The organism is Mycobacterium sp. SMC-8, assembly GCF_025263565.1.
In the GTDB taxonomy this organism is placed as follows: Bacteria; Actinomycetota; Actinomycetes; order Mycobacteriales; family Mycobacteriaceae; genus Mycobacterium.
This window is the reverse complement of sequence record NZ_CP079865.1, coordinates 1,139,555-2,054,879: the sequence shown is the minus strand read 5'-3', so window position 1 is coordinate 2,054,879 and position 915,325 is coordinate 1,139,555. Positions and strand designations below refer to the sequence as shown.

The following is a 915,325-nucleotide window of genomic DNA, read 5'->3' as shown; positions in this document are numbered from 1 at the left end:
CTGGGAGGAGCCGGGCGGTACCGCGGTCATCGAATCGCTCGCCCTCGGCACGCCGGTGGTCGGATTCCGCCGTGGATGTCTGCCCGAACTGATCCAGCCGGGTACCGGTCTACTCGCCGACTTCGGTGACGAAGCCACACTCGGCCGGCTCGTCAGTGCTGTTGACGCGATCGATCCCGCCCGCTGCCGGGAAGCGGCCGAACGTCGCTACGCCCCCGCGGTCATGGTCAGGGCATATCTCGCGTTGTATGAGCGCTGCATCGACGGCTACCGTGCCGCGGCGCGGCGCAGTTCGGCGGAGAGATGGTGTTGCAGTGGCTGTCCCACCGCCGACATCCGCACGGTGTAGGTGAGGGTGTCGCCACGGACCTGTAGCGAGCGGCCCACGGCCGACACCTCCTTCGCCGATGAGTAACGGCCGACCGCGCTGGAGACCAGATCGATGCGCAACGTGTCGCCGTCGGCGCTCAGCTCTCCCTCTTGGATCTCGGTGATGCCCGTCGGATGCGCGAGGACCCATTCGATCCGGCCAGGCGCGGGCGTGCGCAAATAACCGGTCTCGGCATGGAGCGGCCGACCGTCGTCGGCAGCGCGTGTGCGTTGCACATACGACAGGAACGGCTTGCCGATGTGTCCGAACGTGACCTCTTCGAGGTAGTCGAACGACTGGATCGTCGGGTAATCGCCCGTCCCCGTGCCCTTCCAGCTGCCTAGCATCGGCGCCAGCACGGCCACGTCGGGATGCAGTTCCGCAATGGCCATCAGCCCAGGATAGGAGGGCGACCGGTCCGATGCCGGGGACTTTGCGACGCCGTGGCCGACTCGATTCCCGGCGATATCGGCGGGTTGTCCCGACCAAAGCGCACCAATTTGTTCTACGGTTCGAAGGTGCCAAGCATGGATCGTCGCCGCGCAATGTTGACACTGGGGTTCGGGATGGCCGCTGCCGCCCTGCCGCTTCCCAAGGCCGGCGCCCAGCCGGCGATCGGCGACGCGCCGCCTCCGGGACCGGGCGGGGCGGGGCTCCCACAAGCGGCCGTGCCCGCCCTGCTGTGGGCCGACGAGTTCAACGGACCGGCCGGCGCACCGCCGGATCCCGCGTCCTGGTTCATCGTGCCGGTCCGCGAGACCATCCGGAACCCGCACGAGTGGGACAAGCCGTTCAACATGGGCCGTTACGTCACCGACCAGGAGCATGTCTTCCAGGACGGGAACGGCAATCTGGTCATCCGCGCCACCCGCGGTGAGGGCGCCAACATCCAGGAGAAGTACGCCAGCGCCAAGATCGTCGGCAATTGGCGCGGCGGGGTCGGGACGACGTGGGAAGCCCGCATGAAACTCAACTGCCTGACCGACGGGGCCTGGCCGGCGTTCTGGCTGATCAACGACAACCCGGTGCGCGGCGGTGAGATCGACATCGTGGAGTGGTACGGCAACCGCGACTGGCCTTCGGGCAGCACCGTGCACGCCCGACTGGACGGCACGATGTTCCAGACCCACAAGCATTCGATCGACGGCGACTGGCACACCTGGCGAATGACCTGGCTCCCCACCGGCATGTACTTCTGGAAGGACTGGGAGCCGGGCATGGAGCCGTTCTTCACCGTGCCGTCGAACTCGCTGCCGGACTGGCCGTTCAACGATCCCGGGTTCACGATGGCGCCCGTCTTCAACATCGCCGTGGGCGGCTCCGGCGGCCGCGAGCCCGCCGGGGGCAACTACCCCGCGGAAATGCTCGTCGATTGGATCCGAGTCTTCTGACGGCTTGCAAAAAAAATGACCTCTCGCTGACGTTGCCGACAATTCGCGCCAATCGTCGTCGAACGGCGGTTATCGTCCGCCCGTGACCTCGACCCGGTGGGCGCTCTGGCTGGGGACCCTGGCTGCCGGTGCGGGACTCGCCTTGGGCGCAGGACAGGGCGTCGCCTCGGCCGACACCGAGACGTCGACAGACAACGATTCGTCCGCCCCGTCAAAGCTCTCATCGGCAGAGCGCGCCGACGATCCGCAAGCCGCCGACAGCCCCGCCGATCCGTCCGATCCTGCAGAGGTTCCCTCGTCGGCGGAACGCCCGGTCACCTCCGCGACTGACGCCGACGAAGACCTCGATGAGGACGTCGGGGGCGAATCGGCCCTGTCGGAGGACCCGCCGGCGCGATCGCGGTCGACCTCCTCGACGAACGTCGACACCGAGGTCGAGAACGCGCAGTCCGAGGATGCCGACGGCGCCGAGCCCGCCGCTCACGTCACCGATGTCGGCGACGAACCAGCCGAAACGACCGGGCCCGAAACCACCGAGGCCGAAACGAATGAGCCCGCGCCCATCACCGCGGCTGCCGCCAACCCGGTGGTGACCGGCGTCAAAACCGGACGTGCGGCTCTGACGATTCCGGTGGGGCGCAACGGATACAGGACGCGTGCGGACTGGTATCTGCCGACCCAGAGCGACGGTTCGGTCGCGGCGACCGGCGTCGTCTGGCTCCAGCACGGCTTCCTCGGCAACAAGGCGGCGGTGTCCAAGCTGGCAAAGACGCTGTCACAGCAGACCAACAGCATTGTGGTCGCGCCGAATTTGTCGTCGTTCCCCCTCGCGTGCGCGGCCTCCTGCATCAACGGTGCGCCGATGCAGGAGGCCGTCGCGACGATGTTCCTCGGCGCTCGGACGTCGCTGACCTCCAGCGCCCACGCAGCCGGTTATCTGGGCGTCCTCCCGGAGGCGTTCGTGATGTCCGGCCAGTCGGCGGGCGGCGGCTTCGCCACGGCGGTCGGCGGCTACTACGCCGAGGACCCGCTCGGCAACGGCAGCCTCCGCGGGGTCATGATGTTCGACGGTTTCTCCTTCAGCGGTCGCCTGCCCTCGGCGCTGGCCAAGCTCGACGACCCGTTCGTGCCCGTCTACCAGATCGCCGCGCCGCCGCAGCCCTGGAATTCGTTCGGAGCGTCCACCAAAGAGCTGGTCGCCGCCCGGCCGGGTCAATTCGTCGGGGTGACCCTGGCCGGGGGCTCACACGCCGACTCGCTGATCGGCGGCAATGCGCTGTTCGACCTCCTCGCCCAGCTGGTGAGCGGGTTCTCCCCGCCGGGCAACACGCAGGCGGTCTACACGCTGGCCACCGGATGGATCAACGACCTGTATCAGGGTCTGGGCCCGACCGACGGCACCGGCATCTACGGCGCCCCCGACCAGTACATCGTGATGGGCGACGCCGCCGCGATCGTGCTCGCTCCCCCGCCGGTGGTCGATCTCGACCGTTACCTGGGCACCTGGTTCGAGGTGGGCAGCGTCAAACAGTTCTTCTCCATCGGCCTGGTCAACACCAAAGCCGTGTACAGCCTCAACCCCGACGGGTCGGTCAGGGTCGAGAACTCCGGCAACTACTTCGTCGACAACGGGCCGAAGTCCTCGATCGTCGGCTCCGCGTTGCCGGTCGACGCCACCAACAACAAGCTCAACGTGCGGTTCTTCGGCCCCGCTTCGGCGCGGCCCCCGGGCAACTACTGGATCGTCGATCTGGATCCCGACTACCGGTGGGCCGTCGTCAGCGATCCCACCGGCCTGAGCGGATTCCTGCTCAGCCGCACCGCTGTCGTGTCGGAGGACTTCTACCGGGAATTGCTGGACCGGGCATCGGTCTACGGCGTCAAGGGACGGATCACACCGACGCGGCAGCCCGCGCAGGGTCGGCGGGCACGCGCGCGCTCCAGAATGTGAACGACCAGATACGTTCGCTTTCAACAAGTTTGCTAGCTTTTCGGCCCGAAACCGTCATTGAGATCGACAGCCGGGACTACGCTCTGCACAGCGGCCCCATCGGGGAGGTGCCACATGGCTCATCCGTCCATCGATCCGACGTTCTACCGGACCGCCGCCGAGGCGGCGGCCGCTCCCGACGAAAAGCTGGCCTACGTGGTCGCTTTCGATCGCGCCGCCCGAAAACCCGACGCCATGACCGTCGTCGACGTCGATCCGGCGTCGGCCACCTACGGGCAGGTGGTCGGCTGGACCGACGTTGCCGGTCTCGGCGACGAACTGCATCACTTCGGCTGGAATGCCTGCAGCAGTGCCCTCAAGCACGAAGGCCACGACATGCACGGCCTGGCCCGCCGGCATCTCCTGGTTCCCGGGCTGCGCTCGTCCAACGTCTACGTATTCGACACCCAGCCGAATCCGCGGACCCCGGCGCTGGTCAAAACGATCGACGCGGCAAACCTGTCCGCACAGGCCGGATACTCGCGTCCGCACACACTGCACTGCGGTCCCGACGGCGTCTTCCTGACCTGCCTGGGTGGGCCGCAAGGCGACGACGACGGACCAGGTGGGATCGCGCTGCTCGACCACACGACGTTCGACGTGCTGCGCGCCTGGGAGACCGATCGCGGGCCGCAGCACTTCCACTACGACGCCTGGTGGCACCTGAACCAGAACGTGCTGATCTCCAGCGAATGGGGCAGCCCGTCCATGATCGAGAACGGCATCGTGCCGGAACTGTTGCTGGGCAACAAGTATGGCCATGCCCTTCATTTCTGGGACCTCGCCACAGGCCGGCATCTGCAGCGTGTCGAGCTGGGCCCGCAGCACCAGATGGTGCTGGAGGTGCGCCCGTCCCACGACCCGGACGCCACGTGGGGCTTCGTCGGCGTCGTGATCTCCACCGAGGACCTGTCTGGGTCGGTGTGGCGCTGGTTCCGCGACGGCGACGAATGGAAGGTCGAGAAGGTCATCACCGTCGCGGCCGAGCCCGCCGACCCGGATCTCCTGCCTCCCGCGCTCAAGCCGTTCGGCGCGGTGCCGCCGCTGATCTCCGACATCGATCTGTCGGTGGACGACCGGTTCCTCTACGTGTCCTGTTGGGGCACAGGTGAACTCAAGCAGTTCGAGGTCTCCGATCCCGCGAGCCCGCGACAGACCGGATCGGTGCGGCTCGGCGGGATCGTGGGCCGCACACCGCATCCCGCGATGCCCGACCTGCCGTTGGCCGGCGGTCCGCAGATGGTCGAGGTCAGCCGCGACGGAAGCCGGGTGTACTTCACCAACTCGCTCTACGGGGCGTGGGACGACCAGTTCTACCCCGACGGTGTCGGCGCCTGGATGGCCAAGCTCGACGTTCCCACCGACGGTGGGATGAGCGTCGACCAGAACTTTTTTCCGCACGGCGACGAGTTCCGCGGCTTACGCGTCCACCAGATCCGGCTGCAGGGCGGCGACGCGTCGTCGGACTCCTACTGCTTCAGCTGACCGCGTCGGACGTACACCCGTCTGATCAGCCACGCGGCGGCCGCGGCGGTGAGCAGGAGCAGCCACGGCCACGATCCCTGCCGGTGCACCCAGCCCGCGATGGCGCCCTGCACCCGTCCCGCCGCGGCGATCACCGGATCCGCGGGGTCGCCGCCCGCGAACAACCGGATCTCGTAGTAGCCGTAGTACGCGACGTAGAGCCCCACCAGGATCAGCACAACCCCACCGATTCGGTTGACGTACGGCAGGATCCGCCTGAGAGGGTCCGCCAGCGCGGAGCCCGCGACGGCCGCGCCGACGGCCAGGGTGCCGACCACCAACGCGAATCCCCCGGCATAGGCCAGATAGATCCACGCCCGTCCGCCGGCGGTGCCGAAACCGGCGCCGGTGACGGCGAGAAAGGGTCCCACCGTGCACGACAGCGACGCCAGCGCATAACCCACCCCGTACCCGAACATCGAGCCCAGGCGCGCCGTGGGAGCCGAGAGGCCGGCGGTGAACCGGTCCGGCATCAGCACGGTCAGCGCGCGCCCGGACAGCAGCCAGCCGCCGAGCGCCACGAGCACGACACCGACGACCACCGTGACGTAGGGAATGTGCTGCTGCACCGCGGAGGCCAGCGCAACGGTCAGCAACCCGAACACGGCGAACACCACGAGGAAACCGAGCGTCATCGCCACCGTCGCGGCAACCGCACGTCCCACCGCCGTCGAAACCCGGGTGCCGCTCCCGCGCACCACCAACGCGAGATAGGCGGGCAGCATCGCGAACCCACACGGGTTCAGCGCGGCCACCATGCCCGCCGCGAACGCCAGGCCGACCAGATCCTGCTGCACGCGGTTACGCGCCCAGCGCGGACACCCGCTCCTGCAGCTCCTGTTGCGGCATGGCCGACGTCGGGTTATTCACAAACGTCGACGAGCCGTCGGCGCGGTAGAACACGTACGCAGGCTGCCACGGCACGTTGTAGCGCGCCCAGATCGAACCGTCGGCATCGTTGAGATTCGGGAAGTTCAGGTTGTACTTCGACACGAAACCCTGCATGGCCGCGACATCGGAACGGGCGGCGACGCCCACGAACCTCACTCCCGGATTGGCGGCGGCGACCCTGCTGACCGACGGCGCCTCGGCGTTGCAGAACGGGCACCACGGCGTCCAGAACCACAGCACCGCGGGCTTGCCCTGCAGTGACGCGCCGTCGAACGGCGCGCCGCCCAGCGTGGTCCCGGTGAAGTCGAGCCGATCGTCAGCGACCGCCGTCGGTGGGCTCACCGTCGCGAGCATGAGAACCGCGGCGACGACGCCGGCCGCGAAACGGAGAAATCGATGGATCATGAGCGGCTCCTCTGTCGCCAAACTACGCCTGTGCGACACCTCTGCACTCAGGAATGCTTCTCGATGTACGCGTCGGCGTCCTTGTCCGTGGCGTCGACGCCTTTGATCTCCTCATGCCTGGCATAGAACTGCAACCACTTCATCCCGAGCTCGTGACGCAGCTCCAGCGTTGCGCTCTTGATGAAGTCCGGCATCGCCTCGCGTTCCTCTTCATCGAGGTGCGACCCGTTCTCGGCGCGCGCCTTGTGCACAGCCTCGAACCACGGCTCGCTTCCGGGCTGGTGCTGCCGCGACTGCCGCACCGCATCCCTGATCGCGTTGTGGTCGGTGATGGCGTCCTCGGCTTCGTCCTTGGGGTCTCCCTCGGGATTACCGGGATCGTCACGACCGCCGTGTTTGAGTAGCGCCGGGTAGAAGACTTTCTCCTCCGCATCGGCGTGGGCGTCGAGCCGCCGGCCAAGCACCTCCCAGATCGCGGCGAGTTCGTCGGTGGTCGTCGCGTCGTCGAGCCGGAAGAACTGACGGCGCAACCAGTCGTGATCGGCGTAGATGAGCTCGATGATGTCGGCCATGACCCGTCGATACCCGCCACAGAGGTTGCCTACTCCACCGGGTGCGGGGGTAATCCCGAAAGCGCGCAATGGGTGCAGTTCTCGACCGCGATCCGCTCGGCATGGCCGGCCGGCGCGCGCCGGATTCCGACGCCGGCCATCACCGCAGCGATCACCATCATCACGGCCGAGATCAGCACCGCGATGCGGAAGCCGGCCGCGAAGGCGTCGGGCGCGGCGTAGTCCCCGCCGCTGATCCCGGCCAACCCGGGCAGCACGGCCACCGCCAGCAGCCCACCGGCCCGGGCCACCGCGTTGTTCACGCCGGAGGCGGATCCGGCCATGCTCTCCGGGGCCGAATCCAGCACCGTCGCAGTCAAAGGCGCGACGACGAGCACCATGCCCGCACCGAAGACGATGGCCGCGGGTGCGACGTCGAACACCCACGACGCGTCGGCATCGATCCGCATCATCAACAACAAGCCGACTGCGGCAATCAACGGGCCGACCGTCATCGGCAGCCGCGGACCGATCCGGCTGGACAGCGCTCCCGCACGCGACGAGAAGACGAGCATCACCGCGGTGAACGGCAGCAGCACGGTACCTGCGGCGACCGGACTGAAGCCGGCCACGATCTGCAGTTGCAGCACCAGCAACAGGAACACCGCGCCGAGCGCACCGTAGATCAGCAGCGTCATCGCATTGGTCACCCGGAAATTTCTGTCGGCGAACAGCTTCGGTGACACCAGGGGATGGTCGGATCGGCGCTCGACGATGACAAACGCGATCAGGGCGAGCACCCCGACGCCGATGCTCGCCACCGACCCGAAGCTCACATCGCCGCCTCCCAGCGCGGTGAGCCCGTGGGTCAACGCCCCCAGACCGGCGACGGCCAGCGCGGCACCGGCGAGATCGAGATCCCTCGGAGCCTCCGGGTTCCGGCTTTCGGGCACCCGCGCAACCGTCACCGCCACCACGATCACAGCCAGCGGCAGGTTGATGAGAAACACTGCGCGCCAGCTCCACTCGACCAGGAAGCCACCCAGGAACGGGCCGATGGCTCCGGCGATCCCGCCGAGACCCGACCACGCGCCGATGGCCGCGGCCCGGTCCCCGGGGTGGAACGACGCGGAGATCAGGGCCAGGCTGCCGGGCGTGAGCAGGGCACCGCCGACGCCCTGTAGGGCTCTCGCCGCGATCAGCACCTCGGTGCTCGGAGCCAGGCCGCAGGCCAGCGAGGCCAGCGCGAACCAGACCACGCCGATCAGGAAGACCCGTCGCCGCCCGAACCGGTCACCGAGTGACCCGCCGAGCAGGATCAGCGAAGCCAGTGTGAGCGTGTAGGCGTTGACGATCCACTGCAGGCTGCGGAATCCCGCTCCGAGGTCGCTGCCGATGTGCGGCAGCGCAATGTTGACCACCGTGCCGTCGACCATCACCAGGCCGGATCCGAGCACCGTGGCCAGCAGCACCCACCGGCCCGCCGCCGTGCCCATCCTCAGCCCCGTCGCATCCGCACACATGCCCCAAAGACTGCCCTGTCACCTCTGCCGACACACCTTGTCCGGCGCGAAAGATGGCGTCATGACCGGACGCGCATCGCGCGCGGCCGGCGAATGCGGCAGGAGACCAGCCATGTACGTCATGACCAGTGCCGGCCTGGGGCAGCCTCAGGGTGCGCCGACCGACTGTTCGGCGGTCTCGCTCGACCGCTTCGAGAAGCAACCGGCCGATCTCAGGCGGGTGGTGTCCGCGTCGGTGACCAGGCCTGCCGAATGGTTCGACGGTCTGGACCGTGACATCCGCTTCGCACTGACCGCGATCTTCAATCGGATGTGCCGATACGGAGTGTGGCCTCAGGTCCGGCGGATCGTCAAGGTCACCGCCGGCGAGGCGCCGTTCCTGGTCGCCGATCGCGCACTTCGGGTTCCCGGGGTCACACCGGCGGTGTACTTCACCGCACAGTCCGGCGACGCACTGATCCAATCCCTCATGGCGACCGGCCGGTTCTGCATGGCCCAAGGTGTGGGCGCGAGCCTGCACAAAGGACAGACCACGCTGCGGGAGATCTCGAAATCCGACAGCCTGCACATCTCGGTCGGATCACCGCGATCGCGAGACGAGTTCGACGCTCACATCGACCTGTACTCGCCGACCCCCGAGCACACCGGCAGCAGCTTCTGCTCGAATCGTCCTTCGACCGCCGCAGTCGCTCACATCGGCCGCGAGGTGTTTCCCGAAGGCTTCCGCAAGGTGACGGGAATTCCTGGGGTACAGGTCTTTCCGGAGCCATCGGCAGCGCCCCCGAGTCCGCCGTCGCCACGGCAGGAGCCGGTCACGCCCAACATCGTGCAGATCGAATGGCAGGGTGCCCGACGCGCGCCCGGGCAGCGCACACCCCGACCGGCGGGCCCGGTGCTGCCGGTCGACGTGGTGACCCGCATCGAACGCGCAGTCAAGGAGCAGGTCAGTCCGCAAGCCCTGCTTCCCTCACATGTGCGGGTACGTCTGACCAGAACACGGCGAGCCCTGGAGACCGCGGGACCCACCGAGGAGACCGCGGCGCGGTACGCCCGCGACGCCGCGGAGCAGGAAGCGCAAACCTATCCCGACGCCCAGGCGCTGGCGTTGAGCCTCGCCGAGCAGCTCGAACACGCGCACCAAGCCAAGGCGACGTCGGTGACAGTGCCTCTGCCTCAGTACGGACGAGGAGATTTGAGCAGCCGAAAGGCGATCGCCGGTGAGATCCGGCGGATCGCGCTCACCGTGCGCAAGTTCCTGCCCAGCCGCGCCCAAGGCGTACGCAGCATTGTGATCCTCTTCGGCACCGGCAAGGCAGGCACCCGGGTGGAAGTCCAGCTGCCGTAATCGTTTTCGCCGAGGGAGCAGATGTACCTGCACACCGTATCCGAGATCGGCCAGGCTGTTCGCACGCCGCTCAGCGCGATCGACACTGCGATCCGGCACGCCAGACGGCAGATGAAAGCCGAGAGCGTCCGCCACCGAGCGAAGTCGCGGCAAGGACATACGGTGGCTTCGGTCCTCCGGGACTTCGGCAGGTTCTCACTGTGGGCGCGCGAAGCCGAATTCTTGGAGAACTTGAAGACGGTGTACGAGAACCAGTCGGGAGTTCCGTTGAACTACACCAGGTTCCCGGTCACAAAGAAGGACCCGCAGGGCCGTTCCGGACGCAGCACCCCGTGGCGCTTCACACCGCAGCGGCAGCAGTTCGACCGATCGGAGGCCGCGGGCAGCTTCTGCCTCGGTTCCGCGCGGAGCATGGCACTCCGGTCGATATTCGGAATCGCCAAGCCGACCTATCGCCAGGTTCTCGCCGCGTTGAACAAGGACATCCTTGCGGCAAAGTCGAAGGGCGACACACCGACCGAGGCGCGACTGCTGATTAGCCGCATCGTGAGCCATTCGGCCGATCCGGGCTCGCTGGCGCAATACAACCAGGACCTCGCAGACCGATACGGCGTCACCAACGTCAAAGTCGTCACGGTGGACAGAGCGCGGGCGCTCGACGCGCTCAGGGCGGGCTCACCGGTCTTGGCTGATCTCGTCGGAGGTCGGCACTGGGTGATGGTCAGGCGTTCGCCGCGCGGCGAGCTCTGGGCCAACGATCCGCTGTTTGACCCACCGATCCAGAAGATAACGATGTCCAAGTTGGGCAACCGGTTCGAGATCGTCGTCGACGCGACGACCCTGCGACCGATCACGCCGGGAAGCGCCGCCGCCTACCAGAGGTGAACCGCGCGTCAGCAGACCGCCGCGGGGCAAGGCGTGGCCCGGCAGTTGCAGACGTCGAACGGATCCGGTGTGATCCCCGCCAGCCGCAACGCGAATGCCTCGTAGCACGCGTTCCGGATCCTGCCCTCGCCGACGTCCCGGAGATGCCCGTAGAGCAGATGCAACATCTCATGGATGATGATCCCGGCCCGGATATCTCGGGTGGCCGCCCAGAACATCGGGCACAGCACCACGGTGTTGCGTCCGACGTTCGCATGCACCCAGGCGTTGTCGCACGGTGTGCAGCACGTCAGATCGTTGTCTGCGCATCCGGCCACCGCCGGCCGGCATTCGAAGGTGATGCGACGTCCACCGTCGAGCTCCCTGGCCACCGCCCGCAATCGTTTGGCGACGCTGACTCCCGACGCCTCGTTGCCGGCCCATGGGACCGGCCGCGACGGGTCGTGTCCGAAGAAGCTGCGGAAGATCCTTGCGGTGCGTACGGCATCCGCGCCCCGCGCAGCAGGCGCCACGCTGATCGAGGCATCGACCTTGTCGGCTGCGTTGTTGGCCAGCCTGATCGCGCGAACGATCGCTTGCCGCAGCGCGGTGAGACACTGTTCGGCCGTCGGCAGCGGACATGGAGCACACGCCGGAAAGTCGAAGATCGGGGCGCCCAGCAGCTCATCCTCTGCGCTCACCCCCGCCATTCCGGCCGCGACACGTCCGGCTTTGCGCCGGTGCACCAGCTTCTGCATGCCGGCCGGCACCGGTTGATCGCTCAGATACATGGCCGCCTCCTTAATCAGTGCAGTGATTGGCTCACAGCAACCGCGGTGCGCCACCGAAACGGGTGTCGTACCAATGCCGTCCGATGATCCGACCGCCGACCTCGGACAGGATGTCGGTGCCGGTGGCGCCGACATTGCGGACAACGAACTCGATGGTTACCGATTCGGCGAGCCGGATGTCCACCGGCACAGCCGAAGAACCCCACGGATTGATGATGTGATCGAAAGTCAGATAGGGGTCCAGCGGATACGCCCCGGAACGAATCTGCCATTGGTAACCCGGTGTGCGGATCCTGGTCGGATCGGCAGCGTACCGGTCGGTGAATTGCATGAAGTAGCGCAGTATTCCGCAGTATTGGGGCCGCAGCGAGTACCGCGCCAGCACAATCTCCTGCCCCGGTTCGGGGGCGGGTAGCACAGCGCTGTTGTCGAACGGCGCCGTGTCAAGCGGGTTGTCGCAGACCTCGCACTGGCCTGCACCCGGACATCCGCAATCCTGGTGCACCGGCATCGGTCATGTCCCGGCGCCGAGGATCTTGTAGCCGTGCAGCGCGATGAACAGCTGTGCACCCTGGTACAGCGGCCCCTCCGAAATCTCGTCGACCACCACCCGAATGGTGGACCGGGGCTGAAACAGCATCGGCTTGGCCATCGGCCGGAACGGGCGCCGACCATCCGGGCTGCCGAGCCCGGCGGTGTTGTGGATAGCCCGGTTCTGCAGTTCGCGGCCGGTACCGCTGTCGATGATGCTGTAGGTGAAGTCGATCCCGAACACCTTTGCCGCAAGCGCCCGTATCCCAACCCGCGGATCGGTGAAGAGTCCGGCCAACAGCTGGTTGACATCCGGCTGACTGAAAATCACCGACCCGGGCGGCTCGGCGGGCACGAAGCTGTACCCGATCGACGTCGCGATGAGCACGCCGTCGACGGAGACGTTGATGACGTCCTCGACCCGCGCGCCCCGTCGCCCGGCCAGAGTGAAGACCGCCACGTGGTCATAGGGGATCTCTTTGAGCCGCACGGGCGCTCCCCACCCGTTGGTCCGCAGCTCCTGCCGCGGACCGAGCAGCCGTGCCGCTCCCAGCTGTTCGTCCTGCATGTCAGCCGCCTCCTACCAGAGCGGGCGCCACATGTCGGGCGCGTTCACGGGCCGCACGAACTGCGGGGTCTGCGGTGGCTCGGCGGGGACATACGCGTCGATCCCCCGCAGGCCGGAGCACGAGCACACACCCCCGCGGGGCTCCCGCACGTAGCCTTCGGTACCGCGCAGTTCATCGTCGTCGCCGTCGAGTTCGTCGCTGCCGTCCAGTTCGTCGCTGCCGTACAGCTCGTCGTCACCGACACCCGGCATCTGGTACAGGCCCCCGTCGGGTGCCTGATACAGCGCAGCGAAGCCCGTCAGATCCTCGCCGGTGTCGTCGGGCACCGGAACCTGGGGGTCCTGCTGCGTGACGGGTGGAGGCGCCACCGGCGCCCGTCGGACGACCGGCGCCGGCCGCACTGCCGGCGCCAGGAACCGCCGCAATCTGGGCACGACGCGGGAAGCCACCATCGGCAGCACCGTCTTGGCGATGCCGGGCAGCAACGACCAGAAGCCGACCGGATCACCGAGTCCGTCGTAACCCTGCACCCACTGATACAACCTGCCGTCGTCGCCCAGCCGTACCTCACCCGGTACCGCGTCCGCGCCGTTCTGCAGATCGTCGTCGAATCCCTGCACCTGGAACAGTGACCCGTCCGGAGCCTGGTAGAGCGCACCGTAGTCTGCGACGTCGTCCAAACCCTGAACGGTCATCAGTTCCTCATCACCGAATCCGTCAAGACCGTTGTCAACCATTGCCATCCCTGTCTTCCGTCACTGCACATCGCGGGTCAGGTAGCCGTCGAGGACCACCCAAATATGCCGAGGGCCGATCTCGTCGAGCAGCAACGAAGTGACACCGCGCGGGAAGAGCATCTCGACACGGAAGTTCTGCTGCGGGTCGATGAATACCGGCTCGGCGAATCGGAACGTCGAAAGCGGGTCGGGCTCACCGTGACTGAGCGGCATCTCACCGCTGGCACCGAGCACGCCCGCGCCGGACGGGAACATGTACGTCGGAGCGGTGATGGCCTCCTTCTCACCGACCAGCAGTGAGACCACCGAGCCGTAGATCAGCTCAGGGATGAACAGATCACGGGTGTCGTAGCGGTCCGGGTTCGGACCGCTGATGACTACACGCATGGCTCTGGCTTCGAAGGTATTGAGGCTCGGAAGCACCCCGGACGCCTGCAGATTGGTCTCCAGCCTGGTCTTGTTCTGGACGTCGACGAAGAACCGGATGACGCTCGGATCTCGCATCACATCCGCGAGCGTCTCGCCCTCGTTGATGAAAATGGCATCGTAAAGGGGGCTGTGCAGCTTCTCCTTGACGCCTGTCACACGTGCCATGGTCTGAATCTCCTTTTCTCTGTACGGCTTTCAGTGCCGCCGTACCGTCGGCCGGTAGTATCGGGGTGCCGGCGCGGGCACCGGCCGCGGCCGCACCCAGCCCGGCCGCCACAATGAAGGAAGCGGGTAATAACGCGCGCGGGGGTAGTAGGGCGTGGCGGAGGTGTAAGCGGAGGGATAAAAGGCCGACGCGGCCGGTGCCTGGTACCCGGGCTGGTCGGAGCCGCGTATCACGGCGTCGAGCCGGCCCGCACTGCGCGGCCGGTTGCCCGGCGGCAGCCCTTGCCGCCAGAGTCGCAGCAGCAGCCGTCGCACCCAAAGATCGCGGGACAGCATCCCCCGCGCCCGCAGTGCGTCCCAAACCTCCTTCACCCGCGGATCGCGCGGCTGCAGACCCATGGTCCGCACCGCCTCCACCAGATCCGCGGCCCCATACGACTGGCCGAGGCCGTCGTCGAAGTCATGCAGGCTCATGCCCGGTCTCCTTTGCAGCGAGATGACTTTCTTCACGATCGCCCGGGGCTTCCAGCCCATAGGGTGTGACACCGTGGCATCCACGGCGATCCAGCGCCCCCGGAACCGGACTTCCGGGTAGACGTGGGTGAAGAGATTGGGGCGCCGAGGGTTCGGGCCGATGACGACGATCCGTACCGGATGCCCGATGGATTGGAGCATGGCGCCGAGCAGGATGGTCATGTCGTCGCAGTCGCCGGCGCGCAGCTCGAGCATTCTGCGCGCCGAGTGCAGCAGCTCCACGCGGTGCGGGTCGCGGGTGTAGCGGATGTTGCTCTGCACCCATTCGAACAGCGCCTTGATCTCGCCGAGATAGTCCCTGGCGCGGATCCGTTGAGCTCTGAGGATGTCGACCACCCTCCGGCGTACCGTGAAGTCCTTGGCGCCGTCGAGGATGAACGAGCGGATCCGCTCGACCGTCCAATCCGTTCCGCGTGATCCCGACGGGATTCGGGTCGTTGTAATCCGCAGTGGCGCTTCGGTTTCGGCCAGCGCAGTACCGTTGGCGCACGCGACGCTCATGTCAACTCCACACACTCGCGCGCAGCGCTTCGGCGCTCAAGGGCTGCGCCCGGCACTGCCCGCCGCAGAACTTCGGAAAGATGCGGATCGTCTCCTCGTCGGCCGAACACGCCACCACGGTGACCGCCGGACATGCCGCGGCGACCCGCTCGGCACGGGTGAGATCGCGTGTCCCGGCTTCGATCACCACGGCGTTCGGGGTCCGGGTGACCAGGACGGTCATCACACATTCGAGTGCGCATTCATCGATGACCAGCTCCGGCGACGACAGGATCGCGCGGATCCCCCGCCGTGCCACCTCGCCGAAACCTGCCAGCAGAATCTGGAGCACATGTGGCCTCCTACCTTCCGGAGACCGACGCTAGTCAGACGTTGCCCCCTTCACGAGAGGCCGACGGGCAACCTTCGGGGCAACCGGTGCGGCTTATAGCGCACCCTGCCGGGCCATCACCGCGACCGCCTCGGCCCGGGTGCGGCAGTGAAGCTTGGCGAGGGTGTCGTGCACGATGTTCTTGACCGTGCGTTCCGAATAACACAGCTCGCCCGCGATCTCCCTGGTCGTGCTGCCCTGAGCGAGCAGTCGCAGCACGCTGAGCTCTCGGCAGGCGAGCACACCACGATCGCCCAGTGAACCTGCGCCGTTCCCGTGCCCCAGCAGGGGCGACAGCACCGACGGCGGTATCGAGCCCAACCCATGGGCGACAGCCCGGCACGCGGCCACCAGGCTGGCCGGGGTGATCTCCGCACGGAGCAACAGCCCCGCGAATCCGGCCTTGACGGCCCCCTCCATCAACACCACCGAGCCGGTCTCTGCCACCCCCACACACCTCGTCCCGGCGGCGACGAAATCGGGTGCCGCCGACACCGCCGGGCCGTCCAGTTCCAGCAGCAGGATCTCGGCGGCGGTCAGATCCGGCGAGGGAGTCAGATGCGCGCTCTCCCCCACGACCTCGAAACCGGACGTGGTCAGGCACTCCGCGAGCCCCCGCCGAAAGATCGCGTTGGAGTCATCCACCCAGAGGGCGACCCTCCGATCCATCCGTCCATTGAACCAACATCGACGGCTCACCGGACTGGGTTGTGGTGCGTACCTTCGGGCCATCGCCGCAGACCGGTTGCCCGTTGGTGTTGCCCTTTCGGTACGTCAGATCATGCCCTGGCGGATCGCCTCTGCGACCACCTGGGCTCGGCTGCGCGCGTCCAGGTGGCGTTCGGCATCGCGAATGGCGTACTTGACGGTCCGCTCGGAGCACCCGACGGTGTCGGAGATCTCTCTGGTTCCGTAGCCCGCGGCCAACAGTCGCAGCACGTGCAGCGATCGTTCGGGCAGGCCGCCCGGCGCGGGGCTCGGCCCGCCGGCGGCGACACCGACTTGGAGTCCGCTCGCTGCAGCCTGCACGGCTGCACCGAGCTGACTCTCGGTGAGTCGACCCCGGGGCAGCACGGCCACCACGTTCGCGCCCGCCGTGGCACCTCGGCGGGGCGCGTCGCTGCACACCAATGTGGGCTTGGCCGAACAAATTCCGGTAGCGGTCCGATCGGAGGCGATCACCACGTCAACGGCCTCGGGCACCGGTCCGGCCGCCCCTTCGAACACGATGCTGATGACGTCGCTGCCCTCCAAACAGGCTTGAACTCCACGGCGGAAGATGTGGTTCTCGTCGACCACCGCCACGCGAATCGCCCGGCGGCCATCGACGGCGGATCGATCGTTTCTCGCCTCCACGGGCCCCCCTGGTGACGTCACCGACCGGGTCTCCGAATCAACGGACTACATTGTGCCCCGCCGGGGACGCTGTTGTCGCGGGTACCGGGAAACCCGAATGCCACCGCCGCGGCGGCGGGCTGCGCGCCCGGGCAAACCACAAGATCACGTGGGCCCCCACGCACCCGCAGTCGGCGAGTGGGCCGGTCACATTGGCAGCTAAAACACATTGCAAGAGCTATCTTTTGGCCCTTCAACTAGCTACTTCGAGCCTCGCCGGTTCGCCAGTACACCGCCGCCCCCCGGCGCACACTCGAGCCCGTCTGATTCAGCTTCAAACGAGGAGTTACCCATGAAGTACGCCATGACCTGGACGTCGCGGCTCGGCGGCTCGGGCAAGGAGAATGAGGAAGCGCTCCGTCGCGCGCTGGAACTGTTCTCCAAATGGCAGCCGCCGGCAGGCACCACATTCCACCAATTCGTCGGCCGCATCGACGGAGAAGGCGGCTTCGCCATCGTGGAGACCGACAACGCCACCGAACTGCTCACGGAAACAATGAAGTTCGCGCCGTTCAACACCTTCAACATCCATCCCGTCGTCGACATGAACGACTGGGCGCAGGCCGCCCAGGGGGGCATCGACTTCCGGAGTTCGATCGACTGAACACGGTTCGGCTGTCACCATGACCAGATGAGCACACGAACCACCTGCGCGATCGTGGGGGGTGGCCCGGCCGGCATGGTGCTGGGGCTGTTGCTGGCCCGGGCCGGTGTCGAGGTGACGGTGCTGGAGAAGCACGAGGACTTCCTGCGCGACTTCCGCGGCGACACCGTGCATCCCACCACGCTGCGGTTGATCGACGAGTTGGGGCTGTGGCCGAAGTTCTCCGCGCTGCCCCACAGCAGATTGCAGCGGGCGACCGTGGACGTGGCGCCCGGCCGGCGCGTCACCATGGTCGATTTCGGCCGGCTTCGCCGGCTGCCCCATCCGTACGTCGCGATGGTGCCGCAGTGGGATCTGCTCAATCTGCTCGCCGAGGCCGGTGAGGCCGAGCCGACGTTCACCCTGCGGATGCGCACCGAGGCCGTGGGGCTCATCCGCGACGTGGACAGGGTCGTAGGCGTCCGCTACCGGGACGACGACGGCTTCGGTGAGCTGCACGCCGACCTGACGATCGCCTGCGACGGCCGCAACTCCGTGCTGCGGCAGCAGACCGGACTGCGGGTCCGGGAGTTCCCGGTCAGTTTCGACGCATGGTGGTTCCGGCTGCCCCGCCCCGACGACGACACGATGTACACGCTGTTTCCCCGGCTGGCCCTCGGCAAGGCGATGATCGTCATCCCGCGCGAGGAGTACCTGCAGATCGCGCTGCTGATCCCGAAAGGCACCGACGCCGCGCAGCGGGCCCGCGGCCTGGATGCGTTCCGCGCGGACGTGCGGGCGCTGCTGCCCGAGGCAGCTGCCGTGGTGGACACGATCACCGATCTCGACCAGGTCAAGCATCTCGACGTCAAGATGAACCGGTTGAGCCGCTGGCACTGCGATGGGCTGCTGTTCCTGGGCGACGCCGCCCACGCGATGTCGCCGGCGGGTGGGGTCGGCATCAACGTGGCCATCCAGGACGGGGTGGCCGCCGCCCGGTTGCTCGCCGAGCCGTTGCGCGCCGGCACGGTGACCGCGCGGCAGCTGGCCGGGGTGCGACGCCGACGGGTGATCGCGACCGCACTGACCCAGGCCCTGCAGCGCCTGATCGACCGGCGACTGCTCGGCCCGATCCTGCGCGGCAACCTCGCCGGCCCGCCGCCGGGGCTGGTGCGCGCGGTAGAACGCATGCCCTGGCTGACGGTCATCCCGGCCTACCTCGTCGGGGTCGGGCTCCGCCCCGAGCGTGCACCCGAATTCGCGAGGCGGCCGCCCGCGTAGGGTCACCCCCCGTGACCGACACCGCCGCGCCGCGCAACCCGTTCGACCTCACCGGCCATGTGGCCGTGGTGACCGGCGGCGGCTCCGGCCTCGGGCTCGGCATGGCCGCGGGTCTGGCGCGCGCCGGGGCCACGGTCGCGATCCTCGGCCGTTCCACGCAGCGTCTGGAGGCCGCGGCGGCCTCGTTGCGCGGTCACGGCAATCCGGTGCTGCCGGTGGTCTGCGACGTCACCGACGAGCAGGCCGTCACCGACGCGATGGCGCGCATCCGCAGCGAGTTCGGTTATCTCGATTCATGTTTCGCCAACGCCGGAGTTCGCGGCACGTTCACCCCGGTGCTGGACACCTCACTGGAGGAGTTCCGTGAGGTGACGCGGGTGGACCTCGACGGCGTGTTCGTGACACTTCGCGAGGCGGCACGGCAGATGATCGCGGCCGGCCGCGGCGGCAGCCTGGTCGGGGTGTCAAGCCTGGGCGCGCTGCAGGGTATGCCCCGCCAGCCCGCCTACGCCGCGTCCAAGGCGGGGGTGACCTCGCTGATGGACAGCCTCGCGGTCGAGCTCGCGCGGCACGGCATCCGCGCCAACACCATCGCGCCGGGATGGTTCGTCACCGAGATGACCGCCGAGGGCATGACCGACGAACGGTTCCGTGCGCGGGTGTTGCCGCGTGTGCCGGTGCGACGGTGGGGCGCTGCCGAGGACGTCGCCGGTGTCGCGGTCTATCTGGCCAGCCCGGCCAGCGCGTACCACACCGGCGACGTGCTGCGTCTTGACGGCGGTTATCTGAAGTTCTAGCTGTCGGTGCCCACGTTTGAATTGAAGGTTCGCCGGACATCAAAGGAACCGTGAGCATGCTGCCGAGCACGATCCCGACACCCGCGGTGCAGATCACCGATGCCGGGGTGGACGCCGCGCTGAGCGCCGCGGTGCGGATCATCAACCCGCTGCTGGACGTGCTGTGGGGCACCGATCCGCTCGACCTGAAGCGCCGGGACGACGGCATCGGCCAACTGCTCAACGCGGTCGACCTTCCCGGCACCCGGTCCTGGGACGACATGGACGCCCACGACCGGATCAACTGGTGGGTCTGGCGGGTCGGTGCGCTGAACACCGTGGCGGTCGCGTTCCCCGGGGCGTTGGGAATCCTGGCCCGCCGGCTGCCGATCCAGGATCTGCTCGGATTCGTCAGCCAGGCCACCGTGCTGTGCGCGGTGGCGCGGGAACTTGGCGTGACCGATCACCGCACCCAGGTGCGCATGCTGGCGTCGGTGCTGTGCGACCGCGACCTCTCGGTGATCGTCTACGAGCCGAGCACAGACCGTCGCCTGGCCCGGATCCCGCAGAATCCGGCGGGCATCGTCACAGCGGTGTGGAACCTCGTCGGTCTCTTCGACGCGATCGGCGATGAGGTCGCCAAACGCCCGCACCCCCGTGCGCCGTTCCGGCTGCTCAACTTGCTGCCCGGGATCGGAGCGCTGGCTGCTTACTTCGGCGAGTGCGGAGCGCTGGCACGGGCGGCGAAGATGGGGCAGCGCTGGATCGAACGGCAGTCAAAGTCCTAGCGACTGCTGCGCTTGCAGCAGGGTGCCCGCCGACGCCTGAAGCCCGGCCAGTTCCGAATCCGACAGCGGCACCTCCAGCACCTCGCCTGCGCCGTGCGCGGTGACCACCGTGGGCAGCGAGAGCGCCACGCCGGAGATGCCGTGCGCGCCCTGCTGCACGGTGGACACGGGCAGCACCCGGTGCTGGTCGCCGAGTATCGCCTCGATGATCCGAGCCGACGACAGCCCGATCGCCAGGTTGGTCGCTCCCTTGCCTGCGATGATCTCGTAGGCCGCGTTGACCACCTCCGCCGAGATGCGGCGCCGGCTGTCCTCGTCGAACACCGGTACACCGTCGCGGCGGAACCGCGCGGCAGGCACACCGCCTACCGACACACTCGACCACAAGGAGATCTCCGAGTCTCCGTGCTCGCCGACGATGAAGCCGTGCACGTTTCCGACGGCCAGGTCGGCATGTTCGGCGATCAGATACCGGAATCTGCTGGAGTCCAACACCGTTCCGGATCCGAAGATGTGGCCGGGGGCGGCGTCGACGGCGCGGGTGGCGGCGAAGGTGACCACGTCGACAGGGTTGGTGACGAACACGACGACAGCGTCGGGCGAGTGCTCGAGAAGTTGCGGCGTGAGTGTCTGGGCCATCACGACGTTTGCCGCGGCGAGATCCAGCCTGCTCTGGCCCGGCTTCTGTTTGGCGCCCGCGGTCACCACGACGACCGCCGAACCCGACGTCGCCGCGATGTCGTCGGAGCCGGTGATCCGGCAGTGCGGAACGAACTGGCTGCCGTGGTTGAGGTCGAGCACCTCGGCGCGCACTTTGGCGGCGTTGACGTCGTACAGCGCCAGCGCTCCGGCTGAACCGCGGATCAGGCAGGCATAGGCGATCGCGGTGCCCACGCTGCCCATGCCGACTATCGAGACCTTGGTGTTCCGTTCGACGGGCATGGTCACATTCTGGTTCAGACGAAAGCTGGTTCAAACGAAAAGAATCGGCCCGATCGGCTGTCCCCTCCGCAGCCGATCGAACCGACGCTGCAAACATATGCGTGGGGTACCCCCCTGAGGAATCGGGGAAATCCCTATTTCTTCCCGCAGGAAGAACTAAGAACGCGGCGAAACCGCAGCTCAGGAGCCGTCAGGGACCGGGATCGGGATGGGGACCGGCACGAACGGCACCTCCACGTAGGTCGTCGTCATCGGGTTGGTCGTCGGCGGCACCGTCGTCGGCGGCACCGTCGTCGGGCGGGTCGTGGTCGGCTGAGTAGTCGTCGGCTGCGTCGTGGTGGTGGTCGGCTGAGTCGTCGTGGTCGGCGTCGTTGTCGTGGTGGTCGTGGTCGTGGTTGTGGTCGGCGACGTGGTCGTGGTCGTCGGCGCCACCGTCGGCGCAGTGGTCACCACCGGCGGAACGACCGTCTCCGGCGGGGGCGGCTGCTGTCGGGAGAGGGTGACCGTCTCGGGCGGGGCGGGAGGGGGCTCGGCCGAGGGCACCAGTGCGCTGCTCAGCGGCACGTTGCCGGGTGTCGGGGTGGTGGGTTCCGAGGTGTCCACGCTCGTGAGCGCGATCGCCGCCCCGCCGACGGCCAGCAGGGCCAGCGCGGCGACCACGCCGGTGACCGACAGCGGCAGCCGCGGACCGGCCGCGGCGTGGCTGTCCCCGTCGCCCGGCGGGATGACCTCGGTCTCGTAGGCGCCGGACAGCGCATACGGATTGGGCCGCTGTTCGGGGATCTCGCCGGTGAACGGGACGACGTCGTCGTCGGTCGAGTCGTCCTGCGACCACGCCAAGGCATACGTGCTGTCCTGCTCGGGGGTGGCCACGGTGGCTGTCTGGGCGCTGCGTCCGTACGCGGCGATCAGCGCGGCGCCGGCGGCCGCGTCGAGCGCGGGACGCGGCGTCGCCACCACCGGGACCCGAAACCGCTGCGAAACCTGTTCTGCGACAAATGGGATCGCCGATCCGCCGCCGACGAGCGCAACCGTCGAGACGCTGTTCCAGCCGATGCCGGCGCGCATCAGAACCTGCTCGAGCGCGGCGAACAGCCCGTCGACGGGACGCGCGATGAGTTCTTCGAGTTCGGCGCGGGTCAGACGGACCTCGCCCTGATAGCCCGGCAGGGCAACGCTCAGCTCGGTGGCGGTCTGCGCCGACAGGCGTTCCTTGGCGGCGCGGCACTGCTCACGCAGCGCGCTCAGCGACCCGACCGCCGCCGTCTGCTCGGGATCCACCCCGCCCCCGACGCCGCCGAGTACGTGACTCAGCACCGCCTGGTCGATCTGGTCCCCGGCGAGCTCGGCGAACCGTTCGGTCCCTCCGATGATCGTGAACGCCGACGCGGCGTCGGCGAGGGTGATGCCGGTGCCGCCGCCTCCGAGGTCGAGCAGCACCACCACTCCGCGACGGTCCAAGCCCGGGTAAGCGTTCAGCGCGGTCAGCGCCGCCTCGGCGTCCGGGATCAGACGCGGGACGGCGCCACCTGGGGTCAGCACGGCGCTGGCCCGCAGCGTGTCGGCCAGCGCGGCGCTCGCCTCGGCACCCCAGTAGGACGGCACGGAGATCGCGACGTCCGACGGCGGCTGCGGCGCGGCAAGCGCGGCCATGGCTTCGAGTGCTTCGACCACCAGTTGTGCGGCCGGGTAGGAGGCGCCGTCGGGGGCGACCAGCGGAACAGTGTCCCCGACGCGTTCGACGAACCCGGACAGCACCACCCCGCCGGGGCGGTTGCCGGACACACCGACCTCGGGGGCGGCGTGGCCGTACAGGGTGAGCACTGAACGCCGGATCACCGGCTGCCGGCCGACTGTCGCCGCCGCGAGGTTGGTGGTTCCGATGGACAGCCCCAACGCATCGCTCATGATTCAGGCCACCCTAAACGATTTGCCCACCGCAACCACCGAGGCACCGCCGCGTGTGCTGCAATGACGCTCATGAGTGACATCGATGACATCAAGCAGGTCAAGTACCGCTACCTCCGTGCCCTGGACACCAAGCATTGGGACGAGTTCGCCGACACGCTCACCGAGGATGTCATCGGCCGTTACGGCGAATCGATCGGTGAGGAGCACCACTTCACCAACCGCGACGACCTGGTGAATTTCATGCGCAACTCGCTGGGCCCGGAGATCCTCACCGAGCACCGGGTCAACCACCCGGAGATCACCGTCGACGGTGACCAGGCCAGCGCGATCTGGTACCTGCAGGACCGGGTGATCGCACCCGACTTCAACTTCATGCTGATCGGCGCCGGCTTCTATCACGACCGCTACCGCCGCACGCCGGCCGGCTGGCGGATCTGCGAGACCGGTTACGACCGCACCTATGACGCGTCGATGAGCCTGGAGGCGCTGAATTTCAAGGTCAAGGCCGGGCGCGCGCTCAACATCTGATCGTCCGACGGGTCACTGCGTGATCGCGATCATCGCGCCGGGCCGCAGCCAGCGCATGATCTTGACCAGGGTGCCGTCGTCGATGGCCACGCAGCCCGCGGTGGGTCCCCCATCGGTGCTGTGCACGAAGAACGCGCCGCCCTTGCCGGGGATGCGTTCCTTGTTCACTCCCATGACCACCGCGTGGGCGTACTGCGGGATGTCGAGGTTCTCGGTGCCGGCGCTCAGCGAGGTGTCGAACGGGCAGTTCGCCTTGTCGCACACCTGCATGGTGTTGTAGGTGGGGCTCTTCATGTCGCCGTCCCACCAGTGGTTGGGCCCGACCTGGACGTAGCGCAGACCGCCGCCGGGGTTCGGTTGGGTGCCGAAGGCGAAGTCGAGCGTGTAGATGCCTTTCGGCGTCATCATCGAACCGTCGAAGTGGTTGGGCGACATGCCTTTTGCGCCGATCTTGGCGGGGATGCCGACACCGCCGGCCACCGGCTGCCAGCCGGCCGCGGTGCGCTCCCACACGTCGAGTTTGGCGTCCGAGCCGCCGGTGCCGGTGACGGCGAGCACCTGGGTCGCCGGGCCGACCGAGTTTGCGAACCACGGCGCGAATTCGGCCGAAACGCGCGGCGCGGCAGGTGCAGCTAGCAGCGCGACGACGCCCAGCGCAACCGTCAGGCAGCGCAGCATGTTTCGGAGTCGGTCAGGGTGCGACGCTGTCGGCATGCACCAACTGTGCCATCCATGACCGCCAGCGCGGCGCTTCTGCGCCTGCAATGTCGGTCGCGGTGTCGCCGTACAGGTACACGGTGACCGAGAGTCTCACCCGGTCGCCGGACAGGCAGCCGCCCACCACTGCGACCCCGGGGGCGGGGGAATCCAGCCGGACCATCACGTTGCGGAACTCCGCGGTGTGATGCACACATTCGACTGTGCCGGCAAGCTGGGGAACGCCCGGCGGGGTGGCATACCGGTGACCGACGTCGAGTCCCGCGATACCCACCGCGGATGCCAGATCCGACCACGCCCGGACCATGTCTCCCGGATGCTCGACGGCAGCGAAGACGTTGGCGGCGCGCTGCCCGGCGAAGTCACGCAGATACACGCGCAGCACGTCGAAGAAGCCGGGCCAGCCAGTCTCGAAGGTCTCCATCTCGTCGTCCCAGTCGTCGCGGCCGGTGAACAGACTGTGCACCATGCGCACCACGCAGCGGTCGCCGGAGTGACTGGTGATGACCACTTCGGTCGCCAGCGGCGGTGCGTCGCCGCTCCAGTCACGCTCCTCGTACCCGAGTCGGCTGGGAGGCTGCCACTCGGTGACCACCGCAGAGCTGGTGACTCCGCCACCGAAGTCGAATTCGATTGCACCGCCGACACGTTCGTCGACCGACGTGGGAGTGAACCATGCACTCATCCCGGGACCGGTGGCGATCGCGTGCCACACCTGCTCGGGCGTGCCGGGTACAAGAAACTCCATCTCGACCCAGCGGTGTCCGTCGCCGTCCTTCTTCAATGCCATGTGACTACGTCCTTTTCTGCTCGGTGGCCGGCATCGGATAGGCGGTGAGCACCACGCGATGCGCTCGCCCGCCGGGGTCGGTTTCGTCGTGATAGCGCGCGGCCAGTGCGGTCACTGCGCGCGCCAGCTCCTCGGTGAACGCGGCTCGGTCCGCGGCCGACCGGAACGTCACAGCGGTGTCGATCGTCAACGTCGCAAGCCGCTTCTGGTTGTCGCGGGCCGCCCGGCACAGGTCGCCGACCTCGCGGACGGCGCGGGCCGCGACCGCGATGAGATAGCTCGCCGACACCCGGTCACGCGCCCTGCCCGGATCGGCCGCGACAGGACCGAGCGCGGCCGGCGAGACGACGTAGGACGCGGCCGTGGCGACCAGTAGCCGCTCGGTCAGTCCGCCCCAGCGGCGCTCGCCGGCCGCAGCGACCAAGCCGTGTCGTTCCAGCGCACGCAGGTGGTAGTTGACCTTCTGTCGGGCGACACCGACCTTCGCAGCAAGAGCCGCGGCCGAGGCCGGCTCGGACAGTTCCGCCAGCAATCTGCTGCGCATCGGGTCCAGCGCTGACGCCGCCGCGGACGGGTCGGCGATCACCTCAACGTCCAGCACGTCGCCATCGTCACCTTGACAAAGTTATTTGTCAATGGCGGGTGCCACGTAGGTTGGGCGTCATGGAGCTTTTGTCTGTGCGACGTCGCGGCCGTGGGATTCGTCAGATCGGGGCCGGCCTCGGCACACTGGACCGCGAAGTCTTCGAGGCCGTGGCGGAGTCGCCGAGCCCGTTGCTCGACGCGGTGATGCCAACGCTGACCAAGGCCGCCGACCACTCCAAGCTGTGGTTCGCCATCGCCGCCGGGCTGGCGGCGTTCGGCACACCGGCGGCGCGGCGCGGGGCCGCCCGCGGGGTGCTGAGCCTGGGGGTGACGAGCCTGGTCACCAATCAGGGCGCCAAGCGGATCTGGAAGCGGGAGCGGCCGAACTGGATCATCATTCCGCTCGCGCGGCGGACACGCAGATATCCGACCTCGAATTCGTTGCCGTCCGGGCATTCGGCCAGCGCCGCCGCGTTCGCCGTCGGGGTCGGCTTGGAGAGCCCGCCGCTGGGGCTGGGGCTGGCGCTGCTGGCCGGGATGGTCGGGATGTCACGGGTTGCGACCGGCGCGCACTATCCCGGCGACGTGCTGGCCGGCCTGGGCCTCGGCGCGGGTATCGCGGTTCTCGGCGCGCGCGTCGTCCCGCCGGTCGTGGAGACCCGACTGCCCACCGCCGACCCGCTGCGGGTCGAGCAGCCCGCCCGGCCGGACGGTAAGGGAGTCACCCTGGTCATCAACCCGGCGTCGGGCAGCGGGACGGGTGCGCGGGTGCTCGACGAGGTGCGCGAGGCGCTGCCGCAGGCCGAGATCGTGGAACTCGAAGAGGACGACGACGTGGTGGAGGTGCTGAAGTCGGCCGCACAGCGCGCCGAGGTGCTCGGCGTCGGAGGCGGTGACGGGACGGTCGCCACGGCGGCGGCGGTCGCGGCGGGCGCGGGCCTGCCGCTGGCGGTGTTCCCCGCGGGCACGTTCAATCACTTCGCCAAGGACATCGGCTGCGACACGGCGGCGAAGACCATCCAGACCATCCAGCAGGGCTCGGTGTCGTGCGTGGACCTGGTGTGCCTGAACGAGAAGCAGATGGTGGTCAACACCGCCAGCATCGGCGCCTATCCGCAGTTCGTGGCCACCCGGGAGAAGCTGGAGCACAAGATCGGCAAGCCGTTGGCCGGCATCTACGCCATGTTCCACACCCTGCGCCGTGGTCAGCCGGTGCGGATCGCCTACGACAACAAAACCCTGCAGACGTCGTTGTTCTTCCTGGGCAACTCGACCTACCTGCCGTCGGGCTTCGCGCCGTCGCGACGCACCCGGATGGACGACGGCCTGCTGGACGTCCGGATCCTGGAGACCGGCAAGCGGCTCAGCAGGCTGCGCATCCTGACCGCGGTGATCTTGGGCCGGCTGGAGCGCAGTCCGCTCTACCACGAGATGCGGGTGCCGAAGTTCTCATTCCGCTCGGTGGACGGCCCGACGGTGCTGGCCCTCGACGGGGAGGTCGGCACCGAGGTGACCGAGGCCACCTTCAGCGCGCAGTATCGAGCTCTGCCGGTCTTTCGGCCGCTGCCGTGAACGGCGGCACCAGCAGCAGGCACGCAACGAAGTAGGCGTACCCGAGAGCCCATCCGGCGATCACGTCCGAGGGGTGGTGCACGTTGAGCACCACCCGCCCGGCACCGACGGTCAGCACCACGAGGACGCCGAGGGCGACCAGCCAGCCGCGCCACACCGGACGGACCACCGGCAGCACCACGGTCAACAGCGCCGCGACCGACGCCATGACTCCGAGGGCGTGGCCGGACGGGAACGACGACGACAGCGCGGACACCATCGCGGTGTCCGGTCGCGGCCGGGCGGCGATGTATTTGGTGAGCTCGGTGAGCACGCCGCTGAGTTCGACGGTGAGCAGCAGGAAGACCGCGAGCCGGAGGTGGCGGCGGATCAGCGCGATCACGATGACGATCAGTACCACCAGGCGGAACGCCCCGGGGCCGAGGACGGTACAGAAGACATCCCAGGCGGTCACCCACCCGGGGCGGGTCTCACCGAACCGGAACGCGGGGTCGAGCGCGTCGGCGTCGATGCCCGCCAGCCACGGCCAGCCCTGGACGAATCCCACCCACATCAGCAGATACACCGCGATGGCGGCGGCGGCACTGGCGAGCAGCCATCCGGTGCGCAACTTCACCTGACAAGCTGTACCACCGGCGTGCTGAGCTACCGTTCGGACATGGCCGTATTTCTGCGGAAGCTGTTCCGAATCGGCAAGCTTCCCAGCGCGTTGCGCGCGGAGGTCGAGGCCGAGGGCGTGCTGTTCCTGTCCGAGTACGTGGCTGTGACGCGCCGGTTCCGGGGCGCCGTGCCCGGGCTGCGCTCCAGCGGCAGCATCGCCAGCTATGTCGGTTCACTCGTGGTGACCGAGGAACGGGTGCTGGCCACGCTGTCGTCGCTGCCCAAGCTGGCGGGCCGGACCATCGACGTGCGTTGGGACGCCCCGCAATCCGGCGCGGTGACCGCCGAACTGTCAGAAACGGGGCTGATGCTGGACGTGGATGTCGCCGCCGTGGACCCGCGCTGCTCCGGGGAGCTGTCGCTGCACTACAAGGAGCGCATTCCTCCCGACGTACTGGCGCGACTGCCCCGGAGGACGCTCGCCTATGACGTGCCGCCGGAATTCGTGTTCCGTGCCGTCGGGGTGCCGTACCACCCGTAGGCAGCCGTCAGGCCACCGCCATCACCCGGTAGCCGTCCCACACACTCGGGTATCTCGGCCGCCACGGTGTCACCGCGCGCAGCCGCGCATTGCTCACTCGCAGTGACCTGGTCATCGAGGTCGCGCGATCCCCCGCCAGCAGTGCCGTCCGGCCCGGCGGGTGCAGCCAGGGTTTGACGCCTACGGCAGCTGCCATCGCCGCGCTGTTCTGTTTCGCGGTGACGGGGCAGTCGTCGGCGACGTTGTAGGTGCCGGGCGCTGCCTCCAGGGCGGCGACGACCGCCGCGGCCGCGTCGGCCAGGTGTATTGAGGACATGTAGCTGTCGGGCCGTCCCGCCTGAAACGCGATGCGGCGGCGGGCCAGCGCCATGATCGTCTCGCTGTGGGCCGCACCTGGTCCGTAGAAGAACCCGAATCTGAGGATGATGGACGCACCGCCGTTCTGGCCGAACCTGCGACTGCTCGCCTCGGCGCCGTGGTTTCCCACCGCGATCGGGTAGTGGTCGACCGGCCAGGTCTCGTCGATCCACCTGGTGCCACCGTCGCGGTAGATCATCGACACCGACTCTTGCACCACGCGCTCGACGCCCGCCGCGATCGCCGCGTCGACGAGTGTCGCCGACCCCTGGATCCGGATCCGGTGGCACTCCTTCCATGCCGACTTCAGCATGAAGCGCTCGGTCGACGGCAACGACGACGCCAGGTTCACCACTGCGGCGTGCCCGCGGAACGCCGCAGTCAGCGCGTCGCGGTCGAACAGCGACACCTGCACCGCCGTGGCGCCCTGCCGTTGCAGCGCCTGCGCTTTCGCTTCACTGCGCGCCATGGCCGTCACCTCGTGACCGGCGGCGACCAACGCGGGCACCGCATACCCACCGATTGCTCCGGTGCCGCCGGTGACGAAGACCCGCATGCTCGTCACGCTAGCCCGCGGTTCAGCACGGCGGGCCCCCGTTCCGGGGTTCCAGCAGCGCCTCGTTCTCGCGGCGCTGCTCGGCGAGCCGCTGGGCTCGTGCCTGGACGCGGGTCTGGGTGCGCCGCGGCATGCCCAGACCGGAGAGCCGACCAGGGGTCGGCACCCGATCGGACGCGGCGACATCGACGGGAGCTGTCGGCCGGCACAGCGCCGGGAACAGCACCCTGCTTCCCGGCCGGGTGGTCACCACCTGGCCGCCCGGCGACGTCCACACGACGGTGCCGTCCGGGGACTGGACATCGCGCCAGCCCCAAAAAGTCTTGAGCAAGTGGTGTTTTCGGCACAGCGCTTTCAGGTTCGACGCCTGTGTCGGGCCCACCGGATAGGGAATCGTATGGTCCAGATCGCAACGATCGGCAGGCACGTCGCAGCCCGGGAACCGGCACGTTATGTCGCGGCAGCGAACGAAGTCGGCCAGCTTCGCCGACGGGACGTACCGCGACTCCGGTGGTGACTGTCCCGGATGGATCAGCCGCCGGATCGTCGCCGTCTTGGCCACCACGGCCGCCAGCAGCGGCGCCGGCAGCACCGCTCCCCCGAGGGTCATCCCCGGATTGGTCTTCGCCGGGCCCCACCCCTCGGGAGAAGCAAGCAAATCCCGGCCCGTTCGTTGCTCGGGCTCGGGCACGTGCTCGCCGTGGGCGCTGAACGGGGTGTCGTCGCTCAGGCTCTCTTCTTCGGCGATCACAAGTACCACCACCGCGCTCGGGGCACGCCCCGCGGCTGGGCAGTCATCGGTGCCGCACAGACACGTCAAGCGGTCCGCCTTGGCCGACATCGCCCCTATCGCCGCCGCTCGTCGCTGATCCCTATTTCTGGGGTCTCGGTTGCAGACGCTGCCGGCCAACTCGTCGAGCCGACGATCAAGAGCCTCTCCGTCATGCTCATGTAGGACCGCCTCGACGTAACACACTCCGGAACCGTTCTCGGCCGGTGTCACATCGACATGGCACGACCTCGACGAGCCCTCCGCCCGCACCACAGCGGCAGGGTCGAATCGGTCGACCCAGTAGTCGATTTCGCTCTCCTGCTTGGCCTTCGACAGCGATCCCCACGCGGTGATTTGAGCAGCGATCTCCACATCGACCTTCGCCCTGGCGTCCGGGTCGGCGATCAGCCGGGTGCGTCTCACCGCAGCTCTGGCGAGCCGGTACGAGATCGCGCCGGAAGCAAACACTTCGGCCACCTGCGGCATCCGTTGCCGCAGCGACCATGCGTCGAGAAGCTCGTTGGAGGCCACGCCGGGCGAAACGTTCTGCGCCGCGGCCACCTCGGCCGACACCGCATCCCAGTTGTCCAGGCACCACTGCTCGCGCTCGGCGCTGTCCTTGTCGGCGAGCTTCGACTCCAGCACGTCCGCCATCGCGGACAGCCGGCGCGCCACCGCCGCGTTCTCCGCGCGCGCCCACGCGCCGATCGCCGCGGCACCACGCGACCGCAGCGCTTCGGCCGCCAGTTCTTCGAACATGCTTTCGATAGTAGTGGGCCTCAGGCCCACCCAGACGGCCAACTTATCCGGCTGTGGATAGATTCGGGTTTGGGGATAACGCGCCGTCGCGACGGAAAGGGCATCCGTGACCACACCGCACCGAGACAACGTCCTGCTCGTGCACTGGCACGACCTCGGCCGCCATCTCGGCGCCTACGGCCACGCCGACGTCCATAGCCCCCGGCTTGACCGACTGGCCGAAGAGGGCGTCCTTTTCACCGCCGCCCACGCAACCGCCCCGCTGTGCAGCCCGTCCCGAGGGTCGCTGTTCACCGGCCGCTACCCCCAATCCAACGGACTGGTCGGGCTCGCGCATCACGGCTGGGAGTACCGCGCGGGAGTCCGCACCCTGCCGCACATCCTCGGTGAGAATGGTTGGTACACCGCTCTTTTCGGAATGCAGCACGAGACGTCGTTCCCGGACCGGCTCGGCTTCGAGGAGTTCGATGTGTCCAACTCGTACTGCGAGTACGTCGTCGAGCAGGCCACCCGCTGGCTCACCGACCCGCCGGACAAGCCGTTCCTGCTCACCGCCGGGTTCTTCGAGACGCACCGGCCCTACCCCCACGACCGCTACCAGCCGGCCGACCCGCACGCGGTCTCCCTGCCCGAATACCTCCCCGACACCGCCGACGTCCGCCAGGATCTCGCGGACTTCTACGGATCGATTTCCGTCGCCGACGCCGCCGTCGGCCAGCTGCTGGACACGCTGGAAGCCACCGGCCTGGACCGCAGCACCTGGGTGGTCTTCGTCACCGACCACGGGCCGGCGCTGCCCCGTGCCAAGTCCACGCTCTACGACGCGGGCACCGGCGTCGCACTGATCGTCCGGCCGCCCCGGAACGCCGACGTCACACCTCGGGTCTACGAGGAACTGTTCAGCGGTGTCGACCTGGTCCCGACCCTGCTCGAGCTGCTCGGCCTCGACGTTCCGCCGGACGTCGAAGGACTCTCGCACGCAATGCAATTGACGGCTCCCGACGAGCAGCCGGTCAGGACTGCGGTCTACACGATGAAGACCTACCACGACTCGTTCGACCCGATCCGGGCCGTCCGCACCAAGGAGTACAGCTACATCGAGAACTACGCGCCGCGACCGCTTCTCGACCTGCCGTGGGACATCGCCGACAGCGCGCCGGGGCGTGAAGTCGGGCCGCGGGTACGAACCCCGCGTCCTGAACGTGAGCTCTACGACCTGACCAACGATCCCACCGAGCAACACAATTTGCTGGGCGCAGAGGTCAGCGATACCGCCGACGCCGTGAGCACCGAGTTGGCACTTCTGCTCGACGCCTGGCGACAGCAGGTCAAGGACGTCATTCCGTCGGACTTCGTGGGCACCCGTATCGCCGACCGCTACACCCAGACGTATGCGCGAGTTCAGGGGATCCAAATCCCAAGCCGCTCAGCGAATGCCGCTGAGCGCGGCATCGACCACGCTCGCAGCTCCACGCAAGAGTTCGACTCACGCTGATCGCAAATACCAGGGCTGCCGCGCTCCCGGTTTCCGGTTAAGCTCTCGCGCATGTCAGCCAGTTCGACGGCGTATCTCGTGCTCGCGTCTCAGCGCAGCGGCAGCACGTTGCTGGTCGAATCCCTGCGCGCCACCGGCGTCGCCGGCGAGCCCGGCGAGTTCTTCCAGTACCTCCCGACCACGAGTCAGTCACCCCAGCCGCGGCAGTGGTTCGAAGGCGTCGAGGACGAGTCGATCCTGCGTCTGCTGGATCCCACCGACGAAGGCAAGCCCGACCTGGCGCCACCGGAGATCTGGCGGGACTACATCCGCACCGTCGGGCGTACGCCGAACGGGGTGTGGGGCGGCAAGCTGATGTGGAACCAGACCCCGCTGCTGCTCCAGCGGGCCGCGGGTCTGCCGGACCGCTCCGGCACCGGACTGCTGTCGGCGATCCGTGACGTCGTCGGTAGCGACCCAGTGCTGATTCACGTTCACCGCCCCGACGTTGTGTCCCAAGCGATTTCGTTCTGGCGCGCGGTGCAGACGCGGGTCTGGCGCGGACGGCCCGACCCCAACCGCGACGCGCGCGCCGAATACCACGCCGGCGCCATCGCGCACGTCGTCAGGATGCTGCGCGAGCAGGAGGCAGGGTGGCGTAACTGGTTCGCCGAGGAGAACGTCGAGCCGATGGAGGTGCCGTATCCGGTGCTGTGGCGCAACCTGACCCAGGTCGTCGCCGAGGTGCTGGAGAAGCTCGGCCAGGACCCGCGTCTGGCCCCGCCGCCCGCACTGGAACGGCAGGCCGATCAACGCTCTGACGAATGGGTCGACCGGTACCGCGCCGACGCGGAGAGGGAAGGGCTGCCGATCTGACCGGTCACTTCACCTGGGCGACGACGAATATCCGGCGGAACGGAAAGAACGTGATTCCGTCGGCGCGTTTCGGGTAGTGCGCGTCGAGTACCGGACTCAACTCGGCGCGGTACCGCTGCCAGGCGCCCTCGGTCAGCCGTTCCCGTACCTGGGTCAGCGCGGTACCGGTGATCCAGTCCAACACCGGTGTTTCACCGCGCAATTCGTGTACATAGGTGGTCTCCCAGGCATCCACGGCACAACCGGCGTCGGTGAGCAGACCGGCGTACTCGGCCGGGGTTCCCACCACGTCCGCGTCCCGCCACGGCATGTCGGCCAACGCCTCGGCGAACAGGTCGCGACGGGCCACCTCCCGGATCGCGGCGTGCGACGGGGCCTCGAAGTTGCCCGGCACCTGGAACGCGATCCACGACCCGGGTTCCAGCTGCCCGGCCCAGCGCACCAGCAGATCGCGGTGTCCGGGCACCCACTGCAGCGCGGCGTTGGCGATCACCACGTCGGTGCCGGGTTCGGGCGCCCAGTCCGCGATATCACCCAGACGCGCGTCTACCCCACGTTCGCACGCCGCGGCCACCATCTCCGCAGAAGTGTCCCAGCCCGCCACCTGCGCGTCCGGCCAGCGCATGGGCAGCACCCCGGTCAGATTGCCCGGGCCGCAGCCCAGGTCCACCACCCGGCGCGGGGCGTCGGCCCCGACCCGGGCCAGCAGATCGAAGAACGGCCGCCCGCGGTGGTCGGCGAAACTCAGGTAGACGTCGGGGTCCCACATACCCGCCGATTCTGCTCCCCCACGGCGGTGTCATCATCGACTCGATGGATGAACCCGAATCGGTCCGGCGGATATGGCAGGCTCTCGGCCTCCCCGGCATCGTGGATGTGCACACGCACTTCATGCCGAAGAACGTGATGGACAAGGTCTGGCAGTACTTCGACGACGCGGGTCCGCTGATCGGCAGGCCGTGGCCGATCACCTACCGCAGCGACGAGAACGACCGGTTACGCACCCTGCGCTCGTTCGGCGTGCTGGCCTTCACGTCGCTGGTCTATCCGCACAAACCCGAGATGGCGGCGTGGCTGAACCAGTGGGCGGCCGGCTTCGCCGCGGACACCCCGGACTGCCTGCACACCGCGACGTTCTTCCCCGAACCGGGCGCCGCCCGGTACGTCACCGCCGCGCTCGACTCCGGCGCCCGCGTGTTCAAGGCGCATGTCCAGGTCGGCGGCTACGACCCGGCGGACCCTCTGCTCGACGCCGTCTGGGGCGTGATCGAGGACGCCGGCGTCCCGGTGGTCATCCACTGCGGATCGGGCCCGGCCCCCGGCCAGCACACCGGGCCCGCTCCGATTCGGGCCGTCCTCGACAGGCATCCCCGGCTGCGGCTGATCATCGCCCACATGGGTGGCCCGGAATATCGCGAGTTCCTGGATCTCTGCAACGAATTCGAGCAGCTGCACCTGGACACGACGATGGCGTTCACCGGCTTCATGGAGGAGAAGATGCCGTTCCCGGACGCCGAGTACGGCCGGCTCCGCGACATGGGGCACCGCATTCTGTTCGGCAGCGACTTCCCCAACATCCCGTACGGCTACGCACATGCACTGTCCGCACTCACCGAGTTGCCCGGGGTGGACGATTCCTGGCTGCGTAACGTGTTCCACGACAACGGGGTTCGGTTGTTCGGCCCAACTGGGCCCGACACCGGGGCTACCATCGGGCCGCAACCGGTGAGAAAGGCGGCGCCGTGACCGAATCGCAGGCTCCCGTGGAGGCGCCGCTCATCCCGGTTCCCGACGTCCCCGGCGCCGACGCCACCGCCCGCGGTCTGCCGCGCCGGGTCGACCTGACGTGGCAGCAACGCCTGATCGTGGATTCGTCCGCGATCGCCGACCTGGCGCTGCGCACGTCGATCGCGTCGCTGCTCAGCGCCACGATGGTGCCGTCGGTGGCCGGCGCCCTGCGCAGATCGGACACAAGGGCCGAGCGTGAGCATCTGCGCTTCTACGCCGAGCTCGCCGCCGCCCAGGATCCGCAGACCTCGTTCCCGGCGCCGCAGTCGCCGCCCCGGGTGTCGTCGCGGCCCGCCAATCCGGTCGCGGAATGGGTCGCGCGCGGCAACGTCCGCAACATCCGCTTCCAGAGCAGCTTCCAGGCCGTCAACCCCGCACTGCGCGACCAGTGCGCGGGATTCGTCCGCAACAACGTCGTCCACGCTCAGCACTGGCGCCACGACGACGGCCCGCGCCCGACGCTGTGTCTGATCCACGGATTCATGGGATCGGCATACCTGTTCAACGGGTTGTTCTTCTCGCTGCCCTGGTTCTACCGCAGCGGTTACGACGTGATGCTGTACACGCTGCCGTTCCACGGCCGGCGCGCCGAGAAGTACTCACCGTTCAGCGGGCACGGCTACTTCGCGCACGGCATGGCGGGCTTCGCCGAGGCGATGGCGCAGGCGGTGCACGACTTCCGTTCGGTGATCGACTATCTCGAGTTCACCGGCGTGGACCGGATCGCGCTGACCGGGATGTCGCTGGGCGGATACACCTCGGCGCTGATCGCCAGCGTCGACGACCGCGTCCAGGCCGTCATCCCGAACGTCCCGGTCGTCACCCCGGACCGCACCGTGGACGAGTGGTTCCCCGCGAACAAGGTGGTGGCGCTGCGGGACTGGATCGCCCGCACCGACACCGAGCTCGTCGACGCGGCCACCATGTACTCGTCGCCGCTGAACTACCGGCCGCTGGTCCCGAAGGACCGGCGGCTGATCATCGCCGGCCTCGGCGACCGGCTGGCGCCACCCGAGCAGGCCGAGATGCTGTGGCGGCACTGGGATCAGTGCGCCTTCCACTGGTTCCCGGGCAACCACGTGCTCCATGTCAGCCAACCCGACTACCTGCGCCGGATGACCCGCTTCCTCGGCGGGTTCATGTTCGACTGAGCACCGGCGGCACCGGGCGGGTGGGACCGGGCAACCGCTGATCCGAAGCCGGTGCCAGCGCCGCCAACGCCGCGGCGTGCCGGCCATGTTGCGGGCTCAGCCCCGGCAGCGGCGCCCGGGCTCCCGGTCGTTGAGCGGTGCGCACGGCACAGGCCGCCGCGAACTCGGGTCGCGTTCTGTCCCCGGTGAATTCCACAGCGGTCCAGAGCTCGACCGCGTCGAGGTCCCGGACCGCCGAGAGCATGTCGTCGAGTGGTTCGTCGGAGACGAGCGCGTATGCGGCGAGGTAGCCCCGGCCGTCCTCGACACTGCGCCACCGCTCCTTGGCTTCATCCTGGAGCGGGACCGCCGCGGTATCGTCGACCGACACCTCCCACCCGGTCTCACGCAGGTGGTCGGCGAGCCGACGAGCCGCCAATTCTGCGGTGTCGCGCAACGGGATAGCAGCCGACCGGGCCGACAGCGCCGCGATGTTACCGGCCGCGCCGAGGGTGAGTCCGACCCAGGTGATCCGGGTTCCGTCCGCCTCCCGGCTTGTCACGCGGACCTTGTCGAACCTGATGCCGTAGCGGTCCAGGTAGCCGGCCACCAATGTCAATGCAGGCTCGGCGGTGTCCGATGGTTCAAGCCGTAGCACGACGGTGACGTACTCGTCGGACCTGGAGTCGTCGCGGATCCGTCCGCCCCGCAGCAGGATCGCCAACCGCCGGCCGACGATGGTCGTCACATACCGGCCGCGCCAGCGGGCGAACAAGACGATGACCGCAACCACGGCCACACCGAGCAGCCATCGGTGTGGAACGGTCTGCCACGGGTAGGCCATCACGGCCGGTACGACGAGCAACGCGGCCAGGGTGAGCCGGACGGTCATGACGACGTTTCCTTCCTTCTCGCGCTTGATACCGCTACGGCGAGCACCACGAGCGCCAGCACCCCGGCCCCGGTGAACGCGACCGCGCGCGGGACGGGATCATGCGGCGGCGGTGGCGGCGGTGCGGCGATCGGCTTGACCGCCGCGGGGTCGATGTCGTTGGTGTCGGGCACATTCCAGGTCAGCGCTGCCACGGGGTCGACCCGGCCGGCGCCGACGAGGTTCGACGGGGATCGGGCCGCCGACTGCGCCGTACCGGTCAGACGCTCGATCACCTGCCGTGCCGGCAGCTCCGGAAACCTGCTGCGCACCAACGCCGCGACGCCGGCCACGTATGCCGTCGCATAGCCGGTACCGCGAACGGGGTCGATCCGGTCCTGTTCTGCGGGCAGGCCGTTGGCCAGGCCGCCGGTGTCGTCGTTGCTCACGGACGTGATGTTCTCCCCCGGTGCGGCGATGCCGACCCAGGGCCCGGCCATCGTGAACGACGACGGCCGCCCGTCGGATCCGAGCGAACCGACCGACAGCACATACTCGTGCCACCACGCCGGTATCGACACGGCCGAAACCCCGGACCAGTTGCGCGGATCCGCCGGCAGCGCCGGATCGGAGGGCGGATTGGATTCGCATGCGGGACCGTTGTCGCCGGCGGCAGCGACGATCACCACATCCTTGTCGACTGCGGCGTACCGCAGTGCCGCGCCCAGCCCGTCCTGATCGAAGTTCTTGCCGACCGGCACACAGGTCACCGCGGAGATGCTGATCACCCGGGCGCCCTGGTCTGCGGCGCGCACAATCGCAGCCGCCATCGCCTGAGTGTCGAGTGCCGCGCGGGTGAGGGCCGGGTCCTCACCGCCATCACGGGGCGCGTACCGCGGCGATGCCACGCGGATCGACAGGATGCGTGCGTCCGGTGCGACACCCGAGAAGCCATCTGCGCCAGGCTGTCCGGCGATCAGTCCAGCGACGAGCGTGCCGTGCCCGTCGCAGTCGGTCAGGCCGTCCCCGGAGGCGACATAGTCACCGCCGGCCTCGACGTCGGGCAGCCGGGGTCCGGGCCTGACCCCGGTGTCGAGCACCGCGACGGTCTGCCCCTCGCCCCTGCTGTGGGTCCAGGCCTGGGACAGATTCAGCGCGGACGCATTCACGTCAGAGGCAAAGGGCTCGGTCCCCGGGATAGCGGTGCTCGTCACACACGGATTGCGTTGCGCCAGTGCCCCGATCGGGCCCGCGCTGCCGTTGGGGGTGGGGGTGGCGGGGTCGACCTGAGGCGGCGGAATGGCACCGGCCGGCGCTGCACCGACCGCCAGCATCGTGACCGTCACCGCCAGCGCGGCACTCGCACGCCGCATCAGAATCCGTTCAGCGCCCAGGCGAAAAGCCCGACGAGATAGGCCATCACCGGGATCACCGACGCGTCCACGGCGGCGGCGGCGAAGCCGAGCAGTCGGCGCATCGGCAGGGAGTAGGTCTCCGGTTCGGCGATACGCGGGTTCAACGCCGCCACCACCCACGCCGCGACGACGACGGCGAACGCGCCCGCAGCCCACCACGCCGCATCGTATCGGCCGGCCGCCGCGAAGACGGCGGACAGCACGGCCGAGATCAGGAACGGCTGAGCGAGCAGCCACGCCTTGCAGGAGGACGAATCCCACACGCGGGCACGCAGCACCGCACCGAGCGCGGTCGCGCCGACCAGGAACCATGCCCACGGCGACGTGCTGCCTTGGCCGGCGACGCCGGGCCACACGACGAACACCGAACCGGCCACACCGAGCAGCACACCGGCGGCGATGAACCCGGTCTGGTGCGCGTCGCTCGCACGGATGCGGCGCGGCAGGTCCTCGAGCACCCGGCGCGACGGCGCCGACGGTGCGGGGTCGCCCGGTGCGGGGATCACCGGCACGGGCAGCCGGGCGCAGATGGCCGACAACTGCGCCGCCTGCACCGTGACGATCAGCGCGACCACGATCAGGATGCAGCCGATGTGGACCGGCGTCAGGGTCCAGATCGCAGCCGCCGCGGAGACCAGCAGCACGCCGAGCGCGGACGCCGCCGCGGCGGTGAACAACGCGATGGCCCGCTCACCGACCGTGATGCTGATGATCGACCACGCCGCCACCCCGGCTGCGCCGAGCACGATATTCGAGGCGCCGAATTCGCCGGGCACTGCCAGTGTGAAGGCCGCGGCCACCGAGGGCAGCGCCGCAGCGGCAAGCGCGGCGGCCAACCGCGGCGAGTTGGCCCGGGCCACCAGCGCGCCCAGCACGGCGCCGACTGCGACCGCGCTGACCGCGAACAGGCCGATCATCGAATCGGTGAACACCCGGTGGGCGACGGCGAGGGCGGTGGCCGCCAGGGTCAGGGCGATCACCGCCGCGGTGGCGCCGCGCCGGATGTGCCCTTGTCCCCAGGGCTTCTCACGGGACGCCGAGAAGATCATCGCCGCGTCGGCGATGTCCTCGACGATGCGAGGCGCCGGCGGACCTGCTGGAATCGGCTGCAGCGCAAGCAGATCGCCGTCGACGACACCGACCGTGTTCAAGGTCGCGTCCAGGCTGAAGGGCGCACCGCCGATCGGTGCGAGGCTGAGTCGGCCTGCCGTGCCGTCGTCGTCGCTCGGCGTCACGATGCGCTGCACCGCCGGAACGATCTCGCGCAGCGGGAGATCTGCGGGCAGCGCGATCTCGGTGATGCGTCCGCCGCGGTCCGCGGCGTCCTCGTCGCCCACCGCGGCGGTGAGGACCGCGACGCGGACGATCGGCATCACGGCGCCGGCCGGGCCGAGGGTGTTGGTGTCTAGCGGTGGCATATCTCTTCTCTCTGGCTTCTGCTGTCGAAGTCTCTGGTGACGGACTGGTCGGGGAACCAGGGTCCGTCCGGGAGCGCAGCGGTCAGCCGCTCCACGGCGGCGGCCACGGCCACCGGCTCCCCGGGTGTGAACGTCGAGATCCACTCCCCGTCACGGGCTTTGGTCGGACTGACCAGCACTCGGCCCACCGCGGTGTCGACAACGCTGACACCGACGTCGGTGCTGACGCGGTGCCCGTCGCGATGCTGACCGGCCACGATCTCGACGTAGGTCCGGGCCTGTTCGAACGCGGCCACCACAACAGGGCGCGCGGACGGGGGGACACCGAGGTAGTCGAGCAGGTCCCGCGCCGTGGCACCCCTGCGGATCTGGTCGTCGGCCTTGGCCCCGACCCGGGCGGGCAGCGAGAACTCTGTGAACCGCGCGGGCGCGCGCCCCGACAGGCCGACGGTCAGCACCGGAACCAATGCCTGTGGATGGTCGATCTGCATCTCGGTCAGGGTGATCAGCCCGCCGCTGCGCAGCGCCACGACCGTGCGCATGGCGTCGCGGGCGATGATGCCGCGCAGCATCGCGCCGCGCTCCCCGACGAATCGGAGCTCCAACCACTGCGTGGGCCGGCACACCACCCGGATCCACCGCGCCACCGCGGGATCGATCACCCGGTCGGCAGTCATGACGCTCAGCCGGGCCAGCCGCTCGAACTGTTCCCGCTCGAACTGTGCCCGCTGTGAGTGGTCGCTGTAGGGCGGCGTGATCGCCAGCACCCACGGGAACGTTCCCGCCCCGAGGATGTCTGCGAGAAACCAGGCCGCGTCGGCGTTCAGCTCGACGGCATTAGCGTGCACGGCTACCGGTCAGCCCCACTTGGCGCCTTCGGCCTGATCGCGTGCGGCCATCGACGTTGTGTTCATCTCGTGGGTACTGGCCATCGCGCGGTAGGCCCGGACCAATTCCTCCAGGGCGCCGTTCCACTGCGCCTGCCAGGCCTGGTAGGTCATACCGGTATCGCCCTGCCAGGCGCTCTGCAGCGCGGTCTGCTCGCTGGCGATGTCAGCACCGACCGCGTGCAAGGCGCCGGCGTAGCTGTTCATCTCGCCGGCGTGCGCGAGCATCGCCGGGTAGTTGTACATGATCTGTGACATCGAGGTCTCTTTCCGCTGAGGTGTCGGTCGGCCGGGTCAGATGGCGGTGTAATTGCTTGCGGCGGCGGCATCTTCGGCCACGTAGGAGGCCGCTGCATCACCGATGTTGGCCTGCGCGAGGTCCAGAAGGGCGTTGATCTTGGCCGAGGCCTCCACGAAACGGGCGTGCGCGGCCTGAAACGCCGCCGACGACTCGCCCATGTGAAAGGCCTGGGCAGACTGCGCCGCCTGTTCGGCCTGGGCAATCGTGCTGCGCATCAGCGCGGCCTTGGCACCGAACGCCGCCTCGGAGGCGACCAGTTGCGGGATGTGAGCGTCCAGCATGCTCATTGAGAGTCCTTTCCATTGGATCCATCGTGGTGGTTGCGGTGCTCGTCGGGTTCGGTGTTCGGGTCCCACGTGCCCGGGAGCATCGGCGCTTTCGGGCCGCCGCCGAACGCGTCGCCGGCCAGCGTGGTCAGGCCGCCGGCCTGTTCACCGTCCTTTGACACGGTGCCGGCGAAACCCATCGGCCCTGCGCCGCGCTCGGTCGCCGCGATGCGGGGTTCCTGTCGTGCCGGCGGCTCGTCGTCGGGCTCAGGCTCATAGTCGGCGAACGCGTCGGCATAAGCGCGGCCGGTGATCTCGTCCTTCTGTCTGCGCCGGCGCTTGCGACGCTCGGCCGCCGAGGCGGCGATGCCCGAGGCCGCCGCCGGGATACCCGACGACGGGGCTTTGGCACTGCTGGAATCGCGCACTGTCGGCGAGAACCCCGAACCTGGGTCGCGGCCGGCCACCGCGTAGGGCACAAACGGCGCGGCCGCGGCGGCGGGAGCGCCCGGTGCCGGTGCCGTCCCCGTCGCCACCGTGCCCGCCGTCGCCGCAACGCCGCTCGGTGCCGGCGGAGCCGAGATGGCGACCGCGGGATTCGGCTGGTCGGCGCGGCTGGGAGCCGGCGCAGACGATGCGGCGGGTTCCTCGGCGGGTACTTCCGCGGCGGGCGCCGGAAGCCTTTCCAAGAGGTAGGCACCCACGCCGAGCACGATCGCCAGCGTGGTCGCCACCAGCGGCAGAAGAATCAGCGACGGGTACAGGATCGACGCGCCGACCCATGAGACCGCCTGGTAGGCCACGGCAGCCAGAAACGGGCCCCAGGTGATCAGAGCCTGCGCCGGGTTGGTGAGGAAGTCGGTGATGAGCCTGATCGTGTTGCCCAGGGGGTCGCTCAGGAAGTCGAAGATCGGCTCGAAAAGGAACCTCAGCACTTCGCCGTAGGCGCGGATGAGGTCAGCGATGATGTTGGACAGGTCGAGCGCCGACCCGGCCTCGGCGGCCTGCAGCTGGGCCCCCATCTGCGTCATGTCCGCCATCGCCCTGCCCGCCTCCCCGACGCCGGGTGCCAGCACGAACGGCGCGGGTGTGGCGGTCGGCGCGGCGGCCAGCGCCGCACTCGACACCGCCTGGTAGGTCGCCATGGTGGTGGCCGCCTGGATCCACATCCGGACGTAGTCGGCCTCGTTCAGTGCGATCGGAATGGTGTTGATGCCAAGGAAGTTGGTGGCCACCAGCACGGCGTGAGTGGTGTGGTTGAGTGCCAGCTCGGGCAGGGTGGGCATGGTGGCCAACGCGGTCGAGTACGCGGCCGCCGCGGTCTCGTGCTGCACCGCCGAGGCCGCGCCGGCCGCGCTCTGCTGGGCCAGCCATGCCAGGTACGGCGTGTGCGCGGCGACGTACTGTTCCGAGCTCGGGCCCTCCCACGCCCCGGCCTGTACGCCGGCCAGAATCATGCTGAGTTCCGCTGCAGCCGAGGCATATTCGGTGCTCAATGACTGCCACGCCGCCGCCGCGGCGAGCATCGACCCCGGCCCCGGTCCGCTGCTGAGCAGCGCCGAGTGCACTTCGGGCGGCAGTGCCATCCAGACCGGCGAAGTCATGCTCAGCCTCGGGCGATCAGGTAGGACGATGCGGCCATCGCGTCACCGCCGGCGTAGCTGGCGGCCGACTCGCCGACGCCGATGCCGGACCGCCCGAGTTCATCGACGCCCTGGGCCGCCACGGTCTGGTGTTCGGCGGCGTTGGCGCTGAACCCGGTGGCGGTCTGCAGGGACACCGCGTCGGCTGCCGGCGGCAACACCGCGGTGACCAGCGGCGCGGCGGCGGCGTGCGCCGCGGCCATCCGGGCGGTCAGTGCCTCCACCGCCGCGGCGGCCGCCGTCAGGCCTTCGGGGACTACGCGCAGGGTCATCAGCTGTATTCCTTTCCGCTGTGGCCGGATCGGGCGGCCGTGTCCTCGGCGAGGGGGTTGACGAGCTGGATGAACGTCGGGCTGTCTGCATCATCGAGCAGCATCGCCCGCCCGGCCGGGAGCCGGGCGAACCGGTGGCCACGGATCTTGCCGCTGTCCTGGGGGTTGCCGGACAGCAGCAGCGTGGTGGCCTGCAGATCGTTGAGGCGCCGCAGTAACGGCGCGGTCATCACCGCGTGCGCCGAGCCGGCCGCGCGAGCGGTGACGATCACCCGCAGGCCCAGGTCGGCGGCCTGGGCCAGCAGTCCGATCAGCGGCGTCCAGGGACGGTGCCCGGCGAACGGGCCGCTGACGGCGGGACCGTCCGGGATCTGGTCGACGTCGTCGATGATCAGGTAGTGCAGGTGGCTGCCCGCACCGTTATCCGCCGCCCGGAAGTCCCAGCGACTCAGCTCCTGCGGGTTCAGACCTGCTGGTGGACGCCGCTTTTCGAGTAGCGCCGACAGTCCGAGCATGGCAGGGGTGATCCGGTCGATGTTGGGCGTGTACTCGTTGTCCGGGAAGAGCGGTTCGTCGACCAGCTGCAGCCGCCGGTCGATCACGGTGAACGCGACCTGGTCGGGGTGGGAGTTCTCCCGGATCGTGCGGATCAGGTGCCGCAGAAGGGTGGTCTTGCCGGTCTTGGCGTCGCCGAACACCATCATCAGCGGGTTGTCGCCGAAGTCGACGGTGACTGCGGCCAGGTCCTCTTCGCGCTGGCCGACCACCACCCGCTCGGCTGCCGGGTACAGCGTCGGGAACGCGGCCGGCGAGAGGTCGGTGGGCAGCAGCCGTACCGGCGGCGCGCTCTGGTCCGGGTAGCGGGCGTTGAGCGCGGGAATGGACTCCAGCGCCGGGGCGGCGAACAGGAAGTGCTCGGCAGCCATGGTGAGGCCACGCCCGGGCTGATCGGCGGGCACGCTCTCGGCGGGCCGGCGCAACGCTGCGTCCTTGGCCGCCACACGCACGTTGCTGTCGCGCGCGTCGTGCAGCCGCAGCTCCAGCCGCAGCCCGAGGCCGTCGCGCATCGCCAGCGGCACCTCGAGCCAGTTCGGAGTGGTGAGCACGACGTGGATGCCGTAGGACAGACCGGTGTTGACGAGCTCGGTCACCTTCGCCAGCAACGGGTTCCGTGCGTTGAACGTGTCGGTGTTGTCGCGGCTGAACGCGTACAGGTTGTCGATCAGCAGGAAGACCTCACCGTACCCGTCGCGATATCCGCCGTTGCCCGTGGTCGCGCCGTGTCGCTGACGGAGCCGCAGCAGCTGCTCGAGCTCGCCGAACGTGCGGCGGATCCGCTCGGGCTCCAGCGGGGAGGCCACGCTTCCGACGTGGGCCAGGTTCTCCAGCGCGCGCAGCTGGCCGCCTCCGTAGTCCAGGCAGTAGAAGGACACCTCGCCAGGGGCGTGCAGCGCCGCGGCCGACAGCACGAAAGTCTGCAGCGCGCTGGACTTCCCGGACTTCGGGCCGCCGTGGATCACCATGTTGGCCGCCGCCGACGTGGCGTCGAAGACGAGCGGGTCGCGGCGCATCTCGAACGGGCGGTCGATCTCGCCGAGCGGCCAGCGCCACTGCCGCGCACCGACACCGGAGCGCTCCAGCACGTCGCGCAGCGCGATCGGCTCGTCCAGCGGGGGCAGCCACAGCTGGGGTGCGCGGGGCCCGTACTGCGCGAGCTGTTCGCCGATCGTGGTGATCAGCTTCCGCGGGGGCAGCACCTCGACGTCTGCGCCGTCTTCGACGATGACCGTGTCGGGTTCGGGATCGACCCATCCCGCGCTGAAAAGCTGGGGTTTGGGGATCGCGTGCACCACGATGGACCTGTCGACCCGCGGCGGTTCATAGATGCCGTCGACGTAGGTGCTGCGGAACTTGATCGGCAGTGCGCCCGGTGCAGGCACCAGGAAGCCCTCGCCTTTGTGTTCGCGGCCGGACTCGATGTGATACGCGTCCTCGACACCGATGATCTGCCGGGACACGCTCGGGCTGGCCACCTTCAGACCGATGCGGTACGAGGTGTTCTTGTCGATGTCCTTGATCCGCCCCACGTCGAGCGTCTGCGACGCGAACAGCAGATGAATGCGGAACGAGCGGCCCTTGCGGGCCACGTAATCGAACAACTCGGCGTACTCGGGGTGTTCGGCCAGCATGAGGGTGAACTCGTCGGCGACCACGAACAGCGTGGGCAGCGGCGGCAGGTCATGGCCTTCTGCGATCGCGTTCTCGTACTCGGTGACCGAGTTGAACGCGCTGCCCTGGATCCGGCGGCCGCTCTCCTTGAGCAGCTGTTCGCGCCGGGCCACCTCACCGCGCAGCGTGTCGGCGAATCGATCTGCCAGCGAGCGCTTTTCGGCCATATTGGAGATGACGGCCACGACCTGCGGGAAGTTACGGAAGATGTCCGCACCGGCCTCACCCTTGAAGTCGGCGTAGATCACGATCAGCCGGTCAGCCGGGTGAGTCGTCAACAACGACAGCAGGATCGCCATCAGGGTCTGTGACTTGCCCGACCCGGTCATGCCGATCATCAGGCCGTGCGGGCCCATCCCGCCTTCGGCCTCGTCCTTGAGGTCGAAGATCAGCGGTTCTCCCGTCGCGGTCACCCCGATGGGTACCCGCAGTTCGTCGTCCCGGTTGCGGGGCGCCCACAGTGCCGCGACGTCGAGCGCCGACGCATCCGGAATGCCGAGCAGCGTCGTGAACGCCGCGCCCCCGGTGCTCGCGGACCGGCCGTGGTGCGGGTTGGAGTCCCAGCGGGCCAGCCGTCGCGCGACGTGCCGGGCGTCCTCGGCTGCCATCCGGTCAGCGGTGTCGACGTAGGGCGCCCAGCTTCCGTTCTGCCAGCGCGAGATCCGTCCTGCGGCGACGCGCAGGACGGGCCGCTCCGGATCGGAATACTGGTCGCGGTCGGGGTCCCGGTCGGTGCGGTGGATCACCGTCACGCCGGCCAGCCCCCGACCGATGAACTGGTCGGGGTCGGCGTCGGGGTCGTCGAGCACGACGAGCAGGTGTTTGGCGTCGGCCGGGCCGTCCCCGGTGAACGGTCCCCGTTCGGCCAACGCCGGGGCCAGCAGCGCGCGCAGCGCGGCGGCGTCGGTGGCCAGATAGCGGGCCGGGCCGACACCGTCGACCTGTCCCGGGATATCGGTGTGCGGCAACCACTTCAGCCATGACCACGAGTCGGACTCCAGCCGCGCACCCGCGAAGGCGACGCCGAGCACCGACGGGTCGTGCCAGGTCACGGCCTGGGTGAGCCAGGCCCGCACCGCGCCGACGACCGCGGCGTCGTCCCCGGTCACGGTGATCCGTGCGACCCTGGTCAGGTCGAGGCCCGTGGGCGCGTCGTGGACGGTGCGCTGGGTGTCGCGAAGGCTTCGTAACGTGCTGTGCGACACCGGTTCCAGGTCGATCTCATCGGCTGTGTCCTTGACCCGCAGCGTGGTGGCCAGCGGCTGGTCGTGCAGTCCGGCGCGCAGCACCAGGAAGTCGGGGTCGTGCGGATCGCGTTCCCACTGCCGGCGGGTTCCCGGGACAGCCACCAGTGCAGCCGGTTCCGGATGCGACCACTCCAGCGCCGCGCGCTGTCCGTCGGCATGCGCGCGTACGTTGTCCCGCACCACCGACAAGTAGCGCAGGTAGTCGGCGCGTTCGGCGTCGACCTCCTCGGTGCGCATCTTGTTGTCGGTCCCCCGGTACAGCGCGGTCGCGGCGAGCAGCAGCACGAACGGGAAGAACAGCATGGTCGGCGATATCATCCGCAGCCCCGTGGCCACGAGCGCGACGATCATGCCGACGATCAGGATCACGATCAGGTACGGCAGCGCCCGCCGCAGCAGCGACGGCGGGACCACCCGCGGCAGCTCCGGGGGCGGCTCGATGGTGATGGTACCTTTCGGGACCGCCGGCGCCGGCACCCGCTTGCGGTGCTCGAAGATCAGCCTGCTCATGGTTTCTCCAACGCAGAGGTGGTCTCCAACCGGGCCGGTGCCGGGCTGGGGGCCAGCGAATCGTGGGCCAGCAGCGCGTCGGTGCGCGACAGCGTCGGGCCGGCGGCGAACTGGGACAGCACCGACGACGGGATGGGCAGCGGCGCGCTGGTCAGCCCTAGCGCGGCCACGGTGTCGATTTCCCCTTCCGCGGCGCCGCCGCCCGTCTCGATGCCGTAACGCACCCCGGTGTCGCTGATCCAGAACAGCGCGCCGCCGCTGTCGACGAAGTAGCCGGTGCCGGGCGCAAGCGCGACCCGGTCGGCGGGACCGCCGGGGGTTCCGGAGCTGACCAATTCCACGGTGCGCACCCCGTCGGCGACCGGCAGCACCGCTCCGGACAGCAGAGTCAGGGAACTCTCCTGTGCGCCTTCCGGTTTGGACCACGCCGCACAGATCACCGGGTCAGCGGTCGCGTCGACGAGCGTGATCCGCTGCGTGGGATAGGCCCCGGTGTCGATGCCGGTGGCCTCCGGGATCCTGGCCACGACGTCTGCGTCGAGCCGCGGCGGCTGTGCGAGACCGTAGGAGTTCGCATTGCGCAGGATCGCGGCCACCACCGGCGAAACCGGCTGCAGACCGTCGGCGAGAACCACATGGTGGCGGATCGCGTTGTCGGTGTCGTAGGACACGACGACCGCGCCGACCGGAAGCGGTTCGGGCAGCGGGGCGGCCGACGGCAGACCGGCTCCCGGGATCGCCGGGACGGTCAGCTGCGGCGCCTCCGGGATCGCGTTGAACAGCCCCGTTGCGATCGGTTGCGGCGCAGCGACATCCACGCCGATGCCGAGGCCGCCGGTGACGGCGCGGTCGGCGAGGTCGATCGGGCTGCGCCTGCCGTCCCACAACAGCCAGGTGCGGCCGCCGTTCTCGACGAGCGCCGCGTGCCCGGCAGGCAACGCGGCGGCACGCTCGCCGCCCTCGGCGGGGCGGCCGGCGATCACGGTGACACCGGTGACCGTGCCGGCGACCGCGTCGCAGACCGTCCAGTACGCGTCGCGGGTGGTGTTGGCAACCATGCGCTCCGGCGCCCCCGGGATGCCGATCATGTTCCCGCGCGGGAAGCGGTCGAGCGCGCTGCTCTTGACCATGGCCGGGTTGTCGGGACGACCGGTGATCAGGCGGGCCGAGGTCAGGTTCAGCACCGGGTGCAGCTGCTCGCCGAGCCGGACGTACAGCGCCGCGGTGTCGCGGTCGGCCAGCACCGCGTCGGTGCCCGCCGCCCCCGACGGACGGATCAGAGAGAACAGGAAGCAGCCGATCAGTCCGGTGACCAGGATCAGCGCGCCCACGAGCACGGAGCGGGACTGGGTGCGCAGCGGGTCGACCAGCATCCTGGTGTCGTGCAGTGCTACCCCGGATGCGATGCGGCGCATGACGAAACGCCAGCCGGTGACCTGGTGACGGGTCACGAAGCCGCGCCGGTAGGCGACGCGGTCGGGATTCTCGTTGTCGGGGGTGCGGGAGGCGAACGAGCGGCGCTCCTCCTCGGGCGCACTCACCGCTGCTCCGAAAGCTCTTGCGGCATGGACAGACCGAGCCCGCGCAGCAGCGGGCCGGCCGAGTTTGACATATCGGTGGCGGTGATCGTCATCAGCTCGTCGTCGGTGAAGTCGTCGTGGTCGGAATGATCGAGCCGGTACTCGCGCTCCTCCTCGGAACGCTCGACGAGGTTACGCACGAAGCGGCCGTTGCCGGCGATGTCGAGGCTGCGTCGGTTCACCCCGTTGGCGTCCGGCGTGGTGGCCTGTGCCAGGTACTCGAACAGACGCTCCATGTCCCTGCGGGCCGCGTCCTCGAAGCGCGAATCACGCTTCTCGGCCATGCGTGTGGCGATTTCGACGAGCTCCTTTCCTGAATAGGACGGGAAGTCGATGCTTCGGGTGAATCGTGACCGCAGACCCTCGTTGGTGTCGAGAAACGTGTCAAGGTCCTTGCGGTAGCCGGCGACGATGACGACCAGCCGGTCGCGGTCGTTCTCCATCCGGGCCAGCAGCGTGTCGATGGCCACCAGACCGAAGTCGTTCTTGGCTCCGGTGGAGACCAGCGCATAGGCCTCGTCGAGGAACAGCACGCCGTCCAGTGCGCTGTCGATGATCGCGTTGGTCTTGGCCTCGGTTTCACCGATGTGCTGACCGATGAGGTCGGCGCGGTGCACCTCGCGCACGGTCTCCTTCTTCAGCAGGCCCAGACCGCAGTAGATCTTGGCGACCACGCGGGCGATCGTGGTCTTACCGGTTCCGGGCGGGCCCGCGAACACCAGGTGGTTGGTGCGCTGGGCGACGGCCAGGCCGCGCTCCTGGCGGCGGATCGCCATGGCGACCGAGCTTTTCAGGCGGGCCACCTGATACTTGACCTCGTCGAGACCGATGAACTCGGCGAGCTCGGCCTCGGCCTCGACGAGCAGGTGAGCCTTGCGGTCCTTCGCGCCCGGGTCGACGAAGTCCGCCTCGCCGGGTTCGGTGTCCGGGTCCCACGGGTTGCTGCGCGCCTCGATGCGCGCCGCCGTCGTGGTCGGGATCCCGAAACTGTTGTCGGACAACGCCTCTTCGATCTGTGCGTTCTCCGGATTGGCGGCGTAGAGCTCCTGCAGCAGCTCGTGGGCGTCCTCGTCCTCACCCTGGGCGCGCAGCGCCAGCGCCTTGACCAGCGGTCCGTCCACGGCCGCGACGGCCACGGGCCCTTCGGGCCGCTCCAGGTGGGACAGCGCGGGGGCGAACATGCCCAGCCGGGCCAGCGCGGTGCCGAGCGCGACGCGGACGGCGTGTGCGGGCGTCTCGTCGAGGGACTGATCGGCCACCAGCGGGGTCAGCATGCGCACCACATCGGACCAGCGCGCGGTCCGGTAGTGCAGCACTGCGCGCACCCACCGCGCCTCCAGCCAGCCCGGCCGGCGTTCCAGCAGGCCGGCGATCAGCTCGTCGGCCTCTTCGTAGCGGGTCGCGTCGCACAGCCGCACCGCGTAGGCCAGCGCGAAGTCGTCGCGGGTGCATGCGAGGAACCGGAGGTACAGGCCGGTGTCGTAGTGGAAACCGAGCGCGCCGGGAGCCAGCTGGGTCTCCCGCTGCAACACCCCGAAGGTCGCCGAAGTTTGCCACACCGCCTCGACGACATGCGGTGCGTCGTCGCCGGCGGCGGCCAGCCCGACCCACGCGTCGCACTGGTCGTGCGCGATGCGCGTCAGCGCCGCGAAACCGCTCCGGGCAGCGGCCGGATCGGCCGGTCGCCGACGGTCGTGCACGGACAACCCCAGCGCGCGGCAGCAGGTCGCGAACCGGCTGACGATCTCTTGATCGACGCGCAGGCTGCCGGCCGGAACCGCGATCGTGTCACTTCCGAATTCCATGAACTGTGTTCGCGGTGCCGGACCCTGGTGCTGTCAGGATCGCGCTCCCCCGCATCTCCTTGCGACGACTTCGGTATGGCTAAGCTAACTTTTGCTGAAGTTAGCATTGCATGGCCTAAGTGTCGAGATGCACGGGGCGGCCCGGTTGAGTGAACCGGGTCACCGGTCAGACGAGCGGCCGCCCGGTGCGCATGCGCCAGTCCAGGTCTTTAAGCAGGACGTTGAACGGGAACTGCCGCACGACGCGGGGCGAGACGCGGTTGACCGCCGCCAGCGCGGCCATCAGCCGTTCGAACCTGCGCTGCCGCTGCGGGTCCCACGGCAGCCCCATCTCGTCGCGGAACCGCTGCGGCAGGAAGCCCGTCGTGATCAGCAGCGCCACCTTCTCCGCTTGCCGTTGGAGCGGGCCGGGCAACGCCAGGCCGGGCAGCCGGGACGCCGCGATCGGATACAGAAACTCCCGCACGGTGTCGTCGATGTGCACCTCGTCGAGCGACTGCTGCCAGTAGCGGTCGAACGCGGCCCGGTCTGCGGGCCACATGTCCTGCGGAACCTGCAGCATCGTCGCCAGCGCGCGGCCCTGCAGGTAGAGCCGGTCGGCCGTCTCGTCGTCCATCTCCCCTTCGAACAGCCGGTACACGTCGACCACGCCCTTGTAGAGGCAGGCGCCGACCCACAACTGCAGGTTCTTGTCGAAGGCGTGGTACTTCACCGGACTCTCGTCGGTGGAGAACACCTGCGCGTGCGCGCGGTTGACCGCGCGCCGGAACGCCGCCTGCTGTTCGGGGGTGCCGCTGGTCGACACCGCGAGGTAGGTGAACGTGGTGCGGGCCCGCTTGATCGGATGCCGGTCGATCCGGCCGCTCTCCACCCGGCTCTCCGCCACGCCGTAGCCGACGCCCGGACGGGCGAGCTGCATGATCACGTTCGCCGGCCCCGCCAGCAGCCCCAGCCCGAGCATGCCGTCGTCGGCACCGGCCTTCCTGCGGACGCCACGGCGCCGGGGCGACCGCGACGCGGTATCGCTCACCGGACGTTCGACAAGCGGTACCGGCGCACTGATCGTCTCGTCCAGCGTCACAGCGAACACTCCTCTCGGCGGTGGCGGCGCAAATCTGCGAACGCCTGTTTCCTGATATTGGTACCCCGGCACGGGAGGTGTCAATATGGGTGCCATGGCCCAGGTCCGTCCGTACCGCGGGGTGCAGGCCGCGCAGCGGGTCGCCGAGCGCCGCCGTCGATTCCTGGAGGCCGGGCTGGATCTTCTCGGTGGGCGGGACGCGCCCCCGGACCTCACGGTGCGGGCGATCTGCGCGCAGGCCGGCCTGGCGGCGCGCTACTTCTACGAGAGCTTCACCGACAAGGACGTCTTCGTCGGCGCTGTCTTCGACTGGGTGATCGCACAGATCGCCACCACCACCCAGGCCGTGGTCGCGGCCGCGCCGGCGCGCGAGCAGAGCCGCCAGGGCATGGCCAACATCGTGCGCACCATCTCCGACGACGCCCGGGTCGGCCGCTTGCTGTTCAGTGTGCGGCTGGACAACCCGGTGGTGGTGCGCAAGCGGGCGGAGTCCGGCGCGTTGTTCGCGCTGCTGTCAGGTCGGCACGCGGGCACCGCGCTGCAGCTGGAACAGAATGAGCGGATCAGGGCGGCGGGGCATTTCGTCGTCGGCGGCGTGGTCCAGACATTGAGCGCCTGGCTGGCCGGCGACCTCGACTTCACCCCGGCCGAGCTGGCCGACCAGCTCGGCGCGCTGATCGACCAGCTCGGCAATCCGGCGCTCTACCGCGACTGACCGGCGACCGGCACCCGCCGGTCGGCGGCGGTCTTGGGCACCGTGGTGGTGTCGGACTCGCCGAATTCCTTGGTCCAGCAGGCGAACTCGAGTGTGATTCCGTCCGGGTCCAGGAAATAGAAGGACCGCACGTACACCCCGGGGTGCACGGTCGCCGACACCTGGACCGCGCTCTCGTCATGGTTGAGAACCGGGCCGACCCGCACCCCCTTGTCCTTGAGTCGCTGCCGGTACTCGTCGAACTTCTCGGCGGGAACGTGGAAGGCCAAGTGGTTCATGGTGCTCACAGCGCTCACGATGTCGCCGATACCCGGGATGGCCTCGGGAGAGGAGATGCCCGGCACCCGGTCGGGCGCGTCGGCGAACCAGAAGAACGCGACGCAGTCGCCGTTGCCGGCGTCGAAGAAGAAATGCTGCCCCATACCGCCGGGCAGGTCGAGCGACTTCACCAGGGGCATACCGAGCACACCGCTGTAGAAGTCGACGGTCTTCTGCATGTCAGAGCAGACCAGGGCCACATGGTTGATGCCGCCGAGCTCGAACTCGGAGTTGGAGTTGCTGGGCTTGATCACGATCCCGCCTTCCTTCGACCCCTGTGACCTGCCGGAATGCGATTTCGGCGCGCGGAATCGAAACTGAATCTAACATCAGATTCAGTTTCAGAGCAATGACCGCAAGGAGCCGTGCACGAGTGAGTGTCAGTCCCCGTGAGGAGCTTCCGACGGTTCGCGGGCGTCAGACGCAGGCCGCGATCGACGCCGCGGCGCGGTCGGTGATCGCCCGCAAGGGCATCCTGGCCACCACCATCGCCGACATCGCCGGCGAGGCGGGGAAGTCGACCGCGTCGTTCTACAACTATTACGACTCCAAGGAGGCGATGGTCCGCGAATGGGCGGTGCGCTTCCGTGACGAGGCCCGCACCCGGTCACTGGCCGCCGCGCAGCCGGGTCTGAGCAACTGGGAGCGGTCCTACCAGGCCGCCGCCGCCCACTGGAGCACCTACCGCAACCGGCTGGCCGAGATCATCGCGGTCAGCCAGATGGCGATGATCAGCGACGATTTCGCCGAGTACTGGACCGAGATCTGCGAACTGCCGATCGCGCTGATCACCTCGCTGGTCCGACGCGCCCAGCGCGACGGCTTCTGCGAAGACAACGACGCCCGCCTGGTCGCGGTGGCGCTGGTGTCGATGCTCAACCAGTTCTGCTACACCCAACTCTCGGGTGTGAATCCCGACGGCCCCGGCGCCGTCGACGACCAGTCCTGCATCAAGACCCTCGCCGACATCTTCTACCGGACCATCTACTACCCGGAGGCCCGCCCGTCATGAGCCGCACAGCCACCCAGACACCCGGCGTCACAAGGGAATTCGTCGGCCTGGACTCGCCCACCGCCCGACGTGCCGGCTCCGGCGGACATCCGTGCCAGGGCCTGTACCACCGCGGTATGGGCCGTAAGCCCAAAGTGGCGATGATCGCCACGCATTACCAGATCGACTTCGCCGAGCACTATCTCGCCGACTACATGGCCACCCGCGGGATCGGCTTTCTGGGCTGGAACACCCGCTTCCGCGGCTTCGAATCCAGCTTCCTGCTCGACCACGCGCTCGTCGACATCGGGGTGGGAGTGCGCTGGCTGCGCGAGGCGCAGGGCATCGAAACCGTGATACTGCTCGGCAACTCGGGAGGCGGATCGCTGATGGCCGCCTATCAGGCCAACGCCGTCGACCAGCACGTCACCCCGCTGGAAGGGATGCGGCCCGCCGCCGGACTCGACGACCTGCCCCCGGCCGACGGTTACGTCGCCAGCGCGGCCCATCCCGGCCGCCCCGACGTGCTCACCGCATGGATGGATGCCTCCGTCGTCGACGAGAACGACGCAGTGGCAACCGATCCCGACCTGGACCTGTTCAACGAACGCAACGGACCGCCGTTCAGCGAGGAGTTCGTCACCCGGTACCGGGACGCCCAGGTCGCCCGTAACGAAGCCATCACCGATTGGGCCGAGGCCGAACTGACCCGCGTCCGTGCAGCCGGTTTCTCCGACCGGCCGTTCACCGTCATGCGCACCTGGGCCGACCCGCGCATGGTCGACCCCACACTGGAACCCACGAAGCGGCCCGCCAACATGTGCTATGCCGGTGTGCCTGCCAAGGCCAACCGGTCCACCCACGGCATCGCCGCGGCCTGCACCCTGCGCAACTGGCTAAGCATGTGGAGCCTGCGCCACGCGCAGACCCGGGCCGAACCGCACCTGGCCCGGATCACCGCTCCGGCGTTGGTGATCAACGCCGAACAGGACACCGGCGTCTATCCGTCCGACGCCCAGCGCATCCACCACGCGCTCGGCGGCGCCGACAAGACGATGTGCTCGATCGACACCGATCACTACTTCACGACCCCGGGCGCGCGGTCGGAGAAGGCCGATACCATCGCCAAGTGGATCGCACGCCGCTGGTGAGAGTGCTCGCCCACTTCGTTCCCGGAGATAAGGTCGCGCGATTTCTTGCCCCGCACACTGATTGGCTCGATGTCCGGTTCTGCGCCGAGGACGACGACGCCACCTTCTACCGGGAGCTGCCCGAGGCCGATGTGCTCTGGCACGTGCTGCGGCCGCTGTCGGGCGATGACCTGACCGGGGCGCCGCGGCTGCGGCTGGTGCACAAGCTCGGCGCAGGAGTCAACACCATCGACGTGGACACCGCCACCGCGCGTGGCGTGGCGGTGGCGAACATGCCCGGCGCGAACGCGCCGTCGGTCGCCGAGGGCACCCTGCTGCTGATGCTGGCCGCGCTGCGCAGACTGCCCGAACTCGACCGCGCCACCCGCGACGGCCGCGGCTGGCCGTCGGATCCGACGCTCGGCGAGACGGTGCGCGACATCGGCGGCTGCACCGTCGGGCTCGTCGGGTACGGCAACATCGCCAGACAGGTCGAGCAGATCCTGGTGGCGATGGGCGCCGAAGTCCTCCACACCAGCACCCGCGACGACGGCAGCCCCGGCTGGTGCGCGCTGCCGGACCTGTTGGCCCACAGCGACATCGTGTCGTTGCATCTGCCGCTCACCCCCGACACTGCCGGCCTGCTTTGCCGCGACGCACTGGCCCGGATGAAGAATGACGCGGTGCTGGTCAACACCTCCCGCGGGCCGATCGTCGACGAGGGGGCGCTGGTCGACGCGCTGCGTGCCGGGAAGCTGGCCGCCGCCGGTCTGGACGTGTTCAGCGTGGAGCCGCTGCCGGCCGACAACCCGCTGCTGAGCCTGCCCAATGTGGTGCTGACCCCGCATGTGACCTGGTACACCGTGGACACCATGCGCCGCTACCTGGACTTCGCCGTCGACAACTGCCAACGATTGCGTGACGGCCGCGACCTCGCCAACGTGGTGAACCAGGTGCCCAGGTAATCTCGACCCAACCAACCGGTTGGGACCAGTCACGACGACGTGAAGAGGTGCAGCAGCAATGCCCATCGCGATCCTTGAAGAGCACAACGACCTGGCCGATTCGGTGCGCGCCTTCGTCGCACGGGTGGCCCCGTCCGAGGTGTTGCACGAAGCCCTCGAGAACCCCGTCCCCAATCCGCCGCCCTATTGGAAGTCCGCCGCCGAGCAGGGTCTGCACGGCGTGCACCTGGCCGAATCGGTCGGCGGGCAGGGCTTCGGGATCCTCGAATTGGCCATCGTCGCCGCGGAATTCGGCTACGGCGCCGTACCGGGACCGTTCGTCCCGTCGGTGATCGCCAGCGCGCTGATCGCCGCGAACGACCCGGACGCCGCGGTGCTGGGCGGCCTCGCCTCCGGGGAGGTGATCGCCGCCTACGCGATCGACTCGGGCCTGACCGCGACGCGGCACGGTGACGGGCTGGTGATCCGCGGCGAGGTGCGCGCGGTGCCCGCCGCGGCGCAGGCGTCATTGCTGGTGCTGCCCGTCGCGATCGAATCCGGCGAGGAGTGGGTGGTGCTCGACGCCGCCACGCTGGAGATCGAGCCGGTGCGCAGCGTCGACCCGCTGCGGCCGGTGGCCCACGTGCGGGCCAACGCCGTGGAGGTCGGCGACGACAGGGTGCTGGCCAACCTGAGCCGCGGGCACGCCCGTGCGCTGATCACGACGCTGCTGTCGGCCGAGGCGATCGGTGTCGCGCGCTGGGCCACCGACACCGCCTCGGGGTATGCGAAGATCCGCGAGCAGTTCGGCCGCCCGATCGGACAGTTCCAGGCCATCAAGCACAAGTGTGCGAACATGATCGCCGAGACAGAGCGGGCCACCGCCGCAGTCTGGGACGCCGCCCGCGCGATCGACGAGATGCACGAAAACCCGGACAGTGCTTATGAATTCGCTGCCGCAGTGGCCGCGACGTTGGCTCCGGTCGCCGCGCAGCACTGCGCCCAGGACTGCATCCAGGTGCACGGCGGCATCGGCTTCACCTGGGAGCACGACACCAACGTGTACTACCGGCGCGCGCTGGTGCTGGCCGCGGCGTTCGGCCGCGCGTCGGACTACCCGCAGCGGGTCGTCGACCTGGCAACCACCAGCGGGATGCGGCCGCTGAACATCGACCTCGACCCCGAGACCGAGAAGCTGCGTGACGAGATCCGTTCCGAAGTGGCTGCGCTGAAGGAGATTCCGCGCGAGGAGCGCAACGCCGCGATCGCCGAGGGCGGCTGGGTGCAGCCGCACCTGCCGGTGCCGTGGGGGCGCGCGGCCACCCCGATCGAGCAGATCATCATCGCCCAGGAGTTCTCGACGGGCCGGGTCAAGCGACCGCAGATGGGGATCGCGGCGTGGATCATCCCGTCGATCGTCGCGTTCGGCACCGACGAGCAGCAGCAGCGGTTCCTGCCGCCGACGTTCCGCGGCGAGATGATCTGGTGCCAGTTGTTCTCCGAGCCCGGCGCCGGATCCGACCTGGCCAGCCTGACCACCAAGGCCACCAAGGTCGACGGCGGCTGGCGCATCACCGGGCAGAAGATCTGGACCACCGGCGCGCAGTACTCCCAGTGGGGCGCGCTGCTGGCCCGGACGGATCCCAACGCGCCGAAGCACAACGGCATCACCTACTTCCTGCTCGACATGAACAGCGAGGGCGTGGAGGTCAAGCCGCTGCGCGAGCTCACCGGCAACGCGATGTTCAACACGGTGTTCATCGACGACGTGTTCGTCCCCGACGAGATGGTGCTCGGCGAGGTGAACCGCGGCTGGGAGGTCAGCCGCAACACGCTGACCAACGAGCGGGTGTCGATCGGCAGCAGCGAGCCGCCGTTCCTGCCCAGCCTGGACAAGTTCGTCGAATTCGTCGGCGAGGGCCAGTTCGACCAGATCGCGCAGAACCACGCCGGTGTGCTGATCGCCGAGGGCCATGCCGCCAAGATCCTGAACATGCGGTCGACACTGCTGACGCTGGCAGGCGGCGATCCGATGCCGGCCGCGGCGATCTCGAAGCTGCTGTCGATGAAAACCGGTCAGGGCTACGCCGAGTTCGCGGTGTCCTCGTTCGGCACCGACGCCGTCATCGGTGATCCCGAGCAGCTCACCGGCCGCTGGGCCGAGTACCTGCTGGCCAGCCGGGCGACCACGATCTACGGCGGCACCTCCGAGGTGCAGCTCAACATCATCGCCGAGCGCCTGCTGGGACTGCCCAGGGATCCGTAGCCCAGTTCGCGTTTCGGGTGAACTTCCGCCGGGCAATCCCATCGCGCGCAGTCCGCGCAAGCAGAATCCTTAAGGGATCACAGCGGAAGAGAGACGCTCATGGCACTCGACGACGATGACATGACCACCACGCCGGGAGGCGGCGGAGAAGGCACCGCCGACGGCGGCAGCAACCCCGAGGGCCACGACGGCGGCGCCGACGGCACCGCCGGCGGTGAGGGTCCCGCCGACGGCGGCAGCAACCCCGAAGGGCACGACGGCGGCGCCGACGGCACCGCCTGAGAACCGGCCGTGCTCAGCCGTTGCATCGGCATCGACGCCGAGGTGTTCGCCGCCGAGTACTGGGGGCGCAAGCCGCTGCTGAGCCCGGCTCACGCGCTGCCCCGCGACTTCTGCGACCTGCTCTGCCCGGACACCGTGGACGAGCTCATCGCAGAGCGCGGGGTACGCGCGCCGTTCATCCGGCTCGCCAAAGAGGGACAGGTCCTGGACAAGGACTCCTACCTCGGCCCCGCCGGCTTCGGCGCGGAGATCGCCGATCAGGTCGACGCGGCGAAGGTGCTGTCCCACCTGGGGTCGGGCGCGACGGTCGTGCTGCAGGGCCTGCACCGGTTGTGGCCGCCGCTGATCGATTTCGTCGCTCAGGCCGTGGCCGACATCGGGCATCCCGTCCAGGCCAATGCCTACATCACCCCGCCCGACAACCGCGGCTTCGACTTCCACTACGACGTGCACGACGTGTTCGTCCTGCAGGTGTCAGGCCGCAAGCGCTGGATCGTCCACGAACCGGTGCACCGTCACCCGCTGCCGACCCAGCCGTGGACCGACCATCGGGACCGGATCGCCGAACGTGTCACCGGCGATCCGGTACTGGACATCGTGCTCTGCCAAGGAGACTCGTTGTACCTGCCGCGCGGCTGGGTGCACGCCGCGCAGGCGATGGACACCGCGTCGATCCACCTCACGATCGGGGTGTCGGCGACGACGGCTCTGGACGTCGCACGTGCCGTCGTCGACGAACTGGGCCGCTTCGACGAGTTCCGGGCCTCGCTGCCGATGGGCATCGACCCGGCCGACCCGAACGAGATGAGCGCGACCGCGGCCAAGGTGATCGCAGAGGTGGTCGGCCGGCTCCGAGACAACGGCGCCATGCTGAGCACCGCGGCGGCCGAGCGGTTGATCGCCCGGCACGACACCCGCACCCGGCCCGAGGCCGTCCGCCCGCTCGCGATGCTGCGGGCCGCCGACCAGGCCGACACGGTCTGGGTGCGTTGGCGCCGCGGCCTGCTGGCGACGATTCACCGCGGCGTCGACGGCCGCGTGTCCATGCGGCTGGCGGACAAGACCATCGCGTTTCCCGCGCAGTGCGCGTCCGCGCTGGAGGAGATCCTCGCCGGCGGGGTCACCCACGCCGGTGACCTTCCCGGCCTGGACGCCGCGGACGGCGCCGTCCTGCTCCGGCGCCTGCTCCGCGAAGGTGTCGTGGTTCCGGCGTGATGTCCGCACAGCGACTGGCGTGCAGCGACGAATCGCTCGCGCGCGACGAACCCATGTACGGGACGGCCTCGGCGGGGTCGGTCTGGCTGCTGCTGGAACTGGAAGGAGGCTGGGGTCCGTCGGCCTTCCTGCAGTCACCGGCGGTCATCGACGCCGGCCTGGGGCGGGCCATCGTGCGCCGCGCCGAAGCCGCGGGCATGCGCATCGCGGCGATCCGGCGGCACGGCCGACGCCGGCAGGCTCCGAGGTGGCGGTGGTTCGTGGCCCGATCCGATGTCGGCCGTGAGGCGCTGTTCCACGGCGAGGTCGACGGCCCGGCCGATTATCTCGATCTGGATCTCGAGGGCGCCGACGGCACCGAGACCCAAGGCCCGCTGGTGGCGGTGTGCGCGCACGGCAGGCACGACCAGTGCTGTGCGGTCCGCGGCCGGGCCGCGGCCGCCACGATCGCCGCCGCCTATCCCGAGAACACCTGGGAGTGCTCACATCTGGGCGGCGACCGGTTCGCCGCGACGATGCTCATCCTGCCGGAGGGGCTGTGCTACGGCCGGGTCGACAGCACCGACGGCGCCGAGCTGGTCCGCCTGTATCTCGACGGCAGGCTCGACGACCGGTTCCTGCGGGGTCGGACCTCGCTGCCCGCCGCCGTGCAAGCCGCACAGCATTTCGCCCGGGAAGCCCTCGGCGAGGACCGCATCGACGCCCTGCATCCACTGAGCGTGGAGAGCACCGACGACACGATCCGGGTGGTGCTGGCCGCGGAGACCGGCACGGTCGAGGTGCTGCTGGACGTGGTGATGTCCGAGCCGCTGTTCTCCCAGTGCCGCGCGACCACCGCTGGCCCGGTCCGCACGTTCCGGCTGCGCAAGATCAGCACCTGACCCTTATCGGCTGAGGCGATCGGACGCGCGGCGCACGCATAGCCCCGCAGAACCGGGGAACACCACCGTCATGACCAGTGATCGTGATTTCGCCGAGAAGCGGTTCAACCACCCCGGGGAATACCGGGCCGCGGTGACCTACACGTTCGTGGTCGTCGTGTTGGCGGCGATCGCGTTCGCCGTCTACGCCTTCGGCGACCGCAGTTCCGTTTTCAGTGCCTCCCTGGTGCCGATATTCCTGTTCGCGGGCGGTGTCGGGGCGCTGCTACGCACCTACCGGCAGTGGAAGAGCGGCGTCGGCTGGACCGCGTGGCAGGGCGCCGGCTGGTTCCTGCTGCTGCTGATGCTGGTGACGCTGGCCGTCCCGGGCTCCGCGGCGTTCACCGAGTAGACGGTCGCGGATCAGGGCAGGATCGCGTCGACATAGCCACCGTCGACACGCAGTGCCCCACCCGTGGTCGCCGACGCCAGCGGGGATGCCAGATAGGTGACCATGTTGGCGATCTCCTCCGGCTCGATCAGCCGCTGGATCAATGACTGCGGCCGGTGTGCCCGCATGAACTCCCGCTGCGCCTGCTCCCACGGCAGCGATTTGTCCACCAGCTGGTAGACGAAATCCTCCACCCCGGCGGTGTGGGTGGGGCCGGCGACGACGGAGTTGACAGTCACGCCGGTGCCGGCGGCTTCCTTGGCGTAACCGCGCGACAGCGCCAGCAGCGCGGTCTTGGACACCCCGTAGTGGATCATTTCGAGCGGCGTCACGATGGCCGAATCGCTGGCGATCTGCAGCACGCGGCCCCAGCCGCGGTCGACCATGCCGGGCAGGTAGTGCCGGATGAGCCGTGCCGCGGCGAGCACGTTGACCTCGAAAAAGCTGCGCCACTGCTCGTCGGTGATCTCGCGGGCCGGGACCGCGCCGAAGATGCCGAGGTTGTTGACCAGGATGTCGACGTCCGGCAGTTCGGCGAGGAGATCCCGGGCGCCTGCCTCGGTGGCCACGTCGGCGGCGATCCCGGCGGCGTCACCGCCGATCTCGGCGACGGCCGCGTCGACCCGGTCGCGGCTGCGTCCGTTCACCACGACGCGGGCGCCGGCGGCCGCCAGCCCGTGCGCGATGGCCAAGCCGATGCCCTGCGTCGAGCCGGTGACGAGTGCGGTCTTACCGGTCAAGTCGATGTTCATGCTGAACTACGACGACCGCACGGCGCCGTGTATTCCGCGAGCGTACGGCGGCCCCGGACACGCCCGGCCGGTGTCAGTCGATCTCCATCTCGCGCAGCTCGCGCTTGAGGATCTTGCCGGTGGGATTGCGCGGCAGCTCGTCGAGGAACACCACCTCGCGCGGCACCTTGTAGCGGGCCAGGTTGTCGCGCACGTAGGCCTTGATCGCGTCCTCGTCGATCGTCGCGCCGTCGGCCTTGACCACGAAGCAGCGCAGCCGGTGGCCCCACTCCTTGTCCTCGACCCCGATCGCTGTGGCCTCCACCACCTCGGGATGACCGCTGACGAGGTCCTCGATTTCGGCCGGGAACACGTTCTCGCCGCCGGAGACGATCATCTCGTCGTCGCGGCCGCTGACGTAGAGCAGATCGTGCTCGTCGAAATAGCCCACATCGCCGGACGACAGCAGCCCGTCGATGATCTGCTTGCCACCGCCGCCGGTGTAGCCCTGGAACGGGAAGAAGTTTCCGACGAAGATCCGGCCCACCTCGCCGCGCGGCACGTCGTTGCCATTGTCGTCGAGGATCCGGACCTTCATGCCCTTGACCACCGGACCGACGGTCGCCGGGTTGATCGAAAGGTGTTGCGGCCCTGCGATCGTCGCGAACGCGACCTCGGTGGAGCCGTACAGGTTGTACACGACCGGGCCGAGTTCCTTGAGCGCCCTGGTGGCCAGTTCGGCGCCTAGTTGCGAGCCGGAGACGAACACGATCCGCAGCGACGACAGGTCCGGTTTCGGGGAGGTCTTGTCGAGCTCGTCGAGCATCCGCGACAGCATCACCGGCACCACGACGATCGCGGTGGCCCGGTGCTTCTCGATGTCGGCCAGCACGGTGGTCGGCTTGAAGCGGCGGCGCAGCACCAGCGTGGTGCCGAGCATCATCGCGATGGTCGCGTGCAGGAAGCCCAGCGCGTGGAACATCGGGGCCGGCAGCGACGTCACCTCCTGCGACTTGAACGGCACCGCCGACAGCACGCCGCCGATCGGGGCCAGCGACGGCGGGGCACTGCGGTTGGCGCCCTTGGGCGTTCCGGTGGTGCCGCTGGTCAGGATGATGATCGACGAGTGCTTGCCGGCCTTCGGCGGCGGGTTGGCGCTGGTGCGCGCGATCAGCTCTTCGAGGGTCTCGTCGGTGCTGCCCGAGGGCTCCTGCTTATCGGGGTTCACCCCGAGCGAGCGCAGCTTGCCCAGTTCGGGATCGGCGGCGGCGACGGCGGCGGTGTACTCGTCGTCGTAGATGACGAGCTTGGCGCCCTCGCGTTCCGACACCTCTTTGATCTGGGGTCCGGAGAATTCGCTGTTGAGCAGGATGATGCGGGCGCCCACCTTGCCGGCGGCGTACACAGAGACGAGAAACCCCCGGTGGTTGCGCGCCAGGATGGCCACCCCGTCGCCGGCCTTGACCCCTTTGGCGAGCAGGCCGTTGGCCACGGCGTTGGCGCTGTCGTCGAGTTCTTTGAACGTCATCTCGCCAAAATCGTCGATGACGGCGGTGCGGGTCGGGTAGCGCCGCGCGTTGAGCGCCGGGATCATGCCGAACTCGCCCCAGCGCCGCATGTCCGCGACGAACGCGGCGATGTCCTGCGGCGGTTCGAACTTCAGCGCACCAGCCTCGAACATCTTGCGCGCGTAGTGCAGCTCGGCCGATCCCCGTTCGAGATACTTGCCAACGGTCTGCTGGACCTTGGCGGCGGCCTGCAACGGGAGATCGCTGAGCTTGGACATGCGTCAACCTTATGTGACGACGGTCGCACCGCGGTTTGGAACCTACGATGAAGAAATGGCCGCCCGCGAGTCGTTCGAGATCGCCGGGCAACAGGTGCCGATCACCAACCCCGACAAGGTGGTCTTCCCCGATCTCGGGCTGACCAAAGGCGACCTGATACACTACTACGCCGCGGTGGCCGACGGGGCACTGCGCGGGGTGCGGGACCGCCCGATGATCCTGAAACGTTTCGTCAAGGGCATCACGCAGGAGGCTGTCTTCCAGAAGCGCGCGCCCGAGAAGCGGCCGGACTTCGTCGACGTCGCCGAGCTGAAGTACGCGTCGGGCACGTCGGCCAAGGAGGCGGTGCTGCGCAGCCCAGCCGGCTTGATCTGGGCGGTGAACCTCGGCTGCGTCGACCTGAATCCGCATCCGGTGCGCGCCGACGACCTCGAACACCCCGACGAGTTGCGCGTCGATCTCGACCCGATGCCCGGCGTGGGCTGGCGGCAGATCCTCGACGTCGCGTTGGTCGCGCGGGAGGTGCTGGAGGACCACGGGCTGGTGGCGTGGCCGAAGACGTCGGGTTCGCGCGGCTTCCACATCTATGCGCGCATCCACCGCCGCTGGCCGTTCAAGCTCGTCCGGCTCGCCGCCGAGGCGGTGGCCCGCGAGGTCGAACGGCGGGCCCCGGAGTCGGCGACCGCGCGGTGGTGGAAGGAGGAACGCCACGGCGTCTTCGTCGACTTCAACCAGAACGCCAAGGACCGCACCGTCGCGTCGGCGTACTCGGTGCGGGCCACCCCGGACGCGCGGGTGTCCACGCCGCTGTTCTGGGACGAGGTGGCCGGTTGCCGGCCCGAGGAGTTCACCGTGCACACGGTGCCGCGACGGTTCGCCGATCTCGGCGATCCGTGGGAGGGGATGGACGACACCGCCGGAGGGCTGGACGCGCTGCTCGAGCTCGCCGACCGGCTCGGGCCTGCCGAGAAGGCGCCGAAGGGCGCCAGGCAGTCCGACGACGGGCGCCGGGTCTCGGCGATGCCGCTGATCGAGATCGCCCGGACCAAGACCCGCGACGAGGCGATGGCGGCTTTGCAGCAGTGGCGCGAGAAGTACCCCGCGGCGGCGGAGAAGTTGCACCCTGCCGATGTGCTCGTCGACGGGATGCGCGGGCCCAGTTCGATCTGGTACCGGATCCGGATCAACCTGCAGCACGTCGAAGAGGATGTGCGGCCCCCGCAGGAGGAGCTGCTGGCCGACTACAACCCGTGGGCCCACTACACCGGTGCGCAACAACAGCTGCGGCGGTAAGTTACCGACGAGTTTGCTGCGCGCCGCCGCCGCAGTTCTTACCGAAGTATTAGTAGATACACCCAGCGGCCTTAGATTGCCTCACTAACTTGATCTGTGTAGCGCCGCACCGGCGCGCTGTGTCACCACTGGATCGAGGGAGGCTGCGATGTACGGCAATCCGACGTTTCACTGCGATGGCGCAGGTATTCGAGCCCATTGCCGCCAGTTGGCCACCGTCGTGACGATCTCCGGTCATCTCGACGAGGCCAATGTCGAGCGGGCCAGCGAATACACCGACCGATTCATTCTCGCCGAGAAACCCTTCGTTCTCGACCTCAGTGGCGTGGATTCGTTTACCCGCGAGGCCGTTTCGCTGCTCTACGCGGTCGACGACGTGTGCACCGCCGCCGGCGTGGACTGGATGATGATCGCCAGCCGCGCGGTCGAGCAGACGCTGCGCGAGGCGGGCATCGAGTTCCCCGAGGCGGGTTCGGTCCCCGAGGCGCTGAACCACTTCGCCGACGCGGCCGTCGCACGCCGTCAACTGCTTCCCCTCCTGACCAAGACTGCGTAAGGATCACTGTGTTACTTGATGTTCGGTGGCTCCGCTACCTGCTCCAGCGTCGTCACAGGTCCCACGTCGAGCACCTGGCCCTGACAAGCGCCTGACGCGCACCCGGATCTCCGGGCCCCCGACCGACGAGTTGGTCGTCGGTGGCCGCACACCCTGATTTAGTGTGCACCTATGGGCACTGATGCCGACCGGGTCGCCGAGATCGCCCACCAGGTGGTCGCCGACCACGATCCCAAGACCGTTCCCGTCCAGCGGTTCCTCGGCGCGTGTTTCGACGCCGGGCTGTCCTGGGTGCATTTCCCCCAAGGTTTCGGCGGGCTCGGGCTGTCCCGGGGTCTGCAGGCCGTCGCCGACCGCATCCTGCAGGGGGCCGGCGGCCCGGTGCCGCTGGGCCTCAACCCGATGGGCTACGGCATGGCGGCCCCCACGGTGCGCGAGCACGCCCAGACCGACGATGTGCGTCGTCGGCTGCTGCGGCCGCTGGCCACCACCGAGGAGATCTGGTGCCAGTTGTTCTCCGAGCCCGGCGCAGGTTCGGATCTGGCGGGGCTGGCCACCTCGGCGGTGCGCGACGGTGACACCTGGGTGGTCAACGGTCAGAAGGTGTGGACCAGCCTCGCCCACCGTGCGAAATGGGGTCTGCTGTTGGCCCGCACCGATCCCGAGGTGCCCAAGCACAAGGGGTTGACGTACTTCGTCATCGACATGCACGGCGTTGGTGTCCAGACCCGGCCGCTGCGGCAGCTGACCGGGCACGCCGAGTTCAACGAGGTCTACATGACCGATGCCCGGATCCCCGACACCTACCGCCTCGGCGCAGTCGGCGACGGGTGGCGCGTGGCGATGACGACGTTGATGAACGAGCGCAGCGCCCTCGGCGGCAGCGGCAGCCGGCGCGGTGCCGGCACCATCTCCGACGCGGTCGCGCTGTGGGCGTCCCGACCCGACCTACACACCCCGGTGCTGCGGGACCGGCTGACGAGTTTGTGGTTGCGCGCCGAGGCGCAGCGGTTGACGGCCGAGCGGTCCCGCGCGGCGGCGACCATCGGCGGCCCCGGACCGGAGGCCTCGATCGGCAAGCTCGTCGGGGCGGAGCTCAACCAGCACATCTACGAGTTCTGCATGGATCTGCTGGGCCCCGAGGGAATCCTGTACGACGGCTACGCCATGCACGACGGGGATCCCGAGGACTACCGCGGCCCGATCCAGCAGCGGTTCCTGCGCAGCCGGGCCAACACCATCGAGGGCGGCACGTCCGAGGTGATGCGCAACATTCTGGCCGAGCGGGTGCTCGGCCTGCCGGGAGACCTCCGTGCGGATGCGGGGATGCCGTGGAAGGAGATCCCGCGTGGCTGAGGCTGAGTTCGGGTTCAGCGAGGAGCAGGCACAGCTGCGCGCGGCGGTGCGCAAGTTCTGCGCCGACCACATCGACGAGAGCGCCGTCCGCGCCGCGATGATGGCCGATCCGCCCTACGACGCGAAGGTGTGGGCCCGGTTGGGTGCGGAGCTCGGCGTGCTCGGGCTGTCTGCCCCGGAGTCCGTGGGCGGAGTGGGCGGCACCCTGATCGACCAGGCGGTGGCGGTCGAAGAGCTCGGCGCCGCGCTGGCCTGCGGCCCCTTGTTCGGCACTGTCTACCTGGCCATTCCCGCGCTGGTCGCCGCCTCGGAGCCCGGGGAGCTGCTCGGCGACCTGATCGAGGGCACCCGCACCGCGGCGTTCGCCGTCCCCGACGACACCGCCGCGTTCGACCCCGCAACCGTAACCGTCCATGCGGTCGACACCGGTGCGGGCTGGACCCTCACCGGCACCGTCGAGCGGGTGGTCGACGCCGGCACCGCCGACCTGCTGCTGGTGGCCGCGATCGGGCCGGACGGACCTGGCCTCTACGCCGTCGACGCCGATGACATTGGTGTGCAACGCATTCCGCTGACCACCCTCGACCTGACACGGCGCCAGGCGACGGTCGGGCTGTTCGACGCCCCGGCCCGGCTGGTCGCGGGTCCGGCCGAGGCGGTGCGGGTGATCAACCATGCGCTGACCGTGGGTGCGGCGCTGCTGGCGGTCGAACAGGTCGGCGCCGCACAGCATCTGCTGAATCTGACCGTCGACTACGCGAAGAACCGGTTGCAGTTCGGCAGGCCGATCGGGTCGTTCCAGGCGGTCAAGCACCGTCTCGCCGACGACCTGGTCGCGATCGAGCATGCCCGCTCCACGGCGTACCACGCGGTGTGGTCGCTGGCGCACGAGGCCGAGGTTCCCGACGATCCGGCGCTGGCGGTCAGCATCGCGCAGGCGACCTGCACGGCGGCGCTGGTTCAAGTTGCGACCGACACCATCCAGGTACACGGTGGTATCGGTTTCACCTGGGAGCACCAGGCGCACCTGTACTACAAGCGGGCCTACACCGACGCCGCCCTGCTGGGCAGCGCCGAGCAACACCGGGCCAGGATCGCCGAGCTGGTGCTCGACGCCGCGCCCGACAAGTCCGCGCCGCGCGTCGCCACCGGCATGCCGAGTTGAGAGGAAGCGAAGTGACACAGAGGATTTCGCGCTATCTGGGGGCGGCGGCGGCCGCCGCCGCGGTGGCGGCGCCATTCGCGGCGTCCGCTTCCTCAGCCCCGGCGACCTCGACCGCGCAGTGCCCGCCCGGACAGACGGGCGTGATCTACGGCTGTGCGCCGTTCTGTGTGGAGGGCAAGTTCCTCGACACCCAGACGGGGCTCTGCATGCCGATCGCGGCGCCGCCTCCTGCCCCCGCGCCGCGGTTCTAGGATCCGCCCGTGAACGCAGTGGACCGATTCTTCGAGATCACGGCCCGCCAGTCCAACGTGGCCACCGAGATCCGCGGTGGTCTCGTCACGTTCATCGCGATGGCCTACATCATCGTGCTGAACCCGATCATCCTGTCGGGATCGGCGGACGTCGACGGCAACCGGCTGGACTTCGCGCAGGTGTCGGCGACGACGTCGCTGGCCGCCGGCGTGATGACGATCCTGTTCGGGCTGATCGCGCGGCTGCCGTTCGCGCTGGCCGCCGGGCTGGGCATCAACTCGTTCCTTGCCACCACCGTGGTCGGGTCATTGACGTGGGCCGAGGCGATGGGCCTGGTCGTGATCAACGGCCTGATCATCGTGCTGCTGGCGGTGACCGGGCTGCGGCGTCTGGTGTTCGACGCGGTGCCGATGCAGCTCAAGCTCGCGATCACCGCGGGCATCGGGTTGTTCATCCTGTTCATCGGGGTGGTCGACGCCGGGTTCATCTCCTCAACGGGCGCGCCGTCGCCGCCGGTGGGGCTGGGCAGCGGCGGTGAGGGCTCGATCAGCACGATCCCGACGTTGATCTTCGTGTTCACGCTGCTGCTGACCGGGGTCCTGGTGGCCAGGAAGGTGCGCGGCGGCATCCTGATCGGGCTGGTGGCCGGCACCGTGATCGCGGTCGTGGTGGAGGCGATCTGGCATCTCGGGTCGGCGGTCGACAAGCCCGGCGGCTGGAGCCTGTCGGTGCCCACGCTGTCGGGATCGCCGTTCTCGCTTCCGGATCTGTCGCTGGTCGGCGAGTTCAGCCTGAACAGCTTCAGCCGCATCGGCATCCTCGCGGCCGTGATGCTGGTGTTCACCCTTGTCTTCGCGAACTTCTTCGACGCGATGGGCACGATGACCGGTCTGTCGCGCGAGGCCGGACTGTCCGACGACAAGGGCACGTTCCCGCGCCTGCGCGCCGCCCTGGTGGTCGAGGGCGCCGGGGCGGTCGTCGGCGGTGCGACGTCGTCGTCGTCGAACACGGTGTTCATCGAATCCGGCGCCGGCATCGAAGAGGGCGCCCGCACCGGCCTGGCCAACGTGGTCACCGGTGTGCTGTTCCTGGCGTCGATGTTCATCTCGCCGCTGGCCTCGATCGTGCCGACCGAGGTGGCCGCGGCCGCCCTGGTGGTGGTCGGGGCGATGATGGTGTCGCATCTGCGCCACATCGATCTGTCCGAGTTCTCGGTGGCGCTGCCCGTCGTGCTGACCGTCGCGGTGATGCCCTTCAGTTACTCGATCGCCAACGGCATCGGCGTCGGCTTCATCAGCTGGGTGGTGATGCGCGCCGCCGCAGGCAAGGCCCGTGAGGTCAGCCCGCTGCTGTGGGTGGTGGCAGCCGGTTTCGCGGTGTACTTCGCCCGTACACCGCTGGAATCGCTGATCGGCTAGCGGCTGCCTTCGCCGAAATCGCATTCCACGCGGCACTTTCGCGCTAGCGCCCGCGTGGAATGCGATTTCGCCGGCGTTGGGGTCAGCGGGACTCGGCGCGCTCTGCGGCCACGCCCAGCACCACCGCGCGGATCTGCCGTGCGATGTCGTCCCGGCTCAGGCTTTCGGATGAATCGTTGGCGAAGGCGAACACCAGCCCGCCCAGGTAGGTGAGCACCACCGAGGCCTGCTCGTCGAGCAGGGCGCGGTCCAGTGCGGCGCCCTCGTCGTTCTGCATCGCGATGACCAGCCGCTCCACCAGCCCGCGATAGCTCTCGGAGACCTGCTGGAATCCGGCGGCGAGGTCGGCGTCGCCCCGCGCCAACATGGTCAGCTCCAACCGGGCGCGCGTGCGCGACATCTGCGGCTCGCTGCGGATGCGCAGCACCTGCTCGGCGAGCAGCGTCAACACCACCTCGCCGGCACTGTTGGGGGCGTCCTTGAAGGACTCGGTGAACGCCTCGGCGTCGTAGCGGACCAGTTGTTCGGCGACACCGTGCAGCAGTGCCGCGCGGGTGCGGTAGTAGAACGATGTCGTCCCGTCGGCCACCCCGGCGCGGCGGTCGACCTTCAGGTGGCTCAGCCCGCGTGGGCCTTCTTCGGCCAGCAAAGCGATCGCAGCGTCACACAACAGATGACGCCGCTCAGCGGCATTGTGCTTACGACGGGTGTCAACTCCGGTGATCTTACGGGCAATCGCGCCTCACCCCGGAACACTGCCGCCGCAATCGCGATCCCGGCGAACCCGCGGCGGCCGTGGTGCACGCCGCCGCTGCGATCCCCAGCACCGCCACCAGCGCCGCGACCGCGAGCCAACCGTGGGCGGACCAGGCCGCTCCGCCCCACCATCCGAACAGGCTCGACCCGACGTAGTAGCCGATCGTGTACAGCGCGGTGGCCTGCGCGCGGCCCGTCGCTGCCCGGGCCGCGACCAGGCTGGACGCGACCGCGTGCCCGACGAAGAACCCGGCGGTCAGCAGCGCGACCCCGGCCACGACCAGCGGCAACGGGCTCGCCACGGTGACAGCCGCCCCGGCCGCAACCATCACCGCGGCGACGCCGAGCACCGTGGACCGGCCGTACCGGGCGCCGAGTCGGCCGGTGGCCCGCGACCCGGCGGTGCCGCCGAGGTAGGTCAGGAAGATCAGCGAGATGGCCGCCGGTTCCAGCCCGTAGGGGGCGTCGGCCAGCCGGAACGGCAGGTAGTTGAACACCGTCATCACCGCGCCGGACAGCAGCATCCCGACGAGCACGACCGGCCAGATGGTGCGGTCGCGCAGGTGGGTGCCCAGCACCTGGATGGAGCCGGTGTCGCGACGGCGCCCCGCGGTGGCAGGTATCGCCCTGATCATCGCGAGCATCAGCACCGCGACCCCTACACCGAGCACGAGAAGTCCTGAGCGCCAACCCCATTGGCCGGCGGCAGGGACGGCGAACAGCCGACCCGTCAATCCCCCGATCGACGTCGCGGCGACGTAGCTGCCCGCGAACGTCGCGGCCCGGCCGCCGCAGACGATGTCGTGCGAGAGGGTCATCGCGAGTGCCGGGATGCCGCCGAGAGCCAGTCCGTGGACGAAGCGGCCGACGAGCAATGTCTCGAACGTGGGCAGGAACGGTACGACGACCGCGCACGGCGCGGCCGCGGCGGCGGCGGTGCGCATCGCCGCGCGCAGGTCCCACCGATCGGCCAGCCACGCCCACGGCAGCACCGACATCGCAAGCCCCAATGTCGTCACCGAGATCAGCAGTGCCGCCTGCGACGGGGCCGCCGCCACGTCCGCGGCGATCTGGGGAAGCAGGCCCTGGGGCGCGTACATCGCCGCGAAAGCGGCCACCCCCGCACACCACAGCGTCACGGCGAGCCGGCGCTCGGCGGACACGGCGGGCGATGCGGGCCAGGGAAGCACCCGACCATTGCACTCCGCATCATTTATCGTGTGAAGGTCTGATTTCATGTTGCAGTTATAGGGACGCCATATCAATGATCGAAGTGCGCGAGGCCCGGTATTTCATCGCGGTGGCCGAGGAGCTGAACTTCGGCAGGGCCGCGGAGCGCCTGCAGATGTCCCAGCCGCCGCTGTCGGCGGCGGTGAAGGCCCTCGAGAAGCGACTCGGGGTGCTGTTGCTGAACCGGACCACGCGCCACGTCGTGCTGACCCCGGCGGGAACGGTCTTCCTGGACCGGTGCCGCCGGATCGTGGCCGCCGCGCAGGACGCCGGATCCGCCGCCCGTCTGGCCGCCGAGGGGCAGCTGGGCGAACTCCGGATCGGCGCTGTGACAACCTCTTTCACTCGCGTTCTGCCGACCGCGCTGGCGACCCATGCCCGGTCCCACCCGAACGTCAAGGTGCGGGTCCGCGAGGTCGACACCCACCTGGGCTCAGAGCTGCTGCAGCGCAGGGAGATCGACATCGCGGTCGTCCGGCATGGCCCGGCGCGGCCGTGGCTGCACCACATCACGTTGACCAGAGAACCGTTCGCGCTCGCGGCGCCGGCCGACTGGACACTGCCGCCCGGGCTGCGGGCAGACCTCGCCAAGGCAGCCGAACTGCCCTGGGTGTGGATCCCCCGGTCGGTGACGCCGGACTACCACGACCAGGTCGCGGCGTGCTGTCGTGGCGCCGGGTTCTCCCCCACCGCAGAACACTTCGCCCAGTCGATCAGCAGTCAGCTGGCCATGGTGGCTGCTGGTCTGGGGGTGGCCCTGGTCCCGGAGAGCTCGGCCCAGACCCAGCCGGGCATCACCGTGGTGCGGGTTCGCTCGCCGTTGCGGATCGCGATGAGCGCGCTGTACCGGACCGACGCCGATCTGCTGGTCGACCAGTTCGTCGACGCGCTGACCGCCGCCGCCCGCTGACGTCCCTCATGCGCCGAAATCGCATTCCATGCGCCGTTTTTCGCGTTTCGGCCGCGTGGAATGCGATTTCGGCAGGATCAGAAGTGTGCCGAGTTCGCGGACCTCAAAGTGTCGGCGGCGACCCTCAACCCTTCTATCGGGCCGAACGCGACGTCCTCGTGTTCGATGTTGACCCACATGTCCGGATCGACGGCCTCCAGCGCACGCAGGAACCGCGACCAGAAGTCGACGTCGTGACCGCGGCCTACTGCGACAAAATCCCAGGCCGAGTCCTCCGGCCACTTGTTCACCACGTGCCTGCCACCGAGACCGGTCGGATTCTGCTCCAGCGGGATTCGGGTAAACCGCTCATCGAGCACGCCGTAGATCCGGCAGTTGTCGTTGATCCGGGTGTCCTTGGCCGCAGCGTGGAACACCAGCGGGCCCAGCCACTCGATCGCGGCGACAGGGTCGATACCCTGCCAGAACAGATGCGACGGGTCCATCTCGGCGCCGATGTGCCTGGCGCCGGTGTGCTCGACCAGCCGCTTCAGGGTGGCCGGGTTGAACACCAGGTTCTGTGGGTGCATCTCGATCGCGACCTTGACTCCGTGCTCGCGGGCCAACGCGTCGATCTCGGTCCAGAACGGCAGCGCGACCTCGTCCCACTGGTAGTCCAGCGAGTCCAGATAACCTGAGTCCCAGGTCTTCACGTTCCACGCCGGCCATCGACCGCCGGGATGTGCCTGCGGCAGTCCGGACATCGTGACCACCCGGTCAACACCGAGCAGCCCGGCGACGCGGATCGCGTTGCGCAGGTCGTCGGCGTCCTCCGGCCCCACCTCTGGGTCCGGGTGCAGTGGGTTGCCGTTGCAGTTCAGCCCGGCGATCGACACACCCGTGCCGTCGAACGCCGACAGATACCCGCGCGGCGTGACCTCACCGGACAACAGTTGCGCGACGGGCAGATGCGGTGTCGGCAGGAACCCGCCGGCGTTGATCTCCGCACCGGTCAGCCCGAGTGATGCGATGATCTCCAGCGCTTCGGCTAGCGGACGGTCATGCAGGATCGCGGTATACACACCTAGTTTCATGAGTTTCCCTTGCGCCGAAATCGCATTCCATGCGCCGTTTTTCGCGTTTCGGCCGCGTGGAATGCGATTTCGGCGGGTCGTTGGTCAGCGGTACTTGTCGACGTAGTCGGTCATGGTCGCCAGCTGGTAGCGGGACACGTCGCGGGCCTGCTCGTCTTCACCGAACACGCTGGAGACCATCACGGTGTCGTCGCGGTGGTAGAAGCCGAGTTTGCCTAAGCCGCCGAAGAACTCATCCCAGTCGACGTCGCCGTCACCGATCTTGAGGTGCTGGTGCACCCGCACCGGATTGCCCGGCGGATTGGTGATGTAGCGCAGTCCGTGCGACCGGTGATGGTCCATCGAGTCCGCGACGTGCACCAGGCGCAGCTTGTCCCCCGCCGCGGCCATGATCTCGGCCATGTTGCCCCCCATGTGGAAAGCGTGGCAGGCGACGAAAACGAACCCGATGTTCGGGGAGTTCACCCCGCGGATGATGCGCAGCGCCTCCAGTCCGTCCTCGACGAAGTCATCGGGGTGCGGGTCGATCCGCACGTCGATGCCTTCGCGCTCGAAGATCGGGAGCAGCTCCTCCATCGACCGGAAGAACGCCCGCTCGGACTCCTCGGCCTTCTCCGGGCGGCCGGAGAACTCGGTGTTGATCACGTTGACGCCGAGGTCGACGGTGATCTGTACGACCCGTTTCCAGTTGCGCACCGCGGCTTCGCGGGCGTCCTCGTCCGGGCCGGACCAGCGCAGCACCGGCAGCACCGACGCGATGCCCACCCCGGCATCCGCGCACGCCTTGCGGATGCTCGCCACCAGGTCGTCGTCGGCGCGCGGGTGGTTGTAGAACGGGATGAAGTCCCGGTGCGGCGTCAGCTGCAGATACTCGTAGCCCAGGTCCGCGACGAGCTTGGGGAACTCCAACAGCGAGTAGTCGTGGTGGAAGGGCGTCGGATCGAGTGCGATCTTCATGCGTCAGGCTCCCGGAATCGAGGCGCGGTCGGCCATGCTGACCGCGACGGGTTGTCCGGACTGCAGGGCCTGCACGCCCGCTTCGCACACCGCCGTGGCGGCGTAGCCGTCCCAGGCCGTCGGCCCATCGGTAAAGTCACCGGTTTCGCCCCCTCTGTGAACCGCGTCGACCCACCGTTGGATCTCGGTGTCATAGGCGCGGCCGAACCGCTCCTTGAAGCTGGGCGTGATGGTGCCGCCCCAGGTGCCCGGCGCACTCTTGAGCACCAACCCGACGTCCAGACCGATCGTCGCGCTGCCCTTTTCGGCGACGACCTCGGTGCGCACCTCGTAGGCCACGCCCGTGGTGACGAAGAGTTCGACGTCCACGTGCCTGCCGCTCGCGGTCCGCATGATCGCGATCTGAGGATCGAACAAGCCCTGCCGCGCCAACGAATTCGGGGTCGGTTTAATGATCTGGATCGAGGTGATCTCCTCGTCGAACAGGAAGCGCGTCACGTCGACCTCGTGGACCAGTGAATCGCGAACCGTCATCGCCGAGTCGAAGTGGTCCGGCACCGCCGGGTTGCGGTGCACGCAGTGCATCACCAGGGGCTCGCCGAGCTCGCCACCGTCGATCAGCGCCTTGAGCTGCGCGTACTCGTCGTCGAAGCGGCGCATGAAGCCGACCTGGATCAGCCGCACCCCCAGCTCGGCCTCCCGCCGGACCACCTCGAGCGAGGTCTCGACGTCGGTGGTCAGCGGCTTCTCGCACAGCACCGGCTTGCGGTGCTCCAGGCAGGCCAGCAGCTGCTTTTCGTGCGTCGGGCCCGGCGTCGCCAACAGCACGGCGTCGACGTCCGGATCCGCGATCGCGTCCAGCGGGTCGGCGATCGCCCGGCAGCCGGGAATGCTCGCGGCCAGCTGCTCGGCCTTCTCGGTGACGTAGTCGTTGACGACGGCGACGCGGGCGCCGGAGATACGGGAGGCCAGGCGCGCGACGTGATCTGCGCCCATCAGGCCCACACCTAGTACTGCTATGCGGATTTCGGACATGCTCGTGACCCTTACTTGAATGTGACGGACGGGATGCCGCACGACCCGAGGTAGTTGCGGGTGCGCTTGGCGATGGGCAGCGGGGCGTCGGCGAGGCAGGGATACATGTCCTGCTCGACGATCGCGAACACGTCGATGCCGAGTTTCTCGACCTCGGCGAGAAGCGGTGGCATGTCCGGGATCCCCAGCGGCGGTTCGGTCATCGCGCCGAGCTTGACCGCCTCGCCGAACGGCAGGTCCTCGGCTTCAACCTTGGCGCGGACCTGCGGATCGACCTGCTTGAGGTGCAGATATCCGATGCGTTCGGGGGCCCGGCGGATGATCGCGATGTTGTCGCCGCCGCAGTAGGAGATGTGGCCGGTGTCCAGGCACAAGTTCACATACCGGCTGTCGGTGCCATCGAGGAAGCGGTACACGTTGTCCTCGGTGTCGACGTGGGAGTCGGCGTGCGGATGATACTGCGCACGCACCCCGTAGGTTTCGAACATCGCCTTGCCGAGGTCGTTCATGCCGCCGGTCTTCTTGGCCCACTGCTCGGCGGTGAGGTGGCGGTCTTCGAGAACCTCGCCGGTGGCCGGGTCGCGCCACATCTCCGGGATCACGACCACGTGCTTGCCGCCGACCGCGGCGGTCAGCTTGGCGACGTCCTCGATCTGCTTCCAGACCGCATCCCATGAGTCATCCTGGTGCAGGTGCTCGAACACCGTCCCGGCCGAGAGCTTGAGCCCCCGGGCGGCCAGCTCGTCGGCCAGCTTGGCCGGGTCGGTGGGCAGGTACCCGTAGGGGCCCAGCTCGATCCACTCATAGCCCGACTCGGCGACCTCGTCGAGGAAACGGGTGTAGGGCGTCTGCTGCGGATCGTCGGGAAACCACACCCCCCACGAATCCGGCGCGGAGCCAACACGAATGCTGCTCATACAGGTGTCCTTTCGATGGTCGACGACGGGGCGCCCTGGCTTTCCAGACGTTCCTCGAGTTCTTCGAGGGTGGTGCCCTTGGTCTCGGGCACCAGGCGGTGCACGAAGATCCAGGACCCGATGTTCACCAGGACGAAGAGGGCGAAGGTTCCGGTGGACCCGAGTGCGTTGTTCAGTAGCGGGAACAGGAACGAGATGACCGCGTTGGTGCACCACAGCACGAAAACCGCTATGCCCATGGCGAAGCCGCGCACCGACAGCGGGAAGATCTCCGAGAGCAGCAGCCACACACAGGTTCCGATGAACATCTGCACGAAGCCGACGAACAGCACCATGCAGGCGAGGATCACGTAGCTGCGAGTGGTGTTCTCCGGCAACAGGAACACAGCGGCGAGCGCCGCCTGCGATGCGGCCACCCCGGCGAATCCGATGAGCAGCATGGTGCGCCGGCCGATGTAGCCGAGCAGGATGATGCCGATGATCGTGGTGATCACCGAGGTGACGCCGACGGCGATGGTCGCGACCAGCGCGGCGCTGACCCCGAGACCGCTCTGCTCGAGGATGGTCGGTGCGTAGTAGTTCACGGTGTTGATTCCGGTGGCCTGCTGCACGATCGCCAGTCCGCACCCGATCAGCACGACGCGGCGGATCCACGGCACGTCCCGGATCACGGAGAACGGCGTGCTGGTGCTCTTGAGCATGTGGCTGGTGTGGTCCACCACGATCGCGTACTCGGTCTCGGCCTCGACCGGATTGCGACTGAGCTGCAACACCTTCCGGGCTTCGGGGAGTCGGCCTTTGAGCGCGTACCAGCGCGGGGAATCCGGCAGCACCAGCATCCCGATCAGCAGCGCGACCGCCGGGACGGCGGCCACCGCGAGCATGGTCCGCCATACGTGCGGATCGCGGACGAGGTGGTCGAGCAACGCGTTGGTGGCGAAGGCCAGCATCTGTCCGGTGACGATCATCAGTTCGTTGATCGTGACCATGCGGCCACGCCGCTCGGCCGGCGCCATCTCGGCCAGGTACAGCGGGCACGTCACGGCGGCAGCGCCGACTCCGAGGCCCAGCACGATCCGCGCGGCGACCATGATCTGGACGTTGGGCGCCAGCGCGCAGCCGATCGCGCCGACCAGGAACAGACCCGCGCAGACCAGCAGCGAGCGCTTGCGCCCGATCCGGTCGGCGACCCGTCCGCCGAACAGCGCTCCGAATGCCGCGCCGGGGAACAGCAGCGAGCTGACCACGGTGGCCTCACCGAAGGGCGACAACGCCAGGTCGTCCTTCATGTAGAGCAGGGCGCCGGAGATGACGCCGGTGTCGTAGCCGAACAACAGACCGCCGAGGGTGGCGATGACGGTGAGCTTCGTCAGGAAGCGACCCGACTGATCGCGTGGGGTTGAAACAGCCACCGGGAACCTCGCTTCGGGAACTAACGCGCGTTAGTAACGCGCGTGAGGTCTACTATGAACCGGGCGGTCCGAATGTGTCAACCGTCACTCGTCGAAAGGACCCCGCTCGTGCCCACACCGCGCCGACGCCCCCCCGGCGCCGCGCCACGCCGGCCTACGATGGCCGACGTCGCCGAACGCGCCGGGGTGTCGCGCACGCTCGTGTCCTTCATCTTGGACGGCAAGCCCGGCGCCAGCGACGAGACGCGGCAGCGGGTGCTCGCGATCGCCGACGAGATCGGCTACCGGCCCGACTCCGCGGCCCGCCTGCTCGCTCAGGGCCGCAGCCGCACCCTGGGCGTGATGAGCGACATCCGGCAGCTGTTCGAGGCCGAGCTGATCACCCACATCTATCCGGCCGCCGAGCGACTCGGCTACGAGGTGCTGCTGTCGGCGAACCTGCCCGGCCGCACCGAGGCCACTGTCGTCGACTCCCTGCTCAGCCACCGATGCGGGGCTTTGATCCTGCTCGGCCCGAGGTCCGACGAGGACTTCTACGCCCGGCTGGCCGCGCGGGCGCCGGTGGTGGTCGCATGCCGGCGCCTGACCGGCGTGGACGGCGAACTGCCGCTGGCCACCGTGCGCACCGATGACGCCAAGGGCATCCGGCAGGCGATCGATTATCTGGTTGGGCTGGGCCACCGCCGTATCCACCACGTCGACGGCGGCAAGGATCCCGGGTCGGCCGACCGGCTGCGCGCATACCGGGGCGCGATGAGCGCGCACGGACTGGCCGACGAGATCGTGGTGATCCCCGGTGCCCACAATGAGGAGGCCGGCGCCGCCGCGGCACACACCATGCTGGCGGCGCCGAGGCTGCCCACCGCGGTGCTGGCCGGCAACGACCGCTGTGCCCTCGGCGTTCTCGACGTCTTCACCCGCGCAGGCGTGGATGTCCCCGGTCAGGTGTCGCTGATGGGATACGACGACAGCCGGCTGTCGGAGAACCCGCGAATCGACCTGACCACCATTCACCAGGATGCGGGCGAGATCGCTCGGCGCTCGGTGGAGCTGGCGATTCAGCTGCTCGTCGAAGGGTCGTCGCGCGCAACCGATGTGGTGCTGGAACCGACGCTGATCGTGCGCGGAACGACCGCGCCGCCGTCGCCGGATCGTCACGGACGGCCCAGCTCGCACTCAGGTGCCGCTGCCACAATCGAGGGATGAGCACCGGCGAGCGGCCCAGTCTGCGGGAGCGCAAGAAGACGCGCACCCGCGAGACGGTGCGCCGGGAGGCGTTCCGGTTGTTCGAGCGGCACGGCTACGCCCGAACCACCGTCGAACAGATCGCCGAGGCCGCCGACGTCTCCCCGCGGACGTTCTTCCGCTACTTCCCGACCAAGGAATCGGTGCTGTTCTCCGACGATCTGTTCGCGCCGATCCTGGACGCGTTCCTGGCCGCGCCGGCGGGGCTGTCGCCGGTGGCCGCATACCGGCATGCCGCCGCCGAGGTGTTCGCCACGATGGCGGGCCCGGAATTCGACTATGTGATCGCCCGGCAGCGGTTGCTGTACTCGCTCCCCGAGGCCAAGGGGGCACTGTGGAACGAGCACGTCAAGGCGATCCGGCGGCTCACGGTCGCGATCTCCCAGCGGCTCAACCGGCCCGAGGACGACGACCAGATGCGCGTCACCGCCGGAGCGATCATCGGTGTGTTCATGGCCGCATCCGACGACTCACCGATGTCCGGCGAGGCGTTCCTGAACGCGCTCGACGTCCTGGACAAGGGCCTGCCGGCGTAGCCGGACCCACGGCGAGGCACTTACCGTCGGCATTACAGTAAGATCACTCACGACGTGCCGGGTGTGCGATCGGAAGGTGACGATGTCAGATTCAACCGGGCAGTTCCGCGATGCTCCGATCTTCGATGCCGACCAGCACATGTACGAGACGCCGGACGCGCTGACCAGATATCTGCCGGATCGGTATGCGCGTGCGGTGCAGTACGCGCAGTTCGGCCGGCATACGCGGATCGTGATCAACAACCGGGTGTCCGACTTCATCCCCAATCCGACCTTCGAGCGTGTCGCCGCCCCCGGCGCCCACGAGAAGTTCTTCGCCGGCGAGAACACCGAGGGTCTGACGCTGCGGGAGATGCAGGGCCCGGCGATCGAGGCGCCCGCGGCCACCCGCAATCCCGCCGACCGCGTCGCAGAACTGGACCGCCAGGGCGTGCGCGAGGCGCTGAACTATCCGACGCTGGCCAGCCTGATCGAACACGCCACCGCCGACGATCCCGAGCTCACGCTGGCCGTCATCCATGCGCTGAACCAGTGGATGGCCGAGCACTGGGGTTTCGACTACCAGGGCCGGGTGTTCTCGACTCCGATCATCAACCTCTCCGAGGTCGACGGTGCCCAGCGCGAACTGGAATACATCCTGGCCCACGGCGCCAAGGTGGCGCTGATCAAGCCGGGGCCGGTCAACGGCCTGCGCGGCTGGCGCTCCCCCGCGCTGCCCGAGTTCGACCCGTTCTGGCGCGACGTCGAGGCCGCCGGACTGCCGATCGTGCTGCACGCCGGCTACCCGCCGCTGGACGACTACGTCGGCCGGTGGGAACCCCCGCACACCCAGAACTTCATGGCGATGAGCGCGTTCCGCTGGATGGTGCTCGGCCACCGCGAGATCGCCGACATGATCACCAGCCTGATCTGCCACGGCACCCTGACCCGGTTCCCGAAACTGCGCATCGCCAGCGTCGAGAACGGCAGCTCGTGGATCTTCCCGCTGTTCAACGACTTCGAGGAACTCGCCAAGAAGATGCCGCAGAACTTCCCCGAGCATCCGCTGGACGTGTTCCGGCGCAACATCTGGGTCAGCCCGTTCTGGGAGGGCTGTGTGTCCGACGTCGTCAACACCGTCGGCTGGGACAAGGTGATGTTCGGCTCGGACTACCCCCATCCCGAAGGTCTGGCCGAACCGAAGGGCTTCTGGAAGTACGCCGAGGGGATGGACGTGCGCCGCACTTACGACTTCATGGGAGACAACGCGCGCCGCTTCATGGGACTGCCGATCGCCAACCCCGATCCCGAGGCGGTCAAGCCTCCGGCGCTGACCACCGCCTGAGAGGTCGGCGGCGCCCGTATCTAGACTCCGGGGCGATGAATGATCGTGCGGTGCAGTTCGTCGGCGCCGGGCCGGGCGCCGCGGATCTGCTGACCGTGCGTGCGGCCCGGTTGCTCGCCGACGCCGAGCTGGTGCTGTACCCAGGCACCTACCTGGATGCCGCGGTGCTCGCCCACTGCTCGCCCGACGCCGACCTGGTTGACACCGAGAATCTGGACCTGGACATGATCGTGGCCCGGCTCGCCGACGGCCACCACGCCGGCCTTCGGGTGGTGCGGCTGGTCTCGGGCGATCCGTCGGTGTATTCGGCGGTCTCCGAGCAGACGCGCAGGCTCGACGCGGCCGGGGTGCCTTGGGAGGTGACGCCGGGGGTGCCCGCCTACGCGGCGGCCGCGGCGCGCGTCGGGCGTGAGCTCACCGTCCCGCTGGTCGCCCAGTCGGTGGTGCTCACCCGCACCCGGCAGCGTTCGACGGCGATGCCGGATACCGAGTCGCTCAAGGCTTTTGCCGCCACCCGCGCGACGCTGGTGTTGCACCTGGCCATCACCCGGATCCGGGAGTTGATGGCCGAGATCGAACCGGAGTACGGCGCGGATTGTCCGGTGGTGGTGGTGTACCGGGCCTCGCAGCCCCAGGAATTGGTGCTGCGCGGCACGATTGCCGACATCGCCGACGCGGTGCAGAAGGCCGGACTGCGGCAGGCCGCGGTGATCCTGGTCGGCCGCGCGCTGGCGGGCCGACCCGACCCGGACGCCGGGGAGAGCTACCTGTACGACCCGGCGCGGGACCGGTCGGGACGCAGTTCGTGAGCGACGACTGCGCGGCGGCGCTGTACGACGTCATCAACCGCCGCCGCGACACCCGCCGCGAGTTCACCGGTCAGTCGGTCGCCGAGGATGTGCTGCAGCGGGTGTTGCTCGCCGCCCACGCGGCGCCGTCGGTCGGCATGTCCCAGCCATGGGATTTCGTCCTGGTGCGGTCACCGCAGACCCTGAAGACCTTCCGGGACCACGTGGCCGCCGAACGCGAGACGTTCGCGGGCGAGCTGTCCGGCGAACGCGCCGAAACCTTCGGGCGCATCAAGATCGAGGGCATCTGCGAATCCGGCCTCGGCATCGTCGTCGGCTATGACCCCACGAGGGCCGGCCCGCAGGTGCTGGGCCGGCACGCCATTCCCGACGCCGGCCTCTTCTCGGTGGTCTGCGCGATCCAAAACCTCTGGCTGGCAGCGACTGTCGAGGGACTCGGGGTCGGCTGGGTGTCGTTCTACCGCGAAGAGTTCCTCCGCGCCCTTGTCGGGATGCCCGAGCAGGTGCGGCCGGTCGCCTGGTTGTGCGTCGGACCGGTCGCCGACCTGCCCGACGTCCCCGATCTGGAACGCTTCGGCTGGCGGGCCCGCTCCTCCCTGGAGACCGTGCTGCACGAGGAGCGCTATCGGGCCCGTTGAATGGGCGAATCGCGCCCGTCAGATCTTGAGCACCCGGCCGGCGATCACCAGATGCACTTCGTCACAGACCGCCGCGACCCGCTGATTGGCGGTGCCGAGCAGATCGCGGAACAGCACGCCGGACCGGTGCGACGGCACCACCCCGAGCCCCACTTCGTTGGTCACCACGACCACCGCCCCGCGGCGTGCGGTCAGCGCGGCGCACAGCGCAGTGAGGCGAGCCTCGACCGCGTCGTACGCCTCCCGGGAGCCTTTGTCCCACAAATTGTTCCGGTCCAGCACGGCCGTCAGCCAGGTGCCCAGACAGTCGACGAGGACCGCGCCGTCGACGTCGCGGACCGCGGCGGCGACATCGGTGGTCTCGACGGTCTGCCAGTGCACGGGCCTGCGCGCGCGGTGGCCGGCGACACGCGCGTCCCAGTCGGGATCGCTGCCGTCGGCGGGACGCCCGGGAGCCAGGTAGGTGACCTGCCGCGCGTCGCTCAGAAGTGCTTCGGCGTGGCGGGATTTCCCGGAGCGGACGCCACCGGTGACCAGGATCCTCATCTCGACGCTCCGGGGAGTTTCCGGACCCAGGCCAACGCCTCGGCGACGTCGTGGACGGTGGGCACCCCGGCGGCACGGGCTGGGCGCCGCACGACGACGACAGGCACGTCGAGCTGCGCAGCGGCCTCGATCTTCGGCCAGGTGTGTTGTCCCCCTGAGTCTTTGGTGATGAGTACGTCGGCGCGGTGTTCGCGCATCAAGTGCAGTTCGCCGGGCAGTTCGTACGGGCCGCGGCTGGTCAGCAGACGCCAGGTCGGCGGCAGGGCCACGTCGGGGGCCTGCACCACCCGGGCCAGCACGGCGCGGTCGCGCAGGTCGGGGATGAACCGTGCGATCTCCTGGCGTCCGACGGTCAGGAAGGGCCTGCCGCCGAGCTGCGCCGCGGTGGCGGCGGCCTCCTCGTGGGTGTCCACCCAGTGCCAGGAGTCCCGGCTGCGGTCCGCCCAGCCGGGACGCTCCAGGCGCAGCAGCGGTGTGTCCCCCGCCGCGGCGGCGGCGTTGGCGGAGATGTTCCTGGCGAAGGGATGGGTGGCGTCGACGACGGCGTCGTAGCCGGACAGGGCGGCGCGCAGCCCGTCGACGCCGCCGAAGCCGCCGATGCGGACCTCGCCGACCGGCAGGCGGGGGTCGTTGACCCGACCGGCCAGCGAGGTGGTGACCTCGACGCTCTCCGCAGTCAGCAGTTCGGCCAACGCCCGCGCCTCGGAGGTGCCGCCCAGCAGCAGGACTCGCATCACGGCGCTCCGGGGGGCAGGAACGGAAGCCCTTGCGGCGGAGCATGTTCGGCGAGGTGCAGCAGCGCGTCGACGTCGAGGTGTTCCTCCACGAGGTTGCCGAGGAGGTCGATTCGGTCTTCGCGGGCCTTCGGGAACGAGGCGCCGGATGCCGGCACGCCGAGGGTTTCGGTCAGGAAGCGCGCGCGCAGCGCGTCGCCCTCGAACGCGCCGTGCCACATCGTGCCGAACACCGGGCCGCACCGGACACCGCCGGGGAACTCGTCGCCGCCGGGTCCCGGGGTGATCCGTCCGTGGTGGATCTCGTAGCCCGACGCGGAGGCACCCTCCCACTGCCCCTCGGGAAGCCGAAGTGCCTTGTCGGCAACGAAATCCGTCTCGACGTCCAGCAGTCCCAGCCCGTCGGCCTCGGCGGTGCCACCCTCGACGCCGTGCAGGTCGCGGATCACGCGGCCCAGCATCTGAAAGCCGCCGCAGATGCCGAGCACCGGTCTGCCCGCGGCGGCGTGGGCCAGCACCGCTTGGTCCAGTCCGCGTGACCGCAGCCAGGCCAGATCGGCGATGGTCGAGCGCGTCCCGGGCAGCACCACCAGGTCGGCGTCGGCCAGAGCGCTTGGGTGCGAGGCGAATACGACGTCGAGGTCGGGTTCCAGACCGAACGCGTCGACGTCGGTGAAGTTGCTGATCCGCGGCAGCCGCACCACCGCGACGCGGCGGGCGCCGGGCCGGGCGGACCGGCGGCCCTGCAGTTCCAGGGCGTCCTCGGAGTCGAGCCAGAGGTCGGGGTGCCACGGCAGGGTGCCGTAGACCCGCCGGCCCGTGAGGCGCTCAAGGTCACGCAGTCCGGGCGCCAACAGGGCCGGGTCGCCGCGGAACTTGTTCACCACGAAGCCCGCGATCAGCGCCTGGTCGTCCGGTGAGAGCAGTGCGACCGTGCCGAAGAACGCCGCGAACACCCCGCCGCGGTCGATGTCGCCGACCACCACGGTCGGCAGTCCCGCGTGGCGGGCCAGCCCGAGGTTGACGTAATCGCCTGCGCGCAGGTTGATCTCGGTGGGAGAACCGGCTCCTTCGGCGACGACGATATCGTAGCGCGCGGCCAGGTCGTCGTAGGCGGCGTGCGCGGCGGCGGCCAGCGCGCGCCGGCCCTCCAACCAGTCCGACGAGGACACGTGCCCCCACGGTCGGCCCATCAGCACCACATGGCTGCGGCGGTCGCTGCCCGGTTTGAGCAGCACCGGATTCATCGCGGCTTCCGGTGTGGCGCGCGCGGCCAGCGCCTGCACCCACTGTGCCCGCCCGATCTCGACTCCGCCGCCGTCCCCCACGCAGACCATCGAGTTGTTGGACATGTTCTGCGCCTTGTACGGGGCCACCTTGAGCCCGCGGCGCGCCAGGGCCCGGCACAGCCCCGTGGTCACCGCGGTCTTGCCGGCATCGCTGGTGGTGCCTGCGATCAGCAGGCCCGTCATCGATCTCTCCGGATCAGGAAGACGTCCATCACCCAGCCGTCGTGGGCGTCGGCCGCGGCGCGGGCATCGGCGACGGCGGGCAGCACGTCGCGCAGCCGCCCGGTGAGCAGTCGCTCTCCCGGGGCGCCGAGGTTGGCGCCCCACCAGATGGTCCAGTCGGCGAGGCCGGTGAAATCCAGCCGCTCGGGCGGCGGGTTGAGCATCGCGACGATGTTGTCCATGCCCGCCGCGACCGCTTCCTGCAGCCGGCGGCCGGTCGTGACGTGCACGGGTTTGCCGACCTCGTGCAGCACGATGCGGTGCCGCGCGGCCAGCAGCTGCGGCGCGCTGATCCCGGGCAGCACGTCGAAGTCCAGTGCGACGTGTGGCTCCAGGTGGGCACGCACCTTCTCCACTACCCGGATCGTCGAGTCGTACAGCGAGGGGTCCCCCCACACCAGGAACGCGGCGGTGCCCCCGCGCTCCTTCAGGACGCCGGCGTACTGGGCCGCGCGGGCGTCGTGCCAGTCGGTGACGGCGGACTCATACCCACCGGTGGTCAGGCGCTCGGAGCGGTCACGGGGCGGGTCGGGCAGTGCGACGAGCTCGGCGCCGCCGTGCGCGCGCACGATCTCGCGGCGCAGCGCGAGCAGCCGGTCGTCGTCGGCCTTCTCGGCGGCCAGCACGTAGTCGACCGTGCGCAGAGCCTCGGCGACCTCCGGCGTGACGTGCTGCGGGCCCATGCCGACGCCGAGAATCCGGACCTTGACCGCGGCGACCATGTCAGCGATTGTCCCTGTCCGCGCTCACCGGTCGCGAAGCAGCCCCGACGCGGCCGAGTCGACGGCCGCGGTGACCTGCCTGACGATGTCGCTGTCGAGCTTCCAGCACTGCCAGTACAGGGGCACGTCGAGATGCTGGTCGGCGATCGGCACGAACGACGCGTCCAGCAGCTGGATGGGGTACATGCCCCACCCCAGCCCGGCGTGCACGGCCGCGCCAAACCCGGCGGCCGTCGGGACATAGTGGACCGGACGCGCCACTGACCTGCGAAACACCTTGCGCACCAGGTGATCCTGGAGAGCATCCGCGCGATTCCAGGCCAGCGACGGCGCCCGTTCCGCCGCCTCGCGGGTGAATCCGTCGGGAAAGTGGCGCTGCACGTAGGCCTCGGTGGCCACCGGCACGTACCGCATCACCCCGAGCGGTTGCACCCGGCAGCCGGCCACCGGTGCGCGTTCGGTGGTGACGGCACCCATCACCACACCCTCACGCAGCAGCTGCGCCGAATGGTCCTGGTCTTCGATGCGGATGTCGAACAGCACGTGAGGCAACCGGGCGAACACCTCGGTGAACCACGTCGCCATCGAATCGGCGTTGACGGCCATCGCGATTCGGGGCAGCTCGGCGCTGCCGCCGCGCATCTCGGCGAGCGCCTCGGCCTGCAGCAGCGCCGTCTGCGCCGCCAGCCGCAGCAGCGGGATGCCCGCCGGTGTCGCCACACAGGGTTTTTCCCGCAGCACCAGCACCTGGCCGACCCGCTGCTCAAGCGCCTTGATGCGTTGGCTGATCGCCGACGGCGTGACGTGCAGGCGTTCGGCCGCGGCGTCGAAGCTGCCGAATTCGACGACCGCCGACAACGCCGCCAGTTGCCCGGTGTCGAGCTGGTCCACCACATCAGCGATGCTAATCAATACGCTGGCTTCATCACCGAAGCTGATGCGAACGGGGCACCGTGCGCTCGACACTCTGTTCGCCGCCGACCGCGACCTCTATGAAAGCAAACGGCTACGCAGAGCGTGATGGACATACACATCAGCAGATCTGTATGGGATTCGGCGCACAATCATGCATTCGACTGCCCTCTCCGCCTCATGGTCATACATTGCTCTTGATCCGTAAATCCATTCGGCCCGGAAGCGAGGCGGGAGATGGTCGTCAGCCCCACGGTGACAAACGTGTTCGACGCAGGCCTGCCCACACTGACCTACGAGGTGTTCTCGACCCCCGCCGAGGTGTGGCCGGACCTGCATGACGCCCAGCGGGGAGCCCCGATCGCCATCGGACCGATGGGGCCCGAGGTGCTGTCCTACGAGATGGCCCGCGCTGTGCTGCGCGACATCCGCTTCACGATTCCGCCGGGCATCAACCTCGCGGCCCAGGGCATCACGTCCGGCCCCCTGTTCGACAAGGTGATGTCCACCCTGCTGTGCCTGGAAGGCAGCGAGCACCAGCGACTGCGCAAGCTGGTGTCCACGGCGTTCACCCCCCGGGCCACCGACCGTCTGCACGACACCATCGTCGCGGTGGTCGACGAACTCGTCGACAACGTCGCCGACGCCCGCCGCTGCGACGTCGTCGCCGACATCGCCCGCCCGTACCCGATCCCGATCATCTGCGCGCTTCTCGGCGCGCCCCGCGAGGACTGGCGATTGTTCTCGGACTGGACCGAAGACGTCTTCCGCGCCTTCAGCTTCAGCACCGACATCGCCGCGGTCCAGGACGATGTCATGCGGGCGTGGGGGGAGTTGGACGACTACGTCGACCGGATGGTCGACCACCGCCGCAGGCACCTCACCGACGATCTGCTCTCCGACCTGATCCGGGCCGAGGACGACGGCGACCGGCTGAGCACGTCCGAGCTGCAGATGCTGGCCGCCAGCCTGCTGATGGCGGGCACCGACACCACCAGAAGCCAGCTGGCGGCGTCCGTGCAGGCGCTCAGCGAGCGACCCGACCAGTGGGCGCTGCTGGCCGACCGTCCCGAGCTCGCGATGCGCGCGGTCGAGGAGACGATGCGACACTCCCCCGTGGTGTGCGGCGCACCGCGGATCGTGCTCGACGACGTCGAGTTCGGCGAATACCTCTTCCCGGCAGGCACTTTCGTATTCGTGAACACGTTCGCGGCCAACCGTGATCCGGCCGTCTACACCGACGCCGCCCGGCTGGACCTCGAGCGCGAGCAGGCTCCGGCCATCCTGACGTTCGGTGGCGGCGTGCACTACTGCCTGGGCGCCAACCTGGCCCGACGGGAGCTGGCCGAGGCTCTCTGGATCCTCGCGGCCCGCCTGTCGAATCCACGCCGAAGCGGCTCTGCCCCATGGAAACCGATGCTCGGCATGACGGGGCCAACCGTCCTCGAGCTGGAGTTCGATGCGTAGCCGCGGATGGTCCGGCCAGTGGCCGGCCTCCGACGAGGAGGCGATCAGCCGGATCCTCGACGCCGCCGACGACATCGTCGCCGAGCACGGAGCGACAATGCGCCTCACCGATGTGGCCCGCGCGTTGGGGGTGACCCGCCAGACGGTGTACCGCTACTTCCCCGGGCCGGAGGCCATCGTGGTCGCCTGTGCGATGCGAGCGGCCGACGGCTTCATCGACCAGCTCGCCGCGCACGTGCGCGGTCTCACCGACCCGGTGGCGGCCATGGTCGAGAGCGTGTCCTACTCGGTGGAGCGGCTGGCCGGTGATCGCCAGTTCGAGAACCTGCTGACCTCACGGCACCGGGGCGACGTGACAACTTCGCTGACGTCAGAGACCGCGATGACGTTCGCAAGATCCATCCTGCAGCGGTTCGACATCGATTGGGATCAGCACGGTTTCGACGAGGCAGCGCTCGACGAGCTCGCGGAGCTGAGCCTGCGCACGATGCACTCGATTCTCGTCGACCCCGGGCAGCCACCACGCGATGGCGTGGCATTGCGGCGCTTCGTCGCCCGCTGGCTGGGACCGGCGATCCTGTACCCGCGCCTGGCGCGGGCAGTGGACGTCATCTCGCCGAGGCGTTGATCACCACGTCGGAGGGGCTGTGCCCGGCGACCCTGCCCGCGACGAAGTCGGCCGCCTGCTGTGCGAGCCCGGCCTGCACGTACTGGCTGTGGGCGGGCCGGTCATCGCCGCCGGAGCACACCGGATCCGCGCCGTTGCAGAGGTCGATCGCCTTCCCGCCGTACAGCGGGCTCACCGCGGTCAGCGGACGGCCGACCTTGGTCGACGGGTTGCCGAACACGGCCACGGCGGCCACATGGTCGGCAACCGCCGGCGGCAGCGGCCGGCCGAATCCGAAGGTGGCGTTGGGATCTGCGGTGATGAGATCGACCGCAGCGGCGCCTTGCGAGTAGCCGCCGATCACGATGCTGGTGGCGGGGCACGTGGCGACAGTCGCCTGGATTCGCGCGCTGGCGTCGTCCGCGCCCACCGGGGCGGACTGCAGGAAGTCGTAGGACGCAGGGTAATTCACCGCGTACGCGGACACGGTGCGGCCGCCCAGCTCGTTCTGCAGGTCGTCGACGAAGGCCTGTCCCACCCGGCCGAGGCCGGCGGGTTCGGCCGTACCGCGGGCGAACACCACCTGCACGTCTGGACACGGTTCCGCGGCTTGAGCGCTGGCCGCGCCGGGCCCGATGAGCCCGGCGGCGAGCACACCACCAACCCCGGCCATCACGAGAGCGCGGCGAACGGACGTATCGGAGGCGACAGGGGCGGTGGAACGGCGGTCGGACATGACGGGTCTCCTCGGTCGGGGCCGCCCCGTACGGCGACACAGAGTGAAATGTCCGGACTACTCCAGAAATTCCACCCGACAGCAGAGACTTCAGTTAATGGCGGCTAGCACCCACCAGCGCCACCTGTTGGCTGGTGGCCGGGTTCGCCGCCGTCTGGTAGCCGCGCAGCGGCTCGTACACGAAGAGGTAGCGACCGCCGAAGTCGAAGATGGCGGTCAGGATTGTGTCGAGCAGCGGCGGCCACACCGGACGGGCCGGCACACCGAGGGGCAGCACGACCGCGGTGGCGGTGCCAGACGGTGTCACCACCGGAATGTGCTGCCCGGGCGCACCGTAGATCCCGTCGCTGGTGGTGCCGGCGAACAGGTCATTGACCCAGCCGGCCGTGATGTCGGCCGCGGCGTCGATGTTTCTGGGCAGGGAGAACCCACCGACGAGGTACTCGCCGAACTGCACGATCGGGTTGCCGCCCTCCATGTAGTCGATGTGCAAGCCGCCCTTGAGCCCGACACCGCCGAAGCGATCCGGCCGGGCCAGCTGCAACTTGTCGGCCATATCGCCGCCGCGGCTCCAGAAGTACCGATCCGAGGAGATCAGGTAGATCGGCCGGTCGTGCGCGCCACGCAGCTTGGCCAGCGCGTCACCGACCAGCCGTGAACCGGCAGGCTCCACACCGTCGAGCATCACGACACCGGCCAGGTCCTCGATCGCGCCGTTGTCGACCATGAAGCCGGCAGCGCTGGTGACCAGCGTGCCACCCGCGGAGTGGCCGACCAACACGAACTTGTCAGGTAGCGTGATCGTGTGACCGGCTGCGGCACTGGCGCTTTCGACCAATACGGCGCGGTCGCCGACGAACAGTTCGGCAACCGCTCGGTGCATGGTGGACCCGCCCACCCATGCGGCGTCGGGGGCGAAGAAGTTCGACGTCAGCGACGGCGCCACCACGATGGCATTGGTCCGTTCGGCCAGCCGCGCGGCGGTGTAGCTGTACATCGGTCCGCTGGCCAGGAAGCCGTGCTGGAAGTACACCAGCCGGGTGGACTCGTCGACAGTCTCGGGAAAGTACCAGTCGGCTTGCACGGACCGGCCGCTGCCGATCGGCAGGTTCAGCGTCGACGTCCGTACCGTCACGCTGCTGTTCGCGGGCAGTGCCGGCGGACCGTCGATCAGATGGATGAAGCCGACCAGCACGTTGAGCACGACCGAACCCACGACATTGAGCAGAGACGGCGCCCGGGTGGGGGTCGGTTCCGCGGTGGCGCCCACCGGAACTGACTCGGTCTCGGCCGGTGGTCGCTGCGGGCTGTTCGTGTCGGCTCGGGGCTCTTCGTCAATTATGACGGTGGCCGGGGTGATCTCGGCTTCGGACTCGACGATGACGGCGGGTTCGGGCTCGTCGGCAACCACGTCCTCGTCGGCCACCACATCGTCGACGACCACGGGATCTTCGGCCACGTCGTCGGCGTCGATCATGCCGTCGCCGTGGCGCTTTCGGTCCGGCTCCTCGGCTTCGAGATCTACCTCGGGCGGTGGGGCGCCGGCGTCAGTGCCTTGCTCGGATGCCGACTCCGCGTCCTCATACTCGGCGTCAGGGGCGCTGGTTGCCGCGGGGGCGTGATCGGTCGTGGTGTCCGACTCGGTCGTGGACGTGGTTTGCGTCTCGCCCGGCGCGGCGAAGGCGGTCGGCACACCCAGTACCACCATGCCCGACATCGTCGCCGCGACGAAGCCGGTGCCGATCAGCACCGTCCACCGACTGCCCATGTGTCGCCCCCATGAATAAATAGACGTCAAGACCGGATTGTCTATTTATAGGCTCTGGGCATCGCTGAGCACAAGGGTTGGCATACTGGGACCCCGATGGCAGATCCCGATGCGCCCGACACCACGCCGCGGCGACGCCCGCGCGGACGGCCCGTCGGCGGCGGGAACACCTCGGAGCAGGCGAGGGTCGTCCTCATGGACGCCGCGGAACGGTCGATTCTGCAGCGCGGCTTTCAGGCCTCGACGATGGAGCTCATCGCCAGGGAAGCCGGATACTCCCGTGCGGCGATGTACCGGCAATTCCCCAGCAGGCAGCATCTGCTCGAAGCGCTGGTGGCGCGCAAGACCCACCGGCATCAAACCGAGATCGTCGGCCGACTGCCCGAAAACGCCAATCTGGCAGAGCTTCTCGTGGAGGGACTGGTGATCGTCGCCACCGAGCTGGTCCACGACCCGCTGTTGCAGACGCTGTCCGAGCAGACCGACGAGGGCACCGTCGCGCACCTCGTCGCCAGCGCCGCACGACTCCCGGAGCTCGTGGAGCAGCTGTTCGAGGCGATGAACGACGGCGAGACCGGGCCGGTGTTCCGGCCGGGTCTGCGTCCCGGCGACGCCGGGCAGTTCCTCGTCACCACCTCGCTGAGCATGCTGCTCGGCGTCATCCCCGGCATCGACGACCCGGAGACCGCCCGCCGCTACGTGCAGACGTTCGTGCTCCCGGCGATCCTCGCCGACCCGCCGGCGCCGCGGGAGGTGTTCGGACGTTAGACGCCGGCGCGGCTGACGTACGGCCGGCTCTCGGACCGTCTCAGTTCGGTGGCAGCAGCATGGTCTGCCACGTCTGCCCGCCGGGTGTGCTCTGGCCGAGGTCGGCCTGGCGGTACTGCTTGCCGTCCGGGCCGACGTAGCTGCCGGTCGCAGGGTCGTACTCGGCGGCGGGCAGCGACGGTGGTTGCGGCGTCGCCGCTGCCGGGGCAGGCGCAGGAGCGGCCGCGGGGCCGAGGTCGGGAACCGGTTGTCCGGACAGCGTCGCGTTCGGGTCGCCCTTCCAGTTGAAGCCATCGTTGAGGGGAACGAACTGTTCATCGCTCTCGCACAGTCTGACGGTGGGAGCCCGCTTTCCGGGCACGCTCGCGCAAGGGGCGTTGCGTGCACCTCGAACGTTGAACGTTGAGTCCTGCGGAGTGCGGCAGTACAGATCCCCGGGCGGACGTTCCGGGAAGTCGACCTCAGTCGGAACGCGGCGCTGTTGTGCCGGCAGGAACCCGGTCGTGCACGGCGGTGGCAGGTTGATGTTGAGGTTGAAGCTGATGTACTGGCCGGGATGTTTGGTGTTCAGATTGGCCAGAATGCCTGCCTGGCTCACGGCGATGGCCTGCGGCAGCAGCACCAGCAGTTGTTCGATGCTGTCCAGGTAGGTCACGGCCACCTGTCCGATGCTGACCAGGTTGGCCATCAGGATCGGCAGAGTGGGTTGCAGTCGATCGAGTACTGCGCGCGCCTCTTCGGCTGCGGGCCCGCCGTTGTCGATGAATCCCGCCACCGACTCGTCGCGTTCCTTCAGCGAATCGGTGACGTTCGAGATGTGTGCAGCCCACTTCTGGATCTCCGCCGCGGTGCGGGTCTGGGAGTCCAGTACCGGCTGCGCGCGATCGATCAGCGCCAGGAATGGGTCCAGGTTCTCGCGGGCCGCGATGGACAGGTCGGTGGAACCGCGGACGATGCGGGACAATTCCGGCCCGAGTCCCCCGACCGCGGTGAAGCTCTCGTCGATCAGCGTCTTGAGGTTGTCCGCCGGGATCGACTGCAGGCCGGTGTTGGCGGCCGACAGCAGTGCGTTGACGTCGGGCGGCACCGAGGTGTTGGCCAATGTGATGACGTCGCCGTCGCGCAGCGGCCGCGACGAGCCGTTTCGGGGCAGTAGCGCGACGTACTGTTCGCCGATGGCGGACTGGCTGTGCACCTGCGCCTCGAGATCGGAGGGGATGTCGATTCCGGACTTCAGCGACAGCACAGCCTCGACGCCGCCGTCGGTCAGCCGCACCTCCTGCACCCGCCCCACCTCGGTGCCCCGGTAGGTGACGTTGCCCCTGTTGTACAGGCCGCCGGTCTGTTCGAGCTGCATGGTCACCGTGTAGCGCCCGACACCGAAGAGTTGGGCGGGCAACTTCATGTACTGGAAGACCATGATGGCGATTGCGAGCAACGCGATCACCGTGAAAACGCCCAGTTGGATCTTTATCCGTCGATGTAGGTGCATTACGGCCCCTGATCCCATCGGTAGGGCACGACAAGCGGATTGCCTCGTGTGTAGGGGCTGGGGAACTGCCCGATGGTCCTGCCCCACTGCATCTCGAGCTCGGTCAGATCGCCCTCCCACCGGGTGCCGGTGAACAGACCGGCGTCGATGCGGCTGAGGGTCAGGTCGACGATCGCGGTCAGGTTCGCGTAGTCGCCGCGCTGCCAGTTCTCGATCGTCTCGTTGGGGAACGGGAACGTCGCGATCAGGCTGAGCGACCGGGTGAGGCTGGGGCCGGCATCGGCCAGGCTCTTCAGCACCGGACCGATCTGCTGGAGCTGGGCAACCAGGTTGTCCTTGGTCTGGTTGACCGTGTCGACGGTCAACGCGCTGAACTTCGCGAACTGGTCGGCCGCGTTGACCAGGTCTTCTTTCTGCCGATTCAGCTCGACCAGCGCATCCGGGATCGTCTCCAACGCCCGGTCCAGGACGGGACGCCGGGCCGCGAACTTGGCGGCGAGCTGGTTGAGGCTGTCGGTGGCCGCGATGATGTCGGGAGTCTGGTCGTCGAGGTCGGCGGTGAACGTGTCCAACTCACCGATCAGGCTTCGCAGGTCTTGTTCGCGGCCGCGGAACGCGGTGCTGAACGCCTCGGTGATGTCCTGCACGTGCCCCAGGCCACCACCGTTGAGCACTGAGGACACCGCGGCCAGGGTCTCCTCGGTGGTCGGGTAGGAACCGCTGTGCGACAACGGAATCAGTGATCCGGCGGCAAGTCGCCCCTGTGAAGGCTCGTCGGTCGGCGGTGCGAGTTCCAGGTGCAGTGACCCCAGCAGGCTGGTCTGGCCCAGCTTCACGGTCGCGTTGGCCGGCAGGTCGACGTCGCCGTCGAGGGTCACGGTGAGCAGCGCGTGCCAACCCTGCCGTTCGATGCGGGTCACGGTGCCGACGGACACGTCCCCGACCCGGACCCGCGAGTTCGGCTCGAGGTTGCTCACATCCGGCATCTGCACCTGGATGAGGAACGATCCCTCCCCGCGGCCTTGGGTGCCGGGCATCGGCAGCGAGTTCAAACCCCGCCACTGCGCGCATCCGGTAGCCAGCAGCACAGCGGCGAGGATCAGTGCTGCTGCGAGGCAGCGACGCGCCGTCGTCATGAGCCACCGCCGTGGGGAACCATCAGACCGGTCAGCCCTTGGGCGGGATCGGTCGGCACCGGCGCGGAGCCGGCTTCGGCCGGCAGCGGCCCCGGCGCGGCGGCGACGGGCTCCGGTGCGGGCGGAACGTAGTCGGGACGCATCCACGGCTCGCTGTAGGTGATCTCGTTGGGCCGTGCCTGCGGGCCGACGAAGAAGTTGAATCCCAGTGGTGGGAAGTTGAACTGGCGGTTCTTGACGATCGGCGCCATGTACTGCGCGCACAGCTTCGCGGACTGCTCGCCGTTCAACCGGGAGGCGGCCTGCACCGCGCCGCAGAGGAATTCGATGGGGTTGGAGAAGTTGTTGACGGCCAGTGCCGCGGTCAGAGACCCCTTGTCGGGCTCGTAGATGTTGACGTAGTTGCCGATCGTGGTGGGCGCGATGTGCAGGGTCTGTTTGATGTCGTCGAGACTGGCCACCAACGTGTTCGAGATGGACGTCAGTTTGTCCGAGGTGGTGCCGATGACGTCGCGGTTCTCCTGCGCGAAGCTCTTCACGTCGATAGCGGCGGCGTTGAGCGCCTCGACGGCGATACCGACCTTGTCGGGGTTGTCGGCCAGCAGGGTACTGACCTCGGCGAGGTTGCCGTTGAGCGCCTCCAGCGCCCACGCACTGTCGTGCAGCGCGCTCACCACAGTGGACAGGTTGGTGAACGTGGCGAAGATGTCGTCGCTGTGATCACCGAGTGTGGAAAGGGTTTGGGAGAGCTTGATGACCGTGTCACGGATGGCCCCGCCCTGCCCGCGCATGTTGTCCGCGCCGGTGTTGACGAAGGCCCCCAGAGTGCTGACGCCGCCCGGTTCGGTGGGTTTGAGAAGTTCGGTCAGCCGCTGCAATTGGTCGCGGAAGTCGTCCCACTCGATCGGGACGACGGTGCGACTCTGGTCGATGACCGCGCCGTCGACCATGACGGCGCCGCCGGTGTAGGCCGGGGTGAGTTGTATCGCGCGCCCGGTCACCAGTTGCGGGGACAGGATGGCGGCCTTGGCGTCGGCGGGGATCTGCACGGCGCGGTCGTAGCTGAACGTCACCTTGGCGCGTTCGGGTTGCGGTTCGATCTGCAGCACCCTGCCCACCGGAACGCCGAGCACCCGGACGTCGTCGCCGGGGAACAGGCCGTTGCTGTTCTCGAAGTAGGCGACGACGACGTTCTGTGAGATGCGGTCGTTGGCCCGGAGCACGACGACGAGACCGCCGAGCAGGATCGCGGCAAGCAGCACCGAGACCAGAGATCTACTGCGCCACAGCCGGTTCACGGTTGCCCCCCGGTCGCGACGGGCGGCGCCTCACCCGGTGCCGGTACGAACACCGCGGACAGGTCGGGGGCCGGTGTGGACGCGGCGCCGGTCGGATCGAGGGCCGGCGGCCCCGGCGGCGGACCGCCCGGCGGGGGCGCCGGCAGCGGTTCACGGTAGGGGTAGCGCGGGTCGCCGGGCGTACCGGTGATGGCGTCGGGCACGGTCAGCGCCGGCGGCCCGCCCTGCCCGGTACGCGGGAAGGGCACCGGCAGCGCCGGTGTGCCCGGCTGGCCGACCTGCGGATCGGTGAGTTCGCTCGGCGCAAGCACATTCGGGTCCAGGCCGAGGTCGGAGAATGCGGCGTCGATGAACGGCTGGACGAACTGCCCCGGCAGCAGGTTGGCCACGTAGGCCTTGAAGAACGGACCCGAGGACAGCGATTCGCCGAGCGACATCGCAAAGGAGTTGAGCAGCTTCACCGCCTTCTGCAGTTGGTCCTTGCGGTTGTCGACGATGGTGAGCACGCCGTTGAGCTTCTCCAGCGCGGGTTTGAGTTCCTGCCGGTTCTCGGCGATGAACCCGCGCAGTTGCTCTGACACCGATGAGATGTTGGACCAGATCGCATCCAGCGCATCGCTCTGCGTGAGCAATTGGGCCAGCAGCGCATTGGTGTCGTGCACCAACCGGACCACCTGGTCGGTGCGCTCGGCCAGCACGGCGGTGACCTTGGCGGCGTTGTCCAGCAGGGACCGCATCTGGTCGTCGTGCTGGTTGATGGTCTGGGCGAACCGGGCGACACCCTCGACGGCGGTCTTCAGATGGGGTGGGGTGTCGGCGAAGGTCTGCGCCAGCGTCGACAGCGAGTCCGAGAGTTGATTGGTGTCGATGCCGCTGACGGTCCTGGCGAGATCGCCCAGAGCGTCCGGTAGCTGGTAGGGCGAGGATGTGCGCTCCATCGGGATCGGCCCGTCCAGGTGCCCGGTACCTCTTGGCATCACGTTGAGCACCTTGGTGCCCAGCAGGCTCTTGGTCCTGATGGCGGCCTCGGTCTGCGCTCCTAGGTTGATGTTCCCCGCGATCTTGAACGTGACGAGGACGCGGGGGCCGTCCAGGCTGATGCCCGACACCTTGCCCACCGGGTATCCGGACACCTCGACTCCGGCGCCGGTGAACAGACCGCCCGCGTCGGCGAAATAGGCCGAGTACTGCTTGCCCTGGTTCAGGAAGGGCAGCTTCTGATACTGCAGTGCCGCGGTGACGATCACCGCGATCACGGCGACGCCGATCGCGCCGATGACCGCCAGGTTGCGTTCGCTGAAGGATTTCATCGGGGTGTGCACCGTCCACTGTCCTGGCCCGCGATCTTGACGTAAACGGGCTGTCCTCCTTTACCGTTGAGCTTCAGCCCGATCTCGCAGAAGTAGAAACTGAAGAAGTCGCCGTACATGCCCTGTCGGGCGATGGCCCGGTATTTGTCGGGCAGCGTGTTGAGCAGGTTGTCGAGATACTCGTGATCGGCGACGGCGATCGCGGCGGCCCGGTCGGTCTCGTGCACCACCTTTTGCAGCGGCGGGCGGGCCGCTGTCAACAGCTCGGCCAGCGACGCGGTGGCGGCATTGGTGTGGGCAACCGCATCGGAGATGTCGGTCCGGCGTTCGGCGAGCCCGTGCACGAGCTCCGAGAGCGAGGTGACCGCGGTGTCGAAGCGATCGCTCTGTTCGCCGATCGAGCCGAGAACCGCGTTGAGGTTGACGACGACCTCGCCGATCAGTTGGTCGCGGTCGGCCAGTGTGTTGGTCACCGCGGCCGCCTGGTCGAGGAACGAGCCGATCGTCGGGCCCTGCCCCTGCAGCGCGCCCATCAGCTGGGCGCTGAGTTCGTTGACCTGTTCGGGGTCCAAGGCCCGGAACAGCGGCCGGAAACCACCGATGAGTGCGTCGAGATCCAACGCCGGCTCGGTGCGCGTCAGCGGGATGGTGTTCCCGGGTGACAACGGTTCGATGCCGCCGGCGCCTTCCTCGAGTGCCAGGTACCGGCCGCCGATGAGGTTGTCGTAACGGATGGCGGCCCGGGAGCCGTCGGTGAGCACGACGCTGTCGTCGGTGTCGAAGGAGACCGTGACGACGGCGTCGGAACCCACCGTGATGCTCTGCACCTTGCCGACCTCAACACCGGCGATGCGCACCAGATCGCCGTCCTTGAGGCCCGACACGTTGGTGAACTCGGCGTTGAAGGTCTTTCCCGCCCCGAACCTGAACTGGGCGAAAACGCTGAGCAGGACGAAGGTTCCGAGCGCGCAGACCGCCAGGAAAACGCCGAGCCGCCACGCCGCGGCCGCGAAGTTGCCTCTCATGGTGCCGGCGCGCCTTCCTGGGTCGGTGGTGGCGGGGCGGGCGGCAGGCCCGGCCACAGCGGGGTTCCCCCCGGTCCGTACAGCGCTGCGCCGTACGGCGCGGCGCCGGGATACGGGACGGGTCCGATCGCCGGCCCCGGGATGCACTGCCTGATGCTGGGTTGCTCGGGAACCGCGCGGGTCACCGGCAGGTAGTTGGCCCAGCAGGGGTGACCGATACCGGGGTTGGGCCGGATGTCCAAGCCGGTCCCCCAGCCGGTGTTGGTCACGAGCTGGCGCACCGGGAAGTTCTTGGTGGCGTCGGGCAGCGAGCCGCATCCCGGCGCACCGCCCGGGCCGCCCTTGGCCGCGACCTTCGGAAGGTTCTCCGGGAACCGGTAGGGGTCATTGCCGCCCAGCAGCGCGACGTCGAGCAGGATCGACTTGCCGTTGGCGCCACCCCAGATGTCCCGGCCGCCGTTGTCCAGGAACCAGGTGGCCCCCTGCAACCAACAGGTGTAGATCGGGTCGTACTTGTGCAGCAGCGCCGTGGTCGGAGCCAGCGTGTTCACCGCGTCGACCAGGCTGTCCTTGCTCGTGGTCAGCAGGTTGGTGCCCGACTCGGCGAACCCCGTCACGTTCAGCAGCAGGGTGTCCAGCTGCGCGCTGTGCGCCACCACCGTGCTGCTGGTGGTGCTGGCGCCGTCGAGGATCGTGACGATGTTCTCGGCGACCGCGTTGTAGGTGTCGTTGAAACCCTTGAAGGAGCGCCAGTCGTCGCGGATGATGTCGCTGCGCGCGTTGAGCGCGGTCAGCACCTCGTTGAGCCCGGTGGTGGCTTCGCCCATCCGCGGTCCCTGGCCGCGCACCGCATCGGCGATCGCGGAGAGCACGGCGTTGAGCTTCGCCGGGTCGACCATGTCCAACAGGTCGACGATGTTCTCGAAGACCGTGTTCACCTCGGTGCTGACGTTCTTCGACACCAGCACCGCGCCGGCAGCCAGGCGCTCTGCGCTGGGATGTTCGGGCGGGACGAGCTCGACGAACTTGCCGCCGAAGGCCGTCGTGGCCAGGATCTGGGCCTGCACATTGGCCGGGATGAACTGAACCTGGTCGGGATACAGATCCAGCAACAGGCGGGCTTGACCGTCGGCTCCGGCGATGTCGCGCACCCGCCCGACCTCGACACCGCGCATCTTGACCTTGGCACCGGTCTCCATGACCAGGCCCGAACGGTCCGACGCAAGGGTGACCGGAACGAACGTGCTGAACGTCCCGCGGAAGATCCCCGAGGTCACGACAAAGAAGACAGCGATCGCCACCAGCAGGAGGACGGTCCACCAGGCGCTGTGGAGGCGGTGTTCACCGGGCCTTGACTCCATCCCTAACCCGCCAGGTCGAAGTTGCCGGATTGGCCATAGATCGCCAGCGAGATCATCACGATCTCGACGGCGGCCACGACCATGGAGGTGCGCACCGCCCGGCCGACGGCTTCGCCGACTCCAGCCGGACCGCCGGAGGCGGTGTAGCCGTAGTAGGTGTGTACGAGCATCACCACGACGGTGATGGCGACGCACTGGAAGAACGACCAGATGAGGTCGGTCGGGTTGAGGAAGGTGTTGAAGTAGTGGTCGTAGACACCCGATCCCTGCCCGTAGATGAGGGTGGTGCCGGTCCGCGCCGCAAGGAAAGCCATCATGACGGCGATGCAATACAACGGGATCACCACGATGACCCCCGAGATGACCCGTGTCGCGGCCAGGTAGGTGATGCTGCGGATCCCGATGACCTCGAGCGCGTCGATCTCTTCGTTGATCCGCATCGCGCCCAGTTGCGCGGTGGCACCCGCGCCGATCGTCGCCGACAGCGCCACCGACGTCGTTCCCGGGACGATGAGCCTGACGTTGAAGAACGCCGACGCGAACCCGGTCAGGGCTTCGACACCTACCGACGCCAACTGGTTGTAGCCCTGCACGGCGACCAGCGCACCGGTGGTCATCGTGAGAAAGCCGACGATCGCGACGGTTCCGCCGACCACCGCGAGCGCGCCAGAGCCCAACCCCATCTGGGCGATCAGCCGCCACACCTCTTTGCGGTAGTTGATGACGGCGTCGGGGATCGCCCCGAGTGTCGTGGCGAAGAACCTCGCCTGCGAACCCAGCCGGTTCCAGCCGTGGACGGCGTTGTCCACCCGGCGCTGCAGTCGCGCGAACGGCTTGCTTGGCAGAGCTACGGTCATTACTTCACCTCACTGCACCGTGAACTGGATGCCGACTGCGGTGACGATGACGTTAATGGCGAACAGCACCATGAAGGTGAAGACCACCGTCTCATTGACGGCGTTGCCGACGCCGGCCGGCCCACCGCCCACCGAGATGCCCTTGTAGCAGGCGATCAGTCCGGCGGCCATGCCGAAAAGTGTTGCTTTGACTAGGGATACGACCACGTCGCTGACTCCGGTGAGCAGGGTCAGGCCGGCGATGAAAGCGCCGGCGGACACGTTCTGGATGAACACGCAGAACACGAATGCCCCGGCCAGTCCGACGATGATCACCGTCGCCGACAACGCCAACGCCACCGTGGTGGCGGCCAGCACTCGCGGCACGACCAGCGTTTGTATCGGGTTGATGCCCATCACCCGAAGCGCGTCGAGTTCTTCACGAATGGTCCGTGCTCCCAGGTCGGCGCACATCGCGGTGGCACCGGCACCGGAAACCACCAGCACCGTCACGATCGGGCCGATCTGGTTGACGGTTCCGATCGCGGCGCCCGTCCCCGAGAAGTCCGCCGCCCCGAATTCCTTGAGCAGGATGTTGAACGTGAAGACCAACAGGACCGAGTACGGCATGGTCAGCATCAGCGCCGGAAGCATCGACACACGCGCCACGAACCACGACTGCAGAACATATTCGCGAAATGCGAACGGCGGCTTGACCATCGCCACCAGGGTGTCCAGGGTCATCGCGAAGAAGCCGCCGACACCGCGCAGTGGCTTGGTCGCGGAGATTGCCAGCGTCACGACGCACCCAGACTACGAATCGACCGCCGAAGGCGACGAACCCACGCCGGTGCCGGGTTCACCTCGGCTTCCGCACACCGGTGGTCACCTTCGACGCGGGTCATAACGGGAGACGCTATCGACGGACTCCGCATCGTGACTGCTCCACCAAGGGGGATAAACGTGCCCCTTCAGGGTCACGCGAAGCCGACCGGGGGTGACGTCACGCCTATTTGCTGAGGACACCCGAACAGGTGCTGACCAGTCCGAATTCTCCAGCGCCCGAGCAGAACCGACGGGCATCCGGGCGGCGGCCGCACGGTGCTGTCGGCGCGCGGCCGGCGCCCTGTCCACCGCCGGTCCGGATCCGTCGGCGGCGGGTCAGAAGATGTACCGCGCAATCATCTCGGCCAGGGCGGCGGGCTTGTCCGAACCGCTCACCTCGACGGTGTGACGGACCGTCAGATGCACCGTTGCCTCGTTGATTCTGGCGACATCCTGCAGGTCCGATCGCACCCGCAGCTGGGAGTCCACCCGGACCGGCGCGACGAACCGCACCCTGTTGAATCCGTAGTTGATGCCCATCTTCGCGTTCTCGACGACGAAACACTGCTTGCTCAGCGCCGGTATCAGGGAGAGGGTCAACAGGCCGTGCGCGATGGTGGCGCCGAAAGCGCTTTCGGCCTTCGCTCGCGCTGTATCGACGTGGATCCACTGCCGGTCTTCGGTCGCCTCGGCGAACGCATCGATACGCGCCTGGTCCACCGTCAGCCACTCGCTGACCCCGAGTTCGGTGCCGGCGGCGGCGACGGCGTCGTCGATCGATGTGATGACCTTCATGGCCGGACCTTTCCAGGGGTTCAGACGGTTCGGGAGGCCTTCGCTGCTGTCGAGGCGGACTGGCTGCGTTCCCGTGCGCGCACCCAGTCCTCGTCGCTCATCGCGGTAAGAGCGGCGAAGGTGTTCGGCCCCGCAAGCCGTTGGCCGCCATCCATGGCGATGGTCTCCCCGGTCAGGTAGTCGCACGCGTCGGAGAAGGCGAAGATGGTCAGGTTGGCCAACTCGTCGATCGTCCCGGTGCGCCCCAGCGGGATCTGGTCTGCCTGGGTGGCGCCGGCCGAACTCTCATCGGTGGGATTGAGCATCTCCCAGGCGTACTCGGTTGGGATCGGCCCGGGCGCAAGTGCATTGAGCCGGATTCCGTACCGGCCCCATTCCACCGCCAGTGACATCGTCATCGCGTGCACCGCCGCCTTGGCCATCGCTGAGGGAACCACGAACGCCGATCCGCTCCACACCCAGGTGGTCAGATTCGACAGCACCGATCCGCGCAGTCCCTCAGCGATCCAGCGCTTTCCGACCGCGAGAGTGGTGTTGAACGACCCGGTCATCACCGTCGACGTGACGGCCTCGAAGGCGCGCGGGCTCAGCGTGGCCGTCGGCGCGATGAAGTTGGCCGCCGCGTTGTTCAGCACACCGGTCAATGCGCCGTGCCGGTCCCAGATCTCGGCGACCGCCGCCGAAACGGCCTCGAAGTCGCGAACATTGACCGGCTGGTAGTGCGCCGATCCGGGGGCGTCCCCCGTGATCTCCGCGGCGGCTTCGGCAAGGACGTTCTCACGCCGGCCCCAGATGTGCACCTGCGCCCCGTGGGCGACCAACCGGGTCGCCACACCGCGCCCGAGTCCGGTGCCGCCACCGGTGATCAGGATCCGCTTGCCGGCCAGGGCATCGGGGGCGAAGATGCTGCGCGAACTCGTCGGCGTCATAATCCGAGGCTCTTGCCGATGATCTCGCGCTGTATCTCGTTGGCGCCCCCGTAGATCGGTGGGGCCAGGGCCTTACGCACCTGAAGTTCCATGCCGTACTCCACGGTATAGCCGTTGCCGCCCATCAGCTGAACGCCTTCCAGGGCAGCGAGTTTCGCGACTTCGGTGCACTTCATCTTGGCGATCGAGCCCTCCCGGGCGAGTTGGTCTTCCATCCCGGCGTCGATCTGCGCGGCCACCTGGTAGACGAACGCCCGGCAGCAGTCGATCTCGGCCACCAGGTCGGCCAGCCGGTGCCGCACCGCCTGGAAGCTGCCGATCGACCGGCCGAACTGTTCGCGTTGTCGCACATAGTCGATCGTGTCCTCCAGCGACCGTCGGGCTGCCCCTATCGACATCGCCGCGATGATCAGCCGCTCGACGTTCAGGCCGCGCATCAGCCGATGCCATGCGTCGCCGATGCCGCCGACGACGTTGCCGGCCGGAATGGCCACGTCGGTGAAGAAGACCTCGTTGACGGTGTGCCCGTCCATCGTCTGGATGGGTTTGATCTCCAGCCCCGGGGTGTCGGTGGCGAGATACAGCAGGGTCAGGCCCTTGTGTTTGGGGCCGTCGGCGGAGGTCCGGGTCAGTACCAGCAGATGGTCGGCGAGATGGGCCGCGGTGATCCAGGCCTTCTGGCCGTTGACGATGAACCGGTCACCGTCGAGCACCGCGCGGGTGCGCACCGAGCCGAGATCGGATCCGGCGCCCGGCTCGGACAGCGCGATCGCCTCGAACCGTCCGCTGCAGAGGTTGCCCAGCACCTCTTTCCTCTGCTGCCCGGTGCCGTGTCGCAGATAGGTTTGCGCCGCGGTCAACCCGGTGCCGTAGGCGTGGATCGGCGCGAGCCCGCGAGCGGTCTCCTCCAGGAAGATGCACTCGTCGACCATGCCGGCCCCGCCGCCGCCGTACTCGGCCGGCAAAGAGACGCCGAGCCAGCCGAGTTCGGCCATATTCAGCAGGAGACTTGGGCTGTTGGAGAGCTTTCCACCATCGGTGAGTTCCGCACGCTGCTCCGGTGTGGCGCAGTTCTCGACGCAGAACTGCTCGATGGCGCGGGCGAAATCCTGTTGCTCGGCCGTGAACAGCGGCACGTCAGTTGCCCCGGTACGGCGCGAAATCGGGGGCCCGCTTCTCGTTGAAGGCGGCGATGCCCTCTTGAGCCTCGGCGGTCTCACCGAACAGCTTGAGATTCGAATACGCCATCTGGCCCAGAGAGGCGAACTGCTCGGTGTCTATGTTGAACGACTGCTTGAGCACCTTCAGTGATGTCGGTGAGAGCTGCAGGATCTCGTCTGCCCACGCCCGCACCTCGGCCTTGAGCTGATCCGCCGGCACCACCTTGTTCACCAGTCCCCACTCGTAGGCCTGCTGCGCCGAGTACCGCCGGCACAGGAACCAGATCTCCCGGGCACGCTTCTCGCCGACCACCCGGGCGAGGAATCCGGTGCCGAAGCCGGCGTCGAAGGAGCCGACCCGCGGCCCGTTCTGGCCGAAGACGGCAGTCTCGGAGGCGATGGTCAAGTCGCACAGCACGTGAAGGACATGGCCACCGCCGATGGCGAAACCGTTCACCGCCGCGATCACCGGCTTGGGCACGTCCCGGATCACCCGGTGCAGCGAGTCCACCTCGAACAGGCCGCTGTCGGAGGGACCATAGTCACCCGTCTCGGCGCGCTGTTTCTGGTCGCCGCCGGTGCAGAAGGCCTTCTCGCCGGCCCCGGTCAGGCAGATCGCTCCCACCTCGGCGCTCCCCCAGGCCAGCTTGAAGGCCTTGATCAGTTCGTCGACGGTGCGCGCCCGGAAGGAGTTGTAGCGATCCGGGCGGTTGATGGTGATCCAGGCCAGGCCGTTGTCGACCTCGTAGGAGATGTCGGTGAAGTCAGTCATCAAGTCGCCCTTCGATGCGCAATTTTGGTCATACCATAATACCAAAGTTGTGGGTCATCAAGTCTCGCGGAACTCCCCGGGCAACGACTCCGCGGTGTTCTCCCTGTTACGCAGTTCGACGCGGCGGATCTTGCCCGAGATGGTCTTGGGCAGTTCGAAGAACTCGATGCGCCGGATGCGTTGATAGGGGGCGAGGTTCTGCCGCGCGTGGGCGAAGATCGCGTCCGCGGTGGCGCGATCCGGTGCCCACCCGGCCGCCAGGCTGACATACGCCTTGGGCACCGCAAGGCGGATCTCGTCGGGTGCGGGCACCACCGCCGCCTCGGCGACGGCCGGGTGCTCGATGAGCACGCTCTCCAATTCGAACGGGGAGATCTTGTAGTCGGAGGCCTTGAACACGTCGTCGGTGCGGCCGATGTAGGTGATGTACCCCTCGGCGTCCCGGCTCGCCACATCGCCGGTGTGGTAGTAACCGCCGGCCATCACGGCGTCGTTGCGCTCCGGGTCGCCGAGGTAACCGGTCATCAGGTTCACCGGATTGTCGGCGAGTCGCAGGCAGATCTCCCCTTCCTCGGCCACCTGCCCGGTGATCGGATCGACGATCTCCACCGGGATGCCGGGCAACGGCCGGCCCATCGAGCCCGGCTTGACGACCGCACCAGGGGTGTTGCCGATGAGCGCGGTGCACTCGGTCTGCCCGAATCCGTCCCGGATGGTCAATCCCCAGCTGTTACGCACCTGGGTGATCACCTCGGGGTTGAGCGGTTCGCCGGCGCCCATCGCTTCCCGCAATGCTTGCGGTCTCTCACCCAGATGGGCCTGAATCAGCATGCGCCACACCGTCGGTGGCGCACACAGCGAGGTCACCGCGACATGCTGCAACATCTCCAGGAACCGCGCCGCGTCGAAGCGGGCGTAGTTGTAGGCGACGACGGTGGACTCGCCGATCCACGGCGCGAAGAACGAACTCCACGCGTGCTTGGCCCAGCCGGGCGAGCTGATGTTGAGGTGGACATCACCCGGGCGCAGCCCGATGAAGTACATCGTCGACAGGTGCCCGATGGGATAGGACCGGTGAGTGTGCTCGACGAGTTTGGGGTGGCTGGTGGTGCCCGAGGTGAAGTACACCAGCATCGGGTCATCTGGTGCGGTCGTGGTGGTGAACGGCGCCGGTGACTCGACGGTGTCGGACTCGCGGTACGACCGCCACGGTGCGGGCGCGTCCCCGACCGCGATCCGGCCGTAATCACCCGCAATGTCGTCGAACTTCGCGGTTTCCTCGGCATTGGTGATGACGTGAGCGACCGCACCGCGGGAAAGGCGGTCGTCGAGGTCCTTGGGACCCAGCGCGGTGGTGGCCGGCAGGATCACCGCGCCGAGTTTCATCACGGCCAGCATCGATTCCCACAACTCGACCTGATTGCCGAGCATGAGCATCACCCGGTCACCGGCGCGAACACCGCCGTCGGCCAGCCGGCGGGCGACCCGGTCGGACCGGCGTGCCATCTCGTCGAAGGAATACGACTCGTCAGATCCGTCATCGCCGACGATTCGCAGTGCGGTGCATGGGTTTCCGCGAGCAATGTGGTCGAACCAGTCGATTGCCCAGTTGAACCGGTCGCCCACATCGGGGAAGCGGAATCCCGCGGCGGCGACCTCGTAGTCCTCGCGGTGGGCGATCAGATGGTCACGTGCGGCACGGAACGCCGTTGTTGCCGCGTTAGGTTCAATCACTGATACCTCCTGGAAGTTACTATCTCGTGAGTCAGGGAGTCGGGCGCAGAAGGAGGCCATGGATGGCACGCCGTGAACCGGCGGCGCGCTCGTCGCGGGCCGAAGTCGTTGCCGCCGACCTCGAACACGAGATCATGTCCGAGCGCCTGCCGGTCGGTGCCCACCTCGGCAGGCGGGCGGAGTTGATGGACCGGTTCGGGATCAGCCCGACGGTGATGAACGAGACGCTGCGGATCCTGCGCGACCGCGACCTGGTGTCCGTGCGGCCCGGCCCCGGCGGCGGGATCACCGTCGCCAACACGCCGCCGCAGGTGCGCACCGGCGCGCTGGATCTGTGGTTCCAGCCGTCCAACCCGCATCCCCTCGATCTGTTCGAGGCGCGTCTCTATCTCGAATTCGGGCTCACCAAGGCCGCGTTCGAGCGGGCCACCGATGCCGACATCGCCGAGATGCGCACCGCGATGGTGCGGATGCGCGCGAGCACGGATGCCCCGGAGTTCTTCGACGCGGTGCTGAATTTCCACGCGGTCGTCACCGCCGCCGCGCACATCCCCGTACTGGAGGGGATGCATCAACTCATCATCACCAGCATCAGGGCGGTGCTCAGTCGGGTGATGTTCGTGCAGGACCACGAGCCGCTGGTGGCCGGCAGCCTGGTCGTGCACGATGACATCGTCGCCGCGATCGCCGTTCATGATCAGGCGGCCTTCGTCGAGGCGATCAATCGTCACGACCGCGACCTCATCCGCGCCGACGACCCCGAGCGCACCCCGCACACACCGCAGCACCCATAGCACCGCACGCCGGATCAGGCATTGCGGATCCACATCTGAACTACCCCCTCGCTTGCGCTGGCTGTGATCCACAACATTCTGCATCAACATCTTGAATTGTGTATGCATATTCTTCTACGCTAGAGGAAATCCACTCCACCGGCCTCGGAGATCGCCATCGCCTCTCACTCGTCCCGCGGACTGATCGACGTGCACACCCACGCCGTGGATCCAGATCTGCCCGACCTGAGCCGCCGTCACTGCCGTGACCGCTGGCCGAGTGTGGAGCGCACCGACGAGAACGCTGCCTGGCTGAACTACGGCGCGCAGCGCTACCGCAGGATCGACCACCGCTGTTGGGCTCCGGCGGCGAGGCTGGCCGATATGGACCGTGATGGTGTTGCACTACAGGTGATTTCACCGATTCCGGTGACCTTCTGCTACGACGCCGACCCCACCGGCGGCGCGGAGTTGGCCGCAGCGCAGAACGACTTCTTCGCGCGCATCGTCAGTGGGCACCCCGACCGGTTCGCTGCACTCGGAGCAGTGGCATTGCAGGATCCCGACCTTGCCGTCGACGAGCTTCGACGGTGCATGACCCGTCCCGGCTTCCTCGGAGTGGAGATCGCCACCCAGGTCCGCGGGTGCGAACTCTCCGACGAGCGCCTCGACCGGTTCTTTGGCGTCGCACATGAGCTGGGCGCACTCGTGATGATCCATCCGCGCGACGAGGATCTACCGGCCCGCACCACCGGGCTGGGCATGGGTTTCGGCGCCGGTATGCCCGTCGAAACGGCGCTTGCTGCGGCTTCGCTTCTCACCAGCGGCGCACTGGTCCGCCGCCCCGGCGTCCGACTATGCCTCGCGCACGGCGCCGGCGCGCTTCCGTCGATCATCGGCCGCCTCGACAAGGGAGCCCGGATCGGCGGGATGGCGGCCGACTCCCCGGAGCTTCCCAGTCGACTGGCGCAGTCTCTGTGGTGCGACTCGCTGACCTACAACCGCAGCGCTCTGCTGGCTGCGGTGGACCTGTTCGGCGCCGACCACCTGGTGTTCGGCTCCGACTACCCCTTCCCCGCCGCACCAGAGCCGCTCGACGACGTCGTCGCCGACCTGCCCCCCGACCTCAGAGACCGAATCACCCGAAAAAACCTGGAGGAGAACTATGGCGCAATTCCTGGGACTGGGCATGACGCACTATCCCCTGTTGGCCGGCACTGACGACCACATGGCCAGCCTGCTGCGCTGGACCCTCAAGGACCCCGACATCCCGGCGACTGCGAAGGACCCGGCAAGTTGGCCCGCGTCGATGCGCGAGGAATGGGGCTCCGACGAGGGGCGGGCTTCGGCCGCGCATCACCGGAAACTGTTGGTGGAGAACCTCGCCCGCTGCCGGGAGGCACTCGATGACTTCGACCCGGACGTGGTCGTGGTCTGGGGTGACGACCAGTACGAGAACTTCCGCGAGGAGGTGATCCCCCCGTTCTGCGTGCTGGCCTACGGCGACCTCGAGGTCGAGCCGTTCGAACTGATGAACAAGCGCGGCAGCCCGAACGCGTGGGGTCTGCCCGACGACACCACCATCACGCTGCACGGCGACGCCGCGGTCTCCCGGCGCCTTGCCGACCAGCTGCTCGTGCGCGGATTCGACATCGCCTACTCCTACCAGAAGCGCAAGGACTCCCCGTTCCCGCACGCGATTCTCAACACCCAACTGTTCCTCGACTATCCCGACGCGGGCGCGAAGTTCCCCTACCCGCTGGTCCCGATCACGGTCAACTGCTACGGCCAGCACGCGATCGCCCGCCGGGGCGGCCTGGCCCGCTTCGCCGAAATCTCCGAGGAACGACTCGATCCGGTGGGACCGTCACCGACGCGTTGCTTCGCCCTCGGTCGGGCGGTGGCGCAATCCTTCGCCGAGACCGACCTTCGCGTCGCGCTGGTGGCCTCATCGAGTTGGTCGCATGCGTTTCTGACCGACAAGACATGGCACCTCACCCCGGACACCGAGGCGGACCTGCGTCTGTACGAACTGTTCAAGAAGGGTGACTACGAGAAGTGGTCGTCGGTCTCGACCGCCGAAATCGTCGGATCCGGCCAGCACGAGATGCTCAACTGGTTCTGCATGACCGGCGCCGTCGACGAACTCGGTCTCAAGCTGGACTGGTCTGAGTTTGTCGCCACCGACGTCTTCAACTCCAACAAGTGCTTTGCGGTGTTCAGCGAAGGCGGCCGGCGATGACCACTGCCGCGCTGGAAACGAAAACGATCGACGCCGGCGGAATCCGGACCGCCTACCTCGAGGCGGGATCGGGCGAGCCGGTGCTCATGCTGCACGGATCCGGACCCGGCGTATCGGGAACGGCGAACTGGAAGCTCAATATCGGACCGTTGTCGCAGCGCTTCCGGGTGCTGGCACCCGACATCGTAGGGTTCGGCGCCACCCATCGGCCCGATGACATCGTGTATTCGCTTCGCACCTGGACCGATCACGTATGGGCCTTCCTCGACAGCCACGGCATCAGCAGCGCCGCGATCGTGGGCAACTCCCTGGGGGGCCGCATCGCTCTGCAGATGGCGACCGACCACCCCCAGCGGATCAGCCGCATGGTGCTGATGGGCTCCCCCGGCGTGGGAATGACCCCGACGGAAGGCCTTGCGGCGCTGCGCGGTTATGCCCCGTCCCACGACGCGATGCGCAGTCTGCTGAAGAACTACTTCGCCGTCAACCCCGACCTGATCACCGAGGAACTGGTGAAGATCCGGTACGAGGCCAGCGTCGCCGACGGCGCCTTCGAGGCCTATCGGGCGATGTTCTTCGACCCCAGGCACAAGGGATCCGAGCTGGGAATCACCGCCGAGGAGGTACGCACCATCAGCACCCCCACGCTGCTGATCCACGGGAGGGAAGACAAAGTCGTGCCACTGGCCGTCTCGGTGAGCATGCTCGACCTTCTTCCCAACGCGGATCTCCACGTATTCAGCCGATGCGGACACTGGACCCAGATCGAGCGCGCAGACGAGTTCTCCGCGCTGGTCGCCGACTATCTGGAGCGCTCATGAGCACAATCGAGGACTGGACCACCGAGGTGATCGCGGCACCCGCCCGCCAACCCCTGGTGGTCGACGATCAGGCCGGTCAGACCTTCCGGGTGCACCGGTCGGCCATGACCTCACCGGAGGTGCACCGCGCCGAGATCGAACGGGTCTACGGCCACTCCTGGCTGTACGTCGGGCATGAGTCCGAAATCCCCGAACCGGGCGATTTCGTGCGCCGTAAGGTGGCGGGGCGGCCGATCTTCATGGTCCGCGGGGCGAAAAGCGGCAACGTCAACGTCTTCCACAACTCCTGCACGCATCGCGGCGCCCTGGTCTGCCGGCAGGATTCCGGCAACGCCAAGGTCTTCCAGTGCTTCTACCACGCGTGGTCCTTCGACAGCGAGGGCACGCTCAAGGGCGTTCCGGACAGGGAGGCCTACTCGAACGGTCTGAACTTCGATGAGTTGGGACTTGCCCGGGTGGCCCGGGTGGAGTCCTACCGCGGGTTCGTCTTCGCCAGTTACGACCCCGACATCATCGACCTCGAGACCTATCTGGCCGGCGCGAAGGAGTACATCGACCTCGTCGTCGACGGCTGCGGCGGCTCCGTCGAGATCATCAAGGGCACCAACGAATACAGCTTCGACGCCAACTTCAAGCTTCTTGTCGAGAACAGCGCCGACGGCTACCACGCCCAATCCACCCACGACACCTATTTCAAATACCTGGTCTCGCTGGGCACCGACCTGCAGGGCGGGGTAATCGGAGAGGCCAAGAGACTGGGCAACGGGCATGCCGTCATCGAGTACACCGCCCCGTGGGGCCGCCCGGTCGCGAAATGGGAGCCGCTCTTCGGCGAACAGGCCAAGGTCGAAATCGACCGCATCCGAGCCGAACTCATCGACCGCTACGGCGAGGAGCGCGCGCGCACGATGTGCGAGGTGAACCGCAACCTCATCATCTACCCGAACCTGATCATCAACGACATCATGGCCGTCACGGTTCGCACGATGTTCTCGCCCGCACCCAACCGGGTCGATGTGACGGCGTGGGAACTCGCGCCGACCGAAGAGCCATCGAGTCTGCGGGATCGACGGCTCGACAGCTTCCTGACCTTCCTCGGTCCCGGCGGCTTCGCGACACCGGACGACATCGAGGCACTCGAGTCCTGCCAACAGGGTTTCGAAGGCGGCGGCGTGGAGTGGAACGACATCTCCCGCGGAATGGGTCGCGGGCCGATGGCCAACGACGAGGAACAGATGAGAGAGTTCTGGCGACGCTGGCAGCAGCAGATGGGTGACGCGGCGGACCTCGGCGGTGCCCGATGACCGCAATCGCCAAGGAGGTGACCCGCTCGGACGTCGAGGCATTCCTCTACCGCGAGGCCGCCCTGCTCGATGACTGGAACCTCGACGGCTGGCTGGAACTGTACGAGCCCGACGCGAAATACGAGTTGCCGTGCAACGACAAACTCGACGCCGACCCGGAGCGCGACCTGCTGCTCATCGACGACGATCACCGCCGGCTGCAGGCCCGGGTGGAGCGGCTCAACAACCGCCGCGCCCATCGCGAGTACCCCCACTCGCGGACCAACCATCAGGTGTTCAACGTCCGGTTCGAACCGGACGGGGACAGGATCGCGGTGACGGCGTCCTTCACCGTGTGGCGGTTCCGGGGCGGGAAAACGAGCACCTATGTGGGGAAATACCGCTACCGCTTGCGGCCTGCCGGCGAAAGTTTCCGTATCTGCTTCAAACGCGTCGAACTCGACATGACCGACCTGCGGGATGTCGCCGACGTGGCCATCATCCTGTGAGTGGTGCGGCTGAAGATACTGTGAGCGGCCCGCTCGAGGGCCGCACCGCGATCGTCACCGGTGCCGCATCGGGGATCGGGCTGGGCACCGCCGCACGCTTGATCTCCGATGGGGCCAGGGTTTTCGCCGCAACCCGCTCGGAGGAGGAACTCCGGCGGGTGACGGCGGACATCCCGGTCACCGGGACTTTCGTCGGGGAACTGCAGAAACCCGGCGTCGCGGACGATCTCGTCGACACCGCGCTGGCGACGCTCGGCCACATCGACATCCTGGTCAACAACGCCGGGGGCGGGGTGATCAAGCCGACCCTGGAACACACCGAGGAGAGCCTGCAGGCCACCATCGACAACAACCTGTGGACCACCATCCGCTGCACCCGGGCAGTCCTGCCGCACATGGTTTCTCGTCAACACGGCCGGCTGATCAACATCGGCGCCGACTCGGTGCGCACCGGCCTGATGGACCACGCCATGTACAACGCTGCCAAAGGGGGTGTGCACGCGATGATGACGGGTCTGGCGCGGGAGTTCGCCACCGCCGGTATCACCGCCAACACCGTCGCGCCGTGTTACGTTCTGACGCCGGAGCTTTCCGCGCTCTTCGCCTCCGGCGAGACACCCACGCGCCTGCTCGACGTCGTCAAACAGGGCACTGAGATCGTCCCCCTGGGCCGGCCCGGCGACCCGGCCGAGGTCGCAGCGACCGTGGCCTTCCTGGCCGGCGAGGACAGCCGCTTCCTCACCGGCCAGACCATCTACGTCAACGGCGGCGCCAGCATGGGCTGACGCCCGCTTACACCGAAGGACTCATGAACGCGAACCAGGACCAACTCCGTGCCGCCGCCGACCGACTGATCGCCGCCGCCGCCGCCCCCAAACAGTGCGAACCCGTGCGGGACATTCTCGGCGACAACGACATTCCGGCCGCCTACGCCGTGCAGAACCTAATCACCGACGAATCGCTGGAGCGGGGCCGAGTCGTGGTCGGCCACAAGATCGGCCTGACCTCGCCGGCCGTGCAGCGACAACTCGGGGTCGCCCAGCCCGACTCCGGCGTGCTCTTCGCCGACATGCGGGTCGAGAACGGCACCACCGTGCCGGCCGGCCGGTTGCTGCAGCCCAAAGTCGAGGCCGAGATCGCGTTCATCCTCTCGGGGGACCTCGTCGACGACCTGTCCGACGACGCGGTGCGGGCCGCCGCCGGGGTGGCGGTCCCGGCCATCGAGATCGTCGACTCCCGCATCCGGGACTGGTCGATCAGCATCGTCGACACCGTCGCCGACAACGGCTCCTCGGCGCTGTTCGTGCTCGGAGAGCAGAGGATCCCGGCGGCAGACATCGACTTCGTCTCCCGCACCATGCAACTGACCGAGGACGCCGCCACCGTCTCCCAGGGCCGCGGCGCGGATTGCCTCGGCAGCCCGCTGATCGCGTTGGCGTGGCTGGCCCGCACCGCCAGCGACAACGGTTCCCCGCTGCGCGCTGGGCACATCGTGCTGTCCGGGGCGCTGGGACCGATGGTGCCGGCGCGGACGGGCAGCACCTATCGGGCGGAGATCGACGGCATCGGATCGGTGGCAGTCAGCTTCGGGTGAGACGGCGCAGCGTCGCTCGGCTCCGGACGCCGGGTCCGGGTGTGGAGCGGTCCTCCCGAATGGGTGTTCGGCGTTAATTCCCCCGGCGATTGCGCAGGTCGAGCGCGACGTCGGTGATCATGTCCTCCTGGCCGCCGACCAGACCCCGGCGACCCACCTCGACCAGAATGTCGCGGGTGTCCAAACCGTAAGTGGAAGCCGCATTTTCGGCGTGCCGCAAAAAGCTCGAGTACACGCCTGCGTAACCCAACGTCAGCGTCTCCCGGTCGACCTGCACCGGTCGGTCCTGCAGCGGGCGCACCAGGTCGTCGGCAGCATCCTGCAGCCCGAACAGATCACAGGAATGCTTCCACCCCAGCAGATCTGCCACCGCCACGAACGGTTCGATCGGGCAGTTTCCCGCGCCCGCGCCGTGGCCGGCCAGCGACGCGTCGACGCGGATGACGCCCTCCTCGACGGCGACCACCGAGTTCGCCACCGACAGCGACAGGTTCTGGTGTGCATGGATTCCGATCTGGGTGTCCGGTTCCAGCACCTCCCGGTAGGCCCGAACCCGATCGCGGACGGCGTCCATGGTCAACCGGCCGCCGGAGTCCGTGACATAGACGCAATCGGCACCGTAGGACTCCATCAACTTCGCCTGCCTGGCCAACTCCGGCGCCGGCGCCATGTGGGACATCATCAGGAATCCGGACACGTCCATGCCCAGTTCCTTCGCCTTCGCGATGTGCTGGGCGGAGACGTCGGCCTCGGTGCAGTGCGTGGCCACCCGCACCGACGTCACGCCCAACTCATGGGCGCGCTTGAGTTCGTGAATGGTGCCGATTCCGGGCAGCAGCAAGGTGGTCAGCTTCGCCCGGTGAATCACCGCCGCGGCGGCCGCAAGCCATTCCCAGTCGGTGTTGCTGCCCGGGCCATAGGTCAGCGAGTGTCCTGCCAGGCCGTCGCCGTGGGACACCTCGATCGCGTCCACACCCGCCCGATCCAGTGCCGCGGCGACCGCCGCGACATTCTCCGGAGTGATCCGGTGCCGGATCGCGTGCATCCCGTCACGCAGCGTGACGTCCTGAATATAAAGGGCCAGACCGTCATTCGCAGTCGCCCGGGTCGTAGTCATCTCGCTACGCCTCCACCTTCTGAGCCGCGATCGCGCGGGCTACCCGCAGCGCCGCGGACGTCATGATGTCCAGGTTTCCCGCGTAGGCCGGCAGGTAGTGCGCGGCGCCCTCGACCTCGAGGAACACCGACACTTTCCACAGCGGCCCCAAGGCATCGGTAAGGGTCGCCATCGATTCCTCGACCTTGGTGAACTGCACCGCCTGCTTGAGCCGGTATCCCGGCACATAGGTGGCGACCGTGGCCACCATCGCCTCGATCGAATCCACGATTTCGTCCTTGCGGTCCTCGCCGACCAACGCCAGCACCGTGTCGCGCATGATCAACGGGGGCTCAGCACGATTCAAGATGATGATCGCCTTGCCGTGCACGGCACCGCCGACCTGCTCTATCGCCTTCGAGGTGGTCTCGGTGAACTCGTCGATATTGGCCCGGGTTCCCGGACCGGCCGACTTTGACGCGATCGAGGCGACGATCTCGGCCCAATACACCGGTGTCACTTGTGAAATGGCTGCGACGATCGGGATGGTTGCCTGCCCGCCGCAGGTCACCATGTTGAGGTTCGGAGCGTCGAGGTGTTCCTCGAGGTTGACCGGCGGCACGACGTACGGGCCGAGGGCGGCCGGCGTCAGGTCGATCAGCCGTTTACCGAATGGGCGCAACACCGAATCGTTGTACTCGTGCGCCTTGGCCGAGGTTGCGTCGAAGATGATGTCGATCTCGTCGAACCGCGGATGCTCGACCAGTCCCTGCACGCCGGTGGAGACGGCGTCGATGCCGAGCCGCTGCGCCCGGGCCAGGCCATCGGATTCGGGATCGATACCCACCAGGGCGACGGTCTCCAGTTCCTCACCGGCGAGCCGCTTGATCTTGATCAGCAGATCGGTGCCGATGTTTCCGGAACCGATGATGGCGACTTTTGTGCTCATCCTTGAAGTTTCCCCGGGCGACGGCACACACTCAATACATGAGTCCCGAAGAACGGAACACTTCGCGAGCCGATTCCTCGACATCGGTGGTGCGACGGATCTCGGCGCTGCTGGCCGCCTTCGAGCCCCATGAGACCGGCCTCGGAGTGAACGAACTGGCGCGCCGGACCGCCATTCCGAAAGCCACCGTGTCACGGCTCGTCAAAGATCTCGAGGGGGTCGGCTTCGTGGAGCGCAACGGAAGGAAAGTGGTTCTCGGGCTCCGACTGTTCGAGTTGGGTGAGCGGGCATCCCGGCGACGGTCGGTGCGGGAGGTGGCATTGCCTTTCATGGCAGATCTGCGGGAGGCCACGAGGCAGACGATCCATCTGGCGATTCTCGACGGCACCGATGTCGTCTACGTGGAGATCCTGCGTGGACGTGACGCCCCGCGATTCCCCTCGGCGGTGGGCCGCCGCCTTCCGGCGCATGCGACCGGCGTCGGCAAGGCGCTCCTAGTGTCATGCGTCATTAATTAGTTTACAGTGTGGGATGATGGTGTATGCCGTCATCTGCGCTGGTGATCAGTTCTGAGGATCGCGTGACGTTGGAGTCGTGGACGCGGTCGACGACGGCATCTGCCGGTCATGTCGAGCGGGCCCGGATCGTGCTGGCGGTGGCTGATGGTGCCGGCACCTCTGGCGCAGCCCGGCAGGTGGGAGTCTCGCGACCGACGGTGATCAAATGGCGGGATCGATTCGCCGCGTACGGGATTGATGGACTTGCCGACGAGCCTCGCAGCGGTCGACCCAAGACTGTCGACGACGCGGCGATCCTGGCAGCCACCCTGGAGCCGCCGCCGGAGGTTCTGGCGGTCACCCACTGGTCGAGTCGACTGCTCGGTAAACACCTCGGCGTGGGGGACGCCACGGTCGCCCGGGCCTGGCGCCGTTACGGGGTCAAACCCTGGCGCCGGGAGACCTTCAAGTTCTCCACCGACCCGGAGCTGGAGGCCAAGGTCCGCGACGTAATCGGCCTCTACTTGAACCCGCCGACCAACGCGATCGTGTTGTGCGTAGATGAAAAGTCCCAGATTCAAGCCCTCAACCGGACCCAGCCGATCCTGCCGCTGCGTCCCGGGTTGCCCGAAAAAGCGACCCATGACTACCAGCGCAACGGCACCGCCACCTTGTTTGCCGCACTCGAGATCGCCACCGGCAAGGTGACCGACCGCTGCTATGAGCGGCACGGCAAAGCGGAGTTCCTCGACTTCCTCAAAGCGGTCGCCCGCGCTTACCCCCGACGGAAACTGCACGTGGTGTGCGACAACTACCACACCCACAAGCATGCCGACATCAACGCCTGGCTGGACAAGAACCCCCGCGTGACACTGCATTTCACGCCGACCTCAGGATCCTGGCTGAACATGGTCGAGGTGTTCTTCTCGATCATCACCCGCCAAGCCATCCGCCGTGGCTCGTTCAACAGCGTCAAAGAACTGATGGCCGCCATCGCCGCGTTCATCCAAGGCTGGAATCAGCGCTGCCACCCATTCGTGTGGACCAAATCCGCAGACGACATCCTGCCCCATACCCGTAAACCAAATTCAGACGCGAGACACTAGCCGGGTCGTCGAGCGATGTGATCGACGCTGTGATCGCGTTAGGGCTAAGGCGAATCGGCCCCAGAACGATCACATCGTCCGCGGCGCTGCGGCGCCAGTTGGCGTGGATCAAATCCAGTGGCATGGCCTACGAGCACGAGGAATCCGCTGTCGGGGTCGCCTGCGTTGCCAGCGCCATCCACCTCGATGACGGACCGCCGATCGCCGCGGTGTCGGCATCGGGATGGATCGGCAAGGTCGACATCCGGCGCATGGGCCCAGCCGTTCGCACCACCGCCCTGAGCATCGCGCGGGTGCTTGCCGCCGCCGAACCGATGTGATGCACACCGTGGTGGCAGATAGGTCCCCCATAAGGGGCCTCCGGTTCAGATCTCGTTCCGAAACCGCTGGGGAAAGAACGTTTCGACTTACTCTGCTGCAATGACGTTGACTCCCTTCACCGTGAACATTCCCGACGCCGCAATCTCGGATCTGCGCGAACGCCTGGCGCGGACACGATGGCCTGAGGCGGAGACCGTCGACGACTGGTCACAGGGCATACCGCTGAACTACGCCAAAGAGGTCTGCGGTTACTGGGCGAGCGATTATGACTGGCGCCGTTTCCAATCCAAGATCAACGCCTTCGAACAGGGCATCACCACCATCGACGGTCTCGACATCCACTACATCCACGCGCCGAGCCCGGAACCGAACGCCAAGCCGCTGATCATCATCCATGGCTGGCCTGGGTCAGTGGTCGAGCACCTGGACATCATTGAGCCGCTGTGTAATCCAGTCGCGCACGGCGGCAGCGCCGAGGACGCCTACCACGTAGTGGTGCCCTCGCTGCCGGGCTTTGGATTCAGCGGCAAGCCCACCTCAGCCGGCTGGTCGGTCGCCCGCATCGCATCGGCCTGGGCGGAACTGATGAAGGGGCTGGGATACGAGCGCTTCTACGTCCAGGGCGGCGACTGGGGTGCAGGCATTGCTGCGACAATGGGTTACGCGCAGACCGAGTCGGTGGCCGGCGTCCACGTCAACCTGGCGCTGTGCAGCCCGGAGGAGCTGATGAAGCTCGGCGAGCCGACCGCCGAGGAAATGGGCCAGCTCGGCAAGTTCCAGAACTACCTCGACTGGGAAAGCGGCTACTCCCAGCAGCAGAGCACCCGGCCACAGACACTGGGCTACGGCCTGACCGACTCCCCCGCCGGGCAGTGCGCCTGGATCCTGGAGAAATTCAAGGCCTGGACCGATTGCGACGGCCATCCGGAGAACGTCATCTCCCGCGACACCATGCTCGACAACATCTCGCTGTACTGGTTCACCGCGACAGCGGCCTCCTCGGCCCGGCTTTACTGGGAGAGCTTCAAAGGCCTGCTCACCGATTTCACCCCGGTCACGGTGCCGGCTGCCTACAGCTGCTTTCCGGAGGACCTGTTCACCATGACCGAGCGGTGGGCCAGAACCCGATTCGCGGATCTGCGGTATTACAGCCAGCCCGACCGCGGCGGTCACTTTCCCTCACTGGAGCGGCCGGAGACGTTCATCACCGAGGTGCGCAACGGCTTGCGTGCGCTGCGCTAGCGCCCCGGGCTCGGTGGACCGGCCGCATAAAACTGGCCGATGAGCTCGGACCGGTTGACGGCTCCCGCCTTGCGCAACATGTGCTGAACATGCGACTTGACCGTGCTTTCGGCGATGGCGAGCTGCTCTGCGATCTGCTTGTTGTCGAGCCCGGCCGAAATCAGCGTCATGACCTCGCCCTCCCTGGCAGTGAACTCGCTCTCCACGCTCACCAGCGGTGGCGAGTTACGTCTGTCCGTCTCGTCAGCGGACGGACCGGCCTGTTCTCGACCGACCAACTGCATCAGGTCGACGCTGGTATCCGATTCCGTCACCGCGTGCTGCAGGGCCGAGAGTGCCTGTCGGACCTGCGCGGACCGAGCATCGAGGCGCCGCCGAATTCTCACCAGTTCGAGGTGGCCGCCGAGGCAATTGGCATATCGGCCCAGCCGAACGCTCAAATCTGGATTGCGGCAAAGTGACGACGCAGACTCGGCGGCGTAGATCAGGCCGACGATCCTGTCCTCAGCCACGACGGGTGCGATCGCGAACGAACTACGGCCCATGAGTTGTGAGACCGCGACCGGCTGCGGACCATCACCCGGACCGCGCACTCGGGCCGCCTGACGACGCTCCGCCACGCCCCGTTCGATCGAGAGCCGGCTGAGCGGCTCCTCGGCTGTGACCCGGGGTCGCGTTTTCCGGGACCCGGCCCGGAAGCTGCTGACCGGCACCCAATTCTCCGCATGGATCCACGCGAACAACACTCGCTCGCTGCCGCATCCACGGGACGCCCCTTCGCAGATCTGCTCAGCGTTGTCCTGGTCGGTACGCAATGACGGCAGCCGCAGCAAGCTAGCCGCGAGATCCTCCCGGGCCCGCTCGGCTTCTCGCTGACGGCATTGGCGCCACTCGTGGTCGAGATCGGCGACCTCCACAGCCATAGATACCAGCGTGCGCGCAGTCGCCGTGTCGTCGACTCGACGCTGGGTTTCCTCGACGATCTGCGGAATGAGACGCCGGAACAATTCGTCAATCCGGCTCGGATCAGCCCTCAATTCGGACATCGACACCGGCGGGATGCCGATCGACCGTGACGCCTTGCGGGTGAACCTCGCGAGATCTGCCGCGACTTCCGGTCCGGAGCGATGTCGGCTGGGCGCTCGGTAAATCACGTCGCACCAACCTCCTTGGGAACTGACTGCAGGTACGTGGCGACCGCACCGGCGCGACTGGTGGCATGGAGTTTGCGCATGATGTTCTTGACGTGGCTCTTGACGGTTTCCACAGACAACACCAACTCCTCGGCGATGGCATGGTTCGTCGCGCCGCTTGCCATCAGTCTCACGACCTGGCGCTCGCGTTCGGTGAGAGTCCGGCCGTGCTTGCCCGGCTCCGGGTCGTCATGTGGCGGAACCACCACGTCGCCGAGAGCGTCCAACGGGGTCCCCGCAGGAGACGTGACGGCGGGTCCGTCGAGCGCGTCGATGATCGCCCTTAACCCGGCAGTCCACCGGGCCCGTTGTTGCGCCACCAGCTCATTCAGGACTGCGTGCTCGAACATCACCGCGAACCCGGCGGCGAACAGCGCGATGCTATCTCGATCGCTCTGGGAGACTTCCCCGCGTTGGCCGATTCGGTCGGCATGGAAGAAACCGATCACTCGCCTCTTGGCCACAATCGGGGCCGCGACATATGACGTCGTCTTCGTCACTTGTACCAGTGGCTTATACGCGTGCGGGCTGGTCTCGGACACGAGCACCGGCAACCGATGCCGCACCATCTGGGTTTCCGGCAGCAGGTGAGCGAGCGGTATCTCGTTGTCATTCTTTGCGAATCGCGCGAATTCGGCGGCATCCGGATCGGCATGATCACTGGGGCGCATGGTGTCCGGCATCCATCTCGAACCTCGGGCCGACGAAATCATCACCCTGGTGAAGCCGCAGGCTTCGCGCAGTTCCGCAGGCGCCCGGCGTGACATCTCCGCACTGGAGCCCAGGCCGCGAAGCCGCTTGAGCGCGCTTGTCACTGCGGAGTCCGCGCGTTCTCGCTCAGCGGAGTCATGGATGTATAGCCGTCGCCGTTCGCTGACGATGTCGGCCACCACCGCCAGCAGCGCGGGACCGTCCGGAGATTCAGCCAGTGCGGCTTTGACCTCAGAGAGCAGATCGTCGAGCCGGTGGCGCGCCACCGGGTCGGTGAATGCGTGAGCCAGCAGCGCCTGACGGCGCGCGTCTCCCGACCTGCTGATGATCTCCTCAGCCCGAGAGATGATCTCGCTCGTTCTTTCCACCTCATACCTCCGCAAGCCGAGTCCCGCATCTGGGATTCAAACACACGAATCATTGTTTTGAGCGATGAACATCACCCATTGGGCTGACGTAGATGGCGGGCCGGCTTCTCACACTGGTATCCGCCGCAGCCTGCCCGCTGCGGCCAAACGCTTCGGCCGAGGAGTTCCATGACGGGGTTGAACTTCGCGATCAGCGAAGAGCAAGCGGCGTTGGTCGACGTCGCCTCTCGCTTCGCTGAGCGACAGCTCGCCCCTTACTACAAGCAGCGCGAACGAGAGGGCCGGTACGACCGCGACACCCTGCGCGCAATGGGCGCTCTGGGCCTCTTCGGAGTGGAATTACCTGAGGAGTTCGGCGGACTCGGAGTTGACTGCACCACGACGGGTCTCGTCCTCGAGGCGATCTGCCGGTCGGACTACAACATCGGTCAGCTCCTGGTGACGATGTCCTTGAGTGGAGCCGTGCTCGCCGCGCACGGCGACCCAGAAGTCGTCGGTCCGTGGTTACGCATGATGACGGCGGGCGAGGCGATACCGGCGATCGCACTGACCGAACCGGGCAGCGGGTCGGACGCGGCCAGCCTGACAGTGCGCGCCATCCGGGACGGCGACACCTACATCCTTGACGGCGAGAAGAACTCAGTCACCTTCGCCACCCAGGCCCAGTTCGCGATCGTCTGGGCCCGCACCGGCACTCCGGCCAGCGGTGCGCGGGGTATCAGCGCCTTCCTCGTACCCATGGATGTCCCGGGTATCAGCGCGACCGAGTTCGACGACCTCGGCGGCCGCTGCGCCGGCCGCGGAGCGGTCTTCTTCGACAACGTCGTCGTTCCGGCCGATCACTTGATCGGCGGTCAGAACAAGGGCTTTGTCCAAGTGATGCAGGGTTTCGACTACAGCCGCGCTTTGATCGGGCTGCAGTGCCTCGCCGTTGCCCGGCAGTCCCTGGATGAGACCTGGAAGTCCACCAGCGAGCGCACGAGCTTCGGCCGACCGCTCATCGCCAACCAGGGCGTGTCATTCCCCCTGGCCGAGGCGGAGACCCAACTCGAAGCATGCCGACTGCTCTGCCTGAAAACGCTGTGGCTCAAAGACAATGGACTACAGCACACCGCCGAAGCGGCAATGTGCAAGTGGTGGGGGCCCAAACTCGCGTTCGAGATCGTACAAACCTGCCTGCTCCTGCACGGACATGGCGGCTGGAGCGAGGAGATGCCCTTCGCTCAGCGGCTACGCGACGTCCTCGGGCTGCAGATCGGGGACGGCACCGCACAGATCATGAAACTGGTCATAGCCCGGCAAAAAGCCGGCCGAGATGCGGTCGCGACATGACTCAGGAAGAAGGACGCCCCATGCCGAAAGTGATCTACGAGAAGCGTGGGCAGATCGCCTACGTCACGCTGAATCGGCCAGAGGTCCACAACGCGATCGACACCGAGACCGACGAGTTGCTCTTCGAAGCATGGACGCGGTTCCGCGACGACCCCGAGGTCCGCGTGGCGATCCTCACCGGCTCGGGCGACACCACTTTCTGTGCAGGCGCGGATCTCAAGACCCATGTCGATTCGTGGCTCAACGCCGGGCCCGACCTCGGACGCAGCGTGCTGGAGAAAGGGTTCGCGGGCCGGATCACACGTGGTCTACACCGCACCCCCAAACCGATCATCGCCGGGTTGAACGGCTGGGTGATCGGCGGCGGCATCGAACTGGCACTGGCCTGCGACATCCGAGTCGCTTCCGAGCGGGCCAACTTCGGGTTCTTCCATATTCGCCGAGGCATGCACTTCGCCGACGGCGGCATCGTCCGACTGGTCAACACGGTCGGCGTCGGCATCGCCATGGAGCTGGAACTGATGGGTGAACCTATCGACGCGCAGCGCGCCAAGGAGATACATCTGGTCAATCGCGTTGTGCCACACGATCAGGTCATGGCGACCGCAGAGGAGATCGCGGCCAAGATCCTGCGGAATCCGAGGGCCGCGGTGGAATCGGCAAAGCAGACGATTCTCGAGGTCATTGGACGGCCGCTGGACGATCAGCTGCGACTCGAATGTCTGTACGGCTACGCGACGATGGGCGACCCGGAGATCGTCGAGCGCAAGGAGGAGTTCATCCAGCGCCGCGACCAGGACCGCGCCACGACGAACTCCGACACCTGAAAAGAGACGAAACGTGCCTTACGATTCCATTTACCGGCAGGACCTGTTCGCCGGCCGGACAGTCATCGTCACCGGCGGCGGCAGCGGCATCGGGCGCTGTACCGCGCACGAGTTGGCCTCTCTCGGAGCGCATGTCGCGATAGTCGGACGCAGTACCGGCAAGCTCGAGCGGGTCCGCGGCGAGATCGAATCCGATGGGGGCTCGATATCAATCCATATCGCCGATATCCGTGACGAGGACTCGGTCATCGCCACGGTCGAGCAGGTGCTGGTCGACCGGGGGCGCATCGACGGCCTGGTCAACAACGCCGGAGGCCAGTATCGCGCTCCGATGAAGTCCATCTCGACGAAGGGCTTCGAGGCGGTCGTCCGCAGCAATCTGACCGGTGGATTCATCGTGATGCGCGAGGTCTACAACCGGTGGATGGTCGACCACGGCGGCTCAATCGTGAACATGATCGCCGACATCTGGCACGGCTGGCCACACTTCTCCCATTCCGCCGCCGCCCGCGGCGGAATGCTGACACTCAGCGAGTGCGCCGCAACGGAATGGGCGGAGTCGGGTGTTCGGGTCAACACCGTCGCCCCCGGCTCGATTGCCTCGCAAGGTCTGGACACCTACGAAGCCAAGGACACCGCGTTCATCCAGAACGATCTGACCCCCGGTATCCCCCTGCAGCGGTTCGGAACCGAGGCCGAGGTGTCGGCCGCGATCGTATTCCTGCTGTCCCGGGCGGCAAGCTACATCACCGGATCGTGCATCCGGATCGACGGCGGCGCCCCCAACGCCCGACGGGGATGGTGGGATCTGCAGCCCGCCACGAACAACGAGGCGTTCGATGGGTTCCACCGATCGTCGCTGCCCGAGATCCTCAACGAGGTGCGATGAGTACCGGCGTCGCAGTACTCGGCGGTACGGCGGGCGTCGGGCTGGAGACGGCGGCCCAGTTCGCCGAGCAGGGCGCTCGGGTCGTGATCCTCGGCCGCAACGACGCGAGGGGGCAATCGGCCCGAGAACACGTTCTGGCCCGCGCGGCCAACTGTGACGTGAGCTTTGTCCGCGTCGACGCGGCAGACCCGCACGACGCAATGCGCGCTGAGGCGGAATGTCGAGCGCTGCTCGGATCAATTGACGTACTGATGAATACCACCGGTCCCCGTGACCACCCGCGACTGTTGCACACCATCCCGATCGAGACTGTCCAGCAGCGCATCACCGAGATCATCCTGCCGCCACTGCACATGATGCAGGCGGTCTTACCCGCCATGCGGGACAATCGCAGCGGCTCGATCATCAACGTGGCCTCGGACGCCGCCAAGGTCGCCACGCCCGGGGAAACACTGATCGGTGCGGCGATGGCGGCGATCGTGATGTTCTCCAAAGCCGCTGCCCTGGAGGTCAAGCGCGAAGGCGTGCGCATCAATGTCCTCACCCCGTCGCTGATCTCCGACACCCCGGGCGCGGCGCTGATCGGCTCGGATCCCTTCAGCGCAAAGCTGTTCGAGAAGGCTGCCGCCATGGCACATCTGGGCGTCGCCACTCCGGACGACCTCGCGTCGATGGCGCTGTATCTCGCGAGTCCTGCTGCCGCCCGAATCACCGGGCAGGCGATCAGCATCAACGGCGGAATATCCGTGGGCTGAGGAGACTTCACATGTGGCTGTACGCAGAGATCAAGACGCTCGGTGATATCCCGCGGCACTATGCGCGGACTGAGCCCGGTCGGCTCGCATTGCGTGACGATACCGGCCGGATGTCGTTCGCCCAGTTGAACTCCCGCTCGAACCAGATCGCGAATGCACTTGCCGGTCTCGGCGTTGTGGCCGCAGACCGCGTCGCATTTCTGGCCAAGAACACCGCCAGATACTTCGAGGTCCTGTTCGCAGCCAACAAGCTGGGTGCGGCCCTACTCCCGGTGAATTGGCGGCTGGCCGCTCCAGAGATCGAAGAGATCTTGGCCGATGCGAAGCCTCGGGTGCTCATCGCGGATCGCGAGTATCTGGATCTCGCCAAAGACCTCGCCACCTCAAGCGGCGGAGATCTACGGGTCATCGGATTCGACTCGGCCCGAACGGGAACCGACGAGTTGGACACCCTGACCCGCGCGGCTCCGACGGAGGACCCAGCCGTCGACGTCAACCCCTGGCACACGGCCATCCTGATGTACACCTCGGGCACGACCGGCCGGCCCAAGGGTGCGCAGTTGTCCCACCAGGGCTACCTCTATCTGCGGCTCTGCGAGCATCTCGAGCCGTCCTTCGGCTATACCTCCGATGACCTCATGCTGACCGTCATGCCGCTGTTTCACGCCATGGGTGTCGGACTTGCCCTGCAGGCGCTCTACAACGGAGTTCCGGTGGCGGTCCACTCCATGCCGACACCCGCACGGCTCATCGAAATCATCGCGAGCGAGCGACCCACGGTGGTGCCGTTGGTCCCCACCGTGATCCAGATGCTGCTCGACGACCCGGCCGCCGCCCGTGCGGACTATTCATCAGTACGGCTGATCATCTACGCAGGCGCGGCTATCGGGCTGAGCCTGCTCAAACGTGCTCTGGCCGAAATCGACTGTGATTTCGCGAATTTCTACGGCGCCACCGAGACGAGCGCCGGCGTAACGGTCCTGTCGGCCGCTGACCACCGACTCGAAGATGAGACCGTACTGCAGTCTTGCGGCCGCCCGCTGCCGTTAGTCGAGATCAAGATCGCCGGCACCGACGGTGGTGAGTTGCCGCCCGGCGAAGTAGGCGAGTTTCTGATCCGTTCACCGTCGCTGATAACCGGGTACTTCAACCGGCCTCAAACGACAGCGTCCGCCTTCCGCGACGGTTGGTACTACTCCGGCGACTGCGGATACCGCACCACCGATGGATTGCTGTTTCTCGTCGACCGGATCAAGGACATGATCGTGACCGGGGGATCCAACGTCTACTCCACCGAGGTCGAACAGGTCGTGCTGCGCCTCGACGGCGTCATGATGTGCGCGGTCGTCGGCCTACCGGATGAGAAATGGGGCGAACGGGTGGTCGCGGTCGTCGTCGCCGAGCCGAGTTCGGGACTGTCCGAAAACCGGGTCATCGAGCACTGCCGTCCACTCATTGCCGGCTACAAGGTGCCCAAACAAGTCCACTTCACCGACTCGCTGCCCTTAACCGCCAGCAACAAGGTGCTCAAACGCGCACTGCGGGAGAGCCTGCTGGGCGATTCCCTATGACCGCGCACCCGAAGAGCCACACAACTAAAGGAGAACACCGATGACATCCACTCAGAGACAAACAGATTTTGCTGTCCCCGACTGGGTGGCCAAACAGATCATCCTGGCGGAGGGCCACCGCGACGAGGTGGCCCTGTACGAGGCCTACCGATGGCTGCGGGAGAACAACCCGCTGGGTATCGGCTACGTCGACGGTTTCGATCCCATCTACCTGGTCAGCAAGCACGCCGACATCATGGAGATCGAGCGTCAGCCGCAGATCTTCACCAACGGCGGCGGGGACAATCCGGGTTCGGAGAACCCGATCCTGACCAACATCGCCGGAGACGAGTTCACCAAGTCGCTGACGGGCGGGAGTCTGCGGATCCTGGAAACGCTGCCCTATCTCGATCCGCCGGAGCACACTCAGGTCCGCAATATCGCCGCGGACTGGTTCCGGCCCAGAAACCTGGAGCAGTGGGAGACGCGCATCAGGGCACTGGCCAGGGAAGCCGTTGACCGGTTGCTGCAGACCGATGGCGAACTCGACTTCGTCCAGGGCTTCACTAAGTTCTATCCCCTTCACGTCATCATGAGCCTGTTCGGCCTCCCAGAGGCCGACGAACCTCGGATGATGTCGCTGAGCCAGGATCTTTTCGGTACCGCCGACCCCGACGCAATCCGCGAGGACATCGAGCCGCTCTCGCCGGCCGCAGCCGCGCAGCAGTGGGCCGCGGCGGTCCAAGACTTCTACGGGTATTTCGATGGCCTGCTTCAGGACCGGCGGGCCAATCCACGCGACGATCTGGCGACCATCATCGCCACAGCGCGAACCGAGGCCGGGGAGCTCTACCCGCCAGAGACCGCGTACGGGTACTTCGTGGCCGTCGCTACCGCCGGCCATGACACCACGTCGGCGACACTAGCCACCGGAATTCAGGCGCTAGCCGAGAATCCTGCACTGCTGCAACGCATCCGCAGCGATCTTTCGCTGATCCCGGATTGGGTCAACGAGACGCTGCGGTGGTCCTCGCCGGTCAAACACTTCATGCGCACGGCCTTGGAGCCGTATCAGCTGCGCGGCCGCTCGATCAACGTCGGCGATCGGTTGATGCTGCTCTACCAGTCGGCCAACCGCGACGCCGACGTATTCGATGATCCCGATGTGTTCAACATCGACCGCCACCCGAACAAGCACATCGCCTTCGGGTACGGTCCGCATCTGTGCATCGGTATGGCGCTGGCGAAGCAGGAACTTCGGATCATGGCTGAAGAGTTGCTGCCCAAGGTCGAATCCATCGAGTTGACCGGCCCGGCCAAGGTGGTACAGACCACGTTCGTCGGCGGACTGAAGAACCTGCCCGTCAAGATCACGTTCGCCGAGTGAGCTGGCGACCGCCACCAACGAGGAGTCTCTGAAAATGCATCACATTACGAAAGTTGAATACTTCTTCGCACGCTGGAGCATCAGCTACGGCGAGCTTTGTGCCGCTTTCACCGACACCTTGACCGCGGATGCGCCTTGGCTGGCTGCTCCCGGCATCCCCGAGACACATGGCGCTGCAGAGGCCATCGCACTGCTTGATCAATTCCGGGTCGGCTACAACCTGGAGACAGTGCAAGTCCGAATGGTGCGAATCGGACAGACCGGGGAAGTCGTCTGGACAGAGCGGACCGATGACCTGATCGATCGCGATGGAACCGTCATCGTATCCATTCCGGTGGCCGGGGTGCTGACGCTCAATGACAGCGGCAAGATCACAAGCTACCGCGACTATTGGGATATGCAGGAGTTGCAGTCCAAGGCAAATACGTAGCAAAGGACTCAGGATTGCCGCCGCGAGCCGCGGCGGAACACGGAATCGTCGGAAAGGACAGGATCGCATTGGGCTACAAAGCATTTCAGCTCCATGTGGACGACGGGTTGGCCGTCGTCACCCTGAGTCGACCACAGCGCGGCAATAGTTTCGATCTAACCTTCTGTCACGAGTTCGGCCTGCTGGCAGTCGAACTCAGTTCGCGAAGCGACATCCGGGCGGTTCTGTTGCGTGCGACAGGTTCCCACTTCAGCGTCGGGGGTGATCTGGAGCAGTTCACAACTGATATCGACTCCGCGCCGGCCACCGTGCTGAAGAGCACAATCGGACTGCATACGGCTATGGCGAGGCTGATGCGCATGGACGCTCCGCTGATTGCGTGTGTTCATGCCACAGCCGCCGGAGGGGCGGTGTCGATTATCGCCAATTGCGATCTCGTTTTCAGCGCGGAGTCGGCGTCCTTTGCGGCCGCCTACTCCCACATAGGATTCACCTGCGACCTCGGGGCAAGTTTCGGCCTCGCGTCACGAATGGGCATCGCCCGCGCTCGCCGGTATCTGTTGCTGGGCGAGGTCCTCGACGCAGCGACGGCGCATGAAGTCGGCCTTGTCGACTACGTCCTGTCCGATGACGCCGCCGACGAGGCGGCACGTAAGGCCGCCGAGCGGCTCAGCGCGGGTCCGACCCGTGCATACGGCGAGGTCCGTCGGCTGTTGGCGCGTTCGCTAGGTACGCCGTTCGAGGCGCAACTTGAAGATGAGGCACAGGCTCTGGCGCGCGTCGCAGCCTCGCGAGACGCCCGAGATGGATTGTCCGCCTTCACAGAGAAGCGCAAGCCGGTGTTTCGTGGCGAGTGACTGGGTCGCCGAGTGAGCTGGCATTGGACCGACGAAACCCTGCGAGCGTTGGGAAGCTTCCTCGCGGACAGGGGTCTACTTTCGGGCCAACTCACGACGAGGCGAATCGGTGACGGTCACTCGAACCTGACGTATCTGGTCTCCGACGGGAACCGTCAGGTCATCGTGCGCCGCCCGCCCCCGCCGCCGAGCCCTCCCGGTGCACACGATGTGCTTCGCGAGGCCCGGTTCCTCACCGCACTGCAGGAGACGACCGTTCCGGCGCCGCGGGTCTTGGCGACGGCGCAGGCCGGCGAGATCCTCGATGTCCCGCTGTATGTGATGAGCTACATCGCAGGCCCGGTCGTGACCTCGTCGACCCCGGCACCGCTAGACGCCCCAACCGCACGGGCGGAGATCGGCGCGAGTCTCATCGACACGATGGTGGCGTTGCACGCCGTCGACTGGCGATCGACCGGCCTTGCCGATGCCGGCCGCCCCGCAGGTTTCAATGCCCGGCATCTGCGGACCATCAATCGACTCGTCGCCGACGACAACGGCGATCCACCGCCGCGGTTTGCGCCGGTTTTCTCCTGGCTGACGGCGAACACTCCAGGAGAATCGGGAGATTCGATCATCCACTGCGATTTCCGCCTCGGCAATGTGGTGCTTGCCCCCGAAGGGCCTGGACGGGTCGCTGCCGTCCTGGACTGGGAATTGGCCACCATCGGCGACCCGCTGCTCGACCTCGGCTACTTCCTCGCTACCGTTCCGGAAGCCGGCCGTCCGGTTAACCCGACAGCGGAACTCGGCCTCGCGATGTGTGAGCAGGGCTACCCGACCCGGTCACAGCTGGCGGATCGCTACGCCAGCGCTACAGGTCGCGACCTGTCGGGCTTGCGCTGGTACACCACGCTCGCCTTGTGGAAACTCGCTGTCCTGTACGACTATTCGGGGCGCCGCGCGGCAAGTGGGCACGGTGACCCGTACTACGACGACCCCCGGCTGGTGCCTGCATTCCTGCAAGAGGCCGAGGAAGCGATAGAGGAGCGTCCATGACGGAACCGGCAGTTTTCCATGATGAGCTGGTCCAGCCTGGTGTCCAGGGTCTACCGGATCGGTTCTTCGACCGATTCGTGTTCAACATGCACCCGCGCGACCAGGGACATCCGTCGGTTATCTTCGGCTTCGGCAGTTACCCACCGCGCGACACCGCTGACGGCTTTGTCATCGTGAGTACCGAAGATCAGCAACGCAATCTCCGCTTCTCAACCGAACTCAGCGCCACCGACGGAGGCGGAGCCGGACCGTTCCGCTTCCGCGTCGTCGAACCCAATAAGGTCTGGGAGCTGAAACTGGCGGCGAATCCTTCGCAAGTCGAATTCGACCTGATCTGGCTTGCCCGCACGCCGGCGTGGATCGGTGAGATCGCGGTAACCAACGCTGAAGGCGCCCCCTCGTCCTTCGACCATCTTTTCCAGTCCGGTTACTACGAAGGCACTTTGACCATCGACGGGAAGTCCCGATCGGTCGACCGCTGGTTCGGTCAGCGCGACCGGTCCCGGGGTGTCCGCACCATGTCCGGCGGGCAGGGAGCGCACCTGTGGTGCCAGGCGCAGTTCCCCGAGTACTCCGTCGGCTTCCTGCTCGTCGAAACCCGTGACCACCGCCGCGTGCTGCTCGAAGGCGCGGTGATGCACGAGGACGGCGCGCTCGACGTGATCGTGGACGTGACACATGACTTGGACTTCGACGATTCACTGGATCTGCAGTCCGGCACCCTCGACGTGCGGACCGCCGGCGGACGGCGCTACCCGATGGAGATCGACGCTTCGGCCAAAGGCGGTTACATGGCCGGCGGCGGGTACGGCGGTCACCACGGAAAGCCGGCCGGTATCGACCACCTCGAATTCGACGTCTACCCGCTCGACGGATCTGTGAACGCCCGCACACTGGACTCGTCGCTCACCGACCGCCTGGCGGAGTTCCGGATGGGAGAAGTCACCGGTCGCGGGATCCTCGAGTTCGCGCTCAGCCGCAGCCGCTCGTATGAGTACCGCCCGACGCTCAAATGACTCCGCCCCGTCGTGTGGCGGCCGAAAACCCCTCCTAAGGGGGACGCAGCCGCGCCCGCGGCGGCGCTACGTTTCGCGGATGACCTCCGACCTCGCGGGGTATCCCGCCCGATATTTCGCCGCGTGGACCCAACGCGACCTCGACACCGCACTCGACGTGATCGCCGAGACCGTCGACTGGCGGGATCCGTCGCTGCCGGAACCGATCACCGACCGTGGGGGCGCGGCCGGGTTCTTCACCGCGGCCTGGAGCGGCTTTCCCGACATGGCTTTCCACCCGGTCGGCGAGCCGCTTGTCGACACGGCCAACAACCGGGTCACCCAGGAGTGGCGGATGACCGGCACACACACCGGCGAAGGTTTTCCGCCGGGTGTGCCGCCCACCGGCAAACCGTTCGACGTCACTGGGATGGATGTTTGGGAGGTCGACAACACCGGCCGCGCAGTGTCCGTACACGCCTACTGGAACGTCACGACGCTGCTCACCCAACTCGGATTGGCCTGAGTCGTTGCACGCAGTCGTCCTCCACGAGTTCGGCGACCCGGCGGTCCTGCAACCGGGCCCCTACCCCGACCCTGTCGACAAACCCGGCTGGGTGACCGTCGAACTCAAGGCCGCCGCCCTGAACTGGCATGACGTGCTGGTCCGTCAGGGCCGCTACCACTCCCCTCTGCCTCACGTCATCGGCGCCGACGGGGCCGGCGTGCGCCGCGACACCGGCGACGAGGTGGTGATCGTGCCGTCCCTGCACTGGGGCGCGCGCAAGGAGGCTCCCGGCCCGGACTGGGAGATCCTCGGCGATCGCAGTCCCGGCACTTACGCGCAGTTGGTCAGCGTCCCGGCCGAATGCCTGGCGCCGAAACCCGGGGGATTCACCTGGGCCCAAGCCGCCGCCCTGCCACTGGTCGGGCTGACCACCTACCGGGCGCTGTTCACCCGGGGCCGGCTGCGGTCCGGCGAATCCATGCTGGTGGTCGGCGCTGGCGGCGGAATCGCCACCATGGCAGTGCAATTGGCCTCGCACGCGGGAGCTGTCATCGCCGTCACATCGTCGTCGACCGACAAGATCGCCGCCGCCGTCGCCCATGGCGCTTTGGGCGGTGTCCTGCACACCGACACCGACTGGCCCGGGCAGGCCCGCGCGCTGTCCCCCTCCGGGCAGGGATTCGACCTCGTGCTGGACCCGGTCGGGCGGTGGGCGGAGTCGATCCGCGCCCTGCGGCCCGGTGGACGCCTGGTGGTGCTGGGCGCCAACGCCGCCGAAACCGCCGCCATGGACGTCCGGGGGTTCTTCTTCGGCCAGTACGACCTGCTCGGCACCACCATGGGCAACATTCGCGACTTCGCCGGACTGCTGGACCTGCTCGCCGAGAATCGGGTGCCGCCACCGGTGATCGACCGCACCTTCGGACTCGACGACGCCGCCCGAGCCCACGAACACCTCGAGACCACCCGCGGATTCGGCAAAACCGTATTGGAGCACGCATGACCCAGACCCTCGTCGCCTACGACCCTCGCCCGGTGAGCCAGGAACCGGGGGCTCCGCTGGCCGCCTACCTGATCCTCGATGACCCGCAGCGGCGAAACGCGTTGTCCGACAACCTGCTCGACCAACTGATGGACGGCCTCAACCGCGCAGCGGCCGATCCCGACGTGCGGGTCATCGTGCTGACCTCCTCGCACGACAAGGTGTTCTCCTCCGGGGGCAACCTGGACGCGTTCGCCGACACCCGGCCGACCATCACCAAGTACGGCGGTCTCAACAAGTTCCCGGACCTGTTCCGCACCCTGATGTCGATCGGCAAGCCGGTGGTGTGCGCGGCCAATGGCGACGTGCTCGCCGGGGCACTCGGGATCGCCCTGGCCTGCGATCTGGTGATCGCCAAACAGTCGATACGCCTGGGCTGCCCGGAGATCAACATCGGCGCCTTCCCGTTCATGATCTCCGCGCTCATCTTCCGGTCGACCGGCCGGCTGGCCGCCAACGAGCTGATGATGACCGGCCGCCTGCTGTCGGCATCGGAGGCTCTGGATGCCGGACTGCTCAATCGGGTGGTGCCGGACGAGGACTTCGACGAGGCGGTGCGCGAGTGGGTCGCCGCCGTCGCCTCGAAGTCACCGCTGCTACTGGGCCTGGGCAAGAAGGCCCTGGCGGCAACCCGTGATCTGCCGCTCGATGCGGCGCTGGACTACCTGCAGGCGCAACTCGCGTTGGCGTTCACCACCGAAGACCTCGCCGAGGGCGTGCGGGCCTTCAAGGAGAAACGGCCCCCCGTCTGGCGGAATGCCTGAAAGCGATGCTTGCCATTTTGGTCTGACCATAATAATGTTTTTGTGACATCAGCGGAGGGATGAGCATCCATGAAGCCGGGGAAATACACCGACCGCTACACCCCCGAAGAGGTCCGCGCCTACCGCGAGGCCGGCCTGTGGCGCGACGAGACCATGTTCGATCTGCTGGCGCGGCAGGCCCGGCAGCGGCCGGACAAGGTGTTCGCCACCGACGGACAGCGCGCTCTGACCTATCGGCAGATGCACGACTCGGTCCTGCAACTCGCTGCCGGCTTCCACGCCCGAGGCTGGCGGGCCGGCGACACCGTCGCAGTGCAACTGCCGAACTGGGTGGAGTTCATCGAAGTGGTGGCCGCGCTGTCTCGGCTCGGCGTCATCACGGTGCCGATCATGCCGATCTACCGCCGCGACGAGGTCGGCTACGTCATCGGGCACGCCGAAGTTCGCGCAGCCGTCATCCCGGAGACCTTCAAGGGATTCGACTACCTGCACATGTACTGGGATGTCCAACGTGATCACCCGGACCTGGAGATCGTCACGGTGCGGGGCGAGAACCGCCACAGCGTGACGACGCTGGACTCGCTCCGCGCCGAGGCCGTTCCCGAGGTCACCGATCTGCCGGTGCAGCCGAGCGCCGACGACCCGTTCCTGATCGTCTACACCTCCGGCACCACCTCAAGGCCGAAGGGTTGCGTCCACACCTTCAACACCTACTGCTCCGGCGCCCGCAGCCTCACGACGGCATTCGGCTACACCGAATCGGATGTGCAGTTCGGACCCTCTCCGATCACCCACACCACCGGCCTGGTGACCAGCGTGCTGGTGCCACTGCTCAACGGCGCCGCAACCCATCTGATGGCCGAATGGGAACCCGAGCAGGGCCTGGCCGAGATCGCCCGGTTCGGCTGCACCCAGGCCGTCAGCGCCACCACCTTCCTGCAGATGCTGCTCGCCGTGTTCGATGCGAAACGCCACGACGCCTTGAGCATGCGGGTCTGGGTGTGCGCCGGCGCACCGATCCCGCGGGCGGTTGTCGAACACGCCACCGAGACCCTGCCTCAGATGAAGGTCCTGAGCCTCTACGGCCGCAGCGAGAATCTCGCCACCACCACGTGCACGGTCACCGACGATCCGATCCGGGCGCTGACCTCCGACGGTGCGGCCCTCGACGGTGCCGTCGTCGCCGTCGTCGGCGAGGACGGCCGAGAGGTGCCCCGCGGCACCGAGGGTGATATCGCCTATCGCGGGCCCTCGCACATGATCGGCTACCTGGGCGATCCCGAGGAGACCACCGCGCTGTTCACCTCCGACGGACTGTCCCGCTCCGGCGATCTGGGCGTCATGGACCATGGCGGATACGTCCGGGTGACCGGACGGCTCAAGGACATCATCATCCGCGGCGGCATGAACATCAGCGCCCGCGAGATCGAGGACCATCTCGCCGCGCACCCCGGATTGACCGATGCCGCAGTCATCGGCGTTCCCGACGACCGCCTCGGAGAGCGGGTCGGCTGCTTCATGGTGCCCCGGAAAGGACACCCGGCCCCCACCATCGAGGAGTTGCGCGACTACCTCACCGGCCATGGCGTCGCCATTCAGAAAACCCCCGAATGGGTGATCGGCGTTGACAACCTGCCGATGACGGCGACCGGCAAGGTGCAGAAGCACGTGCTGCGCCGGCGGGCCGCCGAACTGGCCGAGGGCGGGGAGTAGATGGAACTCAAGGACAGCCCGGCCGAAGCCGAGTTCCGCCAACGGATCCGGGCCTGGCTGGCCGAGACGTTACCCAAACTGGGCGGACCAGAACCGCATCGCCTCGAGGACAAGCGTGACTATTGGGGTCGCTGGCAGCGGATGCTCTTCGAGGCCGGCTACGCGGGTCTGTCCTGGCCGGCCGAATTCGGCGGCGGCGGAGCGGACGCCAAGATCAAGGCGGTCCTCACCGAGGAGATGGACCGGGCCGGAGCACCGGAGCGGCTCAACATCATCGGAGAGGACTTCGGCGGCCCGACCATCATCGCCTTCGGCACGCCGGCGCAGCAGGAGCGCTATCTGCGCCCGATCCTCACCGGTGAGCACATCTGGTGCCAGTTGTTCTCCGAACCGGAGTCCGGGTCGGACCTGGCCTCCCTGCGAACCTCTGCCACCAAAGTCGATCGCGGCTGGAAGATCAACGGCCAGAAGATCTGGACCAGCCGGGCCCAGTTGGCCGCGCACGCCATCCTGCTGGCGCGCACCGGAGGCGGGCCGCGCCATCGCGGCATCACCTACTTCCTGCTGGACATGTCCGCGCCCGGAGTTCGAGTCCGCCCGCTCGAGCACATGCTCGGCGAAGCGGAGTTCAACGAGGTGTTCCTCGACGACGTCTTCATCCCGGATGGCGACGTCGTCGGCGCGGTCGATGACGGCTGGAGGGTCGCCATGGGAACCCTGGCCTTCGAACGGGTCGCCATCGCGACCGGACGGGTCAACACCACCGGGGCGGTCAACGATCTGATCCGCGAGATCGCCGCACGCACCGACGACGACGGACGTCCCCTCGGCGCCGATCCGCTGATCCGGCAACACATCGCCGACCTCTACGGTCGGGCGGTGACCCACCACGCGATCAGCCAGCGCGTGATCAGCGGGGCAGCCAGCGGTGAGCCACCCGGTCCGGTGACGTCCATCGGCAAGCTGTTCTTCTGTCCCCTGGTGGAGGACATCGCCGACTTCGGCCTGTCACTGGCGGATCTGGACGGCCAGTTCTCCCTGCCGCAGAAGGACTCCCCCGCCGCCGACCCGGCCGCCGAACGCTGGCTGCGACTGGCCAACCAGGGCCGGGGCACCGCCATCGCCGGGGGGTCCACCTTCATCCAGCGCAATATCGTCGCCGAGCGGATCCTCGGCATGCCAAGGGAATGAAGGGGACTGCCCAATGAGCGAATACCGCTGGACACCCACACCGGAGTACATCGAGAACGCGAACGTCACCCGGCTGGCCCGCCGGCACGGCCTGCGCGACATCGACGAGTTGCGGCGGCATTCGGTGGCCGACCCGGCCTGGTTCTGGAACGCCGTGCTCGACGATCTGGGCATCCGGTTCGCCACCCCACACACCGCCGTTTTGGACCTCAGCCGGGGCATCGAGCATCCGGACTGGTTCTGCGGCGCCGAACTCAACATCGTCGACGTCTGCCTCCGACGGTGGCGTGACAGCGGCCCGGATCGCATCGCGGTGCGCCACGAGGCCGAAGACGGATCCACCCGCACACTGACATTCGGCGAACTGGCCGAGCAGGTCGCCGCCACCACGGCCGGTCTGAGACGACTGGGCATCGGCCGGGGTGATGCCGTCGGCCTGTACCTACCGATGATTCCCGAAGCCGTCGTCGCGGTCTACGCCGTCGCCGCCCTCGGCGCGGTCCTGGTTCCGCTGTTCTCCGGCTTCGCCGCCGCCGCGATCACCTCCCGGCTCACCGACGCCGACGTCAAGACGGTGGTGGTGGCCGACGGCACGGTCCGGCGCGGCCGGACCGTGGCCATGCTGCCGCAACTGGAGGCCGCGCTCGCCGATTGCCCCGGGGTCGAGCACCTCATCGTCATCGACAATGTCGGCGCCCCAACCGATCTACGCTCCGGTGTCAACGTCACGTCATGGTCGGAGCTGACCGCCACGCCCGCGGACCTGGTGACCGAACGGGTGCCCGCCATGCACCCGCTGATGCTGGGCTACACCTCCGGTACCACCGGCCGACCCAAGGGCGCGGTGCACACCCACGCCGGTTTCCTGGTCAAGACCGCCGGCGAGGTCGCCTACTCCTTCGACGTGACCAGCGACGGGGTGTTCTGCTGGATCACCGACATGGGTTGGATCATGGGTCCGCTGTCGATCATCGGAACCCACGCCAACGGCGCCTCCCTGGTTCTCTACGAAGGCTCACCCGATGTTCCGGACAACTACCGCTTGTGGGATCTCGTTGAACGCCATCGCATCTCGATGCTGGGAGTCTCCCCCACCTTGATCCGCACCCTTAAGGGAACCGACCTCGCACAGATCCGCCGTCGCGACCTGTCCTGCATCCACGTGCTGGGTTCAACCGGCGAACCCTGGGATCCGGACTCCTACGGATGGCTTGCCCGCGACGTCTTCGGCAGCCGCGTTCCAGTGATCAACTTCTCCGGCGGCACCGAGGTCGGGGGCTCATTCCTGGCCCCCTACCCGGTCGAACCGATCGCGAGTTGCTCACTGGGCGGGCCCTCCCTCGGAATGGACGTCGACGTCGTCGACGACGACGGCAACTCCGTACGCGGACAGGTCGGCGAACTGGTGTGCCGGCAGCCGTGGCCGTCGATGACCCGCGGGGTGTGGAAGGACGAGCAGCGTTACCTGGACGCCTACTGGTCCCGGTACCCCGGCCTGTGGCACCACGGCGACTTCGCGATGGTCGACGCAGACGGACAGTGGTTCGTCCTCGGCCGCTCCGACGACGTCATGAACGTCGCCGGCAAACGACTGGCTCCCGCCGAGGTGGAGGCCGCCCTGTCGACCCATCCGGCGGTCAGCGAGGCCGCAGCGGTCGGGGTGCCGGATCCGGTGAAAGGTGAAGCGGTGTGGGCATTCTGGGTCGCCCGACCCGGCGCATCCGTCGACGATGTCGCGATCGGCCGGGAACTCACGGCCATCGTCGGGAAGGAACTCGGCAAGCCATTCGCGCCATCGAAGGTGTGGCGGGTCGATGCGCTACCCAAGACCAGATCGGCGAAGATCCTGCGCCGCACCATCCGCGCGGCCGCACTCGGCACCGACCCCGGTGACCTGTCCGGCGCGGAGAACCCCGAGGCGATCGACCGCATCCGCGAGGCGGTCAGCGCTCAGTCGTCGACGGTGATGGAGTCGCGGTGATCGACCTTCAGAGCCGCCGACGCATAGGTGTGCACGTGCCTGCGCATTCGGCGTCCGGCCGCCTCGGCGTCGCGGTCGCGGATCGCCCGGGTGATCGACTTGTGCGCTCGCGCGGTCACCTCACGCACCGAATCGTCGATGAACGACGCGTTCGCGGTTCCGGCGTAGATCGCCTGCGACAATGCCGTCATGAAGCCGATCAGCAACTCGTTGTGGCCGGCGATGGCGACACCGACGTGCCAGTCGAGGTTGGCCTGCAGAAATCGGGCCAGATCGGCATCCGGGTCGGCGATGGCTTCGTTGGCGCGATCCAAAGCCTCCAGGTCCTGCTCGGTGCGCTTGACAGCCGCCAGTTCGGCGCTGAACGGCTCCAGTGCCTCACGGGTCTCCATCAGATCGGCCAGTTTGATCTGCCGGCCCCGGATCAACATGCTCACCGTATTCGCCATCGACGCGGTGCTCGGGCGCTGAACGAAGGCGCCGCCCGCGCGACCGGCCTTAACCCGCACCAGGTTCTGCACCTCCAGGATGCGAAGGGCCTCGCGTACCGTCGCCCGGCTCATCTGGGTCTGCTTGACCAGCTCCCGCTCGGCAGGAAGAGCGGCGCCCTCCTCGAGTTCACCGCTGAGGATGCGTTCGCGCAGCTCCCGGGCCAGGACATCGGGTGCCTTGGGAACATCAACCGGGCCGAACGTGATCGCCGGCCGGGCCGCGGCTTTACCGTCCATCACGCCTCCTCCACCATCCCATTGGTCTGACCTTAGCACCGAATGGCCCCGACAACCCTGCGGAGAAACGTCATGCATTGGGAGCTTTCCGACGAACAGAACCTCTACGCGGATTCTCTGCGGGACTGGCTCGGCACCCGGTCCGACTCCGAGCAACTCCGGTCCTGGCTCGAGGCCGGGGACGAACGCAGCTTCGACGACGCCTTGGCGGAGGAGGGCTGGGCCGGGGTCGGATTCGACGAGGCCCGTGGCGGCCAGGGCGGCGGACTGCTCGAACTTGCGCTCACTGCAAGGGAATTGGGCAGGGCCGCAGCGCCCTCGGCCAGGTGGCTGGCCCGCGCGGTGGCCGACACCGTGCTCGACGGCGACCTCGCGCGCGCGGCACTGAGTGACGGTGAACTCAGCGTCGCCGCGATACGCGCCGATCGCCTTCCCCCGACCGGATCACCGGTTCAGGTGCGCGACGGCGCGGTCAGCGGTGAGGTGCCCGGCGTGCTCGCCGCCGGAAGCGCCACACGGTTTGTCGTGGCGGCCGGCCACCCTGCCTCCGACGGCCACGCTCTATTCGTCGTCGACCGCGAGGCGCCCGGCGTGCAGGTCCGACCCCGGGAACTGCTGGACCGGTCACGCAGCGCCGCCGACGTCATCTTCGACAATGCGCCGGCCCTGCCACTCGACGTCAGCGACACCGACTCCGGATGGCAGCGACTCGCCGATCGCGCCGCCATTCTGGTGGCAGCCGACGCACTCGGGGCGGCCGAACGCATGCTGGAGATGACGGTCGAATACTCCAAGCAACGCAAACAGTTCAACAAGCCGATCGCCGCGTTCCAGGCCATCAAGCACGCGGCGGCCCAAATGCTGGTGACCGTCGAATCCTCCTACTCCATCACCCTTCTGGCTGCCGCCTCGTCAGAGGAGGGCACCGCCGATGCCGCACTGCACGCGGCGGCCGCGAAGGCTCAGGTGGCCCGGCACTGTGCCGAATTGGCCGACACGGCGCTGACCGTCCACGGGGCCATCGGATACACCTGGGAGTACGACCTGCAGTTCTTCTACAAGCGAGCCAAGTTGGACCGCGTTCTCTTCGGCAGCCCCGAGGCGTGGAACGAGCGGATTGCGTCGTTACTTCCGCTGATCCCGGCCGCGTCGTGACCACCGATGAGCGACCCTTCCATTTTGGTCAGGCCATTAGTATTATTGTCACAATTATCCGTTCCCTAGGAGGCTCGTCGTGGATTTCGAACGCAGTGACGACCAGCAGACCATCCGCTCCGCGGTGGCCGAGCTCGCCGGAAAGTTCGACGACCACTACTGGATGACCAAGGACCGCGACCACGAGTTCCCGCAGGAGTTCTACGACGCGTTCGCCGAGGGCGGCTGGCTGGGCATCACCACCCCGGAGGAGTACGGCGGCTCCGGATATGGCATCACCGAGGCGTCCATGCTGTTGGAGGAGGTTGCCGCCTCCGGCGCCGGCATGAACGGAGCCAGCTCCATCCACATGTCGATCTTCGGCATGCATCCGGTGATCCTGCACGGCTCCGAAGAGTTGAAGGCCCGGACGTTACCGCGCATCGTCAACGGCGATCTGCATGTTTGCTTCGGTGTCACCGAGCCCGGCGCGGGGCTGGACACCACCCGCATCACCACCTTCGCCAAGCGCGACGGTGACCGCTACATCGTCAACGGCCGCAAGGTATGGATCTCCAAGGCGATGGAGTCCGAGAAGATCCTGCTCCTCACCCGCACCACGAAATTCGAGGATTCGCCCAGCAAGACCGACGGCCTGACGCTGTTTCTCACCGACCTGGACCGCACCAAGGTCGACATCCGCCCGATCCCCAAGATGGGGCGAAACGCCGTCAGCTCCAACGAGTTGTTCATCGACGGCTTGGAGATCCCGGTCTCCGACCGCGTCGGCGAGGAGGGCCAGGGTTTTAAGTACATCCTCGACGGCCTGAACCCGGAGCGCTGTCTGATCGCCGCCGAGGCGCTGGGGATCGGCCGCGCCGCGCTGCGCACCGCGGTCCGCTACGGCAACGAGCGCGAGGTGTTCGGCCGGCCGATCGGCATGAACCAGGGCATCCAGTTCCCGCTGGCCGACTCGTTGGCGAAGTTGGACGCCGCCGAACTGATGCTGCGCAAGGCGACCTGGCTCTACGACAAGGGCCTGCCCTGCGGGCGGGAGGCCAACACCGCGAAATACCTCTGCGCCGAAGCGGGTTTCGACGCCGCCGACCGTGCCCTGCAGACCCACGGCGGGATGGGGTACTCCGAGGAGTATCACGTCGCCCGCTACTTCCGCGAGGCGCGCCTGACCCGGATCGCCCCAATCAGCCAGGAGATGGTCTTGAACTTTCTCGGCTCGCACGTTCTCGGCCTGCCGAGGAGCTACTGATGACCCAATCCCCAACGGCGCCAACGGCGCACAGCCTCGCCGACGTCTTCCGCCTGGACGGCCGCTCCGCTCTGGTCACCGGTGCCGGCGGTGGAGTGGGCGCGGCGGTGGCCCAAGCCTTCGCCGCGGCCGGGGCCGCGGTCCTGGTCACCGACGTCGAAGCCGACGCCGCCTCCGCGGTCGCTGACTCGATCGGCGCGGCGGACGGCCGGGCCGAGTCGTTCGGGTTCGACGTCCGGGACGCTTCCGCGGCGGCCGAGGCGGTGAACCGGGCAGCAGCACTGGCCGGGGGCACCCTGCACATCCTGGTCAACAACGCCGGAGCCATCGCTCCGGCCATGCTGGCCGACCAGACCGAGGAGACCTTCCGCCGCATCGTCGACATCCACCTCGTCGGCAGCTTCCTGTGCAGCCACGCCGCTCAGGGCCTGCTGCCCGAGGACGGCCGCGGCCGCATCATCAACGTCACCTCCGCCGCCGGGCTGACCGGCACCATCGGCCAGGTCAACTACGGCGCGGCGAAGGCGGGCATCATCGGGCTGACCAAGTCGCTGGCCAAAGAGCTGGCCCGAAAGTCGGTGACCGTCAACGCGGTCGCGCCGCTGGCCGCCACCGCCATGACGGAGAACATCCGGTCCAACGAGAAGCTCGCCGCCAAGACCCTGGCCCGAATTCCGCTGGGCCGCTGGGCGACTCCGGAGGAGATCGCACCGAGTTTCGTCTTCCTGGCCTCCGACGCGGCGTCCTATATCACCGGACAGGTACTCCCGGTCGACGGCGGGACGGTGATCTGATGGCCCGCGACATCTCGGGCCCGTTCACCGGGGCCGGCCGTCCGGTGTTCATCGCCGAGGCGGTGCGCACCCCGGTGGGCAAGTCCCACCCGGAACGGGGCTGGTTCCGCGACGTCCACCCGAACGCGATGCTCGCCGCCTGCTACACCGAGCTCATCGCACGCACCGGAATCGACCCCGGCGCGGTGGAGGATCTGATCATCGGCTGCACCGCCCCCTTCGGCGAGCAGTCCCGCAACATCGCACGCAACGCCTGGCTACAGGCCGGTTATCCACCCGAGGTGCCGGGCACCGTGCTGGACCGGCGCTGCGGATCGGCGCAGACCGCCGCCGAGGTCGGCGCGGCCCTGGTGGCCTCCGGCACCCACGACATGGTCATCGCCGGCGGCGTGGAGCATATGGGTCACGTGCCCATCGACTCCCCCGCCAAGATCAGCGAACTCTACGGCGATCCCTGGCCGCCGGAGTTGCGCGAACTCTACGACTTCGTGCACCAGGGCGAGAGCGCGGAGTTGATCGCCGACCGCTGGGACATCTCGCGGGCGGAGATGGACGAGTTCGCATCGCGGTCGCACCAGGCGGCGGCCCGGGCCATCGCCGAGGGGCGGTTCGCCGCCGAGATGGTGCCGATGACGCTCGACGGCGAAGTGCGCAGCAGCGACCAGTGCGTACGTCCCGACACCACGGCCGAGACGTTGGCGGCCCTCAAGCCGGTGTTCCGCAAGGATGTCGGCCGGGTGACCGCAGGCAGTTCTTCACCGATCTCCGACGGTGCGGCGGCGATCGTGCTGTGCTCCGCCGAAGCCGCCGAGCAGCACGGACTTCGGGTGCGGGCCCGCATCGTCGACCAGACCACCGTCGGCGTCGATCCGATCATCATGCTGACCGGACCCATCCCGGCCACCCGGAAACTGTTGGAACGCAACGGACTCACCGTCGATGACATCGACCTGTTCGAGGTCAACGAGGCGTTCTCCTCGGTGGTGCTGGCCTGGCAGCGCGAACTCAAGGCCGACCCGGACCGCGTCAACGTCAACGGCGGCGCGATCGCCCTGGGCCACGCCGTCGGCGCCACCGGCGCGCGACTGATCGCCACCCTGGTGTCCGAACTGGACCGCCGCGAGGCCGACCTGGGCCTGGTGACCATGTGCTGCGGCGGCGGACTGGGCACCGGCACCCTGATCCAACGAGTGCCGTCTTGATCTACTTCACCGAGTTCCTGGCGCCCGGCGACGGGGTGTGGTGGGGCCAGGCAGCCGCCGAGCCTCGCCCCCTGGTGGATGCTCTGCTCGCTCAGAGCGCGCAGATCGGACCGATCCGGGCCTTCACCGGGCTGTCCTGGAACCTCCGACTCGCCGACGATCTGCCTGCCGAGGTCTTCCTGCAGTCCTACGGCGGCCTCGGCGAGTTGCGGCACCTCAGTCGCAGCGGGCGCCTCGCGATCATCCCCTGCCACTACTCGGCGCTGCCACGGCTGTTCGCCGAGCACCGACTACCCGGCGATGTGGGCCTGGTGCAGGTGTCCCCGCCCGACGCCGACGGCCGCTGCTCGCTGGGCATCGGAGCCGAGTACGTCGCCGACGCCATCACCCACACCCCGGTGCTGATCGCCGAGATCAACACTGCGATGCCGGCCACGACCGGCACCGAGACGATTCCGCTGGACCGGTTCGCCGCAACCATCACCACCGACCGCCCGCTGCCCGAAGATCCCTCCCGCGCACCGGATCCGGTGGACCACCGGATCGCCGGTCACATCGCCACGCTGGTCGACGACGGCGACACCGTGCAACTGGGAGTCGGATCCACGGGCGCCGCCGTCCTCGAGGCGCTGGCCGGACATCAGGACCTGGGTTTCCACACCGGCATGGTCACCGACGGGCTCATGCGTCTGGTGGACAAGGGAGTGGCCACGGGCCGGCGCAAAGAGATCGACCCCGGCGTCGTGGTCGCCGGCACCGCGTTGGGTTCCGCGGAGCTCTACCGCCGCGTTCCCGAGCTCCCCACCAGGTTCATGCCGATCAGCTACACCCATGCCCCGGGGGTTCTGTCCCGGCTGGCGTCGCTGGTGTCGATCAACTTCGCCGTCGAGGTCGACCTCTACGGGCAAGTCGGGGCGGAGGTCAGCGGCGGCGTCTACGTCGGCGCGGTCGGCGGCCAGTCCGACTTCACCCGGGCCGCCGCACTCACCGGAAGACGGTCGATCATCGCGCTGCGCTCGACCTTCCGCGACCGTTCCACCATCAAGGCTCACCTCGATGGCGGCGTGGTCACCACCGCCCGCGCCGACGTCGACGTCGTGGTCACCGAGCACGGCATCGCCCACCTGCGCGGGTGCACCATCGAGGAGCGTGCGCGCCGCCTCGTCAGCGTCGCCGCCCCCGAATTCCGAGACGAACTGGACAAGGAGATCAGCCAGCTATGAGCCCCCAACTTCCGGCCAGCGCCCGCATCCGGGAAGTCGGCCCGCGCGACGGCTTCCAGAACGAACCCGAGGTAATCAGCACCGCCGACAAGATCAGGCTGATCAACCGGCTCGGGCAGACCGGCCTGGACCGCATCGAGGTGGCCAGCTTCGTTCGCCCCGACGTGATCCCGCAGTTGTCCGACGCCGTCGAAGTCCTCAACGGCATCGACGTGCCCGAGTATGTGTCGCTGACCGTGCTGGTGCCCAACAGCCGCGGCCTGGACAACGCGCTGAAGGTCCGTGAGCGCTTCCACGAGGTCGCGCTGTTCGTCAGCGCCTCGGAGACCCACAACAAGCGCAACGTCAACCGCCACATCGACGAGTCGATGGCCGACAACGACATCCTGGTCAAGCGCATCGACGCCGAGGACCTCAAGCCCACGGCTGTCATCGCCACCGCGTTCGGCTGCCCGTTCGAGGGCAGGGTTCCGATGGAGCGCACCCTGGAACTGGCCGAGCAGTTCGCCGCAGCCGGGTGCCGAGAGATCGGTTTCGGCGACACCACCGGAATGGCCCATCCCGCCTACGTTTTCGACATCTTCTCCGCGGCCATCGAGCGGTTGCCCGGTGTCGAGATCACCGCGCATTTCCACAACACCCGTGGCCAGGGCCTGGCCAACGCCTACGCGGCGTTGCAGGCCGGATGCACCAGTTTCGAATCCAGCTTCGGCGAACTGGGCGGATGCCCGGTCCCGGCCGGTTCCACCGGCAACATCGCCACCGAGGACCTGATCAACATGTTCCACGAGATGGGCGTGCAGACCGGGGTCAACCTGCCCGCCGTCATCGACGCCGCCCGCGCCGCCCAGACGGTGCTGGGACGAAAGCTGACCAGCCACTGCATCGTCGCCGGACCGGTGGACTGGCACCCCGGCCCCGGCGCCTCCGGCTGTCACTGACCCCCAACCCACACCGAAAGGCAGTTCATGTCCAATCGAGTCGCATTCGTCACCGGCGGAGCCCAGGGCATCGGCGGAGGAATCTCTGAAGCCCTTGGCGCCCAAGGCTTCCGGGTGGCAGTCGCCGACCTCAATCTCGACGCTGCCAAGCAGACCGCCCAGCGCATCATCGACACCGGCGGCGAGGCGATCGCGGTGGCCGTCGACGTCACCGACATCGAGTCGGTCCGCGATGCCGTCACGATGACGGTTGAACAACTCGGCGACATCGAGGTGGTGGTCAACAACGCCGGCTGGGACGACTTCATGCCGTTTCTGAAAACCACCGAGGATTTCTGGGACAAGATCCTCGACATCAACTTCAAAGGCGCGCTGCGGGTTTGCCACACCGTGGTGCCCGCGATGGTGGAGCGGGGCTTCGGGCGCGTGATCAACATCGGCTCGGACGCCGGGCGCGTCGGCTCGTCGCTGGAGGCGGTCTACTCCGGCGCCAAGGGCGGCATCATCGCGTTCACCAAGACGCTGGCCCGTGAGGTCGCCACCAAGGGCGTCACCGTCAACACCGTCTGCCCCGGCCCCACCGACACGCCGGCGCTGCGCAAGTTCGCCGACAACTCCGGCGAGGACGCCGACAAGGTGATCGGCGGGATGGCCCGGTCGGTGCCGATGAAACGGCTCGGCAGCCCTGCCGACGTCGCCGTCGCCGTAGCGTTCTTCGCCTCCGACGCCGCCGAGTACATCACCGGCCAGACCCTTTCGGTCAGCGGCGGATTGACGATGGCGTGAGCGACGGCATGAGTAGCGAGAACACGGCCGTCACGTGGTCGCAGGACGGGCCGATTCTGCACATCGTGCTCAACCGGCCGCCGGCCAACGCGCTCGGACCGGTGATCACCGAGGGGCTGCACGCAGCGCTGGATTTCGCCGACGCATCGGCTCCGAAGGTGCTACTGGTGTCCTCCGGTCTGCCGGGGTTTTTCGCCGCCGGCGCTGATATCAAGCACATGACCAACATCGACGCCGCGTCGTTCAAGGCCTACGGCGACACGCTGCGGTCCGGGTTGGCCCGGCTGGCCGCACACCCCGCGCTATCCGTCGCGGCCATCGACGGACTCGCGCTCGGGGGTGGCCTCGAACTCGCCATGGCCTGCACCATGCGGGTTGCCGGAGCACAGTCCAAGCTCGGACTGCCCGAGGTGAAGCTCGGACTGATCCCCGGCGCCGGCGGCACCCAGCGGCTGCCCAGGCTGGTGGGCCGCGGCGCGGCACTGGACATCATGCTGACCGGGCGGCAACTGACTGCAGATGAGGCGCTGCGAATCGGACTGATCGACCGGATCGCCGAGGCGGGCGACGCCGTGGCCGCAGCCCGGCAACTGGCCGACGAACTGTGCGGCGCTTCGGCGCCCGCGCAGCGGGCCGTCACCCGCACCGTGGACGCGGCCTTCGATATGTCGATCGACGATGGGCTGCGCTACGAGGTCGATCAGATTCAGGCACTGTTCGAGGACGGTGAGGCCGCCGAAGGGCTGCGGGCGTTCGTCGAGAAGCGCCGACCGAACTTCACCTGACTTTCGAGGCCAGACCCGTCGAGCACGAGGAGACAACATGGATTGCGGCGACTACGACACCCTCATCACCTCTGAGCCGGCCCCGGGCGTGTGTCTGATCACCCTGAACCGCCCGGACCGGCTCAACGCCATGACGGTGACGATGTTCGACGAGCTGGAACGCGTCGCGCGGTGCGCCACCGACGATGCGGACGTGCGGGTGGTGATCCTCACCGGCGCTGGGGCGGGATTCTGCGCCGGATACGACCTTGATGACGCCGAGAAGCTTCCGGATCTGTCCCCGATGGGCATGTTCGATCAGCAGAGCCGCGCCGCCCGTGCGCTCGCCGCGATCCGGGCGATCCCGGTGCCGGTGATCGCCGCGGTCAACGGTGCGGCGGCCGGCGGAGGCTTCTCACTGAGCCTGATGGCCGACATCCGCCTCGGCTCTCCCAGGGCGAAGTTCAACGGCGCATTCGTCAAGATCGGCCTGTCCGCCGGGGATCTGGGCGTGTCGTGGTTGCTGCCACGGCTGATCGGCCCCGCCCGCGCCGCCGAGATGTGTTTCAGCGGGCGGATCGTCGAAGCCGAGGAGGCCGAACGGCTGGGGTTGCTCAACGCTGTCACCGGTCCCGACGACCTGATGGACCGCGCCCTGGCGATGGCCGCCCAGATCTGCGCCAACTCCCCCGGCGGAATCAAGCTGTCCAAGCTGGCGTTGCAGTCCAATCTGGAGATCGGTTCGTTCGCGGCGGCCCTGGAACTGGAGAGCCGCGGGCAGGCGCTGCTGACCCGGTGTTCCGACATGCCCGAGGCGCTGACCGCCTTCCGGGAGAAGCGCGCACCCAACTTCACGGGGCGATGATGGCCGACTGGAACCGGGTCTCTACCCGGCCGATGGACGACATCCTGGCCGAGCTCGGCCGGGCCAACACCCTGACGATCGCCGAACCGCGCCCCGGTATCGCGGTGATGTCGGTCAACCGCCCCGAGCGCGGCAATTCCCAAACCGTGGAGATGTTCGGCGAGATCGCCTGGTACGCCCAGGTTCTGCGCAACGCGCCGCTGCAGGCACTGATCATCACCGGGGCGGGCGGCGCGACGTTCTGCACCGGATTCGACCTCCGGGAAGTCGAAGTCATCGCAACGATGACCATCCCCGAGTTCAACGAACTCGTCGACACCGCCTCGGCGGGTACCTCGGGTCTGCGGTCGCTGCCCTACCCGGTGATCGCCGCGATCAGCGGACCGGTGGCCGGCGGCGGGCTGTCGCTGGCGCTGTCGGCCGACATCCGCCTGGTGACACCCGCGGCGAACTTCAACGCCGGTTTCGTCAAGGTGGGCCTGTCCATCGGCGAGCTCGGCGCCTCCTGGCACCTGTCCCGGGTGATCGGACCGGCCCGGGCCGCCGAGATCTCGTTCACCGGACGTATGGTCAAAGCCGACGAGGCGGTGCGGATCGGACTGGTCAACAGGATCGTCCCGGTCGAGGGCGAGGAGATCGTCACGGCTGCGCTCGAGCTGGCCGAGATCATCGCCATCAACGGCGCCGAAGGCATCCGCGCGACGAAGAACACGTTGATCCGCAGCGCGGAGATCGACTCGTTCCTCGCCGCGCTGGAACTGGAGAACCGCAGCACCGCGGTCTGCAACACCACACTCTGAGAACGGAGACAGCCGTGACGACCGGGAACGAGCTCCCCCCGCCCAAAGCCCTCACCGAGTGTGGTGCCCTGATCGTCGGCGGGACGGCCGGCATCGGCCTCGCCACCGCCCGGGCGCTGGCCGCTGCCGGGGTCCCCCGGATCGTCATCGTCGGCCGCACCGTCGCGCGTGGCGAAGCCGCCGCCGCCTCGCTGCGCGAACTCGGCACCGAGGCGCATTTCCTGGCTGGCAGCCCGCTTGATCCGGCAGAGGCGGTTCACATCGCCGCCGAGGCCGAGCGGCTGCTGGGCGCCATCGACATCATGATGTGCAGCACCGCCGCCGATGGCATCGCACCGGAGCTTTTCAAAGACACCCCGGCCGGCGAGATCAGCCGGATCCTCACCGAGATGGCCACCCCGGCCATGCATATGGCCAGCGCGGTCCTGCCCGGGATGCGCAGCCGCAGAGGCGGGGTCATCGTCAACGTGGCCTCCGACGCCGCCAAGACCCCCACCCCCGGAGAGGCGATGATCGGCGCGGCGAAAGCCGCGATCGTGATGTTCACCCGCACCATCGCGATCGAGGAGAAGCGGCACGGCATCCGGGCGAACGCCTTGACACCTTCGCTGGTGCACGGCACCGCGTCCACCCAGCGCATCACCACAGGCGAGGGTTTCAGCGCCAAACTGTTCGCCAGTGCCGCCAAGCAGGCCGCCCTCGGCGTACCCGATGCCGACGACGTGGCCGCGCTGGCGGTGTTCGTCTGTAGCCCCGAGGCCGGGAAACTGACCGGCCAGGCGATCAGCGTCAACGGCGGAATCTCGGCGGCCTGAAAGGGCCGCGGCTCCCCGAAAGGAAGGTCAGCATGATTTTCGACGACGTCGTCGAGATCCTCGACAAATCGGTGGGCGGGCCCGATGAGGACGTCGCCTCCCACGGCGCGTTCTGGCGGGGCGTGACCCGAGACCGGTTCGTCGCCATGAAAGTCGGCGGGCGCAAACTGGTGACCCTCGGCGACGGCGCCAACTCCAACCTGGTGCTGTCGCTGCGCGGCGAGAAGCCGTTCGGTTCCGATCTCGTGCCCGCCCCGGAGGGCGCGACGGTGATGCGGATGCCCGCCTACCTTCCTCCAGTGCCCGAGGAGGAGATCGCCGCGATCGCTGCCTGGATCGACGAAGGCTGCCCCGAAGGTTGATCCCGGGAATGCCCCGAAAGCGGGAGCAATGACTCCACCAAGTGGTGACGCGGGCCGGGAGCCCTCCGCAGAGACTTGAATCACTTGCACCAACCGTCGGAAAGAGGACCGCAGTGACCACCGCCCAAGACACCAAGGAAGCCGTCCTGCCGAATGAGATCGCTCGCCGGATCGTGCTTCCGGAGGGCCATGCCGACCTCAAGGCCCTGCATGAGGCCTACAGCTGGATGCGCGCCAACATGCCGGTCGGGCTGGCCGAGGTCGAGGGATACGACGACCTGTGGCTGGTCAGCAAGTACGAGGACATTCAGGAGGTCGAAGGCCAACCGGAGATCTTCACCGCCGGTGGCGGGGACGAGCCCGGGAGCCACAACCCGATCCTGGCCAACCAGGCCGGCGACGCGTTCACCAAGCAGTTTCTGGGCGGCTCCCTGCGCCTGATGGACGCCCTGCCCTACCTGGATCCGCCGGAACACACCATCGTCAAGAACATCGCCTTCGACTACTTCAAGCCCACCAATCTCAAGAAGCTCGAGGGCAAGATCCGCGGCTTGGCCGACGAGTCGATCGACAAGCTCAAGAGGCTTTCCGACGGCGGCGAGCAGATCGACCTGGTCGACGACTGGGCTCTGGGCTTTCCGCTGCACGTGGTGATGACCCTGTTCGGAGTTCCCCCCGAGGACGAGCCACGGATGATGGCGCTCACCCAGGAGTTCTTCGGCACCGCCGATCCTGAGCACCAGCGCGACGACGTCGAACCGCTGTCGCCTGAGGCGATGGCGCAGCAGTTCGCGGCCACCGTGCAGGATTTCTACAAGTACTTCGACGTCCTGATCGAGGACCGCCGCAACAACCCGCGTGACGACATCTCCACTCTCATCGCTCAGGCGAAGGGGCCGGACGGCCAGTACTGGCCGACCCCCTACGCCTACGGATGGTTCATGTCGATCTGCACCGCCGGCCACGACACCACCTCGGCCACCCTGGCCGGCACTCTGCAACAGTTGGCGCTGAACCCCTCCGAACTGGCCAAGGTCAAGGCCGACCCGAGCCGGGTACCGGACCTGATCGCCGAGGGCCTGCGCTATGTCGCCCCGGTCAAACACTTCATGCGGCGCGCACTGCAGGATTACGACCTGGGCGGCAGGCACATCAAGAAGGGCGACCGCATCATGCCGCTCTTCCAGTCGGCCTGCCGCGACGAGGACCTGTTCACCAACCCCGACAAGTTCGACATCAGCCGCAAACCGAACAATCACCTGGCCTTCGGGTTCGGCGCGCACACCTGCGTGGGACAGCACCTGGCCAAGCTGGAGTTGCGGGTGATGTTCGAGCAATTGCTGCCGCGACTGGAGGCGATCGAGGTCCTCGGCCCGGGAAGCGTGACGCACACCAACTTCGTGGGCGGCCTCAAGCACCTGCCCGCGAAGGTGACCGTCTCCTAGCCGATGCCCACCGCCGGCGTCCACGAGTTCACCGCGGATCTGACCGTCCGGCGCCGCGACACCCCCGCCGAGGGTGTTGTGGTGCTGGACCTCGGCTACCCCGACGACCGCACCGGCTGCCCGGAATTGCCACGGTGGCAGCCGGGCGCCCACATCGACCTGATCCTCAGCGACGACCTGGTGCGGCAGTACTCGCTGTGCGGCGATCCCCGTGACCCGACGGTGTGGCGGATCGGCGTGCTGCTCGACCCGGCGAGCCGCGGAGGATCCCAGTTCGTGCACGAGCACTTGCACGAAGGCGCCACCGTCACCGTCCGGGGGCCGCGCAACCAGTTTCCGCTGGTGAGCTCAGCCAAGTACCGCTTCATCGCCGGGGGCATCGGTATCACCCCCATCCTGACGATGCTCGAGGCCGCGGAGTTGTCCGGTGCGGAGTCGACCCTGATCTACGGCGGGCGAAACCGGAAATCGATGGCGTTCGCCGACGATCTCCTCGGCCGCCATCCCGACAAGGTCACCGTGTGGCCGCAGGACGAACGTGGACTGCTCGACCTCGATTCGCTGCTCGGCGAACCCGCCGACGACACCCTGATCTACTGCTGCGGTCCCGAGGCGCTGCTCACCGCCGTCGAGGAACGGTGTTCCATCTGGCCCTCCGGAAGCCTGCACGTCGAGAGGTTTGCGGCCAAGGCACCCACCGCCGAACAGCTCGCGACCGCGCTCGAGCATTTCGAAGTGGTGTGTCAGCGTTCCGGAGTCACCATTGAGGTGGGCCCGGACGACTCCGTTCTTGAATTGGTCGAAGCCGCCGGAGTCCCCATCACCACCAGCTGCTACGAGGGCATCTGCGGAAGCTGCCGGGCGCGGGTGCTCGACGGTGCACCGGATCACCGGGATTCGGTCCTCAAAGCCGCGGAGAAGGAGGCCGGCGACATGATCCTCTGCGTGTCCCGATCCTGCACGCCGAGGCTGGTGCTGGACCTGTGAGCGCCGACCGCCCCGACAACTACCCGAGGAATTGCTGGTTCGTCGCCGCCACGAGCTCCGAGGTGGTGACGGCCCCGCTCGGGCGACGCCTGCTCGGCGAGGACGTCGTCCTGTGGCGGAGCGCCGGCGGCCGGCTGATCGCCTTCGAGAACCGCTGCGCCCACCGCGCATTCCCGTTGTCGCACAGCGTGATCGACGGGGAGCACCTAATCTGCGGATACCACGGCTGCACCTACGATTCGGACGGCGCCTGCACACACATCCCCTCCCAGGAACGGGTGCCCAGCGGCATGCGGGTGCGGACGTTCCCAATTCTGGAGGATCCGCCGTTCGTCTGGATCTGGATGGGATCGCCGGGAGCGGCCGCGCTCAGTTCCCCGCCGCACGTGCCGTGGATCCGCGAGCCGGGCTGGACCAGCTTCTACAGCGCCTGGGACGTGGCGGCGAACTACCTGATGGTGCACGAGCACTACCTGGACTTCAGCTACGCGACGATCCTGCACGGCGCCGACATCCCGGAGGCGATCCGCAGTATGCCGGCCTTCAGCGAGGTCGAGGTCTCCGAGACCACGGTGTCCTACACCAGAGTGCTGCCGCCGGCCCGGCCGACCGACTGGGAGGCCGACGCCGGCGGCCTCGACCGCACGGTGGAGTACCGGCGGCAGGAAATGGGCACCTTCGCGTCACCGGCGTTGCATCTTCATCAGTGGGATCTGGAAACCCCGGCCGCCGAAGTGCTGACCACCACGCGGCTGCACGCCCTCACCCCGGAGAGCGAGACCTCCACCCACGTGTTCATGGCGGGCTCACGCAATTACGCCCCGGGCTCGGCGGTCGTCACCGAGGTGCTGCGATCGTTCCTCGACGGCGTCGCCGGGCGGGACGTGGCGGTACTGGAGGCGGTCTCGGCGCATTCGGGTTATCAGCGCTGGCAGACCGGGGTGGAGTTCCAGGCCGACGTCGCGGCCCTGCACGCCCGCCGGATCGTCGGGGTGATGCTGTCCAACGAGGCGGGACCGGCCCGCATACGCGGTCGGCGCGCCGGCAGAGACTGATCCACCTCCATCGGGCGCAGCAGACCACTCCGACGGAGATTCACCGATGTAACAAACAGCAAGTTATGGTCTGACCATAATAACAATTGAATTTTCGGATGATTTGCGGCACGCTGTGAGTGACAGCGATCACAACGTAAACCCCCGGAGGTTCGGATGCCGACGATTGACTACCGCCAGCTCTACATCGGAGGTCAATGGGAGGACCCCGCCAAGAGTGAGACCATCGAGGTCTTCTCCCCCAGCACCGAGCAGCAGATCGGTTCGGTGCCCCGCGGCAGCGAAACCGATGTCGACGCCGCGGTGGCCTCCGCCCGGCGTGCGTTCGACGACCCCGACGGCTGGTCGACCTGGAGCCCGTCGCGGCGCGGCGAGGTTCTCGAGCGCTTCGCCGCCGAACTGGAGGCCCGCGGCGAGGAGACCGCCCGACGAGTGTCGATGCAGAACGGCATGCCGATTTGGTTGGCCCAGCAGTTCGAGGCCGGGTTCCCTCCGCTGCTGCTGCGCTACTACAGCGGCATCATGACAGCCACACCCGCCGAGGACGCCCGGCCCGGGATGCTCGGCGGGACCGCGCTGGTGTCCCGACAGCCGGTCGGGGTCGTCGCCGCCATCACCCCGTGGAATGTGCCGCAAGGCATCTCGTTCCTGAAGATCGCGCCCGCGCTGGCCGCCGGCTGCACCATGGTGCTCAAGCCGGCTGAGGAGACGGTTCTCGACGCTTTCCTGATGGCCGAGGCAGCCCTGGCCGCAGGGCTGCCCGCAGGCGTCCTCAACGTGATACCCGGCGGCCGCGACCTCGGTGCCTATCTGGTGGCCCACCCCAGCATCGACAAGGTCTCCTTCACCGGATCCACCGCCGCCGGCCGCGCGATCGGCGAGACCTGCGGCCGGCTGCTGCGCCCGGTCACCCTGGAATTGGGTGGTAAGTCCGCGGCGATCGTCCTCGACGACGCGGACCTGGGCGCCAATATCGAGTCCTTCTTCGGCGTCACGCTGCTCAACAACGGGCAGATTTGTTGGCTGAACACCCGGGTGCTGGCGCCGCGCAGCCGCTACGCCGAGATCGTCGATACCGTCACTGCCCTGGCAGGCAGCCTGACCATCGGTGACCCGCTGGATCCGGAGACCAAGATCGGCCCGCTGGTGTCCAGCCGCCAGCGCGACCGGGTGGAGGGCTACATCGCCAAGGGCAAGCAGGAGGGCCGCCTGACCACCGGCGGCGGTCGCCCGAAGGGCCTCGATCGGGGCTGGTACGTCGAGCCGACCGTTTTCGCCGACATGACCAACACCTCGCAGGTGTCCTGCGAGGAGATCTTCGGCCCGGTGCTGTCGGTCATCCCCTACGAGAACGAATCCGAAGCGATCGCCATCGCCAATGACAGCAACTACGGACTCGGCGGCACCGTGTGGTCCTCCGACGTCGAGCGGGCCACCGCCGTCGCGCACAAGGTGCGGTCCGGCACGGTCGGGGTGAACCACTACACCAACGACCCGGTCGCCCCGTTCGGCGGCATCAAGGACAGCGGCATCGGCCGCGAACTGGGCCCGGAGGGATTGGACGCCTTCCAGGTCTACAAGACGATCTACCTGCCACCGGCCTGATCGGAGGAGCGAGATGTCAGCACCCACGCGCCACGCGGACAACGCCTACGTCGAGTGTGTCCGGGAAATCGTCAGCGCGGCAGCTCACCTGCTCTGCGACGACGATCTGCTGCCCGCACTGGGCGACGACGACCTCGAGGGCAGTGACTGGGCCCTCGAGGCTGTGCGCCAAGCTCTTGCCCGGCGCCTGGAACTCGGCTCCGACGAACCGCCGGCATACCGCGCTGCCGCCCTCGTGCTCGATTCGTTGGCGGCCCAGGCCGGCGTCAAGGACGCGCTTCTGGAGCGGCGCGCCGACGTCGCCACCGGAGCCCGCGAGGCGCTTACGGCGCTGCGCAACGCCCCCTCCACCAGCGCCCTGACCGAACGGGCCCCGATCGAAGCGCGGCGGATCGGCTTCCGCCGCGCGTTGTTCTCCAGAATCGAGCAGGGCACCTGGCTGGCCCGGTCCGGCTTCGCCGTCGACGACCCGGAGTTCGGCGCGGCGCTGGTCGAGATCGGCCAGGCCCATCCGCGGCGCCTGAACGGACCGCTACTGGAGAGCGAGATGGTCCGGCGCTGCGCCCCGATCGTCATCGACGACCCGCAGTCCAATCCGCGGGTACACACCGAGTTCATCCGATACACCGGCACCCGCAGCTACGTCGCCGCGCCGGTCCTCGCCTGGGGTGAGCCCGTGGCGATGATCCACGCGGATCGTGATGTCGACAGCACGGTCGACGAATTCGACCGCTGCGCACTGGGCACCTACGCCGAAGGCCTCGGGCTGGCGATCGAACGCGCCCAGCTGATGGAGCGACTGCAGGCGGTGCGCCGTGCCACCAGCGACTACCTCGCCGGCGTCAACGCGATCGCCGAGGACTTCACCGCCGACCTGCTCGACACCGCCGACCGGGGTTCGGACAATGTTGCGCCGGGCCGGACCCATGCCGGGCCGCTGTCCGACACGCGCGCCGAACGACTCACCCATCGCGAGTGGGATGTGCTGCGAAACCTGGCTTCCGGCAAGACAAACGCCCAGATCGCGGCCGGCCTGTTTGTCACCGAGGGCACAGTGAAGTCACACGTCAAGCACATCCTGCGCAAGCTGGGCGCCACCAACCGAACCGAGGCGGTGGCCCGGTACCACCGGCTGATCTCGACGACCGGCGCGAACGCCGGCTGATCAGAACCGGATCACACCCCGGATATTGCGGCCTCCCAGCATGTCCGCGTAGCCCTCGTTGATCTCCTCGAGGGTGTACTCCCGGGTGATCAACTCGTCGAGCTTGAGCTCACCGAGGTTGTACATCTCCAGGTAACGCGGGATGTCGTGGCGCGGGTTGGACGACCCGAAAAGCGAACCGTGAATCGACTTTTCGTAGAGCGTCAACTCGAACAACGAGCCGCCCATGGCCACGTCGGTGGGATGACCGATGGCGGTGACGATCACCTTGCCGCGTCGGCCGACAAGGCTCAGCGCCTCCGCCACGTAGGCCGACTCCGCGTGGTCGGTGGTGATGACGCACGCATCGGCCATCACGCCGCGGGTCAGGTCGGTGACCAGGGCCAACGCCTCGCCGACATCGGATACCGCGTGGGTGGCGCCGAAGATCCTCGCCTGTTCGCGCTTGTACTCCACCGGGTCGATGGCCACGATGTGGCGTGCACCGGCGCTCCTGGCGCCCTGCAGGGCATTGGCGCCGATGCCGCCGATACCCATCACCACGACGGCGTCACCGGGACGCACGCCGGCAGTGTTGACCACGCTGCCGAACCCGGTCGGCACACAGCAGCCGATCACCGCGGCGCGGTCCAGCTTGGTGCCGTCGTCGACCTTGACCACCGAGGCCATAGGCACCACGGTGTACTCGGAAAACGTTCCGAGCAGGCACATCTGACCCAGGCCCCGGCCCTTGGCGTGGAAGCGGTAGGTGCCGTCGAGTTGCGGACCCTGGATGATCTGGGCACCCAGGTCGCACAGGTTCGTCATGCCGCGGGCACAGTGCGAGCACTTGCCACACGCCGGAAGGAAACTGAGCACCACCGAGTCGCCGACGGCCACATCGGTGACTCCGGGCCCGACCTCGGCGACGACGCCCGCACCCTCATGCCCGCCCACATAGGGCAGCCCCACCGGGATGTCGCCGGTGACCAGGTGGTAGTCCGAGTGGCACAACCCGCTCGCGGTCAGCTTGATCATCACCTCCCCGACCTTGGGCGGGTCGAGGTCGACCTCGTCGACTTCCCACTTGCCTCCGAGTTCCCACAGGACCGCAGCCTTCGTCCGCACGGGCGCACCTTTCGCTCAAAGAAATCTCGCCCCTCAATCGTGACTTCCGACGCCGTGGCGGCGCATCTTCCAGAAGGGTGAAATCGTCGATCGCCGGCATACCTCCTCAGAAGTAGCGCGGGAACCGACTCCAGTCCGGATCGCGCTTCTCCAGAAAGGCATCCCGGCCTTCGACGGCCTCGTCGGTCATGTAGGCCATCCGGGTGGCCTCGCTGGCGAAGATCTGCTGGCCGACCAGTCCGTCGTCGAGCAGATTGAACGCGAACTTCAGCATGCGCTGGGCCTGTGGCGATTTACCGTTGATCTTCGCGGCCCACTCCAGTCCGACTGTTTCCAGATCGGCGTGGTCGACCACGCGGTTGACCGCGCCCATTTCGTGCATCTGCTCGGCCGTGTAGGGCTCACCGAGGAAGAAGATCTCTCGGGCGAACTTCTGGCCCACCTGTTTGGCCAGGTAGGCGCTGCCGTATCCGCCGTCGAAGCTGCCGACGTCAGCGTCGGTCTGCTTGAACCGGGCATGCTCGCGGCTGGCCAGCGTCAGGTCGCAGGTGACGTGCAGGCTGTGCCCTCCCCCGGCCGCCCAACCGTTGACCAGGCAGATCACCACCTTTGGCATGAACCGGATGAGCCGCTGCACCTCCATGATGTGCAGTCGGCCGGCACGAGCGGCATCGATGGTGTCAGCGCTCTCTCCGGATGCGTACTGGTAACCGCTGCGGCCCCGGATGCGCTGATCTCCGCCTGAACAGAACGCCCAGCCACCGTCCTTGAGTGAGGGACCGTTGCCGGTCAGCAACACCACCCCGATGTCGGAGGACATCCGTGCGTGATCGAGCGCGCGGTACAACTCGTCGACCGAATGGGGACGAAATGCGTTGCGCACCTCGGGCCGGTTGAAGGCCACCCGCACCGTCGGTTGGCCGGCGCCGCCGAGCACGTGCCGGTGATAGGTGACGTCGGTGAGTTCCTCGAAGCCGGTAACAGGTTGCCACAGACTGGGATCGAACGGGTTCGCGGTCATGGGTGGCAATTAAACCTCCCTTCGGGGCACCGATTTAACCTCCCTTCGGGGCAGCGATGTCAGCCGGAAGGGTGTCGCGACGGCGCGAGGACGCGGTTAACGTCGACAGCGACGGCCAGTGCCCGACCCGGAGGAACAACCAATGTCCCAGGCCTGGAGATCCATCGAGATCTTTCTGCCCGACACCATGTCGATGGCAGATGTGAAGACGACCGTGCGCGGCGAAATTCTCTGCACCGCAACTGATTCCGGGGAATTTGTACGGCGCATTCGACTCGGCGACAGCACCGATCACACCGACGGCTGGCGGAAGTGGACCGCGTCCTACCTTACGGGGCCACCCGGGGTCTACCTCGGCTAGCCGTCGCACCCGACCCGATCCCCCTTTGGATGCGAAAGACCTCCCTTTTGGAGGCTGTCGACGAGCGGCGGCCGGTGCTGTAGTGGCATCAGGACGCGCGATGTCCTTGACTTCGAGAAGGAGGCGGCCATGGCAGCCGCGGGACGGATCATCTTCAACCGCTCGACGTGTGCGGGGATCGGGCTCTGCGAAATGCACGCACCCGACTTCTTCGAGATCGCCGACGGCGGCGACGGGCAGATGACGCTGCTACGGGGCACCGTCGAACCGGCCCGACGGGCCGAGGTCGAAGAAGCGGCCGCGAGTTGCCCGACCCAGTCGATCCAGGTCATCGACGCCTGACACCGGCCCTCGCCACAGGCGGGTGGAGAACAGTTACCCCTCTTGGGAGATGCGGGACGCGCCGGGGCCCGGATAACGTCGCACCCGTGACAGCCCTGAACCGGGCACCGGAGTCGGTCGACCCCGGCTACGTCGGCGCGGTGCCGCCGGCGAGACGGCCGGCCGCCACCTCCGACGCCCTGGCCCGGCTGCGCGGTGTGAACACCAACGGTGAACTGGCCGAGCGTATTCCGGTCGAGTTGTGCCGTGCCGGGTTCGGCAGGGTGCTGTTCTCCCTGGTCCGGCACAACATGTGGCTGGTCCGCTCCGCACATACCACCGGCGACACGGCACTGACGGCGGCGCTGCTCAAGGTGGGACGCGCCCACCCCCGCCGGATCTGTCAGCCGCTGCCGGAAAGCTCGATGCTGCGAGCCAAGGCGCCTATCCTGGTCAACCGTCCGCAGTCAGACCCACGCGTGAACGCACCGCTGGTCGCCGTCATCAAACCCGAGGTCTACATCGCGGCGCCGGTCTACCTGTGGCAGTCACCCGTCGCCCTGTTGCACGCCGACGCTCCCACCGAATCCGGGGACGTCGGACCCTCGGACCGTGACGTGCTCGGGGTGTTCGCCGAGGGCCTAGGAGCGATCATGGAGCGCAACCTCGCGCTGGAACGCCTGCACGCGATGCAAAGCGGCGCGTCCGATTACCACCGGGTGGTCGACGCGCTCACCGGATTCCTCGACGGTGACCTCGGCGCCGATGTCCCGCCGCCTCGACCACCGGAGCCCGCCGACGTCCACGCCCTCGGCGGACCCGACACCGAACAGCTGACCCGCAGGGAGCGTCAGGTCCTAAACCTGCTGGCCGAGGGTAAAACCAACGCGCAGATCGCCGGACGGTTGTTCATCTCCGAGGGAACCGTCAAGTCACACCTGCGCCACATCATGGGCAAACTGGGCGCTGGCAACCGAACCGATGCCGTGGCCCGGTACCGGCGGCTCTTCACCTCGCTTACCTAGCGCCGGCAACGGTGGGCCTCCCACTTCCGGAACACAAAGTTGACCCCATCAGCCGATGTGTCAGCGGTCACACAATCCATACCCTCGTTTGGACCGGTCATCAGCGACGCATGCCCGGCCCGAGAAGTGAGGAACATCCGATGAGCGTTTCGACCGAAAGCATCGACACCCGTTTGAACTCCCTGGAGTTCTGGGCCAAGCCGCGGGCCTACCGCCACGAAGCGTTCCGGTGGCTTCGCAACAACAGGCCGATCAGCTGGAACGACGCGCCCGAGTCCCTGGACCCGAACCTGCAGAACGCCAAGGGTTTCTGGTCGCTGGTCAAACACCGCCACCTGCGGGAGGTGTCCCGCAACGTCGAGGTCTTCAGTTCAGCCGAGGGTGTGTTCATCGACGACTTTCCCCAGCTCGAGGACATGCTGTCGTTCATCGTGACGGATCCGCCGCGACACACCGAGATGCGCAACATCGTCACGGTGGCGTTCACCCCCCGCAACATCCGGAAGATGTCGGACAAAATCGGCGGCATCGTCAGGAGCATCGTGGACGACGTGGCCCCGCTCGGGGAAGGGGATCTGTGCGAACTGATCACCAAAGAGGTGCCGGGGCGGGTCTTCTGCAGCATGCTGGGGATCACCGACAGCGACCAGATCCAGTACACGATGGACGCCGCGGAGCAGTTCGCCTGCTGGAACGACCCCGAGTACGCGCACATCGGGTCGCCGCTGATGGTGTTCGCCGATGCGTCGCAGAAGCTCGCCAACCTGGCGCACGAGCTGGTGCCGGAACGGATCAAGAATCCCGGCGAGGATCTGTTGACCTGGGTCGCCGAGGCTCAGTACGAGGGCAACAAACTCTCCCAGAACGAGGTCGGCGTGTTCTTCGCCCTGCTGGCGGCCGGTGCCAACGACACCACTCGGCACGCGATGGCACACACCCTGAACCTGTTCCAGGAGAACCCCGCTCAGCTCGAGCTCCTGATGGGCGACTTCGACAACCGGGTCGACGACGCGGTCAACGAGTCGCTGCGGATGGAGCCGCCGCTGATGCACTTCCGCCGCACCGCGACCCAGGACTACCAACTCGACGACGTCACCATCAAGGAAGGCGACAAGGTCGTCATGTGGTACTACGCGAGCAACCGCGACGAGGACGTCTTCGAGAACTCCGAGCAGATGGACATCACCCGCGACGAGAAGCACAACCCGCACCAGTCCTTCGGTGCCGGCGGACCGCACTACTGCCTCGGCCACATCCTCGGCCGCGAGGTTCTCAAGGCGCAGATGCGCGAGATCTACCACCGCATGCCGAACCTGGAAGTCGGCGAACCCGATCTGCTGCTGTCGAACTTCATGAACGGCGTCAAGCGGCTTCCCGCCACCTGGACACCGGATAAGAAGAAGTCCTGACAAAGCCCGTCAGGTCGCCGAGACCACCTGCGCCGGCCGGCCGGCATCTCGGTTGAGCTCTTTGAGCATGAATCCCGTTGTCACCACGAGGTATAGGCCCCACACCGCGACGGGCATGTAGAAGGCCAGCAGGCCGTGGTAGGCAAAGGGGCCACTCTTGAAGAAGGCAGGACCGGCGGCGGTGAAGATGGACACCGCCCCGAACAGGGTCAGCCAGGTGAACCAGCGTGGGATCATCGGGGCCGGCCGGTCGTCCATCAGTTCCACCACTGCGCTGGCGGCCATCTCGACCGCCAGATAGATCCACCCGAGCAGAAATGCGAACCACGCCCAGTCGTACCAGGACTGCACCACGTCCGCACCGAACTCGGGCCGGTAGGCGGCCACGATCCACGCGCAGCAGTTCAGGAACACGATCAGCGAGATGAACACTCCGCACACCGCGGTGGTGAAGGACCACACCGGGTGCCGGCCCTCGATCCTGGACAGCATCATGCCGAACGCGATGGATCCCGGGGTGAGAATCCCGGCCGCGATGTAGAACAGGGTGCAGCCGACGATCACCCCCCAGCGGTGGCTCTCGGTGAACCAGATTCTGGTGGCCTCCATGCCCAAGTCCGCCCGTGCCGGCGCCCAGAAGTGCGCGATGCCCAACCAGCCGACGGCGGTGAGGGCCACGAAGATCCAGTTGCACCACAGCGCGATTCTCAGCGAGCCGGATTTCTCGATTGCGGCCACGGGAACACCTCTCTGTGACACGGGAACACCTTTCTGTCAGGATGTTTCAGACGACGGACGGGTTGACGACCGGGGTAAGGAACCACAGGCCGAGGATCGCCAGGACGATCACGACGATCCAGCTCTCGAAGACGATCCGCACCCGGACCGGGGCGTGGCGCAACTCCATGAAGTCCAGCATCACCAGGCGCACCTTGATCGCGACGACGAGGAACGTCCCGGCCACCGCGACGCTCGGGGCGAGGAGGTCCTTGGACAGGCCCCACGTGGTGAGTACGGTCAGCACCACCAGGACAAGCCACACCCGGCTGGCCCGCTCGCGCAGGACGGTCATGAGCCGGCCCGCATCAGGTAGAGCAGAGGGAACAGGACGATCCACAGATAGTCGACCAGGTGCCAGAAGGTCGCCACGGATTCGGGCACCGCGCGGTTGACGCTGCGGTAGGTTCCGCGTCGGGCCCGCACCCAGACGACGGTCAACAATGCGGTACCCAACGCGACGTGCAGCAGGTGGATTCCGGTCAGGGTGAAGTACCACATGTAGAAGGTGTTGGTCGCCGGCGTGATGCCGTGCCCGAACTTCTCGGCGTACTCGATCGACTTGGAAATCATGAACAGCAGGCCGGTGAGCGCTCCGAAGAGCAGATATCGCGAGACCCGGCCCATCGCGTCGCGTTTCAGCGCCTGGATCGCCAACGCGACCATCCACGAGCTGGTGAGCAGGATCAGGGTGTCTATACCGCCGAGAGTGCTGTCGAGCGTCTGCCGGGAGGCCTCGAACACCGCAACGTGTTGGCGGCGGTCCAGCATGAAGCTGACGAACAGCACCGCGAAGATCACCGAGTCGGCGCCGATCACCGCCCATATACCGTCGACCCCGGGCAACCGCCCGATCGCGAGGGGCCGGGACGCGGGCGCGGTCATCGGTCGCGTGGAATCGTCGACGTACTCCTCCGCCGCTTCGGCCACGGGTCTCAGCATCACGCTGTCCGGGCCGTCGGGACAGACCCCATGGGGGTGAACCCGTGTCTCGAAGGGGGAAGATCAGACCCGGCCGCGCCCGTCGATAAGGCCGAGGTCGTCACACCCCGAGAGTGCGAAGTGATCGGGCATTAACATTTGACAACACGAATTGCATGTTCATAGTCCGTGCATAATGAACCTTTAGGCACATCGGAGGGAAGAATCATCGTCGCTGAAGCGCCCGGGGAGGCGCGTACCAACGCACGCACCCGCGACCCGGAACGCAAGAGCCGGATCATGGCCGCGGCTGCAGATCTCGTCGCCCGCAAGGGTTTTCACGCTGTCTCGATCGCCGAGATCGGCGCCGCCGCCGGCATCACCGGATCCGGGGTCTACCGCCACTTCGACAGCAAGTCTGCCGTGCTGGTCGCGTTGTTCGACCGGGTGATCGACGAACTGCTGCGCGACGAGCAGGAAATCCTGAACGCCACCGACGACCTCGGCCAGGCTCTGGATCTTCTGATCGCCGGTCAGGTGGAGTTCGTCGTGGCCGACCGCGAGTTGGCGCAAGTCTACTACAACGAGATCAACAACCTGCCCGAGGAGGACAGTCGTCGTCTGCGTCGCAAGCAGCGGCTGTACCTGGAGGAGTGGGTGCATCTGGTGAACGAATTACGAGTGGACCTGACCGACGCCGAGGCGCGCACCGTGGTACACGCCGTCATCGGCGCGATCCAGTCCCCGCTGTTCCACAACACCGGCTTACCCGAGGACCGGCTTCGCGTGCTGCTCACCGATGCTGCACGCGCCGTGCTCGGTCTCGACCGTTAACTCGTAGGTACGGCGACGACGTTCTGCACACGACGATCGGCCGGGGCGGGGAGCGGCTGTGGCAGGAATCTGCTCAGTCCGTAGACGACGAACGTACACAGACCGATCGTGAAGAGGGTGGCCGCCCAGATGACCGCCGAGGTTGCGAGCCCGCGGTCGAGGTGCATCGCGATGATCACCGGGGCGCCGAGGCCGAAGTTCGCGGCGTAGAAGGTCATCGGGAAGACGACGAACAGACTCAGCAGTCCCCACGCCGTCGACACCTGGCGCCAGACCAGCACCGCCACCACCGTGAACAGCACGACCTGAGTGCCTTCCAGGACACCGATGACGAGCGGATAGTTCCAGATCCGTAGCACGTACGGCCCGTAATAGGTGTACACGTTGGTGCCCGTCCCGATCACCTCGAACACACACGAGGCCAACACCTCTGCCCCCCAGATGACGAACAGGCCGCGCCGCCCGAGCCGTCCTTCGTAGATCCGCCGCCCCGCGTACAGACATGCGGTGGCATAGAGGATTACGTAGCCGCTGTGCGTCCACACAGGCTGAACGACCCCGAAGGCGGAGAAGTGCATGTAACCTGCCCCGGGTTCGCCGTTTTGAGCGTCGTAGAACCAGAGGTCGAACGCCACGTCGTACAGCGGTTCCGCGTACGCCGCCACTGCGGCGGCCAGGATGGCGATCAGGTAGAACGGTGTGCGCTGCTTGACGCCCATCCGGACGGCGATGACGACCATTGCGACGACAATGGCCCAGCTGACCCAGGTGAAGATGTTCTGCCACAGCAGATCCAGTTCGTGTGCCATGACTTCGATGGGCATGCGTCCCATAAGTCCTCCTCGGCTGTGGGTTTCTGCTGCGCTCAGTGGCACGCTAGTGAAGATCGTGGCCTGCACCACATGCTCATCGGGGGTATCTCACTCCCCCCGGAGGGGTGAAGCGGAGCACCGGTCCGTTCGCGCTGCCACACTTGTCTCCATGCATGTGGACGGAAACTTCGGCGGATCGATCGACGGCACCGGCGGCGCCGACCTGACGGTGCTCGCCGACCAGATCGCCACCGCCGAACGGATTGGTTACGACGGCATCTGGTCGACCGAGGTGAGCCGGGATCCGTTCCTGCCACTGATGCTGGCCGCCGACAGATCGGCGTCGCTGCAACTGGGCACCGCCGTGGCCGTCGCGTTCGCCCGTAGCCCGATGACCATGGCCACGGTGGCCAACGACCTCAACACGTTCAGCCGCGGCCGACTCGTGCTCGGGCTCGGATCCCAGATCCAGCCGCACATTACCCGCCGGTTCAGCATGCCGTGGTCAGCGCCGGCCGACAGGATGCGTGAGTACATTGCTGCGCTGCAGGCGATCTGGCACAGCTGGCAGACCGGTGACAAGCTCGATTTCCGCGGTGACCACTACCAGCACACGCTGATGACGCCGATGTTCAGCCCGGAGCCCAACCCGTTCGGGCCGCCGCGGGTGATGGTGGCCGCGGTGGGCCCGAAGATGACCTCGGTGGCCGCCGAGGTGTCGGACGGACTGCTGGTGCACGGGTTTACCACCGCGCGATATCTGCGCGAGGTGACAATGCCGAATGTCGAGAAAGGCCTGGCCGCCACCGGACGCACCCGCGGCGAGTTCACCACGTCGTATCCGGGACTGATCGCCACCGGTGCCGACGAGCGCAACTTCAACGAAGCCCTGGCCCGGGTGCGCCACCAGATCGCCTTCTACGGAGCCACCCCGGCCTACCGCGCGGTGCTCGATCTGCACGGCTGGAGTGAGCTGCACACCGAGCTGCACCGGCTGTCCAAGGCCGGAGATTGGGACGCCATGACCGGCCTGATCGACGACGAGGTGCTGGGCACCTTGGCGGTCGTCGGTGAGCCGAAAGACGTTGGCCGCGACATCATCCGCCGCTTCGATGGGCTGATCGACCGATTCACGCTCTACACACCGTATCCCCTCGACGAAGCGACGCGCGCGGAGATCGTCGAGGGGATACGGTGTGAGCCGAGAGGAGCCTAGGCGGTGGGCAGGTCGAGGAAGTCCCGCATGTCCCAGTAGTCCCGCCAGTAGGCCAGCTCGACGGCGTTGTCGTCGGGCTTGTCGGCAAGACGCATGATGCCGGCTATCGGCAATGAGATGAACCGTCGCCCGGTCGAGTCGATGAGGTGGTCGACACGCTCGGTATAGATCACCTTGTTCGACATGCCGATGTGCAGCAGCTCCACGTCGATGGTCGTCAGGTCGTAGTTGGCACGGAACCCTTCGAGCAGACCGACTGCCTCTTGTGCACCGTGCGTGACCGGGATCGGCGGCGGCCCGGCCACCCACTCCCCCTCATCCCCGAGCAATTCGCGAAACGACCGGCACAGCTCGTCGAAACTGAGTGCCCACCGCTGAAAGAACCCGCAAACTGTGTCCTCGGGACTGTGAGCGGCACCCAGGGACTCGGCCGCGCTCAGCTGGACGCTCCGTTCTGAGCGGCGGCGGACTCCAGCAGGAACTGACCGATGTAGGTGCGGGTCTGATCGGCGTTGAGCGGCTGGAACATCGAGGCTGCCGAGTCCCGGTAGAGCCGCTCGAAGATACCGCCCCTGCGGAACGACTGACCGCCCACCATGCTCATCGCGTGCCGCGACATGTGCATCACATTGTCGGCGACGAACGTCTTGGCCAGACCGAGGTAGGGAAACCTCAGTTCGGGCGCCCACAACTTGTCCTTGCCGTCGATCAGGTCCTGGCAGGTCTGGTAGAGCACCCGCCGGCTGCACTCGACACGGGAGGCCATGTCGCCGATGCCGTCGATGATGTGCCCGACGCTTTTGACCTCGGTGTCGGCGGCCACGATCGCACCGAACGTCGCGCCCAGGTGTTTCTTGGACAGCGTCTTGATCGACTCCTCCAGGATGCGCTGCTGCATACCCAGGTAGATGCTGGCGAACAACAGCGAAGCCCACTCGAGCACGCCGAAAGCACCTGCACGCCAGGGTGAGACGAAGCCGTCCTCCGGGACGAAGTAGCCGTCGAAGACGATCGTCTGTGTACCGGTGGCATGCATACCCAGGGCGTCCCAGGTCTTCTCGATGCGGATACCGTCACCGATGCCGTTCTCGTCGACCTTGAAGTCCCCGATGAACAGCTTCTCGGCGGCCACCCGGCCGTCGAAGGTGTCCGGCAGGTTGCCGTCGGCATCGGTTTCGGTGGCGTTGGTGGTGATGATGTCGGCGGCCTCGCACAGCGTGCCCCAGGTCTTCTTGCCGTACAGCTTCCATCCGCCGTCCTTCTGCGGGACGGCCTGCATGTCGGCCAGCCCGGAGAAGCCCGCCCGCTGCTCGGAGAACGGGCCGAACATCAATTCACCGTCGGCGACTCGGCCCAGCCAGTACTTGTTCTGTTCCTCGCTCATCAGGTTCCCGGCGATGCCGACCATGATGTAGTGCATGTTGTAGGCCAGCGTGATCGCCGAGTCCCCCTTGGACAGCTCCGAGACGACCTTCGAGACCTGCAGGATGTTGCCGCCGGGACCCCCGAAAGCCTTCGGGACCGGCAGTGCCCCCAGACCCGACTTCTTGAAGACCTCGATCGACGGGTAGGCGAAGGTGTTCTCCTGGTCGTACTTGGGCCCGATCTCGCGGAAGAACTGCGAGACTTCCTGCGCCTTGGCGAAGTACGGTGCGAAGTCCTCGTCGGTCAAATCCTGTTCCAGCATTGTCACTCCCTTGATGGTGCTGCGGTTCGTCCCGATGCTGCCGGTCACGAGTGCCCACCACACCCCTCACAGGGGGTAACTCGCTCGGCCATCGGAGGAGATCAGTACTGGTCAACCCGCGCGGCGGCACGGTGTCCCGCCCCTTCTCCCCCTATGGGGCAGTCCGTTTCCTCCCCGGGGTAGTCGAGGGCGCAACTGTCGCTCCATAGCGTCGGAAGCGCCCGGCACGACCAGCGAGGAGAAACGTCTATGAGCCACACATTCGCCGTCAAATGGCTGAAGGCCTTCCGGGAGAGCCCCGAAGCCGTCGTCGCGCTGTACGCCGACGACTTCCTGTTCGAGGACCCGATCCTCGGGCAGTCGATCACCTCCAAGGAGGAACTGCTGCGGGTCTTCGCCCCCTACGCAAATGCCGACACCGAAAACGGTATCGGCATCAACAACTTCCGCATCGACGAGGTCGTCGGTGATGAGAAGGCTGCGATCTACCGCTGGACCTGGCAGGCACCGTCCGCCACGGCCTTCGTCGGGGTGCCGACCAACGGCAAGGTACCGGGCACGCGGGGCATCACCTTCCACATCTACGACACCGACGGCCGCATCAAACGCGAAGAAAGCTTCTGGGATGTGAGCACCGCGGTCCGGGACCTGGGGTTGCCCGTCGATCCCTCCGCGGTCGCCAAGGCACCGGCGCTGGTCTGAAAGGGACACCGACATGACACTCGACACCACGATGGCCGCCCAGCACGCCGCCCGTTGGGCAGATGCGCTCGGTAACGACACCGATGCCGCGGTCGCACTGTACGCCGACGACCTGGTCTACGACGACCACATGGACTCCGACCACGTGATCGACACCGCGATCACGAAGGACGAGCTGCAGCCGCGGCTCGCACCGTTCGCCAACAAGAACCCGGACAATGGCGTCGGGGTCCACACCTTCACGGCCAACGAGGCATTCCAATTGGCCGGCGTGAACGGGAATCCCGCCGTGGTCATCCTCTGGGACTGGACCGGTGAAGGACTGGCCACCTTCCGCGGTGTGCCGACCGACGGAAAGACGCTGACCACCAGGGGGATCACCTGGCATCAATTGGACGCCGACGGCAAGATCGCACGCGAGACCACCTACTGGAACGACACACCGGTGCTGCAGGAACTCGGACTTCCGATCATCACCCCGGAGTACTGGGTCGAAGGATTCGACCCAGCCGCCCTGGCACAGTAGGGAGTTCGTTTCATCGTGGAGCATTCCGACACCGGCATGTGGGGCGTATTGCCCGAGGTCCTCGATCGGGCCTGCACCTACTACAGCGATCGCGTTGCGATCGTCGACGGCGACCGCAGCCTCACCTATCGAGAGCTGTGGTTGTGGCGCAATCGCATTGCCAACGCGTTGATCGCCGCCGGTGTGCAGAAGGGGGACCGGGTCGGGTTGTTGATGCCCAACTGCCTGGAGTTCATCCCCATCCAGCAGGCCGTCTGGGCGGCCGGCGCGGTGTTGGTGCAGATGCCAACCCGCGCCGCCGCCGACGGCTTCCGCTCCAACCTGGCACAGACCGACGCCACGACCCTGCTCTATCACGCCAAGTTCGAAGAGTCAGTGGCCTCCATCCGCGACGAGTTGCCCAAGCTGCAGACGGTCATCCGCGTCGGTGAGCCCGTTGCCACGCTGACCGAGGCCGCCGACTTCGCCGCGGTGGTGTCCGCGGCGGCGGACACCCGGCCCGACGTCGCCATCGACGAGCACGACGAAGCCTACGTGCTGTTCACCTCCGGCAGCACCGGCGAGCCCAAAGGTGTTGTCAATTCCCACTACACGTGGAGTTACTACGCGATATCGGCGGGCCTGGAGATCGGCGACATCCGGTTCGGCGAGGTCTTCGCCCACGGCGCACCGCTGACCCACTTCACCCAGATCTTCGTCATCCCGACGTTCATCCGGGGCGGGACCAACGTCATGCTTCCCGGGCTCGACGTCGAGACGTTGTTGACCAACATTGAGCGCCACCGCGTCACCGCCACCGCCGTGGTCCCCACCATCATCTATCTCCTGCTCGACCACGCCGGCCGCGATCGCTTCGACATCACCAGCCTGAGCACGATGATCTACGCCGGCGCACCGATGGCCCCCGAGCGGCTGCGACAGGCGCTGGACACCTTCGGCCCGATCTTCATCCAGACCTACGCCGGCACCGAGCAGGGTTACGTCTCGTGCCTGCGCAAGCACGAACACCTCGCCGCCGAGGGGGAATCGCACGAGGACTGGGTCGCCCGGCTGGCTTCGGCCGGACGTCCGATGTTCGCGGTCCAGGTCAGCATCCGCGACGACCGGGACAACGTGTTGCCGACCGGGGAGGCCGGCGAGATCTGCACCCGCCAATTGGGCCAGATGCTCGGCTACCTCGACGCGCAGCGCAACGCCGAGACGGTCCGCGACGGCTGGGTGCACACCGGCGACGTCGGGCGCCTCGACGACCGCGGTTATCTGTACCTGGTCGACCGCAAGAAGGACATGGTCGTCAGCGGCGGCTTCAACGTGTTCCCCCGCCAGGTCGAAGACGTGCTGTGCACCCACCCCACCGTCGCCCAGGCCGCGGTGATCGGGGTGCCGGACCCCAAATGGGGAGAGGCGGTGCTGGCGATGGTGGTAACCCGCCCGGGTGAGATCACCGGCACCGAGCTCCAGCTCGAACTGGTCAACCATGTCAAGCAGGCGCTGGGCAGCATCCCGGCACCCAAGAAGATCCTGTTCACCGACGAGCTGCCGCTGAACCCCGCAGGCAAGGTCGACAAGAAGGCCATCCGCAAACCCTATTGGCAGAGCAACTCCCGACAGATCGGGTAGCTAGGAGACAGGCAATGAGCAACCACTATTCGCTCTACATCGACGGCAAGTGGATCGACACCGACGACAACTACGAAATCCGCAGCCCCGCGACGGAAGAACTCGTCGCCACGGTGGCCAAGGGCGATGTCTCACATGTCGACGCGGCCGTGGCTGCCGCCAGGGGCGCGTTCGACGAGGGCACCTGGCGGCGCACACCGCCGGCCGAGCGGGCGGCGCTGATCAACACCGTGGCCGAACGCCTCGCGGCGCGCACCGAGGAACTCGCGGCACTGCAGTCCCGGGAGAACGGCGCCACGATCCGCATCACCGGCGCCCTGCATGTCGGTCTGTCGGCCGCGCAACTGCAATACGTCGCCGCTATCGCACGGGACTACGAGTGGGAGACTCAAGGACCCGCCATCGAACCGGTACCGGCCGCCGGGATCGTGGTGCGCGAACCGATCGGCGTCGTCGCGGCGATCGTGCCGTGGAACATCCCGCTGCTGACCACGGTGTGGAAGATCGGGCCCGCGCTGGCCGCCGGTAACTCGGTGGTGCTCAAACCCGACGAGCACGCGCCCCTGCTGCCGTTGGAGCTGGCCCGCGAGTTCGACGCAGCCGGCCTACCGCCCGGCGTCCTCAACGTCGTCACCGGGGACGGCGAGCCCGTCGGTGCCCACCTGTCCGGGCACCCGGGTGTGCGCAAGGTGGCCTTCACGGGCTCGACCGCAGTCGGCAAGAGCATCCTGCGCCAGTCCGCGGACTCCATCCGGCGGGTCACCCTCGAGCTCGGCGGCAAGGGCGCCAACATCATTCTCGACGACGCCGACATCGAGATGGCCGTGGACGGCGCACTGTTCGCCTGCATGGCCAACAACGGCGAAGCGTGCGAAGCGGGCACCCGCCTGCTGATCCCGAACAGCCGACGCGACGAGATCCTCGACAAGCTGATCGCCCGTGCCTCCACCCTGCGGCTGGGAGACCCCCTACAGCCGACAACCCATGTCGGACCGATCATTTCGGCACATCAGCGCGACCGGATACTCGAATATTTCGAGATCGCCAAGGCAGAGGGCGCCACCGTGGCCCTGGGCGGCGGTGTGCCCGACGGGCCCGGCTTCGACAAGGGCAACTGGGTCGAGCCGACCATCTTCGTCGATGTCACCAACAACATGCGCATCGCCCGGGAAGAGGTGTTCGGTCCGGTGCTGGTGGTGCTGACCTACGACTCCACGGACGAGGCGATCAAGATCGCCAACGACACCAACTACGGCCTGTCGGCGGGTGTGTGGGGAAGCGAAGAGAACGCTCTGCAGGTGGCACGCCGACTGGACTCCGGCATGGTGTGGGTGAACAACTGGCATGTGATCCACCCGGCCTACCCGTTCGGCGGGTACAAGGAAAGCGGCCTGGGCCGTGAGGGCGGACCCCACGCGATCGACGAATACGTCGAGGAGAAGTTCATCTCGATCGACCGGTCCGGCGGTATCGAGAACAAGGCGTTCGCGATCGTCATCGATCCCGCCGTCTGAAAGTTGGGGTGAAGAAATGACATTGCCGACGAGCGTGCAGGAAGACCACGACATCACGGTGCACAAGCCGCCGCGGGTCGGCATCACCCATGGCGATCAGGTCTGCATGGATTCGACGGCACCGTCGGTCCGCATCCGGGGCAGGGATCTTCGTGAGGTGGCTCAACGCGCCCGCAGCACCCGTGAACAGCAGCCGGGCGTCGACGTCCTCGTCGACATCGACGTGATGATCGCCCCCACCGCACCCGCCGCCCGCGAACTGATGGCGGCCGCGGATCCGGACCGGCCGGCCGGCACCCTACGCTACGTCGGGACGCCGACCGGCCTGGCCGGCCTGATCAACGACCTGCACGCCCTCGGCATCGCCGACGGGGCCGTCCTGCAACCCCTGCTGGCATCTGTCGCCGGACTCATCGAGGAGAGCACCTTGCCCGCCTTGAACACGATGAACGCCAATGTGTTCGGTTCACCCGAATCGCAGTCGGCATGACCGTCTCGGCCGCTTCCTATCGCGCCGCACTGCGCCGCCACGCCGCCGGGGTGGCAATTATCACGCTGACCTCCGATACGGGTCCGGTGGGATTCACCGCGACCTCGTTGGCGTCGGTGTCCCTGGATCCACCGTTGGTGTGCTTCAACATCACCCACACCTCGTCGAGCATCGCGGCGCTGCGCAAGGCCTCATCGGTGGTGGTGCACATCCTCGGCGAACATCAACTCGACCTGGCGCGCAGGTTTTCCCGCAGCGCAGAACACCGGTTCAGCGAGCCGGAGTCCTGGTCGCTGCTCGACACCGGCGAACCGGTGCTCAGCGGTACGCCGACCTGGTTGCGGGCCAGTGTGAACCAGTTGATACCGGTCGGGGACTCGACGCTGGTGATCGCGCAGGTCGACCACATCCACTGCGACGACCGTGACGGCACCCCCCCGGCACCGCTGGTGTACCACGACGGCACGTTCCTGGCGACCAGTCCGCTGCCCGCGGTCGGTTCATGAGGCTCGTCAGCCGCCGTTGAGCGCCCACGCGATGGCCTGGGCGCGGTTGACCGCACCGTATTTGCGGAGGATGTGCTTGACGTGCGATTTCACTGTGCCTTCGGTGATGACGAGCCGGTCGGCGATCTCCTGATTGCTGGCCCCGGTCACCATCAGGTCGAACACGTCGGCTTCGCGCTCGGTGAGGGTGACGGGCGGTCTGCCGGTCTGCCCGTCGGTGTCGCCACAGCGGTCAACCTCAGCCCCGCGCGGGGTATCCAGGCCGGACTCGCACAGTTCGTCTATCCGGTCCACCGCACCGAAGAACAGCTCGCGCACACTTTCCCGCTGCGCCCGCAGACGTTCCAGCAGAACCGCCCGTTCGTAGAGGTGGCTGAATCCGTCCGCGAAGGCCCACGCCACTTCCCGGTCCGCCTCATCGACCCTGCGCGCCAGCGGATGGTGATCGGTGTGCAGGAATCCGACGACATCTCGACCGTGCAGCACAGGGGCGACCAGATAGGACCGCGACCGGCCGGCCTGCACGATCAACGGGCGGTACACCGGCGCGGTGTCGGTGTCGTGCACCAGTGAGGGCCGGCGTCGCGACATCATCTCGGCTTCGGGGGCGTCCCGCACCAGCGGCACGGTCTGGTTGATCCAGTCGCTGAACCAGGAGCCACCGGCGACGGCCGACCGGTCGTGGAGCATCAGCGGCTTCCAACCGTGACTCTCGACCTTCGACAACACCGCCCGGTGAAAACCGCACCGCAACACCAACTCCTGGCAGGCGTTGTCGAGCAGTGCCGCAGAACTCGGGACTCCGCGCAGCCTGCTCAGACCGGCCGCACAGTCGGCGAGGCGCTGGCCGCGCATGGCGGTGTCGTGCAGATACCAATCCATCGCCAGCCGTTGCAGATCGAGGACGAGGCCGCAAAGCCGTTGTGCGCATTCGACTTCGTTGCCGGAAAGGCGACGCAACGAGTCGATACACAGGTGCGTGAGGGCGGAGATCGCCTCGGCCGACCGTTCGGGCACGTCCCACTCGACTGCGGGCAGCGTCACCGCGCCGCGCAACTCCCGCGCAACCAGCTCACGCAGGCCGCGCAGTTGGTCGACCAATTCGATCTCGCGCGTCCACCACTCGCCGCTGGGACGAGCCCCCGCTGCGGTGCGCGCACTGTCGCTGATCATCGAGACACTCATCGTCGCCGCCTCTCGCGGTCTCGGGATTCTCGCAGGTAGCACGCGATCGCCGCGGCACGATTCCCGGCGCCCAACTTGTGCAGGATGTGCTTCACGTGGGACTTGACAGTGCTTTCCGCGACCGTCAGCCGATCGGCGAGCTGCGCGTTGGTGGCTCCGCTGGCCAGCAGGGCGAGGACTTCTCGTTCCCGCGCAGTCAGCCGGGCCAGCCGCGACCCCTCGCGGCCCGCACCCCGGCTCTCGCAAATCCCGGCGGCAGGCGCAGGCGCGTAGACCCGGTCGGGTGTCTGGGCCCCGACCTCGGACCCGAGGCCGAATGCCGCAGTGGGGTCCACCTCGTCGAGGCTGCGCACCGCGGCTTCGCACACCTGGGTCACCGCACGCCGCTGTCGCTCGCTGCGCTCGGCGAGCACCGCGCGCTCGTAGACCAGGCCGACGCCGTCGGCGAACATCCGCAGAAGGTCACGATCCAGGTCGGTCAACACCCGCCCCGGCGCCGCAGACGAGGCGTGGATGAGACCGATGACGGCCCCCTCGGCCACGATGGGGGCAACCACGTATTGCGTTGTGCCGGTGCGTTCGACGAGCGGTCGATGAACACGCGGCTCGTGGCCGGCATCGAGCACCAACGCGGGCAGTCGACGGCGCACTACTTCCGCCTCGACAAGCGGAGAGGCCAACGGGATATCCGATGTGTCCACACCGCAGCCTGATTCGTCCACATCGACCGTGACGCGGCCGTCGGCGCCCATCTGGTAGCGCACCACAGGCTGCCATGTCGATCCGGCGACTCGCGAAACGATGACCCACTCGAAAACCGCTGTGCGGCAAATCTCCAGGCCGGCTTGCTGGAGGACGTCCGGCACCGCGGTGTTCTCCCGCAGCAGGGCCAGAGCATCCAACATGCCGCCCAGATCCCGACCGGCCCGCGCGGCCGTCACCGTCATCATCCGGTGTGAGACCGCGCTCGCATCGGCCAGGCGGTCCGCCATCTCGGCGAAACCGACGTTCCCTGGTACCACGCTGATTTCTATGACTCACTCCTCCCGGGACGCGTCGATGCGGTTACCGGTTTACTAACTGACACCATCATTGGTGACGTGGGTCACTTTGTCAATCGGTATGGGCCGAGATCCTTGAGCAGGACTTTCAGGCCAATCGCCCGGGTTGCGCGGTGGTTGCGACATTGACCCGTCCACCGCCGTTAGTTATTTTGAATTCACTACGTCCGCAAGAGTCGAGGTGCATGTGCCCATTCCCTCCCGGAACCTGCCTTGGGCAGGACGCCTCAGGCTGCCGGCGATCGCCGCGCCGATGACCAGCGTCTCCACCCCCGAGCTGGTCATCGCGGCCTGCCGCAGCGGGGTGATCGGGTCCTTCCCCACGCACAACGCCGCGACCACTCGGGAACTCGACGACTGGTTGTCCCGGGCGCAGTCCGAACTCGCCGCCGACGCGGCCCCGGTCGCGCCCAACCTCGTGGTACACCGCAGCAACCCCAGACGGGACGACGACCTCGCCGTTCTCATAGACCACGCAGTGGAGTTGGTCATCACCAGCGTGGGCAGCCCCGCCCCGGTCATCGAACCCCTGCACGACGCGGGAGCCAGGGTCTTCGCCGATGTCGCGAGCCTCGAACACGCCTGGCGGGCGCTGGATGCCGGCGCCGACGGGCTGGTGCTGCTGACCGCCGGTGCGGGAGGCCAGACCGGATCGGCCAACCCTTTCGCGTTCGTCCGCGCGATCCGGGAGAATTTCGACGGACCGGTCGTGCTGGCAGGCGGGATCAGCGATGGTCGCGCAATACTCGCCGCCCAGATCCTCGGCGCCGACTTCGCCTATCTGGGTACGAGATTCATCGCCACGCGCGAGAGTGCAGCCGGCGACGACTACCGCGACGCGCTGGTGGCAGCGACACTCGACGACGTCCGACTCTCCGATCGGGTCGGCGGGATACCGGCCAGTCTGCTGTCCTGCTGGCTCGACGCCCAGTCGGCCTCCGGGTCCGACGAGGTGGGGTCCGGTTTCACCCAGGAACAGCTGCTGACGAACCGGGACGCCTGGAGTGCCGGCCACAGCGTGTCGGGGGTGCACAGCGTCGTCGACGTCGCGGCCCTGGTCGAGGAACTGTTGGCCGGTTACACCACCGCCCGCCGTGAGCTGAAGATAATGATCGATGGATAGCTATCGATCGAGACGGGTCTGTGAAGTACTCCGCTCGTACCCATCATCTCACCAGTTAGAGGTGTCTTTCGGAGCGCCCTTGGTGCGGGCGTCACGGTCATTTAGCGTATCTGCATTCACTTTTGTTCTGACACCATTGCGAGTTCACCGAAAAGGTCGCCCATGACAGTCCTGACATCGGACGTGGATCCCGCCTCCGACGCCTTCCAGCTCAACCGCGAGGTTCAAAGTGCCGCCGTAGCGGAGCTCGACGAACAACTGCGGCTGGTCGCCGACGGCGGCGGCGAGCGGTATGTGAAGCGGCATCACGACCGCGGCCGGCTGCTGGCCCGCGAACGCATCGAACTGCTCGTCGACCGGGATGCGCCGTTCATGGAGCTGTCCGCGCTCGCCGCCTGGGGCACGGAGTTCAACGTCGGTGCGGCCATCGTCACCGGTGTGGGTGTCGTCTCGGGCGTCGAATGCATGATCATCGCCCATGACCCCACCGTCCGGGGCGGCACGATGAACCCCTACACGTTGCGGAAGAACCTGCGCGCACTCGAGATCGCCCGCGTCAACCGATTGCCGGTGGTCTATCTGGTCGAGTCCGGGGGCGCGGACCTGCCCACCCAATCGGAACTGTTCGTCCACGCGGGCAAGATCTTTCACGACCTGACCGAACTCTCCTCGATGGGAATCCCGACCATCTCCCTGGTGTTCGGCAACTCCACGGCCGGTGGTGCCTACGTTCCCGGGATGTGCGACTACGCGGTGCTCGTCGACAAGCAGGCCAAGGTCTTCCTCGGCGGGCCCCCACTGGTGAAGATGGCCACCGGCGAGGAATCCGATGACGAATCCCTCGGTGGCGCCGACATGCACACCAGGGTGTCCGGACTCGGCGACTACTTCGCGGTCGACGAGACCGATGCGATCCGTATCGGCAGGGACATCGTCGCTCACCTCAACTGGGACAAACTCGGCCCGGGACCGACCCAACCGGCTGACGAACCCCTCTACGACGCCGAGGAACTGCTGGGTATCGCCTCCGGAGACTCCCGGGTTCCGTTCGACCCTCGGGAGGTGATCGCGCGGATCGCCGACGGATCGCGATTCTCGGAGTACAAACCGCGATGGGGCACCAGCCTGGCCACTGGCTGGGCGTCGATCCACGGTTTCCCGGTCGGGATCCTGGCCAACACCCGCGGCGTGCTGTTCAGCGAAGAATCCAAGAAGGCAACGGAATTCATTCTGCTAGCCAACCAGACGGACACCCCTCTGATCTTCCTGCAGAATGTCACGGGATTCATGGTGGGCGCTGAGTATGAACAGGGCGGCATCATCAAGGACGGCGCGAAGATGATCAACGCCGTCACCAACAGCACGGTCCCGCACATCACCATCAACATGGGCGGGTCGTTCGGCGCAGGCAACTACGGGATGTCCGGTCGCGCCTACGACCCGAGATTCATGTTCAGCTGGGTCAACGCCAAGCTCGCGGTGATGGGCGCCGCCCAACTCGCCGGTGTGCTGTCGATCGTCGGCAAGGCCGCCGCCGCGGCGGCCGGGCGCGAATTCGACCACGAGGCCGATGCCAAGCGCACCGCCGAGATCGAGGCGCAGATCGAGAAGGAATCGCACTCCTTCTTCGTGTCCGCCCGTATCTACGACGACGGTGTGATCGATCCTCGTGACACCCGGTCGGTACTCGGGATGGCCTTGTCGGCAGCCCATTCCAATGTCGTCGAAGGCCGCCGCGGCTTCGGCGTGTTCAGGATGTGAGACGCAGAAAATGACAACTACCACCATCACCAAACTGCTCATCGCCAACCGCGGCGAAATCGCCGCCCGCATCATTCGTACGGCCAGGGCGATGGACGTCGCCACCGTCGCGCTGTACTCGGATGCCGACCGCGACGCCCCCTACGTCTCAGAGGCCGACGAGTCGGTCCATCTGCCCGGCACCGCACCCGCGGACACCTACCTGCGGGTCGATCTAGTGCTAGCCGCCGCGGCCCGCACCGGCGCAGATGCGGTGCACCCCGGCTACGGATTCCTCTCCGAGAACGCCGATTTCGCTCGAGCTTGCGCGCAGGCCGGCGTGATCTTCGTCGGCCCCAGCCCCGAGGCGATCGTCGCGATGGGATCCAAGATCGCGGCCAAGGACATGATGCGCGCGGCCGGCGTGCCGGTGCTGCCCGGCACCACGGTGGAGTCCGAGGAGGACCAGGATCCGGAGCGGTTGCGCACCGCGGCCGCCGACATCGGCTTCCCGATCCTGGTCAAGGCCGCGTTCGGCGGCGGCGGGCGCGGCATGCGCATCGTGCGCGGCGAAGACGAGCTCGTCGAGGCGGTGGCCAGCGCGCGCCGCGAGGCGGCATCGGCGTTCGGGGACGGAACCGTGTTCCTCGAGAAATTCGTCGAATCTCCCCGACACATCGAGGTTCAGATCTTCGGCGACAGCCACGGCACCGTCGTCCACCTCGGTGAACGCGAGTGCTCGATCCAACGCCGGTACCAGAAAATCATCGAAGAGGCGCCGTCGACCGCGGTCGATGAGGGATTGCGCGACGAACTGGGCCGCGCCGCGGTGGCGGCAGGCAAGGCCCTGTCCTACGAAGGCGCGGGCACGGTCGAATTCGTGATGGCACCCGACGGCTCCTTCTACTTCCTGGAGGTCAACACCCGACTGCAGGTCGAACATCCGGTCACCGAACTGGTGACCGGGATCGATCTGGTGCGGGCCCAACTGCTGGTCGCCGCAGGCCACCCGATCCCCTCCGAGATGCTGCACGCCACGCCTCGCGGACACGCTGTGGAAGTCCGCCTCTACGCCGAAGACGTCGCCGCAGGATTCATCCCGGTGTCGGGAACACTCACCACGCTGGAATTCCCGACGTTCGACGGGATCCGCATCGATGCGGGCTTCACCTCCGGATCCAAGGTGAGCACGTTCTACGACCCGATGCTTGCCAAGGTGATCGGCTTCGGCGCCACGCGCGCCGACGCATGCGCCCGGGTTGCGCGGGCACTGACCGAGACTCGCGTCCACGGCGTTACGACCAACCGCGACCTACTCGTCGGGATCCTGCGCGAGCAGGAGTTTCTGGCCGGCGCAATCGACACCGGCTATCTCGAACGTCACGATCCCGTGGAGTTGACGGGTGCATCGTCCAGCGTCTCGACGCTGCGCACCCACGCCCTGGCGGCAGCGTTGGCGGCGCAGGCAGGACGCCGAGCTGACACCCGGATCCTGCCCGGACTGCCCTCGGGCTGGAGAACTCTGCACAGTCAGGACCAGGTCGTGGCCTTCACCGCGGGCGACCACACCGTGGAGGTCAGGTACCGGTTCGGGCGGGCGACCGTGTCGGTACGCATCGGCGACTGGGAACCGGAGGTCCAGATCGTCGCGTCGTCCGCTTCGTGCCTGGACGCCGTCATCGACGGTGTCCGTCGTCAGTACCACCTGACTGTCTCGGGGACAACGCATTACGTCGACAGTGGGCTGGGATCGTCGGCCCTGACCGAAGTGGACCGGTTCCCCGATCCGAGTGCGAACCAGGAACCTGGATCGCTGCTGGCCCCGATGCCCGGTTCGGTGGTCCGGGTCGAGGTCGACGAAGGCGCCGAAGTGGCGTCGGGCACAACGATCGTGGTGCTGGAAGCGATGAAAATGGAGCACTCTGTTCGTACGCCCGCCGGCGGTGTCGTCGCATCACTGTCCGTCGCGGTCGGTACACAGGTCGAGTCGGGTCAGGTGCTCGCCGTCGTCGCCGAGGCGCAGTCGTGAGCGTCACCCATACCGTCTCCGCCGACAAGGCGTTCTGCGCCGAAGACAAATTGACGACGCGGAAGCCACCGGTATGGAAGGGCATCTGAGCTGTGGACCACGACGCCTACAGACAACTTCTGGCTGACCTCAGCGCCGAGTCCGACTACCTCACCGGGCACCTTCGCGCGCTGAGTTTCCAGCAGTGGGGCCTTGCCACCCCCGCTGCCGGATGGGGAATCCAGGACCAGGTGACACACCTGGCCTACTTCGACGATGCCACGGTGATGGCCCTGCAACAGCCGGACGAATTCCGCCCGTTCGCCGATGCCCTGATGGCCGACGGCATGGATTTTCCCGACCGCATCGCGGCCAATCACCGAATCCTCGCTCCGGAGAGCATGCTCGACTGGTATGCCGATTCGCGGGCGAAACTGCTCGATATGCTCTCCAAGCACGAACCCCGGGACCGGATGCCGTGGTTCGGCCCCGACATGAGCGCCGCCTCGGCGGCGACCGCCCGGCTGATGGAAACCTGGGCACACGGCCAGGACATCTACGACGCTCTAGGCATCGAACATCCGCCGAGCCCGGGGTTGAGGAGCATCGCCCATCTCGGCGTGGCGACATTCGCCTTCTCACACCGGATTCACGGCGTCGAGGTTCCCTCTCATGCGGTGCACGTGGCACTCGACGCGCCCGACGGTGGCCTGTGGACCTGGGGCCCCGGTGACAGCGCCGACAAAGTGCGCGGTTCCGCAGAGGATTTCGTCCTCGTGGTGACGCAACGCCGACATTGGACTGAAACCGACCTGGTGGCCGAGGGCTGCGCCGCGAAGGGATGGCTCGAACTCGCACAGGCCTACGCGGGTGCGCCCAGCCGCCGTCTACCAGAGGTCACACCGTGAGCACACGCCCCGTCCGAATCGGAAACGCATCAGGGTTCTACGGTGACCGCCTCACCGCCATGCGCAGCCTGATCGACGGCGGTGACATCGATGTGATCACCGGTGATTATCTTGCCGAGCTGACCATGCTGATCCTGTGGAAGGCGCGGCAGAAGGATCCTGAAACCGGCTATGCCCGAACTTTTCTGACGCAATTCGCCGATGTCGTCACCGACTGCGCCGACCGCGGCATCAAGATCGTCGTCAACGCCGGTGGACTGAACCCGGCTGGGATGGCCGGGCAGGTCCGCAGGATCGCGGCCGCGGCCGGTGTGGACATGAAAGTCGCCCACGTCGAGGGCGACGATCTGATGCCGAACCTGCGCTTCCTGCAGGACAGCGGAATCGCTTTCGAGCATCTTGACACCGGCATCGCGCTGGCGGATTCGGATCGCTCGCCGATATCCGCGAACGCCTACCTCGGTGGCTGGGGTATCGCCGCAGCCCTGCGTGGCGGTGCCGACGTCGTGATCACCGGTCGGGTGACCGACGCCGCGCTAGTCGTCGGAGTCGGGGCCTGGTGGCACAACTGGCAGCCCACCGACTACGACGCGCTCGCCGGCGCGGTCGCCGCCGGCCACATCATCGAGTGCGGCCCGCAAGCCACCGGCGGCAACTACTCGCAACTGGACGAGATCACCGATCGCCGGTACCCGGGCTCCCCCATCGCCGAACTCGCCTCGGACGGCGGATCCGCCATCACCAAGCACCCCGGCACCGGCGGCCTCGTCTCCGTCGGCACGGTGACCGCCCAACTTCTGTACGAGGTCGCCTCACCGGCCTACGCCAACCCCGACGTCGTCGCGCACTTCGACACCATGGCGGTCACGCAGGACGGCCCCGACCGTGTCCTGGTCACGGGCACCGTCGGCAGCCCCCCTCCGCCGACGCTGAAGGTGGCGATGAACGCCATCGGCGGCTACCGCAACACCATGACAATGGTGCTCACCGGACTCAACATCGAAGACAAGGCCGCCTGGGCAGCCGACGAGCTGTTCGAAATATTGGGCGGCAAAGATACTTTCGATGACGTCGACGTGCAGCTGCTGCGATACGACCGACCGGACCCCACCTCCCTGCCGGAGGCGACGGCGCATCTGCGGATCACCGTCAAGGACCGCGAGCTGGCCAAGGTCGACCGCGCGTTCTCCAACGCGGTGGTGGAACTGGCGGTCGCGGGCTACCCCGGATTCCACACGACCACTCCCCCGGGATCGGCCAGCGAATTCGGGGTGTACTGGCCGACTCTGGTACCTGCGACGACGGTGGAACACACGGTCATGCATGCCGACGGCACCCGCGAAGTGATCCCGCACCCGGTGCGTACCGAGCCGGCAGGGCCGGAGCTGACGGTCGACACCATTTGCGCGCCAGTTGATTTCGGCCGGACCCTTCGGCGTCCGCTGGGGAACGTGGTGGCGGCGCGTTCCGGCGACAAGGGCGGAAACGCCAACGTCGGCGTCTGGACCGACACCCCCGAGCGGTGGGACTGGCTGCACGCGCATCTGAGCGTCGAACGCCTGCGGGAGCTGATCCCCGAGGCTGGAGGGCTTCCGATACGGCGTTACGCATTCCCGAACCTCAAGGCGCTCAACTTCGTCATCGTCGGATACCTGGGTGAGGGCGTCTCGTCATGCACGAGAACCGATCCGCAGGCGAAAGGTCTCGGCGAATATCTGCGCGCACTGCACACCGACATCCCCGAAAGGTTCGTCAAGTAATGGACTTCCTGGAATCACCGGAACACCGCGACCTCCGACAGGCCGTCGGCGCCGTCACCGACAAGTACGGACCCGGGTACTTCGCGGAGTGCGCTACGGCCGGAGAACCCACCACCGATCTGTGGCAGGACCTCGCCGCACACGGCTTCATCGGGATCAGTCTGCCTGAGGAGTTCGGCGGCGGCGGTGCAGGGATGGCTGAACTTGCCATCGTCTGCGAAGAAACCGCCGCACACGGATGCCCACTGCTGCTGCTGCTGGTGTCCTCGGCGATCTCCGGTGAACTGATCGCCAGATACGGCAGCGCGGAGCAAAGGCAGGAATGGTTGCCCCGCATGGCATCCGGGGAGACGAAGGTGGTCTTCGCGATCACCGAACCTGACGCCGGATCCAACACCCACAAGATCAGCACCACGGCCCAGCGAGACGGTGACGACTACGTCCTCACCGGCACCAAGTACTACATCTCCGGTGTCGACGAAGCCGGCGCGCTGATCGTGGTTGCCCGGACGGCCCCGGAGAAACTGTCGCTGTTTCTGGTGCCCACCGATGCGCCCGGGTTGGTCGCGCACCGACTGCCGGTCGGTATCAGTCTGCCCGAAAAGCAGTTCACGCTGCATTTCGACAATGTCCGACTGCCGGCGACAAGTCTTGTCGGCACCGAACACGAGGGCTTCCGTCAGGTCTTCGACGGGCTCAACCCGGAGCGGATCACGGGCGCTGCGGTGTGCCTCGGCGTCGGGCGACACGCCATCGCGAAGGCAGCCGACTATGCCCGCGTCCGCTCGGTGTGGGGACCCGCGATCGGTTCCTACCAGGCAATCTCGCACCCGTTGGCGCAGGCGCGAATCGAAGTGGACCTGGCGGCGATGATGACCGCGAAGGCGGCGTGGCTCTACGACAACGGCCATCCCGCCGGCGAGGCGTCGAACATGGCCAAGTACGCCGCGGCCGAAGCGGCGGTCGCGGCCGCCGACCAGGCGATTCAAACCCACGGCGGCAACGGGCTGTCTGCGGAGTACGGTCTGCTCCCCCAGTGGGGCCTGGCGCGATTGTTGCGGATCGCTCCGGTCAGCCGGGAGATGATCCTGAACTACGTGGCACAACACACCCTCGCACTCCCCCGGTCCTACTGAAACTCGAGGTCACCGATGCTCATCCACAGCACCGACAAGCGCGTCCGGACAGTGACCTTCGACCGCGCAGAGGCGATGAACGCCTTCAACGAGGCGCTCTACCACGCCACTGCCGACGCACTGCTCGACGCCGCGAGCGACGATGACGTCGCCGTCGTGGTTCTCACCGGACAGGGACGCGCCTTCTGCGCGGGCACCGATCTGCAGGAGATGCTGGACCGGGATCCTTCAATCCCGTTCACCGAGGGGGCCCATGGCTTCCGCCGGCTGATCGACAGCCTTATCGACTTCCCGAAACCGTTGGTGTGTGCCGTCAATGGAATCGCCGTCGGATTGGGCACCACCCTTCTCGGCTACGCCGACCTGGTCTTCATGTCGACGAGTGCCCGGCTCAAATGCCCGTTCACCAGTCTCGGCATCGCACCCGAGGCGGCGTCGACGTATCTGCTGCCTGAGCTGATCGGTCGACAGAATGCCGCGTGGATTCTGATGTCCTCGGAGTGGATATCGGCCGAGGAGGCGCTGGCGATGGGGCTGGCGTGGAAGGTCTGCGAGCCGGCGGAGTTGATGCCTACCGCCTTTGACTATGCCGAACGCCTCGCCGCGCAGCCTCTCGAGAGCCTCGTCGCCGTCAAGCAGGCGATGGGCGCTGCACACGCCGCGGACATCAGGGCTGCGCTCGCGCTGGAGAACGCGCTCCTCGACAGGCTCGTCGGCGGTCCGGCGAACACCCAGGCGCTCAACGGCTTCGCCGCCGCTCGAGCATCCCGGGAGCGATGAGTTGCCCGGCGTCGCCTGGACGCTACTCGGCGGTGCCATCCTCGCGGAGGTGATCGCTACCAGCATGTTGAAGTCCACCGAGGGCTTCACCCGGTTGTGGCCGACGCTGGCATGCCTGCTCCTCTACGGTGCCGCCTTCATGTTGCTCGCCCAGTCGATCTCGCATGGCATGCAGGTCGGTATCGCGTATGCGCTTTGGTCCGCGATAGGCACCACGGTCATCGTCGCGGTGGGTGTCACCTTCCTCGGAGAGCCGATCTCGACGCTGAAAGTGATCGGCGTTGCGCTCGTGGTCTCAGGAGTCGTGACACTGCAGCTCGACGGACATCAGGCCTGACTAGTCTTCGCACCCTCGGCGCCGGCGCGCTGCACGTAGTTCTCTGCGGCCCGCGCGATGAAGTCCTCGGTGGGTTTCGGCTGCCAGCCCAGCTCGCGGGTGGCCTTCGCGTGGCTGGCCGGTGAGGTGTGCGCCAGCAGGAAGGCGCTCTGCCTGCTCATCGGAACCTGAACGGGCAGTATCGATCCCACTGCATCGGCGAGGCGGGCGAAGCCGTACACCACGGCCATGGGGACACCGAAGCGGGGCCGGCGGGCGCCCACCGCGTCCGCCGCGGTGGTGAGCAGCTCGCGGTGCGTCATGAACCGTTCGGAAGCGATGTAGCGCTCACCGACGCGTCCCCGAAGCGAAGCCCGCAGCATCGCATCGGCCGCATCGTCGATGCCCACCACCTCGGCACCGACACCCTTGACATAGAACGGCAACTTGCCGAGCGCTGCAAGCTGGACGAACATGCCCTGGCGCGGCTGAAAGTCCGGTGGCCCGTACGGGTTCGAGACGTTGACCACGACGGCAGGCAGCCCACGTTCCGTAGCGTAGGACAGCACCAGCTGCTCGGCGGCACGCCTGGACTCGATGTAGCCGCCTGCGCGGTCGGCCCAGTTGAACGGTGTGTCCTCGTCGACGGTCTCCCCGTTCTCCCCGACGGCGATGGTGCCGATCGTGCTCAGGAACACGAACCTTTCCAGGTTCGCGGCCGCTGCGACGTCGAGCACCTTGCGAAGGCCTTCGACGTTGGTCGCGAACAGTGGTGCGGGATCCTTGAGCTCCGCCCTGGTGTCGACGATGCAGTAGTACACGACGTCACGGTCCGCCATCGCGGCTGCGGCTGTCGCGGGGTCGAACGGATCCCCGACAGCCCGCTCGACGTCGATCCTGTCGACTCCCTTGGTGGAGCTGGACTTTCGCAGCAGCACGCGGACGTCGGCGCCACCGGCGGCGAGTTGGCGGGCCACACAGGCCCCCACGTTGCCGCTGGCACCCATCACCAGGGCCCGCTGGCCTGCCACGTTCACGTCGTCGTCGCTCGTCACAACGACACGATAACCGAGGACGATACGGTAAGAGCGACGGTCAGCGGTTACTCGACGTGCTGGCGAAGCTCGGAGGCAGCGTCCGACTCGGTGTCGTACACCCGCACGATCGCCTCGTCGCCCTTCTTGAGGTAGGTGGACTCACCCAGCGGCGTGTACCGGGTCGCCCCGATACCGATCAACACGTGCTCGGGATGACCGCTGGCGACCATCAGCGCGCCGACGTCCTCGAGCGGGGTGTCCGGCGAGCCCTTCTGGTTGGCCAGCCGCTCCACGATCCAGTCGAGCAGCACTTCTCCGTAATAGGAGTAACCGATGAGCGGGCTGTCGACGCCGTAGTCGTGTTCCTCACCGTCGCTGTTGAGATGGCAGACCAGACGCAGGGTCGCCGTGGGACCGTCCGGGGTGAGGTCGCTGATGTCGAAGAACTCGGCGGCGACCCCCTTGGACGCGGGCCCCCAGTTCTTCTTGTGGCTGATCTTCTTCGCCCCGGGCCTGCGGATCGAGCAGTCGTTGAACGCCCCCAGCGCGAAGGGTTGCAGCGTGACGATGGTGTCGCCCTCCCACACCGCCCGGCATGCCAGTCCCACTTCGGGCTCGATCTGCAGGTTGAGCGGGCCGGAGAACTCGGGGCTTTCGGCCGGCAGCACGATCGCGTCGTGGGACAGTGGGAACTCGCCGAGGAAGGTGTCCGATCCGGGCGCGTACCAGGGGAAGATGCCCTTCGGCGCGGCACCCTCAGTCGTCACGTTGACGAAATCGGCGGCCTCGCCGGCCTGTTCCAGATGCCCGGCGAAGTTGCCGGCGACTCCGAAACCGAACCAGGTGCGCATCTCGTCCAGGGAGATTTCGATCACGCCCAGCAGCGTACGCGCAGGCCGTAGTCAGCTCGCGAGCGTGGTTTCGGGGTGCACGCCGTACCTGCCCCGGTAATACACCGCAAACGCTTCGACCACACCGAACCCCCAGCGCGCCGCGATGTCGGCCACGGTGGCAGTCGCGGGGTTGTTGGCGATCAGATCGCGGTGGGCGTGGTCCAACCGCACCTTGCGCAGGTATTCCTTCGGGGTGCAGCTCAAGTGGCGCCGAAACATCGCGGCGACCGACTGCGGAGTCACGCGGGCGGCCGCGGCGATGTCGCCCAGTGAGATGTCTTTGTCGGCGTTGTCGTCGATGAACGCCAGCGCGCGTTCCAGCAGCCGCGGACTGCTGTCCTGGACGCGGGGTGGGGCGGCCGCGGTGTTGGGGAACGCGGCGAGCACACATCCCGCGAGGTAGCGGAGCAGTGGACCGGTCACCAGGGGTTGCGAAGCCGCATGGGCATTGGACGCGACGTCGCGCCGCAGGTGTGACATCACGTCGGCGAGGTGGCGGTTCGCCTCCTCCGAGACCGGTGCCAGCGACGTCAGGTCGACAGGCTCGCCGGCTGCGTCCAACCCGCCGGAGGCCACCTGCGCCAACAGGTTCCGGTCCAGCACGATCGTGTCGTAACGGGCGTGGTCGATATCGCCGTGGATCCGTTCGCCGCGACGCCCGCCGAACGCCAGAACCGTACCGGCGCCATGCCGTTCCGGCGACCGACCAGGCAGGTGGCCGCCCAGCATCCCTCCGCGCACCCGGCACAGGAGTACATCCTCGGACGGGTCCATGTCGGCGATCACGCGAAAGTTGAACTCGGCGTCGTCGATAGTCAGCGGACCCACGCTGGACCGAAAAATCCGGGTCCGCCCGCCCGGGACGTCCCGGTCGGGCAACAGTCGCATCGCCGAATAGGCCGCGCTCAAGGCAGCCTCCACCTCGCCGATGTCATCGGCCTCGACGATCACCGCCTCACTCACGGGCGCCCCCCAACTGCGAATAGGCCGTCCGACAGTCAGCAGCATCTTCGCACCGGGGTACCCCACTTCAGGGACTTTCAGCAAAGATCACGGAGGACGGATGTCTGGCCGGTGTGCTGCGCGGGTACTGGTGAACCCAGACAGAGGGAGTGAACATGACCGGTGACAGCACATCTGAAAAGAAGGCCGAGGAGCCGGCCGGCGGCAGGCCCGGTCCCGAAGACCACGGCCGCGAGGGCGGCATGGCAACCCGGGAGATCGCGCCCGAGCTGACCGAACCCGACGGGGACGGCGACTAGTCAGCGGCGGCGCCGCAGCCAGACGACCAGACCGATGCCGGCCACCACCGCGAGCAGTGCGCCGACCGGGACGGCGGGCCGACTCAACGCGTTCTGCTTGGCGTCGGCGACCGCCTGTTGGGCGCGTGCTTTGACGTCCAGCTTGTCCGAGAGCGCACCGACCGTTGCGCCGAGTTCACCGCGCGTCTGTTCGATGTCAGCCTGAAGCTCGGCGATGCCGGCGTCGGGCCCGGGCTCGGGCCGCGCGTCAGGTCCTGCTGCCATGGCGTGCCTCCTTGATCTCATCGATGTCGGACTTGACGCTGTCCACGGATTGCGCGGCCGGCGGTGGAACCTGTTCGGCGTGCTTCTTCCCGACCAGCGCCGCGATGCCGGCACCGGCGAACAACACGACTGCGACGATCACCGCCGACAACCACACCGGCAGCGCCAGTGCCAGTGCCGCCACCGCGCCGGCGATCAGCGTCGCCAGGCCGAGTACGGACAGCAGTGCGGCAGCGCCGACCATTCCCGCACCCAGCCCGGCATGCTTGGCCGACTCCTGCATCTCCTTCTGCGCCAACCGCATCTCGTCGCGGACAAGCCGTGACGTCTGCTCGGAGAGTTGACTCACCAACTCCCCCATCGATGGCTCCGTCTTCGAATGCGTCACCGCATCTCACCTCCTGAGCGCCGGCGGGACTTGTCCGTCGGATGCCCACTGCGGAGCTCCGCAAACGCGTCAGTGGGTAGCCGTCCCCCCACGGTCACGACATTCGCCTCTTCTTCCTCGCGCGGTCACCCCTGCAACACCGCATCGGGCGGTGTCACGGCGACCACCCGGTAGCTGACGCCGGCGGGCCACCCGAGATGACCCTGCAGGTACAGCTGGATCCACGTCGGCTCACCGGACGGATCGGCGGCGAAGGTGGCGGCCGCGCGGGTGACGGCACTGACCTCTCCGGACCCACACAGCGCGACGGAAACGCTCAGCCCGGCGCCGGCGAGCGCAGCGCCCGAATACGGCAGGCTGTCGGGCAGGTAGAACGACGCCTCCACGTTCGGCGTCCTGATCCCTTTCGGCGCGTTCGCGGCCCGGCGCAGCAGCATGCCTGCCGCCTCCGGTTTGCCGTCGAACCACACCACCCCGGCGTAGTCGGTGCGGCGCGCCTCGCCACCCCCGGGAAGACGCACCAGGGTGTCGACACGGGGCTGCGGTTCGACCTCGATCAGCGTCATGGCTGCACTCTAGATTCTCGAACTGGCTTCCCACTGAACGTATTCGCCAATCCGGTCCATGGCGGAGTCGGACCTTCCTCGCGGGGCGCTTCATCGGTTTGGGTGGGAGGTGTCGATCTTCGGTGGGCTCACGCGTGCCGTTTCGGTGAGCGGGGTTGCGCTGTTGCGGGTGCGGATCCAGCTTGCGGTAATGGCGATGGTGAGCAGGGCGACGACGACGGCCAAGGAAATGCCCGTGGGGATTTTGTAGATCTCCAGCAGCAGCATCTTGATGCCGACCCAGACCAGGACCAGAGCGAGACCCAATTTGAGATAGATGAAGCGGTGCATCAGGTCGGCGAGAAGGAAGTACATGGCTCGCAGGCCGAGGATGGCAAAGGCGTTGGAGGTGAACACCAGAAACGGTTGCTGGGTGACGGCAAAGATGGCGGGGATGGAGTCCACGGCGAAGACGATGTCGGTGACCTCGACCAGAACGAGTACCGCCAGCAGTGGAGTGGCCACCCAGCGTCCGGCTTGCCGAATGAGGAATTTCTGGCCGTGGTAGGTGTCGGTGACCGGGATGAGGCGGCGAAACAGCCGCAGCACCATGCTGCGCTCGGGATTGATAGTTTCGTTGCGGTGCAGCGCCATTCGGATTCCGGTGGCTACCAGGAATGCGCCGAAGATGTACAGGATCCAGGCGAAGCTGGCGATCAGGACTGAGCCGGCGGCGATGAACACTGCTCGGAATACCAGCGCGCCGAGTACTCCGTAGAACAGCACCCGGTGCTGGTATTCCCGTGGCACCGCGAAGTAGCTGAAGATGATCGCGAAGACGAACACGTTATCGACCGCGAGCGATTTCTCGATGACGTAGCCGGCGTAGTACTGGGCGGCGAACTCCGCCCCCCACATCCACCACACGATGGCCCCGAAGGCCAGCCCGAGGGTAACCCATACCGCTGACCAGGCGGCAGCCTCACGCACAGTCACGACGTGCGCGTCACGGTGGGCGAACAGGTCGATGGCGAGCATGGCCAAGATGACGCCAAGGACCGCAGCCCACGCCCACAACGGAACAACCATGTGCTTTTCCTCCGGTTCGAACGGGTGAACCGGAGGTCTCCCCAACCATCGCACGCTGGTATTGCGAGCGGTGGTGCTCAGACCGGGCAGCCGCAGGGGGCTGCCGTAATGACGATCCGAGCGAGGCGGGTACTCCCCTCCACGGACCAAGAATGACGAACTTCAGTTCGTCTGTCAAGCCGGATGCAGCACACCGTAGGTTTTCGATCCCGGTTCGAGTGCGTTCTGGCGTCACCGAGTTTCCATGCCTTAACGTCGTCGGCATGCGATCCGCTGAACCCTCCGCCGTGAACTCGGCGCTCGACGCCCCGCACGGCACTGCGGGCAGCGGAGCGGCGGCCGGGGGATCGTGGACCTTCCTGAGCAACCACGCCCATGTACTGCTCTGCCTCGCCGACGACCCACACCAAACTCTGCCCAAGATCGCCGCACGTGTCGGAATCACAAGCCGCGCAGTGCAACTGATCGTGTCCGACCTGATCCTCGGCGGCTACCTCACGCGCACGAAAGTCGGCCGCCGCAATCACTACCAAATTAACCCCGACGGGCACCTACGCCACCCGCTGGAGGCTCACCATCGCGTCGCCGACCTCATTTCGGCGCTCGGCCCGACTGCGCGGTCGTAATCGCTTGTCGACCTCACCATGACAACTCCTTGACACGCGAACTGGAGTTCGTCATTCTGGGGTCGAGGGGAGTACCTCATTTCAGCCTGACGTTCGTCAACACGTTCCGGCCATCCGGACCCGGCGCAGGCAGCCCGCTTGATCAGAGTCGCTGACGGGCCGAGGAAGACCTCGTTCTAGAGCGCATCACACCCGCTTAGCCTGGATACACCGATTAGGTAGCGGCGCGGAGTGGGTTGTAACGCCGAAATGCCCTGTCGTGGTGAAAGAATGAGATTTCTCTAAGATCACATTCGGCCACAACGAAGGGCATCTCGTAGATGCAACTATCTCACACCCGGCCCGTAGCCTCAGCAGTCTTCGATGACCCGAATCTGGTGTCGTGCGCCGGGCTGGTCCCGATGGCCGCCTTGGCCGGCCAGTGCGGCCTGGCCGCACTGGCGGATGAGCATCTCAGCGTCCCGACCGACAAGGGCTCCAACAGTGGCGCGAAAGTCGCCTGCCTGGTCGCAGGCATGGTGGCCGGAGCCGACAGCATCGATGACATGGCCTTATTGCGGCACGGGGCGATGGGCACCGTGTTCGACCGCCCGTATGCACCCTCGACCTTGGGGTCGTTCCTGCGCGCATTCACCTTCGGGCATGTCCGCCAACTCGACGCGGTGGCCTCCCGGTTCCTGGCGGGCCTGCATGCCCGCACCCCGCTGCTGGCCGGGATCGACGGCCCGATCCTGGTCGATCTGGACGACACCATCATCGAAGTCCACGGCTATGCCAAACAAGGATCCGGATACGGCTACACCCGGGTCCGCGGGCTCAACGCGTTGATCGCCACGCTCACCACTACCGCCGGTGCGCCGGTGATCACCGGTGCCCGTCTGCGCAAAGGATCGTGCGGCTCACCACGGGGAGCCAAGCGGATCATCGCCGACACCCTGGCCACCGTGAACCGTCTGCGCAGCCCCGAAGCCACCGGCAAGCCGCTGCTGCGAGCCGATTCAGCCTTCTACGGCCATCCCACCGTCGCTGCAGCACTGCGCGGCGGCGCTGAGGTATCGATCACGGTGCGGATGGACACCAAAGTCAAAACCGCGATCGCCCAGATCCCCGACGACGCGTGGACACCGATCGAGTACACCGACGCCATATACGACGAACCCACCAAGCGATGGATCTCCCGCGCCGAGGTCGCCGAGATCGGATTCACCGCGTTCAGTTCCAAGAAAGCCAGCCAGCAGGTGCCCGGCCGGTTGGTGGTGCGCCGCATCCCCGACCTCAACACCACCGGCAGTGACGGGCAGCAGACCTTGTTCGACACCTGGCGCTTCCACGCGTTCTTCACCACCACTGATCTGGACACCGTCACCGCCGACAAGACCCACCGCGGCCACGCCATCATCGAACAGGTTCATGCCGACCTGAAGAACTCCGCCCTGGCTCACCTGCCCTCAGGGAAATTCACCGCCAACGCCGCCTGGCTGGTCATGGCCACCATGGCGTTCAACCTCACCCGCGCCGCCGCGACCCTTACCAGGGGACCGTTGGCCAAAGCCCGCACCGCTACCATCCGCCGAACGCTGATCAGCGTCCCAGCCCGTATCGCGTCCTCAGCCCGCCGGCTGACCCTGCACCTACCACGAGACTGGCCCTGGGAACATGCCTGGAACACCCTGTTCGGCAGCCTGTCTCACCAAAATCGGCCCATCATCGCCTAACCAGGTCCTCTCAACCCATCCCGCGACGCGAAAGACCAACAGGAACAACCCGACAGCGAGGCCGGGCGATCCCTGGTACGCACACCACTGCACACACCAGAATCAAGCCGCACAATCGAACTCATCACCACGCAATCAGCTGATCGGTGGATCGAGGCTTAGGCGGTGTTGAGGCCTTTCCAGACGGGACCTGCCGTGACCATGACCCCATCCGCCCCCCACCGCATCGGCGATACATCAGCTGTCGCAACCGCATTCGGCATCACCGACACCGACCACCTCGTCCCGGTCACTACAGACATGGTGACCGTGCTGCAGTCGATGCGGTCCGATCCGAGCATCTCCATCTTGGCCAGCACCCAGCCCGGCCCCCGCCCGGGGGGCAAGGACATCGCCACGCTGCGATCCCTCGCGAGTCAGGCGCGTCAACGGCTAGCGGTCGAAGGCTGCACGGACGCCGTTGCGCTGCTTGATGCGCTGTCGGCGATGATCACCGAAGCGCTCGGCCAACCCGCTGACCGAGCAATAGCGCTGTTCGTCAACCGCGCTTACAGCTGCTGGGCCACTCTGCCGGTTCCCGTGATTGACCGCTGCGTCATCGATCCCACCTTCGCCACCCGCGACCTGGTGCGCGCCCTCCACCACACCCCACGCCACACCGTGCTCCTGCTGTCCACCGACCAAGCCCGCCTCCTGCACGGACATGGCGCCACCCTCACCCCCTCCCCCGCCGGCGCCTTCCCCATCCACCGACGCGTCACCGGCAAGAACCGGGGCAGCACCGCCGAACGGCCCGACGACTTCTTGCGCCGCGTCGACCGCGCACTGGGCGCCGCGCTGAAGCTCAACCCCACACCGCTCGTGCTGGCCGCCGCCGAACCGACCGCCTCCACCTTTCACAACCTGTCCCGCAACACCGCCCGCCTGGCCGGCACCGTGAAAGGCAACCACCTCACCACCCCCACCGAAGGCCTGGTGGACCTCATCCGCCCGGTGCTGCGTGACTACCTGACATCACGGGGCCAAGAAGCTCTCGGCCACGTGGAGCGTCGCGCCCGCACCGGACGAGTACTGCGCGACATCGACAGTGCCTGGCTGGCCGCCCGCTGGGAACGCCCCGAGATGCTCGCCGTCGAAGAGCAGTACTACTACCCCGCCCGCCTCGACGACACCGGGGACACGCTCATCCCCGCAACCGATGTCGATCACCCCGACGTCATCGACGACGCCGTCGACGAACTCATCGAAACAGTACTCAGCCGCGGCGGCTGGATCGCCCTGGTTGCACCGGGCGAGCTACCGGACAACACCCACTTAGCCCTAACGCTACGCAGTCGCTGATCTGCCCGCTGCGCCGCAGCGGCTGCATCTATCGATCGAGTCCGCCTGCCGGCGCCGAGGCGGACAGGGTTCCCCAGAAGTCCTTGCCGGAACCCGATTCCTGCTCACGCGTGATTCCAGAGCCCACGCTGCTTATCAGCAGCCACTTCTGCACTGCGAAAGGACCATTGCGACCATCCTGTTTGGTCTCAGCTGACCCGCGCCACACCCAGCTCTACTCGGGACGGGTGGGGCCGTACCACTGACAGAACAGCAGTGCGACCTCCACGTCGAGGCGGTCGTCGATGATGGGCCTGCCACGCCGCTCTATGGCACGGGCCACTCTGTACTTGACGGAGTTGGCGTGCATGTTGAGTTCTTCACCGGCGGCTTTGAAACTCGAGCCCGTGCGAAGAAACACACGCAAGGTGCTGCGGAGGCGCTCATCGTTCTCGGTTGGGCTCGCCAGTGGGCCTAGTACCCGGGCGGCCCATTCGGCTGCTGCGTCCATGTCGCCAGCCAACAGTCCGACCATCGCGACGCCGGGATCCGCTGCAGCGACCAGTTGAGAACCGTTGGAGTCCAGGGCAACTGCAACACTGCGGGCGTTGCGCGCCTGCTGGTGGGAACGGCGAAAGCCGTCGAGGCCGGGATGAGGATCACCGACAGCGAGTCGGGGACTGTCCGGACGTGTCGCCACGAACGCACGAAGATCGTCGATCACCGTGTCGACGACGACGCGGGGAAGTGGGATCCACGCCCAGCCTGTCAGGCGGTCGACGGGGATGAACAATGTCTCCCCGGAGGTTCCGACGGAGCGGGCGAAGTCCTGAACGAACCTCTCCATCGCGACGAGTTCGTCACCGCCGGCGATTTCCGTGCGCCAGAGGATAACGGCCACATGAGTACCGTTGAGGGGGTATGCAATTGCCGAGCTCATCGCGTCGGCGTCGACATCACCTCCGGCGAGGATCTCCCTGACGCGTAACGCGCGCAGGTTGTTTCGGTTCGAAAGCCAGCGGTCGTACTCATCTTGATAGGTTTCGACCACCTGCTGGGAGATCCAGTCGATGTAGGTGAAGGTGACGTCGGCGATCTGGCTGTCGACGTCGAGACTCATCTGCAGGTCCAGGTTCAGCTCGCGGATCTGTTCACGTGCCGCGGCGAGCACCGCCTTGTGTCCAAGTCGATAGGCGCGCACCAGCGCGTTCACGGAGACTCCGCGCTGGGCAAGACGTCTCGCGTGTTCAAGGGCAGCGGTCGGCGGCTTGAAGTGTTCGATCGGAATGTCATGACGGATCGCGGAGAAGACCGTCTCGATGTTGGCCTCGACGGTGTCGCGCAGCAGGTCCGCGAGTTCACCGTCCCCGCTCAACTCGCCGACATCGTCAAGAAGCATCCGCTGCACGTTGCGAGTCAGGTCGGCAAGTGTGCCGCTGAGATGGTCGACGACGGTCGCGGCGGCGCGAGCAGTTGCGGCGTCGTAGCCGCGCGACGCTGCCATGTCTCGCACTCTAGTCCTCCTTGTGCGAGCGGCGGAAGCTGACGACTCCGGTGCGGGGGTTACCAACTGCGCCGTATGGAGAGTCCTGCCGAGCTTGGGCAGAGGTAAGTAGTTGCGCAATCGAGGTAGCAACGTTGTTGTGGCCGAGAGGGATTCAGCCCATCCCGGTAGGCGGCCGACGGCGATGCTGCAGGTCGAGGTCCACCAGCCTGGTCTCCTCGCGCCGAGTCGCCGGCATGCTCGGGCTCTAGGCTCTACACCGATTCATCAACCGACGCGAGCCGATCTGTGCGGATCTCAACGATCGGCAGCCGCAATGCCCCCGGCGCCCCCTGGGGGACCACCGGTCTGATCGGCGGGATCGGCGGTCAGGGGGACGTTGAACAGGTGCGATCAAGTCAGCGGCGCACGACCTCTTCCATGACGAAGTCGGCTTTCGCCGCGCCGCAGTCCGGGCAGGTCCAGTCCTCGGGGACGTCCTCCCACCGGGTGCCCGAGGCGATGCCCTCCTGCGGCCAGCCTTTCTCTTCGTCGTACTCGAGCCCGCACTGGATGCAGCGGTAGAGCTTGTAGTCGTTCATTGCGACACTCCCACTGGTTCGAAGTCGACCTTGTCCCGCACCGCGCAGTCGGGGCACGTCCAGTCGTCGGGGATCTTCTCCCAAGCCGTTCCTGCCGGAAAGCCCTCCCGGGCACACCCTTTGGACTCGTCATAGACGTAACCGCAACCGGGGCAACCGTAGGACGCCATCAGGCCGCCGCCCCGTAACGTGCCAGGATCTTGGCGCGCCGACGTGGATTCAGATTCGCCTTGGTGATATCGCCGTGGTAGTGCTCCAACACCCGGTGATCCATGAACTTGCGCCAGAGCGGCGGAAAGTAGGTCAGGGCGATCAACGCACCGTAGCCGGCGGGAAGGGTGGGAGTCCCGTCCATGCTGCGCAGAATCTGATACCGCCGTGTCGGGTTCGCGTGATGATCGCTGTGTCGCTGCAGGTGGTAGAGGAACAGGTTGGTCGCCAGGTGATCGGAGTTCCAACTGTGGTGCGGCGCGCAACGCTCATAGCGCCCGTCGGGCAGCTTTTGGCGGAGTAGTCCGTAGTGCTCCAGGTAGTTGACCGATTCCAACAGCGACGGACCGTAGAGCGCCTGGAACACGATCAGCGGAATCAACGCCGGGCCGAAGATTGCGAGCATCACCGCCCAGAACACCACCGACATCAGCAGAGCGTTTATGACGTCGTTGCCCAGCCAGGTCGTAGGGTTCCACGGGCTCTTGCCCGTGCGGCGGATACGCGCGGCCTCCAGGGCGACTGCGGACTTGGCGCTGCCGATCACGGTGCGCGGCAGGAAAGCCCAGAAGGATTCCCCGAAACGGGCCGATGCCGGATCCTCAGGGGTGGCGACTCGCACGTGGTGGCCGCGGTTGTGCTCGATGTAGAAGTGCCCGTAACACACCTGGGCAAGAGCAATTTTCGACAGCCACCGTTCCAACGAGTCTCTCTTGTGGCCCAGCTCGTGGGCGGTGTTGATCGCCACCCCACCGATGATTCCCACCGAAAACGCCAGTCCGATCTTGCCCAGCCAACCCAGCGACCCTGAGTAACCCAACCAGCTCAGATCCTTCGCGGTGAACAGATAGGCGCTTAAGATGACGCTGGCGTATTGGAACGGAATGTAAGCGTAGACGCAGTACCGGTAGTACTTGTCGAGTTCCAGCTGCTCCATCATCGACTCCGGCGGGTTCTGACCATCGACGCCCAGGCGCATGTCGGCCGCCGGCAGCACCACGTACAGCAGGAACGGCCCGATGAAGAAGAACGCCTGCGACGCGACGTGCCACCCGAGTTGGTTCAAGGCCCATACCACCGGGAGGATCAGGAACAGCATGGTCGGGATGACCAGGCCGAGCATCCACAAGTGGCGTTTCCTGTCTCGCCACCCGACCGCTGCATCGCCCGCTGACGGGTTTTCACCTGAATTCAGCTGAGTCGTCATCGACCACCTCCGGTAAGAGACATCACATTGCGTCAAGGGTGGCCGATCCCACCCCATCGAACAACGTCCCCAGACGCCGGAGTCTCGAGCGCCTTTTGTCTTCCGAGGACAAAGAGAGAGAGCAACGCGGCGAGGATGATGCACCGTGGTGGCCACTTTCGACGCCGCAGCGACGTGTCGAACCAGCCGACGCCAAGAAATCAGCGCGATTCGCGCAGGTTCGATATGCAGTGGTCGAATATGCAGCGATACCAGGATGGATCTATGCCTCGACTTCCTTTGCAGCCCAGGTCATCCGGCTCGAAACGCGTACTGATAGTCAGAATTGTTGCCTACCGCGATGCCGAGTTCGACATCGTTCGACATTCCAATGCCAATCGTCGTATGAACCACGCACCCAGCGGCGGCGGCGGCACCGCTGAGCAGACGGCCCCCACAGCGCTCGTTCATAAGCACCACTAATCCATATGAAGAATCTTTAGCTGTACTGCTTCGACCGGGATCCCTAACGTGAGCCGGGTGAACCCCGCCTACGTCGTCGTCCTCAGCGGCTTCGCCACCACCATGGCGCTCATCGCCGCGATCGGCGCGCAGAACGCGTTCGTGCTGCGCCAGGGCATCCGCGGCGAACACGTGCTGCCCGTCGTCGCGGTCTGCACAGTGTCGGACCTGGTGCTGATCACCGCGGGCATCGCCGGCTTCGGCGCGCTGATCGCCGCCCATCCCGACATCGTGACCGTCACCAAGTTCGGCGGGGCCGCATTCCTGGTCGGCTACGGCCTACTCGCGGCCCGTCGCGCGCTCAAACCCGGTGTGCTCACCCCCGCCGACGCCGCACCGGCTCGCCTGAGCGCGGTGCTGGCCACCTGCCTGGCGATGACGTTCCTCAATCCCCACGTGTATCTCGACACCGTGATCCTGCTGGGCGCGCTGGCCAACGAGCATCAGGACAGCAAGTGGCTGTTCGGCGTCGGCGCGGTCGCCGCGAGCGCGCTCTGGTTCACCGGTCTGGGGTTCGGCGCCAAACGGCTGCGCCACCTGTTCGCGTCGCCGAAGACCTGGCGCCTGCTCGACGGCGTGATCGCGGCGACGATGCTCGCCCTCGGCATCTCGCTGGTCGTGAGCTGAGCCGCAGCCGAAAAGTATCGCCATGTAACGCGAGGCGTTAGCCTCGTCGATGTGACTGTTGTGCAGGTAGTCAAGATCGCGGCCTTGAACGCGCTCCTCGGCGGCGCCGCTCTGGCTGCCGCGACCCACGTCGGCGCCCAGCCGGCCCCCGTGGATCCGGCGCTGCCGCCGGCCCCACCCCTGGTCGCCGCACCCGCCCCCGGCGCTCCAATGCCGGGTGTCCCGGCGCCGGGCATGCACTCGGTCACCGTGACACCGCTGGCCGAGGGCAGCATCCCGCCGCCCGCACCGCCGCCGGTGGGTGCGCCCGCGATCCCGCCGGTGCCGAACGCGAACTTCGGCAACACCGGCCAGTTCGACTTCCTGCGCGAACTGTGGAACATGCGCAACTCGGCGGAGTTCTTCCAGTCGGTCGGCCCCGGCTCGCTGGATCCGGCGACGTGGCAGCCGCCCACCCCGTACGGCACTCCGCCGCCGCCCCCGGCGGTCGCTCCCGGTTCACCCCCGCCGCCGGCGTCGGCGCCGCCACCGGTGTGGCCGCCCGTCCCGGTCCCGGCACAGGTTCCGTAGCACTCGTCACTTCCGTTCTCGTGCCCACCTTGGTGCCCCGGCGCCGGTTCCTGACGATGAGCGCCGGCGCGGCGGCGTTGCTGACCGCCTGCGGCTCCGAGAAGCCCGGTGCGATCGCGAGCGACGGCTCGGTGACGGTGCGCCACGCGTTCGGCGAGACGAAGATCCCGAAAACGCCCACCCGGGTGGTCAGCGCCGGCCTGACCGACGCCGACGACCTACTGGCCCTCGGCGTCGTCCCGATCGCGGTGACCGACTGGTTCGGCGCCGAGCCGTTCGGTGTGTGGCCGTGGGCGCAGCCGCGACTCGGCGGGGCGCAGCCGGTGGTGCTGTCGCTGGCCGACGGAATCCAGGTCGAGCAGATCGCGGGTCTTGCCCCCGACCTGATCGTCGCGACTGATGCCGGCCTCGATCAGGACACCTACACGCGGCTCTCGGAGATCGCGCCGACGATCGCACAGTCGGGTTCCGCGGCGTTCTTCGAGCCGTGGCGCGATCAGGCCGGGGCGATCGGCCAGGCGGTGTTCCGTCATGACGACATGCAGAAGCTGATCGCGGACGTCGACGCGAGGTTCGGCGGCGTCAAGGACAGTCATCCGCAGTTCGCCGGGAAGAAGGCCGTGCTGTTGGCGGGCACGCTGTTCCGCGACAGCGTGCAGGTCAGCGGCCCGTCCTGGCGGCACGAGTTCCTGACCCAGATGGGGTTGACAGTCCTCGAGACCGACGACGCCCTGATCCCGCGCGACGGGATCGCCGAGGTGCTGGGAGCCGCCGACGTGCTGGTCTGGACCACCGAGAGCGACCAAGAGCAGGCCGCGCTGCTGGCCGACCCGGCCATCGCCGGGATTCCGGCGCAGCGCCACGTGTTCACCGGCAAGGAGCTCGCGGGCGCCATCGCCTACGCCTCGACGCTGTCGTATCCGGTGGTCGCCGACCGGCTGCCGTCGATGCTCGCCGCCGCCGTCGGCTGATCTAATGGGCCGGTGACAGACTCCGCCGTCGACCAGGACCAGCACGCCTCATTCGCCCGCGTCGGGTCGGCCTACTATCCGGTCCTCGTCGCGATCTTCACCGCGCTGGTGATCATCTCCAACGTCACCGCGACCAAGGGCGTCGAGTTCGGGCCGATCATCACCGACGGCGGGTTCATCGTGTTCCCACTGACGTACGTGATCGGCGACGTGCTGTCCGAGGTGTACGGGTTCAAGGCCGCCCGGCGCGCCATCTACACCGGCTTCGCGATGAACGCCCTTGCCGCCCTCGCTTTCTGGGCCACCATCTACCTTCCCGCAGCCGACTTCTACCCGAACCAGGAGCACTTCGAGAACGTCGTGCACGCGTACACGGGCCTGATCGTCGCCGGGCTCGCCGGCTTCCTCGTCGGGCAGACCCTCAACGCGTGGTCGCTGGTGCTGATCAAGGAGCGCACCAAGGAGAAGTACCTGTGGGCCCGGCTGATCGGGTCGACGTTCGTCGGGCAGCTGGGCGACACCGTGGTGTTCTGCGCGATCGCCGCAAGCGTCATCGGCATCACGTCGTTCGGCGACTTCCTGACCTACACCGCCCAGGGCTGGCTGTACAAGACCCTGGTCGAGGTCGCGATCCTGCCGGTCACCTACCGCGTGATCGCGTTCATCAAGCACCGCGAGCCGAGCTACCAGCCGCTGACCGTCTGACTCCTTCCCGCCGAAATTGCATTCCGCCAGCGATAGTTCGAGTGGCGACCTGCTGGAATGCAATTTCGGCAGGACGGGATTTTGAGCCTTCGGTAAGGGGGTTCTGGCAAGGCTCACAGAGCTTGGCCGAGGGGCAGATTTCGAAGCTACCCGACGGTAACGTAGCGCTATGAGCGTGACTGCGGATGCAATACACACAGTGCGCACCGGGGGCGTACAGAAGATTCTTGACTACGGCGATCGGGCGCTGCTCCTCGAATTCGACGGCAGCACAGAGGTTCTCGCATGGACCGACGCCATTCGGGCAGCTGATCTGCCGGGCGTGGAAGACGTCGTGCCCGCCGCGCGGACCGCGCTGGTGAAACTGGCGGGCAGCCGCTACCGGGCCCCGACGCGGCAGCGGCTGGCAGCGGTCCGGCCGACCGCGCAGGCCCTGGCCGAATCGACGGCTCCCGACACCCCCGACGCCGTCATCGACGTCGTGTACGACGGCGAGGATCTCGACGAGGTCGCCCGGCTCACCGGGTTGAGCCGCGACGAGGTCATCGCTGCGCACACCGGGCGGTTGTGGCGGGTGGGATTCTGCGGGTTCGCGCCGGGCTTCGCGTACCTGGTCGGTGGGGACGAACGGCTCGCGGTGCCCCGCCGGGCCGAACCGCGCACCAGGGTGCCGGTCGGCTCGGTCGGGCTGGCCGGCGAGTTCAGCGGCATCTACCCGCGCGAGTCCCCCGGCGGCTGGCAGTTGATCGGCCGTACCTCGGCGGTGCTGTGGGACGCCGACCGGGAGAACCCGGCGCTGCTGACGCCGGGAATGTGGGTCCGGTTTCAGACCGCGGACGTGAGGAGCAAAACAAGCACCGCGGACGCGAGGAGCAAAACAGATGAGGCGGACGCGAGGAGCAAAACAGGTGAAGCGGACGTGAGGGAGGCGGCGTCATGAGCACCGTGACGTTGGAGATCCTGCAACCCGGGCCGCTCGCCCTCGTCGAGGACCTCGGCCGTCCCGGCTTGTCCCACCTCGGCGTGACCCGTTCCGGTGCAGCCGACCGGCGCGCACACACGCTGGCCAACCGTCTGGTCGCCAATCCCGACGACCGGGCGACGGTTGAGGTCACGATGGGCGGGTTCACCGCACGTGTGCACGGCGGCAACGGTGAAGGAGTCGCTATCGCCGTGACCGGTGCCGACGCTGACCCGGCCGTCGACGGAGTTCCCTTCGGCAGCAACAGCATTCACTACGCCCACGACGGCGAGGTGATCTCGCTCGGCTCACCCCGTTCGGGGTTGCGCTCGTATCTGGCGGTCCGCGGCGGCATCGACGTCGAGCCCGTCCTCGGGTCCCGCAGCTACGACGTGATGGCGGCGGTGGGCCCGCTGCCGCTGAAGCGTGGTGACGTGCTGACCGTCGGCGCGCACACCGACGACTTCCCCGAACTCGACCAGGCGCCGGTCGCGGCGATCGCCGACGACGTCCTCGAGCTGCGGGTGGTGCCGGGTCCGCGCGACGACTGGTTCGTCGACCCCGATGTGCTCGTCCGCACCAACTGGCAGGTCACCAACCGCAGCGACCGCGTCGGCATGCGACTGGTCGGCATGCCGCTGGACTACCGGTGGCCGGATCGGCAGCTGCCCAGCGAGGGCGCCACCCGCGGCGCCATCCAGATCCCGCCCAACGGCTTCCCGGTCATCCTCGGTCCCGACCATCCCGTCACCGGCGGCTACCCGGTGATCGGCGTGGTCGTCGACGAGGACATCGACAAGGTAGCGCAGGCACGGGGCGGGCAGACCGTGCGCTTGCACTGGTCGCGGCCCCGCCGCCCGTTTGAGGACGACGGCCGAGCCGTCCATTAGGCGACGCCGGCCGAGCCGTCGCTGGTAGAACCACAGGTGTGCGCGCACGCCTGGTCCATACCTCCGATCTCGACGACGAGACCCGCGAGGACGCCCGCCGGATGGTCATCGATGCGTTCGACGGCGACTTCGCCGACGAGGACTGGGAGCACGCGCTCGGCGGTATGCATGCGCTGATCTCGCAACGCGGCGAGGTGATCGGGCACGCGGCCGTCGTGCAGCGCCGCCTCTACGTCGGCGACCGGGCACTGCGGTGCGGCTACGTCGAAGGCCTGGCCGTCCGGGAGGACCGTCGCGGAAGGGGCCTGGGCCACGCGCTGATGGACGGTGTGGAGCAAGTGGTGCGCGGTGCCTACCACCTGGGCGCGCTGAGCACGACCGCGCTCGGCAAGCCTTTGTACACGGTGCGCGGCTGGCTGCCGTGGCGCGGCCCGACCTCGGTGCTGGCCCCGGACGGCCCGGCCCGCACACCCGGGGACGACGGCGCGTTGTACGTGCTGCCGGGGGACCTGCCACCGTCGATGGTGCTGGATCCCGACGCTCCGATCGCGTGCGACTGGCGCAACGGCGACCTCTGGTGACCTCACAGGGGCACCCGGTCCGCGGTGAACGGAATTTCACGCTCTGAGCGGGGGCGACACGGCTGCGCAACGGCCGGTTAATCACACCGAAACACGGCCTGAATAGACAGGTGGCATGAGTGAGCCGGACTGGGCGCCGCTCACCGGATTCCGGGTTGCGGTGACCTCCGCGCGGCGCGCCGACGAATTGAGCGCGCTGCTGCGGCGCCGTGGTGCGACTGTGACGAGCGCCGCCGCGATCGAGATGGTGCCGCTGCCCGACGACGACGAATTGCGTCAGCACACCCGCGCGCTGATCGAAACCCCGCCCGACATCGTCATCGCGACCACCGGCATCGGCTTCCGCGGCTGGGTCGCCGCCGCTGATGGCTGGGGTATGGCCACCGAGCTCACCACCGCGTTGAGCAACGCCCGCATCGTGTCGCGCGGACCGAAGGCGACGGGAGCCCTACGCGCGGCGGGACTGCCCGAGGAGTGGTCGCCGGAATCGGAATCCTCCCGCGAACTGCTGCACTACCTGCTTGAGGGCGGCATCGCCGGCGCACGCATCGCGGTGCAGCTGCACGGGGCGACCGCCGAATGGGACCCCTTCCCCGAGTTCCTCGACGAGTTGCGCGCCGCGGGTGCCGAAGTGGTGCCTATCCGCGTGTACCGCTGGCACCCGGCACCGCGCAACGGTGAGTTCGACCAGTTGGTGGCCGGCATCGCGGAGCAGAAGTTCGACGCGGTCAGTTTCACCTCGGCACCCGCGGTGGCGTCGGTGTTGCTGCGCGCCACCGAGATGGGCCTGGAGGCCGAGGTGCTCTCGGCGCTGCGCACCGGCGTGCACGCGATGTGCGTCGGCCCCGTCACCGCCCGTCCGCTGGTGCGGCTAGGGGTGCCGACCTCGGCGCCGGAGCGAATGCGGTTGGGCGCGTTGGCACGTCACATCACCGACGAACTGCCGCTGCTGCAGGCACGTACCGTGCGGGTGGCCGGGCACCTGTTAGAGATCCGCGGCACCTGCGTGCTGGTCGACGGCGCGGTCAAGGCGCTCTCGCCGGCGGCGATGGCGACGATCCGGGCGCTGGCACTGCGACCGGGCGCGGTGGTCTCGCGAGTCGACCTGCTGCGCGCGCTGCCGGGCAGCAGCACCGACACCCACGCCGTCGAGACGGCCGTGCTGCGCCTGCGAACGGCGCTGGGAGACAAGAAGATGGTGTCGACGGTGGTCAAGCGCGGCTACCGATTGCCGGTCGACGAGGTGGTCGCGTCATGAACCTGGTCCTGGTCGCGCACGGCACCCGCAAGCAGAGCGGGGTCGCGTTGATCGCCGACCTTGCCGCGCAGGTGTCGGCGACACTGGAGCGCCCGGTGCGCGTGGCGTTCGTCGACGTGCTGGGCCCCACGCCGGCCGAGGTGCTCGGCACCTTCCGGCGCGAGCCGACCGTGCTGGTGCCCGCGTTTCTCGCCAGCGGCTATCACGTCCGCGTCGACATCCCGGCTCACATCGCGACAAGTGGTCACGGCGATGTCGTCGTCACCCGGGCGCTCGGGCCCGATCCCGCACTGATCCGGGTGCTGGTCGACCGTCTTGTCGAGTCGGGTTGGCGAACCGATGATTCGGTGATCCTGGCCGCGGCGGGCACATCCGACCGGCGGGCGATGCGCGATCTGCACACCACCGCCACGTGGCTGTCGGCCACGCTCGGCACGCGGGTGGAACTGGCCTTCGCTGCCACCGGGGAACCTCGGATCGCCGACGCGGTGACCGCACTGCGGCGGCCCGGCGGACGGGTGGCGGTCGCCTCATACCTGTTGTCCGACGGGTTGTTTCAGGACCGGCTCCGCGCGAGCGGGGCCGATGTGGTGACCGATCCGCTGGGCACCCATCCCGGCATCACTCGGTTGATCGCCAACCGTTTCCGGCGGGCAGGGTTCGACTCCGAGTGCGCGCCTGCCTTAACGCAATTTCGGCGATGAGTGTCAGGGGTGCGGAGTCGACGACGGCGGCAGCGCCGCCACCAGCGGGGTGTCGGCCCCGACCCGGCCCAGCTTCGACGCACCGCCCGGATCGCCGAGCGGCGCGTCGCGGCCGGGAAGCGTCGAGGTGAAGAATGCGGCGTTGTCCTCCAGGAACGCCAGCTCCTCGTCGGGCAGGTCGGTCTCGTAGTAGATCGCATCGACCCGGCACGCGATGCGGCACGCCCCGCAGTCCACGCACTCGTTCGGGTTGATGTACATCGCGCGATCGCCCTCGTAGCGGCAGTCGGCCGGGCACTCCTGCACGCACGACTTGTCGACGATGTCCACACACGCGCTACCGATCACGTAGGTCATGCCGTCGAGGTTAGAAAACCGGAGCGGGCAGGACAGGGGCCGAAAGTCCCTACTTCATCACGACGAGATTGCGATCTGCGCGGCCAAAAGCGCGAAAAGGCCGCGTGGAATGCGATTTCGCGGGATACAGGCACGCCGGGATCAGGAGCCGATCTGGACGTCCCCGTCGGGGGTGATCCTCGTCTCGTACACCGGCAGACAGTGGTCGGGGTCATCGAGGCAGCTGCCGTCGTCGAACGCGAACGCCTGCTTCTTGATCGGCGACTGCACCACCGCCCGGCCCGCCCGGTCGCCCACGATGCCGCGCGACATCACCGCCGCGCCGCAGAACGGGTCGATGTTGCCGATGGCGTGCAGGGTCCCGTCGTCCAGGCGGAACAGCGCGGCTTGAGCGCCGCCGGGCAGCAGCACACCGACGCCGCGGTTCGGGATCAGGAAGTCGTACCGGCAGGCCGTGGTCCAGACCTGAACATCGTTGAGCAGAGTCATCTTCGGGCTACCTTCCCACCTTCGGCATACCAATGTGTGTTGTGCTCGGCGCCGGAACCATGCGGCCGGCGTTCTCTATGAACGCGACCGTGGGGTCAGGCACGTCGGGGGCGTTGACGAACGACACGAACCGCGCCAGCTTGTCGGGATCCTCCAGCACGCCTTTCCATTCGCACGCGTAACCCGAGACGTGGCGGGCGATCGCATCCTCGAACTCGGCGGCCAGACCCAGCGAGTCGTCGCAGATCACCTCTCGCAGATGCTCCAGACCTTTCTCCTCGACCCAGGGTGCGGTGCGTTGCAGACGATCCGCGGTGCGGATGTAGAACATCAGGAAACGGTCGATGTAGCGGATCAGCGTCTCGTCGTCGAGGTCGCCGGCCAGCAGTTCGGCATGCCGCGGTGTCATTCCGCCGTTGCCGCCGACATACAGGTTCCAGCCGGTCTCGGTGGCGATGACGCCGACGTCCTTGCCGCGGGCCTCCGCGCATTCGCGCGCGCACCCGGACACGCCCATCTTGATCTTGTGCGGGGCGCGCAGCCCGCGGTAGCGCAGTTCCAGGTTGATCGCCATCTGCACCGAATCCTGTTGGCCGTAGCGGCACCAGTCGCTGCCGACGCAGCTCTTCACGGTGCGTAACGATTTGCCATAGGCGTGACCGGATTCCATGCCCCCGTCGACGAGCCGGCGCCAGATCTCGGGCAGCTGGTCGACGCGCGCGCCGAACATGTCGATGCGCTGGCCGCCGGTGATCTTGGTGTACAACCCGAAATCCCTTGCGATCTCCCCGATCAGGATCAGGTGTTCGGGGGTGATGTCACCGCCGGGCACCCGCGGCACCACTGAATAGCTGCCGTTGCGCTGGATGTTGGCCAGGAAATGGTCGTTCGAGTCCTGCAGGGAGGCCTGTTCGCCGTCGAGGATGTGGTCCGAACTGGTCGAGGCCAGGATCGACGCGACCGTGGGTTTGCAGATGTCGCAGCCCCTGCCGGTGCCGAACCTCTCGATCAGCCCCGAGAAGGTGCGGATCTCGGTGGCGCTGATGAGCTCGAACATCTCGGCACGCGATTGAGAGAAGTGCTCGCACAACGACTTCGACTGCTCGACGCCCTCGGCCTCGAGGAGCTGCTTGAGCAGCGGTACGCACGACCCGCACGAGGTGCCGGCCAGTGTGCACTTCTTCAGCGCGGGCACGTCGCAGCAGCCGGACGCGATCGCCTCCGTGAGGTCGCCCTTGGTGACGTTGTTGCACGAACAGATCTGGGCGCCGTCGGGCAGGGCTCCGACGCCGAGCCCGCCGCCGTCGGTCCCCGACGGGGCGATCAGCGCCAGCGGCGCGCCGGGCAGGGGTTCGCCCACCATCGGCCGCAGCAGCCCGTAGGAGGAGGCGTCACCGACCAGGATGCCGCCGAGCAGGGTTTTCGCGTCGTCGGAGAGCACGAGTTTGGCGTAGGTCTGGTTCACCGCGTCGTTGACCACCACGTCGAGGCAGTCCGGCGTGGTGCCCATCGCATCGCCGAAGCTGGCGACGTCGACACCGAGCAGTTTGAGCTTGGTCGACATGTCGGCCTCGGGGAACTCCGCCCCGCCGCCCAGCAGCCGGTCGGCGACCACTTCGGCACTGGTGTACCCGGGCCCGACCAACCCGTAGCAGCGGCCCTCGATCGCGGCCACCTCGCCGATCGCGTAGATCGCGGGATCGCTGGTGGCACAGGTCACGTCGGTCAGCACGCCGCCGCGGTCGGCGATCGCCAGGCCGGCCTCGCGCGCGAGCTCGTCCCGCGGCCGGACCCCGGCGGCGAACACCACGACGCGGGCGTCGATGGCCGTCCCGTCGCTGAGCATCACCCGCACGGAATCGTCCTCTTCACTGCGCCGCAGCGGCCGGTTGCGCTGCGCGGGCCTGATGGACTCGGTGCCCACGTCGGTGTGCACGGTGATGCCGAGGTCGGCGATCATCCGGCCCAGCAGCGCCCCGCCGGCCTCGTCGAGCTGCTGGGACATCAGCCGCGACGAGCGCTCCACCACGTGTGCCTGTAACCCGAAGCCGCGCAACGCATTCGCTGCCTCCAGCCCCAACAGGCCACCGCCGATCACGACTCCGACCGGCGCGCCGTTGCTTTCGCGGGTGCGCACGGCGTCGGCGTAGATGGCGTCGAGGTCGTCGAGGGTCCGGTAGACGTGGCAGGACGGCAGATCGCGTCCGGGGATCGGCGGCACGAACGCGTAGGAACCGGTGGCCAGCACCAGCGCGTCGTAGTGGACTCGGGTGCCGTCAGCGGTGGTGACGGTCCTTTCCGTGCGGTCGATTCCTGTCACCCGGTGACCCAGCCGGACGTCGACGAGGTCGTCGCCGGAGTAGTCGTTGCCCGGCAGCGCCAGCCGGGCACGCTCCCAGTGCTCTGTGTAGCCGGTCAGCCCGACCCGGTCGTAGGCCGCGTCGAGTTCCTCGGCCAGCACGGTCACCCGCCACGCGTTCGCGGTGTCGCGCGACCGCAGCGCCTCGACGAACCGGTGGCCGACCATGCCGTGACCGACGACCACGACGTGCGAAGTAGAGCTCATGACGGCCACGGTAGGGAGCCGATATTGCCACCGTGTCGCCTCGTGTGAAGCGTCCGTCACGGGGTGCTCACGTCGGCGCCGCGAACCTTGTGAGCCGGTTCGCCGGGGCCCACAAGGACCCCGCCGGTACTGTGCTGTCTCCATGACCACCCCGCTGGCCGTCGACACCGCTCTGACCGTGCTCGCCGCCGGGCTGATCTTCCTGTGGGCACTGGTGCTGGGCATCTGGAAGTACCGGCAGATGGCCACCAGCCCCGACCACCTGGCCCACCCGTACGTCGACATCGCCCACCGCGCGGCGCTGCTGTACGCGTTCGCGACGATGCTGCTGGCGGTGTTCGTCGAACTCAGCGCTTGGCCGACGTGGGTCAACCTGGCCTCGGCGGCGGTGGTGGTCGCGTTCTTCGTGCTCGCGATAGCCACCTACGTGATGCACGGGATGCGGCGCGACACCACCAACCAATTCGAACGCGTCGACACCACCGTGCGGGTGGCGATGGCCGCGCTGATCGTCGGCGAGATCGGCGGCACGGCCGTGCTGGTCGCGGGCTTCGTTGCCGCCCAGTTCTTTTAAGAACTTCAGATGCCGCCCGATCAGACCCAGCGGGCCAGGATCTCCTTGGACCGCTCGGCCAGCGCCGCCTGCCAGAACGGACCGAAGCTGATCCGCGCCACCCCCAGCGGCCCGTAGGACGCCGGGTCGGACCGATCCGGGCTCGCAATCGCGTTCACCGGCAGCGGCAGCTCCGAAGTCAACCGCCTCATCACCTCCGGCGGATGCACCCCGACCGGGTACAGCACGTCGGCCCCCGCGGCGGCGGCCTCCGTGAGCCGCGCGATCGCGCGGTCCACCCGGTCGGACTCGTCGCCGTCCTGGCGCAGGAACAGGTCGGTGCGGGCATTCACCACGACACGCACCCCGGCGGCGTCCGCGGCCGCCCGCAGCGCCCCGACCAGTTCGGCGTGCTCTCGCGACGACCGCAACCGCCCGCCGTCGCTGTGCACGGTGTCCTCGATGTTCAGCCCCACCGCTCCGACCGACAGCAGCCCGTCGATCAGCCGGGCCGGCTCCTCGGCGTAGCCGGACTCGATGTCGACCGACACCGGGACGTCGACCGCGGCGGTGATCTGCGCGACCCGGGTCAGCAGGTCGTCGAACGTCATGCCCTCGTTGTCGGCCTTGCCGACCGAATCGGCGACCGGATGGCTGCCCACGGTCAGCGCCGCGAAGCCGGCGCCGGTGGCCAGCCGCGCCGACCAGGCGTCCCACACCGTCGGCAGCACCACCGGGTTGCCCGGCTGATGCAGCGCGAGCAACGCATCCGCCCGGGTCTTCAACTCGTCAACGGTCACGACTTCTCCTCATTAGTGATCTGTCTCACGCTTTGCATCGGTGATTTAGCTAGCATCGGTTGCGTACTGTGATCCATGACACCCTTCAGCCCAAGGAGGTCGCTTGTCCACCACCAGCACCACCACCGAACTCGCCCAGCTCCACGATCTGATCGGGAGCCTCCGGCGTTGCGTCACGTCGCTGGCTTCGCGATACGGGGACAGCCCAGCCACCCGTCGCATTGTCAATGACGCCGAGCGCATTCTCAACGACATCGACCGGTTGGACATCGACGCCGAGGAACTGGAACTCGCCCGCGGGGTCAGCCGGCACCATCACGTCGCCGAGCGGATCCCGATCCCGGACACGCAGTACGACACCGATTTCTGGCGTGGTGTCGACGACGAGGGCCTCGGCGGAACCCACTGAGCCTCGCGTGCCGCCTTCGGGCGGCACGCGCGTCGGGACACAACTTCATCGAAAGGTAACCGTGAGCGCACCCACCGCCGACCGCAGAGCGACCGGCGTCTTCTCGCCTGGCCGTGCCCAGATTCCGCAGCGCACGCTTCGGACCGACCGGTGGTGGATGTCGCCGCTGATCGTGAACCTGGGCTTCGCCGCGTTCATCATCTACGCGACGGTGCGGGCGTTCATGCAGAGGTGGTACTACGTCGAGGAGTACGGATACCTCACGCCGTTCTACTCGCCGTGTGTGTCGACCGGCTGCATCCCGGAGGCCAGCCACTTCGGCCAGTTCCTGCCCGACTGGCCGATCCTGCCGTACGCGGCGCTGTCCCTGCCGTTCCTGCTGCTGTTCCGGCTCACGTGTTACTACTACCGCGGCGCCTACTACCGGTCGGTGTGGCAGTCGCCGACGGCGTGCGCGGTGGCCGAGCCGCATGCCAAGTACACCGGCGAAACGCGCATGCCCCTGATCATCCAGAACACCCACCGCTACTTCTTCTACATCGCCGCGATCATCTCGGTGATCAACACCTACGACGCGATCATCGCGTTCCACAAGCCCGGCGGCGGTTTCGGTTTCGGTCTGGGCAACCTCGTGCTGCTGATCAACGTGATTCTGCTCTGGACCTACACGTTGTCGTGCCACTCCTGCCGGCACATCGCGGGCGGCCGTCTCAAGCACTTCTCCAAACATCCGGTGCGGTACTGGATGTGGACGCAGATCAGCAGGCTCAACGTCCGGCACAAGACGTACGCGTGGATCACGCTGGGCACGCTGATGTTCACGGACTTCTACGTCATGGCCGTCTCCGCGGGATGGTTCCCCGACCCCAGATTCATCGGCTGACAACTTAATTCGGAAACACAGTGAGGATTGTGAATGGGTGACCTGGAACGGCACGAGTACGACGTCGTCGTGATCGGGGCCGGCGGCGCCGGGCTGCGCGCGGTGATCGAGGCAAGGGAGCGGGGTCTACGCGTCGCCGTGGTGACCAAGTCGCTGTTCGGCAAGGCCCACACCGTGATGGCCGAAGGTGGCTGCGCGGCCGCCATGCGTAACGTCAACACCAAGGACAGCTGGCAGGTGCACTTCGGTGACACGATGCGCGGCGGCAAGTTCCTCAACAACTGGCGCATGGCCGAACTGCACGCTCAGGAAGCACCCGACCGGGTCTGGGAGCTGGAAACCTACGGTGCGCTGTTCGACCGCACCAAGGACGGCCGGATCAGCCAGCGCAACTTCGGCGGGCACACCTACCCGCGGCTGGCCCACGTCGGTGACCGCACAGGCCTGGAGATCATCCGCACGCTGCAGCAGAAGATCGTGTCGCTGCAGCAGGAGGACAAGCGCGAGCTGGGCGACTATGACGCCAGGATCCGGGTGTTCCACGAAGCCTCGATCACGGAGATCATCAAAGACGGCGACCGCGTGGCCGGCGCGTTCGGTTACTACCGCGAGACCGGCAAGTTCGTGCTGTTCGAGGCTCCGGCGATCGTGCTGGCCACCGGTGGCATCGGCAAGTCGTACAAGGTGTCGTCGAACTCCTGGGAATACACCGGCGACGGGCACGCACTGGCGCTGCGCGCCGGCTCGGGGCTGATCAACATGGAGTTCATCCAGTTCCATCCCACCGGCATGGTCTGGCCACTGTCGGTGAAGGGCATCCTCGTCACCGAAGGTGTGCGCGGCGACGGCGGGGTTCTGAAGAACTCCGAGGGCAAGCGCTTCATGTTCGACTACATCCCGGACGTGTTCAAGGGTCAGTACGCCGAGACCGAAGAAGAAGCCGACCAGTGGCTCAAGGACAACGACTCCGCGCGGCGCACCCCTGATCTGCTGCCGCGCGACGAGGTGGCCCGTGCGATCAACGAAGAGGTGAAGGCGGGCCGCGGAACCCCGCACGGCGGTGTGTACCTCGACATCGCGTCGCGCATGCCCGCCGAGGAGATCAAGCGTCGGCTGCCGTCGATGTACCACCAGTTCATCGAGCTGGCCGAGGTCGACATCACCAAGGACGAGATGGAAGTCGGCCCGACCTGTCACTACGTGATGGGCGGTATCGAGGTCGACCCGGACAGCGCCGGCGCCGCCACGCCGGGGCTGTTCGCCGCGGGCGAGTGCTCCGGCGGCATGCACGGCTCCAACCGACTCGGCGGCAACTCGTTGTCGGACCTGCTGGTGTTCGGCCGCCGTGCCGGACTCGGGGCCGCCGACTACGTCCGGGCGCTGGACAACCGGCCGACGGTCTCGGATGCGGCGCTGGAGCGGGCCGAGAAGCTCGCGCTGTCGCCGTTCGAACCCAAGGACAACGCCGAGAACCCCTACACGCTGCACGCCGAACTCCAGGAGTCGATGAACGACCTGGCCGGCATCATCCGCAAGCAGAACGAACTCGAAGAGGCGCTGGTAAGGATCGCCGAGTTGAAGAAGCGCTACCAGAACGTGGTCGTCGAGGGTGGCCGCATCTTCAACCCGGGCTGGCATCTGGCCATCGACATGCGCAACATGCTGCTGGTCAGTGAGTGCGTGGCCAAGGCGGCGCTGCAGCGCACCGAGAGCCGAGGTGGGCACACCCGCGACGACTTCCCGCAGATGGACCCGAACTGGCGTAGAAAGCTGCTGGTCTGCAAGACCGTCGGCGGCGGGGACGAGCCTGGTGACCCGGTGATCCCGGACATCTCGGTCGAGGTCGAGCTGCAGCCGCCGATGCGGCCGGATCTGCTCGCCACGTTCGAGCTTTCGGAGCTGGAAAAGTACTTCACCCCCGAAGAATTGGCCGAGTACCCGCAACGGAAGGGCTGATCATGGCTGCCTACAACGCACAGCTTCGGGTCTGGCGCGGCGACGACACCGGTGGCGGGCTGCAGGACTACACCGTCGAGGTCAACGAGGGCGAAGTGGTGCTCGACATCATCCACCGGCTGCAGGCCACCCAGACCCCGGATCTTGCGGTGCGGTGGAACTGCAAGGCCGGCAAGTGCGGATCGTGTTCGGCGGAGATCAACGGCCGTCCGCGGTTGATGTGCATGACCCGGATGTCAACGTTCGGTGAAAACGAGGTTGTCACCGTCACGCCGCTGCGCACCTTCCCGGTGATGCGCGACCTGGTCACCGACGTGTCGTTCAACTACGAGAAGGCCAGGGAGATCCCCGCTTTCGCTCCACCGAAAGATCTGCAGCCGGGTGAGTACCGGATGGCCCAGGAGGACGTGAACCGCTCGCAGGAGTTCCGCAAGTGCATCGAGTGCTTCCTGTGCCAGAACGTGTGCCACGTGATCCGTGATCACGAGGAGAACAAGCAGGCGTACGCGGGTCCGCGATATCTGATGCGGCAGGCTGAGCTGGACATGCATCCGCTCGACACCCACGACGGCCGCGCCCAGGAAGCCCAGGACGAGAACGGGCTGGGACTCTGCAACATCACCAAGTGCTGCACCGAGGTGTGCCCCGAACACATCAAGATCACCGACAATGCGCTGATCCCGATGAAGGAACGCGTCGCCGACCGCAAGTACGACCCGCTGGTGTGGCTGGGCGACAAGCTGTTCCGGCGGCCATGAGCGATTGCGCGAAGAGCAGAAGACCGCGATGAGCGCTTGCGCGAAGAGCAGAAGACCGCGATGAGCGCTTGCGCGAAGAGCAGAAGACCGCGATGAGCGCTTGCGCGAAGAGCAGAAGACCGCGATGAACACGCTCGACGGCGCATCGGACGCCGTCGTCCGTTCTTTGCGGACCGAAAACAGTTGCGTCGTCGCGGGATCTGTGGCGACCCACACCAGTGCTGTCGTGGCCGGCTCCGTCGCGACCGCGGGGAGCGCCGGGGTGGCGGGGTCGATCGCGACCGCGGGCAGCGCGGCCGTCGCCAACAGCATCCTGGTGGTGCTGTCGATCGCGTGCTCGAAATGCCTGGCGTGCCTGGCCTGTGTCGCCTGCGTCCGTTGCAAGGTGTGCGTGGGCTGCGTCGACTGCGAGGACTGCATCGGCTGCGTGGGCTGCGTGAACTGCTCCGGCCTGCGCAACGCGGTGGGGCTGCGGGACGTGCACGCCGCCTGATCCGTGGTGCATCTCCAGGTTCCGGGGGTACCCTTCGGCTAAGCAGCCAATCATCGACGAAAGGCAGCTCCGATGTCGCTTCGCGAGCCTTGCAGCATCAACGAAATTCGCACCGCGATCCGCGAAATCAGCATCCGCGCCGAACTGGCCCGCAAGGAGGGCCGATCCGCCGATGCCGCCGAACTCGACCAGCGCGTCCGGCACTACCGGGACGAACTCGCCGCCCGTCCCTGACCCGCGGGCGCCGACCGCCGGGCTGCGTCCCGTCAGGCGTCCAGCCGGCGGAACGTGCTGCGGTGGAACACGATCGGCGGCACCTCGGGATTCACCGTGATGTCGCTGACCTGCAGCACCACGATGGTGTGATCCCCGGCCGGCACCAGTTGTTCGATCCTGCTCTCCAGCCACACGCTGGTGCCGTGGATGAACACCGCGCCTCGCTCGGTCGACGCCGTCTCCAGCCCGGCGAACCGATCACCGGTCTTGGCGGCCAGCGTGCGCGCGGCCGTGTCGTGGGCCTCGCCGAGCACGCTGATCCCTAAGTAAGGCAGATCCTTGAGCTTGGGCCAGGTCGTCGACGAGTTCTGCACACAGAACGACACCAGCGGCGGGTCGAGTGAGACCGGCACGAAGGTGCTCGCCGCCAGACCCACGCGCACACCGTCCACCTCGGCCGCGACGGCGATGACTCCGGACGGGAAATGCCCGAACGCGTCGCGCAGCGCGGTCGGGTCGAGCTTGTCGTCCGGATGGGTTTCTGAGCTCATCGTCCCCCATCCTCCCACGCGCCGGTGCGTCGCGGCCACGTCGGGGTGACGGCAAAACGGCCGGTCACAGCGTGACGAGCAGGCAAGCGTTGCAATCGGTCTGAACGTAAGTCGGGTTCGGGTGTCGGCGCGGTAACGTCGCCCCTCATGTGGTTCCCGCTCCTGCTGATGGCCGTCGCGGTGAGCCTGGAGCCGTTCCGGATCGGGATGACGGTGCTGATGATCAACCGGCCGCGGCCGGCCCTGCAGCTGCTCGCGCTCCTCGGTGGCGGTTTCGCCATGGGCACCGCGGTGGGGGTGGTCGTGCTGTTCGTGCTGCGCCCGGCGCTGGACTCGGCGCATTTCACGCTGCCGAGGGTGCAGATCGTGGTCGGAGCGATCCTGCTGCTCAACGCCGCACTGGTGGCCGTCGGGGTGCTTGGCGGGGGCCGCGGCGACGGCAGCTCCGGGGAACGTTTCGCGCCGCTGGCGATCCGGGCCCGCCGGCTGCTGGAGGGCCGCTCCCTGTGGACGGCGGGCGTCGCGGGACTGGGCCTGGCGCTGCCCTCGGTGGACTATCTGGCCGCGCTGGCGCTGATCGTCGCCTCGGGAGCCGCGGCCGGGGTGCAGTTCGGCGCGCTGATGGCGTTCAACGTGGTGGCGCTCGCGCTGGTGGAGATCCCACTGCTGTGCCATCTGATCGCCCCGGACCGTACCCGCGCGGCGCTGTCGGCGCTGTACGGGTGGCTGCGGGCGCAGGGCCGCCGCGGAGTGTCCGTGCTGCTGGCCGCGGTCGGCGCGGTACTGCTCGCGGTCGGGCTCACCGCTCTCTAGCGGTTACGGCGGGTTGTTGAGCACGTACTGCAGCCCGGACAGCAACTGCGACACCGGGTCCGCGCCGCCGCCGAACGCGGCCTGGGTGGCCGGAGCGGTGACCTCGGCCGGATCGTAGCCGTTGACCGGATCGACCGTGACGGGTGCGGTCAGCGGGTCGTCGTGCCGTGAATAGCCGGAATCCACGTACGGCTTGAGCACCCGGTCGAGCTCGATCAGCGTGTCCTTAGGGACGCCGAGGTACTTGAACGGCAGCACGAGCGGAAGATGCTCCTCGGGGATCAAGTACGTCGTGGTCTTCGCGCCCCGGGAGTTGACGGTGGTCCTGATGTTCTGTGGCGGCACCATGCTCGGCTTTGTGAACGCGACCGCGGTGTGCCCGGTGGCCAGGCCGACGATCGCGTTGGCTACCGAGATCCAGTTGTCGGGCCGGTCCGGCCAGTCGGCGATGCTGTCGTACGCGGACACAAACTGGTAGGTGTCGTACTGACTTTCCACCGGTGGCGGGATCCGGTAGTCGAGCGAGGGGACGACGCTGCCGACCGGGAAGTTCTGGGTCAGGAAGCTCTCGCCGAACGCGTGCCGCGCCACCGGGTCGCCGTACATCGCGAAGCTCAACTGGTCCGGGGGCGGAGCGGCCGGGTCGTAGGCGAGCCGGGCCTGCACGTCGTTGAGGACCATCGCGCCCTCGGACAGTCCGATCGCGGTGCCACGCCCGCCCTGCCGGATCGCGGCGATGGTGTCGGGCGAGCCCACGTCGACCGACTCACCGACGCTGGGGCCGTCGAGCCCGAGTCCGGGCGCAACGCGGTCCCCGAATGCACCGATGCCCGGGAACAGCCGTTCCAGCGTGTGGCCCTGCACCTGACCGGCGGGATAGTCGACGATCTGCCGGTCGAGACCCGGGAACCACTCCGCGCCCGTGCGCATGATGTATTCGTCGTACGGGATACCGAGCACGTGTGCGCCGCCCAGCGCGTAGGCCCGGCCCGGCGTGCCGATCGGCGGGGCGGTACCCGCGACGGGCGGTGTGGGTGGCGGGTTCTCGTCGGCGGATGCGATACCGAACCCGAGACATCCTACGGCGCCCAGGGTGGTCAGCGCGGTGCCGAACGCGAGTAGTCGCTTCATGTGTCGGTCACACACCCCCGCCCGTTCGACTGCCCTGCCCCGAGACCTTACTCCGCAAACTCATGCCCCTCAGGCGTCCAGCCGGACGAACTGGTCCTGGCGGTACTGCTCGGCGCATGCGGCGCGGCGGATCTTGCCGCTCGTGGTGGTGGGGATCGACCCGGACGGCACCAGCACGAGATCGGCGACGCTGAGGCCGTGGGCGTTGGAGATCGCGGCGGTGACCTCACTCTTGACCTCACCGAGCCGGCGGGTGGCGTGCTCGTCGCGGTCGGCGGGCTGCTTGAGTTCGATCACGGTGACCAGCTCCTCTGTGCTGCGCACCGGCACCGAGATCGCGGCGACCCGGCCGCGGGTGATCGCCTGCACCGTGGCCTCGATGTCCTCCGGATAGTGGTTGCGGCCGCGGATGATCAGCAGATCCTTGATCCGGCCCACGATGAACAGTCCTCCGTCGTGGAGGAAGCCCAGATCGCCGGTGCGCAGCCAGGGCGCGTCGGCGGTACCCGGCGACGGGTCGACGATCGCGGCGCCGAAGACGTCCTGTCCGGCGGGCGGTTCGCGCCAGTAGCCCTCGGCGACGTTGTCGCCGTGCACCCAGATCTCACCGATGACGTCCGGCGGGCATTCGCGGCGGGTCGCGGGGTCGACGATGCGCAGCGACGGGGACGCCGGCACCTGGTATTCGACCAGAGCGGTGACCTTTCCGGCGGACGGGCCGCGCCGGGGCGCGCACGGCAGCACCCGGCCCGCACCCAGTTCGGCGGCGTCGAAGTACGACGCGGGCGCGGCCTCGTTCCAGGTGCTCGTCGCGACGAACACCGTCGCCTCGGCCAGACCGTAGGCCGGGCGCATCATGTGGTCACGGAAATTGAAGTGCGCGAACCGATCCACGAAGCGGTGCAGTGTCGCCGGCTCGACGCGTTCGGCGCCGCTGATGATGCCCACCACCCCGCCCAGGTCCAGTCCGGCCAGATCGTCGTCGCTGGTCTTGCGGGCCGCCAGGTCGAACGCGAAGTTCGGGGCGGAGGACCACGCGTGCGGGTTCTCGGCCAGCGCGCGCACCCAGCGGGCCGGCCGCTCCAGAAATGCGACCGGGCTGGTCAGCTCGGCGCGGCGGCCGCACAGGATCGGTGCGCACACACCCAGCACCAGGCCCATGTCGTGGTAGAAGGGCAGCCACGACACGAGCGTGGCGTCCGGCGGCAGCGGGGCCCGCGCGAAGAAACTGCGCATCAGCTGCTCGAAGTTCACCGTCAGGTTGCGGTGCGAGATCATCACGCCGGTCGGCCGACGGGTGGAGCCAGAGCTGTACTGCAGGTAGGCGATGCTCGGAATATCCTGCGGTGCAACGGTTTCGACGGTTTCGAGGGCGTTGGCGCCGACGGCGGCCAGAGCCGGGGCGTCGACCTCGACGACGGTCGGCGCCGCCTGCCGCGGTGACCGGGTGAGGTGGTCGGCCACGTCATCGGCGACCGCCGCGGTGGTCAGCACGACCGCCGGTTCGGTGTCGGCGAGGATCGGCCCCAGCCGGTCGTCGGTGGATCCGCGGTGCGGCAGCGGCAGCGGGACCGCGACCAGCCCGGCCTGCATGGCGCCGAGGAACCCCAGGATGTAGTCCAGCCCCTGTGGGGCCAGGATCACGGCGCGGTCACCGACCGCGCCGTGGCGGCGGATCGCCGCGGCCACGTTCATGGTGCGCCGGGCCAGCTGCGACCACGTCAGGCTCTCGGGCACCCCGCCCGGATCGTCGAGATAGTCGGTGAAGGTGAAGGCGATGTCGTCGGGGCGCATGCTGGCGCGTCCGTGCAGCATCGACAGGATGGTCGACGAGGTCACATCGGGTCCGCGGCCGGCACGAGTCGTAGTTTCACACACCTCACCCATGCGCACCGACCCGGTCGTTTCGGGGCTCGGTCACCCGCGACGGCCACCAGTTCGCACGCCCGACCAGGGCGGCGATGGCCGGCACCGTGATGGTGCGGACCACGAAGGTGTCCAGCAGGATCCCGACCCCGATCACGAAACCGCCCTGGACGACGATGCCGATGCTGGCGAACAGCAGCCCGGCCATGGACGCGGCGAAGATCAGCCCCGCCGCGGTGATCACCCCGCCGGTGGAACTCAGGGTGCGGATCACGCCGTAGCGCACGCTGTGCGGGGACTCGTCGCGCAGCCGCGACACGAACAGCATGTTGTAGTCGGCTCCCACCGCGACGAGCACCACGAACGCCAACGGCGGCACGCTCCAGTGCAATTGCTGTCCGAGCAGCATCTGGAACACCAGCACCCCGATGCCGATCGCCGCGAAGTACGACACCACCACCGAACCGACCAGATACAGCGGGGCGATGACCGACCTCAGCAGCACGGCCAACGTCAACAGCACCACGATCAGGGTGACGATGATGATGAACCGGATGTCGCGTTCGTAGTAGTCGCGGGTGTCGCGCAACGCGGCGGGGAAGCCGCCCATCGAGATCGTCGCGTCGGCCAGGGTGGTGTTCGGCTGTGCGCCCCGGGCGATGTCGCTGATGGCGTTGACCTGATCCATCGCATCGGGGCTGAACGGGTTGAGCTCGGTCTGCACCAGGTACCGCACCGAGTGGCCGTCCGGGGAGATGAAAGCCTCGGCGGCCTTCTGGAACTCCACCGCGCCCAGCACCTCGGCCGGGATGTTGAACCCGGCCATCGACGAGGCCGCCGCGTCGTTGCGCATCGTCAGCAGGAACGTCGACGCCTGGTCCAGGCCGGCGGCCATCACCTTCACCTGCTCGACGAGTTCGTCGACACCGCCGGCCACCTGCCGGCTCCCGCTGGCCAGCCGGTCGGCGCCCTGCCGGACATCGCGCAGACCGGTCTGCGCGCCGCTCGGCGAGTCCAGGCCCAGCTCGTCGACGGCTTTGACGATGTTGGTCATCGCGGAGTTCAGCGTCGCGACCGTCGCGTTCAGCGACTGCCGGTCGTCCAGCCCCTCCAGATCTCCGGCCAGGGTGTTGATCCGCTCGAGCCGGCCGTCCTCGCGCGCGTCCATCAGCCGCTGGAACTGCATGCGGGTGTTGACGCACGACGGGTTCGCGTCGCAGACCGCGTTGCCGTTCAGCGCCATCAGGACCGGGCCGATCCAGCCGAACATGTCCCGCACCGCGGCGACGTTGATGCCCATCGACAGCCCGAGCTCGTTGACGCTCTGAACCAGCTTGGCCGCGGTCTCGACGTCGCGGACCAGCCGCTCGCCGCCGTACTCGACGCGCACCTTGGTGACCGCGTCGAGCAGCGTCTGCAGGCTCGGTGCGATCCTGTCGACCTGGGCGCGTACGTCCCCGAGGGTGTCGGCCAGCGTGGTGGCGCCGTCGGCCAGCGTGTTGAGGTCGTCGGTGCGCTCGCCGATCTGGGCCGAGCCCGCGGCCAACCGGTCCCCGACGATGCCGGCCTGGAAGGTGGCCCGGAACTCGGCCGGGACCTCGCCGAGCGGCCGGGTGACACCGCTGACCAGCCCGATGTCCGGCAGTTGCGCGATACGCGAGGCCATCTGCTCCAGATCCGCCAGTGCCTGCGGGCTGCGAAGGTCGCGCGGCGACTGCACCAGGATGTACTGCGGGATGGACTGGCTGATCGGGAAGTGCCGCTCCAGCGCGGCGTAGCCGATCGAGCTCGGCGCCGACGCCGAGACCGCTTTGCGGTCGTCGTAGTTGAACTGCGCGAAGATCGCACAGCCCGCCAGCAGCAGGAGCACCAGGACGCTGGCGACCAGATGCGGCACCGGCCGGCGCACGATCCGGATACCGGACCGCCGCCACCACTGCGTGGTGAGTTCCCGGCGCGGCTTGACCCAGCCGCGCGGCCCCGCCAGCACGAGGATCGCGGGCAGCAGCGTCATCCCGGCCAGATACGCGACGCCGACGCCGATCGCCGCCGCCACCCCGATCGTCTTGAACACGCCCATCTGGGCGAAGTTCATGACCAGGAAGGTGATGCCCACGGTCGCCGCGGAGGCGGTGATGACCTTGCCGATGGAGACCATCGCCGACTTCACCGCGTCGTCGAAATCGGCGCCCGACCGCAGGAAGTCGTGATAGCGGCTGATCATGAACACCGCGTAGTCGGTGCCCGCCCCGGCCATGATCGCGCTCAGGAACACGATGGACTGGTTGGACACCCCCGAGCCGGTCAACTCCGAGTAACCGGCCACCACGCCCTGGGCGATCAACAGCGACGACCCGATGGTCACCAGCGGCAGCAGCATGGTGACCGCGCTGCGGTACACCAGCAGCAGCACACCCAGCACCAGCACCGCGATCGCGATCTCGATGGGCAGTCGGTCCTGTTCACCGGCGACGGTGAGGTCGGCGACCGTGGCCGCGGGACCGGTCAGATGCACCTCCAGGGGCCCGTCGCCGAGGTGGTGTTCGACGACGTCGGCGACCCGGTTGAAGGAGTCGAACGCCCGCGGGGTGCCGAGCTCCCCTTCCAGACTGACCGGCAGCACCCAGGTGGTCTTGTCCTCACTGGTCAGGAACTGACGCAGCTGGGGGGTGCTGATGAAGTCCTGCACCGACACCACGTCGGTGACGTCGTCGCGCAGTGCGTCGACCACCTCGCGGTAGGTGACCTCGTCGGCAGGCTCCAGGCCGCCCTCGTTGATGAACGCGACGACGAGCAGGTTGTCCGAGCCCGGCTCCTGGAACGCCTCGGCCATCTTGCGGGCCGTGACGCTCGAGGGCGCGTCGGCGGGCAGGATCACCAGCGGGTGCCGCTCGGCCATCTCGCCCAGCGACGGGAACGACATCGGCAGCGCAAGGGCCAGCGCGACCCAGACCCCGATCACCGCCCAGGGCCACCGCACCACCACATCGGCTAGCCGCCGCATATCGCCCTCACTCCCGCTGTCACGCTAAGCGACGCGCCCCCAGTGCCCGGTGTCGGCGACGAGCGCGCACACGGACTTCATCGCCAGCAGGTAACGGGTGACAGATTTCCTGGCGACCGGATTGTCAGGATGCATGATCGCCATGGCCGTGCCTTCGCCGTAGCGGAAGATGTACACAGTCAGCTGATAAGAGAATCGGCCGTCCGGATAGATGCCGATATTGTTCGCCAGGCCCATCTCACCGGCGGCAAGAATGGCGTTGAGCGGGGCAGCGCCGCCGTGCAGGAAATTCGACACCGGAAAATTGGGCTCCGGCCATTTCAGCCACTGCGCCAACTCCAGTACCCGGTAATACGGCACCTTGGCCATGTTCAGATTCGAGTCGAATGCGGTCTGCGCCGACCACGCGGCTTCGGCGAACGACGCCGCGCCGATCGGAATGGTGATCGGGATCAGCCCGGTGAACCAGCCCTGAGTCATGAAATTGTCCGACGCCGAACGCGAATCCCGGGGTGTCAGGCCGTAATACGTCAACGCGCCGGTCAGCTCGTGCTCCACCTGGGCCAGGCCTGCGAACAGGCCGCCGACGAACCGCGCTCCTGCGGCGGTGCAGGCGGCTTCGAAGCATTCGGTCTGCGCCGCGTCCAGCAGCATCTCCGACGTCATGTCGCTGCGGACCGAATCCAGCGGATTGCCCAACGGAAGCGGGAATTCGGGGAATCCGCCATTATTGTTCTCGGCGAATTCGATCCAGGCCTGCACCTCGGGCGAATCCAGGGTCAATTCCGAGGTGTGTGCGCGCTCCCTGACGCAGAAATCGTCGAAACTGCCGGCATCGGGAAGTGTCAGCGCCTGACCGCCGCCGCTGAGCGCCGAATACATGCCGTTCGCCTCCAGCATGGTGGTGCCGATCAGCGTGGCGTCCCCGTGGACGTGGTCCATGGCGGCGAAGAATGTGAAATGCCCGTCGTTCTGAATCACCCCGAACGTGAAACAGCCCCATTCCAGTGGGCTCGGAATGGCCACCACGTGGTCGCGGATCTGATCGACAGTCATGGTGCCGTGATCGACGGGCACGAACTCGATGTCGGCCGGGTCTTCAAGCGCATGCCGGACGAAGCCCCCGTCCTCACCGGGCGCGAACCAGCTACGGAAAGTGTCGTGGCGGCGCAGGTAGTCGTTCACCGCATGGTCCATCGCCGCGATGTCGCACTGGCCGGGCACCTCGCAGCTGGCGATGATCTGGCGGGAGAACGTCAGCCCGGCGGTGGTGCGCTCAGAGTAATTGCGCAGATGCTGGCCCTGCATGTAGCTGACCGGCACGGTGCTGCGCGGCGCCTGCCGTGCCTTGTCCAGCGCCGCGGCCGTCGGATGCCAGGACGTGACAGCCCCTGAGCTGAGCGACCATTCGTCAAGTGCGCCAACCGTGATCTTGCCGATGCGCAAGACTTGACCCTCCCGATACTTCCCGCCCGACCGCCTCAAGATCAAGGAATCGGCCCGTTGCCGGATCAACATACTCCGGCCCGGCCCGTGGTTGCCGGCCTAGGGCATATCCCCTGCCGGCAACCGCACACTGTGCGGGGGTCCGTGCCATAGTGTCCGACGGGGGAAGTGGGTCTTCACGCGCGACAGGTGTCCGCAGGGTCGCATTTCACCGTCGATGCAAGGAGGTCAGCGGCATGGATTCCGGTGGACAACGGAACGACCCGGCCCCACGGTTCGCGATCATCGGCTACGCCGCGCGGTTTCCCGGCGCCGCGGACGCCGACGAGTACTGGGACGTGCTGCGCGAGGGTCGCGACGCGATCTCGGAGGTGCCGGGCGACCGCTGGGACGTCGACGAGTTCTTCGACCCGGACCCCGCTACCCCCGGCAAGGTGGTGACCCGCCGCGCGGGCTTCGTCGACGACGCCACCGGCTTCGACGCGCCGTTCTTCGGCATGTCGACCCGCGAGGTCCGTCTGATGGACCCGCAGCACCGCATGCTGCTGGAGACCGCCTGGCGTGCCGTCGAGCACGCGGGCATCGCGCCGACCTCGCTGGCCGACAGCGACACCGGCGTGTTCGTCGGGCTGGCCACCCACGACTACCTGGGGATGGCCTCCGACGAGCTGACCTATCCCGAGATCGAGGCCTACATGGCCATCGGGACCTCCAACGCGGCCGCTGCGGGCCGGATCAGCTACCGGCTGGGGCTGCAGGGACCCGCCGTCGCCGTCGACACGGCGTGCAGCTCGTCGTTGGTGGCGATTCACCAGGCCTGCCAGGCGCTGCGCCTCGGCGAATGCGACCTCGCGCTGGCCGGCGGCGCGAACGTGCTGCTCACCCCGGCCACCATGATCACGTTCTCCAGCGCGCACATGCTCGCCCCCGACGGCCGGTGCAAGACCTTCGACGCGTCCGCCGACGGCTACGTGCGCGGCGAGGGCTGCGGCGTCATCGTGATCAAGCGCCTCGAGGACGCCTTGGCCGACGGTGACCGGATCCGCGCGGTGATCCGCGGCAGCGCGGTGAACCAGGACGGCGCGTCGGGCGGCCTGACCGTGCCCAATGGTGTTGCGCAGCAGCGGGTTATCGCCGACGCGCTTCGACGCGCCGGCGTCGAGCCCGGCGAGGTGGGCTACCTGGAGGCGCACGGCACCGGCACCTCGCTGGGCGACCCGATCGAGGTCCAGGCCGCGGGTGCGGTGCTCGGGAGCGGACGCGAACCGGGACGTCCGCTGCTGATCGGTTCGGCGAAGACCAACATCGGGCACCTGGAGGCCGCGGCGGGCATCGCCGGCGTGCTGAAGGTCGTGCTGGCGCTGGAACACGCGACGCTGCCCAAACACCTGAACTTCCAGACCCCGTCGCCGCACATCCCGTGGGACCGGCTCGCCGTGGAGGTGGTCACCGAGACCATGCCGTGGGAGACCGACGGCAGGCCCCGCATCGCCGGGGTCAGTTCGTTCGGTTTCGCCGGCACCAATGCCCACGTCATCCTCGAAGAGGCGCCGGATCAGACCACCGGACCCGCGCCGGTACCCGAACCGGAGCGGTTCGGGGTGCTGCCGCTGTCGGCGCGCACTCCCGCCGCGTTGGTGGCGCTGGCCGGGCGGTACCGCAGCTGGCTGCAGGACCATCCGGAGGCCACCCTGGCCGACGTGTGTTTCACCGCCGGCGCGGCGCGGGCGCACCTGGAGCACCGGGCCGCCGTGGTGGCCGACTCGCGGGACTCCGCGGTGGATCTGCTCGGCGCGCTGGCCGACGACCGCCCGGCCCCCGGCCTGGTGCGGGGTGAGTCCTACGAGGCGCCGAAGACGGCGTGGCTGTTCACCGGTCAGGGCAGCCAGTATCCGGGCATGGCCCGCGAGCTGTTCGACACCGAGCCGGTGTTCGCCGACACCGTGCGTCAGTGCGCGGATGCCGTCGCCGATGTGCTCGAAAAGCCGCTTCTGGAGGTGATTTTCGCGGCCGACAGCCCGGAGGCCGAAGAGGCGCTGCAGCAGACGAGTTACGCCCAGCCGGCGCTGTTCGCGGTGGAGATGGGTCTGGCCCGGCTCTGGCAGTCCTGGGGTCTGGAACCGGACGTAGTGCTCGGGCACAGCGTCGGCCAGTACTCGGCCGCCTGCGTCGCCGGGGTGTTCAGCCTCACCGACGGTGCCCTGCTGATGGCCGAACGCGGACGGCTCTTCGGTAGCCTGCCCGCCGGCGGCCGCATGGTCGCGGTGTTCACCGCGGCCGACCGTGTCGAGGCCGTGACCGACGAGTTCCCCAGCCTCTCGGTCGCCGCCTACAACGGCGCCAACACCGTATTGTCCGGTCCTGCCACGGATCTGGAGCAGGCGGTGGCACGCCTGGCCGCCGACGGCGTGCGGTGCGACTGGCTGGACACCAGCCACGCATTCCACTCGGCACTGCTCGACCCGATCCTCGACGAATTCGAGTCCTACGCGCAGCAGTTCACTTTCGCTGCGCCGCAGCGCATTCTGATCGACAACCGCACCGGCGCGGCGCTGGGCCGCAGCATCCGACTCGACGGCGCCTACTGGCGCAGGCACGCCCGGCAGCCGGTGCAGTTCGCCGCGAGCGTGCGCACGCTGGCAGAGCTGAACTGCAAGACGCTTGTGGAGATCGGACCGCGCCCGGTGCTGACCGCCGCGGCGCTCGGCGCCTGGCCCGACCCGGCCACCAGCCCGCGCGTGATCGCGTCGTTGCGGCGCAACACCGCAGACCACCGCCAGATCACCGAAGCGCTCGCCGACGCCTACGTGATGGGCCACCTGCCCGACTTCGGGGCAATGCGCCGCCCGCACGCGCGCAAACTCGACCTGCCGACCTACCCGTTCGAGCATCGCCAGTACTGGTTCTCCGAGAACCGGGACCGTCCCGAGGCGGCGCGGTTCTCCGCCGCGCGCACCGAGACCGTCCGCCTGCTCGAGGACGGCCACATCGACGAACTCGCGACACTGCTGGGCAGCCCGGCCCCCGACGACCACACCGTCGATGTACTGAACAGGCTTGCCGCACAACATAATCAGCAACGCGCCGGGCAATCCGTGGCCGACGACCGCTACCACATCCGCTGGGACATCGCCGCGGTCGCGTCCTCCCGGGACACCGCCACGTGGATCCTGGTCGGCGAGGAGAACGAGACAGTCCGGCCGCTGCTCGACGCGCTGTCTGCGCGTGGTCACCAGCACAGCTTCGTCGCGCCGCCGATGTCCGACGCGGAGGAGACCAAACTCGTCGACGCATTCCGCGCGGCCGCAACCGAGGATTCGCCGCTGCGGATCCTGCACGTCGCGGCGCTGGACGCCGACACCGCACCGTCGATGCGCTCGCTGCTGCGGATGCAGCACCGCATCCTCGGCGGCACCCGCCGCCTGTTCCGCGCCGCGGCCGCCGCCGAACTACGCACCCCCATCTGGCTGGTGACCCGCGGCGGCCAACGTGTCCTCGACGCCGACTCGGTCGCACCCGATCAGACCGCGCTGTGGGGCTTCGGCCGCGCCGCGGCGCTGGAGCTGCCGCAGTTGTGGGGCGGGCTGGCGGATCTGGGCGAAGGCTCTGCCGAGGAATGGCACCGTCTGCTCGACCAGGTGTCGGCCGTGCCCGACTCCGCGCTCAGGGAAGACCAGGTGGCGCTGCGCGGCCAGGCGCTCTACGTGCCCCGGCTCGTCCGCCGGACCACAGCGCCGGGCGGGCAGCCGCTGCACCTGCGCGGCGACGCCACCTACCTGGTGACCGGCGGCCTGGGTTCGATCGGTCTCGAGATCGCCGGATACCTTGCCACGCATGGCGCCCGGCATCTGGTGCTGACCAGCCGCCGCGCCCCCGGTGAGGAGGCGCAGCGCCGCATCGACGCGCTGAGCGAACAGCACGCCTGTGAGGTGCGCGTGTTCACCGCCGACGTCGCCGACGCGCACGACGTCGCCCGGCTGCTGGGCACGATCGCCGCCGAACTGCCGCCGCTGGCCGGCATCGTGCACGCGGCAGGGGAGGTCGGCACCACTGCGCTGAGCACCCTGGACGACGCCGAGGTGGACCGCGTGTTCGCCGGGAAGGTCTGGGGGGCCTGGCACCTGAGCGAAGCCGCGGCCGATCTGCGGCTGGACTTCTTCCTCAGCACCTCCTCGATCGCGTCGGTGTGGGGCGGCTTCGGCCAGACCGCCTACGGCGCGGCCAACGCGTTCCTCGACGGGCTGGCATGGCGCCTGCGCGAACAGGGCATCACCGGGGCCAGCGTCAACTTCGGCCCGTGGTCGGCGGGCATGGCCGATGCGCAGTCCCGGGCGCGGCTGGACCAGCGCGGCATCCGGACGCTGTCCCCCGCCGACGCACTGGCGGGCCTGGCCGATGTCGCCACGTCGGCCGACAGCGTGCAGGGAGTCGTGGCGCGCATCGACTGGGCCCGGTTTCTGCCGCTCTACCAGCAGACCGGGCGTCGGGCGTTCCTCGCCGAGCTCGAGCGCGAGGTGCCCGACTCGGTACCGGTACTGACCCCTTCCGGAACCACACCGCTGGTCGAGCGACTCACCAATGCGCCTGTGCAGCAACGCCGCAAGCTGCTCACCGACTATCTGCGCGACGCGGTCGCCGAGATCACCCGTGTCGATGCCGCCGAGATCCGGGAGGACGCCGGGTTTTTCGACCTGGGCATGGACTCGTTGATGGCGGTCGAACTGCGGCGCCGCATCGAGCAGGGCGTGGGCAAGGACATCCCCGCCACGCTGGCGATGGACCATCCCCGGCTCTCGGACGTGGCCGATTACCTGCTCGGTGAGGTTCTCGGGCTCGCCGAGCAGACCAAGGCGGCGCCGCTGCCGGTCACCGCGGTGCCGCGCACCGACGACCCCATCGCGATCGTCGCGGTGTCGTGCAGATTCCCGGGTGCGCCCGACCCGGAGGCGTTCTGGGAGGTGCTGGCCGGCGGGGTCGACGCGATCCGGGAGGTTCCCGAGGACCGGTTCGACATCGACGAGTACTACGACCCCGACCCGGACGCGGCCGGAAAAACCTACACCCGCTTCGGCGGATTCCTGGACGGCATCGACGGATTCGATCCCGAGTTCTTCGGCATCTCCCCGCGCGAGGCGGTCTGGATCGAACCCCAGCAGCGGCTGATGCTCGAAACCGTCTGGGAGGGCCTGGAGCGAGCCGGGTACGCCCCGGCCGCGTTGCGCGGCAGCAGAACCGGCGTATTCGTCGGTGTCGCCGCCAACGAGTACGCGCACCTGTTGTCCGCGGAATCGATCGACAAGATCGAACCCCACTTCATCACCGGCAACGCGCTCAACGCGATCTCGGGCCGCGTCGCGTTCGCGCTGGGTCTGGAAGGCCCCGCGGTGGCCGTCGACACCGCGTGCAGTTCGGCGCTGGTCGCCGTGCACCAGGCCTGCCAGGCGCTGAAGTCCGGTGACTGCGACATGGCACTGGCCGGCGGCGTGAACGTGCTGCTGAGCCCGGTCACGGTGGTCGCCGCGTCCCGCGCACGGATGCTCTCGCCGGTCGGCCGGTGCAAGACCTTCGACGCGTCGGCCGACGGCTATGTGCGCAGCGAAGGTTGCGGCATCCTGGTCCTCAAGCGGCTCAGCGACGCCGAGCGTGACGGCGACCGGATCTGCGCGGTCATCCCGGCCAGCGCGGTCAACCAGGACGGCGCGTCCAGCGGTCTGACCGTGCCCAACGGCGGTGCGCAGCAACGGCTCATCGCTGCCACGCTGGCTCGGGCCGGGCTGAGCGGCGGTGACGTCGACTATCTGGAGGCGCACGGCACCGGCACCCCGCTGGGAGATCCCATCGAGGTCGCAGCAGCAGCCGCCGCCTACGGCGCCGCCCGCGACGCGGACCGGCCACTGCTGATGGGATCGGTCAAGAGCAACATCGGGCACACCGAATCCGCGTCCGGCGCAGCGGGTCTGATCAAGGTCGTGTTGTCCCTCCAGCACCAGGTGCTGCCGAAGAGCCTGCACTTCGACAACCCGTCACCGCACATCCCTTGGGACACACTGCCGGTGCGTGTCGTCGCCGAGCCGACACCCTGGGAGACCGACGGACGGCCCCGCCGCGCCGGGGTCAGCTCCTTCGGGTTCACCGGCACCAACGCGCACGTCCTCGTCGAGGAGGCGCCCGCCCGGCCCGCACCCGTCATCGACGACGAGCAGCCGGGCACCACCGAGCAGGCACCGGTTCACGTGCTGCCACTGTCGGCGCGGTCTCCGGAGGCTCTGGTGAGCCTGGCGCAGCGCTACCAGTCCTGGCTCTGCGCCCATCCGGAGGCCGACCTGGCCGACGTGTGCCTGACCGCCGGAACGGGCCGTTCCCACTTCGAGCAGCGCGCCGCGCTGGTGGTGGATTCGGTCGACGCGGCCCGGCAGGGACTGGCCGAGCTGGCCGAGAACCGGCTGCGCCCGGGCGTCGTCCGCGGCGAGCACACCCATCGGCCGGTGACGGCGTGGCTGTTCACCGGCCAGGGTAGCCAGTACCCCGGCATGGCGCGCGAATTGTTCGACACCGAGCCGGTTTTCGCCGAGACGGTGACGGCGTGCGCGGAGGCCGTCGCAGACATCCTGCCGCTGCCGCTGACCGAGGTCGTGTTCGCCACCGACCGGGAGACCGGCGGAAAGGCCGGAGAACGGTTGCGGCACACGTCGTTCGCGCAGCCGGCGCTGTTCGCCGTGGAGATGGGCCTGGCCCGGCTGTGGCAGTCGTGGGGAATCGAACCCGACGTGGTACTGGGACACAGTGTCGGCCAGTACGCCGCCGCGTCCGTGGCCGGCGTGTTCAGCCTCACCGACGGTGCCCGGCTGATGGCCGAACGCGGCCGGATGTTCGGCAGCCTCCCCACCGGCGGCCGGATGGTGGCGGTGTTCACCGACGCGACCCGCGTCGAACAGGCCGCCGGTGGATTCGCGCGGGTGTCGGTGGCCGCCTACAACGGACCCAACACCGTGCTCTCCGGCCCGGGTGAGGAGCTGGAACAGATCGTCTCCCGGTTCAGCGAGGACGGGATCCGCTGCACCTGGCTGGAGACCAGCCACGCCTTCCACTCCGAGCTGCTGGATCCTGTGCTCGACGAATTCGAGGCCTACGCCTCGCGATTGGAATACGCCACGCCGACCATGCCGCTGGTGTGCAACCGCACCGGGACGGTGCTGACGGCCCAGACCCCGCTCGACGCGCAGTACTGGCGCAAGCATTCCCGCCAGCCCGTGCAGTTCGCGGAGAGCGTGCGCACGGTGGCGGCACTGGGCGCCACCGTGCTGATGGAGATCGGACCGCAACCGGTGCTCACCGGCGCCGCGGTGCAGGTATGGCCGGAGCACCTGGCCGCGCTGCGGGCGATCGTGTCCCTGCGTAAGGGCATCGATGATCGGCGGCAGATCTCCGACGCGCTCGCCGCGGCCTACGTCGGCGGTCACCGGCCCGATTTCGCTGTGCTGCACCGCCGCCCGTCCCGCCGGCCGGTACTGCCCACCTACCCCTTCCAGCGCCGCCGGTTCTGGCCGAGGACGAGCGGGCTCGCCGTCGACGGCGGGACCGGTGCCGCGGCATCGGGGATCCTGGGCGGCGCCAAGGATCTGGCCTCGGGTGACACCGTCTACACCAGCAGGCTGTCCGTCAGATCGCAGCCATGGCTGTCCGACCACGTCATCTACGGCACCGTCGTGGTTCCCGGCGCGACGTACGCGGCGATGGCGTTGGCCGCCGTCGGCACCCCGGCACGCGCCAGGGACGTCTTCTTCTACGAGCCGATCATCCTGCCGGAGAAGACTTCCCGTGAGGTGCAGCTGACCCTGCGCCCGCTGACCGATGCCGGGTCGTGGACGTTCCAGGTGCACAGCCGGCCCTACGGCGTCCGCGACGCCGAGTGGTCGTTGAACGCCGAGGGCACCGTCGCGGCCGGCATGGGCGACGACGAACCGGTCGGGCAGGACTCCGACCCGGTCGACGAGGCCATCGAGCGCCTGGAACGCATGCGCCCCCAGGAGCTGTTCGAAACGTTCGCCGACCTGGAGCTGGCCTGGGGACCGACCTGGTCGGGCTCGCTGAAGTCGCTGTGGCTCGGCGACGGTGAGGCGATCGGCGACATCCTCGTCGGTGAGGAACTCGCCGAACAGTTGGCCACCGAACCGATGCACCCGGTGCTGATGGACCTGTGCACCGGCGTCGCGTTCCCGGCGTTCCCGGCGCTGCTGGCCGCCGAGCAGGGTGTCAGCGACCTGTTCCTGCCGTTGAGGTACGGGCAGGTGATGCTGCGCGACAAGATGCCGCGCCGGTTCTACTGCCGCGCCCGGTGGCACGCCGCGGCGCTGGACAACGAAACCCAGGTGTTCGACCTCGATTTCGTCGACCGGGACGGTCGCATCCTCGGCGGTATCCGCGAGTTCACCGTCAAGCGCGCCCCGCGGGAGGCGCTGCTGCGCGGCCTCGGCGGTGACGCCACCCGGCTGCTCTACACCCTGGGCTGGCACGAGGTGCCCGCGCCGGCCGATGCCGGCGCACCGGCCGGCACCTGGCTGATCGCCGGATTCGACGAGCTGGCCTCCGCCGTTCCCGGCTGTATCGCGTGGCACCGCGACACCGATACCGAACCGCTGGGCGAGGTGCTGAGCCAGGCACACGCGAAGGGTGTGCCGTTCTCCGGTGTCGTGTGGCGCAGCAGCGCGGCGAGCGCCGGTGAGTCCAGTGCCGACGTTCAGGCGCGGATCGAGGCCGAGATCGGTCACCTGCTCAGCGCGGTGCACACGCTGCAACGCGGCGCACAGGACGGCGGTGTGAAGCTGCCCGGCGGGCTGTGGGTCGTCACCGAGCGGGCCGTGGCCTGCGAATCCGGTGAGCCGGTCGACCCCGTGCAGGCCGCACTATGGGGCTTCGGACGCACCACGGCCAACGAGGAACCCGGCCTGCGGTGGCGGCTGGTCGACTGCGACGGTTCACCGGAAGCGGTGCGTGCGCTGGCCGGCCTGCTGGCAGCACCGGTCGACGAGCCGGAACTCGCAGTGCGCCAAGGGAAGTTGCTGGCGTCCCGGCTGTTGCCGTGGTCGCGCAGCGGCCACCTCACGGTGCCGCGCTCCGCGGACTTCGTGCTGGCTCCGACCGAGCGCGGCGCGATCGACAACCTGCGGCTCACCGAGACCGAAGTTCCGCCGCCTGCCGAAGGTTACGTGCAGGTGCGCGTCGAGGCCGCGGGGTTGAACTTCCGCGACGTGCTCAACGTGCTGGGGCTGTACCCGGGCGACCCGGGACCGATCGGCGGCGACTTCGCCGGTACGGTGACCCAACTCGGCAGCGGCGTCACCGGACTCGACGTGGGCCAGCGGGTCTACGGGTTCATGCAGGGCGCGTTCTCCAGCCGCTTCAACGTCCCGGCGCAACTGCTGGCGCCGATCCCCGACGGGGTCGGCGCGGTGGAGGCGGCCACCATCCCCGCCGCAGCGTTGACCACCCGGCTGGCGTTCGACTGGGCGCAGCTGAAACCGGGTGACCGGGTGCTCATCCACGCCGCCAGCGGCGGGGTCGGCCTGGCCGCCATCCAGATGGCCCAGCAGCACGGCGCGACCGTGTTCGCCACCGCCAGCACCTACAAGCGGGCGACGCTGCACAGGATGGGTGTGCAGTACGTCTACGATTCGCGCAGCACCGATTTCGCCGACCAGATCCTGGACGACACCGACGGCGCCGGCGTGGATGTGGTGCTCAACAGCCTGACCAACGAAGGGTTCATCGAGGCCACGGTGCGGGCCACCGCGCGCAACGGTCGCTTCGCCGAGATCGCCAAACGCGACATCTGGACACCCGAGCAGATGGCTGCCGCCCGGCCCGACATCTCCTACGAGATCGTCGCGCTCGACGTCACCACGCTGGCCGACCCGGAACGCATCCGCACGCTGCTGACCGAGGTGTCCGACGGCCTGGAGCGGGGCGAGTGGCGGCCGCTGCCCGCCGAGGTCTACCCGTTGACCGAGGCCCGGGCCGCGTTCCGCCGTATGCAGCAGGCCCGCCACATCGGCAAGATCGTGTGCCAGATTCCCGCGCCTCTGCAGCCGCGGGCCGACCGCAGCTACCTGATCACCGGCGGTCTCGGCGCGATCGGACTGCACACCGCGGCGCATCTGGCCCACCTGGGAGCGGGCGACCTCGTGCTCACGTCCCGGCGTGCACCCGACACCGACGCACAGCAGGTGATCGACGAGATCGTCGACCGCCACAAGTGCCGCGTGCACGTGTTCACCGCCGACGTCGGGGACGAACACGCGGTGGCGACGCTGCTGGAGAGGATCCGCGCCGAACTGCCGCCGTTGGCGGGCGTGGCGCATCTGGCCGGTGTGCTCGATGATGCGCTGCTCGCTGCGCAGGATCTGGACCGCTTCCGGAAGACGCTGGCGCCGAAAGCTTTCGGCGCTGATCACCTGGACCGCCTGACGCGGGAGGACGACCTGGACTTCTTCATCGTGTCGTCGTCGGTGTCCAGCGTGTTCGGGTCCCCCGGCCAGGCCAACTACGCGACGGCCAACGCGTTCCTCGACGGCCTCGTCGCGCGGCGGCGCGCGCACGGCCTGCCGGCCACCGGCGTGAACTTCGGCCCCTGGGCGCAGGGGGGCATGGCGTCCTCCGACGCGGCGACGGCGAACATCACCGCTCAGGGTTTGATCCCGTTGGAGCCGTCGGCGGCGCTGAGCGCGCTGGCCGAAGTCGTCGCCAACGGAACCGGTCAGGCCGCCGTGCTCAAGGCCAACTGGCAGCGCGCGGCGAAGGTGCTCGGCAGTTCCCGGCCCCCGATCCTCGACCTGGTACTGCCCCGCCCGGAGGGCGAGGTGACCGGGGACAGCGAGTTGCTGCGGCAGCTGCAGGAGATCCCGGTGCCGCAGCGCGCCGGTTTCGTGACCGAGTTCCTGCAGCGCGAGGTGCAGAACTTCCTGCGGTTGGCGCAGCCACCCGCGGCGTCCAGCCGGTTCCTGGACCTCGGCACGGACTCGTTGATGGCCATCGAGCTGCGCAACCGGTTGCACAGTCAGTTCGGCGGCGCGTTCACGATCAACGCGACCGCGGTGTTCGACTACCCGACCATCGGCGGGTTGGCCGAGTATCTGGTGGGCCAGCTGCCGGACGCGCAGACGGAGCCGGGGCCGGCACCGGAGCAGGACTGAGACACCGCATCGCCACGGTGCGCACCTGGCCTGGTCGGGTTCGCACTGTGCCCTGAATTGCGCTGTCTGGCAGTTGAATTGACCGAAGGAGCGGGCATGACGAAATCAGTGTTCATCACCGGAGCGGCGACCGGGATCGGGCGTGCGACAGCGCTGCTTCTGGCCCAGCGCGGGTACCTCGTCGGCGGCTACGACATCGACGGCGACGGCGTAGGGCTACTCGCCGCGGACATCGCCGCCGTCGGCGGCAGGTCGGTGGTCGGGCACCTCGACGTCACCGACGCCGACGAGGTGGCGCAGCGGCTGGCCGAGTTCGTCGACGCCGCGGGAGGCCGGCTCGACGTGCTGATCAACAACGCGGGCCTGCTCAACGCCGGTCGTTTCGAGGAGATCCCGCTGCCGGTGCACCACCGTGAGATCGAGGTGAACGTCAAGGGTGTGGTCAACGGACTGCACGCCGCGTTCCCGTATCTGAAGAGCACCCGCGACGCGGTCGTGGTGAACCTGGCGTCGGCGTCGGCGATCTACGGCCAGGCCGAGCTGGCCAACTACAGCGCCACGAAGTTCTTCGTCCGCGCCATCACCGAGGCGCTCAACCTCGAATGGGGACGCCAGGGGATCCGCGTGATCGACATGTGGCCGCTGTACGTGAACACCGCGATGACCAAGGACGTCACGACCGGCACCACCCAGTCGCTCGGCATCCGGCTGACCGCGCAGGACATCGCGACCGACATCGTCGCCGCCGTCGAGGCCACCTGGCCTCGCCGGCTCGTCGCGCAGGTGCACTTCCCAGTGGGTGTACAGGCCAAGGCCCTGGCGCTGGGGGCGCGGTTCTCCCCGGCCTGGCTCACCCGGCTGGTGAACAAGGGACTGGCGGGAGGCTAACTCCAGCGGGTGGCTTCCACGTCCGGCGGCAGCGGCGGGTGCAGTGGCACGTCCAGACCGTCGTAGACGCCGGGCTTCTGGCCGGACAGCCAGCTGATCGCCCCGAGCAGCCGGTTGGCCGCGGTGGCGTTGCCGCCGTCGGCGCGGGTGCCGCCGGGCACATCGGCGCGCGTCACGATGGTCAGTTGCGGGTCTCCGTCGACGATGACGCGATGATCACCCACTCCCTGATCGGGTTGCGGCCAGTACGGCGCGCACGCCGGATCGATGCGGGTGATGTGCTCGACGACGACACGCTGTCTGCCGCCGGCCCAGCCGATCACGCGGAGAAAGAACGCCCCCTGGGTGCCCTTCTCGAAGTGACCCATGACGTTGTGGACGGGCTCTTCCAGCGGTAGCCGCTCGACCTCCTCGGTGATCTCGTCGATCTCCAGGCCCAGCCCGCGTCCGATCAGCCGGATGTTGCCGCCCCACACCATCGTCGGGATGCCCGGCAGCAGCATCATCGGGGTCTCGTCCATCGACCCGCCGAAACCGCAGGACACCCGCACCGCGTAGGGCTGGTCGTAGGTCGAGTAGTCGAAGATCTCCTGGCAGGTGATGGTGTTGATCCCGGTGCACAGCCCGGCCGCGGTGACCGCGAGCGCGTCGTTGGCCCAGCCCGGGTCGACGCCGCTGACCAGCAGGGCGGCGCCGCCGTCGGCCGCGGCCGCGGTGAGCCGCTCCAGCCACTCCGGCGGTGCGGAGCGGGGGTCGTAGAGCGAATACAGCGACGGGGTGACGACGTGGGCGCCGGCACGCAGACACCGTTCGATGTCGGCGAGGGCCTCCTCGGGCCGGATGTCGCCGGAGGCCATGTAGGCAACCGCGTCGGAGCCGTCGAGCACCGCGTCCACGTCGGTGGTCGCCGCGATGCCCGTCGGCGCGCCGAGCCCGGCGAGAGTCGCCGCGTCCGTCCCGGCCTTCGCTTCGGCCGAGGTGATCACCCCGGCCAGCCGCAGGCCCGGAAACCGGGTCAGCGACCGGATGGCGGTGGTCCCCATATTGCCCGTTCCCCATACCGCAACCGCCGTTGTCGCGCCCATCGTGACACCCTATCCGGGCTAAACGTGAGGATCATCACAGACCGCTGAAACGCCTGTTCACGACGGGTTTCGCGGCGAAATTCCCAGCCCGGCCAACCGCCTGGTTGGTGAACAGGCCGAAATAGCCCACACTCGTCTTGCGTTGAAGTTACCGGGCGGTATAGTCGAGCACAGTTACTGGTGGGTAACTTTGCCGACAAGTACCCAACCGCAGGTGGCGTTCTCAACGAGGAGGAACCCGTGAGCCATTACAAGAGCAATGTTCGTGACCAGGTATTCAACCTGTTCGAGGTCCTCGGCGTCGACAAGGCGCTGGGCCAGGGCAGCTACTCCGAGCTGGATGTCGACACCGCGGTAGAGATGCTGGGCGAGATGGCCCGTCTCGCCGAAGGTCCGATCGCCGCGTCCTTCGAGGACGGCGACCGCAACCCGCCGGTGTTCGACCCGAAGACGCACACCGTGACCCTTCCGGAGTCGTTCAAGAAGTCCGTCCGCGCGCTCGTCGAGGGCGGCTGGGACAAGATCAGCGTCAGCGAGGAGCTCGGCGGCATGCCGATGCCCCGCGCGTTGTCCTGGGCCTTGCAGGAGCACATCCTCGGCGCCAATCCCGCGGTGTACATGTACGCGATGGGCGCCGGATTCGCCGACATCTTCTACCACCTCGGCACCGAGGAGCAGAAGAAGTGGGCCAAGCTCGCCGCCGACCGCGGCTGGGGCTCCACCATGGTGCTCACCGAGCCGGACGCCGGCTCCGACGTCGGCGCCGGACGCACCAAGGCCGTCCAGCAGCCCGACGGCACCTGGCACATCGACGGCGTGAAGCGCTTCATCACTTCGGCCGACTCCGATGACCTGTTCGAGAACATCATGCATCTGGTGCTGGCCCGCCCCGAGGGCGCAGGCCCGGGCACCAAGGGTCTGTCGCTGTTCTTCGTGCCGAAGTTCCACTTCGATCCCGAGACCGGCGAGCCCGGCGAACGCAACGGCGTGTTCGTCACCAACGTCGAGCACAAGATGGGCCTGAAGGTCTCCGCGACGTGCGAGCTCTCCCTCGGTCAGCACGGCGTCCCGGCCGTGGGCTGGCTGGTCGGTGAGGTCCACGAGGGCATCGCGCAGATGTTCGACGTGATCGAGCAGGCCCGAATGATGGTGGGCACCAAGGCGATCGCGACGCTGTCGACCGGTTACCTGAATGCGCTGGCGTACGCCAAGGAGCGCGTCCAGGGCGCCGACCTCACCCAGATGACCGACAAGACCGCTCCGCGCGTGACCATCACGCATCACCCGGACGTCCGTCGCTCGCTGATGACCCAGAAGGCTTACGCCGAGGGCCTGCGCGCGCTGTACCTGTTCACCGCGACCCACCAGGACGCGGAGGTCGCCAAGACGCTGCACGGCATCGAGCCGGACGTGGCGGTCAAGGTCAACGACCTGCTGCTGCCGATCGTCAAGGGCGTGGGCTCCGAGCAGGCGTACGCCAAGCTCACCGAGAGCCTGCAGACCCTGGGTGGTTCGGGCTTCCTGCAGGACTACCCGATCGAGCAGTACATCCGTGACGCCAAGATCGACTCGCTGTACGAGGGCACCACGGCCATCCAGGCGCAGGACTTCTTCTTCCGCAAGATCGTCCGCGACAAGGGTGTGGCCTTGGGCCACGTGGCCGGCCAGATCGAGCAGTTCGTCAAGGCCGAGACCGGCAACGGCCGGCTGAAGGCCGAGCGCGCGCTGCTGGCCACCGCGCTGGAGGACGTCCAGGGCATGGCCGCGTCGCTGACCGGCTACCTGATGGCCTCGCAGGAGGATCCCAAGAGCATCTACAAGGTGGGCCTGGGCTCTGTGCGCTTCCTGATGAGCGTCGGCGATCTGGTGATCGGCTGGCTGCTGCAGCAGCAGGCCGCGGTGGCCATCGAGAAGCTCGACGGTGGGGCGACCGGCGACGACCGCGCGTTCTACGAGGGCAAGGTCGCGGTGGCGTCGTTCTTCGCGAAGAACTTCCTGCCGTTGCTCACCAGCACCCGGTCCGTCATCGAGAACCTCGACAACGAGATCATGGAACTGGACGAGGCCGCCTTCTAGACCCTTCCGCAGCCTCGGACCCAGGACGCCCCCGGATTCTTGCCGGGGGCGTCTTGCGCTGGCGGGGGTCTGGCCTCGGGGCGTCTGCGCTCTCGGGGGCATGTCCCACGCGCATCACACATCCACGAATTTCAGCGAAAGTTCGAGAAGACCCCTGCAAAAGGTGGACTTCTGAGGCGGGTGTGCCTCGGGGCAGCTGAACCGCGGTATGCGCAGCTATTTCTTCACGCGTCGGCTTCTGGAGATGTCCACCAGTCCGGCGGCCAGGAAACCGACGGCGACGACAGCCAGCGCGTATCGGGACCAGCCGAGCCGGCCGGCGGCGAGCACCGCGAAGAAGGCCGCCCCCGCGACCATCGCCGCACCCCGGTACAGCCGCGTCCGGTGGCGACGCTTCGCCGGATTGGCTTCACGCGGGACGACGGCTGCGTACACAAGTAGCCCGAGAAACGCCAGGAAGGTGAGGAGTTGCAGCAGGCTCAGGGCTGTCATGGCCTACTTTGTACCCTGCCCCGGACACAAGGGCGGGTTCGGGAGGACACTTGGGTGCGTCTCTACATATCTCGCGCGGCCGGCTCACATCCCTTTGCCGGCTCTTTGGATTTAGTCACTCCCGAACCCGTCGTGCGAACGATGCTACGCCGCGCGGGGGCGGTGCAAAAGGGGTAGTCCCGGGCTTTTCCCGAGAATTTTCACCCCGCCGAATCCACCTCGCGCAGTAGGGCTCTCGTGCGGGTGCGACCCTCGACGGAGCTGTCGAACGCCGCGCCGACGAACTCGTCGACGCCGGCGTCGCGGAGCTCGGCGATGCGGTCGCGCACCGTCGCCTCGTCACCGATGATCGCAGCGTCCTCCGGACCCGCGTAACCCTCGCGGTCGAGCATCGCGCGGTACGACGGCAGCGTCCCGTACACGGCGAACTGTTCGGCGGCCTGCTTGCGCACCCCGTCGACGTCGTCGGTGACGGCCACCGGAAGCGACGCCACCACGCGCACCGCGTCAGCCGGCCGGCCCGCGTCGGCGGCGGCCTGCCGCAACGTCGGGCTGACGTGCTCGCGCAGCGTCTTCGGGCCGGTCATCCATGTGCACGTGCCCGAGGTGCGTCGGCCGGCCAGGCGCAGCATCTGCGGTCCGAGCGCGGCGATGTAGACGTCGGGGCGCGGCGCCCCGGGGATGACGAGCGCCCCGCGCGTCGTGACGGTCTCTCCGGCGGCGTCCGCGGGTTCTCCGGCCAGCAGCGGCAACAGTCCGTCGAGGTACTCATTGAGCCTGCGGACCGGCTTGTCCCACGGAATGCCCCACATGCCCTCGGTGACGGCGGCGTGCGTCATGCCGAGGCCCAGGATGAAACGGCCGCCCGACGCCAGGCTGACCGTCAGCGCGCGCTGCGCCAGCTGCATCGGATGTTGGTTCTGGATCGGTACCACGCCGCTGGCGGCCTCGATCGTGTCGACCTCGTGCAGCGCGACCGCCAGGATGGTCAAGAGATCTGGTTCGTACGGGAGCTGGCTCATCCAGACTCGGGCGAAACCCTCGTCGCGCAATTGGGCGAGGTAGGCGATCGTCGCATCGATCGGAGTACCGCCGAGGCCGCTGATCTGTCCGAACATGCTGATCTGCATGGTTGAAATCTACGCTGAAAAGTTGAGAGCCCCGTGTTGCCGTCGGGTCGGGGGGTCAGACGGCAACACGGAGCTATCCCCTGTATCGGCGCCTCCATCGCAGGCGTTACAGCGATCCGAAAAAGTTTCCGGTCAGGCCTCCAGGATGGCCGTCACACCCTGTCCACCAGCGGCGCAGACCGAGATCAGACCGCGCACGGGCTTGCCGCTTTCGGCCTTCTTCTCCGCCAGCTGCTTGGCCAGCTGGGCGACGATCCGCCCGCCGGTCGCGGCGAAGGGGTGACCGGCGGCCAGCGACGAACCGTTGACATTCAGCTTGGACCGGTCGATCGCCCCGAGGGCGCCGTCCAGACCGAGGCGCTCTTTGCAGTACTCGTCGGACTCCCACGCCGCCAGGGTCGCCAGCACCACCGAGGCGAACGCCTCGTGGATCTCGTAGAAATCGAAGTCCTGCAGCGTCAGGCCGTTGCGGGCCAACAGCCGAGGCACCGCGTACGTGGGCGCCATCAGCAGGCCGTCGCGACCGTTGACGTAGTCGACCGCCGCGGTCTCGGCATCGACGAAATACGCCAGCACCGGGATCGAGTGCTGCGCGGCCCACTCCTCGGACGCCAGCAGCGCCACCGACGCGCCGTCGGTGAGCGGGGTGGAGTTGCCCGCGGTCATCGTCGCGTCGCCGTTGCGCACGCCGAAGACCGGCTTGAGCTTGGCCAGCTTCTCAGTCGACGAATCGGGTCGCAGGTTGTTGTCGCGGTAGAGCCCGAGGAACGGGCTGACCAGATCGTCGAAGAAACCGCGGTCGTAGGCGGCGGCCATGTTGCGGTGGCTGGCGACGGCCAACTCGTCCTGGTCGACCCGTTTGACGCCCATCTCCTTGGCGGTGACCGCGGCGTGCTCGCCCATCGACATGCCGGTGCGCGGCTCGCTGTTGACCGGGATCTCGACGCCCAGCGACGCGGGCAGCTTGCCGACGAGCTTGAGGCGGTCGACGTTCGATGTGGCGCGGCGCAGTCCGAGCAGCACCTTGCGCAGGTCGTCACCGAACGCGATCGGCGCATCCGAGGCGGTGTCCACCCCGCCTGCCGCGGCGACCTCGTAGCGGCCCCGGGCGATGCCGTCAGCCGCGGCGATCGCGGCCTGCAGACCCGTCCCACAGGCCTGCTGCAGGTCGAACGCGGGCGTGTACGACGACAGCGAACTGCCGAGCACGCACTCGCGCATCAGGTTGAAGTCGCGGCTGTGCTTGAGCACCGCGCCGCCGATCACCGCGTCGAGCCTCTCGCCCTTAAGATTGAAGCGCTCGGCCAGGCCGTCGAGCACCGCGGTGAACATGTCCTGGTTGGACGCTTTCGCGTAGGCGCCGTCGGACCGCGCGAACGGGATCCGGTTTCCGCCGAGCACGGCCACCCGGCGAGCGGCCCTGGTCCCGGCGATTTCTGATGTCCCAGCGTTGTCTGAGTTCTCAGCCACATTGCCTCCCTGCTGATGGGGTGTCGAGGGTCATACTACCCACTGTTCTTACTCTGGAGTAAGTTCGTGAGGATATGACAGTGCTGGGTAACCCCTTCACCGTCGACAACTGATGTACCCGGATCTCCAGAAAGGCAGCGCCGTGGCTTCCGATCTTCTCTCCCAGGTCGTCAACTCCGGGCCTGGCTCGTTCCTGGCCAAGCAACTCGGTGTGCCGCAGCCCGAGCCGCTGCGCCGTTACAAGCAGGGCGAGCCGCCGCTGGCCGGTTCCCTGCTGATCGGCGGCGAGGGCCGCGTGGTCGAACCGCTGCGCGCCGCGCTGGCCGACGACTACGACGTCGTCGCCAACAATCTCGGCGGGCGCTGGGCCGACTCGTTCGGGGGCCTGGTCTACGACGCCACCGGCATCACCGATCCCGAGGGTCTCAAAGGGCTGTACGAGTTCTTCACCCCGCTACTGCGCAACCTCGGGCATTCCGGTCGCGTGGTCGTCATCGGCACGACACCCGAGGAGACCGGCAGCGTGCACGAGCGCACCGCGCAGCGCGCCCTGGAGGGCTTCACCCGGTCACTGGCCAAGGAGCTGCGCGACGGATCGACCGCGTCACTGGTGTACCTGTCGGCCGACGCCAAACCGGCCGCCACGGGCCTGGAGTCCACGCTGCGCTTCATCCTGTCCGGCAAGTCGGCCTACGTCGACGGTCAGGTGTTCCGGGTCGGGGCGGCCGACGCGACCCCGCCCGCCGACTGGGACCGGCCGCTCGACGGCAAGGTCGCCGTTGTCACGGGTGCGGCGCGCGGGATCGGCGCGACCATCGCCGAGGTGTTCGCCCGAGACGGCGCGAAGGTGATCGCCGTCGATGTCGAGGGCGCCGCCGAGGCGCTGGCCGAGACCGCCACCAAGGTGGGTGGGACCGCGCTGACGCTGGACGTCACCGCCGCCGACGCGGTCGACCGCATCGCCGAGCACGTCCGCGAACACCACGGGGGCAGGCTCGACATCCTGGTCAACAACGCCGGCATCACTCGAGACAAGCTGCTGGCCAACATGGACGAATCCCGCTGGGACTCGGTGATGGCGGTGAATCTCCTTGCGCCGCTACGCCTGGCCGAGGGGCTGGTGGAGAGCGGCCTGATCGGCGACGGCGGCCGGATCGTCGGGTTGTCCTCGATGGCGGGCATCGCCGGTAACCGTGGGCAGACGAACTACGCCGCCACCAAGGCCGGCATGATCGGGTTGACCGACGCGCTGGCTCCGCAGTTCGCCGACAGGAACATCACGATCAACGCCGTGGCGCCGGGGTTCATCGAGACGAAGATGACCGACGCGATTCCGTTCGCCACCCGTGAGGTCGGCCGTCGGCTCAACTCGCTGTTCCAGGGCGGTCAGCCCGTCGACGTCGCCGAGGCGATCGCGTACTTCGCCAGCCCGGGTTCGAATGCCGTGACCGGCAACACGATCCGGGTGTGCGGTCAAGCCATGCTGGGCGCGTAGAGATGGGTGACCAGCAGCCCTCGGGCTTGAGGAACCTGGCGTTGGCCGCGGTCGGCGCGCTGCCGTTCGTGCGCCGCGGCGACACGCTGCCCACCCGTACGCTGACCGTCGAGGACCTCACCATCGACCCGGTCAACGTCGCCGAGTACGCCGACGTCACCGGGCTCCGGTTCGACAACGTCGTCCCGCTCACCTACCCGTTCGCTCTGACGTTCCCGACCGTGATGGCCTTGATCACCGGGTTCGACTTCCCGTTCGCCGCAATGGGTTCGGTGCATCTGGAGAACCACATCACCCAGTACCGCCCGATCGCCGTGACCGACACGGTGTCGGCGACGGTGCACGCGGAGAACATGCGTGAGCACCGCCGCGGACTGCTGGTCGACATCGTGACCGACGTCAAGGTCGGCAATGACGTTGCGTGGCATCAGATCACCACCTTCCTGCATCAGCAGCGCACCAGCCTGTCGGACGAGCCGAAGCCGCCGCCGCAGAAGCAGCCGAAGCTGCCGCCGCCGAACGCGGTGCTGCGCATCACCCCCGGGCAGATCCGGCACTACGCGTCGGTCGGCGGCGACCACAACCCGATCCACACCAACGCGATCGCGGCCAAGATGTTCGGTTTCCCGACCGTGATAGCACACGGGATGTTCAGCGCCGCAGCCGTTCTGGCCAACATCGAGGGCCAGCTGCCGGACGCGGTGAAGTACTCGGTGCGGTTCGCCAAGCCGGTGGTACTGCCCGCCAGGGCCGGGTTGTACGTCGAACGCAACCCCGACGGCTGGGACCTGACGCTGCGGCACCTGACCAAGGGTCACCCCCACCTGACGGGGACCGTCGCTAGCTTGAGATGACAGCGGTGGCGTCGACGTCGACGGTCGACGGCGCCCCTTTGAGTCCGCTCCAGAACAGGTTGATCATCAGCTCGGCGGCTTCGTCGACGTCGGCGTCGCCGGTGCTGACCCGCGACGCGATGGCCTCGCCCGCACCGACCAGGGCAACCGCCATCAACTCGAAGTCGGTGTCGGGCTCGGGGAACTTGGTGCCCGAACGCAGCAGCCGCCCGACCAGCTCGATGATGCGTTCGCGGCCCTCCCGCACGGTGTGCGAGAACGCCTGGGAGCTGGTGGCCTGGGTGTAGAGCACCATCCACGACGCCCGGTTGGCATCGATGTACTTCAGGAAAGCCAGCACCGCGGTGCGCAGCAGTTCCTTCGGCGGCGCGCTGAAGTCGATGTCGCTGTTCACCTCATCGACGAACCGGCCGAGCTCACGGTTCAGACAGGCGCCGAACAGCTCTTCCTTGGACCCGTAGTACAGATAGAGCATCGGCTTGCTGATCTGCGCCTCGGCGGCGATCGCGTCCATCGACGTCTCGTGATAGCCGTTCACGGAGAAGATCTCCACCGCGGCGTCGAGCATCTGCTGCTCCCGGACGGCACGCGGCAACCGCTTGGTACCACCTGCCATTGCGCGTGCCTTCCTGACCGATCAGCGACGAACGTCCTACCACAGGGTAAGCACTGGACGACCGATCAGCCGCCGCAGCGTGGCGAGAGACCCTTCATCGCGATGATCCGCATCACAGCCTCGTCGATGCGCGGCATGGTCAGTTCGCCGGCGGCGACCGCCTGCTCCAATCTGTCCAGCACCGCGGGCACCTCGCCGGTGCTCAGCCAGAGCGCAACGTCGGCACCCGCCTGCAGACTGCGCAGCACCGCGTCCCCGACGCCCAGCCGGGCGGTGATGGCCTGCATGCCGGACAGGTCGTCGGTGAACACCGGGCCGCCGAACGGCGGGCCGCCATAGTCGCCCGACCGCAGCAGCGCGTAGGCGGGCGGGCTCAGGCTGGCCGGTTCGCTGCCGGTCAGGCCCGGCACCTCCATGTGGCCGACCATCACGCCGACCGGGGCCTGGGTGGTCAGCGTCTGGTACGGCAGCAGGTCGTGAGCCTGCAGATCGGCCAGCGGCGGGGTGACGACGCTGCCTGCGTGGGTGTCCCCGTTCCCGTTGCCGTGCCCCGGGAAGTGCTTGAGCACCGGAAGCAGACCGGCGTCACGCAGCCCGCGGGCGTAGGCGCCCGCGTAGTCGGTGACCTGGGCCGGGTCCGCACCGAAAGCACGGTCGCCGATCACGCCGCCGTCGGCTGCGTCGGTGACGTCGACGACGGGCGCGAAATCGACCGTGATGCCGAGGCCGCGCATCTTGCGTCCGCGCTCCAGGGCGATCTGGTAGACCTGCTCCGGACTGTTGGTGGCCGCCAGCTGCCGGGGCGACGGCTGTGCGCCGATCAGGCCGGACAACCGCGAGACCCGGCCACCTTCCTCATCGACGCTGACTGCCAGCGGCAACGGCGTGGCGGCGTCGGCGATGCCGGCCAGGGAGCCGTCGGTCAGCATCGACAGGTCGCTCCAGCTGCCGACGAAGATGCCGCCCACGCGATGGGTGTCGACGACCGAGCGGGCGTCCGCGGCGCCGGTCACCCCGACCATGAGCCGCTGGGCGAGCTTGTCCCGGGTGGACATCGCCGCGACGACGGCCGCGGGGTCACCGCACGCCGGTGCGGCCGGGGGCGGGGCGGCCGGCGGCGCCGGTGCGGGGCCGGCCGCCATCGACGGGGTCGCGTGGATCACCGGCGGGCCGGCCGACTCCGGTTCGGCGGGCGATGTGCAGCCGACCAGCAGCGCCGACGCCGCGAACACCCCGGCGAGAGCATGCGGGACGGTTTTCGGGACGATCCGTGACGCAGGCATACGGACCGACAGTAACGGCAGAACGTGTCTCGATCTATTCCCCCGGGCCGTGGCGGGGTCCCAAGTCCCGCGGCTCGGAGGCGCAAGAGCCCGATGAAGACGCCCTGTGGTGAGGCTGCGACCAAATATTCTGTGGGCGGTGACGAGCGAGGACAAGGAGCGGCGATGACGGGCCCCGTACCCCGGGACAAGAAGACCGTGATGGTCATCGCCTTTGACGGCTCGCCCACTGCACGCCGCGCGGTGCACTACGCCAGCCGGTTCCTGACCGCCGACCGGGCCGTGGTGCTGACGGTGTGGCTGCCGCTGGACCGGGGCTCGGCCCCGGTCGGTTACCACTACGACCTCGACGGGCCGCCCGATCCGCGCAACGACGACGAGATCGACATCGCGCTCGCCGAGGCGCAGCGCATCAACGACGAGGGCCTCGAACTCGCGCTGGCCGCCGGTCTGCCCGCCGAGCCGATGCGGCGGGCGGCCACCTTCACCGTGTGGCAATCCATCATCGAGGCCGCCGACGAGCTCGACGCCGACCTGATCGTCACGGGCACCCGGGCGACCACGGGTTTCCGGTCGCTGATCCAGTCCAGCGTGGCCGACCATGTGCTGCGCCGGGGACACCGTCCGGTGCTGATCGTGCCGCCGGAGCCGTGACCCGCGCTTGATCGCGCCGCTCCGCGGGCGCCCGGGCCGCGGCGGCCTCCGTGCTAGGTTTGCCGCATGGATCGGTTTCTCGTACCCGCTGCAGCCAGCATCGTCGTCGGCCTGCTGCTCGGGGCGGCAGCCGTGTTCGGTGTGACGTTGATGGTGCAGCAGGACACAAAGCCTCCGCTGCAAGCGGGCGATCCGGCGTCATCGGTGCTCAACAGGGTCGAGTACGGCGACCGCACCTAAATCCCGGGTCGCTACGCTCCTGCCCTCCGTCCCTGACCTGACCCGGCCGCTGTCGCGGCGCTGGTTGTGGGTGGCCGCCGCGGCGGCACTGGTCCTGACATTCGCCCAGTCGCCCGGCCAGATCTCACCCGACACCAAACTCGACCTCACCGCGAACCCGCTGCGCTTCCTGTCGCGGGCGTTCAATCTGTGGAACAGCGAGCTGCCGTTCGGCCAGGCACAGAACCAGGCGTACGGCTACCTGTTCCCGCACGGAACGTTCTTTCTCGCCGGTGACCTCCTCGGCGTCCCGGGCTGGGTGACGCAACGGCTGTGGTGGGCGCTGCTGCTGGTGGCCGGGTTCTGGGGGCTGCTGCGGGTCGCCGAGGCGCTGGGCATCGGCACCACGACGTCCCGGGTGCTCGGCGCGCTCGCGTTCGCGCTGTCGCCGCGGGTGCTGACCACCATCGGCGCCATCTCGTCGGAGACGCTGCCGATGATGCTGGCGCCGTGGGTGCTGCTGCCGGTCATCCTGGCTCTCCAGGGCGGGTCCCGGGTGCGGGTGCTGGCCGCTCGCTCTGCCGTCGCGGTGGCGTTGATGGGTGCGGTGAACGCGGTCGCGACGCTCACCGCGTGTCTGTGCGCGGTGGTGTGGCTGCTGTGCCACCGGCCCGACCGGACGTGGCGACGGTTCGTGGCGTGGTGGCTGCCGTGTGTGGCGCTGGCCGTGACGTGGTGGGTGGTGGCGTTGCTGCACCTGGGCCGTATCAGCCCGCCGTTCCTGGACTTCATCGAGTCCTCCGGGGTGACGACGCGGTGGATGTCGCTGACGGAGATGCTGCGCGGCACCGGGGCGTGGACGCCGTACGTCGCACCGACCGCCACCGCGGGCGCCCCGCTGGTCACCGGGTCGGTGGCCGTGCTCGCGACCACGCTGGTGGCCGCCGGCGGGCTGGCCGGTCTGGCGCTGACGACCATGCCGGCCCGCGGTCGCCTGGTGACGATGCTGCTGGTCGGCGTCGCACTTCTGGCGGCCGGCTACTCGGGCGGCCTGGGGTCCCCCGTCGCGCAGTACGTGCAGGCCTTCCTCGACGCCGAGGGCACCCCGCTGCGCAATCTGCACAAGCTCGAGCCTCTGCTGCGGTTGCCGCTCGCGCTCGGGCTGGCCCACCTGCTCGGGCGCATTCCACTGCCGGGCAGTGCGCCGCGGCCGGTGTGGCGCAACGCGTTCGCCCACCCGGAACACGACAAACGGATCGCAGTCGGCATCGTGCTGTTGTCGGCGCTGACCGCCGCCACCGCGCTGGCCTGGACCGGGCGGCTCACCCCTCCCGGGGCGTTCGACGAGATCCCACCGTACTGGCACGAGACCGCGGCGTGGCTGGACGACAACAACTCCGCGGGCCGGGTGCTGGTGGCCCCGGGCGCTCCGTTCGCGACGCAGATCTGGGGCAACAGCCACGACGAACCGTTGCAGGTGCTCGGCGACAGCGCGTGGGGGGTGCGCGATTCGATCCCGCTCACCCCGCCGGAGACGATCCGCGCGCTGGACTCGGTGCAGCGCCTGTTCGCCGCGGGACGGCCGTCCGACGGTCTGGCCGACACGCTGTCCCGGCAGGGCGTCTCCCATGTGGTGGTGCGCAACGACCTGGATCCGGATTCGTCGCGGTCGGCGCGGCCCATCCTGGTGCACCGCGCGATCGACAGCTCCCCCGGCCTGACCAAGGTCGCCGAGTTCGGGCCGCCGATCGGCCCCGGCAGCCTGGAAGGATTCGTCACCGACAGCGGCTTGCGGCCGCGCTATCCGGCCGTGGAGATCTACCGCGTCGACCGCCCGGTGTCACTGACACCGTATGTGGTCGAGGCTGATTTGATGCCGCGCGTGGACGGCGGCCCGGAGTCGCTGCTGCGGCTCGACGAACGTCGCAGGCTCGTCGGGCGGGACCCGCTCGGCCCCGCACTGCTGACCCAGGACGCCACACGGGCCAGGCTGCCCTCGCCGCTGGTGACCGTGACCGACACCCCGACGGCGCGGGAGACCGACTACGGCCGCGTGGACGACCACTCGTCGGCGATCCGCGCACCCGCAGACGCGCGCAACACGTACAACCGGGTGCCCGACTATCCGGCCACCGGAGCCGAACTCGTCTACGGCCGGTGGGGCGGCGGCAGGCTCTCGGTGTCCAGTGCCGCATCGGACTCCACGGCGCTGCCCGACGTGTCGCCGTCCTCCAATCCCGCATCGGCGATCGACGCAGACCCGTCCACGAGTTGGGTGTCCAATTCCCTGCAGACCGCGCTGGGCCAATGGCTCCAGGTCGACTTCGACCATCCCGTCACCAACGCCACGCTGACCGTCACCCCGAGCGCGACGGCGGTCGGCGCGCAGGTGCGGCGAATCGAGGTGTCGACCGTCAACGGCACCAGCACCGTCCGCTTCGAGGAGGCCGGCGAGCCGCTGACCGTGGCGCTGCCCTACGGCGAGTCCCCGTGGGTACGGATCACCGCCACCGGCACCGACGATGGCTCGCCCGGGGTGCAGTTCGGCATCACCGACATCAGCATCACCCAGTACGACGCCAACGGGTTCGCGCACCCGGTGAGTCTCCGGCACACCGTCGACGTGCCCGCTCCACGATCGGATTCTGTTGTGGCGCAGTGGGATCTGGGATCAGAGCTGTTGGGTCGCGCCGGCTGCGCGCAGAGTCCCACCGGAACTCGGTGCGCCGCGGCGATGGCGCTGGCGGCCGAGGAACCGGTGAACCTGAGCCGCACGCTGACCGTGCCGGAGGCGACACAGGTGACCCCGACGGTGTGGGTGCGTGGCCGCCAGGGACCCCATCTGGCCGAGTTGATCGCGCAGCCGGACACCACCCGCGCCCACGGCGACTCCGACCCGATCGACGTGCTCGGCTCGGCGTACGCGGCCACCGACGGGGACACCGGCACGTCGTGGACGGCACCGCAGCGCACCGTGCAGCCGCACACCCCACCATCGCTGCAGCTCAAACTGCCTGCCGCCACCGAGGTTTCGGCGCTGCGGGTCACCCCTGGCTCGTCGCCGCTGCCTGCCCGGCCGCGGTTGATCGCCGTCGATCTCGGGGACGGTCCGCAGGTGCGCCGCATGACGGCCGGAACCGAGACCTTCCGGCTGCACCCGCGGGTGACCGACTCGATCACGGTGTGGCTCATGGACTGGGACGACGTGATCGACCGCACCTCACTGGGTTTCGACCAGCTCAAGCCTCCCGGCCTGGCGGAGGTGGTCGCACTCGACGGACGCGGCACACCCGTCGGAGCCGCCGACGCGGCGGCCAACCGGGCACGCACGGTGAGCGTGCCGTGCGGACGCGGTCCGGTCATCGGCGTCGCCGGGGAGTTCATCCAGACGTCGGTGACCGCCACCGTCGGCGCGCTGCTCGACGGCGACCCGATCCCGGCCCGCCCCTGCCGCGACGAGCCGATCCCGTTACCGGCGGGCGAGCAGGAGTTGGTGATCAGCCCCGGTACGGGACTGATCGTCGACGGTGTGCAGCTGGACGGTCCGCGTTCTGCCGACATCGGTTCGGCGACAACGACGCCCGTCACCGTCGAGGAGTGGACCAGCGTCGATCGCGAGGTGACTGTGCCGGCGTCGCAGACCGCGCGTGTCCTCGTCGTACCCGAGAGCGCCAACCCCGGCTGGACCGCGCGCACCGCCGACGGCGCCGCGCTGACGTCGGTCACCGTCAACGGATGGCAGCAGGGCTGGGTGCTTCCGGCGGGGGCGGCCGGCGCCGTGACGCTGGACTTCGCCTCCAACGCCACCTACCGCGCCGGACTGATCGGCGGCCTGGCGTTGCTGCCGGTGTTGTTCGTGCTGGCGTTCGCCCCCGTGCGCCGCCCCGGCGTCCCAGGGCCGCCCTCCAGACCGTGGCAGCCTCCCGCGCTCGCGGTCGCCGCCGGCGCCGCGCTGGTGGCCGCGGTGATCTCGGGAGTCGGCGGTCTGCTGGTCGCAGGCGCCGCGGTCGGCGTCCGCTACCTGCTGCGGCGGCGGGAACGACTGCGGGACGCGCTGACCGTCGGCACCGCCGCGTTCGGTCTGATCCTGGCCGGCGCCGTGCTCAGCCAGAACCCGTGGCGCTCGGTGGACGGTTACGTGGGCCACTCCGCGGGAGTGCAGTTCCTCGCGCTGCTGTCGATGGTCGCGGTCGCGGTTTCGCTGGTGTCGTTCCCCGATTCCCGGCGCACCGGTCAAGATGGGGGCCATGACAGCGCCACCGGTACCCCCGATCGGCACCCAGGTGTCGGCACTGGCCGCCCAGGCCCCTGATGCGGCGGGCGCAGTCCTGATTTCCCGCCGAAACCGCATTCCACGCGGAGAAATCGGCCGGGCGACCGCGTGGAATGCGATTTCGGCGGCTGAGGGGTCGGGCGTCAGCGGGCTTCGGCGGGTTCGACCTCGTCGCTGACCGACGAATCCAGCGGGGTCGGATGATGGCGTCGCTCCCAGCGCCGCAACGCATTGCGGCACCCAGACTCCACCAATCCGTAGCTGACCGCAGCGATCGCGAAACCGAACAGCAGGGTCAGGATCAGCACCACGGTGAAGTGACCGCTGAACGGGAACGCGCCGATGATCGGGAACACCATCGCCAGCGCGGCCAGGTGCCACACGAAAAGCCCGTAGGACCACCGGCCCAGCGTCACCATCACCGGGCTGCCCAGCAGCCGGTGCGGGGTATCCACCCGGTCGAGCACCAGCGGGGCCAGCAGCGCGCCGGCGACCACCGCGCCCATCGCCGTCTTCAACGTCACCTGCCCGACCGACCCGGGGTGCAGGCCCTCGCGCCCGGCCAGCGGGGACGCCGCGATCAGGAACGCCGTCAACGCCAGCACCGCCATCAGCACGCGCCGGCGGGCCAGCCGATGGGCCCAGCCCACCGGGCTGACCGTCAGCTCCGCGAGCACCATGCCCGCGGCGAACCACGAGAAGAACGCCGGCGGCCAATTCCACAGGTTGTGCCCGGAGTCGGGGTCGAACGGGATGCGCACCCAGAACAGGCTCGCCACGGCGACCGCGATGATCACCGGGATCCGCGCGCTCACCGGCAGCCGGCGGGCCAGCAGCGCCAGCAGCGGCAACACCAAATAGAAGCTCATCTCCACCGACAGGCTCCACATCTGGGTGAGGCCCGCGGTCAGGGTCAGCGGCACATAGATCTGGGTCAGCGTGAGATTGGCCAACCACACCGTGAAGTCGGCGTTGACGTCGGGCAGCAGCGTCATGATCACCACCACCGCGACCAGATAGCCCGGCATGATCCGCACGATGCGCGACCTCAGGTAGTGCCCGGTCGACGGACGCTCCCGCAGCCCGCGCGCCGCGGCCGCGTGGCCGCGCCACAGCAGGAACCCCGACAGCGCGAAGAACACCGCGACGGCCAGATCGAAGCGGCCCAGCACCCGTCCCACCACGCCGCCGCCCTGGCCGGTCTGGAACGCCACGTGCGTGACGACGACGCCGATCGCCGCGCACGCGCGCAGGCCTTCGACGGCGGGCAGGAATCCGCGCGTCCCGCCGACGGCGCTCGAATCGCCCACGGCTTTGGCGTCGTTCACGCCGAACAGTGTGCCCGCAACACCGTCCCTGCGTGAATCCCGCCGGATAAACGGGTAGTCAGGCGCTGCCGGTGAACCCTCGTAGTAAGCGACGACCATCATCTGTGCTGTTAGGGTCGAACCGGACTTTTGGGCGTCTGGCTGGGCGCCGCCACCGCCACGCCCGTGGCGGCGCGCGAAGGGAGACACGGTATTGAACCGCGCAGTTGCGCTGAGGATCGCCGCGTGCGGAATCATGGGCCTCGGAGCTGCCCTGCTCATCGCTGCGCTGCTCTTGTCCACCTACACCCAGGACAAGATCGCCAAGATTCCGCTCGACATCGACACCACCCTCGTCAGCGACGGCACCGGCACCGCGTTCGACCCGGCGTCACTGCTCGGTGAGCGGTTCGTGATCAACGAGGACGTCCCGATGGTGCTGCAGCAGCAGATCAGCGTGGAGTCCCCGTCGAACGCCGACGTGGTGACGCTGCAGGTCGGCTCGTCGCTGCGGCGCACCGACCGGCAGCAGGACAACGGGCTGCTGCTGGCGATGGTCGACACCGTGACGGTCAACCGCTCCACCGCGATGGCGGTGTCGAGCGAGACCAATCCCGGCGGTTCGGTGCAGCGGCCGCGCTCCATCGACGACGAGGTCCCGCCGACGAGCATCGCGCTGCCGCACGAGGGGCTGGCCTACCGCTTCCCGTTCGACACCGAGAAGAAGACCTACCCGGTGTTCGATCCGATCGCGCAGAAGGCGTATGACGCCAACTACTCCGGCGAAGAGGATGTCAACGGCCTGACCGCCTACAAGTTCACCCAGAACGTCGGCTTCGACGCCGACGGCAAGCTGGTCGAGCCGGTCAAGTACCCGTCGCTGTACGACGACGACGCCGACAGCCAGGTGACGGCGCGAGCCGCGCTGTGGGGCCTCGAGGGCGACCCCGAGGAGATGATCACGATGACGCGGTATTACGCCGCGCAGCGCACGTTCTGGGTCGATCCGGTGTCGGGCACGATCGTCAAGGAGTCCGACCGCGGCTACCACTATTACGCCCGCGAGGCGCTCAAGCCCGAGGTCACGTTCGTCGACTACACCGTGACGTCCACCGAGGAGACGGTCGAGTCCCAGGTGGCCTCCGCGCAGGACGAGCGGGACCGGGTGTCGCTGTGGGGCCGCATCCTGCCGATCACGTTCACCGCGCTGGGCCTGGTCGCGCTGGTCGGCGGGGCGCTGCTCGGCTCGTTCAGCCTGCGCACGGAGTCGCAGTTGATCGATCCCGGTCTGGACGACACCGGCAACCGGTTCTTCGGTAAGCGCGGCGACGACGGCGAACCGGTGCCCGGCGCCGAGGCGAAGACCGAGAAGCTGCCCGCGCAGCGGCCGACGGACCTGCCGCCGGACCGACCGGTCTGATCGCGCCGGTCTCCGCGCCGACCTGGCGCTCGCTCGTCGCGCCGGGTTATGCGCTGGCATTGACCCTCGCGGTGACCGGGCCGCTCCTCGCGCCGGGTTACCTGCTGCTGCGTGATGCGGTGTCCACACCACGGTCCTATCTGACCGATGCCGCGCTGGGGCTGACCCAGGCCGCGCCGAGGGCGCTGCCGCAGGATTTCGCGGTCGCGCTGGGCTCGGCCGTGGTGGACGGCGGGGTGGTGGTCAAGGCCGTGCTCATCCTCGGCCTGTGGCTGGCCGGCTGGGGCGCCGCCCGGCTGGTGACCACGGTGCTGCCCGACGCCGGGACCGCCGGCCAATGCGTGGCCGTCACCATCGCGATCTGGAATCCCTACGTGGCCGAGCGGCTGCTGCAGGGGCACTGGAGCCTGCTGGTGGGCTACGGGTGCCTGCCGTGGGTCGCGGCGACGGTGCTGGCGCTGCGGCAATCGCCGAAATCGCATTCCACGCGCGGAAATGCGGGACATGACCGCGTGGAATGCGATTTCGGCAGGATCGGGGCGCTGCTGTTCTGGGTGGCGCTGGCAGGATTGACGCCGACGGCGTTGATGCTGGCCGCGACGATCGCGCTCGCGTGTGCGACGGCCCCCGGTTCAGGCCGGCCGCGGTGGTGGTGCGCAGCCGTGAGCCTGGCGGCGGCGGTGACGGCCGCACTGCCGTGGTTGGTCGCGTCGGCGGTGGCCGGCGGCTGGGCCGGTGCGGTGGACCAGCGGCCCGGGATCGAGGCGTTCGCCGCGCGTGCCGAGCCGGGGCTGGCCACTCTGGGCAGCCTGGCCGGCCTGGGCGGCATTTGGAATGCCGAGGCGGTACCGGCTTCGCGGACAACGCTTTTCGCAATCGTGTCGACGGGTGTGCTGTTGGCGATCGTGGCGGTGGGGCTGCCGGTGCTGCTTCGCCGCCGTGTCGCGCTGCCGTTGCTGGTGGTCGCGGTGACGGCAGTGGTCGCGCCGGCGCTGCTCGCCACCGGGCCCGGTATGGCGGTGCTGGAGGGCGTGGTCGGCGCGGTCCCGGGGCTCGGGGTGCTGCGCGACGGGCAGAAGTGGGTCGCGCTGGCCATGCCGGCCTACGCACTGGCCGGGGCGGCTGCCGTCGTCGCGCTGCGTCCCCGGCTACCCGCGGCGGCCGCCGCCGCGCTGTGCTGCGCCGCGGTGGTGGCGACGTTGCCGGACCTGGTCTGGGGTGTCGGCGGCCGCGTCGGCGCGGTGACGTATCCGCCCGGCTGGCCGGCGGCCGCCGAGCTGATCAACGCCGACCCGGCGCCGGTCGCCGTGCTGCCCGTCGACAGCATGCGGCGGTTCCCGTGGGCCGGGGACGCACCGGTGCTCGACCCGCTGCCGCGCTGGGTCCGTGCCGAGGTGCTCAGCACCGGTGACCTGACCATCGCGGGACAGACCGTTCCCGGGGAGGGCAGCCGGGCCCGCGAGGTGCAGCGGCTGCTGATCTCCGGCTCCGGCGCCGGCGAGCTCGCCGCGGCCGGGGTGGGCTGGGTGGTGGTCGAGGGCGCCGCGGTGGACCTGGAATTGCCGGTGGCCTACCGGGACGACGCGCTGACGGTGTACGCGATCGGCGGCGACAGCCCGGCCGCGCCCCATCGGGCGCTGCTGCTGGCCGCGCACTCGGTGTGGCTCGGTCAGCTCGTCGTCGGGCTCATCGCGATGCTGCTCGCGCGGCTGCGGTCACGTCACGCACACGGCCGGCAGCAGCAGCTGGACCGGCCAGAGCGCGGCGACCAGTAGATAGGCCAGCAGCCCACCGCCGGCAGGCATCAGCGTGTTCAACGATGTCTCAAGGAGGCGGACCTCCTCCACGCGGAAGAACGCCCACACCAGACCGACGGTGACATAAGGGATCGCCAGCCACAGCCCGAGTTCGATCACGTCGGCCAGACAGAACCGTCTACTGAGCACGCTGCGCGTGGCGGTGCGGATCGACATGCGGCGCTCCTCTCAGACCAGCCGCCGGTGGGCGCGGACGCGCCTGCGGACGTCGGCGAGCAGGATGTGACTGCCGCCCTGGCGAAGGAAGCCGGGCAGGAAGCGGTTGACGAACGCGACGAACAGGAACAGCTGCTCGAACCACCACTGCCGCCCGCCACCCCACGAAACGCCGAGCGCGTCGCGGAAAACCGGGGCCAGGAAGCCGGCGGTGAGGAACTTCAACAGCGGCCGGAAAGGCAGTCCCAGAACGGGATTGATCATCGTCACATTGATCAGCTCGGTGAGGTAGGACCTCACCACATCGTCCATCTGGACCTGCTCGCAGGCCGAGTCCCAGTACTGGTCGAACTCCGCACGGGTGGGCGGCCACTGGTCGGCGCCGACCTGCAGCGTGGTGCCGAGCGTCCAGGCCGAGCGGTAGAACTGCTCGGCCTGATCGGGCGTCATCCGGCCGCGCAGCAGCTGGTAGGTGTCTTCCAGCCCCACGAACAGGCACGCGGCCACCCACATCTGCAGATCGCGGTCGAAGGCGTTGTAGCGCACCGGACTTGACGGTCCCGACTGCACGTGCCGGTGTGCGCCGTCGACGGCTGCCCGGAAGGCGGCCCGGTCATCGTCGGATCCGAAGATCGCGACGGCCAGATACTGGAAGGTGGTGCGGGCCCGCTTCCACGGGTGCTTGAGCAGGTTGCCCGAGTCGACCTTGCTCTCCACGACGCCGTAACCCACTCCAGGACGCGACATCTGCATGATCACGTTGGCCGCGCCGGCGGCGAACGACCAGAAGTCCATCGCGTCGCCGACTCGCACCGGTTCGTCGCTCCAGCGTGCGGTGCGCCGCTTGATCTGAATCCTGTTGCCCCTCATGGGATACACACGCCCGTGACGAGCAGGATGGGCCAGAACAGCAGCGAGCCGGCGACCGCGAAGACCTTGAGCCCACCGTCCGCTGCCGCGATGTGGTCGGGCCGCAGCACCGTGACCAGGACCCCGAGAATCCCGTACGGCGCGCCGACCAGCAGCGCGGTCCCGATCCACTCGGCGACGGTCATCTCGTAGCCCAGGATCCGGCGCACCACACTGAGCATGGCGCTATGTTAATGGCCATTCGCGCTGCTGTCCGCGATAAGAGCGGAATTCGCGCGCCGTGATCAGATGACGCCGCTGGCCGGCACGCCGGCACGCACCGCGTCGAGCACGGCGCGCATGGCGTCGGCGCTCTGGCGCCAGGAGAAGTCGCCGCTGCGCACCTGGGCCTTGGCGCCCAACTGCTCGCGCAGCACCCCGTCGGTGAGCAACCGCTCCAGACCGTCGACCAGTTGATCGCAGTCGTCGACCAGCATCCCGGTGACCCCGTCGACGATCGAGTCGGTCAGCCCGCCCGAGGACCGGTAACCGATGGTCGGCACACCGTGCTGCGCAGCCTCGACCACCGACAGGCCCCAACCCTCTTTCCGGGAAGGCAGCACATGTACCCAACTCTGTTGCAGCACAGCGTGTTTGGTGGCGTCATCGACGTGGCCGTGGAAGGTGACCGCATCGGAGATCCCCAGCTGCCCGGCATGGCCGACCAGCCGCTGCGCCCACCAGCCGTCACCCAGCACGTCCAGGTGAACATCGGGGACGCGGGTGCGCAAGCGCGCCACCGCATCGAGGGCGTCCTCGATCTGCTTGTGCGGTACCAGCCGCGAGAGCACCACGACGCGCGGAGTCTCCGAACGGGGAATGGCCAGCGTGCGTTCGGGCGCCGCGTCGACACCGTTGCGCACCACCGCGATCCGGTCCGGGTGCACGCCCAGCGCGGCCAGGTCGCGGGCCGACGGCAGCGACACCGTGACGTACTGGTTACGGCGGTGCAGCCGCGGGGACAGCCGCGATTCGACGAACCACCCGATGCGGCTCATCACCGGCCCGGCGACGGGCCACTGCTCGCGGTGGCAATGGTGCACCAGAACCACCGTCCGGCGGCCGTACACCAGCCGGGACAGGAACGGCAGCCCGTTCTGGGTGTCCACCACGATGTCGGGCCGGATGCGGCGCATCGGCCCCAGCCCGATCTTCGCGGCGGCCATCGCCAGCCCCGCCCACACGTACACGCTGTAGGGCCCGCCCCTGCGCTGGATCTGCACGCCGTCGACCACTTCACACCGCGGCGCGCCGCGGTAGCGGGCGGTGCGCAGCGTGACCCGGGTGCCCGACGCGGCGAGCTGGGAACCGATGCGCTGCAGGTAGGCCTCGCTGCCGCCGCCCTGCGGGTGGCCGGTGTCACGCCAGCAGAGCAGCAGCACGGAACGGACCTGCGCACGCGAGGAGCACACGGGATCGGGCAGGTCAGACATCCCCGCCAGCCTAGCCCGGTGATCAGTAGGGTGACCGGGTGCCCGCCACCGACCGCTTCGCCGAACGTGCGACGCTGTCCCGCTCGGCGCGGCTGCTCGCGGCGTTCCGGTTCGAGCAGAGTGAGCCGGACCGCTTCTACGGCGCACTGGCCGCGGACACCGTCGCGATGGTCGGCGACCTGTGGCAGTCGGCCAAAGGCACGGCGCCCACCGGACTGACGCTGCTCGACGTCGGCGGCGGGCCGGGCTATTTCGCGTCGGCGTTCACCGAGGCCGGCGTCCGCTACATCGGCGTCGAACCCGACCCCCGGGAGATGCACGCCGCCGCACCCCGCACCCACGGTCGGGCCGGCACGTTCGTCCGGGCCTCCGGGACCGCGCTGCCGTTCGCCGACGCCAGCGTCGACGTGTGCTTGTCATCGAACGTCGCCGAGCACGTCGCCGAGCCGTGGCGGCTCGGCGAGGAGATGCTGCGGGTGACGCGGCCCGGCGGGCTCGCCGTGCTGTCCTACACCGTCTGGTTCGGGCCGTTCGGCGGGCATGAGATGGGCCTGACGCATTATCTCGGTGGTCGCCGGGCAGCTGACCGGTACGCCCGCAGACACGGCCACCGACCCAAGAATGACTACGGCTCGTCGTTGTTCGCCGTGCACGCCGCCGACGGGCTGCGCTGGGCGCGCGGCACCGGCGCGCTGGTCGCCGCATTTCCGCGCTACCACCCGCGATGGGCCTGGGGACTGACGAAGGTGCCGGGCGTGCGGGAATTCCTGGTGAGCAATCTGGTGCTGGTGTTGCAGCCGTTTTGAGGCTGTCTTGCAACAGGTTCTCGTTTGACCGATCCGTCGGTAGTGTGACGCCTATGACACAGAGCACTGCGTTTCGGACCGAATGGGACAAGCTGTTCATCGGCGGTAAGTGGGTCGAGCCGGCCACCTCGGACGTCATCGAGGTGCGTTCCCCCGCCACCGGCGAGGTCGTCGGCAAGGTGCCGCTGGCCTCGGCGGCCGACGTCGACGCCGCCTGCGCGGCCGCCCGCGAGGCGTTCGACAACGGTCCGTGGCCGCAGATGACGCCACAGCAGCGCGCCGAGGTGCTGGGCCGCGCCGTCAAGATCATGGAGGAGCGCGCCGACGAGCTGAAGTTCCTGCTCGCCGCCGAGACCGGCCAGCCGCCGACGATCGTCGACATGATGCAGTACGGCGCGGCGATGTCGTCGTTCCAGTTCTACGCCGGGGCCGCTGACACGTTCACCTGGCAGGACATCCGCGACGGCGTCTACGGCCAGACCCTGGTGGTGCGTGAGGCCGTCGGTGTCGTGGGTGCCGTGACTGCGTGGAACGTGCCGTTCTTCCTGGCCGCCAACAAGCTCGGCCCGGCGCTGCTGGCCGGCTGCACGGTGGTGCTCAAGCCGGCCGCCGAGACACCGCTGTCGGTGTTCGCGATGGCGGAGATGTTCGTCGAGGCGGGCCTGCCCGAAGGCGTGCTGTCGATCGTGCCCGGCGGCCCGGAGACCGGTCAGGCGCTGACCGCCAACCCGAATCTGGACAAGTACACGTTCACCGGGTCGTCCGGTGTCGGCAAGGAGATCGCCAAGATCGCGGCCGACAAACTCAAGCCCTGCACGCTGGAGCTGGGTGGCAAGTCCGCGGCGATCATCCTCGACGACGCCGACCTGGATTCCACGCTGCCGATGCTGGTGTTCTCCGGCCTGATGAACTCGGGCCAGGCCTGCGTCGGGCAGACCCGCATCCTGGCGCCGCGCTCGCGCTACGACGAGGTCGTCGAGAAATTGTCGGCGGCCGTCGCCGCGATGGCGCCCGGCCTGCCCGACGATCCGGCCGCGATGATCGGCCCGCTGATCAGCGAGAAGCAGCGCGACCGCGTGGAGGGCTACATCAAGAAGGGCATCGAGGAGGGCGCCCGCGTGGTCACCGGCGGCGGACGTCCCGAGGGCCTGGACAACGGCTGGTATGTGCAGCCGACGGTGTTCGCCGACGTGGACAACTCGATGACCATCGCGCAGGAGGAGATCTTCGGCCCGGTGCTCGCGGTGATCCCCTACGAGGACGAGGACGACGCGGTGCGCATCGCCAACGACTCGGTCTACGGCCTGGCCGGGTCGGTGTACACCACCGACAACGACCGGGCGCTGCGGATCGCCCGGCGGATCCGCACGGGCACCTATGCGGTGAACATGTACGCGTTCGACCCGTGTGCGCCGTTCGGCGGCTTCAAGAACTCGGGCATCGGCCGCGAGAACGGCTGGGAGGGCATCGAGGCCTACTGCGAGCCCAAGAGCATCCTGCTGCCGTTCGGTTACACGCCGCCGACGTCCTAGCGCGAGAAGACACAAAGTCGCACGCTCACCGCGGTGGGCGTGCGACTTTGTGTCTGCTGGGCGTCATCCGGCCGGGAGTGTCAGCCGCACCCAGACCCTTGCTCAGTCTCGATCGGGAACGAATGGTGCTCGTGGGCGATCAGCCACCGGCCGTCCACCTTGCGCAGGCCCATCGTGACGCGCAACCGCTCACCGGGTTTGGCCTCGAGCTGCTCGGGCCGGCCGCAGCGCAGCAGCGCGTACGCGAACCCGACGTCGTGACCGGCGACGACGTCGAGGTCGACGAGCTCGAACACCGCTCCGCCAGCGAGGAATTCGAAGAACGGTGGCCAGGAGTCACGGTAGGCGTCGATCCCGTGGATCCCGTGGCACGGCGGGGCACGTCGAACATCACGATGTCGTCGGTGTGCGCGGCGAGCACTCCGTCATGGTCACGAGCCTGGATCGCCGCGACCCACCGCTCGATGGTGTCCTGAATCTGGCCCTGGTTATCGGTCATGCCGGTTCCGACCTCCGCCAAACCCGGAACTCATCGCCGAGCAGACACAAAGTCGCACGGAGAAGGCCCCAGGAGTGCGATTTTGCGTCTGCTCGCGGTCAGGCGCGGCGCCAGCGGGCGCACACGAAGTCCGCGTTGACCGCCGAGGACACCAGCTTCCATTCCGAACGCAGCGGCAGCACCGGCGATCCGGCGCCCAACGTGCACGGCGCGTAGGACACGATCACCTCGTCGACCAGACCCGCGGCGACGAACTGGGCGGCGACGTCCCCGCCGCCGACCACCCACACGTCCCTGCCGTCTGCCGCCGACACCAAGGTCGGGTGCAGCTCGGTGACGTCGCCGGCGAAGGTGTGCACGTCATGGCCGTCGGCGATCAGGCCCGGCCGGTGGGTCAGCACCCAGGACGGCTGCGGGTACATCCATTCGCCCGGGTGGTTGTGCAGGATCCACTCGTAGGTGTCGGCACCCATCACCAACGCCCCCACCGACGCCAGGAACGGGTCGATGGCGAAGGGGCCGTCGGCGTCGATGTCGCGGGACGTGAGCCAGTCCAGGCTCTTGTGCTCGTCGACGATGTACCCGTCCAGGCTCGAGGCGGTGTAGTAGACGGTGCTCACTGATCTCCCCTCATCCAATCCAGCGGGTCGCCGCACCGGCTCGTCGCGCCGAGGCGCGCCAGCATCGTGCGGGCGAGTTCGCGGCGGTGCGCCGAGTACGTCAGCACATGCGCGACGATGCCGTAGAGCTGGAAGGACTCCGGCGGGTCGCAGAGCGCGTCGATCACGGTGTCCCCCAGCCGTCCGGCCGCGGTGTACTCCGCCACCATCGCCCGCCAGCGCGCTGCGAGGCCGTCGTGGTGCGCGGCCAGCTCGACGGCGGTGACGGACTCGGGTCGGGTGGCGCTGCGTGACGGGAAGTCGTCACCGGCGATGGTGGCCAGCCAGACCTCCTTGGTCCACACGATCGCGCCGAGCACCGCGCCCACACTCGGTTCGGGGCCGTCCCAGTGGAGCACCGTCTGCCCGTGCGCGATCTCGGCCACCCACTCATCGGCGGTCAGCTGCGCGGCCCGTTCGATGAGATGCGCGGTGTCGGCGAGGTCGTGCTCGACCATCAACGCCGCGATGTCGGGCGCGTGCGCAGCGCCTGGTTCGCCGGGATCGCTGTCCAGCCACAGTGACTGCGGCGGATGGAAGTGCAGGCCGTTGGGCGCCGGGAGCCGGAAGTGGATCTCGCCGGCCTGTGACGGCGGCCGGCCGTACGTGCGGCGGAATGCCCGGGAGAACACCTCGGCCGACGACCAGCCCTCGTCCGCGGCCACGGCGGACACCGGCTCGCCGCGTTGCAGCCGCCAGGCGGCGCGCTCCAGCATCACCCTGCGCCGCAGTGCCGCCGGCGATTCCCCGGTCAACCGTCGGACCTCACGGGAGAAGTGGAATTCCGAGCTGTAGCTACTGCGGGCCATGTCGCCGACATCGCCGTTGGACGAGTCGGTGACGGCGTCGAGGAGTTCGCGGAGCCGGTCGCGGCGACGCAGAGCCGCGTGCCCAGGCGAAGAATCGTCGGTCACGGTCTCCGAGTATCGTCGGCCGCCGCGACCGGGAACATGACTTTTCCTGCTGCCCTACTGCCTACTTCGGGCACGGCCCACCGGGCGCTGACAACACCCGCCCCGAAAATCACTGTGGCGGAATCCCCCGACCGGGTTCCGCCACAGTGATTCGAACCTACAGTGGGCGGTCCGGATCCGTCGGGCGTTTCGGACTACCAGCCAGCTGCAATTCCTCGCCGGCGGGGACTGCGCGGCGGTGCCGCGGTGTTGAGGTCGACATGACGAACACAGAACACCTCACCGCACTGGTCACCGGAGCCAACCGGGGCCTCGGCCGTCGCTTCGCCGAGCAGCTCGTGGCGCGCGGCGCCAAGGTCTACGCAGCCGCCCGGCGACCCGAGACGATCGACCTGCCCGGGGTGGTGCCGATCCCGCTCGACATCACCGATCCGGAATCGGTGCACCGTGCCGCCGAACTGGCCCCGGACGTCACCGTCGTGATCAACAACGCCGGTGTGTCGACCCGCGCCGGTTTGCTCGACGGCCCTCTGGACGACATCCGGCTGGAGATGGAGACGCACTACTTCGGCACCCTGGCCGTGATCCGGGAGTTCGCGCCGGTCATCGAACGCAACGGGGGCGGCTCGATCCTGAACGTGCTCTCGGTGCTGTCGTGGCTGCACCCGCCGACCAGCGGGGCGTACTCCGCGGCGAAGGCCGCCGGGTGGGCGATGACCGACGCGGTACGCCAGGAGCTCGCGCCGCGCGGAGTCCACGTCGCCGCGTTGCACGTGGGCTACATGGACACCGACATGGTCAGCGACATCCCTGCCGAGCAGAAGACGGACCCCGCCGTGGTCGCCGAGCTCGCGCTCGACGGCCTGTTCGCCGGAGCGCCCGAGATCCTGGCCGATGACCTGAGCCGCGCGGTGAGGGCCCAGCTGTCGGCGGCACCCGCCTGATCAAGATCAAGGTTGCGATCGGGCGACCGAGCTTGACGGCCCCGTACCGGTACTGGTTTCTTCGGTCAGTGACGCTGCTCATAGGCACGCTTCGACGGCCATGAGCAGTGGGTACACTGGCAAAACTAGAACACGTTCCAGTATTGAGGGGGCCGCCGTGGGTGCGACCGACGACCAGACCGACATCGAGACGTCCGAGATCACCAAGTGGGATCCCGTGCTCACCGAGCGGGTGATGGGCCTCCTCAAGCCGTTCCTCAAGGGCTGGCACCGTGCCGAGGTGCGCGGGCTGGAGGACTTCCCGAACGGTGGCGCGCTGGTGGTATCCAACCACTCCGGCGGGTTGTTCCCGATGGACGTGCCGGTCTTCGCCAGCGGTTTCTACGACAAGTTCGGCTTCGACCGGCCGGTCTACACGCTCAGCCACGACATGCTGATGGTCGGCCCCACCGGCGCCTTCTTCAAGAAGACCGGTTTCATCCCGGCCAATCACCGCAACGCCGACGAGGCGCTGCGCTCGGGCGGTGTCGTGGTGGTGTTCCCCGGCGGTGACTACGACGTCTACCGTCCGACACTGGCCGCAAACAAGATCGACTTCGGGGGGCGCACCGGGTACGTCAAGGCGGCGTTGAACGCCGGTGTCCCGATCGTGCCGACGGTGGGCATCGGCGGCCAGGAGAGTCAGCTGTTCCTGACCCGCGGCACGGAGGTGGCCAAAGCACTGGGTCCGGTGGCGCGGGCGTTCCGCGCCAAGATCGTGCCGGTGTCGTTCGGTTTCCCGTTCGGCCTGTCGGTGGTGCTGCCATTGAATGTGCCTCTGCCGTCGAAGATCACGATGAAGGCGCTGCCGCCGATCGACATCGTCGCCGAGTTCGGCGAGGATCCCGACATCGACGAGGTCGACGCTCATGTGCGGCGGGTGATGCAGCGAGCCCTCGACGAACTGGCCGGAGAGCGCCGGCTCCCGGTGCTGGGCTGAGCTAGGTGCCCATGGGAATCACCGACTCCGTCACCAACGCCCTCGGCCTGGTCTCGACGATGGTGCGCGCCGGCGTTATCGCACCGATGCGGCCCGACAAGTACCTGCGCATCACCGGCGCGATGCAGCGCGAGAACATGGCGATCACGTCCGGGTTCGCCGCGGCCGCCCAGCGCTGCCCGGACCGGGAAGGACTGGTCGACGAACTCGGCATCCTGACGTGGCGCCAGATCGACCGGCGCGCCGACGCTCTCGCCGCCGCACTGCAGGCGCAGCCCGGCGGCCAGCCCGAGGTGATCGCGCTGATGGCGCGCAACCACCGCGGTTTCGTCGACGCGCTGATCGCGGCCAACCGAATCGGCGCCGACGTCCTGCTGCTCAACACCTCGTTCGCCGGGCCCGCGCTGGCCGAGGTGATGGATCGCGAGGGCGAGGGCCGCTCCGTCGCGGTCATCTACGACGAGGAGTTCACCGAGACGGTCGACCGCGCGCTGGCCGGACGACCCGACACCACCCGCATCGTCGCGTGGACCGAAGGGCCGACCGACCGGCACACGGTCGAGGCGTTGATCGACGCGCACACCGGACAGGAGCCGGTGCGCTCGCTGGCCAAGAGCCGGGTCATCCTATTGACCTCGGGCACCACCGGAACGCCCAAGGGCGCCAAACACTCCGGCGGCGACCCGAGCGTGCTCAAGGCCATCCTCGACCGCACCCCGTGGCGCGCCGAGCAGCCCGTGGTGATCGTCGCGCCGATGTTCCACGCGTGGGGCTTCTCGCAGCTGGCCTTCGCCGCGTCCATGGCGTGCACGATCATCACCCGCCGCAAGTTCGACCCGGAGGCGACCCTCGAGCTCGTCGACAAGCACCGCGCCACCGGGCTGTGCGTGGTGCCGGTGATGTTCGACCGCATCATGGAGCTGCCCGAGGAGGTGCTCGGCAAGTACAGCGGCCGCTCACTGCGATTCGCGGCGGCATCGGGTTCGCGGATGCGCCCCGACGTGGTCATCAAGTTCATGGACCGGTTCGGCGACGTCATCTACAACAACTACAACGCCACCGAGGCCGGCATGATCGCCACCGCGACACCGCGCGACCTGCGGGCCGCGCCCGACACCGCGGGCCGGCCGGCCGAAGGCACCCAGATCCGGATCCTGGACGCGGATTTCCACGAGGTCCCCACCGGCGAGGTGGGCGGGATCTACGTGCGGAACTCGACGCAGTTCGACGGCTACACCAAGGGGTCGACCGGGAAAGGCAAGGACTTCCACGAGGGGTTCATGTCGTCGGGCGACCTCGGCTACCTCGACGAGGACGGCCGCCTGTTCGTGGTGGGCCGCGACGACGAGATGATCGTCTCCGGCGGTGAGAACGTCTACCCGATCGAGGTCGAGAAGACGCTGGCCGCCCATCCCGACGTGGCCGAGGCGACGGTGCTCGGCGTCGACGACGAGAAGTTCGGCCAGCGCCTGGAGGCGTTCGTGGTTTTGCAGCCCGGCGCCGCGGCTACCCCCGACACACTCAAGCAACACGTCCGCGACCACCTCGCGAACTACAAAGTGCCCAGGGAGATCACGATTCTCGATGAGCTGCCGCGAAGCATCACCGGCAAGATCTCCCGCAAGGACCTGCAGGAACGCGTCAAGAATGCCTGATAATGCCTAAGCGCCGGCCGCTGCTGCGCGCCGTCGCCGAGCTGCTCAACGCCGCCAACGGGGTCCGCCCGCTGGCGCGCGACGGCTATCCGACCATCCCGGTATTCGCATTCGGCTGGCCCACCTCGGAGATGTCGCCGGTGTACCTGGCCGGTTCGATGCTCGACGCGCTCCGGCGCGGCATCCGCGGCGATTTCCGTGGTCCGCGTGGCCGGATCGCGTTGGGGCTGACCGCGGTCGCCTGGGCTCTGCTGTATCTGATCCACCGCCGCAACGTCGGCTCGCAGCCGTACTTCGAGGATCCGCTGCGCGAGGCGCTCGGCGAGAACTACCAGCGGATCGCCGAGAAGGCCCGCCCGGCCAGGCGTCGCTACGTCGGCGTCTTCCCCAACGACGTGATCCGCCGTCGGTACGTCGAGAGCGTCGTGCAGTACGGGCCGCTGCGAGTCAACAAGGCGGACATCTGGCGCCGGGCCGATCTGCCCCGTGACGGGAAAGCCCCTGTGTTACTTCAGGTTCCGGGCGGAGCGTGGGCGATCGGGATGCGCCGGCCGCAGGCCTACCCGCTGTTGAGCCACCTGGCTGATCACGGCTGGATCTGCGTGTCGATCGACTACCGGGTCAGCCCCCGCCACACCTGGCCCGATCACATCGTCGACGTCAAACGCGCGCTGGCCTGGATCAAGGAGCACATCGCCGAATACGGCGGAGACCCGGACTTCGTCGCGATCACCGGCGGGTCGGCGGGCGGGCACCTGTCGTCGCTGGCGGCGCTGACCGCCGACGATCCGCAGTACCAGCCCGGTTTCGAGGACGCCGACACCTCGGTGGCGGCGGCGGTTCCGATCTACGGCCGCTACGACTGGGTGTCCGCGCGCGGCAGCGGCCGCAGGGAGTTCATCGCGTTCCTGCAGCGGTTCGTCGTCAAGAGGCCGATCGCGCGGCACCGGCAGGAGTACGTCGACGCGTCGCCGATGTACCGGCTGCGCCCCGATGCGCCACCGTTCTTCATCCTGCACGGCCAGGACGACTCGATCATTCCGGTGCCGGAGGGCCGTGAGTTCGCCGACGCGCTGCGCGACGTGTCGAACTCCCCGGTGGTCTACGCCGAGATCCCGCACGCCCAACATGCTTTCGACTTCTACTACGGTTCGCCGCGGGCGCACTACACGGCGCAGGCCGTCGAGGAGTTCCTGTCCTGGGTGATGGCCACCCGTCAGGTTGCCGACAAGGCCAGTTAGCCCGCGGCAGCCGCCTGAGTTCCGCCGAAATCGCATTCCACGCGGCCCGCGAGCGAATTTGGGCGCGTGGAATGCGATTTCGGCGTCAGTGGGCGACGTCGTTGGGCATCGCCGACTCGACGACCGTGAGCTCGGCGGAAAGCCCCGCCGCGCGGCGAATCTCGGTGAACTCCTCGAGCATGGCCGCGGTCAGCTCGTGTGGATCCTCGAGCGTGGTCCCGTCGGAGAGCACCGAGATGTTGATCTGGTCGACGTAACTCCACACCGTGATGTTGAGTCCACTGCCGGCGGTCAGCGGCCCGACCGAGTAGATCTCGGTGACAAGCGCACCGCCGACGCGGGCGCGCTCCCGCGGGCCGGGCACATTCGAGATCGGCAGGTTCATCACCTTGTTCTGGCCGTCCTTGTTCGACAGCCAGCGGAACATCGCCTCGGCCGGGGCGGGCGGGAAGTACGCCGACCACCGGCTGACCAGTTCGGGCCCGATCAGGTTGTTACTCTCCTTGCCTGCGGCCGCGGCGACGTGCGCGGCCTTGACCCGGCTCAGCGGGTCCTCGAGGTCGACGGGCAGGCTGACCAGCACACCGGTGAAGTAGTTGCCCGAGATCCGGTCGCGGGAGAAGTCGAAGCTCACCGGCACCGACGCCAGCAGCGGGTGGTCGGCGCGACCGTCGTAGCGCAGCAACAACTTTCGCAGCGCGCCGGCCGACATCGCCAGCACCATGTCATTGATCGTGACCCCGAGCTGCTTGCCGGTGTGTTTGACGTCGTCGAGTGACAGCGTCGCGGTGGCGAAGCGTCTGGTCGCATCGATCATGTGGTTCATGAACGACGGCGGCGGAGTGAACGGCCGGGTCAGCTCCGGGGACAGCTTGTGTTCGCTGCGCTGCACACGCCGCACCCCCGCAGCCGTGTACCGCACCACGCCGGGCAGTTTGGCGATCTGGCGCATGTGGTCGGCGAACGCCGTGCGCACCAGCTCCCCCCGGGTCGGGACCGGATCGGTGGCGTAGGAATCGCGGTCGGCCTGCGGGCTGTCCTGCAGATCCATGCCGCGGGCCAGCAGGTTCGCCGACGCGACACCGTCGGCCAGCGCGTGGTGGATCTTGCCGAGCACCGCGATGCGGCCGCCGGCCAGGCCCTCGATCAGATACATCTCCCACAGCGGGCGGCTGCGGTCCAGCGGGGTGCTCGCGATGCGGCCGACCGCCTCGTCAAGCTCGCGACGGCCGCCCGGCGCGTCGGCCCGGCAGGACCGGACGTGGTACTCGAGGTCGACCTCGGCGTTCTCCCGCCACATCGGATGGTGGAACTTGAACGGGATGTCGATCAGCTCGTACCGGAACGGGTCGAGCTTGTAGAGCCGGCTGTGGATGACCTTGCGCAGCTCCTCGACACCGAAGTGCGCCCCGCCGAGATCGTCGAGCTCGATCACGGCGAGCTTCAACGTGTGCATGTGGACGTTGGGGGTTTCGCTGTACAGCAGCACAGCGTCCCAGCCACGAAGCCTCTTCACCGCGCCACCTTCCGCACCGGAGGTGACTATATAACCTCTTTGGCCCCGATGAGGCTCCGGTTTCGGTGAATGTGGTTGAGGAACAAGCCGATTGCGGTCGCCGCGGCTCCGGTGCGGGCACCGTCGGTCATGTCGAAACCGTGGCCCGCGCCGGGAAGCTCGACATAGCCGACCACCGAACGGGAGACGCCGCGCAGACGTTCGACGAAACTCTGGGCCTGGGCCACCGGGATCACGCTGTCACCGGTGCCGTGGACGACCAGGAACGGCGGCGCCTCCGGATGGACCCGCGCCACCGGCGAGGCCTTGCGGTACACGTCGGGATGCTTGTCGAACTTGCGCTTGACCACGACCCGTTCCAGGAAGTCCATGAAGCGGACCCGCTCGACCGTCGACTTGTCCTCCCAGTCGTAGCGGCCGTATACGCCGACCACCGCGTCGACCGACGTGTCCGAACCCTCGGGCAGCTCGCCCTGCATCTCGGGGTCGTTGGCGGTCAACCCGGCCAGCGCGGCGAGGTGGCCGCCGGCCGAGGTCCCGGAGATCGCAACGAAGTTACGGTCGCCGCCGAACCGGTCGACATTGGCCCTGGCCCATGCGATCGCGGTCTTGACGTCGCTGATGTGGGCGGGCCACGGATGGTGCGGCGCCACCCGGTAGTCGATGGACAGACACACCCAGCCCTGCTGGGCTAGATGGGACATCAACGCGTAGCCCTGCAGCATCCTGCTGCCGTGAACCCAGGCCCCGCCCGGCACGAAGATCAGCACCGGCGCCGGCTCCGCCGGCAGGTCGTCCCGGCGCCACACGTCGAGCAACTGCCCCGGCCGCGGACCGTAGCGCACCGAGCTCCGGTGCACGTGCCGGCGGTGCTCACGCATTTTCCAGACCGGCGGGGTGCGCTCGGCGGCGGGCCACTCGATCTCCAGATCCTTGGGACCCACCACATCGCGCAGCGCGGCCTCGGTGACCGCGTTGGTGCAGTCCCGTTCCTGCTTCTTCTTCTCGGCGTCGTTCGGCGTCACCAGCGACTTCGCCAGCGCGCCGACGAAATCGGGGGCGTGTCGGGTGCCCCAGATCCCCGCGGCGGTCAGTGCGCCAAGTGGCTCAAGGTGTTTCCCGATGACCGGCAGCGACGCCGAGGCCACGCTCATCGCCAGCAGGTAGTCGGAGGGGCCGGCGTTGCGCAACCATTGCAGGCGGGTAGTCAGAGTGGGTCCGGGATACCGGGTGTCCGGCCGTTCCGTCATTGCGCGAGCGTACCCCCGCGCGCGAGAACCAAACGACAATCTGAGCGAAGTTGTCTACTCATGTTTCGCCTGTAGTCAATTTGTGACCTAGGTCACAGATACGGGCCCGGTGCGGTAGGCGATAACGTCGGTTGCCGACCGACAACTTCAGCAGTGAGGCTCACCGTGAGTAAGAGCGTGACCGCGTCCAAACTCGCCATCACCGAGGACCACCAGGATCTCGCCGCGGCCGCGGCCGGCCAGCTCACGCGTCTGCAGACCCTGGCCAAGGCCAGGGCCACTCTCGACGGCGGCGACCCCAGTCCGGCCGACATCTGGTCGGCGGCAGTCGAACTCGGCTGGACCGGGCTCGCGCTCCCCGAGGAGTTCGGCGGCGCGGGCTTCGGTTTGCCGGAACTCTCCGTCGTCGCGGAGTGCCTGGGCAGGCAACTGGCGCCCGGCCCGTTCCTGTCCAGCGCCGCCGCGGCCGTGGTCATCGACCGGTGCGCGCCCGATTCCGTTCGGGCCGCACTGCTGCCCGGCCTGGCCGGCGGCGAGACCGTCGCGGCGCTCGGCGTGTCGGACGGCGTCGCCGTCGGCGCCGACCTGACAGTCACCGGAAAGGCCACCGCGGTGCTCGGCGCCCCCGACGCGTCCGTGCTGGTGCTGGTCGCGGGTCCGGACGTGGTGATCATCGACGCCGGCCCCGATGCCACCGGTGTCACGATCACCCCACTCGACTGCCTGGACACCACCCGTCGCATCGGCGACGTGACGCTGAACGACGTCGCCGTGCCCGAGGAACGGGTGCTGCGCGACGCCGCCCGCAATGCCCGGACGGTGTTCCGCATCCTCACCGCGGCCGAGGCCGTCGGTGTCAGCTGGGCGGCACTGGACATGGCCGTCGAGTACGCGAAAGTGCGCGAGCAGTTCGGCCGTACGATCGGCACCTTCCAGGCCGTCAAGCACCACGCCGCCAACATGCTGGTGGCCGCCGAGGTCGCCACGGCCGCCACCTGGGATGCCGCCCGGGCCGAGGACCTCGACAGTTCCTGGTTCGCCGGCGCAGTGGCCGCCACGCTGGCCAACCGCGCGCAGGTATTCAACGCGCAGAACAACATTCAGCTACACGGAGGTATCGGGTTCACCTGGGAACACGATGCGCACCTGTATCTGCGGCGGGCGCGCACCCTGGCGGCGCTGGCGGCCGACGGCACCGACCCGGTGCTCGACGTCGTCGACGCCCAGCGCGGCGGCCAGGCCCACGGCGCGTCGTTCACGCTGCCGCCCGAGTCCGAGCAGTACCGCAGCCAGGCCCGCGAGGCCGCGGCGAAAACCCGGGCCCTGCCCGTCGACCGCCAGCGCGACCACCTCGTCGACTCCGGATATCTTGTCCCGCACTGGCCGCGGCCGTGGGGCCGCGGCGCGAACGTGCTGGAGCAGCTGGTGATCGAGGAGGAGTTCGCCGACGTCGACCGTCCCGACATGGGGATCACCGGGTGGGTGGCACTGACGATCGCTCAGGCCGGCACCGAGGAGCAACGCGAGCGCTGGGTGGAACCGGTGCTGCGGGGCCAGGTGATGTGGTGCCAGCTCTTCTCCGAGCCGGGCGCGGGGTCGGACGCCGCGGCGGTGCGCACCTCGGCCAAGAAGGTCGACGGCGGCTGGCGGGTGACCGGGCAGAAGGTGTGGACCAGCCTGGCGCACATGTGTCAGTGGGGCCTGGCCACGGTCCGCACCGACCCTGATGCTCCGAAGCACGCCGGGGTCACCATGATGGCGATCGACATGACGGCCGCGGGCGTCACGGTGAACCCATTGCGCGGGCTCACCGGTGATTCGCACTTCAACGAGGTGTTCTTCGACGACGTCTTCGTGCCCGACGCCGATGTGGTCGGCGACGTCAACAAGGGCTGGCTGGTCGCGCGCGCGACGCTGGGCAACGAGCGGGTCTCGATCGGCGGTGGCTCCGGCGCCCCGACCGGCACCACCCCCGACCATCTGATCAAGCTGCTCGACAGCGCACCGGAGACGGCGGCGGGCTACGTGCGCCGCGCCGGCGAGGTGATCGCCGAGCTGCACACGCTCCGGTTGCTCAATCTGCGGCGGGCCACCCGGGCGATCGCCGGCGCCGAGCCCGGACCGGAAGGCAACGTCACCAAACTGCTGGTCGCCGAGTCGGGTCAGCGGCTCACCGAGCTCGCGTTCGAGTTGGCCGGCACCGCGGCGGTCACCGAGCAGATCCCGCAGCTGACCCGCAGCTACATGGGCAACCGGGCCATGACCATCGCCGGGGGAACCTCGGAGATCACCCGGAACACGGTTGCCGAGCGGATCCTCGGACTGCCGCGAGACCCGCTACTTCGCTGACGGAAGCCGTCACCGCACACGCATACTTGTCGGATGCCCCGCATAAATTTCCACCCCGAACTGCGCCGCAGTGCCCGCATCCTGCCCAGACAGATGATCACGCCGGTCACGCTGCCGTTCATGCGGGCGGCGTCCCGGCTGATGTGGCGCAGCGGCGACGCCCCCGACGATATCGAGGTGCTGACGCTGTCCTCCGGGGTCGGGGTGCGGCTGTTCCGTCCCCGCGGCGTGGCGCCCGGCCCGGGACCGGCGCTGCTGTGGATCCACGGCGGCGGCTACGTCATTGGCGACGCCGCCCAGGACGACGTGCTGTGCCGGCGTTTCGCGCGGGAACTCGGCGCGACGGTCGCGTCGGTGAACTACCGGTTGGCACCCGAACATCCGTACCCGACTCCGCTGGAGGATTGCTACACCGCGCTGGGCTGGTTGTCGCGGCTGCCGTCGGTGGATCCGGCACGCGTCGCGATCGGCGGAGCCAGCGCCGGCGGCGGGCTGGCGGCCGCGCTGGCACTGCTGGCCCGCGACCGCGGTGAGATCCCGGTCGCCGCACAGGTTCTGGTATATCCGATGATCGACGACCGCACGGTGGACCGCCACGGGCTCGACCACCCGGGACACCGGCTGTGGAACCAGTCGAGCAACCGCTTCGGCTGGCGGGCCTACCTCAAGGACGCCGATCCGACCGAGGCGGTCCCGGCCCGCCGCGAGGATCTCGCCGGGCTCCCGCCGGCATGGATCGGCGTCGGCACCCTCGACCTGTTCCACGACGAGGACCTGGCCTACGCCGAGCGACTGCGGGAGGCCGGCGTGCCGTGCGAGGTGATGGTCGTCGACGGCGCCTTCCACGGGTTCGACGGAATCGCGCCGAAAGCGTCTGTGTCACAGTCGTTCTTCAACAGCCAGTGCGCGCTGCTACGGACGGCGTTCGCGCCCGCGGCGGCCTGACACTCACCGGCGCTCATAGACGAGCCTGCCGCCGATGACCGTGGCGGCCACGGCAGCGGCGTCCAGGTCAACGGGCGCGGCCGGCGGCGGGGTGGACAGGATGCACAGATCGGCGGCCGCGCCGGGCTCGATCCGCCTCGGGACGGCCGGCCGGTCCGGCGCGCCCAGGAACATCGTCAACGCCGTTGCCGCCGAGACACGTTCACCGTCGCCCAGTACCCGGCCGGACGGCGTGGTGCGGTGCACGGCAGCGCGCATCACCGCCCACGGATCGAGGTCGCCGAACGGCGCGTCGGTGGACAGCGCCACCGTCACCCCGGCGCGGGTCAGCGAGGCGACGCGCCACAGCTCGTGGTGTTCGGCCGCGTCGACGTCGGTGAGGTACTGGTCGCCGCGTTCGGCGACGAAGTTCGGCTGGGTCACCACGGTGACCCCTGCGGCGGCAAGCTGGGCCAGCGTCCCGTCGGGCACCACCGCGGCGTGCTCGATACGATCGAGCGGATGAATGCCGTTGAGGCGCAACGCCTCCAGCGTCACGACCAGCTGGGCGGCGGTGACGCAGTGCACCGCGACCGGCGCGTCGGCGGCGCGCCGGTCGGCGATCCATCCGCTCACCTCATCGAGGTCGAGCGCGTCATCGTGCAGGATGCGCTTGCCCGGGGACAGCCACCGGACGCGCTGGGACATCTGCTTGGGCAGCTGGTCCGGATCGGCGAGATCCGGTGTGGCGTCGGTGACCCCGGTGACGCCGAGCCGGCACAGTCGCGCGCTCAGGCCGGCGAGGTCGGGTTCCTGACGCAGCTCGGCTGCCCAGCCGGCGTCGGCGCTGGGCAGCCGGCCGTCGGCATGGTCCGTCAGCCCGACGCGGTGCAGCGCGGCACTGTTCAGGATCCACTGCGCGCCGCTGCGGTGCTGGACCCGCACCGGAACCGACGGCGCGACGTCGTCGAGCACGTGCCGGTCCAGCGGTCCGGCGGCGGCGTCGTGGTAGCCGACCGCACGGATCCAGCCGTGCGCATCCACCGGCGCGGTGGCCAGCACCCGGGCCAACTCGGCCCTGGTGTGCACCACCTCGGGACCAACCCGGACCGAGTGCAGCGCGGCCGCGGCCGCGCGCAGGTGGATGTGGTGGTCGTGCAGGCCCGGCAGCACGGCGCCGCCGGCGGCGTCGTACTCCGGTTCGCCGGGCCGGCGCGTCAGCCCTGCGCCGACCTCGAGGATGCGCTCGCCGACGCGTAGGTCGGTCGCGGTGCCGTCGAGCAGCCTCGCCCGCCGGATCAGCACGATCCGGCCAGCCGTTCGGCGACCAGACGCTCGACGGCCTCGTTGTCCGCGCCCGGCGCTGGGCCGCGACTCGGGTTCGGCGGCGCTGTCGTGCAGTCGATTTCGCGGTCGCGGGGCAGTTCGGCGTAGGTCGCGGCGACCGCGGCCATCGACATCTCCACCAGCTCCCCGCCGCCTCTGGCCTGCGATTCGAGCACCGCACGGGCTGCGTGCAGCCCGGTCAACGGGTCGGCGATCGCGTCCCCGCAGAACCGCGGCGCCTGCGCGGTACCGCCGACGAGACCGCCCGAGACCGCCGCGTCGTCGCCGAACGCGACCCAGTCGGCGCGGCCGTCCGCCGTTCCGTGACCGGTGATCCGTATCCAGGTGCGGCCGGCACGTACGGGCACGCTGTCCGGACTCAGGCCACGCCGGCGCAGTGCCGCGGGCCGGGAGGACTCGATCACCACGTCGGCCGCGGCCAGCAGCCGGCGTAGCGGCCCGGGGTGCGCGAAATCAGCGTGGTAAGAGAGCTTTCCGGCGTTCATCCAATCGAAGACATCGCGGGGTCCCTGCCGTGTCCCGTCCGGGCGGGCGGCGCTCTCCACCTTCACGACGGTGGCGCCCGCGCGCGCGAGCAACCGGCCGCACAGCGGGCCGGCCCACATCGAGGACAGGTCGGCGACGAGCAGCCCCGCCGCCGAGGCCGGCTGTGACCGCGGCCCCAAGGCTCGCAAAACCTTTGCGGCAGGCGCAGTTTCACCGAGTACGCCGACGGGCAGGCCGAGCAGCCGCGCCCGCTCGGCGAAGCCGGTCACCCCGAGGTCGCGCACGCAGCGTTCGACCGCCCGCCAGGGGTCGGTCATGACGTCGTCAGTCTGGGTCAACGCGGGGACCGCGGCGACGTCGTCGCCGCGGGACAGGGTCAGCGCGCACCAGCCGTCGCGGGCGGCCATCAGCCGGGTGGCCCCGCCTGCGGAGATCCGGTCGCCGCAGCGCAGGCCCAGCAGTGCGGCCCGGCCGCCGAGCAGTTCCGCTGCGTCGACGGTGATTCCGGTACACGCGCCCACGTCGCGGGCGACCGAGCTTGCCCGGTCGAGCACGGCGGCAGGGATGCGCACGGGTGTCACCACACCATTGTGATCAGAAGTGCAGCACGCTGAACCGCCAGTCCAGCACCTGGCGGTCCTCGTCGGGTCCGGCCGCGTAGACCACCGACCGCAACCGCAGCACCCCGCCCCGCCCGCCCGGCAGCGGCTCAGCCGCCTCGATCGTGAGATCGCTGTACAGCGTGTCGTTCTCATGCACCGGCCCGGTGTGGTCGCAGGATTCCCAGCCCAGCACGGTCACCACGTTGGGCAGCAACCGGGCGGCCTGGGCCAGGGCCAGGCCGATGGTGTGCCCGCCGTACACCAGGCGCCGGCCGGCGACCCGTGAATCATGATGGGTGGCTGCGATGTTCAAGGACAGCCTGGCCAGTTCGGGGGCACTGCTGACCACGTCGGCGGTGCTGCGCAGGACGGCGCCGGCGAGCGCGGGGTCGAAGTGCGGGCCCGGCACTCGCGCCCGGAACATCTCGGCGTCCCAGTCGGCGGTCGGGTCGGTCACGGGCCCTTCGCCGGCACCGATGGCGGACAGATCGTCGGCGTGCCCGGTCTGCACGGTGTCGCCGCTCAGCGGCAGCATGGCGCACCGGTAGAAGTCCAGCACCAGTCGCCCGACCCCGTCGATTGTCGTCATGCGCAGTGCGGCAAGGCCGGTGGGCGCTCGCCCCGGTTTCGCCGTGTTCTGCCGAAGACCCACCACCTCGGTGCGGGTGAACAGGGTGTCGCCGATGACCGGGTAGCGGTAGAACGTCAGGCCACGGTAGAAGAGGTTGGCCTTGACCCGCTGGGTCGCCAACGTGGACTGGCCGATCGCGACGTCGCACACCAGGGCGGGGTGAGCCAGCGGCGCCGTCGCGCCCGTGACCGAGTGGGACAGCTCGGCGTCGAGGGGCAACCGGAGCCGGTCGCCGAGGATCGCCTGATGGGTGGCGGCCACGCCGGCGGTCAACGTCATGGAGGGGGCCGTGTCGAAGACCTGCCCTCTCTCCAACTGGTCGAAGAACGGACCGCCCGCGATTTGGCCGTACAAAGTCACAGCGGGTCATGCTGGCAGGACCCAGAACAGCGTGTCAACATGACGGACGTAAATGGCCGTACATTTACGGCAGCTTCACGACACGGAAAGGCTGTGGATGGTCGAGGGATTGAGCAGCGAAGAGGCCATGCTGGTGCAGACGGTCCGTACGTTCGTCGACCGGGAGGTGAAGCCGGCCGTCCGCGACGTCGAGCACGCCAACACCTACCCGGCGGCGTGGATCGAGCAGATGAAGCAGATCGGCATCTTCGGCCTGGCGGTCCCGGAATCCCACGGCGGTGCGCCGGTGTCGACCCGGTGCTATGTGCTGGTCACCCAGGAGCTGGCCCGCGGCTGGATGAGCCTGGCCGGCGCCATGGGCGGGCACACCGTGGTGGCCAAGTTGCTGACGCTGTTCGGCACCGACGAGCAGAAGCAACGCTATCTGCCCGCGATGGCCGGCGGGGAGCTGCGGGCAACGATGGCGCTGACCGAGCCAGGTGGTGGTTCGGACCTGCAGGCGATGTCGACGGTCGCCCGGGCCGACGGTGACGACCTGGTGGTCGACGGCGCCAAGACGTGGATCTCCAACGCGCGCCGTTCCGGCCTGGTCGCGCTGCTGTGCAAGACCGACCCCGACGCCACCCCCCGGCATGCCGGCATCTCGGTGGTGCTGGTGGACAACCCCACCACGGGGTTGACGGTGTCGCGTGATCTGCCCAAGCTCGGATACAAGGGGGTGGAGTCGTGCGAGCTGTCGTTCGACGGATGCCGGGTGCCGCGGTCGGCGATCCTCGGCGGGGTGGCCGGCAAGGGCTTCGCGCAGATGATGAAAGGCCTGGAGACCGGCCGGATCCAGGTTGCATCCCGCGCTCTCGGGGTGGCCTCGGCCGCGCTGGCCGATGCCCTGGCCTATGCGCAGGACCGGGAGAGCTTCGGGCAGCCGATCTGGAAGCACCAGGCCGTCGGCCACTACCTGGCCGACATGGCGACCAAGCTGAGCGCGGCCCGGCAGCTGACGCTCTACGCCGCCGACCGCTACGACAGCGGCGAGCGCGCCGACATGGAGGCGGGAATGGCCAAGCTGTTCGCCTCCGAGGTCGCGATGGAGATCGCGCTCAACGCGGTGCGGATCCACGGGGGGTACGGCTACTCCACCGAGTACGACGTGGAGCGCTATTTCCGTGACGCCCCACTGATGATCGTCGGTGAGGGCACCAACGAGATCCAGCGCAACGTCATCGCCGGACAGTTGGTGGCCCGGGGCGGAATCTGATGCCGCCGGCCTATCAGGTTCTGCGCGAACGGCTTCGGGAGGAGATCGTCGCGGGCCGGTATCCCGACGGCACCCGGCTGCCGACGGAGTCCGAACTCGTCGCCCGCCACGGCCTGTCCCGGCAGACGGTCCGTCGCGCGTTCCAGGATCTCGTCGCCGAGGGCGCGGTGTACCGGGTGCCCGGGCGCGGCAGCTACGCCCGCGACCAGGGCCGGCGCTACCTGCGGCAGCTCGGCTCGATCGAGGATCTGATGAGCCTGTCGGTCGACACCACGATGGAGGTGGTCGACGGGCTGCATCGCCGGGTCGACATCGACGCCGCCAGCAGGCTGCGACAGGACGGGGACTTCGTTCACACGGTGCGGTTCCGTCGGGTGCACGACGGTGTGCCTTTCGGTCACACCACGGTTCACCTCCCGCCGGGTGTCGCCGCGCCCGTGCTGAAATCACCCCACCTGGCCACCGGCGCGGTCAGCACGCACACCGTCATCGGTCTGCTCGGACCGCACCTGGAGAGCCCCATCGCCGAAGCGGCGCAATCGATCACGGTCGCGCCGGCCGGCGATAGGACCGCCGCCGCGGTCGGCTGCGCACCCGGGCATCCGATGCTGCGGGTGGACCGGCTCTACACCGACCACCGGGGCCGCCCGGTGGAGCTGGCGGTCAGCCAGTTTCTGCCCGAGCAGTACACCTACCGGGTCACGTTGCGCCGCTCCGGTTAGCGGATCGGGCGCGGCTCACGCGTGCCGGTTTCACACGACGGAGTCGACCAGGCCCCACCGCAGTGCGGTGGCGGCGTCGACGGTGTGGCCCGACAGCACCAGATACGCTGTGCGCCAACGCCCTATCCTCCGGGTGATGCTGACCGTGCCGCCGGCACCGGGAATCAGACCGAGGGCCAGCTCGGGCAGACCGAGCACCGCGTCGGCGTCGCAGCTCACGGTGCCGCAGAACCCGGCCATCTCCAGGCCGCTGCCCTGCACCTGACCGTGGATCTCGGCACGGCAAGCGCGGCCCAGACGTGCGGTGATCTCGTCGAGCACCAGCGCCGGGCTGTGCCGGGTGCGGGCCACGTGGGCGGAGGCCGGATCGGTGAACGACCCGAACTCGGCGAGATCGCCGCCGCTGCAGAACGACGGGCCGTTGCCGGCCAGCACCACCTCGTCGACGGACGGATCGAGCCGGGCCACCTCGAGCGCGTCCAACAGCGCGGCCCTGGCGTCGGTGGAGAACGCGTTGTGTCGCTGCGGGCGGTTGAACCGGATGGTGAGAAGGTTGCCGTCCCGTTGCGCGACAACCGGATCCGGCGTCCTTGGCACCTGCGCGGGTCCACGCTCGGCAAGCCAGCGCGCGAACTCCGGACCCGACTGCAACGTCGAATACGCCAGTGACTCGGTGACCACCCCGGTGAAGGTGGCACCGGCGGCGTCGAACGCGCGCAGCACGTCGTCGCAGACGGCGGCCGCCACCGGCCAGCGGCCGCACCGCTGCTCCAGCTCGGCGAGTGCGTCACGCACCGACGCGACGGTGACGGCCCGGCGGTCGTCGACGTCGTCTTCGGTCAGCGTGAAGGTGGCTTCGTCGGACGGAGTTCCGACGGCGACGCGGATACCGCCCGCCAGTTCGACCGGGTCGTTCACGAGTACTTCTTGATCAGCTCCTGCTTGTACAGCTTGCCCGTGTCGGTGCGGGGCAGCTGCGGCTCGAACGACAGCGACCGCGGACACTTGTAGTGCGCCAGGCGGTCACGCAGCCAGTCAAGGAGCTCGCGCCCGAATTCTTCGGTGGCATCGCTGGGGTCGACGGTCTGCACGACGGCCTTGACCCGCTGGCCCATCTCGTCGTCGGGGATGCCGAACACCGCGGCGTCCATCACCTTCGGGTGGGTGACGAGCAGGTTCTCGGCTTCTTGTGGATAGATGTTCACCCCACCGGAGATGATCATGTGGTGCCGGCGGTCGGTGAGGTACAGGTAGCCGTCCTCGTCGAGATATCCGACGTCGCCGACCGTCTTCCAGCCCTGAGGGTGACGTGAGGACGCGGTCTTGTCGGGATCGTTGAGGTACTCGAAGTCGTAGCCGCCCTCGAAGTAGATCTCACCGGCCTGACCGGGCGGGAGTTCCTGGCCGTCCTCGCCGACGATGTGGATGACGCCCGTCAGCGGCTTGCCCACCGAACCTGGGTGCGTCAGCCACTCCTCGGCGCTGATCAGCGTCGACCCGTGCGCTTCCGAGGAGGCGTAGTACTCGTCGATGATGGGGCCCCACCAGTCGATCATCTGCTTTTTGATGTCCACCGGACACGGGGCGGCGGCGTGCATGACGCGCTCCAGGCTGGACACGTCGTACGACGTGCGTACGTCCTCGGGCAGCTTCAGCATCCGGGTGAACATCACCGGCACGAATTGTCCGTGCGTCACCGTGTGTTTGGCGATCGCGTCCAGCGCACCCTCGGCGTCGAACTTCTCCATCACCACGGTGGTGATGCCGCCGGCCTGGGTCTGCATCGACCACACCGACGGCGCGGTGTGGTACAGCGGGGCCGGGCTCAGATACACCGCGTCCGGGTGCATCCAGAACGACACCAGCGCGGCCATCAATCCGGGCGACTCCGACGGCGGCACATGCGGCAGTTCGCGTTTGATGCCCTTGGGTCGGCCGGTGGTTCCCGACGAGTACTGCAGCAGGTCGCCCTCGATCTCGTCAGCGATCGGGGTGTCCGGCTTGTCGGCCACACACTCGGGATAGGACTGCCAGCCATCGAGGGATCCGGAGGCGCTTGTCGCCGACGATTCGGCTCCGGAAGCGATCAGCCGCACCGGCGGAAGGCCGTTCGGCAGTTCGGCCTCCAGGCCGGCGAGCGTGTCGGTGAGCTTGGCCGAACCGACGATGGCCTTGGCGCCGCTGTTATCAACGATGTAGGCGACCTCGGCAGCGGTGAGGTGGGTGTTGATCGGCACGTAGTACAGACCGGCGCGGCGTGCCGCCCACATCACGGCGTGGATGTGCTCGTTGTTCTCCATCAGGATCGCGACGGCGTCGCCCTCGACCAGTCCGGCGTCCCGGAACAGGTGGGCCAACCGGTTGGCCCGCGCCTCGAGTTCGCCGAACGTGACCACAGTTCCGCTGGGGTACATGATGACGGCGGGCTTGTCGGGGCTGGCAACGGCGGTGTCGCGGATCTGCATGCGCTGACTTTACTTCGCCACAGTTGACAGGTGTCAAGAGCGGCTTGTCGGATCCGCACCAGCCCGCTCAGCGACGAGCGTGCGCGAAATCGGCCCGCGGGCGGCGTGTCCGGGCGCAGACACGCACGCTCGCGGGGGAAGGATCAGCGCTCTTCGGCCAGGCGGGTCTTCAGCGCGTCGAACTCGTCCTTGATGCCGGTCGGCAGCTTCTCGCCGACGAACTCGAACCACTCCTCGATCAGCGGCACCTCGGCCTGCCACTCCTCGACCTTGACCGCCAGCGCCTCGTCGACGTCGGCCGGGTCCACGTCCAGACCCTCCAGATCGAGGTCGGCCGCGGTGGGCACGATGCCGATCGGGGTGCTCTTGCCGTCGGCCTTGTGCTCGATGCGCTCGACGGCCCACTTCAGCACCCGGCTGTTCTCCCCGAAACCGGGCCACAGGAAGCGGCCGTCGTCACCGCGGCGGAACCAGTTGACGAAGAACACCTTCGGCAGCTGCGACGCGTCGGCCTGCTTGCCGATGTTGATCCAGTGCTGGAAGTAGTCGCCGACGTTGTAACCCAGGAACGGCAGCATCGCCATCGGGTCACGCCGTACGGTGCCGACCTTGCCCTCGGCGGCCGCGGTCTGCTCGGAACCCAGCGTGGCACCGATGAAGACCCCGTGCTGCCAGTCGCGGGCCTCGGTGATCAGCGGGACGGTGGTCTTGCGGCGGCCGCCGAACAGGATCGCCGAGATCGGCACCCCCTGCGGGTCGTCCCACTCCGGCGCGAGCGTGGGACACTGGGAGATCGGGGTGCAGTAGCGCGAGTTCGGATGCGCTGCTTTGGTTTCCGTCTCCCGCAGCACCCAGTCGTTGCCCTTCCAGTCGATCAGGTGGTCGGGCTCGCCCTCCAGGCCCTCCCACCACACGTCGCCGTCGTCGGTCTTGGCGACGTTGGTGAAGACGGTGTTGCCGGCGGCGATCGTCTTCATCGCGTTCGGGTTGGAGTCCCAGTTGGTGCCCGGGGCGACGCCGAAGAAGCCGAACTCGGGGTTGGTGGCGTAGAGCCGGCCGTCCTTGCCGAACCGCATCCAGGCGATGTCGTCCCCGACGGTCTCCGCGCGCCAGCCTTCGATGGTGGGCTGCAGCATCGCGAGGTTGGTCTTACCGCACGCCGACGGGAACGCCGCGGCGATGTAGTACGCCTTGTTCTCCGGGCTGATCAGTTTCAGGATCAGCATGTGCTCGGCGAGCCAGCCCTCGTCGTGCGCCATGGCCGACGCGATGCGCAGCGAGTAGCACTTCTTGCCCAGCAACGCGTTGCCGCCGTACCCGGAGCCGAAGCTCCAAATCTCCCGGGTCTCCGGGAAGTGGGTGATGTACTTGGTGTCGTTGCACGGCCACGGCACGTCCGCCTGGCCATCTTGCAGCGGCGCACCGACCGAGTGCAGCGCCTTGACGAAGAAGCCGTCGTCACCGATCTTCTCCAGCGCCGCCGCACCCATCCGGGTCATCGTGCGCATCGACACCACGACGTACTCGGAGTCGGTGATCTCCACACCCAGCTTGGGGTCGTCGGCGTCGAGCGGGCCCATGCAGAACGGCACCACCCACAGCGTGCGCCCGCGCATGCAGCCGCGGTACAGATCGGTCATGATGCCGCGCATCTCGGCCGGGTCCATCCAGTTGTTGGTGGGGCCGGCGTCGATCTCGCGCTCGGAGCAGATGAAGGTGCGGGACTCGACGCGCGCCACGTCGGACGGGTCGGACAGCGCCAGGTAGGAGTTCGGCTGCTTGGCCGGGTTCAGCTTCTGGAAGGTGCCCGCCTCGACCAGCTGCTCACAGAGCCGGTCGTACTCCTCCTGCGAGCCGTCGGCCCATGCGACGCGGTCGGGCTGGGTCAGCTCGGCGACCTCGCGAACCCAGGTGAGCAGACCCTCGTGCTTGGTCGGTGCGTTGTCGAGTCCCGGAATGGTCGCTGCGGTCATGCTGTGTCGTCTCCCCTGCATCTCGACGAAGGCCTGCCAGAACGCAGGCGCCGGAATCAGAACCCAAGGCTCAGATTCCCTGGTCACTGTCTACTGAGGTTAACGCGGGTGACATACCTGCGGTGAATCAGGACGATGTCCATTCACTCACAGGAACGATTCAGATGGTTCCCACCGGGCGATCTACCGAGCGGTAACAAGTCATGGTGCCCGATTCGGCGCTGCCGCGCACGGGACAACTCCCGCAGCGCGGCCTCGACCTGCGCGATCCGCGCGCCTGCCACGGCGTCCTCCGCGTCCCCGGAGGCCGCGCCCGCAGCGGCGAGCGCGGTCTCGACCGCCAGCATCCGGGTCGCCACCCGTTCCTCGCTGACAACGCGCAGCGCAGCCACCACCTCCAGCGCCCAGCGCTCCAGCACGGACCGGTCGTGCAGCAGCGCCCGGGTCCGGATCACCCACGCGGTCGTGACCAGGCCGAGCATGGTGCCGGCGAGCAGCCCGACGGTGGCCAGCTCCGGGGCGAGCCCCGACAGCAGCCGGGGCACCACCATCGCGACCCCCAGCCCGAACCCCGCGCCCAGCACCGTCATCAGCCGGATCTCCAGCCGCCGGGCGCGCAGCGGCGGATCCGGCAGCCACGGCTCGTCCGGCGCCGCCGCGGGACCGGCGGCCTCGGCATGGGCGTGCGCGGTGAGGTCCGCGTCGACGGCGGCGAGGACCTCGGCCGCGCGCCTGCGGGCGCGGTCGGCGAACCCGTCGACGTCCCCCCTGCCCGCCGCGGCCGCGTCGTCGAGCAGTTCCGTGCGCAGCGCCGCGCACCGCTTCCGCGCGGTGTGGGTCACGGTGAGGCGGGCCTGCGCGAGGTCGGTGCGCAGCAGGGTCGCCCGCCGCGCCGCGCCGGCCCGGCGCTCCCGCATCAGCCGGTCCCGCTCGTCGCGCAGCGTCTGCTCGCGGGCCGCCCATGCGCGCAGCTGGTTCCGCCCGGCCCGGCCGGGGTCCGCCAGCTGCTCCCCGAGCACCCTGACCAGTTCGTCGATCACCGGATCACCCAGCCGCGGCGCCGCCGCCACGCCGATCCACGGGATCGGGCCCAACCGCGGCGTGTGCGCGGCCAGCCGCGCCCGGTCGGCGGCCAGCACGGCGGTCCAGTCGCGGTGGTCGTCGATCTTGGACACCACCGCGACCACCGCGTCAGTGGCCGCGGTGGCGAGATCGGCCAGCGCGCAGTCGGATTCGGTGATCGGAGCCACCGCCGAAACGACGAACAGCACCATCGCGAGTGGGCCGGTGTGCCCGGCGTCGCCCGGCTCGACGAACCGGCAGTTCGGCATCCTGCTGCGCAGCTCCCCGACCAGGCTGGTCACCCCCGCCCGCGGCGGGCCGGTCACCAGCACCACGTCCGGTGCGGTCACCGCGACCGGCTCAGCAACCGCAGTGAGCCGCGCGCGATGGCTGCCGCGCAACGTCCGTGGTGCCCGGTGACCGGGCCGCCCGCGTAGCGGTGCCAGTACACGGCGCGCCGTTCGTGGGCGTCGGGGCTGTCGCCGCGGTCGACCCGCAGCCCGGTCGCCTCCATCGCGTCGACGGCGGCGGCCATCACCGCGATCACCGCGTCGTCGCCGGCGAGGAAGCCGGCCAGTCCGTCGTCGCGGGTTTCCGCGGCCACCCGGTGCAGATCGTCGACGGCCGCGCACACCCGCCGGTACGTCACCTCGGCGGTCATCGCGTCCACCGCCGCGACCACGCGGCCGACCTGGCTGAGATCGCGCAACGCGCGGTTGACGGTCGCCGCGTCGGCCCCCTCGGCGCAGGAGAGCACGGCGTGTGCGAGCCCGAACCGGTCCAGCCGGGCGAGCAGCCGGCGCCGAACCTCGGCCGGCACCGGGTGCTCGGCGTCGACGAACGCGTCGGTGGAAGTCATGTCGGCCGGGGTCGCGGCCAGTGTCCGCAGCGCCGCGACATCCCGCCCGTCGAGCTCGGGGCGGGCCAGCAGCGCGATCATCGGCACCACCGCCACCCCGGCCGTCCCGCTGATCCGGGCCGCGCACGCCGTCGCCGCGGCCAGCGGCCCGCCGACGACCCGGCCGGCCAGGTCCGCCTTGTTCAGCACGATCACCGTCGGCACCGGCGCCGTGAGCAGCGCCCGGTCCTCGGGTTTGAGCACCTCGGCGACCACGATCACCTGCGCGTCGGCGGCATCTACGGCGGTCACCACCGGCACGCCGGACGCGGCCAGCGCGCGGGCGACGGACCCGCAGCCCACCCCGCTCCGGCCCCGGACGGCTACCCTGACCGGGTCCCGCAAGCGCTCCGGCACGGCGCGCAGCCGCGGGTCGTGCGTGTGTGCGGCGAACTCCGCCACGACGTCGGCGAACATGTGCCTGCCCCCGTGTCCCGGACCGGTGGACGGCCCGCTCCGAACTCCCATCGTGGCACCGGTCGCGGGCCGGTCAGGACACGAATTCACAAGGCAACTGTTGGGTATCAATCTGTCACACGATGCAGGGAGCGCAGGCGCGATGAGCGACTATGGACGGATGCACACGCCGGAGTCCGACCTCGCCGCACCCGAGGCGCCGGACCCCGAGGACCATCCGCACTTCCACCGCCGGGTCACCAGCTTCCGGGCCCGCCGCTCGACGATCTCGGACAACCAGCAGGCCATCTGGGACCGGCTCTGGCCGCAGCTCGGGTGTCAGGCCCGCGACGGCGACGCCCCGGCGGGCCGGCTCGACCTTGAAGCGTGGTTCGGCCGCACCGCGCCGCTGGTGCTGGAGATCGGCTGCGGCACCGGCACCTCGACACTGGCCATGGCCCAGGCCGAACCCGACGTCGACGTCATCGCCGTCGAGGTCTACCGGCGGGGGCTGGCCCAGCTGCTCGCCGCGATCGACCGGACCTCGGGAACCGACCATCCCGTCACCAACATCCGGCTGATCCGCGGCGACGGGGTCGACGTGCTGACCCACATGGTCGGCCCGGGCTCGCTGACCGGTGTGCGGGTGTTCTTCCCCGATCCATGGCCCAAGGCCCGGCACCACAAGCGCCGGCTGCTGCAGGCCGACGTCGTGGCACTGATCGCCGACCGGTTGCGGCCGGCCGGGATCCTGCATGTCGCCACCGACCACATGGGTTACGCCGAGCACATCGCCGAGGTCGGCGATGCCGAACCGCTCTTGCGCCGCGTCGAGGCAGGCACCGGCGCCGACACCGCAGGACTGCCCGTCTCCGTGGCCCGGCCCGTCACCAAGTACGAGCGCAAGGCGCTGGCCGGTCCCACCGTTGCCGAACTCCTCTGGGAGAGAACACCATGAGCCTGACCGACAACATGCCGGCCCCGCCGGACGCGCCGGACAACCCCGAGCCCGTGACCCCAGCCGCGCTGGGCGCCGACACCGCACCCGAAGCCCGGGTGCTGCTGGTGTGGGACGCCCCCAACTTGGACATGGGACTCGGCGCGATCCTCGGCGGCCGCCCGACCGCCGCGCACCGGCCGCGATTCGACGCGCTGGGCCGCTGGCTGCTCGGCCGCACCGCCGACCTGTCGGCCGCGCAGGCCGGGTCCGGACGACCGGTGGCGCTGGAACCCGAGGCCACCGTGTTCACCAACATCGCCCCCGGAAGCGCCGACGTCGTCCGGCCCTGGGTGGAGGCGCTGCGCAACGTCGGTTTCGCGGTGTTCGCCAAACCGAAGATCGACGAGGACAGCGACGTCGACAGCGACATGCTGGCCCACATCGCGCTGCGGCGCAGCGAAGGACTGGCCGGGCTGATCGTGGCCTCGGCCGACGGCCAGGCGTTCAAACTGCCGCTGGAGGACATCGCCAGAAGCGGTGTCGAGGTCCAGGTGCTCGGATTTCGCGAACATGCCAGTTGGGCGTTAGCGTCGGATACCTTGGAGTTCGTCGATCTGGAAGACATCCCCGGTGTCTTCCGGGAGCCGTTGCCGCGGATCGGACTTGACTCGCTACCCGAGCAGGGCGCCTGGCTGCAGCCTTTCCGGCCGCTGTCGTCGCTGCTGAACTCGCGCGTCTAGATAACTGAAAGCCCCGGGTCCGACGTGTGGGGGCGAAGATGACAGGGACTTTCGAAGACCGATAGGAGCATCACGTGTTCGCCTGGTGGGGTCGAACGGTGTACCAGTACCGATACATAGTGATCGGTGTCATGGTCGCACTGTGCCTGGGCGGCGGCGTCTACGGCATCAGCCTGGGACAGCACGTCACACAGAGCGGTTTCTATGACGAGGGCAGCCAGTCGGTGCACGCGTCGCTGGTCTCCGACGAGGCCTACGGGCGCGACCGGACCAGCCATGTGGTGGCGATCCTCACTCCGCCGGACGGAAAGAAGGTCACCGACCCACAGTGGATCGAAAAGGTCACCGGCGAGCTGAACGACGTGGTGGCCGAGCACCCGGATCAGATCGTCAGCTGGGTGGGCTGGTTGCGGGCCCCCGACAGCACGGCCGAGACCGTGCAGCAGATGAAGACCGAGGACGGCTCCAAGACCTTCATCAGCATTCCGCTCAAGGGCGACGACGACGACGAGATCCTGAAGAACTACCAGGTCGTCGAACCGGACCTGCAGAAGGTCAACGACGGCAACATCGCGCTCGCCGGCCTGCAGCCGCTGGCCAGTGAACTCACCGGCACCATCGGCGAGGACCAGAAGCGCGCCGAGGTCGCGGCGATCCCGCTGGTCGCGGTGGTGCTGTTCTTCGTGTTCGGCGGCGTGATCGCCGCGGCCCTTCCCGCGATCATCGGCGGTCTGACCATCGCCGGCGCACTGGGCATCATGCGGCTGTTCGCAGAGTTCATGCCGGTGCACTTCTTCGCCCAGCCCGTCGTCACGCTGATGGGCCTCGGCATCGCGATCGACTACGGCCTGTTCATGGTGAGCCGGTTCCGTGAGGAGATCGCCGAGGGCTACGACACCGAGGCCGCCGTGCGCCGCACGGTGATGACTTCGGGCCGCACCGTGATGTTCTCCGCGGTGATCCTGGTCGCGTCGTCGGTGCCGCTGCTGCTGTTCCCGCAGGGCTTCCTGAAGTCGATCACCTACGCGATCATCGCGTCGGTCATGCTCGCGGCGATCCTGTCGGTCACCGTGCTGCCCGCCGCGTTCGCGATCCTGGGCCGCAATGTCGACGCGCTCGGGGTGCGCACGCTGCTGCGGGTACCGTTCTTCCGCAACTGGAAGCCGATGCGGGTCTACTTGGAGTGGCTGGCCGAGAAGACCCAGAAGACCAAGACCCGCGCCGAGGTCGAGAAGGGTTTCTGGGGCCGGCTGGTCAACGTCGTGATGAAGCGGCCGATCGCGTTCGCCGCGCCCATCCTGATCGTGATGATCCTGCTCGTCATCCCGCTGGGACAGCTGGCCCTCGGCGGCATCAGCGAGAAATACCTGCCGCCCGACAACGGGGTGCGTCAGGCGCAGGAGGACTTCGACCGCAGCTTCCCGGGCTTCCGCACCGAGCCGCTGACTCTGGTGATCGAGCGTCAGGACGGTGAAGCGGTCACCGACCAGCAGCTCGCCGAGATCCGCGCCAAGGCGATGACGATCAGCGGGTTCACCGACCCGGACAACGATCCGTCGAAGATGTGGCAGGAGCGGTCCGTCCAGGAGGGCGGTTCGGAGGATCCGTCCATCCGGGTGATCCAGAACGGTCTGGTGAATCGCAACGACGCCTCCCAGAAGATCGACGAGCTCCGGTCCATCCAGCCGCCGCGCGGCATCGACATCTCCGTCGGCGGCACCCCCGCGCTGGAACAGGACAGCATCCACAGCCTGTTCGACCGGCTGCCGCTGATGGGCCTGGTGCTGATCGTCACCACCACGATCCTGATGTTCCTGGCGTTCGGGTCGATCGTGCTACCGATCAAGGCCGCGCTGATGAGCGCGCTGACGCTCGGGTCAACGATGGGCATCCTGACCTGGATGTTCGTCGACGGCCACGGGTCGGGCCTGATGAACTACACGCCGCAGCCGCTGATGGCGCCGATGATCGGCCTGATCATCGCCGTGATCTGGGGTCTGTCCACCGACTACGAGGTGTTCCTGGTGTCGCGCATGGTCGAGGCCCGCGAGCGCGGAATGTCGACCGCCGAGGCGATCCGCATCGGCACCGCCACCACCGGCCGCCTGATCACCGGCGCCGCGCTGGTGCTGGCCGTCGTCGCGGGCGCTTTCGTGTTCTCCGACCTGGTGATGATGAAGTATCTGGCGTTCGGTCTGTTGATCGCGCTGCTCCTGGACGCGACGATCATCCGGATGTTCCTGGTGCCCGCGATCATGAAGCTGCTCGGCGACGACTGCTGGTGGGCGCCGCGCTGGATGAAGCGGGTCCAGGAGAAGCTGGGTCTCGGCGAGACCGAGCTCCCCGACGAGCGCAAGCGTCCGCTGATCCGGGAGACGGCGCCGGCCGAGGCGCTGGTCGGCGCCGGTGGCCCGCCGTTGCCGGCGCGGCCGCTGCCGCCGCACGATCCGACCCATCCCGCGCCCGGTGGACGCCCGCCCGGACCGACGACGCGGATCCCGGCCCCGCCGCGGACCGCCGACCCGTCGGCAGTGGGCACCGCACGCATCCCCGGGGCGCCGCCCCGCCCGCCCGTGCCGCCGCAGCCCGAACAGGAAGCCCCGACCACCCGGTTCGGCATCGCCAAGAACGCGGTGCGCAACGCGGTCAGCAACGCCACCGCGGCCGCCCAGCGCGCCACCGAGAAGTCCGCTCCCCCGCCGGCGCAGCCGCGGGAGGAGCGGGAGATCGAGTCGTGGCTCGGTGATCTGCGGGGCACCGGCGCGTCCGGCGCCGGCCCGGCCGCACCTGCGCCGCTGCGGCCGTCCGCCGAGCCGACCCACGCCATGCCCGACACCAGCGAGCCGACCACGGCGATTCCGTCCGGCAAGGTTGCGCAGGAGGACGACGGCGACGACGCCAGCACGCGGGCCATCCCCGCCGCGCGGCAGACCGATGCCGACGCCGCCACCGAGAAGTTGAACACGCGGCCGGACCAGGATCCGAAGCGTCGCGGCAGCAACGGGCTCAGCGCGCAGGACCTCCTGCGCCGCGAAGGCCGGCTCTGACGGTTCCCGGGATCACTCCCGGGGCACCTCGGTCTCGATGTCGTCGGGTTCGGCCCGCACCACGGGCCCCTCGTCGGCTTCCATCGCCGCCTGCTCGGCGGCGGGGTCGTCGGCAACCAGCACCCGCATCGCGCTGTTGATGAACGCGAGCGCCGGCACGGCCAGCAACGCCCCGACGATCCCGGCGAGCACGCCGCCACCGGCGATCACCAGCACGATGGCCAGCGGGTGGATCGACACCGCGCGCCCCATCACCAGCGGCTGCAGCACGTGCCCTTCCAGTTGCTGCACCGCGATGATCAGACCCAGCGTGATCAGGCCGTAGATCCAGCCCTTCGCGATGAGCGCGACGATCACCGCCAAAAAGCCGGTCACCACCGCGCCGACCAGCGGGATGAACGCGCCGAGGAACACCAGGGACGCCAGCGGCAGCGCCAACGGGATCCCCATGATCGCCAGCCCGATGCCGATACCGGTGGCGTCGACGAGCGCCACCAGGAACGTCGCGCGCACATACCCGATCAGCGAATGGAACCCGGCGCGGCCGGCGTCGCGGACCCGGTCACGCACGTGCGACGGGAACACCCGGGTGATGAACGCGAAGATGGTGCGTCCGCCGTGCAGCAGGAAGATCAGGGTGAACAGCATCAGCAGCGCACCGGTGATGATCTCGGTCAGGGTGCCGGCGGTCGACAGCGCACCGCTGGTCAACTTCTCCTGGTTGCTGCGCAACGCTTCGATCGCCTCGTCGCGGGCCTGGTTGATCTGCGCCGGGCTGACGGCGAGCGGGCCGTCGGTCAACCACCGGACCAGCCCCTCGATGCTGGTCGACACCTGGGTGACCAGATCCGGCGCGCCTTCGATGAACTGGTTGACCACGAACGTGAGCAGGCCGCCGAACAGCGCGAAGCCCGTCAGCAGCACCAGCGCCACCGCCCCGCCGCGGGGGGCGCCGCGACGGTCCAGGAAGTCCACGACCGGCATCAGCAGCGCGGCCAGGATGGTGGCCAGCGCGACGGGCACCACCAGGATCTCCAGCCGCAGCATCATCCACAGCAACGCGACGATCGCGCCGAGGATCACCAGCAGTCGCCACGACCAGGCCGCCGCCTTCCTGACCAGTGGGCTGACCGACTCGTCGGCCACGGTGTCGAAGGACGGGCCACCTGACATTCCGGTAGCGTAACGGCCTCGCCTGGACGCGCCCGGGATCTGCTGTTGCAGGGTGTATGCGGCTTACTCTGTACCGCGTGTCTCACGACGCGCCCCCGAGCGACACCCAGACCGGCCCGGCCGGGCCGGGTCGCAGTCGCGGCAGGTACTGGTGGCTGCGCTGGGCGCTGATCGCGCTCGCCGTCATCGTGCTGACCGTGGAACTCGCGCTCGTGCGGGACCAGTTGGCCAAGGCGTGGGCCAGTCTGCGGTCGGCCGACTGGCTGTGGGTGCTGGCCGCCGCGGTCGCGGCGATGGCATCGATGCACAGCTTCGCCCAGATCCAGCGCACGCTGCTGCGTTCGGCCGGCGTGCGGGTGCATCAGTGGCGCTCGGAGGCGGCGTTCTACGCCGGCAACGCGCTGTCCACCACACTGCCCGGCGGCCCGGTGCTCTCGGCGACGTTCATCTACCGGCAGCAGCGGCTGTGGGGCGCCTCGCCGCTGGTGGCGTCGTGGCAGCTGGTGATGTCCGGGGTGTTGCAGGTCATCGGGCTCGCCCTGCTGGGTCTGGGCGGTGCGTTCCTGCTCGGCGCGAGCAAGAACCCGCTGTCACTGATCTTCTCCCTCGGCGGGTTCCTCGCGCTGATCCTGCTGGCGCAGGCCGTCGCCAGCCGGCCGGAGCTGCTCGACGGCATCGGCGTGCGGGTGCTGACGTGGGCCAACTCGGTGCGCGGCAAGCCCCTGGACACGGGACTGGCGAAGTGGCGCGAGATCCTGACCCAGCTGGAAGCAGTGCACCTGAGCCGGCGGGACCTGGGCAAGGCGTTCAGCTGGTCCCTGTTCAACTGGATCGCCGACGTCGCATGCCTGCTGTTCGCCTGCTACGCCACCGGCGGGCACCCGTCGCTGGCCGGTGTCACCGTCGCATACGCGGCCGCCCGCGCCGTCGGATCGATCCCGCTGATGCCCGGTGGTCTGCTGGTGGTCGAGGCGGTGCTGGTGCCCGGCCTGGTCTCGAGCGGGATGTCGCTGGCGTCGGCGATCTCGGCGATGCTGGTCTACCGGCTGATCAGCTGGATCTTCATTTCGGTCATCGGCTGGGTGGTGTTCTTCTTCATGTTCCGCACCGAGAGCGCCCTGGACCCCGACATCAACGGCGACGTCCCCGGCGATCCCGCGCCGCCGGCCCAATTCAGCCCGGACCCGGAGGCGTTCCACCCGCCCGACGAGAAATCCGGTGCGCCACCCGAGGATCCGGGTCGCTAGCCTTCATCTCGTGACGACCGACTCCCCGTCTTCCGCGACCGCGCTGAAGGCGCTGGCCGCCGACCTCGTGTGCGTCGTGGTGTTCTGCACGATCGGGCGGCGCAGCCACGCCGAGGGCCTGACCGTCACCGGGATCGCCGAGACGGCCTGGCCGTTCCTGACCGGCACCGTCGCCGGTTGGCTGGTGAGCCGGGCCTGGCGACAGCCGACGTCGCCGGCGCCGACCGGGCTGATCGTGTGGGTCGCCACGATCGTGGTCGGGATGCTGTTGCGCAAGGCCACCGGGCAGGGCACCGCGGTCAGTTTCATCGTCGTCGCGTCGTTGACCACCGCGGTGCTGCTGCTGGGCTGGCGAGCCGGGGCACGGGTACTGGCGCGTCGTCCGTCAGCCTGAAAACTCCTGCGGTGCAAGATCGTTGGAGATCGTCAGGGTTGCGCGCAGACCCCCGAGCGGGCTGTCGGACAGCGTGATCGTCCCGCCGTGCAGCGCCGCCTGCTGCGCGACCAGCGCCAGACCCAGCCCAGAACCCCCGGATGCGGCGGTGCTGCCCCGGGAGAACCGGCCCAGCACCGCCTCGTGTTCCTCGGCGGGCAGGCCGCGGCCGTTGTCGTCGACGACGATGGTGACCACACCGCCGTCGCGGTGCGCGGCGAGCACGATGCGGCCGGCCTGCCCGTGGGTCACGGCGTTGCGCACCAGGTTGTCCACCGCCAGCCGCAGGCCGCCCGGCCAGCCCAGCACGGTGCCGAGGTCGTCGGCGGCGTCGATCTCGATCTGCACGTCCCGGCGGACCCGCATGTTCTCGCGGCCCACCCGGTCGAGCATGTCGGTTACGTCGATGACCTCGCGGTCCTCGTCCTGCGCGAGCTGCCCCGACGCCAGCTGACCGAGCGCGGTGATGATGGCCTCGACCCGGCGCTGAGCGCGCGACAGGTCGGCGACCACCTCCTCGCGTTCCTCCTCGGGCAGGTTGTGGATGCGCAGGGTGTCGAGGTCGGCCCGCATCGCGGTCAGCGGGGTGCGCAGCTCGTGGGCGGCGTTGGCGGCGAAGTCCTGGGCGGCCTGCAGCGAATTCGTGGTGGCCCGCTGCGCGGCGGCGAGCCGGTCCAGCATCGCGCTCATCGCCTCGGACAGGTCCTCAGCCTCCCGCACCCCGTGTACCGCCGGGATCTGCGCGGTGCCGTGGTCGAGCCGTTTGGTGTGTTCGGTCAGTTTGCGCAACGGCCTGATCGCCGCGCCGGCCAGCAACCAGCCCAGCACCCCGGCGAGCAGCACGGTGACCACCCCGACCCCGATGTAGAACGGGATCCTGGCCCGGCTCAGCAGGATGCTGTCGGCGCGGATACCAATCGACATCAGCACCCCGCCCTCCTGCTCGGACGGGATGGTGCGCACACGGTATTCGACGCCGTTGACCATGACGGTGTCGGTCCCCGGCGGCAGCGGCGGCAGCTGGAAGCCGCGCTGGTAGACGACCTGGCCCGACGAGCGCGCCCGGCCGGTCTGCAGCACCCCGCGCCGGGGATCGGACAGCTGGTCCGGGTAGACGCTGGCGTCGACGATCGCATCCAACCGGCGGTCCAGCTGTGCCTCGTCGTTGCCGGCCAGCACCAGCGAGGTCAGAATCGTGAACGCCGCGACCACCGCTGCCGCGGCGGCGGCCGCGGCGATCGCCACCCTGGTGCGCAGGGACGCCGATCGCAGGAATCGTGGAAGGCGGGGCACGGCGGGCAGGGTCAGCTCACCCGCATGTCAGGGCTCTTCACGAAGCACGTAGCCGATGCCGCGCACGGTATGGATCACCCGGGGTAGACCGTCGCGCTCGAGCTTGCGGCGCAGATACGACACGAACACGTCGGCGACGTTGGTGTCGACGTCGAAGTCGTAACCCCAGACCAGCTCCAGCAACCGCTGCCGGCTCAGCACCACGCCGGCGTTCTCCGCGAGCGCGGCCAACAGGTCGAACTCCCGCTTGGTCAGTTCGACCCGTTCCCCGGCGACGAACACCAGTCGCCGCGCGGTGTCGATGGTCAGCGAGCCCACCGTCATCGAGTCGGAGGTCGGCGCGGAATGGTGCGCGCGCCGCAGCAGTGCGTGCAGCCGTGCCACCAGCTCCCCGAGGTCGAACGGTTTGGTCAGGTAGTCGTCGGCGCCCGCCTCCAGCCCGGCGATGCGGTCGTTGACGGTGTCGCGGGCCGACAGCACACAGATCGGGATGTCGTTGCCCAGCGCACGCAGCGCAGTCACCACCGCGACCCCGTCGAGCTCGGGCATCTGCACGTCGAGCACGAGCGCGTCGTGCGACTCGCTGGACAGCAGCCGCAGCGCCTCCTTGCCCGTCGCGGCGACCCTGACGTCGAACCCGGAGTGCCGCAGACCACGCGCCACCGAAGTTCTGACGTCGGGGTCGTCGTCGACCATCAACACCGTCCGACCCGCGCCGTCCTGGGCGGACAGCTCCCCCCCATGAGCAGGCGGAGTGTCCACCCTGTCCTGCACCGCGTTACGGGAAGTTCGGGCCGTCGGGGTCGTCAGGGGTGAACCCGCAACGATGCTTGATGTCGGTCAGCGGCTGGCGGACACCGCGCAGCTCGGCTTCGACCTGCGGATGCATGGCCAGGTAGTCGGCGACCTCGGTGCGGATCTGCTCGTGCGGCTTGCCGTGCAGGCCGGTCAGGAACGCGTTCACGTCGGGGTGGGTGAACAGGTAGGCCGACGTGGCCGCGGAGACACCGGAGGCAACCCCGGAGAAGTCGGCTGCCGTGCAGTTCGGCGGTGGCGGAGCGGGCTGAGCAGAGGCCGAGGGCAGGGCACCGAACAGCATCCCGCCGGAAACCGCGCCTGCGCCGAGCACACCCAGGACCGTGCGACGCACAGCTGGGGCCGAGAACACCATGGAGGCTCCTTCGTCAGAGGTGGACCGGGCCGTTTCGGTCGCCGGTCGAGACCATCCTAGAAAGCTAAGCAGAGCCGCCGCGCACTTTCTTGCCGAGCGATTAACCGTTGATGAGAACTTCTACAAGAAAGGGCCGGTCAGCCGGTCGCGGTGACCGCGGCGTTCTGGGCGGCGGGCAACGCCGGGCTCTGCTGCGCGGCCTGCATCAACCCGAACACCTGCGGCAGGGTCACCGGCAGCCGGCATTTGCCCGACAGCGCGACCAACGGTTGCTGGAGCCGCTGCAGATCGGAGGCGACCTGCGGGTTGGCGTCGAAGTACGCCTTCAGCGCGGCGATCGACTGCGGCCCCTCCTGCTGCTGGGAGATCGCGGTGATCGCCCCGTTGGCTTTCGGGTTGGCCTCCAGGTAGTTGCCGGTATAGGTCGCGACCTCGGCCACGGTCCTGGCAACCTCGCTGGCCGCGCACGGATCGGGCGCGGCGACCGCGATCGGGCCGGTCAGCATCGCGATGCCGGCCCCTCCGGCGATCACGGCGGCGAATTTCACGGGTAGATGCATGACGAACTCCTAACAGTTCGCTAACACGCGTGACGTGCTTCGCAAACGTGCTGCGATGATGAGCAGAGGGTCCCCGACGCCTGTGTAGCTCCGCCGCCATACTGCCATCGCCCCCTCGGGCCTTACCAATACAGCGACCGAACCCGCAGGCATCGTCCCTGGATGAGGCATTTCTGCCAGCTGTTTCAGCCCGGCGAACTGACAGAAACCTGCTGTACCCTCTCGCTATCGGCAGCCGGGGAGAAAGTGGGGAGTTCCGATCCAGCAGTTCATGATGCGCCTGAGCAGCAACCTGCGCAGGTTCCGCTGGGCGGTGTTCGCGGTGTGGCTCCTGCTCCTGGTGCCCTCGGTGTATCTGGCGATGAACCAGTCCAGCCACCTCACCGGCGGCGGCTTCGAGGTCGAAGGTTCGCAGTCGCTCTACGTACAGCGCCAGCTTGAGGCGCAGTTCCCCGATCAGGGCGCCTCCCCGCTCGCCCTGGTCGCCGCACCGCGCCCCGACGCGTCGTTCCAGGACATGGCCGACGCGGTCACCCACCTCGAGCGCCTCGCCTCCGAGGTGCCCAGCGTCAAGGTCGTCCCGACGCCGCAACAGCCGCCGCCGCAGCCCGACCGCCCGTACGTGATCACGCTGCAGCTGGACTTCGAGAACACCGGTGCGGTCGACGTCGCCAAGCAGCTGCGGGAGAAGATCGGCGTCGACGGCGAAGAGCCCGGTGAGATGGAGAACGGCAAGGTCCGGCTCTACGTCATCGGCCAGGGCGCGCTCGGCGCCGCGGCGACGCTGGCCACCAAACACGACATCGCCCAGGCCGAGAAGTGGAACTTCCCGATCGTCCTGATCATCCTGCTGGCGGTGTTCGGCTCGCTGGCCGCCGCGGCGATGCCCTTGCTGCTGGGAATCTGCACCGTCGTGGTGACCATGGGCCTGGTCTTCCTGCTGTCGATGTACACCACGATGTCGGTGTTCGTGACGTCGACGGTGTCGATGTTCGGCATCGCGGTGGCGATCGACTACTCGCTGTTCATCCTGATGCGGTTCCGAGAGGAGCTGCGCGCCGGCCGCGAACCCGAGGACGCCGTCGACGCGGCGATGGCCACGTCCGGTCTGGCCGTGGTGCTGTCGGGCCTGACGGTCATCGCGTCGGTCACCGGCATCTATCTGATCAACACCCCGGTGCTGCAGTCGATGGCCACCGGTGCGATCCTGGCCGTGGCCGTGGCCGTGCTGACCTCCACGACGCTGACGCCCGCGGTGCTGGCCACGTTCGGCCGCCGGGCCGCGAAGCGGTCGTCGTACCTGCACTGGGGCCGCGGGGTGGAGGCCACCCAGTCGAAGTTCTGGACCCGCTGGACCGGCTGGGTCATGCGCAGGCCGTGGCTCTCGGCGGCGGCCGCCGCCGCGCTGCTGCTGGCATTCGCCGCGCCGGCGTTCTCGATGGTGCTCGGCAACAGCATGCAGCGGCAGTTCGACCCGACCCACGAGATCCGCGGTGGGGTCAACGCCGCGGCCGAGGCGCTCGGCCCAGGCGCGCTCGGCCCGGTCAGGGTGCTGGTCACCGTCCCCGAAGGACAGACGGCCCAGTCCGAGGTGCCGTTGCTGGAGTCGCTCCGCGACAAGATGGGCCAGGCCCCCAACACCGTGTCGGTGTCGCCGCCGGTGTTCGGCACCGACGGGCGCAGCGCGCTGCTGTCGGCGGTGCTGTCGGTCGATCCCGAGGATATGGGTTCCCGCGACACCATCGACTGGATGCGCGACCAGTTGCCGCCGGTGGCCGGTGACGCCGCCCGCGTCGACGTGGGCGGGCCCACCGCGCTGATCAAGGACTTCGACGACCGGGTGTCAGCAACCCAGCCGCTGGTGTTCCTGTTCGTCGCACTGATCGCGTTCGTGATGCTGCTGGTCTCCATCCGGTCGGTGTTCCTCGCGTTCAAGGGCGTGCTGATGACCGTGCTCTCGGTCGCCGCCGCCTACGGCTCGCTGGTGGTGGTGTTCCAGTGGGGCTGGCTGTCCGACCTCGGTTTCAAGCAGATCTCGTCACTGGACAGCACGATCCCGCCGCTGGTGCTCGCGCTGACGTTCGGGTTGTCGATGGACTACGAGATCTTTCTGCTCACCCGGATCCGGGAACGGTTCCTGCAGACCGGCAACACCCGCGACGCCGTGGCCTACGGCGTGTCCACAAGCGCTCGCACCATCACCAGCGCCGCGTTGATCATGATCGCGGTGTTCATCGGGTTCGCGTTCGCCGGCATGCCGCTGGTCGCCCAGCTCGGTGTCGCGTGCGCGGTGGCCATCGCGGTGGACGCCACCGTGGTGCGGCTGGTGCTGGTGCCCGCCCTGATGGCGATGTTCGACGAGTGGAACTGGTGGCTGCCACGCTGGCTGGACCGCATCCTGCCGTCGGTGGACTTCGAGAAGCCGCTCCCCAAGGCCGACATCGGCGACCTGGTGATCATCCCCGACGACATCTCCGCGCTGGCACCGTCCGGTTCGGATCTGCGCACCGTGGTCAAGTCCGCGGCGAAACTGAAAACCCTTGTCCCACAAGCGATCACCGTTGCCGACCCGCTCGCGTTCAGCGGCTGCCAGCCGTGCGGCAAGGCCACCAGCAGCCGCGTCGGGCGCGACGAGAGGATCACCGCGGCAGTCAGCAACCGGGCGCACGGCAAGACCGTCGCGGTCAAACTGCCCAAGCACCCGGTGACGATGTGGCGCGGCAGACTCGACGTCGCCCTGGACGCGCTGGCCGTCGAACGTGACGCACGGGACGCCGAGGGCAACGGGCAACCCCCGCTGGCCCGCATCAGCCCGATGGAGACCACCAACGTGCTGCTGCCCACCGGCGACCGGCTGCAGATCCCGACCGGCGCCGAGACGCTGCGGCTGAAGAGCTTCCTGATCCTGCAGCGCAACAGCGCCCGTGACTACGACGACCTGGCCGAGCTGGTGGATTCGATGGACGCCAACACCGCGGCAGAAGTGCTCGCCGGCATGGACCGGTACTACTGTGGTCAACCGGCCAGGCCGTACTGGGTGGCCACCCAGTTGGTGCGGCGCCTGGCCGAGCCCGCTCCGGCCGACGGGCCGGACCTTGCCGCGGCCGGCGCCGACGGGGAGTCCGAGTGGGCGCGGGTCAGGCAGCGCTGCCTCGCGGTGGCAGTGGCCATGTTGGAGGAGACGAGGTGATGGTGGCCCCTGAGATGCCCGAGGTACGCGGCACAGACCGCCGCGCCCACCCGCCCGCCGACGACCGTCCGGTCGAGTTCTGGCCGACCGCTGCGATCCGGGCCGCGCTGGAGAACGACGACCTCGCCGTGTGGCAGCGCATCGTGGTCGCGATCAAGCGGGATCCGTTCGGCAGGACCGCCCGACAGGTCGAAGAGGTGCTCGAGACCGCCAGGCCCTACGGGGTGTCGCGCGCGATGTCGGAGGTGCTGCACCGCACTCGCGAGCACCTGGAGGCCAATGAGTGCGCGGAAGTGGCGCGCCACGTGCACCTGCTGCTAGAGCGCTCGGGTCTGGGCGAGCAGGAGTTCGCGTCACGGATCGGCGTGCCCGCCGACGACTTCGCCGCCTATCTGCGGGGCACCACCAGCCCGCCGGCATCGCTGATGATCAGGATGGGCCGACTCTCGGAGCGCTTCGCCAAGATGCGATCCCAGCGCACCACCGACTGACCCACGGCCCTGGGCGGCGGAGCCTCAGCGGGAGTGGATCGGCGCGACGTCCTCGACGAGCCAGCGCCCGTCGCTCTTGGACAGCGTGACCCGCAGCGCCAGCACCGCCGTGGCCGGCCGCTGGCCCGGGCTGCTCTGCGTGCCGCGCAGGATCACCGCGACGCTCGCGGCGTCGGGCCCGATGGCCTCGACGCCGGCCGACACCGTGCTCGCCTGCGCCGACACGTTCCGTCCGCCCAGATCCTTTGCGACGGCGGCGAATTCGTTGCGAAATCGCTCCGCGCTGGCGGCCGACATCATGCCGGTGGCGCGGTCGATCGACGAGGTGGGGTTCTGCGGCGTGAACGTCGCTGACGCCTCGGCGACGCTGCTGGCGATGCCGGTCACCTCGGCGCTGTCGTCACGCAACGTCTGGTCGGGCCGGGTCCACTGGGTGTATCCGATCACCGCCGCGGCGACGAGCGCCGCCGTCGTCGTCGCGACCACCGCCAGCCGCAGCCCGGGACCGTCGTCGTCGGTGCCGAAGGTCACCTTGTCGCGGCGGGCCAGTACCGCGTTGACGATCACCCCTTCGACCACCAGCACGCACAGCACCGAGCACACCGCGACCCACCACAGCGGCCAGCCCAGCGCCACGCCGATGTACACCAGCGCGGCCACCGCCGCCGCCGGCGCCAGCACATCGAACGCCAGCACACGCAGCCGGTTCCTCATCGGATCGGCTCCAGCCGGGAGATCGCGAGCCTGCCGTCGACGTCGGTCACGTCCAGTCGCAGGGTCCAGCGCACCGTCTGCGGCTTCTCGGTGCCGGCGTTCTCCGACAGCGAGGTCGCGACCACCATCACGGTGTCGGTGCGCGACGAGAACCCCTCAAGGCCCTGCTCGGGGTCGGGCGCGGCGCCGGGTTCGTCACCGGGTTCGGCATGGTGGATGGTCTCGATGGCGACCGAGTCGATCTGCCCGGTGGTGCGCGACTGCAGCGTCTGCACCAGCTTGCGGTACGGCTCGACGGCGGTCTCGAACTCGGCGTTGAGCTGGCCGACGGTGCCCTCGTGCAGCGTGGTCATGTCGGCGTCGACGGAGTCCTTGTTCATGTTGATCAGCACGCCGGTCCAGTCGACGGCGGTCTGCAGCACCTCACCGCGGTACCTCAGTTCAGCGGTGTCGGCGCGGTGCCCGTTCCAGATCATCACCGCCAGCACCACCGCGGCGACCCCCACTACCGCGAGCACCGCCGACCCGACGCCGTAGCGGCTGATGATCCCGTCAGTGCGCGGTTCCGGCTCGTCATCGGGCATGCGCGTGAGGGTACCGGCACGTTCTGGCAGGCTTGTGGGGTGACGGTAGAAGCTACATCGCCCAAGTCGACAACCAAGTCCGGACTCGACCTGCGCTACGTCGACGCCGACGCCCGTCCGCAGGACGATCTGTTCGGCCACGTGAACGGCCGCTGGCTGGCCGAGTACCAGATCCCGGCGGACCGGGCCACCGACGGCGCCTTCCGCACGCTCTACGACCGCGCCGAGGAACAGATCCGCGACCTGATCAACGAGGTGGCCGGTGGGGACGCCCCGCACGGCACCGACGCGTCCCGCAGCTCGGGCTCAACCGACGCGTCCCGCATCTCAGGTTCGGACGACGCGTCCCGCATCTCAGGTTCGAACGACGCGTCCCGCATCGGGGACCTCTTCGCCAGCTTCATGGACGAGGACACGGTGCGGGCACGCGGACTGACCCCGCTGCTCGACGAGCTCGCCGCCATCGATTCCGCCGACAGCCCCGACGCGCTGGCGCGCGTGATGGGCGCGCTGCAGCGCACCGGCGTCGGCGGGGGCACCGGCCTGTACGTCGACACCGACTCCAAGAACTCCGAGCGCTATCTGCTGCACCTGACCCAGTCCGGGATCGGGCTGCCCGACGAGTCGTACTTCCGCGACGAGCAGCACGCCGAGATCCTGTCCGCCTACCCGGGGCACATCGCCGCGATGTTCGGCCTGGTCTACGGCGGCGGCGCCGAGGATCACGCCGACACCGCAGAGCGGATCGTCGCGCTGGAGACCAAGATCGCGGCCGGGCACTGGGACGTGGTCAAGCGCCGCGACGCCGACCTGACCTACAACCTGCGCACGTTCGCCGAGGTAGTCGAGCAAGCGCCCGGCTTCGACTGGCCGGGTTGGCTGTCGGGACTCGGCGCTCGCGACGACCAGGCCGCCGAAGTGGTGGTGCGCCAGCCCGATTTCCTGACCGCGTTCGCCGGGCTGTGGGCCGGCGAGAGCCTGGAGGACTGGAAGAACTGGCTGCGCTGGCGGGTGATCCACGCCCGGGCGTTCCTGCTCACCGACGAACTGATCGCCGAGGACTTCTCGTTCTACGGGCGCAGACTGTCGGGCACCGAGGAGATCCGCGAACGCTGGAAGCGCGGCGTATCGGTGGTGGAGAGCCTGATGGGTGAGGCATTGGGCCGGCTGTACGTGGATCGGCACTTCCCGCCGCAGGCCAAGGCGCGGATGGACGAGCTGGTGGCCAATCTGCGCGAGGCCTACCGGGTCAGCATCAACTCGCTGGACTGGATGACTCCGCAGACGCGGGAGAAGGCACTGGTCAAGCTCGACAAGTTCACCCCGAAGATCGGCTACCCAAAGAAGTGGCGGGACTACTCCGCGCTGGAGATCGCCCGCGACGACCTGTACGGCAACTACCGGCGCGGCTACGCGCTGGAGTACGACCGTGATCTGGCCAAGCTGGGCGGCCCGGTGGACCGCGACGAGTGGTTCATGACGCCGCAGACGGTCAACGCGTACTACAACCCCGGCATGAACGAGATCGTGTTCCCGGCCGCGATCCTGCAGCCGCCGTTCTTCGACGCCGACGCCGACGACGCCGCCAACTACGGCGGCATCGGCGCGGTGATCGGTCATGAAATCGGACACGGCTTCGACGATCAGGGCGCCAAGTACGACGGCGACGGGAACCTGGTGGACTGGTGGACCGACGAGGACCGCGCCGAATTCGGCAAGCGCACCACGGCATTGATCGAACAGTACGAGGAGTTCGTGCCCCGCGACCTGGACCCGTCGCATCATGTGAACGGCGCGTTCACCGTCGGCGAGAACATCGGCGACCTCGGCGGCCTCTCAATAGCACTGCTCGCGTATCGACTCTCACTGCAGGGCAAGCCCGCACCGGTGATCGACGGGCTGACCGGCGAGCAGCGGGTGTTCTTCGGTTGGGCCCAGGTGTGGCGCACGAAATCCCGTGAAGCCGAGGCGATCCGGCGATTGGCGGTGGACCCGCACTCGCCGCCGGAGTTCCGCTGCAACGGCGTGATCCGCAACATGGACGCGTTCTACGACGCGTTCGGGGTCGGACCCGACGACGAGCTGTACCTGGAACCCGAACGGCGGGTGCACATCTGGAACTGAGCGGGGACCTCCGCTAGTTCACAGCTAGTCCAGGAAGCGGGCCCGCACCTCGGGCGCCGGGATCGGGCAGGTGTCATGCGTTCCGAAGATCCGGTACCGGACCCGGGCGAAGCCGTCGTAGAGCCGGTCGCGCAGCGGGGCCGGGATGACCTCGGCGGCCCGCAGGGCCCGCCACGGCCCGCCGAGGTAGTCGGTGACGCGCAGCGCCGCGGCGGACTTGACCGCGACCTGCTCGTCGGGTCCGCCCGGGTCGTCGACGAAGACCACCGAGTCGACGTCGGCGAGGAACGGGTGGCGGGCGATGACGCCGCGGGCGAAGTCGCTGTCGAGCGCGGCGAACCGCAGCGACCCGTGCCGATCCACACGCAGAATGGCCTGCACCGCGCCGTTGCAGAACCCGCAGACGCCGTCGTAGAGCAGCACCGGCGGGTCCTGCCGGGTCGGGGCGCCGGGGGCGGGTGAGCGGTCGTGAGTCTCGGACATCGGAAACCTCCTTGCCCGACGGGTTCCCGATGCGCCGGCCGGCAACCGGTCCCGCCCCGCGGGATATGTCACACCGCGACCCGGCTGACCCGCTGCGGCCACAGCACCACCCGAAGGTGTTCGTCGGCCAGCATCGCCTCGAGATGGGCGGCCCGCACCGGGTCGTCGAGGTCCCAGTACCGCGCGGCCAGCCGCCTGGCCAGGTCAGCGGCCCCGTCGGGTGCCACCGTGACCGGGCCGGTGAGCGACACCCACCGTTCGCGTTCGCCGACCGGCGCGGCGACCACGAGGGAGGCTCGCGGGTCGGCGCGCAGTTGCCGCACCTTGGCGGCGCCCGCGGCGGTGAACAGCTCGATCGTGTCGTCGGCGGTGAGCTCGAACCACACCGGCCGCGGCTGCGGGGGCACCGGGCCCGCGGCCACGGTCAGGAACCCGTGCAGCGGCCGCCGTAGGAAGTTCCGGTCCTCGCGGGTCAGGGCGGTCTCGACCGCGGTCATCGGTGCCACGCTCCGGCCGCCGCGGCCCGAACAACGTAGTCCTCGAACGTACGGGGCGGCCGGCCCAGCACCTGCGTGACGCCGTCCGCGGGTTCGGCAAGTAATCCGCGCTCCATCATCACGAACATCTCCGCGATGTGCTGCGCGTCGGCGCGGGCCCACCCGTCGTCGACGAGCTGCGCGGTGTACTCGACGGCCGATATCTGCTTGTAGGTCACGGGCATCCCGGACGCGCGGGCGATCAGGTCGGCCGCCTCCGCGAAGGTCAGGGCGCGTGGCCCCGACATCTCGTACACCCGCCCGGCATGCCTGCCCGGCTGGGTGAGCACCGCGGCGGCCACGTCGGCGACGTCCTCGACGTCGATGAACGGCTCGGGCACCTCGCCCGCCGGAAGCGCCAGGGTCCCGCCGAGCAGCGGCGCGTGGAACACGTCCTCGTCGAAGTCCTGGTCGAAGTTGTTGGGCCGCAGGATGGTCCACTCCAGCGCCGAGCCGCGCACGGCGTCTTCGGCGGACCGCATGTCCAGCCCGAACGGGGAGTCGCCCCAGGTGTCGGCGCCCCGGCCGGACAACAGGACCGCGCGCCGCACCCCCGCCGACTCCGCCCGGGCGATGAACTCATGGACCGGGCCCGGCACCGTCGGGGCGACCACGTAGACGGTGCCGACGCCGTCGAGCACGGCGTCCCAGCCGTCGGGGTCGGTCCAGTCGAACGGGGTGGGGCTGGACCGCGATGCGGTCCGCACCGGGACGCCGGCCAGTCGCAGCCGGGCGGTGACGCGCCTGCCGGTCTTGCCGGTGGCGCCGAGGACGAGTGTGGTGTCGTGTGCCATGCCCCCAGTCAACGGCCCTCGACTGGACGAATCCATGGGTGATCCGCCGATTTCCCTGTGCGATCGTCTAGCCTGGCGGGATGGACGTCTTCGACGACCTCTGCCGCGGGGTGCGCGCACAGGGTTCGCTGTTCGGCGCGTCCACGCTGTCCGCGCCGTGGTCGCTACATTTCGTCGACGGAGCACCATTGACCCTGTGCACGGTGCTCGACGGCGCGGGCTGGGTCGTGCCGGAACACGGCGACGCCGAGCCGGTGCGCGCCCGCGACACCGTCGTGGTGAAGGGCCCCGCGACGTTCAGGTTCGTCGACACACCCGGCACCGCCGCGGAGCCGCTCGCATGCGGAGAGTTCTGCGCGACCCCGGAACTCGGCGGCACCCGACACCGGCTGGGCTGGAACGACGTCGCGCACAACGAGGCGGGGGCAACCACGCTGATCGTCGGCGCCTACCCGGTGCAGGGCGAGATCAACCGACCCCTGCTGGACGCGCTGCCGACCGTGCTGCGGGTCCCCGGCGGGGGCACCGGTGACGCGGTGCTCGACCACCTGGCCGCCGAAGTCGCGCTCGACATCCCCGGCCAGCAGGTGGTGCTCGACCGGCTGCTGGACTGGATGCTGGTGTGCACGCTGCGCGAGTGGTTCGACCGGCCCGGCGGCGAACCGCCGGCCTGGTGGAGCGCCCAGCGTGACCCGGTGGTGGGTGACGCGCTGCGGCTGCTGCACGCCGAGCCCGCCGCGCCGTGGACGGTCTCGCAGCTGGCCGAGCGCACCGGGGTATCGCGGTCGACGCTGGCCAAGCGGTTCACCGAGCTGGTCGGCGAACCGCCGCTGACCTACCTCACCGCCTGGCGGATGACACTGGCCGTGGATGTGATGCGGGAGCGCAGGGCGGCGACCCTGGCCGAGGTCGCCCGCACCGTCGGCTACTCGGACCCGTTCGCGTTCAGCGCGGCGTTCAAACGAGTCCGTGGCGTCAACCCCAGCGAGTTCCGGCGCACCGTGGCCTGACGGGGCCGTCCGGGACCGCCTACGCTCTAGAGACCCGGGCCACCGCGTCGCCGGCCGAAGGTGAGACGGATGTCAGACCAGTTGCAGAGCCCGCCTGACGGGGGGCCCGACGACCGGCTTCTCGTGCCGGGGACGACGTGCTGGCAGACGGCGCGGGCAGGCCGCTTCACCCCGATCGTCGACGGAGCCGACTACCTGGTCGCGGTGAAGGCGGCGATGCTGCGCGCCGAGCGCCGCATCATGCTCATCGGCTGGGATCTCGATTCCCGGACGGCCTTCGAGCCCACCGGGCCCACGCTGTCCGGGCCGGACCATCTGGGTCTGTTCCTGCACTGGCTGCTGTGCAGCCGCCGTCACCTGCAGGTGTATCTGCTGAAGTCGAACCTGCGGCTGCTGCCTGCGTTCGACGGGTTCTGGTTCGGGGTGGCGCCGGTGGCGCTGCTCAATCAGATCACCTCCAGCCGCCTGCATCTCGCGGTCGACGGGGCGCGTCCCACCGGCGCGGTGCACCACCAGAAGATCGTGGTGGTCGACGACGCGGTGGCGTTCTGCGGTGGCATCGACCTGACCGTCGGCCGCTGGGACACCCGGGCGCATCTTCCCGACGATCCGGGCAGACGCACGGCGGGACAGCCCTACGGACCGCGCCACGAGGTCGCCGCCGCGGTGGACGGCCCGGCCGCCCGGGTGCTCGCCGAGCAGGCCCGTGACCGCTGGCGCGCCGCGACCGGACGGGCGCTGCCGCCGGTCTCGCCGCGGGAGCCGGTGTGGCCGCACGGGCTGCGGCCCGCGCTGCGCGACGTGGAGGTGGGCGTGGCCCGCACCCTTCCCACCCTGCCCGGCCGCCCCGAGGTGCGGGAGGTGGAGGCGCTGGACTTCGCCGGGATCGCCGCCGCGAAGACCGTGATCTATCTGGAGAACCAATACCTCGCGGCGCGCGGGCTGGCCGAGGCGCTGGCCGCGCGGTTACGCGAGCCCGACGGCCCTGAGGTGGTGATCGTGCTGCCCCGCAGTTCGGAGAGCCGCCTTGAGAAGCAGTCGATGGACAGTGCGCGGGAGCGGCTGCTGCGCATGCTGTGGGACGCCGACGAACACGGCCGGCTCGGCGTGTACTGGCCGGCCGTCAAGGGCGGGCAGTCGGTGTACGTGCACTCGAAGGTGATGGTGGTCGACGACCGGCTGCTGCGTATCGGCTCGTCGAACCTCAACAACCGCTCGCTGGGTTTCGACAGCGAGTGCGACGTCGCGCTGGAGGCCCCGCCGACGGGCAGCGACAAGGTACGGCGCCACATCGTGGACACTCGCGACGCCCTGGTGGCCGAGCATCTGGGCGTGCAGCCGGCCGAGTTCCGGCGGGAGGCGTTGCGGCGCGGTTCGTTCCTCGCCGCAATCGACGCGTTGCGCGGTTCGGGCCGTTCGCTGCGCAAGTTCACCGAGTTCATGGTGTCGGCGGATGCGGGCCCGCTCGCCGAGAACGAGCTGATGGACCCCGACCACGTGCCACCCTCGATCACCCGCAGCGCGATCGAGGTGGCCACCGGGATGATCACCTGGCCGCTGACCAGGGTCGCGCCGCGGCTCTGGTCGATGGTCAGTGCCGTTGCCTCACAAAAGGTTTGAGCGCCAACAGATATCCGGCGAGCAAGGTCAACGGCGCCACCAGCGGCAGCCAAGGCGCCTGCACCGGCAGCAGGACCGCGACGGCGGCCGCGCCGGCGAACCCGACCGCGAAGTACATCGTCGGCGCCGTCGGCACGGTGTGGCGTAGGACGAGGTACGCCGCGGCCGCCAGCCCGGCCAGCACCGTGAACATCGGCGCCGGATCGGCCATCACGACGGTCAGCACCGCGCCCAGCACCGCGACCGTGGCCGCGGGCCGCGCCCATGCCGAAACCAGCACCGCCGTCAGCGAAAACCCGACCGCCAACACTGCGTAACTGTCGGCCCGGTACCCGGCCGCAGCCACCATGAGCACGCCGAAAGCCATGAGTGTCAATCGATGTGCCGCACCCGCGATCATCGGCGTGCCCGTCGTGCCGGCACCAGCGCCATCGCCTGGTCCAGCGTCACCGCATCCGGCCAGCCGACGATGTCGACGCCGACGGTGGCCATGTCGCGGTACATGAACGAACGTTGCATGCTCCACATGCGGTGCACCAGCGGGTCGTGGTCGCCTTCGATCGGACTGCCCTCGAGCACGTCGACGGCGACCACGGGATGACCGCGCTTACGCAGATCGATGAGGGCCAACGCGAATTCGGTGTCGAGCAGCGTGGAGAACGCGATGACGATGGCGCCGGTCGGGACGGCCGGGCGCGGCGCGAGGGTGCCGGTGGCGGTCTGGAAGGTGTCTGTCGCGCCGACCACCGTGTCCAGGATCCGATAGAACTGCCGCTGCCCGATGTCGGCGCCGAGCCACCGGGTGCTGCGGCTGCCCAGGGTGACCAGACCGGCCCTGTCGCCGTACCGCAGCGCGCTCTGCACCACCTGTGCGGCACCCCGGGCGGTCCGCTCGGTGGCGGTGGTGGCCGGACCGGGCGGCTGCGGATACGTGTCGACCAGCACCACCACGTCGGCGGCGCGGTCGGTCAGCCGCTCGGTGACGTGCAGCGCGCCCCGGCGGGCGCTGACCGGCCAGTTGACCGTGCGCAACTGGTCGCAGGGGACGTAGGGGCGGATGTCGGCGAACTCGACGCCGGGGCCGACATGCCGGGTCAGGTGCGTGCCGAGCCGGTCGAGCAGGTCGGTCCGCGGAATCTGGGTGGATTGTGGTGGCGCGATGGGGAACACGCAGACCTCGGCGGCGTCGGCCGCGCCGACCCCCTCGATCAGGCCGCCGCGCCCGCTCACGGTCACGGTGGCGCGAATCGGGTACCGGCCCCACCGCGTCGCCCGCACCGTCAGGTCCGCGCCGTCGGTCTCGTCGATCGTCATACCGGTCGGCACGGAACACGTCAGCGCTACCGGGCCGCCGTCGTCGGAGCCGGCCGACACCTGAACGCGGGCCGGCTCGTCCTCGAAGCACCTGTGGAAAGCCGGCTCGGCGGACACCGTCACCGCCGGCACGCCGCGCTGGCGACCCACCGAGCACAGCACGCCGAGTAGCGGCGCGGCGAAGGCGGCGAGCTCCCATCGTCCCGCCAGCAGCGCCGCGACGATCGCCACCGCCGCGCAGGTCGCCACCGAGCGGGTCAGAGCCGAGGCGCGCCAGTGTAATTCGACGGTCGTCACGTCGCGTCCCGCGCACGCGGCACGGGTGTGCGGCGCAGCAGATCCTCGACCACGTCGGCACCCTGCACCCGCCGCACCCACATCTCGGGCCGCAGGCTGATGCGGTGCGCCAGCGTCGGCACGGCCAGCGCCTTGACGTCCTCCGGGACGACGAAGTCACGGCCGAGCAACAGTGCGCGCGCCCGTGCGAGCTGCACCAGGTCCAGTTCGGCGCGTGGGCTGGCCCCGACGGCGACCTGAGGGTGCTGGCGGCTGGCGGTCGCCAGCGACACGATGTAGTGCAGCACGTCGTCGTGGACGCTGACCTGCTCCACCGACTCCTGCATCGCCAGCAGGTCGTGCGCGTCGACGACCTGCTGCACCGTCGCGGCCGCCGATCCGCGGTCGAGGCGGCGGCGCAGCATCGTGGTCTCCTCCGCCTCGCTCAGATACTTCAACTCGAGACGGATCGCGAACCGGTCCAGTTGCGCCTCCGGCAGCGGGTAGGTGCCCTCGTATTCGATCGGGTTGTCGGTGGCCAGCACCAGGAACGGTTGCGGCAGCGGATGTGTCACGCCGTCGATGCTGACCTGCTGTTCGGCCATCGCCTCCAGCAGCGCGGCCTGGGTCTTGGGCGGGGTACGGTTGATCTCGTCGCCGAGAAGCAGGTTCGTGAAGATCGGGCCGCGGCGGAATTCGAAACGGCCCGTTTGCATGTCGTAGATCGTCGAGCCGAGCAGGTCGGCGGGCAGCAGATCGGGCGTGAACTGCACGCGGGTGAACTCGAGGCCGAGTGCGGCGGCAAAGGACTTGGCGATCAATGTCTTTCCCAGCCCGGGCAGATCCTCCACCAGTACGTGCCCGCGGGCCAGCACGGTGATCAGGATCAGGTTCAGCGCGTGGCGCTTGCCCACGACGGCACGGCCGATCTCGTCGAGGACGGCCTCACAGCGCGCCGTGGTCACCGCGGGGGTGCTCACAGCCGCTCCAGCCGCTGCAGGATCTCGTCGAGCGTGCGCCGGCCCGGGCCGGGCTCGGCGTTACCGGTCCGGGAGATGTTCTCCGGGTCCACCCACGGCCACAGCTCGTCACCGAACAGCATGCGGCCGGTGGCGTGAAATGCCCTCGGGTCTTTGGCTTTCCGGTGTCCGGCTGCGAGCTCGAACTGCCGGGCGAGCATCGGCCGCAGCCGTCGATCCCAGTCGGCCCGGGTGGACTCCGACCACGAGATCAGCGTTTCGGTGCGGGACAACCAGCGACGCATCGCCGCTGCCGCCTCGTCGGCCGTGGTCTCGGCCCGGTCGTCGGGCCCGCCATCCAGGTGCGACCGGACCCCGATCAGCACGCACGCCAGCGCCGCGCCGGTGACCACCAGGACGAGCTCCCGCTCCAGCTGCGTCACGGCGAAGACCTGCACGACGACGATCAGAAACACACCGACGACAACGACTTTCGTCATGTCGCCGCCTGCAGTTGGCGCTGCACCTGCCGCAGCGCGTGCACCGCGTCGACGCGGTGGCTCTCATTCATCAGGTGCGGGCTGAACCGCGCCTCCTCGAACAGCTCGACCAGTTCGGTGGCGCTGCCGGCGTCCACGGCGCGGCTGCGGATCGCGCGGGCCAGCACCTCGGTCGGGGTGTCGGAATCCCGCGGGGTCGTGCCGGGTGATTTCTCCAGTTCGCGTTCCATCGCGAGGTAGCACGCGATGATCGCTTGCCGGGGGTCCCTGCTGAGATCGCCCATCTCGGCCAGACCGAGTTCGGCCGCCCGGGCGAGGTCGGGTGCCGGGGCGGCCGGTCCGGGTGCCGCGGGCTCGGTGGGCACCGCGGGTGCCGGGGCGTGCCTGCGGCCGGTGAGCGCCGCGACGATCGCGAGCGCGAACAGCGCGACCGTCGTGCCCAGCAGCGCGGCGAACACCGCACCGTCGTAGGGACCGGCCGGCGGCTCGGCGTCGGGGGTCGTCTCGGCACTGGAGGTGGCGTCGGCCCGTGTGTCGGGCACCGTCTGCTCGTCGAGCACCACGGCCGGCACCCACCGCATCAACAGCAGCACCAGCAGCGTCCACGCCGTAAGCGCCGCACCGATGATCAGCAGCGTCCGCCAGCGGATCGGGACACCCCGCTCCCGCGCCGTCCGGGGCGGCTCCCCCGGCGGCGGGGCCGCGGCGCGCTGCGACGCCTGCGCGAAAACCGCGATCGTGATCACGGCGACGGACACGACCAGCATCGCGATGACCGCGATCAGGCTCCCCGGACCTGCCTCGGCGGGTTGATCGGGAGGCGGGTCACCACCGGCGTCCGGCAGATACCCACGCAGCGCCGTGATGGCCAGCAGGGTCAGCACGATCACCGTGATCGTGCGTGCCGCCTTGTCGTGCGCCGCCGGCTCGGTCTTCTCGGGCATGGCCACCCCTGGCTCCAGCACCGACGGCCGGGCCGCCGCCGGCCTGAGTTCATCGTGGCACGATGCGTCCGCGGCGCGGGGCTATCCGATCAGAACATCTGCCAGTCCGACGCACCGTCGGGCTGGGTGTACATGGCGCCGTCGGTGTTCTTGATGACCACGGCGTCGCCACTGCCGAAGTTGTCGAAGAACCACTGGGCGTTGGCCGGGCTGAGGTTGATGCAGCCGTGGCTGACGTTGCTCTCACCCTGGTCGCCGACGGACCACGGCGCGCTGTGCACGAAGATCCCGCTGTTGTCGATGCGCACCGCGTCCTGGACCTTGAGCTTGTAGCCCTCGCCGGACGGATCATCGACGGGCACTCCGTAGGTCGAGGAGTCCATCACGATGTCGGCGAACTTCTCCAGCACGTAGTAGGTGCCGTTCTTGGTGTCATAACCGGGCTTGCCCATCGAGACGGGGAACGTCTTCTCCAGGACACCGTTGCGATGGACCTCCATCTGCTTGGTGTCGTTGTCAATGGTCGCGACGAGTTGCTCGGGGACGCTGAACGACGACTTGGTGCCGGCGGCGTCGATGGTGACGACGGTGCCGGCCGGCCAGAAGTCCTGCGGGCGCCAGCGCAGCTGAGTGTCGCTGACCCAGTAGAACCTGCCGGGAACCGGCGGGTTGGACGAGATGTGGACCGCGTCCTGCGCCATCTGCCGGTTGGCGATCGGGCGCGCGAAGTTGATGTAGATCGGCTTCGCCGCGCCGACGATGGAACCGTTGGTCGGGTTGAAGGACGGCGGGATGAACGGGGGCTGGCCGACGAACGGGTTGGGGTTCTGCCCGGCCGGGGTGCCCTCCGGGATGGGCAGCGGGTCGCCGGGGATCACGGCGAGCGGGTTCCTCGTCGTCGGGCCTGTCGTCGTCTGGCCTGTCGTCGCCTGGCCTGCCGCGGGAGCACCGGCCGGAGCGGGCGGGGCCAGCGGATTCTCGAAGACGAACGGGTTCGCCGGTGGTGGAGGCGGCGGGGCCGGCGCAGGTGCGGGCGCGGGTTGTGCCAACGCCGACGGAGCGCCGAGTGTCAGCCCTGCGATCACGCCTGCTGCCATGAACAGGGCGAAGACCCGGCTCCTGTTTCGCTGCCGCATGCAATTACCTCCAGTCCAGCGACTGACCCCAGTGTGGCACAGCACCAAGATCGATCCCGCTGGCGAACGTGTTCGCCGGACCCCGGCACCCTCGGCACGGAGGGTCATGACCTGCCCTGATGATCGCCTCGGCACCTCCGCGCGTTACGACGTGAAAGCAAGACGGCCGGCAGCTGTGGCCGGCGCCGAACCCGCGCTCTCATCCCGAACTCGGCAATCGCATCTCGGCCCACAGACGCCCCTTCCGTCACACCTATCCGCTTTTCTCAGCAGAAGTACGAGAGACCCGCTGCTAAGCGCGGATACCTGTGACTGCTGGGACCCCGAGCACCCAGGCGGACACTGGAGCACATGATCGTCGCGTTCAGCATCAGTCCCATCGGCGCAGACGGCACAGGCAGCGTCGGTGACGCGGTCGCCGAAGCCGTCCGCGTCGTCCGGGCATCAGGTCTGCCCAACGAAACCAATGCCATGTTCACCAACATCGAGGGCGAGTGGGACGAGGTGATGGCCGTCGTCAAGCAGGCCGTCGATGCGGTGGCCGCGGTCTCCCCGCGGGTCAGCCTGGTGCTCAAGGCCGACATCCGGCCCGGCTACACCGGCCAGCTCACGGCCAAGGTGCAGCGCATCGAGAACGCGCTGGACTGACGCCCGCCGTCCCCGCCACCCCGTCACACCTGGTGCCGAAATTGCATTCCACGCGCCCGATCGCGCCCGCGGGCCGCGTGGAATGCGGTTTCGGCGGGGGGTCAGGACCGGACCAGTCGGGCGATCGCCGCAGACGCCTCGGCGAGCTTGGCGTCGGCTTCCGCGCCACCCGCGGCGACGGCGTGGCTGACGCAATGGCCTAGGTGTTCGTCGAGCAGCCCGAGCGCCACCGACTGCAGCGCGCTGTTGACCGCGCTGATCTGGGTGAGGACGTCGATGCAGTACTTGTCCTCGTCGATCATCTTGGCGATGCCGCGCACCTGGCCCTCGATGCGGCGCAGCCGCTTGGCGTAGTTCTCCTTCTGCGCCGAATAGCCGTGGGCGCCGTCATCCGGTGCGGTCGCCTCGCCCTCGGCCGCGATGTTGGTTTCCGTCACGGCATGCCCTCCAGAATCTGCGTCATCTTCTCGATCTGCCCCCGCTGCCCGGCGGCGATCGTCTCGGCGATGCTGATGGCGTCGACATTGGCGCCGTCGGCGATCTCGGCGTCCGCGATCTCGATCGCGCCGCGGTGCTGGCTGATCATCGACTGCAGCCACAGTCTGTCGAACTCGGGGCCGCTCAGCGAGCCGAGACGCGCGACGGTCGCCTCGTCGATCGTCCCCGGGGTGGCCTGCCCGGCGTCGGGCGCTTCGGACCCCTCCGGCCCGGTGCGGATGTCGGGGTTCTCGTTCCACTGCACCAGGAACACGTTGAGGATGTTCATCTCCGGCTGGGCAACCGCGATGATCTGCTCGGCCAGCGCCACCAGGTCCGGGTTGCCGGACTTCTCCACCGCCGTCCTGGACAAGTCGATGGCCTGGGCGTGGTGCGGCACCATGGCGTTCGCGAACGCGATGTCGGCCTCGTTGTAGCCCGACGGCTCCCCGGTGATCAGCGGCGCCTCGGATCCGTCCGATGCGTCGGAGCCGTCCGCCGGCGCCTCGCCTGCGCCACTGCAGCTGGCAAGCAGCAGCACCGCGGCCAGCACGGCGGTCAGTCGCGCGATCAACGTCGTCATGCGCCCCAGCGTACTAGTACCCCACGGGGGTATCGGCGGTGGTTTGGAGGGGACAAACGCCGGGCGCATAATCTCCGCATGCCCTCAGAGCCCACCGATCCCGGTATCGACATCAAGCCCCGCAGCCGCGACGTCACCGACGGCCTGGAGAAGGCGGCCGCCCGCGGCATGCTCCGCGCGGTCGGGATGGGCGACGACGACTGGGTCAAACCGCAGATCGGGGTCGGGTCGTCGTGGAACGAGATCACCCCGTGCAACATGTCGCTGCAGCGACTGGCGCAGGCAGTCAAGGGCGGCGTGCACGAGGCCGGCGGGTTCCCGCTGGAGTTCGGCACGATCTCGGTGTCCGACGGCATCTCGATGGGCCACGAGGGCATGCACTTCTCGCTGGTCTCCCGTGAGGTGATCGCCGACAGCGTGGAGACCGTCGTGCAGGCCGAGCGCCTCGACGGCACGGTGTTGCTGGCCGGCTGCGACAAGTCGATCCCCGGCATGCTGATGGCCGCCGCGCGCCTGGACCTCGCGTCGGTGTTCTTCTACAACGGCTCGATCATGCCGGGCACCGCCAAGCTCACCGACGGCACCGAGAAGGAAGTCACGATCATCGACGCCTTCGAGGCGGTCGGGGCCTGCGCGCGCGGGCTGATGTCCCGCGAGGACGTCGACATCATCGAGCGCGCGATCTGTCCCGGTGAGGGCGCGTGCGGCGGCATGTACACCGCCAACACCATGGCCTCGGCCGCCGAGGCGCTCGGAATGTCGTTGCCGGGCAGCGCATCCCCGGTGGCGATCGACAAGCGGCGCGACGAGTTCGCACGCCGCTCCGGCGAGGCCGTCGTCGGGATGCTGCGCCGCGGCATCACCGCCCGCGACATCCTGACCAAGGAGGCCTTCGAGAACGCGATCGCGGTGGTGATGGCGTTCGGCGGTTCCACCAACGCGGTGCTGCACCTGCTCGCGATCGCCTACGAGGCCAACGTCAAGCTGGCGCTGGAGGATTTCACCCGCATCGGGCAGAAGGTGCCGCACCTGGCCGACGTGAAACCGTTCGGCCGTCACGTGATGAAGCACGTCGACGAGATCGGCGGTGTGCCGGTGGTGATGAAAGCCCTGCTGGATGCCGGTCTGCTGCACGGGGACTGCCTGACCGTGACCGGGCAGACCATGGCCGAGAACCTGGCCCACATCGCGCCGCCGGACCCGGACGGCAAGGTGCTGCGGGCGATGAACAACCCGATCCATCCGACCGGTGGCATCACGATCCTGCACGGTTCGCTGGCGCCCGAAGGCGCGGTGGTCAAGTCCGCCGGCTTCGACTCCGACGTGTTCGAAGGCACGGCAAGGGTTTTCGAGCGTGAACGGGCCGCTCTGGACGCGCTCGAGGACGGCACGATCACCCACGGCGACGTCGTCGTGATCCGCTACGAGGGCCCCAAGGGCGGACCCGGCATGCGCGAGATGCTGGCGATCACGGGTGCGATCAAGGGCGCCGGTCTCGGCAAGGACGTGCTGCTGATGACCGACGGTCGGTTCTCCGGCGGCACCACCGGCCTGTGTGTCGGCCACATCGCGCCCGAGGCGGTCGACGGCGGCCCGATCGCGTTCGTGCGCGACGGCGATCGGATCCGTCTCGACGTCGCCAACGGCACCCTCGACATCCTGGTCGACGAGGCGGAGTTCGAGTCGCGCAAGGCAGGTTTCGAACCCCTGCCGCCGCGCTACACCACCGGCGTGCTCGCCAAGTACACCAAGCTCGTCGGATCGGCGGCAGTCGGGGCGGTGTGCACCTAAGCACCGATTCGACTGTGCGCGCGCACTGAACGTGCAAGCATCTCTGCCCAGAAGACGCTTTTCCTCCGGGCGGAGACGGCATGATTCGAGCGATTGCCGCGCTGGCGGCACTACTGGTCGGTTCGAGCGTGGGGCCGTGGGTCCCGTCGGCGGCCGCCGCCGACGGCGACCGGACCGTCCGGTTCCAGGACGGGCAGATCCGGTGCCTGCTCAGTGCCGATTTCGAGGGCCGCGGGTTTCCTGCGGCGGTCTGCGGCAGGACCGACGGCAAGCCGTTCATGGTGGCGCCGGCCAAGCAGAACCTCTCGGTGGTGCAGGGCGGCGGCGAACTCTACTTCATCCAGGGCGCCATCCCCGGGCCCGAATCCGGCGATGTGGTGCTGGGCACCGGGCAGACCTATAGCGCGAACGGATGGACGATCACCACCGAGGAACTCCGTGCCCTGATCTACTACGACATCGGCCGCCACGGGGTGCGGATCAATCCGGTGGAAGTGGCCCCGATCTGGCTGTGAGCCGCCTGCCAGGGGAACAGCAGTGCTGCCCGCCGCCGATGCGCAGCCGCGGCTCCTAGAATGTCGCCGTAGGCCGCAGGACCGGACATCGGGCGGAGGTGCGAGCGATGGCGACGGCGTTCCCGGACACCGCGACGCTGGAAAGCGTGCTCGACCTCGCCGCGTACGCCCCGTCGGTAGGCAACACGCAGCCGTGGCGGTGGCACGTCGACCACCGCGGCGTCCAGCTCTCCGCCGACTGGAGCCGCCGACTGGGCGACACCGACTCCGACCGGCGCGACGTGGTCATCAGCTGCGGCGCCGTGCTGCATCACTGCGCGATCGCGTTCGCCGCCATCGGGTGGTCGAGCCGGATCCTGCGCATGCCCGCCGACGGGATGCTCGCGGCGGTCGAACTCGACCAGCGGCCCGCAGGCGCCGGCACCCGAGAGCTGGCCGACACCATCGCCCGCCGGCGCTCCGACCGGCGGCCGTACCGGGGTCCCCTTCCCGCCGGCACCGTGGAGCTGCTCATGCTCCGCGCGGAACGCTTCGGCGTTGCGCTGGCCGTCGTGCCGACCATCCGGTGGGGCAGGGCCGGTGACGACGAGTTCACACTGCACTACGGCGACGACCCGCCCGGCCACCCCGGCGATGACGCGGTGATGCTCGTGCTGGCGACCGACACCGACACCGACAGCGACCGGCTCCGCGCCGGCGAGGCACTCAGTGACCTGACGCTGTCGGCGACCGCCCTCGGGCTGGCCACCTGCCCGCTCACCGATCCGCTGCGCGACACCCGCAACCGTCTGGCGCTGGCATGCGAGGTGTTCGACGGCGAGGCCTGTCCGCAGGTCCTGATCCGGCTGGGGGTGCGTGCGGCCGGCGACCCGCTACCGCCGACGGAGCGGCGCTCCGTCACCGAGACCACGACTTTCAACCTCAACTGAGGCCGTCACCCGCCAGGACTGTCAGCCTCAACCAGGCCCGGTGATCGGCCTGCGGCCCAGCAGCAGCACCGGGCCCAGCGCCACCGCGGCGACGGCCCCGATGACAGCCAGCGTGGGGTAGCTGGTCTGTGCGACCACCAGACCCGAGAACAATCCGCCGGCAGCGCCTGCGAGGGCGATGAACAGGTCCACGGTGCCTTGCGTTTTCGCGCGGGTGGCGACGGGGGTGGCGTTGGTGATGGTGGTGGTGCCTGCGACCAGCCCGAGGCTCCAGCCCAGGCCGAGCAGGGCCAGCGCGACGGCCAGCGCGGCCACCGAATGCGGTGGGGCGAGCGCGGCGAGGACACCGGCGGCGATCAGCGTCAGCGCGGCCAGGCCTGCGGTCGCGGTGGGGCCGAAGCGGTCGACCAGGTAGCCCGAGACCGGCGCGGGCAGATACATGGCGGCGACGTGAATCGAGATGACCAGGCCGGCCGCGGCGAGGTCGTGCTGGTGATGCTGCATGTAGACCGGAGTCATGGTCATGACGGCGACCATCACCAGCTGGGTGATCATCATGACCGCCGCACCGGCGAGCACTGCGCGCCGGCAAGACGAGGCGGCCGTCACATCCGAATCACGTTGCACAGCAGTCGGTTCGGCTTCGCGAACCCGCGCGGCCAGCTGCAGGGGGTCAGGCCGTAGCAGGCTCCAGATCACGATGCCGGCCGTTCCGTAGGCCACCGCGGCCAGCAGGAACGGACCCGCGAGCCGGGGCACCGCCAGCATCTCGGCGAGGTCGCCGAGAACGCCGACGAGGTTCGGGCCGATGACCGCTCCGAGGGTCGTGGCCACGAGCACGGTGCTGATCGCGCGGGCGCGGTGGTCGATGCGGGCCAGGTCGGCGCCGGCGTAGCGGGCCTGGAGGTTGGTCGCGGTGCCCGCCCCGTAGACGAACAGGGTGACCAACAGCAACGGCACGTTGTCGATGACCGCGGCCGCCACGATGCCGACGCTGCCCAGGGCTCCGGTGAGGTACCCCGCCGCCAGTCCGGTGCGGCGGCCGAGGCGCTGAGACAGTTGCCCTACCACGGCCGCCGCGGCGGCCGAACCGATGGTGAACAACGCGCTGGGCAGGCCCGCCAGCCCGGTGGAGCCGAGCATGTCCTGGGCCAGCAACGCGCCGACGGTGACGCCGGCGGCCAGACCCGCGCCGCTGAAGATCTGAGCGGCGACCAGGACGCGCAGGGTGCGCTTCTGGATCGCCTCGAGTTCGGCACTGCTCGGCGCGGCAGCATCTGGCGGGGTCACAGTGTCGATCTTCCCGGCGGTCCCTGTTCGCTGATCCGGGGGCGGCCACAGACCCGACAGTGCGATGAGGCCCGCCGCGGCGACGACGCCGGCGTTGAGGTTCAGCGCGTCACGAGCTCTTGACCTTCTGCACCCGCTTGCGCAGACCCTCGGTGGCGGTGTCCATCAAGCCCTTGGCGCCCTTCTTGATCAGGAATCCGGGCAGCGGCACCGTCGGGTCCACGGTCAGCTCGAACCGCACCCGGGTCTTGTCGCCCTCCGCGGTCAGTGTGTAGCGGGCGTCTTGTGCGCGTTGCTGTTTCGAGCTGACCAGGGTCCAACTGACCCCGTCGTCGTGGACGGTGTAGTCGAGCACCTGCTCATCGCTGACCCCGACGATCTTGACGACCTGCCGGGACCGGGTGGGCCGGCCCTGGTCGTCACGGTCGAGCACCTCGACCTCCTGGTGCGCCGACGACCACTCGGTCAGGGACTCCAAATCGAACAGGACCTCCATGATGTCCTGCGGCGATGCGTCGATCACGGTTTCACGGGATTCGGTGACGGCCATGCCCCATAGTTGCCGCGGTCAGCTCGTTCGAAACCGCACCGCCAGATTCTCGATGCGGCGCAGCGCGATCGCGAGCACCGGCAGGTACGCGGGCGCCCACAGCGGCGAGCTCATCCACACCCGGCTGCCGTCGCCGCGGGGCTCCACCCCATGCCGGGTCGCGGGCACCCCAGCCACCCGCCAGCCCCAGGTGCGGCCCTGGTCCAGTTCGGAGATCACGAACGGCAGCGGCACGCCGACCGGGGTCCACACCCGGCCCGTCGCACCCAGTTCGAAGGCCGAACCGTCGAGTCCGGCGCCGGCCACCGTCGGCCCCCACCGCGGCCACGCGTCCAGATCGGTCAGTACGTGCCACGCGGCATCCGCCGACGCCTCGATGTCCCTGCTCACCGTCCACATGCGCGGGGCATACCCGAACGCGTCGCTAACCCAACCTGGCGTGCAGGGCGGGCAGGAACGCGGCCAGGTGATTCATCTCCTGCGCGCAGTGCACCAACAGATCCCGCGGGTCGGGCAGCCGGCGTTCCGCGACGGGCCGAACCACGGTGTTGGCCAACAGGTTTCCATGGCGCACCCCGGTATACGGGCCGCCGAGCCAAAACCGGGACCGCATTTCGGCGCCGGTGGGTGTCGCGCGGACATGGTGGATCAACCAGCCGATGTCGACCGGCGTCTCGGACGAGCCCAGGCGCGCGCACACCGCGACCGAATCACCGAGCCGGGATTCGTCGATCCCGAGCGTGCGCGGCGCGACGAATCGGATCGCGGCCCTGGTGTAGGCGGATCCGAGGTACTCCTCGACCAGGCAGGTGCGGCCGGCGTAGTGGCCGTCGCCGCCGCCGTCGGCCCACCGCGCCGCCACGTGTGCGCGGGGATGCCACAACTTGTAGCGGCGGCTGTCGCTGCCATGCCAGCCGAACCACCAGGCCCACATCCCGGGGGCCACCCCGGGCATGTCGGTGAGCACCGACACCTCAGACGCTCCGTTGGCCAGCCGGCCGTACCCCGTTTCGGTCGGGTGGTATCCGTCGTCGAGAAGTGTTGCTGCGCTGTTGAATCCGAGCAGCAGTGGAGCGGCCTGTGGCCCGTGGTGCAATGCATCGACGACGTGGACGGGCAACGGCGCCATCTGCGGATCGAAGAACGCGCCGTAGTCGGTGGCGCCGTCGTCTGCCCGGTACCCCAGATAGGCCCGCCCCATCGGAGGACCCCCTAGTCCACGACCGCGAGGGCGAAACCGTCCCAGCCTTTGGCGCCCACGGTCTGTATCGCCGCGGTGTCCAGCCGGGGGTGGGCGCCCATCATGTCGAACATCGCGCGAATCGCGTTGGCCTGCCCGTCGTCGGGTGCCGGGTCGAGCACGCGGCCGTTGCGGGCGATGTTGTCGACGACGACCACGGTGCCCGGCCGGCCGAGCGCAACGGCCCACTCGACGTAGGAGACGTTGTTCTCCTTGTCGGCGTCGATGAACACGAGGTCGTAGGTGTCGCCGCGCTGCTGCAGCCTCGGCAGGGAGTCCAGCGCGGCGCCGACGACGATCTCGACCCGATCGCTCACCCCGGCGCGCTCGAGGTTGCGCCGGGCGATCTCGGCGTGCGCGGGTTCGTATTCGAGGGTGACGACGGTGCCGTCGGGGCCGACCGCGCGGGCCAGCGAGATCGTGCTGTAGCCGGCCAGGGTGCCGATCTCGAGCACCCGGCGCGCCCCGGCGATCTTCACCAGCAACGCCAGCAGTTTCGCGTGCTGTGCGGAGACCTCGATCGCGGGCATGCCGGCGGCGTCGCCGGCCTTTCTGGCGGCGCGCATCCCGTCGTCCTCGCTGTGCAGCACGCGGGTGAACAGGTCGTCCAGAGATCCCCAGTCGGGCGTGGTCACGGGATCGACGCTACTTCACGCCTTCCTTGGCGTACACGACGCGCAACACGTACGCGGCCTCCGGGCCCATCACCGCGGCGGCCAGCTCGCAGAACGTCGCGACGAACGCAGGCCCGTGCGGCGGGACGGTGTCGCACAGGTGGTGGGCGATCTCGTGCAGCACCACCAGCTCCCGCAGCGCCCAGGTGCTGCGGCCCTCGGGCACCGCGATCGTCGCGGCGTCCCCCGCGCGCTCGTAGTGCGCGGCCGTGACGCCCCGCCTCGGCCGCACCGCCAGCGGCGTGACCGCCGGCCACCGGTCCCGGACCGCAGGATGGGCCAGCACACCGTCGACGTAGGTTTGCACCGCCTCGGCCGAAGCGAACCGGGCCTCCGGCGGCAGGGTCAGCTGCGCGCCGAAGAAGTCGAGCACCGGATTTCCCCGCTGCGCGGCGCGGTCGAACATGGTGCGCACGAATTCCTCGGCGGCGTACACCTTTGCGCGCTGCGCGTCCCGCGTCATCTCTCCAGCGCTGACCGCGCTCCCGCCAGCTCGGTCTCACCGCCCAGCCGGGCCCGGCGACCGGCGCGGTCACCGGCGCGCCGCGCCGCCGACGAGTAGCCCGCAGTGGCGCTGGTGGCGCGCCAGGTGCCGCGCGCCCTCGACGTCTGGCGGTAGTAGTCCTTGAGCTCAAGGTCCTTGTTGCGCAGCGCGATCGCGGTGCCCGGGACACTGTCCGGCCCGCTGGTGGCGGCGCGCTGCGCTTCCTCGCGCGCCTCGGCTAGCCGCTGCCCCACCCGGGCGCCGAACGCCAGCTGGAAGTTCAGCCGCGCCGTGATGGTGGGGGTCGGCCTGTGCGCGCCGGAGGCGATGTAGTCCTTGGACGCGCGCACCATCTGCATGACCAGGCTGGTGTAGAGGGCGTGGGTGGTATCGATGTCCTCGGCGAACCCGTAGGCGTACACGAACGTCGAGTTCGACGCGACGTCACATTTGACGTCGTTGGCGGCGGCGATGACCACGAACAGCTGCACGTAGGTGCGCAGCCCGCGAGCGCCGGGCTCACCGATGGTGATGGTGCGCTGCACCGGGGTCTGGGTTCGGCTGCGCCGGTCGGTGTGGCTGCGCGCGACCGCGAGGTCGATCGAGGTGGCGGTGGCCAGCCGCTGCGCGGCGGCCATGAACGCGTCGGCCTCGTGCGGGTTGTCGGTGCCCTCGGCCTGGCGCAGTAGTGCCGCGATGCGGGCCAGCATCTTCTCGTCTGTGCTCATGCCGGCGACGGTAGGGATTCGGTACGACGTTTCACTGCCCTGCAGTATCCCTTATCCCCAGACCGGCGTTTCTCCACAGGCAGCGGGCTCACTTGCCGGCGAAAGCGTCCAGCGCGGCCACCAGCTGCCCGGACAGCGGTTCCTGGTTGGCGTAGTTGGCGATGTTGTCGGTCGGGTCCTCGCGCAGCACATGGTTGACACCCTTGAGTTCGACCAGCGTCAGGTCGGTGTGCTGCAGCGCCGCTACCAACGGACCGATGGTGTCGCAGCGCGACTGGTTGTCCGAGTCCGAGCAGGTGAGCAGCACGGGGGTGCCGGCAGGCACCGCGGCGGCGAGCTTCACCGGGTCGATCTTGTCCGCCTCGGCCACCGCGGCGACGTTGCCCGGGTTCACGATCGCGGTGAGCCCGTCGGGCAGATCCGCCGGGACGGTGCCCTTGGCGCGGATCTCCTCGACCGCGGCCTGCCAGGCCGCCAGCGTCTCCGGGGAGCCGTCGGCCTTCACGCGGTCGGTGATGATGTCGAGATAGCGCCCGGGAAGCGGCTGGAACAGCCCCAGCGAATGGACCTTCGGCGTGCCGGGATCGGTGTCCCCGGCCAGCGCCAGCGCGTGGATCGTGCCCTCCCCCAGCGCGTACACCGACGCCCGTGTTGGATCGGTGGCCGGCTGCCCGGCCAAGAACGCGAAAGCCGCCTCGGCGCCCGCGGTGTACACGGCGCTGACGACGTCGGCCGGCCGGTCCTTGTACGGACCCAGCCCGGTGCGCCCGGTACCCACCTTGTCGTACCGCAGGCTGGCCACGCCGCGCTCGGACAGCAGCTCGGCCAACTGGCGCATGTTGCCGATCGGACCCGCCACCTGGTTGTCGCCGTTGCGGTCGGTGCCGCCGCTCTCGGAGATCAGCAGCGCCGCGGGCACGGGGTCCCCTCCGGTGCGGTGCCGGTAGGTGCCGTGCAGCGTCAACCCGTCAGCGTCGAACGTCACCTCCTCGTCCGTCCACACCGCCGGGTCCGTCGAGGAGTCCGACGAGCAGCCCGAAACCAGAAGCAGAACCGAAAGCGCCACCGCAGCAAGGATTCTCACAGCTTCGACTCGATCCAGGCGGTGACGTCGTCGAGCACCACGTCTTTCTCGGGCTCGTTGAACACCTCGTGGTAGAGGCCCGGATACTCCTTGAGGTGCACGTCGGCCGACCCGATGCAGTCGATGAGTTTGCGGCTGCCCTGCACCGGGATCAGCCGGTCCTTGTCGCCGTGCACGACCAGCAGCGGGGCGGTGATCGCGCCGGCCCGCGCCGGCATGGTCTCACCGACACCGATCAGCGCACGGCCCACGCCGGCGGGCAGCTTGCCGTGGTGGACCAGCGGGTCGTTCTCGTAGGCGGCGACGACCTGCGGGTCACGCGACACCGCGTCGGCCGGCAGGTTGTCGACGGGCAGGCCGGGTGCGATGCGGCCCAGCACCTTGGCCAGCAGCACCATCACCGGCGACACCGAGGCGTGCGCGTCGACGGCCGGTCCGGACAGCACCATCGCGTGGTAGTCGTCGGGATGCTCGACGCCGTAGGTGAACACGATGCCGCCGCCCATGCTGTGCCCGAGCACCACCCGTTTCAGGCTCGGCTGCTCATCGGCGGCGATCCGGACCAGGGTGTGGAAGTCCCCGGTGTACTCGGTGATGTCGCGCAGGTAGACCCGCTTGCCGCCGGAGCGGCCGTGGCCGCGGTGGTCCAGCGCGTAGGTGACCAGTCCCGCCTCGCCGAACCGGGCGACGACGTGGTCGTATCGGCGGGCGTGTTCGGCGTACCCGTGGGCCAGCACGACCACGCCGCGCGGCGGCTCCTGCGGGGTCCACACGTCGTACACGATCCGAACGCCGCCGACGCCGTCGAAACTGCGCTCGGTGTGGGTCACAACCATGGCAGCGAGACTAGCGTTCCACGAGGCGCCCAACAGGACCTGGACTTGTCGGTGACGCTGCGTAAGCTGCTGAACGTGACGGCCACGGCTCTCGACGGCAACCTCGACGACTTCGCCGACAAGGGTGCCTCGGACGCCTTTCTCGCCGATGCGCAGCGGTACCGGCGGGAACTTCTGGCGCACTGCTACCGGATGACCGGTTCACTGCACGACGCCGAGGATCTGGTCCAGGAAACCTATCTGCGGGCGTGGAAGTCGTACAAGGGTTTCCAGGGCAAATCGTCGGTGCGGACCTGGCTGTACCGGATCGCCACCAACACCTGCCTGACGGCGCTCGACGGCAACAAACGCAGGCCGCTGCCCAGCGGGCTGGGCCAGCCGGCCTCGGATCCGACGGGTGAGCTCACCGAGCGCCACGAGATCAGCTGGCTGGAACCGCTGCCCGACGCTTCGCGCGAAGACCCGTCCGACCCGTCGGTGATCGCCGAGTCCCGAGAGGCGGTGCGGCTGGCGTTCGTCGCGGCGCTGCAGCATCTGCCCCCGCGCCAGCGTGCGGTGCTGGTGCTGCGTGAGGTGCTGCAGTGGAAGGCCGCCGAGGTCGGCGAGGCGGTCGGCACGTCCACCGCGGCGGTCAACAGCCTGCTGCAGCGGGCTCGCGCGCAGCTCGACGAGATACAGCCCGCCCGTGACGATCGGCCGGTGCCGCTGCAATCCCCGGAGGCCGCCGAGACGCTGACCCAGTACATCGCCGCGTTCGAAAGCTACGACATGGACCGGCTCGTCGGACTGCTCACCGCCGACGCGGTGTGGGAGATGCCCCCGTTCGACGGCTGGTATCAGGGCCCGGCCGACATCATCACGCTGGCGAAGGTGCACTGCCCGGCCGAGAAGGCCGGCGACATGCGGTTCCTGCAGACCACCGCCAACGGTCAGCCGGTGGCCGCGCTCTACATGCGCAACCCGGAAACCAGTGTGCATGAGGCCTTTCAACTGCATGTGCTCGACATGTGCGAGTCCGGCATCGCGCACGTGGTGGCCTTCATGGACACCGAGCTGTTCGCGAAGTGCGGGCTGCCGGCCACACTTTGACACCCCGCCCCACTGACCGGCGGGCCGGACGGCTAACCGGCGGACGGGGCGGCCCGTAGCCGGCCGAGGATGGTCTGCAGCGCCGCGCCGAACTCTCGCTGCTGGGTCTCGGTGAGCCCGTCGAACACCACCGAGCGGACCAGGTCGACGTGTCCGGGCGCGGCGGTCTGCAACGCAGAAAGCCCCGCGTCGGTCAGGGTGACTGTCGCTCCGCGGCGGTCGTCGCCGTCGCCCTCCCGCTCCACCAGCCCGCGCCCCCGCATGCGGCGCAGCTGGTGGGACAGCCGGCTCTGCTCCCAGCCGATGAGTCTGCCGAGTTCGTGGATGCGCATCGGCCCGCGCTCGGACAGGGCTACCAGCACGTCGTAGTCCGCCAGCGACAGCTCGCAGTCCTGCTGCAGCTGGCGGTGCATCGCCGTATGCAGCCGGCTGGCCGTCGCCAGGTAATCCCGCCAGATCAGCTGCTGCTCGTCGCTGAGCCACTCCATGGACCCACCCTAGCCCCGGAATACATGACACATCATCAATGTTGTCGGTCGCAGGACAGCCACCTAGGCTGACAAGAACTCTCCGAGGAGTGATCCAGACATGAGCAGCAGCCCGAGCATCGTGGACGTCCGGCGTGCCGACGACCGCGCGAAAACCACGATCGAGTGGCTGGACTCCAAACACTCGTTCTCCTTCGGCAGCCACTACGAACCCGGCAACACCCACCACGGTCTGCTGCTGGTCAACAACGACGACATCGTCAAGCCCGGCACCGGCTTTGACACCCATCCGCACCGCGACATGGAGATCGTGACCTGGGTTCTGCGCGGTTCGCTGGTGCACCAGGACTCCACCGGACACTCCGGGGTCATCTATCCCGGTCTGGCACAGCGGATGTCGGCGGGACGCGGAATCCTGCACTCCGAGAAGAACGATTCCTGGACCCTGACCGGAGCGCAGACCCACAGCGAACCGGTGCATTTCGTGCAGATGTGGGTGGTACCGGACGAATCCGGAATCGACCCCGGCTACCAGCAGCTCGAGATCGACGACGAGCTGTTGCGCGGCAACTTGGTGACGATCGCGTCAGGGATGCCCGCACACCGCGATGCCGCCGCCATCACGATCCGTAACCGGTACGCGGCGTTGCACGGCGCGCGACTGGAGGCGGGTCAGAGCGTCCTGTTGCCCGAGGCGCCGTACCTGCACCTGTTCGTGCCCCGGGGGGCGGTCACGCTGGAAGGGGTCGGACCACTGACAGAAGGCGACGCGGTGCGGTTCACCGCATCCGGCGGTCAACGGATTACCGCGACCGGGCCCGCGGAGATCCTGGTCTGGGAGATGCATGCGGGACTCGGTGCGGCATAAACGAATCGGCATCCTGCTGGCAGGCACCGCCCTGCTCACCGGATGCACGTCCGAGCCGGGTCCGTCGGCCACCTCCGCTCGGTCGCCGACACCGTCGGCGGTGACGACGACGGGCGGCACCCCCGAGTCGAGGCTGAGCCCGGTGAACGTCGAGGTCGATCGGCGGCTGGCCGATGCACCGTTCGACCGGCCCCGCCAGGCGCTGGTGCCGCAGGGCTGGACGCTGTCGGTGTGGGCGCGGACCTCGCGGCCGCGGTTAGCGGCGTGGACCCCGGACGGCGAGCTGCTGGTCTCGGTGCCCAGCGCGGGCCGGGTGCTGCGGTTCGCGTCGCGCGACGGTGAGGCAGCCGAGGAGTCGGTGCTGCTCGACGGGCTCGACGAACCGCACGGCCTGGCGTTCGACAAGTCGACGCTGTATGTGGCCGAGAGCGATCAGGTGGTCGCGTACCGGTACGCCGACGGCACGGCCAACGATCCGCGCACGGTGGCGGCCGGGCTGCCCGACGATCGAAGCCCGGACCTGCGGGGCGCGTACTCTCATGTGCTCAAGAGCGTGGCCGTCGGCCCCGACGGCGCCGTCTACTTCTCGATCGGCTCGACGGGCAACATCTCGGCGCAGGACCGCACCGCGGACCCGCCGAGAGCCACGATCATGCGGGTACCACCCGGCGGCGGTCCCGCCGAGCCGTTCGCCACCGGGGTGCGCAACGGCACCGGGCTGGCGGTGGCGCCCGACGGCGCGGTGTGGACGGCCAACAACGGCCGCGACAACGTCGCCTACCCCGAGCCGGGACCGTCCTACGGACAGGTGATTCCGGAGTACGTCGGCGACCATCCGCCCGAGCAGATCGCCAACTTGACGCCCGGACGCGAATTGGGCTGGCCGTACTGCAATCCCGACGGCGGGCCTGCCGATCTGACCTTCATCCGGGATGTGCAGACCAATCCCGATGGCGCACAGATGGATTGCGCGTTGCTGCCGCCCGTGGAGCAGAGCATGGGCGCACATTCGGCGCCGCTGGGCCTGAGCTTCGTCGACGGCGAGCTGCCCGCGCCGTACAGTCGCGGCGCGCTGATCGGGGTGCACGGTTCGTGGAACCGGCAGCCGCCCCGTGCTCCCGAGGTGTCGTTCTACCCCTGGCAGGGCGGCGATCTCGGCGATCAGCAGACACTCGTCGGCGGATTCCAGGACGACGACGGGACCCGCTGGGGCCGGCCGGTGGCCGCGGTCGCCGGTCCCGATGGCGCCGTCTACATCACCGACGACGCCGCCGACGCGATCTACCGGCTGGCTCCGTCCTGAACCGGGGGCCGCGCTATCCCGGCGTCGTCGCAAGCCGGTTGAGCACCGAGGCCATCCGCTTCTCGGTGCCGCCGACCCGCTTCTCGAGCGCAAGTTTCACCAGCGGCGTGAGAATCCTTGCCGAGCCGTGCATTTCGAGATCGCCCTCGAAGGTGACCACCGACCCCGAACCTCGCGCGTCGACGGTGATCGTGTCGATGGTCCGCGACGACTGGTTCTCTCCGACGAATACCACCCTGCTGGGCGTGAGTTCTTCGAGCTTGTAGGTCAGTTCGGCGGTGACCCCCAGGATTTTCGACACGTTGTGCCAGAATGCGCCCTCGACGACGGGTCCGGTGTCGATGCGCTCGCAGCGGCGGGTACCGGGATCCCACTGTTCGGCGTGTTCGAAGTCCTTGAGGTAGTCGACGACGACCTGCGGTGGCGGACTGACGGTGAAGGTACGAGTCACGGTAGACATGTCATCCGGGTACCCGGTCGTCCGGTGCGTCATCCGCCAACATAACCACGGCGAGGCCCTCAGCAAAGACCGCGGCGACCAGCTCGGAACCTTCCTGTGATGCAGTCGTGACGAAAGTTGACACTGTTTCTGGTGGGATTACTCTCAGTGAGCCGTGTCCGCTGTGCCGAAAGGAGTCGCCGGTGCCGATGCCCACCGCAAACATGCGGCGCCTTCTCGCCGCGGCGCGGTATGCGCTCGCGGTGCTGATGTGCTCGGTGGTGATGTGCGTGGTGGTGGCGGCCACGACGACGGCGCCCCTTGCGAGGGCGGCCGACGCGCGGGAACTGCTGGCCGGCGCGATCGCCAACACCCGCGGTTCGTATCTGGTGTACAACTTCGGCGGCGGGTTCCCGGCGCCGATGCTCAACGCGGCGGGGAACTGGTACGAGCTGAACAACGGCGGCCGGCTGATGGTCATCAAGGGCGCTTCACAGCGGCTGGCGCCGCGCCTGCTCGCCGACTCGCACACCGGTTATCAGGCCCGCTGCGAACGTGATCCGCGGGCACGGACCGGCGAGGGGCTGTGGCAGGCCTCGGAAATCTACACCCCGATCGAGGCGTGGCACGCCCTCGGCCAGCCGACCATCGCGATCAACGCGAACTTCTTCGACGTGCGCGGTCAGCAGGGCGGCTCCTGGAAGAGCACCGGCTGCAGTTCGCCACTGGGCGCCTACGTCGACAACACGCGAGGCCTGGGCCGGACCAACGCCGCGGTGACCGGCACGCTGGCCTACGGGGGCAAGCAGGGCCTCTCCGGCGGTAACGAGCACTGGATGGCGCTGTCGACGATGATCCTGCCGGTCAAGGGCGCGCCGTTCGTCGTCCCGCCCCGCCACGACGATGACTTCGACGCCGCGACACCGGTGGTGAGCAGGCTGATCGACCAGGGCACCCGGTTCGTCGCCGTGGCCGGCATCGGGCTGCTGGCCCCCGGCGAGACCGGTCAGCTCAACGACCCGGGGCCGAGCGCGGCCCGCACCGCGATCGCCTACGTCAAGGACCGCGACGAGATGTACGTGTTCCAGGGCGGAAGCTACACCCCCGACCAGATCCAGGACCTGTTCCGCGGGTTGGGCAGCGACACCGCGGTGCTGCTCGACGGAGGCGGATCGTCGGCGATCGTGCTGCGCCGCGACACCGGTGGCATGTGGGCCGGTGCCGGCGCACCCCGTGGTTCGTGCGACACCATGGCGGTGCTGTGCGATTCGCGCGAGCGGGCTCAGCCGGCCTGGCTGGCGTTCAACTGATGCTGCGCGCAGCGGTCCGGGTCTGGGCCAGATAGCCGGATCCGAACAGCACCACATGGGCCAGCAGCGGGTAGAGCTGATGCAGCCCGACCCGGTCGCGCCAGCCGGCCCGCAGGGGCCGGTGCTGCTGGTACGCGTCGAGCACGTCGTCGAAGTACGGGCATCCGAACAGCGCCAGCATCGCCAGATCGGTCTCGCGATGTCCACCGTGCGCGGCCGGATCGATCAGCACCACCCCGTCGGCGCTCCACAGCACGTTGCCGCTCCAGAGATCCCCGTGCAGCCGCGCTGGCGGCTCTCCGTCGTCGAATTCACCTGCGCGGCAACGCTGTACGACGTCACCGACGGCTGCCGCGGTGTTCGGGTCCAGCTCGGCGCGCGCGGCCATCGGCGCCAGCCGGCGCTCGGCGTAGAACACACCCCAGGCGCCGTCGCGCCCGTACTCCATCGGCAGCGGGTGCTGCAGCGGGCCGAAGAAACCCGGTCCGCTCCATTCCGGCGGCGGGGCGCCGAACGCGTCGGCTCCGGCCTCGTGGGTGCGCGCCAGCCGGCTGCCGAACTCGCGGGCCGCGGCCCGGCTGGGCGCCGTCGTGGTCACCCGTTCCAGGGTCAGGGAATCCTCTGCGACGGCGAGCACACGGGCACACGGCACTCCGCCGTCGGCGTCGGCGAGCCACCCCAGCCCCGCGGCCTCGCACGCGAAAAAGCCCTGCGGCGCAGCTGGATTCCGTTTGACGAACCGCCGGTTCACGCTTCACCGCCGCGGCCGAACCAGAAGATCGCGGCGCTGACGGCGACGATCGCAGCGGCCAGCCCGATGATCGGGGCGACGGTGAACCGGGTCAGCGTTGCGCCGACCACCGCCCCGGCGCACATCGTCGCGACCACGCCGTAGCGCAGCTTCTCCCCCTCGCCGGTGCCGCCGGCCAGCCGGCTGTCGAAGCCGAGTCCGACGATGGTCGACGTCAGCACCGTCGTCGACAGTTCCTGGATGCCGAACTGGCGCGCGGTCGCGTTCTGGCATCCGAAGGTCACTGCGAGCCCGGCGATCAGGATGAGTTTGGTGTCGTCCCGGTAGTCCAGCACCCCGGCGCCGGCCAGGATCGCCAGCAGCGCGAGCAGCACCACCTCGAGGCCGAGCGCGGTGGTCAGCCACATCCGCACGTCGGCGTCCAGATGCCGCGACAGCCGTCCCCCGATGATGGTGCCCAGCACGAACCCGACGAACGCGACGATCGCCGCGGTCAGGTCGACGCCGGAATGCGGAACAAACCAAAACCCGAGGAAGATCACGTTGCCGGTCATGTTCGCGACGAACACGTGCCCGAGCACGAGCACGCTGACCGCGTCGATCAGACCGGTGGTGAAGGTGAGCAGCAGCAGGGCGGTGACCGTCTGACGTCGCGAGACCGGCGATTTCAGGGCCACGGCGGACGTTACAGCTGCGGCGTCAGATCGAACGACGTGATGGTCGACATCCGGGTGATGCGCCAGTCGCCGCCGTCGCGCTGCATGGTCAGCCGGTAGGAGAGGTAGCGCAGCGACGGGATGTTCTTGGTCACCGGGCTGGTGGCCACCGAGTTCGTGTAGACCAGTGCGGTGGCCTCGGTCGGAATCGACTGCGGGGAAATCGATTCCACGGCCGCGCCCATCACCTCGGTGGTGTTGGTGACCTGGGCCTGTTTGTTCGGTTCGACGATCGCGTCGATGTAGCGGCGGTACTCCGCGGCGAAATCACCGGACAGGAACACCGAGGCCCGGTCGGCGAGGGTGGCCATGTCGTCAGGGCTGTAGGTCCACAGCGTGGTGATCGCATCGGTCGCCGTGCGCGCGATGGTCAGCTTGGTCTCATACAGCGCCTGCTCGGACAGGTACGGCTGCACCGTGGCCGCGGCGAAGCCGGTGGCGCCGACGAATACGACCGAGGCGGCTGCCGCCGCGATCAGCGCGCGGCGGCCGGCCGGCCGGTGCGGTACCAGCACCACGTCACCGGGCTGAGTGTCCGGCGAGGCTTCGGGCTGGGGCTCGGCGTCGGGCGCCGGCTCGACCTCGGACGGCGCGTCAGTGGCGTCGGTGTCGGGCTCGGGCGCTGATTCGGCTTGCGCCGGTTGCGGTTTCACTGTTCTGCGCGCCTTGCCGACGGGCGTCCTCGGCGCCTCTGCGGCAGGCGATTCCACAGCAGCCGCCTCGGTGGCAGGCGATTCCTGTCCGGCGGACGGCCGGGCCTTCGGCTTGCGGCCGAAGAAGCGTCGCCGTGACGGCTGCGCGAGGTCCCCGGTGGTCAGATCACCTGAACCAGGTTGCTGATCTTCCACTGCTGTCCCTCCTTGATCGTCGTTGCGACCCAACGGCTTCCGCTTTCGACCGTCGACTTCCCGTCCGGGCTCTTCGAGGTGACCTTGGTCGCGATCAGCACGTCGGCGCTTCCGTCGTCGTTCCAGCGCTGCACTCCCGCGGCCAGCACCTCACCGGTGCTCGGCTCCGACCGGGCCACCTGCACCAGGATCTCGTTGAGCCGGTCTGCGAAGTTCTTGGCGAACTCGCCGGTGGCCTGGGCGGCGACGCGATCGGCGTAGTCGTTGGCGTTGAACGGGTCCAGGCTGGTGTACATCACCATGAACTCGCTGGTGTAACCCAGCGCCGAGGCCTCGTTGACCGCCTCCCGGCGGTCGTCGAGCTGGCGGACGAGCATGAGCGTGGCGGCGGCGATGGCCGCGACCACGACCAGCGCGGCAAGTACCGACACCAGCGGAAGCCCCCACCGGACAGGCGCTTTGGGTTCGAGGCGGAAATAGTCGTCGGCGACGGTGCGCTCGGCGGCTCCGCCGTCGTGATCGTCGGCGTCGGCGGCGATCCTGCGTACCGGGCTCACTGGCCCGGCACATTCATCAGCGGCTTCTTCAGCACGGTCAGGTTCGCCACCTTCCACTGTCCGTCGCTCGACTTCTCGAAGTCGACCCGGACCGTCGCGGTGATGAACTTCATGTCCTCGGGATTGTTGCCGCGCTGGCCCTGCATCGCCAACAGCATCGACACCCGCCCCGCGGTGACAGGGGGATCGGTCAGCACCGCACTGCTGACGGCCCAGTACTCGTTGCTGGTCGCGCCGCCGCCCTGCACCGCCTGCTGCTGGGCGATCAGCTGCGGCCGGTACCCGTCGGTGGTCAGCGCCTGCGCCCTGGCGAAGTCATCGATCATGGTGTCCGCGCCGTAGCTCAGCATCTGCTCGACAATGCGCGGTCCCTGCGCGGCGACCTGCTCCCGGGCGGTGTCCAGCGCCTGTTCCTGGCGGTACAGCACCGCATAACCCAGACCGGCCACCGAGACCGACACCGCGGCCGACGCGACCAGGACCGTGGCCACCAGCCGGCGCATGTCGCGGTGCGGCCGCTCGACGCGAAGAACCTGGGTTCGCGCCAGCAGATCGGCGAAGGTGCGCCGCCGCCGGTCCCACAGCGGCCACAACCAACCGATGCACAGCGCGGCGGTGTCCAGCAGATGCGCGACCTCGCGCGCGGCCAGCCGCGAAACCCCTACGGCGCCGCCGTCGGGGCCGCGCACCGCGATACCGAACAGCGCCCGCCCCAGCGTCCATCCTCTGAGCGCCGGCCACACCACCCGGTTGACCACCACCAACACGAACGCCAGCGCGGCGACGGCGGTGAACACCCACCGGGCCCAGCCGTCGGACGGCGCGGTCAACGCCAGCAGCGCGCCCGTGGCCATCACGCCGAGCGCGGGCAGCGTGTCGACCGCCAGCGCACCCGCCCGGGCCGGCCACGAGGCCAGCGGCACCTGCGCGGTCGGTTCCTGCGCGGGGACGGTCGGGGTCGTGTTCAGCACCGCCGTCACGAGTTGACCTGGTCCAGCCTGGAGATCCGGTAGCGCCCCTCGTCGAACGCCATCGTCGCGCGCAGCCGGTACCCGACCCGCTGGTCGGCGGCTTCGGAGTTGGAGATCCTGACGCGCACCGCGACCAGCACGTTGACCGTGCCGTCGTCGTTGCGCCGCTCGACGGCGGCCCGCAGGTCGTCGACCGCGACCGTCGCGTTGGCCGCCTGATACGCCTCGGCGATCACGCTGCCGAACAACCCGGCCTGCACCCCGAACTCACCGGTGGAGCACTCCAGGATCCTGGACTGCGCGGCCGTCATCGCGGCGGTGTCCGGCGCCTGGGTGGCCGCGACACACTCCTTGGCGGCCTGCAGCGCGGCCTCGTCGGAGCGTGCGATCTCGGCAGCGCGTTCATTGGCACGCAGCGCCAGCACACCTGCGGCGATGCCGCCGCCGGCGAGCAGCAGCAGCACCACGCAGATCGTCGCAGCCCAACCGTTGCCCAGCCGCGACGGCCTGCGGAGCTCGGCCGAGGACTGCTCCTGGGGTGACGCGTCGACAACGGTGCCGGTTCCGGGGTCGGGGATCAGCCGGCTGGTGCCAGCATCTCCTTCCATCCGTCGTCTCCTGGGTTGCTCGAATTGCTCACGTTGTACCTGACACCGTCAGGCCCCACCACCTCGCCACTGCTCGGGCTGTACCCAGCGGTGGTGCCGGGCGGCCCCTGCGCAGGAGTGTAGGTGCACGGGTTGGGTTGTTGACCGCTGCACCTGACCGTACCCGAGCCCGGCCGGCTGACCGGATCGCTGCTCGGCGCGGCCGACTGCGGTGGGGGCAGTTGATCGGCAGGCAGCGGGTTCATCCCGTTGTTCACCGACGGCGCCGGGATCACCTGCCCCGGGGCCACCCGCTGGTCGCACCGCGCACCGGGGGCCGGGCACGGCAGGATCTGGTTCGGGTCGCCGTACCAGGGGTTGGTGCCCAGCGGCACGTAGGGCTCGTCGCTGCGGCACTCCTTCGGCGTCGCCGCCCGCTTGCCCGGCACGTCGGCGCACGGGTAGTTGCGGGCGCCGCGCACCACGTTGCCCTGGAAGTCCTTCGGGATCTTGCAGTAGGTGCCGGACGGCAGCGGCGCCGTGCTGGTGTCGGCCGGCGAGCGCCATTCCGAGGCCGGCAGGAAGCCGGTCAGACACGGCGGCGGCTGGTTGATCGACAGACCGAAGTGGAGCAGACCGCCGTCCTCGAAGATCGATCCCATCTGCAGCAGGGACCCGCCCTGCGGGTAGATCACCAGCGTCTGCTCGATGCCCTTGTTGTACCGCTTGAGCATGTCGTTGACCACGGCCAGATTCGCCAGCGTCTGGGGCAGCGAATCCCGCACGTCGCTGAACACCGTGGTCACCTGATCCAGGGTGGGCGCGGCCTGCTGCAGGCCGCTGCGCAGCGCGGGATCCTGCTCGGCGGCCTGGGCGGCGATGACGTTGAGGTTGCGCGACCACTGCTCGATCGCGTCTCCGGAGGTCACCTGGCTCTCCAGGATCGGGGCGGCGTTGTTGATGATGTCGTTGACCTGGGGCAGGTTGTCGCGGAACCCCTCGGCGACGTTCGTCGTCGAGTCGACGAGCCGCTGCAGCGCGGGACCCAGCCCGCCGACCGCGGTCGCCGTCTCGGTGAGCAGCGCGTCGATCTTCTCCTTCGGCAGCACCGCCAAGCCCTTGTTGGCGGCGTCCAGCGCCGGACCCACCTCGGCCGGGACCGAGCTCTCGGTGATGGTCTGGCCTGGGCTGAGGTACTGGTCGGTGCCACTCTCGGAGACCAGGTCCAGGTACTGCTCACCGATCGCCGACACCGAGTGCACGTTGGCGCTTACATCGGCGGGAATCTTGTACTCGTTGCCGATGCTCATCGTCACCCGCGCGCCGGTCTCGGTCGGCTCGACCTCGGTGACCTTGCCGATCTGGGTGCCGCGGTAGGTGACGTTGCCGGTCGGGTACAGGCCGCCGGAGCGCTCCAGCTGCGCGTACAGCTTGTACTCGCCGAGCCCGGCGAGGCTGGGCAGGCGCAGGTAGTAGATCCCGAGCACGCCCAGCGCGACCACGGTGAGGATCGTGAAGATGATCAGCTGGATCTTGACGAAGCGGGTCAGCATCGCTCACTCACTCCTCTCGATGAGAGGCCCGTTCGGCGCCGAGTTCGGGTTCGGTGTGAAGCGCACATCCGGGATCATCGTGTTCGGGTCACGACCCCACGCCTGCTCCAGCGCGCGCAGCATGCCCGAGACGCCGGTGCCGGAGAAGAACCCGTTGTCGATCGCCGACAACGTCAGATCGACCATCAGCGACACGTTGATGTAGTCGCCGCGGATCGCCTTGGGCACGTTCTCGATGCTGTAGGGCGCGGTGAGGAACACCTTCAGCGCGCCGAGCAGGTACGGCCCGGACTTGCCCAGCTCGCGCAGCGGCCGCTGCAGGTTGGCCAGATTGGTCCTGATGTCGTCGTTGGCCGGCTCGAGCGTGTCTACGGCGGCGTTGCTGATGCGGCCGAGCGATTCGACGGCGTCGGCGAACAGATCCCGGGTCTCCGCGAAATGCTGGATCAGCGGCGGGAACTCGGTCAGCACCGCGTCGAGGGTCTCGTTGCGCTGGGCGACGATCGACAGCAGCCGGTTCGTCGAGTCGATGGCCCGCGTGATGTCCGCGCGCTGCTGGTTCAGCTCGGCGGTGAACGTGTCGAGCTGGCCGAGGAAGGTCCTGATCTCATCGGCTCGGCCGTTGAGTACGTTGTAGACCTCGGTCTGGATCGTCTCCAGGTTCGCCACCCCACCGCCGGTCAGGATCGACGCGATGCTGGCCAGCACCCGCTCGGTGGTCGGGAACGCCGACGCGTTCTGCAGCGGGATCGTGTCGCCGGTCTCGAGCTTGCGCGGCGACGGGTCCGGCGGCAGGTCCAGCTGAACGTGCTGGGAACCGAGCAGGCTGGTCTGTCCGATCTTGGCCAGCGTGTTCTTCGGCAGCGCGATGTTCGGCTCCAGATCCAAGGTCAGGGTGGCGACCCAGTTCCGCAGCTCGATGGAACGCACCCGGCCGACGTAGACGTCGGCCACCCGCACCCGGCTGTTCACGTTCAGCGCGAGCGTGTCCGGCATCTGGACGTAGATGGTGGTGCGCTCCGAACCGGTGCCGGGTCCGCCCGGCAACGGCACATTCGAGATGCCCTTCCACGACCCGCACGACGTGAGCACGAGCGCGGCCGCCGACAGCGCGACGGAGCGGCGCACCAGTGTGGTCCACTTCTTCATCGCGATCAGCCTCCTGCCTCGGCCGGCAACAGCGGACCGGACGGCGCTGCGGGCGCGGGCGCCGCCGGCGCGGCCGGGGCGCTCACCGGAGCCGGATTGCCCGGGACGACACCGGGTGCGGGCGCCGGCGGCGGGCCGGGCTGCGGGTACCACGGCGGCGGCAGCGGGTTGTTTTGGTCGAACGCGTTCGGCGGGCCGGGCAGGTTGCCGCCGCGGGTGGTGCCGAACGCCGGCGGAGCCGGCGGCGGCACGATGTCCGGGCCGCCCATCAGCTCGGCGAGCGACTCCGGGGTCAGCATGTTCTTGGTGAACGGCTGCACCTCGACGCCCTGCATGCCGGGAGCGACGATCCAGCCGGGCTCGTGGTTGCCGTGCGAGAACAAGGTGTCGCGCGAGAAGATGCCCGGCACGGTGGTGTCCTTGTATCCCGGCGGCGGGCGCAGTCGCTCCTCGGAGTAGGCGATCTGCTTGGGCAGCGTCATCGCCGTCTGCAGCTGATTCGCGCCGAACGGCAGGTAGTTGAACTTGATCGAGTCGAGGATCGGCCCGAGGTACTGCGCGCACAGCTCCGCCGAATCCTGGTAGCCCAGCCTGCTGCCCGCCTGGATCGCGCTGCACAGGAACTGCATCGGGTTGGCGAAGTTCGAGATCACCGGCAAGGTCACGATGCCGCCGGCGTTCGGCGATGAGATGTTCATCAGGTTCGCGGCCACGTTCGGGTACGCGTGCAGCGCGGTCTCCAAGCCGTCACGCGGCTCGGGCTGCAGGATCGCGTTGGTCACATCGGCCAGGTTCTGCACGTCGTGCGCCAGCACCTCACCGTTCTCGTTGACGAAATTCCTTGTGGTGGTGAGCAATTCGTTCAGATCCTGCAGCGCGTTGGCCACCTCGCGGTCGGTGTCGGTGAACGCGCTGGTGAACTGCGCGAGGTCGTTGTTCAGCGCGACGAACTGCTGATCGCTGCGATGCAGCGCGTTGACGAACATCGCCAGGCTCTTGATCACGCTGAAGAAGTCCCCGCGGCCCTCGTTGAGCGCGAACAGCGCCTCCGACAGGTTGTTCAGGGTCTTGTTCAGCTGTTCACCCTTGCCGGCGAAGCCGTCGGCCGCCGACTCGATGATGTCGCCGAACGGGCCCTTCGGCTGTTGGGGGGTCGGGCCCAGATCAGTCAGCAACCTGCTGATCGAGTCGCGCAGATCGTCGTACTCGACCGGCACCTGGGTGCGGTCGAGGTCGAGCACGGCGCCGTCTTCGAGCACCGGGCCGCCGGTGTAGGGCGGGGACAGCTGGATCGTGCGCGACGCCACCAGGCTCGGGTTCAGGATCGACGCGGTCGCATCCTGGGGCACCTTGTACTTGTTCTCATAGTGGAAGGTGACCTTCATCTTGTCGCCGGCGGGCTCGATCTTGTCGATCGTCCCGACCTGCACGCCCATGATCTGGACCTTGTCACCGGGATAGATCGCCAGCGTCTGGGTGAAGTAGGCGACCGCGGTCTTGGTGGTCGCCTTCTTGTACAGGTTCCAGCCCAGGAGCGCCGCGATGATCACGAGCACGATCACGATCGCGCCGATGATGAACGTGCGGGCCGCTCCGGGTCCCTTGAGGTTTCGGACGTTGAAGACTGTCGACATCGTTTCTCGACCCCCTACCCTTGCGATCCCGGTGGGAGGAACGGCGGATTACCTGGCAGCACTGGCTGGCCCGCGGGGGCGGGAGCCGGGCCGGGCCCGGGTGGTGGCGGCGGTCCGGTCAGGGCCGGCGGCAACGGCGCGATGCCGGGGGTGAAGTCCGGCGGTGACGGCTGCGGTTCCAGCGGCACGGTGCGTGCCCCCGGCGGCGCGGGCGGCAGCGGAGGCCGCACCCCCGGGACGTCAGGGGACAGCTGGCCGGGGATCGCCGCGGCCGGAACACCCGGAGACGGTTGCGGCCCATGGATGTTCGGTTCCGACGTGGCGACGTTGGGCGGCGGGTACCCGCCGGGCACCGGACCGTACGGACCCTGGGTCAGACCCGCGCACGGCAGCGGGTTGCCGGGTGTCGGCAGGCCGTCGGCGGGCGGGGTGTACGAGCACGGGGATCCCGGCGGCACCGCGGGCCCCGGGTTCTCCGGGGTTCCCTCGATCGGCGTCGGGGCGGGCGGCGGTGCGCCGTTCTCGAAACCGACACCGTTGGGGTCGGGGAACCGGAATGCGGGCAGGCCGGCGTTGCGCCAGAACTCCTGCGGGTCGATCCCGCGCTTCTTGAACGCGGCGTCCACGAACGGCTGCAGGATCCAGTACGGCGCCAGGTTGACCAGCATGACCTTGAAGTACGGGCCCGAGGCGAGCGCCTCACCCAGCGACACCATGAACTTCGACAGCGACGACAGCGTGTCGGCGAGGTCGAGCTTGCGCTCGGCCAGCACGTCGGTGATCACCCGCAGCTGCTCGAGCACACGGTTGAGGTTCGGGTTGTCGTCGATGAAGCCCTTCACCTGGGCCGAGAACGTGTCGACGTTTTCGAGCAGCCGGCTCACCGCGTAGTTGCGCTCGTTGATCGCGGCGAGCAGTGTCTGCCCGTTGACGAACAGCTGGTTGATTTGTTCGCTGCGGTTGCCGAGAACCCCGGCCACCTTGTTGGCGTTGGCCAGCAGCTGCTTGATCTGGTCGTCGCGCTTTCCGATCGTGTCGGAGAACCGGGCCACCCCGTCGAGCGCCGCGCTCAGGTGCGGATAGGTCTGGTCGATGGTCTCGGATAGCACGTTCAGCGAATCGCGGACCGTCTCGGTGTCCCAGCCGGCGGTGTTGTTGCTGACGTCGAAGAACGCGTCGTAGATCTGGTACGGCGTGGTGGTCTGCCCGACCGGCAGTACATCGTTGGCGCGCAACGGGTCTGAACCACGCGGCTCGATCTCGAGGTTGCGCCGGCCCAGGATCGTGTCGGTGCGGATCGCCGCCCGGCTCTCGGTGCCGATCTCGGTCCCGCCCAGGTTGTAGCCGATTCGCACCCGGTCGCCGTCGATCTCCAGTGAGCGCACCGTGCCGACGTCCACACCGGCGATCCTGACCTTGTCTCCGGTGTTGATGCCGCCGGTGTCGGTGAACTCGGCGTAGTAGGTCGGCGTGGCGAACAGCATCGGTACGCTCGCGAAACTCTGACCGACGCCGATGACGATGACCAGGATGATGATGCCCATCAACCCGCCGCGGATGCGGTTGGAACCCTCCAGGACTCTCATTTCGGCGTGCACCTACCCGAGGGCTGGCTCCAGACCTTCACGGTGCGGACCGGCCCGCCCGGCTGTAATCCGTTGAGCTTCAAGGAGACATCGCAGGCGTAGAAGTTGAAGAAGTCACCGTACACACCGCCCGACCGGCCGATGATGGCCAGCGCGTCGGGGACCTGCACCAGCAGGTTGTTGAGTTCGTCGCGCCGTTCGACCAGGGGCTGGTTCAGGATCTCCAGCTTGCTGACCGTGCTCTGCAGCAGGGGCCGGTTGTCGGCGAGCAGGTCGCTGATCGTGCCGGCGGCGTCGCTGATGTCGGCCACCGAGCCGGCGATCGGATCCGCACGATTCTTCAGTCCGGTGATGAGCACCTCGAAGTTCTTCACCGTGTCGTCGAACTCCTGCTGGTGGCGCACCGTGGTGTCCAGCACCGTGTTGAGGTTGTTGATCACCTCGCCGATGGCCTGGTCCCGGTCGGCCAGCGCCGCGGTCAGCGACGCCGTCTGGTCGAGGATGTCGTTGATGGTGCCGCCCTGCCCTTGGAAGACCGTGATGATCGACTGCGCGATGGTGTTGACCTTCTCCGGCTCCAGGGACTGGAACACCGGGCGGAAGCCGCCGATCAGCGCGTCCAGGTCGAGCGCCGGCTGGGTCCGCTCGATCGGGATCGTCCCGCCCGCAGCCATTCTGGTGTTGCTCTCACCGCGCGAAAGCTCCAGATAGCGGTCGCCGATCAGGTTCAGGTACCGGATCGAGGCCCTGGTCTCGTCGAACAGTTCCAGCGACCGGTCCACGCTGAAGTCGACCTTGACCTTGGAGCCGTTCTCGATCAGCTCGACACCCTTGACCTTGCCGACTTCGACGCCCGAGGCTCGGACGAACTGCCCGGGCCGCAGACCGCTGGCGCTGGAGAAGACCGCCGAGTAGCCGGTGGTGCGGTCGAAGCGCATCTGACCGAAGACCACGATGATGATCGCGGTGAACATGAGCAGCACCAGCGAGAAGGCGCCGAGTTTGATCGCTGTACCGGTGATTTTCATGGGTTGATCGTGTGCTCCCCGACTTGGCGTCCCCAGACGTACTCGGTGAGCAGCGGTTGGCCGAGTTCCATGTGGTTGTAGGGGGCGATCGACGCGCCGGTGTCGAGCACCAGGAACGGCGCCGGCCACAGGTCCCGCGTGATGGGCTGCCAGCAGCCCGGCCGTCCGCCCGGGCCGCCCTTGGCGTTGACGCGCGGCAGGTTGTCCGGATAGACGTACGCGTTGCCCGCGCCCAGGCCCAGCACCTCGGAGTGGGTCTTCAGCGAGTAGCCGTTGCCGCCCAGCGCGGCGCTGATCTTCGGCTCGACGTCGTGGTAGTTGCGGAACATGCAGAAGAACGACGGGCTGTACTTGTCCAGCAGTGCCGAGGTGGGCACCAGATCCGCGGCGCCGCGCACCAGGAACGGCGCACTGCGCTCGAAGACGTCGCCGCCGGTGTTGCCGAATCCGACGGCGGCCATCAGGGCCTGATCGACGTCACCGCGCTGTGCGTTGAGGGTGCGGGCGGTGGTCACCGCGTTCTGCAGGCCGTCGAACAGGTCCGGTGCGGCATCGGCGTAGACCTCGCCGAGGTCGGCGAGCAGCTGGTTGTCGCGGCGGATCTGCGGCATCTGCGGATTGATGTCGGCGAGGATCTCGTTGCCGTCGACGATCGACTGGCCGAACCGGTCGCCGAGCCCGTCGAGAGCCTGCGCGGTCGCGGTCAGCGTCTGGTTCAGCTTGATCGGATCGACCTGGCCGGCCACCTCGACGACGGTCTCGAACAGGGTGTTGAACTCGGTCGTCACCGACGTGACGTCGATGACGTCGGAGGCCGAGATCCGTTCCGACTGCGGGTTGGGTGGCGTCGTGAACGACACGTACTTGTTGCCGAACACCGTGGTGGCGCTGATGTTCGCCTCGACGTTGCGCGGGATCAGGTCGAGGTACTTCGGGTCGACCTCAAGGAGGATCTTGGCGCGGGGCTCCCCGTCGACGGTCGTGGCGTCGACGTTGCCGACCCGGCCGATCTGGACGCCGTTGTAGGTGACCTTCGCGCCCGGGTCCATCGACAGGCCGGAGCGGGCGGAGATCATCGTCAGCTGCGTGCGGGGCAGGAACTCGCCGCGGAACTGCAGGTACACCAGCACCACCGCGATGACGGCGAGCAGTGCCAGTATCGCGCCGGCGAGCTTGTACGGCGGCTGACGTCGGGTGTTCACGGGTGCAGTCATCGCGCTACACCGTCAGGTTGAAGTTCGGGTCGACGCCGTAGAGCGCCAACGAGGCCAGCAGCACCACGACCACGATCGCGACCAGCGACGCGCGCATCGACCGCCCCACGGCCTCGCCGACGCCGACCGGGCCGCCGCTGGCGTAGAAGCCGTAGTAACAGTGGTTGAGCATCACGATCACCGAGATGATGACGGCCTGGATGAACGACCAGAACACGTCGTCGGGGCGCAGGAACGTGCGGAAGTAGTGCTCGTAGGTACCGACGGACTGTCCGTAGAACACCGTCGTGGTCACCTGGGCCGACAGGAACGACATGATGATCGCCATCGCGTAGAGCGGGATGATGACGACGAAGCCGGCCATGATGCGCGTCGACACCAGGTACGAGATCGACTTGATGCCCATCACCTCGAGCGCGTCGATCTCCTCGCTGATGCGCATGGCGCCGAGTTCCGCGGTGGCGCCGGCGCCGACCGTCGCGGCCAGCGCCTGCCCGGCCACCACCGGCGCGGCGATGCGCACGTTGATCAGCGCGGCGAAGAATCCGGTGAACGCCTCCACCCCGATGTTGCCCAGCGACGCGAAGCCCTGGATCGCGACCAGCGACGAGCCCGACAACGTCACGAAGCCGACGATCGCGACGGTGCCACCGATCACCGCCATCGCGCCGGTGCCCATGCCGATCTCGGCGATCAGCCGCAACATCTCGCGGCGGTAGTAGCGCAGCGCATGCCCGATGGAGCCGATCGCGGTGATGACGAACACCGCGACGTGGCCCATCGAATCGAGGCCGCGGGCCGGGGCGCCGGCCAGTTTCTCGGCTGTGGCGACCCCGCGGGGGAAGCGGGAGCGCAGGACTGCGGCGGTGTTCGTCACGTCAGCTCCCCGTTCCGAATCGGACACCGATGGTGGTCAGCACGACGTTGACCGCGAAGAGCGCGATCACGCACAGCACCAGGGTCTCGTTGACCGCGGTGCCCACGCCCTTGGCGCCGCCGGCGACGGTCAGCCCGCGGTAGCAGCCCACCAGGCCGGCGATCAGGCCGAACGTGGCGGCTTTGATGATCGAGATGAGCACCTCGGGCAGGCCGGTGATCAGGGTCAGCGTCGAGACGTAGGCGCCGGCGGAGACGTTCTGCAGGTAGACGCCGAAGATGAAGCCGCCGACCAGGCCGACGGTGATCACCGCGCCGTTGAGCAGGATCGCGACGAACGTCGACGCGATCACGCGGGGCACCACGAGCCGGTGGATCGGGTCGATGCCGAGCACCTCGAGCGCGTCGATCTCCTCGCGGATCGTGCGGGCGCCCAGGTCGGCGCAGATCGCGGTCGAGCCGGCACCGGCCACCACGAGCACGGTCACCAGCGGTCCCAGCTGCGTGACCGCGCCGATGGCCGCGCCGGCGCCGGACACGTCGGCCGCGCCGAACTCGGCGAGCAGGATGTTCAGTGTGAAGATCAGCAGCACGGTCAGCGGGATCGACACCGCCAGCGTGGGCAGGAACGCCACCCGCATCAGGAACCAGCTCTGCAGGATGAACTCCCGCCACTGGAACGGCGGCCGCAGCGAGGCCTTTCCGACGAGCACGCACATGCGCACGAAGCCGCCGACGGCCTCCAACCCCGGTCTGACCTGATCGCGTACGTAACCGGTCAGGTTCGAACTGGTCGTCACCGAGCGGCTCCCGCGACGCACTGACAGCTGGCGTAGCGCACCGGCAGCATCTGTCGAACGCTCCCTTCCAGCCCCGTCCCCGATCTTGTGAGCGCAGTCTCCCTACCGGTCGGTAGTAAGACAGGTCTCAGGACTGTACCCGATGGCGTGGGCACCGCGTACCGCATCCGGGGGATTGACCCCCCATCCGTAAGCAAATGGTTCTCCCCGCCGCTAATCCCGCTGCGCCGCAGCTGAAATCGTTGGCGGAGTAGAACTTTCGCCGGCGTCAACAGATTCGCCCGCGCCGAAGCGTGCTCTCAGCTCCGTCTTGAGCACCTTACCGGCAGGGTTGCGCGGAAGCGCATCGATGATCTCTAGGGCCTTCGGGTGCTTGTAGCGCGCCAGCCGCTCGTTGAGGAACCCTTCCAGATCGGCCAGCGTCAGGCTCGTCTGCGTGGTTGTTCCCAGCGAACTCCGCAGCACCGCCACAGCAACGGGAACCTCACCCCACTTCTCGTGCGAGCGACCGATCACGGCGACCTCGACGATGTCGGGGTGCGCGGCCAGCACGTTCTCGACTTCCGCGCAGTAGATGTTCTCGCCGCCGGAGATGATCATGTCCTTTTTACGGTCGACGACCCAGATGTAACCCTCTTCGTCCTGACGGACCAGGTCACCGGAGTGGAACCAGCCTCCGGCGAACGCCTCGGCGGTGGCCTTGGGGTTGTTCCAGTAGCCCGCCATCAGCGTCGGCGCCCGGTAGACGATCTCGCCGACCTGCCCGACGGGCACGTCGTTCATGTTCTCGTCGACGATCCGCGCGGACACCGTCGGGATCACCCGGCCGACCGACCCGAGTTTGCGCAGCGCGTCGTCGCCCAGCAGCATGCAGGTCACCGGCGACATCTCGGTCTGGCCGAAGGCGGCGAGGATCTGCGCGCCCGGGAAGGTCTGGGCCATTTCCCGCAGCAGGGTGTCCGAGGCCGGCGCGGCGCCCCAGGACAGGAACCGGAGCTTGAGGTCGCGCGGCCTGGCTTTCTGCGCGGCGCACACCGCCTGCCACTGCGCAGGCACCAGGAAGATGCCGGTGACCTTCTCGGCCTCCAGCACGTCGAGCAGTTCGTTCGGGTCGAACGCGCCGACCGGGTAGAGCACGGTCGGCCTGCCGAGCAGCAGCCCGGAGACGATGCTGCCGACCCCCGCGATGTGGAAGAACGGCACCCCGATGAAGCCGATGTCGTGGTTGATGTCGGCGCCGTTGGTGAACAGCAGCGTCATCACCTGCCCGGTCAGGTTGGTGTGCGTGAGCACCGCACCCTTGGGCCGTCCGGTGGTGCCGGAGGTGTACATGATCAGCGCGGGCGCGTCGTTCGGAATGTCCACCACCGGGCACGGCGCGGTCTCGGCCAGCACGTCGTCGTAGTCGAGGATGTCGTCGCCGGTGCCGCCTCCCGCGCTGATCACCGTGGCCAGTGTCGGATCGAGGTCACGGACCGCGGTCGCGACACCGGCGAGCACGGCTTCGGTGACGACGGCCTTGGCTTTGCAGTCGGAGACCAGGAACGCGATCTCGGCCGGCGTCATCCGGAAGTTCACCGGCACGGCGATGGCGCCGAGCTTGTTGGTGGCCAGGACCGCCTCGATGAACTCGGTCCGGTTCAGCATCAGGATCAGCACCCGGTCGCCGAAACCGACGCCGCGCTGATGCAGTGCGCCGGCGAGGTTGCTGACCCGGCGGTCCAGCTCAGCCCACGTGGTGGTGTGGCCCAGAAACCGCAACGCCGGCTGATCGGACTGCATCAGCGCATGCCGGGCGAGCTGATTGGTCCAGTTCTGCCGGCGTGCCAGGTAGGGCTGCTCGGTCTCGGGGCCGGGCTGTCGGATCGGTTCGGTCAACGTCCTCTGCTCCATCGACGACTTGCGGAAGATTGATATTTGATCAAACATGTTGTTGCCCCGGTCACACTAGGACCTCGGCGGCGACAGGACAACCTGTCCCGACAGCTGACCCCACGGGCCGGAAAGGCGACGACGCGATGAACGCTCCTGCCAGGACGCCCGGGGCGGGTGCGGTGCGGCGCGAGCAGCTCTCCGAACAGGTCGCCGCCCGGTTGCGCGCCGAGATCATGACCGGTGCGCTGCGTCCGGACACGTTCATCCGTCTCGACGAGACCGCGGCCCGCCTCGGGGTGAGCATCACCCCGGTGCGGGAGGCGCTGCGCACGCTGCGCGGCGAGGGCATGGTCGAGCTGGAGCCGCACCGGGGTCACCGGGTGGTGCCGCTGTCGCGCCGCGACATCGAGGACATCTTCTGGCTGCAGTCGACGATCGCGCAGGAACTCGCCGCGACCACCGCGCGCAGGATCACCGACGATCAGATCGACGAACTGGCCCGGCTGAACGACCGACTGGCCGCGGCGGTCGAATCGCGGGACGCCGACCGGGTGGCGGCGGCGGAGTTCGCGTTCCACCGCGCGTTCAACCGCGCCGGCGGCCGGATCAAGCTGGCGTGGTTTCTGCTGCACGCCGCCCGTTATCTGCCGCCGCAGCTGTTCGCCTCCGACGAGACGTGGGGGCCGGCGGCCGTCGCCAACCATGCGGAGCTCATCGAGGCCCTGCGCCGGCGGGATGTCCACACCGTCGTCGCCCTGACCCGCGGACAGTTCACCGACGGACTCGACCGGCTGATCGCATGGCTGGAACAGGTCGGCCTCTGGAGCTGACGCCGCGCGTTGTTCGGCGCGTCGGCTCCACACCTGTTCCCTACGCTGTGCCCCCTGGACCTCCCGAGCTCGTGGCCTCGTACGCCCCATCAGTCACACCTTTCCGCGAAACTCAGCACAAGTGCGAGTGGACCTCTGAGAAAAGGAAACCTGGGACAGGTGTGGCCGCGGGTGGCGCGGTCCAGGTCGGGCCAGGCAGGCTAGGACGCCGCGAGTTGTTCGGCGCGCGCCTTCAGGTTGCCGGCCAGGTAGTCGAGCGCGTCTGCGATCACCTTCTTGACCATCGCGGCGGGGACGGCCATCTTCACCTCGACGTCGAGGTCGACGGTCAGCAGCGAGGTCGGCCCCATGGCCACCACCGAGAACCGCTGTTCCTGCTTGGAGAAGTGGTCGCCCTGCTGCAGCATCGTGTAGATCTGATTCTCGCCCGGGTAGTACACCGCGGTGATGAACGTGCCGGACTGGCCCTGCACCACCACGTCGAGGCGGAGCTGGCTCGGCCGCCCGTCGTTATAGCGGGCGAGCACCCAGCAGCCCTTGATCTCCTCGTTCCACTCCGGGTACTTCTCGAAGTCCGCGACGATCGCCATGATCGTCTCGGCCGCGGCCGCGACCTCGACTGTCTTACTCACCAACGGCATCGGCAGAGCATAGCGAGTTGGGCCGGCCCCTCAGCTCCGCCTTGAGGTCCCACGCGTTGCGCACCGCGTTGCCGCCGAGGTCGTTGTTGAAGTACACATACACGTCCCGGCCCTGGGCGTCCCACTCGGTGATCCGCTCGGCCCACCAGCGAAGGTCGGCAGGGCTGTAGGAACCGCCGTACATGTCGTTGGGATCCGGGCCGTGCAGGCGCACGTAGACGAACCTCGCGGTGGCCTTCAGGATGCATGGCAGCCCGGCCCCGCTCATCACCACATAGGCCGCGTCGTGCTTCTCGAGCAGTTCGTACACCGCCGGGTCGTCCCACGAGGGGTGCCGGAACTCCACGGCCACCGGGATCTGGCCGGGCATCGCGGCAAGGAAGTGCTCCAGCCGGGCGTCGTCACGCTCCAGCGCGGGATGCAACTGCACCAGCAGCGGCCCGGCGCGGTCACCGAGAGCTCGCCAGCCGCGCTCCAGCCGTTCGATCCACACCTCCGGTGACCGCAGCCGGCGCGCGTGGGTCAGTCCCCGCGCGGCCTTGACCGCCATCACGAAGCTCGGCGGCAGCTGATCGCGCCACCGCGTGAACTGCGCGTCTTGTGGCCAGCGGTAGAAGCTGCCGTTGAGTTCCACGGTGTCGAAGTGTGCGACGTACCGCTGAAGCCACCGCGTGGTCGGCAGCCCGGATTCGTAGAGCACGTTGCGCCAGTGGTTGTAGGCCCAGCCTGACGTGCCGATGCGGACGGTCACCAGCCCCGGGTACCCGCGATGGCGCAGTTGCTAGCTCGGTTCCTCGCCGAGCCGCACCCGCGCCGCGTCGATGTCGACACCCAGCGGCGACGCCTGGCGGACCGTCTCGTCGCGGATCAGCCCACGCAGCAGCGCGGTGCTGAACTCCACCGCGATCTCCTGCGCGGTCCGGCGGCCGTGCGGGCGCAGCCAGCGGTAGGAACCCAGCGTCATCCCGATATAGCCCAGGGCCAGGACATGGGAGTCGCAGTCGTAGAACTCGCCGCTGGCGATACCGCGGTCGATCACGTCCCGGACGTGCTCGTAGACCTGCGCCTCCTTCTCCCGGATGTACTCCACCTGTTCCTCGGTGAACCACTCGCTGATGTAGGGGCCCTCTTGGAAGTAGACGGCGGCGCGCTCGACGTCGCTGGCGATACCGACCAGCAGCCGGCGGGTGAAGTGATAAATCGTCTCGCGGGCCGACGCACTCGGGTCGTCGTGCAGCGCATCCACCGTGAAGTCGGCGGCGCCCTTATAGATGTCGTACAGGATCAGCGACTTGCTGGCGTAGTAGTGGTAGACCGTCGCCTTGTTCAGACCGACGGCGTCGGCGACGTCATCCATCCGGGTGCCGTGGTAGCCACGGGCCGCGAACAGCTTGGTGGCCACGGCCAGCAGTTCCTCGCGGCGGGACATCCCGTTGCTCGTGACGGATTCAGACATGGCGACTCACTATAGGCAGGCCGGACCGCCGCAGCGGTCTACTAACTGGTTGGTTCAGTTTAGGCCGAGGCTGTGTTCACACGGCCGCCCCGGGTCTAGACTCGAAACGCCGGGCCGCAGTGGCGTGGCCGAAGTGGCCGAAGTGATGGAGGTGGCGCGGTGGACCCGAATCCGGATTACGACGCGAGCGACGAGCTCGAATACGGCATCAACTGGTTCGCGTGGATCCTGCGCGGGGTGTATCCGCCACCGGCCTATCCCCCAGTCTGATCCACCTTCCGCGCCGACCGGCGCTCGTTGCGCCACGACCGCCCGAACTCCACGAGGTCGTGCGCCCGCTTGTTCACGACCTCCATCTCGGCCTTGCCGCGCTGCGTGGCCACCGATAATTTGCCGCGCAACTCGTCGCGCCAGTCGCGCGGCGGGGTCGGCTCGCAGTCCGGCGGCCACTGGATCAACGGCTCTTCGCCGCTGACCGCCAACGGCGCGCCCGGCCGGCTGTCCTCGCGGTAGCACTCTCCGCACTTGCGGCAGCGCACCTCGTAGCGCACGACGTTGCGATCCGACTCGATGAAGACGTAATCCGCCACCGCGACGCATCGCGGACATCTGGCGAGTCCGCGTTCGACCACCCTGCTCACATCGACATCGTGCGTGGCCCAACACAACCGACGCACCTCTAATTCGATGTCGATGCGCGATCGGTGCCGTTTCGAGATATGCCACTCGGGATACGCGGTTAAGCCGCGGCCGCCTTGACCGCCCGGCCCACCTCCGCGCGCAGTTCACCGTATTCGGGGGAGCGCCGCAGTTCGTCGGCGTCGACCCCGGTCCGCGGCAGGTCCACCGGAATGTCCAGAGCCACCCGGCCCGGCCTGCGCGTCAGCACGACGATCCGGGAACCGAGGAACGCCGCCTCGTCGGCGCTGTGGGTGACGAACACCGTCGTCCGCCCCGACTCGGCGCTGACCTGACGCACGTCCTCTTGCAACCGTTCCCGCGTCAGCGCGTCCAGCGCGGCGAACGGTTCGTCGAGCAGGAACAGAGGCGTCTCCGCGGCGAGAGCCCGCGCGATCGCGACGCGCTGCTGCTGCCCGCCGCTGATCTCCCAGATCCTCCGACCCGCGGTGCCGCCGAGGCCGACGCGCTCGAGAAGCTCCTCACGGCGCTCGGTCCGCTTGTCCCGCGGCACTTTTGCGTACTTGAGCGCCAGGTCGACGTTGCCGCCGACGGTGCGCCACGGGAACAGCCGGGGCTGCTGGAACACCACGCCCGCCGTCACTCCCGGCGTAGGCTGCGCACCGGCCACCCGCACCGACCCTTGACTGGGCGGCTCGAAGCCGGCCAGCAGTCGCAGCAGCGTGCTCTTCCCACAGCCGGAGGCGCCGACGAGCACCAGGAACGATCCCGGGTCGACGGTCAGGTCAACCGGCCCGAGCGCGGTGACCCCGTCCCGTCCGCTGCCGTAGCGATGCCAGACCGACGTGATCTGAATCGCGCCGTCACTGGTTGAGGACATCCGGCAGGCCCTTGGTGTAGATGGCTTCCTGGAACGTCTTCAGCGGTGCGGCGGCCGGGATCTGCTTCTGCTCGGCCAGGAACTGCGACGCGCTCTGGAGGTTGACCGCAATGTTGCCCGGGTTCCCTTCGGCCCCAAGCCATTCCGCGGAGGCGAGCTCGTCGGGGGTCAGGAACACGCCCTGCTTGATCTGGCCGGCGGTTTCCTCGGGGGTCAGGCCGATTTCCGCGGAGACCGCCTTTGCCGCGGCGTCGGGGTCGTTCTTGATCAGATCGAGCGCGCGGGCCTCCTGCCGGCGCCAGATGTCGACGACGTCGGGATGCGCCTGCGCGAACACCTTGGACACCACACCGAGGTCGAGCGTCGGCTTTCCGGCCTTGGCGAGCTGCCGGCTGGTGATCAGGTCGTTGCCGGTCGTGCGCAGCTCGTCCAGGGTCGGCAGCCACGTGTACGCGGCGTCGATGTCGCCGCGCTCCCACGCGGCGAGGATGGCCTGCGGTTGCAGGTCGATCAATTGAACATCGTTGGCGGACAGCCCGTTCTGGTCGAGTGCGGCCAACAGGCTGTAGTGCGCGGTGGACGCGAACGGGGTCCCGACGCGCTTGCCCCTCAGCTGGGCGATCGTGTCAATGCCGGAACCGTTGCGCGCCACCAGAGCTTCGTTGTCACCGGCCACGTCGAGGACGAACGCCACCTGGTACGGGATGTTCAGCGGTGCGGAAAGCCCCCGGGCCACCGGGCTGGACCCCAGCGCACCGAAGTCCAGTTCGTCGGCGATGAACGCGGTGTTGACGTCGGCGCCGGAGTCGAACTTCGTCCACTTGATGTTGTAGTCCGGCAACGCCTCTTCGAGCCACCTGCTGTTCTTGACGATCAGGTCGCCGCTCGGGAACGTCTGGTAGCCGATCCGGATGGTGGGGTTGTCGGGGTCACTCGCGTCCTGCCCCTGACCGCTCACCGAGCAGCCCGCAAGCACCAGCACAGCCGAGACAAGCACCACCACAGCAGCTTTGAGTTTCATTTTCTATTAGACCTTTCCTCTCCAGGGAACAGCGCGCCCCTCGACGGCGCGCAGCACACCGTCGATCACCAGACCGGAGAACCCGATGGCGAAGATCCCGACCAGCACCACGGGGGTGTTGTTGTAATTGCTTGCGTCTTTGACCAATCCGCCGACTCCGGGGATGCCGTTGAACAGTTCGGCGGCCACCACCGACGAGTAGGCCATGCCGACGGCGAGCCGGATCCCGGTGAACGTCTCGGGCAGCGCTGACGGGACCACGACGTCGCGGATGACCTGGCGCCGGGATGCCCCCAAAGCCCTTGCGGCTTCCTGTAATCCGACGGGGGCCGCAACGACGGCGGCCGTGGTCGCGACGGCGGCGGGCGGCAGCGCGGCGAGCGCGAGCAGCGTGATCTTCGGCGCCTCGTCGATGCCGAGCCAGATGACGAGCAGGAAGAAGTAGGCCAGCGGCGGCAGCGCCCGCAGGAAGGTCAACCACGGCTCCAGCACGCTGCGGACCCAGCTGACGGAGCCCATGACCAGACCCAGCAGCACACCGAGCACGACGCCGATGACGACGCCGGCGAGCACGCGGCGCAACGTCATGTACAGGTGCTCCCACAGCAGGTAGCCGGCGTAGCCGCGGACTCCGTCATGCGTCGTCGACACGTCGATGAACGCCTTCCACACCGTCGCCGGGTACGGCACGAAGGTCTGGCTCCAGATCTCGCTGGCCGCGGCGAGTTGCCACAGCACACCGAACACCGCGACGGACAGCAGCGGCAGCACCGCGCGGGTGAGGCGACCGCGCCGGCGGCTCCCGCCCGGGCGGGCGTCGGTACCCGGGGCCGGGGCGACGGCGTCCTCGGGTGCTAGATCGACGAAAACGGACACCGGCAGACATTGACGGATGCGTCACGATCGGGGAATGGCTGCGCTCACGACGAGTGAAATTCTGGCGCCCCCGCCGACGGGGGTGCAGGCCGCGGTGCGGGCTCTCCTACACTGACAGCTTTATCCGTCCAACGAAGGACGGTGCCGGAGTGCGCACCAGCGTTCCGTCCACACACCCGGACAAAGCTTAGATCGGATCGATATCGATGATCATCGGGATACCGAGAGAGTCACTGCTCGGAGAGACGCGTGTCGCCGCGACCCCGCAGACGGTGGGGCAACTCATCAAGCTCGGCTACGAGGTGGTCGTGGAGTCCGGCGCGGGTGCTGCGGCGAGCTTCTCCGATGACGCGTACGCCGAGGCCGGGGCGGGAATCGTCGAGTCGACGTATCAGGTGCTGTCGTCTGACGTCGTGCTGAAGGTCAACGCGCCGACCCCGGCCGAGATCGCCGGGCTGCGCGACGGCGCGACGCTGATCAGCCTGATCTCCCCGGCGCTGAAGCCCGAGCTGCTCGAACAGCTGGCCACCCGGCCGGTCACCGTGCTGGCCATGGACGCGGTGCCGCGCATCTCGCGGGCCCAGTCGCTGGACGTGCTGTCCTCGATGGCCAACATCGCCGGGTACCGCGCCGTGGTCGAGGCCGCCCACCGGTTCGGCCGGTTCTTCACCGGTCAGGTGACCGCGGCGGGCAAGGTGCCGCCGGCCAAGGTGCTCGTCGTCGGCGCCGGCGTGGCAGGTCTGGCCGCGATCGGGGCCGCGGGCAGCCTCGGCGCGATCGTGCGGGCCACCGACCCGCGTCCGGAGGTGGCCGACCAGGTCGCCTCGCTGGGCGGGGAGTACCTGGCCGTGGACCCGGCGGCGGCCGAGGTGTCGGCCACCGGCTACGCCAAGGAGATGGGCGAGGACTACAAGGCCCGCGAGGCGGCGCTGTACGCCGAGCAGTCCAAGGACGTCGACATCATCATCACCACCGCGCTGATCCCGGGTAGGCCGGCGCCGCGCATCATCACCGCCGAGATGGTCGCGTCGATGAAGCCTGGCAGCGTGATCGTCGACATGGCTGCGGCCAACGGCGGCAATGTGGAGGGCACCGTCAAGGATCAGGCGATCGTGACCGACAACGGCGTGACCATCATCGGCTACACCGACCTCGCCGGGCGGCTGCCGGCCCAGGCGTCCCAGCTCTACGGCACCAACCTGGTGAACCTGCTCAAGCTGCTGACCCCGAACAAGGACGGCCGGCTCGACCTGGACTTCGACGACGTGGTCCAGCGTTCGGTGACGGTGGTGCGCGACGGCGCCATCACCTGGCCGCCGCCCCCGGTGCAGGTCTCGGCCGCGCCCGCGGCCGCCATCCCCGCCGCCCCGGTTGAACAGAAACCGGCCAAGAAGCCGATGACGGCCGGACGCCGGCTGGGGCTGACGTTCGCCGTCGCGGCGGCGGTGTTCGCGCTCATCGCACTGTCCCCGGCGGCGCTGCAGGTGCACCTGACGGTGTTCGCGCTGGCGATCGTGATCGGCTACTACGTGATCGGCAACGTCCACCACGCCCTGCACACCCCGCTGATGTCGGTGACCAACGCGATCTCCGGGATCATCGTCGTCGGCGCGCTGTTGCAGATCGGGCACGACCTGGACTCCGGTGGCGCGCTGATCACCGGGTTGGCCTTCGTCGCGATCCTGCTGGCCAGCATCAACATCTTCGGCGGCTTCGCGGTGACACGCCGCATGCTGGCGATGTTCTCGAGGAGCTAGAACCATGTTCACCCTGGAAACCGCCGCCACCGCCGCGTACGTCGTCGCGGCCCTGCTGTTCATCCTGGCCCTGGCCGGGCTGTCCAAGCACGAGACCGCCCGGGCGGGAATCACTTTCGGCATCGTCGGGATGACCGTGGCGCTGATCGCGACCATCGCCCTGGCGATCGCCCGCCATATCGAGCCGCTCGGCCTGGGCCTGCTGGTCGTCGCGATGGCCATCGGCGCCGCGATCGGGCTGTGGCGGGCCAAGCTCGTGGAAATGACCGGCATGCCCGAATTGATCGCCCTGCTGCACAGTTTCGTCGGTCTGGCCGCCGTGGTGGTCGGCTGGAACGGTTATCTGCACGTGGAGGCCGACCCGGGCGGCGCCGAAGCCGCGCAACTGGCAGGCGAAGGCATGCTGGGCATCCACTCCGGTGAGGTCGTCATCGGTGTGTTCATCGGCGCGGTGACGTTCACCGGATCCATCGTGGCCAACCTGAAGCTGTCCGCGCGGATGAAATCCGCGCCGATGATGCTGCCCGGCAAGAACCTGCTCAACGTCGGCGCGCTGGTGGTGTTCTTCGCGCTCACCGTGTGGTTCGTCATCGACCCGCAGCTGTGGCTGCTGATCGTGGTGACCGTGCTGGCGCTGCTGCTGGGCTGGCATCTGGTGGCCTCGATCGGCGGCGGCGACATGCCGGTCGTGGTGTCGATGCTCAACAGCTACTCGGGGTGGGCCGCGGCCGCGGCCGGCTTCCTGCTCGGCAACGACCTGCTGATCGTCACCGGTGCGCTGGTCGGCTCCTCGGGTGCCTACCTGTCCTACATCATGTGCAAGGCGATGAACCGCTCGTTCATCTCGGTGATCGCAGGCGGTTTCGGCATCGAGGCAGGGCCGGCCGAGGACAAGGATTACGGAGAGCACCGCGAGATCACCGCCGAGGGTGCGGCCGAACTGCTCGCCTCGGCCGACTCGGTGATCATCACCCCCGGCTACGGCATGGCCGTCGCCCAAGCCCAGTACGGTGTCGCCGAGCTGACCCGCAAACTGCGCGATCGCGGCGTCAACGTCCGGTTCGGCATCCATCCCGTCGCCGGCCGGCTGCCCGGTCACATGAACGTGCTGCTGGCCGAGGCCAAGGTGCCCTACGACATCGTGCTGGAGATGGACGAGATCAACGACGACTTCGACGGCACCTCCGTGGTGCTCGTCATCGGCGCCAACGACACCGTCAACCCGGCCGCCTCGGAGGACCCGGGCAGCCCCATCGCCGGCATGCCGGTGCTGACGGTCTGGAACGCCGACAACGTCATCGTGTTCAAGCGGTCGATGGCGTCGGGCTACGCCGGCGTGCAGAACCCGCTGTTCTTCCGCGAGAACACCCAGATGCTGTTCGGCGATGCCAAGGACCGCGTCGACGCCATCAACGCGGCGTTGTCGGTCACCGAACGGGTCTAGCGCTCCGGCGGCGAGGTCGCCGTCACCTCGGTGCCCGTCCCGGGATTCGAGGTGACGCGCATCGCCCCGCCCATCGCGTCGAACCGGGCCAGCAGCGAGCCCAGCCCGATATGGCCCTGCGCCAACGACTTCCCGACTGTGTCGGGGTCGAACCCGCGGCCGTCGTCGGCGACGGTGAGCACGACGCGGTCGCCGCGCCGGCACAGGCCGACGCGCACCGTGGTGGCGCCGGCGTGCTTGCCGACGTTGGTCAGGAGTTCGCGGGCAGCCCGGTACATCAGGGCCTGTGACTGCGGTGTGCCGACCTCCTCGAGCACGGCGAGTACCTCGATGTCGTGACGGGACTGGAACTGCCGCAACAGCTCTCGCACACCCGCGGTCAGTCCCAGCTGCGCCAGCACCTGCGGGTGCAGTTCGGTCACCGTCGACCGCAGGCCGGTCGCGGTCTGCTGCAGGGCTTCGTACACGGTGTCCAGCGCCGGGTCGGGATGGCGTTCCCTGGCCTCGTCAAGCTCCAACCGTGCCGCGAGCAGTGTCTGCAGCGGTCCGTCGTGCAGGTGCTCGGCCACCTCGCGGCTGTGCCGCTCGTCCGACTCCATCGCCTCCGAGACCAGCTGGACACGCATCTGCTGCAACGCTTTCAGCCGCACCGCCCGCCGGGCCAGCACGAAGCTCAGCGCCGTCGTCGCCACCGCCATCCACACCATGAACCCGAAATGGGTGTAGACCATGTTCGGCAACCCGACGGTGTCGTCGCGCTTGGAGTAGAAGATCCACACCGTCAGATAGCCGAGCGCGGTGATCGCGCCGATGACCGCGCTCAGGGCCGGCCGGTCCTGGAACGCGACCGAGATGGGCAGCAGAAAGAACACCGGCAGCAGCGCGGCCGTCGCGCCGCCCGAGACCAGGCACAGCGCGATGATGACGAGCAGATCCACCGCGGTGGACGCCCAATCGGCCCAGCGGGGCACCGGTCCCCGCGACACGGCGACCAGCCAGGCGACCGCGACGGCCGCGTAGCCGCCGAGGATCACCGCGTACAGCTGCGGGAGCCAGTGGTCCACCTCCCAGATCCACACCAGCACCCCGATCAGCGCGATCAGCGGCAGCCGCAGCACCGCCGACACACGCACCGGCTCGCTGGTCAGGTAGTCCCGCCAGGAGCTCCACAGGCCGGTCATGGTCAGTCCAGCAGCTTGCGCCGCATGGCCTCGGCGACAGCCGCCGCCCGATCGCTGACGCCGAGCTTCTCGTAGAGACGCTGCACATGCGTCTTGACCGTCGACGGGGCCAGGAAGAGCTCCTTGGCCATGGCCGGGATGCTGCTGCCCGCGGCGATCAGCGCCAGCACCTCACGTTCCCGCGGGCTCAGCACCGGCCCGTCGGGCTCCGCGCGCCGGCGGATCTCCCCGGCGAGCCCGGCCGTGAGCGCGGGAGCGACGACGTCGCGGCCCTCGGCGCAGTCCAGCACCGCATTGACCAGTTCGCTGCGCGTGGACTCCTTGGGCAGGAACCCGGCGGCCCCGTCCTGCAGAGCCCGGTAGACGATGGCCGACTCGTCGTGCGCCGAGAGCAGCAGCACACGCGTGACCAGCCGGTCACGCACCACGGCCGCGGCCACCTCGGCGCCGTCCATGCCGGGCATCCGGTAGTCCAGCAGCGCGACCTCGGGCCGGTGCTCGCGGATCGCGGCCAGCGCGGTGGTCCCGTCGTCGGCCTCGGCGACCACGTCGATCGACCCGCTCGACTGCAGCGCCCGCACCACCCCGTCGCGGAACATCGGGTGGTCGTCACCGACCACCACGCGCACCCTCTGCCCGGTCATCGCCCCACCATGCGCACAGCTTCGCACAGCAAAGGTCCGCCGATGCGGCGTTCCTCGTCGGTGTGATCCCGTTGCGCGATACGCTCGGCGATGTCGACGAGCTTGGTGTTCGATTACCGGGACATCCTGCGCAGCACGTCGAAGGCCCTCTTCCGGATAGGCGGGCTACGTAACCAGGCTTTCCGCGACCATTCCGCTATGCTGGCCCAAGCCGGGGGGCGAAGCCACCGCCCCGTAGTACACCGCGAGTTGCGGGGTAGCAGCATGCAGACAGCGACTTCACACCAGGCTCTTCACTTCGAAGGTCACACGCTCGAGGCCACCGAAGACTTTCTGGTACGTGCGTACACGAAGATGTCCATCACTGCCGGAGAGGGTGAGCGGGCCGCGGCCCGCATCGACCGGCGCTGGCTCGGACCGGTCAACTACGACGAGCTTCGGCTCGACTTCCACATGTCCTACGACGCCGCCCCGCTGGGCAAGATCTGCCTGTGCCGGGTGCACGAAGGCTGTATCGAGGAAGACTTCATCGGGGAACCGCAGGACGTCTTCGCGCCGGGTGACGTCACGCTGCTCTCCCCGCCTGAGCTCCCGTATTCGGGCCGGGTCTGCGAAGCGACCTACGACCTGACGATGTTCGACACCACGCTGCTGGACCGGGTCGCCGCGCCGGAGCGCGGCCGGGCCGCCGCCCCCCTGCGCCTCCTCGACCACCGCCCGGTCTCGGCGCAGGCGGAGCAACAGCTCAACGCCGCCATCGAGTTCGTGCGCACCGTAGTGCATTCCGACGGTCCGGAACCGACGCGCCTCGTGGCGTCGACCACCGCGTCCATGCTCGCGGCCACAGTGCTCGCGGCGTTCCCGACTAACGCCGCCACCGAGCCCACGTCAGCTGACCGCAACGAAGCCAAACCGCCGCTGGTGCGGCGGGCGGCGTCGTACATCGAGAGCAACGCCGACAGCGACATCGCGCTGGCCGACATCGCCGAGAGCATCCACGTGACGCCGCGGGCGTTGCAGTACATGTTTCGCCGGCACCTGGACATGACCCCGATGGAGTATGTGCGGAGGGTGCGCATGGATCACGCGCACCGCGAGCTCGTCAAAGCCGACCCGGGTGACACCACGGTCCAGATCGTCGCGGCGCGTTGGGGATTCGCGCACACCGGGCGCTTCGCATCGATGTACCGGGAAGCCTACGGGCGCAACCCGTCCGACACGCTGCGCGCGTGACGGCTAGCCGGCGGTCAGGCCGCGGGTGGCCGGACCCTCCAGCAGCGCGCCGTCGGGGGCGAACCGCGATCCGTGCAGCGGGCACTCCCAGGCGCAGTCCGAGTCGTTCCATCGCACGATGCCGCCCAGGTGCGGGCAGACGGGCAAGACCGTGCGCTGCACGCCGTCGACCACGCTGATCGCCCGTCGGCGCCACGGCGGCCCGGTGACCACCCCCTCGCCTTCGGCCGGCCTCATGTCATGGCCGCCCAGCGGGTGGACCCAGCCGTTGGCCAGGTGCAATCCGACCTTGAGGTTCAGTTGCACCGCCGTCGAGATGCCGCGCAGCTCGTGGGCCCGCCAGCTCGCGAATGCCTGTGCCCAGTCCATCCGGCCGCCGAGGATCCGCGCCGACAGCGCGAGTGCCGCCGCGACCCCGTTGGTCATCCCCCATTTGTCGAAACCCGTTGCCACCAGCACACTGTCGTGTCCGGGCAGGATCGGCCCGACGAAGGGGATCTCGTCGTCGGGGTGATAGTCCTGCGCCGACCAGTAGTGCGTCTGCACCGCACCGGGGTAATGCAGCGCGGCCCAGTGCGCCAGCTCCTCGACCGCCTTCTTCGGGCTGTCGGCGCGACCCACCGTGTGTCCGGCGCCGCCGACGATCAGCTTGTCGCCGGACGGCCGCGGCGCGTACCGCACCGAGCGGGTCGGACTGTCCACCGCGATGTACATCGCCGTGGTGATGTCACCCGGCACGTCGAACGCCAGGCAGTAGGAGCGCTCCGGCTCGACGCGCGCGAAGAACATGCCGCGGTCCAGAATCGGTATTCCGGTCGCGAGCACACAGTGCCCGGCGGCGACGACGAACTGCTGATCGCGCGAGTCCTGTTCGATCTCGCTGAGCCGCAATCGAACTCGCACCGGACCGGTACCGGCGACGGAGGTGACACGCACGCCCTGCAGCAGGGTGCCGCCGTGTCTCTCCAGTTCGGTGACCAAGCTGCCCAGGTAAGGAATCGGGTCGATCTGCGCCTGCTCGCGAACCCGCACCCCGCCGCGGAACGGAAACGGCACGTCGGCCTCGTCGACCCACTGCGCGTCGACACCGGCCTCCCGGCACGCGGCGAGAATGTCACGGGCGGTACCGATCCCAGATTCGGCCTGCGCGTAGGCGTGATCGTCCTGGCGCTGGTAGGCCAGCCCGTGGTCGTCGTGGTAGCGGACCAGCCAGTCCCGGCCCTCGGCGTTGCCGGTGACGTAGGCGTTCAGCACATCGGCGCCGTGCTTGGACCCGATCCTGGCCAGTTTGCTGCCCTGCAGCACGCTGACCTTGCCGGTGGTGTTGCCCGTCGCGCACGCCCCGACGCGGCGCGCCTCGACCACCACCACCTTCTTGCCGGCCCTCGCGAGCAGCACGGCGGTGGTCAGGCCGGTGATCCCGGCGCCGACGACCACTACGTCGGCGGCGCGCACCCGCGCCACTTCATCCGGGCTGGAAGGGCTTTCGATCCGGTCTTCGGTCCACAGCGAGGACATGGCGCGCGGTTTACCCGGTCCGCCCCTGCTCAAACGCCGCGTGTTTGTCCGTCACCATCGCCGCAGGCACGCGTTTCATCGGCCCGGGAGCGGGCAGACAGGACGCATGGCTCTCTCAGACCTGACCACACTGCCGCTCAAAGCGGGGGCGGCGCTGCGTGACAAGCGCGTGTTCCATCCCACCGGGGTGCTCTGCGGCGGCACCGTGACCCGTCTGGCGCCCGCCGGCGAAGGCCTGCCGCTGGTCTCCGGTGACGTGATCGGGCGCGTCTCCAAGGGTGCCGGGACGCCCGGGGCGCTGCCGGACTTCGCGGGCCTGGCCTGGCGGATGCTCGCCGATGCGGACGGCCCGTGGGACGTGCTCACGGTGTCGTCGGCGGCCCGGGTCGCGCTGCGGCCCGTCGCGTCGTGGCCTGCGGCGCCGTACTCGACGCTGATGCCGCTCGGCTACCGCGGCGGCGTGTTCTGGTTGCGCGCTCAGCTGCGCACGCCGCCCGACGGCGACGGCCTGTCTCTGTCCGCGATCAGCGACCGTGTCCGCACCGGCACCATCGAGTTCGACGTCGAACAGGCGCATGGCACAGGACCTTTCGCCAATCTGGCGAGGCTGACGTTCGACCGCGAGCTGCGGGCCGGCGATCCGGGATGCGATCAGCCCTTCGATCCGACGGTCCGCAGCGGCACCGAGATCAGCCTGCTGCCGCGCTGGCTCACCTCGCTGCGCCGCGCCGCGTACCGCAACAGCCGACAGGGGCGCGGGGCCGAATGACGGCGGTTCTGGCGTCGTCCTGATCAGGCGGTGGACCTCGCGATTTACCCGTGTCATATCGTGGCCGTCATGGACTTCGCGATGTCAGCCAAGGCGCAGGATTACCACGACCGGTTGACCGGCTTCATGACCGAACTCGTGTTCCCGGCCGAGGAGTCCTACCACCGCTACCGCGCCGAGGCCGGCCCCGACGACCACACCGTCCCGCCGGTGGTCGAGGACCTCAAGAAGGAAGCCAAGCAGCGCGGGCTGTGGAACCTGTTCCTGCCCTCGGAGTCCGGGCTGTCGAACCTGGAGTACGCGCCGCTGGCCGAGTTGACCGGCTGGAGCATGGAAATCGCGCCCGAGGCCACCAACTGCGCCGCCCCCGACACCGGGAACATGGAGACCCTGCACCTGTTCGCCACCGAGGAGCAGCGCAAGCAGTGGCTCGAGCCGTTGCTGGCCGGTGAGATCCGCAGCGCGTTCGCGATGACCGAACCGGCGGTGGCCTCCAGCGACGCGCGCAACATCGAGACGACCATGCTCCGCGACGGCGACGACTACGTCATCAACGGCCGCAAGTGGTGGATCACCGGCGCCGCGGATCCGCGCTGCAAGATCCTGATCGTGATGGGCCGCACCAACCCCGACGGGCCCAGCCACCGTCAGCAGTCGATGATCCTGGTCCCGGCCGACACCCCGGGGGTGGACATCCAGCGCTCGCTACCGGTGTTCGGCTGGCAGGACCAGCACGGGCACTGCGAGATCGTGTTCGACAACGTGCGGGTGCCGGCGTCGAACCTGCTCGACGAGGAAGGCTCCGGGTTCGCGATCGCGCAGGCCCGTCTCGGGCCGGGCCGTATCCACCACTGCATGCGCGCCATCGGCGCAGCCGAGCGGGCACTCGCGCTGATGGTCGACCGCGTGCAGAAGCGGGTCGCGTTCGGCAAGCCGCTGGCCGAACAGGGTGTGGTGCGTGAGGCGATCGCGAAGTCGCGCAACGAGATCGAGCAGACCCGGCTGCTGTGCCACAAAGCGGCCTGGACCATCGACCAGCACGGCAACAAGAGCAAGGACGCCCAGCTGCTGGTCGCGCAGATCAAGGCCGTCGCACCGCAGATGGCCTGCGACGTGATCGACCGCGCCATCCAGGTGCACGGCGGCGCCGGGGTGTGCGACGACTTCCCGCTGGCCCGGCTGTACAGCTGGCACCGCGCAATGCGGCTGTTCGACGGGCCCGACGAGGTGCACATGCGCACGATCGCGCGCGCCGAGCTCGGCAAGGAGAAGTCCCCTCTGGCGCGGGCGGTGACGCAGTAGTGCCCTTCTCCGGCGGTGAGCTCTCGGGCGCCTGGAACTTCCGGGACGTCTCGGAGCAGACCGGTATCGCACCGGGGCGCTTCTTCCGCGCCAGTGAGCTCTCCAAGCTCGACGACACCGGCCGTGAAGCGCTCGCGGGCTTCGGTGTCACCGACGTCGCGGATCTGCGGACGTCGCGGGAGCTGGAGCGGCACGGCCCGGGCCTGGTGCCCGCGGGCGTGGAGATCCATCACCTGCCGTTCGTCGAGACCATGGCCGCCGACGGGGAGTCCCCGCACGAGCACGCGTTCCAGCGGATGATGACCGACAAGCCTGACGACGAGCCCGTCGCCGAGGCCGCGGCCCGGTACATGACCGAGGAGTACGGGCGGATCGCGGCGGCGCCGCTGGCGCGCCGCGCGGTGCACCGCGTGGTGACGCTGCTCGGCTCCGACCGCGCCGTGCTCGCGCACTGCTTCGCCGGCAAGGACCGCACCGGTTTCACCATCGCGGTGGTGCTGGAGGCCGCCGGTGTCGACCGCGACGCGATCATGGCCGACTACCTGCGCAGCAATGTCGCGGTGCCGCAGTTGCGGGAGAGCATCCTCGAATCGGTGCGGGCGCGGGCGGCCGAGGCCCCCGAGATCATGCAGTTGGCCGAGGCCCGCCTGACCGACGCGGTGCTCGGCGTGCGCGAGCAGTACCTCGACACCGCCCGGCGCACGATCGATGCCGAATTCGGCTCGCTGGCACGCTATCTGGAAGCCGCCGGATTGACCGACGACGACGTCCGCCGGCTCCGCACTGCCCTGCACGGCTGAGCCCGACCCCCGACTTCCGCCGAAATCGCATTCCACGCGGTCTTCAAGGCGGTTTGGGCCGCGTGGAATGCGATTTCGGCGGTGAGCTACCCGGTCAGCAGGACCCCGACGACCCACGCCACCGTAGCCAGGAGCGCGCCGGTGAGCTCGACCCCGACCGACAGCGCCACGCCCTTGACCGCGTGCCAGGTCGACGCCCACGCCCGCGTCACGTCGCGCCGGATTCCCATCTCCGCGGCGAAAACCCCGAGCACGAAACCGATCAGCAGACCGATCACCGGAATCACGAAAAACCCGACGACGCCGGCGATGCCCCCGACGACGAGCACCGAGGTGCGCACGTCGGCGCGCCGCATGCGCTTGACGGGCCAGGTGTACTTGATCACCTGGGACGCGACGAACAGCGCGGCCGCGACACCGAACACCGCCCAGGAGACCGTGCTGTTCACCACGAACGCCCACACCGCGATCGCGCCGATCACCAGGATCCCGCCGGGCAGAATCGGCACCACGATGCCGACCAGGCCGACGGCGATCGCCAGCGCGACGAGGACGAGGCCGCCGGTGCTCATGCCGGCGAGCCTACGTGGTCACGGTTTGCGGCCCCGGACCCATTGCACGGTGCCGATGGTTTTGGTGCGCACACCGACCACACCGAGGCCTTCGAGGGTGTCGCCGAGCTCGTCGTCGCCGAAGACGTGCGCGCCCGCGTTGGGCAGGTAGCGCAGCAGGTTCGCCGCCGGGCCGGCCGTGGGCACCATGACGGCCATCCGCCGCCCGGGCCGCAGCACCCGGACCATCTCGGTCAGCGCCACCGCGGGGTCGGGGATCAGCTGCAGCATCGCGATCGACACCACCGCGTCGAACGACTCGTCCCGGAACGGCAGATGTTGCGCGTCGGCGCGCAGGAAGCCGACGTTCGGCCCGGCCTCGGCGGCCACCGCCCGCGCCAGCATCGGTTCGGAAATGTCCACGCCGAGGGCCAGACCGCCGGGGCCGACGGCGCGGCCCAGCGCGGCGGTGACATTGCCCGGGCCGCTGCCGACGTCGAGCGCGGTGCCCCCGACGGGGATGTTCAGCCACTCGGTCGGTTCGTGCCAGGCCGTCATCAGCCGCCGCATGACCGTCTGGGCGTTGTCGTAGAACAGCGACCCCAGCTGCGACGCCCACAGCGCCTGGATCGCGCCGCGGTTCTTCTCCTGCCCGTCGCCGAGCAGGTCCAGATACCCTCTGCTCACATCGGGATGCTCCGGCGGATCGATCAACAGCCGCTCGGCCATGCGCAACGCGGATTCAGTCATGTCACCACGGTACGCCCGCCGCTCATGCGCCCAGCTTCTCCGCCAGGTCCAGGAAATCGTCTGCTGTGACGTCGAATTCGCAGGCGGCCGGGCGATCCGGCGTACGGTCGGGACCCCGTTCGAGCGGCCGGTGCACATACGCCGTCGCCAGCCCTGCATCACGCGCGGCGCGTAGATCGGACGGGTGCGCGGCGACGAGCATCAGTTCGCCGGGCCCCACATCGAGGATCTCGGCGCAGCCCAGGTAGGCCTGCCGGTCGGGCTTGTAGTGCCGGAAGATCTCGGCCGACAGCACGCAGTCCCACGGCAGCCCGGCGTGTCTGGCCATGTTCGTCAGCAGCGACACGTTGCCGTTCGACAGCGTGGTGATGACGAAGCGCCGCTTCAGCCGCATCAGGCCCGCCACGGAGTCCGGCCACGGATCCAGCCGGTGCCAGGCCCGGTTGAGCTCGTCGATCTCGTTGTCGCTCACCGTGATCCCGGCACCGGCGAGCAACTCGACGAGGCGGCCGCGGTGCAGGTCGTCCAGGCGGGTCCACGGCAACTCGCCAGTGCGCACCCGGTCCATCGCCGGCGCGTAGCCGGCCCGCCAGTCGTCGGCGAACCGCTGCCAGTCCGCCGACACACCGTTGCGGCACCCGAACTCGGCGAGTTCGGAGATGACGCTGGAGCGCCAGTCCACAACGGTGCCGAACACGTCGAAGGCCAGCGCGCGAATACTCACGGCTCCAGGACGAGCTTCCCGTTGACCGCCCCGTCGGCGAAGGCCTGTAGCGCCGCCACCCCGTCCGAGAGCGGAAACCGCACCGGCTCAGGCGGTTTGAGGCCGTTGTCGACCAACCCCGCCAATGCGGCACCGACCTCGGCCTGCGCTCCGGGGGTGCGGTTGACGAATTCGCCCCACCCGACGCCGACCACACTGACATTGCGCAGTAGCAACCGGTTGACCTTGACCGTCGGGATGCCGCCGGCGGCGAAGCCGATCACCAGCAGCCGGCCCTCGGTGGCCAGCGCGCGCACGGCATCGTCGAACGCGTGCCCGCCGATCGGGTCCACCACCAGGTCGACGCCCCGGCCACCAGTCTCGGCCTTGACCGCCTCGAGCCACCCGTCGGTCAGCGGCAGCACCACGTCGGCGCCCAGGGACTCCACAAACCCGGCCGCCGACGGGCGGTGCACCATCGCGATCACCCTTGCGCCCAACGCTTTCGCGATCTGCACCGACGCCGTCCCGATCCCGCCACCGGAACCGAGCACCAGCACGGTCTCACCGGCCTGCAGCCCGCCGCGCCGGTGCAGCGCGAAATACATCGTGTAGTAGTTGCCCAGCAGGCACACCGCCGACCCGTCGTCGAGCGCTGCGTTGGTCGGCACCACGCTGCCCACCGGCACCGCGACCTGCTCGGCCCACGCGCCCAGCAGGCTGAACGCCGAGACCCGCTGCCCGGCAACCAAACCCGAATCCTCCGGGGCCGACCGCACCGTGCCCGCGACCTCGAGGCCCGGCACGAACGGCGCCGGAACCTTCATCTGGTACTCACCGCGCAGCATCAGCAGGTCGGGGAAGCAGACGCCGGCGGCACCGACGTCGAGGACGACGGCATCGCCGCCGCGCACCTCCTCGACGTCGGTGTACGCCAGCCCCGCCGGACCTGTCAGCTCCTGTGCGACAAGCGCTTTCACTACTGTCAGCCGAGGCTGAAGGTTGCTCGCTCGGCTGCCGACAGATCGGTGATCTCGCCCCACTTGGCGGCGACATCGTCGACCGACGGCACCTCGGTGAACGTCACGCCGCTGTTCTGGAACAGCGCCACCCGCTGCACCTTGCCGCCGCCGACGATGAACACCGAGGCGGTGTCCGGCACCTCTTCGGTGCACAGGTAGGACACGATCGGCGCCACATATTCGGGGGTCAGCTTCTCGAACACTTCAGGCGGCAGGATGTCCTGCGTCATCCGCGTCGCGGCGATCGGCGCGATCGCGTTGGCCTTGATGTTGTACTTCGCGCCCTCCTGGGCCAGCGTGTTGATCAGGCCGACCAGACCGAGCTTGGCGGCACCGTAGTTGGCCTGCCCGAAGTTGCCGAACAGCCCGCTGGTCGACGTCGCGACCACGACGCGGCCGAAGCCGTTCTCGCGGAAGTGCGGCCACGCGGCGCGGATCACGTTGTATCCGCCGTACAGATGCACTTTGAGCACGGCGTCCCAGTTGCCGAACTCCATCTTGTGGAAGGTGCCGTCGCGCAGGATGCCCGCGTTGGAGACCACACCGTCGACCTTGCCGAATTCGTCGACGGCGGTCTTGATGATGTTGGCCGCCCCCTCGGGCTCGGCGACGGAGTCGTAGTTCGCCACCGCGCGGCCACCGGCGTCCTTGATCTCCTTGACCACCTCGTCGGCCATGGCCGACCCGGATCCGGTACCGTCGCGCGCGCCGCCGAGGTCGTTGACGACCACGCTGGCGCCCTCGCGAGCGAGCGTCAGTGCGTACTCGCGGCCGAGGCCACCTCCGGCACCCGTGACGACGATGACACGATCCTGCACTCCTGGCACTGATGTTCCTCTCTTAGGGGTTCGACCGGCTTAGAACAGCTTGCGCGCCAGCTTCCACGCCTTCTCTGTATACGGGGGGTAGATCATGGCGCCGAGGTCGGGTCGGGTCGGCTTGGTCAGCACCGACTTGCGGTGGCTGAACTCCTCGAAGCCGAACTTGCCGTGGTAGGCGCCCAGACCGGACGGTCCGACGCCGCCGAACGGCAGCTTGTGGGTGGCGAAGTGGAAGATCAGATGGTTCACCACCATGCCGCCGGCCGGCACCTCCTTGATCACCCGCTCGCGCACCGCCTTGGCCTTGGTGAACAGGTATGCGGCCAAGGGCTTCGGCCTGGAGTTGACGAAAGAGATTGCCTCGTCAAGGTTCTGCACGGTCACCACGGGCAGGATCGGGCCGAAGATCTCGTCGGTCATCAGCGGCTCGGCCGGATCGGGGTCGACCACGACGGTGGGTGCGATCTTCAGGGCTGCCGCGTCGGAGCCGCCGCCGACGGCGACCCTGCCCTTGGTGGCGGCCAGCGCGCTGGAAAGCCGGTTGAAGTGGCGCTCGTTGACGATCTTCTTGCCGTCGGCGTTGCCCGCCTCGAACGTGTCGATGGCCGCGCGGATGCCGTCGACGAGCTTGTCGCGGATCGGGGCCTCGGCCAGCACGTAGTCCGGTGCGATGCAGATCTGGCCCGAGTTGATCAGCTTGGTCCAGGCGATGCGCTTGGCGGCGACCTCGATGTCGGCGTCGGCGGCCACGATCACCGGGCTCTTGCCGCCGAGCTCGAGGGTGACCGGGGTGAGGTGGGCGGCGGCGGCCTCGTACACGCGGCGGCCCACCTCGGTGCCTCCGGTGAAGATCAGGTGGTCGAAGCCCTGCGCGATCAGCTCCTGGCTGACCGCGCCGTCCCCCTCCACGACGGCGATCGCGTCGTTGTCCATGTAGCGCGGCACCAGTTCGGCCATCAGCGCCGACGACGCCGGTGCGACTTCAGACGGCTTGAGCACCGCAGTGTTTCCGGCGGCGATGGCCCCGACGGCGGGGCCGAGGGTGAGTGCGAACGGGAAGTTCCATGCCCCGATGATCAGCACGGTGCCGTAGGGCTCGTACTCGACCCAGCCGCGGCCGGGCAGCTGGGACATCTCCAGCAAGCGGTAACGCCGTTTCATCCACTTGCCGACGTTCTTGGCCGCGTAGGCGGCTTCACCGGCGGTGCTGGCGATGTCGGCGAGCCACGCCTCGAACGGCGCGCGGCCCAAATCCTTCTCCAGTGCTTCGGCGATCGCGCCCTCGTTCTCGGTCATCAGCCGTTCGAGCGCGTGCAGCTGCTCCTTGCGCCACTGCACGCTGCGGGTGCGGCCGGTGGCGAACGTGGCCCGCAGCTTGCTGACGACGGCGGGGATGTCGGTACTGGTCACGGCGGCGGCGGCCTGCGCGGGTACGACGGATTCGGTGGTCATGACGGGTCCCTTCCTGACCTGGGGGAGTACCCGCATCGTAACCAACCACCCGGTTGGTGAACAGGTGTCAGGTTCGCACCGCGGTGGTGAACGTCGAGAAGGACTGCTCGTCGCTGTCGGCGATCTCGACCAGACGGTCCAGCCGCCGCATCTCGTCCTGCGAGGGCACCTCCCGGGCCGTCCAACCGTGCGCGGTCAGCCATTCGGCGACATTCGCACGGTCGGGATCCTCATAGGTGAGCTCGGTGATGTCCATGGGCTCGACGTCGATCTGGGCGGTGATGGCCGCGAAACGGTTCCGCATCCGTTCCCGGCGCTCCTGGGCGTGAACGCCCATGGATTCCGCGGCGACCCGGCTTCCCGGCGCGCTCATGTCGGTGATCTGCGCGAACAGCCGGTCCTGCGCGTCGGCCGGCAGGTACATCAGCAGACCTTCGGCGAGCCACGCGGTGGGCCGGCCCGGATCGAAGCCGGCGTCGGTGAGCGCGGCCGGCCAGTCCTGCCGCAGATCGATCGGCACCTCACGGCGGTCGGCGGTGGGCTGCACGCCGTGCGCGGCCAGGGTCGAGGTCTTGTACTGGAGGACCAGCGGCTGGTCGATCTCGTAGACCACGGTGCCGGCCGGCCACGGAAGCCGGAACGCGCGCGAATCCAGGCCGGAGGCGAGGATGACGATCTGGCGGATGCCGGCGTCGACCGCGGCGGTGAAGAACGCGTCGAAGAAGTGCGTCCGCACCGCCTGATAGTTCTTCATGTGCTCGAACAGCGTCCCGATCTCGGGATCGGACTCGGTGACCCTGCCGACGAAGTCGTCGTCGGCGATGTACTGCCAGGACCCGGCGCCGGCTCCGGCCACCAGGATCTCGGCGTACGGATCGGTGATGAGGGCGTCCCGGCGTTCGGTCTCGGCCGCTCGCGCGGCGGCAACCATGACGGCGGTGGCCCCGACGCTGGACGCGATGTCCCAGGTGTCGTTGTCGGTGCGGAGTGAACTCATGACAGCGCTCTTTCGCTCGGACGAGGCATTACATTGCAAGCCTAACTAAGCGACTCGCGTCAAACCGGCGCCCGCACCACATTCACAGGGAACATTCAGAAGGGAAGGTTATTCGCTGAGATTCCACAACTTGTTGGCCAGCAGCAGCTCCAGCTTGTGCACCACGGCGCCCAGTTCGCTGCGGTCGCCGACGAACCCGGCATAGAAGCCCATCCCCCACACCACCGCGACCAGCATCTCGACCAGGTGGTTGACGTCGGTGTCGGTGCTCAGCTCGCCGCGCGCCACCGCGTCGTTGACCGCCCACGACACGAAGTCACGGGAGTTCTTCAGCGAATCGTGTTCGTCATTGCTGAGTTCGGGGTGACGCTGCGATTCCAGCACCGAGGTCACGAGGAAAGCCGCCGCCGATCGGTCCTCGGCGTCGGCCTGGGTGGCCACCGACACGAACGCCGACAGCCGCCCGATCAGCGTGGTCTGTTCGTGCGCCCGGGCGATGCCTGCGCTGACGATCGAGGCGTTGGTCTGCTCGACCACCTCACCCCATAAAACCCGTTTGCTGGCGAAGTAGTGATTAATGGCTGGACGCGTGAGATCCGCACGGATCGCTATGGCTTGGAACGTCGCGGCGTCGTAGCCGAGTTCGCTGAACACCTCGCGGGCGGCATGCAGGATGCGCTCCCGAGTTTCAGCGGCCTTCGCTGCGGGAGGACGTCCTGGACCTCGACTAGCCGTATACGGCACGGTCAAATTGTGCCACACGTCACCTGGGCCCCGGTGACACGTCCTCGACCCGTTACCCGAGGGTGACCTGACAGCAAACTCCGACGCCAGAACCGCGGCCCACGGCGGGCTCGCGCACCGGCACGGGACTGTTCCCCATGCCGGGATGCGAACTAATGTTCTCCCTCATGGGGGCTGTGGCGTCGCGGGAGTCGTTCTTCGAGGCGGGGCTCGACGTGCTGTCCGACCTCGGGTACGGAGGTCTGAAGCTCGCGGCGGTGTGTGACCGGCTCGGTGTCACCACGGGCTCGTTCTATCACTACTTCTCAAACTGGCCCGCGTTCACACAGCAACTCGTTGCGCACTGGCATGAGGGCATGACGCTGGAGATCGTCGAGGCCGTCCGGCCCGAGACCGACCCGCGCCGCCGCATCGACCGGCTGATGGAAGCCGGCCTGACGCTGCCGCACGGCGCCGAAGCCGCCATCCGGGTGTGGAGTGCGGTGGCTCCGCAGGTGCGCGCGGTGCAGGAGGCCGTCGACCGGCAGCGCTTCGACGTGATGTACGACGCCGCGATGGAGATCCTGCACCAGCCGCGACAGGCGGAGTTGTTCGCCGCCTGGGCGGTGTATGTGCTGGTCGGGTACGAGCAAGCCACGCTGCCCCCGGATGTCACCGGGCTGGGCTGGATCGTCGGCCAGCTGAGCGAGGCGCTGGACTCCGGCCAGTTCTCCTCGGTGCCCGAACGTGAGTGAGACCGCCGCCGGCTCCGAGGTCGACGAGGTGCCGGTCGAGCACGTCGTCGCGATGCTGCGGGAGCGTCTCTACGGCGCGATCTCCTGCCTGGCGACGCTGGTCGTGCTGACGCGCTACACCGAGGACGACACCAGCGGGTGGGCCCGGATGCTCGACGTCGGGATCACGATGGGCGGGCTGTGGGCGGCCAGCCTGCTTGCCGACTGGGTCGCGCACATGAGCGTGCACGGGCAAAACCCGCGGGGCGTGCAGTTGTGGCGGATGCTGCAGGCGTCCGGACAGATCCTGCAGGCCGCGCTGCTTCCGCTGCTCGCCCTGGGTACCGCGGCGATCAACCTGTTGGACACCGACACCGCGATGTGGATCGCCAAGTGGATCCTGGTCGGCGAGCTGGGATTGATTGCGCTGCTGGGCGTCCGGCGGGCCCGGCTGCGCCTGTGGCAGCAGATCCTGACGGTGCTGGCGCTCACCGGCATCGGCCTGCTGGTGATCGGCATCAAGGTTCTCGCGCACTGATGGCCGCGGCGCTGCGTGACCGCGTCGCGCGGCGAATCGCCCAGCGCGATCCCGAAAACGACGCGCTGCGCCGGGCGCTGCGGGCGGCGGTGGTGGTGCCGGTGGCCGCCGGCCTGAGTTTCGTCGTCGCCGGCGACAACGCGCAGACCCCGCTGTTCACCATCTTCGGTTCCATCGCGCTGCTGGTGTTCTCCGATTTCCCGGGCAACCGGCAGAACCGGGCCGTGGCCTACGCCGGGCTGGGCTTCAACGGGTTCGTGCTGATCACTCTCGGCACGCTGGTCGCACCGCATCCGTGGCTATCGGTGGCCGCGATGTTCGCGGTCGGGGTGGCGGTCACGTTCTCCGGGGTGCTGAGCGAGACCATCGCGGCGGGGCAGCGGGCCACGCTGCTGACGTTCGTGCTGCCCGCGTGCACACCGCCGGGCCCGATCGGTGACCGTTTGCTCGGGTGGGCCATCGCGCTGGCGGTGTGCGTGCCGGCGGCGCTGTTCCTGTTCCCCCCGCGGCATCACGGTCAACTGCGGCGCCGGGCCGCGCGCGTGTGCAGCACCCTGGCCGACCGCATCGACGGTTCCGCGTCGGCCGACGACGTCGCGCGGGCGATGGACGCTCTGCGCCGGACCTTCCTCGGCGCCGACTTCCGGCCGGTCGGCCTGACGGCGGGCAGCCGCGCCCTGGTCCGCGTCGTCGACGACCTCGAGTGGGTGGCCGACCGCGTCGGGCAGAGCACCGGGGTCACGCTGCGCGACCGGGACGCGGTGGTCCACGTGCTGCGGTGCGCCGCCGCGGTGTTGCGGATCGCCCGACCGGCCGACCGGGACCGGGCCCGCGCCGACTTGGACGCCGCACTGACCACGCTGCGCACCGTGGCGCGCGGCCGCTGGCGGGAGGACCTGGACGCGATCCTGAGCGCGCCCGACGACGAGCAGGCCATCGAGATGGGCCGGAAACTGTTGCGCCGGCGCACCATCGCGGCCACGATCGGCGCCACCGGACGCATCATCGCCGCGGCGGCCGCCGCCGACGCCCGCCCGGTGTGGGCCCGCGCGCTGGGACGGCGGCTCCCACCCACCGGCGCCTCGGACCGGCTGCTTTCCGAGACCGTGGCCGCCGCGCAGATCACGTCGGGCTTCCTGGAGAACCGGTCGGTGGTGGTGCGCAACAGCCTGCGCACCGGGCTCGGCCTGGCCCTGGCGGTGGCGGTCACCCACGTGTTCCCCGTCGAGCACGGTTTCTGGGTGGTGCTGGGCGCGCTGTCGGTGCTGCGCAGCAGCGCGCTGACCACCGGCACGCGGGTGTGGCGCGCGGTGTTCGGCACCGGCATCGGCTTCCTGCTGGGCGCTGCGCTGATCAGCCTGGTCGGCGTCGAGCCGGTGGTGTTGTGGATGCTGTTGCCGCTGGTCGTGTTCGGGTCGGCGTACGTGCCCGAGATCGCGTCGTTCACCGCGGCGCAGGCTGCGTTCACGATGATGGTGCTGATCTCGTTCAACCTGATCGTGCCGACCGGGTGGCAGGTCGGGCTGATCCGGGTCGAGGACGTCGTCGTGGGAGCCCTTGTCGGCGTGGCGGTGTCACTGCTGATGTGGCCGCGGGGCGCCACCGCGTCGGTGACCAGGGCCATCGACTCCGCCCGCGCGGTGTTCGCCGGCTATCTGCGGGCGACGGTCCTGCGGATCACCCGCGGCGCGTTCGAGGAACGCACCGACGAGGTCGCGACGCTGGGCCACAACGCCCTCGACGCATCGAGGGTCATCGACGACGCTGTGCGACACTACCTTTCGGAAAGCAGCGGGGAGACCGACTTCCGGGCGCCGATCGTGCGGTCCTTCAACCGGGCGATCCGGCTGCGCGGGGCCGCCGACCTGGTCGCCGACATCCCGACTCCCCCGCCGCTGGGCGCGTATCCGAAGGTGCGGGCGGTGCTGGAGGAGCACACCGAGGCGATCTGCGCGCGGGTCGCCGGACGTGACGCGGACCGGCCGCAGGCGCCGATCAGCGACGACTTCGTGCGGGCCCTGCGCGCGGAAGCCCGCGATGACGACCTCGGGGTGTCCGCGGCGCTGCCGCTGTTGACCGCGGCCGCCGCGTTGGGCGAGCTGGAACTCCTCTACCCCCAGCAGGCCCACGCCCAGTGAGGTCAGTCCAGCGGACGGTGCGGCATCAACGCGTCCGGCGGGATCACGCCGAACTTGCCGGCCTGGAAGTCCTCGACCGCCTGGATCAGCTCGGACTTGGAGTTCATCACGAACGGCCCGTACTGGAACACCGGCTCGCCGATCGGCTTGCCGCCCAACAACAGGACCTCCATCGCGGGACGGTGCGAGTCCTGCGCGCCGTCGGCGGCCACGGTGATGCGGTCGCCTGGCCCGAGCACCGCGAGCTGACCCTGCTGGATCGGATGCGCGACGGGCCCGACCGAGCCGCGCCCGGACAGCACGTACACCAGTGCGTTGAAGTCCCGGTTCCACGGCAGGCTCAGCCGCGCGCCGGGCTCGATCGTGGTGTGCGCCAAGGTGATCGGCGTGTGCGTCGCACCGGGGCCGCCCCGGCCGTCGATCTCACCGGCGATGACGCGCACCAGCGCCCCACCGTCGTCGGACGACAGCAGCGCCACCTGGTTGCCCTCGATGGCCTGGTACCGCGGATCGGCAAACTTGTCCTTCTTCGGCAGGTTCACCCACAGCTGGATGCCGTGGAACAGGCCGCCGCTCTCGACGAGTTCGGCCGGCGGAGTCTCGATGTGCAGGATGCCCGAGCCGGCCGTCATCCACTGGGTGGCGCCGTCGGTGATCAAGCCGCCGCCACCGTGGCTGTCCTGGTGGGCGAAGCGGCCGTCGATCATGTAGGTGACGGTCTCGAACCCGCGGTGCGGATGCCAGTCGGTGCCGCGCGGTTCGCCCGGCTCGTAGTCGACCTCGCCCATCTGGTCCATGTGGACGAACGGGTCGAGGTCGCGGGGGCTGACGCCGGCGAACGCGCGGACGACGGGAAAGCCCTCGCCCTCGTAGCCGCGGGGGCCGGTGGTGACCGTGCGGACGGGGCGCTCGGTGTCGGCCGGTCCGGCGCCCGCGATGCGGGGAAGGGTGAGCGTGTCGGCGGTGATGGCAGGCATGCCCGAATCAACCGGACCAGAGTCCGATTCATTCCCGGGCGGACCGAGCCGACCCGGGCGCACACTGGGACCCGTGACCACTCCGCAGGTCGGTGAGCGCAAGCTGGTGAACTTCGCGTCGCTGGTCGATGAGAAGGCGCTCGCGCAGGCTGAGTAGACCGCGGCGTTGCCGTTCGTCCACCCGCACGTGGCGCTGATGCCCGACGCCCACTTCGGCAAGGGTTCAGCGGTGGGCACCGTGATCCCGACCATCGACGCGGTGATCCCGGCCGCGGTCGGCGTGGACATCGGCTGCGGCATGATCGCCGCGCGCACGGTCTACACGGCCGCCGATTTCAAGAACCGCGACCTGCGGCTGCTGCGCCGATCCCTTGAGGCGGCGATCCCGCTGTCCCCGGGCAACTACAACGCCACGACCAACCGGTACCCGTTCACCGAGCAGCGGATCGAGGAGCTGCGTTCGCGGGCCGGCGTCGAGGGGGTGAACCTGTCACACTCCCCGAAGTGGCCCCAGCAGCTCGGTTCGCTGGGCGGCGGCAACCACTTCATCGAGCTCTGCCTCGACGAGCAGTCGCGGGTCTGGATGTTCCTGCACTCGGGGTCGCGCGGCGTCGGCAACAAAATCGCACAGCACCACATCAAGCAGGCTCAGCATCTGTGCAGGCACGTCGACCTACCCCACGTCGATCTGGCGTATCTGACCCACGGCACCCCGCAGTTCGACGACTATCTGCGTGACTTGCACTGGGCGCAGCGGTTCGCGCTGGACAACCGCGCCGAGATGATGGACCGGTTCCGGCAGGCGCTGGCGCGCTGGATGGGGCTGGCCGTCGAGGACGCCGCCGAGATCGAGGTCGAACGCGTCAACACGCACCACAACTACACGCAGCTGGAGAACCACGGCGGCCGGGAGGTGTGGCTGACCCGTAAGGGCGCGATCGATGCCCACGAGGGTGTCCGCGGGATCATCCCCGGCAGCATGGGCACCCGCTCCTACCTCGTGCGCGGCAAGGGCAACCGCGCCGGCCTCTGCTCGGCGCCGCACGGCGCGGGCCGGCGCTTCTCGCGCGGCGAAGCGCGCCGACGGTTCACCGCCGCCGACCTGGCCGCCCGGATGACGGGTATCGAATACCGCCACGGCGAACAGTGGGTGGACGAGATCCCGGACGCGTACAAGGACATCGACCAGGTGATGCACGACGCCGCCGAACTGGTCGAGGTCGAGCACACACTTCGCCAGGTGCTGAATGTGAAGGGCACCTGAGCGCGGGTATCCCCGTCCCCACGGAAGGAGATACCGGTGACCGAACCGAACGAAGACGCGACCTGGCAGGTCGTCGTCGGCACACAGCACGACCCGGGCAATCCCGCGAACGGAGCCGAGGAGAGCGTTCTCGTCCAAGGGGCCGAGGACGAAGCCCGGCGGGTGTACGCGGACGCGACCGCGCAGGCGGCCGACCGCGGCTATTCCTCTGTGAAGCTGCGCCGCGGCGGCACCGATGTCGAAGCGTGGCCGCAGGCCACCGGGTGGACGGTCTAACTCAGCACGGCCAGCGCGGCGGCGCGGGCCTCGGCCGCAGTGGCGGTGCCGAGCACCGCGTCGGCCGCGTCGCGGCACTGCTGCAGGGTGACCTGCGCGAGTTTGGCTCCGACGCCCTGCACCGCGGCGGCCGCGGCGGACAGCGACGTGACGCCGAAGCCGGTGAGCACACACGCCAGCAGCGGATCGGCGGCCGCCTCACCGCACACCCCGACCGGCTTGCCTGCGGTGTCGCCCGCCTTGACCGTCATCGCGACCAGCGCGAGCACCGCGGGCTGCCACGGGTCGGTGAGCGTCGCCAGATCGGCCGACATCCGGTCGGCGGCCATCGTGTACTGGGCAAGGTCGTTGGTGCCGATGGACAGGAAGTCGACGTGCTCAAGGATCCTCTCGGCCAGCAGCGCCGCGGCGGGCACCTCGATCATCACCCCGGGGGTCAGCCCGTGTGAACGAGCTTTGGCCGCAAAGTCTTTGGCCTCCTCGGCGGTCGCGATCATCGGGGCCATGACCCACGGCGGGTTGCCGGTGCGCTGCCCGGCGGCGGCGATCGCCTCGAGCTGGCGGTCGAGCAGCCCGGGGTTGTTGGCGGCGATGCGGATGCCGCGCACGCCGAGTGCGGGGTTGGCCTCGTCGGGATGGCCGGCGAACTTGAGCGGCTTGTCCGAACCGGCGTCGAGGGTGCGGATCACCACCTTGTTGCCAGCGAACGCCTCGAGCACCTCAGCGTAGATGCTCGCCTGCTCGTCGACGGTGGGTTCGGTGTCGGTGTTCAGGAAGCACAGTTCGGTGCGGAACAGGCCGATGCCCTCGGCGGGGGTCTGGCGCGCGGACCGCGCGGCGGCGCCGTCCTGGACGTTGGCCAGCACCGCGACGGCGTGCCCGTCGGCGGTGGCGCCGGGGCCGGACCAGTCGGCCGCCGCGTCGGCGGCGCGTTTGGCCTCGGCGACCGCCTCGCGGGCCGACGCCTCATCCGGTGAGACGGTGACGGTACCGGTGGTGCCGTCGACGAGCACCATCGTTCCGGCGGGGACGTCGTCGAGTCCGGCCACGGCGACGACGCACGGGATGCCGAGCTGGCGCGCGATGATCGCGGTGTGGCTGGTCGGTCCGCCGAGGGTGGTGGCCAGTGCGACGACGAGCGCTGGGTCGAGCCCGGCGGTGTCGGCCGGCGCCAGGTCCTCGGCGCACAGGATCGACGGCTCATCCGGTAGCGGGACGCCGGGCTCGGGCAACCCCTGAAGTTGGGCGATCACGCGGTCGCGGATGTCACGCAGGTCGGTGACGCGCTCGGCCATCAACCCGCCGAGTTTGGTGAACATGTCGACGAACTGGTCGATGGCGCCGTCGACCGCGCGCACCGCGGGCGCGCCCGCTGTGATGCGCTTCTCTGCCGCGCCCAGCCAGCCCCGGTCCTGGGCCAGTGTCGCGGTGGCGGCGAGCACCTCCGACGCCGCACCGGTGGCGTGGGCGGCCCGCTCACGCAGCCGGCCGGCCACGGTGGCCGCGGCGGCGGTGAAGCGTTCGACCTCCGCGGGCCGCTGATCCTCGGGCAACGCGGCGGCGTCGCCGGCACCAGCCGGGATGTCGGGCAGGGTGCCGGGGCGGATCACCGGCGCGTATTGGACACCGGCGACGACGGGCACCCCGTGCAGGACGGTGCCGGCCTGTGAGCTGAGTGAGGGCGACGCGGTCATGTGAACCAGATTACAGAAATCTGTTGACAAGTCAACACGTTCAGGAGTAAAACCAAACATAACAACATTCGGTTGGTTGGATTCCCACACTTACGGAGGCTGATGTACCCCGAGGAACGGCAGCAGGCGATCGCCTCGTTGGTGATGTCGAAGGGGCGGGCGTCGGTGACCGAACTGGCGCACGCCTACGACGTCACCACCGAGACCGTCCGCCGCGACCTCGCCGTCCTCGACAAGGCGGGCATCGTGCGGCGTGTGCACGGCGGCGCGGTGCCCGTCCGCGCGCTGCATCTGGTCGAGCCCGGCGTCGGGGAACGCGACGTCACCCGCGCCGAGCACAAGGACGCCATCGCCGCGGCCGCCGCGGAGTTCTTCCCGCTCAGCGGCGCCAGCGTGCTGCTCGACGCCGGTACCACCACGATGCGGATCGCCGCCCAGATCCCCACCGACCGCGAGCTCGTGGTGGTCACCAACTCGGTGCCGATCGCGGCCCGGCTGGCCACTGTGCCGTCGGTGTCGCTGCAGCTGCTCGGTGGCCGGGTGCGCGGGGTCACCCAGGCCGCCGTCGGTGAGCAGGCGCTGCGCGTGCTGGACACCCTGCGGGCGGACATCGCGTTCATCGGTACCAACGCCCTGAGCGTGCGGCACGGCCTGTCCACCCCCGACAGCGACGAGGCCGCCGTCAAGCGGGCCATGGTGCGGGCCGCGAATTACGTCGTGGTGGCCGCGGATTCGTCGAAGGTCGGGCGTGAGGACCTCGTCAGCTTCGCCCCGATCTCCAGTGTGGACACCCTCATCACCGACCCCGAGATCTCCGCCGCCGACACCGCCGAACTGGGCGAGCACGGCGTCGAGGTCATCTGCGCAGGAGGCCGCCCGTGATCGTCACCGTCACCGCCAACCCCAGCATCGACCGCACGGTCACACTGCCGTCACCACTGACCCGCGGCGCGGTGCACCGCGTCACCTCGGTGACCAATCAGGCCGGCGGCAAGGGGGTCAATGTCGCCAAGGTGCTGACGATGGCCGGCGTGGACGCCGTCGCGGTGCTGCCGGCCGCCGCCAACGATCCGCTGCTGAACGCGCTGCAGGACGCCGCGGTGCCGTACCGCATCGTCACCGCCGCCGAACCCGCGCGCACCAACCTGACTGTCACCGAACCCGACGGCACCACCACCAAGATCAACGAGCCCGGAGCCGCACTCGACGATGCGGCGCTGCAATCGCTCACCGACGCGGTGCTCGACGCTGCGGTCGGCGCCGACTGGGTGGTGATGTCGGGATCGCTGCCGCCGGGCGTCCCGGCGTCCTGGTACGGCGACGTCGTCGCGCTGCTGTCGGCGCGGGAGTGCCGGGTGGCCGTCGACACCTCCGACGCGCCGCTGGCCGCGCTGGTCGACGCACTCGCCCGAGGCGCCCCCGACCTGATCAAGCCGAACGCCGAGGAACTCGCCGGCGTGCTCGGGCTGTCGTCGCAGGTTTTGGAAGACGCGGTGGCCCATGGCGATCCGGAGCCGGTGGTGTCCGCCGCCCGGCAGCTGATCGACCGAGGTATCGGCGCGGTGCTGGCCACCCTCGGCGCGGCCGGGGCCGTGCTGGTCGATCGCAACGGGGCGTGGATGGCCACCCCGCCGCCCATCGTGCCGCGCAGCACCGTCGGTGCCGGCGATTCGTCGCTGGCCGGATACGTGCGCGCCGAGGTCGGTGGCGCGGTGCCACCCCAGCGGCTGCAGATGGCCGTCGCGTACGGCAGCGCCGCGGCCGCACTGCCCGGCACCACACTGCCCTCCCCCGCCCAGATCGACCTGAATGCCGTTCAGGTGTCACCGATCTCGCCCATTCCCGCCACCCAGTAGCGACAAGAGGACGAAGGTAATGCCATGACCACCTCCACCACCCCGATCATCACGCGTGACCTTGTGCTGCTCGACGTCTCGGTCGACGGGGACAAGCAGGCTGTCATCGCCCGACTGGTCGCCGCGCTCGCGTCCGCCGGGCGCACCGACGACGCCGACGGACTGGTCGGCGCGGCGATGACGCGCGAGGGCCAGTCGGCCACCGGCCTGCCCGGCGGCATCGCGATCCCGCACTGCCGGTCGCCGTACGTCGACACCCCGACCATCGGGTTCGCCCGGCTGCAGCCCGGCGTGGACTTCGGCGCGCCGGACGGACCCGCCGACCTGGTGTTCCTGATCGCCGCACCGGAGTCAGGCGGGCAGGAGCACATGAAGCTGCTGTCGAGTCTGGCACGGGCATTGGTGCGCAAGGACTTCGTGGCCTCGCTGCGAGAGGCGACCTCGGCCGACGAGGTGGTCGGGCTCGTCGACGGGGTGGTCAACCCGGCGCCCGCCCCGGCTGCGACGCCCGCAGCGGCATCTTCTCCGGCTTCTCCGACGCCCGCCGCCCCAGCGACTCCGGTCGAGACGCCGGCCGCCAAGACCGTCGTCGCGATCACCGCGTGCCCGACCGGCATCGCGCACACCTACATGGCCGCCGACGCGCTGGCCGCCGCGGCCAAGGAGGCCGGGGTGAACCTGGTGGTCGAGACCCAGGGCTCGTCGGGCAGCACTCCGCTTCCATCGGACACCATCGCCAAGGCGGACGCGGTCATCTTCGCCACCGACGTCGGGGTCAAGGACCGGGGCCGCTTCGCCGGCAAGCCGGTGGTGGCCTCCGGGGTGAAGCGCGCGATCAACGAGCCGGCCAAGATGATCGCCGAAGCGGTTGCCGCAGCCGACAATCCGAATGCCGCGCGGGTTGAGGGGTCCGGCGCGGCGACGGCGGCGGCGCCGTCCGGAAACGTCGGCTGGGGCACCCGCACCCGGCAGATCCTGCTGACCGGCGTGAGCTACATGATCCCGTTCGTCGCCGCCGGCGGTCTGCTGATCGCGCTGGGCTTCCTGTTCGCCGGGTACGAGATCGCCGACACCGGCAACGACATCGCGCTGAACAATTCGCTGACCAACCTGCCGCCGGGCGGGTTCCTGGAGTACCTGGGCGCGATCCTGTTCACCTTGGGCGGGCTGGCGTTCAGCTTCCTGGTGCCGGCGCTGGCCGGCTACATCGCGTTCGCGATCGCCGACCGGCCCGGTATCGCCCCCGGCTTCACCGCCGGCGCGCTGGCGGTGTTCATCGGCGGCGGCTTCATCGGCGGCATCGTCGGTGGTGTGCTGGCCGGCTTCGCGGCACTGTGGATCAGCAATCGCAAGGTGCCGCAATGGTTCCGGGGCCTGATGCCGGTCGTGATCGTGCCGCTGGGTGCGTCGCTGTTCGTCGGGCTGATCATGTTCTTCCTGGTGGGCCGCCCGCTGGCGCTGATCAACACCGGCTTGACCAATTGGCTGTCCGGGCTGTCCGGCACGTCGGCGGTGTTCCTGGGCATCATCCTGGGCCTGATGATGTGTTTCGACCTGGGCGGTCCGGTGAACAAGGCCGCGTATGCGTTCGCTACCGCCGGGCTGGCCGCCCAGACCACCGCGTCGTTCGAGATCATGGCCGCGGTGATGGCCGCCGGCATGGTGCCGCCGCTGGCGATGGCGCTGGCCACCACGATCCGGCCACAGCTGTTCAGTGAGCCGGAGCGGGAGAACGGCCGGGCCGCTTGGCTTCTCGGTGCGTCGTTCATCTCCGAGGGCGCCATCCCGTTCGCCGCGGCCGACCCGCTGCGGGTGATCCCGTCGATGATGTTCGGCGGCGCCATCACCGGCGCGCTGTGCATGGCGTTCGGTGCCACCTCGCGGGCCCCGCACGGCGGCATCTTCGTGCTGTTCGCCATCGACAACAAGCTCGGGTTCCTCATCGCGCTGGTGGCGGGCACCGTCGCCGCCGCGCTGGCCGTGATCGCGGCCAAGCAGTTCATCAAGGCCGGTGACAAGGCCGAACCCGAACTCGTCACCGCCTGACCGGTTTCCACCCCACACCCATAAAGGAGAATCCATGCCCACCAAGACCGTCATCGTCGGATCGGCCATCGGCCTGCACGCCCGGCCCGCCGCGATCATCGCCGAGGCCGTGGTCGAGGCCGGGGTGCCCGTCACGCTGTCGATGGACGGCGGTGAGCCTGTGGACGCCGGCTCGGCGCTGATGATCATGACGCTCGGCGCCAGCAACGGCGCCGAGGTCACTGTGTCGTCCGACGACGAGGCCGCGCTGAACAAGGTCGCCGAGCTGGTCCAGCAAGACCTCGACGCGTAGCGCCCAATCCCGCCGAAATCGCATTCCACGCGGCTGAAGCGGTCCAACGACCTCAACAGACGCGATCTCGGCGCCAAGAAAGCGGAATGACCCCCGTCCCGGCGCCCTTAGCATTGCCGATGTGCATTCAACACGTAGCCCGAGGCCAGTTTCTCGGGTTGCGCGACGATGGGCGGCGAGTTTGCTGCCAGATCGCCGGCACAGCGTGTGCCGGTCAGGTGAGGCGGGGGGTGACATCGCGTGCGGCGTATTGGTGCGCTGATCGCCGCGCTGTCGCTGGTACTGCTGACAGCCCCGCCCGCAGGTGCGATCGAGCCGCCGATCATCGATCCGGCGGCGATTCCTCCCGACGAAACCGGCCCTGACCAGCCGATGGAGCAGCGCCGCATCTGTGCGGCGCCGACCGTGTTCCCCAATTCGAATTTCGCCGACCGGCCCTGGGCCAACGATTACCTGCGGCTGCCCGAGGCGCAGAAGTTCGCAACCGGGGCGGGGATAACTGTGGCCGTCATCGACACGGGCGTGAACGGTTCGCCGCGGGTGCCGGCCGAACCCGGTGGTGACTTCGTCGATCAGAGCGGCAACGGCATGTCGGACTGCGACGCGCACGGCACGCTGACGGCGGCGGTGATCGCCGGCCGGCCGGCACCGACCGACGCGTTCATCGGCGTCGCCCCTGACGCGCGCATCCTGTCGCTGCGGCAGACCTCGGACAGTTTCTCCCCGGTGGGCGCCCGCAACGACCCCAACGATCCCAACGCGACCCAGACCGCCGGCTCACTGCGCAGCCTGGCGCGGGCGATCGTGCATGCGGCCAACATGGGCGCCCACGTCATCAACATCAGCGAGGCCGCCTGCTACAAGATCACCCGCCCCATCAACGAAGCCATCGTCGGGGCGGCGATCAACTACGCCGTCAACGTCAAGGGGTCGGTGATCGTGGTCGCCGCGGGCAACACCGGCAACGACTGCACCCAGAACCCGCCCCCCGACGCCGCGGTACCGGCCGATCCGCGCGGCTGGCGGGAAGTGCAGACCATCGTGTCGCCGGCCTGGTACTCGCCGCTGGTGCTCACCGTCGGCAGCATCGCCCCGAACGGTCAGCCCAGCGGGTTCTCGATGCAGGGACCTTGGGTGGGGGCCGCGGCGCCCGGCGAGAACCTCATCGCACTCGGGTACGACGGCAACCCCGTCAACGCGTTACAGGGCGAGGACGGACCCATCCCGATCAGCGGCACCTCCTTCTCGGCCGCCTACGTGTCCGGGTTGGCGGCGCTGATCAGGCAGCGCTTTCCGGAGTTGACGCCCGCCCAGGTCATCAACCGGATCACCGCCACCGCCCGACATCCGGGTGGCGGGGTCAACAACGTCGTCGGCGCCGGGGTGATCGATCCGGTGGCTGCACTGACCTGGGAGGTGCCGCCCGGACCGGCCGAGGTCCCCTACAACATCAAGGAGATTCCGCCGCCGGTGTACGTGCCGCCGCCGGATCGCAGCCCGATCACCGGGGTTGTGGTGGTCGGCGTCGGGGTGGCGGCGCTGGTCGGTATCGGAGCGTTGGCGCGGCGCGCGTTGAGGCGCCGATGAACAAGATCCTGTCCCTGTTCGGCCTGCGGTTCAGCGCTGGACATGCGCTGTGGGCGGCGGTGCTGATCCCGGCGTGCCTGCTGATTTTCGCCCAGCTGGACCTGATGTGGCTCGGCATCACGCTGTCGGTGCTGATCGGTCTGGCCGCGGTGGTGACGATCCGCGGCCGCCGCCCCGGCGGCTGGGTGGCTGCGCTGTTCGCGTGGCGGCGACGGCACAAGCAGGCGCCGCCGCAACCCTCCGAGCCCGCCGTGGGCGCGACCGTGATCCCCGGCGACCACGTCGCGCTGCGCTGGCAGGGCGACTACATGGTGTCGGTGATCGAGCTGATCCCCCGGCCGTTCACCCCGACGGTGATCGTCAACGGTGCGGCCGCCACCGACGACGTCGTCGACACCAAGCTGGTCGAAGAGCTGCTCGGCGCATACTGCCCGGACCTGGAGGCCGACATCGTTTCCGCGGGATACCGCGTCGGCAAGACCGCCCCGGCCGCGCTGGTCGCGCTCTACGAGCAGGTCGTCGGCCCCTACCCCGCTCCGGCGAGCCGCCGCACCTGGATCGTGCTGCGCGCCGATCCGGACAAGACGCGCAAATCGGCGTTGCGGCGAAACGACGGGGTGGCCGGCCTGGCGCAGTATCTGGTGTCGTCCACCACCCGGATCGCCGACCATCTGGCCGGCACGGGTGTCGACGCCCGGCCCGCGCGCAGTTTCGACGACTTCGACCGCGCCACCGAGATCAGCTACGAACGCGAGACGTGGTCGATGGTGAAGGGCCGCAGCACCTTCACCGCCGCCTATCACGCCCCGGGCGGCCCGGACGTGTGGTGGTCGGCGCGGGCCGATCACACCCTGACCCGAGTGCGGATCGCGCCGGGTTCGGCGCCGACCACGACCGTGTTGTTGACGACGCTGGCGAATCCGACCACCCCGCGCGGCTTTTCGTGTCTGTACGGCGGCCAGCGGGCAGCGCTACTGGGTGAGAACCCGGTGACCGACCGGCATTACGAGTTGCCGATCGGGTCCGCCGGGGTGCTCGTGGGAGAGACAGCGGACCGTTATCCGGTGTACATGCCTTTCGACGACGTGGACGTCAGCGTGAACCTGGGTAACGCCCGGTTGTTCACCCAGTTCGTGGTGAGGTCGGCGGCGGCCGGCGCGGTCGTCACCCTGCAGCCGCAGTTCCAAGAGTTCGCCGCGATCGTCGACGCCAGGATCGGGCAGGTCGCGAAAGTCGTGTGGCCGACCGCGACGACGTATCTTCGGCCGCATCCCGGAGTCGGCCGAGTCATGCTGCGGGACAACTTCATCGCCACTCCACGCCACAAGCAGCTGCCGATCCGGCTGATCAATCCGCGCGAGGAGAGCCGCTACCAGATGGTTCTGGAGCCATGACCGGGCATTCGCGGCATCGGGAGGACGCGTAATGGCCGACGAACTGAAGGTCGATCCCGACGATCTCGACAGCAAGGCCACCATGATCGACGGAATCCCGTGGGGTGAGGATCCCACAGCGGTCACGGTCGTCGAACCGGACAAACTCACCCCGACAACGGCATCGGTACGGAACCTGATCAAAAACGCCGAGGCGCTCAACGCCGAGCAGCAGTGGGGCAAGACCGAAAGCCGAAGACTCGCTGAGACGTTGCGATTGGTGGGCCAGGCATACCGGGCCGTCGACGCCGCGTCAGCGGGCAACATCGACAGCACGATTCCGGGCGGCACGTCGTCACCGCCGGGTGCGCCGGTGCCGATCGGAGCCAACGCAACACCCGCGCCACCGCCACCCCCGCCGATGGCCGGCTTCGACAACGTCGCCACCGATGGCGACATCCTGGACCCCATCGAGACCGACAACAAGCTGCTGGAGGGCGACCAGGCCGCCGCGCTGCGGGCCGCAGCCGGCCAGTGGAGCGCCAACGCCGCCCGGCTGGCCGAAGCCTCACTCCCGTTCGAGATCAGGATCCAGAACTGGGAAGGTGTCGCCGCCGAAGCTGCGTATGTGAAGTTCAAGTCGTTCGGAGGCTGGCTGCAAGCCCTGGCGGGCAAGTGGACTCAGCTGGCGGCCGAGGCCGAGAAGCTGGCGCTCGCCCACGACCAGGCCAAGGCTGCCAATGCGCCGATCAGGGCTCAGTACGAGGCGTTGCAGACCCAGCTGATGACCACACCGATGGATGGAGGCGCCCGACGCGCTGTTCAGCTGCAGATGGAGCAGCTGTACCAGGAGTCCGAGGCGATCCGCGAAACCTACGCCAGGGCCGGCCAACCCACGCCGGTGCAGCCGCCGCAACCGCGTCCCGACGCGGTGGCACCCACGGCACCGGTGACGCGCAACGGCGATCCCCGGCAACGGGGTGTCCCGGCGCAGACCGAGCCCGAGGAGCGGCGCGGCACCGGTGGCGGTGGCGGACAGTCGTCGTCGGGCGCCGGTGGGCAGCAGCCGGGAGGTCAACCGCAGACGCCGCAGGGGGCGCCGGTGTCACCGATGTCGGCAGCCGAGCAGGCAGCACCGCAGGCCGGACAGGGCTCGCCGCAAGGGGGTTCGCAAGGTGGATCGCCCGGCGGGTCACCGGGTGGCGGGTCGCCGGGTGGCTCTCCGGGCGGCGGGTCGCCGGGCGGCTCTCCGGGAGGCGGGTCGCCGGGTGTCGGGAAGGGCGAACCGAAATTGCCGATCGATCCGAGTTTGCGGCCCGCGGCGGCCGGAGGCGGTGGCTCAGGGGGCGGAGGCGCAGGCGGCGGTGGTGGCGGAATCCCCGCCATGCCGATGCAACCCGCGGTCGGCGCGGAGACGGTGGCACCGACGCCGGTCTTGCCGGCGGCTGCAGGCCCGGGGGCGACCGGCGGCTCCGGCGGTGCGGCTGCCGGAGCAATGGGTGGCGGCGGCATGGCTCCGATGATGGGCGGTGCACACGGCAGCGGAAGCGGTGAGAAGAAACGCAATCCGCAGCTGTCGCCCGACGAGCCGCTCTATGTCGAGGACCGGCCCCACACCGAGCAGGTCATCGGTGTTCGGCCGCGGCGACGCGGCGCCGGCGAGGACAAGAAGGGGGACACGCAGTGACCGACGACATGCACCCGGAAGTGGCTGCGGTGCTACGGCAAGCACGGCGACTGCAATCGTTGATGGACGAGCAGCTCGACAAGATGGCGACCTCATCGTTCACCGCGACTGACGAACACGACACCGTCGAGGTGACGCTCAACGGGCATCAGTGGCTCAAGGACGTCTACATCCAAGACGGCCTGCTGCGTCTGGGCGCCGAAGAAGTCGAGCATCGGGTGAACGAGGCTCTGCACAGGGCGAGTGAACAAGCATCGGCGTCGATCGACGCCGACCGTGAGCGGATCGACGCAGTGGTCGCCGAGATCACGGCGGAGATTCCGGAAATGGAATAGCCGTGTCCGTGACCATCTCTGTTGTGCGGTCTTCGGAGCCGGACCGGTTGACCGGTGCGGCTCAAGCGATGCGGCAGTCGATAGCCGACGTCGACGCCATGATTCAAGGCCAGCACGGACTGTTGCAGGCCTTGAGTGAAAGTTGGTCTGGCGACGCCGGGTTGGCGGCGCTTGATCGCGGCCGGTCGATTGTGGCTGCCCATCAAGCCCTGCGGGACCGCTTGGACACGACGCAGCAGGTCATGTCGCGCGGCGGCAGTGTGCTCTCCGAACTTCGCGAACAAGTCCTGACCGCGGTTGTCCAGGTTGCCAAGTTCGGCGGTGTGCTCAGTGATGACGGGCGTGTCACATCTTTGGGTATCGGCCGGTTTATGTCGCTGGACGTGGCCACCGCCTACTCGGCGGTCCTGAGGAATCTGCTGGCGACGTTCACGGCTGCCGACACGGCCACCGCCGCGGCGCTCTGCGGCGAACGCACCGGCATGCACATGCGGGTGGAAGACTTCCCCGGGACCTGGCAAACGCCCACTGTTCTCGACGTCATTCGGCGCGACAATGAGAGCGCCGCATTCATGGAGATTTTCGGGCGGAAGCCGACGTCGGCGGTCGATTGGCAGACCGCGGCCGCCCTCGACCCGCACAGCTACGCGACCAGGTACAGCGGAAAGCCGCCGAGCATTGTGGTGGGAAGGATTGAACCTGTTCCCGGCCAAGGGTTTATCAAGGCCGGCCTTTTCATACCCCGCGATCAGGTATTCAACATCCCCCGTAACGATCTGGGTGACAACCGCGGGTTCGATCCAGATTTCGCGCCGGGGGACACGCGTGTGAGTCTGTATGTCGATTACGAGAACGGGTTGGTCATCGCGCGGCAGAACCCGTCCGTGGACGTTGACGGCGACGTGGCGGTGTTGCTACCTGAGGTGAAGGTTCAGCAGACCCCGGGAGGCGCTGTCAGGATCCAGTACGAGGCCAAGAACGCGTTTGCCCCGCCGCGAGCGGAGGTGTCTGGGCACGTGGTGCGTGGGGATGTCGTCATCACCCCGGGAGCTGGCGGCCGGCCTGCCGCCGTCGACGGCATCATCGGGGACTACCCGTCGCTGGAGATTTACCAGAGCATGCCCGACGGCTCGTCTCACACTCTCGCGCAGGACGCCGCGGACAGCGGCAACGCTTTCGGGCCGCTGACGGAGCTGCCGTTCTTCCATCGAATCGGCGAGGGCTCAGCAGCTTTCGCGCCATACGCTTCACCGGTGCCAGGAGCGTTCCGAGATTTCATCGACATCGTCCCGGGCGTTCGCGAATGGGTCGATCCGAACATGCCGACAGACCTGGGACCGACCGACCAGGTCCCGAACGTCGTCGTGGTGCGTTAGGGGCGATCGATGACTGCACACTTCGGCGCTCCGGTGCCGCAACACACACAGACCTACTTCTGGGTGGCAGCCACCCTCGGCGTTCCGCTCCTTTTGGCAGCAGCATTGCTGCGCACGCTGGTCGTTGTGATGGTGCTGGGCCACTTTGAATTTTCGGACTCGGGTGCCCAGGCAATCGCGGTCGGCACCACCCTCGCCGCTCTGGGGATTTGCTTCGTTGTTCTGCGGCTTACGGTGTCGCCCTGGATGCGCGGGACATCGGTCGCGGTAGCTGTCGCCGGCTTCTTCGTCTTTGCCGCTGCGGTGATGATGCTATGAAAGGCAGTCCTGGACTGAGCCAATTCTTCGGCCCCGCAAGCTTAGCCTCAATCCGTGGATCGGCCTTCCTGATGGTGGCCGGGGGTAATTTCGGTGGCTGGGTTTGGTGCGGGCAGGTGGGATCCGCTGGTCTGCCCAGCTTTTCCTGTGCGCTCCGGTAGGGGCCTGTTCGGCCGGGTGGTCAGGGTGTTGCCGGTTGTGGTGGGCTGTAGCCGATGGTGTTGCGCCACAGGGTGAGCCAGTGCTGTGCCCAGGGCCAGTGGCTGGGTAGATGCAGAACGGGGCGGCGTTGGGGTCGGACCAGTCTGGCGGGAATGGTGATGATCTTGCGGCGCAGGGTGGCTCCCCGGGCCACTGCGTGGGCGCCGCCGGCGAGCACGCCAGCGGCACGCAGCAGGTTGTGGGCGATCGCAGCGCACAGGATCCACGCCGAGTTCGCGCCGAATCGTCCCGAGGGCATGTGCGCCAGGGGTCCGTCGATCAGATCGGCGAACACGGTCTCGATGATCGCGTGGCGGCGGTGGGTGATGTCGGCCGCGGCGGTGGGTTCGTCGGTGTCGGTGAAGAACGGGTGATACCGCCACACCGGAAACAGCGCATCGGGGAAGCGGGCGTCTTTGACCCGTCGCACGATCAACCGTGCGGTGATCGGGCTGTCGGTGGAGGTAAAGGCGGTGTGGGTGATCTCGGCGACTTCGGCATCGGAGATCCATGCTCCGGTGTCGGGATCACGAATCGCGCCGGGATATTGCACGGGAATCCAGGCGTGCTCGTCGATGGATGCGATGGCCGCCGTGACAGCGCGAGTTTTGGTCAGCACCAACGAGAACTGAGCACCGGCGCGGCGGCAGGCGGCGGTCACGGTGCTGTTGCCGTAGGCCGAGTCGCCGCGTACCAGGATCGGGCCGGTGACCCCGGCGGCGCGGGCGGTGGCGATGGCTTGGGCGACCATCCGGGCTGCGCCCTTGCCGGAGTTGGTTTTGCCGGCTCGCAGCCGGGCGCCGGCGATCACCGGCGCGCCGGTGGGGGTGCTGATTGTGGTGATCAACGGTGACAGGCCTTTGCGCAGGATCTGTTTGCCCGCGATTTTGGTGTGTCCGTAGGAGGCGCCCTGTTTGGCGTGTCCGTAGACCGGACGTAGCAGTGAGTCGATGTCGATGAACGCTCGGTCGTCGGCGCCGGGAAGCAGATCGGCCCGTGTGCAGAGCCCGGCCAGGTGCTCGCGCAGCACGGACTCCAGTTGCCGGGCGTGTCCGAAGGTGAACTCCCGCAGCAGGGTTCCGATAGTCGAGGGCGCGTACACCCCATTGAACAGGGTTCTCATGCCGCCTGATCGCACGACGTCGAGGTCGTCGATGCTGTCGGCGCCGGCGCACATCCCGGCAATCACGGTGCTTAGTTTCGGTGCAGGGTTGGCCGACCCGGATTTGATCCTCGGTTCGACGATGAGCACCTTGTCGGTTAATAGCTGCGGCAAGGCCGTCTGGGCGGCCAATGCCATGACCGGGACCAATCCGGCGCAGGACACGAGATGCTCGTCGTCGAAGACGGCTGCCGAGGCAGTGAACCTATGGGACACTTTCACCGGAAGTGCCTTTCTGAAGTTGTGCCGATAAGTGCGTAAGGAACACTCATCATCGCAGCTCAGAGGGCACTTTCCTCATATCAACACTCGCCTACCAGGCAATTCATCGGTGGATTCAGGCTTAGCCTCAATCCGTGGATCGGCCTTCCTGATGGTGGCCGGGGGTAATTTCGGTGGCTGGGTTTGGTGCGGGCAGGTGGGATCCGCTGGTCTGCCCAGCTTTTCCTGTGCGCTCCGGTAGGGGCCTGTTCGGCCGGGTGGTCAGGGTGTTGCCGGTTGTGGTGGGCTGTAGCCGATGGTGTTGCGCCACAGGGTGAGCCAGTGCTGTGCCCAGGGCCAGTGGCTGGGTAGATGCAGAACGGGGCGGCGTTGGGGTCGGACCAGTCTGGCGGGAATGGTGATGATCTTGCGGCGCAGGGTGGCTCCCCGGGCCACTGCGTGGGCGCCGCCGGCGAGCACGCCAGCGGCACGCAGCAGGTTGTGGGCGATCGCAGCGCACAGGATCCACGCCGAGTTCGCGCCGAATCGTCCCGAGGGCATGTGCGCCAGGGGTCCGTCGATCAGATCGGCGAACACGGTCTCGATGATCGCGTGGCGGCGGTGGGTGATGTCGGCCGCGGCGGTGGGTTCGTCGGTGTCGGTGAAGAACGGGTGATACCGCCACACCGGAAACAGCGCATCGGGGAAGCGGGCGTCTTTGACCCGTCGCACGATCAACCGTGCGGTGATCGGGCTGTCGGTGGAGGTAAAGGCGGTGTGGGTGATCTCGGCGACTTCGGCATCGGAGATCCATGCTCCGGTGTCGGGATCACGAATCGCGCCGGGATATTGCACGGGAATCCAGGCGTGCTCGTCGATGGATGCGATGGCCGCCGTGACAGCGCGAGTTTTGGTCAGCACCAACGAGAACTGAGCACCGGCGCGGCGGCAGGCGGCGGTCACGGTGCTGTTGCCGTAGGCCGAGTCGCCGCGTACCAGGATCGGGCCGGTGACCCCGGCGGCGCGGGCGGTGGCGATGGCTTGGGCGACCATCCGGGCTGCGCCCTTGCCGGAGTTGGTTTTGCCGGCTCGCAGCCGGGCGCCGGCGATCACCGGCGCGCCGGTGGGGGTGCTGATTGTGGTGATCAACGGTGACAGGCCTTTGCGCAGGATCTGTTTGCCCGCGATTTTGGTGTGTCCGTAGGAGGCGCCCTGTTTGGCGTGTCCGTAGACCGGACGTAGCAGTGAGTCGATGTCGATGAACGCTCGGTCGTCGGCGCCGGGAAGCAGATCGGCCCGTGTGCAGAGCCCGGCCAGGTGCTCGCGCAGCACGGACTCCAGTTGCCGGGCGTGTCCGAAGGTGAACTCCCGCAGCAGGGTTCCGATAGTCGAGGGCGCGTACACCCCATTGAACAGGGTTCTCATGCCGCCTGATCGCACGACGTCGAGGTCGTCGATGCTGTCGGCGCCGGCGCACATCCCGGCAATCACGGTGCTTAGTTTCGGTGCAGGGTTGGCCGACCCGGATTTGATCCTCGGTTCGACGATGAGCACCTTGTCGGTTAATAGCTGCGGCAAGGCCGTCTGGGCGGCCAATGCCATGACCGGGACCAATCCGGCGCAGGACACGAGATGCTCGTCGTCGAAGACGGCCGCCGAGGCAGTGAACCTATGGGACACTTTCACCGGAAGTGCCTTTCTGAAGTTGTGCCGATAAGTGCGTAAGGAACACTCATCATCGCAGCTCAGAGGGCACTTTCCTCATATCAACACTCGCCTACCAGGCAATTCATCGGTGGATTCAGGCTTAGTCGGGGTCATCTTAGGGACCCTGTGCCTGGTGTTGCTCCTGTTTGGGGTGTTCGGGCTTGCCGCAGGTTTTGTCGGTCTACTGGTCGTGGGGCTTCCGCTCACGCTGGCCCTGAAGGTGACGGCGCAGTTCTGCACGGGACTCGTGTTGTCACTGGCGACGATTCCGCTCACGATCGTGCCCTTCTGGGTCGCAGGCACTCTGGGAGGGGTAAGCAATTGATGTTTGTTCGACTGTGGATGCACAGCACTGGCCTCGTGAAACCCGCCGATTGCGAGTCATGCTCACCGGAGGTTGGGCCGGGTAATGCTGCGAGAGCCTTCCTGAAACATCACCGGCATAGGTCCTTCAAGGAGGATCCGATTCGCGGGCTCGGCGCCGTCCGGTGCGTCAGCGGGTCATGGAGTTCGCCTCGGAGCGCGTTCCCGGCGCACTGTGCCCCGAGCCAGAATCAGCGTCCAGTAGCTGACCGTGTGTCTCGTACTCTGATTAGGACGACGGCTGATGATTCCACGGCGGGTCTTCTTCGACCCGGAAGGGGTTGGAGATGATCGGGCACGAACGGGGGGCGGCCACGTGAGCACACCGCCGCCCGGACAATGGCCACCGCCCCCGCCGCCGTCCCATCCCATGCCGGGCGATCCGCCAGCCGGGCCTTGGGGGACGCAGCCTCAGGGCCAGCAGCTGACTGGTGCTCGAGCATCGGGCAATACCGGCAAGTGGGTGCTGGGCGGACTGGCTGCGCTTGTGATCGTCGTGCTCACTGTGGTGTCAGTAGTCCTCATCCTCAATAAGGACTCGGGTGCTCCTCACCCGCCGAGCGCATCTGCCCCGCCAAACCCGACAGCCAATACTCCGAAGATTGCCAGTGCCGGTGACAGGAGCCCGGCCGGGATCATTCTTGAGGATCCTACGTGTGAGCCTTGGAGGCCCATATCGGCGGCGTTCGCGCAAGCCCAGCAGAATGGCTGGCACGTCCGCGATCCAGCGGTACCAGCGACGCAATGGACTGCCGAAGTCCGGAATCAATACGACGCTGTTGGTGCCGCGCTCCACGACACTGCAAGCCGCACAGCGAAGCTGGCGCAACAGACACCTCATAGAGTTATGCGGGAGCTTTACGAGCAGTTCATAGCGTATAGCCGCGAATACGCCGACCGTATTGCCACTTACACGCCCGCTGCCGATCACTTCGTACGCGTGTCGATAGCAATTTCGGAATCTCTCGATGCCATTTGCAATGCCATCACCTACGGTTCAGCGGGCGCACGTTCACCCCTCGTAGCGAGAGCAGCACCGCCACCTGGTGGCGTTAACGCGCCGGATACCGATGCCCCCGGCATTTTTCTTTCAATGACAAATCCCATGTGTTCGCAATGGCTCGATGGCGCGAGAGTTTTCACGGATCAGACCGCCGAGTGGCGTACGATTGATCCGAACATTCCGGCTACAGAATTGCAACCTGCAGAGCGCGCGATTAATGCAGCAGTATTTCCAATCATGCAGGCATTCGCAGATGAAACCCAACGCGTAGGACGGAAAAGCGACAATGCGGTCTGGGCAGACTTTGCGACTCTGAGTGCGCAGTACAGGCGGGCATACTCAAGCGCACTCCTAACATACGCACCTGCGGATGACTACCTTCAGGTAGTTGCTGGCTCCCTGGCGGGCGCTATAAGCGAAGCGTGCCGAGCCGTTGGAGCATAAGAATGGGAATTGCGAAATCTCCAGGTGAGTTTATTGAAGAGATGACCGAGCCGGCCGGTTGGCCCGACATTGACGAAGATCTGCTGCGTGGACGGGCAGTAACCTACTCACAAAAGGCTTCCGAACTTATAGGAGTTATGGAGTCCTGGAAGGGCAAGCATTCAGAGGTTTTCGCCGGCGGAATGTGGAAAGGAAGTGCCGCAGAGAGAGGTAGTACGGCAGTCGAAACACGCATCAACCAGATGAACGACCTGTACTCACATATAGAGAAGTCCATTGCCTGGTACACCTTAGTCGCCCAGGTCATCCTCCAGACCAAAGAGACGATAAACCAGAACCTTGAAGACGCCCAAGCGTATTTTGCAGCCATTCGAGAACTGCCAGATCTTGACGCTGGAGAGAAGGATGCCCTCATAAAGGCATGGGTCGTCTCACAGAACGCGCTGAACACATCGCTCGTTGTTGGCGCAACCACTCAAGTCACGGCCTTTGAGCAGTATCAACCGCCACCGCCGCCGGAACGTCTCGCTACATTGCCCACCCAGCAGCCGACGCCGATGCCTTCATATCTACCGTCCAAGTCCAGCCGCGACGTGCAGTTTTTCCAGGCGCGGACGGCGCCGACCGGTACGTCGCCCCTGCTAAATCCTGCGAGGGTCACAGAGGATCCCCTGCTTGCGCGCCCACTGCCGCCGAACGCGCCCGTGGAAGCGAACAGTTCAACCCCCGGCACCCCGAGCGGACTCGGCAGCCCCGGCTCCCCTTCGAGTCCTTCGTCCCCTTCCAGTCCGCTCGGCAGCACCAGCCCATCCACGAGCAGCCCATCCGCAGGCAGCTCAAGTTCGCCATCCGCCTCGTCTGCGGCCAACTCGTCCTCTGCTTCCGGCTCGCCGACAACGAGCACCGCATCCCCCGCTGGTGCGGCCGCCGGTCAGCCGACCACCGCGGCGCCGGCCGAGGCAGCCAAAGCCTCTCGCGCCAACCCGATGCAGCCGCTGAGCAACCAGGCCCCGCCACCGCTCGCCTCGTCCGCGCCGGCATCGTCCCCCGCTCCGGCTCCGCAGCCCAGCAGCCAACCCGCTGCAGCACCACCGCCCGCTGCATCAAGCGGTGCGAGCATGGGCGGCGGCGGAGGCGGTGTGTCCGGCGGAGGCTCGGCCGGGGCTGCACCCGTCGGCCCGCCCGCGACGGGTGGTCCCCCCGCCGCGCCGCCGGTTCCGCTCGCACCACCGACAACGCCACCTCCTCCCGGACCGCCCCCGCCGACCGCGACACCTGGCGGCGCCTCGACCGCGTCCCTCGGGCCCGGCGTCGCGCCCATGTCGACGTCCAACGCTGGCGGCACCGCCGCCGCACCCGTTCCAGTGTCGGCAGCCCGTGCCGAACGCGACGCGATCCTGTCCGCCTCAACGGCCGGCGCCGCACGCCGCAAGAACAACGGCAGCGATCCCCTGCAGCAAGCCCGTCATATCGGCGCGGCACTCAACGTCGGCGTCATGGACTACGGCTTCTACTGGGTCACTGGTGTCACCACCGACGGCACGATCATCGTCGCGAACAGCTACGGCCTGGCTTACATCCCCGACGGTGTCAACCTGCCCGAGCAAGTGCGGATGGCCACCGCCGACGAATCGATCCCCGCCACCGAACGCGCCAGGTGGGCCACCTATCCGATTCTCGCCGTTCAGGGTTGGGCACATCACCACAACCATCAGCTACGGGCGGTGGTCGCCACCGAAGAACAGTTCTCGAATTTCGACCCGGGCGTCGCCAAGATCGTCCTGACCCAGGACGACATTCCCGAGACGGGCCAAATGCAGGGACGCAGCCGTCTCGAAGTCATCGCCCCCGACGCCGCCCAACGATTGGGCGCGGTCAGCGATTTCGGGCTCAATGATCTGCTTCCTCCTGCCTCCGCCGACATCGAGGCTCCCGCCGACGACACTGCGCGGCTGTGGTTTGAAGTGGCCAAACCGTTGATGAGCACCAATCCGCAACGTAGCGTTCCGCACCTCAAGGCGTTCGTCGCCTACGCCGTCCACGCCCAGGAGATCGCGCTGTACAACGCCCACATCTCCGCCGAACCCGCTGACCAGCGACGAGCGATCGCCGACTGGGTGTACTGGCAGCACCTTCAGGTACTGATGAGCGACGCCGTCGGCGTGGACGCCACGGTGTAGGTACCGTCGGTGGAGATGACTCAGCTGAGACGTCTCCACCTGCCCCGCATGGTCGGCGCCCTGCTCGCGGTCATCGTGCTCGTCACCGCCGTGCTGTGGATCTCCCGTGGGGAATCCGACCTGAGTTTGGACACCTTGGCTGATTCTCACATTCTGTAGTCGCTTGACCTGCAGCGTTGCTCTGGCTGGTGGGTGTTTTGGGGTACTAATCGGGGTAGGTTCGTGCGGTGGCGTACGTGCGGAAGGTGCGCACTGCCTCGGGCGCGGTGGCGGTGCAGGTGGCCCGCAAGGACGCGGGCAAGGTGGTGATCCTGGCCCATTTGGGTTCCGCGCATACCGACGCTGAGCTGGGCATTCTGCTCGAGCAGGCCAAGGCGATGGTCGTCGGCGGCCAGGTAGCGCTGGATTTCGAGGTGGCCGCTCGAGCCCAATCGATGGCCGATGTCGCTGACTTTCGTGCACAGGCACTGATCCCTGAGCGGTCCGGGCCTGCGGCTGCGGCTCCCGTGGCGCCACCTGGACGCACAGTCGGGACCGCCTCGCGGCTGCTCTATGACCTGCTCGGCCACGTCTACGACTGGTTGGGCTTCGATGCCGTCGGCGACGCGGTGTTCCGGGATCTGGTGATCGCCCGGATCGTCGAGCCGACCAGCAAGCTCGACGCCTCCCGCGTGCTCGCTGATCTTGGTGCCCAGCTGGTGTCCTACAAGACCATCGACCGTCATGTCCGCAACATCCATGCCCGCGGGCACCGCGACGTGATCGCCGAGAACTGCTTCGCCTACGCCACTGACTGCGGCGGGCTGTCGCTGATCTTGTATGACGTCACCACGTTGTATTTCGAAGCCGAATCCGAGGATGCGCTGCGTAAAGTCGGCTACTCCAAGGAACGTCGGGTTGATCCTCAGATCGTCGTCGGCCTGCTGGTGGACCGCACCGGATTCCCGTTGGAGATCGGCTGTTTCGAAGGCAACACCGCTGAGACCACCACGATCGTGCCGATCATCACCAGCTTCCTGGCCCGTCACAACCTGGCCGGCGCACCGATGGTGGTGGCCGCTGATGCCGGGATGCTGTCGCAGAGCAACCTCGCCGCCCTCGATGAGCAGGAGTTGTCGTTCATCGTGGGTTCCCGCATGACGAAGGCGCCCGGAGATCTGGAATCGCACTTCCATTGGAATGGTGACGTTTTCACCGACGGCCAGATCATCGACACGGTGACGCCGCGCCACGGCAACACCCGCGTCAACGACACCAAGTTGCGTGTTGAACCCATCTGGAACCCCGACAGCGATACCGGTGCGTGGCGGGCGATCTGGTCGTACTCCGCCAAAAGAGCTCGCCGCGATCAGAAGACCCTCGCGGCTCAAGAAGCCCGGGCCCGGGCGATCGTCGCCGGTGAGAAGAAGTCCAAGACAGCACGATTCGTCAAAACCAGCGGTGATGACCGCGCCGTCGATGAGGCCAGTCTGGCCCGGGCCCAATCGTTGGTCGGGCTCAAGGGCTATGTGACCAACGTGCCGGTCACCGTGATGTCGGCTGCGGAGGTCATCGCCAAGTACCACGACCTCTGGCACGTGGAGAAGTCTTTTCGGATGTCGAAGACCGATCTCGATGCCCGGCCCATGTTCAACCGCATGCGTGATGCCATCGAGGCGCACCTGACCATCGTGTTCGCCGCCCTGGCCGTCTCTCATGCCATCCAATCGCGCACCGGACTGTCGATCGCCAAGGTCATCAAGCAACTGCGGCCACTGCGTTCAGCGACCATCACTATCAACGGGGCCACCCAGACCTTCCCGCCGGCGATTCCCGACACCGAGCGCAAGATCCTCACCGATCTTGGCTTCACACCTGGGTACTAAGCAAAATGTCCAAACTCAGGACCGTTGATGAGCACCAATCCGCAACGTAGCGTTCCGCACCTCAAGGCGTTCGTCGCCTACGCCGTCCACGCCCAGGAGATCGCGCTGTACAACGCCCACATCTCCGCCGAACCCGCTGACCAGCGACGAGCGATCGCCGACTGGGTGTACTGGCAGCACCTTCAGGTACTGATGAGCGACGCCGTCGGCGTGGACGCCACGGTGTAGGTACCGTCGGTGGAGATGACTCAGCTGAGACGTCTCCACCTGCCCCGCATGGTCGGCGCCCTGCTCGCGGTCATCGTGCTCGTCACCGCCGTGCTGTGGATCTCCCGTGGGGAATCCGACCAGGCCGCGCAGTCTGCCGCGCCGGCGCCGCCCCCCAGCCCCACCGTCAAACCGGAGCAGATCGCCAGCGCCGAGGACCAGGATCCGGTCAGCATCATCACCGAAGACCCCACCTGCCCGGACTGGGAACCGATCATCGCAGCGCTCGGCACCGAGCTCGGTAACGGCTGGCACCGTCGTGACCCGGCCATCCCCCGATCCGAGTGGACTGAGGATCAGCGCCGACAGTACGAGGCGGTGGCGGAGGCGATGCGCGGAGCCGCAGACAAGACGGTCCCGCTGGCCAAGCAGACCCCGCACCGGGTCATGCGGGAGCTGTACGGACAGGCCATCGCGTACTGGCGGGCCTACGCCGGCAGCGTCGGCAACTACCGTCCCGCGGCAGACCAGCTCGCGCGTGCGGCAGCCGGCGCCGTCGGAGCTATCCGGTCAATCTGCGCGGCAATTGATTTCGGCGCCGCAGCGGACCGCGGACCTCTGGTCCTGCCTGGACCTCCCCCGGTTCCCGAGGAGCGATTGCCCGACCCCGGCCGACCGCCGCGGTTCATCGTCGAGCCCTCCGCCTTCTGCGACGAATGGATCTCGATGACGATCGAATACACCGACCAGACCCGCGAATGGCGCGACCGGCACGACCGGAATGTGCCTGCCTCGCAACGCCCTACGGAGCTTCGTCAGCTCGATGACAGAACCGCGGGCATCATGTCGCAGAACGCCGACCGGACTCAGCTTCTCGGCCTGCTGAGCGGCAACCTGACCGCCGCGGACTTCGCCGCGCTGTCGTCCCACTACCGACGTGCCTTCGCCTTGGCGCTCCCGAGCTACGGGCTGCCGGACAGCCACCTCGACGACGCGGCCAACCAGCTGCAAGCGCTCACCGACCACGCCTGCCGCGCCGTCCGGAGGTAGTCACCTCGGCGCGGGAATGCCGACGCCCTCGATCGCCTCGCCGGACGCCTCGTCGGTCGCGTCGTACCGGTCGGCAGCGCTTTTCAGATCGGTGCCGTAGGTGCGCGCGTTGCCGGCGATGGTCTCCATCTCAGCGGCGATGGTGCTTTGCGCGGCGTAACACGCCGCGGCGGTCTGCAATTCGGGCACTCCGGCCGCCGCGTCTGCGAGCGGTGCGTCGGCCCGCATTCCCGCCATCCGGTCGCCGGCGGCGCTGAAGTCGCCGCCGACCCGGCGCAGCACGCTGGTGTCGACTTCCAGGGGTGCGGTCACAGATTGATCCTTTCGTCGGGGTCAGGGGCGCGATGACGACCCTCGCGCTGTTCGCCGGAAGCATCAGCCTTCTCCTTGGCCTCCGGTGCACGTTCGGCATCGGGTGCTCCCGCGGCGGCACCGTCTGAACCCGTGTCCGGAACGCCGGGAACCTCGGGGGCACGACTATCGCCGGCAGACGAGCCGGTCTGACCTCCTGCACCGCCCTGACCGAACTGCCCCACCATCTGCTGCACCTGCTGGCCGGCCTGCTGCGCGCCCTGCATGATTCCCTGCGGCACCGCGGCCACCGCACCCATGACCTGCATCGGCATCTGCGCCACCTGACCGGCCATCTGCATCGGCGCGCTCATCACCTGACCCGCGGACCCGGCGCCGCCGGACCCCGCCGCCATTCCCCCTCCGCCGGAACCCATTCCGAGCGTTTCCGGAGCATTCTCCATGAGCTTGGTGATCTTGGCACCGTTGCGTGCGTCGGTGGCCGCATAGGCCTGCGCGGCGTTCTGCACGTTCTCCGCGGTGGTCGTCGCCTGCGCCTGGATCAACGGCAGCTGCGTGGCGATGGGCACTTCCACCGCCGGGATCTGCCCGATGATCGCCACCGACAACGGATCCGTGCCCACCGGCATGAAAGGTGGTGGCGCCTCCGGTAGTTGACCTGCCGCGTTCAACAGTGCACCACCGGCGGCGCTCAGCTCCTCGGGGTTCACCGAGAGCGGTGGTGGGGTGCCTCCGGTCGCCATATCGGCCTCCTAGAACCGCAGGTTCCGCAGGACGTCGTACACCCCGGCGATCCACAGCAGCATGGGGATCACGGCGGCGATCGTCGCCCCGTCCAACAATTCGAGAATCCGCTTGGTCACCGGCGAGATCCTCCGAACACCCTCGCTCGCACCGATGAGGATGACGGCGACCACCGCCAGCGCCGTGTACACCGCGAGCAGCAGCCAGGCCCGTTCCGGGTACCACAGGCACAGCCGCACCGTGACTCCGGTCGGGATCGCCACCGCCGCCGCCATCAGAGCCCACGCGCACCACCGCTCGGCGTACAGCCGGGAACGGAAGCCGCACAACATCGTCACCAGGACGGCGACGATCACGCTGTGCACGAAGAAGTGCCCTTGGACGACCACGGCGATCGAGCCCGCGGCGAGAATCAGTGCTCCCGCGCTCAGGAAGCCGATCAGCAGGCGTTTGGCCAGTCGGCTGCGCTCGGTCAACCGCGCCGCCGAACTCGGCACCGACGCGATGATCGCCTGCCACGTCTCGGATTCCTCGGACGCATCCGTCGTGGTCACCGGGTCCAGCAGCTCGTCGTTGGTCACCGTCTCACCCGGCGCCGGGATCGGCGGCAACGCGATCCGCGCCACGGCCACCGTCAGTTTCGCGGCGTTGGTGACCACGATCAGCCCGAAAGCGATCGCCCCGGCCGGAACCCAGCTGTTCCATCCGTAGCCGTACGCCACGGCGGCGATCGTCAGCGCCAGCGAGACGACCGCCAGAAACGCCGCGACTTCGGCCCGGCCGCGCGGACCGCCTCGGGTGGCCAGGACCATCAGCAGCACCAGCGCCCCGGCGCCCGCGACTTGCGGCGCGCCCAGGGACTCCACCCCGTCCGGCAACGGAACCGCCAACACGACGGCACCGGCGAGTGCCACCATCGACGACACCAGCAGGCTCTCGGCCATGTTCAAGTTGTCGAACCGCTTCTGGGCGAGCATGCTGCCGCCCGTCAGACCCAGGCCGAGCACGCCAAGGGCCACCGCCCACCACCAGTGGCGGCCGGTTGACTGCCACGACAGAACCCCCACCGTCGTGACCATCAGCGCCGCCAGCGGCAGCATCAGCCCGACGAAGCGGTACAGCGCGCCGCGGTCGAACTCCGGGGTCTCGTCGAGCACGGCGATGGCGTCGATGACGTCCTCGACCAACGGGCGGTACCGTTCGGTCCGGCTCACCGAGACGACGGTCAACAACGATCCATCGACCACGCCTGCGTCATCGAGGGAGTCGGTCAGCTTGATCGGTGGCGCGCCGGGACGGGCGAACGACCAGACTCCTTGGGCCTTGAAGTCGAAGCCCGCCAACACGTCTGCGGGTGTGTCGGCGAGGATGTCGGCCAGTACCGACACCGTCTCGTCGACGTAGGTCTCGATCGGCGCGGCCGACGGCAGCACCAGATCGGTCATCCGACGGCCGGTCAGGATCGTGACGCGGGTGGTCGACGGGCGCCCCGGCGTGGTGCCCGACGACGTCGGAGGGGCAACCGTTGCGGTCAACGCCGCTCAAGCCTGTCGAAGTCGTCGGACAGCGCCGCGGCCAACTCGACGATCCGGCGGGTGAATGTCTTGCCGAGCAGCCCCAATTGAATCTCGGTGCCCGCGGCGATGTGCTTGTCCCACGGCAGCACGATGACCCGTCCGGCAGGCACATGCCGCTCGAACTGTTGCACCAGGTCCTCGACGTCGATGTTCGGCTTGCCCGGGGTCACATGGTTGATCACGACACAGGACCTTCCGAGCAGGTCCTGATATCCGTTCTGCCGCAACCAGTCCATCGTGATCGCCGCCTGACGCGCTCCGTCGATGGATGCGCTGGCGACGATCACCAGTCCGGACACCGTCGAGAGCACCCCGCGGGCGCCCGGCTGGAACAGCCCCGCGCCGCAGTCGGCGAGCACCAAGTTGTAGTAACGGGAGACGATCTCGGTGGCGGCACGCCAGTCCTCGTCGTTGAACTCGCGCCGGGCGGCGCTGTACTCCTCCGAGGACAGCACCTCCAGGTTCGCGGCGTTCATGCTGGTGTAGGCCCGAATATCGTTGTAGCGCTTCAGTTCCTTGTCCGACAGCAGGTCCGCGATCGTCGCGGCCGACTGCCGGCCGGCGCGGTCGGCGAGATTGCCGCCGTCCGGATCGGCGTCGATGGCGAGGATCCGGTCTCCGCGGATGCTGGCGAGCGCAGACCCCAACGCGACGGTGACGGCCGTCTTACCGACACCGCCCTTGAGCCCGAAGACCCCGATGTGGTACGAGTCGCGGGCGTTGCGGCGGATCCGCGTGTGCAGGTCCAGTTCGTAGACCTCGTCGGGGGAGAGCCCCAGGTTGATCCTGGTCATCACGTAGAGCCAGTGCCGCCAGCCGCGTTGGGACGGCATCTTGACCGCCGAGCGCACCCCGACGTGGGAGAGCGCGTCGATGGCGCGGTGATTGCCCATCGTGGCCGCCGAGGTGGGTGCCGCCGGCGGTCGGTGATCGACGCTGTCGCCGTAGAACTGCGACGGCGGCGGCGCCGGTGCCGGCCGTGGCGCCGGGGCGGTCATCGGGCGCTGCTGCTCGTGGCGTGCCCCCGGCTGGGGCGTGGATTGTGGAGCACGCATCATCCCGTTGTTGGGCACCCGATGCTGCGGAGCCGCCTGCGGTGGCGGTTGCAGATCGTTGACCGGGCTCATCACCTCGGTGTGCCAGGACGGAGGTGCCTGCGCCGTCTGGGTGCGCGCAGATGCCGCCGGCATGGGCGGCGGGGTCGCGTCCCCGCTGGGTGGGTTCCCCGGCGGCACCGCGGTGTCCCGCCCTGCCGGCGTGGGGTCCCGGTCGGGATCCTCGTCGGCGGTTCGGACGGCATCCGGGGAGTGGAAGAGCCGGTCATAGTCGGCCGACATGTGCACCTCTCAAGGGGTTTCGGTGTGAAGCGAGCTGTGCACGCGGTGGGCGATCGCGGTCCCGGGACCGGTCGCCCACCGGCGTGGTGCAGCTGTTAGGTGAACATTCCCATCACGTTCTGCTCGGTGCCGCCCATGTCGACACCGGAGTCGCGAACCGCGTGCGCCAGGCTCTGCAGCGCCAGGTTCAGTTCCTCGGAGTTCTGGTTCCAGCGCTGCTGGACGGCCTCGTAGGACATCGCGCCGTCCCCGCGCCACGTGCCCTGGAGCCGGTTCAGTGCGCCCTGGCCCTCGGCGAGCAGGCCGTTGACCTTGCCCACGGCCGCGCTGATCTCACCGGAATCGGCTTCGATGCCGGCGAAGTTGTAGTTGATCGAGCCTCCGCTAGTCACAATGGTTCTCCTTAAGGTCTGAGGGTGTGGGCTACAGGACGTTGCTCATCGAGGCCGCGACGCGCGAGGAGTTGTCGGCGTCGGTGGCTTCGTACTTGATGCCGCTGATCTGGATGTTCTGCGAGATGTCCGTGAGCAGACGGATCTGCTGATCGGAGGCCTCCTGGTAACGCAGCAGCGCGGCCTGCGCCGCCCTGCCCGCATCCGGGGTATCCAGGTTGACTGCCAGAGCCGCGGCGGTGGACTCGACCTGGGCGCGCACCGCAGTGAGCTCGCCCGCGATCCGGTCGAATGTCCCCGCCTCTGTGGCTAACGACGCAACATCTGCCTCAAGTGCCATGTGATGACCTTCTCTCTGTTACCGGCGTTTCGGTTTCCCTGTGCTCTCGCCGCATCGGCGAGCCCTCCCGACCCAGGCGGCCGGCAAGTCTGTGGTGGACGACTACCAGTCGTCGTCTTCGTCTTCGCTGAGGTCGTGCTCCAGCGGTGCGGGCGCGTTCAATCCGGGCTTGCTGCCACCGCTCCTGCCGCGCTGGCCCAGCATCCCCATCGGTCCGCCGGCGCCCATCCCGCCTCCGGCGCCGACAGGAGCCAGGCCGGCGCCGACGCCCGCACCGGCTCCCGCTCCGACCGACACGGCGTTCATCGTCGGCTGCAGTCCTGAACCGACAAGGTTCGACATCAGTGGGGTCCGCGCAGCAGTACCGCCCGCACCGGGTAACGACGCGGCGCGCACCAGACCCGCACCGGCGGCAGCACCGTTCCCACCGATCGCTGGGTGGTTGGAAAACGGTGTGGCGCCCAGCATTCCGATCTGTGCCCCCTTGTCGCCACCGAATCCGCCCATCTGACCGAACAGCGAGGACATCTGCTGAAGCGGCTGCGTCAGCTGCTGGAACGGCTGCGTGACCCCCTGCATCATCTGCTGCGGGACCTGGCCCAGCGTCGAGCCCAACTGGGAGGCCATCTGCATGCCCATCTGCATTCCCTGCTGGGGGGCCTGCTGCAGCAGCTGGCCCTGCTCGGCTTGGGAGCGGCCCGAATTCGCGGCCTGATGCAGTGTCCCTTCGACCTTTCCGGCTTTCTGGTTGAGCTCGTCCAGCTTGCCGATGCTGCTCACCTTGGTAAACGTCGCATTGCGGGCGACGGCGGTCGCCATCCCGGGGGCGGCGCCGGCCAGTCCGGTGGCCAGCGCCGACTCGGCTCCGCCCGGCAGCACGATCGGCTTCGGCGGCGCCACCGGTTCGAAGGTCGAGTTCAGCATGGTCTCGGTCTCATAGGCGGTCATCACCGCGGCCGCCTGGTTCCACATCCGTACGTAGTCAGCCTCATTGACCGCGATCGGGACGGTGTTGACGCCGAGGAAGTTGGTGGCGTTGAGCACCGCGTTGGTGATGTGGTTCTGCTCGATCTCGGGCAACTGCGGGGTGCCGGTGGCCGCTGTGGTCCACGCCGACGCCTGCGCCGACGCCTGGGCGGCCCGTTTGTGCGCCTGCAGCGAGAGCATTCGCAGCCACAACACCATCGGCATCGCCGCGGCAACCGCGCGCTCGCTGCCCATTCCCTGCCACATCTGGGCCAGCGAGGCGAGGCTGGCCGTCAGCTCATCGGCCTGCGTCTCCAGCGAGATCGCGAACGCCTCCCAGCCCGCCGCCGCCTGCAGCATCGGCACCGCACCGGCACCGGCCTGCAGCCGCGACGTATTGATCTCGGGAGGGAACGCTACCCAGATCGGTGGGATGGGAATGCCGATGGCGGCCATGACTCAGGTTGCTCCGCTCAGATCAGCGTCGCGCCGTTCGCAGCGTCGACGGCCTGATACACCCCGGCGATCTCGATGACGGCGGCGCCCGCGCGCGCGATCTCCTCCTGCGCGAGTGCGTTGATGCCGAGGGTCTGCACGCCTTCGGCAGCGAAGTTCAACGCCGCCGCGGCCGAGACCTCATCAGCCCCTGCCGGGGCGAGCGCACTGACCTCGGCGGTGGCCGCGGTGCCCGTCGCAAGACCCCGCGCGCCGTTCGCGGTGACCTGCCCGCCGACGCCGACAGCACCCGGGTTATGACTCAATGGCTGCATTTGCTGTTACCTCGCTGGTCTAAACACATGGATGTCTTTAGTTGTGGAGTATCGGCACCGATACCCAGCGGGGATGTTTTTTGACCCCCCCGGCAAAAATTGCCTTTCGGCTACTCTCCCATTTGCTGGAAAAGCACTTCCCAATATTAACCGCCGTCAGAGAGTGCTCTGAACACTTATTCTTCGGGCGGATCCACATACGCCGCCTGGATCACTTCCTTCACATCCGGTGTCACATAAAACGCCTGGCCAGGGGGCCTTTTCTTGACCACGATCTCGCGGGACGGAAAGTCCTGCTTCTCTCCGGACAGGAACATCGTCGGGGTGCCCGCCCCGTACGCGGTCCCGACGAACTTGTCCATCGTGGCCCGGCTCGCCTGGCTCATCTGGCACGTGACGACCAGGTGCAGACCGATGTCGGCGGCGGCCGGCAGCAACGGCGCCAGCGGGGCCATCGGCGACAGCATGCCGCCGGCGGCGGTGATCATGTGCCAGTCGTCGACCAACAGCACGACGTCGGGTCCGGTCCACCACGACCGCTGCCGCAGCTGCGACGGGGTGAGGTCGGTCGGCGGTAGCCGCTTCACCAGGTTCGACACCAGCGCCCTGATCGACTCCTCCAGCACGCTGTGGTTGCGGTTGATCCCGCCGGCCGGCAGCAGATGGGTCTCAGGCACCGCCTCCAGCAGACCGGACCGATAGTCGGCCACCATGAACCGGACCTGCTGCGGAGTGTTGCGGGCACAGATCGCCCGCGCGATCGCGTGCGCGACGGTGGTCTTGCCGGACTTGGCCGCACCGAAGATCAGGTGGTGCGGGGTGGTGTGCATATGGTTGTGCGCCACCGTGAGGTCCGATTCGCGCACGCCGACCGGGATCGTCCAGCGCGTCCGGTAATCCGCGTCCGGACCGGGCGGGTTCGGATCCAGCTCGTTGAGGTAGATGCGGCTGGGCAGCACCCGCACGCGCGGGGCTTCCTCGGTGTGACGCGCCGCGATCTCCTTGACGGCCGCGGACATTGCGGGCACCAGTCCCTCGGCGCTGTGCACGCCGTCCAGCCGGGGCACCCCGATCATCAGGTGGTGCTTCTCGGTCGACACGGCCCGTCCTGGGCGGTTGATCGGGATCTCGCGGGTGATCCGGTCGATCTGGGTCTCGTTGACGTCGCCCAGCCGGAATTCGATCTTGGTGCCGAGGTAGTCGCGCACCCGGGCACGCAGTTCCGTCCAGCGCGGAGTGGAGATCATCGTGTGCACGCCGTAGGCCAGTCCCTGCCCGGCGATGTCCTGCACGGTGGCTTCCAGTTCGGCGAACTCGGCTGCGAACGCCGGCCAGCCGTCGATGACCAGGAACACATCCCCGAAAGGGTCCGCCGACGCCGGGTGATCGGGGTTGTCCCGCATCTGCCGGTAGTCGGCCATGGAGCCGACCCGGTACTCCTTGAACGTCTGCTCACGTTGCCGCAGCACGGCTTTCACCTCGGCGACCACACGGTTGACCCGGTCCGGCTCGGCCCGGGTCGCCACGCCACCGACATGTGGCAGGTCCTCGATGTACATCAGCCCGCCGCCGCCCATGTCGACGCAGTAGAACTGAATCTGGCGCGGGGTGTGCGACGCCGATGCCGACAGGATGAACGTCTGCAACAGCGTCGACTTACCCGTCTGAGGCGCCCCGCCGATCGCGATGTTGCCTGCGGCGGTGGTGACGTCGATACCCCACACCTCCTGCCGGTGCCGGCGGGGCTCGTCCATGATGCCGAGCCCGATCCGCAACGGCCGCCGCTCGTAGTCGCGCGCGATCAGCTCGTTGACCGGTGTGGGATCGGCCAACGGCGGCAACCACATCCGGTAGGCATGATTCTCACCGGTGGTCAGCTGCTCAAGGACAACTTCGCGCAGCACCTTCTGCCCGGACTCGACCGTCATCAGCTCACCCTCGCATCCATGATCGGCGCCGTGGTGAAGCGGTGGATACGGATGTTTCTGTCGGCATGCGCTTTCGGAGCCTCGTCGTCTCCCGCGCTGACCACGGTGGGCACATACGGATTGCCGGTGTAGACGCTCTGGAACTTCACCGGATCCTCCATGCCGATCCGCAGGAAGCCGACACCGCTCTCCTTGTTGGTGATGTACTGCGCTTCGGGTGTGCCGATCACCGCTTTGGACTCCGCGGAGCTTGTGGTGCGCAACGCGATTCGGTAGGTGAGGTTGGGCTCGAGCTTGTCGATGCGGGTGCCACCGGTGTTCAGCGATTGCGTCGCCAGCAGCAGGTGCACGCGCAGCGACCGGCCGACGCGGCAGATCCGGTCGAACAACCCGATGAAGTCCGGATGGTTCTGCAGCAGTTCGGCGAACTCGTCGACCACCACGAAAAGCGTGGGCAGCGGCGGAAGATCGGCTCCCCGCTCGCGGTGCTTCTCGTATTCGGCGACGCCGGACAGCGCACCCGCCGCGCCGACCTGCATGCCCGCCTGCCGCAGGATGGACTGCCTGCGGTCGAGTTCACCGGTGAGCACCTCACCCATGCGGCTGACCAGCTCGGCTTCCTCCTCCATGTTGGTGACCACCGCCGCGGTGTGCGGCAGTTTCTCCATGCCGAGGAAGGTCGATCCGCCCTTGAAATCGGTGAGCAGCAGGTTGATCTGGTCGGGGTGATGGGTGGCCGCCAGCGACAGGATCAACGTGCGCAGGAACTCCGACTTGCCGGAACCGGTGGTGCCGATGAGCATTCCGTGCGGACCCGCGCCGAACTCCGCACCCTCCTTGATGTCCAGGTACATCACGTCGCCGGTCTTGAGTTCGTGGCCGAACGGGATCCGGAGCCGGTCCCGGTCGGTGTCGGTGAACATCCGCCAGCGCGCCGGGGTGACCTCCTCGACCGATTGCGCCCCGACGATCTCGTGCCATTCGGTCGCGACCTTCTTCTGCACCCGGGTGCCCTTGTCGATGATCGTCCCGGTGATCGACCACCCTGCCAGCTTGCGGGCCACCCGCTCGGCCTGCCGCGGGGCGATCCCGTCAACCTGACTGGTTACCTGCCGGAACGACGCACCGGGCAGTTTGTCGTCGGCGGTGCCGTCCTCGTTAACCCGGATCCGGTAGGCGGAGCGATGGTTACCGAGCGTGATGACAGTGACGCCGGAGCGCCCGTCCATCGGGAAACCGGCTCTGCCGCCGGTCAAGTCGATGACCACGACGTACGGTCCGCTCGGGGTCGCGTCGGCGGTGTGCGGGCCGCGCGCGGCCAGGTCGCTCAGCGCGTCCGGTCGGGTGAACACCATGCGGGTGGCGCCCGCGGCGTCGGTGTCGGACTGATGCTGCAGGTGGGGCAGCCACTTCAGCCACGCCCAGGCCGGATCCTCGGGGTTGTCGGTGAGCACCCGCATCTGCAACATGTCCGGCGGATGGAACACCGCCAGGTGGCAGATCATCGCGCGGAGCAGCGCCGCCGAGCCCTCGGGGTCACCGCCGATGGCTATCGTCGGAAATGTCTTCAGCTGCACCAGTTTCGGGCAATCGTGAATCAGCCCATGCGTGCGCAGGAACTTGGTCACCCACATGTGGCTGACCGGCTCCAGATGGGGCTGCGGAGCGCCGGCGGGTCCGGCGAGCTCGGCGCCGACCGCGGGCTTGAGCAGCCGGTCGACGGCGGGTTCGGAGCCCAGCCCTATCCTCGTCGCCGCGTAGAAGTCGTGGTTGGACGGTCGTGACCACTGCCGGTGCGTACCGACGATCGACAACAGATCCTCGGGATGCGGCCCGTGATAGTTGAAGAACGTGACCTGAGCCGACGCCGAGGACGTCACCCGGGTGCGCAATCCGGCCAGATAGCGCAGGTACTCCTTGCGGTCGGCGTTGATCTCGGGCACCTTCTTGCCGCCGCTGCCGCCACCGGCCATCATACCCACCGCGCCCATCACCACCATCAGCGGCATCATCAGCATGTACGGCGAGAAGGCGCGCAGCCCACCGAAGATCAGGATCGCGATCATCCCGAGCATGCAGCCGCCCATCACCCAGGGCAGCGCCTTCTGCATGCCCGACGGCGGGATGTCGACGCCGAGATCTTCGGGCGGGGTGACATTGATCTCCCCGGGCGTCAGACGCGGTCCCCGCTTGATGATCGGGGTGAACTTGCGTGTGGTCATCCTCCGCCTCCAGTGCTTGCGCCCGCCACCGCGGCGTCGCCCCCGGCGCGTCGCGGATTCGGGTTCGGCGGCAACGTGTCGTGCTCCACCAGCGCCGCCTGCTGCGAGAGCACCGGGCCGTCGACCAGCAGACTCACCACCTGCCATGGAGCGGTGCGCGGCGAGGACAGTCCCAGTTTCGCCGCGGTCTGCTCGTCGGGCAGGCCGTAGCGCACCCCTTGCGGATCGATGTAGTAGAGGTTCTCGCCGTAGCGCGGATCCGGCGACTGGAGCCGGATGTACTGCCCGCCGTCGATGTAGACCGTTGCGTCGCCGGTGATCTGGTCGATACCGGAGCGCAGCATCTGCGGGGAGAGCGGAAGCCGACGGCCGGCGATGACCGTCATCTTGGGCGTCTGGTCCCCGGCGACCCGCTGCCAGGCCCAGCACAGCGTCGGAACCTCTTGGCGCGGCAGCATTTCCATCGGCGCGTCGGGCAGCGGGGAGGAATAGACCTGCTCCGGAACGCGGGCAACCGCGCTGGACTCCAGCGTTGGCGGCTCGATCAGCCCATAGGAGTTGGTGGCGCGCAGAGCAGCCGCGGTCGTGTTGTTGACCTTCGCGACACCGTTGGGCAACACCAGGTAGTGCTGTTCGTCGGAGTCGGTCACGGTCACGAATACGGAACCGACCACCAGCACCGGGGGCAGACCCACCGAGTTCGGGGTGCCGCCGGCCGGGATGTCGGGCAACCGCCACGGGCCGGCGTTGGGCAGCGCGTTGAACAAGCCTTCCGAGATCGGGGTGGACCGCGCGGTCACCGGGATGCCCACCGCGGAGGTCACCGCCCGGTCGGCCATGTCGACCAGGTGCCGGCCGCTCGCGGTGACCAGCCAGTCCTGATCTTTGAAGGAGACCAGCATGCCCTGCTCCGGACGCATCGCGGCGACGGACGCGTCCAGCGCCAGCGGGGTGATCAGCACCGAGGACTCCACCGCAGGCGCTACGCTGTCCGGTTTGATAACGGTGTCGCACAACGTCCACTGCGAATCCGGCGACGACGTGACCGGGGTGGCGTACGGCGCACCCGGGATGCCGACGGATTGTCCCTTGGGCATCTTGTCGAGTTCTTCGGACTTGACCGCAACCGGAGTCCGACCCTCGCCGAGGATGAGACGCGCCGAGGTCAGGTTGTAGACGGGGCGGAGCTGGCTGCTGTCGGGCAGCACGATGAAGAGCTGGTTGGTGGTGCGGTCTACGAGAAGCGTGTCACCGCCGCGCTTTCCGAGCGGTTTGAAGTATGCGAGCAGCACCGCGCCGACGCAGATCAGCACCGCGAGGACGATTCCGGCCGTCACCGCGCGGCTGTAGAACTGCAACGGATCGTCGAACATGCGCGTATCACGTCGCACGATCGCGTGCTCGACGCGGCGCAGCAGGAACCGCCAGCCGCTGACCTGCACCTTGGTGGTGAGCCGGAATCCCGCCATGACCTACTCGCTGATGTTCATTCGTCCGTGCACCGATGCGATCGCCGCCACCATGTCCTCGCCGTTGATCTCGCTGAGCTGTTCGACATCGAGGGCGTCGAAGTCCAGCGACCGGGCCAGCCGCATGTCCCGGGTCTGTTCGCCGGCCTCCACCAACTGGCGGGCGTACCGCCCGTTGCCCGCCACGTCTAGTGCCGGCTTGCCGCTGGACGTGCTGCGGCTCAGCAGCGTCGCGGCTTCCAGCACGTGCTTGGCCGCCTCGTCGCTCAGGCTCGAATCATTGCCGGCGGCGATCACTCTGGCGATGTCGACGATCTCGTCGGGAGAGTACGAATCGAACTCGATCCGGGTGGAAAAGCGGGACCGCAGGCCCTCGTTGACCTCCAACAGCCGGTCGATGTCGTTGCCGTAGCCGGCGATGATCACCACCAGCCGGTCACGGTCGTTCTCCATCCGGGCCAACAGCGTGTCGAGCGCCTCCGTGCCGAACGGGTCGGTACGGCCGTCGCGTTCCTGCACCAGCGTGTAGGCCTCGTCGATGAAGAGCACCCCGCCCATCGCGCGGTCGATGGTGCGGGCGGTCTTCACCGCGGACTGGCCTTCGTACTCGGCGACGAAATCCTTCCGGGAGGTCTCTACCAGCTTGGGTTCGGCGATCACGCCGAGGCCGGCGAGGATGTTGGCCACCACGCGGGCGATCGTCGTCTTGCCGGTTCCGGGTGGTCCGGTGAAGATCATGTGCTTGGACGCCTGGGCCACCTTCATTCCGCGGGCGGCACGCACTTTCGCCATCTGCGTGGCCGCCCGGTATCGCTCGATCTGCTCCTTGACCCGGGTCAGGCCGATCTGGCGGTCGAGTTCGGCCTGCGCGTCGGCCAGCAGCTTCTCCCGCCCGGAGTTGTCGGCCACCACGCTGGACGGGTCCCACGGGTCCCGCCGCGAGGCGATCTGCTCGGCCGTGGTGGTGGGCAGCCGGTATGCCGGATCCCGCAGCGCCGCAGCCACTTCAGCGGACGGATGGGAGGCCTGCAGCCACTCGAGCAGGCGCACGGCGGCTTCCTCGTTGCCGAGCGCTCGATAGGCCATCGCGGAGTACCACGCGATCGCCTTGTTGCACGCCTGCCCGGCCGGGGCCGAATTGGCCTCCACCAGACGGCGTTCGGCTTCGGTGAACAGGCCGAGGTTGGCCGCGGCCACACCGTGGGCCACCAGCGCGGCTCCGGCGAGGAACTTGTCAGGCCATGCGGTGCCCGCGCTGCGCACCTCGTCGATCACGTCGGTCCAGCGCTGCGCAGCACCATAGATGACCGCCTTGACCCACGCGATCAGATGCTCGCCGCCGGCGGCGGGCGCATCGTCGAGGGCTTCCATCGCATCGGCGTAGTTGCCCAGCGTCGCCTCACTGACCGCGAAGCCCAGCGTGATCGCCAACGGGGAATTGACCGGATAGGTGATGTCGCCGTATATGCCGCCGATCGGAACGCGGGCACCGAGACTGTTCATCGACAGCTCGGCGGTGCCCGCGAGTTGACCGAAGTTGTTGCGGGAGTACCACGCCCGGAACATCGTCACGCGGTCGGTGTCACCGCATCGGATGCGGCCTACCCACGCGTCGCATGCCGCCTCATCAGCGGTGGTGATCTCGGTGAACAACTCCAGTGACCGCGCCTGGGAGGTGGGCAGCAACCCCACCGCGGTCCCGAAGATGCCGGCCAGGTGTTCGGTCATTCGTCACCTGCGTAACGGGTCGTGAACAGTTCGGCGCGGGCCGCCTGTGCCTGTTCGGGAGTGGGCAGATCGAGGTCGCGGGTGAGGAAGTCGCGGGTGGCCACATTGTCGTGGCCCTGCTGCCTCATCCCATCCAACATGAACGTGTACTGGGCGGACCTGGCGTCCTGGGTGGCCAGGCCGGCGATGACGACGATCTCGTCGGCGAGTACCGCTTCGGGGAGCTCCGCGGCCTTCGGCGACAGATCGACCTGGTGCACGCGACCGTCCATGTACGTCGTCACCGTCACGGTGCCCGGCGGATTGGTGACGGTGAAGGTCGGCATCGGGTCGGCGTCAACGGAGGGGTCGAGACCGAACGCGGACAGATCGTCGCCGGGCTCGTCATCGTCTGCCGCGTAGTCACCGAGAATCACACTGAGGTCGGTCTCGCCCTGCGACCGGGCGAGGCTGAAGTCCAGCGCCGCCAGATCGTCGTGCTCCCCGTCGTCGGGGTTCGCGGGCGGAGGGTTGGCCACCGTGTCTGTCGCCTTTCTCAATCCGAGTACGCGTTGTCGAGCGCGTTCTTGTGGTCGAACCACGCCTGGGACGGAAGGAACTGCATCAGGCCGTCGAGGGCTCGCTGCAGGTTCTCCTGGGAGCCGGGGAGGAAGCTTCCGTACAGCTCGCGGCCGACCTGCCGGGGGATGGAGACGATCCGGCCGTGGCCGGAGTCCAGCACGCCGGCGCCCACCCCGGCCTCGGAGTAGGTCCCGCCGGGGTGACGTTCGGTGGCGGTGATCTCCACCCAGCTGTCGGGGTCGGCCGTCGCCTCGGCGTAGATCTTCGCCGACAGCGGCGGTTGCCCGTACCTGCCGATCTGCTCGGCGGTGCGGGCTTCCACGAGCTTGGCCGCGATGCCCGTCAGTGGTTCGACCTGGGCAGGCTCGGCCTCACCGATCACGACGGTCACCATCGCGGCCAGACCGATCTGCGGTGCCACCCGCTGCAGCACGAGCATCTCGTCGTCGCGGGCGGCCACCACGTGGCGCTCGCCTTTCCGGCAGACCACGAAACGGACCATTTTGCCGCCGAGATCCCGGCGCCACCACCGGCAGTCCAGCGTGCGATCGGGACGGCTCAACGCGTCGACCATCGCGGCGACCTCCGGATGTGGATCGCCGTAGGCGGTCAGGATGCCCTGAGCGGTCAGGTCTCGGGTCACCTGATCCCACACGATCTTGCGCTGATCCTCGTAGGGGATGTTGGGCCGGATTCCCAGCGACAGCGGGAAGTCGACCAAGTGCAGCAGGTCGGCGATGACGAGCATCCCGTCGATCGTCACCTCGACACCCACCACATCGTCGTAGTGGGTGGGTTCGCCGTCTCCGAAGAACGGGCTCGCCATCACCGGGGCAGACCGCGCCGGCGGACGGCGGATGCGTGGCCGACGGCGTTGCCGAATTTGCCCGCCGCGTGTTGACCGCCGAACTTAGCCATGGTCTGGTCCCCTTCCCATCGGCAGCGTACCAGCGGTGCAGGACCCCCACGGACACTTTTTTGCTCGCCGCGGATGGACTCAGAGTTCACCCTGAACGGCCCTACAGCAATGGCTACCGATAGCGGGAACTGCACCATTGCCACTCCCGCTAACGTTCGTGGCCAGGGACACGAGGCCGTTCGGATGCACTTGCCGGAGGTCGGCACCGCCCCACGTACAGCCGCACCAGCCGGCGTCAGCCCCTCCCCATCGCAACGTCTATGAGTTTGCTGAAAGTTGCGCACGGTTAGTCTGGTGCGGCGATGCCATAAACACCGAAGAGGAGGCGTGTGGTGACCGACCGCGATGATCTTCGGCGGGACCACCCGACCGATCCCGGCGACCCCGCCGAACAGACCCGGATGATGCCGCCGCCGGCCCCGGCCCGGGCGGCGGATGCGCACCGCCAGCCCACCCCGCCTCGGCCCGCACCGCAGCGTCGAGCCGACGGTCGTCCGCCGCAGCGCCCGCAGGGCTGGGTACCGCAGCCGCCTCCGCTGTCGTATCCCCCACCCGCCGAAGAGCCCTGGACCGCGCCCCAGCCGACGACGTTCGCCGACTGGATCCGCCCCGACGAGCTGGTCCCCGCCCGTAAGACCGCCCCGGGGGGCGGGTGGCGCCGGGCTGTCTACAAGGCCAGTTTCGGACTGATCAACCTCGGCCCGTCACCGGAGGACAAACGCATCGCCGCACTCGAGGCCGTCATCCGGGGCCCGCTGCGCGGCAATTTCAAGATCGGCGTGATGGGCAAGGGCGGCGTCGGCAAGACCACCGTGTCCGCGGCCATCGGATCGGTCCTGGCCGAGCTGCGCCAGGACGTGCGCGTCGTCGCCGTCGACGCGGACACCGCGTTCGGAAAGCTGGGCAGTCGGGTCGACCCGAAGGCGCAGGGATCGTTCTGGGAGCTCGCCGGCGACCAGCACCTCGACACCTTCGCCGATGTCCGGAACCGGCTGGGCTGCAATGCCGCCGGGCTTTTCGTGCTCGCCGGTGAGGGCACCCCGGCGCGCCGTCGGGTGCTCGATCCGGCGATCTACCGTGAAGCGGTCGCCCGCCTCGACCGTCACTTCACCATCTCGGTCATCGACTGCAGTTCCACGATGGATTCGCCGGTGACCCAGGAGGCGCTGCGCGACCTCGACGCGCTGGTCGTGGTGTCCTCGCCGTGGGTCGACGGCGCGGCCGCGGCCGGTCAGACCCTCGACTGGCTGGCCGCGCGCGGCATGACCACCCTGCTGCAGCGCACCGTGGTGCTGCTCAACGATTCCGACGGCCACGCCGACAAGCGCACCAGAAAGCTTCTGACGCAACAGTTCTCTTCACATGGCCAGCACGTCATCGAGGTACCGTTCGACGGGCAGCTGCGGCCCGGCGGGGTGATCGACGGGACGAGTGAGATGTCGGCTCCGACCCGGAAGAAGTTCGTCGAGGTGGCCGCCGCGCTGGCGGGGTTCTTTCCCGCGCAGGTCACGCGATCTGGCTGACGAGCGCCTCGATCGCGGCGATGTCGGCGGGCGAGAGAGCTTCGTCGGCCTCGGCCTGCTGGATCGTCTGCTCGGAAACGCCTGCCGCCTGCGCGGTTTCGGCGACCGTGAGGTTGGCCCCGCGCCGAGCCGCGTAGAGCCGCTGTCCGAGCGTGGCCAGCGGTGCACGGGCGGCCCGCAGCATCAGGTCGTCGTACAGGCCGCGCACCGTGCTGAGCGCCTTGATCAACGCCGGTGTCACGCGGCCGATGCGCGCGGCCCGGGCGGCCACCGCTTCGAGCTGCCGGAGATCGGCCAGGATCGCGCTGACCCGGGGCACGAACGTGCTGTCGTCCTCGGGCGGCAGTGACGCCACCGTCGCAGCGAACGCGTTGACGGCGGTGATCACCGCCTGGGCGATCAGCGACACCTCGTCACTGCCGGCCGGGGACCCCGGCGCCGCAGTACCCGGTGCGGCACCGGGCCGCACCGGCTCACCCCGCCGGATCGCGGCGATGGCGCCGGGTGGCCACTGCAGGATCTCCTCGAGCCGCGCCCGGGTCCGCTCCCGTGGCCAGCTGCGTCCCTTCTCGAACGCGATCAGCGCGCCGGCGTTGATGACGCCGTCGGCGGCGAGACTGCGCTGGCTGATGTTCAGTTCGCGCCGGCGGGCCGCGGCCGCCGCGCCGGCCCGGACCATGCCGGGGTCCAACGCACCGGTCGACTCCTCGACCGGCTCGGCGTTCGTCATCACCCGGGTCCCTCAGCTGTGTGATCGGCGCACTCTCGTGGTGCGCGTCGTAGTGAGCAATGTAGTGGCGTACCGGGGCGCCGAACGCGCCGGGGCATGTCCAAACTACATCACTTCTTCGGTCTATACCGCATCAATGCAACAGATTCCTGCCCCTTCTTGCGACGCTCGCTGAGCGGCATTCCTGCTGGAAAATACGGCTAAGTTGACAGAAGGCACCGTGCTCGCGACAGGTAACCGCTGCAGTAACTGTTGCACTGCTACGGTTTGGTCGGTTACGTTGTCCTCCATCGCGGTGACCCCGCCGCAGCGCACAGAGGAGCACAACGATGAACGCAAAGTCGTGGGACGACACGCCGGTCGGCGAGTGCACCAGGGACCCCGAGCGCTGGACCACCACCGCGGACGACGAGGCGAAGGCGATTTGCCGTTCCTGCCCGCGGCGCTGGCTGTGCGCCCGGGAGGCCTGCGAGTCGCCGCGCGCTGAAGGCCTGTGGGCGGGCATCTACGTCCCGGAGGGCGGCCGTGGCCGGACCTTCGCGTTGCGACAGCTCAAGTCGCTGGCCGAGCAGAACGGCTACCCCGTCGGAGAGCGCCGGGTCTATTACGCCGAAAGTGCGTGACGAGCGGCTCGTCCGCCGCCGGGCTCGGGGGGTCGGCGGCGGACGCGGCCCGGAATACATCCGGACGCCCGCCGGTTACATCATCCGACGGTGCCGGGCATGCCCCGGGCCCCATACACAATCGTCGCTTCGAGCGACCACTCGCCGAGAGGCGCAGGCGGCACCGTCACCGCCCACCTGGTTTCTCTTCACCAGGTGTCGATGAACCGGCTCCCCACAGGAGCCGGTTTTTTCGTGCCCATCTCCGCTGCGGCGAAGGTGGCGGCGATCACCGCGCGGGTCTCGGCCGGGTCGTGAGGAACGCCTGGCTAACCTTCCGGAAGCTCGTCGAGCACGCGAGGCCTGTTCAATGCTGTGAGCATCTGCCACATCTGCTTCTCGTAACCTGTTGTCCGCTTGGCCAACTCGTGCTGAGCGCGTGAAACGGACGTGGGGTTGGACCCGCCCAATGCCGCGCCCTCGATGAGCAGTTTGCGCGCATCTGTGAGCCGACCTTGGAGGGCACGCAGCCTCGCCATTTGAATCGACCAATTGCGGTCGTCGGGCCAATTGTTCGGAACCAGGTCCATGGCGAGGCGTAGGGCGTTGTGCGAGAGGCATACGGAGAACAGACTGATGGCCTGTTTGTGACCCCACCTGCGGACCATCGACGCCAGATCTGCTTCTCTGTCCGTATCCGGGAACGCGCCGACGTTGATGATGACTTCGCTCGGCAGAGCATCGATCATGCGCCCCATGTCGTGGCCGTCGATCGCCCGCAGTGCGCCCCGGGGCTCAAAATTGACTGCACGAAGAAGACTCTCCCAACCACGGCTGATGCCGTCGGCCCGCCTTTGCGGGTCGCTTTCGAGCGACGAACGGAGAATACAGATCGATGCCTGCGCCACCGAGGCATCACCGGCGCACCATGCGCTATCTCCGAGTAGACGCACGAGCAGGGGCTCGAACTTGTCCCCGTCGAGCGCTTGTAAGGCCTCCCTGATCGTCTGCGGGCTGAGATGTCCCCCGACCGCGTCCGTTCTCAACAACAGTTGAGCGGCCAGACTCGAGTCCCTGACGCGCGCGGTTTTCCAGGCTGACCGGACGAACGTCCACATGGGCTCGACCATATGCGGTACCCGCTCAGGCAGGTAGTTTCGGGCGAGTTTGAAGAGTGCTGCCCACAGGGTACCCGCCTGCCCTCCTGCTGCCCTGCCCGAATTCAACAGTGTCAGAACCACATCGGTGACTTCATCAACCCGGTCGGCCGCACGTGTCTCCCACAGGCGCATGTACTCGCCGCGCAGGCTGTCCACCATGTTCTGGTCGGCGTTCGGCGGATCCCACTTCGATTGCATCGTGACGCGGTGCCGGCGCTGCCCGATGCACCTTTCGCACAGAGCCAACAGCGACTTTCCATCGGCCGGGGACAGCCTGTCTTGATCAATCAACAGGTCCCGCAGCCAGATTCGTGGTCCAGGCTGAGGGTCCCGTATCAGGCGCGTCGCGATGATCTGAGCGCTGTTCTTAATCTACAGGATCTCTTCTGCGTCGGGGTGCCGACGTATGAAGTTGAGCGCGGTGTGAAATGTCGGTACCCCGAGGACGCCGCCCGACCGGCCCTGACACAGTTCGAGAACGTCCGCCCACTGCTCTATCGGGATCATTTTCGCGGCTGTCGCCACAGCGTCGTCAGACATCTCGCGCTCTGACTCGCCGGTGACGAACGCGATTACTGCACCGAAATCGGGATTGGTCTGGAGGATGTGATCCTGAACCGCGTCGCGCAGCTGGGCGAAGGCGGCATCGCTACCCGGCGGAATCGCCGATGCCCAAGCCAAAAGCGCCCCTCGGTCGATTTCGTCGTGAATGCAGTTCACGATCGTTGTGAAGCCGCGTTCCACCGCCTCTCGCGCCACTTGGGGTTCAGCGATTCGAATCACCTGGCGGGTGAACACGCGTTCCGGGGCTTTGGTCGCGTTGACCACGCCGAGGACTGCGTCGATGTTTCGGCCGATCTCCCAATCGAAGCTGGCCTTGTCGACGACGTGGTGTTTCTTCCACTCGCTCATCGCGAGATTCATCACTGCCTGGTCCTCGATCCACACCGCCGACGCCTCGCCGGCGGAATCGAAGATCGGGCGGGACTGAAGCCAGGGCTCGAGTTCTTCGATGACGGGAGTGTTGACGGCTCTTCGCAGGACAGAAACCGGTACCAGGACATCGTGCGTCCCACACCATGTCAACAAGGACACTGCGAGCTCGATATCGTGGCCCTCGAAGCGCAGGTCAACGAGTTGGAGAGCTAAGTCCAGTGGGGGCGGCTCGCCTTTCAAGATGCGATACGCCGACCGGAAATTGCACCGATTGAGTTGGTTCTGGCGGTCCTTCGGTAACCGAGGCGCTTGCAGCACATCCGCCAGTTGCCCGAGCTGCTCAGCGTCCGGCCGGTCAGCCAGGGTCACCGGCTCGTACTGGCGGCCTCCGATACCCAGGAACGTTGTCGCGCCACGGCGTCTCGAAAAGGAGCCCAGCGCCAGGATGCCCGATCCCCGGCAGTTGTAGACCGGTCTCACTGCCCCCTGCAGATCAGCGTCATCGATTATCAGGACGCTTTTCCGATCGGTGGGCAGCACCCGACGCAGATCGGTCTGCGCGAACCGCATGTAGTCGTCGGCGACAAAGATGTCCTCAAACCCTTTGTCCGCGAGCTCGAATGCGACGGCCATCATCAGTGTGCTGCGACCCGTCCCGTGCTTTCCGTACAGCGCGACCGTTTGAGGAGCATGCGGGTCGTCGTTCAGGAAGCGCTCGGCAGACTCGGCGATCAGTGTCGACTCCGGTCGAGGGAGCGCGAGCCCTGACGCGAGCAGGCGAGTGGCGTGCGCACCCGCGCTGTTCAGGTGGAAGGCCAAGGCTTTCTCGCGCCAGCTCGACCAGTGCCAGATCCCCGCGTCGCGCGTTGATCCATCGACAACGTTCAGGCTCTGGTTGATATCGCGCCCGGCGCGGGCACCCTCGATCTTCTGGCTGTAGGCCGGGTGGATCATTGGCTCTGTTCGACGTCGCGATCAGTCACCACACCAGCGATACGCTGATCCGTCGGGGTCGAGCTGCGCTGTCGGACACTTCCCCCGGCTCGGACACCCCGGATGCTTTGGGCCGCCGACGCCGACGTGTCTTCATCCGTCTGCCGCCCTCGGCGCCGCCGGCCCACCGCCCAGATGGCGGGCAGAGCCAGTAGGCAGGCACCGACACCGGCAACCTTCGATGCGGTGTCCAAATCGAGGACAGACCACACGACCAGAATGACGACTACGGCAACCGACGCTGCTGCCCGGATCAGAGTCCCCACGTGCGGCATTAGCTCTCCCCCTTCAGCTATAGACAACTCAGGGTACGAGACGCTCAGATCGCTTGCACTGCAGATTCGGCAGAATGCGCCGATTTCGGGTCGGCGGCGGACGCGGCCCGGAATACAACCAGCCGCCCGCCGGTTACATCATGCGACGGTGCCGGGCATGCCCCGGGCCCCATCCACAATCGTCGCTTCGAGCGACCACTCGCCGAGAGGCGCAGGCGGCACCGTCACCGCCCACCTGGTTTCTCTTCACCAGGTGTCGATGAACCGGCTCCCCACAGGAGCCGGTTTTTTTGTGCCCATCTCCGCTGCGGCGAAGGTGGCCGCGATCACCGCGCGGGTTTCGGCCGGGTCGATCACATCGTCGATCTCGAACAGCATCGCGGCATTCAGCGCTTTGGCGTTCTCCTGTGCCGCCGCGGTGGCCGCTCGAACGCGTTCCTCGCGCTCCTGCTCATCGTCGATGGCGTCGAGTTCCTTGCGCATCCCCAGCCGGACCGCGCCCTCTAAGCCCATCGGACCCAGGTGCGCGCCCGGCCACGCCACCGTCAGCACCGGCTCGTGCAGGCTGCCCCCGGCCATCGCCTGCGCGCCCAGCCCGTACCCGCGCCGCAGGATCACCGCGACCATCGGCACGCGAAGTGCGGCGCCCGCCACCAGCATCCGCGACGCGCGGCGCACCAGCGACTCCGCCTCGGCGGCCGGGCCCACCATGTAGCCCGGACAGTCGATCAGCGACACCACCGGCAGCCCGAACCCGTCGCACAACTGCAGGAACCGGGCGGCCTTGTCCGACGCGGCCGCGGTGATGGCGCCGGCGGTGAAGCGGGTGTCGTTGGCGATCACCCCGACCGGCCTGCCCTCGATGCGCGCCAGCGCGGTCACCATCTCGCGGGCGAACTTCGGCCGCAGGAACGTCAAGGAGTCCTCGTCGGCGAGGGTCTCGATGACGGGGGCGACGTCGTAGGCGCGGCGGGCACGTTCGGGCACCGCGGTGCGCAGCACCGTCTGGTCCGGAGCGGTCCACGGGTCGACCGGGCCCGAGAAGTATCCGAGCAGCTTCTTGGTCACCGCGACGGCGGCGGCTTCGTCGTCGACGACCACGTCGACGTTGCCGTTGGGTTCCTGCGTCGTCATCGGCCCGACCTCGTCGGGTGGCACGTTGCCGAGGCCGCCGCCGGCGATCATCGCCGGCCCACCCATGCCGAGCGACGCGTCGCGGGTGGCGACGATCAGATCGGAAGCGCCTGCGATGACGGCGTTTCCGGCGAAACAGCGGCCGTTGACGATCGCGATGCGCGGCACGACGCCGGAGAGTTTGGCCCACAGCGCGAACGCGCGGGTGTCGAGTGCGGAGACCACGGGGTAGTCGGTGTCGCCGGGGCGGCCGCCACCACCTTCGGCGAAGAACACCGTCGGCAGCTGCATGCGCTCGATCAGCTCGAACAGCCGGTCCTTCTTGCGATGGCCCAGCGCGCCCTGGGTGCCGGCGAGCACGGTGTAGTCGTAGGACAGCACTGCGCAGGGACGCCCGTCGACGCGGGCGGTGCCGGCCACCAGTCCGTCGGCGGGGGTGCGGGCGACCAGCTCTTCGACGTCGCGGCGCATCCGCTGCGGCGCGATGGCAAACCGGCCGTACTCGACGAACGTGCCGGGGTCGACGAGATCGTCGACGTTCTCGCGGGCGGTGCGGCCACCGCGGGCGTGCCTGCGTTCCACGGCGTCCGGACGCGCGGCGTCCTCGGTGAGCGCACGGCGGCGCCGCAGTTCGGCCAGGTCGCCGCGGATCGGTTCCGGGTCAGGCATCGAGTTCGGGTTGCGCATCGAGTTCGGCGATGGCTGTGGCGATCTCGGCGAGCAGGGCGTCGACCTGCTCCTCGTTGAAACCCCGCTTGCCGAACGGCGGCTTGTTGAAGCGCACGTTGCGCACGTCCTCGGCGGTCAGATGCCCGCGCCCGTCCAGGCGGCGCGCGCACAACGCCAGGAAATCGGCGACCGCCTTCTCGTTGTAGCCGCGCTTGCCCCACGGCGGCTTCTCGAAGGTGATGCTGCGCAGATAGTCGGCCGTGACGGCGCCGTCGCTCATGGCGTCAGAGTAGTGCCCGAGTTATCCACAGGGCGGGCGGTCGGCCCCTGGGGAATGTCGGGCCGCGGGCATAGCGTGCGGTCATGACGAACTGGATCAACACGGTCAGCCGCGACCACGTCGAGCGCGGTGTTCGCGGCCGTTTCACTCAGGCCAACCACGGCAAGCCGCACATGCTGCGCAAGATGTCCCGGGGCGACTGGATTGTCTTTTACTCCCCCAAGACCGCGTATCCCGACGGGGAACCGCTGCAGGCGTTCACCGCGATCGGTCAGGTCGCCGACGACGAGCCCTATCAGGCAGAGATAACGCCGGACTTTCAACCGTGGCGTCGCAACGTGGACTTCCTCGACTGTGTCGAGACGCCGATCCGGCCGCTGCTCGGCGATCTCGACTTCATCGAGGACAAATCCCGGTGGGGCTACAAGTTCCGCTTCGGCGTCTTCCGGATCGACGACCACGACCTCGAGGTGATCCATTCGGCGATGGTCCGCCCGAACGCAGAGGAGACTACTGTGAACCGATGAGCAACACCGATCTGGCGCCTCCTGAAATCAATTGCGCGGCCGCGGGATTCGCGGGTGTCCTGCACCCGCGCGAGGTCCCGCTGGGCGGTCCGCGGGCCATCCGGGTCCGGCGCACGCTTCCGCAACGGGAACGGTCGCTGATCGGCGCGTGGTGCTTCGCCGATCACTACGGCCCGCACAACGTGCGCGCAGGCACGGGTATGGACGTACCTCCGCACCCGCACACCGGGCTGCAGACGGTGAGCTGGCTGTTCAGCGGCGAGGTCGAACACCGTGACAGCGCCGGCGTGCACGCGATGGTGCGGCCGGGCGAGCTGAATTTGATGACCGCAGGCGCGGGCATCTGCCACTCCGAGGTCTCCACGGCGTCGACGACCGTCCTGCACGGCGCGCAGCTGTGGGTCGCGCTGCCCGAGTCCGACCGCGACACCGGCCGCGACTTCGCGCACTACGCGCCCGCTCCTGGGCACACCGGCGGCGTGACCACCAGGGTGTTCCTCGGCGAACTCGACGGCCACCGCTCGCCCGTGCACACCTTCACCCCGCTGCTCGGGGCGCAGTTGGACCTAGAGCCGGGCGTCGACGTAACCCTCGACATCGACCGGGATTTCGAACACGGCGTGCTCGTCGACCAGGGCGACGTCCAGGCCTGCGGCTCCCGCCTCGCCGTCGCCGACCTCGCGTTCCAGGGCGCCGGCCACCACCGGCTGCACCTGCACAACCGCGGGGACACCCCGGCCCGGGTGTTGCTGCTCGGCGGCACCCCGTTCACCGAAGAACTGATCATGTGGTGGAACTTCGTCGGTCGCAGCCACGACGACATCGTCAGATACCGCGAACAGTGGCAGAACCACGACGACCGCTTCGGCGCCGTCGAGGGTTACCGCGGCACCACGACCAGACTGCCCGCGCCACCACTGCCGAACGCCACCCTGCGTCCCCGCCCCCATCCCGGGGTATAGAGGAGGCCATGACCACCGACAAGAACGGCGCCCCCACCGAGGTCACCGACGACTCGGACCGCTTCACCATCTCCGTCGACGGCACGAAAGCCGGCTTCACCGAGTACATCGACCACGACGGACAGCGCATCTTCCCGCACACCGAGATCGACGACGCGTTCAGCGGGCGCGGCCTGGCGACGATTCTGGTGCAGCAGGCGCTGGAGGCCACCCGTGCCGCGGGGCTGCGGATCGTGCCGGTGTGTTCGATGGTCGCCGGCTTCATCGACAAGCACCCCGAGTTCAACGACCTCGTCGATCCCGTCACCGCCGACGTCAAGCGGATCCTGTCCCGGCGCTGACCGCGACACCACCGGTGGGCTGCGCTGACCCGACCCGGGCGCGGCCGCTATCGTCGCCGCGGTGAGCAGCCGGGCTTTCTTCGTCGCCGACGGTGGCGCGTTCCGTCCCACCGACTGGGCCCGCGGCCCCTGGGGCCAGACCATCAGCGGCAACTACGTCGGTGGGCTGCTCGGCCACGTCATCGAGCGGGACGCCGGAGATCCCGAGCTGCAACCGGCCCGCCTCACCGTCGACCTGTTCCGGCCGGCCGCGCTCGCCGAACCCGTGCGTGTGCAGACCACCGTGGTCCGGGAGGGCCGGCGCCTCAAACTGGTCGACGCCGTCATGACGCAGTCGGGCGCCGTCGTCGCCCGGGCCAACGCCCTGTTCCTGCGCCGCGGCGAGCAGCCGCCGGGCGAGCGGTTCAGCACCCGAGTGACGATGCCGCCCATCCCGTCCCACGCCGACTCCGTTCCCGACGACATCGTCACGGTGGTGTGGACTTACGGCAAGGACGGTGACACCCCGAGCCTGGGGCTCGGCGCGTGGGCGCACGAGGGCCCGAAGTACATCTGGACCCGGGAACTGGGCCCGATCGTCGGCGGCACCGAGCTGACACCGTTCACGCGGGCGGCGCTCGCCGGTGACATGGCGAGCTCACTGACCCACTTCGGCGCCGACGGGCTGCCGTTCATCAACGCCGACTACACGCTGACGCTGAGCCGGCTGCCGGAAGGGCCCTACCTCGGACTGGCTGCGCTGACCCACGACAGCCACGCCGGTGTCGCGACCGGCACCGCGGTGGTGGTCGACGAGGTCGGACCGATCGGCACGGCGACCGCCACCGCGCTGGCCAACCCCGGGTTCAACCCGCCGCGCGCGTTCAGCTGAGGTGGCGCCCGCTCAGCTGAGGTACTGTGCGGTGCTGCCCGACACCGGCATGCCCTGCATGCCGAGCTTGCGGTGATCCCAGCTGCGCATCCGGGACGGCACGGCGCGTACGCAGATCCGGTTGTTCATCATCTGGTCGACGAACGGGCGCATCTCGTCGGTGTAGGGGCCGGTGTAGCGCTCCCAGACGCTGATGCCCACGCGCAGTGAGGTTTCCGGGTCGTCGTAGATCTCGGCCCGACCGTCGATCGACACGCCGCGCAGCGTGTCGTAGGACAGGCCGTCCTCGATCATCACGGTGATCGTCGGATCCCGGCGCAGGTTCACGGCCTTCTGCGACTTGGCCTTGGTCTCGAACCAGATCTCTCCGTCGAGGACGGCGTACCACATGGCGACCAGGTGCGGCCTGCCGTACGGCAGCACGGTAGCCATGGTCGCCGTGCGGCTGCGTTCGATGAACTCGGTGATCTCGTCGTCGGTCATCACGATCTTTGCGCGTTCGTTCTTGCCCACGCGTCGATACTGGCAGGTCGGCTTTCGGGGCGTCCGTCCGCATGATCTATTCGCCCGGAGCGTTTCGAACGCACGTGGCGCTCCTAGTGTTCTAGTGGGCGCTTTTGTGCTGCTCAGCGGCGATTTTGGTTGGTGTGTAAGAGGTTCGGCGAGTCGGCTGTGAAACGGGCGACGCGCACGCGGTCGGGCCTTTAGGTTTTCGGGGTTACCACACCAACCGCAACCTTTAGGACGACTCGCGTGCGCGTCAGTACTGCATTTAACCGTCTCTTGGCCATTCCCGGAGCCACCGTCACCGAAGTCAGCATCGGCGACCGAGATGTCGAAGTGGTGCTGCGGCCCACCGCACGCCTGCTGAGCTGCCCGTGCGGCAAACGCCTCCGGTCGGTCTACGACCGGCGCCGCCGACGCTGGCGCCACCTCGATCTGGCCCATCGTCGGCTATGGCTGGTCTACGAGATCCGCCGCCTGGACTGCCCCGAGTGCGGCGTGATCACCGAGGAGCTGCCGTGGGCGCGGCCCGGTGCCCGCCACACCCGCGACTTCGAAGACACGGTGCTGTGGCTGGCCCAACGCACCGACCGCACATCGGTGGCCACGCTGATGCGCTGCGCCTGGGAAACCGTCACCGCCATCATCAACCGCGGCGTCGCCGAACTCCTCGATCAACGCCGACTCGACACCCTCTACCGCATCGGTGTCGACGAAGTCTGCTACCGCCACCCGCACCGCTACCTGACCATCATCGGCGATCACGACACCGGCACCGTCATCGACATCCAGCCCGGACGAAGCAAGGAATCACTAGCCAATTTCTATACCAGCCAACCAGATTCAATTCTCGATCGCATCGAGGCAGTAAGCATGGACTTCTCCAGCGTTTACACCAGCACCACCGCCGAGCATCTGCCAGACGCTGTCATCTGCTACGACGGCTTCCACCTGATGCAGTGGGTCAACCGAGCTCTCGATCGCGTCTATGCCGGCGCGGCCACCGGCCCCGGCCGCGCCATGATGAGCACCGCGGACTGGAAAGCCGGCCGTTGGGCGCTGCGCACTGGTGAGGACAAACTCAGCGAGTCCAAACGCGACCTGGTCAACCACATCGCCAAGACCAACCGCCATATCGGACGGGCCTGGGCACTGAAAGAACAGGTCCGAGATCTCTACCGCTACGACCATCCACCCGGTCAAGCCCGGCGACTTCTTAAAGCCTGGATCACCGCGGCCAAACGATCCCGCATTCCTGTCTTCATCTCGCTCGGCAAACGCTTTCAGGCCTACTTCGAGCCGATCCTCGCCGCCATCGAACTCGGCATATCCAACGCCCTACTCGAAGGAATCAACGCCACGACCAGGCTGATCAACGCCCGCGGATACGGCCACCACTCCGCCCAAACACTGGCCTCAATGATCTACCTCTGCCGCGGCGGACTCCACCCCCAGCTACCCACGAGAACCTGAGGAGCCGCACGCACGTGCGATTGGCATCCCGTAGCGCATGAGCGAGAACACGACACAGGCACCTCGGGAGAACGCCGAAAAGGACACCTCGCAGTGGGTCACCGGAGATGAGCCGATGACAGGTGCGCAGCGCAGCTACCTGCACACGCTGGCCCAGGAGGCCGGCGTCGAGGTTCCCGAGGACGCGACGAAGGCACAGGCCTCCGAGCTGATCGACGACCTCCAACAGCGCACCGGCCGCGGCGAACAGGGTTGAGCCCCCCGAGTTATTGGAGAAGGCGGACGGAGCGGTCAGCGCACCAGGGTGGCGCCACCGTCGAGACGGATCTGCTGGCCGGTCATGAAGCGTGACTCGTCGGCCAGCAGGAAGAGCGCCGCGCACGCGGTCTCCCACACACTGCCCCGACCCATCTTCAGCTTCACGACCTCGAGGTAAGTCGCCTCAACCTCCTCGGCTTCCAGACCGAACAGCGTCTGCGAATCATGGTTGCCGAGAATGGAATCGATGGGCCCGAGCATCAGGGTGTTGGCGCGCACACCCGCAGCGGCGAACTGCACCGCCGTCAGCTCGGTGATGTAGTTCAGGCCGCACTTGCCCAGTGCGTACGGCATGATGCCGATGTTGAGGCCCACCTCGTTCTTTAAGCTGGCGATCGACGAGAAGTTCACGATGCTGCCCGTGGTGTCGCCGTCGTTCTTCTCCATGCACTGCGCGGCGTACAGGTTGCAGTAGTAGCAGCCCAGCACGTTGACGTTGATGCCGTGGTTGAAGTCCTCGGTCGTCATCGAGTTCGCTTCGCGCTCGAACGGCGGGTTGATCGCCACGCTGTACACCATGCCGTCCACTCGGCCGCTGGTCTGCATCGTCACGTCGAAGATCTTCTGGCAGTCCTCTTTGAGGGAGACATCGGCCTGCACGGCGTAGGCGCGTCCACCCTCGGCGACGATCATGTCCACCGTCTCCTGCGCGGCGGCCCGATTACGATCGGCGGCCACCACCTCGGCGCCGTGCCGGGCCGCCAGAATGGCTGTGGCGCGGCCGTTGCCCGTTCCGGGTCCGGGCATCTGACCACCGCCCACGATGACCACCACCTTGCCGGTGAGATCAAGAGGTTTGTGCTCTCTGCGATCGAAATCGATTGCCATGCAGTTGTTCCTCCGATGTGGGCGGGTTCTCGGTGGGCGGTGATCGCGCGTTTGAGACAGCCCTCAACGGCCTCCATGGCGGCCGCCCGCAGGTCCGCCGTCGTTCGGCGTCCTGGACGATCACAAGGTTGCTTGCTGACCAATCGTACAGGAACAGCTGACCAAACGTATGGGTCAGACCAGCCGGCTGGTCAGCTACGATCGCGCTGTGAGCGGCGTGACAGCCAGGGGCGGAGTGCCCGGTTCTGCCTCCGAGACCAGTAAGCAGACCCGCGTGCGGTTGATCGAGGTCGCCATCGAACTGTTCAAGCAGCACAGCGTCGCAGGTACATCGCTGCAGATGATCTCCGAGGAACTGGGCTTGACGAAATCGGCGATCTATCACCACTTCCGGACCCGAGACGAGTTGTTGAACGCGATCCTCGAACCGGTGCTGACCGACGTGTCGGCGCTCGTCGAGGCGGCGGAGGCGCAACGCACCCCCCGTGCGCGTGCCGACCGGATGCTCGTCGGATACGCCACCTTGACCGCCGCGAACCGCGACCTGGTGTCGGTGCTCAGTGGTGACGCGCTGGTCTACGAATTGCTGCGCTCGCGAGCGGACTGGAGGTCGATCGTGACCCGGCAGATGCGGCTGCTCGCCGACGTCGAACCCGGCGTCAGCGGTCAGATCAACGCGACGATCGTGATGTCGGGATTCGCCGGGGCCGCCCGCAATGACTTCGACGACCTCGACGAGGACGCGTTCCGCGAGCATCTGATCGCCGCCGGCCGCCGGACTCTGGGTCTGCGCGCACCGCGGGGATCGGCGCCTCGGTGACCCTCTTCGGACCGGCCGGGATCAGGTGTTCCAGGCCGCCGGCAGCACGGCGCTGCTGCCGGCCGTCACGCTGCCGAGGTTGATGCTTTTTCGGGTCCGGGGTCGGGCCGCGCTGCGCTGACCGCCTGCGCCGGACCGGCGTCCTGCGCCAGCTCCGATTCCAGCTCCGGTTCGGAGTCTGCTTCTGCCTCGGGCTCTGAGTGTGACCTCGAGTCGAGCTGGTCCGGCTCTGTTTCCGTCGGCTCCGGCACGGAATTCGCCAGCTCCGGCACATTCGTCGCGGTGTCCTCGGCCACGGCCGGTCCGCCGGTCTCCGAGGTATTCGCCTTGGCGAGGAGGTCGTCCGACGGCTCGGACTTCTCACCTCCGATCTCCGACTGTGGTCCGGCCCCGCTGTCATCCGAAGGTTCTACGGCAACAGCGTGTTCAGCCCCAACCTGCGCCGTGACCGCCTCCGACTGCTCGATATGGTCGGCCGCGTCCTGGCCGATCCGGATCGCGAGCGCGATCGGCCCGGGCGCGAGGTACCCCTCGACCGTCAGCGGTGTGACGAGCCCCGGCAGATTGTCGAAGTTGCCGAACGGAGAGCCGTACCCGCCGTTGAGCACACCGTCGAGGATCCGAGCCGGAATGTTCAGCACCGCGTTGAGCAGACCGACCGGATCCAGGGCCACCGCGGCGTCGACAACCTCGTCGATCGCCACGCCGAGGGCCGCGAATCCGCCGAGGACGGGACTGAACACGATCTGGAACAACGCCCCCGGTGCGTTGGGATTGTCCATCAGGCCGTCGAAGTACTCCCAGGCACCGGCGGCGGTCACGACCGGCTGGAAGACCATTCTGCCGACGGCGGACAATGCCGCCGCCCCGTCGCCGGCGCCGATCGCGTCCCACGCCTCGACGAGCGCGTGCGCCTGCTTCTCGATGGTCAGCCGCGTCAGCGGCAGCGGGTCGGCGAAGTACGCCTCGACAAGCGCGGCGGTGTTCTCGGCCGCACGCAGCAGCACCTGCGGATAGAACTGCAGTGGGCTGGGTATCGCCGCGAGCCGCACGGCCGGGTTGATCGGCGGCGTCGCCGCGGAAGCGGGTTCGACGGGGGTGACGGCGATGACGCCTGCTCCCACCAGCGCGACCGCCGCGGTGAGAGGCGTTTTCCTGCCTGTGAACACGGGCGTCCCGCCTCTCCGAAGTCGATTGCGGCGTCATTCTAGCGGTAGGTCGTCGGCATTGCCGCGAACTTCATGATCACACCGCTCACCTTCCGCACGCCGCGAATTCACGTTTCTGCACAGAATTTATCTGCCATGCAGGGCAGCGGTTCGGCTCGGCCCAGCTTTCCGCGCAAAGCATCGCCTTGCCGTGAAGTGCTCGATTCTGCCGCACCCGCCCGCCTGTACCCCCCGCCCGCTCAATAGGGCGGCTCCTGATGTGTCGCACACCGTCGGCCGGGTACCCGTGCGGACGAAGAAACCGACCGTCCTGGACCCCCGCTATGACGACGTCGTCAACCGGCCGGCTCGGTCCGCTGGTCGACGAGACGAACACGATGGAGGTGCTGCACCGTTATGCACAGCGAATCCATTGCGCGACAACAACTCCCAGAAAGGAAGGTCAACGATGCCGAAAACCACGAAATCCGGCAAGGCCAAGCAAAGGGAGCTGCCGAGCACTCTGCAGCGCTCCGAGGAGAAGGCCCAGCGCACGTTCGCCAAGGCGCACGACGCTGCCGCCGAGGAATACGGCGAGGGTGAACGGGCGCACCGCGTCGCCTACAGCGCCCTCAAGCACAGCTACGAGAAGGTGGGCGACCACTGGGAGAAGAAGGATCAGCGCGGGCCGTCGGACGAGCGGGCCGAGAGCGGCGGGCCGCAGGCCAAGGGCGACACCGCTGAGGGCGTCAACGCGAACGCGACCAAGAAGCACCTCGTCGACCTGGCACGTCGCCTCGACATCCCCGGCCGGTCGACGATGACCAAGGACGAACTCGTCGACGAGATCAAGAAGGCCAACCGGCGGGAGAGCCGGCGCAGCCGCTAGGCCTTGCCGTTGCGCTCGCGGTGCTTGCAGCCCGGCCAGCAGCACGGCCGGCGCATGCCCTCCTCCAGTTCCTCCTGAGTGCGGCGGATCCGCCGCTCGCGGGTCTTCTGCTGTTTGGCGTCCTCGACCCAGCAGATGAACTCGTTGCGCGCCAGCGGGGTGATGTCCTGCCACGCCGCCAGCGCCGTCGCGTTCCCTGTCAGCGCGGTGCGCAGATCATCGGGAAGTTCGTGCACCACGCCGCCCGGAATCACCTGAGTGCCCATCCGCCCACATTAACTCCGCAGGCGCCGGCCCTCGATGTGGAACGATCGTTGCGACCGGAACAGGAGGGCCATGTCGGTTTCAGTGTCGACGGTGCGGGACTCGGATCCCGACCGGCTGGTCGACGCCGCCGACGCCCTGGGTCGCCGGCGCAGTGAACTCGAGACGATCCTCACCGGCGAACGGGAGATGCTGGTCCATCTGCAGGAGCACTGGACCGGGCAGGCCGCCACCGGCGCGGCTGCGCAGGGGGTCAGGGACCTCGCCAAGCAGGACCGGATCGCCCGGCGGCTGCTCAACCTCGAGTCCGCGCTGCGCAACGGCGGCGTGCAGATGGCCGCGTTGCGGGATGCTCTGCTGGACCTGGTGTCAACGCTGGACCGGTTCGGGTTCGCCGTCGCCGACGACGGGACGGTCACCCCGCAGCAGTGGCTTGTCGGGCGCTTTCTGGACAGCCTGGCCGACAAGTTCACCGCGTTTCTGAAGAAGATGCTGCAGCTGTTCACCGACCTGGACGAGAACACCGCGTCGGCGATCGATCAGGCCGCCGGAGTCGACATCCCGACTCCGTCCGTGGCCGTGGGCGGGCAGAACATCGCGATCCCGTCGGCGGACACCGATCCTGCCGGCGTGACGGCGTGGTGGAACGCGCTGACCGACGATCAGCGCCGTGGGCTGATCGACCGGCATCCACCGATCCTGGGCAATCTCAACGGGATTCCTGCCGAAGTGCGCGACCAGGTCAACGTCGCGGTGATGGACGACGACCTCGACCGGGTGGAGAACGTGGCGTCCCGCAACCACGTCCCGGCCGATGAGGTGGTGGGCAATCCGGGCCGCTATGGGCTGACCGACGGCGACGTCACGCGTTACCAGAATGCGAAGCGGACCCAGGAAGGACTGCTGCATCAGCTCGGCGCGCCCGACGGAGAGTCCCGCCGCTACAGCGAGATCGGCGCACAGGAGCGGCACGACAGGAACTGGCGGCCGACCATGCTGTGGGCTTACGACCCACAGGCCTTCGACGGCAAGGGCCGCGCGGCGGTCTCGATCGGCAATCCGGACAAGGCGTCGAACACCGCGGTCATCGTGCCCGGCACCAGCGCCAGCGTCCGCGATGGCTGGCTGTCCGACGGGCACAACGACGCGATAAATCTCTACGGCCAATCACTCAAGGCCGATCCCGGTGACCCCACCGCGGTGATCTCCTGGATGGGCTACGACACCCCGGAGAGCTTCACCGACCCCAACATCGCCAACGCGGGCCTCGCACGCGCCGGGGGCGCCACCCTGGCGTGGGATGTCAACGGGCTCAGCGTGACCCACGAGGCTGGCGTTCGCGAGCATGTGACGGTGATCGGGCACTCCTACGGTTCCACCACCGTCGCCGACGCGTTCGCCAACAGCGGGATGCGCGCCGACGACGCGATCCTGCTCGGCAGTCCCGGCACCGACGTGGCGCGCAGTGCCGCGGACTTCAACCTCGACGGCGGGCAGGTCTACATCGGGGACGCGTCCACCGACCCGGTCGGCTGGCTGGGCCAGATGGGCAACACGCTGCCGGGCGAACTCAACGATTCGTTGGGCAACATGGTCGGCCCGACGGCCGGTCTGGGCGCCGACCCGGCCTTCGAGGACTTCGGTGCGACGCGGTTCCGGGCCGAGGTTCCCGGTGCCGACATGATCGACCCGTCCGACCATTCGTATTACTACGCCGTCGGTAGCGAGTCGCTGCGCAGCATGACCGAGATCGTCACCGGCAATCCGGACCGTCTCGGCGAACTCGGCCTGCTGGCGCAGCCGCGCACCGAGCTGACGGTGTCGACACCGCAGCAGCTCGACGTCCCGATCCTCGGTGAGGTTCCGTCGCCGCACATGAACGTCGAGACGCCGGTGACATATGACCCCGAGTGGAACCGGGCGGGAGGATCGGTGACCAATGACCACGGGTACTAGTCGTCGTATCGCGGGGCTGGCCGTCATACTCGCCGCCGCGACGTCAGCTGTAGGAGGATGCTCACCGATGTCCCCGTCCGAGCCGAACACACCGCAGGCCGGGGGGCCCACCGCCCCACCGCCGTCCGACGCCGAATCCCGCGCCCAGGTCGTTGATGCGGCCAAAGATGTTGTGCGGACGGCGAACCTGCGTGTCACGTACGCGAGCTTCCAGTGGGAGTGGTGTAACGATCAGGGCGACCCGCCGTTCCACGGCCGCGTCGACGTGGCGTTCGAGACGCCGCCCGGCCAGAGTGTCAGCCGGCAGATCGCCGACACCCTGGCCGGCCAACCCGGCTGGGCGCCGGGGCCGCCGCCGGGCTTCCAGCCCGCCGGCGACGCGGTCCACAAAGGCGGCGTGATGGTCCTCGTCGGCCCCGGGAACTACCCCGACCGCGGCACGGTCGAGATCTACGGGGAATGCCGGAACTTCAACGACCACCGCGACGACAACCAGCTCGCCGACATCACCGATGAGGTGCGCGGTGGCTGAGTTCGCACAACCCTAGACAGCGCTGAAGTACAGACCCAGCAGCACACCGAAAAGGACGACCAGCCATCCGTTCGTCGTCACCTTCAGCCACCGCGGTGCCCGCCGTACTTCCATGAAATGCCAGATCACCAGCTGGGTTTTGACCGCCGCGATCAGCAGCACCACGACGGTCACCGACGCGTTGAGGTGTTCTCCCCCACCGCCGTCGCGGGCGGTCAGCCACGACGCCACGGTCACCGCCGTCAGCAGCGCCCACACCAGGGTCAGCGGATGGCGCAGATATCCGGTCAGCAGGATCACCTCATCAGGTAGAGCAGCGCGAACAGGACGAGCCACAGCAGGTCGACCATGTGCCAGTACGTTGTGCCGGTCTCCACCAGCGACATTCGATGCGCCGGGCCGCGCAGATCACGGATCACGAAGCCCAGGATCACCAGGCCGAGCAGCACATGGCACAGGTGCATCCCCGTCATCACGTAGTAGAACATGAAGAACAGGTTCGTTCCCGGGGTCAGACCGGCGGTGATCTCGGGGATATACTCGAACGCCTTGAGCACCGGGAAGAGCGCACCGCCGGCCAGCGCCAGCCAGAACAACCGGTAGGCGTCGGTGGTCTTCCCGGCCCGGGCCGCAGCAGTGCCCAGCGCGACGAACAGCGAGCTGGTCAGCAGCACGACGGTGTTGACGGCGCCGATGGTGAGGTTCAGCTTCGCCTGGCTGTGCAGGAACAGATCCTGGTCCTGGCCGCGGTAGTACATGTAGACGACGAAATAGACGCCGAAGATCAGCAGGTCGCCGATGACGAAGAACCACACGCTGGATTCGCCGGGAACGTGACCGCGCCGCTGGGTCTTTCGCGAGCCGACGCCGGCCACCGCGGTGGGCTCGGTGGATACCCCGGTCATGCGCTGGCCTTGGCCGGAGGTTGCGCGGCGGCCGATTCCGTCGTCAGCCAGGCGTTCTCCAGCTCCTCGTCGGGCTGATTCTTGATCGCCCGGAAGATGCACACGTACACGATCATCTGCCACGACACATAGAGCGCCATCGCGAACCAGAACGTCATCACCCCGTTCCACGCGAACGGACCCGACTTGGCGATCCAGACCGGTGCCGCGATCAACTCGGTGACGTACTGCCACACGGTGTAGTAACCCAGCCACTTCGGCAGGATGTTGTTCTGGTCGAGGATGATCGCCAGTCCGAAGGCCATCCACATCACGCAGAAACAGCCCAGCGAACCGATGAACGCCAGGTACCCGAAGTCGAACAGCATCGCCAGGATCGCCGGGTCGTAGCCGGGGCGGAACGCGCCGAGCCCGAAGCAGAACATCGGGAACAGCATGCCGACGATGGTTCCGGTGATCGCCCCCATCATCAGCGTGAAGCGCAGCACCGGGCTGACCGACATCCGCTTGATCTGGATCAGGTAGCACGCATTGGACACCGGCCCCAGCCCGAACGTCAGCGTCAGGATCACGCACGCGACAAGCAGGTTGGGCGACTGCATGAACTCGCCGATCTCGGTTTGCGAACTGCTCGGCGATCGCGGCGGCATCATCCAACTCATCGGCACGAAGACCAACCCGAACAGGCTGAAGAAGATCGGGACCGACCAGAACGCGATCCACTGGTCTAGCTTCCTGGTCTGGGTCATACCAGGGCCTCCCGCTCGTCGCCCTGGCGGTTGACCACGCCCACGAGGACGATGAACATCACCACGATGTAGCACGCGAAGACGCTGAGCCGCAGCGTGAATGACACCGCGCCGTTCCACGCGAGCGGACCTGTGGTGTGCAGGACGGAGAACGCGCTGGGAATCAACAGGGCGGCTGTCGCGATGTTGAAGTGCGCCACCCACCGGGGGAAGATCGGGTCCGGCCGCGCGTCGAGGTAGATGCTGGCGGCCAGGCAGAGGTTCTGCACGACGATCGTGCCGACCGGGGCGATGAAGAAGAACCACGCCATGTCGTTGAGCAGGCTGATCAGCTGGGGGTCGCGCTCGGGCCGGAACGCCGCCATGCCCCAGCAGTAGTCGGCGAGGATGAACGCCGTGAGTCCGACGCCGACGCACAGGATGTAGGCGTAGGTGAAGACGCTGCTCGAGGTGGCGGTCCGGGATATCTGCACCGCGATCACCGCGAAAAGGGGAACCAGCGAGCACGCGATGAGATTGCACAGAATCGCGACGCCCAGAATGCCGGTGGTGTTCTCGGCGAAGAAGGCCGCCACCTGCTCGGGGGTCATCGTCGGCGACAGCGGCGGGGAGAACACCGGGAAAAGGAAGAACGCGACGACGAACAGCGCTGCCGCCGGCGGCACCGTCCACAGGAGAATGCGCTGGCCTCTGGTGTTCATCGCCCTCGTCGTGTTCGCCGTCGCTGTCGTCATCGCTCGCTCCGCCTGATTCGATCTGCTGCCGCTCCGGTCGTCACAGGTCTAGCATAATTCACTGACAAATGACAATGAACCTGGGTCGGCCCGGGTGGCCCGCCGCACGGTGATCGGGTCGAATCTGGCAGCCTAAGTCGGCTTATCGTGTGATCGTGAGCCGCCTGCACGGCCCGGTCAGGCCGACTGACGATCTCAGGATTTCGGTGACACTGGTCAGCAAAGGCGCCGTGCTGCACAATGGTGCGCGTGCCAGAGAGTGCGACGCGACGCGAAGCCCAGCGGCGAAACACCCGTGCGCGGCTGCTCGACGCCGCGATTGTGGAGTTCCAGCGTTCCGGCACCAGCGCCGCCGACATCAACGCCATCGTGAAGGCGGCGGGGGTCGCGCGCAGCACCTTCTACTTCCACTTCCCCACCAAGGAACACGTACTGCTCGAACTCATCCGACGAGACGAGATGCGCCTGGCCAACGAGCTGAGCCGGTTCCTCGACACCCGCCGCGACCTGCCCGCGGTGTTGACACGGATCGTCGAGCTGGTGCTGGAACTCGAGACCCGTTGGGGATCAGCGCTGTTTCACGACGTCATCAGTCTGTACTTCTCGCCCACCCGGCCCGAACGGGAACAGTGGACCAACCATCCGATCTTCGTGCTGCTCGCCGCCGAGATCGAGCGCCTGCGCGTCCGCGGCGAACTCTACGACGACGTGGACTCCTACCACAGCGCGGCGTTCTTCCTCCTCGGCGTGTACGCGCTGCTCACCACCGTCGGCGAGGCCCGGTCCGAACGCGACGTGGCGCTGCGCAAGTTCGTCACCAGCACCCTGCGCAGCCTGCTCAGCGCGGAATGTCGGGAGGCGTGATCGACCGTGGTGAAAGCCTCAGCGTCCGAACGTGTTCGGCGACCTCCTGCAGCGAGGCCACCCAGACGTCGTCGTGGTCGAGCACGTACCGCATCAGCTCACCGAGTTCGGCGGCCCGCGACGCCCGGCCGGTCAGGAACGGATGGTTGGTGAGCACCCAGCAGCCACCCGCCTTGCGCAGCGCGTCGAACTCCAGCTGCCACAGCTCCCGCGCCTTGCGTGGGCTCTCGATCAGCCCGCTGCCGGAGATGTCGGGCAGGAAGCAGTACTGCTCCCAGTCGTCGAGCGCCCACTGGATCGGGATCTCGACCAGCGACTCCTGCGTGTCCGGAGTGATCGCCAACTCGTAGGGATGGTCGGCGTCCATCAGGCTCGAGTCGTACAGGAAGTCACGCTCGGCCAGCAGCGCGGGGGTGCGCCAGGACAGATCCCACATCGGGGCCCGGTACCCCACCGGCCGTACGCCGGCGACATCGGCCAGCGCGGCGAGTCCGCGGTCCAGCGCGTCGATCTCCTCCTCGAGGGTCAGCGCGGTGGGCTGCTCGTGCAGATACCCGTGGTGGGCGATCTCGTGCCCCGCCGCGACGATGCTGCGGACCGCCTCGGGGTAGCGGTCGGCGGTGTGTCCGGGCACGAAGAACGTCGACCGGATCTGGTGTTGCTCAAGCAGATCCAGGATGCGCGGGATTCCGACCAGCGGACCGTAGGCCTGGTGGCTCATCACACTCATCCGGGCCCCGACGCTCTCGTTGCCCCACAGGATCGCCGATTCGGCGTCCACGTCGAACGTGAACGCGGCCGCGGCGGTCTTGCCTTCGGGCCAGCTGAAGCGCTCCATCAGCCAACCATCAGGGTGATCAGCTCATAGGCAAGGTTCGCGGCGGCCACGGCCGTCACCTCGGCGTGGTCAAAGGGCGGCGCCACCTCGACCACGTCGGCGCCGACGATGTTCACCGCGCGCATCGCCCGCAGCACCGCGACCAGCTCACGGCTGGTCATGCCGCCGATCTCGGGGGTTCCGGTGCCGGGCGCGAACGCCGGATCCAGCACGTCGATGTCGATCGACACGTACACCGGGTGGTCCCCCACGCGCTCGAGCACGCGCTCGATGACGCCGTCGACCCCGATGCGGTCGATGTCGCGGCAGTGCACCACCGTGAACCCGAGTTCGGCGTCGTCGAGCAGATCGGCGGCGTCGTAGAGCGAGCCGCGGATGCCGACGTGCGCGGAGTGGCCCTTGACGATCAGGCCCTGCTCGGACGCGCGCCGGAACGGGGTGCCGTGGGTGCAGGGAGCCCCGAAGTAGGTGTCCCACGTGTCGAGGTGAGCGTCGAAGTGCACCAACGCGACCGGACCGTGCAACTCGTTGACGGCCTGCAGCGCGGGCAGCGCGATGGTGTGGTCGCCGCCGAGCAGCACGAACCGCTGCTCCGGCCGGGTGACCAGGCCGAGGATGCCGTCCTTGACCTGCTCGACCGCGGCGGTGATGGCGAAGGGGTTCGCGGCGATGTCGCCGGCGTCGACGACTTGAGCCGCCGCGAACGGAGACACGTCCAGCGCCGGGTGGTACGGCTTGAGCAGCCGGGAGGCCTGCCGGATCGCGGCCGGGCCGAAGCGCGCTCCGGGCCGGTAGGTGACGCCGCTGTCGAACGGCACACCGATCACCGCGACGTCATGGTCGGCGACCTCGTGCCGCTGCGGGAGCCGGGCGAACGTGCCGAACCCGGCATAGCGCGGCACCTGCTGGGCATCGATCTGGCCCAGCACTCCGGACTCCGTCCGCGTCCGCGGATCTTGTTGCACTGTGCTCTCCTCTTGCCTTTACGCTCTGGTGCGGGTGGAGCCGCCGTTACACGAGATCACCTGTCCCACCACGGCTTCCATGCTGAAATCGGCCAGCAGCTCGACGGCCGCGGCGATCTCGTCGGGCTCGCCGATGCGGCCCAACGGAATCGCGTCGGCATAGGTGTGCCGGATTTCGGCGACGGGCACTCCGGCGGCATCGGCGTCGACCTGCAGCTGCGGGGTGTCGATGACTCCGGGCGCCACCGCGTTGACGATGATCCGCTCGCGGGCCAGCTCGCGGCCCAGCGTCTTGACCAGCGAGATCAACCCCGCCTTGGATGCGGCATAGGCGGTCGCCGCCGGCCAGCCCGTCACTCCCCACTCACTGGTGATCACGATGATGCGGCCCGCCCCGGCGTCCCGCATGTAGGGCAGCACGCTCTGCACCAGGAAGAAGGTGCCACCGAGGTTGGTGTCCACCACCTTCCACCAGTCGTCGGCGTCGTGCTCGAGCAGCGGCGCCATGGTCATGTACGCGTGGTTGGCCACCAGCACGTCGAGCCGGCCCGCGGTGGCGGCCACGTGCGCGGCGATGGTCTGGCACTGCTGGGGATCCGAGACGTCGCCGGCGGCGGTCAGCCCGCCGATCTCGGCCGCCAACGCGGTCAGCGCGTCGCTGTCTTCGCGGTCGTTGACGGCCACGACCGCACCGGCTTTCGCGAGTCGCCGCGCGTGTACGGCGCCCATGCCCTGGGCCGCCCCGGTCACCAGCGCGACCCGACCGTGCAGATCGGTACTCATATCACTGCTCCCGAGTTCACGTTGACGACGTCTCCGGTGCTGAACGTCGCGTCGCAGACCAGGTATTCGACACAGCGGGCCACCTCGGCCGGCGTGGTGAGCCGCCGCAGCGGCAGCGTCTGCAGGTATTCCGGTGCGCGCCAGGGTGAGTCGGCGGCCAGCAGCGGGGTGTCGGTGGGGCCTGGTGCGACCGCGTTGATCCGCACCCCGGCGCCGGCGACTTCGGCGGCCAGGCTGCGCACCAGGCCGAGAATCGCGCCCTTGGCGGCCGCGTAGTGGACGTCCTCGTCACCGCCACCCACGGCGAGCTCACTGGCCACCGCGACCAGCGACCCGCGCGCCGCGCGCAGGTCCGGCAGCGTGGCCCGGGCGACGTTGACCAGCCCGCCCAGGTGCACGCGCAGCATCCGTCGCCACGCGTCCACGCTGATCTCCGACACCGGCGCCATCTCGTAGTAGCCCGCCGAAGTCACCACCGCGCTCACCGGACCCAGCCGCTCCCTGAGCTCGGCCACCGCCTGCGCGACCGCCGCGGCGTCGGAAACGTCGGTCGCGACGGCATTTTCGGTTGTCCCCGGGTTGAGGTCCAGGCACCCGACGGTGTAGCCGCGCGCGGTCAGCGCCTCCACCACCGCGGCGCCGATCCCGCTGGCGCCGCCGGTGACCAGCGCGACCGGTTGCTCACTCATTCGCCAGTACCGGTTCGTCCTCGTCCTCGTCACGCGGCGCGGTGATCCTCGACTTCACCGTGGCGTACAGCACCGCACCGATGATCCCGAGCACCACGATGCCGATCCACACCGACCAGTCCAGGTAGCGCTGCTCGAACGCGACACGGGGCCAGGCGATGTTGACGAACTGCAGCACCGCCCACACCACGGCCACCACCGCCACGGGCAGCGTCCATGCGCGCAGTGAGAACGCCCCAGGCGTCCAGCCCTTGCGCAGCAGCACCACCAGGAAGCCGATCAGCGGGAACAGGAACGCGAGGTAGAAGCCGCCGGCGGTGAAGTTCACCATCAGCGAGTAGATGTCGCCGGCGACGATGCTCAGCAGGAACAGACCGGCGCCGATCGCAGTCGTCACCAGGATCGCCACCACCGGGATGCGGGCCTTGCCCCGCAGCTGCACCAGCGTGCCGGCTGCCGGCAGCGCACCGTCGCGGGCGTAGGCCCAGATGACCCGCGACGCCGAGGTCTGCAGCGCCAGGAAGCTGGCCAGGAACCCGATCACGAACATCACCTGGACCGGCTTGGCGATGCCGGCGCCCAGCGCGTCGGTCAGCGTCTCGTACACCGGGTCACTGACCGCGCCCTCGGCCACCGCATCCAGGTCGGGGATGGCCAGAATGATCGCCAGGCTCGAGTAGCCCACCACCAGCGCGATGAAGGCCAGCGAGAACAGCACGGCCTTGGGCAGGTCCCGCTTCGGGTTGTGCACCTCTTCGGCGATGGAACCGGCGCTCTCGAAGCCGACGAACGACCAGCCGATGAACGCGACCGCGAGCAGGAACGGCCCCCCGAGGTAGGACCACAGATCCACATCGGTGCCGCCGCCTTCGAACAGCACCGACAGCGAGTTGTGCCGGTGGAACAGCAGCAGCCAGGTGCCCAGCACCACCGAGCCGATGACCTCGGCGATGATGCTGCCGATCATGAAGATCTTCAGCGCCTGACGCCCGACCAGGTTGACCGCGGTGCCCGCGAGCAGGATCAGCAGCGCGATCCAGGCCAGCGTCCCGCCCGAGGGTTCCTCGATGCCGACGATGTGGGCGGTGAATCCGGCCGCGCCCAGCGCGACGGTGGCCATCGCGATCACCAGCGTCCACATGTAGACCCAGCCGGCGAACCAGCCGTACGTGCTGCCCAGCAGGCGGCGCGACCACTGGTAGATGGAGCCCTCCAGCGGCCACCGCGACACCAGGGTCGCGAACACCAGGGCCACCAGGAACTGGCCGGCGAACACCAGCGCGAAGCCCCACCAGAAGCTCGGGCCGGCCGCCGACAGCGCAAGGCCGAAGATCCCGTACAGGGCGACGATCGGAGAGATGAAGGCGAACGCGAACGCGAACGCCGATCCGAGGGAGAACTCGCGGCGCAACTGTGGCTGCTGCTCAGCCGGGCTGACCAATGACATGGCAGAACTATCACGCCGGACGTGCGACGACGCCAGCCATCGGGCCGAAGACGCAGAGATCGCACCGTGGCGGTGCCGTGGCGTTGAACGATCGCACAACGGCAGCGCTCGTTCGTGTGACGGCCGCGTTACGCTCGCGGGGTGTCGGAGGTGCATGCAGAGTCGGCGGCCCCGACGCTGCGGGACCTGCTGGAGAGCGGCGGGTTCGGCGTGTCGGTGCCTGCGGGTGCGCCCCAGAATCTGGACCATCCCATCAGCTGGGTGCACACCACCGAGATGCGCGACCCGTCCCGCTACCTGCGCGGCGGTGAACTGGTGTGCACGGTCGGGATCAGTCTGCAGACCGAACACGACTGCACGGTGTTCGTCGACGCGCTGAGCCGGGCCGGGGCAGCAGGCGTGTGCTTCGGGGTGGGCGACGGTCATGACGTCGTGCCGGCCGCCCTGCTCGCGCAGTGCCGGCGACGCGGGTTGCCGGTGCTGGTCGCCCCGCCGAGTGTGCCGTTCAGTCAGGTCAGCCGCTTCGTGGCGGAGTTCTGGCTGGGTTCGGAGATCGCCGTTGCCCGCGCGACCAATGCGCTGGCGCCCGAACTGCTGTCCTCGCTGCGCCGGCACGACTCGCCGCGTCAGCTGCTCGACAGCGCGGGTCAGGTGCTCGGGTGCTACTTCCTGTTGGAGCCCGACGAACCTGGCGTGGAGGCCGGCGGACGCGGCGGGGCGGACGACGACGACGCGGTGACGGTTCCGGTGCCCGGGCTGGGCACGCTGACGTGGGTCGGGCGTGGCGACCGGCCGGAACCGGCGCTGCTCGATCTGATCGCGCGGTTCGTGCGCGCCGCCCAGGGCGAACGCGACATCGAGGCCGCGTTGGCCCGGGAGCGGGTCGGGCAGCTGCTGTCTCTGGTCGAGCGGCGGATGCTTCTGCCGGACGCGCTGAGCCAGCTGCTGGAGTGGCCGGGTTTCTCGGCCGGTGAGATCGCGTGCTCGGCGTGGCCGGCAGGTGCCGGAGCACTGGTGTCGATGGCCTTCCCGGACGCGTTGATCGGTGACGCGCCTGATCTGTGCCTGATGTTGTCGGTCGGGCCGGTGCGGATGACCGACGACCTCGCGTTACCGACGGGGCATTCGGCTCCGGTGCCGCTGACCGACATCGGGTCGGCGATCGCGCAGGCCCGCATCGCGTTGACGTTGGCAGAGCAGCGCGGCGGACGGGTCGGACCGGATCAGCTGAGCACGCTGGAGAGCCTGCTGGAGCAGTTGCCGCTGGCGCAGCTGGCACCGTTCAAGCAGTTGCTGATCGACCCACTCGCGGAGCTGGACAATCAGCGGGGCACTCAGCACGTGCGCACGCTGCGAGTATTTCTGTCCTGCAACGGATCTCTGAGTGACACCGCCAAGGAGCTTTTTCTGCACACCAACACGGTGCGGCACCGGCTGTCTCGGATCCAGGAGATCACGGGTCGAGACCCGTTGCAGCACAATGACTTGACCGCATTCGTGATCGGCCTGTGGGCTTCCGAGCGCGGCGAGTGAAAGCTAGTTCCGCATCGGCGGTGGTGGTTCGTACGGGTGGTACCACTTCCACTGGGCGCGTTCTCCGGACGACCCGGGGTAGGGCGCGACCTTTGGTGGCGGTGTAGTCGGGGGGCGCGCCAGTGATCCGGGTCTGAGTTCTCGCCCGGCGTGGTCGGAGACGACGAGTTGTTGGGCGGGTCCGGTGATGATGATGATGCCGCGGTGATGGGCCCGGTGATGATAGGGACAGACCAGCACGAGGTTGTCGAGTTCGGTCTCGCCGCCGTCTTCCCAGTGCACGATGTGATGAGCATGCAGCCCTTGGGTGGCGCCGCAGCCCGGGACCACGCAGGTGCGGTCGCGATACTCGAGCGCGCGACGCAGGCGCCGGTTGACGGTGCGGGTGGAACGTCCGGCACCGATGGGCCGGCCCTGGCGTTCGAACCAGACTTCACACGTGGCATCGCAGCTCAGGTAGCGTCGTTCCTCGTCGGTCAGTAATGGGCCCAGATGCAGTGCGGCGACTTTCGTCTCAGCGTTGACGTGGACGATGACGGTGGTGTGCTGGCCGTGCGGTCGGCGGAAGGTTTCGGCGTCCCAGCCGGCGTCGACCCACGCCATGAATGCATCCCCTCGGCTGGGCAGCGGCGGCCGCGTCAACCCGTTGCCGGTGTCGCCGCCGGTACCGGGGCCACGGTCGATGCCGTGGTCACGTTTCCACTGAGCGATCAGCCCGTCCTTGTGCGATTGCAGGGCCGCCTCGAATTTCGCGGACTGGTGGTGGGTCAGTTTGATGCGCCAGTAGGTGTAGTCGGCGTCGCTGGTGGTGGTGATCTCTGGCCGCGGTGCAGGCGGCGGCGGTGCCGGTTCGTCATCGTCGTCGAAAGGATCGGTGACCGGTTCGGGCTCAGGTCGTGGTTCCTGTTTGAGCGCCGTGCGCAGTTGGCGGACCGAAGCGCTCTTCGCCAGCAGGGCGTAGTGCGCATCGGAACCCTCGCCGGCACGCTCGGCGATCGCCCCGACCTGATCGAGCGAGAGCCGCCCCTCGCGAAGGTCAGTGACACAACGCGGGAACTCTTCGAGCCGGTCGGCGATCGCGATGATGGTGTCCGCGTTGCGCGGCGAACACCCTGTCTTCCAAGCCATCAATGCCGCCACCGATTGAGCCCCGGTGATCCCGAGGAGCCCGTCGCGGTTGATCTGGGCGGCGATCTCCACGATCCGCCCGTCGATCGCATTGCGCTGGCCGGCCAACTGGGACAGTTCGTCGAAGAGCACCTCCAACCGATCCGACTGTGTCAGCACAGTGGGAGTGTCAGCTACGGCCGAGGGCATGCCCCTATTCAAGCAGCAGGGTCTGACAACTCACGCCCGCCAAAGCGCCTTGAGGCCCGTCAGGTAGGGAAATCGGCGCTACGAGAGAGTGTTTCGTTCGCCCGGATGTCGGCCAGTTTTTCCTCCAGCGTATCGATCACGGCGTCGTATCCGCTGTTGCCCAGGACGAGCCGACGGGGCGGTGAGTCCTGGGCCATCGCTGCGATTACTGCACGGGCACCACGGCGCGGATCGCCGGGTTGCACACCGTCCATCCCGACGAAGACGGCGCGGACCTCTTCGAGCATGTTGTGGTAGTCCGGGATCGGCTCGTCGACGGGTTCGTCGGCGAATCCCGTGTAGGCGTTGGTGCGAAACGCTCCCGGTTCGACGGTCAATACGGAGATGCCGAATGGAGCGACCTCGTCGTGCAGCGCGTCGGTGATCGCTTCGATGGCGAACTTGGTCGCGCTGTAGTAGCCGAACCCCGTGGCGGGGACCAGCCCGGCCACCGAGGAGACATTGACGATCCACCCGTTGCCGCGGGCACGCATCCCCGGCAGCACTGCGCGGGTCACGGACAGCACGGCGAAGAAGTTCAGCTCGAACATCGACCGCATCGCGGATTCGTCCATCCCCTCGATCGATCCGAACCAACCGCGTCCGGCGTTGTTCACCAGCACATCGATGCCGCCGAAGCGATCCTCGGCGGCACGCACCGCACGCTGGACCTGCGTTGCATCGGTGAGTTCCAGTGGCACGACGAGAACGCGGTCGCCGTACTGTTCGGCCCACGTCGCCAGCTCCTGCGGACGCCGGGAGGTAAGTACCACGCGGTCGCCGGTCTCGAGCGCTGCCTCGGCGAACGCCATTCCGAAGTTACCGGGGGTGCCGCCGGTGATGAACCAACGTCGCGTCATGGCTCGATCACCACCCGGCTGATGACAATGCCGTCGAGGGTGAAGCGGTAGTGCAGGTCGGCGACCCCGCCCGGGAAGTTGCCCGTGAGGTGCTGCCCGACCTCGACAGTCGTACCGGTCTGCCGTTCAAGCACTGTCGCGCTGGTGATCTCGGTGGTGTAGGTGTACTCGGCGGCCGCGGTGGCCACCCAGGTCCCGATCTCGTCATGCCCCCTGTAGTCGTGGCCTTCGTCGGTCACCACGGCATCGGTGGTGAGTGTGGCCAGCACTTGATCCACCTCACGGGTATCGAGCGCAGTCATGAACGTTTTGACAGTATCCGGGAGTGCTTCCCATTCTGTTGTGGTCATAGCCCCACGATGGAGCTTCCCGCAAGGGGAAGGTCAACCCGATGTTGCGAGCTTGGCCGCGACGTTGACCTTGACCCAGGGGGAGGCTTCAGGATGGCCTCGTTCGACGTAGGCGAGGGCGACGCGGAGGAGGACGCCATGGGCGCACAGGTCTCGATCGGTGACTTCGCGGTGATGACCAGTCTGAGCAGAAAGGCGTTACGTCACTACCACGACATCGGCATTCTGGACCCGCACACATCGACCCCTACACCGGCTACCGGTTCTACGACACCAGCCAGGTCGATCACGCGCACATCATCCGCCGGTTCCGGTCATTGGGCATGTCCATCCCCGACATCAAGGCGCTGCTGAGCACCGACGACGCAAAGGCCCGCACCGACATCATCACCACCCATCTCGAGCACATGGAGGCACAACTGCAGCAGACCCGTGACGCCGTTGGCGCGCTTCGCGAGTTGCTCTCCCCTGTGCGGACGCCCACCGACGTCACGTTGCGTCGCGAACCGAGGCTTGCCGTGTGGTCGGTCGGCGCGATCATCGACACCTCAGAGATCAACGACTGGTTCGGCGCGTCGCTGACCACACTGCACCAGGCCGTGGCGATGGCCACAGGCACACAAACCGCTGTGGTGCCCGGCGGCGTCTACGACCGGGCGCTGTTTCTCGAACAGCGCGGTAGCGCAACCATGTTCGTCGAAGCACCCCCGTCTGCCGATCCCCCGGAGGGCGTCCGCGCCGAGGTCCTACCCAGAGCCGAATTCGCGGTGCTCACCCACCCGGGCGGTCACGACGGCATCGACCGCAGCTACGCAGCCCTGGGCATCTACGTCAACGAGCATCTGATCAGCAGCCAGGGACCCATCCGCGAGCACTACCTCGGCGGCACGCACGAAGATCCGGCGAGGTTCACCGCCACCGAGATCTGCTGGCCGGTCTTCAGCACCACCGCGGGGGCGGCGCAATAACCGACACTCACCGGCGGTTCACGCCGGCGACATCCAGACGGTGCATCCGCAGTTCCTCTGACCGCATATGCCCGATCAGTCGTGACTCGCCTCGTAGCGCAGCAGGACCGTGCCGCCCGGGAAGGTGCGGTTCTCCAACAGGCGCAACGGGATCCACGACGGCAAGGTCGGGAAGAACGGGGTACCGCCGCCCACCGCGGTGGGTGCGACCACGAGCCGGTACTCGTCGACCAGTCCGGCCTGCACGATCGGTGCGGCCAGCGTCGCGCCGGCCACCTCCAGGTTGCCGTCGGTTTCGGCCTTCAGCCTCGTCACCACCTCGACTGGGTCGCCGCGTTCCAGGCGGGAGTTCCAGTCGACGGACTCCAGGGTGCGCGAGAAGACGACTTTGGGCATGTCACGCCAGACGCGGGCGTAGTCAACGATGAGTGGGGTGGCATCCGGGGCTTCGTCGGCGGTCGGCCAGTACGCGGACATCAGTTCGTAGAGCCGCCGGCCATAGAACGACAGGGCGGTCTCCCGCTCGAAATCGTTCCAATACTGGTGCAGTTCTTCGCTCGGATCGCTCCAGTCGATGTTGCCCTGTAGGTCGGCGATGTACCCGTCCACCGACACGTTGAAGCCATAGATGAGTTTGCCCATGCAGCTCAGACTGCACCGCAGGGACGAACTCATCGCGACGCCACACGAGACCCAGTTCAAACCCGAATACGTCGCCCTTCGAGTGCTGGCACTGACCCGGACCGGTGCGACGCAGTCACGCGGCGACGCCCTCAGCGGCTGATCAGCGTGAACGCCATTGCGGACCCGGGGCCGCCCCCGAGCCTGGGCCACTTGGTGACCTTGCTCCTCAACGGCGCTGTTGCCAAGGACGATTCATCGGGTCTGCTGTGCGCCGAGGTTCGGCGAGCTGCTTCACAGAGGGGGCCTCCGCCACGCAGGAGGTCGGCAGCCTAAGACGATGCGCCTGACCGCTCACCACCGGTTTTGATCACTGCACCTGGGGGTGCCGGACCTCATGCGCGGGGATGACTCACTTTGGGAGGCGTCATTTGGGCCCCGGGGGAGCACATGTCACCAAGGAACTGCCCCCAAACGACAGAGGTCGCGGGAGTGCCAGGTGTGCGAGGCGGACGAGGAGCGCCTCGGCACCGCTCCTCAAGGGGTCGACCAGACCCGCGCCGACCGCCTGGCGGCCATCGACCGTGCTGCTGGCCTCAGGCCGTTCGCTGCGCGCGCCGGGCTCAGCAAGCATGCCGCCGGCCGGGGCTGCGGTGATCGTCGTGGAGTTCACCGTTATCGGTGACCTCTTCCAAGCCGGCAAGCGCGGCTAGTTCACCCCTGACCTCGACCGCTATCTCAGCGGACAGCTGCACCTGTTTTCGGAGAGGACGCCGAGGCGTTCGTGACGGCCTACGCCATCGAGGACGCCGGGACCCAGCGCGACCTACTCAGCGACCAGATCACTGTGCAGGGGCTGCCGGACTGGGGTGGCCGCCGCTGGGCGCACCATGACGGTCAAGGCCATCGACGACATCCGCATCCACGACTAGGGCGCCATGGTGGCCAGGTCGTGCATCGGGCGCGTGACGAGCGCTTCGATCAGGTAGACCAGCACCGCACCGACGGCGGGCAGGACATCGGTGTGGCCGGTGGACAACGCACACCGCGAGCCAGGACGGGGCGATGACGGCTACCGTGGTCAGCAGGTGCTTGAGCGCGGTCAGCAGAAGAGAAGACATGCCTCCCCCTCACAAGGGGTTGAAAGCGACGAGACGACCGTGGTCGTCCCCACTGCGACCCATTGGCCTCGGCATACTTTCCGGCGACTCGGAGCCCGGTTCACAGTGTTGGTACGCATCGCCGCTGGTCAGAGGCGTGGTCAGTACCCCGTTGCATTGTGTGCCTAGTAGGCACACAATGGATGGCATGGCTATGAAGACGGAGCGGTTCGCGGTGCGCCTGACTGCTGAGCAGGACGCGCTGATTCGTCGTGCCGCCGAAGTGGAGGGGACCGATCTGACCAACTTCACGGTGACCGCGACGCTGGCTCATGCCCGTGACGTGCTTGCCGATCGGCGGCTGTTCATGCTCGACGCCCCGGCCTGGTCGGAGTTCGTGTCGGTGCTGGACCGGCCGGTGTCGCACAAGCCGCGGCTGGAGAAGTTGTTCGCGGAGCCCTCGATCTTCGACGAGTGAGCGGCTACAGCGCGCCACGGCCGATCAGCGAACACGATGTGGTCGCCGACTTCGACAGCGGCGAGCCTGCCCTGGACAAGTACCTGCGGGGACGCGCCCTGGCCAACCACGTCGAAGGTGCCTCCCGGTGCTTTGTAACGTGCCGGGACGGCCGCGTCGTCGGGTTCTACGCGCTGGCCTCAGCGGCGGTGGAGCGCGCCGCCGCACCCGGGCGGGTGCGGCGCAACATGCCCGATCCGGTACCGGTGATCCTGTTGTCACGGCTGGCGATCGACCGCAAGGACCAGGGCCAGGGCCTGGGTGCTGCGCTGCTGCGGGACGCGATCACCCGCGCGGTGGCAGCTGCGGAGATCATCGGTGTGCGTGCGCTGGTGGTGCACGCGCTGCACGAGCAGGCACGGGCGTTCTACGCGCACTTCGATTTCGAGCCCTCGCCGACCGACCCGCTGCACCTGCTGCTGTTGATCAAAGACGCCCGCGCCCTGCTCGACCCGCCGCAGAAGTGACCCGCTGATGCCCGACGACACGGAGAACGCACAGGGAGACCGGCGGTGGCGATCAGCAGAGACGCTCCAGGAGCTTTTTGATCACATGGACGAGTTCCGGCGGTCACCGCAAGGCCAGCAGCTCCAGGCCGCCCGGCAGGCCGCCGAGGCCGACCTGCAGACGTGGTTGGCCGATCAGCCGGGCGTCGTCGTGGGCCGCCACGGCGGGCAGGTGCCCGAGCAGTGGGAGGGCCAGGTCGACGGGCACAGCTTCTACTTCCGCGAGCGGGGCGGTGATTGGGACATCGAACTGGACCTGCACGAGCAGCAGCCCGGCATCACCAAGGGAGACCTCATCGCCACCGGCACGATCGCGGCCCACGGATATGGGCGGAGCCCTCGGGAGCGGGCGGCGTTCATCGTCACCACCATCCGCAACCATCTGCGGCACACGCGGGCCGCCGAGGCCGCCGCCAGGCCGGATTTCGCCTTCCGGGTCGAGTGGTCGCCGGCGGACAACGAGTTCATGGGCCTGGTCGCAGAGTTCCCCTCGCTGTCCTGGTTGGCCCCCACCGAGGACGAGGCGCTGCGCGGCATCATCAAGGTCGTCGAGCAGATCGCGGCCGATGACCCCGAGACCGGCGGTTGGGGACGCCGATGACCGAGGAGAACGGCGTCGACACGGAATTGCTGGGACAGTCGGCGTTCCACAAGCTCACGCATGGTTTCGCGGTCCGCGACCGGCTGCGCGATGTGCTGGCCGAGCAGCAGGCGATCGAGCGGCATTACCTCCGGCGCGACAACAGCAGTGAGTACAGCTCGCGCACGGCCTGGGCGGAGTGGGTGCTGGACTCAGATCTCGACTACACCGAGGCAGCGCTGCTCCTGGGGGATTTCATTCACAACCTGCGCGCTGCGCTGGATCACGCCGTGTGGGCGATCACCCCGGCGCACATTCAGGAGAAGAGACCGACCGAGGTGGCGTTCGGGCTGCGCTCGACCGAGCAGAGCTACGCCAAGTGGGCGCAGGCCCGCCGTGACTGGTACGGGCCGGAGGTGTTCGAGGTGTTCAAGAGCAGTCAGCCGTTCAACGCCGTGGGTACCGGCACGCTGCATCCGCTGCACATACTGCAGTTCCTGTCGAACACCGACAAGCACCAGCTGCTCAACATCGTGGCCAACACCCAGGTCGACCTGGGCGGTGTCATTGTTGATCCGGAGCCTCCCGGCGGCGTGGTCTCCACGGTGAACCAAGGTGTCGTCGGCAAGGGATCGGTCCTGGCCCGGGTCGAGTTCGCCAGACCCACCCAGCCAGGGAAAACAGAAGTGACGCTGAAGCCGGTCTTTGCGTTCGAACAGGTCTTTCGTTATACAGACCAAGACGGCGCACAGCAGTGGCTGGTCGTCGGCGACGCATTGAACGAGATCGGCCCAGATGTCATCGAGGCCGTCACCTACCTGCTCTCGGCGCACAAAAAAGACCGCGAAAACCGCTGACTCGATTCAAATTGCACCGAATCTAGTCGCACTTCAAGTGGTCACCCCGCGTGTCGGGTGGGTCCTCGCGGCAGCGATCTGCTCCCGCTCTTCCAACCCTGACAGGAAGACGCCCGTGCGCCGTCCCTAAATGTTCTGTGCCAAAACCGTTAGAGCGCGAGTCCGGTATCCGAAGCTGAGACCTAGGGCACCCAGGCTTGCTAGACCGCTAGCCATACCGTGTAGGAACAAGTCCATGGCGAACGCGGCGCACGACACCGTCCAGAGTGTTCTCGCAGAGGCTGAGAACCGCCTTTGGACGAGCTTCACCACCTCGCAATCGTTCAAGCACAGCGTGCTGAAGGGCAGTGACCGTGAGAGCGCGGTAGCGGATTTTCTTCGGCAGAGACTGCCCAGCCGTTTCGCCGTAACGACAGGAGAAGTAATCGACCAAGGAGGTCGCCGGAGTCCCCAACTAGATGTAGTGATCTACGACGGATCTGCGGCAGCGCCGATTCTGCCCGCCGACAGGGAGGGCGGAGCGGAAATCATTGGTGCCGAAGCGCTTTTAGCGACTGTTGAAGTCAAGTCGAAACTCACCAGAGCTGACATTCGACAAGCAGTTAAATCCGTAAAGACGCTATATTCGATGCGTCCGTTCGGAAATGGCTGGGGCATCGAGACTCACCGCGAAGTACCTTTCAAAACCGACGGCGACTTCCCTAGGTTCTTCTCGTCGGTTCTTGCGTTCGAGACGGATATCGCCTCTGCAAACTGGCCATCGGTCGAGGCTGGGAGGGTCTTGGCAGAATGCCGAGATACCGGGATTCCCTATGAATGGCTTAACCGAGTGTGCGTTCTTGACAAAGGCATCGTGCACCCTGCTGCAGGCCAAGTAATACTGCACGATTCCGAACGTCAATCATTGGGGATGTGGTACTTCAGCCTGCTTAACTTCTTGTCACGTGAATCAGCGCGGCGAAGGCCATTTCCATGGTCGGCCTACGAGCCCTTGAGCGGGCGCAGACGAGTTTCGATAGATGTCGAAGAGATGAATCACGACGGCCGTGTTGAGGCCGCTCCACCGATAACCTACTCAACGTCGCAGAGAAGAAGGTATCGACAAGGCAATTCGGCCAGGTGACATCGCTTCCTAGGCCGAAGCCTCGGGTGCAGGACCTGTCAACGGCAGACCGAGTCTTCATCGGTCGTGCCCTGCGCTGTGGCATCGCCTGAGGCTCGCACTAGCTACGGCCGGAGGGCACAAGCGGTTCAACGGCTTCAAACAGCTTTAGCAATTGCTGAGCAAATTCGCCTTGATGGTGAGGCAGGAACAGCGCCATTCCTCGTACTTCGGCGATCGCTTCCCGTGCCCGCGATACCTCGGCCGTCGTGGGCCCAGTCCGCTCGGCCACGGCCTCCTCGATGTTGGTGCGCAAATATGCATCGAGGCGGGCGCGCATTTGCTCGGCTTGGCGCTCGTAGTGCTCAAGTCGGCTCGCCAGCCGGCGGTAGTCCCGCTCAGCGGCGCGACGACAGTCCTCACTGTGGAAGTCCTTGCGTCGTCCTGGCCCTGCAGTCCGAAGGAACTGCTCGTCGCATCGCGGGTTGGCGCAGGTGGCCTGGAGACACTCTCGCTCGTCGTCCTCTCGACGCTTCGCAATGCCTACGACGTCACCGGACAACCTCAAGCCTCCTTCTGTGGTGTTAATTCGCGCGTTTTCGAACCCCATTCTCGCATGAAAGCGCGCACCCGAGTTGGGTCATTTGGCTTAGTGCCTTGAATTCTCGGCGTTCAGTGCGTTGAGGATTGCGTTGACCTCGGTGTTTAGGGCTGGCGGGTAGGTGGCGATGACGCCGTTGAGGTCGATGGTGGCTGATCGCAGGGGTTTGAGGGTGCGTAGGAATCGGCGCAGTGACAGGCCGGTGCGGGTCTGGACTTCGCGGCTGACGGCCAGGGCGGTGAACACGATGGTCAGGTGGGCTTCGATGGCGTCGCGGGTGCGGGCGAACATGGGCCGGGCAGCGAGGTCGGATTTGGACATCCGGAAGGACGCCTCGACGTGCCAGAGGTCGTGGTAGCTGGCGATCACTTCGGTCGCGGGCATCAGTGCGGCGTCGATGTTGGTGACGTAGCCCTTGAGCCCGACCAAGCGGCGGGCGCGCTGCAACGACGCCTCGTCAAATTCTTGGGAACCGTTGCAGTTCTTGATGAACCGCGGTACCCGCGCGGCTTTCTCGCCGGCGACGACCGCGCGGGCCTTGTTCTCCTGCAGGTTGAGCGTCTTGGTGTCGCGCACCGCGCGTTTGGTCGAGTACGCCCACACCGCCCGCCAGGACTTGGTGTGGGTCGCCGGATCCCAGACGGGCTCGGCTTTGCGCTTGGGGTCGCTGGTCTTGGTCGCGGTGCCGCGTCGATCGCGTGGGGTGATGGTGTCGATGATCTGGCCATCGGTGAAGAAGTCGCCGTGCCAATGGAAGTGCGAGGCCAGATCGTTGGGCGCTTTGGTAACCCTCGATCCGACGATGAACCGCAACCCTGCCTCATCAAGTTCGCGCAGATTGCCGCTGGCCAGCATGCCCGCATCAGCGACGACGACAATGTCGGTGATCTCGTGGCGGGCTTGGAATGCCTTCACGATCGGCACGATCGTCAGAGTTTCGGCCTTGTTTCCTTCGAAACAGCCGATTTCCAAGGGGAATCCGCACCGATCGACCAGCAGCCCGACCACGATCTGCGGGTCCACTCGGCGTTCCTTGGAGTACCCCACGCGGCGTAGGTCGTCTTCCTTGTCGGCCTCGAAATACAGGGTCGTGACGTCGTAAAGCACCAGGCTGACATCACCGGCGGTGCGGGCGTGGGCGAAACACGCTGCGGCGATCTGGTCGCGGTAACCACCACCGCGGGCACGGCGCAGGGTGCGCTTGCGGGTCGACAGTGACGCTGAGGTACGTCCCAGCTCGGCGAGGACCCGATCGGCGTCGAGCAGGCTGGTCGGCTCGACCACCCGGGCGATGACCAGGTCACGGAAGACCTCATCGCCGACCGCGTCGTCGAACCCCAGGCTGGCATACACCTGCGCCAGGGCGTCATACAGCAGCCCGCTGCAGCTCTTGAGCACCCGCGGCCGCACCACCAACTCCCGTACTGCGGATTCTCCAGCATCCTCGGTGAACAGCATGCCAGCTGGCGGTGGAACCATATGGGCCCGAACGGCTTTCAGCGTGATCCCCAGATCCAACTCGCCTTGGGTGTCATCGGCCAACAGCCGGCGGGCCTCCTCGAGCAGCAGACCCAGCTCGGCGTCATCACGCGCAGAGCCCACATGGCGCACGATCCGGCGGCGGCCATCGACGGATTCGGCGATCTGGACCGCGGTCGCGCCCGAGGCCGTGCGCACCCGCCGAATCCACACCATCCAGGCAGCCTACTGACCCAAATTAGTGCCTAGCAGGGGCACTAAGCGGAGACATCACCCCAGCTCAAGACACCGCCACCCTACAAAACTGACCAAAGTGACCCAACTCAGGCCGAAGGAACTGCTCGTCGCATCGCGGGTTGGCGCAGGTGGCCTGGAGACACTCTCGCTCGTCGTCCTCTCGACGCTTCGCAATGCCTACGACGTCACCGGACAACCTCAAGCCTCCTTCTGTGGTGTTAATTCGCGCGTTTTCGAACCCCATTCTCGCATGAAAGCGCGCAGCTCAACTGCTTAGACATGCTGGCCAGCACCGACGGAGTTGCGGCAACACGCCGGCCCAAACCGCAATAAATTAGCGCGAATCTTCTCAGCGTCATCATGATCGTGTGCGCGAAGACAGGCGCATTCTCCGAACCGAGAGGCGACGACATGTCAGGCAAGCGCGGACGTAGTGCCATTACGGGGCGTTTCGTGAAGCAGTCGACAGTGAAGAAGCATCCGAAGACCACGACCAACGAAAGCACCGGCAAACGCCGGAAGAAAAAGTAGTGGTCAATCCCGCGCTGGCCTCGCTTCAGCTGTCGGTGGTGGGGACCAGACTCAACTGCGCGACGCACCGCGCATCACAAGATCGGAGGGGCCAAGTGGCTCACCTTAAGCAGCAATTCAGGGACGCCTTGAGCTCCATCGAGCCCGGCGACGACAAGGCCAACGCGCCCGAGGCGCACAACCTGGTACGCGATGCGCTCGAAGCCGATCCCACGCTCTCCGGATATGGCGTCAGCCCGGTGCTGATCGGGTCCTACAAGCGAAACGTGTCAATCAGGCGGATCAAGGATGTGGACGTGTTTGTCCGGCTTCCCGAGGTGTCCGCGGAGGTGTCCTCCCACGACATCCTCGACCGCTTCTTCAAGGTGCTACATACAGAGTTCGGCGCCGACTCCGACGGGCACCGCCGGACCAAGCGCCAGGACCGCAGTCTGCAGGTCTCCTTCCCGGAATACGACCTCTACGTCGACGCAGTACCTGCCCGCCCCGACGGGGATGGCCAGACGTGGGAGATCCCGCAGAAGGGGGACGGGGACCAGTGGGTCCGCACCAACCCCGAAGCGCTGACCACACTGTCGAGCGCGATGAACGCCACCCACGACGGCTTCTACGTACCGACCATCAAGTTGCTGCGCCAAACGCGACGCGCCCTACTCGGCGTCGGGACGAAGCCTGGCGGATTCTTCATCGAAGTCGCGGCGTACCAGGCATTCAACTCAGGACTCGTCGGCGGCAATGACCAAGCGGAGTACTACGTCTCAGCGCTGCAGCAGATCAGCACGATCATCAACAACTTCGCCACCTACGGCATCGAGGTGAGCGACCCCACACTGCTTGGCCACACCATCTCGATCCGCGCGACCGACGACGAGATCGAAGCCGCCCGAACCCGCTTCGCAGATGCCGCGACCGCCGCACACGATGCGCTCGACAACGAGGACGAAGGCGCCGCGGCGCTGACGTTTCAAGAGCTGCTCGGCGAGAACGGCGACGGCGACACCGTGTTCAAGATGCCGCCCGGTTTCAACGACGACGGCACGAAGCGCGCCTCGCTTATCTCCCCCGGCGCCCGGGTAGTGCCAGCGGGGCCGAGAACATTCGGGTGAGCCTCGCCAGATACGACGACTACGTCGCTTACACCCGACAACACTTCGAGGAAGGGCTCATACGGCGCGGCTTCCTCGAAACACAAGCAGGATGGCGAGGCGCCATCGCGCACGACAACGGCGCCACCGACGTTCTCATCACGCTGCCGGACCGATTCCCATTTCACCCGCCCTCAGTGATGCCTGTCGATCATGATGCAGTGCCCTGGTCCTGGCATCGCGAGGTGAGCGGAGCGCTGTGTCTGGTGGCCGAGGACGACCACGCTGGACTGTGGTGGACCGAAGTGACCGCGTTCCTGGACCAAGTCCATGAATGGTTCGACCAAGCCCACGCCGGCTGGCACGAAGACCGCCCCGACCTCGACCTCGACAGGTACTTCCACCAGTCCGACGACACCCGCCTCTACCTCTACAACGACCTCGCGCCATACAGCGACGGATTCATTCGCTTCCGCCCGGCGAGGAACAACACCATGCACATCGGGCGAGGGACAGCACCGTCGAAGCCTGCACAAGGCAGTAAGCACCGTTTCGGCTACGTCGCGAACATCGGAGACGTCGAAGTGCCGCCGAGAACATGGGCGGACATCGCTGAGCGGATCGACCCGAACATCAACCTAGACAGACGAATTCGGCGCCGCGAAGTCACCGTGGTGATGCTGACGTATCGACGCGGCCCCCACCAGGGCATCATCGCGCTGGAGGTGTGGCCCGCAACAGACGGCGGCATCGCCGCCAGGCGCCTGCGTTCCGCGGCCGACACCGACGCTGCCCGCTCCGCAAGGGCCGGCCTGCTAGCCCCCGAACTCCGCCGACATCATGTCGCGGTCGTCGGCGTAGGCGCCTTGGGGTCGTTTGTCGCAGACATGATGGCCCGTTCGGGCGTGCGCCACCTCACCCTCGTTGACCACGACATCGTCGAGCCGGGAAACCTCGTCCGTCACCTCGTCGGCCCCGACACAGTGGGACTGCCGAAGGTCGAAGCGGTCAGACGCCACATCGCCGCCCGCGGCCAACTGCAAGGCGGTGACATCGCGGTTATCAATAACGCACTGGCCTCTGGCGACTCCGCCGTAAAGCTTGTGCAAGGCCACAGTCTCGTAATCAACGCCACCGCGGATTTCGCCACCACAGCGCTGCTACACCTCACCGCAGAGGCATTCAACACGCATATCCTCTCGGCGGCACTGCAGAACGACGGCGCGACATACCGCATCGATGTGCTGCCTGCTCTCGGCGGCGCCGACCCGTTACCACCCTCAGATACCGGCGACGCCAGCGCGCATCAACCTCTATTCGAATCTGGATGCGGCAGCCCCATCTCGCCGACACCACCTCATGCGGTAATCGAAGCTGCCGCAGCGACAGTCCGGCACGCCGTCGGCTTGCTCGTCGACAGGCCGCTGCACCCGTCAGGAGAAGTCCATCACTACACACTCGACGAGAGGACGCAGCAGTGAGGCGCACCCCGGCGCGAATTCACCTCCAGAACGCGGCGCACACATTGATCACCTCCGAAACCGCTAAGCACCTGCCACTCGAGACCGGAGGCGTGCTGCTCGGCTATCGCGAGGACGCCGACATCATCGTCACCCATGCCCTGGTCGTGGATGGGAAACTCCCGTCCGTGAACCGCTATGTGCGCGACGACGTGAAGGCCAACGAGCTACTGGGTGCCTTTCGCGAAGGTCGCGCCGACGACGATCCGATCGGATACATCGGCGAATGGCATAGCCACCCAGCCTCCAGCGGGCCCAGTCCGACCGACGTCCACGCAATTCGCGCCACCGCTAAGTCCAGCGACGCCGCCATTGCTCTGCTTGTTCACATCCCGTCAAGCTCCCAGGCGTTTTCCGGCATCGTCGCCGCGCGCGGCCGGCTCGGACGTGTCTCGACCCATGCGGCCACAGTGTTGTTGCCACAGAGCAGATTTCCGCCTCTTGGCCCGCTACCAAACGGTGCGGTCCGCGGTGACGGACCAGTGTTTGTTTCTTACCGGCAGTCCGACGGAACTGCAGCCGCTGAATCGCTTGAGGGCCTACTCAGGGCGGCGGGGTTGGTCGTGTGGCGCGACCGCAGCGACCTACGCGCGGGCACCACAACCGATCGGCTAGAGCAGGCCCTCACCCAGGGCCTGTCGGCAGCGGTGCTTGTCGTGACTCCAGACATCGTGCATAGCGAGATCGTCCGCGAACGCGAACTACCGCGCCTGCTGCAACTCGACGCAGATCCAGGGTTCAGTCTGTGCATTGCCAATCACGTTGCCCGACAGCCCGACAAGTCGCGGTGCGACTTTCAGGCCCCCGACCGGCTACTGCAAACGGCGCCCGCCCGCACCCTGGCCGACAAGAAGCAAACCAACATGCTCGACCCCGCTGGCGAGGTCGAGATCGCGCGCGACCTCCTGATGCACCGCGTCGAACAACGGACATCCATGCTCCGCCAACAACAACGGCCTTTCACGATTCGCGTGCAAAGCAGGCCAACACCGTCCGCTATCGATGCCGGCGAGGACGATTTGCACATCCGCCTCAGCGCCACCACCAGCGGGCGCCTTCCCTCTCCACGCGGGCTCCGGCTCCTTCAGACCACACTGCCGCTAATCAGCGACGCGGTATACGCCACTGGCGCCAGAACCGTACGAATCGCCGGCGGCGCACACCTATCGGTAGCCCTAGCCCTGGGCGCCGCACTGCCTGAGACGAGATTGGGGGTCCTTGAGGTCCTCGACGTCCAGGACCAGGTGTGGACCTCCTTGGCCGGCGACAGACTCTCCAACAACGACGTCCACATCGAACCCGTCGACCCGGAGAGGTCATCCACGGCTGGGCGTGAGCGAATCGCGGTGTTTGTCAGTCTGACTCCCGAGGCCGACCGCACCGCTTTCGCGCGGCTCATCCGCGAGTCAACCGACGGGTTCACCGCCGCCGCCATCGTGGCGACCGAGCCGAACAGCAGAATCGACGCTCGCGAAGGCGGCCGTCTGAGTGCATCCGTCGCGCGCGCTATCAAGGGGCTCGCGGCGAGCAGCGGACGCGCCGAAGTGCACCTGGCCTTCCACGGCCCGTACACCATGGCTGCGCTCACTGGTCGCTACCTCAACACGTTGCGCACCGTCATCTACGAATGGGACAGCGAGGGCGCCGCCGGGCCGACCTACACACCGGTCATCGTTTTGGAACCCGGCACCGCCGGGGGACCGATCAGCGACGTCCTCGTCTAAAGCGCTCCGCGCTGCGGTCCGGAATGCGGCCGATGCGGCGGTCCGCCGAGAGCACTGGTCTGCGAGTTCAAGTGAGGGTTCCAGGCAAGGTTTTCTCGATTGTGGCCGTCAGCCGGTCGTGGGGAGTGTGATCGGCGCCGTAAAAGTCGATGACGTATGACAGCGCGTTGTAGAACGTCGCGACTGCGGTGGTGAGCAGTCGTTGAAGGTGTGTGCTGTTCACGCGCAAGGTGAACTCGACGTGGTCACCGCGGTTGACCGGATCCCGGAACTGGCGGGCAAGATCCAGGGAGGGATGCGTGCCACTTGACAACAGACCGTAAACGCCGCGCGCCTGGCTCCCGCTCAAGGAACTGCCCGCCGACCGAGCCAGCAACCCGAACATCCACTCGACACCCGCCTCTGGTCCTAGAAAACGCTGACCTGCCAACGTACGACCGGGTGCGCTCTCGCTCAGATCCTCTGCGGTGGCTTCCGGGAAGGTAGCAATCGCCCGTCTACGAACCTCTGTCCATCGCCACTTCGCCGCGAGGTAATTTTCATCCTGTTTGGAACCTAACCGGCTGGCCGCCGCCTTGGTGGCTTCAGCGCTAGCGAAAGTCTCCAGGTAGGCCCGGGCGAGGATGTCGACATAGCGAATCGGCGAATCACCCAGAACCCACAACACACGAGAACTGTGCTCGACGACAGAACGCGCGACCGGCAGTGGCGGGAGATCAACTCCTCGGCCCGATAGAGTGCCGCTAGGCCGCCCAGATGGGCAGCGGCAATCTCGAGGTACGTGACAACCACCTCGGAGACTAAGTCGAAGCCAGCCGACATGTCGGCGCTGGAGACTGCCGGATCACGTTGCGACAGAATGATTTTCGCTCTCGCAGCTGGCGATCCCTCGCGCGGCTGCCAGAGTGATTCATCAGCTGTTGCTAAGAAGGAGCTTCGGCACTGCTCGGCCACGTCGGCCAGTTCGTTGAGTCGAGCGGCGGCGGCACTGTTCGGTTTCTGTCCTCTGCCCATTAGGTGGGCTCCTATCTACGACGGATTCGTCGGCGGTCGTGGTCTGCCAATCGGCACGCGGGTACGTCGTATGTCGGCGCCAGTCATCATGCTGCCAGTCTCATCCAAATGTGGATCGGCTGTACTCGCGCGGACGCGGAGGAGCATGACGTCCGCTGGGCCCCGGCTCCGGCGGTTACCCATGCCTACTCTGGTAACGCGCAGACCCCTCTGGCCCTAACGGGTCGTGGATCCCTGCCGTCGCGGCTGACAACCGGCTACAAGACGGGGCTCGACGGATCGCAGTCCCTCTTAACCGAGCTGTTGGCATCGCGCCTGGATGGGTCTAGGGCGCGGGGAGTGCGCAGTACAGTCAACGGTGTCGTTGCGGTTCGCTGTGTGTAACCGAGGAGGGCAGAGGCTTTGTTCGAACAGCACTCGCGGTGGCTTGAGGAACTGCGCGAGTACATCAGTCGGAAGGAGCCGGTCACCTGCCGTGCCGGCTACATGCCGCTGACCGCAATCACGCTGGAGATCACGGCCGCGGGTGCTGACCCCCGCCCACACGACGGCGTATACATTGACAGCTGGACCTCGATGGCCACCGACTTGGCCGACAGCCTGCAGTGGATCGGCCCCGAACTTCTCGCCTTGGTCGACACAGCGGCGCGAAGCGTTCATCAAGTCATCACCAACGGTCTCCTGGTGCCGCGGGCGGGCGCAGCCCGGCCGCGAATTGACGACACCCAACGACCCGCCGTCGCCAGGCAGGCCGCCGCGCTTGCGGCGTTGCTGGATCGCGACGACGCGCTCGTGGCCGCGTGGCGCGACTTGGTGGCCGGCTGCCAGGACACCAACCATGTTCTGTACCCCAGCGAGCGAATCGCGTACCTACGCGACACCGTGGTGGGCCTCAGCGAATACCGTCGACAGGATCGCGCCTATTTCAGCCCCCTCCCGACTGCCGTTCAGGTGCTCATGGGCTACGCCAGCAGCGTGCAGCAGGCTCAAGCAATGGTCGGCGATCCCGTCGACCCCCGCCTCGACGACCCCCAGGCTCGGGCCAACCTCACCGACAGTGAATTGGCTAACCTTGCCGAGCGCTGCATCCTCAAGCGTCCGCCGACAGGTCAGTACGTGGTCTGGTTTCGCCTCAGCCCGGGGTATTTCCTGGGCAGCGATCCGTACGTGACGCATGGAGGTATCACCTTTTACGAAGCTCAGAGCCTCGCCACCTTGTTGATCCAGCAAGACCGGGCGCACGAGGTGCTGGAGGGCGTCGTCCCCGACGAATTGCTCACCGAGGAAATCCGCGACCTTCAACTGTCGGACAAGGTCGACGACACCACCGGATTCGAATACCTTCCGGCACTAGTCTATGCCCGCGTCGAGGTTCGCGACGTCGAACACCACCGTGCAGTGGCGGCGGCGAGGACGCACCTTGACGCGGTGCTGGCGGTGGTGGGCCATACGGATGGCATGTGGGAGGTCCTCGGTGGCCATCTCTTCTTCGACGGCTCTCCGTGGGCGCCGTCGATCCCTCGATGGGGATTGAAGTCCCCGCTACCCGAGCCTGACTTCTACCAGAATGACCATTTCGTCCAGGATTTGGCTAATTTCACCGCCAACGGGCATCTCATCACCGCCGACATCGCTGACGCGGTGCAGCCCGCGTTGCGTCTGTCAGCGGCACTCAAGAACACGCCGCGCACCGACGCAGAAGGCACGGTGATGGCGGCGGTCCGGGCCATCGAGCACTGCAACACCTGGATCGCACCGACCGGCGGCCTGCGGTGGTACACCTTCATCGATCAGTATTTGACCGACGGATACACCCTCACAGTGTTCGCCCGGCGAGTGGTATTCGACGTCTTCGCAGCGGTGCAGCAGTACCGCCCCGACCGCACCCCGGGTGCGTCAACTCCACCGGAACTCGCTGTGATCGAGGCTGACATCCTTGTTGACGGGGGATGGGGCACCCGCATCGACAGCCCCAGGACCATTGCCCACGTCGCAACCCTCCGAGGGATCTATGCCGATCACTGGCTGGCGCGCCGCCTCGCCGAGAGCGACGACATCCTGACCTCGCCCGCGACGATCAGCACCGCGTTTGACGAGGAGCGTCGCCGCGTCGATGCAAGAGTCAAGCGTCTCACCCGATCCCGCAACGCCGCGATTCATGGTGGCACCCTCTCGGAAGAGGCATGCGCAACCATCACCGACTTGGCCGCGGTCTTGGCGCAAGACGCGCTGAACACCTCGATCTGGGCCCGCGTCACCGGACGACCACCCGAGGCTTACGCCACCAGTCGCGCCGACGAGCACCGACAGCGGATCGCCAACCTCAAGAGCGGCGGAAACTTGACCAACCTGTTCACCCTCACTCCGTGAACCTCTGGCCTGGCCCTAGGTGATGCGGTGTCGAATTTCGTGGCTCCCAGCAGCGCCGCGGTAGGACAGAAAATGGACGACATTCCAGTCGACCCTTACGAAGCCGTGATCCGCAGTCGCGATAAGCAGGTTGGACTGCGGTTGCCGCTGGCTGTCGGTCAGCGGATTGACGCACTACTTGCGCGGGCCACGGAGGCCGGTGAGAGGACCAATCGCAAGGAACTGATTGCCGCACTTCTCGCGACTGCCGAACTGTCGGGTGAGGAGCTCGGCCGCATGTTGCGGCAGTACCGCACCTCGAAGGTCGGCGATGTGTTGTTGGATCGCGATGACTCTGGGGCCGGCGTAATCCAACTCGTGTCTCACAAGCCAGGCCCTCGCAAGGCGCGTTGAGGCACATCGGCACCGACGGCCGTCGGGAATACGGAGCCACTGGGGGACTTAAGCGAGCACATCCCCTTCGACCGTCGATCTCCCGGCAACCGGGCAAAGTAGTCAAAAACACAAAGGTCACGAACCATTTCTGGTTCGTGACCTTTGTGCCTGCAGCTCGTAGAACCGCTCGTGGTGGGCAGTTCAGTTACGCTGGTCAGCGCGGGTTTGTGTGCCCGCTTCCACTGCGTTTTGAGGGTTTGTCCACAGGCTTTCCGATGCGCAGCGGCCGTTCTGCGTATGGCGTCGTTATGGCTGGTAAGCCCCTAGGGGCCCGGCGTGATCGGCTGCTTGTCGGATGCTGAAGAACGCGGGCCTACGTCGCGTTGCCGGTTCTGCCCGAAGTTGCCTCATCGCGGCCGAAATCTCCACAACCTTGTTCGCCTCGAACACACCAATAGGCGGGCTGACCGAAGGAGCCAGCCCGCCTAGCTGCGAGAAGGGTTTGTCAGCTGCGTCGGGGCATCGGCGTGGGTTGGTGTCCGAGATCGGCGGCAAGTTGGCGCAGCCGGATGTCGATGGCTTCGGTGCGCCGCATCTTGGGGTCGTAGTTCTGTTGGGCGCGGATGTTGACGGTTGCGGCGGCCAACGCGATGGCGATCTTGATCATCGGCGTTCTGCGCGGCCCCGTGGTCAGTGAGTCCAGGCCGGCGACGTGGCGAGACTTGAGCTGGCTGAATCGTTGTTCGGTGAGTGCTCGGGCGGCTTCGAAGTACAGGGTGTGCTCCCAGGAGCCGGGGACGAGGTCCCACTGGGCCATCTTGAGCTGACCATCGGTGAGGTAGACGGTGATACTGGAGTTACTGCAGCACGCCATGGCGTCGGCAGGCCAGTCTGGTTCGGCCATCGGCAGTCCGGTGACCTCGGTGTGCATCGATTCGGGTTTGTGCGGGCACATGACGGTCCCGAGTGCTGCCGGGCAGACTTGCCGGATCTTGACCCGCTTCGGTGGTGTGGCGCCAAGTGCTGGCCGACCGAATCGGCAGTCAGTCATTACCGGCCTTGAGTGCAGCCCCATCAGGAAGGGATAGATGGCTTGCAGGCGGCGATCGTGGGTTCCGAAATTGTCTTGTGCAAGGAGTTCTTCGGTGCTGGGAGTGCGGTGGCCGGTGATCCGTTTGGTCACTGCGGGACAGTAGAACGCGCCGGCGTACTGCAGGGGTCCGGGTTCGAGTCCGTCGGGTGCGCCCGGCGGTGAGGCGCTCGGGTATTCGACGGTCCAGTGCTTCGGGTAGCGCACCACCGGTGAGAAGCCGTGTTCGAGCATGAGCTCGGCGAACCCGTTCTTGGGGTTGTAACCCATATCGGCGGCGAGCAGCGGTCGCCGGGATCGGCCGCTCCTACTTCCGCGGCGCCCATCGATACCGTTGCGGCGAGCGTGGGTCAACGCGGTCGCTAGGCCCTCGACGCTGCCGCTGGTCGGGGCGTGGACGTCCATGCCGACGAACAGGGCGGGCTGGGCGTGCAAGGCGTCGCGGCGCGCGACCCGGGACACGAAGGTGGCTCCGATGCCGAATCCGCTGGATTTGATCTCGCCTGGGATGCCGGGTTGTTTGATTTGGCCGCGCTTGTCGCGGGCCCAGTACCGCGCTACCGAGGATGCTCCGCGGTAACGCTCTGGACGGGTGCCCAACATGCCGTCGGGTGCCGCGGTGTTGATGATCGTTTCGTCGACAACGACGTCGCCGTGACAGTCGGGTGGGGCAACGGTCCTGATCGACCCGTAGAGCAGATCGTTGATCACTGCGGTCAGTCGTTGATTGGCCGCGGCGCTGCGGGCATGGTCCTCGGGGCTGCGGGCGTGGAGGCGGGCGGTGTATTCGGCGTTGGTCATCCGCCGGGCGGGCAGATCTGAGTCAGGGTCCAGGGGTTGCATGCGCAAGCTCCAGAACCGGTGGAAGCGTTTGTACTCGGTGTCTGCCATGGTTCTGATTGCGGTGCAGTCTTGTCCTGCCATGCCGACCGCGGCGAGCTGATTGGCGCTGAATTCGCCGAGGGTGTCCATGGTGCCCCGCAGACTGTACGGGCGCCCGATGATGAATCGCACAAGCAGCGCGACGAGCACCCCGGTCACGGTGTAGGTAATCCCTACGGGCTTGCGGCCGCCCGGCTGTGCGGTGTGGCGGTAGTAGTCTTCGATGCTCTGTGCTGCACCAGATTTCACGATCACCTCCAGCGCGGTGGCGAATACATCGTCGGCGATCGTGCACAACTGCTGTCGGTTGCGGATCATCGCCGCGCCTCGTCGAGGATGGTGATGGCGTGGCGCAGTTTGTACTGTGTCACCAGGCTGCGTTCATCGACGAGGATTCGCAGTTCGCATAGGTCGGCGAGTTGTTGCAGCAGTACTGCCGGTATGCGTTCGGCCAGATCCAGCACCCACCGATTGCGCAACGCGATCGGGTCGATGCTGGGGTGGCCGTGGTTGCGCAGTTGCTCACCGATTCGGTTGACGATGTTGCGTTCCGCGGCCACGGCGTGGGGGGCCAAGATGAGGCGGTCGCCGAGGCCTGCCGCAAGTCCCACGAGCCGGGCACCAATCTCGCGGTCCCAGACCGGCACCTGGCGCACACCTCCGCCAAGATTCGGCAACGCCACAACCGCGACTGCACGACCGTCGACGGTGGTGGTCGTGATCGCGGTGCCGCGCAGGCTCCGGAAGTCCGCCGGCCGGGCGCCTGCACCGTAGCTGAGGTCTAGCAGTGCTTGCGTCCGTTGCGATAGGCGTGCCGGCAGCCGAGGGATCAGCGTCCGCAGGCGCGCGATCTCGGCATGGCTAGCCACCGGATGCCGATGCCGCGCCGACGCGTTCATGCCGATCCTGGGCGGGAACTGTTGTGGATGTAGACGGCGGCCCGTCCGGTACAGGATGTAGCGGCGTTGGTCAGCGGATCGCTTGCTGGCGGTGGCCGTGGCGGCCAGGTGTTCGTCGACGTTGGCCCTGGTAAACGCCCGTACCGGGTCGACCACATCGCCGAACGCCGCCCACACCAAGAATCGCGCGACGTGTCCGACATCTTTGCGGTCTTGTTCGGCGCTGGTGAACGGCACCTGGCACCGCAGGGTCGCGGCCGCCGTGATCGCTGCGCGCGCCACCTCCGGGTCGTCGGCACCGACGGTCTGGCGCAGCAGTGTGGCCAGCCGGTCATGCTCCGACGGTGGCAGCGCGGGAAGCTGCCTCACCGCGGATTGAGCGACGAGCATCGCTGTTTGCGCCGCTGACTCCGCGGCGGGACCGTGAGCAGCCGCCTGAGGGCTGACCGGTGGGCTGGCCGCGATGGTCATCTTCTTGAACCGCGCCATCAGCGGGCCGTCCTCGCCCCGATTGACCAACGGTCGCAAGCTGGTCGGCCTGCACGGTTTCGGTAGGGCGTCTTCGCGCCTAGCAACCTCGGCCCCAGGATTCGGTCGAGGCAATCCGGCGTGGACGGTTGACAGGTTTGTTCGTGCACGGTGGAATACACCTATCCCTCCTTGAGGGGTCTAGAGCCGAGAGACTCTTGATGAACGCCGAAGCTGGGTTGCCCCCCAGCTTTTGGCATTTCTGGGCTCGGCACAGCCGAGAAAGGTGAATGTTCGCGTTTCGGCGCGAGACCGTTCTAAGAGCTACCTATTCGGGCGTCCTTCCCTTGATTGTGGTCGTCGTGCAGCGGTCCATTGAAGCGGCGCTTCTACGCCCCGTCTGCCGGTGCCGGCGAGTCCGCGGCAGAGCACTGCGCGAAACAGGTATCTGTTTGGTCAGGCAGTGCTCCGGCGAGAAGACGCTCCCCCGTCTGGGACAGCGTCAGACCTTGGGCATCGGCGTAGTCATAGATTCGGGCGGCCAGCTCGGGGGTTAAGCTGAACTCCACGCGCACGCGCTCGCGGCGTTTCATTACCGGTCGAGCCATGGAAACCACCTCTGCTGTGGAGGTCCGGATCACTCCGGAGGAGGCCGAAGATCTCGTGGCGCGAATATAGCCGAACATTGGCTACACCCGTTTCCGGCAATATCGATCGGCACTGTAATCCGTTGCTTCTCAATAGCTTTGGGTTCTATATCGGCATCCAAATTTCGAGTGCCGACATAGGTAAAAGCGTTGTGCGCAAAGATCTTTCATGCGCGTTTTTGTGGATTGACTGCTTGTGCGCGCTGCACGGCATCTGTGCCTTCGACAGAAAGAATCGTCCTTCGGCGTGTCGTCTACGCGTAGGCTGTGGTCGCGACGATTTAAAAGACGCACTCGGATGCCTACGCCATGGAAAAACAAGACTGCCGTCGCCTCACCGATTTGCAGGACGAAGCACTATGGCGAGCAACACGTCACACCGTGCTATCGCCACGCGCCGTCCATGATCGCCGGATCATCGACATCGGCCGCAGCCGTAGCCGCCCTATCGAGATGCTCAACGGCCAGCCCACGAGTGTGTCCATCCACGTCTGAACGTTGACGCAGGTCATCGTCTGACTTCTCGGAGGCCCGCTCGGCCGATTGGTCTGTCATCTGGACGCCTTCCCATCTACGACATTGCTGTGTCGCGTAGGCCGCTACTCATGGACGTCAACATCAAGAGCTTGCACAGAGGGCGGCGTGGAGAAACGATGCTATGGGATACGCCTCGCCCCCGGCGGCACGCGAAAGGGTGGGCTCGCCATGGAAAGGCAACCAGCAATGGAGTTCCAAGACCGCGGGAGTGCCTACCTCGATCGAGTTCTAGCCGATCCCGAGCGCGCGGAACGCGTCACCCAGATCCGCCAGCAGATGCTTGCTGACGATTGCGCTTATCGAGCTGATCAGCGAGCAACGCAGGACTAGTGGTGTCAGGTGGCCTCGGCCCACTCTGGGTGGTGCTTGTAATCTCAATGTCCGACCTCTTCCATGCTTGGGCGCGGCTGGGTTGTATCCGCCACTTGTTTGCCGTGTGTCAGGCCCCCGTCGGGTGCCCCACGCGGTCGGAAGTTCAGCTCACGAGTTGTCGGACCACGGCCCTACAGTGGGCCGCGAGGTGACGCGGAAGACATCCCACAGATGCCAACACGCCACACGCAACGCAGGACGGCGCAACAGACTTTCGACTAGGCTAGCCCTGTGGAGCAGCGCAGCTTGACAGAGCGTCGAAATTGTGCATAGTTCATTTATAGAACATGTGTGCGAGGATGGAGGCACTGAATGAGCTCGACCGCGACTGAGATGCGCGCCGACGGCTTCATCGCGACGCTGCTCGCCGGTCTGGCACTCCGCGACGTGGAAGCTCTGAGCATCCGCGGAACGGAGTTCGACAGTGCAGCAAAACGAGTGTTCGATCTTCTTCGCTACAAGCATGCGCCTGCTCATTCGATCGATCTACGATTCCGTGTATACCTCGACAAAATCTACGGGGACTCACCCGTCGTCAGAGAGGCGCTGAGTCAAGCAGCCCAGAGCGACTTGATCGCCCTTGACGACCCTGAATACCAAAATCTGCGGATCAAACTTAACTGTAAAGAAGCAGGACTCTTGGCCGCACAGCTTCCAGGTGGGGCTGCATTGGCAGAAGCTCTCGCAGACGACTTCCTGTCCGACTATGCGTGGGTGGTTCGCAAGCACGTCCGTAGCAGTCAGTAGAGCACGTCTGCCAGAACATTAACCGCTAGGCCGGTAGCCTCGCGCTATGTCGTCACAGATTGCCGATGTGCTGGCCGACTATAAGGCCAACATAGAGGCCTTGGCTGAACAGCTTCTTGCCACATACGTGGAGCGTTTGGCGTCTGCGAAACCTGCACCAAATGCGAAAGAATTTAATGACCCCGTCTGGGGAACGCTGTATGTGAACGCTTTTGAGGTACTGGTCTTAGATAGTCCGTTACTACAGCGGTTACGGCGCATTCGGCAGCTAGGAGTCGCGCATCTGGTCTATCCGGGAGCGGTGCATACTCGATTTGAACATGGCCTCGGGGTGTCTCATCAAGTCAGCCAACTGGCGGAGTCGCTCGAACGTCATTCGGTCAACGCCCCCGGCCAACGGGAACACAATCGCCTAGACGATTGGCATATTGCAATCCTTCGTCTGGCGGCCATATGTCATGACACTGGCCACGGCGTGATGTCCCATGTGTCCGAGAACGCTCTAGACAACGACGCAACATGCGCTGATATACGCTTAGCATTCACGGACTACCTTGAAGATCAGAAAGTTCGCAATCTTGGCGAAATCGCGTCCTACTTTTTGCTGGGCTCGCCGGCATTCGGAAGAATGCTGACAACAGCGGCTGAGTTAGTCCCGGATGGCCTCCCCGTCATACGCCAGGGCCAATCGCAAGTGGACAAGATTAAGGAGTACCAAACCAAACTACCGCGTCTGATTGTCGGTCAAGCGATTGACGACGAGTACCCTCTGATACACGAGCTCATAAGTGGGCCCTTCGACGCTGACAAACTCGACTACATGTCGCGCGACGCCATGATGTGTGGATTGCCCGTTGTGACGGATATACCAAGGCTGATTCAAAAGGTTCGTTCTCGACGCTTAGGCCAGTCCGAGTTGCCTGCGCCTATAGGTGCAACGGTGAGACAAAATCACAGCTACGTGATGACAGGAATTGCTCGATCAGGAGCACGCACTCTAGATGAGCTGTCGTTAGCTCGGACGCTGATGTTCGATAAAGTTTATCGGCACCAAAAGGTACGGGCCGCCGAGGCAATGGTTGCTGGCATCTTCGACCAACTGTTACAAGTCGCCGGCTCGCCGGCTGCCATGCTTCCCTTCCGCGTCTGCGACGAAGAATTGTTGGGTTTGACGGTTCGCTCAGCTCAGGACCTCTTGGATCTGGACGAGGATCAGATCCAGGACAACACGATCGCTAGGCACATACGGACTGCGGTCGATCTTGCGGAGCGCCTGCGCCGCCGCGAGTTGCTTTCGCGGTGCTTCGCCTTCAGCGAACGGATGCCGCTGGATCCCCACAGGGCAGATGCCGGCCGACCAGCTGCGACCCAGAAGTTGAAAGCGACGATTGAGGACCCACGCCGCCGACTTGACCTCATCCGACTGATTGTCACTGAAGCCGCCGAGATAGCAAGCCTTATAGGAGAACCCCCACCCAACAGCGTCGTCCCCGAGGGCGACGTCATTCCATACGTTTGGATGAGTGCACCTCGGACCACGGACGGTACTGGAAAGGTCGGGCAGATAGGCCATGCGTGGTTGATCGGATCCTCTGAAGAAGAGCTGCGCCAAGCTCGTGACGAGTACGCCGAGACCGACCTGTGGTCTAACTCGTATGTTGCAACACGGGATCTAGGTCTTATCTTCTGCCCGCGAGAAATTCGCCGTTCGATGTACCTCGCAGCCGAAAGCGTTGTACGCCGGGAGTTCGGGCTACGCGTACCTCGAACGATGCTCGCGTTCGCCAAGCAAGATGCAGCAGCGCTGGAGGTGAGCAGGCGCACTCTGGCTAGTAATGGATGGTACGACGGAAAGCCTCACGACCTGCGTCCGACGCCAAATGTGTTAACGCTAGCAAACGCTGCAGCGAGACTAAGGGCACTAATAGTCGAAAATCTTGGCGGTTACCAGGGGCCGCTAACTACCGATGCTAGCGGGGAGGCGCGTACAGAATCCCTCCTTACACCCGACCGGGTAGCGAATTGGATAAAGCAGTTCCCTACAGATGAGCTTGCCGAGAGCGCGCTCTGCATGTTGGAGGGAGTCCGGCACATCAATCGGTCGTACCTCAATAGTGCCCTCGAAGAGTACCTTCAACAGGACAGCGAACGCGGCCCATCGATCTTGGTCCCTTTCGGGCAGCCAAAAGACTCGTCCAGCGTCCTAACATACATGGTGCGGGATCTGGGCAGCAGATTTGACTTCGAACTCAAACCTATCACTGACGCGGTTTTCATGGATCAGCCCATCATTATGATCGATGACTATGTCGGACGCGGTAGTGCAGGTATAGAAATACTTGAGAACTGGCTAGGAGCGGCGAGCACGCAGGACCTTAATCAAAGTAGGGTCGAGCCACTGCCGTCCCGAGTACGCCCTGAACTGCTCAAAGCTGATATTACGATCCTTTTTGCAAATGGGAAACAAGAGGGCGCCGACAGCCTGAGCAATCGAGCCGCAGCACTGGGCTTTGAAAACTTGAAAACTCACATCTACAACACAGATATTCCGTCTCTTCACTCACCGGCTATTATCCCGGATGAGGGAAAGCGCTCTAGGTTAATCGACTTCTGCCGTATCCAAGGCGCTAAAGCCATCATGGAGTCCGGAAAGTCGGAGGCCGTAAGTGAAGAGCGTGCGCTCGGATATGGCAACGACGCGCTACTTCTTGTTGGATCATTTAACACCCCGACGGCGACACTGACGTGCATTTGGAAAGGCAGTAGCGTCTGGACACCGCTACTACCGCGGCTTACAAAAAACTAAGGAGCGAAGGTGGAGATAATCAAAATAAGAAGACTACAAACTTCCACTAGAAATGGGTTCGTTGCATAGCTTGGCCGAGACTGAAAGGGGCACGGCCTTGGTCCGCGTTGCCGTGGCGTGACTGATTCCGGTGTTCTTCGTGGCGAGCGGGCTTGTTCTACCGTGCCTTGCGCCGTGCCGTCAAAAATAGATGCGCTGCATCGCGTCGAGCGTTAGCACGAGCGCCAAGATACGGCGCGACGCCGGCTAGCACCCCTAGCGTCGCCCCAAACATCGCGGGCAACCCGCCTGAGAAGGAACCGACCACGAGGCCACCCACCCCAAGACCTCCGGGCGCCGCCATCTGCCACCAGCGGTCCGATATAGACGACTTCTCCAGGCGGTGCGAGTGTCGCTTGCCAGGGTGATGGGACCACCTGACCTGAGTTGGGTCACTTTGGTCAGTTTTGTAGGGTGGCGGTGTCTTGAGCTGCGGTGATGTCTCCGCTTAGTGCCCCTGCTAGGCACTAATTTGGGTCAGTAGGCTGCCTGGATGGTGTGGATTCGGCGGGTGCGCACGGCCTCGGGCGCGACCGCGGTCCAGATCGCCGAATCCGTCGATGGCCGCCGCCGGATCGTGCGCCATGTGGGCTCTGCGCGTGATGACGCCGAGCTGGGTCTGCTGCTCGAGGAGGCCCGCCGGCTGTTGGCCGATGACACCCAAGGCGAGTTGGATCTGGGGATCACGCCGAAAGCCGTTCGGGCCCATATGGTTCCACCGCCAGCTGGCATGCTGTTCACCGAGGATGCTGGAGAATCCGCAGTACGGGAGTTGGTGGTGCGGCCGCGGGTGCTCAAGAGCTGCAGCGGGCTGCTGTATGACGCCCTGGCGCAGGTGTATGCCAGCCTGGGGTTCGACGACGCGGTCGGCGATGAGGTCTTCCGTGACCTGGTCATCGCCCGGGTGGTCGAGCCGACCAGCCTGCTCGACGCCGATCGGGTCCTCGCCGAGCTGGGACGTACCTCAGCGTCACTGTCGACCCGCAAGCGCACCCTGCGCCGTGCCCGCGGTGGTGGTTACCGCGACCAGATCGCCGCAGCGTGTTTCGCCCACGCCCGCACCGCCGGTGATGTCAGCCTGGTGCTTTACGACGTCACGACCCTGTATTTCGAGGCCGACAAGGAAGACGACCTACGCCGCGTGGGGTACTCCAAGGAACGCCGAGTGGACCCGCAGATCGTGGTCGGGCTGCTGGTCGATCGGTGCGGATTCCTTGGAAATCGGCTGTTTCGAAGGAAACAAGGCCGAAACTCTGACGATCGTGCCGATCGTGAAGGCATTCCAAGCCCGCCACGAGATCACCGACATTGTCGTCGTCGCTGATGCGGGCATGCTGGCCAGCGGCAATCTGCGCGAACTTGATGAGGCAGGGTTGCGGTTCATCGTCGGATCGAGGGTTACCAAAGCGCCCAACGATCTGGCCTCGCACTTCCATTGGCACGGCGACTTCTTCACCGATGGCCAGATCATCGACACCATCACCCCACGCGATCGACGCGGCACCGCGACCAAGACCAGCGACCCCAAGCGCAAAGCCGAGCCCGTCTGGGATCCGGCGACCCACACCAAGTCCTGGCGGGCGGTGTGGGCGTACTCGACCAAACGCGCGGTGCGCGACACCAAGACGCTCAACCTGCAGGAGAACAAGGCCCGCGCGGTCGTCGCCGGCGAGAAAGCCGCGCGGGTACCGCGGTTCATCAAGAACTGCAACGGTTCCCAAGAATTTGACGAGGCGTCGTTGCAGCGCGCCCGCCGCTTGGTCGGGCTCAAGGGCTACGTCACCAACATCGACGCCGCACTGATGCCCGCGACCGAAGTGGTCGCCAGCTACCACGACCTCTGGCACGTCGAGGCGTCCTTCCGGATGTCCAAATCCGACCTCGCTGCCCGGCCCATGTTCGCCCGCACCCGCGACGCCATCGAAGCCCACCTGACCATCGTGTTCACCGCCCTGGCCGTCAGCCGCGAAGTCCAGACCCGCACCGGCCTGTCACTGCGCCGATTCCTACGCACCCTCAAACCCTGCGATCAGCCACCATCGACCTCAACGGCGTCATCGCCACCTACCCGCCAGCCCTAAACACCGAGGTCAACGCAATCCTCAACGCACTGAACGCCGAGAATTCAAGGCACTAAGCCAAATGACCCAACTCGGGCCAGGCGGTGCGAGTGTCGCTTGCCAGGGTGATGGGACCACCTGATTGCCAGGGGGATGGGACCACCGTGGCGCGTTATCGAGGATGCTCGTCGGGTCCCTCTGGGTCAAGCTGACCGGGTCGGGTGCGTTGGCGGTAGGACGGTCCTTCGATGACCAGGGTGTGGGCCGCAGCGGTGAGTCGGTCGATGGCTGATTGGGCGAGCAGGGTGTCGGCGGTCATGGTCAGCCATTCGGCGGGTTCCCGGTTTGATGTCACGATGGTGGTCTTGGTTTGGTGGCGTTCGACGACGATTTCGTAGAAGTCGCTGGTTTCGGTGGCGTCGAGGGGTCGCAGCGCGAAGTCGTCGATGATGAGGACGTCGACGGCCGCCAGTCGGCGGATCTCGGCGTCGACGGTGTGGTCGAGTCGGGCGGCGCGTAGCCGGGTGAACAGTTTGTCGGATCGGGCGAACAGGACGGTGTGGCGGCGACGAATGGCCAAGTGCCCCAGTGCTGTTGCCAGATGTGTTTTGCCTACGCCCACGGGCCCGAGGATGATTGCGGACTGTCCGGCGTCGAGGAATCGTAGCGAGGTCAGGTCGCCGAGCAGGGTACGGTCGTAGCGCAGGTCCTGTTGTGCGGTCCAGGAGTCGAAGCGCATCGTCGGGTCGAGTCCGGCTTTGGCCGCCCGCAGGGCGGCTGATCGGGATTCGCGTCGGGATACTTCGTCGGCAAGAAGTGTTTCGAGGAATCCGATGTGGCTGAGTTTGTGCTGGCGGGCCAGTGCGGCCCGTTCGGGCAGGGTGTCGGCCAGGGCGCCGAGCTTGAGCGCTTTGAGCAGTCGGAGCAGGTCGGCGCCGACCGGGTCTGCGGCCACGCGGTTGGTAGTGGTCATATCAGCAGGTCTCCTCGGAGTCGGCATTGGCGATGACGGTCAATGATGTTGAGGTGGTGCCGAATTCGGATGGATCGCGCGAGAACCGGGTAGCGGTTTGGCCGACGGCCAGCGGCAGTGCCGGGATCGTGTTCTCGGTGGCGCGCTCGAGCATCGAGGCGATCTTGTTGACCGAGACGACGTCGAGATCCAGTGCCACCGAACATGCCTGCTCGACACGCTGCGCGCCGTAACGGCGCACCAGGCCCTGGAGTCGGTAGACGGTGCGCATCCGCGTCCACGGCAGCGGATCGTCGAGGATGCGTTCGGCGTAGATCCCGACGTTCGGGCCATAGGCGGCGCAGGTGGCGATCAGCGTCGTTAAGTCCCGCAGCGCGTAACCGACTTTGTGTTCGGGTAGATCAGCGCGGTCGGTACTGCGGCCTCCCGCAGGCTGACGAGGATGGACTTTGACCAGCACACCGCGGTGATAGAACTTCACCAGCTCACCGTCAGCACGCACGTCGAGGGTGTGCCCGATCCACTGCTCAGGAAGCGAGTAGAGGGCTTTGGCGACCTCGGCGTGGAAGTCGCGGTGCACCTTGACCGCTTTGAACACCGGCACGTCGTAGGCCCCCGGCACCGCCAGCAGCAGCGGTTGCTCCTCGGTGGTGAACACCTCCACCGGCCGTGCGCAGGTGGTGCCGTGGATGCGGGTCCCGGCAGTACGAAGACACCACACGGTGACAGCCTGCTGCGCCTGCTCAATACTGGCGAATGTTTCACCGTCCCAGAAGTTTCGGCGCACGTACTGCACCGCACGCTCCACTCGCGGTTTGTCCTTTGGGGAGCGCACCCGAGCCGGGTCGGTGAGGAACCCGACATGACCGGCGTAGTCGAGCCACCCCTGGGTGAATCGGGGATTGACCGCATCAGCGGCGGCGATCACCGGCTTGAGGTTGTCCGGGATCAGCACCGCGAACACCCCTCCGAAGAACTCCCACGCCGCCTGACATCCGGCGATCACCGCCACCAGGGTCTGCGAGTAGGTCAGCCACACGAACATGTGCCGGGAGTAGACGGCGGTGAAGATCAGCGCGTGCACCTTGCGGCGCCGCCCACCATCGGCGTCGGTGAGCATCCCGAGGTAGCCGAAATCGATCTGGCATTCCACCCCGGGATCCCCGTCGGCGACCCGCACCGTGGTGTCCTTGCGGCCGAAACCGCAACGCTCACCGGCGAATCGGTTCAACGTGCGATACGGCACCACGCACCCCTGACGGGCCAGCAGGGTCTCGATCTTGGTGATCGTCAACGGACGCTGCTCACCCTCGCCGGCCACCCACGCGGTGATCTGGTCCTCGAACCCCAGCAGCTGTTCCCACGCTGCGCCGTGGCCATCCGGGCGTACCGGGCGCACCGCGTCGGCGACAGCCCCGATCAACCCGTCATCGACGGCCTCAACGCCGTCGCTGCGGTGCAGACCAGCCGCTTGCGCAGCCTCGACGTAGCGGCGCACAGTTTTGCGGTCCACGCCGCAATGCGCGGCGATCGTGCGGTAGCCCGGTGCCGGTAGCCCGGCGACCCCAGCCACACCCGCAGCACTTCCCTGATCTCGTTCACACTGACCTCCCGAAAAGCCATGCCCGCCGCCTCCGTGACTTCGACCGTCACGGCGATCAAACGAACAGATGAAGGGACCACCGACGCGACGCGCCGGTGGTCCCATAACTGGCAATCCAGGTGGTCCCATCACCCTGGCAAAATCAGCTCACACTGGTCCCATCCTCCTGGCAGACGACACGAGGTTGCGTCTAGCTGATGAGCCAACGCCGTCAATACGTCAGCTTGTTCGCCAGGAGTCCGTGCTGTATGTCGGCGTCGCCTGAAAACTAACCCCGTGTCGGCGGGTGAATTTTGACCCCTTCGTCTGAGTCTCGGCTTACGAGCCGAGAGGAGAAGGGAGTGTTGTCAGTGGAGGATTGGGCTGAGATCCGCCGGTTGCATAAGACCGAGGGGTTGCCGATCAAGTTGATTGCCAGGACGTTGGGGATCTCGCGCAACACGGTGCGGGCGGCGGTGGCCTCCGACGGGCCGCCGAAGTACGTGCGCAGGCCGGCGGGGTCAGCGGTGGATGCGTTCGAGGACGCGATCCGGGCGCAGCTAGCAGCGGTGCCGACGATGCCGGCCACGGTGATCGCCGAGCGGGTCGGCTGGACGCGGGGCATCACGGTGTTCAAGGAACGGGTCCGGGAGCTGCGCCCGGCGTATCTGCCCCCGGACCCTGCCGGGCGCACGTCCTATGACGCCGGGGATATCGCGCAGTGCGACCTGTGGTTCCCACCCACGACGCTTCCGGTCGGCTATGGGCAGACCCGGACCGCGTTGCAGTTGCCGGTGCTGACGATGGTGCTGGGGTACTCGCGGTGGCTCTCGGCGATCCTGATCCCGTCGCGGCGGGCCGAGGACCTGTTCGCCGGCTGGTGGAACCTGATCGCCGCGCTGGGTGCGGTGCCCCGCACCCTGGTCTGGGACGGCGAGGGCGCGGTCGGGCGGTGGCGAGCCGGAAGGACCGAACTAACCCGGGACTGCCAGGCATTCCGCGGGGTCCTGGGCACCAAGGTCATCGTGCTCAAGGGCGGAGAGCCCGAGCACAAGGGCATCGTCGAGCGCAGCCACGACTACTTGGAGAGGTCGTTTCTGCCGGGTCGCAGTTTCACCGGGCCCGGGGACTTCAACTATCAGCTGCAGAAGTGGCTGAATGTGGTCAACACCCGTCGGCGTCGCGTGTTGGGGTGTGCGCCGACCGATCGGATCGGAGCAGACCTGGCGGCCATGCTCACGTTGCCGCCGGTGGCTCCGGAGGTGGGCTGGCGCAACTCGACCCGGTTGGCCCGCGATCACTACATCCGGCTGGACTCCAACGACTACTCGGTGCACCCCGCGGTGATCGGGCGGCGCATCGAGGTGATCGCCGACCTGGACCGGGTGGTCGTGTTCTGTGACGGCAAGACCGTCGCCGAGCACGAACGGGTGTGGGCGTGGCATCAGACGATCACCGACCCCGAGCACCGTGAGGCAGCGAACCAGTTGCAGCACAACAGGGTCAGTGCCTTGCGCCCAAACCGGGAACACGATGACCCGTTGTGTGTCGAGCAGCGGTCGCTGACTGACTACGACACCGCCCTGGGTATCGACCTCGGTGACGGCGGGTTCGCCTCATGACCGCCAAGACCACCCGGGCCGCGACATCGACCAACCGGGATCTGACCGCCGAGATCGCCTACCTGACCCGCGCCTTGAAGGCACCCACGATGCGCGAAGCGGTGTCACGGCTGGCCGAGCGGGCCCGAACCGAATCGTGGACCCATGAGGAATTCCTGGTGGCCTGTCTGCAGCGCGAAGTCTCCGCCCGGGAGTCCCATGGCGGGGAGGGCCGCATCCGGGCCGCGCGATTTCCGTCACGAAAGTCTCTCGAGGAGTTCGACTTCGACCATGCCCGTGGCCTCAAACGGGACCTGATCGCCCATCTGGGCACCCTGGACTTCGTCGCCGCCAAGGACAACGTCGTGTTCCTCGGCCCACCGGGCACCGGCAAGACCCATCTGGCGATCGGGATCGCGATCCGGGCCTGCCAGGCCGGCCACCGAACCTTATTCGCCACCGCCTCGGAATGGGTGGCCCGCCTGGTGACGGCGCTCACTGAAATTCCCCACTGACGCTCATCGAAATTCCCCACCCGTGTGGCTCCGCCGAGAAGGGCGGGCCTCCTTCGATGCTGCTGGTGTCTAACGCCTGCAGCACTGTCCGAAGGAGGCCCGCTTTCTCATGCTCACATGGGAGGACGATGTGGAAGTACATGCCCTACGCAAGCGTGGTTGGTCGATCTCGGCGATCGCCCGCCACACCGGTTTCGACCGTAAGACGGTCCGCAAGTATCTGGCCGGTGGCGGCACCCCCGGGGTGCGAGCCCGCCCCGACCCGGATCCGTTTGATCCGTTCATCGACTATGTGGTCGCGCGGCTGACCGAGGACCCGCACCTGTGGGCGCGCACCCTATTCGACGAGCTCGAGGACCTGGGGTTTCCGCTGTCGTATCAGAGCTTGACCCGCAACATCCGCGCCCGGGATCTACGTCCAGTCTGTGAAGCCTGCCGCACGGCCACCGATCGCCCGAACGCGGTGATCCCGCACGCCCCGGGTGATGAAACCCAATGGGACTGGCTGGAATTGCCCAATCCGCCGGCATCGTGGGGCTGGGGCAAGACCGCACATCTGTTGGTCGGGTCGCTGGCGCATTCCGGTAAGTGGCGCGGCTTCCTGGCGGCGAGCGAGGATCAGCCGCACCTGGTCGCCGGGCTGGACCGCGTGGCCCGTGATCTCGGTGGCTTGACCGGGTGTGGCGGTTCGACCGGATGGCCACGGTCTGTGATCCCGGCAGCGGCCGGGTGACCGCCTCGTTCGCTGGGGTGGCCAAGCACTACGGGGTCTCGGTGGCGATCTGCCCGGCCCGGCGCGGCAACCGCAAGGGCGTGGTGGAGAAGGTCAACCACACTGCGGCGCAGCGCTGGTGGCGCACCCTGGCCGACGAAGCCACCGTCGAGATGGCTCAAGCCAGCCTGGACCGCTTCGCGCGGGTCCGTGGTGACACCCGGCTGCGGGCCACTGCCGACGGGCGGTCCTCGGTCGCCGTAATCGCCAAGGCCGAGCCCCTGCACCCGGTGCCGGCGCAGGCGTATCCGGTGATCGTCTCCGAGGCTCGCACGGCCTCGCGCCAAGCGCTGGTGTCCTACCGCGGCAACCGCTACTCGGTGCCACCAGAGCTCGCCGCCGCCCAGGTGGTGGTGTCGCATCCGGTCGGGGGTGAGTTCTGCGACATCGCCACCACCGGCGGGATCGTGATCGCGCGGCACCGGATGGCCGCTGACGGGCTCGGGGTGATGGTCCGCGACAGCGGTCATGTCATCGCCCTGGACGCCGCGGCCATGGCGACCGCGGCCACCGGGCGTCCACACCGCCGCAAGGAACGCATCCCACCCGGCCTGGCCGCCAAAGCCGCTGCCGCACAACTACTTCGGCTCGCATCTGACGATCCCGAGATATCCGAGACAACAACGCCGTCAACCGATTCCACCGTCATCGACCTGTCTGCCTACGAGCGGGCCGCCCAACGAAGGACCATCCAATGACCCCCACCCCACGCACCAAGAAGACCACCACGACCACCGATGAGACGCCGTCGGCATCGGCCAGCAGATACCAACAACTGCGCTCCCATCTGGCCGCGCTCAAACTGCACGCCTGCGCCGAAGCCCTGCCCGCGGTACTCGACGAAGCCAGCTCCGAGGGACTGTCGCTGACCGTGGCACTCGAACGGCTGCTCGCCGTCGAAGTCGAGGCCAGCACCGCCCGCCGACTGGCCGGCCGGCTGCGGTTCGCCTGCATCCCCACCCCGGCCACCCTGGCCGACTTCGATGTCGACGCCGCCGCGGGCATCGACCGCAAGCTCATCGACGAACTGGGCACCTGCCGCTATCTGGAATCAGCGACCAACATCCTGCTCATCGGCCCACCGGGCACCGGAAAGACGCACCTGTCGGTCGGATTGACCCGTCCCGGCGTTTCCGGAGACTTCCGATCTTGGGAGGATCTGGGTTATGGGACGTGTCAGCAAGTACCCCGAGGAGCTTCGTGAGCGTGCGGTGCGCATGGTCGCCGAAGTCCGCCCGCAGTACCCGTCGCAGTGGGCGGCGATCACCGCGGTCGCGGGCATGTTGGGAATCGGCACCCCGGAGACGTTGCGGACCTGGATACGGCGTTCGGAGGTCGATACCGGCCAGCGGCCGGGGGTGACGACTCAGATCGCCGAGGAGAACAAGGCGCTGCGCAGGGAGATCGCCGAGCTGCGTCGGGCCAATGAGATCTTGAAGGCAGCGGCGATTTTCTTCGGGGCCGAGCTCGACCGGCCCGGGAGACGGTGATTCGGTTCATCGCCGAACACAAGGACCAGCAGGTGGCCGGCCCCGACGGCGGGGCCGGACTGCGCTGGGGTGTCGAGCCCATGTGCGCCGTGCTCTCCGAGCACGGCATGCCGATCAGCCCGTCGACGTTCTACGAGTGGATCGCCAAGACACCGACACGGCGCCAGGTCCGCGACGCCGAGTTGGTCGAGATCATCACCGCGGCAAGGGAAGACCGCAAGACCGGGAAGTTCGTGCAGACGTTGGGATCGCGCAAACTCTGGATCTGGTTGCGTGGTCGAGATCACGATGCGGCGCGCTGCACCGTGGAGCGGGTGATGCGTGAAAACGGTTGGGAGGGTGCGCGTTACGGATCTAAGCACCGTACGACCGTCGCCGACGACACCCACGTCCGATACCCCGACCTCGTCGACCGCCGGTTCTACGCGGCTGCACCGAATCGGTTGTGGGTAGCCGACTTCACCTACGTCTCGACCTGGATGGGGTTCGTCTACGTCGCGTTCGTCATCGACGCCTACAGCCGTCGGATCCTCGGGTGGCGGGCCGCCCGGACGATGACCACCGACCTGGTCCTCGACGCCGTCGAGCACGCCTTCTTCACCCGCGCACAGGACGGAACCACCAGCCTGCACGGGCTGATCGCCCACAGCGACGCGGGCAGCCAGGGCGGATTCAACTGGTCGTCGCAACACCTTGATCACGGAGGTGTGGTGTGGCCAAGCGTAAGGACGCGGAATCGGTTGGTAGGCGACGGCAGTGGGCGGCTGACCGTGCGTTGCGGCCTGCGATGCGCTCACCAGGGCGCCCGGACCCGTCGCGGTCGGTGCAGCGTCAGTTTTGGCGGCTGATCGCCCAGGGTGTCTCCACCGACGACGCAGCCGCAGAGGTCGGCGTGTCGACACCGGTGGCGACCAGGTGGTTCCACCACGCTGGCGGCATGACGCCGATCAGTCTGGATGAGCCCACGGGCCGGTATCTGTCGTTCGCCGAGCGGGAGGAGATCGCACTGCTACGCGCCCAGGGCGCCGGGGTGCGTGAGATCGCCCGCGAGATCAAGCGTGACCCCTCGACAGTTTCGCGGGAACTGCGGCGCAACGCAGCCACCCGCAGCGGCACGCAGGTGTACCGCGCAGGGGTGGCGCAGTGGAAGGCCCAGCAAGCAGCAAAGCGCCCGAAACCCGCGAAACTGGCAGTCAACCCGCAGCTGCGTGAGTACGTGCAGCAGCGGCTCGATGGCAGTGTCCGCGGACCCGACGGCACCGCCGTCGCAGGTCCGCAGACCAAGGCCTGGAACGGCCGCAACAAGCCGCACCGACAAGACCGACGGTGGTCGACAGCATGGAGCCCGGAACAGATTGCCCACCGCTTACCGCTGGATTTCCCCGATGATGAGTCCATGCGCATCAGCCATGAGGCGATCTATCAGTCCTTGTTCATCGAGGGGCGTGGGGCGCTCAAACGGGAATTGGTCGCGTGCCTGCGGACCGGTCGTGCGCTGCGGGTCCCGCGGGCCAGGACACAGAACAAACCGCAGGGACATGTCACCGCGGACGTCGTGATCAGCAAACGCCCTGCCGAAGCCGCCGATCGCGCAGTTCCTGGGCATTGGGAGGGTGATTTGATCATCGGTGCGGGCCGGTCGGCGATTGCCACCGTGGTGGAACGCAAGAGCCGCTCGGTGATGCTGGTTCACCTTCCCCGCCTCGAGGGGTGGGGTCTGGCGCCGCCGGTGAAGAACGGGCCGGCGCTCAGCGGCTACGGCGCCGAGGCGATGAACGCTGCCCTGATCGCCTCACTGGCACAGCTACCCAAGCAGCTGCGTCAGACGTTGACATGGGACCGCGGCAAAGAGTTGGCCGCGCACGCCCAGTTCACCTTCGACACCGGAACGAAGGTGTTTTTCGCCGACCCGCACTCGCCATGGCAGCGGCCTACTAACGAGAACACCAATGGCGTTCTGCGTCAGTACTTTCCGAAAGGCACCGACTTATCTCGATGGTCGGCTCAAGACCTCGAAGCGGTCGCACTGACGCTCAACAACCGACCCCGAAAGGTCCTCGGCTGGAAGACTCCCGCCGAAGTCTTTGCCCAACAGCTACACTCACTCCAACAACCCGGTGTTGCAACGACCGATTGAACCCGCCCAGTACACCTCGGTGGCCTTCACCCAGCGGCTCATCGACGAAGGCGTCGATCCCTCGGTCGGCTCGGTCGGCGACGCGCTGGACAACGCCTTGGCCGAGACCACCGTCGGGTCCTTCAAGAACGAGGTCATCCGGCGCCAAGGCCCCTGGCGTGACGTCAACCAGGTCGAGTTGGCGACCGCCGAGTGGGTGATGTGGTTCAACACCGAACGCCCGCACGAGTACCTCGACGACTTCACCCCCGAGGCCGTCGAGAAGCTCCACTACGATCACAGACGCATCCCACCGAAGGCGGGATGAATCAACGAATGCAGTCTCCGGACTCGCCGGGACGGGTCAGATTGGCACGCGCTGCAGCACATGCTGGCTACCGGACCTACTTCACCACCGCCGCCGACCTGGCCGCTCGGTGCCACCGCGCCGCCATCGAAGGCCGATGGGCCACCACCATGCGGTTCTACGCCGGCCCCACCCTGCTGGTCATCGACGAGCTCGGGTATCTGCCACTACCGGCGGAGGCCGCCTCAGCACTGTTTCAGGTTGTCTCCCAACGATATTTGAAGACCAGCATCGTCATCACCACCAACCGAGGCGTCGGCGCCTGGGGCGACATCCTCGGCGACACCACCGTGGCCGCCGCCATGCTCGACCGCCTGCTCCACCGCTCAGTGGTCATCAACCTCGACGGCCAGTCCTACCGACTCCGAGACCACCACGACGCCGCCGAAACCATCCGCCGAACCACCACCGGCACCCGCCAACCACTACACTGACCGCTGCTCACAGGTGGGGAATTTCAACGAGCACACCTGGGGACTTTCGATGAGCGCCGTCACTGGCGGAGGCTCATCACGCCGGGCGGCTGCAACAAGAACTCGTCCGGCTCGGGCGCTACCCGCTGCTCGTTATCGATGAGGTCGGCTACATCCCGTTCGAACCCGAAGCGGCCAACCTGTTCTTCCAGCTGGTCTCCAGCCGCTACGAACGTGCCTCCCTGATCGTCACCTCCAACAAACCCTTCGGCCGCTGGGGCGAAGTCTTCGGCGACGACGTCGTTGCTGCAGCCATGATCGACCGCCTGGTCCACCACGCCGAAGTCATCGCCCTCAAGGGCGACTCCTACCGCATCAAAGACCGCGACCTCGGGAGAGTCCCGGGATCGACAACCGAAGAATGAACACCAAGGGGGTCAATTTTCAACCGACGAAAAGGGGTCAATTTTCGGCCGCCGTTGACACTGTAACTAGCGAGGCTCTTAAGAGTCGCCGCAGGTCGTCAACGGCTTGCTCGTTCTGAATTATTTTGACGAGGTCGGGGGCGGAAAGATTCGGGAGGTGGGGGATGTCGGCCCACATTGCGGCCTGAGCAGCTGTGTTGCCGCTACTGCGCCCTCGACGGTCGAGGAGCCGTGCTTCGAACATCGACGCTGACACGTAGTCGGAGCCGTAGACGTCTGCCGTGACGAGTCGCTTGGCCGTTCGCTGCACGTAGAAGCTGATTGCGGAGTCTGACACCTGCTTGATCCACGGGTTGTAATCGTGTGCTGGGTCATAGGATTGGAGCATGCGGGATGTGAATCGCCCGTCGCCCGCGCTCAGGGAGTCAGGGTCGATATGGCTGTAGAGCCAAAACTTGTCGGCGTACATCGACAGATCGTCTTTAGCTCGCACAAATAGGGCTTCTCGTGCAGTCGGGCCTTCGAGAATGAGCTGGTCCCTAACCCAGGAGACGAGCGCGGCATCTTCTAAGTCGTGGTTGGTGAGCTTGATAGATGCCGCACCGCTCAGAGCAATCGCTGGTCCGATAGGCACCGGGATCACCAGTCCTGCACTGAGGAGTTTGCTCAGTTTCAGCTCGTTTTCTGCTGCCCTCCTTAGGGATCTGTTTTGTGGACCTCCCAAAAGCACCTCGAAGACGCGATCTGGCATCACCACGTGGTCTGCCAAGAGCAGGGTGCGGCCGAGGAACTTCGCTGGATCGAGCTCTTGATTCCAGAGCATCGACGGTTTCGGAGCTTTCTGAGCGAGAGCGCTTACCGTCCGGATTGATTGCGCTGCCAGAAGGAGAATCCCATGCTTGACCTCGTCGCTCAGCTCCGAATCATCGGTACTGAGTGATGTCAGTCTGCTTAGGACTTCGATTCGAAGTCGCCCGAGATCGGGGGGAGACAACACTTGACCAGCAGATGCGGCAACCTCAATGAGGTGCGAGTCCCAATTTGTGTATTTGACAGCTCTGGCAGCCAGCTCAGTCTCGACGATCCTGAAGGGGGCTCCGCCCTCCGGGACAGTGATCGCATCGCCGGCCATATTCACGGTCGGGCTCAAGAAAACGCTGCCCTCCAAGTCGGGCGGCAGCGGTGCGCCCGGCTGCGAGCCGGGGCGGTGATTGCCATGACAGCGCTTGTATTTCACACCCGATCCACACCAGCACATCTCATTGCGACCCAGCGGCGCCAGCGGATCCACGATTGTCACCCTTTCTTATTGGTCATTTGACCCACCGTCTGCCTCAACCTCAACGTCAGGCGCAAAATTCTGGGGGTTGTTCCATAACCTGCGCATCGACTCCAGCTCGTAGTCGTCCAACGGTCTTTCGCCGAAGTGCGCGAATAGGGTTGTATCCCAAGGTCGTACCTTGTCATGGCGTGGAGTCAGCATCACTGCGACCGTTGTCGCATCGCTTCGTCGGTCGGGTTCTAGGTGCGTGATCCATTCGTGGTGGCGCAGCATGCCCCATAGTTTGAACGCGTACCTATGCCGGTCGGTGAAGTGATTGCAGACTGCGTATGCCAGATGAAGGTTGTTGACCGTCCCTCTGTGTGACGACCACGGCGGGGGTGATCGTCATTGAAGTTGTCGAAATCCCGGGTCGGGGACGGCGGTCGTCTGCATCATCAGCGTGCCCACGAACGGACCCCGCGCTGGTCTGCTCGCGCAGAGTCCATTTCGGCTCCGGCGCGATGCCGAATCCCGAGATCGTCACAATCGGTGACGGCGGACGCGTCGATTCTGCGGTCGCCCAACACGAACTGACCCCTATCCCGGTTCCCGGGTGATAGGTAAGGCTGGTGGATCATGGACTGGCTCTGCGGTGATCGTCGCGCGCACCGGCGAACTGGCCGAGAAACTGCTCGCCGCCGGCGAACTCCGCTGCCCGCGGTGCCGCGACGGCCAGCTGACTTCTTGGGGCTACGGCAGGCGGCGCTCCGTGCGCGATCACGACGGGACCACGATCACGGTGCGCCCCCGCCGCACGCGATGCCGGTCCTGCTCGTCAACGCATATCGTGATGCCCGCCGCTCTGCAGCCACGCCATGCCGACACCACCGCAGTGATTGGAACAGCATTGCTGCACAAAGCAAATGGACTCGGACACCGGCGTATCGCGGCGACCATGGGGCGGCCGGTGTCCACCGTGCGCCGCTGGCTTCGCCGACTACCGCCAGAGCACCTGGACCGTCTCGCACGCGACGGGACCGAGCAGCTGCTCGCCCTGGACCCCGACACGTTCACCGCGCTGCGCTACCGAGGGAACATGTTGCACCACGCGCTGTCGCTGTTGTCGGCAGCGGCCTACTGGGACCGCCGCCGCTACGCCCTCGGTGAGCCGCCGTGGACCCTGATCGGGATGTACACCCGCGGCCGCCTTCTGGCGCCACCCGGCTGACCCTCCGACGTCCCCGCGCTGCCGCCGGGGGCGTCATCACCATGCCTGCCGACAGTCGTCACCATGACGACCACCGCGTCGCCGCGACGATTACCCCGTCACAATGCAGACCGACCCCCGAAATCACGTCTGCATCCACAGTGACGCCATCGTCTGCATCCTGAGCGACGGCCAACAAAGGTCGGTCTCGCCGAGTAGATAGCGTCGAAAATCCCAACGGGTGGTGCCGATGTCGACCCGGGGTGCTTTGCTCATGTTGGTCAACAGCAGTCGGCCAACAACGGCGCGCTCGGCTACGTAAAGCTTGTCCTGAGTTGGGTCACTTTGGTCAGTTTTGTAGGGTGGCGGTGTCTTGAGCTGGGGTGATGTCTCCGCTTAGCCTGGATACACCGATTAGGTGGCGGCCTGGAGTGGGTTGAAACAGCGAAATGCCCTGTCGTGGTGGGAGAATGAGATTTGTTCAGGATCCAATTCAGCCACTACGAAGGGCATCTCGTAGATGCAACTATCTCACACTCGGCCCGTCGCGGCGGCCCGCTTCGATGATCCGAACCTGGTGTCGTGCGCCGGACTGGTCCCGATCACCGCGTTGGCGCAAGAATGCGGTCTGGCCGCGTTGGCTGATGAGCACCTCACGGTGCCCACGGACAAGGGCTCCAACGCGGGGGCGAAGGTGAGCGCGCTGGTCGCGGGGATGGTCGCTGGCGCGGACAGCATCGACGATATGCGCCTGCTGCGCCACGGCGCGATGCGCACGGTGTTCGACCGTCCGTATGCACCCTCGACGCTGGGCTCGTTCCTGCGGGAATTCAGCTTCGGCCACGTCCGCCAACTCGACGCCATCGCGGCGCGGGTGCTGGCGAGCCTGCACGAACGCACCCCGGTGCTGGCCGGCATCGACGGCCCCGTGCTGGTCGATCTCGACGACACCATCATCGAAGTCCACGGCTACAGCAAGCAAGGATCCGGTTACGGCTACTCCGGAGTCCGGGGTCTCAACGCCCTGCTGGCCACGGTCACCACCGGTCAGTGTGCTCCGGTGATCGCCGCCCAACGCCTGCGCAAAGGCTCGTGTGGCTCCCCACGCGGAGCTGCCCGCATGATCAGCGACACCCTGTCCACTGTGACACGGCTGCGCTCACCCGAGGCCACCAGCAAGCCGCTGGTCCGCGCCGATTCGGCGTTCTACGGTCACCGCAGCGTGGGCGCGGCGCTGCGCGGTGGCGCCGAGGTGTCGATCACCGTGCCCCTGGACTCGAAAGTCAAGGCTGCGATCGCGGCCATCAACGATGATGCGTGGACCTCGATCGAGTACACCGACGCCGTCTACGACGAAAACACCGGCCAATGGATCTCCCGGGCCGAGGTCGCCGAGATCGGATTCACCGCGTTCAGCTCCAAGAAAACCCACCAGCAGGTCCCGGGCCGCTTGGTGGTACGCCGCATCCCCGACCTGAACCCCACCAGCGATGGACAGGCCACCCTGTTCGACACCTGGCGGTTTCACGCCTTCTTTACGACCACCGATCTGGACACCGTCACCGCCGACAAGACTCACCGCGGCCACGCGATCATCGAACAGGTCCACGCCGACCTGAAAGCCTCCGCGCTGGCCCATCTACCGTCAGGCCGGTTCTCGGCCAATAGTGCATGGTTGGTGCTGGCGGTCATCGCGTTCAACCTCACCCGCGCCGCGGCCACCCTCACCGGCCCCACGCTGGCCAAGGCCCGCACCGCCACCATCCGCCGCACGCTGATCACCGTGCCCGCACGCATCGCCTCCTCGGCACGACGGCTGACGTTGCACCTGCCGCGCAACTGGCCCTGGGAACACGCATGGAACTTGCTGTTCGGCAACCTCTTCGGCCGATATCAGCCGCTCACGGCCTAATCAGACCACTCCCTACCGGCCTTCGACGCGAAACACCAACAGGAACAACCCGATACCGAGATCGGGCGATCAGCCACGCCCACTGGGACCTATACATCAGCTCAAAGCCTCACAACCAGATTCAACCCCACACCAACCGCCGATCGGTGTATCCAGGCTTAGTGCCCGTGCTAGGCACTAATTTGGGTCAGTAGGCTGCCTGGATGGTGTGGATTCGGCGGGTGCGCACGGCCTCGGGCGCGACCGCGGTCCAGATCGCCGAATCCGTCGATGGCCGCCGCCGGATCGTGCGCCATGTGGGCTCTGCGCGTGATGACGCCGAGCTGGGTCTGCTGCTCGAGGAGGCCCGCCGGCTGTTGGCCGATGACACCCAAGGCGAGTTGGATCTGGGGATCACGCCGAAAGCCGTTCGAGCCCATATGGTTCCACCGCCAGCTGGCATGCTGTTCACCGAGGATGCTGGAGAATCCGCAGTACGGGAGTTGGTGGTGCGGCCGCGGGTGCTCAAGAGCTGCAGCGGGCTGCTGTATGACGCCCTGGCGCAGGTGTATGCCAGCCTGGGGTTCGACGACGCGGTCGGCGATGAGGTCTTCCGTGACCTGGTCATCGCCCGGGTGGTCGAGCCGACCAGCCTGCTCGACGCCGATCGGGTCCTCGCCGAGCTGGGACGTACCTCAGCGTCACTGTCGACCCGCAAGCGCACCCTGCGCCGTGCCCGCGGTGGTGGTTACCGCGACCAGATCGCCGCAGCGTGTTTCGCCCACGCCCGCACCGCCGGTGATGTCAGCCTGGTGCTTTACGACGTCACGACCCTGTATTTCGAGGCCGACAAGGAAGACGACCTACGCCGCGTGGGGTACTCCAAGGAACGCCGAGTGGACCCGCAGATCGTGGTCGGGCTGCTGGTCGATCGGTGCGAATTCCCCTTGGAAATCGGCTGTTTCGAAGGAAACAAGGCCGAAACTCTGACGATCGTGCCGATCGTGAAGGCATTCCAAGCCCGCCACGAGATCACCGACATTGTCGTCGTCGCTGATGCGGGCATGCTGGCCAGCGGCAATCTGCGCGAACTTGATGAGGCAGGGTTGCGGTTCATCGTCGGATCGAGGGTTACCAAAGCGCCCAACGATCTGGCCTCGCACTTCCATTGGCACGGCGACTTCTTCACCGATGGCCAGATCATCGACACCATCACCCCACGCGATCGACGCGGCACCGCGACCAAGACCAGCGACCCCAAGCGCAAAGCCGAGCCCGTCTGGGATCCGGCGACCCACACCAAGTCCTGGCGGGCGGTGTGGGCGTACTCGACCAAACGCGCGGTGCGCGACACCAAGACGCTCAACCTGCAGGAGAACAAGGCCCGCGCGGTCGTCGCCGGCGAGAAAGCCGCGCGGGTACCGCGGTTCATCAAGAACTGCAACGGTTCCCAAGAATTTGACGAGGCGTCGTTGCAGCGCGCCCGCCGCTTGGTCGGGCTCAAGGGCTACGTCACCAACATCGACGCCGCACTGATGCCCGCGACCGAAGTGGTCGCCAGCTACCACGACCTCTGGCACGTCGAGGCGTCCTTCCGGATGTCCAAATCCGACCTCGCTGCCCGGCCCATGTTCGCCCGCACCCGCGACGCCATCGAAGCCCACCTGACCATCGTGTTCACCGCCCTGGCCGTCAGCCGCGAAGTCCAGACCCGCACCGGCCTGTCACTGCGCCGATTCCTACGCACCCTCAAACCCCTGCGATCAGCCACCATCGACCTCAACGGCGTCATCGCCACCTACCCGCCAGCCCTAAACACCGAGGTCAACGCAATCCTCAACGCACTGAACGCCGAGAATTCAAGGCACTAAGCCAAATGACCCAACTCGGGCCAGAGCACCTGGACCGTCTCGCACGCGACGGGACCGAGCAGCTGCTCGCCCTGGACCCCGACACGTTCACCGCGCTGCGCTACCGAGGGAACATGTTGCACCACGCGCTGTCGCTGTTGTCGGCAGCGGCCTACTGGGACCGCCGCCGCTACGCCCTCGGTGAGCCGCCGTGGACCCTGATCGGGATGTACACCCGCGGCCGCCTTCTGGCGCCACCCGGCTGACCCTCCGACGTCCCCGCGCTGCCGCCGGGGGCGTCATCACCATGCCTGCCGACAGTCGTCACCATGACGACCACCGCGTCGCCGCGACGATTACCCCGTCACAATGCAGACCGACCCCCGAAATCACGTCTGCATCCACAGTGACGCCATCGTCTGCATCCTGAGCGACGGCCAACAAAGGTCGGTCTCGCCGAGTAGATAGCGTCGAAAATCCCAACGGGTGGTGCCGATGTCGACCCGGGGTGCTTTGCTCATGTTGGTCAACAGCAGTCGGCCAACAACGGCGCGCTCGGCTACGTAAAGCTTGTCGAGCAGGTGCAGTACAAACAAGCGGTCTGCCTCGTCGCCGACCCGTCGGCTTTCCGCAACGTCTTCGAGGATCTGGCGATACATTCGCACCCCGTATTCGTCTGCTGCGCTTGCCGGTTCAAGTGGCAGTGTCGGTCGTGAGGTGCGAAGCTCCGGGTCGTTGAGGCAGGCCGGGATGCCAGATCGTTCGAAGTCCGGTGGCGTCCGTTCGTCGGCAAGTGCTAGCTCGTAGTAATGAGTGGCGTGCTTGCCAGGCGCTACAACATGCCCGGCGATGCGATGCAGGTAGTCCACGACGGCGGTCGTCGAACGCAGTTGATCGAACAGAAACTCCCATTCTCTCCTCAGGATGACGACGTAGGGGATCGGCACCGTTTCTGAATAGGCGGACACGTTGTCTGGGGGTGTGTCATGGTCGATGATCACCACGCCGACCCACTGAATCGCATTACCGTCGACGGTGATTGACCGACCGCGTGCGTTTGTATGCGCAATGGGTCCGCGCTGAACTGTCCTGACGGATCCGCTTGCCTGCCGCGCTCCTTCCTTGGCCTTCTTGGCGATCCATTTGCGCTCACGATCGTCAGTTGTGGCCGCGTTGGTCCTCGCCTTCACTTGAATGGCTAGTCCGCGAGCACCGCTGATGACGGTTCCGTCGCCGACTTCTCTTGTAGCACTGCCACGTTGAACTGTTTCAGGCCTGAAGACGAAATCCGGAAGGCCCCATTGGGCCGCTGAGTCACGACTCGCATCCTCGGCCGCTACACCACGATTTGCGGCCGGATCGAGATCGCCGGCCATCGGGACTATTCGTCCATAGACGTCGTCGGGTCGCTGAACCAGCATGATGAGGTCGTCCCCTGAACGATAGGTTGCGAGACCAATGTCGGATCGAGCAAGGCCTGCCTCGACATCAGGGTTATCGCTTGTGTCTACTCGCGCCCACAGGGGATCGTCTTCGGCTGGGATAAGCCGAAAGTGGCCATCATTGAGCGGTGCCCGGAGCCCCACTGAACGCTCGAAGGCCACGATGAGCTCATGAATCGCTCGTAGGAGTTCGCGGCATTGGACACTCATGTTGTCGTCGGGGCTGTCGGGCCAGGGCTCGGTATTGAGGATGGCATCAATGGCGATATTGGGGGTGCACTGCGGCGAGGTACCCGGAGGCACACGGAACGTGGCGACCAGATGCGAATCGACGAGCACCCCATCGGGGTAGGTTTGCAACTGAGTGACTATCGCCGGTGGATCTATTTCCAAGGCGGGGAGCGCGGACTGGACCCAAAACGCCGCTAGGGGACGGGCTTCCGGTTGTGCGGGCGTCGCGAGGCCGTACAGGCGCGTCACGACTACGCCGAATCGTTGATGAGCTGGTTTGATGGCATCAGCCCAGTAGTAGGGCTGGAACTGTTCGATCAATTGGATCTGATCAGGTCGCAGCCCCGACAATGCTCCCGACTCAACGAACGCAAGAAATTCAGATTCTGTACCGAAAAGCGGGAGGTGCTCGATCTGGGGTGGGCCCAACGGGCCTGAGACAATCTGCTCGGTGGCGCGCAGTGCTTCGCGTGCGCTCGTCATCAGCGCATCGACGAACGCGCGGGTATGCAGCTCCAAGTCGCGGAGTCGGTGACCCTCGTATTCATCAATTAGGACGTCGACACGTCCATTTCCGGCGCCATCGACGTGAACGTTGGCTCTGAACAGATCCGTCGCGACCAGATCGTTCCACGTGCTCGCCATGCGTTCTGCTGCACGTGTCGCGTCGTCGAATGCTGACCATGCTGACTCGAATTGGGTACTGCGGGCCTCTGGCGCTGTGTCTTCGACATCCACATACGTCTCCTACCGCATGCCCCCGACAAACACGCACTGGTCTGCGTAACCCGTGGGCAGGCTGCTCGCGAAAAGATCTTGTTTGTTGGCGAACCGAAGTGTTGCGGCGGGGCTAGACATCCCAGGACCGTAGGTTGTCAAGCGGCTTGGGTATCTGGGGTGGGCTGGCGGTGTGCCCAGGCTTTGTGTTCGTCGTAGGCGGTGTGGTGGCGCAGGCAGCCGTGCAGGATGCCGACGAGGCGGTTACCGAGGGCGCGTAAGGCTTGGTGGTGGGTATCGCCGGCGGCGCGGTGCTGGTCATAGAACGTGCGGGCACCGGGACTGTTGGTCAGGGCGCAGAAGGCCCATTGGTCGATCGCGTCGTAGAGGCGGCGGTTGCGGACGTGGCGGGCCAGCACGGCGCGTTTCTTGCCCGACGCGACGGTTAGTGGTGAGGTTCCGGCGTAGTTTTTGCGAGACTTGCCGGTGGTGTAGCGGTTCGGGTCGTCCCCGAACTCACCGAGCACCCGGGCGCCGAGGATGACACCGAGTCCTGGCAGGGAGAGGTAGATGTCGGCGTCCGGGTGTGTCTCAAAATGTGTCGCCAGTTCGGTCTCGAGGGCGGCGATCTGATGGTTGATCTCGGCGATGATGGCGACCGCTGCGCGGGTGCTCGCCCCGAACGCGGCGGTGACCGCGGGCGGGGCGGCGAGGTGCTCGGTGCGCAGGGCGGTTTGAATCTCCAGCGCTCTGGCGTCGAGGTTGCGTTGTCGGCCCGCGGCTTTGAGTGCCGATCGGATCTTGGAGACGCTCAAGCGGGCGGCGTCGGCCGGGGTGAATGCGCGACCCAGGATGGCCAGGGCATCGCGGTCAGACAGCGAGTCGAAGGCCTCCAACGCGCCCGGGTAGTACTCCCGCAGCGCCGAGCGCAGTGCGTTGGTGTTGCGGTTGCGCGCCCAGATCAGGTTCTGATGGGTCCGGGCCAGCACCTTGATCGCCTCCACGTCGGGGGTGTCCCCGGCGATCGGACGGTGGTTGTGGCGGTCGGTGCGCACCAGATCGGCCAACACCTTGGCGTCGGCGGCATCGGACTTCGCGCCCGATACCTGGTGGCGGTCGCGGTAGCGGGCCACCGCGAGCGGGTTGACGGCGAACACCTGGTAACCGGCTCCGGCCAGCGCTTCGACCCACAAGCCGCGGTCGGTTTCGATGCCGATCACCACCTGGTCAGGTTCGTCGGCGTGGGTGGCCACCAGTTCGTGGAACCCACCGATCCCGGCAAGTCCCTCCGGGAGCCGACGCGATGCCAGCGTGATCCCGTCGGCGTCCATCAAATGTATGTCGTGGTGGTCCTCGGCCCAATCGTCTCCAACGAAGATCGTCAACTCGCCTCCCTGCTCGATATCGGGTGAAACCTGTTCGAGCCGAAGGACACCCGGCGGCAACCTAATGGATCAGTGCTCGAAGCACGACACCCCATCAGCGCTATAGGTGACCTCACCGACCGGCCGGGGCACGATCTAGCCCTAGAAGTCGAAAAGCGCCTCAGGGCGTGCACAGTGCTCACCGGCCAGCGGCTCGGTGACCAGCGTCCCCTCAACAGATCGCTATCGGGTGAAGACTCGCTGGTCGACTCCCATTAGCCTCGATCTTTCACGTGGCGGGTAGTTGAGGTCTTTTCGTGGCGTGGGTGGGCGGTTCTGACGTGGGCGGCCTGGGGTTCCGGCGTTGCGTCTCGCCGGTGCTCCTGGGTCCTTTGCTCGTCGGAATGGTTTCTGTGTTTTAGGTGGGTTGCAGTGCGGTCCAGCCGAATTCGATGAGGTCGCTCCACGGCCAGCCTCTTGGCAGCCGTAGGTAGCGGCGACGCCCTGAGGTGATGATGCGTCCGGCGACGGCAAGCAGGCGCAGGCGTAGTCGTTTGGGTTCCCAGCCTCTGGCCGGGTGGCCGGTGAAGGCCAGGACTTGGGTCCAGACCAGCAGGTCAGCGGCCAGCAGGGTGATCTCCAGCCAGATCTGATTCTGGGCGAACCCGTGAAACGGCAGGTTGGTCAGTCCGGTGTCTTTGAGGTTGCGGATGCGGTCTTCCGCGCGGGCGCGTTGACGGTGCCGGACTTCGAGATCGCAGATCGACCAACCGCGGGTGTTGGTCGCAAAGCACGTGATCCGCCACCCGTTGTCATCGGTCAGGCGCAACTGCGCGCCGGGATGGGGACGTTCTCGGCGGGCGATGACCCGCATCCCTGCCGGCCAGCCTTTCAGCGTGTCGGGCAGGTAGCGGGTCAACTCAGCGACCTGGGCGCCCTCGCGTGGTGTGCCGTCGCCGTCGAGGGCAGCCCGCCACGCCCGCCGCGGGACCCGGCGCAGCGCTTCGACGATCGGGGGCATGCCGTAGAACCCGACTGAGTACTGCAGTCCCAGGTCGGTGATGTGGTGCAGGAAGTCCTTGACCCCGCCACCGGTGTCGGTGCGCACCAGCACCCGGGCCCGTTCGGGTTCGGGCAGTTGGGCCAACGCGGCATCCAGGACACTGATGTGGTCAGCAGCGCTGTTGGAGCCGGCTGAGCCGGGTCGCAGCAACCCGACCAGGGCTTCACCGGATCCGTGGCTGCCGTGGTCGACGAAGGCGAGCATGGGATGAAACCCGTATCCGTACTTGAAGGTTGGGGTGGCGCCCTGTTTGTCGCTGTGGGCGGTCACCAGGGTGGCGTCCAGATCGACGATGACCTGGCTGCCTGAGGTACCGGCCAGCGGTTGCTGGCGCCGCCATATGTGCGCGCGGGCTGCTGCCCGGGCCGCGCGGATCGCCGCAACGGCGGCATCGACGTCGCCGGCCAGCGTGGCGATCAGACGTGACACGGTGGCATCGGAGGCCACCGCCCCGAACAGCTCGGGCTGAGCACGCACCACCGCGATATCGGCGGCACAGTCACCGCCGAGTGCCACCGCGATCGCGACATCGGTGAGCACCTTGGCCGGGTCGTGCAGGGTTCGTGGTGCCCGCCACCGCTTCAAGACCTCTGACATGGCCTTTTCCAGTCCCGAGACGTGCAGCGTCCGAGCCAACAGCAGCCCGCCGGCCGACGAGACCAACGACTCGCGACCTGAATCCACCAGCAGAGAACGAACCGCGCTACGCTTCACCTACGGAGTGCCTTCCCGCTTTGTGAACATGGACCCTAGACAAGTCACATTTTCTCAAACAGGACAGGCACTTCCGTGCATTACAGGTCGTGTCAACAGCCTATTTCACGAAACGTCGAGGTTAGGCAGTGTGTACTTCGAAGGGCCGCGCCAGAAATAGCCTACAAGTAGAGAAACCGTCTCAATTGTTGGTGGGTGTCGAATATGAGGCCGTAGGAGCGCTCGGACCCGATCTGCGTGGACTTCGCTCGCATATATGCGAAGAGTTGCGCCTCAACATCGTCGATTTCCATTCCATTCGGACAGATCGATAGGAAGAAGGCTGGACGCTCCCACGTGCTCTCGAATGAGAAGGCCCCGTGGTGTTCGTCGCTGTCATCCTCGGTCCGACGGCCAAGTTCAACGATCATGTCGAGCAGCTGTTGTTGCGCCTCGCCCGCCAACGAGAGAAGGTCGGCCCCGCAGCGCAGCCACCCTGGTTGGCGTAAGGCGGCGATCGCGTCAACGAGCTCCAGCATCGCTGGGACGGCGTTGAATGACGGCTTCTCGGGTAATTCGGTCCCCTCGTGTTCGTGCCGATCCATCCATGCGTTGAGCTCGACGCAATGGTCGTCGACCATGTTGACGGCGTCTTCCTCATCAGCGTCGACCCAGAGATCTCCTTGGAGGAAGGTCATGTAAAGGTCAAGTTCGTCAAGTGCCCAGAAGTGAGTGGTGACCGGACTGTCCGTTCGAACCCTGAGGTAGTGCAAGAACTCTGCAGGTCGATCGCAAACGGCGGCGATGGTAGTGAGGTCGTGCAGCGAGGTGATCCATGGGGGTTTGTCCTCGCCCACAATTCCGGCCTGCTGCAGTCGACCGATCGCGGTACCCAGTGGGCCGACATCGTCTAGAAGCGCCGCCACGCAACGGACCTCCCGGATTTGCGACAAGTCCAGCCAGCTCTTGTCGGCGAGCCAGATGCCCCGGTTGATTTCGATGAGACGTTCGATCCGTTTAGCCTGTTCACAAGCGTCGCCGATGGTTGCGGCGAGATCGCGCGAAAGTCGTGTGACGTCTCCTCGTCGCGACTGCTCGGCCATCGACTTGCCTTTCGTCTCCACGACGATCGCAACGTCGTCGATGATGAAGAGGCCATCGCCTTCAACTTGCTTGCCGACCGCGGCGGGGTTCGCACACCCGGACCCAAGCTGGCCGATTTCCTCGTTTTTTTCGGGTGCAAAGTACTTGAATGCAGTGTGCGACGGGGCGGTCTCAAGAATCGACGCGAGCCCGTCGAGCGCGATCTGCTCGCTCATTGCGACGCGAATTTTCTGGTCGTACGCGGTGAAATCCTTACCGTTCGAAGTGAGCGCCTTCTCGAAGATCCTCCGCAACGAGTCGTTTCCCACCTCATTTGACGTCGATACAAAGTGGCCGGCACCGTCGGAAACGAGCGGCGTGCCCAAGAACGGATTCGTCCCGACCAGCATGTCGTAGATACGGTCCGTCGCAGATATCGCTGAGTCGAAGAACTGAGAGAACGAAGTCAAGACAGCAAGCGCCGTCTCATCGTCGACACCTGCCAAGGGCGCAACGTCGTTCGCGGAAATCGTGGCCCGATCTCCCGGCAGAAACATCAGAGCAACCATTTGCGACACCACTTCCTCCGCTTCGGCTGCTGGTATCTGGCCTGGCGGAACGCCCTGGTTGCGCAACATGATCTCCGCGGTTCCATTCCGGAGCTCAGTCATCCGCTGCGATGACACCTCCCTGATGCCTTCACGAACTGCGACGACCTGCGGGTAGGTGTATCCCAAGTGTTTTTGCATGAGGCTAGCCGCCCGCTCGTTGTCGAAGAGCCGAGCTTCGTGCGCATCCCGAACGCTGCTGTACTGCAAGTTGCGGATGCCCATGACCGCGCCTTGATACTCGGCGGCGAGCATCGAGAGAGGGTCACCGTTCAAGGCCGCCTCGGCGAGTTGGCGCGCCTGCGCAAGCCGCATCAAGCGCAAGGCGCGCTGATGTAACTCGTTCACAGCCACGTGGGGTCTGGTTTCGTCGCGCGGAAGTGCGCTCGGTTTCCGAGATCCCCGAGAAAGCAACACGGCGGCCACGATCTCGATGACAAGCGCGCTGCCACCGGGCGCAGCTTGGGAGCCACACCGAGTTCACGTAGTCGCATCAGCTCAATGACGTCGAACGCGTCGGCGTCTCGTACCAGAGCCGCCATCGCATCGACCTCAAGCTGGATCTGTTCGCGCAAAATGGTCCGCACCGCGGCAACTGACTTACAACCGGCGAAAAGGCTTATATCGCTGACCATATCGGCGAGATCGCCTTTTTCGAATCTGGCAGGACCGCCGTCTTGTCTGAGACCAAGTGGATCAAGCTGCCTTCGACGAGGAGCGCCTTTGGGCCCCCTCTTCTTGCATCGCTTCCGCACCTGACTCCAATCCCCGTAACCCGCCGACCGGACGTTTGAGTAGACGACCAGGTGGGCGCACATCGTGCGGGCGTCAAGGTACTCGTCGTGTCCGACAACGAGGCCTTCGCCGAACACGCCGCCGGCATGGACCCCCCGCGCCGGCACGACCGACGGCCGAGGACAGCAGCAATTGGGAAATGGTTGAAGGCTCAATCCCCAGACGCCATTTCCAACAAGTCAAAGTCCGAACTGTCGAACTGGCGGTTCACAAGCTTCCCGGGGACTTGCGCCTCTAACTCCCGCATCTGTGGATCAGGCGCACTCCTTCGAGGCTGCCCACACAAAAACAAAGGTCACGACCCATTTCTGGATCGTGACCTTTATGCCTGCAGTTCGTAGAACCGCTCGTGGTGGGCGAAGGGGGACTTGAACCCCCACGTCCCGAAGGACACTGGCACCTGAAGCCAGCGCGTCTGCCATTCCGCCACTCGCCCGAATGACCGAGGGAGCCTATCACGCAGGCGTCCCGGCCTCCCAACCGTACTGGGCCACCCCCGTGAACTCCAAAACGGGCCGTAGCGAAACTGTGACCTGCGCCGATGCGATTCTCACAGTTCTGTTGGTCACGCATCGCCCCAGATGGCGCTTACCATGCATGCAGGCATCGCCACCAGCCGACACGCTGGCGGCGTCACTGCGCGGGTAATACCAGCGCATCACGGCAAGGGAGGCGAGCGGGGAGATGGGGTTGGTCGGCCGCTTCGAGCGCAAGCTCGAGGACAAGGTCGGTGATGCCTTTGCCCGGGTCTTCGGCGGATCGATCGTTCCGCAGGAAGTGGAGTCGCTGCTGCGCCGGGAGGCCGACGCCGGCGCCCGCGAACTGCATGGTGGACGCATTTTGGCCCCGAACGATTACGTCATTACCCTCAGTGTGCCTGACTACCGAGAGGTGAGTGCCGATCCGGACATCACCGCGACCACGTTCGCCAAGCACTTGGAGGGATACATCCATGAGCAGGGATGGCAAACGTATGGTGATGTGGTCGTCAGATTCGAGCAGTCACCCAACCTGCACACCGGACAGTTTCGCGCGCGTGCCGCGGTCAATCCAGACGCGACCACAGTCGAACCCGCTCCACCCCCACGAGACGTCACGTCCCAGGCAGAACCAGGAGTACCACCGATGACCGACAACCCGACTTACCGCGGCGGCCAAGGACCGGGTCGGCCCGCGGACGACTACTACAACCGTCCCGAAGACGACCGCTACAACCGTCCGGACGAGCAGCGCGGCGGCTACCCCCAGAGCGACCAGGGCCCCGGCCACCCGGATCAGGGCGGCTACCCCGCCCAGGATCAGGGCTACCCGGCCCCGGATCAGGGCTACCCGCCCCGCGGCGGTTACCCCGAGCACGGTGGCTACCCGGATCAAGGGGGCTACCCGGAGCAGGGCGGCTACCCTCCGCAGTCCTATGAGCAGCGTCCGCCGGCCGGTTACGGCCCGCCTCCGGGCTACCCGGATCAGGGCTACCGGCAGGCACCTCCCGGATACGGCCCGCCCCCCGGCGGCCAGCCCGGCTACGGACCGCCGCCGTCGGGCGACTACAACTACGGCCGTCGCCCCGATGACGGCGGGTACGGCCCGCAGAGCCGGCCGTCCTACCCCGATCAGGGTGGCTACCCCGATCAGGGCGGTTACGGCGGCGGTCAGCAGTCCTATGGCGGCCAGGATTACGGGCAGCCCGATTACGGTCGCTACGGCGAGGCCCCGGCCGGTTACGCCGACCAGGGCTACGGTGAGTCCGCCGGCTACGGCGACCAGGGTTACGGGCAGGCCGGCGGCTACGGCGGATACGGCGCCCAGAGCGACTACCCGGCCGCCGGTGCGACCGTCACGCTGCAGCTCGACGACGGCAGCGGGCGTACCTACCAGCTGCGTGAAGGCGCCAATGTGATCGGCCGTGGCCAGGATGCCCAGTTCCGGTTGCCCGACACGGGTGTGTCGCGTCGTCACCTGGAGATCCGCTGGGACGGTCAGGTCGCGCTATTGTCGGACCTCAACTCCACCAACGGCACGACGGTGAACAACGCACCGGTCCAGGAGTGGCAGCTGGCCGACGGCGACGTCATCCGGCTCGGCCACTCCGAGATCATCGTCCGCGTCCACTGAGGTCAAGCCGCTCGGGGGACGCGGTCGCGTGGTGCTCACGCCGATCGACGCCCACGTATGGTGGCGGTGCCGATAGGGCGGAGACGGAGAGGACGTCAGATGCAGGGCCTGGTACTGCAGCTGACCCGTGTCGGCTTCCTTCTACTGCTCTGGCTGTTCATCTGGTCGGTGCTGCGCATCCTGCGCACCGACATCTACGCCCCGACCGGTGCGGTGATGGTACGGCGCGGGCTTCCGTTGCGGGGTTCGCTGCTTCCCAACCGCACCCGCAGGCATGTGCCCCGGCAGCTGGTGGTGACCGAGGGAGCGCTGGCCGGCACCCGCATTCCGCTGGGCACGCAGCCGGTGCTGATCGGTCGCGCCGATGACTCGACGCTTGTGCTCACCGACGACTACGCCTCGACCCGCCACGCCAGGCTCTCGCCACGCGGTCCGGAATGGTATGTAGAGGACCTAGGATCAACAAACGGTACATACCTCGACAGGGCGAAGGTGACGACAGCGGTACGAGTTCCGATGGGCACACCGGTGCGAATCGGCAAGACGGTGATCGAGCTGCGCCCGTGACGCTCGTCCTTCGATACGCGGCCCGCAGCGACCGGGGGTTGGTGCGCGCCAACAACGAAGACTCGGTCTACGCCGGTGCGCGCCTGCTCGCGCTGGCCGACGGCATGGGCGGCCACGCCGCCGGCGAGGTGGCCTCCCAACTGGTGATCGCCGCGCTCGCTCACCTTGACGACGACGAACCCGGCGGCGATCTGCTCAGCAAGCTCGATGCCGCGGTGCGCGAAGGCAACTCGGCGATCGCCGCGCACGTCGAGGCCGATCCCGAACTCGAGGGCATGGGCACCACGCTCACCGCAATCCTGTTCGCGGGCAACCGGCTTGGTCTTGTGCACATCGGCGACTCGCGGGGATACCTGCTGCGCGACGGTGAGCTGACCCAGATCACCAAGGACGACACCTTCGTCCAGACCCTGGTGGACGAGGGCCGGATCACCGCCGAGGAGGCGCACAGCCACCCGCAGCGGTCCCTGATCATGCGGGCGCTGACGGGCCACGAGGTCGAGCCGACGCTGATCATGCGCGAGGCGCGCGCCGGCGACCGGTACCTGCTGTGCTCGGACGGCCTGTCGGATCCGGTCAGCCACGACACCATCGCCGAGGCTCTGCAGATCGAGGACGTCGCCGAAAGTGCGGATCGCCTCATCGAATTGGCGCTGCGCGGCGGCGGACCCGACAACGTGACCGTGGTGGTCGCCGACGTCGTCGACTATGACTACGGCCAGACCCAGCCCATCCTGGCGGGCGCGGTGTCCGGCGACGACGACCAGAGCGCGCCTCCGAACACCGCCGCGGGCCGCGCGTCGGCGTTCAATCCAAAACGCAATGAAGCCAAACGCGTTGTGCCGCAGCCGGAAGAACCGCCGCCGCGTCCCCGCTCCAGGCGCCGCATGTTCATCGCCGCGGCGGTGCTGATTCTCGTGGTCCTGGCCGGCCTCGCCGTCGCACGCGAGATCGTGCGCAACAACTACTACGTCAGCGAGAACGCGGGCACCGTCTCCATCATGCGGGGTGTTCAGGGCTCCTTTCTCGGCTACTCCCTCCAGGAGCCCTACCTCCTGGGATGCCTGAACGCCCGCAACGAACTCTCCCTCATCAGCGCCGACCAATCCCGCGACAACCTGGACTGCCGACTGCTCGGCGTCGACGACATGCGGCCCTCCGAACGCGCGCAGGTGATCGCCGGACTGCCGTCGGGATCGCTCGACGAAGCCATCCGCCAGATCGAGGAGCTGTCCCGCAGTTCCGTGTTGCCGGTGTGCGCTCCCCCGGCGCCGACCACCCGGCCGCCGGCCCCGTCGCCGCGACCCGCCCCGACCTCGGGACCGTCGCCGACCTCCGGCGCGCCGCAGACCACCAGCCCCGCACCCCGCACCAGCCCAGCACCCGAAACACCGCGCACGGTCACCGGTTCCGCTCCCGCGCCGCCGTCGCCGTCTCCCGCGCCGCCGTCGCCGTCACCCTCGGCCCCGTTGCCGACGGTGACCGCACTGCCGCCGCCACCGCCTGAACCGGGAACGAACTGCCGGGAAATCTCATGACGACCCAGCCGCAGCCCGCCGTCGCGGTGACGCCTGCGCTGCCGAACCGCCGCAACGCCGAGCTGTTCCTGCTCGCGTTCGCCGCGCTGATCACCACGATCGCGCTGCTGCTCGTCGAGGCGAACCAGGAGCAGGGGCTGCGCTGGGACCTGGCCCAGTACACGGTGGCCTATCTGGCGCTGTTCACCGGCGCTCACCTGGCCGTGCGCCGCTTCGCCCCGTACGCCGACCCGCTGCTGCTTCCGGTGGTCGCACTGCTGAACGGCTTGGGGCTGGTCATGATTCACCGGCTCGACCTCGCCGAGGGCGAAACCACCGCCCAGGGGCTGGGCGGCACCGCCAACCAGCAGATGCTGTGGACGCTGGCCGGGGTGCTCGGCTTCTCCGCTGTCGTGATCTTCCTGCGCGATCACCGCATGCTGTCCCGGTACGGCTACGTGTGCGGGCTGACCGGCCTTGTGCTGCTGGCCATTCCGGCGGTGCTCCCCCGCTCGATGTCCGAACAGAATGGCGCCAAGATCTGGATTCAGTTCGAGGGCTTCTCGATTCAGCCCGCCGAGTTCTCCAAGATCCTGCTGCTGATCTTCTTCGCCTCAGTGCTGGTGTCCAAGCGCGACCTGTTCACCAGTGCCGGAAAGCATGTCCTGGGCATGGATCTGCCTCGGCCCCGCGACCTGGCCCCGCTGCTGGCGGCGTGGATCGCCTCGATCGGCGTGATGATCTTCGAGAAGGACCTCGGGACCTCGCTGCTGCTGTACGCGTCGTTCCTGGTGATGGTCTACATCGCGACCGAGCGGTTCAGCTGGGTGGTGCTCGGGTTGGCGCTGTTCGCCGCCGGAAGTGTGGTCGCCTACTACGCTTTCGACCACGTCCGGGTACGGGTGCAGACCTGGCGCGACCCGTTCGCCGACCCCGACGGCGCCGGCTACCAGATGGTGCAGTCGCTGTTCAGCTTCGCCACCGGCGGCATCTTCGGCACCGGGCTGGGTAACGGCCAGCCGGGGACGGTACCGGCCGCGTCCACCGACTTCATCATCGCCGCGATCGGCGAAGAGCTTGGGCTGGTCGGCCTTTCAGCTGTGCTGATGCTCTACACCATCGTGATCGTCCGCGGGCTGCGCACCGCCATCGCGGTGCGTGACAGCTTCGGCAAGCTGCTCGCCGCCGGCCTGGCCGCCACCCTCGCGATCCAGCTGTTCATCGTCGTCGGCGGCGTCACCAAGCTGATCCCGCTGACCGGCCTGACCACACCGTGGATGTCCTACGGCGGCTCGTCGCTGGTGGCCAACTATCTGCTGCTGGCCATCCTGGTCTGCATCTCGCACACCGCCCGGCGCCCGATCGGCGCCAGGCCGCTGCCGCCGGGCAACATCGCGGCAGCCAGCACCGAGGTGATCCAGAAAGTATGAACACCTCGCTGCGCCGCATCTCCGTCATGATCATGGGTCTGGTCGTGCTGCTGCTCGCCAACGCCACCCTGACCCAGGTGTTCACCGCCGACGGTCTGCGCGCCGATCCGCGCAACCAGCGGGTGTTGCTCGACGAGTACTCCCGCCAGCGCGGCCAGATCACCGCGGGCGGGCAGCTGCTCGCCTACTCGGTGTCGACCGAAGGCCGGTTCCGGTTCCTGCGCGTCTACCCCAACCCGATGACCTACGCCCCTGTCACCGGTTTCTACTCGCTGAGCTACTCCAGCACCGGGCTGGAACGTGCCGAGGACAGCGTGCTCAACGGTTCCGACGAGCGGCTGTTCGGGCGGCGTCTGGCCGACTTCTTCACCGGCCGCGACCCCCGCGGCGGCAATGTGTCCACCACCATCAACCCGCAGGTGCAGCAGGCCGCCTGGGACGCGATGGAGAAGGGCTGCGACGGACCGTGCACCGGCTCGGTGGTGGCGTTGGAGCCGTCGACCGGCAAGATCCTGGCACTGGTCTCGGCGCCGTCGTATGACCCGAACCTGCTGGCCACCCACGACGTCGCCGAACAGGCCGAGACGTGGCAGCAGCTGCGTGACGACCCGCAGTCACCGCTGCTCAACCGTGCGATCGCCGAGACCTACCCGCCTGGGTCGACGTTCAAGGTGATCACCACCGCCGCAGCACTGCAGGCCGGCGCCACCCCGGACACGCAGCTGACCGCGGCCCCGCAGATCCCGCTGCCGGACAGCACGGCGACGCTGGAGAATTTCGGCGGCACGCCCTGCGGCGCGGGCCCGACCACCTCACTGCGGAACGCGTTCGCCAACTCCTGCAACACCGCGTTCGTCCAGCTCGGCATCGACACCGGCGCCGACCAGTTGCGCAGCACCGCCGGCGCGTTCGGCGTCGGCGAGGATGCGCCGGCGATCCCGCTGCAGGTGGCCGAATCCACCGTCGGCCCCATCGACGACGACGCGGCGCTCGGGATGTCCAGCATCGGGCAGCGCGACGTCGCACTGACGCCGTTGCAGAACGCGATGATCGCCGCGACCGTCGCGAACAAAGGGGTGACGATGCGTCCCTACCTGGTGGAAAGCCTGCGGGGTCCGGACCTGGCGAACATCGCCACCACCGCCCCCACCCAAGAGCGGCGGGCGGTCACCGAGCAGGTCGCGGATACACTTACGGACTTGATGGTCGCCGCCGAGCAGGTGACTCAGCAGAAGGGAGCCATCGCCGGCGTGCAGATCGCATCCAAGACCGGCACCGCGGAGCACGGCACGGATCCGCGCAATACGCCGCCGCATGCCTGGTACATCGCTTTCGCGCCCGCTCAGGCACCCAAAGTCGCGGTCGCGGTGCTTGTCGAGAACGGCGGCAACCGCCTGTCCGCGACGGGCGGCGCACTCGCCGCCCCGATCGGCCGGGCGACGATCGCCGCGGCGCTGAGGGAGGCCTCATGAGCCACCTCGCCGGAGGCGCGCCAATGAGCCACCTCGCCGGAGGCGGGCCAATGAGTCACCTCGCCGGAGGCGAGAAATGAGCCCCCGCGTCGGCGTCACGCTATCCGGCCGGTACCGGCTGCAGCGGCTCATCGCCACCGGCGGCATGGGTCAGGTCTGGGAGGGCGTGGACTCACGTCTGGGCCGCCGTGTCGCGATCAAGGTTCTCAAGGCGGAGTACTCGACGGACGCCGAGTTCGTCGAACGGTTCCGCGCCGAGGCGCGCACCGTCGCGATGCTCAACCATCCCGGCATCGCCGGGGTGTACGACTACGGCGAAACCGATATCGACGGCGAGGGCCGCACCGCCTACCTGGTCATGGAACTGGTCAACGGGGAGCCGTTGAACTCGGTGATCAAGCGCACCGGCCGGCTGTCACTGCGTCACGCACTGGACATGCTGGAGCAGACCGGGCGAGCGCTGCAGGTCGCCCACTCCGCCGGTCTGGTGCACCGCGACGTCAAGCCGGGCAACATCCTGATCACGCCTACCGGGCAGGTCAAGCTCACCGACTTCGGCATCGCGAAGGCCGTCGACGCGGCGCCGGTCACCCAGACCGGCATGGTCATGGGCACCGCCCAGTACATCGCGCCCGAGCAGGCCCTCGGCCACGACGCCACCGCGGCCAGTGACGTGTACTCGCTGGGAGTCGTTGGCTACGAAGCGGTTTCGGGTAAGCGGCCGTTCACCGGTGACGGTGCGCTGACCGTCGCGATGAAGCACATCAAGGAGACCCCTCCCCCGCTGCCGGCCGATCTGCCGCCCAACGTGCGCGAGCTCATCGAGATCACACTGGTCAAGAACCCCGGCATGCGCTACAAGTCGGGCGGTCCGTTCGCCGACGCCGTCGCGGCCGTGCGCGCGGGTCGACGGCCTCCCCGGCCCAACGCCGCACCGTCGATCGGGCGCGCCGCGCCCACCGCGGTGCCACCGGCGATCGCGCCGCGCCCCGTCGCCGACACCACCGGCCGTGCCCCGGCCCCGACGTCGCGCGCCCGCACCACCGGCAGCCACCACCGCTCGGCTCCGCCGGCCCGCAGCACCTTCTCGTCCGGGCAGCGGGCGCTGCTGTGGGCGGCGGGTGTGCTCGGCACGCTGGCGATCGTCATCGCGATCCTGATCGTCCTCAACGCCCAGGACCGCAAGGACCGGCCACCGCCGACGACCATCACCGAGACCCCGTCCAGCCAGACCGAGACGCCGCCGGAGACGCCGGGCGCCGCGCCTGCCACGCTGGGCGATCATGAACCGGATCGATTGTGGGTATCCCGGGCTGTTGACAGCCCGCCCCATCAGGTGACCCTGCACGTTCCAGAACAGAAGTTGCGATGACGACCCCCAAGCACCTGTCCGACCGCTATGAAGTCGGCGAGATCCTGGGCTTCGGCGGTATGTCCGAGGTCCACCTCGCCCGTGACCTGCGCCTACACCGTGACGTCGCCATCAAGGTGTTGCGCGCCGACCTGGCCCGCGATCCCAGCTTCTATCTGCGGTTCCGGCGCGAGGCGCAGAACGCCGCCGCGCTGAACCACCCCGCCATCGTCGCGGTCTACGACACCGGTGAGGCCGAAACCCCGACCGGGCCGCTGCCCTACATCGTGATGGAGTACGTCGACGGTGTGACGCTGCGCGACATCGTGCACAGCGACGGACCGATGCCGCCTCAGCGGGCCATCGAGGTGATCGCCGACGCCTGCCAGGCGCTGAACTTCAGCCACCAGCACGGCATCATCCACCGCGACGTCAAACCCGCGAACATCATGATCAGCAAGGCCGGCGCGGTGAAGGTCATGGACTTCGGCATCGCCCGGGCGCTGGCCGACGCCGGCAACCCGGTCACCCAGACCGCGGCGGTGATCGGCACCGCGCAGTACCTGTCGCCCGAACAGGCCCGCGGCGTCAAGGTCGACGCCCGCTCGGATGTGTACTCACTGGGCTGCGTGTTGTACGAGGTCCTCACCGGCGAACCGCCGTTCGTCGGGGATTCGCCGGTCGCGGTGGCCTATCAGCACGTCCGGGAGGATCCGGTGCCGCCGTCGCAGCGGCACAGCGGCATCTCCCCCGAACTGGACGCGGTGGTGCTCAAGGCGCTGGCCAAGAATCCCGACAACCGGTATCAGACGGCCGCGGAGATGCGCTCCGATCTGGTGCGGGTGCACAGCGGGGAGACGCCGGACGCACCGAAGGTGTTCACCGACGCCGAGCGGACGTCGCTGCTCGCCGCGGGCCCGGCCCGTCACCGCGCCGAACCGGCCGACCCCGGGCCTGACCTCCCGGCGCAGTACGACGACGGCGCACGCCGCGGTTCCCTGGGCCGCTGGCTGATCGCGGTGGCGGTGCTCGCCCTGCTGACGGTCCTGGTGACCATCGGCATCAACACCTTCGGCGGTGAGACCCGTGCCGTCCAGGTCCCGGACGTCAGCGGTCAGGCCTCCGCCGACGCGATCGCGACGCTGCAGAACCGTGGTTTCTCGATCCGGACCCAGCAGAAACCTGATTCGGAGGTACCGCCGGACCATGTGATCAACACCGAGCCCGACGCGAACACCGAGGTGGACGCCGGCGAGGAGATCACGCTGAACGTGTCGACCGGTCCGGAACAGCGCGAGGTGCCCGACGTGTCCGGCCTCAGCTACACCGAGGCGGTGCGCCGGCTCACCGATGCCGGGTTCGAACGGTTCCGGCAGACGACGTCGGCGTCGCTGCCCGAGCAGAAGGACCGGGTGCTGTCCACGGTGCCGCCGGCCAATCAGACCTCGGCGATCACCAACGAGATCACCATCGTGGTGGGCAAGGGCCCGGCCACGGCGCTGATCCCCGAGTGCGTCGGCCAGACCGTCCAGACCTGTCAGCAGGTGCTGTCGGCCTCCGGGTTCACCAAGGCGGTCCCGGTCGAGGTGGACAGCACGGTCTCGGCGGGTCAGGTGGTCGGGCTCGAGCCGGCCGCCGGTCAGACCGTCCCGCAGGATTCGGTGATCCAGATCCAGGTCTCGCGCGGCAACCAGTTCGTGATGCCGGACCTCACCGGCCAGTTCTGGGCCGACGCCGAACCGCGGCTGCGCGCACTGGGCTGGACCGGGGTGCTCGACAAGGGCGCCGACGTGCCCAACAGCGGTCAGCGCACCAACGCGGTGGTATCCCAGAGCCCGTCCCCAGGCACCGCGGTGAACTTCGGCGGCCGGATTACGCTGAACTTCGCGTCGTAGCGGCCGCGACGGCGTCGGCGACCTCGTCCTCGAGGGCGCGCACGAGCGACTCCGCCGGGGCTTGTCCGCAGTAGCCCAGCCAGTTGGCCAGCATGCGGTGGCCGCCCTGGGTCAGGATCGACTCCGGGTGGAACTGCACCCCGTGGATGGGCAGCTGCCGGTGGCGGACGCCCATGATGACGCCGCCGTCATCGACCCCGCCGCTCCGCTGGACCCCGACGGTGCTGGCGGTGACCTCCAGCTCGGCCGGCATGGTCTCGGGCAGGATAGTCAGCGAGTGGTAGCGCGTCGCGGTGAACGGGTTCGGCAGCCCCCACAGCACACCCTGATCCGTGTGGTGCACCGTGCTGGTCTTACCGTGCAGCAGTTCGGGCGCCCGGTCGACGGTGCCGCCGAATGCCACCCCGATCGCCTGATGTCCAAGGCACACGCCCAGCAACGGGGTGTCGGTGGCAGCGCACGCATGCACCAGAGCGATCGAGGCACCGGCCCGCTCCGGCGTACCCGGTCCCGGGCTGAGCAGCACCCCGTCGAATTCGCCGGCGGCCCGACGGATGTCGGCGTCGGAGCTGAGGCGGTCGTCGTCGTTACGCCACACCTGCGCGTCCACCCCGAGTTGGCCCAGGTACTGGACGAGGTTGAACACGAAGCTGTCGTAGTTGTCGACCACCAAGACCTGCATTGGCACAGGTTACCGACCGTGCCGTCGCCACCGCTCAGGCAGCGCCGGCGGCACTCTCTCGGCCGCCGTCGCCCGTGTCACTGTCGCCGTTCTCGGACGTGTCGTCGGCCGTGTCGGTAGGAGGCTCGGGCTCGGCCTCGGCTTTGAGGCCGGGTTCGGGGTCAGCGGACTCAAGCTCGGCCTCGATGTCGTCGACTGGGCCGCCGGCGGACTCGACGTCGTCGTCGACGAGCACGGTGACGGGCTCGATGTCGGCCTCGACCAGCACCTCGTCGACGTTGAGTTCCTCCGGCACGGGGTCCGCCGAATCCTCCAGTGCCGACGAGTCTCCGTCGGACTGTTCGGAACGGCCGCGGGCTGATTCGGGCTCCTCAGCATCATCGGATCCGCTGCGGACACCGGGACCGCCCAGGCTGGGCGGCGGGGTTCCGGTACCCCAGTCCGCGCCCTCGCCCTGTTCGATGAACGCCGGGCGCTCGTAATCGCGCTCGATCAGCGGGCGCAGGAAACCGTCGAGCTGGTCTATCGTGTCGTCGTCGACGAACCAGTCCAGCCACCTCAACATCGGCAGCACGTCCGCCTTGATCAGCATGTACGTGGTGTTGCCGTCGCGGTAGACGAGGTTGTCGGGATCGTTGATGTCCACGTCGTCGAAGTAGGACAGATGCCGGGCGAAAGTCGCGTTGACCGATGACAACCAGCCCCACCGCGTGGGCCGGTCGGCAACGCTGTCGTATTGCATCGCCACCTCGAGGTGCGCGTAGGGCTGCACGTTGGGAAGGCCGGTCCAGAACAGATTCCGGTCGTCGCCACCGAACCTGTTCTCCGGATTACCGAACGTGACGATCGTGACGCGAGCCGGGTCGGGCGCCGTGAACGGGTTCTCGGCCCACTCGCGCAGCCGGTGGTAGGTCGACGCCGCGCCGAGCGAGTACGCCATCACGATGATGTCGCCCTGCGTGGCGGCAACCGCGTTCTGAAGTTGGATGGAGCCCAGCGCGACGTCGAACGGGGTGCGGTTGTTGTTGATCGACGTGCAGGTGTTCCGCTCGCAGAACGCGCCGTTGAACGCGGTCTGGGTGGTGCCCTTCGGCTGTCCGGTGCCTTCGACCCCGAGCACTGTGGCCGCGGATCCGGTCGGAGTCCAGGACAGGCACACCGCTGCCGGCGCCGCCAAACCTGCGATCAGTTTGCCTCGTGCGATGCGATTTCTCGGCGCGCTGTGCTTCCCCATGATCCCCCGATCCGGCGCGTGCAATTAGCTACTGCGCCCGCGCCGGTGACGGATGTGGTGTCTTCAGGCGGGCGCAGCTGCGGTGTCAGTGATTGCTGCGCCTGAGAATAAGCCTTCTTATCCCAGATCACAGCTTGTCGTTGATCAGGAAAGATATAGCACGGATTTGCGGAGTGCGCCTAAATTTACGTATCTGGAATTTATAGCTGGTCAGTATCCGAGCGGGCCGAGTGGTTGCGCATATCGCAGGCGAACCGACTCCTGGTGGCCGACCAGTTCAACATCGCGGACTTCCTCGGTGTATCCGAGGCCGAACCGGACCGCATAGCGCTTGTAGAGGGTGACCAGCGGTGACTCCGCAAGCGCGGTCTGCATCGCGGTGGCGTCCCCGATCGCCGAGATGACGTACGGCGGACTGTAGGTGCGCCCGTTGAGCAGCAGGGTGTTGCCCACGCACCGTGGGGCCGAGGTCCCGATGATGCGCTGATCCTGAACCTGGATGCCTTCGGCTCCGGCGCTCCACAGTGCGTTGAGCACGCCGAGAATGTCCTGCTGGTGCACCACCAGGTCGTCCGGCGACGCATCCCGCGGGAAACGCCCCTGAGCGTCGCGCTGCGCGTCGTTGAGCGTGACCACCAGTCCCGGACCACGCAGCGGCGTCAGCGCCGACAGGGGGGCCAGCGCATCGGCACGCTCGACCATCGCCGCCAGCGCCGCATCGGCGCTCGGGGAGCCGCCGTGGTGGTTGTCGATCTGTGATGCGAGCGCATCCCGGTCGGCGGTGCGCCGGTCCACCGACTGCTGGGCTTCCCGAACCAGATCCACGAGGCGGGGGGCGTCGCTGCGGCGGATCTCGTCGCCGCCGGAGACCCCGTGGGTCACGCCGAGCAGCAGTCCGGCGGCCGCACAGACGGCGGGGACGCCGTAGCGCCACACTGATCGCTTCCTCCCGGAAGCGTGGCGGTGGTCCATCGGTGTCGTCTCTTTCCGAGGTGGCCTGCGAGCCTGCGTTAGGCTTTCCCTGCACATCGTCGCACTGACCGGTCGTTCGTGGCACCGGTGACAGCCGCGGCGCCGATCGTCCGAAGGTACGCATGCCCAAGTCCAAGGTCCGTAAGAAGAACGACTTCACCATCAACCCGGTGAGCCGGACTCCGGTCAAGGTCAAGGCGGGGCCGTCCAGCACGTGGTTCGTGGTGCTGTTCGTGAGCCTGATGCTGATCGGGCTGGTGTGGTTGATCGTGTTCCAGCTGGCGGGCTCGGGTCCCGATGTGCCGAGCTTTCTGCAATGGATGTCCGACCTGAACGTCTGGAACTACGCCATTGCGTTTGCCTTCATGATCACCGGGCTTTTGCTCACGATGCGCTGGCGGTGACCGTTCGGCGCGTCTGGATTGAATCCATTGTGGACGCCCGCCGTTCTTCCGCACGCCCTCCGCGCGTCACCGGATCACACGGATGTTATTCATCCCCATTGGGGATAGCACTTGTGGATAACCGCGTTCAGCGCGGTAGGAGGCTGTAAGAAGCGCATGCAGCAAACACAGTGGGGCCCTTCGCCGGGAGGCATCGCGGCGGCCGGTCTGTTGGGGATCCTCATGGCAATCGCCGCTGTGACCCTGGTCACAGACCCGCCGGGCCGGCTTCTGATCGGCGTTGCCGCCGCCGGGTTGGTGGTGTTTGCAATCATGTCGTGGCGCGCCCGCCCAAAACTGGCAATCACCGATCGGGGCCTGATCTACCGCGGCTGGTTCGGCTCGCGGGAACTGACCAAGGATGATCTCACCCGCGTCCGCATCACCGAGTTCCGGCGTATCGGCCGCAAGATGCGGCTGCTCGAGCTGGACACCACCGACGGACGGCTGCTCGTGCTGAGTCGGTGGGATCTCGGCACCGACCCGCTGCACGTACTCGACGCGCTGACCGCCGCCGGGTATGCGCCCGGCGCCGGTTCAGGCGACGTCTAGGAGATCGTCACCGACTCAATCACGACCGGGTCCGTGGGGCGGTCGCTGCGGTCGGTGGCCGTGGTGGCGATCGCGTCGACGACCTTGCGCGACTCCGGATCGACGACCTCGCCGAAGATGGTGTGGCGCCGGTTCAGGTGCGGGGTCTCCGTCACCGTGATGAAGAACTGCGAACCGTTGGTGCCCGGCCCGGCGTTGGCCATCGCCAGCAGATAGGGCTTGTCGAACTGCAGTTCCGGGTGGAACTCGTCGGCGAACTGGTATCCCGGCCCGCCGCGGCCCGTCCCGGTCGGGTCGCCGCCCTGGATCATGAAACCGTCGATGACGCGGTGGAACACCGCGCCGTCGTAGAACGGTCCCGACGAGCCGCCGGACGCGTTCTCCGTGCTGTACTCCTTGGTGCCCTGGGAGAGTCCGACGAAATTGGACACGGTCTTCGGAGCGTGGTTTCCGAACAGGGCGATCTTGATATCGCCGCGGTTGGTGTGCAGGGTCGCGGTCGCGGTCTGAATGGGACTCGTCACGAGAACTCAGTGTGCCACGTCCGGTCCGACGGCCAACCGGCCACCGTCCCGTAGGCGGGGATGGCAGTCTGGAAGGCGACATCCGACAGCCTGAAAGAGGTAGGCCATGAGCTCTGCGACCCGCGTGCGTCTGACCCCGAGCCAGCGGCTCAGCCGTGGTCTGAAGTACTCGACCGTCGGCCCGGTCGACGTCACCAGGGGAGCCGTGGGCCTCGGAGTCGACACGGTGCGGAACTCGGCCGCCTGGGCCGGCGCCCGGTACCGCCGCAGCAAGGTGGCACACCAGCTGAAGGCCGAATTGGCCGCCGTGCAGGAGACTTTGGCGGCCGAGGTGGCCGCGGCCCAGGAAGTCGTCGCCGGGTTGCCGCAGGCGCTGCAGAAGGCCCGCAAGTCCCGTCGCCGCAAGCGCCCGCTGCTGCTGGCCGGTGTCGCGGTCGTGGTGCTGGCCGGGGGAGCGGTGGCGTTCTCGATCGTGCGGCGCTCCACCCAACCCGAACCCTCGGCGCTGCCGCCCAGCGTCGAGGTCACCCCCAAGCCGTAGCCGCCGCTCATGGCCGCCGTGTCGGTGTTCGATCTGTTCTCTGTCGGCATCGGGCCGTCGAGTTCACACACCGTGGGCCCGATGCGGGCGGCCCGGCGCTTCGCCGACGGGCTGGCCGCATCCGGGCTCCTGGACACCGTCGCAAGGGTGCGCGTTGAGCTGTACGGCTCCCTGGGAGCCACCGGCGCGGGGCACGGAACCCCGGGAGCGGTGGTGCTCGGCCTGGAGGGCGCCGACCCCGAGACGGTGGACCCCGGCCAGGCGCGCGAGCGGGTCCGGCAGATCACCGATGCGCAACGACTGCGCATCGCAGGCACGCGCGAGATCGCGTTCGACATCGCCGCCGACATCGTCATGTCGTTGCAGCCCATGCAGTTTCACAGCAACGGCATGATCTTCACCGCCCACGACCGCGGCGGCTCGGTGCTTGCGCGGCGGGTGTACTACTCCGTCGGTGGGGGATTCGTGGTCGACGAGGAGCAGGCCGCCCGGGCGTCCTCCGACGACGACGTCGCGCTGCCGTACCCGTTCCACACCGGCGCCGAGCTCGTCGCGCTGGCCGACGAAAACCGCTGCAGTATCGCCGATCTGGTGGCTGCCAACGAACAGGCGCTCGGAAACGGGACCCGCTTGCGAGAGGGCCTGCTGCGCATCTGGGCGACGATGCGCGAGTGCGTCGGCAACGGGTTGGCCGCGGACGGGACGCTGCCGGGAAGGCTGCACGTGCGCCGCCGCGCGAAGGCGCTGGCGCAGGCGCTGGAGAACAATCCCGCCGATCCTCTGTACGCGATGGACTGGGTCACGGTGTATGCGCTGGCGGTCAACGAGGAGAACGCCGCGGGAGGTCGTGTCGTGACGGCGCCGACCAACGGCGCGGCCGGCATCATTCCGGCTGTCCTGCACTATTACTGGCGATTCGTCGCGGGAGCCGACGAGGACGGGGTGGTCGAGTTCCTGCTCACCGCGGCGGCGATCGGGCAACTCTTCAAGGCCAACGCCTCGATCTCGGGTGCCGAGGTGGGCTGTCAGGGTGAAGTCGGCTCGGCCTGCTCGATGGCGGCAGGCGGTCTGGCCGCGGTGCTGGGCGGCACGCCGGCGCAGGTCGAGAACGCCGCCGAGATCGGCATCGAGCACAACCTGGGACTGACGTGCGACCCGGTCGGGGGACTGGTGCAGATTCCGTGCATCGAGCGCAACGCGGTCGCATCGGTCAAGGCGATCACCGCGGCCCGGATGGCAATGTTCGGCGACGGCAGCCACCATGTCAGCCTCGACACCGCGATCAAGACCATGCGCGACACCGGGGCGGACATGGCCGACAAGTACAAGGAGACCTCACGCGGGGGACTGGCTCTCAACGTCGTGGAGTGTTGAGCCGGTCGTGAGGTGTTGATTTGATTGTGGAGCCTAGGAGATTCGAACTCCTGACATCTGCCTTGCAAAGGCAGCGCTCTACCAACTGAGCTAAGGCCCCTCGTCGATTAAGGTACGTCGGCCTGCGCGGCAGGCAGGGTGTGCCATACCTCGGCACCGTGCTGGGTCCGCCACACAAGCACCGCGGCCACCGCCGCGATGGCCGCGCCGAGCAGAAGCACCAGCCTCATCGACATGTACCTTTCCGTGGGGCTAGGAGGACTCGAACCTCCGACCTCTTCGTTATCAGCGAAGCGCTCTAACCGCCTGAGCTATAGCCCCGTTCAACCGCACGGGCCGAGCGACGAGATTACCGCACCGACAACCCGACTCCCAAACCGCGGTGTGGTGACCTCAGTCGCGGTCGGCGAGCGTGACCTCCACGCCGCCCACCAGATCTGTCGTCAGGTTGTAGATGAACGCCCCGATGGTCGCCGCGGCGGTCATCAGCACGATGTTGACCAGCCCGATCAGCGCGGCCCCGCCGAAGATGGTGCCGCTGGACACCAGCTCCCCTCCGGAACTGCCGCTGGCGCTGGTGAGCAGGTCACCGACGTTGCTGTTGAGCTTGCTCCAGACGCCCATGCCGCCGAGCACCAGGTACAGGAACGCCACGGCGATCATCCAGACGAAGAACAGCACCACCGACAGCAGAAGCGACACCTTCAGCGTGCTCCACGGATCGACACGCCGGATCTGCATGCTCGCCCGCACCGGACCCCGGTGTTGCTGCCGGGTGCCGACCTGTACCGCGCGGTTGCCGGGCGCCGGCGCGCTCTTCACCGGCGGCTTGGGCTGCTGCTCCGTCGGACGCTCCGCCGGCCTGCGCTGCTGGCGGGGGAGTCCACCCGACAGATCCGGGATCTCGCTGGCATACGCGGCACCCTGATCGGGCCGCACACCCGGCTCTGGCCGATTCGGCTCGGGACGGTTGACCTCGGGGCGGGCGGCTTGCTCCGGGCGGCTCACGTCGGGACGAGGGGCCTGCTCGGGACGAATCACTTCGGTGCGGTCGTTGCGCGCCTGAGCCTCGGTGTCCTGGCCACCCGTCGGGGCCGCTCCGCCGGCGATGAAGCGGTTGAGCCGGGCATCCAGGCCTGCCTGCGTGCCGGCCCGGGGCGCGTCGGGATGCGCCCCCTCAGGAGCCTGTTGCCGGGCCCGGCCCGCCGCGCCCCGCTGCCACGGAGGCGGATCGCCGGCGTCGGCCGTCTGCGGCGCCCGGGAGCCGCCGTCCTGACCGGGACCCGCGGCCGACCCGTTGGCCGCGTCACCCGGACGCGGGTAGCCCGGCTCCTTCGGTGAGCTCACCTACGACTCCTCACTTGTCGGCGCCTCCGGGTCGGTGTTGACCTCGTCGGTGCTGTCGCCGGCTTCGGCGTTGCGTGCGATCGCGATCAGTGTGTCGCCCTCACCCAGGTTCATCAAGCGAACGCCCTTGGTCTGGCGCCCGGCCTTACGAACCTGACGCGCGGCGGTCCGGATCACGCCACCTCCGGAGGTGATGGCGTACAGCTCGGTGTCCTCGTCGACGATCAGCGCACCGACCAGCGTGCCACGCCGCTTGTCGAACTGGATGGTCAGCACGCCCTTGCCGCCACGGCCCTGGACCGGATACTCGTCGATCGCGGTGCGCTTGGCATAACCGCCGGAAGTGGCCACTAACAGGTAGGTGTCCGGACGCACCACGTTCAGCGAGAGCAGCGCGTCATCGCCGTTGAACCGCATGCCCTGTACGCCCGAGGTCGCGCGGCCCATCGGTCGCAACGCCTCGTCCGTCGCCGAGAAGCGGATCGACTGCCCGTTCGCCGAGACCAGCAGCAGGTCGTCCTCCGCGGAGCACAGCACCGCGCCGACCAGTTCGTCACCGTCGCGCAGGTTCACCGCGACGATGCCGCCGGAGCGGTTGGAGTCGAAGTCCACCAGCCGCGACTTCTTGACCAGACCGTTGCGGGTGGCCAGCACCAGGTACGGCGCGTCCTCGTAGCTCTTGAGCTGGATCACCTGCGCGATCCGCTCGTTGGGCTGGAAGGCCAGCAGGTTGGCGACGTGCTGACCGCGTGCGGTCCGCGAGGCCTCGGGCAGTTCGTAGGCCTTGGCCCGGTACACCCGGCCCTGCGTGGTGAAGAACAGGATCCAGTCATGCGTCGAGCAGACGAAGAAGTGGTTGACGATGTCGTCCTGCTTGAGCCCCGCACCCTGCACTCCCTTACCGCCGCGCTTTTGGCTGCGGTACAGGTCGGTCTTCGTGCGCTTGGCGTAACCGGTCTCAGTGATCGTGACGACCACGTCTTCCCGCGCGATCAGATCCTCGTCGGCGACATCGCCGTCGGCCGGGACGATCCGGGTGCGGCGGTCGTCGCCGTGCTTGTCGACGATCTCCTTGAGCTCGTCGTGCACGATCGCGCGCTGCCGCTCCGGCTTGGCCAGGATGTCCTCAAGGTCGGCGATCTCGGCCTCGATCTTGGCCAGATCGTCGACGATGCGCTGACGTTCCAGGGCGGCCAGGCGCCGCAGCTGCATGTCCAGGATGGCCTGGGCCTGGATCTCGTCGATGTCGAGCAACTCGATCAGGCCGTTGCGGGCGATCTCGACGGTCTCGGAGGCGCGGATCAACGCGATCACCTCGTCAAGTGCGTCGAGCGCCTTGACCAGACCGCGCAGGATGTGGGCCCGTTCGTTGGCCTTACGCAGCCGGTAGCGGGTGCGCCGGACGATGACATCCAACTGGTGGTTGACGTAGTGGCGGATCAGCTGGTCGAGGCGCAGCGTGCGCGGCACCCCGTCGACGATCGCCAGCATGTTGGCGCCGAAGCTGGTTTGCAGCTGGGTGTGCTTGTAGAGGTTGTTCAGCACCACCTTGGCCACGGCATCGCGCTTGATCTCCACGACGATGCGCAGACCCACGCGATCACTGGACTGGTCCTCGATATTGGAGATACCGGCCAGCTTCCCGTCGCGCACCTGCTCGGCGATCGAGGTGATGAAGTTGTCGTGGTTGACCTGGTACGGCAACTCGGTGATCACCAACGACGTGCGGCCGCGCGAATCCTCTTCGATCTCGACGACGCCGCGCATCCGGATCGACCCGCGACCCGTCTTGTAGGTGTCCTCGATGCCCTGGGATCCGACGATCAAGCCGTAGGTGGGGAAGTCGGGCCCCTTGACCCGCGCCATCACCGCCTCGCAGGTGGCTTCCTCGTCGGCCTCGTGGTTCTCCAGGCACCAGTAGACGGCCTCGGCGAGTTCCCGCAGGTTGTGCGGCGGCATGTTGGTGGCCATGCCGACGGCGATTCCGCCCGAGCCGTTGGCCAGCAGGTTCGGGAACCGGCTCGGCAGAACCGTCGGCTCTTGCACCCGACCGTCGTAGTTCGGGATGAAATCGACTGTCTCCTCGTCGATTTCGCGCAGCATGTCCATCGCCAGCGGAGTGAGCCGCGCTTCGGTGTTGTGACTGACAAAGCCATTCGTGATGAAGGAATGGTCGTCGGTGTCCACCCGCAGGCTGTACACCGGTTGTACGCCGGCGTCCGTTACCGACGCCACCTTCGCGTAGTAGAAGCGACCATCGGTGAGCTCCGCGGCGATCGCACGGACATCGCTGTCGGCGATATGACTGAGGATCTCTTCACCGTCTCGACGCCACCGCGAGAGGCGATCGATGTTGTGCTTGCGCAGCCACTCCTTGTCGGTCCAGCGACCCCCGGCGCTCGTACGGATGAACGCCGCCAGGCCTGGAACGTGATCGCCGTCCATACCCGCTGCACGACCAGGAAGGTCGGCAAGCAAGCGCTGTAACTTGCGCTGCTTGGCTCCGCCGAAGCCAATTCTTGAGCAGAAGTCCTCGGCATGAGCTCGGTTGGTGATGACGACCTTGTGCTCACCCGTTGCGTGGAGGTATCGGCGTGAGATGACACCGAACTCCAGCAACATCTGCTGGACGTCTTTGGCCAACTGCCCGCTACGCGTCGAGTACGAAATCTGGATCGTGTTGCGCGGCAACGCCGAGCAGGAACCATCGCCTTCGAAGAGGGCCTGTAGAAATGCCCTCTTCACTGCGGCCGCGGAATTCCACAACCAGGCGGGCACCTTCTTGGCCGCGCAACGTTGGGCCTTCAGTCCAGACAAGCGGCTGTTATCAAGTGCCGCCATGTTCTGTACGTCGAGTTCCAGGAGGTTCGATCCCGAAGCGATCTGCCGCTCATACACGTACCGCGGGCCCCCGACAACGGTGTCGTAAGCCGCGACGACCATGTTGAAGTAATCGCGATCGAGGTTGTTGAAACCCGCACGGGACTCGCTCACGAAGCCTTCGCTGATGAAAGCGCCCAACAGCAGCGCCTCCATGACATCGTGCCATTCACCAGGGCCGAACTCGACCGGCGGGGTCCGTTGCAGCACCACGCAATCGTCCGGGCGGATCTCTTCGATCAACTTCCACAGCAGCGTGGGAACACCGCCCACATCGACCAGACACAGCAACGGGTGATTCGCCGTGCCCGTGACCTCGAACCCCTCTGCGGTTCGAACCGTGAATGTCTCGTGATCGCCAGAGTGGAACAGCGCGTTGGCCGTCACGGGGTTCCCGTGCCTGTCGAGAACCTTCAGATCGATCTCGTTGTCCGAGTTCGACCGAGCTCCCGCGACGACATCGCCGATGCGCACCGACTGCCCGAACGGTAGCCGGACCATCGCATCGCCCGTGACGCAGTAGCGCATCGCGGCTGGCGGGTCATTGCCCGGCGAGCCGAAGTTGCCCTGCCCGTCGACCAGCGGGTAGCGCAGCGACCAGGGTTGGGCCATCCGGACCAGGGTGTCGTAGATCGACGAGTCGCCGTGAGGGTGGTAATTGCCCATCGTCTCGGCCACGGAGCGCGCGGATTTCGCGTGCCCGCGGTCGGGCCGGAAACCGGAGTCGAACATCGCGTACAGCACGCGGCGGTGCACCGGCTTGAGGCCGTCCCGCACCTCGGGCAGCGCACGGCCGACGATCACGCTCATCGCGTAGTCGATGTAGCTGCGCTGCATCTCGTGCTGGATGTCGACCGGCTCGATGCGGTCGCCTGCTTCGCCGCCCGGAGGCAACGTGGTGTCTGTCATGAAATTGTCCTAGGTACCTGGGTGTGCGTCATCAAACATCAAGGCATCAAACATCAAGGAAACGAACGTCTTTGGCGTTCCGGGTGATAAAGCTGCGCCGTGCTTCGACGTCCTCGCCCATCAGGATCGAGAACAGTTCGTCGGCCGCGGCCGCATCGTCGAGCGTGACCTGCCGGAGCACACGCACCGACGGATCCATCGTGGTCTCCCACAGCTCCTTGGCGTCCATCTCGCCCAGACCCTTGTAGCGCTGGATGCCGTCCTCTGCGTTGATCTTCTTGCCCGCGGCGCGGCCGGCTTCGAGCAGACCGTCGCGTTCCCGGTCGGAGTAGGCGAACTCCGGCTCGCTGCGCTGCCACTTCAGCTTGTACAGCGGCGGCTGGGCCAGGAAGATATGGCCGTTCTCCACAAGCGGTTTCATGAACCGGAACAACAGCGTCAGCAGCAGCGTGGAGATGTGCTGGCCGTCGACGTCGGCGTCGGCCATCAGCACGATCTTGTGATAGCGCAGCTTGGAGAGGTCGAACTCGTCGTGGATACCGGTGCCCAGCGCGGTGATGATCGCCTGGACCTCGGTGTTTTTCAGCACACGATCGATACGGGCTTTCTCGACGTTGATGATCTTGCCGCGCAGCGGCAGGATCGCCTGAAACATCGAGTCACGGCCGCTCTTGGCCGAGCCGCCGGCCGAATCACCCTCCACCACATACAGTTCCGACTTGCTCGGATCGGTGGACCGGCAGTCGGCCAGCTTGCCGGGCAGGCCACCGATGTCGGTGGCACTCTTGCGCCGGACCAGATCACGAGCCTTGCGGGCTGCGGCTCGGGCCTGCGCGGACGAAACCGCCTTGTTGACAACGGTCTTCGCTTCAGCGGGGTTTGCCTCAAACCAGTGGCTGATCTGTTCGTTGCAGATCTTCTGGACGAACGACTTGACCTCGGTGTTGCCGAGCTTGGTCTTGGTCTGACCCTCGAACTGCGGCTGGGACACCTTGACCGAGATGACCGCGGCGAGCCCTTCGCGGATGTCCTCACCGGTGAGGTTCGGATCCTTGTCCTTGAGCAGCTTCTTGTCCTTGGCGTACTTGTTGACCACCGAGGTCAGTGCCGCGCGGAAACCCTCCTCGTGGGTGCCGCCCTCGTGGGTGTTGATGGTGTTCGCGAAGGTGTGCACCGATTCGGAGTAGCCGGCGTTCCACTGCATCGCGATCTCGACCTCGTGGCCCTCGCCCTTGCCCTCGAAATCGATCACGCTGGGCTGGATCGGCGTCTTGGTGCGGTTGATGTGCTTGACGAAGTCCACCAGACCGCCGGGGTAGTGGAAGACCCGGTGCTTGACCTTGTGTGGTGCGGCGGCCTCGGCGGCCTTCTCCTCGGCGGACTTGGGTGCCTCGGCGTGGTCGCTGACGACGTCGTCGACAACCTCTTCGGGCGCGACCCGCTCGTCGGTCAGCTCGATGGTCAGCCCCTTGTTCAGGAACGCCATCTCCTGCAGCCGGCGCGCGATGGTCTCGAAGTCGTAGTTGGTGGTCTCGAAGATGTCCGGATCGGCCCAGAACCGGATCGTGGTGCCGGTCTCCTTGGTCTTCTCACCCTGCTTGAGAGTGCCGGGAACCGAGCGGTCATAGGTCTGGAACCACTCGTAGCCGTCCTTGCGGATGTCGGCCTCGAGCCGGGTCGACAACGCGTTGACCACCGACACACCGACGCCGTGCAGACCACCGGACACCTGGTAGGCGCCCTCTTCGAACTTGCCGCCGGCGTGCAGCACCGTCATCACGACGTCCACGGTCGGAATACCTGTGGCGTGCATGGCGACCGGGATGCCGCGGCCGTCGTCAGTGACCTGGACGCCGCCGTCCTCGAGGATCCTGACGTCGACCTTGGTCGCGAAGCCCGCCATCGCCTCGTCGACCGCGTTGTCGACCACCTCCCAGATAAGGTGGTGCAGACCGCGCTCACCGGTCGAACCGATGTACATGCCCGGACGCTTACGCACCGCTTCTAGGCCCTCGAGGACCTTGATGGAATCGGCGCCGTACTCAGCCGGAGCGTTCTTCTTCTGGGCAGCCACGTTGGACGCGTCTCCTTGGTCTTTAGCGGTCTTCAGCGGGATTGCCGACTAAGGGGTCGACGGTCCCTCGCGGATCACCGTGACAGTCTACCTTTACGCACCGTCAGGACCGATTCTGTAGCGGCGTTTCCACATAGCTAAACGCGACGTGCGCGGAATTTCTCGGGCGAAGATAGGTCTTGACGGCGTGGAAAGCGCCCGGCCGTGTTCTGGCGGCTCTGAGGCTACCCCCGAACCCGCTCAGCCGTAGGTGTCGCGCGGACCGCGGCCGGGCACGCTGTACGGGCCCTTCCGCCAGGACGGGCCGACCGGACCGACGATCTTCAGGGACGTGACCACCCCGTCACCGACCGCGGCGGCGATTTTGGCCAGAATCTGTGCCTGCACCATCCTGAGCTGGGTCGCCCACGCGGTGGATTCCGCCGAGACCGTCAACACACCGTCGTGCAGGGCCGTCGGGGCGGCATGCGCGGCGATCTGTTCCCCAACCACCGCACACCACCGCCCGAAGACCGCACCCTCGGCGACCCGGGCCGACCAGCCGCGGCTGCGGGCCACTTCGCCGGTGAGCGCGCCGAACAGCTGCGGGTCCCGGCTGTCGGGTCCGGGTCCGGACCATCGCCGGCGGCCGCTGCCCGCGACGCGGCGTGCGGCGGGGGAGTGCCGGCCCCGCCCGACGTTCTTGCCCTGCTGACGGGCGGCCCCGCGGGCCTCCTCCAGCGTGCGGCGCACCAGATCCATCCCTTTGAGCCCCTCGAGATGGGCCGGCGGACCCGGCGTCTCGTCGTCGGCGCTCATGTCTGCACCACCGACACCCGACCGCCGTCGCTGTCCTGCATCGTGATCTCGACGCGGCCGGCGTCCCACGCGGCCGGGATGTCCTCGTGGACGGCCGCGGTGACGAGCACCTGCTCGGCCGAGGCGACGACCTGGGCCAGCGCCTGGCGCCGCGCGCTGTCGAGTTCGGCGAACACGTCATCGAGCAGCAACACCGGATCACCTCCCTCTGCGCGCAGCAGTTCGTACGCCGCCAACCGTAACGCCAGCGCCATCGACCAGGACTCGCCGTGGCTGGCGAAACCCTTGGCAACCTGATCCCCCAGGCGCAGCTCCAGATCATCGCGGTGTGGACCGACGAGACAGACCCCGCGTTCGAGCTCGGCATCGCGGCGGCGGCTCAGCGCGTCCAGCAACGCCGCCTCGAACACCTCCACATCACTGTTGCCTGCCGCGGCCTCAGCCTCGACCACCTCGACCCCACTGCGGTACCGGATCGCCGCGGGCCGCGACGCCGGGGCCAGCAACTGGTAGGCCTTCTCCACCTCGGCGGCCAGTTCGTTCACCAATTGCACTCGGGCCGTGATCAATTGGGCACCGTGATGAGCCAGGTGGCCGTCCCACACGTCGAGTGTCTCGAGTGCGCCGCGGTCTGCGCGCAACCGTGCGCCGGACGCGGTCTTGAGCAGCGCGGTGCGTTGACGGACCACCTTGTCGTAATCGGCCCGCACCCCCGCGACCCGGGGACGCCGCGTGGTGGCCAACTCGTCGAGGTAGCGCCGGCGCTCACTGGGATCGCCGCGCACCAACGCAAGGTCCTCCGGTGCGAACAGCACCGCGCGCAGAACCCCGAGGATCTCGCGGGCTGACCGAACGGGGGAGCGGTTCAACCTGGCCTTGTTCGCCCGGCCGGAGGTGATGTCGAGGTCGACGGCCAGTTCCCGGCCTTCATTGACAACGATCGTGGAGACGACGGCGCGGTCGGCTCCGGCCCGGATCAACGGTGCGTCGGAAGCCACCCTGTGTGACCCGAGAGTGGACGAATACCAGAGCGCCTCAACAAGATTCGTCTTACCGAAACCGTTGGGTCCGACGAAGACCGTTCGCCCGGGAGTCAGCTCGAGCTCCACCCGGGCCCACGACCGGAAGTCGGTCAGCGCCAGGTGACGTACGTACACCGGTACACCTCGGTCAACCTGACTCACTGACGCGTTGGACGGCGTGGCCGCCGAACTGATTCCGCAGTGCCGCAACAGCTTTCATCGTCGGAGACTCGTCCTGGCGGGACAGGAAGCGGGCGAACAGGGACGCCGCGATGCCCGGGACGGGCACCCGCAACCGGATGGCCTCCTCGACAGTCCACCGGCCCTCACCGGAATCCTCGGTGTAACCGCTGATCCCGGCGAGGCCGGGATCCTCTTTGAGCGCCTTGGCCAACAGCTGCTGTAGCCAGGACCGCACCACCGTGCCGTTCGTCCAGGCTTGGTACACCGCCTGAGGGTCCTTCACGAGGTCCTCGGCGGCCAGCAGTTCGTAACCTTCGGCGTAGGCGGTCATCAGCGCGTACTCGATGCCGTTGTGCACCATCTTGGCGAAATGGCCGGCGCCGACGGGGCCGGCGTGGACGAAACCGTCCTCCCGCGGTCCGGGCGGGCGCAGCGTCTCGAAGATCGGCATCGCCCGCTCGACGTCGGCATCGCTGCCGCCGACCATCAGCCCGTAGCCTTCGGTCAATCCCCAGATGCCACCGGAGACTCCCGCGTCGATGAACGCAATTCCATTCTGCGCCAACAATTCCGCGTGCGGTGCGTCCTCGGTGTACCGAGAGTTTCCGCCGTCGATCACCAGATCGCCCTCGCCGAGAACTCCGGCGAGGGCGGTGATGGTGCTGTCGGTCACCGTGCCTGACGGCACCATCACCCAGACCACCCGCGGCGATTCCAGTCGATCGGCGAGTTCCTCCAGGGAGGCCACATCGGACACTGCGGGTCTCGGATCGTAACCGACCACGTCGTGGCCGCCGTCGCGTAGACGGGCACGCATGTTGAAGCCCATCTTGCCGAGACCGATCAGACCCAGCTGCATGACACCGCCTTTGTCGTGAGGGTGTGCCGGATCAGCCGGGAAGGCGGACCGGCATCAACAGGTACACGTAGTCGGTCTGCGCCGCCGGGAACGGACCGCTGCCGGCGGCCGCGTCGTCCTCACCCGCCGGCCGCAGCACCGCGGGACGGCTCGGGGTGGTGAATCCGAACGTGACCCGGTCGGCGTGCAGAGAGCTGAGCCCATCGGTCAGATAGGTCGGGTTGAACGCGATGGTCAGCGGATCACCGGAGAACTGCACCGCAAGATCCTCTTCGGCGCGGCCGACGTCATCGGCGCCGGCTGACAGACGCAGCACGTCGTCGGCGAATTCCATGCGAACCTGGGCGCCCCGGTCGGCCACCAGAGCCACACGCTTGATCGCCTCGGTGAGCTCGGCGACACCGATGGTGGCCACGGCAGTGTGCTCGGTGGGGAGCAACTGACGGAACTTCGGGAACTCGGCATCGAGCAGGCGGGTGGTGCTGCGCTTGCCCTTGCTGCGAATACCGAGCAGACCTTCCTTGCCTACGCTCGGACCCGAGCCCAGGGACAGGTGCACCTCCGCACCGTCGGTGCCGGCCTTGGCCGCCTCGGCCAGTGTCTTCGCCGGCACCAGGACCGCAGCCTCGATCCCCGCTGCGCTGGTGGACCAGGTCAGCTCGCGCACCGCCAGGCGGAAGCGGTCGGTGGCAGCCAGCACCACCTTTTCACCCGAGATCTCCACGCGGATGCCGGTGAGCATGGGCAGGGTGTCGTCACGGCCCGCCGCCACGGCGACCTGGCCGATGGCCTCGGCGAACAGGTCCGACGACACCACGCCGGTCTCGTCGGGCAGCGTCGGCAGGGTCGGGTAATCCTCGACTGCCATCGTGGGCAGCGAGAACCGGGCGCTACCGCAGGTCAGCGACACCCGGGTGCCCTCGACGCTGACGTCGACCGGCTTGGCCGGCAGGGCCCGGACGATGTCGGACAGCAGCCGACCGGACACAAGAACGCTTCCCGGAGAAGCGATTTCGGCCGGAATCTGCACCTCGGCGGAAACCTCGTAGTCAAATCCGGAGACCGTGAGACCCTCGTCGGAGCCGGTGAGCAGCACGCCCGCCAGCACAGGCACCGTCGGTCGGGAGGGCAGGTTACGCGCGACCCACGCAACTGCGTCGGCGAAGTCCTCGCGAGTCAGCCGGAATTTCAGATCCGTCAGACCAGCCGTTGTCGCCACGTTCATAGCGTCCCTTCGATGCACACCCCGACAAAGCTATAACCAGCGGTTTCGGCGCAGGCGCACGACATGCCTGCCGGGCACGCGGCGACGACCGGAACGGCTGTCGATGAACCACCGTAGAGCTTTCAGCTCCAACTTGAAAGCTAAACGATCGGGCTGACACGCAGGCCCGGGAGGGCGTGCCGGGCCGGTGGATCACAACTTCCCCAGAGGCCTTCTTTTAAAAGAAATCTAGGGATATATACGAGTATCAGTAATAGGTGCTGTGCACATTGGGGATAACGTCGGTTCGGCGCAGGCCAGCGGCGTGGTGACGGTGTGAGCAGCCTGGGGAGTTCTGCCGAACCGTCCGGGACGGTCTGGGGATGGGGCCGATGCTGGGGAGAATCCCGGGCAGTTGTCAGGGGTTGACCTCAAGTTGTGCACAGCCCGGTGCACAGCCGGCGTTGTGATTGTTGGGGCCGCGGGGACAGAAGATTTTCGGCTGGGCCGGCCCCGGCCGTGCGACACGCGGGACGCGACACGCAGGAATGAGCGTTGGGAACGCCGCGCGAGATCTCGCCGTCGGCCGCGGAACACACCGCCCCAGACCACGAAGTAGACGGCGAGAGAAGAGCGCAGAGAACCCGTCAGCGCTTCGCGCGTTGCCGGATGCGGGTGGTGAGTTCTTTGACGTGGTCGAAGACCTCGCGACGTTCGGCCATCTCGGCGCGAATCTTCTTCTCCGCGTACATCACCGTGGTGTGGTCGCGGCCGAACGCCTGGCCGATCTTGGGCAGCGAGAGGTCGGTGAGCTCGCGGCACAGGTACATCGCGATCTGCCGGGACTGAGCCAGCGCGCGGGTCTTGCCGGGACCGCGCAGTTCCTCGACGCTGGTTTCGAAGTACTCGGCGGTGGCGGCCATGATCGCGGCGGTGCTGATCTGCATCGTGGTGGGATCGGAGATCAGGTCCCGCAGCACGATCTCGGCCAACGATTTGTCGATCGGTGTCTTGTTCAGCGAGGCGAACGCGGTGACGCGGATCAGCGCACCCTCCAGTTCGCGGATGTTGCGCTCGATCCGGCTGGCGATGAGTTCCAGCACGTCGCCGGGCACGTCGAGCCGATCCATCTGAGCTTTCTTGCGCAAGATCGCAATTCGCGTCTCAAGCTCGGGTGGTTGCACGTCGGTGATCAGGCCCCACTCGAACCGGGTGCGGAGTCTGTCCTCCAGCGTGGCCAGCTGTTTGGGCGGCCGATCGGACGAGATCACGATCTGCTTGTTGGCGTTGTGCAGCGTGTTGAAGGTGTGGAAGAACTCCTCCTGGATGCCGTCCTTGCCTTCGATGAACTGGATGTCGTCGACCAGCAGCACGTCAATGTCGCGGTAGGTGCGCTTGAACGATGCGCGGCGGTCATCGCGGAGGGAGTTGATGAAGTCGTTGGTGAATTCCTCGGTGGAGACGTACTTGACCCGCATGCCGGGGAACAGCCGCTGCGCGTAGTTACCCGCGGCGTGCAGCAGGTGGGTCTTGCCCAGTCCGGACTCACCCCAGATGAACAGCGGGTTGTAGGCACGGGCCGGCGCCTCGGCGATCGCCAGGGTGGCCGCGTGCGCGAAACGGTTGGATGCGCCGATGACGAAGGTGTCGAACGTGTAGCGACGGTTCAGGTTCACCGAGGTGCTGTCGTCCTCGGCGGCCCGGTTGGCGCGGTTGGAGAAGTACGTCGGCCAACTTTCCTCGGCGCTGGCCCGGGCCGCGAGATCGTCGTCGACGACGTCCTCGTCGGGGTCGGGCGCAGAGACCGGAGCCGTGGTTGCGGCGAACCCGTCGTCGTCAATGTCGTCGGGGACCGGGTCGGCGATGCGGACACCGAGTTCCACCCGCTGTCCGAGCTGGCGGCTCAACGCCGCGACGATCGGCTCGCGCAGGTGACGTTCGATCTCGTTCTGGACGAACGGTGTCGGTACCGACAACAACGCGAAGCCCTCGGTGATCACCAGCGGTTTGACCAACTTCAGCCAGGCCCGCTGCTGCGGGGTCAGCGACCCGTTCCCGACGCCGTCGGCGCCGTTGAGTTCGGTGACGACGTTGTCCCAGATCGAGACGAAGGGGGGGTCGGGGTCAGTGCTCACCGACGCTCACCCCTTTTGTGGTCCCTGCGGGGACGTGCCATAGGACGACGACAAACTGTCCACAAAGTTATCCACAGGTTGTGGAAAGAGGAAGCTCGTCGCCGTCTTGTTGTCTCGCGGCCAGGACACCTGGGTGCCGGAGCTCATCACGGTGCGGTCAGTGGGCTCGCGACGGAGGGTTGGCGTCCTCGCTTGGTTGTCTTGCGCCGATCCGGCGTGGAATCGGCACTGCCAGAAGCTAACAGTTTTCTCTCCGGGTGCCAACAGTTCTGCAACATTGCGGGACGCGCAATCATGGTCCGGCCCAATAGTTCCTGACCAACGTGACGGCTGTGGTTGATGTGATGAAACCGACGGGGCCACAACCGTGCCGGCAATGCCACATGACGGTGATCTAGCAGGTTTGACCCAGCGATTTCTCGTCAGTACCCTCGAACAGTCGCCCGCACGTGGCGATACGGCTGCGACCGGCCCCGGCCGGGGACCGCGCCGGCTAGCTTTGCGAGACCGATCGAGCTTACCAACGGCCGACTGCGTCACGCCCGTCATGCACAGGCATGTCGGGCAGGCGTGGAGGGCCAGAACAAGGAGTGACTGCCGTGGCCAAGGGCAAGCGGACCTTCCAGCCGAACAACCGTCGCCGCGCCAAGGTGCACGGATTCCGGTTGCGGATGCGCACCCGCGCGGGTCGTGCGATCGTCACGGCCCGGCGCGCTAAGGGCCGTCGTTCACTGACTGCGTGACCCGGCCAGGTCTGTCGCGGTGCTTCCGGCCCAGAACCGGATGACGCGGTCGACCGAGTTCGGTGCCACAGTGAGTCGCGGGACGCGGGCGGCCCAGCCCGATCTTGTGGTGTACACGCTGCGTTCTGACCAGACAGGTGACCCCGGACCGAGGGTCGGCCTGATCGTTTCCAAAGCAGTCGGCAACGCCGTCCAGCGTCACCGGGTGTCGCGCCGGCTCCGCCACGCCGCCCGGGCGGTCCTCGATGATCTGGATCCGTCCGATCGGGTCGTGATCCGCGCACTCCCGCGAAGCCGGGATGCGCACTCGCCCCGGCTGGAGCAGGAACTGCGGACCGCTTTACAGCGGATCAAGGACCGGAACGGAACGAGACCGTGAACGCGCGCTCACGAGCCGTCCGCGGCGCGGTCTACCTCATCCAGCTCTACCGCCACACCATCTCTCCGTTGCGGCTGCCCACATGCCGGTTCACGCCCACCTGCAGTCAGTATGCGGTCGACGCGCTGACCGAATACGGCTTCTTCCGCGGTAGCTGGCTGGCCCTGATCCGTCTCCTCAAATGCGGGCCATGGCATAACGGAGGATGGGACCCGATACCCGAGCGCGAAAGTCACAGTGACGCAACGGGTGAACACAGCTGTGACGTAGCCGATCACCGGCCCGATCCGGTACAGCAAGGGAAGAGTCAAACGAGTGTCGTTTAATTGGTTCAGCCTCGACATCATCTACTACCCGGTGTCGGCGATCATGTGGGTTTGGTACAAGGCGTTCGCGTTCCTGATCGGGCTCATTCCCGGCGTCGACGGACCGTCCAACTTCTTCGCGTGGGCGCTGTCGGTGATGTTCCTGGTGTTCACCCTGCGCGCGATCCTGTACAAGCCGTTCGTTCGGCAGATCAGGACCACCCGGCAGATGCAGGAACTGCAGCCCCAGATCAAGGCGCTGCAGAAGAAGTACGGCAAGGACCGCCAGCGGATGGCGCTGGAGATGCAGAAGCTCCAGAAGGAGCACGGGTTCAATCCGATTCTCGGTTGCCTCCCGATGCTCGCGCAGATCCCGGTGTTCCTCGGCCTCTACCACGTGCTGATGTCCTTCAACCGGACCCAGACCGGGATCGGACGGCTCGGGCTGTCGGTGGAGGAGAACCGCAGCCTGCCGAACTACGTCTTCAGCGCCACCGACGTCGGCCACTTCCTGGACGCCAACCTGTTCGGGGCTCCGCTGGGCGCGACGATGATCCAGCAGCACGGGTTGGATGCGTTCACCGAATTCAACCGACTGGCGGTAATCCTGGTCGGTGTGCCGATCATGATCTTGGCCGGTATCGCGACCTACCTGAACAGTCGGGCCTCAGTTGCGCGGCAGAGTCCCGAAGCGGCGGCCAACCCGCAGACCGCGATGATGAACAAGTTGGCGCTCTACGTCTTCCCGCTGGGCGTCGTCGTCGGCGGCCCGTTCCTCCCGCTTGCGATCATCCTGTACTGGTTGTCCAACAACATCTGGACCTTCGGTCAGCAGCACTACGTGTTCGGGAAGATCGAGAAGGAAGAGGAGCAGAAGAAGCTCGAAGCCCTCGAACGGCGAGCCCAGAACGCCCCGGCCCCGGGTGCCAAGCCGAGCCGCAAGAAGAAGACGGCGACCGACACTGCGGATTCCGAGGAAGCCGGCGACGCGCCGACAGCCGGCGAGCCGTCGGCGACCGAGCAGAGCACAGCGCCTTCCGCAGCGCCGAACGGGGCCGGTAACCGGACCCCGAAACCCGGCGCGCGGCCCAAGAAGCGGAAACGTTGACGCGCGGGCGACCGCGACCGAAAGAGAGGTGTGGCAATGACTGACACAGAGAACGACGCAACCAGCACGACGACCGAGACCGTGTCGGAGGTGACGGAGGAGCGCGTCGACAACGACGTGGCCGACTCGGTCGACGACCTGGAAGAGCGGTTGGTGGCCGAGGGCGAGATCGCCGGCGACTATCTGGAAGAGTTGCTCGACCTGTTGGACTTCGACGGCGACATCGACCTGGATGTCGAGGGCGACCGGGCGGTGGTCAGCATTGACGGCGGCACGGACCTGAACAAGTTGGTCGGGCGCAAGGGCGAGGTGCTCGACGCGCTGCAAGAGCTGACCCGGCTGGCCGTGCACCAGAAGACCGGCGAGCGGAGCCGGCTGATGCTCGACATCGCACAGTGGCGCCGGCGCCGCCGTGACGAACTCGCCGCGCTGGGGGAGAAGGTGGCCCACCGCGTGCTGGAAACCGGGGAGCGAGAAGAGCTCGCCCCGATGACCCCGTTCGAGCGCAAGATCGTCCATGACGCGGTCGCCGGAGTGCAGGGTGTGCACAGCGAGAGCGAGGGCGTGGAGCCGTCGCGCCGGGTTGTCGTTCTGGTCGACTGACCCAGCGCAGAGTTACACCATGTAGTTCGCCGTAGCCCAGGGGAGTCGGTCGTGGTCACGCCGCGCACAGTCGGAGGATGTTTCACGTGAAACATGCGGAGGTGCCACCGCCGCCCCACGCCGCTGCGGAACTGTTCGGAGCGGCGCTCCCCGGTGCGAGGCGCTATGCCGAGATCCTGGCCGGTGCCGGCGTGGAACGCGGTCTGCTCGGTCCCCGCGAGGTGGACCGGCTATGGGACCGGCATCTCCTGAACTGTGCCGTGATCGGCGAGCTGCTGCATCCGGGCGAGCGGATCGCCGACATCGGTAGTGGCGCGGGCCTACCCGGGATACCGTTGGCTCTGGTTCGGCCGGACGTCCATGTGGTGCTCATCGAGCCCCTCCTGCGACGCAGCGAGTTTCTCCGCGAGGCGATCGAGGAGCTGGGTATCGACTGCACGGTGGTGCGCGGCCGCGCCGAGGACCGAGCGGTACGCGAGGAGGTGGGGGCGACGGACGTCGTGGTTTCTCGAGCCGTCGCCTCGCTCGACAAGCTGACCAAGTGGAGTTCGCCGCTACTGCGGGCCGGCGGACGGATGCTGGCCATCAAAGGGGAGCGCGCCGATGCGGAAGTCGAGGAGCATCGGCGCGCGATGGCAGCACTTGGAATGTCGAAGGTGAAAGTGGAGAGATGTGGCGCGCACTACGTGCAGCCGCCCGCGACGGTGGTCGTGGGGGTTCAAGAGACGGCGAGGAATCATCAGCACCCGCGCCCCGGAAGAAGGCCGAAGTGATGTCAGCACCCCGTGATGCCCAAGCGCCCAAGACCATCCCGCCTGCCGATGTTTCACGTGAAACATGGACCGCACAGGACGCCGACACCCCGATCGGCGCCGAAGCGGCCCGGGCGGTCCGGCTCATGCAGGCGGCGGTCGGGGGACAGCTGCCGAAGCCCGAGCGGCAGCGGGTGTTCACCGTCGCCAACCAGAAGGGCGGTGTCGGCAAGACGACGACCGCGGTCAACATCGCCGCGGCGCTGGCGCTGCAGGGATTGAAGACACTGGTGATCGATCTCGATCCGCAGGGCAATGCGAGCACCGCGCTCGGTATCGAACACCGCCCGGGCACGCCCTCGTCCTACGAGGTGCTCATCGGTGACATCTCGGTGGAGACGGCATTGCAGCGCAGTCCGCACAGCGAGCGCCTGTTCTGCATCCCGGCAACCATCGATCTGGCCGGCGCCGAGATCGAACTGGTCAGCATGGTCGCCCGCGAGGGCCGACTGCGCACCGCGCTCGGCGAGCTGAAGCACTACGACTTCGACTACGTGTTCATCGACTGCCCGCCGTCGCTCGGGCTGTTGACGATCAACGCTCTGGTCGCCGCACCAGAGGTGTTGATCCCGATCCAATGCGAGTACTACGCACTGGAGGGTGTGGGTCAGTTGCTGCGCAACATCGAGATGGTGAAGGCGCACCTGAACCCCGAACTCAATGTCACCACCGTGGTCCTCACGATGTACGACGGGCGCACCAAGCTCGCCGACCAGGTGGCATCGGATGTTCGTGCCCACTTCGGTGAGAAGGTGTTACGAACGGTGATCCCCCGCAGTGTGAAGGTGTCGGAGGCCCCGGGCTACGGGATGACGATCATCGACTACGACCCCGGCTCGCGCGGGGCGATGAGCTATCTCGATGCCAGCCGCGAGCTGGCAGTCCGCGGTGGCGACGACGGAAGAGGGGACCGATGAACAATCCGGCACGCAAGCGCAGTGGTCTGGGGCGCGGACTGGCGTCCCTGATCCCCACCGGCCCGGCCGAGAACGGCGAGCCGGCCACACTTGGGCCGAAGATGGGCGCCGCCGCTGCCGACGTCGTGCTCGGCGGTGCACCACAGGCCGCGCCCCCCGCGCAGGACGCGAATCCGGTGGGTGCGGTGTACCGCGAGATCCCCCCGTCGCAGATCGATCCGAACCCCCGCCAGCCGCGGCAGGTGTTCGACGAGGAAGCGCTGGCAGAGCTGGTGCACTCGATCCGCGAATTCGGATTGATGCAGCCGATCGTGGTGCGGGCGGTGCCCGCGGAGGACGGACAGGCCGCGCCGCGCTATCAACTGGTCATGGGGGAGCGCCGGTGGCGTGCCGCCCAACTGGCCGAGGTCGCGACGATCCCGGCCATCGTGCGCGAGACGGCGGACGACAGCATGCTGCGTGACGCGCTGTTGGAGAACATCCACCGGGTACAGCTCAATCCCCTCGAAGAGGCGGCGGCGTACCAGCAGCTGCTCGAGGAATTCGGTGTCACCCACGATGAACTCGCATCGCGGATCGGCCGGTCACGTCCGCTGATCACCAACATGATCCGACTGTTGCGCCTACCGATTCCGGTACAGCGCCGGGTCGCCGCCGGGGTACTGTCGGCCGGTCATGCCCGCGCCCTGCTGTCCCTCGAGGCGGGTCCGGAGGCTCAGGAGGAGCTCGCCGCGCGCATCGTGGCGGAGGGGCTGTCGGTGCGTGCCACCGAAGAGGCGGTCACCCTGGCCAACCGCAACGGGGAGACCCCACCGGCCGCGCCGCGGCGTAAGCCGATCCAGATGCCGGGGCTGCAGGATGTCGCCGAGCAGCTGTCGACGGCGTTCGACACCCGCGTCACCGTCAGCCTGGGCAAGCGCAAGGGCAAAATCGTCGTCGAGTTCGGTTCGGTGGACGATTTGCAGCGCATCGTGGAGTTGATGAACGCGTCCGCGCAATGACCCACCACACCGACGAATTACGTCACTGTGACACAGGTGGCGCGATGTTCGCCGGTACGCCTGCGGGTCCGGGCAAACGCCATGTCGCGCAGCAGGATTCGCTGAGCGCCCGGATGGGCCGCGGGGAGCACGGCCAGAAGGAGCCGCTGCGCGGGCGGCCTTCTATTCTGGAGGGGCAGCCGTACGCATCGGGACGGCGAAGAGACCGGGGAGTCTAGTGGCCGCACGTATCACGCCCCTTCGGCTCGAAGCGTTCGAGCAGTTGCCGAAGCACGCGCGGCGCTGCGTGTACTGGGAGGTCGATCCCGGCATCGTCGGACGCGGCGACCAGCTGTCCGACCCCGAGTTCGAGAAGGAAGCGTGGCTGTCAATGGTCATGCTCGAGTGGGGGTCGTGCGGCCAGCTCGCCGTTGAGTACCGGACCGCGCACGCGGGGGAGGCTGTTGCCGACGATCCGAACGACGATCCATGCCTCGGCTACGTGTTCTACGCGCCGCCCCGGTCGGTGCCCCGGGCGACGCGATTCCCGACCGGACCGGTCAGCGCGGACGCGGTGCTACTGACGACGCTGGGTGTGGAGGCCGGCCAAGACGCCGCTGAGTTGTCGCACACTCTGTTGATGGCAGTGGTCAATGATCTCGTTCGCCGCGGCGTACGCGCGCTCGAAGCGTTCGGCCGGACGAGCCAGGTCGGCGAGCTGGCCGAGATGGAGACCGTGACGCCCGATGTCCGTCCGGTGACGGAGGCGCTCGGAGACTGCTCGGTAGACCAGTGTGTGCTCAGCGCGGATCTGCTGCTGGACGCGGGGTTCGTCGTGGTCTCACCACATATCTATTTCCCACGGCTGCGGCTCGAGCTGGAGCAGGGCCTGGGCTGGAAGGCCGGTGTGGAAGCCGCGCTGGAGCGACTGCTGGAAAGCGCGCAGCTCGAACAACCGGTGGGTGCGGGTGCGGGCCTTTACGGATAGCCGACGGGGTCAGGCGCGGCGGGACTGTTCGACAGCGAGTTCGTGCGCCAGCAGCTCGGCGAACGTGAAAGTGCCGGTGGGACGGTCGTTCTTGCCCAACAGATAGAGCCGTTTGACCGCGGCAAGGATGCCCTCGGCCAGTGCGTCACGCGAGGCCGGCGACACCAGCTTCGCGCGATCGTCGGGATTGGTGATGTATCCGACGTCGACCTGAACGGTGGGCATCCGGGTCAGCCGCAGCAGGTCCCAGGTGCGCCCGTGCACCCGGCAGTCACGTAATCCGGTGCGCGCGACCACTTCCCGCTGAATGAAGTCGGCGAGGTTGCGTCCGATCGTGGACACCGAACCATGCGAGTTGCCGAAGTGGAATGAGGCGACGCCGTTGGCCGCGGGGCTGGGCTGCGTCGCACACCGTAGGCTGATCATCATGTCGGCGCCGACGGTGTTGGCGGTGGCGGCACGTTCGGCGTCAGACGGGGAAGCGTTGGCCGGCCGGGACAAGAACGTCTCGATGCCGATCGCCGTCATGCGACCCTCAAGGCGAGAGGCCAAGTCCCACAGGATGTCCGCCTCGCTGATCGGACCGGCGGGCCCGTTCATGATCAGACCGTGGTCGGCGCCACCGCGGCCCGGGTCGACGATGATGCGCTTACCCGACAGCCGCGGGCCGGAGCGGCGCACCAGCTCCTCCTCGCGGATCGCGTGCGGTGATCCGCCGGTGACGCGGGATCCCAGAAAGTACAAGGAGCGCAACGTTTCCGGGCCACAGATGCCGTCGGGGTAGAGCCCGTACTCACGCTGGTAGGACGACAGCGCGTTGTGGGTCTGCAGCCCGAAATGGCCGTCGACCAGGCCGGTGTAGAACCCGAGATCCTGCAGGCGGGCCTGCAGGGTGGCGACGTCGTCGCCGTACATCGGGGCGCCGAACTGGTGATTGAGGGTGCGGGCGCCGAGCCGGTAGGAGGCTTCCTTGAGGGCGCGGTAGGTCGCCTCTCCGACGATGCCGTCGACCAGCAGGCCGCGGTGCTGTTGGAACGCGCGCACGGCATGGTCGAGGTCGTCGTCGAACATATCGGCGACCACGTGCTTGCCGGTGGTGAGGTCCTCGTCGTCGCTGTTCGCGACCATGCCGAGCGCGGCCAGAGCGGCCCGGATCTCGGCGACCGCCCCCCCGCGGTCACCGCGACGCAGACTCGACATAGCCAGATTGTCTCAGACCGACTGCGGATTCGAGAAAACCCCAGGCGAGTCGCGGCAACGCGATTCGCGGTGCGCCAAGGTAGTTAGTCGAGCTCAGCCAGTTCGCGGAGCAGGGCCGCCTTGCCTTTGGCGCCGACGATCCGCTTCACCGGCTGGCCGTCTTTGAACAGGATCATCGTCGGAATCGACACCACCTGGAAATCCCGCGCCGTGGCCGGATTTTCATCGACATCGATCTTGGCGACCGTCAGGGCGCCGGCCTTCTCTGAAGCGATCTCCTCGAGCACCGGCGCGACCATCTTGCACGGCCCGCACCAGGTGGCCCAGAAGTCAACCAGCACCGGCGTTCCGCTCGACAGTACGTCGTCGGAGAACGAATCGTCAGTCACTGTGACCGTGTTGGAATCGCTCACTGCTTGGCTCCTATCAGATCGCTGTCATCGGTTGTGGTGGAGGTCCTTTCGCCCGGATGGGCGTGCTCGGCCAGCCAACGCTCTGCGTCGATTGAAGCGGCACAACCACTTCCGGCGGCCGTGATCGCCTGGCGGTAGGTGTGATCGACGAGATCGCCTGCGGCGAAGACACCTTCGACCGACGTGTAGGTGGTGCGCCCCTGCACTTTGACGTAACCGCCGTCGTCGAGCTCGACCTGACCGCGCACCAGCTCGGAACGCGGGTCGTGTCCGACCGCCACGAAGACACCGGTCACCGGCAGCGTGGACTCCTCACCGGTCACGGTGTTGCGCAACCGGATACCGCTCACCTTCGGGTTGCCCTCGATCGCGGTGACCTGGGTGTTGGTCAAGATGGTGATCTTCTCGTTGGCCTGTGCACGCTCGAGCATGATCTTGGACGCGCGGAACTCGTCACGGCGGTGGATGAGAGTCACGTTGCGGGCGAACCGGGTCAGGAAGATGGCCTCCTCCATCGCGGAGTCCCCACCACCGACCACGGCGATGTCCTGGTCGCGAAAGAAGAAGCCGTCGCAGGTGGCGCAGGTGCTCACCCCCATGCCGATCAGCTCCTCCTCGCCCGGCACCCCGAGGTGGCGGGCCGCGGCGCCCATCGCCAGGATCACCGCGCGGGCGCGATACGTCTCGTCACCGACGGTGACCGACTTCACCGGGCCGCTCAGGTCAACGGCCTCGACGTCCTCCATGTGCAGATCGGCGCCGAAGCGCAGGGCCTGCTCGCGCATCTGGTCCATCAATTCCGGTCCGGTGATGCCGTCCCGAAAGCCCGGGTAGTTCTCTACCTCCGTGGTGGTCATCAACGCACCGCCGAACTGGCTGCCCTCGAACACCAGCGGATTCAGCTGGGCGCGGGCGGCGTAGACGGCCGCGGTGTAGCCGGCTGGGCCGGACCCGATGACGATGACGTCGTGGACGGTCTCTGAGGAGTTCATGCGTGCCTTTCTGCCTGCGGCCGGAACCGCAGCCGCGTAAACAACCGCGTTCTCTCAACAACAGGGTAGGCCCGGGTGTTCCCGACGGCGCTCACGGGCGGGCGACCACCGTCTCGGCGAGCAGCCCGGTGTGCGCGCCGCTGCAGGTCAACCGCACGGCTACCGCCGCCATCTGCGCCGGGTCCGGGCCGGGCAGCAGCAGCACGACGGCCGGCAGGCCGGACACCTCCAGCTGCCGTCCGCCGAGCACGTCGAGGGTGGGGGAGTACCCGAGTCCGGCCAGACATGAGCCGCGGCGCACAGGGTCGGTCAGCGGGCCGAGCTCCGGCGCGGAGCCCAGCAGGGGCAGCAGGTCGGCTTCCGGCAGCGGGAAACGGTCGGCGAGCCCGGCGACGGTGATCGGCGACGCGGTCGGCCCCGCCGGAAACGCCGGCTCGGAGTCGCGGCCGATCATCACCGCGCCCAGCACGGCGCCGGCTGCCAGCGCCGTCACACCGGTGATCAGAGCCGCGCGCTGCCATCCGGTCAGCTTCGGACGGGTCACGGTGTGCGCGCCGGCGCGGGAGGCGTCCCGCAGCGCCGCACCGATGCGGGCGGTCACGTCGGCGGGAACCTCCGGAGCGCTGGCGGCGTCGTCGCCGAGCCGCTGCAGGGCCCGGCGCAGCGCGGCGTCGGGATCCTGGCCAGCGCCGCCGTCCATCCCGCCCCCGTCAATCCTCGCCTGACAGATCGTTCGAGGTTATCGGACCGGCCTCACTCCGCGGCGGCGGCGAAGTAGTACAGCGAGCCGGCGAGTTTGGAGCGCGCCCGCGAACAACGCGACTTGACGGTGCCCTCGGCGACCCCGAGCATGCGCGCGGTCTCGGCGACGCTGTAACCCTGCATGTCCACCGCGACCACGGCGGCCCGCTGCTCGACCGGCAGCCGCATCAACGCCCGCTCGACGACGATCGCGGTGTCGACGTCGCCGGTCGGGTCGACGCCCCCGCAGAGCTGGTCGTCGAGTTCCTCACAGGCGCGAGTCTTGTTGCGCCGCAGCCGGTCCAGACAGGCGTTGACGACGATGCGGTACAGCCAGCTGGTGACCGCCGAGTCGTGCCGGAAAGCGCGGGCGGTGCGGTGCGCGGCGAGCATCGCGTCCTGCAGCGCGTCGGCCGCGTCATCGGGGTCCCTGCTGGTCAGCTGCGCCAGCCGGTAGAGCTGCCGATGGTGCCGGTAGAAGAGTTCCTCGAACGCGTAGCGGTCACCGTCGACATGGGCGGTCAGCAGTTCGGCGTCGGTGCGCGACGAGCGGGTCTGCCGCCTCGTCGGCTCCGGCGTGCCCCCGAAAATCCCCACAGCCGAACAGTAATCGGCGCCGGGGGAGGGCCCGGACACCAGTTTCGGCGGCCGCCACGGACGCGGGCTCGCCGGTACCGGCCAGGTCAGGATGCGGCGTTGAGCGTGATCTCGGCGATGTCTGAGCGGCTCTGTCCGTTGACCTGCCCGAGGGTCGACACCCAGACCAGCACGTTGGAGGTCGGCTCGGCGTCGGAGATCTCGATGGTGTTCGAGCCCGGCTTGAGCGGGGTCGGATCGGTCAGCGCCGTGGTGGCCTCCAGCGACGACGGCGTGGGCGTCGACGAGGACCGGATCTGTACGGAGGTTCCGGTGCTGTTCAGGTTCACGGTGACCGAGCCGAGCTTCGTCGGCTCCGGAAGCTGCAGCATCAGCCCGACACCGTTCTTGAAGTTCGGGAACGGCACCGCGTCGGAGTAGGTGTCGATCGGCCACACCGTCGCCGGGTTCCCGTCGATCGCCAGGTCGGCCAGATCGGGGGCGTCGGCCTCACCTTCAGGCGAGAACACCGTCACCGCAGTGGGTTTGACCACCGAACCGGTCTGGGTCGGTGGGGAGGAGTCATCGCTGGACGCCGACGGTGCGTTGAGCCCGAGTTCGTCACCGCCGAGTCCGCTGCCGACGTCACCGAAGATGCGGCTGAGGGCGGTGCCGAGCAGGATCACCGCGACGACGGCGATGGCACCGGCGATGGAGAGCCCCACGATCAAGCCCTTGCGGCGCCGGGCCGCGGCCTCGGGGTCGAGTTCGGCGGCGTAGTCGCCGGCGCCGGCCTCGGGCGTGGGCTCGTCGACCGGGGCGATGTGGTCGGTGCGGTCGGCGATCGCGGTGGCCTGCTGGAGCAGGTTCAGCAGCGTGGGCGCGCTGCGGATACCGCCGTCCTTCTCGACCGCCCGCGCGGCGGCCGCCGAGATCTGGAACGGGATGTCGCGGTCGACGGTCTTGGGCTCGACCGGATGGCCCGCGGCGTCGAGGTCGGCCGGTTGCAGACCGCTGGGCTCTCCGGTCTCGGGCAACGGCCACCGGGCGACCAGCAGCGCGTACAGCGACGCGCCGATACCGCGGATGTCGTCGTCCGGGGAGGCGTCGGGCAGGGTCCCGGGAAACGCGAGTGCCACGTCGCCGTCGATGCTGACCCGGATCCGGCTGGGGTGGTCGATGGACAGCGCCACGCCGTTGCGGTGGGCAACCTCAGCCGCGGCGGCCAGCGACTGGACGGCGCGGGCGCCGCCGATCGGGGAGGGATTGGTGTCGGCGACCTCGGCCAGTGAGCCGCCGCGGATCCACTCCGAGACCACCAGAGCGCCGGCGCCGTTGTGGACGACGTCCAGCACGCGCGCGACGCCGGGCATGTCGATGCGGCTCAGCCGCTGGGTGCGGTCCAGGATCTCCTGCACCTGCCGTGGGGGCAGGGTGCCGTCGGGGTCGACGAAGGTGAGCGCGACCTGCCGGTCCAGCGCGGTGTCCAGAGCCTGCCAGAACTGCAGGGTGGCCGGGCCACCGTGGAACACCAGCAGCCGGTAGCGGCCGTCGACGACCGTTGCGCCGGGGATGAGGTGGACGTCGTCGCCGGGGGACGGCTCGACGACGGTCTCGGCGGCGCTGCCGACCGACTCCGGCACGTCGGGCTGGAAGTCGTCAGCGGAGGGCCGGTTGATCCGTGTGGTGGCCAAAGAGTCGTGCATGGAGTCGGGCAGGGAATCGTGCTCCGTCGGGGAACCGCCGGTGGGTTTGTCGCTCACCGCGAATCCTTTCCGCCTCCCGTCGTCGGCTGCCTCGGCCACTGTTCCCCGCGCGGCCGACCTGGGAAGCTGACGCCGGCGTAACGGGGATTGATTTCTGGGATCAGGGTACGTGAGCGCCTCGGAGGTCACGGTGGGCTTACCCGTTCCGCCCAGTCCGAACCGGCGGCGCACCACTGCGAGTGCGGCCTGGGCCTCCGGGACGCGGGCGGCGAGCATCACCCCGATGATGATCGGCACCATCACCATGCCGAGGCCCAGCAGCCGCAGCAGCGAGCCGGCCGCACCCCAGTGCGCGGTCAGGTCCTCCAGACCGAGCAGCCGGTCCGCGGTGTGGGCGAGCAGGCCCGCGGCCAGGGAGGCGGTGATGGTGACCAGGATGGTGCGGATGACCTCGGTGTTGATCAGTCGCCCGCCCGGCGGATCGAGACGCGCGCGCAGCAGCACGTGCCCGACGGTTGCGCCGGCCAGAAACCCCAGCCCGTTGGCCAGGCCCAGGTAGCCGGCGACGAGCTCGGGGTCGTCGGTCAGGTGCGGCGCGGCCAGCGAGGCGGCGATCTTGACGACGGTGATGACGACGATCAGGGCGATCGGCGTCCACGGTTCCTGTCGGGCGTAGAACACCCGCAGCTGCAGCAGCACCAGCGCGTACGGGATCAACGTGAACGCCGAGAGCGTGATCGCCGTGCCGAGGTAGCCGGCGTCGACGGCGCCGAAGTTGCCGTAGGCGAACAGCGCACTGCCGATGGCGGGCCCGCCGACGGTCATCATCGCCACGATCGGGATCAGCGTGAGCATCGTCAGCCGGGTCGCCAGAGACAGGTCGGCGAGCACGGCCGAGCCGTCGTCGGCGGCCGCGTTGCGGGACAGTCGCGGCATCACGACGGTCAGCACCGTGACGCCGATGATGCCGAACGGAAGCTGCAGCACAAGCCACGTGTAGTTGTAGATGGCCGGTCCGGACGCGGCGGCGCCGCTGGCCACCTGGTTGCCGACGATCAACCCGATCTGGCTGATGAGCACATACAGCACCATCGCCAGCGCCATCATCCCGAACTTCTTGAGCCGGTCGTCGATGCCCCACAGCGGCCGCAGGCTGATCCGCTCCCGGCGCAGCGCCACGAACAGCACGGCGGCCTGCGCGACCACACCGAGGGTGGTGCCGATCCCGAGCACCAGCAGCTTGGCGTTGCCCATCTGGACCGGGTCGATCGAGAGTTCGCCGGGGACAAGCACATACAGGCCGAGCGTGACGATCGCAACGACGTTGTTGACCACCGGCGCCCAGGCCGGCGGTCCGAAGATGTTGCGGGTGTTCAGGATCGCCATGAACACCGAGGACAGGCCGTAGAAGATGATCTGGGGCAGCAGCAGGAATGCGAACGCCGTCGTCAGGGGACGGTTCACCAGCGGATCCGAGCCCAGCATCAGATCGACCAGCAGCGGCGCCGCCAGCGTGGAGACGATCGTGACGACCAACAGCAGTGTCGTCGCGAGCGTGAGGAGCCGTCGGACGAATGCGGTTCCGCCGTCGGGGTCATCGCGCTCGGCGCGGGCCAGCACCGGAACGAAGATCGCGGTGAACGTCGCCTCCAGCACCAGCGCCGCGATCAGGTTGGGCAGCTGGTTGGCAACGGTGAACGCGCTCGACAGCGCGGCGCCCAGGATCGCGGCGAGCAGCACGATGCGCGCGAACCCGGTGAGCCGGCTGACCAACGTGGCCAGCGCCATGCCCCACGATCGCGACACCACGGCCGCATCGGACAGCTCCGGACGGTCGGCGGGACGGCTCGGCGGGGGCGGGCGGTGCGGCCGCGCGTCACGCATCGCCACCGCCGGACGAGGTCCGGGCCCGGCGCCTGCCGGTGCGCACGTCGGCGGGTTCCTCGTCGCCGTAGGCCAGCGCCACGTCCACCGGGTCGGGTCGGGTGGGGTCGGCCTCCAGGTCGGCCCGGTCGGGTTGACCGCGGAACCGGTGCCACAGCCGCCGTCCGACGAGTAATACCAGCACCGCGCCACCGGTCATCGTGATGATGAACAGCACCTTGCCGTACGCATTGGAGTGCACCGACAGCCGGACCGGTTCGCCCAGCGGCAGGCCGTCGGCGGTGCGCAACGCGACGTCGACGGCGACCCGCTGGGTGAAGTGCACCTCGATCGGCACCTTCAGCGGCAGAAATCCCGGCGGCAGCACGATCTCGCCCAGGTCGGTCACCGTCATGCCGGGTGGGGCGTCGATGTCCAGCCGGACCCGGATGGGCACCGGCAGGTTGTTGCGCAGCGCCAGCGGTATCGGGCTGCGTTCGGTGGCGAGCGTGTACGACCCGCCCGGATTGACGATCGTGACCGCCTTGAACAGATCCTCGACCGTGCGCCCGACGCGGGTCAGCCGCTGCTGGGCCAACCCGCTGCGTGCGTCGGGCGGCACCGACAGGCTCAGCGCGCGCAGCAGATCCTCCCGCAGCGGCGCGGTGTACTGGTTGCCGGTCAGCCCGGTGCGTTCGTCGGTACTCAGCGCCGCGGTGAACCCCCACAGCCGTCCGGTCGCGGCCGAGATCCCCGATACCACGCCGTCGTCGAATCGTCCCCGCGGATTCCCCAGCGGGCCCGCCGGCGGCGTCGCGTCCCGGGCAGCCGCATTCGCGTCGTTGACCAGCGCGGGCAGCGGGCGCGGCACCGCCAGCCCGGCGCGGATGCCGGTGGCCACCGTCGACAGCACGGCCTCCGCGTCGGCGGGGGACACGTTCCACATCAGCGGCGGCATCACCACCTCGGCGCGGGGGGTGACGTCAGGGCGCAGAACGCGCCACAGCATGGCTCCGAGCGCGTCCTGGCGACGAGCGACCTCCGAGTCCTGCTTGACGGCCACGTCCAGCGACGGATCCAGGTACGACGGGGATTCCGGGGCCGGGCCCATCGCGGCGAGCGCGGCGCCCACCGCGGGGTCGAACGGGGCGGCCACCACGTTGGGGGTGTAGCGCACGGGTTCGGTGGCCGCGGTCTCGGCGGTGCTGCTCGTCTCGCCGGGACCGATCAGGTCGGCGGCCGCGACCGCGACGGTCGGGCCCCTCTCCGACAGCAGCTGGATCGCCGGGCCGGTCAGCGCCCCGTCACCCACGAGACTGACCCCGCGCGCCGAGACGACGCCGAGGATCTGGTCGACGATCGCGGCGGCGCCCGTGGTGGCGATCGACGCCAGGCCGGGGTCCGCGACCCGCTGCAGCGCGTCGAGGTCGGCCTGCGCGTAGACGGTCGAGGTGATGCACATCCGCTGTGCGAGCGCTTTGAGCCGGTTGAGCCAGTCCACCGCGGCCTGTTGCCCGGTGCCCGGGTGGGTGGGGGTGCCCGGCCCGGCGTCGGCGCCGTCGTTGACGACGTAGCCGGCGGTCATCGCGTTGACGGTGACCAGCAGGTCGGGGTCGACGGCCAGGCACGCGGCGCGCGTGACGTTGCCGCCGGGATCGACCTCGGGGTTGGTCGCGAAATCGATGGAGCCGAGCAGCGTGTCCAGGCGTCCGCCGGGGGCCAGCGACACCGCGAGCTCGTCGTCGATCAGCCGCACCGGGGTGGTGCCCCCGGGCGCTCCGGCCGCCAACCGGGGCCGGTCCGCCAACGGCCAGAACATGGTGAGGCCGACGGGCCGGGTGGTGTCGGGCGGCACCGCGGAGTCCACCGCGTCACCCGCGGAGTCCCCACCGCTCTCCGGCGGCACGCCCAGCACCGGCAACAGGAAGCGCGAGTCGTCCAGCCGGGCCGGAGCCCCGTAGTCGGGGGTGCCGTTGACGTTGACCATGAGCGGGTACACGCCCGGGCGCTCGACCCGCAGCGACGGCTGCCCGGTGGCGCGCAGCGGATAGCTGAGCCGGAACGGGACCTCATCACCGCGTGTCAATTCCGGTGCGGCGGTGACGAAGTCGGCCACCGGCTGGTACTGATCGACGTTTCCGGCCAGGTCGGTGCGCAGCGTGCTGGACGCCGCGGCCGCCGGCGCCCGTTCCAGCCGGACCACAACATCGCGTACGGCGCGGTCCCCGATGTTGCTGATGGTGCCGGTGACGGTCACCATCGGGTCACTGGTGGTGGTCACGACGTCGGGGGAGACGGAGTCGATCTGCACCCGCAGGAACTGCGCCGAGGCGGGCTGGGCGGCCGCGACGGGAAGGACCGCGCCCGGCGCGACGGCCAGGAGCAGCGCGACGAGCGCGACGAGCAGGCGTCGCAGAGTCACGGCCCTTGACCGCAGCCGTTCGTCCGCCGGCCGGGCTGGGGTTGAGCGGTGGGGTCAGGTCGTTGTCGTCGGGTGTGGGAGTGCGTCTGTCCGCGGCGGCGCGGCGTGGTGCGCGGCAGCGGCGGCAGCGCGCCCGGCCCGTGGTTGTGCAGTGTGTCGATCAGTTCGTCGGCGACCTCGGCCAGCCGGCGCTCGTCGGCGTAGGCCAGCCGGGACGGCAGGTCCTTGACCGGCACCCAGGCCACCTCGGTGACCTCGACGTCCTCGTCGGAGAGCTCGCCGCCGGAGAACCGCATCAGATAGTGGTGCACGGTTTTGTGTACGCGGCGGCCCTCGGTGACGAACCAGTAGTCGATGCTGCCGAGGGCGGCTAGCACGCTGCCCTGGATGCCGGTCTCCTCGGCGACCTCGCGGATCGCGGTCTGCTCGGCCGTCTCGCCCATCTCGATGTGGCCCTTGGGCAGAGACCACAACATCCGGCCGCGCCGGTCGGTCCGGCCGATCAGCGCGGCCACCTGCCGGTCCTTGGGGCCGTCGATGCCGTCGATGACCAGGCCCCCCGCCGAGGTCTCATGCACGGTGCGCAGACGTTCCGGAGGGCGTCGGACCTTGGTCTTCTGCGGTTTGGGGGACTGCCCGGGCTGGGCGGCCCCGGCGGCCGGGGAGCCCTGCAGGCGGCGATTGGGGTTCTGTTCGGATGCGGCTTCGGGAGGACCTGCCGCGCGTCGGCCCCGGCGGCGCCCGCGGCGCCGTCGTGGTTTGGCCTGCTCGCCGTCCGACACCCAAGCGATAGTAGCTGGCATGAACGGCGGTTCTCGCCGCACTCGCCGGTCGGTGACATCGCCGTGACCAGTAGGCTCAGCGGACGTGCCCGACCCCACCTCAGATGCTGAACTGCTGGCGGCAGCGCAGGTTGCGCTGAACGCCCACGCCGCGGTGCTGCGTGAGGTGGGCCGGCTGTTCGCCGAGCACGGCCACGAGCTCTATCTGGTCGGGGGCAGCGTGCGGGACGCGCTGCTCGGCCGGCTCGGCTCCGATCTGGACTTCACCACCGACGCCCGGCCCGACCAGATGCTGCCCTTCCTGCGCGGCTGGGGTGACGCGCTGTGGGACACCGGTATCGACTTCGGCACCCTCGGCGTCGGCAAGCGCGGCGACCGGCTCGAGATCACCACGTTCCGGGCCGACACGTATGACCAGGTGACCCGCCATCCCGAGGTGCGCTACGGCGACAACCTCGCCGACGACCTGGTGCGCCGCGACTTCACCGTCAACGCGATGGCGGTCCGCATCACCCCCGACGGTCCGGCCGAGTTCCTGGATCCGCTCGACGGGCTGGCCGCGTTGCGCCGCGCGGTGCTCGACACCCCCACCGAACCGGAGGTGTCGTTCGGCGACGACCCGTTACGCATGCTGCGCGCGGCCCGGTTCGTGTCGCAGCTCGGCTTCGAGGTGGCGCCCAGGGTGCGGCAGGCCCTCGAGGAGATGGCTCCTGCGCTGGGGCGCATCACCGCCGAACGCGTGGCGGCCGAACTCGACAAGCTGCTGCTCGGCGCCGACCCGGTCGCCGGCGTGGACCTGATGGTGCAGACCGGTCTCGGCGAGGTGGTGCTGCCCGAGGTCGGCGCGATGCGGATGGCGATCGACGAGCATCATCAGCACAAGGACGTCTACCAGCATTCGCTGACCGTGCTGAAGCAGGCGATCGACTTGGAAGGGCCCGACGGTCCGGACCTGGTGCTGCGCTGGGCGGCGCTACTGCACGACATCGGCAAGCCGGCGACTCGCAGGCACGAACCCGACGGCGGCGTCAGCTTCCACCACCACGAGGTGGTCGGCGCCAAGATGACCCGCAAGCGGATGCGGGCGCTGAAGTACTCCAAGCAGACGATCGCCGACGTATCCCAGCTGGTGTATCTGCATCTGCGGTTCCACGGATACGGCGACGGGCGTTGGACCGATTCGGCGGTGCGCCGCTACGTCACCGACGCCGGACCGTTGCTGAGCCGGCTGCACAAGCTGGTGCGCGCCGACTGCACCACCCGCAACAAGCGCCGCGCGGCGCGGCTGCAGGCCAACTACGACGACCTGGAGCAGCGGATCGCCGAGCTGGCCGCCAAGGAGGACCTGGCGCGGGTGCGTCCGGACATCGACGGCAACGAGATCATGCAGATCCTCGGCATCCCGCCGGGCCCGGAGGTGGGGCAGGCATGGAACCACCTCAAGGAGCTCAGACTGGATCGCGGTCCGCTCGACCACGACGAGGCCGTCGCCGAACTACTGAAGTGGTGGAACGAGAAGGGCGGCACCGGCGTCTGATCAGGTATGGAGTACTGCCTGGGTGACGCCGACGGCTCGGCCGCCATGTGGACGGTCGACCCCGACGGCGATCTCGACGGTGACGGTCTGCTCGATTCGGTCGCACTCGACCTCGACCACGACGGTCTGACCGACGACGTGTTGGCCGACCTCGACGGGGACGGCACCGCCGATCACGCCGTGCTCGATCTGGACGGCGACGGTGTTCCGGAGGCCTACTTCACCGACGACGGCATGGGCACGTGGACGGTGGCCGCCGACCGCGGCGGTGCGGCGCTGCGGTGGTTCGGCCTGGACGGCGCCGAACATCCCGCGACCGCGACGACGGTGGATCTCGACGGTGACAGCACGCCGGAGCGGCTGGCCGACGCCGACGGCGACGGGGTGGCCGACCGGGCAATCGGCGCCCGGCACGCGTGGGTGGACACCGACGGTGACGGCAGATGGGACGTGCGGCTCACCGATGCGGACGGCGACGGCGGCGCCGACTCCGCCGAGTACCTGTGACCCGCACCGCGCATGGCGTCAGCCCCGACCGGCTCCCGGCGGTCCGGCGAAGGCCTGCGCGATCGTCAGCCACTTCTGCGCGTCCGGTCCGACCGCGACGATGTCGAGCGCCGACCGGGGCCGCCGCTGGGTGACGAGCATGCAGAAATGCTCCGCCGAGCCCGTCACCTGTTGGGCGGCGTCCTCGGGTCCCCACGTCCACTCGGGCTCGTCGGCTCCGGGCGGTGCGGATAGTTTCACGTGGAACGGTTCCGGCGGCGGGGTCAGACCGTGCACGGTGTACGCGAAATCCCGGGTCCGCACCCCGATGTGGGCGATCGACCGCAGCCGCGCCGTCGGGGGGCGTGTCACGCCGAGCGCGTCGGCGACGTCCAGGCCGTGCGCCCAGGTCTCCATGAGCCGTGCGGTGGCCATCGACGCCGCGCTCATCGGCGGTCCGAACCACGGCAGCTTGCGGCCGTCGGGCACCGTCAGCAGCGCATCGTGCAGTGCGGTACGGGTCGCACGCCAGTCGACGAGCAGCTCGGCCGGCGGGGTCGCCGCGAGCTCTTCGGCACCAGCGTCGACGAAGCCGGCCGGATTCTTCGACGCCTCGGTGAGGACGGACGCGAAGCCGGGCTCATCGGTCACCGACAACAGAGCCACCCGGTCGGTCCACAGCAGGTGCGCGATCTGATGGGCGATCGTCCAGCCCGCAGCGGGCGTGGCCAGCGACCACTGCTGCGGCGGCAGTGACGCCACCAGCACGTCGAGCTCATCGCTCTCGTCGCGCAGGTCGCTGACCATCGGGGCTGCTCCGGCCATGCGGCTCACCCTAGCCGGGCAGCCGCCCGCGCCGACCGGTGATCGCGTGCAGGGCCAGCCCCACCAGATAGAGGGCCACCCCGGCCAGAGCCAGTCCTACCGAACGCCCGCCGGGCGGGATCACGAACGCCGCCCCCGTGATCGCGAGGATGAACGCCACCCAGAACAACGAGTCCTGCACCGCGAACAGGTGACCGCGCAGCGCGTCGTCGACGTCGATCTGCATCGCGGTGTCCGCGCACAGCTTGACCACCTGGCCCGCCGCACCCAGCAGAAAGCCGCACACGATCATCACCGGCAGATGCAGCGTGGCGCCGACCAGCTGAACGGCCGCGGCGAAGGCCAGCGCGCCGTTCGGGGTGGCGTAGCGTCCCCACTTGCGCACCAGCGCCGGCGTGAGGATCGTGGCGAGGAACTGCCCGGCGCCCCCGGCCGTGACGAACAGAACCGTGGTGCCGAAGCCGGCCACCGTGGTCGCGTCCGTGTGGCGCACCATCACGAGCACCAGCAGCGTGTTGATGCCGAACACCATGCGGTGCGCGGCCAGCCCCGACAGCGTCGCCGCGACCGACGGGACGGCCGCGACGGTGCGGGCGCCGTGCAGCCAGCCGGTGGCCACCGCGTAGAGCACCGAGCCGTGCACCGCGCGCACGCTGTCGTCGGGCCCCAGCAGCCGGGGCGGGAACCGCATCGACAGCCACAGCGCCACCCCGACCGGCACGGCGACCAGAAAGATGATGATCGACGCGCCCACATCGCCGGCTCCGAACCACCAGCGCGGCAACAGCATGAAGATCGCGCCCGCGAATGCGGCCACCGACGACGTCGCGGTCGCCACGGAGTTCATCGCGATCACCTGCTCGCGGGGCACCACGTGCGGCAGCGCCGCGCTCAGCCCTGAGGACACGAAGCGGGTGAAACCGTTGGCCAGCAACGCGCTCAACAGGATCGGGATGTCGGAGCGGCCGGCGGCCAGTAGCGTCCCGACGCCGAGCACCACCACCAGCCGGCCCAGGCTGGCGCCGATGAGCACCAGCCGGCGGTCCCAGCGGTCGAGCAGCGCGCCGGCAAACGGGCCGAGCAGCGAGTACGGCAGGAACAGCACCGCGAACGCGGCCGCGATCGCCCACGGCTCGGCCTCACGCTCAGGGTTGAACAGAATCGCCCCCGCGATCCCGGCCTGGAACAGGCCGTCACCGAACTGGCTGACCGCGCGCAGCTCGAGCAGTCTGCGGAACTCGGGCAGGGTCCGCACCGTACGCCACAACGTCCGGGCGGCACGGTCGTCGGGCACGGATGTCACGTCCTGTTGGCGGGCTGAAGCGGAATCTGAGGGCAACCCGACCACAGTACAAATATCGAGATGCGGTGCGCTGGTCTGCCACCATCACGCGGCCGTGGTGACATGATGGTCGAATGGCGCAACCCGAGGATCCGGAGGACTTCGTCGCACCTGCGGCACACCGGGTTCGCGCGGGCACACTGCTGTTGGCCAACACCGATCTGCTGGAGCCCACCTTCCGGCGCAGCGTGATCTACGTGGTCGAGCACAACGACGGCGGCACCCTGGGCGTGGTGCTGAACCGGGCCAGCGAGACCGCGGTTTACAACGTGCTGCCGCAGTGGGCCAAGCTCGCGACCAAACCCAAGACGATGTTCATCGGAGGCCCGGTCAAGCGGGACGCCGCACTGTGCCTGGCGACGGTGCGCGTGGGCGTCGACCCGAGTGCGGCGCCCGGACTGCGGCATGTGCAGGGCCGGGTGGCGATGGTCGACCTCGACGCGGATCCCGACTCGATCGCACCGATGGTCGAGGGGGTGCGGATCTTCGCCGGTTACTCGGGCTGGACCATCGGCCAGCTTGAGGGCGAGATCGAGCGCGACGACTGGATTGTGTTGTCGGCGTTGCCCTCTGATGTTCTGTCCGAGCCGAAGGTGGATCTGTGGGCCCGGATCCTGCGCCGGCAGCCGCTGCCGCTGTCGCTGCTGGCGACCCACCCGATCGACCTGTCGCGCAACTAGCCTCTCGGGTGCTCTAGCGGTCGCAGGACAGCGTGCACGTCCCGCATCCGCTGCCACCGCCGCTGCCGCAGCCACCCCCGGCCACCGCGGCCTGCTGCGCGTTGCGCCGCGCGACGGCGGTCGCGGCCTGCCAGCACCCTGCCGCGACGGTGCCGATCGCGCCGGCCACACAGACCACCAGGATCACCACCGACAGCGGGGCGGTCGCCGTCAGGGCCACCACGGCGCCGGCGCCCAGCATCACGGCGGCGGCCAACTGGGTGGGCGCCACGGCGCGCAGCACCTGCTGGACGTAATCGGTGGACGGGCGACGCGTCAGCGACCATGCGCCCAGCGCCGCGGTCCCCACGGCCGCGCACAGACTCAACACGGCAGCGACGAACATGGGCTTCAGAATACGGTGCCGGTGATGGGCCGACGCCGTCTATCCCTGCAGTCCCAGCAACTGTGGCGCGGGCGCCACGGCAGGAACGGCGGGAGCCGGGGGCGGCGCCGCGGGCAGCGGGGCCGCAGGTGCGCCGGCAGGCGGTGCGGCCGGGGCCGAGCCCGGCACGCTGACCTTGAAGCCGTTGACGATGGCCTCGGTGGCGTCCGCAGCGGCGACCACCTGGTCGACGCTCGTGGTGACCGAAAGCGACACCAGGTAGTGGTCGGGGCCCGCGGCGGCGATGACATGGCGGCGGGATGTGTTCAGCGTCATGTTGTTCTCGCGGTAGGTGCCTTCGATCAGCGAGGACGGCATACCGCCGAAATCGGCGAGCGACGCGTCGGTGGTGCGCCAAGCGGGCAGCTTCTGGCTGTCGATGAAGCCGTGGCTGATGGCCTCCTTGGGGTCGAACGCGCCGACCAGCTTGTACACCACCACCTGGGCGTTCGAGGAGTACAGGCCGTTGCCGCCGATCCGGTCGGCGAGCACGGCGAACGCGTCCGGAACGTTCGGGTCCGGGATGTGTTCCCAGCCCCGCGGCTTGGGCAGCACGATGTTGAGCGCCTGGAAGCCCTGGCTGGACTGGGGCTCCATCGTGACGCCCTTGGCGGCGAAGAACTCGCTCAGCGTGCCCGAGGTGGCCGGGGCGATCGTCGAGACCGGACGCGGCGGCACCGCGGGGGCCGACGGCGCGCTGATGCCGGCGGGCACAGCGGCCGCGCCGCCGGTGGCCGGCGTCACACCCGGGGTCGGGAGGGGCTGGGGTGCGGCGTTGGGCGTAACCGTGACGGTCTGCGTCACTGTGGCAGGCGCGGGCAGCGGGGGCTGCGGCAGCATCGGCTGGGCCGACGCCGTCGTGGCTGTGATGCTCAGCACCCCGGCGATGCCGACGGCGCAGGCACCTAGGCCACCTGCCAGAACCCGCCAGTGACGGGCGATTTCGCTCATCGAGTGCAATCCTTCCCAACGCTTGAGGGTTGTCAGGCGAGCAATGTATCCATGGCCGATCAAGCCCCACCAGGGCTGGAATCGACCTGGGATCAACCTCTGATACATCCGCAACGGAACCGAGACCTGCCCGTGGCCGGGAAATCGGCGAAGCGGGTGCTTATACCCTGGTGGGGTGACTGAAACGCCGACTGGACAGCCCGCTGCAACAGAGTCCTCGCGCGAGCGCTCGTCCGGTGACACTGACACCCCGGTGCACCGCTATACCGCGGAGCTCGCCGGGGAGATCGAACAGGCCTGGCAGCAGCGTTGGTCGAAGAACGGCACGTTCAACGTCGCGAACCCGGTCGGATCCCTGGCGCCGGCCGACGGCGGTGAGGTGCCCGCCGACAAGATGTTCGTTCAGGACATGTTCCCGTACCCGTCGGGTGAAGGCCTGCACGTCGGGCACCCGCTCGGCTACATCGCCACCGACGTGTACGCCAGGTACTTCCGGATGACTGGCCGTAACGTGTTGCACGCGTTAGGTTTTGACGCTTTCGGCTTGCCCGCCGAGCAGTACGCGATCCAGACCGGCACGCATCCGCGCACGCGTACCGAGGCCAACATCGTCAACTTCCGCCGCCAGCTGGGGCGGCTGGGTCTGGGCCATGACTCGCGGCGCAGCTTCTCCACCACCGATGTGGAGTACTACAAGTGGACCCAGTGGATCTTCCTGCAGATCTTCAACGCGTGGTTCGATCCGGAGGCCGGCAAGGCCCGCCCCATCGCGGAGTTGATCGCCGAGTTCGAAAACGGCACCCGGCAGGTCGGCGACGGGCGCGCCTGGGCGGAACTCGATGCCGCCGACCGAGCCGATGTGGTGGACGCCCACCGCCTGGTGTACCTCACCGACTCGGTCGTCAACTGGTGTCCGGGCCTGGGCACGGTGCTGGCCAACGAGGAGGTCACCGCCGACGGGCGCAGCGAGCGCGGCAACTTCCCGGTGTTCCGGAAACGGTTGCGGCAGTGGATGATGCGCATCACCGCGTATGCCGACCGGCTGCTGGAAGACCTCGACGTGCTGGACTGGCCGGACAAGGTCAAGACCATGCAGCGCAACTGGATCGGCCGCTCGACCGGCGCTTCCGTGCTCTTCGGCACTGACGCCGGTGACATCGAGGTGTTCACCACCCGTCCGGACACGCTGTTCGGTGCGACATACATGGTGCTGGCCCCCGAACACGATCTGGTGGACCTGCTGGTCGCCGACGAGTGGCCCGCCGGCGTCGATGAGCGTTGGACGTTCGGCGCGGCCACTCCGCGTGAGGCGGTCGCGGCCTACCGGGCGTCGATCGCGGCGAAATCCGATCTGGAGCGGCAGGAGAACAAGACCAAGACCGGCGTGTTCGTCGGCGCCTACGCGACGAATCCCGCCAACGGACAACAAGTTCCGGTGTTCATCGCCGACTATGTGCTGGCCGGGTACGGCACCGGCGCGATCATGGCGGTGCCCAGCGGCGATCAGCGTGACTGGGACTTCGCGACCGAGTTCGGGCTGCCGATTGTGGAAGTGGTCTCCGGAGGCGACGTCTCGAAGGAGGCCTACACCGGCGACGGGGTGATGGTGAACTCCGGCTTCCTCGACGGTCTCGACGTGGCCGCCGCCAAGCAGGCGATGACCGAGCGGCTGGCCGCGCACGGGCGGGGACGGGCGCGCGTCGAATACAAGCTGAGGGACTGGCTTTTCGCCCGGCAACGGTACTGGGGCGAGCCGTTCCCGATCGTCTACGACGAGGACGGGCGGGCGCACGGGCTGCCCGAGCACATGCTGCCCGTCGAACTGCCCGACGTGCCGGACTACTCGCCGGTGCTGTTCGACCCGCAGGACGCCGGCAGTGAGCCGTCCCCGCCGCTGGCCAAGGCGACGGACTGGGTCAACGTCGAACTCGACCTCGGCGACGGGCTCAAGAAGTACACCCGCGACACCAACGTGATGCCGCAATGGGCGGGCAGCTCCTGGTACGAGCTGCGCTACACCGACCCGCACAACGCAGAAGCCATGTGCGCCAAGGAGAACGAGGCGTACTGGATGGGGCCTAGGCCGGCCGAGCACGGTCCGGACGATCCGGGTGGCGTCGACCTGTACGTCGGTGGGGTCGAGCACGCCGTGCTGCACCTGCTGTATTCGCGGTTCTGGCACAAGGTGCTCTACGACTTGGGGCACGTCAGCTCCCGTGAGCCCTACCGTCGGCTCGTCAACCAGGGCTACATCCAGGCGTTCGCCTACACCGACTCGCGGGGAGCCTACGTGCCGGCCACCGAGGTCACCGAGCGCGACGGCAGGTTCTACTGGCTCGACACCAGCGGCGGCACCCCGAGAGAAATCGAGGTGAACCAGGAGTTCGGCAAGATCGGCAAGAGCCTGAAGAACTCGGTGTCGCCGGACGAGATCTGCGACAACTACGGCGCCGACACGTTGCGGGTGTACGAGATGTCGATGGGCCCGCTGGAGGCATCACGGCCGTGGGCGACCAAAGACGTCGTCGGCGCGCACCGCTTCCTGCAACGCGTGTGGCGGTTGGTCGTCGACGAGGAAAGTGGGGCCACCCGGGTGTCGGACGCCGGGTTGGACGACGAGACCCTGCGGTTGCTGCACCGCACCATCGCCGGGGTGGCCGATGACTATGTGGCACTGCGCAACAACACCGCCGCGGCCAAGCTGATCGAGTACACCAACCATCTGACCAAGCAGTCGGTGACGGCGCGGGCGGCGCTGGAGCCGCTGGTGCTGATGGTGGCCCCGCTGGCGCCGCACCTGGCCGAGGAGTTGTGGAGCCGGTTGGGACACGAGACCTCGCTGGCGCACGGCCCGTTCCCGGTGGCCGACGAGCGCTATCTCGTCGAGGACACCGTCGAGTACCCGGTGCAGGTCAACGGCAAGGTGCGCGGCCGTGTCACCGTCGCCGCCGACGCGCCCGCGGACGCGGTGGAGGCCGCCGCGCTGGCCGACGAGAAGGTGATTGCCTTTCTGGACGGAAAGACCCCGAAGAAGGTCATCGTCGTCGCCGGCCGGCTGGTCAACGTCGTCGCCTGAGAAGCGCCCAAAACAGGTGCGGAATCGGGAGTAGAGCGCGCATCCTTGGGTATCTGGCCGCTGCCGGATGCCGGAGGAGAAGCCATGGCCGTCGAAGCCCCGAACCTCGTCAATATCACGCCGCGGCGGCCGTTCCCGGCCCGACTGGGACCCAAGGGCAACCTGGTCTACAAGCTGGTCACCACCACCGATCACAAGCTGATCGGCATCATGTACTGCGTCGCGTGCTTCACCTTCTTCCTGGTGGGTGGGCTGATGGCGCTGTTCATGCGGACCGAGCTGGCGTCGCCGGGTCTGCAGTTCCTGTCCAACGAGCAGTACAACCAGCTGTTCACCATGCACGGCACGGTGATGCTGCTGTTCTACGCGACGCCGATCGTGTTCGGATTCGCGAACCTCGTGCTGCCGCTGCAGATCGGCGCACCCGACGTGGCGTTCCCGCGGCTCAACGCGTTCTCGTTCTGGCTGTTCCTGTTCGGCGCGCTGATCGCGATGAGCGGGTTCCTGGTGCCCGGCGGCGCGGCGGACTTCGGCTGGACCGCGTACGCGCCGCTGTCCGACGCGATCCACTCGCCCGGCCCGGGCGGAGACCTGTGGATCATGGGCCTGGCGCTCAGTGGCCTCGGCACCATCCTGGGCGGGGTCAACATGGTCACCACCGTGGTGTGCATGCGTGCGCCGGGCATGACGATGTTCCGGATGCCGATCTTCACCTGGAACATCCTGGTGACCTCGCTGCTGGTGCTGCTGGCGTTCCCGATCCTGACCGCGGCGCTGTTCGGGCTCGCGGCCGACCGGCATCTCGGCGCACACGTCTACGACCCGGCCAACGGCGGGGCGATCCTGTGGCAGCACCTGTTCTGGTTCTTCGGCCACCCCGAGGTGTACATAGTCGCGCTGCCGTTCTTCGGCATCGTCAGCGAGATCTTCCCGGTGTTCAGTCGTAAACCGATCTTCGGCTACACCACGCTGATCTACGCCACCCTCGGTATCGGCGCGTTGTCGGTGGTCGTGTGGGCCCACCACATGTTCGCCACCGGCGCCGTGCTGCTGCCGTTCTTCGCGTTCAGCACCTATCTGATCGCGGTTCCGACCGGCATCAAGTTCTTCAACTGGCTCGGCACGATGTGGAAGGGCCAGTTGACGTTCGAGACACCCATGCTGTTCTCGATCGGTTTCCTGGCGACGTTCCTGCTCGGCGGCCTGACCGGCGTGCTGCTGGCCAGCCCGCCGCTGGACTTCCACGTCACCGACAGCTATTTCGTGGTGGCCCATTTCCATTACGTGCTCTTTGGCACCATCGTGTTCGCCACGTACGCCGGGATCTACTTCTGGTTCCCGAAGATGACCGGCCGGCTGCTCGACGAACGGCTGGGCAAGCTGCACTTCTGGCTGACGTTCATCGGTTTCCACACCACGTTCCTCGTGCAGCACTGGCTCGGTGACGACGGCATGCCGCGCCGCTACGCGGACTACCTGCCCAGCGACGGGTTCACCCCGCTCAACGTGGTGTCGACCATCGGCGCGTTCATCCTCGGCCTGTCGATGCTGCCGTTCGTGTGGAACGTGTTCAAAAGCTGGCGCTACGGTGAGCCGGTCGTCGTCGACGATCCGTGGGGCTACGGCAACTCGCTGGAGTGGGCCACCAGCAGCCCGCCGCCGCGGCACAACTTCACCGAGTTGCCCCGGATCCGCTCCGAGCGTCCCGCGTTCGAGCTGCACTACCCGCACATGGTGCAGCGGATGCGCTCCGAGGCCCACGTGGGCCCGCACGCCACGGCGTTGGAATCCGGGGAGGGTTTCGGCCCGCGCACCGAGCCCGACCGCTAGCGATTCCGGCGTCAGCGGGGCCGGACGATGACCTCGTGGATGTGCGCGTCGGGCGGGGCGTTGATCGCGTCGGCGGTCACCTTCGCGACCGTCTGCGGGCGCAGGAACTGGTCCGGTTCGTAAGGGCGGCCCTCGTAGGCGACCAGGTCCTCCTGCATCGGGGTCGCGATCCGGCCGGGATGCACCGACGTCACGCGCAGTGCCGGCTCGTCGGCGCGCAACGACTCGGCGAAGCCGCGCAGCGCGAACTTGCTGGCCGTGTACGAGGCAAGTCCGGGCGAGGCCTTGATGCCCGCACCGGAGTTGATGAACACCACATGCCCGCCGGCGGCGCGCAGCGCGGGCAGCAGTTCCAGCGTCAGCGCCACCGTGCCGATGACGTTGACGGTCATGGTGGCACGCCATTCGTCGATGTGGGATTCGCCGACCCGGCCGGGGTAGGACACCCCGGCGTTGTGAATCAGCACGTCGAGCTCGACGATCGGTTCGACGACCGCGGCCATCGAGTCGGGATCGGCGAGGTCGACGGGCCAGGTGGTGGCGCCGAGCCGTTCGGCGACAGCGTCGAGCCGGGACGACGGCCGCCCCGCGAGGAACAAGGTGTGCGTGGGCGCCAGCGCGTCGGCGAGGGCGGCTCCGAGGCCGCCGGAGGCCCCGGTGATCATGGCGGTCGGCACACCGACGACCCTACCGACCTGCGGACCGGGCGAAGTCGTCGCATCATGGGGGGCGATGCCGCACGACCCGAGCTTCACCTCCACCCAACTGGCCGCCCGCGCCGCCTACTTGCTGCGCGGCAACGACCTCGGCGTGATGACCACCGCCGCTCCGCTGCTGTACCCGCACATGTGGAGCTGGGACGCGGCGTTCGTGGCGATCGGGCTGGCGCCGCTGTCGGTGGAGCGTGCGGTGGTGGAGCTGGACACGCTGCTGTCCGCCCAGTGGCGCAACGGCATGATTCCGCACATCGTGTTCGCCAACGGCGTCGACGGGTACTTCCCCGGCCCGGCCCGCTGGGCCTGCTCGGCGCTGGCGGCCGACGCACCGCGCAACCGGCACACCTCGGGCATCACCCAGCCGCCGGTGCACGCGATCGCGGTGCAGCGCATCCTCGACCACGCGCGCAACCGGGGCCGCTCGACGCGGGCGGTCGCGCAGGCGTTCCTGGACCGGCGGTGGAACGACCTGGTGCGCTGGCACCGTTGGCTGGCGGAATGCCGCGACCAGAACGAGCGCGGCCGGGTGACCCTCTACCACGGCTGGGAATCCGGGATGGACAACTCGCCGCGCTGGGATGGCCCGTACGCCAACGTGATTGCGGGGGAAGTGCCGGAGTACCAGCGCGAGGACAACAAGATCAACACCGACGCCACCCAGCGGCCGTCGGACATGGAGTACGACCGCTACCTGTGGCTGCTCGAGGAGATGAAGGCTGCCCGCTACGACGACCAATTGCTGTCCAAGACCGTGAGTTTCGCCGTCGAGGACGTCTTCGTCTCCGCGATTCTGGCAGTGGCGTGCCAGGTGCTGGCCGAGATCGGGGAGGACCACAAGCGGCCCAACGCCGACGTCAAGGACCTGTATGCGTGGGCCGAGCGTTTCCGGTCCGGCGTGGTCGCCACTGCCGACCAAAGAACAGGTGCGGCAAAGGATTACGATGTTCGCGCGGATAAGTGGATCGCGACCGAGACGGTGGCGCAGTTCGCTCCGCTGCTGTGTGGCGGCCTGCCGCACGAGCGGGAACGGGCGCTGCTGAGGCTGCTCGAGGGGCCGCGGTTCTGTGGCCATCCCGACCTGGCGTACGCGCTGATCCCGTCGACCTCACCGGTTTCGCGGGACTTCCGTCCGCGCGAGTACTGGCGAGGCCCGGTCTGGCCGGTGATGACGTGGCTGTTCTCGTGGTGTTTCGCGCGCCGCGGCTGGGCGGAACGGGCGGCGACGCTGCGGCGGGAAGGGCTGCGCCAGGCCAGTGACGGGACCTTCGCCGAGTACTACGAACCGTTCACCGGCGAGCCGCTGGGCAGCATGCAGCAGTCGTGGACCGCCGCGGCGGTCCTGGATTGGCTGGGCTGAACCGTTATTCGGCGATGCGCTCGAGGGGTGCCAGCGCCTTGGACAGCGCGTCGAGCTCCTCCTCGCTGAGCTTGCTCAGCAGCGCCGCGAGGTGAGCGCGCCTGGACTCCAACGCTTCCCGGTGCTGCTCGAGGCCCTCGGGGGTGATGTCGACGAGCACGGCCCGCAGGTCGGACGGATCGCGGTCCCGCTTGACCAGCCCGAGCTTCTCCAGCCGGCGGATCGCCACCGTGGTGGTCGGCGTGCGGACCTTCTCGTGGGCGGCGAGCTCGGTCATCCGCATCGGGCCCTGATCGAACAGCGTGAGCAGGATCGACAACTGGGCCAGGGTCAGGTCCCCGGAGGTCGCGGTGCGGCCGGTGTGACGCATGACCGACAGCACCTTGGACAGCACTCGCTGCAATTCGCTGGCGAGCTCGCTGACGCGGGCGTCGGTCGGCACCATAATTCAGGCAGTCTAACCGCTACGGGTCCGACAGGTTGAGGTGTCGCGGGATTTGACGAACGTGTCGATGTAGCCGGATCGCTTAGAGGACCTGGGACAGGAACCGTCGCAGCCGGTCGGTCTCGGCGCTTTCGAACAGCTGCTCAGGAGGCCCGGTTTCGACGACCTGACCGTGGTCCATGAACACGACGGTGTCGGCGGTCGACCGCGCGAAGCCCATCTCGTGGGTGACGACCACCATCGTCATCCCGTCGGCCGCGAGGTCGGCGATCAGTTCCAGCACCCCTTTGACCAGCTCCGGATCCAGGGCCGAGGTGGCCTCGTCGAAGAACATCACCTCAGGCGACATCGCCAGGGCACGGGCGATCGCCACACGTTGCTGCTGCCCGCCCGACAGCGTGGCGGGACGGGCGTCGGCCTTGCTGCGCAGCCCTACCCGATCCAGTTGCGCCAGCCCGAGTTCGCGGGCCTGTTCGGCGCTGAGCCGCTTGAGCTTGCGCGGGGCCAGGGTGACGTTGTCGAGCACCGTGCGGTGCGGGAAGAGCTGGAACTGCTGGAACACCATGCCGATGCGCTGCCGCAGCTGATCCGGGTTGTCCCGCAGCACCGACCGCCCGTCGAGCAGGATGTCGCCCCGGTCCGGTTCGTAGAGCCGGTTCAGGGTGCGCAGCAACGTGGACTTGCCCGATCCGGACGGTCCGATCACCGCGGTGCTGGATCCCGCGGCCACGTCCAGGTCGACGCCGCGCAACACCGCGGTTTTACCGAATGACAGGTGAATGTCCTTGGCGGTCAACGAGACCGGCTGCGTCTCGGTCTGCATCAGTTCATCTCCTGGGAGGTGGCGAGCACCAGCGGGTCCTCTTCGTCACGCTTGCGGCCACGGCGCAATCGGGTGTCGATGTAGTTCACCAGATGGGTCAGTGGGATCGTCAGCGCAAGGTAGAACAACCCCGCGGCCACCAGGGGTGACAGGTTGCCGGTCTGGGCGTTGAGGTCACGGCCCACCTGGAAGAGCTCACGCTGGTGGGCGACCAGACCGAGGAAGTAGACCAGCGAGGACGCCTTCAGCAGCGAGATGAACTGGTTCATCAGCGCCGGCAGTACCCGCCGCACACCCTGGGGCACCACCACCAGCCGCATCGAGGTCGCGTAGCTGAAACCCAGTGCGCGGGAGGCCTCCAGCTGCCCGGGATCCACGCTCTGGATACCGGACCGGAAGATCTCACCGACGTAGGCGGCTGCCATCAGCCCGAGGGCGGCGATACCGAGTGGGAACGGATTGTTCCCGGTCAAATGACCGACGACGGGGCCGAGGCCGAGCCCGATCAGCAGGATGATCACGACCTCGGGCAGGCCCCGGAAGATGTCGGTGTAGACCCGCGCGGGCCAGCGCAGCCATCGTGATTTCGAGATGCCCGCGATGGCCAGCGCCATGCCGAGGATCAGCCCGATGACGCTCGCCGCGACGGTCAGGATCAGGGTGTTGGGCAGACCCGTCTTGAACAGGTCCGGGATGGCCTGCTTGTACAGATCCCAATCCAGAAACGACGCCGCCAGCTGGGACAGCGTCGACTTCGGTTGCACGGGAGCCGCCGGACCTTGCGCGGTCTGGTGCTGCGCGGCGATGGCGTTGAAGTCGGGCAGCTGCGGTGTCGGGGCGGCCTTGGATCCCGGTTTCCAGCCCGGCGGTAGCGCGCGTGGTACCCACTCGGTGTAGAGCCGCGCCCAGGTGCCGTCGGCGATGATCGCGTCCAGGCCCGAGTTCAACGCGTCGATCAGCGGCTGGTTGTCAGACGCCACCGCCCAGGCGATGAAATTGTCCAGGCTGAAGGTGTTTTCGATGATCTCCACCGGATCGGCGGCCTGGACCGTGCCCTGCGCCTGCTGCGACGGCGCCACCCACGCGTCGATCTGCCCGGTCTTGAGGCTCGCGTAGACGGTGTTGTAGTCGGGGAACTTCACCGGCTGCAGGCCCAGCGTGTCGATGACGTAGGCCTCCTGCACGGTGCCCTGTACGACGCCGATGCGTTGCCCGGGCGCCAACTTGTCGAAGCCGGTGATGGCCGAACCCCTCGGAACGACGAGGGAGAAGTAGCCGAAGTCGTAGCCGTTGGTGAAACCGACGGTGCGGCGACGGGCCTCGGTGGTGGTGATCGACGACGATCCGACGTCGAACCGGCGGGAGGCCACCTGCGCCAGTAGCCCGGAGAACTCTGTGCCCACGAAGTTGATCTGCAGGCCGAGCTTGCCGGCGATGGCTCGTAGCAGCTCGTTGTCGAAGCCGGTGAACTGCCCGGCAGAGTTGATGCAGATGCTCGGCGGTGCGTCGGACAGGGTGCCGACGGTCAGGACGCCCGGCTGCCCGAGCCCGAGCGCGTTGACGTCGACGGACTCCAGCGGCTGCACGGTCGCGGTGGTGTACTTGTCCGCCGCGGGTCCGCTCGCGGCGGCGGCGAGGTTGGTGGGCAGCGCGCTGGCGCTCTCGATGCCCGGCGGGGTGCACTGGTCCACCTGCGCCCCGGCCGGCGCGGCCATGGCCATCGCTGCGACCATTCCGATGATCAACGCCAGGACGAAACTCTTCACGGTCGTGCGCAGTACCCGCAAGCAGTTCATTCCAAGCAACGTAGCGCCCAGCCCGAGCGTGCCGGCGGATTCGGCTCAGCGAGAGCCGTCTCTAGACGAGCCCGCAACCGAACACACCGCGCCGCACCAGCTCAGCCAGCAGGATCGCGGCCATCACCTCCGCGCGTCCGGCGCATGCGGCCCGCGCGGCGTCCGGTGCGCCGGCGCGGATCGCGGCCAGCTCGGCCTCGTAGGACGGCAGCAGCCGGTCGCGGCCTTGCGTGTAGGACTGCCAGAACGCATGCGGGATGAAGGTCTGCGAGGACTCGATCGCGGCCTGCAGCCGGGGACCGGCGTAGGTGTCGGTGATCATGGTGCGGAACCTGTTGGCGTGCAGGTCGAACTGCCGGGCGTCCCGGCCGTCACGCATCTGCGCCAGTTCGGTTTCCAGCTCTGCGAGCACCGTGGGGTCGGCGGCGGCCGCCGCGCGCGCGGATGCCGCGCCGCTGAGGAGTCCGTAGAGCTCGTGATGCTCCCGCAGCGTGGCCTCGTCGAATCTCTCGACGTACGCGCCGCGGTGGTAGCGGGTGGACAGGATGCCGTCGTGTTCGAGCTGTACGACGGCCTCCTGGACCGGAACCCTGCTCAATCCGAGCTCGTGGGCAATCTCGTTGCGGTCCAGGCGATCTCCGGACCTGAGCCGGCCGGTCAGCACCATGTCGACCACGTGGGACACCACGAGATCCTTTTCCTTCACCCCGTACTTCTTGGGCATGGCGGCGCCAGTGTCTCACGGCGCCCACCCCCGCTGGGGCGGATCCGCAGCTTCAGGCCCCGGCGTCGGTCCGGTCGCGCCAGCGGCACAGTGCTTCGGCCTGGCCGAGGTCGTAGTCGGGGCCGTTCACCCCGACCGTAAGCAGCGTGATGCCCAGTGCGCGCAGCGCCTCGGCGTTGTTCACCAACGCCTCGTAGTCACGCCCCTCGACACCGGCGGACCTCTCGATGGCCGCCGGGTCGCGGCCGACGTCGGCGCAGTGGCGCGCCAAGATGTCGGCCTTGCGTGGGTAGCTCTGGCTGTCGGAGAACGAGTGCCAGACGTCGGCGTGCTGGGCGACCAACCGCAGGGTCTTTTTCTCCCCGCCGCCGCCGATCAGGATCGGGATGTCCCGGAGGGGCTGGGGGTTGAGGGTGGCCATCCGGGCTTCGATTCGCGGCATCGCGGTGGCGAGGTCGTCGAGCCGGCTGCCCGCGGTGCCGAACTCGTAGCCGTATTCGTCGTAGTCCTTTTGTTTCCAGCCGGAGCCGATACCCAGGATGAGCCGGCCGTCGGAGATGTGGTCGACGGTGCGGGCCATGTCGGCCAGCAACTCCGGGTTGCGGTAGGAGTTGCAGCTGACCAGCGCGCCGATCTCGATACGCGAGGTTTGCTCGGCCCACGCGCCGAGCATGGTCCAGCATTCGTAGTGCGCGCCCGTCGGGATCACCGTAGAGCGGGAAGAAGTGGTCCCAGTTGAAGGCGACGTCGACGCCGATGTCCTCGCAGCGGCGCAGCGCGTCGCGGAGATGGTCGTAACGCCGGGAATGCTGGGGCTGCAGTTGCACGCCGACACGGAGCGAGCGGTTCGGGGAGGTCATGGCCTCCCGAGTTTCCCGCGACGAGAGGACACAAACTCACGGCCGCAGCGGGCCCCGGTACGCGGCGCGCCGAAAGCCGCCCTACACACCGATATTGCCGTCGTCCTTCCACACCACCACCACCGATGGCCGCGCGGTTCCGTTGCCGCCCTCGGGCCAGCGGGACTGCGGGCTGTCGATGCTGTTCTCGTCACTCTCGCCGGGGTGCTGCACGCACACCGTGACCAGTTCGTCGGTGACGACGGGCCCGCAGGTCTCCGCGCCGAGCGGCACGGTCAGGAACTGTTTGGTCTCACCGCGGTGCGGTCCGTCCAGCGCGACGGCGAACAGACCGTCATTGGAGTCCAGCGCGTTGCCGTCGGTGGAGATCCACAGGTTTCCGTGACTGTCGAAAGCGAGGTTGTCCGGACAGGAGATCGGACTGACCTTCGACTTGTCGAAGCCGCCGTAATACGTGTCGGCCGCGGCCGGGTCACCGCAGACCAGCAGCAGTTCCCAGGTGAAGTCGGTGCCGGCGTGGTTGTCGGTGATCTCCAGAATCTGCCCACTCTTGTTGTCGTTACGGGGATTCGCCGCGTCTGCGGGCGCCTCACCGGATGCCCCGCGCTTGCTGTTGTTGGTGAGCGCGACGTACACCTTGCCGGTGGCGGGGTTGGCCTCGAAGTCCTCCGGGCGGTCCATCTTGGTGGCGCCGGCCTTGTCGGCAGCCATCCGGGTGAACACCGCGGCCTCCGCGGCAGTGATGCCCTCGATCAGCGACTCGGCACCGTCAGGTCCGGAGCGCAGCAACGGAATCCACGTCCCGGTGCCGCGGAAGGTCCCCGTCGCCGGGAGGTCCCCGGAGCCGTCGATGTCACCTCCGGGGATGTCGCTGGAGAGTTTCGCGACATACAGCGTGCCCTCGTCCAGGATCCCCATGTTGTGCGCCATCGCGGCCGGGTCGTACCCACCTCCTGCCGCTCCTGCGCCACTCCGCATCTTGCGACTCGAGACGAACTTGTACATGTAGTCGAAGCGCTCGTCGTCGCCGGTGTAGGCGACCACGGTGCCGTCCGCGGTGACGTGAATGTTGGCTCCCTCGTGCTTGAACCGCCCCAACGCCGAATGCTTGACCGGTGTGGACTCCGGATCCCACGGATTCAGCTCGACCACGTAGCCGAAGCGGTTCACCTCGGTGGGTGTCGCGGCCAGATCAAACCGGGGATCGAAGTTCTCCCAACGCAATTCCGACGGTTCCAGGGCCACGCCGTAGCGGTCGTGGCGATCGGCGTCGACCGGTCCCAAAGCCGTGGTCCCTTCGGGTGCGCCGAAGTAGGTGTGGAAGTTCTCCTCCCCGGAAAGCACGGTGCCCCAGGGGGTGACACCGCCGGCGCAGTTCGCGATGGTGCCCAGCACGGTGCGTCCCTCGGGGTCGGCGGCGGTCCTGACGAAATCGGTGCCCGCGGCGGGCCCGGTGATCGTGAACGGGGTGTCGGCGGTGACGCGCCGGTTGTAGCGGCCCATCACCGGCCGCAGACCGCCGTCGGGCGTGCGCTGCACCTCGACGACGCCCATCCCCATCGACGCGATCTCGATGTCGAACTGCTCGCGGGTCGGAGCATCCGCGTCATACCCGGGGAACATGAATTGCGGTGTGGCGTATTCGAAGTTGGTGACGAGCAGGAAGTGACCGGGCTGCCCCTCGATGGGCAGCAGGCCGGCGAAGTCGTTGTTGAATCCGAATTGGCCGCGTTGGGCGGCGCCACTCTGGTTGCGGACGTCGAACTCGGGTGCGCCGGGCAGGACGGGGTCGCCCCAGCTGATCACCACGGCCTGCCGGTAGCCGTCGGCGACGACGACGGCGTCGTCGCTGTTGGGCGCGACGGACGCGAAGTTCATCCCGGCCGGTGGTGCGGACGGCGCGCCGCGGTCGCCGAGGAGGAGCTCGGCGCCGGCGCGGAGGTGTTCGAGCACGCGGCCAGAACCGAGCCGGTGCCCACGGCCAGCACCGCCACTCCGCCCGCGTGCAGCAGCGACCGCCGCGACACGGCCGCGGCGATGTCGCCGAAGTACTCGTTGTCGCTCGTGTTCGGCACCGGCTTGGAGCACGCGTCGCCGCATCTGTGCACGCAGGTCACGCGTTGGCGCTTGGACTTCCCGTTGTGGGTGAGGAAAAGGTTCAGCGGCACGAGCGCCATGGCCTCGGGTATCCCTTCGACGTGAACTCCGGCCGCGGGCTGGGCGGCCGGACCAGCGGGAAGTTACTGGAGCCGGGCCAGCGGAAGGCAACGCGCAGGTGAACACTCGACGACGCGTGGCGCGATATGGCAGCCGAATTTGCTCCACCCGGCCTCGCAACCGGGTATCGTTCCTGCCGACTCAAATAACGGGGGGGTAAATAGTGACTGTTGCGCGGGGAAACCAGAAGCCAGGACGGCGCTCTCGCCACGCTCGCCGAGCCGAGGGCTTCGCGGTACGCCGGTGGCTGCAACTCGGCGCCGCATCCGCAGGGATGGGCGCCGCATTGCTGGGGTACTCGCTGTTGAGCCCGCAGGTCGGCGTCGCCGGCGCGGAGACCGGTGACACGTCCGCGGTGTCCACGGGCGCGTCGACGTCGGACGCGGCTGAACGCGACGGCACCGCGAGCGATACCACCGGCACGGACACGGACACCGAGACGGCGACCGACGACACCGACGTCGACACCGACGTCGGGGGGCCGGCCGGTGAAGACGACAACGAGGCCGTCATCGACGACACCGCCGAGATCCCCGACGGCGACGCCACCGGTGGCACCGCGAGCGACGACACCGACGCCCAGGACGCCGCCCCCGACACCGTCGCGGACTCCGATTCCGTCGTCGTTGACGCACCCGCCGAGCCGGTGCCCGGGTCCGATCGCCAGGCAGCCGATGAATCAGTGGCGCCGGCATCGGCCGAGCCCACCGACGATGCACCGGCCGTGGAAACCGGAGCAACGCAACACGATTCGTCGGCACAGTTCGTCAGCGCGCAGTTGTCCGCGCCCACGGTGCCCGCACCTCGGCGCACGTGGCGCGAGATCGTCGGCGACTTCCTGGACAAGTGGACGGCGGACACCCAGGCCTGGATCGACTCGCGGGACGTCGACGACGAGACCAAGGCGCGGATGGAGGCCAACTTCCTCGCGATGCGACGCGCCTTGTTCAACCAGGCGCCCACGGTGGAGCCGATCCAGATCACCGGCAAGCTGACCGGGGCGATCACCGGCACGCTGGCAGCGGTCGACGCGGACGGCGACCGCCTGGTGTACCGGGTCGTGCGCGCGCCGCGGGAAGGTTCGTTGCAGCTCAACCAGGACGGAACCTACACCTACACACCGGATTCGGACTTCGACGGTGTCGACACCTTCCGCGTCGTGGCGATCGACGTCGGCCTGCACATGAACCTGCTCGATCTGTTCCGCCCGATCGGCACCCGGGTCAGCCCGCTGATCAACCAGGGCGCGATCAAGTTCGACTTCCAGTACAACACCGGTGCCGAGTACTGGACCGAGGACCGTCGCGGTGCCCTGCAGGACGCGGCCGATGCGCTGATCGTGTACTTCGTCGTGGGTAAGCCGGTGGTGCTCACCTACAACGTCACCGGGATGGAGGACGCCGAGTCGTCCACGCTGGCCTCGGCGGGCAGCAACCTGATCCGGACCGGCGCCGGCTTCTGGCGCACGGTGGTGCAGAACAAGCTGCTCACCGGCTACGACTCCAACGGCAGTGCCGCCGACGGCCGGATCACCTGGAACTTCGGCGCGGGGTGGGGGCTCGGTGAGGACGTCGACGACGGCGACTTCGACTTCGCCTCGACGGCGATGCATGAGCTGTTGCACTCGTTCGGGTTCCTGTCGTTGATCGGCGAGGCCGGCGACAACGACAACACCTACTGGACGGTCTTCGACAGCTTCGTCGTGAATGAGGACGGCCGGCGGCCGATCAACCGCCGCTACCGTTTCGACAGCGACTTCGACCCGATCCTCACCGGCGAGGACGGCGGCATGTGGTTCGGCGGGTACCACGCCGTCAAGGCGTACGGGGGGCTGGTCCCGATCTTCAGCCCGGATCCGTGGAACGAGGGCAGTTCGGGAAGCCACCTCGACGATTTCACGTTCAGCGGCGACGACCAGTTGATGATGAATGCCCAGACGGGCACCGGCCCGGGCGTCCGGGTGTTGAGCGCGATCGAGATCGGCATCCTGCGCGACCTCGGTTACCAGGTGGATGAGCTGGACCCGCAGACATCACCGTTCGCGATGGCGCTGCTCGGTGTGGTGTTCCTGGGCCGGCTGCGCAGGAAGTCAGCCGGCGAGCACGCCGCGCAGTAGCTCGATCAACGCCACCGGCTGGTCGCTCTGCACCGAGTGACCGGAGTTGTCGACGATGTGAACCCGCCGGAAGCCGGGTGCGGTCCTGGCGAACGCGTCGGCGTCGTCGTCGTTGACGAAGAACGAGTTCGCGCCGCGGATCAGGGTGGTCGGTGTGGTCAGGCGAGGCACGTCGTCCCACAGGTTCTCGAAACCTTCGCCCCGGCGGATGCTGTCGTAGCGCCACGTCCAGGTGCCGTCCTCGAGGCGCTTGGCGTTGTGGAACACCCCGCGCCGCAACGAGTTCCGGTCACGGTGCGGGGCGGCGGCGACCGTCACCTCGAGCATCGCCTCGAACGACGGGAATGTCCGGTCGCCCTGTACCAGCGCGACGGTGCCCTTCTGCGCGTCGGTCATCTCGGTGTGCCGCTCGGGCGCCGACGGTGTCACGTCGACCAGCACGAGGCGGCGCACCAGCTCGGGCGCGGTCACCGCCACGCGCAGCGCGGTCAGCCCGCCCAGCGACATCCCGACCACCAGCTCGGCGTCGGAGGCAAGGTCGCGGATCACCGGCTCGACGGCGACCGCATTGAGTTTCGGGCCGTAGTCGCCGTCCTCACGCCACGCCGACCGGCCGTGGCCGGGCAGGTCGATGGCCAGCGCCGGGACACCGAGGCCGACGATCACCGAGTCCCAGGTGTGCGCGTTCTGCCCGCCGCCGTGCAGGAACACCACGCGCGGTGCGCCGTCGCCGTACCGGATCGCGCTCACGGGCCCGGCGCCGATGCGCTCGGCCGGCGGCACCGTCGTCGCACCGACCTGCTCGGCGTTCTCGGGCAGCAGCGCGAACTCGTCGAGGTCGGCGACGGCAGCAAGGAAGACATCGTCGGGGATCTCCGCCATGGCCTGACAGTACGACCCGCAAAATTCGGGTGCGACAGAAGGTGCCGGTGTGACACCGTCGGGCAGTGCCGCATTCACCGACCGGGTTGACGTTCCGTACCGCGCACGACGCCGACTGGCCGGCGATGGCCCTGATCGGCGCGACGGGCTTCGGTGTCTGGCAGCCGCCGGAGAGCTCCGAGGTGTGGCGATCGCTGGTGCCCGCGGACGGCGCCGTGGTCGCGTGCGACGGTCCCGACGTCGTCGGTGTCGCCCTGATCCTGGACCTCGAGCTGACCGTGCCCGGCGGCGCGGTGCTGCCGATGGCCGGAGTGTCGTTCGTGGCGGTCGCGCCGACGCACCGCCGCCGCGGTGTGCTGACCGGCATGTTCGGTGAGCTGCACCGGCGCATGGGCAGATACCCGATCGCCGGGCTGGAGGCCAGCGAAGCAGAGATCTACGGCCGGTTCGGATACGGACCGGCCACGGTGTGGCAGAGCCTGTCCGTCGACCGCACCCGGGCGCGCGTCCATCGGGACGTGCCCGATCCGGGCGGCGTCCGGATCGTGCGCGCGTCCGAGCACCGCGCCGACATCGAGGACGTCTATGAGCGGTGGCGGTTGCAGACACCGGGCGGGCTGCGCACGCCGACCCGGCTGTGGGACGAGGTGTTCGCCGACCGGGAGCATGCCCGCAACGGGGGCAGCGCACTGTTCTGTCTGCTGCACCCCGACGGTTTCGCGATGTACCGGGTGCACAGCGGCGACGGCAAGGACCGCGTCGAGGTCACCAAACTGGCGGCCGTGACCGAGCACGCGTACATCGCTGTGTGGCGGGTGCTGCTCGGACTGGACCTGATGGCGACCGTGGACGTCGAGGGACACCCGCACCAGCTGCTGCCGTACCTGCTGACCAATCCGCGGTTGGTGCGTCAGCGCGGCAGCCACGACGGGCTGTGGTTGCGGATGCTCGACATCCCCGCGGTGCTGCGGGCGCGCACGTACTCCGCGGATCTGGCTGTGGTGCTTGAGGTTTCCGACGACGGGCTGGGCGGTGGCGGCAGGTTCGCGCTCGAGGTGCGTGACGGTAGCGCCCACTGTGTGCCCACCGATGCCGCCGCAGACGTGCAGTTGGACCTGTCAGTGCTCGGCAGTCTCTATCTCGGCGCGCACCGGGCTTCGGCGTTCGTCGCCGCCGGTCGGTTGCGGTGCGGCGATCCCGCGCTCCTCGCCGCGCTGGACGCGGCGTTCGCCACGGAGGTGCCCGCCGAACTCGGCTTCAACTTCTAGCCCGCCCTCAAACGCCGAAATCGCATTCCATGCGGCGAAATCCGAGTGGAGGCCGCGTGGAATGCGATTTCGGCGAAAGGAGGGGTCAGCCCTCGATGAACTTCTCGAGCTGCACGCGGGCGAGGTCGTCGGCGAGCTGCTTGGGCGGGCTCTTCATCAGGTAGGCCGAGGCCGCCTCGATCGGGCCGCCGATGCCGCGGTCCTTGGCGATCTTGGCGGCACGCACCGCGTCGATGATCACGCCGGCCGAGTTGGGGGAGTCCCACACCTCGAGCTTGTACTCCAGGTTCAGCGGCACGTCACCGAAGGCGCGGCCCTCCAGGCGGACGTAGGCCCACTTGCGGTCGTCGAGCCAGGCCACGTGATCGGACGGGCCGATGTGGACGTTCTTGTCCTCGATCTTGCCGGCCAGCGAGCCGGACAGGTTCGAGGTGACGGCCTGGGTCTTGGAGACCTTCTTGGACTCCAGCCGCGAACGCTCCAGCATGTTCAGGAAGTCCATGTTGCCGCCGACGTTGAGCTGGTAGGTGCGGTCCAGCGTGACGCCGCGGTCCTCGAACAGCTTGGCCATCACGCGGTGGGTGATGGTGGCGCCGATCTGGCTCTTGATGTCGTCACCGACGATCGGGACGCCGGCGTCTTCGAACTTCTTGGCCCACACCGGATCCGAGGCGATGAACACCGGCAGGGCGTTGACGAACGCGACGCCGGCGTCGATGGCGCACTGGGCGTAGAACTTGTCGGCCTCTTCAGAACCCACGGGCAGGTAGGACACCAGCACGTCGACCTCGGCGTCCTTGAGCACCTTGACCACATCGACGGCCTCGACGTCGGAGATCTCGATGGTGTCGGCGTAGTACTTGCCGATGCCGTCCAGCGTCGGGCCGCGCTGCACGACGACGTCGGTCGGCGGCACGTCGGCGATCTTGATGGTGTTGTTCTCGGAGGCGAAGATCGCCTCGGACAGGTCGAAGCCGACCTTCTTGGCGTCCACGTCGAACGCGGCGACGAACTTCACGTCGCGCACGTGGTACTGGCCGAGCTTGACGTGCATCAGGCCGGGAACGGTGGCGTTCTCGTCGGCGTCCTTGTAGTACTGAACGCCCTGTACGAGCGAGGACGCGCAGTTGCCCACGCCGACGATCGCGACCCGGACGTCATTGCTTGCGGTCATGACGGCTTCTCCTCTGTCCTACTGTTTTTCGTATTACTGGTGGCTGCGCGTAATGCTCACGTCTGTTCGGCGCGTCCCTGCGCCGATCTCTCCGCCGCGATCAACTCGTTGAGCCACTTGACTTCACGCTCGCTGGACTCGAGCCCCAGCTGGTGGAGCTGTCGGGTGTACCGATCGAATGAGCTGCTCGCCCGCGCCACGGCTTCACGCAGGCCTTCGCGACGTTCCTCCACCTGGCGGCGGCGACCCTCCAGGATCCGCATCCGGGCCTCGGCCGGGGTGCGGTTGAAGAATGCAAGGTGAACTCCGAAACCGTCGTCCGAGTAGTTCTGCGGACCTGTGTCGGCGACCAGCTCGGTGAACCGCTGCTTCCCGGCCTCGGTCAGCTGATACACCCGGCGCGCCCGCCGGACCTTCACGGTGCCCTCGGGGGCGGCGTCCTCCACGATCAGCCCGTCGGCCTGCATGCGGCGCAGCGCCGGGTACAGCGAGCCGTAGGAGAACGCACGAAACGCTCCCAGGAGGCCCGTCAATCTCTTGCGCAGCTCATAGCCGTGCATCGGGGACTCCTGCAGCAGGCCCAGGATGGCGAGCTCGAGCATCCAGGCACCTCCTCCAGCAATTCTGATGCGTCGCTACGACGGTTCAACACCTCGGGCGAGTGTATCGCGCCGATATATTGAGCGCTATAGCGAGCCACCCAAAACACGGTTCGTGCTGGTCAGCGGTTCGCGGGCCAGATGGCCAGCGGTGTGCCGTCCGGGTACAGCTCGATACGGCCGTTGCCGAAGTCACTGTTGACGATGATCTCGACGATCACCGCATCCGGGGTGGCCGGGTCCTCCGACGGGCTGATCCGCAACCAGGTGTCGGTGACGTCGGCGCGGGAGATGCCGACGGTGTCGGGTGCGCCGCGCAGCACCCCCAGGGTCTTCTCGAAGTCGAACTTGGCGAGGTCGACCAGCCTGTCGTCGGCGTCGACGGTCGACGGCGATCCCGAGGGTTCGCCCCACCCGCCGCGGTAGTAGTAGGTCTGGCTGCGCCGATTGTCCTGCGGATCCGGCCGGTCGAGGTAGGCCATGTCGGAGTGGATGTCGAGCTCGTAGCCCATCGTGCTGCCGAACTTCTTGCGCATCTGCTCGAACAGTCCGTTGAACCCGCCCAGGGACTGCAGCTGCTTCGGCGGGGTCAGCACCGTGGCCGGGATGCCGTCGGCCTTCGCGCCCGGATCGGAGGTGAAGTTCAGCGGCGACGGGGTGTTGCCGTAGAGCCCCCAGCCGATCGCCATCCCGAGTATCACCAGCACGCCGGCGATCGCGGCCTTGATACCCCAGTTGATCCGCACGCCGGGGTCGGCACGGTTGACGATCTTGGTGATCACCGGCACATCGAGGGACTTGCCGGTCTGAAGATCCGACACCAGGTCCTGCAACTGGCCCAGCGTGGACGCCGTGGTTGCCGACTTCACCCGCTCGCCGTGCTCGGCCATCGACAGCTGGCCCTCGGCCAGCGCGGTGTCGAGGATCTGGCATGTCTCGTTGCGGTCGCTGTCTTTTGCCCGTGTCCACGACGTCCGTCGTCCAGAGCTCCCCGAAGCCACGACCAAGATCGTAAGAGTTGAGCCGTCGACAGCGCAGGCCGGACACGATTGACGCCGTCGCGGGGCGCACGCCGAGCCTCGGTGCCCGAGCCGCCGACGTACTCTGGTCTTCGTGCGATTGCAGCGACAGGTGGTGGACTACGCCCTGCGGCGGCGGTCCCTGCTGGCCGAGGTGTACTCGGGCCGCACCGGCGTCTCGGAGGTCTGTGACGCCAACCCCTACTTGCTGCGCGCTGCAAAGTTCCACGGCAAGCCCAGTTCGGTGATGTGCCCGATCTGCCGCAAGGAACAACTCACCCTGGTGTCGTGGGTGTTCGGTGACCACCTCGGCGCGGTGTCCGGCTCCGCGCGGACCGCCGAGGAGCTCGTCCTGCTCGCGACCCGCTTCGACGAATTCTCCGTACACGTGGTGGAGGTATGCCGCACGTGCAGCTGGAATCACCTGGTCAAGTCGTATGTGCTCGGCGCGGTACCGCCCCCCAAGGGCTCCCGCGGTCCGCGTCGCACCCAGACCGCGCGCGGCACTGCGCGCACCGCCAGTGAATAGCGACGGGCGCCACGACCGGTCTCCCGACAGCCCTCGCGACGGGCAGAGGGCGGCTGAGAGTCTGGGCGCACGCAGACCGCCGCCGCCCCGTCGGGACGCTCCGCCGCGGCCGGCCGGTCAGGGCGGCGTGCGCCGCGCGCCGACCCCCGACGACCGCCGTACCACCGTGCTGCCGCCGGTGCGGGACGGCGCCCCGCCGCTGCGGGACCCGATCGACGACGTCAAGCGCGCGCTGGACGGACGGCGCAGACCCGCCCCCGGACGCGAGGAGCAGAACAGGCCCGGCGGACAGGAGCAGAACAGGCCCGGCGGACGCTCGGCGCGGCACAGCTCCGGCCCGCCGAATACACCGCCGCCCCCGCCACCCGGGGGCGCGTACGGTCCGGCCGGCGGAGGCCCGACCGGCCCGCGCCGCAGCCTGCGCGAGCAGATCAACTGGACCTGGGTGCGCCGTGGGTCGATCGTGGCCGCGGCGCTGCTGATCGTGCTGCCGCTGTTGACGTTCGGGATGGCGTACATGATCGTCGACGTCCCGAAGCCCGGTGACATCCGCACCGCGCAGGTGTCGACGATCCTGGCCGGCGACGGCAGTGAGATCGCCAAGATCGTCCCGCCGGAGGGCAACCGTGTCGACGTCAACATCGACCAGATCCCGGTGCACGTGCGCGACGCGGTGATGGCCGCCGAGGACCGCGACTTCTACTCCAACCCGGGCTTCTCGTTCACCGGCTTCCTGCGCGCTGCCAAGAACAACATCTTCGGCGGCGATCTGCAGGGTGGATCGACGATCACGCAGCAGTACGTCAAGAACGCGCTCGTCGGCGACGCCCGATCCGGGGTCGGCGGCCTGATCCGCAAGGCCAAGGAGCTGGTCATCTCGACGAAGATGTCCAGCGAGTGGTCCAAAGACCAGGTGTTGCAGTCGTACCTGAACATCATCTATTTCGGCCGCGGGGCCTATGGGGTGGCCGCCGCCGCGCAGGCCTACTTCGGTAAGCCCGTCGAGGCGCTCAACGTGTCCGAGGGTGCGCTTCTGGCGGCGCTGATCCAGCGGCCGTCGGTGCTCGACCCGGCGGTGGATCCGGATGCGTCGGCGGTGCGCTGGAGCTGGGTGCTCGACGGCATGGTGGAGATCGGCGCGTTGTCCAAACAGGACCGGGCCGCGCAGGTGTTCCCGCCGACGATCCCGCCCGACCAGGCCGTCAACCAGAACCAGACCACCGGACCGAACGGGCTGATCGAACGCCAGGTGGTCAACGAGTTGATGGACATCTTCGACATCAACGAGCAGGCCCTGAACACCGAGGGTCTGCAGATCACCACCACGATCGACCCGCAGATGCAGTCCGCGGCGGTCGACGCGGTCGAGGAGTACATGGACGGGCAGGACCCCGACATGCGCACCGCGGTCGTGTCGATCGACCCGAAGACCGGCGGCGTCAAGGCCTACTACGGCGGCTCGGACGCCAACGGTTTCGATTTCGCGCAGGCCGGTCTGCCCACGGGTTCGTCGTTCAAGGTGTTCGCGTTGGTCGCCGCGCTGCAGCAGGGGATGGGTCTGGGCTATCAGGTCGACAGCTCGCCCGTCGAGGTCAACGGCATCGAGATCTCCAACGTCGAGGGCAGCAGCTGCGGAACCTGCAACATCGCCGAGGCGCTGAAGCGGTCGCTGAACACCAGCTACTACCGGCTGATGCTGCAGCTCAAGAACGGACCGCAGGACGTCGCCGACGCCGCGCACGCGGCCGGCATCGCCGAGAGCTTCCCGGGCGTGGAGCACACGCTGTCCGAGGACGGCCAGGGCGGGCCGCCGAACAACGGCGTCGTGCTGGGGCAGTACCAGTCCCGCGTCATCGACATGGCCTCGGCGTACGCCACGCTCGCCGCGTCCGGGGTGTATCGCAAGCCGCACTTCGTGCAGAAGGTCGTCAACGCCGAGGGCACGGTGCTGTTCGACGCCGGCCAGGAGGACAACTCCGGCGAGCAGCGCATCGAGAAGGCCGTCGCCGACAACGCGGTCGCCGCGATGCAGCCGATCGCCGCCTACTCCAACGGCCACGCGCTGGCCGGTGGCCGGCCGTCGGCGGCCAAGACCGGCACCAACCAGCTCGGCGACACCGGCGCCAACCGCGATGCGTGGATGGTGGGCTTCACCCCGTCGTTGTCCACCGCGGTGTGGGTGGGCACCACCGACGGCACCAAACCGCTGGAGAACAAGTGGGGTTCGCCGGTCTACGGCTCCGGACTGCCGTCGGATATCTGGAAGGCGACCATGGACGGTGCACTCGACGGCACCGACAACGAGTCCTTCCCGAAGCCTGAGGAGATCGGCGGATACGCCGGCGTGCCGCAGGCCCCGCCTCCGCCGCGCACCACCGCGCCGCCGACGCCGTCGCAGACGGTGATCCAGCCGACGTTGGAGATCGCGCCGGGCATCACGATCCCGTGGGGGCCGCCGACCACCGTTCCGGTCGGGCCGCCAGGAGCGCCGGCGCCAGAGGCCGGCGCGCCGGGAGCACCTGTTCCGCCGGGGCCGGCCGGAGCTCCGGTGCCGCCGGGTGCGCCGGTGCCGCCGCCGGGCGCTCCGCCGCCGGGTCCGCTGCCGCCCCCGTGACGGCCGAACCCGAGTCGCCGGCTCCGCCAGCCGAACCCGTCTCGCCGGCTCCGCCAGCCGAAGACCGACGGAGCCTCGACTCCCGGGACTGTCCCAGCCGCACCGACACCCTGGGCGCTGCCCTGTCCGGAACCGTCGGCGGTCCGGTCGGCAGGCACGCGCTGATCGGCCGTTCGCGGTTCATGACCCCGCTGCGGGTGATGATGATCATCGCGCTGGTGTTCCTGGCGCTGGGCTACTCGACCAAGGCCGCCTGTCTGCAGACCACCGGCACCGGGACCGCCGATCAGCGCGTGGGCAACTGGGAGAACCAGCGCGCCTACTACCAGTTGTGCTACTCCGACACGGTCCCGCTGTACACCGCGGAGCTGTTGAATCTCGGCAAGTTCCCGTACAAGTCCAGCTGGGTGGAGACCGACGCGCAGGGTAAGCCGCACGTGCAGTACGACGGCGAGCCCGCCGTGCGGTACATGGAGTATCCGGTGCTGACGGGGCTTTACCAGTACCTGTCGATGACGGTGGCGAAGACGTATACCGCGTTGACGAAGCTGGTGTCGGTGCCGGTGATCGCCGAGGTGGTGATGTTCTTCAACATCGCCGCGTTCGGGCTGGCGCTGGCGTGGCTGACCACCCTGTGGGCGACGGCGATGCTGGCGGGCACGCGACGGATCTGGGACGCCGCGCTGCTGGCCGCCTCACCGATCGTGATCTTTCAGATCTTCACCAATTTCGACGCGCTGGCAACGGCTTTCGCAGCGTGCGCGCTGCTGGCGTGGGCGCGGCGAAGACCGGTGTTGGCCGGGGTGCTGATCGGCCTCGGTGTGGCGGCCAAGCTGTACCCCCTGTTGCTGCTCGTCCCGCTGACGGTGTTGGCGGTGCGGACCGGACGTCTGCGGGAGGTCGCCAAGACGGCGGTGGCCGCGGTGGCCGCCTGGCTGGTGGTGAACCTGCCGATCATGGTGCTGTTCCCGCGCGGATGGTCGGAGTTCTTCCGGCTCAACACCCGCCGCGGCGACGACATGGACTCGATCTACAACGTGGTGAAGTCGTTCACCGGGTGGCGCGGTTTCGACCAGGACCTCGGGTTCTGGGAACCGCCGGTGATGCTGAACATGACGAGCGCGGCGCTGTTCGCGGCGTGTTGCATCGTGATCGGCTACATCGCGCTGACCGCCGAGCGGCGGCCCCGGGTGGCACAGCTGGCGTTCCTGGTGGTGGCGGCGTTCCTGCTCACCAACAAGGTGTGGAGCCCGCAGTTCTCGCTGTGGCTGGTGCCGCTGGCGGTGCTGGCGCTGCCGCACCGCCGGATCCTGCTGGCGTGGATGACCGTGGACATGCTCGTGTGGGTGCCGCGGATGCTGTATCTGTTCGGTGAGCAGAACATGGGGCTGCCCGAGCAGGCGTTCACCGCGACGGTGCTGCTGCGCGACGTCGCGGTGATCACTTTGTGTGGGTTGGTGATTCGGCAGATCTACCGGCCGGAGCAGGACCTGGTCCGCCAGGGCGGGGTCGACGATCCCGCCGGCGGGGTGTTCGACGGTGCGCCCGACGCGCCGCCGCGCTGGCTGCCGGACTGGCTGCGCCCACGGCCCCGGAGCGCGCCCGATCGTGTGCTGGCCGCAGCGAATCCGGGCTGACCGCGGTCAGGTCGACTGACGCGATTTCGCTGATCAGCGCCCGTTCCTGTAGCCTGGGCCGGTTGCCGACGCAGGCGACCCTCCTGCCACGGACACGCCGTGGCCGACAAGACCAGAGGAGGTGATGGGTTTCTCATGCGTCCATACGAAATCATGGTCATTCTCGACCCCACACTTGACGAGCGCACCGTAGCTCCGTCGCTGGAGACGTTTCTGAACGTCATCCGCAAGGACGGCGGCAGTGTCGACAAGGTCGACATCTGGGGCCGTCGACGGCTCGCCTACGAGATCGCCAAGCACGCCGAGGGCATCTACGCCGTGCTCGACGTCAAGGCCGAGCCCGCGACCGTCTCCGAGCTGGACCGCCAGCTCAACCTGAACGAGTCCGTGCTGCGCACCAAGGTGATGCGGACCGACAAGCACTAGTCCGTTTCACGTCGGGCGACACCTATGTGTACGTCGGTGCAGTTCCGTAGGCTCGCCTGCGACTGCACTTGTACGAATACGCCGCTTTGACTACACGCCCAGGAGGATCTCGTGGCTGGTGACACCGTCATCACTGTTATCGGAAACCTGACCGCTGACCCGGAACTGCGTTTCACGCCGTCCGGTGCCGCGGTTGCGAACTTCACCGTGGCTTCCACGCCGCGGACGTTCGACCGTCAGACCAATGAGTGGAAGGACGGCGAAGCGCTGTTCCTCCGCTGCAACATCTGGCGTGAGGCCGCCGAGAACGTGGCCGAGAGCCTCACCCGCGGTTCGCGAGTGATCGTGTCCGGTCGGCTCAAGCAGCGGTCCTTCGAAACCCGTGAGGGTGAGAAGCGCACCGTTGTCGAACTCGAGGTCGACGAGATCGGCCCCTCGCTGCGCTACGCGACCGCCAAGGTCAACAAAGCCAGCCGCAGTGGCGGCGGGGGCGGCGGATTCGGCGGCGGCGGGGGCGGTAACTCGCGCCCCGCGGCCAACAGCGCGCCGGCCGAGGACCCGTGGGGCAGTGCGCCCGCATCGGGCTCGTTCGGCGGCGCCGACGACGAACCGCCCTTTTGACATACCAATCAGTGATTCTCAGAAAGAGATAGACATATGGCCAAGTCCTCCTCAACCAAGAGGCGCCCGGCTCCGGAGAAGCCGGTCAAGACTCGCAAATGCTTGTTCTGCTCGAAGAAGGGCAAGAACCAGGTAATCGACTACAAGGACACGCAGCTGCTGCGTACCTACATCAGCGAGCGCGGCAAGATCCGCGCCCGCCGGGTGACGGGCAATTGCGTTCAGCACCAGCGCGATATCGCGATCGCGGTGAAGAACGCCCGCGAGGTCGCCCTGCTGCCGTTCAGCTCGTCGACGCGATAAGGACCACGACAATGAAACTGATTCTCACTGCCGAGGTGGAGCACCTCGGAGTCGCCGGTGACGCTGTCGAGGTGAAGGACGGCTACGGCCGTAACTACCTGCTGCCCCGTGGGCTGGCGATCGTGGCCACCCGTGGCGCCCAGCGCCAGGCCGAGGACATCCGCCGCGCCCAGGAGCTCAAGAGCGTCAAGGGCCTGGAGCACGCCAACGAACTGAAGCAGGCGATCGAGGGACTCGACAATGTCGAGCTGTCGGTCAAGGCGGCCGGTGATTCGGGCAAGCTGTTCGGTTCGGTCACCGCGTCCGACGTCGTCGCGGCGATCAAGAAGGCCGGCGGCCCGAACCTCGACAAGCGGACCGTGAGCCTGCCCAAGGCGCACATCAAGACGACGGGCACGCACACCGTCGGGGTGCGGCTGCACCCCGAGGTGAACGCCTCGCTGTCGCTGAACGTGGTAGCGAGCTAGCCGGCCGACCGGCTCCGCTGTCAAACGGCCGGGTGGGGACCCCTAGGGGTCTTCGCCCGGCCGTAGCCGTATCCGGTGGCGAACTTTTCCGGGCAAAGCAAAGCCAGCGAACTGCACCGGCTGTTAACCTTCTGGTCCCCGCGATGCAACGCAACACGCCCGAGACCGAAACCGAGCACGACACGCCGGGCGATTTCCCATCCACAGCTGTTCGACCGTCCTATGGTGCGTTCATCTGCGTAAACAAGGCTGTTGCAGTGAGTTATCAACAGGTTCTCCCCAGCGCCTCAACATGGCCCACCTGAGCTATCCACACTCCATCCACAGCTTCATCAACAGGGGCGACTTGCTTCCCGCCCAGCAACGTCTAGCGTTGGCCGTCGCGGGTGCAGATCTGCCGTCGACGAGCCAGTTGTCGGAGGCCGGATTTACAGTCGCGACATGCCGTTGTCGAATGTGCGTTCGATCGCGATCAAAAGGGGGTGGGTCTCGGCGTGGCCGTCGTAGATGACTTGGGTCGGCCCGGAGATCGCGGCGAGATGGAGCCGCCTCCCGGTGAGGATTTCGGCCGGCAGCCTCCCCAGGACCCCGCCGCCGAGCAGGCGGTGCTGGGCGGCATGCTGCTGAGCAAGGACGCCGTCGCCGACGTGCTGGAGAAGCTGCGTCCGGGTGACTTCTACAAACCGGCCAACCAGCTCGTCTACGACGCGATCCTGGATCTGTACGGCCGCGGTGAGCCGGCCGACGCGGTCACCGTGGCCGCCGAGCTCGACCGGCGCGGTCTGCTGCGCCGTGTCGGTGGGGCGCCGTATCTGCACACGCTGATCTCGACGGTGCCGACCGCGGCCAACGCGGGGTATTACGCCGAGATCGTGTCGGAGAAGGCGCTGTTGCGCCGGCTGGTGGAGGCCGGCACCCGGGTGGTGCAGTACGGCTACGCCGGTGCCGACGGGGCCGACGTCAACGACATCGTCGACCGCGCGCAGGCCGAGATTTACGACGTGACCGAGCGCCGCGCGGCCGAGGACTTCGTGATTCTGGAGGAGATCCTCCAGCCGACGATGGACGAGATCGACGCGATCGCGTCCGAGGGCGGTATCTCCAAGGGGGTGCCGACGGGCTTCGTCGAACTCGACGAGGTCACCAACGGATTGCACGCGGGTCAGATGATCATCGTGGCGGCCCGCCCGGGTGTCGGAAAAGCGCTCGCGCTGGACACGCCGCTGCCGACGTTGTCCGGGTGGACCACCATGGGCGCGGTCTCGGTCGGTGACTATCTGCTCGACGCCGACGGCAGGCCGACGCGGGTGGTCGCGGCCACCGAGATCCTGCTGGGCCGTCCCTGCTTTGAGATCGAGTTCTCGGACGGCACGACGATCGTCGCCGACGAGATGCACCAGTGGCCGACCAGCCACGGCATCCGCACGACCGGCATGCTGCGCGCGGTCGCCGACACCGTGACCGCCGCTCCGACGGCGAGTGCACCGGGCAACAGCGCGCTGCTGGCGCCGGGCCGCGTCGCGGTCGGCATCACCGGGGTCCGGCGGATCCCGACGGTGCCGGTGCGCTGCGTCCAGGTCGACAACGCCGAGCACCTGTACCTGGCCGGCCGCGGCATGGTGCCCACCCACAACTCCACGCTCGCACTGGACTTCATGCGGTCCTGCTCGATCAAGCACCAGTTGCCCAGCGTCATCTTCTCGCTGGAAATGAGCAAGACCGAGATCGTCATGCGACTGCTGTCGGCCGAGGCGAAGATCAAGCTGGCCGACATGCGTTCGGGCCGGATGAGCGATGACGACTGGACCCGGCTGGCGCGGCGGATGAGTGAGATCAGCGAAGCGCCGCTGTACATCGACGATTCGCCGAACCTGACCATGATGGAGATCCGCGCCAAGGCGCGTCGACTCTCGCAGAAGGCCGGGCTGCGGATGATCGTCATCGACTACATGCAGCTGATGAGCTCGGGCAAGAAGTACGAATCGCGCCAGCAGGAAGTCTCGGACTTCTCCCGCAGCATCAAGCTGATGGCCAAGGAACTCAACGTTCCGGTGATCGCGATCAGCCAGCTCAACCGTGGTCCCGAGCAGCGCACCGACAAACGTCCGCAGGTGTCGGACCTCCGCGAGTCGGGCTGCCTGACCGCGAACACGCGGATTTTGCGCGCGGACACCGGGGCTGAGGTCACGTTCGGTGAGCTGATGCGCACGGGCGAGCGGCCGCTGGTGTGGTCGCTGGATGAGCGCAAGCGGATGGTCGCCCGGCCGATGACCAACGTGTTCTACAGCGGGCACAAAGAGGTGTTCAAGGTGCGGTTGGCGTCCGGCCGCGAGGTCGAGGCGACGGCCAACCACCCGTTCATGACGCTCGACGGCTGGAAGCCGCTGGGCGAGTTGGCAATCGGTGCCCGCGTGGCGGCGCCAAGGCGGGTCCCCGAGCCGGTGCAGACGCAGCGGATGCATGATTCCGAGGTGGTGATGCTGGCGCACATGATCGGCGATGGGTCGTGCGTCAAGCGGCAGCCGATCCGGTATGCGTCGGTGGACGAGGCGAATCTGGCCGCGGTGGAGATCTCGGCGGCGCATTTCGGCGTCACGCCGATCCGCGACGAGTACGCGGCGGCACGGGTGACGACGCTGCGGCTGCGGGCGCCGTACCGGCTGACGCACGGCAAGCGGAACCCGGTTGCCGCGTGGCTGGACAGGCTTGGCCTGTTCGGCAAGCGCAGCTTCGAGAAATTCGTGCCTGCTGAAGTTTTCGCGCTCCCTGACGATCAAGTGGCGTTATTCCTGAAGCACCTGTGGGCGACCGACGGTTCGGTGCGATGGGACGCGAAGCTGGGCATCGGGCGGGTCTACTACGCGTCGACCAGCCGGCAGCTGGTCGACGACGTCATGCAGCTGCTGCTGCGGTTCGGTATCGGCTCGACGATCGTGCGCACCAAGAAGGCCGGCTACCGTGATTGCTGGCACCTCGTCATTTCGGGGGCCGATAATCAGACGCGGTTCCTGAACCACATCGGCGTACATGGCGTGAAGGCTTCGGCGGCAAGGGAGGTCGTCGAGAATCTGGCCGGCCGGACGCGGAACCCGAATACGGACACGGTCCCGCTGGAGGTTTGGCAGAAGGTGCGCGCCAATCTGTCGGAACGTGGCGTGACGCACCGCAAGTTCGCCGAGGCGATGAAGACGCAGTTCTGTGGGTCCACCATGTGGAAGCACTCGCCGAGCCGGAGCAGGCTGCACCGAGCTGCTGCGGTGCTGGAAGACCGCGAGTTGCACGATTTGGCGACCAACGATGTGTTCTGGGACAGGATCGTCGAGATCACCAGCATCGGTGAGCACGACGTGTACGACGGAACCGTTCCTGGCACACATAACTTTGTGGCACAAGGGATTTCGCTTCACAACAGCCTCGAGCAGGATGCCGATATGGTAATTTTGCTGCACCGGCCGGATGCGTTCGAGCGGGATGACCCGCGCGGCGGCGAGGCGGACCTGATTCTGGGCAAGCACCGTAACGGCCCGACGAAGACGATTACCGTTGCGCACCAGCTGCATCTGTCGCGATTCGCGAACATGGCCAAGCAGTAATTCGTCGTGTGACTTCTCAAGTTTGGGCCGAGTCGCTGACCTGCTGGGCGTCGGTACCGCCGAAACTGTGCGCAAATGGGTCCGCCAGACCGAGATCGACGGCGGCGCTCGGGCGGGGCAGACGACCGAGGAATCCGAGTTGCTGCGCAAGCTGCGCCAAGAGAACGCCGAACTCAAGCGGGCCAACGCGATCTTGAGGCGGCGTAGGTTTTCTTCGCCGCCGAACTCGACCGGCCCTCTCAGTAGTCGTGGAGTTCATGACCGCCCACCAGCACAGGCGGGTGGGCGCTGATGGTCTCAAGTGGGGTGTCGAGTCGATGTGCGCCGTACTGTGCGAGTACTGCGTGCCGATCGCCCCGTCGACGTATTACGCCCACCGCGCCCACCGTGGCCCCTCCAAGGCCGACTGGGCCGACGCGCAGGTGATCCATGCGATCTACCAGCTCCGTCAGTCCAATGCGCTATATCGGGTTCTAGGTGCCCGTAAGACGTGGATTGTGTTGCACACCAACGGACTCGATGTCTCACGCTGTGCCGTTGAACGGGTCATGCGGGAGATGGGATGGCGCGGTGCCTGCAAACGGCGCCGGGTCCGCACCACCGTCGCTGACCCGGCCGCGACCCGAGCCCCGGACCGGGTAGCTCGGCGGCGGTCGGGATACCGCGCGTTCCGCGTGAGCAGCCCACTGCGCTGGCTCGGAGCAGCATTGCCGTCGAACTCGACGACCTGATGCGCTGCGTCGACGCCGCCTGCATCGATCGGTAGAGATATCGAGTAGTCCGCTACTCACCTGGATTCTCTTGGGGACGGAGACCATGGAGTGTTGACATATCCAGCACCGGAGGAGGAGAAGTGACATGGGCACCAGGACAGCCGCATCGAGGCGGCCCGTCGGCTTCAGCATCGAAGCTGACGAAGTAATCAATCCAGCGGAAGCGTTATCGGTGCATCTGCCTGCGGCGGTGGACATGCAGGCGGCACGGGCTGCTGTCCGGGTGACGTACGCCGGTGAGGACCTACCTGTACGGTTCAGCCTCGGGTCCGACGGTCGGTCGATCTCCGTCGCGCTTACAGAAGGCTTGTCGGGGCGGCTCGGCGCGCACGTCCTTGAAGTCGTGGAACTGGTCAGCACTGAAGGAGACAGACTGGTGGACCAGGTACATCTACCCTTCTGCGTTCTCCCGATAGGGGTCAACCCGGACAACAACTTCTTCGTCGAACACAGCGTCCGTCTCGAGTTCAACGACTTGAACGTGTCCCGGCTGTCGCCTGGCGAGCAGGGCAGGAACGGCCATGTCGACGTGTTGAAGGTGGTTGACCGCCAGACCGGTGAGCCGGCCGAACTGGCGTGCGGCTCCTCAGGTTCTCGTGGGTAGCTGGGGGTGGAGTCCGCCGCGGCAGAGGTAGATCATTGAGGCCAGTGTTTGGGCGGAGTGGTGGCCGTATCCGCGGGCGTTGATCAGCCTGGTCGTGGCGTTGATTCCTTCGAGTAGGGCGTTGGATATGCCGAGTTCGATGGCGGCGAGGATCGGCTCGAAGTAGGCCTGAAAGCGTTTGCCGAGCGAGATGAAGACAGGAATGCGGGATCGTTTGGCCGCGGTGATCCAGGCTTTAAGAAGTTGCCGGGCTTGACCGGGTGGATGGTCGTAGCGGTAGAGATCTCGGACCTGTTCTTTCAGTGCCCAGGCCCGTCCGATATGGCGGTTGGTCTTGGCGATGTGGTTGACCAGGTCGCGTTTGGACTCGCTGAGTTTGTCCTCACCAGTGCGCAGCGCCCAACGGCCGGCTTTCCAGTCCGCGGTGCTCATCATGGCGCGGCCGGGGCCGGTGGCCGCGCCGGCATAGACGCGATCGAGAGCTCGGTTGACCCACTGCATCAGGTGGAAGCCGTCGTAGCAGATGACAGCGTCTGGCAGATGCTCGGCGGTGGTGCTGGTGTAAACGCTGGAGAAGTCCATGCTTACTGCCTCGATGCGATCGAGAATTGAATCTGGTTGGCTGGTATAGAAATTGGCTAGTGATTCCTTGCTTCGTCCGGGCTGGATGTCGATGACGGTGCCGGTGTCGTGATCGCCGATGATGGTCAGGTAGCGGTGCGGGTGGCGGTAGCAGACTTCGTCGACACCGATGCGGTAGAGGGTGTCGAGTCGGCGTTGATCGAGGAGTTCGGCGACGCCGCGGTTGATGATGGCGGTGACGGTTTCCCAGGCGCAGCGCATCAGCGTGGCCACCGATGTGCGGTCGGTGCGTTGGGCCAGCCACAGCACCGTGTCTTCGAAGTCGCGGGTGTGGCGGGCACCGGGCCGCGCCCACGGCAGCTCCTCGGTGATCACGCCGCACTCGGGGCAGTCCAGGCGGCGGATCTCGTAGACCAGCCATAGCCGACGATGGGCCAGATCGAGGTGGCGCCAGCGTCGGCGGCGCCGGTCGTAGACCGACCGGAGGCGTTTGCCGCACGGGCAGCTCAGCAGGCGTGCGGTGGGCCGCAGCACCACTTCGACATCTCGGTCGCCGATGCTGACTTCGGTGACGGTGGCTCCGGGAATGGCCAAGAGACGGTTAAATGCAGTACTGACGCGCACGCGAGTCGTCCTAAAGGTTGCGGTTGGTGTGGTAACCCCGAAAACCTAAAGGCCCGACCGCGTGCGCGTCGCCCGTTTCACAGCCGACTCGCCGAACCTCTTACACACCAACCAAAATCGCCGCTGAGCAGCACAAAAGCGCCCACTAGAACACTAGGAGCGCCACTGGCGTTCGACCAACACGGTCAGCGGGTGGACATCGCCGCGCGGCTCAGGGAACTGGAAGTGCTGCGTAACGAACGATTCGGGAAGATGAGCGCCGGAATGTTCGATCTCCTCGAAATAGCTGGGGAACAACGGATCCCGGTGGTGGTGTGGGCCGCATTCGAGTTGCCCCCGGCGCCCTACGAGAAGCCTACTGATCGTCGCAGTGTCGAGCCCCCACGCGGCGAGGAACGTGTGACCGCAATGCTGCGCGGGGCCGTGGCCAACCTCGAGCAGACACTGCGCCGTTACGACGTGGTTGTTGGGGAAGAATCGCGGCGTGATGACGGCGTGCCGCTGGTCCGGGTGGAGGCCAACGTCGAACAGCTACGGTCCTTGGCCCGGGAGGACGCGGTGGGCGCGATCTTTTTCGACGACACCACCGCTATCAATGACTTGGACAATTCGATTGCGGCGGCGCGTTCGAATCAGGCTCACCTCATGGGATTTGACGGTACCGGTGTGCGCGTAGCTGTGTTCGAGGACGGCCCGAGCGTACTCACCGACCTCAGTTTCGCGGACCGATACATCGACAATCCGTCGGCCAGTGATCACGCGAGGTTGACCTCGGCGATCATCAAGAACACCGAAACCGACAGGCCCCACGGGCATGCACCTGATTGCGACCTCTACTCGGCCAACTCCTCGGACAACGACGCGCTGCGGTGGGCGGTGCGCGATCAAGGCTGCACGGTGGTCAGTCAAAGCTTCCACCGGTCCAACGAGCCGGGCGGAAGCGGGCTGCAAGGAGATGACGTACTTAAGGACTGGCTCGCGCTGCGGTGGCCGTATCCGACGATCCTGCAGGCTGCCGGTAACTTCTGGGAAGGAGACTCCGACAACATCGACCCGCCAGAAAGTGAATACGTCAACCACAAGGGCTACAACACATTTGCCGTCGGCAACCACAACGACAACGTGAGCGCGATGTCGGGGTCATCGGTCTTCCGTAACCCCACCTCTTCGCACGGTGATCGCGAGCTGCCCGAGATCGCCGCCAATGGCACCACAGTGTCGGCCGTGGGAGAGAACAACGAAACCGGCACCAGCTTCGCTGCGCCAGCGGCGGCAGGTGTGGTGGCACTCCTGCAAGATGTCGACCCAGTATTGGCCTCCTGGCCGGAAGGTTGTCGGGCGATCATGCTCGCAGCGGCCGGCCGAAACATTCGCGGCAATACGTGGTGGCAGGACGTCTCAGCCGGTGTGGACGGTCGAGACGGGGCCGGGGCGGTGGACGCGAGCGCCGGGATCGCGATCGCCCGGCAGCGACGCACACGCAACTCGTCGGCGTCGCGCCGCGGCTGGGATGTCGGCACGTTGTCCTCATCGGTGATCGGCCGAGACGGGTTGGCCACCTTCCGGTATCACATCGCGGTGCCGCCCTTGCTGTTCCTGCCGCGAGTAAAGGTGGCCATCGCGTGGGACAGCGCGGTGCGGACCGTGAACTTCGTGGGACTGACTTTCCCGTTGACATCGGCATTGACGGTCGACCTCGACCTGCAGGTGCGGGACAGCAGTGGGATGATCGTGGGCTCTTCTGCCTCGTGGGACAACAGCTACGAGATCGTCGAATTCGCCGCACAAGCGGGCGAGACCTATGAGATTGTCATCCGGCGGTGGTCGGGTAACGACGATGTGTGGTTCGGTGTCGCCTGGAATGCGACCGGGCGCAGCATTCTGATTCCCACCGTGGACGTCGAGGCCCCGCTGGGGTAGTCCACTTCGCTTCTGCCCGTCTGCCGAGACAGACCACTCGATGTGTCAGACGATGGGGGCGGCGCGTCGGCTTCATCCGGCACGCTGTCCTGCGGTCTGTCCTGCGGTGACGGACAAGGTAGGTCCAGTAGTTACCTCATTCGATGTCGTCGAGGCGACCATTGCGCAGCTGCGTAATACCCTGTGGCGCAACGAGTTGACCAGCGAAACGGGCATGTTTGAGTTCGGTGGTGGGGCTGAACCCCAGGTTGCCCGAGGCCGACTGCGAGGCAGACCGGCGCCGTGCTTACGGCGAGGTCCTGGGCCCACTCGACGTCATCACTTGATGAAGAAGTTACGGCCGGGCTGGTCGGATATGCAGTACTCGGATTGCACGGTGGGGTGGACGACTCTGTCCGAGTAATCCACCCCAGCAGGGTGCGCCTATGCGTCACCCAAACTCGGCCGGTAGTCCGCTGCCGCGGCCTCAGCAGCGAGCAACGCACCCAATTCGCCCTCCTGCTGGGCAACAAACACACCGATAACCTGCCGGCACACCTCAGGCACGCTGACCCCTCGCATATCAGCAATACGTTTCAACCCGACCAGCATTGACGTCGACACGTGAAACTGCACGGCGAACTGACCGCACGAACCATCCTCGGGCGGTAGCCCCGGACCAACGACCACCGGATGATCTGACCCGAATTCATCAACATCAGCACCGCGAGCTCTCTCTACGGCCCCACCAGTAGCGCCGCCAACAACGCCCTCGTCCGGGTCCCGGAACTCCTCATGGCTGAACAAACCCATTGCGTCCACGCTAGAGGGACTGTCGTAGAAACGGTGTAAGTGGCCTCACGGCGCCCGGTGTGTCGGGGCGTAAGGCTCATGACTTGACCGAGACTGTCGTGGCTGTGGAGCCATCGCAGAATCCTGCAGATGAGGCCGCTGCGGCGACGATCGACGTACGCGACGCTCGCGCCGTTGATGAACTCGAAGTCGCCCGCGAGTTGGTGCGCCAGGCCCGCGAAGCCGGGGTCGCGTTGACCAGGCCGGGTGGGTTACTCAAGGCGATGACCAAGACGGTCATCGAGACCGCCCTGGACGAGGAACTGTCCGACCACCTCGGCAATGACCGCCACGACCCTGCAGCGCATGGAAGTGGCGACTCCCGCAACGGAACCCAGTCCATGACCGTCGTGACCGATTCCTGCGGCACCATCGACATCGACGTACCCCGCGATCGGGCCGGCACCTTCGAACCGGACATCGTCAAGAAGCGTCAACGCCGTCTGGCCGACGTCGACGAGGTGATCCTGTCGCTGTACGCCCGCGGGCTCACCACCGGGGGGAGATCAGCGCCCACTTCGCCGACATCTACGGCGCCGAGGTCTCCAAGGACACCATCAGCCGGATCACCGACCGCGTCGTGGAGGAGATGACGGCCTGGCACACCCGCCCGTTGGAGCCTGACCGGTGTACGCCCCGGTGTTCATCGACGCCCTGCACGTCAAGATCCGCGACGGTCAGGTCGGCCCCCGACCGATCTACGCCGCGATCGGAGTGGACCTGGCCGGACACCGCGACGTGCTGGGCATGTGGTCCGGTGTGGGTGACGGGGAATCGGCCAAGTACTGGCTGGCGGGTTCGATACCGGGAAATCCTGAGCCGCAAGCGCCTGGCTGGAGTTCATGTGTACCTCCTGAATATCTACGTGATCTGGTGGACGTAAACGGGCCGGTTGGTGACTTGACCGTCGCGGACCCTGACGTTGATGGAATTATTGGCGCACCCAAGATGACCGGCGGAAGCACGAGGACCGCATCCGCGCTGCCATGGGGCTGTCGCGGGCCGCCGGCATCCGGGACGTCCCGCTCCTGGGCCCAGCGGGGCGAATCCACCACCCCATACTGGTCCTCGCAGGATGATCCCACGCGAATCCCATGTCCCGACTTGTTAATACACCTGCTGCCCGATGCTCGTTCGACGTCAAGCCGTCCACCCAGGTGAGCCGTCCCGCGTGACTCCGTCGGCGTCCGAAATCGATCCGAGCACGGTTAACGTCTTCGGCTGAACCCAAACGAGAACGCTGTGGTTTGAGAGCGCGGCGCGCGGGTAGGCACGGCCGATGGGGTCAGCCCACTTCACCGACATCACCGTGCACGTCGACGGCGTCAAGCTCGAGTACCTCGGTGTGCCCACCCCCAAGAAGGGCTGCGACCACGGCCAGTGCGGAACCTGCACTGTCTTACTCGACGGCCGCCGCGCCACCACCGCGATCGATATTCCCCCGCCGCCCGACGCTGCCCGCTCGACGTACCGCAAGGTCCGCGACCGAGCCTTTGCGTTCGCACTGATCTCGGTGGCTGCCGAACTGGTTGTCCATGACGGCAATGTCACCTCGCCGACGCCGTCACCACCGTGGCCCACAAGCCGTGGCGGGCATATCGTGCGGAGGAAGCCCTCGTCGGCGCCCCCGCCACCGAGGAGCCTTTCCGTCACGGCCCGGATGCCGAGCTGGAACGTGCAGAACCGTTGCCCGGCAACGAGTTCAAGGTCGGACTGGCCGCGCGCAGGTTGGTGGCTACGTTGACCACCCTGGCGGAAGGAAGGCAGCAGTGACCGGCATTGAGCCTCGCGCCATCGGCACCGCGCTGACCCGGCTCGACGGGCGGGCCAAGGTCACCGGCACCGCCCCGTACGCGTTCGAGTACCGCGTGAAAGACCCGCTGTACCTCCACCCTGTGCAGGCCACGATCGCCAGAGGACGCATCACGGCGATGGACACCACCGAGGCCGACGCCGTAGACGGTGTCACGGCCGTGCTGACCGTGTTCGACGCGCCTCGTCTGGCTGATACCTCTGACGGCGACCTGACCATCCTGCAGGACGACGAGGTGCACTACCACGGCCAGATCATCGGCGGCGTGATCGCCGAAAGCGCTGAAAACGCCCGCCACGCTGCCAGTCTGGTGCGGGTGCGCTACGACGCCGATGCTCACGACACCGAACTGCGCTCCGACCACCCGGAGTTGTACGCGCCCGAGAAGGTCAAGTCGTTCCCTACCGACACCTCCGACGGCGATATCGAGGCCGCGCTGCGCGACGCGCCGATCACGGTCGATCAGACCTACACCACGCCGCTCGAGCACAACAACCCGATGGAACCCCATGCCAGCATCGCGATTTGGGATACCGACGGCGACCGACCACAGCTGACGCTGTACGACTCCACTCAGGGTGTGCACGCCTGCCGGAAGCAGATCGCGACGACGTTCGGCCTCGACCAAGAGCAGGTGCGTGTCGTGGCGAAGAACGTCGGTGGCGGCTTCGGATCGAAGGGCGCACCGCATTCGCACAACGTCCTCGCCGTCATGGCCGCACAACGCGCCGAAGGGCGACCGGTGAAGTTGGCCGTCACCCGCCAGCAGATGTTCGCGTTCGTCGGCTACCGAACCCGGACCATCCAGCACATCCGCCTCGGTGCCCGGCGTGATGGAACGCTGACCGCTGTCAGCCACGATGTCGTCGAACAGAGTTCGCGGGTAAAGGAATACGCCGAGCAGACCGCGACGGCGACGCGGATGATGTATGCCGGCCCCAACCGCAAGACCTCACATCGGCTCGTGCCGCTCGACGTGGCCGTCCCATTCTGGATGCGGGCACCCGGCGTGTGCGCCGGCATGTACGCCCTCGAGGTTGCGATGGACGAGCTCGCCGTCGCCTCCGGCATCGACCCCATCGAGCTGCGCCGCCGCAACGAGCCCGATGTCGACCCCGAGACCGGCCACCCGTGGTCGGACCGCCGTCTCGTCGAATGCCTTCACACCGGCGCCGAGCGCTTCGGCTGGGCACCGCGCGATCCCACACCCGGAATCCGCAGCGACGGCGAATGGTTGGTCGGCACCGGTGTCGCCTCGGCGGTATATCCGGCAAAAACTTCGCCCGGCAACGCCGCCCGCATCGAGACCGTCGCACCTGACCGCTACGCGGTGCAGATCGGGGCGGTCGACATCGGCACCGGAACCTGGACCGCGCTGACCCAGATCGCCGCCGACGCGCTCGGCTGCGAGACGACAGCTATCGAGCTGCAGATCGGGGACACGGCATTCCCGAACGCTTCGGTGGCCGGTGACTCGGCGGGCATCAGCTCGTGGGGTGGTGCCGTCGTCGCCGCCGCGCAGCGATTTCGGCGGGAACACGGCGAACAGCCGGCCGTCGGCGCAAGCACCACGGTCGAGGCGCCGAAGAGCGAGGAGGCGCAGAACTACGGAATGTACTCGTTCGGAGCGCAGTTCGCCGAGGCGCGGGTCAACCGCGTCACCGGCGAGATCCGGGTGTCCCGCATGCTCGGTGTCTTCTCGATCGGCCGGGTGATCAACCCGATGACGCTGCGCTCCCAGCTGATCGGCGGCATGACCATGGGTCTGTCGATGGCACTGCACGAAGAAAGCGTGCTCGACCACCGATTCGGCCACGTCGTCACCCAGGATCTGGCCACTTATCACATCAGCGCGCACGCCGACATCCCCGACATCGACGCCATCTGGCTCGACAGCGTCGACGCGCACTCCAACCCGATGGGGTCGCGCGGCGGGGGCGAGATCGGCATCGTCGGTGCGCCCGCAGCGGTGACCAACGCGATCTACCACGCCACCGGCCTGCGGGTGCGCGACCTGCCCATCACCTGCGACGCGCTACTGGCAGTGCCAGCCGGCGGCCGATCGTTGCCGATGAAGTCACCCGAAACGTAGTGACCGCAAACCGTTCTTGTGCAGCATGACGGGGCCGACGATGGTGGTGGCCCCATCGTCGGGTTGAACCCACCAGGCCCAGTTCGCCGGCGCAATGTTGCGCCGGCGGGGCGAAGCGCGGCTTGACGCGCTGCTGTGATGGTGAGTGCCATGAAGACGGCATCGCGTTCCGTAGCTCTTCCGGCGGACCTGGTCACGATCGACGCGGCATTCCCGCCGCCGACGCGACCACAGTCGCTCGAAATGCTTTGAGCCGGAGCCGAAACCACTCCCGCAGGAAAGGTAAGGACGATGTCGCAGATGACCGATGAGGAATACCGGCGGTTCCTGGGTGCGGGCACCAGAACCGCGAAAGTCGCGACCACCCGCGGCGACGGCCGTCCGCACGTGGTCCCGGTCTGGTTCCTGTTGGACCACGACGACCTTGTCTTCACCACCGGCAAGACGTCCGTCAAGGGCCGCAGCGTGCTGCGCAGCGGCCATGTCGCGGTGTGCGTCGATGACGAACGGCCCCCGTATGCGTTTGTCGCTGTCGACGGCAGGACCACGACCAACGACGATCCAGAAGAACTGCTCAGCTGGACGACCCGCATCGCAGCCCGATACGTCGGCCAGGAGCGCGCCGAGTACTACGGCAAGTTCAAGCGCGGGACCCGATCAGATGGTGGTGCGGGTCAGGCCGACGCGGGTTGTGTCCGAGAACAACGTCATGGGTGAGTAATCGCACCGCCCAGCCGTCGCGCACACGGTTCATAACGCTCCACCAGAGACTCTCCGAACTCCCCGGGCAGATTTGGTGGTTCTGACAGCCCCGGCGTGACTGTGATGCCGGCTTCGCGAATTGCCGCGCGTATACGGCCGGACAAGCCGGGAAGCGTCTGCTGGGAAGGCGGGACCGAGCTGGGCGGCACACCGTTATCGTCGAATAGGTGACATACCGATGCGCGGAGCCTGACCAGCGTTGCCTGAGTCGCCGTGGCTGCTGATCGACCCCCGGCGTCGGCCGCGTCTCCCTTCGACGGATCGGACACCGCGGCGGCTCGGGCGGCGCACCATCGTCACCGACGATCGCACCCTGGACGGACTTCATCCGGACTCCAACGGGCCGCAACTGGTACCGGGCACACAACAAGAGCATCGTCGCCGCCTACGTCGACCACGAAGCGTCCGCGCGCCAGGAGAACGAGGCGGAGCGATTCTTCCTCAATGTGACGCTGGCGCGGGTGCTGTTCGCGCACGCACTGGCCGCGGCGCCCAGGATGGCGTTGGGCCCACTCAGCTCCGTGGCGCGCGTTCTCGGTGATCCTCGCCTGGGAGCTGTCGGACTGTTCATGTCACTGAGCAAGGTGGTGCCGACGGTTTATCCCGCCGATCGAGAGGTCAAGGTTTATCTCGCTGATGAGAACCGGCTGAGCCGGCTGCTCGACTACGGCGTCATCGCGCCCCGCCTGCAGCCTCTCTACGCCTGGTCCGCGAGTGAACTCGAGCAACCTGAACTCCTGCGCTTCATTCAAGACGGCGCTCCGGTCTATGCCTGGCCGTACGAGTCGCGGTGGGTATGGCAACCCGCCACCCCCACGCTGCCGACGCAGCCGGTCACTCCGGCGCTGGCGCAGCGGTGAATCCCGAAGGGTCACTGCTTCGCCCGCGTGCGTTGAGCGGCCGCGATCAGTGCGGCCGTGTACGGGTGCGCAGGCGCGTCGAACACCTCGGTGGTGCGCCCGTGTTCGACGACCCGGCCCCGCCGCATGACGGCCACCCGTGCACAGCCGTGCCCCACCAGGACGAGGTCGTGGGTGATGTGCAGGATCGCAACACCTTTGGTGACCGCCAGTTCGCTGATCAGGTCGACGATGTCGCGGCGCAGCGTCGCATCGAGCATCCGGGTGGGCTCGTCGGCGAGCACCAGCCGAGGCTCGGTCACCAGTGCCCTGGCGAAAGCCACTCGTTGTCGTTCGCCGCCGGATAGCTGATGCGGGTAGCGGGTGAGGTGGCGAGGATGCAGGTTGACGGCGTTCAGAGCATCGGCGGCTCGCTCCCGGTGCTCCTTCCGGTCACCGATGCGGTGGATGACCAGCGGTTCGGCGACGATGTCGAGGACTCGCAGCGTCGGGGGCAGGGCGGCGTACGGGTCCTGGGACACCAGGTGCAACCGCCGCCGCTGGCGCCGCGCGGCCCGGCGGCGCAGTCCCACGAGGTCAACCCCGTCCAGCCGGATGGCCCCCGAGTCGGGCGTGACGAGTCCGGCGACAGCTCTTGCGACGGTTGACTTTCCGACGCCGGACCCGCCGACGAGCCCGATGGTTTCCCCCGCCGCGATCGTGAGATCGAACTCGTCGACAGCCCGTACCCCACCGAAGCTCACGACGAGCCCCTCGACGTCGAGCGCGGGTGACTGTTCGCCCTTCACGAGGTTGTTCCCGCGGTCGTGAAACGCGGTACCGCGTCGACCAGACTGCGCGTGAAGGGGTGTGCCGATGCGGTGAGCACCTGTTCGGTCGGGCCGGTTTCGACGATCCGACCGGCCTGCATCACCGCGATCCGATCGGCGATCCGCCCGACCACGTTCAGATCGTGCGACACGATCAGCAATGCGAGGTTCAGCCGGCGACGGATGTCGTCGAGCAGATCGAGCACTTCGCCCTGAACGACGCCGTCGAGCCCACTGGTCGGTTCGTCGGCGACGACCACGGCGGGGTCGTTAATCAGTGCCATCGCAATGACGACACGTTGGCACATGCCGCCGGAGAACTGGTGCGGATAGTTCGCGCCGCGAGCCGGATCGAGCCCGACCAGGTCCAGCAGCTCGTCGGCCCGCGCGCGTGCCGCGGCCCGCGTGACCGGTCGGTGGGCGCGAACTGCTTCGGCGAGCTGCGAACGGACGGTACGGACCGGGTTCAGCGCGCTGATCGCGTCCTGCGGCACCAACGCGATCCGGTCGCCGCGCAGTGCCCGCAGCTCCTCGGCTGTGAGCGTCGCCAGGTCCCGGCCCTGAACCGCGACGGTGCCTTCGGTCACCGTCGCCGCTGGCGGCAGCAGCGCGATGGCGGCCGCAGTGACCGTGGATTTGCCGCTACCGGATTCCCCGACCAGGCCGACCAGCTCGCCTGCCCTGACGGTAAGGCTCAGATTGTCCACGGCGGTGACGACACCACGGTCGGATTGATACGTGACGGTCAGATTTCCGATCGCCAGCGGCGGGGCCTCCGCGTCGACCGGGCCGGCGGCACGGGCCGGCGCGGATCGAGACGGTAGACCGTCGCGCAGCGAGGGCCGGGCGCGTTCTTCGAACGCGTAGCCGAGTAGTGCGAAGGCCAGGACTGTGACCGCGATCGCCAGGCCCGGTGGGACCACCCACCACAGCCAGGCGTCGGTGAGGAATGCGTTGCGGGAGTGTGCGTTCGAGAGCGTGGAGCCCCAGCTCTTGGCGGTGACGTCACCGAGTCCGAGGAAGGCGAGGGACGCCTCCAACAGGATCGCGGACTTGGTGGCGAGGACGAACTGCGGCACCAGCAGCGGGGCAACCGCCGGCAGGATGTGCCGAGGGAGGACGTGGCCGGCACCGGCGCCCATGGCGCGCAGCGCCTGGATGTGGTCGCGTTCGCGCAGGGAAAGCACCTGCGCCCGCAGCTCGCGCGCGATACCGGCCCAGATCACGGCACTGATGACAATGACCTGGGTGATCAGGCCCGGGCCGGCGAACACCCCGATGACGATGGTCAACGGCAGTACCGGCAGTGCCAAGACCACGTCGACGAGGCGCATCAATACGGTGTCCACCCAGCCTCGGGCGTAGCCCGCGAGCAGTCCGATGCTCGCCCCGATGACCGTCGCCGCCAGCGCCGCGACGATCCCGATCAGCAGGGAGATGCGCGCGCCGTAGATCAGCTCGGTCAGCAGATCGTGCCCTACGTCGTTGGTGCCCAACAGATGCGCGGCCGACGGAGCCGAGAATGGCCGCGCGACCCGATCGCCTGGCGCGTAGGGCGCCAGCAGCGGTGCCGCCAGGGCAACGAATACCAGCACTCCGAGGAGGGTGAGGCCTACCATCGCGAGCCGCCGCGAGCGGGTTCTCATGACGGCACCGTCGGCGTCGCGGCCGGGTCTCGGTGTTCGCGCCGTACCCGAGGATCCAGGAGTGGATAGGTGAGGTCGGCCAGCAGATTCGCCGCCACGATCCCGATCGTGATCAAGAGGAAACCGCCCTGCAGCAAGGGGTAATCCCGTGCTGTGACCGCGTTGAACATCAACCGGCCGATCCCCGGGTACGCGAAGACCGTCTCGACGACGACGGCGCCGGACATCAACGTCCCGACGGCGAGCGTCACGTTGGTGTACACCGGCAGCAGCGCGTTCCGCAGCGCGTGGGTGAGCACGATCCGTCGTTCGGAGAGGCCCTTGGCCCGAGCGAGCCGGACGAACGGCTCATCCAGGACGGTTGTCATCGCAGCCCTGGCCAGCAGGAAGAACCCGCCGACAGTGGCCAGTACGAGCGTGGCCACCGGCAACACCATGCGAGCGGCGACGTCGGCGAGCCACTCCAGGCCGTCGCCGTCGATGGCCGCAGCACCGTAGGACGGGAAGAGCCCGAGCTGCACCGCGAACACGGCCACAAGGACCATGCCGATCCAGAAGCCGGGCATGGCGTCGAGCAGCAGGACACCGATGACCGAGCCCGCGTCGCGACGGGTGCCGCGCCGCCAGGCCGCCCACGCGCCGACAAGGGTGCCGATCAGGAAGGCGAGCAGGATCGATACGGCGGCCAGGGCAACCGTCCAGGGCAGGTAGTCCAGCAGAATGTCGACGACCGGCCGGTTGAACTCGATCGATGTTCCCAGGTCACCCCGTACCAAGTCAGCCCAGAACGAGCCGTACTGTTCGAGGATGGAGCGGTCCAAGCCGTAGCTGGCCCGGATCTCGTCCAACAGTTCCGGTGCCAGATCCCCATTCTGGCCGTACAGGTAGACGATCGGATCGCCACCGGAGAGGTGTGGCAGCGCGAAATTCATTGTGGCCGCGGCCCATAACACCAGTGCGTACTGCCCGATCCTCGCCAGTAGCCGGCCGGACTTCACCCGTCCGGGGCCGTGGTCCGCGCTTCGTGAGGCATACACGGGTGCCTCACGGCGTCACCACGGCGTTGGCCGCTTCAGCCCTGTCGCGCGGAATCAGCGACCATTTGTGCATGATGCCGTACCCCGGTGAGTCGACGAACCCGGCGTAGCTACCGGCCCGGTAGGCGAAGTACTTGTCGGGATGGTAGAGCGCCACCACCGGCGGCACCTCGTTCAGCAGCCGCTGGATCTCGAAGCCTGCCTCGCGCCGGTCTTCCAGCGTGGCGGTCTGCTTCCAGCTGTCGATCTTCTGCTCGAGTTCCGGGTACGGGTACTCGTCGAGATTCCAGGAGGAGCCCGAAAACAGGCTCAGCACATACTGTGTGGGGTCGGCCACGGTATGCGGGACTCCATCCCGAACCAGGAGATCAAAGGTCTCCATGTCCTTGCCGGAGGCAGCGTGCCGCCCAGCGTCCAACGGCCGCACATCGACTGCGAGGCCGACTTCACCGAGCTGTTCGGCGACTACCTCGGCAGCGCGGACCTGTGTGGGTTCGGCACCTTTCACCTCCACGGTGAGCGTGATCGGAGAGCCATCGGGACTCTCGCGCAGACCATCTCCGTTGACGTCGCGATAGCCGGCCTCGTCGAGGATCGCGCGTGCTCGCTCCGGGTCGGTCGGTGTGGAGGCCTCGGGATCTGCCCACGGTGAGTCGGGATGCATCCGTCCCAGCGTCGCTGCGCGTCCGCGACCCAGCACAACGACCTCGAGCAGCTCCTCCTTGTCCAGCGCCAGCGATACCGCGCTGCGCACCCGGGCGTCGGCGAACATCGGTTTGGTGTAGTTCATCCGGAGGTCGACCTGTTCGAGCGGGGTGGTGTTCACGACCTCGATCGTGTCGGAGGCCTCGAACGCGTCCAGCAACTCCGGCGGAACCTGACGGGCGGCCACGTCGATCTCACCCGAGCGCAACGCCGTGAATGTGGCCGAGGGATCCTCGATGACCGTCATCACCAGCTCGTTGACTTGGGGCTTGCCGCCGAAATACTCGTTGAATGCGGTGAATCGGTAGCCGGTGATCGGGTCGTACTCGGCGAGCCGGTATGGGCCGGTGCCGACCGGCAGCGCGGTGACCTCTTTGACGCTCTCCGGCGGAATCTGCGACCAGATGTGTTCGGGCAGGATCGGAAGGTCGGCAAGCGTCACCGTGCCGAGCTCCGGGCAGGGAAACGCGCACTCGAAACGTACTGTGTCACTGTTGATTCGGGTCGTCGAGGTGATCTCGGGAATCGTCGTGATGTGGTGGGTCCAGCGGCCGGTGTCGGCCTTTTGGCCGTAGGCGAAGGTGAACTCCACATCGGCGGCGGTGAACGGCTCGCCGTCGTGCCAGGTGACGTCGTCTCGGACGGTGACGTCCCAGGTGCTGGGGTCGACCATGGTGACCTCGGAGGCCAGCCACGGCTGCGGATCGTCGACAAACGGAGACGGTGCGACGAGCTTGTCGTAGACCAGCTCGCTGATCCATTCCTCGTGCTCGACGAAGATGTTGACCGGGCCGACGTCCAGCGGGATCGCCACGGTGAGCCGGTCAACCGTGTCCGGGCCGGCACTGGGTCCTGAGCCCTCGTCGGCACATCCGCCAATCATCAATGCAGACACGCACATCAGTGCGCTCCACCGGTATTTCATCGCACACTCCCGGGTAGCAGGGTCGTTGTCACCCAGGGCAGAAATGCGGCCAGGAAACGCGCGCTGGCGGGTGCCCGGGTATGGCCGAAATGCGCTAGTGGATCGATGGTGCTGACCATCAGCGTGCCGCCCGACGCCGGGCGCTCCAGATATGCGACGGCCGATCCGTCGGGTGCGCTGAGTAATACCTCGGCCCCGGCGGGCGCATCGAGGACACCGTGGTGGTGCAGGGCCTGTCCGGCGGCGCCCACCTCGTTGTGTGACCAGGCCCCGCCGAGGCGGGTCTGTCCGGCGCCACCGACCGGGCGGAAGGTCCAACGCAGCGATCGCGGCCATCCCCCCTGCTGCTCACCGAACATCAACACGATCCCCCCGCGCTCCAGCAGTGCCTCCAGCTGCGGAGCAAGCCGGGACAACCGGCGTTTGGGGGTCCCCTCGGGCACCCAGACCGCCTGCGCGTCGTCGATCGCCGAGTGGTCCGTCGAGCCCGTGTACACCACCGCATCGAGGTGCGCGCGGTGGTCCGGCTCGGCGAATGTCGCGGTTTCCGCAGCCGATCCGCTGGTCAGCGCAACCAGTCCGGTCATCGCGTGGCGCCCGCCATCCACTGGACCAGCTGCGGCATGATCCGTGCGGCCGTGGTGGTGGTGACGCCGTTCGCGATCAGGTTGTTGCCGCTGTGCACCAGAACCGTGCCGGCCCCCGCCTTCGCGACGTAGGTGCCCGGTGTCTCGTCGGCCCGCCACGCGATCACCTCGGCATGCTCCGGTGGACGATGCCAGCCGTTGGCGTAGAGGAACGAGTGCCCGAGCTCTTCGGGCTTGACGCCGGCGAACACCGGGTGGTCGGCAAGCACCGGCGGTCCCTCGGTGTCCGCCTTGTTTTCATGCCATTCGAATGTCGTGGTTTCGGGGAGCCAGTCTTCGGCGAGCTGTCCGCTGAACACCACGGCACCGCCCCGGTCGAGCAGGCCGGCGATGCGCTCTTTCATTCCGGCAAGCAGCAATTGGTCGGCGCGGCCCGCGATGATGAGGCCGGCGAACCCGTCCAGATCGGCGTCGGGTAGGTCGTCCATGTCGAGCAGCGTCACTGGCATCGCGTCGAGCGCGGCGTCGCGGCCGTCGACCCCGCCGGCGAGGGTCCACAACCGGTGGATCTCGTCCCAGTCCGTCTCGCCGCTCTGGCCCGGCCCAGGCGTCGGGTGCACCGCGATGGCTACTTCATGCAGCCTCAGGTAACAGGTCACGGCAACTTCCTTAGGTTAGGCGAAGCATACCTGTCCTGTTTAGCACACCGACGAAGCTCCGGCTACCCCTACCGCAGGGGCGAAAGATGTTCGGAGCCAACGGAACTTGTGCGCGCCGACCTCGGACGGGTGATTCGCGCCCAGCACGTCATACCGCCTGGTGCGCAACGCAACGTTGTGCCGGTTCGCCCGGTATCGACCCGAAAGTCGTTGCGGCGCAGGTCGGGCCGTGCAAGGCCGGGTGCGGCAGCGCGAATTCGACGGTGGCGTAGTGCTAATTACGCACTGCCCCAGACGGTCCCGTGTGCGCCGGACCGCCTTCAACGCAGGATCACATCACCGAATTGTGGCGTTGTAGACTTCCTCGGCGGGGCGGCTCAGAAGGCGTTGTGCCATATCTTTCTTCAGCCAGACAAGACGCTCTTCCTCTTCAGCGCTGCGATCCTCTTTGCGTGCCAGCGTGATGAATTCGTCGGCAACCAGTCCGGGGCGGAGCGTGAGGTCGACGGTCCGGCCCCGGTACTTCAACCGGAAAAGGTACCTACCCTTCGGACTTTGCAAGACATCGTCGCCGGCCAGCGCCACGTCGACGTGATAGCGCCCACCGGTCACGACCCGGGTGACGATCTCAAATGCGTCGCGGCCTCCCGGGCCGGGGAACGCGGTTTCTATTGAGAGGTCCGCCCGCTCGGGCGCGTTACCGTCGTCCAACAGCGGGAAGCCGCGTTCCATGACCTTGAATGCATGCGCCACCCCACCGGGAAACTCGAAGCCGTGGTATCTCAACATTTCACCGAAGGTGAACTGGATTGGCTGGCCACCCTCGGTGACTGTCAGGGTCGCGGTATCAGGGTATGACATGTAATTCCTTCGGTTGTATCAAGAGATTGCACTTGCCGAGCGTTTATCGCCGAACGCCGTGGACGCGCGCACTGCGCGCTGTAGGCCTGGCTTCAGGATGGGCGGCCGCGCAACTCCTTCCTGGGTACGAAACCACCCGCATAATAGCTCGGCCTCAGAGGTATTATGCAAGGTGTGTCCGGCCACTCCGAAATCGCAGCCGACATCTTCGACACCCTTGGGCGTTTCCGACGCCAGGTGCGTCGGACGGCCGGTCGTGCCTTCACCACCGGACTGCCCGAATCGCAAGCCGACCTGGTGCGGCTCATCGGCCGACAACCCGGCATCTCAGTGAGCGCTGCGGCGGCCGAACTCGGCCTGGTGGCCAACACCGCTTCCACACTGGTCTCCAAGCTGTCCGGTGACGGCCTAGTGATCCGCGAGGTTGACCCGACGGACAGGCGCGTGGGCCGACTGCGGCTCAGCGCGAAGGCACAGCGCATCGCCGACAGTTCGCGCAAAGCCCGGCGTACAGCTCTGGCGGGAATCCTCGACCAGCTCTCCGACGATGAGATCGACTCGCTAGCTGACGGATTGACGGTGCTCAACAAGATGATCGAGTTGCTCAACGAAGGACAGCCGTCGTAACCACCGAACCGGCTCTGCGCGGGGGTCGACCTCGGGTTTGGGCTATTAGGCGGGTGTACCGGCCCTTCCGTGCGGCCAGGAGATTAGGCGCTACACCGTCCGGGGCGGATTGGGCGAGGTGAGCAGCCTGGTGAAGTCCACAGGGAGCTGTGACATGAAGTCGTTGAACTCTTTGCGGTCAACCGCCTCCCGCAATGTCAGCAGGACCGCCTCCACACCGGTCATGGTCTCGGCCTTGGTCAGTCTGGTGCGGCCGCTGACACGCACGATCAGATCATCCAGGTCGAACAGCTCCGGACCTTTGCTGTTCCATCGCACCGAGTTGACGAGGTCCTCGGGGAGCGCTCGGATGAGGTGCTTTACCTCTCCGGCGCTGACTCGCATCGACAAGACCTCAAGCACCGCGCGGGTCAGATCGGCTGCCTCCCCCTTCGAGAGCATCGTGCGCTCGGCGACTTCGCGATAAAACTCCGGAGCATCCATCGGGTCATCTCCAACTGTCTGTTCCACAGACGACGGTTCCACCGGAGAATGCCCGCTTCTGCGTTGCACCGCACCAACCTGTGGTGAGTAAGAGTCGATGGAGCACCTGTTCTGGCAGATCGAGAGCGCCGCAAAGGACGCTCAGGTCTAGCGAAGCCGACAGTTTTCGCACCTGTGTGTCCAAGACCCGAGGCAATGTCAGCGGCAGCATGTCGACGAAGACGGTCGGATCATCAATGGAGGTACTCGATGGCTCGAATACTGATTGTGCTCTCCGGCAGCGATCACTGGACGTTGTCTGACGGCACCCGCCATCCCACTGGATTCTGGGCCGAAGAATTCGTCGAACCCCATCGCACCTTCCGCGACGCGCAGGTCGACGTCGACATCGCCACCCCCGGTGGTGTCCGGCCGACCGTCGACCAGGTCAGCCTGGCGCCCGACCGGGCCGGCGGCGAAGAGCGTGCCGCCGAGCTTCGCAGCTACTTGGAATCGCTGGAGCACGAGCTCGCCGCGCCGATGTCGCTGGAGCACGCCGCCGACAACCTCGGCAACTACGACGCCGTCTTCATTCCGGGCGGCCACGGGCCGATGGAAGATCTGCCGGACTGTCGACCGCTCGGCCGAATTCTGACCGGTCTGTTCGCCACCGGACGTGTCGTCGCTGCGGTCTGCCACGGGCCGGCCGGATTGCTGGCGGGCCGCCGCGTGGACGGCGCCTGGCTGTTCGCCGGCCGACGGGTGACCGCCTTCACGAACGAGGAGGAGCGACAAGCGGGTCTGGCCGACCGTGCGAAGTGGCTCTTGGAGACCCGACTGCGCGAGGAGGGTGCGGACTTCGACCAGGGGCCGCCCTGGCGTCCGCACGTGGTGGTGGACGGGCACCTTGTCACCGGCCAGAATCCGGCGTCCTCCAAGCAGGCAGCCGAACGAACGCTTGCCGTCCTCATGGCGGCACAGTCCCCGTCGTCATGACGACTGAAGGAGCCACGGATGCATGTTCGGTACACGCTGATCACCGCCGACCCTGAACGGATTGACGACGCAATCGCATACCTCGCTTCTGACGGCCGATCGAGCCTCGAGTCAGAACCTGGCGAGAGAGGAATGTCGCTTCAGGTATCTCCCGACCTGGCCGTCGCGGTCCTCGAATCGTTCTGGGTCTCCCACGACGCCATGCGAGAAAGCGAACGCGTAGAGGCCGGTGTCCGCGACGAGGCGATCCGCCTTGCGCTCGGCACCGCCTCGGTCGAACGTTTCCGGAGGGCGAGCGTGACTCGCGTCGGGCGAGAAGAGGCCGGGGCGGGCGTGCGCCACACGGTCTATCAGACGGAGCCGGCCGTCCTCGACCAGGCGATCGCCGGATATGAAGACACAGTCGTGCCTTGGCTGACGGAAACCGTCGGGTTCGTCAGTGCAACCCTGCTGGTCGATCGCCGGTCGGGACGACAACTCAGCCAGACGATTTGGCGTGACATCGATGCGTTGGCAAAGAGCCGTAGTCCTGCCGCAGCGATCCGGGTGGACGCCGTCGCGGCGACCGACAGCACCGTAATCGCACTCGACGAGTTCGGGCTCGTGTTTCGGTCGGTCCGGGCGGAATGATCCAGTGCCGGTCCGACATCTCATCCCACTGGCAGACGCCGCGTGCTGACACCTACCCGTCGAGGTTCACGAAGCGCACACTGAAATCATGTGCGGTAACGGCAGCGGGCTCGCCGACGAGGCGGCGGCTTCCAGCCCGCGCCGAGCAGAAGGCCCGGCGGTGGACCCGATCGCCTTGGAACCGGTCGATGAGGTAATCGTCACCACCCTGATGGACAACAGCTACGACGCGCTGATGGGCGATACCGGACCCGCCCGCCGCACCTCGTTCACCCGGGTGCCCGAGGTTGCGGCCCCGCAATACGTAGACGGTCGCACAGTACCTGGTTTGGTCGCTGAGCACGGATTCTCGGCGCTCGTCACGATTCGCCGCGGAAACACCACCCACACAGTCTTGTTCGATACCGGGGTCTCCCCGGAAGGCATGGCCACCAACATTGAGCGCCTAGGCCTGGACGTGACCGCGATCGAGGTGCTGGTGCTCAGCCACGGTCACTTCGATCACGCCGGCGGTTTTCCCGGCCTGGCCCGGCTGCGCGGACGAAGCGGGATGCCACTCACGGTTCACCCTCTGGTGTGGAGCCGGCGCCGCCTGGCGCTACCCGACCAACACCACTGGACGATGCCAACCCTGAGCCGCTCGGCCCTGGAGGCCGAGGGATTCGAGGTGATCGAACGGCGGCAACCTTCGCTGCTGCTGGACAAGTCGGTGTTGATCACTGGAGAGGTCGACCGCACCACCGACTTCGAGCGCGGCATGCCGAATCACGAGGCGTGGCATGACGGGCGTTGGGAACCCGACCCGCTGATACTCGACGAGCAAGGGCTGGTGGTGCACGTCCGCGGACGTGGGCTCGTCGTCATCACCGGATGCGGCCACGCCGGCGCGGTGAACATCGCCCGCCACGCGATGCGGTTGACCGGCGTGGATCGACTGCACGCACTGCTCGGCGGCTTCCACCTCACCGGCCCGGCGTTCGAACCCATCATCGAACCCACTGTCGCCGCCTTCACCGACATGGCGCCCGACCTGCTGGTCCCCGCGCACTGCACCGGCTGGAAGGCCCAGCACCGCCTTGCCGCCGCGTTGCCCGCCGCGTTCGTGCCGAATGCGGTCGGGACCTCGTACGCGTTGGCAGGATAAGCAGCCTGGCGATCCTCGTGTCAGCGAGTCGTGCGGCAGGATGCCAGCGAAGGGGGATCAGAATCGACCTGCTGGGTCGACCACTGCCGACGAACGAGTGAATACCGTTGACCGCATGGCTAAAAGCACAGAAAACCAGCAGACCACCGACACCCAAACCGAGAACCAGTCCACAGACTTAGCGGCGCTCGGAGGTAACCCGGACAACCGCGAAACCGTTCAGAACATGGACGCACCCGAACTACGCAATGCCGTGATAGAGCTGCTCACGATCATCGACGATTCCGATGACATGGACGTGGTCATCACGATTTCGGACGACGGCACCGTCGTCGTCGAGGCCGCGTAGGCCGACGAGCACTGGGGAGAATCTGATGACACAGGAACTTCGAGGCCAGCGCGTCGGCATACTGGCCGCCGACGGAGTCGAGCGGATCGAACTCGAGCAACCCCGCGGGGCGTTGCACGGCGCGGGTGCCATGACCGAGGTCATCTCGCTGCATCCCGGCGAGATTCAGGCTCGGCAATGGGACATGGAGTCGGCCGGAACCTTTCCCGTCGACCGCGTTGTCGCCGACGTGTCCGTTGACGACTACGACGCGCTCCTGATGCCGGGCGGAACGGTCAACCCTGACCAACTGCGAATGAACGCCGACGCGGTCGGCTTCGTCAAGGCATTCGCTAACACTGGCAAACCGATCGGAGTGATCTGCCACGGTCCGTGGACTCTCGCCGAAGCGGACGTCATCCAGGGAGTGAGGATCACGTCATGGCCGAGCATCCGAACGGACCTCCGGCGTGCGGGAGCGGACGTCGTCGATGAGGAGGTGGTGATCGATCGTCAGTTCGTCTCCAGTCGATCACCCAACGACCTACCGGCTTTCTGCGCCGCAATAGTGGCCCAGTTCGCGAAGGCGAAACAGCACACCTGACGCGCAGACCCGCAGCCCTCCGGCGGCGGGCGAAAGCACGGAAACGGCTCAGTGCGTTGCGGTCGGGCTGTCCTCGTGCCGAGGGGCACCGGCCGGGAGCTTTGCGGCGAGGACATCGGCTGTTTCGAGTACCGGGGTTTCCTCGAAGAGATGGTCATTGGCTTTGAGTGCTGCGGCAACCTTCCCGGCCAGATGAGCCTTCCTGGCGACCTCATCGGGAAACACCATGTACAAACCGAATTCGAGCAACCCGAAGCGAACAGCGAACCACGCAGTAGTGCCCGGTTCTTGCTCGACATCCGCGAGACCGCCGGACAGCAAATCCGCAACCTCTTGCGACTTGGTGGGCTTGGCCACGAGCCGCGCAGCCAACGCATATGTGGCGGTCATGATGTGCTCCTGAACAGTGGACAACGTAGCGGGAGTGTCGGTACTTCAGGCTAGGTTGGGCGGGCCTGGGGGAAATGGCACCGGCAGCAGCAACTGCGCACGCCCAATTCACCCTGCCAGGTCGAATGTGCTGGTGAACGTCTGCTACACAACGATTCCCACCGCCCCACCTTCCCGCGGCAATTCTGCCGAACCAATTGGCGCACGTGCACTGTGCATGGCACACGAGGCTGATTCGCCGCCAGAAATTCACCGCGCCAGACGGAGGTATCCGCCGTCTCGGCGGGGCACCATGTCGCCCTGATGAGGGGCGGCGCTTCTAGCGGCTGGGGCGCCATCCAAGCAGCCCAAATGCCCTTTCGATGGTGAGGACCGGCATGAATAACACCGCAGATGACCTGGCTCTCGCGCTGTCGTTGGCAGACGAGGCCGAATCGATGACGATGCCTCGGTTTACGGCCGTGGATCTCTACGCGAAGGCCAGGCTGGAGGACGAGCCACTAACAGATGCTTACCGCGACGTCGACGTCGCTCTCCGCAGAAGACTGGCCATGAAGCGACCGCAAGATGCGATTCTCGACGAAACGATCCGCGGCCCAGAGCTGTTAGCCGGACGACGCTGGGTCATCGAGCCGCTCGACGGCAGGAGGAATTTCCTCCGCGGGGTACCTTTCTGGGCCACCGTTGTCGCCCTGATAGTCGACGGCGTGCCAACCGTGGGTGTCGTCGCCGCCCCCGCTCTGCGTCGGCGGTGGTGGGCAGCAGCCGGGCAAGGCGCGTTCGCAACGCGGTGGACTGAGCCGACGCGACGGCTGGCTGTATCGGCGATCGATGACTTGGGGACAGCCAATCTGACCTTCTCCAGTCTGGCCGGATGGGGCATTCTCGGCATGCGCGAGCGCTTCATCGTCCTGACCGACGACGTCTGGCAGGCACGCGGTTACGGCGATTTCTACTCGTACTGCCTGGTGGCCGAGGGAGTCGCCGACATCGCATTGGCTGCGCAAGCGTCCACCCGGCAGTTCGCGGCCCTCGACGTCCTGGTGCGTGAGGCCGGCGGCACATTCACAGACCTGGAAGGTTCGCCCGGACCACACGGCAAGACCGCCGTCGCCACCAATGGCCCACTACACAATGCGGTCCTTGGCCGCTTCTACGGCGCCGCAGCGGTGCCTCAGCCGGTGTGAGCACCTGGCAGACAAGAAGCATCCGAGACCGTGCTTTTTGCCCCGGCGGGTCGAAGTCGGCCGGGCATGCCGTCAATACACTCGACACATATGGCGGCAACCACGCCCCGCGATAAACCGGGTTACCACGCGTTCGTTTTTGACATGGACGGCGTGGTCACCGACACCGCGAAGATTCACGCCGCGGCATGGAAAGCCCTGTTCGACGAGGTGCTGACCCGGATCGGAACACCCGGTCAACCGCCGTTCGATCCGGTACGCGACTACCTCACCTACATTGACGGCCGCACACGCGAGGACGGTGTCAGGGCCTTCCTGGCCGCCCGCGGCATCGAACTGCCGGAGGGCAGCCCGGACGACGGCCCGGATCGGATGACCGTTCACGGGCTCGCTGAACGTAAGCAGCAGCTGTTTGCCGAAGCCATCGCCCGCACCGGGGTCACGGTGTTCCCCGATGCCGCCGATCTTCTCGCCAAACTCCTCGACCGCGGCATTCCCACCGCGCTCGTCACCGCGAGCCGCAACGGCCGGGCCGTCATCGACGCCACCGGCCTTTCTGGCATGTTCACCACCATCGTCGATGGGTCCGACGTCGCGCGGCTCGGGTTGCGGGGCAAGCCCGACCCTGCGATGTTCCTCGAGGCTGTAGACCACCTTGGTGTGGAACCGGCCGACGCCGTCGTCCTCGAAGACGCCATCGCAGGCGTGAAGGCAGGTGTGGCAGGTGGTTTCGGGCTCGTCGTGGGAGTCGACCGGGTGGGACACGGCGCCGAGCTGGCCGCAGCGGGCGCCCATCTCGTTCTCACCAGCCTCGATCAACTCGACGCGGTGGTGCGTGACGGCGGGCAGGCCGGCAAGTGGATCGGCGGTGCCGACAGGACCAGCTCCGATGCTTGGCACCTCGTGTACGAGGACTTCAACCCACTGCTTGAGGGAACACGCGAGGCGCTCTGCACGCTCGGCAACGGGTACTGGGCGACGCGCGGCTCCGTACCGGGTTCCATCGCCGACGGCGTGCACTACCCGGGTACCTACGTCGCCAGGATCTACAACCGGGTCATCAGCACCATCGGCACGCGAACGATGGAGACCGAACACCTGGTGAACACGCCTGACTGGACATACCTGACGGTCCAAACGGCCGACGGGCCTGTGCTGCGTCCGGGTATTCCTGAAATGCTCTCCCACCACCAGGACCTTGATCTGCGTGCCGGAATGCTGACCCGCGTCAACAGGTATCGCGATCACGACGGACGAACCACGAAGATCACATCGCGTCAGATCGTCTCATTATGTGAAACGCACACCGCCGCCTTGGAAGTCACGATTGAGGCCGAGGACTGGTCGGGCGAGGCGACTGTGGAGTCCGTCATCAATGGCGCAGTCGCGAACCGAAATGTCGCTGCCGATCTTCAACTCACGTCGCAGCATCTCGAATCGGTCGGCTCGACGGTCGTCAACGACAACACAGTGCGCCTCGAGGTGCGGACCAACCAATCGGGTATCGACATCGCGGTGGCGGCGCGGCATCGCGTCGGCCCCGCCGAAAATGTTGCAGACCGGCGGCCGATCGCTGAGGAAAGCCGTGCCGGCCATGCGTTCACCATTGTCCTCCGGGCCGGCGTCCCGGTGACTGTCGAGAAGACCGTGGCCGTGGCGACCTCGCGCGACAGCGCCATCTCCACCGCAGCACTGGATGTGGACAAGCGCATCGCACGCGCGGGAAGGTTCGATGACCTCCTGGAAGGGCAACGCACCGTTTGGCGGGACATCTGGCAGCGGTTCGGCATCGGCCTGGAGATCGGGTTCGAGCAGGCATTGGCACTCAACTTGCACATCTTTCACGTGCTGCAGGTGGTCGTCGCGGCCGACACCGATCTCGATGCGGGCCTGCCCGCGCGCGGGTTGCACGGCGAGGGCTATCGCGGACACATCTTCTGGGACGAGCTTTACGTCTATCCGTTGCTGACCATGCGGAGGCCGGCACTGACCCGCTGCTTTCTGCTGTACCGATATCGGAGGCTACCCGCAGCGCGGGATTTGGCGTGGACCAACGGTTTTGATGGCGCGATGTTCCCCTGGCAGTCGGGCAGCGACGGCCGCGACGAGACGCCGAGCGAGCTGTTGAATCTCCGTAATGGCCAATGGATGCCGGACAATTCCCATCGACAGCGTCATGTCGGCCTGGCGGTGGCCTACAGCGCGTGGCAGTACTACCAGGCGACCGGCGACAAGGGCTTCCTCGAGGACTACGGCGCCGAGCTCATCGTGGAGGTCGCTCGGCTGTTCGCCAGCATGGCAGTTCACGATCCGGTCGATGACCGGTACAACATCAGCGGCGTGATGGGACCCGACGAGTATCACGACGGCTACCCGGATGCCCCGGGCCTGGGTGTCCGGAACAACGCCTACACAAATGTGTTGGCGGCCTGGGTATCAGCACGGGCAGTCGACACGGTCGACCTGCTGGTCGGCTGCGACTGTGTCCCGCTGTGGCGCCGACTGGACATCAGGCCGGGAGAACGCGAGCACTGGCAGCGGGTGAGCCGACGGATGCGGGTGCCGTTCCACGAAGGCGTCATCAGTCAGTTCGAAGGATACGAGGCGCTGCAGGAACTCGACTGGGAGAGCTACCGCGAGCGCTACGGAAACATCGGGCGGATGGACCTGATCCTGCAGGCAGAAGGCGACTCCACGAACAGATACAAGTTGTCCAAGCAGGCCGATGTCGTGATGCTGTTCTGTTTGTTCTCCACCGAAGAACTGCGTGAATTGTTCAACCAGATGGGTTACTCCCTTGATCCAGATCTCGTGCAGCGCACGGTGAAGTACTACGAGGCGCGCACGACGCACGGCTCTACGCTGAGCAGGGTCACCCACAGCTGGGTGTTGGCCCAAATCGACGGCGCCCAGTCGTGGTCGTTGTTCACCGAAGCCCTCAAGGCAGACCTGCAGGACACTCAGGGCGGAACGACTCGCGAAGGGATCCACCTTGGGGCGATGGCCGGAACGGCCGACATAGTGCTGCGCTGCTACGCCGGTGTGGAGACACGGGGCGACGTGCTTCACCTCAACCCGATGCTGCCGAACGAGATCGGCCGGGCGTCGTTCGAGATCATCTACCGCGATCAGCCGGTGGACATCGAGTTGACCCACAAACATGCGCGGCTGCGGCTGTTGCCGTGCGCAGCCGACCCGATCGAGGTGTGCGTGAGGGGCACCAAGAAGACCCTGGGCCCGGGCCAATCGTGGGCGGCGCGTCTTCCCGCCCGCTAAAGGCCTGGACGTCGCCGGCGCCCCCGGGGGAACTCAGCGGGACGGGTCGCCGCGCCAGCTGAAGCTGTTGACGTACTTGCCCATATCCAGCGCGAGTTGGAGGTTGGCCGCCGAGGGTTTACCGGAACCGAAGTCGGGTCCGAACGCGCGGTACGGACCCACCGCTCCCGCGATCAGCGCCAGATCGTTCTTCACCGCGACCATCACGATGACGCGCATCCTGGTCGAACTGCTCATCGCACCCTGGGGCCAGAAATCGGCGGTGAACCCGAATCCACGGTGATAGCCGACCATCGTGTTCGGGATCTCGTAGGCGGTCGTGGTGTCCGGAAAGGTCTTGTTCACCAACTCGACGGCGATCTCCTGCGCGCTGCGCCCACCAGCGGGAAGGCTGAACAACCGCATCGTGCCTCCGTCACCGGCTTGCAGCACCGCGGTCACCCCGTCGGTGTGCGTGGTCACCTGGTAGGCGGATCCTTCGGACGGATACGACACCGAGAACGCCCCGTCCGCGGCGGTGAAGCGCGGGTTGATCTCTACCGCCCGGTTCATCGGTGGACTACCGCAATCGGGTGGACAGACATACCTGGCGCGGGTTTCGAAAGAAGGCCCGACAGCCCGACCAATCCACCGGCCAGCACCACGACGGAGACTCCGAGCGCCAGCGCCACGGTGCGGAACGACGACGTCGACGGCCGGTCCGCCGTGAAGGTGCCGGACTGGATCGAATAACCGGGCAACAATCCGACGACGATTTCTCCGGCCGCCGGGTCCTCGGCCAGCCGGATGGGACGATGCTCGCGGCGGGCCCGGCGTGACCGCTGTGAGCACGCCTGCATCGCAGCACCGCACCGGGCGCAGAACGGCGCATCGGGCACCACATGGTTGCACTCGACGCACAGAATGGGCTCGTCGACGTCGGATTCGTCGTGCGCCTCGTGCAGCAGCGCCAGATGCAATCCGATCCGCAGTGCGAACAACGCCATCGCCGCCAGCATCAAATGCACTGCCAGTTGCGCCAATTGGGGAAGCCGGGCCACGTCGGCCATCCCCAGCAGGGCATAGATGACGACCACCACGACCGCGATCAGGATCAGGGTCGTGCGCACGAAGCCTCGGTGCTGGTGGGCCTTGGTCGGCGGCCGGGTGAACCAGAGTGCGGTGCCGACGAGGCCGCCGACGGCCGCGGCGGTCAGCGGCATCGCGATGCCGCGGATCCCGGCCTCGACGAGCAGGCCGTCCAGCGGCCGCACGCGGTTGATCATTCCGGTGGTGACCTGGGGCGCCAACCGGGTCAAGGTGGCGGCGGCGGTGAACGTCAGAGCGCCCAGCGCGCCGATCACGTAGCCGTCCAACGCTGCTCGGCGGCCGCGCCACGACCAGCGGGTCAGCAGGGCCGGGAACAGCATGAGCAGCATGCTGCCCAGCGGCACCCCGATTCCGTCGCGCAGGATTCGCGTCCCGGCGATGCCCGCGCCGAGCGGGACACCATAGGCGCGGGCGACCGCCGCGCCCGTCAACAATGCCCACCCGACGCCGAAGATGACTCCCAGGACCGCCGTCAGTACCAGTGGGCTGCGCGGAAGATCCCGGAACACATCGGATTCCCGGAGATAGAGGACAAACAGCAGCGGAAGACCGAGTGAGGCGATCGCGGTGAGTGCGGCAGGCATCCGTAGAAGCGTGGCGACGGCGAGTGCGGCGGCGAGCAGGCCGAGACCCATCAGAAACACCGTGCGCGACCGCGGTGTCAGGTGCGGGAACAGCGAACTGGTCAGCGCCGGCGTGAACAGCCGCTGTCCGGGGGCGGCACTGAACGCGCGTGCACGCAGCCAGCGGGGACCGTCGCCTTTGTGGTGTTCGGCCAGCGGCACACCGCACAGTCCGCAGTATTCGCCTGCGGGAACGTCCATCTGGCAGACCGGACACTCCACCATCGCCGAAGGCGCGCTCATCAGGCCTGCACCTTTTGGGCGATCTGGAGGTTGCGCACCAGGTTGTCGATATCCGGGGTGCCGAGCCCGGTGACCAGGTCGTAACCGGGACCGGCGTTGTCGACGGCGTTGCCTCCCAACGTGATGTCCCGGTAGGCGGGGCGTGGAGCGCCCTCGGCGACGCGGTACAGCAGCGGATTGATGTCACCGATGAGGGAGCCGTCGTGTTCGGTCAGATACTGATTCATGACGGCGGTCAAACCGGCCCAGATCGGCGCGGACTGTGAGGTGCCGCCGCCGACGAGCACCTGATCGTTGAGCACGATCCTCACGCCGGTGAACGGGTCGGCGACGGCAGCGATGTCCGGGGTCATGCGCTTGCCGCTGCGGCGGTCGGCCGGTACCGCGCCCGCGGCCGCACGCTGCCAGGGCGGCATGTCGAACAGCGCCGAGACGCCGCCACCGGTGCCCTGGGACAGCGGCACGTCGAACCAGGTCTGCTCGGACACCCAGGTCCCGTCCGCGTCAGTGGACAGGGTGGTGCCTCCGACACTGGTCATCTCGGGCAGCGACGCGATCGAGTCGAGGCCGATGTCCTGTTCGCTCGGCGGTGACGACCAGTCTTGTCCGCCACGGCATTCCATGCCGGCCAGGTCACCGCTGGCGTTGAACGCGGTGGTGCCGTGCGACTGGGCGATGCGCAGCGCCGACCGCACCGGGGCCAGGTCGGCGGCGGTGATGAGCTTGTCGCAGCCCCAGCCGATCGAGAAGCTCCACACCGCCCCCGGGAACCGGCGGTCGGTGTCCTCTAGCATCTCGCCGATCTTGCGATATCCGCCGTCGCCCTCGACGGTCGGGCGGGCGTTCACCACGACCTTGCGGGCGTCGGGTGCAATGGCATGTGCCACTTGAAGATCCATCGACAGCTCGCCTCGCGGCTCGCCGGGGGATCCGCCGACGACTTCCGGCGTGAACTGCGGCAAGCCGAACATGGTGGCGAACGTGTCGAGGTCGGACTGATGGAACCCGTCGAAGGCGAAGACCACGATGGTGGTGCCCTTACCGGTGAATCCGGCCCGGTTCAGATCGTCGGCGTTGTAGGTGTTCAGCAGGGCGTCGGGAGCCAGGCCCCGATCGGGAACATCGAGCGGGATGTGGTCGGGTCGCGAGATGCGGTGCGGGAGGTAACCGAGGATCCGGCCCATTTCCGACACCTCGCCGCGCAGGTGCTCGGGCACCGCCGGCTGATGCGGTGACGCATAGAAGAGTCGCCCTGTCCGACCCCGGTAGTCACGCACCGAGACATCGAACGCCCGCCCGACCGCATCGGGTGAGCCCTCGACGATCACCCAGTCGTCACCTGGCCGCCATCGCACCGACAGTGACCGGTCCCGGGCCCACTCGATCAGCCCGGTGGGTTGAGACGGGTCGGTGAGGCTGGCGGTGAACTCGATGCTCTGCTCGCGCGCCGGCCCGAGGTCGGTGGACGCACCGAGCAGTGAGGCGTTAGGCCCCGCGATGAGGTTGTCCTCGGAGGGACGCTCGGCGGCGGATAGGTCAAGCGCCGCCAGCACTGCTCCGAAGAGAAGCAACGCGGCCAACCATCGAACGGTCGCCGTGGTCATGACTCGGACCCGAACTCAGCGCGTGCCCGGACAGTGTCCGGGCACGGCTCGCTCAGTTCCCGTAGTCGTCGCGGCCCGGGTTGAGGGTCGGCTGCGGCGCCCTGACCGGAGGAGTGAAGATGTTCGGGTTGCCGGGGTCGGGGGCCTTCTCGGTCGGGGTCAGCGGCGGCGGCGGCGTGGTGGTCGTGGTGGTCGTGGTCGTGGTGGTCGGCTCTTCGGGGCCTCGCTCTCCGTGCCGCACGACGCGGTGAGGCCGATCATCGCGAGAACGGCAGCACCGCCCACCGCTGCCGAGATACGACGACCCAGACGATTCAATGCCATGTTCGGTCCTTTAGTTGTTGACTGCGTGGTATCTCCGGCCAGCGCGATCCGCCACCCTGTGGGACATGTCCATCCTAGGAGGAAAGTCGAGATTCGGCGTGTAACCGAAACCCGGCCCGCGGCATTCCCACCGGCAGCGACGGTGAGGGCCGAGGCTGCTGCGGACAGCGGGACGGGGTGCAAGTTAGCTGGGTGGACATCGTCGGTGCCAGTTCGTACCCTCACCAAGACTCGACAGCCGGACCGGCACCGGTCTCTGCAGAGAAGGATCGTGATCATCCGAATCACCGCGGCGCGCCTTTGGGTTCGGCGGACGGCCTACGGTGCCGCGGCGACGGTCCTGGCGCTTGCGGTGTCGATCGGCGCCGTGGCGGCCGACCCGGCGTCAGACGCGCTGTCCCGGCTCAACGAATTGTCGCGTCAGGCGGTGCAGAGCCGCGAGGCGGTCACCGCGGCGCAACACGACGCAGACGCCAAACAGGCGGACCAGACCGCGGCCGAAGAGCGGCACCGCGGCGATCTGGAAGCGCTGGACGCCGCGAACGCGAAGCTGGCGCCCTATCAGGCCGCGGTGAATCGGGTCGCGGCGATGACCTATATGGGTGGTCGCACCGGCCAGGTGTCGGCCGTGCTCGGCGCGTCCTCCCCGAAGCAGCTCATCGACGAGCTGGCGGTGGAGCGTGCGGTGGCCGCCGAGATGGCCGCTCAGATGACGGCCTTCAAGACCGCACGTGAGCGCGCGGCCGCCGCTGCCCAGGCCTCGGACCGCTCGGCCGCCGAAGCTCGCGCCGCGGCCGAGCAGTCCGCTGCGGTGCGCGCGGACCTCGAAACCAAGTGGGCTGACCTGCAACGTCAGATACTTGCCGCGGAGGCGCAGTACGCGGCGCTGACACCGCGCCAGCAGGCGGTGATCGACAATGCCGCGGCAGTGCTGCCTCCGGCCCCGAATGCGTCCGGTCCGGCAGACCCGCCGCTGGCCGCGATTCCCGGCGTCCCCCCCGGCGACGTCGCTCCACCGCCCGCGGCGGTCCCGGACCTCCCGGAAGCGTTGCCGGTCGGTGTCGCGTCGGAGGCCGGGCTCCAGCCCAACACCATTCTGGCTGCCCGCGCCGTCAGCGCACGGTTTCCCCAGATCGCCGACATCGACGGAGTGCGGCCGGACTCGAAGCCGTGGCATCCGAGCGGACTGGCGATCGACATCATGATTCCCAACCACGACAGCCCCGAGGGCATCGCGCTCGGAAACGAGATCCTCGCCTTCATGATGGCCAACGCGGCACGCTTCGGGTTACAGGACGTGATCTGGCGCGGCACGTACTACACGCCGGGCGGTCCGCGGGGATCCGGTTACGGGCATTACGACCACGTGCACGTCACGACGACACCACGCCGCTGAGCGACGAGCGAGACGCTTTGCTACGGATGAAGATTCCACTGGCCGCAGTCCTGGGCCAGCACGTCGTTGACATCGACGCGGATGCCGCCGACTACCGGGCCGGGATTCGAGGCGGTGTCGATGATCCGCTGATAGAGAACCGCGGCGGGGTAGATCTGACCGCGCGACCAGGACCGGGTCTGCCACGCCCACACGCGACCCGGCGTGCCTGACCGCCCGATGACACCGTCGGATGCGGCCCACTGGCAGGTGTTGATCCCGCCGTACACGCCGGTGCGCTGCACGCCGAGCACCGAGTTGATCCCGCGGAACCACGGCAGTGCGAGGGTGTCCCACGCGTGGCGGTCGATGTCATCGTCGACGCTGAAGTAGATCGGCGCGCTCCGCCCGCCGCCTGCCGCGGTGTGCAGCTGCCAGGCGGTGCGTGCGTCGGCGACGCCGCCGGCGTATCCGCGCGTGAAATCCGAAGGGGCTGTCCCACCCGGCTTTCCGTACTGGTAGTTGCTGACGATGACCAGACCGGCGGCGGTCAGAGACTTGGCGTAGGGCAGGGTGATCGGCTTGGCGCCGAAGTTGGAGCCGGGCCGGGACGTGGACACGTAGTTGATGACCCCGGCGTGGCCGGCGGCCCGGATGTCTTGGGCCGGGATCTGGCGCATCGCGTAGTCGATCAGGGTCGGAGCGGCGGCCGACGCGGCAGGCATGCCGGCGGCTGCCGACGCGGCACCGAGCCCGGCCAACGCGGACGCTGCGGCGGCGTAGCGCAGCGCGTCGCGGCGGGTCACCGGACGCGGGCGCTGTCCGCTGCTGGTTCCCGGCGTCTCACGCACCGGGGGAGGTTAACAATGTGACAGCTGTGAACTGTGTTGCCACGCCGCGGGCCGGTGATCGGCCGACCCCTATCCGCGATCTTGACCGGGCTGTGCCGCCAACCATGTGGCGACGATCCCGCCCTCATCCGCCTCGACCGACCGCAGCTCGGTCAGTGTCGGGTGCCCTGCGTCGAGCAGTGCGCTGTCGGTGCCCTCTTCCGGCTCGTCGGACACCTCCACCTCACTCAAGCGCACGCCGCCGTCGCGCACCTCCTCGACCCGGGTCTGCACCGCCCCGCCCCGGGCCAGCCGCGCGTGGCGGATCGGACCCACCTCCGCCGCGGGCCGATCGGGGACGTTGAGGGACAGCACGGTGCCCTCGGGTGTGTCGAACAGCAAATCCAGCACCGGTGCGAGCAGTCCGGCCGCCGTTCTCCAGTGCCGCTCGCCGGTGGGATTCAAGGCGACGTCCAGCGAGACCGCCAGGGCGCGGGTGTCGCTGATCTTGGCGGTGAGTGCCGCGCCGACGGTGCCGGAGTGCAAGACGGCCCGGCCGACGTTGGCGCCGTGGTTGATTCCGGACAGCACGAGATCCGGACGCGGATCGAACCAGCCGTTCAGGGCGGCGGCGACGATGTGTCCCGGTTGGGCATGCACCGCCCACGCCTGCACGTCGAGGCCGGGCAATTCCCGGGGCTCAACGACCGTGCGACCGTCGCGGCGGACGGCGCTGAGCGCGGCGCTCGCGCCGCTGGCCTGCTCGGCCGGCGCGGCCACGATGACGTCCAACCCGGCGTCCAGCGCTGCGAACGTCAGGGCGTGCAAGCCTGCGGAGTCGATCCCGTCGTCGTTGGTCACGAATGCGAGGGGCACGAGCCAACCTCCTGAATCGGGACGGTCACTTCGTCCATGGGCGCAGCTCCACCCGTTCGGCGAGTGTCTCGACGGCCCGGGCACCGCCGGTACCCAGCCCGTGCCGCACCACGTTGAGCGCTCCGCAGGCCGCGCCGATCTGCAACGCCCGGGGCAGCGGGCGACCGCTCGCCAGCGCGGCGACGATGCCCGCGGTCATGGAGTCCCCGGCGCCCGCCGAATCCGCCGGCTCCAACGCCGGCATGCAGATCTCGACGACGTCGCCGCCGCGCGTTCCGCCGCGGCCGGACTCCCGGTCGTCGAGCAGGGCGAGGGCCGGCGCTGAACCCGCCCGCGACACCACGATCGTGCCCGCACCCTCGTCTCGCATGGAGTGCATGGCCGCGACCAGATCCTGCGCGTCGTCGGACTTCGCCCGCCCGTCGTCGAGGAGCTCTTCGTGGCTGACCTTGATCAGGTCCGGCTTGCCGGCGAGCACCGCTTCGAGCCGGTCGCCGGAGAGGTCTGCGGCCACCTTGCAGCCGTTGGCGCCCAGATCGGTGGACAGTCGCCGGTAGAGGTCGGCGGGCACCACGTCCTTCTCCTGCGGCCCGGACAGCAGGACCCGGCCGTGGGTGAGTCCCTCGGTGAGAGTGAGCTCGTAGAGCGAGTCGAGTTCGTGGCGGTCCAGCGGAGTGCCCGAGGCCTCCGCGACGACTTCGCGCTTGCCCGAGCGACGGTCATGTACGTACGAGCCGTTTCGTGCGCTGACCGGCACCACGCGCAGGGTGACGTCGCAGATGGGCAGCAAGTGCCCGAGGACATCACCCGTCTCCCCGCCGAGCGCCGAACACAACACGACCGGCACACCGAGCGACGACATCATGCGCGACTGCCAGACACCCTGTCCTCCGGCATGGACGTGGATGTCGGCTTCGCCCGAACGGTCCTCGACCGTCACCGTGAGAACGGGGAGCGGAGCGAAGATGACGACGGGATGGCGATCATCTGACTGGTCGCCGCGAGGTTCCTGCTCTTCCGTGGGGTCTGCCATGGGCTTGGGTGTACCCACCCGCACCGGGAAGCCCACCCGGGGAGCACCGGTCATTCGATGCCCGGCGAGCCGTGCCTGACCGGAGCGGCAGCCGCTAGCGCATACCTATCCGGATGTTCTTGACTTGCTGGAACTCGTGCAGGCCGGCGGCGCCGCCGGTTCGGCCGAAGCCGCTCTGTTTGTATCCGCCGTAAGGCCCCTGCGGCGAGATTCGGCTGTTCTGGTTGACCCAGACCGAACCGGCTTCCAGTTGCCGTGCCACGCGATGTGCGCGGTTGAGGTCATTGGTGTGGACGAACGCGTTGAGTCCGTACCGGGTGTCGTTCGCGATGCGCACCGCGTCAGACTCCTCCGCAAAGCGCATGACCGACGACACCGGGCCGAAGGTTTCAATCTGCGCCAGATCCGAGGTGTTGTCCACGGCACCGAACACCGTCGGCTCGATGTAGTAGCCGGAGGCCAGAGCGCCGCCGAGTCGTGTTCCGCCAGTGAGTAGTTCACCGGATCCTGCTTCCGTGGCGGCGGCGATGACGGACAGGATGCGATCGGCTGAGGACTCGCTGATCACCGGTCCGAAAGAGACCGTGGGGTCGAAGGGGTCACCGATCTTGGCGACGGCGACCGCGGCGAGGAACTTCTCGATGAAGGCGTCGTAGACCGATTGATGAACCAGGATGCGGCTGGCGCACGCGCAGCTTTGACCCGACTGCATCAGTAGCCCCTGGTGCACGGACAGCGCCACCGCGAGCTCGAGATCGGCGTCGTCGAAGACGATGCCGGCTGACTTGCCGCCCAATTCCGCGACGACAGGGGTGAGATGCGTGGCGGCGTCCCGGATAACCCGTCGGGCGGTCTCGCCTCCGCCGGTGAAGCAGATCTTGCCGATGTCCTGGTGCCGAACGAGTGCGCTTCCGCCCTCGGCAGCGGCGGGTATGACGTTGACCAGACCGAGTGGCAGGCCGGCTTCGACGCACAGCTCACCGAATCGTCGTGCCGCCAACGGCGCCAGTTCGGAGGGCTTGAAGACCACGGCGTTTCCGGCGGCCAGGGCGGGCGCGACGCAGGAGGCGGCCACCGCCAGCGACCCGTTCCACGGTGCGAGAACGGCCACCACGCCGTACGGTTCCCGCTCCACGAAGTTGAGATCGGACGAGCCGCTCACCGGCGTGCTCGACCCGTGGGGTTTGTCGGCGTAACCCGCGAAATGCCTGAGGAACTGCTCCAGCATGAGGGCGGTCCCGGCGAAGGACACCGGTACCGCGTAGTCGTGCACGTTGAGTTCGGCGAGCTGCTCGAGGTCGTCATGCACCGCGTCGGCCAGGTCGATCATCAGGTCGCGCCGGCGGTCGACAGGCAGTTCCCGCCACTGCCGTTGAGCGTCCGCGGCCGAGGCGACCGCCGTGTCGACTTCCGCCTCACCCGCGAGCGCCACCGTGGCGTTGGGCAAGCCGGTCGCCGGGAAGATGTGGCTGTGCCGGGCGCCCGATGTCGTGGTGAGCCGGTCACCGCCGATGAGCGGGCCCACCACGTCACCGAACACGCCGGGTGGCATCGACGCGGAGTCTGTCACGAGGCTTCGTCCGCCCATTCTTCGGTCACCCGCTGCTTCTGCTCGGCGATCACCTGGTTGAGATGGCTGGCTTTGGGCCAGCCGTAGTAGGCGGCGAAATGCAGTGCAAGTTCGTCCATTTCATCGAAGGAAAGGTCCCGACTTTTCAGCGCCGCGTACACGTGGCTCAGAATCGGATAGGGCGCGTCCTGAAACGCCACACATGCCACCGTCACCAAGCGGCGCTCCCGCATCCCGAGGCCCGGGCGCAACCACATCTCCCCGAAGACGAAATTGAGGATGCCGGCACCGGAGAACGGATTGTCGCGGCCGGGGGCATACGGAAGACAGTTGACGGTCTTGAAGGTCTGCTCGCCGACTCTCAGCCGGGCCTCCGGATCACTGGGGGTGGGCAGGGGCAGCAGGGGTTCTGCCGGTGGGGTGCTCCGGCCGTGCTCGCGGTTGATCCTCTCCCACTGTTCGTCCACCACCATGTTGAACCGGGAGGCTTTCGGCCAGCCGCCATAGACGGCGAAATGCAATACGGTTTCCCGCATCTCGACGATCGATACGTCGCCGCTGTTGAGTGCTGCGTACACGTGATCGCGGAGCGCCCCCTCCGCGTCGGCGGCGGCCACGCAGGGCAGTGTGACGAACCGCCGGCTGCGTCGGGTCAGGGCCGGCCGTTGCCAGACCTCTGCGTAGACGAAGTCGAGCAGGGTGGTCGTCGCGGGGGAGGCGTCGTCGGGCGCCGGAAACGTCATCACCTCGGCGAAAGCTCTTCTGCCACGCTCCAAGCGGCCGGTCTCGACGCTGGTCATAGGGTGTCCTTTCCCAGGGTGCCGCTCATCGGAGCGTGACGCCGGCGTCGACCTTGAACTCCAACCCGGTGACGTACCGGGATTCATCGGAGATGAGGAACAGCACTGCATTGCTGATGTCGACGGCCTCGGCCATGACGATCGGAAGCGCGTTGCCGAACAGCGGTGCCAGGTCGGGTCGCTTTTCGGCGAGCAAGTGATGCAGCGAATCGGGGCGCATGCCGGTCGCGACGCCGGTCGGATGCACGGTGTTGACCCGGACATTGACCGCCGCGAGTTCGTTGGCCAGGGCGCGGCTCATCCCGACGACGGCGTGCTTGGACGCCGTGTACGGGGTGTGCAGAGGAGTGCCCTTCACCCCCGCCGCCGAACTGATGTTGATCAGGCTTCCCCCGCGCTCGATTAGGTGAGGCAGCGCCGCCGCGCAGGTGTTCCAGGCGCCGATGAGGTTGACGTCGACCACGGTGCGCCAGTGCTCGGCGGTAGTGGTGTCCCAGGTTCCGGCAGTCAACACCCCGGCGTTGGCGACCGCGGCGTCCAACCCGCCCAACTGCGACACACCGTCGGCGACGGCGGCCGCCAGCGCCGACTCGTCACGGACGTCGACGACGTAGGTGGCCGCTCGGCGTCCCAATGCAGCCACGAGTGACGCTGTCTCGTCGAGATCCTCGCGGGTGGCCAACGGGTATTCGACCGCGGGCAACGAGGCGCAGATGTCGACGAGGATCAGGTCGGCGCCTTCCTCGGCCAATCGGACCGCGTGGCTTCGGCCCATACCCCTCGCGGCGCCGGTGATGAGGACGCGCTTGCCTGCGGCCCGGCCGGTCGTTGTCGTCTCGGTCATCGTCGCCTACAGCTTGTTGCAGAAGCCGGCGTCGACGGGGAAGGTGACGCCGGTGACGTACCTGCCGGCATCCGAGACCAGGTAGGAGATCGCGGCGCTGACATCCTCGGGCTCGATCAGCGAGACCGGCATCGGGTTCTGCAGGTGAGGTCCACCGTCGGGATAATGTTCCAGGAACGCCGTCATGGCGGGGTTGTTCGCCATCATCGTGTTGACTGCGGTCGGATGGACGGTGTTGACGCGAATACTATGCGGTGCAAGGGCGTTCGCGAGTGTCCGCATCAGGCCGACGATCCCGTGCTTGGAGGCCGCGTAGCCGAGGCCGCCCCCCTGTATACCGCCGAATCCCCTCAGTCCGGCGGTGGAGCTGGTGAAGACGATGCAGCCGCCCCGGCCACCGTCGATCAGGTGCGGCATGGCGGCTCTGGCAGTGTGGAACGCCCCGACCAGGTTCACGTCCACCACGTCGGTCCACATCTCGAGTTCTTCCTCGATGGTCAACTGGCGGAAGCCCATCGCGGCGATACCGGCGTTGGCACAGACGATGTCGAGACGACCGAAGTGTTCGACACCGGCGTCCAGGGCCGTTCTCACCGCGTGGAAGTCTCGGACGTCTGCTACCGATCCGAGCATTTTGCCGCCCTGCGCCTCGACCAGCGCGACGGTCTCGTCCAGTTCCTCGCGCGAAGCCATCGGGTAGCCGTTCGAGGCGATGTCGGCGCAGATGTCGATACCGATAATGTCGGCACCGTCGGCGGCCAGGCGTAGCGCGTGACTGCGCCCCTGTCCGCGCGCCACACCGGTGATGAACGCGACCTTGCCGTCCAGAGAGCCCATCGATCCTCGTTTCGTACCGCGGGCCACGTCGTGCACACCGCTCGGGAATGAGTAACACGGTTACACCAGGTACGGTAACTGAGTTACTCAGACACGGCAAGGGGGTTCGGGTGGCTGACCCGGATAGCGGGGGGCGCGGTGGCGACGACCGCATCGTGGCCGTCGTGGTGGACATCCTCGAAACCGAAGGCTATGAAGCGGTGCAACTTCGTGAAGTCGCCCGGCGTGCTCGGACTTCTCTGGCCACCATCTACAAGCGGTACGGCACCCGTGACGAACTGATCGTCGCGGCCATCGAGGTCTGGCTGGCCGAGCACCGGTACTCAGGGGTGCAAGCGCGGCCACGGGAGCCGGGAACCACGCTCTACGCCGCTCTGATGGGGCTGATGCGGACCATCTTCGAGCCATGGGAGCGCCATCCCGGCATGCTCACGGCGTATTTCCGGGTGCGGTCGGCGCCGGGGGGGCTGAAACTGTTCCGGCGTGGGCTGGACATCGTGGGCCCGGCCGGCCTGGAGCTGCTGGCCGGTGTGGACGACGAGTTCGTGGCCAGCCTGGATGCGATCCTGTCGAATGTCATCTACGGGCTGCTCGGCAGATTCGCCGCCGGCGAGATCGCCATCACCGATATTCTTCCGACCCTCGATCGCACCGTGTACTGGCTGACCAAGGCGTACGAGGCGTCTCTCGACGCCCAGGGCTCCAGCTGACCATCGCAGTCTGCCGGCGACCCTCGATGGTGTGATGCCAAACCCGTTGGCCTACAACGGCACTGCGGCGCCGGTGCGTTCAGGCCCTTCCGACGAAGCCGCGGTGACGGTATCGAGTAGCGTCAGATTCGGCCGCCGGGGAACATCGTCCTGACTGCCTGGGTGATGTTCTCGCGGGCGCTGGCCTCATCGGTCGGGTCCAGCGAGCTGATCGCCATCACGTAGCGGCGGTCGGGGCCGATCACGCCGGTGGATACGTGCAACTGGTTGCCGCCGTTCCAGCAGCAGAACCAACCCTGTTTGACCGCAACGGGTTCGGCGTTGAGCCCGTCGGGGATGCCGAAGCGCTGCGGGTAGCCGTCGGTTCCTGTCGGAGTGGATCTCGCGAGGTTGTCGACGATGACGTCGGCCTGTTCGGGCGGTAGCCCTCCGGTGCCGTCCAGCAGCATGTCGTAGTAGCGGACGAGATCGCCTGCCGTGCTTTGGGTGACATCCCAGTGCCCGTTGTAGGGGGCCATGGTGCCCGTCAATCCGTACCGGTCGACGATGCGCGCGATCACGGCGTTCTGCCCGCCGCGGTCCCAGAAGTTCTGGGCGGCGCTGTCATCGGAGGAGCGAAGCATGACGTCGAGTGACTTGCGGTCGGCGGGGGAGAGCGGCGTCTCGCTCTGCGACGCCTGCAGCAGCAGGTCGTCGGCGATGAACAGCTTGACCACCGAGGCGATCGGGAAGGGCTTGTCGGCCCCGTTGGAGACGACCTGGCCGGTGTTGCGGTCCAATACGGCGATCTCGATGTCGGCCCCGGACGCGGCAGCGTCGGCGGTGGCTTGCTGCACCCGTGCGTCGAGCCCGGCGAATGACTCGGCCGGCCGGTCAGGAGGGGCTTGCGGCAGTGCAGGAGGCGGGGCCTGCGGGGCGGCGACGGTCGCCTGCGGGCCGTCCCCGGCGGCCGGGGGCGTACCCCAGACCTGGGCCTCACAACCGCTGACGAGCAGCGCGGCACAGACGAACGCCGTTCCCGTGATCGCCCGATTCAGCAGCGGCCGCCGACGCATGAGTCTCCTTCGAGAGGGTTTTCGACCAGAGGGCCGGGTCAACGCTGTACCCCGCGACCGACCCGCGCGACCGGCGGTCATCGAGCCGAGCCCACCGTGTCATTGGTGCGCAGTGGCGGCAGCACGGCCGGCAGCACGAGGCGACGACGCAACCGGCCGCTCGACACCCGAAAGAGCCGACCGTGCGTGACGAGATTTCCGCGAAGATCGTCGCGCGCAGTCAGGTAGGTCCAGCGGTCGGTGTCGGGCAGAGCGAAGAACTGATCGAAGAAGCCGGGCACCTCGCCCGGAGGCATCCGCAGCAGCGCTTCCAAACCGATGCGCCGCAGGCGGTGAACCACACGTGCCGCGAGCGGCCAGACCATGTCCTGGGCGGCAGCCAGCGCTTTGTCCGGACCGTCGGGCAGGCCGGCCGCGAGAGCGCCGGCCACCCGCGGGGCGAGCGTCAACGAGGCCGCCACGCTGAATCCGGTCGCCGGGTGGATCAGGGGCGCGGCCGCTCCGAATCCGAGCACGCCGTGGCCGCGATGCCGGGGATGGTCGACTCGAAACGAAACCTTCTCGCTGCGTGCGTCTTCCGGGACCGCAATGCCGTGCCGCGCCAGCCGCGAGTGGAGCCTTCGCCGCAGCGTCGCCAGCGGCAGGCCGGGCCGACGCGCCAGTGATGTCTCCTCCAGCAGCACCCGGCCGCCACCCAGCGGAACGGCGTAGAGGAAAGTCGGCCAACCGGTTTCGCCGTGATCGGCGCGCCAGTCCATGAACAGCGCATCGCCGGGGGCGACCCATGGCGCGGCCGCATCTTCGCCGACGATCAATCCATACGCGGTCTGTTCGGCAGGGGTGCGTTCCGGCGACGGGCGGTCCAGCGGGCGCCACCGGCCGGTGGCGTCCACGACGACCGAGGCGCGCAGCTGTGTCCCGTCCGCCAGGGCGACCACCCCCGGCTGCGGGGATCCCACGGCGCGGCCGCGATGGACTCGCACGCCGGTCAACTGGTCGGTCAGGTGCGCACGCAGCGCCGGTACGTCGAGTACGGCGTACTCCCACCCCAGCGTGTGCTCCGTCAGCGCGATCGCCCGGCCGGCCGATCGGGCCGCGACCACGGATTCGGGCAGGTCGGCGGGGAGTTCCCGACTCCACAGCCCGTACGTCGCCAGCCACGGCCGGTCCGGCGCCGGGTCGAGCACCCCGGTGGCCAGTCCGAGCCGGGCACAGGCCCCGGCCAGCGCCAACCCGGCGGGTCCGGCCCCGACCACCAAGACATCCATCGCTCCATACTGCCGCTAGTCGGCTGATCGACTGGGCGCCGAGTCCGCCGTGGTCGGTTTCCGGTGACCGGGAGCGCTCACCTCCTGACATCGCAGCCGGCGCGGTCCCAGCGGGTTCTGAGCTGCTCGTACGGCGCACCGGCCGCCGCGTCGTCCACAATGGTGCAGATGGACGGCGGTACCCGACCAGAGGCACACCAGCCGGACCCGTACCTTCGGGTCTACGCGTCCCGTGTGCACAACCTCAAGTCGGTGGATGTCGCCGCCCCCCGCGATTCCTTCGTCGTATTCACCGGGGTGTCGGGATCCGGGAAGTCGTCCCTGGCGTTCGGCACCATCTACGCCGAGGCCCAGCGCCGCTATTTCGAGTCGGTGGCGCCATATGCGCGCCGGTTGCTGCTGCCGCAGGACGCCCCGAAGGTCGATGACATCACCGGGCTGCCGCCGGCGGTCGCGCTGCAGCAGCGCCGCGGCAGTGCGACGTCGCGGTCGACCGTCGGTACCGTGACCACGCTGTCGAACCTGCTGCGCATGTTGTTCTCCCGCGCCGGCACCTATCCGCCCGGGGCCACGGAGCGCCTGGATTCCGACGCGTTCTCCCCGAACACCACGATCGGCGCGTGCCCGAAATGCCACGGTCTGGGACGCATCCACGAGGTGACCGAGCAGACGCTGGTGCCCGACCCGTCGCTGACCATCCGCGAAGGCGCGGTGGCGGCCTGGCCCGGAGCCTGGCAGGGGCAGAATCTCCGGGACATCCTCATCACGCTCGGCTACGACATCGACAAACCGTGGCGCAAACTTCCCAAACGGCAACGGGAGTGGATTCTCTTCACCGAGGACCAACCGACCGTTGAGATCGATCCGAGCCAGAATCCGGTCACCGCGGACTACTACTACAACGGCACCTTCTCCAGCGCCGAACGCCACGTTCGCCACACGCTGGCCAACTCGCAGAGCGCGGCGATGCGGCGCCGGGTGTTGCAGTTCGTGCACAGCACCGATTGCCCTGTCTGCGGCGGCACCGGGCTGCGACCCGAAGCGCTGGCGGTGACATTCGCCGGCCGCAACATCGCCGAGCTGTCGGCCCTACCACTGACGGCGCTCACTGAAGTTCTGACGCCGGCGGCGATCAGGACGGGATTTGCCGCGGCCTACGAATCCACCGAGTCGGGTGAATTCACCGAAGTGGCAACCATGATCGCTTCCGATCTGGTGGCCCGGATCGCCGTGCTGGTCGACTTGGGGCTCGGCTACCTGAGCCTGAACCGCCGCACACCGACGGTGTCGCCCGGCGAACTGCAGCGTCTGCGGCTGGCCACCCAGCTGCGGGCCGGGCTGTTCGGCGTCCTCTACGTGCTCGACGAGCCGTCGGCCGGTCTTCATCCGGCCGACGCCGAACCGCTGCTCAACGTGTTGGACAGGCTCCGGCGCGCCGGGAATTCGTTGTTCGTGGTCGAGCACGACATGGATGTGGTGCGCCGCGCCGACTGGATCGTCGATGTGGGCCCCGGCGCCGGTGAGTGGGGCGGCGACGTGCTCTACAGCGGGCCGGTGGCCGGCCTCGCGGACGTCGAGTCGTCGGTCACCCGTCGTTTCCTGTTCGCCGGCGGACCGCCCGCCCAGCGATCCGCACGCACGCCGTCTGGCGTTATGCGGTTGCGCGGCATCACTTTCCACAACCTGCATGACGTCGACGTCGAGATTCCCTTGGGGGTGTTCGTTGCCGTCACGGGGGTGTCAGGATCAGGCAAGTCGACGCTGGTCTGCAAGGTGCTCGGCGATGTGATGGCAAGGCAGTTGGGAAACTCCGTCGAACCCGACGACGTCGGCGCCGACGGTGAGGCCGAACTGCTGGACATCGACGCCGACTCCAGTGTGGGGGTGACCGTCGAGGGCGCCGAATTGATCGACCGTCTGGTTACCGTGGACCAGCGGCCGATCGGACGCACTCCGCGGTCGAACCTGGCGACCTACACCGGGCTTTTCGACGCAGTCCGTAAGGCGTTCGCCGGCACCGACGAAGCCCGTCGGCGAGGCTGGAGCGCAGGCCGCTTCTCGTTCAACGTCGCCGAGGGCCGCTGCCCCACCTGTCAGGGTGAGGGTTTCGTGGCGGTCGAACTGTTGTTCCTGCCGGGCACCTATGCCACCTGTCCCTCGTGTCACGGCGCCCGTTACTCGGACGAGACCCTCGAGGTCACCTACCGCGGCCGCACCATCGCCGACGTGCTGGCCCTCACCGTCGACGAGGCGGCCGACTTCCTGAGCGATCTACCCAGCGCGGCAAGGAGTTTGACGACGCTACGGGATGTGGGCCTTGGCTACCTGCGGCTGGGGCAGCCCGCGACCGAACTGTCCGGCGGCGAGGCGCAACGCATCAAGCTGGCCACGGAATTGCAGCGCGCCAAGCGCGGTCACACACTCTACGTGCTCGACGAACCCACCACGGGGCTGCACCCGGCCGATGTCGAACTGCTGGAGAATCAGCTGCACCGGCTCGTCGATGCCGGCAACACCGTGGTGGTGGCCGAGCACGACATGTCGGTGGTGGCGGGGGCGGATCACGTCATCGACCTCGGGCCTGGCGGCGGCGACGAGGGCGGCACCGTGGTGGTAGCCGGGCCCCCGGCTGTGGTCGCGGCTCACAAGCGAAGCCGCACCGCGCCGTACCTCGCCGCACAGCTGCGCTCGGGTTGACACGATGTGCACCTCCGCCGGAGTGCATCACGGACCTGCCCGCCGTCACCCCGCCGGGGTCACCTCCACGCCCGAGCCCTTGATCGCCGCCTTGGCGCGGTTCTCCGCGCGCACGGCTTTCTTGCCGCGCACGTACCCGGTCGCCGAGATCGATGCCGCCAGCACGGCGTCCTCACCCTTGACGAACGGATGGAAACCGACGCCGGCGCCGCCGCGGCCCTTGACCGGAATGTCGGCGACTTCAGTGACCTTCCAACTCTTTTCGGCCACGGACAGGATCGCCTCGCCGTTGCCGCACGACACCGGCAGCGCGGCGATCACCTCGTCCCCGTCGCCGGACAGCTTGACGCCGGCCACGCCGTTGCCCGCCACGCCCTGCGGGTTCACCGCGGCGGGGTCGATGCGCAGGATCTTGCCGCGTCGCGTCACGAGCGCCAGGTGGTAGCCGGACGGAAGCACCCCCGACCGCAGCAGCCCGGTGATGTCCGGCGCGACCGGGATATCGCGGATCTTGTACGGCAAGCCACCGCCGGTGGTGAACTTGATCCGGCCGTCGGTCCACACCGCCCAGCCGAGGCCGCCGGTGAGCAACTCGCCGTGGCTGTCGGAGAACACCCCGCGATCGTCCAGGCGCCAGGCAGTGTTGACCTTGCGCTCACGCGGCCCGTCCTCGTTCGAACCGGAGGACACCGGGGTGGCGTCGTAGTCGAGGACCGTGCGGCGATCGAACTCGGGGCCCTTGAACAGCTTCGCGGTCTCGACGAGCTCCTGATCGATCACCTTGCGGCGCGCGTCGGGGTTGGCCACCAACTCGGTGAGCTCGGCGAACTCGGCGTCCAGCTTCTCCGCCTCGGCCCGCAGTTCGATGACGTCGAGCTTGGTGAGTCGGCGAAGTTGAAGCGCCAGAACGTAATCGGCCTGCACCGCGTCGATTCCGAACCGCTCCTGCAGGCCCTGACGGGCCTCGTCGACGGTGTCGGAACCGCGGATGACCGCGACCGCGGCGTCGATGTCGAGGTGGATGGTCATCAGACCGGCCACCAGGTGGCGCCGGGCGGTGACCTTCTCCAGCCGGTATTCGCTGCGGTGCAGCACCACCGAATCCCGCAGCGACAGGAACGCGGCGATCAGCTCGCGCACCGACCACCAGCGCGGCACCCGGTTCTCGTCGAGCGCGACCAGGCTGGCGGCGAAGGTCGACTCCAGCGGGGTCAGCGCGAGCAGCTGGTCGCGGATCTGCTCGGCACTGTGGCCGCGTTTGGCGGTGACCACGATGCGCAGCCCGTTGCGTCGGTCGGTCAGGTCCGACATGTCCGCCACCCCGGACATCTCGCCGGACTCCACCAGCGCCCGGATCCGTTCCTGCACGGTGTTACTCGCGACACCCGGAGGCAGCTCGGTGATGATGCAGTTCTTGCCGTCGACCGACACGGTGCCGCGCACCGTGAACTGGCCGCGGCCGGTGGTGATGTATTCCCGCAGCCCGGCCGTACCGACCACGGAGGCCCCGCACCCCCAGTCGGGGCCCGGGATGAGTTTGACCAGCCGGTCGTCGGTCATGTTCGGCGTCTTCAGCAGCGCCCGGCACGCGGCCATGATCTCCCGGGGATTGTGGGCGGGCACCTTGGTGGCCCATCCCTCGGCGATGCCGACGGCGCCGTTGCACAGCAGCACCGGCCACTGGGCCGGGAGCACGGTGGGCTCGGTCCACTCGCCGTCGAACGTCGGCACCATCGGCACCGCGTGGCTGTCGAGTTCGGCGGTCAGCGCCGCACCGGGCGGTGACAACCGCATCTCGGTGTAGCGGTCGGCCGCCGGGATGTCGCCCTGTATGCGGGGGAAAGCGCCTTGTCCGTCAATGACTTTCACACGCTGGAAGTCGGCGGCCATCAGTGCGGCGGCGCCGTACATCGACGCGCCACCGTGCGGGTGCAGGTTGCCGGTGACCGCCGAGCACACCTTCGACGACTTCTGCGGCTTGTTTCCGGGCAGCAGTCGCGATTCGTGCATCTGGTAGAGCAGGCGCCGCTGGCCGGGCTTGAGGCCGTCGAACGCCGACGGAATGGCGCGGTCGCTGACGCTGTAGAGCGCGAAGGTCAGCTGGTAGTGGTTCCAGTACTCGTCGGCGCTCTGGTCGAGGACCAGGTCCGGGTTCTGTTCGGGAACGTCCAGGGTGGCGGTCACGGTGATTCCCCTACGTCAGGTCCAGCGAGGCGGTGTCGACGCGGGCGGCGACATCGGCCATCCACGTGCGCCGGCCCTCGGGCGGTCCGCCGAACAACGTGTGGTGCAGCTTCTTCTCGCCGTCGTCGGGATGCACCCGGATCACGGTGCGCCGCTGCGGATCCAGCACGGTGTTCCAGAAGTCGTCGGCGTCCATCTCGCCGAGGCCCTTGTTGCGCTGCACCTCGACCTTGCGTTTGGAGGTGGCCTTCAGCTGCGCCACCGCGGCGTCGCGCTCGGACTCGTCCTGGCAGTAGATGCGCTGCTGCCCGTCCTTGACCACGAACAGCGGCGGCAGCGTCACGTACACCATCCCCGCCTCGACGAGCGGGCGGTAGAAGTCCAGAAACATCGAGATCAGGCTCGAGTTGATGTTGCCGCCGTCGGGGTCGGCGTCGGAGGCGAACAAGATCCGGTCGTAGCGGCACAGTTCCGGGTCGCAGTTGTCGCGCACCCCGCAGCCCAGGATGCGTTCGATCGAATCGAACTCGTCTTTGGCCCGCGCCTTGCTCAGGGCGAACCCGTAGACGTTGGGAGGCTTGCCTTTCAGCGGGAATGCGGCCTGGAACGTGGCGTCGCGCGCGGCCTTGATAGTGCCCAGCGCCGAATCACCCTCGCAGAGAAACAGCTCGGCACCGGATCCGCGCCCGGTTTCCCTGCTGGGCAGCAACTTCGGCGGCAACGACAGGTTGGTTCCCAGGCCCTTGGCTTTCGACGCCGCGCGGGACCGGGCCTTGGCCCCTTCGGCGCTGCGCCGTGCCCTGGCCGATTCCAGCGCCAGCTTCGTCCACAGTGACACCGCGTCGGCGTTCGCGGGGTTGGCCGCCCAGATGGTCACGCTGCGGGCCACATCGGGGGCCATCGCCAGATTCAGCGACCGCGAGGACACCGCCGTCTTGGCCTGGGAGTCCCACGCCACGTCCGGTGCGCGGGTGTCGACGGCCAGCGCGGTGACCGCGGCGAAGTCCTGCGGTTCCGGGCCGTCCTCGCCCTTGGCGAGGCCCAGGTCGCGGATCCGGGAGGCGCGGTCGGCCAGGGCCTCGGAGAGGCCCTTCACCGCGGCGGTCAGGTGTGATCCGCCGCCGGGGGTTCGCACCGTGTTGCAGAACGCGGCGACCGTCGCGGGTTCGGCCGGGCCGGCGGTCAGTGACCAGCGGAACGGGGTCGGCCCGCGCCCGGTGGTGTACTCGCCGCGGCCTTCCACCTCCGCCCGTACCTCCGGTGCGGGCGTGCCGGCGGCGGTGCACATGAGATCGAGCAGTGTGTCGGTACCCCAGGGCCCGCTGAACGGTTCGAGCAGCGCCGGCGGCACCTCGTCGCCGGGCCAGCCTTCGTCGACGACGACCAGGTGCACACCGCGGGACATGCGCGCCGCGGCGTGGGCGCGGAGCAGCACCTCGCCGATGTCGACGGTGGAATCCGGTACGACGGCCGGATCGAACAGGATGCGCACCGTGGTGCCGTGCGCGTCGGGCTTGCGGTTACCGGTACCGCGCAGTTTCTGCGTGTCGGCGCGGGTGAACGGGGCGTCCGGATCGAAGTCCTTGCCCTCGAACACGCCGGGGTAGCCGCGGCCGAAGCTCTGCAGGTAGGTCTTGCCGCCCCGGCGGACGGTCACGTCGGTGCGGGCGGAGATGAAGACCGCGGCGGCGGCGCCGATGCCGTTCAGGCCGGCGCCCGTGCTGGCCGCGTCGGTGTGCGCGGAGAACTTGCCGCCCGCCCGGGCGGTGCCGAGGGTCTTGACGATGCCGTTCTTGCCGGTCGTCGGGTCCGTGTCGACGGGCAGTCCGCGGCCGTCGTCGGCGACGCTGACCGAGCCGTCGGCGTGCAGGGTGATGGTCACGCATGATCCGCCGTGACCCGGATCGGCCACCTCTTCGACCGCGTTGTCGATCAGCTCGCGCAAGGCGGTGTTCAGGACGTCGAGACCGAGGTTGACCGCCGGCCGCAGGCGTGTGTGCTGGACATCGTCGAGCTCGGTGATGTCGGCGGCGGTGTAACTCACTGCTGTTGCTTTCCGTCGAGGCTGGGCGGGGTGCCGCAGGAATGGTAGACGGCCGGACCGACATTTCCCCGCATCCGAGCCGTTGTGCGGAGCACGAGGTAATCTCCGCCACAGTGCGCCGGCCGGCTAGCTGCCGTAAAGATGCAGCGCACGGGCCGCTTCGGTGGCCACCGCGCCGCTCAGCGGCGCGATCGGTGGACCGCCGCGCTGATGGATCACATTCGCCAGCACGATCACGTAGGTGTCCGACCGCGGGTCCATCCACAGTGACACCCCGGTGAAGCCGGTGTGGCCGAAGCTACCGACAGGGAAGACCGACCCTCGGGGCCTGGAGTGCGCGGTGTCGATGTCCCAGCCGAGACCGCGCAGATCCTGTCCCGCCTCGATCTGAGCGGGATCGTGTCCGGGCTGCTGCGGCGTCGTCATCGCCTCGGCGCTCGGCTGCCGCAGCGGAAAAGCGCTGGGGCGGTGGGCGAGCCGGTCGAGCAGAGCCTGCGCGAACCGGCCCAGATCGTGCACGGTGGAGAACACCCCGGCGCTTCCGGACACCCCGCCCATGCGGCGGGCCGTGGGGTCGTGCACGGTCCCGCGAAGCGGGTGGCAGTGGTCGGGGTTCAGGGCCGGCGCGTCCTCGTCCCGGGCGGTCGGCGCGACGCGCGCCAGCAGCTCGGTGCTCCACGTGCCCGCCGGACAACGGCCCGGCTCCGGTCCGTGCGGATCCGGTGCGATCGCCGTACCCCGGATCCGACGTGGCCCACATGCTTTGGCGACGGGCAGATAGCGGGAGTCCGACATCCCGAGTGGGGCGAACACGTGGTCGTGGACGTAGACATCCTCGGGTTCGCCGCTGATTTTCTCCAGCAGCGCGCCCAGGATGATGAAGTTGATGTCGGAGTAGTGGAAGCGCTCGCCGGGATCGAACACCACCCACGCGGCGAGCGCGCGGCGGATTCCCTGGGCTTTGTCGGGCTTGTCCAGTCCCCACGGGCCGTCCAGACTGAGATCACCCGCGATGCCCGAGGTGTGGGTGAGCAGCATGCGCAGCGTCACCTGTGCGCGGCGCGGATCGCCGGCCGGGTTGAAGTCCGGCAGGTATGTCTGCACCGGTTCATCGATACGGATCTTGCCCTGCTCATAAAGCTGCATGACGGCAGTGGTGGTCGCGACGCTCTTGGTCAGCGACGCCAGGTCGAAGAGGGTGTCCTCGGTCATGGGTTCGGAGGGGGAGGGTTTCCCGTCCAGACCGGGTTCACCGGCGAGCTTGCGGGCGCCGAACGCCTGCCGGAAGACGATCTTGCCGGCGTGCCCGACCTGCACCACGGCGCCGGGTAGTCGATGCGCCGCGATCGCCTCCGCGACGAGCCGGGAGACGGCGGAGAAATCACCGGTCGGCGTCACCTCGGGGACCGCGGGTGCGGGTGACGCGGCCACCGGGGCGGACGGTATCGGTGCTGTCGGGGTGCCGGTGGACGGCGTAGGGGGCAGCGGATGCCCGCACGCCGCAGACACCATGATCAGCGCGACGGCCCCGACGGCGAAGAGCCGGGCACGTCGCGGTCGTGACTGCGTCACCAGGCCGACGGTAGCCGCGCCTGCTGCCTCCGGCACGGTTTCAGTCGTAGATGACGTCGAGCCCTTTGCGGCGCAACTCCTCCAGCCCGGCCCGAAACGCCTCAAGCTGCTCGGGCGGATGTCCCACCCAGTCGGTGAGCTCACCGACGATCCTCACCGGCTGGCGGCTGCGGTAGGAGTGGGTCGGGTTCCCCGGGAACTTCTTGTCCGTCACATTCGGGTCGTCCTCGACGGCCCCGAGCGGTTCGACCATGTACACGCGGCCGCGGCCCTCCCCGACAGCCAGCTCGGCCGCCCACACCGCCGCATCCAAAGTCCTGGTGATGTAGATGTGGTTCGAGACCCGGCCCGCGTCGAAGTTGGACGGCTGGCCCGGCATCAGCAGGTCGCCCACATCAAGGTCGGCTTTCGTGCCGTGCAGGTAGGCGCCTGACTCGTGAACCACGAATCGTTCTGGCGTACCGGTCATCTCCGACATACAAACCCCCTGCGTTCCTGTGGCCCGGCGATTGTGCCCGAGGTACGGGGCCTTGCCGCAAGCCCCCACCCCGGCCCTATAGTGAGACTGGGAACGGCATCGCCGCGCGAGCGCACTGCAAGATTCACGACACGACGACGATCTTCTCGGTCAGGTCGGACTCGTGACCCGTTACCCGATCGGCGGTAGCCGCGCGGCACTACGTTTCGGAAATCACTGACGCAGAACCGGTTTCGAGCGCCAGAAGCCGACGCGCGCTGGTCACGATGTGGTCTTCCAGCGTACAGCGAAGTTGTTCGGGTTCGTCATGCTCGATCGAGTTGAGAAGTACCCGGTGCTCTTCGGCGATTGCGAAGGGAGTCGAGTGCCGACGGGCCAAGCGGTGGATCTGCATTCTGATCCGGGGTTGCACGCTGGCCCACAGTTGCAGTGCGTGGTCGGAATGCGCGCTGCGAACGATTGATTCGTGGAACGTCACGTCGAGCTCATTGAGCTGATCCAGATCACCTGCTTGGGCGGCGACGTTCATCTGTTCCACGAGGTGCCGTAACTCGTCAAGTGTGGTGGGATCCGCGCCGGCTGTTCCGACAGCGAAGGATTCGATGGCCAACCGTACCGGCAACAGAACCCCGAGCAGTTCGTCGGAGCTCACCGAGGTGACGAAGGCTCCGCGATTGGGGATGTGCTGAACCAGTCCCTCGCTCTCGAGTTGACGCAGGGCCTCCCGGACCGGCCCCGGGCTGGTGCGCAGATGCGCGGCCAGGACGTCCTGTTTGAGTTGCGCTCCCGGTGCGATGAGACCTTTGACGATCTGCTCCCGCAGCCAATCCGCAATCTGGTGTCGGCGCGACGCGGCCAGTGGGGCTGGAGCGGTGGCACCCAGTCCCTCGGCGTGAGTCATGCGGTTTCTCCCTCTGCGCCGTGCCTGCGCGCATTTCATCCTAGGCATCCAGTGAGCGCGCGGGACCGCGAACTTCTCTCAGACACCCTTGCACAGATTACCGATTATAGATAATCTCCAAAAACTTGGATGGTGGGGCACCACACCTCGCCGCCGAACGGCCATCGAGCCGCCGACCTCTACCGAAGGATGACAATGCGAAAAGGCCTACTGGCAGTGGTTGTTGCGCTGATGACGGTTCTGGTGGTCACCAGCTGTACGTCATCGGGTTCGGGGAACGGTGCGGTGGGCGCCGGCCCGAGCGTTCTGACCAAGGTCCTCCAAACCAAGAAGGTGTCGATCGGGGTATTCGCCGATGCCCCGCCCTATGGGGTCATGAACAGCTCGGGCCAGTACGAAGGATTCGACATCGACAAGGCGCGCGCCCTGGCCGAATCGCTGGGCGCCGAGGTCGAGTTCATCAGCACCACCAACGCCAGTCGCATCCCGATGCTTGAGACCGGCAAGGTCGACGTCATCATCGCCGCGCTGACCAATCTGGACGAGCGGGCGCAGGTGGTCGCAATGACCCGTCCGTATGCCTCGGAAGGACAACTCGTGGTGGTGCCCGCGGGCAGCGACATCCGCACCTATGAGGACCTGACCGGAAGGAACGTCGCCGCCACCCGAGGAAGCGTGCCGGCCACGATCCTGGCGGCCCAGTTCCCGCAGGCGAATGCCAGCTTGTTCGAAGCAGTGGCGGATTCGATCCAAGCACTGCGCAGCGGGAAGGTCGATGCGCTGATGGAGAGCACAGCAGTGGTCGCCGACATCCGTGACAGCGAGGGCGACGCAGTCCGGGTTCTGGACGCCCCGGCGCTGGCACCGTCGCTGGTGTCCTTCGGGGTGAAGATGGGCGACCAGCTGTGGTTGAACTACCTGAACAACTTCATCATGAACTACAACATCGGGCAGGCCGCCAACGAGTCGTACAACAGATGGCTCGGGATGGACGTCCCCGAGCTCATCAAGTAAGGCCGAGCAGCCGAAGATGCAGCTCTACTACGGCGACGTTCTGCCCCACCTGGGTCCACTTCTGACGGGACTGGCGATCAGTATCGCGGTGAGTTTCGCCGCTGCGCTGGCCGGCGGCGCGCTGGGAATCCTCCTCTACGCCGGGCGCACCTCCGGCACTCGCGCCCTGCGCGCCGTGGCCGGCACCTACATCGAGATCATCCGTAACACACCGCTTCTCCTCCAGCTGTATCTGGTGTACTTCGCGCTGCCGCAGGCTGGTGTGAACCTGGATCCGATCGCAGCGGGCATCGTCGCGCTCACGGTCAACAACGCCGCATACATGGCCGAGATCTATCGGGCCGGATTCCAGTCTGTACCAGCAGGCCTGCGGGAAGCGGGGGAAGCGCTCGGGCTCAGCGCACGTGACACCTTCTGGCGGGTCCGGGTACCGCCGGCGATGCGCAATGTTCTGCCGGCGATCACCAACCAGACCATCCTCCTGTTCCTGGCATCCTCGGTGACCTCGGTGATTGCACTGCCCGACCTCATGCACGCGATGCTGGGCATCACCTCAACCACATTCCGGACGATCGAGACGCTCACCGTCGGCGGCCTGATGTACTTCGGCGTCGCTTTCCTCATCGCCGGCGTTTCGCGGGTAATCGAAACGCGCCTCATCGCCTGGAAGGTGGCGTGATGTTCGAACAATTCGGTTGGCAGCACCTCTCTTTGATCCTGCAAGGCGCGGTGGTGACCATCCAGATCTGCGCGTTGTCGGTAGTGTTCGGCGGTCTTCTGGGGCTGGTGATCGGCTTGATGGCCGCCGGGACCGTGCGTCCCCTGAAATGGGTCAGCGCCATCTACATCGCGATCATCCGAGGTATCCCGGTGCTGCTCGTCATCTTCTTCGTGTACTTCGGGGTGCCACTGCTGGTGCCCGGCAGCGGTCTCGCCGAGTACTGGGCGGCGGTGATAGCGCTGTCGATCTTCGCCTCGGCGTACATCGGTGAGTTGGTGCGCGGCAGTATCGAGGCCGTATCGCGCGGGCAGTTCGAGGCGGCGGACGCTCTCGGCCTGAGCTACCCCGACCGAATGCGCTTCATCATCCTTCCGCAGGCGGCCCGCCTGATCGTCCCACCGGGCGTCGGTTTTCTGGTCATCCTCATCAAAGACAGCTCACTGGTGGCTGTCATAGGCCTGATCGAGTTGACGCGGGCTGCCAATATCGTCAGCTCGCAGACCGCGGATCCGATACTCGCCTACACCGTGGTCGGCGCCTTCTACTTCGTGATCTGTTTCGTGCTGTCCACATTGTCCCGCCGCTACGAACGCCGACTCGGCACCAGAGTGCCGGCGCCGAAGTTCGCAGATGCGCTCACCAACCTGACCCCGGGAGCAAGGAAATGATCGAAATTGAGGACCTCCGGCTGAGTTTCGGCGACAACGAGGTACTGCGGGGGATCTCGTGTTCGGTCAGCGAACGCGAGGTGGTGTGCATCATCGGCGCTTCCGGGTCGGGTAAGAGCACGTTGCTGCGGTGTATGAATGGGCTGGAACGCCCGTCACACGGCAGCATCGTCATCAACGGTCACCGACTCGGGCCCAATGAGTTGCCCGCCGATCTCGCCGTCATCCGCCGTGATGTGGGAATGGTGTTCCAGCACTTCAATCTCTTCCCGCACATGACGGTCATGGAGAACATCGCGCTGGCTCCCCAACGGGTGCTCAAGCACACCAAGAGCCAGGCCCGTGATCGCGGCCGGGCACTTCTCGATCGAGTCGGGCTGGCCGACAAGGCGCAGGTCTATCCCGACTCTCTCTCCGGTGGTCAGAAGCAGCGGGTGGCCATCGCCAGAGCGCTCGCCATGGATCCGGCGATCATGCTGTTCGACGAGCCGACCTCAGCGCTGGATCCGGAGATCGTCGGCGAGGTCCTTGCCGTCATGAAAGATCTGGCCGCCGACGGGATGACGATGGTGGTTGTCACCCACGAGATGGGATTCGCACGCGAGGTAGCCGACCGGGTGATCTACATGGACCACGGGAGCGTCATCGAAATCGACAAGCCAGCAGCGCTTTTCGGATCACCTCGGGAGCCCAGAACGCGCGAGTTCCTCAGCAAGGTGCTCTGACATGCCGGCTCTTGACACCCTGATAGTCGGGGGCGACATCGTCGACGGCGCAGGTGCAGTCCCCAGGCGCTGTGACATCGGCATCACGGACGACCGCATCGCCTACCTCGGACTGTCGCACGATGTCCAGGCTCACCGGGTGGTGGACGCCAGCGGCATGTACGTCCTGCCCGGTTTGATCGACCCGCACAGCCACAGCGACTGGTCAGTGCTTGGGAATGCGGAGGCGTACAGCACAATTCACCAGGGTGTCACTACCGAGGTGGTGGGCAACTGTGGTGTCACCTACGCGCCGCTGGGGGCGGCCGCCGTCGAATCCGCGCAGAGTGCGCTGCGGGCGATGGGCTACGAGGGGCCCGTCGACTGGCGCAGCTTCGGGTCCTTGTTGGACACCGTGCACAGCGCCAGGACCGCGCAGAATTTGGTGTGGTTCGTCGGTCACACCGCGATCCGATCGGCGGCCAGATCCAATGCCGAATCGACCGGCGTCGACGAGTGCAGGGAGCGGATTCGGCTGGTAGAGGACGCCCTCGACGCCGGAGCTATCGGGCTGTCGAGCGGGTTGGAGTACGGTGACGGACGATTCGCCGACCGCCAGGAGCTCGCCGACCTCGCCCGTGTCGTCGGTCGGCGGGATGGCATGTATGCCAGTCACATCCGGAATCGGGACAGTGGGCTCGGCGCCGCCGTCGACGAGTTCTTCGACGTGGTCCATCAGGGCGGGGTGCGGGCTCAACTGTCACACCTCAACGTCCGGTACGGGACCGGGGCTGATCCCGGCGCATGGCACCGGGCGGTCGATCGGGTCGTCGACGAGCGCCGGCGCGGCAGCGAGGTGCTGGCCGACATGACGCCGTACCCGCACGGGATCGGGATGGCCGCGGGGCTGCTTCCGGGATGGCTCATCGAACGTCCCGCCGCCGAAGCCGCGCAGATGTTGCACGACAACGAGGTACGGGCCCGGGTGAGGGCTGACTGCGACCGGTATTGGCGCTTCGTCCACCGAGGCCATTGGGAACGGGTCAGTCTCGGTGTGTCCATTACCCATCCGGAATGGGAAGGACTCACGTTCCCGGAGATCGCTGCTCGTCACGGCCGCGACGAGTGGGAGTGCTTGTTCGACATCCTGGCCGCCGCCGGAGCCGATATCGGCAACGTGCAGTTGCTCGGACATCTGTTCACCGAGGACCACCTCGCAGACGCGATCGGTCACGACCACTTCCTGCTGGGCGTCGACGCTTTCACCACCCGGCGGGATGGCGCCCTGCACACCCGCACCCGGCACCCGCTGTTCTACTTCGGTCATACGCATTACCTGGCCCATCACGTGCCTGCGGGCACGCTGACGTTCGAGGACGCGGTGCACCGGATGACCGGCATGGTCGCCGACCACTTCCGCATCCGCGACCGTGGATACCTGCGGCCGAACAAGTATGCCGACGTCGTGGTCCTTGACCCGGACATCCTCGCGCGCACCGACACCTGGGTGTTACCGCAGGCCTATGCCTCTGCGGCCCGCCACGTCTGGGTCAACGGGACGGCCGTGGTCACAGAGGGCCAGCACACCGGCACGCTGCCGGGCCGACTGCTGCGCTGCCGTCGCACTCACAACACGAAGGAACACACCAGATGAAGATCGAACGCATCGAGACCTGCGGGCTGCGCGGGGCGACGCCGGAAGGCGGATGGTCCAACGAACTGCGCCCCGACGACGTTGTGCACACGCTCGTCGCAGTGCACACCGACACCGGCCATGTCGGTCTCGGTAGCTCGTTCACCGCGGAGGGGTTGGTGCGCGCCGCGCTGGATCTGCTGCGTCCCCAGATCATCGGCCAGAGTGCTCTGGAGGTCGAACGAGTGACCGAGACTCTGCACCAGAGCGCCTTCTGGATGGGCCGCGGTGGGACACTGACCCACGCGACCAGCGCAGTCGACATCGCGCTGTGGGACCTGGCCGGTCAGGCGCTCGGGCAGCCCGTCGGCCGGCTGCTCGGGGGACGCTATCGAGATCGCGTCCGCCCGTACGCATCCGTGCTGATGGACGAGACACCCGCGATGACCGAGAATCTGGAGACCCTGGTCGCCCAGGGGTTCACCGCTTTCAAGATCGGGTGGTGGAAATTCGGGCGTGTCGATTCTGCGACTGATGAGCGTACGGTGGCCGCGGCGCGCGACGCCGTCGGTGACCGGATGCTCGCTGTTGACGCGGGGGGATCGGAGGCGTTTTTCCCCGGCGGGTTGTCCTGGGCCAAACGCACGGCCGACATGCTCGCCGCCTACGATGTCGCCTGGTTTGAGGAGGCCCTCGCCCCCGACGACGTCGACGGGTTCGTCGCATTGCGCCGCCATTCCAAGATCCCGATCAGCGGCGGTGAGGTCCTCACGCGCCGCCAGTCGTTCGCTCCGTTCATCGAGGCCGGTGCTTTCGACATCGTGCAACCCGACACCACCAAGGGTGGTGGGTTGAGCGAGTCGCGACGGATCGGCTGGGCCGCTCAGGACCGGGGGATCCGACTGGTGCCGCATGGGTGGAATACCGGCGTCGGTCTGGCAGCTGATCTGCAACTGGCATCGGCGCTGGCCGCCACCGATCTGGTGGAGTACAAAACCGGGTCGGCCTACATCGACGACCTGATCCTGGGTGGCTGGGCCTTAGACGCCGAAGGGATGCTGGCGGTGCCCGACGTGCCTGGCCTCGGCGTGGCCCTCGACCCGGAAACTCTGCACCGGTACGGAACCGATCCGATGTTCGCGCAGGCCGGGTGAACGGTATGCAGCCTACTGATCTGCTCTTCTCGCACAACGTGATTCCGCTGGCATCCATAGCGGACATCGGTCATGTCGATGACATCGGCGCCGGACTCGTCGATGGCGGTTTGCCGGTGGTCGAGGTGGCCTTGCGGGGTCAGCACGGCATCCCTGCGATACGGCGGTTGACGCGACGCGGTGATCTGCTGGTCGGCGCCGGTACCGTACGCAGCACCGCGCAGGCTCACGAAGCCCTCGAGGCGGGTGCACGATTCGTGGTTTCACCCGGGCTGGACCCGGATGTCATCGAGGTGGCTCGGCACGCCGGCGTCCCGGTGATCCCGGGCGTGATGACGCCGTCCGAAGTGCAGGCGGCCGTACGTCTGGGGCTTGACCACCTCAAGCTCTTCCCGGCCGGTGCTGTGGATACGGCGGCCTGCCTGCGGTCGTACTCGCAGGTCTATCCCGACGTGCACTTCATGCCGTCCGGCGGTGTGGGTCCAAGCAATCTGAGCGAATATCTCTGTTTACCCACGGTTTTCGCGGTCAGCGGCAGCTGGATCACTGCCCGTGCGGATAGGGGTCGCGCTGCGGTGGCGCAGGCCTGCCGACAAGCGGTGGCCGCGGCCGAGTCGGTCCGCCCGCGGTGAGCACCCACCGGTTGGACGTGGTGACGGCAGGTGAGTCGCTGGGCCTGCTCACCGCCGACGATGTGGGGAGTCTGTGCCGAGTCAACAGGATGCGGATCGGATTCGGGGGCGCCGAGAGCAATGTCGCGATCGGCGTCGCCCGTCTGGGCGGCACGGCCGCGTGGATAGGTCGAGTGGGCGCCGATGCACTGGGCGAGCTGATCCTGCGTGAGCTGCGCGCTGAGATGGTGGAAACCCATGTGACAGTGGACCACGACGTCTCGACAGCGCTGATGCTCAAAGAACGTCCCCGGCCTGCAGCGAGCCGTATCACCTATTACCGGCGCGGCCACGCCGGCAGCAGGTTGTGCCCGAGCGATATCCCCGCCGAGATCATCGGCCGTGCCGGGATCGTCCACGTCACCGGCATCACCGCGGCGCTGGGTGAGCGGCCGTTGGCCGCGCTGCACAGCGTCATCGACCACGCCGGGCGGGCCGGTGCGAGGATCTCTTTCGACGTCAACCACCGCGCCGGTCTGTGGGCCGACACCGCCGACGCCGTCCTCATCTACCGCGACCTCATCACGCGAGCGCACATCGTGTTCGCCGGTGAGGACGAAGCGCAGCTGGTGACCGGTGAGCACGATCGGCAGCGGCAGCTCGATGCTCTGCTCGCGTTGGGCCCGGATCAGGTTGTGGTGAAGTGTGGGTCGCAGGGTGCGGTGGCGGCAACGGGCACCGGCACCCGCCTGTCCCGCGACGCACACCGGGTGACGGTGGTGGACACCGTCGGCGCCGGCGACGCGTTCGTGGCGGGCTGGCTGGCCGAGTCGACGCGAGGCTCTGATCTGAGCTCGTGTCTGGACGTGGCCTCCGCCTGTGGCGCGCTCGCCTGCACTACGCCCGGTGACTGGGAGGCTGCACCGACGCGAGCCGATCTCGCCCTGCTTGCCGACCCCGGACACGACCCGGTCAGCCGTTGAAAAGCGCTGGACCGACCTAGAATTGAGCTGACGCTTTCATTTCCCGGTGTTGATCCACGAGCAGCTGCCGGTCCAGCGGTCAGGCCAGCGCCCACAATCCGAGGCTGATCACGAACGCGCTGAGCCCCAGGGTCGTCTCCATCACCGTCCACGTCTTGAGGGTGGTCTTGACGTCCATGCCGAAGAACCGGCTCACCAACCAGAAACCGGAGTCGTTGACATGGGACAGGACCGTGGCACCGGCCGCGATCGCCATCACCAGCGCCGTGAGCTGGAGATTGCTCAGCTCGGCGGCGGCCACGGCGGCACTGAGCAGACCGGCGGTGGTCGTCAACGCGACGGTCGCCGAGCCCTGCGCCACACGCAGCAGCGTGGAGATCACGAACGCCTGCAGGATCAGCGAGATCCCGAGATTGGACAGTGAACCGCTCAGCGCGTCACCGATTCCGCTGAGCCGCAGCACTCCGCCGAACATGCCTCCGGCGCCCGTGATCAGGATGATCGCGCAGATCGGGCCGAGGGCTTTGTCGAGGATGTCGGTGACGGTGGCCATTGACCGGCCGCGCAACCCCAGCACCAGGATCGCCACGATCACGGTGATCAGCAGCGCGATCGAGGTGGTGCCGATCAACTTGAGGTACTCGGCCCACGTCGCACCCTCCTCGATCACCCCGGCAGTCATGAGTGTGTCGACGACGGTGTTGAACGAGATCAGGACGAACGGCAACAGCAACACCCCGAGCACCGTCCCAAAGGCGGGGGCGGTGCGGGTGGCGGTCGCGGTGGCGCCGGCACCCGTGGCTTCGTCGGTGTCGGTGTCGCGGCCGCCGTTCATCTCACCGAACAACGACGTAGGGATGTCGACGTGCACCCGCCTGCCCATCACCTGGGACACCAGGAAGGCGCCGACGTACCAGGACGCGACCGCGACAGGGGCCCCGACGAGCAGGGTGAGGCCGATGTTGGCGCCGAGGAGTTCGGCTGCCGCAACCGGACCGGGGTGCGGTGGGACCAGGGCGTGCATCGCCGCGAAGGCGCCTGCGGCCGGGAACGCGTACAGCAGAAGCGATCCGCCGAAGCGCCGGGCGACGGTCATGATGATGGGAAGGAAGACGACCAGCCCGGCGTCGAAGAAGATCGGGAAGCCGAACAGCAGCGCGGCGACACCGAGAGCGAACGGTGCGCGCTTTTCGCCGAACCGGCCGATGAGGGTGTCGGCGAGAACCTGTGCGCCACCGGTCACCTCGAGGAGCCGGCCGATCATGACACCGAAGCCGACGAGCAGGGCCACCGAGCCGAGGGTGTTGGAGAAGCCGAACGTCAGCGCGCTCGGGACGTCGGCCACCGGGATCCCGGCGGCCAGCGCGGTCAGCAGGCTCACCAGCACCAGGGCGATGAAGGCGTGCAGTCTGACCTTGATGATGAGGAACAGCAGCAGCGCGACCGCGGCCGCGGCGATCAGCAGCAGCGTACCGGTCCCGTATGCCGGATCAATCGCCTCCACGACGCCCCCTCACCGCAGTGCTGTCATTGCCTCGAATCATTGGGAATCCTCCTCGGCTGTTGGGGAATGCGTTGTGCTGACGAAGCGTTCGACGATGGCGTCGATACTCTGGTCGACGTCGATGGCGATACCGCGCTCATCGGGCTCCAGCGGTTCCAGCGTCTGGAACTGGGACTGCAACAGGTTGGCGGGCATGAAGTGCCCGGGCCTGCTGGCCTGCCGCCTGCCGATCGTCTCGACGGAGCCGGCCAGGTGCAGGAACTCGATGTCAGGGCAGTGCCGGCGCAGCTGATCCCGGTACGAGCGCTTCAAGGCGGAGCAGCTCATCACCCCGCCGTCGGGGTGGCCGGCCAGCCACTGGCCGATCGACTCCAGCCAGGGATAGCGGTCGTCGTCGTTCAGCGGGTGGCCGGCCGACATCTTCGCGATGTTGGCCGGCGGATGGAAGTCGTCGGCGTCGGCGAACGGGACGCGCAGGCGCTGCGCCAGCGCGGCGCCCACGGTCGACTTTCCGGAGCCGGAGACTCCCATGACGACGATCGGAACGGCCATGACCTCTGCCCTATCAGTGTGTGTGACGTCACACAGTGTCCATCAATGATCAGATCATTGCAATAGCGTTTCAGGAATCAGTAGCTCTTTTCGGGCCTCCGGTCGGTCTGGCATGATCAACCAGTGCTCGATCGGCCGTATGCAGGCGCGCTCCACGGCAGTCTGGTGACTGCGCTGGGCACCGGCATCGTGTCCGGGCGGTACCCGGCCGGCGGGGTTCTCACACTCGAGGGCGTCAGCGCCGAGCACGGGGTGTCCCGCAGCGTCGCGCGGGAGGCGGTCCGGGTGCTGGAGTCCATGGGCATGGTCGAATCGCGGCGCCGGGTCGGGATCACCGTCCAGCCCGCGGATAGGTGGAATGTCTTCGACCCCGTGGTGATCCGGTGGCGGCTGGACGTGGGCGACCGTAGCGCGCAACTGGTTTCACTCTCGGAACTGCGGCTGGGGTTCGAACCGGCGGCGGCGGCGCTGGCCGCGCGGCGGGCCAGTCCGCACCAGTGCCGGATCATGGCGACGGCGGTGTCGGACATGGTGGTGCACGGGCGGACCGGTGATCTGGACGCCTACCTCAACGCGGACAAGCTGTTTCATCAGACTCTGCTTGAGGCCAGCGGAAACGAGATGTTCCGGGCGCTGACCGGGGTGGTTGCCGAGGTACTCGCCGGTCGCACCCATCACGGCATGATGCCGGAGAAGCCCAACATTGCGGCGATCGCCTTGCACGACGAAGTGGCACGGGCGATCAGGATGGGCGAGGAGGAGCAGGCCGAACAGGCGATGCGCGCGATTATCGGCGAGTCTGCCGCGGCCATCGTCGAGGACTTCCCGCCGTCGCAGTAGCCGGGCAGCGCCGAGGATTCCGGCGCGGCCGACGCCGCCGACGGTAGCGCACGCGCTACCGTCAGCCGGGCGCGCAGGTGACCGACGTGGGACCCGTGCTCCGGTGGACTCAAGGGATGAATGCCTCATCGACGACCGGCTGCCGTAACCCCGTCGAGATCGCGCTGCGCGAACCGCCAGAACAGCGGCGCCGTGGCGTCCGCTGGTTTTTGGGCCTCGCGTTCCCCGGAGCGTGGATTCCGTGGACGGTGGTGCATCTCCTCGGTGGATCGCTCGACAACCCGCTGACCCAGCTGGCCACCGCGGCCTTCGTGCCGGCCATCGCGGCGTGCGTGGTCCGGCGGTGGATCACCCGACAGGGTTTCGCCGATTCCGGTCTGCGCCCGAACTGGCGGTCGTCCTGGCCGTATTACCTCGCCGCCACGACCATTCCGTGGGCAGTGCTGCTTCTCGCCGTGGCCGTCGCGGTGCTCGCCGGAATGTGGTCGCCGCAGCAGTTCGAGATGAGCACCGCCGCGTGGGTGTATCTGGCAGCCGGGCCGGCCGTATGCGTGGTGACGGCGCCGATCTTCTGGGGTGAGGAGTATGGGTGGACGGCGTATCTGCGGGACCGGTTGGTGCCCGGACGCCCGGTCGCTACCACTTTTCTGACCGGCCTCATCTGGGGGGTGTGGCATTGGCCGTTACCCTGGGTCGGCTACTTCGGCGGCGGAACCGTTGCGGCAGAGGCGATTTGGAGCATGCTGTGGTGGCTGCCGCTGAGCATTCTGCTGGAGTTCCTCATCGGCTGGCTGTGGTCGGCGACCGACTCGGTCTGGCCGGGCGCGATGCTGCACGCCGGTAGCAATCTCGTCGCCTCGGCCGGCATGCTCCACGTCTTCGGCGACACTGTCGGCATCAACGACACCACATTCCTGCTGTGCGTCGGCCTGCTGCCCTTCGTCACGGTGATCGTGATCAGCCGGAATACCGGTGGACCTAAACTCGCATGATGGTCCTGGCTCCGGCTCCGTCGTTGGGCGCTGCGATGGCGTCGGGGCCGCGGTATCTGCTGTCGGCGTGGCCCTGGCGGGCACTGGTGTGCACGTTGTTCGGTGGGGTACTGAGCGCCGTTCTGATCGTCGGTATGCCGTTGACACTAGTTCTGGGAGTGTCGCGTTCGTTGCGTAACGCGGTGTCGTCGCCGCTGTTGGAGGTGGAATGCGCCCGCCTGTCGCTGATCGACGAACAGACCGCGGAACGCATCCGCGGCGACCTGGCCGGGGCCCGTGCCGAGCAGCGCCTGCCAACCCCGCGTCAGGTCGGCTATGTGCTGTTCACCGCGTTGATCACCGGACCGCTGGGCGTGGTGATGGTGGGCTTCCTGGCGATTCTGACCACCGTGATGGTGGCCGCGCCGTGGCTGGTCCGGCCGGGCGAGCCGATCAACGTCGCGCTGTGGTTGGTCGACAGCTCCGGCGAGGCGTGGATCGCGGCGCTGCTGGGCGCCGGATTCCTGATCCTGACGGCCTATCTGGTCGGCGCCTACGCCGCCGCGCTGGGGCAGCTCGCCGGTGCCGCGCTGACCGATCCGCAGGCGTTGCAACGCGAAGTGGCCCGGCTCGAGCAATCCCGGACCGCGCTGTTGACCGCGGTCGAACAGGAGCGCCGGCGCATCGAGAGCGACCTGCACGACCGTGTGCAGCACCGGCTGGTGGCGCTGGCCCTGACGCTAGGGATCGCCGAGAACGCCCACGGCGACGACGACACGGGCCGTCTGGCCGCCGACGCGCACCGCCAGGTCGACGACATCGCTGCCGAACTGCGTTCGGTGCTGCTCGGCATCATGCCCCGGGCACTCACCGAGCACGGTCTGATCGCGGCCGTCACCGACCTGGTCGGCCCCTACCCGTTGCCGGTCCACGTCGCCTTCGGCGATACCGAGGTCCCCCGGCGCCTGCCGCCGGCGGTCGAGCACACCGCCTACCTAGTGCTCAACGAGGCGCTGACGAACATCGTCAAACACGCTTCGGCGTCGACCGTCACCCTCACCGCCGGACGGCATGAGGACCTGTGGCGGCTCACGATTCGCGACGACGGATGCGGCGGCGCCGTGCTCCGTCCCGGCCGGGGGCTGGCCACCTTGATCGCTCGCGTCGAGGCCGGCAACGGCACACTGACGATCTCGAGCCCCACTGGCGGACCCACCGAGGTGAGCATGCGATGCCCGGTGTGACGAGAGACGGTCGTGACCCTCTGAGGATCGTCCTCGCCGAGGACGCCCCGCTGCTGCGCGCCGGGATCGTCAGCGTCCTGGAATCGGACGGCCATAAGGTGTGCGCGGCGGTCGAATCGGCCGACGAGCTGCGCGCCGCGGCGCGGACTCATGCCCCGGACGTGGTGATCACCGACGTCCGGATGCCGCCTACGCACACCGATGAGGGCATCGGGATTGCGATCGAACTCCGGCGGGCCACACCCGGCCTTCCGGTGGTCATCCTGTCGCAATACACCTCGGTGGGCTCACTGGACCAACTGCTCGATCGCACCGCTGACACCGGCCGCGGCGGTCTCGGCTACCTCCTCAAAGACCGAGTCGCGCATGTCCGCCACTTCCTCGACGCGGTCCGTGACATCGCCGCCGGATCCATGATCATCGACCCTGATATCGTCGTCGCCCTCGTCGGCGCCTCGCGCAGGAAAGGCGTGCTGTCGGCGCTGACACCCCGCGAGGAGGAAGTCCTCGGACTCATGGCCCAGGGCCTGACCAACGCCCAGATCGCACAGCGGCTCGTCGTGTCCGAGGCGGCGGTGCGCAAGCACGTCGGCGGCATCTTCGCGAAGCTCCCGCTCTCCGACGACGGCGACCGCCGAGTCCTCGCGGTGCTGACCTACCTCAGCGAGTTCTGACCGAGTTCAAGCTGCGTCATTCGCTTCCGATACGTGGCTCGCCACTGGCGGTCACGGATGCGGGGAACGCCGTAGGTGGGCCCGGCAAGTACGACGCAGTCCAGATACACCACCCGTCGCTCCGGGAAATCGGAAGGCCCACGCGAACTCCGTTGACAAATTCGCCTGCCTCCGTGGCGATGATGCGGATCTGCGCGATGACATGATCCGAAATCTCGTGAGCAGTAAGCGTGGCGGGCAGAGTGATGTGCACTGCCTTCCATATGTTCATCCGTCTCCTACACCTTCGTATCGTGTTCGGGTCCGTCCAGTGGGAAGTGAAGCGGGAAGGTCGGCGGCGACGGCGAACGCTCACAGCCACCACGCCTGCGGTTCAGGCCACCGTCGGCTTATTTCCTGGGCTTCCCGGACAAGCTGACAGAACACCCTCCGGGGAGGAAGGGCTGATCTGCGCGGTCAGCCGAGGAAACGCTCGTCGCGCCGCGGGTCAGCTGCATCGTCCAACTGAGGTGTACCAGAACTATTCCACAAGAGGTCCGAAATCTTGGTCGTTTATCAAAAATCGCCGCAACGGCGCCAGCGAGAGGCGAGGCCCCTTGTCTAACGGCACACTTTCGGTACATAATGATCCACGTCACACAACGTGAAGAAGCATGGCCGGCTCGACCGCTTCCCTTGCGGGGCCTGCGGATGGAGCCGGCAGCTTGCGACCTTTTGCTTGTGAACCAGGTTGGAGAGTATCGATGTCGCCGAAAACCCTGCAGTGCGACGTGTTTCGGCGCGCTAGTGTCTCGCGTCTGAATTTGGTTTACGGGTATGGGGCAGGATGTCGTCTGCGGATTTGGTCCACACGAATGGGTGGCAGCGCTGATTCCAGCCTTGGATGAACGCGGCGATGGCGGCCATCAGTTCTTTGACGCTGTTGAACGAGCCACGGCGGATGGCTTGGCGGGTGATGATCGAGAAGAACACCTCGACCATGTTCAGCCAGGATCCTGAGGTCGGCGTGAAATGCAGTGTCACGCGGGGGTTCTTGTCCAGCCAGGCGTTGATGTCGGCATGCTTGTGGGTGTGGTAGTTGTCGCACACCACGTGCAGTTTCCGTCGGGGGTAAGCGCGGGCGACCGCTTTGAGGAAGTCGAGGAACTCCGCTTTGCCGTGCCGCTCATAGCAGCGGTCGGTCACCTTGCCGGTGGCGATCTCGAGTGCGGCAAACAAGGTGGCGGTGCCGTTGCGCTGGTAGTCATGGGTCGCTTTTTCGGGCAACCCGGGACGCAGCGGCAGGATCGGCTGGGTCCGGTTGAGGGCTTGAATCTGGGACTTTTCATCTACGCACAACACGATCGCGTTGGTCGGCGGGTTCAAGTAGAGGCCGATTACGTCGCGGACCTTGGCCTCCAGCTCCGGGTCGGTGGAGAACTTGAAGGTCTCCCGGCGCCAGGGTTTGACCCCGTAACGGCGCCAGGCCCGGGCGACCGTGGCGTCCCCCACGCCGAGGTGTTTACCGAGCAGTCGACTCGACCAGTGGGTGACCGCCAGAACCTCCGGCGGCGGCTCCAGGGTGGCTGCCAGGATCGCCGCGTCGTCGACAGTCTTGGGTCGACCGCTGCGAGGCTCGTCGGCAAGTCCATCAATCCCGTACGCGGCGAATCGATCCCGCCATTTGATCACCGTCGGTCGCGAGACTCCCACCTGCCGGGCTGCGCCAGAGGTGCCGGCACCATCAGCCACCGCCAGCACGATCCGGGCCCGCTCGACATGACCGGCAGATGCCGTCGTCGACCGCGTCCACGACTCCAACGTCACGCGATCCTCAGAACTGATCACCAGCGCAGATGACGGCATACACCATCATCCCACACTGTAAACTAATTAATGACGCATGACACTAGCTGCGCAGCTGCATCTTCAGCGCCAAGGCAGGCACGCGCGTGATGTGGCGCGCCCCTTCGTTCGGCACCGGAGAACGGGCTTAGTCGTACGCCCCGGCGCCACCCTTCTCGCGTGGATTACGGGCGCCGCCGCCGCAACTGTGAGCACATGTGAACCCGCGTAGTGAACCCGCAATGGCTTAGTTACGAATTGGAGGCAAGGTGAAGAAGATAGTGCTGGTCGGTTCGCTCGACACGAAGGGTCGCGAGTATGCGTACTTGCGAGATCGGCTGTACGACAATGGCGTTGATGTGATCGTTATTGATGCCGGCGTGCAGGATCCCGTCGGGATAGAAGCCGATCACAGTAACCAAGTAGTCGCTGAGCTTGCGGGAACGTCGCTCACGGAGCTTCGCGAGCGTGGAGACCGTGCCGAAGCACTCAACAAGATGGCGGCAGGCGCGGGCGTTCTTCTGCGGCGACTCCACGCCGAAGGCCATCTCGATGCGGTCGCCGGGCTTGGGGGCACGGGAGGTTCGACTCTTGTCAGCGCCGCGATGCGCGAGTTGCCGGTAGGCACGCCGAAACTCCTTGTGTCTACCGTTGCCTCTGGAGACACGCGGGCCTACGTGGGCAATACCGATATCACCATGATGAACTCGATAGTGGATATCGCCGGAATCAATCGGATCAGCGCGAAGATCCTCAACAACGCCGCGGCTGCAGCGGCCGGACTGGCGAAACGCACTGAAGTGCCGAGCTCGGGTCATGGGCGCGTTATCGGAGCGACCATGTTCGGCCTCACCACTCCTTGCGTCACTGCCGCCCGTGAGTACCTCGAGGCTCGTGGGTATGAAGTTCTCGTGTTTCATGCCACGGGGGCGGGCGGCCAGGCGCTCGAAGGCCTCATCGATGCCGGACTTGTGGACGGCATGTTGGACACAACCACCACCGAGTTGGCCGACAACCTCGTGGGCGGTGTCTTTTCCGCCGGACCGGATCGCCTGACGGCCGCTGGACGGCGCGGTATACCGCAGGTCGTTTCCGTCGGAGCCGTCGATATGGTGAACTTCGGCCCAGAAGATACTGTGCCAGAGAGGTTTTCGACACGTCGATTCCATCGGCACAATGCTACGGTTACCTTGATGCGGACCACTCCGTCGGAAAACGAGCTGATCGGTAAGGAAATTGCGTCGAAGGTTAATGCCGCGACTGGGCCTTCGGCGGTGTATTTTCCGTTACGGGGAGTGTCGGGCATTGACGTGGAAGGCGGGAGTTTCTTCTGGCCCGAAGCCGACGCAGCACTTGAGAAGGCGCTGTCAGAGAATCTCAACCCCGAGATTCCGCTGGAAGTGCTCGACATGACTCTGAATGATCCCGAGTTCGGCGTCGCAATGGCGTCGCGGCTACACGATCTGATGCAGGTGGCGTATCCAGATATTCGCGAAAGGCATTCATGAGCGGTCGCGTGTTACGTGTCCTGCGAGATGAGATCGCGACAGGACGCGTGATCATCGGCGCGGGCGCTGGAACCGGGCTGTCCGCCAAGTGTGCCGAAGCTGGTGGAGCAGACCTGATCGTCATCTACAACTCCGGTCGCTACAGGATGGCCGGACGTGGATCGCTGTCGGGCCTCATGCCCTACGGCGATGCCAATGCGGTGGTCTTGGATATGGCCCGCGAGATCCTCACTGTTGTAGACCACACTCCGGTCCTGGCCGGCGTCTGCGGCACCGATCCCTTTCGCGACATGGGTGTGTTCTTGCGCCAACTCGCTGACCTCGGTTTCGCCGGAGTGCAGAACTTTCCCACTGTCGGATTGATTGACGGTACCTTCCGCCTGAACCTGGAGGAGACCGGTATGAGCTACAGCCTGGAAGTCGAGATGGTGCGGCATGCCAGTGAGTTGGGTCTGCTCACGGCTCCCTATGTGTTCACACCTGACGACGCCAAAGCCATGGCAGAGGCCGGCGCCGATATCCTCGTGGCGCATATGGGGTTGACCCGGTCCGGCACGATCGGAGCCCAAACATCGAGATCGCTCGACGAGTGCGTGACGGCCGTTCAAGCGATCGCCGAAGCGGGGCGCGCTGTCGACTCCGACATTCTCGTGCTTTGTCACGGCGGGCCGATTGTCGAACCGGCGGATGTGCAATACGTCCTTGACCGGACCCAGGGTGTGAGTGGGTTCTTCGGCGCATCAAGCGTCGAGAGGATCCCGACCGAAGAAGCAATTACCGGGCAGATGCGCAAACTCAAGGCCAGCTCGCCGGCAGGGCGCGCTCGGCTCTAGGGGGACTGTGCCATGGAACGGGGGCATTGCGACATATGTCGCCGGCCTGTGTGGTTCGCTCACCACGAACCCACTTGGAGACTGGTATGCCTGGATCCCACACCGTCGGTTTCGGGAAAATACGCGGTATCTCGGAGCCACGATGGAACAATTGTCGTTCGCAGTGTCTACAACGTGGAACAGGTTGAGACCGCGCCCGCGGCCCTGTTCTCCGAGCATGGTTGCACCGCATCTGCAGTCCTCACGATTGATTGAGGGCAAGCGCAAGGACGTTGGGAGAACGCAAGATGTCACTTGAAGAGATTCCGTTCGGCCACACGGCGTGGTCAGCGCCATACAGATCCGTCGCCTCGCACGTTCTCAGTTCCAGCGTCGTCGCGCCGATGTCGCTGCACGAGCTGGCTGTGCTGACCGACGTCGACACCACCGAGTTCATCAACCCGACAACGGTATTCGATTACGGACCCACTGGTGGAAGTGTCGAGCTGCGCGAGGCCGTGGTCAGTGGGATGCCCGGCTTGATACCGGACAACGTTGCTATCAGCTCCGGAGCCGGTGACGCGCTGGCGACAGTGGCGCGTCTGTTGTGCGTTTCGGACCGGCATGTCATAGTCTCGCTGCCCAGTCACGAAAGCGTAGTCTCGATCGCGCGTGCGAGCGGTGTCGATGTCACATTCGTGCCACCGCCCCTGTCTGTGGACGACATCCTGCCTCATATCCGGCCGAACACCGCAGCAGCCTTTCTGAGTTCTCCACAGACCCCAACGGGCCAAGTCGTCCCTGCGGAATCCCTGACACGTCTCGCGCAAGAGCTCGCCCGTCACGGCGGCTTGCTGATCGTCGACGAAGTATTTCGGGGTGTGCCCATGGGTGTCCCCGCAGTACCTTTGCCTGTGGCTTCGCTTGCGCCCAACGGAGTCTCAATCGGTAGCCTGTCGAAGGTCCACGGGTTGCCCGGACTCCGTTTGGGTTGGGTCGCCGGCCCCACGTTGCTGGTCGACGATGTGCGGTCCATGCAGCGGTGGACGTCACGAATGCCATCGACGACGTCTGAACTGATAGCAATTTTGGCATTGCGGAACGCCGATGCACTCTTAGGTCGGGCCCGCTCGCTGATCTACGACAGTTTCGCTGAGTTCGCCGCTCTGGTCGACCATGAGCCGGGACTGGTAGACCTTTGCCTTCCCGACGGCGGTACTACCGCCTTTCCGGCCATCCACGTGCCCAATGCGGACGCGTGGTGTAACAGCGTCGCCGAAGAGTACGGACTGTTGCTGGCGCCAGGAGGAATTTGCTTCGGAATGCCGGGCAGATTCCGCATCAACCTCGGCTTGCGGCCTGAGGTACGCTCCGCGGCGTTTCCGATCCTCGCGCGTGCGCTGGCACACGCGCGTCAACTTCAAACGTGAATCGTCGTCAACGGCAGTCAGTCGGTCGCTGATTCTGTCCTCTGCCGATTGAAGCCGTCCGCCGTCGCCTTGGCCGAGTCCGGCGTCATCAATCTGGCCTTGAGGAAGGCGAGTTCGTTCGAGGTGATTCCAGTGCGATATTGGCGAAGTGCAACGCGGTCGTTGGTCGAGGGGGCCGGGACGTCGGCGGAATGTAGCAGGACGTCCAGACGCAACTCGCACTCCTTCGAAAGGGAATCGCGGCCAGTCAGCTCAACCTGCAAGTCGGGCCGGATTTCAGCGAGTCGGCTACATACGTAGCGGTATTCCGAGTCGTCGTGAGTCGCGATCCCAACGCGGGCCGCCGTCGGTAGCTCGCACACCGCCAGTCGTAGATCGGTATCCAGAGCGAGGCCTACTGAGAAGGTGTCGTTGACGCCGCTGACGCGGGCTCGCACGGCGGACACGTGTGCGACGGTAGCGACGAACACGGTGTTGGGCGTGGGTTCAACGGCGTCGAGTGTTACTGCTTGGACAGGGTGGGCAAGTAAGTGCGACAACAGTTCGGCGTCGATGGCGAAGTCCGATTCGTGACGGACGAACACGACACGAACCTCGTGGATGGACCGGTTCTCGAATGACCTGCGAGCAAGGGCGGTGAAATCCTCCTCCGACATCCCACTTCGCAGCGCGGCGTCCGCGGCCTCAGCGAGTAAGGCGTCGACGCTCTGCGGGGTCGCCGACGCGCAGACGAATCGACCGTTCTCTTTCCTTGCCACCAACCCTTCGCTTTCCAGCGCGGCGAATGCGGCGTGCACCGTCGCGCGATGGACACCAACGGTCTCCGCCACGCTTCGAACTGAGGGCAGAAGTTCGCCCACCTGCTGGCTTGCGATCCAACCTCTCAGTGTCGCAGCGAGCCGTGTCCGCAAATCCTTCCTGGAGCGTGAGTCCACGGACTCCAGTGCATCGCGGAGTGAAATGTCGAGATCAGCGAACCGTCGTTGACCAGTCACCCGGCCTCCTACCCCCTCGTTGCCTGTACCCACCCCAGGTCCTGATAGCTCAGCCTAGCCTCGGCACACTATTGGTACAACACTAACAGTTTTGCTGGCACCGTAGGGGCCCGTGTGAGGCGTGCCGTCGGAAGGAGCGCGTTCCCGCCGGGCGGCTTCGCCGGCGGCGGCCAATGCCGGCCGCCGGCGAAACCAGTGCGGCTCAGCCTGGTCAGGGCACCGGGCGAAGGGCGTCGGCGTCAAGACGCACTCGGATCTCTTCCGCGGCCAGCGCCGCCTCATGCACAGCGTCGTGGATGTCGCGCGGGCGCACACAGTCGCCCACCTGATGAACCTCCAATGTGTGGTCGCGGGCCATGAGGGACTCATAGAGCGAATTCTCGGCGACACGACCTCCGATGACGACCGAGTCCGCTTTGAGCGTTCGGTACTCGCCCTTCTGTTGGATGCGAACGAACCCGGTTCCGATCTCCTCGGTAGTGCTTTCGGGAAGGAACTCGACGTTCGGCAGCGCTTCGATCTGGGCTTGAAGAAGCCCGCGCGCTGGATTGTCCTTGTTCACCGCCAACTCCGCGTTCGGGTCGACCAAGGTGATGTGCGCACCGCTGGTGGCAAGGTGGAGCGTCAGGTAGCAACTTTCCGCGTCTGCTCCCGAGACGACGATGCTCCCGTCCCATTCCTGCGCCGGCCGGTTGAAGGCGTCGAAGAGCGTATAGCTGGGAACACCATGGTCACCGCCGGCGTAGTCATGCCCGCCCGCAGCGCCTGTGGCGATGACCACCGCGTCGACAGGCATGTTCAGCAGATCGTCAACTGTCACTTGCTGATTGAGACGCACGTCGACGTGCAGCTTGTCCATCTGATGCGTCAGCCATGTGACAAAGTACCCGTAATCTTCGGCCACCTTCGAGGCATGGTTGAGCTGCCCTCCCAACTGAGACGAGGCTTCGTAAAGGGTCACGTGGTGACCTTGACGCGCCAGAATGCGTGCGGCAGTCATCCCTCCGGGACCACCTCCCACCACGACAACATCGCGGCGTCGTCCGGCCGGCCGAATCGCGCGGGTTCGTTCGAAAGTCGTATGTGGATTAACGGCGCAATGTGCCACCTTGCGGCCAAAGAAGAGGTTCAAGCAGGTGTGGCATCCGATACAGCGGTTGATGTCGGCGGGCCGGCCTTCTTGAATCTTGCGCACGAAGTGTGGATCGGCATGGAAGGCGCGCGTCATCGAGATGTAGTCGAAATCTTCTCGCGCCATCACCTCTTCAGCGAAGTCGGGATCACCGAGCTTCTGGGTGACACTCACCGGAACGCGGCCTTGCACCGCTCGCTTCAACTCGGCCGCCATGGCAACGAATCCGCCGCGCCGCTGCTCTGGACCGTGGAAAATCTGACCGCCGGTCTCATAGATCCCACCCGTGACGTCCAACAGATCAATGCCTGCGTCAACGAGCCGCAGACAGAAAGGAATCGTGAGTTCGGGAGTGAGGCCTCCCTCCAGGAACTCGTCGAGCGAGATGCGGTATCCGATCGGGTAATCCGGACCCACAACCTCGCGGACCGCCGCGAGCACCTCTAGGGCCAGACGGGCACGGTTCTCTTCGCTTCCTCCGTACTCATCTGTGCGCTGATTGCTCCATGGCGACAGGAACTGGCCCAGCACGTAGCCGTGCGCGCCGTGCAGATGGATCATGTCCACTCCTGCGTCCACGCACCTCTGGGCGGCGCGCGCGAAGGCCTGAACGACTTCCCGGATGTCCTCGAGGGTCATCTCTCGCGGGATAGGTACCGGGTCGAAAAACGTGCACGGCACGACCGATGGCGCCAAGGGTTGCCGCAGGCTCGCCGTCGATGCTGACTGTCGGCCCGCGAAGTAGAGCTCCATCGAGAGTTTGGCACCCTCGTCATGCAGAAGGGTGGCGAGCCGAGTCAACTGCGGCACAACGTGGTCGTCGTGGCATCCGATCTGAAAGGGATTGCCCAACCCACGCGGATCGACATACGTCGATTCGACGTTGATGAGTCCGGCCCCGCCACGCGCACGCTCGACGACGTAGTCGATGTAGCGCTGATTCAAACTTCCATCCCGATTCGCCATGGCCTTTTCCATCGGGCCCGCGATGATCCGGTTCTTCGTACGCATCCCGTTGATTCGGCCTTCGCGCAGCAGCTGTCGATACTCCATGGTGAGCCTTTCTTTCTGGTCGGCTTCAAGCGGCACCGGCGCTGATGAGTGGGGGAAGGGGCTGTGGGCTGAAGCGCCGAGTACGCCTTAGATGTACCAGATATGTACCCGCCGCGGACCGTTTTCGGGCAAAACTTCTTTTCGGCCACCGTTCTGGCGCGAGCCCTTGACATCCGGTACATAAGTGGTACATCGTGTGATGGCGGACACACCGCCCGAAACCCTAGCCCGCGCCCCCCTTTTCTTCAACGAACCGCGGTAGCAACCTTCAAGGAGATGGCACGTTTATGAACCAGATCATGGCTCGACTGCACGAGGAGATCGCCGCGGGGCGCCCCATCATCGGCGCCGGAGCGGGCACCGGTATCTCGGCCAAATGTGCTGAGGCCGGCGGAGCCGATCTGCTGATCATCTACAACTCGGGTCGATACCGTATGGCCGGCCGTGGCTCGCTCGCTGGGCTTCTTCCGTACGGGGACGCCAACGCCGTCGTGGTGGACATGGCGCGGGAGGTCCTACCCGCGGTGCGCAATGTCCCTGTGCTGGCCGGGGTTTGCGGTACCGACCCCTTCAGGGACATGGACGTGTTCCTGCGGGAGCTGCAGCGGCTCGGCTTCGCCGGAGTGCAGAATTTCCCGACCGTCGGTCTGATTGATGGCGCCTTCCGGCAGAACCTCGAGGAAACCGGCATGGGCTTCGATCTCGAGGTGCAGATGATTGCCAAAGCTCATGGTCTCGGGCTTCTCACGTCGCCCTATGTCTTCGATCCCATCGACGCAGCGAATATGACAAGGGCCGGAGCAGACATTCTGGTCGCGCACATGGGTTTGACGACAGCAGGAACCATCGGTGCAAAGACGGCCAAGACGCTGGATCAATGCGTAGAGGAGGTCCAGGCGATCCGGGACGAGGCGGTCGCCATCCGGGATGACGTAGTTGTGCTGTGCCATGGCGGCCCCATCGTCGAGCCCGACGACATCAATTACGTTCTCGACCGCACCACCGGCGTGGCCGGATTCTTTGGGGCCTCGTCAGTCGAACGTATTCCCACCGAAATCGCAATCACCGAGAACATGCGGCTGCTCAAAACGCTTCGTAACGCGGCCTCGACCAACGGCTCACGCAAGTAAGCACGCCGACACCACTTTCGTACCAGCCGAACTCGAATCACTGAACCTGACCAATAAGCTTGGAGGAACCCCGATGTCGCAACGAAATCGCGATCCCGGACAATTCATCATTTCGCGGAGAAACATGCTTCGCGGCACCGCCGTTGCAGGAGGCGCCCTCGCCTTCGGTGGACTTCTGTCGGCATGCGGCGGTAGCAACACCACCCGTGCGGTACCCACCGCCGCCGAAGGTGTCGGCGAACACGGCTGGACGGTGACCGACCAGTTCTACACCCTCAACAACGCCTACTTCCAGGGCTGGTCGCAGGGTTCCGAAGAAGCCGCGGCGGTCTTCCGCATCACGCGTAAGCAGCAAGTCGACGAGTTCAACAACGAGAAGGTCATCGCCATGTACCAGGCGGCGCCTTCTCAGAAGGTCAATGCCATCAGCTCGATGTTGGCCGACCCGGGCATCTCCCCGGAAATCCTGCGTATGGCACAACGAGAGAACATCTTTACGGTGCTGGGGTGGAATCTTGCCCCGTGGACCACCCCGTTCGACATAGGCGACAAGTTCTACACGTTCGTCACACCGAACAACATCGTGGGTGCTCAGACTCTGGCCGAGAAGCTCTTCAAGAAGATGGGCGGGGCCGGAGAACTCATTCACATCACCGGTGTCCCCGGAAACAGTGTCGACATCACCCGCACCGTCGGCGTTGACGCCGCGCTGAAGAAGTTCCCGAACATCAATATGGTCGCCCGCCAGCCAGGTGAATTCGATCGCGGATCAACAACACCGGTGATCGAGTCGCTGCTCACCGCTCACCCGAACGTCAAGGGCATCTTCTGTCAGAACGACGACTCGGCCGTCGCGGTGGTCAATGCTCTCAACGCTCGCGGTATGACAGTGCCGGTCACCGGCATCGACGCGATACCCGACTTTCTCAAGGCGATGCAAAGCCGACCGGAAGTCGCCTTCGCGACATGGGCGCACCACGGCGCCTGGCTCGGCGCCGCGTTGATGGTCAAGGCATACGATGCACTCGCAGGGGTCAAACTCTCCGCGTCTGAGCGAATGATGTTCTCAGGCGGCTTCATCGTTGACACGGACAAAGCCGCCGATGCGTATCAGAAGCTGATGTACAGCGGCTCCCAGTTCCCGTTCGATTACGCGAAGATGTCCAAAGCCCTCCACCCCGATGACTGGGACCCACAAAATCTGATGGCGCCCATCGAGTTTGAGTCCTACTTCGCGCTACAGCGGCCGAAGCCTGCCGGCTACGTGATTCCGGAGGCGTACCGCCAGGCTTACGAAAGCGGCGAACTCGACCGCACCGCCGAACTGTACCGCAGCCATTACAAGTCCGATCCGTTTGCTGATGTCCGCAAGCTGTGCGGCGACGGCGGGGCCGAGCTCTCCCTCTGGGGCTGAAAGAGAAACGTGATGATGGTTTCCAGCAATGCCGACACCTTTGAACGCGGCGACGCTCCAAGCGCTGGGTTCTTGCTCGAGGTCAAAGGTCTGACAAGAACTTTCGAACCTGTGCATGCCCTCAAGAATGTCTCGTTCTCAGTTCGACGCGGGGAAGTGGTCGGCCTGATCGGCGAAAACGGGGCGGGCAAGTCGACCTTGCTCAACATCATCAGTGGCACCGACTCAGCCGACGCCGGCACATTGTCGATCCGTGGAAACACGGTGACAATGCGGTCGTACAAGGAGGCCAACAGTCACGGCGTGTTCCGAGTGTTCCAAGAGCTGGCCCTTTTACCCAACATGACGGTATGGGAGAACCTGTTCCTTGGGCATGAGTCCCTGTTCTCGCGAGCCGGGGTGCTCGACCGCAACGCGGCAATCCAGCACGCGCGCGAAATCATGCACGAATACGGCCATGACTGGATCGATGTGTCCGCCCGCGTCGGTGATCTACCGTTCCCGGCCCAACAGCTCGTGGAGATCCTGAAAGCCTTCGCGCTGGCACGCCTGCTCGGTTACGACGAGCCGATCGTGTTGCTCGATGAGCCGACGACCTCGCTGTCCGGGGAGGAAGTTGAATTCCTTCACCGACTGATCGACACCGTACGTCAGCAGAGCGCGATGGTTTTCGTATCTCACCGGCTACCGGAGCTCATTGGGTGGAGTGACCGCATCGTCATCATGAAAGACGGGGAGCTCGTCGGTGAAGCGGCCGCAGACGCTCTCACCGAAGACGAGTTGCACTACCGCATGGTGGGGCGAGAGCGCAAAGGGAGCTTCTACCGAGAGGACCGTCAACGCGAACCAAACGATGTTGAAGTGCTACGCGTCCAATCGCTCAGTGACGACAAGCATTTCCGCGATGTCAGCCTGTCTGTGAGGGAAGGCGAAATCGTGGGAGTTGCCGGGGTTCTGGGATCCGGCAAGAACCTTCTCGGTCGCGCCATCTTCGGTGGTTCGAAGATCAGCAGTGGCATTGTCGAGTACAAGGGTAAGGCTCTGTCTCAAGACTCTCCCCGGACCTCGGTACGCAAGGGCATCGGTTATGTCAGTGCGGACCGCAAACTCGACGGAATGATCGAGACCTTCTCTGTCGGGCAGAACATCACTGTCGGTAGTTACACCACAGTGGGAAAGCCGCTTGTCAAACGAAGGTCTGAACGTCGCACCGCCGTCGAACTCATCGCCAGGTTTGCGCATCAAGACCAAGTCGCACAGCTCCCCCATCACATCTCTCAGTGGTGGCAACCAACAGAAGGCGCTACTCGCGAGGTGGCTGGCGACCGGAGCGGAGCTGCTCATTCTGGACAACCCGACCAGAGGTGTCGATGCCGGCGCCAAAGAAGAGATTTACGACGTAATGCGAGACCTGGCTGATAACGGCGTTGCCATCCTTCTCATTAGCGATGACCTGCTCGAAATCATTGGTCTATCCAACCGACTGGTCGTCATGAACAGCGGCGTCGTAACCGACACCCTACCCGCCGCCCCGGAGGCCAAGCCGTCCGAGGCGCAACTGATCGCAAGGATGGTGTGAAACCCATGACCTCGTTGAAACCTGTTGTTGAACAGCATGTTCCCGGAATCAAGACTGAATCAACGTCCACGCGTGAACGTGCCCTGAAGGTGATCGACAATCTCGGTCCCGCAGTTGTGCTTGCGGCGCTGATCGTCGGATTCGCATTGGCCAGTCCGGTGTTCCTGTCATTTCAGAACATGACGAACATTCTGAGTGCGTCGTCAGTCCTGCTGGTGATCACCCTGGCCTCGACCACGGTAATCCTCACCGGCAGCATCGATCTATCGGTGGGTTCCACACTGGCGCTATGTGCTGTGGTCGGAGCAATGCTCGCTGAGTATGCCGGAACCAACACCCTCTTGCTGATGCTGCCCCTGCTCGGCCTGGTTTGCGGCCTTCTCAACGGCGCCGTGGTGTCGTTCGGAAAGCTGCCGTCATTCCTGGTCACGTTGGGCACACTTTTCGCATTCGACGGTCTCGCCAACTTCCTCTCCGGCGGTCAACCGATCACGCTGATGCCGGGTGGATTCGCGGATCTCTTCACGGGCAGGATCGCCGGTCTTCCGAGAATTGCCCTGTGGGCGATCGCGGTGCTCGTCGTGACGATTCTGGCCTATCGCTACACACGTTTCGGTCGCTACCTGTACGCGATCGGCGGAAATGAACGCACCGCCCGGCTCTGCGGGGTCCCCGTCACGCAAGTCAAACTCTATGCGTTCATGATCAGTGGCCTGCTCGTTGGCATCGCGGCGCTCCTCCAGCTCACGCGTGCGTCCAGCGCGAGCCCTGGGATGGGCGAGCCATTCCTGCTTTTGGCGATCGGGGCCACCGTCATGGGCGGAACGGGTCTTGCCGGCGGCACTGGTGGCGCCGCCAACTCCATTATCGGCGTTCTGGTGATTGCGATCCTGAACAACGGTATGGTCCTGACCAACGTCAACCCCCACCTGCAGAACGTGGTGATGGGCATCGTTGTCGTCATCGCAGTAGCCCTCACTATGCACCGTCGTAGGCCAGACGTCGTGAAATAGTCGGCCCCGCAACGGTTTACGTGACGTGCGCAATGCATGAACTCCGTCGCCTCGAAAGGGGTTTCGATAACTGAACTCTCGACGAAATTCTGCCCCGAGTTGGGTCATTTGGCTTAGTGCCTTGAATTCTCGGCGTTCAGTGCGTTGAGGATTGCGTTGACCTCGGTGTTTAGGGCTGGCGGGTAGGTGGCGATGACGCCGTTGAGGTCGATGGTGGCTGATCGCAGGGGTTTGAGGGTGCGTAGGAATCGGCGCAGTGACAGGCCGGTGCGGGTCTGGACTTCGCGGCTGACGGCCAGGGCGGTGAACACGATGGTCAGGTGGGCTTCGATGGCGTCGCGGGTGCGGGCGAACATGGGCCGGGCAGCGAGGTCGGATTTGGACATCCGGAAGGACGCCTCGACGTGCCAGAGGTCGTGGTAGCTGGCGACCACTTCGGTCGCGGGCATCAGTGCGGCGTCGATGTTGGTGACGTAGCCCTTGAGCCCGACCAAGCGGCGGGCGCGCTGCAACGACGCCTCGTCAAATTCTTGGGAACCGTTGCAGTTCTTGATGAACCGCGGTACCCGCGCGGCTTTCTCGCCGGCGACGACCGCGCGGGCCTTGTTCTCCTGCAGGTTGAGCGTCTTGGTGTCGCGCACCGCGCGTTTGGTCGAGTACGCCCACACCGCCCGCCAGGACTTGGTGTGGGTCGCCGGATCCCAGACGGGCTCGGCTTTGCGCTTGGGGTCGCTGGTCTTGGTCGCGGTGCCGCGTCGATCGCGTGGGGTGATGGTGTCGATGATCTGGCCATCGGTGAAGAAGTCGCCGTGCCAATGGAAGTGCGAGGCCAGATCGTTGGGCGCTTTGGTAACCCTCGATCCGACGATGAACCGCAACCCTGCCTCATCAAGTTCGCGCAGATTGCCGCTGGCCAGCATGCCCGCATCAGCGACGACGACAATGTCGGTGATCTCGTGGCGGGCTTGGAATGCCTTCACGATCGGCACGATCGTCAGAGTTTCGGCCTTGTTTCCTTCGAAACAGCCGATTTCCAAGGGGAATCCGCACCGATCGACCAGCAGCCCGACCACGATCTGCGGGTCCACTCGGCGTTCCTTGGAGTACCCCACGCGGCGTAGGTCGTCTTCCTTGTCGGCCTCGAAATACAGGGTCGTGACGTCGTAAAGCACCAGGCTGACATCACCGGCGGTGCGGGCGTGGGCGAAACACGCTGCGGCGATCTGGTCGCGGTAACCACCACCGCGGGCACGGCGCAGGGTGCGCTTGCGGGTCGACAGTGACGCTGAGGTACGTCCCAGCTCGGCGAGGACCCGATCGGCGTCGAGCAGGCTGGTCGGCTCGACCACCCGGGCGATGACCAGGTCACGGAAGACCTCATCGCCGACCGCGTCGTCGAACCCCAGGCTGGCATACACCTGCGCCAGGGCGTCATACAGCAGCCCGCTGCAGCTCTTGAGCACCCGCGGCCGCACCACCAACTCCCGTACTGCGGATTCTCCAGCATCCTCGGTGAACAGCATGCCAGCTGGCGGTGGAACCATATGGGCTCGAACGGCTTTCGGCGTGATCCCCAGATCCAACTCGCCTTGGGTGTCATCGGCCAACAGCCGGCGGGCCTCCTCGAGCAGCAGACCCAGCTCGGCGTCATCACGCGCAGAGCCCACATGGCGCACGATCCGGCGGCGGCCATCGACGGATTCGGCGATCTGGACCGCGGTCGCGCCCGAGGCCGTGCGCACCCGCCGAATCCACACCATCCAGGCAGCCTACTGACCCAAATTAGTGCCTAGCAGGGGCACTAAGCCTTGATCCACCGATCGAATAGGAGTTGGGGCGGGTTGTAAAAACGAAATGCCCTGTCGCGGTGAAAGAATGGGATTTGTCTAGGATCACATTCGGTCAGAACGAAGGGCATCTCGTAGATGCAACTATCTCACACTCGTCCTGTGGCGTCAGCCCGCTTTGATGACCCCAATCTGGTGTCGTGTGCCGGGCTGGTCCCGATGGCCGCTCTGGCTCATCAGTGCGGGTTGAGCAGCCTGGCTGATGAGCACATCACGGTGCCGACCGACAAGGGCGCCAACGCCGGGGCGAAAGTCTTGTCGCTGGTCGCGGGCATGGTAGCTGGGGCTGACAGCATCGATGACATGGCCTTGCTGCGCCACGGCGCGATGGGCACCGTGTTCGACCGCCCGTACGCCCCGTCGACGCTGGGATCGTTCCTGCGCGAATTCAGCTTCGGTCATGTCCGCCAACTCGACGCCGTGGCGGCGCGGTTGCTGGCCGGTCTGCACGAACGCACTCCGGTGCTGGCCGGTGTTGACGGTCCGGTGTGTGTTGATCTCGATGACACCATCATCGAAGTGCACGGCTACACCAAACAGGGATCTGGTTACGGATACTCCGGGGTCCGTGGGTTAAATGCGCTGATCGCCACGCTCACCACTGAGCATGGTGCACCGATCATCTGCGGCCAACGCCTACGCAAAGGCGCCTGCGGATCAGCACGTGGAGCTGCCCGCATCGTCGGCGACACGCTGGCCACCGTGACACGACTGCGCTCTTCGGCGGCAGCCACCCGGCCGCTGCTGCGAGCCGACTCGGCGTTCTACGGCTACCCAACCGTGGCGGCTGCTCTGCGCGGTGGTGCCGACGTGTCGATCACCGTGCGCCTGGACCCAAAAGTCAAAGTCGCCATCGCCGCCATACCCGAGGACGCCTGGATCCCGATCCAGTACACCGACGCGATCTACGACGAGAACACCCAGCGCTGGATCTCGCGCGCCGAGGTCGCCGAGATCGACTTCACCGCGTTCAGCTCCCGCACAACCAGCGAGCAGATCCCCGGCAGGCTGGTGGTGCGGCGCATCCCCGACCTCAACCCCGCCAGCGGCGAGGGGCAGACCACCCTGTTCGACACCTGGCGCTTCCATGCCTTCTTCACCACCACCGACCTCGATACCGTCACCGCCGACAAGACCCACCGCGGCCACGCGCTCATCGAGCAGGTCCACGCCGACCTCAAAGACTCTGCTCTGGCCCATCTGCCCTCGGGGCGATTCGGCGCCAACGCCGCCTGGCTGGTGTGCGCAGCGATGGCGTTCAACCTCACCCGCGCCGCGGCCACCCTGACCGGACCAGCGCTGGCCAAAGCCCGCACCGGCACCATCCGCCGCACCCTGATCAGCGTGCCGGCACGCATCGCCTCCTCGGCCCGACGCCTGACCCTGCACCTGCCACGCAACTGGCCCTGGGAAACCGCGTGGAACACCCTGTTCCACAGTCTGTTTGGCCGAAACCGGCCACTGCTGGCCTAACAGAGCAACCCCAACCGCCCGCACGAGACGAAAGACCCACAGGAACAAGCCGATACCGAGATCGGGCCATCACACACACCCACCTCACGGCACACCCCGGGCCCAACGCACACAATCGAAATCGACTTCACACCGACAGCTCACCGGTGGATCGAGGCTAAGCGGAGACATCACCGCAGCTCAAGACACCGCCACCCTACAAAACTGACCAAAGTGACCCAACTCAGGATGAACTCCGTCGCCTCGAAAGGGGTTTCGATAACTGAACTCTCGACGAAATTCTGCGATTCAATCGCTCGCCAAAATTGAGAAGAAACAGATATGAAAGGGATAATCATGGCTAACCTGCAGGGAAAGGTCGCCTTCGTCACCGGCGCGGCACGCGGTCAGGGACGGGCTCACGCACTGGCACTCGCGGAGGCCGGCGCCGACATCGTCGCCATCGACATCGTCGACGACATCAGCACAGTGCCCTACGAACTCGCCAATGATCACGACTTCCAAAGTGTGGCCAAGGAGGTCGAGGCACTGGGCCGGGGCGCGGTGTTCGTCAAGGCCGATGTCCGTCAGCAGGCGGAAATCGATGCCGCCGTGCAGCAGGGCATCGACCAGTTCGGCCATATCGACATTCTGGTGGCCAATGCCGGCATCTACTCCCAGGCCAACTTCTGGGAGATGACCGACGACATGTGGCAGGACATGATCGATGTGAATCTGACCGGCGTGTGGCGTAGTGCGAAGGCCGTGGCTCCGCACATGATCGAGCGTCAGTCCGGTGCAATGGTTCTCACCTCGTCAGTGAACGGATTTCAACCCGGGTACCAGTTGGCCCACTATGTGGCAACCAAACACGGTGTCATCGGCCTGACGAAGAACTTCGCAAACGAGCTGGCCCCCTACAACGTTCGGTGCAACGCGGTATGCCCGGGAGCCATCGACACGACCATGCTGAACAATCCTCCGCAGTACGAGCGATTCGCAGGAAAGGCGGATGGTACTCGCGAGGAGGCGTGGGAGAGCGTGCGCCACTTCCACCTGCTCAAGAATCGATCGATGCTTCCCGCGGATGCCGTGAGCAAGGGCATCCTGTACCTCGTGAGCGACGACGCTGAGCATGTCACGGGTATCGCGCTGCCGGTCGATGCAGGTCACCTGGCTATGGATGGATACAACCCGTACCCGTTCAAGTAAGCCAGCGTTCTCGGTCAGCTCAAGACTGACCCGGACGCCGACGACGAAATCTCCGGAGCAGGAATCCCCGCTCCGGAGATTTCGTCGTGGTACCCCCACACCGAACCTGGCAAGTCGGTGAATTCTCGTCAGGGCATCTGGTCAGACCGCCGATCGGCGCGCACACTCGAGGTGTCGCCAATTTAGGGAGCCGCGATGAGCGAGCAACGGTATGACTTCTTCGGCGAGGTCTTCCGACGGTATTTCCGCCCCGCGATGGACGCCTACCCCAGGTGGGACGGGGGACCGGTGAAGAGAATGTTCACGTTGACCGACGCCGTTCAGGACCCGCTGGAACAGGGCCGCCGCGAGGCAGTGGCCTGGGGGCACGCCGAGGTCGGTCACGGCCGGTTCGTCGCCGAACTGTTCGTCGTCACCCAGCAGGGACTGATCTATGGCGCCGAGCTGAACAATCCCCCGCACGCGCTGTACTACCTGGCCACGCCGCCGGCGTTGTTCGATCCGCTCGTCGATCAGGCCGAACAGGCCGACCTGCCGGACAGCACGGTGGTGGTCGTGGACAGCGGAGTCGGTCACGACCTCGCATCGGCGCACCCGATGGACGCCGCGCTGCGCCGCATCCTCGACGAGCACTGGGCGCTGCGCGTCGAGCTCACCCCGGCCGCCCCGGGCTAACGTCCCGCGGGCCCGCCGCGATGACACAGGCATGACCCGGTTGCGAGCTCCTGGCGCGGTGGCGGCCGCGCTGACCGTGCCGTGGCTGACGGTGGCCGCCGCGCATGCCGACACCTACGCGGAGCTGCCACCGGTTCCGGTAGTGGCGTCCCCGGCCTGCGCGGGCACCGTCAGCGGCGAGGCGCAGGTGGCACCGGTCCAGACCTACGATCGGGTGGAGAACGGCGTCCGGGTCTCGATCAACTACGACGCCGGCATCTACGACGGATCCTGCTCGCTGACCGTGACCGCCGGGTGGTCCAATCTCGACACCGGAGCCTCCGGTAGCGGGGAGATCACCGCCGTCTCGACGATCGACGGGCACTACGGCTTCATCGGGTACGCCAACACCATGTTGGAAACGGGCAGCGGCACGGTTCTCGTCACGCTCAGCTCGCACCCCGGAGCCGAAATGCTGGTCAGCGCCTAGGGTGGCAGTCCGGGCGTGCATGAAATACCCTGATTACCAGCATGTTTCAAGTCCCGCCGGTCTGGGTCCGGCCGGGAGGAATCGCCGGTGCACGGTGACGACGGCGTCTTCACGCCGCGAATCGGCCCTGTGCGCGCGGTGGGCGTCTATGGTGGGGCACATGGCCGAGTTGGTCGACCTGCTCTCCGAAGACCGCGTTGCCCTTGACGTCCCCGCCGAGAGCTGGCGGGCGGCGATCACCGCGGCCGGCAGGCTGTTGGAACACGCGGGCATCGCCGAGACCGCCTACACCGACTCGATGATCGCGAATGTCGAAGCCAACGGCCCCTACATCGTGGTGGCACCGGGTTTCGCGTTCGCGCACGCACGGTCCTCGCCGGCCGTCCACCGCACCGGCATGTCCTGGGTCCGTCTGGCCGACCCGGTGGCGTTCGGGCACAAGACCAATGACCCGGTGACACTGGTGGTGGCGCTGGCCGCCAGCGACGCCGGTGCGCATACCGCGGCGATGGCGCAACTGGCCAAGGTGCTCGGGGATCCGGCCCGGCGCGCAGCGCTGGATTCCGCGGCGACACCGGCCGAGGTCCTGGCGGCACTGGGCGACCCGCGCTCGGCGACCGGGAACGCGGCGCCGGCCAAGACCAACAACCTGATCCTCACCGTGTGCGGAAACGGTCTGGGCACCAGCCTTTTTCTGAAGAACACGCTCGAGCAGGTGCTGCAGACCTGGGGCTGGGCGCCCTTCATCACCGTCGAGGCCACCGACACGATCTCGGCGAAAGGCAAGGCCAACAGCGCCGACCTCATCCTGACCTCAGGCGAGATCGCCCGGACCCTCGGAGACGTCGGGGTGCCCGTCAAGGTGATCGACAACTTCACCTCCACCTCCGAAGTGGACGGCGCACTGCGCGATTCCTACGACGTCTAGGAGCCCGATGAACTGGCTGGTCGGCACCGCCGAATTCCTGGTCAACGAAATCCTCTCCGTCCCGGCCTATCTGATCGGCATCATCACCGCGATCGGCCTGATCGCACTGCGCAAGTCCGCCGGGCAGGTGATCGGCGGAGCACTCAAGGCGACCCTGGGCTTCCTGCTGGTCAGCGCGGGCGCCACCCTGGTGGTCAGCTCCCTGGACCCGCTCGGGGTGATGATCCAGGGCGCCGCGGGCACCCAGGGCGTGGTCCCCACCAACGAGGCGATCGTCGGTATCGCGCAGGAACAGTACGGCGCCCAGGTGGCGTGGCTGATGATCCTCGGGTTCGCCGTGAGCCTGCTGCTGGCCCGGTTCACGCCGCTGCACTACGTGTTCCTCACCGGCCACCACACGCTGTTCATGGCGACGCTGCTGACTATTGTGCTGGCCACCGCCGGCTTGGACACCCCGGTCGTGATCCTGCTCGGCGGCTTCCTGCTGGGTGTGGTGATGGTGTCGCTGCCGGCCCTGGCCCAGCCCTGGACCAAACGGATCACCGGCGACGACAGCATCGCGATCGGTCACTTCGGCACCCTCGGTTATATCGCCTCCGGTGTCACGGGCCGGTTCGTGGGCGGCAGCAAGAGCCGGTCGACCGAAGACCTCAAACTCCCGGAAACGCTGCGTTTCCTGCGTGATTCGATGGTCGCCACCGCGTTGTCGATGGTGCTTATGTACCTGGTGGTGTCGCTGATCTACCTGGTCAGAGCCGGCCGGGATACCGCGTTCGCCGCGTTCGCCGACGACACCGGCGCCGGCGCCGCCGTCGATGTCGGCAACTACCTGATGAAGGGCGTGACCGAGGGACTCAGCTTCGGTGTGGCCGTCGCGGTGATCCTGTTCGGGGTGCGGACCATCCTCGGCGAGCTGGTGCCGGCGTTCCAGGGCATTGCCGAACGGGTGGTCCCGGGAGCGGTGCCCGCACTGGACGCCCCGATCGTGTTCCCGTACGCCCAGAACGCGGTGCTGATCGGTTTCGTCTCGAGCTTTGTCGCCGGACTGGTCGGCCTGGCGGTGCTGTCGGTGTGGCTCGGACCCGCGTTCGGCTGGGTGCTGGTGCTGCCCGGCCTGGTGCCGCACTTCTTCACCGGCGGCGCCGCAGGGGTGTACGGCAATGCCACCGGCGGCAGACGGGGCGCGATCGCCGGCGGTTTCGTCAACGGGCTGCTGATCACATTCCTGCCTGCGTTGCTGGTGCGTGTGCTGGGAGCATTCGGTGAGGAGAACACCACCTTCGGCGACACCGACTTCGGTTGGTACGGAATCGTTCTGGGCAACGCCGCCAAGCTGGGCACGGTGTGGGGCATGGTGTCGATGCTGATGATCGGCGGGATCCTGCTGGGACTGGCGATCGCGGTGCAGAAGCGGCTGGTGGACACCGACTGGGATCCCGCCCCGGGGCGTCCGGCTCCGGCTGGCGCGGGGGCGGGGTCCGGGGGCGAGCATCCCGGGGCCCGCAGCTACCCCAAGATCGCACCGCCGGTCGGCGCACCACCGCCCCCGCCGGCGCCCCGCACCTGACGGTCGGCACCGCCGCTCACTGGGCCCCACTCCCTATGGAGCGGGTGCGCCTGCCGGCTCGACGTGGATGAAGGTCTCGGTGTGCGGCAGTGCTGCGTCGATGTCGGCTTCCAGCCGGTCGGCGAGGTCGTGTGCCGCCTGCACGGTCCACTGCCCGGGCACGGTGACGACAACGAAAACGAGACGCTGGCGGCCGGATTCGACCGTGCGCAGCGGCGCGAACTCGATGGGATACGCGCAGCGGTATCGGTCCAGGACCGCGTCCACCGCGGCGTGATCGTCGTCGGGGAGGGCGGCGCTGAGCAGACTGCTCATCGAGCCGCGCAGTAACCGGTAACCCGTCCAGAGAATGTTGACCCCGACCGCCAACGCGACGATCGGATCGAGTGGGTACCAGCCCGTCAGCGCGACAAGGGAGATGCCTACGATCACGCCGGCGGAGGTCCATACATCGGTCATCAGGTGCTTGCCGTCGGCGACGAGGGTGGCCGAGCGATGTTGTCGGCCCACCCGGTGCAGGGTGACCCCAACGACGAGGTTGACCACTGCCGCGACGGTGGACAGGGCCAGCCCCAATCCGGGCTGGACTAGCGGCGCGGGGCTCATCAGGCGTTCGACGGCGCTCCAGATGATCGCCGTGGCGGCCACGAAGATCATCGCGCCCTCGACCAGAGCTGACAGGTACTCGGCCTTGCCATGACCGAAGTGGTGGTCGGCGTCGCGCGGGCGGGCCGCTACCCGCAGCGCCCACAGCGCCACCACGGCCGCAACAAGATTGACACCGGATTCCAACGCGTCGGACAGGAACCCGACCGAACCGGTGACCACGGCGGCAGCCGCCTTCAGCGCCATGGTCACGAGTGCGGCGGCCAGGCTCAGCAGCATGAAACGTGACAGCAGACGGTGCTCCTGCTGCTTGGACAACGGAATCGCAGTCATCTCCGGCCCATCCGATCTCTCGCGGGGCCGCCGCCGCGGAAGGCGCGCGCGCAGCACCAGCTTGCGGAGTTCATCGAACCACAGCACCAAGCCAAGGCAGCCGCTAAGGTTTCCCGCCCGCCCGACCCACGTACCGTGCGAGGAAACGTTCGATCGCGCGATACATCGCGATCACGTTCTCGGGGTTCACCGCGCCGTGGCCCTCATCGGCCTGGACCAGGTATTCGACCTCGACACCGCGGGCGCGCAGTGCGTCCACCAGGTTGTCGGACTCGGCCTGCACGACCCGGACGTCGTTGGCGCCCTGGATCACCATCAGCGGGGTGCGGATCTGATCCACCTTGGTGATCGGGGAGCGCGCCATCATGTCCGCCAGCTGTTCGGGGTCGTCGGGATCACCGACGTAGCGGTGCCAGTTGTTGGCCAGGTGCGGCCTCGCCACCGGCGGCAGGGTCCGCATGAAGTTCGCCAGATCGCTGATGCCGACGTAGTCGACGGCGGCGGCGAACACGTCCGGGGTGAACGTGACGCCGACCAGCGCCGCGTAACCGCCGTAGGAGCCGCCGAGGATGGCGACCCGGTCCCGGTCGGCGTAGCCCTGCTCGACCGCCCAGTTCACCCCGTCGATCAGGTCGTCGTGCATCCTGCCCGCGAACTCGCCGATCGCGGCCTTGAGGAACGACTTGCCGTAGCCGAGCGACCCCCGGAAGTTGACCTGCAGCACCGCATATCCGCGGTTGGCCAGCAGTTGCACGCCGGGGTGATAGTCCCAGCTGTCGCGGTACCACGGTCCGCCGTGCACCATCAGGACCAGCGGCAGCCCCTTCGGCGGCACCCCGAGCGGCAGGGTCAGATACGAGTGCAGGGTCAGGCCGTCCCGTGAGGTGATCGCCACCGGCTGCATCGGGGCCAACTGGTCGGGATCGAGATGCGGGAACGGCCGGTACAGCAGCCGGCTCACGCCGGTCTCATGGTCGTAGAGGTAGGTCGCGTGGGGATCCCGGTCGTGGGTGAAGCTGACGACCCACCGCCGGCCGGCCTCGTCGGAGGTGATCCGGCCGATGTCACCGTCGGAGAGCTTCTCCAGCTTCGAGAGAACGTCGGCGAATCGGGGATTGAGCGCGTGAATGACCTGTCGCTCGCGGGCGTAGCGTACGCCGAGCAGTTCGCCGGTCCGACGGTCCTGGATCAGCGGCTGCGACATGAACGGGTTGACCACGCCGCGGTGATCGAGATCGAACTGGGGGTGACTGTCGACCTCGGCTTCCTGGCCGGTGGCCAGATCGATCCGGACCAGGCGGGAACGGTCGCTGCCGCGGTAGGACCCCATCCAAACCCCCGTGCCGTCGGGAGTCAGCACGAGCGGATGGATGCCGACGGGATGGTCGGATCCGTCGAAGGTCGTGATGGACCGCAATGTCGCGGACTCGCTGTCCCAGCGCGACAGATCGAGATTGCCGTCCGGCGTCAGCGATGTCGCGAACAGACGCCCGTTGTCGCTGCGCAGCCAGTTCGACGCGGTTCCCGGGTTCTCGGCGAGCAAGGTCAGATCGCCGGTGGCGATATCGAGTTCATAGACGTCGAACAACTGCGCGTTGCGCTGGTTCGTGATGACCGCGACCTTGCCGTTCTTGACGTCCCCGATCGGCGAGGCGATGACGCCGGGAAAAGGGGTGAGGTCGACGGTGGCACCGGCCGGAGCGTCCAGGTCGATGCGGTGGATGTGCCAGTTCTCGTCGCCGTCGGTGTCCTGCAGGTAGATGATCCAGCGCGGATCGTCGGTCCAGTCGAAGTGATGCACGCTGCGGCGGTCATCGCTGGTGACACAGCGCGCTTCGCCGTCGGAGTCGATGTCCTGGACCCACACGTTGAGCCGGTTCCGCCAGGGCGCGAGAAATGCGATGCGCGATCCGTCGGGGGAGATCGCCGCGCCGGCGCGGGTGGGCGGGTTGAAGAAGTCCTCCACCGAGATGTACGCGGGCTGTGTCATGAAAACCTTTCTGAGTAGGCAGGCAGCGTCGATTCCGCCGCCGGAGTCGAGCCCTCTGGCAGAGTGACGTGCCTATGCGATTGTGGTGCTTCGGATTTCGATCAGGTGTCGACGGGACCACCGAAACGGCCGTTGGTTGCGTCCCTGACGGCGCGGTCGATCAGGTCCAGGGCCTCTTCCTGGCTGACCGTCTCGTCCTCGAGGATGACCCGGCGGCCCACGTCCTCGTCGATGACACGGAACGCCCCGGTCACCGCGGCGGCGCACAGGCGGACTGTGAGGTGTTGCTGCGGCAGCTGAAGCCGTTCGGCGACAACAGGAATGAAGTCGCGCTCCATCTGGTCGTGCACCATCAGATACGAGGTCCGCAGCGCGGGTTCGTCCACCGAGACGGCGGTGATGCGCAGCGCGCGCCGCACGTCGGCGATCTCCTCGTCGTCCAGCGGGTTGGCCGCGGTGTAGGCCGCCATGTGGTCGGCCAAGGACAGCTCGGCCGGCCACTGGTGTGCCAGCGTGAGGAAACGCTGCGCCGACACCGCCAGCACGGGCTCCACACAGGCCTCCTTACTGCGGAAGTACCGCCACACCGTGCGAGTGGAAAGCCCTGCCGCCGAAGCGATGTCGTCACCGCTTGTCGCAGAGACGCCTTGCTCCCAGAACAGGTCGCACGCGTGCCGGGACACCTCCAGGCGCGCCAGCGCCTGCTTGTCGTGGGTGTCGATGACCGCTACCTCCTTGTCACTTAGTGACAGCACCACTGTGTCACTAAGTGACAACGCCGTCAAGGGCAGGTGCGCCGGAGGTGACCGCACATAAAGGGCAGCGCTAACCTTCCGGACATGACTGATGCCACGCTGACCGATTCCGTTGCGAGCGCGGGGGCCGCCGTCGAAAAGGCGGTTGCGGTGTTCATGCTGCATCCCGAGACCTTCGGCGGGAGCGTCGCAGCCGGCTACCAGAACCCGCTGGCGGGCTACATCGCCGGGCGCGGCGGAGTGCTGGGCGAGGCCACCGGCAGGACGGTGGCCGCGGTGTTCGCCGTCTTCGAACCGACCGGTGTGGCCGCGCTGTGGGACGAGGGTGTCGCGGTGCGCGGCGCAGCCGGCGCGGCGCAGACCTACTGGGAGCAGACCGCCGAGTTCGGGCGCAAGTACCTGTCCGGCGCCGCCGGACTGGACCGCATCGCGGCGCTGGGGGAGAAGCTCATCGCGGCGACGCCGATCGCGGCCCTACCGCTGTTTGCCGGCTGGCGTGAGATGCCGTTGGCCGAGGACGCCCCCGCCCGGGCGCTGCAGGTGATGTTCGTGCTGCGGGAACTGCGGGCCGGGGTGCACTTCAACGTCCTGTCGCTGTCGGGGATTACGCCGGTCGAGGCGCACATGCTCAACAAGGGCCCGCAGTACGCGGCGATGTTCGGCTGGCCCGAACCGTTCGCCGACGGTGCGGACAAGAAGGATCGGTACGACGAGATCGAAGAGGCGACCAACCGGCGGATGGCCGACCTCTTCACCGAGGCCCTGGACGCCGAGGAGGCCGCCGAGCTCGCCCGGCTCACCACCGAGGCGTTGGCGACCTTGAAGGCCAACGTGCCGGCCTGACCTAGCCTGCCGCGGTCGCCACGGCGGCGCGCACAGTCGGCCGTAGCGTGTGGCCGGCCACCGGCTCTCCTCTTCGCCGACACCGACCAGGCCGAACCGTGCCGCGAGACCTGTCGCGCATCGAGTGCCGGAAGCATACCGTTTCGGTAGGTCAAACGAGCTATCCAGGAGGGGCGATGCGCACCGTCGACGTGCCGGCTGGATCGATCGCCTACGGAGACACCGGAGGGGACGGACCGGTCCTGGTGTTCGGACACGGGCTGCTCATGGACGGGCGGCAGCGGCGCAAGGTCATCCCGCTGCTGCCGGGCTACCGGTGCATCACGCCGACCCTGCCACTGGGTGCGCACACGATGCCGATGGCCGACGACGCCGACCTCACACAGACCGGCGTCGCGGGCATCCTCGCCGATTTCCTCGATGCGCTCGACCTCGACGATGTGACCCTTGTCCTCAACGACTGGGGCGGAGGACAATTCGTGATCAGCGAAGGTCGCGACGAGCGCGTCGGGCGACTGGTGCTCGCTTCCTGCGAAGCCTTCGACAACTTCCCGCCCGCGCCGGCCCGCCCCGCCGCACTGCTGTGCCGACTGCCCGGCGGTGGCTGGGTACTGAGCAGGCTGCTCGGCACCCGTTTCTTCCGACACAGCCGCCGGGCGTACGGAGCGATGGCCAAGAACGGGATCCCGGACAGTCTGTTCGACGAGTGGTTCGGTCCCGCCGCGCGCAACGCCGCGGTACGTCGCGAGCTGGTCAAGTTCGCCACGGGCGCGCCCCCGCGTCGCCGCCTACTCGAAATGTCACAAAAACTGGTGGGTTTCGGTCGGCCGGTGCTCGTCGTGTGGGCGCGCGAGGACCGGATGATGCCGCTCGCGCATGCCGATCGGCTGGTCGAGCTCTATCCCGACGCGCGCAAGGTGATCGTTGACGACTCCTGGACGTTGATACCCGAGGACCAACCGGCGATCATGGCGCAGCTGCTGCGGGACTTCGTGGGCTGACCCATCGCGAGCAGACACAAACTCGCATCATTTCGGCGTCTCCCGTGCGAGTTTGTGTCTGCTCGCGATACTCACGGCGGCGACGCACACGGCTAAGACGGATTCGAAAAGCCCGGTGGCCGAGGCGCGTTGAGCTGGTAGCGGACGCCGAGCATCCTAATCACGAAGCACACCGCCGCCGCCCCGAGCGCGGCGGCCAGTCCATAGACATCCAGGCCGATGGCCGCCACGGTGATCGCGGCGGCCACCAGCGCCGGAATCGCGTACAGCTCGCTCCGCAGCACCGTCGGGACCTGCCCGACCAGGGCGTCACGAATGGTGCCGCCGCCGACCGCGGTGATCACGCCGAGCAGCACCGCGGGGCCGGCCCCGAGGCCGAACTCCACCGCCTTGCTCGCGCCGATCACGGCGAACACGCTCAACCCGACGGCGTCGAGGATCGTGATCGACATGCCGAGCCGGTCCAGCCAGTGATTGAGCACGAACGCGATGAGCGCACCGCAGACCGCGAGGGTGAAGTACGGCCAGTACAGGAACGTCGCCGGCGGCACCGCGCCGATCAGCACATCGCGGATCACCCCGCCGCCTAACGCGGTCATCATGCCGAGGGTCACCACGCCGACCACCTCGAGATGGGTCACCCGCAAGGCCGTCAGCGCCCCGTTCAGCCCGAACACGAACGTGCCGGTCAGGTCGAGCGCAAACAACAGCGGCGGTTGGGTGCTCACCCGTCCTGCCTATCACGCGGGGCCCGTACGCTGAGCAACGATGCGGGAGGGAGGCGATGCGATGAGCTCCGGCGAGGAGGAACCGGACTACCGCTTCACGCTGGCCAACGAGCGCACCTTTCTGGCGTGGATCCGCACGGCTCTGGCGTTGATCGCCGGCGGCATCGCCGTCGTCCAGTTCGTGCCGTCGTTCGGGATCCCCGGCGTGCGGCACGGTCTCAGCGTGGTGCTGACCGCCGGCGGCGGGGTGCTGGCCGTATTGGCCGTGCGCCGCTGGCAGCGCGTGCAGGCGGCCATGCGCCGCGACGAGGAGCTGCCGCCGACCCATACCCCGGTGCTGCTCGGCGGCGCGATCTTCGTCGTGACGCTGGCGGTCCTCGCGGTGCTGGTGATCTGGCCGCCAACCGGACAGTGAGATGCCCCGCCGCGAACCCTCCAAACCGGGCCTGCCCGCCGAGCGCACGTTGCTGTCTTGGGAGAGAAGCTCATTCGGTTTCCTCGTGGGTGGAGCCCTGGTGCTGTTGCGTCAGCACGGGCCGCTCGGGCCCGGACGGATCCTGCTCGCCGTCACCGCGGCGCTGCTCGCACTGCTGGTGCTGGCGCTCGGCTACCGTCGGTCGCGGCAGATCAGGGACAGCCCGGTCGTCGCCGGCCGGGTGGTCACCGGGGCCCCGCAGGCGGAGGTGCTGCTGATCGGCAGCGCCACAGTGGTTTTCGCTGCCGCCGTCGTCGGCGCATTGTTGTTCGCGATCAACTGACCAGACCGAGTTTCTCTGCCTGGTCGAACGCGTCGTCGACGAGGACCACCGTGCGGCCGGGTCGGTCGATGATCGAGGCGGCGATCGAGGAGCGGTATCCGGACGCGCAGTGCACCCATACCTCGCCGTCGGGGACATCCTGGAGGCGCTTGCTCAGCTCGTGCAGCGGAATGTTGACCGCGCCGGGGATGTGCCCCTCGGCGAACTCGCCGCTCTGGCGGACATCGAGGACGGCCGGTCGCCTCTCCCGGATGGCCTCGCCCAGCGCGGCGAAGTCGGAGACGCGGTAGGACCGCAATGGCGTGCCCGCGGCCAGCGCGCGGATGTCGCCGACTGCGGAGCCCGTGAGGTTGTCCACCCCGATGCGGGCGAGTTCTCTTCGGGCATCGGCGATCTGGTCGACATCGTCGCCGATGAGCGTCAGCGGTGAGCCCCACGAATACAGCCACCCCAGATAGGTGACGAAGGACTCCGACAACTCGAAGCCGAGCGTGCCGCCGAGATGCCCGGCGGCGAACGCGGTGCGGCTACGCAAGTCCACCACCCATTCGCGGGCTTCGATACGGCGCCGCAGTTCGTCGGGATCGACCGGTTCGGGCAGCGACAGGTCGACGGGCTCCGGGCCGGCGGTGTTGATGACGCCCATGTGCGCGTAATACGCGGGATAGGCGCCCAACCCGGCGATCAGTTCGTCGACATAGCTCTGCTCGTCCCGGGTGAGCGCCGGATTGGTCTGGCGTTGATCGGCGATCGTGGAGGAATCCCCGCTGGCCGGGGTGGCCGAGCAGAAGCTGCCGAAGCCGTGGGTGGGGTACACCTGGGCGGTGTCGGGCAGTTCGGCGGCGAGCCGACGCACCGAATGGAACTGTGCGTGGCTGAGTTCCTGGGTGTGCTCGGCGCCGAGCAGGTCCGTGCGCCCGGTGGTGCCGTGCAGCATCGACCCGCCGGTGAATACCCCGACCACCGAATCACGGGAATCGCGCGCCACGTAACTGACGTGGTGATGGGTGTGGCCGGGAGTGTGCATCACCTGCAGCCGGACCGGGCCGGCGTCGACGACGTCACCGTCGCTCACCGCGCGGCGCCGGTATCCCACGTCATCCCCGGCGGGCACCACGTACTCGGCACCGGTGACGCGGGACAGCTCCAGGCCGCCGGTCACATAGTCGTTGTGGATGTGCGTCTCGAGAACATGGGTGATCTGCACCCCGCGCTCGCCGGCCAGATCGAGCACCCGGTCGATGTCGCGTTGCGGGTCGACCACGACGGCGGTGCCGTCGGCGCTGATCAGGTAACTCCGATCACCCAGGCCCGAGGTCTCGATGATGGTGACCTCCACGGCGGTGTCCATGTCGAATCGACGTTCCTATCGGTCGTCGGTGGACTGCAGTGCCTCGATCGCGGCCCGCAGCTTGGCGGCGGCCTCGTCGGCGACCTCGCGCAGGCCCGGTTGATCCGAGACCTGGACCATGATCTGTGGGTCCATCGCGTCGACGATTACCGTATCGTCGCCGCCCGATGTGTCGGCGCGGACGGCGACGTTGCAGGGCAGCAGCAGTCCGATCTGGCGGTCGGCGTTGACCGCGCGATGCGCCAGCGGCGGATTGCACGCGCCGAGGATCAGGTAGTCCTCCATGTCCTCGCCCAGCTTCGCCTTCAGGGTGGCTTTCATGTCGATCTCGGTGAGCACACCGAAACCCTGGTCCACCAACGCTTTCCGGGTGCGTTCCACCGCATCCTCAAACGTTGTGTGCAGCGTGGTCGACAATGCGTAGCCCATGATTTTTCCGATCTGTTGGTTTTCAGGCCAGAGCCAGGAACAGCTTCTCCAGCTCGGCCTCGGACATCGGCTTCTGGCCGTCGGCGGCTTCTCCGGTCAGGCATTCCCGCAACCCGGTGGCGACAATCTTGAAGCCGGCCTTGTCCAGCGCTCTAGACACCGCCGCCAGCTGCGTGACGACGTCCTTGCAGTCCCGGCCCTGTTCGATCATCGAGATCACCCCGGCAAGCTGACCCTGCGCCCTGCGCAGCCTGTTGAGCACCGCGGCGATCGCGTCTTCGTCACCAACCATGGCGCATCTCCTTTCATCGGACGTTACAGCGATGGTACCCGCGGGGGTATTCCCCGCGTCACGCCGGCGCGCCCCCCGAGGCCCCGATGCCGGTGATCCGGCGCAGCGGGCAATGCCCGTACCGGCTGCAGGCGAACGTCATGAGCGCGGCGACCGCGGTCGATGCCGCCGCGGCGATCCCGACGCCGATGTGGATCTCCTGGGCCAGGATCACCGAGGACATCACCAGCACGAACCAGCCGAACGCCTTGCGCAGCGAATCGGGGTTGACCATCGCGGTCAGCCGCGCGCCGATCAGTGCGCCCACCACGGCCGCGGCCGTCACGGCCAGCGCCACCGTCCAGTCGATCTGCACGCTGGACAGATATCCGCCCAGACCCGCGAACGACTTCATCGCGATCACGATCAACGAGGTGCCGACCGCGACCGGCATCGGCAGTCCGCCGAGCAGCGCAAGGGCGGGTACCACGAGGAAGCCGCCACCGGCGCCGACCAGGCCCGTGACCAGGCCGACCACCAGGCCCTCGGCGAGGATCTTGGGAACGGGCAGCCGGTGGGTGCCCTCGGCGGTGTGAACGTTCTTCCGCCCGCGCAGCATGGCGACAGCGGTGGCGATCATCATCAACGCGAAGCCGATGAGCAGCACGGTGCCCGGGATGAAGCGGGCCAGCAGGCCACCACCGTAGGCGCCGGCCATACCCGCGGCCCCGAAGATCAGCCCGGTGCGCCATTGCACACACCCGGCCCGGGCGTGTGAGACGGCGCCGATGGCACTGGTGACGCCGACGACCAGCAGTGAGGTGGCGATGGCCTGTTTGGCGTCCATGCCGGCCACGTAGGCCAGCAGCGGGACGGTCAGGATCGAGCCGCCGCCCCCGAGCAGTCCCAGCGCGACGCCGACGAACACGGCTAGGCCGATGGCGAGCGCGATCATCGCTCGACCAGCTGGCTGACGATGGTCTGGGCGTCGCACGAGGCGCCTCGGTTGTACGGCAACTTCGACAGCAGCATGCCCATCGCGCAGGTGTTGGACACGCCCGCGAACGTCAGTCCGCCGCCGACCGCGCCGGCCACCCACTTCAGCTTCGGGGCGGCGATGCTGCCCAGGATGGTCGACAGCACGATCGAGCCGGCCACGAACCGGACCTGACGCTCCAGATCCCAACGCGCAGCGCCGCGGTTCACCGCGAATCCCTCAGCCTCCCAGGCGGTGATTCCGCCGTCGAGGATGTGCATGTTCGACAGGCCGGCGTTGCGCAGAGTCTCCTCGGCCTGGGCGGCGCGCTGGCCGGACCGGCAGACCAGGACCACGTCCTCGTCGAGGTGCTTGATGATCCCATCGCGGTGCTCACGCAGCAGGTCCAGCGGCACGTTGTAGGCCCCGGCGATATGGGCGGTCTCGAACTCGCCCGGGGTGCGCACGTCGAGCACCCGCGGCGGGGCGGCCGACCCGAGCATCCGGTTCAGGTCGTGGGAATCGATGGTGGCGAGTGCGGTCATTCTTCGAGTCCTTTCCTCGGGAGCGGCTCGACCTATCGATACCGCCGGGGGTATGTTGAGGGCCATGGTACACATACCCCCAGGGGTACAGACCAGATGGAATTTTTATACCCCATGGGGTACTTGACATACCCATAGGGGTATCGGCAGTCTGGGATGCAGAAGGTCGGACCCACCTACCGAATGAGAGGACCACCGTCATGAAGTTCATCCAGTACTACCTGGACTGCCTGTCCCACGCGTCCTATCTGATCGCCGACGAAACCACCGGGCGAGCAGTCGTTGTCGACCCGCAGCGGGACGTGGCCGAGTACCTGTCCGACGCCGAGGAGTTCGGCTACACGATCGAACTCGTGATCGAGACGCACTTCCACGCCGACTTCCTGTCCGGCCACCTGGAGCTGGCCAAGGCGACCGGCGCCAAGATCGTGTACTCCTCGGTCGCCCAGACCGAGTTCGACTCGATGGGCGTGGCTGACGGCGAGCGTTACTCGCTGGGCGAGGTGACGCTGGAGTTCCGGCACACTCCCGGCCACACGCCGGAGTCGATGAGCATCGTGGTGTACGAGCACGCCGACGACGAGGTGCCCTATGGAGTGCTGACCGGCGATGCGCTGTTCATCGGTGACGTCGGCCGGCCCGACCTGCTGGCCTCGATCGGGTTCACCCGGGAGGAGCTGGCCGAGAAGCTGTACGACTCGCTACACAACAAGCTGATGACGCTGCCTGATGCCACCCGGGTGTATCCGGCCCACGGCGCGGGCTCAGCTTGCGGCAAGAACCTGTCCACCGATCTGTGGTCGACGATGGGCGAGCAGAAGGAGACCAACTACGCGCTGCGCGCGCCCGACAAGGACACCTTCATGGCGCTGGTCACCGAAGGTCAGCCGCCGGCGCCGAGCTACTTCGTCTACGACGCGATCCTCAACCGTAAGGACCGGGAATTGCTGGACGAGACCAAGATGCCGGCAGCCATGACCTACGAGCAGGTGCGTGACGCGATGGCCGGCGGCGCGGTCCTGGTCGACGGGCGCGGACCCGAGGAGTTCGCGATGGGCCACCTGCGCGGCGCGATCAACATCGGGCTGGAGGGCCGCTACGCCGAGTTCGCCGGATCGGTCGTCCCCACCGACGTCGACATCGTGCTGTTCACCGAACCGGGCCAGGAGCTGGAAGCCAAAACCCGCCTCGCCCGCATCGGATTCGACCGGGTCATCGGCTATCTGGATCGCCCGTTCGAGGTGATGTCCGCCCATCAGGACGACGTCCAGAGGGCGTCGCGACTGACGGCCAAGGCCTTCGATCAGCGCGCCGCGGAACTGGCCGACCTGCAGGCCGTCGATGTCCGCAACCCGGGTGAGGTGGCCGCGGGGACCATCCCGGACGCGCTCACCATCCCGGTGGGCCAGCTGCCGGCCAGGCTGAGCGAACTGGATCCGGCCAAACCGACCGTCGTGTACTGCGCCGGCGGATACCGGTCCTCGGTGGCCGCAAGCCTGTTGCGGCGCAATGGTTTCACCGACGTCAGCGACATCCTGGGCGGATTCGGCGCCTGGGAAGAGTCCCGGCAGAACGCCTGAGTGGTGAGGAGAGATCATGACCACCGGCAGGCATCAGATCGTCATCGTCGGCGGCGGTACCGCCGGCATCTCGGTGGCGGCCCGGCTGCTGCGCAAGGGTTACTCCGATGTCGCGGTCATCGAACCGTCCGACGTGCACTACTACCAACCGCTGTGGACGCTCGTCGGCGGCGGTCAGGCCAAGGCGGCGACGACCGCCCGGTCTGAGGCCTCGGTGATGCCCACCGGTGCCACCTGGATCAAAAACGCCGCAGCGACGATCGACCCCGACAACAACACGGTGAGCTGCGCCGACGGTGCGGTCTACGAGTACGACGTGCTCGTGGTCTGTCCCGGCATCCAGCTGGACTGGAACCGCACCGAGGGGTTGGCCGACGCGCTCGGCAAGGACGGGGTGTCCTCGAACTACCGGTTCGATCTGGCGCCGCGGACCTGGGAGTTCATCCGCGACCTGCGTTCGGGGACAGCGGTGTTCGCGATGCCGTCGGGTCCGATCAAATGCGCCGGCGCGCCGCAGAAGATCGCCTACCTGGCCGCCGACTACTGGCGGGCCCAGGGCGTGCTCTCCGACATCGACGTGCATCTGGTGTTGCCGACGCCACGGCTGTTCGGCATCCCGGCGATCGCCGACAGCCTCGACGCGGTCGCCGCGGACTACGGCATCACCGTGCACACCGACGCGGAGGTGACCTCGGTCGACCCCGCGGCGCACAAGGTGGGCGTGACCCGCGGCGGGGACGGCGGCTCCGGGACCGTGCTGCCCTACGACGTGCTCCACGCCGTACCCCGGCAGTCTGCCCCGGACTGGATCAAGTCCGGCCCGCTGTCGACCGGCGATGCAAACGGATACGTGGAGGTCGACAAGCACACCATGCAACATGTGCGGTACCCCAACGTGTTCAGCCTCGGCGACGCCGGATCGTCCCCGAACTCCAAGACCGGGGCCGCGATCCGCAAGCAGGCGCCGGTGGTGGTCCAGAACATCGACTCCCTGCTGACGGGCCGTCCACTGACCGCCTCCTACAACGGCTACGGATCATGTCCGATCGTCACGTCCTCGCACGCGATGCTGCTGGCGGAGTTCGACTACGACCTCAACCTCACGCCGTCGTTCCCGCTGATCAACCCGACCAAGCCGCACCGGGGCTACTGGTACCTGAAGAAATACGGCCTGCCGTTCATGTACTGGAACCTGATGCTCAAGGGCCTGGCCTGACGGTTCGATCCCCACTGCCACACACGGACACTCGAGAAAGGAAACGTCAATGGCGACCACAAGCCTGACCTACGACGACTTCGAGTCCACCATCACCGGCAACGCGATTGTGCTGGTTGACTTCTGGGCCTCATGGTGCGGCCCGTGCCGCGCGTTCGCCCCGGTGTACGAGCGGTCATCCCAAGCGCATCCCGAGGTCGTGTACGCCAAGGTCGACACCCAGCACGAACGCGACCTGGCCGCCACGCTGGAGATCACGTCGATCCCGACCGTGATGGCCTTCCGGGACGGCGTACTCGTCTACCGGCAGGCCGGCGCCATGCACCCCGCGGCGCTGGAGGACCTGATCGACCGCGTCAAGGCGCTCGACATGGATGATGTCCGCGCCAAAATCGCCGCCCGCAAGGCCGCCGCCCAGGTGTAGCGGTGGAGGTTGCGGGGGCATCATGTCCCCATGGTCGAACGCACCCGCGACGAAGCAGGCCGGCCCCGCAACGCCCGTCCCCGGGACGCGCTGGGCCGGCCGCTTCCGCCGGGCAGCGACGGCGTGCCCCGCATCCCGGACGATCTCGCGCTGCCGCCTGCCCAGTCCTTGGCCTACGCCCAGGACCTGCTGAACAGGGGCTTGGCCTTCAACGCCCACGAGGTGCTGGAGGCGGCGTGGAAGAACCGCCCCGAGGATGAGAGGCCGCTGTGGCAGGGACTGGCCCAGCTCGCCGTCGGCATCACCCAGATCCAGCGCGGCAACCCGGCCGGGGCATCGGCATTGCTTCGCCGCGGCGCCGGCCGCTTGCAGGAGGTCGGCGCGCCCGCACCGCATTCGGTGGACGTCGACGGACTGCTCGGCTGGGCCGCCCACCTGATCGGCGCCGTGGACGCGGCAGCTGAGATCTCACCGTCGCGCCTGAGGCCGATGTTGACACGGTCCGGCTAATCGATCACTGACATGGACCGCCGGGGTGGTCCGTGTGGCAGTGTTGGTCCCATGAAGAAGCGGACGCTCGCCGCACTGGCTCCGGCCGCGGCTCTGGCCGGCATCGCGGTGCAGGACCTGCTGCAGAAGGAGCACGCCCTCCGCCACAATTTCCCGGTCATCGCGCGGATGAGGTATCTGCTGGAGTCGGTGGGCCCGGAGCTGCGCCAGTACATCATCACCAGCAACGATGCGGAGCGGCCGTTCAGCCGCGATCACCGGCGCTGGGTGTACACCTCGGCGAAGAAGGAGAACAACTACTTCGCCTTCGGTACGGACAACGACACGGAGAACGCCGCGTACCCGATCATCAAGCAGGCGACCTTCTCCGATGTCGTGCCCGCATCACCGATCCACGGCCGCGACATCGAGGTCCCCGGCGCCAAGGTTCTCGGCGGGCCCCGCGGACGCCGGCACGCCTTCCGCCCGGCCTCGGTGGTCAACGTGTCAGCGATGTCGTTCGGCTCGCTCAGCCCCCAGGCCATCGAGGCAATGAACAAGGGCGCCAAAATCGCCGGCTTCTGGCACAACACCGGCGAGGGCGGCCTGTCGGACCACCACCGCCAGGGCGGCGATCTGGTGTTCCAGATCGGCACCGGCTACTTCGGCTGCCGTGACGAACACGGGAACTTCGATCTGAACCGGCTGGTCGAGGTCGTCGGCTCCGGACCTGTGCGCGCCATCGAGATCAAACTGAGCCAGGGCGCCAAACCCGGTCTGGGTGGCCATCTTCCGGGCGCCAAGGTGAACGCCGAGATCGCCCGGATCCGCGGCGTGGAGCAGGGCAAGGACGTCGCGAGCCCGTCCCGGCACACCGCGTTCAACAACGTCGACGAGATGCTCGACGTCGTGGAGCGGATCGCAGACGCCACCGGACTTCCCGTCGGCATCAAGTCTGCGGTGGGGGAGCTGGGCTTCTGGGAGACACTGGCCGACCGGATGGAGGACGGGCAGCGCGGCGTCGACTTCATCGCGATCGACGGCGGTGAGGGCGGAACCGGCGCGGCGCCACTGGTTTTCGCCGATCATGTGTCGTTCCCGTTCCGGATAGGCTTCTCCCGCGTGTTCGGCCTGTTCGCAGAGCGCGGCTTGTGTGACCGTGTCACGTGGATCGGTTCGGGCAAACTAGGGCTGTCCGCCAATGCGATCGTGGCCTTCGCCTTGGGGGTGGACCTGATCAACGTGGCGCGGGAAGCGATGCTGGCGATCGGGTGCATCCAGGCGCAGAAGTGCCACACCAATCGCTGCCCGACCGGCGTGGCCACGCAGAACCCCTGGCTGGCAAGCGGATTAGACCCGGAACAGAAGTCACACCGGGTGGCCAACTACGTCATGACCCTCCGGCGTGACCTGCTGAAGGTTTCGGAGGCGGCCGGTGTGCGCCACCCGGCGATGCTGAGCCCGAACCACGTCGAGATTCTCGACGGCGACCGCGGGCACCGGCCGCTCGGCGATGTGTACGGCTACCGGGAATGGTGGGGAGTACCGGGTCCGGAGATCGTCGCCGAGATCGACGAGTACATGCGCCGCTACGACGACCGGCCCGGCACCCATGAGGTCGTCGAGCACGCACCGCTCAAGCTGGCGGCTGAGCCCAATCAGGCGACGGAGTAACAGAACTCAGGCCGCCCGGCGTCCTCAGAAGTCCCTGTCAGCGGTTCCCGACTCGGTGGCCGGTGCGCCTGAGAGGGCGTTGCCCGCAAGGTCCTTCGGCGTCGTCGACGGCGTCCAGACCATGGTTCCGGTTCCCAGTGCGATGTTGCGGCCGGCGCCGAGGAAGATGGAATCGTAAGTGCCCAGCACGATGGTGATCGTGCTGCCGCTCATCGTCATCGTGGACGGGCTGCCGGAAGCGCCGAATGTGATGGTGCCGCCGAGCAGCCCGGTGACGTAGTCGTCGCGGCCCAGGTCGAGGGTGCCCAATGGCAGCAGACTGCTGTTGGCCGAGTCGTAGACCTGGAGGGTGTCGTTGCCGCCCAGCAGGCCGAGCAGGATGTTGCCGTCGTAGGCCCGGACGACGACGTTTCTGGATGTGCCGTTCCAGCCGGACAGGATCGAAGCGGGATCTATCGGCTCGCTGAAGGTGTAGGTGATGCTGTCGCCTTGCTGTAGAAGCCCGTTGGTGCCGCCGCCGTTGGAGGTCTGAACCCCGACCGCCGCCGGCGCCACGTTGTCCATGACCGTGATGCTGACGGCGGCGATATTGCTGTCCGCAGCACCGTCGTTGAGCCGGTAGGTGAAGCTGTCGGCGCCGTGATAGCCGGTGTTCGGGGTGTAGGTGAAGGTGCCGTCGGCATTGAGGATCAGGGTGCCGTTGGCGGGGCCGGTGACCACCGTGGCGGTCAGCGCGGTCTTGGGATTGTCGACATCGGTGTCGTTGTTGAGCACGTTGCCGCTGACCGCGATGTTCTGGTTGGTGGTGACGGTGTCGCCGGTGGCGACGGGGGCGTCGTTGACGGCGTTGACTGTGATGCTCACGGTGGCCACCGTGCTGGTGGCAGTGCCGTCACCGGCGGTGTAGGTAAAGCTGTCGGTGCCGTGGTAGTTGGCGTTCGGGGTGTAGGTGAACGAGCCGTCGCTGTTGAGGGTCAGGGTGCCGGACGTGGGTCCCACGACCATGGTCGCGGTCAGGGCGTTGCCGTCGGCGTCGACGTCGTTGGTCAGCACGTTGCCGCCCAATGGCGTGTCCTCGGCGGTGGTGTAGCTGTCGTTGACGGCCGCGGGTGCGTTGTTGACCGGGCTGATCGTGATGCTCACGGTGGCAAAGGAACTGGTGGTGGTACCGTCGTTGACCGTGTAGGTGAAGGTGTCGATGCCGTTGTAGTTGGTGTTCGGGGTGTAGGTGAAGGTGCCGTTCTCACTGAGGGTGAGGGTGCCGTGCGCGGGCCCGTTCACCAGGGTCGCTTTCAGCATGTCGCGGTCGACGTCGGTGTCGTTGGCCAGGACGTTGCCCGTGAGGGGGGTGTCTTCGTTGATGGTGTAGCTGTCGTTCACGGCTGCGGGGGCGTCGTTGACGGCGGCGATGGCGATACTCACGATCGCGGTCCTGCTGTTGAGCGCGCCGTCGTTGATCGTGTAGGTGAACACGTCGGTGCCGTGGTAATTGGCATCCGGGGTGTACTCGAACGACCCGTCGGCGTTGAGGGTCAGGGTGCCGTGCGCCGGTCCGGTGCCCACCGCCGCGGTGAGCGGGTTTCCGTCGGCATCGGTGTCGTTGGTCAGCACGTTACCGGTGAGCTTGGTGTCTTCGTTCGTGGTGTAGCTGTCGTTGACCGCGACCGGTGCGTCGTTGACCGGGCTGATCGTGATGCTGACGGTGGCAACGGAACTGGTAGCGGTGCCGTCGCCTACTTCGTAGGTGAAGGTGTCGGTGCCGTGGTAGTCGGCGTCCGGGGTGTAGGTGAAGGTACCGTCGCCGTTGAACGTCAGTGTGCCCCGGCCGGGCCCGGTCACCACCGTTGCGGTAAGCGGGTTTCCGTCGGCGTCAATGTCGTTGGTCAGTACGTTGCCGGTCAGCTGAGTGTCTTCGTTGGTGGTGTAGGCGTCGCCCGCGGCGACCGGTGCGTCGTTGACCGGCGCGACGGTGATGTTGACAGTGGCGGTGCTGCTGGCGGCCGCGCCGTCGCCGGCGGTGTAGGTGAAGCTGTCGGTGCCGTGGTAGTCGGCGATGGGGGTGTAGGTGAAGGTGCCGTCGGCGTTGAGCGTGAGCGTGCCGTTGGCGGGTCCGGTGACAAGCGTTGCGGTGAGCGGGTTGCCGTCAGCATCGGTGTCGTTGGCCAGGACGCTTCCGGTCAATGAGGTGTCTTCGTCGGTGGCGTAGCTGTCGTTGTCGGCGACCGGGGTGTCGTTCACCGGGTTGATCGTGATGCTCACGGTGGCAGCAGAACTCGTGGTGATGCCGTCGCCGGCCTCGTAGGTGAAGGTGTCGGTGCCGTGGAAATCGGCGTTCGGGGTGTAGGTGAAGGTGCCGTCGGCGTTGAGGATCAACGTGCCGTTGGCGGGTCCGGCCACCACCGTCGCTTGCAGCGCGTCGCCGTCGACGTCGGTGTCGTTGGCCAGGACATTGCCCGTCACCGAGGTGTCCTCATTCGTGGTGACGTTGTCGTGGATCGACACCGGGGCGTCGTTGACGGCGGTCACCGCGATCGTGACCAGTGCGGTGTTACCGGTCGTGGCTGCGTCCGAAGCCCGGTAGGTGAAGCTGTCCACACCGTGGTAGTCGGTGTCGGGGGTATAGGTGAAACTGCCGTCGGCGTTGAAGGTCAGCGTGCCGTGGGCGGGTCCGTCCACCACCGTCGCGGTCAGGTTGTCGCCGTCGACGTCGGTGTCGTTGGACAAAACGTTACCGGTGAAGGTGCCGTCCTCGGCGACGGTGTACGAATCGTTGCCGGCGACGGGGGTGTCGTTGACCGGGTTGACGGTGAAGCTCACGGTGGCCACCGAGCTGGTGAGGGTGCCGTCGGTGACGGTGTAGGTGAAGCTGTCGGTGCCGTGGTAGTCGGCGTTCGGGGTGTAGGTGAAACTGCCGTCGGCGTTGAGGATCAGGGTGCCGCGGGCGGGGCCGTTGACGAGGGACACGGTCAGCGAATCACCGTCCACATCACTGTCATTGGCGAGCACTCCACCGGTCAGGATGTGGTCCTCGTCGAACGTGAACGAGTCGTCGCCGGCGACGGGGCTGTCGTTCACCGGGTCGATGACGATGCTGACGGTGGCCACCGAGCTGGTGAGGGTACCGTCGGTGACGGTGTAGGTGAAGCTGTCGGTGCCGTGGTAGTCGGCGTGCGGGGTGTAGGTGAAGGTGCCGTCGGCGTTGAGGAGCAGGGTGCCGCGGGCGGGTCCGTCGACCACGGACACGGTCAACGGGTCGCCGTCCACATCACCGTCATTGGTGATCACCGTGCCGGACTGGACAGCATCCTCGTCGATGGTGAAGAAATCATCGACCGCGGTGGGGGTGTCGTTGACCTGGTTGACGGTGATGCTGACGGTGGCCACCGAGCTGGTGAGGGTGCCGTCGGTGACGGTGTAGGTGAAGATGTCGGTGCCACGGTGGTCGGCGTGCGGGGTGTATTCGAACGAACCGTCGGCGTTGAGGATGAGGGTTCCGTGTGCCGGGCCGGTGACCAGCGTGGCGGTCAGGCTGTCGCCGTCGATGTCGGTGTCGTTGGTCAGCACATCGCCCGACAGCCCGGAGTCTTCGTCGGTGCCGAAGGAATCGCCGACGGCGACCGGCGCGTTGTTGACTGGCGTGACGGTGACGGTGACAGTCGCTGTCCGGCTGGTGAGGCTGCCGTCGCCGATGATGTAGGTGAATGAGTCCGTGCCGTTGTAGTTCGCGGCCGGTGTGTACACGAACGTGCCGTCGCCGTTCAACACCAGCGCACCGTTCGCCGGCGCGCTGACCAGAGACACGGTCAGTGAATCTCCCTCATCGTCAACGTCATTCGACAGCACGTTGCCGGCCAGGATGCCGTCCTCGACCACCGTGTAACTGTCGTCGTTGGCCACCGGCGCGCCGTTGACCGGTGCGACCACGATCACCACCACCGCCGGTGTGCTGACGGCCGAGCCGTCGGAAGCGAGGTAGGTGAACCAGTCCACTCCGCTGAAGTTCGCGTTGGGCGTGTACTGGAAGTTGCCGTCGGAGTCGAGAACCACGGTGCCGTTCAGGGGGCCGTCGGCCACAGACGCCGTCAGTGACTGGGATTCCACGTCACGGTCATTGGTCAGGACGTTGCCGGTCAGCACGGCACCTTCGTCGACGCCGTAGATGTCGTCACCGGTGACGGGAACATCGTTGACCGGGTTGATCGCGATGGTCACGGTGGCGGCGTTGCTCGTGGCGGTGCCGTCGCTGAGGGTGTAGGTGAAGCTGTCGGTGCCGTGGTAGTGGGCGGTGGGCGTGTAGGTGAACGAGCCGTTCGCATGGAGGACCAGCACACCGTGGCTCGGTCCGGATGCGACTGCGGCGGTGAGGGTGTCGCGGTCCGCATCCGCGTCGTTGAACACCACCGAGCCGGCCAGGATGGCGTCCTCGTTCATCGAGTAGGTGTCGTCATGGGCGACGGGCGCGTTGTTGACGGGTGCGATCGTGATCTGGATGACGGCGGGCGCACTGGAGACCGTGCCGTCGGAGACCACGAACGCGAACCAGTCCGTCCCGCTGTACTGGGCATCGGGGGTGTAGATGAACGACCCGTCGGTACCCAGTGTCAGCGTGCCGTGGTTCGGGCCGTCGACGACCGTGCTGGTCAGGGTGTCGCCGTCGACGTCGACGACATTCACGGTGCCGGTGTAGCTGGTTCCCTCGTTGACGACGAACGACCCGTCATGCGCAACGGGGGAATCGTTGACCGGGGCGATCGTGATGGTGGCGGTGGCGGTGGCGCCGGCCGTTCCGTCGCTGAGGGTGTAGGTGAACGAGTCGGTTCCGTTGTAGTCGGCGAACGGCGTGAACGAGAACGTCCCGTCCGGATTCAAGGTGAGGTTGCCGTGGGCCGGCCCCGAGATCAGCGACACAGTCAGCGGATCGGCATCCACGTCGCTGTCGTTGCGCAGCACCGAACCGGTCAGGATGCCGTCCTCGTTGAGGGCGAAGGAGTCGTCGCCGGCCACCGGCGCGTCGTTGAACGCGGCAACAGTGATCGTCACCAGCGTCGGTGCGCTGGTGAGCAATCCGTCCGAGGCGGCATAGGAGAAGTGGTCGATGCCGTTGAAGTCGGGGTCCGGCGTGTAGGTGAACGATCCGTCGGCATTGAACGTGAGGTCGCCGTGACTGGCGCCGGTCACGAGCGCCGCGGTGACAGCGGCGCCTTCGCGGTCGCTGTCGTTGTTCAGGACGTTCCCGGTGACCGCCATGTCCTCGGTCGTCGCGTAGGAGTCGTCGACGGTCGTCGGAGCCTGGTTGACGGGGGTGACGGTGATCGTCACGCTCGCAGTCGAGCTGAACGTGAGATTGGATGCGGTGTAGGTGAAGTCGTCTGTGCCGCTCCAGCCGGGCCTCGGTGTGTAGGTGAACTCTCCGTTCGGCGTCAGCGTGACGCTGCCGTGGGAGGGACCGAATAGCAGTGTGGCGGTCAAGTTCTGATGGGTGGGATCGCTGTCGTTGGACAGCACGTTGCCCACCACTGCGTTGTTCTCGGAGGTCGCGTAAGAGTCGTTGTTCACCACCGGCGGGGCGGCCGGGTTGACGACGTTCAGGGTGATCCTCGCGGCATCGGTATGACCCCGGTGCGGCCGCAGAAATCCGAACAGCCCGTGGAGGTGGAAGCGGCTACGGGCATCGCTTGCGGTGACGAAGAAATCGTCAGTGCCGGTGAAGCCCGCGTCGGGCGTGTAGGTGAACGTGCCCGTCGCCTGATCGACGGTCACGGTGCCGTGCTTGGGGCCGCCGGGGACACCGCGCGTCGGCACGAAGTAGGTTATCGCGTCTTCTTCGTAGTCGTAACCGTTGAACGAGATGGGGCCACTCGCCACGCCCGGGCCCAGCACGAGCGTCAGCTCCTGTGGCCGCACATCAGGGGTGCGGTTGAAGAACGTGCGCTGGATCTCGCGGTGAATCCATCCCAGCAGTGCCCACAGAAATGGGGGCTGTGCCGGTGCGACCGGCCCCGGCGCCACGAACGGGGACAAAAGCGAGGAGACGAAGGCCTGGACGCTCCCGACCGCGGCGACCGGAGCTGCCGCGGAAGAAGACGCCGTGGCCGGCGGCTGGGATTCGTCGGTGAGACTTGTCTGAAAGATGTTGGTCCCGAAGTCTTTTCCGTCCTCGTCCAGGGCCGTTGCCTCCGGGTCGGCCGGTGAATCCAGCTCGACCGATGTGCCGGATGGATCCGAGGTCGCCGCGCCGGAGTCGTGCGATCCGGGAAGCGGCGCAACGTCGGCCGAACTTTCTGTGGACTCGGTGGACGCGGGCGCGCTCTGCGGCACGGGCTCCTGCTCGGCAGCCTCCGGTGCCGCATCGTCGACCGGCGGAACAGCCACCACTTCGGTCGACGGTTCGGTCTCCTCCTCGACATCCTGGGTCGGCTCGTCCACCGTCTCGGAGTCGTCGAGTTCGGGGTCGTCGAGTTCCGTGTCGGCCGTCTCCTGGTCGGCGGCATCGGAGTCGTCTGCGGTGTCTTCGGCGTCTCCACCGTCCTCGCCAGACACCTGGCCGGTCGACTCATTCGACGCTGTTGAAGACGACGGATCCTTCGACGAGGAGTCCTTGGATGCCGCGCCGGTGTCGGCGTGCGCTGCCCCGAGCCCGTGGCCTGTGGTAACCGCAGCGCCGACACCAAGAGCCACCGCCAGCACGCCGACCCGGCCGATGTACTTCGCGTAGGTGCTTGCGGTGAGCGGAGGAGCGGTCGAGGTGGAGGTGCCGCCTGCGAGGCGGAAGGTCGGGTAGGTCGCCTGTGCGTTGCTGGAGTTCTTCTGCTTCTGGTGGCGAGGTTTGCTCGGTACGGCATGCCGACGATGGGTTCCTGAGCCCATTTTGCAACCCTCGCTCGTCTGGCCCGCCCGGGCCGTCCTCTTGGCTCCGCACACGCCCATGACGGATCGAGACCGAACGTGCACTTCTAGCAAATTTGACTGCCAAGATAATAAGCAGCTCTTGGCGATCTTTGAAAGAGAAACAGCCAAAGTCGGCACTGGCGACTTAGGGGCCGCACAGCATGCCTCACGGTTACAAGCGTGAAGATTGAGCAAATAGACTACCGATGTCACCATATTCAGACGGCTTGAAATGCCGTCCGTATGGCAATGTTGCGGAGGCTGACAGGAGGCCGATTAACCTCCTAGAATATGCACTGTATGTACAGCACAGCTACTAATTATCCGCCCCAAGGACGTGTTTTCTCAGCCGGGGGCGTCGGTTTGGCATACAAGGTTGCTGCTCTAATCGACTCGGGATGTGAGGGGCGTACTGTGCCGTATGCGGTGCCGGAACGTCAGGCAGCATTGCGCAGTGTCGCGACCATCTTGTCGCCAATGTCGGGTTGGGCGACGAGGTGGCACCTCGCGCGGCGACATCAGGAAGGGCCCCTTGCGAGGCACTATGGTCACGACCAGGGTGTGCTTAACCTTCGCGCCGTTGCAGGAACTCTCATAGCGGTCCGCGGTCGGCGGCGGGCACGTTCTCGCCCTGCGTGTAGATCGGTGCCACTCTTTGCGCCTCGACCCGATTGGGTTCGAGCACGTACCGCAACGACTGCGGGAATCGGTTCAGTGCACCGCGTTTGAGCGTCGGCACCGAGCAGCGCGGCGCGACCTCGCCGCAGTCGAGCCCGTGGGTGAGGACGTCATCAGGTCGGACCGCTCGACCGCGGCGGCCGACCGACTACTTCCAGACCGGCACACCGCTCACCGAGCATCGACTTCACCGGATACCGGTTCAGCGTGGAGATGGTGCCGACCACCATGACCTCCCGGCTCAGCGGAAGCGGATGTGCATCGTGGCGAGACCGAAGATCTTTTTCCCCGCCGACTTCGCGCCGACCAGCACGATGCCGGAGCGGGTCTCGGGGTCCAATGACTTGATTTTGCCGCTGTATTCGATGTCGGCGCCCTCCTTGGCCGACACCACCGCCGGCTGGGACAGCCGCACCGTGTAGCGGGTCACCGCGCCGGGGTCGCCCGACCAGGCCGAGACGAAGCCGGCGCCCAGACCCATGGTGAGCATGCCGTGGGCGATCACGTCGGGCAGGCCGGCCAGCCTGGCGATGTCCTCGTCCCAGTGGATCGGGTTGGCGTCGCCGGCGACGCCGGCGTAGTTCACCAGATCGCCGCGGGAGAGTCGGGTGTGGTGGACGGGTAACACGTCGCCGGCCTTGACGTCGTCGAAGGACGGCGTACCCGGCGTGCGGGTCAGCGCCCCGTCGGAGATCCGGATGTCGCCCGCGGGCCGCACCGTCTTCTCGTAGTCGTCCTCGGATCCCCCGATGTCGAGGATGTTCATATCGTGCATCATCGCGTTCTGCACGGCGGTCTTGACTCCGGCGTCGATGTCTTCGGCCGTCACCCCGACGACGGTGGTGTGCAGGGTGTGCACCCGCTCGCCGCGCGTGTCGGTGAAGGTGTTGGTCACGGTGATGAAGTCCCGGCCGGCCGTCCGGCGCACCGACGACAGCTCCACGTCGATGACCAGCTCGTCACCCGCGACGATCGGCCGGTGCTGCTCGAAGACCTCTTCGGTCTGCAGATACGTGTCGTAGCCGACGACGATCTCCTCGAACATCCGGCGGTTGCACTGCATGCCCGGGGCCGAAGTAAATGTCAGCGGCGCGACGACGTCGCTATAGCCCAGCTCGGCGGCCGCGGCGACGCCCCAGTGCGCGGGGTGGTAGTCCTGCACCGCGCGGGCGTATTCGCGGACCTTCTCGCGACCGACGAGGTAGGTGCCGTCCATCTGGTAGTGGTGGCCGACCCGCGCTTCGAGCGGCGAGGCTTCTGCTGGTGCAGTCATAGATGTGCTCAACTCTTCCGTCGGCTGGTCATGGAGGCCGACCCAAGCACACTAACGCGCCGAGGTCGGCCCGCCACAAGCCGAAGCAGGCATCGCCGGTCGAGCCCTACACGGTGAAGCCGCCGTCGACGTTCAGGTGCGCCCCGGTGATGTAGCCGGACTCCGGGCCGGCCAGGAAGCTCACCAGGGATGCGACGTCGCTGGTGTGTCCGTAGTGGCCCTGCGCGGTCACCTGCTTCAGACTCTCGGCGAAGGCACCGTCGTCGGGGTTGGCGTCGGTGTCGATCGGGCCAGGTTGGACGTTGGTGACGGTAATGCCACGCGATCCGAGGTCGCGGGCCAGTCCTCTGGTGAACGAGGACACCGCACCCTTGGTCATGTTGATCGCGACCAGGCGGTCGAACTCCTCGGCCGGGAACTCGTCGATCGGTGCGAGGTGGGCGACGGCCGAGTTGTTCACCAGGATCTCGAGGCCGTCGAGTTCGGCCACGGTCTGCTCGACGGCGCGTGCCACCTGCGCCGGGTCCGCGGAATCGGCCTGGATGGCCACCACCGTGGCGTCGTCGGAGGCGAGCCGCCGCACGATCTCGGCGCCGATTCCACGCGATCCTCCCGTCACCAGTGCTCGCTTTCCTGCCAAGGGTGCTGTGCTCATCCGTGTGCGGTACATGGCCGTCGGACGACCCCGCGAATTCGAACCCGAGCACGTCGAGCGGGAAGCGATGAAACTCTTCTGGGAACGCGGCTTCGACGGCGTGTCGATCTCGGACGTCACCGCGGCGACCGGGGTCCACCGGCGCAGCATCTACGCCGAGTTCGGATCCAAGGAGAAGCTCTTCGAGCGAGCCACGCTGCGCTACCTGGCCGGCCCGGGCGGCTACCTCACCGACGCGCTCGCAGAGCCGACCGCCCGCGCTGTCGCACGGGGGCCACATGGATGCCTGACGGTGGGGAACGCGCCCGGACTCCCCGAGCTGCGCGACTCCACCGTGCACCGGATCGCCAAACGTTTCGACGCGGCCGTGGCCGACGGCGACCTGCCCGCGGTGGACACGCTGGTGTTGGCACGCTGGATCGCGGCCGTCTGCCAGGGGCTCGCGTTGGCGGGTTGGCCGCAATTTCCGGCTGACTGACGCCAGGCCCTCACAGCGATTCCCTGGGGCCGTCGGGCCCGAAAGGTAGTGCGACGATAGCGCCATGACCGCAACGCTCGTCGCGAAGAATGTGGCGGGCGGATTCGCCCACCGCACCCTCTTCGAGAACGTCGACCTGACCGTCGCCCCGGGCGATGTGGTCGGAGTCGTCGGCGCCAACGGCGCCGGCAAAAGCACCCTACTGCGAATCCTGGCCGGGGAACTGGATCCGCTCCGAGGTTCGGTCAGCGTCGCGCCGGCCGACGCATTCGTCGGGTGGCTGCCCCAGGAGCACGAACGCGTCCCGGGCGAGACCGTGGCGGCCTACGTCGCGCGCCGCACCGGATGTGCCCAGGCCACGCGCGCCATGGACGCCGCGGCCGCCGCGCTGGACGACGCGGGCAACGGCGCCGACGCGTACGCGGCCGCGCTGGACCACTGGCTTGCCACCGGCGCCGCCGACCTCGACGAGCGACTGCCGGCAGTATTGGCCGACCTCGGACTCGACACCGATGCCGTGCGTCCGGACACGACGCCAATGACCGCCCTGTCGGGCGGGCAGGCCGCCCGGGTGGGACTGGCGGCGCTGCTGCTGTCGCGGTTCGACATCGTGCTGCTCGACGAACCGACCAACGACCTCGACCTGGACGGCCTGGCCAGGCTCGAGCGGTTCGTCGGCGAGCTGCGCGGCGGAGTTGTCCTGGTCAGTCACGACCGGGAATTCCTGTCCCGCACCGTGACTCGCGTACTGGAACTCGACCTGGCGCAGAACACCGCCACCGTATTCGGCGGCGGATACGACAGCTATCTGGACGAGCGCGAGGTCAACCGCCGGCATCGGCGCGAACAGTACGAGGAGTTCGCCGAGAAGAAGGCCGACCTGGTGGCCCGCGCGCGTATACAGCGGGAATGGTCGAGCCAGGGCACGCGCAACGCGATCCGCAAGGCACCCGACAACGACAAGATCCGTCGCCGTGCGGCCACCGAATCCAGTGAAAAGCAGGCGCAGAAGGTGCGTCAGATGGAGAGCCGGATCGCCCGCCTGGACGAGGTCGAGGAGCCCCGCAAGGAATGGACGCTGCAGTTCACCATCGGGGCGGCGCCGCGATCGAGTGCGGTGGTCGCGACACTCGACAAAGCTGTTGTGCGGCAAGGCGCTTTCGTGCTCGGCCCGGTGTCACTGCAGGTAGACGCCGGGGAGCGCATCGGCATCACCGGCCCCAACGGGGCGGGTAAGTCGACGTTGCTGCGCCTGCTGCTGGGCCGTCAGCGGCCCGATGAGGGGCGGGCGAGCCTGGGTGCCAGTGTCGAGATCGGCGAAATCGACCAGGCCCGTGCGTATTTCACTGGCCCTGATCGGCTTCTCGACCGGTTCGAGCAGCAGGTGCCGTCCTGGCCGACCGCCGACGTGCGGACGCTGCTGGCGAAATTCGGGCTCGGCGCCGACCACGTGGAACGCGCCGTCGACCACCTCTCGCCTGGCGAACGCACCAGGGCCGGGATGGCACTCCTACAGGCCCGAGGCACCAACGTGCTGGTGCTCGACGAGCCGACCAACCATCTCGACCTGCCCGCCATCGAGCAGCTCGAACAGGCCCTGGACGCCTATGCGGGCGCGCTGCTGCTGGTCACCCACGATCGACGGATGCTGCAGAACGTCCGGTTGGATCGCTCATGGCGGGTCGAGAACGGTCGCGTCGAATAGACCCCGCGAGCGTGAAGCCAGGGCTCCCCCGCAGGGTGTAACCGCGACCAGGAAGGCTATTCCGCGGGTCGGTCCGACTCGACCGGCTCGATGAGGAAGACCGGGATCTGTCGCTCGGTTTTGGTCTGGTACTCGGCGTACGGCGGGAACGCCGCGACGGCCAGCTTCCACCAATGCTCGCGTTCGTCGCCGTCGAGCTCACGGGCGGTGCCCTCCACTACCTTGTCACCGTCCTGGACGGTGACCGCGGGGTTGGCCTTGACGTTGAAGTACCAGCTGGGGTGCTTCGGATCGCCGCCCTTGGACGCCACCATTGCGTAGCGGCCGTTCTCCTCGACGCGCATCAACGGCACGTAGCGTTTCTTGCCCGACTGCGCACCGGTGGTGGTGTACAGCACGACCGGGCGGTCGAGAATTTCGACGCCGTCGGTGGTGCCTTGCTCCAGGATGCGCTTGGTCTGGTCGCGGACCCAGTCGGTGGGACTCAACTCTGCTTGTTCGCTCACGCTGCCTCCAACGATCGTGATTCCTATGGGTATTCCCGGTGTATCCCGTACGAGGCGATGCAACCCTTCAGAGCCGGGCCAATAGTGTGTCGATGGCTGCCAGTTCGGCCGCGCTCACCCACGACGGATTGGCCTGCTGAGGGGAGCGGAACACCTCCATCGACGCCAGCGTGGAGATCGACGACAACCTCACCGCGGTGAGCGGCTCGCGCAGCAGCGGAATGCGTACGGGCAGCTGCAGCCCGCCCCCCTCGGCGACGGGCCGGCCGGTGACGCGACCGTCGCCCCAGAATCCCCGCTCGGGGTGTGACGACACCCAGAACAGGACCCGGTGGCCCGGCCGGATGAGTCGAGACCGGTAGTTGCCGGCGATACACCAGATGCGTTTGGCCTCGCCGGCGGCAAGCATCGGCGCGAGCGGGGTCTTGTTCGGGTTGCACTTGATGACCCACGCCCCGAGCGTTTCCAGGGTCACGCTGCGCGTCGGGGCCATGAAAAGTGTCTACCAAGAGATGTCGTCGGGCAGCTCGATCTGCGCGACGGCCATGTTCTCCTCCAGGTGCGCCACCGACGACGTGCCGGGAATCAGCAACACGTTCGGCGCCTGCTTCAGCGTCCACGCCAGCGCGATCTGTGCCGGCGTGCGATCCAGTTCGGCGGCCAGGCGCCGCACCGTCGCGTTGCCGAGCACCGGATTGTCGGGGGCGAACGCCGAACCCAGCGGGAAGAACGGTACGAACGCGATTCCGCGCTCGACGCACAGATCGAGCACCGGCTGTGACGAGCGGTCAGCCAGGTTGTACGCGTTCTGCACGCACACGATATCGGTGCGCTCCAAGGCGATTTCGAGATGCTCGCGGCTGATGTTGCTCAATCCGATACCGGCGATGAGGCCCTCGTCGCGCGCGGCGATCATCGCGTCGAGCTGACGGTCGAACAGCGGGCGGTCAACCGCACCCGGCTCACCGCTGTCGAAGATCCGCAGATTCACCGCTGCCAGCTGATCGGTCTCCAAGGTGTCGAGGTTGACTTCGATGTCGCGGCGCAGTTGCTCCGGCTGCTGCGCGGGCAGCCAGTTGGCCTGGTCGTCGCGGGTGCCCCCGACCTTGCTGACCAGCGCAAGGTTGTCCGGGTACGGGTGCAGCGCCTCTCTGATCAGTTCGTTGGCGACATCGGGCCCGTAGATCTGTGCGGTGTCGATGTGGTCGACGCCGAGTTCGACGGCGCGCCGCAGCACGGCGATCGCCTGGTCATGATCGCGCGGAGGTCCGAACACGCCGGGTCCGGGCAGCTGCATCGCGCCGAATCCGACGCGGTGAACCTCGTACTTTCCGAGTGTGAACGTGGATGGCGAGCTCATCGACAACTCCTTTGATATCAAACTATTGTGCCTCGAACTATATGGCGAGAGGTCAAGGGTGTCAACGGACGTGGCCGGCACCGATGAACGCTTCGGAGCCCTCGGTGTGGGGCGGTGCTCAGCTCAGGCTGTCGGCGAGCTTGGTGAGGAGTCGGGTCAGGGTCTCCTGCTCGTCGCGGGTCAACCCCTTCAGCAACTCGTGCGCGGCCGCGGCGTAATCGGCCAGCCAGCGCTTTGCCTGTGCTGCCCCGGCCGGCGTCGTCGTCAACCGGACCGCGCGGCGGTCATTCGCGTCGGGCGCCCGCTCGATCAGCCCGTCACGCACCAGCGCGTCGACGAGGCTGGACGCGGTGCCCTGCGTGACACCCACCGCGCGGGCCAGATCGGCCAGCCGAACCGGTTGCAGCCGTTGGACTTCGGCAAGCAACTTGGATCGCGGCGTCGACACGCCGTGCTCGCCGAGGCGCTCGTCGAACGACCGCACCACCGACTTGGCGGCACGGCCGAACGCGTCGGCAACTTCCACCGCACGACGTTGATCGGCCCTCACCGCGCTTACCTCCGTTGATCTCGCGGTCAGAGTACGTCACGCACATAGCCGTGAGTGCGTCACGCAGCCCGATGTCGGCGACGGCTATGTTTCCCGCGACACCGCATGAGTCACAGGAATCCGCCTTTTCCAGAGGTCTACTCGCCCATTCACTGAAAACCGCGGCTTCCTGTGGCAATTGGGGCGCATCGACGTCCGGAAGAACCCGCCAGGGTGTTCCGCATGGCCCGACGCTCAAGCGCCCATGCTCAGCCCCCGCTGCGCGCGCTCTCGAACGGCACCGGGTCCGGCGCCTCGTCGGTGCCCGGCGTGACGGTCCCGCCGATCGGGCACCGTGCGGTCTCGGGCACCTTGAGCAGTGCGATGGCGCCGATGACGCACGCGCCCATCATGTAGTAGGCGGGGAACAGCAGGTCGCCGGTCTCGCCGATGAGCCAGTCGTTGACCGCCGGTGCGGTGCCGCCGAACAGCGACGTCGACACGTTGTAGGCGATCGCGAATCCGGCGTAGCGCACCTGGGTGGGGAACATCGCCGGGAACGTCGCCGAGATCGTCGCCAGCTGCGGCACGTACAGCAGCCCAAGGAGCGCGTAGCCGATCACCGCGCCCCATAGGTTGGTGCCCATCAACAGGAACATCGGCACGGCGGCGACGAACAGACCGACCAACGAGAACCACCACAACGGCTTGCGTCCCACCCGGTCACTGAGCAGTCCGGCGAAGGGGACGAACACCATCATCGACAGCATGCCGATGACCGGCACGATCAGCGACTGGTCCGGCGTCAGCCCGATCTTGGTCTCCAGGTACGTCGGCATGTAGGTCAGCAGGGTGTAGTTCACGACGTTCAGCGCGACCACCAGTCCGCCCAACTGCAGGATCGGCCGCCAGTACCGGCCCAGCAGATCGCGGAACTGAGCGGTGGTCTCCGATTCCGTCTCACCCTTCTCCTCGAGCTCCCGGAACACCGGGGTGTCCTCCAGCCGTGACCGCAAATAGAGCCCGATCAGGCCGAGTGGCGCGGCCACCAGGAACGGCAGCCGCCAACCCCAGGCGTGCATCTGCTCGTCGCTGAGGACCAGGGAGCAGCCCAGCATCAGCAGCGCGCCCAGTGAAAACCCGCCGAGGGTGCCGAACTCGAGGAAGCTGCCGAGCAGCCCGCGGCGCCGGCTCGGCGCGTACTCGGCCATGAACGTGGCGGCGCCCCCGTACTCACCGCCGGTAGAGAAGCCCTGGATCATGCGGAGCAGCACCAGCAGGAACGGTGCCCACATCCCGATCATGTCGTAGCTGGGCACCAGTCCGACGCAGAACGTGGCCCCGGCCATCAGCACGATCGTCATCGCCAGCACCCGCTTGCGGCCCAGCCGGTCACCGAGCGGTCCCCAGACGAATCCACCCAGTGGACGGACGAGGAAGGACACCGCGAACGTCATCAACGCCAGCAACGTCGCGCTGGCGGCGTCCCCGGGGAAGATCGCCGCCGAGATATAGGTGACGCCGTAGGCGTAGATGCCGTAGTCGAACCATTCGGTCGCGTTGCCGATCGCCGACGCGGTGATGGCCTTCTTCAGGACTCCCGGTGGTGGGTCTTCGTGGGTGGTGGACATGAGAAGCGCTTGCTCGTTATCTGCCGGGGCTCAACATCCCGGACGTCATCGCTCGTGTGGTGCTCATCGTCCGGGGCTGGATCTTCCCTGCCGGAATCAGGCTCGGCCTTGGTGTCCGACAACTCGGGTTCCAGCGCGACGCTCCACGACCGCTGGTGAGGGCTGCGGCCTGGTTGCTGATCTGCGGCGGGGCGGAGTGCCACCACGTTGCCGACCGCGCGCCGGAGCCCGGGCGGGCCCTCCACCCGCAGGAAGTCGCTGATCCGCCCGGCGCGGTAACGAAGCGGCGAGCCGGCCAGCTCACCCATGACCACGCCGGCGCCGATCGCCAGCGCAGTGGCCGCCGCCGCGAGTGCCTGCGCCATGCCCGCGGTGAAATCCCGCTCCACGGCGAAGTAGAACACCGCCCGGAAGACGGCCATGCCCGGCAGCATCGGGGTGATGCCGGCAGTCGCGGTGACCAGCGCGGGCGCCTGCCGCCGAATCGAGATCACGGTGGCCAGGAGGCCGACACCCACCGCTGCGGTGCCGGTCGCGACGACCTGGCCGAAACCGGCGCTGCCGAGGCCGATCAACACGGCCTCGGCGAGACCTGCCGCGATGCCCGCGGTCAGCACGGACCGCCATTTGGCGTAGCTCGCGATGACCAGACAGGCACCCGCCAGCGCCGCGCCCGTCACCGCCAGCACGATCTGTGTCGGCGTGGTGGGCAGTACGAAGTACTCGGTCGCGTCGACACGGAGTTGGATCTCGATGCCGGCCAGGGCGGCGATCTGCAAACCGGCCAGGATGCCGACGACGATGCCGAGGGTCAAGAACAGCACGTCGCCGAGCCGGGCCACCGCAGTGAGCATGTATCCGGTCAGCGCGTCCTGCACCGAGCCGACCAGGGTCATGCCCGCCAGCAACATCACGATCCCGGTGGCCACCAGCGCGGTCGGGCCCTGCCCGGCGAACAGGAACGCGGCCACGGCGATCAACGTCGCGATCAGCGCCCCCGCCGCCTGCTGGAAGAACAGCGGGGTGCCCAGCTTGTTGAGCAGCCGGCTGCTGCGGTCGATCAGCACCGAGGTGACCGCGGCCAGGATGCAGGTCAGCCAGGTACCGCCGAGCAGCATCGCGATGCCGAGGGCGAAGCCGGCCCACCCCGCGGTCGCGATCCAGCGGGGGTAGGGGTGCGGCTGCTCGCTCAGCTCGTCCATCGCCTCGTGGGCCTCATCGACCGATACCCCGCCCGAGGTGATCCTGCGGACCAACCGGTCGAGGTCGGCGAGCCGCGTGTAGTCGGTGGAGCGTGCCTGCACCGCCCGCACGATGGTGACCGGCGGGCTGTCGGCGGTGGGCAGCGCGGACACGAAGATGGTGGTGACGAAGACGTCCACCACGCAGTCGGTGAGCTGGTAAGCCTGCGCGACGTCCTGGGCGGTGGCGACGACGTCCGCGGTGCCCGAGCCGGACGACAGCATCACCTCGGCGAGCCGGATGGTCAGGTCGAGAACCTTGCGGGTGTGCCGCTCGCTCAGCCCGCCGGAGGTGCGTCGGCGCTGGCCGGCGCCCGACGCGGGCTCACGGCGCCCCTTCAGGGCGAAGTGCAACGCGCGCCGGCGCCGCGCTGCCCCGTCGGATCGATCGGCACCCATCACGGGACACGATACTGAGCGGCGCAGGGCGGACCCGCACTCACGCCGGTCGGTCGAGCCTGCGGCGCACGGCCCGGTCGATGAGGTCGCGGTAGAGCGCGACGTACCGGTCGGCCATCGTCGCGACACTGTGTCTCGCGACGGCCTTCGCGCGTACCGTCGTCCGGCACAGCGCGGCGGCGTCGGGGATCGCCGCGGCCATCGCCGCGGTGTCCTCGGGTGGGACCAGGCGTCCGCAATCCCGGTCGACCAGTTCGGGGACGCCGCCGCGGGCGAAGGCGACCACCGGAGTGCCGCACGACAGCGCTTCGGCGACCACCTGCCCGTACGGTTCATTCCACCGCGGGGTGACCAGCGCCGCCGCGGCGCCACCCACCAGCGACGCCAGACTTCGCTGGTCGAGGTGTCCGGCGTAGCGCACCCTGTCGCCCAGATGGGGCTCGATCCGGCGCCGGAAGTACTCGGCGTCGACGGTCGGGCCGGCCAGCGTGAGGTGGTGACCCGACCGCACCGCCGCGTCGATCGCCAGGTGCGGCGCCTTCTCGGGGACGATCCGCCCCGACCACACCAGATACCGGCCGCCACCGGCGCCCAGCGGCCACCGCGACACGTCGACCCCGTTGGGGACGACCGCCAGCCGCTCGATGCCGACGTGCGCCCACGCGTCCGCGGCGTTGCGACTGACCGCGGCGAAGGCGAGGTCCGAATCCTTCATCGACCCGATCGCCGCCTCGAGCAGGGGGAGGGGCGGGGTGTGCAGCGTGGTCAGCATCGGGGTGCGCAGGTACGGCGCCCACCGGATCGGAACGTAATGCAGGCTGTGGTTATGGATCACGTCGAAACGCCACGGGTGGTCCTCGGTGAGCTCGGACATCACCGCGACGTACGCGTCGTGCCGGGACTGCTTCACCGCGCCCGGTAGCGGGAACGGAACCGCGGCGGCTTCGCTGCGCGGCAGCGCGCGCACGGTCAACCCGGGATGGGTGAACCCCGGGTCCGTGCCCTGAGCGGCGAACAGGGTTACCCGATGGCCCAGACCGACCAGCGCGCGAGTCAGATGCCACACGTGAGCTTCCAGGCCGCCGGCGAAGGGTTCGCGGATGGGGAAGTGATTGTGGGCGATCAGCGCGATTCGCAGCACCCGTGGTCCTCGATTCCGTCGAGGGGCGGCATCGGCGCCGGCCCGCGAAGGGGAGTACCCACCTCGACGGCGGTTGGCACTCGCTGCACAGCCCCACTAAGTTTTCTCGCGTGACGTTTTCCGCCGTTGCTGTGCTCGCCCGCCTGATCGCCCCCTGCGCCGCCGTCGCGGCTGTCGCCGGCGCCGTCCTGGTCACCGAACCCGCCCCGGCCGCCGCGCCCGCGGTGCGGCTGGCCGCCGAGGCGAACCCGTTGGTCGGCCTGCCGTTCTACGTCAACCCCAACTCGAAGGGGACGCGTGCCGCCGCGGGCAACCCGGATCCGCTGCTGGCCGCCGTCGTGAACACCCCGACCGCGTACTGGATGGACCACATCTCCACCCCGGCGGTGGACGCCAAGTACATCGCCACCGCCCAGGCCGCCGGCACCATGCCGGTGCTGGCGCTCTACGGCATCCCCAACCGTGACTGCGGCAGCTACGCCGCGGGCGGCTTCGGCTCGGCCGGGGGGTACCGGTCCTGGATCGACGGTGTCGCGGCGGCCATCGGGTCCGGGCGCGCGGCGGTCATCCTCGAGCCCGACGCGCTGGCCATGATCGACTGTCTGTCCCCCGGTCAGCAGCAGGAGCGGATCGAGCTGATCCGCTACGCCGTCGACACCCTGACCCGCAACCCGGGCACCGCGGTGTACGTCGACGCCGGTCACCCGCGCTGGGTCGCCGCGGACGTGATGGCCGGCCGGCTGAACCAGGTGGGCATCGAGAAGGCCCGCGGCTTCAGCCTCAACACGGCGAACTTCTTCACCACCGAGGAGTCGGTGGGCTACGGCGGCGCGATCTCGGGGATGACGGGCGGCAAGCCGTTTGTCGTCGACACGTCGCGCAACGGCGCCGGGCCGGTCGAAGGCGACGATCTCTATTGGTGCAACCCGAGCGGTCGCGCCCTCGGTGCGCGCCCCACCACGGACACCGGCAACCCCATGGTCGACGCGTTCCTGTGGGTCAAGCGGCCCGGTGAGTCCGACGGCGCCTGCCGCGGCGCGCCCAGCGCAGGCACGTTCGTCAGCCAGTACGCCATCGACCTGGCCCGCACCGCCGGCTGGTAGCCCGTGCGGTCAGCCCGCCAGCACGAAGGACAGGAAGAACCCGCCGGCGGTCGCGAACGCGTTGAGCGGGCGGCCGTGTTCGAACGCCTCGGGCATCAGCGTGTCGGCCAGTGAGGCCAGCACCGCGCCGCCGGCGAACGCGAGTGCCAGCGCCAGCACCGGTTCGCTGAGCTGACCGGCGGTGACCCGACCGACCACCACCGCGGCGGCGAGCAGCGCGGCGCACCCCAGCCACACTCCGATGACCGCCCGTCCGCTCATCCCGGATTTGCGCATCGACATCCCGCCGACCAGGGCCTCGGGAAAATTCGAGAGGAAGATCGCGACCAGCAAGGACAGCGACGCTCCACCGACGAGGGAGACACCGAGCGCCAGGTTCTCGGGAACGCCGTCCAGGGTGACTGCGGCCAGCAACGCCAGTCCGACCCCGCGGCCCGCGCCGTCAGACACCACTTCGCGTTGCTGGGGGCCGGAGCTCCCGCTGATGTAGCGGTCGAGCAGGCTGTCGGCCACGACGAACGCGGCCGCGCCGCCGAGCAGGCCGAGTCCGGAGTGCAGCGCCCCGCCCAGCTGGAACGCGTCTTCGAACAATTCGAAGGCCAGCGCGGAGATCAGCGCGCCGCTGGCGAAGGCCAGCAGCACGCCGGTCACCTTCTTGGGCAGATCCCACCGGACGCCGACGAGGGCTCCGATCACCAGCGCGCTCGATGCGGTGATCCCGAACAGCGCAGCAGTCAACACCCGCGCTGGGTACCCGCCGCGCGCGTACCGTCACCGGGATGAGCGACGAAGAACTAGTGTCGAACGTCCCGGACACCGCGCGCTGACCCGGCCGGAGGTGGCGCGGTGGCTGCTGGATGTGGCCGGACCGGGGCTGCGGATGGATGAACGAGAAGACCGGCGGGCTGCTGCGCAATGCGCCTCACCCGCCGGGATCGCGAGGACTAATCCGCGGTGCGGAGGGGAACCCCCGCAGCTGAACTGTAGGCCGATCGGGGGTGATGCATGGACGAGGGCTGTCCCAAGCGGATGACATTCGGGCCGTGCGGAGGCGTACGGCCCGGCGGCGAGTGTGAAATGCGCCCCGGCCCCTGCGCTTTTCCCGACGTCGTGCCATGGCCGGCCGACGCGCCGGCCCCGCGTGAACCGGCCACGGCCCCGCTGATCCTGACGGATTTCACCTGCGCCCCCTTCGATCCCCCCGATGTCGCGGCGACCGCGGCGGCGTTGGCGCCGTCCTGCGATGCCGTCCTGGTCGGCGAACACCAGAACCGGCCCGACTTCCCGCCCACCCTGATGGGGCGACTGCTGCTGGACGCCGGTGTGACCCCGTGGATCACGCTGTCCTGCCGGGACCGCAACCGGGTGGTGCTGGAGCAGGAGGTGCGGGGGCTGTCGCTGATCGGCGTGCAGACGGTGCTGTGTGTGACCGGCGACGGGCGCGGCTACGACGTGCGCCCCGATGTCACCCAGACCTTCGACCTCGACGGGCCGCGGCTGGTCGAGTTGGCCGCGTCGCTGGGAGTGACCGCCGCGGTGCCGGAGACCATCACCGCGCCGCCGATCGCGGGACGCCCCCGCCGACTGGTGCACAAGCAGCACGCGGGCGCCCGGATCGCCGTCCTGAACCACGTGTCGTCGCCGGCTTCGGTCGCCGGGTTCATGGCGGCGGCACATGCTGCGGGACTGAGCATTCCGGTTCTGGCGGCGGTGGCGGTGTTCACCGACGAGGTGTCCGCGGCCGTCCTGCAGGGACTTCCGGGATTGGCCCTTGACCCGGAGGTGGTCACCGCCGTGTTGAACGCGGCGGACCCGGTCGACGCGGGCATCGAGGCCGCCGTCGCCGAGGCGCGGGCGCTGCTGGCCATCGACGGCGTGGCCGGGGTCAACATCTCCGGACTGGCGTCGGCCGGCGGGACCAAGGTCGGCGCCCGCATCAAAGCCGAAGTCGGGGAACGTATTCGCGCGGAAAGGTTGGGGTCATGAGCGAGGCGATGGAGGCGGAGTTCGACACTGTGGCCGAATGGACCGCCGAACTGGCACGTGATCTCGGCCCGGAGTACCACATTCCGGCCGGCTGTCGTGGGAGCGGAAACCCCGCGGCGCTGGACTGGCTGGTCGACCGGTTGCAGCTGCGACCAGGTGAGGTGTTGCTCGACTGCGGGGCCGGTGTCGGGGGTCCCGCCGCCTACGCCGCGGACCGCACGCCGGTGTCGCCGGTCCTGGTGGAACCGCAGGCCGGCGCATGCCGGGCGGCCCGCACATTGTTCCCGTACCCGGTGGTACAGGCCACCGCAGGTGCGCTTCCCTTCCCCGACAACGCGTTCGATGCCGCCTGGTGCCTCGGGGTGTTGTGCACCACCTCCGACCAACTCGGCGTGCTCACCGAACTGCGCCGCGTGGTCCGGCCACCGGGCCGGATCGGCCTGCTCGTGTTCGTCGCCCAGCAGGACCTCGACGCCGACCAGCAACCCGACGGCAACAACTTCCCGACCAGGGACTCGTTGCCGAAACTGCTGAGCGCGGCCGGATTACGCGTCGACGCCGAGCTCTGCACCGCCGACCTGCCCGCCATACCGCACGCGTGGGAACAGTGCGTCGACACGGTGGACGAGGAACTCCGCCGCCGGCACGCGAGAACACGCACCTGGCAGCTCTCCGAGCAGCAGTCCGACCAGATGGGCACGCTGCTCGGCGACGGACTGGTGGTCGGCGTGGTGATGAGCGTGCGTCACGCGTGACGTCGCGCCCGAGTATGAACGAACCGTCATGTTTGGCGCCCTAGCCGCCGGGTAAATCGGCTGGGCCGAGTTCTTCAGTACGCAGGGACATCGTGCGTTCCCAACGCATTCACATTCCGGGTGAGGAGACGATCGTTGCTGCGTGTGGCTTCAGTGCCGGCCTCCCATGTATATGTACGACATCTGGCCGACCCGGCAGGTGGAGACGAGGTGGTCCGGCTGTTCGATCCGGTGCCCACCGACGGACGCAAGGTGCCGGGCGGGTGGTGGCCTCCGCTGATGCTGGAACCCGGTTGGGTCACCGCCAACCATGACCGCTTCGACGTGTTCCACGTCCACTTCGGGTTCGATGCCGTGGGTGCGGAGGTGCTGTCCGAGGTGATGCAGGAACTGAAGTTCCACGGCAAGCCGTTGGTGTACACCATCCACGATCTGCGTAACCCGCACCACCGTGAGCCCGAGGCGCACCGGCTGCAGCAGAACGTGCTGGTCGCCGCGGCGGAAACAATCATCACCCTGACACCCGGTGCCGCCCAGGAGATTCGGCGCCGATGGGACCGCACCGCTCACGTGCTTGCGCATCCCCATGTCTTGGAGCGGCCGCACATCGAGGCCACCCGAAAGGAGCAGGACCGCTTCGTGGTCGGGGTCCACGTCAAGAGCTTGCGCGCCAACATGGATCCGCTGCCGGTGCTGCACGCGCTGACCGAGATCACCGATACTCTGCCGGACGCGCTGTTGCGCATCAACATTCACGATGAGGTCTTCGAACCTGGCAGCCATTGGTACGCAGCACGATTCGGGAAAGCGGTGCTGGCCTTCGACCGGCTTGAGCATGTCGAGGTGTGTGTGCACCCCTACTTCTCGGATGCGCAACTGTGGGACTACCTTTCCGGACTGTCGGTGTCGGTGTTGCCCTACCGATTCGGAACGCATTCAGGTTGGCTGGAAGCCTGTTTCGACCTGGGCACCGCCGTGATCGCACCGAGCTGCGGGTTCTATGCCGAGCAGCAGCCGTGTGGTGTCTTCACGTTGACCGAAACCGAGTTCGATGTGGCGTCCCTGGAGATGGCCGTGCAGACGGCTCATGAGCGCTGGCGCAGCGGCACGCCGGCCCCCCGGGCCACCTGGAGGGAGCGGTCCGCCGAACGGGCGCAGTTGACCGGCGCGCACAGGACCCTCTACGAGAAGGCACTGAAATGATGCGCCCGCTGCGGATCGCGCTGATCGCATCGTCCCGCCACCCCGTCAGCCAGCCGTTCGCCGGCGGCCTGGAAGCGCATGTCTGGCACCTGGCCCGAGCGCTGGCCGACCAGGGACAACGGGTCTCACTGTTCGCCGCCCCCGGCTCAGACCCCGCCCCGGGCTGCGCGTCGCTGACGGTGCGCGAGCTGAAACTCTCCGATGCGGCACGGTCGGACGTCTCCATGCCCGCCGAGGAGTTCATGGACGACCACCATGCCTACCTGGCGCTGATGTTGGGCCTGGCAGGCAGACACGCCGAGAGCTTCGACGTCATCCACAATCACAGCCTGCACTATCTGCCCGTGGCGATGGCGCCCACGCTGTCCACACCGATGCTGACCACGGTGCACACCCCGCCGACGCCGTGGCTGGAGTCGGCCGTCCAGGCCACCGGCGGCCGGGGTACCCGCTTCGCCGCCGTCTCCGAACACACCGCCACTGCCTGGGCGCCCGCCGGCGTCCCGTTCACTGTGGTGCCCAACGGAATCGACGCCCGGCGGTGGCCGCTGGGACCGGGCGGGCAGCACGCCGTCTGGTTCGGGCGTATCACGCCGGAAAAGGCTCCGCGCCTGGCTATCGATGCCGCCCGGCTTGCCGGTGGCAATCTCATGCTGGCAGGGCCGATCTCCGATCCCGCGTATTTCGCCGATGCCGTCGAACCGCACCTGGGTCAAGCCGTCCGGTATGCCGGCCATCTCACCCAGCAGCACCTGGCCCGCCTGGTGGGAGCCGCCTCGGTCGCACTGGTGACTCCGACGTGGGACGAACCGTACGGGCTCGTGGTCGCCGAAGCGATGTCCTGCGGCACACCGGTCGTCGCCTTCGCGCGGGGCGGGATCCCCGAACTGGTGACACCCCAGTCGGGCTGCCTGGTAGCTCCCGACGACATCGAGGCGCTGGCCGCGGCGATCCCGGTGGCCGCGCGGCTGCCCCGACGGCAGGTGCACGAGCACGCCGTGCGCCGCTGCTCTGCCGCGGCAATGGTGCGGGCCCACCTCGCAATCTATCGACAGATGATCTCTCCCAGGGGTGACGACACCGATGATCGGCTACTACATCCACCATCACGGGTACGGCCACCTCGCCCGGGCCGTCAGCATCACCTCGCATCTGCGCAGACCCGTGACGGCATTGACCTCGGCGACTGTGCCGCAACAGCATCCGTTCTCCTCGGTCGTCAGGCTTCCGCGTGACGACGTGGCCGAACACGTCTCGGAACCGACGGCGCACGGGGCGCTGCACTGGGCGCCCTACTACGACAGCGGCTTCGGGGCGCGCATGCAGGCGCTGGCACAGTGGGTCGCTGACGCGCGGCCCGAGTTGTGCGTGGTTGATGTGTCGGTCGAGGTGGCGATGTTCCTGCGGCTGTTGGGGATTCCGACCGTCATCGTCGCACTGCCCGGGGACCGGACCGATCCGCCGCATGTCGTCGTGCACCAGATGGCCGACCACATCCTGGCCGCCTGGCCCGCCGGTCTGAACACCCCGCACTGGCTGAAACCGCACGAGCACAAGACCAGTTACGTCGGTGGCGTCAGCCGCTTCGAGAACCGACCGATGCCGACACGGTCCAGTGACCGGCGCGACCTGCACGTGCTGCTGCTCGGCGGCGCTGCCGACGGGTTCGGCGCCGCCCGGGCGTGCGTGCAGGACGTCACCTGTACCGCCCTCGGTGGCGCGTCCGGAATCTGGACCGACGACCCGTGGCCTTACCTGTGCGACGCCGACGTCGTGGTCAGTCACGCCGGCCAGAACAGTGTCGCCGACATCGCGGCGGCCCGCCGACCTGCGGTCGTCATCCCGCAGCCTCGGCCCTTCGACGAGCAGCACATGACCGCGTCGGTGCTGAGCCGATACGGTCTGGCTGTCACCGCACCGCGGTGGCCATCCGATGACGACTGGCCCGCCGTGCTGCAACGGGCACGCACCACCGACCCGCAGCGGTGGAGGCAATGGCAGGTGCACGGAGCGGCAGCGCGGGCCGCCGCGGCGATCGAGTCGACCGCGGTCCGGTGCCGTGGAAAGGCGGCCCGGCGATGAAGACAGCGGTGATCACGATCGTGCACGGACGGCACCGGCACCTGCGCGCCCAGATACGGGGTCTGCAGTGCAGCACCGAGCCCGTCGACGACCACGTCGTGGTGGCGCTCGGTGACCCCGACGTGGTCGCGGTCGCGGAGTCTGAACGGCACCCCGGCTATGTCGTCTCATGCCCTGCGGCGGCACCGCTGCCGCTGGCGCGGGCGCGGAACGCCGGCGCCCGAAGCGCCCTCGACCGAGGAGCCGAACTGTTGATCTTCCTCGACGTCGACTGCATCCCGTCGGCCGTGCTGACCGGCCGTTACCGGGCAGCGGCTCGGCGGGCCGAGCACAGGGACGCGCTGCTGTGCGGTCCGGTCACCTACCTGCCCCCGGCCGGACCCGCCGGGTATGACCTGGCGACACTGGACGACCACCGGCGACCGCACGCCGCCCGACCGTCACCTCCCGACGGAACTGTGCTTCCGACAACGGATTACGCGTTGTTCTGGTCGCTGTCGTTCGCCGTACGCGCAGGGACCTGGGATCGGATCGGCGGCTTCTGCGAGGAGTACGTGGGCTACGGTGGTGAGGACACCGACTTCGGGCAGTGTGCCGCAGCCAGGGGCGTGCCGATGTGCTGGGTGGGCGGGGCGCACGCTTTCCACCAGCACCACCCGGTCGAGAACCCGCCGGTGCGGCACCTCGACGACATCGTGCGCAACGCACACATCTATCACCGCCGATGGGGTACCTGGCCGATGGGCGGATGGCTGGATGCCTTCGCCGAACAGGGACTGATCAGCCGGGATCCTGGCGGTGCGCCGCATAAGACGGTGATCAGCGTATGAGTTCAGGAGGCTGACGGCATGTTGCTCTTCTTCGGGTACGGCACCAAACAGGCCTACCTCGGCGCCGGACAGGTGCGGACCTGTCCGCGCTGTCACAACACCAGCCAGTGGAACCGCATGCGGGAGTTCAAACAACTCACGCTGTTCTTCATCCCGGTGGCGCGATGGAAGCGGCGCGTGTTCGAGGTCTGCGGTATCTGCGGCACCGCGGTGGCGGCCTGAGGGCTAGCTGCGACGCGGAGAGATCCGCATTGTGATCCGGGCGGCGACACACACCGTGCCGGCCGCATCGGTGATATCCACTGGAACGACGAGTTTGGTTGCCTCGGAGCCGAACTCAGGAATCGATTCCAGATGCGCGATGGCGGTGACGTCGGTCGGCGGGATGGTGGCGTCGGTCATCAACGCGCCCGCGAGCTCGGCCATGTTGCACGACGCGATGGCGTGGAAGGTGCCGAGGTGGTTGTGCGCGCCGCGGCGGTTACGTGCGGTCGCGCGGCAGTAGCCCACCCGGAGTTCCTCGACGGCGGGATGCACGGAGCGGAAGTAGGGGGCCTTCAGGCATACCGCCTGACTGAACATCCACGTGCCGAACGGAATCTTCTGCAGCGTGTTCCAGATTCGGAGATTGGTGCGCAGCGCGGGACCTGTCCTCATGTCGGTTCCTTCCTGGACTTGGGTGCCGGGGGTGTGAGTGCGAGGACTGCGCGGACCGCGGCGGTGAGCCGGTCGCGTGTCCCGGGGTCCGGCGGATGCTGCACGCGCAGCAGCAACGCGGTCGGCAGATCGACCACGCAGGCCCGGATCGCCGCGATTGCGTGCCGGTCACGGCGGCCCCACATGCTCTCGGCGAGCTCGACGATGAGCGCCCCCAGGTCGCCGTCGAGAGCGCGGAGATCGGCCGCGAGTTCGGCAGCAACGTCGCGGGCGCCGAGCAGCTCATGGCGGGGCAGAGCGAGCAGGTACAGCGCCGAGGACGGGTGGCTTTCCAGGAATGTGGCCGGACATTCGGCGGCGGCGACCACCGCGGCCTGCACATCACCGTCGGCGAGCGCCCCCGCGACAGCCCTCCGCTGCTCCTGCAGGTACCGCCGAGCCGCACGTAACCAGACGTGACCTTAAAGACCGCCGCGGGATCCGAATGCGTGATAGATCGCACCGTTCGAAATCGAGGTGCGCTGCGACAACGCCCTGATCGTCACCGCGCGCGGCCCCGCGTCGGCGGCCAGCTGCTCAGCCGTGTCCATCAGGTGGTCCAGGTCGATGACGCGGGGTCTGGGCACCCGAACACCATAACAGAGCGCGTGCTCTGTTTTGATCCGCCGTTAGGCTGAGACGAAAGCCACCCGATCCTCTGGAGACCCTGCATGCGGCCGAGCACCGCTGAAACCTTGCGGCCGCTGTCGACGGCGATCAGAGAAGGTTCGGCGGCCGAGCACGACGCCGCCGAACGGTCGCCGTTTCTGAGCGACCTGCTGTCCGGGGGGATCGGCCGGCACGGCTATGCGCAGTATTTGGTGCGGTTGCGCGGGATCTACGACGCACTGGAGAACGCTGTGCGGGCACATCGCGACGACCCGTTGGTCGCGGCGGTGTACGACCCCGCGCTGGAACGGGTGGCGGCCCTGGACGCCGATCTGGACCACTGGGCGCCGGGCGCCGATCGAACCGTGGATTCAGCTGCGGTGCAACGCTATCGGGAGAGGATCAGCGGCCAGTCCTGGGGTGGCGCGCTGGTGGCCCACCATTACACCCGCTATCTGGGCGATTTGTCCGGTGGGCAGGCGATGGCCCGAATCCTCGACCGCGAGTTCGGTCTCGACGGAAACGGGTTGGCGTTCTACCGCTTCGGTTTCCGGGTCAAGCCGTACAAGGATCACTACCGGGAGCGCCTGGACGGCCTCAGTCTGGACGCCGCTGACATCGGACGGGTGGTGGCCGAGGTCAAGACCGCGTTCGCGCTGAATCAGGCGGTGTTCGACGAGCTGGCCTCCGCGCGGTAGCGGTGCTCAAGCGAGGACAGCATGCCCGCGATCATCGACTGAGACGGCGCCGCAACCCGGTGGTAACAGAAGCCCGTTACAGTGGCGCCACGCACAGCGGGGTCAGGGAAGGGCGACTGCGTGGTGGCAGACGGTTCCCGAACAGTGGTGTTCGCGCTCTACGACAAGGTGACGCTGCAGGACGTCGCGGCACCTCTGGAGATCTTCGCCAGGGCCAACGATTTCGGCGCCCGGTACCGGGTGCTGCTGGTGTCGCCGACCGGGGGCGCCGTCGGCACGACGGCCTATGCGCAGCTGAACACCGATGTGCCCCTGGCCCGGGCGCCCGAATCGATCGACACCTTGCTCGTTCCCGGAGGCGTGCCCGCCGGTTTCTCCTTCACCCCCGGCCTGCACGACATCCCGGAAGAACCGACACCGGATTCGGTTCCGGACGCGTTGATGATGGTTCGCGAACTCGCGCCCCGGTCGCGTCGCATCGCATCGGTGTGTACCGGGGCCTTCGTGCTGGCCGCTCTGGGGTTGCTCGACAACCGCCGGGCGACCACGCACTGGGCGCACTGCCAGACGCTGGCCCGCACGTATCCGAAAGTGAAGGTCGACCCGGATTCCCTGTTCGTCCAAGGACGGACCGTTTATCACCGGTGCCGGGATCACCGCCGGCATCGATCTCGCGCTCGCCCTCGTGGAGAGTGACTTCGGTCCGACGGTCGCGCGACGCGTCGCGCGCTGGATGGTGGTCTTCCTGCAACGGCCGGGTGGGCAGGCGCAGTTCAGCGTCTGGGCGGAATCGGCGCTGCCGGTGACGGGGGGTCTGCGAGGTGTCGTGGACTCGGTGATCGCCGACCCCGGCGCCGATCACTCGATTGCCGCCATGGCCGCCCGCGCCGCGGTAAGCGAGCGCCATCTGGTGCGGATGTTCCGCGAACAGGTCGGGATGACACCGGCGAGGTTCGTCGAGCAGGCGCGGCTGGAGGCCGCCAAAGTACTTCTTGCCACGAGCGACAAAGGGCAGGACGCGGTGGCACGGCGCACCGGGTTCGGGACACCGGACACGTTGCGGCGCACGTTTCGCCGAAATCTGGGAATCTCGCCCAGCACGTACCGAAATCGGTTCCGCACCACAGGTATCGACGGGTAGGGCCGGAAGCCGGTGTGCCGCGATGGCGTCACGCCGGTGTCCGGCGAGCGACCAGGTGATCGCGGACGCGGGCCCCGGAGCGTAATCCACTACGCCGGGCCGCGGCATGAAACGACTCGCCCGCGAGCACCAGCCCGACCGCGTTCTCCAATCGGATTCCGTCCACGTACTCCCGCAGCGTCACCCCGACCTGGGCTTTGAAGAGCCGGGCGAGGTGACGCGGGCTCAGACCGAGTTGCGCTGCCACGACGTCGAGTTCGTAGTGCCCGGCGGGATCGACGACGATCGTGGCCATCAGCCGATCAAGTCCGGGGTGCTTCGGCCGCGCGGTGCGCGCGGCAGCCGAGATCTGCGGATGGCCCTCCAACCGCCTGCCCAGCAGCACCATCTCTTTGCAGATGTCTTGCGCCACAGCGTTGCCGAAGTCGTCGGCGACCAGTGCCAGCGCCAGGTCGATCGCGGCGGTGCCGCCGGCGGACGTCCAGACGTTGCCGTCACGGGTGTACACCGAGTCCCGTTCGATCGCCGTCGACGGATGCCGGGCGGCGAACACTTCCAGATGCCGCCAGTGAGTGGTCGCGCGGCGACCGTCGAGCACTCCCGCCGCCCCCAGCGCGAACGACCCCGCGCAGATCGATGCGATCCGCCGCGCCGCCGGCGCGAGCGAGCGGACGGCTTGATCCAGGTGTGCGGGCACACCGCCCGTGACCAGGCAGTCCCCGCCCGGAACCAGCACCGTGTCGACGTCGGGTGGCAGCGGCGACGTCGCCGCGTGAATCGACAGTCCCGAGCCGCACCGGATGGCGGCGGTACCCGAGGTCGAGTACAGCCTGACCGAATAACGGCAGCCCAGCACCTGGGCGACGTCGAAGACTTCCAGCGGCCCGGTCAGGTCGAGTGTGCGGACACCGTCGAAGACCAGAACGGCGATATGCCGTGACCGGGTGTCGGCGGGGATGTTCATCGCGTCAGCGTCGCCGGTACGGGGACCACACGTGGTGCGATGTCCGGATTTGTCCACCTTGTGTCCGGGTCGGTCGGTCGGCTGTTGCCCGTGTCCTGTTCCGCACAAACCACGTCCATGTCGGACACCGGTGGCAATGGTGACTTTACGTCGCCGAAACACGGTCCGCTCAACGTTATTCGGGTCCGGTCGATCAAGCGAGGTGGAACTCTATGGATTCACGGTCTGCGCTGACGCTGAGCATCGGGGTGCTCGGCGGGCTGGCGGTGGCGTTCACCGCGATGGTGGTCACCGTCCCCATCTGGGTGGTGTTCCTGGCATGGGCGTCGTTCTTCTTCGTCGGCGGCGGGCCGGCGGGTTGGGTGCGGTCGGTGGCGAGCAACCTGGTCGGTGTCGCCATCGCCTGCGGGAGCCTCTTTGCCGCCCATCTTCTCGGCGGAAGTCTGGCGGTCACCGCGATCGCCGTCGGGGTGGGCAGCGCGCTGATGGTGCAGGCGTCCTGGGTGGGGCTGTTGTCCACCACGCCCGCCGTGGTGGTGGGGTTCGCCTCCACGGTGTCGACCGTGGCGGGGACCGGGCAGTTGGTCACCGCCACGAGCATCTCGCATCCCGGCCTGGTGGCCGCATCTGCCTGCGTGCTGGGGGCGACCTTCGGAATCGTCTCCGAATACCTCGCCGCGGTGATGACAAGAACGGCGCCGACGGCTGCGGCCGGGCGCCCCGACACGGAAGGTGCGACGGCGTGAAACTGCAGCATCATCTGGGGGGTCTCGAAGGGCTGCCCCAACCGCTGAATCTGGAGAAGCGGGTTTTCGTCGAGGACTGGGAGAAGCGGATCTTCGGCATCCACGTCGCGATGATGGGTTTGAGCAATCATCTGGGGTCGGCATTGCCGGAGTATCCGATCGCCGACGTGCCGACCGCGTTCCGCGACGAATGGACGTGGGCCGACCTGCGGACCGGTGCGGAAGCGATGAATCCGTTCGACTACTTCAAGTTCCGCTACTACGAGAAGTGGCTCGGCGGCATCACGCAGTTCTTCATCGACAGGGGTTACGTGACCGAGGACGAGCTCCTCGAGTCCCTCGGCGCAGCCGGCACTCAGGCCGAAGACCCGTCGGGGCAGGCGATCGACGACCAGGTGATCGACTACCTGCGTCGCGGCGACAGCCCGCGCCGCGACGTGGCGCACCCGCGGTTCGGCGTCGGTCAGCAGGTGCGCATCACCGACGTTCCTGCGGGGGCGCACACCCGGCTGCCCGGCTATCTGCGGTCCCGCACCGGCACTGTGCGACGAATCTTCGAGGGCGACTACGGCTACTTCGTCCACACCGGGGACGGTATCGGTGATCCGATGCCGATCTACATCGTCGAGTTCGCCCCCGACGAGTTGTGGGGTCCGCGTGCGGAGCCGGGCGCCAACACCCTGTACGCCGAACTTTTCGAGGCATACCTGCAACCTGTCGAGGAGGATTCTCAATGACCGACCAGTTCGCCTACCCGGCCGACCGGGAGAAGTCCAGCGCCGACCGCGTCGCGGCGCTGGAGCGACTGCTGATCGAGAAGGGTGTCATCACCAGCCAGACCGTGGAGAAGGTGTTGTCCTACTTCGAATCCGAGATGACACCGCTGAACGGAAAGAAGATCGTCGTGAAGGCGTGGACGGATCCGGATTTCGCCGCGCGGGTGGTGATCGACACCCCGGCCGCACTGGCCGAACTCGATCTGCCCGAGGGGATGGCCGGCGCCGAAGGCGAACACCTGCAGGCCGTGGCGAACGGGCCGGGAGTGCACAACCTGGTGATCTGCACGCTGTGCTCGTGCTTCCCGTGGCCGGTGCTGGGGCTGCCGCCCTACTGGTACAAAGATCCGGTGTTCCGCGCCCGTGCCGCGCGCGAACCGCGCACAGTGCTCGCCGAGGTCGGGGTGGCTCTGCCGGACGACACCGAGATCAAGGTGTGGGACTCCAGCGGTCATTCCCGGTGGTTCGTCATCCCCGAAAGGCCCTCGCGCACCGAAGATCTGACGGATGACGAACTGATGGAGCTGGTCACCACCGAGTCGATGATGGGCGTGGCGCTCGCGGGGCAGCCGGTATGAAACTGCACAGCACCTGCACCACCGATCAGGCTGCCCCGTCCTTCGACCACGACTGGCAGCGCCGAGCCTTCGGGCTGGCCCTGGCGCTGTCGGAGTTCGGGCACTACCCGTGGAGTGACTTCCAGCAGAGCCTGATCGACACGATCGGTGCGTGGGAGGCGTCCGCGGAGACCGACCGCGGCGAATGGCAGTACTACGACCACTGGGTCACCGCGCTGGAAGACGTTGTGCAACAGCGAGAGCTGCTCACCAAACCCCTTGCTACCGACGACGGTGACCACGCGGTCTCCGACGACCACCATTGAACTCCCCACGAAAGGCACAGCGATGCACATCGAGCCAGGAATCGTCGAAGGCGCGAAGATCGTCCTCAGCTACGCCACAGCGGCCGGCGTCGGCGCCTATGCGCTGACCGCGATGGGCAAGCACGTCAAAGACCGCGGCGCAGGGTCTTTGATGCTGGGCGCAGCGGCGACCACCGCGCTGACACTCGTGTTCTTCCAGGTTCTCCCGCACTACCCGGTGGGGGTGTCCGAGGTGCACCTGATCCTGGGTTCCACGCTTTTTCTGCTGTTCGGCGCGGCGCCGGCGGCGTTCGGGCTCTCGCTCGGCCTCCTCATACAGGGCATGGCCTTCGCCCCGTTCGACCTTCCGCAATACGGCATGAACCTCACCACGCTGTTGGTTCCGCTGTTCGCGCTCCAGTACGTGGCGGGCAGGACGATCGCACCCGACACCCGCTACGTCGACCTCAAATACCGCCAAGCCCTTGCGCTTTCGGCCACCTACCAGGCCGGCATCGTGTCCTGGGTGGCGTTCTGGGCGCTCTACGGGGAGGGCTTCACGGCCGAAGCGGTCAGCAGTGTGGCGATCTTCGGGGCCGCCTACCTGCTGGTGATCATCGTCGAACCACTCGCCGACCTCGGTGTGCTGGCCGGCGCGAAGTCCCTGGAGCGGCTCAAGAACGGTGCATGGCTGGAGCCGCGGCTGTTCAACCCGGCGTGATTCACACCGGTGGCACCCGGTCGATCCACGGCGTCGCCCGCTCCAGCTGGGCCGCCAGCCGGATCAGCAGTGACTCACCGTCAAGCGGTGCGACGAACTGCACACCGAACGGCAGGCCGTCTGCGGTCCAGTGCAACGGCAGCGAAATCGCCGGGCGGCCGGTGATATTCGCCAACTGGGTGTACGGCACCCAGCCGAGGTTCTTGTCGACGATGTCGTCGACGAGCTTGGTGAAGCGCAGCAGGCTCGCGGTGCGCGTTTTGAGCAACACGTCCGAGGCTTTCTGCAACACCACCGGCAGGTCGAACTCACCAATGGTCGGCGGGGGAGTGGCCAGCGTCGGAGTCAGCAGCAGGTCGTACGACTCGAAGTAGGCGGTCAGACGCCGGGTGTGCTCGTGGCGGCGCTGCACCGCGTCGACGTAGTCGACGCTGCTGGTGGCGCGACCGATCGCGGCCAGGATCAGGGTATCCCGCTCGAAAGCGTCGTCTCCGGCGCCGGTGAGCCGCTTCGCATCCTCCAATTCCCAAGCGGTGTAGACGAACCAGGTCAGGAGAAAATCGCGGGCCAGTGCTGCGTCGTCGAACGGGGCCTGCGGTAGCTCCTCGACGTGGTGCCCGAGTTCGGTCAGCGTGCGCACGGTCGCCTCAACCGCGGCGAACGCCTCACGGTGCGGTGAAGGCGTGATCGCCGTCGGGACCCGTACCCCGATGTGCAGCCGGCCGGGATCTTGTCCGACGCAGGAAGCGAAGGGCGCGTTCGGGATTGCGGGTGCGAACGGGCCCCAGGGTTCGCCGCCGCTGATGACATCGAGCATCGCGGCGGTGTCGCGGACGGTGCGCGACACGACCCCCTGCACCGCCGATCCGTGCATCGACTCGCCGGTCTCCGGCCCCATCGGCGTCAGCCCGCGACTCGGCTTCAAGCCGACCAATCCGCAGCAGGCCGCCGGGATACGGATCGATCCGCCACCGTCGTTCGCGCCCGCGCACGGCACGATCCCCGCAGCGACGGCGGCAGCGGAACCGCCCGAGGACCCGCCCGGGGTGCGGCTGCGGTCCCATGGATTGCGCGCCGGACCCCATGCGACGGGTTCGGTGATTCCCTTGGCGCCGAATTCCGGGGTGTTGGTTTTACCGAAGATGACCAGGCCGGCGTCGATCCAGCGCTGCACGATCGTCGCGTGCTCGCGCGCCGGCGTCGACATCAGCGCGCGGGACCCGCGTGAACTGGGCACGCCTGCGTAGTCCTGCGCAAGGTCCTTGATCAGGAACGGCACGCCGGCGAACGGGCCGGGGGCCGCCGTGGCGGGGTCGGCCGCCACGTCGCGCACGATCGCGTTGATCCGCGGGTTCACCTCGGCAGCGCGGGCGCGCGCGACGGCCATCAACTCGTCGGCGCTCACCTGTCTGTCGGCCACCAGCTGAGCCAGGCCGGTCGCGTCCTGGGCGCGGTATTCATCAAAATCCACGACTCGACCGTAGCGTCCCCTGCTTTGCTGACGCCCGCGCCGCAGCTTTTTGACCGCCGCGCAAAATCCGCGGGAAAGCCACTCGGATGTTTGAGCATTGAGTTTGCTGAGCGTTTGGCTGGGTCAGCAAAGCCAATTATCGAGAGAAGCTAATTGAAGTTAGCCAACCCTATTGCTTCTTAGGGAACCCTCAGCTAAGTTTCGAGCGCGCCCAAGGGGGGCGATGACCAGTTCAAAAGGAGTATCCGTGCAACAAGCACTTCCGGTCGGGTTCGGCGTCGGGGCCCAGCCGAGGGCCGCCAAGTCGGCTTCGCGAGTAAACAAGTTCGTGGTGAGTGGCGCCGCGGTGGTTGCTGCCGGCGCCATTGCGGTGAACCCCGTGGCGCCGCTGCCGTCGGCGCCGGAGATCCGGCAGGCCGCCGTTGCGCTGACCGCCAACCCGGTGCTGGAGAACCCGCTGCTGGTCTGGCAGAACACCATCACCACCACGTTCACGCAGATCGGCGCCATCGGTTCGTCGCTGTGGAACACCCCGTTCCCGATCCTGAACCAGATCGGCGAGAACCAGCTCGGCCACCTCAAGACGATCTGGGGTATGACGGCCGAGCAGGCCGGCACCCGCCGCGGCACCGGTCTCGTCGGTACCGCCGAGGGTGTGCAGCGTTCACTGACCAACCTGCCGGTCCGGCTGCAGGCCGCGGCCGAGTTCCTCGGCCAGGGGCAGTTCACCGAGGCGCTGGTCGAGCTCAACACGTGGGGCCTGGTTCTGTTGGAGAACGTGGCGTTCCCGCTGACGTCGATCCTGACCATCCCGAAGGCGATGTTCGACGCGGTCGGCCGCGTGTACGACTCGCTGATCACCCGCGGCAACATCGTCACGATCTCCAAGGGCTTGATGTCCCCGCCGATCACCGCGTTCTTCGCCGCGATGAACGTCGCCGACACCGTGTTCGCGTCGATCAAGGAGGGCAACCTCAAGGATGCTTTCACCGCGCTGGTCAACGCCCCCGGTCTGATCACCGGTGCATTCCTCAACGGCTACAAGCCCTACTTCGGCCACGACGAGAACGGCGACCCGATTTACAGCCCGGAGAACTTCCCCGGTCTGTTCTCGGCCGGCGGCACCCTCGACGCACTGTTCGTCAAGCTGCCCCAGACGATCGCGGCGGCGCTGAAGAAGCCGGAACCGGTGCCCGCGGCGGCTTCTGCGCCGGACCCGACGCCGGCCCAGGCCGCGACGTTCACGTTCGATGTCGACGGCACCGAGGTCAACCTGGTCTCGACCGGCGACGAGGACGGGACCGGCACCGAGGCCGAACCTGCCACGGATACCGTGGACAGCGCGGTCGAGGCCGAGGTTCCCGCCACCGAACCCGAGGTGACCCCGGAGGCCGGGGAGCCCACCGAGGTGGTCGAGGACGAGGACGCCGAGGTGGTCGAGGACGACGATACGACGGGGGTCGAGGACGCCGGCCAGGCCGCCACCGATTCCGAGGCCGGCGGGGACGATGACGTCACCGGCGGCGAGGTCGAGGGTGCGGAGGTCGAGGGTGCGGAGTCCGAGTCGGGCTCCGGCGACGAGTGAGGTGCTGACACGAGCCGGCCCCCTGCCTCGGGCAGGGGGCCGGTTCCGTCTACTCGTCAGCCCTCCGAAGGCTTGTCGACCTCGTCCTCGGGAAGGGGCAGGGCCTCGGCACCCGGAGTCGCAGGCGCCAGCACGTCGGGTTCCTTGGCCGACTCGGACGTTACGTTTTCTTCCGAAGATGTCATGCCGACCCACATACCCCACGGTTGCCGCCGCTAATCCGGCTCGAGAACCTGCGGCGTCGTCGCCTGTACCCGGATCTGCAGCACGAGTATGCGAGGGTATATCGGATGGCGCGCCACGTTGCGCGAAAACCGTCGGCACCGACGGCCGCCGCCGACGCGGGGGCGCTCTACGAACACCTCGGCAAATGTGACGACATTGTCAGGGCGCTGAAGGCCTGGGAACCGGCGCAAGTGGAACTTGGCAACGCCGTCGTCGACCGCGCCGCGGCGCTGGGTAACCGGTCCCAGTTCGCGAATACCTGGACACCGGGCGATCCGGAGTTGCTGCCCGGCCTGTACGGTCCCGGCCGGTGATCAGCCGAGGCGGACCGATGTGCGGGGACGCGAGCAGCTCACGAACGCCGGCTGCGCAGCCTCGGCGGCACGGCGCTGTCGGCGCTCATCACGCACGATCCGGCGCTGCAGCAACCGTTCGTCGCGCGCGGAGATCGACCGATTGAGCTCGGCGAGGGCATCAAGCTGTTGCCAGCTGAGGCCGTCGAGGTCTCCCTCGGCGTCATGCGTGGCCACGACCACGCTGCCGCGCAACAGCGGGACGGTCTTGGCGGTGAAATCGGTGGTCGCCATCAGCAGTTCGGTGGCGATCTGGTTGGCGCGGCGTTGGCAGCCGCGGGCGGCCGGGCTGAACCAGAAGTCGAACTGGTTGTCGGCGCTGGTCAAGCAGTGCAGACCCTGATCCTGGATGAGCTTGTCGATGTCGGCTTTCGTGTAGGCGCGGGTTTCATACACGGCGCCGCTGGCGCTGAAGTACAGGACGGTATTCATGTCGATGATCCATTCGTTTCTTTCTCTGATGTTGTGAAGAGCGCTGACGTCACAGCGCTGTGACTGATGTTACCCATGTGACCAATGAGGCAAACTTCGATATCAATCCGGCCACGACATGTTTGGCCGACAGGCATAGCCTCGAGGGATGGCTGCGCTGCGATTCGGTATCTCGACGTTCGTCAACGACGACACCATCGACGCGGTGTCCCTTGCCCGCGCGGTGGAGGACCGAGGCTTCACGTCACTGGCGGTCGCCGAGCACACCCACATTCCGGCCAGCCGGGAGTCGCCGTACCCGGGGGGCGGCGAGCTGCCGGCGGTGTACTACCGGACCCTGGATCCGTTCGTCACCTTGGCGGCCGCGGCCGCCGTCACCTCCACCATCGAGCTGGTCACCGCGATAGCCCTGCTCATCCAGCGAGACCCGATCACGACGGCCAAGGAAGGGGCCAGTCTTGACGTCCTGTCCCACGGCCGCTTCGTGTTCGGCGTCGGCGCGGGCTGGAACATCGAGGAGCTGCGTCACCACGGCACCGACCCGAAGACGCGAGGCGCGCTGCTGGACGAACGGATTGAGGCCATCAAAGTCTTGTGGACTGCCGACCCTGCCGAATACCACGGCAGGTATGTCAACTTCGACGCGTCCTACATGCGACCCAAGCCGGTGCGCAAGCCGCACCCGCCCATCCTGATCGGCGGCGACTCCGACGCGACCGTCAAACGGATCATCAGACACGAGGCCGGCTGGATCGCCAACCCGCTGCCGGTCGAGCGGCTGAAGAAGCGCATCGACCAGCTTCGCGAAGGTGCCCGGCACGAGGTGCCGTTGTCGACGTTCGGCACCCCGGTCGATCCCGAGTACTGGCGTGCCACAGAGGAACTGGGCTTCAGCGAGCTGCGATTGCTGCTCCCGACCACGTCGCGCGACGAGTCGCTGAGGCTGCTCGACGAGTATGCCGAGCAGGTGGCCCGCTACCGGGGCTGAGGCCCGCTCAGCGCTCGATCGTCTCGTACCGCTGCGCGACCGCGACCAGCTCGTCGCGGACCGCCGAATGCGGCATCGACGCAATCCGTGCGTAGAGGCGCCGCCGATCACGAGCGATCTGGCGGGCGGCACGGTACTGCGCGAGAGACATGGCGGGGGCTCCTGATTCTTGTGATTGGGGGTCCGGGCAACGAGGATCGCCCGTCGGCCGGACATCTCCCATGGTCCGTGTTACGGGCACGTTAATCAAACCGCTGACCTGTGATTTCGGGTACAGAGACGGCCGTCACAGCCGTCCGGCGTCCAGCACCCGAAGCACCACCGCACCCTCGTCGTCGGACGCCTCGAGGTCCACCTCGACCTCGATACCCCAGTCGTGATCCCCGGCCGGATCGTCGAGGATCTGCCGCACCCGCCACACGTCGCGCTGCCGGTCGAAGATGAGCAGCGCCGGCCCGCGCGCGTCGGGGCCGGTTCCGACGTCGTCGTGCTCGTCGAAGTACTCGTCCCCGACGTCCTGCCAGCGCGCCGCGGTCCACCCGGACCCCGCGTCGAGGGCTCCGAGCTCGTCCCAGCGCTCGCGGGCGAACAGCTCGACCCGGCGGAACAGTGCGTTGCGGATCATCGCGGTGAACGCCCGCTCGTTGGCGGTCAGCGGTCGTGGGCGCGCCGGCACCGCCACCGGGGCGTCCATCCTTTGATCCGGCCTCGTGAGCTGTTCCCACTCGTCGAGCAGACTCGAATCGACCTGGCGCACAAGCTCACCGAGCCACTCGACGATATCGGTCAGCTCCTCTGTGCGCGCCGCCGCCGGCACGCCCGACCGCAGGGCCTTGAACGCATCGGACAGATAGCGCAGTACCGCGCCCTCGGAACGGGTCAGCCCGTACACGCTGACGTACTCGCGGAAGGTGAAGGCCCGCTCCCACATCTCCCGCACGACCGACTTCGGCGACAGCTTCCCGTCGGCGGCCCACGGATTGCTCTGCAGGTACACCTCGTACGCGTGCTCCAGCAGCTCGGCCAGCGGCTTGGGGTAGGTGACGTCATCGAGCAGTTCGATCCGCTCGTCGTATTCGATGCCGTCAGCCTTCATCTGCGCGACCGCTACACCTCTGGCCTTGTTCAGCTGCGCGGCCAGGATCTGCCGGGGATCCTCCAGCGTCGCCTCGATCACTGAAACGACGTCCCGGGCATAGCTTTCCGCGTTCGCGTCGAGCAGGCCGATCGCGGCCAGCGCGAATGTCGAGAGCGGCTGATTGAGTGCGAAGTCGGGAGGCAGGTCGACGGTGAGCCGGTATCGCCTCCCGTCGGGTTCCGGTTCGGCGAGCCGCTCCACGACGCCGGCCTGGATCAGCGAGCGCGCGATCCCGACAGCTTCCCGGATCAGGCGCAGCTGCCGGTTGCGCGGTTCGTGGTTGTCGGTGAGCAGCCGGCGCATCGCCTCGAACGGATTGCCGGGGCGGTCCACCACGTCGAGGATCATCGCCGTAGTCACCCGCATGTGGCTGGTCAACGGTTCCGGCGCGGCGTCGACCAGCCGCTTCATCGTCGCCTCGCTCCACGGCACCATGCCCTCGGGTGCCTTGCGACGCACCAGTTTCCGGCGTTTCTTCGGGTCGTCGGCCACTTTGGCGAACTGTTTGAGGTTCTCCACCTCGTGATCGGGCGCTTGCACCACGACGGTGCCCGCGGTGTCGAATCCGGCCCGGCCCGCGCGACCGGCGATCTGGTGGAACTCGCGGGCGTTGAGCAGCCGCGTGCGGGTGCCGTCGTACTTGGACAGTGCCGAGAACACCACCGTGCGGATCGGGACGTTGATCCCGACGCCGAGAGTGTCGGTGCCGCAGATGACCTTGAGCAGTCCGGCCTGCGCCAACTGCTCGACGAGGCGCCGGTACTTGGGCAGCATGCCGGCGTGATGCACCCCGATGCCGTGCCGGACCAGCCGCGACAGCGTGGACCCGAACGCCGAGGAGAAACGGAACGCACCGATCATGTCGGCGATCGCGGCCTTCTCGGCTTTGGTGCTGACGTTCACGCTCATCAACGCCTGCGCCCGTTCCAGCGCCGAGGCCTGGGTGAAGTGCACGACGTAGATCGGGGACTGCTTGGTGTCGACGAGTTCCTGGATCGTCTCGTGCATAGGGGTGGTCGCATAGGAGAAGTACAGCGGGACCGGGCGTTGCGCGTTGGCGACCAGCGCGGTCGTCCGCCCGGTGCGCCGGGTGAGATCCTCCCGCAGGTACGTCACGTCACCGAGCGTCGCCGACATCAGCAGGAACTGCGCGCGCGGCAGCTCCAGCAGCGGCACCTGCCACGCCCAGCCGCGGTCGAGATCGCCGTAGAAATGGAACTCGTCCATCACGCACAACCCGATATCGGCGTCGGGTCCCTCACGTAGCGCGATGTTGGCCAGGATCTCCGCGGTGCACGCGATGATCGGCGCGTCCGCGTTGACCGCGGCGTCGCCGGTCAGCATGCCGACATTGGCCGCCCCGAACACGTCGCACAGCGCGAAGAACTTCTCACTGACCAGCGCCTTGATCGGGGCGGTGTAGTAGCTGCGCCGGCCGGCGCCCAGGGCCGCGTAGATCGCACCCGTCGCGACCAGTGACTTGCCCGACCCGGTCGGGGTGGCCAGGATCACGTTGGCGCCGCTGACCAGCTCGATCAGTGCCTCCTCTTGCGCCGGGTACAGCGCGGTGCCATTGGTCTCGGCCCACGCGGAGAACGTGGTGAACAAGGCGTCGGCGTCGTCGCCGAGGGCACGCAGGGCGGACAGGTCTTCGATCAGCGCGGACATCGGGGTCCAGCCTGCCAGGTTTGCCGAAGGCCGCCGCCGTCAATAGCCCTTCCATGGCGGGGTTCGGTGATGTCCTCGAGTGGGTCAAACACGAGGTTTCTGCGCGCGTGCCGAAGGCTGATCTCGATCAGCGCGACGCCGACTACATCCGCGAGCAGCTCCCGGGGCTCTGGCTGCTGGCCTCGCTGTACTTCCGTGCCGACGTCCGCGGCCTCGACCGTATCCCGCCCGACGGCCCGGTGCTGCTGGTCGGCAACCACAGCGGCGGGAACCTGCCGCCCGACACCTTCGTGTTCACGTTGGCGTTCTGCTCCTACTTCGGCGTGGAGCGCCCGTTCTTCCAGCTGGCCCACAACCTGGTGGTCTCCATGCCCGGTCTCGGCTCGCTGCGCAAGTTCGGCACCGTCGCCGCCAACCACGACAACGCCACCCTCGCGCTGACGTCCGGCGGTGCGCTGCTGGTCTATCCGGGCGGCGACTACGAGGTTTTCCGGCCGTCCTGGAAGCGGCACGAGGTCGACTTCGGCGGTCGCAAGGGGTATGTGAAGCTGGCCCGCGAAGCCGGTGTGCCGATCGTCCCGATCGCCAGCGTCGGCGGCCAGGAGGCGGCGCTGTTCCTCGACCGTGGACAGTGGCTGGCCAGGTTGCTGATGGTGGACAAGATCGCCCGGCTCAAGAGCGTCCCGATACTGTTAGCTCCCCCGTGGGGACTGGCCGTCAGCGACATGGTGCCGAGACTGCCGCTGCCGACGAAGATCACCATCGAGGTGCAGGACCCGATCGCGCCCGACGAGATCGCCGCCGGAGACGACGACACCATCCACACCAAGGTCGAGGGTGCGCTCCAGTCGGCGGTCGACCGGCTGGCCTCCGAGCGACGCTTCCCGGTGATCGGTTAAGGGGGCAGGCGGATGCGGCTGCAGCGAAGCGTCATCATCGACGTCGATCCGCACATCGTGTGGAAGCACGTCAGCGACCCCGGCTGCTACCCGGAATTCATGGCCAGCCTGGAGCGGTGGGAGATCATCACCGAGGGGCCGGTCGGTGTGGGGTCCCGCTACACCGTGCACTGGAAAGTCGGCTCCGTCCCGATCGGCGGGGTTATCGAGGTCACCGAGTTCGACGAGGCCCGCGACCTCGCGTTCATCGGCATCACCGGCGTGGGGTTACGCGGCCGGTTCCGACTGCGGGAGAACGGCCCGGGTCGGACCAAGGTGACATTTCGGCTGTCCTATGAGGCGCCCGGCGGACTGCTGGGCCTGATTGCCGACCGGGTGGCCTCGCGGCAGGTCGGCCGCATCATGGACAAGACCGTCAAGAACCTCAAAGCCCTTACCGAGAGTTGACCTTCACGATCAAAAGAGTGCCAGCGCCTCCGCGATCATCCGATGGCCCTGACGCTCGAATGTCTCATCGCCCACGTGATGTGCCCAGACGGCGGTGCCGATCGCTTCGTGCAGGGCCGACATCCGCCATTGCTCGGGGTGCCGGGGGTCGTCACCGTATCCGGCGAAGAACGCGGCTTCCAGCCGGGGGTCGTCCCGCCAGTGCCGCGCGGCGAGCCGACAGAAGTCGGTGATCGCGGGCCGCCACGCGAAACGGCCGAAGTCGATGACCTTGATTGTGCCCCTTGTGACGCCCCCGTCGACGATCCAGTTCCTCGGTTGCCAGTCACCGTGGGTGGGCACGACGACCACCTCCCGCGGCCGGTACCCCTCAGGATGCTGCGCAGCCGCGTGGCGATGTGCTGCGGGATCCGATGGGGCTCGCCGAGCCAGCTCAACGATTTCGTCACGGCGGCCGCTTCCCAGTCGGGATCGGTGCGTCGAGCCTGACCGTGGAATACCCGGGCCAACCTTCCCGCCTGCCGGTACGTCTCGGCGGCGAATTCAGCGTCGGAGCCCGACACCAACGACCCGTCCAGGTACCGCACGACGAGAAGGTTCGCCGTGCGGTCACAGTGCAACAGCTCGGCGGCGTGTCCGGTCGCGGCCAGGCATCCGGTGAACCCCTCGAAGGCGGTGATCTCGCGGCCGATGTGGTGATTCTGCGCTCCGCCGGCCTTGACCACCACCCTGCCGCGTTCGGAGTCCACGTCGAGGACGACGGTATCGACGAGTCCCCAACTCAGATCGCGGCGCAGACGCGCACCGGGGAGCCAGCGGGCCAGGCGTGCGGCCTGCTCGTCGGTGAGCCGTCCGCGATGCCACGACTGCACAGCCATGTCAGCGCCGCGGAGGCGGGAAGTACATCTCCTGGCGCACCGTGCACACCAGCTCGCCAGAGCGGTTGAACATCGTCCCGCCGGCGAGCGCAAGCGTGTCGGTGCTGCTGGGCGAGGACTGGTCGTAGAGCAGCCAGTCCGACAGGTCCGCCGCGGCGTGGAACCACACCGAGTGGTCACGCTGAGCCGCAGCCGAGATCCCGCCGCGCGCGGCATAGGCCGGTTCGGTCAGCGTGACCGCCGACAGATACGCCACCAGCGACGCCGTCAGCGCCGGGTCGTCAGGGACCGCACCGTCGGGCCGCCACCAGATCAGCGAGCGGGCAGGTGGGTCGGTGTCGGCGTCGACGATGCGCCGCTCGAACCAACGCAGGCTGGCCCACATGCCCTTGCTGACACCGTCGGACTCCGCGAAATGCGGAGACACCCGCGGAAACGAATCTGGTTGTGCCACAACGGGACACGGCGGCTGGTAGGTGACCCCGGCCGGGGTCGGCGACTTGAACGACGACATCGCCTCCAGCAGGATCTCCTCACCCTGGCGGGCGGTCACCCGTCGCGCCGAAAACGTGCGCCCCTCTTGCAGACTCGTCACCTCGAAGGCGACGGGCAGCCGGGCGTCACCGGGGCGCAGGAAATAGGTGTGCACGCTGTGGGGCGTGCGGTCCCCAGCGGTGAGGCTGGCCGCCAACAGTGCTTGGGCGCAAATGTGGCCGCCCAGAATGTGGTTGGCGGGAGCGGGCAGCTGCGCGCCGACGAACGACGTCGCGCCGGCCCGGTCGAGCTGCATGGAGGCGAGCACATCGCCCAGCGAAGAGGACACGCAGGTATCTTGCCTAACAGCTGCGCAGCGTCATCAAGGTGATCTCGCTCGGCGCGAAGACCCGGAACGGCGGACCCCAGAACCCGGTGCCCCGGCTCGTGTACAGCTGAGTCCGCTCGCCGTGCGTGCTCAGTCCGTGCACCACCGGCTGTTCGAGCCGCACCAGGAAATTGAACGGCCAGATCTGACCACCGTGGGTGTGCCCCGAGATCTGCAGATCGACTCCGCCGCGCACGGCATGCGTGACCTGCTTGGGCTGATGGGCCAGCAGCAGCACCGGAAGTGAAGGGTCGGCGCCGGCCAGCGCGGTGTCGAGGTCCGCGCCGTGGCCACGGATGCCCGAGCCCGACGCGGTGGCGTCGTCGATGCCCGCGACGACGAGCCGGTCACCGTCGCGCTCCACCACCACGTGCCGGTTGTGCAGCACCTCCCAGCCGATGCGGTCCATGTAGTCGAGCCAGCCCTGGGCTTCGCTGAAGTACTCGTGGTTGCCGGTCACGTAGACGCGGGCCGATGCGGCGCGCACCGACGCCAGCGGCGCGGCCTGGGCGTCGCGCGTCGCCGCTGTCCCGTCGGCGATGTCACCGACGTGGCAGATCACATCGGCTTCGAGGGTGTTGACCCGCTCCACCACACCCGCCGACCAGCGGGCACGGTTGATCGGCCCGTAGTGGGTGTCGGTGATGATCACCACCCGCAGGCCGTCCAGCCCGAGACCGAGCCTCGGGAGCGTCACGTCGAGCCGCTTGACCCGCGGCACCCGCATCGCCTCGAAGTGACCCCAGCCCAGCAGCACCACGGTCACGGCCACCACCACGACGGTGGCGATCCGCGACCGGGTCGGGTCGGCGACGCCGCCGGCCCACAGCAGCAGCTCGAGCAGCTGACCCAGCACCGACCAGGTGAACAACACCCAGATCGCGCCCAGCAGCGCGTCGCCGGCCGCGGCAGCGCCGTCGCGCCGTGTGCGGCCGTGCCCCAGGCGCATCAACAGCGGCAGCGCGGCGAACGCGGCGACGAACCCGAGCGTGCCCGCGGCCACGCCGGCCACCGGCCACGCCGCCCCGCCGAGCACCAGCGTCGACCACGGCACCCCGAACAGCAGCAGCATGATCGCCAGCACCACCGCCACGCGGCGCCAGCGACCGGGGGAGCGGCGCCGCGGGTGGGCGGCCTCTTCAACTGCGTCGGCCGGGACGTCGGACATCTCTCGAAAGTACCGACGGCCGGCTTCCGCGCCGCTCCACCGCAGTGTTGAATGTCCCGAGGAGGTTTACAGATGAGTGCAGTTTCGTTAATCACCGGTGGCGCGGGTGGCATGGGCACGGCCACCGCCCGACTCGTCGGTGAGGACCACGCGGTGGTCCTGGCCGACGTCCGGCAGGACCGGCTCGACGCTGCGGCAGCCGAGCTGACCGGGCGCGGGGTCGACGTGCACGCGGTCAACTGCGATGTCACCGACCGGGACGCCGTCGAACGGCTGTTCACGACGGTGGCGGGCCTCGGCACGCTTACGTCGGTCATCCACACGGCCGGGGTGAGCCCCAGCATGGGCGACGCCGAGTACGTGATGCGGACCAACGCGTCGGGCACCGTCAACGTCGGGGAGGTTTTCTTCACGATGGCCGGAGAGGGCGCCGCGCTGGTCAACGTGGCCTCGATGGCGGCGCACCTGGTGCCGGCCGAACTGATCCCCACCGCAACCTTCCCGCTGGCATTGCAGGACCCCGACGCGTTCCTGACCGAGATGCTGCGGGCCTGCGAGCTCGCTCCCGAGGAAGCCCGGTCCGGTCTCTCCTATGCGTTCAGCAAGGCCTTCGTCCGCTGGTACAGCAGTTCGCAGGCCGAGCGGTTCAACACCCGCGGCCTGCGCGTCGTGTCGGTGTCGCCGGGTTCGGTCGACACGGAGATGGGCCGGCTCGAAGAGCAGGCCGGCGCCGGTGCCCTGGTCGCCGACGCTGCGGTCCCGCGCTGGGGCAAGCCGGAGGAGATGGCGGCTCTGCTCGCGTTCTGCGCCAGCTCCAAGGCCGGCTATCTGACCGGCACCGACATCCTCAACGACGGCGGCGTGGTGGCCTCCATGACCGAAAGAGCGCGACTGGCCGCAGGTTAGGATGGCCGCGTGCGCAGCCACGGGTGGGGCGGTAACACGCCCGCCTCCGACGAGGAGGCGATCGACCGCATCCTAAACGCCGCGGACACCATCATCGCCGACCGCGGATCGGCGATGCGCATCGCCGACGTGGCACGTGAACTCGCCGTGACCCGGCAGACCGTGTACCGGTACTTTCCGAGCACCGACGCGCTGTTGATGGCCTGCGCGATGCGGTCCGCCGACGGATTCCTCGACCGGCTCGCCGCGCACCTGAGCGGGTACACCGATCCTGCCGCCGCGATGGTCGAGGGTGTTGCGTACGCCGTCGAGGCGCTGGCCCACGACGACACGATCGAGTTCCTGTTCCACCAGCGCGGCCGCGGCGGCGCGGTCCCGTCGATCACCTCCGACACCGCCCGCGCGTTCGGCCGGGCGCTGCTGCACCGTCTCGACGTCGACTGGGAAGCACACGGTTTCGACGAAATCGCCCTCGATCAGCTCGCCGAGTTCGGGCTGCGCTCGATTCACTCTCTGCTGCTGGACCCCGGCAGTCCACCGCACGCCGGCACGGAACTGCGCACCTTCCTGTCCCGCTGGCTGGGGCCCGCCGCCGCGTCGCCGCGCGGCCGGCGTTCGGTGGCATCGGTGAGCGGCGGTCGTGGACAATCGGCAGGATGAGTTGCTGCCAGCACAACGGTGTGGGGGGCGCAGGGGACACCGCGTTCACCGTAGACGCGTCACGGATCACTTTCGGGCGAGGCTGCCTGCGTGAGGCCGGTGACCGGGTCAACGCGCTGGGCGTCGCGCGGGTCGCGTTGTTCACCGACCCGACGGTCGCCGAGCTGGAGATCTTCGACACGGTGCAGCGGTCCCTGCGGGGCGCCGGCATCGACATCGTCGCCTACACCGACGTCCGGGTCGAACCCACCGACGAATCCTTTAAGCAGGCAGCGGAATTCGCGACCGAGGTGGCCGCGGACGGTTACGTGTCCGTCGGCGGCGGTTCGGTCATCGACACCGCCAAGGCGGCCAACCTCTACGCCAGTCACCCCGCCGACTTCCTGGAGTACGTCAACGCCCCGGTCGGCGCCGGCGCCGCGGTTCCGGGCCCGCTGAAGCCGCACCTCGCGTGCCCGACCACCTCGGGCACCGGCAGCGAGGTCACCGGCATCGCGATCTTCGACCTGCTGTCGATGGCGGCCAAGACCGGCATCGCCTCACCGGCGCTGCGCCCCACCGAAGCACTGGTCGACCCCGACTGCACCGACACCCTGCCCGCAAACGTGGTGGCCTGCAGCGGCCTCGACGTGCTCTCCCACGCGCTGGAGTCCTACACCGCGCGGCCCTATCACCGCCGCGCCGCACCCGGCAGACCCAGCCAGCGGCCGATGAGCCAGGGCGCCAACCCGTGGAGCGACCTGGGCAGCGTGGAGGCGCTGCGACTGCTCGGCCGGTACCTGCAGCGGGCCGTCACCGACGGCGCCGACCGGGAGGCCCGCGAGCAGGTGATGTGGGCGGCGACGCTGGCGGGTATCGCGTTCGGCAACGCGGGAGTGCACATCCCGCACGCGATGGCCTACGCCGTGGCCGGGCAGGTGCGCGGGTTTCACCCCGACGGCTACCCTGGCGACGAACCCCTTGTGCCGCACGGGATGTCGGTGATCCTGAACGCGCCCGCGGCGTTCCTGGCCACCGCGCCGCTGGACCCGCCGCGGCACCTCGACGCGGCAGCGCACCTCGGGGCGGACACTGCCGGGGCCGCGCCCGACGACGCCGGGACCGTGCTGGCCGACCACCTCGTGACGATCATGCAGGCGGTCGGGATGCCCAACGGTCTGGCCGGTGTCGGCTACTCCCAGGCCGACGCCGACGCCCTCGCCGAGGGTGCGTGGCCCCAGCAGCGACTCCTCGGCAACGCCCCGCTGGATGTCGACAAGGCATTGCTGGCCAACACTTTCCGGCACGCGATGAGCTACTGGTGAGCGAACCGACGGCGCCCGTGACCCACCGCATCGCCGACTACCGGTACTTCGTGCCGATCACCACCCGGTGGATGGACAATGACGTCTACGGCCATGTCAACAACGTGACGTACTACAGCTACTTCGACACCGTGGCGAACCACTTCCTGATCCACGAAGGCGGCCTGGACATCCACACCGCACCGGTGATCGGCCTGGTGGTGGAGTCGAAATGCGCGTACCTGGCCCCGGTGGCCTACCCGGATGACCTGCGGGCCGGGTTGCGGGTGGACAGGCTCACCAACCGTTCGGTGACCTACGGCGTGGCGATCTTCACGGCCACCGGCGAGGACGCGGTGGCGTATGGTCACTTCGTCCATGTCTTCGTCGAACGTCAACGGCGGCAAGCAGTTCCGATCCCGGACCGGATACGGTCGGCGCTGACGGCGCTGGTGGTCAGCCAGGAGCCAGGGTGATCGTCACGGCAGCTAATCTAACCCGCCGGAGCCGGTGTCGCGGTGATGAGATCGGCGACCTGGGCGGCGGTGCGCGCAGTCGCCGGATCATCGGCGGGGGCGTACCGGTCGGCCGCGGCATCGTATCGGGCACCGGCGATGTCGCCGTGGTCGGCGTCGAGCTCCCGCAGCCGCACGGGCCAACCGGAATTCTGCAGCGACGCGGCGAACGTCCGGCTCGCCGATAGGGGAACGACGTCGTCGGCGGTGCCATGGAGCAGCGTGAACGGTGTCCGCGCCGCCGGGTTCTCAAGCTGTGCGGTGACGTCTGCGCCGGAGATCGGGTCGCGTGCCATGAAGGCCCCCGCCAGGCACACGGTGTGCGTAAGTGCGACGCCGTGGCTCTCGGCGGCCACGGTGAGGCCGGCCGCCGCGACACCGCCGAGTGACCAGCCCGCCAGCGTGAGCGGCTCCCGGCTGCGCGACCACGAGGAGGCAAACCGAGCGGACTCCAGCAGATCCGTTCGTCCGCCGTCGGGGCCGTGCGAATCCCAGTCCGGGACAACCACACTCCGGCCCCGCTCGGCGAGAAGACCCGCGAGCACCCGGACGGTGGCCCGCGCGTCGGTCTGGGTGCCGTGCCAGAGCAGCACCGTCGGCGCCGCCGGGTCGCCGTACAGGTCGACCGCGCGCCCCGGCGCGTACTCCGCGGTTTCCATCACGCATTCCCCGCGGCACTCGCCAGCGCCCGAAGTGTCTCCGCGGCAGTGAAGGTGGGCTGCCATCCCAGTTGCTCCCTGGCCTTGGTGGTGTCCATCACCACGGAGGTGCGGCCGGCGTGCAGCCATTCCAGGATCGACGGGACGAACGGCAACCGCGCGATCACCTCGGAGGTGGCGGTGGCCGCGGCGTGCGGGACCTTCACCGGCCTGGCGCCGAGCGCGTCACCCACGGTCGACATGGACAGCACGCCCTCGCCGGCGATGTTGTACGCCCCCGGCGGCGCCGAGTCGGTGGTGACCGCAGCGGCGATCGCCGAGGCAACGTCGTCGTGGTGCACCAGTTGCAGCGGGGTGCCGGGGTCGGGGAAGGGCGGCTTGAGCAGCGGCAGCGCCTGCGTGACCCGCCGCACCGTCCCGGGAAGCTGGTTCCAGGGCATCGCGTCGGCCAGCGCGGTCGCCTTGGGGCCCGCGACGATGCACGGGCGCAGGATGTACACCTGAAGCGACGACCCGATGGTTACCTCGGCCAGCACCGCCTCGCACGCGGCCTTCTGCTCGGAGTAGTAGTGCTCCGGTGAGCCGCGCGTCGGGACGTCCTCGGTGATCGGGACCGGGTTGTCGGAGTGGTAGCCGTAGGCGGCGACCGACGAGGTGTAGACGAGTCGCCGGACGCGGGGTTCGGCGACGGCGGCCTCGAAGACGTTGCGGGTGCCCTGCAGATTCACCCGCGCGCTCTCGTCCCGCGAACCCATGATGATGAACGCGAGGTGGACCACCGTGTCCGCGTCGGCGACCAGCGCGTGCACCGCGTCGCGGTCGAGGATGTCGCCCTGCCGGTAGGTGGTCTTGGTCCAGCCGTGCTCGGCCGGGTCGAAAGGCCGGCGGGCCATCCCGACGATCGACTCCACGTCAGGGTGGTCCTCCAGAGCGGAGATGGTGGACAGGCCGATCTCCCCGGTGGGACCGGTCACCGCGACGCGCACAGACATGCCCGTGAGTTTCCCGGATCGGCTGTGGCAAAACGGCGTCAGCCGATGTCGGACTCGCCGGGCTCCTGTTGCGCCGCAGGGGTGGTGAGGAAGTTGAGCAGACCGGTGATGTCGAGGATCCGCTCGAGCTGCGCCGGCCGCTGGTCGAGGTGCAGGTGCAGGCCGGCGGTGGCGGTGCGCCTGTAGATCAGCACCAGGGAGGACAGTCCGGCCGAATCGCAGAAGGCCAGATCGGTGAAGTCCAAGTGGAGATCGGTGAGCCCGGAGGCCCGGCGCAGCACCTCGGAAACCGTGTCCAGCAGCAGCGGGGTGGAGCCGTAGTCGAGGTCTCCGGCGATGCGGACGCGGGCCGCCTGGTCGGCGGTGTGGACGGTGAGGGTGAGTTTCATGCGGAGAGTGAGGGGTTGTCGGTGGGAACGTGATGGACGGATGCGTGCGCGGCTTTGAGCAGGCGCTGGGCACGCGGGAACTCGGGCAGGTGCCCGGCGAGTGATTCGAGAGCGGGTAGCAGCGAAACCGCCGGCACGCCGCGGGCGGTCAAGATGTCGGCGGTCCAGGTGATGAACCCGACGAACAGTTCGTCGTCGTCGACGTACAGCGCGGTGGTGAGGAATTCGACGATGTGGGCGATGTCCTCGAGGGTGTGCTGGCGCTGCGCCTCGGTGTAGTCGCGCATTGCCGGGAAGCGGTCCTCCAGATCCCGGACCGTGGTCGCGATCAACTGCGCGCTGTTATCCCGGACCATCGTGTACTCCTGGTCCACCAGGTGGGGCAGGTCGTCGACGGGTTGGTGGGTGGCGGTGACCGGGACCGGGCGCAGGCCGTCCCCGAGCAGGGCGGCCGCGCTGCGGGCGTCCGCGGCCCACGCGTCGGCGCCGAGGCGGCGGGCGAAACGCCCGTCCGCGCCGAACGCGGCGCCGCCGGCGAGCACGGCCACACCGGCGGCCTGGCATGCGGTGATCGCGGCGTGCGCGGTGGGCAGCCGGGTCGGGATCATGCAGGACAGTGCGACCGCATCGGGGCCGTGCTGGTGCAGGTGGGCGATCAGATGCGGGGTGGGGACCTGGGCGCCGAGGAAGTCGACGTGCCACCCGCGCAGCTTCAGCACCTCGGCGAGCAGGCGCGCCGGCAGGGCGTGCCATTCGCCGTCCACGCAGGCCACTGTCACCCGGCCGGCGCCGCCGCTGGATGCGCAGGCCGGATGGTTTGACAGCGCGGCGATCGCGCGGTCGTTGATCGCGGTCGCGGCGTGCTCCTGGGCGACGGTGATGCGGTTGGCCGCCCATTCGGCGCCGACCCGACGCTGCACCGGCGCGATGACGTCGAGCAGCACCTCTTCGCCCGTCATACCGTCGTCGACCGCGGCCAGCACGACCGACGACGCGGTGTACTCGTCACCGTCGAGCGCCGCAGCCCAGAGTTGTTCACGGGCGCGAGAGGTGCGGTCGCTCACGCGGTGTACCTCCCAGCGGTGTGACCGTCGACCGCGCTCAGATGCGTGCGGCGCGGCGCGGTGATGGCGACCACGGCGATGTCGTCGTGGGCGCGGTGACTCACCCACTGGCTGGTGAGCATCATGACGCGCTCGACGACGGCCTCGGCGGGCAGACCCGCGCATTCCGCCAGCACTGTGGACAACCGCTCCTCGCCGAACATGTCGGTGCCGAGCGGTCCGCCGCGGGCCTCGGTGACGCCGTCGGTGTAGAGCAGGCAGGTCTCGCCGGGGGCCAGGGTGGTTTCCACGGTGCGGGCCTTGATCTGCGGCATCACGCCGACCAGCGTGCCGCGGGTGTCGGCCTCCTCCACACGGCCGTCGGTGCGCACGATCAGCGGGGCCAGATGTCCGGCACAGGTCAGACGCAGCACCACCTGCCCGTCGCGGCGCGACACCGAGGCCATCACCAGCGTGACGAACCGGGTGCTCTCCACCGAGAGCAACGCACTGTTGAGCAGCTTGAGTACCCCGGCGTGGTCTTCGGCCAGCGGTGCCAGCGCCATCAGCGTGTTGCGGATCTTGCCGGTCAGCACGGCGGCTTCGAGTCCCTTGCCGCAGACGTCGCCGAGGACCACCAGCGTCTCGTCCTCGGGCGTGGCCCCGACGTGCACGTCGTAGAAGTCACCGCCGATGGCCTCATGGTCTTCCGAAGCGCGGTAGCCGCCGGCGAGCTCGACGCCCTCAAGGCGGTGCAGGCGGGGCGGCAGCAGCTCCTCCATGAGGGTGCGCGTGATCGCGGACTGCTCGGCGTAGAGCCGAGCCGCCGACAGCGCCGCACCGGCGCGGGCCGCGAACAGCCGGGCGAACACCTCTTCGCCCTCACTGAACGCCGTCTGCGAGGAGCGCCGCAACAGGACCAGCGCCCCGGCCGGGACGCCGTGACCGGGCAGCGGGGTGATCACCACGGAGCCGACCGGACCTGGAAAGTCTTCGGGCACAAGCCAATCGGGAACGGATGTGGGGTCGATCCACCGCGACGGGACCGGTGGGAATCCGCGCAGGGCTTCGGAGAGCCCGGCCACGTCGGCGGGGTCGGCCTCGACGCCGCGGTGCGCCGCGGCGCCGTCGGGCCCGCTGCACACGACGGGGACGCGCCCACCGGAGCTGGGGGCGACGAGGACAGCGGCGTCGGCGAGGTGGCGTGCGGCCATCTGGACGGTCGCCTCCATGCAACGGTCGATGTTCAGCGAGGCCATCAGCACCGCGGACGCATCGTCGAGGAACGCCGCGCGTTCCCGTTCCACCGTCAGCGCCTGCCGTGCTTCCCGGGCCGAGCGGGCGGAATCTTCGACCAGCCACCAGGCGACCTCGCCACCGGGCAACGTCGTCGGGTGCGCCTCGAACTCCCGCCCGTCCACACTTCCGGACACTTTGGCCAGGCGCTGATGCGCGCCTGCCAGCCATGCCGGTGCCACGTCTTCGAGCGCACCGCCGGAGATGAGCTCCGGCAACACGGTTCGCGCGGATTCACTCGAGGTCCGGACCATTCCGGCCCCGTCGACCACGAGCACCGGGTGGGGAACCGATCCCCAGGCTGCGTCGTACTCCGAGGCGATGTCCAGGGGTGTGCTCTCCCCCATAGTGCCTCCTCACACAGACCGAACGAAGTCGGCCATCTTCCGACCTTAAGCAGTCGGGCGGGCAATGTCGACTCGCGGTTCTCAGGACACCGGCTTTCGCGACCGTCAATCACGGTGGCCACTGCTATCCATTCAGCGAAATTGGTTCTGTGCGTTGAGGTCCCGAATTCACGGCATGACCTGCGGCTGTAACGGGCTCGCCGGGGGCGTCGATACACAGGCGGTCGTCGACTTGCCCGGCACGCTCTCATCGACGTTGCAGCGTGGTCCGGCGGCGAATCACCGATCTTCGCACCGAAGGATTGCACGTTGCCGTCTGAAGCCCTGCTGGATCGTCGCTCTGCGCTCAAATTGCCCGCCGTACTGGCCGCGGGCGCCGTGCTGACGAGCGTGCCCCGCGCGTCGGCGGAGCTGGCGCGGTGGTCGCCCGACCGGGCACACCGGTGGCACCGGGCGCAGGGCTGGCTCGTCGGCGCGAACTTCATCCCGGCCAACGCGATCAATCAGCTCGAGATGTTCCAGCCGGGCACCTTCGATCCGCGGCGCATCGACACCGAGCTGCGCATGGCAAAGCTGATCGGGCTCAACACCGTTCGCGTATTCCTGCACGACCTGCTGTGGGTGCAGGACCGGGTCGGGTTCCAGCGGCGGCTGGCCCGGTTCGTCGACATCGCGGCTCACCACGGCATCAAGCCGTTGTTCGTGCTGTTCGACTCCTGCTGGGATCCGCACCCGCGGCTGGGGCAGCAGCGCAACCCGACACCGGGCGTGCACAACTCGGGCTGGGTGCAGAGTCCCGGCGCCGACCACCTCAGCGATCCGCGGCACCACCGCGTCATGAGGGACTACGTGGTGGGGGTGCTCAGCCAGTTCCGGCACGACCGGCGGGTCCTGGGCTGGGACCTGTGGAACGAGCCCGACAACCCCGCTGACGCGTACAAGGACGTCGAACGCAGGGACAAGGTGGAGCGGGTGGCCGAACTGCTGCCGCAGGTCTTCGGTTGGGCCCGCTCGGTCGACCCGATCCAACCGCTGACCAGCGGAGTCTGGGACGGCGAATGGGGAGATCCGGCGCGCCGCAACGAGATCAACCGGATCCAGCTCGACCTGTCCGACGTGATCACCTTCCACAGCTATGCCGACCCCAAGGGCTTCGAGGCGCGGCTGGAGGAACTGACGCCGATCGGGCGCCCGATGTTGTGCACCGAGTACATGGCCCGCACGCTGAACAGCACCGTGGAGTCGATCCTGCCGATCACCAAGCGACGCAATGTCGGCGCGTTCACTTGGGGCTTCGTCGCGGGCAAGACCCAGACCTTCCTGCCGTGGGACTCGTGGGACCGGCCGGTTCCCGGACCGCCCGGAGTGTGGTTTCACGATCTGCTGAAAACCGACGGCACCCCGTACCGGGACAGCGAGATCAACACCATCGCGGAGTTGACCGGACGTCGCCGCCCTAACTAGGGAGTGGTCCGACCAGTTTCGCCGGCCGGCACAGCACCGTCACCACCACGGCCAGGGCCGCCGCGACACCGAATGCCGCGTACACGTTCAGCGCGTCGGCGGTGCCGCCGAGCACCGCCGCGGCGATCGGGCGCGAGCCGAGGAAGCCGACCAGCCACAGCGCCATGATCCGCCCGCGTAACTCCTCGGGCGCGCGTTCCTGTACGACGGTGCCCAGCCCGGTCAACGCGCAGCCGAACCCGAAACCGGAGATCACGAAGCCGACGAACGCCAACCAGGGGTGCACGGCGGCCGCCAGGACCGCACTGCCGAGACCCAGGGTGGCCATCCCGATCGACGACACCGTCGCCGAGGCGATACGGCCGCGCAGCAGCGCCAGCGCGATCATCCCGACCGCGGCGCCGACCCCGAACACCGCCGACAACGTCCCCACCATCGAGGCATCGCCGCCGAGCGCGTCGGTGATCGACGGGGTCAACGTGATGGACGGGTCGGACACGATGCCGACGGTCGTGACCGCGAGCAGGGCCAGCAGCAGCGGGCGGTCGCCGAACACGTAGCGCACGGCGACCCGTACGCGGTAGTCGGTGCCCGAGCGCCGCTGTGGCGGGGCCGGGAAACGCACGGCGAGCAGGAACAGCGCGAACACCAAGTGCAGCACCGTGCTGACCGCGAACGCCGTCGCCGGTCCGATGTGCGCGGCGAGGTAAGCGCCGGCCGCCGGGCCGATGATCCGTCCGATCGTCATCGGCATGCTGTTGAGCGCCATCGCGGTCGACAGCTCGCCGTCCCGGATGAGCGTCGGCACGATCGACTGCATCGCCGGCCCGCCGACGACGAACCCGAAGCCGACCAGCGTGGTCCCGACCAGCACGGGAAGAGCCGCGCCCATCCCCGTCAGCTCGGGCTGGATGAACATCCACGCCGCGACGGAACCGGAACCGGCCATGCAGAGCACGCGGCCGAGCAGGATCTGACGCGCCGGGTTCCCGGTGTCGGCCCACTTACCGCTCGTCGGGCTCAGGACCAGTTGCGGTGCGAACTGCACCACGCCGACCATGCCCACCATCAGCGCCGATCGCGTGGCGTCGTACATCACGATGGCGGCGACGATGCCGTGCGTCCACACCGCCACGACGGCGAACATCTTGCCCCAGAACAGCGCGCCGAAGACGGGGTCGAACATCAACCCGAGCGCGTTGCGTGCGGGCAGCCGGGTGGTCAGATCGGGGCGCCGACCTGCCGCCGGCGCACACCGGCGCTGGTCATGGCGGGTGGGCACCAAATATGCATAGCACAGCGATATTTGTGCCGCCGAATCGTCGGTCGGGGTGTTCAGCCGGTGGGCACGTCCGGGTCGTCCTCACGGCTACCCGCGCCGGGGCACCTCAATCCGGGTCAGTTCCTCGGCGATGACGAGATCGCCGTCGAACACCTCCCGTGCCTCGTGCCGGTGCTCGTCGGTATCGGGGTAGCGCTGCGAAAAATGGGTGAGCACCAGACGCCGCACGCCGCAGTCGGCGGCCACCCCCGCGGCTTGCCTGACGGTGAGGTGGCCGTGGCGGGCGGCCAGGTCGGCGTCGCGCTCCAGGAAGGTCGCTTCGATGACGAGGAGGTCAGCGCCGTCGGCGAGCGCGTAGACCGCGTCACACAGCCGGGTGCCCATCACGAAGGCGAAGCGCTGTCCGCGCCGGAGCCGGGTGACATCGGCCAGTCGCACCGACCCCGCGCCGGTCTCGAGGACACCGGCGCGCCGCAGCTCCCCGACGGCCGGTCCGGTGATGCCGAAGTGCTCCAACAGCTCCCGCCGGAACTGCGGCCGGTCGTCCTCGACGAGTCGGTAGCCGATGGCCTCCACGGGGTGGTCCAGCCGGCGGGCCTCCAGGCGGCCGAACGGCCCGGCGGCGATCACGCCGTCGGTCGACACCGGGTTTTCCCGGATGTCGGTGACGTCGTGGAAGGCGCTGGCTTGCCGCAGCCGCGCGAAGTACTCGCGCCCCGAGGCGGGGTAGGTGGCCTCCACGGGCCGCGTGACCCCGTCCAGCGACAGCCGCTGGATGACGCCCGGCACCCCGAGGCAGTGGTCGCCGTGAAAATGGGTCAGGCACAGCCGGGTCACGGCCGAGACCGGCACACCGGCGAGCAGCATCTGCCGCTGGGTTCCCTCACCGGGATCGAAGAGCAGCCCCTCGTCGTCCCAGCGCAGCAGGTATCCGTTGTGGTGGCGATGCCGGGTGGGGACCTGGCTGGCGGTGCCGAGGACGACCAGTTCTCTGCCGGTCGCCCCTGTCACCGAGAGCGGGCGCGCCGCGCGGTCGTTGCCTTGCGGGTGGTCGACTTCCGGGGCGGCGACGACCCATCCTGTTGGGCGGCCGTCGCTTCCTCGGTGCGATGGCCCAGTTGGTGTATCACCAACGCCGCCCCGCCCACGGTGAGAAGCACCGGCCATTCGACCAGTCCGGCCGCGCCGATCGCGCCGAGCGTCAACGCCGCGGCGGCGGAGGACTGACTGCCGCTACTCAGGCCGGCACGGACGCCGGTGGCCGCTCCCTGCACGCCGCCGACCACGCCGTTGACGGCGGCCCCGCCGACGGCACCCGTCACGGCGGTGGTGGCGTCGGCGACCTTGGTGAGGCCTCGATAGGCCGTGGATATCGGGTTCATCGGCACTCCCCATATGTCGGACGCCGGGTAATGACCTCCAGGTTAACGCCGCGGCTCAGGTGTGGGCAGGTGTGTTCGCGAACCGGTCGGTGATGGCCTGACAGAACGCGTCGAGATCTTTCGGGGACCGGCTGGTGATCAGGTTGCCGTCGATGCACACCTGCTGGTCGACGACCGTGGCGCCTGCGTTGCGCAGGTCGGTGCGCAGGCTCGGGTACGACGTCAGCGTGCGGCCCCGGACGACGTCGGCTTCGACGAGTGCCCACGGGCCGTGACAGATCGCCGCCACCGGTTTGCCGGAGCGGACGAAGTCGCCGACGAACGCGACCGCTGCCGCGCTCAGCCGTAGTTTGTCCCCGTTGACCGTCCCGCCGGGCAGCACCAGCGCGTCGTATTCGTCCACCCGCGCACCGTCGACGACGCGATCCACCGGGACCGTGCCCGCCGGTTCCAGATCATGATTGCGCGCATCGATCTCGCCGTCCTTGGTCGACAGCAATTCGACTGTGCCACCGGCATTGTGGACCGCCTCACGGGGCCGTTCCAGCTCCACCTTCTCCACCCCGTCGGTGGCCAGGAAAGCAACCTTGCGGCCCTGCAGCTCATTCGGCATGCCATGTACTCCTCTCGCTCGCTGGCAGCGATACCCATTGGCCGGCGATCGAACCGCGGGCCTGCCGCGTACGGTCTGTCCTATGACTGCCCAGCCAGACGGCGACCGTCTTGACTCGGTCGCGCCAGGAGACCTCATCTCGTTGCCGCTGCCGGATGCCCCCGACGCGCAGGACTGCCAGTACAAGGTCGTGCACATCGACCCGAACGGCGCATCCTCCGACGAGGGATTGCTGCTCACGCTGGAGGCCGACGACGGTCAGACATTCGACGCGGAGCTGCCCGGGCACACCCGGGTGACGCGGGCGCTTGAGTCGAAGTGGGAGTCCCCGCAGAGCCCCACACCGCACCAGGGGCAGTGACCACCGTTTGACCGGCCGAAGCCGGTGGTACTGACCACACCATGAGAATGAGTCGAGTAGCAGGTATCGCCGGTGCGGCCGTCATGGGTGCGTTCACCGCGATCGCAGGGCCGGGGTCACCGGGGGCGGCGGCCCAGGCGTGCCCCGATGTCGAGGTGGTGTTCGCCCGCGGTACCAGTGAAGCACCGGGCGTGGGTGGGGTCGGCCAGGCGTTCGTCGATTCGCTGCGGGCCCAGGCCGGCCCCCGCTCTGTCGGCGTGTACGCGGTGAACTACCCCGCGGCCAACAATTTCGGCGATCGCGTCGCGTTCGCCCAGACGGTCATCGACGGTATCCGCGACGCGGGCAACCGGCTGCAGACCATGTCGGTCGACTGTCCCGACACCCGCCTGGTGCTCGGCGGCTTCTCGCAGGGCGCGGTGGTCTCGGGTTTCGCGACCTCCGACAGGGTGCCCGACTCGGTGCCCGCCGCGGCGGCTCCGGCCCCGTTGCCGCCGGAGGTCGCCGAACGCGTCGCTGCCGTGGTGCTTTTCGGCACGCCGTCGGCTCCTTTCCTGCAGAAGTTCGGCGCCCCGGCCATCACCGTGGGGCCGCTGTACGCCGACAAGACGATTCAGCTGTGTGCCCCCGGTGACACCATCTGTGACGGCGCGCCGGACGGCGGACCGAACTTCGCGCACGCCCTTTACCAGGTCAACGGAATGACCAACGAGGGCGCGGCATTCGCGGCGGGCCGGCTCTGACGCCCCGGCCGGGGGTCACCCGCCGGCGGGAACCGGATAGCGGTCGTTGACGTCGGCGTTGGTGTCCTTGCGGGCGCAGTGGGCGCAGCAGAAGATGCCTTCGTCGGTCTCGATCCCGTGGCCGAGGATGCGGCAACCGCAGTGCCCGCACTCTGGGGCCAGCGCAGCCGCCGCACACTCGACACTGTCGAACGTCGCGTTCCGCCCGTCGTGGAACGTCACGGTGAAGGCCTTGTCGTAGTCGTTGCCGCAGGTGTCGCAGATGCTCATGGTGCGTGGGGTTCCCACCGCCGATCAGGACAAACGTTTGGACGTGCGGGAATTGGGCATCAAAGATCCGTGACGAGCGCATATACCGAATTCGAGGCACCGGAACTCGGAGCCGAGGTCTATCCCCCGCAAGAGGATTCGCAGCTGCTGATCGACGCCGCCGTCGCGGCCGGCGTGTTGCCCGGAGCACGGGTCGCCGACCTCTGTACCGGCAGCGGTGTCGTCGCCATCGCCGCCGCCGCTTCCGGCGCCGCCGAGGTGACGGCATTCGACATCTGTCCGAAGGCCGTGCAACGCACCCGCTTAGATGCGCTCGCAGCCGGGGTGGACATCGACGTGCACCGCGGATCATGGGCACGCGCGGTGGAATTCGGCCCCTATGACGTTGTGCTCGCCAATCCGCCGTATGTCCCGAAGGCTCCCGACGTGGACGGCGAGGAGATCCCGGCCATGGCCGGTCCGTCACGGGCCTGGGATGCCGGCCCCGACGGCCGGATGGTGCTCGACCCACTGTGTGCGGCAGCGCCTCTGCTGCTGAACGAGGGTGGCACCATGCTGATCGTGCATTCGGAATGCTCGAACGTCAAGCGCACGCTCAGCGACTTGCGGGCCCAGGGTATGCGGGCCGAAGTCATTGCGCAGCAACTTATTCCATTTGGTCCGGTGATGATGGCGCGTGCGCCGTGGCTGATGAAGGCCGGCCTGCTGCCGCGCGGCAGCAGGCAGGAGCGCATCGTCGTCGTCCGCGCGGACGCGCCGTGACCGAGGCGCGGGTGGTCCGCGTCGTGCCCGGCGGACCGGTGATGGTCGAAGGCCCGGTCTGCATCGAGCTTCCCGACGGAAGCACCGTGGAATCCGATCGCTTCATGGTGGCGATCTGCGCATGCCGCAGATCGAAGACCTACCCGCTGTGCGACACCAGTCACCGGCGCCGGGCGCGCGCCGGTGAGCAGGCCTGCGAATCAGTCCAGGGGGCGGCGCAGTGACGACCGCCCGCCGCGCCAGCACTGCATGAGGTGATCGGCCAGCCGGTTCTCGACCAGGTCGAAGGCGCGGATGCCGAAGACCACGTCCCGGTCGAGTTCCGGCTCCCGGGCGACCAGGTCGCCGACCACATCGGTGCGCACCACCTGCTCGTGCACCGCATCGGCTTCGACGTGCTCGGCGTAGAACGCCCAGCACTCCTGCGGCGCACCCAACCGCTGCAGCGCCTGCACCATGCGGCGCGATCCCGGCGGGGACGTCACCTCGGTGGCGGCGAAATGCCCTACCGCACAACCCCGTAGCCGCCGGTGCAGGCCGAACATCGACATCAGGTTCACCACGGCCAGCGTTTCGGCCGGCACGTCCCCGAGGTAGCCGAGGTAGGTGGTGTCCAGCCCGGCGGCGGCCATCAGGTCGGCGAACAGCTGCTGGTGCAGGCGCGCACCCTTGCCCGCGCCGAACTCGTCGAATTCGACGGCGACGAACGAGGCCTTGGCCTGGCCGGTCAACCGCGGAATCGCCCAGGCGTGCGGATCTCCCTCCTTGAGGTGATACAGCGAGCGATGCGCAAAGTACTCCCGCATCTGCTCCCAGGTGCCCTTGTCGCGCAGGTGGTATGACGGGCCGCTGCCGTTCACGGGCTCCACGCAGAGCTTGTCGAGCTCTTCGAGTGCCGACACGTCGGGCTCGATCTCGCCGACACCCCTGCGGACGTCTTCGAGAAACAGCTCTTCGAGGCGCCCGCGCAAATACAGCAATCCGGCGTTCCACTCCCAGTTGGCGTCTACCCCGGCGAAGCCCCGGTAGTGCAGCTCATAGCAGACGTAGAGCGCGAGCTGAAGGTCCAGCCCGGCGGGGTCGGCGTCGGCCAGCGAGGTCTCGACGCGGGTCAGATAACGCAGCGGGGCGCGCTCGGCCAACTGCTCGAGCACTGACAGCGAGATCGGACCACGGGGTTCAGGCAATCGGGGTTGCACCAGCGTCGGCATCACGTCGGCGTATTTACCCACGTGGAGGGCGGTCAAACCGGGTGACCGCCGTCTCCAGCCGGGCAGGTGTACCCGTTCAGCGCGCCAACCCACACGTATTGCAGGGTTTTTCACATCGGGCGCAGAACGCGATGACACCCCGGCCGGTCGGGTAACCGGAGGAGCGAGCGCACCACAGCGCTGAAGAAATCGCAGCAATGCAATCTCAGACAAGGGGTGAACAACTACATGGCCGCACCGACGAGGAATGTCGAATCGACCGAATCCATCAAGGCCACACTGATCGCGCAGCTACGCACCGTGCTGGACCTGACCCACACCGAGATCCAGGTCGCCGAGACCAGGGTCTCCCAGGCCCGCACGGACGCCGTGCGGCGTGAACTGACCCAGAACGCCGAGAACGCCAAGATCCGCGCCGAAGCGATCGAGAAGGCGATTCGCGAGCTGGGTGGTTTCCCGGACATCATCGGACCGTTCCTGGGTCGCGCCGCCGCTGCGGTGAAGGCGCTGACCGAGCAGGCCGAGCCGTTCGACGAGGCGCTGCTCGGTGACCTCGCGCTCGAAGGCCAGCTGCTGGACCGGTCGCGCTACGTCAAGGCGCTCGCCGTCGCCGCGAAGGAGCAGGACGTCGAGCAGTTGGCCGGACGCCTGATCACCGCGCACTCTGCGACCGTGGAGTGGCTGACGACCGTGCTCGCCGAGGACGCCCTCGGCGGTCCGGCGGCGCTGCGCCGGACGCCGCTGCAGGCAGCGGCCGGGTTGGCCGTCAAGCTCGCGAACCTGCCGTTCACGTGGTCGACCCGCGGCGCGGAGCGTGTCGCCGAAGCGATCCGTTCGGTGCGTCCGACGGTCGCCGACCTGGTCGAGCGCGGCTCGCAGACCGGTGATGTGGCCGCCAAGGCTCTCGCCGGGGCCCGCGACGGGGCGCTGCAGGCCGCCGAGCGCATCACCCGCGAACAGGGCGCCGAAGACGCCGCCGACCTGATCCACGCCGCGCGCGGTGCGACCGGCATCCTCGAGCCCGAGGAGCTGCCGATCGCCGGCTACGACGAACTCAACGTCAACGATGCGGCCAACGCCGTGAAGGACCTCACCGATCCGGCCGATATCCGCATCATCGTGGCCTACGAGGAAGCCCACAAGAACCGCCAGCGTGTGGTGTCCGCGGCGCAGACCCGCCTGGCCGCCATCGCGCAGGAGGTGGTCGGCATCAGCTGACGCTTCCACGCCACAGGCCGGCACGGGACACCCGTGCCGGCCGTGTGCGTTTAACCTCGAGTGAGGTGAGAGGTCTCCGACCGGAATAAGTGGGGGTGACGCGAACGATGGCTGGTCCCTTTGACCGACGTGACGGGCGTCCGGGCGTGGTGGTGACAGCGGTCGCCTCCACCACGGCCCTGGCCGCCGATGCCGAACAGACGTGGGACGGCCTGATCGCCGGCCGAAGCGGTGTCCGCACCATCGACGCGCCCTTCGTCGAGGAGTTCGACCTGCCCGTCCGGATCGGTGGCCAGCTGACCGAGGAGTTCGACCCCCAGCTGAGCAAGGTCGAGATCCGCCGGCTGTCCTACATGCAGAAGATGGCTCTGGTGCTCAACCGCCGGTTGTGGGACCAGGCCGGAACGCCCGACATCGACACCAGCCGCCTGCTCGTCTCGATCAGCCATGCGTTCGGAAGCACCCGCGATCTGGTCACGGCCTATGACGACTTCCGTTCCCGCGGGATGCGGGCCGTGTCGCCGCTGGCCGTGCAGATGCACATGCCGAACGCCCCGGCCGCGGCCGTAGGCCTGGACCGCCAGGCCAAAGCCGGGGTCATCGCCCCGATGGCCGCCGACGCGTCCGGTGCGGCGGCGGTGGCCGAGGCGTGGCGGCTGATCACACTCGGGGAGGCCGACATGGCGATCTGCGGTGGTGTGGAGTCCAGGATCGAGGCGGTGCCGATCGCGGCGTTCTACAACCAGGGGCTGCTCGCGCACGACAACGAGCATCCCGAGGCGGCGTGCAAACCGTTCGACGCCTCGCGCGACGGCATGGTGTTCGGCGAGGCCGGCGCGCTGCTGCTGCTCGAATCCGAGGAGCATGCGCGGGCGAGGAACGCCCGGGTGCTGGCGCGGATGCTCGGTGTCGGCGTGACCGCTGACGCCCACGACGCCTTCGAACCCGATCCGGAGGGCGAGCTCGCCGCGTCCGCGATCAGCCGGGCCCTGCGTCTCGGCGGGGTCGCGGCCGACGAGGTGGACCATGTCAACGCCCACGCCGCGGGGACGCGGGACGGAGACCTGTCCGAAGCGCGTGCGCTCGGCAAGGTTTTCGGTAGCCACCATCCGGCGGTGTGGGCGCCGAAAGCGGCGCTCGGTCATTCGATGGGAGCATCCGGGGCGGTGGAGGCGGTGCTGACGGTGCAGGCATTGCGCGACGCGGTGATCCCGCCGACGCTGAATCTGGAGACCATCGACCCCGAGATCGATCTCGACGTCGTCGCGGGCGCCCCTCGCCGGGCCCCGCTGGGCTGCGCGCTGAGCGGAACCTTCGGCTTCGGCGGGCACAACGTGGCGCTGCTCTTCGGCAGCGACTGACCAACGCCTGCTGAAAGGCCCTGTGTTTACCCTCGAGCCGTGACGATCTCCTACGACGACCGGTTGCGCGATCAGGTGCTGCACCGTTTGACCGGGCACGACCGCCGGACCGTGACCGATCCGTCGAAGCGGCACGCCGCCGTCGCGGTGGTGCTCGTCGATTCGCTGGTCGGCGAGGACCGGGTGGATCCGGCTCCGGTCGAGGACTGGATTGCGGGCAGGCCGATGCCCGAGGACCTCGACGGGCGGATGGTCGATGTCTCCGGCGGTGCGGCGTTCTTCCTGTGCCGCAGGGCATCTCGGCTCTCCTCACACTCGGCGCAATGGGCGCTGCCGGGTGGGCGGGTGGATCCGGGCGAGACGGTCGTCCAGGCCGCACTGCGGGAGCTCGACGAGGAGCTCGGGGTCCGGCTGCCCGACACCGCGGTGCTGGGACTGCTCGACGACTACCCGACCCGCTCCGGCTACGTGATCACCCCGGTCGTGCTCTGGGGCGGTGGCCGGCTGGATCCGCGCCCTGCCCCCGACGAGGTGGTCGCGGCCTATCGCGTCGGGCTGCATCAGCTCCTGCGTGAGGATTCACCGAGGTTCATCAGCATTCCCGAGAGCCCCCGGCCCGTGGTGCAGGTCCCGCTCGGCAACGACCTGATCCACGCACCCACCGGCGCGGTGCTGCTGCAGCTGCGCTGGCTGTGCCTGGAGGGGCGGCACGATCCGGTCGATCAACTCGAGCAACCGGTGTTCGCCTGGCGGTAGGGCCTACCGCCGCCGGCAAACGGTCACCGGTCTCGCATATCCGTTTCAGGATGCGCGGTTGGGGTAGACCACACCTCGACATGGCAACGATCGAGCACCGCGCACGGCACCGGCAGGTGAGCCGGGACCCCCAGGTCACGCACCGTTTCACCACGGCGGCGATGATGGTCGCCGCGGGCGCGGCGGGCTGGCTGTGGACGTCCTCGGTGGCGCAGACGCAGCCGCAGCCCACGCCGCGGCAACCTGCGGTGTCGACACCGGCGCCGCAGCAGATCCACCGCGCCGGCCAGGTGATCGCGGTGACGAAGGACTCGCTGACGACGAGCACCCCCGACGGGCAGACCACCACCTTCCGCATCACCGCCGACACCCATCAGATCGGCCGGCCCAGCACCCTCAAGCGCCACGTCGTGGTGCTCGGCGTCGTGCACGACGGGGTCGCGGTGGCCACCGCGATCGCCGACCAGGGCGCCGTCGGACCCGACGGCCCGCCGATGGACTACGGGCTGCCCACCTGAGCCCGCCACTGCGCGAGGACCTCGCTCAGTCCCTGAGCGAGGACCGGTAACTGGGGAATCAAGGTCAGGCAGCCGATGAACTGCAGCCGGCGCGCGCGGTCCATGGTCGTCCGTACCTGCGGGTCGTTGGTGCGCATCCCGCGCCGCCGTGCCGCGGCGTCGTATTCGGCGACGGCGTCGGCCTCCAGTAGCGCGAGGTCCCATTCCACTGGTCCGCTGGTGACGTCTTCGAAGTCGGAGAACCGGATGCCCGACGTCGTCCGGATCACGTTGTGCGACGGCGCGTCTCCTTGTAGCGGCTGCACCGCAATCCCACCGAAGGCGGCCGCGAACGCCGCGCGGTCAGACAACATCTCCCGAAGGTCGGCGAATTCGTCGCGGGCCCGATCGATCTCGGCCACGGTCAGAAGGTCGACGGTCCCGAGATGCTCGAGCATCTCCGGCAACCCGTCGTTGAACGGACCCAGGAACGGCAGCTCGCCGGGGTAGCCGGCCAGGGCCGCGTGCAGCGCCGCGCTGTAGGACATGCCGGCACCGCGATACGGCTCATGGTCGGGCGCCAGATCGGCCAGCTCCCAGAATGTCATCGAGAATCCGTCGCGGCGCACGGGGCGACGGGGCACCAGAGGCGACGGCGGGACCACGGGAACGCCCTGATCGTGCAGCCACGCGGCGACGTCGAGTTCGCGCTGCTGGCGCACGCTCTGCTGTTCGGGCCGGGCGCTGCTGGTCAGCACTACCGGGACACGCGCGACCACCGGCTCCGGTTGCAGGTGTACCACCACGGAGAACACATCGTGGAGCACCGCGCCGTGCCGCACATCGAGTCCGAGGTTGCGTCCGGCGGTCACGGCGGCGGCCACCGCGCGCCCGGTTCTGTCACCCGTCATTCGTGGTGGCGCACCCCGGCCAGCACGCTCTCTGGGGGGTTGCCGGCGTGATCGAACGCGCGGCCGCGGCGCTCGGCGTGCGCGCTGCCGCTGAACAGTCCCGAGTCGGCCTGCGATGCGGCATGCGGTGCGGTCTCGACCGTGCGGCCGGACTGGGTGTGGTGTTCGAGCCGCTGACGGGGCAGCGCACCGGGATTGGAGCGCTGCAGCCAGGCGACCATGCCCTCGCGGATATCGCAGCGCAGGTCGAACACCGCGCCGGCGTTGGGCGCGCTGACCAGTATTCGCACCCGGACGAGCCCGTCGACGGCGTCGGTCACCTGCAAAACGCCGACCCGGCCGTCCCACTTCTCGTTCGCGTGCAGCATGCGGTCGAGTTCGGCGCGCATCTCCTCGAACGGGGCAGTGAAGTCCACGTCGAGCTCCACGGTGCCGAGCAGTTCGGTCGCGTTCCGGGTCCAGTTCTGGAACGGCGTGCTGGTGAAGTATGTGCACGGCAGCACCAGCCGCCGCTCATCCCACAGATGCACCACGACGTAGGTCAGTGTGATCTCCTCGATGCGGCCCCACTCGTCCTCCAGCACCACGATGTCGCCGACACGGATGGCGTCGGAGAACGCGATCTGGATACCGGCGAACACCGAACCGAGGGAGGTCTGCGCGGCGAGGCCGGCCACCACCGTCAACACCCCGGCCGACGCGAACAGCGTCTTGCCGATGTCACTGAACGACGGGAACGTCATCAGCGCCGCGGCCGCGCCCAGCATGACAACGACGGCGACGACGAGCCGCCGCAGCACGGTGACCTGCGTCTTGATCTTGCGGCGATGCCGGTCGGCATCGGTCAATCCTTCGTCACCGCCGGCGAAGCGGGAGATCACCTGGCGTTCGACCACCCGGACCAGGCTCACCGCCACCCAGGTCAGGGTCGCGATGAGCGCGATCACCAGCGTGTGGTCCAGCCAGCCGCGCCAGCCCGCCTGCCCGTCGCTGATCCGCCGCACGGCCACGGTGGCCGCGATGACCACCAGGGTCGCGCGCAGCGGCATCCGGGTCAGCTGAGCCACTTCGCGCATGACAGCGTTGTGACGGCCCAGCCGCAGCAGCACCCACGACACGGCCAGGCCGAGCCCGTAGCCCGCTGCGACGGCGCCTGCCATCCAGGCGGCATTGACGGCGAGATGAGTAGCTGAGGTCAATTCGATCGCGTCGTCCATATCTGTGCAGCCTTCCCGAGGTGGCTGACGTGAAACGTGGGGCGCCGTCAGCCCGCCTTGGCGACCTTCGCCTTGATCTTGTCCGGCAGCGCGTCCGCGGCCGCCAAGCTGGGCAGCAGCTCCCGTTCGCCCATGATCGCGCGGAACACTGTGCCGATCGTCACAGTGTGGTCCGGCCGGTGGACAACCTCGATGGGATCGCCGGCGCGAACCGTGCCCGGCTCGATGACCCGGAAATACGCACCCGGCATCCCGGCGGCGGTGAAGGTCTTGATCCAGCCGCGGATGCCGAGGAACTTGGCGAAGGTCTGGCACGGGGTGCGGGGGCTGGTGACCTCCAGCAGCAGGCCGTCGTCGCCGACCGCCCAGCGTTCGCCGATCAGGCACGCGGTGAGGTCGACGCCGGAAGTGGTCAGGTTCTCCCCGAACATGCCGTTGGTGAGATCGCGGCCGAGTTCACCGGCCCAGCGGTCGAGGTGCTCGCGGGCGTAGGCGTACACCGCCTGGTCGTCGCCGCCGTGGTACTTGCTGTCGCATACCGAGTCGCCGACGACGCCGCTGCCGAGCCCGCCTCTGCGGGGACCCGGGGCGCGCACGGCCAGGGGTTCAGCGCTGGGGCGCTTGTCGATTCCGGATGTGCGGAATCCGAGGTCGAGGGGGAAGGTCGCCGTGTTCACTGTCAGAACCGAAGCCATGAGAACAGCTAACCAGGCGGTGCGAGCGATTTACTCCAGCAATTCCCAGCTGTCGTTCTCGCCGACCGGTTCCGCGGTGATCCGCACGGTCCGTTCCTCGCCCTGCTGGTCGGTGGCGACACAGTCGAACGTCTTTCCGATCTCGACGGCCTTGAGCCCCTCACCGCAGTCCACCGTGACGGGGAACTGCAGCTGGTTCGACAGCTCATCGGTCAATGCGCTTGCGGTGCTTGGCAAGTCGTACAGCGTGTCTTTGGTGCTGAAGTCCACGTTGTAGTCGTCGTCGGTGATGGTGGACGCGACCCGGACGGTCTGTCCGCCGACCTCGGCGGTGCAGTCGAAGGTGTCGCCCTTTCCCGGGCTCGGCTCCTGTTCGGGGCACTCGACGCCGGAGACCTGCTGGTCGATCGAGGAGTAGCTGCTGTTGAGCTCGTCGGTGATCGCCTTCTCCAGCTTGTCGTAATCGAGCCCGCCGGTACCGAACGAGAACTGGCACGCCGACGCGACCAGCGCCGCACCGCAGGCGAGCAGAACAGACGACGCGGTCCGGGCGGTCGGGCTCAGTGACATGGGTCAAGATCATATTGACTGCAGATGCGCAGGTAAAGGGTCATAAACCGGCCGGATCGTCCGGCACGTCGACGGCGTATCGCCGCAGTACCTCCAGCGGCACCGAGTCCAGGGTGCGCTCGTGTGTCGAGGCGAGCACCACCGGGCAGGCGTACCCGTCGGTGTGCGCGCGCAGCCAGTTCAGCGCCGTCACACACCACCGGTCGCCGGGCACCAGCCCGGGGAACCGGTACGCCGGCATCGGCGTGGACAGATCGTTGCCGATCGAACGCTGGTGCCTGAGGAACTCGGCGGTCACCACCGCGCAGATGGTGTGCCGGCCCAGGTCCTCGTCGCCGGTGCTGCAGCACCCGTCGCGGTAGAACCCGGTCATGGGTTCGGTTCCGCAGGGTTCCAACGGTGCGCCGAGAACGTTCCGATCCGCCATCGGGTCAGTATCGCCGAGTCAGATGCTGAGCCTGCGGTATCGCTGCAGACGTCGCACACCGTGTGCCGGCGCCGCCCCGTCCACCGGCGTCAGCGCCGCGCGCATCTGCTCCCGCGTTCCGTCCGCGTCGAGGTGCATCCCGATCGCGACCAGGCTGTTGGCCGGTGCGTTCGGTGGAGCGACCGCGACGTGCACCGACGGCCCGACCACGTTGACGGTGTACCGCCGCGTCGAGGCCCGATAACGCACTGCGATCGTGCCCTTGATCCGGTACACCCCGGGCGGCGGCTCCTCGAGCAGATCGATGACCGCCCCGGGATCCACACAGCCTGCTGCGGTCACCGTCACCGAATCAGCATGGGTGTGGTGGTGGGTGTCGGTCGCGGTGTCGGACCACAACTCGCGGAAGGTGAGCTGGCCGATGTGGTCGGCGTCCCCGGCGACGTCGTAGAGCAGCGCCGGGTCGACCCGTCCAGCGGTGACGCCGACGACGTAGGCGTGGGAATTGAGCGCGCGGACCCGGTGCTCGATGCGCTCCAGCGCGGCGTCGCGGTCGTGCCCGGCGATCTGGTCGAGCTTGTTGACCACCACGAGGGTGGCCGCGGCGTAGCGCGCCGGGGGAGTGGGGTCGCGGTCGACGGTGTCGAAGTGCGTCGCCGCGTCGATGACGTCGACGACCCCGCCCGGCCGCACCCCATCGACGCCACTGAACCGGATGATCCGGGACACCGCCACCGGATCGGCCAGGCCGCTGGCCTCGACGATGATCGCGTCCAGCCGCAGCTTGGGATCGGCCAGACGGGCCAGTGCGGCATCCAGACCGCCCTCGTCGGGCAGGCAGCAGATGCACCCGCCGGCGATCGATGCGGGTTCGTCGACCTGTCCGGTGACCAGCCCAGCGTCGACGTTCAGTTCGCCGAAGTCGTTGATGATCACCCCGATTCGCGCATCGGGGCTGCGTAACACGTGGTTGAGAAGAGTCGTCTTGCCGGCGCCGAGGTAGCCGGTCAACGCGATGACGGGTATCGGCTGCACAGCCCGGCAGGCTACCGGTCGCTCACCTCGCCTCACCAGCCACGACACCGCCCGGATGTGAGTAGCATGACAGGCGCTCCGCTTTGGCCGGCGGATTGGGGGATTTCGTGCAGGGTGGGACGGACGGCGGCGTCGACACGGCAACCCGCATCGCTGACGCGACCGCCAGTCTGCCTGCGCTCAAGGCGTTGTTGCGAATCTCCGACGCCGTTTCGCGGGCTGAGCACTTCGACGAGGTGCTCGAGGTCGTCGCCGAACAGGGGGCGTCGGCGCTGGGTGCGGCGTCGGTGTCGATCAGCCGGTGGGAACGCGACCGCAGGGCGTTGCGCACGCTGATCGAGGTGGGGGATCGTTCGCCGCACCAGCATCGTCTGGCCGTTCCGGTCGTGGTGGGCGACTCGGTCTGGGGCGAGATCAGCGCGACCGGAGACGGCGGGCGCCGCTTCGATCTCGACGACACCCGGCTGTTGCAGGCGATCGCCGCGCACACCGCGGTGGCGATCGGCCGCTCAGAGTTGCTCACCACAGTGTGGCGGTACGCGTTCGAGGATCCGCTGACCGGCATCGCCAACCGGCGGGCCATCGACCGGCGCATGAACGAAACCGACTGGGACACAGTGATTACGGTGGCGCTCATGTGCGACCTCGACGGGTTCAAGCGCATCAACGACAGGGAGGGCCACCCTGCCGGGGATCGGCTGCTGCGCGGAGTGGCCCGGGAACTGGAGCGTCTGACCACGACGATCGACGGCGCGGTGGCCGCCCGGCTGGGTGGGGACGAGTTCTGCGTGCTGCTGCCCGACGCCACCATGGCCTCGGCGCAGGTCTTCGCCATGGACGCGACGACGGCCATCCGGTCGACGGTGACGTCTGCGGTGACCGTGTCCTGGGGTGCGGCCGCGGCCGGTCCCGGGATCCGGGACGGCAACGCACTTCTGGCCGCCGCCGACGCTGCGCTGATGGAGGCCAAACGTCAGGGCCCGGCGCATTACAGCACCGCCGAGACGATGACCACGGTGCCGGCCCCGGTGAATCGGCGGGTCACCGAGGCGCGACCGCCGATCGAGAGTCTGCCCGGGACGGTCGTCCGCATGCTCTCGGAGCAGCCCGGTCTGACGCTGCCCCTGGCGTTGGAACTGCTCGCCGTCCAGGTCCAGCAGGTCACCGGGGTCGCCGCCTGGGCCATCTCGGAATGCGCGCCCGGCGCCGCGCTGCGCACGCTGCGCTGCGTGGACTGCGTTCGGCGGGCAGAGTCCGGGTTGTCCGTGATCACCGATCTGGGACCGTCCTGCTATCCGCTGTCCGCGTATCCCGCGTCGGCCCGCGCCGTTCACGAGGGCACCACGTTCATCGCGGGACCGGACGTCCCCGGATCCGATCGGGCCGAGGCGGCGTTGCTGGCCCGGCTCGGGTACCGCGCCGTGCTGGGGGTCGGCGTGCCGGCCGGCCGCGAGAGCTATCTGCTCGAGTTTTTCTCGCACGACGGACACCACGAGCTGGTCAGGATCGCCCCGCTGGTCGAGGTCCTCGGCGCCTACTGCGTGTCGCAGCTCAACGGAAGCCGGCGGTTCCACCGTCGACCATGACGGTTTGCGCTGTGACATAGGCCGATTCGTCGCTGATCAGGAAGCAGACCACAGGACCGATATCGGTGCCGACGTCACCCAGCCGGCCCATCGGCACGCTGCGCAGGCTGCGTTCGTAGGCCTCGGGCGCCATCTCCCGCCACAACCGGATGCCGTCGGATTCGGCGAACGGGCACACCACATTGACCCGGATGCCGTCTCTGGCCCACTCCATCGCGGCGGCCTTGGAGATGCCGCGGATCGCTTCCTTGGCTCCGGCGTACGCGCCGAACTTCGGTTTCCCGAGGGTGCCCGACCCGGACCCGAGGTTGACGACGCTGCCGCCCCCGTTGCCGACGGCACCGGGTACACCGCCTGCATCAGCTCGAATGTCGCGCGTGGACCCACGTCGAAGACCAGGTCGTAGTCCTCGCGGGTGATGTCCTGGAAAGGCTTGGGCTCGTTGGTGGCGATCGCGTTGTTCACCAGACCGTGCACCGTGCCGAACGCGTCCACAGCGGCGCCGATGATGCGCTGCGCGCAGTCCGGTTCGCGGAGGTCGGCGACCAGCGGTCGAACCCGCGGGCCGAGCTCGGCCACGGTGTCGTGCAGCGTCTGCTCGTCGCGATCGACGGCCAGCACCGACGCGCCACGTGCGAGCAGCGCCGACGTGATGCCCCTGCCCACGCCGCGGGCTGCGCCGGTGACGATCACGGATCGACCCTCGAGCAGCGTCTCCGGAACCTTCGGGGTCACGCCCGTCACGGTAGGGCAGCCAGCTGGTTCTTGACGACCACGCCGTCCTTGACGATGACGGCCAGATTCTGCCGCGGATTGCCCAGCAGGCGCAGGTCCGTGGTCGGATCTCCGTCGACGAGCAGCACGTCGGCCCAGGCGCCGACGGTGATCTCACCCAGACGGGCCGCCCGGTACGGGTCGCGGTCGCCGGCCAGCCGGAACAGTTCGGCGTTGCCGGAGGTGAGCATCTTGAGGGCGTCGACGGTGGTCATGTACTCGCCGAGCCGGACTGCCATCGCGCTCTGCAGGTCGTCGCGGTCGGGTTCGAACAGCAGATCGGTTCCCCATGCGGTCTTGACCCCGTGCTTGGTGGCCCAGCCGAACAGCTGATCGGTGCCGGCGCAGATCTCGCGGTTCTTTTCGGCGCTGTCCGGGTTGAGGAAGCTGTGGTCGTGTTCGGCGAACGGCTGGGTGGACAGCCAGACGCCACGCTCGGCGAGCATCGCGATGGTCGGTTCGTCGGCGAGGTGTCCGTGTTCGATGGATTTCACCCCGGCTTCGACGGCCCGGCGTATCCCCGTGACGTTGTAGACGTGGGTGGCCACGTAGGTGCCGTAATCCGCGGCGGCCTGCACCGCGGCGCGGAGCTCGGGAGCCGTGAACTGGACCGTGTACAGCGGGTCGTACAGGGAAGCGGCACCGCCACCGACCATCAGCTTGATCTGCGACGCGCCGAGCTTGAGCTGCTCGCGCACCGCGGCGAGCACCCGGTCTGCGCCGTCGGCGACCCGCATGAACCCGATCTCCTCAGCGCGGGATTCGCTGCCGCCCAGCGCCGTCGGGGTCTGGTAGACGAAGCCGAAGTCGCCGTGGCCGCCGGTCTGCGAGATCGCGGCCTGGCTGGGATAGATGCGGGGACCGAGCTCGGGCCGGGCGTCGATCACCTTCTTGATGCCTGCGGTGTCACCGGCCATGTCGCGCACCGTGGTGAACCCGCGCAGCAGCGTGTCCTTCGCCGCGGCCAGTGTCGAGGCGGCCAGCTGGGTCTGGGATCCCATCGCCAGGTCGAGCAGGGTGTTGGCCATTCCGACGAGATGGATGTGCGCGTCGCTCATGCCGGGCATCAGGGTGCGCCCGCCGCCGTCGATCACGGCGGTGCCGTCCGTCTCAGCGATCGGCGAGGATTCCACCGCGGCGACGGTGCGTCCCACGATCAGCACGTGGCCGTCGGTGACCCGGTCGGACAGACCGTCGAAGATTCGCACGTTCTTGATCAGCAGACGCTGTCCGGTCGAACTGGCCTCGGCCACCGTGGCTACCTCCTCGAGTCCTGTGCAACGTTAGCTGCACAGTACGAAAGGGCCGGGCCCATGCCGGGCCCGGCCCTTTCAGGAGACGGTGTCAGCTACCGGTCAGGTCGCTGCGGTCACGGAGCGGGGATGGTGGCACAACCGAGGCCCGGGATGCAGCCGGTGGCTCCACCGGGGCCGGCGGTGCCGGACGGGCCGCCCGGAATCGCGCCGGTGGCACCGTCAGGCCCGGCTGCGCCGCTCGGGCCGCCGGGGTTGGTGCTGCCGCTCACGCCGCCGGGGCCGGCTTCACCTGCGGGGCCGCCGGGGATGGCGCCCGCGGCTCCACCGGGACCGGCTTCGCCTACGGGGCCACCGGGAATGGCGCCCGCGGCGCCACCGGGACCGGCCGCTCCGGCGGGGCCGCCGGGAATGGCACCTGCGGCGCCGTCGGGGCCTGCCGTGCCGTTCACGACGCACGGTGTGCCGTCCGGGTTGAAGCATGGGGGCGGCGCCGGCTGCGCAAAGGTCAGGGGCGCTGTTGCGATGGCCGTCGCCGCAGCGCCCGCGAACAGAAAGGAACCAATCATTCGGGGTGTTGAGGTCTTGTTTCGCATGTCTGAAAGATTGCCGGGGATCAAGAAATCAAAACCACCCAATTTGTGGTCGCGCTGACGGCCGCGTCCTGCCACCGCACCCGTCCCGGGTCGGCGCGGTGGCATGCTGGCTCAATGGGATTGGTGATCAGGCTGCTCGAGCTGATGCTCGTGCTGGTGCCGCTGCTGGGGGCGGTGTATGCCGCGTTCCGGGGTGTCGCCGCGCTGCGGGGACGTCAATCCGCCGAGCTGCCGCCACCCCCGGATCCCGCGGCGGCGCAGCGCCGAGCGATAGGTCGCGCGATCGAGGAGCACGACCGGACCGACACCCGCTGGCTGGAGTACGAGCTCGACATGTCCAGGCTGCTGGACTGTCCGATGATGACCGATCTGCGGGACGCTCTCACCGAGCGCTTCCACCGGGCGAAGCTGCGCGCCGACTTCCTGCGGCCCGCTGACATCGACGATCTGGTCGACGACCGCGACGCGACGCGTGAATACCTGGCCGCGGTGCAGGAATACGTCACGGCCTTCGACATCGCCGAGGCGGAGGCGTTGCGCCGCAGACGATCCGGATTCACCGGAGAGGAGCAGGAACGTCTGGCGCGGGCGCAGCGTCTGCTGCGGGTGGCGGCGGATTCGGCTGCCACGCAACAGGAACGGGAGCGGGCCTACCGCTTGGCGCGGCGCGAGCTCGACGGGTTGCTGGTGCTTCCCGAGCGGGCCCGCGCCGCACTGGAGCGCGGTATCAGCGGCGAGCTCGACTAATTGTTGCCCGGCTCCTCGTCGGCGACCTCGAGCGCGTGGTCCAGGATCGCCAGACCCTCCCGGGCCTGTTCGTCGGTGATGATGCACGGCGGCACCACGTGGATGCGGTTGTAGTTCGCGAACGGCAGCAGTCCGAGCTTCTTGCACCGGCCGATTACTGAATTCATTGCAGCACTTGAACTTCCGTACGGCGCCAGGGGCTCGCGGGTGTCCTGGTCGGCGACCAGTTCGACCGCCCAGAACACGCCGGCGCCGCGCACCTCGCCCACACACCGGTGCCGGGCGGCGATGTCGCGCAGGCCGGGCCCGATGACCTCTGCGCCGATGCGTGCCGCGTTCTCGACGATGCCCTCGTCGGCCATCGCGTTGATCGTCGCCACCGCAGACGCCGTCGCCAGCGGATGCCCGGAATAGGTCAGGCCGCCCGGATACGCACGGTGGGCGAAGGTCTCCGCGATCGCAGGGTTGATCGCGACGCCGCCGAGCGGCACATAACCGGAGTTGACCCCCTTGGCGAACGTCATCAGGTCGGGCGTGACGTCGAAGTGGTTGATGGAGAACCACTTTCCGCTACGGCCGAAACCTGCCATCACCTCGTCGGCGATGAACACGATGCCGTATTCGTCGCACAGCTCACGCACTCCGGCGATGTAGCCGGGCGGGGGCACCATGATGCCGGCCGTGCCGGGGATCGACTCCAGGATGATTGCCGCGATAGTGCTCGGGCCCTCCATCCGGATGGTGTCGTGCAGGTGCTTGAGCGCGCGTTCGGACTCTTCGGCTTCGGTGGTGGCGTGGAACTGCGACCGGTACAGGAACGGGCCGAAGAAGTGCACAACGCCGGCATTGCCGTGATCGTTGGGCCAGCGCCGGGGGTCGCCGGTCAGGTTGATAGCGGTCTCTGTGCCACCGTGGTAGGAGCGGTAGCGGGACAGCACCTTGTAGCGGCCGGTGTGCAGTCGGGCCATCCGCACCGCATGTTCGACCGCATCGGCGCCGCCGTTGGTGAAGAAGATCTTGTTCAGCTCGCCGGGGGTGCGCTCGGCGATCAGACGTGCGGCTTCGGAGCGGGCGGCGTTGGCGTGCTGCGGTGCGACCGTGCACAGCTTGGCGGCCTGCTCGGCGATCGCGGCGACGATCTTGGGGTGCTGGTGCCCGATGTTGGTGTTCACCAGCATCGAAGAGAAGTCGAGAAGCTTGTTGCCGTCGCCGTCCCAGACGTAGCAGCCCTCAGAGGCCACGATCGTCATCGGGGAGATGTCGGCCTGCGCGGACCACGAATGGAACACGTGGGCGCGGTCGAGCTCGTACGTGCGGGCGGCCTCCGCACGCGCCGCCTCGACGGTCAGTCCGTTGGGGAGAAGGCCGGATTCTTCAAGCGTTTCGTTCAGCACACCGAAACGGTAGATCTCCAAGCGCAGAAGCGACAATTGCCTGTCGCCGGCCGTGCCGCGGATAGGGGCCGCCGGCTGACGGCATTTGGTGCGCTGGCGTGTCACAGTCCACGGGTAGAATCGAACACATGTGGCGCTCCTAGTGTTCTAGTGGGCGCTTTTGTGCTGCTCAGCGGCGATTTTGGTTGGTGTGTAAGAGGTTCGGCGAGTCGGCTGTGAAACGGGCGACGCGCACGCGGTCGGGCCTTTAGGTTTTCGGGGTTACCACACCAACCGCAACCTTTAGGACGACTCGCGTGCGCGTCAGTACTGCATTTAACCGTCTCTTGGCCATTCCCGGAGCCACCGTCACCGAAGTCAGCATCGGCGACCGAGATGTCGAAGTGGTGCTGCGGCCCACCGCACGCCTGCTGAGCTGCCCGTGCGGCAAACGCCTCCGGTCGGTCTACGACCGGCGCCGCCGACGCTGGCGCCACCTCGATCTGGCCCATCGTCGGCTATGGCTGGTCTACGAGATCCGCCGCCTGGACTGCCCCGAGTGCGGCGTGATCACCGAGGAGCTGCCGTGGGCGCGGCCCGGTGCCCGCCACACCCGCGACTTCGAAGACACGGTGCTGTGGCTGGCCCAACGCACCGACCGCACATCGGTGGCCACGCTGATGCGCTGCGCCCTGGGAAACCGTCACCGCCATCATCAACCGCGGCGTCGCCGAACTCCTCGATCAACGCCGACTCGACACCCTCTACCGCATCGGTGTCGACGAAGTCTGCTACCGCCACCCGCACCGCTACCTGACCATCATCGGCGATCACGACACCGGCACCGTCATCGACATCCAGCCCGGACGAAGCAAGGAATCACTAGCCAATTTCTATACCAGCCAACCAGATTCAATTCTCGATCGCATCGAGGCAGTAAGCATGGACTTCTCCAGCGTTTACACCAGCACCACCGCCGAGCATCTGCCAGACGCTGTCATCTGCTACGACGGCTTCCACCTGATGCAGTGGGTCAACCGAGCTCTCGATCGCGTCTATGACGGCGCGGCCACCGGCCCCGGCCGCGCCATGATGAGCACCGCGGACTGGAAAGCCGGCCGTTGGGCGCTGCGCACTGGTGAGGACAAACTCAGCGAGTCCAAACGCGACCTGGTCAACCACATCGCCAAGACCAACCGCCATATCGGACGGGCCTGGGCACTGAAAGAACAGGTCCGAGATCTCTACCGCTACGACCATCCACCCGGTCAAGCCCGGCAACTTCTTAAAGCCTGGATCACCGCGGCCAAACGATCCCGCATTCCTGTCTTCATCTCGCTCGGCAAACGCTTTCAGGCCTACTTCGAGCCGATCCTCGCCGCCATCGAACTCGGCATATCCAACGCCCTACTCGAAGGAATCAACGCCACGACCAGGCTGATCAACGCCCGCGGATACGGCCACCACTCCGCCCAAACACTGGCCTCAATGATCTACCTCTGCCGCGGCGGACTCCACCCCCAGCTACCCACGAGAACCTGAGGAGCCGCACACATGTTCGATAGATTGTATGCGGGGTTGGATGAGCCGGCTCTGGTCGCTGCGATCGAACAGGCTGCGCGTGAGGAAGCCCGGGCCGGGGCGCGCAAGATGGCCGCGATCGCCGAGTTGGTGAATCTGACGGTCGATGAGGATGACGAACGAGGCATGTGGGCCTTCGATCCGTGGAAGAACGCCGCCTGCCAGGTCGGGGCCGCTTTGTCGATCAGCCCGCAGCGCGCCTCGGCTCAGATGTGTGTTGCGACGGCGCTGCGTTACCGACTGCCCAAGGTGGCGGCCCTGTACCTGCAGGGGCGCCTGAGCGCCCGGTTGATTTCGGAGATCACCTGGCGCACCCATCTGGTCACCGACGACATCATCGCCGTGGTTGACGCGGCGCTGGCAGCCAAGGCCCAGACGTGGGGACCGCTGTCGGACGAGAAACTGGTCAACAAGATCAACGCCGTGATCGAGCGCCACGACCCCGACGCGGTGCGCCGCGCCAAGGAGGTCCTCAAGAAGCGGGATGTGCAGATCGGGGCTCATGAGGACCCCGACGCGGTCACGTCGCTGTGGGGGTTGTTGTTGGCGCCGGACGCCGCGGTGTACAAGGCGCGGATTGCCCGACTGGTCAACGGTTTGTGTGAGGCGGATCCGCGTTCCATCGGTGAGCGGCGCTCCGATGCCATGGGCGCGATCGGTCGGGGCGAAGACCACCTGCGGTGCCGGTGCGGATCTTCGGCCTGCACCGCCAGCGGCCCGGCGAAATCGCCGGTGGTGATTCACGTGATCGCCGACAAGGCGGCCGTTGATGCCGCAAAGCAGGTGATCGCCGCCGAGGACCGCGAACAGCAGAACATCAGGGTCGAATCCGAACGTCCCCAGCCCGAGTCCGAACCTGACGAGTCCGAACCCGAGAGCCGGCCCGGGGCCGAACCTGTTGAGCCCGGTCTTGATTGCTGCGCCAAGGATTCCTGCGCCAAGGATTCCGGGGTGGCGTTGCTTGCGGGGGCTCAGGTCCTGCCGGTCGTGGCGTTGGCAGAAGCCATCCGCTCCGGAGCGTTGATCAAGCCGTTGTGGCTGCCTGGCCCCGATCCCGAACCGCACTACCAGCCCTCGGCGAAGCTGGCCGCGTTCATCCGCGCCCGCGATGTGTTCTGCCGCTTCCCGGGATGCGGTGTTCCCGCCGAGCGTTGCGACATCGACCACGTCGTGCCGTACCCCTACGGGCCCACTCACGCGTCGAACATGCACTGCAAGTGCCGAACTCACCACTTGATGAAAACCTTCTGGGGTGGCCCCCACGGCTGGCGCGACGAACAACTCCCCGATGGCACCGTCATCTGGACCACCCCGGCCGGGCAGACCTACACCACCACACCCGGCAGTCGACTGTTCTTCCCGACCTGGAACACCACCACCGCGCACCTGCCGCCGATGTCCCCACCCCCACCCGGGCCGGGCCGCGAGGTCCAGATGCCCAAACGCCAACGCACCCGCGCCGCGGACAGGGCTGCCCGCATCAAGGCCGAGCGTGAACACAACGCCGCCCAACGACTCATCGAGCAACAACCCCAACAGCCGCACCCGCCACCCGATTACGGCAACGACCCCCCACCCTTCTGAGACGGCGTGCTGGTTTTCAAGAGGCAGGGTGCAGCGGCGGCCCACGAGATAGGCCGCAGGACTTAGCCTTCCGAGGCGGCTTCCAGTTCGGTGAGGGCCTCGCCGGTGAACACGGCCAGCCGTTGTAACCGCGGCAGGCGGTCGCGGCAGCCGACGAACCCGAGGTTCACCGTGTCGGCGTAGCTCTGCAGCGTGATGTTCAACGCCATTCCGTGAATCGGAATCGACACCGGGTAGGTGGCTTCCAGCCGGGAACCGTTGTAGTACAAGCGCTCCCGCGGTCCGGGGACATTGGACACGCAAAGATTGAACGTGTACGGCCACGGCGGTCTCACCCCGGTCAGCGCACCGGCGATCTGTCCGCCGGCCGGGGCCAGCAGCGCTGCGCTGTAGGCGATGATCGCGGCCGGCGACATCGACTGCAGCTGCGTCTTGGCCGCCCGCGTGGCCGTCGTGATCGTCGACAGCCGCTCGACCGGGTCCTCGATGTCGGTGCCCATGGGGGCGAGCATCGCGCCCACCGCGTTGCCGCCGCCTTCATCGCCCTTGGGCCGCACGTTCACGGGTAGAAACGCGATCAGCGACCTGTCCGGCAGCTCGTCGAGCTCGGACAGGAACTTGCGCAGCCCGCCGCCGATGATGGTGAGAGCGACGTCGTTGATCGTCGCCCCGTAAAGAGCGCTCAGTTTCTTGAGCCGGTCGAAGTCGTACTGCTGGGTGGCGAACCTCCGGTTGCGGCTGATCCTCGCGTTGAGGATGCTGTGCGGCGCCGACGCCGACCCCGAGATGTGCCGGTAGTCGCCGTCACGCCGCAACTGCGTGTTCACCAGCGCCGACGCCAGATCGACCGCCGAGCTCACTCCGTTCGTCACCGTCGAACCGACCCCGGAGAGCGTTCGCAGCGCGGCCGTCAACGGATTCGGGGAACCGGCTCCGTCGCCGCCCTGCCTGCTCCTCGACGGGGTGGGCACATTGAAGAACATCCGGGCGTCCCGCGTCTGCGGGTCGGTGGACAGGCTGCGTTCCAGCATCCGCATCGCGGTGTAACCGTCGACGAGCGCGTGGTGGATCTTCATGTACAGCGCGAACCGGCCACCTTCCAGGCCCTCGATGACATGCAGCTCCCACGGCGGTCTGGTCAGGTCGAGATGGTTGCTGTGCAGCCGGGACACCAGGATGCCGAGCTCGCGTTCGTCACCCGGGCTGGCCAGCGCCGAGCGCCGCACGTGGTAGTCGAAGTCGAAGTCCTCGTCGACGACCCAGCTGTGCAGCGGGCTGAACTGAAGTCGCGGATTGGCCAGCTTGCGGTTCCACGGCGGCATTACGTCCAGCCGGCGGGCGTCGTGGATCACCTGGCGCAGGTAGTCGCGCGGCGCATCGGCGGGTGGAGTAAACGGCAGGAGACCGCCGACGTGCATCTTCGAACTCGAGGTTTCGCCGTAGATGAACAGCAAGTCCTCTAGTCCGAGGCGGACCCTCTTGGCGCTCATGGCAGGCACGCTACGCGGGGCATTCACGTTCCACAGAAAGTTCGGAACGAGGAGCTGAACTCCTTCTCGCCGGGCTCGGCGTAGCGCTGCAAGCCGGGACGCTCGTCGAACGGTGCGCTGATGGCCAAGAGCAGCCCGTGCAACGGTTGCAGGTCGCCGCCGGTGGCCGCCGTCAAGGCCTCCTCGACCAGATGGTTGCGAGGGATGTACACCGGATTGACTCGGTCCATCGCCTCGGGATCCGGCCCCAACGCCCGCCAGCGCGCCAGCCATTCGTCGAACGCGGCGAGATCGACGAACTCCCCGCGCACCGGCTCGGCGTCTCCGCGGGCCGCCGTCGCCAACCGGCGGTAGAACGATGTGTGGTCCACCTGGCTCTGCTGCATCTGAGTCAGCAGATCCCGCGCCAGCGCCGGTACCGCTTCGGCTGAGGCCTCGGGCAGCCCGAGCTTGGCCCGCATGCCGTCGGTCCACGCTGTCTCGTAAAGCTCCTGGAATCCGCCCAGCGACGCCTCGGCCTTCGCGATCGCCGTGCCGGTGTCGTCGTCGAGCAGCGGCAGCAGCGCCTCGGCGAACCGCGCGAGGTTCCACAGAGCGATCGACGGCTGGTTGCCGTACGCGTAGCGACCCCAGCTGTCGATGGAGCTGTACACCGTCGCCGGGTCGAACGCCTCCATGAACGCGCACGGTCCGTAATCGATGGTCTCGCCCGAGATCGTCATGTTGTCGGTGTTCATCACGCCGTGAATGAATCCGACCAGCATCCACTGCGCCACCAGCCGCGCCTGCACCGCGCTGACCGCTTCCAGCAGGGCGAGGTAGGGCTGTTGCGCGTCGGCCGCCGCGGGGTGGTGCCGCGCGATGGCGTGGTCGGCGACACGGCGCAGCAGATCCGCATGGTCCGGCTGCGTGGAGACCGCCGCCGCGTACTGGAACGTGCCGACCCTCAGGTGGCTCGCGGCGACCCGTGCCAGGACCGCGCCCGGCAGCGCGGTCTCGCGGTACACCGGCCGGCCGGTCGCGACCACCGCCAGCGCGCGTGTCGTCGGGATGCCCAGCGCGTGCATCGCCTCGCTGACGATGTACTCGCGCAGCATCGGCCCGACCGCGGCCAACCCGTCACCGCCCCGCGCGAACGGTGTCCGGCCCGAACCCTTCAGGTGCAGGTCGCGCAGCTGCCCGGCGGTGTCGACGAGCTCGCCGACCAGCAGCGCGCGCCCGTCACCCAGCCGCGGTTGGTATCCGCCGAACTGGTGACCGGCGTAGGCCTGGGCGGCCGGTGTCGCGTCCTCCGGGACGCGGGTGCCCACCAACAGGCCGAGTCCGTCGGGTCCGCGCAGCCACTCCGGATCGAGGCCGAGGTCGACGGCCAGGGGCTCGTTGAACGCCAGTAGCTGCGGTTGGGGGGCTTCCTCGGCCTTCCACTGCACCGCCAGCTCCGGAAGCTCGCCGACGAATCGGTTCTGCAGCGCGATACTCACCTCATCCAGCCTACGGAGAGGGCTCGATCACGGCGATCGCGTCGACGCCGTCCTTGATCGAGAACCGGCGGGAGCTGTCCTCCAAGGCCAGCGTGCCGACCGGATTGGCCGGCACGCCGCTGGGCGGCAGGATCAGCGCGCGTTGGCCGGGGGCGACCTCGGCGGACTGCAGCGCCGAGGTCGGCGGCGTGGTCTGCGCGATATGGTCCCCGGTCACCTGCCACACCAGCGGCGGCGTGGTCTGCGGCTGACCGCACTGCCAGGTGGTCAGGCTGAGTTTCGGTTCCCCCTTCGCCGGCCACCACAATTTGTTGACCCGGGAGCCGGCGTCGGCGGCGGGACCGGCCACGTCTAACGTCACCTGCTCGCCGTCGGCGTCGGACGTGACGATCGCCGCGGTGCCGCAGGTGCTGTCGGTGGTGCGGTACAGCGCATACGCCAGCGTCGCCCCGTCCGGGCTCAGACGGGCCACCGTGACCGGGCTGTTCGCGTCGGCCTGCCCCAGCGGCGCAGGCGCACCCGGACCGCGGACTGCGTACAACGTGTCCGGACCTCCGAAGCGGGACGGCGGCGACTCCACCCGCGCGACGATCGCGGTGCCGCCCCGGGCCACCAGCAGCCGCGGCTCACCCGGCCGTACCCTGGCCACCGGGGGCAGATCGACAATCTGTTGCAGTTCCGGCTGGGACGCCGGGTCGGCGAGATCCAGCCGCATCAACCTGTTCGGCTGCTCCCACCACACGATCACGCTCGCACCCGCGGTGCCCAGCGACGGACCGACCGTGACGTCGCGCGTGGTCGCCTTGCCCGTCGCCACCTCCAGCGTGACCACCTGTCCGTCGGTGGTGCGGGAGAACACGAACCTGTCGTCCTCGGTGGCGATCAGGTCGTTGGACGGGGCGAACGCGCCGGGCGCCGTCGCCGCCACCGTCGTGCCGTCGACGATCCCGAGCTCGTCGCCGGCCCGGTAGGCCAGCAGCGGACCCGTCCGATCCGGCGCCGGACTGGTCGTCGTCGGCTCGAACGGGGAGCGGGAGCTGGTGGGGGTCGTCGCCGTCGTGGTGCCCGGTGCGGGCTCCATGCCGGTGCATGCGGTCAGCACCGCCAGGAGGGTCAGCGCTGCGACGAGGATGGATGGGGTGCGGGGGTTTCTCTGCAGCATGTTCATAAGCGGTCTACACCCATGAAAGCTCACTGGGGCCGCCGGTGCCGCCCCAGGTATGGTGATTTTTTCCGGTCGGCCGGGGGAACGCGAGGCCACGACGATGACGTCGGTGGGCCGCCGGGGGAAGAAACAGTCGTAGATGTGGAGCAACGCTGTGAGCTTGAACACCATCGCTTTAGAGCTCGTGCCGCCCAATGTGGACCGGGGTCGCGAGCAGGCCATGGAGGACGCCGAAAAGGTGTTGCGCTGCTCGGCCGAAGCCGGACTGGCCGGCCGGATCCGGCACGTCATGATCCCCGGGATGATCGAGGAGGACGGCGACCGTCCCATCGAGATGAAGCCGAAGCTCGACGTCCTCGACTTCTGGAACATGATCCGACCCGAGCTGCCCGGCATCAAGGGGCTGTGCACCCAGGTCACCGCGTTCATGGACGAGTCCGCGCTGCAGAAGCGGCTGAGGTTGCTCGGGGAGAGCGGTTTCGAAGGCATCGCGTTCGTGGGAGTGCCCCGCACCCTCAACGACGGTGAGGGCACCGGCGTGGCCCCGACCGACGCGCTGTCGATCTTCGACGAGGTGGTCGACAACCGCGGGGTCATCCTTATCCCGACACGCGAGGGTGAGCACGGCCGGTTCAACTTCAAGTGCGACCGGGGCGCCACCTACGGCATGACCCAGCTGCTCTACTCGGATGCGATCGTCGGATTCCTCAAGGAGTTCGCCGAATCCACCGACCACCGGCCCGAGATCCTGCTGTCGTTCGGTTTCGTACCGAAAGTGGAGAGCCGGGTCGGCCTGATCAACTGGTTGATCCAGGACCCGGGCAACGCGGCCGTGGAGAAGGAGCAGGAGTTCGTCCGGACGCTGTCCGAGACCGACCCCGACGGACGGCGCAAGATGATGGTCGAGTTGTACAAGCGCGTCATCGACGGTGTGGCCGAGCTCGGGTTCCCGCTCAGCGTGCATTACGAGGCGACCTACGGGGTGAACACCGCCGCGTTCGAGACGTTGGCCGAGATGCTGGCCTACTGGGCGCCGGACACCGCTTCGCGCTGAGTTTTCCGCGCTGGTCGCGCGCACCCGCGCGCCGGGATGACGACCGCACGCCTATCGTTGCCGGAGTGCCCGATCCGTCCCCACTCGACGTGCGTGCGCTGCGTGCCCGCCTCGACGGTCTGACGATCAGCGACGCCGCGCGGCTGGAGCGGCGGCTGCGGCAGCTGCGCGAGCCCTCGGCCGAACAACTGCAGCGCCTCGCCGAGAAATTCACCGCCGGGGAGGCCCTGGTCGCCTCGCGGCTCGCCGCGGTACCGCAGATCACCTACCCGGATCTGCCCGTCAGCGAGCGTCGCGACGAGATCGCCGCGGCGATCGCGGCCAACCAGGTGGTGATCGTCGCCGGCGAGACCGGCTCCGGCAAGACCACCCAGCTGCCCAAGATCTGCCTCGAGCTCGGCCGCGGGATCCGCGGCACCATCGGCCACACCCAGCCGCGCCGGCTCGCCGCGCGCACGGTCGCGGCCCGCATCGCCGAGGAACTCGACACCCCGCTCGGGGACGCGGTCGGCTACACGGTGCGGTTCACCGACCAAGCCTCGGACCGGACCCTGGTCAAACTGATGACCGACGGGATCCTGCTCGCCGAGGTGCAACGGGACCGCAGGCTGCTGCGCTACGACACGCTGATCATCGACGAAGCACACGAGCGCAGCCTCAACATCGACTTCCTGCTCGGCTACCTTCGACAGTTGCTGCCCCGGCGGCCGGACCTGAAGGTGATCGTGACCTCGGCGACGATCGAGCCGCAGCGCTTCGCGCAGTTCTTCGGCGATGCGCCGATCGTGGAGGTCTCGGGACGCACCTATCCCGTCGAGATCCGTTACCGGCCACTGGAAGTCCCGGTCGCTGCGGACGATTCCGAGGATCCCGACGATCCCGACCACGAGGTGGTGCGCACCGAGCTGCGCGACCCGACCGAGGCGATCATCGACGCCGTCGCCGAGCTGGAGGCCGAGCCGCCCGGTGACGTGCTGGTGTTCCTGTCCGGTGAACGTGAGATCCGAGACACCGCAGAGGCTCTGCGGGCCGTGACCGACCCGGGCCACACGGAGGTGCTGCCGCTGTACGCAAGGCTACCCACGGCCGAGCAGCAGAAGGTGTTTGCACCCGGCCGGACCGCGCGGCGAATCGTGTTGGCCACCAATGTCGCCGAGACATCGTTGACGGTGCCAGGCATCCGCTACGTGGTCGATCCCGGAACCGCGCGGATCTCGCGGTACAGCCGTCGGACCAAGGTGCAGCGGCTGCCCATCGAGCCGATCTCGCAGGCGTCGGCGGCCCAGCGCGCCGGGCGCTCCGGTCGCACCGCGCCGGGGGTCTGCATCCGGCTGTACAGCGAGGAGGACTTCGAATCCCGGCCCCGCTACACCGATCCGGAGATCCTGCGCACCAATCTGGCCGCGGTAATCCTGCAGATGGCGGCGCTCGGCTTCGGCGACGTCGAGGGCTTCGGGTTTCTCGACCCGCCCGAGGCTCGCAGCATCCGCGACGGCGTCGCACTGCTGCAGGAACTCGGCGCGTTCGATCAGCAGGCCCACCTCACCGACATCGGACGCCGGCTGGCCCAGATCCCGGTCGACCCGCGTCTGGGCCGGATGATCCTGCAGGCCGACGCCGAGGGCTGTGTGCGCGAGATGCTGGTGCTGGCCGCGGCGCTGTCGATCCCGGACCCGCGGGAGCGGCCCGTCGACAAGGAGGAGGCGGCCCGGCAGAAACATGCCCGTTTCGCCGATCAGCATTCGGATTTCATCTCGTACCTGAATCTGTGGCGCTACCTGAGCGATCAGCGAAAAGAACGCTCCGGCAGCTCCTTTCGCCGGATGTGCCGCGACGAGTTCCTGCACTACCTGCGGATCCGGGAATGGCAGGACCTGGTCGGTCAGCTGCGCGGGATCTGCCGTGACATCGGCATCCGGGAGGGTGACGCCAGCGACGAGCCTGCCGACCCCGCGCGGGTGCACGCCGCGCTGACCGCCGGCCTGCTCTCGCACATCGGGATGCGTGACACCGACGGGCGCACCTACCAGGGTGCCCGCAACGCCCGGTTCGTGCTCGCCCCCGGTTCGGTGCTCAGCAAGCGCCCGCCGCGCTGGGTCGTGGTCGCCGACCTGGTCGAGACGAGCAGGTTGTTCGGCAGGACCGCGGCGCGTATCGAGCCGGAAGCGGTCGAGCGGGTGGCCGGACATCTGGTGCAGCGCAGCTACAGTGAGCCGCACTGGGACGCCGAGCGGGGTGCGGTGATGGCCTACGAGCGGGTCACCCTCTACGGCCTGCCGCTGGTGGCACGCCGCCGGGTCGGCTATGCGCAGGTCGATCCCGAGGTTGCGCGCGAACTGTTCATCCGGCACGCGCTGGTCGACGGTGACTGGCAGACCAAGCACCACTTCTTCCGCGACAACGCCAGGCTGCGTGAGGAGCTCGCCGCGCTGGAGGACCGTGCCCGCCGCCGCGACCTGCTGGCCGGCGACGACGAGATCTTCGCGTTCTACGACGCCCGCGTGCCCGCCGACGTGGTGTCGGCGCGGCACTTCGACGGGTGGTGGCGCAAGCAGCGGCACCGCACGCCGGATCTGCTCACCATGACCCGGGATGACCTGCTGCGCAACGAGGCCGGCGCCGAGCAGCCCGACGCCTGGCAGGCCGGGGACCTGTCGCTTCCGTTGACCTACCGGTACGAGCCGGGTGCAGCCGACGACGGCGTCACCGTGCATGTCCCGGTCGACGTGCTCGCGCGGCTCGGCGGCGATGACTTCGCCTGGCAGGTACCCGCGCTGCGCGAGGAATTGCTCACCGCTCTGATCAAATCGCTGCCCAAGGACCTGCGCCGCAACTTCGTCCCCGCGCCGGACACCGCCAAGGCGCTGCTCGCGTCGATCGGCCCCGACAGCGGGCCGCTACTCGATGCGGTGCAGCGCGAATTGCGGCGCCGCACCGGCATTCTCGTGCCGATCGACGCGTTCGACCTGGACAAGGTGCCGCCGCATCTGCGGGTCACGTTCGCCGTCGAGGACGCCCAGGGCGCCGTGGTGTCCCGCGGCAAGGACCTCGCGGAACTGCGCCGCGAGCTCGCCGCCCCCACCCGCCAGGCCGTCGCGGCCACCGTCGCCGCCGGGCTGGAGCGCACCGGGCTGCGGGACTGGCCGCAGGATCTGGCCGAACTGCCGCGGGTCGTCGAGAACCTAGGTGCTTCAGGGCATCTGGTGCGTGGTTACCCCGCGCTGGTGGATACCGGCGCCGCGGTGGACATCCGGGTCTTCGCCACGAAGGCCGAACAGGATGCCGCGATGCCGCACGGCAGCCGGCGGCTCTTGCTGCTCGCCGGCCCGTCGGTGGCCAAGAACGTCGAGCGCGGTCTGGATACCCGCACCCGGCTGATGCTGGGCGCCAACCCGGACGGCTCCCTGTCGGCGCTGATCGACGACTGTGCCGCAGCGGCCGCGCAGATCATCGTGCCCGTACCGGTGTGGACCAGAGAAGGATTCGCCGCTGCACGAAAACGGCTGACCGCCAACCTCGCGCAGACCACCGCCGATGTGGTGCGGCGGGTGGAGCGGGTGCTCTCGGCGCTGCACGAGGTCGAGGTCGCGCTGCCGTCGAAGCCGACGCCGATGCAGGCCGACGCCGTCGCCGACATCCGCGCGCAGCTGGCCGCTCTCGTGCCACCGGGATTCGTCGCGGCGACCGGCGCCGCGCGACTCGGGGACCTGGCCCGCTACCTGACCGCCATCGGTCGTCGGTTGGAGCGCCTGCCATCCGCTCCCGCCGCCGACCGGGAACGGATGGGTCGCGTCGCTGCGGTGCAGGCTGAGTACGACGCACTGCGGCAGGCGTTGTCGCCCGCGCGCGCGGCGGCGGCCGATGTGCGCGACATCGCCCGCATGATCGAGGAGCTGCGGGTGAGCCTGTGGGCGCAGCAGCTCGGCACCGCCCGGCCGGTCAGTGAACAGCGCATCTACCGGGCCATCGATGCGGTCAGCGTTGCCGGTTCCAGCTAGCCCAGCGAGGCGATCCGGGCGACCGTGAGGGCAGCGGTGAGCTGCAGCAGATCGGCGGGCCGGGCCAGACTCAGCCCGGTCAGTTCCTCCAGCCTGCGGACTCGCTGGGCGACGGTGTTCGGGTGCAGATGCAGCGCCTGCGCTGCCGCACGTCTGTCCAGGCCGTGTGTGAGAAGCACGCGGGCGGTGCGCAACAACTCCGTGGACCGGGCGCGGTCGTAGTCCGCCGCGCGACCGAGCACCGCGGTCGCGAACTCGCGCAGCCGGCCTGGGTCGTCGAGTTGCAGCAACAGGTGGTCGATGGTCGGTTCGTCGAGGTCGATCACCGCCGGGGCGCCGCGCTCCCCGGCAAGATCGAGGGCGCCGCGGACGGTGCGGAAGCAGCCGGGCAGTTCCCGCGCGGCGACCTGACGTGACACCGCGGCGGTCGGAGTCTCGGGAATCCTTGCCGAGCGCAGGAATTCGAGCAGCCTGCCGGCGGTCTGCACCGGAACCTCCGCGCCGGCGGGCCAGACCAAGACGAGGTCGCCGCGATGCAGAGCCACCAACGGGCGCGGTGTCACACCGGTGACGAAACGGTCTGCCGCCGCCAGAGTGCGTTCATCGGCCGGGCGCAGTGCGATCAGGCTCTGGGCACCGGACAGATCCCAGCCCAGGCGCCGGGCGCGGTCGAGCAACGCCGGTATGCCGGCCTCGTCGGCGCCGAGCAGGTCGGCGACCAACGACCCTCGGATCCGCTGCTCGACCTCGGCTGCGGTGCGTGCCCGCAACAGCTCGAGCGCGGTGACGACCGTGGCGTGCTCGACGGCGCGCATGTCGAGCCCGGACAGCTCAAAATCAGCCGCGGCCACGTGGATTCGCGCCACCGTGTCGCCGTCGAGGTTCACCTCGGCGACGACGTGGTCATCACCGCGTGGATCGAGCGCCGACCCGTTCACGTCGGCGAGTGGCTCGTCGTAGAGGTCCTCGATCAGCACGCCGCGGTCGAGGAGCTCCGACAACGCGGTGGCCACGCCGGACACGCCTTCGCCGCGCAGAGCGGTGGCTGTCAGCAGCGTGTGGATCTCCTCGGCGCGACGGAGTTCACGAATCGTCGCCTGTTCCTTCGCGCGCAGCTGTGCCGTGCCCAGCGCGATCGCGACCTGCGTGGCGAGTGTGGTCACCAGGGTGACTTCGGCGCGGTCGAAGCGATGGGGTGCGGCGCGGTAGCCGTTGAGGGCACCGACCACGGTCCCGGACCGCCGCAGCGGTACCGAGATCAGCGCGCGGTAGCCCTGCTCCTGGGCGACGCCACCCCAGGTGAAATCCGGCACCAGCTCGATGTCCTCGAGAGTGACCACCTCTCCGCTGCGGTAGGCGAGGCTGGTCGGCGCCTCGTGGTCGCCCCGGGCATCCACCAGAATCGGACGATTCGCGTTGACCTGGGCGATGTAGTCGGCGGAGAGGCCATACGAGCCTTCGATCGTGAGCGCCCGACCGCCGTCATCAGGGAGGAAGACCGCGCAGAAGTCGTAACCGAGCAGCGTGCACGCGGTGCGGGCCACGCGGCCGAGCACCTCGGCGACGGGCTCGTCGCCACCCACGGCTTCGCCGATCTCCGCGAGCGCGCTCAGCCAGTGCTCGAAGGGATCCGACCCATCTTGTGTGCGCGTGGACATGTTCATGAGCATAAGTGTGTGCTCTCAGACATTGCTGGGTGTAATCCCGAACCCGCATCGTAGGGGTCGTGATCGCCATCACAGAACCAGGAGGTCGACGGATGGATCTTTCGCTTCGCATCGGTGCGAGACGGGGCCGACGAATGGGCGGAGTCGCCCTCGGCATCCTCCTCGCTGCCCTGCTCACCGTCACCACGGCCTGCTCGGCGGGCCTGGGCGGGCCCGCGTCGTCCCGGTCCGCCCGCGACGGAGTCATCCGGTTCACCTTCGCGCCCGATCCGATCTGGGACTACATGCACGACACCGGCATCGTCGACGAGTGGCAGCGCGACACCGGCTACACGATCGAGACGAGCGCCACCTGGGACGAATTCGGCCTCTTCGCCGGTGGCCACGCCGACATCATCTCCACCGCGTCCTTCGAGGTGCCCGGCCTGGAGGAGCAGACGCAGCGCGAGACCGTGATCATCGGCAAGTACAACGCCGAGCGCAGCCGCATCCTGGTCCGTGCCGACGATCCGGCACAGTCCCTCGCCGACCTGAAGGGCAGACGCCTCGGGGTGTTCACCACCGTGTCCGGCACGCTGGTGTGGAGTGCCTTGGTCAAGCGTATGCACGACCTGACCGTCGTCGACGGCGACTTCGACGTGGTGGTCGCCGACATCCAGAACCTGTCGAACCTGCTGGCGCGTGGTGAGATCGACGCCTGCATCTGCTATCCGGACCTCTCGGCGCGCGAACTGCGGGACGGGTCGGTGCGGCCGCTGTATGACGGCAAGTCCTCAGCCGACCTGTTCGCCGAACTCGTCGCTCCGGGCCACGACGGCCCGATGGGGAACGTCTTCGTCGCCCGCAAGGACTGGGTCGACGACCACCCCGCAGAGGTGTCGGCCTTCCTCGACCTGTGGGACCGCGGCCTGTCCGAATGGCAACAACACCGCGACGAGATGATCGAGCGCTATCCCCAGCATTTCGCAGTCGCCACTGCTGAGGACGTCGAATTCATGAAAGCTTATGTGGCCGAGCATGACTGGGTCACCGAAGAGGTGCGATTCGATCCGCAGTGGGCGCAGGACGAGAGCTCCATCTTCGACCTGATGCGCGCCACCGATGTCATCGGAGACGAGGTCACCGACCCGCAGTTCCTGCCGACCGAAGGAGTCCAGAAGTGACCCAGACCGTCGCCCCGCCGGACACCCGGCCCGAACCGGCGCCGCCTGGCCGGCCCCGACCGCCGCGTCCTGCCCTTGCCCACCGGCGCTGGCTCGTCTCCGGTCTGGCGCTCCTGCTGGCCCTTGGCACATGGGCGGCGCTGGCCGCCTGGGTCGACGACCCGATCCTGCCGCGCCCGTCCGTGGTCGGCGAACAAGTCGTCGCGATCGTCGTCTCGGGCGAGGCGGTCACCAACTTCGCGACCAGCATCGCCAAGATCGCCGCCGGATTCGCGATCGCGATGGCCGGTGGGCTCGTCATCGGATTCCTCATGGGCCGTTCACGATTCATGACCTCGTACTTCTCGCTTCCGCTCTTCGTGCTCGGCAACATGCCCGGGCTGACATACGCGGTATTCGGGCTGCTGATCTTCGGGGTCGGCGCCGGCGGCCCGATCGTGGTGTCGGCGCTGGTGGCGCTTCCGTTCATCGCGATGAACGTCGCAGAGGGGGTGCGCTCGGTGGACGGCAACCTGCTCTCGATGTGCCGGGCCTTCGAGCGCAGCCGGTCCGACGTGCTGCGACACCTGTATCTGCCCGCGCTGACGACGTTCGTGTTCGCCGGTGTGCGGTACGGCTTCGCGATGGCGTGGAAGGTCGAGGCGCTCACCGAGGTGTTCGGCGCCAGCTCCGGCGTCGGGTTCATGATCCGCAAGGCCTACCAGGAGTTCCAGGTCGCCGACATGCTCGCCTGGACCGGGCTGTTCATCGTCGCGATGGTGCTGATCGAACGGGGCCTGGCCCACCTGGAAAACCGGTTCTTCGCCTGGCGGAAGGAAATCGCATGACCACCCAGACCCAGACCTGGCAGCGTCAGCTGCGCGGGCAGGCCGGCTCTGTCACGGCCGTCGTCGCCGCGGTGCTCAGCATCCTGGCGGCCTGGCAGCTCGCCGTCGCCGTCGGCAACCGGGTGCCGTCGATCGGCGACAGCGTTGCCCGGCTCGGCAGCGAAGCGGCAGCCGGTGAGCTGTGGCACAACCTGGCGCTGAGCATGAACCGGTTCGCACTGGGCCTCGCGCTCGCACTCGTCGTGGGCGCCGCCCTCGGCGTGATGATGGGGCTGTCTCGCGTGGCCGATCTGGCGCTGTCCGACCTGACCGCCGCGGCACTGGCGATCCCCGCCGTCATCTGGGCGTTGCTGACCACGATGTGGTTCGGTTTCGGCTGGCTGACCCCGGTGGTCACGGTGTTCCTGTCCGGGCTGCCGTTCGTCGTCGTCAACATCGCCAAGGCCACCCGGGCGGTGCCCGCCGACCTGGTGCTGATGGCCCGCTCGTTCGGGGTGCCGCATCGCCGCGTCCTGCGCGAGATCGTCGTTCCCGCCGTCGCCGGATCAACCATCGCCGCAGTGCGATTCGCGATCATGAGCGCCTGGAACGGGCTCCTGCTGGCCGAGTGGTTCGGTGCCACCTCGGGCGTCGGCTGGCGGGCCCGCTACTGGTACGACGCCAACCAGCTCGACGGCTTCCTCGCCTGGGTGCTGGTGTTCATCCTGCTGCTGGTCGTCGCCGACCTGCTGATCCTGGGCCCCATCGAGCGCTTCGCCACCCGCTGGCGCACCGTCTAGAAAGCGAGAAATCATGGCTTCCATCGAAATTCAGAGTCTCGTCAAGGAGTTCACGGACCGCCGCGGTGCGGTCACGCGCGTCATCGACGGCGTCGACCTCACCATCTCGGGCGAGACCTTCGTCTCGGTCGTCGGCCCCTCCGGCAGCGGCAAGACCACGCTGCTCAACATCGTGTCCGACATCGAGACCCACACTGCCGGACAGGTCCGGCTCCGTGCCGGATCCCGAGATGCCCGGGTGGGCTACGTGTTCCAGGATCCGCGCCTGCTGCCGTGGCGCACGGTGATGGCCAACCTGGCCTTCGTCCAGCATGAGCGGGCCGGCTGGCAGGAGCGAGCCCGCCACTACCTCGACCTCGTCGGGCTCGGACACTGCGCCGACCGCTTCCCGGCCCAGCTGTCCGGTGGGCAGCAGCAGCGCATCGGTATCGCCCGCGCGTTCGCCGTCGAACCCGACGTGCTGCTGATGGACGAACCGTTCAGCCACCTCGACGCGATGACCTCGCGCACGCTGCGCGAGCACCTGGAGCGCATCTGGCTGGAGTCGCGGCGCACCGTCATGTTCGTCACCCACGACGTGACCGAGGCCGTGCAGCTGTCCGACCGCATCGTCGTGCTCGAACCCGGTGGCCGCATCCACGAGATCATCGATGTCGACCTGCCGCGGCCGCGTCGCGCGTCCGATCCGGCCGTGGCCGTGCTGCAGGCCGAGATCCTGGCTCGCTTCGAAGCTCTCGAGTCCAAGGTCGCCGCGGTATGAGCGTCCGGTCCGGCCCTATCGACGTCCACGCCCACTGGCTGCCGCGGGACCTGTTCGGCCTTGCTCCCGGCTCTCCGGTGCCCCCGCTCGGAGACCGCGGCGGGCAGCTGCACCTGGGCGAGCTGCCGCTGTCGATCGAAACCGACGCGATGAGCGACATCGGGCGCGTCCTCGCCGACACGGACGCCGCGGGTCTGGGTGCTCGTGTGTTGTCCGCGCCGCCGTTCGCGTTTCCGGTCGTCGACCACGCCGAGGTCGACGCGTTCGTCGGCGCCTACAACCAGGAGCTGGAGAGGGTGTGCCGCGACAGCGGCGGACGCCTGCTCGGCCTCGGCCTGGTGTCGCTGCACCAGCCCGAGTCGGCGCGTAAACAGATTGCGGCGCTGGCTTCCTCGGGCATCACACCGGGCATCGCGGTGCCTCCACTGCTGGGCGCCACCTCGTTCGACGCGGCCCCGATGCGGGACATCCTCGTGGCGGCCGCCGAGTACGGGCTGGCCGTGCTGGTACACCCGATGCAGCTCGCGCGGCCGGAATGGTCCTCCTACTACCTGGCCAACCTCATCGGAAACCCGGTCGAGACCGCCACCGCCGCTGCGGCCCTGACCCTCGGCGGAGTGCTCGACGAGATCGACGGTCTGCGCGTCTGCCTGGTGCACGGCGGCGGCTGTGCACCTGCCCTGGTCGGACGCTGGCAGCACGGGTGGCAGCAGCGGGCCGACGTCCGGTCGGCAGGCTCACGGGCTCCCCGCGACGCGTTCACCGACCTGTGGTTCGACACGCTGACCCACGACGTGCCCTCCCTCGGACTGCTTGCTGCACAAGCTGATCCGTCACACCTGATGTGCGGCAGCGACTATCCGTTCGACATGGGCACCGACAGGCCCCTGGCGCTACCGCACGCGGCGGGCATCGACGACGCCGCGTTGGAATCCAACGCCCGGGCCTTCCTCGGGCTGACCACAGGAGAACGACATGATTGATTGGAGCGGCCACCGGGCGATCGTCGTCGGTGGTTCCATCGGCGGTCTGACCACCGCGCTGCTGCTGCGGCGCCTCGGCTTCGACGTCGCGGTCTTCGAACGCACCCCCAGCAACCTCGACGGCCGCGGCGGTGGGATCGTGCTGCAACCGGACACGCTGCGCTGGTTCGTCGAGTGCAGCCAGCAGCATCCCGAGACCGTGAGTACATCAACGCATTTCGTGCAGTATCTGGGTGACGACAACTCGGTGATCCATCGCGAGGCGGCACCGTGGAGCTATACCTCCTGGGGCACCTTCTACCGCGCGCTGCTGGCGGACTTCGGCCCCGACGCCTACAACCTGGGCGAGTACGCCGCCGGCTTCGACCAGGACGCCGACGGCGTGGACGTGAGATTCACCTCCGGACGGCGGGAGCGCGCCGAGCTCGTGGTGTTCGCCGACGGCATCACCTCGCCGAGCCGGCGCCGCATCTCGCCGGAGTCCCGGCTGGAGTACTCGGGCTACGTGGGCTGGCGCGGCACCGTGCCCGAAGGTCAGGTGTCCCCCGAAACGTTCGAGTTGCTCAAGGATTCGATCAGCTACAGCCTGGGGCCCCAGACCCACATCAATGTCTATCCGATACCGTCTCCCAACGGCGGGCTCCGCCCAGGCGAGCGGCTGTTGAACTACGTGTGGTACCGCAACGTCGCGCAAGGGTACGAGCTCGACGAGTTGATGACCGACAAGCGTGGCTTCATCGCGGGTGTCTCGCTGCACCCGGGACAGGTGCAAGACCGCTTCGTCGACGAGATGCGCTCGGTGGCAGCCGAAGTGCTGGCTCCGGCGGCAGCCGAGGTGGTGGTACGCACCGAGCAGCCCTACCTGCAGGCGGTGTACGACGTCGGCGCCCGTCAGATGGCGCTGGGGCGAGTCGCACTCGTCGGCGACGCCGCCAGCGCGGCCCGGCCGCATGCCGCGGCCGGCACCGCGAAGGCGGCCGCGAACGCATGGGCGTTGCACGACGCCCTGGCCGACAGTGCCGATATCGCCGAGGCTCTCGCCAAGTGGGAACCCGGCCAACTCGAGCTCGCGCAGCGGTTGCTGCGCCGGGTCAAGGAAATGGGCACGCGGTCCCAGGTCACCGGCACCTGGGTACCCGGCCACCCCGACAACCGGTTCGGCCTGTACGGGCCGGGCCACTAGACCGAAAGGCACACGATGACAAGCACACACGACCATCTGACCGACGCCCCGCTGGCGGGCACCCTGATCGGCACCGATTTCGAGGGCTGGACCGAGGAACTGCGCGCCGAGTTCGAGACCCACTCGCACGACGGGCATGTCGGCTCCCGGCTGCTCAGCGAGAACGAGCGGGTACGGGTGTGGGAGATCCGGCTGGCTCCGGGGCAGCGCTGGCACGCCCACCGCCACGTGCTGGACTACTTCTGGACCGCGGTCAACGCCGGCCGCAGCAGGCAACACACGTCGGACGGCACGACGCGCGACGTGTCCTACAACGCCGGCGAGACACGGCATTTCATGTTCGCCGAAGGCGAGTACCTGCTGCACGACATCGAGAACGTCGGGGATGACGAGCTGGTGTTCACGACCGTGGAGCACCTCGACTCGGCGAACGCGCCGCTGGATCTCTAGGGACTGATCGCCGGACTGCTCGGATCGATCAGGATCTTCGCGTGCGCCTCCGGGTCGGCCAGCGCGTTGAACGCCGCGGCCACGCCGCCGAGTCCGACCGTCCCGGTCACCAGCGGCGTCGCATCGAGCTTGCCGTCGGCGAGCATGTGCAGGGTGTCCCGGAATTCGATGGGCGTGTAACCGAACACGAACCGCAGGTCGATCTCCTTGCCGATCGCCATCGCGGGGCGCAGCTTGTCGTCACCCATGCAGACGCCGACCACCACCACCCGCGAGGCCAGCGGCGCGGCGCCGATCACCCCGTCGATCATGCCGGGCACCCCGACGCACTCGAAGATCACCGGCCGCTTCGGCGCTGTCCCGCCCAGCCGGTCGGCGACGCGGTACACGTGCGCCCAGCCGGGGATCCTGCGCAGCTTCTCCATCGAGCCGACACCGAGTTCGTAGAGCGCGGGCAGTTCGGTCAGGCCGCGCTGTTTGGCCGGCACCGCGTCGTACGGGGACTCCTCGGCCGGGTCGACGACGACGTCGGCGCCGCACCGGGTAGCCAGCGCGCGTCGGCCCGGGGAGAAGTCACTGGCGACGATGGTGTGCACGCCGCGCGCCTTCAGGTGGCAGATCACCGCCAGCCCCACCGGTCCGCAGCCCAGCACGATCGCGACGTCCTTGGCGGTGACGTCACTGCGGCGCACCGCGTGGTAGGCCACCGCCATCGGCTCGGTAAGGGCGGCGACCGCGGAGTCGAGGCCGTTGGGCACCACGAACGTCAGCGCCGCCTCGGCGAGCACCTGCTCCGCGTAGCCGCCGGGAGCCTTCGGCGACAGACCGGTCAGATGCACGCCGCCGTCGGCGCGCACCAGCGGAAACGACACCACCGTCGTACCCGGGGAGAATTCCTTGCCCGCCTTGCGGCCCCGCTCGGCGACCACCCCGCAGAACTCGTGGCCCATCACCACCGGGGTGTCGCTGCGCGCGAAGTCGCGATAGCCGCCCTCGGCCATCACCTCGGTGAGTTCGTCGGCGTGATCCTTGGCGTGCAGGTCCGATCCGCAGATCCCGCACCGCAGCACGTCGAGCACCAGCTGGCCCTCGGCGGGCTGTGGGGAGGGCAGGTCGACGACCTCCAAAGTCCCGTGCACACAGCTGACCGCTTTCATTCCGCCATCGTCGCACGGTAGAACGGCGATATGACTCCCTCTTCGCAAAGGACCGCGTCGCAGTTGTGGGCCGGGATGATCCTGGTCGTGGTGGCCGGCACCGTCTCGCCCGTCGCGCACGCCGAGCCGGCCGTGCCGGTGGTCGAGCCGGTCGTGCTGGAGGAGATGCCGCACGACGCGCAGGCTTTCACCCAGGGATTCGAGATCAGCGGGCCGGTCCTCTACGAGGGCACCGGGCTGGCCGGGGAGTCGCAGCTGCGCACCCTCGACCCCGACACCGGTGAGGTGACCCGCGCGGTCGACATCCCGGGCGACTACTTCGGGGAGGGCATCACCGTGGTCGGGGACCGGATCTGGCAGCTGACCTACCGCGACGGCGTGGCCGTCGAATGGGACAAGGCCGACCTGACCCCGGTGCGGGAGGTCCCGTTGTCCGGGGAGGGATGGGGGCTCTGTTACGACGGCGAGCGGTTGATCCGCAGCGACGGAAGCAACCGGCTGACGTTCCACGATGCCGCCGGCTTCGCCGAGACCGGCGGTGTCGACGTCACCCGCGACGACCGTGCCCTCAACGGGCTCAACGAGCTGGAGTGCGTCGACGGCCGGGTGTGGGCCAACCTGTGGCCGTCGGACAACATCGTGCGGATCGACCCGGAGAGCGGCGCGGTGGACCTCGTCGTCAACGCCGCCGGGCTGCGCGCCCGCGGCATCCCGCCCAGCGCCCAGGTACTCAACGGCATCGCCCACGTCGCCGGTGACGAATTCCTGCTGACCGGCAAAGACTGGCCGACGACGTTCCGGGTCCGGTTAGGGTGACCGCTGTGGGCAAGGCGCGCTCGTTGACGATCGTCGCGGTGGCCTATGTCCTGGCTGTCGGTGTCGGGGCGGCGTGGCTGGTGTGGGGCCCGGCCACCGGCCGTCTGTGGCTCGACACGCTGATCGCCGACGTCCTGGCCACCCTGGTGGTGTTCGGATTCAGCCGCGCCTACCGCAATTCCAGCTTCTACGACGCCTACTGGAGCGTCATCCCGCCGCTGCTGCTGGTCTACTGGTGGAGCCAGGGCGACGGCGACGCCCTGCGGTGCTGGCTGGTCGCGGTGCTCGTGCTGGTGTGGGCGGTGCGCTTGACCGGCAACTGGATATACGCGTTTCCCGGGCTGCACCACGAGGATTGGCGCTACCCGATGTTCCGGTCGCGGGCCGGCCGGTGGGAGTTTCTCGCCGACCTCGGCGCGATTCACCTGATCCCGACGCTTCAGGTGTTCCTCGGGATGGTGCCGGTCTACGTCGCGGTCACCACACCCGGTCGCGGGCTGGTGTGGCTCAGCGTGGTCGCATTCGTCGTCGGGATGGCGGCGGTGGCAGTCGAGTTCGTCGCCGACGTGCAGATGCACCGATTCGTCCGCGACCGGCGCCCGGGTGAGGTGATGGACCGCGGGTTGTGGGGCTGGTCGCGGCATCCCAACTACTTCGGCGAGTTCGGATTCTGGTTCGCTCTGGCGCTTTTCGGGCTCGCTGCGGCGCCGGGGGCCTGGTGGCTGTTCGTGGGTGCGGCGGCGATGCTGGCCATGTTCCTCGGCGCCAGCATCCCGATGATGGAGACCCGAAGCCTCGAGCGTAGGCCCGGTTACCAGGCCGTCATCGACCGGGTGTCGCGGTTCGTGCCCCGCCCGCCGGCGAAGGTGAGTGCGTGAAGCGGGTCGTCATCGCCGGGCTGGGCGACACCGGCGTCCTCACCGCGATCAAGCTGGCCCGCCACGCCCAGGTGGTCGGTATCTCCGCCAAACCGGGGCTGGTGAGCGGCCAGGAGCTGGGCTGGCGGCTGGCCCGGCCCGACGACTGGGCCCGGTACAACTGGATCCCGTTCGGCCGCTTCCGCGGCCTCGACGGCGTGCGCACGGTGCACGGCACCCTGACCGGTGTGGATCTCGAATCCCGCTGTGTGCTGGTCGAACTCGCCGACGGATCGGCGACCCAGGTGCCCTACGACGCGCTCGTCATCGCCACCGGCGTGACCAACGGGTTCTGGCGCAGGCCGACCCTGCAGGACGCGGCGCAGGTCGGCGCCGACCTGCGCGACCCGCACGACCGCCTCGCCGCCGCAGGGTCGGTGATCGTCGTCGGCGGCGGCGCCGCGGCCGTCAGCAGCGCCGCCCAGATCGCCACCGCGTGGCCGGGCAAGCCCGTCGACCTGTACTACCCGGGCGAGCGGGCACTCGTCGGTCATCACCCCCGTACGTGGAACTCGGTGCGGCGCAGGCTGATCGACGCCGGAGTGCGGCTGCACCCTGGCCATCGTGCGGTGCTGGACCCCACGTTCGCCGCCGCTGAACTGACCAGCGGGACCGTGCGGTGGAGCACCGGCCAGCCACCCGCGTCCGCCGATGCCGTGCTGTGGGCGATCGGCCGCGTCACGCCCAACACCGGGTGGCTGCCCGCTGAGCTGCTCGACGAGCGCGGGTTCGTGCGCGTGACCCCGACGCTCCAGGTGCCCGGCCACCCCGAGGTGTTCGCCATCGGTGACGTGGCCGCGACTGATCCGCTGCGCAGCTCGGCCCGCAACCGCGCCGACGGACTGCTCGCCCGCAATGTGCGCGCCTCGTTCACCGGCAGGGCGTTGCGGGACTACCGCGCGCCCACCCGGCGATGGGGTTCGGTGTTGGGCATCCAGCCCGACGGTCTCGAGGTGTTCACGCCCAACGGCAGGGCGTTCCGGTTTCCGGCGTGGTCGTTCGAGCGGGTGCTGATGCCCTGGATCGTGCGGTGGGGGATCTACCGCGGAATCAGATCCGCGGCATCTCGGCGTTGATCCGGTCCAGCAGCTGGGGATAGCGTTTGGCCTCGCGGTGAGGCCCTGGCTTGCCGCTGCTGACCACCGCCACCGACAGCGCCCGCTGCGGGTCGGCCCACACCGCGATGTCGGTGAGCCCGGTGTGTCCGAACGCGCCTGCGGCGTCCCGGCCGAATGGACCGAATCGCTTGGAGCCCAACATGTAGCCAGTGCCCCACCGCATCGGCGCCAGGCCGGTGGCCAGATCCGGCCGTAACCGGCGCGCCTCTCGGGTGGCCGCATACAGCGTCTCCGGCGAGAGGATCCGTACTCCGTCGAGTTCTGCACCGCGGCAGAGGATTTCGGCAAATCGGGACAGTTCGTTGGCGTTGGACACGGTGTTCGACGACGGGATGACGCCGGTCAGGAACTCACGCGTGTTGGAGAACGGGATGATCTGCTGCGGGGTGCCGCCCACCGCCGCCTTGAACGCCTTGGCGATCGGGGCAGGCAGCGGCCTGCCGGTCACGTGGCTGGGTGCGACCAGCGGAACGTCTTGTGGGGCAACGCCGTAGTTGGTCCATCTGAAGCCCAGCGGGTCGAGGATCTGCTCGGCCAGGATGTCGCGGATACTGCGGCCGGTGGCCGCGGAGATGATCTCGCGCATCAGCGGTCCCCACGTCACGCCGTGGTAGATGTGGACCAGCCCCGGCCGATACACCGGCTTCATCCGGCTCAGCATCTCCCGCGCGTACTCGCTGTCGTCCATGCGCTTGAGGTCGGGCTTCGGCCCCGTCGCGAACGGGATGCCGGCGCTGTGGGTGAGCACGTGCCGGATCGTGGTGCGGTCCTTGCCGTGGCTCGTGTACGTCGGCAGATAGTCACACACCCGGTCCTCCAGCGAGAACGCCCCGCGCTCGACGAGCATGTGCGTCACCGTCGTGGTGATCGCCTTGGCCGCCGAGTAGACACAGAACGGGGTGTCGGTGCGGACCGGGACGTCCTCCCAGGCGTAGCCGATGGCACGGTCGAGGATCACCCGGCCCTCGCGGCGCAGGCACACCTGGATTGCCGGCTGCATCCCGGCGCGGTACCAGTGCACCGCCGCCTGCCAGATCCGCTCGACGGCGTCCTCCAGGCCGGCGTTGTCCTCGGCTCCGATCGAGGTGACCGCGCGATCGCTCAGCGCGGGCCTCCGGAGAACATGCCGCTGCCGATCGCCTGCGTGAGCTGACCCAGCAGCTCGCCGGGGCCGGGCTGCGGAGGCATCGGGGCGTTGGTGAGCTGCCAGGCCTGGCAGTCGCTGGTGGTGAAGGTCGTGTCGGTCGGCAGGATCTGCACGAACGACGGCTTCTTGGTCAGCCGGTTGTCGAGCATCTCCTCGCCGGCAGCACGCTTCCAGTAACAGGCGCCACCGTCGACCGGTCCGGCCGACTGATACACGCCCGGCACGATCTCGGTGCCGACGGTGTACGTGCCGTCAGCGTCGATCGTTGTCTTCGGTGCCTCGGCGGGTTGGGTGTCGGCGGGTTGTGCACCGGCCGTCGGTGCGGCCGCGCCCCAGCCGGCGATCACCGCCGCGGCCATCACGGCTACCTTCGTCAGCCTCATAGGAAGTCAGTCTAAGCGTTGCGGCGGCGGGGGAGAACCCGCCGCCGCAACGTCCGCAACGTTGTGGTGTAGATCAGCCGGCCATGAACGTGTCGTAGGCCGACTGCAGATCCGCCGGCAGCACGCCCACGTTGCAGTTGCGCTGCGTGTCGCCGATCGGGGCGAGGATGCCGCGCAGGTCGTAGTACTCCGCCGGGTTGGCGGTGAAATAGCCCCGCAGGTTGGCCTCGGCCTCGGGCCGCGGCTGGTTCATCGCCGCGGTCACGGCCTGGTTCGCGCCCGGGTGGGTGTCGAGGTACTGCCGCGCCTGCGCGGTGACCGAGCTGACGGTCCCGGTGAGCGAGCTCGCGGTGCACTGGGCCGGCTGCGCCCCCGCCATCGGTGCCGCCACGGTTGCTGCGGCCACGCCGCCGAGCAGACATGCGGCCGAGACGCCGGCCACGGCGCGCCGACGGGCGCGCACGGTAAAACCATTGAGATTCATGATTGGTTGGTCCTTCGCATTGTGAATCGGTTGCTGCTTCCCCCGGCTGAGATCCAAGGTAGCCGAATCCTGAAGTGGTCAAACGTAACTCGTCGGCGCCGACGACCGCCTGGGCCGAGCGTTACAGGGTGCGGGCGTGACGTTGACCTCAATTCCGGGGTGTAACCGGCCCGACGATCCCCGCTGCGGTTTCCAAACCATGAAACTTCTCAGAATTCGCCGGGTTTGCTTAAGTGATCGTGATCTGGGTCGTCACCGAATCGTTACCGAGCAAAAGCCGCGGGCAGGCGAGATAAGTTGGTGATCGTGAAACTGGACCTGCTGACACCCGGCATCGAGGTCGGGCTCGTCACCACCGACCCGGGCCCGATGGTCGCCTTCTACGAGGGATTCCTCGAACTTGAGCCCCAAGGCGACATCGAGTTCGACGGGGGCTCACAGCGGCGCTACTCACTCGGGGGCAGCGTGCTCAAACTCGTCACCTACACGACGGCGCCCGCTGCTCCCGCCGCACCCGGCGGCGGCCGCGCGCAGGCGGGTCTGCGGTACTTCACGATCGGGGTGAACGGTCTACGCGCCGTCGCCGACGCGTTCGCCGCATCCGAATACGAAGTGGTGGAGCCGCTCACCGAGTATGCGCCGGTGCCCGGCATGGGCTGGATGTTCGTCGCCGACCCCGACGGCAACCACATCGAGTTGTTCGGGACGCTCTGACATGGGTTACCCCTACCCGTCCGGCACCCCCGCGCAGGCCCCGACGTGCTACCGGCATCCCGACCGTCAGACCTACGTCCGCTGCACCCGCTGCAACCGATTCATCTGCCCGGAATGCATGCACAGCGCCGCTGTCGGCCATCAGTGCGCCGACTGCGTCGGCGAGGGCGCCCGGTCCGTCCGACCGGTCACCAACGCCGTCGGTGCCCGCGCGCCGCGGTCGACGACGCCGCTGGTCACCTACGTGCTGATCGGCGTCAACCTGCTGATGTTCGCACTGCAGATGGCGTCTCCGGAGCTCGAACGCGCCCTCGGGCTGTGGCCGCCCGCCGCCGCCGACGGTGAGCTGTACCGGCTGCTGACCTCGGCGTTCCTGCACTTCAGCCTCACCCACATCGCGTTCAACATGCTGGCGCTGTATTTCGTCGGCCCGCCGCTGGAGTTCGCGCTCGGGCGGCTGCGGTTCGTCGCGCTCTATCTGCTCAGCGCGCTGGGCGGCTCGGTGCTGGTGTACCTGCTCACGTTCAACGCGCTCACCGCCGGCGCGTCCGGGGCGGTTTTCGGATTGTTCGGTGCGACGTTCGTGGTGGGCCGCAAGCTGAACATGGACGTGCGGTCGGTCGTCGCGATCATCGTGCTGAACCTCGCGTTCACGTTTCTGATCCCGCTGTTCACCTCGCAGAACATCAGCTGGCAGGGCCATGTCGGCGGGCTGGTGACCGGTGCGGTGGTGGCCGCGGCCTTCGTCTACGCCCCGCGCGGGCAGCGCAACCTGGTGCAGGGCGCTGCGGCCGCCGGGTTGCTGGTGCTGTTCGTCGCGCTGGTCGTGTGGCGCACTGCCGAGTTGCAGAGCATGCTCGGACTGAGCTGAATGGGTATGGGGGGGAGATGCTCGGCCTACCGGACCGCATCCGCGCATGTCTGTTCGATCTCGACGGCGTGCTCACCGACACCGCCAGCGTGCACCGCCGCGCCTGGAAGGCGATGTTCGACGAGTACCTGCGCAGCCGTGCCGAACACGGCGTGCCCTACGTTCCCTTCGATGCGGGTGCGGACTACGAGCGCTACGTCGACGGCAAACCGCGCCTGGACGGGGTCCGCTCGTTCTTGGAAAGCCGCGGCATCGTCTCCGACGCCCAGACCGTGTCGCACTTGGGCGACCGAAAGAACCGGATGTTCAACCAGAGCCTGCACAGCGACGGGGTCACCGTGTTCGACGGGTCGCGGCGGTATCTGCAGGCGGCCACCGACGCCGGGTTGCGGCGCGCGGTGGTGTCGTCGAGCGCCAACACTCGCGACGTACTCGAGCTCACCGGACTGGACGTCTACATCGAGGAGCGTGTCGACGGCGTGACGCTGCGTGAGGAGAACCTGCCCGGCAAACCGGCCCCTGACTCGTTCCTGCGAGCCGCGGAACTGCTCGGCGTGTCCCCGGCGGACGCGGCCGTCTTCGAGGATGCGCTGTCCGGGGTGGCCGCCGGGCGCGCCGGTGATTTCGGCCTGGTGGTCGGCGTCGACCGGACCGGACAGGCCGAGGCCCTGCGGCGCAACGGCGCCGACACCGTCGTCACCGACCTCGGGGAGCTGCTCTGAGCATGATGATCACCGACGACGCGTTTCCGGTGGAACCCTGGCAGGTCCGGGAGACCCAGCTGAGGGTGGATCTGCTTGCGCAGACCGAATCGCTGTTCGCGTTGTCCAACGGGCACATCGGGCTGCGCGGCAATCTCGACGAGGGGGAGCCTCACGCGCTGCCCGGCACCTACCTGAACGGGTTCTACGAGACCAGGCCGCTGCCGTACGCGGAGGCGGGGTTCGGCTATCCGGAGGACGGCCAGTCCATCGTCGACGTCACCAACGGCAAGCTGATCCGGCTGCTGGTCGACGACGAACCGTTCGACGTCCGGTACGGCGACGTGCACGCCCACGAACGGACTTTGGATCTTCGGGCCGGCACCCTGACCCGCACGGCGGACTGGACCACACCGTCCGGCAAGCGGGTCAAGGTGCACTCGACCCGGCTGGTCTCGCTGTCCCAGCGCAGCCTGGCCGCTATCGAGTACATCGTCGAAGCCGTCGACGATGTGTTGCTGACCGTGCAGTCGGAGCTGGTCGCCAACGAGGACCTGCCTTCGCCGTCGGGCGATCCCAGGGTCGCCGCGGTGCTGACGAAGCCGCTGGAGGCGGTGCAGCACGAGATCAGCGAGCGCGGGGCACTGCTGATCCACCGGACCCGCTCGAGCGGGTTGACGATGGCCGCGGCGATGGACCACGTCATCGAGGGCGAAGGCCGGGTGGACGTCAGCGGTGACTCCGGCGACGACTGGGCGCGCACCACGGTGGTGACCGAACTGCGCGCCGGTCAGCGTTTGCGCCTGGTGAAGTACCTGGCCTACGGATGGTCCAGCCTGCGCTCGTGCCCGGCGCTGCGCGACCAGGTCGCCGCGGCGATCGCGGGCGCCCGGTACACCGGCTGGTCGGGTCTTCTGCAGTCACAGCGCGAATACCTGGCCGAGTTCTGGGACAGCGCGGACGTCGAGGTCGACGGTGACGCCGACAGCCAGCAGGCCGTGCGCTTCGGGCTGTTCCACGTGCTGCAGGCCAGCGCCCGCGCCGAGCGGCGCGCGATCGCGGGCAAGGGACTGACCGGAACCGGCTACGACGGCCACGCCTTCTGGGACACCGAGGGGTTCGTGCTGCCGGTGCTGACCTACACCGCCCCGCGCGCCGCCGCCGACGCGCTGCGGTGGCGGGCGTCGACGCTGGAGCTGGCGCGGGAGCGCGCCAAGGAACTGGACCTGAGCGGCGCGAGTTTCCCGTGGCGCACCATCCACGGCGAGGAATGCTCGGCGTACTGGCCGGCGGGTACCGCCGGTTTCCACGTCAACGCCGACATCGCGATGGCTTTCGACCGCTACCGGGTGGTGACCGGCGACGAGTCGCTCGAATCCGATTGCGGCCTGGTCGTTCTCGTCGAAACCGCCCGGCTGTGGGCCTCGCTCGGCCACCACGACCGATACGGTCGGTGGCGCATCGACGGGGTCACCGGGCCCGACGAATACACCGCGGTGGTGCGGGACAATGTGTTCACCAACCTGATGGCCGCCGCGAACCTGCGCGTCGCGGCCGACGCCTGCACCCGGCACCCCGACGGTGCGCGCGACCTCGGTGTCGACAACGAGGAGACGGCCGCCTGGCGTGACGCCGCCGACGCGGTGCACATCCCCTACGACGAGGAGCTCGGCGTGCACCCGCAGTGCGAGGGGTTCACCACGCTGCGGGAGTGGGACTTCCAGTCCAACACGAAATACCCGCTCCTGTTGCATGAACCGTACGTCCGGCTCTATCCGGCCCAGGTGATCAAGCAGGCCGATCTGGTGCTGGCCATGCAGTGGCAGAGCCATGCGTTCACCCCCGAGCAGAAGGCCCGCAACGTCGACTATTACGAGCGGCGCACCACCAGGGACTCGTCGCTGTCGGCATGCACTCAGGCGGTGATGTGCGCCGAGGTCGGGCATCTGGAACTGGCCCACGACTATGCGTACGAGGCGGCACTGATCGATCTGCGTGACCTGCACAACAACACCGGCGACGGGCTGCACCTGGCGTCGCTGGCCGGCAGCTGGACCGCGCTCGTCGTCGGGTTCGGCGGGCTGCGCGACGACGAGGGCGTACTGGCACTCGACCCGCACCTGCCCGGCGGCATCTCCCGGCTGTGTTTCCGGTTGCGCTGGCGCGGTTTTCGCGTGACCGTGGCAGCCGACCACGAGTCGGTCACCTACACGCTGCGGGACGGTCCGCGGGGGGCGCTGACCATCCGGCATGCCGGTGAGCCGTTGGAACTGACCACCCGGGAACCGACCAGGGTGGCGGTGCGGCCGCTGGTCCCGTTGCTGCCGCCGCCGTCGCAGCCGCCCGGGCGGGAGCCGCTGCACCGGCGGGCACGGATCGCCGATCGATAGGCCCCATCATGGGTTTCGCGGTGGAGGAGGCGCTCGACGAGCTGTACTGCGCTGCGCCCGGCGAGTTCACCCGAGTACGCACCCGGCTCGCCGCCGCGGCGAAGAAGAGCGGTGACGCCGATGCGGCACGGCGCATCGGCGACAGCCGGAAGCCGACGACGGCCGCGTGGGTGGTCAACACGCTGGTGATCGGCGGGACGGCCAGATCCGCTCTGACGCGGCCGCCGCGGTGCGGGCCGCGAAGCGCTAAGTTGCCAACAGCGCCGCGTCGAACGTGATGCGGTAAGCGAAATGCTGAGCGCCACGCTTAAATTCGGGAGTTCGACATGGAGACCGACATCCGCCGGGTGGTGACCGGCGCGTCCATCGGTAATGCCGTCGAGTGGTTCGACTTCGCCATCTACGGCTTCCTGGCGACGTTCATCGCCGCGCACTTCTTCCCCGCCGGCAACGACACCGCCGCGCTGCTCAACACCTTCGCGATCTTCGCCGCGGCGTTCTTCATGCGTCCGCTCGGCGGATTCTTCTTCGGGCCGCTCGGCGACCGCATCGGCCGCCAGAAGGTGCTGGCGGTGGTGATCCTGCTGATGTCGGCGGCCACGCTGTGCATCGGTGTGCTGCCGACCTACGACACCATCGGGGTGGCGGCACCGCTGCTGCTCCTGTTCTTCCGCTGCCTACAGGGCTTCTCGGCGGGCGGCGAGTACGGCGGCGGCGCGGTGTACCTGGCGGAGTTCGCCGGCGACGCCCGCCGCGGCCTGACCGTCACGTTCATGGCCTGGTCCGGGGTCCTCGGCTTCCTGATGGGCTCGGTCACCGTGACCGCACTGCAGGCGCTCCTGTCCGCCGAGGCCATGGAGAGCTACGGCTGGCGCATCCCGTTCCTGATCGCCGGGCCGCTGGGACTGGTCGGTCTCTACATCCGGCTGCGCCTGGGCGACACACCGCAGTTCGCCGAACTGAACAAGGCGGACAACACCGCCGAGTCGCCGCTGCGGGAAGCCGTCACCACGTCGTGGCGGCAGATCCTGCAGGTGATCGGCCTGTTCATCGTCTTCAACATCGGCTACTACATCGTGTTCACGTTCCTGCCAACGTATTTCATCAAGACGCTGGGGTTCTCCAAGACCGCGTCGTTCGTGTCGATCACGCTGGCCTGCGTGGTGGCGCTGGTGCTGATCCTCCCGCTGGCGGCGCTGTCAGACCGGGTCGGGCGGCGGCCGCTGCTCATCGGCGGCGCGGTCGCCTTCCTGGTGCTCGGCTACCCGCTGTTCCTGCTGCTCACGTCGGGCTCGCTGGTCGCGGCGATCTCGGCGCACTGTCTGCTGGCCGCGATCGAGTCGGTCTACATCTCCTGCGCGGTGTCGGCCGGGGTGGAGCTGTTCGCCACCCGGATCCGGTTCAGCGGGTTCTCGGTGGGCTACAACGTGTGCGTCGCCGTGTTCGGCGGCACCACCCCGTACGTCGTGACGTGGCTGACCGCGGCCACGGGAAACCCGATCGCGCCGGCGTTCTACCTGATGATCGCGGCCGCGCTGTCGCTGCTCACGGTGCTCACGCTGCGGGAATCGGCGGGCCGAGCATTGGCGCAGGTGCAGGACGACCCCGCTAGGGTGGGCTCAGGCATCCACGAAGGGGAGACGCGCAGATGAAGCTTCAGGTGTTGCCCTACGTCACCGTCGAGATCGACGACCGGCTACGGCGCCGCGTGCGCACCGCCGGCGAGAGATTCCGGGTCACCGTCCGGGCTTACCTGCGCAGCGCTGCCGACGACGTGGACGCCGCCGGGGACCGGGTCAGCGGACTCTGCGACCGTGCCGTGCACCGGGTGGACTCGGTGGTCGCCCGCGTCAACGACCGGATCGCGCCGACGCAGTCGGAGCCGGCCGGGTCTGGCCGGCCGGCCCCACACCTGCGGGTGGTCGACGGGCGGGCGTCCTAGGTTCGCACCCGGCCGGACCGGCCGCCGACGAAGAATGAGCCGACCAGCACCACCAGGCCGACGACCGCGACCGGGATCGCCCACGAGCGCCGCGACGACAGCGCCGACTCACACGAGGCGGCGTAGTCGGTATGCGGGACGATCTCGTTGAGCACCGGCAGGTTGGCCAGATTGCCGCTGTCGGCGTCGCGGGCCTCCGACAGATCGGCGGCGATGCCGTTGCCGCATCCGATGCTGCCCTCGGGTCCGGGGATCGACACCGGCACCAGGAGCGCGATGACACCTGCCAGCAGCACCGCCACTCCAGCGATCATGATCAACCGTCGCACATTCATGCCCGCACTGATGCCCCAGTTCCCCGGCGCCGAAACAAGATCGATCATTTGTCGAGAGGGGACCGGGCTGGGCGGGGGACCGGTAAAGGTGCTTTCCTTGTCGGGTGATCGGGCATGGCCTTACCGTGCTGCTGGCCTTTCTGGCCGCGGTGTTCCTTGCTGTCGGCATCGTGGTGCGCCAGCGGGCGACCCTGGACGTGCCCGCCGAGGACGGGGTCAGTGCCGTGATGTTCCGGACTTTGCTGCGCCGGCCGCTGTGGTGGGCGGGCACCGCGGCCGCCGTCGCCGGCTTCGTCTTCCAGGCGCTGGCGCTGGCCAACGGGTCGCTGCTGCTGGTCCAGCCCATCCTGGTCTCGGCGCTGCTGTTCGCGCTTCCGCTCAGCGCCCGGCTGGCGCACCGGCGGGTCACCCGGGCCGAGTGGGCCTGGGCGGTGCTGCTCACCGCGGCGCTCGCGGTGTTCGTGGTGCTCGCCAAGGCCAGCCCCGGCGACTATGAGGCGTCGCTGTCGACTTCGGCGCTGGTGGCGGTGGTGTGCACGATCGCGGTGCTGGCGTGTGTGATCGTCGCGACCCGCGTCATCGGATGGATCCGCGCGGTGCTGCTCGCCGTTGCGGTCGGGGTGCTGTTCGGGGTGGTCGCGGTGCTGACGAAATTGGTCATGCACGTGCTGACACACGAGGGTCTGACGGCGGTGCTGACCACCCCGGTGCTCTATCTGCTGGGCCTGCTCGGTGTGGTGGCGACATTGCTGCAGCAGTCCTCCTTCCACGCGGGCTCGCTGCAGACCTCGGTGCCGACCATGCTGGTGCTCGAACCGATGGTCGCGGTGATCCTCGGGGCGGTGGTCCTCGGCGAGCATTTGAACGCCGACCGTTGGGACGCGATCGCGATCGCGGTGGCGACGGTGGCGATGGTGGCGGGCACGATCGCGCTGGGCCGCGACGAGGGCGCCTACGAGGAGATGCTGGAAGCGGACAAGGCGGAAAACGCTCAGGCGGCTTCGGGCAGCGGATAGCCGCGGTCCCGGGCGACGTCGGCCAGCGCGGCGCGCAGCCTGGCGCGCCCGCGGTGCAGCCGGGACATCACGGTGCCGAGCGGGGCGTGGGTCAACTCGGCGATCTCCCGAAACTTGCGGCCCTCCACGTCGGCGTAATACACCGCGGTGCGGTACTTCTCCGGCAGCGCGCGCATGGCCGCGGCGATCACAGGGTCGGGCGTGTGGGCCAGCACGACCTCCTCGGTGGATTCCGGGGCGTTGCCGCGCCTGCCGTGCCGCAGCAGCTGACCGTCGGTGAACTCGTCGGTGAACTGGAGCCCTGGCCTGCGCTGTTGTCTGCGGTAGGCGCTGATGTGGGTGTTGAGCAGAATCCGGTACAGCCAGCCGGCGAGATTGGCTCCGTCGCCGAGGGGGTCGAGGGTGTCGAGGGTGCGGAAACTGCCGAACGCCGCATAGGCCTTGGCCGCCGTTTCCTGGAGCAGGTCTTCGGCGTCGGCGTGGTCTCGAGTCAGGGTGAACGCGTGCCGGTACAGACCGGCGATCAGCGGTATCGCCTCACGTTCGAAACGGTCGGTGAGCGGGTCGTCCTCTGGGGTGTCGGGCATGCTTCGACTCTCCCGATGCGGCGCCCCCGCGTCTGCCCGGCTGGCCTCCAAAACGGGTGCGGAGAACCGCACCGCACGCTACCGGTTAACCCCCATACCAGGACGCCCAGCGTCGGATCTCGACGCTGATCACCGGTCCGTCGAGCTCGACGCGCCGGTATTGGGGGTACTTGGCGCGCAGCAGCGCGTAGCCGGTGGCCATCTCCACGCCGCTGTGGTGAATGGTCGCGACGCCGTCCGCGCGCACCCACCACAGCCGGGACCAGTCTTCGTCGTAGTGCTGGACCAGCAGGCTGACCGCCGGGTTGTTCTCGATGTTGACCAGCCGGCGCAGCCGCTGCGTCGACTTCGGCTTCGCGTCGATCGCGGTGTACAGGATGTCCTGGCGGTGCTCGGGCATCGCGAACACCACCGGCACCAGGTGGGGCACCGCGTCGAGGCCCGCGGTCGCCAGCATCGCCACCGGCGCGCCGGCAAATGCGGCAGTAACGTCACGGTCGTCGGATTCCGCCATCGTCCCAGGGTAGGGTGCGCAGAGCTGGTCCGATTCGTTCACTGCGGAGTCGCGGGGCGGTAACCGCTGAGCCACTGCGCAGCCTCCTGCTCATCGGAAGGTTCGGCAATGAACACCGCACGCAACACCTCCCGGCCGTTGGCCCGGTTCCTCGCCGTCGCCGCGTCGGTGCTGCTGGCCGGCGGCGCTGTGGCCTGTGCGCCACCGGAGAAGGACAGCTCGAACGCCCAGACCGAGTCGGGGGTGAACGCCGCCGAGGCCACCTCGGCAGCGGATTTCGGCGGCATGGAGGGCCTCGTCGAGGCCGCCAAGGCCGAGGGCGAGCTCAATGTGATTGCGCTGCCTCCGGATTGGGCCAACTACGGCGCGATCATCACGGCGTTCTCCGACAAGTACGGCATCAAGGTGAACTCGGCGCAGCCCGACGCGTCCAGTCAGGACGAGATCAACGCCGCCAATCAGCAGAAGGGCCGCAGCACCGCGCCCGACGTCTTCGACCTCGGCCAGTCGGTGGCTCTGGCCAACACCGCGATGTTCGCGCCGTACAAGGTCGAGAAGTTCGACGACATCCCCGCGGCGTTCAAGGACGCCGACGGCACCTGGGTCAACGACTACGGCGGCTATATGTCGATCGGTTTCGACTCCTCCACGGTGCCGCCGGTGACCAGCGTCAACGACCTGCTCAAGCCCGAGTACCGGGGCAAGGTGGCGCTCAACGGCGACCCGACGCAGGCCGGCGCGGCGTTCTCCGGTGTGCTGATGGTGGCGCTGTCGCAGGGCGGTTCGGCCGACGACATCGCTCCCGGGGTCGAGTTCTTCCGCAAGCTCAAGCAGGCCGGTAATTTCCTGCCCGTCGACCCGACACCGGCCACCATCGAATCCGGCCAAACCCCGGTGGTGATCGACTGGAACTACACCAACTCCGCCGAGACCAAGAAGCTGCCGTCGTGGACGGTGCTGGTGCCGCCGGACAACGTTGTGGCCGGGTACTACTACCAGGCGATCAACAAGGACGCGCCGCACCCGGCGGCCGCGCGCCTGTGGCAGGAGTTCCTGTACAGCGACGAGGGACAGAACCTGTTCGCCCAGGGTGGCGTTCGCCCGGTGCGGGCCGACAACATGCTCGCCGACGGCACGCTGGACGCGGCGGTGGCCGCGGCGCTGCCGGTGGTGAGCGGACCGGTGACCGTGCCGACGCCCGAGCAGACCGAGGCGGCCTCGAAGTACCTGGCGGAGAACTGGGCCGCCGCGGTCGGCTGAGCGTACGCCCGTGGGTCTTGCACGCCGACTGCGTGATTCGCTGCCGCTGCTGCCGTTCCTGACCGTGGTGGTGATCTTCCTGATCATCCCGACGGTCACGGTGGTGGTGGGGGCGGTGTACGCCGATGGGGTGTTCAGCCTGGACCGCATCGCCGCGCTGTTCACCGGCACCGCGCTGTCGGCGCTGCGGGACAGCGTGCTGCTGTCGGGCGCCACCGCACTGCTCGGCGCGTTCGGGGGCGCGGCGCTGGCGTGGCTGATCGTCAGCAGTCCGCCGACCTCGATGGTGCGTCGGACCGTGCTGTCCCTGTGCAGCGTGCTGGCCCAGTTCGGCGGTGTGGCACTGGCGTTCGCGTTCCTGGCCACCGTGGGGCTGAACGGGGTGCTCACGCTGTGGGTGCAGCAGGTGTTCGGGTTCAACCTGGCCGGCTCGGGCTGGCTCTACAGTCTGAGCGGATTGATCCTGGTGTACACCTACTTCCAGATCCCGCTGATGGTCATCGTGTTCGTCCCGGCGCTGGAGGGGCTGCGGGAGCAGTGGCGCGAAGCCGCTGTCAGCCTCGGCGCGTCGACGTGGGCGTACTGGCGTGAGGTGGCGCTACCGCTGCTGACGCCGGCCTTCCTGGGCTCGGCTCTGTTGTTGTTCGCCAACGCTTTTGCCGCCTACGCCACCGCCGCGGCGCTGGTCAGCCAGGGCAGTCCGATCCTGCCACTGCTGATCCGTGCGTCGCTGGTCAGCGAGGTGGTGCTCGGGCAGGCCGGGTTCGCCTACGCCCTGGCGCTGGAGATGATCGTCGTGGTTGCCGTGGTGATGGCCGCCTACAACCTGTTGGTGCGCCGTAGTTCCCGGTGGTTGTCATGAGGACCCGGTCTTGAAAGCCGCTGTGCGTGGGGCACTGTGGGTGATGTTCGGGTTGTTCTTTCTGTTTCCGCTGTACGCGATGGCCGATTTCTCCACCCGCAACCTGCTTTCCGACGGGCGGACCTGGCAGGCGTGGGCCAATCTGATCGCCGACGAGACGCTGTACCAGGCGATCGTGGTGTCACTGCTGCTGGCGGTGCTCACTGTGGCCGCGATGCTGATGCTGCTGGTGCCGACGATGATCTGGGTTCGGCTGCGCGCGCCATGGGCCAGGGGCCTGGTCGAGTTTCTGTGCCTGCTGCCGTTGACGATTCCGGTGCTGGTGATCGTCGTCGGCCTGCGCAACGTGTATCTGTGGGTGACGTACTTCCTCGGCGAGTCCGCGCTGACGCTGACGTTCGTCTACGTGATCATCGTGCTTCCGTTCGCGTACCGGGCCATCGACGCGGCGCTGTCGGCGATCGATCTCCGCACGCTCTCGGAGGCCGCCAGATCGCTGGGGGCGGGCTGGTTGTCGACCATAGTGCGCGTGGTGGTGCCCAACATCTGGTCGGGAATCCTGTCGGCCGCCTTCATCTCGATCGCGGTGGTGCTGGGCGAGTACACCATCGCGTCGTTGTCGGGCTACCAGACACTGCAGGTGCAGATCGTGCTGATCGGCAAGAGCGACGGCCCCACCTCGGTGGCGGCGTCGCTGGCGACGTTGCTGTTCGGTTTCGCGCTGCTGCTGATCCTGTCGCTGGTGACCAGAGGCCGACGCAACGTGGGAGTGACCGTATGAGTGGAGTCGCCGTCCAGCTCGACGAGCTGACCCGGGTGTACGGGCAGACCCGTGCGCTCGACGGCCTGACGTTGCACATCGAGCCCGGCGAGCTGGTCGCACTGCTGGGCCCGTCCGGGTGCGGGAAGACCACCGCGTTGCGGATTCTCGCCGGACTCGACGAGGCGACGTCGGGCACCGTGTCGGTCGGCGGCGTCGATGTCAGCCGGGTGCCGGCGAATAAGCGCGATATGGGCATGGTGTTCCAGGCTTACAGCCTGTTCCCTCACCTGACGGTGCTCGACAACGTCGCGTTCGGACTGAAGATGCGTGGAAAAGGCAAGCGGGACAGGTTGTCCCGTGCGGCCGACATGCTTGACCTGGTGGGTCTGGGGGAGCTGGGAGGGCGTTACGCCAAGGAACTGTCGGGCGGGCAGCAGCAGCGCGTCGCGTTGGCCCGGGCGCTGGCGATCCAGCCGCGGGTGCTGCTGCTTGACGAACCGCTGTCGGCGCTGGACGCCAAGGTCCGCACCCAGTTGCGGGACGAGATCCGCAGGGTTCAGCTCGAAGTCGGCACGACGACGTTGTTCGTGACCCACGACCAGGAGGAGGCGCTCGCAGTCGCCGACCGGGTCGGCGTGATGAACCAGGGCCGGCTCGAGCAGCTGGCCGCCCCCGCCGAGCTGTACGCGAACCCGGCCACACCGTTCGTCGCCGATTTCGTCGGGCTGAACAACAAGGTGCCCGCCACGGTGTCCGGTGGCACCGCCCAGGTGTTCGGGGTGTCGGTGGCCGCGCTGCCCGGTTCCGTCGACGGCGAGGGGGTGGCGATGGTGCGTCCCGAGTCGGTGACCGTCACCGCCGACCCCGCCGGCGCGGCGACCGTCACCTCGGTGTCGTTCCTCGGCGCGATCTCGCGGGTGCATCTTGCGCTGCCGGGCGGGGCCACGGTCAGCGCTCAGATGGCCAGCTCGGCGGCGCGGGCGTTCGCCCCGGGCGACCCGGTGGCCGTGGGCCTGGAGGAGAGCTCGGAACGCGGCGGCGTGCTGGTCACCCGTCCTTGACGGGTTCGGGTCGGCGCCGAAGTCTCACCCGCACCAGGTATCCACGTTTGGCAGCGAAAGTTCGAGTGCAGGCCTGCACAACGTGGATTTCTGTGGCGGATGGTGCCTGCGTTCACCCTTGAGCGGGTCAGACGTCCTTGACGGGATCGATGCCGAGATCGCGGTAGGTGACCAGCGCGTGGAACGGCACGTTGCGCCTGGCGAAGCGCGCCGCCGCGACGTCGCCGCGGTCGACCATCGGGATCACCCCGGTGACCACCACGCCGAGCGGGGCGATGCGTTCCAGCGCGAGCTCGGTCGAGCCGCCGGTGCTGATCACATCGTCGACGAGCAGCACCCGCATGCCTGGCTGCAGCCGGGTGCCCTCGACCCACTGCTCCCTGCCGCGTGTCTTCTGTTCCTTGCGCACCGAGAACCACGCCTTGCCGGTGACCATCGCGACGCCGTGCGCCAGCGGGTCCGCGCCCATGGTCAGGCCGCCGACGGCGTCGAACTCGATGCCGTTGGCCGCGGCGAGGTCGGCGACCGCCCGGGACACGATCGCCAGTCGCTCACCGGTGTCGACGGCGTACTTACCGTCGATGTAGTCGTGGCTGAGCTGACCGCTGGCGAGCTTGAACGGTTCCTCGCGCCGTTCGTGGCCGCGGGTGCGGATCAGCTCGAACGCGGCCTGCCAGCTCTGCGGGCGGTCGTCTCCGGTCGGCATGTGTCAGTCTCCTCGGGCCCGTCGTGTCAACTCGACAGCGGCGGAACGCAATTGGTCGATGGAATCGATCGGCCCGGCATAGCCGACGCGGGTGTAGGCCATGCCGCGCGGCGTATCCAGCCGCAGATCGAGGCCGTAGCGGTCGGCGGCGGTGCACGTCGCCGCCACCGCGTCCGGGTATCCGCCCAGGGTCCGTGCCATCGCGACGAGCGAGTCGGGGTGGTCGGCGTTGAGGTGGGCGATCGCGCCGGCGGCGTGCGGGGCGATCGGGTCGGGCCGGGCCGCCGTGTACTCCGCACCGGTGGTGGAGTCCATCCGGCCGTAACCGCCGACCCAGCGCACTCGGGCCACCCGCAGCACCCACAGCGTGAAGTCGCTGTAGTCGATGTAGTACCTGGCGGCGTCGACGGCGCTCAGATGGGCTTGCCGCGCGGCGTCGCGTTCGGCTCCCTCCGGAGCCTCGACGCGTCCGGCCAGCGTGATCCGGGCGCTGGCCAGCGGATCGGCCTCGGTGGTGGGGGCGGTGATCGCGAGGCTCGCCCGCGGGTCGGCGGCCAGGTTGCGGCCGTGTTCGGCAAGGTTGGACACGCAGAGCACCGGGGCGCCGTCGAGCAGGCCGTAGGTGACGAACGACGCCCACGGGTCGCCCTCGCGGGTCAGCGTCGCCAGCGTGCCGGTGTTGGTTGACGCCGCGATGGTGCGGGCCTCCTCGGCCGCCGACGGGCGCGCGGGATTGGCAGGTTCGGTCAGCGGGGGCGCGACGGTGGGCGCATCACCCGGGTCACCGTGGTCACGTGTGGGGCCGGTGGACGTCACGACGGCACCCTATCCTGCCCGCACCGTCCAGGGGCACACGTCATCGGACCTACCCGCTTGTGCCGATGTGAGAGAATTGCAGGCGAATTCGTCCTTCGTGAACACAACGAAATCCTCCGGAGATGGAGGCGCCATGGCCGGGCCCGCACTGCGAACCTTCACGGTCGCCGGCGTGCTGACCGCCACCGCTGTCTTCGGCGGCGTGATCGCGGTGCCGGTCGCCGCGCAGCCGTCCGACTCCGACGGCTCCAGCCAGAGCGCCGACGGTCCCGACAGCGGGTCCGACCCCACCGACGGCGGCACCGGGGGCGATACCGGAAGCGATGACGACGGCGGGAGTTCGAGCGAACCGGAGGCGCCCGCCGAACCGACCCAGGGCTTGCCCGACGACGAACCCGAACAGATCGAGCCGACCCGGATCGTCGAATCCGATCCGGGCGCAGGCACCGGCGGTTCCCGGCAGTCGGAGTCGGTGGTCGAGAGCCCGCGGCCGGCCCCGTCGTTCCGGCTGCCGGCGCCCGAGCGCAACGCGATCAAGCTGCCGTTCGTCAGGCTGCCCGCCGCCGGGGAGATCCCGATGGGCAGCTGGCCCACGCCGTCGACGTTCTACACGACGGTGGAGATCCCGGTGCCGACGCTGACCGAGTTCCTGCGCGCGCTACAGGTCGTTCCGGCCCCTGCGCCGCCGCCCGGGCCGGCGTTCCGCACCCAGGAGGAGGCGCCTGTCGCCGACGCGACCACCGGAACCACCACCGGTGGTGGCGGCGGCGGGGCGGGCGGCGCGTACCCGGAGGCGGTCGTGTTCCGGGCGCCGTTGGTGACCGTGCCGCGGGCCGGCACCCTGGCCGGGAAGCCGCTGCGGCCGGCACCGCAGGCGCCGGGCGCGACCGCCGCCCCCAACGTCACCGCTCCCGGCGTCGCCGGGGTGCGGACCCCGACGATCCGGGGCTCGGTGCCGCCCACACCCGGGGCGACGGTGGCACCGCCGGCCGTCCCGGCCGGCGGACAGGCTCCCCGGCTGGGCGCCAACCCGCGCGGCGTGACCAACCCGACCGTCGCTCAGATCGCGGCGGTCGCACTGCCCGGGGTGGCCGGCTTGATGTTCCTGACGTTCAGCGGCGGCGTGATCGGCTACCGACAGGCCAACAGCACCCGGTTCGTGCGAACCGCAGGAGCGGAGCGCTTCCTGCCTTAGCCCGGCTCGCGCGGTGATTCCTTTCGCGCCGTGCTGGGTAGGTTTCACACCATGACGCTGGCATTCGGCGATTGGATCGTTGACCGCCGCTGGTACGCCGGCCGCAGCCGCAAACTCGCGTCGGTCGTGCCCGCCACGGTGACCCCACTCGAAGATGACCTGGAGCATGTGCTGCTCGACGTGACCTACAGCGACGGCACCGGCGAGCGCTACCAGTTGCTGGTGCGGTGGGTGGACGGCCCGGCCGCGCCGGGGTTCCTCGACCCGGCGGCGGTGATCGGCACGGTGTCGGGTGCCGGCGGACAGCGCACGGCCTATGACGCGCTGTTCGACCCGGAAGCCGCCCGCCGTCTGCTGCGACTGATCGACACCTCCGCGACCGTCGCAGACCTGCGGTTCACCCGCGAGACCGATGCGGTGCTGCCGGTGCACGCGCCGCCCAAGGTGTCGAGCGCCGAGCAGAGCAACACCAGCGTGATCTTCGGAAAAGAGGCCATGCTGAAGGTGTTCCGGCGGGTCACCCCCGGGATCAACCCCGACATCGAACTCAACCGGGTGCTGGCCCGCGCCGGTAATCCGCACGTCGCGACGCTGCTCGGCTCGTACGAGACGTCGTGGGCCGGGCCGGGGACCGAACCGTCGGCGTTGGGCATGGTGGCCGCGTTCGCCGCGAACAGCGCCGAGGGCTGGGACATGGCCACGGCCAGCACCCGTGAGTTGTTCGCCGACGAGGTCGGCAGTGACTTCGCCGACGAGTCCTACCGGCTGGGCGAGGCGGTGGCCTCGGTGCACGCCACGCTGGCCGAGACACTGGGCACCTTCACCGTGCCGTTTCCCGTCGATTCCGTGCTGGCACGGTTGGCGTCGGCGGCGCGGGCCGCCCCGGAGCTGGCCGACCACGTGCCGGCGATCGAGGAGCGCTACCGTGCGTTGTCAGGGCAGCAGGTGCCCGTGCAGCGAGTGCACGGCGACCTCCATCTCGGCCAGGTGTTGCGCACGCCGGAGAGCTGGCTGCTGATCGACTTCGAGGGCGAGCCCGGTCAGCCGCTCGACGAGCGCAGGCGGCCGGATTCGGCGCTGCGCGACGTCGCCGGAATGCTGCGGTCGTTCGAGTACGCGGCCTCGCAGCGGTTGGTGGAGCTGGAGCCCGGCGCGGACGCCGACGGCCGACTGGCCGGCATCGCGCGCAACTGGGTGGACCGCAACAGCGCGGCGTTCTGCGCCGGGTATGCCGCCGTCGCCGGCATCGATCCGCGTGACCACGGGGCGGTGCTCGCGGCCTACGAACTGGACAAGGCGGTCTACGAAGCGGCATACGAGGCCCGCTTCCGGCCGTCGTGGCTGCCGATCCCGATGCGGTCCATCGCGCGCATCCTGAGCTGAGCGCCAGGCTGGCAGCCGTGGTCACCGGGTAGGGCGCCGCCGCTCTACGGCTCCTACACCCGGCCCGCCCGGCCGGTGGGCATGCGGGACAACCCGCTGCCCGCGCGGTGGCCACGGCTGCAACAGCACGATCAAGTTAACACAGCGCCAGGCAAATCCGGGTTGACTCGGCCGAGCTAAGCGTGGTGGCGCGCAACGGCTTTCATCTGAAGTTCGGCTCGGCCCGCAACACCAGCACCGTCCTGGCCGGAACCGGCAAGGTGGCACCGGCCTGGTGGGAGGTGCCCGGCTCCGGGGCGACGGCGGCAACCGAGGACACCACCGGCTCCCAGGACGCGGCAAACTCGTTGGGCGGTAACGTGAAATCGATAGGCTCGTGGTGGGCGTTGAAGAACAGCAGGAACGAGTCGTCGACAACGCGCTGGCCCCTGGCGTCCATGTCGGGGATTCCGTGCCCGTTCAGATACACCGCGACCGATTTCGCGAAGCCGGAACCCCAGTCTTCACCTGTCATCTCGGTGCCGTCGGGCGTGAACCAGGCGATGTCGGGCAGGCCTTCCTGGCCGCGCCGACCTACCGGCTTGCCGCTGAAGAAGCGCCGACGCCGGAAGACCGGGTGTTCGGCCCGCAGTTGCGACACCGCTCGGGTGAACTCCAGCAGGTCGGTGTCGACGTTGCTCCAGTCGATCCAGGTGATCTCGTTGTCCTGGCAGTAGCCGTTGTTGTTGCCGCCCTGGGTGCGGCCGAGTTCGTCACCGTGACAGATCATCGGGACACCCTGAGACAACAGCAGCGTGGTCAGGAAATTGCGCTGCTGCTGTGAGCGCAGCGCCAGGATCTCCGGATCGTCGGTGGGACCCTCGACCCCGCAGTTCCACGACCGGTTGTGGCTCTCGCCGTCGTTGTTGTCCTCGCCGTTGGCCTCGTTGTGTTTCTCGTTGTACGAGACGAGGTCGCGCAGGGTGAAGCCGTCGTGGGCGACGACGAAGTTGATCGACGCGACCGGCCGGCGCGCGGTGCGTTCGTACAGGTCGGCTGAGCCGGTGAGACGGTAGGCGAACTCGTCGAGGGTGGCCGGCTCGCCGCGCCAGAAGTCGCGGACGGTGTCGCGGTATTTGCCGTTCCACTCGGTCCACTGCGGCGGGAAGTTGCCGACCTGGTAACCACCGGGGCCGACGTCCCACGGTTCGGCGATCAACTTGACCTGGCTGACGGTCGGGTCCTGCTGAACGAGTTCGAAGAAGGTGGCCAGCCGGTCCACTTCGTAGAACTCGCGCGCCAAGGTGGAGGCCAAGTCGAAGCGGAAGCCGTCGACATGCATCTCGGTGACCCAGTACCGCAGCGAATCCATCAGCAGCTGCAGCGTGTGCGGGTGGCTGACATTGAGGCTGTTGCCGGTCCCGGTGTAGTCCATGTAGTAGCGCTTGTCGTCGTCGACGAGGTGGTAGTACGCGGCGTTGTCGATGCCGCGCATGGACAACGTCGGGCCCATGTGGTTGCCCTCGGCGGTGTGGTTGTAGACGACGTCGAGGATGACCTCGATGTTGGCCTCATGCAGGGCGCGGACCATCGCCTTGAACTCCTGCACCTGCCCGCCGGGATTCGGGTTCGAGCTGTACTTGGCGTCGGGGGCGAAGAAACCGATGGTGTTGTAGCCCCAATAGTTCGACAAACCCTTCTCGATCAGCGTCGAATCGTTGGCGAAGTGGTGCACCGGCATCAACTCGATGGCATTGACGCCCAGAGACGTCAGGTGTTCGATGATCGCCGGGTGCGCGACGGCGGCGTAAGTGCCGCGGATCTGGTCGGGGATGTCCGGGTGGGTCTGGGTGAGGCCCTTGACGTGCGCCTCGTAGATGACGGTGTCGGCGTACTCGTGGCGAGGCGGACGGTCCACTCCCCAGTCGAAGTACGGGTTGATGACGACCGACTTGGGCATGCTTGCCGCCGAGTCGTCGTCGTTGCGGCTGTCCGGATCACCGAAGTCGTAGCCGAACAGAGACTGATTCCAATCGAAGGTCCCGTCGATGGCCTTCGAGTACGGGTCGAGAAGCAGCTTGTTCGGGTTGCACCGCAGCCCATTGGCGGGGTCGTGCGGCCCGTAGACGCGGTAGCCGTAGCGCTGTCCCGGCTCGATGTTGGGGATGAACCCATGCCATACGAAACCGTCGACTTCGGGCAGCGTCACGCAGGCGGTCTGTTCGCCGTCGGCGTCGAACAGGCACAACTCGACCTTCTCGGCGGCCTCGCTGAACAACGCGAAGTTGGTGCCGGAGCCGTCATAGGTGGCACCGAGCGGGTAGGCCTTGCCCGGCCACAGCTCGAGCGGGATCGTGGTTCCCGGCGAGCCGGCGATTTGTGTCAAGTGGGCTCTCCTGAATTTGTGCGAGGTTCGGCGTTGGCGACGATAGGGGATGCCCACGCCACGGGCAGTGCAACCGTCGGCTGCCTCACACGGCCGCGACGCCGGCCGCGCGCAGTGCGTGGACGGCCTCGTCGGTGCTGTCGGGGGACACCCCGGCCGTCAGGTCCAGCAACACCCGCGTGGTGAAGCCGGCGGCGGCCGCGTCGGCGGCGGTGGCTTTCACGCAGTAGTCGGTGGCGATCCCGACCACGTCGACGGCGTCCACGTCGTGCGCCCGCAACCACTCGGCCAGCGTGGTGCCCTCGGCATCTGTGCCTTCGAACCCGCTGTAGGCGGCCGAGTGATGCCCCTTCTCGAACACCGCCTCGATCGGCGTGGTGTCCAGATCGGGATGAAACTCGGCGCCGGTGGTGTGCGCGACGCAGTGCACCGGCCACGTATCGACGTAGTCGGGGGTGTCGGAGAAGTGAGCGCCGGGATCGATGTGGAAGTCCTTGGTGGCGACCACGTGGTCATACCCCGGCCTCGCGGCGAGCAGGTCGGTGATGCCGCGTGCCACCGCCGCACCGCCGGTGACCGCCAGGGAGCCGCCCTCGCAGAAGTCGTTCTGCACGTCGACGATGATCAGTGCTCTACCTGATGGGCTGTCCGAGGTCACCTGTCCACGGTATCGTCGGCGGAATCGGCCCGCAGATGTGCGGTCAAAAGCAGGTGGTCGAACGTCGACCGGGGCGGCAGGACCTCCTCGTACACCAGCGCCCCGTAGTCGGAGAGCAATTGCTCGGCGAGCAGCCGGAGCTTGATATTCGTCTCCTGGGACCGCCAGCGCAGCAGTTCGAACGCGGCTTCAGAATCGACCCGGTAGATGAGCATCAGCATGCCCTTGACCTGTTCGATCACCGCGCGGTTCTCGGTGATCTCGGCCAGCGCCTCGGTCAGCATGGCCTTGGCCTGCGCGTCGGTCGGCGTCATGTCGACGTAGAACCCGTGCGTGCCGATCAGACGGCCGCCCCCGTCGAGGAGCTGGTCGCCGATCACCACGACCTCGTGGACGTCGCCGCGGGTGTCGATGATGCGGTGACGGGTGGAGAACGTCTGGTGCGTGCGGCGCACCTCGTCCAGCGTTGCCGCGACCTGCTGGCGGTCTTCGGGGTGCTTGTGCGACAGCACGAGTTCGGTCGTCGGCGTCACGGTCCCCGGCTCGTACCCGTGCAGGATCTGGACCTGCTCGGACCACTCCCAGCGCTCGTCGGCGAAGTAGAACCGGAACCAACCGACCCGCTGGGGCGCCCCGCCGACGAGCGCCTGTTCCAGAGAGTCCTCACTCGCCACGACCGAACCCTAACGTGAGAAGCTGCCTGCTCATCCGCCGAACAGCAGATACAGGCCGGTGAACGTGTAGCCCACCATCACCAGCATCATGGCGAGCTGACCGGTGAGCTGGTGCCGGGCGGGAAGCACCGCCAAAGCCTTGTCGTGGGCGGCGATCACCCCGGCGATGTGGCCGGCCACCACGAAGCCGACCTTCAGCGTGGCCAGCAGTGCCGGATGCATGGAGAGCACATACGCCACCTCGGCGTCGGTCTGGCCGAACAACCGGTACACCGTCTGCTGTCCCCGCTCCACCAGATAGGTCAGGTAGTGGGCGAAGACGTAGCCGATGACGATCGGGATCAGCGAATGTGCCAGCAGCCCCGGCAGTTCCCGGCGGGTGCGGGCGTCGACGCCTCCGGTGCAGCGGGCCGCGGCGGTGAAGGTCAGCGCGACGATGCCGACGAACAACGCCAGCCCGGCGGTGCGCACCCCGGTCGCGGCCAGGTCCGAGCCGGTCATGTCGTCGACGAACCCGCGGAACATCGGGGTCGCCGAGAAGCTGTCGTACGCGGTGGATCCGAGCAGCACCGACAGCACGGCGACGACGCCGGGCCGCACCGGCAGCGTCAGCAGGTGGTCGAACGGATTGCCGATCGCGATGCGCCCGTCGGGATTCCGGCGCAGCGGTGACAGGCGCGACGCGACCACGCTGTACACCTCGAAGGGGTCGGCGTTGGCGCACCAGCGGGTGCCGCAGCAGAAGGCGCCGATGATCGTGACCGCGAGGTACACCGCAAGCCACAGCCGGATCGCGCCGAGCGAACCCGGGTCGGGGCTGGCCAATTCGAGCCAGACAAAGGCGAAAAGGCCGGCCGCGGCAGGCCAGTACCCGAGCGCGGCGGGATACGTCGCGCCCAGCGATCGGCGCCCGGTGACCAGGTGCAGCGCGCGCACCGGCGACAGCACCCGCCAGACGGGGCCGAACAACACCGACAGCGCCACCAGCCCGACCCACAGCAGCACGTAGAACACGCCGGGCAGCGCGTTGTCGGCGGTCTGCGGGCCGAGATAGGTTGCGGCGCCGACCCATCCGGTGAGAAGCAGGGCCACGGCGGCAAGCAGCCGGCGTGTCACCGGCGCGTCGACCGCGCGGGTGAGCCACGGCGGCAACGGCCGTCCCGGTTTCGTTGCGGAGAACCGGGGTTTGCGCCACGCCAAGGCCACCACGGCGAAGGTGAACGTCAGTGCCCACGCGGCGCCGATGAGGGCATAGGTGAACGGGATCGGCAGGTCGGCCGAACCGCCCAGGCCGTGGGCCAGCAGTTGTGCGCTCACTGCGGCAGGCTCACCGCACCTGGATCGTCGCGATCGTCTTGTGCAGAGTGTGCAGTTCGACGTCCACGCGTCCGGGCACCTCAGCGGTGAACTGGAAGCTCTGGGCCGGGCCGATGCCGACGTCGAAGCTGTGCTCGGGTGTCGAGTGCACGTGCAGTTCGTCGGTGGCGTCGCTACTGACCCGGATGACGATCGGTTCATTGACCTTCGCCTGCAGCTGGGCGTTGGTCGGGTTCACCTCGCCGCCCGCGATCGTGACGTCGATGACGAGCTGCTCGGGCGGCGCCTGCGCGTCCGATGCCATCGGCGGTTCCGTCGCTGCGGAGCCGGAACTGGTTGCGCCGCTGTCGGAGTCGCTGGTTCCGGTGCACCCGGCGAGCAGCAGCGCCGCCACGCCGAGAGCAAGGACTCGATGTGGTGTCCGATGTGGTGTTGTCACGGTTCCTTGGTGTTGTCGGGTTTGCGCCGGTTCCTGGCGGCGATGTAGACGACCACACCGGCTACGACGATCGCCGGTGCGAACGCCGGCACGGCCAGCCAGATCGGGTGGTCGGCCAGCAGCACGACCTCGGGACTGCCGGTCATGACTGCGCGCTGGGTTGGAACTCCGCCTCGCTGCCACTGGGTTCACTGTTGTTGATTCGTCCAGCGCCCCAGGCGATTCCGGCGACCATGGCCAGGGTGCAGAACAGGACCACCAGGCAGCCGATCAACCACAGCGAGGCCGGGATGTCCGGGCTGCGTTCGCGCTGAAGGATGGTGATCTCCGAGACGAACGGGCGGGTGAACTGCGCCTCGGCGGGCACCTCTTCGGCGCCGATACCGGGATCGCCGGCCAGATAGATCGGCACCGCGGTCAGGGTGCGGCCGTCGTGCACCCGCAGCAGCGTCTTCCAGGTGCCCGACACCGGCATGGGCTGGGTGGAGACGTAGTGGCCGGGGCCGACCTTCTCCAACGGGTCGATGAACTGCCCGCGCTCGTTGGCCAGGCCACCCTGCCACCCGAGCACTGCGACCCAGTTCGGGTCGTCGCTGACGACGTCGGGCGGGTTGAATCGCACGTCGGCGGTGACGAAGCGGCCCTCGCCGGGCCCCTGGGCTTCGGTGAGCGTGACCTGCGCTGTCGCGTCCTGCGGTGTGGTGTAGCGCAGCCCGTTGGCAGCCGCGGCGCCGATGACCAGCACGGTCAACACGACCAGGCTGACGCCGATCGCGCGCCGCGGCAGGCGGCGCCCGGTGAGCACCATGCCGGCCATCGCACCGCATGCCCCGGTGAGGACGGCGACCGGGACGGCCATCCCGAGCGCTTCGGGCCAGATGCTCGTCGGCCAGGTCAGCGGGTAGACCGCGTTGATCCACAGCGACTCGAGCCACAGCCCGACCGTGGCGATGCCGAGCCCGCTGACCGCACCGAACACGATCGGGCGCTTGTACAGCGGAGTGAGGGCGACCAGTTCGACCACGACCGCCGCGCCCAGGTAGAGCGGGAACCAGTTGACCGGCGCATCGAGCACCGGCGCGACGAGGAAGGCGACGATGCCGCGCAGGCCGATCGCGATCACCGCGGCGATCAGCGCGGCGCCCTTCCCGAGGAAAATCCGGGCCATCACCAGCGCCAGGCCCGCGGCGGCGGCGATCAGCATCGGCTGGAACACCTGCCGGAACTGCGGGACACCGAAGTCGAACTCGATCTGGTACACCGAGGCGCCGATCAGCACACCGGCGAAGGCGAGGTACAGAACGAATCTCAGGCCGATGCCGTCGCGCGGCCGATCCGGGCCGACCGCCCGCCTGCCCTCGTACTCGAGGTAGGCCGCGGCCAGCGTGGAGAACCCGGCGCCGCCGATCATCATCAGGTGGGTCGGTCCCCACAGCGTGACGTCCTGGCCGAAGATGCGGTGCCAGATGTCGTCGAGCGGGAAGCCGAGCAGCGCATAGAGGCCGCAGCCGGCCATGACGATGCCACCGACCGGCGCGTACCAGTGGTCGGTGATCCGCACGGCGGCCGGTCCGGGCTTGTCGTACGGCAACACCATCGCGGTGCAGCCGGCCACGAAGATGCCGAACAGACCGATCAGGATGAAGTAGTGGGCGGGGTTGGCCAGCGCGCCGTCGTCGCGGCCGTTGCCGATGTGCAGGCTGACGTCCCAGATGAAGCCGAACAGCGCGCAGATGATCGACGCGGTGAACAGTGCGACCGGCAGCGCCACCCACGGCGGACGTTTGAACAGCCTCCCCGACCAGTCGGCCAGGGAGGCCAGCCAGGTGATCTTGTGACTGCGGTGCAGCCAGCCGATCCACAACAGCACCGCCGAGACGACTGCACCGGCCACCGTCAACAGGACGATCTCGTGGAGGGCGGTACCACCGCCTTCGTGGCCTCCCGACGTCTGGGCCAGAACGGTTATCGCTTGTGAAGGAAACTCCATCGTGATCCCATCCCGCGTACCGGACACCTATATGACTGGTCGGTAATGTTGCCAGAACTGCGTCACGTGAAACCAGGAGTACCGGGTTTGACGTGCCCGTTATTTCCGCGGTGGTCGAAGCACCTTCATCGCCATCTGCATCACCGGTGCGGGGATGCGGTCTTTCATCGAGAGCGCCGACGCGCCCATCTGCGTCCGCACTGGGGTGCCGCGGCCGAACATGCGGTTGATCGGGCCGCCCGTGGGTTCCAGGTCGACGTGCAGCGGCGGTTTGCCGTCCGCGGCGCCGAGCGCATTGGAGATCACGATGCGCTGGATCTCGCTGGTGCCCTCAAAGATGGTGTAGAGCTTGGCGTCCCGGTACCACTTCTCCACGGGGTGATCCTTGATGTAGCCCCACCCGCCCATGGTCTGGATCGCCCGCTCGGTGGCGCGGACTGCGAGCTCACTGGCCGCCAGCTTGGACATCGAGCCCTCGCCGCGTTCGAACGGCACCCCCGTCGCGGCCATCCAGGACGCGCGCCAGGTGAGCAGCCGCGCAGCGTCCAGCTCGGTCGCCAGATCGGCCAGCGGGAACGCGATGCCCTGGTTGTCGATGATCGGCGCGCCGAACGCCTCCCGCCGGTTGGCGTACTCGGTCATGTACTCCAGTGCGGCACGGGCGATTCCGAGCGCCTGCGCGGCCACCATCGGACGGGTCTGCTCAAAGGTACCCAGGGTGGCCGAGCCGGAATGGCGGGCGCCCTCGACCGCCTCGCGCGCGCGGGCAAGTTTGTGGTCCAGCTTCTCCTGACCGCCGAGCAGGTGATCGGCCGGCACCCGGACCCCGGTGAACTTGAGTTCCGCGGTGTGCGAGGCGCGGCACCCCAGCTTGTCGAGTTTGCGCACCATCTCCAGACCCGGAGTGCCCCCGGGGACGATGAAGAGCGCCTGCCCCTTGTGTCCGAGTTCCTGGTCGACGACGGCATTGACGACGTGGACGTTGGCGATGCCGCCGTTGCCGATCCACATCTTGTGGCCGTCGATGATCCAGTCGGCGTCGGCGCCCGGGCCGGCCCGCCGGGCGGTGGTGCGAAGGTTGCGCACGTCGCTGCCGCCCTCGGGTTCGGAGATCGCCAGCGCGGCGAGCTTCAGATCGCCAGGAGTGCCGAAACACTCTGGCGCCCACTGCAGCATCTGTTCGGGGGAGGCGGCCTGCCCGATGGCCGACAGCGCCAGCGCGGGCATCACCACCGCGAGGCCGATGCCGGCGCAGCCCCAGAACAGCTCCTCCATGAACATCGGCAGTGACAGACCGGTCGGGTCGCCGATCAGGTCTCGATAGAACAACGGGCTGTAGAAGCCGCGGGCCGCCGCTTCCTCAAGGACCGGCCACGGGAACTCCTGGCGCTGGTCGTACTCGGCGGCGACGGGACGGACCACCTGTTCGGCGAATTCATGGGTGCGGCGGGCGAGGTCATGCTGGGCGGCGGTCGGAGTGATGTCGAAGGCCACAGCTTTCCCCCCTTGATCGGCTTATCGTGGCGAGTACCCAACGTCGGCGAAAAATCCACCGCGGGGGAAGCGATGAAGATCGGACCGCTGCGCCTTCGGCAACGTGATGCGATCACGTGCGGGCCGACGGTGGCGGTGGTCGCCGGTGCGATGGTGGACCCGGCTTATCGGCTGTCGCTGACTGCGCCCGACGCCGTGGTGTGGTTTGCCGCCGAACAGGGTCGGGTGCACGCGTCGGTGAACCGGGTGTGGCCCAGGGCGTTGGGCACCACGCCGGTGGGGATGGCGCATGCCGTCACCTCGCACTGTCTGGGGCGCGGGGTGAGCTACCGGTGGCGCCCGTGGTGGGGGCGGCGGGACCGGTTGGCCGATGTGCTGGCGGCGGTGCGATCGGGGTGGCCGGTGGCGGTGCTGGTCGGCCGGATCGTGCCCCGGCACTGGGTGCTGATCGTCGACGTGGTCGACGACGTGCTGCAGTGCTACGAACCGTCGTCCGGAGACGTCCGCGGCGTCAAGGTCGATGCAGTGCGCCGGGCACGACTGACCGGGATGGGCTATCCGCGCCCGTTCGCGTTCGTGCTGCCGAAATAGGCGTTCGTGACACCGAATCCGACGTTCGTGCTGCCGGCTAGTCCGGGCTCTCCCGCATGGACGCGTCGTCGGCAACTCCAAGCGATTCGGGCACCGGCCAGCACGGTGGGGACTTCAGACTGGCCAGCGCCAGGCTGCTGATTGCCATCAACACGATGGTCAGGAGCAGGAAATTGGTGTAGCCGCCGAAATGATCCGATGTGGCTCCCGCGGCCAACGGCCCGAACGCGGTGCCCAGCGACAGCCCGGCCACCAGCCCGCCGAACAGCCCGCCGAAGTTCTTCAGCCCGAAGTAGCGCGACGCGAGATAGGCGATGACGTCGACCTCGGCACCGAGCGTCAGGCCGAACAGCGCCGCGGCCACCGTCTGGCTGACCGGGCTGCTGCCGTCGATCAGCAGCGCCGCGCAACCCAGGATCGGCACCAAGTAGGCGCAGGCCCCGACCACGCGTCCGGGGAAGCGGTCCAGCAGCACGCCGACCCCCAGGCGCCCGGCGATCGAGAACACCCCGACCAGCGCCGCCGTGCCCGCTGCAGCAAGCGGTTCGGCACCGGCGTCGCGCAGGATCGGAACGAGGTGGACCACGATGCCCAGCGTGGTGAACGCGAACAGCCCCGCGGCGAGCAGAAGTTTGTAGAAGGTGGCAGAACGCAGCCCCTCCCGCAGCGTGAGGCCCGGCAGGTCGGCCGGGCCGCAGGGCGCGGCGGCAGGGGGTACCGCGGTCCGGACCCGCGCGGGGTTGTCGTCCCGCGCGCCGCCGCCCCGCGCCACCTTGGCATCCTGCACGCCACGGAAGAAAAGCCAGACGACGACCAGCACGAGACCGCCCCACACCGCACCGAGGCCGAAAAACGCTCCGCGCCAGCCCCATTCGTCGATGAAGGTGGTCGCCAGCGGAGGGAAGACCGCCGCGGCCAGCGATCCGCCGGACAGCGTGACCGCGAAGGCCAGACCGCGGGAGGCCTCGAAGCGGCTGGCGACCGCCGAGGTCCACACCGTGGTCTGGACCCAGAACGCGGCGAACGCCAGCAGCGCCCACAACAGCAGCCAGTTCGTCATCGACCCGGTGGCGGTGCCCAGCAGTGCGAACGCGCCGCCCATCAGCGCGACGCCAACCAGGCCGACCCGGCGCGGACCGAGACGGTCGACGGCCAGACCGATGGGCATGGCGGCGACCGCGGCTGCCATCCCCACGATCGTCAGACCCGCCGAGGCCTCGGCCCGGCTCCACCCGAACGTCTCCTGCAGCGGCTGCATGAACGCACCGAGCGAATAGACATGGATGACGCCGATCGAGTAGCCCAGGCCGGCCGCCACCGGCAGCGGGCCGTAACGGCGCCACTCGGTGAGCGCCCGGCGCTCCGTCTCAGCCATGCCGGCCCCTTGTCAGTCACGCGCTGCCGTGTTGTGCGCTGTGCGAGTGCTCAGGATTCTAGGGCGACGGCTGGTGCGGTTGCCGGCTTACGTCGGGATCGGACCCGCCTCGGCGATGCGACGCTGCGCGTCGCCGACCGAGATGCGCAGCCGGCGGGCCAGCACCTCGGCCCACGGCGCTCCGGCGAACTCGACCGGCGGGGGCCCGGAGACCATCTGCGCGAGCAGTTGCCGCTGTTTGACGGCCAGCGTCTTCTCCAGCGCGTCCAGCCTGACCAGCAGGGCCCGCTGATCGACCGGCCGTAACGCGGTGAACGGTAGGGCGGAGACCGCCCGGTGCGCGCGATCGACGGCGTCCAGCGCCGCGATCCATTCCTTCTTCGAACTCATGTTCGACAGCCTAGATCCGGGGTCCGACACGCGCCGATACGCTGGGGAGATGACGAGAAAGCTCGCCACCGCCGATGTGGTCACGTTGCCCGAGTTGCTCGATTTCATCGGACCCCGGCACCGGATGATCCTGACCACCTTCCGCGCCGACGGCTCCCTGCAGAGCTCTCCGGTCTCGGGCGGGGTGGACTCCGAGGGGCGGATCGTGATCGCGAGCTACCCGCAGCGCGCCAAGGCGGCCAACATCACAAGGCGTGCGCACGCGAGCGTGGTGGTGCCCTCCGACGAGTTCAACGGCCCCTATGTGCAGGTGGACGGGCCCGCCGAGGTCGTCGACCTGCCCGAGGCGCTGGAGCCGTTGGTCGAGTACTTCCGCGCCATCGCCGGAGAGCATCCGGACTGGGACGAGTACCGCCAGGCGATGCTCGACCAGCGCAAGTGCCTCATCCGGGTCACGCCCGAGCGCTGGGGCCCGGTGGCGACCGGGGGATTCCCGCCTCGTTGACAGGGCCGGGCCACGGGGAGGCCGGACAGGACGGCCGAGCGTGACTGTGGTAGTCAGAGCTAGCGGACGGATTGCGTCAGCTAGCACGTCAAACTATAGTCTGGACACATGTCCAGGAGGGTTCGGGTTTCTTGCGCCAGACGATTCGCCCACGTCGGGGCCGCTCTCCGGGATCTGTGAGCTGACCATGCGTATCGCACTGCTGTCGTATCGGAGCAAGACCCACTGTGGCGGCCAGGGTGTCTATGTCCGCCATCTGAGCCGCGGTCTCGTCGAACTCGGCCACGACGTCGAGGTGTTCTCCGGTCAGCCCTACCCCGAGGGGCTGGACCCGCGCGTCCGGCTGACGAAGGTGCCAAGCCTCGACCTCTACCGCGAACCGGACCCGTTCCGCATCCCGCGGCCCAGTGAGATCAAGACCAGCATCGATCTGCAGGAGCTGCTGACGACCTGGACTGCCGGCTTCCCGGAGCCCAAGACGTTCAGCATGCGCGTCGCGCGCCTGCTGGCCGAGCGCCGCGACGACTTCGACGTTGTGCACGACAACCAGTGTCTGGGCACCGGTCTGCTCGACATCGCGGCCTCCGGCCTGCCCGTGGTGGCCACCGTGCACCACCCGATCACCCGCGACAAGGTGGTCGACGTCGCGGCGGCCGCGTGGTGGCGCAAGCCGCTGGTGCGCCGTTGGTACGGCTTCGCGGAGATGCAGAAGCAGGTCGCGCGCCGGATCCCGGAACTGTTGACCGTGTCGTCGACCTCGGCCGCCGACATCGCCGAGGACTTCGCTGTCGATCCGGATCAGCTGCATGTGGTCCCGCTCGGCGTGGACACCCAGTTGTTCCAGCCCGGCCGGCAGCGGGTTCGCAACCGGGTGATCGCGATCGCCAGTGCCGACGTGCCGCTCAAGGGCGTCAGCCACCTGCTGCACGCGGTGGCCAAACTGCGCATCGAGCGCGATCTGGAGCTGCAGCTGGTCGCCAAGCTCGAGCCCAACGGCCCCACCGAGAAGCTGATCGCCGAGCTCGGCATCTCCGACATCGTGCACATCTCCAGCGGGCTGAGCGACTCCGAACTGGCCGGTCTGCTGGCCTCCGCCGAAGTCGCCTGCATCCCTTCGCTGTACGAAGGGTTCTCGTTGCCGGCGGTGGAGGCGATGGCCAGTGGCACCCCGATCGTGGCCAGCCGCGCCGGGGCCCTGCCCGAGGTGGTGGGCACCGATGGGGAGTGCGCGCGGCTGGTGACACCCGCCGACGTCGACGAACTCACCTCCGTGCTCGGCGACCTGCTCGACTCGCCTCTGGAACTCCGGCGCCTCGGCGACAACGGCCGCCGGCGTGCGCTCGAGGTGTTCAGCTGGGAATCCGTTGCCGCACAGACTGTCGCGGTGTACGACCGAGCCTGTGAGAGGGTCACGACATGCTGACCGTGGACTTCGACCGGCTCGGCGTCGGCGCCGGAACCAAGGTGATCGACGTCGGCTGCGGCGCCGGCCGCCACACGTTCGAGGCGTTCCGGCGCGGAGCCGACGTGATCGGGTTCGACCAGAACGCCTCGGACCTCAACGACGTCGACCAGATCCTGCAGGCGATGAAGGACGAGGGCGAGGCGCCGGCCACCGCCAGGGGGGAGGCCGTCAAGGGCGACGCCCTCGACCTGCCCTACCCGGACGGCACATTCGACTGCGTCATCGCCTCGGAGATCCTCGAGCACGTCCCCGAGGATGACCGTGCCATCGCCGAGCTGGTGCGTGTGCTCAAACCGGGAGGCGCACTGGCGATCACCGTGCCGCGTTGGCTGCCCGAGCGGATCTGCTGGGCGTTGTCGGACGAGTATCACGCCAACGAGGGCGGCCACATCCGCATCTACCGGGCCGACGAGCTCCGCGACAAGGTGCTCGCTCACGGCCTGGAGCTCACTTTCACCCATCACGCCCATGCGCTGCATTCGCCGTACTGGTGGCTCAAATGCGCTGTGGGAACCGAGAAGAACGATCACCCGGCGGTGACCGCGTATCACAAGCTGCTGGTGTGGGATATGATGGGCCGGCCGTGGCTCACCCGGGCGGCCGAGGCGGCGCTCAACCCGCTGATCGGCAAGAGTGTCGCTCTCTACTTCAGAAAGCCCCCTGCTGCCGATGCATGACGTCCCCGGTGTGCCGGGCGTCTTCACGCCGGCCCAATGTCGGCAGACCGCTGAGTCGATCGCTGCGACGCAGGAGTCCAGTGGTGCGATCCCGTGGTCGGTCGGCGGGCACACCGATCCGTGGGACCACATCGAGAACGCCATGGCGCTCACCGTGGCGGGCCTGCTGGAACCCGCCCGCGCGGCGTTCGAATGGTCCCGCACCGCCCAGCGTCCGGATGGCAGCTGGCCGATCCAGCTCCGCAACGGGGTGGTCGAGGACGCCAACAGCGACAGCAACTTCTGCGCGTACATCGCCACCGGCGTGTGGCACCACGTGCTGGTCACCGGCGACCGCGCGTTCGCCGAGACCATGTGGCCGGTGGTGGCCAGGGCCATCGACTTCGTCCTCGAATTGCAGTTCGGCACCGGTGAGATCGCTTGGGCGCGAGGACCTTCCGGTGACGCTGACGAGGCGCTGCTGACCGGGTGCGCGAGCATCTACCACAGCATCCGCTGCGCGTTGGCCCTTGCCGACTACGTCGACGACTCGCAGCCCGAGTGGGAGGTCGCGGTCGGCCGTCTCGGTCATGCGATCGCCGAGCACCCGGACCGGTTCGTCACCAAGGACCGCTGGTCGATGGAGTGGTACTACCCGGTGCTCGGCGGCGCACTGCGCGGCCCGAGGGCGCACGCGCGCATCAACGGGCGGTGGGACGACTTCGTGGTGCCCGGTCTGGGCATTCGTTGCGTCGACGACCGGCCATGGGTGACCGGCGCCGAAACCTGTGAGTTGGTCCTGGCTTTGGAGGCGATGGGGGACAGGGCGCGCGCCTACGAGCAGTTCGCCGCGATGCATCATCTGCGCGAGGAGGACGGGTCCTACTGGACCGGTCTGGTGTACGAGGACGGCAAGCGCTGGCCGGTCGAGCGCACCACCTGGACGGGGGCGGCGGTGATCCTGGCCGCCGACGCGTTGTCGTCCACCACGCCGGCCGCCGGCATCTTCCGAGGCGCCGATCTGCCGAAAGGTCTTGAGGGTCAATACGATTGTGCGTGCGCGACCAGCGGACGCTAGTCGGCGCCCAGGGTTCCGGGTTGCCCGCAGATCCGCTCGAGTACCCGCATCGACCCGGTGGCCCGAACCTCCCGGAAGTCGCCGCTGTCGAGGGCGCGCCGGTAGATGAGGAACGGGGCCTGACCGCCGTCGGCCGGATCGGGAAACACGTCATGGATGACCAGTGCGCCGCCCACGGCCACCCAGCGGGCCCACCCGTCGAAGTCGCGGTTGGCGGCCTCCTCGGTGTGCCCACCGTCGATGAACAGCAACCGCAGCGGTGTTCCCCAGCCGCGGGCCACCACCGGGGAGCGTCCGACGACGGCCACGACGTGCTCGTCGAGCCCCGCGGCGTCGAGCGTGTGGCGCAGTGTCGGCAGCGTGTCGAACAGTCCGGTGACCGGATCGACCAGGGTCGCGTCGTGGTACTCCCACCCGGCCTGATGTTCCTCGGATCCGTGATGGTGGTCGACGGTGTAGATCAGGCCTCCGGTCTGCTGTGCCGCGGCGCCCAGCATGACCGTGGACTTGCCGCAGTACGTGCCGATTTCGACCCCGACGCTGTCGGCGAGGTACTGCAGGGCGGTGTCATAGAGGGCGCGCCCCTCGTCGGCGGGCATGAACCCGGTGACCTGTTCCGCGAGCTCGAAAAGGGCTGCCGCGGCAGGCGGAAGCGCGGAGTCGGTGCCGGCTGGACGGCTCGCCGTCGTGTCACTCATCGTGCCCAACTTACCGCCACCGGCCCCTAGTGGTTGACCCCTGGTTGTAGTAGCGTCCGGACATGTGTCCGATCCGGCTCTGGAGTCGACTCGGCGTCGCCTGACGGCCCGGCAGGCCGACACGGTGGACCGCTTGGGGCGTGCCGCGGTCGAACTGCTCACACGGCACGGATATGCGGCCCTGACCGTGCGCCGGGTGGCCGCCGAGGCCGGTGTCGGGTCCGCCACGGCCTACACCTACTTCTCGTCCAAGGAACATCTTGTCGCCGAGGTGTTCTGGCGCCGGCTGGCCGCTTCGCCAGAGGTCGAGCACGGGTCGGATGACCCCGCCGCCCGGGTTACCGCGGTACTCGGGCACATCTCGTCGCTCGTCGCCGACGACCCGGACTTCGCCGGGGCGGTGACCACCGCGCTGCTCGGCAAGGATCCGGACGTCGAGGTGCTGCGGTTGCGCATCGGCCGCGACATCCGGGACCGCTTGTCGGCGGCGCTGGGAGCCGGCACCGATCCCGACGTCATCGATGCGCTGGAGATGCTCTATTCGGGCGCACTGGTGCGCGCCGGCATGGGGTACGCGTCGTACTCCGAGATCGTGGCGAAGCTGGAGAAGTCGGCGCGATTGATGCTGGCCTGACAGTCAGCGCGTGCCGACCAGTGCGGTGGCCGCGGCGACCGCGGTGTCGGCGATGCCGTGCACGTCGCGTCCGTCCTCGACGAAAAGGGCGGTGAGCTCCCGCAGTCCGCCGAGCAGCAGGACCGCCATCGGCGAGGCGATCGGCACGATCCCGGCCCGCTGGAACCCAGGGTTGCTCGTCAGCGACACCAGCAGCCCGGTCAGGTCACGCATCACCTGACGATGCAGGGGACGCGCGGCCGCGCCGAGCGCGGGGGCTTCCCGGATCCAGCACAGTGTGATCGCCGGGCGCGCACTGATGTGTTCGACGTAGGCGTCCACGGCTTGCCGAATCTGCTGCTGCCAGTCCACATCCGGTTGGACGGTCGCCCGGATGTGGGCGATCAGGTCGGCGTTGTTGCGGCGCAACAACTCGATGAGGCACTCTTCCTTGCTCGCGAACTGTTCGTAGAACGTGCGCTTGGAGGTGCGGGCATGCCGCACGACATCGGCGACCGTGCTGTCGCGGTATCCGCGTTCGACGATGGACGACGTCAATCCATCGAGCAGTCGGTCGGTCACCGACGCGTCGCGGCTGACCGGAACCGGAATCGTCACTTTCGTCTTCACCCTTGCAGCCTGTGGTACCAACCGGTACCGTACCGTATTACACCGTGGTACACAGAAGTACCAGCGCCGTCACCGGGGAGTCCGATGAGCGAAGCGACCATCACCGCAGACCACTCGACCGCGGCGGCCGGCCGGCCGGTGCGGCTGCCACCCACCCCGCGGATACCGAAAGTTCTTCAGGCGGTTGGATTTTCGCTGTCCCGGCAGTGGACGGTGGCGCAGATCGTGCGCCGCTACGGTGACGTATTCACCATGACCTTGCCGGTGTTCGGCCGGACGGTGATGGTGACCGATCCGGCGTTGGCCAAGCAGCTGTTCATGGCCAACACCGACGACGTCGGCAACATCCAACCCAATCTGTCCCGCGTGCTGGGTTCGGGTTCGGTGTTCGCCCTCGACGGCGCCGACCACCGCAGGCGGCGCAAGTTGCTCACCCCGCCGTTCCACGGCAAGAGCATCAAGAACTACGAGCGGATCTTCGAAGAGGAGACGCTGCGGGAGGCCGCCGACTGGCCGGAGGGCCAACCGTTCGAGACGCTCGAGCCGATGATGCGGATCACCCTGAACGCGATCCTGCGGGCGGTGTTCGGCGCCGACGGCGCGCACCTCGACGAGTTGCGCCGGATCATCCCGCCATGGGTCACGCTCGGTTCGCGCCTGGCGGTCCTGCCGACCCCGCAACGCACGTACGGACGTTTCAGCCCGTGGGGCCGGCTGGCCGCCTACCGGCGCCGCTACGACGAGGTCATCGGCCGGCTGATCGACGCCGTGCAGGCCGACCCGAATTTCGGCACCCGCGATGACATCCTGGCGCTGTTGCTGCGCAGCACCTACGAGGACGGCTCGACGATGTCGCGGCAGGACATCGGTGACGAGCTGCTGACCCTGCTGGCCGCCGGGCACGAGACCACCGCGGCGACCCTGGGCTGGGCGTTCGAGCGCATCAGCCGTCACCCCGAGGTGCTGGCCGAACTCATGGCCGAGGTGGACAGCGGCGGCAACGAGTACCGGCAGGCGACCATTCTGGAGATCCAGCGTGCGCGCACCGTGATCGACTTCGCCGGCCGCCACGTCTACTCGCCGACCTTCGAGCTCGGCGAGTGGGTGATCCCGCGCGGCTATTCGATCGTCGTCGCCATCGGTCAGGTACATCACCGCTCGGACGACTTCCCGGATCCCGAGCGCTTCGACCCGCGGCGGTTCCTGGGCCAGCGCCCTCCCACTTTCGCGCACCTGCCCTTCGGCGGCGGCACCCGGCGCTGCGTGGGGGCGGTGTTCGCCAACGTCGAGATGGATGTGGTGCTGCGAACGGTGTTGCAGCACTTCGAGATCGAGACGACCGCCGCGCCGGGGGAGAAGATGCACTCGCGGGGAGTGGCGTACACGCCCGCCGACGGCGGGCGAGTGGTCATGCGCCGCCGTCGGACGGGCCCGGCGTGAAATCAGACCGCCACGGCGTGCCGTGAATTAAACCGCCACGGCGTGCCGTGAATTAAACCGCCACGGCGTGCCGTGAATTAAACCTGAGCGCGCCGGGGCAGCTTCCAGCCGGGCCGCGGGAAGTGGCAGGTGTAGCCGTTCGGGTAGCGCTCCAGATAGTCCTGGTGCTCGGGCTCGGCCTCCCAGAAGTCCGGCGCCGGACTGACTTCGGTGACGACCTTGCCGGGCCACAGACCTGACGCGTCGACGTCGGCGATGGTGTCCAGCGCGATCTGGCGCTGCTCCTCGTCGACGTAGAAGATCTCCGACCGGTAGCTCGTGCCGACGTCGTTGCCCTGCCGGTTCTTCGTGGTCGGGTCGTGGATCTGGAAGAAGAACTCCAGCAGCGCGCGGTAGTCGGTCTGGGTGGGGTCGTAGACGATCTCGATCGCCTCGGCGTGCCCGGGATGATTGCGGTAGGTCGGATGGTCGTTCTGCCCGCCCGTGTAGCCCACTCTCGTGGACACGACGCCGGGCTGCTTGCGGATCAGGTCCTGCATGCCCCAGAAGCACCCGCCCGCCAGTACGGCTCGCTTGTAGTCGCTCACGCCTGCTCCTCTTCGGTCGCTTCGGATAATCCACGGTACTGCGCGCGGGTAAAACGGGGCGCGCACCGCGTTTAGTCCGGCCGCAGCCGCCGGTGGCTATCCTCTGCAGGATGCGTGTCCTCGCGGCGGTGACGGTCCTGTGGGCGATTCTGCTGACGCTTGCCGGGCCGGCCTCCGCTGAGCCGGCTGCGCCGGTCGCGGTCCCCGAGACACCGCCCGGCACCCCTGCGGCGATGTTCGCCGACGACCCGGCGATCGTGCACGCCTACCCCACGCGGCCGCAGTCCTGGAGCCGGCTCCCCGACGAACGGGCGGTGCGGCTGCACTTCACCAGCGGCACCCCGCAGTGCTACGGCGTCACCGCGACGGTGCAGGAGAACACCGACGAGGTGCTCGTCGACCTGCGCACCGGCACCCTGCCTCAGGCCGTCGACCGGGCCTGCATCGCGATCGCGCTGTTCGGCGCGCTCGACGTGCCCCTGGAGCAACCGCTCGGCGCGCGGCGCGTGCTCAGCGTGACCTGACGCGGCCCTGGACAAGCCCTCGACAGGCCCTCGACAACGGCCGCTAGAACGTGTTCTATTTCGGGGTGTGGCGGCCAACACTTTCACCCGGGACGAACTCGTCGCGGCGTTCACCGAATTCGAGAAGACGGTCGACCGGGCGGCGCGGACCAGGGACTGGGATCCGTGGGTTGACCAGTACACCGACGACGTCCTCTACATCGAGCACGCGGCCGGGACGATGCGCGGCCGCGAGGAGGTGCGGCCGTGGATATGGCGCACCATGGAGTCGTTTCCCGGCAGCTACATGACGTCGTTCCCGTCGCGGTGGAGCGTCATCGACGAAGGCACGGGCAGGATCATCTGCGAGCTCGACAACCCGATGCGCGATCCCGGTGACGGCACCGTCATCAGCGCCACCAACATCTCGATCCTGACCTACGCCGGCGACGGCAGGTGGCAACGGCAGGAAGACGTGTACAACCCGCTGCGGTTCGTGGCGGCGACGGTGAAATGGTGCCGGAAGGCAGAGGAACTCGGCACGTTGCCCGACGTCGCGGCGGAGTGGATGGCCAAGTACGGCGGCGCCCGATGACCGGACCGTCTGCTGTCGCACCGCCGGCCCCGGTGCTCGTCATCGGCGCCAACGGCTACCTCGGCAGCCACGTCACCCGCCGGCTCGTCGCCGACGGTCACCGGGTGCGGGTGATGGTGCGCGACGGCGCCAACACCGTCGGCATCGACGATCTGGACGTGACCCGCTTCGTCGGGGACATCTGGGACGACGAGGTGGTGCGCAGCGCGATGACCGGGTGTGAGGTGGTGTACTACTGCGTCGTGGACACCCGCGGCTGGCTGCGGGACCCGGCGCCGTTGTTCCGCACCAACGTCGACGGCACCCGCAACGTGCTCGACATCGCCGTCGAACCGGCCGTCGCGGCGGGGCTGAAGAAGTTCGTGTTCACCAGCAGCTACGTGACCGTCGGGCGCCGCCGCGGGACGGTGGCCACCGAGGCCGACGTGCTCGGCGACCGTGAACTCACCCGCCTGACCCCGTACGTCCGCTCGCGGGTGCAGGCCGAGAACCTGGTCATGGCGTACGCGCGGGAACAGGGACTGCCGGCGGTGGCGATGTGCGTATCCACCACCTACGGCGCCGGCGACTGGGGCCGCACCCCGCACGGGGCGATCATCGCCGGTGCGGCCTACGGGAAGCTGCCCTTCGTGATGAGTGGCATCGAGCTGGAAGCCGTGGGCGTCGACGACGCGGCCGCAGCGCTGGTGCTGGCCGCCGAGAAGGGCCGTGTCGGGGAGCGCTACCTGATCTCGGAGAAGATGATCTCCAACGCCGAGGTGGTGCGGATCGCCGCCGAGGCGGCCGGGGTGCCGGCGCCGACGAGGTCGATTCCGCTGCCGCTGTCGTACGCGATGGCGGCGCTGGGCAGCGTGAAGGCCCGGCTGCAGGGCACCGACGAACGGCTCTCGCTGGGCTCGCTGCGCCTGATGCGCGCCGAGGCGCCGGTCGACTGCAGCAAGGCGCGAGACGAACTCGGTTGGCGGCCCGGACCGGTCGAAGAGTCGATCCGGGAGGCGGCGAAGTTCTGGGTCGGCCTGCGGCGAGCCAAGCAGGCCCGAGTCACCGGGTGACCGACAAGCTGCGCGTCGACCTGCGCGGTGCGCCCCAGACGATGCTGGCGACGCTGTACGCCAAGGCGCTCGATGCTGACAGTCCCGGCTCGGTGCTCAACGACACCTGGGCCGCAGCATCGTCGGCCAGATCGACTACGACTGGAAGACGACGACGATCACCACCCGCAACGCCCCGTCGGTCACCCTGCGTTCGGCGCACTTCGACTGTTGGGCAAGGCAATTCCTCTCCGAGCGCCCTGACGCGGTGGTGCTTCACCTCGGGTGCGGTCTGGACAGCCGCTACTTTCGTATCGCGCCGGGCGACGGCGTCGATTGGTACGACATCGACTACCCGCAGGTGGCGGCGCCGCGGAAGCGCTTCTACCCGACCACCTCCCGGTACCACGTCGTGGCAGCGTCGGTCACCGACCCGGCGTGGCTTGCCGGCATCGCCGATGACAGGCCGACGCTGGTGCTCGGCGAGGGGCTGACCATGTACCTTCGCGACACCGACGGCATCGCGTTGCTGAGGCGGGTGGTCGACCGGTTCCCGTCCGGCGAACTGCAATTCGACGCGTTCAACTGGCTGGGGATCAAGCTCCAGTGGTCCAATGCGGTGGTCCGCCGCTCCGGCTCCACGCTGTACTGGGCGATCAACGGGCCGGCCGACATCCTCGAGTCCGTACCGGGACGCGTCTGTTGCAATGGGTTCCGGTGTTCGAATCGGACGCGTTCGCACGTGTCCCGGCCTTCTACCGGGTGCTGGGCGCGGCGATGAACCGGATTCCCGGCGTGCGGACGATGGCGCAGTTTCACCGCTACGCGTTCTGAGCGCGCAGCGCACTGCTGCGACAATCTGTCGGTGCTCACTCGCTTGCCGGTGAACGGCCACGTGTCCCACTGGTTCGACGGACTGCCGATCAGCCGCGCGCCGCTGCCGGGGACCCGGGACGCCGATGTCTGCATCGTCGGCGCCGGCTACACCGGCCTGTGGACCGCGTACTACCTCAAGCGCGCGGACCCGTCGCTGCGCGTGGTCGTGCTGGAGGCGCGCTTCGCCGGGTACGGGGCGTCAGGGCGCAACGGCGGATGGCTGTCGGGTCTGGTTCCCGGCGACCGTGAGCGCATGGCGCACCGGTATGGCCGCGACGGGGTGATCGCGTGGCAGCGCGCGCTCAACGACGCCGTCGACGAGGTGATCGGCGTCGCCGACCGGGAAGGCATCGACGCCGGCATCGTCAAGGGCGGCACCTTGGAGGTGGCCCGCAACGCCGCGCAGGCCACCCGACTGGCCGCGGCGCTGGACGCCGAACGTCGCTGGCAGGTCGACGGTGTCGAAGCGCTGACCGCACCCGAAGCAGCCCGACGGATCCGGCTCGACGGCGTGGTCGCCGCCTACCACAACCCGCACTGCGCCCGGATCCAGCCGGCGCACCTGGTGCGCGGCCTGGCCGACGCCGCCGAACGGCTCGGCGTGGTCATCCACGAGCGGTCCCCGGTCACCGAGATCCGACCGGGCCGCGCCGCCACGCCGTGGGGCGCGGTGAACGCCGGGGTGGTGCTGCGGGCCACCGAGGGCTTCACCGCCGGCTTGCCGGGTCTGAAGCGGCGGTGGCTGCCCATGAACAGTTCGATGATCGCGACGGACCCGATTCCCGCAGAGCTCTGGGACACCATCGGGTGGCACGGCCGGGAGACCCTCGGCGACCTCGCGCACGGGTTCTTCTACGCCCAGCGCACCGTCGACGACCGCATCGCGATCGGCGGGCGCAGCGTGCCCTACCGGTTCGGATCCCGCACCGACCGGGACGGGCGGGTGCCCGAACGCACCATCGCGCGCCTCGCCGCGACCCTGAGGGCCGTGCTGCCACAGGTGTCCCACGTGCCGATCGCGCACGGCTGGTGCGGTGTGCTGGCCGTCCCCCGCGACTGGGAGGCGGCCGTCGACTTCGACAGCTCGACCGGGCTGGGCTGGGCCGGCGGCTACGTCGGGCACGGCGTCACCGCGACCAACCTCGCCGCGCGCACGCTGACCGACCTGGTGTGCGGCCGCGAGTCGGAACTGACCGCGCTGCCCTGGGTCGGTCACCGCGCGAAGAACTGGGAACCGGAGCCGCTGCGCTGGCTGGGCGTGCGCGGCATGTACCTGACCTACCGGGCCGCCGACTGGCACGAGGCTCGCGGCACCAGGCGCACCTCGCCCATCGCGGTGGTGGCGGACAGGATCGCCGGCCGCCCGCACTGAGCGTTCAATGGTGACATGACCGACCGACCCGTCCGCGAACCCTCGCCGGCCCATCCCATCACCGTCGTACCTACCGGCCGCCACGTCGTGGTCCGGGTCAACGGTGAGGTCATCGCCGAAACCGATGCCGCCTTCACGTTGCAGGAGGCGTCCTACCCTGCGGTGCAGTACATACCGTTGGCCGATGTGGCGGCCGACCGGCTGCGTCCCAGCGGCACCGCGACCTACTGTCCGTACAAGGGCGACGCCGGCTACTACGACATCGTCGCCGGCGGCCAGACCGTGCCGGACGCGGTGTGGACCTACCGCGAGCCGTACCCCGCCGTCGCGCAGATCGCCGGTCACGTCGCCTTCTACGCGGACAAGGCCGATGTCACCGTCGACCCCTAGGCTGACGTGATGCGGATTTCGGCCAGCGTCGCGTTCGCCGGCCCCGTCAATCTCGGCTGGACACTGTCTCCGCTGCGCCGCGGCCGGGGCGACCCGTGCTACCACGACGCGCCCGACGGAGCGATCTGGCGGACCAGCCTGATGCGCAGCGGCGCGGTCACCGCGCGGCTCAGTCGCGGCGCGCCCGGCGTCGTCGACTGCGAAGCGTGGGGTCCCGGCGGTGCGGAGTTCGCCGACACGCTGTCCGCCCTGCTGGGCGCCGACGACGACACCTCGGGATTCGATCCGCAGGAACCCACGGTCGCCGCCGCCCTGCGCAAGGCGCCGCACCTGCGGCTGGGCCGCACCGGCCGGGTGCTGGAGGCGCTCATCCCGGCCGTCCTGGAACAGCGGGTCGTCGGCAAGGACGCATTCGGGTCGTGGCGCCGGTTGGTGACCCGCTACGGCTCGCCCGCCCCCGGCCCCGCGCCCGAACACATGCGGGTGCCGCCGTCCGCGGACGTCTGGCGGCGCGTCCCGTCGTGGGAATTCCACCTCGCCAACGTCGACCCCGGCCGGGCGCGCACCGTCGTCGGCTGTGCGCAACGCGCCGACGCCCTGGAGCGGCTGGTCGGCCGGCCCGCCGAGGCGGCCCGCACCGCGATGATGTCGCTGCCCGGGGTCGGCATCTGGACCGCCGCCGAGACCGCTCAACGGGCATTCGGAGACGCCGACGCGCTCTCCGTCGGCGACTACCACCTGGCCAAGGTGGTCGGCTGGACTCTGCTGGGCCGCCCGATCGACGACCCGCAGATGATCGACCTGCTCGAACCCATGCGACCGCACCGGCACCGCGCCGTGCGGCTGCTCGAAGTCAGCGGTCTGGCGTTCAAACCGCGCTTCGGCCCGCGCCTGTCGATTCCGCGCCTGGCCGATCTGTGACCTTCGCGTCACTTGTGGTTACCTACCCACACACCGGGTACACGGGGCGGGACAGTCGATCGTGCGAAGGAGCAAGTAATGACTGCGTTCACCGTTCCCGGCCTGACCGACAAGCAGGGGGCCGAAGTCGCCGAGCTGCTGCAGAAAGCGCTCAGCAGGTACAACGACCTTCACCTGACCCTCAAACACGTCCACTGGAATGTGGTGGGGCCCAACTTCATCGGCGTCCACGAGATGATCGACCCGCAGGTCGAGCTGGTGCGCGGCTACGCCGACGAGGCTGCCGAGCGTATCGCCGCGCTGGGGCAGTCGCCGCTGGGTACCCCCGGCGCGATCATCAACGACCGCACCTGGGATGACTACTCGGTCAACCGCGACACCGTGCAGGCGCACCTAGCCGCACTCGATCTGGTCTACGTGGGCGTCATCGAGGACACCCGCAAGAGCATCGAGCGACTCGGGGAACTCGACCCGGTGTCCGAGGACATGCTGATCGGCCATGCCGCCGAGCTGGAGAAGTTCCAGTGGTTCGTCCGGGCGCACCTGGAGAACTCCGGGGGGCAGTTGGTCAACGAAGGCGCCGAGACGGAGAAGTCCGCGGCGTCGAAGGCCAAGAAGAACTCGTAACGCCGCGACTGCCGCCGGGGAGCACGTCGCCTCGCACCGGGTGGGCGACGGGTTCCCCGGCGGCGCTCACCGGTAGGCGGTCAGGCGGGCCGCGATGGCGGTCCGGCCGTCGCGCCCCACCGCACGGGCGTCGGCCACGGCGCTGCTGCGCCCGGTGTGGCTGGCCTCGGCCCGGTAGTGCGACTGTTCGCCGCCGTGGAAGGGCCGCAGGAAGTTCACCCGCAGTGACGCGGTGCGGTACTCGTGCAGCGTGCCATGGTTCACCGCGGCGTTGCCGACCAACTCCAGTCCCATCGACGCCACACCGCCGTGCACCGCTCCGACACTGTTGTTCAGCACCGGGTCATCACCCTGGACCAAAACCGCTGTCGTGCCACCGGATTCGCCGACACTGACCGCCATCAGCTGATCCAGGCGGGGACCCGGCAGCGTTCCGCCCGGCCCGTCCGGCCACGGGGCCAAGGTGTCCGGCACGGTGATGTAGAACGACCGGACCGTCGCGGTGGCGATCACCTCGGCGCCCACGCTCAGTTCGCACACGCTCAGCGCGACCAGCCCCTTGCGGCCCAGCGGCGTGGCCACCGCGACCACGTCGCGCCCGGGCGCCGCCGCGATGATGTCGGCGGCCTCGGGCACCAGTTCGAGGGACAGTTCGCTGGACACCGTCCACTCCCGGGGACTGCGGCGCGCGTGGTTGATCAGCCCGCCGGCGTGGTCGACCAGCATCGCCACCGGAGCGGTGGTGGCGGCACCGGTCAGCGGGTTGACCAGACCGGCGGCCGGGATGGACGCGACGCAGCGGTCGCTGTGCTCCTCGGCCGTCTCGATCCCGAAGCGACCCAGTGGCGTGTTCAGCGGATACGGCACACTTGCAGCTTGACCGCCGGGGCGCGCACTCATACCCCTGCGGGGTATATGAGAACGTCGGCCCGGAACTGACGTCCATTCTGGGATTGCCGAAGATGTTGGCGCCCAGGGCCTTTCAGTGCCGAGGGGGTCGGCGTGCAGATGTGGCCCGCCGGCGGGTGAGTTTGCCGGCGGCGGACAGGGCCGTCCGGCCGGCGGATCGAGTTTCCTAAGAATCCGGAAAGGCTTTGCGCAAAGATATCTACACTCATCGATGCAGCGCAGAGGCACCTTGCTGGGTAGCTCAGCAAAGTTACATCGCAGTGGCGCCCCAGATGTGATCCAGTTCGCACTGGCCGCCCCCGCGGTGATTGCAGCCGAAAATAGCGGCGCAGCAACGTTATTCAGTTGTGACCTGAGAATTCGCTGTCCGTGACCGGGGAGCACCCGGCGAACGTTGTTAGGTAGGGCTAAGTTGGCATGTCAGGGGCCCTTTGTCATATCGTTTTGAGCACTTGTGGCGCATGGGAAAAAGGGCCGTCGTTCAGTGCTGCACGAAGGCGCCCCCATCGCAGAACCGGCTAACGCTCTCGTCCACGGTTGCCGTCCGTAACTCTCCGCCGAGACGCGTGCATATAGAGGTAGGTGGGAATGGCTCCCAGTCGTCAAGGGCTTTACGACCCGGCATTCGAGCACGACGCCTGCGGCGTGGCGATGGTGGCCGATATGCACGGCCGCCGCAGCCGCGACATCGTGGAGAAGGCGATTACGGCGCTGCTGAACCTCGAACACCGTGGTGCGCAGGGCGCCGAACCCAACACCGGCGACGGCGCCGGCATCCTGCTGCAGGTCCCCGACGAGTTCTTCCGAGCGGTCTGCGACTTCGACCTGCCCGAGCCGGGCAGCTACGCGACCGGCATCGCATTCCTGCCGCAGTCGTCCAAGGACGCCGCCACCGCCTGCGCCGCGGTCGAGAAGATCGCCGAGGCCGAGGGGCTGGCTGTGCTCGGCTGGCGCGACGTGCCCACCGACGATTCGTCGCTCGGGGCGTTGGCCCGCGACGCGATGCCGACGTTCCGGCAATTGTTCCTCGGCGGCGCGACCGGAATGGACCTGGAGCGCCGGGCGTATGTGGTACGCAAGCGGGCCGAGCACGAGCTCGGCACCAAGGGCCCCGGTCAGGACGGACCCGGCCGGGAAACGGTCTACTTCCCAAGCCTGTCCGGTCAGACGTTCGTCTACAAGGGCATGCTCACCACGCCGCAGCTCAAGGCGTTCTACCTGGACCTGCAGGATGAGCGGCTCACCAGTGCGCTGGGCATCGTGCACTCGCGGTTCTCCACCAACACCTTCCCGTCGTGGCCGCTGGCCCACCCCTTCCGCCGGGTGGCGCACAACGGCGAGATCAACACCGTCACCGGCAACGAGAACTGGATGCGGGCCCGCGAGGCGTTGATCAAGACCGACATCTTCGGGGGCCACGACCTGGAGAAGGTCACCCCGATCTGCACTCCCGGGGCGTCGGACACCGCACGTTTCGACGAGGTGCTCGAACTGTTGCACCTCGGCGGCCGCAGCCTGCCGCACGCGATGCTGATGATGATCCCGGAGGCCTGGGAACGGCACGAGAGCATGGACCCGGCCCGCCGGGCGTTTTACGAGTTCCACGACTCGCTGATGGAGCCGTGGGACGGCCCCGCCTCGGTGTGCTTCACCGACGGCACCGTGATCGGCGCGGTGCTGGACCGCAACGGTCTGCGCCCGTCGCGGATCTGGGTCACGGCCGACGGCCTGGTCGTGATGGCCTCGGAGGCCGGCGTGCTCGACATCGACCCCAGCACCGTGGTCAAGAAGATGCGTCTGCAGCCCGGCCGGATGTTCCTCGTCGACACCGCGCAGGGCCGGATCGTCTCCGACGAGGAGATCAAGGCCCAGCTGGCCGCCGAGCACCCGTACCAGGAGTGGCTCGACGCCGGGCTGTTCAAGCTCGACGAACTGCCGCCGGGCGACTACGTCCGGATGCCGCACCATCGCGTGGTGCTGCGCCAGCAGGCGTTCGGTTACACCTACGAGGAACTGAACCTGCTCATCGCCCCGATGGCGCGTTCCGGCGCCGAGGCACTGGGCTCGATGGGCACCGACACCCCCATCGCGGTGCTGTCGGCGCGCCCGCGGATGCTCTACGACTACTTCCAGCAGTTGTTCGCCCAGGTCACCAACCCCCCTCTGGACGCCATCCGCGAGGAGGTCGTCACCAGCCTGCAAGGTGCGGTGGGTCCGGAGGGCGACCTGCTCAACCCCGGTCCGGAATCGTGCCGCCAGATCGTGCTGCAGCAGCCGATCCTGCGTAACGCCGAGCTGTCGAAGCTCATCTGCGTCGACCCCGACCACGAGGTCCGCGGCCACAAGCACGGGATGCGCGCGGCCGTCATCCGCTGTCTGTACCCGGTGAACCGGGGCGGTCAGGGCCTCAAGGAGGCCCTCGACAACGTGCGGGCCAAGGTCTCGGCCGCGATCCGCGAGGGCGCCCGCATCATCGTGCTGTCCGACCGCGAGTCCAACGAACAGTTGGCGCCGATCCCGTCGCTGCTCAGCGTGTCCGCGGTGCACCACCACCTGGTGCGTGAGCGCACCCGCACCCAGGTCGGTCTCGTCGTCGAGGCCGGCGACGCGCGCGAGGTGCACCACATGGCCTGCCTGGTCGGCTTCGGCGCCGCGGCCATCAACCCCTACATGGCCTTCGAGTCCATCGAGGACATGGTCGACCGCGGCGTGATCTCGGATATCAGCAGCGACGAGGCCAAGGCCAACTACGTCAAAGCCGCAGGCAAGGGTGTGCTGAAGGTGATGTCCAAGATGGGCATCTCCACGCTCGCGTCGTACACCGGTGCCCAGCTGTTCCAGGCCATCGGAATCAGCCAGAAGGTGCTCGACGAGTACTTCACCGGCCTGACCTGCCCGGTCGGCGGCATCGATCTCGACGACATCGCCGACGACGTCGCTGCCCGGCACGCGATCGCCTACCTGGACCGCCCCGACGCGCGGGCGCACCGCGAACTCGAGGTCGGCGGCGAATACCAGTGGCGCCGCGAGGGCGAGTACCACCTCTTCAACCCGGACACCGTGTTCAAGCTGCAGCACTCCACCCGCACGGGGCAGTACTCGATCTTCAAGGAGTACACCGAGCTCGTCGACGACCAGAGCGAGCGGATGGCCTCGCTGCGCGGCCTGCTGAAGTTCCGCGACGGCCAGCGGCCGCCGGTGCCGCTGGAGGAGGTCGAGCCGGCCACCGAGATCGTCAAGCGCTTCTCGACCGGCGCGATGAGCTACGGCTCGATCTCGGCGGAAGCCCACGAAACCCTCGCGATCGCGATGAACCGGCTCGGCGGGCGGTCGAACTCGGGTGAGGGCGGCGAGTCCGTGGCACGGTTCGACCGCGACGAGAACGGTGACTGGCGCCGCAGTGCGATCAAGCAGGTGGCGTCGGGCCGGTTCGGCGTGACGAGTCACTACCTGACCAACTGCACCGACATCCAGATCAAGATGGCCCAGGGCGCCAAGCCCGGTGAGGGCGGGCAGTTGCCCGGACACAAGGTGTACCCGTGGGTGGCCGAGGTGCGGCACTCCACGCCGGGTGTCGGCCTGATCTCGCCGCCGCCGCATCACGACATCTATTCCATCGAGGATCTCGCACAGCTGATCCACGATCTGAAGAACGCCAACCCGCAGGCCCGGGTGCACGTGAAGCTGGTGTCGGAGAACGGGGTCGGCACCGTCGCCGCCGGCGTCTCCAAGGCGCACGCCGACGTGGTGTTGATCTCCGGACACGACGGCGGCACCGGCGCGACCCCGCTGACGTCGATGAAGCACGCCGGTGCACCCTGGGAGCTCGGTCTGGCCGAAACGCAACAGACGTTGCTGCTCAATGGTCTTCGCGACCGCATCGTCGTGCAGGTAGACGGTCAGCTCAAGACCGGCCGTGACGTGGTCATCGCCGCGCTGCTGGGTGCCGAGGAGTTCGGTTTCGCGACAGCGCCGCTGGTGGTGGCCGGATGCATCATGATGCGCGTCTGCCACCTCGACACCTGCCCGGTGGGGGTGGCCACGCAGAACCCGCTGCTGCGCCAGCGGTTCAACGGCAAGCCGGAGTTCGTCGAGAACTTCTTCCTCTTCATCGCCGAAGAGGTGCGGGAACTTATGGCGCAGTTGGGTTTCCGCACCGTCAACGAAATGGTCGGTCAGGTCGGGGCGCTGGACACCACGCAGGCCGCCGAGCACTGGAAGGCCCACAAGCTGGACCTGTCGCCGGTGCTGCACGAGCCGGAGTCGGCGTTCATGAACCAGGACCTGTACTGCAGCTCGCGCCAGGACCATGGTCTGGACAAGGCGCTCGATCAGCAGTTGATCGTGCAGTGCCGCGAGGCTCTGGATGCCGGTTCCCCTGTTCGCTTTTCTACTACGATCGCCAACGTCAACCGCACCGTCGGCACCATGCTCGGCCACGAGGTCACCAAGGCCTATGGCGGGCAAGGGCTTCCGGACGGCACCATCGACATCACCTTCGAGGGGTCGGCGGGCAACAGCTTCGGCGCGTTCCTGCCCAGAGGAATCACTCTGCGCGTCTACGGTGATGCCAACGACTATGTGGGCAAGGGCCTGTCCGGCGGCCGGGTGGTGGTGCGGCCGTCCGACAACGCGCCGGGCGACTATGCGGCAGAAGACAACATCATCGCCGGCAACGTGCTGTTGTTCGGTGCCACCAGCGGGCAGATGTTCCTGCGCGGCCAGGTCGGCGAGCGCTTCGCGGTCCGCAACTCGGGCGCCCACGCGGTGGTCGAGGGAGTCGGCGACCACGGCTGCGAGTACATGACCGGTGGCCGCGTGGTCATCCTCGGCCCCACGGGTCGCAACTTCGCGGCGGGCATGTCGGGCGGTATCGCCTACGTGTACGACCCCGACGACACGCTGGCCGAGAATCTCAACGCCGAGATGGTGGAACTCGAGGACATGGGCGGTGTCGATTCCGAAGACGCCGTCTTCGTCCGAGACATGATCCAGGCACACGTCGACGCCACCGATTCCACGGTGGGGCAACGGATCCTGGCGGGATGGAACGGATCGGAATCAGAAGTGCGCAACTTCAAGAAGGTCATGCCGCGCGACTACAAGCGTGTGCTGCAGGCGATCGCCGACGCCGAAGCGCAGGGCGCTGACGAGAACGGTGTCGCCGAGGCGATCATGGCGGCCGCAAATGGCTGACCCCCGCGGCTTTCTGAAGATCACCGAGCGCGAGACGCCGAAGCGGCGTCCGGTGGACCTGCGTCTGAAGGACTGGAAAGAGGTCTACGAGGACTTCTCCCACGACACGCTCAAGGCGCAGGCCGGCCGCTGTATGGACTGCGGTATTCCGTTCTGTCACAACGGATGTCCACTGGGTAACCTCATCCCGGAGTGGAACGACCTGGTGCGCACCGGCCGCTGGCGCGACGCGATCGAGCGGCTGCACGCCACCAACAATTTCCCGGAGTTCACCGGAAGGCTGTGCCCGGCCCCGTGCGAGGGCTCGTGCGTCCTGGGCATCAACCAGGACCCCGTCACCATCAAGCAGGTCGAAGTCGAGATCATCGACAACGCCTTCGGCGAGGGCTGGGTGGTCCCATTGCCGCCCACCAAGCTGACCGGCAAGACGGTCGCCGTGATCGGGTCCGGTCCTGCGGGACTGGCCGCCGCGCAGCAGTTGACCCGGGCCGGCCACCAGGTGACGGTGTTCGAGCGCGACGACCGCATCGGCGGCCTGCTGCGCTACGGCATCCCCGAGTTCAAGATGGAGAAACGCCACATCGACCGGCGCCTCGACCAAATGCGCGCCGAGGGCACCGAGTTCCGCACCGGCGTCAACGTCGGGGTGGATATCACCGCGGCGCAACTGCGTTCGGAGTTCGACGCGGTGGTGCTCGCCGGTGGCGCGACCGCGCGCCGCGATCTGCCGATCCCGGGGCGGGAACTCGACGGCATCCACCAGGCGATGGAGTACCTGCCGTGGGCCAACCGGGTGCAGCTCGGCGACCCGGTGGTCGATGCCGACGGTCAGCCTCCGATCACCGCGAAGGGCAAGAAGGTGATCATCATCGGTGGTGGTGACACCGGTGCCGACTGCCTCGGCACGTCGCACCGGCAGGGTGCGGTGAGCGTGCACCAGTTCGAGATCATGCCCAGGCCGCCGGAGACCCGTGCCGACTCCACGCCGTGGCCCACCTACCCGCTCATGTACCGAGTGACCTCGGCGCACGAAGAGGGCGGCGAGCGCGTCTATTCGGTCAACACCGAGGAGTTCGTCGGCGAGGACGGCCGGGTGACCGGCCTGCGCGGCCACGAGGTCGTGATGAACGCCGGGAAGTTCGAGAAGGTCGACGGCACGGACTTCCGGATGGACGCCGATCTGGTGTTGCTGGCGATGGGCTTCACCGGCCCGGAGCGCGAAGGCCTGCTGACCGACCTCGGGGTGGAGATCAACGAGCGCGGCAACGTCACCCGTAACGACGCGTTCGCGACGTCGGTGCCCGGCGTGTACGTCGCCGGTGACATGGGCCGCGGTCAGTCGCTGATCGTGTGGGCCATCGCCGAGGGCCGCGCGGCGGCCGCCGCGGTGGACCGCTACCTCATGGGCAACTCCGCGCTGCCGGCGCCGATCAAGCCGACGGCTGCTCCGCAGCGGTAGGCGAGATCGCAATTTCGTAACATCTTGCGGTGCCTATGACGGCCCCTGGGGCGGATTTTGCGACGGTGGCAAGAGGTGAGCTGTCACGAAATGGTGTCAGCTCACCTCTCTAGTCACAGTAGTCACAGCAGAAACATCTGACCTTTCGTTCGGCGTGCCTGCGTCAGTTTGCCAACGGGCAGGTATCTAATGACTTGACGAGGGGGCTGGAGTAACGTGGCTCCCCGGTTCAGCTATTGCACACCGCAGGAGTAATCGCCATGTATCTCAACCCGATTACCCGGACACGGGTGGGTCGAATCGCCTGGACATTGTTCCGTCACCCGGTCAAGAGCCGTGAATTCCCCGCGAAGGCAGAGCGACTGATCACCGCCGACGAGCTCTTGCGCTACGGCGTCTAGCGAACTCCGCGACGGCCGGGCCGCGGCGCGTGGGCGGCCGTGACGGTTTGTTTGCTTGACCGTTATCGATCTGTGACCTCAGGCTTGTTTGCTGTCAAGCAATCCTGACCCTCTGATTTTGTCGGCCAGCGGTTCCAGCACGGCGGGGTCGTACGGCGGCGGCAGGTAGATGATGGCCAGGTCCAGGCCTTCCTCGCCCAGCGCGGCGGCCTCGGAGATCGCCCTGTCGTAATCGTGATCGGGGCTCAGCCGGATGTGGGCCGACAGTCTGATCTCGTGCGGGTCGCGGCCGATGTCGGCGCAGTGCCCGGCGAGCACGTCCCGCTTGCGCGCGAACTCCTCAGGCGTCCCGCCGACGAAGTTCCAGTGGTCGGCGTACTGCGCCGTGATACGCAAGGTGCGCTTCTCGCCGCTGCCGCCGATGCAGATCGGCGGGTGCGGCTGTTGCGGGCCTTTCGGTTCGTTGCGCGCGTCCTTGAGTTGGTAGAACCGGCCGTCGAAGCTGGTGGTCTCCTGCGAGAGAAGGCCACGCAACACCTGGCAGGCCTCCTCGAACCGGTCGAATCTCTCTTTGACCGTGCCCAGTTCGATGCCGTAGGCGCCGGATTCCTCCTCGTTCCAGCCCGCGCCGATACCGAGTTCGAGTCGGCCGTCGGAGACGACGTCGAGTGTGGAGGCCATGTTGGCCAGCACCGCCGGATGGCGGTAGTGAATCCCGGTGACGAGCACGCCGACCCGCAACCGGCGGGTGGCCTGGGCCAGCGCGGTCAGCGTGACCCAGCCCTCCAGGCAGGGGCCGGTCGGATCGGAGAAGATCGGGTAGAAGTGGTCGAAGGTCCAGCCCGACTCGAAGACGTCGATCTCGTCGGCGGCCGTCCAGACCGTGAGCATGTCGGACCAGGAAGTGTTCTGCGGGGAGGTCTTGAAGGCAAATCTCACCGCATCGACTCTAGGCCGATGACTTCCCCGCCGCCCGGCGGTCAGTACCGACATGATCGACATGACCGAGGCCTGTGCCCGCACCGCCACGCTGCTGGGACAGGTGGACGACCAACGATTGGGCGCGGCGACGCCGTGCCGCGACGTGGATCTCGGCGCACTGATCGCTCATATCGGCGGTCTGGCGCCGGCGTTCGAGGCGGCCGCGCGAAAGAACTTCGGCGTACTGACCGACACGCCCCCGCGGCTGGAAGAACGGCCCGACGACAACTGGCGGGAGCTCTACCCGGCCCGGCTGACCGCGCTGGCCGAGGCGTGGCGGGACCCGTCCGCGTGGGAGGGAATGTCACGGGCCGGCGGCGTCGACTTTCCCGCCGATGTGGGCGGCCTGATCGCGCTCGGCGAGGTGGTGGTGCACGGGTGGGATGTGGCGGCCTCGGCCGGGTTGCCCTACGCCGTCGAGGACCGGGTGCTGGAAGTCCTGCTGCCCCATGTCGCCGCGTTCGCCGAGGAGCCGGTCGAAGGGTTGTTCGCCGCGCCGGTGCCGGTGTCCGAAGAAGCGCCGCTGCTGGACCGGGTCCTCGGGCTGACCGGCCGCGATCCGTCGTGGACCGCGCCGTGAATCAGTGAGGCTGTCTGCGCGCGTGCGTCCTGGCGTGCTCGATCGCGTCGTCGAGGGTGTCCACCAGATGATTCTCGTGGCGCAGCGATTCGAAGACACCGACATTGGCCAGCAGCGCGGTGTGTTCCGGCCGAACTCCTTTGATGATCACCGTGATGCCGCGGGACTCCAACTCGGTGCAGATCTGCGCCAGGGTGTTGGCGCCGGTGGCGTCGAGCATGCCCAGCTGGGACATGCGGATGATCACGACCGATGTCCGCGGATGGTCGGGGTCGACGATGGCATTCGAGATCCGTTCGGCCACACCGAAGAACATCGCACCGTCCAGCCGCAGCAGGGCGATCTCCTCGTCGCCCGGAACATAGGGTGCGGGTAGCTCCTCCCGGACCACGCTGCTGCGCCTGGCCACACTGCGCAGCGCGAAGAACGCCGCCACCAGCACCCCGATCTCGACGGCCTCGATCAGGTCGAAGCACACCGTGACCGCAGCGGTGAGCACGAACGTCAGCGCGTCGGATCGGGTCGAGGTCAGGATCTTGCGGATGGTGGAGCGCGAGATCATCCGGAAGGACGTCACCATCAACACACCGGCCAGCGCCGCCAGCGGGATCGCCGCCACCGGCCCGGTGGCCAGATAGACGACGCCGAGCAATACGAGCGAGTGCACGATCGCCGAGAGCCGGGTGCGGGCACCCGACCGCACGTTGACGGCCGTGCGCGCGATCGCCCCGGTGGCCGGCATACCGCCGAAAACTCCGGAGGCAACCGAGGCCAGGCCCTGCCCGACGAGCTCCCGGTCCGGGTCGTACGGCCCCGTCGGCGCCATCGTGGCCGCGACCCGCGCCGACAGCAGCGATTCGATGGCGGCCAGCGCGGCGATGGCCAGTGCTGCTCCGAGCAGGTCGCGCAGCGCGTCGACGTCGGCGTGGGGCAGCACCGGCGCGGGAAGATGCGACGGCAACTCGCCGATGGTGGCGACCGACAGGCCCAGCACCGCCACGGCGACAGTCGCCGCGACGACGGCGGCGAGGGACTCCGGGATGGCCCGGTGGACCCGCGGCAGCACGAGCATGAGGACCGCGACGAACGCGATCACACCCAGGGTCTTGCCGGCCTGAGACCAGTCGGCGTGGCTGACCACGTGCCAGGCGGCGGGCAGGGTGCGCTGGCCGGACGGGCCGGCCGCGGAGAACGCCGCCGGGACCTGCTGCAGGAAGATGATCGTGGCGATGCCCAGGGTGAATCCCTCGATGACCGGCCACGGGATGAAGGTGACGGCCCGGCCCAGTCCGGTCACGCCGGCGAGGAGCACGATGACGCCGGCGAGCACGGTCACCAGGGCGATGCTGCCGAGGCCGTGCGCGGCGACGATCGGTGCCAGGACGACGGCCATCGCGCCGGTGGGCCCGGAGACCTGGACCGAGGAGCCGCCGAACACGGCGGCGACCAGGCCGGCGACCACCGCGGTGATCAATCCGGCCGCGGCACCGACGCCTGAGCTGATGCCGAACGCCAGGGCCAGCGGAAGGGCCACCACGCCGACCGTGACGCCGGCCAGGATGTCACGACGCCAGGACCGGGGCAGGTCGGCGTAGTCCCGCCGGTGCGGAAGCAGGCGGCCCAGATTGCGTGCGGCCGTGGCGATCATGGCCGCTTCTCCAGAGGCGGCAGCGCCTTGAGTGTCTTCAACTGGTCGCGTTGCCCGGCCAGGGTGTCGGCCAGAAAGGTGCGGGCGATGATCAGGAGTTCGGAGATCAGGGGGTGGGCGAGTTCGTAGAACACGGCGTTGCCGGTACGGCGCGCGGTCACCACATGATGACGCTTGAGGACAGCGAGGTGCTGCGACAGCAGGGTCGGCTCGAGTCCGGTGGCGGCAAGGATGTCGCTCACCGAAGTCGGGCCGCCGGCGGCGGAGAGGATCTCCAGCACGCGGATGCGCGCCGGGTGAGCAAGCGCCTTGAACAGGTTGGCCTTGATCTCGTAGAGCGGCCGCTGCTGGTCGGCGGGGAAGCGGTCGGGCGTCACCGTGGCCTTAGGAATTGATGGATTGAACGAATCTTCAATCAGGGTAACCCGCCCCGGCCCCGCAGGCGATCGACTGTGCCGGGACTCACTGTGCCGCCGCACTTCACCGGGGTCGGTGCAGGAGTTTCCTGTCGCCGACCGGGGCACACTGGAGCCATGGACCCGGTCACAGCGTTGCGCCAGATCGCGTACTACAAGGACCGAGCGCGGGAGGATCCGCGTCGGGTGATGGCCTACCGCAACGCAGCCGATGTGGTCGAGGCGCTCACCGACGCCCAGCGCGAGAAGCACGGCGCCGCCGACAGTTGGCAGTCGCTCCCGAAGATCGGGCCGAAGACCGCCAAGGTCATCGCCCAGGCCTGGGCCGGTCACGAACCCGACGTCCTGGTGGAACTGCGGGAGGCCGCCCCGGATCTCGGGGGCGGCGACATCCGCGCCGCGCTGCGCGGTGACCTGCACGTGCACTCCAACTGGTCGGACGGGTCCGCGCCGATCGAGGAGATGATGCTGGCCGCACGCGACCTCGGCCACGAGTACTGTGCGCTCACCGACCACTCGCCGCGGCTGCGGGTGGCCAACGGGCTGTCCCCGGAGCGGCTGCGCGAACAACTCGAGGTCATCGACGAGATCCGCGAAAAGGTCGCTCCCATGCGGATTCTCACGGGCATCGAGGTCGACATCCTCGAAGACGGCTCACTCGACCAGGAACCCGAACTCCTCGAGCGTCTCGACGTCGTCGTCGCCAGCGTGCACTCCAAGCTCGCGATGGACGCCCCCGCGATGACCCGGCGCATGCTCAAAGCCGTCACCAACCCGCACACCGACGTGCTCGGTCACTGCACCGGGCGACTCGTCACCGGCGGACGCGGCATCCGGGCCGAATCGAAGTTCGACGCCGAGAAGGTGTTCACCGCCTGTCGCGACGCCGGCACCGCCGTCGAGATCAACTCTCGTCCCGAGCGGCGCGACCCGCCGACCCGTCTGCTCACGTTGGCGATGGACATCGGCTGCGTGTTCGCCATCGACACCGATTCCCACGCACCCGGCCAGTTGGAGTTCCTCGGTTACGGCGCACAACGCGCCCTCGACGTCGGTCTGGAACCGGGACGCATCGTCAACACCTGGTCCGCGGACGATCTGCTGGAGTGGACCCGCTCCGGTTAGCCGGGCTGCGCTCCAGCGACTGACGGTGTGTACACGTCCCGAACGGAACCGGATCACCCGAACCGTTGTACCGGTGAACGGTCGGATCAGTCGGGAAGCGTGGGCATCTCCACGCCCGGGTCACGGCCGACCAGCACCCCGCGGGTCAAGGCCGCGTTGCCGTAACGTCCGCGCACCTTGTCGATGGTCAGGTCGATGGCCAGTGAGTCCTCGGCGTCGAGGGCCGGACCGAACGGCAGCTCGAGCTGTTGCGCGCCGTCGCGGTCGATGTTGCACACCGCGAAGCCGATCAGCGTCAGTCCGCGCTCGGAGATCAGCGGCCTTGCGGCCGCCACCAGGCCGCGTGCGGCGCCGAGGATCGCGTCCGTCGACGCCGTGGCCCTCGGCATGGTGTGCGACCGGGTCGCGCGGCCGAAGTCGGCGAACCGCAACCGCAGCACCACGGTGCGTCCGGAACGGCCGGCCTTGCGCATCCGCCGGGTGATCCGGTCGACCAGATTCACCACCACCGCGTCCACCTCGTCGGCGGACATCGCGCTGCCCGCCCGGCCCAGCGCGCGCTGCGCGCCGACCGACCGCCGCCGATGCCCGGTCACCACGCGGCGCCGATCGACGTTGTGCGACAGCGCGAACAGCTGACGGCCCATGGCGCCGCCGACCAGTGACCCCAGTGTGGTCTCGCTCAGCTCGGCCACATCGGCCACGGTCTCGATCCCGTGCGCGCGCAGCTTGTCGGCGGTCTTGGCGCCGACACCCCACAGCCGGCGCACCGGGAGCGGATGCAGGAACGCCAGTTCCCGGTCGGGCGGCACCAGCAGCAGGCCGTCCGGTTTGGCCTCCTGGCTGGCCACCTTGGCGAGGAACTTGGTGCGCGCGATCCCGACCGTGATCGGCAGCCCGACCTCGTCACGCACCCGTTCGCGCAGGCGGGCACCGATCTGCACCGGGGTGCCCGACACCCGCCGCAGGCCCGAGACATCGAGAAACGCCTCGTCGACGGACAGCGGTTCCACGACGGGAGTGGTGTCGTGGAAGACCTCGAACACGGCCGCGCTGGCCTGCGAATAGGCCGCCATACGAGGCGGCACCACGATGGCCTGCGGACACAGGGCCCGCGCCTGCCGGCCGCCCATCGCGGTACGCACCCCGTAGGCCTTGGCTTCGTAGCTGGCGGCCAGCACCACACCCCCGCCGACGATCACCGGCCGTCCGCGCAGCGACGGATCGTCGCGCTGCTCGACCGAGGCGTAGAACGAGTCGAGATCAGCGTGCAGGACGGCCGCGGTGGACACGAACATATGTTCGCATCACGCACCGACAGGTCAGTCCGCCGTGCCGTAGATGCTGGTGGTCCAGATGTGCACCAGGTTGTCGAGCACGCGGTGATCGGGAATGGACGGCTGATGGCCGGCGAAGGCGGCGGTCATCACCGACTCGTTCATCAGGTTCAACGCGGTCGACAACTCGCGGGCCGGCACGGTCACCGGCGCGGTCCCGTCGGCGCGCTCGGCCTCGATCACCGCAGCGATGTGGTCGATCCACCGCTGCATCGAGGTCGCCCACAGCGCTCGGGCCTCGGAGTTGGAGTTCTTCACCCCGACGGTCGCGGCGCAGACCGCGCGGTGGGCGCCGAAGGTCTCGACGAAGACGTTGATACCGCGACGCCAGATCGCGCGGCGGTCGGCGGGCCGGTCGGCGATCAACTGTGCCAGCGCGGCATCGGCTTCGGCGATCACGCGCTCCAGCAGCGTGAGCAGCACCGCGTCCTTGGACGGGAAGTAGAAGTAGAACGTGGGCCGCGAGATGCCCGCTCCTTTGGCCAGGTCGTCGACGGAGATCTCGGCCAGGGAACGGTCCTCGAGGAGGCGTTCGGCGGTCTCCAGAATCGCCAGTTCCCGATCGTCACCAGAGGGTCGGGCGGCGCGCCGACCCCGGGCGGGGCGGGCTTGTCGGGCGGCAGTCACAACAGCGACTTTACACTGTGTCGAGTTTCTCAACAGACTGTTGACTGCTTCGACATGGCGTTGATAGCTTGACACCATGACCGAATTTGTCGACGTTGTCATCGTGGGCGCCGGAATCTCCGGTATCAGTGCCGCCTGGCATCTGCAGGATCGCTGCCCGACCAAGAGCTACGTAATCCTGGAGCGGCGGGACAATCTCGGGGGTACCTGGGATCTGTTCAAGTACCCCGGCATCCGTTCCGATTCCGACATGTTCACTCTGGGCTTCCGGTTCAAGCCGTGGACATCGGAGAAGGCCATCGCCGATGGGCCGTCGATCATGGCCTACCTCAAGGAGACGGTCGCCGAGTATGGCATCGACAAGCACATCCGCTACGGGCAGGACGTGAAGTCCGCCGACTGGTCCGACGCCGACAACCGGTGGACCGTGCGGGTCGAGCGCGACGGTGAGCAGATCGAGATCTCCGCGAAGTACCTGATGGCCTGCAGCGGCTACTACAACTACGACGAGGGGTATTCGCCGGAGTTCGCCGGCTCGGACGATTTCGAGGGCACGATCATCCACCCGCAGCACTGGCCGGAGGAGCTGGACTACACGGGCAAGAAGATCGTCGTCATCGGCAGTGGGGCGACCGCGGTGACATTGATTCCGGCGCTGGCGAATTCGGGTGCCGGCCACGTGACGATGCTGCAGCGCTCGCCGACGTACATCGGCTCACTGCCGGACGTGGACCCGTTCACGGTCCGCATGAACAAGACCCTGCCCACCAAGGCGGCCTACGTGGTGAACCGGTGGAAGAGCATCATCTTCCAGTCCGTGCAGTATCAGATCGCGCGCAAGTTCCCGAATTTCATGCGTAAGACGTTGATGACGATGGCTGAGCGCCGACTGCCCGCAGGCTACGATGTCGCCAAGCATTTCGGGCCGAGCTACAACCCGTGGGACGAGCGGTTGTGTCTGGCCCCCAACGGCGACCTGTTCAAGACCATCCGGTCCGGCAAGGCCGACGTTGTCACCGACACCATCGAGCGGTTCACCAAGACCGGCATCCAGCTCGCCTCCGGCCAGCACATCGATGCCGACATCATCGTCACGGCAACGGGTTTGAACCTTCAGCTGTTCGGCGGTGCGGCGATCTCCCGCAACGGGGAGCCGCTGGAACTCAACGACTCGATGGCCTACAAGGGCATGATGCTGACCAACATGCCCAACATGTCGTTCACGATCGGCTACACCAACGCGTCGTGGACGCTGAAGGCCGACCTGGTCTCCGAATTCTTCTGCCGTGTCATCAATCACATGGACAGCAAGGGTTATGACACGGTTGAGCCGCGCCATCCCGGTACGGCTGTCGACGAGCGGCCGCTGATGGACTTCACCCCCGGCTATGTGCTGCGGGCGCTCGACTACCTGCCGAAGCAGGGGTCGCGGGCACCGTGGCGGCTCAAGCAGAACTATCTGCTGGACCTGCAGTTGATCCGGCGGGGCAAGGTCGACGACGAGGCGCTGGCGTTCTCGCGGCACCAGGCGCCGGTGACCGCCTCTGCGTGATCGGCGTGATCAGTCTGCGGCGATGACGACGATCCCGTCGTCATCGCTGTAGGCGATGTCGCCGGGCGTGAACACCACCCCGCCGAACTCGACGGCCTCGTCGCGCACGCCCTCACCGGTCTTGGTGCTCTTGCGCGGGTTGGTGCCGAGCGCCTTGATGCCGATGTCGAGTGTGCGCAGCGTGGCCGCGTCCCGGACCGCGCCGTTGACGATCAAACCGGACCACCCGTTGGACCGGCCCAGTTCGGCGATGACGTCGCCGACCAGCGCCGTGTGCACCGATCCGTCCCCGTCGATCACCAGCACCCCGCCGCCGCCGGGTTCCGAGAGCACCGACTTGAGCAGCGCGTTGTCCTCGAAGCACCGCACCGTGGTGATCGGACCGGCGAACTCCGTACGGCCTCCGTACTGGCGGAGCTGCAGGTCACAGCTGCGGACATCGGGGCCGATCTCGTCGACCAGGTCAGCGGTGGGACGCGGAGTCACTGTCACGCGGCGATTATCTCAGTCGCCGTCGTACCCGGCCACGATGACGTCGTGCACGAACTGTGCCAGCCCGGGCTCGGCGTCGTCGTAGTAGCGGGTGAAGCGCTCATCGGCGAGGTACATCTGGGCCAGGCAGCGGTGCATGTCGTCGTCGCAGTCGTAGAACCGTTCGATCGAGTCCCGGTGCCGGACACGGAGTTCCTCGGCGGCAGGCGACCCCGGCGCCACACCGGCCCGCTTGGCCTCGGCCAACGCGGCCAGTAGGGCATCGCCTTCGGCCTTCACCTCGATCCAGTCCTGCTTGGTGAGTTCGGCGCTGCGCTGTTGGGACTGCCGCCACACCTCCGTGCCGCCCCAGCGCTGTTCGGCCTCCTTGGCGTATTCGCCAGAGGCGACGGCGGTTCCGAAGATCTCGATCTGTTCCTCGGCGGTCAGCTGGACCCCGCTGCGATGTGCGTCCATCAGTTCCTCCACTGCTGTGATCATGTGCTGGAGACGGTCGGCCTGCTCCAGCAGCAGCTTGTGCTGGCGTTGCAGGTGCTCGACCACATCGACGGTCGCGTCGTCGAGCAGCGTGCGGATCTCCTCCAGAGGTAGACCCGCACCGCGGTACACGAGCACCAGGTGCAGCCGCTCGACGTCGGCGTCGGTGTACCCGCGGTAGCCCGCACTTGATCGCACGCTGGGCACCACAAGACCGAGGTGGTCGTAATGATGCAGCGTGCGCACCGACACCCCCGTGAGTTCGGCGACGGCGCCGACGGAACGAGTGGTGCTCATGGCATCACTATCGACCCTCACGCCACGTGAGGGTCAAGGGTTTTCGGGTCAGTGCCCGCTGTTGCGCCTTGCGGCCAGCACAACGACCAGGAGGGCCAGGATGCCGGTGACCAGCGCCGCCGCGATGGGCAGGCGTGACGAGTCGCGACTGTCCGGTGGCACGGGGACTGGCGCCGTGATCGCGGTACTGGCCGTTGCGACGGTCGACTTCGCTTGCGCTGCAGTCTCTTCGGCGGCCGCGGCCAGGTCGACCTTGGCGGGCGGCGTCTTCTTGGCGGGTGCTTTCGCAGGCGCGGCCTTTCTCACCGCCGCCTTCTTCGCCGGAGCCTTCTTGGCCGGAGTCTTGGCCGCCGGAGTCTTCTTGGCCGGTGCGGCCTTCTTCGCGGGCGTGGCTTTCCTGGCGGCGGCCTTCTTCGCGGGCGGGGCCGGGGGAGGCACCGCCGGGGTTGCGGCATCGGGACTTTCGTCTGGCCGATCCGGCTGGTCTGCCATCTCTGCTCCTTTGAAAAATGTGTGCAACCGGCAGTGTTCCCATCATGCCAGCTGGCTACCCGGGCTCATCTCGGTGTCAGCCGGTCACCGACAGCGTCGCCGCCGCGCCCAACGTCACCGCCATCAATGCCAGTTCGGTGTACGCCCGGCTGCGGGACACCGCGGCGGTGCTGCGGTGCGTCCGGGCGGCGGGCAGCCACCACCCGCGGTTGCGCCACGCCAGCCCGATGAGCAGCAGCGTCAGCGCGATCTTGGCCGAGAACACCCGGCCGTAACCCGTGGCATAGAGGTCCCGGGGGCTTTCCAGCACCGTCATCCCGGCGACGATGCCGCCGAGAAGCAGCGCGGCCACGCAGACCAGAGAGAACTGGGAGAACCGGGGCAGCACCCGCGCCCATTGCCCGCGGTGATCGACCGTCAGCACCAGTGCGGCCAGCGCCCCGCACCACAGTGCCGCTGCCAGCGCGTGCACCGCGACCGCCGCCCCGCCGACCGGGCTGTCCGACAGGTGGCCGGTCAGCGGGTGGCCCACGATGCCGATGCCGGCCAGCCCTGCCGCGACGGTGCCCGCCGGTCCGGACCGCGGCGCCGCCACCGCCAGGACGCCCACCGCCACCGCGGTGATCACCGTGAGCAGGCCGGCCCGGCCCACGGCGGTGTGGGCAGCGAACTGCCACGTCTGTTCCGCTGCCAGGCGCACCACCGAGGTGCCCGTTGCCTCGGACGCCGCGACCACGAGCCGGACCAGTTCGGCCACCACCCACACCGCCGCGGCGACCACCAGAGGAGCCCCTGCGCGGCGGGCCAGCTCGTCGCGGTGCCGGGCGCCGTCGAGCACGGGCACGGCGGTGAGCCCGAGTGCGACCACGGCGGCGGCATCGGCGAGCGTCCTGACCGCCGCCCCGGCGAGCGGAGCCGACGGGTAGGCCAGCGCCCACGCCGCGACGCAACCCGCCGCGGTGACGAGCAGTCCGCCCGTCACCGCCCTCCCGCGGATCATGACCGGCGCCGAACCGCCCACAACGCGCCGGCCGCGACGAGTGCCACCGCCGCGACCACGAACGGCCAGACCGGGACACTCCCGCTGGCACGGTCGTTCTCGGCGGGTGCCGCCACCGGGCTGGTGTCGGGGACTTCGGCGGTCGGGGACGCAGCGGCGGGCGCCGCCGTGCGGACACGGTAGGACCAGGACCCGGTCACCACGTGGCCGTCGGCGGAGGTGGCGCGGTAGTTCACCGTGTACTCACCCGCCGGCCCGCCGGGCCGGACCGCCACGCCGATGACGGCGCCGTTGACGGTCGGATCGCCGTCCGACCACAGCGCGCCGTCAGGGCCGACCACCGTCATCGCCGCGAACTGGCTCTGCATCGGTTCGTTGAACGTCGCGTTCACCGAGGAGGGCGGCAGCTCCAACTCGGCGTTCTCGCCGGGGTCGCTGGCGATGCGGGCGGCGTGCGCCCACGCCGTTGACGCGGAGCCGAGCGCGCCGGCGGCCAGCCCGAACGTCACGGCGGTGATGAGCAACGCGTGCATGGCACGCTGTACAACAGTCATTCGATTGTGCTTTCTGGAGTCGAGCGGAAGGTTGCGGTCAGCGGTGCGCAGTGACCGGCGGCCCTCGGTGCGACATGGAGAAGGCGAGCAGCAGGGTGGAACGCAGCGGGTGATCGACAGTCCGCACCGCCGTGGTCGTCGCAGCGGCGGGGGCCGCGACGCCGCGAGACCGGAAGATCCGCAGGACAGTCGACAGCGCCAGGCACAGTCGCGCCGCCATCTCGATCAGCACCGCACCGACCACCACCGCGAGGATGTGTGCCGCCGCCATCGCGGAGGCAGGGGGCGCGCTGTGCGGGTGACCGTGCACCGAGAGCACCGCATGCCCGATGACCTGGCCGGCGCCCAGCACGCCCACCAGCACCGGCAGCCGGTCGGTGCGCGGGACTGCCGAGGTCACGGCCGCGACGACCGCGGCGACCAGGACCAGCTGGACAGCCGACGCCCCGACGGGGAGCAGCCCGCCGCCGGCACTGTGCGCCGCCAGGGTCAGGGCTGCCGTGAGCAGCCCTGCAGCCGCGCCGCGCAGTCGCGCCGGGCCTCTGGACAAGAGGGTCAGACCACGCCCAGGCGGGCCATCAGGTCGGCGTCGATGCCGTCGAGTTGCTCGGCGATCGCCGCGTGGGCGGTGCGCCGGCGGGCGGACGGCATGTTCTCGGCGGCGGCCACGGCGGCCCCCAGATCGGTCAGCCGCTCGGTGATCGCATTGACGAACTGCTTGGTCTCGGCGTCCTTGGGCTTCTTCTCGGCGATCATGCGCAGCGATTGCTCGGCGCCGGCGATCCGGGCCGACAGCTGCGCGCCGTGCCCGGAGAACTGGCCGAGCTGACTCAGCGGGACACCGAGCCGGTCGGCGCGGCGTTCGTCGATCAGTCCGCGGGCCGAGATCGACGCGCGGTACACCAGCGGCACCACCACCGGAGCCAGCAGACGCGACACGGTGAGCGCCCGGCGGATCCGGCTGGGCGAGAACAGTTTGCCCTCACGGGCGGCCTTCAATTGCGTCTCAGCAACCTTGAGCGCGGCGCGGTCACTGTCGCGCTGCGCCTTCAGTTGGGATCGCAGCGCGCGGGCCTGCGCCTTCTGCTCGGCTTTGAACCGGCGGACCTCGTTCTTGGCCGACAGTTTCGCTTCCAGCTTGGCCTTGGCCTTGATGGCGCGGGCCTCCGCCTTCCGGGTGGCGCGGGATTTCCGTCGTTTGAACAGACTCATCCCTGCGGCCTCCCAGTCGACTCATCGGCACGTCCGCCGCCGATTCGGCGGTGATGGTGACCAACACTAGCGTTCACGGCCGGACCGGATGTCCCCGCGCCCTGGATGATGGGCCGGTTTGCGCCACGCAGCAAACGGAACAGGCCGGTTGTGCGAGAATCGACCCACATCGGGGTCAGACGGCGGCGCGGTTCGCCGAAGGGTGGTGACAACGTGGGTGGGGGTGCGCGTGTCGCTGCAGCAGCCTGCCTGGTGATTTCCGGGCTGTTGGTCGGTGGTGGCGCCACCGCTTCGGCCGACACCCGCACGCCGGCCGAGGACGTCGCCGACAGCCCCGCCCGCCCCGAGACCCTCGGCGGTGCCGCCGACGGGCGCGACCCCGACGGGGCCAAGCCTGGCGACGATGCCGGGGACGGCCAGGAAGGCGAACCGGACCTGGATCCCGACTCCTCTCCCGATGCGGAGGGGAAGGACGACGGCGGCGACAGCACCGAGTCCCCGCCCGTATCCGACGAGCCCGGCGCCGAGGACGACGGTGCGCTGAGCCCGCGTCCGCCCTGTTGCGAGGGCGCAGACAAGGACTGCGAACCGGGCTGGCCCTGGCCGTGGCCGCCGTGGCCCTGGTCCGACATCCCCGACGACGGGCCCGGATCCGACAACGACTACGGCGAAGGGCCGCCGCAGGGGGTGCCTTCGATCCGGCCGGTGCCGGGCGGGGTCATGCGGCCCGGAGTCGAACCGCCGGTCGGTGAACCCGAGCATCCCGACGTGCTGGACGTGGTGCCCGATGTCGGCGTCGCCGCCGGTGACCTGCCCGAGGCGCCGGTCAGCGTGCCGATCCTGATCACCGTCCCCGCCGTCGGCGGTGCGCCGGGACCTGCCGCTGCCGGCTCGGGTCCCGCGACGTCCGCCGGTCCTCGCCGGTTCGCCGAGAAACCGCCGCCTCGGCAGCAGACCACGACGACCACGGTCGGGGCCGACCTCACTGTCCCCGCGTCGGCCAACCGGGTCGGATACGGCGATTATCTGCGCGGAGCCGGGATATCCCAGATTGCGGCGCTGGCATTGCCCGGACTGGCCGGGTTACTGGTCCTCACCGGGGCCGGGGGGCTGGTCGGTTACCGACAGGCCAGAGCCGGACAAGGAGTGCGCACCGCCGCCACCGCGCGCTTCATGAACTGACAGTGGCGCCCATCCCGCCGGGACGGGCGCGCATAGTGGACTCCACCGAGAGGAGGATTCATGCCCGCGAGCCGCAGCGTCACCAGAGCGGTCAGTGACGTGCTCGCCCTGGCCCCGCGCCATGGCGAGGTGTCACTACCGCGTCTGGTCGAAGCCGTCAGTGAAAACCGGGGCAGGCCCATCGAACTCGCCACGGCCGAACTGCCGCCGGGTGTGTGCGGACAGTGGCGGCAGTACGCCGACCATGACGTTTTCCTGATCCAGCAGGGGCTGCCCGCCTGGGATCGAACGCTGGCCCACGAACTCGGGCATCTCGTGCTGGGTCACGAGGGGATCCCGGTGGTGCAGGCGGCGAGGCAGAGCACCGAGCTGGCCAGCTCGGAACTCATCGGCTACATGCTCAATCAGCGCACCGGTTGCATGGGACCCAGCGGGGAGGACGCCGAGCAGGAGGCAGAGGACTTCGCCGCACTGCTGATCTACCGGCTCGGACGGCTGCCTTCGGACCGATCCTCGATCGTCCAGGTCCGTCTCGGAGAGGCGTTTGGTTGATCGTCTGGGTGATCGCCGGTCTCCTGGGGCTGGCCACCGGCCTGCGTATCGGCTGGGCACTGGTCAACAAGCAGTCCCTGGTGAGCACGGCGATGATCTTGGCGCTGGGCAGCCTCGCCCTGGTCGCCGCACTGAACTGGCAGCCGCTGACCCTGTTGATCGACACCCTGCTGCGTTGGCCGAACATCTCGATGGGGCTCAGCCAAGTGGCGCTGGTGGCCTGCGCGGCCGGCAGCTGCGTGATGATCACGACGGTGTCGTCCAACCGCGCCCCCGCCACCGTCAGACGGATCGCGATGTTCCAGTACGGCGTCGCCGCGGTGATCGCCGCCTTCAGTTTCGGGATGTTCCTGGCGGCGGGGCAACAGCCCGAGATGGCGCCCGACGAATATCTGCGGCGCAACCTCGGGATCGGCGGCAATGCGCTGCCGTGGCTGCTTCCGCTGCTCTATGTGCTGCTGGCGCTCAGCCTGGTGGTGTGGGCCGGACTGCGCCATTCCAATCGGACCCGCCGGGGCCGGGCGCTGTTCGTTTTCACCGTCGGCATCGTGCTGATCGTGCTGGCGCTGGCGTTCTTCCTGCTGCGGGCGGTCGGCACCTCCGGACCGGTCGGGGTCGGTGCGGCGGCGACGCTGCTGGGCTGCGCGATGCTGATCGTCGCGGCCGGCTCCCTGCTGCCCAGCTTGGAGGACTGGTTCGGCGCGCGCCGGGAGCTGCGCACGATCCAGCCCCTGCTCGATGAGCTCGGCCGCCGCCATCCCGATGTCGGGATCGGGGTCCGTCCACGGGGCCCGCTCGTCTTTCGCGTCGCCGAACGCATGTCTCTGATCTCCGACGCGCTGTTCCTGGAGGCCACCGCCGCAGACGGCGCGCTGCGCACGGTAGAAAGCAACGGCGCCGACGTCACCGACCTTGACGAGCTCGTGGAGCGGGCGCGGCTGGAGGCACCGGACGCCTCACCGACCGAGCAGGCGGCCGCGATTGCGGCATGGATCTACGAGGGGCGGCACGGAGCCGCAGGGGCGGGGCGGGAGAGATTCCCCGGTTTGGCATGGCTTCGTCAGCCCGCAACGTACTCGGATCGAGAGTGGATCCTGGAGATCGCCCGCCAGTACCGGCGGCTGACCGCGGATGCCGATGACGCCGTCCCGGAACACGCTGGCCGGGGTGCGGTTGCCGACTGAATGTCGCGCCCGCGACAGGGTTAAACGTCGAGGTTTTCGCGGCGACGCAGTTCGTCGACCTTCTGCACGATGTCCTGCTTGGCCTCGGCCGACAGTCCGACCGTCCTGGCCGCAATCTTGCGGACGCCTTCGTCCCGCATCCCGGCGAGCAGCGTCAGCTCCTTGTCGAGCTTCTCGTAGTACTCGTCGTCGGTGAAGTACGCGGGCTTGATGCGGAAGAAGTTGGCAAGCGCGGCCATGGTAGCCACCGACGGGTTGGTGCGGTTGCCGGAACGCAGCTGCGACAGGTACGGGGCGGACATGGTCACCCCCTCGGCCTTGAGCGCTGCGATCACCTCGGCCGAGGTGTGCGGCCCGCGTCCGGGCGGGTAGACCGTGTCAAACAAGCGGTTGAGGCGAGCGGCAAACGTATTGCTCATTGGGATGACCTCCACATACAGGCGAGCGGGTTCATAGGGCGGCGTATTTGCTGATTATCGTAGCGACAGTTGTGGCCACAACCAAGTGCAAACCGGGTAAAAGTCGTCCCGGTCGGCGCTGTGACGTGCCGCTGCTGGCGTGAACGGCGTCGGTATTCGCACCTCGCACCGCCATAGTACGGTGCGGTTAAGCAAATACTAACGGCTCCGTAGCCAGCATACGCACGTCTCTTTGACAGCTGCAGTCACATAAGTTGCCTCATGTACCGTCGGCAACGATCGCAGAAGGGGTGGCGCAGACCACGTTTGGTTTGCTGGAGGCTGGGTGTCCCTGGGTTCTGCCCAGCGCCGGCAAGTCGCTTCTCGGCATGTGATACGGCAAACGTCCGCGTCCGCGGTGTGACGCACCTCTCGTCACGGTGTCAGTAGCCAGTGGCAGGCCGGCAGGGATGATCCGCCACCGGCCTGTGCGGCGCGGCCGGTTCGCCTGAGGACCGACACGCCCGCAGCGGTCTGGTACCGGAAGGGCCGTCAGGCGGCCAGCAGCATCGCGAGGATCGCGGTGTCGGGATGGCTGATCGGATCCACCCCGACGCGGCTGACCATCGAGGTCACCGTGCCGTCGGATTCGGCCTCGACCCATGCGGCGCGGTGTTCGAGACCCAGGTGCGGCAGCCCGGGCAGCAGCACGCAGCCCGACGCCGCGCCGGTGCACTCGGGAAGTGACGGCGTGGTCTCCGAGGGGGGATGCAGCATCATCAGCGCCGGGGGCTGACGATCGGCGAAGTGGCCGGGGGGCACCGCCGAGTCCCCGACCACGGTGCCCTCGGCGAGCACCAGCCCGACCGTGCAGGGCTCGGGCTCCTCGGGCAGTTCCTCGCGCACCCCGAAGATCGTGGTGGTGGACAGCAGCCCCGGCATCGACGCGACGCGGACCGCCACCATGAGCAGCTGTGCCCACTCCTTGGTGGAGTCGGGCCACCGGCCCGAGACGACGAACCCTTTGAGAGATCCGCGTGAATGAAACGGGGCGATCTCGATCGCCCGTCCGGACCCGAACTCCATTTCGCCTCCTGGCATCCAGACCAACGCCCGACACGCCTCTGGGTCGATTGGCACAGAATGCGGCACAAGCCTGTTGGCAGACAAGAGGACACGACTGCTAGCTGGACAAACAAAACCCGGCTCGGTCGACGACCGAGCCGGCGTTGGTGGGGTGGGTCAGGCAGGCGGGTAGACGCCCATCTGCTTGCCCTTGTCGGTCTGCCAGAAGATGTCGGCGATCTCGTCGATCGTCTTCAGCAGCTTCTCGGCGACGGCCACGTCGAGCGACTTCTTGACGTCGCCGGCACCGTGCACGCCGTCCCAGAAGAGCTGGTGCAGGTTCGGGAATTGCTCGAAGTGGTCCTTGGTGAAGAAGTCGGCCCACAGCACCATCAGGTGGTGTTTGACCTCTTCGGCCTGACGTTCCTTGATGATGATGGCGCGGGTCTTGAAGTGCTCATCGTCGGAGTCGTGGTATTTCTGGATCGTCTTGAGGCAGGACAGCGCCTCGATCTTGGCCTGCGCGGGGTCGTAGACGCCGCAGTACAGATCGCAGTGGGCGTGGGCAGGGGTTGCGTTGGCGAACAGTCGATGCAGCATGGCCCTAACTTACCCTTAGGCGATGCGGCGAAGCCATGGGCCACAGGACTCCGGGTTCGACTGGCCGGTGCGCCGTTTCGTGGTGGTGGAGGACTCCATGTTGCCCACGCTGAAGCCCGGGGACATGTTGCTGGCGTGGCGTGACGGGCGGCCCCGCGAAGGGCAGTTGAGGATCTTCCGGCATCCGAACACGTCGACCCGCTGGCTGGTCAAACGCGTAGGCGACGTCTACGGGTCGGTGTTCGAGGCCCGGTCGGACAATCCGCGTGCGGCAGGGGCGAGCGATTCTCACGATTTCGGACCGGTGGCGGCCTCGGGCAGTTACCGCGTGCTGTGGCGGCTGCCGGGAAGCGCGCGCGGGTGAACGTGGGGGACGGTCAGTACAGGACGATCAGCGCAAGGATGCCGAGCAGGACCAGGGCGATGAGCCCGGCCCGCAGGCAGGCCATCAACTGACTGCGGGTGTAGACACGCGCGGAGGACGGCCACTCCGACGGCTGGAAGGCCGACCCCGAATCCATCGAAGACGACGCCATCAGACGCTCCTCCTGTGCACGCTGTTTACCTCCCCGGACCCTGCGCTCAGTGAGATCAGTCACAAGCCCACTCGTGTGACGGCGATCATAACCCCTTGTGATCGCGCTGAGAAATCGACTGGCAAATGCTGTCACTTAACACCGTGTGACGCCAAATTAGTTAGCACGGCAACGTATTTCGCTCGGGGCGATCGTGGCCTGTTGATCGCGTAGGCGGTGGGCGGGCAGGTTATCCACAGAAACCCCGGCGGACTGGGGCGGGCTCTGTGGATGAAGCTGTGGAAACTGTGGATAGTGTCGTCCGGGCGATTATTGCTGCTCTCCCGTCCTGGCCACCCGGGCGGAGCGCGTGCCAGCATGAAGTCATGGATGACACCGACGTGCGGCAGGTGGCGATCGGCGACGTTCCGGTCGAGTTCGACAAGAACGTGGTTCTGCTGGACGTGCGCGAGGACGACGAGTGGCAGCGAGGCCATGCGCCGGGCGCCCAGCACATCCCGATGGGGGAGGTGCCCGCGCGGATGGCCGAGATCGACAACAAGGCGCAGTTGTTCGTGGTCTGCCATGCCGGCGGCCGCTCGCAGCGGGTCGCGCAATACCTGGTCCGCAACGGCTACGAACCGGTCAACGTCACCGGCGGCATGCTGGCCTGGGCGGGGGCGGGACGCCCTGTGGTCACCGACGCCGGAGATGCCGGCACGGTCTGACTTACTCTGGTCCGATGATCCAAGTGTGTTCCCAGTGCGGGACGCGGTGGAACGTGCGCGACCGGCAGCGGGTGTGGTGCCCGCGCTGTCGTGGCACCCTGCTCGCACCGTCTGGCCACGCTTCCGGATCCGAATGGCGCAGCCCGGCCCGGGACGCCGCGCCGCAGGGTCAGCGGCTCCCGTCCGGTTACCGCTGGGTGGCCGTCCGGCCCGGCGCGCCGCCGCGTCCGCGCCGTGGGCGCCGTGACCTCGGTCCCACCCCCCGATACCAGACCATCCCGCGCTGGGGCCTGGTCGAGCAGTTCGACACCCCGGTCGAGCAGACCGCCCCGCGCACCGGGCCGTCGGCGACCGCGGTGCGGATGACGCTGGTGATGGCGGCCGCCGCGCTGGGTGCCGCCGCGTTCGTCCATCTCGTGCGCTACGTGCTGCTGATCATCAACCGCTCGGTGCTGCTGCACCCGTGGATCGCCGGAGCGGCCACCTGGGGTGGCGTCGCGGTCAGTGTGGTGGCGGCGTTCATGACGGTCGCCGGCATCGTCGTGCTGATGAACTGGCTGATCGCACGGCGGGCGGCGGCGTTCGGTCATCTCGGCCAGCCGGAACCCAGATCCAGGTGGATGCTGCGCCTGGGCTGCCTGATCCCGTTCGTCAACCTGCTGTGGGCCCCGGTCTTCGTGACCGAACTCGCCGGCGCCGAAGAGCGACAGCGCCGGCTGCAGAGACCGATCCTGCTGTGGTGGCTGCTCTGGGTCGCGAGCACCGCGGTGTCGGTGTTCGCGTTCGCGACCAGTTTCACCGCCGACCCGCAGGGCATCGCGGACAACACGGTCGCCACGGTCGTCGCGTATCTGGTCGCCGCCGCCGCGGTGCTCGCCGCGTTACGCGTGTTCCTCGGTTTCGAGCGGCAGCCGGTGGAGCGGCCGTCCCGGCGCTGGGTCATGGTCGAGGCCATGCCCGGCAAACCGGCCCACCGAGCCGTCGCCGAGGACGAAGGAAACCCCGACGCCCCGGGCCGATCCGAGGACTCCGTGGACGCCGAACCCGCGCGTGCGGTTGAGCGTTCCGGGGCGAACCCGGCAGCATAGCCCCATGAGCTCCGGCGGGACGTTCGGCGGTCATCCATTCGTGGTCGCTCACCGAGGTGCGTCGGCGGATCGCCCGGAGCACACCAGGGCGGCCTACGAGCTTGCGTTGGAGGAGGGCGCCGACGCGGTCGAATGCGACGTGCGACTGACCCGCGACGGGCATCTGGTGTGCCTGCACGACCGCAGGCTGGACCGCACGTCGAACGGAACCGGCCTGGTCTCCGAGATGACGCTGGCGCAGCTGCGCGATCTCGACTTCGGTTCCTGGCACCCCGGTTCGAAGGCGGACGGCAGCATCGGGGGCACCGGGCTGCTGACGCTCGAAGAACTCGTCACGTTGGTCCTGGACTGGAACCGGCCGGTGAAGATGTTCATCGAGACGAAGCACCCCGTCCGGTACGGCGCACTGGTGGAGAGCAAGGTGCTCGCGCTGTTGCACCGGTTCGGTATCGCGGCACCGGCATCCGCCGATCTGGCGCGCGCGGTGGTGATGTCCTTCTCCGCGGCCGCGGTGTGGCGAGTGCGGCGGGCGGCCCCGATGCTGCCCACGGTGCTGCTCGGGGAGACCTCGCGTTTCCTCGGTGGCGGTGCGGCCACCACAGTCGGCGCCACCGCGGTGGGGCCTAGCATCGCGACCCTGCGCGAATACCCGGAGCTCGTCGACCGGGCGGCCGCCCAGGGCCGCGCGCTTTACTGCTGGACCGTCGACCACTACGAGGACGTGCAGTACTGCCGTGACCTCGGAGTGGCCTGGATCGCGACCAACCACCCGGGCCGCACCAAGTCGTGGCTCCAGACCGGGGCGACCGGCGTCGAACGCGACTAGAGCGCGCCGCCGGCGGCCTTCGGTGCCGTCGAGTCCGCCGACGGCGCGGCGATCTCACGCGCGACGTAGTCCTCCAGGTGGAACAGGTCCGAGCCCGCCCGTTCGGCGATGCGGACCAGCGTGGTCATCAGCGAGACCTCTTCCACCTGCTCCTTCAGGAACCACTGCATGAACTGCTCGCCGAGGTAGTCGCCCTCGTCGCGGGCGGTGGCGGCCAGACTGCTGATCTGCTCGGTCACGGCACGCTCGAGATCGAGCGCCAAGGCGATGGCGTCGCGGGGTGTGTCGAACGCGTTGCGCACCGGATCGACTGCGGGGATCTCGGCCTCGACGCCGCGGTCGATCAGGTACTGCACCAGCATCATCGCGTGATTGCGCTCCTCGACCGACTGGCGATAGAAGAACTTGGCCAGTTGCGGTAGGTCGGAGCTGTCGAAATACACCGCGATCGCGAGGTACTGCTGGGACGCACCGAGTTCGCTGCGCACCTGGTCGTTGAGGAGCCGGTGGAACTTGGTGTCGAGGGCGTCGGTGGCGGCGGCGGAAGTCATGGCCCGAGAATAGACCAGGTCATACCTGCTTTTCAGCAAAGGTCATCCTTACCGAGGCAAGCTTCGCCTTAGTAAGGATGGGCATGGTGACGTGGCCTACACAATTTGCTGGCTGGCGCCAAGATGTCTACAGACGTCTACCGGCGGCCGGCGTCGATGACGTCCTGAGGGATGGGTGAGTCCGACGCCAATGCGGAGAACAGCCGCTGCGCGGCGTCGGTGTCCCAGACCACGATGGATCCCGATCCGTTGGAGGTGAACTCTCCGATCGGCACCGTCACGTTCACGACGTCGCCGCGCAACCCCCACGCCAGCCGGGCGAGGTCCCACACGTGGTCGCCGTCGTCGACGGCCACGGTGTCCGCCGCGGCCCGCAGCATCGGATACCAGCGCAGCGGGTTGAGCAGCACGGTCGGGCTGGACGCGCGTTCCACCAGCGCGGCCATGAACTGGCGCTGGTTGGCCATCCGGTCCAGATCCGCGCGTGGGGTGGCGCGGGACCGCACGAAGCCCAGCGCCGACCGCCCGTCGAGGCGCTGGCATCCGGCGGGCAGGTCGATGCCGGCCAGCGGGTCGCTGATCGGCTCCGCCGGACACATCGTCACCCCGCCGACGGCGTCGACCAGCCCCGCGAACCCGCCGAAGCCGATCTCGGCGTAGTGGTCGATACGCAGACCGGTCGACGCCTCGACGGTCTGCGCGAGCAACTGCGGACCACCGGCGGAGAATGCGGCGTTGATCTTGTCGCTGCCGTAGCCAGGGATCGAGACGTAGGAATCCCGGGGGATCGACACCATCGTGGCCGGAGTGCTGCCGCCCAGGCCGGGCAGATGCACCAGCAGGATCGTGTCGGTGCGGCCACCGCCGAGTTCACCGCCGGTGGCCAGCGCGGCCTGCTGCTCGGGAGTCAGGCCCTCGCGGGCATCGGAACCGACCAGCAGCCAGGTGGTGCCCTTGCCCTGTGCGGGGCGATCGGCCAGACCGGTCAGCGCGGGCACCCGGGTCAGCGACGAATCGATCCACACGCCGGCGGCGACCGTGCCGACGGCGGCCACCAGCACGAGCACCGCCGCGATGCGGAGCAGACGGCGCAGCCGCCGGGGTTTTCTGCGGGCAGCTGTCGGGGGCGGGGGTGGTGCGGGAGCGGTCTTTCGTTGCCGCGGTGGCGGGGGCGGCGGCGGTGGTGAGGCCGGTCGCGGCCGGGCGGGCGGCAGGTTGGGCGACGGTGGGTGACGCGTCGGCGGAGACGGCGCCGGCCTGCGCGGCGGCGTCGGCGGGTTGGGCGGCCACACGGGACGGTAGTTCGGGTCGCGCCGGATCACCTGTGACGGCTCACGACGGCCCTGGCCTGGGCGCGGAGGAGGAGGCGGAACCGGCCCCGGGAGCGGCGGCCGCTTGTCGGTCACGACAAGAATGTACGCGCCGGCGCTGTCGGCAGCGGTGTCGCCGCACGGTCAGAGTAGCCAGCTGATCTGGTCGTAGAGCAGCGAATACCCGACGAACGCAACCGCGTCGATCAGGGTGTGCGCGATGATCAGCGGCCACAGTCGACCGGTGCGCTGGTACACGTAACCGAACACCAGGCCCATCGCGATATTGCCCAGACCGGCTCCGAAGCCCTGATAGAGGTGGTAGATCCCGCGCAGCACGCTCGAGGCGAGCAGCGCCGTCCACGGGTTGACCTGCAGTTGGCGCAGCCGGGTCAGCAAGAATCCGACCACGACCACCTCCTCGGCCCAGCCGTTGCCGAAGGACAGCAGCAACAGCAGTGGAATCCGCCACCAGGTGTCGTTGAGTTCGGCAGGCTCGACGGACGCGTTGAGTCCGAGCAGCCGGGCGATCTGGTACAGCGCCAGCCCGGGCACCCCGATCAGCAGCGCCAGCCCGACGCCGCCGAGAACATCTGCGCGCCAACGGATCGGGGCCAGACCGATGCGGGCCGGACCGTCTCCGCCGCGCCACAGCAGGTACACCGCCAGTGCGCCCCAGGCCAGCAGCTGGAACAGCACGGCCAGGTTCAAGCCGAGGTCGATCAGGTCGAACGGTGAGCGGATCGGGTTGAGCGCCACGATCTGATCGGACAAACCGAGCAGGACGCTCTCGATGAGGCGCAGCAGCGCGGTGTAGCCGCTGAGGGCGAACGTCACCGCCAGCACGACACCGATCTCGACGCGCAGTGCGCGCCGCTGCTCGTCGGTCGGTCCTTCTGCGGTCACGCCCACCGCAGACACGGTAGTGGCCGCGTCGGCTGGGGACGGCTCAGGCGCCGCGGGCGCGCAGGCCGTTGAGGAACGGGCAGCCCATCAGTACCCGGATGGCCTGGCTCAGGCCGGTCACGTCGTCGACCGGACGGGTGAACGGCAGTCGGACGTCGTGGTCGCCGTCCTCGCTCTCCACCCGTAGCTGCACCCCGTAGCGGTCCAGCCCGAGAGGTCGTACCCGACCCTGCCGCAGCGAGGTGGGCAGCCGGGCTGCCAGCCGGTCGACCACGTCGCGGTGTGCCGACTCCATGTGCTGCAACCAACACGACTCCATGGCGTAGAACGGGTCCGGTCGTGCCCCCAGCAGGGCGCTGAGCGCGACGGACTCGGCGCCGGTCGAGTCCGCGACCACCACCGACTCGATCTCCAGCCGCATCAGCGCGTAGCGGGTCTCGTCGCGGTGTCCGCTTCCGGGACCGCGATGCCCCGCCTCGACCTGCAGCAGAGCCGGGTTCGGTTCCGCTGCGGCGATCAGATCCAGCAGCGCCGGCACCTCGGGGAGCGGCACGTCGCGCAGCCTGCCCTGAATCCAGACCAGCGAGCGCACCGGTTCCCGCAACGGCAGCGGCGCGTAGTCGGTCATCTCCAGGACGGCCTGGATGCCCGCGTTGCCCTTCGAGGTCACCTCGGCGGCCAGCGGGCCGTCCCCGGGCACGGTGATCGCGAACGACCCGTCGTCGAGCAGGTGGTGCACCGGCGTGGCCGTCGGGTCGATGCCTTCCACGGCGAGCATCGCGCCCCCGGCCCGTGCGCAGGCGCTGCGGATCCGCTCCGCGGTAGTGGGGGCTGAAGTCGCTGTCGATGGGGTCATCGCCGCCTCCTCAAGTTGGTAAGGTGAGGCTAACTTAACTACCCTCGCCACCGCCGCGCAAGGGCTTCCGCAGCGGAACGGGATTACCGGGGCAACCGTTAGGGTGGTGCGGTGCCCGGCATCGCATACCTCGGCCCGGAGGGGACGTTCACCGAGGCGGCGCTGCGCGCCATCGAGGCCAGCGGGCTGATCCCGCCGCCGACCCCGGACGCCGGGCCGGAGCCCGTGACCCGGATCCCCGCCGAATCCACCTCGGCCGCGCTGGCGGCCGTGCGGTCCGGCGACGCACACTACGCCTGCGTGCCGATCGAGAACTCGATCGACGGGTCGGTGATCCCGACCCTGGACAGCCTGGCCGTCGGCACCCCACTGCAGATCTTCGCGGAATTGACCCTGGATGTGGCGTTCACGATCGCGGTGCGTCCCGGCGTCGCCGCGGCGGACATCCGCACCGTGGCCGCCTATCCGGTGGCGGCCGCGCAAGTCAGGCGCTGGCTCGCCCAGCGGCTGCCGCACGCCGAACTGGTGCCCGCCAATTCGAACGCCGCGGCCGCACAGGACGTGGCGGCCGAACGCGCGGACGCCGCCGTCAGCACCGCGCTCGCCACCGAGCGGTACGGCCTGGAGGCGCTGGCCCGCGACGTCGTCGACGAGCCGAATGCACGAACCCGGTTCGTGCTCGCGGGCCGCCCCGGTCAGCCCCCGAAGCGCACCGGCGCCGACCGCACCTCGGTGGTGCTGCAGTTGGCCAACGTGCCCGGCGCGCTGGTGTCGGCGCTGACCGAGCTGGCCGTCCGCGACATCGACCTGACCAACATCGAATCGCGGCCCACCCGCACCGAACTGGGCACCTACAAGTTCTTCCTCGACTTCGTCGGGCACATCGACGACGTGCTGGTCGCCGAGGCCCTGCGGGCGCTGTACCGCCGCTGCGCGGACGTGCGCTACCTGGGGTCCTGGCCGACCGGCGAGGTCGTCGGCGCGGTGCCGCCGCCGACGGACGGCGCGACGGCGTGGTTGGACCGGCTCCGGGAGGGGCGACCGTGAGCGGGCGCCTGGTGCTGGTGCGGCACGGCCAGACCCACAGCAACGTGGCACGCCGGCTCGACACGCTGCCGCCGGGGGCTGAGCTCACCGATCTCGGGCGCGACCAGGCCCGCTCGTTCGCCCGGACGCTGGCCCGTCCGCCGGCGCTGGTCGCGCACTCGATGGCGATCCGCGCCGTCCAGACCGCGCACCACATCACGGCCGAGCTCGCCGCGCCGGCGCACGGCCGCCACGAACTCGAAGGTCTGCACGAGGTGCAGGTCGGTGAGCTGGAGAACCGCGACGACGAGGCCGCCCACGACCAGTTCAACAGCATCTACCGGCGCTGGCACGAAGGAGAACTCGATCTCGCCCTGCCCGGCGGCGAGTCGGCGCGGCAGGTGATCGACCGATACGTGCCCGTGCTCGAGCAGCTGCGGATGCGCTACCTGGACGATCCGGGCTGGCACGACGACATCATCGTCGTCAGCCACGGCGCCGCCATCCGTCTGGTGTCGGCGGTACTGGCCGGGGTGGACAGCCGGTTCGCGGTCGACCACCACCTGGCCAACACCGAATCCGTGGTGCTGGCCCCGGTCACCGAGGGCCGGTGGAGCTGTGTGCAGTGGGGCAAGTTCACCCCGCCGTTCGACCCGGACACCCCGGTGACGACCGGCGTGGACCCGGCGGCCTCAGCCGACCCGATGGGCTGAGACCGTCACGTGCTCGTCGCACACGCATCCGACCGCGCTGCAGTCGAGGTGGATCTCATGGACGCTGTCGGTGGCGATGCAGCCGTCCTCGGTGCATTCGGCACGACGGTAGGCGTGGTGGATGAGCGCGCCGTGGCAGTGCTCCAGCCCTGAACGGCAGGCGCGGCACTGATTGGTCATGCCCCGTTCATAGCACCCGCCGGTGACGGGTCCCGGTTGCCGCGCGGCCATTTCACGAACGGGCCGGGCGGACGGGTCAGCCCCAGCCGAGTTCGTGGAGGCGGTCGTCGTCGATACCGAAATGGTGGGCGATCTCGTGGATCACGGTGATGGCCACCTCGTCGACCACCTCCGCTTCGCTGTCGCAGATGTCCAGCAGGGCCCCGCGGTAGATCGTGATGGCGTCCGGCAACGAGCCGGCGGCATACCAGGAGTCCCGTTCGGTCAGTGCGACGCCCTCGTAGAGACCGAGCAGTTCGGGTTCTTCCTCGTTGCGGTCGGCGACGAGGACGACCACGTTGTCGATCGCCTTGGCCAGCTGCGGCGGGATCAGATCCAGCGCGTCGCCGACCAGCTCGTCGAACCGTTGCGGGCTCATCCGCACGGCCATCGGGCTACACCCCGGGTGGCGGCGGCGGTGGCGGTGCGAGCGGCGGACCGGGCACCGGTGGCGCCGGTGCGGGAGGCGGTGGCAGCTGATCTACAGGCGGAGGCGGAGGCGGAGGCAACTGGTCGGCAGGGGGCGCGGGCGGAGCCGGCGGCGCTCCGTTGAGGAACGTGTTACCCGACTCCGGAACCTGACCGGCCGGCTGCTCGGGCTGTGCCGGGGTCTGCGGCCCGTGCACGGTCGACTGCTGGCTGTCATCGGAGCTCGAACCCGACGAGCTCGAAGACGACGAGCTCGAAGACGACGAGCTTGAACTCGACGAGTCCGACGAGCTGCCGGACGACTCCGGCATCGGGATCGGCGGCAGGTTCAGGCGCTCCTCCGGGATGTCCGGCGGGGGGACGGGTGGCTGCCCGTTGATCATCAACGGGCCCTTGGCGCTGTTGAGCAGAGTCGACCAGCCGCCGTTGCCGAGGGTGGCGCCGATGCTGCACGACACCTGGCGGCTGCCCGCTGACCAGCTCGGTAGCGACACCGTGCTGTAGACCAGCGTCAGCGTGGTGTCACGCAGTTTGATCGGGGCCAGGTAGGCGTCGGTCAGCTTGGTGCACTCGTCCTTGATGAACGTGTCCTGCTCCGGCTCGGGCGGGACCGCGTCCGGGAATTTCGCGGCCAGGTTGACCGCACCGGTGACCTCCATCGCGTGCGGTGCGGCGCAGTCGATGGGAATGTCGGTGGGCTGATTGGTCGCCGAGTCGATACCCAGGCAGGTGCCCGCAGGCCACACCTTCGACTGGTCGATCTCGGCGACCCTGCCCTTAAACGGCAGCTGCTGGTTGTTCGGGCCGGGCAGCTGCAGGCCGCACAGCATGCGCCGCTCACCCGACTGCCGCCAGGCTTTGTCACCGGACCACAGCATGCTGATGGTGAAGCGGGAGTTGGGATCGAAGCGCACCCCGAGGTAGCGCTTGACCGCGGCCGAGCACTGCTCCTGGCTGATCTGCTGGATGCGTGCCGCCGACGGCGGCGCGGCGTCCGGGCCGTACTCACTGCCCGGGAACGTCCGCATGTCCACCGACTGCGCCACCTCAAACCGGTGCTCACCGGCGCAGTCCACGATCTCCGCGGCGTCCGGTGTGCGGTCCGGCCAGTTCAGGCAGTCGCCGCTCTTGGCATGGTCGAACGTGTCGTTGCCGCGGGGGCCGAGTGAGATCGAGTTGGCGGTGAGCCCGCCGTTCGGGTCGGTCGTCGGGAGGGCGGTGATCACCCCGGCGATCAGAAGGCCGCCGAGGGCCGTCAACAACAGCGCGCGCCGGGTCGACGCGGCCTGCAGACTCCGCCACCACGGGCTCGGTGTCGGGCCAGGTATCTCTGACATCCGCTCCATTGTGACAGGCGTGTCAGGTGCTGTGACAAGTGATGCAATTGTAAAGTTATGCGGCTGGAGCCGGCTCGGCGGCGACGTTGCGCGGTTATGCCAGGACCCCGGCCGACCCCGTAGGGTTGCGCCCGTGATCGACCTGAAGGTGCTGCGAGAGAACCCCGACGCCGTACGCGCTTCACAGCTGGCCAGGGGCGAGGACCCCGGTCTCGTCGACGCGCTCGCCGACGCCGACACCGCGAGGCGGGCCGCGATCTCGGCCGCCGACAACCTGCGCGCCGAGCAGAAGGCCGCCAGCAGGCTGGTCGGCAAGGCCACCCCGGACGAACGGCCGGCGTTGCTCGCCGCGGCCAAGGACCTCGCCGAGAAGGTCAAGGCCGCCGAGTCCGCCCAGGCCGAGGCCGAACGGGTCTACAGCGCCGCCCACATGGCCATCTCGAATCTCATCATCGACGGTGTCCCGGCCGGCGGCGAGGACGACTTCGTGGTGCTCGACACCGTCGGCGAGCCGAGGGCCATCGACAACCCGAAGGACCATCTCGAGCTCGGCGAGTCGCTCGGGCTGATCGACATGGAGCGCGGTGCCAAGGTGTCGGGGTCGAGGTTCTACTTCCTCACCGGGTTCGGCGCGCTGCTGCAGCTCGGCCTCTTCCAGCTTGCGGTGCGCACCGCCACCGAGAACGGCTTCACGCTGATGGTGCCGCCTGTGCTGGTGCGGCCCGAGATCATGGCAGGCACCGGCTTCCTCGGCGCCCACGCCGACGAGGTGTACCGCGTGGAGGCCGACGACCTGTACCTGGTCGGGACCTCTGAAGTGCCGCTGGCCGGCTACCACTCGGGCGAGATCCTCGACCTGTCGGCCGGGCCGTTGCGCTACGCCGGGTGGTCGTCGTGCTTCCGCCGTGAGGCCGGCAGCTACGGCAAGGACACCCGCGGCATCATCCGGGTGCACCAGTTCGACAAGGTGGAGGGCTTCGTCTACTCCAGACCCGAGGACGCCGAGGCAGAGCACACCCGGCTGCTCGGCTGGCAGCGGCACATGCTCGGACTGATCGAGGTGCCCTACCGGGTGATCGACGTCGCCGCAGGCGATCTCGGCTCGTCGGCGGCGCGCAAGTTCGACTGCGAGGCGTGGTTGCCGAGCCAGCAGGCCTACCGCGAGCTGACGTCGACGTCGAACTGCACGACGTTCCAGGCGCGCCGGCTGTCGGTGAGGTACCGCGACGAGAACGGCAAGCCGCAGACCGCCGCCACGCTCAACGGCACTTTGGCCACCACCCGGTGGCTGGTCGCCATCCTGGAGAACCACCAGCAGCCGGACGGCAGCGTGCGCGTCCCCGAAGCGCTGGTGCCGTATGTCGGCACCGATGTGCTGAAGCCGAAAAGCTAACGGGCGTCCAGGAGTTCGTCGAGCACCTCGATGAACTCCTCGGGTCGCTCCGGCGTGCACGCCGGGTCCAGCCGGGTCCCGTCGACGTCGAACGTCACCAGCGTGGAGCGCCGCATCCGGTTCACGTCCAGCGGTAGCCAGCGACGGAAATCCGAGGTGCCCCACAGTCGGAAGCGATGGGTGAACGCGCCGAGCGGCTCGGCACGGTATCCGCGGATCTCGCGCAGCGGGATGATCTTCGACGTGCCCGACGGAAAGTGGTAGCGCCGCAACGTGACCGCCTCGCGGTCGAGCTGGATACGGCCGTCGTCGTAGAAGCGGGTGGACCCGCGGGGCTGGGTCACAGCTTCTCCGACCGCAGCTCGTGGCCCTTGGTGGTCAGGCAGCGGCCGCTGGCCAGGTTCCACTGCCAGCCGTGCAGATTGCAGGTCAGCGTCTCGCCTTCCACCACACCGAACTTCGATAGGTCGGCCTTGAGGTGCGGACAGCGCCGCTGAATCTCCCAGCCGTCCAACGTGATCGAGGCGCTGTCGTCGTGAGCCTCGGCAAACCAGCCGTCGGCGTACGCGATCCGCTCGTCGGTCAGGCATTTGAAGAACGTGTAGAGGTATTCGTTATAGCCGCCGACCCGCCACGCCGAGAAGCGGGTGGACAGAAAGATCGTGTTCACCCAGTCGGGCTCGCGGTCACGCAGCACGGTGCGCACCAACTCCGGCGCGATGGCGAAGCCGTACCGGAACTTCTCACCCGGAACAGCTTCGCGCACAGCGCGTTTTGGAAAGTCGATGACCACCGTCTCGTCGTGGCCCGGACCGGACAGGCGCAGTTCGACCGGATAGCCGATGCCGTCGCAGATCTGGTCGGAGGCCAGCATGATCGGCTCGAACAGCTCGCGCAGCGGGTCCAGCAGCGGCGGCCCGGCCGCCGGGGCCCACCCCGCCTTCTGCGCCGCCAGCACCGGCGCCATCCGCTCGGCGTAGTCGGCGATGTACTGGGCCTTGCCTGTGGTGAAGATCGCCAGTACGTCGTCGTCGGGGATCGGGTGGGTCAGCGAGTTCAGTTGCGACCCGGTGAGATCGGCCGTCGACCCGGGGATCATCAGCAGTCCGCCGTCGTGACCGTGGCTGCGCATCTGGTCGAGGAACACAACCTGGTCGGGGAAGATGTTGGCCGGATCGGCGTGGTCGTCGTTGAGGCTGCGCAGCGCGGGATCCAGGAAGCACGGCGGCCCGGCCGACGGCACCACCCACGTCGCGCCGACCTGCGCGATGTACTGGCGGCACCGGTCCATCTGGCGCTGCCGCTTCTGGGTCCCGAACGCCTCCTTGGCGCGTGCCGGCATGTCGTAGACCATCGGATACCAGATCGCTCCGGAGTACTGGAGCATGTGGACGTCGACCTGGCCGAAGTCGGTGTGCAGCACGTCCAGATCGACCGGGCGGGCGTCGTTCATGTTGAACGCGACGGTCTCGCCGTCGTCGATTACCAGGCCGGAGTCACCGATCGGTCCGTCGGCCGGGGCGCGCAGCGCGATGATCATCACGTCCAGATCGCCCTTCGGGCCGCTGACCCGGTGCTTCACCGAGTCGGTGGTCTCGAAGAACGTATGGAAGCCGAGCTTCTCCAGCTCCCGGCGCAGATCCGGCACCGGGAAATCGGGCAGTAGCACCACGGCGTCCTTGTTGACGTGCTCGCGGAGATTTTGCGGGTCGAAATGGTCCTTGTGCAGATGCGACACGTACAGGTAGTCGACGTCACCGAGGGCCGCCCAGTCCAGCTCGCTGTTGTCCGGGAACGGGAACCACGACGCGAAGTACGCGGGGTTCACCCACGGATCGCACAGGATGCTCCCGGCCTTCGTGTCGATACGGAAGCCGGCGTGGCCGACGCTGGTGACCTGCACAGATACCCCTTCTGCACCCGGATCGGGTGCTGTTGGTCCGCCCTGCAGCTTAGCCGGGTGAGAGGGGCTCGTCGTTCCAGTGAGGCCCCGGACGCGGTTCGGTGGGGCACTCACGGCCTGGATGTCCCTCGTGTGTCGCGGATTGGCAGCGCACTACGCTGGCGGCTGTGGAACCGGTATACGGCACTGTCATCCAGCTCGCGCGCCTGGCCTGGCGGGTCCAGGGCCTGAAATTCACGGTGACCGGGGTGGAGAACCTGCCGAAGACCGGCGGCGCGGTGATCGCGATCAACCACACCAGCTACTTCGACTTCACCTTTGCCGGCCTGCCGGCCTACCGGCAGGGCCTCGGGCGCAAGGTGCGGTTCATGGCGAAGAAAGAAGTCTTCGACCACAAGGTCACCGGCCCGATCATGCGCAGCCTGCGTCATATCGAGGTCGACCGCGACAGCGGCGCCGCATCGTTCGAGGAGGCCTGCCGCAAGCTGCGGGAGGGCGAGTTCGTCGGGGTCTATCCCGAGGCGACGATCAGCCGCAGCTTCGAGATCAAAGCCTTCAAGTCGGGCGCGGCGCGGATGGCGATCGCGGCGGAGGTGCCGATCGTGCCGCACATCGTGTGGGGCGCTCAGCGCATCTGGACCAAGGGGCAGCCGAAGAACCTGTGGCGGCCGAAGGTGCCGATCTCCATCGCGGTCGGCAAGCCGATCGAGCCCACGCTGCCCGCGGCCGAGCTGACCACGGTGCTGCACTCACGGATGCAGCACCTGCTCGAGCAGGTGCAGGACGCCTACGGGCCGCACCCGGCGGGCGAGTTCTGGGTGCCGCACCGGTTGGGTGGCGGGGCGCCGACGCTGGCCGAGGCCAACCGGATGGATGCCGAGGAGGCGGCGGCCAAGGCCGCCAAGCGCGGCGCACCGGGGCTGGACACCGGAACCGCCGAGACGCCGGGGTAGGCCGATGGAACCGGTCTTCCGCACCCTGGAGATCACGGCACACCTGGCGGTCAGAGCCACCGGCACACGGATCACCTTTCGCGGGGAGGACAACTTGCCCGCCGTCGGGGGCGCCGTGGTGGCCATCAACCACACCGGGTACGTCGACTGGCTGCCGGCTGCGCTGGCGGCCAGCAGGCGCAAGCGGCGGATGCGGTTCATGATCAAGGCCGAGATGCAGGACGTGCGGATCATCGCGTGGCTCATCCGCCACACCGGGACCATCCCGGTGGATCGCCGCGCCGGTTCGGGTGCCTACGCCGCCGCGGTCCAGGCGCTTCGCGGCGGTGAGCTGGTCGGGGTGTATCCCGAGGCGACCATCAGCCGCAGCTTCGAACTCAAGGAGTTCAAGTCCGGCGCGGTGCGCATGGCCAGGGAGGCGCAGGTGCCGATCGTGCCGCTGATCGTCTGGGGCGCCCACCGGATGTGGACCAAGGATCATCCGAGGGCGTTGGGACGCAACAAGATTCCGGTCACCGTCGCGGTTGGTGAACCGATCCGGCCGGACGGCGGCGATGCCGCCGGTCTGGACCGGGAACTGCGCGCGAAGATGACCGATCTGCTGCACGAGGCGCAGAAAGGCTACCCGCGACCCAGCGGTGCGTTCTGGGTGCCGCGCCGGCTGGGCGGCGGAGCGCCGACGCCGCAGGAAGCCAGACGTCTGGAGGAGGCCGAGTTGGCGGAGCGGGCGCGTAGACGGGCCGAAAACCGGTGAAGCCGTTGCTGATCGCCACCGACGTGGACGGCACACTGCTCGACGACGACGAGAACGTCAGTCCGAGAACCCGTTCGGTGGTGCGTGCCGTGGTCGACGGCGGCGCACAGTTCGTGCTCGCGACGGGCCGGCCGCCGCGGTGGGTGCCGCCGATCGTGGACCAACTCGGGTTCGCCCCGATGGCGGTGTGCGCCAACGGCGCGGTGATCTACGACCCGGCGACCGATCGGATCGTCTCGGCGCGGACGTTGGCCACCGACGCGCTGGCCCGGCTCGCCGAGATCGCCACCCGGATCATCCCGGGCGCCGGGCTGGCGGTGGAGCGGGTAGGGAACAGCGCGCACGACGCCGCCACTCCGCAGTTCGTCAGCTCGCCGGGATACGAGCACGCCTGGCTGAACCCGGACAACACCGAGGTCTCGATCGAGGATCTGCTGAGCGCACCGGCGGTCAAGCTGTTGATCCGCAAGGCCGGGGCGCGCAGCGCCGACATGGCCGCCGCGCTGGCCCCGCACATCGGGGTCGAGGGCGACATCACCTACTCCACGAACAACGGGCTCATCGAGGTGATGCCACTGGGCATCAGCAAGGCCGCGGGTATCGAGGAACTGGCCCGGCCTCAGGGGATCGACGCGGCCGACGTGGTGACCTTCGGCGACATGCCCAACGACGTGCCCATGCTGGACTGGGCCGGGCTCGGCGTCGCGATGGGCAACGCTCACCCCGACGCCGTCGCGGCCGCGGACGAGGTGACCGCCACCAACGCGGAGGACGGCGTCGCCCGCGTCCTCGAGCGGTGGTGGCTGTAGTCGATAGACCACAGGGATCTTGCAGGACACTCTCACCTTCCGGTAAGTGCCCGGGTTTGCTCCTGGCATGATGTCCGGTGTGGGGGGTGGGTATGGCCCCGCGGCGTCGACCGCCGTGGGGTATTTCCTCGCAGCAGCCCGCAGGCAGCCGGTCGGGATGCTGATCGAGGGTGAGGCGGGCATCGGTAAGACCACGCTGTGGGCCGGAGCGCTCGCGCGCGCCGCCGAGGCCGGATTCGTGGTGCTCTCGGCGCGCACCGGCGAGGCCGAGAGTGGGCTGGCGCACGCCGCCGTCGCCGATCTGTTGAGCACCGTCGACCAGGACGTGCTGGCGGCGCTGCCCGGCATGCAGCGGCTGGCCGCCGACCGTGTCCTGCTGCGCAAGAACACCTCCGGCCGGCAGACCGACGAAAGGGTCACCGCCGCAGCACTGTTGAGCACCGTGCAGATTCTGGGGGCGCAGGCCCCGGTGCTGATCGCCGTGGACGACGTGCAGTGGCTCGACCCGTCCAGTCGCGCGGTGCTGGCGTTCGTGGCCCGCAGGCTCAGAGGACCCGCCGGTGTCGTCGTCACCGAACGGACCGGCGCGCAGGTCGGGGAGCCTGCCGCCTCCTGGCTGCAGGTCGGCACCGGTGCGCTGACCCGGGTGCAGGTCACGCCGATGAGCCTGGGCGCGCTGCACGCCATGCTGTCGGCTCGCCTGGGGCGCAGGTTCTCACGACCTGCGATCGTGCGGATCGCCGAGGTGTCGGGCGGCAACCCGCTCTACGCGCTCGAGCTGGCACGGGTGATGGACGGCGAGTCGTGGGGGCCGGCGGTGCGGTTGCCCGCGACGTTGGCAGAGCTGGTCCGGTTGCGGGTGGACCGACTCGACCTGCAGGTGCGCGACATGCTGCTGGCCGCCGCGTCGGCGACCGCACCGACGGTGGACCTGATCGCCGAAGCCGTTGAGCGCAGCGCAGATCAGGTGACCACGATGCTGGAAGCCGCGGAGGTCTCCGGCGTTGTCGTCATCGAGGGCAACCGGGTCCGCTTCACCCACCCGCTGCTGGCCAGTGGCATCTACGACAGCGCGCCGCCGGCCCGGCGGCGCGAGCTGCATCGTCGACTGGCCGACCTCAAGCAGCACCCCGAACTGCGCGCGCGGCACCTGGCGATGTCGGCCACCGTCGCCGACGACGCCACGCTGGCGGCGCTCGACGCGGCGGCCGACTCGGCGCGTCACCGTGGGGCGCCCGCGGCAGCCGCCGAGTTCATGGAACTGGCGATCCGGCTCGGCGGCGACAGCGTGTCCCGGCGGATCCGTGCGGCCGAACACCACTACGCCGCCGGCGACATGCCGCGGGCAGCCACCCTGCTCGACGGCGTGATCGGCGAACTGGGCTCAGGCGTGCTGCGCGCGATCGCGCTGAATCTGCTTGCCGGCGTGCGGATTTTCGAGGACGACTACGGCGCGGCCGTCGCCCTGCTGGAGCGCGCCTGCGTGGACGCCGAGGGTCACGACGCCGTGCACGTGTCTGCGCTGCTGATGCTGGGGTTCGCCCAAGGGATGACCGGGGCGTTCGACCGTCAGATCGCGTCGGTGGACCTGGCCGTCGAGATCGCCGAACGCACCCGGATGCCGGCGTTGACCAGCCAGGCGCTGGCAACGTCGGTGTATGTCCGGTGCCAGGCCGGGGACGGACTCGACGAAGCCGCGCTGCAGCGTGCGGTCGACCTGGAGGACGTCGACGCAGCGATCCCGGTCCCGTTCCGGGCCAGCGCGACCCGCGGCCTCACCCTGGCCATCACCGGTCGTCTCGACGAGGCCGACCGGCAGCTCACCGACATCGCCGAGCGGTGTGTGCAGCGCGGCGCCGAACACGACGTGATGGCTGTGACGGGGTACCGCACGCTGGTGGCGATCTGGCGCGGCCGATACGACGAGGCGGACCGGCATGCCGCGGACCTTCTGGAGCGAGCCCGGCAGGTCGGTGGGTCGATGGTGATCCCGACCAGCATCTGCGCGGTGGCGGCCGCCTACCGCGGCCGCGAGGCCCATGCGCGGGAACTGGCGCACAGCGCACTCGAGCGGGGCGCCGGGTACGCGGCGCTGACGGTCTGGGCGCGTGCGGCGCTGTCGTTTCTGCACGTGTCGCGCGGTGACCACTCCCGCTCGGCGGCGATGGCCGAACCGCTGATCGAGCTGTACCGGCCGTTCAGGGGGACCGAGCTGATCGGATGCTGGTTCGTGCCCGACGCCGTGGAGGCGCTGATCGCGCTCGGCCGGCACGGTGAGGCCGAGCCGATGATCGCTGCGTTCGAGCGCAACGGCGCGGCGCTGGACCGGGCGTGGCTGCTGGCTGTCGGAAACCGTTGCCGGGCAATGCTGTGCGCGGCGCAGGGTGACCTGGACGGCGCTCTTGCCGCGGTCGGGCGGGCGATGGTCCAGCACGATCGGTTGCCGATGCCGTTCGAGCGGGCCCGCACCCAGCTGGTGATGGGTGGTATCCAGCGCAGCCTGCGCCGCCGGGACACGGCGGCCGGCACGGTACGCGGCGCGCTGCGCCAGTTCGAACAGCTCGGCACGCCGCTGTGGGCCGAGCGGGCCCGCACGGAACTGGCGCGCATCGACGCCGGAGACCGCAGCGGCGCCGAGCTGACCGATTCCGAACGCCGGATCGCCGAACTCGTGGCCTCCGGCATGAGCAACAAGGAGGTCGCCGACACGCTGTACGTGAGCGTCAAGACGGTGGAGACCAACCTCACCCGGGTGTACCGGAAACTGGGGATCCGCTCCCGGTCTCAGCTCGGCACCCGGCTGACGTAGCCGGCCGGTCTAGACGGGGTTGCTCGGCGGGGTGAACCGCTCCAACTGCACCGGCTCCGAATCGCCGGTGTCGGGCGGCAATTCGACGGGAACACCGTCGATCACGCGGGTGACGGTGCCCTTCTCCCGGTCGAAGTTCAGGGTGCCGTGCTGGAAGTTCTGCACGATCCACAGCGGTTCGGCGATTTCGGCACTGGTCGGCAGGCCCAACGCGCCGCGCTCGAATCCGAGTGCGCCCCAGGCCTTGTACAGCTCTCCGGTCACGGGCTCGGCGCCGCTCTCGGGGGACCAGTACACCGCGCCGCGCTCGAAGGTCACATAGCGGGTGGCGCCTTCGCCGGACGCCTCGGGTGAGGTCGGCCGGCCGAGGAAACTGTTCATGCCGCCCAGGGATTCCCACTTGGCATGGATGGCGCCGCCACGCAGCGTCTCGGCGAGCTGCTCGGGGCCGGGAGGATCGTTGAATCGGGCTGCGATGTCGCGGATCTGGCCCATCAGAGCGTAGGCCGCGTTGCCCGGGCACTCGGTGGCGCCGACGTCGCGGTGGGTGAAGATCGCCGGCAGCGTCGGCGACGAGCCGAACGGGAACTTGGTGAACGAGCCGCCCTCGGACGGCAGCACCACCGTGCCGAGCGGATCGACCCCGGACTGGCCCAGCACCCACCCCAGAAGCCTTGCGGTGTTGCGCAATTGGATCGGTGTCGGGGGGACGACGTCGAAGTTGCCCAGCATCGCCACGCCCCACGTGTTGTGGTTGAAGCCGCCGGTATGCGCACCCTCGACGGGTCGGTTCATGCCGCCCGCACGTCCTTCGAAGACCTGGCCGTACTTGTCGACCATCGCGTTGTAGGCGATGTCGCACCAGCCCAGGGTCCGGGTGTGGTACTCGTAGATCGATCTGATGATCCCCGCCGAGTCCTGCGGGGTGTAGTCGTTACTCCCCGCAGTGTGGTGCACCACGCCGGCACGGACCCTGCTGTCGTAGCGCGGTTCGCCGCACCGCATGCCTTCGTCGGCGCCCCATTCGGCCCGGTTGATGATGCGCGGCGGCTGACCTGCGGGCGTCGCGGCGTTGGGCATCGGCACCAGGTCCGGCGGCGCCTGCGGCGGGCTGATCAACACCGCGGTGATGTTCTGCGGCAGCGGTTGCTCGACGTTGGCCGGGATGTAGCCGAGTTCGGGGCCGGCGGGTGGCTGCCCGGGCGCGGCCGGCCCGGTCGCGGGCGCGTCGGCGGGGCGGGTCACCGCGATCTGCACGGTCGTGGTGCGCCCGACGAAGATCGGGTCGGTGCCTCGGACCCCGCCCGGTGCGGGCTGGTCGGCGCCGACACCCTCGAGGGGTTCGGCGTCATACCACGGCCCCCACGAGCCGTCGTCCTTTCTGGCGCGCAACCGCACGGTCGTGCCGCCGAAGTCCTGCGAGGTCAGGGCCACCATCGAGAACGGGGTGTCCTGGTGGACTTCGCGGATCGTCTCGCCGCCTCCGAGGTCGGCCAGCGGTTGCTCGACCACCTGCGGTGCGGCCGTCGACGGGGAATCGCCGGAGTCGGGGACTCCGGCGATCGCCAACGGCAGCAGCACCACTGTCGCCGCGAGCGCGGAAAACAGTATCGAAGGTGCGGGACGCCGATACAGCACGGACTGATGTTACTTATGTGCCGTATGTTGCTTGTGTTGCGACACGCGCGCAACGGCACCGCAGAGCGCTCAGGCGCTTCTGCGGTGCCGTTCCGCGACAGGACTGCGGCCGGGCGGTGCTACGCGCCCGGTTCGATCGCGGCCTCGGCGGCCCCCAGCGGGGCGGCCTCGGCCTCGGCGCCCGCTTCACCCGCGGCCTGCGCAACCGGAGCGGCGGGCGGGGCGACCGGCGGCTTGACCGCCGACATGATCGCCGGCATCAGCACGCCCTTGAGGAGGTCGATCGCTTCCCCGGCGCCCAGGGAGTTCGCCGCGCTGGTCAGATCCCCGAGCAGTCCGCCGCTGCTGGAGGCGACCGGCTGGGTCGCGGCCAGCGACGGATCGCCGAGGATCGGGTAGGACCCGAGGGCGGGATCCAGGCCGACCGGCGCGGAGATCGGAATCTCACCGGTGGCGGGCAAGCCCGACGTCGAGATGGGCAGCGCCCCGAGCGCCGGATCGGTCAGCGCCGGCGGGGTGGACAAGCCCGGCGTCGACAGCCCCGGGGTCGCCAGGCCGGTGTCGGCCAGCGACGGCGTGGTCAGGCCGGGGGAGGCCAGTGCCGGGTCGGTCAGGCTCGGGGTGGACAGGCCGGGGTCGGCCAGCGACGGGGTGGTCAGACCCGGGGTCGCCCCGGTCGGGCTGGTCAGCGCAGGATTGGTCAGGGCCGGATTGGCCAGCCCCGGATCCGTCAACGCCGGAGCGGTCAGGCCCGGCATGGTCAGCCCGGGGGAGGCCAGGCTGGGTGTGCCCAGACCCGGTGCGTAGGTGGTCGGGGACGAGGCTCCGGTCCCGGTGAGCAGACTCGTCGGCATCGGCGGCAGGTTGATGCCGAACTGGGAGAGGCCCTGCGAGAGCGCGGAGATCAACTCGCCGGGCAGGTCGGCGATGGACGCGGCCTGGACGAACTCACGGTGCTCAGGCGCGCCGTCACCTGACGGTGGCGCGGACAATTCGGAAACGGCAAGAACTGCTACTGGACTCGCGACTGCCAGAGCCGCGACTGTGCTCATGGCTGTCGAGAGCCGGCGGCGACGTCGGTTCGGCACGGAATGTCCTCTCAAATATGAAAAAGCTCGGATCACGTACTGGGGTACGCGGTCGATGTTACTGACGTGACTGGAGTGTCTAGAGTGACGAGACTGAATCGTGAGCGAATCGCGACCTGCACGGCTCGGTCGTTTCGGGTCGGGCAGCCCCGGTCGGATACCCTTGCTGCCGATGATCTCTCCTGATCCCCGGGCCGCAGCGCGCCCGCAGGCCGACGGATTCGACCTCTTCGTCGTCGGTTCCGGCTTCTTCGGCCTCACCATCGCCGAACGGGCGGCCACGCAACTGGGCAAGCGTGTCCTCGTGATCGAACGCCGTCCGCACATCGGCGGCAACGCCTATTCGGAGGCCGAGCCGCAGACCGGCATCGAGGTCCACAAGTACGGCGCCCACCTGTTCCACACCAGCAACAAGCGGGTCTGGGACTACGTGCGCCAGTTCACGGACTTCACCAATTACCAGCACCGCGTGTTCGCCCTGCACAACGGGCAGGCCTACCAGTTCCCGATGGGCCTGGGCCTGGTCAGCCAGTTCTTCGGCAGGTACTTCACCCCCGACGAGGCCAGGGCGCTGATCGCCGAGCAGGCCGCCGAGATCCACACCGCCGACGCGCAGAACCTCGAAGAGAAGGCCATCTCGCTGATCGGCCGCCCGCTCTACGAGGCGTTCGTCAAGCACTACACGGCCAAACAGTGGCAGACCGACCCCAAGCAGCTGCCGGCGAGCAACATCACCCGGTTGCCGGTGCGCTACACGTTCGACAACCGATACTTCAACGACACCTACGAGGGCCTGCCGGTCGACGGTTACACCCGGTGGCTGGAGAACATGGCCGCCGACGAGCGCATCGAGGTGCGGCTGGACACCGACTGGTTCGATGTGCGTGACGGGCTCCGCGCCGCGAACCCGGACGCCCCGGTGGTCTACACCGGCCCGCTGGATCGTTACTTCGGCTATTCGGAGGGCCGGCTGGGGTGGCGCACGCTGGACTTCGAGGTCGAAGTGCTGCCGACCGGAGATTTCCAGGGCACCCCGGTGATGAACTACAACGACGCCGACGTGCCCTACACCCGCATCCACGAGTTCCGGCACTTCCACCCCGAGCGGTCCTATCCGACCGACAAGACGGTGATCATGCGGGAGTACTCGCGGTTCGCCGAGAACGACGACGAGCCCTACTATCCGATCAACACCGATGCCGACCGCGCGGTGCTGGCCGCCTACCGGGCGCGGGCCAGGGCGGAGACGGCGTCGTCGAAGGTTCTCTTCGGCGGCCGCCTCGGCACCTACCAATACCTGGACATGCACATGGCGATCGCCAGCGCGCTGAACATGTACGACAACACGCTCGCGCCCCACCTGCGCGACGGTGCGCCGCTGGCGGATCCCGAGACAGAAAGCAGTGGAGCATGAGTGACATCCCGTCCGGTGCGCTCGACACCGAGCAGTCACGGGCGGTCAGCCCCCTGGCCCGGATCATCCTGCCGCGGCCGGGCGAGCCGCTCGACGTCCGCAAGCTCTATATAGAGGAATCGGACACCAATGCCCGGCGTGCGCACGCACCGACCCGCACCACACTGGAGATCGGCGCCGAATCCGAGGTGTCCTTCGCCACCTACTTCAACGCGTTCCCGGCCAGCTACTGGCGGCGGTGGTCGATTCTGGAGTCCGTGGTGCTGCGGGTGGAGCTCACCGGCAGCGCCCGTGTCGACGTCTACCGGTCCAAGGCGACCGGCGCCCGGATCACCGTCGGCGGCGCCCCGATCGCCGGCCCCGAGGACGGACCGCCCGCGGTGCTCGAGTTCGAGATCGAGCTCACCCCGTTCGAGGACGGCGGCTGGATCTGGTTCGACATCACCACCGACGCCAAGTCCACGCTGCACCACGCGGCCTGGTACGCGCCGATCGACGCCCCCGGGCGCGCCAACGTCGCGGTCGGCATCCCGACGTTCAACCGACCCGCCGACTGCGTCAACGCGCTGGCCGCGCTGACCTCCGATCCGCGTGTCGACGAGGTGATCGGCGCGGTCATCGTGTCCGACCAGGGCACCAGCAAGGCCAAGGACCACCCGGGCTTCGCGGAGGCGGCCGCCGCGCTCGGCGACCGGCTGGCGATCCACAACCAGCCCAACCTCGGCGGCTCCGGCGGCTACAGCCGGGTGATGTACGAAGCGCTGAAGAACACCGACTGTGAGCAGATCCTGTTCATGGACGACGACATTCGCATCGAACCGGACTCCATCCTGCGCGCGCTCGCGCTGAACCGGTTCGCCAAGCGGCCCACACTCGTCGGCGGTCAGATGCTCAATCTGCAGGAGCCGTCGCACCTGCACGTCATGGGCGAGATGGTCGACTCAGCGAACTTCATGTGGACCAACGCGGTCAACACCGAGTACGACCACAACTTCGCGAAGTACCCGCTCAGCGACGAGGAGAGCGAGCGCAGCCGGCTGCTGCACCGCCGCATCGACGTCGACTACAACGGCTGGTGGATGTGCATGATCCCGCGGCAGGTCGCCGAGGAACTCGGCCAGCCGCTGCCGCTGTTCATCAAGTGGGACGACGCCGACTACGGGCTGCGCGCCGGGGAGCACGGTTACCCCACGGTGACGCTTCCCGGGGCGGCGATCTGGCACATGGCGTGGAGCGACAAGGACGACGCGATCGACTGGCAGGCGTACTTCCACCTGCGTAACCGGTTGGTGGTCGCCGCGCTGCACTGGGACGGCAACATCCGTGGCCTGCTGACCAGCCACCTCAAGGCGACGCTCAAACACCTTCTGTGCCTTGAATATTCGACGGTCGCCATCCAGAACAAGGCGATGGACGATTTCCTGGCCGGCCCGGAGAACCTGTTCGCGATCCTGGAGTCCGCGCTGCCCGACGTGCGCAAGATGCGCCAGCAGTTCCCCGACGCGGTGGTGCTGCCGAGCGCGACGGTGCTGCCGACACCGTCGGACACGAAGTGGCGCAAGAAGGTGCAGATCCCGGTCGGGCCGGCGGCGATCTCGCTGCGGCTCACGCGCGGGGTGCTGCACCAGCTCAAGGCGCACGACCCCGAGCATCACCGCCGCCCGCAGATCAACGTCGCCACCCAGGACGCCCGCTGGTTCTCGCTGTGCAAGGTCGACGGTGTCACCGTCACCACCGCCGACGGGCGCGGTGTGGTCTACCGGCAGCGTGACCGCGAGAAGATGTTCGAGCTTCTACGGGAGTCGTTGAAGCGGCAGGCGCTGCTGGCCCGCAAGTTCCACCGGATGCGCAAGGCCTACCGCGCCGCGCTGCCCACGCTGACGAGTAAGCAGAAGTGGGAGAGCGTGCTGCTCAACGAGTTCGGTGATGACTGACGCTGCGCGCGGCGAAGACGCCGTGCTGGTCGCCGTTCAGCATGCGCTGGCCGAACGGCCCGGAGTGCTTCCCGCGGCGCGCGGGCTGTCGCATTTCGGCGAGCACAGCCTGGGCTGGATCGGCATCGCCGCGCTCGGCGCGCTGCTGTCCCCGCGCCGGCGCCGGGACTACCTCGCCGCGGCGGCCGGGGCCTTCGCGGCGCACGCCGCGGCCGTCGTGATCAAGCGGGTGGTGCGCCGGCAGCGGCCGCACCACCCGGCGATCGCGGTCAACGTCGGGACCCCGAGCCGGCTGAGCTTCCCGTCCGCGCATGCCACGTCGACGACCGCGGCGGCCGTCCTGCTCGCGCGCCCGACAGGGCTGCCGCTGCCGGCTGTGCTGGTACCGCCGATGGCGCTGTCGCGACTGGTGGTCGGCGTGCACTATCCCAGTGACGTGCTCACCGGGGTGGCGGTCGGGGCGGTCGTCGGAAAAGCAGTCGGCAAGCTGGCGGACACGGTCGCCGACCGGGAGCGTAGGAGGGCACCGCGATGAGCACGTCCGAGGTGGGCCAGGAGACCGGTCCGACCCAGGGTCCGCCGCGGAACTTCGCCGCCGGCGTCGTCAAGGCGCTCCGCCCGCGCCAGTGGGTCAAGAACGTGCTGGTGTTCGCGGCGCCGGTGGCTGCGCTGGCCGATGCCAGCTTCGTCGACCGGCTGCGCGAGGACCCGCTGTCGGTGCTGCTGCCCGTCGTGATCGCGTTCGTGGTCTTCAGCCTGGCGGCCTCCAGCGTGTACCTGGTCAACGACGCTCGAGATGTCGAGGCCGACCGCGCCCACCCGACCAAGCGGTTCCGGCCCATCGCCGCCGGGGTGGTCCCCGAGACGTTCGCCTACGTGCTCGCCGCGATCCTCGCCGCGATCTCGCTGGTGGTCTCGTGGCTGGTCACCCCGAACCTCGCGCTGGTGATGGCGGTGTACATCACCGTCCAGCTGGCCTACTGTTTCGGTCTCAAACACCAGCCCGTCATCGACATCTGCATCGTGTCGTCGGGCTTCTTGATCCGCGCCATCGCGGGCGGTGTCGCCGCCGATGTGCCACTGTCCCAGTGGTTCCTGCTGACCATGGCATTCGGGTCGCTGTTCATGGCGGCCGGAAAGCGGTACGCGGAACTGCAACTGGCCGAGCGCACCGGCGCCAAGATCCGCAAGTCGCTGGAGAGCTACACCAGTTCGTACCTGCGGTTCGTGTGGACCCTGTCGGCCACCGCGCTCGTGCTGTGTTACGGCCTGTGGTCCTTCGAGCGTGACGCGACCGGAGGCACCTCCTGGTTCGTGGTCTCCATGGTCCCGTTCACGATCGCCATCTTGCGCTATGCCGTCGACGTCGACGGCGGCCTTGCCGGTGAGCCCGAGGAGATCGCCCTGAAGGACCGGGTGCTCCAGCTGCTGGCGCTGGCGTGGATTGGAACCGTCGGTGCCGCAGTCATCCTCAGTTGAGACGCTGATCGTCCCGGCGGCCGTCCGCCGGCCCGCGATCCCGTCCGATCTGCCGCTGCGGGTGAGCCTGTGGCTCTCGGTCACGCTGGTCGCCGTCCTGTTCGGCTGGGGCGCATGGCAGCGCCGCTGGATCGCCGACGACGGCCTGATCGTGTTGCGCACGGTCCGGAACCTGTTGGCCGGCAACGGCCCCGTGTTCAACGCCGGGGAGCGCGTGGAGGCCAACACGTCCACGGTGTGGTCTTACCTGATGTACCTCGGCGGCCTGGTGGCCGGCCCTGCCCGCCTTGAGTATGTGGCGCTGGTGCTGGCTCTGCTGCTCAGTGTGCTGGGGGCGGTGTTCGTGATACTGGGCACCGCCAGGCTGTACCGGCCGACGCTCAAGGGACGCCGGGCGATCCTGCTGCCGGCCGGGATCCTGGTCTACATCGCGGTGCCGCCGGCGCGCGACTTCGCGACCTCCGGACTCGAGAACGGGCTGGTGCTGGCCTATCTCGGGTTGCTGTGGTGGATGATGGTGGTCTGGGCGCAGGCACTGCGCGGGACGCGCGAGCGCCGGCCGGAGCGCAAGACGGCCACCTCGCGCCCGTTCGACCTGGCGCTGGCGTTCCTGGCCGGCCTGTCGGTGCTGGTGCGTCCAGAGCTCGCCCTGATCGGTGGGCTCGCCCTGCTCATGATGCTGATCGCCGCCAAGGACTGGCGCGCGCGGGGGCTGATCATCGTCGCGGGCGGCCTGCTTCCGGTGTCCTACCAGATCTTCCGGATGGGCTACTACGGCCTGATCTTTCCCGGCACCGCACTGGCCAAGGACGCTTCGGGTGCCAAGTGGCAGCAGGGGTTCGTCTATCTGGCGAACTTCAACCAGCCCTACCTGTTGTGGGCGCCGGCGGTGCTGCTGATCGGTCTGGCGATCATGGTGATGCTGCTGTGCGGAAGGCGGCCCGGGGCCGACAGGCGTGCCCCCGCCGATTCCGGCTGGGTGGCGCGCATGGTGCAGAGCCCTTCGGCGGTGGTGCTTTTCATGCTTGTGAGCGGACTGCTGCAGGGCATCTACTGGATCCGCCAGGGCGGCGACTTCATGCACGGCCGGGTGTTGCTGACGCCGCTGTTCTGTCTTTTGGCTCCGGTTGCGGTGATCCCGCTGATGCTTCCCGACAGCCGCCGGATGGCCAGGGGCGCAAGCTATCTGTACGCGGGCGCTACCGCTGTGCTGTGGGTGGCGGTCGCCGGATGGTCACTGTGGGCGGCTCACAGCCCGGGGATGGGCGCCGACGCCACCCGGGTCACCTACACCGGCATCGTCGACGAACGCCGGTTCTACTCGCAGGCCACCGGGAATGCCCATCCACTGACCGCGGCGGATTATCTGGACTACCCGCGGATGCGCGCGGTGCTCACCGCGATCCGGAACACCCCCGACGGCGCCCTGTGGTTGCCGTCGGGCAACTACGACATGTGGGACGTGGTGCCGGCCTACCCGCCGCCGCCCGACGCGCCGCCGGATTACCGCGGTCCGCAGACGGTGTTCTTCACCAATCTCGGGATGCTCGGCATGAACGTGGGCCTCGACGTGCGGGTGATCGACCAGATCGGCCTGGCGAATCCTCTTGCGGCGCATACCGCGCGGATCGAGGACGGTCGAATCGGCCACGACAAAAACCTGTTTCCCGACTGGGCGGTCGCCGAAGGGCCGTTCCTCAAAGAACCTCCATACATCCCGGCCTATCTGGACGAGGACTGGATCCGCCAGGCCGAGGCGGCGTTGAAGTGTCCGGAGACCGAGGCCGTGCTGAACGCGATCCGGGCGCCGATGAGTCCGAGGCGATTTCTGTCCAATCTGATGCATGCGGTGGAGTACACGAGGTACCGCATCGACCGGGTGCCGCGCTATGAGTTGCAGCGGTGCGGGCTGCCGGTGCCGGAGCCGGTGAATCCGCCCTATACCGGGCTGCCTGCGACCGGACCGTAGCGATTTGTTGGCGGCGAGGGGTTTCTGCTTACGTAACGCTTTAGGTAACGCTGAAGCCATGTCGGTCAGATAAGGCATGTGAAGGGGTCCGTGAGGGCCTCACACCGCCGCAGCGCCCGCGCTCGCGGAAAGAGAGATCACCACAAAGGTGTGGTTGACTACACGGGCAAAGTGGCCGGTTTCTACGACCGTCCGTTCCGGACGGGCGGCCCGTTGCTGCTTACGACAGATGGGAAATAGACAAGCATGAAGCTCGTTGGGAAGCTGCGCGAGGTAGGTCGCCGGCTCACGGTGGCTGCGCTCGCGGCGATTGTGCTGCCCGGCCTGATCAGCGCGGTGGGTGGGTCGGCGACCGCCGGTGCGTTTTCGCGCCCCGGTCTGCCGGTGGAGTACCTGATGGTGCCGTCCGCCGGGATGGGGCGCGACATCAAGATCCAGTTCCAGAGCGGAGGCCCGAACGCCCCCGGCGTGTACCTGCTGGACGGTCTGCGCGCCCAGGATGATTTCAACGGCTGGGACATCAACACCGCCGCGTTCGAGTGGTACGTCGACTCCGGCCTGGCGGTGATCATGCCCGTCGGCGGTCAGTCCAGCTTCTACAGCGACTGGTACAAGCCCGCCTGCGGCAAGGCCGGCTGCAGCACCTACAAGTGGGAGACGTTCCTCACCCAGGAGCTGCCCGCCTACCTGGCGGCGAACAAGGGTGTGAACCCCAACCGCAACGCCGCGGTCGGGCTGTCGATGGCCGGTTCGGCGGCGCTGACGCTGGCGATCCACTACCCCCAGCAGTTCCAGTACGCGAGCTCGCTGTCGGGCTTCCTGAACCTGTCCGAGGGCTGGTGGCCGATGCTGGTCGGCATCTCGATGGGCGACGCCGGCGGCTACAAGGCCGAGGACATGTGGGGTCCCTCCAGTGACCCGGCCTGGAAGCGCAACGACCCGATGGTCAACATGTCCAAGCTGGTGGCCAACAACACCCGCATCTGGATCTTCTGCGGCAACGGCAAGCCGTCGGAGCTCGATGCCGGCGCCACCTCGGGCAACCTGTTCAACGCCAAGTTCCTCGAGGGCTTCACGTTGCGCACCAACAAGACGTTCCAGGAGGAGTACATCGCCGCGGGCGGTAAGAACGGCGTGTTCAACTTCCCGTCCAGCGGTACCCACAGCTGGGGGTACTGGGGTCAACAGCTGCAGCAGATGAAGCCCGACATCCAGCGGGTGCTCGGCGCTGTGCCGCAGCCCTCGGCCCCGGCCGAGCCGGTCGCCGAGCCGGTCTCGGGCGGCTAGCAACTTCACGCATGCGACGGCGGTGATCCTCGAAAGAGGGTCACCGCCGTCGGTCGTATTGGGCACCGGCGGTCGCCGGTGATGTGATTCACTACTGCGGAGCAGGGGCGGGATCCGGCGGCGGCGCGCGAAAGATGAGGTGGCAGATGCACGCGGTGTTTCGAGCGATCGGGGCGGCAGTGCTGGCCGCGGCGGCGATCTTCGGGGGCGTGAGCGCACCGGCCGCCAACGCCCAGGGCGTCGAGATGCTCATGGTGCCGTCGGCGGCGATGGGCCGGGCGATTCCGGTCGCGTTCCAGGGCGGCGGACCGCACGCGGTGGTGCTGCTCGACGCGTTCAACGCCGCCCCCGACGTCAGCAACTGGGTCACCGCGGGCAACGCGATGAACACGCTGTCCGGTACGGGCCTCTCGGTCGCCGCGCCGGCCGGCGGGGCGTGGAGCATGTACACCAACTGGGAGCAGGACGGCAGCAAGCAGTGGGAGACCTTCCTCGCCGACGAGCTGCCGAACTGGCTCGCGGCGAACAAGGGTCTGGCCCCGAACGGGCACGCGATCGTCGGCGCCGCCCAGGGCGGGACCGGAGCCATGACGATGGCCGCGTTCCACCCGGACCGCTACCGTTTCGCAGGGTCCCTGTCGGGTTTCCTGACGCCGTCGGCGACCGCGCTCAACGGCGCCATCACCGCGGGCCTCGCGCGGTTCGGTGGGGTGGACACCCGCAACATGTGGGGATTGCCACAGCTCGGGCGCTGGAAGTGGCACGACCCGGACGTGCACGTGCAGCTGCTGGTGAACAACAACACCCGGCTGTGGGTCTACAGCCCGGCGACGACGACCTGCACCGACGTGCCCGCGATGATCGGGTACTGCGACCAGGCCCAGGGCAGCAATCGCACGTTCTACCAGCACTATCGGGCTGTCGGCGGCGGCAACGGCCACTTCGACTTCCCGACCTCGGGCAATCACGACTGGGGTTCGTGGAGCGCCCAGCTGGCCGCCATGTCCGGCGAACTCGTCGCGACGGTTCGCTGACCATAAGTCGTCTTCGAGCCCGGTACCTTGGGAGTCGTGCAACACGGTTCACGCGCGGCGAAGGCGGGAATGGCCGGGCTGTCCGCCCTGCTCGCACTGCCGATCGCGTGCCTGACCGGGTGTTCGCTGGACAGCGGCATGATCGCCGGTATGGGATCGGAGATCGAGACGGCGCCGCCGCACGGCCGGTCGACCGCCGCGCCGCCCGGCCCCGGTGATCACGCCGCCGCCTCCAATGCGCTCGTCGTCACCCCGCGCCAGCGTGAGTACCTGGACGCGCTGCACGGCGCCGGGGTGACCCCGTCCAGCGATCTGTCCGCGCTGAGCATCGGGACGTACGTGTGCCAGGCCCGCGCGGCCCGGCAGGACGAGCAGGCGGTCTGGGACTTCGTCGCCCCACTGGTGCGCAACGACGTCGATGACGCCGAGGATGCCGTCAACGCGCACCCGCAGACGCCGGCGGCGCACGACGTCGACACCACCACCGCCGACTACATTCGGATCGCCACCGAGCGACTGTGCTGAGCACCAGCCCGCCCCGCGCACTCACGGACCACAGGAGCACCTGACGCATGGCCAAGACCAACCGGTCGACCAACCAGCGAAAACGCCACCGCCTGCTGGCGATGTTCGCCGCCGCAGCGGTGGGCCTCGTCGTGGTGCTGATCATCGCGATCGTGATCGTGGTGCTGCGCAGGCCGGACACACCGCCCACCGCGGTTCCGCCGACCGCGGTGCCCCCGACGGCGGCGCCGCCCACGTCGAAGCCGCGCCCGGAGTTCCAGGACGCCAGCTGCCCGGACGTGCAACTCATCTCGATCCCGGGCACCTGGGAGTCGTCGGTACAGCTCGACCCGTTCAACCCCGTGCAGTTCCCGGCCGCGCTGCTGCTGAACGTGACCAACCCGATCCGGGGCCAGTTCGGTGGCGACCGCCTCGAAGTGTTCACCGTCCCCTACACCGCGCAGTTCCACAATCCGCTGTCGGCGGACCGGCAGATGTCCTACAACGACAGCCGCGCCGAGGGCACCCGCGCCGCGGTCCAGGCGATGACGGACATGAACAACCGGTGCCCGCTGACCAGCTACGTGCTGGTCGGGTTCTCGCAGGGCGCCGTCATCGCCGGTGACATCGCCTCCGACATCGGCAACGGCCGCGGTCCGGTGGACCAGGACCTGGTGCTCGGGGTGACGCTGATCGCCGACGGCCGTCGCCAGCCCGGCGTCGGCCAGGACGTCGGCCCCAACCCGCCCGGCCAGGGCGCGGAGATCACGCTGCACGAGGTGCCCACGCTGTCAGCTCTGGGGCTGACGATGAGCGGCCCGCGCCCCGGCGGCTTCGGGGCGCTCAACGACCGGACCAACGAGATCTGCGCGCGCGGCGACCTGATCTGCGCGGCCCCGGAATCGGCGTTCAACATCACCGCGCTGCCCAAGACGCTGGAGGTGCTCTCCGGCGGCGCGGGACAGCCGGTGCACGCGATGTACGCCACCCCGCAGTTCTGGAACCTCGACGGCCGGCCGGCGACCGAATGGACGCTGGACTGGGCGCAGAATCTGGTGAACAACGCCCCGCAGCCGAAACATGGCTGACCTGTGACCTGATCGATTCTCATCGAATTTGGCCAGGGCCACGCAGGTCGCCTAGCATTATCTGAGTTTAAGGAAAATCTAAGAGCGGATGCTGGCGGCTGATGGGTGGGCAGCCCCCTTCCCGGTAGGATGCACGGGGTTTTTCGGGACAGAGAGCCCGCTTGATTGGAGTAACGAATGGCCTTCCACAACCCGTTCATCAAGGACGGATTGATCAAATTCCCCGACAGCGGGAGCCTGGTCAAACACGTCGAGCGATGGGCGAAGGTGCGTGGCGACAAGCTGGCCTACCGCTTCCTCGACTTCTCCACCGAACGCGACGGGGTGGCCCGCGACCTGAACTGGGCCGACTTCGGTGCCCGCAACCGCGCGGTCGGCGCCCGGCTGCAGCAGGTCACCCAGCCCGGCGACCGTGTCGCGATCCTGTGCCCGCAGAACCTGGAGTACCTGGTGGCGTTCTTCGGCACCCTGTACTCCGGCCGCATCGCGGTGCCGCTGTTCGACCCCAACGAGCCCGGACACGTCGGCCGCCTGCATGCCGTCCTCGATGACTGCACCCCGTCGGCGATCCTGACCACGACGGCCGCCGCCGAAGGGGTGCGCAAGTTCTTCCGCACCCGCCCGGCCAACCAACGCCCGCGCGTGATCGCCGTCGACGCGGTGCCCACCGAGGTCGGCGCCACCTGGGAACCGATCGACGTCCAGCACGACACCATCGCCTACCTGCAGTACACCTCAGGTTCCACCCGCATCCCCACCGGTGTGCAGATCACCCATCTCAACCTCGCCACCAACGTCGTGCAGGTCATCGAGGCGCTCGACGGCCAGGAGGGTGACCGCGGCGTCTCGTGGTTGCCGTTCTTCCACGACATGGGCCTGATCACGGTGCTGCTGTCGCCGATGCTCGGCCACAACATCACGTTCATGACCCCGGCGGCGTTCGTGCGCCGGCCCGGACGATGGATCCGCGAGATGGCGCGTAAGCCGGGAGACACCGGCGGCACGATCTCGGTGGCCCCCAACTTCGCCTTCGACCACGCCGCCGCGCGCGGCGTGCCCAAGGACAACGAGGAGGCCGAGCCGCTCGACCTGTCCAACATCAAGTGCATTCTCAACGGCAGCGAGCCCATCTCGGCGGCGACCGTGCACAGGTTCAACGAGGCGTTCAGCCCCTTCGGCTTCAAGCCGGAGGCGATCAAGCCGTCCTATGGCCTGGCCGAGGCCACGCTGTTCGTGTCGACCACCCCGATGCACGCCGAGCCCCGGATCATCCATGTCGACCGCGACGAGCTCAACAGGCACCGCTTCGTCGAGGTGCCCGTCGATTCGCCGAAGGCGGTCGCCCAGGCCGGCGCCGGAAAGATCGGTGTCGCCGAGTGGGCCGTGATCGTGGACGCGGAGTCGGCCTCCGAGCTGCCCGACGGCCAGATCGGCGAGGTGTGGATCAGCGGCCAGAACATGGGCACCGGTTACTGGAACAAGCCCGAGGAGAGCGTCGCGACGTTCCAGAACACGCTCAAGTCGCGCACCACTCCGACGCACGCCGAGGGCGCGGCCGACGACGCCACCTGGGTGCGCACCGGTGACCTCGGTGCCTACCACGACGGTGAGCTGTACATCACCGGCCGCACCAAGGACCTGGTGATCATCGACGGCCGCAACCACTACCCGCAGGACCTGGAGTACTCCGCGCAGGAGGCCACCAAGGCGCTGCGGACCGGTTTCGTCGCGGCGTTCTCGGTGCCGGCCAACCAGCTGCCCGACGAGGTGTTCGAGGACACGCACGCCGGACTCAAGCGCGATCCCGACGACACCTCCGAACAGCTGGTGATCGTCGGCGAGCGCGCTCCGGGGGCGCACAAGCTCGACATGGGACCCATCGCCGACGACATCCGCGCCGCGATCGCCGTCCGGCACGGGGTGACCGTGCGCGACGTGCTGCTGACCCCGGCCGGTGCCATCCCGCGCACCTCGAGCGGCAAGATCGGCCGCCGCGCGTGCCGGTCTGCCTACCTCGACGGCAGCCTGCGCAGCGGCAAGGTGGCCAACGCGTTCCCGGACGAATCGGACTGACGCTCAAATATTTTCGGCGGCCGTGCCGGTCGCAACGCAATCGTGAGGTTGAGTAGACATGGCGCAAGCACAAGAAGATTCGGGTAAGTCCGGGCCGGACATGACGGTCGCCGAGATGCGTGAGTGGCTGCGCAACTGGGTGGGTAACGCCACCGGCCAGGCTCCGGACTCGATCAACGAATCCGCACCTTTGGTGGAGCTCGGTCTGTCGTCGCGCGACGCGGTGGCAATGGCCAGCGACATCGAGGATCTGACCGGGGTGACGCTCACCGCGACGGTGGCGTTCCGGCATCCGACCATCGAGTCGTTGGCGACGGTGATCATCGAGGGTGAGCCGGAAGAGGACACCGAGGCGCTCGACGCCGAGGACTGGTCGCGCGACGGCGACGAAGGCCGGCTCAATATCGCGATAGTCGGTGTGGGAACGCGCTTCCCGGGCGACATGAACACCCCGGGCGAGATGTGGGACGCGCTGCTGGAGGGCCGGGACGCGATCACCGACCTGCCCGAGGGCCGCTGGTCGGAGTTTCTGTCCGAGCCGCGCATCGCCGAACGCGTCGCCAAGGCCCGCACCCGCGGCGGCTACCTGTCGGACATCAAGGGCTTCGACGCCGAGTTCTTCGCGCTGTCGAAGATGGAAGCCGACAACATCGACCCGCAGCAGCGCATGGCGCTGGAGCTGACGTGGGAAGCGTTGGAGCACGCCCGGATTCCGGCATCGAGCCTGCGCGGCCAGAATGTCGGCGTCTACGTCGGCAGCTCTACCAACGACTACAGCTTCCTCGGTGTCGCCGACCCGTCCACCGCGCATCCGTACGCGATCACCGGCACCGCGAGCTCGATCATCGCCAACCGGGTGTCGTACTTCTACGACTTCCGCGGTCCGTCGATGGCCATCGACACCGCCTGCTCGTCGTCCCTGGTGGCGGTGCACGAGGGCGTCAAGGCGCTGCGCGCCGGTGACGCCGACGTCGTACTCGCCGGTGGCGTCAACGCGCTCGTAACCCCGCTCGTCACAGTCGGTTTCGACGAAGTCGGCGGCGTTCTGGCCCCGGACGGCCGCATCAAGTCGTTCTCCAAGGACGCCGACGGTTACGCCCGTTCCGAGGGCGGCGGCATGCTGGTGCTCAAGCGCCTCGCCGACGCACGCCGCGACGGCGACCAGATCCTGGCTGTGATCGCCGGCGGTGCGGTCAACCACGACGGCCGATCCAACGGTCTGCTGGCGCCCAACCCGGACGCCCAGGAAGCCGTGCTGCGCAAGGCCTACAAAGACGCCGGCATCAACCCGCGCAGTGTCGATTACGTCGAGGCCCATGGCACGGGCACCATCCTGGGTGACCCGATCGAGGCCGACGCGCTGGGCCGGGTGATCGGTCGTGGCCGCGCCGCCGACCGGCCCGCACTGCTCGGTGCGGTCAAATCCAATGTGGGACACCTGGAGTCCGCCGCCGGTGCGGCCAGCCTGGCCAAGGTCGCGCTGGCGCTGCACCACGACAAGATCCCGCCGTCGATCAACTACGCGGGCCCGAACCCGTACATCGACTTCGACAAAGAACATCTGAAGGTCACCGACACGCTCACCGACTGGCCCCGCTACAGCGGCCACGCCGTCGCCGGTGTGTCGGGCTTCGGATTCGGCGGCGCGAACGCGCACCTGGTGGTGCGCGAGGTGCTGCCCACCGACCTGGTGGAGCCCGCGCCGGAGCCCGATGTCGCGGTGGTGACCCCGGCCACCGACGAGGCGAAGGCCGTGTACGTCGGCGGGGTCCGGATGGACGAGTACGGTGAATTCCTCGATGAAGACGACGACGACCGCGGTGACGACGAGTTCTACGGCCGGGTAGCCGATGAGGAGCCCGAGCTTCCGGGGCTGACCGATGAGGCGCTGCGCCTGCTGGAGGTCGCGCGCGAGGAACTCGCCGCGGCCGAGGCCGAGAACCCCACGACTCCGATTGTGCCCATTGCCGTCTCGGGATTCCTGACCTCGCGCAAGCGGGCCACCGCCGCCGAGCTCGCCGACTGGATCGACAGTCCTGAGGGCCGCGCGGCTTCGCTGGAGTCGATCGGCCGGTCGCTGTCGCGGCGCAACCACGGCCGGTCCCGCGCGGTGGTGCTGGCCCACGACCACGATGAGGCCGTCAAGGGGCTGCGCTCGATCGCCGAGGGCAAGCCCAACCCGATCGTGATCAGCGCCGACGGCCCGGTCACCAACGGCCCGGTCTGGGTGCTCGCCGGTTTCGGTGCGCAGCATCGCAAGATGGCCAAGAGCCTGTACCTGCGCGACGAGATCTTCGCCGAGTGGATCAACAAGGTCGACGCGCTGATCCAGGACGAGCGCGGACACTCGATCCTCGAGCTCATCCTCGACGACGCGGTCGATTACACCGACGAGACCACCGAGCTCCCGATCGAGAAGGTGCAGCTGGTCATCTTCGGCATTCAGGTCGCGCTCGGCGAGCTGCTCAAGGCGCACGGCGCGAAACCCGGCGCGCTGATCGGCCAGTCGCTGGGCGAGGCAGCGGCGGCGTACTTCTCCGGTGGTCTGTCGCTGGAGGACGCGACCCGCACCATCTGCTCGCGCGCCCACCTGATGGGTGAGGGCGAGGCGATGCTGTTCGGCGAGTACATCCGGCTGATGGCGCTGGTGGAGTACTCGGCCGAGGAGATCGAGACTGTTTTTTCAGACTTCAAGAACCTCGAGGTCTGCGTGTACGCCGCACCGACCCAGACGGTGATCGGCGGCCCGCCCGACCAGGTCGACGCGATCATCGCCCGCGCCGAATCCGAGGGCAAGTTCGCACGCAAGTTCCAGACCAAGGGCGCCAGCCACACCTCGCAGATGGATCCGCTGCTCGGTGAGCTCGCCGCGGAACTGCAAGGCATTCAAGCGCATCCGGTGCAGGTGCCGTACTACTCGACGGTGCACGAGGGCAACCTGATCCGCGCGGGCTCGGACCCGATCCACGATGTGGATTACTGGAAGAAGGGCCTGCGGCACAGCGTGTACTTCACGCACGGCATCCGCAACGCCGTTGACAACGGTCACACCACGTTCCTGGAGTTGGCTCCCAACCCGGTCGCGCTGATGCAGGTCGGGTTGACCACTGCCACCGCCGGACTGCATGACGCCCAACTGATCCCGACGCTGGCGCGCAAGCAGGACGAGGTCGACTCGATGACCACGGCCATGGCGCACCTGTACGTGCACGGCCACGACCTGGACATGCGCACGCTGTTCCCGCTGCCGACGGATCGGCCGGTGGATCCGGCGGTCGACTACGCCGACATCCCGCCGACGCGGTTCAAGCGCAAGCCGCACTGGCTGGAGGCGCACTTCACCGGTGACAGCTCGGCCGTGATGCCGGGCAACCACGTCGCCACCCCGGACGGCAGGCACGTGTGGGAGTACTTGCCGAAGGGTCAGACCGATCTGGCCGCGTTGGTGAAAGCCGCTGCGGCAGTAGTCCTTCCGGATGCCAAGTTGACCGCCTCCGAGCAGCGCGCGGTCCCGGGTGAGGGGTCGCGGCTGGTCACCACGCTGACCCGGCATCCCGGCGGAGCCAGCGTGCAGGTACACGCCCGAATCGAAGAATCCTTCACTCTCGTCTACGACGCCATCGTGACCCGCGGCGGCGCCCAGACCGCGCTGCCGACGGCCGTCGGCGCGGGCACCGTCGCCGAGATCGCCTCTGCCGCACCGGCAGAGCCGGAGCCCGAGGATGATGCAGCCATCCTGCAGGACAACCTCACCGCCGGTGCCGGCCTGGCCGCCGGCTTCGCGAAGTGGTCGCCGGATTCCGGGGAGACCATCGGCGAGCGGCTCGGCACCATCGTCGGTGCGGCGATGGGCTACGAGCCCGAGGACCTGCCGTGGGAGGTGCCGCTGATCGAGCTCGGGCTGGATTCGCTGATGGCGGTGCGCATCAAGAACCGCGTCGAGTACGACTTCGACCTGCCGCCGATTCAGTTGACCGCGGTCCGCGACGCCAACCTGTACGCGGTCGAGAAGCTGATCGCGTACGCGGTCGAGAACCGCGATCAGGTCGAGGAGCTCGCCGAGACGCAGAAGGGGCAGAGCGCCGAGGAGATCGCCGCGGCCCAGGCCGAGTTGATGGGCGGGGCGACCACGGTTGCCGAGCTCGAGGCCAAGCTGGCCGAGGCGGGCCATCCCATCGCGGCCGAGGTGAACGCCGCGGCGATCGCCACCGACGCCGTCGAGGCCCAGGTGCCGGCTCCGCCGACCGACCCCTCGGGTCCGTCCATCCCGGCTCCACCGAGCGACCCGTCGGGACCCGTGGGCGAAACGGCTACCGGCGACAAACCTTCCGCCGCAGGCCTGGCCGCCAAGGTCCTCACCCAGGAAGCCGTCACCGAGGCGCTCGGCGCCGACGTGCCGCCGCGTGACGCCGCCGAGCGGGTCACGTTCGCCACCTGGGCGATCGTCACCGGCAAGTCGCCGGGCGGCATCTTCAACGAGCTGCCGTCGATCGCCGACGACGTCGCCGAGAAGATCGCCCAGCGGCTCTCCGAGCGCGCCGAGGGCACGATCACCGTCGAGCAGGTCACCTCGGCCCGCACCATCCAGGACCTCTCCACCGCGGTGCGCGACGAGATGGACTCCGGTGAACTCGACGGGTTCGTCCGCACCCTGCGGGCACGGCCGGAAGGGTCCACCCGGGTCCCGGTGTTCGTGTTCCACCCGGCGGGCGGTTCGACCGTCGTCTACGAGCCACTGATGAAGCGGCTGCCGGCCGACACCCCGGTGTACGGCATCGAGCGGGTCGAGGGCTCCATCGAGGAGCGGGCCCGCGAGTACGTGCCGAAGCTGATGGAGATCCAGGGCAACGGCCCCTACATCCTGGCCGGCTGGTCGCTGGGTGGGGCGCTGGCCTACGCATGCGCGGTCGGGCTGAAGAGCCAGGGAGCCGACGTGAGGTTCGTCGGGCTGATCGACACGGTGCGCGCCGGCGAGGAGGTGCCGCAGACCAAGGAGGAGATCCGGGCCCGCTGGGACCGCTACGCGCTTTTTGCGCAGCGCACCTTCAACGTCGAGATCCCGGCCATCCCCTACGAGCAGCTCGAGGAGCTCGACGACGAGGGCCAGGTGAAGTTCGTCCTGGACGCGGTCAAGGAGAGCGGCGTCGACATCCCCGGCGGCATCATCGAGCACCAGCGCACGTCTTACCTGGACAACCGGGCGCTCGACACCGCGGTGATCGAGAACTACGACGGCCACGTCACCTTGTACATGGCCGACCGCTACCACGACGACGCGATCATGTTCGAGCCGCGCTACGCGGTCCGCCAACCCGACGGCGGCTGGGGTGAATTCGTCGCCGACCTGGAGGTCGTGCCGATCGGAGGCGAGCATATCCAGGCGATCGACGAGCCGTACATTGCAAAGGTCGGCGCGCACATGAGTGAAGCGATCAACGCTATTCAGGCTGAGAGCGAGAGCAAGTGACCACCGAGGTTTCTCCCACCCACCACCCGAAAACCACCGCCGAACTCCTGGCCGAACTCCGCGAGAAGCTGGAGCTGGCCAAGGAACCCGGTGGCGAGAAGGCCGTCGCCAAACGGGAGAAGAAGGGCATCCCCAGCGCCCGGGCCCGGATCCACGCGCTGCTCGACCCCGGCAGTTTCCTGGAGATCGGCGCGCTGGCCAAGACGCCGGGCGATCCCGAGGCGCTCTACGGCGACGGCGTGGTCACCGGCCACGGCACCATCAACGGCCGTCCGGTCGGCGTGTTCAGCCACGACCAGACGGTGTTCCAGGGTTCGGTCGGCGAGATGTTCGGCCGCAAGGTGGCCCGGCTGATGGAGTGGGTGGCCATGGTCGGCTGCCCGATCATCGGCATCAACGACTCCGCCGGCGCCCGCATCCAGGACACCGCGACGTCGCTGGCCTGGTACGCCGAACTGGGCCGCCGCCACGAGCTGCTGCGCGGCCTGGTGCCCGAAATCTCGTTGATCTTCGGCAAGTGCGCCGGCGGTGCGGTGTACTCGCCGATCCAGACCGATCTGATCGTCGCGGTCCGCGACCAGGGCTACATGTTCGTCACCGGCCCCGACGTCATCAAGGACGTCACCGGTGAGGACGTCACCCTCGACGAGCTCGGCGGCGCCGACGCCCAGGCCCGGTACGGCAACATCCACCAGGTCGTCGAATCGGAGGCCGCGGCGTTCCAGTACGTCCGCGACTACCTGAGCTTCCTTCCGGCCAACACGTTCGACGACGCGCCGATCGTCAACCCCGGTCTGGAACCGGAGGTCACCCCGCACGATCTTGAGCTGGACACGATCGTGCCGGACGCCGACAACCAGGCCTACGACATGATGGAGATCCTGCTGCGGATCTTCGACGACGGCGACGTGTTCCAGGTGGGCGAGAACGCGGGCCCGGCGATCATCACCGCGTTCGCGCGGGTCGACGGCCGCCCGGTCGGTGTGATCGCCAACCAGCCGATGTACCTGTCGGGCGCCATCGACAACGAGGCCTCCGACAAGGCGGCCCGGTTCGTGCGGTTCTGCGACTCGTTCAACACCCCGCTGGTCTTCGTGGTCGACACGCCAGGATTCCTGCCCGGTGTGGCGCAGGAGAAGGGCGGCATCATCAAGCGGGGCGGGCGCTTCCTGAACGCGGTGGTGGAGGCCGATGTCCCGAAGGTCACGATCACGATCCGCAAGTCCTACGGCGGGGCGTACGCGGTGATGGGCTCCAAGCAGCTGACCTCGGACTTCAACTTCGCCTGGCCGACCGCCCGCATCGCGGTGATCGGCGCCGAGGGCGCGGCCCAGCTGCTGGTCAAGCGATTCCCCGATCCGACCGCACCCGAGGTGCAGAAGATCCGGGCCGATTTCATCGAGGGCTACAACACCAGCCTGGCCACGCCGTGGATCGCGGCCGAGCGCGGCTTCATCGACGGCGTCATCGAGCCCCACGAGACGCGGCTGCTGCTGCGCAAGTGCATGCATCTGCTGCGTGACAAGCAGATCAACCGTGTGCAGCGCAAGCATGGCCTGACGCCGATCTAGACCGGCGGGTGCTGTTGGATGGAGGCACCGACGAGCGCTTGCGCGAGGAGTATTGCCGTGTCGACTGACTTCACCGGGCTCAGGAGGGGCGCGCCGCTCGGCGATGCCCGGCTGGACCTGTGCGATCTGTTCGTGTTCCCGTCGCCGAAGGATCCTTCGCGCACCGCGCTGATCCTGACCGCGAACCCGGACGCGGACACGATGCATCCCTGCGCCGTCTACCGCATCGCCATCGACAACGACGGCGACCTGCGCAACGACATCGCGTTCAACTTCGTCTTCAGCGAGCCTTCCGCAGGCCCGTCCGGTCAACGTCAGTGGGTGGACGTGTATCTGGCGTTGCAGGCGGACGCCCGAGTGGACGCGGCGGCCGGGTCGCGGATCTTCGGCGACGTGGAGGTGTCGTTCGACGAGACCCCACACATGTGGCAGTCGGGGTCCTACTCGTTCTTCGCGGGTGTCCGCGGCGACGCGTGGTTCGCCGACACCAATGTGATCGTGATGGCGGTGGAACTGCCGACGGCCTATCTGGGTGCCGAACCCGATGTGCGGATCTGGGCCCGCTGCAGCGTGCTGGGGGACGACGGCTGGGTGCACGCCGACCGGGTCGCGCATCCGTGGGTGAGCGGCTTCTTCGCCGCCGACGACGAGCTCGCCGAGTACAGCGCGGGAGAGCCGAATCAGGACCGGGCGCGCTGGATGGGCCATCTGATCGAGTTGATGGCCGACACCGGCGGCTACAGCCGTGACGACGCGATCAGCGCGATCGAGGCCGAGGGGACGCTGCCCGACGTGCTGACCTACAAGCCGTCGGACCCGCCCGGGTACCCGAACGGGCGCAGGCTCACCGACGACGTCGCCGACTACCGGTCGAGATTTCTGACCAACGGGCAGAAGGGCTTCACCGGCCTGAGCGCGCCGACCGAGCTGCTCCCGGAGTTCCCCTACCTCGGCGCCCCCCGCTGAGATCATGGACGACGACACTGCAGCGCCACCATCCCTGCTGATCTCCGCGTATCGGACGTGTGAGGCGTTGCCTCTGGTGGGCGGTCTGTTCACCCGGGGCCGGCAGGAGGCGCACGCGGTGCTGTCGGTGGTCGTCGCCGCGGTGGTCGACGAACTCGACCTCGACGAGATGGTGCGGGAGCGGATCACCGCCGAGACCGTCGACGCGGTCATCGCGCGGATCGACGTGGTGGCGCTGGCCGACAAGGTCATCGACGGTGTGGACCTGCGGGCCATCATCCGGGAGTCCACCGCGCTCCCCACCGTCGACCCCGACACGCTGGCCGGGTTCGTGGACCGGATGCGCGGCCGCCGATCCCGTTTCCGTGACCGTTCCTGACGCCGCCACACGATTGGACATAGGATTCCGCGCATGCCGCTGAGCGACGGCGAGTTGATCTCGGGGTACACGATCGTGCGGCTGTTGGGTTCGGGCGGCATGGGTGAGGTTTATCTGGCCAGGCATCGGCGGTTGCCGCGCCACGACGCGCTGAAGGTGCTGTCGGCATCGGTGAGCACCGACGACGAGTACCGGCAGCGGTTTGACCGCGAGGCCGACATCGCGGCCACGCTGTGGCATCCGCATATCGTGGCCGTACACGACCGCGGCGACTTCGACGGCCGGCTGTGGATCTCGATGGACCACGTGGAGGGGACTGACACCGCCGCCCTGCTGGCCGACCGCTATCCCGACGGGATGCCACCCGATCTGGTCATCCGGATCGTCACCGCGGTCGGGGAGGCGCTCGACTACGCGCACCAGCGCGGCCTGCTGCACCGTGACGTGAAACCGGCCAACATCCTGATCGCCGACCCGGAGACGGAGCGGGAACGCATCATGCTCGCCGATTTCGGGATCGCGCGCCGCGTCGGTGAGGCCAGCAACCTCACCGGAACGAACATGACCGTCGGCACGGTGGCCTATTCGGCGCCCGAGCAGCTGACCGCCGACACCGGCATCGACGGCCGCGCCGACCAGTACGCGCTGGCGGCCACCGCATATCAACTGCTGACCGGGACGCCGCCGTTCCGGCACACCAACCCCGCGGTCGTCATCAGCGCGCACCTGACCGCGCAGCCTCCGCCGATCTCGGTGCACCGTCCCGAATTGTCATCCCTCGGAACGGCTTTCGACAAGGCGCTGGCCAAGTCGCCGGCAGACCGGTTCGATCGCTGCGTGGACTTCGCCCGCGCGCTGGCCGGCCGCAGCGCGGCGGGCGCCCCCGGGGGTGGCGCTCGACCCGGACGCGACGATGCTCGCCGCGGCCACGGCCGGACCGCGCCACGCCAGACCCGGCGCGGCGCCGAACTCACGGCGGCGATACCTGCTGGCCGGTGCGGGGCTGCTGCTCGTGCTGCTCGCGGTTGCCGCGGTGGTGTTCCTGGCCCAGTACGAGCGACAGGAAGGCCGCGGCGAGGCCGGGCCCACGACGTCGGCCGGCGCGCCGCGGAGCGCCCCGTCGGGTGTCACGCTGCCGGTGATCGTGGTAGGGGCGGACTGCGCGACGCTCGGCGCCGCCGGTGTCACCGAGGGCGGCGAGCCGGCCTACTGTGCCCGGCTGGCGTCATCGGGGGCACCGCTCTGGTCGCTGTATCCCGGTGAGATCCCGCATCCCACAGCGACGTCGGTGGCCGGTCCGGGAGAGTCGAATCCAGACACCCCGGTGCTGGTGTGCATGCAGCAGACCGGCAAGAGTCAGGTGGACTGCCACGACGACATTCTGCAGGAGAACAGCGACCCGACTGCCAACGACAGCTGACCGTCCCCGCCGAAATCGCATTCCACGTTGACTTCTCGCGACTTTCGCCGCGTGGAATGCGATTTCGGCGGGGATCAGGGCTGGAAGCGCATCGGTCCCGGCGACCACAATCCGGAGTGCGTGGACGATCCCAGGTCGATCGCGGCGGGCTCGGCGTCGACGATGGTGTCGAACCGGCGCAGCGAACCCCAGTCCTGGCCCCAGTCGTTCGACAGGTACGTCGACATCACCGACGCGCGCAGCAACAGGTCGGTGATGCCGAGCAGACCGCCGTTGATGCCGTCCTGCCAGGTGTCGGTGCTCTGCAGCTTCGCGGAGTAGTCCGGCGAGATGCGGAACTTGGGGATCTCGGTGACGCCGTTGGCGTGCAGCATCGGCTGCTGGCACGGGAACGCCAGCCCGACCGCCCAGTCCATCAGCACCGGTTGCTCGGAACCGATGTACTCCTGCACCGAGCGGACCTCGGGCACCCGCGGCGGTGTCACCGCCACCCAGTCGCCCTGGCCCAGCGACAGATCCTCGGCGACGACCCGGACCGCGACGGCGTCGGCCGGGATCTGGGCCCGCGGGTAGCGCAGATTGCGCCACGACGGGGTCGGACCGATGTCGTACGGGCTGACCCGTCCGGCAGGCACCGGTACCCCGTCGGGCCCGGCGGTGGCGTATTCCAGGTCGACGGTCTGACCGGAGGTGAACGCGTTCGCGACGCTGGTGCCCGAGATCGTTCCGGCGGCGGTGATCACCACCAGCGGGTGCGCGTCGTCGGCCGGCGGAAGCGCATACCACGCCGACGCGAGGCGGCTTTCCTGTTGCGGCCCGGTCGAATACGTGCCGGCGACCGGAACCCGTGCCGGGTCCAGACCGTACGGCAGCGGCACCCTGGAGCCGTTGACACCGGGCCGGGACAGCTCGATGGGCCGGTTCCAGTCGTAGTCGGTGCCCGGCTGCGGGTTGTTCAGCCGGATCGCCTCGGCGATGATCCGGTCCGGGACACCGTTGGGGGAGAAGCCTGCCGGGTCGGTGCCGCCGAGCGGGCCCAGCGGGCCGTATCGGCCCGGGATCGGTTGCAGGAAGCCGTCGTTGGAGTCCGGCTCGACCAGCACGTCGTCGGCCAGTCCGCAACCCCCGGCGAACGCGCGGATGTTGGCCCAGCCGTTGGAATAGGTCGGGTACTGCCGTACCACGCCGGTCGCCAGCGAGGCCACCATGAACACCACCATGAAGCCGGCGGCGATCGGGATCGGCGCCGCGGTGAGCGCGTCGATCACCCGCGACTCCTGCCTGTTGCCGACGTGCAGCCAGAACGCCCACAGCGCCGCGACGCCGAACAGCACGAAGAACACTGTGCTGGCCGTCACCCCGCCCAGCTGCGGCACCGAAGTATTGTACGGCACACCGAAATTCGACACATACCACCAGCCGTTGGTGGACGCGAAGCACAGCGCCAGGATGAACAGCACACCGGCCAGGAACGCCATCCGGTTGCGCGCCGAGCGCAGTACCACCGGCGACACCAGCACTGTCGCCAGCGCGGCCATCGCGCCCCCCACCGCGGCGAACAACCCGAAGTGGTGGATCCACTTGGTGGGGGTGAACATCAGGAAGAAGATGGTGGCGAAGATGACGCCCATCAACCGCCAGGCCGGTCCGCGCGCGACACCGGGAACCCGCTTGCGGCGCAACATGATGAACAGGGACGTGAACAGGCACAGTGCGGTGAACAGGAAGGCCACCCGGCGCGCGATCGCGCCGTCGACGGTCGGCAGGATCAGGTAGTAGTAGCGCAGGTTCTCGGTGTACCACTCCTGGCTCGGCCCGATCGCGGTGCGGATCTTGGTGGCTTCCAGCACCGTCGCCAGTGTCTGGTCGGCGAACACCACCGCCAGCACCACCGTGCCGGCCGCCAGCAGCGGCGCCAGCAGCGGCCACAGCCCGACGCTCTGGCGGCGCCGCATCAGGATGCGCAGGATCGGGCGCCCGCCGGCGACCAGCGCGGCCACCGCGATCAGCCCGGTGGGCTGGATGCCGAGGGTGAACGCGGCGGAGGTGATGGCCAGCGCGGCCGGGGTGAGCCGGCCTGACGTCACGGCACGTTCGATCAGCACATAGGTGATCAGCGCGCCGGTGGCGATCTGCCCCTCGGGGCGCAGGCCGTTGTTGAACGGCATCCAGGCCGCCATCAGCACCAGCCCGGCGGCCCACAGCGCGGCCCGGCTGCTCGACACCGCCGGCCCCAGGCGCGGCAGCACCTCACGCGACAGCAGCAGCCAGCACACCAGCGCGCAGATCAGGTCCGGCAGCCGAATCCAGATGCTGGCGGTGCTCACCTGCGTCATCAACGCCAGCAGGTTGTAGTACCAGCCGAACGGGTCCTCCGGGCTGCCGAACCAGCGGAAGTAGTTCGACATGTAGCCGGCGTGTTCGGCGACGCGGGCCATCTGCAGGATGTAGCCGTCGTCCGACGAGTTCGCGCCGATCACGTACCAGATCGCGAAGCCGCCGACGACGACGCCGTCCACGGCGGTGACGGTGCGCCAGCGCGTCGGGATGAGGCGGTGCATGCGGCGCCCGTCGAGCCGGTCCAGCCGCCACAGCGCCAGCAGCGCGAGCACGGTGCAGGCGATGGCCAGCACGATCGCGGCGAGCTTCACGGGGGTCGGCTCCGTGGTGAACCGGGTGTCGATGGTGGCCGAGACTGACAGGCCGGGCGGCGCCGGACCGGTCAGGTCGGTGAACACGCCCACGATCGCCGGACGCAGGTTGGGGTCGGGGTAGCCGGTGCGCTGGGGTTGGCCCGCGTCGGCACCGGAGACCTGGGTCAGCCCGACGAAGTCGGCGTAGGTGCCGTCCAGGTTCGAGGTGATCTCGATCGTCGAGCAGCCCGGCGATCCCGTCACCCGGTCCCGGTCCACGCTGGCGACCACGACGTTGCGCACGATCACGTCGACCCGCGACTCACTGACGCTGACCAGCATCGCGTTCAGCGCCGCGTCGCGGCCCTCGGCGGGCGCGGTGCCGAACACCAGACCGCCGTCGGCGGGCATGTCGCGGATGACGTCGCACGGCACGGTCGCGGTCAGGCTGACCGGCGCCTGCGAGATCAGCGGCGCGGTGACGTTACTGAGCTGCCCCTGCTGTGGCCAGTTCAGCGTCGCGGTGGTCTGGGTGACCGGCAGCAGCGGGATCGAGACGGCCAGCACGAAGCCGAGCAGCCCGGCGATCGTCGCGACCCAGCGGGCGATCCTCACATCGTTCTTCATCTTCGGTTCGTTCGCAGGCGCTCTCACGGGAGCGCCCTGATCGGTCCGCCACGGTTCCAGCCGAACACTCGCGTCGACCCCTCCTCGATCACGGCGTCGGGCGCCTCGTCGGACGGCACCACCCGCAGGTAGCGCTCCAGCGAACCCCAGTCCCGATACCAGTCCCCACGCAGGTAGGTCGGAATGGCTTCGGTGCGCAGCAGCGCCTGGATGAACAGGAACGGACCGCCGTCCTGCGCGGCCTGCCACTGGTTGGACGACACGATGATCTGCTTGAAGTTGGGCATGATCCGGTACTCGGGCAGTTCGGCGACCCCGAGGCGTTCGGCGAACGGCCGCTGGCACGGGAAGTGCGCTGCGGTGGCGATGTCCATCAGCACCGGGGTGTCGCGGCCCAGGAACTCCTGCGCGGTCTGCAGCACCGGCACCCGCGGCGGGGTGAACGCGAACCACTGGTCCTCGGACAGGTTCGGGTCGTCGGCGACGATGCGGGCCACGTTGGCCTCCGGCGGCGCCCACTCCAGCGGGAACCGCAGGTTGCGCCACGCCTTCTGGACGAAGATGTCGATCGGCTGCACCTCGCCGAGCTCCTGGTAGGAGCCGTCGGGCCGGTGCACGCCCCACTGGAGCTTCAGCGACTGCCCGTAGTTGAACGAGCCGTCCTCGTTGTAGTACCAGATCGCGCCCGCCGCGGCGACGCTCACCAGCGGCCGGTCCGGCGTACGGGGCGGCAGCTGGTACCACGCCGAGGTGGCCTTCGCCGCCACCCCGGCCTGATCTGAGCCGGGCTCGGCGAAACTGCCCATGACCGGGGTGGTGGCCGGGTCGAGCCCGAACGGCAGGAACACCCGGGATCTGTTGACGCCCTCGGGCCCGTAGCCGCCTCCGGTGCCGGCCGCGTAGCCCACCCCGATGTTGGGTTTGTCGACGGGACCGTCCGAGTTGACCGTGCCGGGGTTGGCCGCGACCGGTTCGGCCGGCTCGAGAGTGTCGCTGACGCCGTTGGGGGTGAAGGCCACCGGGTCCTCGCCGCCGAGCGGGCCGTACTCGCCGAACCGCTGGCCCGGCACCGGCTCGAGCATGCCCGCGTTCGTGTCGGCCTCGACCAGGACGTCGTCTGCCATGGCGCAGGAGGCGTCGCTCAGGCCCGACCGCAACGCCGAGATGTTGGCCGCTCCGGTGGTGTAGACGGGATAGCGGCCCACGGTGGCCTTGACCATCGAGCCCAATTCGAGGATCACCATGATCACCGCGACCACCAGCAGCGGCGACGACGCCAGCGCCCGGTTGCGGCCGGTGTCGGCGACCTGGGTGTGCCCGGCGTAGTCGATCCGGAAGTGCAGCCAGGCCGCCAGCAGTCCGCCGGCGATGGCCAGCACCAGAAAGATCGTCGTCACCGGGTAGCCGACGATCACCGGCTGCTTGTCGAACCACGGCACCCCGTAGTTGCCGACATAGAACCAGCCGTTGATCCCCGAGGTCGCCCATGCCAGCACGAACAGCAGCGCGGTCACGTACAGCGCCAGATTGCGGCGGCTGTGCAGGCCGACCCGGGCCAACGCGAACGCGGTGACCGCGCCGAGCGCGCCGGCCAGACCGGCGAACACACCGAACTGCACCGCCCACTTCGTCGGCGTCAGCGTCAGCAGCAGTAGGCCGATCGCGGTGGTGCCGGTCAGCCGCCACACCGGGGCGTTGACCGCGCCGGGCAGGCTGCCGCGCCGCAGCAGCACCACGAACAGGCCGACCACGCACAGCAGCAGGATCAGTACCGAGAAGCGGCGCGTCAGCGACCCGTCGACGCTCTCCTCGACGGTGAGGAAGTAGTAGCGCAGAAACTCCTGGTACCAGGGCAGTGTGGGACCGACGACGTACTTGATGCGCACCGATTCGGCGACGGTGGCCAGGGTCTGATCCCGGAACACGACGACGAAGATCAGCGACGCAGCGCCGGCCAGCGGCGCCAGCTGGGCCGCCAGACCGTCGACCGGGCGTCGGGCGGCGACGATGCGCGTGACCCCGCGGGCCCCGACCAGCAGCGGCGCGAGCGCGACCAGGCCCTGCGGGGCCAGTGTCACCGAGAACACCGCGACCACGATCGCCAGCGCGTAGGGCCACAGCCGGCGCGTCGCCAGCGTCGTCTCGGTCAGCATCCAGATCGCGACCACGCCGAACGCGATCAGCGGCTCGGGACGCAACCCGTTGTTGAACGGCAGCCACGCGGCCAGGAACACCGCGCCGGCGGTGAGCACCGCCACCCGATTGGCGGCCAGCCGGTGGCCGAGCCGCGGCAGCACGCAGCGGCTGACGATCAGCCAGGTGCCGATCGCCGCGGCGGTGGCCGGCAGCCGTAACCACACGCCGGCGGTGCTGATCGACGCCAGCTGGGCCAGCACGCTCTGGTACCAGTCGAACGGGGCTTCCGAGGCGCCGAAGTACCGGTAGTAGTTGGTGATGTAGCCGGCCTCCCCGGACACCCGGGCGATGGTGGTGTTGTAGCCGTCATCGGAGGACAGTGCGCCCACGACGTGCCAGATCAGCAGGCTGCCGATCACGGCCGCGTCGGTGAGCCAGGTCCACAGCCCGGCGCGGTGGCGCCGGCCGAGCCCGCGCGGGATCCGCCGGCCCGACGTCCGGTCCAGCACCGCGAGCGCGACGATCGACGCGATCACGCACAGCACCCCGAGCACCATCACGGCGAGCTTGAGAGTCGTCGGGGTGCTGATGAAGCGGGTGTCGACGTCGATGCGGGCACGGATGCCGGAATCCGGGCCCGTTTCCAGGTCGGTGAACACGCCGGAGACCTGGGGTCGCTTGTCCGGCGCCAGGGTGCCCGTCGCACCCGGGATCCCGACGAAATCGGCGCCGACGGCACCCACGTCCGCCCAGATGCGCAGCTCGCTGCAGGCGCCGGAGTCCACCGCCTCACGCGGGGCGACCGCGGCGACGGTGTCGCGGAAGGCGACGTAGACGACGTCGGGATTGGCGCGCACGAACAGCCCGTTGCGGCCGGCGTCGATGCCGCCGGCGGGGTTCGTGGAGAACACCACGCCGTCGTCCTCGGGCAGGGTCGCGACCGCCGCGCACGGGATGGTGACCTCCAGTGCGCGCGGCGCGCCGGACACCAGGGGCGCGGTGACGTCGCGGACGAAGCCGTCCGCGTCGACGGCCTGCGGCCACAGGATCGTCGCCGTGGACTGCTGCACCGGCAGCAGCGGAGTGAGCCCGCACAGGAGCATTCCGAGAAGCCCCGTAAGAACGGCGACGACGCGGGCGGACAGGGCAGGCACGAGGCTCGATGGTAGCGAAGTTCTTGTGCACGGAACGTCGGCGTGCCCGGGGGGCGGCCGAGTCGTCAGCTCAAACGCAGCGGCGCCGGGCTCCACAGCCCGCTGCGCTCGGCGGTCCCGAGGTCAAGCCGGGCCGGCTCGGCGTCCGGGTAGAAAGGCAGCAGTCGCTGCAGCGCGCCCCAGTCGCGGAACCAGTCGTACTTCAGATAGGTCGGGACCGTCACCGGGCGCACCAGCAGCTCGATGATGCCTAGCGGGCCGCCCCCGAGGTAGTCCATCACCGGCGAGTTGGCCTCGGCGCCGAACCGGTCGGGCAGGATCCGCCACTTCGGGACCTCGATGACGCCGTTGCGGTGCCCGAACGGGCGCTGGCACGGGAACGCCAGGCCCACCAGCCAGTCGAGCATCACCGGGTCGCTTGAGCCGACCACGTCCTGCAGCGTGCGCAGCTCCGGGATACGCGGGGGGGTGATCGCGATCCAGTGCTCGGGGCTGAGGTCGTCGTCACTGGCCACCAACCGGATCTGGGTGGCCTCGGCCGGGATCGCCGACAGTGGCGCGCGCAGGTTGCGCCAAGCCGGGGCGGCCCCGACGTCGCCGAACTCGATGCTGCCACCGGGCTCGCCGTCCGGGCCGGCCCACTGCACCACGACCTCGCCGGAGTCAAAGCGTCCCGCGGCGGCCACCACCAGCAGCGAGTCGGAGCGGTCCCGGTCGCTCCAACCGGTCGGCAGCTGGTACCAGGCCGAGCGCAGGAACGCAGGCTGCTGCGTGCCGCTGCGCCAGCTGCCGAGCACCGGGGTGCGGGCGGGGTCGAGACCGAACGGCAGCCGGGCGCGCGAGCCGTTGACGCCTGCGGCGGCGGTGGTGCCGCCCTCGGTGCCGGCTTCGCTGCCGGTGTCGCCGCTGGTGTTGTCGGTGTCGGCGAAGTTGGTCGCCCCGGGCTGTTCCATGACCGGGTCGGCGGACAGGTCGGACGGAACACCGTTGGGGCTGAAGCCCTCCGAGGTCACCTCGCCGAGTGCGTCGCCGACCGGGACGCCGATGGGCGCGAGCAAACCGGTGTTGACGTCCTCTTCGACCAGGACGTCCTCGGCCATGCCGCAGGTCTTGCCTGTCAGCGCCTGCAGGTTGGATCGGCCCACGGTCCACGCCGGGTACTGGCCCAGCATCGCCACCGTCAGAGAGATCACCTCGAAGGTGACCAGCGCCCAGGTGGCGATCGCCAACGGCGCCTGGGCGATTCGCTTCCAGCGCGGCGGGGTTGCGCCGGAAGGTGGCACGTCGCGACCCGAGAAGTGCAGCCAGGCAGCGACCAGCAGTGCCAGCACGGACAGCCCCAGCAGAATCGTGGTGAAGCCGAACTTCCACTCCGGGAACGCATTCGACCAGGGCGCCCCGAAGTTGGAGACGTACCACCAGCCGTTGACGGTCGCGAACGACAGTGCGGTCAGGAACAGCACCGCGGCGGTGAAGATCGCGCGGTTGCGCGGCGAGCGCATCGCGGCGGCCGAGATCGCCACCGCGGCCAGCGCTCCGAGCGAACCGGCCAGCCCGGCGAAGACTCCGAAGTGGTGGGTCCACTTGGTGGGAGTGAACATCATGGCCAGGAACGAGATCACGGTGATGCCGATGATGCGACGGCTCGGCCCGGCCGCGGTGCCCGGGATCCGGCCCTTGCGCAACGTCATCGCGACGGCGACCACCAGCGCCAGCAGCAGCGTGAGCACCGCGAAGCGGCGCGCCACCGAGCCGTCGGGGCTGGTGGTGAACAACCGCGAGTAGCGGATGTGCTCGTCGAACCAGGCCAGGCTCGGGCCGACAGCCGACTTGAAGCTGCTGGCCTGAAGTTCGGAGGCCAGGGTCTGGTCACGGAAGATCAAGAAGATCGTGACCGAGCCGGCCGCCGCGATCGGGGCCAGCAGCGCCCAGTAGCCGAAGCGCGAGACATGCGCGGCCACAATGGTTTTCAGCGGACCGATGGCGACCAGAAGCGCGCCGACCGCGGCGATGCCGGTGGGGCCGGAGAACAGGGTCAGCGCGCCGATGATGATCGCGACGGCCACCGGCAGCAGTCGGCTGGTCGCCACGCCCCGCTCGACCGAGCACCAGGTCAGCAGAATCCCGAGCGCGATGATCGGCTCCGGGCGCAGGCCGTTGTTCAGCGGCAGCCAGAACGCCAGGAACAGGCCTGCGGCCGTCCACGCGGCGGCGCGGCTGTGCTTGGCCGCCGAACCGAGTCGGGGGATGACCTCACGGCTGATCACCCACCAGCACGCCAGCGCGATCAGCAGGGTCGGCAACCGCATCCACACGCTGGCGGTGGACACATGCGCCCACAGCGCGAGCAGGTCGTAGTACCAGCCGAACGGCGCCTCGGGGGTGCCGAACCACCGGTAGTAGTTGGCCATGTAGCCGGCGTCCTCTGAGACGCGGGCCATCGTCAGGATGTAGCCGTCGTCGGCGGTGTTGGCGCCGACGAAATGCCACCACACCAACACGGCCGCGACCAACCCGTCCAGCGGGGACATCGACCACCAGCGCGGCGGCAGGAACCGCTTGTGCCTGCGGCCGTCGGCGCTGTCGAGCACGTGCAACGCGCCCAGGGACACCACGGTCATCGCCACCCCGATGATCATCGCGAGCAGCTTCAGCAGCGTCGGTGAGGTGCTGTAGCGGGTGTCGACGGTCGCGGAGAACTGCAGGCCGGGCGGGGCGGGACCGGACAGGTCGGTGAACACGCCGACGATCTGCGGACGGAAGTCGTAGCCGCCGCGCTCGCCGCGCAGTGGCTCGGCGGGCTCGGCTGGGGCGCCCGGGTCGGGTTCGGCCTGCAGGCCGACGAACTCCCCGGTGACCTTGTCGGCGTGTGCGGTGAAACGCAGCTCCTGACAGTCCGGGCGCAGTACCTGGTCCAGCGGTGCGCTGACCACGGGCGTGTTGCGGACGATGACGAGGAGGTCGTTGTTGACGCGCTCGATGAGCAGACCGCGGTCGACGGCGTTGGGCGCCTGCTTGGGAACCGTGGACAGCAGCACGTTGCGGCCGGGTCGGTCCAGCCTCGCCGCGGCGCTGCACGGGACGGTGATCTCCAGGTCGGTGGCGACGTAGCCGATCAGTGGGGCGTTGACACTCTGCAGCACGCCGTTCTGCGGCCAGTTCAGCTGCGCGATGGTCTGGTTGACCGGAAGCAGCGGGGTGGCGACGGCAAGCAGCGTGCCCAGCAGGCCCGCCACGATCGCAACGAGGCGCGCGGTGCGGTGGTTACGTACCGGCGCCTGCTGCGTCGGCTCTGCCGACCGAACTGGCTGTGGCACCACGGGGCTAGATCGTAGAGGGCTTGCGGATGGCCAGCACAAACGGCCCGACGGTGGACACGTCGAAGCGCGGATCGTCGAACAGCGCGTCGTCGAGGGCGACGTGATAGCGCCGCACGTTCGGCTGGTTGGGGTAGACGTCCTCGGCCAGCCGCAGCGTGTAGGTGTCGTTGGCGCCGCGGCGCATCAGAAACACCGACGGCGGTTCCCACGGCATGCTGTCGAGCGCGTCGACGAACTGGTCGGCGTCGGTCAGCATCCTCCAGCCCTCGATCGCGCCGGCGCGCTGGTCGAACTGCGCCAGCGGGTTGGCGTAGTGCGACGTCAACGCCTGGAAGCCGTAGTAGGGGTAGTAGGACAGGAAGCTGTAGTCGGCGGTCAGCACCACGGTCTCGTTGCGGGGCCTGCCGGTCACCTCCAGGATGCGGGCGTCGACCTCCCGGTAGTACTGCTCGGCGCCGGGCGGACGGCGATCGGCACGCTCGCCGTAGCCGTCGGTGTCGGTGTAGGCGACGACGATGTCAGGGCGCAGCACGTCGGGGATGTCCTGGCTGAATGTCACCGCGCCGAGGGCGCCGACGGCGGTGGCGACGGCCACCACCCTGGACGCGTTGCCCGGCCGGACCCGGGCCGCCGCGGCGCGGGTCATCTCCAGGAACCCGAACGCCCCGGCGGCGGCCAGCAGGATCGTCAGTGCCGGCTGCAGCCGGAACGACAGCAGCGTGGTGCCCAGCAGGGTGGTCAGCATCGACAGCAGAGACCAGGCGTAGACGGTCAGCACGGCGATGGCCAGCGCACCTGCTATCTGCTCTTCGCGCAAGCGCTCATCGCCAGCCCGAGTCGAGGTCCGCGCGCGGATCACCAGCCACACCGTGCCGAGCAGGCACAGCGCACCCAGCAGGGTGAACTGCAGCATCGGGAAGGACAGCTCGGCGCCGTCCTTGGGCAGGTAGTGCTGCGCGGTGCCGGTCTCGGCCGGGGTGCCGCGGGCGGCCGCCAGAAGGTAGGGGCCCCAGCCGATGAGCGCGATCAGACCGGAGATCACCGCGATCACGAGCAGTCGCAGCAGCGGATCCCAGTGCCGGCGAGTGACGGCCAACAGCACCGCCATCACCGTCAGCGTGAACGCCGCGTAGGCCAGCAGCAGCGTGTAGAACAGCCCGGTCACGCCCAGGAAGATTCCGGTTCCGACGACGGCGGCCCAACCCCCGTTGCGTGTCCGGCCTCTCAGACCGGACCAGGCCAGCACGAACACCGGTGGCAGCAGCACCGCGACGATCGCGGCGTAGGGCTCGGCCGGTGAATAGGCCAGTGCCGCCGCGGCCGTCGCGGTGGAGACGACGAGCGCGTACTCGAACCGCACCATCGCCGCCCACAGCACCAGCGCGAGCACGATCGCGACGGTGATCGAGATGATCGACCAGGGTTTGAACATCTCCCACGCCGGCGTCCCGGTCAGCGCCGCCAGCCGGCCGCC

The 915,325-nt window shown here is 68.0% G+C and carries 837 protein-coding genes, 3 tRNA genes and 25 pseudogenes (2 of these 865 cut by a window edge); 441 read left to right on the top strand and 424 right to left on the bottom strand.

Translation table 11 applies throughout. From position 1 onward, the window contains the following. Positions 1 to 349, top strand: the 3' end of a protein-coding gene (locus KXD97_RS10015; RefSeq protein ID WP_260756570.1) for a glycosyltransferase. Its footprint begins 860 nt before the window's first position; 349 of the gene's 1,209 nt are visible here — the last part of the coding sequence; its start codon lies off the left edge, out of view; it ends in the stop codon at positions 347 to 349. Here the strand turns inward: KXD97_RS10015 and KXD97_RS10010 are convergent. Next, on the bottom strand, positions 268 to 762 hold the full coding sequence (locus tag KXD97_RS10010) for a peroxynitrite isomerase (protein ID WP_260756569.1): 495 nt from the start codon (positions 760 to 762) through the stop codon (positions 268 to 270). The two genes, KXD97_RS10015 and KXD97_RS10010, sit on opposite strands and share 82 nt — an antisense overlap. Before the next feature lie 135 nt (positions 763 to 897). Here KXD97_RS10010 and KXD97_RS10005 point away from each other — a divergent pair, with 135 nt between their 5' ends. The 3 genes from KXD97_RS10005 to KXD97_RS09995 all read left to right on the top strand — a co-directional run bounded on the left by KXD97_RS10005 (position 898) and on the right by KXD97_RS09995 (position 5,236). Beyond that, on the top strand, positions 898 to 1,761 hold the full coding sequence (locus KXD97_RS10005) for a glycoside hydrolase family 16 protein (RefSeq protein ID WP_260756568.1): 864 nt from the start codon (positions 898 to 900) through the stop codon (positions 1,759 to 1,761). An 82-nt stretch (positions 1,762 to 1,843) separates the two neighbouring features. Further along, a complete protein-coding gene (locus KXD97_RS10000) occupies positions 1,844 to 3,712 on the top strand; it encodes a lipocalin family protein (protein WP_260756567.1) in 1,869 nt (622 codons plus the stop codon). A 114-nt stretch (positions 3,713 to 3,826) separates the two neighbouring features. Further along, on the top strand, positions 3,827 to 5,236 hold the full coding sequence (locus KXD97_RS09995) for a selenium-binding family protein (protein ID WP_260756566.1): 1,410 nt from the start codon (positions 3,827 to 3,829) through the stop codon (positions 5,234 to 5,236). On the opposite strand, the gene KXD97_RS09990 is transcribed toward KXD97_RS09995, so the two are convergent. From KXD97_RS09990 to KXD97_RS09975, 4 genes are read right to left on the bottom strand one after another with little or no spacing between them, the layout of a single operon-like run. Next, the gene (locus tag KXD97_RS09990) at positions 5,221 to 6,072 is read right to left on the bottom strand and encodes a cytochrome c biogenesis CcdA family protein (protein ID WP_260756565.1); all 852 of its coding nucleotides are present in this window, start codon (positions 6,070 to 6,072) and stop codon (positions 5,221 to 5,223) included. The genes KXD97_RS09995 and KXD97_RS09990 overlap by 16 nt on opposite strands. 4 nt (positions 6,073 to 6,076) lie before the next feature. Beyond that, positions 6,077 to 6,571, bottom strand: coding sequence for a protein disulfide oxidoreductase (locus KXD97_RS09985; protein WP_396884932.1), 495 nt, complete (start codon positions 6,569 to 6,571; stop codon positions 6,077 to 6,079). 47 nt (positions 6,572 to 6,618) lie between these two features. Beyond that, positions 6,619 to 7,143 carry a hemerythrin domain-containing protein gene (locus KXD97_RS09980; protein ID WP_260756564.1) on the bottom strand — a complete coding sequence of 175 codons (525 nt, stop codon included), beginning with the start codon at positions 7,141 to 7,143 and terminating at the stop codon, positions 6,619 to 6,621. A 29-nt stretch (positions 7,144 to 7,172) separates the two neighbouring features. Further along, a complete protein-coding gene (locus KXD97_RS09975; protein WP_260756563.1) occupies positions 7,173 to 8,618 on the bottom strand; it encodes an MFS transporter in 1,446 nt (481 codons plus the stop codon). Between the two features lie 88 nt (positions 8,619 to 8,706). Here KXD97_RS09975 and KXD97_RS09970 point away from each other — a divergent pair, with 88 nt between their 5' ends. Together KXD97_RS09970 and KXD97_RS09965 are read left to right on the top strand one after the other, a co-directional pair. Continuing rightward, on the top strand, positions 8,707 to 9,990 hold the full coding sequence (locus KXD97_RS09970) for a hypothetical protein (RefSeq protein WP_260756562.1): 1,284 nt from the start codon (positions 8,707 to 8,709) through the stop codon (positions 9,988 to 9,990). Between the two features lie 162 nt (positions 9,991 to 10,152). After that, positions 10,153 to 10,875, top strand: a complete 723-nt coding sequence (locus tag KXD97_RS09965) for a hypothetical protein (RefSeq protein WP_260756561.1) — start codon at positions 10,153 to 10,155, stop codon at positions 10,873 to 10,875. Between the two features lie 8 nt (positions 10,876 to 10,883). Here KXD97_RS09965 and KXD97_RS09960 read toward each other — a convergent pair whose 3' ends face one another. From KXD97_RS09960 to KXD97_RS09920, 9 genes are all read right to left on the bottom strand, one after another. Beyond that, entirely contained in the window at positions 10,884 to 11,645 is a 762-nt protein-coding gene (locus KXD97_RS09960; protein ID WP_260756560.1) for a M35 family metallopeptidase, read from the bottom strand. 31 nt (positions 11,646 to 11,676) lie between these two features. Then, entirely contained in the window at positions 11,677 to 12,156 is a 480-nt protein-coding gene (locus KXD97_RS09955; protein ID WP_260756559.1) for a hypothetical protein, read from the bottom strand. A 3-nt stretch (positions 12,157 to 12,159) separates the two neighbouring features. Next, positions 12,160 to 12,744 (bottom strand): hypothetical protein, encoded by a 585-nt coding sequence (locus KXD97_RS09950; protein WP_260756558.1) that lies wholly within the window; start codon positions 12,742 to 12,744, stop codon positions 12,160 to 12,162. Between the two features lie 12 nt (positions 12,745 to 12,756). Further along, complete coding sequence (locus KXD97_RS09945; protein ID WP_260756557.1) at positions 12,757 to 13,488, bottom strand: hypothetical protein; 732 nt, start codon at positions 13,486 to 13,488, stop codon at positions 12,757 to 12,759. Positions 13,489 to 13,500: 12 nt separating this feature from the next. Continuing rightward, complete coding sequence (locus tag KXD97_RS09940) at positions 13,501 to 14,076, bottom strand: hypothetical protein (RefSeq protein ID WP_260756556.1); 576 nt, start codon at positions 14,074 to 14,076, stop codon at positions 13,501 to 13,503. Between the two features lie 30 nt (positions 14,077 to 14,106). Further along, positions 14,107 to 15,111 (bottom strand): transglutaminase family protein, encoded by a 1,005-nt coding sequence (locus KXD97_RS09935; RefSeq protein WP_260756555.1) that lies wholly within the window; start codon positions 15,109 to 15,111, stop codon positions 14,107 to 14,109. 1 nt (position 15,112) lies between these two features. Then, positions 15,113 to 15,442, bottom strand: coding sequence for a hypothetical protein (locus KXD97_RS09930; RefSeq protein WP_260756554.1), 330 nt, complete (start codon positions 15,440 to 15,442; stop codon positions 15,113 to 15,115). A 93-nt stretch (positions 15,443 to 15,535) separates the two neighbouring features. After that, positions 15,536 to 16,150, bottom strand: a complete 615-nt coding sequence (locus tag KXD97_RS09925; protein ID WP_260756553.1) for a response regulator transcription factor — start codon at positions 16,148 to 16,150, stop codon at positions 15,536 to 15,538. 105 nt (positions 16,151 to 16,255) lie between these two features. After that, the gene (locus KXD97_RS09920) at positions 16,256 to 16,837 is read right to left on the bottom strand and encodes a response regulator transcription factor (protein WP_260756551.1); all 582 of its coding nucleotides are present in this window, start codon (positions 16,835 to 16,837) and stop codon (positions 16,256 to 16,258) included. Positions 16,838 to 17,168: 331 nt separating this feature from the next. Between KXD97_RS09920 and KXD97_RS09915 the strand changes: the two genes are divergently transcribed. From KXD97_RS09915 to KXD97_RS09900, 4 genes are read left to right on the top strand one after another with little or no spacing between them, the layout of a single operon-like run. Continuing rightward, complete coding sequence (locus KXD97_RS09915; RefSeq protein ID WP_260756550.1) at positions 17,169 to 17,480, top strand: DUF3303 domain-containing protein; 312 nt, start codon at positions 17,169 to 17,171, stop codon at positions 17,478 to 17,480. Positions 17,481 to 17,507: 27 nt separating this feature from the next. Then, a complete protein-coding gene (locus KXD97_RS09910; RefSeq protein ID WP_260756549.1) occupies positions 17,508 to 18,740 on the top strand; it encodes an FAD-dependent oxidoreductase in 1,233 nt (410 codons plus the stop codon). A gap of 11 nt (positions 18,741 to 18,751) precedes the next feature. Next, positions 18,752 to 19,537, top strand: coding sequence for an SDR family NAD(P)-dependent oxidoreductase (locus KXD97_RS09905; RefSeq protein WP_260756548.1), 786 nt, complete (start codon positions 18,752 to 18,754; stop codon positions 19,535 to 19,537). 56 nt (positions 19,538 to 19,593) lie between these two features. Then, positions 19,594 to 20,304, top strand: a complete 711-nt coding sequence (locus KXD97_RS09900) for a hypothetical protein (RefSeq protein WP_396884926.1) — start codon at positions 19,594 to 19,596, stop codon at positions 20,302 to 20,304. Here KXD97_RS09900 and KXD97_RS09895 read toward each other — a convergent pair. Further along, positions 20,293 to 21,246: an L-lactate dehydrogenase gene (locus tag KXD97_RS09895; protein ID WP_260756546.1), complete on the bottom strand. Its 954-nt coding sequence runs from the start codon at positions 21,244 to 21,246 to the stop codon at positions 20,293 to 20,295. The genes KXD97_RS09900 and KXD97_RS09895 overlap by 12 nt on opposite strands. 180 nt (positions 21,247 to 21,426) lie before the next feature. Then, complete coding sequence (locus KXD97_RS09890; protein ID WP_260756544.1) at positions 21,427 to 23,154, bottom strand: Hsp70 family protein; 1,728 nt, start codon at positions 23,152 to 23,154, stop codon at positions 21,427 to 21,429. 72 nt (positions 23,155 to 23,226) lie between these two features. Here KXD97_RS09890 and KXD97_RS09885 point away from each other — a divergent pair, with 72 nt between their 5' ends. Further along, the gene (locus tag KXD97_RS09885) at positions 23,227 to 23,685 is read left to right on the top strand and encodes a nuclear transport factor 2 family protein (RefSeq protein ID WP_260756543.1); all 459 of its coding nucleotides are present in this window, start codon (positions 23,227 to 23,229) and stop codon (positions 23,683 to 23,685) included. Between the two features lie 12 nt (positions 23,686 to 23,697). Here the strand turns inward: KXD97_RS09885 and KXD97_RS09880 are convergent, their stop codons facing one another. The 3 genes from KXD97_RS09880 to KXD97_RS09870 are packed head-to-tail and all read right to left on the bottom strand — an operon-like array spanning position 23,698 to position 25,793. Continuing rightward, positions 23,698 to 24,363 carry a L,D-transpeptidase gene (locus KXD97_RS09880; protein WP_260757905.1) on the bottom strand — a complete coding sequence of 222 codons (666 nt, stop codon included), beginning with the start codon at positions 24,361 to 24,363 and terminating at the stop codon, positions 23,698 to 23,700. A gap of 13 nt (positions 24,364 to 24,376) precedes the next feature. Then, positions 24,377 to 25,192, bottom strand: coding sequence for an SRPBCC domain-containing protein (locus tag KXD97_RS09875; RefSeq protein WP_260756542.1), 816 nt, complete (start codon positions 25,190 to 25,192; stop codon positions 24,377 to 24,379). 4 nt (positions 25,193 to 25,196) lie between these two features. After that, positions 25,197 to 25,793 (bottom strand): helix-turn-helix domain-containing protein, encoded by a 597-nt coding sequence (locus KXD97_RS09870; RefSeq protein ID WP_260756541.1) that lies wholly within the window; start codon positions 25,791 to 25,793, stop codon positions 25,197 to 25,199. 62 nt (positions 25,794 to 25,855) lie between these two features. Here KXD97_RS09870 and KXD97_RS09865 point away from each other — a divergent pair, with 62 nt between their 5' ends. Next, positions 25,856 to 27,349: a bifunctional phosphatase PAP2/diacylglycerol kinase family protein gene (locus KXD97_RS09865; protein WP_260756540.1), complete on the top strand. Its 1,494-nt coding sequence runs from the start codon at positions 25,856 to 25,858 to the stop codon at positions 27,347 to 27,349. On the opposite strand, the gene KXD97_RS09860 is transcribed toward KXD97_RS09865, so the two are convergent. Next, complete coding sequence (locus KXD97_RS09860) at positions 27,303 to 27,965, bottom strand: phosphatase PAP2 family protein (RefSeq protein WP_260756539.1); 663 nt, start codon at positions 27,963 to 27,965, stop codon at positions 27,303 to 27,305. The genes KXD97_RS09865 and KXD97_RS09860 overlap by 47 nt on opposite strands. A gap of 42 nt (positions 27,966 to 28,007) precedes the next feature. On the opposite strand from KXD97_RS09860, the gene KXD97_RS09855 reads away from it, so the two are divergent. Further along, on the top strand, positions 28,008 to 28,490 hold the full coding sequence (locus tag KXD97_RS09855) for a hypothetical protein (RefSeq protein ID WP_260756538.1): 483 nt from the start codon (positions 28,008 to 28,010) through the stop codon (positions 28,488 to 28,490). 7 nt (positions 28,491 to 28,497) lie between these two features. On the opposite strand, the gene KXD97_RS09850 is transcribed toward KXD97_RS09855, so the two are convergent. After that, complete coding sequence (locus KXD97_RS09850) at positions 28,498 to 29,403, bottom strand: NAD(P)-dependent oxidoreductase (protein ID WP_260756537.1); 906 nt, start codon at positions 29,401 to 29,403, stop codon at positions 28,498 to 28,500. Between the two features lie 22 nt (positions 29,404 to 29,425). Then, positions 29,426 to 30,934: an HNH endonuclease signature motif containing protein gene (locus KXD97_RS09845; protein ID WP_260756536.1), complete on the bottom strand. Its 1,509-nt coding sequence runs from the start codon at positions 30,932 to 30,934 to the stop codon at positions 29,426 to 29,428. 106 nt (positions 30,935 to 31,040) lie between these two features. On the opposite strand from KXD97_RS09845, the gene KXD97_RS09840 reads away from it, so the two are divergent. Then, positions 31,041 to 32,429: a sulfatase gene (locus KXD97_RS09840; protein WP_260756535.1), complete on the top strand. Its 1,389-nt coding sequence runs from the start codon at positions 31,041 to 31,043 to the stop codon at positions 32,427 to 32,429. A gap of 51 nt (positions 32,430 to 32,480) precedes the next feature. After that, a complete protein-coding gene (locus tag KXD97_RS09835) occupies positions 32,481 to 33,284 on the top strand; it encodes a trehalose 2-sulfotransferase (protein WP_260756534.1) in 804 nt (267 codons plus the stop codon). 4 nt (positions 33,285 to 33,288) lie between these two features. On the opposite strand, the gene KXD97_RS09830 is transcribed toward KXD97_RS09835, so the two are convergent. Next, positions 33,289 to 34,053 (bottom strand): trans-aconitate 2-methyltransferase, encoded by a 765-nt coding sequence (locus KXD97_RS09830; RefSeq protein WP_260756533.1) that lies wholly within the window; start codon positions 34,051 to 34,053, stop codon positions 33,289 to 33,291. Positions 34,054 to 34,097: 44 nt separating this feature from the next. Between KXD97_RS09830 and KXD97_RS09825 the strand changes: the two genes are divergently transcribed. Together KXD97_RS09825 and KXD97_RS09820 are read left to right on the top strand one after the other, a co-directional pair. Continuing rightward, positions 34,098 to 35,030, top strand: a complete 933-nt coding sequence (locus KXD97_RS09825) for an amidohydrolase family protein (RefSeq protein WP_396884921.1) — start codon at positions 34,098 to 34,100, stop codon at positions 35,028 to 35,030. Continuing rightward, on the top strand, positions 35,027 to 36,223 hold the full coding sequence (locus KXD97_RS09820; protein ID WP_260756532.1) for a S9 family peptidase: 1,197 nt from the start codon (positions 35,027 to 35,029) through the stop codon (positions 36,221 to 36,223). The genes KXD97_RS09825 and KXD97_RS09820 overlap by 4 nt, the downstream gene beginning before the upstream one ends. Here KXD97_RS09820 and eccE (KXD97_RS09815) read toward each other — a convergent pair. From eccE (KXD97_RS09815) to KXD97_RS09760, 12 genes are all read right to left on the bottom strand, one after another. Beyond that, positions 36,210 to 37,094: a type VII secretion protein EccE gene (gene eccE / locus KXD97_RS09815; protein WP_260756531.1), complete on the bottom strand. Its 885-nt coding sequence runs from the start codon at positions 37,092 to 37,094 to the stop codon at positions 36,210 to 36,212. The two genes, KXD97_RS09820 and eccE (KXD97_RS09815), sit on opposite strands and share 14 nt — an antisense overlap. After that, complete coding sequence (mycP, locus tag KXD97_RS09810) at positions 37,091 to 38,446, bottom strand: type VII secretion-associated serine protease mycosin (RefSeq protein WP_313901368.1); 1,356 nt, start codon at positions 38,444 to 38,446, stop codon at positions 37,091 to 37,093. Before mycP (KXD97_RS09810) ends, eccE (KXD97_RS09815) begins: the two co-directional genes overlap by 4 nt. After that, positions 38,446 to 39,906 (bottom strand): type VII secretion integral membrane protein EccD, encoded by a 1,461-nt coding sequence (gene eccD, locus KXD97_RS09805; RefSeq protein WP_260756530.1) that lies wholly within the window; start codon positions 39,904 to 39,906, stop codon positions 38,446 to 38,448. Before eccD (KXD97_RS09805) ends, mycP (KXD97_RS09810) begins: the two co-directional genes overlap by 1 nt. Continuing rightward, a complete protein-coding gene (locus tag KXD97_RS09800) occupies positions 39,894 to 40,754 on the bottom strand; it encodes an ESX secretion-associated protein EspG (protein WP_260756529.1) in 861 nt (286 codons plus the stop codon). The genes eccD (KXD97_RS09805) and KXD97_RS09800 overlap by 13 nt, the downstream gene beginning before the upstream one ends. A 9-nt stretch (positions 40,755 to 40,763) precedes the next feature. Beyond that, entirely contained in the window at positions 40,764 to 41,051 is a 288-nt protein-coding gene (locus KXD97_RS09795; RefSeq protein ID WP_260756528.1) for a WXG100 family type VII secretion target, read from the bottom strand. A 36-nt stretch (positions 41,052 to 41,087) separates the two neighbouring features. Beyond that, positions 41,088 to 41,381, bottom strand: coding sequence for a type VII secretion system protein EsxG (gene esxG / locus KXD97_RS09790; protein ID WP_260756527.1), 294 nt, complete (start codon positions 41,379 to 41,381; stop codon positions 41,088 to 41,090). Continuing rightward, positions 41,378 to 42,964, bottom strand: coding sequence for a PPE family protein (locus KXD97_RS09785; protein WP_260756526.1), 1,587 nt, complete (start codon positions 42,962 to 42,964; stop codon positions 41,378 to 41,380). Before KXD97_RS09785 ends, esxG begins: the two co-directional genes overlap by 4 nt. A gap of 2 nt (positions 42,965 to 42,966) precedes the next feature. Continuing rightward, positions 42,967 to 43,275, bottom strand: coding sequence for a PE family protein (locus tag KXD97_RS09780; RefSeq protein WP_260756525.1), 309 nt, complete (start codon positions 43,273 to 43,275; stop codon positions 42,967 to 42,969). Then, on the bottom strand, positions 43,275 to 47,261 hold the full coding sequence (gene eccCa, locus KXD97_RS09775; protein WP_260756524.1) for a type VII secretion protein EccCa: 3,987 nt from the start codon (positions 47,259 to 47,261) through the stop codon (positions 43,275 to 43,277). The genes KXD97_RS09780 and eccCa (KXD97_RS09775) overlap by 1 nt, the downstream gene beginning before the upstream one ends. Then, positions 47,258 to 48,802, bottom strand: coding sequence for a type VII secretion protein EccB (gene eccB / locus KXD97_RS09770; RefSeq protein WP_260756523.1), 1,545 nt, complete (start codon positions 48,800 to 48,802; stop codon positions 47,258 to 47,260). The genes eccCa (KXD97_RS09775) and eccB (KXD97_RS09770) overlap by 4 nt, the downstream gene beginning before the upstream one ends. After that, positions 48,799 to 50,646, bottom strand: a complete 1,848-nt coding sequence (eccA, locus tag KXD97_RS09765; protein ID WP_260756522.1) for a type VII secretion AAA-ATPase EccA — start codon at positions 50,644 to 50,646, stop codon at positions 48,799 to 48,801. The genes eccB (KXD97_RS09770) and eccA (KXD97_RS09765) overlap by 4 nt, the downstream gene beginning before the upstream one ends. 166 nt (positions 50,647 to 50,812) lie before the next feature. Further along, on the bottom strand, positions 50,813 to 51,727 hold the full coding sequence (locus tag KXD97_RS09760; RefSeq protein WP_260756519.1) for an oxygenase MpaB family protein: 915 nt from the start codon (positions 51,725 to 51,727) through the stop codon (positions 50,813 to 50,815). An 85-nt stretch (positions 51,728 to 51,812) separates the two neighbouring features. Between KXD97_RS09760 and KXD97_RS09755 the strand changes: the two genes are divergently transcribed. Then, positions 51,813 to 52,442, top strand: coding sequence for a TetR/AcrR family transcriptional regulator (locus KXD97_RS09755; RefSeq protein WP_260756517.1), 630 nt, complete (start codon positions 51,813 to 51,815; stop codon positions 52,440 to 52,442). Here KXD97_RS09755 and KXD97_RS09750 read toward each other — a convergent pair. Further along, the gene (locus KXD97_RS09750; protein ID WP_260756515.1) at positions 52,430 to 53,014 is read right to left on the bottom strand and encodes a VOC family protein; all 585 of its coding nucleotides are present in this window, start codon (positions 53,012 to 53,014) and stop codon (positions 52,430 to 52,432) included. The genes KXD97_RS09755 and KXD97_RS09750 overlap by 13 nt on opposite strands. Positions 53,015 to 53,133: 119 nt before the next feature. On the opposite strand from KXD97_RS09750, the gene KXD97_RS09745 reads away from it, so the two are divergent. From KXD97_RS09745 to KXD97_RS09710, 8 genes are all read left to right on the top strand, one after another. Continuing rightward, positions 53,134 to 53,772, top strand: coding sequence for a TetR/AcrR family transcriptional regulator (locus KXD97_RS09745; RefSeq protein WP_260756514.1), 639 nt, complete (start codon positions 53,134 to 53,136; stop codon positions 53,770 to 53,772). Further along, positions 53,769 to 54,902: a lysophospholipase gene (locus tag KXD97_RS09740; protein WP_260756513.1), complete on the top strand. Its 1,134-nt coding sequence runs from the start codon at positions 53,769 to 53,771 to the stop codon at positions 54,900 to 54,902. The genes KXD97_RS09745 and KXD97_RS09740 overlap by 4 nt, the downstream gene beginning before the upstream one ends. After that, positions 54,899 to 55,846 carry a 2-hydroxyacid dehydrogenase gene (locus tag KXD97_RS09735; RefSeq protein ID WP_260757902.1) on the top strand — a complete coding sequence of 316 codons (948 nt, stop codon included), beginning with the start codon at positions 54,899 to 54,901 and terminating at the stop codon, positions 55,844 to 55,846. The genes KXD97_RS09740 and KXD97_RS09735 overlap by 4 nt, the downstream gene beginning before the upstream one ends. Positions 55,847 to 55,904: 58 nt before the next feature. Next, positions 55,905 to 58,091 carry an acyl-CoA dehydrogenase gene (locus KXD97_RS09730; protein WP_260756512.1) on the top strand — a complete coding sequence of 729 codons (2,187 nt, stop codon included), beginning with the start codon at positions 55,905 to 55,907 and terminating at the stop codon, positions 58,089 to 58,091. 99 nt (positions 58,092 to 58,190) lie between these two features. Then, entirely contained in the window at positions 58,191 to 58,373 is a 183-nt protein-coding gene (locus KXD97_RS09725) for a hypothetical protein (RefSeq protein ID WP_260756511.1), read from the top strand. Positions 58,374 to 58,382: 9 nt separating this feature from the next. Then, positions 58,383 to 59,588, top strand: coding sequence for a cupin domain-containing protein (locus KXD97_RS09720; protein ID WP_260756510.1), 1,206 nt, complete (start codon positions 58,383 to 58,385; stop codon positions 59,586 to 59,588). Further along, positions 59,588 to 60,469 (top strand): sucrase ferredoxin, encoded by an 882-nt coding sequence (locus KXD97_RS09715; protein ID WP_260756509.1) that lies wholly within the window; start codon positions 59,588 to 59,590, stop codon positions 60,467 to 60,469. Before KXD97_RS09720 ends, KXD97_RS09715 begins: the two co-directional genes overlap by 1 nt. A 70-nt stretch (positions 60,470 to 60,539) precedes the next feature. Next, positions 60,540 to 60,860 carry a hypothetical protein gene (locus KXD97_RS09710; RefSeq protein ID WP_260756508.1) on the top strand — a complete coding sequence of 107 codons (321 nt, stop codon included), beginning with the start codon at positions 60,540 to 60,542 and terminating at the stop codon, positions 60,858 to 60,860. A gap of 11 nt (positions 60,861 to 60,871) precedes the next feature. Here the strand turns inward: KXD97_RS09710 and KXD97_RS09705 are convergent, their stop codons facing one another. Both KXD97_RS09705 and fadD2 read right to left on the bottom strand, forming a co-directional pair. Beyond that, positions 60,872 to 61,651, bottom strand: a complete 780-nt coding sequence (locus tag KXD97_RS09705) for an SDR family NAD(P)-dependent oxidoreductase (protein WP_260756507.1) — start codon at positions 61,649 to 61,651, stop codon at positions 60,872 to 60,874. A gap of 73 nt (positions 61,652 to 61,724) precedes the next feature. Next, positions 61,725 to 63,416: a long-chain-fatty-acid--CoA ligase FadD2 gene (gene fadD2, locus KXD97_RS09700; RefSeq protein WP_260756505.1), complete on the bottom strand. Its 1,692-nt coding sequence runs from the start codon at positions 63,414 to 63,416 to the stop codon at positions 61,725 to 61,727. A 55-nt stretch (positions 63,417 to 63,471) separates the two neighbouring features. Here fadD2 and KXD97_RS09695 point away from each other — a divergent pair, with 55 nt between their 5' ends. The 6 genes from KXD97_RS09695 to KXD97_RS09670 all read left to right on the top strand — a co-directional run bounded on the left by KXD97_RS09695 (position 63,472) and on the right by KXD97_RS09670 (position 69,457). Next, on the top strand, positions 63,472 to 64,710 hold the full coding sequence (locus tag KXD97_RS09695) for a DNA polymerase domain-containing protein (RefSeq protein WP_260756504.1): 1,239 nt from the start codon (positions 63,472 to 63,474) through the stop codon (positions 64,708 to 64,710). A 148-nt stretch (positions 64,711 to 64,858) separates the two neighbouring features. Continuing rightward, a complete protein-coding gene (locus KXD97_RS09690) occupies positions 64,859 to 65,266 on the top strand; it encodes an STAS domain-containing protein (RefSeq protein WP_260756503.1) in 408 nt (135 codons plus the stop codon). Positions 65,267 to 65,437: 171 nt separating this feature from the next. Continuing rightward, positions 65,438 to 66,622 carry an acyl-CoA dehydrogenase family protein gene (locus tag KXD97_RS09685; RefSeq protein WP_260756502.1) on the top strand — a complete coding sequence of 395 codons (1,185 nt, stop codon included), beginning with the start codon at positions 65,438 to 65,440 and terminating at the stop codon, positions 66,620 to 66,622. Beyond that, complete coding sequence (locus tag KXD97_RS09680) at positions 66,585 to 67,787, top strand: acyl-CoA dehydrogenase family protein (protein WP_396884911.1); 1,203 nt, start codon at positions 66,585 to 66,587, stop codon at positions 67,785 to 67,787. The genes KXD97_RS09685 and KXD97_RS09680 overlap by 38 nt, the downstream gene beginning before the upstream one ends. Before the next feature lie 11 nt (positions 67,788 to 67,798). Next, positions 67,799 to 68,038 (top strand): hypothetical protein, encoded by a 240-nt coding sequence (locus tag KXD97_RS09675; protein WP_260756499.1) that lies wholly within the window; start codon positions 67,799 to 67,801, stop codon positions 68,036 to 68,038. Between the two features lie 9 nt (positions 68,039 to 68,047). Beyond that, positions 68,048 to 69,457, top strand: coding sequence for an NCS2 family permease (locus KXD97_RS09670; protein WP_260756498.1), 1,410 nt, complete (start codon positions 68,048 to 68,050; stop codon positions 69,455 to 69,457). 82 nt (positions 69,458 to 69,539) lie between these two features. On the opposite strand, the gene KXD97_RS09665 is transcribed toward KXD97_RS09670, so the two are convergent. Both KXD97_RS09665 and KXD97_RS09660 read right to left on the bottom strand, forming a co-directional pair. Then, entirely contained in the window at positions 69,540 to 70,127 is a 588-nt protein-coding gene (locus KXD97_RS09665) for a TetR/AcrR family transcriptional regulator (protein WP_260756496.1), read from the bottom strand. 55 nt (positions 70,128 to 70,182) lie between these two features. Then, positions 70,183 to 71,376, bottom strand: a complete 1,194-nt coding sequence (locus tag KXD97_RS09660) for an MFS transporter (RefSeq protein WP_260756495.1) — start codon at positions 71,374 to 71,376, stop codon at positions 70,183 to 70,185. Positions 71,377 to 71,477: 101 nt separating this feature from the next. Here KXD97_RS09660 and KXD97_RS09655 point away from each other — a divergent pair, with 101 nt between their 5' ends. Then, positions 71,478 to 72,353 carry a LysR substrate-binding domain-containing protein gene (locus KXD97_RS09655; protein ID WP_260756493.1) on the top strand — a complete coding sequence of 292 codons (876 nt, stop codon included), beginning with the start codon at positions 71,478 to 71,480 and terminating at the stop codon, positions 72,351 to 72,353. A 77-nt stretch (positions 72,354 to 72,430) separates the two neighbouring features. On the opposite strand, the gene KXD97_RS09650 is transcribed toward KXD97_RS09655, so the two are convergent. The 5 genes from KXD97_RS09650 to KXD97_RS09630 all read right to left on the bottom strand — a co-directional run bounded on the left by KXD97_RS09650 (position 72,431) and on the right by KXD97_RS09630 (position 77,747). Next, positions 72,431 to 73,426, bottom strand: coding sequence for a sugar phosphate isomerase/epimerase (locus KXD97_RS09650; RefSeq protein ID WP_260756492.1), 996 nt, complete (start codon positions 73,424 to 73,426; stop codon positions 72,431 to 72,433). Positions 73,427 to 73,510: 84 nt separating this feature from the next. Then, positions 73,511 to 74,383 carry a sugar phosphate isomerase/epimerase family protein gene (locus tag KXD97_RS09645; protein ID WP_260756491.1) on the bottom strand — a complete coding sequence of 291 codons (873 nt, stop codon included), beginning with the start codon at positions 74,381 to 74,383 and terminating at the stop codon, positions 73,511 to 73,513. A gap of 3 nt (positions 74,384 to 74,386) precedes the next feature. Further along, on the bottom strand, positions 74,387 to 75,418 hold the full coding sequence (locus KXD97_RS09640) for a Gfo/Idh/MocA family protein (RefSeq protein WP_260756490.1): 1,032 nt from the start codon (positions 75,416 to 75,418) through the stop codon (positions 74,387 to 74,389). 11 nt (positions 75,419 to 75,429) lie between these two features. Further along, positions 75,430 to 76,335: a sugar phosphate isomerase/epimerase gene (locus KXD97_RS09635; protein WP_260756489.1), complete on the bottom strand. Its 906-nt coding sequence runs from the start codon at positions 76,333 to 76,335 to the stop codon at positions 75,430 to 75,432. After that, complete coding sequence (locus KXD97_RS09630; protein WP_260756487.1) at positions 76,332 to 77,747, bottom strand: sugar porter family MFS transporter; 1,416 nt, start codon at positions 77,745 to 77,747, stop codon at positions 76,332 to 76,334. Before KXD97_RS09630 ends, KXD97_RS09635 begins: the two co-directional genes overlap by 4 nt. Before the next feature lie 159 nt (positions 77,748 to 77,906). Between KXD97_RS09630 and KXD97_RS09625 the strand changes: the two genes are divergently transcribed. From KXD97_RS09625 to bluB, 5 genes are all read left to right on the top strand, one after another. Beyond that, positions 77,907 to 78,953, top strand: coding sequence for a LacI family DNA-binding transcriptional regulator (locus KXD97_RS09625; RefSeq protein WP_260757901.1), 1,047 nt, complete (start codon positions 77,907 to 77,909; stop codon positions 78,951 to 78,953). Further along, positions 78,950 to 79,528: a TetR/AcrR family transcriptional regulator gene (locus KXD97_RS09620; RefSeq protein WP_260756486.1), complete on the top strand. Its 579-nt coding sequence runs from the start codon at positions 78,950 to 78,952 to the stop codon at positions 79,526 to 79,528. Before KXD97_RS09625 ends, KXD97_RS09620 begins: the two co-directional genes overlap by 4 nt. Positions 79,529 to 79,610: 82 nt before the next feature. Further along, positions 79,611 to 80,852 carry an amidohydrolase family protein gene (locus KXD97_RS09615; RefSeq protein ID WP_260756485.1) on the top strand — a complete coding sequence of 414 codons (1,242 nt, stop codon included), beginning with the start codon at positions 79,611 to 79,613 and terminating at the stop codon, positions 80,850 to 80,852. 35 nt (positions 80,853 to 80,887) lie between these two features. Beyond that, on the top strand, positions 80,888 to 81,661 hold the full coding sequence (locus tag KXD97_RS09610; RefSeq protein ID WP_260756484.1) for a cobalt-precorrin-4/precorrin-4 C(11)-methyltransferase: 774 nt from the start codon (positions 80,888 to 80,890) through the stop codon (positions 81,659 to 81,661). Further along, complete coding sequence (gene bluB / locus KXD97_RS09605; RefSeq protein WP_260756482.1) at positions 81,658 to 82,299, top strand: 5,6-dimethylbenzimidazole synthase; 642 nt, start codon at positions 81,658 to 81,660, stop codon at positions 82,297 to 82,299. Before KXD97_RS09610 ends, bluB begins: the two co-directional genes overlap by 4 nt. 18 nt (positions 82,300 to 82,317) lie before the next feature. On the opposite strand, the gene KXD97_RS09600 is transcribed toward bluB, so the two are convergent. From KXD97_RS09600 to KXD97_RS09580, 5 genes are read right to left on the bottom strand one after another with little or no spacing between them, the layout of a single operon-like run. Then, positions 82,318 to 82,845 carry a bifunctional adenosylcobinamide kinase/adenosylcobinamide-phosphate guanylyltransferase gene (locus KXD97_RS09600; protein WP_260756480.1) on the bottom strand — a complete coding sequence of 176 codons (528 nt, stop codon included), beginning with the start codon at positions 82,843 to 82,845 and terminating at the stop codon, positions 82,318 to 82,320. After that, complete coding sequence (locus KXD97_RS09595) at positions 82,842 to 83,579, bottom strand: cobalt-precorrin-6A reductase (RefSeq protein ID WP_260756479.1); 738 nt, start codon at positions 83,577 to 83,579, stop codon at positions 82,842 to 82,844. The genes KXD97_RS09600 and KXD97_RS09595 overlap by 4 nt, the downstream gene beginning before the upstream one ends. After that, positions 83,579 to 85,051 carry a cobyric acid synthase gene (locus KXD97_RS09590; protein ID WP_260756478.1) on the bottom strand — a complete coding sequence of 491 codons (1,473 nt, stop codon included), beginning with the start codon at positions 85,049 to 85,051 and terminating at the stop codon, positions 83,579 to 83,581. Before KXD97_RS09590 ends, KXD97_RS09595 begins: the two co-directional genes overlap by 1 nt. Continuing rightward, complete coding sequence (cobF, locus tag KXD97_RS09585; RefSeq protein WP_260756477.1) at positions 85,048 to 85,812, bottom strand: precorrin-6A synthase (deacetylating); 765 nt, start codon at positions 85,810 to 85,812, stop codon at positions 85,048 to 85,050. The genes KXD97_RS09590 and cobF overlap by 4 nt, the downstream gene beginning before the upstream one ends. A gap of 24 nt (positions 85,813 to 85,836) precedes the next feature. Further along, on the bottom strand, positions 85,837 to 86,706 hold the full coding sequence (locus tag KXD97_RS09580; protein WP_260756476.1) for a LysR family transcriptional regulator ArgP: 870 nt from the start codon (positions 86,704 to 86,706) through the stop codon (positions 85,837 to 85,839). A 255-nt stretch (positions 86,707 to 86,961) separates the two neighbouring features. Between KXD97_RS09580 and KXD97_RS09575 the strand changes: the two genes are divergently transcribed. Continuing rightward, a complete protein-coding gene (locus KXD97_RS09575; RefSeq protein ID WP_260756475.1) occupies positions 86,962 to 88,191 on the top strand; it encodes a cytochrome P450 in 1,230 nt (409 codons plus the stop codon). Continuing rightward, a complete protein-coding gene (locus tag KXD97_RS09570; protein WP_260756474.1) occupies positions 88,184 to 88,819 on the top strand; it encodes a TetR/AcrR family transcriptional regulator in 636 nt (211 codons plus the stop codon). Before KXD97_RS09575 ends, KXD97_RS09570 begins: the two co-directional genes overlap by 8 nt. On the opposite strand, the gene KXD97_RS09565 is transcribed toward KXD97_RS09570, so the two are convergent. Together KXD97_RS09565 and KXD97_RS09560 are read right to left on the bottom strand one after the other, a co-directional pair. Then, complete coding sequence (locus tag KXD97_RS09565; RefSeq protein WP_260756473.1) at positions 88,800 to 89,534, bottom strand: cutinase family protein; 735 nt, start codon at positions 89,532 to 89,534, stop codon at positions 88,800 to 88,802. The two genes, KXD97_RS09570 and KXD97_RS09565, sit on opposite strands and share 20 nt — an antisense overlap. Before the next feature lie 94 nt (positions 89,535 to 89,628). Then, a complete protein-coding gene (locus tag KXD97_RS09560; RefSeq protein WP_260756472.1) occupies positions 89,629 to 91,302 on the bottom strand; it encodes an alpha/beta hydrolase in 1,674 nt (557 codons plus the stop codon). A 96-nt stretch (positions 91,303 to 91,398) separates the two neighbouring features. Between KXD97_RS09560 and KXD97_RS09555 the strand changes: the two genes are divergently transcribed. Continuing rightward, positions 91,399 to 92,070, top strand: coding sequence for a TetR/AcrR family transcriptional regulator (locus tag KXD97_RS09555; protein WP_260756471.1), 672 nt, complete (start codon positions 91,399 to 91,401; stop codon positions 92,068 to 92,070). A 40-nt stretch (positions 92,071 to 92,110) separates the two neighbouring features. On the opposite strand, the gene KXD97_RS09550 is transcribed toward KXD97_RS09555, so the two are convergent. From KXD97_RS09550 to KXD97_RS09490, 13 genes are all read right to left on the bottom strand, one after another. Then, positions 92,111 to 93,562 (bottom strand): MCE family protein, encoded by a 1,452-nt coding sequence (locus KXD97_RS09550; protein WP_260756470.1) that lies wholly within the window; start codon positions 93,560 to 93,562, stop codon positions 92,111 to 92,113. After that, a complete protein-coding gene (locus KXD97_RS09545; protein ID WP_260756468.1) occupies positions 93,562 to 94,698 on the bottom strand; it encodes a virulence factor Mce family protein in 1,137 nt (378 codons plus the stop codon). Before KXD97_RS09545 ends, KXD97_RS09550 begins: the two co-directional genes overlap by 1 nt. Beyond that, entirely contained in the window at positions 94,695 to 95,942 is a 1,248-nt protein-coding gene (locus tag KXD97_RS09540) for an MCE family protein (RefSeq protein ID WP_396885370.1), read from the bottom strand. Before KXD97_RS09540 ends, KXD97_RS09545 begins: the two co-directional genes overlap by 4 nt. A 50-nt stretch (positions 95,943 to 95,992) precedes the next feature. Further along, positions 95,993 to 97,306, bottom strand: a complete 1,314-nt coding sequence (locus KXD97_RS09535) for a virulence factor Mce family protein (RefSeq protein ID WP_260756466.1) — start codon at positions 97,304 to 97,306, stop codon at positions 95,993 to 95,995. Continuing rightward, positions 97,303 to 98,331 (bottom strand): virulence factor Mce family protein, encoded by a 1,029-nt coding sequence (locus tag KXD97_RS09530; RefSeq protein WP_260756465.1) that lies wholly within the window; start codon positions 98,329 to 98,331, stop codon positions 97,303 to 97,305. Before KXD97_RS09530 ends, KXD97_RS09535 begins: the two co-directional genes overlap by 4 nt. Beyond that, positions 98,328 to 99,692: an MCE family protein gene (locus KXD97_RS09525; RefSeq protein ID WP_260756463.1), complete on the bottom strand. Its 1,365-nt coding sequence runs from the start codon at positions 99,690 to 99,692 to the stop codon at positions 98,328 to 98,330. Before KXD97_RS09525 ends, KXD97_RS09530 begins: the two co-directional genes overlap by 4 nt. 2 nt (positions 99,693 to 99,694) lie before the next feature. Beyond that, positions 99,695 to 100,549: an ABC transporter permease gene (locus KXD97_RS09520; RefSeq protein WP_260756462.1), complete on the bottom strand. Its 855-nt coding sequence runs from the start codon at positions 100,547 to 100,549 to the stop codon at positions 99,695 to 99,697. Positions 100,550 to 100,558: 9 nt separating this feature from the next. Further along, positions 100,559 to 101,272 (bottom strand): ABC transporter permease, encoded by a 714-nt coding sequence (locus KXD97_RS09515; RefSeq protein WP_260757900.1) that lies wholly within the window; start codon positions 101,270 to 101,272, stop codon positions 100,559 to 100,561. Between the two features lie 417 nt (positions 101,273 to 101,689). After that, positions 101,690 to 102,148 carry a MaoC family dehydratase gene (locus tag KXD97_RS09510; protein ID WP_260756461.1) on the bottom strand — a complete coding sequence of 153 codons (459 nt, stop codon included), beginning with the start codon at positions 102,146 to 102,148 and terminating at the stop codon, positions 101,690 to 101,692. 20 nt (positions 102,149 to 102,168) lie between these two features. Continuing rightward, the gene (locus tag KXD97_RS09505; protein ID WP_260756460.1) at positions 102,169 to 103,077 is read right to left on the bottom strand and encodes an SDR family oxidoreductase; all 909 of its coding nucleotides are present in this window, start codon (positions 103,075 to 103,077) and stop codon (positions 102,169 to 102,171) included. Further along, positions 103,074 to 104,207 carry an acyl-CoA dehydrogenase family protein gene (locus tag KXD97_RS09500; RefSeq protein WP_260757899.1) on the bottom strand — a complete coding sequence of 378 codons (1,134 nt, stop codon included), beginning with the start codon at positions 104,205 to 104,207 and terminating at the stop codon, positions 103,074 to 103,076. Before KXD97_RS09500 ends, KXD97_RS09505 begins: the two co-directional genes overlap by 4 nt. A gap of 7 nt (positions 104,208 to 104,214) precedes the next feature. Continuing rightward, positions 104,215 to 105,009, bottom strand: coding sequence for an enoyl-CoA hydratase-related protein (locus KXD97_RS09495; RefSeq protein ID WP_260756459.1), 795 nt, complete (start codon positions 105,007 to 105,009; stop codon positions 104,215 to 104,217). A gap of 57 nt (positions 105,010 to 105,066) precedes the next feature. Beyond that, positions 105,067 to 106,743, bottom strand: a complete 1,677-nt coding sequence (locus tag KXD97_RS09490) for an AMP-binding protein (RefSeq protein WP_260756458.1) — start codon at positions 106,741 to 106,743, stop codon at positions 105,067 to 105,069. Between the two features lie 62 nt (positions 106,744 to 106,805). Between KXD97_RS09490 and KXD97_RS09485 the strand changes: the two genes are divergently transcribed. From KXD97_RS09485 to KXD97_RS09450, 8 genes are all read left to right on the top strand, one after another. After that, positions 106,806 to 107,537, top strand: a complete 732-nt coding sequence (locus tag KXD97_RS09485; RefSeq protein WP_222878143.1) for a FadR/GntR family transcriptional regulator — start codon at positions 106,806 to 106,808, stop codon at positions 107,535 to 107,537. A gap of 189 nt (positions 107,538 to 107,726) precedes the next feature. After that, a complete protein-coding gene (locus KXD97_RS09480) occupies positions 107,727 to 108,737 on the top strand; it encodes an amidohydrolase family protein (RefSeq protein WP_396884902.1) in 1,011 nt (336 codons plus the stop codon). After that, positions 108,682 to 109,758, top strand: a complete 1,077-nt coding sequence (locus KXD97_RS09475) for an extradiol ring-cleavage dioxygenase (RefSeq protein ID WP_260756455.1) — start codon at positions 108,682 to 108,684, stop codon at positions 109,756 to 109,758. The genes KXD97_RS09480 and KXD97_RS09475 overlap by 56 nt, the downstream gene beginning before the upstream one ends. Beyond that, complete coding sequence (locus KXD97_RS09470; protein ID WP_260756454.1) at positions 109,755 to 110,579, top strand: alpha/beta fold hydrolase; 825 nt, start codon at positions 109,755 to 109,757, stop codon at positions 110,577 to 110,579. Before KXD97_RS09475 ends, KXD97_RS09470 begins: the two co-directional genes overlap by 4 nt. Then, entirely contained in the window at positions 110,576 to 111,883 is a 1,308-nt protein-coding gene (locus KXD97_RS09465) for an aromatic ring-hydroxylating dioxygenase subunit alpha (protein ID WP_222878147.1), read from the top strand. Before KXD97_RS09470 ends, KXD97_RS09465 begins: the two co-directional genes overlap by 4 nt. Next, on the top strand, positions 111,880 to 112,371 hold the full coding sequence (locus KXD97_RS09460) for an aromatic-ring-hydroxylating dioxygenase subunit beta (protein WP_260756453.1): 492 nt from the start codon (positions 111,880 to 111,882) through the stop codon (positions 112,369 to 112,371). Before KXD97_RS09465 ends, KXD97_RS09460 begins: the two co-directional genes overlap by 4 nt. A gap of 20 nt (positions 112,372 to 112,391) precedes the next feature. Then, positions 112,392 to 113,156 carry an SDR family NAD(P)-dependent oxidoreductase gene (locus KXD97_RS09455; RefSeq protein WP_260756452.1) on the top strand — a complete coding sequence of 255 codons (765 nt, stop codon included), beginning with the start codon at positions 112,392 to 112,394 and terminating at the stop codon, positions 113,154 to 113,156. Between the two features lie 23 nt (positions 113,157 to 113,179). After that, positions 113,180 to 113,965, top strand: coding sequence for a 2-keto-4-pentenoate hydratase (locus KXD97_RS09450; RefSeq protein WP_260756450.1), 786 nt, complete (start codon positions 113,180 to 113,182; stop codon positions 113,963 to 113,965). 73 nt (positions 113,966 to 114,038) lie between these two features. Here the strand turns inward: KXD97_RS09450 and dmpG are convergent, their stop codons facing one another. Beyond that, positions 114,039 to 115,082, bottom strand: a complete 1,044-nt coding sequence (dmpG, locus tag KXD97_RS09445; protein ID WP_260756449.1) for a 4-hydroxy-2-oxovalerate aldolase — start codon at positions 115,080 to 115,082, stop codon at positions 114,039 to 114,041. A 4-nt stretch (positions 115,083 to 115,086) separates the two neighbouring features. Next, positions 115,087 to 116,010, bottom strand: coding sequence for an acetaldehyde dehydrogenase (acetylating) (locus KXD97_RS09440; protein ID WP_260756448.1), 924 nt, complete (start codon positions 116,008 to 116,010; stop codon positions 115,087 to 115,089). A 38-nt stretch (positions 116,011 to 116,048) separates the two neighbouring features. On the opposite strand from KXD97_RS09440, the gene KXD97_RS09435 reads away from it, so the two are divergent. From KXD97_RS09435 to KXD97_RS09420, 4 genes are all read left to right on the top strand, one after another. After that, entirely contained in the window at positions 116,049 to 116,528 is a 480-nt protein-coding gene (locus KXD97_RS09435; protein ID WP_260756447.1) for an IclR family transcriptional regulator, read from the top strand. A gap of 23 nt (positions 116,529 to 116,551) precedes the next feature. Further along, positions 116,552 to 117,613, top strand: coding sequence for an IS630 family transposase (locus tag KXD97_RS09430; protein WP_260754080.1), 1,062 nt, complete (start codon positions 116,552 to 116,554; stop codon positions 117,611 to 117,613). A gap of 17 nt (positions 117,614 to 117,630) precedes the next feature. Then, positions 117,631 to 117,933 (top strand): IclR family transcriptional regulator C-terminal domain-containing protein, encoded by a 303-nt coding sequence (locus tag KXD97_RS09425; RefSeq protein ID WP_313901367.1) that lies wholly within the window; start codon positions 117,631 to 117,633, stop codon positions 117,931 to 117,933. 100 nt (positions 117,934 to 118,033) lie between these two features. Next, the gene (locus tag KXD97_RS09420; protein WP_260756445.1) at positions 118,034 to 119,176 is read left to right on the top strand and encodes an epoxide hydrolase family protein; all 1,143 of its coding nucleotides are present in this window, start codon (positions 118,034 to 118,036) and stop codon (positions 119,174 to 119,176) included. On the opposite strand, the gene KXD97_RS09415 is transcribed toward KXD97_RS09420, so the two are convergent. Both KXD97_RS09415 and KXD97_RS09410 read right to left on the bottom strand, forming a co-directional pair. After that, positions 119,173 to 120,330 (bottom strand): LuxR family transcriptional regulator, encoded by a 1,158-nt coding sequence (locus KXD97_RS09415; protein WP_260756444.1) that lies wholly within the window; start codon positions 120,328 to 120,330, stop codon positions 119,173 to 119,175. The two genes, KXD97_RS09420 and KXD97_RS09415, sit on opposite strands and share 4 nt — an antisense overlap. Next, positions 120,327 to 121,346: a response regulator transcription factor gene (locus tag KXD97_RS09410; RefSeq protein WP_260756443.1), complete on the bottom strand. Its 1,020-nt coding sequence runs from the start codon at positions 121,344 to 121,346 to the stop codon at positions 120,327 to 120,329. The genes KXD97_RS09415 and KXD97_RS09410 overlap by 4 nt, the downstream gene beginning before the upstream one ends. 270 nt (positions 121,347 to 121,616) lie before the next feature. Between KXD97_RS09410 and KXD97_RS09405 the strand changes: the two genes are divergently transcribed. The 16 genes from KXD97_RS09405 (at position 121,617) to KXD97_RS09330 (ending at position 138,707) form a co-directional block, all read left to right on the top strand. Continuing rightward, positions 121,617 to 122,780 carry an acyl-CoA dehydrogenase family protein gene (locus tag KXD97_RS09405; RefSeq protein ID WP_260756442.1) on the top strand — a complete coding sequence of 388 codons (1,164 nt, stop codon included), beginning with the start codon at positions 121,617 to 121,619 and terminating at the stop codon, positions 122,778 to 122,780. A gap of 20 nt (positions 122,781 to 122,800) precedes the next feature. Continuing rightward, entirely contained in the window at positions 122,801 to 123,607 is an 807-nt protein-coding gene (locus tag KXD97_RS09400; protein ID WP_260756441.1) for an enoyl-CoA hydratase/isomerase family protein, read from the top strand. Between the two features lie 13 nt (positions 123,608 to 123,620). Next, positions 123,621 to 124,496, top strand: coding sequence for an SDR family oxidoreductase (locus KXD97_RS09395; protein WP_260756440.1), 876 nt, complete (start codon positions 123,621 to 123,623; stop codon positions 124,494 to 124,496). Next, positions 124,406 to 125,251, top strand: a complete 846-nt coding sequence (locus tag KXD97_RS09390; protein WP_396884893.1) for an SDR family NAD(P)-dependent oxidoreductase — start codon at positions 124,406 to 124,408, stop codon at positions 125,249 to 125,251. The genes KXD97_RS09395 and KXD97_RS09390 overlap by 91 nt, the downstream gene beginning before the upstream one ends. A gap of 11 nt (positions 125,252 to 125,262) precedes the next feature. After that, a complete protein-coding gene (locus KXD97_RS09385; protein WP_260756438.1) occupies positions 125,263 to 126,822 on the top strand; it encodes a long-chain-fatty-acid--CoA ligase in 1,560 nt (519 codons plus the stop codon). A gap of 40 nt (positions 126,823 to 126,862) precedes the next feature. Continuing rightward, positions 126,863 to 128,188: a cytochrome P450 gene (locus KXD97_RS09380; protein ID WP_260756437.1), complete on the top strand. Its 1,326-nt coding sequence runs from the start codon at positions 126,863 to 126,865 to the stop codon at positions 128,186 to 128,188. A gap of 34 nt (positions 128,189 to 128,222) precedes the next feature. Next, positions 128,223 to 128,618 carry a limonene-1,2-epoxide hydrolase family protein gene (locus KXD97_RS09375; RefSeq protein WP_260756436.1) on the top strand — a complete coding sequence of 132 codons (396 nt, stop codon included), beginning with the start codon at positions 128,223 to 128,225 and terminating at the stop codon, positions 128,616 to 128,618. A 68-nt stretch (positions 128,619 to 128,686) separates the two neighbouring features. After that, a complete protein-coding gene (locus KXD97_RS09370; protein WP_260756435.1) occupies positions 128,687 to 129,475 on the top strand; it encodes an enoyl-CoA hydratase/isomerase family protein in 789 nt (262 codons plus the stop codon). Positions 129,476 to 129,487: 12 nt separating this feature from the next. Then, a complete protein-coding gene (locus KXD97_RS09365; protein ID WP_260756434.1) occupies positions 129,488 to 130,513 on the top strand; it encodes a phosphotransferase family protein in 1,026 nt (341 codons plus the stop codon). Beyond that, positions 130,510 to 131,529: a hypothetical protein gene (locus KXD97_RS09360; protein ID WP_260756433.1), complete on the top strand. Its 1,020-nt coding sequence runs from the start codon at positions 130,510 to 130,512 to the stop codon at positions 131,527 to 131,529. The genes KXD97_RS09365 and KXD97_RS09360 overlap by 4 nt, the downstream gene beginning before the upstream one ends. A 79-nt stretch (positions 131,530 to 131,608) precedes the next feature. Next, positions 131,609 to 132,034 carry an ester cyclase gene (locus KXD97_RS09355; RefSeq protein ID WP_260756432.1) on the top strand — a complete coding sequence of 142 codons (426 nt, stop codon included), beginning with the start codon at positions 131,609 to 131,611 and terminating at the stop codon, positions 132,032 to 132,034. 4 nt (positions 132,035 to 132,038) lie between these two features. Then, the gene (locus tag KXD97_RS09350) at positions 132,039 to 133,019 is read left to right on the top strand and encodes a zinc-binding dehydrogenase (RefSeq protein ID WP_260756431.1); all 981 of its coding nucleotides are present in this window, start codon (positions 132,039 to 132,041) and stop codon (positions 133,017 to 133,019) included. Beyond that, positions 133,016 to 133,822 carry an enoyl-CoA hydratase/isomerase family protein gene (locus KXD97_RS09345; RefSeq protein WP_260756430.1) on the top strand — a complete coding sequence of 269 codons (807 nt, stop codon included), beginning with the start codon at positions 133,016 to 133,018 and terminating at the stop codon, positions 133,820 to 133,822. Before KXD97_RS09350 ends, KXD97_RS09345 begins: the two co-directional genes overlap by 4 nt. Before the next feature lie 69 nt (positions 133,823 to 133,891). Further along, positions 133,892 to 135,535 carry an AMP-binding protein gene (locus tag KXD97_RS09340; protein ID WP_260756429.1) on the top strand — a complete coding sequence of 548 codons (1,644 nt, stop codon included), beginning with the start codon at positions 133,892 to 133,894 and terminating at the stop codon, positions 135,533 to 135,535. Beyond that, positions 135,536 to 136,726: an acyl-CoA dehydrogenase family protein gene (locus tag KXD97_RS09335; RefSeq protein ID WP_222878161.1), complete on the top strand. Its 1,191-nt coding sequence runs from the start codon at positions 135,536 to 135,538 to the stop codon at positions 136,724 to 136,726. A gap of 13 nt (positions 136,727 to 136,739) precedes the next feature. After that, the gene (locus KXD97_RS09330; protein ID WP_260756428.1) at positions 136,740 to 138,707 is read left to right on the top strand and encodes an AMP-binding protein; all 1,968 of its coding nucleotides are present in this window, start codon (positions 136,740 to 136,742) and stop codon (positions 138,705 to 138,707) included. On the opposite strand, the gene KXD97_RS09325 is transcribed toward KXD97_RS09330, so the two are convergent. Further along, positions 138,677 to 139,435, bottom strand: a complete 759-nt coding sequence (locus KXD97_RS09325; protein WP_222878163.1) for a FadR/GntR family transcriptional regulator — start codon at positions 139,433 to 139,435, stop codon at positions 138,677 to 138,679. The two genes, KXD97_RS09330 and KXD97_RS09325, sit on opposite strands and share 31 nt — an antisense overlap. A 72-nt stretch (positions 139,436 to 139,507) precedes the next feature. Here KXD97_RS09325 and KXD97_RS09320 point away from each other — a divergent pair, with 72 nt between their 5' ends. The 17 genes from KXD97_RS09320 (at position 139,508) to KXD97_RS09240 (ending at position 156,645) form a co-directional block, all read left to right on the top strand. Beyond that, positions 139,508 to 140,590: an acyl-CoA dehydrogenase family protein gene (locus KXD97_RS09320; protein WP_260756427.1), complete on the top strand. Its 1,083-nt coding sequence runs from the start codon at positions 139,508 to 139,510 to the stop codon at positions 140,588 to 140,590. A gap of 79 nt (positions 140,591 to 140,669) precedes the next feature. Beyond that, positions 140,670 to 141,836: an acyl-CoA dehydrogenase family protein gene (locus KXD97_RS09315; RefSeq protein WP_260756426.1), complete on the top strand. Its 1,167-nt coding sequence runs from the start codon at positions 140,670 to 140,672 to the stop codon at positions 141,834 to 141,836. After that, positions 141,836 to 142,630: an SDR family NAD(P)-dependent oxidoreductase gene (locus KXD97_RS09310; protein WP_260756425.1), complete on the top strand. Its 795-nt coding sequence runs from the start codon at positions 141,836 to 141,838 to the stop codon at positions 142,628 to 142,630. The genes KXD97_RS09315 and KXD97_RS09310 overlap by 1 nt, the downstream gene beginning before the upstream one ends. After that, entirely contained in the window at positions 142,630 to 143,832 is a 1,203-nt protein-coding gene (locus tag KXD97_RS09305; RefSeq protein WP_260756424.1) for a thiolase family protein, read from the top strand. Before KXD97_RS09310 ends, KXD97_RS09305 begins: the two co-directional genes overlap by 1 nt. Further along, the gene (locus tag KXD97_RS09300; RefSeq protein WP_222878168.1) at positions 143,829 to 145,055 is read left to right on the top strand and encodes an acetyl-CoA hydrolase/transferase family protein; all 1,227 of its coding nucleotides are present in this window, start codon (positions 143,829 to 143,831) and stop codon (positions 145,053 to 145,055) included. Before KXD97_RS09305 ends, KXD97_RS09300 begins: the two co-directional genes overlap by 4 nt. Next, entirely contained in the window at positions 145,052 to 145,996 is a 945-nt protein-coding gene (locus KXD97_RS09295) for a hydroxymethylglutaryl-CoA lyase (RefSeq protein ID WP_260756423.1), read from the top strand. The genes KXD97_RS09300 and KXD97_RS09295 overlap by 4 nt, the downstream gene beginning before the upstream one ends. A 27-nt stretch (positions 145,997 to 146,023) precedes the next feature. Next, the gene (locus tag KXD97_RS09290; protein WP_260756422.1) at positions 146,024 to 146,782 is read left to right on the top strand and encodes an SDR family NAD(P)-dependent oxidoreductase; all 759 of its coding nucleotides are present in this window, start codon (positions 146,024 to 146,026) and stop codon (positions 146,780 to 146,782) included. Between the two features lie 8 nt (positions 146,783 to 146,790). Continuing rightward, a complete protein-coding gene (locus tag KXD97_RS09285) occupies positions 146,791 to 147,567 on the top strand; it encodes an enoyl-CoA hydratase/isomerase family protein (protein ID WP_260756421.1) in 777 nt (258 codons plus the stop codon). Positions 147,568 to 147,604: 37 nt separating this feature from the next. Then, positions 147,605 to 148,411, top strand: coding sequence for an enoyl-CoA hydratase/isomerase family protein (locus KXD97_RS09280; RefSeq protein ID WP_260756420.1), 807 nt, complete (start codon positions 147,605 to 147,607; stop codon positions 148,409 to 148,411). Next, positions 148,411 to 149,211 (top strand): enoyl-CoA hydratase/isomerase family protein, encoded by an 801-nt coding sequence (locus tag KXD97_RS09275; protein WP_260756419.1) that lies wholly within the window; start codon positions 148,411 to 148,413, stop codon positions 149,209 to 149,211. The genes KXD97_RS09280 and KXD97_RS09275 overlap by 1 nt, the downstream gene beginning before the upstream one ends. Positions 149,212 to 149,225: 14 nt before the next feature. Then, positions 149,226 to 150,026 (top strand): SDR family NAD(P)-dependent oxidoreductase, encoded by an 801-nt coding sequence (locus KXD97_RS09270; protein ID WP_260756418.1) that lies wholly within the window; start codon positions 149,226 to 149,228, stop codon positions 150,024 to 150,026. Between the two features lie 32 nt (positions 150,027 to 150,058). Further along, positions 150,059 to 150,388 carry a hypothetical protein gene (locus tag KXD97_RS09265; protein ID WP_222878174.1) on the top strand — a complete coding sequence of 110 codons (330 nt, stop codon included), beginning with the start codon at positions 150,059 to 150,061 and terminating at the stop codon, positions 150,386 to 150,388. Between the two features lie 113 nt (positions 150,389 to 150,501). Continuing rightward, complete coding sequence (locus tag KXD97_RS09260) at positions 150,502 to 151,833, top strand: cytochrome P450 (protein ID WP_222878175.1); 1,332 nt, start codon at positions 150,502 to 150,504, stop codon at positions 151,831 to 151,833. A 3-nt stretch (positions 151,834 to 151,836) separates the two neighbouring features. Then, positions 151,837 to 152,820 carry a PDR/VanB family oxidoreductase gene (locus tag KXD97_RS09255; RefSeq protein WP_260756417.1) on the top strand — a complete coding sequence of 328 codons (984 nt, stop codon included), beginning with the start codon at positions 151,837 to 151,839 and terminating at the stop codon, positions 152,818 to 152,820. After that, positions 152,817 to 153,875, top strand: a complete 1,059-nt coding sequence (locus KXD97_RS09250; RefSeq protein ID WP_260756416.1) for a Rieske 2Fe-2S domain-containing protein — start codon at positions 152,817 to 152,819, stop codon at positions 153,873 to 153,875. The genes KXD97_RS09255 and KXD97_RS09250 overlap by 4 nt, the downstream gene beginning before the upstream one ends. 156 nt (positions 153,876 to 154,031) lie before the next feature. Continuing rightward, positions 154,032 to 155,480, top strand: a complete 1,449-nt coding sequence (locus KXD97_RS09245; RefSeq protein ID WP_260756415.1) for an aldehyde dehydrogenase — start codon at positions 154,032 to 154,034, stop codon at positions 155,478 to 155,480. Positions 155,481 to 155,493: 13 nt separating this feature from the next. Beyond that, positions 155,494 to 156,645, top strand: a complete 1,152-nt coding sequence (locus KXD97_RS09240; protein WP_260756414.1) for a LuxR C-terminal-related transcriptional regulator — start codon at positions 155,494 to 155,496, stop codon at positions 156,643 to 156,645. Here the strand turns inward: KXD97_RS09240 and KXD97_RS09235 are convergent, their stop codons facing one another. Both KXD97_RS09235 and KXD97_RS09230 read right to left on the bottom strand, forming a co-directional pair. Continuing rightward, positions 156,646 to 157,752, bottom strand: coding sequence for an NDMA-dependent alcohol dehydrogenase (locus KXD97_RS09235; protein WP_260756413.1), 1,107 nt, complete (start codon positions 157,750 to 157,752; stop codon positions 156,646 to 156,648). Positions 157,753 to 157,858: 106 nt separating this feature from the next. Beyond that, entirely contained in the window at positions 157,859 to 158,773 is a 915-nt protein-coding gene (locus KXD97_RS09230; RefSeq protein ID WP_222878181.1) for a 1,4-dihydroxy-2-naphthoyl-CoA synthase, read from the bottom strand. A 490-nt stretch (positions 158,774 to 159,263) separates the two neighbouring features. On the opposite strand from KXD97_RS09230, the gene KXD97_RS09225 reads away from it, so the two are divergent. The 3 genes from KXD97_RS09225 (at position 159,264) to KXD97_RS09215 (ending at position 161,889) form a co-directional block, all read left to right on the top strand. Further along, positions 159,264 to 159,476: a ferredoxin gene (locus KXD97_RS09225; RefSeq protein ID WP_222878183.1), complete on the top strand. Its 213-nt coding sequence runs from the start codon at positions 159,264 to 159,266 to the stop codon at positions 159,474 to 159,476. 86 nt (positions 159,477 to 159,562) lie between these two features. After that, positions 159,563 to 160,480, top strand: coding sequence for a LuxR C-terminal-related transcriptional regulator (locus tag KXD97_RS33085; protein ID WP_313901366.1), 918 nt, complete (start codon positions 159,563 to 159,565; stop codon positions 160,478 to 160,480). 140 nt (positions 160,481 to 160,620) lie between these two features. Continuing rightward, complete coding sequence (locus KXD97_RS09215) at positions 160,621 to 161,889, top strand: cytochrome P450 (RefSeq protein ID WP_260756412.1); 1,269 nt, start codon at positions 160,621 to 160,623, stop codon at positions 161,887 to 161,889. Positions 161,890 to 161,898: 9 nt separating this feature from the next. Here KXD97_RS09215 and KXD97_RS09210 read toward each other — a convergent pair whose 3' ends face one another. The 3 genes from KXD97_RS09210 to KXD97_RS09200 are packed head-to-tail and all read right to left on the bottom strand — an operon-like array spanning position 161,899 to position 163,596. Continuing rightward, complete coding sequence (locus tag KXD97_RS09210) at positions 161,899 to 162,627, bottom strand: hypothetical protein (RefSeq protein ID WP_235733791.1); 729 nt, start codon at positions 162,625 to 162,627, stop codon at positions 161,899 to 161,901. Between the two features lie 46 nt (positions 162,628 to 162,673). Then, positions 162,674 to 162,961, bottom strand: a complete 288-nt coding sequence (locus KXD97_RS09205; RefSeq protein WP_260756411.1) for a cytochrome C oxidase subunit IV family protein — start codon at positions 162,959 to 162,961, stop codon at positions 162,674 to 162,676. Then, positions 162,958 to 163,596 carry a cytochrome c oxidase subunit 3 family protein gene (locus KXD97_RS09200; protein ID WP_260756409.1) on the bottom strand — a complete coding sequence of 213 codons (639 nt, stop codon included), beginning with the start codon at positions 163,594 to 163,596 and terminating at the stop codon, positions 162,958 to 162,960. The genes KXD97_RS09205 and KXD97_RS09200 overlap by 4 nt, the downstream gene beginning before the upstream one ends. 291 nt (positions 163,597 to 163,887) lie before the next feature. On the opposite strand from KXD97_RS09200, the gene KXD97_RS09195 reads away from it, so the two are divergent. Next, positions 163,888 to 164,421 carry a TetR/AcrR family transcriptional regulator gene (locus KXD97_RS09195; protein ID WP_222878187.1) on the top strand — a complete coding sequence of 178 codons (534 nt, stop codon included), beginning with the start codon at positions 163,888 to 163,890 and terminating at the stop codon, positions 164,419 to 164,421. Here KXD97_RS09195 and KXD97_RS09190 read toward each other — a convergent pair. Next, positions 164,418 to 165,254 (bottom strand): hypothetical protein, encoded by an 837-nt coding sequence (locus KXD97_RS09190; RefSeq protein WP_260756408.1) that lies wholly within the window; start codon positions 165,252 to 165,254, stop codon positions 164,418 to 164,420. The two genes, KXD97_RS09195 and KXD97_RS09190, sit on opposite strands and share 4 nt — an antisense overlap. 148 nt (positions 165,255 to 165,402) lie before the next feature. On the opposite strand from KXD97_RS09190, the gene KXD97_RS09185 reads away from it, so the two are divergent. Further along, positions 165,403 to 166,449 carry an LLM class F420-dependent oxidoreductase gene (locus tag KXD97_RS09185; RefSeq protein ID WP_260756407.1) on the top strand — a complete coding sequence of 349 codons (1,047 nt, stop codon included), beginning with the start codon at positions 165,403 to 165,405 and terminating at the stop codon, positions 166,447 to 166,449. Here the strand turns inward: KXD97_RS09185 and KXD97_RS09180 are convergent. Both KXD97_RS09180 and KXD97_RS09175 read right to left on the bottom strand, forming a co-directional pair. After that, on the bottom strand, positions 166,446 to 166,778 hold the full coding sequence (locus KXD97_RS09180; protein ID WP_396884880.1) for a limonene-1,2-epoxide hydrolase family protein: 333 nt from the start codon (positions 166,776 to 166,778) through the stop codon (positions 166,446 to 166,448). The genes KXD97_RS09185 and KXD97_RS09180 overlap by 4 nt on opposite strands. 107 nt (positions 166,779 to 166,885) lie before the next feature. Then, positions 166,886 to 168,136 carry an acyl-CoA dehydrogenase family protein gene (locus KXD97_RS09175; protein ID WP_260757898.1) on the bottom strand — a complete coding sequence of 417 codons (1,251 nt, stop codon included), beginning with the start codon at positions 168,134 to 168,136 and terminating at the stop codon, positions 166,886 to 166,888. Between the two features lie 249 nt (positions 168,137 to 168,385). Here KXD97_RS09175 and KXD97_RS09170 point away from each other — a divergent pair, with 249 nt between their 5' ends. The 6 genes from KXD97_RS09170 to KXD97_RS09145 are packed head-to-tail and all read left to right on the top strand — an operon-like array spanning position 168,386 to position 173,494. Further along, positions 168,386 to 168,838, top strand: coding sequence for a nuclear transport factor 2 family protein (locus tag KXD97_RS09170; protein WP_260756405.1), 453 nt, complete (start codon positions 168,386 to 168,388; stop codon positions 168,836 to 168,838). A gap of 13 nt (positions 168,839 to 168,851) precedes the next feature. Beyond that, positions 168,852 to 169,364 carry a ketosteroid isomerase-related protein gene (locus KXD97_RS09165; protein WP_260756404.1) on the top strand — a complete coding sequence of 171 codons (513 nt, stop codon included), beginning with the start codon at positions 168,852 to 168,854 and terminating at the stop codon, positions 169,362 to 169,364. 36 nt (positions 169,365 to 169,400) lie between these two features. Beyond that, positions 169,401 to 170,984 carry a long-chain fatty acid--CoA ligase gene (locus KXD97_RS09160; protein WP_260757897.1) on the top strand — a complete coding sequence of 528 codons (1,584 nt, stop codon included), beginning with the start codon at positions 169,401 to 169,403 and terminating at the stop codon, positions 170,982 to 170,984. A gap of 14 nt (positions 170,985 to 170,998) precedes the next feature. Beyond that, a complete protein-coding gene (locus tag KXD97_RS09155; protein WP_260756403.1) occupies positions 170,999 to 172,498 on the top strand; it encodes an aldehyde dehydrogenase in 1,500 nt (499 codons plus the stop codon). Between the two features lie 16 nt (positions 172,499 to 172,514). Beyond that, complete coding sequence (locus tag KXD97_RS09150; RefSeq protein ID WP_260756402.1) at positions 172,515 to 172,988, top strand: hypothetical protein; 474 nt, start codon at positions 172,515 to 172,517, stop codon at positions 172,986 to 172,988. After that, entirely contained in the window at positions 172,985 to 173,494 is a 510-nt protein-coding gene (locus KXD97_RS09145) for a flavin reductase family protein (protein WP_260756401.1), read from the top strand. Before KXD97_RS09150 ends, KXD97_RS09145 begins: the two co-directional genes overlap by 4 nt. A gap of 6 nt (positions 173,495 to 173,500) precedes the next feature. On the opposite strand, the gene KXD97_RS09140 is transcribed toward KXD97_RS09145, so the two are convergent. Together KXD97_RS09140 and KXD97_RS09135 are read right to left on the bottom strand one after the other, a co-directional pair. Further along, positions 173,501 to 174,679 carry a LuxR C-terminal-related transcriptional regulator gene (locus tag KXD97_RS09140; RefSeq protein WP_260756400.1) on the bottom strand — a complete coding sequence of 393 codons (1,179 nt, stop codon included), beginning with the start codon at positions 174,677 to 174,679 and terminating at the stop codon, positions 173,501 to 173,503. After that, positions 174,676 to 175,701, bottom strand: coding sequence for a LuxR C-terminal-related transcriptional regulator (locus tag KXD97_RS09135; RefSeq protein ID WP_260756399.1), 1,026 nt, complete (start codon positions 175,699 to 175,701; stop codon positions 174,676 to 174,678). Before KXD97_RS09135 ends, KXD97_RS09140 begins: the two co-directional genes overlap by 4 nt. Before the next feature lie 292 nt (positions 175,702 to 175,993). On the opposite strand from KXD97_RS09135, the gene KXD97_RS09130 reads away from it, so the two are divergent. From KXD97_RS09130 to KXD97_RS09095, 8 genes are all read left to right on the top strand, one after another. Then, entirely contained in the window at positions 175,994 to 176,863 is an 870-nt protein-coding gene (locus KXD97_RS09130; RefSeq protein ID WP_260756398.1) for a nitronate monooxygenase family protein, read from the top strand. 162 nt (positions 176,864 to 177,025) lie between these two features. Beyond that, positions 177,026 to 178,624, top strand: coding sequence for an acyl-CoA carboxylase subunit beta (locus KXD97_RS09125; protein WP_260756397.1), 1,599 nt, complete (start codon positions 177,026 to 177,028; stop codon positions 178,622 to 178,624). A gap of 10 nt (positions 178,625 to 178,634) precedes the next feature. Continuing rightward, positions 178,635 to 180,632, top strand: coding sequence for a biotin carboxylase N-terminal domain-containing protein (locus KXD97_RS09120; RefSeq protein ID WP_260756396.1), 1,998 nt, complete (start codon positions 178,635 to 178,637; stop codon positions 180,630 to 180,632). A 92-nt stretch (positions 180,633 to 180,724) separates the two neighbouring features. After that, positions 180,725 to 181,519, top strand: a complete 795-nt coding sequence (locus tag KXD97_RS09115; protein ID WP_260756395.1) for a TIGR03084 family metal-binding protein — start codon at positions 180,725 to 180,727, stop codon at positions 181,517 to 181,519. Then, a complete protein-coding gene (locus tag KXD97_RS09110) occupies positions 181,516 to 183,279 on the top strand; it encodes an acyclic terpene utilization AtuA family protein (protein ID WP_396884875.1) in 1,764 nt (587 codons plus the stop codon). The genes KXD97_RS09115 and KXD97_RS09110 overlap by 4 nt, the downstream gene beginning before the upstream one ends. Further along, entirely contained in the window at positions 183,279 to 184,415 is a 1,137-nt protein-coding gene (locus tag KXD97_RS09105; RefSeq protein WP_260756394.1) for an acyl-CoA dehydrogenase family protein, read from the top strand. Before KXD97_RS09110 ends, KXD97_RS09105 begins: the two co-directional genes overlap by 1 nt. Positions 184,416 to 184,430: 15 nt before the next feature. Beyond that, complete coding sequence (locus tag KXD97_RS09100) at positions 184,431 to 185,195, top strand: enoyl-CoA hydratase/isomerase family protein (RefSeq protein WP_260756392.1); 765 nt, start codon at positions 184,431 to 184,433, stop codon at positions 185,193 to 185,195. Between the two features lies 1 nt (position 185,196). Then, the gene (locus tag KXD97_RS09095) at positions 185,197 to 185,532 is read left to right on the top strand and encodes a multidrug efflux SMR transporter (protein WP_011777660.1); all 336 of its coding nucleotides are present in this window, start codon (positions 185,197 to 185,199) and stop codon (positions 185,530 to 185,532) included. Here the strand turns inward: KXD97_RS09095 and KXD97_RS09090 are convergent. Genes KXD97_RS09090 through KXD97_RS09080 form a run of 3 tightly spaced genes read right to left on the bottom strand, consistent with a single transcriptional unit; the run spans position 185,523 to position 188,404 of the window. Then, entirely contained in the window at positions 185,523 to 186,566 is a 1,044-nt protein-coding gene (locus tag KXD97_RS09090) for an NAD-dependent epimerase/dehydratase family protein (RefSeq protein WP_396884874.1), read from the bottom strand. The genes KXD97_RS09095 and KXD97_RS09090 overlap by 10 nt on opposite strands. A gap of 47 nt (positions 186,567 to 186,613) precedes the next feature. Next, complete coding sequence (locus tag KXD97_RS09085; protein ID WP_222878206.1) at positions 186,614 to 187,423, bottom strand: DUF5718 family protein; 810 nt, start codon at positions 187,421 to 187,423, stop codon at positions 186,614 to 186,616. Between the two features lie 27 nt (positions 187,424 to 187,450). Continuing rightward, positions 187,451 to 188,404, bottom strand: coding sequence for an AraC family transcriptional regulator (locus KXD97_RS09080; protein WP_222878207.1), 954 nt, complete (start codon positions 188,402 to 188,404; stop codon positions 187,451 to 187,453). A gap of 155 nt (positions 188,405 to 188,559) precedes the next feature. On the opposite strand from KXD97_RS09080, the gene KXD97_RS09075 reads away from it, so the two are divergent. Then, positions 188,560 to 188,703 carry a hypothetical protein gene (locus KXD97_RS09075; RefSeq protein ID WP_222878208.1) on the top strand — a complete coding sequence of 48 codons (144 nt, stop codon included), beginning with the start codon at positions 188,560 to 188,562 and terminating at the stop codon, positions 188,701 to 188,703. Here the strand turns inward: KXD97_RS09075 and KXD97_RS09070 are convergent, their stop codons facing one another. The 4 genes from KXD97_RS09070 to KXD97_RS09055 form a co-directional block, all read right to left on the bottom strand. Further along, a complete protein-coding gene (locus KXD97_RS09070) occupies positions 188,704 to 188,967 on the bottom strand; it encodes a DUF3618 domain-containing protein (RefSeq protein ID WP_222878209.1) in 264 nt (87 codons plus the stop codon). After that, positions 188,951 to 189,328, bottom strand: coding sequence for a phage holin family protein (locus KXD97_RS09065; RefSeq protein WP_260756390.1), 378 nt, complete (start codon positions 189,326 to 189,328; stop codon positions 188,951 to 188,953). The genes KXD97_RS09070 and KXD97_RS09065 overlap by 17 nt, the downstream gene beginning before the upstream one ends. A 152-nt stretch (positions 189,329 to 189,480) precedes the next feature. After that, positions 189,481 to 189,921, bottom strand: a complete 441-nt coding sequence (locus tag KXD97_RS09060; RefSeq protein WP_222878211.1) for a hypothetical protein — start codon at positions 189,919 to 189,921, stop codon at positions 189,481 to 189,483. Positions 189,922 to 190,011: 90 nt separating this feature from the next. Beyond that, on the bottom strand, positions 190,012 to 190,989 hold the full coding sequence (locus KXD97_RS09055) for a TerC family protein (RefSeq protein ID WP_222878212.1): 978 nt from the start codon (positions 190,987 to 190,989) through the stop codon (positions 190,012 to 190,014). A 263-nt stretch (positions 190,990 to 191,252) separates the two neighbouring features. Between KXD97_RS09055 and KXD97_RS09050 the strand changes: the two genes are divergently transcribed. The 3 genes from KXD97_RS09050 (at position 191,253) to KXD97_RS09040 (ending at position 194,671) form a co-directional block, all read left to right on the top strand. Then, positions 191,253 to 191,615: an AsnC family transcriptional regulator gene (locus tag KXD97_RS09050; protein ID WP_235733793.1), complete on the top strand. Its 363-nt coding sequence runs from the start codon at positions 191,253 to 191,255 to the stop codon at positions 191,613 to 191,615. Between the two features lie 320 nt (positions 191,616 to 191,935). After that, entirely contained in the window at positions 191,936 to 193,330 is a 1,395-nt protein-coding gene (locus tag KXD97_RS09045) for an IS1380 family transposase (protein ID WP_260752496.1), read from the top strand. A 201-nt stretch (positions 193,331 to 193,531) separates the two neighbouring features. Continuing rightward, positions 193,532 to 194,671, top strand: coding sequence for a hypothetical protein (locus KXD97_RS09040; RefSeq protein ID WP_222878213.1), 1,140 nt, complete (start codon positions 193,532 to 193,534; stop codon positions 194,669 to 194,671). 214 nt (positions 194,672 to 194,885) lie between these two features. On the opposite strand, the gene KXD97_RS09035 is transcribed toward KXD97_RS09040, so the two are convergent. From KXD97_RS09035 to KXD97_RS09020, 4 genes are all read right to left on the bottom strand, one after another. After that, entirely contained in the window at positions 194,886 to 196,154 is a 1,269-nt protein-coding gene (locus tag KXD97_RS09035) for a CdaR family transcriptional regulator (protein ID WP_222882356.1), read from the bottom strand. A 398-nt stretch (positions 196,155 to 196,552) separates the two neighbouring features. Beyond that, positions 196,553 to 196,735 (bottom strand): rubredoxin, encoded by a 183-nt coding sequence (locus KXD97_RS09030; protein WP_222878214.1) that lies wholly within the window; start codon positions 196,733 to 196,735, stop codon positions 196,553 to 196,555. Then, on the bottom strand, positions 196,732 to 196,905 hold the full coding sequence (locus tag KXD97_RS09025; RefSeq protein ID WP_222878215.1) for a rubredoxin: 174 nt from the start codon (positions 196,903 to 196,905) through the stop codon (positions 196,732 to 196,734). The genes KXD97_RS09030 and KXD97_RS09025 overlap by 4 nt, the downstream gene beginning before the upstream one ends. Continuing rightward, the gene (locus KXD97_RS09020) at positions 196,905 to 198,152 is read right to left on the bottom strand and encodes an alkane 1-monooxygenase (RefSeq protein WP_222878216.1); all 1,248 of its coding nucleotides are present in this window, start codon (positions 198,150 to 198,152) and stop codon (positions 196,905 to 196,907) included. Before KXD97_RS09020 ends, KXD97_RS09025 begins: the two co-directional genes overlap by 1 nt. Before the next feature lie 519 nt (positions 198,153 to 198,671). Between KXD97_RS09020 and lysE the strand changes: the two genes are divergently transcribed. The 9 genes from lysE to KXD97_RS08975 all read left to right on the top strand — a co-directional run bounded on the left by lysE (position 198,672) and on the right by KXD97_RS08975 (position 205,920). Continuing rightward, on the top strand, positions 198,672 to 199,280 hold the full coding sequence (lysE, locus tag KXD97_RS09015) for an L-lysine exporter (protein ID WP_222882365.1): 609 nt from the start codon (positions 198,672 to 198,674) through the stop codon (positions 199,278 to 199,280). A gap of 51 nt (positions 199,281 to 199,331) precedes the next feature. Then, positions 199,332 to 199,850 (top strand): hypothetical protein, encoded by a 519-nt coding sequence (locus KXD97_RS09010; RefSeq protein WP_260756387.1) that lies wholly within the window; start codon positions 199,332 to 199,334, stop codon positions 199,848 to 199,850. Between the two features lie 20 nt (positions 199,851 to 199,870). Further along, positions 199,871 to 200,821: an ABC transporter substrate-binding protein gene (locus KXD97_RS09005; RefSeq protein WP_222880218.1), complete on the top strand. Its 951-nt coding sequence runs from the start codon at positions 199,871 to 199,873 to the stop codon at positions 200,819 to 200,821. 12 nt (positions 200,822 to 200,833) lie between these two features. Continuing rightward, positions 200,834 to 201,526 carry a queuosine precursor transporter gene (locus tag KXD97_RS09000; RefSeq protein WP_222880217.1) on the top strand — a complete coding sequence of 231 codons (693 nt, stop codon included), beginning with the start codon at positions 200,834 to 200,836 and terminating at the stop codon, positions 201,524 to 201,526. 169 nt (positions 201,527 to 201,695) lie between these two features. Continuing rightward, the gene (locus tag KXD97_RS08995) at positions 201,696 to 202,466 is read left to right on the top strand and encodes an allophanate hydrolase subunit 1 (RefSeq protein WP_260756386.1); all 771 of its coding nucleotides are present in this window, start codon (positions 201,696 to 201,698) and stop codon (positions 202,464 to 202,466) included. Continuing rightward, on the top strand, positions 202,463 to 203,377 hold the full coding sequence (locus KXD97_RS08990; RefSeq protein ID WP_260756385.1) for a 5-oxoprolinase/urea amidolyase family protein: 915 nt from the start codon (positions 202,463 to 202,465) through the stop codon (positions 203,375 to 203,377). The genes KXD97_RS08995 and KXD97_RS08990 overlap by 4 nt, the downstream gene beginning before the upstream one ends. 38 nt (positions 203,378 to 203,415) lie before the next feature. After that, positions 203,416 to 203,958 (top strand): GNAT family N-acetyltransferase, encoded by a 543-nt coding sequence (locus KXD97_RS08985; RefSeq protein WP_260756384.1) that lies wholly within the window; start codon positions 203,416 to 203,418, stop codon positions 203,956 to 203,958. A gap of 115 nt (positions 203,959 to 204,073) precedes the next feature. Continuing rightward, positions 204,074 to 205,216, top strand: coding sequence for a uroporphyrinogen-III synthase (locus tag KXD97_RS08980; RefSeq protein WP_260756383.1), 1,143 nt, complete (start codon positions 204,074 to 204,076; stop codon positions 205,214 to 205,216). After that, a complete protein-coding gene (locus tag KXD97_RS08975; RefSeq protein ID WP_260756382.1) occupies positions 205,213 to 205,920 on the top strand; it encodes a sirohydrochlorin chelatase in 708 nt (235 codons plus the stop codon). Before KXD97_RS08980 ends, KXD97_RS08975 begins: the two co-directional genes overlap by 4 nt. A gap of 3 nt (positions 205,921 to 205,923) precedes the next feature. Here KXD97_RS08975 and fdxA read toward each other — a convergent pair whose 3' ends face one another. The 3 genes from fdxA to nirB all read right to left on the bottom strand — a co-directional run bounded on the left by fdxA (position 205,924) and on the right by nirB (position 209,332). Beyond that, the gene (gene fdxA, locus KXD97_RS08970; protein WP_260756381.1) at positions 205,924 to 206,277 is read right to left on the bottom strand and encodes a ferredoxin; all 354 of its coding nucleotides are present in this window, start codon (positions 206,275 to 206,277) and stop codon (positions 205,924 to 205,926) included. A gap of 141 nt (positions 206,278 to 206,418) precedes the next feature. Then, complete coding sequence (gene nirD / locus KXD97_RS08965) at positions 206,419 to 206,766, bottom strand: nitrite reductase small subunit NirD (RefSeq protein ID WP_260756379.1); 348 nt, start codon at positions 206,764 to 206,766, stop codon at positions 206,419 to 206,421. 7 nt (positions 206,767 to 206,773) lie between these two features. Then, a complete protein-coding gene (gene nirB / locus KXD97_RS08960) occupies positions 206,774 to 209,332 on the bottom strand; it encodes a nitrite reductase large subunit NirB (RefSeq protein ID WP_260756378.1) in 2,559 nt (852 codons plus the stop codon). 142 nt (positions 209,333 to 209,474) lie between these two features. Here nirB and KXD97_RS08955 point away from each other — a divergent pair, with 142 nt between their 5' ends. Continuing rightward, a complete protein-coding gene (locus KXD97_RS08955; protein WP_260756377.1) occupies positions 209,475 to 209,906 on the top strand; it encodes a hypothetical protein in 432 nt (143 codons plus the stop codon). Positions 209,907 to 209,926: 20 nt separating this feature from the next. Here KXD97_RS08955 and KXD97_RS08950 read toward each other — a convergent pair whose 3' ends face one another. Further along, on the bottom strand, positions 209,927 to 210,685 hold the full coding sequence (locus KXD97_RS08950; RefSeq protein ID WP_260756376.1) for an isocitrate lyase/phosphoenolpyruvate mutase family protein: 759 nt from the start codon (positions 210,683 to 210,685) through the stop codon (positions 209,927 to 209,929). Positions 210,686 to 210,788: 103 nt separating this feature from the next. Here KXD97_RS08950 and KXD97_RS08945 point away from each other — a divergent pair, with 103 nt between their 5' ends. The 6 genes from KXD97_RS08945 to KXD97_RS08920 all read left to right on the top strand — a co-directional run bounded on the left by KXD97_RS08945 (position 210,789) and on the right by KXD97_RS08920 (position 215,418). Then, positions 210,789 to 211,094, top strand: coding sequence for a hypothetical protein (locus KXD97_RS08945; protein WP_260756375.1), 306 nt, complete (start codon positions 210,789 to 210,791; stop codon positions 211,092 to 211,094). Positions 211,095 to 211,155: 61 nt separating this feature from the next. After that, a complete protein-coding gene (locus tag KXD97_RS08940; RefSeq protein ID WP_260756374.1) occupies positions 211,156 to 211,977 on the top strand; it encodes a hypothetical protein in 822 nt (273 codons plus the stop codon). 33 nt (positions 211,978 to 212,010) lie between these two features. Further along, positions 212,011 to 213,933 carry a fumarate reductase/succinate dehydrogenase flavoprotein subunit gene (locus tag KXD97_RS08935; protein WP_260756373.1) on the top strand — a complete coding sequence of 641 codons (1,923 nt, stop codon included), beginning with the start codon at positions 212,011 to 212,013 and terminating at the stop codon, positions 213,931 to 213,933. A 2-nt stretch (positions 213,934 to 213,935) separates the two neighbouring features. Next, on the top strand, positions 213,936 to 214,691 hold the full coding sequence (locus KXD97_RS08930; RefSeq protein WP_260756372.1) for a succinate dehydrogenase/fumarate reductase iron-sulfur subunit: 756 nt from the start codon (positions 213,936 to 213,938) through the stop codon (positions 214,689 to 214,691). A gap of 124 nt (positions 214,692 to 214,815) precedes the next feature. Continuing rightward, entirely contained in the window at positions 214,816 to 215,184 is a 369-nt protein-coding gene (locus KXD97_RS08925) for a hypothetical protein (protein WP_260757894.1), read from the top strand. 72 nt (positions 215,185 to 215,256) lie between these two features. Next, positions 215,257 to 215,418: a hypothetical protein gene (locus KXD97_RS08920; protein ID WP_260756371.1), complete on the top strand. Its 162-nt coding sequence runs from the start codon at positions 215,257 to 215,259 to the stop codon at positions 215,416 to 215,418. A gap of 32 nt (positions 215,419 to 215,450) precedes the next feature. On the opposite strand, the gene KXD97_RS08915 is transcribed toward KXD97_RS08920, so the two are convergent. Further along, positions 215,451 to 215,951 carry a flavin reductase family protein gene (locus KXD97_RS08915; protein WP_260756370.1) on the bottom strand — a complete coding sequence of 167 codons (501 nt, stop codon included), beginning with the start codon at positions 215,949 to 215,951 and terminating at the stop codon, positions 215,451 to 215,453. A gap of 147 nt (positions 215,952 to 216,098) precedes the next feature. On the opposite strand from KXD97_RS08915, the gene KXD97_RS08910 reads away from it, so the two are divergent. Then, positions 216,099 to 216,764, top strand: coding sequence for a GAP family protein (locus KXD97_RS08910; RefSeq protein ID WP_260756369.1), 666 nt, complete (start codon positions 216,099 to 216,101; stop codon positions 216,762 to 216,764). A gap of 3 nt (positions 216,765 to 216,767) precedes the next feature. On the opposite strand, the gene pe is transcribed toward KXD97_RS08910, so the two are convergent. The 4 genes from pe to KXD97_RS08890 form a co-directional block, all read right to left on the bottom strand. Then, entirely contained in the window at positions 216,768 to 217,895 is a 1,128-nt protein-coding gene (pe, locus tag KXD97_RS08905) for an acyltransferase PE (protein WP_260756368.1), read from the bottom strand. Positions 217,896 to 217,964: 69 nt separating this feature from the next. Then, positions 217,965 to 219,734 carry an AMP-binding protein gene (locus KXD97_RS08900; protein ID WP_260756367.1) on the bottom strand — a complete coding sequence of 590 codons (1,770 nt, stop codon included), beginning with the start codon at positions 219,732 to 219,734 and terminating at the stop codon, positions 217,965 to 217,967. A 40-nt stretch (positions 219,735 to 219,774) separates the two neighbouring features. Continuing rightward, a complete protein-coding gene (locus KXD97_RS08895; protein ID WP_260756366.1) occupies positions 219,775 to 222,765 on the bottom strand; it encodes an RND family transporter in 2,991 nt (996 codons plus the stop codon). 24 nt (positions 222,766 to 222,789) lie between these two features. After that, positions 222,790 to 224,211: a condensation domain-containing protein gene (locus KXD97_RS08890; protein ID WP_260756365.1), complete on the bottom strand. Its 1,422-nt coding sequence runs from the start codon at positions 224,209 to 224,211 to the stop codon at positions 222,790 to 222,792. 236 nt (positions 224,212 to 224,447) lie between these two features. Here KXD97_RS08890 and KXD97_RS08885 point away from each other — a divergent pair, with 236 nt between their 5' ends. Then, the gene (locus KXD97_RS08885) at positions 224,448 to 235,400 is read left to right on the top strand and encodes a type I polyketide synthase (protein WP_260756364.1); all 10,953 of its coding nucleotides are present in this window, start codon (positions 224,448 to 224,450) and stop codon (positions 235,398 to 235,400) included. 96 nt (positions 235,401 to 235,496) lie between these two features. Beyond that, positions 235,497 to 236,288, top strand: a complete 792-nt coding sequence (locus KXD97_RS08880; RefSeq protein ID WP_260756363.1) for an SDR family oxidoreductase — start codon at positions 235,497 to 235,499, stop codon at positions 236,286 to 236,288. Here the strand turns inward: KXD97_RS08880 and KXD97_RS08875 are convergent. After that, positions 236,285 to 237,373: a dihydrodipicolinate reductase gene (locus KXD97_RS08875; protein ID WP_260756361.1), complete on the bottom strand. Its 1,089-nt coding sequence runs from the start codon at positions 237,371 to 237,373 to the stop codon at positions 236,285 to 236,287. The two genes, KXD97_RS08880 and KXD97_RS08875, sit on opposite strands and share 4 nt — an antisense overlap. 240 nt (positions 237,374 to 237,613) lie before the next feature. Between KXD97_RS08875 and KXD97_RS08870 the strand changes: the two genes are divergently transcribed. Next, positions 237,614 to 239,449: an acyl-CoA dehydrogenase gene (locus tag KXD97_RS08870; RefSeq protein ID WP_260756360.1), complete on the top strand. Its 1,836-nt coding sequence runs from the start codon at positions 237,614 to 237,616 to the stop codon at positions 239,447 to 239,449. Positions 239,450 to 239,665: 216 nt separating this feature from the next. Here KXD97_RS08870 and KXD97_RS08865 read toward each other — a convergent pair whose 3' ends face one another. The 3 genes from KXD97_RS08865 to KXD97_RS08855 form a co-directional block, all read right to left on the bottom strand. Next, positions 239,666 to 239,941 carry a hypothetical protein gene (locus tag KXD97_RS08865; RefSeq protein WP_260756359.1) on the bottom strand — a complete coding sequence of 92 codons (276 nt, stop codon included), beginning with the start codon at positions 239,939 to 239,941 and terminating at the stop codon, positions 239,666 to 239,668. A gap of 200 nt (positions 239,942 to 240,141) precedes the next feature. Beyond that, a complete protein-coding gene (locus KXD97_RS08860; protein ID WP_260756358.1) occupies positions 240,142 to 241,071 on the bottom strand; it encodes a TIGR03564 family F420-dependent LLM class oxidoreductase in 930 nt (309 codons plus the stop codon). 132 nt (positions 241,072 to 241,203) lie between these two features. After that, complete coding sequence (locus KXD97_RS08855) at positions 241,204 to 242,505, bottom strand: acetyl-CoA C-acetyltransferase (protein WP_260757893.1); 1,302 nt, start codon at positions 242,503 to 242,505, stop codon at positions 241,204 to 241,206. 178 nt (positions 242,506 to 242,683) lie between these two features. Here KXD97_RS08855 and KXD97_RS08850 point away from each other — a divergent pair, with 178 nt between their 5' ends. Both KXD97_RS08850 and KXD97_RS08845 read left to right on the top strand, forming a co-directional pair. Beyond that, positions 242,684 to 244,036 carry a 3-oxoacyl-ACP reductase gene (locus KXD97_RS08850; RefSeq protein WP_260756357.1) on the top strand — a complete coding sequence of 451 codons (1,353 nt, stop codon included), beginning with the start codon at positions 242,684 to 242,686 and terminating at the stop codon, positions 244,034 to 244,036. A gap of 2 nt (positions 244,037 to 244,038) precedes the next feature. Then, positions 244,039 to 244,890 (top strand): MaoC/PaaZ C-terminal domain-containing protein, encoded by an 852-nt coding sequence (locus KXD97_RS08845; RefSeq protein ID WP_260756356.1) that lies wholly within the window; start codon positions 244,039 to 244,041, stop codon positions 244,888 to 244,890. On the opposite strand, the gene KXD97_RS08840 is transcribed toward KXD97_RS08845, so the two are convergent. Beyond that, positions 244,877 to 245,506: a TetR/AcrR family transcriptional regulator gene (locus KXD97_RS08840; RefSeq protein WP_260756355.1), complete on the bottom strand. Its 630-nt coding sequence runs from the start codon at positions 245,504 to 245,506 to the stop codon at positions 244,877 to 244,879. The genes KXD97_RS08845 and KXD97_RS08840 overlap by 14 nt on opposite strands. Positions 245,507 to 245,571: 65 nt before the next feature. Further along, on the bottom strand, positions 245,572 to 246,789 hold the full coding sequence (locus KXD97_RS08835) for a glycoside hydrolase family 3 N-terminal domain-containing protein (RefSeq protein WP_260756354.1): 1,218 nt from the start codon (positions 246,787 to 246,789) through the stop codon (positions 245,572 to 245,574). 165 nt (positions 246,790 to 246,954) lie between these two features. On the opposite strand from KXD97_RS08835, the gene KXD97_RS08830 reads away from it, so the two are divergent. The 3 genes from KXD97_RS08830 to KXD97_RS08820 all read left to right on the top strand — a co-directional run bounded on the left by KXD97_RS08830 (position 246,955) and on the right by KXD97_RS08820 (position 251,974). Further along, on the top strand, positions 246,955 to 247,443 hold the full coding sequence (locus KXD97_RS08830; RefSeq protein ID WP_260756353.1) for a universal stress protein: 489 nt from the start codon (positions 246,955 to 246,957) through the stop codon (positions 247,441 to 247,443). A gap of 66 nt (positions 247,444 to 247,509) precedes the next feature. Then, a complete protein-coding gene (locus KXD97_RS08825; protein WP_003933939.1) occupies positions 247,510 to 247,683 on the top strand; it encodes a DUF2613 domain-containing protein in 174 nt (57 codons plus the stop codon). A 37-nt stretch (positions 247,684 to 247,720) separates the two neighbouring features. Then, complete coding sequence (locus tag KXD97_RS08820) at positions 247,721 to 251,974, top strand: alpha-(1->3)-arabinofuranosyltransferase (protein WP_260757892.1); 4,254 nt, start codon at positions 247,721 to 247,723, stop codon at positions 251,972 to 251,974. 104 nt (positions 251,975 to 252,078) lie between these two features. On the opposite strand, the gene KXD97_RS08815 is transcribed toward KXD97_RS08820, so the two are convergent. After that, positions 252,079 to 253,263 (bottom strand): acyltransferase, encoded by a 1,185-nt coding sequence (locus KXD97_RS08815; protein ID WP_260756351.1) that lies wholly within the window; start codon positions 253,261 to 253,263, stop codon positions 252,079 to 252,081. Between the two features lie 193 nt (positions 253,264 to 253,456). On the opposite strand from KXD97_RS08815, the gene KXD97_RS08810 reads away from it, so the two are divergent. Further along, the gene (locus tag KXD97_RS08810) at positions 253,457 to 254,662 is read left to right on the top strand and encodes a DUF3068 domain-containing protein (protein ID WP_260756350.1); all 1,206 of its coding nucleotides are present in this window, start codon (positions 253,457 to 253,459) and stop codon (positions 254,660 to 254,662) included. Then, the gene (locus KXD97_RS08805) at positions 254,659 to 256,437 is read left to right on the top strand and encodes a hypothetical protein (protein WP_396885365.1); all 1,779 of its coding nucleotides are present in this window, start codon (positions 254,659 to 254,661) and stop codon (positions 256,435 to 256,437) included. Before KXD97_RS08810 ends, KXD97_RS08805 begins: the two co-directional genes overlap by 4 nt. On the opposite strand, the gene KXD97_RS08800 is transcribed toward KXD97_RS08805, so the two are convergent. The 4 genes from KXD97_RS08800 to KXD97_RS08785 all read right to left on the bottom strand — a co-directional run bounded on the left by KXD97_RS08800 (position 256,378) and on the right by KXD97_RS08785 (position 258,977). Further along, positions 256,378 to 256,635 (bottom strand): hypothetical protein, encoded by a 258-nt coding sequence (locus KXD97_RS08800; RefSeq protein ID WP_260756348.1) that lies wholly within the window; start codon positions 256,633 to 256,635, stop codon positions 256,378 to 256,380. The two genes, KXD97_RS08805 and KXD97_RS08800, sit on opposite strands and share 60 nt — an antisense overlap. 12 nt (positions 256,636 to 256,647) lie before the next feature. Further along, entirely contained in the window at positions 256,648 to 257,505 is an 858-nt protein-coding gene (locus KXD97_RS08795) for an oxygenase MpaB family protein (RefSeq protein WP_260756347.1), read from the bottom strand. Further along, a complete protein-coding gene (locus tag KXD97_RS08790; RefSeq protein ID WP_260756346.1) occupies positions 257,502 to 257,726 on the bottom strand; it encodes a hypothetical protein in 225 nt (74 codons plus the stop codon). Before KXD97_RS08790 ends, KXD97_RS08795 begins: the two co-directional genes overlap by 4 nt. A 63-nt stretch (positions 257,727 to 257,789) precedes the next feature. Next, on the bottom strand, positions 257,790 to 258,977 hold the full coding sequence (locus KXD97_RS08785) for a glycosyltransferase family 4 protein (RefSeq protein ID WP_260756345.1): 1,188 nt from the start codon (positions 258,975 to 258,977) through the stop codon (positions 257,790 to 257,792). Between the two features lie 38 nt (positions 258,978 to 259,015). Between KXD97_RS08785 and KXD97_RS08780 the strand changes: the two genes are divergently transcribed. Further along, positions 259,016 to 259,783, top strand: coding sequence for a class I SAM-dependent methyltransferase (locus tag KXD97_RS08780; protein ID WP_260756344.1), 768 nt, complete (start codon positions 259,016 to 259,018; stop codon positions 259,781 to 259,783). 53 nt (positions 259,784 to 259,836) lie between these two features. Next, positions 259,837 to 261,315: an aldehyde dehydrogenase gene (locus KXD97_RS08775; protein ID WP_260756343.1), complete on the top strand. Its 1,479-nt coding sequence runs from the start codon at positions 259,837 to 259,839 to the stop codon at positions 261,313 to 261,315. 80 nt (positions 261,316 to 261,395) lie between these two features. On the opposite strand, the gene KXD97_RS08770 is transcribed toward KXD97_RS08775, so the two are convergent. The 3 genes from KXD97_RS08770 to KXD97_RS08760 all read right to left on the bottom strand — a co-directional run bounded on the left by KXD97_RS08770 (position 261,396) and on the right by KXD97_RS08760 (position 263,387). Then, a complete protein-coding gene (locus tag KXD97_RS08770) occupies positions 261,396 to 261,668 on the bottom strand; it encodes a nuclear transport factor 2 family protein (protein ID WP_396885363.1) in 273 nt (90 codons plus the stop codon). Positions 261,669 to 261,912: 244 nt separating this feature from the next. Next, a complete protein-coding gene (locus KXD97_RS08765) occupies positions 261,913 to 262,434 on the bottom strand; it encodes a dihydrofolate reductase family protein (protein ID WP_260756342.1) in 522 nt (173 codons plus the stop codon). Beyond that, entirely contained in the window at positions 262,431 to 263,387 is a 957-nt protein-coding gene (locus KXD97_RS08760; RefSeq protein WP_313901365.1) for a helix-turn-helix domain-containing protein, read from the bottom strand. Before KXD97_RS08760 ends, KXD97_RS08765 begins: the two co-directional genes overlap by 4 nt. Before the next feature lie 260 nt (positions 263,388 to 263,647). On the opposite strand from KXD97_RS08760, the gene KXD97_RS08755 reads away from it, so the two are divergent. The 4 genes from KXD97_RS08755 to KXD97_RS08740 all read left to right on the top strand — a co-directional run bounded on the left by KXD97_RS08755 (position 263,648) and on the right by KXD97_RS08740 (position 268,206). Continuing rightward, positions 263,648 to 264,331, top strand: a complete 684-nt coding sequence (locus tag KXD97_RS08755) for an SDR family oxidoreductase (RefSeq protein ID WP_260756341.1) — start codon at positions 263,648 to 263,650, stop codon at positions 264,329 to 264,331. A 235-nt stretch (positions 264,332 to 264,566) separates the two neighbouring features. Then, the gene (locus tag KXD97_RS08750; protein WP_260757890.1) at positions 264,567 to 265,310 is read left to right on the top strand and encodes a 1-acyl-sn-glycerol-3-phosphate acyltransferase; all 744 of its coding nucleotides are present in this window, start codon (positions 264,567 to 264,569) and stop codon (positions 265,308 to 265,310) included. 11 nt (positions 265,311 to 265,321) lie between these two features. Next, complete coding sequence (gene fadD12, locus KXD97_RS08745; RefSeq protein WP_260756340.1) at positions 265,322 to 266,965, top strand: acyl-CoA ligase FadD12; 1,644 nt, start codon at positions 265,322 to 265,324, stop codon at positions 266,963 to 266,965. Between the two features lie 2 nt (positions 266,966 to 266,967). Then, positions 266,968 to 268,206: an alpha/beta hydrolase gene (locus KXD97_RS08740; RefSeq protein WP_260756339.1), complete on the top strand. Its 1,239-nt coding sequence runs from the start codon at positions 266,968 to 266,970 to the stop codon at positions 268,204 to 268,206. Positions 268,207 to 268,291: 85 nt separating this feature from the next. Here the strand turns inward: KXD97_RS08740 and KXD97_RS08735 are convergent, their stop codons facing one another. Both KXD97_RS08735 and KXD97_RS08730 read right to left on the bottom strand, forming a co-directional pair. Continuing rightward, a complete protein-coding gene (locus KXD97_RS08735; RefSeq protein ID WP_260756338.1) occupies positions 268,292 to 269,722 on the bottom strand; it encodes a wax ester/triacylglycerol synthase family O-acyltransferase in 1,431 nt (476 codons plus the stop codon). Positions 269,723 to 269,748: 26 nt separating this feature from the next. After that, positions 269,749 to 270,972, bottom strand: a complete 1,224-nt coding sequence (locus KXD97_RS08730) for an alpha/beta hydrolase (protein ID WP_260756337.1) — start codon at positions 270,970 to 270,972, stop codon at positions 269,749 to 269,751. 177 nt (positions 270,973 to 271,149) lie between these two features. Here KXD97_RS08730 and KXD97_RS08725 point away from each other — a divergent pair, with 177 nt between their 5' ends. Together KXD97_RS08725 and KXD97_RS08720 are read left to right on the top strand one after the other, a co-directional pair. Then, the gene (locus KXD97_RS08725) at positions 271,150 to 273,321 is read left to right on the top strand and encodes an acyl-CoA dehydrogenase (RefSeq protein WP_260757889.1); all 2,172 of its coding nucleotides are present in this window, start codon (positions 271,150 to 271,152) and stop codon (positions 273,319 to 273,321) included. A 33-nt stretch (positions 273,322 to 273,354) separates the two neighbouring features. Then, positions 273,355 to 274,266 (top strand): alpha/beta hydrolase, encoded by a 912-nt coding sequence (locus tag KXD97_RS08720; RefSeq protein WP_260756336.1) that lies wholly within the window; start codon positions 273,355 to 273,357, stop codon positions 274,264 to 274,266. Between the two features lie 3 nt (positions 274,267 to 274,269). Here KXD97_RS08720 and KXD97_RS08715 read toward each other — a convergent pair whose 3' ends face one another. Genes KXD97_RS08715 through KXD97_RS08705 form a run of 3 tightly spaced genes read right to left on the bottom strand, consistent with a single transcriptional unit; the run spans position 274,270 to position 277,671 of the window. After that, positions 274,270 to 275,550 (bottom strand): amidohydrolase family protein, encoded by a 1,281-nt coding sequence (locus KXD97_RS08715; RefSeq protein WP_260756335.1) that lies wholly within the window; start codon positions 275,548 to 275,550, stop codon positions 274,270 to 274,272. Continuing rightward, a complete protein-coding gene (locus KXD97_RS08710; protein ID WP_260756334.1) occupies positions 275,544 to 276,659 on the bottom strand; it encodes a CoA transferase in 1,116 nt (371 codons plus the stop codon). The genes KXD97_RS08715 and KXD97_RS08710 overlap by 7 nt, the downstream gene beginning before the upstream one ends. A gap of 13 nt (positions 276,660 to 276,672) precedes the next feature. Continuing rightward, the gene (locus tag KXD97_RS08705) at positions 276,673 to 277,671 is read right to left on the bottom strand and encodes an acyl dehydratase (protein WP_260756333.1); all 999 of its coding nucleotides are present in this window, start codon (positions 277,669 to 277,671) and stop codon (positions 276,673 to 276,675) included. 97 nt (positions 277,672 to 277,768) lie between these two features. Between KXD97_RS08705 and KXD97_RS08700 the strand changes: the two genes are divergently transcribed. Further along, entirely contained in the window at positions 277,769 to 278,926 is a 1,158-nt protein-coding gene (locus KXD97_RS08700; RefSeq protein WP_260756332.1) for an acyl-CoA dehydrogenase family protein, read from the top strand. Continuing rightward, entirely contained in the window at positions 278,926 to 279,648 is a 723-nt protein-coding gene (locus tag KXD97_RS08695; protein WP_260756331.1) for a GntR family transcriptional regulator, read from the top strand. The genes KXD97_RS08700 and KXD97_RS08695 overlap by 1 nt, the downstream gene beginning before the upstream one ends. Before the next feature lie 30 nt (positions 279,649 to 279,678). Here KXD97_RS08695 and KXD97_RS08690 read toward each other — a convergent pair whose 3' ends face one another. The 5 genes from KXD97_RS08690 to KXD97_RS08670 all read right to left on the bottom strand — a co-directional run bounded on the left by KXD97_RS08690 (position 279,679) and on the right by KXD97_RS08670 (position 286,514). Beyond that, positions 279,679 to 280,566, bottom strand: a complete 888-nt coding sequence (locus KXD97_RS08690) for an enoyl-CoA hydratase/isomerase family protein (protein ID WP_260756330.1) — start codon at positions 280,564 to 280,566, stop codon at positions 279,679 to 279,681. Beyond that, positions 280,563 to 282,113 (bottom strand): fatty-acid--CoA ligase FadD4, encoded by a 1,551-nt coding sequence (gene fadD4 / locus KXD97_RS08685; protein WP_260756329.1) that lies wholly within the window; start codon positions 282,111 to 282,113, stop codon positions 280,563 to 280,565. Before fadD4 ends, KXD97_RS08690 begins: the two co-directional genes overlap by 4 nt. 143 nt (positions 282,114 to 282,256) lie before the next feature. After that, positions 282,257 to 284,086: a phosphoenolpyruvate carboxykinase (GTP) gene (locus KXD97_RS08680; RefSeq protein WP_260756328.1), complete on the bottom strand. Its 1,830-nt coding sequence runs from the start codon at positions 284,084 to 284,086 to the stop codon at positions 282,257 to 282,259. Between the two features lie 143 nt (positions 284,087 to 284,229). Beyond that, entirely contained in the window at positions 284,230 to 285,498 is a 1,269-nt protein-coding gene (locus tag KXD97_RS08675) for a hypothetical protein (protein ID WP_260756327.1), read from the bottom strand. After that, positions 285,495 to 286,514, bottom strand: coding sequence for a ribosomal L7Ae/L30e/S12e/Gadd45 family protein (locus KXD97_RS08670; RefSeq protein WP_260756326.1), 1,020 nt, complete (start codon positions 286,512 to 286,514; stop codon positions 285,495 to 285,497). The genes KXD97_RS08675 and KXD97_RS08670 overlap by 4 nt, the downstream gene beginning before the upstream one ends. Positions 286,515 to 286,605: 91 nt before the next feature. Here KXD97_RS08670 and trmB point away from each other — a divergent pair, with 91 nt between their 5' ends. The 3 genes from trmB to KXD97_RS08655 all read left to right on the top strand — a co-directional run bounded on the left by trmB (position 286,606) and on the right by KXD97_RS08655 (position 291,169). Then, positions 286,606 to 287,400, top strand: coding sequence for a tRNA (guanosine(46)-N7)-methyltransferase TrmB (gene trmB / locus KXD97_RS08665; protein ID WP_260756325.1), 795 nt, complete (start codon positions 286,606 to 286,608; stop codon positions 287,398 to 287,400). After that, a complete protein-coding gene (locus tag KXD97_RS08660) occupies positions 287,397 to 288,122 on the top strand; it encodes an NYN domain-containing protein (protein ID WP_260756324.1) in 726 nt (241 codons plus the stop codon). Before trmB ends, KXD97_RS08660 begins: the two co-directional genes overlap by 4 nt. A gap of 74 nt (positions 288,123 to 288,196) precedes the next feature. Continuing rightward, positions 288,197 to 291,169, top strand: coding sequence for an MMPL family transporter (locus tag KXD97_RS08655; RefSeq protein ID WP_260756323.1), 2,973 nt, complete (start codon positions 288,197 to 288,199; stop codon positions 291,167 to 291,169). Between the two features lie 12 nt (positions 291,170 to 291,181). Here the strand turns inward: KXD97_RS08655 and KXD97_RS08650 are convergent, their stop codons facing one another. Continuing rightward, complete coding sequence (locus KXD97_RS08650) at positions 291,182 to 292,342, bottom strand: AI-2E family transporter (protein ID WP_260756322.1); 1,161 nt, start codon at positions 292,340 to 292,342, stop codon at positions 291,182 to 291,184. 77 nt (positions 292,343 to 292,419) lie between these two features. Between KXD97_RS08650 and KXD97_RS08645 the strand changes: the two genes are divergently transcribed. Together KXD97_RS08645 and KXD97_RS08640 are read left to right on the top strand one after the other, a co-directional pair. Continuing rightward, entirely contained in the window at positions 292,420 to 293,589 is a 1,170-nt protein-coding gene (locus tag KXD97_RS08645) for a YbhN family protein (RefSeq protein ID WP_260756321.1), read from the top strand. A 10-nt stretch (positions 293,590 to 293,599) separates the two neighbouring features. Further along, positions 293,600 to 293,983 (top strand): DUF3054 domain-containing protein, encoded by a 384-nt coding sequence (locus KXD97_RS08640; RefSeq protein WP_260756320.1) that lies wholly within the window; start codon positions 293,600 to 293,602, stop codon positions 293,981 to 293,983. Here KXD97_RS08640 and KXD97_RS08635 read toward each other — a convergent pair. The 4 genes from KXD97_RS08635 to KXD97_RS08620 all read right to left on the bottom strand — a co-directional run bounded on the left by KXD97_RS08635 (position 293,975) and on the right by KXD97_RS08620 (position 297,046). Continuing rightward, complete coding sequence (locus KXD97_RS08635; protein ID WP_260756319.1) at positions 293,975 to 295,315, bottom strand: HAMP domain-containing sensor histidine kinase; 1,341 nt, start codon at positions 295,313 to 295,315, stop codon at positions 293,975 to 293,977. The two genes, KXD97_RS08640 and KXD97_RS08635, sit on opposite strands and share 9 nt — an antisense overlap. A gap of 27 nt (positions 295,316 to 295,342) precedes the next feature. Next, positions 295,343 to 296,089 carry a response regulator transcription factor gene (locus KXD97_RS08630; RefSeq protein ID WP_313901364.1) on the bottom strand — a complete coding sequence of 249 codons (747 nt, stop codon included), beginning with the start codon at positions 296,087 to 296,089 and terminating at the stop codon, positions 295,343 to 295,345. A gap of 4 nt (positions 296,090 to 296,093) precedes the next feature. Beyond that, a complete protein-coding gene (locus KXD97_RS08625; protein ID WP_260756318.1) occupies positions 296,094 to 296,486 on the bottom strand; it encodes a heme-binding protein in 393 nt (130 codons plus the stop codon). Between the two features lie 137 nt (positions 296,487 to 296,623). After that, complete coding sequence (locus KXD97_RS08620; RefSeq protein WP_260756317.1) at positions 296,624 to 297,046, bottom strand: hemophore; 423 nt, start codon at positions 297,044 to 297,046, stop codon at positions 296,624 to 296,626. A gap of 271 nt (positions 297,047 to 297,317) precedes the next feature. Here KXD97_RS08620 and KXD97_RS08615 point away from each other — a divergent pair, with 271 nt between their 5' ends. Next, positions 297,318 to 300,236 (top strand): MMPL family transporter, encoded by a 2,919-nt coding sequence (locus KXD97_RS08615; protein WP_260756316.1) that lies wholly within the window; start codon positions 297,318 to 297,320, stop codon positions 300,234 to 300,236. Continuing rightward, positions 300,236 to 300,727 (top strand): XRE family transcriptional regulator, encoded by a 492-nt coding sequence (locus KXD97_RS08610; RefSeq protein WP_260756315.1) that lies wholly within the window; start codon positions 300,236 to 300,238, stop codon positions 300,725 to 300,727. Before KXD97_RS08615 ends, KXD97_RS08610 begins: the two co-directional genes overlap by 1 nt. A gap of 24 nt (positions 300,728 to 300,751) precedes the next feature. On the opposite strand, the gene KXD97_RS08605 is transcribed toward KXD97_RS08610, so the two are convergent. Together KXD97_RS08605 and KXD97_RS08600 are read right to left on the bottom strand one after the other, a co-directional pair. Then, positions 300,752 to 301,441, bottom strand: a complete 690-nt coding sequence (locus KXD97_RS08605) for a hypothetical protein (RefSeq protein ID WP_260756314.1) — start codon at positions 301,439 to 301,441, stop codon at positions 300,752 to 300,754. After that, positions 301,438 to 302,025, bottom strand: a complete 588-nt coding sequence (locus tag KXD97_RS08600) for a hypothetical protein (RefSeq protein ID WP_260756313.1) — start codon at positions 302,023 to 302,025, stop codon at positions 301,438 to 301,440. Before KXD97_RS08600 ends, KXD97_RS08605 begins: the two co-directional genes overlap by 4 nt. Before the next feature lie 39 nt (positions 302,026 to 302,064). Here KXD97_RS08600 and KXD97_RS08595 point away from each other — a divergent pair, with 39 nt between their 5' ends. Beyond that, positions 302,065 to 304,149 carry a M13 family metallopeptidase gene (locus KXD97_RS08595; RefSeq protein WP_260756312.1) on the top strand — a complete coding sequence of 695 codons (2,085 nt, stop codon included), beginning with the start codon at positions 302,065 to 302,067 and terminating at the stop codon, positions 304,147 to 304,149. Positions 304,150 to 304,173: 24 nt separating this feature from the next. On the opposite strand, the gene KXD97_RS08590 is transcribed toward KXD97_RS08595, so the two are convergent. From KXD97_RS08590 to KXD97_RS08580, 3 genes are all read right to left on the bottom strand, one after another. Next, the gene (locus KXD97_RS08590; protein WP_260756311.1) at positions 304,174 to 304,632 is read right to left on the bottom strand and encodes a thiol-disulfide oxidoreductase DCC family protein; all 459 of its coding nucleotides are present in this window, start codon (positions 304,630 to 304,632) and stop codon (positions 304,174 to 304,176) included. A gap of 68 nt (positions 304,633 to 304,700) precedes the next feature. Next, positions 304,701 to 305,129 (bottom strand): pyridoxamine 5'-phosphate oxidase family protein, encoded by a 429-nt coding sequence (locus KXD97_RS08585; protein ID WP_260756310.1) that lies wholly within the window; start codon positions 305,127 to 305,129, stop codon positions 304,701 to 304,703. Further along, positions 305,126 to 305,962 (bottom strand): NAD(P)H-binding protein, encoded by an 837-nt coding sequence (locus KXD97_RS08580; RefSeq protein ID WP_260756309.1) that lies wholly within the window; start codon positions 305,960 to 305,962, stop codon positions 305,126 to 305,128. Before KXD97_RS08580 ends, KXD97_RS08585 begins: the two co-directional genes overlap by 4 nt. Positions 305,963 to 306,042: 80 nt before the next feature. On the opposite strand from KXD97_RS08580, the gene KXD97_RS08575 reads away from it, so the two are divergent. Together KXD97_RS08575 and KXD97_RS08570 are read left to right on the top strand one after the other, a co-directional pair. Continuing rightward, a complete protein-coding gene (locus KXD97_RS08575; RefSeq protein WP_260756308.1) occupies positions 306,043 to 306,972 on the top strand; it encodes an AraC family transcriptional regulator in 930 nt (309 codons plus the stop codon). A 69-nt stretch (positions 306,973 to 307,041) separates the two neighbouring features. After that, positions 307,042 to 308,592, top strand: coding sequence for a phospholipase D-like domain-containing protein (locus KXD97_RS08570; RefSeq protein ID WP_260756307.1), 1,551 nt, complete (start codon positions 307,042 to 307,044; stop codon positions 308,590 to 308,592). On the opposite strand, the gene KXD97_RS08565 is transcribed toward KXD97_RS08570, so the two are convergent. From KXD97_RS08565 to KXD97_RS08540, 6 genes are all read right to left on the bottom strand, one after another. Beyond that, positions 308,564 to 308,959 carry a hypothetical protein gene (locus KXD97_RS08565; protein ID WP_260756306.1) on the bottom strand — a complete coding sequence of 132 codons (396 nt, stop codon included), beginning with the start codon at positions 308,957 to 308,959 and terminating at the stop codon, positions 308,564 to 308,566. The two genes, KXD97_RS08570 and KXD97_RS08565, sit on opposite strands and share 29 nt — an antisense overlap. 29 nt (positions 308,960 to 308,988) lie before the next feature. Further along, on the bottom strand, positions 308,989 to 310,203 hold the full coding sequence (locus tag KXD97_RS08560) for a DUF58 domain-containing protein (RefSeq protein ID WP_260756305.1): 1,215 nt from the start codon (positions 310,201 to 310,203) through the stop codon (positions 308,989 to 308,991). Continuing rightward, a complete protein-coding gene (locus tag KXD97_RS08555) occupies positions 310,200 to 311,162 on the bottom strand; it encodes a MoxR family ATPase (RefSeq protein WP_260756304.1) in 963 nt (320 codons plus the stop codon). Before KXD97_RS08555 ends, KXD97_RS08560 begins: the two co-directional genes overlap by 4 nt. After that, positions 311,159 to 311,641 carry a hypothetical protein gene (locus tag KXD97_RS08550; protein ID WP_260756303.1) on the bottom strand — a complete coding sequence of 161 codons (483 nt, stop codon included), beginning with the start codon at positions 311,639 to 311,641 and terminating at the stop codon, positions 311,159 to 311,161. The genes KXD97_RS08555 and KXD97_RS08550 overlap by 4 nt, the downstream gene beginning before the upstream one ends. Beyond that, positions 311,638 to 312,585: a DUF4129 domain-containing protein gene (locus tag KXD97_RS08545; RefSeq protein ID WP_260756302.1), complete on the bottom strand. Its 948-nt coding sequence runs from the start codon at positions 312,583 to 312,585 to the stop codon at positions 311,638 to 311,640. The genes KXD97_RS08550 and KXD97_RS08545 overlap by 4 nt, the downstream gene beginning before the upstream one ends. 89 nt (positions 312,586 to 312,674) lie before the next feature. Continuing rightward, complete coding sequence (locus tag KXD97_RS08540) at positions 312,675 to 313,721, bottom strand: L,D-transpeptidase (protein WP_260756301.1); 1,047 nt, start codon at positions 313,719 to 313,721, stop codon at positions 312,675 to 312,677. Between the two features lie 351 nt (positions 313,722 to 314,072). Between KXD97_RS08540 and KXD97_RS08535 the strand changes: the two genes are divergently transcribed. Then, positions 314,073 to 314,369: an MTH1187 family thiamine-binding protein gene (locus KXD97_RS08535; RefSeq protein WP_260756300.1), complete on the top strand. Its 297-nt coding sequence runs from the start codon at positions 314,073 to 314,075 to the stop codon at positions 314,367 to 314,369. A 101-nt stretch (positions 314,370 to 314,470) separates the two neighbouring features. Here the strand turns inward: KXD97_RS08535 and KXD97_RS08530 are convergent, their stop codons facing one another. Both KXD97_RS08530 and KXD97_RS08525 read right to left on the bottom strand, forming a co-directional pair. Further along, positions 314,471 to 314,791, bottom strand: coding sequence for a metal-sensitive transcriptional regulator (locus KXD97_RS08530; protein WP_260757887.1), 321 nt, complete (start codon positions 314,789 to 314,791; stop codon positions 314,471 to 314,473). Positions 314,792 to 314,802: 11 nt separating this feature from the next. Continuing rightward, a complete protein-coding gene (locus tag KXD97_RS08525; RefSeq protein ID WP_260756299.1) occupies positions 314,803 to 315,429 on the bottom strand; it encodes a DUF305 domain-containing protein in 627 nt (208 codons plus the stop codon). 78 nt (positions 315,430 to 315,507) lie between these two features. Between KXD97_RS08525 and ilvD the strand changes: the two genes are divergently transcribed. The 3 genes from ilvD to KXD97_RS08510 all read left to right on the top strand — a co-directional run bounded on the left by ilvD (position 315,508) and on the right by KXD97_RS08510 (position 318,664). Beyond that, complete coding sequence (gene ilvD / locus KXD97_RS08520; protein WP_260756298.1) at positions 315,508 to 317,220, top strand: dihydroxy-acid dehydratase; 1,713 nt, start codon at positions 315,508 to 315,510, stop codon at positions 317,218 to 317,220. An 80-nt stretch (positions 317,221 to 317,300) separates the two neighbouring features. Next, positions 317,301 to 317,735 (top strand): hypothetical protein, encoded by a 435-nt coding sequence (locus tag KXD97_RS08515; RefSeq protein WP_260756297.1) that lies wholly within the window; start codon positions 317,301 to 317,303, stop codon positions 317,733 to 317,735. Positions 317,736 to 317,842: 107 nt separating this feature from the next. Further along, the gene (locus KXD97_RS08510) at positions 317,843 to 318,664 is read left to right on the top strand and encodes a nitroreductase family protein (protein ID WP_260756296.1); all 822 of its coding nucleotides are present in this window, start codon (positions 317,843 to 317,845) and stop codon (positions 318,662 to 318,664) included. Between the two features lie 27 nt (positions 318,665 to 318,691). Here KXD97_RS08510 and KXD97_RS08505 read toward each other — a convergent pair whose 3' ends face one another. From KXD97_RS08505 to KXD97_RS08465, 9 genes are all read right to left on the bottom strand, one after another. Next, entirely contained in the window at positions 318,692 to 319,954 is a 1,263-nt protein-coding gene (locus tag KXD97_RS08505; protein WP_260756295.1) for an MFS transporter, read from the bottom strand. Positions 319,955 to 320,063: 109 nt separating this feature from the next. Then, entirely contained in the window at positions 320,064 to 320,504 is a 441-nt protein-coding gene (locus KXD97_RS08500) for an SRPBCC family protein (protein WP_260756294.1), read from the bottom strand. Positions 320,505 to 320,522: 18 nt separating this feature from the next. Further along, positions 320,523 to 320,903, bottom strand: coding sequence for an SRPBCC family protein (locus tag KXD97_RS08495; protein WP_260756293.1), 381 nt, complete (start codon positions 320,901 to 320,903; stop codon positions 320,523 to 320,525). 25 nt (positions 320,904 to 320,928) lie between these two features. Continuing rightward, entirely contained in the window at positions 320,929 to 321,705 is a 777-nt protein-coding gene (locus KXD97_RS08490; protein ID WP_260756292.1) for a DAPG hydrolase family protein, read from the bottom strand. 11 nt (positions 321,706 to 321,716) lie between these two features. Next, complete coding sequence (locus KXD97_RS08485; RefSeq protein ID WP_260756291.1) at positions 321,717 to 322,379, bottom strand: O-methyltransferase; 663 nt, start codon at positions 322,377 to 322,379, stop codon at positions 321,717 to 321,719. A 10-nt stretch (positions 322,380 to 322,389) separates the two neighbouring features. Next, positions 322,390 to 322,881 (bottom strand): TIGR04338 family metallohydrolase, encoded by a 492-nt coding sequence (locus KXD97_RS08480; protein WP_260756290.1) that lies wholly within the window; start codon positions 322,879 to 322,881, stop codon positions 322,390 to 322,392. Continuing rightward, complete coding sequence (locus KXD97_RS08475; RefSeq protein ID WP_260756289.1) at positions 322,878 to 323,630, bottom strand: DUF2786 domain-containing protein; 753 nt, start codon at positions 323,628 to 323,630, stop codon at positions 322,878 to 322,880. Before KXD97_RS08475 ends, KXD97_RS08480 begins: the two co-directional genes overlap by 4 nt. 88 nt (positions 323,631 to 323,718) lie before the next feature. After that, the gene (locus KXD97_RS08470) at positions 323,719 to 324,714 is read right to left on the bottom strand and encodes a hypothetical protein (RefSeq protein ID WP_260756288.1); all 996 of its coding nucleotides are present in this window, start codon (positions 324,712 to 324,714) and stop codon (positions 323,719 to 323,721) included. Then, positions 324,711 to 325,550: an alpha/beta hydrolase gene (locus KXD97_RS08465; protein WP_260756287.1), complete on the bottom strand. Its 840-nt coding sequence runs from the start codon at positions 325,548 to 325,550 to the stop codon at positions 324,711 to 324,713. The genes KXD97_RS08470 and KXD97_RS08465 overlap by 4 nt, the downstream gene beginning before the upstream one ends. A gap of 45 nt (positions 325,551 to 325,595) precedes the next feature. Here KXD97_RS08465 and KXD97_RS08460 point away from each other — a divergent pair, with 45 nt between their 5' ends. Further along, a complete protein-coding gene (locus KXD97_RS08460) occupies positions 325,596 to 326,639 on the top strand; it encodes a sigma-70 family RNA polymerase sigma factor (RefSeq protein ID WP_260756286.1) in 1,044 nt (347 codons plus the stop codon). A gap of 32 nt (positions 326,640 to 326,671) precedes the next feature. On the opposite strand, the gene KXD97_RS08455 is transcribed toward KXD97_RS08460, so the two are convergent. Beyond that, positions 326,672 to 327,127 (bottom strand): MarR family winged helix-turn-helix transcriptional regulator, encoded by a 456-nt coding sequence (locus tag KXD97_RS08455; RefSeq protein ID WP_260756285.1) that lies wholly within the window; start codon positions 327,125 to 327,127, stop codon positions 326,672 to 326,674. A gap of 100 nt (positions 327,128 to 327,227) precedes the next feature. On the opposite strand from KXD97_RS08455, the gene KXD97_RS08450 reads away from it, so the two are divergent. Next, positions 327,228 to 327,995 (top strand): pirin-like bicupin family protein, encoded by a 768-nt coding sequence (locus KXD97_RS08450; protein ID WP_260756284.1) that lies wholly within the window; start codon positions 327,228 to 327,230, stop codon positions 327,993 to 327,995. Next, positions 327,973 to 329,298: a sorbosone dehydrogenase family protein gene (locus tag KXD97_RS08445; RefSeq protein WP_260756283.1), complete on the top strand. Its 1,326-nt coding sequence runs from the start codon at positions 327,973 to 327,975 to the stop codon at positions 329,296 to 329,298. The genes KXD97_RS08450 and KXD97_RS08445 overlap by 23 nt, the downstream gene beginning before the upstream one ends. 13 nt (positions 329,299 to 329,311) lie before the next feature. On the opposite strand, the gene KXD97_RS08440 is transcribed toward KXD97_RS08445, so the two are convergent. Further along, the gene (locus tag KXD97_RS08440) at positions 329,312 to 329,758 is read right to left on the bottom strand and encodes an SRPBCC family protein (protein ID WP_260756282.1); all 447 of its coding nucleotides are present in this window, start codon (positions 329,756 to 329,758) and stop codon (positions 329,312 to 329,314) included. A gap of 182 nt (positions 329,759 to 329,940) precedes the next feature. On the opposite strand from KXD97_RS08440, the gene KXD97_RS08435 reads away from it, so the two are divergent. Continuing rightward, positions 329,941 to 331,047, top strand: coding sequence for a phosphodiester glycosidase family protein (locus KXD97_RS08435; protein ID WP_396884837.1), 1,107 nt, complete (start codon positions 329,941 to 329,943; stop codon positions 331,045 to 331,047). On the opposite strand, the gene KXD97_RS08430 is transcribed toward KXD97_RS08435, so the two are convergent. The 15 genes from KXD97_RS08430 to fadD5 all read right to left on the bottom strand — a co-directional run bounded on the left by KXD97_RS08430 (position 331,040) and on the right by fadD5 (position 347,210). After that, complete coding sequence (locus KXD97_RS08430) at positions 331,040 to 331,798, bottom strand: fructosamine kinase family protein (RefSeq protein WP_260756280.1); 759 nt, start codon at positions 331,796 to 331,798, stop codon at positions 331,040 to 331,042. The genes KXD97_RS08435 and KXD97_RS08430 overlap by 8 nt on opposite strands. Beyond that, positions 331,795 to 332,475 carry a YoaK family protein gene (locus tag KXD97_RS08425; RefSeq protein ID WP_260756279.1) on the bottom strand — a complete coding sequence of 227 codons (681 nt, stop codon included), beginning with the start codon at positions 332,473 to 332,475 and terminating at the stop codon, positions 331,795 to 331,797. The genes KXD97_RS08430 and KXD97_RS08425 overlap by 4 nt, the downstream gene beginning before the upstream one ends. 8 nt (positions 332,476 to 332,483) lie before the next feature. After that, entirely contained in the window at positions 332,484 to 333,362 is an 879-nt protein-coding gene (locus KXD97_RS08420) for a mammalian cell entry protein (RefSeq protein WP_260756278.1), read from the bottom strand. Next, entirely contained in the window at positions 333,329 to 333,919 is a 591-nt protein-coding gene (locus tag KXD97_RS08415; protein WP_396884835.1) for a mammalian cell entry protein, read from the bottom strand. Before KXD97_RS08415 ends, KXD97_RS08420 begins: the two co-directional genes overlap by 34 nt. After that, positions 333,916 to 334,899 carry an RDD family protein gene (locus tag KXD97_RS08410; protein WP_260756277.1) on the bottom strand — a complete coding sequence of 328 codons (984 nt, stop codon included), beginning with the start codon at positions 334,897 to 334,899 and terminating at the stop codon, positions 333,916 to 333,918. The genes KXD97_RS08415 and KXD97_RS08410 overlap by 4 nt, the downstream gene beginning before the upstream one ends. Then, entirely contained in the window at positions 334,896 to 335,498 is a 603-nt protein-coding gene (locus tag KXD97_RS08405) for a hypothetical protein (protein WP_260756276.1), read from the bottom strand. The genes KXD97_RS08410 and KXD97_RS08405 overlap by 4 nt, the downstream gene beginning before the upstream one ends. Further along, positions 335,468 to 337,030 carry an MCE family protein gene (locus KXD97_RS08400; protein ID WP_260756275.1) on the bottom strand — a complete coding sequence of 521 codons (1,563 nt, stop codon included), beginning with the start codon at positions 337,028 to 337,030 and terminating at the stop codon, positions 335,468 to 335,470. The genes KXD97_RS08405 and KXD97_RS08400 overlap by 31 nt, the downstream gene beginning before the upstream one ends. 3 nt (positions 337,031 to 337,033) lie before the next feature. Then, positions 337,034 to 338,179 carry a virulence factor Mce family protein gene (locus tag KXD97_RS08395; RefSeq protein WP_260756274.1) on the bottom strand — a complete coding sequence of 382 codons (1,146 nt, stop codon included), beginning with the start codon at positions 338,177 to 338,179 and terminating at the stop codon, positions 337,034 to 337,036. Positions 338,180 to 338,184: 5 nt separating this feature from the next. Continuing rightward, positions 338,185 to 339,813, bottom strand: coding sequence for a virulence factor Mce family protein (locus KXD97_RS08390; protein WP_260756272.1), 1,629 nt, complete (start codon positions 339,811 to 339,813; stop codon positions 338,185 to 338,187). A 14-nt stretch (positions 339,814 to 339,827) separates the two neighbouring features. Beyond that, complete coding sequence (locus KXD97_RS08385; RefSeq protein WP_260756271.1) at positions 339,828 to 341,399, bottom strand: virulence factor Mce family protein; 1,572 nt, start codon at positions 341,397 to 341,399, stop codon at positions 339,828 to 339,830. After that, positions 341,396 to 342,427: a virulence factor Mce family protein gene (locus KXD97_RS08380; protein ID WP_260756270.1), complete on the bottom strand. Its 1,032-nt coding sequence runs from the start codon at positions 342,425 to 342,427 to the stop codon at positions 341,396 to 341,398. The genes KXD97_RS08385 and KXD97_RS08380 overlap by 4 nt, the downstream gene beginning before the upstream one ends. Beyond that, positions 342,424 to 343,641 carry an MCE family protein gene (locus KXD97_RS08375; protein ID WP_260756269.1) on the bottom strand — a complete coding sequence of 406 codons (1,218 nt, stop codon included), beginning with the start codon at positions 343,639 to 343,641 and terminating at the stop codon, positions 342,424 to 342,426. The genes KXD97_RS08380 and KXD97_RS08375 overlap by 4 nt, the downstream gene beginning before the upstream one ends. A 4-nt stretch (positions 343,642 to 343,645) precedes the next feature. Next, the gene (locus tag KXD97_RS08370; protein ID WP_260756268.1) at positions 343,646 to 344,518 is read right to left on the bottom strand and encodes an ABC transporter permease; all 873 of its coding nucleotides are present in this window, start codon (positions 344,516 to 344,518) and stop codon (positions 343,646 to 343,648) included. Between the two features lies 1 nt (position 344,519). Continuing rightward, entirely contained in the window at positions 344,520 to 345,317 is a 798-nt protein-coding gene (locus tag KXD97_RS08365) for an ABC transporter permease (RefSeq protein ID WP_260756267.1), read from the bottom strand. A 213-nt stretch (positions 345,318 to 345,530) separates the two neighbouring features. Next, a complete protein-coding gene (gene fadD5 / locus KXD97_RS08360; RefSeq protein WP_260756266.1) occupies positions 345,531 to 347,210 on the bottom strand; it encodes a fatty-acid--CoA ligase FadD5 in 1,680 nt (559 codons plus the stop codon). A gap of 125 nt (positions 347,211 to 347,335) precedes the next feature. On the opposite strand from fadD5, the gene KXD97_RS08355 reads away from it, so the two are divergent. After that, entirely contained in the window at positions 347,336 to 348,022 is a 687-nt protein-coding gene (locus KXD97_RS08355; protein WP_260756265.1) for a GntR family transcriptional regulator, read from the top strand. 200 nt (positions 348,023 to 348,222) lie between these two features. On the opposite strand, the gene KXD97_RS08350 is transcribed toward KXD97_RS08355, so the two are convergent. The 3 genes from KXD97_RS08350 to KXD97_RS08340 are packed head-to-tail and all read right to left on the bottom strand — an operon-like array spanning position 348,223 to position 350,119. Then, positions 348,223 to 348,663 carry an SRPBCC family protein gene (locus KXD97_RS08350; protein ID WP_260756264.1) on the bottom strand — a complete coding sequence of 147 codons (441 nt, stop codon included), beginning with the start codon at positions 348,661 to 348,663 and terminating at the stop codon, positions 348,223 to 348,225. After that, positions 348,647 to 349,414: a DUF72 domain-containing protein gene (locus KXD97_RS08345; protein ID WP_260756262.1), complete on the bottom strand. Its 768-nt coding sequence runs from the start codon at positions 349,412 to 349,414 to the stop codon at positions 348,647 to 348,649. The genes KXD97_RS08350 and KXD97_RS08345 overlap by 17 nt, the downstream gene beginning before the upstream one ends. 30 nt (positions 349,415 to 349,444) lie before the next feature. Next, entirely contained in the window at positions 349,445 to 350,119 is a 675-nt protein-coding gene (locus KXD97_RS08340) for a TetR/AcrR family transcriptional regulator (protein ID WP_260756261.1), read from the bottom strand. A gap of 159 nt (positions 350,120 to 350,278) precedes the next feature. On the opposite strand from KXD97_RS08340, the pseudogene KXD97_RS08335 reads away from it, so the two are divergent. Beyond that, positions 350,279 to 350,389 (top strand): annotated as a pseudogene (locus KXD97_RS08335) (CAP domain-containing protein); the annotation flags it as partial. Here the strand turns inward: KXD97_RS08335 and KXD97_RS08330 are convergent. The 4 genes from KXD97_RS08330 to KXD97_RS08315 all read right to left on the bottom strand — a co-directional run bounded on the left by KXD97_RS08330 (position 350,374) and on the right by KXD97_RS08315 (position 353,535). Continuing rightward, positions 350,374 to 350,760: a hypothetical protein gene (locus KXD97_RS08330; protein ID WP_260756260.1), complete on the bottom strand. Its 387-nt coding sequence runs from the start codon at positions 350,758 to 350,760 to the stop codon at positions 350,374 to 350,376. The pseudogene KXD97_RS08335 and the gene KXD97_RS08330 sit on opposite strands and share 16 nt — an antisense overlap. A gap of 98 nt (positions 350,761 to 350,858) precedes the next feature. Beyond that, a complete protein-coding gene (locus KXD97_RS08325) occupies positions 350,859 to 351,638 on the bottom strand; it encodes an ABC transporter ATP-binding protein (protein ID WP_260756259.1) in 780 nt (259 codons plus the stop codon). Then, positions 351,622 to 352,659 (bottom strand): glycine betaine ABC transporter substrate-binding protein, encoded by a 1,038-nt coding sequence (locus KXD97_RS08320; protein WP_260756258.1) that lies wholly within the window; start codon positions 352,657 to 352,659, stop codon positions 351,622 to 351,624. Before KXD97_RS08320 ends, KXD97_RS08325 begins: the two co-directional genes overlap by 17 nt. Before the next feature lie 6 nt (positions 352,660 to 352,665). Further along, on the bottom strand, positions 352,666 to 353,535 hold the full coding sequence (locus KXD97_RS08315) for an ABC transporter permease (RefSeq protein ID WP_260756257.1): 870 nt from the start codon (positions 353,533 to 353,535) through the stop codon (positions 352,666 to 352,668). Between the two features lie 206 nt (positions 353,536 to 353,741). On the opposite strand from KXD97_RS08315, the gene KXD97_RS08310 reads away from it, so the two are divergent. After that, a complete protein-coding gene (locus KXD97_RS08310; protein ID WP_260756256.1) occupies positions 353,742 to 355,292 on the top strand; it encodes a Re/Si-specific NAD(P)(+) transhydrogenase subunit alpha in 1,551 nt (516 codons plus the stop codon). A 4-nt stretch (positions 355,293 to 355,296) separates the two neighbouring features. Continuing rightward, complete coding sequence (pntB, locus tag KXD97_RS08305; protein ID WP_260756255.1) at positions 355,297 to 356,736, top strand: Re/Si-specific NAD(P)(+) transhydrogenase subunit beta; 1,440 nt, start codon at positions 355,297 to 355,299, stop codon at positions 356,734 to 356,736. On the opposite strand, the gene KXD97_RS08300 is transcribed toward pntB, so the two are convergent. Beyond that, positions 356,733 to 357,917, bottom strand: a complete 1,185-nt coding sequence (locus KXD97_RS08300) for a sensor histidine kinase (RefSeq protein WP_260756254.1) — start codon at positions 357,915 to 357,917, stop codon at positions 356,733 to 356,735. The two genes, pntB and KXD97_RS08300, sit on opposite strands and share 4 nt — an antisense overlap. A 2-nt stretch (positions 357,918 to 357,919) precedes the next feature. Further along, entirely contained in the window at positions 357,920 to 358,561 is a 642-nt protein-coding gene (locus KXD97_RS08295) for a response regulator transcription factor (RefSeq protein WP_260756253.1), read from the bottom strand. Between the two features lie 264 nt (positions 358,562 to 358,825). Between KXD97_RS08295 and KXD97_RS08290 the strand changes: the two genes are divergently transcribed. Next, on the top strand, positions 358,826 to 359,794 hold the full coding sequence (locus KXD97_RS08290) for a helix-turn-helix transcriptional regulator (protein ID WP_260756252.1): 969 nt from the start codon (positions 358,826 to 358,828) through the stop codon (positions 359,792 to 359,794). A 3-nt stretch (positions 359,795 to 359,797) separates the two neighbouring features. On the opposite strand, the gene KXD97_RS08285 is transcribed toward KXD97_RS08290, so the two are convergent. After that, positions 359,798 to 361,312 carry an FAD-dependent oxidoreductase gene (locus tag KXD97_RS08285; protein WP_260756251.1) on the bottom strand — a complete coding sequence of 505 codons (1,515 nt, stop codon included), beginning with the start codon at positions 361,310 to 361,312 and terminating at the stop codon, positions 359,798 to 359,800. Positions 361,313 to 361,418: 106 nt separating this feature from the next. Between KXD97_RS08285 and KXD97_RS08280 the strand changes: the two genes are divergently transcribed. From KXD97_RS08280 to KXD97_RS08270, 3 genes are all read left to right on the top strand, one after another. Then, positions 361,419 to 362,081 carry a phosphodiesterase gene (locus KXD97_RS08280; protein ID WP_260756250.1) on the top strand — a complete coding sequence of 221 codons (663 nt, stop codon included), beginning with the start codon at positions 361,419 to 361,421 and terminating at the stop codon, positions 362,079 to 362,081. Positions 362,082 to 362,162: 81 nt separating this feature from the next. Next, positions 362,163 to 363,383 (top strand): acyl-CoA dehydrogenase family protein, encoded by a 1,221-nt coding sequence (locus tag KXD97_RS08275; RefSeq protein WP_260757884.1) that lies wholly within the window; start codon positions 362,163 to 362,165, stop codon positions 363,381 to 363,383. Next, complete coding sequence (locus KXD97_RS08270; RefSeq protein ID WP_260756249.1) at positions 363,383 to 364,183, top strand: tyrosine-protein phosphatase; 801 nt, start codon at positions 363,383 to 363,385, stop codon at positions 364,181 to 364,183. Before KXD97_RS08275 ends, KXD97_RS08270 begins: the two co-directional genes overlap by 1 nt. Positions 364,184 to 364,269: 86 nt before the next feature. Here KXD97_RS08270 and KXD97_RS08265 read toward each other — a convergent pair whose 3' ends face one another. The 8 genes from KXD97_RS08265 to KXD97_RS08230 all read right to left on the bottom strand — a co-directional run bounded on the left by KXD97_RS08265 (position 364,270) and on the right by KXD97_RS08230 (position 371,223). Beyond that, positions 364,270 to 364,755: a DUF456 domain-containing protein gene (locus KXD97_RS08265; protein ID WP_260756248.1), complete on the bottom strand. Its 486-nt coding sequence runs from the start codon at positions 364,753 to 364,755 to the stop codon at positions 364,270 to 364,272. An 18-nt stretch (positions 364,756 to 364,773) separates the two neighbouring features. After that, on the bottom strand, positions 364,774 to 365,484 hold the full coding sequence (locus KXD97_RS08260) for a methyltransferase domain-containing protein (RefSeq protein WP_260756247.1): 711 nt from the start codon (positions 365,482 to 365,484) through the stop codon (positions 364,774 to 364,776). Positions 365,485 to 365,506: 22 nt separating this feature from the next. After that, entirely contained in the window at positions 365,507 to 366,208 is a 702-nt protein-coding gene (locus tag KXD97_RS08255) for a haloacid dehalogenase type II (protein WP_260756246.1), read from the bottom strand. Continuing rightward, positions 366,205 to 367,167 (bottom strand): NADPH:quinone oxidoreductase family protein, encoded by a 963-nt coding sequence (locus tag KXD97_RS08250; protein WP_260756245.1) that lies wholly within the window; start codon positions 367,165 to 367,167, stop codon positions 366,205 to 366,207. The genes KXD97_RS08255 and KXD97_RS08250 overlap by 4 nt, the downstream gene beginning before the upstream one ends. 5 nt (positions 367,168 to 367,172) lie before the next feature. Continuing rightward, positions 367,173 to 368,036, bottom strand: a complete 864-nt coding sequence (locus KXD97_RS08245; RefSeq protein ID WP_260756244.1) for an SDR family oxidoreductase — start codon at positions 368,034 to 368,036, stop codon at positions 367,173 to 367,175. Positions 368,037 to 368,066: 30 nt separating this feature from the next. Next, on the bottom strand, positions 368,067 to 369,482 hold the full coding sequence (locus KXD97_RS08240; RefSeq protein ID WP_260756243.1) for an aldehyde dehydrogenase family protein: 1,416 nt from the start codon (positions 369,480 to 369,482) through the stop codon (positions 368,067 to 368,069). Between the two features lie 67 nt (positions 369,483 to 369,549). Further along, the gene (locus KXD97_RS08235) at positions 369,550 to 370,479 is read right to left on the bottom strand and encodes a class I SAM-dependent methyltransferase (RefSeq protein ID WP_260756242.1); all 930 of its coding nucleotides are present in this window, start codon (positions 370,477 to 370,479) and stop codon (positions 369,550 to 369,552) included. A 108-nt stretch (positions 370,480 to 370,587) separates the two neighbouring features. Then, positions 370,588 to 371,223 (bottom strand): TetR/AcrR family transcriptional regulator, encoded by a 636-nt coding sequence (locus KXD97_RS08230; protein ID WP_260756241.1) that lies wholly within the window; start codon positions 371,221 to 371,223, stop codon positions 370,588 to 370,590. Between the two features lie 167 nt (positions 371,224 to 371,390). On the opposite strand from KXD97_RS08230, the gene KXD97_RS08225 reads away from it, so the two are divergent. Genes KXD97_RS08225 through KXD97_RS08215 form a run of 3 tightly spaced genes read left to right on the top strand, consistent with a single transcriptional unit; the run spans position 371,391 to position 374,612 of the window. Next, complete coding sequence (locus tag KXD97_RS08225) at positions 371,391 to 371,957, top strand: TetR/AcrR family transcriptional regulator (RefSeq protein WP_260756240.1); 567 nt, start codon at positions 371,391 to 371,393, stop codon at positions 371,955 to 371,957. Positions 371,958 to 372,009: 52 nt separating this feature from the next. Continuing rightward, positions 372,010 to 372,474 (top strand): hypothetical protein, encoded by a 465-nt coding sequence (locus KXD97_RS08220; RefSeq protein WP_260757883.1) that lies wholly within the window; start codon positions 372,010 to 372,012, stop codon positions 372,472 to 372,474. Then, positions 372,474 to 374,612 carry an FUSC family protein gene (locus KXD97_RS08215; protein WP_260756239.1) on the top strand — a complete coding sequence of 713 codons (2,139 nt, stop codon included), beginning with the start codon at positions 372,474 to 372,476 and terminating at the stop codon, positions 374,610 to 374,612. Before KXD97_RS08220 ends, KXD97_RS08215 begins: the two co-directional genes overlap by 1 nt. Positions 374,613 to 374,614: 2 nt before the next feature. Here KXD97_RS08215 and KXD97_RS08210 read toward each other — a convergent pair whose 3' ends face one another. Next, positions 374,615 to 375,589 (bottom strand): pirin family protein, encoded by a 975-nt coding sequence (locus KXD97_RS08210; RefSeq protein ID WP_260756238.1) that lies wholly within the window; start codon positions 375,587 to 375,589, stop codon positions 374,615 to 374,617. Between the two features lie 73 nt (positions 375,590 to 375,662). Here KXD97_RS08210 and KXD97_RS08205 point away from each other — a divergent pair. Then, a pseudogene (locus tag KXD97_RS08205) lies at positions 375,663 to 376,853 on the top strand (RtcB family protein). A gap of 36 nt (positions 376,854 to 376,889) precedes the next feature. Beyond that, positions 376,890 to 377,129, top strand: a complete 240-nt coding sequence (locus KXD97_RS08200; protein ID WP_260756237.1) for a hypothetical protein — start codon at positions 376,890 to 376,892, stop codon at positions 377,127 to 377,129. On the opposite strand, the gene ptsP is transcribed toward KXD97_RS08200, so the two are convergent. Next, positions 377,126 to 378,883, bottom strand: coding sequence for a phosphoenolpyruvate--protein phosphotransferase (gene ptsP, locus KXD97_RS08195; RefSeq protein ID WP_260756236.1), 1,758 nt, complete (start codon positions 378,881 to 378,883; stop codon positions 377,126 to 377,128). The genes KXD97_RS08200 and ptsP overlap by 4 nt on opposite strands. Before the next feature lie 42 nt (positions 378,884 to 378,925). Between ptsP and KXD97_RS08190 the strand changes: the two genes are divergently transcribed. The 10 genes from KXD97_RS08190 (at position 378,926) to KXD97_RS08145 (ending at position 389,693) form a co-directional block, all read left to right on the top strand. Further along, positions 378,926 to 379,705 carry a DeoR/GlpR family DNA-binding transcription regulator gene (locus KXD97_RS08190; RefSeq protein ID WP_260756235.1) on the top strand — a complete coding sequence of 260 codons (780 nt, stop codon included), beginning with the start codon at positions 378,926 to 378,928 and terminating at the stop codon, positions 379,703 to 379,705. Further along, positions 379,702 to 380,679 (top strand): 1-phosphofructokinase, encoded by a 978-nt coding sequence (pfkB, locus tag KXD97_RS08185; protein WP_260756234.1) that lies wholly within the window; start codon positions 379,702 to 379,704, stop codon positions 380,677 to 380,679. Before KXD97_RS08190 ends, pfkB begins: the two co-directional genes overlap by 4 nt. 24 nt (positions 380,680 to 380,703) lie before the next feature. Beyond that, positions 380,704 to 382,725, top strand: coding sequence for a fructose-specific PTS transporter subunit EIIC (locus tag KXD97_RS08180; protein WP_260756233.1), 2,022 nt, complete (start codon positions 380,704 to 380,706; stop codon positions 382,723 to 382,725). Between the two features lie 34 nt (positions 382,726 to 382,759). After that, on the top strand, positions 382,760 to 383,017 hold the full coding sequence (locus tag KXD97_RS08175) for an HPr family phosphocarrier protein (protein ID WP_260756232.1): 258 nt from the start codon (positions 382,760 to 382,762) through the stop codon (positions 383,015 to 383,017). A 240-nt stretch (positions 383,018 to 383,257) separates the two neighbouring features. Then, the gene (mycP, locus tag KXD97_RS08170) at positions 383,258 to 384,604 is read left to right on the top strand and encodes a type VII secretion-associated serine protease mycosin (protein WP_260756231.1); all 1,347 of its coding nucleotides are present in this window, start codon (positions 383,258 to 383,260) and stop codon (positions 384,602 to 384,604) included. Further along, entirely contained in the window at positions 384,601 to 385,998 is a 1,398-nt protein-coding gene (eccE, locus tag KXD97_RS08165) for a type VII secretion protein EccE (protein ID WP_313901363.1), read from the top strand. The genes mycP (KXD97_RS08170) and eccE (KXD97_RS08165) overlap by 4 nt, the downstream gene beginning before the upstream one ends. 31 nt (positions 385,999 to 386,029) lie before the next feature. Then, a complete protein-coding gene (locus KXD97_RS08160; RefSeq protein ID WP_260756230.1) occupies positions 386,030 to 387,664 on the top strand; it encodes a PPE domain-containing protein in 1,635 nt (544 codons plus the stop codon). Beyond that, positions 387,661 to 387,999 (top strand): YbaB/EbfC family nucleoid-associated protein, encoded by a 339-nt coding sequence (locus tag KXD97_RS08155; protein WP_313901362.1) that lies wholly within the window; start codon positions 387,661 to 387,663, stop codon positions 387,997 to 387,999. The genes KXD97_RS08160 and KXD97_RS08155 overlap by 4 nt, the downstream gene beginning before the upstream one ends. Before the next feature lie 2 nt (positions 388,000 to 388,001). Then, positions 388,002 to 389,375, top strand: a complete 1,374-nt coding sequence (locus KXD97_RS08150) for a WXG100 family type VII secretion target (RefSeq protein WP_260756229.1) — start codon at positions 388,002 to 388,004, stop codon at positions 389,373 to 389,375. A gap of 9 nt (positions 389,376 to 389,384) precedes the next feature. Beyond that, positions 389,385 to 389,693, top strand: a complete 309-nt coding sequence (locus KXD97_RS08145) for a hypothetical protein (RefSeq protein ID WP_260756228.1) — start codon at positions 389,385 to 389,387, stop codon at positions 389,691 to 389,693. Positions 389,694 to 389,874: 181 nt separating this feature from the next. On the opposite strand, the gene KXD97_RS08140 is transcribed toward KXD97_RS08145, so the two are convergent. Further along, a complete protein-coding gene (locus tag KXD97_RS08140) occupies positions 389,875 to 391,278 on the bottom strand; it encodes an IS1380 family transposase (protein ID WP_260752495.1) in 1,404 nt (467 codons plus the stop codon). A 261-nt stretch (positions 391,279 to 391,539) separates the two neighbouring features. After that, positions 391,540 to 392,943 carry an IS1380 family transposase gene (locus KXD97_RS08135; protein ID WP_260752495.1) on the bottom strand — a complete coding sequence of 468 codons (1,404 nt, stop codon included), beginning with the start codon at positions 392,941 to 392,943 and terminating at the stop codon, positions 391,540 to 391,542. 154 nt (positions 392,944 to 393,097) lie between these two features. Between KXD97_RS08135 and KXD97_RS08130 the strand changes: the two genes are divergently transcribed. After that, a complete protein-coding gene (locus KXD97_RS08130; protein WP_260756227.1) occupies positions 393,098 to 393,289 on the top strand; it encodes a hypothetical protein in 192 nt (63 codons plus the stop codon). Positions 393,290 to 395,273: 1,984 nt separating this feature from the next. Here the strand turns inward: KXD97_RS08130 and KXD97_RS08125 are convergent. Next, a complete protein-coding gene (locus KXD97_RS08125) occupies positions 395,274 to 395,678 on the bottom strand; it encodes a hypothetical protein (protein WP_260756226.1) in 405 nt (134 codons plus the stop codon). 27 nt (positions 395,679 to 395,705) lie between these two features. Further along, complete coding sequence (locus KXD97_RS08120) at positions 395,706 to 396,095, bottom strand: hypothetical protein (protein WP_260756225.1); 390 nt, start codon at positions 396,093 to 396,095, stop codon at positions 395,706 to 395,708. Between KXD97_RS08120 and KXD97_RS08115 the strand changes: the two genes are divergently transcribed. The 5 genes from KXD97_RS08115 (at position 396,094) to KXD97_RS08095 (ending at position 400,076) form a co-directional block, all read left to right on the top strand. Further along, a complete protein-coding gene (locus tag KXD97_RS08115) occupies positions 396,094 to 396,954 on the top strand; it encodes a secretion protein EccK (RefSeq protein ID WP_260756224.1) in 861 nt (286 codons plus the stop codon). The genes KXD97_RS08120 and KXD97_RS08115 overlap by 2 nt on opposite strands. Before the next feature lie 15 nt (positions 396,955 to 396,969). Next, a complete protein-coding gene (locus KXD97_RS08110; protein WP_260756223.1) occupies positions 396,970 to 397,113 on the top strand; it encodes a hypothetical protein in 144 nt (47 codons plus the stop codon). A 68-nt stretch (positions 397,114 to 397,181) separates the two neighbouring features. Continuing rightward, on the top strand, positions 397,182 to 398,819 hold the full coding sequence (locus KXD97_RS08105) for an IS1634 family transposase (protein ID WP_260756222.1): 1,638 nt from the start codon (positions 397,182 to 397,184) through the stop codon (positions 398,817 to 398,819). A 27-nt stretch (positions 398,820 to 398,846) separates the two neighbouring features. Beyond that, complete coding sequence (locus tag KXD97_RS08100; protein ID WP_260756221.1) at positions 398,847 to 399,047, top strand: hypothetical protein; 201 nt, start codon at positions 398,847 to 398,849, stop codon at positions 399,045 to 399,047. Between the two features lie 15 nt (positions 399,048 to 399,062). Then, positions 399,063 to 400,076, top strand: coding sequence for a hypothetical protein (locus tag KXD97_RS08095; RefSeq protein WP_260756220.1), 1,014 nt, complete (start codon positions 399,063 to 399,065; stop codon positions 400,074 to 400,076). On the opposite strand, the gene KXD97_RS08090 is transcribed toward KXD97_RS08095, so the two are convergent. From KXD97_RS08090 to KXD97_RS08025, 14 genes are all read right to left on the bottom strand, one after another. Beyond that, positions 400,077 to 400,388, bottom strand: a complete 312-nt coding sequence (locus KXD97_RS08090; RefSeq protein WP_260756219.1) for an ESX-1 secretion-associated protein — start codon at positions 400,386 to 400,388, stop codon at positions 400,077 to 400,079. It abuts the gene before it with no gap. After that, complete coding sequence (locus KXD97_RS08085; RefSeq protein WP_260756218.1) at positions 400,385 to 401,131, bottom strand: hypothetical protein; 747 nt, start codon at positions 401,129 to 401,131, stop codon at positions 400,385 to 400,387. Before KXD97_RS08085 ends, KXD97_RS08090 begins: the two co-directional genes overlap by 4 nt. A gap of 9 nt (positions 401,132 to 401,140) precedes the next feature. Beyond that, positions 401,141 to 402,667, bottom strand: coding sequence for a type VII secretion integral membrane protein EccD (eccD, locus tag KXD97_RS08080; RefSeq protein ID WP_260756217.1), 1,527 nt, complete (start codon positions 402,665 to 402,667; stop codon positions 401,141 to 401,143). Further along, positions 402,664 to 404,046 (bottom strand): MinD/ParA family protein, encoded by a 1,383-nt coding sequence (locus KXD97_RS08075; RefSeq protein ID WP_260756216.1) that lies wholly within the window; start codon positions 404,044 to 404,046, stop codon positions 402,664 to 402,666. The genes eccD (KXD97_RS08080) and KXD97_RS08075 overlap by 4 nt, the downstream gene beginning before the upstream one ends. A 95-nt stretch (positions 404,047 to 404,141) precedes the next feature. Beyond that, positions 404,142 to 404,438 (bottom strand): WXG100 family type VII secretion target, encoded by a 297-nt coding sequence (locus KXD97_RS08070; protein WP_260756215.1) that lies wholly within the window; start codon positions 404,436 to 404,438, stop codon positions 404,142 to 404,144. A 31-nt stretch (positions 404,439 to 404,469) separates the two neighbouring features. Continuing rightward, a complete protein-coding gene (locus tag KXD97_RS08065; protein WP_260756214.1) occupies positions 404,470 to 404,778 on the bottom strand; it encodes a WXG100 family type VII secretion target in 309 nt (102 codons plus the stop codon). Positions 404,779 to 404,880: 102 nt separating this feature from the next. Further along, positions 404,881 to 406,200 (bottom strand): PPE family protein, encoded by a 1,320-nt coding sequence (locus tag KXD97_RS08060; RefSeq protein WP_260756213.1) that lies wholly within the window; start codon positions 406,198 to 406,200, stop codon positions 404,881 to 404,883. 17 nt (positions 406,201 to 406,217) lie between these two features. Continuing rightward, on the bottom strand, positions 406,218 to 406,514 hold the full coding sequence (locus tag KXD97_RS08055; protein WP_260756212.1) for a PE family protein: 297 nt from the start codon (positions 406,512 to 406,514) through the stop codon (positions 406,218 to 406,220). A 176-nt stretch (positions 406,515 to 406,690) separates the two neighbouring features. Further along, positions 406,691 to 408,442 (bottom strand): type VII secretion protein EccCb, encoded by a 1,752-nt coding sequence (gene eccCb, locus KXD97_RS08050; RefSeq protein ID WP_260756211.1) that lies wholly within the window; start codon positions 408,440 to 408,442, stop codon positions 406,691 to 406,693. Beyond that, positions 408,442 to 410,664, bottom strand: coding sequence for a type VII secretion protein EccCa (gene eccCa / locus KXD97_RS08045; protein ID WP_260756210.1), 2,223 nt, complete (start codon positions 410,662 to 410,664; stop codon positions 408,442 to 408,444). The genes eccCb and eccCa (KXD97_RS08045) overlap by 1 nt, the downstream gene beginning before the upstream one ends. After that, positions 410,661 to 412,133 carry a type VII secretion protein EccB gene (eccB, locus tag KXD97_RS08040; RefSeq protein ID WP_260756209.1) on the bottom strand — a complete coding sequence of 491 codons (1,473 nt, stop codon included), beginning with the start codon at positions 412,131 to 412,133 and terminating at the stop codon, positions 410,661 to 410,663. Before eccB (KXD97_RS08040) ends, eccCa (KXD97_RS08045) begins: the two co-directional genes overlap by 4 nt. Positions 412,134 to 412,136: 3 nt before the next feature. Then, positions 412,137 to 413,861, bottom strand: coding sequence for a type VII secretion AAA-ATPase EccA (gene eccA / locus KXD97_RS08035; protein ID WP_260756208.1), 1,725 nt, complete (start codon positions 413,859 to 413,861; stop codon positions 412,137 to 412,139). Then, positions 413,858 to 414,379 carry a DUF2694 domain-containing protein gene (locus KXD97_RS08030; RefSeq protein ID WP_260756207.1) on the bottom strand — a complete coding sequence of 174 codons (522 nt, stop codon included), beginning with the start codon at positions 414,377 to 414,379 and terminating at the stop codon, positions 413,858 to 413,860. The genes eccA (KXD97_RS08035) and KXD97_RS08030 overlap by 4 nt, the downstream gene beginning before the upstream one ends. 17 nt (positions 414,380 to 414,396) lie before the next feature. After that, positions 414,397 to 415,248, bottom strand: coding sequence for an ESX secretion-associated protein EspG (locus tag KXD97_RS08025; protein ID WP_260756206.1), 852 nt, complete (start codon positions 415,246 to 415,248; stop codon positions 414,397 to 414,399). 425 nt (positions 415,249 to 415,673) lie between these two features. Between KXD97_RS08025 and KXD97_RS08020 the strand changes: the two genes are divergently transcribed. Further along, on the top strand, positions 415,674 to 416,864 hold the full coding sequence (locus KXD97_RS08020; protein WP_396884819.1) for a MinD/ParA family protein: 1,191 nt from the start codon (positions 415,674 to 415,676) through the stop codon (positions 416,862 to 416,864). Here the strand turns inward: KXD97_RS08020 and KXD97_RS08015 are convergent. Beyond that, positions 416,848 to 417,594 (bottom strand): helix-turn-helix transcriptional regulator, encoded by a 747-nt coding sequence (locus KXD97_RS08015; RefSeq protein ID WP_260756204.1) that lies wholly within the window; start codon positions 417,592 to 417,594, stop codon positions 416,848 to 416,850. The two genes, KXD97_RS08020 and KXD97_RS08015, sit on opposite strands and share 17 nt — an antisense overlap. 329 nt (positions 417,595 to 417,923) lie before the next feature. On the opposite strand from KXD97_RS08015, the gene KXD97_RS08010 reads away from it, so the two are divergent. Further along, entirely contained in the window at positions 417,924 to 418,217 is a 294-nt protein-coding gene (locus KXD97_RS08010) for a WhiB family transcriptional regulator (protein WP_260756203.1), read from the top strand. Between the two features lie 308 nt (positions 418,218 to 418,525). Here the strand turns inward: KXD97_RS08010 and KXD97_RS08005 are convergent, their stop codons facing one another. From KXD97_RS08005 to KXD97_RS33080, 4 genes are all read right to left on the bottom strand, one after another. Beyond that, the gene (locus tag KXD97_RS08005; protein WP_260756202.1) at positions 418,526 to 419,554 is read right to left on the bottom strand and encodes a hypothetical protein; all 1,029 of its coding nucleotides are present in this window, start codon (positions 419,552 to 419,554) and stop codon (positions 418,526 to 418,528) included. Between the two features lie 174 nt (positions 419,555 to 419,728). Next, the gene (locus KXD97_RS08000) at positions 419,729 to 421,246 is read right to left on the bottom strand and encodes a hypothetical protein (protein WP_260756201.1); all 1,518 of its coding nucleotides are present in this window, start codon (positions 421,244 to 421,246) and stop codon (positions 419,729 to 419,731) included. A 560-nt stretch (positions 421,247 to 421,806) separates the two neighbouring features. Continuing rightward, the gene (locus KXD97_RS07995; RefSeq protein WP_260756200.1) at positions 421,807 to 423,363 is read right to left on the bottom strand and encodes an acyl-CoA carboxylase subunit beta; all 1,557 of its coding nucleotides are present in this window, start codon (positions 423,361 to 423,363) and stop codon (positions 421,807 to 421,809) included. Continuing rightward, positions 423,356 to 423,643, bottom strand: a complete 288-nt coding sequence (locus KXD97_RS33080; RefSeq protein ID WP_313901361.1) for a DivIVA domain-containing protein — start codon at positions 423,641 to 423,643, stop codon at positions 423,356 to 423,358. The genes KXD97_RS07995 and KXD97_RS33080 overlap by 8 nt, the downstream gene beginning before the upstream one ends. An 83-nt stretch (positions 423,644 to 423,726) precedes the next feature. Here KXD97_RS33080 and KXD97_RS07980 point away from each other — a divergent pair, with 83 nt between their 5' ends. From KXD97_RS07980 to KXD97_RS07965, 4 genes are all read left to right on the top strand, one after another. Continuing rightward, positions 423,727 to 424,170 (top strand): EVE domain-containing protein, encoded by a 444-nt coding sequence (locus KXD97_RS07980; RefSeq protein WP_260756199.1) that lies wholly within the window; start codon positions 423,727 to 423,729, stop codon positions 424,168 to 424,170. Next, the gene (locus KXD97_RS07975) at positions 424,167 to 425,132 is read left to right on the top strand and encodes a pirin family protein (RefSeq protein WP_260756198.1); all 966 of its coding nucleotides are present in this window, start codon (positions 424,167 to 424,169) and stop codon (positions 425,130 to 425,132) included. Before KXD97_RS07980 ends, KXD97_RS07975 begins: the two co-directional genes overlap by 4 nt. An 8-nt stretch (positions 425,133 to 425,140) precedes the next feature. After that, a complete protein-coding gene (locus KXD97_RS07970) occupies positions 425,141 to 425,473 on the top strand; it encodes a GNAT family N-acetyltransferase (RefSeq protein ID WP_260756197.1) in 333 nt (110 codons plus the stop codon). A gap of 61 nt (positions 425,474 to 425,534) precedes the next feature. Further along, on the top strand, positions 425,535 to 426,344 hold the full coding sequence (locus KXD97_RS07965) for a thioesterase family protein (protein ID WP_260756196.1): 810 nt from the start codon (positions 425,535 to 425,537) through the stop codon (positions 426,342 to 426,344). Positions 426,345 to 426,356: 12 nt separating this feature from the next. Here the strand turns inward: KXD97_RS07965 and KXD97_RS07960 are convergent, their stop codons facing one another. Further along, the gene (locus tag KXD97_RS07960) at positions 426,357 to 426,857 is read right to left on the bottom strand and encodes a pyridoxamine 5'-phosphate oxidase family protein (protein ID WP_260756195.1); all 501 of its coding nucleotides are present in this window, start codon (positions 426,855 to 426,857) and stop codon (positions 426,357 to 426,359) included. Positions 426,858 to 427,127: 270 nt separating this feature from the next. Here KXD97_RS07960 and KXD97_RS07955 point away from each other — a divergent pair, with 270 nt between their 5' ends. Both KXD97_RS07955 and KXD97_RS07950 read left to right on the top strand, forming a co-directional pair. Further along, a complete protein-coding gene (locus KXD97_RS07955) occupies positions 427,128 to 428,321 on the top strand; it encodes an ISL3 family transposase (protein WP_260756194.1) in 1,194 nt (397 codons plus the stop codon). A gap of 37 nt (positions 428,322 to 428,358) precedes the next feature. After that, entirely contained in the window at positions 428,359 to 428,577 is a 219-nt protein-coding gene (locus tag KXD97_RS07950; RefSeq protein ID WP_260756193.1) for a DUF3072 domain-containing protein, read from the top strand. 35 nt (positions 428,578 to 428,612) lie between these two features. On the opposite strand, the gene KXD97_RS07945 is transcribed toward KXD97_RS07950, so the two are convergent. Continuing rightward, positions 428,613 to 429,467, bottom strand: coding sequence for an SDR family NAD(P)-dependent oxidoreductase (locus KXD97_RS07945; protein WP_260756192.1), 855 nt, complete (start codon positions 429,465 to 429,467; stop codon positions 428,613 to 428,615). A 208-nt stretch (positions 429,468 to 429,675) separates the two neighbouring features. On the opposite strand from KXD97_RS07945, the gene KXD97_RS07940 reads away from it, so the two are divergent. Beyond that, positions 429,676 to 430,287, top strand: coding sequence for a TetR/AcrR family transcriptional regulator (locus tag KXD97_RS07940; protein WP_260756191.1), 612 nt, complete (start codon positions 429,676 to 429,678; stop codon positions 430,285 to 430,287). 65 nt (positions 430,288 to 430,352) lie between these two features. On the opposite strand, the gene KXD97_RS07935 is transcribed toward KXD97_RS07940, so the two are convergent. Next, a complete protein-coding gene (locus tag KXD97_RS07935; protein WP_260756190.1) occupies positions 430,353 to 431,456 on the bottom strand; it encodes a hypothetical protein in 1,104 nt (367 codons plus the stop codon). A 448-nt stretch (positions 431,457 to 431,904) separates the two neighbouring features. Here KXD97_RS07935 and KXD97_RS07930 point away from each other — a divergent pair, with 448 nt between their 5' ends. Next, complete coding sequence (locus tag KXD97_RS07930; RefSeq protein WP_260756189.1) at positions 431,905 to 432,324, top strand: ChaB family protein; 420 nt, start codon at positions 431,905 to 431,907, stop codon at positions 432,322 to 432,324. Here the strand turns inward: KXD97_RS07930 and KXD97_RS07925 are convergent. Next, positions 432,321 to 432,590: a YdeI/OmpD-associated family protein gene (locus tag KXD97_RS07925; protein WP_098002373.1), complete on the bottom strand. Its 270-nt coding sequence runs from the start codon at positions 432,588 to 432,590 to the stop codon at positions 432,321 to 432,323. The two genes, KXD97_RS07930 and KXD97_RS07925, sit on opposite strands and share 4 nt — an antisense overlap. Before the next feature lie 70 nt (positions 432,591 to 432,660). Here KXD97_RS07925 and KXD97_RS07920 point away from each other — a divergent pair, with 70 nt between their 5' ends. Next, positions 432,661 to 434,544: an alpha/beta hydrolase family protein gene (locus KXD97_RS07920; protein ID WP_260756187.1), complete on the top strand. Its 1,884-nt coding sequence runs from the start codon at positions 432,661 to 432,663 to the stop codon at positions 434,542 to 434,544. 67 nt (positions 434,545 to 434,611) lie between these two features. Continuing rightward, positions 434,612 to 435,076, top strand: coding sequence for a hypothetical protein (locus tag KXD97_RS07915; RefSeq protein ID WP_260756186.1), 465 nt, complete (start codon positions 434,612 to 434,614; stop codon positions 435,074 to 435,076). Positions 435,077 to 435,088: 12 nt separating this feature from the next. Here KXD97_RS07915 and KXD97_RS07910 read toward each other — a convergent pair whose 3' ends face one another. Genes KXD97_RS07910 through KXD97_RS07895 form a run of 4 tightly spaced genes read right to left on the bottom strand, consistent with a single transcriptional unit; the run spans position 435,089 to position 437,464 of the window. Then, positions 435,089 to 435,367 carry a cytochrome C oxidase subunit IV family protein gene (locus tag KXD97_RS07910; protein ID WP_260757880.1) on the bottom strand — a complete coding sequence of 93 codons (279 nt, stop codon included), beginning with the start codon at positions 435,365 to 435,367 and terminating at the stop codon, positions 435,089 to 435,091. 5 nt (positions 435,368 to 435,372) lie between these two features. Then, entirely contained in the window at positions 435,373 to 435,981 is a 609-nt protein-coding gene (locus tag KXD97_RS07905) for a cytochrome c oxidase subunit 3 (RefSeq protein WP_260756185.1), read from the bottom strand. Beyond that, a complete protein-coding gene (locus tag KXD97_RS07900; RefSeq protein ID WP_260756184.1) occupies positions 435,978 to 436,730 on the bottom strand; it encodes a hypothetical protein in 753 nt (250 codons plus the stop codon). Before KXD97_RS07900 ends, KXD97_RS07905 begins: the two co-directional genes overlap by 4 nt. Next, a complete protein-coding gene (locus KXD97_RS07895; RefSeq protein ID WP_260756183.1) occupies positions 436,727 to 437,464 on the bottom strand; it encodes a hypothetical protein in 738 nt (245 codons plus the stop codon). The genes KXD97_RS07900 and KXD97_RS07895 overlap by 4 nt, the downstream gene beginning before the upstream one ends. 240 nt (positions 437,465 to 437,704) lie before the next feature. Between KXD97_RS07895 and KXD97_RS07890 the strand changes: the two genes are divergently transcribed. After that, positions 437,705 to 438,328, top strand: a complete 624-nt coding sequence (locus KXD97_RS07890; protein ID WP_260756182.1) for a TetR/AcrR family transcriptional regulator — start codon at positions 437,705 to 437,707, stop codon at positions 438,326 to 438,328. On the opposite strand, the gene KXD97_RS07885 is transcribed toward KXD97_RS07890, so the two are convergent. Genes KXD97_RS07885 through KXD97_RS07865 form a run of 5 tightly spaced genes read right to left on the bottom strand, consistent with a single transcriptional unit; the run spans position 438,303 to position 443,050 of the window. Beyond that, positions 438,303 to 439,166: a polysaccharide deacetylase gene (locus KXD97_RS07885; protein WP_260756181.1), complete on the bottom strand. Its 864-nt coding sequence runs from the start codon at positions 439,164 to 439,166 to the stop codon at positions 438,303 to 438,305. The genes KXD97_RS07890 and KXD97_RS07885 overlap by 26 nt on opposite strands. Next, complete coding sequence (gene speB, locus KXD97_RS07880) at positions 439,166 to 440,131, bottom strand: agmatinase (protein WP_260756180.1); 966 nt, start codon at positions 440,129 to 440,131, stop codon at positions 439,166 to 439,168. The genes KXD97_RS07885 and speB overlap by 1 nt, the downstream gene beginning before the upstream one ends. Before the next feature lie 18 nt (positions 440,132 to 440,149). Further along, on the bottom strand, positions 440,150 to 440,914 hold the full coding sequence (locus KXD97_RS07875) for an SDR family NAD(P)-dependent oxidoreductase (protein WP_260756179.1): 765 nt from the start codon (positions 440,912 to 440,914) through the stop codon (positions 440,150 to 440,152). Next, positions 440,911 to 441,603, bottom strand: a complete 693-nt coding sequence (locus tag KXD97_RS07870) for an SDR family NAD(P)-dependent oxidoreductase (RefSeq protein WP_260756178.1) — start codon at positions 441,601 to 441,603, stop codon at positions 440,911 to 440,913. Before KXD97_RS07870 ends, KXD97_RS07875 begins: the two co-directional genes overlap by 4 nt. Continuing rightward, positions 441,596 to 443,050, bottom strand: coding sequence for an APC family permease (locus KXD97_RS07865; protein ID WP_260756177.1), 1,455 nt, complete (start codon positions 443,048 to 443,050; stop codon positions 441,596 to 441,598). Before KXD97_RS07865 ends, KXD97_RS07870 begins: the two co-directional genes overlap by 8 nt. A 141-nt stretch (positions 443,051 to 443,191) precedes the next feature. On the opposite strand from KXD97_RS07865, the gene KXD97_RS07860 reads away from it, so the two are divergent. Further along, the gene (locus tag KXD97_RS07860) at positions 443,192 to 444,583 is read left to right on the top strand and encodes a PucR family transcriptional regulator (RefSeq protein ID WP_260756176.1); all 1,392 of its coding nucleotides are present in this window, start codon (positions 443,192 to 443,194) and stop codon (positions 444,581 to 444,583) included. Between the two features lie 3 nt (positions 444,584 to 444,586). On the opposite strand, the gene KXD97_RS07855 is transcribed toward KXD97_RS07860, so the two are convergent. From KXD97_RS07855 to KXD97_RS07845, 3 genes are read right to left on the bottom strand one after another with little or no spacing between them, the layout of a single operon-like run. Then, positions 444,587 to 445,900 carry an HNH endonuclease signature motif containing protein gene (locus tag KXD97_RS07855; protein WP_260756175.1) on the bottom strand — a complete coding sequence of 438 codons (1,314 nt, stop codon included), beginning with the start codon at positions 445,898 to 445,900 and terminating at the stop codon, positions 444,587 to 444,589. Between the two features lie 59 nt (positions 445,901 to 445,959). Beyond that, positions 445,960 to 446,799: an SDR family NAD(P)-dependent oxidoreductase gene (locus tag KXD97_RS07850; protein ID WP_260756174.1), complete on the bottom strand. Its 840-nt coding sequence runs from the start codon at positions 446,797 to 446,799 to the stop codon at positions 445,960 to 445,962. Beyond that, complete coding sequence (locus KXD97_RS07845) at positions 446,796 to 447,101, bottom strand: nuclear transport factor 2 family protein (RefSeq protein WP_260756173.1); 306 nt, start codon at positions 447,099 to 447,101, stop codon at positions 446,796 to 446,798. The genes KXD97_RS07850 and KXD97_RS07845 overlap by 4 nt, the downstream gene beginning before the upstream one ends. Before the next feature lie 186 nt (positions 447,102 to 447,287). On the opposite strand from KXD97_RS07845, the pseudogene KXD97_RS07840 reads away from it, so the two are divergent. Then, positions 447,288 to 448,117 (top strand): annotated as a pseudogene (locus KXD97_RS07840) (MerR family transcriptional regulator). A 75-nt stretch (positions 448,118 to 448,192) separates the two neighbouring features. On the opposite strand, the gene KXD97_RS07835 reads toward KXD97_RS07840, so the two are convergent. Then, positions 448,193 to 448,759, bottom strand: a complete 567-nt coding sequence (locus KXD97_RS07835; RefSeq protein WP_260756172.1) for a dihydrofolate reductase family protein — start codon at positions 448,757 to 448,759, stop codon at positions 448,193 to 448,195. Between KXD97_RS07835 and KXD97_RS07830 the strand changes: the two genes are divergently transcribed. From KXD97_RS07830 to KXD97_RS07805, 6 genes and pseudogenes are all read left to right on the top strand, one after another. Continuing rightward, on the top strand, positions 448,758 to 448,901 hold the full coding sequence (locus KXD97_RS07830; protein WP_260756171.1) for a hypothetical protein: 144 nt from the start codon (positions 448,758 to 448,760) through the stop codon (positions 448,899 to 448,901). The two genes, KXD97_RS07835 and KXD97_RS07830, sit on opposite strands and share 2 nt — an antisense overlap. A 1,109-nt stretch (positions 448,902 to 450,010) precedes the next feature. Further along, positions 450,011 to 450,316 (top strand): annotated as a pseudogene (locus tag KXD97_RS07825) (DUF1778 domain-containing protein); the annotation flags it as partial. Then, positions 450,313 to 450,822: a GNAT family N-acetyltransferase gene (locus tag KXD97_RS07820; RefSeq protein WP_260756170.1), complete on the top strand. Its 510-nt coding sequence runs from the start codon at positions 450,313 to 450,315 to the stop codon at positions 450,820 to 450,822. The pseudogene KXD97_RS07825 and the gene KXD97_RS07820, both read left to right, overlap by 4 nt. A 7-nt stretch (positions 450,823 to 450,829) precedes the next feature. Beyond that, positions 450,830 to 451,462 carry a hypothetical protein gene (locus KXD97_RS07815; RefSeq protein WP_260756169.1) on the top strand — a complete coding sequence of 211 codons (633 nt, stop codon included), beginning with the start codon at positions 450,830 to 450,832 and terminating at the stop codon, positions 451,460 to 451,462. Next, positions 451,459 to 452,298, top strand: coding sequence for a hypothetical protein (locus KXD97_RS07810; RefSeq protein ID WP_260756168.1), 840 nt, complete (start codon positions 451,459 to 451,461; stop codon positions 452,296 to 452,298). Before KXD97_RS07815 ends, KXD97_RS07810 begins: the two co-directional genes overlap by 4 nt. Before the next feature lie 235 nt (positions 452,299 to 452,533). Further along, positions 452,534 to 453,421 (top strand): DUF6602 domain-containing protein, encoded by an 888-nt coding sequence (locus tag KXD97_RS07805; RefSeq protein ID WP_260756167.1) that lies wholly within the window; start codon positions 452,534 to 452,536, stop codon positions 453,419 to 453,421. Between the two features lie 100 nt (positions 453,422 to 453,521). Here KXD97_RS07805 and KXD97_RS07800 read toward each other — a convergent pair whose 3' ends face one another. Continuing rightward, on the bottom strand, positions 453,522 to 454,010 hold the full coding sequence (locus tag KXD97_RS07800; protein ID WP_260756166.1) for a hypothetical protein: 489 nt from the start codon (positions 454,008 to 454,010) through the stop codon (positions 453,522 to 453,524). Between the two features lie 39 nt (positions 454,011 to 454,049). After that, positions 454,050 to 455,696, bottom strand: coding sequence for an IS1634 family transposase (locus KXD97_RS07795; protein WP_260756165.1), 1,647 nt, complete (start codon positions 455,694 to 455,696; stop codon positions 454,050 to 454,052). A 551-nt stretch (positions 455,697 to 456,247) separates the two neighbouring features. Between KXD97_RS07795 and KXD97_RS07790 the strand changes: the two genes are divergently transcribed. Genes KXD97_RS07790 through KXD97_RS07780 form a run of 3 tightly spaced genes read left to right on the top strand, consistent with a single transcriptional unit; the run spans position 456,248 to position 460,577 of the window. Further along, positions 456,248 to 457,354, top strand: a complete 1,107-nt coding sequence (locus KXD97_RS07790) for an SMODS domain-containing nucleotidyltransferase (protein ID WP_396884806.1) — start codon at positions 456,248 to 456,250, stop codon at positions 457,352 to 457,354. Beyond that, entirely contained in the window at positions 457,351 to 458,814 is a 1,464-nt protein-coding gene (locus KXD97_RS07785; protein WP_260756163.1) for a ThiF family adenylyltransferase, read from the top strand. Before KXD97_RS07790 ends, KXD97_RS07785 begins: the two co-directional genes overlap by 4 nt. Continuing rightward, a complete protein-coding gene (locus KXD97_RS07780) occupies positions 458,811 to 460,577 on the top strand; it encodes an SAVED domain-containing protein (RefSeq protein WP_260756162.1) in 1,767 nt (588 codons plus the stop codon). The genes KXD97_RS07785 and KXD97_RS07780 overlap by 4 nt, the downstream gene beginning before the upstream one ends. Before the next feature lie 67 nt (positions 460,578 to 460,644). Here the strand turns inward: KXD97_RS07780 and KXD97_RS07775 are convergent, their stop codons facing one another. Continuing rightward, the gene (locus KXD97_RS07775; protein ID WP_260756161.1) at positions 460,645 to 461,244 is read right to left on the bottom strand and encodes a hypothetical protein; all 600 of its coding nucleotides are present in this window, start codon (positions 461,242 to 461,244) and stop codon (positions 460,645 to 460,647) included. Positions 461,245 to 461,993: 749 nt separating this feature from the next. Here KXD97_RS07775 and KXD97_RS07770 point away from each other — a divergent pair. Then, positions 461,994 to 463,961, top strand: coding sequence for a hypothetical protein (locus KXD97_RS07770; protein WP_260756160.1), 1,968 nt, complete (start codon positions 461,994 to 461,996; stop codon positions 463,959 to 463,961). 27 nt (positions 463,962 to 463,988) lie between these two features. Then, the gene (locus KXD97_RS07765; RefSeq protein WP_260756159.1) at positions 463,989 to 464,354 is read left to right on the top strand and encodes a hypothetical protein; all 366 of its coding nucleotides are present in this window, start codon (positions 463,989 to 463,991) and stop codon (positions 464,352 to 464,354) included. Between the two features lie 487 nt (positions 464,355 to 464,841). On the opposite strand, the gene KXD97_RS07760 is transcribed toward KXD97_RS07765, so the two are convergent. The 3 genes from KXD97_RS07760 to KXD97_RS07750 form a co-directional block, all read right to left on the bottom strand. After that, on the bottom strand, positions 464,842 to 466,626 hold the full coding sequence (locus tag KXD97_RS07760) for a hypothetical protein (protein WP_260756158.1): 1,785 nt from the start codon (positions 466,624 to 466,626) through the stop codon (positions 464,842 to 464,844). Next, the gene (locus KXD97_RS07755) at positions 466,623 to 467,726 is read right to left on the bottom strand and encodes a hypothetical protein (RefSeq protein WP_260756157.1); all 1,104 of its coding nucleotides are present in this window, start codon (positions 467,724 to 467,726) and stop codon (positions 466,623 to 466,625) included. Before KXD97_RS07755 ends, KXD97_RS07760 begins: the two co-directional genes overlap by 4 nt. A gap of 338 nt (positions 467,727 to 468,064) precedes the next feature. Continuing rightward, complete coding sequence (locus KXD97_RS07750; RefSeq protein WP_260756156.1) at positions 468,065 to 468,283, bottom strand: hypothetical protein; 219 nt, start codon at positions 468,281 to 468,283, stop codon at positions 468,065 to 468,067. Between the two features lie 1,260 nt (positions 468,284 to 469,543). Between KXD97_RS07750 and KXD97_RS07745 the strand changes: the two genes are divergently transcribed. The 3 genes and pseudogenes from KXD97_RS07745 (at position 469,544) to KXD97_RS07735 (ending at position 474,960) form a co-directional block, all read left to right on the top strand. Further along, entirely contained in the window at positions 469,544 to 469,978 is a 435-nt protein-coding gene (locus KXD97_RS07745) for a hypothetical protein (protein ID WP_260756155.1), read from the top strand. Positions 469,979 to 470,024: 46 nt separating this feature from the next. After that, positions 470,025 to 472,784, top strand: coding sequence for a hypothetical protein (locus tag KXD97_RS07740; RefSeq protein ID WP_260756154.1), 2,760 nt, complete (start codon positions 470,025 to 470,027; stop codon positions 472,782 to 472,784). Between the two features lie 532 nt (positions 472,785 to 473,316). Next, positions 473,317 to 474,960: pseudogene (locus tag KXD97_RS07735) on the top strand (IS1634 family transposase). Positions 474,961 to 475,055: 95 nt separating this feature from the next. On the opposite strand, the gene istB reads toward KXD97_RS07735, so the two are convergent. After that, positions 475,056 to 475,856: an IS21-like element helper ATPase IstB gene (gene istB / locus KXD97_RS07730; RefSeq protein ID WP_070351813.1), complete on the bottom strand. Its 801-nt coding sequence runs from the start codon at positions 475,854 to 475,856 to the stop codon at positions 475,056 to 475,058. Between the two features lies 1 nt (position 475,857). Further along, positions 475,858 to 477,429, bottom strand: a complete 1,572-nt coding sequence (gene istA, locus KXD97_RS07725; protein ID WP_260756153.1) for an IS21 family transposase — start codon at positions 477,427 to 477,429, stop codon at positions 475,858 to 475,860. 371 nt (positions 477,430 to 477,800) lie between these two features. Between istA (KXD97_RS07725) and istA (KXD97_RS07720) the strand changes: the two genes are divergently transcribed. The 9 genes and pseudogenes from istA (KXD97_RS07720) to KXD97_RS07680 all read left to right on the top strand — a co-directional run. Beyond that, a complete protein-coding gene (gene istA, locus KXD97_RS07720; protein WP_260756152.1) occupies positions 477,801 to 479,060 on the top strand; it encodes an IS21 family transposase in 1,260 nt (419 codons plus the stop codon). After that, a pseudogene (locus KXD97_RS07715) lies at positions 479,057 to 479,533 on the top strand (ATP-binding protein); the annotation flags it as partial. The gene istA (KXD97_RS07720) and the pseudogene KXD97_RS07715, both read left to right, overlap by 4 nt. A gap of 130 nt (positions 479,534 to 479,663) precedes the next feature. Next, positions 479,664 to 481,024: pseudogene (locus tag KXD97_RS07710) on the top strand (transposase). Further along, positions 481,021 to 481,479 (top strand): annotated as a pseudogene (locus tag KXD97_RS07705) (ATP-binding protein); the annotation flags it as partial. The pseudogenes KXD97_RS07710 and KXD97_RS07705, both read left to right, overlap by 4 nt. 13 nt (positions 481,480 to 481,492) lie before the next feature. Then, positions 481,493 to 482,481 (top strand): annotated as a pseudogene (locus tag KXD97_RS07700) (IS3 family transposase); the annotation flags it as partial. 122 nt (positions 482,482 to 482,603) lie between these two features. Continuing rightward, complete coding sequence (locus KXD97_RS07695; RefSeq protein WP_234713714.1) at positions 482,604 to 483,953, top strand: IS30 family transposase; 1,350 nt, start codon at positions 482,604 to 482,606, stop codon at positions 483,951 to 483,953. Between the two features lie 4 nt (positions 483,954 to 483,957). After that, positions 483,958 to 484,260: pseudogene (locus tag KXD97_RS07690) on the top strand (integrase core domain-containing protein); the annotation flags it as partial. 35 nt (positions 484,261 to 484,295) lie between these two features. Next, positions 484,296 to 484,733: pseudogene (locus tag KXD97_RS07685) on the top strand (ATP-binding protein); the annotation flags it as partial. 62 nt (positions 484,734 to 484,795) lie between these two features. Then, positions 484,796 to 485,137: pseudogene (locus KXD97_RS07680) on the top strand (ATP-binding protein); the annotation flags it as partial. A 37-nt stretch (positions 485,138 to 485,174) separates the two neighbouring features. Here the strand turns inward: KXD97_RS07680 and KXD97_RS07675 are convergent. After that, positions 485,175 to 486,428 (bottom strand): SEC-C domain-containing protein, encoded by a 1,254-nt coding sequence (locus KXD97_RS07675; RefSeq protein ID WP_260756151.1) that lies wholly within the window; start codon positions 486,426 to 486,428, stop codon positions 485,175 to 485,177. A gap of 625 nt (positions 486,429 to 487,053) precedes the next feature. On the opposite strand from KXD97_RS07675, the gene KXD97_RS07670 reads away from it, so the two are divergent. The 4 genes from KXD97_RS07670 (at position 487,054) to KXD97_RS07655 (ending at position 491,615) form a co-directional block, all read left to right on the top strand. After that, positions 487,054 to 487,629, top strand: a complete 576-nt coding sequence (locus KXD97_RS07670) for a DUF6431 domain-containing protein (protein ID WP_260751629.1) — start codon at positions 487,054 to 487,056, stop codon at positions 487,627 to 487,629. Positions 487,630 to 488,128: 499 nt separating this feature from the next. Beyond that, a complete protein-coding gene (locus KXD97_RS07665) occupies positions 488,129 to 489,520 on the top strand; it encodes an IS1380 family transposase (RefSeq protein WP_260752049.1) in 1,392 nt (463 codons plus the stop codon). A gap of 203 nt (positions 489,521 to 489,723) precedes the next feature. After that, complete coding sequence (locus KXD97_RS07660) at positions 489,724 to 491,370, top strand: IS1634 family transposase (RefSeq protein WP_260756150.1); 1,647 nt, start codon at positions 489,724 to 489,726, stop codon at positions 491,368 to 491,370. Between the two features lie 5 nt (positions 491,371 to 491,375). Next, positions 491,376 to 491,615, top strand: coding sequence for a hypothetical protein (locus KXD97_RS07655; protein WP_260756149.1), 240 nt, complete (start codon positions 491,376 to 491,378; stop codon positions 491,613 to 491,615). Positions 491,616 to 491,738: 123 nt separating this feature from the next. Here KXD97_RS07655 and KXD97_RS07650 read toward each other — a convergent pair whose 3' ends face one another. From KXD97_RS07650 to KXD97_RS07630, 5 genes are all read right to left on the bottom strand, one after another. Next, complete coding sequence (locus KXD97_RS07650; RefSeq protein ID WP_260756148.1) at positions 491,739 to 493,760, bottom strand: hypothetical protein; 2,022 nt, start codon at positions 493,758 to 493,760, stop codon at positions 491,739 to 491,741. Positions 493,761 to 493,897: 137 nt separating this feature from the next. Continuing rightward, positions 493,898 to 495,124: an IS110 family transposase gene (locus tag KXD97_RS07645; RefSeq protein ID WP_396884798.1), complete on the bottom strand. Its 1,227-nt coding sequence runs from the start codon at positions 495,122 to 495,124 to the stop codon at positions 493,898 to 493,900. Positions 495,125 to 495,521: 397 nt separating this feature from the next. After that, positions 495,522 to 496,880, bottom strand: a complete 1,359-nt coding sequence (locus tag KXD97_RS07640) for an IS1380 family transposase (protein ID WP_313901315.1) — start codon at positions 496,878 to 496,880, stop codon at positions 495,522 to 495,524. Between the two features lie 161 nt (positions 496,881 to 497,041). Continuing rightward, a complete protein-coding gene (locus tag KXD97_RS07635) occupies positions 497,042 to 498,904 on the bottom strand; it encodes a hypothetical protein (protein WP_260756147.1) in 1,863 nt (620 codons plus the stop codon). Positions 498,905 to 499,695: 791 nt separating this feature from the next. Further along, positions 499,696 to 499,781 (bottom strand) — tRNA-Leu (locus KXD97_RS07630). A gap of 248 nt (positions 499,782 to 500,029) precedes the next feature. Between KXD97_RS07630 and KXD97_RS07625 the strand changes: the two genes are divergently transcribed. From KXD97_RS07625 to pknB, 7 genes are all read left to right on the top strand, one after another. Further along, on the top strand, positions 500,030 to 501,457 hold the full coding sequence (locus KXD97_RS07625; protein WP_260756146.1) for a DUF3662 and FHA domain-containing protein: 1,428 nt from the start codon (positions 500,030 to 500,032) through the stop codon (positions 501,455 to 501,457). Between the two features lie 99 nt (positions 501,458 to 501,556). Next, entirely contained in the window at positions 501,557 to 502,024 is a 468-nt protein-coding gene (locus KXD97_RS07620; RefSeq protein ID WP_260756145.1) for an FHA domain-containing protein, read from the top strand. Then, on the top strand, positions 502,021 to 503,562 hold the full coding sequence (locus tag KXD97_RS07615; protein WP_260756144.1) for a PP2C family serine/threonine-protein phosphatase: 1,542 nt from the start codon (positions 502,021 to 502,023) through the stop codon (positions 503,560 to 503,562). The genes KXD97_RS07620 and KXD97_RS07615 overlap by 4 nt, the downstream gene beginning before the upstream one ends. Beyond that, a complete protein-coding gene (locus KXD97_RS07610; RefSeq protein WP_260756143.1) occupies positions 503,559 to 504,971 on the top strand; it encodes an FtsW/RodA/SpoVE family cell cycle protein in 1,413 nt (470 codons plus the stop codon). The genes KXD97_RS07615 and KXD97_RS07610 overlap by 4 nt, the downstream gene beginning before the upstream one ends. After that, the gene (gene pbpA / locus KXD97_RS07605) at positions 504,968 to 506,443 is read left to right on the top strand and encodes a D,D-transpeptidase PbpA (protein WP_260756142.1); all 1,476 of its coding nucleotides are present in this window, start codon (positions 504,968 to 504,970) and stop codon (positions 506,441 to 506,443) included. Before KXD97_RS07610 ends, pbpA begins: the two co-directional genes overlap by 4 nt. Positions 506,444 to 506,519: 76 nt before the next feature. Further along, entirely contained in the window at positions 506,520 to 507,815 is a 1,296-nt protein-coding gene (locus tag KXD97_RS07600; protein ID WP_260756141.1) for a protein kinase domain-containing protein, read from the top strand. Continuing rightward, positions 507,812 to 509,689: a Stk1 family PASTA domain-containing Ser/Thr kinase gene (gene pknB, locus KXD97_RS07595; protein ID WP_260756140.1), complete on the top strand. Its 1,878-nt coding sequence runs from the start codon at positions 507,812 to 507,814 to the stop codon at positions 509,687 to 509,689. The genes KXD97_RS07600 and pknB overlap by 4 nt, the downstream gene beginning before the upstream one ends. On the opposite strand, the gene KXD97_RS07590 is transcribed toward pknB, so the two are convergent. From KXD97_RS07590 to KXD97_RS07580, 3 genes are all read right to left on the bottom strand, one after another. Continuing rightward, positions 509,667 to 510,371 (bottom strand): aminodeoxychorismate/anthranilate synthase component II, encoded by a 705-nt coding sequence (locus tag KXD97_RS07590; protein ID WP_260756139.1) that lies wholly within the window; start codon positions 510,369 to 510,371, stop codon positions 509,667 to 509,669. The two genes, pknB and KXD97_RS07590, sit on opposite strands and share 23 nt — an antisense overlap. Before the next feature lie 34 nt (positions 510,372 to 510,405). After that, positions 510,406 to 511,605, bottom strand: a complete 1,200-nt coding sequence (locus KXD97_RS07585) for a PE-PPE domain-containing protein (RefSeq protein WP_260756138.1) — start codon at positions 511,603 to 511,605, stop codon at positions 510,406 to 510,408. Between the two features lie 210 nt (positions 511,606 to 511,815). After that, positions 511,816 to 512,577 carry a DUF881 domain-containing protein gene (locus tag KXD97_RS07580; RefSeq protein WP_260756137.1) on the bottom strand — a complete coding sequence of 254 codons (762 nt, stop codon included), beginning with the start codon at positions 512,575 to 512,577 and terminating at the stop codon, positions 511,816 to 511,818. Between the two features lie 122 nt (positions 512,578 to 512,699). On the opposite strand from KXD97_RS07580, the gene crgA reads away from it, so the two are divergent. After that, on the top strand, positions 512,700 to 512,981 hold the full coding sequence (gene crgA, locus KXD97_RS07575) for a cell division protein CrgA (RefSeq protein ID WP_260756136.1): 282 nt from the start codon (positions 512,700 to 512,702) through the stop codon (positions 512,979 to 512,981). Between the two features lie 156 nt (positions 512,982 to 513,137). Continuing rightward, positions 513,138 to 513,572: a PH domain-containing protein gene (locus tag KXD97_RS07570; RefSeq protein WP_260756135.1), complete on the top strand. Its 435-nt coding sequence runs from the start codon at positions 513,138 to 513,140 to the stop codon at positions 513,570 to 513,572. On the opposite strand, the gene KXD97_RS07565 is transcribed toward KXD97_RS07570, so the two are convergent. Next, entirely contained in the window at positions 513,569 to 514,096 is a 528-nt protein-coding gene (locus tag KXD97_RS07565; RefSeq protein ID WP_260756134.1) for a peptidylprolyl isomerase, read from the bottom strand. The genes KXD97_RS07570 and KXD97_RS07565 overlap by 4 nt on opposite strands. Positions 514,097 to 514,202: 106 nt before the next feature. Between KXD97_RS07565 and cwsA the strand changes: the two genes are divergently transcribed. Together cwsA and KXD97_RS07555 are read left to right on the top strand one after the other, a co-directional pair. Beyond that, positions 514,203 to 514,637, top strand: a complete 435-nt coding sequence (cwsA, locus tag KXD97_RS07560; RefSeq protein ID WP_260756133.1) for a cell wall synthesis protein CwsA — start codon at positions 514,203 to 514,205, stop codon at positions 514,635 to 514,637. Between the two features lie 9 nt (positions 514,638 to 514,646). Next, the gene (locus tag KXD97_RS07555) at positions 514,647 to 516,011 is read left to right on the top strand and encodes an L-serine ammonia-lyase (RefSeq protein ID WP_260756132.1); all 1,365 of its coding nucleotides are present in this window, start codon (positions 514,647 to 514,649) and stop codon (positions 516,009 to 516,011) included. A 27-nt stretch (positions 516,012 to 516,038) separates the two neighbouring features. Here KXD97_RS07555 and KXD97_RS07550 read toward each other — a convergent pair. The 11 genes from KXD97_RS07550 to dnaA all read right to left on the bottom strand — a co-directional run bounded on the left by KXD97_RS07550 (position 516,039) and on the right by dnaA (position 529,422). Then, positions 516,039 to 516,111 (bottom strand) — tRNA-Ala (locus tag KXD97_RS07550). Between the two features lie 7 nt (positions 516,112 to 516,118). Further along, positions 516,119 to 516,241: a hypothetical protein gene (locus tag KXD97_RS07545; RefSeq protein WP_260756131.1), complete on the bottom strand. Its 123-nt coding sequence runs from the start codon at positions 516,239 to 516,241 to the stop codon at positions 516,119 to 516,121. Positions 516,242 to 516,258: 17 nt separating this feature from the next. Beyond that, a tRNA-Ile gene (locus tag KXD97_RS07540) sits at positions 516,259 to 516,332 on the bottom strand. 72 nt (positions 516,333 to 516,404) lie between these two features. Further along, positions 516,405 to 517,358: a DUF3566 domain-containing protein gene (locus tag KXD97_RS07535; RefSeq protein WP_260756130.1), complete on the bottom strand. Its 954-nt coding sequence runs from the start codon at positions 517,356 to 517,358 to the stop codon at positions 516,405 to 516,407. Next, entirely contained in the window at positions 517,359 to 521,147 is a 3,789-nt protein-coding gene (gene gyrA, locus KXD97_RS07530) for an intein-containing DNA gyrase subunit A (protein WP_260756129.1), read from the bottom strand. A gap of 46 nt (positions 521,148 to 521,193) precedes the next feature. Continuing rightward, complete coding sequence (gene gyrB / locus KXD97_RS07525) at positions 521,194 to 523,221, bottom strand: DNA topoisomerase (ATP-hydrolyzing) subunit B (protein WP_260756128.1); 2,028 nt, start codon at positions 523,219 to 523,221, stop codon at positions 521,194 to 521,196. Positions 523,222 to 523,461: 240 nt separating this feature from the next. Continuing rightward, positions 523,462 to 524,019 (bottom strand): DUF721 family protein, encoded by a 558-nt coding sequence (locus KXD97_RS07520; protein ID WP_260756127.1) that lies wholly within the window; start codon positions 524,017 to 524,019, stop codon positions 523,462 to 523,464. Then, entirely contained in the window at positions 524,016 to 525,176 is a 1,161-nt protein-coding gene (recF, locus tag KXD97_RS07515) for a DNA replication/repair protein RecF (protein WP_260756126.1), read from the bottom strand. Before recF ends, KXD97_RS07520 begins: the two co-directional genes overlap by 4 nt. A gap of 13 nt (positions 525,177 to 525,189) precedes the next feature. Further along, complete coding sequence (gene gnd / locus KXD97_RS07510; RefSeq protein WP_260756125.1) at positions 525,190 to 526,083, bottom strand: phosphogluconate dehydrogenase (NAD(+)-dependent, decarboxylating); 894 nt, start codon at positions 526,081 to 526,083, stop codon at positions 525,190 to 525,192. A 31-nt stretch (positions 526,084 to 526,114) separates the two neighbouring features. Continuing rightward, the gene (gene dnaN / locus KXD97_RS07505; RefSeq protein ID WP_260756124.1) at positions 526,115 to 527,308 is read right to left on the bottom strand and encodes a DNA polymerase III subunit beta; all 1,194 of its coding nucleotides are present in this window, start codon (positions 527,306 to 527,308) and stop codon (positions 526,115 to 526,117) included. 626 nt (positions 527,309 to 527,934) lie between these two features. After that, complete coding sequence (gene dnaA, locus KXD97_RS07500; protein WP_260756123.1) at positions 527,935 to 529,422, bottom strand: chromosomal replication initiator protein DnaA; 1,488 nt, start codon at positions 529,420 to 529,422, stop codon at positions 527,935 to 527,937. A gap of 599 nt (positions 529,423 to 530,021) precedes the next feature. Between dnaA and rpmH the strand changes: the two genes are divergently transcribed. From rpmH to KXD97_RS07455, 9 genes are all read left to right on the top strand, one after another. After that, on the top strand, positions 530,022 to 530,165 hold the full coding sequence (gene rpmH, locus KXD97_RS07495; RefSeq protein WP_003930923.1) for a 50S ribosomal protein L34: 144 nt from the start codon (positions 530,022 to 530,024) through the stop codon (positions 530,163 to 530,165). 19 nt (positions 530,166 to 530,184) lie between these two features. Next, entirely contained in the window at positions 530,185 to 530,544 is a 360-nt protein-coding gene (rnpA, locus tag KXD97_RS07490) for a ribonuclease P protein component (RefSeq protein ID WP_260756122.1), read from the top strand. Beyond that, the gene (gene yidD, locus KXD97_RS07485; RefSeq protein ID WP_260756121.1) at positions 530,541 to 530,870 is read left to right on the top strand and encodes a membrane protein insertion efficiency factor YidD; all 330 of its coding nucleotides are present in this window, start codon (positions 530,541 to 530,543) and stop codon (positions 530,868 to 530,870) included. Before rnpA ends, yidD begins: the two co-directional genes overlap by 4 nt. 43 nt (positions 530,871 to 530,913) lie before the next feature. After that, a complete protein-coding gene (yidC, locus tag KXD97_RS07480; RefSeq protein WP_260757878.1) occupies positions 530,914 to 531,957 on the top strand; it encodes a membrane protein insertase YidC in 1,044 nt (347 codons plus the stop codon). Between the two features lie 36 nt (positions 531,958 to 531,993). Next, positions 531,994 to 532,560, top strand: a complete 567-nt coding sequence (locus tag KXD97_RS07475; RefSeq protein ID WP_260756120.1) for a R3H domain-containing nucleic acid-binding protein — start codon at positions 531,994 to 531,996, stop codon at positions 532,558 to 532,560. Positions 532,561 to 532,646: 86 nt separating this feature from the next. Further along, on the top strand, positions 532,647 to 533,333 hold the full coding sequence (gene rsmG, locus KXD97_RS07470; RefSeq protein WP_260756119.1) for a 16S rRNA (guanine(527)-N(7))-methyltransferase RsmG: 687 nt from the start codon (positions 532,647 to 532,649) through the stop codon (positions 533,331 to 533,333). Beyond that, positions 533,333 to 534,289, top strand: a complete 957-nt coding sequence (locus tag KXD97_RS07465; RefSeq protein WP_260756118.1) for a ParA family protein — start codon at positions 533,333 to 533,335, stop codon at positions 534,287 to 534,289. The genes rsmG and KXD97_RS07465 overlap by 1 nt, the downstream gene beginning before the upstream one ends. Then, positions 534,286 to 535,290, top strand: coding sequence for a ParB/RepB/Spo0J family partition protein (locus KXD97_RS07460; RefSeq protein WP_260756117.1), 1,005 nt, complete (start codon positions 534,286 to 534,288; stop codon positions 535,288 to 535,290). Before KXD97_RS07465 ends, KXD97_RS07460 begins: the two co-directional genes overlap by 4 nt. A gap of 217 nt (positions 535,291 to 535,507) precedes the next feature. Next, complete coding sequence (locus tag KXD97_RS07455) at positions 535,508 to 536,257, top strand: acetyltransferase (protein ID WP_260756116.1); 750 nt, start codon at positions 535,508 to 535,510, stop codon at positions 536,255 to 536,257. Between the two features lie 9 nt (positions 536,258 to 536,266). Here the strand turns inward: KXD97_RS07455 and KXD97_RS07450 are convergent, their stop codons facing one another. The 8 genes from KXD97_RS07450 to KXD97_RS07415 form a co-directional block, all read right to left on the bottom strand. After that, positions 536,267 to 537,457, bottom strand: a complete 1,191-nt coding sequence (locus tag KXD97_RS07450) for an N-acetylmuramoyl-L-alanine amidase (RefSeq protein ID WP_260756115.1) — start codon at positions 537,455 to 537,457, stop codon at positions 536,267 to 536,269. A gap of 83 nt (positions 537,458 to 537,540) precedes the next feature. Beyond that, entirely contained in the window at positions 537,541 to 537,870 is a 330-nt protein-coding gene (trxA, locus tag KXD97_RS07445; RefSeq protein WP_260756114.1) for a thioredoxin, read from the bottom strand. After that, positions 537,867 to 538,862: a thioredoxin-disulfide reductase gene (gene trxB, locus KXD97_RS07440; RefSeq protein ID WP_260756113.1), complete on the bottom strand. Its 996-nt coding sequence runs from the start codon at positions 538,860 to 538,862 to the stop codon at positions 537,867 to 537,869. Before trxB ends, trxA (KXD97_RS07445) begins: the two co-directional genes overlap by 4 nt. 91 nt (positions 538,863 to 538,953) lie before the next feature. Beyond that, positions 538,954 to 539,562, bottom strand: a complete 609-nt coding sequence (locus KXD97_RS07435) for a hypothetical protein (RefSeq protein ID WP_260756112.1) — start codon at positions 539,560 to 539,562, stop codon at positions 538,954 to 538,956. A 53-nt stretch (positions 539,563 to 539,615) separates the two neighbouring features. Beyond that, entirely contained in the window at positions 539,616 to 540,200 is a 585-nt protein-coding gene (gene sigM / locus KXD97_RS07430; RefSeq protein ID WP_260756111.1) for an RNA polymerase sigma factor SigM, read from the bottom strand. A gap of 86 nt (positions 540,201 to 540,286) precedes the next feature. Continuing rightward, on the bottom strand, positions 540,287 to 543,769 hold the full coding sequence (murJ, locus tag KXD97_RS07425; protein WP_260756110.1) for a murein biosynthesis integral membrane protein MurJ: 3,483 nt from the start codon (positions 543,767 to 543,769) through the stop codon (positions 540,287 to 540,289). Beyond that, positions 543,762 to 546,170 (bottom strand): DUF6049 family protein, encoded by a 2,409-nt coding sequence (locus tag KXD97_RS07420; protein ID WP_260756109.1) that lies wholly within the window; start codon positions 546,168 to 546,170, stop codon positions 543,762 to 543,764. Before KXD97_RS07420 ends, murJ begins: the two co-directional genes overlap by 8 nt. Then, on the bottom strand, positions 546,167 to 546,952 hold the full coding sequence (locus KXD97_RS07415; RefSeq protein WP_260756108.1) for an NUDIX hydrolase: 786 nt from the start codon (positions 546,950 to 546,952) through the stop codon (positions 546,167 to 546,169). The genes KXD97_RS07420 and KXD97_RS07415 overlap by 4 nt, the downstream gene beginning before the upstream one ends. Before the next feature lie 85 nt (positions 546,953 to 547,037). Here KXD97_RS07415 and KXD97_RS07410 point away from each other — a divergent pair, with 85 nt between their 5' ends. Next, positions 547,038 to 548,489, top strand: coding sequence for a CCA tRNA nucleotidyltransferase (locus KXD97_RS07410; RefSeq protein ID WP_260756107.1), 1,452 nt, complete (start codon positions 547,038 to 547,040; stop codon positions 548,487 to 548,489). Positions 548,490 to 548,495: 6 nt separating this feature from the next. After that, entirely contained in the window at positions 548,496 to 548,996 is a 501-nt protein-coding gene (locus KXD97_RS07405) for a pullulanase (RefSeq protein WP_260756106.1), read from the top strand. Between the two features lie 18 nt (positions 548,997 to 549,014). Here the strand turns inward: KXD97_RS07405 and KXD97_RS07400 are convergent, their stop codons facing one another. Both KXD97_RS07400 and KXD97_RS07395 read right to left on the bottom strand, forming a co-directional pair. Then, on the bottom strand, positions 549,015 to 549,800 hold the full coding sequence (locus KXD97_RS07400; RefSeq protein WP_260756105.1) for a TIGR03084 family metal-binding protein: 786 nt from the start codon (positions 549,798 to 549,800) through the stop codon (positions 549,015 to 549,017). 10 nt (positions 549,801 to 549,810) lie between these two features. After that, a complete protein-coding gene (locus tag KXD97_RS07395) occupies positions 549,811 to 551,094 on the bottom strand; it encodes an MFS transporter (protein WP_260756104.1) in 1,284 nt (427 codons plus the stop codon). A gap of 122 nt (positions 551,095 to 551,216) precedes the next feature. Here KXD97_RS07395 and KXD97_RS07390 point away from each other — a divergent pair, with 122 nt between their 5' ends. Next, the gene (locus tag KXD97_RS07390) at positions 551,217 to 551,822 is read left to right on the top strand and encodes a YqgE/AlgH family protein (protein WP_260756103.1); all 606 of its coding nucleotides are present in this window, start codon (positions 551,217 to 551,219) and stop codon (positions 551,820 to 551,822) included. 13 nt (positions 551,823 to 551,835) lie between these two features. Here the strand turns inward: KXD97_RS07390 and KXD97_RS07385 are convergent, their stop codons facing one another. Continuing rightward, positions 551,836 to 552,207, bottom strand: a complete 372-nt coding sequence (locus KXD97_RS07385; protein ID WP_260756102.1) for a hypothetical protein — start codon at positions 552,205 to 552,207, stop codon at positions 551,836 to 551,838. A gap of 39 nt (positions 552,208 to 552,246) precedes the next feature. Next, entirely contained in the window at positions 552,247 to 553,197 is a 951-nt protein-coding gene (locus KXD97_RS07380; RefSeq protein WP_260756101.1) for an LpqN/LpqT family lipoprotein, read from the bottom strand. Between the two features lie 175 nt (positions 553,198 to 553,372). Here KXD97_RS07380 and leuS point away from each other — a divergent pair, with 175 nt between their 5' ends. Together leuS and ctaD are read left to right on the top strand one after the other, a co-directional pair. Continuing rightward, entirely contained in the window at positions 553,373 to 556,273 is a 2,901-nt protein-coding gene (gene leuS, locus KXD97_RS07375) for a leucine--tRNA ligase (protein WP_396884782.1), read from the top strand. An 84-nt stretch (positions 556,274 to 556,357) separates the two neighbouring features. Continuing rightward, on the top strand, positions 556,358 to 558,103 hold the full coding sequence (gene ctaD, locus KXD97_RS07370) for a cytochrome c oxidase subunit I (RefSeq protein WP_260756100.1): 1,746 nt from the start codon (positions 556,358 to 556,360) through the stop codon (positions 558,101 to 558,103). An 11-nt stretch (positions 558,104 to 558,114) separates the two neighbouring features. Here the strand turns inward: ctaD and KXD97_RS07365 are convergent, their stop codons facing one another. Continuing rightward, positions 558,115 to 558,780, bottom strand: a complete 666-nt coding sequence (locus KXD97_RS07365) for an SDR family oxidoreductase (protein WP_260756099.1) — start codon at positions 558,778 to 558,780, stop codon at positions 558,115 to 558,117. A 55-nt stretch (positions 558,781 to 558,835) separates the two neighbouring features. Between KXD97_RS07365 and KXD97_RS07360 the strand changes: the two genes are divergently transcribed. After that, positions 558,836 to 560,176, top strand: coding sequence for an amylo-alpha-1,6-glucosidase (locus KXD97_RS07360; RefSeq protein ID WP_260756098.1), 1,341 nt, complete (start codon positions 558,836 to 558,838; stop codon positions 560,174 to 560,176). Positions 560,177 to 560,180: 4 nt separating this feature from the next. Here KXD97_RS07360 and KXD97_RS07355 read toward each other — a convergent pair whose 3' ends face one another. The 6 genes and pseudogenes from KXD97_RS07355 to KXD97_RS07330 all read right to left on the bottom strand — a co-directional run bounded on the left by KXD97_RS07355 (position 560,181) and on the right by KXD97_RS07330 (position 567,001). Next, positions 560,181 to 560,621 (bottom strand): MarR family winged helix-turn-helix transcriptional regulator, encoded by a 441-nt coding sequence (locus tag KXD97_RS07355; protein ID WP_260756097.1) that lies wholly within the window; start codon positions 560,619 to 560,621, stop codon positions 560,181 to 560,183. A gap of 82 nt (positions 560,622 to 560,703) precedes the next feature. Further along, complete coding sequence (locus KXD97_RS07350) at positions 560,704 to 561,444, bottom strand: amino acid ABC transporter ATP-binding protein (RefSeq protein WP_260756096.1); 741 nt, start codon at positions 561,442 to 561,444, stop codon at positions 560,704 to 560,706. Further along, a complete protein-coding gene (locus KXD97_RS07345) occupies positions 561,444 to 563,240 on the bottom strand; it encodes an ABC transporter substrate-binding protein/permease (RefSeq protein ID WP_260756095.1) in 1,797 nt (598 codons plus the stop codon). Before KXD97_RS07345 ends, KXD97_RS07350 begins: the two co-directional genes overlap by 1 nt. 61 nt (positions 563,241 to 563,301) lie before the next feature. Next, a complete protein-coding gene (locus KXD97_RS07340; protein WP_260756094.1) occupies positions 563,302 to 563,964 on the bottom strand; it encodes a GntR family transcriptional regulator in 663 nt (220 codons plus the stop codon). Between the two features lie 52 nt (positions 563,965 to 564,016). Further along, positions 564,017 to 564,824: pseudogene (locus KXD97_RS07335) on the bottom strand (LLM class F420-dependent oxidoreductase). 81 nt (positions 564,825 to 564,905) lie between these two features. Next, positions 564,906 to 567,001: pseudogene (locus KXD97_RS07330) on the bottom strand (PhoX family protein). A 203-nt stretch (positions 567,002 to 567,204) separates the two neighbouring features. On the opposite strand from KXD97_RS07330, the gene KXD97_RS07325 reads away from it, so the two are divergent. Then, positions 567,205 to 569,157 (top strand): Ig-like domain-containing protein, encoded by a 1,953-nt coding sequence (locus KXD97_RS07325; protein ID WP_260756093.1) that lies wholly within the window; start codon positions 567,205 to 567,207, stop codon positions 569,155 to 569,157. Here the strand turns inward: KXD97_RS07325 and KXD97_RS07320 are convergent. Continuing rightward, positions 569,131 to 570,039 carry an alpha/beta fold hydrolase gene (locus KXD97_RS07320; RefSeq protein ID WP_260756092.1) on the bottom strand — a complete coding sequence of 303 codons (909 nt, stop codon included), beginning with the start codon at positions 570,037 to 570,039 and terminating at the stop codon, positions 569,131 to 569,133. The two genes, KXD97_RS07325 and KXD97_RS07320, sit on opposite strands and share 27 nt — an antisense overlap. Before the next feature lie 65 nt (positions 570,040 to 570,104). On the opposite strand from KXD97_RS07320, the gene KXD97_RS07315 reads away from it, so the two are divergent. Further along, complete coding sequence (locus tag KXD97_RS07315; protein WP_260756091.1) at positions 570,105 to 571,307, top strand: enhanced intracellular survival protein Eis; 1,203 nt, start codon at positions 570,105 to 570,107, stop codon at positions 571,305 to 571,307. A gap of 85 nt (positions 571,308 to 571,392) precedes the next feature. Here the strand turns inward: KXD97_RS07315 and KXD97_RS07310 are convergent, their stop codons facing one another. From KXD97_RS07310 to KXD97_RS07300, 3 genes are all read right to left on the bottom strand, one after another. Then, the gene (locus KXD97_RS07310) at positions 571,393 to 572,481 is read right to left on the bottom strand and encodes an inositol-3-phosphate synthase (protein WP_260756090.1); all 1,089 of its coding nucleotides are present in this window, start codon (positions 572,479 to 572,481) and stop codon (positions 571,393 to 571,395) included. Positions 572,482 to 572,537: 56 nt separating this feature from the next. Continuing rightward, a complete protein-coding gene (locus KXD97_RS07305; RefSeq protein ID WP_260756089.1) occupies positions 572,538 to 573,083 on the bottom strand; it encodes a PadR family transcriptional regulator in 546 nt (181 codons plus the stop codon). A gap of 119 nt (positions 573,084 to 573,202) precedes the next feature. Then, positions 573,203 to 574,081, bottom strand: a complete 879-nt coding sequence (locus KXD97_RS07300; RefSeq protein WP_260756088.1) for a DUF1707 domain-containing protein — start codon at positions 574,079 to 574,081, stop codon at positions 573,203 to 573,205. 112 nt (positions 574,082 to 574,193) lie between these two features. Between KXD97_RS07300 and KXD97_RS07295 the strand changes: the two genes are divergently transcribed. From KXD97_RS07295 to KXD97_RS07250, 10 genes and pseudogenes are all read left to right on the top strand, one after another. Continuing rightward, entirely contained in the window at positions 574,194 to 574,628 is a 435-nt protein-coding gene (locus KXD97_RS07295) for a DUF5318 domain-containing protein (protein WP_260756087.1), read from the top strand. Next, entirely contained in the window at positions 574,621 to 577,242 is a 2,622-nt protein-coding gene (locus KXD97_RS07290; protein ID WP_396884777.1) for a transglycosylase domain-containing protein, read from the top strand. The genes KXD97_RS07295 and KXD97_RS07290 overlap by 8 nt, the downstream gene beginning before the upstream one ends. Then, positions 577,239 to 578,879, top strand: coding sequence for a glycosyltransferase family 87 protein (locus tag KXD97_RS07285; protein WP_260756085.1), 1,641 nt, complete (start codon positions 577,239 to 577,241; stop codon positions 578,877 to 578,879). Before KXD97_RS07290 ends, KXD97_RS07285 begins: the two co-directional genes overlap by 4 nt. A gap of 135 nt (positions 578,880 to 579,014) precedes the next feature. After that, complete coding sequence (gene rpsF, locus KXD97_RS07280) at positions 579,015 to 579,305, top strand: 30S ribosomal protein S6 (protein WP_260756084.1); 291 nt, start codon at positions 579,015 to 579,017, stop codon at positions 579,303 to 579,305. A gap of 111 nt (positions 579,306 to 579,416) precedes the next feature. Further along, complete coding sequence (locus KXD97_RS07275) at positions 579,417 to 579,926, top strand: single-stranded DNA-binding protein (RefSeq protein ID WP_260756083.1); 510 nt, start codon at positions 579,417 to 579,419, stop codon at positions 579,924 to 579,926. A gap of 36 nt (positions 579,927 to 579,962) precedes the next feature. Further along, positions 579,963 to 580,229, top strand: coding sequence for a 30S ribosomal protein S18 (gene rpsR / locus KXD97_RS07270; RefSeq protein WP_260756082.1), 267 nt, complete (start codon positions 579,963 to 579,965; stop codon positions 580,227 to 580,229). An 11-nt stretch (positions 580,230 to 580,240) separates the two neighbouring features. Continuing rightward, positions 580,241 to 580,696 (top strand): 50S ribosomal protein L9, encoded by a 456-nt coding sequence (gene rplI, locus KXD97_RS07265; RefSeq protein WP_260756081.1) that lies wholly within the window; start codon positions 580,241 to 580,243, stop codon positions 580,694 to 580,696. A gap of 494 nt (positions 580,697 to 581,190) precedes the next feature. Then, positions 581,191 to 584,289, top strand: a complete 3,099-nt coding sequence (locus KXD97_RS07260; protein ID WP_396884775.1) for a replicative DNA helicase — start codon at positions 581,191 to 581,193, stop codon at positions 584,287 to 584,289. 22 nt (positions 584,290 to 584,311) lie between these two features. Next, a pseudogene (locus tag KXD97_RS07255) lies at positions 584,312 to 584,936 on the top strand (IS3 family transposase); the annotation flags it as partial. 211 nt (positions 584,937 to 585,147) lie between these two features. Continuing rightward, positions 585,148 to 585,666 carry a hypothetical protein gene (locus KXD97_RS07250; protein WP_260756080.1) on the top strand — a complete coding sequence of 173 codons (519 nt, stop codon included), beginning with the start codon at positions 585,148 to 585,150 and terminating at the stop codon, positions 585,664 to 585,666. Here the strand turns inward: KXD97_RS07250 and KXD97_RS07245 are convergent. Further along, positions 585,649 to 586,782 (bottom strand): ISL3 family transposase, encoded by a 1,134-nt coding sequence (locus KXD97_RS07245; RefSeq protein ID WP_260756079.1) that lies wholly within the window; start codon positions 586,780 to 586,782, stop codon positions 585,649 to 585,651. The genes KXD97_RS07250 and KXD97_RS07245 overlap by 18 nt on opposite strands. Between KXD97_RS07245 and KXD97_RS07240 the strand changes: the two genes are divergently transcribed. After that, positions 586,678 to 588,792, top strand: coding sequence for a S8 family serine peptidase (locus KXD97_RS07240; RefSeq protein ID WP_260756078.1), 2,115 nt, complete (start codon positions 586,678 to 586,680; stop codon positions 588,790 to 588,792). The genes KXD97_RS07245 and KXD97_RS07240 overlap by 105 nt on opposite strands. A gap of 423 nt (positions 588,793 to 589,215) precedes the next feature. Here the strand turns inward: KXD97_RS07240 and KXD97_RS07235 are convergent, their stop codons facing one another. Continuing rightward, positions 589,216 to 589,584 carry a hypothetical protein gene (locus KXD97_RS07235; RefSeq protein ID WP_260756077.1) on the bottom strand — a complete coding sequence of 123 codons (369 nt, stop codon included), beginning with the start codon at positions 589,582 to 589,584 and terminating at the stop codon, positions 589,216 to 589,218. Positions 589,585 to 589,733: 149 nt separating this feature from the next. Here KXD97_RS07235 and KXD97_RS07230 point away from each other — a divergent pair. From KXD97_RS07230 to KXD97_RS07210, 5 genes and pseudogenes are all read left to right on the top strand, one after another. Then, positions 589,734 to 590,418, top strand: a pseudogene (locus KXD97_RS07230) (transposase); the annotation flags it as partial. 484 nt (positions 590,419 to 590,902) lie between these two features. Then, positions 590,903 to 591,367, top strand: a complete 465-nt coding sequence (locus tag KXD97_RS07225) for a hypothetical protein (RefSeq protein ID WP_260756076.1) — start codon at positions 590,903 to 590,905, stop codon at positions 591,365 to 591,367. Positions 591,368 to 591,392: 25 nt separating this feature from the next. After that, positions 591,393 to 593,528, top strand: coding sequence for a xanthine dehydrogenase family protein molybdopterin-binding subunit (locus KXD97_RS07220; protein ID WP_260756075.1), 2,136 nt, complete (start codon positions 591,393 to 591,395; stop codon positions 593,526 to 593,528). A gap of 300 nt (positions 593,529 to 593,828) precedes the next feature. Next, a complete protein-coding gene (locus tag KXD97_RS07215) occupies positions 593,829 to 594,245 on the top strand; it encodes a PPOX class F420-dependent oxidoreductase (protein WP_260756074.1) in 417 nt (138 codons plus the stop codon). 491 nt (positions 594,246 to 594,736) lie between these two features. Continuing rightward, positions 594,737 to 595,150, top strand: coding sequence for a hypothetical protein (locus tag KXD97_RS07210; RefSeq protein ID WP_260756073.1), 414 nt, complete (start codon positions 594,737 to 594,739; stop codon positions 595,148 to 595,150). An 11-nt stretch (positions 595,151 to 595,161) separates the two neighbouring features. On the opposite strand, the gene KXD97_RS07205 is transcribed toward KXD97_RS07210, so the two are convergent. From KXD97_RS07205 to KXD97_RS07175, 7 genes are all read right to left on the bottom strand, one after another. Next, positions 595,162 to 595,938: an ABC transporter ATP-binding protein gene (locus KXD97_RS07205; protein WP_260756072.1), complete on the bottom strand. Its 777-nt coding sequence runs from the start codon at positions 595,936 to 595,938 to the stop codon at positions 595,162 to 595,164. Further along, a complete protein-coding gene (locus KXD97_RS07200) occupies positions 595,935 to 597,605 on the bottom strand; it encodes a dipeptide/oligopeptide/nickel ABC transporter permease/ATP-binding protein (protein WP_260756071.1) in 1,671 nt (556 codons plus the stop codon). Before KXD97_RS07200 ends, KXD97_RS07205 begins: the two co-directional genes overlap by 4 nt. Then, positions 597,602 to 598,642, bottom strand: coding sequence for an ABC transporter permease (locus KXD97_RS07195; protein WP_260756070.1), 1,041 nt, complete (start codon positions 598,640 to 598,642; stop codon positions 597,602 to 597,604). The genes KXD97_RS07200 and KXD97_RS07195 overlap by 4 nt, the downstream gene beginning before the upstream one ends. A 7-nt stretch (positions 598,643 to 598,649) precedes the next feature. Next, positions 598,650 to 600,248: an ABC transporter substrate-binding protein gene (locus tag KXD97_RS07190; protein WP_260756069.1), complete on the bottom strand. Its 1,599-nt coding sequence runs from the start codon at positions 600,246 to 600,248 to the stop codon at positions 598,650 to 598,652. Between the two features lie 20 nt (positions 600,249 to 600,268). Beyond that, positions 600,269 to 600,859: a hypothetical protein gene (locus tag KXD97_RS07185; protein ID WP_260756068.1), complete on the bottom strand. Its 591-nt coding sequence runs from the start codon at positions 600,857 to 600,859 to the stop codon at positions 600,269 to 600,271. Continuing rightward, positions 600,856 to 601,518, bottom strand: coding sequence for a hypothetical protein (locus tag KXD97_RS07180; RefSeq protein ID WP_260756067.1), 663 nt, complete (start codon positions 601,516 to 601,518; stop codon positions 600,856 to 600,858). The genes KXD97_RS07185 and KXD97_RS07180 overlap by 4 nt, the downstream gene beginning before the upstream one ends. Positions 601,519 to 601,854: 336 nt before the next feature. Then, on the bottom strand, positions 601,855 to 602,379 hold the full coding sequence (locus KXD97_RS07175; protein ID WP_260756066.1) for a hypothetical protein: 525 nt from the start codon (positions 602,377 to 602,379) through the stop codon (positions 601,855 to 601,857). 165 nt (positions 602,380 to 602,544) lie between these two features. Between KXD97_RS07175 and KXD97_RS07170 the strand changes: the two genes are divergently transcribed. Next, positions 602,545 to 603,006, top strand: coding sequence for a MarR family winged helix-turn-helix transcriptional regulator (locus KXD97_RS07170; RefSeq protein ID WP_260756065.1), 462 nt, complete (start codon positions 602,545 to 602,547; stop codon positions 603,004 to 603,006). Between the two features lie 90 nt (positions 603,007 to 603,096). Here the strand turns inward: KXD97_RS07170 and KXD97_RS07165 are convergent, their stop codons facing one another. After that, entirely contained in the window at positions 603,097 to 603,489 is a 393-nt protein-coding gene (locus KXD97_RS07165) for a DUF2267 domain-containing protein (protein WP_260756064.1), read from the bottom strand. 249 nt (positions 603,490 to 603,738) lie between these two features. Here KXD97_RS07165 and KXD97_RS07160 point away from each other — a divergent pair, with 249 nt between their 5' ends. The 5 genes from KXD97_RS07160 (at position 603,739) to KXD97_RS07140 (ending at position 607,170) form a co-directional block, all read left to right on the top strand. Continuing rightward, on the top strand, positions 603,739 to 604,464 hold the full coding sequence (locus KXD97_RS07160) for a type 1 glutamine amidotransferase domain-containing protein (RefSeq protein WP_260756063.1): 726 nt from the start codon (positions 603,739 to 603,741) through the stop codon (positions 604,462 to 604,464). Between the two features lie 18 nt (positions 604,465 to 604,482). Further along, positions 604,483 to 605,094, top strand: coding sequence for a hypothetical protein (locus KXD97_RS07155; RefSeq protein ID WP_260756062.1), 612 nt, complete (start codon positions 604,483 to 604,485; stop codon positions 605,092 to 605,094). Positions 605,095 to 605,182: 88 nt separating this feature from the next. Continuing rightward, a complete protein-coding gene (locus KXD97_RS07150; protein ID WP_260756061.1) occupies positions 605,183 to 606,238 on the top strand; it encodes an MBL fold metallo-hydrolase in 1,056 nt (351 codons plus the stop codon). A gap of 115 nt (positions 606,239 to 606,353) precedes the next feature. Then, positions 606,354 to 606,587, top strand: a complete 234-nt coding sequence (locus tag KXD97_RS07145) for a hypothetical protein (RefSeq protein ID WP_260756060.1) — start codon at positions 606,354 to 606,356, stop codon at positions 606,585 to 606,587. Between the two features lie 25 nt (positions 606,588 to 606,612). Further along, entirely contained in the window at positions 606,613 to 607,170 is a 558-nt protein-coding gene (locus KXD97_RS07140; protein WP_260756059.1) for a type 1 glutamine amidotransferase domain-containing protein, read from the top strand. 48 nt (positions 607,171 to 607,218) lie between these two features. On the opposite strand, the gene KXD97_RS07135 is transcribed toward KXD97_RS07140, so the two are convergent. Continuing rightward, positions 607,219 to 607,584 carry an antibiotic biosynthesis monooxygenase gene (locus KXD97_RS07135; protein ID WP_313901360.1) on the bottom strand — a complete coding sequence of 122 codons (366 nt, stop codon included), beginning with the start codon at positions 607,582 to 607,584 and terminating at the stop codon, positions 607,219 to 607,221. A gap of 338 nt (positions 607,585 to 607,922) precedes the next feature. Here KXD97_RS07135 and KXD97_RS07130 point away from each other — a divergent pair, with 338 nt between their 5' ends. Continuing rightward, entirely contained in the window at positions 607,923 to 608,747 is an 825-nt protein-coding gene (locus KXD97_RS07130) for an inositol monophosphatase family protein (RefSeq protein WP_260756058.1), read from the top strand. Between the two features lie 90 nt (positions 608,748 to 608,837). Beyond that, a complete protein-coding gene (locus KXD97_RS07125; protein WP_260756057.1) occupies positions 608,838 to 612,023 on the top strand; it encodes a beta-phosphoglucomutase family hydrolase in 3,186 nt (1,061 codons plus the stop codon). 33 nt (positions 612,024 to 612,056) lie between these two features. On the opposite strand, the pseudogene KXD97_RS07120 reads toward KXD97_RS07125, so the two are convergent. From KXD97_RS07120 to KXD97_RS07110, 3 genes and pseudogenes are all read right to left on the bottom strand, one after another. Further along, a pseudogene (locus tag KXD97_RS07120) lies at positions 612,057 to 613,978 on the bottom strand (zinc ribbon domain-containing protein). Continuing rightward, on the bottom strand, positions 613,978 to 615,582 hold the full coding sequence (locus KXD97_RS07115) for a S53 family peptidase (RefSeq protein WP_260756056.1): 1,605 nt from the start codon (positions 615,580 to 615,582) through the stop codon (positions 613,978 to 613,980). Before KXD97_RS07115 ends, KXD97_RS07120 begins: the two are co-directional and overlap by 1 nt. A 52-nt stretch (positions 615,583 to 615,634) precedes the next feature. Then, entirely contained in the window at positions 615,635 to 615,823 is a 189-nt protein-coding gene (locus KXD97_RS07110) for a hypothetical protein (RefSeq protein WP_313901359.1), read from the bottom strand. A 366-nt stretch (positions 615,824 to 616,189) separates the two neighbouring features. Between KXD97_RS07110 and KXD97_RS07105 the strand changes: the two genes are divergently transcribed. Then, positions 616,190 to 617,302, top strand: coding sequence for a coiled-coil domain-containing protein (locus KXD97_RS07105; RefSeq protein ID WP_396885358.1), 1,113 nt, complete (start codon positions 616,190 to 616,192; stop codon positions 617,300 to 617,302). 20 nt (positions 617,303 to 617,322) lie between these two features. Here KXD97_RS07105 and KXD97_RS07100 read toward each other — a convergent pair whose 3' ends face one another. The 7 genes from KXD97_RS07100 to KXD97_RS07070 all read right to left on the bottom strand — a co-directional run bounded on the left by KXD97_RS07100 (position 617,323) and on the right by KXD97_RS07070 (position 624,071). Further along, a complete protein-coding gene (locus KXD97_RS07100; protein WP_260756054.1) occupies positions 617,323 to 618,132 on the bottom strand; it encodes a DUF1906 domain-containing protein in 810 nt (269 codons plus the stop codon). A gap of 69 nt (positions 618,133 to 618,201) precedes the next feature. Next, positions 618,202 to 618,987, bottom strand: a complete 786-nt coding sequence (gene surE / locus KXD97_RS07095) for a 5'/3'-nucleotidase SurE (protein ID WP_260756053.1) — start codon at positions 618,985 to 618,987, stop codon at positions 618,202 to 618,204. A gap of 25 nt (positions 618,988 to 619,012) precedes the next feature. Then, on the bottom strand, positions 619,013 to 620,020 hold the full coding sequence (locus KXD97_RS07090) for a 1-phosphofructokinase family hexose kinase (RefSeq protein ID WP_260756052.1): 1,008 nt from the start codon (positions 620,018 to 620,020) through the stop codon (positions 619,013 to 619,015). A 94-nt stretch (positions 620,021 to 620,114) separates the two neighbouring features. After that, positions 620,115 to 621,572, bottom strand: coding sequence for an aldehyde dehydrogenase (locus tag KXD97_RS07085; RefSeq protein WP_260757874.1), 1,458 nt, complete (start codon positions 621,570 to 621,572; stop codon positions 620,115 to 620,117). Positions 621,573 to 621,586: 14 nt separating this feature from the next. Beyond that, positions 621,587 to 622,390: a carboxymuconolactone decarboxylase family protein gene (locus tag KXD97_RS07080; protein WP_260756051.1), complete on the bottom strand. Its 804-nt coding sequence runs from the start codon at positions 622,388 to 622,390 to the stop codon at positions 621,587 to 621,589. 25 nt (positions 622,391 to 622,415) lie between these two features. Then, a complete protein-coding gene (locus KXD97_RS07075; RefSeq protein WP_260756050.1) occupies positions 622,416 to 623,234 on the bottom strand; it encodes a mycofactocin-coupled SDR family oxidoreductase in 819 nt (272 codons plus the stop codon). Between the two features lie 6 nt (positions 623,235 to 623,240). Next, positions 623,241 to 624,071: a mycofactocin-coupled SDR family oxidoreductase gene (locus KXD97_RS07070; RefSeq protein ID WP_260756049.1), complete on the bottom strand. Its 831-nt coding sequence runs from the start codon at positions 624,069 to 624,071 to the stop codon at positions 623,241 to 623,243. A gap of 110 nt (positions 624,072 to 624,181) precedes the next feature. Here KXD97_RS07070 and KXD97_RS07065 point away from each other — a divergent pair, with 110 nt between their 5' ends. Continuing rightward, the gene (locus tag KXD97_RS07065; protein WP_260756048.1) at positions 624,182 to 624,781 is read left to right on the top strand and encodes a TetR family transcriptional regulator; all 600 of its coding nucleotides are present in this window, start codon (positions 624,182 to 624,184) and stop codon (positions 624,779 to 624,781) included. Between the two features lie 122 nt (positions 624,782 to 624,903). Here KXD97_RS07065 and KXD97_RS07060 read toward each other — a convergent pair whose 3' ends face one another. Both KXD97_RS07060 and KXD97_RS07055 read right to left on the bottom strand, forming a co-directional pair. Then, the gene (locus KXD97_RS07060; RefSeq protein ID WP_260756047.1) at positions 624,904 to 625,836 is read right to left on the bottom strand and encodes a class A beta-lactamase-related serine hydrolase; all 933 of its coding nucleotides are present in this window, start codon (positions 625,834 to 625,836) and stop codon (positions 624,904 to 624,906) included. A gap of 77 nt (positions 625,837 to 625,913) precedes the next feature. Then, positions 625,914 to 627,104 (bottom strand): lycopene cyclase family protein, encoded by a 1,191-nt coding sequence (locus tag KXD97_RS07055; RefSeq protein WP_260756046.1) that lies wholly within the window; start codon positions 627,102 to 627,104, stop codon positions 625,914 to 625,916. A 168-nt stretch (positions 627,105 to 627,272) separates the two neighbouring features. Between KXD97_RS07055 and KXD97_RS07050 the strand changes: the two genes are divergently transcribed. Beyond that, positions 627,273 to 629,801, top strand: coding sequence for an excinuclease ABC subunit UvrA (locus KXD97_RS07050; protein WP_260756045.1), 2,529 nt, complete (start codon positions 627,273 to 627,275; stop codon positions 629,799 to 629,801). A gap of 45 nt (positions 629,802 to 629,846) precedes the next feature. Here KXD97_RS07050 and KXD97_RS07045 read toward each other — a convergent pair whose 3' ends face one another. From KXD97_RS07045 to KXD97_RS07025, 5 genes are all read right to left on the bottom strand, one after another. After that, positions 629,847 to 631,985, bottom strand: a complete 2,139-nt coding sequence (locus KXD97_RS07045; protein WP_260756044.1) for a DNA gyrase subunit A — start codon at positions 631,983 to 631,985, stop codon at positions 629,847 to 629,849. Positions 631,986 to 631,995: 10 nt separating this feature from the next. Then, entirely contained in the window at positions 631,996 to 634,029 is a 2,034-nt protein-coding gene (locus tag KXD97_RS07040; RefSeq protein WP_260756043.1) for a toprim domain-containing protein, read from the bottom strand. Between the two features lie 126 nt (positions 634,030 to 634,155). Beyond that, complete coding sequence (locus tag KXD97_RS07035) at positions 634,156 to 635,601, bottom strand: serine hydrolase (protein ID WP_260756042.1); 1,446 nt, start codon at positions 635,599 to 635,601, stop codon at positions 634,156 to 634,158. Between the two features lie 40 nt (positions 635,602 to 635,641). Further along, positions 635,642 to 636,079, bottom strand: a complete 438-nt coding sequence (arr, locus tag KXD97_RS07030; RefSeq protein WP_396884763.1) for an NAD(+)--rifampin ADP-ribosyltransferase — start codon at positions 636,077 to 636,079, stop codon at positions 635,642 to 635,644. A 199-nt stretch (positions 636,080 to 636,278) separates the two neighbouring features. After that, positions 636,279 to 636,980 carry a GntR family transcriptional regulator gene (locus KXD97_RS07025; protein WP_260756040.1) on the bottom strand — a complete coding sequence of 234 codons (702 nt, stop codon included), beginning with the start codon at positions 636,978 to 636,980 and terminating at the stop codon, positions 636,279 to 636,281. 231 nt (positions 636,981 to 637,211) lie between these two features. Here KXD97_RS07025 and KXD97_RS07020 point away from each other — a divergent pair, with 231 nt between their 5' ends. Genes KXD97_RS07020 through KXD97_RS06985 form a run of 8 tightly spaced genes read left to right on the top strand, consistent with a single transcriptional unit; the run spans position 637,212 to position 644,468 of the window. After that, entirely contained in the window at positions 637,212 to 637,994 is a 783-nt protein-coding gene (locus KXD97_RS07020; RefSeq protein WP_260756039.1) for a transporter substrate-binding domain-containing protein, read from the top strand. A 16-nt stretch (positions 637,995 to 638,010) separates the two neighbouring features. Next, the gene (locus KXD97_RS07015) at positions 638,011 to 638,673 is read left to right on the top strand and encodes an amino acid ABC transporter permease (protein WP_260756038.1); all 663 of its coding nucleotides are present in this window, start codon (positions 638,011 to 638,013) and stop codon (positions 638,671 to 638,673) included. Beyond that, a complete protein-coding gene (locus KXD97_RS07010; RefSeq protein WP_260756037.1) occupies positions 638,673 to 639,383 on the top strand; it encodes an amino acid ABC transporter permease in 711 nt (236 codons plus the stop codon). The genes KXD97_RS07015 and KXD97_RS07010 overlap by 1 nt, the downstream gene beginning before the upstream one ends. Then, a complete protein-coding gene (locus KXD97_RS07005; RefSeq protein ID WP_260756036.1) occupies positions 639,380 to 640,108 on the top strand; it encodes an amino acid ABC transporter ATP-binding protein in 729 nt (242 codons plus the stop codon). The genes KXD97_RS07010 and KXD97_RS07005 overlap by 4 nt, the downstream gene beginning before the upstream one ends. A 1-nt stretch (position 640,109) precedes the next feature. After that, positions 640,110 to 641,741, top strand: coding sequence for an amidohydrolase family protein (locus tag KXD97_RS07000; protein WP_260756035.1), 1,632 nt, complete (start codon positions 640,110 to 640,112; stop codon positions 641,739 to 641,741). After that, positions 641,738 to 642,874, top strand: a complete 1,137-nt coding sequence (locus KXD97_RS06995; RefSeq protein ID WP_260756034.1) for a mandelate racemase/muconate lactonizing enzyme family protein — start codon at positions 641,738 to 641,740, stop codon at positions 642,872 to 642,874. The genes KXD97_RS07000 and KXD97_RS06995 overlap by 4 nt, the downstream gene beginning before the upstream one ends. Before the next feature lie 5 nt (positions 642,875 to 642,879). Then, entirely contained in the window at positions 642,880 to 643,506 is a 627-nt protein-coding gene (locus KXD97_RS06990; RefSeq protein ID WP_260756033.1) for a bifunctional 4-hydroxy-2-oxoglutarate aldolase/2-dehydro-3-deoxy-phosphogluconate aldolase, read from the top strand. Beyond that, on the top strand, positions 643,503 to 644,468 hold the full coding sequence (locus tag KXD97_RS06985) for a sugar kinase (RefSeq protein ID WP_260756032.1): 966 nt from the start codon (positions 643,503 to 643,505) through the stop codon (positions 644,466 to 644,468). The genes KXD97_RS06990 and KXD97_RS06985 overlap by 4 nt, the downstream gene beginning before the upstream one ends. Positions 644,469 to 644,547: 79 nt before the next feature. Here the strand turns inward: KXD97_RS06985 and KXD97_RS06980 are convergent, their stop codons facing one another. Further along, positions 644,548 to 645,972, bottom strand: a complete 1,425-nt coding sequence (locus tag KXD97_RS06980) for a GntP family permease (RefSeq protein ID WP_260756031.1) — start codon at positions 645,970 to 645,972, stop codon at positions 644,548 to 644,550. Between the two features lie 36 nt (positions 645,973 to 646,008). Continuing rightward, on the bottom strand, positions 646,009 to 646,524 hold the full coding sequence (locus tag KXD97_RS06975) for a gluconokinase (protein WP_260756030.1): 516 nt from the start codon (positions 646,522 to 646,524) through the stop codon (positions 646,009 to 646,011). Positions 646,525 to 646,647: 123 nt separating this feature from the next. On the opposite strand from KXD97_RS06975, the gene KXD97_RS06970 reads away from it, so the two are divergent. From KXD97_RS06970 to KXD97_RS06955, 4 genes are all read left to right on the top strand, one after another. Then, positions 646,648 to 647,364 (top strand): FadR/GntR family transcriptional regulator, encoded by a 717-nt coding sequence (locus KXD97_RS06970; RefSeq protein ID WP_260756029.1) that lies wholly within the window; start codon positions 646,648 to 646,650, stop codon positions 647,362 to 647,364. A 116-nt stretch (positions 647,365 to 647,480) separates the two neighbouring features. Next, positions 647,481 to 648,356 (top strand): CPBP family intramembrane glutamic endopeptidase, encoded by an 876-nt coding sequence (locus KXD97_RS06965; protein ID WP_260756028.1) that lies wholly within the window; start codon positions 647,481 to 647,483, stop codon positions 648,354 to 648,356. Next, positions 648,356 to 649,579, top strand: a complete 1,224-nt coding sequence (locus KXD97_RS06960) for a sensor histidine kinase (protein ID WP_260756027.1) — start codon at positions 648,356 to 648,358, stop codon at positions 649,577 to 649,579. Before KXD97_RS06965 ends, KXD97_RS06960 begins: the two co-directional genes overlap by 1 nt. Positions 649,580 to 649,599: 20 nt before the next feature. Further along, a complete protein-coding gene (locus KXD97_RS06955) occupies positions 649,600 to 650,253 on the top strand; it encodes a response regulator (protein WP_396885356.1) in 654 nt (217 codons plus the stop codon). A gap of 783 nt (positions 650,254 to 651,036) precedes the next feature. On the opposite strand, the gene KXD97_RS06950 is transcribed toward KXD97_RS06955, so the two are convergent. Beyond that, positions 651,037 to 652,098, bottom strand: a complete 1,062-nt coding sequence (locus KXD97_RS06950) for an IS630 family transposase (RefSeq protein WP_260754080.1) — start codon at positions 652,096 to 652,098, stop codon at positions 651,037 to 651,039. Positions 652,099 to 652,346: 248 nt separating this feature from the next. Between KXD97_RS06950 and KXD97_RS06945 the strand changes: the two genes are divergently transcribed. The 3 genes from KXD97_RS06945 (at position 652,347) to KXD97_RS06935 (ending at position 655,827) form a co-directional block, all read left to right on the top strand. Continuing rightward, on the top strand, positions 652,347 to 653,585 hold the full coding sequence (locus KXD97_RS06945; RefSeq protein WP_260756025.1) for a Tm-1-like ATP-binding domain-containing protein: 1,239 nt from the start codon (positions 652,347 to 652,349) through the stop codon (positions 653,583 to 653,585). Next, positions 653,582 to 654,418 (top strand): phosphoenolpyruvate hydrolase family protein, encoded by an 837-nt coding sequence (locus tag KXD97_RS06940; protein WP_260756024.1) that lies wholly within the window; start codon positions 653,582 to 653,584, stop codon positions 654,416 to 654,418. The genes KXD97_RS06945 and KXD97_RS06940 overlap by 4 nt, the downstream gene beginning before the upstream one ends. Before the next feature lie 287 nt (positions 654,419 to 654,705). After that, positions 654,706 to 655,827, top strand: a complete 1,122-nt coding sequence (locus tag KXD97_RS06935; RefSeq protein WP_260756023.1) for an aminotransferase class I/II-fold pyridoxal phosphate-dependent enzyme — start codon at positions 654,706 to 654,708, stop codon at positions 655,825 to 655,827. Positions 655,828 to 655,844: 17 nt separating this feature from the next. Here KXD97_RS06935 and KXD97_RS06930 read toward each other — a convergent pair whose 3' ends face one another. Together KXD97_RS06930 and KXD97_RS06925 are read right to left on the bottom strand one after the other, a co-directional pair. Then, positions 655,845 to 656,762: a GntR family transcriptional regulator gene (locus KXD97_RS06930; protein WP_396885355.1), complete on the bottom strand. Its 918-nt coding sequence runs from the start codon at positions 656,760 to 656,762 to the stop codon at positions 655,845 to 655,847. Positions 656,763 to 657,033: 271 nt separating this feature from the next. After that, positions 657,034 to 659,043, bottom strand: a complete 2,010-nt coding sequence (locus KXD97_RS06925; RefSeq protein WP_260756022.1) for an FAD-dependent oxidoreductase — start codon at positions 659,041 to 659,043, stop codon at positions 657,034 to 657,036. 251 nt (positions 659,044 to 659,294) lie between these two features. Here KXD97_RS06925 and KXD97_RS06920 point away from each other — a divergent pair, with 251 nt between their 5' ends. From KXD97_RS06920 to KXD97_RS06900, 6 genes and pseudogenes are all read left to right on the top strand, one after another. Continuing rightward, positions 659,295 to 660,137, top strand: a complete 843-nt coding sequence (locus tag KXD97_RS06920; RefSeq protein WP_260756021.1) for a phosphoenolpyruvate hydrolase family protein — start codon at positions 659,295 to 659,297, stop codon at positions 660,135 to 660,137. A 73-nt stretch (positions 660,138 to 660,210) separates the two neighbouring features. After that, a complete protein-coding gene (locus tag KXD97_RS06915) occupies positions 660,211 to 661,551 on the top strand; it encodes a sugar ABC transporter substrate-binding protein (protein ID WP_260756019.1) in 1,341 nt (446 codons plus the stop codon). A gap of 12 nt (positions 661,552 to 661,563) precedes the next feature. After that, a pseudogene (locus KXD97_RS06910) lies at positions 661,564 to 662,787 on the top strand (ATP-binding cassette domain-containing protein); the annotation flags it as partial. After that, positions 662,735 to 662,863, top strand: a pseudogene (locus KXD97_RS33270) (hypothetical protein); the annotation flags it as partial. The pseudogenes KXD97_RS06910 and KXD97_RS33270, both read left to right, overlap by 53 nt. Before the next feature lie 90 nt (positions 662,864 to 662,953). After that, entirely contained in the window at positions 662,954 to 663,130 is a 177-nt protein-coding gene (locus tag KXD97_RS06905) for a hypothetical protein (RefSeq protein WP_260756017.1), read from the top strand. A gap of 5 nt (positions 663,131 to 663,135) precedes the next feature. Then, positions 663,136 to 664,143, top strand: coding sequence for an ABC transporter permease (locus KXD97_RS06900; RefSeq protein ID WP_260756016.1), 1,008 nt, complete (start codon positions 663,136 to 663,138; stop codon positions 664,141 to 664,143). A gap of 113 nt (positions 664,144 to 664,256) precedes the next feature. Here KXD97_RS06900 and KXD97_RS06895 read toward each other — a convergent pair whose 3' ends face one another. Then, on the bottom strand, positions 664,257 to 665,903 hold the full coding sequence (locus KXD97_RS06895; protein WP_260756015.1) for an IS1634 family transposase: 1,647 nt from the start codon (positions 665,901 to 665,903) through the stop codon (positions 664,257 to 664,259). Positions 665,904 to 666,068: 165 nt separating this feature from the next. On the opposite strand from KXD97_RS06895, the gene KXD97_RS06890 reads away from it, so the two are divergent. The 6 genes from KXD97_RS06890 to KXD97_RS06865 all read left to right on the top strand — a co-directional run bounded on the left by KXD97_RS06890 (position 666,069) and on the right by KXD97_RS06865 (position 672,293). Next, positions 666,069 to 667,463, top strand: a complete 1,395-nt coding sequence (locus tag KXD97_RS06890; RefSeq protein WP_260753034.1) for an IS1380 family transposase — start codon at positions 666,069 to 666,071, stop codon at positions 667,461 to 667,463. A 321-nt stretch (positions 667,464 to 667,784) separates the two neighbouring features. Next, positions 667,785 to 668,654, top strand: a complete 870-nt coding sequence (locus KXD97_RS06885; protein ID WP_313901358.1) for a mycofactocin-coupled SDR family oxidoreductase — start codon at positions 667,785 to 667,787, stop codon at positions 668,652 to 668,654. Positions 668,655 to 668,849: 195 nt separating this feature from the next. Next, complete coding sequence (locus tag KXD97_RS06880; protein ID WP_260756014.1) at positions 668,850 to 669,329, top strand: glucose-6-phosphate dehydrogenase; 480 nt, start codon at positions 668,850 to 668,852, stop codon at positions 669,327 to 669,329. A 31-nt stretch (positions 669,330 to 669,360) separates the two neighbouring features. Further along, positions 669,361 to 669,798 carry a hypothetical protein gene (locus tag KXD97_RS06875; protein WP_260756013.1) on the top strand — a complete coding sequence of 146 codons (438 nt, stop codon included), beginning with the start codon at positions 669,361 to 669,363 and terminating at the stop codon, positions 669,796 to 669,798. A 160-nt stretch (positions 669,799 to 669,958) separates the two neighbouring features. Continuing rightward, the gene (locus KXD97_RS06870; protein WP_260756012.1) at positions 669,959 to 670,726 is read left to right on the top strand and encodes a PTS sugar transporter subunit IIA; all 768 of its coding nucleotides are present in this window, start codon (positions 669,959 to 669,961) and stop codon (positions 670,724 to 670,726) included. A gap of 7 nt (positions 670,727 to 670,733) precedes the next feature. Then, positions 670,734 to 672,293 carry a PTS ascorbate transporter subunit IIC gene (locus tag KXD97_RS06865; protein ID WP_260756011.1) on the top strand — a complete coding sequence of 520 codons (1,560 nt, stop codon included), beginning with the start codon at positions 670,734 to 670,736 and terminating at the stop codon, positions 672,291 to 672,293. 33 nt (positions 672,294 to 672,326) lie between these two features. On the opposite strand, the gene KXD97_RS06860 is transcribed toward KXD97_RS06865, so the two are convergent. From KXD97_RS06860 to KXD97_RS06850, 3 genes are all read right to left on the bottom strand, one after another. Next, complete coding sequence (locus tag KXD97_RS06860) at positions 672,327 to 673,232, bottom strand: cation diffusion facilitator family transporter (protein WP_260757871.1); 906 nt, start codon at positions 673,230 to 673,232, stop codon at positions 672,327 to 672,329. A gap of 103 nt (positions 673,233 to 673,335) precedes the next feature. After that, positions 673,336 to 675,222 (bottom strand): S9 family peptidase, encoded by a 1,887-nt coding sequence (locus tag KXD97_RS06855; RefSeq protein WP_260756010.1) that lies wholly within the window; start codon positions 675,220 to 675,222, stop codon positions 673,336 to 673,338. 101 nt (positions 675,223 to 675,323) lie between these two features. Continuing rightward, positions 675,324 to 675,977 (bottom strand): TetR/AcrR family transcriptional regulator, encoded by a 654-nt coding sequence (locus tag KXD97_RS06850; RefSeq protein ID WP_396884751.1) that lies wholly within the window; start codon positions 675,975 to 675,977, stop codon positions 675,324 to 675,326. 84 nt (positions 675,978 to 676,061) lie between these two features. Between KXD97_RS06850 and KXD97_RS06845 the strand changes: the two genes are divergently transcribed. Continuing rightward, a complete protein-coding gene (locus KXD97_RS06845) occupies positions 676,062 to 676,820 on the top strand; it encodes an SCO6745 family protein (protein ID WP_260756009.1) in 759 nt (252 codons plus the stop codon). Between the two features lie 176 nt (positions 676,821 to 676,996). After that, positions 676,997 to 677,821: an alpha/beta fold hydrolase gene (locus KXD97_RS06840; protein WP_260756008.1), complete on the top strand. Its 825-nt coding sequence runs from the start codon at positions 676,997 to 676,999 to the stop codon at positions 677,819 to 677,821. Positions 677,822 to 677,913: 92 nt separating this feature from the next. Here the strand turns inward: KXD97_RS06840 and KXD97_RS06835 are convergent, their stop codons facing one another. After that, positions 677,914 to 678,549 (bottom strand): trimeric intracellular cation channel family protein, encoded by a 636-nt coding sequence (locus KXD97_RS06835; RefSeq protein WP_260756007.1) that lies wholly within the window; start codon positions 678,547 to 678,549, stop codon positions 677,914 to 677,916. Positions 678,550 to 678,610: 61 nt separating this feature from the next. Between KXD97_RS06835 and KXD97_RS06830 the strand changes: the two genes are divergently transcribed. Both KXD97_RS06830 and KXD97_RS06825 read left to right on the top strand, forming a co-directional pair. Further along, a complete protein-coding gene (locus KXD97_RS06830; RefSeq protein ID WP_260756006.1) occupies positions 678,611 to 678,964 on the top strand; it encodes a YidH family protein in 354 nt (117 codons plus the stop codon). A gap of 1 nt (position 678,965) precedes the next feature. After that, complete coding sequence (locus KXD97_RS06825) at positions 678,966 to 679,307, top strand: DUF202 domain-containing protein (protein WP_260756005.1); 342 nt, start codon at positions 678,966 to 678,968, stop codon at positions 679,305 to 679,307. Here KXD97_RS06825 and KXD97_RS06820 read toward each other — a convergent pair. The 5 genes from KXD97_RS06820 to KXD97_RS06800 are packed head-to-tail and all read right to left on the bottom strand — an operon-like array spanning position 679,300 to position 682,879. Then, positions 679,300 to 680,646 carry a rhodanese-like domain-containing protein gene (locus KXD97_RS06820; protein ID WP_260757869.1) on the bottom strand — a complete coding sequence of 449 codons (1,347 nt, stop codon included), beginning with the start codon at positions 680,644 to 680,646 and terminating at the stop codon, positions 679,300 to 679,302. The genes KXD97_RS06825 and KXD97_RS06820 overlap by 8 nt on opposite strands. 27 nt (positions 680,647 to 680,673) lie before the next feature. Further along, on the bottom strand, positions 680,674 to 681,087 hold the full coding sequence (locus KXD97_RS06815) for a DUF302 domain-containing protein (protein ID WP_260756004.1): 414 nt from the start codon (positions 681,085 to 681,087) through the stop codon (positions 680,674 to 680,676). A gap of 22 nt (positions 681,088 to 681,109) precedes the next feature. After that, positions 681,110 to 681,379 (bottom strand): metal-sensitive transcriptional regulator, encoded by a 270-nt coding sequence (locus tag KXD97_RS06810; RefSeq protein ID WP_260756003.1) that lies wholly within the window; start codon positions 681,377 to 681,379, stop codon positions 681,110 to 681,112. A gap of 58 nt (positions 681,380 to 681,437) precedes the next feature. Beyond that, positions 681,438 to 682,313, bottom strand: coding sequence for a sulfite exporter TauE/SafE family protein (locus KXD97_RS06805; RefSeq protein ID WP_260756002.1), 876 nt, complete (start codon positions 682,311 to 682,313; stop codon positions 681,438 to 681,440). Next, positions 682,310 to 682,879, bottom strand: coding sequence for a rhodanese-like domain-containing protein (locus tag KXD97_RS06800; RefSeq protein ID WP_260756001.1), 570 nt, complete (start codon positions 682,877 to 682,879; stop codon positions 682,310 to 682,312). Before KXD97_RS06800 ends, KXD97_RS06805 begins: the two co-directional genes overlap by 4 nt. Positions 682,880 to 683,079: 200 nt before the next feature. Between KXD97_RS06800 and KXD97_RS06795 the strand changes: the two genes are divergently transcribed. The 5 genes from KXD97_RS06795 to KXD97_RS06775 are packed head-to-tail and all read left to right on the top strand — an operon-like array spanning position 683,080 to position 688,262. Then, the gene (locus tag KXD97_RS06795) at positions 683,080 to 684,459 is read left to right on the top strand and encodes a rhodanese-like domain-containing protein (RefSeq protein ID WP_260756000.1); all 1,380 of its coding nucleotides are present in this window, start codon (positions 683,080 to 683,082) and stop codon (positions 684,457 to 684,459) included. Positions 684,460 to 684,475: 16 nt separating this feature from the next. Then, the gene (locus tag KXD97_RS06790) at positions 684,476 to 685,675 is read left to right on the top strand and encodes an FAD/NAD(P)-binding oxidoreductase (RefSeq protein WP_260755999.1); all 1,200 of its coding nucleotides are present in this window, start codon (positions 684,476 to 684,478) and stop codon (positions 685,673 to 685,675) included. 49 nt (positions 685,676 to 685,724) lie between these two features. Continuing rightward, positions 685,725 to 686,099, top strand: coding sequence for a thioredoxin (gene trxA / locus KXD97_RS06785; RefSeq protein WP_260755998.1), 375 nt, complete (start codon positions 685,725 to 685,727; stop codon positions 686,097 to 686,099). A 30-nt stretch (positions 686,100 to 686,129) separates the two neighbouring features. Then, positions 686,130 to 686,609 (top strand): DUF309 domain-containing protein, encoded by a 480-nt coding sequence (locus tag KXD97_RS06780; RefSeq protein ID WP_260755997.1) that lies wholly within the window; start codon positions 686,130 to 686,132, stop codon positions 686,607 to 686,609. 51 nt (positions 686,610 to 686,660) lie between these two features. Beyond that, positions 686,661 to 688,262, top strand: coding sequence for an FMN-binding glutamate synthase family protein (locus KXD97_RS06775; RefSeq protein ID WP_260755996.1), 1,602 nt, complete (start codon positions 686,661 to 686,663; stop codon positions 688,260 to 688,262). A gap of 24 nt (positions 688,263 to 688,286) precedes the next feature. Here the strand turns inward: KXD97_RS06775 and KXD97_RS06770 are convergent, their stop codons facing one another. The 3 genes from KXD97_RS06770 to KXD97_RS06760 all read right to left on the bottom strand — a co-directional run bounded on the left by KXD97_RS06770 (position 688,287) and on the right by KXD97_RS06760 (position 697,756). Then, the gene (locus KXD97_RS06770; protein WP_313901357.1) at positions 688,287 to 695,279 is read right to left on the bottom strand and encodes an Ig-like domain-containing protein; all 6,993 of its coding nucleotides are present in this window, start codon (positions 695,277 to 695,279) and stop codon (positions 688,287 to 688,289) included. 790 nt (positions 695,280 to 696,069) lie between these two features. Then, positions 696,070 to 697,101 (bottom strand): fused (3R)-hydroxyacyl-ACP dehydratase subunits HadA/HadB, encoded by a 1,032-nt coding sequence (locus tag KXD97_RS06765; protein WP_260755995.1) that lies wholly within the window; start codon positions 697,099 to 697,101, stop codon positions 696,070 to 696,072. A gap of 106 nt (positions 697,102 to 697,207) precedes the next feature. After that, the gene (locus tag KXD97_RS06760; RefSeq protein WP_260755994.1) at positions 697,208 to 697,756 is read right to left on the bottom strand and encodes an SDR family oxidoreductase; all 549 of its coding nucleotides are present in this window, start codon (positions 697,754 to 697,756) and stop codon (positions 697,208 to 697,210) included. A gap of 13 nt (positions 697,757 to 697,769) precedes the next feature. Here KXD97_RS06760 and KXD97_RS06755 point away from each other — a divergent pair, with 13 nt between their 5' ends. Beyond that, a complete protein-coding gene (locus KXD97_RS06755) occupies positions 697,770 to 698,234 on the top strand; it encodes a TetR/AcrR family transcriptional regulator (protein WP_260755993.1) in 465 nt (154 codons plus the stop codon). A 64-nt stretch (positions 698,235 to 698,298) separates the two neighbouring features. Further along, a complete protein-coding gene (gene abc-f, locus KXD97_RS06750; RefSeq protein WP_260755992.1) occupies positions 698,299 to 699,939 on the top strand; it encodes a ribosomal protection-like ABC-F family protein in 1,641 nt (546 codons plus the stop codon). A gap of 56 nt (positions 699,940 to 699,995) precedes the next feature. Here the strand turns inward: abc-f and KXD97_RS06745 are convergent, their stop codons facing one another. The 7 genes from KXD97_RS06745 to KXD97_RS06715 all read right to left on the bottom strand — a co-directional run bounded on the left by KXD97_RS06745 (position 699,996) and on the right by KXD97_RS06715 (position 706,746). Continuing rightward, the gene (locus KXD97_RS06745) at positions 699,996 to 700,445 is read right to left on the bottom strand and encodes a nitroreductase family deazaflavin-dependent oxidoreductase (RefSeq protein WP_260755991.1); all 450 of its coding nucleotides are present in this window, start codon (positions 700,443 to 700,445) and stop codon (positions 699,996 to 699,998) included. A 67-nt stretch (positions 700,446 to 700,512) separates the two neighbouring features. Then, entirely contained in the window at positions 700,513 to 700,938 is a 426-nt protein-coding gene (locus KXD97_RS06740; RefSeq protein ID WP_260755990.1) for a hypothetical protein, read from the bottom strand. Positions 700,939 to 700,947: 9 nt separating this feature from the next. Then, positions 700,948 to 701,805, bottom strand: coding sequence for an oxidoreductase (locus tag KXD97_RS06735; RefSeq protein WP_260755989.1), 858 nt, complete (start codon positions 701,803 to 701,805; stop codon positions 700,948 to 700,950). A 118-nt stretch (positions 701,806 to 701,923) separates the two neighbouring features. Further along, a complete protein-coding gene (locus KXD97_RS06730) occupies positions 701,924 to 702,331 on the bottom strand; it encodes a MarR family winged helix-turn-helix transcriptional regulator (protein WP_260755988.1) in 408 nt (135 codons plus the stop codon). A 272-nt stretch (positions 702,332 to 702,603) separates the two neighbouring features. Next, complete coding sequence (locus tag KXD97_RS06725) at positions 702,604 to 703,965, bottom strand: MFS transporter (protein WP_260755987.1); 1,362 nt, start codon at positions 703,963 to 703,965, stop codon at positions 702,604 to 702,606. After that, entirely contained in the window at positions 703,926 to 705,605 is a 1,680-nt protein-coding gene (locus KXD97_RS06720; protein WP_260755986.1) for a threonine/serine exporter ThrE family protein, read from the bottom strand. Before KXD97_RS06720 ends, KXD97_RS06725 begins: the two co-directional genes overlap by 40 nt. A gap of 40 nt (positions 705,606 to 705,645) precedes the next feature. Then, a complete protein-coding gene (locus tag KXD97_RS06715; protein ID WP_313901356.1) occupies positions 705,646 to 706,746 on the bottom strand; it encodes a glycosyltransferase in 1,101 nt (366 codons plus the stop codon). Between the two features lie 110 nt (positions 706,747 to 706,856). Here KXD97_RS06715 and KXD97_RS06710 point away from each other — a divergent pair, with 110 nt between their 5' ends. Then, positions 706,857 to 707,849 (top strand): glycoside hydrolase family 6 protein, encoded by a 993-nt coding sequence (locus tag KXD97_RS06710; RefSeq protein WP_260755985.1) that lies wholly within the window; start codon positions 706,857 to 706,859, stop codon positions 707,847 to 707,849. A gap of 9 nt (positions 707,850 to 707,858) precedes the next feature. Here KXD97_RS06710 and KXD97_RS06705 read toward each other — a convergent pair whose 3' ends face one another. Further along, positions 707,859 to 708,590, bottom strand: coding sequence for a ZIP family metal transporter (locus KXD97_RS06705; RefSeq protein WP_260755984.1), 732 nt, complete (start codon positions 708,588 to 708,590; stop codon positions 707,859 to 707,861). 264 nt (positions 708,591 to 708,854) lie between these two features. On the opposite strand from KXD97_RS06705, the gene KXD97_RS06700 reads away from it, so the two are divergent. The 7 genes from KXD97_RS06700 (at position 708,855) to KXD97_RS06670 (ending at position 714,927) form a co-directional block, all read left to right on the top strand. Next, positions 708,855 to 709,835: a methylenetetrahydrofolate reductase gene (locus KXD97_RS06700; protein WP_260755983.1), complete on the top strand. Its 981-nt coding sequence runs from the start codon at positions 708,855 to 708,857 to the stop codon at positions 709,833 to 709,835. Next, on the top strand, positions 709,832 to 710,590 hold the full coding sequence (locus tag KXD97_RS06695) for a class I SAM-dependent methyltransferase (RefSeq protein ID WP_260755982.1): 759 nt from the start codon (positions 709,832 to 709,834) through the stop codon (positions 710,588 to 710,590). Before KXD97_RS06700 ends, KXD97_RS06695 begins: the two co-directional genes overlap by 4 nt. 135 nt (positions 710,591 to 710,725) lie before the next feature. Further along, positions 710,726 to 711,793 carry a glycosyltransferase family 1 protein gene (locus tag KXD97_RS06690; protein WP_260755981.1) on the top strand — a complete coding sequence of 356 codons (1,068 nt, stop codon included), beginning with the start codon at positions 710,726 to 710,728 and terminating at the stop codon, positions 711,791 to 711,793. Continuing rightward, a complete protein-coding gene (locus KXD97_RS06685) occupies positions 711,790 to 713,028 on the top strand; it encodes a glycosyltransferase (RefSeq protein ID WP_260755980.1) in 1,239 nt (412 codons plus the stop codon). Before KXD97_RS06690 ends, KXD97_RS06685 begins: the two co-directional genes overlap by 4 nt. Continuing rightward, positions 712,982 to 713,875, top strand: a complete 894-nt coding sequence (locus KXD97_RS06680; protein WP_260755979.1) for a glycosyltransferase — start codon at positions 712,982 to 712,984, stop codon at positions 713,873 to 713,875. Before KXD97_RS06685 ends, KXD97_RS06680 begins: the two co-directional genes overlap by 47 nt. Continuing rightward, positions 713,872 to 714,705, top strand: a complete 834-nt coding sequence (locus KXD97_RS06675; protein WP_260755978.1) for a glycosyltransferase family 2 protein — start codon at positions 713,872 to 713,874, stop codon at positions 714,703 to 714,705. The genes KXD97_RS06680 and KXD97_RS06675 overlap by 4 nt, the downstream gene beginning before the upstream one ends. 18 nt (positions 714,706 to 714,723) lie before the next feature. Continuing rightward, on the top strand, positions 714,724 to 714,927 hold the full coding sequence (locus tag KXD97_RS06670; protein WP_260755977.1) for a zinc ribbon domain-containing protein: 204 nt from the start codon (positions 714,724 to 714,726) through the stop codon (positions 714,925 to 714,927). A gap of 3 nt (positions 714,928 to 714,930) precedes the next feature. On the opposite strand, the gene KXD97_RS06665 is transcribed toward KXD97_RS06670, so the two are convergent. Continuing rightward, the gene (locus KXD97_RS06665) at positions 714,931 to 715,362 is read right to left on the bottom strand and encodes a hotdog fold domain-containing protein (RefSeq protein ID WP_260755976.1); all 432 of its coding nucleotides are present in this window, start codon (positions 715,360 to 715,362) and stop codon (positions 714,931 to 714,933) included. Then, positions 715,359 to 715,988, bottom strand: a pseudogene (locus tag KXD97_RS06660) (TetR/AcrR family transcriptional regulator). The gene KXD97_RS06665 and the pseudogene KXD97_RS06660 overlap by 4 nt, the downstream one beginning before the upstream one ends. Before the next feature lie 84 nt (positions 715,989 to 716,072). Between KXD97_RS06660 and KXD97_RS06655 the strand changes: the two are divergent. Then, the gene (locus KXD97_RS06655) at positions 716,073 to 716,708 is read left to right on the top strand and encodes a heme oxygenase (biliverdin-producing) (protein WP_260755975.1); all 636 of its coding nucleotides are present in this window, start codon (positions 716,073 to 716,075) and stop codon (positions 716,706 to 716,708) included. Positions 716,709 to 716,831: 123 nt separating this feature from the next. Further along, positions 716,832 to 717,849: pseudogene (locus tag KXD97_RS06650) on the top strand (GlxA family transcriptional regulator). Positions 717,850 to 717,877: 28 nt separating this feature from the next. Here KXD97_RS06650 and KXD97_RS06645 read toward each other — a convergent pair. Beyond that, entirely contained in the window at positions 717,878 to 718,813 is a 936-nt protein-coding gene (locus KXD97_RS06645; protein ID WP_260755974.1) for a GlxA family transcriptional regulator, read from the bottom strand. A gap of 212 nt (positions 718,814 to 719,025) precedes the next feature. On the opposite strand from KXD97_RS06645, the gene KXD97_RS06640 reads away from it, so the two are divergent. The 5 genes from KXD97_RS06640 to KXD97_RS06620 are packed head-to-tail and all read left to right on the top strand — an operon-like array spanning position 719,026 to position 721,918. Further along, positions 719,026 to 719,559, top strand: coding sequence for a DUF1097 domain-containing protein (locus tag KXD97_RS06640; protein ID WP_260755973.1), 534 nt, complete (start codon positions 719,026 to 719,028; stop codon positions 719,557 to 719,559). Next, positions 719,556 to 720,296 carry a nitrile hydratase subunit beta gene (nthB, locus tag KXD97_RS06635; RefSeq protein ID WP_260755972.1) on the top strand — a complete coding sequence of 247 codons (741 nt, stop codon included), beginning with the start codon at positions 719,556 to 719,558 and terminating at the stop codon, positions 720,294 to 720,296. The genes KXD97_RS06640 and nthB overlap by 4 nt, the downstream gene beginning before the upstream one ends. Then, complete coding sequence (nthA, locus tag KXD97_RS06630; RefSeq protein ID WP_260755971.1) at positions 720,293 to 720,913, top strand: nitrile hydratase subunit alpha; 621 nt, start codon at positions 720,293 to 720,295, stop codon at positions 720,911 to 720,913. The genes nthB and nthA overlap by 4 nt, the downstream gene beginning before the upstream one ends. After that, positions 720,910 to 721,218, top strand: a complete 309-nt coding sequence (locus KXD97_RS06625; RefSeq protein WP_260755970.1) for a nitrile hydratase accessory protein — start codon at positions 720,910 to 720,912, stop codon at positions 721,216 to 721,218. Before nthA ends, KXD97_RS06625 begins: the two co-directional genes overlap by 4 nt. Before the next feature lie 22 nt (positions 721,219 to 721,240). Continuing rightward, complete coding sequence (locus tag KXD97_RS06620; RefSeq protein ID WP_260755969.1) at positions 721,241 to 721,918, top strand: energy-coupling factor ABC transporter permease; 678 nt, start codon at positions 721,241 to 721,243, stop codon at positions 721,916 to 721,918. 1 nt (position 721,919) lies between these two features. Here KXD97_RS06620 and KXD97_RS06615 read toward each other — a convergent pair whose 3' ends face one another. Beyond that, on the bottom strand, positions 721,920 to 723,389 hold the full coding sequence (locus KXD97_RS06615; RefSeq protein WP_260755968.1) for an amidase: 1,470 nt from the start codon (positions 723,387 to 723,389) through the stop codon (positions 721,920 to 721,922). A 247-nt stretch (positions 723,390 to 723,636) separates the two neighbouring features. Between KXD97_RS06615 and KXD97_RS06610 the strand changes: the two genes are divergently transcribed. Then, a complete protein-coding gene (locus KXD97_RS06610) occupies positions 723,637 to 724,974 on the top strand; it encodes a hypothetical protein (protein WP_260755967.1) in 1,338 nt (445 codons plus the stop codon). Between the two features lie 56 nt (positions 724,975 to 725,030). On the opposite strand, the gene KXD97_RS06605 is transcribed toward KXD97_RS06610, so the two are convergent. Further along, a complete protein-coding gene (locus KXD97_RS06605) occupies positions 725,031 to 725,159 on the bottom strand; it encodes a hypothetical protein (protein ID WP_260755966.1) in 129 nt (42 codons plus the stop codon). 105 nt (positions 725,160 to 725,264) lie between these two features. Between KXD97_RS06605 and KXD97_RS06600 the strand changes: the two genes are divergently transcribed. Continuing rightward, a complete protein-coding gene (locus tag KXD97_RS06600; protein ID WP_260755965.1) occupies positions 725,265 to 725,513 on the top strand; it encodes a hypothetical protein in 249 nt (82 codons plus the stop codon). On the opposite strand, the gene KXD97_RS06595 is transcribed toward KXD97_RS06600, so the two are convergent. Beyond that, positions 725,514 to 725,984 (bottom strand): hypothetical protein, encoded by a 471-nt coding sequence (locus tag KXD97_RS06595; protein ID WP_260755963.1) that lies wholly within the window; start codon positions 725,982 to 725,984, stop codon positions 725,514 to 725,516. It abuts the gene before it with no gap. A gap of 157 nt (positions 725,985 to 726,141) precedes the next feature. On the opposite strand from KXD97_RS06595, the gene KXD97_RS06590 reads away from it, so the two are divergent. Continuing rightward, on the top strand, positions 726,142 to 726,972 hold the full coding sequence (locus tag KXD97_RS06590) for an LLM class F420-dependent oxidoreductase (protein ID WP_260757866.1): 831 nt from the start codon (positions 726,142 to 726,144) through the stop codon (positions 726,970 to 726,972). A gap of 7 nt (positions 726,973 to 726,979) precedes the next feature. On the opposite strand, the gene KXD97_RS06585 is transcribed toward KXD97_RS06590, so the two are convergent. Both KXD97_RS06585 and KXD97_RS06580 read right to left on the bottom strand, forming a co-directional pair. Next, positions 726,980 to 727,123 (bottom strand): hypothetical protein, encoded by a 144-nt coding sequence (locus tag KXD97_RS06585; RefSeq protein WP_260755962.1) that lies wholly within the window; start codon positions 727,121 to 727,123, stop codon positions 726,980 to 726,982. Positions 727,124 to 727,258: 135 nt separating this feature from the next. Continuing rightward, positions 727,259 to 729,778 (bottom strand): RNA helicase, encoded by a 2,520-nt coding sequence (locus KXD97_RS06580; protein ID WP_260755961.1) that lies wholly within the window; start codon positions 729,776 to 729,778, stop codon positions 727,259 to 727,261. A 53-nt stretch (positions 729,779 to 729,831) separates the two neighbouring features. Between KXD97_RS06580 and KXD97_RS06575 the strand changes: the two genes are divergently transcribed. Beyond that, a complete protein-coding gene (locus KXD97_RS06575) occupies positions 729,832 to 730,677 on the top strand; it encodes a lysophospholipid acyltransferase family protein (RefSeq protein WP_260755960.1) in 846 nt (281 codons plus the stop codon). Positions 730,678 to 730,689: 12 nt separating this feature from the next. Next, positions 730,690 to 731,124, top strand: a complete 435-nt coding sequence (locus KXD97_RS06570; protein WP_260755959.1) for an SRPBCC family protein — start codon at positions 730,690 to 730,692, stop codon at positions 731,122 to 731,124. A 9-nt stretch (positions 731,125 to 731,133) separates the two neighbouring features. On the opposite strand, the gene KXD97_RS06565 is transcribed toward KXD97_RS06570, so the two are convergent. From KXD97_RS06565 to KXD97_RS06555, 3 genes are all read right to left on the bottom strand, one after another. After that, on the bottom strand, positions 731,134 to 731,556 hold the full coding sequence (locus tag KXD97_RS06565) for a phosphotransferase family protein (protein WP_260757865.1): 423 nt from the start codon (positions 731,554 to 731,556) through the stop codon (positions 731,134 to 731,136). Between the two features lie 447 nt (positions 731,557 to 732,003). Further along, complete coding sequence (locus tag KXD97_RS06560; protein ID WP_260755958.1) at positions 732,004 to 732,825, bottom strand: acyl-CoA thioesterase II; 822 nt, start codon at positions 732,823 to 732,825, stop codon at positions 732,004 to 732,006. A 13-nt stretch (positions 732,826 to 732,838) separates the two neighbouring features. Then, entirely contained in the window at positions 732,839 to 734,032 is a 1,194-nt protein-coding gene (locus KXD97_RS06555; RefSeq protein ID WP_260755957.1) for a metallophosphoesterase, read from the bottom strand. Positions 734,033 to 734,104: 72 nt separating this feature from the next. Here KXD97_RS06555 and KXD97_RS06550 point away from each other — a divergent pair, with 72 nt between their 5' ends. The 4 genes from KXD97_RS06550 (at position 734,105) to KXD97_RS06535 (ending at position 737,357) form a co-directional block, all read left to right on the top strand. Beyond that, positions 734,105 to 734,938: an SDR family oxidoreductase gene (locus tag KXD97_RS06550; RefSeq protein WP_260755956.1), complete on the top strand. Its 834-nt coding sequence runs from the start codon at positions 734,105 to 734,107 to the stop codon at positions 734,936 to 734,938. Between the two features lie 9 nt (positions 734,939 to 734,947). Next, on the top strand, positions 734,948 to 735,598 hold the full coding sequence (locus tag KXD97_RS06545; protein WP_260755955.1) for a TetR/AcrR family transcriptional regulator: 651 nt from the start codon (positions 734,948 to 734,950) through the stop codon (positions 735,596 to 735,598). Next, positions 735,595 to 736,902, top strand: a complete 1,308-nt coding sequence (locus KXD97_RS06540; protein ID WP_260755954.1) for a hydroxyacid-oxoacid transhydrogenase — start codon at positions 735,595 to 735,597, stop codon at positions 736,900 to 736,902. Before KXD97_RS06545 ends, KXD97_RS06540 begins: the two co-directional genes overlap by 4 nt. A 71-nt stretch (positions 736,903 to 736,973) precedes the next feature. Further along, positions 736,974 to 737,357, top strand: coding sequence for a thioesterase family protein (locus KXD97_RS06535; RefSeq protein WP_260757864.1), 384 nt, complete (start codon positions 736,974 to 736,976; stop codon positions 737,355 to 737,357). 17 nt (positions 737,358 to 737,374) lie between these two features. Here KXD97_RS06535 and KXD97_RS06530 read toward each other — a convergent pair whose 3' ends face one another. From KXD97_RS06530 to KXD97_RS06510, 5 genes are read right to left on the bottom strand one after another with little or no spacing between them, the layout of a single operon-like run. Then, a complete protein-coding gene (locus KXD97_RS06530; protein ID WP_260755953.1) occupies positions 737,375 to 738,055 on the bottom strand; it encodes an alpha/beta hydrolase in 681 nt (226 codons plus the stop codon). Beyond that, on the bottom strand, positions 738,055 to 739,047 hold the full coding sequence (locus tag KXD97_RS06525; RefSeq protein WP_260755952.1) for an NAD-dependent epimerase/dehydratase family protein: 993 nt from the start codon (positions 739,045 to 739,047) through the stop codon (positions 738,055 to 738,057). The genes KXD97_RS06530 and KXD97_RS06525 overlap by 1 nt, the downstream gene beginning before the upstream one ends. 38 nt (positions 739,048 to 739,085) lie before the next feature. Next, complete coding sequence (locus KXD97_RS06520) at positions 739,086 to 739,436, bottom strand: STAS domain-containing protein (protein ID WP_260755951.1); 351 nt, start codon at positions 739,434 to 739,436, stop codon at positions 739,086 to 739,088. Beyond that, entirely contained in the window at positions 739,433 to 740,500 is a 1,068-nt protein-coding gene (locus KXD97_RS06515) for a B12-binding domain-containing protein (protein WP_260755950.1), read from the bottom strand. The genes KXD97_RS06520 and KXD97_RS06515 overlap by 4 nt, the downstream gene beginning before the upstream one ends. Further along, positions 740,497 to 742,122, bottom strand: coding sequence for a PP2C family protein-serine/threonine phosphatase (locus KXD97_RS06510; RefSeq protein WP_260755949.1), 1,626 nt, complete (start codon positions 742,120 to 742,122; stop codon positions 740,497 to 740,499). The genes KXD97_RS06515 and KXD97_RS06510 overlap by 4 nt, the downstream gene beginning before the upstream one ends. Before the next feature lie 327 nt (positions 742,123 to 742,449). Between KXD97_RS06510 and KXD97_RS06505 the strand changes: the two genes are divergently transcribed. Beyond that, positions 742,450 to 743,586, top strand: a complete 1,137-nt coding sequence (locus KXD97_RS06505; RefSeq protein WP_396885352.1) for a 1,4-beta-xylanase — start codon at positions 742,450 to 742,452, stop codon at positions 743,584 to 743,586. On the opposite strand, the gene KXD97_RS06500 is transcribed toward KXD97_RS06505, so the two are convergent. The 4 genes from KXD97_RS06500 to KXD97_RS06485 all read right to left on the bottom strand — a co-directional run bounded on the left by KXD97_RS06500 (position 743,579) and on the right by KXD97_RS06485 (position 746,863). Further along, on the bottom strand, positions 743,579 to 744,772 hold the full coding sequence (locus KXD97_RS06500) for an MFS transporter (RefSeq protein ID WP_260757863.1): 1,194 nt from the start codon (positions 744,770 to 744,772) through the stop codon (positions 743,579 to 743,581). The genes KXD97_RS06505 and KXD97_RS06500 overlap by 8 nt on opposite strands. A gap of 183 nt (positions 744,773 to 744,955) precedes the next feature. Next, a complete protein-coding gene (locus KXD97_RS06495; protein WP_260755947.1) occupies positions 744,956 to 745,879 on the bottom strand; it encodes a ribonuclease Z in 924 nt (307 codons plus the stop codon). Continuing rightward, entirely contained in the window at positions 745,876 to 746,250 is a 375-nt protein-coding gene (locus KXD97_RS06490) for a hypothetical protein (RefSeq protein ID WP_260755946.1), read from the bottom strand. The genes KXD97_RS06495 and KXD97_RS06490 overlap by 4 nt, the downstream gene beginning before the upstream one ends. Before the next feature lie 55 nt (positions 746,251 to 746,305). Next, a complete protein-coding gene (locus tag KXD97_RS06485) occupies positions 746,306 to 746,863 on the bottom strand; it encodes a type 1 glutamine amidotransferase domain-containing protein (protein ID WP_260755945.1) in 558 nt (185 codons plus the stop codon). Positions 746,864 to 746,945: 82 nt separating this feature from the next. Between KXD97_RS06485 and KXD97_RS06480 the strand changes: the two genes are divergently transcribed. Continuing rightward, on the top strand, positions 746,946 to 747,224 hold the full coding sequence (locus KXD97_RS06480) for a hypothetical protein (protein ID WP_260755944.1): 279 nt from the start codon (positions 746,946 to 746,948) through the stop codon (positions 747,222 to 747,224). Positions 747,225 to 747,265: 41 nt separating this feature from the next. Further along, complete coding sequence (locus KXD97_RS06475) at positions 747,266 to 747,967, top strand: cutinase family protein (protein WP_260755943.1); 702 nt, start codon at positions 747,266 to 747,268, stop codon at positions 747,965 to 747,967. A gap of 15 nt (positions 747,968 to 747,982) precedes the next feature. Here the strand turns inward: KXD97_RS06475 and KXD97_RS06470 are convergent, their stop codons facing one another. Then, entirely contained in the window at positions 747,983 to 748,237 is a 255-nt protein-coding gene (locus KXD97_RS06470; protein WP_260755942.1) for a hypothetical protein, read from the bottom strand. A gap of 69 nt (positions 748,238 to 748,306) precedes the next feature. Here KXD97_RS06470 and KXD97_RS06465 point away from each other — a divergent pair, with 69 nt between their 5' ends. Next, positions 748,307 to 748,999 carry a HemK2/MTQ2 family protein methyltransferase gene (locus KXD97_RS06465; RefSeq protein ID WP_260755941.1) on the top strand — a complete coding sequence of 231 codons (693 nt, stop codon included), beginning with the start codon at positions 748,307 to 748,309 and terminating at the stop codon, positions 748,997 to 748,999. Then, entirely contained in the window at positions 748,996 to 749,223 is a 228-nt protein-coding gene (locus tag KXD97_RS06460; RefSeq protein WP_396884731.1) for a CDGSH iron-sulfur domain-containing protein, read from the top strand. Before KXD97_RS06465 ends, KXD97_RS06460 begins: the two co-directional genes overlap by 4 nt. Here the strand turns inward: KXD97_RS06460 and KXD97_RS06455 are convergent. Continuing rightward, positions 749,200 to 750,210 carry an iron-containing redox enzyme family protein gene (locus KXD97_RS06455; RefSeq protein ID WP_260757861.1) on the bottom strand — a complete coding sequence of 337 codons (1,011 nt, stop codon included), beginning with the start codon at positions 750,208 to 750,210 and terminating at the stop codon, positions 749,200 to 749,202. The two genes, KXD97_RS06460 and KXD97_RS06455, sit on opposite strands and share 24 nt — an antisense overlap. A 228-nt stretch (positions 750,211 to 750,438) precedes the next feature. Between KXD97_RS06455 and KXD97_RS06450 the strand changes: the two genes are divergently transcribed. From KXD97_RS06450 to KXD97_RS06435, 4 genes are all read left to right on the top strand, one after another. Continuing rightward, complete coding sequence (locus tag KXD97_RS06450) at positions 750,439 to 751,428, top strand: ferritin-like domain-containing protein (protein WP_260755940.1); 990 nt, start codon at positions 750,439 to 750,441, stop codon at positions 751,426 to 751,428. Between the two features lie 107 nt (positions 751,429 to 751,535). Beyond that, positions 751,536 to 752,789 (top strand): KasA/KasB family beta-ketoacyl-ACP synthase, encoded by a 1,254-nt coding sequence (locus tag KXD97_RS06445; RefSeq protein WP_260755939.1) that lies wholly within the window; start codon positions 751,536 to 751,538, stop codon positions 752,787 to 752,789. A gap of 39 nt (positions 752,790 to 752,828) precedes the next feature. Beyond that, entirely contained in the window at positions 752,829 to 753,545 is a 717-nt protein-coding gene (locus KXD97_RS06440; protein WP_260755938.1) for a CoA pyrophosphatase, read from the top strand. An 80-nt stretch (positions 753,546 to 753,625) separates the two neighbouring features. Then, on the top strand, positions 753,626 to 754,063 hold the full coding sequence (locus tag KXD97_RS06435) for a hypothetical protein (protein ID WP_260755937.1): 438 nt from the start codon (positions 753,626 to 753,628) through the stop codon (positions 754,061 to 754,063). On the opposite strand, the gene KXD97_RS06430 is transcribed toward KXD97_RS06435, so the two are convergent. From KXD97_RS06430 to KXD97_RS06405, 6 genes are read right to left on the bottom strand one after another with little or no spacing between them, the layout of a single operon-like run. Next, positions 754,045 to 754,953: a phosphotransferase gene (locus KXD97_RS06430; RefSeq protein ID WP_260755936.1), complete on the bottom strand. Its 909-nt coding sequence runs from the start codon at positions 754,951 to 754,953 to the stop codon at positions 754,045 to 754,047. The genes KXD97_RS06435 and KXD97_RS06430 overlap by 19 nt on opposite strands. After that, on the bottom strand, positions 754,950 to 756,170 hold the full coding sequence (locus KXD97_RS06425; RefSeq protein ID WP_260755935.1) for a mechanosensitive ion channel family protein: 1,221 nt from the start codon (positions 756,168 to 756,170) through the stop codon (positions 754,950 to 754,952). Before KXD97_RS06425 ends, KXD97_RS06430 begins: the two co-directional genes overlap by 4 nt. Positions 756,171 to 756,217: 47 nt before the next feature. Then, positions 756,218 to 756,865 (bottom strand): MOSC domain-containing protein, encoded by a 648-nt coding sequence (locus KXD97_RS06420; RefSeq protein WP_260755934.1) that lies wholly within the window; start codon positions 756,863 to 756,865, stop codon positions 756,218 to 756,220. A gap of 30 nt (positions 756,866 to 756,895) precedes the next feature. Continuing rightward, positions 756,896 to 757,435, bottom strand: coding sequence for a DUF4333 domain-containing protein (locus tag KXD97_RS06415; RefSeq protein ID WP_260755933.1), 540 nt, complete (start codon positions 757,433 to 757,435; stop codon positions 756,896 to 756,898). Between the two features lie 40 nt (positions 757,436 to 757,475). Then, on the bottom strand, positions 757,476 to 757,862 hold the full coding sequence (locus tag KXD97_RS06410) for a DUF2237 family protein (protein WP_260755932.1): 387 nt from the start codon (positions 757,860 to 757,862) through the stop codon (positions 757,476 to 757,478). A gap of 18 nt (positions 757,863 to 757,880) precedes the next feature. Beyond that, a complete protein-coding gene (locus KXD97_RS06405) occupies positions 757,881 to 758,897 on the bottom strand; it encodes a GTP-binding protein (protein WP_260755931.1) in 1,017 nt (338 codons plus the stop codon). 107 nt (positions 758,898 to 759,004) lie between these two features. On the opposite strand from KXD97_RS06405, the gene KXD97_RS06400 reads away from it, so the two are divergent. Next, positions 759,005 to 760,483, top strand: coding sequence for a sensor domain-containing diguanylate cyclase (locus KXD97_RS06400; RefSeq protein ID WP_313901355.1), 1,479 nt, complete (start codon positions 759,005 to 759,007; stop codon positions 760,481 to 760,483). Here KXD97_RS06400 and KXD97_RS06395 read toward each other — a convergent pair. The 3 genes and pseudogenes from KXD97_RS06395 to KXD97_RS06385 all read right to left on the bottom strand — a co-directional run bounded on the left by KXD97_RS06395 (position 760,449) and on the right by KXD97_RS06385 (position 763,106). After that, positions 760,449 to 761,218 (bottom strand): annotated as a pseudogene (locus KXD97_RS06395) (SDR family NAD(P)-dependent oxidoreductase). The gene KXD97_RS06400 and the pseudogene KXD97_RS06395 sit on opposite strands and share 35 nt — an antisense overlap. 5 nt (positions 761,219 to 761,223) lie before the next feature. Further along, entirely contained in the window at positions 761,224 to 762,510 is a 1,287-nt protein-coding gene (locus KXD97_RS06390; protein ID WP_260755930.1) for an amidohydrolase family protein, read from the bottom strand. A 116-nt stretch (positions 762,511 to 762,626) separates the two neighbouring features. Beyond that, on the bottom strand, positions 762,627 to 763,106 hold the full coding sequence (locus KXD97_RS06385) for a hypothetical protein (RefSeq protein ID WP_260755929.1): 480 nt from the start codon (positions 763,104 to 763,106) through the stop codon (positions 762,627 to 762,629). Positions 763,107 to 763,220: 114 nt separating this feature from the next. On the opposite strand from KXD97_RS06385, the gene KXD97_RS06380 reads away from it, so the two are divergent. Then, on the top strand, positions 763,221 to 763,853 hold the full coding sequence (locus tag KXD97_RS06380; RefSeq protein ID WP_260755928.1) for a hypothetical protein: 633 nt from the start codon (positions 763,221 to 763,223) through the stop codon (positions 763,851 to 763,853). On the opposite strand, the gene KXD97_RS06375 is transcribed toward KXD97_RS06380, so the two are convergent. Further along, a complete protein-coding gene (locus tag KXD97_RS06375) occupies positions 763,850 to 765,247 on the bottom strand; it encodes an aspartate aminotransferase family protein (RefSeq protein ID WP_260755927.1) in 1,398 nt (465 codons plus the stop codon). The genes KXD97_RS06380 and KXD97_RS06375 overlap by 4 nt on opposite strands. Before the next feature lie 296 nt (positions 765,248 to 765,543). On the opposite strand from KXD97_RS06375, the pseudogene KXD97_RS06370 reads away from it, so the two are divergent. The 3 genes and pseudogenes from KXD97_RS06370 to KXD97_RS06360 all read left to right on the top strand — a co-directional run. Beyond that, positions 765,544 to 765,861: pseudogene (locus tag KXD97_RS06370) on the top strand (transposase family protein); the annotation flags it as partial. Between the two features lie 76 nt (positions 765,862 to 765,937). Continuing rightward, a complete protein-coding gene (locus KXD97_RS06365) occupies positions 765,938 to 766,768 on the top strand; it encodes an ISL3 family transposase (protein ID WP_313901383.1) in 831 nt (276 codons plus the stop codon). A gap of 12 nt (positions 766,769 to 766,780) precedes the next feature. Further along, positions 766,781 to 768,391, top strand: coding sequence for an HNH endonuclease signature motif containing protein (locus tag KXD97_RS06360; RefSeq protein WP_260755926.1), 1,611 nt, complete (start codon positions 766,781 to 766,783; stop codon positions 768,389 to 768,391). Between the two features lie 62 nt (positions 768,392 to 768,453). Here the strand turns inward: KXD97_RS06360 and KXD97_RS06355 are convergent, their stop codons facing one another. Genes KXD97_RS06355 through KXD97_RS06345 form a run of 3 tightly spaced genes read right to left on the bottom strand, consistent with a single transcriptional unit; the run spans position 768,454 to position 772,524 of the window. Continuing rightward, a complete protein-coding gene (locus tag KXD97_RS06355) occupies positions 768,454 to 769,881 on the bottom strand; it encodes a wax ester/triacylglycerol synthase family O-acyltransferase (protein WP_260755925.1) in 1,428 nt (475 codons plus the stop codon). A gap of 23 nt (positions 769,882 to 769,904) precedes the next feature. After that, positions 769,905 to 771,362: a YdiU family protein gene (locus KXD97_RS06350; protein ID WP_260755924.1), complete on the bottom strand. Its 1,458-nt coding sequence runs from the start codon at positions 771,360 to 771,362 to the stop codon at positions 769,905 to 769,907. Positions 771,363 to 771,372: 10 nt separating this feature from the next. Then, positions 771,373 to 772,524 (bottom strand): hypothetical protein, encoded by a 1,152-nt coding sequence (locus KXD97_RS06345; RefSeq protein WP_260755923.1) that lies wholly within the window; start codon positions 772,522 to 772,524, stop codon positions 771,373 to 771,375. A 157-nt stretch (positions 772,525 to 772,681) separates the two neighbouring features. On the opposite strand from KXD97_RS06345, the gene KXD97_RS06340 reads away from it, so the two are divergent. Further along, on the top strand, positions 772,682 to 773,581 hold the full coding sequence (locus KXD97_RS06340; protein WP_313901354.1) for a mycobacterial-type methylenetetrahydrofolate reductase: 900 nt from the start codon (positions 772,682 to 772,684) through the stop codon (positions 773,579 to 773,581). 65 nt (positions 773,582 to 773,646) lie between these two features. Next, on the top strand, positions 773,647 to 777,579 hold the full coding sequence (hrpA, locus tag KXD97_RS06335) for an ATP-dependent RNA helicase HrpA (protein WP_260755921.1): 3,933 nt from the start codon (positions 773,647 to 773,649) through the stop codon (positions 777,577 to 777,579). Here the strand turns inward: hrpA and KXD97_RS06330 are convergent. Further along, the gene (locus tag KXD97_RS06330; RefSeq protein WP_260755920.1) at positions 777,576 to 779,237 is read right to left on the bottom strand and encodes a GAF domain-containing protein; all 1,662 of its coding nucleotides are present in this window, start codon (positions 779,235 to 779,237) and stop codon (positions 777,576 to 777,578) included. The two genes, hrpA and KXD97_RS06330, sit on opposite strands and share 4 nt — an antisense overlap. 143 nt (positions 779,238 to 779,380) lie before the next feature. Here KXD97_RS06330 and KXD97_RS06325 point away from each other — a divergent pair, with 143 nt between their 5' ends. From KXD97_RS06325 to KXD97_RS06295, 7 genes are read left to right on the top strand one after another with little or no spacing between them, the layout of a single operon-like run. After that, the gene (locus KXD97_RS06325) at positions 779,381 to 780,409 is read left to right on the top strand and encodes an ABC transporter substrate-binding protein (RefSeq protein WP_260755919.1); all 1,029 of its coding nucleotides are present in this window, start codon (positions 779,381 to 779,383) and stop codon (positions 780,407 to 780,409) included. Then, on the top strand, positions 780,406 to 781,236 hold the full coding sequence (locus tag KXD97_RS06320) for an ABC transporter permease (RefSeq protein ID WP_260755918.1): 831 nt from the start codon (positions 780,406 to 780,408) through the stop codon (positions 781,234 to 781,236). Before KXD97_RS06325 ends, KXD97_RS06320 begins: the two co-directional genes overlap by 4 nt. After that, entirely contained in the window at positions 781,233 to 782,015 is a 783-nt protein-coding gene (locus KXD97_RS06315; protein WP_260755917.1) for an ABC transporter permease, read from the top strand. Before KXD97_RS06320 ends, KXD97_RS06315 begins: the two co-directional genes overlap by 4 nt. Before the next feature lie 13 nt (positions 782,016 to 782,028). Beyond that, positions 782,029 to 782,775: an ABC transporter ATP-binding protein gene (locus KXD97_RS06310; protein WP_260755916.1), complete on the top strand. Its 747-nt coding sequence runs from the start codon at positions 782,029 to 782,031 to the stop codon at positions 782,773 to 782,775. Next, positions 782,772 to 783,758: an amidohydrolase family protein gene (locus tag KXD97_RS06305; RefSeq protein ID WP_260755915.1), complete on the top strand. Its 987-nt coding sequence runs from the start codon at positions 782,772 to 782,774 to the stop codon at positions 783,756 to 783,758. Before KXD97_RS06310 ends, KXD97_RS06305 begins: the two co-directional genes overlap by 4 nt. Continuing rightward, positions 783,751 to 784,941 (top strand): FAD-dependent monooxygenase, encoded by a 1,191-nt coding sequence (locus tag KXD97_RS06300; protein ID WP_260755914.1) that lies wholly within the window; start codon positions 783,751 to 783,753, stop codon positions 784,939 to 784,941. Before KXD97_RS06305 ends, KXD97_RS06300 begins: the two co-directional genes overlap by 8 nt. Before the next feature lie 15 nt (positions 784,942 to 784,956). After that, positions 784,957 to 785,391 carry a hypothetical protein gene (locus KXD97_RS06295; RefSeq protein WP_260755913.1) on the top strand — a complete coding sequence of 145 codons (435 nt, stop codon included), beginning with the start codon at positions 784,957 to 784,959 and terminating at the stop codon, positions 785,389 to 785,391. On the opposite strand, the gene KXD97_RS06290 is transcribed toward KXD97_RS06295, so the two are convergent. Next, the gene (locus KXD97_RS06290) at positions 785,388 to 786,548 is read right to left on the bottom strand and encodes a zinc-binding dehydrogenase (protein ID WP_260755912.1); all 1,161 of its coding nucleotides are present in this window, start codon (positions 786,546 to 786,548) and stop codon (positions 785,388 to 785,390) included. The two genes, KXD97_RS06295 and KXD97_RS06290, sit on opposite strands and share 4 nt — an antisense overlap. 30 nt (positions 786,549 to 786,578) lie before the next feature. Between KXD97_RS06290 and KXD97_RS06285 the strand changes: the two genes are divergently transcribed. The 3 genes from KXD97_RS06285 to KXD97_RS06275 are packed head-to-tail and all read left to right on the top strand — an operon-like array spanning position 786,579 to position 789,357. Continuing rightward, positions 786,579 to 787,364 carry a glutaminyl-peptide cyclotransferase gene (locus tag KXD97_RS06285; RefSeq protein WP_260755911.1) on the top strand — a complete coding sequence of 262 codons (786 nt, stop codon included), beginning with the start codon at positions 786,579 to 786,581 and terminating at the stop codon, positions 787,362 to 787,364. Between the two features lie 5 nt (positions 787,365 to 787,369). After that, positions 787,370 to 788,242, top strand: coding sequence for a DUF1295 domain-containing protein (locus tag KXD97_RS06280; protein WP_313901353.1), 873 nt, complete (start codon positions 787,370 to 787,372; stop codon positions 788,240 to 788,242). After that, positions 788,239 to 789,357 (top strand): FAD-dependent oxidoreductase, encoded by a 1,119-nt coding sequence (locus KXD97_RS06275; RefSeq protein WP_260755909.1) that lies wholly within the window; start codon positions 788,239 to 788,241, stop codon positions 789,355 to 789,357. The genes KXD97_RS06280 and KXD97_RS06275 overlap by 4 nt, the downstream gene beginning before the upstream one ends. Here KXD97_RS06275 and KXD97_RS06270 read toward each other — a convergent pair. From KXD97_RS06270 to KXD97_RS06260, 3 genes are all read right to left on the bottom strand, one after another. Continuing rightward, complete coding sequence (locus tag KXD97_RS06270; protein ID WP_260755908.1) at positions 789,332 to 790,399, bottom strand: beta-lactamase family protein; 1,068 nt, start codon at positions 790,397 to 790,399, stop codon at positions 789,332 to 789,334. The two genes, KXD97_RS06275 and KXD97_RS06270, sit on opposite strands and share 26 nt — an antisense overlap. Before the next feature lie 101 nt (positions 790,400 to 790,500). Beyond that, positions 790,501 to 790,929 (bottom strand): hypothetical protein, encoded by a 429-nt coding sequence (locus KXD97_RS06265; protein WP_260755907.1) that lies wholly within the window; start codon positions 790,927 to 790,929, stop codon positions 790,501 to 790,503. Positions 790,930 to 791,002: 73 nt separating this feature from the next. Beyond that, complete coding sequence (locus tag KXD97_RS06260; RefSeq protein ID WP_260755906.1) at positions 791,003 to 791,413, bottom strand: heme-binding protein; 411 nt, start codon at positions 791,411 to 791,413, stop codon at positions 791,003 to 791,005. Positions 791,414 to 791,713: 300 nt separating this feature from the next. On the opposite strand from KXD97_RS06260, the gene KXD97_RS06255 reads away from it, so the two are divergent. The 7 genes from KXD97_RS06255 to KXD97_RS06225 are packed head-to-tail and all read left to right on the top strand — an operon-like array spanning position 791,714 to position 798,031. Continuing rightward, positions 791,714 to 792,127, top strand: a complete 414-nt coding sequence (locus tag KXD97_RS06255; RefSeq protein WP_260755905.1) for a VOC family protein — start codon at positions 791,714 to 791,716, stop codon at positions 792,125 to 792,127. A gap of 1 nt (position 792,128) precedes the next feature. Continuing rightward, positions 792,129 to 792,998 carry a rhomboid family intramembrane serine protease gene (locus KXD97_RS06250; RefSeq protein ID WP_260755904.1) on the top strand — a complete coding sequence of 290 codons (870 nt, stop codon included), beginning with the start codon at positions 792,129 to 792,131 and terminating at the stop codon, positions 792,996 to 792,998. Between the two features lie 17 nt (positions 792,999 to 793,015). Next, positions 793,016 to 793,720: a beta-phosphoglucomutase family hydrolase gene (locus KXD97_RS06245; protein WP_260755903.1), complete on the top strand. Its 705-nt coding sequence runs from the start codon at positions 793,016 to 793,018 to the stop codon at positions 793,718 to 793,720. A 5-nt stretch (positions 793,721 to 793,725) separates the two neighbouring features. After that, the gene (locus KXD97_RS06240) at positions 793,726 to 796,089 is read left to right on the top strand and encodes a glycoside hydrolase family 65 protein (RefSeq protein ID WP_260757858.1); all 2,364 of its coding nucleotides are present in this window, start codon (positions 793,726 to 793,728) and stop codon (positions 796,087 to 796,089) included. An 8-nt stretch (positions 796,090 to 796,097) separates the two neighbouring features. Next, entirely contained in the window at positions 796,098 to 796,367 is a 270-nt protein-coding gene (locus KXD97_RS06235; protein WP_313901352.1) for a hypothetical protein, read from the top strand. 48 nt (positions 796,368 to 796,415) lie between these two features. Next, positions 796,416 to 797,741: an MFS transporter gene (locus KXD97_RS06230; protein WP_260755902.1), complete on the top strand. Its 1,326-nt coding sequence runs from the start codon at positions 796,416 to 796,418 to the stop codon at positions 797,739 to 797,741. Then, on the top strand, positions 797,738 to 798,031 hold the full coding sequence (locus KXD97_RS06225) for a hypothetical protein (RefSeq protein WP_260755901.1): 294 nt from the start codon (positions 797,738 to 797,740) through the stop codon (positions 798,029 to 798,031). The genes KXD97_RS06230 and KXD97_RS06225 overlap by 4 nt, the downstream gene beginning before the upstream one ends. Here KXD97_RS06225 and KXD97_RS06220 read toward each other — a convergent pair. Then, positions 798,028 to 798,366, bottom strand: coding sequence for an aminopeptidase (locus KXD97_RS06220; RefSeq protein ID WP_260757857.1), 339 nt, complete (start codon positions 798,364 to 798,366; stop codon positions 798,028 to 798,030). The genes KXD97_RS06225 and KXD97_RS06220 overlap by 4 nt on opposite strands. A gap of 104 nt (positions 798,367 to 798,470) precedes the next feature. Here KXD97_RS06220 and KXD97_RS06215 point away from each other — a divergent pair, with 104 nt between their 5' ends. Beyond that, positions 798,471 to 799,382 carry a DMT family transporter gene (locus KXD97_RS06215; RefSeq protein WP_260755900.1) on the top strand — a complete coding sequence of 304 codons (912 nt, stop codon included), beginning with the start codon at positions 798,471 to 798,473 and terminating at the stop codon, positions 799,380 to 799,382. Here KXD97_RS06215 and KXD97_RS06210 read toward each other — a convergent pair. Next, entirely contained in the window at positions 799,358 to 799,969 is a 612-nt protein-coding gene (locus KXD97_RS06210; RefSeq protein WP_260755899.1) for a sigma-70 family RNA polymerase sigma factor, read from the bottom strand. The genes KXD97_RS06215 and KXD97_RS06210 overlap by 25 nt on opposite strands. Positions 799,970 to 800,054: 85 nt before the next feature. After that, a complete protein-coding gene (locus KXD97_RS06205; RefSeq protein ID WP_260755898.1) occupies positions 800,055 to 800,483 on the bottom strand; it encodes a TIGR03668 family PPOX class F420-dependent oxidoreductase in 429 nt (142 codons plus the stop codon). A gap of 108 nt (positions 800,484 to 800,591) precedes the next feature. On the opposite strand from KXD97_RS06205, the gene KXD97_RS06200 reads away from it, so the two are divergent. The 4 genes from KXD97_RS06200 to KXD97_RS06185 are packed head-to-tail and all read left to right on the top strand — an operon-like array spanning position 800,592 to position 804,429. After that, positions 800,592 to 801,743, top strand: coding sequence for an ABC transporter substrate-binding protein (locus KXD97_RS06200; RefSeq protein ID WP_260755897.1), 1,152 nt, complete (start codon positions 800,592 to 800,594; stop codon positions 801,741 to 801,743). Between the two features lie 10 nt (positions 801,744 to 801,753). Further along, on the top strand, positions 801,754 to 802,605 hold the full coding sequence (locus tag KXD97_RS06195) for an ABC transporter permease subunit (RefSeq protein WP_260755896.1): 852 nt from the start codon (positions 801,754 to 801,756) through the stop codon (positions 802,603 to 802,605). A 43-nt stretch (positions 802,606 to 802,648) separates the two neighbouring features. Continuing rightward, positions 802,649 to 803,386, top strand: coding sequence for an ABC transporter permease (locus KXD97_RS06190; RefSeq protein WP_260757856.1), 738 nt, complete (start codon positions 802,649 to 802,651; stop codon positions 803,384 to 803,386). Next, entirely contained in the window at positions 803,383 to 804,429 is a 1,047-nt protein-coding gene (locus KXD97_RS06185; protein WP_260755895.1) for an ABC transporter ATP-binding protein, read from the top strand. The genes KXD97_RS06190 and KXD97_RS06185 overlap by 4 nt, the downstream gene beginning before the upstream one ends. 127 nt (positions 804,430 to 804,556) lie before the next feature. Here KXD97_RS06185 and KXD97_RS06180 read toward each other — a convergent pair whose 3' ends face one another. After that, on the bottom strand, positions 804,557 to 805,135 hold the full coding sequence (locus KXD97_RS06180; RefSeq protein ID WP_260755894.1) for an orotate phosphoribosyltransferase: 579 nt from the start codon (positions 805,133 to 805,135) through the stop codon (positions 804,557 to 804,559). 3 nt (positions 805,136 to 805,138) lie between these two features. Continuing rightward, positions 805,139 to 805,951 carry a HugZ family protein gene (locus tag KXD97_RS06175; protein WP_260755893.1) on the bottom strand — a complete coding sequence of 271 codons (813 nt, stop codon included), beginning with the start codon at positions 805,949 to 805,951 and terminating at the stop codon, positions 805,139 to 805,141. Positions 805,952 to 806,084: 133 nt separating this feature from the next. On the opposite strand from KXD97_RS06175, the gene KXD97_RS06170 reads away from it, so the two are divergent. Continuing rightward, positions 806,085 to 807,146: a hypothetical protein gene (locus KXD97_RS06170; protein ID WP_260755892.1), complete on the top strand. Its 1,062-nt coding sequence runs from the start codon at positions 806,085 to 806,087 to the stop codon at positions 807,144 to 807,146. Positions 807,147 to 807,197: 51 nt separating this feature from the next. Further along, positions 807,198 to 808,529: a maltokinase N-terminal cap-like domain-containing protein gene (locus tag KXD97_RS06165; protein WP_260755891.1), complete on the top strand. Its 1,332-nt coding sequence runs from the start codon at positions 807,198 to 807,200 to the stop codon at positions 808,527 to 808,529. 202 nt (positions 808,530 to 808,731) lie between these two features. Here the strand turns inward: KXD97_RS06165 and glgX are convergent, their stop codons facing one another. The 8 genes from glgX to KXD97_RS06125 all read right to left on the bottom strand — a co-directional run bounded on the left by glgX (position 808,732) and on the right by KXD97_RS06125 (position 817,466). Next, positions 808,732 to 810,894 (bottom strand): glycogen debranching protein GlgX, encoded by a 2,163-nt coding sequence (gene glgX, locus KXD97_RS06160; protein WP_260755890.1) that lies wholly within the window; start codon positions 810,892 to 810,894, stop codon positions 808,732 to 808,734. Between the two features lie 85 nt (positions 810,895 to 810,979). Next, complete coding sequence (locus tag KXD97_RS06155; protein ID WP_260755889.1) at positions 810,980 to 811,552, bottom strand: isochorismatase family protein; 573 nt, start codon at positions 811,550 to 811,552, stop codon at positions 810,980 to 810,982. Next, positions 811,549 to 812,226: a PAS and ANTAR domain-containing protein gene (locus tag KXD97_RS06150; RefSeq protein WP_260755888.1), complete on the bottom strand. Its 678-nt coding sequence runs from the start codon at positions 812,224 to 812,226 to the stop codon at positions 811,549 to 811,551. The genes KXD97_RS06155 and KXD97_RS06150 overlap by 4 nt, the downstream gene beginning before the upstream one ends. Positions 812,227 to 812,256: 30 nt before the next feature. Further along, positions 812,257 to 813,543: a hypothetical protein gene (locus KXD97_RS06145; RefSeq protein ID WP_260755887.1), complete on the bottom strand. Its 1,287-nt coding sequence runs from the start codon at positions 813,541 to 813,543 to the stop codon at positions 812,257 to 812,259. 10 nt (positions 813,544 to 813,553) lie between these two features. Further along, a complete protein-coding gene (locus KXD97_RS06140) occupies positions 813,554 to 813,982 on the bottom strand; it encodes a hypothetical protein (protein ID WP_260755886.1) in 429 nt (142 codons plus the stop codon). Next, the gene (locus KXD97_RS06135) at positions 813,979 to 814,128 is read right to left on the bottom strand and encodes a hypothetical protein (protein WP_260755885.1); all 150 of its coding nucleotides are present in this window, start codon (positions 814,126 to 814,128) and stop codon (positions 813,979 to 813,981) included. The genes KXD97_RS06140 and KXD97_RS06135 overlap by 4 nt, the downstream gene beginning before the upstream one ends. Further along, positions 814,125 to 815,972 carry a hypothetical protein gene (locus KXD97_RS06130; RefSeq protein WP_260755884.1) on the bottom strand — a complete coding sequence of 616 codons (1,848 nt, stop codon included), beginning with the start codon at positions 815,970 to 815,972 and terminating at the stop codon, positions 814,125 to 814,127. The genes KXD97_RS06135 and KXD97_RS06130 overlap by 4 nt, the downstream gene beginning before the upstream one ends. Positions 815,973 to 816,071: 99 nt before the next feature. Continuing rightward, positions 816,072 to 817,466 (bottom strand): acyl-CoA dehydrogenase family protein, encoded by a 1,395-nt coding sequence (locus KXD97_RS06125; protein ID WP_260755883.1) that lies wholly within the window; start codon positions 817,464 to 817,466, stop codon positions 816,072 to 816,074. 72 nt (positions 817,467 to 817,538) lie between these two features. Here KXD97_RS06125 and KXD97_RS06120 point away from each other — a divergent pair, with 72 nt between their 5' ends. Continuing rightward, the gene (locus tag KXD97_RS06120; protein WP_260755882.1) at positions 817,539 to 818,057 is read left to right on the top strand and encodes a hypothetical protein; all 519 of its coding nucleotides are present in this window, start codon (positions 817,539 to 817,541) and stop codon (positions 818,055 to 818,057) included. 37 nt (positions 818,058 to 818,094) lie between these two features. On the opposite strand, the gene KXD97_RS06115 is transcribed toward KXD97_RS06120, so the two are convergent. Together KXD97_RS06115 and KXD97_RS06110 are read right to left on the bottom strand one after the other, a co-directional pair. Further along, positions 818,095 to 819,432: an MFS transporter gene (locus tag KXD97_RS06115; protein ID WP_260755881.1), complete on the bottom strand. Its 1,338-nt coding sequence runs from the start codon at positions 819,430 to 819,432 to the stop codon at positions 818,095 to 818,097. An 87-nt stretch (positions 819,433 to 819,519) separates the two neighbouring features. Further along, positions 819,520 to 819,822: a DUF222 domain-containing protein gene (locus KXD97_RS06110; RefSeq protein WP_260755880.1), complete on the bottom strand. Its 303-nt coding sequence runs from the start codon at positions 819,820 to 819,822 to the stop codon at positions 819,520 to 819,522. Between the two features lie 49 nt (positions 819,823 to 819,871). On the opposite strand from KXD97_RS06110, the gene KXD97_RS06105 reads away from it, so the two are divergent. The 4 genes from KXD97_RS06105 (at position 819,872) to KXD97_RS06090 (ending at position 823,526) form a co-directional block, all read left to right on the top strand. Continuing rightward, positions 819,872 to 820,327 carry a PPOX class F420-dependent oxidoreductase gene (locus KXD97_RS06105; RefSeq protein WP_260755879.1) on the top strand — a complete coding sequence of 152 codons (456 nt, stop codon included), beginning with the start codon at positions 819,872 to 819,874 and terminating at the stop codon, positions 820,325 to 820,327. A 187-nt stretch (positions 820,328 to 820,514) separates the two neighbouring features. Further along, entirely contained in the window at positions 820,515 to 821,750 is a 1,236-nt protein-coding gene (locus KXD97_RS06100; RefSeq protein ID WP_260755878.1) for a glycosyltransferase family 4 protein, read from the top strand. Then, positions 821,744 to 822,469 carry a class I SAM-dependent methyltransferase gene (locus KXD97_RS06095; protein ID WP_260755877.1) on the top strand — a complete coding sequence of 242 codons (726 nt, stop codon included), beginning with the start codon at positions 821,744 to 821,746 and terminating at the stop codon, positions 822,467 to 822,469. The genes KXD97_RS06100 and KXD97_RS06095 overlap by 7 nt, the downstream gene beginning before the upstream one ends. Next, positions 822,462 to 823,526, top strand: coding sequence for a prenyltransferase (locus KXD97_RS06090; RefSeq protein ID WP_260755876.1), 1,065 nt, complete (start codon positions 822,462 to 822,464; stop codon positions 823,524 to 823,526). The genes KXD97_RS06095 and KXD97_RS06090 overlap by 8 nt, the downstream gene beginning before the upstream one ends. Here KXD97_RS06090 and KXD97_RS06085 read toward each other — a convergent pair. Then, a complete protein-coding gene (locus KXD97_RS06085; RefSeq protein ID WP_260755875.1) occupies positions 823,523 to 824,224 on the bottom strand; it encodes a class I SAM-dependent methyltransferase in 702 nt (233 codons plus the stop codon). The two genes, KXD97_RS06090 and KXD97_RS06085, sit on opposite strands and share 4 nt — an antisense overlap. A 64-nt stretch (positions 824,225 to 824,288) precedes the next feature. Between KXD97_RS06085 and KXD97_RS06080 the strand changes: the two genes are divergently transcribed. Then, positions 824,289 to 824,858 carry a TetR/AcrR family transcriptional regulator gene (locus KXD97_RS06080; RefSeq protein WP_260755874.1) on the top strand — a complete coding sequence of 190 codons (570 nt, stop codon included), beginning with the start codon at positions 824,289 to 824,291 and terminating at the stop codon, positions 824,856 to 824,858. A 3-nt stretch (positions 824,859 to 824,861) separates the two neighbouring features. On the opposite strand, the gene KXD97_RS06075 is transcribed toward KXD97_RS06080, so the two are convergent. Further along, positions 824,862 to 825,467, bottom strand: a complete 606-nt coding sequence (locus KXD97_RS06075) for a TetR/AcrR family transcriptional regulator (RefSeq protein ID WP_260755873.1) — start codon at positions 825,465 to 825,467, stop codon at positions 824,862 to 824,864. 84 nt (positions 825,468 to 825,551) lie between these two features. On the opposite strand from KXD97_RS06075, the gene KXD97_RS06070 reads away from it, so the two are divergent. Beyond that, positions 825,552 to 826,907 carry a cytochrome P450 gene (locus tag KXD97_RS06070; protein ID WP_260755871.1) on the top strand — a complete coding sequence of 452 codons (1,356 nt, stop codon included), beginning with the start codon at positions 825,552 to 825,554 and terminating at the stop codon, positions 826,905 to 826,907. Between the two features lie 77 nt (positions 826,908 to 826,984). On the opposite strand, the gene msrA is transcribed toward KXD97_RS06070, so the two are convergent. After that, entirely contained in the window at positions 826,985 to 827,494 is a 510-nt protein-coding gene (gene msrA / locus KXD97_RS06065; protein WP_260755870.1) for a peptide-methionine (S)-S-oxide reductase MsrA, read from the bottom strand. Positions 827,495 to 827,604: 110 nt separating this feature from the next. Between msrA and KXD97_RS06060 the strand changes: the two genes are divergently transcribed. The 8 genes and pseudogenes from KXD97_RS06060 to KXD97_RS06025 all read left to right on the top strand — a co-directional run bounded on the left by KXD97_RS06060 (position 827,605) and on the right by KXD97_RS06025 (position 833,809). Further along, positions 827,605 to 828,018 carry a hypothetical protein gene (locus KXD97_RS06060; RefSeq protein ID WP_260755869.1) on the top strand — a complete coding sequence of 138 codons (414 nt, stop codon included), beginning with the start codon at positions 827,605 to 827,607 and terminating at the stop codon, positions 828,016 to 828,018. A gap of 67 nt (positions 828,019 to 828,085) precedes the next feature. After that, positions 828,086 to 828,592: a nuclear transport factor 2 family protein gene (locus tag KXD97_RS06055; RefSeq protein WP_260755868.1), complete on the top strand. Its 507-nt coding sequence runs from the start codon at positions 828,086 to 828,088 to the stop codon at positions 828,590 to 828,592. Then, entirely contained in the window at positions 828,589 to 829,644 is a 1,056-nt protein-coding gene (locus KXD97_RS06050) for an NAD-dependent epimerase/dehydratase family protein (RefSeq protein WP_260755867.1), read from the top strand. The genes KXD97_RS06055 and KXD97_RS06050 overlap by 4 nt, the downstream gene beginning before the upstream one ends. Positions 829,645 to 829,685: 41 nt before the next feature. After that, positions 829,686 to 830,457 (top strand): annotated as a pseudogene (locus tag KXD97_RS06045) (class I SAM-dependent methyltransferase). A 31-nt stretch (positions 830,458 to 830,488) separates the two neighbouring features. Further along, a complete protein-coding gene (locus tag KXD97_RS06040) occupies positions 830,489 to 831,871 on the top strand; it encodes an FAD-binding oxidoreductase (protein WP_260755866.1) in 1,383 nt (460 codons plus the stop codon). Positions 831,872 to 831,886: 15 nt separating this feature from the next. After that, a complete protein-coding gene (locus KXD97_RS06035) occupies positions 831,887 to 832,261 on the top strand; it encodes a DUF427 domain-containing protein (RefSeq protein ID WP_260755865.1) in 375 nt (124 codons plus the stop codon). A 9-nt stretch (positions 832,262 to 832,270) separates the two neighbouring features. Then, positions 832,271 to 833,182 carry a DNA-3-methyladenine glycosylase gene (locus KXD97_RS06030; RefSeq protein WP_260755864.1) on the top strand — a complete coding sequence of 304 codons (912 nt, stop codon included), beginning with the start codon at positions 832,271 to 832,273 and terminating at the stop codon, positions 833,180 to 833,182. 78 nt (positions 833,183 to 833,260) lie between these two features. Further along, positions 833,261 to 833,809 (top strand): Dps family protein, encoded by a 549-nt coding sequence (locus KXD97_RS06025; RefSeq protein WP_260755863.1) that lies wholly within the window; start codon positions 833,261 to 833,263, stop codon positions 833,807 to 833,809. A gap of 66 nt (positions 833,810 to 833,875) precedes the next feature. On the opposite strand, the gene KXD97_RS06020 is transcribed toward KXD97_RS06025, so the two are convergent. After that, the gene (locus KXD97_RS06020; RefSeq protein ID WP_260755862.1) at positions 833,876 to 834,676 is read right to left on the bottom strand and encodes a PaaI family thioesterase; all 801 of its coding nucleotides are present in this window, start codon (positions 834,674 to 834,676) and stop codon (positions 833,876 to 833,878) included. Between the two features lie 630 nt (positions 834,677 to 835,306). Here KXD97_RS06020 and gltB point away from each other — a divergent pair. Next, entirely contained in the window at positions 835,307 to 839,914 is a 4,608-nt protein-coding gene (gene gltB / locus KXD97_RS06015) for a glutamate synthase large subunit (RefSeq protein WP_260755861.1), read from the top strand. Further along, positions 839,907 to 841,373 carry a glutamate synthase subunit beta gene (locus tag KXD97_RS06010; RefSeq protein ID WP_260755860.1) on the top strand — a complete coding sequence of 489 codons (1,467 nt, stop codon included), beginning with the start codon at positions 839,907 to 839,909 and terminating at the stop codon, positions 841,371 to 841,373. Before gltB ends, KXD97_RS06010 begins: the two co-directional genes overlap by 8 nt. A gap of 479 nt (positions 841,374 to 841,852) precedes the next feature. Here the strand turns inward: KXD97_RS06010 and KXD97_RS06005 are convergent, their stop codons facing one another. After that, entirely contained in the window at positions 841,853 to 842,713 is an 861-nt protein-coding gene (locus KXD97_RS06005; RefSeq protein WP_260755859.1) for an LLM class F420-dependent oxidoreductase, read from the bottom strand. 52 nt (positions 842,714 to 842,765) lie between these two features. On the opposite strand from KXD97_RS06005, the gene KXD97_RS06000 reads away from it, so the two are divergent. Then, on the top strand, positions 842,766 to 843,335 hold the full coding sequence (locus tag KXD97_RS06000) for a TIGR03086 family metal-binding protein (protein WP_260755858.1): 570 nt from the start codon (positions 842,766 to 842,768) through the stop codon (positions 843,333 to 843,335). Position 843,336: 1 nt separating this feature from the next. Here KXD97_RS06000 and KXD97_RS05995 read toward each other — a convergent pair whose 3' ends face one another. Next, positions 843,337 to 844,983 carry a SulP family inorganic anion transporter gene (locus tag KXD97_RS05995; protein WP_260755857.1) on the bottom strand — a complete coding sequence of 549 codons (1,647 nt, stop codon included), beginning with the start codon at positions 844,981 to 844,983 and terminating at the stop codon, positions 843,337 to 843,339. Continuing rightward, the gene (locus KXD97_RS05990) at positions 844,980 to 845,360 is read right to left on the bottom strand and encodes a metalloregulator ArsR/SmtB family transcription factor (protein WP_260755855.1); all 381 of its coding nucleotides are present in this window, start codon (positions 845,358 to 845,360) and stop codon (positions 844,980 to 844,982) included. The genes KXD97_RS05995 and KXD97_RS05990 overlap by 4 nt, the downstream gene beginning before the upstream one ends. A gap of 156 nt (positions 845,361 to 845,516) precedes the next feature. Between KXD97_RS05990 and KXD97_RS05985 the strand changes: the two genes are divergently transcribed. Beyond that, positions 845,517 to 846,524: a PHP domain-containing protein gene (locus KXD97_RS05985; protein WP_260755854.1), complete on the top strand. Its 1,008-nt coding sequence runs from the start codon at positions 845,517 to 845,519 to the stop codon at positions 846,522 to 846,524. A gap of 86 nt (positions 846,525 to 846,610) precedes the next feature. Here the strand turns inward: KXD97_RS05985 and dinB are convergent, their stop codons facing one another. Further along, entirely contained in the window at positions 846,611 to 847,822 is a 1,212-nt protein-coding gene (gene dinB / locus KXD97_RS05980) for a DNA polymerase IV (RefSeq protein WP_260755853.1), read from the bottom strand. Between the two features lie 24 nt (positions 847,823 to 847,846). Further along, entirely contained in the window at positions 847,847 to 848,488 is a 642-nt protein-coding gene (locus KXD97_RS05975; RefSeq protein ID WP_260755852.1) for a TetR/AcrR family transcriptional regulator, read from the bottom strand. Positions 848,489 to 848,564: 76 nt separating this feature from the next. Between KXD97_RS05975 and KXD97_RS05970 the strand changes: the two genes are divergently transcribed. Further along, a complete protein-coding gene (locus KXD97_RS05970) occupies positions 848,565 to 850,040 on the top strand; it encodes an NAD(P)/FAD-dependent oxidoreductase (RefSeq protein ID WP_260755851.1) in 1,476 nt (491 codons plus the stop codon). A gap of 9 nt (positions 850,041 to 850,049) precedes the next feature. Here the strand turns inward: KXD97_RS05970 and rraA are convergent, their stop codons facing one another. The 7 genes from rraA to KXD97_RS05935 all read right to left on the bottom strand — a co-directional run bounded on the left by rraA (position 850,050) and on the right by KXD97_RS05935 (position 854,564). Then, entirely contained in the window at positions 850,050 to 850,532 is a 483-nt protein-coding gene (gene rraA / locus KXD97_RS05965) for a ribonuclease E activity regulator RraA (RefSeq protein ID WP_260755850.1), read from the bottom strand. Positions 850,533 to 850,544: 12 nt separating this feature from the next. After that, positions 850,545 to 851,306, bottom strand: coding sequence for a MerR family transcriptional regulator (locus KXD97_RS05960; RefSeq protein WP_260755849.1), 762 nt, complete (start codon positions 851,304 to 851,306; stop codon positions 850,545 to 850,547). Between the two features lie 48 nt (positions 851,307 to 851,354). Then, positions 851,355 to 851,798 carry a hypothetical protein gene (locus KXD97_RS05955; protein WP_260755848.1) on the bottom strand — a complete coding sequence of 148 codons (444 nt, stop codon included), beginning with the start codon at positions 851,796 to 851,798 and terminating at the stop codon, positions 851,355 to 851,357. Between the two features lie 76 nt (positions 851,799 to 851,874). Further along, complete coding sequence (locus KXD97_RS05950; RefSeq protein WP_260755847.1) at positions 851,875 to 852,798, bottom strand: copper resistance D family protein; 924 nt, start codon at positions 852,796 to 852,798, stop codon at positions 851,875 to 851,877. Further along, positions 852,795 to 853,352: a copper resistance CopC family protein gene (locus KXD97_RS05945; protein ID WP_260755846.1), complete on the bottom strand. Its 558-nt coding sequence runs from the start codon at positions 853,350 to 853,352 to the stop codon at positions 852,795 to 852,797. Before KXD97_RS05945 ends, KXD97_RS05950 begins: the two co-directional genes overlap by 4 nt. A 37-nt stretch (positions 853,353 to 853,389) precedes the next feature. After that, positions 853,390 to 853,902, bottom strand: a complete 513-nt coding sequence (locus KXD97_RS05940; protein ID WP_260755845.1) for a hypothetical protein — start codon at positions 853,900 to 853,902, stop codon at positions 853,390 to 853,392. 5 nt (positions 853,903 to 853,907) lie between these two features. After that, the gene (locus tag KXD97_RS05935) at positions 853,908 to 854,564 is read right to left on the bottom strand and encodes a DUF6474 family protein (RefSeq protein WP_260755844.1); all 657 of its coding nucleotides are present in this window, start codon (positions 854,562 to 854,564) and stop codon (positions 853,908 to 853,910) included. A gap of 213 nt (positions 854,565 to 854,777) precedes the next feature. On the opposite strand from KXD97_RS05935, the gene KXD97_RS05930 reads away from it, so the two are divergent. From KXD97_RS05930 to KXD97_RS05920, 3 genes are read left to right on the top strand one after another with little or no spacing between them, the layout of a single operon-like run. After that, positions 854,778 to 855,746 carry a hypothetical protein gene (locus tag KXD97_RS05930; RefSeq protein WP_260755843.1) on the top strand — a complete coding sequence of 323 codons (969 nt, stop codon included), beginning with the start codon at positions 854,778 to 854,780 and terminating at the stop codon, positions 855,744 to 855,746. A 60-nt stretch (positions 855,747 to 855,806) separates the two neighbouring features. Next, entirely contained in the window at positions 855,807 to 856,298 is a 492-nt protein-coding gene (locus KXD97_RS05925; RefSeq protein WP_260755842.1) for an ImmA/IrrE family metallo-endopeptidase, read from the top strand. Continuing rightward, positions 856,295 to 857,482 carry a hypothetical protein gene (locus KXD97_RS05920; RefSeq protein ID WP_260755841.1) on the top strand — a complete coding sequence of 396 codons (1,188 nt, stop codon included), beginning with the start codon at positions 856,295 to 856,297 and terminating at the stop codon, positions 857,480 to 857,482. Before KXD97_RS05925 ends, KXD97_RS05920 begins: the two co-directional genes overlap by 4 nt. A gap of 20 nt (positions 857,483 to 857,502) precedes the next feature. Here the strand turns inward: KXD97_RS05920 and KXD97_RS05915 are convergent, their stop codons facing one another. The 3 genes from KXD97_RS05915 to sodN form a co-directional block, all read right to left on the bottom strand. Continuing rightward, complete coding sequence (locus KXD97_RS05915; RefSeq protein WP_260755840.1) at positions 857,503 to 857,901, bottom strand: helix-turn-helix transcriptional regulator; 399 nt, start codon at positions 857,899 to 857,901, stop codon at positions 857,503 to 857,505. Between the two features lie 531 nt (positions 857,902 to 858,432). Next, on the bottom strand, positions 858,433 to 858,966 hold the full coding sequence (locus KXD97_RS05910; protein ID WP_260755839.1) for a peptidase: 534 nt from the start codon (positions 858,964 to 858,966) through the stop codon (positions 858,433 to 858,435). Between the two features lie 156 nt (positions 858,967 to 859,122). Next, positions 859,123 to 859,545, bottom strand: coding sequence for a superoxide dismutase, Ni (gene sodN, locus KXD97_RS05905; protein ID WP_260755838.1), 423 nt, complete (start codon positions 859,543 to 859,545; stop codon positions 859,123 to 859,125). 22 nt (positions 859,546 to 859,567) lie between these two features. Here sodN and KXD97_RS05900 point away from each other — a divergent pair, with 22 nt between their 5' ends. After that, a complete protein-coding gene (locus KXD97_RS05900; RefSeq protein ID WP_313901351.1) occupies positions 859,568 to 859,909 on the top strand; it encodes a S26 family signal peptidase in 342 nt (113 codons plus the stop codon). Between the two features lie 13 nt (positions 859,910 to 859,922). On the opposite strand, the gene KXD97_RS05895 is transcribed toward KXD97_RS05900, so the two are convergent. Then, positions 859,923 to 860,081: a hypothetical protein gene (locus tag KXD97_RS05895; RefSeq protein ID WP_260755837.1), complete on the bottom strand. Its 159-nt coding sequence runs from the start codon at positions 860,079 to 860,081 to the stop codon at positions 859,923 to 859,925. A gap of 365 nt (positions 860,082 to 860,446) precedes the next feature. Here KXD97_RS05895 and KXD97_RS05890 point away from each other — a divergent pair, with 365 nt between their 5' ends. The 3 genes from KXD97_RS05890 to KXD97_RS05880 are packed head-to-tail and all read left to right on the top strand — an operon-like array spanning position 860,447 to position 862,702. After that, positions 860,447 to 860,788, top strand: coding sequence for a rhodanese-like domain-containing protein (locus tag KXD97_RS05890; RefSeq protein ID WP_260755836.1), 342 nt, complete (start codon positions 860,447 to 860,449; stop codon positions 860,786 to 860,788). Positions 860,789 to 860,802: 14 nt separating this feature from the next. Next, entirely contained in the window at positions 860,803 to 861,876 is a 1,074-nt protein-coding gene (locus KXD97_RS05885) for a DUF4328 domain-containing protein (RefSeq protein ID WP_260755835.1), read from the top strand. Positions 861,877 to 861,880: 4 nt separating this feature from the next. Further along, on the top strand, positions 861,881 to 862,702 hold the full coding sequence (locus KXD97_RS05880) for a glycerophosphodiester phosphodiesterase (RefSeq protein WP_260755834.1): 822 nt from the start codon (positions 861,881 to 861,883) through the stop codon (positions 862,700 to 862,702). Here the strand turns inward: KXD97_RS05880 and KXD97_RS05875 are convergent. The 4 genes from KXD97_RS05875 to KXD97_RS05860 all read right to left on the bottom strand — a co-directional run bounded on the left by KXD97_RS05875 (position 862,699) and on the right by KXD97_RS05860 (position 866,325). After that, the gene (locus KXD97_RS05875; protein ID WP_260755833.1) at positions 862,699 to 863,253 is read right to left on the bottom strand and encodes a ferritin; all 555 of its coding nucleotides are present in this window, start codon (positions 863,251 to 863,253) and stop codon (positions 862,699 to 862,701) included. The genes KXD97_RS05880 and KXD97_RS05875 overlap by 4 nt on opposite strands. Before the next feature lie 137 nt (positions 863,254 to 863,390). Next, complete coding sequence (locus tag KXD97_RS05870) at positions 863,391 to 864,659, bottom strand: LCP family protein (RefSeq protein ID WP_396884700.1); 1,269 nt, start codon at positions 864,657 to 864,659, stop codon at positions 863,391 to 863,393. A gap of 48 nt (positions 864,660 to 864,707) precedes the next feature. Then, positions 864,708 to 865,475, bottom strand: a complete 768-nt coding sequence (locus KXD97_RS05865; protein ID WP_260755832.1) for a CPBP family intramembrane glutamic endopeptidase — start codon at positions 865,473 to 865,475, stop codon at positions 864,708 to 864,710. Between the two features lie 37 nt (positions 865,476 to 865,512). Further along, positions 865,513 to 866,325 carry a DUF2470 domain-containing protein gene (locus KXD97_RS05860; protein WP_260755831.1) on the bottom strand — a complete coding sequence of 271 codons (813 nt, stop codon included), beginning with the start codon at positions 866,323 to 866,325 and terminating at the stop codon, positions 865,513 to 865,515. Between the two features lie 111 nt (positions 866,326 to 866,436). On the opposite strand from KXD97_RS05860, the gene pheA reads away from it, so the two are divergent. Continuing rightward, complete coding sequence (gene pheA / locus KXD97_RS05855) at positions 866,437 to 867,372, top strand: prephenate dehydratase (RefSeq protein WP_260755830.1); 936 nt, start codon at positions 866,437 to 866,439, stop codon at positions 867,370 to 867,372. Continuing rightward, positions 867,369 to 868,064 carry a histidine phosphatase family protein gene (locus KXD97_RS05850; RefSeq protein WP_260755829.1) on the top strand — a complete coding sequence of 232 codons (696 nt, stop codon included), beginning with the start codon at positions 867,369 to 867,371 and terminating at the stop codon, positions 868,062 to 868,064. Before pheA ends, KXD97_RS05850 begins: the two co-directional genes overlap by 4 nt. Here the strand turns inward: KXD97_RS05850 and KXD97_RS05845 are convergent. From KXD97_RS05845 to KXD97_RS05835, 3 genes are all read right to left on the bottom strand, one after another. Then, a complete protein-coding gene (locus KXD97_RS05845; RefSeq protein ID WP_260755828.1) occupies positions 868,044 to 868,244 on the bottom strand; it encodes a hypothetical protein in 201 nt (66 codons plus the stop codon). The genes KXD97_RS05850 and KXD97_RS05845 overlap by 21 nt on opposite strands. Positions 868,245 to 868,320: 76 nt before the next feature. Then, positions 868,321 to 868,674 (bottom strand): metallopeptidase family protein, encoded by a 354-nt coding sequence (locus tag KXD97_RS05840; protein WP_260755827.1) that lies wholly within the window; start codon positions 868,672 to 868,674, stop codon positions 868,321 to 868,323. Positions 868,675 to 868,678: 4 nt separating this feature from the next. Beyond that, positions 868,679 to 870,058: a septum formation family protein gene (locus KXD97_RS05835; protein ID WP_260755826.1), complete on the bottom strand. Its 1,380-nt coding sequence runs from the start codon at positions 870,056 to 870,058 to the stop codon at positions 868,679 to 868,681. A 124-nt stretch (positions 870,059 to 870,182) separates the two neighbouring features. Here KXD97_RS05835 and serS point away from each other — a divergent pair, with 124 nt between their 5' ends. Next, positions 870,183 to 871,442 carry a serine--tRNA ligase gene (gene serS / locus KXD97_RS05830; protein ID WP_260755825.1) on the top strand — a complete coding sequence of 420 codons (1,260 nt, stop codon included), beginning with the start codon at positions 870,183 to 870,185 and terminating at the stop codon, positions 871,440 to 871,442. On the opposite strand, the gene KXD97_RS05825 is transcribed toward serS, so the two are convergent. Together KXD97_RS05825 and KXD97_RS05820 are read right to left on the bottom strand one after the other, a co-directional pair. After that, positions 871,439 to 871,786, bottom strand: coding sequence for a hypothetical protein (locus KXD97_RS05825; protein WP_260755824.1), 348 nt, complete (start codon positions 871,784 to 871,786; stop codon positions 871,439 to 871,441). The two genes, serS and KXD97_RS05825, sit on opposite strands and share 4 nt — an antisense overlap. Continuing rightward, positions 871,783 to 873,345: an MBL fold metallo-hydrolase gene (locus KXD97_RS05820; RefSeq protein WP_260755822.1), complete on the bottom strand. Its 1,563-nt coding sequence runs from the start codon at positions 873,343 to 873,345 to the stop codon at positions 871,783 to 871,785. The genes KXD97_RS05825 and KXD97_RS05820 overlap by 4 nt, the downstream gene beginning before the upstream one ends. Positions 873,346 to 873,512: 167 nt before the next feature. Here KXD97_RS05820 and KXD97_RS05815 point away from each other — a divergent pair, with 167 nt between their 5' ends. From KXD97_RS05815 to KXD97_RS05800, 4 genes are all read left to right on the top strand, one after another. After that, entirely contained in the window at positions 873,513 to 874,298 is a 786-nt protein-coding gene (locus KXD97_RS05815; protein WP_260755821.1) for a 1-acyl-sn-glycerol-3-phosphate acyltransferase, read from the top strand. A 4-nt stretch (positions 874,299 to 874,302) separates the two neighbouring features. Then, complete coding sequence (locus tag KXD97_RS05810) at positions 874,303 to 875,052, top strand: 1-acyl-sn-glycerol-3-phosphate acyltransferase (protein ID WP_260755820.1); 750 nt, start codon at positions 874,303 to 874,305, stop codon at positions 875,050 to 875,052. After that, a complete protein-coding gene (locus tag KXD97_RS05805; RefSeq protein ID WP_260755819.1) occupies positions 875,049 to 875,861 on the top strand; it encodes an HAD family hydrolase in 813 nt (270 codons plus the stop codon). Before KXD97_RS05810 ends, KXD97_RS05805 begins: the two co-directional genes overlap by 4 nt. 70 nt (positions 875,862 to 875,931) lie before the next feature. Continuing rightward, the gene (locus KXD97_RS05800) at positions 875,932 to 878,670 is read left to right on the top strand and encodes a LuxR family transcriptional regulator (RefSeq protein WP_260757853.1); all 2,739 of its coding nucleotides are present in this window, start codon (positions 875,932 to 875,934) and stop codon (positions 878,668 to 878,670) included. Positions 878,671 to 878,679: 9 nt separating this feature from the next. Here KXD97_RS05800 and KXD97_RS05795 read toward each other — a convergent pair whose 3' ends face one another. Together KXD97_RS05795 and KXD97_RS05790 are read right to left on the bottom strand one after the other, a co-directional pair. Next, positions 878,680 to 880,308 (bottom strand): N-acetylmuramoyl-L-alanine amidase, encoded by a 1,629-nt coding sequence (locus tag KXD97_RS05795; protein ID WP_260755818.1) that lies wholly within the window; start codon positions 880,306 to 880,308, stop codon positions 878,680 to 878,682. Positions 880,309 to 880,427: 119 nt separating this feature from the next. Continuing rightward, a complete protein-coding gene (locus tag KXD97_RS05790; protein ID WP_260755817.1) occupies positions 880,428 to 881,396 on the bottom strand; it encodes a hypothetical protein in 969 nt (322 codons plus the stop codon). 172 nt (positions 881,397 to 881,568) lie between these two features. Between KXD97_RS05790 and glf the strand changes: the two genes are divergently transcribed. The 15 genes and pseudogenes from glf (at position 881,569) to KXD97_RS33075 (ending at position 903,981) form a co-directional block, all read left to right on the top strand. Then, a complete protein-coding gene (gene glf, locus KXD97_RS05785) occupies positions 881,569 to 882,810 on the top strand; it encodes a UDP-galactopyranose mutase (RefSeq protein WP_260755816.1) in 1,242 nt (413 codons plus the stop codon). After that, entirely contained in the window at positions 882,807 to 884,744 is a 1,938-nt protein-coding gene (locus KXD97_RS05780; protein ID WP_260755815.1) for a glycosyltransferase, read from the top strand. The genes glf and KXD97_RS05780 overlap by 4 nt, the downstream gene beginning before the upstream one ends. Continuing rightward, positions 884,737 to 885,279, top strand: a complete 543-nt coding sequence (locus KXD97_RS05775; protein ID WP_260755814.1) for a phosphatase PAP2 family protein — start codon at positions 884,737 to 884,739, stop codon at positions 885,277 to 885,279. Before KXD97_RS05780 ends, KXD97_RS05775 begins: the two co-directional genes overlap by 8 nt. Continuing rightward, positions 885,276 to 886,223 (top strand): decaprenyl-phosphate phosphoribosyltransferase, encoded by a 948-nt coding sequence (locus KXD97_RS05770; RefSeq protein WP_260755813.1) that lies wholly within the window; start codon positions 885,276 to 885,278, stop codon positions 886,221 to 886,223. The genes KXD97_RS05775 and KXD97_RS05770 overlap by 4 nt, the downstream gene beginning before the upstream one ends. Further along, positions 886,201 to 888,192 carry a flagellar motor control protein ZomB gene (gene zomB, locus KXD97_RS05765; protein WP_396884692.1) on the top strand — a complete coding sequence of 664 codons (1,992 nt, stop codon included), beginning with the start codon at positions 886,201 to 886,203 and terminating at the stop codon, positions 888,190 to 888,192. The genes KXD97_RS05770 and zomB overlap by 23 nt, the downstream gene beginning before the upstream one ends. 246 nt (positions 888,193 to 888,438) lie before the next feature. Next, positions 888,439 to 889,479: an esterase family protein gene (locus tag KXD97_RS05760; protein ID WP_260755812.1), complete on the top strand. Its 1,041-nt coding sequence runs from the start codon at positions 888,439 to 888,441 to the stop codon at positions 889,477 to 889,479. Between the two features lie 146 nt (positions 889,480 to 889,625). Beyond that, the gene (locus KXD97_RS05755; RefSeq protein ID WP_260755811.1) at positions 889,626 to 890,513 is read left to right on the top strand and encodes an alpha/beta hydrolase-fold protein; all 888 of its coding nucleotides are present in this window, start codon (positions 889,626 to 889,628) and stop codon (positions 890,511 to 890,513) included. Between the two features lie 69 nt (positions 890,514 to 890,582). Beyond that, on the top strand, positions 890,583 to 891,038 hold the full coding sequence (locus KXD97_RS05750; protein ID WP_260757851.1) for a DUF732 domain-containing protein: 456 nt from the start codon (positions 890,583 to 890,585) through the stop codon (positions 891,036 to 891,038). A 47-nt stretch (positions 891,039 to 891,085) separates the two neighbouring features. Beyond that, a complete protein-coding gene (locus KXD97_RS05745) occupies positions 891,086 to 892,105 on the top strand; it encodes a cutinase family protein (RefSeq protein ID WP_260755810.1) in 1,020 nt (339 codons plus the stop codon). 177 nt (positions 892,106 to 892,282) lie between these two features. Then, positions 892,283 to 894,178 carry a long-chain-fatty-acid--AMP ligase FadD32 gene (fadD32, locus tag KXD97_RS05740; RefSeq protein ID WP_260755809.1) on the top strand — a complete coding sequence of 632 codons (1,896 nt, stop codon included), beginning with the start codon at positions 892,283 to 892,285 and terminating at the stop codon, positions 894,176 to 894,178. 58 nt (positions 894,179 to 894,236) lie between these two features. Then, positions 894,237 to 899,645 carry a polyketide synthase Pks13 gene (gene pks13 / locus KXD97_RS05735; protein WP_260755808.1) on the top strand — a complete coding sequence of 1,803 codons (5,409 nt, stop codon included), beginning with the start codon at positions 894,237 to 894,239 and terminating at the stop codon, positions 899,643 to 899,645. Beyond that, the gene (locus tag KXD97_RS05730) at positions 899,642 to 901,216 is read left to right on the top strand and encodes an acyl-CoA carboxylase subunit beta (protein ID WP_260755807.1); all 1,575 of its coding nucleotides are present in this window, start codon (positions 899,642 to 899,644) and stop codon (positions 901,214 to 901,216) included. The genes pks13 and KXD97_RS05730 overlap by 4 nt, the downstream gene beginning before the upstream one ends. Positions 901,217 to 901,273: 57 nt before the next feature. Beyond that, positions 901,274 to 902,182, top strand: a complete 909-nt coding sequence (locus tag KXD97_RS05725) for a DUF4331 domain-containing protein (RefSeq protein WP_260755806.1) — start codon at positions 901,274 to 901,276, stop codon at positions 902,180 to 902,182. 4 nt (positions 902,183 to 902,186) lie between these two features. Then, positions 902,187 to 902,561 (top strand): hypothetical protein, encoded by a 375-nt coding sequence (locus tag KXD97_RS05720; protein WP_260755805.1) that lies wholly within the window; start codon positions 902,187 to 902,189, stop codon positions 902,559 to 902,561. A gap of 33 nt (positions 902,562 to 902,594) precedes the next feature. Beyond that, positions 902,595 to 903,981, top strand: a pseudogene (locus tag KXD97_RS33075) (serine/threonine-protein kinase). 74 nt (positions 903,982 to 904,055) lie between these two features. Here KXD97_RS33075 and KXD97_RS05705 read toward each other — a convergent pair. The 4 genes from KXD97_RS05705 to KXD97_RS05690 form a co-directional block, all read right to left on the bottom strand. Further along, positions 904,056 to 907,241 carry an arabinosyltransferase domain-containing protein gene (locus tag KXD97_RS05705; RefSeq protein ID WP_260755803.1) on the bottom strand — a complete coding sequence of 1,062 codons (3,186 nt, stop codon included), beginning with the start codon at positions 907,239 to 907,241 and terminating at the stop codon, positions 904,056 to 904,058. A gap of 23 nt (positions 907,242 to 907,264) precedes the next feature. Further along, complete coding sequence (locus KXD97_RS05700; RefSeq protein WP_260757850.1) at positions 907,265 to 910,480, bottom strand: arabinosyltransferase domain-containing protein; 3,216 nt, start codon at positions 910,478 to 910,480, stop codon at positions 907,265 to 907,267. A gap of 116 nt (positions 910,481 to 910,596) precedes the next feature. Further along, positions 910,597 to 913,851 (bottom strand): arabinosyltransferase domain-containing protein, encoded by a 3,255-nt coding sequence (locus KXD97_RS05695; RefSeq protein ID WP_260755802.1) that lies wholly within the window; start codon positions 913,849 to 913,851, stop codon positions 910,597 to 910,599. A 4-nt stretch (positions 913,852 to 913,855) separates the two neighbouring features. Continuing rightward, positions 913,856 to 915,325, bottom strand: the 3' portion of a protein-coding gene (locus KXD97_RS05690) for a galactan 5-O-arabinofuranosyltransferase (protein WP_260755801.1). Its footprint extends 414 nt past the window's final position; the window shows 1,470 of its 1,884 coding nt (coding positions 415–1,884); its start codon lies beyond the right edge, outside the window — the gene reads right to left on this strand; its stop codon occupies positions 913,856 to 913,858.

Excerpts from the sequence above, each read along its gene's own strand:
- KXD97_RS05700 (WP_260757850.1), bottom strand. The coding sequence starts at position 910,480 with ATGCTCCTGTGCGGGCTCACTCCGCTGCTGCCGGTGCAGCAGTCCACG.
- KXD97_RS08015 (WP_260756204.1), bottom strand. The coding sequence starts at position 417,594 with ATGACGAACGCCGAGCCGGTCGAGGAGTCGACCGGTGCGTTGGACCCC.
- KXD97_RS08100 (WP_260756221.1), top strand. The coding sequence starts at position 398,847 with ATGAGCACCAATCCGCAACGTAGCGTTCCGCACCTCAAGGCGTTCGTC.
- KXD97_RS09795 (WP_260756528.1), bottom strand. The coding sequence starts at position 41,051 with ATGTCACAGATCATGTACAACTACCCGGCGATGCTCGCGCACGCCGGC.
- KXD97_RS08355 (WP_260756265.1), top strand. The coding sequence starts at position 347,336 with ATGAACGCTCCTGCCAGGACGCCCGGGGCGGGTGCGGTGCGGCGCGAG.
- KXD97_RS06325 (WP_260755919.1), top strand. The coding sequence starts at position 779,381 with ATGGGCGGAGTCGCCCTCGGCATCCTCCTCGCTGCCCTGCTCACCGTC.
- KXD97_RS09900 (WP_396884926.1), top strand. The coding sequence starts at position 19,594 with ATGCTGCCGAGCACGATCCCGACACCCGCGGTGCAGATCACCGATGCC.
- KXD97_RS07905 (WP_260756185.1), bottom strand. The coding sequence starts at position 435,981 with ATGACCGGGGTATCCACCGAGCCCACCGCGGTGGCCGGCGTCGGCTCG.
- KXD97_RS09640 (WP_260756490.1), bottom strand. The coding sequence starts at position 75,418 with ATGTCCGAAATCCGCATAGCAGTACTAGGTGTGGGCCTGATGGGCGCA.
- KXD97_RS07475 (WP_260756120.1), top strand. The coding sequence starts at position 531,994 with ATGACTGACACAGAGAACGACGCAACCAGCACGACGACCGAGACCGTG.
- KXD97_RS05935 (WP_260755844.1), bottom strand. The coding sequence starts at position 854,564 with ATGAGTCTGTTCAAACGACGGAAATCCCGCGCCACCCGGAAGGCGGAG.
- KXD97_RS07835 (WP_260756172.1), bottom strand. The coding sequence starts at position 448,759 with ATGGGCAAACTCATCTATGGCTTCAACGTGTCGGTGGACGGGTACATC.
- KXD97_RS09185 (WP_260756407.1), top strand. The coding sequence starts at position 165,403 with ATGCATGTGGACGGAAACTTCGGCGGATCGATCGACGGCACCGGCGGC.
- KXD97_RS09035 (WP_222882356.1), bottom strand. The coding sequence starts at position 196,154 with ATGGCAGCGTCGCGCGGCTACGACGCCGCAACTGCTCGCGCCGCCGCG.
- KXD97_RS08285 (WP_260756251.1), bottom strand. The coding sequence starts at position 361,312 with ATGTCCTCGCTGTGGACCGAAGACCGGATCGAAAGCCCTTCCAGCCCG.
- KXD97_RS05800 (WP_260757853.1), top strand. The coding sequence starts at position 875,932 with ATGTCCGGTGTGGGGGGTGGGTATGGCCCCGCGGCGTCGACCGCCGTG.
- KXD97_RS07005 (WP_260756036.1), top strand. The coding sequence starts at position 639,380 with ATGATCGAAATTGAGGACCTCCGGCTGAGTTTCGGCGACAACGAGGTA.
- KXD97_RS07750 (WP_260756156.1), bottom strand. The coding sequence starts at position 468,283 with ATGGCTCGACCGGTAATGAAACGCCGCGAGCGCGTGCGCGTGGAGTTC.
- KXD97_RS09955 (WP_260756559.1), bottom strand. The coding sequence starts at position 12,156 with ATGCCGGTGCACCAGGATTGCGGATGTCCGGGTGCAGGCCAGTGCGAG.
- KXD97_RS08935 (WP_260756373.1), top strand. The coding sequence starts at position 212,011 with ATGGGTGACCTGGAACGGCACGAGTACGACGTCGTCGTGATCGGGGCC.
- KXD97_RS09610 (WP_260756484.1), top strand. The coding sequence starts at position 80,888 with ATGAATGATCGTGCGGTGCAGTTCGTCGGCGCCGGGCCGGGCGCCGCG.
- KXD97_RS08295 (WP_260756253.1), bottom strand. The coding sequence starts at position 358,561 with ATGACCGGGCAGAGGGTGCGCGTGGTGGTCGGTGACGACCACCCGATG.
- KXD97_RS08515 (WP_260756297.1), top strand. The coding sequence starts at position 317,301 with ATGATTCGAGCGATTGCCGCGCTGGCGGCACTACTGGTCGGTTCGAGC.
- KXD97_RS06825 (WP_260756005.1), top strand. The coding sequence starts at position 678,966 with ATGCCCCGCCGCGAACCCTCCAAACCGGGCCTGCCCGCCGAGCGCACG.
- KXD97_RS07130 (WP_260756058.1), top strand. The coding sequence starts at position 607,923 with ATGGTGAGGACCGGCATGAATAACACCGCAGATGACCTGGCTCTCGCG.
- KXD97_RS09030 (WP_222878214.1), bottom strand. The coding sequence starts at position 196,735 with ATGAACGACTACAAGCTCTACCGCTGCATCCAGTGCGGGCTCGAGTAC.
- KXD97_RS08860 (WP_260756358.1), bottom strand. The coding sequence starts at position 241,071 with ATGCAGATCAGCATGTTCGGACAGATCAGCGGCCTCGGCGGTACTCCG.
- KXD97_RS09070 (WP_222878209.1), bottom strand. The coding sequence starts at position 188,967 with ATGGCAGCAGGACCTGACGCGCGGCCCGAGCCCGGGCCCGACGCCGGC.
- KXD97_RS07600 (WP_260756141.1), top strand. The coding sequence starts at position 506,520 with ATGAGCCCCCGCGTCGGCGTCACGCTATCCGGCCGGTACCGGCTGCAG.
- KXD97_RS06780 (WP_260755997.1), top strand. The coding sequence starts at position 686,130 with ATGGTCGAACGCACCCGCGACGAAGCAGGCCGGCCCCGCAACGCCCGT.
- eccA (WP_260756522.1), bottom strand. The coding sequence starts at position 50,646 with ATGGAATTCGGAAGTGACACGATCGCGGTTCCGGCCGGCAGCCTGCGC.
- KXD97_RS09495 (WP_260756459.1), bottom strand. The coding sequence starts at position 105,009 with ATGACTGACTTCACCGACATCTCCTACGAGGTCGACAACGGCCTGGCC.
- KXD97_RS06110 (WP_260755880.1), bottom strand. The coding sequence starts at position 819,822 with ATGAGTTCGAAGAAGGAATGGATCGCGGCGCTGGACGCCGTCGATCGC.
- KXD97_RS07050 (WP_260756045.1), top strand. The coding sequence starts at position 627,273 with ATGGACGGCGGTACCCGACCAGAGGCACACCAGCCGGACCCGTACCTT.
- KXD97_RS09535 (WP_260756466.1), bottom strand. The coding sequence starts at position 97,306 with ATGAAATCCTTCAGCGAACGCAACCTGGCGGTCATCGGCGCGATCGGC.
- KXD97_RS09195 (WP_222878187.1), top strand. The coding sequence starts at position 163,888 with ATGGCCGCGGCTGCAGATCTCGTCGCCCGCAAGGGTTTTCACGCTGTC.
- KXD97_RS06605 (WP_260755966.1), bottom strand. The coding sequence starts at position 725,159 with ATGACATCTTCGGAAGAAAACGTAACGTCCGAGTCGGCCAAGGAACCC.
- KXD97_RS09915 (WP_260756550.1), top strand. The coding sequence starts at position 17,169 with ATGAAGTACGCCATGACCTGGACGTCGCGGCTCGGCGGCTCGGGCAAG.
- KXD97_RS07845 (WP_260756173.1), bottom strand. The coding sequence starts at position 447,101 with ATGACTGCGCTCGATACCCGTGAGGTGGATCAAGTGCTGGCCACACTC.
- KXD97_RS05745 (WP_260755810.1), top strand. The coding sequence starts at position 891,086 with ATGGCCAAGACCAACCGGTCGACCAACCAGCGAAAACGCCACCGCCTG.
- KXD97_RS07870 (WP_260756178.1), bottom strand. The coding sequence starts at position 441,603 with ATGAGTGAGCAACCGGTCGCGCTGGTCACCGGCGGCGCCAGCGGGATC.
- KXD97_RS07250 (WP_260756080.1), top strand. The coding sequence starts at position 585,148 with ATGGGCACCAGGACAGCCGCATCGAGGCGGCCCGTCGGCTTCAGCATC.
- KXD97_RS05750 (WP_260757851.1), top strand. The coding sequence starts at position 890,583 with ATGGCCGGGCTGTCCGCCCTGCTCGCACTGCCGATCGCGTGCCTGACC.
- KXD97_RS08500 (WP_260756294.1), bottom strand. The coding sequence starts at position 320,504 with ATGGCCGTCACCGAATCCCGTGAAACCGTGATCGACGCATCGCCGCAG.
- KXD97_RS06725 (WP_260755987.1), bottom strand. The coding sequence starts at position 703,965 with ATGTCCACCACCCACGAAGACCCACCACCGGGAGTCCTGAAGAAGGCC.
- KXD97_RS08975 (WP_260756382.1), top strand. The coding sequence starts at position 205,213 with ATGAACCTGGTCCTGGTCGCGCACGGCACCCGCAAGCAGAGCGGGGTC.
- KXD97_RS07145 (WP_260756060.1), top strand. The coding sequence starts at position 606,354 with ATGGCTAAAAGCACAGAAAACCAGCAGACCACCGACACCCAAACCGAG.
- KXD97_RS06240 (WP_260757858.1), top strand. The coding sequence starts at position 793,726 with ATGATCACCGACGACGCGTTTCCGGTGGAACCCTGGCAGGTCCGGGAG.
- KXD97_RS08540 (WP_260756301.1), bottom strand. The coding sequence starts at position 313,721 with ATGCGGCAGCGAAACAGGAGCCGGGTCTTCGCCCTGTTCATGGCAGCA.
- KXD97_RS05880 (WP_260755834.1), top strand. The coding sequence starts at position 861,881 with ATGAGCTCCGGCGGGACGTTCGGCGGTCATCCATTCGTGGTCGCTCAC.
- KXD97_RS09160 (WP_260757897.1), top strand. The coding sequence starts at position 169,401 with ATGTGGGGCGTATTGCCCGAGGTCCTCGATCGGGCCTGCACCTACTAC.
- KXD97_RS07865 (WP_260756177.1), bottom strand. The coding sequence starts at position 443,050 with ATGTCATTGGTCAGCCCGGCTGAGCAGCAGCCACAGTTGCGCCGCGAG.
- KXD97_RS09275 (WP_260756419.1), top strand. The coding sequence starts at position 148,411 with ATGGCCGACTGGAACCGGGTCTCTACCCGGCCGATGGACGACATCCTG.
- KXD97_RS08545 (WP_260756302.1), bottom strand. The coding sequence starts at position 312,585 with ATGCCCGAGAAGACCGAGCCGGCGGCGCACGACAAGGCGGCACGCACG.
- KXD97_RS06270 (WP_260755908.1), bottom strand. The coding sequence starts at position 790,399 with ATGCAGCCGGCAATCCAGGTGTGCCTGCGCCGCGAGGGCCGGGTGATC.
- KXD97_RS08060 (WP_260756213.1), bottom strand. The coding sequence starts at position 406,200 with ATGGCCGCCATCGGCATTCCCATCCCACCGATCTGGGTAGCGTTCCCT.
- KXD97_RS08865 (WP_260756359.1), bottom strand. The coding sequence starts at position 239,941 with ATGACAGCCCTGAGCCTGCTGCAACTCCTCACCTTCCTGGCGTTTCTC.
- KXD97_RS06180 (WP_260755894.1), bottom strand. The coding sequence starts at position 805,135 with ATGCCGACCGGAGACGACCGCCCGCAGAGCTGGCAGGCCGCGTTCGAG.
- KXD97_RS07800 (WP_260756166.1), bottom strand. The coding sequence starts at position 454,010 with ATGGGGTTCGAAAACGCGCGAATTAACACCACAGAAGGAGGCTTGAGG.
- KXD97_RS09340 (WP_260756429.1), top strand. The coding sequence starts at position 133,892 with ATGAAGCCGGGGAAATACACCGACCGCTACACCCCCGAAGAGGTCCGC.
- KXD97_RS08795 (WP_260756347.1), bottom strand. The coding sequence starts at position 257,505 with ATGAGGGGCAACAGGATTCAGATCAAGCGGCGCACCGCACGCTGGAGC.
- KXD97_RS06860 (WP_260757871.1), bottom strand. The coding sequence starts at position 673,232 with ATGACTGCGATTCCGTTGTCCAAGCAGCAGGAGCACCGTCTGCTGTCA.
- KXD97_RS07950 (WP_260756193.1), top strand. The coding sequence starts at position 428,359 with ATGAGCGAGAACACGACACAGGCACCTCGGGAGAACGCCGAAAAGGAC.
- KXD97_RS06220 (WP_260757857.1), bottom strand. The coding sequence starts at position 798,366 with ATGAATGTGCGACGGTTGATCATGATCGCTGGAGTGGCGGTGCTGCTG.
- KXD97_RS06500 (WP_260757863.1), bottom strand. The coding sequence starts at position 744,772 with ATGTTCGACCCCGTCTTCGGCGCGCTGTTCTGGGGCAAGATGTTCGCC.
- murJ (WP_260756110.1), bottom strand. The coding sequence starts at position 543,769 with ATGCGTGACGCGCGGCCGCACCGCCCGCCCCCGCCGAGCCGTCCCGCC.
- KXD97_RS09985 (WP_396884932.1), bottom strand. The coding sequence starts at position 6,571 with ATGATCCATCGATTTCTCCGTTTCGCGGCCGGCGTCGTCGCCGCGGTT.
- KXD97_RS07140 (WP_260756059.1), top strand. The coding sequence starts at position 606,613 with ATGACACAGGAACTTCGAGGCCAGCGCGTCGGCATACTGGCCGCCGAC.
- nirB (WP_260756378.1), bottom strand. The coding sequence starts at position 209,332 with ATGAGCTCTACTTCGCACGTCGTGGTCGTCGGTCACGGCATGGTCGGC.
- KXD97_RS07875 (WP_260756179.1), bottom strand. The coding sequence starts at position 440,914 with ATGAGTACCGATCTGCACGGTCGGGTCGCGCTGGTGACCGGGGCGGCC.
- KXD97_RS06595 (WP_260755963.1), bottom strand. The coding sequence starts at position 725,984 with ATGAATACCGTCCTGTACTTCAGCGCCAGCGGCGCCGTGTATGAAACC.
- KXD97_RS09190 (WP_260756408.1), bottom strand. The coding sequence starts at position 165,254 with ATGGGACGCATGCCCATCGAAGTCATGGCACACGAACTGGATCTGCTG.
- eccCa (WP_260756210.1), bottom strand. The coding sequence starts at position 410,664 with ATGACCACACGCAAGTTCACCCCGATCATCAAGCGGGGACCGCGTCTG.
- KXD97_RS05970 (WP_260755851.1), top strand. The coding sequence starts at position 848,565 with ATGACCGAATTTGTCGACGTTGTCATCGTGGGCGCCGGAATCTCCGGT.
- KXD97_RS08160 (WP_260756230.1), top strand. The coding sequence starts at position 386,030 with ATGGCCGACGAACTGAAGGTCGATCCCGACGATCTCGACAGCAAGGCC.
- KXD97_RS08340 (WP_260756261.1), bottom strand. The coding sequence starts at position 350,119 with ATGTCTGAATCCGTCACGAGCAACGGGATGTCCCGCCGCGAGGAACTG.
- KXD97_RS07305 (WP_260756089.1), bottom strand. The coding sequence starts at position 573,083 with ATGCTCGAGCTCGCCATCCTGGGCCTGCTGCAGGAGTCCCCGATGCAC.
- KXD97_RS06300 (WP_260755914.1), top strand. The coding sequence starts at position 783,751 with ATGATTGATTGGAGCGGCCACCGGGCGATCGTCGTCGGTGGTTCCATC.
- KXD97_RS05840 (WP_260755827.1), bottom strand. The coding sequence starts at position 868,674 with ATGGCCGTGCGGATGAGCCCGCAACGGTTCGACGAGCTGGTCGGCGAC.
- KXD97_RS08610 (WP_260756315.1), top strand. The coding sequence starts at position 300,236 with ATGGTGGCCCCTGAGATGCCCGAGGTACGCGGCACAGACCGCCGCGCC.
- nthA (WP_260755971.1), top strand. The coding sequence starts at position 720,293 with ATGACCGACCAGTTCGCCTACCCGGCCGACCGGGAGAAGTCCAGCGCC.
- KXD97_RS08915 (WP_260756370.1), bottom strand. The coding sequence starts at position 215,951 with ATGAGCTCAGAAACCCATCCGGACGACAAGCTCGACCCGACCGCGCTG.
- KXD97_RS08920 (WP_260756371.1), top strand. The coding sequence starts at position 215,257 with ATGTCGCTTCGCGAGCCTTGCAGCATCAACGAAATTCGCACCGCGATC.
- KXD97_RS07855 (WP_260756175.1), bottom strand. The coding sequence starts at position 445,900 with ATGCCCTCGGCCGTAGCTGACACTCCCACTGTGCTGACACAGTCGGAT.
- ilvD (WP_260756298.1), top strand. The coding sequence starts at position 315,508 with ATGCCCTCAGAGCCCACCGATCCCGGTATCGACATCAAGCCCCGCAGC.
- KXD97_RS06170 (WP_260755892.1), top strand. The coding sequence starts at position 806,085 with ATGGCCGGGCCCGCACTGCGAACCTTCACGGTCGCCGGCGTGCTGACC.
- KXD97_RS09025 (WP_222878215.1), bottom strand. The coding sequence starts at position 196,905 with ATGGCGTCCTACGGTTGCCCCGGTTGCGGTTACGTCTATGACGAGTCC.
- KXD97_RS09970 (WP_260756562.1), top strand. The coding sequence starts at position 8,707 with ATGACCGGACGCGCATCGCGCGCGGCCGGCGAATGCGGCAGGAGACCA.
- istB (WP_070351813.1), bottom strand. The coding sequence starts at position 475,856 with ATGACCACTACCAACCGCGTGGCCGCAGACCCGGTCGGCGCCGACCTG.
- KXD97_RS09515 (WP_260757900.1), bottom strand. The coding sequence starts at position 101,272 with ATGACCCTGGACACCCTGGTGGCGATGGTCAAGCCGCCGTTCGCATTT.
- KXD97_RS09305 (WP_260756424.1), top strand. The coding sequence starts at position 142,630 with ATGGCCCGCGACATCTCGGGCCCGTTCACCGGGGCCGGCCGTCCGGTG.
- KXD97_RS06535 (WP_260757864.1), top strand. The coding sequence starts at position 736,974 with ATGGACAATGACGTCTACGGCCATGTCAACAACGTGACGTACTACAGC.
- KXD97_RS07075 (WP_260756050.1), bottom strand. The coding sequence starts at position 623,234 with ATGACCGAGACGACAACGACCGGCCGGGCCGCAGGCAAGCGCGTCCTC.
- KXD97_RS08670 (WP_260756326.1), bottom strand. The coding sequence starts at position 286,514 with ATGGGAGTTCGGAGCGGGCCGTCCACCGGTCCGGGACACGGGGGCAGG.
- KXD97_RS05900 (WP_313901351.1), top strand. The coding sequence starts at position 859,568 with ATGCGGCGAAGCCATGGGCCACAGGACTCCGGGTTCGACTGGCCGGTG.
- KXD97_RS06670 (WP_260755977.1), top strand. The coding sequence starts at position 714,724 with ATGTTGCTCTTCTTCGGGTACGGCACCAAACAGGCCTACCTCGGCGCC.
- KXD97_RS09150 (WP_260756402.1), top strand. The coding sequence starts at position 172,515 with ATGACATTGCCGACGAGCGTGCAGGAAGACCACGACATCACGGTGCAC.
- KXD97_RS08625 (WP_260756318.1), bottom strand. The coding sequence starts at position 296,486 with ATGGTGTTCTCGGCCCCAGCTGTGCGTCGCACGGTCCTGGGTGTGCTC.
- KXD97_RS09230 (WP_222878181.1), bottom strand. The coding sequence starts at position 158,773 with ATGACCGCGAACCCGTTCGATCCCAGTCTGTGGCAACCTGTTACCGGC.
- cwsA (WP_260756133.1), top strand. The coding sequence starts at position 514,203 with ATGAGCTCTGCGACCCGCGTGCGTCTGACCCCGAGCCAGCGGCTCAGC.
- KXD97_RS09485 (WP_222878143.1), top strand. The coding sequence starts at position 106,806 with ATGGCACGCCGTGAACCGGCGGCGCGCTCGTCGCGGGCCGAAGTCGTT.
- KXD97_RS06130 (WP_260755884.1), bottom strand. The coding sequence starts at position 815,972 with ATGGAGTTTCCTTCACAAGCGATAACCGTTCTGGCCCAGACGTCGGGA.
- KXD97_RS09505 (WP_260756460.1), bottom strand. The coding sequence starts at position 103,077 with ATGACGCCGACGAGTTCGCGCAGCATCTTCGCCCCCGATGCCCTGGCC.
- KXD97_RS08215 (WP_260756239.1), top strand. The coding sequence starts at position 372,474 with ATGGCCGCGGCGCTGCGTGACCGCGTCGCGCGGCGAATCGCCCAGCGC.
- eccCa (WP_260756524.1), bottom strand. The coding sequence starts at position 47,261 with ATGAGCAGGCTGATCTTCGAGCACCGCAAGCGGGTGCCGGCGCCGGCG.
- KXD97_RS05860 (WP_260755831.1), bottom strand. The coding sequence starts at position 866,325 with ATGACCCCATCGACAGCGACTTCAGCCCCCACTACCGCGGAGCGGATC.
- KXD97_RS06190 (WP_260757856.1), top strand. The coding sequence starts at position 802,649 with ATGTTCGGGTTGTTCTTTCTGTTTCCGCTGTACGCGATGGCCGATTTC.
- KXD97_RS09470 (WP_260756454.1), top strand. The coding sequence starts at position 109,755 with ATGACCACTGCCGCGCTGGAAACGAAAACGATCGACGCCGGCGGAATC.
- KXD97_RS06875 (WP_260756013.1), top strand. The coding sequence starts at position 669,361 with ATGACCCGGTTGCGAGCTCCTGGCGCGGTGGCGGCCGCGCTGACCGTG.
- KXD97_RS06600 (WP_260755965.1), top strand. The coding sequence starts at position 725,265 with ATGGCGCGCCACGTTGCGCGAAAACCGTCGGCACCGACGGCCGCCGCC.
- KXD97_RS06905 (WP_260756017.1), top strand. The coding sequence starts at position 662,954 with ATGCGAGACCTGGCTGATAACGGCGTTGCCATCCTTCTCATTAGCGAT.
- KXD97_RS06580 (WP_260755961.1), bottom strand. The coding sequence starts at position 729,778 with ATGTCCGCGCTGATCGAAGACCTGTCCGCCCTGCGTGCCCTCGGCGAC.
- KXD97_RS06030 (WP_260755864.1), top strand. The coding sequence starts at position 832,271 with ATGCGGATTTCGGCCAGCGTCGCGTTCGCCGGCCCCGTCAATCTCGGC.
- KXD97_RS06245 (WP_260755903.1), top strand. The coding sequence starts at position 793,016 with ATGCTCGGCCTACCGGACCGCATCCGCGCATGTCTGTTCGATCTCGAC.
- KXD97_RS06135 (WP_260755885.1), bottom strand. The coding sequence starts at position 814,128 with ATGACCGGCAGTCCCGAGGTCGTGCTGCTGGCCGACCACCCGATCTGG.
- KXD97_RS07930 (WP_260756189.1), top strand. The coding sequence starts at position 431,905 with ATGCCGAAAACCACGAAATCCGGCAAGGCCAAGCAAAGGGAGCTGCCG.
- KXD97_RS10005 (WP_260756568.1), top strand. The coding sequence starts at position 898 with ATGGATCGTCGCCGCGCAATGTTGACACTGGGGTTCGGGATGGCCGCT.
- KXD97_RS07225 (WP_260756076.1), top strand. The coding sequence starts at position 590,903 with ATGGGGTCAGCCCACTTCACCGACATCACCGTGCACGTCGACGGCGTC.
- KXD97_RS08005 (WP_260756202.1), bottom strand. The coding sequence starts at position 419,554 with ATGCAATCGAAGTGGGATCCGCCGAACGCCGACCAGAACATGGTGGAC.
- KXD97_RS06415 (WP_260755933.1), bottom strand. The coding sequence starts at position 757,435 with ATGTCACTGAGCCCGACCGCCCGGACCGCGTCGTCTGTTCTGCTCGCC.
- KXD97_RS06675 (WP_260755978.1), top strand. The coding sequence starts at position 713,872 with ATGAAGACAGCGGTGATCACGATCGTGCACGGACGGCACCGGCACCTG.
- KXD97_RS09850 (WP_260756537.1), bottom strand. The coding sequence starts at position 29,403 with ATGCGGGTCTTCGTCACCGGCGGCACCGGAGCAATCGGTGGGTATGCG.
- KXD97_RS07435 (WP_260756112.1), bottom strand. The coding sequence starts at position 539,562 with ATGGACGGCGGCGCTGGCCAGGATCCCGACGCCGCGCTGCGCCGGGCC.
- KXD97_RS06285 (WP_260755911.1), top strand. The coding sequence starts at position 786,579 with ATGACTCCCTCTTCGCAAAGGACCGCGTCGCAGTTGTGGGCCGGGATG.
- glf (WP_260755816.1), top strand. The coding sequence starts at position 881,569 with ATGATCTCTCCTGATCCCCGGGCCGCAGCGCGCCCGCAGGCCGACGGA.
- KXD97_RS05720 (WP_260755805.1), top strand. The coding sequence starts at position 902,187 with ATGGACGACGACACTGCAGCGCCACCATCCCTGCTGATCTCCGCGTAT.
- KXD97_RS08580 (WP_260756309.1), bottom strand. The coding sequence starts at position 305,962 with ATGGCACACGACACCACACTCGTCCTCGGCGCCACCGGCAAGACCGGC.
- KXD97_RS06940 (WP_260756024.1), top strand. The coding sequence starts at position 653,582 with ATGAGCGGTCGCGTGTTACGTGTCCTGCGAGATGAGATCGCGACAGGA.
- KXD97_RS08115 (WP_260756224.1), top strand. The coding sequence starts at position 396,094 with ATGTCGACGTCCAACGCTGGCGGCACCGCCGCCGCACCCGTTCCAGTG.
- KXD97_RS08910 (WP_260756369.1), top strand. The coding sequence starts at position 216,099 with ATGTGGTTCCCGCTCCTGCTGATGGCCGTCGCGGTGAGCCTGGAGCCG.
- KXD97_RS06935 (WP_260756023.1), top strand. The coding sequence starts at position 654,706 with ATGTCACTTGAAGAGATTCCGTTCGGCCACACGGCGTGGTCAGCGCCA.
- KXD97_RS06570 (WP_260755959.1), top strand. The coding sequence starts at position 730,690 with ATGCGGCTGCAGCGAAGCGTCATCATCGACGTCGATCCGCACATCGTG.
- KXD97_RS08395 (WP_260756274.1), bottom strand. The coding sequence starts at position 338,179 with ATGAAGAAGTGGACCACACTGGTGCGCCGCTCCGTCGCGCTGTCGGCG.
- KXD97_RS08385 (WP_260756271.1), bottom strand. The coding sequence starts at position 341,399 with ATGAGAGTCCTGGAGGGTTCCAACCGCATCCGCGGCGGGTTGATGGGC.
- KXD97_RS06950 (WP_260754080.1), bottom strand. The coding sequence starts at position 652,098 with ATGCCGTCATCTGCGCTGGTGATCAGTTCTGAGGATCGCGTGACGTTG.
- KXD97_RS09755 (WP_260756517.1), top strand. The coding sequence starts at position 51,813 with ATGGGTGCCATGGCCCAGGTCCGTCCGTACCGCGGGGTGCAGGCCGCG.
- KXD97_RS05895 (WP_260755837.1), bottom strand. The coding sequence starts at position 860,081 with ATGGCGTCGTCTTCGATGGATTCGGGGTCGGCCTTCCAGCCGTCGGAG.
- KXD97_RS06185 (WP_260755895.1), top strand. The coding sequence starts at position 803,383 with ATGAGTGGAGTCGCCGTCCAGCTCGACGAGCTGACCCGGGTGTACGGG.
- KXD97_RS07345 (WP_260756095.1), bottom strand. The coding sequence starts at position 563,240 with ATGAACTGCTTGCGGGTACTGCGCACGACCGTGAAGAGTTTCGTCCTG.
- KXD97_RS06250 (WP_260755904.1), top strand. The coding sequence starts at position 792,129 with ATGGGTTACCCCTACCCGTCCGGCACCCCCGCGCAGGCCCCGACGTGC.
- KXD97_RS08065 (WP_260756214.1), bottom strand. The coding sequence starts at position 404,778 with ATGGCACTTGAGGCAGATGTTGCGTCGTTAGCCACAGAGGCGGGGACA.
- KXD97_RS09375 (WP_260756436.1), top strand. The coding sequence starts at position 128,223 with ATGCATCACATTACGAAAGTTGAATACTTCTTCGCACGCTGGAGCATC.
- KXD97_RS08240 (WP_260756243.1), bottom strand. The coding sequence starts at position 369,482 with ATGACCACCGAATCCGTCGTACCCGCGCAGGCCGCCGCCGCCGTGACC.
- KXD97_RS08955 (WP_260756377.1), top strand. The coding sequence starts at position 209,475 with ATGACCACCCCGCTGGCCGTCGACACCGCTCTGACCGTGCTCGCCGCC.
- KXD97_RS06230 (WP_260755902.1), top strand. The coding sequence starts at position 796,416 with ATGGAGACCGACATCCGCCGGGTGGTGACCGGCGCGTCCATCGGTAAT.
- KXD97_RS07915 (WP_260756186.1), top strand. The coding sequence starts at position 434,612 with ATGTCCCCGTCCGAGCCGAACACACCGCAGGCCGGGGGGCCCACCGCC.
- KXD97_RS08525 (WP_260756299.1), bottom strand. The coding sequence starts at position 315,429 with ATGACGACGTTGATCGCGCGACTGACCGCCGTGCTGGCCGCGGTGCTG.
- KXD97_RS06485 (WP_260755945.1), bottom strand. The coding sequence starts at position 746,863 with ATGCCGAATGAGCTGCAGGGCCGCAAGGTTGCTTTCCTGGCCACCGAC.
- trxA (WP_260755998.1), top strand. The coding sequence starts at position 685,725 with ATGGCGACCACAAGCCTGACCTACGACGACTTCGAGTCCACCATCACC.
- KXD97_RS06915 (WP_260756019.1), top strand. The coding sequence starts at position 660,211 with ATGTCGCAACGAAATCGCGATCCCGGACAATTCATCATTTCGCGGAGA.
- KXD97_RS09935 (WP_260756555.1), bottom strand. The coding sequence starts at position 15,111 with ATGAGCGTCGCGTGCGCCAACGGTACTGCGCTGGCCGAAACCGAAGCG.
- KXD97_RS07655 (WP_260756149.1), top strand. The coding sequence starts at position 491,376 with ATGACCCAACTCGGGCCAGAGCACCTGGACCGTCTCGCACGCGACGGG.
- KXD97_RS08585 (WP_260756310.1), bottom strand. The coding sequence starts at position 305,129 with ATGACCGCGGTCGAGACCGCCCTGACCCGCGAGGACCGGAACTTCCTA.
- KXD97_RS05985 (WP_260755854.1), top strand. The coding sequence starts at position 845,517 with ATGGACCCGGTCACAGCGTTGCGCCAGATCGCGTACTACAAGGACCGA.
- KXD97_RS08695 (WP_260756331.1), top strand. The coding sequence starts at position 278,926 with ATGCCGCCGGCCTATCAGGTTCTGCGCGAACGGCTTCGGGAGGAGATC.
- KXD97_RS08875 (WP_260756361.1), bottom strand. The coding sequence starts at position 237,373 with ATGGGCGCGACAACGGCGGTTGCGGTATGGGGAACGGGCAATATGGGG.
- eccE (WP_260756531.1), bottom strand. The coding sequence starts at position 37,094 with ATGACCGTCCGGCTCACCCTGGCCGCGTTGCTCGTCGTACCGGCCGTG.
- KXD97_RS07185 (WP_260756068.1), bottom strand. The coding sequence starts at position 600,859 with ATGACCGGACTGGTTGCGCTGACCAGCGGATCGGCTGCGGAAACCGCG.
- KXD97_RS09330 (WP_260756428.1), top strand. The coding sequence starts at position 136,740 with ATGAGCGAATACCGCTGGACACCCACACCGGAGTACATCGAGAACGCG.
- KXD97_RS08700 (WP_260756332.1), top strand. The coding sequence starts at position 277,769 with ATGGTCGAGGGATTGAGCAGCGAAGAGGCCATGCTGGTGCAGACGGTC.
- KXD97_RS06870 (WP_260756012.1), top strand. The coding sequence starts at position 669,959 with ATGGCCGAGTTGGTCGACCTGCTCTCCGAAGACCGCGTTGCCCTTGAC.
- KXD97_RS07060 (WP_260756047.1), bottom strand. The coding sequence starts at position 625,836 with ATGCGTCGGCGGCCGCTGCTGAATCGGGCGATCACGGGAACGGCGTTC.
- eccB (WP_260756209.1), bottom strand. The coding sequence starts at position 412,133 with ATGGCGGGATTCCGGCTCACCACCAAGGTGCAGGTCAGCGGCTGGCGG.
- KXD97_RS09050 (WP_235733793.1), top strand. The coding sequence starts at position 191,253 with ATGCGATCCGCTGAACCCTCCGCCGTGAACTCGGCGCTCGACGCCCCG.
- KXD97_RS06025 (WP_260755863.1), top strand. The coding sequence starts at position 833,261 with ATGACTGCGTTCACCGTTCCCGGCCTGACCGACAAGCAGGGGGCCGAA.
- KXD97_RS06845 (WP_260756009.1), top strand. The coding sequence starts at position 676,062 with ATGACTGATGCCACGCTGACCGATTCCGTTGCGAGCGCGGGGGCCGCC.
- fadD5 (WP_260756266.1), bottom strand. The coding sequence starts at position 347,210 with ATGGAGCAGAGGACGTTGACCGAACCGATCCGACAGCCCGGCCCCGAG.
- KXD97_RS09170 (WP_260756405.1), top strand. The coding sequence starts at position 168,386 with ATGAGCCACACATTCGCCGTCAAATGGCTGAAGGCCTTCCGGGAGAGC.
- KXD97_RS08325 (WP_260756259.1), bottom strand. The coding sequence starts at position 351,638 with ATGTCCTCAACCAGTGACGGCGCGATTCAGATCACGTCGGTCTGGCAT.
- KXD97_RS08845 (WP_260756356.1), top strand. The coding sequence starts at position 244,039 with ATGGGTGACCAGCAGCCCTCGGGCTTGAGGAACCTGGCGTTGGCCGCG.
- KXD97_RS06380 (WP_260755928.1), top strand. The coding sequence starts at position 763,221 with ATGGGATTGGTGATCAGGCTGCTCGAGCTGATGCTCGTGCTGGTGCCG.
- KXD97_RS09345 (WP_260756430.1), top strand. The coding sequence starts at position 133,016 with ATGACCCAGACCCTCGTCGCCTACGACCCTCGCCCGGTGAGCCAGGAA.
- KXD97_RS09945 (WP_260756557.1), bottom strand. The coding sequence starts at position 13,488 with ATGGCAATGGTTGACAACGGTCTTGACGGATTCGGTGATGAGGAACTG.
- pbpA (WP_260756142.1), top strand. The coding sequence starts at position 504,968 with ATGAACACCTCGCTGCGCCGCATCTCCGTCATGATCATGGGTCTGGTC.
- KXD97_RS06445 (WP_260755939.1), top strand. The coding sequence starts at position 751,536 with ATGGCTGGTCCCTTTGACCGACGTGACGGGCGTCCGGGCGTGGTGGTG.
- KXD97_RS08830 (WP_260756353.1), top strand. The coding sequence starts at position 246,955 with ATGACGGGCCCCGTACCCCGGGACAAGAAGACCGTGATGGTCATCGCC.
- KXD97_RS08465 (WP_260756287.1), bottom strand. The coding sequence starts at position 325,550 with ATGGTTGTGACCCACACCGAGCGCAGTTTCGACGGCGTCGGCGGCGTT.
- KXD97_RS08480 (WP_260756290.1), bottom strand. The coding sequence starts at position 322,881 with ATGACGCGGGACGCGCAGCGCGCAAAGGTGTACGCCGCCGAGGAATTC.
- KXD97_RS09895 (WP_260756546.1), bottom strand. The coding sequence starts at position 21,246 with ATGCCCGTCGAACGGAACACCAAGGTCTCGATAGTCGGCATGGGCAGC.
- KXD97_RS09400 (WP_260756441.1), top strand. The coding sequence starts at position 122,801 with ATGCCGAAAGTGATCTACGAGAAGCGTGGGCAGATCGCCTACGTCACG.
- KXD97_RS07115 (WP_260756056.1), bottom strand. The coding sequence starts at position 615,582 with ATGACCACGGCGACCGTTCGATGGTTGGCCGCGTTGCTTCTCTTCGGA.
- KXD97_RS06995 (WP_260756034.1), top strand. The coding sequence starts at position 641,738 with ATGAAGATCGAACGCATCGAGACCTGCGGGCTGCGCGGGGCGACGCCG.
- KXD97_RS09405 (WP_260756442.1), top strand. The coding sequence starts at position 121,617 with ATGACGGGGTTGAACTTCGCGATCAGCGAAGAGCAAGCGGCGTTGGTC.
- KXD97_RS08235 (WP_260756242.1), bottom strand. The coding sequence starts at position 370,479 with ATGAGTTCACTCCGCACCGACAACGACACCTGGGACATCGCGTCCAGC.
- KXD97_RS06200 (WP_260755897.1), top strand. The coding sequence starts at position 800,592 with ATGAACACCGCACGCAACACCTCCCGGCCGTTGGCCCGGTTCCTCGCC.
- KXD97_RS08995 (WP_260756386.1), top strand. The coding sequence starts at position 201,696 with ATGAGCGTGACTGCGGATGCAATACACACAGTGCGCACCGGGGGCGTA.
- KXD97_RS07465 (WP_260756118.1), top strand. The coding sequence starts at position 533,333 with ATGTCAGCACCCCGTGATGCCCAAGCGCCCAAGACCATCCCGCCTGCC.
- KXD97_RS07890 (WP_260756182.1), top strand. The coding sequence starts at position 437,705 with ATGGTGCGCGTGCCAGAGAGTGCGACGCGACGCGAAGCCCAGCGGCGA.
- KXD97_RS07000 (WP_260756035.1), top strand. The coding sequence starts at position 640,110 with ATGCCGGCTCTTGACACCCTGATAGTCGGGGGCGACATCGTCGACGGC.
- KXD97_RS08550 (WP_260756303.1), bottom strand. The coding sequence starts at position 311,641 with ATGACGAAAGTCGTTGTCGTCGGTGTGTTTCTGATCGTCGTCGTGCAG.
- cobF (WP_260756477.1), bottom strand. The coding sequence starts at position 85,812 with ATGGTCGCCGCGGTCAAGGTCCGGATTCTCGGCGTCGGCATGGGCCCG.
- KXD97_RS09075 (WP_222878208.1), top strand. The coding sequence starts at position 188,560 with ATGACCGGTGACAGCACATCTGAAAAGAAGGCCGAGGAGCCGGCCGGC.
- KXD97_RS09125 (WP_260756397.1), top strand. The coding sequence starts at position 177,026 with ATGACAGTCCTGACATCGGACGTGGATCCCGCCTCCGACGCCTTCCAG.
- KXD97_RS09465 (WP_222878147.1), top strand. The coding sequence starts at position 110,576 with ATGAGCACAATCGAGGACTGGACCACCGAGGTGATCGCGGCACCCGCC.
- KXD97_RS06060 (WP_260755869.1), top strand. The coding sequence starts at position 827,605 with ATGCGTGTCCTCGCGGCGGTGACGGTCCTGTGGGCGATTCTGCTGACG.
- KXD97_RS06625 (WP_260755970.1), top strand. The coding sequence starts at position 720,910 with ATGAAACTGCACAGCACCTGCACCACCGATCAGGCTGCCCCGTCCTTC.
- KXD97_RS08475 (WP_260756289.1), bottom strand. The coding sequence starts at position 323,630 with ATGAGCACAGACGAGAAGATGCTGGCCCGCATCGCGGCACTACTGCGC.
- KXD97_RS09285 (WP_260756421.1), top strand. The coding sequence starts at position 146,791 with ATGAGTAGCGAGAACACGGCCGTCACGTGGTCGCAGGACGGGCCGATT.
- gyrA (WP_260756129.1), bottom strand. The coding sequence starts at position 521,147 with ATGACAGACACCACGTTGCCTCCGGGCGGCGAAGCAGGCGACCGCATC.
- KXD97_RS08025 (WP_260756206.1), bottom strand. The coding sequence starts at position 415,248 with ATGGCGAGCCCGTTCTTCGGAGACGGCGAACCCACCCACTACGACGAT.
- KXD97_RS09060 (WP_222878211.1), bottom strand. The coding sequence starts at position 189,921 with ATGACGCTGATCGAGGTCGAACCGCAGCCCCGTGTCGACACCCTGGTG.
- KXD97_RS06290 (WP_260755912.1), bottom strand. The coding sequence starts at position 786,548 with ATGAAAGCGGTCAGCTGTGTGCACGGGACTTTGGAGGTCGTCGACCTG.
- KXD97_RS07240 (WP_260756078.1), top strand. The coding sequence starts at position 586,678 with ATGGGCCAGATCGAGGTGGCGCCAGCGTCGGCGGCGCCGGTCGTAGAC.
- KXD97_RS06035 (WP_260755865.1), top strand. The coding sequence starts at position 831,887 with ATGACCGACCGACCCGTCCGCGAACCCTCGCCGGCCCATCCCATCACC.
- KXD97_RS06640 (WP_260755973.1), top strand. The coding sequence starts at position 719,026 with ATGGATTCACGGTCTGCGCTGACGCTGAGCATCGGGGTGCTCGGCGGG.
- KXD97_RS07160 (WP_260756063.1), top strand. The coding sequence starts at position 603,739 with ATGGCTCGAATACTGATTGTGCTCTCCGGCAGCGATCACTGGACGTTG.
- trmB (WP_260756325.1), top strand. The coding sequence starts at position 286,606 with ATGAGCGACTATGGACGGATGCACACGCCGGAGTCCGACCTCGCCGCA.
- KXD97_RS06355 (WP_260755925.1), bottom strand. The coding sequence starts at position 769,881 with ATGAGCGCCAAGAGGGTCCGCCTCGGACTAGAGGACTTGCTGTTCATC.
- KXD97_RS09450 (WP_260756450.1), top strand. The coding sequence starts at position 113,180 with ATGAACGCGAACCAGGACCAACTCCGTGCCGCCGCCGACCGACTGATC.
- KXD97_RS06975 (WP_260756030.1), bottom strand. The coding sequence starts at position 646,524 with ATGGCCGTTCCGATCGTCGTCATGGGAGTCTCCGGCTCCGGAAAGTCG.
- KXD97_RS09380 (WP_260756437.1), top strand. The coding sequence starts at position 126,863 with ATGACATCCACTCAGAGACAAACAGATTTTGCTGTCCCCGACTGGGTG.
- KXD97_RS08925 (WP_260757894.1), top strand. The coding sequence starts at position 214,816 with ATGAACACGCTCGACGGCGCATCGGACGCCGTCGTCCGTTCTTTGCGG.
- KXD97_RS06310 (WP_260755916.1), top strand. The coding sequence starts at position 782,029 with ATGGCTTCCATCGAAATTCAGAGTCTCGTCAAGGAGTTCACGGACCGC.
- KXD97_RS07175 (WP_260756066.1), bottom strand. The coding sequence starts at position 602,379 with ATGTCATACCCTGATACCGCGACCCTGACAGTCACCGAGGGTGGCCAG.
- KXD97_RS06620 (WP_260755969.1), top strand. The coding sequence starts at position 721,241 with ATGCACATCGAGCCAGGAATCGTCGAAGGCGCGAAGATCGTCCTCAGC.
- KXD97_RS08225 (WP_260756240.1), top strand. The coding sequence starts at position 371,391 with ATGGGGGCTGTGGCGTCGCGGGAGTCGTTCTTCGAGGCGGGGCTCGAC.
- KXD97_RS06050 (WP_260755867.1), top strand. The coding sequence starts at position 828,589 with ATGACCGGACCGTCTGCTGTCGCACCGCCGGCCCCGGTGCTCGTCATC.
- eccD (WP_260756530.1), bottom strand. The coding sequence starts at position 39,906 with ATGCCACCGCTAGACACCAACACCCTCGGCCCGGCCGGCGCCGTGATG.
- KXD97_RS08145 (WP_260756228.1), top strand. The coding sequence starts at position 389,385 with ATGACTGCACACTTCGGCGCTCCGGTGCCGCAACACACACAGACCTAC.
- KXD97_RS06105 (WP_260755879.1), top strand. The coding sequence starts at position 819,872 with ATGACGAGAAAGCTCGCCACCGCCGATGTGGTCACGTTGCCCGAGTTG.
- KXD97_RS06840 (WP_260756008.1), top strand. The coding sequence starts at position 676,997 with ATGCGCACCGTCGACGTGCCGGCTGGATCGATCGCCTACGGAGACACC.
- KXD97_RS09390 (WP_396884893.1), top strand. The coding sequence starts at position 124,406 with ATGGTGGGATCTGCAGCCCGCCACGAACAACGAGGCGTTCGATGGGTT.
- KXD97_RS07580 (WP_260756137.1), bottom strand. The coding sequence starts at position 512,577 with ATGGACCACCGCCACGCTTCCGGGAGGAAGCGATCAGTGTGGCGCTAC.
- KXD97_RS07925 (WP_098002373.1), bottom strand. The coding sequence starts at position 432,590 with ATGGGCACTCAGGTGATTCCGGGCGGCGTGGTGCACGAACTTCCCGAT.
- KXD97_RS09105 (WP_260756394.1), top strand. The coding sequence starts at position 183,279 with ATGGACTTCCTGGAATCACCGGAACACCGCGACCTCCGACAGGCCGTC.
- KXD97_RS06880 (WP_260756014.1), top strand. The coding sequence starts at position 668,850 with ATGAGCGAGCAACGGTATGACTTCTTCGGCGAGGTCTTCCGACGGTAT.
- KXD97_RS09565 (WP_260756473.1), bottom strand. The coding sequence starts at position 89,534 with ATGTCCGACCGCCGTTCCACCGCCCCTGTCGCCTCCGATACGTCCGTT.
- KXD97_RS09255 (WP_260756417.1), top strand. The coding sequence starts at position 151,837 with ATGCCCACCGCCGGCGTCCACGAGTTCACCGCGGATCTGACCGTCCGG.
- KXD97_RS09530 (WP_260756465.1), bottom strand. The coding sequence starts at position 98,331 with ATGAGAGGCAACTTCGCGGCCGCGGCGTGGCGGCTCGGCGTTTTCCTG.
- KXD97_RS05925 (WP_260755842.1), top strand. The coding sequence starts at position 855,807 with ATGCCCGCGAGCCGCAGCGTCACCAGAGCGGTCAGTGACGTGCTCGCC.
- KXD97_RS09960 (WP_260756560.1), bottom strand. The coding sequence starts at position 11,645 with ATGTATCTGAGCGATCAACCGGTGCCGGCCGGCATGCAGAAGCTGGTG.
- pntB (WP_260756255.1), top strand. The coding sequence starts at position 355,297 with ATGTTCACCCTGGAAACCGCCGCCACCGCCGCGTACGTCGTCGCGGCC.
- KXD97_RS06540 (WP_260755954.1), top strand. The coding sequence starts at position 735,595 with ATGAGTTGCTGCCAGCACAACGGTGTGGGGGGCGCAGGGGACACCGCG.
- KXD97_RS07360 (WP_260756098.1), top strand. The coding sequence starts at position 558,836 with ATGCCGCACGACCCGAGCTTCACCTCCACCCAACTGGCCGCCCGCGCC.
- mycP (WP_313901368.1), bottom strand. The coding sequence starts at position 38,446 with ATGCGGCGTGCGAGTGCCGCGCTGGCGGTGACGGTCACGATGCTGGCG.
- KXD97_RS09730 (WP_260756512.1), top strand. The coding sequence starts at position 55,905 with ATGCCCATCGCGATCCTTGAAGAGCACAACGACCTGGCCGATTCGGTG.
- KXD97_RS09690 (WP_260756503.1), top strand. The coding sequence starts at position 64,859 with ATGTACGGCAATCCGACGTTTCACTGCGATGGCGCAGGTATTCGAGCC.
- KXD97_RS09825 (WP_396884921.1), top strand. The coding sequence starts at position 34,098 with ATGGATGAACCCGAATCGGTCCGGCGGATATGGCAGGCTCTCGGCCTC.
- KXD97_RS07920 (WP_260756187.1), top strand. The coding sequence starts at position 432,661 with ATGTCGGTTTCAGTGTCGACGGTGCGGGACTCGGATCCCGACCGGCTG.
- KXD97_RS06830 (WP_260756006.1), top strand. The coding sequence starts at position 678,611 with ATGAGCTCCGGCGAGGAGGAACCGGACTACCGCTTCACGCTGGCCAAC.
- KXD97_RS05960 (WP_260755849.1), bottom strand. The coding sequence starts at position 851,306 with ATGAGCACCACTCGTTCCGTCGGCGCCGTCGCCGAACTCACGGGGGTG.
- KXD97_RS09615 (WP_260756485.1), top strand. The coding sequence starts at position 79,611 with ATGTCAGATTCAACCGGGCAGTTCCGCGATGCTCCGATCTTCGATGCC.
- KXD97_RS08835 (WP_260756354.1), bottom strand. The coding sequence starts at position 246,789 with ATGCCTGCGTCACGGATCGTCCCGAAAACCGTCCCGCATGCTCTCGCC.
- KXD97_RS07660 (WP_260756150.1), top strand. The coding sequence starts at position 489,724 with ATGGTGTGGATTCGGCGGGTGCGCACGGCCTCGGGCGCGACCGCGGTC.
- KXD97_RS05890 (WP_260755836.1), top strand. The coding sequence starts at position 860,447 with ATGGATGACACCGACGTGCGGCAGGTGGCGATCGGCGACGTTCCGGTC.
- KXD97_RS05770 (WP_260755813.1), top strand. The coding sequence starts at position 885,276 with ATGAGCACGTCCGAGGTGGGCCAGGAGACCGGTCCGACCCAGGGTCCG.
- KXD97_RS06700 (WP_260755983.1), top strand. The coding sequence starts at position 708,855 with ATGGACGAGGGCTGTCCCAAGCGGATGACATTCGGGCCGTGCGGAGGC.
- KXD97_RS09310 (WP_260756425.1), top strand. The coding sequence starts at position 141,836 with ATGACCCAATCCCCAACGGCGCCAACGGCGCACAGCCTCGCCGACGTC.
- KXD97_RS07200 (WP_260756071.1), bottom strand. The coding sequence starts at position 597,605 with ATGAGAACCCGCTCGCGGCGGCTCGCGATGGTAGGCCTCACCCTCCTC.
- KXD97_RS09680 (WP_396884911.1), top strand. The coding sequence starts at position 66,585 with ATGCGGGGATGCCGTGGAAGGAGATCCCGCGTGGCTGAGGCTGAGTTC.
- KXD97_RS08990 (WP_260756385.1), top strand. The coding sequence starts at position 202,463 with ATGAGCACCGTGACGTTGGAGATCCTGCAACCCGGGCCGCTCGCCCTC.
- yidC (WP_260757878.1), top strand. The coding sequence starts at position 530,914 with ATGTGGGTTTGGTACAAGGCGTTCGCGTTCCTGATCGGGCTCATTCCC.
- pknB (WP_260756140.1), top strand. The coding sequence starts at position 507,812 with ATGACGACCCCCAAGCACCTGTCCGACCGCTATGAAGTCGGCGAGATC.
- KXD97_RS05835 (WP_260755826.1), bottom strand. The coding sequence starts at position 870,058 with ATGGAGCGGATGTCAGAGATACCTGGCCCGACACCGAGCCCGTGGTGG.
- KXD97_RS06655 (WP_260755975.1), top strand. The coding sequence starts at position 716,073 with ATGCGGCCGAGCACCGCTGAAACCTTGCGGCCGCTGTCGACGGCGATC.
- fadD32 (WP_260755809.1), top strand. The coding sequence starts at position 892,283 with ATGGCCTTCCACAACCCGTTCATCAAGGACGGATTGATCAAATTCCCC.
- KXD97_RS06100 (WP_260755878.1), top strand. The coding sequence starts at position 820,515 with ATGCGTATCGCACTGCTGTCGTATCGGAGCAAGACCCACTGTGGCGGC.
- KXD97_RS08840 (WP_260756355.1), bottom strand. The coding sequence starts at position 245,506 with ATGGCAGGTGGTACCAAGCGGTTGCCGCGTGCCGTCCGGGAGCAGCAG.
- KXD97_RS06455 (WP_260757861.1), bottom strand. The coding sequence starts at position 750,210 with ATGCCGACGCTGGTGCAACCCCGATTGCCTGAACCCCGTGGTCCGATC.
- KXD97_RS09045 (WP_260752496.1), top strand. The coding sequence starts at position 191,936 with ATGCAACTATCTCACACCCGGCCCGTAGCCTCAGCAGTCTTCGATGAC.
- KXD97_RS09890 (WP_260756544.1), bottom strand. The coding sequence starts at position 23,154 with ATGAGCGATGCGTTGGGGCTGTCCATCGGAACCACCAACCTCGCGGCG.
- KXD97_RS07355 (WP_260756097.1), bottom strand. The coding sequence starts at position 560,621 with ATGGTGCCGACCGACGCCCGCGTCAGCGAGCTCGCCAGCGAATTGCAG.
- KXD97_RS08265 (WP_260756248.1), bottom strand. The coding sequence starts at position 364,755 with ATGAGCACCGGCGGCCTCGTCCTCGTCGCGCTGGCGATCGCCGTCGGC.
- KXD97_RS09120 (WP_260756396.1), top strand. The coding sequence starts at position 178,635 with ATGACAACTACCACCATCACCAAACTGCTCATCGCCAACCGCGGCGAA.
- KXD97_RS09360 (WP_260756433.1), top strand. The coding sequence starts at position 130,510 with ATGACGGAACCGGCAGTTTTCCATGATGAGCTGGTCCAGCCTGGTGTC.
- KXD97_RS06430 (WP_260755936.1), bottom strand. The coding sequence starts at position 754,953 with ATGACGGGTGACAGAACCGGGCGCGCGGTGGCCGCCGCCGTGACCGCC.
- KXD97_RS06855 (WP_260756010.1), bottom strand. The coding sequence starts at position 675,222 with ATGACACAGCCCGCGTACATCTCGGTGGAGGACTTCTTCAACCCGCCC.
- KXD97_RS09065 (WP_260756390.1), bottom strand. The coding sequence starts at position 189,328 with ATGGGGGAGTTGGTGAGTCAACTCTCCGAGCAGACGTCACGGCTTGTC.
- KXD97_RS09740 (WP_260756513.1), top strand. The coding sequence starts at position 53,769 with ATGAGCCGCACAGCCACCCAGACACCCGGCGTCACAAGGGAATTCGTC.
- KXD97_RS09140 (WP_260756400.1), bottom strand. The coding sequence starts at position 174,679 with ATGAGTGTCTCGATGATCAGCGACAGTGCGCGCACCGCAGCGGGGGCT.
- KXD97_RS07080 (WP_260756051.1), bottom strand. The coding sequence starts at position 622,390 with ATGACCAGCGTCGAGACCGGCCGCTTGGAGCGTGGCAGAAGAGCTTTC.
- KXD97_RS06225 (WP_260755901.1), top strand. The coding sequence starts at position 797,738 with ATGAAGCTTCAGGTGTTGCCCTACGTCACCGTCGAGATCGACGACCGG.
- KXD97_RS08190 (WP_260756235.1), top strand. The coding sequence starts at position 378,926 with ATGTACCCCGAGGAACGGCAGCAGGCGATCGCCTCGTTGGTGATGTCG.
- KXD97_RS05760 (WP_260755812.1), top strand. The coding sequence starts at position 888,439 with ATGAAGCTCGTTGGGAAGCTGCGCGAGGTAGGTCGCCGGCTCACGGTG.
- KXD97_RS08445 (WP_260756283.1), top strand. The coding sequence starts at position 327,973 with ATGCGGGACTCGGTGCGGCATAAACGAATCGGCATCCTGCTGGCAGGC.
- KXD97_RS06000 (WP_260755858.1), top strand. The coding sequence starts at position 842,766 with ATGATCGACATGACCGAGGCCTGTGCCCGCACCGCCACGCTGCTGGGA.
- KXD97_RS07235 (WP_260756077.1), bottom strand. The coding sequence starts at position 589,584 with ATGGGTTTGTTCAGCCATGAGGAGTTCCGGGACCCGGACGAGGGCGTT.
- KXD97_RS07665 (WP_260752049.1), top strand. The coding sequence starts at position 488,129 with ATGCAACTATCTCACACTCGGCCCGTCGCGGCGGCCCGCTTCGATGAT.
- KXD97_RS07590 (WP_260756139.1), bottom strand. The coding sequence starts at position 510,371 with ATGCAGGTCTTGGTGGTCGACAACTACGACAGCTTCGTGTTCAACCTC.
- KXD97_RS08680 (WP_260756328.1), bottom strand. The coding sequence starts at position 284,086 with ATGACCGCAGCGACCATTCCGGGACTCGACAACGCACCGACCAAGCAC.
- KXD97_RS08825 (WP_003933939.1), top strand. The coding sequence starts at position 247,510 with ATGGATCGGTTTCTCGTACCCGCTGCAGCCAGCATCGTCGTCGGCCTG.
- KXD97_RS07850 (WP_260756174.1), bottom strand. The coding sequence starts at position 446,799 with ATGACGCGACGTTGGTTCATCACCGGCGGCACCCCCGGTAACTTCGGA.
- ctaD (WP_260756100.1), top strand. The coding sequence starts at position 556,358 with ATGGCCGTCGAAGCCCCGAACCTCGTCAATATCACGCCGCGGCGGCCG.
- KXD97_RS07125 (WP_260756057.1), top strand. The coding sequence starts at position 608,838 with ATGGCGGCAACCACGCCCCGCGATAAACCGGGTTACCACGCGTTCGTT.
- KXD97_RS07570 (WP_260756135.1), top strand. The coding sequence starts at position 513,138 with ATGCAGCAAACACAGTGGGGCCCTTCGCCGGGAGGCATCGCGGCGGCC.
- KXD97_RS06795 (WP_260756000.1), top strand. The coding sequence starts at position 683,080 with ATGAAGTTCATCCAGTACTACCTGGACTGCCTGTCCCACGCGTCCTAT.
- KXD97_RS07215 (WP_260756074.1), top strand. The coding sequence starts at position 593,829 with ATGACCGATGAGGAATACCGGCGGTTCCTGGGTGCGGGCACCAGAACC.
- KXD97_RS05945 (WP_260755846.1), bottom strand. The coding sequence starts at position 853,352 with ATGACTGTTGTACAGCGTGCCATGCACGCGTTGCTCATCACCGCCGTG.
- KXD97_RS08565 (WP_260756306.1), bottom strand. The coding sequence starts at position 308,959 with ATGGCTTTCGGCGTGCTCATGGTGGCTGCGGCCGGGTACCGGGCCGAC.
- KXD97_RS08110 (WP_260756223.1), top strand. The coding sequence starts at position 396,970 with ATGACTCAGCTGAGACGTCTCCACCTGCCCCGCATGGTCGGCGCCCTG.
- KXD97_RS07350 (WP_260756096.1), bottom strand. The coding sequence starts at position 561,444 with ATGCAGACCGAGACGCAGCCGGTCTCGTTGACCGCCAAGGACATTCAC.
- KXD97_RS08260 (WP_260756247.1), bottom strand. The coding sequence starts at position 365,484 with ATGACTGAATCCGCGTTGCGCATGGCCGAGCGGCTGTTGATCGATCCG.
- KXD97_RS06385 (WP_260755929.1), bottom strand. The coding sequence starts at position 763,106 with ATGCGAAACAAGACCTCAACACCCCGAATGATTGGTTCCTTTCTGTTC.
- fadD2 (WP_260756505.1), bottom strand. The coding sequence starts at position 63,416 with ATGTCCAAGCTCAGCGATCTCCCGTTGCAGGCCGCCGCCAAGGTCCAG.
- KXD97_RS09175 (WP_260757898.1), bottom strand. The coding sequence starts at position 168,136 with ATGCTGGAACAGGATTTGACCGACGAGGACTTCGCACCGTACTTCGCC.
- KXD97_RS06765 (WP_260755995.1), bottom strand. The coding sequence starts at position 697,101 with ATGACTGCACCAGCAGAAGCCTCGCCGCTCGAAGCGCGGGTCGGCCAC.
- KXD97_RS05910 (WP_260755839.1), bottom strand. The coding sequence starts at position 858,966 with ATGGAGTTCGGGTCCGGACGGGCGATCGAGATCGCCCCGTTTCATTCA.
- KXD97_RS09980 (WP_260756564.1), bottom strand. The coding sequence starts at position 7,143 with ATGGCCGACATCATCGAGCTCATCTACGCCGATCACGACTGGTTGCGC.
- KXD97_RS08775 (WP_260756343.1), top strand. The coding sequence starts at position 259,837 with ATGACACAGAGCACTGCGTTTCGGACCGAATGGGACAAGCTGTTCATC.
- KXD97_RS07620 (WP_260756145.1), top strand. The coding sequence starts at position 501,557 with ATGCAGGGCCTGGTACTGCAGCTGACCCGTGTCGGCTTCCTTCTACTG.
- KXD97_RS08000 (WP_260756201.1), bottom strand. The coding sequence starts at position 421,246 with ATGATCCACCCGGCCTACAGCCAGAAGATCGAGGGTGCCCGCGCCGGG.
- sodN (WP_260755838.1), bottom strand. The coding sequence starts at position 859,545 with ATGCTGCATCGACTGTTCGCCAACGCAACCCCTGCCCACGCCCACTGC.
- KXD97_RS09835 (WP_260756534.1), top strand. The coding sequence starts at position 32,481 with ATGTCAGCCAGTTCGACGGCGTATCTCGTGCTCGCGTCTCAGCGCAGC.
- KXD97_RS05915 (WP_260755840.1), bottom strand. The coding sequence starts at position 857,901 with ATGAGCAATACGTTTGCCGCTCGCCTCAACCGCTTGTTTGACACGGTC.
- eccA (WP_260756208.1), bottom strand. The coding sequence starts at position 413,861 with ATGACCGAACACCTGGCCGGCATCTTCGGGACCGCGGTGGGGTTGCTG.
- KXD97_RS06585 (WP_260755962.1), bottom strand. The coding sequence starts at position 727,123 with ATGTCTCTCGCGCAGTACCGTGCCGCCCGCCAGATCGCTCGTGATCGG.
- KXD97_RS06550 (WP_260755956.1), top strand. The coding sequence starts at position 734,105 with ATGAGTGCAGTTTCGTTAATCACCGGTGGCGCGGGTGGCATGGGCACG.
- KXD97_RS08615 (WP_260756316.1), top strand. The coding sequence starts at position 297,318 with ATGATGCGCCTGAGCAGCAACCTGCGCAGGTTCCGCTGGGCGGTGTTC.
- KXD97_RS09880 (WP_260757905.1), bottom strand. The coding sequence starts at position 24,363 with ATGCTGCGCTGCCTGACGGTTGCGCTGGGCGTCGTCGCGCTGCTAGCT.
- KXD97_RS09710 (WP_260756508.1), top strand. The coding sequence starts at position 60,540 with ATGACCAGTGATCGTGATTTCGCCGAGAAGCGGTTCAACCACCCCGGG.
- KXD97_RS08275 (WP_260757884.1), top strand. The coding sequence starts at position 362,163 with ATGTCAGCCAAGGCGCAGGATTACCACGACCGGTTGACCGGCTTCATG.
- KXD97_RS07025 (WP_260756040.1), bottom strand. The coding sequence starts at position 636,980 with ATGACTCACGCCGAGGGACTGGGTGCCACCGCTCCAGCCCCACTGGCC.
- KXD97_RS09855 (WP_260756538.1), top strand. The coding sequence starts at position 28,008 with ATGGCCGTATTTCTGCGGAAGCTGTTCCGAATCGGCAAGCTTCCCAGC.
- KXD97_RS09435 (WP_260756447.1), top strand. The coding sequence starts at position 116,049 with ATGAGTCCCGAAGAACGGAACACTTCGCGAGCCGATTCCTCGACATCG.
- KXD97_RS08400 (WP_260756275.1), bottom strand. The coding sequence starts at position 337,030 with ATGCTGACCCGCTTCGTCAAGATCCAGCTGATCATCTTCACGATCCTC.
- KXD97_RS09595 (WP_260756479.1), bottom strand. The coding sequence starts at position 83,579 with ATGCGAGTCCTGCTGCTGGGCGGCACCTCCGAGGCGCGGGCGTTGGCC.
- KXD97_RS06360 (WP_260755926.1), top strand. The coding sequence starts at position 766,781 with ATGTTCGATAGATTGTATGCGGGGTTGGATGAGCCGGCTCTGGTCGCT.
- KXD97_RS06410 (WP_260755932.1), bottom strand. The coding sequence starts at position 757,862 with ATGGCGGATCGGAACGTTCTCGGCGCACCGTTGGAACCCTGCGGAACC.
- KXD97_RS08210 (WP_260756238.1), bottom strand. The coding sequence starts at position 375,589 with ATGCCTGCCATCACCGCCGACACGCTCACCCTTCCCCGCATCGCGGGC.
- KXD97_RS06775 (WP_260755996.1), top strand. The coding sequence starts at position 686,661 with ATGAAGAAGCGGACGCTCGCCGCACTGGCTCCGGCCGCGGCTCTGGCC.
- KXD97_RS08620 (WP_260756317.1), bottom strand. The coding sequence starts at position 297,046 with ATGCATCTACCCGTGAAATTCGCCGCCGTGATCGCCGGAGGGGCCGGC.
- KXD97_RS09950 (WP_260756558.1), bottom strand. The coding sequence starts at position 12,744 with ATGCAGGACGAACAGCTGGGAGCGGCACGGCTGCTCGGTCCGCGGCAG.
- KXD97_RS07760 (WP_260756158.1), bottom strand. The coding sequence starts at position 466,626 with ATGATCCGCAACCGACAGCAGTTGTGCACGATCGCCGACGATGTATTC.
- KXD97_RS06470 (WP_260755942.1), bottom strand. The coding sequence starts at position 748,237 with ATGAGCATCTGCGACACCTGCGGCAACGACTACGACAAGGCCTTCACC.
- KXD97_RS05810 (WP_260755820.1), top strand. The coding sequence starts at position 874,303 with ATGGAACCGGTCTTCCGCACCCTGGAGATCACGGCACACCTGGCGGTC.
- KXD97_RS09525 (WP_260756463.1), bottom strand. The coding sequence starts at position 99,692 with ATGGAGTCAAGGCCCGGTGAACACCGCCTCCACAGCGCCTGGTGGACC.
- gnd (WP_260756125.1), bottom strand. The coding sequence starts at position 526,083 with ATGCAGCTGGGTCTGATCGGTCTCGGCAAGATGGGCTTCAACATGCGT.
- KXD97_RS07610 (WP_260756143.1), top strand. The coding sequence starts at position 503,559 with ATGACGACCCAGCCGCAGCCCGCCGTCGCGGTGACGCCTGCGCTGCCG.
- KXD97_RS09705 (WP_260756507.1), bottom strand. The coding sequence starts at position 61,651 with ATGAACATCGACTTGACCGGTAAGACCGCACTCGTCACCGGCTCGACG.
- KXD97_RS09475 (WP_260756455.1), top strand. The coding sequence starts at position 108,682 with ATGGCGCAATTCCTGGGACTGGGCATGACGCACTATCCCCTGTTGGCC.
- KXD97_RS08095 (WP_260756220.1), top strand. The coding sequence starts at position 399,063 with ATGACTCAGCTGAGACGTCTCCACCTGCCCCGCATGGTCGGCGCCCTG.
- KXD97_RS09865 (WP_260756540.1), top strand. The coding sequence starts at position 25,856 with ATGGAGCTTTTGTCTGTGCGACGTCGCGGCCGTGGGATTCGTCAGATC.
- KXD97_RS06645 (WP_260755974.1), bottom strand. The coding sequence starts at position 718,813 with ATGAACATCCCCGCCGACACCCGGTCACGGCATATCGCCGTTCTGGTC.
- KXD97_RS08930 (WP_260756372.1), top strand. The coding sequence starts at position 213,936 with ATGGCTGCCTACAACGCACAGCTTCGGGTCTGGCGCGGCGACGACACC.
- KXD97_RS09100 (WP_260756392.1), top strand. The coding sequence starts at position 184,431 with ATGCTCATCCACAGCACCGACAAGCGCGTCCGGACAGTGACCTTCGAC.
- KXD97_RS06800 (WP_260756001.1), bottom strand. The coding sequence starts at position 682,879 with ATGACCGCACTCGCCACCATCGATTCCCACGACCTGAACCGGATGCTC.
- KXD97_RS09290 (WP_260756422.1), top strand. The coding sequence starts at position 146,024 with ATGTCCAATCGAGTCGCATTCGTCACCGGCGGAGCCCAGGGCATCGGC.
- KXD97_RS07070 (WP_260756049.1), bottom strand. The coding sequence starts at position 624,071 with ATGGGCTCTCTGGACGGCAAGGTCGCGTTCATCACCGGTGTGGCGCGC.
- KXD97_RS07585 (WP_260756138.1), bottom strand. The coding sequence starts at position 511,605 with ATGGGGAAGCACAGCGCGCCGAGAAATCGCATCGCACGAGGCAAACTG.
- KXD97_RS09430 (WP_260754080.1), top strand. The coding sequence starts at position 116,552 with ATGCCGTCATCTGCGCTGGTGATCAGTTCTGAGGATCGCGTGACGTTG.
- KXD97_RS06315 (WP_260755917.1), top strand. The coding sequence starts at position 781,233 with ATGACCACCCAGACCCAGACCTGGCAGCGTCAGCTGCGCGGGCAGGCC.
- KXD97_RS05755 (WP_260755811.1), top strand. The coding sequence starts at position 889,626 with ATGCACGCGGTGTTTCGAGCGATCGGGGCGGCAGTGCTGGCCGCGGCG.
- KXD97_RS07165 (WP_260756064.1), bottom strand. The coding sequence starts at position 603,489 with ATGGATGCTCCGGAGTTTTATCGCGAAGTCGCCGAGCGCACGATGCTC.
- KXD97_RS09355 (WP_260756432.1), top strand. The coding sequence starts at position 131,609 with ATGACCTCCGACCTCGCGGGGTATCCCGCCCGATATTTCGCCGCGTGG.
- KXD97_RS09225 (WP_222878183.1), top strand. The coding sequence starts at position 159,264 with ATGGCAGCCGCGGGACGGATCATCTTCAACCGCTCGACGTGTGCGGGG.
- KXD97_RS09645 (WP_260756491.1), bottom strand. The coding sequence starts at position 74,383 with ATGAAGATCGCACTCGATCCGACGCCCTTCCACCACGACTACTCGCTG.
- KXD97_RS06720 (WP_260755986.1), bottom strand. The coding sequence starts at position 705,605 with ATGGGTGCCGATCGATCCGACGGGGCAGCGCGGCGCCGGCGCGCGTTG.
- KXD97_RS06235 (WP_313901352.1), top strand. The coding sequence starts at position 796,098 with ATGGGTTTCGCGGTGGAGGAGGCGCTCGACGAGCTGTACTGCGCTGCG.
- KXD97_RS07625 (WP_260756146.1), top strand. The coding sequence starts at position 500,030 with ATGGGGTTGGTCGGCCGCTTCGAGCGCAAGCTCGAGGACAAGGTCGGT.
- KXD97_RS09020 (WP_222878216.1), bottom strand. The coding sequence starts at position 198,152 with ATGACGACTCAGCTGAATTCAGGTGAAAACCCGTCAGCGGGCGATGCA.
- KXD97_RS09715 (WP_260756509.1), top strand. The coding sequence starts at position 59,588 with ATGTCCGCACAGCGACTGGCGTGCAGCGACGAATCGCTCGCGCGCGAC.
- KXD97_RS09165 (WP_260756404.1), top strand. The coding sequence starts at position 168,852 with ATGACACTCGACACCACGATGGCCGCCCAGCACGCCGCCCGTTGGGCA.
- KXD97_RS05875 (WP_260755833.1), bottom strand. The coding sequence starts at position 863,253 with ATGACTTCCGCCGCCGCCACCGACGCCCTCGACACCAAGTTCCACCGG.
- KXD97_RS07090 (WP_260756052.1), bottom strand. The coding sequence starts at position 620,020 with ATGGCAGACCCCACGGAAGAGCAGGAACCTCGCGGCGACCAGTCAGAT.
- esxG (WP_260756527.1), bottom strand. The coding sequence starts at position 41,381 with ATGAGCATGCTGGACGCTCACATCCCGCAACTGGTCGCCTCCGAGGCG.
- KXD97_RS09875 (WP_260756542.1), bottom strand. The coding sequence starts at position 25,192 with ATGGCATTGAAGAAGGACGGCGACGGACACCGCTGGGTCGAGATGGAG.
- KXD97_RS06435 (WP_260755937.1), top strand. The coding sequence starts at position 753,626 with ATGGCAACGATCGAGCACCGCGCACGGCACCGGCAGGTGAGCCGGGAC.
- KXD97_RS07320 (WP_260756092.1), bottom strand. The coding sequence starts at position 570,039 with ATGGCGGAGATCCCCGACGATGTCTTCCTTGCTGCCGTCGCCGACCTC.
- KXD97_RS06685 (WP_260755980.1), top strand. The coding sequence starts at position 711,790 with ATGATGCGCCCGCTGCGGATCGCGCTGATCGCATCGTCCCGCCACCCC.
- KXD97_RS08570 (WP_260756307.1), top strand. The coding sequence starts at position 307,042 with ATGTCAGACCAGTTGCAGAGCCCGCCTGACGGGGGGCCCGACGACCGG.
- KXD97_RS06510 (WP_260755949.1), bottom strand. The coding sequence starts at position 742,122 with ATGGGGGAGAGCACACCCCTGGACATCGCCTCGGAGTACGACGCAGCC.
- KXD97_RS06330 (WP_260755920.1), bottom strand. The coding sequence starts at position 779,237 with ATGTCCACGCGCACACAAGATGGGTCGGATCCCTTCGAGCACTGGCTG.
- KXD97_RS06095 (WP_260755877.1), top strand. The coding sequence starts at position 821,744 with ATGCTGACCGTGGACTTCGACCGGCTCGGCGTCGGCGCCGGAACCAAG.
- KXD97_RS06475 (WP_260755943.1), top strand. The coding sequence starts at position 747,266 with ATGAGAATGAGTCGAGTAGCAGGTATCGCCGGTGCGGCCGTCATGGGT.
- KXD97_RS07815 (WP_260756169.1), top strand. The coding sequence starts at position 450,830 with ATGCCCGACGACACGGAGAACGCACAGGGAGACCGGCGGTGGCGATCA.
- KXD97_RS08120 (WP_260756225.1), bottom strand. The coding sequence starts at position 396,095 with ATGGGCGCGACGCCGGGCCCGAGGGACGCGGTCGAGGCGCCGCCAGGT.
- trxB (WP_260756113.1), bottom strand. The coding sequence starts at position 538,862 with ATGAACTCCTCAGAGACCGTCCACGACGTCATCGTCATCGGGTCCGGC.
- KXD97_RS06115 (WP_260755881.1), bottom strand. The coding sequence starts at position 819,432 with ATGGCTGAGACGGAGCGCCGGGCGCTCACCGAGTGGCGCCGTTACGGC.
- KXD97_RS08010 (WP_260756203.1), top strand. The coding sequence starts at position 417,924 with ATGAACGCAAAGTCGTGGGACGACACGCCGGTCGGCGAGTGCACCAGG.
- KXD97_RS08405 (WP_260756276.1), bottom strand. The coding sequence starts at position 335,498 with ATGGAAGGAGATGCTGGCACCAGCCGGCTGATCCCCGACCCCGGAACC.
- KXD97_RS09600 (WP_260756480.1), bottom strand. The coding sequence starts at position 82,845 with ATGAGGATCCTGGTCACCGGTGGCGTCCGCTCCGGGAAATCCCGCCAC.
- KXD97_RS07740 (WP_260756154.1), top strand. The coding sequence starts at position 470,025 with ATGTCGTCACAGATTGCCGATGTGCTGGCCGACTATAAGGCCAACATA.
- pe (WP_260756368.1), bottom strand. The coding sequence starts at position 217,895 with ATGAAGCGACTACTCGCGTTCGGCACCGCGCTGACCACCCTGGGCGCC.
- KXD97_RS07895 (WP_260756183.1), bottom strand. The coding sequence starts at position 437,464 with ATGACGACAGCGACGGCGAACACGACGAGGGCGATGAACACCAGAGGC.
- KXD97_RS09725 (WP_260756511.1), top strand. The coding sequence starts at position 58,191 with ATGGCACTCGACGACGATGACATGACCACCACGCCGGGAGGCGGCGGA.
- KXD97_RS09245 (WP_260756415.1), top strand. The coding sequence starts at position 154,032 with ATGCCGACGATTGACTACCGCCAGCTCTACATCGGAGGTCAATGGGAG.
- KXD97_RS09780 (WP_260756525.1), bottom strand. The coding sequence starts at position 43,275 with ATGACCCTGCGCGTAGTCCCCGAAGGCCTGACGGCGGCCGCCGCGGCG.
- KXD97_RS07310 (WP_260756090.1), bottom strand. The coding sequence starts at position 572,481 with ATGACCGCAAGCAATGACGTCCGGGTCGCGATCGTCGGCGTGGGCAAC.
- KXD97_RS09685 (WP_260756502.1), top strand. The coding sequence starts at position 65,438 with ATGGGCACTGATGCCGACCGGGTCGCCGAGATCGCCCACCAGGTGGTC.
- KXD97_RS06665 (WP_260755976.1), bottom strand. The coding sequence starts at position 715,362 with ATGAGGACAGGTCCCGCGCTGCGCACCAATCTCCGAATCTGGAACACG.
- KXD97_RS07460 (WP_260756117.1), top strand. The coding sequence starts at position 534,286 with ATGAACAATCCGGCACGCAAGCGCAGTGGTCTGGGGCGCGGACTGGCG.
- KXD97_RS09520 (WP_260756462.1), bottom strand. The coding sequence starts at position 100,549 with ATGACCGTAGCTCTGCCAAGCAAGCCGTTCGCGCGACTGCAGCGCCGG.
- KXD97_RS08980 (WP_260756383.1), top strand. The coding sequence starts at position 204,074 with ATGAGTGAGCCGGACTGGGCGCCGCTCACCGGATTCCGGGTTGCGGTG.
- fdxA (WP_260756381.1), bottom strand. The coding sequence starts at position 206,277 with ATGACCTACGTGATCGGTAGCGCGTGTGTGGACATCGTCGACAAGTCG.
- KXD97_RS09040 (WP_222878213.1), top strand. The coding sequence starts at position 193,532 with ATGACCCCATCCGCCCCCCACCGCATCGGCGATACATCAGCTGTCGCA.
- KXD97_RS08290 (WP_260756252.1), top strand. The coding sequence starts at position 358,826 with ATGCAGACAGCGACTTCACACCAGGCTCTTCACTTCGAAGGTCACACG.
- KXD97_RS08310 (WP_260756256.1), top strand. The coding sequence starts at position 353,742 with ATGATCATCGGGATACCGAGAGAGTCACTGCTCGGAGAGACGCGTGTC.
- KXD97_RS08750 (WP_260757890.1), top strand. The coding sequence starts at position 264,567 with ATGGGCCTCCTCAAGCCGTTCCTCAAGGGCTGGCACCGTGCCGAGGTG.
- KXD97_RS08885 (WP_260756364.1), top strand. The coding sequence starts at position 224,448 with ATGGATTCCGGTGGACAACGGAACGACCCGGCCCCACGGTTCGCGATC.
- KXD97_RS07945 (WP_260756192.1), bottom strand. The coding sequence starts at position 429,467 with ATGGCAATCGATTTCGATCGCAGAGAGCACAAACCTCTTGATCTCACC.
- KXD97_RS06010 (WP_260755860.1), top strand. The coding sequence starts at position 839,907 with ATGGCTGACCCCCGCGGCTTTCTGAAGATCACCGAGCGCGAGACGCCG.
- KXD97_RS06895 (WP_260756015.1), bottom strand. The coding sequence starts at position 665,903 with ATGGTGTGGATTCGGCGGGTGCGCACGGCCTCGGGCGCGACCGCGGTC.
- ptsP (WP_260756236.1), bottom strand. The coding sequence starts at position 378,883 with ATGTTTGGTTTTACTCCTGAACGTGTTGACTTGTCAACAGATTTCTGT.
- KXD97_RS08755 (WP_260756341.1), top strand. The coding sequence starts at position 263,648 with ATGACGAACACAGAACACCTCACCGCACTGGTCACCGGAGCCAACCGG.
- KXD97_RS09265 (WP_222878174.1), top strand. The coding sequence starts at position 150,059 with ATGATTTTCGACGACGTCGTCGAGATCCTCGACAAATCGGTGGGCGGG.
- KXD97_RS06090 (WP_260755876.1), top strand. The coding sequence starts at position 822,462 with ATGCATGACGTCCCCGGTGTGCCGGGCGTCTTCACGCCGGCCCAATGT.
- KXD97_RS06165 (WP_260755891.1), top strand. The coding sequence starts at position 807,198 with ATGACGCTGGCATTCGGCGATTGGATCGTTGACCGCCGCTGGTACGCC.
- KXD97_RS06555 (WP_260755957.1), bottom strand. The coding sequence starts at position 734,032 with ATGTCCGACGTCCCGGCCGACGCAGTTGAAGAGGCCGCCCACCCGCGG.
- gltB (WP_260755861.1), top strand. The coding sequence starts at position 835,307 with ATGGCTCCCAGTCGTCAAGGGCTTTACGACCCGGCATTCGAGCACGAC.
- KXD97_RS08730 (WP_260756337.1), bottom strand. The coding sequence starts at position 270,972 with ATGACGGAACGGCCGGACACCCGGTATCCCGGACCCACTCTGACTACC.
- KXD97_RS08895 (WP_260756366.1), bottom strand. The coding sequence starts at position 222,765 with ATGCGGCGGCTAGCCGATGTGGTGGTGCGGTGGCCCTGGGCGGTGATC.
- KXD97_RS06695 (WP_260755982.1), top strand. The coding sequence starts at position 709,832 with ATGAGCGAGGCGATGGAGGCGGAGTTCGACACTGTGGCCGAATGGACC.
- KXD97_RS09575 (WP_260756475.1), top strand. The coding sequence starts at position 86,962 with ATGGTCGTCAGCCCCACGGTGACAAACGTGTTCGACGCAGGCCTGCCC.
- KXD97_RS08380 (WP_260756270.1), bottom strand. The coding sequence starts at position 342,427 with ATGAAAATCACCGGTACAGCGATCAAACTCGGCGCCTTCTCGCTGGTG.
- KXD97_RS09325 (WP_222878163.1), bottom strand. The coding sequence starts at position 139,435 with ATGGACGGTAAAGCCGCGGCCCGGCCGGCGATCACGTTCGGCCCGGTT.
- KXD97_RS08720 (WP_260756336.1), top strand. The coding sequence starts at position 273,355 with ATGCCCCGCATAAATTTCCACCCCGAACTGCGCCGCAGTGCCCGCATC.
- KXD97_RS06295 (WP_260755913.1), top strand. The coding sequence starts at position 784,957 with ATGACAAGCACACACGACCATCTGACCGACGCCCCGCTGGCGGGCACC.
- KXD97_RS07400 (WP_260756105.1), bottom strand. The coding sequence starts at position 549,800 with ATGGCCGGAGCAGCCCCGATGGTCAGCGACCTGCGCGACGAGAGCGAT.
- KXD97_RS08350 (WP_260756264.1), bottom strand. The coding sequence starts at position 348,663 with ATGCCGTTGGTGAGTAAGACAGTCGAGGTCGCGGCCGCGGCCGAGACG.
- KXD97_RS09205 (WP_260756411.1), bottom strand. The coding sequence starts at position 162,961 with ATGACCGTCCTGCGCGAGCGGGCCAGCCGGGTGTGGCTTGTCCTGGTG.
- KXD97_RS07745 (WP_260756155.1), top strand. The coding sequence starts at position 469,544 with ATGAGCTCGACCGCGACTGAGATGCGCGCCGACGGCTTCATCGCGACG.
- KXD97_RS05705 (WP_260755803.1), bottom strand. The coding sequence starts at position 907,241 with ATGAAGAACGATGTGAGGATCGCCCGCTGGGTCGCGACGATCGCCGGG.
- KXD97_RS05885 (WP_260755835.1), top strand. The coding sequence starts at position 860,803 with ATGATCCAAGTGTGTTCCCAGTGCGGGACGCGGTGGAACGTGCGCGAC.
- KXD97_RS06450 (WP_260755940.1), top strand. The coding sequence starts at position 750,439 with ATGGCCGCACCGACGAGGAATGTCGAATCGACCGAATCCATCAAGGCC.
- dnaN (WP_260756124.1), bottom strand. The coding sequence starts at position 527,308 with ATGAACGTGGCGACAACGGCTGGTCTGACGGATCTGAAATTCCGGCTG.
- KXD97_RS06260 (WP_260755906.1), bottom strand. The coding sequence starts at position 791,413 with ATGAATCTCAATGGTTTTACCGTGCGCGCCCGTCGGCGCGCCGTGGCC.
- KXD97_RS08575 (WP_260756308.1), top strand. The coding sequence starts at position 306,043 with ATGGACGTCTTCGACGACCTCTGCCGCGGGGTGCGCGCACAGGGTTCG.
- KXD97_RS08175 (WP_260756232.1), top strand. The coding sequence starts at position 382,760 with ATGCCCACCAAGACCGTCATCGTCGGATCGGCCATCGGCCTGCACGCC.
- KXD97_RS06210 (WP_260755899.1), bottom strand. The coding sequence starts at position 799,969 with ATGCCCGACACCCCAGAGGACGACCCGCTCACCGACCGTTTCGAACGT.
- KXD97_RS08510 (WP_260756296.1), top strand. The coding sequence starts at position 317,843 with ATGGCGACGGCGTTCCCGGACACCGCGACGCTGGAAAGCGTGCTCGAC.
- KXD97_RS08600 (WP_260756313.1), bottom strand. The coding sequence starts at position 302,025 with ATGCCCGATGACGAGCCGGAACCGCGCACTGACGGGATCATCAGCCGC.
- KXD97_RS08180 (WP_260756233.1), top strand. The coding sequence starts at position 380,704 with ATGACCACCTCCACCACCCCGATCATCACGCGTGACCTTGTGCTGCTC.
- KXD97_RS08450 (WP_260756284.1), top strand. The coding sequence starts at position 327,228 with ATGAGCAGCAGCCCGAGCATCGTGGACGTCCGGCGTGCCGACGACCGC.
- KXD97_RS06480 (WP_260755944.1), top strand. The coding sequence starts at position 746,946 with ATGACTGCCCAGCCAGACGGCGACCGTCTTGACTCGGTCGCGCCAGGA.
- KXD97_RS08605 (WP_260756314.1), bottom strand. The coding sequence starts at position 301,441 with ATGAGGAACCGGCTGCGTGTGCTGGCGTTCGATGTGCTGGCGCCGGCG.
- KXD97_RS09845 (WP_260756536.1), bottom strand. The coding sequence starts at position 30,934 with ATGTTCGAAGAACTGGCGGCCGAAGCGCTGCGGTCGCGTGGTGCCGCG.
- KXD97_RS09785 (WP_260756526.1), bottom strand. The coding sequence starts at position 42,964 with ATGACTTCGCCGGTCTGGATGGCACTGCCGCCCGAAGTGCACTCGGCG.
- KXD97_RS09440 (WP_260756448.1), bottom strand. The coding sequence starts at position 116,010 with ATGAGCACAAAAGTCGCCATCATCGGTTCCGGAAACATCGGCACCGAT.
- KXD97_RS07150 (WP_260756061.1), top strand. The coding sequence starts at position 605,183 with ATGTGCGGTAACGGCAGCGGGCTCGCCGACGAGGCGGCGGCTTCCAGC.
- KXD97_RS09635 (WP_260756489.1), bottom strand. The coding sequence starts at position 76,335 with ATGAGCAGCATTCGTGTTGGCTCCGCGCCGGATTCGTGGGGGGTGTGG.
- KXD97_RS08320 (WP_260756258.1), bottom strand. The coding sequence starts at position 352,659 with ATGAAACTCAAAGCTGCTGTGGTGGTGCTTGTCTCGGCTGTGCTGGTG.
- KXD97_RS08660 (WP_260756324.1), top strand. The coding sequence starts at position 287,397 with ATGAGCCTGACCGACAACATGCCGGCCCCGCCGGACGCGCCGGACAAC.
- KXD97_RS06425 (WP_260755935.1), bottom strand. The coding sequence starts at position 756,170 with ATGGACGACGCGATCGAATTGACCTCAGCTACTCATCTCGCCGTCAAT.
- fadD4 (WP_260756329.1), bottom strand. The coding sequence starts at position 282,113 with ATGCAGATCCGCGACACCGCCGTTGCCAGCCCCGACAAGCCCGCCGTC.
- KXD97_RS06205 (WP_260755898.1), bottom strand. The coding sequence starts at position 800,483 with ATGGCGGAATCCGACGACCGTGACGTTACTGCCGCATTTGCCGGCGCG.
- KXD97_RS08455 (WP_260756285.1), bottom strand. The coding sequence starts at position 327,127 with ATGGAGTGGCTCAGCGACGAGCAGCAGCTGATCTGGCGGGATTACCTG.
- KXD97_RS07450 (WP_260756115.1), bottom strand. The coding sequence starts at position 537,457 with ATGTCGAGTCTGCGTCGCGGTGACCGCGGGGGGGCGGTCGCCGAGATC.
- KXD97_RS06890 (WP_260753034.1), top strand. The coding sequence starts at position 666,069 with ATGCAACTATCTCACACTCGTCCTGTGGCGTCAGCCCGCTTTGATGAC.
- KXD97_RS06755 (WP_260755993.1), top strand. The coding sequence starts at position 697,770 with ATGGCCGTCGGACGACCCCGCGAATTCGAACCCGAGCACGTCGAGCGG.
- KXD97_RS09650 (WP_260756492.1), bottom strand. The coding sequence starts at position 73,426 with ATGAAACTAGGTGTGTATACCGCGATCCTGCATGACCGTCCGCTAGCC.
- KXD97_RS06805 (WP_260756002.1), bottom strand. The coding sequence starts at position 682,313 with ATGATCGCGCTCGCCATCGGCCTAGCCGTGTTCGTCGGCGTCGCGCTG.
- KXD97_RS07385 (WP_260756102.1), bottom strand. The coding sequence starts at position 552,207 with ATGTTCGTCGCTGCCGTGTTGAGTCTGTGCGCGGCCGTGGGGACCGCG.
- KXD97_RS08300 (WP_260756254.1), bottom strand. The coding sequence starts at position 357,917 with ATGACCGGCCTGTGGAGCTCCTGGCGGGACTACCTGACCAGCGAGCCG.
- KXD97_RS09420 (WP_260756445.1), top strand. The coding sequence starts at position 118,034 with ATGACGTTGACTCCCTTCACCGTGAACATTCCCGACGCCGCAATCTCG.
- KXD97_RS07555 (WP_260756132.1), top strand. The coding sequence starts at position 514,647 with ATGGCCGCCGTGTCGGTGTTCGATCTGTTCTCTGTCGGCATCGGGCCG.
- KXD97_RS08790 (WP_260756346.1), bottom strand. The coding sequence starts at position 257,726 with ATGCTCAGTGTGGTGCGCCGGATCCTGGGCTACGAGATGACCGTCGCC.
- KXD97_RS06520 (WP_260755951.1), bottom strand. The coding sequence starts at position 739,436 with ATGAAACTCACCCTCACCGTCCACACCGCCGACCAGGCGGCCCGCGTC.
- KXD97_RS06265 (WP_260755907.1), bottom strand. The coding sequence starts at position 790,929 with ATGAGGCTGACGAAGGTAGCCGTGATGGCCGCGGCGGTGATCGCCGGC.
- KXD97_RS09625 (WP_260757901.1), top strand. The coding sequence starts at position 77,907 with ATGGCCGACGTCGCCGAACGCGCCGGGGTGTCGCGCACGCTCGTGTCC.
- dinB (WP_260755853.1), bottom strand. The coding sequence starts at position 847,822 with ATGTTCGTGTCCACCGCGGCCGTCCTGCACGCTGATCTCGACTCGTTC.
- KXD97_RS09385 (WP_260756438.1), top strand. The coding sequence starts at position 125,263 with ATGTGGCTGTACGCAGAGATCAAGACGCTCGGTGATATCCCGCGGCAC.
- KXD97_RS09280 (WP_260756420.1), top strand. The coding sequence starts at position 147,605 with ATGGATTGCGGCGACTACGACACCCTCATCACCTCTGAGCCGGCCCCG.
- KXD97_RS08280 (WP_260756250.1), top strand. The coding sequence starts at position 361,419 with ATGGCTCTCTCAGACCTGACCACACTGCCGCTCAAAGCGGGGGCGGCG.
- KXD97_RS09215 (WP_260756412.1), top strand. The coding sequence starts at position 160,621 with ATGAGCGTTTCGACCGAAAGCATCGACACCCGTTTGAACTCCCTGGAG.
- KXD97_RS09910 (WP_260756549.1), top strand. The coding sequence starts at position 17,508 with ATGAGCACACGAACCACCTGCGCGATCGTGGGGGGTGGCCCGGCCGGC.
- KXD97_RS07995 (WP_260756200.1), bottom strand. The coding sequence starts at position 423,363 with ATGCCTGACCCGGAACCGATCCGCGGCGACCTGGCCGAACTGCGGCGC.
- KXD97_RS08390 (WP_260756272.1), bottom strand. The coding sequence starts at position 339,813 with ATGTCGACAGTCTTCAACGTCCGAAACCTCAAGGGACCCGGAGCGGCC.
- KXD97_RS06810 (WP_260756003.1), bottom strand. The coding sequence starts at position 681,379 with ATGGTTGGTGACGAAGACGCGATCGCCGCGGTGCTCAACAGGCTGCGC.
- KXD97_RS06305 (WP_260755915.1), top strand. The coding sequence starts at position 782,772 with ATGAGCGTCCGGTCCGGCCCTATCGACGTCCACGCCCACTGGCTGCCG.
- eccCb (WP_260756211.1), bottom strand. The coding sequence starts at position 408,442 with ATGACGGTCGAGTCCGGGCAGAAGGTGCTGCGCGAAGTTGTCCTTGAG.
- KXD97_RS06885 (WP_313901358.1), top strand. The coding sequence starts at position 667,785 with ATGAAAGGGATAATCATGGCTAACCTGCAGGGAAAGGTCGCCTTCGTC.
- KXD97_RS06525 (WP_260755952.1), bottom strand. The coding sequence starts at position 739,047 with ATGTCTGTGCGCGTCGCGGTGACCGGTCCCACCGGGGAGATCGGCCTG.
- KXD97_RS05780 (WP_260755815.1), top strand. The coding sequence starts at position 882,807 with ATGAGTGACATCCCGTCCGGTGCGCTCGACACCGAGCAGTCACGGGCG.
- KXD97_RS08440 (WP_260756282.1), bottom strand. The coding sequence starts at position 329,758 with ATGTCTACCGTGACTCGTACCTTCACCGTCAGTCCGCCACCGCAGGTC.
- KXD97_RS05950 (WP_260755847.1), bottom strand. The coding sequence starts at position 852,798 with ATGATCCGCGGGAGGGCGGTGACGGGCGGACTGCTCGTCACCGCGGCG.
- KXD97_RS07520 (WP_260756127.1), bottom strand. The coding sequence starts at position 524,019 with ATGAGCGCCGACGACGAGACGCCGGGTCCGCCGGCCCATCTCGAGGGG.
- KXD97_RS06345 (WP_260755923.1), bottom strand. The coding sequence starts at position 772,524 with ATGCTGCAGAGAAACCCCCGCACCCCATCCATCCTCGTCGCAGCGCTG.
- KXD97_RS07390 (WP_260756103.1), top strand. The coding sequence starts at position 551,217 with ATGGCGCAACCCGAGGATCCGGAGGACTTCGTCGCACCTGCGGCACAC.
- KXD97_RS07340 (WP_260756094.1), bottom strand. The coding sequence starts at position 563,964 with ATGCCCAAGAAGTACGGGGTGAAGGAAAAGGATCTCGTGGTGTCCCAC.
- KXD97_RS09620 (WP_260756486.1), top strand. The coding sequence starts at position 78,950 with ATGAGCACCGGCGAGCGGCCCAGTCTGCGGGAGCGCAAGAAGACGCGC.
- KXD97_RS06120 (WP_260755882.1), top strand. The coding sequence starts at position 817,539 with ATGAAGATCGGACCGCTGCGCCTTCGGCAACGTGATGCGATCACGTGC.
- KXD97_RS07405 (WP_260756106.1), top strand. The coding sequence starts at position 548,496 with ATGGAGTACTGCCTGGGTGACGCCGACGGCTCGGCCGCCATGTGGACG.
- KXD97_RS07970 (WP_260756197.1), top strand. The coding sequence starts at position 425,141 with ATGACCACCGACAAGAACGGCGCCCCCACCGAGGTCACCGACGACTCG.
- KXD97_RS08220 (WP_260757883.1), top strand. The coding sequence starts at position 372,010 with ATGCTGCGGGAGCGTCTCTACGGCGCGATCTCCTGCCTGGCGACGCTG.
- KXD97_RS08075 (WP_260756216.1), bottom strand. The coding sequence starts at position 404,046 with ATGTCGGCCGACTATGACCGGCTCTTCCACTCCCCGGATGCCGTCCGA.
- KXD97_RS09055 (WP_222878212.1), bottom strand. The coding sequence starts at position 190,989 with ATGGTTGTTCCGTTGTGGGCGTGGGCTGCGGTCCTTGGCGTCATCTTG.
- KXD97_RS09155 (WP_260756403.1), top strand. The coding sequence starts at position 170,999 with ATGAGCAACCACTATTCGCTCTACATCGACGGCAAGTGGATCGACACC.
- KXD97_RS09560 (WP_260756472.1), bottom strand. The coding sequence starts at position 91,302 with ATGGGCAGTCGGTGGACGGTGCTGATCGGCACCGGCTTCGTCGCGGCG.
- KXD97_RS06990 (WP_260756033.1), top strand. The coding sequence starts at position 642,880 with ATGCAGCCTACTGATCTGCTCTTCTCGCACAACGTGATTCCGCTGGCA.
- abc-f (WP_260755992.1), top strand. The coding sequence starts at position 698,299 with ATGACCGCAACGCTCGTCGCGAAGAATGTGGCGGGCGGATTCGCCCAC.
- KXD97_RS07170 (WP_260756065.1), top strand. The coding sequence starts at position 602,545 with ATGCAAGGTGTGTCCGGCCACTCCGAAATCGCAGCCGACATCTTCGAC.
- KXD97_RS07975 (WP_260756198.1), top strand. The coding sequence starts at position 424,167 with ATGAGCAACACCGATCTGGCGCCTCCTGAAATCAATTGCGCGGCCGCG.
- KXD97_RS07380 (WP_260756101.1), bottom strand. The coding sequence starts at position 553,197 with ATGAGCGAAATCGCCCGTCACTGGCGGGTTCTGGCAGGTGGCCTAGGT.
- crgA (WP_260756136.1), top strand. The coding sequence starts at position 512,700 with ATGCCCAAGTCCAAGGTCCGTAAGAAGAACGACTTCACCATCAACCCG.
- KXD97_RS08800 (WP_260756348.1), bottom strand. The coding sequence starts at position 256,635 with ATGTCGATCCGCACCGCCACGCGCAGCGTGCTCAGTAGACGGTTCTGT.
- KXD97_RS08055 (WP_260756212.1), bottom strand. The coding sequence starts at position 406,514 with ATGCAGCCATTGAGTCATAACCCGGGTGCTGTCGGCGTCGGCGGGCAG.
- KXD97_RS06815 (WP_260756004.1), bottom strand. The coding sequence starts at position 681,087 with ATGGGCTACGCATTGTCGACCACGCTGCACACAACGTTTGAGGATGCG.
- KXD97_RS08880 (WP_260756363.1), top strand. The coding sequence starts at position 235,497 with ATGACGAAATCAGTGTTCATCACCGGAGCGGCGACCGGGATCGGGCGT.
- KXD97_RS07085 (WP_260757874.1), bottom strand. The coding sequence starts at position 621,572 with ATGCCACCCGGCGTGTTCGGTGACGTGGTGGGCCCGCTCATCGGCGGT.
- KXD97_RS09570 (WP_260756474.1), top strand. The coding sequence starts at position 88,184 with ATGCGTAGCCGCGGATGGTCCGGCCAGTGGCCGGCCTCCGACGAGGAG.
- KXD97_RS07020 (WP_260756039.1), top strand. The coding sequence starts at position 637,212 with ATGACGGTTCTGGTGGTCACCAGCTGTACGTCATCGGGTTCGGGGAAC.
- KXD97_RS09590 (WP_260756478.1), bottom strand. The coding sequence starts at position 85,051 with ATGACGGGCCTGCTGATCGCAGGCACCACCAGCGATGCCGGCAAGACC.
- KXD97_RS07795 (WP_260756165.1), bottom strand. The coding sequence starts at position 455,696 with ATGGTGTGGATTCGGCGGGTGCGCACGGCCTCGGGCGCGACCGCGGTC.
- KXD97_RS06920 (WP_260756021.1), top strand. The coding sequence starts at position 659,295 with ATGAACCAGATCATGGCTCGACTGCACGAGGAGATCGCCGCGGGGCGC.
- KXD97_RS09510 (WP_260756461.1), bottom strand. The coding sequence starts at position 102,148 with ATGAAGGTCATCACATCGATCGACGACGCCGTCGCCGCCGCCGGCACC.
- rpsF (WP_260756084.1), top strand. The coding sequence starts at position 579,015 with ATGCGTCCATACGAAATCATGGTCATTCTCGACCCCACACTTGACGAG.
- KXD97_RS06070 (WP_260755871.1), top strand. The coding sequence starts at position 825,552 with ATGAGCGAAGCGACCATCACCGCAGACCACTCGACCGCGGCGGCCGGC.
- KXD97_RS06530 (WP_260755953.1), bottom strand. The coding sequence starts at position 738,055 with ATGGAAACCGCGGAGTACGCGCCGGGGCGCGCGGTCGACCTGTACGGC.
- KXD97_RS09555 (WP_260756471.1), top strand. The coding sequence starts at position 91,399 with ATGGCAGATCCCGATGCGCCCGACACCACGCCGCGGCGACGCCCGCGC.
- KXD97_RS06740 (WP_260755990.1), bottom strand. The coding sequence starts at position 700,938 with ATGGCCCCGACGCGCAGCGTGACCCTGGAAACGCTCGGGGCGTGGGTC.
- rplI (WP_260756081.1), top strand. The coding sequence starts at position 580,241 with ATGAAACTGATTCTCACTGCCGAGGTGGAGCACCTCGGAGTCGCCGGT.
- KXD97_RS07900 (WP_260756184.1), bottom strand. The coding sequence starts at position 436,730 with ATGACCCAGACCAGGAAGCTAGACCAGTGGATCGCGTTCTGGTCGGTC.
- KXD97_RS06420 (WP_260755934.1), bottom strand. The coding sequence starts at position 756,865 with ATGGCTTCGGTTCTGACAGTGAACACGGCGACCTTCCCCCTCGACCTC.
- KXD97_RS05775 (WP_260755814.1), top strand. The coding sequence starts at position 884,737 with ATGACTGACGCTGCGCGCGGCGAAGACGCCGTGCTGGTCGCCGTTCAG.
- KXD97_RS08375 (WP_260756269.1), bottom strand. The coding sequence starts at position 343,641 with ATGACTGCACCCGTGAACACCCGACGTCAGCCGCCGTACAAGCTCGCC.
- KXD97_RS06490 (WP_260755946.1), bottom strand. The coding sequence starts at position 746,250 with ATGAACCCGATATCCACGGCCTATCGAGGCCTCACCAAGGTCGCCGAC.
- KXD97_RS07810 (WP_260756168.1), top strand. The coding sequence starts at position 451,459 with ATGACCGAGGAGAACGGCGTCGACACGGAATTGCTGGGACAGTCGGCG.
- KXD97_RS06790 (WP_260755999.1), top strand. The coding sequence starts at position 684,476 with ATGACCACCGGCAGGCATCAGATCGTCATCGTCGGCGGCGGTACCGCC.
- KXD97_RS07805 (WP_260756167.1), top strand. The coding sequence starts at position 452,534 with ATGGCGAACGCGGCGCACGACACCGTCCAGAGTGTTCTCGCAGAGGCT.
- KXD97_RS06085 (WP_260755875.1), bottom strand. The coding sequence starts at position 824,224 with ATGAGTGACACGACGGCGAGCCGTCCAGCCGGCACCGACTCCGCGCTT.
- KXD97_RS06735 (WP_260755989.1), bottom strand. The coding sequence starts at position 701,805 with ATGAGCTCGCCATCCACGTTCACACTCGGAAAGTACGAGGTTCACCGC.
- KXD97_RS07010 (WP_260756037.1), top strand. The coding sequence starts at position 638,673 with ATGTTCGAACAATTCGGTTGGCAGCACCTCTCTTTGATCCTGCAAGGC.
- KXD97_RS09830 (WP_260756533.1), bottom strand. The coding sequence starts at position 34,053 with ATGTGGGACCCCGACGTCTACCTGAGTTTCGCCGACCACCGCGGGCGG.
- KXD97_RS08490 (WP_260756292.1), bottom strand. The coding sequence starts at position 321,705 with ATGGGGCGGGCCTATCTGGGGTACCGGGCAGACGACGGCGCCACCGAC.
- KXD97_RS09995 (WP_260756566.1), top strand. The coding sequence starts at position 3,827 with ATGGCTCATCCGTCCATCGATCCGACGTTCTACCGGACCGCCGCCGAG.
- KXD97_RS09695 (WP_260756504.1), top strand. The coding sequence starts at position 63,472 with ATGGCCGCCCGCGAGTCGTTCGAGATCGCCGGGCAACAGGTGCCGATC.
- KXD97_RS08535 (WP_260756300.1), top strand. The coding sequence starts at position 314,073 with ATGATCGTCGCGTTCAGCATCAGTCCCATCGGCGCAGACGGCACAGGC.
- dmpG (WP_260756449.1), bottom strand. The coding sequence starts at position 115,082 with ATGACTACGACCCGGGCGACTGCGAATGACGGTCTGGCCCTTTATATT.
- KXD97_RS07545 (WP_260756131.1), bottom strand. The coding sequence starts at position 516,241 with ATGAGGCTGGTGCTTCTGCTCGGCGCGGCCATCGCGGCGGTGGCCGCG.
- KXD97_RS08495 (WP_260756293.1), bottom strand. The coding sequence starts at position 320,903 with ATGTGGACGGTGAGCAGGGACATCGAGGCGTCGGCGGATGCCGCGTGG.
- KXD97_RS09335 (WP_222878161.1), top strand. The coding sequence starts at position 135,536 with ATGGAACTCAAGGACAGCCCGGCCGAAGCCGAGTTCCGCCAACGGATC.
- KXD97_RS09940 (WP_260756556.1), bottom strand. The coding sequence starts at position 14,076 with ATGGCACGTGTGACAGGCGTCAAGGAGAAGCTGCACAGCCCCCTTTAC.
- KXD97_RS07015 (WP_260756038.1), top strand. The coding sequence starts at position 638,011 with ATGCAGCTCTACTACGGCGACGTTCTGCCCCACCTGGGTCCACTTCTG.
- KXD97_RS05995 (WP_260755857.1), bottom strand. The coding sequence starts at position 844,983 with ATGATCGCCACGGCCGCACGCAATCTGGGCCGCCTGCTTCCGCACCGG.
- KXD97_RS07695 (WP_234713714.1), top strand. The coding sequence starts at position 482,604 with ATGCGCTCACCAGGGCGCCCGGACCCGTCGCGGTCGGTGCAGCGTCAG.
- KXD97_RS06575 (WP_260755960.1), top strand. The coding sequence starts at position 729,832 with ATGGCGGGGTTCGGTGATGTCCTCGAGTGGGTCAAACACGAGGTTTCT.
- nirD (WP_260756379.1), bottom strand. The coding sequence starts at position 206,766 with ATGACTCTGCTCAACGATGTTCAGGTCTGGACCACGGCCTGCCGGTAC.
- KXD97_RS06965 (WP_260756028.1), top strand. The coding sequence starts at position 647,481 with ATGAATGCCTCATCGACGACCGGCTGCCGTAACCCCGTCGAGATCGCG.
- KXD97_RS08650 (WP_260756322.1), bottom strand. The coding sequence starts at position 292,342 with ATGTCAGGTGGCCCGTCCTTCGACACCGTGGCCGACGAGTCGGTCAGC.
- fadD12 (WP_260756340.1), top strand. The coding sequence starts at position 265,322 with ATGGGAATCACCGACTCCGTCACCAACGCCCTCGGCCTGGTCTCGACG.
- KXD97_RS09320 (WP_260756427.1), top strand. The coding sequence starts at position 139,508 with ATGCATTGGGAGCTTTCCGACGAACAGAACCTCTACGCGGATTCTCTG.
- KXD97_RS07980 (WP_260756199.1), top strand. The coding sequence starts at position 423,727 with ATGACGAACTGGATCAACACGGTCAGCCGCGACCACGTCGAGCGCGGT.
- KXD97_RS09655 (WP_260756493.1), top strand. The coding sequence starts at position 71,478 with ATGATCGAAGTGCGCGAGGCCCGGTATTTCATCGCGGTGGCCGAGGAG.
- KXD97_RS07190 (WP_260756069.1), bottom strand. The coding sequence starts at position 600,248 with ATGTGCGTGTCTGCATTGATGATTGGCGGATGTGCCGACGAGGGCTCA.
- KXD97_RS09545 (WP_260756468.1), bottom strand. The coding sequence starts at position 94,698 with ATGACGACGGCGCGTCGCTGCCTCGCAGCAGCACTGATCCTCGCCGCT.
- KXD97_RS07830 (WP_260756171.1), top strand. The coding sequence starts at position 448,758 with ATGCAGCTCAGACTGCACCGCAGGGACGAACTCATCGCGACGCCACAC.
- KXD97_RS06900 (WP_260756016.1), top strand. The coding sequence starts at position 663,136 with ATGACCTCGTTGAAACCTGTTGTTGAACAGCATGTTCCCGGAATCAAG.
- KXD97_RS09925 (WP_260756553.1), bottom strand. The coding sequence starts at position 16,150 with ATGGATCGGAGGGTCGCCCTCTGGGTGGATGACTCCAACGCGATCTTT.
- KXD97_RS09885 (WP_260756543.1), top strand. The coding sequence starts at position 23,227 with ATGAGTGACATCGATGACATCAAGCAGGTCAAGTACCGCTACCTCCGT.
- eccE (WP_313901363.1), top strand. The coding sequence starts at position 384,601 with ATGAACAAGATCCTGTCCCTGTTCGGCCTGCGGTTCAGCGCTGGACAT.
- KXD97_RS08740 (WP_260756339.1), top strand. The coding sequence starts at position 266,968 with ATGCCTAAGCGCCGGCCGCTGCTGCGCGCCGTCGCCGAGCTGCTCAAC.
- KXD97_RS06865 (WP_260756011.1), top strand. The coding sequence starts at position 670,734 with ATGAACTGGCTGGTCGGCACCGCCGAATTCCTGGTCAACGAAATCCTC.
- KXD97_RS09240 (WP_260756414.1), top strand. The coding sequence starts at position 155,494 with ATGTCAGCACCCACGCGCCACGCGGACAACGCCTACGTCGAGTGTGTC.
- KXD97_RS07885 (WP_260756181.1), bottom strand. The coding sequence starts at position 439,166 with ATGGAGCGCTTCAGCTGGCCCGAAGGCAAGACCGCCGCGGCCGCGTTC.
- KXD97_RS07155 (WP_260756062.1), top strand. The coding sequence starts at position 604,483 with ATGCATGTTCGGTACACGCTGATCACCGCCGACCCTGAACGGATTGAC.
- KXD97_RS05955 (WP_260755848.1), bottom strand. The coding sequence starts at position 851,798 with ATGGCAGACCAGCCGGATCGGCCAGACGAAAGTCCCGATGCCGCAACC.
- KXD97_RS08785 (WP_260756345.1), bottom strand. The coding sequence starts at position 258,977 with ATGTCTGACCTGCCCGATCCCGTGTGCTCCTCGCGTGCGCAGGTCCGT.
- KXD97_RS09975 (WP_260756563.1), bottom strand. The coding sequence starts at position 8,618 with ATGGGCACGGCGGCGGGCCGGTGGGTGCTGCTGGCCACGGTGCTCGGA.
- rpsR (WP_260756082.1), top strand. The coding sequence starts at position 579,963 with ATGGCCAAGTCCTCCTCAACCAAGAGGCGCCCGGCTCCGGAGAAGCCG.
- KXD97_RS33080 (WP_313901361.1), bottom strand. The coding sequence starts at position 423,643 with ATGAGCGACGGCGCCGTCACGGCCGACTATCTGCGCAGCATCACCTTC.
- KXD97_RS09295 (WP_260756423.1), top strand. The coding sequence starts at position 145,052 with ATGAGCCCCCAACTTCCGGCCAGCGCCCGCATCCGGGAAGTCGGCCCG.
- KXD97_RS05845 (WP_260755828.1), bottom strand. The coding sequence starts at position 868,244 with ATGACCAATCAGTGCCGCGCCTGCCGTTCAGGGCTGGAGCACTGCCAC.
- KXD97_RS09145 (WP_260756401.1), top strand. The coding sequence starts at position 172,985 with ATGACCGTCTCGGCCGCTTCCTATCGCGCCGCACTGCGCCGCCACGCC.
- KXD97_RS09460 (WP_260756453.1), top strand. The coding sequence starts at position 111,880 with ATGACCGCAATCGCCAAGGAGGTGACCCGCTCGGACGTCGAGGCATTC.
- arr (WP_396884763.1), bottom strand. The coding sequence starts at position 636,079 with ATGTCGGAGATGACCGGTACGCCAGAACGATTCGTGGTTCACGAGTCA.
- KXD97_RS08590 (WP_260756311.1), bottom strand. The coding sequence starts at position 304,632 with ATGTCCGAGACTCACGACCGCTCACCCGCCCCCGGCGCCCCGACCCGG.
- KXD97_RS07055 (WP_260756046.1), bottom strand. The coding sequence starts at position 627,104 with ATGGATGTCTTGGTGGTCGGGGCCGGACCCGCCGGGTTGGCGCTGGCC.
- KXD97_RS09130 (WP_260756398.1), top strand. The coding sequence starts at position 175,994 with ATGACCAGCGTCTCCACCCCCGAGCTGGTCATCGCGGCCTGCCGCAGC.
- KXD97_RS08085 (WP_260756218.1), bottom strand. The coding sequence starts at position 401,131 with ATGGCGACCGGAGGCACCCCACCACCGCTCTCGGTGAACCCCGAGGAG.
- KXD97_RS06960 (WP_260756027.1), top strand. The coding sequence starts at position 648,356 with ATGGTCCTGGCTCCGGCTCCGTCGTTGGGCGCTGCGATGGCGTCGGGG.
- pks13 (WP_260755808.1), top strand. The coding sequence starts at position 894,237 with ATGGCGCAAGCACAAGAAGATTCGGGTAAGTCCGGGCCGGACATGACG.
- KXD97_RS09550 (WP_260756470.1), bottom strand. The coding sequence starts at position 93,562 with ATGCACCTACATCGACGGATAAAGATCCAACTGGGCGTTTTCACGGTG.
- KXD97_RS06760 (WP_260755994.1), bottom strand. The coding sequence starts at position 697,756 with ATGAGCACAGCACCCTTGGCAGGAAAGCGAGCACTGGTGACGGGAGGA.
- KXD97_RS10010 (WP_260756569.1), bottom strand. The coding sequence starts at position 762 with ATGGCCATTGCGGAACTGCATCCCGACGTGGCCGTGCTGGCGCCGATG.